This window comes from Bradyrhizobium manausense (assembly GCF_018130615.1).
Lineage (GTDB): Bacteria > Pseudomonadota > Alphaproteobacteria > Rhizobiales > Xanthobacteraceae > Bradyrhizobium > Bradyrhizobium manausense_A.
In genome coordinates, this window is record NZ_JAFCKB010000001.1 from 57,672 (window position 1) to 775,528 (window position 717,857).

Here is a 717,857-nt window from a genome sequence, read left to right on the forward strand (position 1 = left end):
TCCTTGCTGGCGCTGCCGCCGACGTCGAGGAAGTTCGCCGGCGCCATGCCGTAGAGCTTGATGATGTCCATCGTCGCCATGGCGAGACCGGCGCCGTTGACCATGCAGCCGATGTTGCCGTCAAGGGTGACGTAGTTGAGGTCGTACTTGGACGCCTCGATTTCCTTGGCGTCTTCCTCGGTCTCGTCGCGCAGCGCGAGCACCTCAGGGTGGCGGAACAGCGCGTTGTCGTCGAACGACACCTTGGCGTCGAGCACGCGGAGCTGGCCCTGCTTGGTCACGACCAGCGGGTTGATCTCCAGCATCGACATGTCCTTGGCGACGAAGGCCGCGTAGAGCTGCGCGGTGAGCTTCTCAGCCTGCTTGGCGAGATCGCCGGAAAGCTTCAGCGCGTTGGCGACGGTGCGGCCATGGTGTCCCATGATTCCGGTCGCGGGATCGACCGAGAAAGTGACGATCTTCTCGGGCGTGTTGTGCGCGACGTCCTCGATGTTGACGCCGCCTTCGGTCGAGACGACGAAGGAGACGCGCGAGGTCTCGCGGTCGACCAGGATCGAGAGATAGAACTCCTTGTCGATGTCGGAGCCGTCCTCGATGTAGAGGCGGTTGACCTGCTTGCCGGCCGGGCCGGTCTGCACGGTCACCAGCGTGGCGCCGAGCATCTGCTTAGCGAATTCGGAGACTTGCGCGGCGGACTTGGCGATGCGGACGCCGCCCTTGTCGCCGGCTGAAGCTTCCTTGAACTTGCCCTTGCCGCGGCCGCCAGCGTGGATCTGGCTCTTCACCACGTAAACCGGACCGGGAAGAGCCTTGGCGGCAGCTTCCGCGTCGGTGGCCTTAAGGACCGGCACGCCCTTGGAGATCGGGACGCCGAACTCGTTCAGCAGCGCTTTGGCTTGATATTCATGAATATTCATATGGTCGCTCCCTGAACCCGCGGGCGGTGACCCCATGGGCCCACGTCAGTCTTGTGGCTGGCATACCATATACCACAGGAACTGCAACCCGGATTCTTTGACTTCGAGATCTCTGGACTGCCGAACCCGGAACCCGCCAGCCTTCAGTGAGGAATGCAGCGAGGTCCGGAAATGAAACCGCCGAAGACCCGTTTTTGGCCTTCGGCGGGATTGTTTGCCCTTAGCGGCCGAGAAGATCGGGGGCGATCTTCTTGCAGGCGTCCACGAGGCCCTGCACGGCACCGACTGACTTGTCGAAGGCCTCGCGGTCCTTGCCCGCGAGCTCGATCTCGACGACGCGCTCGACACCCTTGGAGCCGATCACAACGGGCACGCCGACATACATGTCCTTCACGCTGTACTCGCCGTTGAGATAGGCGGCGCAGGGCAGCACGCGCTTCTTGTCGCGCAGATAGCTCTCCGCCATCGCGATTGCCGATGCGGCGGGAGCGTAGAACGCCGAGCCGGTCTTGAGCAAATTGACGATCTCGGCGCCGCCGTTGCGGGTGCGGTCGACGATTTCGTCGAGGCGCGCCTGCGAGGTCCAGCCCATCTTGACGAGGTCGGGCAGCGGAATGCCGGCGACGGTGGAGTACTTCACCAGCGGCACCATGGTGTCGCCATGGCCGCCGAGCACGAAGGCGGTGACGTCTTCAACGGAGACGTTGAACTCGTCGGCCAGGAAATAGCGGAAGCGCGCGGAGTCGAGCACGCCGGCCATGCCGACGACCTTCTTGTGCGGCAGGCCCGAGGCCTTCTGCAGCGCCCAGACCATGGCGTCGAGCGGGTTGGTGATGCAGATGACGAACGCGTCGGGGGCGTACTTCTTGATGCCGGCACCGACCTGCTCCATGACCTTGAGGTTGATGGAGAGGAGATCGTCGCGGCTCATGCCGGGCTTGCGCGGCACACCGGCGGTGACGATGCAGACCTTGGCGTTGTCGAGCGCTTCGTAGGAATTGGCGCCGCTGTAATGCGCGTCGAAGCCGTCGACCGGCGAGGACTGCGCGATGTCGAGCGCCTTGCCCTGCGGCACGCCCTCGGCGATGTCGAACATCACGACGTCGCCCAGTTCTTTCAGGCCGATGAGGTGAGCCAGCGTTCCGCCGATCTGACCGGAGCCAATCAAAGCAATCTTGTCGCGCGCCATGTGAACCTGTCCTTTAGACACGTTAAGGAGGGGAAAACTGAGAGGGTGGTTATCCCTTTCGCCTCCGCCGTTCAAGTCGGTGGATGCCCAATTGTCGGGCGTGCCGAGATAGCAGCCAGCATACCGGTCCATCATTCCGGGATGCGCCGACCGGCGCAGGCCCGGAATCCATAACCACCATCGGGAGTATGGATTCCGGGCTCGCGCTTCGCGCGCCCCGAAATGACAGCGCTATCTGAAACAAGAATAGGACTTAAGTCTCCACCAGGCCCTTGGTCGAGCCGCTGGCGGTGGAATCCTTGCGGCCGTGAGCCAGCGCCAGGTAGGATTCCGAGCTCATTTCGATCAGGCGCGACGAGGTCCGCTTGAACTCCATGGCCTCGTTGCCCTCGGTGGCGAGGTAGAGCGAGATCGGGTTGGCGTCGGCGGACGCCATCAGCTTCACGGCATTGTCATAGAGCGTGTCGATCAGCGTGATGAAGCGCTTGGCCGCATTGCGCTGGGAGAAATCCATCACTGGAATATGGTCGACCAGGATGGTGTGATAGTCGTGCGCCAGCCTGAGGTAGTCGGATGCACCGAGCGGCTTCTCGCAGAGATCGGCGAACGAGAACCGCGCGACGCCATGGGCCGAGCACGGCACGTGCAGGATGCGGCCCTTGATCGAAATGTCGCGCGACTTGCACTTGGCGTTGCCGGTCATCTTTGCCCAGGCGCGATTGAGCGCGGCGTCGGCATCGCCGTCCGCCGGCGTCAGCCACATCGGCACGCCCTGAAGCTTCTCCAGCCGGAAGTCGGTGCGCGCGTCGAGCCGCGAGACGTCCATGTGGTCGTTGATCTGCTTGATGAAGGGCAGGAACAGCGCGCGGTTCAACCCGCCCTTGTAGAGATCGTCGGGCGCGACGTTGGAGGTCGCGACCACGACGGTGCCGAGCTCGAACAGCTTTGCAAAAAGGCGCCCGAGGATCATCGCATCCGCGATGTCGGTGACGTGGAATTCGTCGAAGCAGAGCAGCCAGCTTTCCTCGAAGATCGCGTTCGCGGTCAGCGCGATGACGTCGCCATCCGGGATCTGTCCGCGCGCGATGCCCTGGCGATAATCGTAGATGCGCTCGTGCACGTCGGCCATGAATTCATGGAAATGCGCGCGGCGCTTGTGCTCGACGGTTGCGTGCTGGAAGAACAGATCCATCAGCATGGTCTTGCCGCGACCGACCTCGCCGTGGATGTACAGCCCCCGCGGCGCCTCATCCTTGTCATTGTTGCTGAACAGGCGGGCGAGCAGGCCCTGCTTGCGCTGCGGCTTGTAGTTCGCGAGCCGCAGATCCAGCGCGGCATAGGCCTCGGCGACTTCGGCTTGCGCGGCATCGGGCTCGATCGCGCCGGAGGCGATCTGGGCCTGATACGCGTCGCTGAAGGAGGAATTTTGGGTGGAGAGCATCGCCCTTTACCGCCAGAGACCGGCGGAAATTGCAAGCCGTCAAATGGTGCGGGGCGCTATGCGCTTTCTTCTCCCTCGCGCCGTTCTTACGGGGAGAGGGTTGGGGTGAGGGGCCCCTCTCAACGCTTGAGATCGCGGTGAGACCGGTACCCCCTCACCCGGATCGCAAGAGCGATCCGACCTCTCCCCGCAGGCGGGGCGAGGTGAAGAGGGAGCTACTCACACAATTCGTAGGCATCCTCGACCACATACGGGCCGCCACCGGTCGATGCGCGCGACGAGAACAGCACGAAACGTTCGGCCGTGAACGCCTTGCTCGGGAAGTAACCGCGGATCGAGAGATAGTCGGCGACGTCCCGGTCGGTGGCGTCGTGCAGCCGGGCCAGCGTGACATGCGGTATGAACTTGCGTCCCTCCGGATCGAGGCCGATCCGCTGCATCATGCGTTCGAGCTCGGCCTGCAAATCCATCAGCGGCTTGCTCGGCGCGATGGTGGCAACCACCGCGCGCGGCTTGCGGCCGCCGAAGCTTTGCAAGCCCTGCACCTTCACCTCGAACGGCTTGCGGTCGACGCGAAACAACATCGATGCGATCTCGTTGGCAGAGACGCCGTCGATGTCGCCGATGAAGCGCAGGGTGACGTGATAATTTTCGGGATCGATCCAGCGGGCGCCGGGAAGGCCACCTCGCAAATTGGAAAGCGTCTGGCAGACCTCTGCCGGGATTTCCAGACCAGTGAACAAACGCGGCATCGTTTCGCACTCCCGATGCTTGGGCACGATCCCTGGGAAGGATCATATCCAAATTTTAGAGCCGGCGACGAATCATCTGTACTCTAATTCCTATCGCAGTTGTGTGACTCTGCGAAGTGTTGCCGAGGCTACACCGGGAAAACCCCGGGTGTTAGGGTTAGCGTTGCCTGATTTTCAACGGCGCTGCTCGCCGATCGTGCGCACGAATGCCTCCACCGTGGGCAGCAACTTGTTGACGATGATGTCGACGCCTTCGGCGGTCGGGTGAATGCCGTCGGCCTGGTTGAGCCTGGCGTCGGCCGCGACACCGTCGAGGAAGAACGGATAGAGCGGCACGTCGAACTGCTTCGCCAGATCCGGATAAATCGAATTGAAGCGCGCGCCATAGTCGGCGCCGAAATTCGGCGGCGCCAGCATGCCACACAGCATCACCGCGATCTTGCGCGCCTTCAGACGCTGAACGATGTCGGTCAGCGCCGCCCGCGTCAAGTCGGGATCGATGCCGCGCATCGCATCATTGGCGCCGAGCTCGAGGATCACACCCTCAGTTCCATCCGGCACCGACCAGTCGAGCCGGTCGCGGCCGCCGGACGAGGTGTCACCCGACACGCCGGCATTGGTCATGTCGACGGCTATACCTTTGGCCTGCAAGGCTTTTTGCAGCTTGGCCGGAAACGCATCCTGGGCCGGGAGGCCGAGACCGGCACTCAAGGAATCGCCTAAAACGACAAGCTTGATCGGTTTTGTCGTGTCCGCCCAAGCCGGATGGGCGAGCGTCATCAAAGCGAGCATCAACACGGCTATGTGCATGAACAATCCGTAACGCCTCTCGACCGCGCCAGCGGAGTTGCCATATGACCGGACCATGGACAGTCGCATCGAAACCTCTTCGCTCGCCGGCACCGTGCCGGACACCATCGCCATCTCCAACGTCAATCTGTCATTGGGGTCGGGCGCGGCACGCGTTCACATCCTCAAGGATATCAGCTTGCGCGTCGGCTCGGGGGAGACGATCGGCCTGATCGGCCCGTCAGGCTCGGGCAAATCCACGCTGCTGATGGTGATGGCGGGGCTGGAGCGTCCTGATAGCGGAGAGGTGGTAGTCAACGGCACGCCTTTCAATGCCCTCGACGAGGACGCGCTGGCCCGCTTCCGCGGCCGCCAGGTCGGCATCGTCTTCCAGTCCTTCCATCTGATCCCGACCATGACGGCACTGGAGAATGTCGCCGTGCCGCTCGAGCTCGCCGGCAATCCCGACGCCAGCAAGCGCGCGGCCGAGGAGCTGCAATCGGTCGGGCTCGGCGATCGCCTGCATCATTATCCGACGCAACTCTCCGGCGGCGAGCAGCAGCGCGTCGCGCTCGCGCGCGCGCTGGCGCCCGATCCCGCCATCCTCGTCGCCGATGAACCGACCGGCAATCTCGACGAGGCCACCGGCAAGCAGATCGTCGATCTGCTCTTCACCAAGCATGCCGAGCGCGGCATGACGCTGGTGCTGGTCACGCACGATTCCTCGCTCGCGCATCGCTGCGATCGCGTGATCCGGCTGCGCTCGGGCCGCATCGACACGCAGACGACCAAAGCATGAGCATCGCCGTCGAACCGTTTGCGAAGCCGAACGGCATTGCCTTGTCGCTGCGTTATGCCTTGCGCGAATTGCGCGGGGGCCTGCGCGGCTTCTACGTCTTCATCGCCTGCATCGCGCTCGGCGTGATGGCGATTGCCGGCGTCGGCTCGGTCTCGGCGAGCCTGAGCGACGGCCTCGCACGTGAGGGCCGCACGTTGCTCGGCGGCGACGTGTCGTTCGTGTTGTTCCAGCGCGAGGCGAAACCGGAGGAAGTCGCCTTCCTGCGTTCGCGCGGCACGGTCTCGACAGCGGCCACCCTGCGCGGCATGGCGCGCTCGGCCGACGGCAAGCTGGCGCTGGTCGAGATGAAGGCGGTCGACGACACCTATCCGATGCTGGGCCAATTGACGCTGGCGCCGCCGCTGCCGTTGTCCGATCTGCTCGCGGTGCGTGACGGCGCATTCGGCGCGGCCGCCGATCCGACGCTGCTGGCGCGGCTCTCGCTGAAGGTCGGCGACCGCGTCACCATTGGATCTGCGACCTTCCAGATCCGCTCGAGCGTCGAGGCCGAGCCCGACAAGCTCGCCGGCGGCATCGGTTTTGGTCCGCGCTTCCTGATCAGCGAGGCGGCCTTGCGCGCCACCGGCCTGATCCAGCCCGGCAGCCTGGTGCGCTGGGTCTACCGCGTCAAACTGCCTGACACCGCCAACAGCGACCGCGCCACCGACGCTTTCATCGCGGATGCGCGCAACGCCGCGCCGCAGGCCGGCTGGGAGGTCCGCAGCCGCTCCAATGCCTCGCCGCAGCTCGAGCGCAATATCGGCCGCTTCACGCAATTCCTGACCCTGGTCGGCCTCGCGGCGCTCCTCGTCGGCGGTGTCGGCGTCGCCAACGCGGTGAAGAGCCATATCGACCGCCGGCTCGAGGTCATCGCGGCATTCAAGGCCGTGGGCGCGACGGGCCGCGACGTGTTCGGCATCTATCTCGCGCAGGTCGTCCTGCTCGCCGCGATCGGCTCCGTCATTGGCCTCGCGCTCGGCGCGGTGATGCCGTTTGCCATCGTCGGCCTGTTCGGAAAACTGCTGCCGCTGCCGGTGGTGCCGGCCGTGCATGCCGACGAGCTCGCGCTGTCCTTCGTCTACGGCCTCTTGACCGCGCTCGCCTTCGGGCTGTGGCCGCTCGGACGCGTGCATGACGTCCCGGTCGCCGCGCTGTTCCGCGACACCATCAGCTCGGAATGGCATCGCCCGCGCTGGAGCTATCTCGTGTTGATGGCCGTCGTCGTCGCGCTGCTCGTCGCCGTGGTGATCGGACTGTCCTTCGACAAGCGCATCGCCGCGGTGTTCGTGGTCTCCTCCGTCGTCGTGTTCGCAGTGCTGCGCGGCGTCGCCGCCGTGCTGATGGCGATCGCGCGGCGTCTGCCGCGCACGCGCTTCACCATGCTGCGGCTGGCGATCGCCAACATCCACCGGCCGGGCGCGCTGACGCCGTCGGTCGTGCTGTCGCTTGGCCTTGGCCTCGCCGTGCTCGTCACCATCACCCAGATCGACGGCAATCTGCGCCGGCAGTTTCTCGCCGCGCTGCCCGATCGAGCGCCGTCGTTCTACTTCATCGACATTCCGAGCCCGCAGGCCGCCGAGTTCGACGGCTATCTGCGCCAGATCGCCCCTGGTGCGAAGGTCGAGGACGTGCCGATGCTGCGCGGGCGCATCGTCGCCGCCGGCGGGGTGCGCGCCGAAGACCTCAAGCCCACCACCGATTCCGAATGGGTGCTACAAAGCGATCGCGGCCTGACCTATACCGGCGAGCTTCCGAAGGGCTCCAAGGTGGTCGAAGGCGAGTGGTGGCGTGCGGACTATTCCGGACCGCCGCTGGTCTCGATGGAGAAGAAGATCGCCGACGGGCTCGGCCTCAAGCTCGGCGACGAAATCGTCGTCAACGTGCTCGGCCGCGACATCCCGGCGAAAATCGGCAATCTGCGCACCATCGACTGGCAGGGGCTCGGCATCAATTTCGTGCTGGTGTTCTCGCCCAACGCCTTCAAGGGCGCACCGCATACCCACATCGCGACGCTGACCGAAGCCGGCGGGGATGCGTCCGGCGACGGCAAGATCATCAAGCAGGTGGCCGACGCCTTTCCGATGGTGACGAGCGTGCGCGTGCGCGAGGTGATGGAAACCGTCGGCTCGGTCGTGACCAATCTCGCGCTCGCGATTCGCGGCGCCAGCGCCGTGACCCTGATCTCGGCGATCCTGGTGCTCGGCGGTGCGCTCGCCGCCGGCCATCGCCACCGGGTCTATGATGCGGTGATCCTGAAGACGCTCGGCGCCACGCGGCTGCGGCTGCTCGGCGCCTACGCGCTCGAATATCTCCTGATCGGCTTTGCCACCGCCGTCTTCGGCGTGATCGCCGGCAGCATCGCAGCCTGGATGATCGTGACGCGGCTGATGACGCTGACTTTCGTCTGGCAGGCCGGCAGCGCAGCGGGCGTGGTCGCGGCCGCCCTGGTCGTCACGGTCGGGCTTGGGCTCGCCGGCACGCTCCTGGCGTTGAACAAGAAGCCCGCCACGGTGTTGCGGAATTTGTGACAAAAGGTAGCGGTTGGCGGCACTGGATCGAAATCGCACGATTCCTGCGGTTAACCACGTCTGCTTGTCAGGTTCTCGTCAGGAATGCAGGTGGAGGGCGACATTCGGCCGCGCGTGGACGGTTGCAGCGAATGTGTTAGTTTCCCACATATCGGATGGGTTCGGAGCCCCGATTGTTAGCCAAAATTAATGTCGGCAGACATCGGTGCCCGAGATAGAATTTTGACGAACCGGCGGCATGGCGACCCTCGTGCCGGAACCGGACCAACCAACGGGAATTCGACCATGTCGGACCTAGACCGCAATTACGCTTCTCCTTTCGGCCGGGCCGCCGGGCGTGTTGACGCCGCGACGGTCGACGCCGGTCTGCGCGCCTACATGCTGCGCATCTACAATTACATGAGCATTGGCCTCGCCATCACCGGCCTGGCCGCGCTTGGCGTTTACATGGCTGCCGTGACCGACGTTCCGACTCCGGAAGCCGTGCGCGTCGGCAAGCTGTTCCTGACGCCGTTCGGCTACGCGATGTTCGTGAGCCCGCTGAAATATCTGTTCATGCTGGCGCCGCTCGCCATGGTGTTCGTGATCTCGGCCGGCATCAACCGTCTCGCCCCCTCGACCGCCCAGATCCTGTTCTGGGTGTTCTCGGCGCTGATGGGCATCTCGCTGTCCTCGATCTTCCTGGTGTACACGCACACCTCGATCGTGCGGGTGTTCTTCATCACCGCGGCGACCTTCGGTGCGCTCAGCCTCTACGGCTACACCACCAAGCGTGACATGAGCGGCATGGGCTCGTTCCTGTTCATGGGCCTGATCGGCATCATCATCGCGAGCCTGGTCAACCTGTTCCTGGCCAGCACGGCGCTGCAGTTCATCGTCTCGGTGGTCGGCGTGCTGGTGTTCGCGGGCCTCACCGCCTGGGATACGCAGCGGCTGAAGAACGACTACATCTACGGCTACGCTTCGGCCGGCGGTGACATCGCAGAGCGCGCGGCCATCACCGGTGCACTGTCGCTGTACTTGAACTTCATCAACCTGTTCACGCTGCTGCTGCAGCTCCTCGGCCAGCGCGACTAAGCGCAAGACCGGACAGAACGGACACGAACCCCGGCCGCGAGGCCGGGGTTTTTGTTTGGGGGTCTCTGTCATGGCCGGGCTTGTCCCGGGCATCCACGAATTTTTCAGCCACCATGCAGAAGAACGTGGATGGCCGGACGAGCCCGGCCATGACGCATGCGGAAATGGCGTTGCTCACAATAAGGCCCCTGCTAATCTCCCCCCATGTCCGCACCTGAAATCAGGCCCACCCTTGAGGCCGACCTCCCCGCCGTCACCGCCATCTACCAGCAGGCCGTCCGTGAGGGCACCGCAACGTTCGAGCTGGAGCCGCCCGACCTCGCCGAGATGACGCGCCGCTATCGCGCGCTGGTCGATGGCGGCTATCCCTATTTCGTCGCCATCCTCGACGGCCGCGTCGCCGGCTACGCCTATGCCGGCGCCTACCGACCCCGCCCCGCCTACCGCTTCACGGTCGAGAACTCGATCTATCTCGATCCGAGCTTTCACCGCCGCGGCATCGGCTCAAAGCTGCTGGAGCGGCTGATCACCGAATGCGAGGCACGCGGTTTCCGCCAGATGATCGCGGTGATCGGCGATTCCGCCAATGCCGGCTCGATCGGCGTGCACACCAAAGGCGGCTTCAGGATGATCGGCACGCACCCGAATGTCGGCCTGAAATTCGGCCGCTGGCTCGACACGGTGATGATGCAGCGCGATCTCGGCGAGGGCGCGAAGACGGTGCCGGGGAAGTAAAGCACCCGTCATTCCGGGGCGCGCGAAGCGCGAGCCCGGAATCCAGAGGTTATGTGCGCGTATTGCGGAGCGAGATTCCGGGTTGGCGACTTCGTCGCGCCCCGGAATGACGACCGGAGGTCGTCACACCACCGCCAGTTTGCGGTCGATCACCAGCAGCACGCGGTCGAGCTCGTGGCCGCGGCGCAGGATCAGGCCGGTTGCCGAGATCACGCTGTACATGCCCTGTTTGCGGGCGAGCCGCGGATCCTTCTCGATCCGGTAGATCGGCACTTCGGAGGCGCGGCGATAGACCGAGAACACCGCGCGGTCCTTGAGGAAGTCGATGGCATAGTCACGCCACTCGCCGTCGGCGACCATGCGGCCGTACAGATTGAGAATTCGGTTCAGCTCGAGCCGGTTGAACGTCACACCGCTCGGCTGGGCATTCGCAGTGGCAGGGCGCGCCACTGCGCGCTGCTCGCTCGGGTCGGCATCCTCCGACGTCAAACTCATGGGGCGCCTCCTGTCGCATCAGCATGACCGCCTCCGCGAAGACCGTCCCCGGAACCGCGGATCATGACAATTGCATGATTGCGCCAACTGTTCCCCGCCGCAAGAGGCTCTTGATCGGTCCCTTGAAGACCCTCGCCTCGCCGATCCGGTGCGGAGCATGACACACGCAACGGTGGAACTTCTCAGCGGCAAACCGTCACGGGATCGTTAGCAGGAATCACAGGATCGCCGCTTTTCCGCCCATCGCCTGCCGCCCTGCACTGCGAAAAGACCTGTGTGCGTTGACCCGGTCCTTTCGGTTCCGGATTCCTCAGCCCCCAGCCCCCCGGGGTCGGACAGGATCGGGTCTGTACGCGCGACAAGGAGGGCCAACGCGAGTTGGTCCTTTTTTGTTTGTGTCGGGATGTTTCGCACCACCGTCATTGCGGGGCGCACGAAGCGCCCCGGAATGACGAAGACGAGTTTTGCGGAGGCGATCTGAGCGCTTGCTTCAATGCAGCGACGTGTACGCCGCACCGAGCATCGCACCCGGCTTCTCGCGGCTGCCATCCTGGACGTAAACCACCGCGCCGTCGACGCCGTCGCGCGACGTCAAGTTCTCGAGCGGCACGGTCCAGCTTTCCGGATGTCCGTTCCAGTCGCCAACCTTGAGCAGATTGCGCACGACGTTGTGGTAGGTGATCTGCTGTCCGCGGTTCTCGCCGCGGCCGATCTCGATCGGCACCGATTTCGCGATCGAGCAGATCCAGACCTCGCCATGCGAGACTGCCGGCTCCTTGCTCGCGGCCACCGACACGTTGATCTGCTTGCCCGCCAGCGACATCGTCACGGGCACGCTCATGACGCCCATGCCCATATCGGTCTTGCCGATCGCGGTCTCGATGCCGGCGCGATCGCTGCCGATGACATGCGTCGCGCCGTTGACGACGACTTGCGGCGTATAGACCTCGCGGTCACCGCGCATGCGCGAATAGGCGCGCTGCCGGGCCGAGAAACGTGAATCCGCCAGCGTGTCCTTCCAGCCGAGATAGTCCCAATAATCGATCGGCATGCTCAGCGCGATGATCGAGGGATCCTTGGCGAGGTCGCCGATGACCTTGTCGGCGGGCGGGCAGGAGGAGCAGCCCTGGGAGGTGAAGAGTTCGACCACGGCGCGGGGATCGGCCTCGGCGGGACGGATGATGGCGACGATGGCGCAGATACCGAGGGCTCCCGACCAGAGTGCACCGGACCAGCGCGAAATCAGATTAGGAGCCGTCATTGCTGTCATGTCGAACGTCACACATCGTCATTCGTTGGGGAAAGCTTATCGCCTGATGGTCACCGTAGTCTTACGGGGCGCGGCATATTCAACCGTCTCAGCGGGATTTCCGCCGGGCGAGCCCATCTGAAACATGCCGCAAACGCGCGAAGGCGGCCTTGTGATAGGCCGCCTTCGTTTAACCTTCTACTCACGTCGCAGTGAGCCACCGTTCACAAATTCGCGCTTAGGCCGCGAGCTTGCGCAGCACATAGTGCAGGATGCCGCCGTTCCGGTAGTAATCGAGCTCGTCCAGCGTATCGATGCGGCAGAGCAGCGAAACGCGCTGCAACGAACCGTCGCCGGACACGATCTCCGCGGTGAGCTTCTGGCGCGGCTTCAGGTCGCCGACCAGGCCACGCAGCGTGACCTTCTCGTCGCCCTTCAGGCCGAGCGACGACCACGAGGTACCGTCCTCGAAAGTCAGCGGCAGCACGCCCATGCCGACCAGGTTGGAGCGATGGATGCGCTCGAAGCTCTGGCAAATCACGGCGCGCACGCCGAGCAGACGCGTGCCCTTCGCAGCCCAGTCGCGCGAGGAGCCATTGCCGTATTCGGCACCGGCGAACACGACCAGCGGCACCTGCTCCTGCTGATACTTCATCGCAGCGTCGTAGATCGACATCTGCTCGCCGTCGGGCCAGTGCTTGGTCAGACCGCCTTCCGGAATGTTGCCGTCCGCGCCCTTCAGCATGAAGTTCTTGATGCGGATGTTGGCGAAGGTGCCGCGCATCATCACTTCATGATTGCCGCGGCGCGTGCCGTACTGATTGAAGTCGGCAGGACGCACCTGGTGCTCGCTGAGATATTTGCCCGCGGGCGAGGTGAGCTTGATCGAACCGGCCGGCGAGATGTGGTCGGTGGTGATCTTGTCGCCGAACATCGCGAGGATGCGCGCCTCGACGATGTCGGTGACCGGCTCCGGCTCCTTCTTCATGCCTTCGAAGTAGGGCGGGTTCTGCACGTAGGTCGAAGACATGTTCCAGCGATAGGTCTCGCTCTCGACCGTCTTGATCTTGCGCCAGTTGGTGTCGCCCTTGAACACGTCGGCATACTTCTTCTTGAAGATCGACGCGGTCACGAACTTCTTCATGAAGGCGTTGATCTCCTTGGTCGTCGGCCAGATGTCCTTCAGGTACACCGGCTTGCCGTCCTTGCCTTCACCGAGCGGCTCGACGGCGAGGTTCTTGGTGACGCTGCCGGCGAGCGCGTGGGCGACGACCAGCGGCGGCGAGGCGAGATAGTTCGCCTGCACGTCCGGCGAGACGCGGCCTTCGAAGTTGCGGTTGCCGGACAGCACGGCGGCGGCCACGATGCCGTTGTCGTTGATCGACTTCGAGATCTCCTCCGGCAGCGGGCCGGAATTGCCGATGCAGGTGGTGCAGCCGAAGCCGACCAGGTTGAAGCCGACCTTGTCGAGATCTTTCTGCAGACCGGAATCGGCGAGATAGCCCGCGACCACCTGGCTGCCCGGGGCGAGCGAAGTCTTCACCCACGGCTTGGCCTTGAGGCCCTTCGCGGCGGCGTTACGTGCGAGCAGGCCCGCGCCGATCAGCACGCTCGGATTCGAGGTGTTGGTGCAGGACGTGATCGCGGCGATCACGACATCGCCATGGCCGATCTCGAAGTCCTTGCCCTCGACGGCAAAGCGCTTCGCCGGCTCCTCGGCCTTCTTGTACTCCGTGCCGAGTGCGAGCGAAAAACCTTCGGCGACCGACGGCAGCGCGATGCGGCCTTCGGGACGCTTCGGGCCGGCCATCGACGGCACGACGTCGGCGAGGTCGAGCGTCAGCGTTTCCGTGAACACGGGATCAGCCGACTTGGCGGTGCGGAACAGCCCTTGCGCCTTCGCATAGGCCTGCACCAGCGCAACGCGCGGTGCGGCACGGCCGGAGGTCTTGAGATAGTCGATCGCGGCCGCATCAACCGGGAAGAAGCCGCAGGTCGCGCCATATTCGGGCGCCATGTTGGCGATGGTCGCCTTGTCGGCAACCGAGAGGTTGTCGAGGCCGGGGCCGAAGAACTCGACGAACTTGCCGACCACGCCAAGCTTGCGCAGCATCTGCGTGACGGTCAGCACGAGGTCGGTCGCGGTGACGCCTTCCTTCATCGCGCCCTTCAGCTTGAAGCCAACCACATTGGGCAGCAGCATCGACAGCGGCTGGCCGAGCATGCAGGCTTCCGCCTCGATGCCGCCGACGCCCCAACCGAGCACGGCGAGACCGTTGACCATGGTGGTGTGCGAGTCGGTGCCGACGAGCGAGTCCGGATAGGCGACCTCGAAGGTGCCGGTCTTCTTGCCGACCGTCATCTTCTCCTTCTTGGTCCACACCGTCTGGGAGAGATATTCGAGATTGACCTGATGGCAGATGCCGGTGCCGGGCGGCACGACCGAGAAGTTCGAGAACGCCTTCTGGCCCCACTTCAGGAACTCGTAGCGCTCCTGGTTCTGCTTGTACTCTTCAGCGACGTTCTTGCCGAAGGCCTTGTTGTCGCCGAAGAAGTTCACGATCACGGAGTGGTCGATGACGAGATCGACGGGGACCAGCGGGTTGATCTTCTCGGCATCGCCGCCGAGCTTCTGCATCGCGTTGCGCATCGCGGCGAGATCGACCACGGCCGGCACGCCGGTGAAGTCCTGCATCAGCACGCGCGCCGGACGGAAGGCGATCTCATGCTCCAGCGACTTCTTGCGCAGCCACTTCGACACCGCGACGATGTCTTCCTTCTTGACCGAGCGGCCGTCCTCGTTGCGGAGCAGGTTCTCGAGCAGGACCTTCATCGAATAGGGAAGTTTCGAAATTCCCTTCAGACCATTCTTCTCGGCCGTGGGCAGGCTGTAATAGACATAGGTCTTGGCGCCGACCTTGAGGGTCTTTTTGCATTTGAAGCTGTCGAGCGAGGTCATGTAGGAAATCCCAATTGTTAGTTATACCCGGCAAGGGGTATTTTAACACCGTCAGCGATTCCGGCTGGGTCGCTTGCAGGGGCAGGTTGAGTTGCTGCATCAAGTAGTTCCGGGCTTATAGAAGCTTTCTAACCGCGCCGCCACAGCCACAATCGAACCCAGCAAGTCGCGAGCCACAAATTCTGATGCGCTACCCCAAGTTTTCCTGAGGCCCGGCTTTGAACGGTTTGGTACGAGGCAAGATGCAGCTGTCCGGACGCGGGGTCGCTTGCGTGCGCGGCGGGCGCGAGGTTTTTTCCGGGCTCGATTTCGGGGCCGCGTCCGGCGAAGCCGTGGCGGTCGTGGGCCGCAACGGATCGGGCAAGACCTCGCTGTTGCGGCTGATCGCCGGCCTGCTCGTTCCGGCGGGCGGCACGATCGCGCTCGACGGGGGCGATGCCGAGCTGACGCTACCGGAGCAATGCCACTATCTCGGCCACCGCGATGCCCTGAAGCCGGCGCTCAGCGTGGCTGAAAACCTGGCATTCTGGGCTGATTTTCTCGGCGGCGAGCGGCGTGAGGCGGCGGAGAGTCTCGCCACCGTCGGGCTCGACCACGCCACCCATTTGCCCGCGGGCTTCCTATCCGCCGGCCAGCGCCGCCGGCTCTCGCTGGCCCGCCTCTTGACGGTCCGCCGCCCGGTCTGGCTGCTGGACGAGCCGACCAACGCGCTGGACGTCGCCGGCCAGGACATGTTCGGCGGCCTGATGCGGGAGCACCTCGCCCGTGGCGGGATGATCATCGCGGCCACCCATGCGCCGCTGGGGATCGAATCGCGAGAGTTGCGGATCGGGGGGGCGGCATGAGGATCGCGGACCCTCAGTTTTTCGAGCGGCAGAACTGCGCTCTTGCACCCGCGACGAGGTCATCGCCGCGGGCTCCCTTGCCTCTCCCGCTCGCGGGAGAGGTCGGCGCACAGCGCCGGGTCAGGGTTCTCTCCTCCGCGGGAGTCTTCGTTGTCGAGACACCCTCTCCCCAACCCTCCCCCGCAAGCGGGGGAGCGAGCGCAGCATGCCTGTGGGACGAGCCGGGCTTTCATGTCTACCCCGCGGAAAGGCCCCCCCAATGACCGCCCTCTCCGCCCTGATCCGCCGGGACATCCGGATCGCGCTCCGCGTCGGCGGTGGGGCGCTGATCGGTGTGCTGTTTTTCCTGACCGTGGTCGTTCTGATGCCGTTCGCGGTCGGACCGGACCTGGCGCTGCTGTCGCGGCTCGGACCTGCGATCCTCTGGCTTGGCGCGCTGCTGGCGAGCCTGCTGACGCTGGATCGCCTGTTCATGGCCGACCACGAAGACGGCTCGCTCGATTTGATCACGATGAGCCGGACGCCGCTGGAGCTGGCCTGCGCCGCCAAGGCGCTGGCGCATTGGCTGGCCGCGGGCCTGCCGCTGATTGTCGCAACCCCCGTGCTCGGCCTGCTGCTCAACCTCGACATGGTCGCAACCGGCGCGGTGGCGCTGACGCTTTTGGCGGGCACGCCTGCGCTGACATTTACCGGGATGATCGGCGCGGCGCTGGCGGTGACGCTGCATCGCGGCGGGCTGTTGATGGCCGTGCTGGTGCTGCCGCTGTCGATTCCCGTGCTGATTTTCGGCGTCGCGGCCTCGCAGGCCGTGATCGTCGGCCCCATGACGTTCGGCGCACCGTTCTCGATCCTCTGCGCGCTGTCGCTGGTCAGCCTCGTGATCGGTCCGTTCGCGGCGGCCGCGAGCCTGAAGCATGGACTGGACTGAAATGGGCCGGTTGCCTTGACCCCGATCAACTTTCGCTGCGCGCTTTCATGCTGATTGCGTGAGCAGCTCCCGGTGATTATCAGGATACCATGTCGCTGATCGACCTCGCCAACCCCACAAGGTTCCTCGCGCTCTCAGCGCGGGTGCTGCCCTGGCTCGCGGCTGCGACCGTCGTCCTGCTCGCGATCGGCCTCTATCAAACTGCGCTTGCGCCCGACGATTATCAGCAGGGCGCGACCGTGAAGATCATGTTCATCCACGTGCCCAATGCGTGGCTGTCGATGTTCGTCTGGGGCGTGATGAGCATGGCCTCGCTCGGCACCCTGGTGTGGCGACATCCGCTCGCCGACGTCGCCGCCAAAGCCGCCGCACCGATCGGCGCAGCCTTCACCTTCCTGGCGCTGCTGACGGGCTCGCTGTGGGGCCGGCCGATGTGGGGCACCTATTGGGAATGGGATGCGCGGCTGACCTCGGTGCTGATCCTGTTCCTGATGTATCTCGGCCTGATGGCGCTTTGGCGCGCGGTCGAAGACCCCTCGCGCGCGGCGCGTGCCGCGGCGGTGCTGACGCTGGTCGGCGCGCTCAATCTTCCCATCATCAAATTCTCGGTCGACTGGTGGAACACGCTGCATCAGCCGGCCTCGGTGATGCGCATGGGCGGCTCGACGCTCGACAAATCGTTCCTGATTCCGCTGCTGGTGATGGCCGTCGCATTCACGCTGCTGTTCGTCACGCTTCATTTGGCCGCCATGCGCAACGAGATTTTGCGCCGGCGCGTGCGCTCCTTGCAGATGATGCAGGCGAGCCGCGTCGCGTTTTCCAGCGAAGTGGGGACCGGTTCGCATCAAGAGAACGCTTCAAAAGGGGCTGCATGATCATGTCGCTCGGTCCCTATGCGTCCTTCATCGTGACGTCCTATGTTGCGGCAGCCATCGTGGTCGTGCTCCTGATCGGCTGGATCGTGCTCGACTATCGCAACCAGACGGAGCGTTTGCGCGAGCTCGAGCGCAGCGGCATCACCCGCCGCTCGGGCCGCAGCGCAACGGACACACCATGAGCGATCAATCGACCTCCGCGACGGCGCCGCGCCGCACCTTTCTGATGGTGCTGCCGCTGCTCGCCTTCCTCGGGCTTGCCGTGCTGTTCTGGTTCAAGCTCGGCAACGGCGATCCCTCGCGGATTCCCTCGGCGCTGATCGGGAGGCCGGCGCCGCAGACCAATTTGCCACCGCTCGAGGGGTTGCAGGCCGAGAGCGCGCAAGTGCCGGGTCTCGACCCTGCTGCCTTCAAGGGCAAGGTCAGCCTCGTCAACGTCTGGGCCTCCTGGTGCGTCCCGTGCCATGACGAGGCGCCGCTGTTGACGGAGCTCGCCAAGGACAAGCGCTTCCAGCTCGTCGGCATCAATTACAAGGACACGCCCGACAACGCGCGGCGCTTCCTCGGGCGCTACGGCAACCCGTTCGGCCGCGTCGGCACCGACGCCAATGGCCGCGCCTCGATCGAATGGGGCGTCTATGGCGTGCCGGAGACGTTCGTCGTCGGCCGCGAAGGCACGATCGTCTACAAGCTCGTCGGCCCGATCACGCCGGACAATCTCAAAGCCGTGCTCATGCCCGAGCTCGACAAGGCGCTCAAAGCAGGAAGCTGACCACGGCGCGGACAAGCTCCTCCGCGGCCTGAGCTCAGCAAAATTATCGCGGCGTTTGATCCGTGTTGCCTGCCAGCAAGCCGGCCACGACATCCCAGCCCTTCTCGAACATGTGGCCGACCTTGTGACCAAAGGAATGGTCCGGACGCAACCGCGGCGATTCCAGAATGTGCGTCAGGTGCCGGTGATCGCCCGGAATGGTGCTGATCTCCGCGTCGACGGCGGCCTGGACGGCGCTCATCAGGTCATCCAGCTGCCGGGCCCAGTCGGATCCTTTGAGCTCGATCTGAGTTCTTAGCGCCTCCTCGATCCGGTAGATCTCACCAACGATCTCCCTGGCCCGTACCGGACGATTGTTCCTGAGCGCGAAGAGCAAGAGGAGGTGCTTCTCCTCGATCTGATCGATCACCATCGAAACCGCAATCGCGAAGGGGGACGCCGCGATTCGCGCCGCAGCCCTGTCGTCGGCCGGAGCGGTCGCGACGGACAGCAGCTCCCAAGGAGCTTCCAGACGCCTTGCGACGATCGTGAGCGCGAACGGCACGGCATCGATGCTCTTGGCCTTGAGCGCGCTCAGGAGGCCGAGGACCTTGGAAAGGCTGGCGCCCTCGAGCCGGGCAATCTTCGGCGCGAGCGCACCGCCAAAATCCTCGAGCTCCCGCTGCATGTCGAGGTAGCGCAGCATCTTCTTCAGATCGTCGAACGTCGCATGCGAGCTGGTATAGGCCATCAACCCATCGCGAATGCTGGCGGCCCCGTCGGCAGAGCCAAGCAGGCCGTTGAGAGAGATCAAGACCTTCTTCTGGAACGCGCGGGCCATCTGCCGCGCCTCGCCCTGCCTGTCGGCAGAGATGACATCCTTCGCATCGGCGATGTAGTCGGCGGCCATGCTGCGCAGCAATTGCTCCGTCACAAGGCTCCAGATCGGAGCCAGTGATCCTCGGGCGATCTGGCCGCGATTGGCCCGCTCCGGCGCCCTGTCCACCAGGACCGGCTCGATCGGCTCGAAGAAGTAGCGTGAGGGATTTCCGACGCGATAATGATTCTGGCCGGTGTTACGGAACTCGGCACGCAGCGCCGCGATCAACGGCTCGGAATGCGGAATATCCTCGCCGAGGAGATGCAGCCGTTCCAGCTCGGCCAGCAGGCGGCATCGGACCTGCGGAGCGAGCTGCCGAAGATACTGAACCAGGTGTTCAGCAGTCTGGTCCTGTTTTGCGCTCACCACCGGGTCCTCCGGCGTGCCCTGCTCGGGTCTACGGGCTCAATCCGCAGATCGGATCGCGATCCACTTCACGACGGAAGGCTATCGCCTGCGGCCTTTCAGGCAAGGTAAAGAGCTGAACAATCTCAGCTTGCGGTTAGGGAGCGATGAAGAATCCGACCGGCAGCGATCAACAGAGCACACGAAGTGCACGTCAGCGTGAATACGCTTTGGTCGCGGCAGCCCGGGCCGGAGCTGGCGTCACCCTTTCCTGACGTCTCCCGCCTCGGCCTCGCTGGTCTCCAGCGACACCGGCTCGACACCATAGCGCTTCGTCAGCGGCATCTGGGCGATGGCGAAGATCATGGTCAGCGGGGTCACGCCGAACACCTTGAAGTTCACCCAGAAGTCCGTGCTCTGGGTGCGCCAGACCACCTCGTTCAACACCGCCATGCCGGCGAAGAACAGCGCCCAGCGCAGCGTGAGGATGCGCCAGCCCTGCGGGGTCAGGTTGAACATCTGGTCGAACATCACGGCGATGAAGGAGCGGCCGAACAGCAGGCCGCCGCCGAGGATCGCGGCGAACAGGCCGTAGATGATGGTCGGCTTGACCTTGATGAAGGTCTCGTCGTGCAGCACCAGGGTCAGCGTGCCGAACACCAGCACGATCACGCCGGTGACGATCGCCATGATCGGAATGTGGCGCGTCACCACATAGGAGGCGATCATCGCCGCCACGATCGCAACCATGAAGGCGCCGGTTGCGGCGAACAGATTGAACTTCGCGTTGACGAAGAAGAACACGAGCAGCGGACCGAGCTCGGTCGCAAGCTTGAACAGCGGATGCGGCTGGGTCTTGTCCATTCTCTAGCTTTCGATTCCGGCGATCGCGCGGGCAAAATCGCGCGCGGTGAACGGCGCGAGATCGTCGACGCCTTCGCCGACGCCGATGAAATGCACCGGCAGTTTGAATTTTTCCGCGAGCGCCACCAGAATGCCGCCGCGCGCGGTGCCGTCGAGCTTGGTCATGACGAGACCGGTCACGCCCGCCGTGCGGTGAAAGGCCTCGACCTGCGAGAGCGCGTTCTGGCCGACGGTGGCATCGAGCACGAGTAGCACTGCATGCGGCGCCGAAGCGTCGACCTTTCGGATGACGCGCACGACCTTCTCGAGCTCGTTCATCAGCTCGGCCTTGTTCTGCAGGCGACCGGCGGTGTCGATCAAGAGCACGTCGATGGCCTGCTCTTTCGCCGCGGTCAGCGCATTGAAAGCAAGGCTTGCCGAGTCCGAGCCCTGCGCGCCTGATATCACGGGCGTCCTGGTGCGCTCGCCCCAGACCTTGAGCTGCTCGATCGCAGCGGCGCGAAACGTGTCGCCGGCGGCCAGCATCACCTTGCGGCCTTCGGAGGCGAATTTTTGCGAGAGCTTGCCGATGGTCGTGGTCTTGCCGGAGCCGTTGACGCCGACCACGAGGATCACGAACGGCCTCTTGGCGGTATCGATCTCGAGCGGCTTGGCCACCGGCGCCAGCACCTTCTCGACCTCGGTCGCGACCACGTCCTTGACCTCGTCGGCCGAGATCGCCTTGTCGTAGCGCCCGGTGCCGACGGCGTCCGCGATCCGCACCGCGACCTGTGTGCCGAGGTCGGCGCGCAGCAGCACGTCCTCGATGTCGTCGAGCATGGCGCGGTCGAGCTTGCGCTTGGTGACGAGATCGGCAACCGCGGTCCCGAGCGAGGACGAGGTCCGCTTCAGTCCGTTGGACAGGCGGCGCCACCAGCTCAGCTTGGGGGGATCTGACGTGGTATCGTTCATGGCGGGGGTGTGTTAGCCGTTCCGGCCCCCAAACGAAAGTCTTGTCCGAAAGTCTTGCAATTGCTCGATGTTCCCGAATTGACCGCTGAGGAGATTTTAGGCCGCGTGCTTCATCGCGACGGCCTGATGCTGGTCATCAACAAGCCGGCCGGCCTGCCGGTGCATCGCGGCCCCAAGGGCGGCGCCAATCTGGAGGATTCCTTCGACGCGCTCCGGTTCGGCCTGCCGCGGCCGCCGGTGCTGGCCCACCGGCTGGACAAGGACACCTCCGGCTGCCTCGTGCTCGGCCGCCATCGCAAGGCCACCGCTTCGCTCGGCCTCCTCTTCAAGCACGGCAAGATCGGCAAGACCTACTGGACCGTGGTCGAGGGCGGCCCGGCCGAAGGCGAAGGCACCATCGACATGCCCCTCGGCCGGCTCAATGCCGAGCGCGGCTGGTGGCAGAAGCCCGATCCCGAGGGGCAGAAGGCCATCACAAACTGGAAGGTGATGGGGCGGGGCGAGGGTTTCACCTGGCTCGCCATGGAACCGGTGACCGGCCGGACTCACCAATTGCGGGTGCATTCGTCCGCGACCGGCTGGCCGATCTTCGGCGATAACATTTACGGCAACGGCCCGCGCTTCGGCGAGCCGAAACTGCATCTGCATTCCCGCGAGATCGTGGTGCCGATCTCCCGGAACAAGGAGCCGGTCCGCGTCGTGGCACCGGCCCCGCCCCACATGCACGAAAAGCTCCGCGCCTGCGGGTGGCATGGGGAATAGTCTTTTAGACCCTCAGGGTGAGGGTCATAGCGCCATGGTTTACGAAACATTCAGGGCTCGTCGCTAATGATCGCGGTTGCTTAGAACAAGCCTCCCATCCGCTCAGGACGAGCAACGCGTCATGTCCACGGCCGAGCTATCGATCATCGACGAGGTCGAGTCCGCAATCCGGACCGGCTCGCCGGAAAAGGGCCTGGAGACCGCCCGACGCGTCACCGACCTCTTCCTGTCCTCCGCCGGAAGCTTCAACGACGAGCAGATCGCGCTGTTTGACGACGTGCTCGAGCGCCTGATCGGAACCATCGAGCTGCGCGCCATCGCCGACATGGGCGCACGCGTTGCGCTCGCCGAGATCAGCGCCCAGCTCGCACCGATCGCACAGGCGCCGCCGTCCGTGATCCGCCGTCTCGCCAACAATGACGAGATCCGCATCGCCGGTCCCGTACTGCAGGAATCCGCGCGCCTCGACGACGGCGAGCTGGTGAAAATCGCCTCCAACAAAAGCGAGCCGCATCTGCTTGCGGTCGCCGGGCGTTGGTGGCTGAAGGAGATCGTCACCGACGCGCTGCTGGCGCGGCGCTATCCCAGCGTCAACCGGCGTCTCGCCGCCAATCCGGGCGCGCGCATGTCGGGAAAGGGATTCACGATCATCGTCGGTCAGGCCGAGAGCGATCCCGAGCTCGCGGTGAGCATCGGCGTCCGCGTCGACCTGCCGTCGGATCTGCGCCGCCGATTGCTGCGCTCCGCAACTGACGCCGTTCGCACCCGCCTGCTGTCGCGTGCGCCGCCCGATCTATTCGAGGAAATCCAGAGCGCGATCGCCGCGGTCACCGTCGGCGTCGAGCGCGAGATGTCGGGCGTCCGTGACTTCGAGGGTGCCAAGCGGGCGATCGCGAATCTCAAAGCGGCCGGCCAGCTCAACGAGGCAACGCTGCTCGGCTTCGCCAGGCAGCGGCGCTATGAAGAGGCCGTGGCCGCACTGGCGGCACTGTCCGGCTCGACCATCGAGGTGATCCGCCCCCTGATGCAGAGCCTGCGCGAAGACGGCCTGCTGGTGCCGTGCAAGGCGGCACAGCTCAGTTGGGAAACCACGGTCGCCGTGCTCGAAAGCCGTTTCGCCAGCGGCGCGATGAAGCCGGCCGATCTTGCGCGAGCGCAAAGCAATTTTGCGCGCATGACGTCGGAGAACGCGCTGCGCACGCTGCGCTTCTGGCAGGTGCGGGCGTCGTAGGACCCTCACGAACTAAAGCACCCCGCGCAACCGATAGATCACGCGGTATGAGTCCCGGCCTTCGCCGGGACGACAGCGGATTACGTCGTTAGCCGCTCGCCATCATTGCCGACGATTGTCAGCGGCACGACACTGCCCACACGCCCGCCCGCAATCGCCACCGGCAGATAATGCTCGGTCCGGCCCTGCCCGTCGCTCTCGATCAGCACCTCGCGCGTTGCGCCAATCTCGGCCCGCAGCCGCAGCCGCAACGCGGCCTCACCCGCTGCACGCAGCCGCTTCGCCCGCACCTTGATCGCGCCCCCCGCAACCTGCGGCATCCGCGCGGCCGGCGTTCCGGGCCGCGGTGAATAGGGAAAGACGTGCAGGAACGTCAGGCCGCACTGCTCGACCAGATCGAGGGAGCGCGAAAACATCTCCTCGGTCTCGGTCGGGAAGCCCGCGATGATGTCGGCGCCGAAGACAATGTCAGGGCGCAGGCGCCGCACCTGATCGCAGAACGCGATCGCATCGCTCCGCGAATGCCGCCGCTTCATGCGCTTCAGGACCATGTCGTCGCCGGATTGCAGCGACAGGTGCAGATGCGGCATCAGCCGCGCATCATCGGCGATGGCATCGAGCAGATCCCCATCTGCCTCGATCGAATCGATCGAGGAGATGCGCAGCCGCTTCAGCTCCGGCACGTGCCGCAAGATCTGCTTGGTCAGCAGGCCGAGCTTCGGCGCACCCGGGAGATCGGCGCCGTAGCTGGTGAGATCGACGCCGGTCAGCACGATCTCGGCATGACCGCGCTCCACCAGCGTGCGGACTTGCTCGACCACCGCGCCCATCGGCACCGAGCGCGAATTGCCGCGGCCATAGGGAATGATGCAGAAGGTGCAGCGATGATCGCAGCCGTTCTGCACCTGCACGAACACGCGGGGCAGGCCGCTCGCATAGCCGTCGATCAGATGCGGCGCCATCTCCTTCACCGTCATGATGTCGCTGACGGCGATCTTCTCGCTGGCGCCGAGATCGAAGGCATCGCGCGCCTCGCGCCACGCATCGCCGCGCATCTTGTCGTCATTGCCGACGACGCGATCGACCTCGGCCATGTCGGCGAACATGCCGCTTTGCGTCTGCGCCGCGCAGCCGGTGACGACGATGCGCGCTTCCGGCCGCTCGCGCTTCAGTTTGCGGATCGACTGCCGCGCCTGCGCCACCGCCTCGTTGGTGACGGCGCAGCTGTTGATGACGATGGTGTCTGACAGCCCCGCGCCTTCCGCTTCGCGGCGGATCACTTCGGCCTCGAAGGCGTTGAGGCGGCAACCGAAGGTGACGATGTCGACGCCCATCAGCCCACCGGCGCGAACAGCGCCGGATCGAACTTGCCTTCATATTCGAAGGTCGCCGTGCCCGTCATCAGCACGTGGTCGTCGCGCTCGCGCCATTCGATGCCGAGCTTGCCGCCGGGCAACGTCATCTCGACCTTGCGCTCGGTGCGCTTCAGGCGCGCAGCCGCAACGGCGGTCGCACAGGCCGCCGAACCGCAGGCCCGGGTGAGACCCGCACCGCGCTCCCAGGTCCGCATGGTGATGTGCTCGCGATCGACGATATGGGCGAGCGTGATGTTGGCGCGCTCGGGGAAGATCGGATGATTTTCCAGGAGCGGACCAAAGCGCTCGAGATCATAGGCATTGACGTTGTCGACCCAGAAGATCGCATGTGGATTGCCCATGCTGACCACGGACGGCGAATGCAGGATAGGATTGTCGATCGGCCCGATCTGCAATTCGATGTAGCGGGTGTCGCGGAACTCTTCCGCGAGCGGAATGTCCTGCCAGCCGAACTTTGGCGCCCCCATGTCCACGGTGTAGAGATCGGGCGCCGGGCCCTGCCAGGCATTGAGCAGGCCGGCCGCGGTCTCGAAGGTCGCGGTGGTCTGCCCGCTCTTCTCGAAGATGCGACGCACCACGCAGCGCATGCCGTTGCCACAGGCGCCGGCCTCCGAGCCGTCATTGTTGTAGATGCTGATGAAGGCTTCAGTGCCGTCGAGCCGCGGCTTCTGCAGCACCATGAGCTGGTCATAGGGCACGCCGCCGTCCGCGGAGGCTACCGAGCGGGCGTCATCCGGCGTGACCCGGCCTGCAGAATCGCGCATGTCGACAACGACGATCTCGTTGCCGATGCCGTTCATCTTGGCAAATGCGTGGTTGGCCAGCGCGCTCATGAAATTTCCTGAATTTCGCCTGTCTTATATGGCGATCGTTGCCGGCTTGGCCAGTGATTTGGCTGCGGCAGCCAAAGGGGATGGCCATGACGCATCTGTCATGGGACGAATTTGGCGCTCGCGTGTTAGAACGGCGCAGTTCGCGCGAACCGGGGTGCGCGACCGGATTTGGGCCTTGGTCGCCAAGGCCTTGGGGAGAATAGAATGATTAGGTTTCGTCGTCTCGCTCTGGCCGCGCTGATCCCGGCAGCGGCCTTGTCGCTTGGCCTCTCGGGCGCCCTGGCTCAGACCCCAAGCCCGGCGCCCGCTGCCTCGGCAAGCCCCTCGCCGGCCCCGTCGGCCGTACCCTCGCCGGCTGCGAGCGCCTCGCCTGCGCCTGCGGCAACCCCGTCACCGGGACCATCGCCTGCGGCCAGCGCCTCACCGACCCCGGCGGCATCGCCGCCCGCCGCGGCCGCCGCTCCCGCGCCGGTGCAGACCGCCGATCCCTTTGGCCTGGAGACCACGCTCGAGGCCAAGAAGGTCGTGATGGTCAAGGGCACCGCCAATTGGGATTCCGCCTTCGACACCCTGGTTGATGCCTTCAAGGCGCTGAACGCGCTGCTGGACAAGCAAGGCATCAAGCACGCCGGCAATTCGATGATCGTCTACACCTCGACCGACGACACCGGCTTCACCTTCCTCGCCGAGATCCCGGTCGACCAGGACCCGCAGAAGCTGCCCAAGGACATGAGCATCGGCAAATCGCCGGAGGGCAAGGCGCTGAAATTCGTCCATCGCGGCTCCTACGACAACATGGACAACACCTATGAGGCGATCACCAATCACCTCGACGACAAGAAGCTGGAAGCCAAGGACACCTTCATCGAGGAGTACCTCACCGATCCCCTGAAGACGGCTGAGGACAAGCTGGTGATCAATGTTTTCGTGCCGCTGAAGTAAGATCGATGAAAAAGCCTGCCGCCCTTGCCGCCATTTTCGTCGCCACGCTGCTCGCAGCGCCCGCGCTTGCCGACGATTTTCCGTCCGCCATCACCGTCAGTGGCGAGGCGACGATCTCGGCGGCGCCCGATCTCGCGCAAATCGATGCCGGCGTTGCCAATGACGCCAAATCGGCGAAGGAAGCGTCCGATGCCAACAACGCCGCGATGGGCAAGGTGCTGCTGGCGTTGAAGGGCACCGGGATTGCCGAGAAGGATTATCAGACCTCGCGCTTGTCACTGCAGCCGCAATATGCGCCGAACCGTTCTAACGGCGCCTCGCCCGTGGTCAGCTTCCGCGCCTCCAATCGTGTCACGGTGAAGATCCGCGACGTGACCAAAGTCGCCGGCATCATCGACACGCTGGTCGGCGCCGGCGCGAATGATATCGGCAACATCTCGTTTGAGGTGACGCAGGCCTCGAAGCTGCTCGACGATGCCCGCGAGAAGGCCGTCGCTGACGCCCGCCGCAAGGCCGAGATCTACGCCAAAGCCACCGGCGTCACGCTCGGCGCGCCGCTCAGCGTCTCCGAAGGCAGCGCTCCGATGCCGCTGTTCAAGGGGCGCATGGCCACAGCCCCGATGGCCGCGCCTGCTACCGTTGCGCCGGGTGAGGAAACGCTGTCGGTGACGGTGAATGTGAGCTGGGCGATCAAGGCGGGGCAGTAGTAAGGCGCGCAAGCTCGCCCAACGTATTCAGTTGTCGTCCCGGACAAGCGTAAGCGCAGATCCGGGACGACGCGCGGAGTTTGGTTCGCGAGCCGAGCTAAATCTCCACCACCTGCCCCGGCTTCATCGCGACGAACCGCTCCTGCGGAATCTTCGCAGCATCGAGCGCTTCGACCAGCGCCTTGGCGGGCGCGTCGATTGCTTCGTCGGTGAGCTGGAACGTTCCGTGGTGATGGCCGAGCGCTTGCTGCGCGCCGCAATCGGCGAGCGCCTTCACCGCATCTTCCGGATTCATGTGCTGATCGCGCATGAACCAGCGCGGCTCGTAGGCGCCGATCGGGAGAATCGCCAGCCGCAATGCGCCGTGCTTCTGGGCGACGCGGCGAAAATGCCTGCCATCGCCATAACCGGAATCGCAGACGACGTAGATTTTCCCAGCCGGCGTCTCCAGCACAAAGCTCGCCCACAGCGCCTTGTTGCGGTCGAATAGGCCGCGCGCGGTCCAGTGCCGTGTCGGCACCAGATGCACGGCAATGCCGCCGCCGAGCTCGACGCACTCATGCCAGTCGAACGGCTCGACCTTGATCGAAGAGTCGGCACTGCGCATCGTCACGTCGTTGCCGAGTGGGGTTACCACGCGCGGGGCAAAATTCTTGGCCAGCCGCGACAGCGTGGCGATGTCGAGATGGTCGTAGTGGCCGTGCGAAACCAGCACGATATCGATCTTCGGCAGCTTGTCGAAGGCGATGCCTGGGTCGTTGCGCCGCTTCGGTCCGGCAAAATTGACCGGCGAGACCCGCGTCGACCACACGGGATCGACCAGGATATTGAGGCCGCCGGTCTGGATCAGCCAGCTGGCGTGCCCGACGAACGAGAGCCGCACCTTGCCGCCGTCGACCCGCTCTGGGGGCGTGTCGGCGTGAGGGCTGGGGGCCCAATCCGGCCATTTCGCCCGTTCCCGCCCGCCGCTGAACTGCCAGCGCAGCACCTCGCGCAGCGATTTCGGCGGCGCTCCGTCCGGATCGAAGAAGTGCAGGCCGTTGAAATGGTCGGAGGCGGGGCCGTCATAGGTCTTCATGCGGGACATCCAGAGGGGAATACCGACCAGCCCGCCGGTCCCGGCAAGCAGTCGAAACAGGCTTCGGCGGGTGATCGGCACAAGCAGGCTTCAGGGAGAGTGGGACGGCAAGACATCACCGGCTATATGGGCGGGACCACCGAAAAAGGAACCCATCGTCGGAAACCTCCTGTTTTCAAGACCTTACCCTAGAAATGGCATCCCGACACCCTAACTTTCCTTGACTTTTCGGCGTGAGCGGCGTTTAACCCCGCCACTTTCTCGGAAAGGCTTTCTTTTCGACCCGCCGCCTGGCCCCGGAGGCCAGAGGTCAACGCCCGACAGCGCTGTGCGCCCTCGGGCGCAAAGGTGTTTGGACTTTCTTCTGCCTCGCCCCGCTCTTGCGGGGAGAGGGTCGGGGTGAGGGGCTCTCTCCGCGCATGGTGCGCGTGGATAGTCCCGTACCCCCTCACCCGCCGCGCAAGGGCGCAGCGACCTCTCCCCGCAGGCGGGGAGAGGTAAAACAGGACAACGGCATTGTTCGACAATCTGTCGGAACGGCTTGGTGGCATTCTTGATCGTCTGACGGGGCGCGGGGCGCTGACCGAAAAGGACGTCGACGCCGCAATGCGCGAGGTGCGCCGTGCGCTGCTCGAGGCCGACGTTGCGCTCGAGGTCGTGCGCAGCTTCACCGAACGCGTCCGCGAGCAGGCGATCGGCGCCACCGTCGTCAAGTCGGTGACCCCCGGCCAGATGGTGGTCAAGATCGTCCATGACGAGCTGATCAACACGCTCGGCGCCGAAAGCCAGACCATCGACGTCAATTCCGTGCCGCCGGTGCCGATCATGATGGTCGGTCTGCAGGGCTCGGGTAAGACGACCACCACCGCCAAGCTCGCACGGCGCCTGGTCCAGCGCGACAAGCGCAAGGTGCTGATGGCCTCGCTCGACGTCTATCGCCCGGCGGCGATGGAGCAGCTGGCCGTGCTCGGCCGCGACCTCGACATTCCGACGTTGCCGATCGTCGCCGGCCAGCAGCCGCCGCAGATTGCGAAGCGCGCGCTCGAAGCCGGCAAGCTCGGCGGCTACGACATCGTGCTGCTCGACACCGCCGGCCGCACCACGCTCGACGAAGAGATGATGGCGGAAGCAGCCGCGATCAAAGCCGCGGCCAATCCGCATGAAGTGCTGCTGGTCGCGGACAGTCTCACCGGCCAGGACGCCGTGAATCTCGCGCGCGCGTTCGATCAGCGCGTCGGCCTCACCGGCATCGTGCTGACTCGCGTGGATGGCGACGGTCGCGGCGGCGCTGCGCTGTCGATGCGCGCGGTCACCGGCAAGCCGATCAAGCTGATCGGTACCGGTGAAAAGACCGACGCGCTGGAGGATTTCCATCCCGATCGTATCGCCGGCCGCATCCTCGGCATGGGCGACGTCGTCTCGCTGGTCGAACGTGCTGCCGCCAATATCGACGCCGAGAAGGCCGCGCGCACCGCCGAGCGCATGCGCAAGGGTCAGTTCGACCTCAACGACATGCGCGAGCAGCTGCTGCAGATGGCGAATATGGGCGGCATCAGCGGCCTGATGGGCATGATGCCCGGCATCGCCAAGATGAAGAACCAGATCGCGGCGGCCGGCATCGACGACAAGATCCTGAAGCGCCAGGTCGCCGTGATCGATTCCATGACGCGCGACGAGCGCCGTCATCCGGACCTGCTCAAGGCCAGCCGCAAGAAGCGCATCGCCGCGGGAAGCGGCCAGAGCGTCGAGCAGGTCAACAAGCTGCTGAAGATGCACCGGAACATGGCCGATATGATGAAGGCCATGGGCTCGGGCAAGCGCGGCCCGCTCGCCGGCATCGCGCAGGCGATGGGCTTTGGCGGCGGCATGAAGATGCCGTCTCCCGAAGAGATGAAGGCACTGCAGGAGAAGATGCAGGCCGGCGGCGGACAAGGTCTGCCTAGCCTGCCGAAGGATCTGCCGCCCGGTCTTCGCACCGGCCTGCCGAACCTGCCTGGGCTGACCGGGCTGAGCGGCAAGCCGACGCTGCCGGGTCTCGGCGGTTTCCCGGGCAAGAAGAAATGAGGAATTCGTCGCACGGGATCGCATCGGTCTCGCGCAACGCGGAATACCAATCAACCGAACAAAACGTACTTTGAAGGAGAACCAGATGTCCGTCGTTATCCGCCTCGCCCGCGCAGGCACCAAGAAGCGTCCCGTCTATCACGTCGTCGTCGCCGATTCGCGCTTCCCCCGCGATGGCCGCTTCATCGAGCGTCTCGGCTATTTCAACCCGCTGCTGCCGAAGGACAACGAGACCCGCCTGAAGCTCGACATGGATAAGGTGAAGGCCTGGCTCGCCAAGGGCGCGCAGCCGTCGGACCGCGTGTCCCGCTTCCTCGATGCCGCCGGCGTCAAGAAGCGCGAAGCGCGCAACAACCCCGAGAAGGCCGTGCCGCGCAAGGAGCGCAAGGCGCAGGCCGAAGCCGCTGCGAAGGGCTAAGGCTCATCCATGTCGGCGCTGATCTGCGTCGCGCGGATCGGCGCCGCGCATGGGGTGCGCGGCGCGGTCAAATTGTGGACCTTCACCGAAGATCCGTTTGCCGTGAAGCGCTACGGTCCGCTGCTCTCCAAGGACGGCAGGCGTCAGTTCGAGCTGGCGCAGGTCCGCGAGGCCAAGGATCATCTGGTCGCGACGTTCAAGGGCGTCACGACCCGCGATGAGGCTGAGCGCCTCAACGGAATCGAACTCTACATCGCGCGCGAAAAGCTGCCCGCGACCGACGAGGGCGAATATTACCACGCCGATCTGATCGGGCTCGCCGCCGTCACCACCAATGGCGATGCGCTCGGCCGCGTGCTCGCGATCCATAATTTCGGTGCCGGCGACATCATCGAGATCGCGCCGCTGAAAGGCGCCACGATGCTGCTGCCGTTCTCCAACGCCGTGGTGCCCGAGGTCGACATCGCCGGGGGCCGCGTGGTGATCGAACTGCCGGGGGAAATTGAAGGCGATGCCCCCTCCGCGAGTCGTCCCGGCGAAGGCCGCGACCCATAACCACAGGACGTGGTTTTGGCTAAGCTGGCAGCTCCAGTCATCGCAAAAACTGGCTGCAGTGGTAATGGGTCCCGGCCTTCGCCGGGACGACAGCAACTGAGATCCAATGACTCCCCCCTCACCCTGGCGCGCGACGGTGCTGACGCTGTTTCCGGAGATGTTTCCGGGGCCGCTCGGCGTGAGCCTGGCCGGGCGGGCGCTGGCCTCCGGCCTCTGGCAGATCGAGGCGCGGGACATCCGGGCCTCCGCTACGGACCGTCACCGCAGCGTCGACGACACTCCGGCCGGCGGCGGCCCGGGCATGGTGCTGCGGGCCGACGTACTTGCGGCGGCGATCGATGCTGCTGCAATCGACCCGGACCGGCCAAAGCTGCTGATGAGCCCCCGCGGTCGGCCGTTGACCCAGGCCCGTGTCACCGAGCTCGCCCAGGGACCCGGTCCCCTGATCGTCTGCGGACGGTTCGAGGGTATCGACCAGCGGGTGATCGATGCCCGCGGCCTGGAGGAGGTCTCGATCGGCGATTACGTGCTCTCGGGGGGCGAAATCGCGGCCCTGGCCCTGATCGACGCCTGCGTCCGGCTGCTGCCGGGCGTGATGGGCAAGGAAGCTTCGGGAACCGAGGAGAGCTTCTCCGACGGCCTGCTCGAATATCCCCAATACACCCGCCCGCAGCTGTTCGAAGGGGTTCCGATCCCGGAGGTCCTGACCTCCGGCGACCACGCCAAAGTTGCGGCCTGGCGGCGGGCGCAATCCGAGGCCCTGACGGCGGCCCGGCGGCCCGATTTATGGGTCCAAATCCCGCCCAAGGCCCCGAATCGGCCCGGACGCCAAAAAGCGCCAAAAAACAAGACAGACGGGTGACAAACGCTCTGGCTTGCCTTATAGGAGCGGCCACATCCGCAATGGCTGGATAGACGAATTTCGCGCAGCCCCCGTTTCCAAGGCTGGGCGCGCCGATGGAGATTTACCCATGAACCTGATCAAGCAGCTCGAGCAAGAGCAATTCGACAAGCTGTCCGCCGGCAAGGACATTCCGGAATTCGGTCCCGGCGACACCGTGATCGTCAACGTGAAGGTCGTCGAAGGCGACCGCACCCGCGTGCAGGCCTATGAAGGCGTTTGCATCGGCCGTTCCGGCGGTGGCCTCAACGAGAGCTTCACCGTCCGCAAGATCTCCTACGGCGAAGGCGTCGAGCGCGTGTTCCCGGTGATGTCGCCGATGATCGACTCGATCAAGGTGGTGCGCCGCGGCAAGGTGCGTCGCGCCAAGCTCTATTACCTCCGCAATCTCCGCGGCAAGTCGGCTCGCATCGTCGAGAAGACTGAGCACGCCAAGGCCGTCAACGAGTAAGCTTTCGCTTACCGACGAGTTTCGAAAAGCGCGGGGCCGATCGCCCCGCGCTTTTTTGTTGCGTCAGCCGTGCGCGTCAAAGCCCTCGCGCTTCCAGATCGGCCTGCTATATATTCTTGGAATGTTTCCAGATCTGACCAGCTTCGGAACTCCCCAGCGCATCGTCATCGACGATCGCTCGCGGCTGCCTGGCCGGTTCTTCGGACGCTTCGCGACCTCGGCAACGTCAGAGCTTAGTCCCGCAGCTTAAAGGCTGCGCTGAAGACGCCTCTATTGCCCCGCGCGTGATCGCGCATATCCGTTACCAACATTGTTCGGAGCTGACGCTCATGTCCAAGCCGACCACATTGTACGACAAGATCTGGAACGACCATCTGGTGCACGAAGCCGAGGACGGCACCTGCCTGCTCTATATCGACCGACATCTGGTGCACGAGGTGACCTCGCCGCAGGCGTTCGAAGGTTTGCGCGCCACCGGCCGCAAGGTCCACGCGCCGGAAAAGACGCTCGCCGTCGTCGACCACAACGTGCCGACCACCGATCGGACCAAGCCGAATCCGGATCCGGAGAGCATCGAGCAGATCAAGGCGCTGGCCGAGAACGCCAAGGAATTCGGCATCGAATATTACAACGAGTTCGACAAGCGCCAGGGCGTCGTTCACGTCATCGGCCCCGAGCAGGGTTTTACGCTGCCCGGCACCACCATCGTCTGCGGTGACAGCCACACCTCGACGCATGGCGCGTTCGGCGCGCTCGCGCACGGCATCGGCACGTCCGAGGTCGAGCACGTGCTGGCGACGCAGACGCTGATCCAGAAGAAGGCGAAGAACATGCGCGTCACCGTCGATGGCAAATTGCCCGACGGCGTGACCGGCAAGGACATCATCCTGGCCATCATCGGCGAGATCGGCACCGCAGGTGGCACCGGCTACGTGCTGGAATACGCCGGCGATGCCATCAGCGCGCTCAGCATGGAAGGCCGCATGACGGTCTGCAACATGTCGATCGAAGGCGGCGCCCGCGCCGGCCTCGTCGCACCCGACCAGAAGGCCTATGACTTCCTGCGCGGCCGTCCGAAGGCGCCGAAGGGCGCGGACTGGGATGCGGCGATGCGTTACTGGGAGCGCTTGCGCTCCCACGACGGTGCGCATTTCGACAACGAGCTGCGCCTCGATGCCGCCAAGTTGCCGCCGATCGTGACCTGGGGCACCAGCCCTGAGGACGTGATCTCGGTGACCGGCATCGTACCCGATCCGGACAAGATCGCGGACGAGGCCAAGCGTCTCTCCAAGCATCGCGCGCTGAAGTATATGGGCCTGACGGCGGGAACGAAGATCACCGACATCAAGCTCGACCGCATCTTCATCGGCTCCTGCACCAACGGCCGCATCGAGGACCTGCGCGCGGCGGCAAAGATTGCTGAGGGCAAGACCGTTTCAGCGCATGTCAACGCCATGGTCGTGCCAGGCTCCGGCCTCGTGAAGGAGCAGGCCGAGGCTGAGGGTCTGGACAAGATCTTCATCAAGGCCGGCTTCGAATGGCGCGAGCCCGGTTGCTCGATGTGTCTCGCGATGAACCCGGACAAGCTGAAGCCGGAAGAGCGCTGCGCCTCGACCTCGAACCGCAACTTCGAGGGACGCCAGGGCTTCAAGGGTCGCACGCATCTGGTGTCGCCGGCGATGGCGGCGGCAGCGGCGATCGCCGGTCACTTCGTCGACGTCAGGGATTGGCGCTGAGCCACTCCCTGCAATTGTAGTGATCGCGGCAAACCGCCGTTAAGCGGCTTCGCCCACATTCTCGTCCTCGCGCCGGTTTCGCGAGGACGAAAGCGATGGCCAACAAGCCTGAATATGTCGATCTGATCAGCGATGCGACCCGCCAGCACCGGCGGCGCGGAACGCCGTTGCGCATCGTCGCCAAGCCCGAGGTCGAGGAGACCTCGAAGCTCAGCCGCTGGCCGCCGGCAATGTTCAGGAAATGGAAGATCGAGACCCTGCTGCGGTGGAAGCCATCGTCGTGGAATGTGAAGGGCTGGCTTTAATAAATCTCCCCATCATGCCCGGGCTTGTCCCGGCCACGACGAATGCAGCGCTAGCAATGACTCACATCACCAATAGCGGTACGGATGGTGCCAGCGATGCCAATGATGCCAGCGGCAGATGCGGCGCGGGCCGTAATAGGTCCAGATGATCCGGCAGCGGCGCGGAGTGTGGTAATAGGGATAGTAGCCGCCGTAGTAGTAGCGCCGATGGAAGTGGCGATAGCCGTAATGCGGACGATAGTAACCGCCGCCCCAGTGACGATGGTAGCCGCCATAATGGATGCCGCCGTAGCGCATGCCGCCGCCATGGAAGGCCGGCGCAGCGTGGAAGCCACCGCCGTGGAAGCCACCGCCGTGGCCTCCACCACCGTGGAAGCCGCCGAAGTGTCCGCCGCCGCCGTGTCCACCACCACCGTGTCCACCACCAAAGCGGACCTGCGTGACCATGTCGTCGTTCGTCGTTTTCGCCACGGGCAATGCGGTCGGATTGATCGGCGTCATCGCTTCAGCGCGAGGTGCAGTCCCGGCCGCCAACATCACCGCGGCCATTGCGGCAAGCCCGAGCAAGCGCAGCGGGCTTGTCGCGGGACGCACGATCCTCAGCATGGAATTTCTCCCTGACGATGGACAGGATCTTTGCGGCGCAAGCGTCGCGCGTCATCTCTGCTCAATTGCGACCGCTCCCGAGATTAAACTTACGGACAGGGACGTGAACACGCCATGAATGAACGTCGTTCCGCACCCGACCACGACATAGGGAATTCGAGATGACCGTCTACGCGATTGCGCAATTGAAGATGACGGACCGCGCAGCCTACGACCGCTATCAGGCGCGGTTCTTCGAGGTGTTCAGGAAGTTCAACGGAAGGCTGCTTGCGGCTGACGAGCATCCACGCGTGCTCGAAGGCGCATGGCCGCACGACAAGCTCGTCATGATGTCGTTTCCCGACGACGCTTCATTCCTCGCCTTCTCGACCTCACCCGATTACGAAGACATCTCGCGCGATCGCAAGGCGGGCGCGCAGGCGACCGTGCTGCTGGTCAGGGGATTTGCGCCGGCGTGAGCCGCGTCACCAGAACGGCCCGTAGCCGAACACGAACGGCGCCGGCACGCGGTAGGAATAGGGACGGTAATAGACGGGACGCGCGTAATAGTGCGGATCAGGACGCGGGGCGTATCGCGCAACATAGTAGCGCGCGTGCCGGCGTCCATCGAACACCGCGCGCCCGGCGGAGGCATCCGGCAGCTTCGTCACTCTCTGCGCCGCGGAAACCTGGGACAGGCCTGCGGTGAGCGCGACAACAACAGGGAGAGCAATCCATTTCGCCATGACGACCGCGGGCCTCGACACTCAACTCAGCCGCGGCGCCAGTAGCAGCTCATATGCGGCACGATCACCGTGCCGCTCGGCCGGAATTCCTGCACATAGGTGGCGTTGCACTCGCGGACCGCGTCGGGCCCCGGGTTGTAGCGCGGATAGACACCGTCCGGGACGTAGTAGGGCGTGACGCGCAGACGGGTCTGGGGCCGGCGGCGCGGCGGCGGGACATCGTCGGGCAAGACGGCCTGGGCCATGCGAACTTCGGTGCCAGACGCCTGGGCAAGAGGCTGGGCTTGGGCGCCGCCAACGCAAGACTGCGAAAACAACCCCATGCACAGTAGCGTCAGCGCTGTTTTTGCTCGCATTTTATCGCCCACCCGAACCGTCCTCGACTTGAGCCCCACGCTCCCCGTTTTGGCGGCGCCCGTCAACCTCGCGCCCTTATAAAGCCGGATGCATCGCCGCGAAACCCACGAGAGCCCACGGGCTCTCCATTCTCGTTTACGCGTTTTCTTGACGCGAACCGGTGTCCACTTCGCTCGAAAACGCGCTAAGACGAGCGCATGTGGACGGACCTGAAAGCGCCCTCGCTGGCCGAGATGGAAGTGACGGCGCACGACATTTTCGAACGCCTGCCGGCGGAATTTCGTGGGCTGTGCGAAGGCGTGATCATCCGCGTCGACGACTTCCCGACCGAGGAGGTCCTCGACGAGATGGAATGCGAGAGCGAGTTCGACCTGCTCGGCCTGTTCCAGGGCGTCGGCCTGCCACAGCAGAGTCTGGGCGACGTGGCGCGGCTGCCGAACATGGTCTGGCTCTATCGCCGGCCGATCCTGGATTACTGGGCCGAGCACGACGAAAGCCTCGGCCACGTCGTCCGCCACGTCCTGATCCACGAGATCGGCCACCATTTCGGCCTCTCTGATGCCGACATGGAGGCGATTGAAGCTCAGGCCGAGTAGGACGCGGGCTGATCGAGGCGCGGTGCAGAGAGAAGCATCGTCAGGCGGTAGTCGGGCCAGCCCGCCAGAGACAGCGACACCTGCTGATAGTGCAGCAGCCCCATGGTCGGATGATTGAAGGCACGTTCGCCGCCCTCGCGCGCCAAAACCCCCTGCGTATCCCAGCAGCGTTCGAAGTCGGGGCTTCCGCTTCTCAGCTCCTCGACCAGCCGGCGAATATCCGGATCGTCGGAATAGGCCGTCACCGCGGCGCGGAACTCCGCGACGACACGACGTGCCCGGGAGGGCCAGTCGAGGATCAGGGCGCGCGCCTCGGGCCGGAGGAAGATGTAGCGCAGCAGATTTTTTTCGCCGTCTGCATCGAGCCATCCTGCGAACAGCAGGGATGCTTTCGCGTTCCACCGACGCGCGCGCCAGGTGCGATCGAGAATGTAGACGGGACCATCGATCGCATCGACGCAGGCCAGGATCTCGTCAGGCGGATCATCCCTGATGCCGGGACGTTCGGGATCGCGCTTGCCGGCGACTTCAAACAGGTAGCTGCGCTCGGCCCGTGACAGGCGCATCCCGTGGGCGAGGCGCGCAAGCGCCGAAGCGGAGACGGAGACATCGCGCCCCTGCTCGATCCAGGTGTACCAGGTGACGCTCAATCCGCAGAGCTGAGCGACCTCCTCGCGCCGCAGCCCGGGCGTGCGCCGTCGTGGTCCAGCGGCAAGGCCGAATTCCGCCGGAGACTGGCGCTCCCGGAGCGCCCGCAAGAAGGCGCTGAGCGAGAGAGCCGGGGCGATTGGGTCCTGTGCTTTCATGGTGGTTTTTATACCAGCATAATGTAGGTACTTAAACCGGTATCGACGACCTGCTAGCTTTCGGTCCGACTTCGTCGCTGCGCAAGGGACGCACGGACATGGGCAAGCAATTCGCGAGGATCGAACCCGAGCACAGGGCCTTCATCGAGCGGCAGAAGATCTTCTTCGTCGCGAGCGCCCCGCCGAAGGGGCGCATCAACGTGTCCCCCAAGGGCCTGTCCTCGTTCCGGGTGCTCGGAGACACCGATGTCGCCTATCTCGACTGCACCGGCAGCGGCAGCGAGACCCGCGCGCACCTGAACGCATCTGACGACAAGCGGTTGACCATCATGTTTTGCGCCTTCGATGGCCCTCCGATGATCCTGCGGCTCTATGGCCAGGGTCGATCGCTCATGCGCGGCACGCCCGACTACGCCGATCTCGCCCCTCGGTTCGAGGACATTGCAGGCGCTCGCCAGATCGTGCGCCTCTCGGTCGACCTCGTGCAGACGTCCTGCGGTATGGGCGTGCCCTTGTTCGACTACAAGCAAGAGCGTGGCAGCCTCATCCGCTACTGGACGGCGCAGGGCGTCAACAATTTGCGAAAATACTGGGGCCTGAAGAACATGAAGAGCATCGATGGCCTGCCGACCGGCTTTGCTCCTGACCGCATGGCCCCGCCGGTCTGACAGACCAAGATTGCCGAATCCGGCCTAGGATTTGCGCGCCAACCGGGCTAAACAGCCCTCCCCTGACGACAAACCGGGAAGCCCTGAGATGGACAAGTTCACCACGCTGGAAGGCGTCGCGGCGCCGCTGAAGATCATCAATGTCGACACCGACATGATCATTCCGAAGCAGTACCTCAAGACCATCAAGCGCACCGGCCTTGGCAAGGGGCTGTTCTCCGAGCAGCGCTACAAGGACGACGGCAGCGAGAACCCGGATTTCATCCTCAACCAGCCCGCCTATCGCAATGCGAAGGTGCTGGTCGCCGGCGACAATTTCGGCTGCGGCTCGAGCCGCGAGCACGCGCCCTGGGCGCTCCTCGATTTCGGCATCCGCTGCGTGATCTCGACCTCGTTCGGCGACATCTTCTACAACAACTGCTTCAAGAACGGCATTCTGCCGATCCGCGTGTCGCAGGAAGACCTCGACAAGCTGTTCGACGACGCCGAGCGCGGCGCTAATGCGACGCTGACGATCGACCTGCCGAACCAGGAGATCCGCGGCCCCGACGGCGGCAAGGTCAAGTTCGAGATCGATCCGTTCCGCAAGCACTGCCTGATCAACGGCCTCGACGACATCGGTCTCACGATGGAGAAGAAGTCTTCGATCGACACCTATGAAGAGAAGCTCAAGCGCGAACGCGCCTGGGCCTGAGCTCAAGTCTCATTCGAAGCCCCGGTGCCACAAGCGCCGGGGCTTTTTCTTTGCCTCGATTATCACTCTTTGTTTGAGCATGATCTTTGCGGAAAACCGCTGCACACTTTTCCGGATCATGCTCTAAGCTGCCGCCCATGCTGCCCGAGATCGTCACCTTCTGGCACGGCCCGATGGATGCGCTGCGCCAGACCTGTCTGCGCTCGCAGCTGGCTGCCGGCCACAAGGTCACGGTCTATAGCTTCGACACCATCCCTGGACTTCCGGCGGGCGTCGGCAATGCCGATGCCGAAGCGATCCTGCCGCATGCATTTTCCGAACGCTTGCGGCCACCGCAGCCGGACGGCAGCTGGCGCGACTGGACCACGCTGCAGTTCAGCGATTTCTTCCGCATGAAGCTGATGGCGAAGGGCCTTGGCCTCTGGCTCGATGCCGACGTGCTGCTGCTGAAACCTGTCGAGATCGATCCGGCAAGACCCTATTTCGCCTGGGAGCGTCCGCGCCAGCTCGGCAATTCCGTGATCTACCTGCCGCCCGAGCATGGCATCGTTGCCGCCTTCGAAGAGCTGATGGAGCAGCAGGAACTGACACCGAACTGGCTGTCGGTTCGCCACCGCATCACCTTCATGATGCGCCGCCTGCGCGGCGGCTCGAGCCGTCTCTCCGATATTCGCGTCGCGATCTTCGGGCCCGCCGCCCTCACCGCACTCGCCCGCCGCACCGGCGAGCTGGGATGCGCGCTGCCGAAGCAGTCGTTCTACACCGTGCATGCCGAGCCAAAGCTGTTCTTCGATCCCTCGAGCTATCTCGGCCTCGTCACCAATCCCGAGATCATCGGCCTGCACATCTCGCCCAAGGGCCGCGGCGGCGAGAAGCCGATTCCCGGCAGCCTGTATGCCTGGGCGACGGAGCGGTTCAGCTGAGCGCTCTCTCCTGTCGTCCGGCGAAGGCTACCGATTGTCGCGGCACTGTCGCACACCTTCGAGAACGCGACCTCAACCCCTTCCCAGTTTGATCCAGCGCAACGCGCCCCTGCATCATTGTGCCTAGTCTTGTTCCAATCGCACGACCCGAATGGAGCTTCGCATGAGCACCGCAAGCAGGCCTTACCCCATCGTCCAGGATCTCATCGAGTCCTTTGCCGATTGGCTGAAGCATCGCCGCGAGCTGAACGAGTTGCGCCAGCTCGATCGTTTCGATTTTGACCGGATCGCCAACGATCTCAGGATCGCACCCGACGATCTCGAAGATCTGGTTCGTCACGGCCACCACTCTGCCGACGAGCTGCCGAAAATGCTGGACCAGCTTGGCATCAGCGCAGAGCGGCTCGGGCAAGTGCAGCCGCTATTGCTGCGCGACATGGAGCGGGTCTGCTCGCTCTGCCAACACAAGGCGCAATGCGATCGCGATCTCGCCGACGGCACCGCCGCGGAGAACTACCACGGCTATTGCGGCAACGCCGCGACGCTGGAGTCGCTCGATCGGGCTGACGTCGCGCCGCGTTGAGACAGCGTGGGGTGCGGGGATCGCAGCCGGCCTAACAGCGTGGTCGCTATGGGCTAGGAGCGGACGCGTTGCCTCCGCAAGCAACGACCCATAGGCGATCGCTGGCCATGTCGATCGCACGTCCCAAGGCAGCCCCCATCGTCAAGGCGCCGCTAGGTTCAACCCTCATATTGCACGTCCTGCGGAGAAGTGCGCTTGCCTCCGTTACCAGCCTGTCGTCAACGGCACACAGCCGAACATCCAGTTTTTCGAGTGCCTCAAACGCGAATGTTCCGATCTGACGAGACTGCAGCGCGTCACATATGGTTTCACCGGAAGCACTTATCCTGACCGGCTTTCGGAGCTCACGAGCTCTGGCATATCTCTGATGGGTTTCAGGCTCGGCGACATAGATCGGCGCGTCAATGGTCCGTGAACGCAAGGCAAGTGCGACCCCCGTCGCCAACCCGCCGCCGCCGCAAGCGACGACGACGGCATCAGAGCCTGAGGAGTTGTTTTGGATGGCCGATGCAATTTCCAAGCCCAGGGTGTAACTGCCCACGATCATCTCCAGGCTTTCGAATGCGTGTAATTGATTCCAGTTGCGCTTTTTGGCCTCAAATAGGGCACTCTCCGCCAACTCCGCTCGGCTGGCGAACCTTATCTCCGCTCCGGTTCTCTGGGCCTGTTCTTTCTTAAAGGCGGGTGCATCATCGGGCATGATCAGGCACGCTCGCTTGTCGAGAACTTGAGCAGCGAGACCGACTGCAATCGGAAAATTACCTGCTCCTGCTGCAACCACGCCTTCGACCGCGTTTCTGACCGCAAGGATCGCTCCCCGAAACTTGAACGATCCACTGTGTTGGACGGTCTCATCCTTGATGCAAATTGTCCGGCCCATCCGAGCATCCAGCTCTGCGGAAGATCGGATAGGCGTCGCCACCACCCGGCGCGTGATGAACTCAAGATCGTCTTCAGATACATTGAACGGGAGATCAACCATCTCTTCTCCGAACCATAGCGCATGAGCACGAACATTATCCGGAGCAAGCAACCACGTGTCCAATCAGCTCTTGTATCGGCTTAGCCAATCTCGTGATCACCATCGTTCTGAATAAGGCCGCTATCGCCTCACCGATCCGGTCGTCTCCGCTGGCGATACGAAATGTCCGCAGAATCGAAGCGAGCGGTGCTCGAGCGCGATGCTGGGCGCGTCACCGGGATCATGTACAGGCGCGCGGCGAAGTCGGGCAGCCATGACAATGCCGGCAGCAAATTGAGCGGCCTGTCGAACGAGGAAGACGGAGCGGGTCGGAGACGCCCTCAGCCCTTCCCCCATCGCCGCGATCGCATCTGCGATCTCGATGGTGCGCCTGGCGATGTCGGCATGCAGGCGCTCCACCATCGCGCCGTCAAGACGGATTGCGCCGCGCGAAACGTTCTCCGGCAACTCGAACCCGCGATGATTTTCGCGCGCGCGACTTCCTCTTCGGGCGGGGTGAAGATCGCGTCGCAGGCCTCGATCTGCGAGAGATGGATCAGCGTCTTGCCGTCAACCCGAGGCCGCGGCCCTCCGCGCATTCGGCCGCGATCTCGCCAGGACTGCCCGTCACCGAGAAAACCTCGACCATCGCTCCCTATTGTGGGCCGCTCGCCGAGCGGCAACGGGCGTCAATAGTATGACTGTTTGCCGGCGGGAATGCTGGAAGGTCTCCGCAATAGTCCGTGCTTGATCTCAACTATTGGCTCTGTTTGGATCATTGCCGTTGGGCAATGGGTATTTCGGATAATCAGGGCAAAATGAGAACTCGTCCGCACGAGGACATCGTGACCGTTCCCCGCACGGCCATTGGAAATCGGCTATTGGCGGCGTTGCCGCCCGCGGATCTCGGTTTGCTCACGCCCCACTTCCAGAAGGTCTCGTTCGAACCCGATGCCGTCCTGGTGCGATCGGGCGATGAACTCGACCCGGTTTATTTTCCCCATAGCGGCGCCATCGCCTTCATGCTCGATATGCCGGACGGGCAAACGGCCGCGACCACCTTGATGGGACGGGAAGGCGCCTTGGCCTCGTTCTCCGTGCTCGGCCCGTCGCTTTCATCCGTGACCGCGGTCGCGCGCATAGCCGGCACCGCATCGCTGATCTCCGCCGCCAAATTTCGCGCTGCCTATGCGCAAAGCGCGGCGATCAGGAATGTCGTGCAGGTCCACGCCCGCGCCGTGCTCTTGCAGCTCCAGCACGTCGCCGCTTGCAACGCGCTGCACCGGGTGGACGGCCGCATGGCGCGATGGCTCCTGCAGCTTCACGACCGCGTTCCCGACGACCTGCTTCCGGTGACGCAAGAGGTGCTAGCGCAATTGGTTGGGGTGCGGCGGACGACGGTGACACTGACGATGAGCAAGCTGCGCGAGGCCGGTGCCATACCGAGCGAGCGGCGCGGATTTGTAGAGATCCATCGGGCGCGGCTCGAGAGGATCGCATGCGATTGCTACAAGCTCATGCAACGCAAGATCGACCGGATGTATTGCCAGGAATTGGCGCCGCCGCAGCCTGCCGATACCCCGTTCCGGGAAAGCACCATCGCCGCCTCGGACGGAGCGGGCGGTGAATCCAAGGCCGTCTCGCGGGCGGGAAGATAGAGAGCGGAGCCTGGAATCCGGGCGCAGAAAAGCGTATCTCGCTTTTTCGAGTGACGCCTCAGCCCTTCCCCATCGCCGCAATCGCATCCGCGATCGCGATCGTGCGCCTGGCCATGTCGGCGTGCAGGCGCTCCACCATCGCGCCGTCGAGACGGATCGCGCCGCGCGAAACGTTCTCCGGCAGCTCGAACGCCGCGATGATCTTTCGCGCACGCGCGACCTCTTCCTCGGGCGGCGTGAAGATCGCGTTGCAGGCATCGATCTGCGACGGATGGATCAGCGTCTTGCCGTCGAAGCCGAGGTCGCGCGCTTGCGCGCATTCGGTGGCGAAACCATCGGAATTGGCGATGTCGCTGTAGGGACCATCGAGGATCTCGAGGCCGGCGGCGCGCGTCGCCAGGATGCAATGCGTGATCATCGGGATCATCGCGGCGCGGCCGGGCAGCATCTTGATGCGCGTCTCGCGCGAGATGTCGTTCGGCCCGAACACGAAACCGGAGAGGCGGCTCGATGGATCGCGGCCGGCCTCGGCCAGCTCCTCGGCATGCAGCACCGCGCGTGCGGTCTCGATCATGGCCCAGACCTTCACGGTTGGCGCGGCGCCGAGCCCGGCGAGGTCGCGGCCGATGGTCTGGAGATCCTCGATGCTTGAAACCTTGGGAACCAGGATGCCGTCAGGCGATGCCTTGGCGGCCATTGCGACGTCATCCGCCCACCATGGCGTGTCGAGGCCGTTGGTCCGGATCAGGATCTCGCGCTTGCCGAAGCCTTTGGCGGCGATCGCGGCGGCGATGCCGTCACGCGCCACCGCCTTGGCATCGGGGGCGACGGAATCCTCGAGATCGAGAATGAGGCCGTCGGCGGCGAGGTTCCTGGCCTTTTCCAATGCGCGGGGGTTGGAGCCGGGCATGAACAAATGGCTGCGGCGCGGGCGGGTCATGCTGACGTTCCTTCCGGTTTCCTCATCTCTATTATGACCGAAGCCGATAGCATTTGGACTGCCTATTCGAAAGGCTTGTTCGCCCCTGCGGTATATGATTAGGCATAGGCCATGATCACATTCCCGAAGCATTTGCTGGAAGGCTACAGCGCCTTCGCCACCCAGCGGCTGCCGGCCGAGCAGCACCGCTACCGCGAGCTGTCAGTCAAGGGACAGTTCCCGGAAGTCATGGTGATCGGCTGTTGCGACAGCCGCGTCGCGCCGGAAACCATTTTCGACGTCGGTCCGGGCGAATTGTTCGTGGTCCGCAACATCGCCAACCTGGTGCCGGTGTATCAGCCCGACGGCAACGCGCACGGCGTCTCGGCCGCGCTGGAATATGCCGTGACGGTGCTGAAGGTGAAGCACATCGTCATCCTCGGCCACGCCCAATGCGGCGGCATCCGCGCTTTCGTCGACAAGATCGAGCCGCTGACGCCCGGCGACTTCATCGGCAAATGGATGCAGATGTTCATCAAGCCGGGCGAGGTGGTCGAGCAGCGCAACCACGAGACCATGGCGCAATTCGTCGAGCGCATCGAGAAGGCCGCGGTGTTCCGCAGCCTGGAGAACCTGATGACGTTCCCGTTCGTGCGCAAGGCGGTCGAGGGCGGCCAGATGCAGCTGCACGGCGCCTATTTCGGCGTCGCGGAGGGAACGCTGTTCGTGCTGGACAAGGCGAGCAAGGAATTCAGGAGCGCGCGGAGCGTGGTGTAAGGGCGAGGTTTCGTAAGCTGCCGCGTCAAGCGAGATCGTCGTCCCGGACAAGCGCAAGCGCAGATCCGGGACGACAGGGGAGAGTTCGTCAGGCCGCCTGCTTCTTCGCGCTGATCAGCTTGCGGTTGATCAGCACTTCCGCGATCTGGATCGCGTTGAGGGCTGCGCCCTTGCGAAGATTGTCGGACACGCACCACAGCACGAGACCGTTCTCCACCGTCGCATCCTCGCGGATGCGGCTGATGTAGGTTGCGTCCTCGCCGGCCGCTTCATAGGGCGTGGCGTAGCCGCCCGGCTCCTGCTTGTCGATGACGAGGCAGCCCGGCGCCGTGCGCAGGATGTTGCGCGCTTCATCCGCGCTGATCGGGTTCTCGAACTCGATGTTGACGGCCTCGGAATGGCCGACGAACACCGGCACGCGCACGCAGGTCGCGGAGAGCTTGATCTTGGGATCAAGAATCTTCTTGGTCTCCGCCATCATCTTCCACTCTTCCTTGGTGTAGCCGTCCTCCATGAAGACGTCGATGTGGGGGATGACGTTGAAGGCGATGCGCTTGGGGAATTTCTTACTGACCAGATCCTGGTTGGTGTAGACGGCCTTGGTCTGCGCGAACAACTCGTCCATGCCGTCCTTGCCGGCACCCGACACCGATTGATAGGTCGAGACCACGACGCGCTTGATGTTGGCCTTGTCGTGCAGCGGCTTCAGCGCGACCACGAGCTGCGCGGTCGAGCAGTTCGGGTTGGCGATGATGTTCTTCTTCTTGAAGCCCGCCGTCGCATCCGCGTTCACTTCCGGCACGATCAGCGGCACGTCCGGATCCATGCGCCAGGCCGAGGAATTGTCGATCACGACCGCGCCGGCGGCACCGATCTTCGGCGACCATTCCTTCGACACTTCGCCGCCCGCCGACATCAGGCAGATATCGACGTCGGAGAAATCATAGTGCTCGAGCGCCTTGCACTTCAGTGTGCGGTCGCCATAGGAGACCTCGACGCCGACGCTGCGGCGCGACGCGAGCGCCACGACCTCGTCCGCGGGGAATTTGCGCTCATCCAGGATGTTGAGCATTTCCCGTCCGACATTGCCGGTCGCGCCGACGACTGCGACTTTGTAACCCATCGTTCACTCTCCGATGAAAAAGCCCGTTTCCTGAAGCTGACGCTTAAACAGGAAGAGCAGCGCTTCTATGCGAGAACCGGCCTCAAGACAACGTTGGACCATGCCTGAAGGCCGTGGATGCAGTCGCCTGAGGCCGGCACGGCCGTTAGCCCCACCCAGATCCATCTGGCGCTCGCCACTTTCGCCGACGAGGTCGTCGGCACGCTGGCGCGCCTGTTCGCCTATGTGGGGGCGCTGGCTCTGTTTGCCATCCTCGCGCTGGCAGGGCTCGGCCAGCTCCCCGATCTGCGCGACGATGAGCCCGCTTCGAAGCCAGGCTGGGCCGTGGCGGACCGCTCGCATCCGGCCTTCGCCGTCAATCGACTCGATTCATCAGAAAAAACAGCCTCTTACACCATTCTCAGACATCCCGAAGGCGGCCGGCGCGACGTGATGCGCTGGGCGGGCGAGGCGGACAAGCCGGTGGCCGCGCTCGAGATCTACCGGGAAGGCAGCGAATTCGACGTGACGCGGCCGGCGACATCCGGCCTCGCCGTCCAGATGGGCCTGGATGCCGCGACGGCATTCGAGCAGGCCGGCCTGATCGACACCAAATTCGGCCCTGTCGCCTTGTTCCGGCCGGTCGATACCATCGCGGGTACGCCTGCCTGCCTGGGCTACCTCAAGCGCAACGAGGACCCGGCGCTCCAGATCTCCGGCTTCTCCTGCCAGGGCGACACGATGCCGGCCCGGCGCGCGGCGATCGCCTGCACCCTGAACCGGCTGACGCAGCTCGCCTCGGGCAACGAGCCGAAGCTCGCGGAATTGTTCGCCCATGCGGAGCTGAAGCGTCGCGCCTGCGATTCTCCGGGTTCGGCGGACTGGCTGCTCGGCGCCGCGAATGCGCAATTGCGCGGGGCGCTTTGAGACGCACCTGGCTCAAGTCGCTGGTATCCATGCAACTTTTGCCGGCGCGCCCGATTATTCCGTCCTGGTGTGACTGAATTGACCTAGTTGCGGCCACCCCGGCCGGGCTAGTATGGGAGTGAAATCGACTGGCGGCATGCCGCTGAAGGGGACGTGATGAGCTCGAATTTCTTTGTCGCGAACAAACTGGCGACCTTGCTTGCGGCAGGCGCCGCGATGGCTGTGGCCTTCGCTGCACCGGCTTCGGCCGACACCAAGACCAAGCGCTATGACGATCGCGGCCGGCCGATCTACGGCCCGAGCGGCCCCAATGCGGTCTACCAGCAGGGCCGCACCCGCATTTACGTGAGCAAGCGCTCCTGGCTCGACGGCGGCACCGAGGTCAATCCGGGCGACCGCAAGTTCAGCGATTACGCCTTCCCGCCGGCGGTGGGCTATCCGTCCTTTGCCCGCGAAAACCTCAACCGCCCGATCGATCGCCAGCCGCTGGCGACGCCGGCCGATGTCGGCGGCTATCCGCAGAATTTCCCGCTGTACTGAGCGGACGTAACTTTCGAATCAAAAGGCCGGGCTCACGCCCGGCCTTTTTGTTTTTGCGAGGTGCCGCAGGGTGGGCAAAGGCGCAACGCGCCGTGCCCACGATCTCTTGGCGATCGCTGTAGAAGTTGAGAGCTGTCATTCCGGTGCGGCTCGGAGAGCCGAACCCGGAATCTCGAGATTCCCCGGTGCGCAATTGCGCGCCTGAGGTCTGGTCCTTCGGACCATCCCGGAATGACAGCACCCATCGTTACGCGTGCAGCTTCTGCAGCTCCTTCAAGATCGCTTCGCCCATCTGCGTGGTCGAGGCGGCGGTCGTGCCTTCCGACTTGATGTCGGCGGTGCGCAGGCCGCTGGCGAGCACGGCGGCAATCGCAGCGTCGACCTTGTCGGCGAGCGCGCCCATGTCGAAGGAGTAGCGCAGCGCCATGCCGAACGACGAGATCATCGCAATCGGATTGGCGAGACCTTGGCCTGCGATGTCAGGCGCCGAGCCGTGCACGGGCTCGTACAGCGCCTTGCGCTTCTTGCTCTTGACGTCGATCTCGCCGAGCGAGGCCGAGGGCAGCATGCCGAGCGAGCCGGTCAGCATCGCCGCGATGTCGGACAGCATGTCGCCGAACAGATTGTCGGTGACGATGACGTCGAACTGCTTCGGCCACTTCACCAGCATCATGCCGCCGGAATCGGCAAGCTGGTGCTCGAGCGTGACGTCGGGATATTCGCGCTTGTGGACCGCCGTCATGACCTCGTTCCAGAGCACGCCCGACTTCATGACGTTGCGCTTCTCCATCGACGTCACCTTGTTCTTGCGCTTCCGGGCCAACTCGAAGGCGACGCGGCCGATCCGCTCGATCTCATAGGTGTCGTAGACCTGGGTATCGATGGCGCGCTTCTGGCCGTTGCCGAGATCAGTGATGGTCTTCGGCTCGCCGAAATAGACGCCGCCGGTGAGCTCGCGCACGATGACGATGTCGAGGCCCTCGACCGCCTCACGCTTCAGGCTCGACGCGTCGGCCAGCGCCGGATAGCACACGGCCGGGCGAAGGTTGGCGAACAAAGCGAGATCCTTGCGCAGGCGCAGCAGGCCGGCTTCGGGACGGACCTCGTAGGGCACGGCATCCCACTTCGGGCCGCCGACCGCGCCGAAGATGATGGCGTCGGCGGCCAGCGCCTTGGCCATGTCGCCCTCGGAGATCGACACCTTGTGGGCATCATAGGCCGAGCCGCCGACGAGGCCGGTATCGGTCTCGAACTTGGCGATCCCGGCCGAATTGAGCCAATCGATCAGCCGCTTCACCTCGCCCATCACCTCGGGGCCGATACCGTCACCGGGGAGCAGCAGCAATTTATGGGTCGCCATGGTCGTTTCCTCTGAGATCGAAATTCGGCCGGAGTGCTAGAGCGGCGTTGCGCGCTTGGCAAGACACCATTGCCGCCGCGCGGCTGTGCAAGGCGGGCAGGGCCTGCCACACTGGCGAGGCCGGAGTACCCCTTGCTCGCCCCAGATCGCCTACCCGTCGCTCATCCCGCGCGGCTGATCCTGACCCTGTCGCTGGCCGCAACCGTCGGGCTCGGCATCGGCCGCTTTGCCTATGCGCTGGTGCTGCCGGACATGCGGGAGGACCTCGGCTGGTCCTACTCGGCGGCCGGTTTCATGAACACCATCAACGCCGTCGGCTACCTCGTCGGCGCGCTTGCGGCGTCCCGGCTGATCCAGCGCGTCGGCTGGGCGGCGGCGATCCGGGGCGGAACCGTGGCCTGCGTCGCTGCGCTCGCCACTTGCGCGCTGACGGGGAATTTCATCGCGCTGAGCCTGGCGCGCCTCGTGCTGGGCCTCGGGGCCGCAGCCGGCTTCGTTGCCGGCGGCGCGCTCGCCGCCACCATCGCGCAGTCGCAGCCCGCGCGGGCCAATTTCCTGCTGAGTTTGTTTTATGCCGGGCCCGGCATCGGCATTCTCTGCTCCGGACTGATCGCACCCTTCACGTTGCAGCATTTCGGCCCCGGCTCGTGGTGGATCGTGTGGTGGGCGATGACGCTGCTGTCGGTGGCGATGACCGTGCCGCTGTTCCTGGTCCGGATCGAGAGCCGCGCGCGCTTCACCGAAGGCAGCCACGCAGCGTTCGCGATTCTGCCGGTGCTGATCTATCTCGCCGCCTACTTCCTGTTCGGCGCCGGCTACATCGCCTACATGACCTTCATGATCGCCTATGTGCGCGACGGCGGCGGCGGGCCGGCGGCGCAGGCCGCGTTCTGGAGTCTGATCGGCCTCAGCGCCTTCGTCACGCCTTGGGCCTGGCGCGGTGTGCTCGCGCTCGACCGCGGCGGCCTCGCCACCGCCATCATCCTCGGCACCAACGCGCTCGGCGCGGCCCTGCCGATCCTCGGGCATTCGCCGGCATGGCTCGCAGTCTCTGCGGTCGTGTTCGGCGTCGCCTTCTTCGCCGTGGTCGGCTCGACCACTGCGTTCGTCCGCTTCAATTATCCGCCGGAGATGTGGCCGACCGCGATCGCGGCGATGACGATCTCGTTCGGCGTCGGCCAGACGCTGGGGCCGATCGTGGTCGGCGCCATCACGGATGCACTGGGGAGCCTGAGCTACGCGCTGAATGTGTCGGCGGCGCTGCTGGTATTGGGGGCGGTGCTGGCGTTGTGCCAGCGGAAGGTGGGGCCGAAAGCGGCGAATGGCGAGTAGCCAGTGGCGAATTGTGAGCCGCGGGCGCCTTACGACTCGCCACTCCCCATTCGCTACTCGCTGCATCAGCTCCCGCTGTACGAATTATACCCCTGGTCTTCCCAATAGCCGCCCTTGTAGTCGTTGGTGACTTCCATCGAGACCACGTATTTCGGGTTCTTGAAGCCGAGCTTTGTCGGCACGCGGATCTTCATCGGAAAACCATAGGCGCGCGGCAGGATCTCGTTTGCATATTTGAACGTCATCTGGGTTTGCGGATGCAGCGCGGTGCGCATGTCGAGCGGCGAATTGTAGCCATCCTTGTCGGCGCACTGGAACCAGACATATTTCGCGCGCGTATCGGCGCCGATCAGCTTCAGGAAATCGCGGAGCGGCGTGCCGGTCCAGCTGCCGATCGCGCTCCAGCCCTCGACGCAGATGTGGCGGGTGATCTGCGTGACCTGCGGCAGCTTGTAGAGCTCGGGGAGCGTCCACGATTTCTTGTTGTCGACGAGGCCGCGCACCTCGAGCTTCCAGTCGTCGGCCGCGATATCGGGCGCATCGTCGAGATCGTAATAGGCGTTGAACGGGAACGGCTTTGTAATCGCACTCTCGGGGAAGGTCGGCGCCAGCGCGTCGGGATTGAAGATGAAATCCTGCACGGCGTCGTTGAATTTCGAGACCGTCTTCAGCACCTCTTCGGCTGACGACGAATCAATGACGTCGCAGCCAGTGAGCAGCGTCAGCGCACCCAGGCTGGCGCCGCCGGCGATGAAGCGGCGGCGGGTGAGGTCGGGCATCACCTTGATGGAGTCCTTGATCAGCAGCCGCTTGTCGACGCCGGGGATCAGGAATGAACGCTTGGCCATGATTGTTCTCCCTCACCGCCCGATGATCATCGCGCGCAGGCTCTTCGGCACCAGCAGCGCAAGCAGGACGTGAATGACGAGGAACGCGCAGATCGCGGCCATGCAGAAGAAGTGCACGTAACGCGCGGTCGGATAATCGCCGAACAGCATCACCAGATAATAAAGCTGCACCGGCTTCCACATCGACAGGCCCGACAGCACGATCAACACGCCGACGACGATGATGCCGGCATAGAGCAGCCGCTGCACGTAATTGTAGACGGTGAGATCGTCATGGCCGAGCTTGAACGTCAGCGCAGCCCTGACATCGTGGAGCACGCCTGATGGCGTGATCGGCAGCAGTTTCCTGGCGAAGCGGCCGGATGCGATGCCCGTGATGAGATAGGCGAGGCCGTTGATCATCAGCAGCCACATCGCCGCAAAATGCCAGAGCAGGCCGCCGCCGAGCCAGCCGCCGAGCGTGTACTCGCGCGGAAAGCTGAAACCGAACAGGGGGGAAGCGTTGTATATCTGCCAGCCCGACAGGATCATCAGGACCATGGCGACCGCGTTGGTCCAGTGCATCACCCGGACCCAGGTCGGCTGAATCACCTTGGCCGGCTTGGCGCTGATCTGCTCGTCGGTCATTGCAAGGCTCGACATGATGGTTCCGTCCTGAACGTCGTCTGGTCCCGAATATACGCCGATGCTTCCGCTTTCGTTACGCTTCTCCGACCATCGAATCGATGCCCGCCGGCTATGGTGGTCACAATAAAGCGAGCCGGGTATCCCCCCGGCTCGCTGTTTCGCCGCATCCTGTGGGGGATGAAACAGGGGCGTGCGGGGTTACGTCGCCGGCATCAGCACGGTGTCGACCACATGGATCACGCCGTTCGACTGGTTGACGTTGGAGATGGTGACCATCGAGGTGCCGCCCTTGGCGTCGACGATCCAGACCTTGCCGTCCATCTTCTTCACGGTCAGTTCCTCGCCTTCGGCGGTCTTCAGCTTCTTGCCGTCGGTGAGGTCAGAGGCCTCGAGCTTGCCGGGCACGACGTGGTAGGTGAGGATCTTGGTCAGGGTCGCCTTGTTCTCCGGCTTGACCAGATTGTCGACGGTGCCGGCCGGCAGCTTGCCGAAGGCGGCGTTGGTCGGCGCGAACACGGTGAACGGGCCCTTGCCTTCCAGCGTCGGCACGAGGCCGGCCGCCTTCACCGCCGCGACCAGCGTGGTGTGGTCCTTCGAGTTGACGGCGTTCTGGACGATGTTCTTCGACGGGAACATTGCGGCGCCGCCGACCATGACGGTCTTTTCCTCGGCGCGCGCCGGCGCAATGACGGTCGCGGTGATGGCCAGGGCGCTGAAGGCTGCGGCGGTGAGATAGGCGATGCGCTTCGACATGGAGAAACTCCCGATTGGATTGTGACCGGCAATGACCGGCGTTTATGTTGGGCAACAACGGCCGCTAGCGACAGTTTGACGTGAGGCAGCAGCGCGTCGTTGGCCGAACTACGGGACGGTTTGCGAAGCGGTTTCGGGGAATAATTTATTGTGATGCGTGAAACTATGGAGGGGCGTGGCCGTGTGGTGGCGACGGGAGCGCGACAAACTCCGCCGTCGTCCTGGCGAAAGCCAGGACCCATTACCCCAAGAAGAAGTTGTTGCGCGAGACTGGTAACCACGAGTCTTCGCCAAACTACTTCCCGGGGTAATAGGTCCTGGATCTGCGCTCCGCTTGTCCAGGACGACGAGAGGCCTCAATCCCTGTTATGCGGCGTCTGGATGAACCCGCGATTGTGCGTCGGGCTGATCAGCAGCTCGTTGATGCAGACGCGCGGCGGCATGCTGGCAATGAACGCGATGGTGCGGCCGAGATCTTCGGGTTGCAGCATCTTCGCCTGCTCCTCCTCGCTCGGCACCACCGGGCGCAGCTTCAGGATCGGCGTTGCGACCTCACCCGGCATCAGGCAGCAGGCGCGCAGGCCGTTGACGCATTCGTCCATGTTGAAGGAATGGGTCAGCGCCAGCACCGCATGCTTGGTGGTGGTGTAGGCCGGGCCCGGCATCTTCGAGACGTGGCGGCCGGCCCAGGACGAGACGTTGATGATCGAGCCGTCCTGCTGCTTGCGCATTGTCGGCAGCACCGCGCGCATGCAATAGAGCACGCCGTTGAGATTGACCTGGACGAGCTTGTCCCAGCCGTCCAGTTCCATGTCCTTCCAGCTGCGCTTGGGCACATTGATGCCGGCATTGTTCACGAGCAGGTCGATCCGACCATGCTTCGCGACGATGTGGTCGGCCGCCTTCTGGGCCTCAGTGGCGTCTGACACGTCCAGCGCGAGCGCCTCGGCCGTCCCGCCCGCCTTGGTGATCTTGGCGACCACGGTCTCCAGGGCTGACTGCCGGCGGCCAGAGACCACCACAGTCCAGCCGTCGGCCGCAAGCGCCTCCGCACCGGCCTCCCCGATGCCGCTGCCGCCGCCCGTGACCCAGGCCACGCGTTTCCCACCTTTGGTCATGCCAACTGTCTCCGTTGCTTCATTGGGGCGGTTTTTGCTAATCCAGCCCTCGGGTTTGACCGGCCTTCGCCGGCGAGGAATGTTGCATGAACCAAATCGCCAACGCCAATTTGTTTTCCCGCCTGTTCGACAGCCTCGACGATCCCAAACGCCTCGCGATCGAGACGCAGGATGGCGCCCATATCAGCTACGGCGATCTGATCGCGCGGGCCGGGCAGATGGCGAACGTGCTGGTGGCGCGCGGCGTAAAGCCTGGCGATCGCGTTGCGGTGCAGGTCGAGAAATCGGTCGTCAACATCGTGCTGTATCTCGGCACGGTGCGGGCCGGCGCAGTCTATTTGCCGCTCAACACCGCCTATACGCTCAACGAGCTCGACTATTTTATTGGCGACGCCGAACCCTCTCTGGTGGTTTGCGATCCCTCGAAGGCTGAAGGCCTCGCCCCGATCGCCGCCAAGGTGCAGGCCAAGGTCGAGACGCTGGGAGCTGACGGCAAGGGCTCGCTGACGGACGCCGCGGACAAGGCGAGCAGCGAATTCACCACCGTGCCGCGCGCCAGCGACGATCTCGCTGCGATCCTCTACACGTCGGGCACCACCGGCCGCTCCAAGGGCGCGATGCTCAGCCACGACAATCTCGCCTCGAACTCGCTCTCGCTCGTCGATTACTGGCGCTTCACCGACAAGGACGTGCTGATCCACGCGCTGCCGATCTACCACACGCACGGCCTGTTCGTGGCGACCAACGTCACGCTGTTTGCGCGGGCGTCGATGATCTTCCTGCCGAAGCTCGACCCGGATCTGATCATCAAGCTGATGGCGCGCGCGACGGTGCTGATGGGCGTACCGACCTTCTACACGCGCCTCCTGCAAAATCCCGCGCTGTCGCGCGAGACGACGAAACACATGCGGCTCTTCATCTCCGGCTCGGCACCGCTGCTGGCCGAAACCCACCGCGAATGGTCGGCGCGCACCGGGCACGCCGTGCTCGAACGCTACGGCATGACCGAAACCAACATGAACACGTCGAACCCCTATGACGGCGAGCGCGTGCCCGGCGCGGTCGGCTTCCCGCTCCCCGGCGTTTCCGTGCGCGTCACCGAGCCCGAGACCGGCAAGGAGCTGCCGCGCGACGAAATCGGCATGATCGAGGTGAAGGGCCCGAACGTGTTCAAGGGCTATTGGCGCATGCCGGAGAAGACCAAGTCGGAGTTCCGGCCCGACGGCTTCTTCATCACCGGCGATCTCGGCAAGATCGACGACAAGGGCTATGTCCACATTCTCGGCCGCGGCAAGGATCTCGTGATCTCCGGCGGCTTCAACGTCTACCCGAAGGAGATCGAGAGCGAGATCGATGCCATGCCTGGTGTGGCCGAGTCCGCCGTGATTGGCGTGCCGCATGCCGATTTCGGCGAGGGCGTCACCGCCGTGCTGGTCTGCAACAAGGGCGCCGACGTCACGGAAGCCGCGGTGCTGAAGGCGCTCGACGGCCGGATCGCAAAGTTCAAGATGCCCAAGCGCGTCTTCGTGGTCGACGAGCTGCCGCGCAATACCATGGGCAAGGTGCAGAAGAACGTGCTGCGCGATACGTACAAGGATATTTACGCGAAGAAATAGGAGCGAACGCTCCGGGGCTTGGGGGGGACATGAACCGAGAGCAGGCGGTCCGGATCAACGATCATCTGCTTGATGCCTGCACGGCATTGGACCAAGCCCGAATGGCTATCGCTGGGCTAGGCAAGGCTGAGCGGATCAAGCTGGAAGACAGCTTTTACGGCATCCTTGGCGCGCTGGAGGACGAGTTACTTCAGCCCGTCTACGATCAGCACCCCGACCTTGAGCCACCAAAGTCGGACCGGGAACCATATGAATATATCTGCGCGCTCACGTGGGACGAGGTGCAGCTCCCGCCGGGAGTAACCGAGCAACGACTCGACAAGATCATTTTCTCGGTCATGAAGCCGACTTGGCGGAAGACCTCGGCGATAGCCACCCGTGCGATGGATCGCTGCAAAGAGCTTGGATTGCCGATCGACGACAAGATGATTGCCGCGCGATTGAAAGTGCTTTCCGACTCAGATCGCATCGAAGGCATTGGCGATATCCAATCGTGGTTCCGCAGCGAAGTGCAATTGAAGGATTAAGCGAGGAGTCTTTACGGCACACTGCCATGCCCCGGCTTGACCGGGGCAATCCAGTACGCCGCGGCATCTCGGTTCTATTATCGCCGTCTCTGGGATACTGGATCGCCCGATCCCGGCTCCGCCAAGGCTACGCCGGGGCTCACACGGGCACTCGGCACGCCGAAGCTTCAGCGAAGGCGGCAAGCCGGGCGATGACAGCGGAGTGTGTGGCGGGCGTTTTGGCTCACGCCGATCACTGCCCGCCCACCAAGCTCATCACGAACCGACTGCCCACGATCAACAGATAGCAGCCGAACGCGACCTCCAGAGTCCGCTTCGACATTGCATGCGCAGCTCTCACACCGAGCGGCGCGGTCACGAGGCTCATCGGCATCACCAGCACGGCGCCGATCAGCGAGACGTAGCCGAGCGCGAACGGGATTTGCAGCGCTACGACGGCAGGATAGGTCGCCGCGGCCGGCCAGCCGGCGTAGATGTAGCCGAGCGCGCCGGGAATCGAGATCAGCACCGCCAGCGCCGATGAGGTCGCAACCGCCTGATGAATCGGGCGGCCGTAGAACGTCATCAGCAAATTCGAGAACAGACCGCCGCCAATGCCCATCAGCGTCGACAAAATGCCGACGCAGAAGCCGTAGATGCGCATCAACGGGCCCATCGGCAGGTCGTCGCCGAACTTCCAGCCTTCGCGCGCAAAAATGAGACGCGCGGCCGCGGAATAGGCGACGGCGACGAACACGATCTTGAACAGCTTCTCCGGCGCATAGCGCGCGATCACGCTGCCGGCGACGACGCCGATCACGATCGGCAGCCACCATACGCGCAGGATGGTCATATCCACGGCGCCGCGCTTGTAATGCGCCTGGAACGACCGGATCGACGTCGGGATGATCACCGCGAGCGAGGTGCCGATGCAGAGCGGCATGCGTACCTCGAGCGGCACACCGGCGATGCGGAAGCATTCGTAGAACACCGGCACGAGAATCGCGCCGCCGCCGATGCCGAACACGCCGGCCAGGAATCCGGAGAGCGCACCGGTTGCGATCAGCAACAGCGCGAGCTCGATGATCTCCCTGATGTCGAGACCTGCAATCACCCCTGACCTGCCCCCTGCGACTGGTCGCAGCGTCTTCGAAACATCCGCTTGGATTCGGCTGCGGGCCAAGCTCTAGGCGATCCGACTCACCCGGTCGACATGCTGCGCGTGCCGTCTTGGGTGGGATGCAGGGTGCGCATATCCTCCGCGAGGCGGAAAATCGATGCGCAGGACGGAAATCGGAAATGGTGCGTCGACCATCGGCGCTGGCGTCGGCGTCATGAACTGACTGGTTCGAACCCTGGCAACCGGCCGGAGGCCTGGAGCCGTTCCAATAGTAATTTCAATGCGCCTCGGCCGCCCCTACAAGAAGTGATTTAATATTCGTTTCTTTGCCGGTGCGCCATTGTTCTGGTATACCAAGCCCCTGATTGGCCTTGGTTCATCAACGTTCTAGAGCTGAACGCAGATTCGATTTATGGCGATTTGGTGATTGCACAGGCCAAATCGACTCCGTAAATAGAGCCGACCTTTCGCGATCCCCGCGCGCGCCCTGCCGGGCCGCCACAAAACATCAAAGCCCATGACCGCACGGATCGAACGACCGCTATCACCACACATGCAAGTCTACCGCTGGACGTTGACGATGGCGCTGTCCATCGTCCATCGCGCCACCGGCATCGCCCTTTACGTCGGGACCCTGCTGCTGGCCTGGTGGCTGATCGCGGCCGCGTCAGGTTCGGCCGCGGCCTATTCCAATGTGCAGGCCTTCACCGGAAGCATCATCGGCCGGCTCATCGTGTTCGGCTACACCTGGGCGCTGATGCACCATATGCTGAGCGGCATCCGGCATTTCGTGTGGGACCTCGGCTTCGGCTTCAAGGCCAATGAGCGCGAAGCGCTGACCTGGGCCGCCCTGATCGGCGGCGTCGTGCTGACGATCCTGATCTGGATCATCGCCTACGCGATCGGAGGTGTCCGGTGAGCGCACCCGATACGCCCAAGCGCAGCATGCGCACCCCGCTCGGCCGCGTCCGCAATCTCGGCGCCGCGCATTCCGGCACCTCTGATTTCTGGCGCCAGCGCATCACCGGCGTCGCCATGACCCTGCTGATGCTGCCGGTGATCGTCGTCGTCATGATGCTGCTCGGCAGCAACCAGGCCGGCGCCAAGGTCATCCTCGGCTCGCTGCCGATCGCTGTGATCATGCTGCTCTTCATCGTCGCCAGCACCTGGCACATGAAGATCGGCATGCAGGTCGTGATCGAGGATTACGTCCACAACGAGAAGCTGAAGCTCGTCTCGATCATGCTCAACAACTTCTTCTCGATCGCCGTCGCGCTCGCCTCGATCTACGCGATCCTCAAGATCTCATCTGGAGTGTAACCCATGGCCAACGAGACGAATGGCAAGGGCAACGGCGCTCCCGCCACCAACGGCAAAGCCTACCCGATCGAAGACCACACCTATGACGTCGTCGTGGTCGGCGCCGGCGGCGCGGGTCTGCGCGCCGTGGTCGGCTGCAGCGAGGCGGGCCTGCGCACCGCCTGCATCACCAAAGTGTTTCCGACCCGCTCGCACACGGTTGCGGCGCAAGGCGGCATCTCGGCTTCGCTCGGCAACATGCACAAGGACGACTGGCGCTGGCACATGTACGACACCGTGAAGGGGTCGGACTGGCTCGGCGACCAGGACGCGATCGAATACATGGTGCGCAACGCGCCCGACGCGGTCTACGAGCTCGAGCATTGGGGCGTGCCGTTCTCGCGCACCGAGGACGGCAAGATCTACCAGCGTCCGTTCGGCGGCATGACCATGGACTACGGCAAGGGCCAGGCGCAGCGCACCTGCGCCGCCGCCGACCGCACCGGTCACGCCATGCTGCACACGATGTATGGCCAGTCGCTGCGCCATGCAGCCGAGTTCTTCATCGAGTTCTTCGCCATCGACCTGATCATGGACGACCAGGGCACCTGCCGCGGCGTCATCGCGCTCAAGCTCGACGACGGTACGCTGCACCGCTTCCGCGCCCAGACCGTGATCCTCGCGACCGGCGGCTACGGCCGCGCCTACGCTTCCTGCACGTCGGCGCACACCTGCACCGGCGACGGCGGCGGCATGGTGCTGCGCGCCGGCCTGCCAATGCAGGACATGGAGTTCGTGCAGTTCCACCCGACCGGCATCTACGGCTCGGGCTGCCTCGTCACCGAGGGTGCGCGCGGCGAAGGCGGCTATCTCGTCAACTCCGAGGGCGAGCGATTCATGGAGCGCTACGCGCCGTCGGCGAAGGACCTCGCCTCGCGCGACGTCGTCTCGCGCGCGATGACCATCGAGATCCGCGAAGGCCGCGGCGTCGGCAAGAAGAAGGACCACATCTTCCTGCATCTCGACCATCTCGATCCCGCGGTGCTCGCCGAGCGCCTGCCGGGCATCTCCGAATCCGCCAAGATCTTCGCCAATGTCGACGTGACGCGCGAGCCGATCCCGATCGTGCCGACCGTGCACTACAACATGGGCGGCATCCCCACGAACTACCACGGCGAAGTGCTGACCAAGAAGGACGGCGACGACAACGCCGTCATTCCCGGCCTGATGGCGATCGGCGAAGCCGCCTGCGTCTCGGTGCACGGCGCCAACCGCCTCGGCTCCAACTCGCTGATCGACCTCGTCGTGTTCGGCCGCGCCGCTGCGCTCCGCCTCGCCGAGAAGCTGACGCCGAACGCCAAGCAGCCCGAGTTGCCGGCAAACTCGGCAGATCTCGCGCTCGGCCGCCTCGACCATTACCGCTACGCCTCCGGCGGCACGCCCACCGCAAAGCTCCGCGAAGGCATGCAGCACGTGATGCAGAACAACTGCGCCGTGTTCCGCACCGGCGAAGTGCTGAGCGAAGGCCAGAACCTGATCGAGAAGGTCCACAGCGGCATCACCGACATCGCCGTGTCCGACCGCTCGCTGGTGTGGAATTCGGATCTGGTCGAGACGCTCGAGTTCGACAATCTGATCTCGCAGGCGGTGGTGACGATGAATTCGGCCGCCAACCGCACCGAGAGCCGCGGCGCGCATGCCCGCGAGGACTTCTCCGAGCGCGACGACAAGAACTGGATGAAGCACACGCTCGCCTGGCTGGACTCGTCCGGCAAGGTCAAGATCGAATACCGCCCGGTTCACGACTACACCATGACCAATGACGTGCAGTACATCCCGCCGAAAGCGCGCGTGTATTGAAGAGCAACAAGTGCTCGTCATTCCGGGGCGATGCGAAGCATCGAACCCGGAATCTCGAGGTTCCGGGTCTGGTCCTTCGGACCATCCCGGAATGACGAAAGGTTAGAGCAATGGTTGAATTCGCACTTCCGAAGAACTCCAAGATCACCGGCGGCAAGACCTGGCCGAAGCCCGCGGGCGCGACCGAGACGCGCGAGTTTCGCGTCTATCGCTGGAACCCCGACGACGGCAAGAATCCGAGCGTCGACACCTATTACGTCGACACCAATGATTGCGGTCCGATGGTGCTGGACGGCCTGATCTGGATCAAGAACCACATCGACCCGTCGCTGACCTTCCGCCGCTCCTGCCGCGAAGGCGTCTGCGGCTCCTGCGCCATGAACATCGACGGCCAGAACACGCTGGCCTGCACCCGCTCGATGCACGACGTGAAGGACGGCGCGGTGAAGATCAATCCGCTGCCGCACCAGCCGGTGGTGAAGGATCTGGTTCCCGACCTGACCAATTTTTACGCGCAATACGCCTCCGTCGAGCCGTGGCTGAAGACGACGTCGCCGACCCCGCAGAAGGAATGGCGCCAGAGCCACGAGGACCGCGAGAAGCTCGACGGCCTCTACGAGTGCATCCTGTGCGCCTGCTGCTCGACCTCCTGCCCGAGCTATTGGTGGAACAGCGACCGCTATCTCGGCCCCGCCGCCCTGCTCCAGGCCAACCGCTGGGTGTCTGATTCGCGCGACGAGGCGACCGGCGAGCGGCTCGACAATCTCGAGGACCCGTTCCGGCTCTACCGCTGCCACACCATCATGAATTGCGCCAAGGCCTGCCCGAAGGGCCTGAACCCGGCCGAGGCCATCGCCGAGCTCAAGCTCAAGATGGTCGAGCGCCAGATCTAGCTGCATTGCTGCTGCGATCCCGGGCCGAACGGCCCGGGTCGTCCTGCCGCCGGGGTGTTTCCGGGCAGCGCCTGTCCGTCCCGCGGCGCGGGCGAATCAGTGAATTGCAACCTCCAGTTCCGCCACAAGCCGCTTCCTTCCCGGCGTAAGATTCAAGTAAGCTCCGCGGTCGGGGGACCGGAGCGACCGTGCAGGGCGCGCAACGCAATTCGCTGAGACTGCTGCAGTGGATGATGGCTGCATCCCTGGCGCTGCCGATTGCGCTGTTCGCGATCGCCTCCACCATTTCCTACAATTCGACGCTGGATATCGCCGACCGGGAGATCGAGCGCACGCTCGACGTCGCGCATGAGCATGCGCTCAAGGTGTTCGAGACCATCGACCGCAGCCTCGCCGAGCTCAACGAGGTCGTCCGCGACCTTCCCGACGATGTGATCCGGTCACGAGAAGGCGCGCTGCACAAGCGCCTGAAGCAGCTCACCGACGCGCTGCCGCAGCTCAAATCAGCCTGGATCTTCGATGCGAACGGGAAATCGCTGGTCAACAGCCTCGCCTCGCCGCCGCCGGAGCTGAGCTTTGCCGACCGTGATTATTTCTATGCCCATGTCGACCAGAGCATCGGCACCTTCATCGGCGCATCGCTGACGCCCCGCCAGCCCTATCAGGGTGCGCACTTCTTCGGCGTCAGCCGCCGCCGATCGACCGACGACGGCAGCTTCACCGGCGTGATCCAGGCATCGGTCCTGCCGGAATATTTCGAGAGCTTTTACGCCAGGATCGGCGCCGAGCCCGGCAGCTTCTTTGCGATGGGACGCGCCGACGGCGTGCTGCTGGCGCATTTTCCGCGGCTTGATCACGACTTCCGGCTCGATCCGAACGGGCCGGTTGGCCGGACCATCGCAGCCCATCCCGATCATGGACTGATGACCATCGCCTGGCCATCGGATGGAATCGAGCGGCGCATCGGTTACCGGCGGGTCGCCGAATATCCGATCTATGTCAGTGCCGGCCTCGAGACCTCCGCGATCCGCGCGCGCTGGCTTGCCACCATCAGCCAGCATCTGGTGTTCGGCGCACCCGCCACCGCGCTGCTGTTTGTGCTGCTCGCCTTCGCCTTCCGGCGCACCCAGCATCTCCAGCTCGAGGCTGCCAAGCGGCGTGAGGCCGAGGAGGCACTCAAGCACAGCCAGCGGCTGGAGGCGCTGGGCCAGCTCACCGGCGGCGTCGCGCATGATTTCAACAACCTCCTGACCGTGATTCGCGCCTCTGTCGACCTCCTGAACCGGCCGCAACTGAGCGAGGAGCGGCGGCAGCGCTACATCACGGCGATCGCCGAAGCCGTCGCGCGCGCGGCCAAGCTGACCTCGCAGCTGCTCGCCTTTGCGCGGCGCCAGACCTTGAAGCCGGAAGTGTTCGACGTCGGCGAGCGCGTGCAGTCGCTACGCGACATGCTCGCGACACTGCTGGGACCCGCGATCGAGATCGTCATGCAGTTGCCGGTCGAGCCCTGCCTCGTCAATGCCGATGCCGGCCAGTTCGAGACCGCCCTGATCAACATGGCGACCAACGCGCGCGACGCCATGCAGGGCAACGGCCGGATCGTCTTCACGGTGCACGCGGCGACAACCGCTCCCGATACACTGGCGCATCTCGCGGGCAGCCAGGCCTCAAGAAGCCATGGCTTCATCTGTATCGCGGTCAGCGACAGCGGCATCGGCATTCCCGCGGCGCAATTGGGCCGCATCTTCGAGCCGTTCTTCACCACCAAGCAGGTCGGCCAGGGTACGGGCCTCGGCCTGTCGCAGGTGTTTGGCTTCGCCCGGCAATCCGGCGGCGAGGTGACCGTGATGAGCGAGGTCGGCCAGGGCAGCACTTTCTCGCTCTATCTGCCGCGCGTGCCGGCGGATCTGTTGCCACGAAGCCAGGCGCCGACCACGGCGCCTGCCGTTGCCGGGAGCGGCATGTCGGTGCTGGTCGTCGAGGACAATATCGAGCTCGGCAATTTCGCTGCCGACGGGCTGACCGAGCTTGGCTACAGCATCACGCTGGTCGACAACGCCACCGATGCGCTCGCCGAACTGAGCGGCGATCCCGATCGTTTCGACGTCGTGTTCTCCGACGTCGTCATGCCCGGGATGACCGGGCTCGATCTGGCACAGGCGATCCGAGATCGCTGCATCGGCGTTCCGATCGTGCTGACCACGGGCTACAGCCACGCTCTGTCCCAGGACGGCGTCGGCGGCTTCGAGCTCGTGCAGAAGCCCTATTCGATCGAGCAGCTGTCGCGGGTGCTGCACCAGGCCGCGCGGCTGAAACGCGTGCGCGGCGGCGCGGCGGAGTGACGTCGGGAACCGGAGGGAACCGGTTCGCGTTGCTCTCTCATGCAGAAGCCGGTCCGGAACAATGAGCAGGGCCAGACGCCGCCCATCGTGAAGATCACCGGTGAGAACGGCGATGAAGTCGCGCCGCCGCCGCCGGAAGTGCTCGAGCCCGATTCAGAGCTCTCGCCCGAAGAGATCGAGCAGGCGCGCAAGGATTATCTGCTGACGCGGTTCTGGATCAGCGCGCGCGGCTTCTGGGGCCGCAACGGCGATCGGCTCGCTTGGCCGTTCTCGATCGGCCTCGTCGTGCTGATCGTCCTGACCGTCGGCTTTCAATACGGCATCAACGTCTGGAACCGCGCGATCTTCGACGCGATCGAGAAGCGCGATGCGACCACGGTGTTCCACCTCACCGCGATGTTCTTCCCGCTCGCGATCGGCAGCATCGTGCTTGGCGTCGCGCAGGTGTTCGTGCGCATGGGCATCCAGCGGCGCTGGCGCGCCTGGCTCACGAGCAGCGTGCTGACGCGCTGGCTCACGAACGGGCGCTATTACCAGCTCAACCTCGTCGGCGGCGACCACGAGAATCCGGAGTATCGCATCGCCGAGGACTTACGCGTCGCGACGGACTCGCCGGTCGACTTCCTCGCCGGCGTAACCTCGGCGCTGCTGTCGGCCGCGACCTTTATCGTCGTGCTGTGGACCATCGGCGGCGCGCTCACCGTCACGTTGGGCGGCTCGTCCATCACCATTCCCGGCTTCCTCGTGATCGCCGCGGTGCTCTATGCCGCCATCGCTTCCGGCTCGATCCTGATGATCGGTCGCCAATTCGTGCAGGTCTCCGAGGACAAGAACCAGGCCGAAGCCGATTTCCGCTACACGCTGACGCGGGTACGCGAGAATGGTGAGAGCATCGCGCTGCTCGGCGGCGAGGAAGAGGAACGCGGCGGCATCGACCGCAACTTTACCAGCGTGCTCAGGCAATGGGCGCGGCTCGCAGGACAACACATGCGCACGACGCTGGTGTCGCAGGGCTCGAGCCTGGTTGCGCCCGTCGTGCCGCTGTTGCTGTGCGCGCCAAAATTCCTCGACGGCAGCATGACGCTCGGACAGGTGATGCAGGCGGCTTCCGCCTTCACCATCGTGCAGAGCGCGTTCGGCTGGCTGGTCGACAATTACCCGCGGCTGGCCGACTGGAACGCCTGCGCCCGCCGGATCGCCTCGCTGATGATGTCGCTCGACGGGCTCGAGCGCGCCGAGCAGGGCGACGGCCTCGGCCGCATCAAGCGCGGCGAGACCGGCAATGACGCCATGCTGGAGCTGAACGACCTCTCCGTCACGCTCGATGACGGCACCGCCGTGGTCGGCGAGACCGAAGTGGTGATCGAGCCCGGCGAGCGGCTGCTGGTCGCCGGCGAATCCGGGACCGGCAAGAGCACGCTGGTGCGGGCCATCGCAGGACTCTGGCCCTGGGGTGGGGGCAGCGTCAATTTCCATCCCGACCGGCGGCTGTTCATGCTGCCGCAGCGGCCCTACGTGCCCTCAGGATCTTTGCGCCGCGCGGTCGCCTATCCCGGCGCCGAGGACGACTGGACCGTCGCGGAGATCGGCGAGGCCCTGCACAAGGTCGGCCTTGATCATCTCAAGGAGAAGATCGAAGAAGAAGGCCCATGGGACCAGACGCTGTCAGGCGGCGAGAAGCAACGCCTCGCCTTCGCGCGGCTGTTGCTGCACAGCCCTGATATCGTCGTGCTCGACGAGGCGACCTCCGCGCTCGACGAGAAGAGCCAGGACAAGATGATGCAGATGGTCACCGACGAGCTGCCGAAGGCAACCATCGTCAGCGTCGCGCATCGCGTCGAGCTGGAGGCATTCCACAGTCGCAAGATCGTGCTGGAGCGCCGCAAGGGCGGCGCCAAGCTCGTTAGCGACATCGACCTGATCCCGCGCAAGGGCAAGCGAAAGCTGCTCGGGCGCTTCCTGCGCCAGCGTAAGCCGGCGGCAAAAAAGGCGGCGTAGAAAAGCGGCGTAACGCATCCTCTCCGTCGTCCCGGACAAGCGAAGCACAGATACGGGACCCATACCCACAAGGAGAGGTTGGACGAAGACTCGAAGTCGGCGTCTCGCGTCACACTCCTCCCTGGGGTTATGGATCCCGGCCTTCGCCGTGACGACACCGAGGTTATGGCTCGCATCGCACGTTGGAGTCCCCGGCAAAACCGGCTATGCATGCGCCGCCTGCAACGAGGACCGCCTGCTTGACGCCTGACAATTCCCTTTCGTCCGCGCCGTTCGGCGCATTTGCGCCAAACGCGGCGCAGGCCGCGATTATCAGCCTCGCGCAAGGATCAGGGCTGAAGCGCGGCGCATTCCGGCCGTGGATGTCGCGGCTGGTCAATCTGCTGCGCGGCGGCCCGGTCGACGTGCAATATCAAGGCGCCTCGTTCCGGTTTTACCACCAGGGCAGCGCGACCGAGCGCGGCGCGCTGTTCAATCCCGATTACAATCTCGACGAGCTCGACTTCCTGCGCCAGCACACACCGGCCGGCGGCACGTTCGTCGATGTCGGCGCCAATGTCGGCACCTTCGCCCTGGTGATGGCGCGGCAGGTCGGCACATCGGGCAAGGTGGTCGCGATCGAGCCGCATCCGCTGACGTTCGGCCGGCTCTCGTTCAACCATGCCGCCTCGAAGGCGATGCAGGTGCGTCTGGTGCAGGCCGCCGCGGGTGACAGCGACGGCGAGCTGATGATCGAGAGCGGCGGCGGCAATCTCGGCGCCACGCATGTCGTCACCGGCACGGCGAGCACGGATGCGATCAAGGTGCCGTCGTTGCGGCTGACGCGCATCCTCGAAGAGGCCGGCGTCACGCAGGTCGACTCGCTCAAGATCGACGTCGAAGGCTTCGAGGACCGCGTGCTGATCGGCTTCTTCCGCGACGCGCCGCCATCGCTGTGGCCGCGTGCGGTCGTGATCGAGCATCTGTCACAAAACGAATGGCGAGAAGATTGTATCGCTGACATGGTTGCACGCGGCTTTGCGATCGCGCGCAAGACGCGGAGCAATACGTTCCTGTCACGCTGACGACGAACCACGGAGGTTGCCATGATCGATCATTTGGGCTTGTCCGTCTCCGACTATGAGGCCGCGAAGGCGTTCTACGCCAAGGCATTGGCGCCGCTCGATTACAGCCTGATCATGGAGGTGACGGCGGAGCAGACCGGCCACGCCGCAGCAGCAGGCTTCGGCGCCGACGGCAAGCCGGATTTCTGGATCGGCGGCGAAGGCGCGATGAACAAGCCGGTGCATGTCGCGATTCGCGCGAAGGACCGCGCGACGGTCGATGCATTCTACAAGGCAGCAATGGCAGCCGGCGGTCGCGACAACGGACCGCCCGGCCTTCGCCCGCATTATCACGCGGACTATTACGGCGCCTTCGTGCTCGATCCCGACGGCCACAACATCGAGGCCGTCTGTCACGCGCCGGAATAGGACGGCGCGCTGCGGGAACATCGACGCGGCATCCTCGTTGTCGTTCTCCTGACAACTGATCTCCATGATGCCGATGCCGATCGAACCGCCCGAGATACCGCCATCGACACCCGGCACGCCGACCGAGCCGCCGCCGGGAATTCCACCGGGCAATCCGCAGCCTGAGATCACGCCGCCGGTGCACGAACCCGGCGAATCACCGCGGCCCGACGAATTGCCGGGCCGCATGCCGGAAGAGATTCCTTCGCGCGGACCAAGCGGTCCGCTCGCGCCGAATCCCGCGACGGATGCCAATTCGTCGCAGGATCACATGTGAGACGAGAGCGAACACATGTGAGGCGATTGCAACCTGCGTCTGAATGCGCAATGAACGTCGCCATAGTGACGTGATTTGCGTGCAGAAATAAATCGGGCCGCGACCGCTCCGCCCGCCACAATGCGGCCTAACGCGTAGCCGTTCATTCCAACACTTCGTCAAACGACACTCCGTCAAACCAAGACTTCGTCAAAGAACCTTCCGGGGAAGTTGAACCACATGACCAACCTTCGTTTCGTGCTGCTCGCCACGACGGCTCTAACCGCGATGCAATTCGCAAGCTCCGCATCGCATGCGCAAAGCGCGCCGCCGCTCGTGGTCGCGCAGGCCCAGCCAGAATTGGGCCCTGACGGAAAACCGAAGCAGGCTCCGAAGGAAGCGCCAAAGGGACCGCCGCCCGCAGCACGTCCGGCGGCTCCACCGCCGCCAGCCGCACCTCCGCCCGCCGCCCCCGCACGTCCGGTCGCGCCGCCGCCCGCGGCTGCACCGCCGCATCCGCCCGCCGCACCTCCGCCGGCTGCTGCGCCGTCACGCCCGACGCCACCGCCTCCGCCGGCCCCGCCGCCCGCGACCCATCAGGCACCTCCTCCGCCCCCGCCGCCGCCCGCTGCACCCAAGGCGCCGACGCCGCCTCCGGCTGCAGCCCCGCAGCAGCATGCGCCCACGCCGCCTCCTCCGGCAGCAGCGCCGCAGCAGCACGCCCCTGCACCGACTCCGCCGCCGCCCGCGGCAGCACCGGCGCGACCGGCTACTCCGCCTCCGCCGCCTCCACCTGCTGCAGCCACGCCGCCCGCAGCGGCTCCTGCAGCACGGCCTGCGCCCGCGGCAACGCCAGCTCCGACCGCAACGCCATCGCCCGCAGGCCCGGCAACTCGTCCGGCAACACCACCTGCCGCGACAACGACACCCACGCCGTCCGCGACGCCAGCGCCTGGCACCACGCCGCCCGGACGCCCCGGCGCTCCCCCGGCTGCGGGAACACCGGCTCCAGCTCCAGGTGCCACGCCGGCGCCAGGTGGCACCCCGACGACGCCGCCCGTGCGTCCGGGCGCGCCACCGGCTGCAGGAACCCCAGGTGCCGCTCCGGCTCCGACGGCAACGCCGGCGCCCGGCGGCGCAGTGACGCCGCCGCCAGGACGTCAGGGTGGAACGCCGCCCGCGGGCGCACCCGCTGCCGGAACACCGCCTGCAGCGCCGCCGCAGGCCGGTGCCCTGCCGCGTCCCCCGGCTCCGCCGCCCGGTGCCGCGGCACCAACGGTCGTTCCTGCCACGCCGGCCGCAGCACCGCCGCCTAACAAGGCGCAATATGCGCCACCGACGGTTGCGCCGGCCTTCCGCGCCGCCCCGACAGTCGCAGCACCGCTGCCGCCGCCGCCGCGTCCGCCGCAGCGTGACTTGACGCCGCTTGCGATCGGCGCGGGCGTGGTGGCTGGTGCCGTGATCGGCGCCACCATCGCCGACTACCGCAATCAACGGCAGGAGGTCGTGGAAGGCGGCCGCACCATCTACACCGAGCCGGACCGCATCATCATTCGCGACCCCAGCGGTCAGGAATATGTCCGCGGCAACGATCTCTACCGCTTCCGTTATGGCGCGCGGGACATCCGCACCGAGACGGTCGGCGGCGAAACCCGAACGGTCGTGATCCGCCCTGACGGCACCGAGATCATCACGGTGGTCGGTCCGGACGGCAGCTTGATGCGCCGTATCCGCAGAGATCAACGCGGACGGGAGATCGTGATCATCGACAACACCTATCGCGATCCGCGGGCGGTCGGCGGCTTCTATGTCGACGTGCCGCCGCCGGTGGTCAGCATCCCCTACGATCGCTACATCGTCGATGCCGAGGAAGCGTCGCCGCAGGTGATCTACGACACGATGCGGGCGCCGCCGGTGCAACGGATCGAACGACGCTACTCGCTCGACGAGATCCGCTACTCGCCGAACGTCCGCATGGCGATGCCCAGCATCGACGTCAACACGATCAACTTCGAGACGGGATCTTGGACCATTCCGCCGGACCAGGCGGCGCGGCTGCAGGTGATCGCCGACGGCATCAACCAGGCGATCCAGGCCAACCCGCAGGAGGTGTTCCTGATCGAGGGCCACACCGATGCTGTTGGTAACGACGTCGACAATCTGTCACTGTCGGATCGCCGGGCGCAGGCAGCGGCCGAGCTGCTGACCCAGCAGTTTGGCGTGCCCGCGGAGAACCTGACGTCGCAAGGCTACGGCAAGCAGTATCTGAAAGAGCAGACGGACGGCCCGAGCCGGATCAACCGGCGCGTCACCGTTCGTCGCATCACGCCGCTACTCAACGGCGGCCAGGCCAACGCGGCACCGCCTCCGCCGCCGCGGCAGTAAGCACGTCGCAAAAGGAAAATGGCCGGGAGCGATCCCGGCCATTTTTTGTTTTGGTTGTTACGGGCGATGCTGCGGAACGTCGCGAACTCGTAGCAACCATTAGAGAGCTGTGACCTCAGCCCTTGTCGCTCTCGAGCTTGAAGATCTGCGAGCCTTCGCTGCCGGACAGCAGGCCGGTCTTCGAATAAAGACCGAGCTTGGTGCGGGTGTCGGCGATGTCGAGATTGCGCATGGTGAGCTGGCCGATGCGGTCGGCCGGCGTGAACGGAGCGTCCTCAACCTTCTCCATGCTCAGCCGCTCCGGCGCATAGGTGAGGTTGGGGCTCTCGGTGTTGAGAATCGAATAGTCGTTGCCGCGACGCAGCTCCAGCGTGACCTCGCCGGTGACGGCGCTCGCGACATAACGCTGCGCGGTCTCGCGCAGCATCAAGGCTTGCGGATCGAACCATCGGCCCTGATAGAGCAGGCGTCCGAGCCGCATGCCACTGATGCGGTACTGCTCGATGGTGTCTTCGTTGTGAATGCCGGTGACGAGACGCTCATAGGCGATGTGCAGCAACGCCATGCCCGGCGCTTCATAGATGCCGCGGCTCTTGGCCTCGATGATGCGGTTCTCGATCTGGTCGCTCATGCCGAGGCCGTGGCGGCCGCCGATGGCGTTGGCTTCGAGGAACAGCGCAACGGGATCAGAGAATGTCTTGCCGTTCAGCGCGGTGGGCTGGCCTTCCTCGAAACGCACGACGACCTTCTCGGCCTTCACAACGCAATCGTCGCGCCAGAACGGCACGCCCATGATCGGGTTGACGATCTTGATGCCGCTGTCGAGGCTTTCGAGATCCTTCGCTTCATGCGTGGCGCCGAGCAGATTGCTGTCGGTCGAATACGCCTTCTCGGCGCTCATCTTGTAGGCAAAGCCCTGCGCGGTCATGAACGCCGACATTTCGGCCCGGCCGCCGAGCTCGTCGATGAACTGCTGGTCGAGCCAGGGCTTGTAGATGCGCAAGCTCGGATTGGTCAGCAGGCCGTAACGATAGAAGCGCTCGATGTCGTTGCCCTTGAAGGTCGAACCGTCGCCCCAGATGTTGACACCATCTTCCTTCATCGCCGCAACCAGCATCGTGCCGGTGACCGCGCGTCCGAGCGGCGTGGTGTTGAAATAGGTGATGCCGCCGGTCGAGATGTGGAAGGCGCCGGACTGGATCGCGGCGATGCCTTCGTGGACGAGTTGCGTGCGGCAATCGACTAGCACGGCCTTCTCGGCACCGAACGCTTCGGCCTTGCGCGGGATCTCGTTGTAATCGGCCTCATCGGGCTGGCCGAGATTGGCGGTATAGGCGTAGCAGCGCGCGCCCTTCTGCTTCATCCAGAGCAGCGCCGCTGACGTGTCGAGGCCGCCCGAAAACGCGATGCCGACTTTCTCACCCTTGGGCAGGCTTTTCAGGATCGTGGTCATGGGGCTTCCAATCGAGGCTTAAGGGGCTGATGCGAGCGGCGTGGTTTCGACCGCGCGAATATCAAATTTCGCAGCGCTCGGCACGCATTTAATGGCTTAAACCGACGGCTCAGGACCGGTCTTGCGGCCGAACAAGCGCTTGCGGAGCCGGTAGGCGGGCATGTTCAGCCGGGTCAGGGCGGCATCGACCGCCTCGTCCGAAAACCGGGTCCGCGGCCAGCGGTAGATCAGCGCGTAGCCGAACCAGATCACGACGAAGGTGACGAGGCCCGCTGTGGCGACATCCGTGAAGAAGTGCCCGCCAAAGGCCATGCGGAGCCCGCTGGTCGCGGCACCGAACACCACCGCGCCGGCATAGGCGAGCGGCCGCCATGCCGGTGGTGCGAGCGCAGCCGGGGCCAGCGTCCAGAACGCGGTCGCGCCTTCACCGGAGAAGAACGAGCAATTGCGCGCGCAATCGCCGCGCGGATCCCACCATGCCACGAACTGCTGGTCGCCGGCGAACTCGGTCACCACCACCGGCCGCGGCCGGCCCCAATAGGTCTTGAAGGTGAGATTGGTGAGAACGCCGGCCGACAGGATGATGGTGACCAGCAGGAATACGATCGCGCGGCCCGACACCATCAGGGGACGGTCGGGACGGATCATCTTGACCACGAGCGCGACCAGCGAAGGCAGCACGAAGGCCCAGGAGACCCACATCGCAGCGTCACGCCCAATCCCGGCCCAGCCGTTCAGCTTGAGCGGAAAGGACTTGGTCTCGGGATCGAAGAACAGCGCGGCGAGCTTGAGATCGAGCTCGGGATAGAGGCCGAAAACGACGCCGATCACGAGCCACAGCGCCAGGGCGATGAAGAGTCCGGTACGGTTCATGGCGCGCGGTTTAGCGGAGCAATCGCCCCATGGAAAGGCCTAGGCTAAGACGCTGACGCCTATGATTCATCGTCCTTCGGCGTTGCCGCATGCCATTGGTCCAGATTTGCGAAGATAGCCGTTCGCGGCCATGGCATCCGCTCAAGCTTGCCACTCCAGGTCAAATGAACTTCGGCAACCCGCCCATCACTGACGAGAAAGAGGGCGTCGTCGCGATCACTCCGACGAGCGATCAGTCGCAGGTCGGAATTCCACAAAGGATGTTCCGGGCCGGTTTCCTTTCGCAGCTCGTCTTCGCAAGCTTTGCAGACATGCTCGTCAACCACAGCATACCAAGGGTCAGTCCAAACATCTTCCATGCTGATCTAATCCGATGGCCTCGAATTCAACGGCAGCGGCGGAGGCGGCTTGCGCGGGGGCGGCGGGATACGCCAGGCGCCGGCATTGCGCCCGGCGATCAGCCAGTAGACGAAGCCGGCAACGATGCCCGCGCCGGTCATGATCTCGAGATGACGCCGCACGATGCCCTCGAACTGCAACGTGTCGGAGTGGAAGGGAACGAGGCCGAGATAGCAGGCGAGCCCGACGAGGCCGCCGCCGACGGCATAGGCTAGCGCGCTGCGGATATAGAGCGCCTCGGTGATCGCGACGATCACCGCCGCTGGCACCAGCGCGAAACCTGAGACGAAGATGAAGCCGAAGCCGAGCAGGATGTCGATCGTGCCCTGATCGACGGGGCCGGCGCCGAGATCGGAAAATTCCGGAAACAGCAGCGCGCCGACAACGATCATGCCGCCGACGAAACAGGCGGCGAGAAAGCCTAAGAAGATGACAATGAGGCGGCCGATCAGGGACATCAGGGGAAAGCCACCGTTGCCGTCATTGCGAGCGCGCGGCGCGCATCCTCAATCCGTCATCGCCATTGCGCGCAGCGCCTGGCGCTCGCGCGCGCTGAGCTTCTCCGTCTCCGACTTGAGCTGGCCGCAGGCGGCGAGAATGTCGCGGCCACGCGGGGTACGCACCGGCGAGGAATAGCCAGCGTTGAAAATGTACTCGGAGAATTTCTCGATCTGGTCCCAGTCCGAGCATTCATAGGCCGTGCCGGGCCAGGGATTGAACGGAATGAGGTTGATCTTGGCGTGAATGCCCTTGAGCAGCTTCACCAGCAGTTTTGCATCGTCGAGCGAATCGTTGATGCCCTTGAGCATCACATATTCGAAGGTGATGCGGCGCGCGTTCGAGGCACCGGGATAGTCGCGGCAGGCTTGCAGCAGCTCCTTGATCGGATATTTGCGGTTGAGCGGCACGAGCTCGTTGCGCAGCTCGTCGCGCACCGCGTGCAGCGAGATCGCGAGCATGACGCCGATCTCCTCGCCGGCGCGCACGATGTTCGGCACCACGCCCGAGGTCGAGAGCGTGATGCGGCGGCGGGAGATGCCGATGCCTTCATTGTCGCCGACGATCAGCAACGCATCGCGCACCGCGTCGAAATTGTAGAGCGGCTCGCCCATGCCCATCATCACGATGTTGGTGACGCGGCGCGTGCCGTCCTCGCGATCGGCCCAATCATTGAGGCGATCGCGCGCGACCATGATCTGGCCGACGATCTCGCCGGCGGTGAGATTGCGCACCAGGCGCTGCGTGCCGGTGTGACAGAACGAGCAGTTCAGCGTGCAGCCGACCTGCGAGGAGACGCAGAGCGTGCCGCGATCGGTCTCGGGGATGTAGACGCACTCGACTTCATGCGCCTTCTCGACATTGTCGCCGCTCGGCAGACGCAGCAGCCATTTGCGGGTGCCGTCGTTGGAAATCTGCTCGGCCACGACCTCGGGCCGGTCGACCGTGAAATGCTGCGCGAGCTCGGCGCGAATGCCCTTCGAGATCGAGGTCATGTCGTCAAAACTCTGGGCGCCGCGGAAATAGAGCCAGTGCCAGAGTTGCTGCACGCGCATCTTGCGCTGCGAGGGCTGAACGCCGATTTCGCCGAGACGATCGGCCAGCTCGGTGCGCGACAGGCCGATGAGTGATGGCTTGGCCGGCGGCACATAGGTTTCGAGTGGAGTCTTCTCCACCAGGATTGCGTCGCGCGGCTCGGTCGTCGGTTGCATTGAATGGACCTGATTACGTGGTCGTTCCGGGGCGGCGCGAAGCGTCGGACCCGGAACCTCGAGATTCCGGGTCTGGTCCTTCGGACCATCCCGGAATGACGGAAAAACTTGGAACCGCACCTAATATAGCAACCGGAACCGCCGATTGCGACCGCGGCTATGACTTAGCCTTACCGCCTGCAGTCCTGCGCGATCTTGTCGAGCGCCTGGGCAAGGCCCTTCAGCGAAAACGTGTCGGTCGTCTCCGTGCCCTTGGCCGAGACGCCCTTGACCACGAGATCCGCGGATTTGCGCATGGCTTCCACCATCCGCTCTTCCTCGGCGGCGTTCTTGATCCAGAGCCCGTCGCCCTGCGTGTACATTGCAAACGCCGCACCACCGACCTCGACGGTCGATTCCGAACCGGGCTTCAGCGCGTAGCCGATCATCACCGAGACTTCGTTGCTCACCTTCTCGGCCGGGCGGGTCGAGACAAAGGCATAGGCGGGATCGCGCGGCCGGTTCGGCGGGTTGGTCTTGGACGACGCAGGCTTAGCCAGCGCAAAGCAGACCTTCTTGCCGTTGGGCGTCGCCGAATAGGCACCCCAGGTGCCGAACTGGCCGATCAGCGTCGGCTCAGCGCCACCGGCAACCGCCGTGGCAGGGCCAACCGGCTTGCTCTCGGGCTTGGCTGCCGTCTTGGCGGCGGCCGCCGGCTTTGCGGCCGCCTTCGGCGCCGGTTGCGCCGTCTGCGCCCGCGCGGAATCGGAGATTCCACAGGCCATTACGCCAGTCATCAAAGCTAAAAGCACCCGCCACATGCTGGAGTGGTTCCCTCAATATTGTGACTGGAAGATGGCCCGGCCGCGCGTTGTCCCCGAGTCAGGGATAACCGGGAAAGTCCAATTTGGGAAGGCAGTTAGCGGGACGACATGGTTAGCTTTTGGACCGCGCAGCGCGCTGTTCGGCCCATTGCGTCTCGCTCCATCGCAGCAGGTCCTCGGCGCCGGAACTGCGCAAATGCGCGCCGCCGTCGATCACCACCATCTCGCCGTTGATGTAAGCAGCGCGGTCCGAGACCAGGAAGCTGGCGAGGTCGGCCAGTTCGCCGTGCTCGCCGACGCGTCCTAGCGGATTGCGGATCAGGCTGTCGTCACGGCCCTGGAGCCGCAACTGTCCGGACGCGCCCGCCGTCGGGAACGGCCCCGGCGCGATCGCGACGGTGCGGATGCCCTTCGGGCCCCACTCCACCGCGAGGCTCTTGGTCATCGCCAACACCGCCGATTTCGCCATCGCCGAGGGAACCGTGAAGGCGCGGCCGGTGATGGTCGAGGTCGAGAGGATCGACAGCACGACGCCATCGTGCTTGCCGTCGATCCAGCGCTTGCCGGCGGCAAGCGTGCAATACATCGCGCCATGCAGCGTCGGCGCCAGGATCGCATCGGCGGCGCGGAAGGAGAGGTGTTCGCTCTGCGCGATGAAGGTCGCGGCAGCGTTGTTGACGAGAATGTCGAGTGGCGCCTCGCGCCAGATCGCAGCCATCATCACATCGACGGCGGCGCCGTCGCGAACATCACATGCGATCGTCGTGACCTTGCCGCCGGTCTGCGCGCGCATCTCAGCTGCTGTGGTCTAGAGACGGTCGAGCTTGCGGCCGCAGATCACGAGCTCGGCGCCGAGTGTGAGAAAGCGCCGCCCCATCGCAGCGCCGAGGCCCGAGCCGCCGCCGGTGACGAGGATGCGCTTGCCCCTGAGCAGACCTGTTTCAAACATCGTTTGAATCCCTTTCTCCTCAACCCGCAATGACAACGAAGCCACCACTCTCACCTCGCGTCGTCCTGGCGAAAGCCAGGACCCACCACAACGGGCGGTTTGGCGAAGATTATCCGCTGCGCGGCAAATGCACGGGAAATTTGCGCGGACCCAATTTCAAGACGGGGTAATGGGTCCTGGCTTTCGTCCGGACGACATCGTGGAAACATCGGAGCACAGCCGACAAAGAATCCGGATTGTCGCCCGTGCTTAAATCCGGCAGAAACGGCCCAACCATAACTCCACTCGAAACGCCCCAAGGTGCCGCCATGAAAGCCATCCTCTGCTCGCAATATTGCCAGCCCGACGATCTCGTGCTCGCCGATGTGCCGGATCCGGTGGCGGGCCCCGGCGAAGCCGTGATCGCGATCAAGGCAGCGGCGCTGAACTTCTTCGACATCCTGATGATTCAGGGCAAGTACCAGATCAAGCCGCCGTTCCCGTTCTCGCCGGCCGCGGAAGTCGCCGGCGTGATCGAGAGCATCGGACCCGGCGTCACTGATCTCAAGGTCGGCGATCGCGTGGTTGCCTCCTGCGGCCACAACGGTGCGCGCGAAAAGATCGCACTGCCCGCGGCAGGAATCGTGAAGATTCCCGACAATCTCGATTACGATCGCGCGGCCGGCATCATCATCATCTACGGCACCGCGCTGCATGCGCTGGAGGATCGCGCAAGCCCGAAGCCGGGCGAGACGCTCGCGGTGTTAGGTGCGGCCGGCGGCACGGGCCTTGCGGCCTGCGAACTCGGCAAGCTGATGGGCCTGAAGGTCATCGCCTGTGCCTCGTCGGACGAAAAGCTCGCCTTCGCCAAAGCGCATGGCGCCGAGCTGACGCTGAATTACGGCAAGGAAGATCTGAAGGAAGGCTTGCGCAAGCTCACCGACGGCAAGGGCGTCGACATCATCTTCGATCCGGTGGGTGGTGCGTATGCCGAACAAGCGCTGCGCTCGATTGCGTGGGAGGGCCGCTTCCTCGTGATCGGCTTCGCCGCCGGCGACATTCCGAAGATGCCGTTGAACCTCGCGCTGTTGAAGGGCTGCGACATCCGTGGCGTGTTCTGGGGCGCCTGGACCCGGCTCAACCCCGCCAAGAATCGCGCCAATCTCGAGAAGCTCGTGAAGTGGACCGCGGAAGGAAAAATCTCCTCGCATGTCGATCGCACCTTCCCGCTGGCGCAGACCGCCGACGCGCTCAAGGTGCTCGCGGGACGCCAGGCCATGGGCAAGGTGATCCTGCATCCGTGAGGATGTGCCAAACTATTTCCAGATGTCGTCCCGGCGAAGGCCGGAACGACGTCGGAGTGAGAGCGGCACGCTACGCCGCCTCACCCTCATCCACCCCGCGCTTCAACGCGGCGCGGGCGGCTTCGCGATGCTCCGATGTAATATGGCTGGCGACCATGCGAATGGCGGTGGCGAGAATGGCAGCATCGTCGGTGAAACCGAGCACCGGCATCACATCGGGGATGAAGTCGAACGGCAGGATGAAATAGGCGATCGCACCCAACAGCGACGCCTGGACATGGCGCGGGGTCTGCCGGTCGAAAGCGCAGTAATAGGCGGCAAGCAGATCCTCGGTGAACGGCAGATGCGCGGCGACGCGCTTCAGCTTGCGCCAGAAGCGGCGGCGCACGCTTTCACGATCCTCCGCGAGCCGATCGGCCGGCTCGAAGCCGACACTGTGTTCGGCAGCCATGTTCGAGAACTCCCCGTTCAGCCCAATGCGGCGGATGGCCACATCACCCTGCTGATCACAACATGGGGATGCGCACCCTGCCTGCAAGATGTCAGCCGGGCATCAGCTTTGCGATGGCGTTCATCGCCGCGGCAAGCTCGATGTCGAGCTTGGTGACGCCACCGGCGTCATGGGTTGACAGCACCACCTCGACCGTCTTGTAGACATTGCGCCATTCGGGGTGGTGATCCATCTTCTCGGCGACCAGCGCCGCCCGGGTCATGAAACCGAATGCCTCGTTGAAATCCCTGAAGACAAAGGTTTTCCCGATGGCATCGCGGCCCTGGACCTCGGTCCAGCCCGGAATACCGCCCAGTGCCTGCTTGCGTGCGTCCGCCGATAGCCGCTCTGCCATGATGGCCCTCCGTTTTCAGGGGAACTTTACCCTAACACCGAGCTTACGATCCGGGTCCAAAGCGGGATCTCGCCGATCCGCTAACCATGACGGAGATGTAACCCCGCGGGACAAGAAATTTGCTACAATTGCGGGCGTAAATCGCCGGCCAAGATGAAACTGAGCCTGAAGCGCCTGTTTGGGAGATCGATGACCGGGGGATTGGACCTGGCCGAAACGCCCTCTCCGCCTTCGCCGCGATCCGCGGCGCGGAAGACGGCACTCGTGTCTCTGGCGCTGGTGCTCGCCGTCATCGGCGCGCTCGCCGGCGGCTATTATTTCGCGATGCGGCCGGTGACGCTGAAGATCGCGGTTGGCCCCGCCAACAGCGACGACCTCAAAGTGGTGCAGACACTGACGCAGGCCTTCGTGCAGAGCAAAGGCTTCGTGCGGCTGCGCCCGATCCAGACCGACGGCGCCACCGCCAGTGCCAATCTGCTCGCCGAGGGCAAGGCCGATCTCGCCATCGTGCGCGGCGATCTCGACGTCCCCAAGAACGCGCAGGCCGTCGCGACGCTGCGCAAGAACGTCGTGGTGCTGTGGTCCGTGCCCGGCAAGGGCAAGAAGAAGGGCGCGAAGATCACCAAGATCGCGCAGCTCGCCGGCCATCGTGTCGGCGTAGTCGGCCGCACCCAGGCCAACGTCAATCTGCTCAAGGTGATCCTGCAGCAATACGGCGTCGATCCCGCCAAGGTCGAGATCGTGCAATTCCCGGCGAGCGAAGTCGCCGAAGCAATCAAGTCACAGAAGGCCGACGTCTATCTCGCGGCCGGTCCCGTCAATAGCAAGATCACCGCGGACGCGATCGCGGCTTCCGCCAAGGATGGCGGTACGCCGACCTTCCTGGCGATCGATTCGGCCGACGCGATCGCGCAGAACCATCCGGTCTATGAATCCTCCGAGATTCCTGCCGGCACTTACGGCGGCTCGCCCGATCGTCCCGAGGACGAGGTCAAGACCATCAGCTTCTCGCATCACATCGTGGCGCGCAAAGGCCTGTCCGAGACCACGGTCGCAGTCTTCACCCGGCAGCTTTTCGCCGTGCGCCAGCAATTGCTGACCGAATTCCCGCAAGCCGCCAAGATCGAGACGCCCGACACCGACAAGGACGCGGTGATCCCCGTGCATCCAGGCGCCGCCGCCTTCGTCGACGGCGAGGAGAAGACCTTCCTCGACAAGTACAGCGATTACATCTGGTGGAGCCTGATGGCACTCTCGGCCATGGGCTCGATCGGCGCGTGGTTCGCAGGCTATCTGAAAAAGGACGAGCGCGACAACAACAGCCATCTGCGCGAACGCCTGCTCGACATGCTCGCGGCGGCCCGCAAGAGCGAGACGGCCGACGAGCTGGACCAGATGCAGGCCGAGGCCGACGAGATCTTGCGCGACACCTTGCGCTGCTATGATCACGGCGCCATCGAGGAGGGCGCGCTGACCGCCTTCAACATCGCACTCGACCAATTCCACGCCGCGGTCGCCGACCGCAAGGCCGTGCTGACCAGCCTGCCTCAGAACCTGCAGCGCGCCGGCGCGCAATTCCGGGCCGCCGGCAATGCATAGTCGCCTGCGCGCGTAATTGCCGCGTCACATTGTCTCAATATAGCTCCCGCTGTCATTCCGGAGCGCGCGAAGCGTGCATCCGGAATCTCGAGATCCGGGTCTGGCGCTCACGCGCCATCCCGGAATGACGGCGCAAGATGCGCGCAAGACAGCTCGCCAGTGAGCCAGCTAGCCAGTGAGCCAGCCCATGAAGATCAAATTGAAGATCAAATTCTCCCGCCGCAAATTCCTCACCACCGGCGCTGGCGCACTCGGTGCGATCGCGATGCCGCATATGTCGCGCGCGGCCGACCGGCCTGCGGTCACCCATGGCGTGCAGTCCGGCGACGTCACCGTCGACGGCGGCGTGGTGTGGGCGCGGACCGACCGGCCGGCACAGATGCTGGTGGAGGTGGCGACGACAGAATCCTTCAAGGACGCCCGGGCGCTGCCGCCGATCGCGGCACTGCCCGAGAGCGACTTCACCGCGAAGATGCTGGTGGACAATCTTCCAGGCGGACAGGACATCTTCTACCGCGTCCGTTTCCGCGATCTCTCGCATACCGCGATCGAAGGCGAGCCGGAGGTCGGCCGCTTCCGCACCGCGCCGGCTGACCGCCGCGACGTCAGCTTCGTCTGGGGCGGCGACGTCGCCGGACAGGGCTGGGGCATCAATCCCGATGACGGCGGCATGCTCACATTCTCGGCCATGCGAAAACACCGGCCGGATTTCCTGCTGCATTCCGGCGACACCATCTATGCCGACGGCGTGATCCCCTCCGAAGTCAAGTTGGCCGACGGCAAGATCTGGAAGAACGTCACGATCCCCGAGAAGGCCAAGGTCGCGGAGACGCTAGACGAGTACCGCGCGGCGCACAAATACAATTTCACCGACGACAATGTCCGTGCCTTCAATGCCGAAGTGCCGATCTTCGTGCAGTGGGACGATCACGAGGTGACCAACAATTGGTCGCTGTCGAAGGATCTGCCGTCAACCTACAAGGTGCGCGATATTTCGTTGCTCGCGGCTCGCGCCGGCCGCGCCTTCCACGAGATGTATCCGATGCGCGAGAGCATCGTTGAGCCGGGCCGGGTCTATCGCAAGATCGCCTACGGCCCGCATCTCGACGTGTTCGTGCTCGACGAGCGCAGCTATCGCGGCCCGAACGGCGCCAACCTCGAAACGGAATACGGCCCGGCCAGCTTCTTCCTCGGGCCGGAACAGATGGCCTGGCTCAAGCGCGGCCTGCTCAACTCGCGCGCGACGTGGAAGGTGATCGCCTCCGACATGCCGCTCAGCCTGATCGTCTATGACGACGCCACCAACAAGAGGGGCTCGGAAGCCTTCGCGCAAGGCGACGGCCCGGCGCGCGGCCGCGAGCTCGAGATCGCCGATATCCTGCGCTTCATCAAGATGGCACCGATCAGGAACACGGTGTGGCTGACGGCGGACGTGCACTACGCCGCCGCGCATTACTACGACCCGAACAAGGCGCAATTCCAGGATTTCGAGCCGTTCTGGGAATTCGTCTCGGGTCCGCTGCACGCCGGCACGTTCGGGCCGAACGAACTCGACAACACGTTCGGCCCCGACGTGCGCTTCATCAAGGCGCCCGGCCCCGACAAGCAGAATCTGCCGCCGTCCGCCGGCATGCAGTTCTTCGGTCACGTCAAGATCGACGGTGCGTCGGGCCAGTTGACGGTGACGCTGCGCGACCGCGCCGACGTCGCGCTGTGGTCGACCACGCTCGACCCGAAATTCGCCTGACGCGGTCGCACCGTCACGCGCCGCGCGTCTGCAACGCCGCCTCCAGCGCATCGCTGGAGCACGGCTTTTGCAGCCGCGGCCGTGCGGCAAACTCCGGCGGGATGCTGGTCTCCGCACCGTAGCCGGTGACGAAGACGAAGGGAATTTTCAGCGCGGCGAGCCGCTCGGCGATCGCAAAACTCTTCTCGCGGATCAGCTCAACATCGAGCAGCGCGAAGTCAGGCGCACGTGCCGTGATCGCATTCAGCGCCTGCGCCACCGAGCCCGCCGTGCGCACACCGGTGACGCCAAAGCCGAGCAGACGATCCTCGAAATCGATGGCGATGATGGGATCGTCCTCGACGATCAGAACATCGGCAGGCATTGCGGCCGAGCCGTCCGGAGAAACAGGTATCATGATCCTGGCTGTCGAGGGCTGCATGTTGCACCGGTCAGGACAGCCTCATGCCGACACCTGCGCCCAGCGCATCGGAGGGTTCCCGGAACGAAACTCACCACAGAACAGTTTTGACGTCTGTCCAGATGTGCACACAGGCGATGAACGGAACTCGCTAGTGTGGAGAGGAGGATGGGGAGTTCGCGATGGATGCGCGTATCAGCAAGGCAAATGAGGTCGAGAGCCGGCCCGCCAACAATCTGCTGCGGCGCTTGAACTCCGCGGATTATGCGCTGCTCGCACCTTATGTCAGCGTTGACGACGTCGGTGCGAGCCACCTGCTCTACAGTCCCGGCGACGATGTTCAGGTCGTGCACTTTCCCTGCGGTCCGTCGCTCGCAACGTTTCTCGTCCCGAACGAAGACGGCCGCGACGTCGAGACCATTCTGGTCGGCCGCGAAGGCGCGGTGGGCGGCATCGTCAGCGAGGGATTTCTACCGGCCTACACCCGCATCTGCGTCAAATTCGGCGGACCGTTTGCGCGCATCCATGTCGGCAGACTGGAGGCGGCGAAGGCGCGCTCGCCGTCGCTGCGCAATATCTTCGCCCGCTACGCCGACTGCATGCTGGCACAGATTTTCCAGTCGACCGCCTGCAACGCGATTCATTCGATCGAGCAGCGCACGGCGAAATGGATCATCGCGGCGATGGAACGGACTGGCGACGAGAGCAGCGTACCGCTGACACACGAGCAGCTCGCCACCTTGCTCGGGGTGGGGCGCAGCTATGCCAGCCGCGTGCTGCAATCGTTCAAGGCCGAGGGCGTGCTCGACACGCGGCGCGGTTCGATCCTGGTCCGCAACCATGACGGCCTGCGCCTGCGCGCCTGCCTCTGCAACGACGCCGTGAAGATGCATTTCGAGGAGGTGCTGCGCGGGGTCTATCCGACCGAGGAGGTCAACCACAGCTCCGCTCAGGGCTAGTAACGGCGGCCGGATCGCGAATAAAGGGCCGGTTCGGCCGGGGAATCGCCTAAGCCCCGGGGATTCCCGGACAAAATTCAGTCAACCAACCTCGAAAGAACGCATTGTTTTTTGGCGTTTTTTCCCTATATTGCGCCGCAAACGCATAGGCTACCCGGTCGATATGGCCGGGTTTCCTTTTTGGGCGTAGCAGGCCCCGTTTTCCACGTTTCAGCGTTGTCCGTGAAGAGGTCCCGGCTTGACCGGCGAGATCGCGCTTAACCCATTGTCCGACCGCAAAGAAGCTCACTCATGAACCTTCGTAACGTCGCCATCATCGCCCACGTCGACCACGGCAAGACGACCCTGGTCGACAAGCTCCTCCAGCAATCCGGCACGTTCCGCGAGAACCAGAAGGTGACGGATCGCGCCATGGACTCCAACGATCTGGAGCGCGAGCGCGGCATCACCATTCTGGCCAAGGCGGCCTCGGTGCAGTGGAAGGACACCCGCATCAACATCGTCGATACCCCGGGCCACGCCGATTTCGGCGGTGAGGTCGAGCGCATCCTGAACATGGTGGACGGTGCGCTGGTGCTGGTGGACGCCGCCGAAGGTCCGCTGCCGCAGACCAAGTTCGTGGTCTCCAAGGCGCTCAAGGTCGGCCTCAAGCCGATCGTCGTCATCAACAAGGTCGACCGTCCCGACGCGCGTCCGACCGAAGTCATCAACGAAGTGTTCGACCTGTTCGCGGCGCTCGACGCCAGCGAGGAGCAGCTCGACTTCCCGATTCTCTATGGATCAGCCAAGCAGGGCTGGATGGCCGACAGCCCGGAGGGTCCGCAGGACAAGGGCATGGAGCCGCTGTTCGACCTGATTCTGCGTCACGTCGCGCCGCCGAAGGTCGAGGAAGGCCCGTTCCGGATGATCGGCACCATCCTGGAAGCCAACCCCTATCTCGGCCGCATCATCACCGGCCGCATCTCGTCCGGCGTGCTCAAGCCGAACCAGCAGGTCAAGGTGCTGCATGCCGACGGCAAGCTGGTCGAGTCCGGCCGTATCACCAAGATCCTGGCGTTCCGCGGTCTCGAGCGCACGCCGCTCGATGAAGCCGAAGCAGGCGACATCGTCGCCATTGCCGGCCTGACCAAGGGCACCGTCGCCGACACGTTCTGCGATCCCACCGTCGAGGTGCCGTTGCCGGCGCAGCCGATCGATCCGCCGACCGTGTCGATGTCGTTCATCGTCAACAACTCCCCACTCGCCGGCACCGAAGGCGACAAGGTGACGAGCCGCATGATCCGCGACCGTCTGCTGCGCGAAGCCGAAGGCAACGTCGCACTGCGCGTCGTCGAGGCCGCCGACAAGGACGCGATGGAAGTCTCGGGCCGCGGCGAATTGCAGCTCGCGATCCTGATCGAAACCATGCGCCGCGAGGGCTTTGAGCTCTCGGTGTCGCGCCCGCGCGTCGTGTACCAGAAGGACGAAGCGACCGGCGCCACCATGGAGCCGATCGAGGAAGTCGTGATCGACGTCGACGAGGAGCATTCCGGCGTCGTCGTGCAGAAGATGAGCGAGCGCAAGTCCGAGCTGATCGAGATGAAGCCCTCGGGTGGCAATCGTCAGCGCCTGGTGTTCTACGCGCCGACCCGTGGCCTGATCGGCTACCAGGGCGAATTGCTCACCGACACCCGCGGCACCGCGATCATGAACCGCCTGTTCCACGGCTATGCCCCCTACAAGGGCGAGATCCAGGGCCGCCGCAACGGCGTGCTGATCTCGAACGACCAGGGCGAAGCGGTGGCCTACGCCATGTTCAAGCTGGAAGACCGCGGCCCGATGATGATCGAGCCGGGCTGGAAGGTCTACAAGGGCATGATCGTCGGCGAGCACACCCGCGACAACGATCTCGAGATCAACGTGCTCAAGGGCAAGCAGCTCACCAACATCCGCACGACATCGAAGGACGAAGCCGTGCGCCTGACCCCGCCGATCCGCATGACCCTCGAAAAGGCGCTCGCCTATATCGAGGACGACGAGCTCGTCGAGGTCACCCCGAAGTCGATCCGCCTGCGCAAGAAGCACCTCGACCCGAACGAGCGCAAGCGCGCGGAAAAGGCCAAGGAAGCGGTGGCGTAAGCTACCGCTCTCGCTCGGTGTCATTCCCCGCGACCCGGCTACGCCAAGGCTTCGCCGGGGTTGAGGTCTTGGGGCGCCGAAGCTGTAGCGTAGGCGGCAAGCGGGGAATCCAGTACGCCGCGGCCTCTCCGTGCTTCACGACCGTCTCTGGACTACTGGATCACCCGCTTTCGCGGGTGATGACACCTGTTTTGTGGTGCCTTCAGCACGCCCAGCGAACGTGCTAGAGCCGACCCATGTCCTTCCCCGCCTCCGTCGACGTCGCGATCATCGGTGCCGGTGCAGCTGGCCTCGGCGCGGCGCATGCGCTGGCAGGCTTCGGCCTCGCCGTGATCGTGCTGGAGGCGCGGGGCCGGCTCGGCGGCCGCGCCTGGACCGTGCAGGCCTCGCCCGAGGTCACGTTCGACGTCGGCTGCGGCTGGCTGCACTCCGCCGACAAGAACTCCTTCGTTCCAATCGCACGCCAACTCGACTTCGAGCTCAACAAGGACCTGCCGCCCTGGCGCGAGCGCGCCTTCGGCAATGCGTTTCCGCAAAGCGAGCGCGATGATTTCATGCGCGCGATGGACGCGTTCTATGAGCGTCTCTGGCAGGCCGCGCAAAAGGGCAAGGACGAGCCCGCGAGCCTGAGCCTCGAGCCCGGCAATCGCTGGAATCCGATGATCGACGCGATCTCGACCTACATCAACGGCTGCGAACTCAAGGACATGTCGACGCTGGACTGGGACGCCTATGAGGACAGTGAGCTCAACTGGCGCGTCCGCCGCGGCTATGGCGCGCTCATCGCGGCGTACGGCGCACCCTGCCCGGTAGCGCTGAACTGCAACGTCACGCTGATCGACCATACGCCCAAACGCATCCGCATCGCGACGTCGCAGGGCACGCTGAACGCCGACAAGGTGATCGTCACCGTGCCGACCAATCTGATCGCGGACGAAGCGATTAGATTCTCCCCACCACTTCCCGCCAAGGTCGACGCGGCGGCCGGCCTGCCGCTAGGTGTCGACGACAAGGTGACGCTGGCGCTCGATGGCGCCGAAGCCTTCCCCAGGGAGGGCAATCTCCGCGGCGCCACCATGCGCACCGAGATGGGCACCTATCACATCCGCCCATTCGGCCAGCCCTGCATCGAGGGCTTCTTCGGCGGCAGCTTTGCCCGCGCATTGGAAGATGCCGGCGAAGGTGCCATCGCCGCACACAGCGTCGACGAGATCGCCAGCTTTCTCGGCAACGACATCCGCCGCAAGCTGAAGCCGCTCTACGAGTCGCGCTGGGCACATGACCCGTTTGCGAGAGGTTCCTATTCGCACGCGCTGCCAGGGCATGCGGGCGATCGCGCGGCGTTGAGCGCGCCGGTCGATGAGCGATTGTTCTTCGCGGGCGAAGCGACGTCGCCGACGTTCTTCACGACGGCGCATGGGGCGAGGGACAGCGGGGAGCGGGCGGCAAAGGAAGTGCTGGCGGCGATTGGAGACCGTTAGTCTATCTCCAATGTCGTCCCGGCGAAGGCCGGGACCCACCGCGTGATCTGTCGGTGAACCGCAGTAGTGGTCCTGCGGGCCAACCTTTGACTGCCAGCTTTGCCAAACTTCGCTCTGTGGTTATGGGTCCCCCGGCCTTCGCCGGGACGACACTGAGGTCGTTGGTACACCGTCCAATCACAATAACGGCTCTACTCAATCACCCGCGCCCGCAGATCCGCATCAGGCACGAAGCACGCATCGTACCTGCCGAAGATGCGATAGCGGTTGCGCGCGATGAGGCTGTAGACGGCATTCCGCAGCGATTTCGGCGCAGCGAACAGCACTCGCGTCCAGCGCCAGCCCGGAAGATGCGAAAGCACCGTCAGCGCGGCGTCCGACTTCATGAATACCTTACCGCCGTGCACCACCGCGTTCGTGTCGGGATCATCCGGGTCGATGCCGAAGGTGCGCGCGAGCTTTGCCCCATAGTCCGACTGGATCGGCGTGAAGCGAAACTGCTTCGCCGCGTCGCGCTTGGCGACGAACCGCACCCAGCCCGAGCAGAAGATGCAGACGCCATCGAAGAGAATCACGTCGTCATCGGGCCACTTGCTCATCAACGATTATCCAGCATCAGAAGTGCGACCAGCATCAGGACGATCGCGGGCCCTGTCTTCGCCAGCGCGCCCAGCGGCTCGATCCAGAGATCGGGCGTGAGGACTGCGGCACCGAACATATAGCCGAGCGAGGCGACGATGCCGGCGGCCAACCCGATTGCAGCCGTGCGGCGGAAGGCGATCAGCACGCCGATGCTCATGTCCATCAGGCTGGTGCCGATGGTGATGGGATCGACCAGCGCCGACGGGAAGCCGTGCGCGATCAGGATGCCGGCGGCGGCGCGATAGGACACGAGCAGCGCGATGAAGCCAGAGACGAGCCAGAACACGACAAGGCTCGCGACAATCAGCGCCTTGATCAGGAACAGCCGTGCAAACCATTTGTCCTGGATGGTGGCGGAATGGCGCCCGATCACAGCCATCAGCGTCCTCGGCACGAGGCCGGTGGCGGCGATCCACGCCGAGGGATCGCCGGTGACGCCACGACGCAGCTCGGCAACCGCCGTGGAGCGCATCGGCGGCATCCAGCCGAGCGTGCTGGCGAGATCGCCGATCTTCGCACCCAAATCGAGCATGAAGGACGGCATCGCCATCCGTGGCCAGCCGGACGTGCCAAACGCATGCCGGAACTGTTTGATGACTCCGGCCATCGTGATCGGCTCGGATTGCATCAGGTCCCAGGTCACCGCTTGCACGGATGGATCGTCGATATCGCGTACGGCGAGCCAGGCGATGGTCGCCGCGATATCCTCGACCGCGACGGGCTGGAACGGCGTTGCCATCTTCGCCGCGGGAAGATCCAGCGGGAAAGCCGCGAGCGCGCGCAGCAGGGCGCTGCCGCCATAGGCTGACGGCGCGACCACGAAGCCGGGCCGCAGGATGGCGTGAGGAATGTCGGAGGCCGCGATCAGCCGCTCCGCCTCGCGCTTGGTCGTGGCGAACGCGGTGCGATCCGCTTCAGCAGTCCCGGGAATTGAAATATGGACCAGCCGGATCACACGGCCGCTGTCGGCGATCGCCTGAAGCAGACGCGCGACGAAATCGCGATGCACCGCATGGGTATCGCTGCCGGGGCCGTCCTGGAGCACGCCGAGACAGTTCACGACGATATCCACCGCGTGCTCACTCAGCAGGCGTGTTAACGCAGCCGCATCGCGCGACAAGATCGGCAGCTCGATATCCAGCGCGCTCATTGTCTGCGCCGGCGACAGGCTGCGCGCGAGACCGACCACGCGAAAACCTCGCGCGCGCAGATCGTCGGTGACGAAGCGGCCGATCAGGCCGGAGGCGCCAAGCACCAAAATGGTTCGCTGGTTCATCGCGTCCTTTAAAATGGTTTTGCGATCATCAGCCAGAGGATCAGCATCGTGACGCCGAAGCCAGGGAAGCCGAACGCGAACCAGCGGCGGAACAGGACGACGTAGCGCTCCGGCAATGCCGTGCGCTGCGCGGCGGCCTTGCGCGCGAGATCGCGCATCTCGATCTGCATGAAGACGACGGGAATCCAGAACACGCCCGCGACGGCATAAAGCGCGAGCGAGGCCAGGATCCAGCGCTCCGCGATCGATGTGGCCGAGAGCATCATCAGCAGGCCGCCGGTGACCGGTTGCAGGATCACCGCCGACAGCGTGAAGATCGCGTCCGCAATCACCACCACCGAAGCCGTGCGGGCGATGAACTCTGCGTCGTTGGTCCGATGTGCCATCAGCATGAAGAAGGCGATGCCGGTTCCGGTGCCGAGAATGACGATGGCGCCGAGCACGTGCAGATACTTGACCAGGAAATACAGCGTCATGGCTTCTTGGTCGCCATAGGCCGAGGTGCGTTCATTGTCGGGTTCAGCGCACGCGCAAGCGCGCTGCTTGCGGCCTGGACGCCGGTCTCGGTCTCGATCATCCAATGGCCCTCGCTGCCGACGGCAGGCAGCGTGCGAAAATCGTCCTTGCCGCCACCGCCGCGAAACGCATCCGCCAAGGCTTTCGACAATGCCGGCGAAAAATAGCTGTCATTGGCCGCAACCAGCGATGTGACGGGGATGCGCGCGGCCTTGCCGAATTCGGCAGCAGCGGCGAACAGCGCATGTGGCGCACAGACCTTGTTTGGTTCGTCATTGGCATGACCGCCGCGCCCGGGCGCAAATGCAATGATAGCCGAGACCGCCTTCGGATCGGCATTCGCCAGCGCCAGCGCGCCCCACCCACCGGCAGAATGGCCGATCACGACCGCGGCATCCCTGCGAATAAAATCCTGCCTTTGCAGATAATCCAGTGCGAGCGAAATCTCCTCCGCGGTGGCGCGGCCCGCACGTGCATAGTCCGCTTCGTCGCAGCCGCCCTGGTCCTCGACATAGCGGCCGCCGGTCGCGCCATGGCCGAGCCGCTCCGGCACCAACACGGCAAAACCATGCGCGACCAGAAACACCGCCAGCGCGCGATATTCCGGCTGCGGCATTTGCGCACGACGGAGCACATTCTGCGTCGATGCATGTGCGATCACCGCAAGCCGGAACGGACCGGCGCCGGCGGGGCGAAACAACAGCGCGCGCGCGGCAATGTCGGTATCCGGTGACGGCACGCGCCATTCCTGGCGGCGAAGCGGCTCTCCTTCGGGACCCGATCGCCCAAGCGTGACCTGAGCGCACAGAGGCGGTGCGGTCAGCAGAGACAGAAGTGCAAAGGTGTTGAGGAGCCGCATGAATTGCCGAAAGCGAACACGGATGGCGGGGGCCAGACTAGTCGGAACGAATCACTCAGGGCGGACTTTCTGCGTTGCCATCGCCGTTCATTCGTTGCGACGCCGAAGTTTTGCACTGACACACGGCAGGCCATTGCCGTTCGGAATGGCGTCTTGTCTTTTTTCGGTACAACATGGTTAAAATACTGATGCAGAAAGTCCACACGTTAACCGATAATTAACGATAGGTCTTGCCGCCAGCGCGGCGACTTGGTTTGATCGCGTCCATGAGCACAACCCTGATCGAGGTCCGGCCGGCCAAAGCTGCAGATGCAACTGCGGTGGCGTCCACCCATGACGAAGCCTGGCGCTCCGCCTATCAGGGCATCATTCCCGGCGCCGAGCTGGAGAAGCTGATCAACCGCCGCGGTCCGCATTGGTGGGATAGCGCGATCCGCAAGGGCAGCCGCGTCAGCGTGCTCGTGTTCGGTGACAAGATCGCGGGCTACGCGAACTATGGCCGCAACCGCGCCCGCAGCCTGCATTTTGACGGCGAGATCTACGAGCTTTACCTGCGCCCCGAGTTTCAGGGCCTCGGCTTCGGCCGCCGCCTGTTCGCCGCCGCCCGCCGCGACCTCATGCAGAGCAATCTGAAGAGCATGGTGGTGTGGGCGCTCTCGGATAACGACCCCGCGACTGAGTTCTACCGGGCCCTGGGCGGCCGCATGGTGGCACGCTCCTCGGAGCGGTTCGGGCCGAAGTCGCTCGACAAGGTTGCCTTCGCCTGGACTAACTAAAATTCGGACCAACTGAGCTGCTGAAAGCCTTCATCGGCAGCGTTCCTCCATCCGTCGATACCGTTGCCATTTTGCGCCGGTGATCGCTGGATTCATTATTTCATAAAAACACGATGGATCGGCGGGCCAAGCCCGCGTATGACAGCGCCAAAATCGCTGCCGGGCGCGATTTAACCTCGGCAACCACGGAGCCTTCTGAATGCGTATCGATGCGGTCTCGATCGGAAAAAATGTCCCTGAGGACGTCAATGTCATCATCGAAGTCCCCGTGGGCGGCGAGCCGATCAAATACGAAATGGACAAGGAGGCCGGCACGCTGGTGGTCGACCGCTTCCTGTACACGCCGATGCGTTACCCCGGTAACTACGGCTTCATCCCGCACACGCTGTCCGATGACGGCGATCCCTGCGACGTCCTGATCGTCAACACCCGCGCCATCATCCCCGGCGCGGTCATGAGCGTGCGCCCGGTCGGCGTGCTGTTCATGGAGGACGAGGCCGGCGGCGACGAGAAGATTCTGGCGGTGCCATCGTCGAAGCTGACGCAGCGCTACGACAAGGTGAAGTCGTATTCCGACCTGCCTGACATCACGCTGCAGCAGATCCAGCACTTCTTCGAGCACTACAAGGATCTCGAGAAGGGCAAGTGGGTGAAGATCACGCGCTGGGGCGGCCCCGAGGAAGCCCAGAAGCTGATCCTCGAAGGCATCGAGCGCGAGAAGAAAAAGAAGGGCTGACACCTGCTCCCTCGCCCCGCTTGCGGGGAGAGGGTTGGGGTGAGGGGAGTCTCCGCAAACTCGGTGACAAAGACTCTCGCGGAGAGTCCCCTCACCCGGCGCTTCGCGCGTAGCCGAAGCTTCGCTTCGGCGCTCTTTGAGAACGGCCGCCAGGGCGGCCGATGCTCTCCCCGCAAGCGGGGCGAAGTGAAGAAATCCTACACCCCGGGCTTCGGCAGGCCGGCGATCGCACACGCTGCGCGGAGTGTGTTCACCAGCAGGCAGGCCACAGTCATCTGGCCGACGCCCCCCGGCACCGGCGTAACCGCACCGGCAACGCCAAGCGCTTCCTGATACGCGACATCGCCGACGAGGCGGGTCTTGCCATCGTCCTGCGGAATGCGATTGATGCCGACGTCGATCACGGTCGCACCCGGCTTCAGCCAGTCGCCGCGCACCATCTCGGGCCTGCCGACAGCGGCATAGACGAGGTCGGCCTGCTTCACGAGCCCGGCAAGGTCGCGCGAGCGCGAATGGGCGATCGTCACCGTGGCGTTCTCGTTCAATAGCAATTGCACCAGCGGACGGCCGACCAGGTTGGAGCGACCGATCACGATGGCATTCATGCCTTGCAGCGAGGCGTGCACGCTCTTGGTCAGGATGATGCAGCCGAGCGGCGTGCAGGGCGACAGCGCCTCGAAACCACCGGCGAGCCGGCCGGCATTATTCGGATGCAGGCCGTCGACATCCTTGGCGGGATCGATGGCATTGATCACGGCCTCGGTGTCCAGGCCCTTGGGCAGCGGCAGTTGCACCAGGATGCCGTGCACGGCGGGATCGCGGTTGAGCTTTGCGACGACGGCGAGCAGATCCGCTTGCGAAACGTCGGCGGGCAGCTTGTGCTCGAACGATGCCATGCCGGCGGCCTGCGTCTGCTTATGCTTGGAGCGGACATAGACCTCGCTGGCGGGATCATGACCGACCAGGACCACGGCGAGGCCCGGCACCAGATTGTGGTCGCGCTTGACGCGGGTGACCTCCTCGGCGACACGGGCGCGAAGGTCCGCGGCAATGACTTTTCCATCGATGATCTTGGCCGTCATGTCAGTTCCTTGTCCCTGTCGATTTGACTGATGCAAGCTTGCGCAACGCGTCAGTAAGCCCAGCCGGATCGCCCTCGATGGCGACCTGCTTCAGCCGCGACGTCGCCCCCGACAGGAGACTGACGCTGGCCTTGGGCACGCCGAGCGATTTCGCCAGCAGCGCCAGAACCGCGCGATTGGCCTCGCCACCATCGGCGACGGCACGCACGCGGACCTTCAGCACGCTACGGCCATCGGAAAGCTGCTCGATCCCGTCGACACCGTCACGCCCGCCACGAGGCGTCACCCGCAACGCGATGCTGACGCCCGTGGTGGAAATGCGCCAAGGTTCGGTCAAGGGACCATCAAGGCTCCCATCGCGGTTCCGCCGGGCTAGGGCACGTTCGGATAGACGTACTCGGCGAGATAAAGCTGGATCAACCAGAGCACGAAGAAGGCAACGATCGGAGAGACATCGAGACCGCCCATGTTGGGCAGCCTGCGCCTGATCGGCCCGAGGACCGGCTCGGTAATCCGATAGAGAAACTCCCAGACCGCGCCGACGAACTGGTTGCGGGTGTTCACGACGTTGAACGCGATCAACCAGGACAGGATTGCCGATGCGATCAGCAGGTAGATGTAGAGATTGATGATCTGGATCAGAATGAAGACTATCGGGCGCATCAGCGAAACACTCTCTGGGCCTGTGTCGTTGGGCGGTGTTTGGGGTGGTGTCTGGGTTACCTTGGCTAGATATCGGTTCCCCCCGGCCCAAACAAGGGAAGTCGGTGTCCGGATGGCTAAAACCCCCTTACACCCGTCCTTGACTTGACCTTGCCGGGGACTTAAATGGCGCCCGGTTGTCGGCCGCGTTTACCAGAGCGGCCAGCAAAGGGGCCATAGCTCAGCTGGGAGAGCGCGTCGTTCGCAATGACGAGGTCGGCGGTTCGATCCCGCCTGGCTCCACCAGCCTTCGCTCGCTTCGCGAGCTTCGGCTAGGCAAGCCGGAAAGTCCCTCGTAGCGAAGTGAGCGAAGGCTGTCCCGCCATAGCCCGAAGGGCGGCGGCGGACCTCCTCCACAAACTCAGCCCCTACTTCCCCGTAAACCTCGGCGGCCGCTTCTCCATAAAGCTCGCGACGCCCTCCCGGAAATCGCTGCCGTTCAGCGCCACCATCATCTCCCGATTCGCTTCGATCGTGGCCTCGGCCAGCGTCTGGAACGGCACCTCGTAGAGCTGCCGCTTGATCACGGCCATCGCGCTCGGCGAGACGAAATCGGCGAGATCGCGGGCATAGGCGTAAGTCTCCTCGCGTAGCTTTTCGGGCGGGTAGAGCCGATTCACCAGCCCGATCCGCAACGCCTCGTCGCTCGAAACGCGCCGTGCCGAGAGCAGCAGGTCCATCGCATTGGCGTGGCCGACGATGCGCGGCAGCATCCATGAGATCCCGTGCTCGGCGATCAGGCCGCGCCGCGCGAAGGCCGTCGTGAACACGGTGTTGTCGGCGGCGAAGCGCAGATCGCAATAGAGCGCGTGAACAAGACCGATGCCGGCAGTGGCGCCGTTGAGCATCGCAATGACGGGCTTTCCGATCGACGGATAAAAGCCATAGCGCGTCTGCCAGTCCGGGCGGCGGTTCATGTCGAAGGGCGGCAGGTTAGAGGCGCGCCTGACGTCGTTGGGATCGAGCCCCTTCAGCGCATCCATGTCGGCGCCGGCGCAAAAGGCGCGACCCGCGCCTGTCAGCACGATGACGCGGACATTGTCGTCAGCGGCGGACGCTTCCATCGCGTGGCGCACATCGCGCTCCATGGTCGGCGTCCATGCGTTCATGCGATCGGGACGATTGAGCGTGATGGTCGCGATCTTGTCGCTCACCTCATAGAGAATATGCTCATAGGCCATCGCGCTCTCCCTGTGTTGGCCGGCACGCGTTCGCGCGTGCTCGTTGGCAGCGAGCCAGCATATCCAGAGATGAGGCAGGGACTTGCGCCAGGGACCTGCGTTAAGGATCTGCGTTAGGCCACGATCACTCGGCGGCCTGCGCCAACACCACGCGGCGCGCCAGCCAGCCGTCGATGAAATGATCGAGCCAGGCGCGTTCCGCGGCATCGTAGACGGCGCGGTCCGCAAAATGATGATGCCGCTCGCGCGCGCCGGGCGCGCTGAGGCCGTCATAGCCGCGCGTGGTCCAGCAATGCATCATCGCGTAGGTCACATCCGGATGAAACTGCACGCCGAACGCATTGCCGGCACGGAATGCCTGGTTCGGAAAATCATCGCCTTCCGCCAGCAATTCGGCACCGTGCGGCAACTGAAATCCTTCGCGATGCCAGTGATAGACCTGCGCCGGCCAGTCCGGGCAGAGCGCGTGGCCCGCCGCGGTGGGGCGGATCGGATAGTAGCCAATCTGGGTCAGCGCCCGCGCATGCGGCGCGACGCGCGCGCCGAGCTGCATCGCCAGCATCTGCGCTCCCAGGCAGATGCCGAGGAACGGCCGCTGCTCGCGCAGTGGGATTTCGATCCAGTCGATCTCGCGGCGGATGTACTCATCCGAATCGTTGGCGCTCATCGGGCCGCCGAAGATCACCGCGCCGGCATGCCGGTCGAGCGTGTCGGGCAGCGAATCGCCGAAGCGCGGCCTGCGGATGTCGAGACGATGGCCGAGCGCGCGCAGCGCATTGCCGACACGACCGGGTGTCGAGGATTCCTGGTGCAGGATGATCAGAACCGGCAGAAGGGGTTCGGAGGCGGCCGCGCTCGGCGTCCTTCCGGGGAAGGGCACCAATTCTGCGCCACCAAACCTGTCCGTCCGAAACGACATGGCCTCTGCGAGTGCTATCGGTTCAAGCCGCCAGCATAGCTAAGCGAAGGTTAACATCGTGTGAGTTCGCGCACACACGCGTCACTTCTGAGGCAAGCTCCGGGCCACTACGGAGGCTTCGAGCGCTTTTTCAGTTTCAGTGCCGTTGCCGCTGGAACCGGCTGGTGGCGGACAGGATGAAGCCGCGCGGGAAGAAGCGGAGCGCGAACGGCACAATCTTGATGCCGAGACCAGGCAGCACTGCCCGCTTGTTCGCCATCAGGCCACGATAGGCCTGCCGAGCAACGTCGGCCGCAGGAACGTTGAGAATCGCCGTATCGTGCCCGGAACCGACGCCGGCGCGGCCCTGGAATTCGGTTTGCACCGGCCCCGGGCACAGCACGGTGACGCGCACGCCGCGCGGCGCGAGCTCTGCTCGCAAAGCCTCGGTCAGCGAAATGACATAGGCCTTCGACGCGTAATAGACGGCCATGCCGGGGCCCGGCAGGAAGCCCGCAACGGAGCCGACATTGAGCAGGCCGCCCTTGTTCCTGATCAGCTGATCGGCAAAGCGCAGCGACAGGTCGGTCAGCGCCCGGACGTTGACATCGACGATACCGACCTGCTCGTCGCGGTCGCGCTCGATGGCGTCGCCGAAGACGCCGAAACCGGCATTGTTGACGAGATTGTCGAGCTCGACGCCTTCGGCAGCGAGCGCGGCGGCAATCCTTTCACCGGCATCCGCTTGCTGGAGATCGCAGGCGATCACGATCGGCTTCTTGCCGCATTTGGTGGCGAGCTCGTCCGCAAGCACCTCGAGCCGGTCGGCACGCCGCGCCGTCAGCGCGAGCCGATGTCCGTTCGCGGCAAACACACGCGCCAGCTCTGTACCGATGCCCGCCGAGGCACCAGTGATCAACGTTACCCGCTCAGTCACGATTGCAGTCTCTTGAATTGAATTCTTTTGGTCCGGAATGGCGGAACTGGAGCACAGGCCGCGCGCGACAGGCAAGCGGCGCTGGCAGCATGGCGGCCTGAGCGGGTCACAGGGAGAGCAGGAAGATCGCGGATTTTACAGGGGAATCCGGAACCGAGGCGTTTTGCGATGCTACATTAAAGTTTCGTCATGTAGCCCGCACAACCGGCGATTAAGCCAGTTTCGACGATAACCTCAGCCGCCGACGGCACTATCCTTGACCTGACCGCCGGCGCGGTCCGCGACCGCGTGCTTGAGATCGATCCGGTCGCGCTGCGAAACCCCGAGCAGGTCGGAGGCACGCCACACGACGTTGTCCTCGAATTCGGTGACCTGACCGTCGGCATAGACCAGCTCCCACATCATCTGGACGATGCGCTTGCGGCCCTCTTCGTCGAGCGAGCGCATGATGACGCTGGTGAAGTGATAGAGGTCGACCGCTTCGCCCTCGACCTGGGTCGCATCCGCGATCAGCCGGTCGGCCGTGCCCCGATCGAGCTTGAAATGGCTTTCGATCAGACTGTGCAGCTTGCTCTGCTCAGCCTGCGTCGGCTGGCCGTCCAGCGAGACCACATGGACCAGCAGAGCGGTGGCCGCCAGCCGATAATCGCTGTCACCGAAGGCCCGGTCCTGAGCCTGGGGAGCAACAATGTCGGCGATGAATTGGCGCAAGCCGTCGAGCATAAGGTCCTACCGAAATCGATGACGCCGCTGGGAGCGCGGCGGCTACCAGCCTTATATGAGCGGGAAACTCAACCGGCGCAACGTGCGTCAGTTCCGCGCGCTGCATTACGTTTCGGCAATCTGATTGCTGTCATTTGAGGGTCACGGTATCTCGTACACCACGATCTTGTCGGCGATGCCGCGCAGGGCCGCCTGCTTCTGGATCGGCTTGATCTCACGCCGCTGAAGGATCTCGCCAACCGCGGGCGCATCCAAGACCGGGCCTGTGATGTGGATCTCCTGCGCAGTCGACAGGCTCTGCACGCGCGCGGCAATGTTGACGGTCTGGCCGAAATAATCCTGCCGCTCGTTGAGCATCACCGCGAGGCACGGACCTTCGTGGATGCCGATCTTGAGAACGAGATCGTTGGCACCGCGCTGCTGGTTCAATTCATCCATGGCCGCGCGCATGCGCAGCCCCGCAGCAATCGCGTGCTCGGGCCTGACGAAGGTCGCCATGACGGCATCGCCGATCGTCTTCACCACGGCGCCCTTCTCGGCGGCGATGATCTCCAGCAGCGCCCGAAAATGCGCGCGCACCAGATCAAAGGCGCTGAGGTCGCCGACGCGCTCGTACAAAGCCGTCGAGCCCTTCAGGTCGGTGAACAGGAATGTCAGCGAGGTGATCTTCAATCGCTGATCGACATTGAGGTTGTCGGCCTTGAAGACGTCGCGGAACGTCTGGTTCGACAGCATCCGCTTGGCGGTCAGGATCGGCTTGCGCTTGCCGATCATCTCGTGCAGCGCGTCGGCGGCAATCCAGACCGAGGGCAACACGCGATTGCCCGATTGATTCTCGAGAGTGAGTCGGAGCGGCCCCGGGCGCACCACCGTGGTCCCCGTCGGCGCCTCCAGCTTGTTGAACATGATCGAAAGCTGCTGGCGCTCGCTGGTCGGGTCACCCCGAACATCCAGGAAATGAGCAGAATGGGTGACCGGCTCGAAGACGATGATGAACTGGCTGGGCAGGTTCAGCGACAGGATCGCCTTTTCGCCGGCAGGCAATTCCAGCGCCTCGAGCGTCACCTCGTTGATCAGGCGCGAAAAGGCCTCTTCGTTGATGTCGACGCCGGAGCTCCAGAACATCTGCCGCACATATTCCCAGATCGGCAACGTGTCGGGATCGTGAGCACCGATGCGACGGACTCGCGGACTGACGGTGAAAGCCACCTCGACCATCTCATCGACGGAGGCCTCATATCCGGCGGCGCAGAGCGCGCAATTATAGTCGTCGTGCTTGAGCGATTTCAGCGTCGCGTGCGCGCCCAAAACCCCGCCGCAGCCCGGGCACAGCACGTTCCAGCTCATGTCGAACAGGCCAAGCCGCGAAGCGTGCAGGAATCCGGAAATGACCTTCTCCTGGTCGAGCCCAGTGCGATCGGCAAAATCCAGCGCATTGATGCGGTTGAGGTCGCGATCGTGCCCCTTGGCGATCAGATCGGCGATGGCCTCGACGACGTCGTGATCGGCCGTTTGCTTCAGAACGGAAAACTGGGCCTGGATGTCGCTCATGGCGGCTACTCCATCTGGGGCGGATCACATCCGTCGACCGGGCGGCGCCCGTCACCGCGGCGTGATGCGGAACATCGGTGAGTGGTCCGGCTGGGTCGTGACGACGCCGTACGGAATCACAGGATCGGCTTCGACGAGCTCGACGCGGAACGCGCCGATGAGCCGAGCCAGCGCCAGCACCGACTCGGCCTGCGCGAACGGCGCGCCGATGCAGACGCGCGGTCCTGCGCCGAACGGCAGATAAGCGAAGCGGTCAGGCTGCTCTTTCGACATGAAGCGTTTGGGGATGAACGCATTCGGCTGATCCCACATCTTCTCGTGCCGGTGCAGAAGCCAGGGGGCGATCATGATGATGTCGCCCTTGCTGACCGCAGCGCCGGCCACATTGTCCTTGTCGCGCGCGGCCCGGGCAATCAGGAAAGCCGGCGGATAAAGCCGCATGCTCTCGTCGATCACCGCGCGGGTGAATTTTTGCCGGTCGATATCGGCGATGCTGTCGAGATGCTGGTCACGGGTTTCGGAGGCAACCTCCTCCTGCGTCTCCGGATCGAGCGCAAGCAGATAGAGCGCCCAGAACAGCGCAGTTGCGGTCGTCTCATGACCCGCCAGGATCATGGTCGCGACCTCGTCGACGAGCTGCTCGTCCGAAAAACCCTTGCCCGTTTCAGGGTCGCGCGCCTCGTCCATGAGATCGAACAGATCGCGCGGCGGCGCGCCGTCCTTCTTGCCCGCCGCCCGCCGCTCGGCGATCAGCATCGCGACGAATTCGGTCCAGCGCGTGCGGAAGCGCGCGCGAGCCCGATCCATCGGCGTCGGCCAGGACACCGGCAGCACCATGTCGAGGAAATAGGCCCGTCCGAGCCGCTCGCCATATTCCATGATGAAGTTGCGCAGGGTCGGGCCGTGCCGGTCCATTCCGAACGAGAACATCGTGCGCCCGGCGATCTCCAGCGTCATCCGCTGCATGACCTCGCGCAGATCGATCGGCGCGCTCGTGCGCGCATCCAGCTTCACGATGGTCTCGTCGAGCACCGCCGTCATGTGCGGGACGAGGTTGGCGGTGGCGCGCGGCGTGAAGGCGGGCGCCAGCGTGCGCCGTTGGAATGTCCAGGCGTGGCCCTCGGCGAGCAGCAGGCCTTCGCCGAGCACGGGACGTAGCATGCGGATGCCGGCCGGCGTCCGCGTGTAGTTCTCGTAATTGCTGAGCAGGACGTGCCGAATCGCGTCCGGCTGGTTCAGGATGAAGCTCTTGTGCAGGAAGAAGCGGCCCTGGATGATCTCTTCCTCATAGGCACGCTGCCCCCAGGTGGCGATCATGTTCTGCCTGATCACCGCGAGCCGGCCGAAGAACGACAGATTGTCCGGCGCGCGCGGCGGGGTCGGGGGGATGATGGGCCGACGCACACTGGCGATGTTCATGGCTCTCTCCCGCAGACGTGGTCGCAGTCAAGGCTTGCGCAGCCAAATAGCTAGTAAGTCAGTTCGGCAACCGCAATCCTGTTCTCGGAGGCCGGCCAGGCGCGGGCCACGATACGTTCTTCGTTGAACTGGGCCACGACGTTACGCCCGACCTCGCTGGCCGGAAGACGCAAGGTTGCTGTCGCATCCGTGGGCACGCCCGGATGGACATCGGCGGGCTCCCGGCCGTCGAGCAGCACGGTGTCGCGCGGCAGGCCGAAATAGCCGCGCGGACGCGACATGATCACCACCGCGCCGGCATCCTTGTCCGCGGGAATGAACGGGCGTGCGGCCCGCAAATGCACGACGTCGGACGAGCGCGGGAAGGGCGAGCGGTAGAAATGCGTCGTCGGAGCATCCGGCGAGGTCAGGACGATCTCGAGCGGCGAGGCCGGATCGACCGCGGCCGCCCCCCAGCGGCCGTCGGCGCCGGTCGTCGCGCGGTACACCACATCGCCCTTGCGCTCCCCGCTCTCGCGGTCGACATGGTGGACCTCCACCATTGCCCCGGTCACCGGGCGGTTGGTCGGCACGCCGTCCACAACGCCCGTGACCAATCCGCTGAGGCGGACGGTGGGCTCCGGCGTGATCGCGATGCGCGCGGGCTCGCGGCCGGCGATGAACTTGTAGATCTCGCGGAACGCGCGCGGATGATACGCCGTCTCGCGATGGTCGATGGTGCCGAGCACGAGATTGGTCGCGCCTTTCAACTCCGGTCCCTCGGCGGTGACATTGGTCGGCACGCCGGGCTTGCCCATGAACCGGCCGTCGGGTTGCGCATATTTGTCCATGCCGTCGCTGCGCAGGGTGAGGAACGCCGTGCCCGGCGTCACCTCGCTGTCGCCCTCGTTCAACCCGCGCAGAAACGCGCCGCGCCCGTTGAACTCGCTGCCAAGCAGATCATCGAGCGCAAACACGCCGTGATTGGGCGTGCCGCACAGCACCGCGTGGCTGACATCGCCGGAACCGCCGTTCTTGACGACGTTGCGGATCGAGTTGCCGCCGCGCGAATTGCCGACCAGCGCGACGCGTGCCGCACCGGTGCGGCGCTTCAATTCAGTGATGGCGGCGGCAAGCTCGCGCCGCTGATCCTCGGTCGAGGAGCGGTTGGCCTGCTCAACCGCGTCGTCGGTGCGCGCCGAGGGATTGGTGAAATTGATCGCCATCATGCGGTCGCGCGCGATGCCGTTGGATTCCATCCGCCACAGCGTCGTCATCCAGAGCGCGTCGTAGTCGCCATTGCCGTGGACGAACAGGATCGGCGGCACCTCGGCGGCTGCGGCTGTGGGCTGCGCTTGCGCCAGCGCTTCCATCCGGAAGTTCGCAACCGCGAAAGCCAGGCCACCCGCGCCTTGCAGGATCATCCGTCGTGACAGCTTCATCTGTTCCTCCCCCGGTAAAACCATGTCTTTGCACTGCTTATAGCGGCCTATCCACTGGACAGCGAAGGACTTTCGCAGGCATCACTGAAGATGCCGGAATCATTGAACCCATTTCTGCCAGACGACTTGGAAGAGGATATGACCGAGCAGACGAACCGTCAGAGACGCTCCGCCGACGGCATCGCGGCCCCCCTGCGGTACACCGTATTCCGGCGCATCTGGCTCGCCAGCCTGCTCTCCAATCTCGGCCTCCTGATCCAGGGCGTGGGCGCGGCCTGGGCAATGACGCAGATGGCCGCCTCGGCCGACAAGGTGGCGCTGGTGCAGACCGCCCTGATGCTGCCGATCATGCTGATCTCGATGCCGGCTGGCGCCATCGCCGACATGTACGACCGTCGCATCGTGACGCTCGTCGCGCTGATGATCGCGCTGACCGGCGCGTCCGCGCTCACGATCCTGGCCGGGCTCAAGCTCATCGCCCCGGAATCGTTGCTGGCCTTCTGCTTCGTCGTCGGCAGCGGCAATGCGCTGTTCGGACCCGCCTGGCAGTCCTCGGTCAGCGAGCAGGTGCCGCCGGATGCGCTGCCATCGGCGGTGGCGCTGAACGGCATCAGCTACAACATCGCGCGCAGCTTCGGCCCCGCGGTCGGCGGCGTCATCGTCGCCGCAGCCGGCGCGGTCGCAGCGTTCGCCTGCAATGCGATCCTCTATCTGCCGCTGCTGGTGGTGCTGCTGCTCTGGCGGCGGACCACCGAGCCGTCGCGCCTGCCGCGGGAAAAGCTCAACCGCGCCATGGTCTCCGGCTTTCGCTACATCACCAATTCGCCGCCGATCAAGATCGTGCTGCTGCGCACGCTGGTGATGGGCCTGATCGGCGGCGCGATCATGGCGCTGATGCCGCTGGTCGCGCGCGACCTGCTGCACGGCGGCGCCCAGACCTACGGCATCATGCTCGGCGCCTTCGGCATGGGCGCCGTGGTCGGCGCGCTCAACATCCACGAGCTGCGCAAGCGCATGAGCGGCGAGGCGGCGATCCGCGCCTGCACGCTCTCGATGGCGTTCGCGATGGCGGCGATTGCGCTCTCGACCGAGCCGGTGCTCACCGCGGCCGCGCTGGTGCTGGCCGGCGCGGTCTGGATGGCCGCGGTGGCGCTGTTCAACATCGGCGTGCAGCTCTCCGCGCCGCGCTGGGTCGCCGGACGATCGCTCGCTGCGTTCCAGGCCTCGATCTCCGGCGGCATCGCGATCGGTGCCTGGGGCTGGGGCCATCTCACCGACTATGCCGGCGTCGAGGTCGCGCTGCTGACGGCCGCGGTGCTGATGCTGCTCTCGCCGCTGCTGGGATTCTGGCTTGCGATGCCGCGCGTCGGCGCCCGCAACGAGGATGCCGAGGTGCTGGCCGATCCCGAGGTCAGGCTGTCGCTGACCGGGCGCAGCGGACCGCTGGTGGTCGAGATCGAATATCGCGTCGCCCAGGAGAATGCGCGCGCCTTTCACAATGTGATGCAGGACGTGCAGCTCTCCCGGCAGCGCAACGGCGCCTATGGCTGGTCGATCGCGCGCGACATTGCCGATCCCGAATTGTGGACCGAGCGCTATCATTGCCCGACCTGGTTCGATTACTTACGCCAGCGCAACCGTTCGACCCAGTCCGAACGCGCGCTGCATCAGCAGGCGATCGATTTCCATATCGGTCCCGAGCCGGTGCGGATTCGCCGCATGCTGGAGCGGCCGTTCGGCTCGGTGCGCTGGAAAGAAGAAACGCCGGATCGCGCCAGCGCCGAGGTGCTGCCCGTTGTCGCGACCGCGGCAGGCAGCAGCACCTAACTCCGCCGTCGTCACGGCGAAGGCCGGGCAACTACTGTCCGTGGTCCGTCAGCACCTTGTCGCAGGCCTTGCTGAGGCGCGCACGATGCTCTTTCAGGCAGGCGAGCACGGCGCTGTCGCCATTGTTCATCACAGCCCGGCAGAAGCGCGTGACGTCGCGCGCGCAGGCGTCGTGGCCGGGCTGCTGCTGAGCCGACGCACCCGATGCGCACAGAACAAAAGAAACAATGAAAAGAAATCTGGTCATCGCGTAATGCCTCGTACCCTTGAGATGTGCGGGCGAAGCTAGTGCGACGATCCCAGGGCCGCAACGGCTTTATTGGCAGGCGGACCGGTGCCGGCCGATGGCCCCGGCATGACGCCGGGGCACACCGCGCGGGAGCTGCGAAGCGGTTTCTTACTGGCTGTCCTGGGCGTCAGCGACCTTGCGTGAGGCGCCCTTGGCCAGGTCCTTGTCCATCACCGCGCGGCAGCCGGCGCTCAGATCCGAGCGATGCTTCATCATGCAGGCGGTGATCTTCGGGATATTGGGGATCTCCGAGGAGCACAGGCGGAAGGCATCGCCGGTGCACATCTGCTGCGCTTCGGCCGAGAAGGCGAAGCTCGAGGTCGTTGAGACGATCGAGACGATGGCGGCAAAACCCAGAGCCAGGCCGGTGTCGCGGATCTTTGCAGTGAAGGACTTGGTGGAAAACGACTTCGTCATTTGAAGCTCCCATTGGCACCGCGGAGGGCGGGCCCGTTGTCGATGGGAGCTACGATGCTCCAGGAAAGTCGTTTCCACTGTGATGATGGTCACGGGCGGACCAACCTCTGTGACATCGGTCACTTTGGCGCACCTGACTGAAATTCCTCCGCATCCGCTGTCGCGTTGGTGTCACGTTAACTGTTCCTTCGCATTAATGGCTCGTCGCGCGGGAAATTCCGCTGATTTGGTTGCGTATTTGGAAAGAGTAGCGATGCGTAATGCGTTAGGCCTGATGCTGGCCAGTGTCCTCGCGGCGGTCGTGATCGCCGGAGGTTGGTACTTTTATTCCTCGCGCGCCGACCAGGGCGCCCCCAAGACAACGGCCGCCCGTGCCGCCGATCCGCTGCCGGCGTCGGCCAAGCTCGCCGCCAAGGACGACGTCGAGACCACCGCGGCGATCGCCGCCAAGCCGACCGCTGTTGCCGCCGCGCCCGCTCCTGCGCCCGCACCGGCAGTGGTGGCTCCGGTTCAGCAGACGACAACTTGCACCAATCCGAATGCCTTGGGCGTCTCGCGCGTGGTCGAGATCGACACGACCGGCGGTCCGGGCTTCGGCTTCGAGCAGTTCAAGCAGTTTGATTTTCTTGCCGACAAGGAGGTCGTGCTGACCTTCGACGACAGTCCCTGGCCGCACAACACGCCGGCCGTGCTGAAGGCCTTGGCCGATGAATGCACCAAGGGCCTGTTCTTCTCGGTCGGCAAGCACGCCACCTGGCATCCGGAAATCCTGCGCCAGGTTCTGGCTCAGGGCCACACGGTGGGCACGCACACATGGTCGCACCTCAATCTCAACGGCAAGAAGATGACGGAGCAGCAGGCCAAGGACGAGATCGAGAAGGGTTTCAGCGCGGTGAAATGGGCGCTCGGCACCAATCCGTCACCGTTCTTCCGCTTCCCGCAGCTTCAGCAAAATCCGGCGCTCGTGAGCTATCTCGGCAGCCGCAACCTCGGAATTTTCTCGACCGACATCGACTCCTTCGACTTCCGCAAGGAGAACACGCCGGACAAGATCGTCAGCAACGTGATGACCAAGCTCGACAAGCTCGGCAAGGGCATCGTCCTGATGCACGACTTCCAGAAGCGCACCGGCGAAGCGCTGCCGACGCTGCTGGCGCGCCTCAAGGCCGGCGGCTACAAGATCGTGCAGATCAAGGCCAAGACGACGTTCGACTCGCTGCCCGAGTATGACGAAGCCGTGCTCAAGGAGTTGAAGGTGCCGGCACCCAGCGCAACGAATGCGCGCCCGGTCTCGAGCGTGGTGCAGACGGTCTCGCAGCGCTAAGCGCTTTGGTTCTGACAAAACACAATGGCCGGGCTCAGCCCGGCCATTTTCATTTTGCGAACGACGTGCGGTCGCTTACCAATAGACGCCGTGGCGGTGCAGCTCGGCGATGATGCGGCCTTCGGTCCAGCGCTTGTGCCTGGGCTTGTCGGCCTTCGCCGTCGTCTTCGGTGCAGGCCTGGTCGTGGCAGGCGCTGACGTCGTCGTCGCAGCAACTGGCGCGGCAGCCGAAACCGCCGGCGGACGATCGACATATTTCGGCGCGCTGGCCGCCGGTGCGATTTCACTCACCTGGGTCGCTGCGGTGGTCGGCGCAGCCGCTTGCACCGCGGGAGCCTGCTCATTGGCTGTCGCCAGCGAAAGACTGCGTGAGCCGCCTGCCTGCGCAGAGGCCGAGACCAGAACCATGGCGGCAACCAGAATGATCTTGCGCATGTGAGAACTCCCCGTGTTTGCGTGACCGGGACACTACGGGAAAGCCGCGCGAGGTTATGTGAGAGAAATCACGCGGGGACCGCCGTCTCCGACTTCAGCTCCGCACGGCAAGCGTCGCGCGCGACGCAGGCGCGTCGCAGGTTCAGCGGGCAGAATCTGGGCTGCGGCGATCGGATGAATTCAGGAGGCGCTGGTGCCGCAAGAGGGACTCGAACCCCCGACCCCGTCATTACGAATGACGTGCTCTACCAACTGAGCTATTGCGGCCAACCCTGCCGGGACCCGGCAATGCCGGTCCCGATACGCGCGCTCCTGATATCGGGCATGGCCCGAATTGGCAAGAACAAGCCGGAGGCGAAATAGGCCTCACGCACCCCAGCGGGACCAGAATCCGCGCCAACCGCCGGCCTGGGCCTTTGCCTGGTCCCTGGGCGTGCCGATTTGTTCCGTAAATTCATCGCTTGGACCATCGTCATCGATGCCGGGATCGTCCGGCGCGCGGATGATCGGGATGACGGCCTGAATCGGCGCCTGTGCCGGCTTGCCGAGGTCGGCGCGGGTCCGGAACACCGGGGTTTCCGCCACCGGCGATGATTCGGCGGCGTCTAGGGTCGCCTTGACCGGCTCGGCGGGCGCCGTCACCGGCTCTTCCTTGGCCACCGGGGGCGCGTTGTCCTGCGCGGCCGGAGCGGGGGCAGGGGTCGGAGCGGGCGCAGCCACGGCTGGTTCCGCCGGCACCTCGCTCGCCACCGTCACCCGCTTCGGCGGCGGGGCCGCGAGCATGGCTTCCTCGAACGCCGAGGACTCGATCGTCGTGCCCTTGTCCGAGGGCAGGCTCGCCACCGGCGTCTGCCACTGGAAGGCGTCGAGCCGGCCGGTGACCGGGGAGACCGGACGCCAGCGGTCGCTGACATAGCCGTCCGCGGTCCAGGCCGGATCGTGACGGGCGCGCACCGCGCGCAAGGTCCAGGCGCGGGCACGGCCGCCATCGCCGTGCTCGGTGCGCTCGAGCTCGGCCATCAGCAGCGCGACACGCTGGGTGGGATCGTTGACGTAAGGCCCGAGCACCTCGCGCGCACGGGCAAACTCGGAGGCATCGATCGCGGCGCGCGCAATCGCGAGCTGGCCCTCGACATGACCAGCCTTGTCCGCAGGCGTTTTCGCCGCGAGCGTCTCGACCCGCTGCAGGCGCTGCCGGGCGGCATCGCCGAGCTTGACGTGGGCGTAGGCATCCGCCAGATCGGGATGCGGATTGGCGAGCCAGGCAGCTTCGACCAGCTTCATCGCGCGGCGCACCTGATGCGCCTCGCTCTCGAATTTCGCGGCGAGCACGGCAGCCGGCACCAAGGTCGGCGCGAGCTTGACGGCTTCCATCACGCTCTCGCGCGCGACGTCACGGTCCATCGTCTCCAATTCCAGCGCGCGCGCAGTCAGCAGCACGCCGCGCTGCCGCCGGTAGGCCGGCTTGTCGATCAGCCCGGCGGACAGGTTCGAATCCAGGATCGCGAGCGCGCCGCTCCAGTCGCCGCGCGCGCAGCGGAAGCCGAGCACCGCATGCGAGGCCCAGGTCGAGGACGGCGACAGCTTGATCGCTTCCTCCGCGATCATGACGGCACCGACCGCATCATCAGCGCGCTGCGCCTCGATGAACAGGCCGCGCAGGCCGAGCAGTCGCGTATCCTCGCGCTCGGCCATGGCGCGGAAGACGCGCTGCGCCTCATCGCGATTGCCGTCGAGCTGCGCCGATTGGGCATGCAACAGCAGCGCGAGCGGATCATTGGGCGCGTGCCGCCGCGCCGCTTCGGCGTGACGGCGGGCGAGCGCGGTGTCGCCATGGCCGATCGCGAGCAGGCCGTGGGTGATGGCGTGACGGCCGCGCGCGTGGCGCTTCTCATGACGGCGGCGGCGCATCCGCCCCGGTGCGCGCCAGATCATCGTCAGGATGCTCCAGAGCAACACGATCAGGACTGCAAAGATGCCGAGGCAGAGCACGAACACCGGAATGCTCGGCGAGGCCCGGAAACCGCCCCAGGTCAGCACGACATCGCCGGGCTGATCGGCAACCCAGGCCGCGCCGGCGCCTGCAAGCGCAATCAGAACGAGGAAGAGGACGATGCGAAGCATAGCGATCCCTATACGCGCGGAATGTTGCGCGAATCTTATTGAGCAGGCTTACTGACCAGGCTTGGCGAGAGCAGCCAGAGCGTCATCGGCAAATTTGCGGGAGGCCGCGAGCGCGGCGTCGCGGGCATCGGCCTTGTCCAGCCATGCCTGCGCCGGCGCACGCTCGGTCTCGGGCAGCGTCTTCAGCTCGCGCCGCGCCTCGGCGAAATCGTTGCGCAGCGCCGCAGCCGTGATCCGCGCAACGATGGCGCCGCGGTCGTTGCCGACCCCGTCGGTGCGCTCGATGCGGACAAGCTTTGATGCGCCCGCCTGCAGGCGCTCGACGATGCCGGCACCCGCAGCCGGCGCTTCCGGCGGCGGCGACAGCTTCGGCACGATATTGAGGAGCTCGCGGGTCAACGCGACCGGCGTCGGAATGCCCGACGCCGCAAACCCATCGAGCGGCTTCAACAGTTCGGGCTTGGCTGCGAACGACCGCGCAGCAGTAAGCTGCGCCTCATAGGGATCGTTATGGCGAAGGGCGACGTCGAGCAGGGTGGCGGCGACCACAAAGCGCAACGGCTTGTCGTCCATCGCCTTCGCATCGGCGATCTTTTCACCCTGCTGCGCGAGCTCGGCGCGCGCGGTCGTGCTGGCACGCTCGAGTTGGGAGATGCGGTCGGCGAGCGCGGCGAGGCCGGGTGAGGCCGCCGCGTCGCGCGGCGCGGATTTGGCATCGTTCAATGCGCTCGCGGTCTTGTCGGACTGCGCTCGCAAATTGGCGATGTCGCTACGTATTGTGCCGAGGGATTTTTCCAGCGCATCGAGCCGCGTGACGATCGCCGGATCGGCGGCGGGCTTGCCCGCCTTGGCTTCAACCGCGGCGACGCGACCGGTCAGCGCATCGACCGTCGCACTCGTCACTTGCGGCACGGCCGGCGGAGCCTGCACTGCGGGCCAGCCCAGCACCCAACCGACCGCGATCACGACCGCGGCAGCGGCAGCACCGGAAAATGGCGCAATGACCCAGGGAGAAATGGCCGAGGACGCAGCGGCGGTCTGCGTCTCGCTGCGCTCCTGCTCCGCCTGGACGGTCTCGACCTTGGCGTCGTCGGCACCGGCCTGCTCGGATGCCGCCTGCTCGGCCGACGGCGGCGCCTCCGGCTCACCCGCCACGTCGTGCGGCTGGGTGGAGACTTCGGTCGCCTCGAGGTCGATGGTGGGCGGCGTGCGCTTGGCACGGCTGGACTCGGGGGCCAATCCTGCGTCTTCAGGCTTGTCGTCGGCCATCGTGACGGTTCCTCACACTTGCATACCAGAAACGAGCCCGATTGCCTCGGATTCGGCCCGTCCTCTTACGCCAAACGGGTGCGCAAAGCACGCTCCAAGGCGTCAAATAAGGCATTTTCGTCCGGGCTCGCGGCCACCAGAACCTGCGACGCGCCGGCGTCGCGCAGCACGCCGGCGACCGTCTCGGACAGGCAGCATTGCGGAATCGCCAGTGCCGAGATTTCGACGCCTTCGTCCCGCGCCGCATCCAGGAAGGCGCGCGCGCTGCGCCGGGAGTAGTGCAGCACCGCCGCGATGCCGTGCGCGGCAAAACCTTCGCAGACCTCGCGCGGCAGAAGCTTGACCGGGGCCATGCGATACGTCGTCTGCGTAACCACGCTGAACCCTTCCGCGCCGAGCTCGCCGCCGAGATCGCGCGACAGATCCGCGCCCGCAAGATAGAGCAGCGTCGTTTTCTTCTTCAACACCTTGTCGCGCGCGCTCTGCATCACCTTGTCGCGCAGGGAAGCGGCATCGCCGCCTGCGACGATCACCTTCGTGAAGCCGACCTCACGCGCCACGGCCGCCGTGTGCTCGCCGACCGCGAATAGTGGCAGCTCCGAGAGGCCAAGGTCCCGCAATTGCGGCGCGACAGCACGGATCGCATTGGCCGATGTGACGATGACGGCGCTGTAGCCCGCCTCACTCTCGTCATGGAAAGCGACCGGTTCGAACTTGAGCACCGGTGCGAGCAGCACCACGTGACCCCGCGCACGCAGATTTTCCGCCGTCGCCTCATTGTCGGGATGCGGCCGTGTGACAAGAATGGACATCGCTTGTGTTCCCGGACCACGTGGCGGCGGCTCATTCGAGGGACGGCGTCGCCTGACGATTGCGCAAGCCGACCTCGGAATGCTACCGGACGTACCTGAACTCTGCTTTACGGATGAGCGCAAGGGCGCAAATTGGATAACAATTCGCCAATGCTGGTACTGGGCATCGAGACCACCTGCGACGAGACCGCGGCGGCCGTGATCGAGCGCGCGCCTGACGGGAGCGGCCGGATCCTGTCCAATGTCGTGCGGTCGCAAGTGGAGGAGCATGCCCGCTTCGGCGGCGTAGTTCCGGAGATCGCCGCACGGGCCCATGTCGACCTGCTCGACGGCATCATCGACCAAGCGATGCGTGATGCCGGCATCGGCTTCGCCCAGCTCGACGGCGTCGCGGCCGCCGCGGGGCCGGGGCTGATCGGCGGCGTCATCGTCGGGCTCACCACCGCGAAGGCGATCGCGATGGTGCATGATACGCCGCTGGTCGCGGTCAACCATCTCGAGGCGCATGCGCTGACGCCGCGCCTGACCGACGGGATCGAATTTCCTTACTGCCTGTTCCTCGCCTCCGGCGGCCACACCCAGATCGTCGCGGTCACCGGCGTCGGTCAATATGCGCGGCTCGGCACCACCGTCGACGACGCGATCGGCGAGGCCTTCGACAAGGTCGCGAAGATGCTGGGCCTGCCCTATCCCGGCGGCCCGCAGGTCGAGCGCGCGGCAGCGAGCGGCGACGCCACGCGCTTTGCGTTCCCGCGGCCGATGCAAGGACGCCCCGACGCCAACTTCTCGCTGTCGGGATTGAAGACGGCGGTGCGCACCGAGGCGAGCCGCCTGGCTGAGATCACGCCGCAGGACGTCAACGATCTCTGCGCGAGCTTTCAGGCCGCGGTGCTGGATTCGACGGCCGATCGGCTGAGCGTCGGCCTCAAACTTTTCCGCGAACAATTCGGCACTCCGCGTGCCCTTGTCGCGGCCGGCGGTGTTGCCGCCAATCAGGCGATCCGCGGCGCGCTGTTCGACGTTGCGCGGCAAGCCGGGACGCAGCTGATCATGCCGCCGCCCGCGCTCTGCACCGACAATGGTGCGATGATCGCCTGGGCCGGCGCCGAACGCCTCGCACTCGGCATCACCGACACGATGGAAGCACAGCCGCGCGCGCGCTGGCTGCTCGACGCCAACGCGACCGCGCCGGCGGGTTACGGCAAGACGCGGGCGGGATACTAGCAATGGCAGCGTTCCATTCCGTCGCAGTGATCGGGGCCGGCGCCTGGGGTACGGCGCTGGCGACGGTCGCCGCGCGCGCCGGGCGGAAGGTGACGTTATGGGCGCGCAACGCGGAACATGCGACGCGGATCGCATCGACCCGCAACAATCCGCGGCTGCCGGGCGTGCCGCTTACGCCGGAGATCGTGGTCACGAGCGAGCTGACGCTCGCCTCACGTGCCGACATGCTGTTGATCGCGACGCCGGCGCAGCACCTGCGCGGCGCGGTCAACATGCTGGCCCCGCACATCGCGAAGTCTGTGCCGATCATCGCCTGCGCCAAAGGCATCGAGCACGGCACCCACAAATTCATGACCGACGTGATCGCCGAAGCCGCACCCCATGCGCAGCCCGCGATCCTGTCGGGCCCGAGCTTTGCCGACGACGTCGCGCGCGGCCTGCCGACAGCGGTGACGCTGGCGGCAAAGGACGAGGCCTTGGCGAGCGCGTTGGTACAGGCCCTGGGCTCGGCAACCTTCCGCCCCTATCACACCAGTGATGTCCGCGGCGTCGAGATCGGCGGCGCGGCCAAGAACGTGCTCGCGATCGCCGTCGGAATCGCGGTCGGACGCCAGCTCGGCGCTTCCGCCCAGGCTGCGCTCACCACCCGCGGCTTTGCCGAGCTGACGCGCCTTGGTCGTGCGCTCGGCGCGCGCAGCGAAACGCTCACCGGCCTGTCCGGGCTCGGCGATCTGATCCTGACCTGTTCGAGCCCGCAATCGCGCAACTTCGCGCTTGGCCTGGCGCTCGGCCGCGGCGAGCAGCCGCCCGCCGGCAAGCTCGCCGAGGGCGAATTCACAGCGCCAGTGCTGATCGAACTCGCGACTTCGCAAAACATCGAGATGCCGGTATCAGAAGCGGTCGCGGCGATCCTGTGCGGAAACAGCACGATCGACGCCGCGATCTCAGGGCTGTTGACGCGCCCCTTCAAGGCAGAGAAATGAAAAATGGCATACTGGCTGGTGAAATCTGAACCATCGGTGTGGTCCTGGGACCAGCAGGTCGCGAAAGGCGCCAAGGGCGAGGCCTGGACCGGCGTGCGCAATTACACCGCGCGCATCAATCTCGTGAACATGAAGAAGGGCGACAAGGCGTTCTTCTATCATTCCAACGAGGGCAAGGAGATCGTCGGCATCGCGGAAGTCATCAAGGAGGCCTATCCGGACCCGACCGACAAGACCGAAAAATTCGTCTGCGTCGACATCAAGGCCGACAAGCCCCTGAAGACGCCGGTGACGATGGCGGCGATCAAGGCCGAGAAGAAGCTCGCCGACATGGCGCTGGTGAAATATTCGCGCCTGTCCGTGCAGCCGGTCACGGCAGAGGAATGGAAGCTCGTTTGCAAGATGGGCGGGATTTGAGGGCTACGGTAGCCGCGCCTGCGACGCGGGCAGTGTAAACACCTCACACGGCGCGGCGATACCTCGCAACGCATGCGATCCGAGTGCGACGAGGGGCATGTCCGTCTCGGCAGCCAGCGCACCCGAGACCAGCACGGTCCGTCCGAGCGGCTTGCACAGGCCCTCTAGCCGGCTCGCGAGATTGACGGCGGGACCGATCGCCGTGAAGTCCAGCCGGTTGGCAGCGCCGATATTTCCCCAGAGCATCTCGCCGAGATGAAGCGCAGCACCGAATGCGAGCGGCGGCAGTCCTTGCGCGCCGCGCTCCGCATTGAGATACGCCATCCCGGCTTCGGCGGCGCCTGCGGCACGCAGAGCGGCATCACAGGCGCGACGCGGCGAGATCTCGACCACCGGAAAGATCGCGAGCACGCCGTCGCCGATGAATTTGAGCACCTCGCCGCCGAAGGCGTGAACGGCGCCGGCGATGCGATCGAACCAGGCATCGAGCGCGGCAATGACATCCGCCGGCGGGCTTGATTCCGACAAGCTGGTGAAGCCGCGCAAATCCGCATAGAGCAGCGCGGCCTGGATGGTCTCGCCGAGATCGCGCCGTAACGGCGCCGCCAGCACCCGCTCGGCGCTGCGCTTGCCGAGATAGGCCTCCAGCGTCGCCCGCAGCGTGGCGCGTGCAGCGAGCGCGGCGAGCGGTGTCGCGGCAAAGCGCGCGGCCCGACTCAGCTGGTCGATTTCGCCTGATGTGAATGGCCGCGGTCCGATCCAGCCAAGCAGTGGCCCATCGCGGCGCCCGACAACATCTTCGTGCACCTCGCCGCCTGCGATGTCACATAGCCAGCGGCGGCCGGCATCGTTGGGCAAATCGGGCGCCAAACCACCAGGTGCAAAGCCGAGCGCCTCGATCACCCGGCCGTTCTCCGCGCGCCACAACCAGGTCCGCTTCGCGATCAGCGGATGCGGCACCTCCAATGTCAGGGCGCCTGCCGCAAGCGGCACGCCGTCGGCAAGCAGATGCGCGCCGAGTTCCGCGAGCAGGCGATCGGCGCCGGGACACTCTGAGGCGGCATCGACAAGCCAGGCGAGGGTCGGAGAAAGTTGCATGAAACGATGATGGCGAAGATCAGCCGTCTTTGTCACGAGCAATCCTTGACGGGCCGCCTCGGCGCCGCCATGTCCGGATGTCAGCCCAGGGATGATCGCCCATGACCGAGCCGTTCGTATTGCGACGCGAGACCCAGATCGCAGCCCCGCGCGCCACCGTCTTCGCCTATCTGACCGATCCTGAGAAGATCCTGAGCTGGATGGGGTCGGATGCGACCACCGAGCCGCATCCCGGCGGGCTCTATCTGCTCAAAGGTATCGGCCCGCGGGCCAGTGTCGCCCGCGGCGCCTTCCGCGAGGTCGTGCCTGTGCATCGCCTCGCCTACACCTTCGGCTGGGAAGGCGGACAGGAAGTGCCGCCCGGATCGAGCCTGATCGAAATCGACCTGATCGAACGCGACGGCGGCACGTTGCTGCGCATGACGCATAGCGGGCTGCCGACCGAGGAACAGATGGCCGCGCACGCGAGAGGGTGGGCGCATTATCTGGAACGGCTCACGAGCGCGGCCGCGGGTCGCGATCCCGGCCCGGACAAAGGCGTGTCAGACAAGATGTAGCTCACGCAGCAACAATTAGGGAGCCGCCCGACGTTAGACCGCCGCGGTCGCCACGACCTGCTGCAAAAGCTGCTCGCGCCGCGCCTGCGAACGCTGGCCCTTCATGGTCGCAGCGAAACGTTCGAGGATGCCGTCCTCGAATGCTGTGACGATGGTGTCGTGGACATAGCTCTTGCGGCAGATCGCCGGCGTGTTGGAGAGCTTGTCGGCCGCGGCGCGGATCGCGTCCAGCACCTGCTTCTTGCGGCCGCGCTGGCTGGTCGCTGGCGTGATCCGCGACAGCGATTCCACGACGACGGCGGAGGCCATCAGCGTACGGAAATCCTTCAGCGAGATCTTGATGCCGGCGATCTCGCGCAGGAACGCGTTCACCTGCGTGGTGCTGACTGCGCGCACGATGCCGTAGACATCGCGATACTGGAACATGCGCTTGCCGGGGACGCCGTTGAGGATACCGATGGCGCGCACCAGCTTCGCGGCGTCGCATTCCTTGCGCACCGCCTTGCCGCCCTTCGCCTTGAAGGTCAGCACGAAGCAATCGTCTTCCAGCGTGACATTGGACTTCAGCAGCGTGGTCGCGCCGCGGGTGCCATTGAGGCGGGCGTAGGACTCATTACCGGGGCGGATCGCGGTGCGCGCGATCAGCTCGATCACGGCCGAGAGCGCGAATTCACGCGTCGGCTCGTCGCCCGACAGGAACGCCGAGACCTTGCGCCGGATCTTTGGCAACGCACCGACGAGCTTCTCCAGGCGATGCGCCTTGCGGTGCTCGCGGACCTTCTCCCAGTCGGCGTGATAGCGATATTGCAACCGGCCCGCAGCATCGCGACCCACCGCCTGGAGATGCGAGCTCGGATCGGCCGAGTAGCGCACCTCGCGATAGGCCGGCGGCACCGCCATGGCGTGCAACCGGCGGATGGTACGGGCGTCGCGAATATGAGCGCCATTGGGACGGACGAAGGAGTAGCCCTTGCCGCGCCGGATGCGGCGGATGGTCAGCTCGTTCTGGTCGCCAAGCCGCAGGCCCAGCTCCCTGGCGAGTGCCTCGACCGTCGCCGCGGGCGCCGTATCGAACCGTTTTTTCGGGCTGGAACGGGCGGAACCGGCCGGTTTCGGCCACTGCCCGAGGGCTTTAGCCAGCCCAATGGCGGCAGGATCGGCCGAAGCGGGCGACATAGTCCCGAAATTCCGCTGATCCATCATAGCCTTACGCCTTGGTCCTGTCTGTTACCGTTTAATGCCGCTGTTCTGATGTTTGTTCCAAGGTCGCTTGGAAGGTCCCTCGGAGGGTCTCTTGGGACCCGGGTTAGCCACTTAGGGTGTTCCGAACCGCATTGCGAGTCCCGAATCAGTGAGAAGCGGTTTCTAAATACCTCCCGCGACGCATGGGCGCCCTGCGCCGGTCTAATCCGGGAATTTGGGTAAAGAGCCGAAAGCCTTCTCCTGGCCTGTTTCAGATTTGCGACAGCCTGAGCGTGCACCTTGATCCTTCGCATGGCCGGCCGCTCACCGAAGGTCCAGCTTGTGGTCCTTGTCGGGGCCGGTTAGCCCGACGCATAATCGGTTCAACGATCAAGTCGGCTTGCGCGTCGCCAGCGTTTGGCTTGCCGTATGTGGAGGGAAAGAATGTCCGAGAAGATCTACGACGTCCCCGCGGAATGGGCCAAGCGGGCCTGGGTCGACCAGGCGAAGTACAAGGAAATGTACGCCCGCTCGATCGCGGACCCGAACGGGTTCTGGGCCGAGCAGGCCAAGCGCATCGACTGGATGCACGCGCCGACTAGAATCGAGAACGTCTCGTTCGCGCCCGGCAACATCTCGATCAAATGGTTCGAGGACGGAATTCTCAACGTCGCCCATAATTGCATCGATCGCCATCTCGCCAAGCGCGGCAACCAGACCGCGATCATCTGGGAAGGCGACGATCCCTCGCAGTCGAAGCACATCACGTACAAGGAGCTGCACGACGAGGTCTGCCGGATGGCCAACATCCTGCGGACCCGCAACGTGAAGAAGGGCGACCGCGTCACCATCTATCTGCCGATGATTCCGGAAGCGGCCTATGCGATGCTGGCCTGCGCCCGGATCGGCGCGATCCACTCCGTGGTGTTCGCGGGCTTCTCGCCGGACAGCCTTGCCCAGCGCATCAACGACTGCCAGTCCAAGGTGATCATCACCGCGGACGAAGGTCTGCGTGGCGGCAAGAAGGTGCCGCTGAAGGCCAATGTCGACGCGGCGCTGGCCAAGGCTGACGGTGTCGACTGGGTCATCGTGGTCAAGCGTACGGGCGGCAAGATCGACATGAAGCCGACGCGCGACCTCTGGTACCACGAGGCCGCTGCCATGGTGACGACCGAATGCCCGGTCGAGCACATGCACGCCGAGGATCCGCTGTTCATCCTCTACACGTCGGGCTCGACCGGCCAGCCCAAGGGCGTTCTGCACACCTCGGGTGGCTATCTCGTGTTCGCGTCGATGACGCATCAATACGTGTTCGACTATCATGACGGCGACATCTACTGGTGCACCGCCGACGTCGGCTGGGTCACCGGCCACAGCTACATCCTCTACGGGCCGCTCGCCAACGGCGCGACCACGCTGATGTTCGAGGGCGTGCCGAATTACCCCGACAATTCCAGGTTCTGGAACGTCATCGACAAGCACAAGGTCAACATCTTCTACACCGCGCCGACTGCGATCCGCGCCCTGATGCAGGGCGGCGATGAGCCCGTGAAGAAAACCTCGCGCGCTTCGCTGCGTCTGCTCGGCTCGGTCGGCGAGCCCATCAATCCGGAGGCCTGGGAGTGGTATCACCGCGTCGTCGGCGAGGACCGCTGCCCGATCGTCGACACCTGGTGGCAGACCGAGACCGGCGGCATTCTGATCACGCCGCTGCCGGGCGCGACCAACCTGAAGCCCGGCTCGGCAACGCAGCCGTTCTTCGGCGTGGCGCCTGAAATCGTCGACGCCGACGGCAAGGTGCTGGAGGGTGAGACCACCGGCAATCTGTGCCTGACGCGCTCCTGGCCGGGTCAGATGCGCACCGTCTATGGCGATCACGCGCGGTTCGAGCAGACCTACTTCTCGACCTACAAGGGCAAATACTTCACCGGCGACGGCTGCCGCCGCGACGCCGATGGCTATTACTGGATCACCGGCCGCGTCGACGACGTCATCAACGTCTCCGGCCATCGCATGGGCACGGCGGAAGTCGAGAGCGCGCTGGTGGCGCATGAGAAAGTGTCGGAGGCCGCCGTCGTCGGCTTCCCGCACGACATCAAGGGTCAGGGCATCTATGCCTATGTCACCCTGATGGCCGGCATCGAGCCGACCGAGGACTTGCGGAAAGAGCTCGTCACCTGGGTGCGCAAGGAGATCGGCCCGATCGCCTCGCCGGACCAGATCCAGTTCGCGCCCGGCCTGCCCAAGACCCGCTCCGGCAAGATCATGCGCCGCATCCTGCGCAAGATCGCCGAGGACGAGCCCGGCAGCCTCGGCGATACCTCGACACTCGCCGATCCCGCCGTGGTCGACGATCTCGTCAAGAACCGGCAGAACAAGAAGTCGGCCTGAGCCCAATCTCCGTCATTCCGGGCGCGCGACAGCGCGACCCGGAATCTCGAGATTCTCAGGTGCGCAATTGCGCACCTGAGGTCGATGCTTCGCATCGCCCTGGAATGACGGCCGTTCACGCCCTCACGCATTTGTCAGGGCGCGCGCTGACGCGGCTTGCGTCTTTCCCGCCGAGTGTTGTTTTCAGGTCATTTACTTTATTTCGAACATTTCCTTTGTTCCCCCTGCTGGCTCGCCCGCGGCAGCCGCGCGTGGAAACCATCCGGTCAACAGGCGCGGTTAATGTCTGGGCAGACAGGCAATTGCCGGTTTTGCGTGAATTTGAACGATCCGTTTCGGGCTGAGGGGAAAATCGATGTCGATGAAGATTGCGCTGGCGCTGGCCGCGACCATCGGGGCAGGGGTCTTGATGTCGTCGGCAGCCGAGGCGCGGCCGGAAATGGTCGGGACGCACATCGCCAACTATTCGCCGGGCACCATCGTGGTCAAAACCAACGAGCGCCGGCTCTATCTCATCCTCGATGACGGCCACGCCGTGCGCTATCCCGTCGGCGTCGGCAAGTCCGGCAAGCAATGGGCCGGCACCACCCGTATCGACGGCAAATATCGCAACCCGGCTTGGTCGCCGCCCGCCGAGGTGAAGCGCGACAAGCCGCAGCTTCCCGACGTCATTCCCGGCGGTTCGCCGCGCAACCCGATGGGCGTTGCCGCGATGACGCTGGCCGGCGGCGAATACGCCATCCACGGCACCAACGTGCCGGGCTCGGTCGGCGGCTTCGTCTCCTATGGCTGCATCCGCATGCTCAACGACGATATCACCGACCTCTACAGCCGCGTCTCGGTCGGCACGACGGTGGTCGTGACGCGCTGATCTCCGCGATCAAAGAGAAATGCAAAAGCCGCGTCCAACGACGCGGCTTTTTTGTTACCAGAAGCGCCAGCCGCGCGCGCACCAGCCGTCGCGATGGCCGCCATTGTAGCTGCGCGCGTAACCACCCGCGAGCATTGCCGCCGAAACGTTGGTGGTCCGCTTCGTTGCGACATCAGCGAGAACGCGCCCGTATTTTTCCGAGCCGAGATTGTAGATCGTGACGCCGCCCTGGCCGAGCAGATTGCGCAGGGCGTCGGTGGCAGCTTCGGCCTTGTCCAGCTCGGCCTGACAGGATGCATTCATCTCCGGCGCATCGATGCCGCGCAGACGAATCCGCGCGATGAGGTCGCGCCCGCCTTGCTGATGAACGCGTGCGAGAAAGGTGTCGCCGTCGATGGTGCGAATGACATCGACCGCCTGGCGCGCATCGGGGTCGCTGGCCTGGCGGAGAACGATCGCTGCATCCTGCGCCCGTTCGTCGGCGCCATGCGGAGCGAGCCAGCTCGCCCCTTGCCGGAAGGTGAGCACGACCATCGCCACGACACCGACCACGAACAGCCAGGGCAGCAGACCGGAGAAGTGCCGGCCGAACGGTGAACCGCCGAACTGCGGACGATAGGCATTGGGTCGATCTCGAAACGGCATCACCTCACGCTAAGACTGAGTCGGGGAAACCGGCAAGGCGCGATCGAGCCGCGGATGTGTCGGACATCGCCCGATCGCTGCGGCCCGCTTGATCGGTCTCCGACGGAAAACCGCAGCCATGCGCTAAACGCTGTTCCAAGCGCTCTCCATCCGATACCTCCTGTAGTTGTACGGAGTTTAATGTTCAGCCCTTGTTTAGTATTAAGACGGAGTACTCGGTATGCGTGTGGGGGGCGGTAAGCATGGCTTCGTTCAAGTTTCGCATCGGTACAAAGCTGGGATTGACGGCGAGTGCAGGGGTTCTTCTCGTCGCCGGAATGCTCGGCAACCAGCTCATCAGGAACGGGCAGATCGCGGGGCTAAGCGATTTGGTGGTCATCAACACCGCCAACAAGGCCAACGCCCAGGGCGCAGAGCTCGCAGTGACCCGCGCCCGCCTTGCAATCGCGGAGATCGGATCCGCGTCCTCTGCCGAGGCACTCGCCAAACACCTCGAAGTGCTGCGCAGCTCCATCGCCAATGCCACCACCGAAATAGACGCCGCATTGATCCGGTCCAAGCGCGCTGAAGCCAAAGAGCTCTGTCGCGAGGTGAAGATCCAGCTCGAAGCCTCGCTCAAGGCCGGCAACGATCTGGGCGAAGCCCGTGGCGTCGCCATCGCGGAGTTCGCCGCGGCAAACCAGATCGAAGACGCCTGGAACAAGTCGCTCGAAAAGTTGCTGGCTTCGCCTGCCCTCGCCGCGTCATCGAGCCATCTCAACATCGAGGTTCAGCTGCGCGAAGCCGATGCGGCCTTCAAGGCGGTCAGCGCCGCCGATTGGCATTTCACGGCAACCGGCGACGCCGACCAGAAGGATCGTATCGCCGGACGAGCCGACAACATGGTCCGCGTCCTGAAGCAGGTGCGCCAGTCCGCCGACAAGGATACGGCGGAAGGGATCGACGCGCTTGCGGCGCTCGCGGGACGCTACAAGACGGCGACCAGCGCAGCCATGAAGGCAGAGGAGACCAAGAGGCGGGTGCTCGAGGAGCGGGTGCTCCCGGCCGCAAAGGAAATCACCACGCGGGTCGACAAGCTGGTCTCCGCCAACAATGAATACATGGCGCTGCGGCAGAGCCAGCTGATGACCGCGCTGGAGCAGGCGACCCAGGTCAGCCTGGTGGTCGGCGTCCTCGTGATCCTGGTCCTGGCCGGCTCGGCGCTGTTTTCGGTGCTGAGCATCGCCCGGCCGATCCGCCGCATCGGGGACGTGCTGCTGCAACTGGCCGGCGGCAACAAGGCTGTCGAGATTCCTTATACCGCCCGCGGCGACGAAGTCGGCGACAACGCCCGCGCCGCACGCACGTTCAGGGACAATCTGATCCGCATCGAGCAGATGGAGGCCGAGCAGAAGGATCAGGAGGCCGCAACCGCCACGCGACGCAAGCAGGAGATGATCCGACTGGCCGGCGCGTTCGAGGATGCGGTCGGCGGCATCATCAACTCGGTTTCGGCCGCCTCGCAGCAGCTCGAATCCGCCGCCGGTACGCTGTCGGGGACGGCGGAAGAGACCGAGCAACTCTCCGGAATGGTGGCCGCGGCTTCCGAGGAAGCTTCGACCAATGTCGGAGCCGTAGCCTCCGCCGCCGAGGAAATGAGCGCATCAGTCGTCGAGATCGGACGCCAGGTCCACGATTCCAGCCGCATCGCCGGCGATGCCGTGAAACAGGCCGAGCGCACCGACGTCCGGATCAACGAATTGCTCAAGGCCGCCGGCCGGATCGGCGACGTCGTCAAATTGATCACCGCGATCGCAGAGCAGACCAATCTGCTGGCGTTGAACGCCACGATCGAAGCGGCACGCGCCGGTGAATCCGGCCGCGGCTTCGCGGTGGTGGCAAGCGAGGTCAAGGCGCTCGCGGCGCAAACCGCGCGGGCGACGGATGAAATCAGCACGCAGATCGCCGGCATGCAGTCGGCCACGGAGGACTCGGTCGGCGCCATCAAGGAGATCAGCGCGACCATCTCAAAAATTTCCGACATCTCGACGACGATCGCGGCGACCATCGAAGAGCAGGGCGCGGCGACAGCCGAGATCGCACGCAACGTCAGCGAAGCCGCCAAGGGAACAGTCGAAGTTGCTGACAAGATCGCCCAGGTCAGTCACGGCGCCAGCGCCACCGGCTCGGCGTCAACCCAGGTTCTGGCATCCGCGCGCTCACTCTCGACGGAGAGTGGCCGCCTCAAGAACGAGGTCGCGAAATTCCTCGATACGGTGCGGGCCGCCTAACGCCCGCACGTTCTGCGCGCCGGCATAAGGCCGGCCGCAAATTACCTTTCTGACGCGTCGAACAACCAACGGCTTTGGGAGGCCCCCACGCCGAGCCCCCGCTCGCGCCTGGGTCAAACACGAAAACTGGGGAGAGCAGAGCGATGATCATCAGCATTGTCGGCGGCGGCGCAACCGGCATCACGATCTTGCGTTATCTTGCGGAGCTCGCCGCATCGGAGCGAGACAACGGCGCGATCAGCGGAATTCAGCTCTTCGACAAGTCCGGCTTTGATGGCGGGGTCGCCTATCGCACCCGGAGCGATCGTCACCTGCTCAACATGAAGGCCTCGACGATGTCGATCCGCCCGGGCGACGCGGAAGAATTTCTGCGCTGGCTCCGGGCCCGCGGTCTCTCCTGCCACGGCGACAAGCATCTGCCGCGGATGGTCTATCGGGACTATCTCGACGCGGTGCGCCTGGCCGCGATCGCACAATGCCGGAGCATCGGCCTGCCGGTTCATGTCGAACATGCCGAAGTGCTCCGGATGCGGTTTTCACCCGATCGCGACGTCCTGCTGACGACCGATCGAAACATCACGCACATCTCGTCCGCGCTGATCCTCTGCACCGGTCACAACCCGCCGGAAGATCCCTACGGTCTGGCCGCAAGCCCGAACTACATTCGCGATCCCTACGCCCAATTCACCTTCCCCGATCGCGACGGCACGGAGGTCGGCATCCTCGGAAGCGGACTCAGCGCGGTCGACACCGCGGCGGGGCTGGCCAAGACGCACAAGGCCGTCAGGATGACCTGCTTCTCCCGAAGCGGCCTGTTTCCCACCGTACAGCCGGTGATGATTCCGGTCATCGCGAACGGCTTCCGCGACGCCCTGCATCATTATGTGACCAGCCGCGCACGGATCGAAGCCGACGCCTTTGCCGCCCGCCTTTCCGAGCTGCTGCTGGAGACGACCGGGATCCGCTGCGATCTGTCCTGTCGGAATATCGATGGCGATGCGCTGACCGATCTCGAGCACAACATCGCGCGCGCCGAGACCGGCGAGCCCAGCGTCCACTCCTACCTCGTCAGCGTCATCGACGTGATGTGCGAGGCCTGGAACCGAATGGGCGATGCCGAGAAGACGCGCTTCATGGACGTCTACAATTCCGGCTGGCTTCGCAACCGCTCCGCGATGCCGCTGGAGAATGCGATCCGCATCCGCGACCTGATGCGTTCGGGCAGGCTGTCGGCCCGCGGCCGGCTGCGCAACGTGACGGCGATCGGCGACCGGTTTCGCGCGACCCTGGGTGACGGTGACCTTCGCGAGGTCGACTACCTCATCGATGCGACAGGTCCGTCCTACCGGATGGACTCCAGCCCGCTCTATCAGGACATGCGGCGACAGGGACTCATCGCGTACGACGCGCTCGGCGGGATTCGCTGCGGCTACGACGACAGCCGGGTTCGCGACCGCCACGGTAATCCCTATCCGAACGTCTACGCAGTCGGCGCCCCCACCAAGGGGACACACTTCTACGCCGCCGCAATCGACATCAACCTGCGCCGCGCCCAGAGCGTGGTCGATTCGATCCTCAACCCGAAAGGTCCTGAGATGAGCACCATCATGACGTCAGTCGAAGAAACCGACCGCCTGGCCGATCTCGTGCGCCGCGACCATCCCTCGCTCGCGACGATGGCCCTCGCACCTGACGGCAAGTACCAGACCAGGTCGGCCGCGCTGGACGAATTGATGCGGGAGGTGAGGGACTGCCTTGGCGAGACGTTCCGGCACTGGGCTCCCGAAGACTTCCCGACACTCTACTGCGCGTGGGGGCGGTGCCGTGTGGGTTCGACTGCGCTCACCAACCTGTTCGGGGTCGCCGGAATGCCCTCTTATTTCCAGCCGGTGAAGGTCGTCCTGCGCCATCGGCTCCTTGGCAATGCGGGCGAGTCCTGGGCCGCACCGACGGCGGCGGAGCAGCCGCACATCTTCAGCAAGGAAATGGCCGGGCCCTATGTGCTGGCCGAAAGCCTGTTCCTGCCGCTGCAGCCGCTGATCGAGGCCGGCTGGCCGGCCGATAAACTCCACATGATCATGCTCGATCGCGATCCCGCGAGCTCGCTCGCCTCATGGCTCGAGAAATGGTCGGACCGCGTTCCCGAGGATCGCCTGATCCAGAACTACGTGATCTCCTCGCTGAACGCGCTCCGCGTCGAAAGTCATGCAAGACGTCACGGCGTGCCGGTGACGCACTACGTCTATGAAGCCAGCAAGGATGCGACCGGCTCGGTGCGGAAGCTGTTCGACCGGCTCGGCCTTGGCGAGCGCTTCACCGAAGGCGCCGTCACCGACTGGAAGGAGCGCGGACAGATCGAAACGAAGGGATCCGGCGTCACCTTCCTGAGCGAGCCGAAGATCTACACCGTCGTCGGCCTGCACGGATCGGATACGGCCTATCGTTACCGGAGCCGTAAGACCGCCTCGCTGAGTGAGGCCCAGCTCGAGGTCATCGGACGCTACGGCATCGACGACATATACCGCACCTCGGTCGCGGCCTGCATCCGCAATCTCGCGCTGGATACCGACACCGCCGCCCGCCTGTTCGGCGATTGCCTGGGTACCGCCGCATGACGCAGCCTGCGAGCGCATCGTCCGCTGCCTGCAGGAGCACCGTTATCCCTGGGGGCTGCGGAGCCCCCGGGAACGGTCGCCGGTCTCAGAAGTCCGAGGCGATGCCCTTGCGCTCCCAATCGCCATAGCGGGTGGGCTCAGGTCCCTTCGGCCCCTGCAATTCCTTCGGCGCCGCCTTGTCGTCATCCTTGGCCTTGGCTGCGGCGGCTTGCCGGCGCGCCTCGGCTTCGGCCAGCGCGCGCTGGGCGGCCGGCGGCAAGGGCTTGCGATCGGGAACGGGAGGCTGGTCACTCATCGTCGGCTGTCCTAGCGCAGGATCTTAGATGGCGCGACGTCCAAATGCGCATTGCTGAAATGGCCGCGACGGGCTGAAATCGCCAGAGGCCATTCTTACATTTGGCATATTCGCATGCCACAAAAGCTGCTCTTAAGGCATGCGCCCATATCGGCGGAACTGCCGCTCGCTCAGAACCTTACTTCCGCATGCCATCTCAACGTTTTGCCCCTCCATCCGAAGTGCCCGGTCTCGCGGCGCGGCGGATCGCTGCCGACATCGTCGACGGCGTCCTGCACAAGCACCGCACGCTCGACGACCAGCTCGACGGCTCGGGCGCCCATCCCGGACTGAAGACGCTCGCCGACCGTGACCGCGCGCTGATGCGGCGCCTGGTCGCAACCATTTTGCGCCGGCTCGGCACGCTCGGCCACGTGCTGTCGCGCCTGCTCGACAAGGGCATCCCATCCGACGCGCCACGCGCGCAGAGCGCGCTGCTGATCGGTGCCGCCCAGATCCTCTGGATGGACGTGCCCGATCATGCGGCGGTCGACCTCTCGGTTCGCCTGGTGCAATCCGACCGGCGCGCCGCGCGCTATGCCGGCCTCGTCAACGCCGTGCTGCGCCGTTGTGCGCGCGAGGGTCAGGCGCTGGTCGAGGAGGTCGCCACACAATCGCTCGACCTGCCGCCCTGGCTACTGGCGCGCTGGAGCGCGCATTACGGCGAGGCCACCGCGCGGGACATGGCGCTCGCGCTCGGTCACGAACCTTCGCTCGATCTGACCGTGAAGTCCGATGCCGTGCAATGGGCGAGCCGGCTTCATGGCGAAGTGCTGCCGACCGGATCGGTGCGCACGCTGCTGCATGGCTCGGTGACCATGCTGCCCGGTTTCGCCGAAGGACAATGGTGGGTGCAGGACGCCGCCGCCGCGCTGCCTGTCCGGCTGTTCGGCGATATCGCCGGTAAATCCATCGCCGATCTCTGTGCTGCGCCCGGTGGCAAGACCGCTCAGCTGGCGCAAGCCGGCGCGCGTGTCACGGCGCTCGACCGCTCTCCCGCCCGGGTGGCGCGCCTGCGCGAAAACCTGAGCCGGTTGTCGCTCCAGGCCGAGACGATCGTCGCTGACGCCGTGGAATGGGCGGGACCGGCGGAGGGCTTCGATGGCATCCTGATCGACGCGCCCTGCACCTCGACCGGGACGATCCGCCGGCATCCTGACGTCGCATGGCTGCGGCAGGAGTCCGACGTCGCCGCGATGACCGTTCTCCAGCAACGGCTGCTGAAGAAATCGGTCTCGCTGCTCAAGCCCGGCGGGACGCTGGTCTACTGCACCTGTTCGCTGGAACCCGAGGAAGGCGAGCAGGCGATCGCCACGCTGCTGGCCGCGGAGCCTGCGCTTCGCCGCGTGCCGATCGAGGCCCGCGAGGTCTCCGGTCTCAGCGAGATCATCACGGCTGAGGGTGATCTTCGGACCTTGCCGAGCCACCTGCCGCACGCCGACCCGAAGCTCGGCGGGCTCGACGGATTTTTCGCGGCCCGGCTCGTTAAATCCTGATTTTGCACCGGATTTTGCTACCGCTGGACTGATTCGGCGCCTTTCAAGGTGGTGTCAGCCGGCCGATTTTGGGATTAATAAGGATTCGTCGGAATCCTCTTCCCCCTTCAAGGCAAGGCGTGTCGGTCGCTCAACGCAGACGTATCTCGACGCTGGTGATGAACCGCTTCGCGCGGAACATGCTCGCGCGCGCGAGTGGCGGTTCCGTTGCGCTGTCGCGAGTCTGGCCCGGCCGGACCGACCGGCTGATCATCGCGCCGCATGATCTGCGCACCGCCGATGCGACGCGCGCCGCCGAAATCTATGCCGGGCGCTTCGTCTTCGCCGGCAAGATCGTCAACTGCCACGGCCGCTCGATCTTCGATCTCGATCCGCCCTCGGAGGATTGGGAGGTCGCGCTGCTCGGCTTCGGCTGGCTGCGGCACTTGCGCGCCGCCGACACCGCGCTGACCCGGGCGAATGCGCGCGCGCTGGTCGAGGACTGGATCAGCAATCCCGCCAACAAGCGCCGGCCCGTCGCCCGCCGCGCCGATGTGCTGGCGCGGCGCGTGATCTCGCTGCTGTCGCAGGCGCCGCTGGTGCTCAACGACACCGACAACAAATTCTACCGCCGCTACCTGCGCGCACTCGCACGCGAGATCCGCTTCTTGCGCTACACCATGGTGAACATCCCCGACGGGGTGCCGAAGCTCCAGGTGCAGATCGCGCTGTGCTACACCACGCTCTGCCTCGCCAACCAGGCGCGCCATATCCGCAGCGCGTCGAAAAAGCTCTCCGACGAATTGCAGCGGCAGATTCTTCCCGACGGCGGCCACATCTCGCGCAACCCGGGTGCGCTGATCGAGCTGCTGATCGACCTGTTGCCGCTGCGGCAGACCTTCGCCGCGCGCAACATCGCGCCGCCGCCGGCGCTCCTCAACGCGATCGATCGTATGATGCCGATGCTGCGCTTCTTCCGGCACGGCGACGGCAATTTCGCGCTGTTCAACGGCATGAGCGCGACGCCTTCGGACCTGCTCGCGACGCTGCTCGCCTATGACGACGCCCACGGCGCGCCGATGGCGAACATGCCGCACACCGGATTCCAGCGCCTCGATGCCGGCCCGACCACGCTGATCATCGACACCGGTCCGCCGCCGCCGCCCGGCGTCAGCCACGACGCGCATGCCGGGTGCCTGTCGTTCGAGCTGTCCTCCGGCATCAGCCGCATCGTCACAAATTGCGGCATGCCGACCACGGGTCGGGACAATTGGCGGCCGTTCGCGCGCGGCACCGCGGCGCATTCGACGTTGACCTATCACGACACCTCCTCCTGCCAGTTCGTCGAGATGTCGGCGATGAAGCGGCTGCTGCACGGCGCGCCGATCATCAGCGGTCCCCATGAGGTCGAGAGCTATCGCGAAGTCGTGCAGGACGGCACGCTGCTGACGACCTCGCATGACGGCTATCTCGCCAAGTTCGGCGTGATCCATCGCCGCGTGTTGATGGTTGCCAATGACGGCGCGCGGATCGACGGCGAGGATACGCTGTCGCCGCCGCAAGGCGCGCGGCTCAAGGGCGCGGGGGCCGATTTCGCGCTGCGCTTCCATCTGCATCCCGCGGTGAAGGCGAGCCGGCTGTCGGATGCGCGCGGCGTCATGCTGGTGCTGCCGAACCGCGACGTCTGGACCTTCGAAGCCCTGGACGACAAGGTCGATCTCGAGGACAGCGTGTTCCTGGCCGGCAATGACGGCCCCCGCCGCACCGCCCAGATCGTGATCCGCCAGGACGCCCGCCAGGCGCCCTCGATCCGCTGGAGTTTTGTACGCTCGACCGCATCACCTGCGGTCACCAATGCCCGCCGCAACGCCCGGCGCGAGCCGGAACTTCCGCTGTAAAGAGCCGCGATTCGGCCCCATCTGATCGTTGTGAAGGGCCTCGAAAACTGCTATCGAGCGCTCGTTCGCGCGACTGGCGACCTTGGATGGAGCACCATCGGGAAGCGCGACACATATCCGCCGCGCGCCTGGGCATAGACACTCCCTTAGCAGAGGATCTTGCTCATGACTGACCATCCCCGCCGCGTCACCCGCGCCCTTCTCTCCGTCTCCGACAAGACCGGCCTGATCGAGTTCGCCAAGGCTCTTGCCGCGCATGATGTCGAGCTGGTCTCGACCGGCGGCACCGCGAAGGCGATCGCCGCTGCCGGCCTCAAGGTGAAGGACGTCTCCGACCTCACCGGCTTCCCCGAGATGATGGACGGCCGCGTCAAGACGTTGCACCCGAAGGTGCATGGCGGCCTGCTCGCGATCCGCGACAACAAGGAACACGCCGAGGCGATAAAGGCGCACGGCATCGCGCCGATCGATCTCCTGGTCGTCAATCTCTATCCGTTCGAGGCGACCGTCGACAAAGGCGCGGGCTTCGAGGATTGCATCGAGAATATCGATATCGGCGGCCCCGCGATGATCCGAGCCGCCGCGAAGAATCATGACGACGTCGCCGTCGTCGTCGAGGCGCAGGATTACCAGGCCGTGCTCGACGAGCTCGCCGCCAACAAGGGCGCGACCACGCTGAAATTGCGTCGGCGGCTGGCCGCGAAGGCCTATGCACGCACCGCGGCCTATGACGCCGCGATCTCGAACTGGTTCAACCGTCAGCTCGAGATCGATGCGCCCGATTTCCGCGCCTTCGGCGGCAAGCTGATCCAGTCGCTGCGCTACGGCGAGAATCCGCACCAGACCGCGGCGTTCTACGCAACGCCCGACAAGCGCCCGGGCGTCTCGACCGCGCGGCAGTTGCAGGGCAAGGAGCTCTCCTACAACAACATCAACGACACCGATGCCGCCTATGAATGCATCGGCGAGTTCGACACCAAGCGCACCGCAGCCTGCGTCATCGTCAAGCACGCCAATCCCTGCGGCGTCGCGGAAGGCGCAAACCTCGTCGAGGCCTATCGCAAGGCGCTGGCCTGCGACTCCACCTCGGCCTTCGGTGGCATCATCGCGATGAACCGCGCGCTCGACGCCGACACCGCGCGCGAAATCACCAAGATCTTCACCGAGGTGATCATCGCGCCAGACGCGAGCGAGGAAGCGATCGCCATCATCGGTGCGCGCAAGAATCTGCGCCTGCTGCTCGCCGGCAGCCTGCCCGACCCGCGCGCGCCGGGCCTGACCGCGAAGACGGTTGCCGGCGGTCTTCTGGTGCAGAGCCGCGACAATGCGGTGGTCGACGACATGACATTCAAGGTCGTGACCAAGCGTGCACCGACGGACGCGGAGATGCGCGACCTGAAGTTCGCCTTCCGGGTGGCAAAGCACGTCAAATCGAACACCATCATCTACGCCAAGGACCTCGCCACCGTCGGCGTCGGCGCGGGCCAGATGAGCCGTGTCGATTCAGCCCGTATCGCGGCACGCAAGGCGCAGGATGCCGCCAATGAGCTGAAACTCGCCGAGCCGCTGACCAAGGGCTCGGTCGTGGCGTCGGATGCGTTCTTCCCCTTCGCCGACGGCATGCTCGCCTGCATCGAAGCCGGCGCCACCGCCGTGGTGCAGCCCGGCGGCTCGATGCGTGATGACGAGGTGATCAAGGCCGCCGACGAGCACGGCATTGCCATGGTGTTCACGGGAACGCGGCACTTCCGGCACTGATCTATCAACTCGTCATTGTGAGCCACCGGGTCCCCGCGAAACGCGGCCCATGACAAGCTCCGCGAAGCAATCCAAAGTCTTTCCGCGAGGAAGTCTGGATTGCTTCGTCGCTTTGTTCCTCGCAATGACGATGGTGAGAGTAGAGGAACGCGGCTAATCCCGCACCCGCATCAGCAGCCCGAACCCTGTGACGAAAAACACCACCAGCACGGCCATGCCGGCTTTCTGACTCGCGGTTGCTGCGGTGATCACACCGATCAGCAGCGGACCGATGAAGGACGTCACCTTTCCGGTCAGCGCGAACAAGCCAAAATACTGTGCGATACGATCCTTCGGCGCAAGGCGGATCAGCAGCGTGCGCGACGCCGCTTGAAGCGGGCCACCCGCCGCGCCGATCAGGCAGCCCAGCACGACATAGGCCCGCTCAGCGGCAGCTGCGAACAGCGGTCCGCCCGGCACCGGCGGCGCGACCTTGACGAACAGCACGCTATCCTTGTCAACGAGAAGGATCGCGGCAACCGCGAGCAGCAGGATCAGCATGCTGCCGGCGATGACACGTTTCGGACCAAGGAAGTCATCGAGCTTGCCGCCAAGCCATGCGCCGAAGGTGCCGGCGATGGCAAGGATGATTCCAAACGTGCCGATCTGGATCGTGTGCCAGCCAAAGGTGCCCGCGGCATAGATGCCGCCGAACGCGAACAGCGACACCAAACCGTCGGTGTAGATCATGTTGGCGAGCAGAAATGCCGCGAGTGATTTCTGCTGCGGCAAATCCTTCAGCGACCGCTTCAGATCGGCCAGGCCTTCGTGCAGCGCCTCACGCACCGGGCGCTTCGCTGGATAATCCGGCGTGAACAAGAACATCGGCGTGACGAAGACGATGAACCATAGTCCGGTCAACGGCCCCGCCGCGCGATCGCCTTCATGCGTGGCTGGATCGAGCCCGAACAGCGGCGTGAAGCCGAGCAGCGTTCGGCCGGTCTCCGGATTGGCGGCAAGGAAGCCGAGCACGATGATCAGGCTGACGATGCCGCCGACGTAACCCGTGGCCCAGCCGGTGCCGGAGAGCCGGCCGATGCGCTCCGGCGGCACCAGGGTCGGCATCATCGCATTGTTGAAGACCGTGGCGAATTCCGCGCCGACGCTGGCAAGCGCAACCGCGATCAGCAGCGGCGGAATGATGGCGTGATCGCCCGGCTTGCCGATCCACAATGTACAGGAGGCCAGCACGAGGACAGCGCCAAACGCGGCGATCCACGGCTTGCGGCGACCCGCGGCATCGGCGATGGCGCCAAGAACGGGCGACAACAGCGCAATCGCCATGCCAGCTGCTGCCATCGCGAAACCCCAGAGCGATTGCCCCGTGGCGGGATCCGGCGCGACGCTGGTGGCGAAATAAGGCGCGAACACGAAGGTCGTGATCAGCGTGAAATAGGGCTGCGCGGCCCAGTCGAAGAAGATCCAGCTGACGACGGCGGCGCGCGGCGGATAGGTCCGCGGGACGCCGTCCATGCGCGCATCCGGGGCGATCGTCGTCATCACGCAGTCCTCATCACGAACAGTTTTGCCTCTCTTAGCGCAATCCGTATAGCATTATCGCGACGTGTTTGAATTGGCTCGGAGATCCGACGGAAATTTGATGATGGCATCATTTTCGACACGGCGGAGTTTTTTAGCGCTCATCGCCACTCTGGCGTTTGGTCTTGCATCGGCAACCGCGCAGGATGCGCGGCGGCCTTATGTCCCGCCGGCGCTCGACGCGGTGCACGCTATCTCCGCCGAGCACGGCATGGTGGTGGCGCAAGAGAAAATATCTGCGCAGGTTGGCGCCGATATCTTGCGACGTGGCGGAAACGCCGTCGACGCCGCCGTCGCGACCGGCTTTGCGATGGCAGTGACCTATCCACGTGCCGGCAATCTCGGCGGCGGCGGCTTCATGGTGATCCATTCCACTGAGCGCAATGAAGACATCGCGATCGATTATCGCGAGACCGCGCCGGCGGCGACCACGGCGCAAGTTTTCCTTGGCCCCGACGGCAAGCCCGATCCCGCCAGGTCGCGCGATTCCGGACTTGGCATCGGCGTGCCCGGCACGGTCGCGGGTCTCGCGCTCGCGCTCGCGAAATATGGCTCGGGCAAGTTCACGCTGGCACAATTGCTCGAGCCGGCGATCGCACTCGCCCGCGACGGATTTGTCGTCACCGACGATATCGCCGATACATTGCCGGGCTGGTATCCGCGGCTGGCACGCTGGCCGTCCTCGGCCAAGATCTTCGCGAAGCCCGACGGCGCGCCGTTTGGCGAAGGCGACAGGCTGGTGCAGAGCGATCTTGCAGACACGCTGGCGAGCGTCGCAGCGCAGGGACCACGCGGCTTCTACGAGGGCCCGGTGGCGGAGAAGCTCGCCAGGGCCGTGTCCGATGCCGGCGGCATCATGACGCCGGCCGATCTGAAGACCTATCAGGCGGTGATCCGCACGCCGGTGCGCGGCACCTACCGCGGCTACGATATCGTCTCGATGCCGCTGCCATCGTCCGGCGGCGTGGTGCTGTTGGAATCCCTCAACATCCTCGAAGGCTTCCAGCTCGCCGATCTGAAGCAAGGCTCGCCGGCTTCGCTGCATCTGCTGATCGAGGCCATGAAGCGTGCCTATGCCGACCGTGCGCGCTATCTCGGCGATCCCGCCTTCGTCAACGCGCCGATCGAGACCCTTATTGCGAAAGACTATGCCGCCAAGCTACGCGCAAGCATCTCCACCGATCGCGCAACACCGTCGAAAGACATCGTTTCCGCCCAGCCCGCGCCGCGCGAAGGCAGCAACACGACGCACTTCTCCGTCGTCGACAGCGACGGCAACGCCGTCAGCAACACCTATACGCTGAATTTCAGCTACGGCGTCGGCCTCGTCGCCGACGGCACCGGCGTGCTGCTCAACAACGAGCTCGACGATTTCACCGCCGCCGTCGGCGCCTCCAACGCCTATGGCCTCGTCGGCTACGAGGCCAATCTGCCCGGTCCCCGCAAGCGGCCGTTGTCCTCGATGTCGCCGACCATCGTGCTCAGGGGCGGCAAGCCGGTGCTGGTGACCGGCTCCCCCGGCGGCAGCCGCATCATCTCGACCGTGCTCCAGGTGATCGTGAACGTGCTCGACTACAGGATGGATGTGGCAGCCGCCGTGGCCGCGCCGCGGCTGCATCATCAATGGCTGCCGGACGAAGTGCGCGTCGAGCGCGGCTTTGCCGACGACGTGCTGTTCGAGCTGAAGGCAATGGATCATCTCATCGTCGAGCCGATGGGACAGACGTCAGCCAATTCGATTCTCGTGACACCGAACGGGCCTCTCGGCGCGCCAGATCCGCGCACGCGCGGTGCGGAAGCAGCGGGACAATAACCCTGCCCCTGCATGGCGGTGCGCTGTCGGCGCCAACATTGCTTGCCAATGCGATCGCGATCTTCGCGATCGTGGCTTACGCACTGTTCTTCATCGCGGCCTTCGCCCTGCCGGAGACGCGTGGCCGCGTACTGCACGCGAACCAATTGAGAGCGTCGTCATCCCGGGGCGGTGCCCAGCACCGAACCTGGGATCTCGAGATTCCGGGTTCGCCCTCCGGTCGCCCCCGAATGACGGCGAGAGTAGGTTACCGCCCCACCTGATACGGCCCGCCCTTCTCGAGGGCACGCGCGTAGGCCGGCCGCGCGTGAATGCGTTCCAGGAACGCCATCGCCTTGGGGTGGCCCTGCTCAAGCCCGCCGCGCGCTTGGGCGGCCTCCAGCGGAAAGCTCATCTGGATGTCCGCCGCGGTAAACTCGCTGCCGGCGAACCATTCGCTCTTGCCGAGCTCGCCTTCCCAATAATCCATATGCTGCTTGAGCTGCGGATTGACCAGCGCAGTGAGCGCCTGGTTTGAGACCTTGCGCACCAGCGGACGCAGCAATGCCGGCGCGCGCTTCGGCATCAGCGTGAACAGCAGCTTCAGCAGCAGCGGCGACATCGCCGAGCCCTCGGCATAGTGCAGCCAGTAGGTGAAGCGCAGCCGCTCCGGCGTGTTCGGCGGCGGGATCAGGCGGCCATTGCCGTAGGTCGCGATGAGATATTCGATGATGGCACCCGACTCGGCGATGGTGTTGCCGTTGTCGGTGATGACAGGCGACTTGCCGAGCGGATGGATCGCGCGCAGCTCCTTCGGTGCGCGCATGTCAGGCTGACGCTGATAGCGCACGATCTCGTAAGGCACGCCCAATTCCTCGAGCAGCCACAGCACCCGCTGCGAACGCGAATTGTTGAGGTGGTGGACGGTCAGCATTGCGAAATCCTCAGGGTTAGGCGTGGTCGATCGGCCGCGTACCTGCCAGCCCAGAACCGCAATGTCGAGCCGTCCGGAAGGATATTTTCACCCGGGTATATTGACCTCGACTATTTACCCGGGTATTAAAGAGGCCAACGTCGCCAATTTGGTAATGATTCCAATGCAGAAGATTTTCACCGCCTTCCAGGGGCAGCAACGCCTGGTGTCTGGGCCAGCTGGGGAGGTCGCGCTGGTCGTCAAGCGGGTGGCGCCACGGCCGGACGAGCCCATCGTCATCTTCGAGGACGCCACGGGCCGGTCGATCGACTTCGATCTGCGCGGCGGCGATCGCGAGGTGCTGGCGCGCCTGGCGAAGCTGATCCCGCCGCCGGTCGAGGAGACCGCAGCACCGACCGAGCCGCGCGGGCGCGGCCGGCCCAAACTCGGGGTGGTCGCGCGCGAGGTGACTCTGCTGCCGCGGCACTGGGAGTGGCTCAACGCCCAGCCCGGCGGTGCTTCGGTCGCGCTGCGCAAGCTGGTCGACGAGGCGCGGCGCGTCAGCGGCGACAAGGACCGCGAGCGGCAGGCGCGCGATGCGGCCTATCACTTCATGTCGACCATGGCCGGCAATCTGGCGCAGTTCGAGGAGGCCTCGCGGGCGCTGTTCGCAGATGACCGGCGGCGCTTCACCGGACTGATTGCTGACTGGCCGGCCGACATCCGCGACCACATCGTCAAGCTCGCCTACAGCGACCGCGCGTAAGCCGCGCGCCGCCTCCGATAACTCAATCGACGGCCAAGCCGCGCGTGCATCGCGCGGCAACGGCTTCGCATGTCCTGATGAAAGGCCCATCCATGTCCGCTCCACGACCGCTCTGGAAGAACTTCCTGCGTTTCCTCGCACCGTTGATGCTGAGCAACGCGCTGCAATCGTTGTTCGGCACTGTCAGCAATGTCTATCTCGGTCACATGATCGGCGTGGATGCACTTGCGGCGGTCTCGACCTTCTTCCCGGTGTTCTTCTTCCTGTTTGCCTTCGTCATGGGCCTGAGCACCGGCGCCACCGTGCTGATCGGCCAAGCCTTTGGCGCGGGCAAGCACGACAGGATCAAGATCGTCGTGGGTACGACGCTCGCGGTCGGCCTGCTGCTCTCGATGTCTGTCGGATTGATCGGCGGCCTGTTCAGCCGGCAATTGATGATGACGCTGGCGACGCCCGCGGACATTCTCGACCAGGCCAGCACCTATGCGCGGATCATGCTGCTGACGATGCCGCTCGGCTTCACCTTCCTGCTCATGACGGCGATGATCCGCGGCGTCGGCGACGCCGTGACACCACTGCTGGCGCTGGCGTTGTCGACAGCGATCGGCCTGGTCCTCACGCCGATCCTGATCCGCGGCGCGATCGGCATCACCAGCCCGGCATGGGCCGCTGCAATCGCCAATTCGCTCACGCTGCTTGCGCTGGCGGCCTATCTGCGGCGGAAGAAGCATGCGCTCGCACCCGACGCGGCATTGCTGCGCCATGTGCGGCTCAATCGCGCCGTGATCGGACAAATCCTCGGCATCGGACTGCCGAGCGCGGTCGGCATGGTCGTGATGGCGGTTGCCGAGCTGGTGCTGCTCGGTCTCGTCAACGGCTTCGGCTCGGACGCCACCGCGGCTTACGGCGCGGTCAACCAAGTGATGGGCTACACGCAGTTCACGGCGATGTCGATTTCGATCGCGGTCTCGATCCTCGGCGCGCAAGCGATCGGCGGCGGCGACCGTGCGCGGCTCGACGGCATCGTGCGCGCCGGCCTCGCGTTCAACCTCGTGCTGACCGGCGGGCTGGTGGCGTTGATTTATCTCGCGCCGCGCGCCGTGCTGGGTATCTTCATCACCGACGGCGCCGTGCTCGATCTGGCGAAAGGACTGCTCCTCGTCGCCTTATGGAGCTCGGTGCCGTTCGGCCTTGCGACGACATTTTCCGGCGCCATGCGTGCCGCCGGCGTGGCGCTGACGCCGATGCTGCTATCGATCTTCGCGATCGTCGCGATCGAGCTGCCGGCCGCGGTGATGCTGAGCCGCAGCATCGGCCTTGCGGGCGTTTGGGCCGCTTATCCGATCGTGTTCTGCGCCATGTTCGTCTTGCAGATGGGCTATTACCTGCTGGTGTGGCGCAGGCGGGAGATCCGGCGCCTGGTCTGATCATCAAGATATTATGACCATCATTAAACGGTGGACCTGTGGCGCGCGCTGCGCCACAATGGATGAAAATCCAGATCAGAAAGTTCGCTCAGGGAGAACGAATTTGACCCGTACAGCCCCGCAATTCCTGTTCGATTTCGGCAGCCCGAACGCCTATCTCAGTCATCTGGCGATCCCGGCAATCGAGCAGCGCATCGGAGTCAAGTTTGAGTATGTGCCGATCCTGCTCGGCGGCATCTTCAAGTCGACCAACAACAAGTCGCCGGCCGAGACGCTCGCCGGCATCAAGAACAAGCGCGAATTTCAGCAGGTCGAGACCGAGCGCTTCCTCAGGCGCTTCAAGGTCCAGCCCTACGTGTTCAATCCCAACTTCCCCGTCAACACGCTGAACCTGATGCGCGCAGCGATCGCGGCGCAGCTCGAAGGCGTGTTCGAGAACTATGTCGACGCGGCCTTCCATCACATGTGGCGCGAGCCGAAGAAGATGGACGATCCTGAAATCGCGGCGAAGGCGCTGGCGTCCTCGGGGCTCGACGCCCAAAAGCTGTTCGCCCGCGCCCAGGAGCCCGAGGTGAAGGGCCGGCTGATCAAGAATACCGAGGAAGCGGTTGCCCGCGGCGCGTTCGGCTCGCCGACCTTCTTTGTCGGCAACGAGATGTTCTTCGGCAAGGAGCAGCTGCGCGAGGTCGAGGAGATGGTCCTGGAGAAGTGATTTTCGTATCCGGCGTAAACGCGCTAACTCTCCGGTGTCGTCCTGGCGAAAGCCAGGACGACGACAAACAAGCGACAATAGGGACAACCCCATGCGTATCCTCGTGGTCGGCGCCGGCGCCATCGGCGGCTATTTTGGTGGCAGGCTTTTGCAGGCCGCCCGCGACGTCACCTTCCTGGTCCGCCCCAAGCGTGCCGGCGAGCTCGCGAGCGACGGCCTCGTCATCAAGAGTCCGAATGGCGATGCGACCTTGAAGAATCCGCCGACCGTGCAGGCCGATGCGATCAAGGACAAATTCGACGTCGTTCTGCTCAGCTGCAAGGCGTTCGACCTCGACGACGCGATCAAGTCATTCGCGGCCGCAGTCGGCCCGAACACCGCGATCATCCCGATGCTGAACGGCATGAAGCATCTCGACACGCTCGATGCGAAATTCGGCAAGGAGCGTGTGCTCGGCGGCCTCTGTGCCATCGCCGCGACCTTGAACGAGAAGCGCGAGGTGGTGCAGCTGCAGCCTATGCAGTCGATCAATTACGGCGAGCGCGACGGCAAGCTGTCCGATCGCGTCAAGGCGATCGACGAGGCCTTCAAGAGCGGCATCAACGGCGCCACCGCCAGCCAGAACATCATGCAGGACATGTGGGAGAAGTGGGTGTTCCTCTCTTCGCTCGCCGCAAGCACCAGCCTGATGCGCACCTCGGTCGGCAACATTCTCGCAGCGCCGGGCGGGCGGGATTTTCTGCTCGGCATGCTGGACGAGACCAGCGCGATCGCCACCGCCTCGGGCTATCCGCCGGGTGGCCCGTTCTTCGAGCGCGTGAAGGGCAACCTCACCACCGAGGGCTCCCCGATGACGGCCTCGATGTTCCGCGACATCAAGGCGGGCCTGCCGGTCGAAGCCGATCACGTGATCGGCGACCTCATCACGCGCGCCGATGACGCCAAAGTGCCGGTGCCGAAGCTGCGCATCGTCTACACGCATCTGAAGGCGTATGAGAAGCAGCGAGCGGGGTAGTTTACTAACCGCATACTCCCGGCCTGCGCCGGGACGACAGCTGAAGTTGCCGCAAAGCTCCGCGCTATTTGAAATACGCCAGATAATGCGCGACCGCGGTGATTTCCTCGTCGCTCATGTGATAGGCGACGTCGGCCATCGCGGCGACGCCGCCGCCGACTCGCTGGCCCGCCTTGTAGTCGTGCAGCGCCTTGATCAAATATTCCTCGCGCTGACCCGCGAGCCGCGCCACCGCCTTAGTGCCGGCAAAGCTATCCGTATGGCATGAGGCGCAGCGGCGGCCGACGGCAACTTGGGCGCCTTTTTTCGACAGGTCCGGATCCTTGTCTTCCGCCGGCTTCGGCGGCGACATCGCCGCGAAATAGGCGCCAAGATTGCGAACGTCCTCGTTGGTGATCTCCTCGGCAATCGGCTGCATCTGCTCGCTCTTGCGCGAGCCGGCGCGGAAGAACACGAGCTGCCACTGGATGAATTGATCGGGTTGACCTGCCAGCGAGGGAATGTTCTCGGTCTGCGAAATGCCGTTCTCGCCGTGGCAGCCGGAGCAGACGGCAGCCTTCTCCTGAACAGCGGCATTGTCCGCGGCGCTTGCGGAGAGCGCGCCAAGCGCGAGAAGCGCAGCCGCGCTGATTGCGTTCAAGAAGAACTGCCGGCGCATGATGGGGATTCCAATCTGACAGACTCGTCATTCCGGGGCGCCTGAAAGGCGAGCTACGATGCGCGATTGCGCATCTGAGAATCCATAACCACGAGTCGGGGTCATCGGTTCCGGACTTGCCTTGGCGCGCAATCCGGAACGACATCGAGAGTAAAACGCAAAAGAGGCTGCGGCGCGCTTTGCGAGCCACCGCAGCCTCGTGTCGTGGTGCGCTACTTCTTGCTGTAGCTGATGCGATAGATCGCGCCGGCCCAGTCGTCGGCGACGAGGATCGAGCCATCCTTGGCGAGGATGATGTCATCGGGGCGGCCGAGATAGCCCTGGTCACCCTCGATCCAGCCGGAGGCGAACACCTCCTGCTTGGGATTCTTGCCGTCGGGCCCAACGATCACGCGCATGATGCGAGCGCCCTGGTACTTGTGACGATTCCAGGAGCCGTGCTCGGCGATCAGGATGTTGTTCTTGTACTCGGCGGGGAACTGGTCGCCGGTGTAGAACTTCATGCCGAGCGGAGCGACGTGGGCGCCGAGGTTCAGCACGGGCGGTGTGAACTCGGAGCATTTGTGGCCCATGGCGAACTTCGGATCGGGAAGGTCGCCCTGATGGCAGTAGGGATAGCCGAAATGCTCGCCCATCTTGCCGATCATGTTCAGCTTGTCTGAGGGCAGATCATCGCTGACCCAGTCGCGGGCGTTTTCGGTGAACCAATACTTGCCGGTGCGCGGATCGACGTCGCCGCCGACCGAGTTGCGAACGCCGAGCGCGTAAATTTCGGCGTTGCCGGTCTTGGGATCGACGCGCCGGATCTGCGAGACGCTGGTCGGGGGAATGCCGACGTTGAAGGGCGGTCCGAACGGAATGTAGAACCAGCCGTCCTTGTCGACGGCGATGTACTTCCAGCCATGCGCGGCATAAGACGGCATGTCGTCATAGACGACCTTGCCCTCGCCGGGATTGTCGAGCTTATTTTCGATGTCGTCGTAGCGGATCAGCTTGTCGACCGCGATGACGTAGAGCGCGCCATCCTTGACGGCCAGACCCGTGGGCATGTTCAGCCCCTTGAGGATGGTCTTGACCTCTTTCTTCCCGCCATTGTCCTTGATGGCATAGACGTTGCCGAGGCCGAACGAGCCGACGAACAACGTACCCTTGTCACCCCAGGCCATCTGCCGCGCGGCCAGCACGCCGGAGGCATAGACCTCCATCTTGAAGCCCGCGGGCAGCTTCACCTTCTTGACGATGTTGGCGAGCTCGGAGTCGGAGGCGCCGGTCGGCGGACCCGAGGGCGGCGCGAGGCCCTTCTGCGCCTCGGTCTCGTCGCCGAGGAACCAGTCGTCCGGCGGATGGGTCCAGAATTCCTTGGTGCCGGATTCGTATTTCTTCAGCGGTTTGCTTTTGTCCTGCGCATTGACAACGCTGGTCCCGGCAAGAAGGGCCACGGCTGCAAGCGCCAACACGGACCGATGGATCATCGATTTCATCGCGTCACTCCCCTAAGGCAGCCGTGAGGGCTGCGCATTCTTTGTTTTGCTGTTTGAGTAGGCGAAGTTCGGAGTCTGTCGAAAGGCAGACGCGAAAAGGTTAGCACATCTGCGAGCGGTGAAAAGCGCGCCGCATGCGCGGCAGTTGCGCTCAGTAAAAATTGAGACTGATCTTCTCACATCGTCGCAAGCGGCGGCGACAACGTCCTCGCTGCAACGCGGAATCGAAAGGACGCGCGCCTCATTTGCGAGCAGCGGAAGGGATTGACCAACACGAAACCGCGAAAACAACCCCATGCACAGTAGAACGGCAAAGGCCTGACGATGCGCGGCGACACCAGCCACACGTCTGATTCATCGTGCGAATTGACAAAAGCGGCGACTATTAGGCGACGGGGTAAGGCCCCTCGTCAAATCGCGTGTCGTGATAACCCTTCGCTCCCACCTCGCGCGCCAGGTGGCTGCGAAAATCGGTGCTCTCGCGGAGACTGCTCAACACATGGGCGAAATCGAATTCGGGGTGCCAACCCAGCTCGCGCCGCGCGCGATCGTTGACATAGACGCGGTCGATCTCGGGGAAGAGCCGCCAGCCGCGCGCCGCATAGAGCTGCGCACAATCCGGATAGAGCTCGCGCACGACACCGGCCGCGTCGCGCGCGAGCGCCGCTAGGTGGTGTTGCCCGAACGGGCTCGTCGCCGAGACGATGTAGCGGCCGAAGCCGATCTCAGGCGCATGCGCGACGCCAAGCAGATGCGCGCTGACCGCATCGGCGACATCCAGCCGTCGATAGAGCAGCTCGTTGGCTTGCGCGTTGTCCAGCGGGTACGCCGACCGCGTTGCGGGATCGTCGTCCTCCTCCGGAAAGAACCGCGAGGTCCGCAAGATCACGACAGGCAAGCCCCTCTCGCGAAAAAACAGCTCGCACAGATTTTCCGCCATCAGTTTCGTGGTGCCATAGATGTTCTTGGGGATCGGCGGCAAGTCCTCGGTCACCCAGACCGCCGCCTGTCCGGCCTCAGGGCGGAGCTGCGAGCCGAACGCGCTGGTGGTGCTGGTGAACACAAAACTCTTCACGCCGGCGGCGTCAGCCGCCTCGAGCAGGTTGAGCGTGCCGGTGACGTTGGTGTCGACGAAGGCCTGCTTGCTGTGGGTCGCCACATGCGGCTTGTGCAGCGTGGCGGTGTGGATCACGGCGGTGACGCCGTCCATCTGGCGCCGCACGAAATCGGGATCGACAATCGAGCCGACGGCGTCGGTGAAAGGCGAGGCCTTCAGATCGATCCCGCGCACAGGGGAGCCGCGGCGCCGGAGCGTCCGGATGATGGCCTCCCCAAGGTGGCCGGCGCTGCCCGTGACCAGAATTGTCATGTAAGACCCAAACCAGCCGTCAGTGGCGTAGAAAACCACGGCCCGACCTGATTTGGCTCGATGCTCTGGGAAAAATGGAGCGGGCGAAGCGCTCAGGACAGAGATGAACGTACGCCATTTCCATAGACTTTGCAATAGTTTAAGCCAAACGCGGACTACAGAATGTAGCGCCAATCCCGAATTTGTTGGACGTAATGTTAGACGTTTTGTTGGCCGAGTTTCCGCGCAAAAGTGCCCGTCACTGATGCGGAGGCTCGGGCGGAAAATGGAATAGATTCTCGGCCCGCGCATAGCCGGTTGCGTCATAGAGCGCGTTGAAAAATTCTAGCAGGACGCCGTTGATCTCGTCGCGATCTCCCGCGCTCAAAGGCCGCCGGACCGTTACCTGATCCACTCGAATAGGCCCCCGGATGTCGTCCGTATCGACGGCCAATTTGGCGTCGGTCACCCCTAAAATGCCGAGTTCAAGTTCACACGGGAACGAGAGGCCAAGCTGACTCGCCGCGAACTCGACGGCAGCATGTGCCTTTTGGTGGAATACCTGCTCCGTCAATAACGCAGGAATGAATGGAATCGGCACCCAATTTGGACGCCCTCCACGGTCGCGGATAACGACCGTATTGCTTGCCAGCCAAAGCTCGCCATTCGGAAAGAGTTGAGTTCCCCACGCAAGGGGGGCAGGACCACCTTGGCGGGCTCCGCCGGGGTCGTAGGCAAGGGCTCCCCGGCTATTCAATGACGTTAGCGCCCCATACTGCCTCGTTTTGAGTAGGGGCGCGTAAGCTGCCTTTTCTAACAGCTCGGCGAACGGCAGCGGTTTAGCCCGCGCTTTGGCCGGAATCACCCGCACGAACCCGTCCGGCAATTCTTGAAAGCTGAACAGCACCTCATCGACATCGGGTACACCGACGCGGGCGAGAACTTCGCCCTCGTTGAAGAAACTTGCCGCGTTTAACGTTGCCTTCGTCTCTAGGAATTTGGAAGTGGCCGGGGTGCTGGTCGGCTTTCCACCATCAAAGGCAGCTGGAGGGGTCGCGCCCGTGGCGGAGGTGGCGGGCATTGCGGGACTGGCGCGCGGTCCGGCCTGCGGCACGGCATGAAGCTGTTTGAGCAATTCGAACGCGGCGGCGCTCGCGGCGTCGGCGGCGCGCAACTGCCAGCCTGCTTTGTCCGAGACCGATTTGCCGCTTAGCTTGTCAGAAATGCCGCGAATGACGGTCGCAAGAACAGTGTTCACGTGCGCGGCCTCAAGGAAGCCCCGTCCCTCCATCTCGACCGCAATCACGTCGCTGTATTGCTTTTTGAGGAACTTCGCGGTCTCCGAGCGCTGCGATGCAACAACTTTCTCGCCAGCAGCGACCGGTCCCACCTTCAGGCTGGGAAGTGCTGTTCTCTCAATCGCTGGGTCTAAGCGCTTGTGCCATTCGTTCCGCTTGTTCAATACCCGTGCATATTGTTCAAGCCTGTGTGCACTGCGGCTTAAATCGGTGCGAGGCAGAAAACCTTTCGCGGTGTCCTTGCCGGACTCATAGCCGACGACGCGAGATGCGACCACGACGTCGCCAAGCTCCACGTCCTTGACGCCTCCGCCGACGCCGACGAATAGCGCGACCGCAGGGCTGTAATGACCCATAACCTTGCTGGCAAGAGATGCGGTACTGGCATTTCCAGCGCCAGCCTCGACCATCACAATATCCCAGCCCTCGAACGTCGTTCGATAGATATATGTCCCGTCTAGATCTTCGCCGCGCCAATTGTCGCCAAAATGGCGAAGCACCGCCTTCGTCTCAACGTCGAGGGCAGTGACAATAGCGACAGTCGGCAGTTTCGGGTCGACAACTGCCTGCGGAAGACCGGGGCTGACCATGATTCCGCAACTTTATCGGTACCGCTGGAGGTGTGCTAGAATTTATCCGATGACCGCCGCCTGCTTTCTTAGAAAGCGGGTTTGCGCAGCAAACCGATGGACAGCCCTCTTGGCGGGGTGAGGCAGTCAAGGCCGGAAAGCGCCCCTTCGCGCTTTCCGCTCGCCGAAGGGCCTTGAGGGCCGAGGGGTGCACCCCCCTGTCGTCATTAGATTCAACCGCCGTCAACCCGATGGATAGTCGGAAGGACGTTTCAGCTCCAGTATGGCGATGCTACCCGGAACGATCTTGGATCGACGTCCCAAAGCCTTCTTCAGCCTTTTCAATCCTTCTTGGACGAAGCCTTCAATTAGTTTGAGCCATACTGTAGAGCCAATCGTGTTGTAATAGTTTTCGTCGTTCGGTACGCGGAAGTTCATTGCGTCGAATTGATAACGAAGGTCGACAGGCGCGACGTTGCATTTTGAAATCGCAGCCACGTATTTCTCGTCTATCTTGATGCCTCTCAACGCATCTTTTTGCACTTTTTCGATGTCATGAGAGTAAGCGCGGATCGCTTTGACAAGGGGCTTACCCGCCAGCTCATAAGGGGAGCGCAAACAAACCATTGCCTTTAGCAGCGCTTCGAGAGCCATTCTCAAGTCAACATACGCTTTCGCGCGTCTACTCTTGATCCCTTGATAGTCGACCTCCTCGGAATAGAATGTGACGCGGTAACGGTGATAGAAATCAGCGGCGTCATCTGAGTAATTTCCAGCGAGTTCGAGCCGCATCGGATAGGTGCGTGTTTCTGGAAAGGTCTTCACCATCAAGAAGTCATCACGCATCTGCTTTTTTCTTTCCGTCGTGTCCAGCTTTGCCAGCTCTCCCGGTTTCCTCTTATCGCGGTAGGTCGGCTCGAATTTCTTTTCGCGACAATGCCGCACGAAGCGGCTCGCGACTTCCTCGTCTGCGAAATGAAATTGAAGTTCGTCGGGCTGCACCTCACACCAACGGTCGGTTTCCTTTGCATAGGTTCTCGCCACGTCGTAAAGCTCAGCGAACGCCTTGGTGTTGGCCTTGAGCGTTACCAGCCACGGGCAATTCCTTGGCTCAAAGATCGGCGGAGCCGGGCGAACGACGGCCAGCGTCGGACTTCTCTTCGGCTTCTTTCCCTTCCGGCCCTTCCGTTTCATGAGCCTGCTCCGATTATCGATTAGGACGCGCGACGATCGCTCAACGCGGTGCGCATTGAGCCTGTTCGCGCACTCGCGCGACGCGCCCCACTAAGCCGAGGTTGGATTACTTGTCCTTCAGCGCAGAACCTTACCCGCCCCTGCGTTTGACTTCCTGCGCTTCGTATTGCGCCTTGACCTTTGGATCGGTTGTGTTGCCCGCGACGGTGTCCGCGTTGCCGCCGTCCAACCCCGGCGCGGCCTTGATGGCATCGGCGATGTTTTTCTCCGAGCCCTTGCGGATGAACGGCTTCAGATAAGCATCCAGCTTGCCCTTACCAGGTTCTTCGAGCTCTTCCGTCAAAGCGGCGAGGTACTTGTCTTTATCCGTCGCGGCCCAATCGATCCTAATGCCCGCGCGGCGCGCAAGCTCGGCGTGGATCAGCATGATCGTGCGACCATTGCCGTCGAGGAACGGGTGGCCATAAGCGAGATAGCCCATCACTTCGCCGGGCTTCTCCGCCATGAATGCCTTGTCTTGTCCCTTTTCCAGCGCGTAGTCGATCGCTTTGCGGATGTCGTCAGGATGAGCGAAGAAGATAGCGCCCTTCTTCACGTGGATGTGGGACGCGTTTGTATGCCGATCTTCTCCAGCCCACGGGAACACTCCTTCGAAGAGCGTTTTGTGCGTTTTTAGAACGTCGTCGTAGCTCAGCGAAGGCCGCGCCTTGAGATGATCCAAGGCCGCATCGATGCCGGTCAGGAACGAATTGTGCAGGAGGCGCTGAACGATCGCGGGATCCTTGGCCTTAGCGACGTTGCGCAAATAGCCACGCGTCGCAAAATCCCCGAACGGATCAAACGTCACGGACGGCTTTCGCGGAGATAGCGCGCCTGAAGGCGCACGGCCTGGACCCGGTCCAGAATTCCGGCACGCTGAAGCGCAACGATGGTGTTCTCGATAGGATCGAAATGCACGTCATCGCCGGAAAGCCGCGTCACGTGATGGGCGAAGACGTCGTTCGAGGTCACGACCACCGCTACGTTGTTGGCGGCCGCCAACCGCTGGATTACGCCAGCAGTATAATGGGGCTTGGTCGCGGAACGTTGGGCGGACATGGATTCTCCTCCCTCTAATATAGTCCGCCGAGGCCTGAAAATCCATTAAGTTGCAGGCTTCTAAAAGCCTCCACGGGCCTGTAAGCCCCTGAAAAGCCCTCAAAATTTCTGCCGCCTTGTTCACTGGGGCGGGGCCTTCCGGAAGGCCGAAATGGACAACGAAAACATCCATCTGAATCAAGGGTGGGGAGCGGACCGGTGCTGGACGTTTTGTTACGGGCTGAAAAAGCGCGGACGGCAAAACGCCAAACGAGACAGCCCAGGCCCAACTGCGGCTTGCGCTTTCCCACAGCCCGCTGAACTAGCGGGGGTCCACTCGCGGCTGGATGCTCTGGGAAAAATTGGAGCGGGCGAAGGGGCTCGAACCCTCGACCCCGACCTTGGCAAGGTCGTGCTCTACCACTGAGCTACACCCGCATCCTGTGTCGGTCGCGTGACGCGCCGGCAACGGCTGTCGTATGCCAAAAGCGGGAAGGGAATGCAACAGCTACCGGCAGCATAGATTCGGTTCTTGAGACCCCATATGGACCCCGAATGCGGCCAAATCGACCAAAAACGGCTCCCGGCTGCCGAATCGGCCCCGATGGATTGAAATTCGGCCGTCCCGGCCCAATTTTAGCGCCGACAACGAGGCATATGTGATGGCGACGTGCTAAAGACCCGCCATTCCAGGACATGAGACGAGGGTATCCCGTGACGATCATCGACCAGGGTAACGGAGCGGGCCCGGCTGCGGCCGATCTGATCAAGGACACCACCACCCAGACCTTCGTGAAGGACGTCATCGAGGAATCGAAGCGCCAGCCGGTGCTGATCGACTTCTGGGCGGAGTGGTGCGGGCCCTGCAAGCAGCTTACGCCCATCCTTGAAAAGGCGGTCAAGGCGGCCAAGGGTAAGGTCAAGCTGGTCAAGATGAACATCGACCAGCATCCGGCGATCCCGGGCCAGATGGGGATCCAGTCGATCCCGGCCGTGATCGCCTTCGTCAACGGCCAGCCGGCCGATGGCTTCATGGGCGCGGTGCCGGAGAGCCAGCTCAACGCCTTCATCGAGAAGCTCACCAAGGGCGTGACGGCACCGGGCGAGCCCAACATCGCCGAGATCCTGCAAGAGGCCGAGGCCGTGCTCGCCGAGGGCGACGCCGCCGCGGCCGCGCAGATCTATGCCGAGGTGCTGCAGCACGACGCGACCAACATCGCAGCGCTTGCCGGCCTTGCAAAATGCTACGCCATCTCGGGTGCGATGGAGCAGGCCAAGCAGACGCTGGCCATGGTGCCGGAATCCAAGCGCAACGACCCGGCCGTGAAGGCCGTGCAGACCGCGATCGATCTCGCCGAGCAGGCGGAGCAGCTCGGGCCCGTCGCCGAGCTCGAACAGAAAGTCGCCGCAAACCCGCTCGATCATCAGGCGCGTTTCGACCTCGCCACCGCGCTGAACGCGAAGGGCGACCGGGCGGCCGCGACCGAGCAGCTGCTCGCGATCGTCAAGCGCGACCGCAAATGGAACGACGACGGCGCCCGCAAGCAGCTGGTGCAGTTCTTCGAAGCCTGGGGCGGCGCGGACGATGCCACCGTCGAGGGTCGAAAGCGCTTGTCGACGATCCTGTTTTCGTAAGGATAGGCCGGAAATCGCCGCGGGGACCAGATGCCGATCAACATCGAATATCGCGGGCCCGCCGACCTCCCGGAGATCATTCCGGTGTTTCCGCTGCCGGGCGCGCTGCTGTTGCCGCGCGGCCAGATGCCGCTCAACATCTTCGAGCCGCGCTATCTGGCGATGGTCGACGATTGCTTCCGCGACGGTCATCGCCTGATCGGCATGATCCAGCCTGACGTGGCGCACTCGCCGAAGAATTCCGACAAGCCGGTGCTGTTCCGCGTCGGCTGCGTCGGCCGCATCACCCAGCTCGCCGAGTCCGGCGACGGCCGCTACATCCTCGAGCTCACCGGAGTTGCGCGCTTCAGGGTGGTCGAGGAGCTCGAGGTGCTGACGGCCTACCGGCAGTGCAAGGTCGATTTCTTCGCCTTCATGGATGATTTCACCGCGCGCATGGGCGAAGACCAGGTCAACCGCGAGGCGCTGCTGGTGGCGCTGGCGGATTTCCTGAAGGCCAACAATCTCAAGGTCGACTGGGAGGGCGTCGAGAGCGCGCCCAACGAGGCGCTCGTCAACGCGTTGGCGATGATGTCGCCCTATGGCCCGGCCGAGAAGCAGGCGATGCTGGAAGCGCCTGATCTGAAGACCCGCGCCGAGATCCTGATCGCGGTGACCGAGATGGACCTCGCCAAGAAACGCACCTCGGGCGATCCGCCGTTGCAGTAGGAGTGCGAGGTTCAGGCCGCGCGGACGGCTACCTTGTCACCTCGCTTGGCACTTCGCCTCAGCAATTTCGCGATGCCGGATGCAGGCATCGGCCGGGCGAAATAGTAGCCCTGCGTTTCGGCACAACCCTCCTCACGGAGGATATCGAGCTGCTCCTTCGTTTCGACGCCTTCGGCGGTCGTCGCCTTGCCGAGGCTGACCGCGAAACGAACGACCGCTCGCGCGAGATGATGCGCGTCCGAGCTTGCGCTGGACAGTTCGTTGACGAAGCTGCGGTCGATCTTGATTTTGTCGAATGGGAATCTCTGCAGAATGCTCAGCGATGAATAGCCGGTCCCGAAATCGTCGAGCGCGATCCGCACTCCGAGCTCGCGCAGTTGACCCAGTGCGGCGAATACGGCTTCGCTGTCGTGCATGATCACCGTCTCGGTGACCTCGAGCTCGAGCCTATGCGGTGCGACGCCCGAACTCGCCAGTGCGCTGACGATGACAGCGACAAGCTCCTTGCTCCTGAATTGGGCGGGAGACAGGTTGATCGCAATCCCGAGATGGGCAGGCCATTTGGCGGCTTCGCTACATGCGGTCCTCAAGACCCATTCTCCGAGAGGCACGATCAACCCGGTCTCTTCAGCAAGCGGAATGAATTCGCCGGGCATGACCAGGCCTCGCTCCGGATGATGCCAACGTAGCAGGGATTCGAAGCCGCGGATCTCGCCGGTCGCGGTGTTGACCAATGGTTGGTAATGGAGCTCGAAGTCACAGCTGGAAATTGCATCCCGCATGTCGCGCTCCATGTTGCGCCGCGCATGCATGAGTTCGTCGAGCTCCGGCTCGAAGAAACGGAAGGCGCCGCGTCCACCACTCTTGGCAGAGTAGAGCGCGAGATCCGCGCTCTTCATGAGCACGTCGGAATCCTCGCCATCGCGCGGCGCGATGGCGATGCCGATGCTGGTGCCCACCGTGACCCGGTGATCGCCGAGATCGAAGGGTTCGCAAAGCGCCTTTCTGATGTTCTCGGCGAGGGTGGCAGCCTCCACGGCCGGGTTGGTGACGTAGTCGATCACGGCGAACTCGTCGCCGCCAAGCCGGGCGATCAACGCGGTCTCCGTAGTGCAATCGCGCAAACGCGCAGCGACGGCGCGCAACAGGGCATCGCCCGCCGGGTGTCCCAGCGTGTCGTTAACTTCCTTGAAGCGATCGAGATCGAGCATAAGCACCGCCAGATCGAGGCCGCCATTACGTGTGATCGCAATGGCATGCTCGATCCGCTCTTTGAGCAGCACGCGGTTCGGCAAATCGGTCAGCGCATCGTGTTGCGCCATATGAGCAATCTTGGCCTCCGACCTGCGCTGCTCGGTAACATCGAGATGCGTGGCCACCCACCCGCCGCCGGCCATCGGCTGTCGCGTCACGCAGATCAACCGCCCATCCGCGAACTCGTCGATTCTGCTCGAGACTGCATCGAACGGCAGCGCGGCCAATTTCGAGAGGAATTGCGCGGCGGCGCCCTCGCTGGTGTCGCTCTTGAGGACGCCGGTCACGACGCGATGCCTGATGATGTCGGCGTGCGAGGTCCCCGTTTTCAGAAGCTCCGGCGGCAATCGATAGAGGCGGGCATAACGCTCATTGCAGACGACAAGCCGCTTCTCCGCATCGAACATGCACAACGCCTCGACCATATTGTTGATGGCCGTATCCAGCCTGAGCTTCTGATCCTGGATTTCCTGTTGCGAATCTTCCACCTGTTGCCTGGCGCGCGAAAGTTCGCTGATGATTTCCTCGAATCTCCTGGTTTTGGTCGCAAGGCGACGATCCGCCAGGACGCCGACGAAGCTCATCCCGAGAACCGACAGGGCCACACCCGCAATTGCAGCGGCAAGGAAGCCCGGCGAAAGCGACAATGTATCGTTTTCCAGCGTCGGATCTGGAACGATCTGCACGGCTCCCATGGCCGTGAAATGATGCGACACGATGGCGAGCGTCAGCAGCAGCGCCGCGGCGAAGGTCCCCCGCTTGTCCGTGCGCGCCATGGCGACCGCGAGCGCCGCATAGCCGAGGACCATGCCGAGGCCGATCGAGACGAGCACCAGCCCCGGCGACCAGGTGACATGACCCGGCACTTCGAGGGCCCACATGCCGATATAGTGCATGCTTGCGATGCCGACGCCGATGATGCCGCCACCGGCAGCCGCACGCCAGCGGCCGGAATTGTTGACGGCAACGCCGAAGCCGCCTGACGTCAGGATCATCGCCGCGGCGAGCGACAGCGCTGTCAGAACGAGGCCGTAACCGATCGAGACGCCGGGCTCGTAGGCGAGCATTGCGACAAAATGCGTTGCCCAGATTCCGTAGCCGATGGCGGCACCGGCGATCGCGATCCAGATCAGCCGCGTCCGGGCGCGCGACACGACCGCGCGATGGAAGATGCTGACGGCAACGATGCTTGCAGCGAAGCAAACCAAGCCAGCGAGCACAACGAGCCGCCAATCGTGCTCGGCCGTCAGGCAGGAAAAAACGCGGAACATGCAATATCGCTCCCTCGTCAATCCTATGGAGAATTGATCCGACCGCACTTGCTCCGCGTTAATTTTCTGCAACGCCCAGTTGCATGCCTACCGCGCGGTAAACGTTGCTCGGCAAATGACGCCAATTGGCAGTAGTTGTACGGGTAAGAAGGGCGCGAATCCCGTGACACTGCGCGGATCAGCGAGCCCGCGGCTTCGATCCTCCAACTCAATGGCGGCGAATGCGCTTACGTCCGGTGATCATGGCGCGGATCAGGTTTTCGCGCTGAAGCATGCCCATCCCCACCACGCCCGCGACATGCAGCACGACCAGGACGATGACGGCGTCCGATGCGTAAGCGTGGGTGTCCTCGATCCACCAGACGCCGAAGAAGGTGACGGTCACCGACAGCGCGCCCGTGATTGCCGAGACGGCGAGCGACAACAGCAGCGCCACCAGCATCAAGGTGCCGGCGGGATTGAGCCCGATATAGCGGCCGGTGATGCCGCGGCGCAGATTCCAGAGATAGAGCGGCGCGGCGCGAAGCCTGACGCCGATCATGCGAAAGCGCGAATAGCGGCTGCCCCAAATTCCCCAGACCAGGCGAAAGATCAAAAGCCCGATGACCGCATAGCCGACGATGCGGTGAAGCCTGTCGTAGACGGTAGGCGTGAACCACGCGGCCAGGACGCATGCCGCGAGCGCCCAGTGCCAGATTCGCAGCGGAAGGTCCCAGACCGCGACCGTCCGATCTGCGGGGGTCCGATCGGACACCCCGCGCGCGTCTTGCACCGCTTTGTCGATCAAGCCGGAGCTGTCCTCAAAAACTACTTGGCGATCGTGTGCTTCAGGCTGAGATCTTCCGGGCTGTAGAACAGCTCGTAGAGCTTGCCTTCCTTGACGCCATAGACCTCATAGCACGAGCCTTCGATCTTGGAACGCCGCACTTCATAGCCCGCTGCCTTGGCCTTGGCTTCAGCATCGCCCGCCGGCTTCCACGACGCCTTGTCGAGCTTGGTGCAATTCTTGAAACCGTCGGCCATTGCCGCCGACCCCATGCCAATCCCGACCGTCAGTGCGATGGCAAGAACACGAATGACTCTCACGAATGTCTCCTCCTCTGTCGTGTGCGCGAAGCGCGCCCGAAGGAAGCAAAGGAGGAGGTGAAGTCAACCGGGTTGGGGTCAGTGCAGCGTTAGATATATTCTAATCGTCGCCAAAACATCAGCGCGCTCCGCATGCAACGCGGGCTTGGCAGCTTGCTGCGGCCTTAAGCCTCACGGGAGGATTCGGGACCTGACGAAAGGCGTCAGGCCGCATGGCGCGTGCCGGGATAACGGCGTTGCAGCCAATCTGCCCAGGCAACCCGCCCCCGCACACCCCGACTGACGACAAAGCCCATTCCACGCGCTTTCGTCTCGGACATGGATATCGGCAGGATTTTTCGATGCAATCCTCGCGCATCCCGATACCGGCCGGCAAGCGTAGCGACACTGACGTCTTCGGGACCGCCAATCTCCGCGCGGACGCCGCGTGTCCCATCGAAGGCGCAGGCGACGACGTGATCGGCGACGTCCGTCGTGTCGACGGGATTGAATGGCGTGGTCGGCATCGGCCACACCGGAAGCCAGGCTATTCCTGCGAGCATCTTGTCGAGCAGATAGTAGAACGGCATCGCGCGAACGACAGACCAGGACAGCGCGGAGCTGCGAACCAAGCGCTCACCGGCGAGCTTGACTCTGGCATAAGGCAGCGTGGCATCGTCGAGCCCGACGATCGACACGTGCAGGAAGTGCTGGACCGACTGCTCCCGGCACAAGGACAACAATCGCTCCGTTCCCTCGACATCCACGGCGGAAGGAGACTTGAAGAAATCGACGGGCCGAACACCTCCTCGCCGCGCGATTGGCGAATAGGTCGCCGCGTTGATGACGGTGTCGACATCGCGCAACGCGTCCCGCAACCCAGCGCCCGTGGCGAGATCGCCAACGGCCCAATCGACGTCGGGCCGTACGCCTTTCGAGCGGGCAAACAGGCGGACGCGATGCCCGTTGCGGACGAGGCGATCGACGATATCCCGGCCGAGATGGCCGGTACCGCCGGTAACGAGTGTCAACGCCATGCCTGGCTCCATCGCGGTGCGCGATTCTCGAGATTGCTCCTGACCGCTTCGATGTGATTGGCGGCGCCGAGCAGCGCGGCTTGCTCGGCCGTCTCGGCGGCGAGACCGGTGGCGACATCCGAGGTCGCGGCGAGATTGAGAAGACGCTTGGCGGCGCGGACGGCATCCGGGCTGCGGCTTGCGATCTCGTGCGCGACTTTCGACGCCGCAGCCAGCGGATCGTCGGCGAGGCTTGTCGCGAAACCATAGGCCAGTGCGTCGTCGGCCGAAAACACGCGGCCGGTATAGGTGAGCTCGCGCACGACATCCTCGCGCGCAAGGTGGCGCATCAATTGCGTGCCCGCCATATCGGGCACCAGTCCCCATTTGGCTTCGATGACGGCGAGCCGTGTCGCCGGCGCCAGATAACGAAGGTCCGCGCCGAGCGCCAGCTGGAGACCACCGCCGAAGGCGACGCCGTGGACCGCGGCAATGACGGGGACGGGAAGCTCGCGCCAAAGCCAGACCAGATGCTGCGCATAGTTTGCCATGCCGTGGCTTCGGCGCGTCAGGTCGACTGACGGAATCAGCGGATCGCCCCGCGTCGTCGCCATAAGCCGGTCCAGATCGAGGCCCGCGCAGAATGCCCGGCCTTCGCCGGAGAGAATGACGGCGCGGACATCCTTGCGCGCGCCAAGCTGCGTGCCGGCTCCGATAAGTGCCTCGAACATCGCGGGGTCGAGTGCGTTCATCCTGTCCGGACGATTGAGCCGGACATGGGCCACGCCGTCGGCAACGGTCAGTCGAACACGATCTTCCATGACACCGCTCCGCTTGATTGCGCGGTCGTCCTCAGTAGCCGGCCGCCGCCATCACCACGACCACGCTGAGCGCCATCCAGCCAAAATGCCGGCCACGCGTCGCCCATGCGTTGGCGCAGGCGGAGAAGCCGAACACGCAGACCATGGTGATGACGATCCAGTGGCGCGCCGACACCGAGCCCATCCAGGGCGTCGCGACCAGCAGCACGCCGCAGCCGATCCAGGCCACGGTCGAGGCCTGCCAGACCACGCGGATCAGGGTGCGGAGCCGTTCCGGCTCGATGGTGGCGCGGGCAAAGACCTTGGTCTCGCCGAGAATGCCATGGATCAGCGCCACGATGATGGCCCCGACGCCGGCGCACTGGAGCAAGAGATCACGCATCAAGGCCTCCATACATCTGTGTATGGTGAGATAGGCGCTGGCCAGCCGCCTGTCAATACACTAGTGTATGGTCGGATTTCGGAACCCGACATGACCGAACAGCTCTCCGCCGACGACTGGATCAAACAGGGCCTCAAGGCGCTCACCAGAAGCGGCTTCACCGCGCTGAAGGCCGATCCATTGGCAAAGGCGATGGGCGTCTCCCGCGGCAGCTTTTACTGGCATTTCGCCGATCTCGGTGCGTTCCACGCGGCCGTGCTGAAACGCTGGCGCGAGATCGCGGCCGAAGAGATCATCGCCGGTGTCGAGGCCGAGGGCGGCGAACCGCTGAAGGCGCTGCTGCGCAGGACCTTTGGAGCCCGGCTCGATCTGGAGCGCGCGGTGCGCAACTGGGCGGCGTTCGATCCGGCCGCGCAGGCGGCCGTCCGCGCCATCGATCGCCGCAGGCTCGATTATATCGAAACGCTGCTGGAACGACGCGGATTCTCCGCGACAAGCGCGCAGGCGCGCGCCCAGATCCTGTACTGGACGTTCCTCGGCTTCGCACTCTCAGGCGCGCCGGTGCCGGCGGCGCGCCTTAAGGGCCTGCTCGACGAGATCCAGCGAATGATTTCCGCCTAAATCACCCTGGCCGCCGCAATGGGCGAGCTTGATTTTCTGTGCTACAGGCAGCCGATCGCCGGAGACCATGATGAACGCGCCCACCGAACGCCCCGAAACCAGCGTCGATCCAAAATTGCTGGAGATCCTGGTCTGCCCGCTGACCAAGGGCCCGCTGGAATTCGATTCCACCAAGCAGGAGCTGATCTCGCGCAGCGCCAAGCTCGCCTATCCGATCCGCGACGGCATTCCGATCATGCTGCCGGAAGAGGCGCGGAAGATCGATTGAGGGTCGGTGTGGCGTAACGGCGGCGCCACATTCTCGGTGTCATCCCCGCGAAGGCGGGATCCATAACCACAGGGAGTGGTTTTGGGGCACGCTGAAAACTCCGAGTCTTCGTAACACTGTCGCTGCGGCGTATGGGTCCCGGATCGGCGCGCGCTAAGGCGCGCTTGTCCGGGACGACGAGCGGAGTTTGCAGCGGCGCCTTTTCCTACAGCGCCTCGCCCTTCAGCAGCCGCGGGATCTCGCCAGTCAAACCCGCCGCCTGGCGGATGAAGAGGTTCTTCAACGGCGGGGTGCGGTCGACGATGCCGAGGCCGATATCGCGCACCGTGCGCAGCAGCGTCGACTGGTTCGAGAACAGGAAATTCAGCGAGTTGGTGGCAACGCCCATCGCCATGGTGTCGAAGCGGCGCCAGCGCTGGTAGCGCTCGAGCACGTCGGCCCCGCCGAGATCCATGCCGAGCCGCGCGGCATCGACCACGACTTCCGCCAATGCGGCAACATCCTTCAGACCCATGTTGAGGCCTTGCCCCGCGATTGGGTGAATGACATGGGCGGAATCGCCGACCAGCGCGAGGCGCTCGGCGACGAAGGAGCGCGCCACGAAATACGACAGCGGAAACGCGCGCGGCTTGTCGAGCGCCTTCACCTCGCCGAGATGCAGGCCGAAGCGCTGTTCCAGCTCGCCGTGAAACTCCTCGTCGCTGAGCGCAATGATGCGCGCGGCCTCCGCGCGGCGCTCGGTCCACACCAGCGAGGAGCGCTTTCCCGAGAGCGGCAGGATCGCGAACGGCCCCGCGGGCAAGAAGTGCTCTTCGGCACGGCCCTCGTGATCGCGCTCGTGGCCGACGGTGACGACGATGCCGGACTGATCATATTCCCAGCCGTGAGTGGCGATGCCGGCGCGCTCGCGCAGCTTTGACTTCGCACCGTCAGCTGCGACCAACAGGCTCGCAGCGATGACGCTGCCATCGCCGAGCGTCACGTCGATCCCCTCGGCGCGCGCGTCGTAAGACGACACGGTGGTGGCGCGCAGATCGATGCCTTCAGCTTCAGCGCGGACGACCAGCGCATCGATCAGGCGGCGGTTCTCGACCATATGCGCAAAGGGCTCACCGGGTGCGACGTCACCGGCGAAATTCAAAAACGTCGGACGGGTGGCGTCCTCGAGCTTGGAATCGGTGACGACCATGTCGAGGATCGGCTGCGCCTCGGCGCGGACATCGTCCCAGGCACCGAGCGCCTCGAACAGGCGGCGGCAGGCCGCAACGATCGCGGTTGCGCGGGGATCGCGGCTCGGCCGTGTGGCCAGCGCGGGGTCGGCGACGATGACGGGAATCTCGGGACCGAGCCCCTGACGCAGCGCCAGCGCGAGCGCCAGGCCCGCAAACGCGCCGCCGCCAATGACAATGTGACCCTGTACGGACATACCCAGACTTTCCTGCCAAAATTCCCGGCCAATTCACGGGTCTTGCTAGCAGACTTGAGGTGGGCGAAACAGTGCGGTGAAACAAGGGCGGAACGGCCCAACTGTGTCATTCCGGGGCGCGACCAAGTCGCAAGCCCGGAATCCAGAGGTTATCAGCTCGAGATTCCGGGCTCGCACTGCGTGCGCCCCGGAATGACAAGGCACCAGAAAGCACCATCATGTCCAAAAGCCTGTTCGACCTCATTTCGATCCTCGACCTCGAACAGCTCGAGGTGAACCTGTTCCGGGGCAACAGCCCGAAGACGGACTGGCAGCGGGTGTTCGGGGGCCAGGTGATCGGGCAGGCGATGGTCGCGGCCTGCCGGACCGTCGAGGGCCGGCTGCCGCATTCGCTGCATTGCTATTTCATCCTGCCGGGCGACCCGCAGGTTCCGATCATCTACCAGGTCGAGCGCCTGCGCGACGGCAAGAGCTATTCGACCCGCCGCGTCACCGCGATCCAGCACGGCAATGCGATCTTCTCGATCATGGTCTCGTTCCACACCGGGGAGGAAAGCGCCTTCGATCACCAGGACAAGATGCCTGACGTGCCTCCGCCGGAGAAGCTGACCGCGGAGGAGGTGGCGAAGCAGCCGATCTTCAAGGAAATGCCGGAGTTCATCCGCCGCTACTATGAGATGGATCGTCCGATCGAATTGCGTCCCGTCGAGATCGGCCGCTATTTCGGTCAGAAGGTTGACGATGGCCGCATCCATATCTGGATTCGCACGGCCGCAAAGCTGCCCGATGATCCCGCGCTGCATCTCTGCGCGCTCGCTTATGCGTCGGACTTCTCGCTGCTCGATGCGATCATGGCGCGCTACGGCCGCACGCTGTTCGACAAGCGCATGATGCCCGCGAGCCTCGATCATGCGATGTGGTTTCACCGCCCGTTCCGTGCCGACGAATGGCTGCTCTACGCCCAGGATTCGCCAAACGCGCGCGACGGCCGCGGCCTGTCGCGCGGCCTGATCTTCAAGCCCGACGGCACGCTGGTGGCGTCCGTTGCGCAGGAAGGCTCGGTGCGCGAGCGCAAGGCCTGATCCCGGGACGCCGGTTCTCGGACGATCATGCTCAAGCAGAGAGCCTCAGCGGCGTCAGCCGCCCTGCAGGCCCGTCGCCTTGATCACCGGCCCCCATTTGAGCCGCTCGCGCGTCTCGAATTTGGCGAGGTCCGCCGGCGTTCCGCCGGCCGGATCGAGTCCCAGCTCGTGCAACCGCTTCTTGGTCTCGGGCAGTGCCAGCGCCTTGGCGAACTCGCCGTTCAGAAGCTCGATAATGGCCTGTGGCGTGCCGCGCGGGGCGTAGAAGGCATTCCATCCGGCCATTTCGAAATCAGGCACGCCCTGCTCGGCGACAGGCTTCACGCCGGGCAGAAGCTCGCTCGGCTTCAGCACGGTGATGCCGAGCGCTTTCAGCTTGCCGTCGTCGATCTGGGTGCGCACCGCAGTGACCGTATCGATGATCAGCGGCACCTGCCCGCCGAGCACGTCTGTCATCGCCGTCGCCGATCCCTTATAGGGAACGCCGAACATCGGCGCGCCCGTCACCTCCTTGAGAAACTCGAAGATGACACGCGCCGTCGTGCTCGGCAGCGCGATGTCGATCCTGTCAGGCTTCGCCCTGGCGGCGGCGATCAGATCGACCACATTGTTTCCGGCGAAAGACGGACTGGCCGTGATCACCAGCGGCAGCTTGCCGACCAGGATGATCGGGGCAAAATCCTTGTCCGGCGCGAAACCCATCGCGGGATACATGAACTCGTTCATGGTCTGGGTGGCGTTGGTGCCCATCAACAGGGTGTAGCCGTCGGGCTCCGAATGCGCGGCCTGCTCGGCACCGATATTGCCGCCCGCCCCGGGCTTGTTCTCGACATAGAAGCGTTGGCCCAGCGTGCGCGACAGCTGGTCGGCCAGGTATCTGGCGACGACGTCCGTGCCCTGGCCCGCCTGATAGGGAACGATGATCTTGACGGGTCTCGTCGGATAGGTTTGCGCAAGGCTCGCGCAACTCCATAGCAGGGCCAGCAATCCCACGGCCCATCTCGCGGATTTCAGCATGCTTGTTTCCTCTCGTTCTCGTTATTTTGATTGTTGTCGTGGTCGTCTTCTTATCGTTGCGTGGGGTCCTTCCGTTGCAGCGTGACGATGCCTGCATCGATCAGGCGGTCGATCGTCGTGTCGTCGAGGCCGGCCTCGGCCAGAATTTCGCGGGCATGCTCGCCGAAGCGCGGCGGGCGGCGGCCGGTGTTGCCGGGCGTCTCTGCGAGCTTCACGGGAATGCCGGGCGCGCGATGACCTTCGCTTTCGACCAGCATGTCGCGGTGGGCGGCATGGGCCTGTGCGAATGCCTGCGGCACGGTGTTGACGGCGCCTGCGGGAACGCCGGCCTGCATCAGGTCGCGGCAAAGCGCGTCCGACTTGAAGCCCGCCAATGTCCGCTCCAGTTCGGTACGAAGCGCGGCGACGTGGCGAAGCCGATCGGCGTTGGTCCGGAAGCGCGGATCATCCAGCAGGTCGCCGCGTCCCACCTTCTGGCAGAAGCGGCGGAACTGGCCGTCATTGAGGATGCCGAGAAAAATCTCGCCGTCGGCTGCCGTGAACTTGTCGTAAGGCGCGATGTTCGGATGGGCGCTGCCGAGCCGGCCGGGCACGTTGCCCGAGCAGATCCAGTTCGCGGCGTGCGGCACCAAGAGGCCGAGCGCGGTGTCGAACAGCGTCGCCTCGACGCGCTGCCCTCGCCCGCTCCGTTCGCGCGCCGCAAGCGCCAGCAAGACGCCGGTGAGCGCATTGTAGCCGGTGACATAGTCGACGATGGGGACGCCGACGCGCGTGGCGCCTGAATCGTGCGATCCGTTGATGCTCATCAGGCCGCACATGGCCTGCAGCACCGCGTCATAGCCGGGCAGTCCGCCGAGCGGCCCGTCGGCGCCAAAGCCGGAGATGGCGCAGTAGATCAGGCGCGGGAAGCGCGCAGACAGATGGGTCTCGTAGCCGAGCCCCCAGCGCTCCATCGTGCCGGGCAGGAAATTCTCCACCAGCACGTCGGCGCCCTCCAGCAGGGCTTCGAGCACCGCGCGCCCTTCGGCGCGCGACAGGTCGAGCGCCATGCCGCGCTTGCCGCGATTGACGGCGCCGAAATACGCCGCCTGTCCCGCCGCATCGAAGGGCGGCCCGAGGCCGCGCGTCTCATCCCCCGATGGCGGCTCGATCTTGACGACGTCGGCGCCATGATCGGCCAGCATCTGCGTGCATAGCGGCCCCGCCAGCACGCGCGAGAGATCGACGACCTTGAGGCCGGTGACCGCGCCGCGCGTGAGATCAGGTGCGGGCATGCTCATTCGCCCTGTTGGTTGCTGTCAGCTGCGGCTCGGCAGCTCCACGATGCCGGTGCCGAGAACGGAGACTTCGTTGTCCTGGTTGTGGGCTTCCTGCTCGATCTCGACGAGATGACGCCCGCCCTCGACGAATTTGCGTTTCACCATGCCCTTGATGAACAGGATGTCGCCCTCGGGATTATGCCGGCGGATCTTGCAGCTGGCGCGCCGCAGGAAACCGTCATCACCCATCCAGTTGGTGAGGTGATGCGTGAGCCAGGAGCAGCGCTCCGGACCGTAATCATAGGCGCCGGGCGCACCGACCTCGAGCGCGAATTCCTCTTCCCAATGTACGCGTTCGGGACAGTCGGGGATGCCAAAACGATTCGGGATGCCGAGGCCGCGATGAGCGTCCTGCAGCTTCCAGGCGAGCTTGTTGGCGCGAATGTAGAGACCGCCCCATCCTTGCGCATAGGCGATGAAGCCGGTGACCGTCATCGGTCCCTTCAGCATCACCGGCAGCGCCTCGCCCTCGGTGACGTCCTGCCAGTGGCGCTTGCGCGAACCCTGAATGCGCTCCTCGGCATAGTGCTTGTAGGCCGCCGCCAGCTCTTCCTCGCTGTAGCGGCGCGGCGCGCGGGCCTTGACCTCCCGGTACTTGGTGCCCTGGTCGCGCGCATGGTCGCGCTCGGTGCGGAAGCACCAGCTATCGGCTTCGGCGACGAGGTCGCCCTGCTGGTTGAAGAAGTCGACGTGGTAGGTCTGCTGGATGGCGCGGCCGGCGAAGCGGGTCTGGTGCTCGACGAGGTCCTTCAGCTTGGCTTCGGTCGAGATGACGTCGTTGCGCCTCACGGCCTTGTGCCAGGTCCAGTCCGCGCCCGACCACATGGCGTGGACTCCCGGCATCCCGCCGACATAGCCGGACACGATACGGCTGGTCGAGAACAGGAAGCTCGGCAGGGCGACGATGCCGCCATAATTGGTCTTGGCCGCGTATTCGGGATCGCACCACAAGGGATTGTCGTCGCCGATGCCGTGCGCGTAGTGACGAATATTGTCGCGCGTCGCCTCGTAGCACCAGGGCTCCGCGGTCACGCCGATGGCGACGCCGATGCGCTTGCGCAGATCGTCGAGACCCTCTTCGGTGATCTTCGGAAACCGGGTTTCGGCCTTGTCCAGCATGTGACGTTTCCTCTCTTCTAATTCGTCGCTTCGGATTGTCTTGCGGCCTGCTCGCGGTCTCGCAGGATCTTGCGATTGACCTTGCCGGCCGGCGTCTTCGGCAGCTCCGTGACGAAGCTGACGAGACGAGGATATTCGTGATGGCTGAGACGCTGGCGCACGACGTCCTGGATCTCGTGCTCGAAGGACGCATCGCCCGGCCGGTCGGTGACCACAAAGGCCTTCACGACCTGGCCGCGGAGCGGATCGGGGACGCCGATGGCCGCTGCCTCGCGCACCTGCGGATGCTTCAGGATCGCATCCTCGATCTCGACCGCGCTCATGGTCCAGCCGGCGGAGATGATGACGTCGTCGGCCCGGCCGCCGTGATAGAAGTAGCCGTCCTCGTCGATGCGCCCGAGGTCCTTGGTCGCGATCCACTCGCCGCGGCGCCAAACTTTCAGCTCGCCGGTCACGCCGGGCTCACAGGGCCGGCCCTCGGCATCCTGCACCTCGACGCGTCCGCCGGGGATCGGCTTGCCCAGCGAGCCCGGCTTGACGGCGAAATCGCGCGCGCCGGGATAGCTCACCAGGATCACACCGATCTCGGTGGTGCCGTACATGCTGCAGACCTGATGACCGAAAGTGTCGCTGATGAAGGCTGCGGTCTCGCTGTCGATCGGCTCGCCGGTGAACGACATTTTCTCCAGCACGTAGCGGTAGCGTGGCGCGGCGCCGGAATTCCGCATCATGCGGTAATGCGTGGCAGCTGCCGAGATATTGGTGAACCGATGCTGCTCGAGCGCAGCCAGCAGCCGCTCCGGATTGAACTTGCCGGCATAGGCGCCGATGGTGATGCCGAGGGCCAGCGGCGCCAGCGTGCCGTGCCAGAGCCCATGCCCCCAGGCCGGCGACGATGGGCAGATGAAGCGATCGCCCGGGCGCAGGCCGGTGCCGTACAGCGCTGCCACCATCAGCGTGACGATGGCGCGATGCGTGTGCTTGACGGCTTCGGGCAATTCGCGCGTGGTGCCGGACGTATATTGAAACAGCGCCATCGCATCGGCCGCCGTATCCGGCATGAAGTGCGGCGCGAAGCGTCGCAGGTCGTTGAGGAAGGCATCGTCGGCAACCACGACCTCGGTGCCGATCCCCGCGAGAAGCCGCGCCTTCTCCGCGTTCGTCACGATCAGCCGCGGCTTGCAATCGTCGACGCGCAGCTTGACGCCGTCGGGTCCGAACAGCGTGAACAGCGGCACCGCGATGGCGCCGGCCTTCATGGTGCCGAACAGCGCCACGTAGAAGGCGCGCGAGGGTTCGAGCATGATCGCGACGCGATCACCGGCCTTGATCCCGCGGCTCACCAGATCATGCGCGAAGCGCGAGGACGCGTCCGCAAGCTCGGCGAAGCTCAGCACCTCGTCCGGCCCATCCGCACGGACGACGATCACGGCCGGGTTGGAGCGACCGGCGTGCCGGTCGATGCACTCATGCGCGATGTTCAGCTGCGCGCGATTGCCGTCGAACAACTCCCAGAGCTTCTCCGGGGAGAAGATCGTCTGTGCGGCGGCGTAGCTCGTGTAGTCGGTCAGCTTGGTCATGATCGGCAAAATACCGACGACGCGCTAATTGTCAAATAGCACCGTTAATTGTATATATACAATTCATTGCCGAGTTGCGACCGAATCTCGTCGCGCACGCAGCGCGGCGTGAGATCAAAACCGGACCGGCTCCGGCGCGACGAGATGCTGTTGTTGCACCCGGGCCGCTGTTGTACCGATACGACCATGCCGAATGCCAAATCACCCCGCGTCCGTGCCGTGCCCGCGGTCACGCGCGCCGTCGCCATCCTCCGGCTGCTCAGCCGCAGTCCAGCACCGCAAAGTCTGAAGACGATTGCGGACACGCTCAAGCTGGTGCCGAGCACCGCATTGCACATCGTGCGCGCGCTGCTGGCGGAGGATCTTGTGCAGGTCGATCCGCAGACCAAACGCTACAGTCTCGGCGTCGGCATGCTGCCGCTGGCGCGCGCCGTGCTCGAGAATGCGGATTTTCCCAGCCTGATGCGGCCGAAGCTCGAGGAGATTTCAGCTCGCTACGGTGTCACGGCGATCGGCGTCGAGGTGCCGGACCTCGACAGCATGATCGTCGTCGCGCTGGCGCGCAGCCAGGCGCCGGTGCGGCTTCATGTCGACATCGGAAGCCGCTTTCCAGCGTTGATCAGCGCGACGGGCCGTTGCGTCGCCGCCTTCAGCGGCCAGCCGGAAAAGGAGATCGAGAAACGTTTTCGTCTTCTGCGCTGGCACAACGCGCCGAGCTTCGAGTCCTGGCGCAAGGAAGTCGATCAGGTGCGCAAGCAGGGTTTCAGCATCGATCGCGGCAATTACATTGCCGGCGTGACGATCGTCGCCGTTCCGGTCCTGAACGCGAAGGGAACGATCTCACACACGGTCGCAGCCGTCGGCCTCGGCAGCCAGCTGGACCGCGCAACCTCGCTGTCACTTGCGCGCGACATGCGCGCGATCGCCGAGACGATCGCGCCGCAACTGACAATGCACGCGTAGCGCCGTTCTGACGCGACGCCGGCGGAGGTTACATGCCCGCCGTCGAACCGCGCGGCGTGAGCTCGGTCTGCGATGCGAACCAGTTCATGATCCAGCGATACACCCACGGAATCGGGATGATGAAGCTGCTCAGGATCGCCGCCACGATGCCGCGCCAGAGAATCCCGAGCCCGGTCCCCCTGAAGACGATCTCCCGACGCGTGCCCTGGATGTTGCGATAGGTCCAGCGCAGTTGGGCCGCGGCGACCCAGGCCCATCCGATGATGGTGATCATGGAGATCGCGAACAACAGGTTCCAACCGATATAGCCCAAGACCGAGCCGGTGAAGCTGAGGCCGACCGGCTGCCCATTCGAGGCGATGTTCGCGATCATCCATTTGAGCAGCATCCAGTAGAAGACGATCTGGATGATGTAGAATGCGGTGCTCAAGATCTGGCTGCCGATGTAGCCGATCACAATTGCCAGAACGATGAAGCCGAAGAACCAGGGCACGATCGTCATGGCATTGCCGGTGAAGGACAGGTTCGGTCTTCCCGGAACCTTCACGCAGGACACGATCCATTGCGTGTACCAGACGAACAGCCACGGAATCGGGATGATGAAACACGAGCCGATCACCAACGCGAACGTGCGCCACGCGAAGTCGACGATGCCGAAATCGACCGACAGCGATCCGCCGGCAGTGCTGCCGCCACCCGTGTAGCTACCGCCACCCATCATCGGCGGACCACCAGCCGGAATGATCGGGGGCGCCCCGCTGCCGCCGATCAGCCCGGGAATCTCGGCGGCCTTCTGCCAACCGGCCATGCCCTCGGTCCACACCAGCGTATCGGGGCGAACCACGCCCTGGGCGACGAGATCGCGGAATTGTCCTTCCGGAAAGGGCCCCTGCTGCTTGCCCTCGGATGCGTAGAACCAACTCGCCATGAAGCGTCCCCCAAAATACTTATGTACCGCTCGGCAGCCGCGGGTTCACCGCATCCATGCCGAAAATGCATTGTGAAGGATGAACGGTTGCCCTGTACAGAGGCGGCCGTTCACACGACCGTCCTTGGCCAAACGTTTTTCCGCTTCAATGTGCAAGTTTTTTGTGCCATTTGCCCGGAAAGATGCCAGATTGACGCAGCGCCGGGGACATGCGGCGCGGCGCATCCCGGGGAATAGGCCTGACCATGAAACTCGTCGTCGCGATCATCAAACCCTTCAAGCTCGATGAGGTCCGTCAGGCCCTGACGGCGATCGGCGTCCACGGCATGACGGTGACCGAGGTGAAGGGCTATGGTCGCCAGAAGGGTCACACCGAGATCTATCGCGGCGCGGAATATGTCGTGAATTTCCTGCCGAAGCTGCGAATCGAGATCGCGGTCGCCTCCGACGTCGCCGACAAGGCGGTCGCCGTGATCACCGCGACCGCCCGCACCGGGCAAATCGGCGACGGCAAGATCTTCGTCACGCCGATCGACCATGCGCTGCGCATTCGCACCGGCGAAACCGACAGCGACGCGCTCTAAGCACACCTATTCGATCGCACCGGCAACGACGCCATGCGTGCGACGCCATTACTATGCCGGGGGGAAATGACATGGCGGGATTGTTGCGCCGCGTGGCCGCTATGGCTGCGCCGATGGGATTTGTGTCGCTCATGGCCGCACCGGCGCATGCCGCGACCTCCGACATCAACACCGCCGACACCGCCTGGATGATCGTCGCCACTGCGCTGGTGCTGATGATGACGATCCCCGGGCTCGCGCTGTTCTATTCCGGCATGGTGCGGAAGAAGAACGTGCTCGCGACCATGGCGCAGAGCCTTGCCGCGGTGACGTTGATCTCGATCCTCTGGGTCGCATTCGGCTATTCGCTGTGCTTCGTCGGTGACGGCCCATGGATCGGTTCGCTCGACCGCTGGTTCCTCGCCGGCATGACCATGGACAGCGTCAATCCGGCGGCGAAGACGATCCCGGAAGCGTTGTTCATGCTGTACCAGATGACGTTCGCGATCATCACGGTGGCGCTGGTCGCGGGCTCCGTCGCCGACCGCATGCGTTTCTCCGCTTATCTGCTGTTCTCGGTCGCCTGGTTCATCTTCGTCTACATTCCACTGGCGCATTGGGTGTGGGGCGGCGGCTTCCTCAACAGCATGGGCGTGCTGGATTTCGCCGGCGGCCTCGTCGTGCATCTGTCGGCCGGCACCGGCGGCCTCGTCGCTGCGAAGGTGATGGGACGCCGTCATGGCTACGGCACCGAAAATCTGTCGCCGTTCGATCTGTCGCTTGCGGTGATGGGCACCGGCCTGTTGTGGGTCGGCTGGTTCGGCTTCAACGGCGGCTCGGCCGGTGCCGCCAATTCGCGCGCGGTGCTGGCAATCATCGCGACGCATCTTGCGGCCTGCTCGGGCGCACTGACCTGGGGCGCGATCGAATGGTCGACGCGGCGCAAGCCCTCCGTGCTCGGCATGATCTCGGGCGCCGTGGCCGGCCTCGGCACCATCACGCCGGCCTCGGGCTTCGTCGCGCCGTGGCACGGCATCGTCATCGGCATCGCTGCAGGCGTCATTTGCTACTGGGCCTGCACCTGGCTGAAGCACCGCTTCAACTATGACGACTCGCTCGACGTGTTCGGCGTCCACGGCATCGGCGGGCTGACCGGCACGCTGCTCGCCGGCGTGTTCGCGACCAGCGCGATCGGCGGCACCGCGGGCCTGATCGAAGGCCATCCGCAGCAGCTCCTGATCCAGCTCTACGGCGTCGCCGTCACCTTCGTCTGGTCCGCGGGCGTAAGCTTTGTCCTGCTCAAGCTGGTCGGCCTGTTCGTGCCCTTGCGGGTCTCGCGTGAGCACGAGCTCGAAGGGCTCGACATCTCGCAGCATGGCGAGGCGCTTCAGTAATCGGAGCTTGAATTCAGGCTTGCGCAACACATAAGCGTATGCTTATGTGTTGCCATGATCGAAGCCGATATCTTCAAGGCGCTGGCCGACCCGACCCGGCGCAAGGTCTTTGAGAAGCTCGCGGGCGGAAGCCTGAATGCCAGCGCCTTGCGTGACGGATTGGAGATCAGCCAACCCGCGATGTCGCAGCATCTTTCGGTGCTGCGCGCGGCTGGGCTCGTGCGCGAGCAGCGGCAGGGCCGCTTTGTCAATTACGAAGTCGACCCGGACGGAATTGTCGCCATCGGGGCATGGCTTGCGCGCTACCGCGCCTATTGGCCGAAGCGCATGGAAGCACTGGCCGATCTCTTGAAGGACATGGATCAATAAGAATTGGATCAATGAGCGACGCCATGAAGCCTGATCGTCCTGACGCAAACCTGGTGCTTGAATTTGAATTCGATGCGCCGCCGGCAAAAGTCTGGCGCGCCGTGACCATTCCTGAATTGCGCGAGCGCTGGCTGCCGGATTGCGACCTTGCCGGCGCCGAGCCGGAATCGTCGATCCCAGGCGAAGAGGTGCGCTACCGGCTTCGCGATTCCGAACCGCCGTTTCGCGAAAGCCGCGTCATCTTCCGGATCGAGCCGAACGAGGACGGCGGCACCCGCTTTCGCATCATCCAGCAGGACATCGGCGCCAAGCTGCCGCAGCCGGCCAACAGCAATCGCTGCCTGATGCGCGCGGCGGCCTAGCAACCACAAACTTCATCACCTGCAGACATGGAGGTCGCCGATGCGCGACATGCTTCAGCTCGTCCCTATGGTCGTCGAACAATCCGCCCGCGGCGAACGATCTTTCGACATCTATTCGCGGCTGCTGCGCGAGCGCATCATCTTCCTCAACGGCGAGGTCAATGACGCGATGTCCGGGCTGGTCTGTGCGCAGCTGCTGTTCCTGGAGGCGGAGAATCCGGGCCGGCCGATCAATCTCTACATCAACTCCTATGGCGGCGTGGTCACCTCCGGGCTCGCGATGTACGACACCATGCAGTTCATCAAGGCCCCGGTTCATACGCTGTGCATGGGCACCGCGCGCTCCATGGGCTCGTTCCTGCTGATGGCCGGCGAGCCCGGTCACCGCGCCGCTTTGCCCAATGCCAGCCTTCACGTGCACCAGCCGCTCGGCGGCTTCCAGGGCCAGGCGTCCGACATCCTGATCCATGCCAACGAGATGCAGGAAACCAAGCGGCGCATCATCCGACTCTACGCGCAGCATTGCGGACGCACCGAAGAGGAGGTGGAACGGACCCTGGACCGCGACCACTTCATGACCGCGCAGCAGGGAGTCGAATGGGGACTGGTCGACCGGGTTTTCGCAGTGCGCGACGCAGCATGACGGTCCGGCAGCCGGCCCTGATCACATTGATTGGCTGCGCGTAACCCGTGAGCACGCTGTGGGCCGGCCCGATATTTTTGCGGCCGGCGAGCCCCTTTGGCACGTCTGACTGTAATTAAATACCTTCTGCCTGCACGACGCATGAGCAGCAATTGTGTCGGCAGCCTGTCATGCCTGCTTTTTGATCAGGCCTGACCATGGATTGGGCGCGACGTAATAGCGCACTGCAGCGCAACACCCGCCAAACGCGAAAAGCCCCGTCTTCATAGTCCGTTAGGCAACGCGCCCGATCTGGCACGGCATTTGATTCTAAAGGCCTCGGCTGTGCCCGCGTAGTGAACTTCTCCCTCGTGGCGAACCAGTCGAGAAACGCCCGGCCATGTCCGGACCGGGCCCAAGCGGGGATAGGACCCATGAAAATTGTTATGGCGATTATCAAGCCATTCAAGCTGGAAGAAGTCCGTGACGCCCTGACCGCCATTGGCGTTCACGGTCTCACGGTGACGGAAGTCAAGGGATATGGCCGTCAGAAAGGCCACACGGAAATCTACCGCGGCGCCGAGTATGCCGTGAGCTTCCTGCCCAAGATCAAGATCGAAGTCGCTGTCGCCTCCGAGCAGGTCGACAAGACCATCGACGCCATCACGTCGGCTGCGAAAACCGGACAGATCGGCGACGGCAAGATCTTCGTCATCAACCTCGACCATGCGGTCCGCATCCGCACCGGCGAGGCCGACGCTGCGGCCCTTTGATTTCGCGCTCAACCAAAATCCAATCAGGAGTAAATGAAATGACGTTTAAGCGTCCCTATGGCGCGGGATTGGCGGCTCTCGCAGTCGGCCTGTTCGCTGCGACCGCAGCCTACGCCGAGCCAACGGTCAACAAGGGGGATAACGCCTGGATGCTGACATCGACAGTCCTCGTGCTGTTGATGACGATCCCGGGTCTCGCGCTGTTCTACGGCGGCCTCGTCCGTTCCAAGAACATGCTCTCGGTTCTGATGCAGGTGTTCTACACCGTCTGCGTCGTCACCGTGATCTGGGCCGTGTACGGCTACAGCCTCGCCTTCACCGGCGGTTCCGACTTCATCGGCGGCTTCTCCAAGGCCTTCATGATGGGCGTCACCACCGACTCGAAGGCGGCGACCTTCTCGGTCGACGCCAACATCTCGGAGCTCGTCTATATGTGCTTCCAGATGACCTTCGCGGCGATCACGCCCGCCCTCATCGTCGGCGCCTTTGCCGAGCGCATGAAGTTCTCGGCGATCGCCCTGTTCATCCCGCTCTGGGTCACGCTGATCTACTTCCCGATCGCGCACATGGTCTGGTACTGGCCCGGCCCGGACGCGATCCAGGACGCGGCCAAGGCTCTGGCTGCGGCGGGTGATGCGGCGGCGAAGACCGCGGCTCAGGCCAAGCTCGACGAGATCAACGCCGACGCCGGCTGGATCTTCAAGAAGGGCGCGATCGACTTCGCCGGCGGCACCGTGGTGCACATCAACGCCGGTATCGCAGGTCTCGTCGGCGCTCTCCTGATCGGCAAGCGCGTCGGCTACGGCAAGGAGCTGATGGCTCCGCACTCGCTGACCATGTCGATGATCGGCGCCTCGCTGCTCTGGGTCGGCTGGTTCGGCTTCAACGCCGGCTCCAACCTCGAAGCCAATGGCGGCGCAGCCCTCGCCATGACCAACTCCTTCGTCGCCACCGCAGCCGCCGCGCTGTCGTGGATGTTCGCGGAGTGGATCGTGAAGGGTCATCCGTCGGTGCTCGGCGTCATCTCCGGCGCCGTCGCGGGCCTCGTGGCCGTCACGCCTGCCGCCGGCTTCTCCGGCGTCATGGGTGCGATCGTCCTCGGTCTCGTGGTCGGCGTGGTCTGCCTGTTCTTCTGCACCGTCGTGAAGAACGCGCTCGGCTATGACGACTCGCTCGACGTGTTCGGCGTGCACTGCATCGGCGGCATCGTCGGCGCTCTCGGCACCGGCATCCTGGTCAATCCGGCTCTCGGTGGTGCGGGCATCATCGACTACACCGCGATCCCGCCCAAGGTTGCCGATTATGACTTCGCGGCGCAGATGCTCTCCCAGATCGAAGCCGTCTGCACCACGCTGGTGTGGTCAGGCGTCGGTTCGGCGATCCTCTACAAGGTCGTCGATGTGATCGTTGGCCTGCGCGCCAATGTCGAGAGCGAGCGTGAAGGCTTGGACATCACCGACCACACCGAGCGCGCCTACAACATGTAAGCACTCTCCCGGGATGCGATCTTCTCTCGGAGATCGCATCCAGACCTACGGTTTGGGCACATACCCGGCAATGCCCCGACCGTTGAGGGGCTCCAGCGCAAGCTGGAGCCCCTTTCTTTTTGCCAATTCTTTTTGCCAGGATTCTTTTCGACGCCGCTCCGAAGAAAAGCATTGCCATTCCGGATTGCCGGCGCAGAAATAACGACCACAACGAACAACAACACGGGAGGTCGTCATGCGTTTGGAAGGCGGGTGCTATTGCGGCGAAGTGCGCTACGTGGCCGAGGGCGATCCGATGATGCAGGCGCAGTGCCACTGCCGCGAGTGCCAGTACATCTCGGGCGGCGCGCCCAACACCTTCATCGCGATGCCGGCGGCCGGCTTCACCTACATCACCGGACAACCCAAGCAGTTCACCCGCAAGGACCTCGCCCGCGCCGTGACACGGGAATTCTGCGCCGAGTGTGGCACCCATCTGGTGACCAAGGTGCCGGGACTGCCGGCAGCGGTCGTGAAAGTCGGCACATTGGACGAGCCGAGCCAGTTCCATCCGCAGATGGCGATCTACACCTGCGACAAGCAGGAGTTCCACGCCATCCCCGCCGGCATGGCGACATTCGAGAAGCTACCGGGGCATTAGGCCGGGGAGACGGTGCGCTCCCTCTCCCGCTTGCGGGGGAGGGCTGGGGTGGGGGTGTCTCCGCAGGCGAGAACCCCCAAGAGGAGAGAACCCTCACCCGACGCTTCGCGTCGACCTCTCCCGCAAGCGGGAGAGGTGACGAAGCCGCCATGCATCCCGTTGTTTTCCGGCCTCATTATTCCCGCTCTGGACGGGCCGGGCGGCCGATGGTTAATCGCGTCTTAACCTCGCCCTATCTATGGTGAACTGAACCGCTTACCCGCCGGCGTCTCCATGCCCGGCCGTTCCAAGAGTGCTGGCGCCCAGAATGGTCATGACCGCTTCATCCCGTGCGCCGCTAGCCGGTGGAAGCTCCGACAACGAACGCTCGCCCTTCGTCCGGCTGAACGAGCTGTTGGCGCCGCATCAGCCTGGCAAGCCGTTGATTTCGCTTGCGGTTGGTGAGCCGCAGCACCCCGTGCCCGACTTCGTCGGGCCGGTGCTGGCCAAGCACATCGCCGATTTCGGCCGTTACCCGATGAACCAGGGCACCGAGCCGTTCCGCCAGGCTGCGAGCGCCTGGTTGTCGTCGCGCTTCAGGCTGCCGCGACCGCTCGATCCCAAGAGCGAGATTCTCGTCCTCAATGGCAGCCGGGAAGGGCTGTTCCTCGCCGCGATCGCAGCAGCCCGCTATGTCGGCCCACGTCCCGGCAAGCCCGCCATCCTGATGCCGAACCCGTTCTATCCGGTCTATGGCGCAGGCGCCGGCGCCGCGGCCTGCGAGCCGGTCTATCTGCCGACGACCGTCGAAAACGGCTTCCTGCCTGATCTCGACGCGATCGACGAAGCGACGCTGGCACGCACGGTCGCGTTCTATCTGGCCTCGCCGGCCAATCCGCAGGGCTCGGTCGCCTCGCGCGATTATTTCACGCGGCTGAAGCAACTCGCCGATCGCCACAACTTCATGATCCTCAGCGACGAGTGCTACTCCGAAATCTACACCCGTCAGGCACCTGGCAGCGCACTCGAATGTGCGGGTCCGGATTTCGCCCGCGTGGCCGCGTTCCAGTCGCTGTCGAAGCGCTCGAACCTGCCGGGCCTACGCGTCGGCTTCGCCGCCGGCGACAGGAAGTTCATCGGCATGTTCCTGGAGCTGCGCAACATCGCAGCGCCCCAGGTGCCGGTGCCGCTCCAGCATGTCGCGACCGTGGCTTACGGCGATGAAGCGCACGTCGAGGAGAACCGCAGGCTCTACCGGATCAAGTTCGATCTTGCCGACCAGATCATCGGCAATCGTTACGGCTATCGCCGGCCCGACGCCGGCTTCTGCGTCTGGCTCAATACGTCCGGGGTCGGCGACGACGTCTCCGTGACCCTGAAGCTTTTTAGGGAAGCCGGCGTGCGCGTGGTGCCCGGTTCCTTTCTGGCGCGGCGTCAGCCCGACGGCTTCAATCCCGGCACCGGCTACATTCGCCTGGCGCTGGTGCAGGATAGTGAGACCACGGCGCAGGCGCTGCACCGGCTGGTCGAAACTCTGGGTTAGGCGGGCCCATGAGCATGTCGACAATCGAACGTGTCATTCCCCTGGTCGGCCATCTGCCGCCCTCGATCCGCGAGGCGCTGACCCGGCGTGTGCGCGAGCTCAGCGGATTCGGCCTGGTCACGCTGTCGGGCGTCGCGTCCGCCGCGCTGATGACCTGGTCGGTGCAGGACCCGAGCCTGAGCCACGCGACGTCGCGACCGATTCACAACGTTCTCGGCTATGCCGGCGCCATCGGCGCGGACCTTGCGATGCAGATCCTCGGGCTCGGCGCGATCATGCTGATCCTGACGGTCGCGGTGTGGGGCTGGCGCATGATGACCCATCGCCCGTTCGATCGCGAGGCGCTGCGGCTCGGCTCCTGGATTCTCTGCACGGTGATCGCGGCGGGCTTCGTCAGCTGCTGGCCGCATGGCGGCGCCTGGCCGCTGCCGACCGGACTCGGCGGAGTGGTCGGCGATGCGCTGGTGCGCGCGCCGGCAGTGATCTTCGGACCGCCCGGCGTGATCTATCGCATGGTGCTCGGCGCCATCCTCTTCGTCGCGCTGGCCGCGACCTTCCTGATCGCATGCGGGCTCGGCGCGCGCGAGCATGACCACGAGCTCGCGGAGATCGAGGACGACGACAAGCCGCTCGACGAAGACGAGGAGAGCGATCGTGGCTCGGTGTCGCTGGGCTGGCTGTTCCATGCACTGATGAGCACCAAGGCGCGGCTGATCTGGCTGTTCGGCGCGGCCTATCGCTCGCTGGTCTCGAGCGGACCGAAGGCCAAGGCGGTCGCGTTCTCCCGTCAGGAGCCCAATCTCGGCGGCGGTCGCGCCGCGCCTTCGATCTCGCCGCAGTCCGAAGATGAGGACTACGAGGACGAGCACGAGGAACCGGTGGAAGAGGAGGACGACGAAGAGGAGGAGGAGCCGGCCGCGCGCGCTCCACGCAAAAAGGCTGCACCGAAAGCCGCTTCCAAGAAATCCACCGATAAGTTCGATCTTCCGTCCGTCTCCATGCTGGCCGCCCCGAAGGCCGGCGATCGCCAGCCGCTCAGCAAGGCCGAGCTGGAAACCAATTCGCGCGCGCTCGAAGGCGTGCTGCAGGACTTCGGCGTCCGCGGCGAGATCGTGAAGGCCAATCCGGGTCCCGTCGTCACGCTGTACGAGCTGGAGCCGGCGCCCGGCATCAAGTCCTCGCGCGTGATCGGACTTGCCGACGACATCGCCCGCTCGATGAGCGCGCTGTCGGCGCGCGTCGCGGTCGTGCCCGGCCGCAACGCCATCGGCATCGAGCTGCCGAACGCCCATCGCGAAAAAGTCTACTTGCGCGAATTGCTGGTGGCGAAGGAAGCCACCGACACCGTCGCAAAACTGCCGCTCTGCCTCGGCAAGACCATCGGCGGCGACCCCGTCATCATCGATCTCGCGCGCACGCCGCACATGCTGATCGCCGGTACCACCGGCTCCGGTAAGTCGGTTGCGATCAACACCATGATCCTCAGCCTGGTCTACCGGCTGCGTCCGGACCAGTGCCGGCTGATCATGGTCGATCCGAAGATGCTCGAACTCTCCGTCTATGACGGCATTCCCCATCTGCTCACGCCCGTCGTGACCGATCCGAAGAAGGCGGTGGTCGCGTTGAAATGGGCCGTGCGCGAGATGGAAGAGCGCTACAAGAACATGGCCAAGCTCGGTGTGCGCAACATCGACGGCTACAACACGCGCCTGCTCGAATTGAAGGCCAAGGGCGAAGAGCCGACGCGCACGGTGCACACCGGCTTCGACAAGGAAACCGGCAAGGCGATCTACGAGGAAGAGAAGCTTTCGCTCGATCCGCTGCCCTACATCGTCATCATCGTCGACGAAATGGCCGACCTGATGATGGTCGCCGGCAAGGACATCGAAGGCGCGGTGCAGCGCCTCGCGCAGATGGCGCGCGCCGCCGGTCTGCATGTGATCCTGGCGACGCAGCGTCCGTCGGTGGACGTCATCACCGGCACCATCAAGGCCAACTTCCCGACCCGCATCGCCTTCCAGGTGACGTCGAAGATCGACAGCCGCACCATTTTGGGCGAGATGGGCGCCGAGCAGCTGCTCGGCCAGGGCGACATGCTCTACATGGCCGGCGGCGGCCGCATCAGCCGCGTGCATGGACCTTTTGCATCGGACGAGGAAGTCGAGAAGGTGGTGCGTCATCTCAAGACGCAGGGTCAGCCCGAATATCTCGAAGCTGTGACCGCCGAAGAGCCCACCGAGGACGAAGATGGCGGCGCGGTGTTCGACGCCAGTGGAATGGGCGCGGATGGCGGCGGCGACCTCTTCCAGCAGGCCGTTGCGATCGTCAAACGCGACCGCAAGGCCTCGACCAGCTACATCCAGCGCCGGCTGCAAATCGGCTATAACCGCGCCGCATCGCTGATGGAGCGCATGGAACTGGAAGGCATCGTCGGACCCGCCAATCACGCCGGCAAGCGCGAGATTCTGGTCGAGGAAGAAGACAGCCATATGTGAGGCAAAGGGCTTCCGGCCCGCCTCTGAATGATATCCTCACGCAAATTCGATCTCTGCTTTTGCCCGAAATCACGCTAAAACGACGCCCAGCCACACAGGACGACGCGTTGACCAGACATCCGGACATTGGATTCGCAGCCTCTCTCGCTGCGCGCAGCGCGCGCGTCGTGGGCGTGCTTCTCGTCACTGCCGCGATGGCGACTGCAGCGTCGTTTGCGCAGAACGTGCCCGTGCCGAAGCCGGCGCCGAAGGGGCGCGATGGTGCGCAAGCCGGAGGCGGAGGACCCGCAGTGACAGGCGCAACGCAGGCGCCGCCGAATCCGATCATTCCCGATCCGCGCCGCAACGTGCCGAGCAGCATCTTCCAGAGCTTCGATGCGAACCAGAAGGCGCAGGCGGCCAAGGTCAGCGCCTATCTGTCCTCGCTGTCGACGCTGGTCGGAAATTTCGTCCAGGTCGGCCCCGACGGCAGCAAGACGCAGGGGGACTTCTACATCCAGAAGCCCGGCAAGATGCGCGTCGAATATGATCCGCCGAGCCCGATCGACATCGTTGCCGATGGATCTTCCGTCGTGGTGCGCGATCGCAAGCTCGCGACACAGGACGTCTATCCGCTGTCACAGACGCCGCTGCGCTTCCTGTTGTCCGACCGCATCGACCTCATGAAGGACACCAACGTCGTCAGCGTCACCGCCGACGACCTCTTCATCAGCGTCACCATCGAGGAGAAGCAGGCACTGGTCGGCACCAGTCGCCTCCTGCTGATGCTCGGCGCCAAGGACGGCCAGTTGAAGCAATGGACCGTGACCGATCCGCAAGGCTACGACACCACATTCGCGGTCTATAATCTGGACACCAGCAAGAAGCTCGATCCCAATATGTTCAAGATCGACTTCACCAATTACAGCGTGCCGTCCCCGGGGTAGGCCCCGTAAGGTCGGCAAAGCGCTGCGCCCACCATTTCCAAGCTCGAAAAGACGGTGGGCACGGCGCTTTGCGCCTTTGCCCACCTTGTGAGAGCTTGCTAAGACGCAACTCCCATGCGTCTTTCCCTGACAACCTGGAACATCAATTCGGTGCGGCTGCGCATCGACCTGGTCGCGAAGTTTCTCAAGAGCGCGCGGCCGGACGTGCTGTGTCTTCAGGAGACCAAATGCATCGACGACGCGTTTCCGTTGAAGCGTTTCAAGCGGCTGGGTTACGAGCACGTCGCGCTGAACGGGCAGAAGGGCTATCACGGCGTCGCCATCGTCTCGAAGATTCCGTTCGAGACCACCGATATCCGCACCTTCTGCGACAAGGTGGATTCACGCCATATATCCGTGTCCTTCGGCACCAAGGCCAACATCGCAAAACCGCTGGTGCTGCATAATTTCTACGTGCCCGCCGGGGGCGACATTCCCGATCCCGCGCTGAACGAAAAGTTCGATCACAAGCTTCGCTTCCTCGACGAGATGAAGGCGTGCGAGCCATTGCATCCGCGCGGAGAGGATCGCCACATCCTGGTCGGCGATCTCAACGTCGCGCCGCACGAGAACGATGTGTGGTCGCACAAGCAGCTGCTGAAAGTCGTCTCGCATACGCCGATCGAAACCGAAAAGCTGCAGGCCGCGCTCAGCGCCGGCGAATGGGTCGACGTCGCGCGGGACCGCATTCCGATGTCGGAAAAGGTCTACACGTGGTGGAGCTATCGCTCCGCCGACTGGACCGTCGGCGACCGCGGCCGGCGGCTCGATCACATCTGGGTCTCGCGCGCGCTGAAGGACGCGGTCCAGGATTTCAGGATTTTGCGCGATGCCCGCAGCTGGGAGCGGCCGTCGGACCATGTGCCGGTGACGGTGACGCTGGAGGTTTGAGCCGGCTACGTGCTGAGCTTCGCGCCGGCCATCAAGATATCGCTGGCGATCTGGCTGGAGCGGATTGCGAATTCGTCGCGCAGGCGAAGTGCGGCGGCGGGATCGCTCTCGAGCACGCGCTGAAACAGGCTGCGCGCGACGCGGATGACGGAGGAATGCTCCAGCGCAACCGCGCCCGATGGCCGCTTCATCGGCACGACCAGCGCAAGCTCACCGATCAGGGTGCCGGGACCTGCGATCATCTCGGCGCCGGCGCCATCGTCGACGCGAAAGGCGCCGCGCTGAACCACGAAGCCGGCGTCGGCATCGTCACCGAGATTGAACAGGATGTCGCCGCGGACAAAGTCACGCTGCTCGGAGCCGATCGCCAGCATGCGCAACGAGGCATCTCCCAACAGGCGCAGTGTCGGGACACGCTCAAGCAGCGCTACGTCATCGTCGATCGACATTCCGGTCCGAGGCTCGAGAAACGCGCCAATTTACGACGAATCGCGCGTTCCTGGAACGTATCACGGCACCAGCTTGTAGCCACCGGCTTCCGTTACCAGGATTTCCGGGTTGGCGGCGTCCTTCTCGATCTTCTGGCGAAGGCGGTAGATGTGGGTTTCCAGCGTATGTGTGGTGACGCCGGAATTATAGCCCCAGACCTCCTGGAGCAGGGTCTCGCGCGACACCGGCATCTGGCCGGCCCGATAGAGGAAGCGCAGGATTGCCGTTTCCTTCTCGGTGAGACGAACCTTGCGGGCGTTGGCCGCGGTCAGCATCTTCGAGCCGGGACGGAAGGAGTAGGGGCCGACCGAGAACACGGCGTCCTCACTGGCCTCGTGCTGGCGGAGCTGGGCGCGGATACGGGCCAGCAAGACGGCGAAACGGAAGGGCTTGGCGACATAGTCGTTGGCGCCGGATTCCAGGCCCAAAATCGTGTCGGAATCGGTGTCGTGACCCGTCAGCATGATGATCGGCGCCTTGAAGCCGCCCTTGCGCAGGGAGCGGACCACCTCGCGGCCATCGGTGTCGGGGAGGCCGACATCCATCAGGACCAGATCGGGAGCGTTGGCCTTTGCGGCGCTCGCGCCCTTGGCGCCAGTATCGACGGCGGAAGCTTCAAATTCTTCGTGTAGCGATAATTGCTCCACCAACGTATCGCGCAGATCGGTATCGTCATCCACGATCAGGATCTTGCGGGCATTGGCCATGGGGGATCATCCTTTTGGGGTCGGACGGACGCGCATTCATGCCGCACCCGACCGTGATGGGAAGTTTAGGGGTCGCTGTTCTTATTGTTGTTCGTGTTGAAGTAGTGGGCTGTTGCCGATTCACAAGCCGGAATTACTCTAACCCAGAATAGCAGGGCGTTTCGATGAATGTCCTGTAATGAATTCGACATCGCGTATTCACATGAAAAATAAAGCTGTGTCAGTCAGTTACACCGGAAATCGAGGCCACGGACCGTTATCCGCGATCCGCGTTAGGCCTGCCGCCGGGAGTCCGCGCCGGGGCTGGCTGACGGCAGGCAGCCTGACGATTCCCGTGGCGCTGGGGCGCGGCGGTATTCTGGCCAATAAGCGCGAGGGCGATGGCGGTACTCCCCGGGGCCATTTTCGTCCTAGGCAATTGTGGTGGCGGGGCGACCGGCACAGCCGTCCCAGGACGTTTCTGCCGGCGCGGATCATCACCGGGTCTGACGCCTGGTGCGAAGATCCCGGCGATCGTCACTACAACCAGTGGATCCGGCGCGCCGAGGGAGAGGGCGGCGACCGGCTGAAGCGCGCCGATCAACTCTATGACTTCATCATCGAGATCGACCACAACACCAGGCCGCGCATCGCGGGTCGTGGCAGCGCCGTGTTTCTGCACCTGGCGCGCGACAATTTCGGTCCGACCGCGGGCTGTGTCTCCATGACCAAGGCGGCGATGCTGCAATTGCTGCGGCGGCTGGGTCCAAGAACAAAAATCATCATCGGGTGAGGACGCATGCTCGACAACGATCGGATCGCCGCCGCTTCGCAGGTTCTCGTTCAGCATTGGCGCGATGGCAGCAAGCTCGATGCGCTCGAGACATCGCTGCGCCCGCAGAGCCGTGCTGATGGCTACGCCGTGCAGGCCGTCCTCGCAAACCAATCGCTCGGCCAACTGTTTGGCTGGAAGATCGCGGCAACCAGCGAGGCCGGACAGAAGCACATCAATGTCGCGGGACCGCTGGCCGGGCGCATCATGAGCGACACGGTGATTGCCGACGGCGGCACCGCATCGATGAAGGGCAACGCGATGCGCGTCGGCGAGCCGGAGTTCTGCTTCCGCATGGGACGCGATCTTGCGCCGCGATCGACGTCCTTTGGACTGGACGAAGTGCTCGCGGCCGTCGACACGTTGCATCCCGCGATCGAAATTCCGGATTCACGCTTCACCGATTTCGCCAGCGCCGGCGAGGCGCAGCTCATCGCCGACAACGCCTGTGCACATCTGTTCGTGCTGGGCGCGGCGACGCGCGCGAACTGGCGCGCGATGGATCTCGTCGAGGAGCGGCCGCAGATCACGCTGCGCGGCGAGGGCTACACCGGTCACGGCAAGAACGTGCTCGGCGATCCCCGCGTTGCACTCGCCTGGCTCGCCAACGAGCTGCGCGGGCTCGGCATCACCTTGCGGGCAGGGGAGGTGGTGACGACAGGCACCTGCCATCCGCCGCTGCCGATCCAGGCTGGTGATCATTTTGCCGCAGACTTTGGCGTGCTGGGCAAGGTGTCGGTGAGGTTCGCGTAACTCGCCCCTCTTAGTCGTCCTGGCGAAAGCCAGGACGACTAAAACAAATCGCACGCGATCACCGATGCCCGAAGATCGCGCTTCCCACGCGCACGTGGGTGGCACCTAGCATGATGGCGGTCGCATAATCCGCGCTCATGCCCATCGACAGGTTCTGCAATCCGTTGCGCGCAGCGATCTTCGCGGTGAGAGCGAAATGCGCCGCCGGCGGCTCGTCCACCGGCGGAATGCACATGAGGCCGGAGATCGTCAGGCCATAGGTGTCGCGGCAGCTCGCGAGGAAGGCGTCGGCCTCGCCGGGGGCGACGCCGGCCTTCTGCGGCTCCTCGCCGGTGTTGATCTGGACGAAGAGTTGCGGGTGCTTGTTCTGGGATTCGATTTCTTTGGCTAACGCCTGGCAAATGCTCGGGCGGTCGACCGAATGGATGGCATCGAACAGTGCGACCGCCTCTTTCGCCTTGTTGGATTGCAGCGGCCCGATCAGATGCAGCGCGATGTCGGAGTAAACAGACGTTAACGCCGGCCACTTGCTCTTGGCCTCCTGCACGCGATTCTCGCCGAATACGCGCTGTCCGGCGCCGATAACCGGGATAATTGCATCCGCCGCAAACGTCTTGGACACTGCGATCAGCGTCACGGAGGCACGTTCGCGCTGCGCATCCTTGCAGGCGCGCGCGATTTCCGCTTCGACCGCGGCGAGCGCATTTGGTGAATCGCCGGTTACCGGCGCTGCGTTTTCTTCTGTCATGATGTCGATTGGGCTGTGACCGTAACGGAGGTAGTTCCAATTTTACCGAGTTCAAGAAAGGGTTTTTGAACCCTTCGCTTTACCTTGGCGCGCGGGGTGGGTCGCGCAGATGGCAAACGTCAGTTTCAACCGCAAACGAGCAAAACTCAAGCAGGTCCTCGGCATCAGGGCCCGGCTTGCGTTGCTCGCGGTGATTCTGGTCGCGCCTCTGATGCTCGAGCGCATTCGCTCGCTTGAAGACGCCCGGACCAAGCAGATCGCGCAGGCTACGGTTGAATTCACCACGGTCGCAAGACACAGCGCCGATGCACAGCGCGAGGTGATCTCGTCGGTCGAGACCATCCTGAAATCGGAAGCCTTCATCCGCGCCTCCGCCGGCGGCGTCAGCAAGAGCTGCGATGTGCTGCGCGCAAGCCTGCCGACGAGCCTGCCCTGGATCCGCACGCTTCTGATCGCCGGTCAGGACGGCCGCATCCAGTGCGCGACCAACAACATGTATGTCGGCCTCGACCTCAGCGATCGGCCTTATTTCCAGCAGGCGCAGGAAACCGGCCGCTTCGTGCTGTCCGACTTCATTCTGTCGCGGCCCGTGCAGTCGCCGACCGTCATGGCGGTTTATCCGGTGTCTGCGTTCAGCGGCGTCGCTGACGCCGTCGTGCTCGCGACCGTCAACCTCGACTGGATGTCGAAGGTGATGAACAATCTGGGCGGCCGCGCCGGCATCACGGCGGTGCTGGTCGACAGCGCCGGCACCGTGCTGGCCGCGCCCGCCGACCAGCATGCTGCGGTCGGTCGTCCGCTCGACAACCTGCCGCTGATGTCGGCCATCGCCGACATGGCCCTGCGCTCGGACCAGGACGAAGGCTCGCTGTCGTTCCTCGCCGCCGACGGATCGCGTCGCGCGGTCAGCTTCATCCGCATCGCCGGCACCAATTCCCGCCTGATCGCCAGCATCGACGAGGACAAGGTGTCCGCGGCAGTGAGCCGCGACATCCGCACGGCCTATCTCCAGCTGGCTTTCGTCGTCATGTTCGTGCTGCTCGGCGCGCTGATCGCCGCCGAGAAGCTCGTGATCAAGCCGATCGAGATGCTCGCCGACATGGCCAAGCGGCTCGGCCAAGGCGACCTCTCGGCCCGCGCCGCGCGCAACCGGCTGCCAGCGGAATTCGTGCCGCTCGCCCGCGCCTTCAACGCAATGGCCGCCCAGCTCAGCCAGCGCGAGCGCGAGTTGATCGCGACCAACGACCGGCTGACGGTGATGGCGTCGATCGACATGCTCTCGGGACTTGCCAACCGCCGCGGTTTCCAGAGCCGCCTCGACTTCGAATGGATGCGCGCGCAGCAATATGGCAGCGAGCTCGCGCTTCTGATGATCGACGTCGACCACTTCAAGCTGTTCAACGACACCTATGGCCATCTCGAGGGCGATTCCTGCCTGACCCGGCTCGGCGAGTCGCTGTCCGGCATCGCCGCCGACACGATGGGTTTCGCAGCCCGCTATGGCGGCGAGGAGTTCTGCCTGCTGCTGCCGAACACCGACGTGATGCGCGCCGTCGAAATCGGCGAACAGGTGCGCGCGGCCGTGCTGAAGCTCTGCCTGCCGCACATCACCTCCGCCCACATGGTGGTCACGGTGTCGATCGGCGTTGCGGCGACGCGGCCGAACGAGGTCTTGCGTCCGGGCGATCTGATCGAAGCCGCCGACGCCGCGCTCTACGCGGCCAAACATCGCGGCCGCAACAATGTCGTCGAGCACGGCATTTTGCGGATCGAGGGCACCACCGCCGAGATCGCGATGGCGGGCTAGCCATTTGAGCATGATCCTTCGGAGAACCGCTGCACGCATTGCGCTAACGCGGTCCTTCGGGTTCGGATCAAGCTAGCCTGCAGCTTCGGCTGTCGATCGAGCTCGCAGGCCTTTTTCGCAAACCCCGCCTCGGGCCCGTGGTCATCGGGATCGTCGAGATCTGAGGCCATCGCCTGACGCGGTGTCCTTTTGGCGGCCAACCTCGCACCGCCCCCTTAATCCGATCCGAATACCCTCATCCGTACTTTTGCGGAGCAGCATTGCGAGGCCCCGCCGGCTGCGGCAACCCATTGACCCCCCGAGGACTTCTATGGCCTAGTCCGGCCTCTTCAGCCGCCAAAACCACGAAAACGCAACGATTCCATGACCTCCGAACGCTATAACGCCCGCGACGCCGAGCCGCGCTGGCAACGCCAATGGGACGAACAGGCGATCTTCGTCTCCAAGAACGACGATTCGCGGCCGAAATACTATGTGCTGGAGATGTTCCCCTACCCGTCCGGGCGCATCCATATCGGCCATGTCCGCAACTACACGCTCGGCGACGTGCTGGCCCGCTTCATGCGCGCCAAGGGGTTCAACGTGCTGCACCCGATGGGCTGGGACGCCTTCGGCCTGCCGGCCGAGAACGCCGCCATCGAGCGCAAGGTCGCACCCAAGGCCTGGACCTACGACAACATCGCCGCGATGAAGAAGCAGCTCCGCTCGATCGGGCTGTCGCTGGACTGGAGCCGCGAATTCGCGACTTGCGACCCCAGCTATTACAAGCATCAGCAGAAGATGTTCCTGGACATGCTCGCCGCCGGCCTCGCCGAGCGCGAGAAGCGCAAGCTCAACTGGGATCCGGTCGACATGACCGTGCTCGCCAACGAGCAGGTGATCGACGGCCGCGGCTGGCGCTCTGGTGCCGTTGTCGAACAACGGGAAATGAGCCAGTGGGTCTTCAAGATCACGAAGTACTCGCAGGAACTGCTGTCGGCGCTGGATGGGCTCGACCGCTGGCCCGACAAGGTGCGGCTGATGCAGCGCAACTGGATCGGCCGCTCGGAGGGCCTCTTGATCCGCTTCGCGCTGGATCAGGCGACCACGCCCGCCGGCGAAAGCGAGCTGAAGATTTTCACGACGCGCCCGGACACGCTGTTCGGCGCGAAGTTCATGGCGATCTCGGCCGATCATCCGCTGGCGCAGGCAGCTGCCGCGAAGAACCCGAAGCTCGCTGAGTTCATCGCCGACATCAAGAAGATCGGCACCGCGCAGTCGATCATCGACACCGCGGAGAAGCAGGGTTTCGACACCGGCATCCGCGCGGTGCATCCGTTCGATCCCTCCTGGAAGCTGCCGGTCTATGTCGCCAACTTCGTGCTGATGGAATACGGCACCGGCGCCATCTTCGGCTGTCCCGCGCATGACCAGCGCGACCTCGACTTCGTCAACAAGTACAATCTCGGCAACACGCCGGTCGTGTGCCCCGAGGGCCAGGATCCGAAGTCCTTTGTCATCACCGACACCGCCTATGACGGTGACGGCCGCATGATCAATTCGCGCTTCCTCGACGGCATGACCATCGATCAAGCCAAGGAGGAGGTCGCAAAACGCCTGGAAACCGAGCCGCGTGGCAACGCGCCGGTCGGCGAGCGGCAGGTGAACTTCCGCCTGCGCGACTGGGGCATTTCGCGCCAGCGCTATTGGGGCTGCCCGATCCCGGTCATCCACTGTCCGAAGTGCGACGTCGTGCCGGTGCCGGATGCCGACCTGCCGGTTGTGCTGCCGGAAGATGTGAGCTTCGACAAGCCGGGCAACGCGCTCGACCATCACCCCACCTGGAAGCACGTCAACTGCCCCAAGTGCGGCGGCAAGGCCCAGCGCGAAACCGACACCATGGACACCTTCGTGGATTCGTCCTGGTATTTTGCGCGTTTCACCGATCCCTGGAACGAGAGCGCGCCGACGACGCCCGCGGTCGCCAACCGGATGCTGCCGGTCGATCAGTATATCGGCGGCGTCGAGCACGCGATCCTGCATCTGCTCTACAGCCGCTTCTTCACCCGCGCCATGAAGGCGACCGGGCACATCGCACTGGACGAGCCATTCGCCGGCATGTTCACGCAGGGCATGGTGGTGCACGAGACCTACCAGAAGGCTGACGGCAGCTGGGTGCAGCCGGCCGAGGTGAAGATCGAGGTCGGCGGCAACGGCCGCCGCGCGACGCTGATTGCGACCGGCGAAGACGTCCAGATCGGCGCGATCGAGAAGATGTCGAAGTCGAAGAAGAACACGGTCGACCCCGACGACATCATCGCGACCTATGGCGCCGACGTCGCCCGCTGGTTCATGCTGTCGGACTCCCCGCCCGACCGCGACGTGATCTGGAGCGATGAGCGCGTCCAGGGCGCCTCGCGCTTCGTGCAGCGGCTGTGGCGGCTGGTGAACGATGCCATGGAACTCGCCAAGGCTGCGCCTGCGGCCCGACCGGCTTCGTTCGGCGATGATGCGCTCCTCTTGCGCAAGGCCGCCCATGGCGCGCTCGACAAGGTCACGACCGGCGTCGAGCGACTGCATTTCAACGTCTGCCTCGCCCATATCCGCGAATTCACCAATACGTTCTCGGAGGTGCTCCAGCGGTCCAGCCAGCCGTCGGCTGACCTTGCTCCAGATTTGGCCTGGGCGATCCGGGAGGCCAGCCAGATCCTGGTCCAGCTGTTCTCCCCCATGATGCCGCATCTGGCCGAGGAGTGCTGGCAAGTCCTGTTTCAAAATGGTCTGGGTCAGCCCGGGCTGGTTTCCGAGGCCAACTGGCCGCAAATCGAACGCGATTTGCTGGTTGAAGACAGCGTGACCCTGGTGGTTCAGGTCAACGGCAAGAAGCGGGGTGAGGTCACAGTTGCAACAGCGGCCCAGAATCCGGAAATCGAGGCTGCCGCTTTGGCCCTCGATGCTGTAAAGCTGGCCCTGGACGGCAAGCCCGTCCGCAAGGTGATCATCGTCCCCAAGAGGATCGTGAATGTTGTCGGCTAGGATCCGTATTGCAGCCCGCCTGCTCGCGGTTGCCGCCTTGGCAGCGCTGACGGCTGGCTGCTTCCGGCCGATGTATGCCGAGCACACCGACGGTACTCCCGGCTTGCGTGAGAAGCTGATGGGCGTCGAACTGCCGCCGATCGACAAGGCGAACGCCTCGCGTGAAGCCCGGGTCGGCGTCGAAGTCCGTAACGCCCTGGCGTTCAAGCTCTACGGCTCGGCCACAGGCATGCCGCCGACCCACCGCCTGGTGATCCGCTTCAATTCCAGCAAGACGTCCCTGATCGTCGATCCCACCACCGGCCTGCCGAACAGCGAGAACTACGGCATCGACTGCCAGTACAATCTGATCGAGGTCGCGACCGGCCAATCGGTGATGACCGGCACGACGTTCTCGCGCGTGTCTTACGACATGCCCGGCTCCTACCAGCGTTTCGCCCGCAACCGCGCGGTGCGTGACGCCGAGGACCGTGCCGCCAACGAGATCGCCGAGAACATCAACACCCGGCTCGCCGCGTTCTTCACCGCCGGCACCTGATTCGATTCCCGTCATTCCGGGGCACGCGTAGCGTGAACCCGGAATCTCGATTCCCAACCTCTGGATTCCGGGCTCGCGCTTTGCGCGCCCCGGAATGACGATCTAGGTCATGGTCGCGCTGCGCGGAAAAGAGATCGACGCCTTCCTCGCCCGCCCCGACGCGGGCCGTCCGATCATCCTGCTCTACGGTCCCGATGCCGGCCTCGTGCGCGAGCGCGCCGACGCGCTGATCGCGTCCGCCGTCGACGATCCCAACGATCCCTTCTCCCTCGTGAAGCTCGATGGCGACGAGCTCTCCGCCGAGCCGTCGCGCCTGGTCGACGAGGCCATGACCGTACCGCTGTTCGGCGGCCGCCGAGCCATTCGCATCCGCGCCGGCTCGCGCAGCTTTGCCGCCGGCGTCGACACGCTGGCCAGGATGGGCGTCAAGGATTGCCGCATCGTCATCGAAGCCGGCGAGCTGCGCCCGGAATCACCGCTGCGCAAGGCCTGCGAAAAGGCCAAGACCGCCGTGGCGATCGGCTGCTATCCCGACACCGAGCGCGATCTCGCAAAACTGATGGAGGACGAGCTCCGCATCGCCAATTTGCGCATCGCGCAGGATGCCCGCGCAGCGCTGATGTCGTTCCTCGGCGGCGATCGCCAGGCCTCGCGCAACGAGCTGCGCAAGCTCACGCTCTATGCCCATGGCAAAGGCGAGATCACTCTGGATGACGTGATGTCCGTCGTCGCCGATGCGTCCGAGCTCAAGCTCGATCCGATCGTCGACGGCGCATTTGCCGGCCGGCCCGATATCGTCGAGACCGAATTCGCCAAGGCCATGATCGCCGGCACCTATCCCGGCGTGATCATCTCGGCGGCACAGCGCCAGGCTGCGTGGCTGCACAAATCCGCGCTCGCGATCGCCGACGGCACACCGGCCTCCGCCGTGCTCGACGGCGGTTTTCCGCGGCTGCATTTTTCAAGGAAGCCCATGGTTGAGACCGCGCTGCGCAATTTCAGTGTGGCGAGGCTCGCCGCCGTCATCGAGCAGCTCGCTACCGCCGCGCTCGACACCCGCAAGCAATCCACGCTCGCCGCCGCCATCGCCCAGCGCACGCTGATGGCGATTGCGGCGAACGCAAAGCGGCGGGGGTAAGCCCTACTCTCTCCACGTCATTGCGAGGAGCGCAAGCGACGAAGCAATGACGGCGTGAAAACAGATGCGCAAATATCTCCCGGACGTCGTCCTGGCGAAAGCCAGGACCCATTACCCAGGGAGAAGTTTGACGAAGATTCGTATGCCGGTATTGGCCCCGGCATCCGATCGATAGATCACGCGGTGGGTCCTGGTCTTCGCCAGAACGACACCGAAGATGCGGTCAACTGCCCGGCTCACAACGCCGGGACGACACCGAGAGGGACTACAGCGCGCCCTTGGCCAGCCGCTTCATCACCTCGTCGAGCTGATCGAGGTTGCGGTAATTGATCTGGACCGAGCCGCCGGGGTCGCGATGATTGACGGTGACCTTGAGGCCGAGCGCGTCGCTGACGCGCTTCTCCAGATCGATCGTGTCTGGGTCCTTTTCCTTGCCGGCGGTGGCGCGCGCCTTTTGCGGCTTGCGCTCCGGCACGCCCTCTTCATGCGCGAGCGCTTCGGCCTGGCGGACATTGAGGCCCTCCGCGACGATACGTTTGGCGGCGGCCAGCGGATCGGGCACGCCGATCAGCGCACGGGCATGACCGGCGGTCAGCTCTCCGGTCGCGATGAAGGCCTGCACTTCGGCCGGCAACTTGGTCAGCCGCATCATGTTGGCGACATGGCTGCGGCTCTTGCCGACGACCTTTGCGATGTCGTCCTGGCTGCGTCTGAACTCGTTGGCGAGCGCGTGATAGCCCTGCGCCTCTTCCATCGGGTTGAGGTCTTCGCGCTGCACGTTCTCGACGATCGCGAATTCGAGCGCATCGCTGTCGCTGATGTCGACCGGCACGATCGGCACTTCATGCAGGCCAGCCATTTGCGAGGCCCGCCAGCGCCGCTCGCCGGCGATGATCTCGAAGCGGTCCTGCGCGCCTTTCACGGGACGCACCACGATCGGCTGGATCACGCCGTGCTGCTTGATGGATTCGGAGAGCTCCTTGAGCTCCGTGTCCGAAAACGTCCGGCGCGGGTTGCGCGGATTGGCCTTGATGAATTCGATCGGCACCTTGCGCTGGGCGCGCGGGCGATCGACGTGCTGGGCCTCGCCGCCGACATCACCGATCAGACTCGCAAGACCCCGGCCCAGTCGCGAACGCGCTTCATCGGCCATCGCCAGCTCCCTTGGATTCACGCTGCAGCACTCCAGAACTGAATTGTCGAAACTTGTAGGATGGGCGCTAATGCGTAACGCGCAGCTCGCGCTCGCGCTGGATCACTTCGGTGGCGAGCCGCAAATACGCTTCGCTGCCGACGCATTTGAGGTCGTAGACCAGCACCGGCTTGCCGTAGGACGGCGCCTCCGAGATGCGCACGTTGCGCGGGATCATGGTCTTGTAGACCTTCTCGCCCATGAACTGGCGGACGTCGGCGACGACCTGGTTCGAGAGATTGTTGCGCGAGTCGAACATCGTCAGCACGATGCCGTGGATCGACAGATTCGGGTTCAGCGTCGAGCGCACCTGCTCCACCGTCTGCAGCAATTGCGACAGACCTTCGAGTGCGAAGAACTCGCACTGCAGCGGCACCAGGATCGCATCCGACGCAGCCATCGCATTCACCGTGAGCAGGTTGAGCGAGGGCGGGCAATCGATCAGCACGTAGGTGTAGTCAGCCTCAGGCGAGACGTTGTTGTTGAGTGCGCCGATCGCGTCGCGCAGCTTGAAGGCGCGGCCGGCCGTGGTGCCGAGCTCGAGCTCAAGTCCGGAGAGATCCATCGTCGAGGGCGCAATGTGCAGCCGCGGCACCGCGGTCGACACTACGGCTTCGCGCAGCGGGGCCTCACCGATCAGCACGTCATAGGTCGAGCAGGAGCGGTTGCGGCGATCGATGCCGAGACCGGTCGAGGCGTTGCCCTGCGGATCGAGATCGACGACCAGGACGCGTTCGCCGATCGCCGCGAGCGCCGTGCCGAGATTGATCGCTGTGGTTGTTTTTCCCACACCGCCCTTCTGATTCGCCAGCGCGAGGATGCGCGGGTGGCCGTGCGGGACCGCATTGGTCTCTTGGGAGGTCTGTTCTTGCTGCGGCTCGTCAATCACGGTCATCGAAAGTCCCCACTCAACCCCTGAACGTCTCACCCGCGCCGTTCAACCGATGTCAGCTCGACGATCCACCCGTCGCCCGTACGGCTTTGGTGGAGCTGCGGTTGAATATTCCAATATTTAGCGGCTTCGGTCAATTCAGCCTCTACATCTTGACCCTTGAGAAATAACGCCTTTGCGCCCTGGCGCATCAGCGGCTCCGCAAAGCCGATGAGTTGATGTAGCGGAGCCAACGCGCGCGCGGTGACGCAATCGACGGGGCCGGTGATTCTATCCACATTATCCCCGATCTCCGCGAGATGTACGACTCCCGGAGATGTGGTGACGCGGATCGCTTCGCGCAAAAACGCGGCCTTCTTGGCGATTCGCTCGACAAGATGAACTTTCGCGTCCGGCGTGCCGGCCATGGCACAGGCAAGCACAACGCCCGGAAAGCCGCCGCCACTGCCGAGGTCGGCCCAGCGTTTTGCCAATGGGGCGAGATCGACGAGCTGAAGCGAGTCGGCGATATGCCGGGTCCAGAGGTTCGGCAAGGTCGAGGGCGCGACCAGATTGGTCTTGGCTTGCCACTCTCGGAGCAGCGCGGTGTAGCGGTCGAGGCGCGCTTCCGTTTCATGTGAAACGGGCGCGAGCTTCAAGGCCGCGCGCTTGTCAGCGGCGATGATGGAATCGAGCGCCTGATCGTTGGCGCTGGCCTTGTCGATCTTGGGCTTGGTCGGCGTCGGATCGGATCGGCCGCTGCCGCCGTCTCCCGCCCGGGGTCGTCGCGATAGCGGTCTGTCTCCGCCCGGTCCGCGCTGTTTCACGTGAAACGCCTATGCGATTGCCTTGGAGGTCTTGCGCGCTTCGCGGCGGAGATAGGCCGCGAGGATGCCAAGCGCCGCCGGCGTCATCCCGTCGATCCGGCCGGCCTGACCGACCGTGAACGGCCGCGCCTTCTCCAGCTTGGCCCGCACTTCGTTGGAGAGACCGGGGACCTGCTGATAGTCGACGTCTGACAGCACCATCCCCTCGTCGCGGCGAAAGGCTTCGACGTCGGCGCTTTGGCGCTCCAGATAGACATCATACTTGGCGTCGATCTCGAGATGGGTGGCAATAACGGGATCGATGGAGGACAGCTCCGGCCAGATCGCGCGGACCTGGCTCCAGCCGATATCCGGATAGGCCATCAGCTCGAAGGCGGACCGCCGCTGGCCGTCCCGGTTCAGGGACAACCCGTGCTTGATTGCCTCGTTCGGGGTGATGGTCAGCGACTTTGATAGGGTCCGGGCTGCATTCAGGGCACCCATCTTGGTCCGGTGATGCCGGGTCCGGGCGTGGCCGACGCAGCCCAGCGCAATCCCATTCTCGGTCAACCGCTGATCGGCATTGTCCGCCCGCAAGGTCAGCCGGTACTCGGCCCGCGAGGTGAACATCCGATAGGGCTCGCTGATCCCGCGGGTGACGAGGTCGTCAATCATTACGCCGAGATAGCCGTCGGCCCGGTCGAACACGGTCAGCGCCGCGCCGCCGGCGGAGAGTGCCGCATTCAGCCCGGCCACGATCCCCTGCCCGGCGGCTTCTTCGTATCCGGTGGTGCCATTGATCTGTCCGGCCAGGAAAAGACCACGCAGACGCTTGGTCTGGAGAGTCGGATCGAGTTCACGGGGATCGATGTGGTCGTATTCGATAGCATAGCCCGGACGGACCATCTTCACCCGCTCCAGGCCCGGAATGCTGGCGAGGATCGCAAGCTGAACCTCCTCGGGGAGCGAGGTGGAGATGCCATTGGGATAGACGGTGGTATCGTCGAGCCCTTCCGGCTCCAGGAAGATCTGGTGGCCGTCGCGGTCGCCGAAGCGGACGATCTTGTCCTCGATCGAAGGGCAATAGCGCGGTCCGGAGCTCTTGATCTGGCCGGAGTACATCGGGGAGCGATGGACGTTGGCGCGGATCACCTCATGGGTGGCGGACGTGGTCCGGGTGATCCCACACTGGATCTGCGGCGTCGTGATCCGGTCGGTCATGACCGAGAACGGCTCCGGCGGCTCGTCCCCGGGCTGCATTTCAACAGCGGACCAGTCGATCGTGGTGCCGTCCAGACGCGGCGGAGTCCCTGTCTTCAGCCGGCCGAGAGTGAAGCCAGCTCGCTCAAACGAAGCCGAAAGACCCATCGCCGGAGCCTCGCCGACGCGGCCAGCCGGCCAGTTTTTCTCGCCGAGATGGATCAGACCGCGCAGAAAGGTGCCGGTGGTGACGACGACGGCCCCTGCCCGGAGCTGCCGGCCATCCGCCAAACGTAGCCCGGTGACCCGGCCATCGACCACGATCAGCTCGTCGGCCTCGCCTTCGATGACGGAGAGACCCTCAGTCTGCTGGATCGCAGCCTGCATCGCGACGGCGTAGAGCTTCCGGTCGGCTTGCGCCCGGGGGCCACGGACGGCGGGCCCCTTCCGACGATTGAGAACGCGAAACTGAATACCGCCGGCGTCGCCGACCCGGCCCATCAGACCGTCGAGCGCATCGACTTCGCGGACCAGATGACCCTTGCCGAGACCGCCGATGGCGGGATTACAGGACATCGCGCCGACGGTGGAGAAGCGGTGGGTCACCAGGGCGGTCGTCGCACCCATACGGGCAGCGGCAGCCGCGGCCTCACAGCCGGCGTGGCCGCCGCCGATGACGATGACGTCGAAACTCTCTCGCTCGGGTCGCATGGGCGGACTTCTAGCTTAGAGGCAGGAAAGCCGGAAGCGGAAACTGGGTGAGCAGGTTGTTTCACGTGAAACGTAGGGCAACGGAGCCGGGGGCAGCTTCGCGAAAACAACCCCATGCACAGTAGGGAGCGGCTTGGTGTTTCACATGAAACGCGACAGTCGAGCGCGAAGCGAGTCATGCGCCCTTGGACGCGCCCCGACGGACTCGGTCATCGCGAGCGCAGCGGAGTAATCCGGAGTCCCTCCACTGAACGGTCTGGATTGCTGGGTCGCAAGGGCTCCTGGCAATGACAAGGATAGGATCGCGACAATTGTTCCCTAAGAGGGTTCCTCAGTGGAGATCCGCCTTCACGTGAAACGTTGGTGTGTGTTTCACGTGAAACAGCACGGAACCTCCAAACCCTGTTTCACGTGAAACGCAAACAATGGAACAAGCGCTAGTTCTACATTGAAGAACTAGCGCTACTTTCCGATGCAGAACTTCTGGAAAATGGCTCCAAGGACGTCCTCGACGTCGACCCGTCCGAGCAGCCGGCCCAACGCATAGGCCGCAGCACGCAGCTCCTCGGCGGCGAGCTCTTCGCCCTCTTCTACTAGGTCGAGACTCCGGCGCAAGCTGTCTGACGCCCGGCTCAACAATTCTCGCTGCCGGGCCCGAGTCACCAATGCGCCCTCGGTGGTTCCAAAAAAATCAGCGGCGAATTTCACGAGAGCCACGACCAGTTCGGGAATGCCGTCGCCTCGCCTCGCCGAGATCCCGAACTCGCCACCTCGACCGAAAACGACGCCACCAAGGTCGATCTTGTTATGAACGATCCAAACCGAGCCGCCCGGCCGGGCCGACTGTGTCGCGTCCGGATCAGCGGCTCGTTCTCCGTCCACCAGCCACAGCACGAGGTCGGCGTCCTCGGCACGCGCCCTCGCGCGGCGCACGCCTTCCTGCTCGACCGGGTCGTCCGTCTCGCGGATGCCGGCGGTATCGATCACAGTAACGGGATAGCCATCGAGATCGAGCTGCACCTCGATCACGTCGCGGGTGGTGCCGGCATGCGGCGAGACGATCGCGACCTCGCGGCGTGCGAGCTGGTTCATCAATGTCGACTTTCCGACGTTCGGCTCGCCTGCGATCGCAACCACCAAGCCCTCGCGCAGGCGTTCGGAATGTCCCTGTGCTGCAAGCACTTTTGCAATTTCATCATGCAGCGCCTTGATTGCTTTCACCGCCGGCGCCCTCAATTCCGTGGGCACATCGCCTTCATCGGAAAAATCGATGCTGGCTTCGATCAGCGCTGACGCCTCGATGATGCGCTCGCGCCAGTCGCGCGCGCGATTGCCGAGCAGGCCTTGCAACTGGCGCAGGGCCTGGCGGCGCTGGCGGTCGGTGTCGGCGTGGATGAGATCGTCGAGGCCTTCCGCCTCGGTCAGATCGAGCTTGCCGTTCTCGAAGGCGCGACGCGTGAACTCGCCGGGCTCGGCTGCACGTGAATTCGGAATTATCGAAATAGCCGCGAAGAGCGCGGCCAGCACCGCGCGTCCGCCATGAACGTGAAATTCGGCGACATCCTCGCCGGTCGCGCTCGCCGGTCCCGGGAACCAGAGCACCACCGCATCGTCGATCGGCTGGCCCGCGCCATCATGAAGCATGCGGCGGCTGGCCTGCCGTGGCGCCGGAAGCTCGCCCGCCAGCGTCGTCAGCACCAGGCCGGCTTGCGGACCCGAAACGCGCACCAGCGCGACCGCGCTCGGCGGTCGGCCGGACGACAACGCAAAAATGGTCTGCTCTCGCGGGTGCATGGCCTATTTGTCCGGCTGGCCGGGAAAAGGCAAACGGAACGCTCTGGTCCGCCCGGCCTCCTTTTTGCTGCGACCAGCCCGCAGCAACCGCAATACCGCACCGCAATATAAGCCCTTCATTTTGCTGCAAGATCGATATCGCCCGACATGCTCAGCCCACCGCGATTCGAGCATTAGCTCGAAATATCAAGGGGATAATAAGGAGCCGGTGCAGCGACGGAGAAGCCCACCATGCTGCACTTTGCCCGCAGCAAAGCTGCACAAAAGAAAAGGGCGCCCGAAGGCGCCCTCGAAACCTTTGCTGCACCCAGGCTCAGGTGTTCATGGAGTCGAAAAACTCCGAATTGCTCTTGGTCGAGCGCAGCTTGTCGAGCAGGAAGTCGATCGCATCCATCGTGCCCATCGGATTGAGGATGCGGCGGAGGACGTACATCTTCTTGAGCACCTGCGGATCGGTGATGAGCTCCTCCTTGCGGGTGCCGGAGCGCGAGATGTCGATCGCCGGGAAGGTGCGCTTGTCCGAGACCTTGCGGTCCAGGATCAGTTCCGAGTTACCGGTGCCCTTGAACTCTTCGAAGATGACCTCGTCCATCCGGCTGCCGGTATCGACCAGCGCGGTCGCGATGATGGTCAGCGAGCCGCCCTCCTCGATGTTACGAGCGGCACCGAAGAAGCGCTTCGGACGCTGCAGCGCGTTGGCATCGACACCGCCGGTCAGCACCTTGCCGGATGACGGCACAACGGTGTTGTAGGCGCGGCCGAGGCGGGTGATCGAATCGAGCAGGATCACGACGTCGCGGCCATGCTCGACCAGGCGCTTGGCCTTCTCGATCACCATTTCAGCGACCTGGACGTGGCGCACCGCCGGCTCGTCGAAGGTCGACGACACGACCTCTCCCTTCACCGAACGTTGCATGTCCGTGACTTCTTCCGGACGCTCGTCGATCAGCAGCACGATCAGATAGCATTCGGGATGGTTGTGCGTGATCGAGTGCGCGATGTTCTGCATCAGCACGGTTTTACCCGTGCGCGGCGGCGCGACGATCAGCGCGCGCTGGCCCTTGCCGATGGGTGCGACGATGTCGATGACGCGTGCGGACAGGTCTTTCCGCGTCGGATCATCGATTTCCATGCGGAAACGCTGATTCGGAAACAGCGGCGTCAGGTTGTCGAAATTGACCTTGTGCTTGGCCTTTTCCGGATCCTCGAAATTGAGCGTGTTGACCTTCAGCAGCGCAAAATAGCGTTCGCCCTCTTTCGGGCTGCGAATGTGGCCTTCGATGGTGTCGCCGGTGCGCAAACCGAAACGGCGGATCTGCGAAGGCGAAACGTAGATGTCGTCGGGGCCCGGCAGATAATTCGCATCGGGCGAACGGAGAAAGCCGAAGCCGTCGGAGAGCACCTCGACGACGCCTTGGCCAACGATGTCAGTCTCGGCCAGCGCCAGCTGCTTGAGGATGGCGAACAGCAGCTCCTGCTTGCGCATGGTGCTGGCGTTCTCGACCCCATTCTCCTCCGCAAACGAGACGAGCTCGGCCGGCGTTTTGGACTTGAGGTCTTCGAGTTTAATTTCCCGCATTGGGGTGGTCCTGTGAGGTAACCTTTAGGGAGGGGGTGCGAGGAGGCTCTGAAATGCGGACGTGAGAAGGTAAGGTCCGCAGGTCTGGCAAGGTTAAGTGCCCGGGGGGCTTCAAACCTGATGCGGTGTCCGGCCTCTGAAAAGCTCAGACACAACCACATCCGCCTGCGTTGGGTGGGATATCGACAATATAGAAAATAGCTTCCCGCTCCGCAAGCCGAAGCGCTGAGCGATCGTTCACGATTCCTGCCTAGAACGGCTTCACGATCACCATGATGACGATGATGATCATCAGGACGGTCGGTACCTCATTGATAATCCGAAAGAATCTCTGATTATAGGGACGCCGGTCGGCGGCGAAGTCCTTCATCCAGCGGGAAAAAAAGCCGTGGACCGCAGACATTGCAAGCACCATTGCCAATTTGACATGCAGCCAGCCGAACGTGAACCAATGACCGGACCAGGCAAGATAGAGCCCGGCGACCCACGTGATGATCATGGCCGGATTGATGATCGCCTTCAGCAGGCGGCGTTCCATCACCTTGAAGGTTTCGGACTGTTTCGAGCCGATCTGGGCCTCGCAATGATAAACGAACAGCCGCGGCAGATAGAGCATACCGGCCATCCAGGCGATGACCGCGATCACGTGCAGAGCCTTGATCCAGAGATAGACGTCTTCAAACATGTCCGGCGTCCGCCTTTGTGCCCAGCCGCTTGGCGATCTGGGGATAGTAAGAACTCGTTAAGGTCTCGCCTGCACACATATCCGTCCGTAGCGCCTTCCTCAAATCTAGAATCTTAGATTCTTAAGGTTTGAGTCTGAGTGACCGTGGATTGGACTCACACAACGCCGTTCGCGCGTTCGCGTGCGCTTGTTCACATCCATCAACATGTCCCTGCCGGTTCCCGTCTGGCCGGATAAATGGTCCGGGCTCAAAGGCTTGCGCATTTCTATCCGCAGCCTATCAAGGGGGTTGTCGGCGCAATCCCGCTTCTCTCTCGACAGGCCGCCGGACTTGTTCTGACGGACAGTGGTGTGAAGAAATTTGGCACTTGTCCCGCCCCCGGTGTCGCGCAACCCTTTCCGAGGGGTTAAGCTCCACAGAAATCCACAAACCACACCGACTTCATACAAAGAGTTTTTGTGCCGACCTCGAGCAATTATTTCCATCTGCACCTCGTGTCCGACTCCACCGGTGAGACCCTGATCACGGTCGCACGCGCCGTCGCTGCGCAATACGCCAACGTCACGCCGGTCGAGCATGTCTATCCGCTGGTGCGCAGCCAGAAGCAGCTCGACCGCGTGCTCGACGAGATCGAGGAAGCGCCGGGTATCGTGCTGTTCACGCTGCTGGAGAAAGACCTGGTTTCCAGGCTCGAGGACAAGTGCAAGGCGATCAATGTTCCGAGCCTCTCGATCATCGGCCCGGTCATGCAATTGTTCGAAGCCTATCTTGGCGCGGCGACCACCGGTCGTGTCGGTGCGCAGCACGTGCTCAATGCGGAATATTTCAAGCGCATCGACGCACTGAACTACACGATGATCCATGATGACGGCCAGCATGTCGAAGGGCTCGAGGAGGCCGACGTCGTCTTGGTCGGGGTGTCCCGCACCTCGAAGACGCCGACGTCGATCTATCTCGCCAACCGCGGCATTCGCACCGCCAACGTGCCGCTGGTTCCGGGCATCCCAGTGCCGGCACAGCTGGAGACGCTCACTAAGCCGCTGGTGGTGAGCCTTCATGCGACGCCGGAACGCCTGATCCAGATCCGTCAGAACCGCCTGCTCTCGATGGGCGCCGAATCCGGCAGTGACACCTATACCGACAAGCAATCGGTCACCGAGGAGGTGGCGTTTGCGCGCAAGCTGAGCGCCAAGCACGACTGGCCGCTGCTGGACGTCACGCGACGCTCGATCGAGGAAACCGCGGCGGCGATCATGAAGCTCTACAGCGATCGCCAGCGCAACCGGCCTTCTGAATAGTTTTTGGGAATAGTTTTTTGCGATGGGTCTTTGGCGTGGCACATCTCCCTTGATCCTGGCGTCGCAAAGCAGCGCGCGAAAAATGCTGCTGGCGAACGCCGGGCTCGAATTCCAGGCTATGACTGCCGACATCGACGAGCGCGGCATTCAGTCAGCGTCGAAACTTTCGAATCCGCGCGAGATCGGTCTCCTGCTGGCGCGTGAGAAAGCAAAAGCAGTCTCAGCCAAACGTCCCGGAAGCTATGTGATCGGCGCTGACCAGACGCTGGCGCTCGGTGATCGCCTGTTCAACAAGCCTGCTGGCCGTGCAGCGGCACTGGCCCAATTGCGCGATCTTGCGGGCAATACGCACGAGCTGAATTCCGCGGTCGCCGTAGCGCATGACGGCAAGATTGTTTTCGAGGATGTCTCGGTTGCGCGCATGACGATGCGCGACATGACCGAGGCAGAGCTGTCAGCCTATCTGGACACCGCCGGCAACGCCGTCATCACAAGCGTCGGAGCCTATCAGCTCGAAGGCCTTGGCATTCATCTGTTCGAGCGCACCGAGGGCGACCATTTCACCATTCTCGGCCTGCCCCTGCTGCCGCTGCTTGCGTTCCTGCGGCGCGAGCGGCTAGTTGCGGTGTGACTGACAGGGATGGTCTTGCGCTGATGCGGATTCTCGGATTGACCGGCTCGATCGGAATGGGCAAATCCACCACCGCAAAGTTGTTCGCGGAGGCTGGCGTGCCCGTCTACGACGCGGATGCCGCCGTCCATCAGCTCTATGAAGGCGAGGCCGCGCCCGCGATCGAGGCCGCCTTCCCCGGCACCACCGCGAACGGCAAGGTCGATCGTCCCAAACTGTCCGCGCGCGTCGTGCACGATCCCGCCGCGATCAAGCAACTCGAGCAGATCGTCCATCCCATGCTCGGCGCCTCCCGTCAGAAATTCTTTGCCGATGCGGAAGCAGCCAGGGCGCCGGTCGTGGTTCTGGATATCCCGCTGCTGTTCGAAACCGGAGGCGAGAAGCGCGTGGATGCCGTGGTCGTGGTCTCGACCTCGCCGGAATTGCAGCGCGAGCGCGTGCTCGCGCGGGGAACCATGGATGAGGCCAGGCTCGACGCCATCATCGCCAAGCAGATGCCCGACGCCGAAAAGCGCAAGCGGGCCGATTTCGTGGTGGATACATCCCATGGACTGGAGCCGGTGCGCGCGCAAATCACGCACATCCTGGCCGAGGTCGTTAAGATGCCGCAGCGGCGGGCCTGATTCGCCGCCTTGCAAGGCTTCGTTCACGGCGTCTCAAGATCATGCGTGAAATCGTTCTCGATACCGAAACCACCGGCCTCGATCCGCTTCGCGGCGATCGCCTGGTCGAAATCGGCTGTGTCGAGATCTTCAATCGCATGCCGACGGGACAGACGTACCACGTCTACATCAATCCCGAGCGGGACATGCCGGCGGAAGCCTTTGCCGTGCACGGACTGTCGGCCGAGTTTCTCTCGACGAAACCGCTGTTCCACGAGGTCGTCGACGCGTTTCTGGAATTCATCGGCGATGCGCCGCTCGTGATCCACAACGCCTCGTTCGACATCAGCTTCATCAATGCCGAGCTCGACCGGATCAAGCGCCCGGCGATCCCGCGCGAGCGGCTGGTCGATACGCTGCTGCTGGCGCGGCGCAAGCATCCCGGCGTGTCGAACCGGCTTGACGATCTCTGCTCGCGCTACTCGATCGACAATTCACACCGTACCAAGCACGGCGCGCTGCTCGATTCCGAGCTGCTCGCGGAGGTCTATGTCGATCTGGTGGGGGCGCGGCAATCGCAGCTCCTGCTGGCTTCGGAAGCCCAGGAGATTCGCGTCAATGCGGCTGGCGATGCGCCGCGGCGGCAGCGGCAGGTGCCGCTCGCGCCGCGGGTATCGGACGCCGAGCGCGAGGCGCATCGGGCCTTCATCGCCACGATGGGCGAAAAGGCGATCTGGAACGAGTACCTCGCCGCTCCAGTCGCCCCTCCAGCTGGTTAGAGCCTGCTTATTAGGCCTGACCGACCTGACCACCGGCGGCCATCTGCCGCTCCATGTTCTGGCGATAGAGGCCGACGAAGTCGACCGGGTCGAGCATCAGCGGCGGGAACCCACCGTCGCGCACGGCGGTCGCGATGATTTCGCGCGCGAACGGGAACAGCAGCCGCGGGCATTCGATCATGACCAGCGGGTGCAGGTTCTCCTTCGGCACATTCGCGATCCGGAACACGCCGGCATAGGCGAGCTCGAACGAGAACATCACCTTACCGGCGGTCTCGGCCTTGCCGTCGACCGACAGCGTCACCTCGAACTCGGTTTCGCTGAGATTGTTGGCGCTGACATTGATCTGGATGTTGATCTGGGGCGGCTGGGTCTGCGGCTGCAGCGAGGTCGGCGCGTTCGGGTTTTCGAACGAGAGGTCCTTGGTATACTGCGCCAGCACGTTGAGCTGGGGAGCCTGGGCCGCGTCGGGAGGGTTGCCGTTACCGTTGGTCATCAAAGTGTCTCCTTACCCGATTTGGGCTGAATTTCGCGGCGGTTGGCTAACATAGGGCTGCCTCGTTCCACAAGGACGAACGGCTTCGCGGCGCCGATCCCGGCCGCAACCAGACTTGCAGCCCTTGACCCGCCCCGGACGCCAAATCGCACGTTAAACGCTTGAAGATGCGCGATTTCCGCCCACGATCGGGTTTCCCCTTAAGCATAAAACGCGCTACACTTGCCGCTGTGCCAAAAGGCGCCATTGGCCGGGCCAGATTTCGTGCCTACATCCGGCGGACGTGACGCGCGGGCCTAAATGGTGATGTAGTCTTGCCGTTCGGGTATGGAACGGTCTACTGGCCGGATTGATTTTCCCGGCAACGACCCCAAAGCAGACCTGAGTAAAGACCAGAAAGCGATACGACGTGGACATCTACACCATCATCTTCCTTGCGCTGGCGGTCTTTATCTTCCTGCGGCTGCGCAGCGTGTTGGGACAACGGACCGGCAATGAGCGGCCGCCGTTCGACCGCACGGCGCGCAATGCGCTCGGGAGTGCCCCGGACAAGAACGTCGTGACTATGCCGGGCAAGGTGATCGACCAGCCGCCGTTGGCGCCGACCGCCGAGCCGGCCCCGCCCTCCGACCGCTGGAAGGGCCTGACCGAGCCGGGCACCGCGCTGGCCCAGGGTCTCGATGCCATCGTCGACAAGGATTCCACCTTCGATCCGCGCCATTTCATCTCAGGCGCCCGCGGTGCCTATGAGATGATCGTGCTGGCCTTTGCCAATGGCGATCGCCGCGCATTGCGCGACCTCTTGTCGTCCGAGGTCTATGAGAGCTTCGACGCCGCGATCAAGGACCGCGAGAAGAACGAGCAGAAGACCGAGACGCGCTTCGTCTCGATCGACAAGGCCGAGCTCGTGGGCGCCGAGCTGCGCGACCGTACGGCCCAGCTCACCGTGCGCTTCGTCTCGCAGATGATCTCGGTCACCCGTGACAAGGCCGGCAACATCGTCGACGGCAACGCCGACAAGGTCGCCGACATTACCGACATCTGGACTTTCGCCCGCGACACCACCTCTCGCGATCCGAACTGGAAGCTGGTTGGCACCGGAAGCGCGAATTAAGATCCTTCTGAAGAACAGCGCGACCGCGCTTTGCGCAGGTCTCGTCGTGCTGGCTTCTTTTTCGCTTGGCGCCGAGGCTGCGCGGCGCCACTACCGCAGCCATTATCATCACCTGCCCGATGTGGCTGCGGTTCCTCCGCGGGCCTTGCCCTATCCGCAGCTCCCTCTTCCGTTCGAAATTCCCGCTGCGCAATATCTGCCGCTGATCTGGGCTGACGTGAAGGGCTGGAGCGACGACGACCATCTCGCGGCGTACAAGACCTTTCGCGCCAGCTGCCGTTCGATCAATGCGCAGACCGGCGCGCCCGAGCCCAAGGCACTTGAACTCAAGGCTCTGGGCAGCTCGCTGAGCGAACCCTGCAGGGCCGCCAAATCGCTCGATCTGACCGACGACGCGAAAGCCAAAACGTTCTTCGAGGACAATTTCTCGCCGCTGCGCATCTCGCGTCTCGGCGAGCCCGATGGTTTCGTCACCGGCTATTACGAGCCGGTGCTGGAGGGATCGCGCACGCAGACCGAGGTCTACAACGTCCCGGTCTATCGCCGCCCCTCGAACCTGTTCGTGCGCGGCTACAATCAGGCCTCGGTCAGCTTGCCGAACAAGGGATCGGTCTATCGCAAGATCGGCCGCCGCAAGCTCGTGCCCTATTACGACCGTGGCGAGATCGAGGACGGCAAGATCGCCGGCCGCGGTCTCGAGATCGCCTGGCTGAAGGACCCGACGGATCTTCTGTTCGCCCAGATCCAGGGCTCGGCGCGGATCAAGTTCGACGACGGCGGCACCATCCGCCTCAACTACGATTCCTATAACGGCTATCCCTACACCGCCGTCGGGCGCGTGCTGATCGAGCGCGGCATCATTCCGAAGGAAGAGATGTCGATGCAGAAGATCAGGGAATGGATGGCCCAAAACTCCGACGGTGCCAAGGAGCTGCGGCGCCAGAACCGGTCCTACATCTTCTTCCGCGAGGTCAATCTCTCCGACAAGGACGAGGCGGTCGGGGCGCAGGGCATTCCGCTGACAGCCGGCCGCTCGATCGCGGTCGATAAATCGCTGCATGTCTATGGCACGCCGTTCTTCATCGAGGGTGAGCTGCCGATCGAGTCCGACCGCGCCAAAACCCCGTTCCATCGCCTGATGATCGCGCAGGATACCGGCTCGGCCATCATCGGCCCCGCGCGCGCCGATCTCTATTTCGGTGCCGGTGCTGACGCCGGCCGCGTCTCGGGCCGGCTCCGTCACCCCATGCATTTTGTGATGCTGGTGCCGAAGAGCCTTGATCCGGCGTTGCGCGCGGCGCGATTGCCGGTGCCGGATCCGCGCCCGTCGGAAAAGATCGCAAAGCTGTTTCCGCAGAGCGATCCCGCCAAGGACCCGAAGGGCGAGACCGTCGCCATCGCAGGCCCGGTGCCGTTGCCGGCGCCGCGTCCTGTGATAGAGCCTGTCCGCGAACCGCGCAGGCACATGAAAAGTCGTTCCCACCAGCAATGAAGCGATCGTCCCGTCCGCCCGTGCTGGATCCTCCGCGTCCCTCCCCGCGCCGTCGTGTGCTCACCGACGAAGACCGCGAGCTGTGGGAGCTCGTCGCAAGGCAGGTCAAGCCGCTGCGAAAGCATCGTACGGCCAAGCTGCACAGCGGGCCGCGCGCCGAGCCCGCGCCAGCAATGCCCATTGCCAAGCCCGCGCTGTCGCCGCGGCCCTTGATTGCTGCGCCAGCCCTACGTCCCGCAAAGCCGGCGATCCCGCCGCTGGCCCCGCTCGGCAAGCGCGAGCGCACAAAACTGTCGCGCGGCCGCAGCGAGATCGAGGCGCGGCTCGATCTGCACGGCATGACCCAGATGCGCGCCCATCGCGCTCTCACCGGTTTCCTGCACCGCGCGCATCACGACGGCCTGACCTTCGTGCTCGTCATCACCGGCAAGGGACGGAGCGGCGGCGAAAGCGGCGTGCTCCGGCGCCAGGTGCCGGAATGGCTGAGCCTGCCGGAGTTTCGCGCCTTCGTCGTCGGGTTCGAGGAGGCCGCCATCGGCCACGGCGGCGAGGGCGCGCTTTACGTGCGGATCAGGCGGGCGCGGTTTTAGCGGACCGAGCTAGCTCCGGGCTCCTCTTGATTCTCCCGCTTGCGGGAGAGGGAGCGCACCAGCCGTTTCGCGACATCGTGAAATCTAAAACGGCCGGACGATCCCGACGCGCGGGATCAGGGTGATGATCAAGCCGAAGACATTCGTCTTCTGATCCCCCTCCGGGATCAGCGCTGCCTGCTGTCTTGCCGGCAACATCTTCACGGCATGCAGGATCAGGACCATGCAGACGGCCCAGTTCGAGATCCAGCGCGAATAGTCGAACACCATCGCGAACATCACGAGATAGGCGAGGCTGATTCCGACCAGGGCCGCGATGACGAGCCTGCGGTGGGTCTCGCTTGCGAGCGCGCCGATCAGCTTCGCAAAATAGCGCCACAGCGGCGCGTGCAGCCAGATCAGCAGGGCAAACACGGGCAAGCCGAGGCTGTTGTGCGGCAGCCAGGCCCAGGTGTCCGTAATCTCCTTCGCCAGCGGCTGGTACCAGATGTAGCTGAACTGCAGGAGATCGGTGCGCGAGGGATCGACCATCCGGGTCTTCAGATACGCGACGAAATCGGCTTCCGGGATCGGCATCGTTCCGAGGAATTGCGCGGCGAAGAACAGCGCGGAAACAGCGGCGAGGGCGATGATGCCGACGACGAGATTGCCGCGATTGAGGCCGTGAGCGAAATAATGCCGGGTCACGACGATGGTGATGACCGTCGGCACATACATCAGCAGATGGATGTGGTGGATCAGGACGAGAATGATCGAGAACAGCGCGGCCGTCGCCACGAACAGCAACGAGCCCGCCGGCATCAGCAGCAGGATGATCGCCAGCGCGCAGCCATAGATGTCGAAATGGCCGAGCGTGTGCATGAAGTTTTTCAGGAAGAACGGCGAGCCCGCGATGAAGACGAACAGCGGCAGCGTCTTTTGCGTGAAGCCGAACGTCTTCTGAAACAGTCTTGCGTAGAGCCCGAGCGTTATCAGCCACGTCGTCCCGCCGAGTGCGAACACCAGCCAGACCGGCACCCTGGCCGTGAACAGCGCCACGATCGCCCCGATCAGCGCGCGCTTGATGAAGCCGAAATGGTAGTCAACGAGGAGGTGGACGTAGGGGACGTAGGGCGGCAGCTTGATCTTGTGAATGAACACGCCGACGATGACCGCCACGTTGATCGCGAGCAGCAGCCGCCAGGGGTTTTTCTGGACGCTAGCGAGCATGTGGCACCAGCGGCGCGCCACACTCCGCCGTCGTCCCGGCGAAGGCCGGGACCCATAACCACGAATGTTCGTTTTGAGGCAACGCTGGGGCCGCTATATTTTCTACAATGACCGTCAGGGAGTATTGGTCCCGGCCTTCGCCGGGACGACGCCGGAATCAATAGCGCGGCAGCCCGAAATTACAAAATAAACCGGCTCAAATCCGCGTTCTTGGCGAGGTCGCCGACGTGCTTCTGGACGAAATCGGCATCGACCCGGACGGTCTCGCCGTTGCGGTCGGGGGCGGTGAAGGAGATCTCGTCCAGCACCCGCTCCATCACGGTCTGCAGCCGCCTTGCGCCGATGTTCTCGACGGTGGAATTGACGGCGACCGCGACGTCGGCCAGCGCGTCGACGGCGTCGTCGGTGATGTCTAGCGTGACGCCCTCGGTCTGCATCAGCGCGACGTATTGCTTGATCAGCGAGGCCTCGGGCTCGGTCAGGATGCGGCGCATGTCGTCGCGGGTCAGCGCCTGCAGCTCGACGCGGATCGGCAGGCGGCCCTGCAATTCCGGCAACAGGTCGGACGGCTTGGCGACGTGGAAGGCGCCGGAGGCAATGAACAGGATGTGGTCGGTCTTCACCGCGCCATGCTTGGTCGAGACCGTGGTGCCCTCGATCAGCGGCAGCAGATCGCGCTGCACGCCCTCGCGCGAGACGTCGCCGCCGACACGGCCGTCACGGGCGCAGATCTTGTCGATCTCGTCGAGGAACACGATGCCGTTGTTCTCGACCGCGCTGATCGCCTCCAGCGTCAGCTGATCGGTGTCCAGCAGCTTGTCGGACTCCTCGTTGACGAGGATCTCGTGCGAGCCCTCGACCGTCAGCCGCCGCGTCTTGCTGCGGCCGCCCATCTTGCCAAAGATATCGCCGATCGAGATCGCGCCCATCTGCGCGCCCGGCATGCCCGGGATTTCGAACATCGGCATGCCGCCGCCGGACGACTGGGTCTCGATCTCGATTTCCTTGTCGTTGAGCTCGCCGGCGCGCAGCTTCTTGCGGAACGACTCGCGCGTCGCCGAGCTGGCATTGGCGCCGACCAGCGCATCGAGCACGCGCTCTTCCGCTGCGAGCTGGGCCCGCGCCTGCACGTCCTTGCGCTTCTTCTCGCGCACCTGGGCGATCGCGACCTCGACGAGATCGCGCACGATCTGCTCGACGTCGCGGCCGACATAGCCGACCTCGGTGAACTTCGTCGCCTCGACCTTCAGGAACGGCGCGTTCGCCAGTTTCGCCAATCGTCGTGCAATCTCGGTTTTGCCGACGCCGGTCGGGCCGATCATCAGGATGTTCTTCGGCAGCACTTCCTCGCGCAAGGAGCCGGTGAGCTGCTGCCGGCGCCAGCGGTTGCGCAGCGCGATCGAGACGGCGCGCTTGGCGTCGGCCTGGCCGACGATGAAACGGTCGAGTTCGGAAACGATTTCACGGGGAGAGAAGTCTGTCATGGGACCTTAGCTAGGATTGGAAGCCGGCTGGGACAAGCCGCTTTTTTGGGTCGTCAAATGATCGGCGGACCGGATTGCCATTGCTTCACGGCCTCGATTGGATGGATGAGCATCAGGACGTTGAGCGTCAGATTGTCGCGAATGTGCAGCGCCAGCATGATCTCGAAGGCAAGGCCAAGCGTGACGGTCGCTGCGACAGGCAGCACGCGCGCGGTGAGGAACCCCAGCACCATGAACAGCGTGTCCGACACCGAGTTGACGATGCTGTCGCCGAAATAATCCAGCGAGATCGTGCCGGCGCGGTAACGCTCGATGATGAACGGCGAGTTCTCGACGATCTCCCACGCGCCCTCGATCAGCATCGCGATGATCAGCCGTGCGGGCCAGGTTAAGCGCCGCGAGAACAACAGCCACGTCAGCCCGTAGAACAGGAAGCCGTGCAGCACATGCGAAAAACTGTACCAGTCGGCGATGTGCTGGGAGTTCTCCGAGCTGTTCACCACGCCGTGCCAGAGCTTGACGTAGCCGCAGGTGCAGATCGGCACCCGCCCCATCGCAAACAGGATCGAGGCCTGCAGCGCCAGCAACAGCAGCGCGATGCCGACCCAATAGGTAGCGGGGGTCGCCGTCCTGGCGCTCTTGGCGGGCGGGAGCGTCATGCCCAAGCGGCAGTGTGCTCCCTCTCCCGCTTGCGGGAGAGGGTTGGGGAGAGGGTGTCTCCACTCGCGAGAACCCCCAAGAGGCGAGAGCCCTCACCCGACGCTGCGCGTCGACCTCTCCCGCAGGCGGGAGAGGTTAGACCGAGACCGGGGCTACACTGTTCATCCACAGTTGGATCCTCTATCCGGCCGTCAGCGCTTCGATGGTGACGTTGCGGTTGGTGTAGACGCAGATGTCGGCGGCGATGTCGAGCGAGCGGCGGACGATGGTCTCGGCGTCCTTGTCGGTGTCGATCAGGGCGCGGGCCGCGGCCAGCGCGTAATTGCCGCCGGAGCCGATCGCCATCACGCCAGCCTCGGGCTCGAGCACGTCGCCGGTGCCAGTCAGCACCAGCGAGACGTCCTTGTCGGCCACGATCATCATGGCCTCCAGCCGGCGGAGGTAACGGTCGGTGCGCCAGTCCTTGGCGAGCTCCACGGCCGCCCGGGTCAGCTGCCCCGGGTACTGCTCGAGCTTGGATTCCAACCGCTCAAACAGCGTGAAGGCGTCGGCCGTGGCGCCGGCAAAGCCGCCGATCACGTCGCCCTTGCCGAGTTTCCGGACCTTTTTGGCGTTGGATTTGATCACGGTCTGGCCGATCGAGACCTGGCCGTCGCCGCCGATCACCACCCTGCCACCCTTGCGGACCGTCAAAATCGTGGTGCCGTGCCAGACCGGCGAGCTGTTCTGGGAATCTTGCATCATAACCCTCGTTGTCCGGCCTGATTTAGGCGGTCGGGGCCAAAGGGACAACTGGCGCACAACGGACCGTTCCGGCCTCAAATTCGCTCACCATAGGCAGAAGTAGAGGCCGGCCAGCCGTTCCCGCAGTAGCGAAGGCGTCATTTGACTGTTAAAAGACCGCCGTTTTCGGCCCTCAAGCCAGGATGGAAACCAGCTTTCAATGCGCACCGCGACGATCAAGCGCAAGACCAAGGAAACCGACATCGAGGTCTCCGTGAACCTCGATGGCACCGGCGTGGCCAATATTGCGACCGGCATCGGCTTTTTCGACCATATGCTCGATCTCCTCGCCCGCCATTCCCGCATCGACCTCACGGTCAAGGCGGTGGGCGATCTGCACATTGACTATCACCATACCACCGAAGACACCGGCATCGCGCTCGGCCAGGCGGTCAAGCAGGCGCTCGGCAACATGGCGGGCATCACCCGCTACGCCGGCGTGCACATGCCCATGGACGAGACGCTGTCGCGCGTGGTCATCGACATTTCGGGCCGCCCGTTCCTGGTGTTCAAGGCCGACTTCCCCCGCGACAAGATCGGTGAGTTCGACACCGAGCTGGTGCGTGAGTGGTTCCAGGCCTTCGCCATCAACGCCGGCGTGACTCTGCACGTCGAGACCTTATATGGCGATAACAGCCACCATATCGCCGAGTCCTGCTTCAAGGGCCTGGCGCGGGCGCTGCGCACCGCCGTTGCGATCGATCCCAAGGCGGCGGGCGAGATCCCGTCCACCAAGGGCTCGCTCGGCGGCTGACATCCCGTCTTGGTGGCCAGGCGTTGCCTGCGGCTATCTACTCAATTCTCGAGCACGGGGCATCGAAAATGCCTGTCTACACAGTTCATGCTCCTACCCCAGGCGGGGCCGATCTGCGCGCGACCGACAAGTTCGTGTTCGTGCGCGACGGCTTCCATTTCTGGGCGATGATCTTCGGCCCGGTCTGGCTGCTCTGGAACAGGCTTTGGCTCGCCCTGATCGGCTGGATCGTCTTTCTCGCCGCGTTCGATGCGGGGCTGCATAGCCTCGGCGTCGGCCGCAGATCGATCTTCTTCGCCAACGTCATCGTCGCCCTGCTGATGGGGTTCGAGGCCTCGAGCCTGCGCCGCTGGACGCTGTCGCGCGGCAAGTGGCGGCAGCTCGACGTCGTCGTCGCCGATGATGAGGATACCGCCGAGCGGCGCTTCTTCGAGCGCTGGAGCCAGAAGCAACGCGGCATCGTCAACGATCAATGGGCCGTCGATCGCGGCGGCCCGCCGCCGACCCGCAACGTGCCGGGTCAGCAATTTTCGAATCCGCCGCCGATTCCGGCCGGCGGCATCATTGGATTATTTCCAGAACCGGGAGGGTCAAGATGAGCGTCGCCATCATCGATTACGGTTCCGGGAATCTGCATTCCGCCGCCAAGGCGTTTGAGCGTGCCGCGCGCAGCCTGGAGAATCCGCAGAAGGTGTTCGTCACCAGCGATCCGGACCAGGCCTACAGCGCCGACCGTCTGGTGTTGCCGGGCGTCGGCGCCTTCGCCGATTGCCGGCGCGGTCTCGATGCCGTCAACGGCATGGTCGAAGCGATCACCGAAGCCGTGCGCGTCAAGGCGCGGCCGTTCTTCGGCATCTGCGTCGGCATGCAGCTGATGGCGAGCCGCGGCAAGGAACACGTGGTCACCGAAGGGCTGAACTGGATCGGCGGCGACGTCGAGAAGATCACGCCGCGCGACGAGAGCCTGAAGATTCCGCACATGGGCTGGAATACGCTCGACGTGCTGAAGGAGCATCCGGTGCTGAACAAGCTGTCGCTCGGCCCCAAGGGCCAGCACGCTTATTTCGTGCACTCCTATCACCTCAACGCCGCCCATGAAGCGGACGTGCTCGCGCGCGCCGACTATGGTGGTCCCGTCACCGCGATCGTCGCGAAAGACACCGCCATCGGCACGCAGTTTCACCCCGAGAAGAGCCAGCGTTTTGGCCTGGCCCTGATCTCGAACTTTTTGCGATGGAAACCGTGATTCTCTTTCCTGCCATCGACCTCAAGACCGGCCAGTGCGTGCGCCTCGAGCAAGGCGACATGGCGCGCGCGACCGTGTTCAACCTCAATCCAGCCGCGCAGGCGCAGAGCTTCGCCGAGCAGGGCTTTGAGTATCTCCACGTCGTCGATCTCGACGGCGCCTTCGCCGGCAAGCCGGTGAATGCGCCGGCCGTCGAGGCGATGCTGAAGACGATCAAGATCCCGGTGCAGCTCGGCGGCGGCATTCGCGATCTCGCGACCGTCGAAGCCTGGCTGGAGAAGGGCATCACTCGCGTCATCATCGGCACGGCCGCGGTGCGCGATCCGGAGCTGGTGAAGGCCGCGGCGAAGAAATTCCCCGGCCGTGTTGCGGTCGGCCTCGACGCCCGTGACGGCAAGGTCGCCGTCGAAGGCTGGGCCGAGACGTCGCAAGTCACGGTGCTCGAGATCGCAAAGCGGTTCGAGGATGCCGGTGTTGCCGCCATCATCTTCACCGACATCGCGCGCGACGGCCTGCTGAAAGGCCTGAACCTGGACGCGACCATCGCGCTTGCCGACGCCATCTCGATTCCCGTGATTGCCTCCGGCGGTCTTGCCTCGATCGAGGACGTGAAGGCGATGCTGACGCCGCGGGCGAAAAAGCTCGCCGGTGCGATCGCCGGCCGCGCGCTCTACGACGGCCGGCTCGATCCGGCTGCCGCCCTCACCTTGATCCGCGATGCACGCGCGCCTGGGAGCTGACACATGTTCAAGGTGCGCGTGATCCCCTGCCTCGACGTCAAGGACGGCCGCGTCGTCAAGGGCGTCAACTTCGTCGACCTCAGGGATGCCGGCGATCCCGTCGAAGCCGCGATCGCCTATGATGCCGCCGGCGCCGACGAGCTGACCTTCCTCGACATCACCGCGACCCATGAGAACCGCGGCATCATGCTGGACGTGGTCCGGCGCACCGCGGAGGCCTGCTTCATGCCGGTGACCGTCGGCGGCGGGGTGCGCGAGGTCAACGACATCAAGACGCTGCTGCGCGCCGGCGCCGACAAGGTCTCGATCAACAGCGCCGCGGTGTCGCGGCGCGAGTTCGTCAAGGAAGCTGCCGAGAAGTTCGGCGAGCAGTGCGTCGTCGTCGCGATCGACGCCAAGCGGGTCAAGCGCCCGGGCGGCGATCGCTGGGAGATTTTCACCCATGGCGGCCGCAACTCGACCGGCATCGACGCCATCGAATATGCCCAGGAAGTGGTCTCGCTCGGGGCGGGTGAAATCCTGCTCACCTCGATGGACCGCGACGGCACGCGGCAGGGCTTTGACATCCCGCTGACCCGGGCGATCGCCGACAGCGTCCCCGTTCCCGTGATTGCCTCGGGCGGCGTCGGCAATCTCGACCACCTCGTCGACGGGATCCGGGATGGGCGTGCCACCGCCGTGCTGGCGGCTTCGATCTTCCATTTCGGGGAGTTCACCATCCGCGAAGCCAAGGAGCACATGGCCCGGCGCGGACTGCCCATGCGCCTGGATGCCTGACGACTCCCGTTCTGAATAATGCTAGAAAGAGGCCTGCGGGCTTCTAGGCTTATGTTTCTGAGTATTCCGTATGCCGCGTTTCACCATCCACGATCTCGCCGAGACCATCGATGCCCGCGCGGCCTCCGGTGGCGAGGCCTCCTATACCCGCAAGCTTCTCGACAAGGGCGCCGAACATTGCGCCAAGAAGTTCGGTGAGGAAGCAGTCGAAACCGTAATCGCAGCAGTCGAAAACGATCGCGCGCATCTGATCGCCGAGGGTGCCGACCTGCTCTATCACTTCCTTGTGCTGCTCAAGGCGCGCGGCGTAAAACTAGAAGAAGTGGAAGCGGCGCTGGACAAGCGCACGAATATGTCTGGGTTGGAAGAGAAAGCGTCTCGCAAGAGCGGCAGCTAGAGGGTTTGTTTGAGCATGATCTGTTCGGAAAACCGCGTCACACGTTTCCGGATCATGCTGTCGTCCTCTTAACGGAGTAAGTCGCGTCATGGATATCCGCGCACCCGAGCAGCAATATAATCCATACCGCGTCTATTCGCGCGAAGAGTGGGCGCGACTGCGTGACGATACACCGATGACGCTGGAGCCCGGCGAGTTCGACCGGTTGCGCTCGCTGCACGACCGGCTCGATCTCAAGGAGGTCGAGGACATCTATCTGCCGCTGTCGCGCCTGCTCTCGATCTATGTCGATGCGATGCAGCGCCTGTATTACGCGGAACGCCAGTTCCTCAACATCCGTGACCGCAAGATGCCTTACATCATCGGCGTCGCCGGCTCGGTTGCGGTTGGAAAGTCCACCACGGCCCGCGTGCTCCAGGCGCTGCTGGCGCGCTGGTCGCCGCGGCCGAAGGTCGAGCTGATCACCACCGACGGATTTCTTTACCCGAAGGCCCTGCTCGAGCAGCAAGGCATCCTGCAGAAGAAGGGCTTTCCGGAGAGCTACGACCTGCCGCTGCTGCTGAACTTCCTGTCCGACATCAAGTCGGGCCGCCGCCATGTGCGCTCGCCGGTCTATTCGCATCTGACCTACGACATCGTGCCGAACGAATGGGCCGAGATCGACCAGCCCGATATCCTGATCGTCGAGGGCGTCAATGTGCTGCAGACCGGCAAGCTGCCGCGTGACGGCAAGGCGGTGCCCGTGGTCTCCGACTTCTTCGACTTCTCGGTCTATATCGATGCCGACGAGGCGGCGCTGCGGCGCTGGTACATCAAGCGCTTCCTGGCGCTGCGCGATACCGCGTTCACCAATCCAAAATCCTACTTCAACCGCTATGCGCTGTTGTCGGACGATGAGGCCACCGCCACGGCCACCGCGATCTGGGAGCGCACCAACCTCGCCAATCTCGAGGATAACATCTTGCCGACGCGGCCCCGCGCGACGCTGATCCTGAAGAAGGGCGCGGACCATGCGGTGGAGAGCGTAGCGCTCAGAAGGTTGTAGGCATCAGTCTCGGAGGGTGGAGCACGGTTGCACCCACATCGTCATTGCGAGCGCAGCGAAGCAATCCGGAGTCTTTCCGCGGAGGCAGTCTGGATTGCTTCGTCGCAAGGGCTCCCCGCAATGACGGCGGAAAGACCTTCCTACACCGCGATCTGCCTTGACGACGCAAGCCCCGCCAGCGCTTCGTCCAGCTTCTCGCGATCGAGCGGCTTGACCAGAAATCCGTTCATCCCGGCTTCGAAGCAAGCGTAGCGATCTTCCACCAGCGTGTTCGCGGTGAGCGCCAGGATCGGCGTGCGGTGACGGCCGGTGGCGGCCTCGTGGGCGCGGATGCGTTTTGTGGCTTCGATGCCGTCGAGCTCCGGCATCTGGATGTCCATCAAAACCAGGTCATAGGGCGTGCCCGCGGAGTTGGCCGCGAGCCAGGATTCCAGCGCAGCCTCGCCATGGACCGCGAGGACGACGCGATGGCCAAGCTTGGTCAGCAGCGATCGCATCAGCAGCGCATTGATCTCGTTGTCTTCGGCGACGAGGATCGAGAGGCCCCCAGGGGACGTTTTGACCGCAGCCGGCTCGACAGGCTCCGGCGCGAGATCGGGCGAGGGGACGTCCGGCGTCAGCGCCAGGCGCGCGGCGAGCGAGGCTGCGCGCAGCGGCTTCACCAGGAAGCCGGTGAAGGCTGGTGAGAGCTTGTCGTGACGCGAGCTCGGCGTCAGCAGCACGAGCCGCTGCGTCGCGTGGGCGCGGGCGACTTCGCCCAGGCGATCGGTGAGTGACGCACCGAGTGCGCGGTCGATCAGCACCGCATGCCAGGAGCGCTCCGGCAGCAGCGCCTCGGCCACGGCCGCATCCGCGGCCAGGCAGGTCTGGGCACCCCAGCGTTCCAGCCGTCGCGCGATCAGGGACGCTTCGATGCCGCCGGCCACCAGCAGGATCGACTTGCCGGCGAGGTCCGGACTCGGGAACGTCGTTTGTCCAGCGTGGCCTTGCGAGGGCGCGAGCGGAATTGCGACCTCGAAGGTCGAGCCTCTGCCGGGCTCGCTCTCCAGCGTGATGCGCCCGCCCATGCGCTTGACGATGCGTTCGCTGATGGCAAGGCCAAGCCCGGTGCCGCCATAGGTGCGGGCGACGCGGTCGTCGGCCTGCTCGAATTCGCGGAAGATGCGCGATTGCGCCTCGGGCGCGATCCCGATGCCGGTGTCGCGCACCAGAAAGCTGATCTGGTTCGGCCAGATGCCGGGCTCGACGATGAGGGCCACGCCGCCGGTCGCGGTGAATTTGATGGCGTTGCCGGCGAGATTGAGCAGCACCTGGCGCAGCCGGGCGGCATCACCTGTGACCTCGAGCGGCAATCGCTCGTCGACATAGGCCGCGATCTCGAGCTTCTTGGCCTGCGCGCGCGGCGCCAGCAGCTCGGTAATTTCCTCGATCAGGGTCGAGAGTGCAAAGGGACGCTGGTCGAGATCGAGCTTGCCGGCTTCGATCTTGGAATAGTCGAGCAGTTCCTCGATCAACGCCATCAGCGCTTCGCCGGAGGTCTTCACGGCCCGGGCGTAGGTCGTCTGTTCCGGCGTCAGGGTGGTGTCGAGCAAGAGCCCACCCATGCCGATGATGCCGTTCAGGGGCGTGCGGATCTCGTGCGAGGCCATCGCGAGGAAGCGGGATTTGGCGCGGTTGGCGGCGTCGGCCTGGTCGCGGGCGTCCGATAACGCGCGTTCAGTCTCGGTGCGGTCGGTGACGTCGCGTCCGACGCTCTGCAGTTCGGCGGGCTGGCCGGCATCGTGTCGCACAAACCCCTCGCGCCAGGCGATCCAGCGCGCGCCGAGTGGAGTGGAGATCCGCTGGTCGTGGATGCGCGTGCCGTTGCTCTCGCGCGCGCTGTCGCCCTGCTCCAGCACGTCGAAGTCAAACCGCGTGCCGACCAGCGCTCTGCGCGCCTGTCCGGCCAGCGCGCAATAGGCGTCATTGACGAAGGTGATGCGGCCCTGATGGTCGCGCAGCACGATCAGGTCGCCCTGTGATTCGAACAGGTTGCGGGCCCGCTCTTCGGCCTCCTTCAGCTCCCAATTGCGGTCGATCAGCGCATCATTGTGAGCGGCGAGCTTGCGCATCCGCTTGTTGACGAAGCGCAGCCGCATGCTGAGCGTGGCAAGGCCAAGACAGGCCAGCGCGAACAGGAAGCTCGCGCCGATCGCAAACGCGTTGGGATCGTAGCCTGAATTCGGCGCGCGGCTGCCGGTGACGAAGCCATAGGCGCCGCCGAACGTCGCCGAGAAGATCATGAAGGAGCGGATCGCGAAGGCAATTCGGGGGTGCTGTCGCCTGAAGCGGCGCATGCGCACCTTGATCCGGAACGTCCGACCCATCGCCACCGACCCCGACTCTTGAACAGAAACCCGCCGCCTTGTGCGACGATGTCTCCCCCACCTTGCGAACAGCTTGAGACCTTGCAGCGGCCTCCAAACAGGGTTGACGGGGTGTTAACGCGTCAGAGCGAGGCAGCCTGGAGGGGGAGTGGGCGACGACCGCCATGGGCGCCGACGATCAGCGCCGCGGCCTCGCGCTGCGAGAACGTTTTCGAGCGCACAAAGATGCGGTAATCGGCCGGGCCATCGGTGGAGAGATAGATGACGGGGCCACCGTCGACCGGCTGCGCGGCAATCGTGACGAGACGTGTCGCCGGATTCGCTTGGCAGGACTCGGTTTCGGAGCCGAGACCATCGTCCACCACCGCGAAGTCCGCGGCATCCGCATCGTCGGTGATCTGAACCCGCACCGTGGCCCGCGATGGATCGTCGGTGAAGGCGACATGGACACCGGCCGTCCAGAACAGGGATGTCAGCTCGACCGAGGTATCGCCGAGGGCGATGCAGGGATGCGAGACCGATCCGATCTCGCCGCGGGCGAACACCGCAGCCGCCAACAGGGGAACCACCGAGGCCAGGATCTTGAAACGCAACATGACACGCTACTCGCCGGGCCCTTACTGGAACTTGTGGGCCTTATGGTTTGCAGAGCGTAAAGGAAACTCGTTACCGCCGGGTTGATGCGCGTTCACATCACGCCAGCTGGCGTACATCCTCTGCGAGTGCGCGGTAGGACAGTGCTTCGGCGAGATGCAGCCGACCGATCTTCTCGGTGCCGTCGAGGTCGGCGAGCGTGCGCGCCACCCGCAGCACGCGATGATAGCCGCGCGCCGACAGCCGCATGGTCTCGGCGGCGTCGCGCAGCAGCTTTTGTCCCTGCGCGTCCGGCTTAGCGATGTCTTCCAGCACGGATGCCGGCGCCTCGGCATTGGTGCGGACCCGCGGCAGGCCTGCATTGGCGTAGCGCGCGAGCTGGATGTCGCGCGCCGCTGCGACGCGCGCGGCGACTTCGGCCGAGCCTTCCGTCGGCGGCGGCAGGATCAGGTCCGCCGCGGTCACGGCTGGGACTTCGATGCGCAGATCAATGCGATCCATCAACGGACCGGAGATGCGTGCCTGGTAGTCGCCGGTGCAGCGGTCGACGCGGCCGCGCTTGCAGGCATAGCCGGGCTCGAACGCATTGCCGCAGCGACAGGGATTCATCGCCGCGACCAGCATGAAGCGCGCCGGATAAGTCACGCGGTGGTTGGCGCGGGAGACCGAGACCTCGCCGTTCTCCAAGGGCTGGCGCAGCGAATCCAGCACGCGCGGTTCGAATTCCGGCAGCTCGTCGAGGAACAGCACGCCCTGATGCGCCAGCGAAATCTCGCCGGGCTTTGCCCGCATGCCGCCGCCGGTGAGCGCGGCCATGCTGGCGGAATGATGCGGTGAGCGGAACGGTCGCCGCGAGGTCAGCGCGCCACCTTCGATCTCGCCGGCAACGGAGGCGATCATCGAGACTTCGAGCAATTCGCTCGGCGACAGCGGCGGCAGGATCGAGGGCAGGCGTGCCGCCAGCATCGATTTGCCGGCCCCCGGCGCGCCGATCATCAGGAGGTGATGGCCGCCGGCGGCCGCGATCTCCAGCGCGCGCTTGGCGCTCTCCTGGCCCTTGATGTCGCGCAGATCGAGCGGCGACGCGGCTGCCTCGTGGACTTTCGGCACGGGCCGCGACAGCACTTGCGTGCCTTTGAAATGATTGGCGATCTGAATCAGCGAATGCGCGGCGACGATCTGGATGTCCGGGCTCGCCCAGGCCGCTTCCGAGCCGCAGGCGGCGGGGCAGATCAAGCCTTCCTCGCGCACATTGGCACCGAACGCGGCGGGAAGAACGCCGGCGACGGGTGCGATCGAGCCGTCGAGGCCGAGTTCGCCGAGCACGGTGAAGCCGGTCAGCGCATCCGGCGGGATGGCGCCGATCGCCGCCATCAGCCCGAGCGCAATCGGCAGGTCGTAATGGCTACCTTCCTTCGGCAGGTCGGCGGGCGCGAGATTGACGGTGATCCGCCGCGCCGGCAGCGCCAGTCCCGAAGCGATCAGTGCCGAGCGGACCCGCTCGCGCGCCTCCGACACCGCCTTGTCGGGAAGCCCTACGATGGCGAACGCCGGCAGGCCGGGCGCAACCTGCACCTGCACGTCGACCGCGCGGGCCTCGATCCCCTCAAAGGCGACTGTCGAAACCCGCTGAACCATGCCTGCCCCCTCGCACAATCGAGGGTAGCAGACGGAGATAACCCTGACAAGAACAATACGGGAACGAAAATGAGGGGGGTCGCACCCCCTAACCAATCGTAAACAGGGTCCCGACACTACGCCTCGAATGCGAGCGGCTCTCCTCAGCACATTCCAACGAATGTCCGCTACTCCTAGAGGTGCGGGATGGGCCGTGATCTAACGGGTGAAGAATTCAAAATGCTTGCAAATCGCCGCAGAAGCGAACGACGGGTGTGCAGCCGGCTTGCCAAGATTCATTTCGGCGCGGGCTCGTTGCCACGGGACTGCACGATCACGGATATCTCCGACGGTGGCGTGAAGGTCGTGGCGGAGTTTCTGGAAGTGCCGCCGCAATTCACCATCATCTTCGCGCCGGACTATTCGCGTCAGTGCCGCCTGCGCTGGCGCATCGGCTGCGAGTTCGGTGCCGAATTTACCGACTGAGCGCGCAAACGATAACAATCGAGTCGCGAGCACCGCGTCCTTAACCGGACTTTAGCGTTAATAGGCAAAGCATCTCTGATCAGTCCGCCGGCGGTGATCAGAGTATGTCCAAGCGTTCGTTCCTTGCCCCTTCCCCGGCGAGATTCCTGCTTCCCGCGATGGCGGTGCTGGCGCTCGGCGGCTGCCAGACCACGAGCCTGGAGGACGTGACCGGCGCGCTCGGTGTGAGCAGCAAGCCGGAGCCTGCTGCGACGGCGGATGCCAGGCCGGATATGGACGCCCTGCGCGAACGTTATCGCGCCAAGCCCGGTGATCCCAACATCGCCCTCGACTACGGCAAGGCCCTGCGCGAGACCGGCCAGCACGCCCAGGCGGTCGCGGTGATGGAGCAGGCCGTGATGGTCCATCCCAGCAACAAGGCGCTGCTCGCCGGCTACGGCCGCGCGCTCGCCGACAATGGCAATTTCCAGCAGGCCTTCGATGTGCTGAGCCGCGCGCATACGCCTGAGGATCCCGACTGGCGCATCCTGTCGGCGCAGGGCGCGGCGCTCGACCAACTCGGCCGCAACGAGGAAGCGCAGCAATATTATGCGACGGCGCTGAAGATCGTGCCGGACGAGCCGCAGGTTTTGTCCAATCTCGGCCTGTCCTATGTGCTGCAGAATAATCTGTCGAAGGCCGAACAGGTGCTCGGCCGCGCCTATCAGCGCAATCAGAACAATGTGCGGGTCCGTGCCAATCTCGCGCTCGTGCTGGGATTGCAGGGCCGTCAGGCCGAGGCTGAAATCCTCGTGAAGGCCGATCTGCCGCCGGATCAGGCGGCGGCAAAGGTCGCGGCGCTGCGCGAGCTGCTGTCGAAGAAACAACAGCAGCGGGCCGAGAAGTAATCACCCGCCGCTGAGAGTCCTGTTCGCTCGAAAAACGCTCTCGCGCTTAAGACGCCTTGCGATGCGGCGCCGATCCGCGTCCCGACCTGCCCTTCAGCTTCTTCAAGAGCGGCCCGAGTAGCGAGCGCTTCGGCTTCTTCACCTCGCCGCGCCCGGCGAGACGGTTGGCCATGTTCTGGAACAGCTCGGTGGTGCGGTGGCTCTTGGAGACCTCCGCGATCATCTGGCCGTTGTTGGCCGCGGTCGAGAACAGCTTGGAATCGAACGGAATCACCGCGAGCGGCTGGCTTTCCATGGTCTTGGCGAAGGACTTGACGTCGATCTCGGCCCGCTTGTGCATGCCGACCTGGTTGATGCAGTAGAGCGGCGGCCGGTCGTTCGGCCGTGCCGTCTTGAGCACGGTCAGCATGTTCTTGGTGTTGCGCAGGTTGGCGAGATCCGGCTCGGCCACGATGACGATATCGTCGGCGTTGACCAGCGCGCGCTTGGTCCAGGCCGACCATTGATGCGGGACGTCGAGCACGATGCAGGGCGTGGTCATGCGCAGCGTGTCGAAGATCGCATCGAACGCCTCGGCGCCGAAATCATAGACGCGATCGAGTGTGGCGGGTGCGGCCAGCAGGCTGAGATGATCGCTGCATTTGGCGAGCAGGCGCTCCATCAGCGCCGTGTCCGGCCGGTCCTGCGACAGCACCGCATTGGCGATGCCCTGCGCCGGATCCTGGTTGTAGTCGAGGCCGGCGGTGCCGAAGGCGAGGTCGAGATCGATCACCACGGAATCGAGCGCAAGGTCGCGCGCGATGGTCCAGGCCACGTTGTGCGCAACCGTGGACGCGCCGACGCCGCCCTTGGCGCCGACCACCGCAATGATGCGGCCGGTGATCATGGCTTCGGACGCCGAGAACAGGCTGCAGATCGAGCGCACCACGTCGATGGTCTCGACCGGTCCGACCACGTAATCGTTGACGCCGCGGCGCACCAGCTCGCGATAGGGCGCGGTGTCGCCGGGATTGCCGATCACGACCACGCGGGTGCCGGGATCGCAGACCCCGGCGAGATCGTCGAGGCCTTCGAGAATGTCGCGCGTGCCGTCGGATTCGATGACGATGACGTTCGGCGTCGGCATCGTGTCATAGACTTCGATGGCCGCGGCGAGGCCGCCGCTTTTCGCGGTGAGATGGGCCTTGGCGAGACGGCGGTCCTGGCCGGCCGCGGTCACCGCGGCGAGCGTCTGCTCGGTCTCGCAGAAGGCCTGCACCGAAATACGGGGAACCGGCGCAATGTGATCCTCGGGGTGCTGCGGATCGTCCGCCTCTTCGTCGTGGATGTCCGTCATTTGCCTGTGTCGCTGAGTTTGGCCTTGTCAGCCTCGGGATAGATGGTCGTGGTCGGGGTGCCCTTGCGGTAGCGCTCGAACGCGATGTCGCGCCGCGCGGTATAGGCCGGCGTCTCCCCGCGCGGCTGCTCGAGATCGGCGGGGTTGTCGATCATGGCCGCCAGATTGCGCTGAGTGGCGCAGCCAAGATTGAAGTAGGGCCGGTTCTCGTTGTAGCCGGGGTCAAGGATCGACGGCCCCACGTCCTCGGGCCATAGCCCGCAAGGACCGGCGACCGCCTTGATCTTGGAATAGCTCAGCCGGATCGTCGGCAGCAGGCCGGGGTCTTCGGGACGGTAGGGATGCTGGACGATGGCGCGCGACGGCACGCCGCCGCTGTCGAGCACGGCGCGGATCTCGTGATAGGTCGCCGCCGCGGCGCGCGAGTTGGCGGTGTCGATGGGCACGTCGACGACGACGGAGCCGGTGCCTTCGCGCACCCAATCCTGGGCAATACCCATCACGTCGGCGTGCTGTGCGGCCGAAAGTCCGCCGCGGGCCTTGCCGACGAAGATCACGATCGAGCGCTTGCCTTCCTGCACCGCGATCGGGTGGCGCATGCGGTAGTCGGTCGGCACCGTCTGGGTGGTGACGACGTCGCCTGTGGTGTTGCAGGCTCCCAGCATGACGGAGAGCCCCGTCAGCGCGAGTGCGATACGCAATTTGCGGCGTCGATCGGCGGATGTCTTCGTCATCGCCTGGTCCCCTCTTCCCCGTGTCTTGCCCCGGTCCCCAAAACCGTTCGTCTCAGTCGATGATGAAGCCGAAATCCCCGCGATTGCCGTCGATCGGATCGACGCGGCGCGCGATGCCGTAGAGGCGGTTCATGCGGCCGAGCAGCGCCGACTGCGCATCCGAGGACGGCGCGAAGCCGTCGTCGGGCCGCGACAATTCCTTCTGGGCGACCGCGCGCACCACATAGGGCGTCACGATCACCATCAGTTCGGTCTCGTTGTTGACGAAGTCCTGGCTGCGGAACAGTGCGCCGAGGATCGGCACCTGGTCGACGCCGGGCAGGCCGTTGATGGCCTGCTTGGTCTGCTGCTGGATCAGGCCGGCCATCGCCATCGAACCGCCGGAGGGAATTTCCAGCGTGGTCTCGGCGCGGCGGGTCTGGACCGAGGGAATGGTGATCGAGTTGGTCGCGCTTGAGGACAGCGCCTGCGACACCGTGATCGCGTTCTGGCTCGACAGCTCCGAGACCTCGGTCATCACGCGCAGGCTGATGCGGCCCTCGCTGAGCACGACCGGGGTGAAGTTCAAGGAGATACCGAACTTCTTGTAGGTGATCTGGGTGGTGCAGACATGCGTGGTCGGATCGCAGGCATACCCCCCGGGGATCGGGAATTCGCCACCGGCGATGAAGGTCGCGGATTCACCCGAGATCGCCGTCAGGCTCGGTTCGGCCAGCGTCCGCATCACGCCCGCGGTCTCCATCGCACGCATCGTGGCGTTGACGGTGGCGACGCCCTTGGCAAGGCCGGTGACGCCGAGGCCGTTGTTGCTGACCAGCGGCCCGCCGCTGGCAGAGAACGGGTTCGAATTGTTGAAATTCACCACCGCGGTGCCGGCGTTCAGGCTGGCGCTGAGATCGACGCCGAGTTGCTTGACGATGTCGCGGCGGACTTCGCCGACGACGACCTTGAGCATCACCTGGTCGCGGCCGCGCACGACGATGTTGTTGACGACCTTGTCCGCGCCGCCGACCAGCTTCGCGGCGACGTCGCCGGCCTGCTGGGCCTCGACCGGGCTCGACACCGAGCCGGTCAGCATCACGCTGTCGCCGACGCCCTCGATCTGCACGCCCGGCAGCGACTGGCGCAGCGCCGCGCGCATGCCGTTGAGGTCGCGCTTCACCGCGATGTCGTAGGCGGCGACCTGCTGGCCGTCGGCGGTGAAGAACACCACGTTGGTCTGACCGACCTGGGCGCCGATGATATAGGCGCGCTGCGACGAACGGATCACCGCATTGGCGATCTTGGGATCGGCCACCAGCACGTCCTTGACCTCGCGCGGCAGGTCGATCACGACCGACTTGCCGACGCCGAGCGACAACGAGCGTGTCCTCGCCGGCGCGATGCTCGCGACCGGCGAGACGCCGAGATCCGGCGCCTGCAGCGGCGCCTGGTCTCCGACCGGCGCATCCGCAGCGCGGACGAGATCGGGGGCTGCGACCAGCCCCAGTATCAGCATTGTCCCTGCCCAGAACGAGCGAGCGCGCTTCCCCCGAATGCGCATGCCCGTCCGATTATCCCCATAGTTCATGCTGTCCCCATCACTTCTGTGACGTTAATTGTCGTGTCTGCACGCCGTAGCGGATCACGTTGACGCCGCTCTGGCGCGACTTGAGCGTCTGGTCCTCGGGCGAGCCGTCGGAGGCGCTGGCATCGGCGATGCTGCGCAATGCGAGTGTCAGCGTGCCGCCCTGGCGCGAGGCCGAGAGCGTGGCGACCTGGTCGGGCCGGAGCTCGAGCGTGACGGTCTTGCCGAGCACGGCGTTCTGGCCCTCTTTCTCCTTCGGCGCCTGGTCGATCGCGAGCACGCGGATGTTGGTCAGGACCACCTCTGAGAGGATCAAGTCATTGCCGCCGGCGTCGGGATTCTTCATGCGCCGCGTCAGGACGATGTCGACGCGGTCGTTCGGCAGGATGAAGCCGCCGGCGCCGGTTTCGGCGGAGATTTCGGTGGAGACGGCGCGCATGCCCGATGGCAGGATCGCGGCCATGAAGCCGGAGCCGTCGGCCTTCACCAGCTTCTGCTCGCGGATCGGCTCGCCCTGCATCAACGGAACGCGCGCGATCGAGCCGGCGATCTGGGTCTGCGCGTCGGGCCGGCTGTCGCGGCGGATGAAGGCGCTGCTGGCGGTCGCTTGCGGCCAGGTCTGCCATTGCAGATCCTCGGCCTTCACGGCCTGGCCGAGCTGAATGTCGGATTTGGCGACGAGCACCTCGACCGTCGGCAGCTTCTCGGCCACCGGGAGAGGGGCTGCGGGCTTGTTGTCGTAGCTGCTCGCCAGATACGCAGCGACGCCGCCGGCGCCCAGTGCGATGACGAGAACGACAATGCGTGCGGTGTTCATACGCTTCTACTCTTACGCGGGGCACTCGAACCGCACGTGGCGGGTTCCCCCGCATCGATGAGTAGGGAGTAAAAGTATAAGGGGTGTTGCGAGACCGAATGCGATGCGCAGCGACAGCGAGCGTTTTAGGCAGATGGTGAACGTCGCGTTATTCGGTCAGCCAATGGCCCCGTAGATTCACGCATGCGCGCTCATGCGTTTGCGCGAGGCGCGGGGCGTCATGGTGAACGGGTGGTTAGCGATGGACGCGGGTGACATCGCGTGCATGCGACGACAATGCTGGTCCGTCATCCCGGGGTGCGAGCCTTGTCTGGATTGGTGGCTTCGCACCCCGCTGGTCCGAACACTACTGGCAGGGATACCGGCGGCCGTCCTTTGCCGCGAATGTAATCGTGGCCGGGTCGTACGAGCGGTAACGTTGCGCGCAAGTCAGCGAAGTCGCGCTGAAATGGGGCTTTACGCATATGGGTCGGTTTGCGGCGTCGGACCGCACGGCATTCGGGCTCTATCCGTCCGACACGGTCCGACGCGCCCGGGGATTTTACAGCTAGAACAGTCGAGCAAGGCTACGGATGCGGAGCCCGGATTTCGCTGCGCTCCATCCGGGCCACGAGGCGGCGGTTACTTCACCCGCTTCTGCTCGATGACATCCCAGACCTTTGCCGCAACATCGGGACCGCCGAGCCGCGCGATGGCGCGGATGCCGGTCGGCGATGTGACGTTGATCTCGGTGAGGTTGCCGTTGATGACGTCGATGCCGACGAACAACAGGCCGCGCTCGCGCAGCGCCGGGCCGACGGTTGCGCAGATCTCGCGCTCGCGTGGCGTGAGCTCGGTCTCCTGCGCGGCGCCGCCGCGCACCATGTTGGAGCGGAGGTCGTCGGCGGCAGGCACGCGGTTCACGGCGCCTGCGAACTCGCCGTTCACCAGGATGATGCGCTTGTCGCCGTGCTTCACCTCGGGGATGAATTGCTGGATCACCCAGGCTTCCTTGAAAGTGACCGAGAACATGTCGTACAGCGAGCCGAAATTCATGTCCTGCGGCATCACGCGGAACACTGCGGCGCCGCCATGGCCGTGCAGCGGCTTCATCACCACGGCACCGTACTTGTCGCGGAACGCGTTGATCTCATCGAGATCGCGCGAGATCAGGGTCGGCGGCATCAGCTGCGGAAAGTTCATCACGAACAGCTTTTCCGGTGCATTGCGCACCGACGCGGGATCGTTGACGACGAGCGTCTTCGGGTGAATGCGCTCGAGCAGATGCGTCGAGGTGATGTAGGCGAGATCGAACGGCGGGTCCTGGCGCAGCAGCACCACGTCAAAGCCGTTCAGCGCCTCGCGCTTGGGCTCGCCGAGGGTGAAGTGATCCCCGGCCTCGTCGCGCACGGTCAGAAGCTGCACGGGCGCAACGATCTCCTCGCCGACCATCGAGAGCCTGTCGGGCGTATAATAGGACAGGCTGTGGCCGCGCTTCTGCGCCTCCAGAAGCAGCGCAAAGGTGGAATCGCCCTTGATGTTGATGCGGGCGATGGGGTCCATCTGGACGGCGACGTTCAGTTTCATGGTCTGCCTTTCAGGTCGAGGCGTCGAATGCCGCCAACACATGGCGCGGAAGCGAGCGCGGCGCAATCAGCATGGCGTCGAATCGCAGTTCGAATTCCGCATGCTCGGGATGCGCTACGAGCCAGCCCTGGGCGGCGTCGATGATGCGCTGCTGCTGGCGCGGCGTCACTGCATAGGCGGCGTCATCGAGGCTGGCGCGCGCCTTGACCTCGACAAAGGCGATCAGGTTGCGGCGGCGCGCCACGAGGTCGATCTCGCCATGTGGGGTGCGGTAGCGTTTGGCCAGGATGCGGTAGCCCTTGGCCATGAGATAAGCAGCGGCGCGGCTCTCGGCCGAGATGCCGGTGCGGAACGCGGCGATGCGCTCGGGCGAGGCGATCTTCGGTTCCGGTTTGGATCCCGGAGCATCCTCAGTCTTCGCCATCGCCGCCCCGCAGATCTTTTGCGAGCTCGAGCGCGCGGGCATAGACCTCGCGTCGGGGCCGCCCCGAGAGCCCGACCGCGTGCGCGACGGCGTCCTTGACGCTGTGCGTGGCGAGCTGCTCGCGCAAGAGATCGTCGAGCGCATCCGATGTCAGCACGTCGGCATCCGCCGCCGGCGGAGCGATCACCAGCACGAATTCGCCGCGCGTTTCCAGTGCTTCTGCTTCGCGTGCCAGTTCGTCCAGCGTTGCGCGGGAAATCTCCTCGTGCAGTTTGGTCAGCTCGCGGCAAATCGCGGCGTCGCGCGTGCCCATGATCTCCGCGAGATCGGCAAGCGTATTCTGGATGCGGTTGCCGGATTCGAACATCACCAGCGTCGCATCGATGCGGGCAAGTTCAGTGAGGCGCGACCGCCGCGCGGCGGATTTCGCCGGCAGGAAGCCCTCGAAGAAGAAGCGGTCGGTCGGCAGGGCCGCGACCGAGAGTGCTGCCAGCACCGAGGATGGCCCCGGCAGCGCATAGACCGCATGGCCGGCTGCGCAGACCTCGCGCACCAGCTTGTAACCGGGATCGGAGATCAGCGGCGTGCCGGCATCCGACACCAGCGCGACCGAGCCGCCGGCCGCGAGCGCCTCCAGGATCTTCGGCCGCGCGGCCTCGGCATTGTGCTCATGATACTGCTTGAGCTGTGCGGTAATGGCGTAGCGCTCGGTCAGGCGCCGCGTGATCCTGGTGTCCTCGCAGGCGATCACGTCGACCCCGGCCAGCGTTTGCAGCGCGCGAAGCGTGATGTCGCCGAGATTGCCGATGGGGGTGGCGACCAGATAGAGGCCGGCCGCCGGCTTCGGCACCGTGAGCCGGTGGGCGTCGATGGAGAAACCGCGGGGGGCCGCATCCGTAGCTTCAGTCGTATTTATCGGGGCCGGCTTTGCGCGCATAATGAATCGAACTTAGGCATGATCTCCGGGGCTGGGAACCAGTCCTTCGAAAAAGATCGTGCCGGCAGGATACGAAACTGGGGTGAGGAAGAACTGGAATGTGATCCATCCGGCATCACATTCGCTAAAGGACGAAGTGTCAGCGCCATATTCGCGGCGGAAACCCCGCTTTGATGTTGGATGACGGAGGGCGAACAGCCAGCCAGAGCATAAGGGCAGCCGCATTAGGCGGTCATTATCCTTTTGTTTTGGTTAACTATTTGCCGACAATATGCCCGAATCCGCGGCTTCTGTCGCGGCAATGAATGTTGTGACTGGCCGCTCGCGACCGGTCAGAAGAGAAGCTGCCATGCTGGGCCCGCGCGATCCGAAGTCTTCCGTTCCGGGGCCCCGTTTGTCGGGAGCGACCCGGCGGAGCGCGCTTGGCCTGCTGATCGGCACGCCCCTGCTCTCGGCCTGCGCCGGCGTGCAGCAGAGCCTCAGCCAGTTTTCCAGCCCGTTCTCCAGCTCCTCGCCTCCGGCTCAGCCGGCCGGTCCGCCGCAACAGGCGACCACCGCCGGCACCGGTGGCGTGAAGGTTGGCGTGATCCTGCCGCTCTCGGCCGCGGGCAATGCCGGCCTGGCCGCGCAATCCATGCGCAACGCTGCCGAGATGGCACTGGCCGAGTTCCAGAATCCGAACATCCAGCTCTTGATCAAGGACGACAATGGCAGCCCGCAGGGCGCGCAAGCCGGCGCGCAGCAGGCGATCGACGAAGGCGCCGAGATCATTTTGGGGCCGCTGTTTGCGCAATCGGTGCCGGCCGTGGCCCAGGTCGCGCGCACGCGCGGCATTCCGGTGATGGCGTTCTCGACCGATTCGAGCATCGCCGGCCGCGGGGTCTATCTGCTGAGCTTCCTGCCGGAGTCCGACGTCAATCGCATCATCGAATATTCGGCCAGCATCGGAAAACGCTCCGACGCGGTGCTCGTGCCCGACAATGCCTATGGCAATGTCGTCGAAGCCGCGGTGAAGGCGGCCGTGCCACGGCGCGGCGGCCGCATCGTCGCGTTCGAGAAATACGGTGCCGATCGCGCCACGCCGGCGCGCAGCGTGGCGCAGCAGCTCGGCAGCGCGGATGCGCTGTTCATTGCCGATGACGGCGACGCCGTCGTCGCGGTGGCCGATGCGATGACCGCAGCGGGCGCGAATTTGCGCAACATCCAGCTGCTTGGCACCGGCCTGTGGGACAATCCGCGCGTCTATGCCAGTCCCGCCTTGCAAGGCGGTCTCTATGCCGCGCCGGATCCCGCCGGCTTCCGCGCGTTCTCCGGCCGCTACCGCACCAAATATGGCGCCGATCCGATCCGGACCGCGACGCTGGCTTATGACGCGGTGGCGCTTGTCGCCGCGCTCGCGCGCACGCAGGGCACCACGCGCTTCTCGTCCGACGTGCTCACCAACCCTTCCGGCTTCGCCGGCATCGACGGCCTGTTCCGCTTCCGCGCCGATGGCACCAATGAACGTGGGCTCGCGGTGATGAAGGTGACGACGGGCGGTGGTGTTGCCGTTGCGGGCTCGCCGAAGAGCTTTGGGGCGTAGTTCAGGACAACGGTGCCGTAGTCGCAGGGTGGGTTAGCGAAGCGCAACCCACCACTTCGTTCCGCGCATGTGGAAGCAAGGTGGGTTACGCCCTCGGCTAACCCACCCTACGAGATCTCGTTACGCCGCGAGATCCGCAACCACCGCATCCAACACCGGAAATCCGCTGCTGGTCACGCGCAGGCGGCCCGTTGCATCGACCGTGATCGCGCCTTCCTCACGCAGCAGCGCGATGCGGCCGGGGTCGAGCGGGCGGCCGGCGAGCGCCATGTAGCGCGCGGGGTCGATGCCTTCGGCCAAGCGCAATCCCATCAGCAAGAATTCGTCGGCGCGTTCTTCGCTGTTGAGGAGATCGTCGGTGACGATGCCGTCGCCATTCGTCTCGACCCGCAGCAGCCAGGCTTCCGGACGTTTTTCGGTGGCCGTGGCATGACGCACGCCGTCGATGTCGAGGCGGCCATGCGCGCCGGGGCCGATGCCGGCATATTCGTCGCCGCGCCAGTACACCAGATTGTGCCGGCACTCGGCGCCGCGACGCGCGTGGTTGGAAATCTCGTAGGCGGGCAGGCCGAGCTTGTCGCAGGTCTCCTGCGTCACGTCGTAGAGCGCACGTGCGACGGCCTCGTCCGGCGTTTTCAGTTTGCCGGCCTGGTGCAGGCCGAAGAATGGCGTGCCTTCCTCGATGGTCAGCTGATAGAGCGACAGATGCTCGGCGGCTTCATCGATGGCCAGACGCAGCTCATCGGCCCACATCGCCGGTGTCTGGTCGGGGCGGGCGTAGATCAGGTCGAACGAATATCGGTCGAACGAGCGGCGCGCGATGGCAACCGCATCGAGCGCCTCGCGCGCGCTATGCATGCGGCCCAAGGCTTTCAGCGAGGCATCGTCCAGCGCCTGCACGCCAAGCGAGACGCGGTTGACGCCGGCGGCGCGATAGCCGGCAAAGCGCGTGGCTTCGACGCTGGTCGGGTTTGCCTCCAGCGTCACCTCGACATCGCCTGCGACAGTCCAGTGCTTGCCGATCGCGTCGAGCACGGCGCCGACGGTTGCAGGCTGCATCAGCGATGGCGTGCCGCCGCCGAGAAAGATCGACGTGACCTCGCGGCCGGGCGAGCGCTGCGCGGTCGTTTCGATCTCGCGCGCGAAGGCGGAGGCAAAGCGCGCCTCGTCGATCGCGGCGTGGCGGACATGGCTGTTGAAGTCGCAATAGGGGCACTTCGACAGGCAGAACGGCCAGTGCACGTAGACGCCAAAGGCTGCAGACTCTTGTTTTGACGCGTTCTCCTGGCGCGAACCGGTGCCCGCTTCGCTTGAAAACGCTTTAGCGCGGCTCAAGGCAGATCTCCGCCAGTTTCACGAATGCGCGGGCGCGATGCGACAGGCCAAGGCCAAGCGGCGGCAGGCCGTGCTTCTCGATGCTTTCCATCTCGCCGAAAGTGCGCTTGTGAGCGTCGGGCAAAAACATCGGATCGTAACCGAAGCCGGCGGTGCCGCGCGGCGGCCAGACCAGTGTGCCGTCGACACGCGCCTCGACCTCTTCGAGATGATGATCGGGCCAGGCGACGCAGAGCGCGGAGACGAAATGCGCTTTTCGGCGATCCGGCGTGGTGGCACCGCGCTCCTGCAGCAGGCGCTCGATCTGCGCCATCGCCGCAGCGAAATCCTTGGAGGGGCCGGCCCAGCGCGCGCTGTAGATGCCGGGCGCGCCGTCGAGCGCATCGACCACGATACCGGAATCATCGGCGAAGGACGGAAGGCCGGTTGCCTGCGCCGCCGCGATCGCCTTGATCGCGGCATTGCTGCGGAAATCGTTGCCGGTCTCGTCCGGCTCGCCCAAGCCGAGCTCACCGGCCGACACCACCTCGATGCCGTGAGGCGCGAGCAGCTCCTTCATCTCGGCGAGCTTGCCGGGATTGTGGGTGGCGATGACGAGCTTTCCGGTGATTCGGCGGTGCATGGGCCTATTGACTACGCGACAGCCAGTTTCTGCAAGTCCACGAGCCGCGCGATGCCTTTCTGCGCCAGTGCCATCAGCGCCAGGAACTCGTCCTGTGTGAACGGCTCGCGCTCCGCGGTGCCCTGCACCTCGACGATGCGACCGTCGCCGGTCATGACGAAATTGGCGTCGGTCTCGGCTTCCGAATCCTCGGCATAGTCGAGATCCAGCACCGGCTTGCCCTGATAGATGCCGCAGGAGATCGCGGCGACGTTGTCGCGCATCACGTTGGCCTTGATCATGTTGCGCGCCTTCATCCAGGCGATGCAATCGGCCAGTGCGACCCAGGCGCCGGTGATCGAGGCGGTGCGGGTGCCGCCGTCGGCCTGGAGGACGTCGCAATCGACCGTGATCTGACGCTCACCGAGCGCTTCGAGATCGACGATGGTGCGAAGTGAGCGGCCGATCAGGCGCTGGATTTCGACGGTGCGGCCGCTTTGCTTGCCGGCCGCAGCTTCGCGGCGGGTGCGTTCCGAGGTCGCACGCGGCAGCATGCCGTATTCGGCGGTGACCCAGCCGCGGCCCTGGCCCTTGAGCCAGGGCGGCAGGCGTTCTTCCAGCGTGGCGGTGACCAGCACATGGGTGTCGCCGAATTTCACGAGGCAGGAGCCTTCCGCATATTTGACCACGCCACGCTCAAGCGTCACGGGGCGCAATTCGTCGGGCGCACGGCGGCTTGGCCGCATGGGAATCCTCCAAAACTCACGGAAAAGGGCTGTTCGCGGTGCTTGTAGGTGGGGTGAGGGTGAGCGGCAAGGGGGAACATCAAGGTCGCTTTCAGCCCCGGTTTTCCACCCCGCAAACGCCACGCTTGTCAGAACCGTCCCGGATGGACAAATTATGAGCATCTGAGAGGAGTTACCGTCTGTGGCCCATCACGATCCGATCCATCTGATCGCGCCGCGCGCAGGCCTCGCCCAGCTCAACGAGCGTTCCCGCGACATCTTTCGTCAAATTGTCGAAAGCTATCTGGCGACCGGCGAGCCGGTCGGCTCGCGCAACATCTCGCGCCTGATCGCGATGCCGCTGTCCCCGGCTTCGGTCCGCAATGTCATGGCCGATCTGGAACAGCTCGGCCTGATCTATGCCCCCCATACCTCAGCCGGCCGGCTTCCGACGGAACTTGGCCTGCGTTTCTTCGTCGACGCCCTGATGCAGGTCGGCGACCTCAACGAGGCCGAGCGGCAGTCGATCCAGAGCCAGCTCGCCACCGTCGGCCATGCGCAATCGGTCGAGGCGGCGCTGGACCAGGCGCTGACGCGGCTGTCGGGCCTGACCCGCGCCGCCGCCGTGGTGCTGACGCCAAAGTCCAATGCGCGGCTGAAGCACATCGAATTCGTCCGGTTGGAACCCGAGAAGGCGCTGGTCATCCTGGTCGGCGAGGATGGCCAGGTCGAAAACCGCGTGCTGACGCTGCCGCCGGGAGTTCCCTCGTCCGCCATTACGGAAGCCGGCAATTTCCTCAATGCGCGGATTCGCGGCCGGACGCTCGCCGAGGCGCGGCTCGAGCTGGAAACCGCGCTCGGCGAGGCCCGCGCCGAGCTCGACCAACTGGCGCAAAAGGTCATCTCGGCCGGGATTGCGAGCTGGTCCGGCGGCGAGAACGAGGACCGTCAGCTCATCGTTCGCGGCCACGCCAATCTGCTGGAAGATCTGCACGCGCTGGAGGATTTGGAGCGCGTTCGCCTGCTGTTCGACGATCTCGAGACGAAACGTGGCGTGATCGACCTGCTGGGGCGCGCCGAAACTGCCGAAGGCGTGCGGATCTTCATCGGCAGCGAGAACAAGCTGTTTTCGCTGTCGGGCTCCTCCACCATCATCTCGCCCTATCGGGATGCCGCCGGCCGTATCGTCGGCGTCTTGGGTGTAATCGGGCCGACACGGCTGAATTATGCCCGTGTGATCCCGACCGTGGACTACGCCGCCCGCATCGTCAGCCGCCTGTTGGGGGGCTGACCGGCATTTGAGCCGATCACGGGCGCTTGATTTTCAGCGCCCGAAGCACGATATCCGGGCCAGAAAACCTCCCCTTGAGACGAGTTTGAGAAGCAGCCGATGACCGATCCAACCCGGCAACCCGAAGACACGGCCGCGCCGACCGGCGAGCCCGTGGTGTCGAAACCCTACATCATGCCCGACGATCCCGAGCCCGGCTCGGTCGAGCTGCTGCAGAAGGAAGCCGCCGAAGCGCGCGACCGCATGCTGCGGACGCTGGCCGAGATGGAGAACCTGCGCAAGCGCACCGCGAAGGAAGTCGCTGACTCCAAGCTCTACGGCGTCACCGGCTTTGCCCGCGACGTGCTCGACATCGCCGACAATCTTCAGCGCGCGCTCGATGCCGTTCCGGCCGACGCTCGTGCCGCCGCCGATCCCGGCCTGACTGCGCTGATCGAGGGCGTCGAGCTCACCGAGCGCTCGCTGCTCAACGCGCTGGAAAAGCACGGCGTGAAGAAGTTCGATCCGCAGGGCCAGAAGTTCGACCCGAACTTCCAGCAGGCGATGTACGAAGTGCCCGATGCGTCGGTGCCTGCAGGCACCGTCGTGCAGGTCATGCAGGCCGGCTACACCATCGGCGAGCGCGTGCTGCGCCCGGCGCTGGTCGGTGTCGCCAAGGGCGGTGCAAAGCCCGCGCCCGCGGCCAACAACAACGAAGCGAACTGAGCGGCGTCAAAGTAGGTGGCGTCATTCCGGGGCGATGCGGAGCATCGAACTATGGTGCGCAATTGCGCACCTGAGAATCCCGAGATTCCGGGTTTGGCTCTGCGAGCCGCCCCGGAATGACTGCGCAAGAGTCTTACGCGCTGACCGCGATATCCGCAGACTGAATCCGCTTCACGCCGGCCTTGGCCATGTCGGCCCAGGCCTTTGCGAGCGAGCCCTGATTGTCGATGCCGCGGCAGGCGTCTTCCACGACATAGACCTCAAAGCCCGCCTTGCGGGCATCGAGCGCGGTCCAGGCGACGCAGAAGTCGGTGGCGAGACCCGCAACGAAGACGCGCTTGATCTTGCGTCCTTTGAGATAGCCGGCAAGTCCCGTCGACGTCTTGCCGTCGGCTTCGAGAAACGCCGAATAGCTGTCGACGTCCTTGTGAAAACCCTTGCGGATGATGAGCTCGGCCTGCGGGATCGAAAGGTCCTTCGAGAGCGAGGCGCCGTCGGTGCCCTGCACGCAATGGTCGGGCCACAGCACCTGCTTGCCGTAAGGCAGGTCGATCGTTTCAAACGGCTTCTTGCCTGAGTGCACTGACGCGAACGAGACGTGGCCGGGCGTGTGCCAGTCCTGCGTCATCACCACGTTCGAGAACGCCTTCGCCATCTTGTTGATCACGGGCACGACCTGCTCGCCTTCCTTCACCGCGAGGCTGCCGCCCGGCAGAAAGCAGTTCTGCACGTCGATCACGAGCAATGCGGATGTGTCGTCCGGTTTGATCGAAGCCGCTGCGAAAAGCGCCGATGGAGCGAAGCTCGCGAGCGCCGTGGTCCCCAGGGCCGCCAAGATTTGTCGTCGATCGAGCATTGTCCGCCTCCCTCCAGGATAGTCTCAAGTTGATCCAATGGAGGGAAGCCTAGTTCCGTTCGTGTACGAACGAAAGCCTGAAAATGCAGCCGGGTTTGGTGAGAGGTTGGGCTGCCAATTTCTCGTCGTCCGGCGAAGGCCGGGACCCATACGCCGCAGCAATAGTTTTGCGAGGCTTCGGAGTTACCAGTTCGTCCTGCAACCACTCCCTGTGATTATGGGTCCCGGCCTTCGCCGGGACAACACCGAGTTTGCTGGACGAGCGCGCCTTAGCCCTTCGGCTGGATGCCGTCGCGCACGGCGCGGAAACGGGTGAAGGCGTCCGACCATTGGTCGCGTGGCGCGCTGGCGATGATGCGCAGCGAGGTGCCGCCGCCGAAGCGGATCCACTGCACCACCGTCACCGGGGTCTTGTCCTTGCCGCTGATGCCGTCGATCCGGGTCTCAAAGCCCGGCTGGCCATTGATACGGATCGGCTCGGACATGGTGACACGGGACTCGCGCACGCCGGGGATTTGCATCGCAGCTTCCTGGGCGAAGCGGGCGCGGTCGTCGGTCTGCTGCGGGGTCGCGCCGATCAGGCCGAGGATCATGAACGGCTTCGATTCGTAGCCCGAGCTCTCGTTGCCGTCGGCCAGGATGATGCTCGCGCCCGGCACCAGCGTACGGACGTCCTTGAAGCCAGCCAGATCGGTGATCTTGAACGGCAACAGCCCGATCTGCTCGTCCGCCGACACCTCTTTGCGGATGGTGGCGGTCGCAAACATCTGCCGCACCGCCTCGTCGGTGTAGATCTTCGAAGCGTTCTCGGGGACCTGCACCGCGACATAGCCGGAGAAGCCGGTGCCCGGCACGATCATCGAATAGCGCTTCACCGGCGCGTCGCCGGCTTTGCCGCTTTCGGTGGTAAAATAGGCAAGGCCCGCGGGTGTCTCGATCTTGTCCGGCTTGATGCCGTTGGCGCCGGCTGGATTGGTGTTGAAGGCACTGACGACCTCGTTATAGGCCGCCGGCGGCAGCTCGGTGATCAGCACCTTGACGCTGCCGTCCTCGTTCTCGAAGCCCGGGAAGGTCTTGGCCTTGCTGAGGCCGACCAGCGGCACCATGCCGAGGCGCAGGCCGGGCGGGTAGACGGCGTCGGCCGCAAGCGCCGGAAAGGCGGAGACAACGAGAAGAGCGAGCGCGGCGAGGGGGCGGGTCAGCTTCATGGGCACTCTGTTTGGTTCACATTGAGGCCGTTCGATGGTCGTCCACCGGGCCGCTTTGTCGCGCGAAGCAGCCCCTTGACGAGGCTGTCCGGCCGGTCAGCCTTTTAACGGGTTTGCCGCGCCGGCAACAGGGCGGGCCGGATCACGTTGGTCGGACGGGCAGATAGCCGAACCTGTTAATAAATCCTCACCCGCAAGTACGGTGAAGCCCGGATAGGATCTTCCAAAACCCAATGTTTTCACGGCCGAAACTTGCGTTCGGTCCTTGCGGCCCCCTCCCCCCCTCCTATATGAGCCTCAATCATCGCAATATCGCGGATGTTTGATCTTAGGGGGTTTCGGTTCGGGTGCCTTCTGGGCCCAGCCAACCTGCCGCAAAAAGAAGGATATCAGGACCATGGGAAAGGTCATTGGGATCGACCTCGGCACCACGAATTCGTGCGTCGCCGTGATGGATGGCAAGAACGCCAAAGTTATCGAGAATTCCGAAGGCATGCGCACGACGCCTTCGATCGTCGCCGTGACGGACGACGGTGAGCGCCTCGTCGGCCAGCCCGCCAAGCGCCAGGCCGTGACCAATCCAGAGCGTACGTTCTTCGCAGTGAAGCGCCTCATCGGCCGCCGCTACGACGACCCGATGGTCGAGAAGGACAAGAAGCTCGTTCCGTACAAGATCGTGAAGGCTTCCAACGGCGACGCCTGGGTCGAGGCCGACGGCCAGACCTATTCGCCCTCGCAGGTCTCCGCTTTCATCCTGCAGAAGATGAAGGAGACCGCGGAAGCCCATCTCGGCCAGAAGGTCGACCAGGCGGTCATCACCGTTCCCGCCTACTTCAACGACGCCCAGCGCCAGGCCACCAAGGACGCCGGCAAGATCGCGGGCCTCGAAGTGCTGCGCATCATCAACGAGCCGACTGCGGCGGCGCTCGCCTATGGTCTGGACAAGACCAAGACCGGCACGATCGCCGTGTACGATCTCGGCGGCGGCACGTTCGATATTTCCATTCTCGAAATCGGCGACGGCGTGTTCGAGGTGAAGTCGACCAACGGCGACACCTTCCTCGGCGGCGAAGATTTCGACATGCGCCTCGTCGGCTATCTCGCCGATGAATTCCAGAAGGAGCAGGGCATCAACCTGCGCAACGACAAGCTCGCGTTGCAGCGCCTGAAGGAAGCCGCTGAAAAGGCCAAGATCGAGCTGTCGTCGACGACGCAGACCGAGATCAACCTGCCCTTCATCACCGCGGACCAGACCGGCCCGAAGCATCTGACGATGAAGCTCACCCGCGCCAAGTTCGAGGCGCTGGTCGACGACCTCGTGCAGAAGACGGTCGAGCCCTGCCGCAAGGCGCTGAAGGATGCCGGCGTCACCGCCGGTGAGATCGGTGAAGTCGTTCTGGTCGGCGGCATGTCGCGCATGCCGAAGGTCCAGGAAGTCGTGAAGCAGCTGTTCGGCAAGGAGCCGCACAAGGGCGTCAATCCGGACGAAGTCGTGGCGATCGGTGCCGCGATCCAGGCCGGCGTGCTCCAGGGCGACGTCAAGGACGTGCTGCTGCTCGACGTGACCCCGCTGTCGCTGGGCATCGAGACGCTGGGCGGCGTGTTCACCCGCATCATCGACCGCAACACCACGATCCCGACCAAGAAGAGCCAGGTGTTCTCGACCGCCGAGGACAATCAGAACGCGGTCACCATCCGCGTCTTCCAGGGCGAGCGTGAAATGGCGGCCGACAACAAGATGCTCGGCCAGTTCGACCTGATGGGCATTCCGCCGGCTCCGCGCGGCATGCCGCAGATCGAGGTGACCTTCGACATCGACGCCAACGGCATCGTCAACGTCTCGGCCAAGGACAAGGCGACTGCGAAGGAGCAGCAGATCCGAATCCAGGCCTCCGGCGGTCTGTCGGAAGCCGACATCGACAAGATGGTCAAGGACGCCGAGGCCAATGCCGCGGCCGACAAGCAGCGCCGCGAGGCGGTCGATGCCAAGAACCATGCCGACGCGCTGGTGCACTCCACCGAGAAGGCGCTGGCCGAGCACGGTTCGAAGGTCGCCGAGACCGAGCGCCGCGCCATCGAGGACGCCGTCAGCGACCTCAAGGAAGCGCTGAAGGGCACCGATGCCGAGGCGATCAAGGCCAAGACCAACACGCTGGCCCAGGCCTCGATGAAGCTCGGTGAAGCCATGTACAAGCAGCAGGCCGAGGCCGATGCGGCCAAGGACGCTGCGAAGGACGACGTCGTCGATGCGGAATTCACCGAAGTCGACGACGACAAGAACAACAAGAAGTCCGCATAAGCCCCAAGAGGGTCATGATGCGGACGGCTTGGACCCTACACGCTTCTACAGCCTCCCCCTTCCGGGGGGAGGCTTTCGTGTCGGGCTCGATGGGCGGCGCGCCCGTTACGATCAATCAATTCCCAGCCGTTATGCTCAATGCTGCCATGCAGCCCTCTGCCGTGACGCGGAAGGCTGCCTATATCGTCGCGTGGCGACGTTGTTTCGCTCCGACTTGAATCGCGATCGGATAGACCGAGTCAGACATGTCCACGTCCACCAAGCGCTGCTACTACGAAACCCTCGAAGTCGAACGCACGGCCGACGAGGGCAAGCTGAAATCGTCGTTCCGCAAGCTGGCGATGAAATTCCATCCTGACCGCAATCCCGGGGACGACAGCAGCGAGGTCAAGTTCAAGGAAATCAACGAGGCCTACGAGGTCCTGAAAGACAAGGACAAGCGCGCGGCCTATGACCGCTTCGGCCATGCCGCCTTCGAGCAGGGCGGTCCCGGCGGCGGCGCCGGTTTCGGCGCGGGCTTCGCCTCTTCTTTCTCCGACATTTTCGAGGACCTGTTCGGCATGGCCGGGCAGCGCGGCCGCGGCGGCCGCGAGCGTGGCGCCGACCTGCGCTACAACATGGAAATCACCCTCGAAGAGGCCTTTGGCGGCAAGACCGCGCAGATCGAGATTCCCGTCTCGGTCACCTGCGAGGCCTGCTCGGGCATCGGCGCGAAGGCCGGCACCAAGCCGAAGACCTGCTCCCACTGCGGCGGCGCCGGCCGCGTGCGACAGTCGCAGGGCTTCTTCACCCTCGAGCGCACCTGTCCCGGTTGCCAGGGCCGCGGCCAGATGATCGAGGACGCCTGCCCGTCCTGCTCGGGCCAGGGCCGCGTCACGCGAGAGCGCACGCTGTCGGTCAATATTCCGCAAGGCGTCGAGGACGGCACCCGGATCCGGCTTGCCGGCGAAGGCGAGGCCGGGGTGCGCGGCGGCCCGCCCGGCGACCTCTACATCTTCCTGTCGCTGGCCCAGCACCAGTTCTTCCAGCGCGACGGCGCCGACCTGCATTGCCGCGTGCCGATCTCGATGGTGACCGCGGCGCTCGGCGGCGAGTTCGAAGTGCCGACCATCGACAAGGGCAAGGCCAAGGTGAAGGTCCCCGCCGGAACCCAGTCCGCCCGCCGGTTCCGCATTGCATCAAAGGGTATGCCGGTGCTGCGCTCGCGCCAGATGGGCGACATGTATGTCCAGGTCGTGGTCGAGACTCCGCAGAACCTCACCAAGAAGCAGCAGGAGTTGCTGGCCGAGTTCGAAAAACTCTCCTCCGGCAACACCCAGCCGGAATCCGAGGGTTTCTTCGCCAAGGTCAAGGATTTCTTCGGTAATCGGGCGAGCTGACCCGGCTTGACCGTATCGCCTTCGGCCTATACGTCTTTATGACCATTTTCTGACACGCCGCGGTCACGCGGTCCCGTCCCGTCCGGTCCAGACATGCCATTGCCGTCGTCCGCGCGTGCGTTGAAGAAGCCCCGTCTTGATGACGAGGTGCGTTTTCTCAGATCGTGGATCGAAAAGCCCCTCCACATGGGCGCGGTGATGCCGTCGGGCAAGCTGCTGGCCCGGACCATGGCCCACTACGTCGAGATCGATTCGGACGCTCCGGTTGTCGAGCTCGGGCCCGGCACGGGGGCCATCACCTCGGCGCTGGTCGAGCGCGGCGTCGACCAGAAGCGCCTCGTCCTCGTCGAATACAATCCAGGCTTCTGCGCGCTTTTGCGCGACCGCTATCCGCAGGCCAAGGTTGTGCAGGGCGATGCCTATCGCCTCCGCGACACGCTCTGGAATGTCCTGAGCGCTCCGGCTGCTGCCGTCGTCTCCGGCCTGCCGCTCGTGACAAAACCGATGCTGACGCGGCTGCGGCTGATCCGCGATGCCTTCACGGCGCTCGCGCCCGGCGCGCCCTTCGTCCAGTTCACCTATGCGGTGGTGCCGCCGATCCCGAAATCGCTGCCCGGCGTGTCCACAGAAGCCTCGGAACGGATCTGGATGAACCTTCCGCCGGCCCGCGTCTGGGTGTATCGCAAGGACTAATTCCGCCGGCTTCCTTCTATGCGCGGCGGGCTCGTTTCGCCGAACGTATGGAAGAGGATGTCAGCCCCGAAGATCCTGGTCATTCCCGGCTCGCTGCGCACCGGCTCGCACAATGTGAAGCTGGCGGCGGTCGCCAGCTATGAATTCGCCCAGGCCGGCGTTGACGTCACCCGCATCTCGCTCGCCGATTTCCCGCTGCCGATCTACGACGGCGATCTCCAGGCCAAGTCCGGCGTCCCGAAGCACGCCATCAATCTCAAGCGCATGATCGGTGCGCATCATGGCGTGCTGATCGTCTCGCCCGAATACAACGCTTCGGTGCCGCCGCTGCTGAAGAACGCGATCGACTGGGTCAGCCGCGTGCAGGATCCGCACGAGGCACGCGGCGACGTGTTCCGCAACCGCGCCTTTGCGCTCGCCGGTGCTTCGCAGAGCCGGCTCGGCGCGGCGCGCGCGCTCCAGGCGTTGCGGCTGATCCTGACGTCGTGCCACGCCAACGTGATCGCCAGCCAGTTCACGCTGGCCTTTGCCGACCAGGCCTATGACGATATGGACAGGCTCAAGACCCAGGCCGACAGCGACGGGCTGAAGGAGATGGTGCGCCAATTGATCGACATTTCTCAACGCATGATGTGAGGTGACATGACGCCAGCCAAAATCGCCCCGAAGGACCGCCTGATCGTAGCGCTCGATTTACCCAGCGTCGATGCCGCGGAGGCGATGATCGCAAGGCTTGGCGAAAGCGTCACCTTCTACAAGATCGGCTATCGGCTCGCTTACGCCGGCGGATTGCCTCTCGTCACCAAGCTTGCCGACAGCGGCAAGAAGGTCTTTCTCGATCTCAAGCTGCACGACATCGGCAACACGGTGGCGCAGGGCGTCGAAAGCATCACCAGGCTCGGCGCGACGTTCCTCACCGTGCACGCGTATCCGCAGACCATGAAGGGCGCTGTGGAAGGTCGCGGCAGCTCGAAACTGAAGCTCCTCGCCGTCACGGTGCTGACCTCGTACAACGAGGACGATCTGCATGCGGCAGGCTACCGGCTCGGCGTCTCCGAACTCGTCGAAGCGCGCGCGCAGCAGGCGCAGGTGCTCGGGATCGACGGGCTGGTGTCCTCGCCCGAGGAAGCGGCAAGCCTGCGCAAGATCGTCGGCCACCAGATGCACCTCGTCACGCCCGGCATTCGCCCGGCGGGTGCGGCAACCGGCGACCAGAAGCGCATCATGACGCCAGGTCGCGCCATTGCCGCAGGCGCGGACTATCTCGTCGTCGGTCGGCCGGTGGTGGAAGCCACCGACCCCAAGGCAACGGCAGACGCAATCCAGGCCGAGATCGCGCAGGCGCTCGGCTAACGAACAAACAAGGAGAAGAACAATGGCAAAGGGCTACTGGATCGGGCGCGTCGACGTGAGCAGTGACGAGGGCTACAAGCCCTATGCCGTCGCCAACGGTCCGATCTTCAAGAAATGGGGTGGCCGCTTCGTGGTCCGCGCCGGCAAGTTCACCACGGTCGAGGGCGCCAGCCGCACCCGCAACGTCGTGATCGAATTCCCGGACTACCAGACCGCGATCGCCTGCTACAACTCGCCGGAATACCAGGCCAACATCAAGGTGCGCCAGCCGCACTCGATCGCCGACCTCATCATCATCGAGGGCTATGACGGCCCGCAGCCGTCGGACGGCTGAGGCTCAATGTCATTCCGGGATGGTCCGAAGGACCAGACCCGGAATCTCGAGATTCTCAGGTGCGCAACTGCGCACCATAGTTCGATGCTGCGCATCGCCCCGGAATGACGGAGGTGTCCCCTCTCGGTTGCCGGAACTGCATCCCGCCGCTACAACGGCCGTGAGAGGATCATACCATGTCCGATATGCGCTTGATTGTAGCCGGAGCCGGCGGCCGGATGGGCCGCGCGCTGGTGCGGGCGATTGCCGAGAGCAAAGGCGCGGTGCTGGCGGGCGCCCTGGAGGCGCCCGGCTCGGAGCTGCTCGGCAAGGACGCCGGCGTGCTCGCCGGCCTGCCGGCCAATGGGATCAAGGTGTCCGCCGATCTCTGGGCGATGTCGAAGGACGCCGACGGCATCCTCGATTTCACCGTGCCGGCGGCGACCATCGCCAATGTCGCGATCGCGGCCGAGCGCGGCCTCGTCCATGTCATCGGCACCACCGGGCTTTCGGCCTCGGACAACGCCGTCATCAAGAGCGTCACCAACCGTGCCGTCGTCGTGCAATCCGGCAATATGAGCCTGGGCGTCAATCTGCTCGCCGCGGTGGTCAAGCGCGTCGCCAAGGCGCTCGACGAGAGCTTTGACATCGAGATCGTCGAATCCCATCACCGCATGAAGGTCGACGCGCCCTCCGGCACCGCGCTGATGCTGGGCCAGGCGGCAGCTGCTGGTCGCGGCATCCCGCTGGACGACGAGCATTCGGAGCGCGGTCGCGACGGCATCACCGGCGCGCGCAAGCCGGGCGCGATCGGCTTTGCCTCCTTGCGCGGCGGCACCGTCGCCGGCGAGCACAGCGTCACCTTTCTCGGCCCGTTCGAGCGGTTGACGCTGTCGCATCTCGCCGAAGACCGCATGCTGTTCGCACACGGCGCGCTGAAGGCGGCGCTATGGGCGCACGGCAAGAAGCCGGGGCACTACTCCATGGCCGACGTGCTCGGCCTATCCGACATCTAGACAACACGGAAAGCAGTTGATGAGCGAACGTCTTCTTGTGCTCGTGCGCCACGGCCAGAGCGAATGGAATCTGAAGAACCTGTTCACCGGCTGGAAGGATCCGGACCTCACCGAGCTCGGCGTCAAGGAAGCAAAGGAGGCCGGGCGCAAGCTGAAAGCCCAGGGCCTCGTGTTCGACGTTGCCTACACCTCGGTGCTCACACGCGCGCAGCACACGCTCGACCTCATTCTCGACGAGCTTGGTCAGACGGGCCTGCCGACCTCGAAGGACCTCGCGTTGAACGAGCGCGATTATGGCGACCTCTCCGGCCTCAACAAGGATGACGCGCGCAAGAAATGGGGCGAGGAGCAGGTCCATGTCTGGCGCCGCTCCTACGACGTGCCGCCGCCCGGCGGCGAAAGCCTCAAGGACACGCTGGCACGCGCATTGCCGTACTATGTGCAGGAGATCCTGCCCGGCGTGCTCAACGGCAAGCGCACGCTGGTCGCCGCCCACGGCAATTCGCTGCGTGCGCTGATCATGGTGCTGGAAAAGCTCTCGCCCGAAGGCATTTTGAAGCGCGAGCTCGCGACGGGGGTGCCGATCATCTACCGCCTCAATGCGGATTCGACGGTGGCGTCGAAGCTGGATCTGGCGGGTTGATTTTCTTCGCCTCTCCCCGCGTGCGGGGAGAGGGAGAAGAATTCACTGCATCCCAAGCTGTCCGGCTTCCCAGCCCAGCATCGCCTGCTTGCGGGTGATGCCCCAATGGTAGCCGGTGAGCGTGCCGCTCTTGCCGAGTGCGCGGTGGCAGGGCACGACGAAGGAGACCGGGTTCTTGCCGACCGCAGCACCAACGGCGCGCGAGGCCTTCGGGCTGTTGATGTTGCAGGCGATGTCCGAATAGGACACCGCGCGGCCCATCGGGATCTTCAGCAGCGTCTCCCACACCCGCACCTCGAAATCGGTGCCGATCATGACGACGCGTAGCGGCTGATCCGGGCGCCACAGTTTTGTGTCGAAGATGCGCGCTGCAAGCGGTGCGGTGCCTTCGTGATCTTCAACGTAAGTCGCGTTCGCCCAGCGCCGCGTCATGTCCGCGAGCGCGGCCTTTTCCTCGCCGGGATCGGCAAAGGCGAGACCTGAGAGACCGCGATCGGTCGCAATCACGATCGCGGTGCCGAAGGGTGAGGGATGGAAGCCGTAGCGCAGGGTGAGTCCGGCGCCGCCGTTCTTCCATTCGCCCGGCGACATGGCTTCGTGCGTGACGAAGAGATCGTGCAGCCGGCCCGGACCTGAGAGCCCTGAGTCGAGCGCGGCGTCGAGGATGCTCGCGGAGTCCCGCAGCAGCCCCTTGGCGTGATCGAGCGTGAGCGCCTGCATAAAGGCCTTCGGCGTGATCGAGGCCCAGCGGCGGAACAGATGGTGCAGCTCATCCGGCGTGACGCCGGCCGCATCCGCCATCGCCTCGATGGTCGGCTGCGTCCGCCAGTTCTCCGAGATGAAGGCGATCGCCCGGCGCACCGAATCATAGTCGCGCAGCGCGGCGTTCTGGGAGCCCGGCCTGGCCAGGCGCTGGTCATGGATTGCGAGTGTCATCATGAGTGGAAATGTAGGCGCGGGAGGGTAGCGAAACCACCCGATTTCCGACCGGCCAATCAGGTCACCGGGTTGTAGGTCGGGCCTCGCCTGGCGGCGTTCAGCGCCTCAACCAAGCCTTTGTAAAAACTTGCTTTTTCGTCAGGTCCGAGGAACCTGGCAATCTGGATCTGGTGGCCGCGCGAGATCAGATAGAGATGCTCGATGCCAAAGTCCTCGTCGACCTCCATGTCGAGGCGGACCCAGAGCGGGTTGAAGGTCCATTCGGCGACCTGGCCGCGATGGCTGATGCGCCGCACGCGCAGCTCGGAGGTCGTGACGGTGATCTCCTCGCGCGCCCGCCCGGTGCGGAAATTGACCTTGAAGGCCCACCAGACGACGAGCACGTCGAGGCCGAAAAAGCCAAGCACCGGCCAGGCGCCTTTCATCAGGAAGACGAGTCCAGTGGCGAAGCTGACGACGCTCAGGAACAGCATCACCGCAAGAAAGCCGGTGCGGTTCAGCGAGCGATGCGGCGTCAGCAGCGCGGAGAAGATCTGCACCTCGCTGTCGCGCGCAATTTCGTTGCCTGTGCTCATCGTCCCTCAGTATATCCCGATCATGGCGAAAATCACCCGCAAGCCGGTCCCGCGCAAAGCGCCGGTGCCGAAGAAAAAGGCAAAGGCGGCCGTCACGAAGCCGAAGGCCGCCGCCAAGAAATCGCTCAAGGCGACAAAACCCACTTCTTTCAAACCTTGGACGCCGGCGGAGATCCACGAGGTCTTCAGCCGTTTCCGTGCGGCCAATCCCGAGCCAAAGGGCGAGCTCGAGCACGTCAATCCCTTCACGCTGCTGGTGGCCGTGGTGCTGTCGGCACAGGCGACCGATGCCGGCGTCAACAAGGCGACGCGTGCATTGTTCGAGGTCGCCGATACGCCGCAGAAGATGCTCGATCTCGGCGAAGAACGCCTGCGCGACTACATCAAGACCATCGGCCTCTATCGCACCAAGGCCAGGAACGTCATCGCGCTGTCGGCCAAGGTGCTCAGCGATTTCGGCGGCGAGGTGCCGCGCACGCGGGCCGAGATCGAGTCACTGCCGGGCGCGGGACGCAAGACCGCCAACGTCGTGCTCAACATGGCCTTCGGCGAGCACACCATGGCGGTCGACACCCATGTGTTCCGCGTCGGCAATCGCACCGGGCTTGCGCCCGGCAAGACGCCGCTCGACGTCGAGCTTGGTCTCGAAAAGGTGATCCCGGCGGAGTTCATGCTGCATGCCCATCATTGGCTGATCCTGCACGGCCGCTATACTTGCCTCGCCCGCAAGCCGCGCTGCGAGGTCTGCCTGATCAACGATCTCTGCCGTTGGCCGGAGAAGACTGTGTGACTGGCCGTCATTCCGGGGACGATGCTGCGCATCGTCCCGAAATGACGTGGATGAGAGAGCGGAGCGTTTGGGGGCCTATCGTGAGTCAGCAGGAACAAATCCCATCGCCACCGCCCGCAGTCACGCCGGCTCCGCCACCCAAGCCGACGCAGCGGCCGGCGAGCTCGCTCTGGAGCCGGCTTGCGATCCCGCTGTTTGCGGTGATCGTCGCGCTCGCTTTCGTAGCGCTGGCGACGCTGCGCTTCGACGAATGGGTCGGCAATGCTGCGGTCCAGACCACCAATGACGCCTATGTGCGCGCCGAGCTGACGCGGCTTGCGAGCCGCGTCTCCGGCGAGGTGCTGAGCGTCGGGGTGACCGACTTCCAGCGCGTCAAGGCCGGCGACCTCCTGATCCAGATCGATCCGGCCGACTATGAGGCCCAGGTCGCGCAGTCCGAGGCGGCCGTGGCCGCGGCGCAAGCCGCGCTCGACAATCTCGCCAACCAGGTCGAGCTGCAATATGCGACGATCGCGCAGGCGCAGGCCGCTCGGTTATCCGCGGAGGCGCTCGAGGTCGAGGCCAGGCAGGAGCAGGAGCGCCAGCAATCGCTGTCGCAGACCGAGGCCGGGACACGGCAGCGGCTCGAGCAGGCGGTCGCCGGCCTTGCCAAAGCGCAGGCCGATGTGCGCGCCAGCCGTGCGGTGATCGCGGCCCAGCAGCATCAGCTCGAGGTCCTGCAAGGCACCAAGAAGCAGCGCGCCGCCGATCTCGAAGCCACCAAGGCGACGCTGGCGAGCGCCAAGCTGAAGCTGGGCTACACCAAGATCACGGCGCCCTTCGACGGCGTCGTCGGTGAGCGCCAGGTGCAGCCCGGCGACTACGTCAATGTCGGCACCAACCTCATCAACGTGGTGCCGCTGCCAAAAGTGTATGTGATCGCGAACTACAAGGAGACCCAGCTCACGCATGTGGCGCCGGGCCAGGCGGTCGAGATCACCGTCGACAGTTTCCCGCGCGAGAGGCTCCACGGCAAGGTCGAGCGTATTGCGCCCGCGACCGGCGCGCAGGTCGCGTTGCTGCCGCCCGACAATGCGACCGGCAACTTCACGAAGGTCGTGCAGCGTATTCCCGTCCGCATCCAGTTCGACGACAACCAGCCTTTGCTGGCACGGCTGGTGCCGGGCATGTCGGTCGTCACCAGCATCAACACTGCGGCCGCAAATGGCGGAAAATGACGATGCCGGCAGCGGCCCAGTCTCGCGCGGCGGGATCGCGCCACAGCCGCTGTTTGCCGTCGCGGCCGTGCTGCTCGGCTCGTTCCTCGCCAATTTCGACAGCCGGCTGACCACCGTCGGCCTGCCCGACCTGCGTGGCGCCTTCTCCCTCAGCTTCGACGAGGGCGCATGGCTCTCCACCGCCGGCATCGGATCGCAGATCCTCATTGCGCCCGCGGTCGCGTGGCTTGCGACCGTGTTCGGCCTGCGCCGCGTGCTCGGCATCCCGAGCCTCGTCTATGCCGTCGTCTCGCTGATCGTTCCCTTCGTGCACGACTATCCGACGCTGATCGCGCTCAGCGTCGTGCATGGCCTCTTGCTCGGAACCTTCGTGCCGGCGACGCTGATGATCGTGTTCCGCAACCTGCCGATCCGCTGGTGGCTGCCGGCGATTGCGCTCTATTCCATCCGCGTCGGCTTTGCGCTGGACTCATCGACCTCGCTGGTCGGCTTCTATGTCGATCATCTCGGCTGGCAATGGCTGTACTGGCAGAGCGTCGTGATCGCGCCACTGATGGGCCTGATGGTCTATCTGGGAACACCGAACGAGCCGGTCAATCGCGCGCTGCTGCGCGAGGCCGATTGGGGCGGCATGCTGCTGCTCGGTGCGGGCGTTTCGATGATCTATGCCGGCCTCGACCAGGGCAATCGGCTGGACTGGCTCGGCAACGGCACGGTGACAGCGCTACTCGCTGCCGGCGTGGCGTTGTTCGCAGGCTTCCTCGTCAATGAATCGCTGGTGCGTCAGCCCTGGGCGCATGTGAACGTGCTGTTCTCCCGCAATATCGGGTTGTCGCTGGTCGCCATCCTGCTCTACACGCTGACGTCGCTTTCCAATTCATCGCTGGTGCCGAACTTCCTCGGCAATGTCGGCCTGCTCCGGCCGGAGCAGAGCGGGCTGCTGCTGCTCACCTACGGCGCGCTGCCAATGTTCGTGCTGGTGCCGGTTTCGATCTGGCTGGTCCGCCATTTCGATGCGCGCGCCGTGACGGTGATCGGTTTTGCCTGCTTTGCTGCCGCCAATCTCTGGGGCACCCAGCTCACCCATGCCTGGGCGCGCGAGGATTTCATCGGCATCGTGCTGCTGCAGGCCGTCGGCCAGTCGACGACGCTGCTGCCGCTCATCATCATCGCACTGTCCAATTCCGACCCCAGCCGCGCGACCTCGTTTGCCGCCTATATCCAGATCATGCGGCTCGGCGGCGCCGAGATCGGCGTGGCGCTGATGGGAACGTGGCTGCGCGTTCGCGAGCAGATCCATTCCTTCTATCTCGGCCAGAACCTCCAGGTCGGCGATGTCGACGTGGTGCGGATGCTGAAGCAACTCGCCGATCACTTTGCCGCCCACGGTGCCGGTTCGGCGCAGGCGCGCGCGCTCGGCACGCTCGCGAGCTTCGTCGCGCGCGAGGCCAATGTCCTCGCCTATATCGACGGCTTCTGGCTGTGCTTCTGGCTGGCGATGGCCGCGCTTGGCTTCATCGCCCTGATCACCCGCGCTCCGCCCGGCCCGTTCACCCCGGCCCCGTTCGGCTTTGCGAAGATGCTGCTGAGGAAATGCGGGCTGTCGGTGACGTGAGGGGCCGATCAATCGCGCCGCGCGGTTGGTCACCTCTCCCGTTTGCTTGCGGGAGAGGGAGAACACCCCTCACCGCGCCTGCCGGGCCGGCTCGATCAGCTCGGGCCGCGGACCGGAGAGCCGCTTGTGCATGTGGACCATGAAGGCCATGCCGAAGATCGGCGTTGCCAGGTTCACGATCGGGATCGAGACGAAGGTTGCGATGAACAGGCCCGCGGTGAAGATGGTCGCGGCATTGTCGCGCCGCATCGCCTTGGCCTCCTCCGGCGAGCGGAAGCGCATCGCGGCGAGCTCGAAATATTCGCGCCCCAACAGCCAGGCGGCGGCGAGGAAGAAGATCAGGAAACCGGCGCCGGCCAGGAACACGAACGGCAGCGCGATCAGATAGACCACAATGGTCAGCAGCGCGGTCTTGATGCCTTCGAGGATCGCCTGGTTGAACGGAAGCGCCGTGCCCGGCCGCTCCGCCGGATAATATTCGCGCTCGACGATGTCGGCGACGTCGTCGACGAAGAAGCTCGCCACCAGCGAGGTGATCGCGGGCATCAGGAACACACTGCCGAACACGACGCCGAATCCGGCCGCAATCGAGATGATCCAGGACAGCACTTCCAGCGACGAATGCCAGCTTGGCCCGAGCAGGCCCTCCAGCCAGGCCTCGCCATAGGTCGCGAACCAGCTGAGCAGCCGCTGCAGCCCGATTGCGAGCACGATGATCAGCACCAGCGCAAGCCCGATCGACCGCCACAGGATCGAACGCATCGGCGGCGACATCATTTGTGACAGCGCCTTCACGGCGGCATCCAGCATGGGAACCTCTCACGAAATCACCCGCGAGAGGTAGACACGGCGAGCCGCTTCGGCAAGGGAGGCTGACCCTCGGGTCGCTCCGGTTAAGGCTCCGCCACGATGCTGGCCCAGCAAGTGATGGCGCTGCAGACCGTGCTCCAGCGGCCGAATCCCTTGTAGATCTGGGCGGCGACCTGCTCCTGCTGCTTCAGCGTGCCCTCGGCCTTGATCTGCGGGTCGGAGACGTTGCGGATCGCGAGCCAGCGCGGCGCCTTGGCCCCCATCTGCTGGGCGACGAGGCCCAGGATGGCGTCGCCCATCTCGGAGACGTCGCCGAGCCCCTGGAGATGGAAGTGATTGTCCGAGGTGTCGAAGCCGAAGAAATCGGTGGTCACCACGGAGGACGACAGCCCGGTGGGCTTGGCGACGAAGATTTTTGGCGGCCTGGTGTTGGTCTTCGGCAGCTGCCCGGCATTGGCCTTGAACAGCGTCTTGGCTGTCGCGAATTTTGTCGTCTTGGCCGACTTGCTCGAAAAATGCTCCTGCGCAAACGGCTGCTTCTTGAACTTCGAGAGGCAGTCGAAGCGCACGATCGGGCTCACGATGACGTCGCCGACCTCGACCTGCTTGCCGATGCCGCCGGCCGTGCCCGTGGTGATCACGAGCGTGGGTTGCACCTCGGTGATGATCTGGCGCCAGACGTCGATATTCGGCAGCTGCGGGCCGTCCTGCGACATGTGCGAGTCGGATTTGAAGATCACGCACTTCTTCTTGCCGATCGTGGTGGTCCAGAAGGTGCCGAGCCGCTTCAGTTCCTTGGCCGGGCAGCCGTTGCGCATCTTCTTGGAGATGGCGGCGTAGTTGTGCGTGTAGGGCACGTAGTCGTTACGCGAGTCCTTGCCCGGCGTCAGCACGCGGCTGAGCGCGTGCCCCTCGTCGACGGTCCAGGTCACGACCAGCACGTCGGCGCGCGGCAGTGGCCCCTTGCCGTTGCCTGCGGGCCTCGGCCCGGTCTGCGGCGCCAGCCCCTTGGGCCAGGGAATATCGGTGAAGCGCGACAGCCCGGTCGCGGTCGAGAAGGCCATGAACGCGCGGCCTTCTGTCGATTCGGAATCGAAATCGATGATCTCGCGCTGAAAATCCTCCGGCGCGACCTTTGCGGCTTTCTTCACGGCGGCATCCGCGATGCGCTTGACCACGAAGGTCTCGCGCGGCGGCGGTGTGGTGATCGGATCAAACCCGAGATTCTTCTCTACCCATTTGCGGTCGGCAGGCATCATGCAGTCTCCACCAATTGTTTTTGACAAATGTCTCTCATTGGTCGGCCAGCCGAGCCGACGGCTGCAATCTTAGATCGAAAACATATTCACAGAATGGTCGGGGCTATTGACCAATTCCGTGCCGATTCGAGACTGCAGAGCATCCGCCCTGCCAAAAAAGAGATTTTCTGAAAATAATCGATCAATCGTCTGAACCAATTCGCGGCCGAGATTACACCTATAGTTGAGGTGCGACAATCCGCCTTCCAATCACAAACGGAGGAAGTCATGGCAAGCTCGACGACGCGTGTCACGCTGGCGAACAGCGCCCGGAAATTGCCGAAGGGCGCCAAGCTCGTCGGCGCGGCCGATCCCAAGCAGGAAATCGAGATCAGCGTTCGTCTGCGCGCCAAGCGCGCGGACGATGAGCAGGTGATGGCGCTGGGTGCGCAACCGCCGCGCGAGCGACAATATCTTTCTCGCAGCGAGTTCGCCGAACAGATGGGCGCCGATCCGGCTGACGTCGCCAAGATCGACGATTTCGCCCATCATCATGATCTCAACGTCAAGAGTGTGCATCTGGCCTCCCGTACGGTGAAGCTGACCGGCACGGTGAAGGCGATGGCCGCGGCCTTCGGCGTCAAGCTCAACAAGGTCAAGCACGAGGGCGCGACCTATCGCATGCGCAAGGGCAGTGTGCAGATCCCGGCCGAGCTCGAAGGCATCGTGGTCGGCGTGCATGGCCTGGACAACCGGCCGGTGGCGCAGCCGCATTTCCGGCGCAAGCCGCCGCGCAAGGGCGCGACTGCACGCGCGGGGCAGGGCGGCAGCTTCTCGGTCGAAGAGATCGCAAAACTCTACAACTTCCCGGGCGGCGAGACCGGCGCCGGCCAGTGCATCGCCATCATCGAGCTCAATGACATCGACAATAAGGGTCATGCCACCGGGGCCGGCTACAAGGCCTCTGATCTGAAAACCTTCTTCAAGAAGGCGGGCATTCCGATGCCGCAGATCGCACCCGCAAGCGTCGACGGCGGCGCCAACAAGCCCGGTCATTCCGATGCCGACGGCGAGGTCGTGCTCGACATCGAGGTGGCCGGCGCGATCGCACCCGGCGCCAAGATCGTGGTCTATTTCGCGCCCAACACCACCAACGGCTTCATCGATGCGGTGAAGGCGGCGGTCCATGACAGCGTGCGAAAACCTTCGGTGATCTCGATCAGCTGGGGCGGGCCGGAAGATCCCGAGAGCTCACAGCAGTTCGTCGACGGCCTCAACGAGGCGATCCGTGATGCCGCTGCGATGGGCGTCACCGTCTGCGTCGCGTCCGGTGACAACGGTTCGGCCGACATGGCCGACGGGTGGGATGGTAAGCCGCACGCCGATTTTCCGGCGTCGAGCCCCTTTGCGCTCGCCTGCGGCGGCACCAATCTCAGGGCGTCGAACGGCGCGATCACGGAGGTGGTCTGGAACGGCGGTCCGCAGGACGGCGCCGGTGGCGGCGGCGTCAGCGTGATGTTCGCGCAGCCGAAATACCAGGCCAATGCGCATGTGCCGAAATCTCCGGCCCATCGGAGCGGCCGTGGCGTGCCTGACGTCGCCGGCGATGCCGACCCTGCGACCGGCTACCAGATCTTCCTCAACGGCGTCATGACCACGATCGGCGGCACCAGCGCGGTGGCGCCGCTGATGGCCGGACTGATCGCCCGGATCAACGAGGCCACGACCAAGAAATTCGGCAAGACGGTTGGGTTCATCAACCCGCTGATCTACGCCTCGCATGCGCATGGCGTGTTCCGCGACATCACGGTCGGCAATAACGACATCACCGGCTCGCTGCACGGCATGTACAAGGCCGGCCCCGGCTGGGACGCCTGTTCGGGTCTCGGCGTCCCCAACGGCGCGGCGTTGCAGAACCTGCTTGCGGCGTGACGTGGTCTTCGCCTCTCCCCGCGCGGGGAGAGGCCTCTAATCGTGCCGATGCTCGTGCTTCCGCGCCCTGGCCGGCTTGCCGTCGCCGGTCGGGATCATCACCACGCGCCCATAGCGCACGCCGCGCTCCGCGATGATGTGATCGGCAAAGTGCTTGACCTCGGCGGCGTCGCCGCGCAGCGCCGTCATCTCCATGCAATTGTTATCGTCGAGATGGACGTGCAGGGTCGCCAGCGCGAGATCGTGATGGCCGTGGAATTCCTGCACCAGGCGTTTTGAGAGATCGCGCGCAGCGTGGTCGTAGACATAGACGAGGCCGGCAACGCAAGCGCCGGCCTGTGCGGTGTCCTCACTCGATTGCTGCAGGCCGGCGCGCGCGAGATCGCGGATGATCTCGCTGCGGTTCTGGTAGCCGCGCGCCTCGGCCGCGGCATCGATCTCCGCCAGCAAATCGTCCTCGATCGTGATCGTAATCCGCTGCATCAGAAGTTCTCCGTGCGCCGCTCTTTCTTACCTCGCCCCGCTTGCGGGGAGAGGTCGGAATTCGAGCGTAGCTTGAATCCCGGGTGAGGGGGACTCTCCGCGAGTCTCACTCGCAATGAATCCGTGGAGACAGCCCCTCACCCCAACCCTCTCAGTGCGAGCGAAGCTCGTCGCGTCCCCGCAAGCGGGGCGAGGGAGCGCACCGTCACCATCACAGCCGCGTTGCGCGCAGCCGCAGCGCATTGCCGACCACGCTGACCGAGGACAGCGCCATCGCGGCGGCCGCGATGATCGGCGACAGCAGCACGCCGAAGGCGGGATAGAGGATACCGGCGGCGATCGGAATGCCGGCGGCATTGTAGATGAATGCGAAGAACAGGTTCTGGCGGATGTTGCTCATCGTCGCCTGCGACAGTTTTCGCGCACGCACGATGCCGGTGAGGTCGCCCTTCAACAGGGTGACGCCGGCACTTTCCATCGCCACATCGGTGCCCGTGCCCATGGCGATGCCGACCTCGGCCGCCGCCAGCGCCGGGGCATCGTTGACGCCGTCGCCGGCCATCGCGACGCTGCGGCCGGCCTTTTGCAATTTCGTCACCACCGCGCTCTTCTGGTCCGGCAGCACCTCGGCTTCGACATCGGCAATACCGAGCCGGCGTGCCACCGCTTCCGCCGTGGTGCGGTTGTCGCCGGTTAGCATGATGACCTTGATCCCTTCGGCCGCGAGCGCTTTCAGCGCGTCCGGGGTCGAGGCCTTGACCGGATCGGCGATCGCGAACAGGCCGGCGAGCCGGCCGTCGATTGCCATGTTGATCACGGTCGCGCCGTCGCCGCGCAGGCGTTCGGCCTCAGTGTCGAGCGCCCTGGTGTCGAGACCGATCGACGTCAGATACTTTGCGTTGCCGAGCACGATGCTCTTGCCATCGACCTTGCCGGTCGCGCCCTTGCCCGTCGGCGAGTCGAACGCGTCGACCTGGCTCAGTGGGAGTTGCTTCTCCTTCGCCGCGCGCATGATCGCATCGGCCAGGGGATGCTCACTGGCGCGCTCGACGCTGGCCGCAAGCCGCAGGATATCATCCTCGGCAAAGCCGGATGCCGGCACGATCGCGACCACCTTGGGCTTGCCCTCGGTCAGCGTGCCGGTCTTGTCGACGACCAGCGTGTCGATCTTCTCCATCCGCTCCAGCGCCTCGGCGTTCTTGATCAGGACGCCGGCCTGCGCGCCGCGGCCGACGCCGACCATGATGGACATCGGGGTCGCCAGGCCGAGCGCGCAGGGGCAGGCGATGATCAGCACGCTGACCGCGGCGACGAGGCCGAAGACGAGCCGCGGCTCCGGCCCGAACCAGGCCCAGGCGGCAAAGGCGGCGATGGCGACGGCGATCACGGTCGGGACGAACCAGCCCGCGACCTGGTCGGCCAGCCGCTGGATCGGCGCGCGCGAGCGCTGCGCATCCGCGACCATCTGCACGATCTGCGATAGCAGCGTCTCGCGCCCGACCTTGTCGGCGCGCATGATGAAGCTGCCGGACTGGTTGAGCGTGCCGGCGATGACCTTGGCGTCGACCTCCTTGGTCACCGGCATGGACTCACCCGTCACCAGCGACTCATCGAGAGAGGAGCGGCCCTCCAGAATGACGCCGTCGACCGGCACCTTCTCGCCGGGGCGAACGCGCAGGTGGTCACCGGCATGGAGCGTGTCGATCTCGACTTCGTGCTCACTGCCATCGGCATCGACGCGCCGCGCGGTTTTTGGTGCGAGCTGCAGCAGCGCCTTGATCGCGCCCGAGGTGGCATCGCGAGCGCGCAGCTCCAGCACCTGGCCGAGCAGCACCAGCACAGTGATGACTGCGGCCGCTTCGAAATAGACCGCGACCGCGCCTTCATGGCCGCGGAAGGTCGCAGGGAAGATCTGCGGCGCGAGCGTGCCGATCAGGCTGTAGACATAGGCAACGCCGGTACCCATCGCGATCAGCGTGAACATGTTGAGGTTGCGCGTCAGCAGCGACTGCCAGCCGCGGACGAAGAACGGCCAACCGGCCCAAACCACCACGGGCGTGGCGAAGACGAGCTGAATCCAGTTCGACAGCACAGGCTCGATCCAGTTGTGCGGCCCCGCGAGATGACCGCCCATCTCCAGCACCACGGGCGGCAACGCCAGCGCGCCGCCGCTCCAGAATCGCCGTGTCATGTCGGCGAGCTCCGGATTGGGGCCGGTCTCCAGGCTCGCCACCTCCGGTTCCAGCGCCATGCCGCAGATCGGGCAGCTGCCGGGTCCGACCTGGCGGATTTCGGGATGCATCGGGCAGGTGTAGATCGTGCCCGCCGGCATCTCGGGCTCGGGCGCCTTGTCCTTGGTGAGATATTTGGCGGGATCCGCGGCAAACTTGGTGCGGCAGCCGGCGGAGCAGAAATGGAAGGTCTCGCCGAGATGCTCGAAGCGGTGCTTCGAGGTCGCGGGATCGACCGTCATGCCACAGACGGGATCGAGAACCTTTGCCGTGGCTGCACCATGGTCATGATCGTGATGATGGGAATGGCCGGCGTGATCGCCATGGCCGCCGCAGCAGGACGCGGCTGCAGCTTTGGGAGCGGGGGGCGCGGCCTTCGCCGAGCAACCACAGCCGGAATGCGTATCCCCGTCGTGATGATGCCTGTGGTCTGCGTCGTTCATTTCCATGCTCCGGCCTTGTAACCTATACCCGGTAGGGGTATATAGGCTGCATGCGCAAGGACATCAAGGCATCTGTTGGAAAACGCCTCGGCCGGATCGAGGGCCAGGTTCGCGGCCTCTCGAAAATGGTAGAGGAAGACCGCTACTGCATCGACATCGTGACGCAGATCTCGGCGGTGCGGGCTGCGCTGCGCCGGGTCGAGGAAGAGATCTTGAAGGACCACGTCGCCCATTGCGTCGAGCATGCGATTGCGAGTGGGGACAAGGCCGATCAGCGCGAGAAGATCGCGGAGCTGATGGCGGTGATCGGGCGGGCGGAACGGTAGCGCGCGCTCTCTCCTCGCAATGACGGTGGAGACGTGCGTGCTGTTTCTCCAGCGTCGTCCTGGCGAAAGCCAGGACCCACCGCGGAATCTATCGATTGCGCTCGGTTGCCGCACCGAACACCGAGTCTTCGCCAAACCGATGTTTGGGGCAATGGGTCCTGGCTCTCGCCAGGACGACATCGGAACTGGGCTGCTTACGCCGCCCGCTCTCGCGCCCGTCTCCTGCGGCGCGGCCGATACATCGCGAGCCTCTTCAGCAGCGGGAAATGCGTGGAACTGCGCTCAGCAGCCTCCGCGGTCCAGGCCGCGCTCACTTGCTCAGCCGAAGCCTGCGCTTCTTCGTCAATCGCTTCAGGAACGAGCGGCGGCGCACTGACCGTTTCTGGAAACACACCGAATGAGCCCGCTACCTCCTCGAGCGGCTTTTGCTTGTCGGCCCAGTGCAAGGTTGTGTAGTCGAAGCCGTGCACGATGGTGGGTTTGACCACTTCGAAATAGGGCGAGATATCGAAGTCGCGGGGCATGTAGAGCGAGGAATCGCGGATGTGCAGGATCTCGCGGCGGGCAGCGCGGCTGCCGGCCTTGGTGATCTTCGGCAGGATCGGATAGCGCACGGCATCGAAGGCCTGCGCGATCAGCGCCGAGCAGATGATCTTGGTCGGATCGCCCGAGCCGATCGCGATCATGCGCCGCCGCCAGCGCTGCGGCACCGGCAGCGGGAACAGGAAGCGCATGAGATCGATGATGTTCTTGGTGTCGTAGCCGAAGCCGATGCGGTTGATCGCATAGCGGCAGACCGTGGTGCGGTCCTCGTAGGACAGCCCGACCGGGCGGCAGACGCGGGTGTGGTAGGGGAAATATTTCGACAGCGGTGCGGAGGTGACGCCTTCGCCGATATTGGCCTCGATCAGCACATGCGGCTCGCCGTCGGGCTCCACCGCGCCCTCGACCGGGCCGACATAGAGCGCGGCATGCGACCAGGTCGACTGTGTCAGGTATTTGATGATGCCGGAGATGCGGTTGTTGCCCTCGACCAGCATCACGTCGCCGGGCTGGATCACGCCGCGCAGGTGCTCGGGGTCGCTCGGCGTGAACGGTTCGTAGCCCGGCACCTCCTTCGAGAGGTACGCGGCAATGACCTTGCCGACTGAATCTAGGACCGTCCCCATGAACTCTCCCCGGGCCTTTCTGGCCGTCTTTTTTCCATCTGTATCATGGTCCAAACCTGTTGCAATTCGGTTCATGGCTCTGTGAGCCCCAGCACGATTGATTCACCATGATGGTTGCTGCGCAACATCAGATGCGGCAAGGTTCGCGGGCTGTTCCCGTTCGTCGCAAGTCTCCGGAAACCATGACATGACAATCACGCGCCGCAGCTTCCTCTCGGCGTCGGCTGCCCTTGCCGCGGCGCCGGTCCTGCGCGCGACGGCCGCGCCATTGCCGCGCGAGGCCGACATCGTCGTGATCGGCGCCGGTGCAGCCGGCATCGCTGCAGCGCGGCGCGTCATGGCGGCCAATCGCAAGGTCGTGGTGGTGGAGGCGTCCTCACAGATCGGCGGGCGCTGCATCACCGACAGCACCACCTTCGACGTGCCGTTCGACCGCGGCGCGCGATGGATGCACAATCCCGACACCAATCCGATGATCCGGCTCGCCCGCAGCGCCGGGCTCGATGTTTCGCCTGCGCCATCCGGCCAGAAGATGCGCATCGGCCGCCGCAATGCGCGCGCCGGCGAGACCGAGGAGTTTCTGGCGGCGCTGGTGCGCGCCAATCGCGCCATCGACGAGGCCGGGCGCGGTAAGCTCGACACATCCTGCGCCTCGGTCCTGCCGAAGGACCTCGGCGATTGGGCGGGTGCCGCCGAGTTCGTCCTCGGCGCGAGCTTCGCCGGCAAGGATCTGAAGGAGCTGTCGGCAATCGACAAGGCGCGCGCGCAGGATCGCAATGCGCCGATCGCCTGCCGCCAGGGCTTGGGGACTCTGATCGCCAAGCTCGGCGAGCCGGCGCCGGTGCTGCTTTCGACGCCGGCAAGCCGTATCGTCTGGACCAATCGCGACGTCAGCGTGGAGACGCAAGCCGGCAAGATCGCCGCGCGCGCCGCCATCATCACGGTCTCGACCAGTGTGTTGACATCGGGCGCGATCAAGTTCGCGCCCGATATCCCCAAGCGCACGCTCGATGCGGCGTCAAAGCTTGGCCTTGGCAGCTACGATCACATCGTGCTGCAGCTGCCGGGAAATCCGCTCGGCCTCTCGCGCGACGACATCCTGATCGAGCAGAGCAGCTCGACCCGCACGGCGCTGATGTTTGCCAACATCGGCGGCTCCTCGTTGTGCTCGATCGATGTCGGCGGCTCGTTCGGCCGCGATCTCACGGAGCAGGGCGAGAAGGCGATGGTCGCCTTCGCCAGGGAATGGATCACGAAGCTGTTCGGCAGCGAGGCGGCTGCCGCCGTGCAGAAGACCGCGGTGACACGATGGAACGCTTCGCCTTATGTGATGGGCGCGATGTCGGCGGCCTCGCCCGGCGGCCAGCTCTCGCGCAAGGTCTTGATCGAGCCGATCGGCAACATGTTCCTCGCCGGCGAAGCCACGCATGAGACGCTGTGGGGCACCGTCGACGGCGCCTGGGAAAGCGGTGAACGCGCCGCGGATGCCGCGCTCCGCAAGATCGGCGCGCTGAAAGACGAGCCGGCCGAGGCGCCGACGCAATCGACCAAGAAGCGGCGGGCGCCGCGGTAGGTCCTGGCTTTCGCCAGGACGACACTGGAGCGAGCTACCGCAATACCCTGTCCAGCACCGGCAGCCCGGTGATCACTGCGATTGCGATCAGGGCGTAGCAGATCCTTCGGAATATCGTTTCGCTGGCGCGGCCGAACAGCGAGGCGCCGAAGGCGACGCCGGTCGCGTAGGCCGGGCCGACGATCAATGACAGCACCAGCGACTCGCGCGAGATCAGGCCGGTGGTGGCGTAGCTGATCATCGAGAAGCAATCGGAGGCGCCGAAGAACAGCACGATGTTGGCGCGCGCGACGATCGGGGCGATCGGGCGGCCGAGCCAGTAGCCGACGATCGGCGGCCCGCCGGTCTGCGCCAGCCCGCTGCAGAAGCCGGAGAGGCCACCAATACCGACCGAAAGCCAGGCGTGGTCCTTGCCGCGGTAGCGCCAGCCCGAGAGCAGCAGAAGCAGCAGCGCTGCGACGAAGCAGGAGATGATCCAGCGCGTGGTGACGGGCTCGAGCACGCTGAGGAAATAGGTGCCGACGGGCACGCCGACCAGCGCGCCCAGCACGATCACGGCGGTCGCCTTGCGATCGGCCTTTCGCCATGCGTCGGGCAGCAGCGGCGCGGCCGAGACGAAATCGATGACGAGGAGGAGCGCTGCGACCAGCCGCGGGGCCGCGACGCTGCTCGCCAGCGGCATGAAGATCAGCGCCGCGCCGAAGCCGGAGAAGCCGCGCGCGGTGCCGGAAACGAAAGCGATGGCGCAGAGCGCCATCGCGATGGTGAGGCTGACATCCTTCGGAAGAAGATCAGCAAAGGTCATCCGCGAAGAGTGCCGCCGGTCTTCTTCGTCACCTCCGCCACGACCTTCGCAGCGACGGCTTCGATCTCCTGGTCGGTCAGCGTCTTCTCGCGCGGCTGGATCGTCACGGCGATGGCGATCGACTTCTTGCCGTCGTCGATGCCCTTGCCCTCGTAGACGTCGAACACGTTGACGCCGGTGATCAGCTTCTTGTCGACGCCCTGCGCGGCGCGCACGATGTCGCCCGCCTTGATCGTGCGATCGACGATGAAGGCGAAGTCGCGCGACACCGGTTGGAACGCCGACAGCTCGATCAGCGGCTTGGCGCGGGTCGGCTTCTTCTTGGCTTCGGGAATGCGGTCGAGCGTCACCTCGAACACGACGAGCGGGCCGTCGGCGCCGAGCGCCTCCAGCGCGCGCGGATGCATCTCGCCGAAAGTGCCGAGCACGTTCTGCGGTCCGATCTGGATCGTGCCGGAGCGGCCCGGATGCAGCCAGCCGGGACCGCCGGCGACGATCTGCAGCGCCTGCATCGGCGCGCCGGCCGCGGCCAGCACGGCGAGTGCGTCGGCCTTGGCATCGAACACGTCGGCCTGATCAGAACCCGACCAATGCCGCCCCGATCCTTCAGAGGAGGCGAGGCCGCGGCGCACGCCGCTCGCGGCCATGAACTGATCCTGCGGGCGATCGCCCTTGAACACCTGGCCGACCTCGAACAGCACGACGTCGCCATAACCGCGGTCGGCATTGGCCTGCGCGGCTGCGACCAGGCCCGGCAACAGGCTCGGCCGCATGTCGGAGAGGTCGGCGGCGATGGGGTTGGCGACTTCGAGCTCGCGCTGGCCGCCGCCGAACAATTGTGCCGCAGGCTTGGTGATGAACGACCACGTCACCGCCTCGACCATGCCGCGGCTCGCGAGCGCGCGCCGCGCACGGCGGGTGCGAAGCTGCAGCGGCGTCAGCACCGATTTGCGCGCGTCCTCGCCGCGCTCGAACGGCGTCATCGGCACCTTGTCGACGCCATAGATGCGCACGACTTCCTCGACGATGTCGGCCTTGCCATGCACGTCGGTGCGCCATGACGGCACCGCGACCTTCACGACCGGGCCTGCGCCCGCCATCATGAAGCCGAGATGGGTCAGGATGCGCTTCATCTCGACCTGCGGCACCTCGATGCCGGAGAGACGCTTCACCTCCGTCACAGGGAATTCGATGATGCGGTCATCGCCAAAGGCCTTGCCGACCACGACGTTCTCCGACGGCGTGCCGCCGCACAGCTCCATCACCAGCTTGGTGGCGAGCTCCAGCCCCGGCACCATGAAGGCCGGATCGACGCCGCGCTCGAAGCGATAGCGCGCATCGGAATTGATGCCGAGCTTGCGGCCGGTCTGTGCGATGTTGATCTCGTTCCACAACGCCGATTCGATCAGCACGTCGGTGGTGTTCTCGTCGCAGCCCGAAGCTTCGCCGCCCATGATGCCGGCGAGCGATTCGACGCCATGCTCGTCGGCGATCACGCAAGTTGAGGGATCGAGATTGTAGGTGCGGCCGTCGAGCGCGAGCAGCGTCTCGCCGTCGCGGGCACGGCGCACGACGAGATTGCCCTTCACCTTCTTGGCGTCGAACACGTGCAGCGGGCGCGCGCGGTCGTAGGTCATGAAGTTGGTGATGTCGACCAGCGCGTTGATCGGGCGCAGCCCGATCGCGGTCAGCCGCTTCTGCAGCCATTCCGGCGACGGGCCGTTCTTGACGCCGCGCACGAGGCGCAGCGCAAAGCCCGGACACAGCGTGGCGTCCTCCACCGCGACCTTCGCCGGGCACGGGAATTCGCCCTTGATCGCCTTGATGGTCGGGTCCTTGAACTTGCCCATGTCCGCGGCGGCGAGATCGCGCGCGATGCCGTGCACGCCGGTGCAGTCTTGCCGGTTCGGCGTCAGATTGATCTCGATCACGGGATCGCCGAGCGCGGCCCATTCGGCGTAACCGGCACCGATCGGCGCATCCGCCGGCAATTCCATGATGCCGTCATGGTCGTTGGAGATCTGCAGCTCGGCCGCCGAGCACAGCATGCCGCGGCTCTCGACGCCGCGGATGGTGCCGACGCCGAGCGTGATGTCCTTGCCGGGAATGTAGGTGCCGGGAGCCGAGAACACGCTGACGAGCCCGGCGCGCGCATTCGGCGCCCCGCACACGACCTGCACCGGCGCTCCACCGTCACCGGTGTCGACCATGCAGACGCGCAGGCGATCCGCATTCGGATGCTGCTCGGCCGAGATCACCTTCGCAATGGTGAACGGCTTCAGCGCCTTCGCCTTGTCCTCGATGTTCTCGACCTCGAGCCCGATCATGGTGAGCTTGTCGGCCAGCTTTTCGAGCGGCTCGTCGGTGTCGAGATGATCCTTCAGCCAGGAGAGGGTGAATTTCATGGCTGCTTTTTCTCCACGGAGACGGTCTGCTCCCTCTCCCGCTTGCGGGGGAGGGTTGGGGTGGGGGTTCTCTCCGCGACGGTGGTCGCGATTGTTTCGAGAACGCCGCCACGATTGGTCATGACGTCAAGATTGCTGAAGCGGAGCACCTTGAAGCCCATCGCTTCGATCGCTGCAGAGCGAAGCGTATCCGCGCGCTCGCCTTCATTCGAGAAGTGTTGGCCGCCATCGAGCTCGATGACGAGCTTGGCGGCATGGCAGATAAAATCGGCGACGTAGCGCTCGATCGGCACCTGGCGACGAAAGCTCGCGCCGTTTAGTCTACCGGCGCGCAATTCGGACCAGAGGATTCGTTCGGCATCGGTCGAACTGCGCCTGAGTGCGCGTGCGTTGGCCCGTAGCTTGGTCGATACTTTCCAGTCCGGATGCTTGGGATCGACCATCGGCAGCCCCATTGCGGAGGAACCCTCTCCCCAACCCTCCCCCGCAAGCGGGGGAGGGAGTTCGACCTGTCGAGCGGACAGAGGATGCGTGCCCACAAGATGGATGCCACGTGCACGCTCTATCCATTCCCTCCCCCGCTTGCGGGGGAGGGAATGGGAGAGGGTTGTCTCCGCAGAGGGAACGGGGAGAGTCTTCGTGTGGGCGAACATGAGCATCACGAGCTCAGTCCTCCCGCGAGCGTCGGCACTTCGAGCGGCTTGAAGCCGTAATGGTTGAGCCAGCGGACGTCGCTGTCGAACAGTTGGCGCAGATCGGCGATGCCGTATTTCAGCATGGCGATGCGGTCGATGCCCATGCCCCAGGCAAAGCCCTGGTACTCGTCGGGATCGATGCCGCAGGCGCGCAGCACGTTCGGATGCACCATGCCGCAGCCGAGAATCTCCAGCCAGTCCTCGCCCTCGCCGAAGCGGATCTCGCCCTTGTCGCGGCGGCACTGGATGTCGACTTCCAGCGACGGCTCGGTGAACGGGAAGAACGACGGCCGGAAGCGCATGTTGATGTGGTCGACCTCGAAGAACGCCTTGCAGAACTCGTGCAGGATCCATTTGAGGTGGCCGAGATGCGAATGCTTGTCGATGACGAGGCCTTCGACCTGGTGGAATTGCGGCGTGTGGGTCGCATCCGAATCGATGCGGTAGGTGCGGCCCGGGCAGATCACGCGGATCGGCGGCTTCTGGCTCAGCATGGTGCGCACCTGCACCGGCGAGGTGTGGGTGCGCAACAGCATGCGCGAGCCGTCCTCCTTCGGATGGAAGAAGAACGTGTCGTGCATCTCGCGCGCGGGATGGCCTTCCGGAAAGTTCAGCTTGGTGAAGTTGTAGTCGTCGGTCTCGATGTCGGGACCTTCGGCGACCGAGAATCCCATGTCGGCGAAGATCGTGGTCAGCTCGTCCCAGACCTGGCTCAGCGGATGAATGCGGCCGGCTTCTGCCTGCGCATCGCGCAGCGGCAGGGTGACGTCGACGGTTTCCGACGCGAGCCGCGCATCGAGCGCCGCCGACTTCAGCACGTCGCGCCGTGCGGCGAGCGCCTCGGTGACCTTGTCCTTGGCCTGGTTGATCGCCGCACCTTGCGTCTTGCGCTCGTCGGGCGACATCTTGCCGAGCGTGGCAAGCAGCGCCGAGATCGAGCCCTTCTTGCCAAGGGCTGCGACGCGCACCGCTTCGAGCGCGGCTTCATCGCCGGCGGCGGCGATCTGGTCGAGGATGGATGTTTCGAGCGTTGCGAGGTCGGACACAGTCAAATCCTTGCTGCCAAATTCGGCTGGGTTGTCGCCGCCAGAAGGGCGTAACGTCAAGCAAAAAGCCGGCTATTTCGGGCTCTGAACGGCTGGGTTGAACCTCGCGCGTGGGCCAGGCACCAAGGGAGGATTAAGAGGAGACCTCTGTGATGCTTTCGAAATCCGTTCTTGCTGCTCGTCTGGCCGTCCTGGCCATCGTCCTGCCGGCCGCAGCCACCCCGGCGCGCGCGATGGTTTGCATGGACAAATCCATGACCCTGGACGAGGTCGTCGACACCATCAGCACCCAGAAGGGCTGCGAAAGCGCGATGAAGGTCTTCAGGGATTGCGAGCTGACCGCGAGCGGCGACGTCCAGCTCGGCGCCGCCGTCGAAAAGAAATGCGAGGCGGACTTCAAGCCCGGCCTCAGCGCCGCGCAGACACAGGCCTACAAGCGCGAAATGCACGCGTGCGACATCAAGTACCGGAACAAGTCCGGCACCATGTATCTCTCGTTCACGGCATTCTGCCGGGCGGAGGTCGCCCAGCGTTACTCGCAACGCGCGCTGAAGGCTGCGGGCCAGCAGGCCCGCTAGCAAAAGCCTTAGGCGGCGAGCGCGGCTTTGGCCTTCTCGGCGATCGCCTGGAACGACGCGGGCTCGTGGATCGCGAGATCCGACAGCACCTTGCGGTCCACGGTGATGCCCGACTTGGCGAGACCGTCGATAAATCGGCTGTAGGTCAGGCCGAACGGACGAACGGCAGCGTTGAGACGCTGGATCCACAGCGCGCGGAAGGTGCGCTTCTTACGCTTGCGGTCACGGAAGGCGTATTGCTGGGCCTTCTCCACGGCCGGCTTGGCGGCGCGGATGGTGTTCTTGCGGCGGCCGTAGAAACCCTTGGCGGCCTTGTAGACTTTCTTGTGCTTGGCGTGGGCGGTCACACCGCGTTTGACGCGAGCCATGACGAATATCCTTCAGAGATGACTTGATTTCGGATCGCCGCGAAAGGCGCGGCGGAGCTGGCAATGATCGTGGACGCGATCAGGCGTTCGGCAAGAAGTACTTCTTGACGTTGTCGCCGTCGGTCTTGAACAGCACAGCGGTGCCGCGAAGCTGACGGATCTGCTTCTTCGTCCGCTTGATCATGCCGTGACGCTTGCTGCGATGGGCGAACATCACTTTGCCGGTGGCAGTCACCTTGAAGCGCTTTTTAGCGCCCGATTTGGTCTTCAGCTTGGGCATTTGGCTCTCCTAATGGCCAAAGAACACCGCCCGCGAAGGCGGCCTGGCCGTCAAAAATGCTCGTTAGAGCGTTGATTGTGCTCAGGTTTTAGCGAACAAGCGCGAAACCCGCACGAAACACCGCCACGGCAGCCCTTAATCAGCCGGGCGATGAAGGCTGGGCTTATGACAGAGGATCGGCCAATTGGCAACGATGAACCGGCGAAACCTGCCCGCCGACTATTGGGAGTTGCCACCCCATCGTCCACGCCGTCCCGTCCGGAGCAGGACCAAAATGGCCCATCTTTCCCAATCGATCTTGTCTGTTGTCGCGCGCCCGCGTCATCTGGCGCTGTTCGCCGTGCTTGCCGCGGCCGCGATCCCGTCGACCGCCGATGCCCGAATCGCCAGCTATGACGGCATCTGGAACGTCACCTTCGCTACCACCCGCGGCAATTGCAGCTCGGGCTACAGCGTCCCCTTCACCGTCACCGGCAGCCGGGTGTCGTCCGCCGGCGGCGGCCGGGTGTCCGGCACGGTCAATCGTGGCGGAGCCGTCGCGGTCCAGGTCTCGGTCGGCGCCTCCCATGCCAGCGGCGGCGGCCGGCTCGGCGGCGCGGCAGGTGCCGGCTCCTGGCGCGGCATCATCTCCGGCGACCAGTGCAGCGGCACCTGGCAGGCGACACGGACCTAGTTGCCAAGCGCTCGATGCGCTCCCTCCCTCGCTCTTGTCCGCCGAAGCCTCTTGGCGAAGGCGGATGCGGGGGGCCGAGGACCCCCAAGAGGTGAAAGCCCTCACCCGCCGCGCTATGCGCGCCGACCTCTCCCGCCAGCAACGCGGGAGAGGTGCAGCACAGTGCATGGCGGCAGCTTCGACAAGGTCCGCAAAACAAAACGGCCCGCCGGAGATCCGGACGGGCCGTTGAAACTTCAGCTGTAACGAGCCAGCGTCAGCGCGGCGCCAGCACCATGACGACTTGGCGGCCCTCGAACCGGGCGTCCTGCTCGACCTTGGCGAGCTCGGCGACGTCGGTCTTGATCTTGTCCAGCAACTTGGTGCCGATCTCCTGGTGCGCCATTTCGCGGCCGCGATAGCGCAGGGTGATCTTGACCTTGTCGCCCTCTTCGAAGAACCGCAGCATCGCGCGCATCTTCACGTCGTAGTCGTGATCGTCGATCATCGGGCGGAGCTTGATCTCCTTGATCTCGACGGTCTTCTGACGCTTGCGGGCTTCGGCGGCTTTCTTCTGGGCGGAATACTTATACTTCCCGTAGTCCATGATCTTGCAGACGGGAGGGCTGACATTTGGCGAAATCTCGACCAGATCCATGCCGGCTTCCTGGGCCATCTTGATGGCAAGCATCGTCTCGACGGTGCCTTTATTGTCACCGGTCTGATCGATCAGCTGGATCTGCGCATTGCGAATATCATCATTGATGCGCGGCCCGTCTTTGGCGGCAGGGGCCGGGGCTCTATTGGGACGGCGAATGGGTGGTTCTCCAAAGTTGTGAAAGGAAGCGGCTACTTTGCAGGAAGATGCGTTTGCCGGCAAGCAAGTCGCTCCTGCGGGGAGTGAAAAACCCTCAAATGCGAGGCATTTTGGTCACGCCCGTCGGCACGGTGCTCGACATAGACACCTTGCCCCTGTTCCGCAAGCGTCCCAAAGGGACAATACCAATATAGGGTTGCGTGACGGAGCGCGTCCGACCAGCTCAAACCGCATAGCCAGAGTAAACGTTCCATGACCTCAGCAATTCCCGATGTCGTGCTCGACTTCATCGATGTGGGCGAGGGCCCGTCAGCGCGCCGGATCGCAGTGCGCCGCCGGGCCGGCCAAGGACCAGGCCTGGTCTGGCTCGGCGGCTTCAAGTCGGACATGCAGGGTGGCAAGGCGGTGGCGCTGGATGGCTGGGCCGCAGAGCACGGCCGTGCCGCAGTCCGGTTCGATTATTCCGGCCATGGTGAATCCAGCGGCGATTTCGCCGATGGAACCATCGGAAGCTGGCTCGAGGACAGCGTTGCGGTGTTCGAGCGGTTCTGCACCGGTCCTCAAGTGTTGATCGGTTCCTCCATGGGCGGCTGGATGGCGCTATTGCTCGCGCGCGAGATCAGGAAGCGTTCGGGGAAGGCGTCACTCGCTGGTCTCGTGCTGATCGCGCCGGCGCCCGACTTCACGGAAGAGCTGATGTGGAAGACCTTTTCGCCCGAGGTGAAGAAAGAGATCGAGACCAAGGGTTTTTGGCTCAGGCCATCCGAATATGGGGACGGCTCGCCCTATCCGATCACGCGCAAGCTGATCGAAGAGGGACGCAACCATCTCGTGCTCGGCAGCGCCATCGATCTCGGCTGTCCCGTCCGCATTCTGCAAGGTGCGCAGGATCCGGACGTTCCCTGGCAGCACGCGTTCGCGTTGACACACCGCTTGCCGGCCGACGACGTCGTGCTCACCATGATCCAGGACGGCGATCACCGCCTCTCACGCCCGCAGGACATCGCGCGCATTCTTGCCGCGGTGGCCGAGATCGGGTGACCGAGCTGCTCTCTCCCGCAAGGGGAGCGGGCACAACAACAAGCAATGGGAGGCGTTCCAATGACCACCACAGCCATGCTGCGCGCCTTCTGTGATGCCGTCGAACGGCGCAACGGTCGCGCCTTCGCAGACCTGTTCACCGAGGACGGCATCTATCACGACGTATTCTACGGCGCGTTCGAAGGCCGCGAGAAGATCGCCGCGATGATCGACGACTGGTTCTATCGCACGGCGACCGATTTCCGCTGGGACATGCATGACCCCGTCACCGACGGCACCACGCTCTATGCGCGCTATACCTTCAGCTATCGCTCGACTCTGCCCGAAGCAGCCGGTGCGCGGGCGATGTTCGAGGGCGTGGCCATCATGACGCTGCGTGATGGCAGGATCGTGAGCTATCACGAGGTCGCCAATACAGCGCCGGCATTCGTCGATCTGAAATTTGCGCCGGAGCGGATCGCGAAGATCGCCGCCAGGCAGGGCGCGGAGCTGAAGGCGCGGCCGGAGATGAAGCGGCATTTGGCGTAGTTCCCTCCCCCCGTCATTCCGGGGCGAAGCGGAGCATCGAACTATGGTGCGCAGTTGCGCACCCGAGAACCTCGAGATTCCGGGTTCAGCCCTCTGGGCTGCCCCGGAATGACGGCGGAGAAATTACGGCGGCGGCGGCTTCGCCATCGGCTTGCGCTGCGCGAGTGCAGCGACCGTGGCCGTGCCGATCTGGCCCTGCTCGTCGTAGAGCCAGCATTCGCCGATCGCGACGCCGTCGGTGGCCTGGTGGTTCACCACGTCGAAGCCGATCCAGTTCGTTACCGGCAGCCGGTGCAGATAAATCGTCACATCGCTGTTGATGTAGCCGAGCCCCTTGTCGCCGGCATTGGCAAAAGGGCTCGCGAAGTCGGCACCGACAGCGACATGGACGAACGGCGTCATCCGCACCCCCGCCACGAGCTCGCGCACCTCGCTCATCCACAGCCGGCGCGGCCCGAGCGAGCCCATATGGCCGACGATCGGGCGCGTCGTCCATTTGCCGTTCATGCCGAGCCTGGGGTCGGTGGGCTTTGGAATGTCTGATGGCTTGGGCACATCCCAGTTCGGCGGCGACCAGACATTGCCGTCGGGGTTTTGCGTCCGCCGCAACAGCTGGCATGAGGCGCGCGCCATGCTGACGCCGCCGGAAAAGAATTCGGCCTCCACGACGCGGATGCGCAGGCCGTCGCGCACCAGCCGCGTCGTCACCTCGATCGGCTTGTCGATGGTCGGCAGCCGAAACATGTCGGCGGTCAGCCGTGCCGGCACGTAGTCGGGGCCGGAATGGCGCTCCTCGATGACGAAGCCGAGCAGGCCGATGATGACGCGTCCGTGCAGCGATTTCGGATCCCAGGGACCGTTGGCCACTTCCGTCGGATGGAATGTATCGCCGTCGCGGGTGAAGAAAGGGATGTTTGTTGTCATGGCGCGCGACTTTGCGGGAATGGGTGGGGAAATCAAGGGTGGCGAGGCGCGCGCAACGTAGCCACAAAAACGGTTTCATAATCCGCGAAAGCGGGTGATCCAGCACTCCGAGGCAGCAGTGATTGGGTCGAGAGGCAGCGGCGTACTGGATTCCCCGCTTTGACACCGAGGGTCAGGAGGCGGTTTGCCACTCCTCACGAACGCATTCATCGCGCTCGCTGCCGATCGTCGCTTCTTTCATCGCCGCAAACTCTTTCGGCGCCACCAACTGCCCCAATGCCCACACCGCAGCCCCACGCACCAGCGGACTCGCATCATCCAGCAATCGCCGCGCCTCTTCCGCCAGCGCTGCGTCACCCGAGTTGCCGATCGCAATCAGCACATTCCGCAAGAAGCGGTCGCGGCCGATCCGCTTCACCGGTGATTTCGTGAACAGCGCGCGGAACGCGGCATCGTCGAGTCGCGATAACTCCACAAGGCCAGGCGCACGCAATTCATCACGCGCGGCAAGCTTGGCTTCACGTCCCTCCTGCGCAAACTTGTTCCACGGGCATGCCGCGAGGCAATCATCGCAGCCATAGATGCGGTTGCCGATGGCCTTGCGGAACTCCTGCGGAATCGGTCCCTTGTTCTCGATGGTGAGATAGGAGATGCAGCGCCGCGCATCGAGCCTGTAGGGCGCAGGGAATGCCGATGTCGGGCAGATGTCGAGACAGGCCCGGCACGAGCCGCAATGATCGATCTCGGCATCATCGCGCGGCAAGTCGAGCGTGGTGTAGATCGCGCCGAGAAACAGCCACGAGCCGAATTCGCGCGAGACCAGATTGGTGTGCTTGCCCTGCCAGCCGAGATGCGCGGCCTGCGCCAGCGGCTTCTCCATCACCGCCGCGGTGTCGACGAACACCTTGACCTCCGAGGGCGCGGTCGCGACCAGCCAGCGCGCCAATGACTTCAGCCGCTTCTTGATGAGGTCGTGATAGTCGTCGCCCTGCGCATAGACCGAGATCGCCGCGCGCGTGCGCTCTTTCAGGATCGCGAGGGGATCCTGATCGGGGCCGTAATTGACGCCGAGCATGATCACCGAGCGCACGTCCTGCCACAGGCCGCGCGGATCGACGCGGCGCTCCGGCTGGCTCGCGAGCCAGTCCATGTCGCCATGACCGCCGGATGCGATGAATTCGAGGAAATGCTTTCCGGCGTTTTCGATCGTGCCTGGCGCTGTGATCCCGATGCAGTCGAAGCCGAGCGTGCGGGCTTGCTCGTCGAGTGCAGCACGCAGCTCATCAGTGTCAGAGCCAGATTTGATCACAGATGCATCCACATTCGTCATGGCCGGGCTAGTCCCGGCCATCCACGTCTTTGCGGCGCATTCCCATAAGCTGGAAGAACGTGGATGCCCGGGACAAGCCCGGGCACGACGATCTTCATCAGAAATCCAGGTCCACGTAGGTCCGCGACGCCGGCACGCCCGCCAGCCATTCGCTCAGCAGCGGGCGGAACGACGGGCGGGATTTCACCCGCGCGTACCACGCCTTTGCTGCGTCGTCCTCGCTCCATGGCACGTCGCCCAGATAGTCGATCGCCGAGAGATGCGCCGCGGCGGCGAGATCCGCGTAAGTGGGCCGGTCGCCGGCGAGGAAGTTACGCGTCTGCGCCAGCCAGCCGATATAGGCGAGATGATAGCGCACGTTGGCCTTGGCGGCGCGCATCACGTCGGGCGACGGGGGGCCGCCGCCATTGTCCTCGCTCATGAAGCGCTTGTAGATGCGCTCGGTGACGAGCGGATGGGAGACTTCTTCGAAGAACTTTTCGTTGAACCAGGCCATCAGCCGGCGCACCTCGACGCGCTCGGCGATTGTCTCCGGCATCAGGCGCTTGGGGCCCATCTCGGCGCCATAGGCCTCGTCGATATATTCGGAGATGATGGCCGCGCCCGGAATCGGCGGCTGTTCGTCGTCCACCAGGACAGGCGTCGTGCCGGCCGCGTTGAGCAGCAGAAACGCCTCGCGCCGTTCCCAGCTGCGCTCTTCGACCAGCTTCAGTTCGAGCCCGTATTCGCCCGCGATCAGGCGGATGAAGCGCGAATGCGGACAGAACGGATGATGAAACAGCGTAAACATGAAGCCTTTGACTATTTGATGGTGCTTAAGAATCCATCAATGTTTGTGCGGCGCCACACTAGTCCTTCAAAACCGCGAGACAACCCGTGATTTCGCATTTAGCGATTGCGGCATGGGGACGAATAGGCGAGAAGAGCCCCGCTTTTCCAGCCGAAATGGACCGTAAATATGTCAGATGCAATACGGGCAGTGATCCTCGGCATCATCGAGGGTGTGACCGAGTTCCTTCCCGTTTCCTCGACCGGCCACCTGCTGCTTGCGGAGCGTTTCTTCGGCCTCGGCGAGGGTGCTTTCTGGGATTCGTTTACGGTTCTGATCCAGTTGGGTGCGATTCTCGCGATCGTCGGGCTGTATTTCAAGAAGCTGTGGGACGTCGCGATCGGCATGTTCACGGGCGACGCCTATGCGCGCCGCTTCGTGATCGGTGTGCTGGTCGCGTTCCTGCCCGCTGTCGTCGTCGGCCTGGTTGCCGGCAAATACATCAAGAGCGTGCTGTTCAATCCCTGGGTCGTCTGCTTCACGCTGATCGTCGGCGGCGCCATCCTGCTCTGGGTCGACAGGCTCGATCTCAAGCCGCGCGAGCATGACGCCACCAAGTTTCCGCTGCTGATGTATCTCTATATCGGCATCGCCCAGTGCGTCGCTATGATCCCGGGTGTGTCGCGTTCTGGGGCCAGTATCGTCGCTGCGATGCTTCTGGGCGCCGACAAGCGGGCGGCGGCGGAGTTCTCGTTCTTCCTCGCCATCCCCACCATGATCGGCGCGTTCGCCTATGATTTCTACAAGAACCGCTCCGAGATGACGATGGACCACATGGGCATCGTCGCGATCGGTTTCGTGGTGTCGTTCATCACCGCGGTCATCGTGGTGAAGGCGTTCCTCGGCTACGTCACTCGCCACGGTTTCGTGGTGTTTGCCTGGTGGCGCGTCATCGTCGGCACGCTCGGCCTGATCGCGCTGGCGCTCGGCCGTTAACCTTTGCGGGCGCGCCTCAACGCAATATCAGCTTTTAGCCGCTAGGCAGTTTCCGAAAGCGGGGTGGCCCGCAGGCGGAGCTGAACGATGACCCTCGTCAGCGGCTGGGGGCGCTTCCCGGTCGTCGATAGCGAAGTGCTGCGGCCGCGCTCGTTCGAGGCCGTGGGCGAAGCCGTGGTCACCGGCTCCGTGGCGCGGGGCAACGGCCGCGCCTATGGCGATGCCGCGATCGGCTCTGCCAGGACCATCGCCATGACCGGGTTCGACCGGGTCAGGTCGTTCGATCCGGCGACCGGATGCATCCGGCTCGAAGCCGGCGTGCTGCTGTCGGACCTCATCGCCACCTTTGGCCCGCGCGGCTTCCTGCCGTTCGTCGTGCCGGGCACGCGCTTCGTCTCGGTCGGTGGCGCAATTGCCGCCGACGTGCACGGCAAGAACCATCATGGCGAGGGCGGTTTTGGCCGCTATGTCGACAGCATCCTGCTGCGCACCGGACAAGGCAAGACCATCGAGATCTCGCGCGAACAGAATTCCGATGCCTTCTTCGCGACTGTCGGCGGTATGGGCCTCACCGGAGTCATCCTCGAAGCCACGATGCGGCTGCGCTCCGTCGAGACCGGCTGGATCCGCGAGCGGGTGATCTCCGCGTCCGATCTCGATGCCGCGATGCGCGCGCTCGAGGCGAGCTGTTCCGCGACCTATTCGGTGGCGTGGATCGATTGCGTGGCGCGCGGGCGCGACCTCGGCCGCTCGCTGATCTATCTCGGTGAGCACGCGCGCATCGATGAGCTCGCCGATGGCGACGATCGATTTCCCGCCGGCAACAATCCCGGGCTCGCGGTCCCGATCGACCTGCCGTCGATGACGCTCAATCGCTACAGCATTCGCGCCTTCAACGAGCTCTACTACCGCATGGGCGCGCGGCGCGCCGGCGGCGATCATGTGGTCTCGCTCTATCCGTACTTCTTTCCGCTCGACAGCATCAAAGACTGGAACCGCATCTATGGACGGCGCGGCTTCCTCCAGCATCAATGCGTAATTCCGGAAGCCGGCGCACGCGACGTGCTCGGCGACATCCTCGATCGCGTCTCGAAGCGCGGCGATGCGTCGTTCCTTGCGGTGTTGAAGAAGCTCGGCCATGGCGACGGCCTGCTGTCGTTTCCGCTGCCCGGCTACACGCTGGCGCTGGATTTCCCGGTGAAGGGTGACATCCTGAATTTCCTCGACGAGATCGACCGCCTGGTCGTCGCCGCCGGCGGCCGGCTTTATCTCGCCAAGGACGCGCGCCAGTCGCGTGCGACGTTCGAGGCCGGCTATCCCGCGCTGTCGCGCTTCAACGCGATCCGCAAATCGCTCGATCCCGCCGGCAACATCCGCTCAAAGCTTTCACAACGCCTGTTCGATGAGGTTTAAGCCGTGACGTCACGCAAGTCCGTTCTGGTGCTCGGTGGCTCCTCCGATATCGGCCGCGCCGCGGCGCGCGCCTTTGCCAAGGCGGGATACGATGTCGCTCTTGCCGGCCGCGATGCCGCCGCGCTCGAGCCCGACGCGGCGGACTTGCGCGCGCGCTACGCGATCGAAGCGAGCACGCAAAGGTTCGATGTGCTCGACACCGCCTCGTTCGATGGCTTTGTCGCAGGCCTTCCCGTCTTGCCCGACGTCGTCATCTCGATCATCGGCCTTCTGGGCGTGCAGCAAAATGCCGAGAGCGATCTCGCGCAGGCCACCACGATCATACGTTCGAACTATGAGGGCCCGTCGCTGATCCTCGGCCTGTTCGCCGAAAAGTTTCTAGGCCGCGGCAACGGCACGATCGTCGGCGTGTCGTCGGTGGCCGGCGATCGCGGCCGCGCCTCGAACTATGTCTACGGCTCGGCGAAGGCCGGATTCACCGCGTTCCTGTCGGGATTGCGCGCCCGCGCCAGCCGCGGCGGCGTGCACGTCGTCACCGTCAAACCCGGTTTCGTCCGCACCAAGATGACGGAAGGCATGAAGCTGATCGGCCCGCTCACCGTCGACGCACCCGTCGTCGGCGATGCGATCCTTGCCGCCGTCGAGAAAAAGACCGACGTCGTCTATGTCAGCGGCAAATGGCGTCTCGTGATGCTGATCATCAAGGCGCTGCCGGAAGCGGTGTTCAAGAGGCTGAAGTTTTAAGAGTCGTGGAGCGCACCGTTTTACCTCTCCCCGTAAGAACGGGGCGAGGGAGCGCACCGCCGCCGCGGCGGAGATTGAGATTAGTCGGTCCCTACGCGCTCTTGCGCTGGAACTGGCCCTGCGGGCGGAAGCGCCAGAGATATTGCGGGGCGATCGCTTCCAGCGAATCGGCCGTGATGCCGAGGCCTTCCAGCGTCAGGCCCGCCGCCTTCGCCGCATCCGACACGACATTGTCGCGCTCGAGCAGCGTGACCTGGTCCGGCGTCAGCTTGAACGCGCCCGGGGCGAATTGCAGGAAGGCGGCCTTGAGGCGGGCAAGGCCGAACGACAGCGGCACCAGCATCGGCTTGCGGTCGGCGATCTCGACGATGGTCTCGATGATCTCCCGCATGGTCAGCACTTCGGGCCCGCCGAGCTCATAGGTCGCGCCCGCCTTGGCCTTGCCGTCGACGGCGTCCGCAATCGCGGTGGCGACGTCGCCGACATAGACCGGCTGCATTTTGGTCTCACCGCCGATCAGCGGCAGCACCGGCGACAACCGCGCCAGCGCCGCAAAGCGGTTGGTGAACTGGTCCTCGGGGCCGAACATCACGGAGGGACGGACAATCGTGGCCGACGGCACGGCCGCGCTCACCGCGGCCTCGCCGGCCGCCTTGGCCTTGGCGTAGCGCGAGGGGGATTCGGCATCGGCGCCGATGGCCGAGACGTGGATCAGCCTTGCGCCGACGGCGGCAGCCGCCTTGGCAACGGTTTCGGCGCCCTTGGCCTGGACGGCGTCGAACGTCTGGGCCCCGCCCTCGGCGAGGATCCCGACCAGGTTGATCACGACATGCGAATCACGCACCGCCGCCTCGACCGAGGCCGGATAGCGCAAGTTCGCCTGAATGGTGTGGACCTGGCCGACCTTGCCGGAGGGCTGAAGGTATCCGGCTAGTTCCGGCCGCCGCACCGCGACCCGGACCCGGTAATCCCGCCGGCATAGCGCGCGGACGACATTCCGGCCCAAAAACCCCGATCCGCCGAAAACCGTGACGAGAGTTTCCAGATTCGATGCCATGGGAGCTATCCTGGGTCCGTTCCTGCGAAGAGTCGCGTGTTATCAGGCTTGTATCGGCCCCGTTTGCAATGCGCAATCCGCATCGCCAAACCCGGGACAAGCATGAATTGACAACGGCGTCACCGAACCGTAGTAACCGCCTCCGTGCCCCAAACGGCATGCCCAGGTGGTGGAATTGGTAGACGCGCTGGCTTCAGGTGCCAGTGGCTTAACGGCCGTGAAGGTTCGAGTCCTTTCCTGGGCACCATTTTGCGGGATTTGGTCCCAATGAGGGGTGCTTCCAATCGTTGGAGCTAGCCGGACGGCGATCCCGGGATCGACGCCGCGGAAACTCTCTGGGACCAATCCGCGTCCCCCTCACACCACCCTTTTCCCCGCCACCGATTTCTGCACGAAATACATCGCGACCAGCGTGATGACCGTCGTTGTTACGACGACGTAGCCGATCCGCTCGAAATGCAGCAGCGAACCATCGGGTTGCTGCGAGATGATCGCGGCCGCGAGCACCGAGCCGAGCCCTCCGGAGAGCTGCTGGAGCGAGGCGCTGACCGCGCTGAACGAGCCGCGCTGGGTGGAATCGGGGATCGCCGACATCAGCGCCTGCGACGGGATCATGCGCGAGAAGATGCCGACGAACAGCAGCACGTTGACGGTGATCGCGGTCACCAGCGAGACGTGGCCGAGATGGGTGTAGATCAGCACCATGAGAACGGTCATGGCGCAGCCGAACACGAAGGTCGGGTATTTGCCGAACGCGTCGCTGGCGCGGCCGACCAGCGGACCCGTGACGATGCTGAACAGGCCGGAGACGAGATAGATCGTCGGCAGATGCACGATGTCGATGCCGATATTGTTGACGGTGAAGGCGCTGGAGAACGGCATCAGCATGTAGCCGCCCGTCGCCAGCAATGTCGTGACGCCGAAGGCCAGCGTGTAGCGCGGCTCGAAGACGGTCGCGACCAGATGGTGAAACGGGTTCTTGTCCTGCTTCAGCTTCAAATGCGCATCGACCGGCTCCATGGCGAAGGCGATGATGGCGATGGTCACGATCGCGAGGCCCACGATCGCAGCGAAACAGACGTGCCAGTTCCAGTGATTGGCGAGAAACAGCCCCGCGGGAATGCCGAGCACCTGGCTCGCGGCAAAGCCGGTCTGGACGAACCCCATCACGCGGCCGCGCAAGTGCAGCGGAAACAAGTCGGTGATGATGGCCAGCACGATCGAGCCGATCACGCCGCCGAACAGGCCGGTCACGATCCGGCCGAGCAGCAGCACATGGTAATCTTGCGCGACCGCGCAGAGTGCGGTCCCGAGCGTGAAGCCGACATAGAAGAACAGCAGCAGCCGCTTGCGGTCGAACCGGTCGGCAAAGCCGGCGGCCAAAATGCCCGAAAGTCCCGCGCTGAAAGCATAGGCCGACACCGCGACGCCGAATTGCCCGGCGGTGATGCCGAGCGAAGGCATCAGGATGGCGCCGAGCGGCGACATGATGATGAAATCGAGAATGATCGTGAACTGAGCGAACGCGAGCAGCGCCACGAGGAGTGACTGGTAGCGCGAAAAGCCGCGCTGGCGTTCCTGCTGATCGTCGATCGGCGCGGCGAGCGTCTGGTCTGTCATGGTACCTGAGGCGTGATGGGGGCCGGGCTGAGATAGGGTGGGACGGGCCGATTTCCACCGGCGGAGGGCCCAGGTTTCGCTGGTATATCCAGCGCGCGCCGGATTGTGGGATCCCTGCAACAGGCTGGCGACTCGCCCGCCTCCAGCCGGGGTTAAGCCGCCCTTAGCCAATGCCCCCTAGGCTCGCGGCCGTCCCTTTCCCGCGAAGCCACCAGTCCATGGGCCGGCCGTATCGCGGTCAGTCAGAGCGTTTCGGATGGAGCAGCCCGTCTGGCATTATGATCGGAGTGAGGCGGCGCCGGATTCTGTCCCGGCGCCGGGCCGCACGCTCGTCATCGATCTCGAGGGCGCGCTGCTGCGCTCGGAATTGCTGCTGGAAGCGCTGTTCTCCAGCCCCGCCCGCATGCTGGCCCGTTTCGGCGCGGGCGGACGTGCAGGCATGGCCGCGCTCACGGATATCCTGGCGCGCGCCGAGCTCGACTATGCCCACCTGCCCTACGATTCCGGCGTGCTGAACCAGGCGCTGGCGGCGCGGGCGCGGGGCGCGAAGATTTATCTGGTCGCGGGCCGCTTCGCCGGACATGCCGCAGGCATCGCCGCGCATCTCGGTTTTGACGGCGTCGTTACGCCCCTCGATCTCGCCGCGGGCGACAATCTGCCGTTCGATCGCGCTTCGATCGAACGCATCGACCGCGTCAGCCACGGCCGCGCCAGTCTTAAGACCTGGGCCAAGGCGCTGCGGCTCTATCAATATGCCAAGAACACGCTGCTGTTCGTGCCCGCGATCACCGCGCATCAAATGAATGTTGCGACGCTCGGCATCACGCTGCTGGCGTTCCTGGCGTTCTCGGCCTGCGCGTCGGGCGCCTATCTGATGAACGACCTGCTCGATCTCGCCGCCGATCGCCAGCATCCGACCAAGCGCCATCGCGCGCTCGCGGCGGGCGATTTGCCGATCTCGTCCGCGCTATCGGCAATCCCGGTCCTGTGGACCTTTGCCGTCGCCGCCAGCCTCTGCATCTCGCCGCTGTTCCTCGGCGTGCTCGCCGCTTATCTCGCCACCACCATCGCCTATTCGCTCGTGCTCAAGCGCAAGATGCTGGTCGACGTCGTCACGCTCGCCGGCCTCTATTCCTTGCGCATCGTCGCAGGCGCGGTCGCGGCCGGTGTCGTGCTGTCGGAATGGCTGATGGTGTTCTCGCTGTTCGTGTTCACCTCGCTCGCGCTGATCAAGCGCTTCAGCGAGCTCAGCATGCGCCAGGGCGAGGGCCTTTCCGATCCCTCCAACCGCGACTACCGCATCAGCGATCTGCACATCATCGCCGCGATGGCGGCGGCGAGCGCCATGAATGCGGTCACCGTGTTTGCACTCTATGTGTCGTCCTCCGCGGTGACGCCGCTCTACAGCCGTCCCTGGATGCTCTGGCTGCTCGCGCCCCTGCTGCTCTACTGGTTCGGCCGGGCCCTGATGATCGCGCATCGCCGCGAGATGCCTGACGATCCCATCATCTATGCGTTCCGGGACGGCGCCAGCCGCACCACCGTGGCGGCGATGGTCTGCATCATGCTGGCGGCGATCTGACACGAGGCTATCTTGCCTGTCTCCGCGCTTGCGCCGCCGGTCCGCAGTGGATACATCGCGGACCATCCGACTGGCCTATGATGACGACGCGACCGATTCGATTGAGGGTTTGAAACGCCATGACCGTACGCCTGCATCGCGGCGACCTGCCTGATCTCTCCCGCTACACCGGCGCGGTGGCGATCGACACCGAGACAATGGGGCTGAATCCGCACCGCGACCGGCTCTGCGTGGTCCAGCTCTCGCCCGGCGACGGCAGCGCCGACGTGGTGCAGATCCCCAAGGGCCACACCGACGCGCCCAACCTGAAGGCCCTGCTCGCCAACCCCGCCAACACGAAAATCTTCCATTTCGCCCGGTTCGACGTCGCGGTGCTGTACCAGACCTTCGGCGTGATGACCGGCCCGATCTACTGCACCAAGATCGCCTCGCGCCTGACCCGCACCTATACCGACCGCCACGGCCTCAAGGACCTCGTGCGCGAGGTGCTCAATGTCGATCTCTCCAAGCAGCAGCAATCCAGCGACTGGGGTTCCGACAGCCTGACCGAGCCGCAGCTCGCCTACGCCGCCTCCGACGTGCTGCATCTGCACGGCTTGCGCGAGCGCCTCGACGCCATGCTGGTCCGGGAGGGCCGCACCGCACTGGCCAAGGCCTGTTTCGATTTCCTGCCGACCCGCGCCCTGCTCGACCTCCAGGGTTGGGCGGAAGAGGACATTTTCGCGCATTCCTGAGTCCTCGACCGCCGGCTAGGCTTGGGGGATCGCCCCGTTTCGGACACTTTCATGCGGCCTGTCGCGGGCTGCATATTGTGGTGGCGCCGGGTACAATGGCGCGCCTGCTAACCGGACCAGGCGAGCGACACCTCGGGAGCTCAGGTGAATTCGGCCCAGAATCCAACCTACGACGCCGCGCTTGCGGCGAAGTTTGCCAGCGCGGCGCGCCATAGCCGCCTGGTGCGGATTCTGCGCATCGCAGTGCCGGCGACGGTGGCCGCATCCATGGCCGCGATCGTCGCCGTCTCGACCTTCCTCAATCCCTACAAGATCCCCATCAAGCTCGACTCCGGAAATCTCGTGGTCACAGGCACCAAGATCACGATGGAATCGCCGCACCTCTCCGGCTTCACGCCGGATCAACGCCCCTACGAGCTCTGGGCCAAGACCGCGACGCAGGACATCACCGACCCCGATCATGTCGACCTCAATGATCTGCGCGCGAAGGTGTTGATGGAGGACAAATCGACCCTGCTGCTCGATGCCCGCACCGGCCGCTTCGACAACAAGCAGCAGCAGCTCGATTTGCACAAGGATATCTTCCTGCGCACCTCGACCGGCTATGAGGCGCGGCTGAACTCGGCTTTCGTCGACATGAACAAGGGCACGGTGTCGTCCGACGATCATGTCGACGTCAAGCTGACCAACGGCACGCTGACCGCCGACCGCCTGCGCATCACGGAAGGCGGTGACGTCATTCGCTTCGAAGGCAATGTCGTGATGCATCTGGACAAGATCAGCACGGATGACGCCGCGCCCGCTCCGGTCGAGCAGCCCGCGCCGCCGCCGGCGCCGGCGCCGGCGAAGTCCAGAAACAAGTCTGCGAACTCAAAGTGATTTTCATGGCCAGCATTTTTCCGCGCAACGACCGCAAGCGTCGCGCCATCGTCGCAGCCGCCGCACTTGCCGGCGGCGCGCTGATGGCGATGGGTGCAGCCGTCGCACAAAGCACGATGCAAGGCGTGCCCAATGCGATGCAGGGCTTTTCGCAGAACCGCGATCAACCGATCCAGATCGAGGCCGCCTCGCTCGAGATGCGCGACAAGAAGAAGGAGGCGACCTTCTCGGGCAATGTGAAGGTGGTTCAGGGCGACACCACCATGACCTCGAAGACGCTGGTGGTGTTTTACGAATCGAGCAGCGACAAGCAGGCCGCGCCGCAGGCAGCGCCGGCCCCATCCGCGTCCGCAAAGGGCCAGAAGGGCGCGCCGATGCAATCGGCGACACCGGGCCCGGGCGGCGCCTCCTCGATCAAGCGGCTGGAAGCGCGCGGCAATGTCGTCGTCACCCAGAAGGACCAGGTGGTGACAGGCGAAACCGCCGTGTTCGACACCAAGACCAACCTCATCACCATGCTCGGCGGCGTGGTGCTGACGCAGTGCCAGAACGTGCTGCGCGGCGACCGCCTCATGGTCGACATGACCACCGGCGTCTCGCGGGTGGAATCCGACAGCGGCAAGGTGCAGGGGCTGTTCGTCCAGACCCAGGGCGGCGCGAACGGCAAATGCGGAACGCCCGTCGCTCCCGGCGCGGGCTCGCCTATGCAGTTGCCCGGCTCAGGGAAGCAAAAGTAAATTCCAAAAGTAACTTCAATGGCTTGGCCCAGATGCGGGCGATCCGAGGTTGAAGCTTGCCCGGTGAGACTGTATTTAGCGCGCAGGGCTTTCGAAGCGGGGTCCGCCGCTTTTCGGGCGTGTTTCACTGGGCATGAGACATCCCTTCACTCATGCTGCGTCGGCGAAGCGAAAAGCCGGGGCGGCAGATCGCGCGAGCACGCGAAAGGCTAGAAGGCGGGGATGGTCGATCTCTTCAGCATGTTCCGTCGGCGCCCCGCCAAGCGCGGCCGGCCAGGATTTGCCCGTCAGGACATCACCGCGCTCGGTGACAGCGTCGGCGGCCTGGTGACGAGCCCGGTGCGGGATTCGCCGCCGATGGCCCGTGAGCAGCCCATGCAGGCCACGGACCCCTATGGCGTCGAGGCGCCGCCACGGCCGCGGCCGGCGCCGGCCCAGCCGCCCCAAGCCAGGCCCGTCGCAAAGTCCAACGGCACGGGCGGACCGCAGCTGTTGCGGCGGCCGGGCTTCCTGGCTGTGCATAGCGTGGAAAAAGCCTTCGGCAGCCGCCAGGTCGTGCGCGGCGTCAGCATCTATGTCCGCCGCGGCGAAGCGGTCGGCCTGCTTGGTCCGAACGGTGCCGGCAAGACCACGGTGTTCTACATGATCACCGGCCTGATCAAGGCCGATCGCGGCGCGATCGAGCTCGACGGCCACGACGTCACCCAGCTGCCGATGTATCAGCGCGCGCGGCTCGGCATCGGCTATCTGCCGCAGGAAGCCTCGATTTTCCGCGGCCTCACCGTCGAGCAGAACATCCGCGCCGTGCTCGAAGTGGTGGAGCCCTCACGCAAGAAGCGCGAGCAGCAGCTCGACGCCCTGCTCGACGAATTCAACATCACGCGCCTCAGAAAATCGCCGTCGATCGCGCTGTCCGGCGGCGAGCGCCGCCGCGTCGAGATTGCGCGCGCGCTGGCAACGCGTCCGAACTACATGCTGCTCGACGAGCCCTTCGCGGGCATCGATCCGATCGCGGTCGGCGACATTCAGGACCTGGTCCGCCATCTCACCAACCGCGGCATCGGCGTCTTGATCACCGACCACAATGTTCGCGAGACGCTCGGCCTCACCGATCGCGCCTATATCGTCTATGCCGGTGAGATCCTGACGGAGGGGAGTCCGGACGAGATTGTCGCCGATCCGGATGTTCGCCGCCTTTACCTTGGCGAGGAATTCCGCCTCTAGCCCTTTTTTCCAATTCGTCAAGGCGTGTACATCGCGCCAGGACTGAGATAAGCAAGAATCGGACCAATTTTCGGGAACGGTTCTTGTTAGATGGCGCTTTCGCAGAGATTAGAGTTCCGGCAATCGCAGTCGCTGGTCATGACGCCGCAGCTGATGCAGGCGATCAAGCTGCTGCAATTGTCCAATCTCGATCTCACGACCTTCGTGGAGGAGGAGCTCGAGCGCAATCCCCTGCTGGAGCGGGCCAATGACGAGGCCGGCGGTGGCGAGGCCCCGGCCGAGGCCGGCGCGTTCAGTGACCATGATGGCGAAGATTCAGGCAGCCAGGGCGACGGTCAGGGCGACGCTGACGGTTTTGGCGGCAGCGGCGATGCCTTCGAGCCCGGCCAGGAAGAATGGATGAGCAAGGATCTCGGCACCCGCGCCGAGATCGAGCAGACCCTGGACACGGGCCTGGACAATGTCTTCTCCGAGGAGCCGGCCGAGACTGCGGCACGCAACGCCCAGGATGCCGCGCCGACCACCTATACCGAATGGGGCGGTGGTGCCTCCGGTGACGAGGACTACAATCTCGAAGCCTTCGTCGCCGCGGAAACCACGCTCAGTGACCATCTTGCCGAGCAGCTCTCGGTCGCCTTCACCGGCGCGGCGCAGCGCATGATCGGCCAGTATTTGATCGACCTCGTCGATGAGGCCGGTTATCTGCCGCCGGATCTCGGCCAGGCGGCCGAGCGCCTTGGCGCAACGCAAAAGGACGTCGAGGACGTTCTTGCCGTGCTGCAAAAATTCGATCCGCCCGGCGTCTGCGCGCGCAATTTGAGCGAATGCCTGGCGATCCAGCTCCGCGAGCTCGACCGCTACGATCCCGCGATGCAGGCCCTGGTCGAGCATCTCGATCTCCTCGCCAAGCGTGACATCGCGAGCCTTCGCAAGCTCTGCGGCGTCGACGACGAGGACATCGCCGACATGATCGGCGAGATCCGCCGGCTCAATCCCAAGCCCGGCATGAAGTTCGGCTCGGCGCGCCTGCAGACCATGGTGCCCGACGTCTATGTCCGCCCGGGTCCGGATGGCGGCTGGCATGTCGAGCTCAACAGTGACACCTTGCCGCGTGTGCTGGTGAATCAGACCTACTATTCCGAGCTGTCGAAGAAGATCGGCAAGGACGGCGACAAATCCTATTTCACCGACGCGCTGCAGAACGCGACCTGGCTGGTGCGCGCCCTGGACCAGCGCGCCCGCACCATCCTGAAGGTCGCGACCGAGATCGTGCGCCAGCAGGACGGCTTCTTCACCCATGGTGTCGCACATTTGCGGCCGCTGAATCTGAAAGCCGTGGCCGACGCCATCCAGATGCATGAATCGACGGTGTCGCGCGTCACCGCCAACAAATACATGGCGACAAATCGCGGCACATTCGAGTTGAAATATTTCTTCACCGCCTCGATCGCCTCGGCCGACGGCGGCGAGGCGCACTCGGCGGAGGCCGTGCGTCACCACATCAAGCAGCTGATCGATTCGGAAGCGCCGTCCGCGATCCTGTCGGATGATACCATCGTGGAACGCTTACGCGCCTCGGGCATTGATATTGCCCGCCGCACGGTCGCGAAGTACCGCGAAGCCATGCGCATTCCGTCCTCGGTGCAACGCCGTCGCGATAAGCAGAGCGCTCTTGGTAACGTCCTTTCCACCGCAATGTCCGACCGCTCCCGCAACCCCGAACCGGCCTGATTGCGCTGGCGCGAAATCGCGCTACTCTCACCTCCCCATCGCGACCGATCCAAGCTGGGCCAATTGAACCAAGCGAGGCATCACATGACTCTTCGGATCTCGGGTAAGAGCGTTAGCGTCGGTGAGGCCCTTCGCGGCCGCGTAACCGACCGGACCGAAGAGGTCCTGCGTAAATATTTCGACGGCAATTATTCCGGCCACATCACGCTCAGCAAGGACGGCTTCGGTTTCCGCACCGACTGTGCGCTGCATCTCGATTCCGGCATTACGCTGGAAGCCGATTCGAACGCGCAGGACGCCTATGCCAGCGCCGACCAGGCGCTGATCATGATCGAGAAGCGGCTCAAGCGCTACAAGAGCCGGCTCAAGGACCGCTCGGCCCGCAAGGCCCATGTTGCCTCCGCGGCGCTCGCCGCCCTCGACGCCACGGCTTACGTGCTGGAGGCGCCGGGCGAGGGGGACGACGAGGACGAGGTCACCGGCTACAGCCCCGTGATCATCGCCGAGGCGACGACGTCGCTGAAGCAGCTTTCGGTCAGCGAAGCCGTCATGGAACTCGACCTCAGCGGGGCACCCTGCCTGGTATTCCAGCATGGCTCCTCGGGCCGGGTGAACATCATCTACCGCCGGGCTGACGGCAATGTCGGCTGGATCGACCCCCCGGGCACCAAATCGGGCGATTAAGGTCCCCCGTATCAACCACAGGTCTTAACAATGACCGGGACAAAGCAGTACGCGGGAGTTGGCACCGGGATTGCGTTGGAGTAGAAGCGCCCCACATCAGGATTGGGGCTAAGTGCGCCTCCTGCTTCACCTTCTTGACGCCGGCCAGGCTCGATCTGATCGAGCCGGTCAATTCGGAACCTGACGGTTTAATTCACCTCGGAACCACTTCCATGCCGATTACCGATCTGGTCGCACCCGAGGCGATTCTCCCGGCATTGAAGGTCAACAGCAAGAAGCAGGCGCTCCAGGAGCTCGCAGCCAAGGCCGCCGAGCTGACCGGCCAGAACGAACGCTCGGTGTTCGAGGTGCTGCTCCAGCGCGAGAAGCTCGGCACCACCGCGGTCGGCTATGGCGTCGCCATTCCCCACGGCAAGCTGCCCAAGCTGGAAAAGATTTTTGGCCTGTTCGCGCGGCTCGATCGCCCGATCGATTTCGAGGCGATGGACGGCCAGCCCGTTGATCTCGTCTTCCTGCTGCTCGCCCCCGAAGGCGCCGGCGCCGATCACCTGAAGGCGCTCGCCCGCATTGCCCGTCTCCTGCGCGACCAGGACATCGCCAAGAAGCTCCGCGCCTCGCGCGATGCCCAGGCGATCTATTCGGTGCTCGCGCTGCCGCCGGCGACTGCGGCATAAGCGCTCGACCTTGAGCGCGTAGCTCTCTCAACGCCGTCATTGCGAGGAGCGAAGCGACGAAGCAATCCCGACTGTCTCCGCGTGAAGATTTTGGATTGCTTCGCGGAGCTTGTCATCGGACCGCGCTTCGCGCGGACCCGGTGCCTCGCAATGACGAGGAGAGCGCCGGCGATTCTTCTAAGCGGGGCGAGGTCTGAAACGAGGCTGACGATAGCGATCTCAACCGTTCGGTTGATGCGCGGCGCATCCGGACAAGGCTACACACGCACCCTCAAACAGCACCGAAGATGCGGCATCTCCTTCCTCCTTTGGGGGCGAAAATGCGTTTTGCGTCTTCGCCAATTTCTCCTTCATTTCGAGAGGGATGGTCATGTCTATTCGCCTTGCTTCAGCGCTTGCCACGGGTGCGGTGCTGCTTTCGATGACACCAGGCCACGCCGCTGCCACGCGCTTCGGCACGTATTACGATGAAACGGCCGCGACCGCGTCCTGCGTCGGGCTTTCGACTTGCTCAATGAGTTTTTCACAATTGCCATCAGACAAATTGCTGCTGGTCCGGAAGGTGATGTGCAGCATCACGACGAACCAGTCCCGCCCGACCCACGCCTACTTCAAGGTCGCAACGGGGCCCTACAACGCCAATCCGCTAACGCGGCACCTCATGCTGCCGCTTCCGGCAGCTCCCACGGCCGATGTCGACGGCTTCTACCACGCGAGCATAGACGTCGATCCCAACTGGCTCATCGGCCAAGCGAGATATCCTTATCTGGACATCACCATGGCCGTGGCCCAATCCACGACAATCGACTGCACGCTGAGAGGAGAGCTCGTCGATCCGAACCAGTGACTGGTGCGCATCGGAGGCCGCCATGGCGCCGCTCGCGCGTGTCAGCAGACCGTCGGCAGCAGGCGCCGGACTTCGTCGAGAAGTTCAGCAATCGCCGTCTTGTCGCCCGCGAGGTGCTTGAGCAGCGCGCTCTGGAATAGACCGTCGAACAGCGCATAGAGCGCGGCTGGCGACGACGCCGGCCGATTGCCGCCGAGCTCGGCATAGCGGAAGGCGATGCGCCAGATCATCGCTTCCAGGCTCTTGTCGATCTCGAGCACGTCCTTGCGAAACGCCGCCTCGAACATCGCCTGCGAGCGCAAATCGTACCAGAGCCGGTGCATGCGGGCTTCGTTCTGCAGCGTTGCCGCGAGCTTGGCGAGGAAGCCCTCCGTCAATTCGGCGCGGCTCGTGGCGCTCGCGACGACTTCGTCATATCGCGTCACGCACTTCGCCTTGTAGTGGCGCACGCAGCAGCAGATCAGGTCGAGCTTGTCGCTGAAATAATAATGGAACACGCCGTGCGTGAACGCCGAGTTCTGCGCGATCTCCCGCAGGCTAGTGCGGGCGAAGCCGAGCTCTCCAAGCGTTTCGAGCGCGGCCTCGGCAAGCTCGATGCGCCGTGCGTTGAACTTCTCGTCGCGCAGCACCTCGGCCGCATCAGCCACACGCCGGGCCGCTCCCGTCACCTGCCGCGCCATCGCGTCCCTTCCTCAGTCCCGTTCTTTCAACGACTTATACCGCGCCCGCCGCGGAATGCTCCATCCCCTCACAACCACTTCCTTTGACAACTGTCAAATTCGTTCTTGACAAGTGTCAAGATTCTGGCGGAGGTTCGCACCAAGAATTTGGACAGTCGTCAAGACGTCCGACCATGGAGGAACGCTTCGCTGGGTGCCGCCGAAAGGCTCGCGTCCATCGACCTGGTGCGCGCTGATCGGCGCAGCACGAGACAATCACCAGCAACGGAGGAGTGCGTCATGAGTGGGAAGAGCCTTGCAGGCAGGAAAGCCCTGGTCACCGGCGGTGCCCGCGGCATCGGCGCGGCCATCGCGCAGGCGCTGGCGCGAGCCGGCGCTTCGATCATGATCGCCGACATCCTGGAGGAGGCCGGCCGTGCCAGCGCAGCCGCTATCGCGAAGGACGATGTCGCGACGGGCTTCGTGAAGCTCGACGTCACCGACGATGCGCAATGGGAGCAGGCCGTTGCCGCGACGGTCGCAACCCTTGGCGGCTACGACATCCTGATCAACAATGCCGGCATCGAGATCACGTCGCTGATCTCGGAGGTCAAGGCCGAGGATGCGCGGCGGATGTGCGACGTCAATATCGTCGGCACCGTACTCGGCATGAAGCACGCCTTCCGTGCGATGCGCCCGGGCGGCGCGGCCGGCAAGGGCGGCGCTGTCGTCAACATCGCCTCTGTCGCGGCGACGATCGCCTTCCCGAGCATCGCGGTCTATTCGGGCACCAAATCCGCGGTCGACCGCATGACGCGGGTCGGCGCGATGGAGGCCGGCAAGCTCGGCTTCGGCGTGCGCGTCAACTGCATCTATCCGGGCCTGATCCCGACCGACATGGGCATGCAGCTCGCCAACGACATCGTCAAGGTGGGGCTCGCGGCAGACGTCAACGCCGCGGTCGGCTCGGTGGTGGAGCAAACCCCGCTCGGCCGTCTCGCCGAGGTCACGGACATCGGCGATGCCGCGGTGTTCCTGTGCTCGAACGAAGCGCGCTTCATCACCGGCATCGGACTGCCGGTCGATGGCGGCATGGGCATGTGAGCTGCAACCGCAGACAACAAACAATTGGGAGGATACGCTATGAGTGGGAAGAAGCCCGTCATCGTCTATGGCGCGTCCGGCTACACCGGCCGGCTGGTCTGCGAATATTTGCGCGAATACAACATCCCCTTCATCGCCGCCGGCCGCAGCGCCGAGAAGCTCAACGCCGCGATGAAGGCGAACGTGGCCGGCATCGAGACTGCCGATTACGAGGTGGTGGAAGTGCCCCACACCGTGAGCGCACTGACGGAGCTGTTCAGCGGCGCCTCGGTGGTGCTCAACACCGTGGGCCCCTTCGCCAAGTTCGGCGGCGAGGTGGTGCAGGCCTGCTGGGCGTCCCGATGCCACTACACCGACACGACAGGCGAGCAGGACTGGCTGATCACGCTCGAGCAGGAGTGGGGCACGAAGTTCGGCAATGCCGGGCTGTTGCTGGCGCCGGGCATCGCACAGATGTACACCACCGGCGAGATTGCCGCGCAGCTGTGCCTGGAGACGCCCGGCCTCGATACGCTTGATATCGCCGTGTTCTGGGGCGGCAGCCCGACCATCGCCTCGACGCAGACCATCCTGGTCAATGCCGCGATGGCCAAGGCCTACTATCTGGAGCAGAACAAGTACGTCGAGCATCAGCCCGATGCCGGCCTCACCAACCTCGCCATTCCCGACCAGCATGAGCTGGCGCTGGCGCTGCCTTGGGGCGGCACTTCGCACCCGGTGTGGTTCAAGCGCGATCCGCGCGTGGCCAACGTGAAGGTGCTGGGCGGCGTGTTCAACCGCGCGCTGATGCTGGGCGTGCCGCAGATCGTCGCCGCCGCGCTGGAGGCGACCAAGGACATGAACCCCGACGACCGCTACGCCGCGTTGGCGCAGACCGCCGCCGGCGTGATGAACACCATGCCGCCGCGCGAGAACCCGCGCGTCAATAAGTCGATGGATTCGGTGCACGCCTCCGGCCCGCTGGGGCGCGCGCATTGCGTCATCAACGGCAACAGCAACTACAAGCAGACCGGCATGCTGCAGGCCTATGCGGCTGCGCACCTGCTGCAGCAGCCGCCCAAGCGCGTGGGCTTCGTCTCCGGCTGCCAGGCGTTCGGCCATCACGAGCTGCTCGGGCAATTGCGCAGCTTTGGTCTGGTCAGCAAGCCTGTTCTGACCGTGCACGATTAGGGGGCGCGCTGCGACGGCGATCGCTCTTCACCTCTCCCCATCCGGGAGAGGTGGACCTTCGCCGCGACGCGCGTCGAACCAACCTCACGATACTCTGGGGGCGACCATGCGCTTCATCGACTATCTCGACAAAGGTGCCTCGCTCGGCGCCGATGCGCCGTGCCTGACCATGGACGGGCGCGATCTCAGCTATCGCGAGGTCCAGCAGCTGAGCTACCGCGTCGCGCGCGGGCTGGACCGATCGGGCATCGCGCCCGGCGAGAAAATTGCGATCCTCTCCGGCAACGATCCGGTCGCGTTTGCCTGCGTGTTCGGCATTTCCCGCGCCGGCTCGGTCTGGTGCCCGATCAATCCGCGCAACGAGGCGGCCGAAAACCGGCTTATCCTCGACCAGTTCGACTGCAGCCTGCTGCTGTTTCATTCCAGCTTCGCGCCGATGGTCGAGGCGGTGCGTGCAGATCTGCCGAAGCTGCGCGTGCTCGTCTGCCTCGATGCCGAGTTGCCCTTCGCGCCCTCGTTCGACAGTTGGCTCGCCGGCCTCGCCGACGGTCCCTATCAACGCGCGACGGTCGACGATCTCGCGATGATTCCCGGCACCGGCGGCACCACCGGCAAGCCAAAGGGGGTCATGCTGTCGGGCCGCAACATCGAGACCATGACGGCGCTGACGCTGATGGGCTATCCCTTCAAGGGCCGCCCGGTCTATCTCGCGCTCGCGCCGCTGACCCACGCCGCCGGCGTGCTGTGTTTCCCGATCATGGCGCTCGGCGGCCGCATCGTGATCATGCATCACCCCGATATCGCCGAATTCCTCGATCTGATCGAGCGCTATCGTGTCACGCACACCTTCCTGCCGCCGACCGTGATCTACATGCTGCTCGATCATCCGAAGCTCGACTCCGCCAACCTCGAATCGCTGCAATGCTTCTGGTATGGCGCAGCGCCGATCTCGTCCGCGCGGCTTGCGGAGGCGCTGCAACGTATCGGGCCGATGGCGCAGTTGTTCGGTCAGACCGAGGCGCCGATGATGATCTCGATGATGGCTCCCGGCGAGCATTACAACGACGACGGCTCCATTGCGATGGAGCGCCTCGCCTCGGCCGGGCGGATCAGTCCGCTGGTGCAGGCCGGCATCATGGATGGCGACGGCAATCTGCTGCCATCAGGCGCACGCGGCGAGATCGTGGTCCGCGGTTCGCTGGTGATGGAGGGCTATTACAAAAATCCAGAGGCCACGGCGGAGGCCTCCGCGCATGGCTGGCACCACACCGGCGACATCGGCTACCTCGACGACGACGGCTTCCTCTATATCGTCGATCGCGCCAAGGACATGATCATCACCGGCGGGTTCAACGTCTACTCGATCGAGGTCGAGAACGCGCTGCGGGCGCATGAGGCGGTGCAGGATTGCGCCGTGATCGGCCTTCCGGACGCGAAATGGGGTGAGCGGATCGTTGCCGTGGTGCAGCCGCGCGCCGGCCAGAGCGTCGATGCGACGGCGCTGGCGGCCTTCGTCAAGCAGCGGATCGGCAGCGTCAAGACACCGAAGCAGATCGAAGTCTGGGACGACCTGCCGCGCTCCAAGGTCGGCAAGGTGCTGAAGCCCGATATCCGCGCGCGGCTGGCGGGGCACTCAGGCGACTAGGCCGTGTCCTCATCAAGGCGGCCGATGTCGGCTTTCGGTGCCAAGCGGAGATCCTACGCTTGATCGGAGCATTACGACTTCCGACCCATCGGCGACATGCGAGGTGAAGTCTGCTATCATCCAACGTGGGTGCGGGGTCTCTAGCTGGACGAGATGGCCCCTATGTTCGACATTTTGAGTGATGTCTTTGAGACCATCAGGCTCAAAGGAACACTTTACTTCCGTACAGACTATTCGCCACCCTGGGCCATTACCGTTCCGGAATATGAGCAGGCCGCCCGGTTCCATTTTGTGATCCAGGGATGCTGCCATGTGAGCCTCCCATCCGGCAGCAACATCGTTCTTGAACCAGGCGATGTCGTATTGATTCCCCGCGGTCGGGAGCACGTACTTGCCGATCGTCTCGGCCGGGCGCCGGCACCGCTTGAACGCGTGATCCAAGAATCGGGTTACGATGGCAGAGGCGCGTTTGTGATTGGCAAGAGTGACCCTCAAGCCGCGACGCAAATGGTTTGTGGCCATCTGGGCTTTGCGCAAGGCGCCGATCATCCGCTGCTTGGCGCATTGCCCGAAGTAATCCTGATAACTCAGGCCGACCGCAGTCGCTACCCGCTGCTTGACGAGTCACTTCGCTTGGTTGCGCGGCGAGCACTGAGTGACGAGGCCGGTGCCGCCGCTTCGATCGCGCGTCTGTCGGAAGTTTTCTTTATCGAGGCTGTGCGGGCAAGCGTCGAAGGTCATCCGCCACTGGCCAACGTCATGACCGCCATGACGGATCGTCATATCGGTCGCGCCCTTGAACTGGTGCACAGAACGCCCGGCGATCCGTGGACCGTGGAAACGCTCGCAAAAGCAAGCGGCATGTCGAGGAGCCGCTTCGCGGAGCGATTTGCGGAACTCGTCGGTGTTGCGCCCATGGCTTATGTCACGGAATGGAGATTGCAAAAAGCTTTGGCCAGGCTCGGCAGTTCCAAAGCAAGCGTGAAAGAAGTTGCAGCGCAGGCCGGATACCAATCGGCGGCCGCCTTTGCGCGGGCATTTTCCCAACGCTTTGGAATTCCTCCGACCGATACTCGTGGTCTTGAATCGTCATAGGTTTGCTTATCGTCCCAACTGTCTTGCAGACAGTCCGTACTTTGTTCGCGTGTCTTGCTCCTGCCTCCTGCACGATCCTAGGTGAGTGGTGTTGCGAACAGTCGCCACTCACATCAAAGGAGTCGATCGTGCAAATCACTCAACAAGCCACCGATCCCTCTACTCACTTCGATCCCAGGTTCGTCACCAAGACGATGCACGCTTACCTGGACTATCCCGTTGCGGCGAGCTTGATCGCGTTGCCCTTCGTGCTCGGACTCGGCGGCTCAAATCCCTCGGCAAAATGGATCGCTGTCGTCACCGGCGTGGCAGCGGTCATTCTGACGTTCTTTACGAATCACAGGACGGGCGTCGTCCGGATTATCCCGTTCTCATTTCATGTCGCCGTTGATGCTCTCGTCGGCATCATCTTCGTGACGGTGCCGTTCGTCCTCGGCTTTAGCGGTCTTGACGCCTGGTACTACTGGGCAAACGGCGGGGCGCTGTTGGTGGTGCTCTGCCTGCAGAGGTCTGACGCGATGCCGATGCGGACCCCAAGCGCTTGAAGTCCACCTGCTTCCAGCAAAGAGGCAAATGACTCAGGAGCGAATGACCATGAAGGCAATCGTAGTAACGGACCAGGGTGCGGGAATGGCCGGGATGAAGCTGGCGGAGCGACCTGCCCCGCGCGCAGCGATAAACGACGTCGTCGTTCAGATCCATGCGTCGGGATTCGTCCCGACTGAGCTGGAGTGGCCCTCGACCTGGACCGATCGCCTCGACCGGGATCGAACACCGTCGATCCTTGGGCACGAGCTGGCCGGAGTGGTCACCGCTCTCGGCTACGGAACGACAGGGCTGTCGGTGGGACAGCGCGTGTTCGGCCTCGCCGACTGGTATCGCGACGGCACACTGGCGGAGTATGTGGCCATGGAGGCACGCAACCTCGCGCCGCTCCCGGGCGACGTCGACTTCACGGTCGGCGCGAGTCTGCCGATCTCGGGCCTCACCGCATGGCAGGGACTGTTCCAGCACGGCCGCCTTCGGGCGGGGCAGAGCGTCCTGGTGCACGGCGCGGCCGGCGCAGTTGGTTCGATGGTGATCCAGCTCGCACGCGAGGCCGGTGCCCACCTCATCGGCACCGGACGCGTCGCCGACCGTCAGAAGGCGCTGGACTTCGGCGCGCAGGAATTCGTCGACCTCGAGAACGACGCCTTGGAAGACGTCGGTGGCGTCGATTTGGTGTTCGATCTCATCGGCGGCGACATCGGGAAGCGATCCGCGCGTCTGGTTCGAGCCGGAGGAACGCTGGTGTGCGTCGTTGGGCCATGCGAGGCACGGCCCGCCGACGGCCTCGCAGTCGACTTCGTTGTCGAGCCCGATCGCGCCCAGCTGGGTGAGATCGTCCAGCGAGTGCGTGACGGACGACTGCGGACGAACATCGGCACCGTGGCGATCCTCAACGAAGCCGTCGCCGCTCTCAATCCGACCAAGCGGATCAGCGGGAAGACGATCATCCGCGTTCGTCCCTGGGCGACGCACGCCCATTGATCCACGCAGCCGGTTGGCTCGCACCCCATGCAATGAAAACACTTCCGTACTTCAACCTATCCTTCACCCACAGGAATCGCCATGACCGACGGAATCCCCACGAACGACGGAATCACCATGACCAACGCTGTCATCGAATGCATCCTGGCGCGCAGCGCTGCCAAGTACTACGATCCCGCTGCCACCTTGAGCGACGACCAAATCCGCGAGTTGGTGCGAATCGGCACCACCGCGCCGACGTCCTTCCACCTGCAGAACTGGCGCTTCATCGCCGTGCGTACGCCTGAAGCCAAGGCTCGGTTGCGTCCGATTGCCTGGGATCAGCCCGCGATCACCGAAGCAGCCGTTACTTTTATCGTCTGCGGCCAGTTGGCCGATGCCAGCGTAATACCAGGGCGCCTGGCACCGTTGGTGGAAGCGGGCATCATGCCGGCAAAGATGGTGCCGGATTGGGAAATCCCCGCACGCGATCTGTATATGGAGTACCCGCAGCGCCAACGCGACGAAGCAGTACGCTCCGGCACCTTCGGCGCGGCGGCGATGGTCTATGCGGCCGGCTCGCTGGGCCTGGGTTCGACGCCGATGATCGGTTTCGATGCCGAGGCGGTGCATCGCGAGTTCGGATTGGCCGAGGACGAAGTGCCAGTCATGCTGTTGTCCGTGGGGCCGGTGCGTGCGGGAAACTGGCCGCAGAAGCCGCGCCGTCCGGTGGCCGAAGTGCTGGAACTCGCATAGTCGAGCAGTCTGGTCTTGGCAGATGAGTTGCGGTGACAGTGCACATTGGCCGAGTGAGTCAATTGAGTGCGCTGTCACTGTAGCTGTTTTCAGTCTCACCTTTGAGCCGACGATCTCGACGCGACCGCTGGCAAGCAGCCGTTCGACAGCCGCCTCGCTGATCACCTTGGTGCCGAAGTGCCGGCCACCGCGCGGGTGACGTTCAAATTGCAACATCGAGCGGACGTTCCCGCGGCGCCCCGTCCTCGCCAGGACGTCTCCTCATGCCGTCCGGTTGCCCGATCCTTGGCGCTTCCAAGGATCGATACGCTAAGGATCGATGCGCCAAGGATTGACGGAATCCGCCCGTCCACCATACCCTCCCGCGACGGCCATCGATGGCTCCGCCGTGAGGGGAATAGGGGAGGCGCCGCGTGAAAATCCTTATGTTCGCGATTCCGGTCTTCATGGTCACGATCCTCGTCGAGGCGGCGATCGCGTGGCGGATGGGGCGTCGCGGGGTATACGACGTACCCGACGCCATCACGAGCCTGCACCACGGCGTATTGAGCCAGGCCATCGGCGGCTTCGCCAAGCTCATCGATGTCGCCCTCTATGTCGCGGTCTACCAGGCCTTCCACCTCGTCGAATGGAGCCGCGACAGCGTCCTGCCCTGGGTCGCCGCGTTGGTGCTCTACGACTTCTCTCACTACTGGTACCACCGCTTCAGCCACGAGATTCCCGTGCTCTGGGGCAGCCATGTGGTCCATCATTCGTCGGAATATTTCAACCTTTCGACCGCGTTGCGGCAGCCCGCGACCGCCGGGCTGTTCACCTGGATCTTTCACCTGCCGATGGCCGTGCTGGGCGTTCCGCCGGTGATGTATCTCATCGTCGGGCTGGTCGATCTGCTGTACCAATATTGGGTCCACACCGAGCTCGTCGGCCGGCTCGGCGTGCTCGACCGCATCCTGGTCACTCCGTCGAACCATCGCGTGCATCACGGTCAGAACGACTACTGCATCGACAGGAACTACGGCGGGATCTTCGTCCTCTGGGACCGGATGTTCGGCACCTTCGTCGACGAGCGCGACGGCGAAAAGATCGCCTACGGAGTCCGCAAACCGCTGCGGAGCCTGAACCCGCTCTGGAGCAACCTTCAGGTTTACGCGGATCTGATCCGGCAGACCCGCGCAGCTCGCGGGCTCGCCGGCAAGTTAGCCGTCTGGTTCGGAAGGATGCAGGCGCCGGAACCGATGGACCCGTCGGTCGTGCGTCGTTACGACCCCGAGACGCCGCGGGCGGTCGCCGCCTACGGCGCGGTCCAGTATACGCTCACGATGGTGATGCTTCTGCATTTCCTTTCCGGCTTCGAAGCCTTTCCGGTGCAGGTCTCCGTCACCTATTCCATTGTCATCTTGGTTTCATGCGTGACCATCGGCGGCGTCATGGAAGGAAGTCGGATCGCCTTCGCCGCCGAAACGGCGCGACTGGGCGCGCTCGCGCTGGCCTCGATGGTGTTGCCGGACTGGTTCGGCCTGCCGCTGCCGACGGCGGCCCGCGCCGTCGCGACAGCGGGCGCGCTCGCGGCCGGAATCTGGTTGCTCGTGCTTCGTCGCGAGCGACGGCCCGCCCCGGCGGCGGCCTGACCGATCGGAGGCCTGACCGAAACCCAGGCAGCCCCGTCGCGGCGAACCGGGTTCGTTCTCCGGAAGGAGGGCAAGCGCCGGCGCCGTGCCTGAGAAGGTCGAGCCCGTCACGTTTCAGGTCGAAGCGGGCGAACTCGCCGAAGGGATCGTCGGCCGGGTCCTGAGGGAAGAGAGGCCCGGATCGTCTGCGCCATGATGGGCGTAAGCTTCGCCGGGGACCGGCATATTCGTGATTGAGGCGGTGCCCGATTGAACGCGGCCCTTAGGCCGCGCCTTCCTCGACCGCCGGAGCCGACCGGGGCGCGGAAACCAGCGCAGCGAAGCCCCCGAGCAGCGGCATGGCAACAAAAAGAGCGACCGCAGCGACGTCGAAGGCGATGCCCGCACCGCCGGCGCGGTGCGCGAAGACGCCCGCGATCGGCGGCAATGCCAGCATGCTCCCGTAGAACGCGGAGAAGAAGATTCCCATTCCGACCGCGCGCGCCTGGGCGGGAAGCGCCCATGACGGCAGGCTGGCGAACGTCGCCCCGGATAGGCCGGCCACCAGCCCCAGTCCTGCGAAGATGAGAACGTCGTGGTCGGACACCGGAACGGCTGCCATCCCGATCGCGGCGAGCAGCAGGGATGCGGCGGCGATCCAGATGCCGGGGCCTCGCCGGATCGCAAGCGCGCCGCCGACAGGGATGGCCGCGATGGTGACCCACAGCGCGACGCTGACGTGAGAGGCGGCGACCTCGGCGGTATAGCCCCGCTCGGTCAGAAGCAACGGACCGAACGCAAACGCATTGGCGAACGTGGCGTTGGCGATGCCACCGACGAAGCCTGCAATGGCCACCGCGGCCGCGACGGCCGCGCTTGGGAAGGCCCCGGACAACGGCGCGCTCGGTCGCGCCTGCTTCGGCAGCGCGAACAATAGGATTAGCGCCATCAGGGTCAGGATCACCAGTGCTACCGACGCTCCGATCAGACCGAACTTGTCGGCGATCGGCGGCAACGCGATCAACGCCAGCGCTATCCCGCACGGCCACGAGCCGGCGAGAGCTGCCATCGCAAGGCCGAACTGCCTACCGGCGAATATATCGGCGATCATCTTGGTGCCAGCGATGGTAAACACCACGCCGCCCGTGCCCGCGATGACTCTGGCCAGCAGGCGCGCGCTCCAGTCGCTCGACAGATCGACGACGGCGCCGGCGAACATCAGCGCCGCGCACAGGAGAAGCGTAGTTCGTTCGCCGAGCCTTTGGACCACTATTCCTCCAGGAAGCGCAACCAGGACGCTGGGCGCCAGATAGGCGCCGACCAGGATGCCGAGCCGGGCATAATCGAGGCCCTCCGCTCGAAGCAGCGGGCCGAGCGCTCCGACGCTTTCGAACTGCATGCCCATGGTGCAGCGCGCCATGAAAAGCAGCGCTAGAATTCGCCATTTCGATTCCACGGGGGTCTCCGGATCCGACGATTGCATCCGGCCAGTGTCACGTCGAACCTCGCGCGAAGCAAGTCGAGATCTCGGTGCACGTTCACAGCTCGCAGCTCATTGCTCCGGGGGCCGAGGATCATCTGCCGGATCAGCGTGCCGCGATCATTCCGGCAATCCCGCCCGCCGCAGACCTTCCCCGTATCGCCAGGCATCGTCCGGCCGCCGGTAGGGCCCGAATATGGCTTCGAGGTTGGAGACGCGCTCGTCGGGATTGATGTGCAGCAACCGGTCCACGGCCTTCTGCGCCGGCTCCATCTGTCCGGCGAACGCATCTGCCGCCGCACCGATGCGCAGCGCCGGCAACAGTCTTGGCGTGCCGCGCAGGGCCGCCGTCGCCCAGGATGATGCCTCGCCGTAACGGCCGGCGAAGAAATGCGCGTGGGCCATCGCCACCTGCATCAGCGGCATCAGCGGATCGACGGGGCTGAGGCGCATCGCAAGAGCGAGATGCGATACGGCCGCCTCCGGCTCGCCCATCCAGCTCTTGATGAAGCCGGCGAAGTAGGACGCCCACATCAGATTGGGATTCACGTGGAGCGCCTGCTCGATGCAGGCAGCGCCGGTGTCGAGATCGCGCACCACATAGGCCAGCGCGCCGGCGCTGGTCGCCAGTGCGAGGGCATCGTCGCCGCCGAGACGAATCGCATGCCGCGCCAGCCGATCGGTCTCGGCGATGTCGCGCGCGAGATCGTCGGTCGGCCACCGGTTGGTCCTGTCCTTGACGTAGCAATAGGCGGCCATGCCGTAGGCGGAAGCGAACTCCGGATCGAGATCGATGGCGCGGCGGAACATCTGCAAGGCTTCGACATTGGCCTCGCGGATCGTGAAGCGGTAGATCGCCGCCGTGCCGCGCAGATAATATTCATAGGCGCCCAAACTCTCCGTCGGCTTGCGCTTGGCGCGCTCGATCGCGGAGTGCTCGAGCTTCGGCACCAGCAATCCCACGACCTGTCGCGCGATCTGGTCCTGCAAGTCGAAGATATCAGCGAGCGCGCCGTCGAACCTGTCGGCCCACAGATGCGCACCGGTTGACGCATCGATGAGCTGGGCGGTGATGCGCACGCGGTCGGCCGATCTGCGCACGCTGCCTTCGAGCACGAAGCTGACGCCCAGCTCGCGGCCGATCTGCTTGATGTCGACGGCGCGGCCTTTATAGGTGAAGCTGGAATTGCGCGCGATGACGAACAGCGAGCGAAAGCGCGACAGCGTCGTGATGATTTCCTCGACGACGCCGTCCGCAAAATACTCTTGGCTCGGGTCGTCGCTCATGTTCTGGAACGGCAGCACCGCGACGGCCGGCTGGACCGGAAGCGGAAGCACTTCGGTCGCAGTGGGAGCCGCCGCAGCAATCGAGGCCTGGTTGTCCGACCTCACCGGGCCGATGAACCGATAGCCGTATTTCGGCATGGTCTCGATCCAGCGCTCACCACCGTGCTCTTCGCCGAACACCCGGCGCAGCGCGGCGATCTGCACCGGCAGGTTGCTCTCCTCGACGATCAGGCCGGACCAGGCGGATTTGATCAGCGCATCTTTGGAGACCGGGCTTCCCGGCCGCTCCAGCAGCACGCGCAGCACGGCGATCGCGCGCTGGCCGATCGCGACCGGCTCCTCGCCGCGAAACAGCAGCGCGGCATCGGCGTCGAGTCGGAACGGACCGATGATGTAACCCGTGGCCATGACGCGATGCTTAAGAACTTTTTCAGAACGGCACCATGACTTTCGGCGGAGCCGGGCGCAGATATCAACCACCCCGATTTGCAGGGGCGAGCATGCTGGCCGGATTTCGGCCGTAAAATCAATTAGGTGCGACGCGTCTTCCCGCGCACGGGGTCATCCCGGGGATTTAAGCGCGCAATGGCCGCGTGACCAACGACGATAGAAGGATCTGCCACATGGCACTCGCACTCAACGACATCGCGCCGGATTTCGAAGCGCAAACGACCGAAGGCGATATCCGTTTTCACGACTGGATCGGCGATTCCTGGGCGGTGCTGTTTTCGCATCCGAAGGACTTCACGCCTGTCTGCACCACCGAGCTCGGCACCATGGCCGGCCTCAAGGGCGAGTTCGACAAACGCAACGTCAAGATCATCGGCATCTCGGTGGATCCGGTCGAGAACCACAACAAGTGGAAAGGCGACATCGAGAAGGCCACGGGCCATGCGGTCAACTATCCGATGATCGCCGATCGCGACCTCAAGGTTGCCAAGCTGTTCGGCATGCTGCCGGCTTCCGCGGGCAACACGTCGGAAGGCCGCACGCCGGCCGACAACCAGACGGTGCGCTCGGTGTTCGTCATCGGTCCCGACAAGAAGGTCAAGCTGGTGCTGACGTATCCGATGACGACGGGACGCAACTTCCGGGAAATTTTGCGCGTCATCGATTCCATGCAGCTGACGGCCAGGCTGCCGGTTGCGACTCCCGCCGACTGGGTCCCTGGCGAAGATGTCGTGATCGCGGCGTCGGTGTCGGATGAGGACGCCGTCAAGCGCTTTGGCACCTTCGTGACCGTGCTGCCCTATCTGCGCAAGACCAAGCAGCCGTCGGCCTGACGGCTGCACCGTCATTGCGAGGTGCCTGCGACAAAATTGCGTAGCAATTTTGTTCCGCTCGCAATGGCGATGTGGAAAAATCATCGGCGCAAATGAAAACGGGCATGCCTTCGCGTGAAGGCATGCCCGTCAAATCTCTAAACCTGCGACGCGCGTGCGCTCAGTGCACGCTCACCGCTTGCAGCTCGTTGCTCCAGGCGTTGGCGATCGCGGCTTCGCGGCTGTCGGTCAGCATGATCGGCGTGCCGTCGGCGGCGTGGAGCGCGAACAGCTTGAGGCCGGGCGCAATCTTCGGTGCTTCGGGGAACAGGCCGGGCACATCCTCGGAGCGGATCTGCTTCACATAGGCGATGTGGCCTTCGCCGAGGTTCGCCAGCGTCTCGGGCGAGGCGTTCCTGGCTTCGTGTTCGAATACAACGTGACCTTCACTCATGGTCTCGACTCCTTCACAGAAACTAAGCGGTCGAGTCCGCTACTCGTTCCATTATTCGTGCTCATTGATAGCGATTGTCTTAACGATCCTCTCCGGTTCAGGCCGGGCCAGGTCGATCGACAACAACCCGTTCTTCAGATCCGCACCCAGCACCAGCATCCCCTCCGCCAGCACGAAGGTGCGCTGGAAGTGGCGCGCGGCGATGCCGCGATGGATGTATTGCCGGGTCTTGTCGTCCTGCTGCCGCCCGCGAATGACGAGCTGGTTTTCCTCAATGGTTACATCGAGTTGGTCGCGGGTGAAGCCGGCGACCGCCAGCGTGATGCGCAAGCGTTCGGGCTGGCCGTCCGCTCCGCCGCATCGCTCGATATTGTAGGGAGGGTAACCGTCGGCGCCTTTGACGACGCGATCGAGCACGCGCTCGATTTCGTCGAAGCCCAGCAGGAACGGACTGGATAACGTAGGAACACGAGACATAGTTTACAAAGTCCTCTCGAAGCGACTTTGGCATTTCAGGGCCCTTTGCGGCACCCCTTGGTCAGCAATATGGGCATATCTCTGTGGGGTTCAAGCGCGTAGCAGGGGGCTGTGGATTCACTGCTTGCGCCGTGGCCCGCTATAGCGAATTTTCGGGGCGATTTATCCCAATGAAAACAGGGCCCCTTCTACTGTGCATGGGGTTGTTTTCGCGTCTTTGGCGGCCGGACCTCTCGGAACCGGTCAGGCCTCGACCCGCTTGCGCCCGTCGCCGCTGAACAAGTGCAGCTTTGAACGCACCGCGGCGACCCGAATCTTCTCACCGATGGCCGGAGCCTCGGTCCCGGGGATGCGGACGATGATCTCGCCCGGCGGTAGCTCGCCCGGCGTCGCCGCGACGTGCTGCTCTTCCTCGGCACGCGCGCCGTAAACGAAAGTCTCGGCGCCGACGCGCTCGATCGCTTCGACGGTCAGGGACAGCGCAACGCCGCCGGCCGGGGTCTGGTCGGTGATGACAAAATCCTCCGGCCGGATGCCGAGGATGCCGGCATCGCCCGCACTGCCGCCGAGCTGCGATTTGATCTCGTCCGCGCGCGTCGCCATCAGGTTCATCGGCGGCGCGCCGATGAAGGAGGCGACGAAGGTCGTGGCAGGCTTCTCGTAGATTGCCAGCGGATTGCCGATCTGCTCGACCTGGCCGCCGTTCATCACCACGAGAATGTCGGCGAGCGTCATCGCTTCGAGCTGGTCGTGGGTGACGTAGATCGAGGTGACATTGAGCCGGCGTTGCAATTTGCGGATCTCGACGCGCATCGCGATGCGCAGCTTGGCGTCGAGGTTGGAGAGCGGCTCGTCGAACAGAAACACTTTCGGCTGGCGCACGATGGCGCGGCCCATGGCGACGCGCTGGCGCTGGCCGCCGGAGAGCTGGCGCGGCTTGCGCTCCAGCATGGCCGAGAGCTCCAGCACGCGGGCGGCTTCCTCGACGCGGGTCTTGATCTCGGCTTCTTTCATGCCGCGATTGCGCAGGCCGTAAGCCATGTTGTTGAAGACGCTCATATGCGGATAGAGCGCGTAGTTCTGGAACACCATCGCGATGTCGCGATCGGCGGGCTCGACCTGGTTGACGACCTTGCCGCCGATGTCGATCTCGCCACCGGTGACGGTCTCGAGGCCCGCGACCATGCGGAGCAGGGTCGACTTGCCGCAGCCGGAGGGGCCGACCAGCACGCAGAACTGACCGTCACCGACATCGACGTTGACGCCCTTGATGGCCTCGAAGCCGCCGGTGTAGGTCTTGCGGACGTTGCGCAGGGTAACGTTAGCCATGGGTTTCACCGGCGAATAGCGAATAGGGAGTGGCGAGTAGGGCGCGACCAAAGAGCAAGGCAACTGCAGCGACCCTATTCGCTGCTCGCCATTCGCAATTCGCGATCATCACTTCTCCGTCTCGACCAGGCCGCGCACGAACAATTTCTGCATGGCGACGACGACGAACACCGGCGGCAGCATGGCCAGCACGGCGGTCGCCATCACGATCGGCCATTCGGTCAGCGCGTCGTTGGTGGTCATCATCTTGCGAATGCCGATCTGGATGGTCTGCATGTCGTCGCGGGTGGTGATCAAAAGCGGCCAGAGATATTGATTCCAGCCGAGGATGAAGAGGATCACGAACAACGCGGCCATGTTGGTGCGCGACAGCGGCAGCAGCGTATCCCAGAAGAAGCGCAGCGGACCCGCACCGTCGATGCGCGAGGCCTCCAGCAGTTCGTCCGGCACGGTCATGAAGAACTGGCGGAACAGCAGCGTCGCAGTGGCCGACGCGATCAGCGGCAGCGAAAGGCCGGCATAGCTGTCGAGCATGTGCAGATCGGCCACGATCTTGTAGGTCGGATAGATGCGCACCTCGACCGGCAGCATCAGCGTGATGAAGATGAGCCAGAAGATCGGCATCCGCAGGGGAAAGCGGAAATAGACGATCGCATAGGCCGAGATGATCGAGATCGCGATCTTGCCGACAGCGACCATCAGCGCCATCACCAGCGAGTTCAGCATCATGTTGCCGACGGGCTCGCGGGTCGTGCCGCTCGTGCCGACGAAGATGGTCTGGTAGTAGACCTCGAAGAAATGGCCGCCGGGCAGCAGCGACATCTGCCCGTTGGCGATCAGCGCGTTGTCCTGGGTCGATGCGACGAAGGCGACGTAGACCGGGAAGGCGACGATCGCGATCCCGATCCAGAGGATGATGTGGGCGACGTAGCGTCGAAAGCCCTCTTGCTCGACCATCAGTAGGTCACCTTGCGTTCGACGAAGCGGAACTGGATGCCGGTCAGCACGATGACCATGATCATCAGGATCACCGATTGTGCCGCGGAGCTGCCGAGATTGCCGCCGATCAGGCCGTCGTTATAGACCTTGTAGACCAGCGTCTCCGTCGACTTGCCGGGACCGCCGCGGGTCATGGTGTCGATGATGCCGAAGGTGTCGAAGAAGGCGTAGACGATGTTGACGACCAGCAGGAAGAAGATGGTCGGCGACAGCAGCGGGAAGGTCACGGTCCAGAACCGCCGCATCGGGCGCGCGCCGTCGATCGCGGCGGCCTCGAGCACGCTTTTCGGAATGGCTGCGAGGCCCGCGAGGAAGAACAGGAAATTATAGGAGATCTGCTTCCAGGCGGCAGCGAGGATGACCAGCGTCGCGGCCTGATCGCCATCGAGCAGCGGATTCCATTCGATGCCGGCGGCGCGCAAATAGCGCGACAGCACGCCGAGCGAAGGATGCAGCATGAACACCCAGAGCACGCCGACCACGGGCGGCGCCACGGCATAGGGCCAGATCAGCAGCGTGCGGTAGATCGCGCCGCCGCGCAAGGGCTTGTCCGCCATCACCGCCAGCAGCAGCGCCACCGAGAGCGAGGACGCCGCGATCGCAAACGAGAAGAAGAAGGTTCGGACGATCGTCTCGAAATAGGCGGGCTCGCTGAACAGCTCGACGTAATTCTCGAACCAGACGAAGCTCGTCGAGAGGCCGAAGGCGTCCTGGAGCAGGAAGGACTGGATGACGGCCTGCAAGGCCGGCCAGTAGAAGAAAATCAGAACGATCGCGAGCTGCGGAGCAACCAGCGCATAGGGCAGTAGCTTTGATCGGAAAATCGGTTGCTTTTGCATGATGGGTGGCGCCGGCGGGCTGCTCGACGTTGCGGCCCGCCGGCGCGTGCGCCTTATTTTACGGCGGTCTTTTCGAACTGACGCAGCATGGTGTTGCCGCGTTCGACGGAGGCATCGAGCGCCTGCTTGGCGGTCTTCTTGCCGGCGAGCGCCTGCTCGATCTCTTCCGCCCAGACGTCACGCAGCTGGACCATGTTGCCGAGGCGCAGGCCGCGGGAGTTCTCGGTCGGCTCCTTGTTGGTCAGCTCGAGCAGGGGGGTCTCGAGATAAGGCTGGTCCTTGTAGAAGCCCTCGGCCTTGGCCTTGTCATAGGCGGCCTTGGTGATCGGCAGATAGCCCGAGGCCTTGTGGATGTAGACCTGACGATCGGTGTCAGAGAGGAAAGTCAGGAATTTCGCCACGCCCTTGTATTCGTCGGCCGACTTGCCGCCCATCACCCAGAGCGAAGCACCGCCGATGATCGAGTTCTGCGGCGCGCCCTTGACGTCCGGATAGTATGGCATCGGCGCAGCGGTGAAGTTGAACTTGGCCTGCGCCTTGACGTTGCCGAAGAAGGCCGACGAGGTCAGGTAGATGGCGCACTCACCCGAGGTGAAGCGGCCTTCGCCCTGGTTGGTGCGGCCGGCGTAGTCGTAGGTCTTGTCCTTCTGCAGCTCGACCAGCTTCTCGAGATGCTTGACCTGGAGCGGCGCGTTGAACTCGAGCTTGGTGTCGAAGCCGTCGAGGCCATTCGCCTTGCTCGCGAGCGGCACGTTGTGCCAGGCCGAGAGCTGCTCGAGATTGACCCAGGTGACCCAGGAGTTGGAGAAGCCGCAGGTCGGATGGCCGTTGTCGTGCAGCTTCTTGGCGACCTCGAACACTTCAGGCCAGGTCTTCGGGATCTCGGCGTTGACCTTCTTCAGCTCGTCGAGATTGATCCACATGACGGTCGACGACGAGTTGAAGGGAAACGACAGCATCTCGCCCTTCGAGGTCGAGTAGTAGCCGGTGATCGCGGACAGATAGTTCTTCGGATCGAACTTCTCGCCGGCCTCCTGCATCATCTTGTAGACGGGCTTCACGGCGCCGGTCGCGGCCATCATGGTCGCGGTGCCGACTTCGAACACCTGCATGATGTGCGGAGCGTTGCCGGCACGGAATGCCGCGATGCCTGCGTTCATGGTGTCGGGATAGCTGCCCTTGTAGGTCGGGACGACCTTGTAGTCGCTCTGCGACGCATTGAAGTCGTTGGCGAGCTTGACGATGACGTCGTTGTTCGCGCCCGTCATCGCGTGCCACCATTGGATTTCAGTGATCGCCAGCGCCGGCGAAGCCGTCAGGCCGACCGTGACCGCAAATGCGGCAGCCGCCCCAAAATGTCGAAGAGCCATCAAGTAAACCTCCCTTAGCCGTCCCTTTAGCCGTCCCTTGGCCGTCAAAAAGATCGCTTGCGCTAGCAGCGCCATATGACGTTCACATGACTGTGTAAGCGGCCGAAACGAAAGCGGCAAGCGCTGGAAAAGGGAAGCCATCAAATAGGCGAACGCGCCCCGCGCAGCCGGCGTCGTTCGCGGTGCACATTTGTGCCCGCGCCGCAGTGCGGCATCGCTGTTGAGGCTGACCCTAGCGCTTGCGCTCGGGGCCGCAGACCACGCCCTTTGCGACCATCGCGTCGATCTCCGCCCTGGAGTAGCCGAACTCGCCCAGCACCTCCTGGGAGTGTTGGCTGAACTTCGGCGGCAGGCGGCGGAGGCTCGGCTTGCTGCGATCGAGCCGGATTGGCGAGGCCACGCCCTTGTACCAGTCCTTCTCGATGACATCGCCGCGGGCGATCGTATGCGGATTGGTCAGCGCCTGGTCGATCTTCTGCACCGGGCCTGCGGGCAGGCCGGCGGCGAGCAGGCGATTGCACAGCGGCTCGGCCTCGTGCTGGCTGAACACCGCGGCCAGCTCGGCGCGTAGCGCTTCGCGATTGGCGATGCGGTCCTTGTTGCGGGCAAAGCGCGGGTCGGTGCCGAGCTCGGGCTTGCCGATCTCCTTGGCGAGCTTGCGGAAGGTGCCGTCATTGCCGACGCCGATGAAGATGTCGTCGGTCTTGGTCGGAAAGATCGCGTAAGGCACGAGATTCGGATGCTCGTTGCCGGTCAGCCCGGGCGGCTTGCCATGCATGAAATAATTCGCGGTGTGCGGATGCATGATGGCGAGGCCGGTCTCGTACAGCGTCGTCTCCAGGAACTGGCCCTTGCCGGAGCGCTGCCGCTCCGACAGCGCCATCAGGATGCCGATCGCGGCGTAAAGCCCGGTGGTGATGTCGACCAGGGGCACGCCGATCCGCATCGGACCGCTTTCGGGTGAGCCGGTGGCCGCGATCATGCCGGTCATGGCCTGGATGATGGCGTCATAGCCGGGATTGCCGCCACGCGGGCCGTCGGCGCCGAAGCCGCAAATCCGGCAATGCACGAGGCACGGAAATTTCTCGCGGAGCACATCGTTGCCGATGCCCCATTTCTCCAGCGTGCCCGGTTTGAAATTCTCGATCAGGACGTCGGCCGTCTCCAGCATCTTCAGCAGCACGACGCGGCCGCCCTCGGAGGCGAGGTCAAGGCCGATCGAGCGCTTGTTGCGGTTGATGCCGATGAAATAGGCGGCGTCCTCCTCGTGGAAGGGAGGGCCCCATTCGCGCACCTCGTCGCCTGCGGGCGGCTCGACCTTGATCACGTCGGCGCCGTGGTCGGCGAGGATCTGGGTGCAGTAGGGACCGCCAAGCACGCGGGTGAGATCGATGACGCGCAGCCCGCTCATTGCCCCCAAAACGGCTTCAGAACTCATGCCTTCGCTTCCCCTGTGTCGATATTTGAGCACAGGCCTAGCGAGGTTCACCCAAGCCAGCAATGGCTTGTTGCGTAGGGGCGTATGCACCGCAGGCGGCAATCCCGCAGCGTGGCAAATCAAAGGAAACGGCCGGCCCGAGGGGGATCTCGGGCCAGCCAATCCACCGTCAGATCAGACGACCGTCAGGCGAACGTCGACATTGCCGCGCGTCGCGTTGGAGTACGGGCACACCTGGTGCGCCTTCTCGACCAGCGCTTCGGCATCGGCGCGGGAAAGACCCGGCAGCGAGACGGCGAGATCGATGTCGAGACCGAAGCCGCCGGCCGAGCGCGGGCCGATGCCGACGGTCGAGGTGACGGTGGCGTCGGCGGGAACCTTCGGACCGCCCTGCGAGGCCACAAACTTCATCGCGCCGATGAAGCAGGCGGCATAGCCGGCCGCAAACAGCTGTTCGGGATTGTTGCCGGCGCCACCGCCGCCGCCGAGCTCCTTCGGCGTGGTGAGCTTGACGTCGAGGGCGCCGTCGAGGGTCGCAGCATGGCCGTCGCGGCCGCCGGTGGCTTTTGCGCTGGTCTTGTAGAGGACGTTCACGGACATTTTCGTCTCCTCAGGGGGGGCTTCGGGTTGGGGCGCATGCTGTATTGCAAACAATTAGATTGCGTGCAATCGAATTTTGCATGTCTCACATTTAATTGTTCGCAATTGAATGTGCGGCCGGCCGGTCCCAGAATGGGAGAAACGCGCGAGATTCTCTATGGCCCGGAAATTATCGACCCTCGATCCGCAACGCCTCGACAACCAGATCTGCTTCGCTGTGTATTCGGCCGCGCACGCCTTCAACCGCGTCTACAAGCCGCTGCTGGACCGGCTCGGCCTGACTTATCCGCAATATCTGGTGATGCTGGTGCTGTGGGAGCGCGACGACGTGCCGGTGAAGGACATCGGCGAGAAGCTGTTTCTCGATTCGGGCACGCTGACGCCGCTGTTGAAGCGGCTCGAGGCCGCGCATCTGGTCAAGCGCACGCGCTCGAGCGAGGACGAGCGTCAGGTTCTGATCGCGCTGACACCGCAGGGCCATGCGCTGAAGGAGAAGGCGCGCAGCGTCCCGCAGTCGATCCTGGCGGCCTCGGAGTGCTCGGTCTCGGAGCTGGTCGCGATGAAGGACGAGATCGTCGCGCTAAGGGATCGGCTGAATGCGGTGATTGGGGAGTAGGCCCCGGACACGCACGATCAGAAATGCTTTTTGGCGAACGCGCGACCAGAGCCAGATTTCAGATATCGCTCGAATGCGACAGCGCGTGCGGCGTCATCGAAAGCGAAATACGTTCGAATTCGCCAGGGCCCATATTTTGACGTGTGCGGCACCTCGCCGGCATTGTGTTTTGCCAGGCGCGCTCTCAGGTCGTCGGTGATGCCGACGTAAAAGTGCTCGGAGTCGACGCTTTCGAGGATATAGACGTATTTCATTCTGCTTCCTTCCCTGAGGGTAGATTAGCAGATCCGAGACACGTTTACGGTGTTGCTACTGTCCACCAACACGACAGTGGGGATATCGGCCAGTCCGCCGTCGCCCTTCGGGCTTTGGCGGGACAGCCTTCGCTCACTTCGCTACGAGGGACTTCCCGGGCTTGCCCAGCCGTAGCTCGCGAAGCGAGCGAAGGCTGGTGGAGCCAGGCGGGATCGAACCGCCGACCTCTTGCATGCCATGCAAGCGCTCTCCCAGCTGAGCTATGGCCCCTTTAGTCTTGGGACGATCCCGAGGGGATCACTCCCGACCGGCGAGCCTGGTGACTCGCGCGGTGCACCCTTTTTCACAGATCGGTGCTGATCTCAAGTCTCTTCATCACCTCCGACATCACCAATGATGTCGGTCACGTCCTCATCGCCTTCTTCTTCGTCGGCAATGAAGGTCGAATCATCATCGTCGTCGTCGTCGAGGGTCTCGTCGACCTCGATATCGTCCTCGGATTCGGGGACGACGGCCTTCACCTTGCCGGTGTTCTCCTCGGCATCGGCCTCTTCCAGCGAGACCTCTTCGACCTCGGCCGGCTCCGGCGTGTTGTCTGCGGCTGCGGCGTGACGGGCTTCGGCGCCGCGGGTCGCGCGGGCCGGCGCCACGGGCGCGATCGGCACAACCTCGCCGGTATAGGGCGAGATCACCGGATTCTTGTTGAGGTCGTAGAACTTCTTGCCCGTGGTCGGGCAAATACGTTTGGTTCCGAGTTCGGACTTGGCCACGGCAGAGGAATCCTGGGAATGTCTGAAAAGCGGTGCTTCACTTGGCTAGTTGGCGGCCCGCTGTCAATAGCGCATTACGGAAGAAAGACATGCCCGTGACGGCGGGCGGACCATGTGGTACCTGCCCGCAGCCCTACAGGGCCATCCAAGGACACAATCTTGACCCATTCCGATAAGCCGACACCGCTGACGTCGCGCTCAAGCGGCCCCCTGACCGGGAAAGTACGGGTGCCCGGGGACAAGTCGATCTCGCACCGGGCCCTCATCCTCGGCGCGCTGGCGGTCGGCGAGACCCGGATAACGGGCCTCCTCGAGGGCGAGGACGTCCTCAACACCGCCAAATCGATGCAGGCGCTCGGCGCCAAGGTCGAGCGCACCGGCGATTTCGCCTGGAAGGTCCAGGGTGTGGGCGTTGGAGGCTTTGCCCAGCCCAAGGCGGCGCTGGATTTCGGCAACTCCGGCACCGGTTGCCGGCTGGTCATGGGCGCCGTCGCCGGCTGCCCGATCTCGGCGGTGTTCGATGGCGACGCCTCGCTGCGCAGCCGCCCCATGCGCCGGATTCTCGACCCGCTCGAAAAGATGGGCGCCAAGGTGGTCTCCGGCGGCGAGGGCGGCCGCCTGCCGCTGACCGTCCAGGGCGCGCGTGATCCGCTGCCGATCACCTACAAGACCCCGGTCGCCTCGGCCCAGATCAAGTCCGCCGTGCTGCTGGCGGGGCTGTCTGCGCCGGGCACCACGACGGTGATCGAGAGCGAGGCCAGCCGCGACCATACCGAGCTGATGCTGAAGCACTTTGGTGCTGATATCACCTCGGTCGCCGAGGGGGCTCACGGCCGTCGCATCTCGCTGGTCGGCCAGCCCGAGTTGCACGGCGCCACTGTCATCGTGCCCGCCGATCCGTCTTCTGCGGCCTTTCCGGTCGTCGCGGCGCTGATTGTCGAAGGCTCCGATGTCGTTCTTTCCGACGTGATGACCAATCCGCTGCGCATCGGCCTTTTCACGACGCTGCGTGAAATGGGCGCTTCCATCGAGGAGAGCGACGTGCGCGGCGATGCCGGCGAGCCGATGGCGCGCCTGCGCGTGCGCGCGTCAAAACTGCGCGGGGTCGAGGTGCCGCCGGAGCGCGCGCCGTCGATGATCGATGAATATCTGGTGCTGGCGGTCGCGGCTTCCTTTGCCGAAGGCACGACCATCATGCGCGGGCTGCAAGAGCTGCGCGTCAAGGAATCCGATCGGCTCGAGGCCACCGCGGACATGCTCCGCGTCAATGGCGTGAAGGTCACTGTTTCCGGCGACGATCTGATCGTCGAGGGCCGCGGGCATGTCCCCGGCGGCGGCACCGTCGCCACGCATATGGACCACCGCATCGCGATGTCGGCGCTAGTGATGGGCTGCGCATCCGATCAGCCCGTAACCGTAGATGACACCGCCTTCATCGCCACCAGTTTCCCGGACTTCATTCCGATGATGCGGTCGCTGGGGGCCGAGTTTTCATGATCATCGCCATCGACGGCCCCGCGGCCTCGGGCAAGGGCACGCTCGGCAAGCGCCTCGCGCATCATTACGGCTATCGTCATCTCGATACCGGCGTGATCTATCGCGCCGTCGCCTACGCGCTGATGCAGTCCGGCCATGACCTGCGGGACGAGGCCGCGGCCGTGCGGGCCGCCCTGGAGCTCGACCCTGAAAAGTTCGGCAATCCCGCCCTGAAGACCCAGGAGGCCGGCGAGGGCGCCTCCATTGTGTCCGCGATTCCCAGGGTTCGCGAGGCCCTGGTCAATTTCCAGCGGCAGTTCGCCGCCGATCCGCCCGGCGCCGTGCTGGACGGCAGGGATATCGGAACCGTGATCTGCCCCCATGCCGACGTGAAGATCTTTGTCGTGGCCGATCCCAAGGTCCGCGCCCGCCGCCGGACCATGGAGGCGAGGGCGCGGGGTGAGGAGGCCGATGAGGCGGCCGTGCTCGCCGACATCATCCGGCGCGACGAAAGGGATAAGAACCGGCCGATTGCGCCTCTAAAGCCTGCCCCGGATGCTCACTTGCTTGATAACTCCCAACTGGATATAGAAGGCGGCGTCCGGGCCGCCATCGACATTATCGAGGCTGTCCGAGCGGGCCGGTCGCGGGGTTAAGCCGCAGCCGTCATTGGAGGAAGCGCCCGCTCCCGCTCTTTGAGGTCGGTACTCTCGGTCCCTGTTCGGGACCGACGCGATCCAGGCTCCGGACAACAGATTTTCCACGTATCGAACGCGCGGGCCTCTGCCGGCCCGCTTCCGCTGTTTCGGCGTCAAGCCGGAGCAACGAGCGGTCGCTCGAAGGTCTTGCGGACCTTCCGACACTGCGTGCGCGATACGCCCATGAACCCCAACGGCCGGCAAGACATCCGCAACTGGAGAACAAATGGCTTCGACTTCCGCTGATTCCTATAGCCCGTCGCGCGACGATTTCGCCGCGATGCTCGACGAGTCCTTCGCAGGTGGCAACCTGCAGGAGAGCTCGGTCGTGAAGGGCAAGGTGGTTGCAATTGAAAAGGACATGGCCGTCATCGACGTCGGCCTGAAGACCGAGGGCCGCGTTGCGCTGCGCGAATTTTCCGGCCCCGGCCGTGACAGCGAGATCAAGGTTGGCGACGAGGTGGAAGTGTTCCTCGATCGCATCGAAAACGCCCTCGGCGAAGCCGTGCTGTCGCGCGACAAGGCGCGCCGCGAAGAGAGCTGGGGCAAGCTGGAGAAGGCGTTCCAGAACAACGAGAAGGTCACGGGCGTCATCTTCAACCAGGTCAAGGGTGGTTTCACCGTCGACCTCGACGGTGCCGTTGCCTTCCTGCCGCGTTCGCAGGTCGACATCCGCCCGATCCGAGACGTTGCGCCGCTGATGAACAACGCGCAGCCGTTCCAGATCCTCAAGATGGACCGCCGCCGCGGCAACATCGTCGTCTCCCGCCGCACGGTTCTCGAAGAGACCCGCGCCGAGCAGCGTCAGGAGCTGGTGCAGAACCTCGAAGAGGGTCAGGTGATCGACGGCGTGGTCAAGAACATCACCGACTACGGTGCGTTCGTTGATCTCGGCGGCATCGACGGTCTGCTGCACGTCACCGACATCGCGTGGCGCCGCGTCAACCACCCGACCGAGGTGCTCTCGATCGGCCAGACCGTGAAGGTCAAGATCATCAAGATCAACCACGAGACGCACCGCATCTCCCTGGGCATGAAGCAGCTGCTGGACGATCCGTGGCAGGGCATCGAAGCCAAGTACCCGCTGGGTGCCCGCTTCACCGGCCGTGTCACCAACATCACCGACTACGGTGCGTTCGTCGAGCTCGAGCCGGGCATCGAGGGCCTGATCCACGTCTCCGAGATGTCGTGGACCAAGAAGAACATGCACCCCGGCAAGATCGTGTCGACCTCGCAGGAAGTCGACGTGCAGGTGCTGGAAGTCGATTCCGTCAAGCGCCGCATCTCGCTCGGCCTCAAGCAGACCATGCGCAACCCCTGGGAGGTCTTCGTCGAAGGTCACCCGACCGGTTCGGTGGTCGAAGGCGAAGTCAAGAACAAGACCGAGTTCGGTCTGTTCCTGGGCCTCGAGGGCGACGTCGACGGCATGGTCCATCTCTCCGACCTCGACTGGAAGCTTCCGGGCGAGCAGGTGATCGACAACTACAAGAAGGGCGACATGGTGAAGGCCGTGGTGCTCGATGTGGACGTCGAGAAGGAGCGTATCTCGCTCGGCATCAAGCAGCTCGAAGGCGACCCCTTCGCCGAGCCGGGCGATGTCAAGAAGGGCGCGGTCGTGACCTGCGAAGTGCTCGAAGTGAAGGAAAGCGGTATCGAGGTGAAGATCACCGGGACCGACTTCTCGACCTTCATCAAGCGCTCGGAGCTCGCGCGTGACCGTAATGACCAGCGCGCCGAACGCTTTGCCGTCGGCGAGAAGGTCGACGCCCGCGTGATCCAGTTCGACAAGAAGGCCCGCAAGGTCCAGGTGTCGATCAAGGCGCTCGAAGTCGCGGAAGAGAAGGAAGCCATCGCGCAGTACGGCTCTTCGGATTCGGGTGCGACGCTCGGCGACATTCTGGGCACCGCGCTCAAGAACCGCGACAGCAAGTAAGCGAAACGCAGGTTTTGCTGACATCGAAGCCCCGGCGCGAGCCGGGGCTTTTTTGTTGCAGCATACTCCGTCGTCGTCCCGGACAAGCGCAGCCCTGGACAACGCGTAGCGTTGTTTAGAGCGGAGCGCCGATCCGGGACCCATACCCACAAGAAATGGTTTGGCGAAGACTTGAAGTGGGCGTCTCGCGTCACACTCCTCCCTGGGGTCATGGATCCCCGCGTTCGCGGGGATGACGAAGGAGCTTGTGGCGACTTCCTCGCCCGTCACGAGGCCTTGTTTTCTTCAAATTGCGCCGCAATTGATGTATCCAGGCAAGCCAATGGTCACGTTGTGGCGGCACAACGCCCGCGGCCTTTCATTTGGAGATATTTCGATGTCGCTCGATTCGGACATCATCGTCGACCGCCGCAGGATCCGCCGCAAGCTGACGTTCTGGCGCGTGATGGCCGCGCTGATCGCGATCGCTGCGATCGCGGGCTTCGCGCTGATCGCGACACCAGGCGCGCGCGGCACCTTCGCCACCGCCGGCGCGATCGCACGCGTGCAGATCGACGGCCTGATCCGCAGCGATGCCGAGCGCACGCGGGCGCTGGAGCGGCTGGAGAACTCGCAGGCCGCCGCCGTCGTCGTTCACATCAATTCGCCGGGCGGCACCACCGCCGGTTCCGAGCAGCTCTATGATTCACTGACGCGGCTGAAGGCGAAGAAGCCGCTGGTCGTCGTGGTCGAAGGGCTTGCGGCGTCCGGAGGCTACATCACCGCGATTGCGAGCGACCACATCATCGCCCAGCAGAGCTCGCTGGTCGGCTCGATCGGCGTGCTGTTCCAGTTTCCCAACGTCTCGGAACTCCTGAAGACCGTTGGCGTCAAGGTGGAGGAGGTCAAGTCCACGCCGCTGAAGGCCGCGCCCAACGGCTTTGAGCCGACCAGCCCGGAAGCGCGGGCCGCGCTGGATGCGTTGGTGAAGGATTCCTATGCCTGGTTCAAGGATCTGGTGAAGCAGCGCCGTGGCATGGATGACACGCAGCTCGAAAAAGTCGTCGATGGCCGTGTCTTCACCGGCCGCCAGGCGATCGATCTCAAGCTGATCGACCAGCTCGGCGACGAGAAAACCGCCGTGACCTGGCTCGAGGAGCAGAAGGGCGTCAAGAAGGGTCTTTCGGTCCGCGATTACAAGCTCGAGCCGCGCTTTGGCGATCTGCCGTTCCTCAAGACGGCTGCTGCCGTGACGCTGGAAGCGCTTGGATTCGGCTCGATTGCGCATCAAATCGCGCAAACCGGTGTCGTGCAGGCGGTCGATCGCGTCGGTATGGATGGAATGCTGGCCTTGTGGCAGCCGGCTGCGTCGAATTGACCGGAAAAGGCGGGAACAACGCGAGCCTCGGATCTTTTTCCCGTCTGGCGGGTAGCTGCGCAGCCCGCTTTTTCGGCATTTGTCACGCATTTTCCCGACGCTCAACCTTCATTTAGCGTCTTGACAGATCAAGGCATTTTCACGGAAATGGTCATCCGCACGCTTCCGGGTCCTATCTCTCGATGATCAAATCCGAACTTGTTCAGCGTATCGCCGAGCACAACCCGCATCTGTACCAGCGGGATGTCGAGAACATTGTGAATGCGATTCTCGAAGAGATCGTAGCGGCCCTCGCGCGCGGTGACCGCGTCGAGCTGCGCGGCTTCGGTGCCTTCTCGGTCAAGCATCGCCCTGCACGCGCCGGCCGCAATCCGCGCACCGGCGCCCATGTCCCCGTCGATCAGAAGAGCGTTCCGTTCTTCAAGACCGGCAAGGAAATGCGCGAGCGGCTGAACCGCGACCATCCGGATCCCGGCGCGCCCGATTAAGGCGCGATGAAATCGCGCTTTAGGTTATGGTTTGAGCATGATCTTTGCGGAAAACCGCTGCACACTTTTCCGGATCATGCTCTGTCGTCCGGGCTTTACCGAACAGCCGCATGATGCGGCAGCAAGCTTGATTCAAGACGAGCGATCGCGATGCGAAAGTTCCTGACCGCGCTGATCGTGATCCCGCTGGGCCTGATCCTGGTGACCTTTGCGGTGGCCAACCGGCATTTCGTCACCGTCTCGTTCGATCCCTTCATGGCGGCCGATCCGGCCCTATCGGTCACGCTGCCGTTGTTTCTGCTTCTGATCCTGGTGGCGGCCGTGGGCGTCGTCGCCGGCGGCTGCGCCGTCTGGTTCGGCCAGCGGCGTTGGCGGCGTGCCGCGCGCCGCCATGAGGCGGATGCGCGGACCGCCCGGGTCGAGCTGGCCGATCTGCGGGCCCAGACGGCCCCGGCCAAGCCCGAACCTCAACGTCTCCCGGTGCCCTCCGGGATGGGCCTTTACGGGCCCGTCGGGCGAGACAAGCAGCGTGCGACGTTGTAGAAGCGGCCCGACCGAAAAACCGTTTACCGGCCGCCGCTTGCGGCCTCCACCCGCTTTGAGACCATGTCCCTGATCGTCAAAATCTGCGGCCTGTCCACGCGCGAGACGCTCGACGTCGCGCTCGACGCGGGCGCCGACATGGTGGGGTTCGTGTTCTTTCCGCCGTCGCCGCGGCATGTCTCGCTGGAGACGGCGCGCGATCTCGGCCGGCAGGTGAAGGGGCGAGCGCTTAAAGTGGCGCTCACGGTCGATGCCGACGATGCCACGCTCGACAACATCATGGATTCGCTGTCGCCGGACATCCTCCAGCTCCACGGCAAGGAAAGCGTGGCGCGGCTGCGGGACATCAAGCAGAAGTTCGGTCGCCCGGTGATGAAGGCCGTGCCGGTCGCAATCGCGGCCGATCTTGCTGTCCTGCCGGGCTATGCCGCAGTCGCCGATCGCATCCTGTTCGATGCGCGCGCGCCGAAGGATGCGACCCGGCCCGGCGGCCTGGGCGCGCCGTTCGACTGGCACCTGCTGGAAAATCTCGATCTGAAACTGCCCTACATGGTCTCGGGCGGACTTCATGCCGACAATGTCGCCGAGGCCGTTCGCGTCACCCGCGCGGGCGGCGTCGATGTGTCCTCCGGCATCGAGAGCGCTCCCGGCGTGAAAGATCCGGAACTGATCAAGGCCTTCATTCGCGCCGCGCGCGCCACTCAAGAGTTGAGCGTTCGATGAACATCGCCAAACCAAACTCCTATCGCAGCGGACCCGACGAGCGCGGTCATTTCGGCATTTTCGGCGGACGCTTTGTTGCCGAAACCTTGATGCCGCTGATCCTCGATCTGGAGAAGGCCTACACCGCGGCCAAGGCCGATCCGGCTTTTCAGGCCGAGATGAACGGCTATCTCAAGAACTATGTCGGCCGGCCCTCGCCGCTCTATTTCGCCGAGCGTCTCACCGACCATCTCGGCGGTGCGAAAATCTACCTCAAGCGCGAAGAGCTGAACCACACCGGCTCGCACAAGGTGAACAACGTGCTCGGCCAGATCATGCTGGCGCGGCGCATGGGCAAGAAGCGCATCATCGCCGAGACCGGTGCCGGCCAGCACGGTGTCGCCACCGCGACGCTTTGCGCGCGGTTCGGTCTCGAATGCGTGGTCTATATGGGCGCGGTCGACGTTGAGCGGCAGCAGCCCAATGTGATCCGCATGGAGATGCTGGGCGCAAAAGTGTTTCCGGTGCAGTCGGGCACGCGCACGCTGAAAGACGCGATGAACGAGGCGCTGCGCGACTGGGTCACCAACGTGCACAACACCTTCTACTGCATCGGCACGGTGGCGGGTCCGCATCCCTATCCGACGCTGGTGCGCGACTTCCAGTCCATTATCGGCAACGAGACCAAGACGCAGATGCAGGAGGTCGAGGGACGCCTGCCGGATTCGCTGGTCGCCTGCATCGGCGGCGGCTCGAACGCGATGGGCCTGTTCCATCCCTTCCTCGACGATCCCTCAGTCGAGATTTTCGGTGTCGAGGCCGCGGGCCACGGGCTCACGCAATTGCATGCCGCCTCGATCGCGGGCGGCCGTCCCGGCGTGCTGCATGGCAACCGCACCTATCTGCTGATGGATGCCGACGGTCAGATCCAGGACGCGCATTCGATCTCGGCCGGCCTCGATTATCCAGGCATCGGCCCCGAGCACTCCTGGCTGCATGAGGTCGGCCGCGTCAATTATCTCTCCGCGACCGACGACGAGGCGCTCGCCGCGTTCCAGCTGCTCTCGAAGCTCGAAGGCATCATCCCCGCACTCGAGCCCGCGCACGCCATCGCCAAGGTGATGGAGCTCGCGCCGAAGCGGCCGAAAGACCACCTGATGGTCGTCAATCTCTCCGGCCGTGGCGACAAGGACGTCCCGCAGGTCGGCGACATCCTGAAGGGCAAGAGCAAGTGAGGCGAGTGTCGCACTCTCTTCACCTCTCCCCGTCGGGGAGAGGTCGGCTGCGAAGTAGCCGGGTGAGGGGTCTCTCCGCTCACTCGAACCTCAATGAGGTTTCGATGAGTTCGAGTACGCCCTCCATATTTTCATACACGTCGGTATTTGAGACTCGCAGGACGAGAAATCCGCAGGCTTCAAGGACTTCGGTCCTGACCTTGTCTTTCTCGATGTCGGTCGGGCTGGAATGCGTGACACCGTCCACCTCAATGATCAGTTTTCCGTCCAACGTCACGAAATCGACGACGTACCGGTCGACAGGGTGCTGGCGGCGAAATTTCCAGCGGGCGGGCTGCCGATTGCGTAGCGCCTGCCAAAGTTTCGCTTCGGCGCTCGTCCGCGACTCGCGGAGCCTTTGCGCTCTGGACTTGAACCTCTCCATCCCCCTCACCCGGCTGCTTCGCAGCCGACCTCTCCCCGGAGGGGAGAGGTATAGCACAGCGATCGCCGAATCATGACCACGCGTATCGACACTCGTTTCGCCGAACTGAAAAAAGCCGGCCGCTCGGCCTTCGTCACCTATGTGATGGCCGGCGATCCCGATCTCGCGACTTCGCTCAATATCGTCAAGGCGCTGCCCAAGGCGGGCGCTGACGTCATCGAACTCGGCATTCCCTTCACCGATCCGATGGCGGATGGCCCCTCGATTCAGGCGGCAGGTCTGCGCGCGCTCAAGGGTGGCATGACCTTGAAGAAGACGCTGGAGCTGGTGCGCGGCTTCCGCGAGGACGACAACGTCACGCCGCTGGTGCTGATGGGCTACTACAATCCGATCTACATTTACGGTGTCGACAAGTTTCTGGCTGATGCCAAGACATCAGGCGTCGACGGCCTCATCATCGTCGATCTGCCGCCGGAGGAAGACGACGAACTCTGCATTCCCGCGCTGAAGGCGGGCCTGAACTTCATTCGCTTGGCGACCCCGACCACGGACGACAAGCGCCTGCCCGCAGTGCTCGCGAACACGTCGGGCTTTGTCTATTACGTCTCGATCGCCGGCATCACCGGCGCAGCGGCGGCGGACGCGAATGCCGTCGGCGAAGCCGTCGCGCGCATCAAGCGGCATACCAAGTTGCCGATCTGCGTTGGCTTTGGCATCCGCACGCCGGAGGCGGCGCGCGCGATTGCCGAGAAGGCGGATGGTTCGGTGGTCGGCACCGCGCTGGTCGATGCGCTCAAGAACAGCCTCGATGCCGACGGGCGCGCAACCGCCAAGACCGTTAACGCGGTGGCCGAGCTGACGGCGGCCCTGGCCCAGGGTGTCAAGGGCGCCAAACAAGCGGCCGAATAGGTCATGATTCCGTTGCCAAGGCGGTCGACACGGCGGCTTGCCGGGCAGGGGCCCGGCCGCCATATAGTTCTTCAGGCGATCCCCTGCGGGTTCGCATATCGGAGCAAACCATGAACTGGCTTACCAATGTGGTCCGGCCGAAGATCCGCAACATGCTGCGTCGGGAGACGCCGGAGAATTTGTGGATCAAGTGCCCGGATTCCGGACAGCTCGTGTTCTACAAGGACGTCGAGGCCAACCAGTTCGTCATCCCCGGCTCGAACTATCACATGCGCATGGGCGCGGTGGCACGGCTGAAGTCGATCTTCGACAACGAGACCTGGTTCGACGTCGCCCTGCCCGACGTCACGCCCGATCCGCTGAAGTTTCGCGATGAGAAGAAATATGTCGACCGCATCAAGGATGCGCGTGCGCGCACCAATCTGAACGACGCGATCAAGGTCGGTTACGGCAAGCTCGAAGGCGCCGGCGTCGTCGTCGCCGTGCAGGATTTCGATTTCATGGGTGGCTCGCTCGGCATGGCTGCGGGTGAAGCCATCGTGCGCGGGCTCGAGCTCGCGGTCGAGAAGAAGTCGCCGTTCATCGTGTTTGCCGCCTCCGGCGGTGCGCGCATGCAGGAAGGCATCTTGTCGCTGATGCAGATGCCGCGCACCACCGTCGCGGTGCAGATGCTGCGTGAGGCAAAGCAGCCCTATATCGTCGTGCTCACCAACCCGACCACCGGCGGCGTCACCGCGTCCTACGCGATGCTCGGCGACGTGCAGATCGCCGAGCCCGGCGCGCTGATCGGCTTTGCCGGCGCGCGCGTGATCGAGCAGACCATCCGTGAGAAATTGCCTGAAGGTTTCCAGCGCGCCGAATATCTGAAAGAGCACGGCATGGTCGACATGGTCGTGCATCGCCACGAGTTGCGCCCGACCCTGGCGCGGCTCTGCCGCCTGCTGACCAAGGCACCGGCGCAGGAGAACGCGTCCAAGCCGACGCAGCCAGTCGTCAGCCCGGCGCAGATCGTCTCGGCCGCTGAGACCGCGCCGGCTGCGCCCCACGCGTGAACGCGTCTCCTGACAGCGCAAGGAAGCCGCTCGACGCATTGATCGGGCGGCTGTCGGCGCTGCATCAGAAGCGCATCGATCTCGGGCTCGAGCGCATGCACCGCCTGCTCGAACGGCTCGGTCACCCCGAACGCAAGCTGCCGCCGGTGATCCATGTCGCCGGCACCAATGGCAAGGGCTCGACGGTGGCCTATCTGCGCGCGACGCTGGAAGCAGCTGGCCTGCGCGTCCACGCCTACACCTCGCCCTATCTCGTCCGCATCAACGAATGCTTTCGTCTCGGCCGCGTCGGTGGCGGCGTGCTCGTCAGTGATGATGAATTGCGCGCGGCTCTGGAAGAAGTCGAGCGCGTCAATGCGGGCGAGCCTGCGACTGTGTTCGAGCTCAAGACTGCCGCCGCGTTCCTGTTGTTCGCGCAAAATCCTGCCGATGCGGTGTTGCTCGAAGTCGGCCTCGGCGGCCGGCTCGATTCGACCAATGTGGTCGATGCGCCCGCGGCCTGCGTGATCGCGCCTGTCAGCATGGATCACACGGATTTCCTCGGCGATACCCTGGCGTCGATTGCGGGCGAGAAGGCCGCGATCATCAAGCACGGCGTGCCCGTGATTTGCGCCGAGCAGACCCCGGACGCGATGGCTGTGATCGAAGCGCAGGCCAAGCGCATGCGCGCGCCGCTGTTTGCCGCGAATGAAAGCTGGCACGTCAATGTCGAGCATGGGCGCCTGGTCTATTCCGACGAGCGCGGCCTGATGGATCTCGCGGCGCCGCGCCTGTTCGGCCGTCATCAGTTCGACAATGCCGGCCTTGCGATTGCGACATTGCGCGCGATTTCGACGTTCAGGGTCAGCCAGGCGGCGTTCGAGGCCGGCATCGTCGGCGCCGAATGGCCGGCGCGGATGCAGCGTCTCACCTCGGGCGAACTGCTCGCCCTCGGGCCGCAGGGCTCTGAGATCTGGCTCGACGGCGGCCACAATGCCGAAGGCGGCCGCGTTGCAGCCGCCGCGCTCGGCGATCTCGAAGAACGCGTGTCGCGGCCGCTGGTCGTGATTGCGGGCATGATGGCCAACAAGGACGCAAAAGCGTTTCTCGCCAATTTCGCGGGTCTCACCCGCCACATCATCGCGGTGCCGATCCCGGACACCGAGAATGCGATGCCGGTGGATCGCCTTGCGGATGCCGTCCGCAGCCTCGGCATGCGCGTCGAGATCGCCCCCGGCGTCGAGGCTGCGCTGCGGGCTTTGTCGCGGCTCGCCTACGAAGTGCCGCCGCGCATCCTGATCACCGGCTCGCTTTATCTCTCTGGCCACGTGCTGGGGCTCAACGGCACGCCTCCTGCATAGGCGGTCTCGTGTCCCGGACGCGGTGCAGCGTGCAACGCTGCTCCGCAGAGCCGGGACCCAGAATGCCGCAACATGGGCCCCGGCTCGGCGGCGCACCACCATAGCGCGTCGAAGACGCGCGTAAGCGCGCTTATGGTGCTGCGCCGCGTTCCGGGCACGGGAGTGAGGATAACGATGCGTTTTGCCGCGATTGCCGACGTCCACGGAAACTATCTCGCGCTGGAGGCCGTGCTGGCCGATATTCGTGCACAAGGCATCACTGACATCGTCAATCTCGGCGACATGCTGAGCGGCCCGCTCGATGCACGGCGCACCATCGACATCCTGATGCCGCTCGACGCCGTGCACGTACTCGGCAACCACGACCGTTATCTGCTCGATCGTCCCCCGGAGAAGATGGGCTCGTGGGACCGTCCCGCGCATGCGCAGCTCAATGCCGCGCAACTCGACTGGCTCCGCGCGCAGCCGATGACCCGCGTGTTTCGGGAGCAGGTCTTTCTCTGTCACGCAACGCCTGAGGATGACGAAATCTATTGGCTCGACACTGTGCATCCTGACGGCACGGTCGCCCTGTCGCCGCTCGATCGCATCGAGCAGTTCGCGCAAGGCATCACGCAATCCCTGATCCTCTGCGCCCACACGCACCTTGCGCGTGCCGTGCGGCTTCGCGACGGCCGGCTGATCGTCAATCCCGGCAGCGTCGGCAGCCCCGGCTATCGCGATGTGCATCCATTCCCGCATCTGGTCGAGGCCGGCACGCCGCACTCGCGTTACGCGATCCTCGAGCTCTCTGACGCTGCCTGGCAGGTCACGTTTCGTCAGATCGCCTACGACCATGAAACGATGGCCGCGCTCGCGCGCCGCAACAATCAGCCGGAGCTTGCGAACGCGCTGGCGACGGGGTGGATCAAGTAGACGGCTCCCTCAAGGCTGCGGGCTTGACATTATAGTATGCGCGCTTATTATAAGCGTGCATATTAAATGGGAGGTCATGCCATGAGCGACGAAAACAGCTGGCGAAGCGAATACGCGATCGAGACGTCGGCAGCCGCAGAGACGATCTGGAGCATCTTTCGCGACGTCCCAGCCTGGAAGAACTGGAACGCGGGCATCGAGCAGATCGACATCGACGGGCCGTTCGAGACCGGCACCTGGTTCACCATGAAGCCTCCCGGCGAGGAGGCGCTGCGCTCGCAACTGGTCGACGTGCGCGAGAACGTCTGCTTCGTCGACGAAACACGGGTCGGCGACCTCGCCATTTTCGTCACCCATCGCATCGAGCCGCTTGGACCCGCACGGACCCGCATTGTCTACGCCGTCGATGCCCGTGGGCCGCAGGCCGCCGAGATTGGCCCTGCGGTTTCCGCCGATTTCCCCGAGGTGCTCGCGAGCCTGTCCAAACTGGCCGAGGGGACCCGATGACGAAGCCGCCGCTCCCGACCCGTCTGTCCGGCCCCGCCGAAAGCCCGGGCTTCCTGCTCTGGAAGATATCGAACGCTTGGCAACGCCGGTTGCGGGTGGCGCTTCAGCCTTACGAGATCACCCATTCCCAATTCGTGCTGTTGGCGACCGCGACCTGGTTCGGCGCCGAGGAAACGCTGACCCAGGCGCGGCTGTCCCAGCTCAGCGGCATCGATCCGATGACCACGTCCCAGGTGTTGCGCGCGCTGGAAGCAGCAGGGTTGATCGAGCGGATCGATCATCCCCAGGATCCGCGCGCCAAGGCGATCACCGTCACCAAGGCAGGGCGCGATCTTGCCCGAAAAGCCGTCGTGGCGGTTGAAGACGCCGATGCAGCGTTCTTTGAGCCGCTGGCCTCCGACACCAAGCGGCTGGTCGCGATGTTTCAGGCGCTCGTCGCAGGCCATGAGGTCGACCCAAAATAAAACGGCCGGCGAAAGGCCGGCCGTTGCAGAAGTCTCAGTTGGTTGCGACGTGGATCAGACCGCGGAGGTGATCCACTGCTGCAGCTTCGCCTTCGGCGCGGCGCCGACCTGACGGGAGGCCATCTCGCCGCCCTTGAAGATCATCAGGGTCGGGATCGACATCACGCCGTATTTCGACGCGGTCTTCGGGCTCTCGTCGACGTTGAGCTTCACGATCTTGACCTTGTCGCCCATCGCGCCGGCGATCTCGTCAAGCGCGGGAGCGATCATGCGGCAGGGGCCGCACCATTCGGCCCAGAAATCGACGACCACGGGGCCGTTCGCCTTGAGCACTTCGGCTTCGAAATCGGCGTCGGAAACCTTGCTAACGGCCATTGCAGTACCTCACTCGGTTGAAAGAATCGGCGCGCATGGGAATCGCGCCCGGGATCATGCGGTCAACCTATGAACGGCCCCTTGCCGGGTCAAGGACGCTCACGCCGACATGAAGGGATGCCAGCGCCGCGTCCAGCGCGGGGGCTGAAATCTCCATATATTCAAGGGCCTCGGTCCAGAGCAGGACGGCCCGGATGGGCTTTTGGGGATAAAGCCGCGATAGCACGGCCCGGTACAGCGCGAGCTGCCGGACATAGGCGGCAGGCGCCTCCGCCGCGCTTTTGGGCGCCACCTGGTTGGTCTTGAAATCGACGATCAAAACCTCGTCCGGGCGAACGACCAGCCGGTCGATCTGCCCCGACACCAGCGCCGGTGGCCGCCCCGGCCGGTCGAGCTTGCCGGCGATGGCGACCTCCGCCCGGCTGCCCGCGGCAAACACGGCTGCAAAGCGTGGCTCGGCGATCAGGGCGAGCACTTTGTCGGCGAGCGCAACGCGGTCGGCCTCGGCCCAGTCCGCGGCGTTGCGGGTCATGAAGCCCAGCGCAGCCTCGCGCCGGCGCTCGGCGGCGATGTCGGGCAGCGATTGCAGGAGGCGGTGCACCAGCGTGCCTCGTTGCAGCGCCAGCGCGCGCAACTGCACCGATTCGCCGGTCCGGACCACGCGGCCTTCCTCGGCGGCCTGGCCTGATGGGCGCACCGGATCGTCGTCGATGGTCTCGCGCGGCGCCGGTGTCCGCAGCCAGTCCGGCAGCGCGATCGTCTGGTCGACCGTCGTCGCGGGCGTGCCGAGCGCCGTGACATCCTGAGGTCGCGCGAAGCGGGTCACCTTGCCGAGCGCTGTCTCGATCGTCTCCTTCTCCAGCCCCGAGCCGGTGAGCCCAGTGTCGATGAGATCGTACCAGCTCAGCTTGCGGACCGTCCTCATGTTGCCGGGCATGCAGCCGCCGACGATCAGCCGGTCGGCCGCGCGCGTCATCGCGACATAGAGCAGGCGGCGATATTCGTCCTCGGTCTCCTCGAGCATCGCCTTGCGCGCCTCGGCGACAGGTTTGGGATCGTCCGCCTTGCGCCCGGCCCAGACCACGATCTCGCCGCCATTGCCGCGCGGGACGTGGATCAGCCGAACCCGCTGCGAGTCTGCGGGCGACGATGTGGTGTCGACCATGAACACGACCGAGGCCTCCAGTCCCTTGGCGCCGTGCACCGTCATCACCCGCACCTCGTCACGCGTGATCTCCATGTCGCGCTTCACCTCGGTGTCGGCCGAGCGCAGCCAGGCCATGAAGCCTTGCAGCGAGGCGGGTGCCTTGCGCTCGCAGTTCAGTGCCAGCTCCAGGAATTCGTCGAGCGCGTCATTGGCCTCATGGCCGAGCCGGCGCAGGATCCGCGCGCGGCCGCCATCGCCGCCAAGCAGCCAGGCATAGAAGGCAAACGGCGTTTCGTCGCGCGCGCGCATCTCGCAGGCTTCGAGGCGCCGCAATACGGTTGCGAATTTCTCGCTTCCAGCGGCGTGCTCGCCGAGCGCGCAGCGCAGCGATGCCTTGCGGTCGTGAGCGATCCTGAACAGATCATCGTCATCGAGACCGAACAGCGGGCTCTTCAGCGCCACCGCCAGCGCGAGGTCGTCCTGCGGCAGCAGCAGTGCGTCGGCAAGATTCATCAGATCGATGATCGCGATGTGCTCGGTCAGTTTGAGCCGGTCGGCGCCGGCGACGGGAACATTGGCGTGCTTCAGCGCCTGGATCACGGCATCGAACGCGTTACCGCGCCGGCGCACCAGGATCAGCATGTCGCCGTAGCGTAGCGGCCGTCGCTCGCCTTCGTGCCCGGTCAGCGTGCCGCTTTCGACCAGCCGCTTGATCTCGACCTGGATACGGCGCGCAAGCTTCACCTCCGGGCTGGTCGTGGCGACGCCGTCGAACGGTGCGCGCCAGCCTTCGATCTCCTGCCGGTCGTCGGCCTCCGCGAGATCCCACAGCTCGATCACACTCGGGCCGGCATCGGCCAGTGCATTGTGCAGGGGATGACCGATCTCGACCGAATGGATGCTCTTGTAGATCGCGGGTTCGCGGAACACGTGGTCGACCGAGTGCAGGATCGCCGCGCCCGAGCGGAACGAATAGGTGAAGGCGACCGGATCGAACTTCAGCCCGGCCGCGGTGAATTTGCGATGCAGCTCGCGGCGGCGTGCGTCGAACTCGTGCGGGGCAGCACCCTGGAACGAGAAGATCGACTGCTTCTCGTCGCCGACCGCGAACACGGTGCGGTTCAGGCCTTCGCGCGCGCCTTCTCCGGCCGTGAATTCCGAGATGATGTGCGCGACGATGTCCCATTGCCGCGGGCTGGTGTCCTGGGCCTCGTCGATCAGCACGTGATCGACACCGCGGTCGAGCTTGTAGTGCACCCAGCCCGAGGAGATGCGGTCGAGCATCGCCAGCGTCTTGTCGATGAGGTCGTCGTAATCGAGCAGTCCGCGCTCCTGCTTCTCGCGGCGGTAGTTTGCCGCCGCCGCAGTCGCGATATGCAGAAGCGCCGCGGTGCGGTCACGCATGGTGACCGCGCGGCGCTTCTCGACCAGTCCGCTGATGCGCTGCACCTCGTTCTCGAACAGGCGGGCGACGGACGGATTGTGCTCGCCAAATTTCTTGGTCAGCACCGCCTTGCGCGGCAGCTTTTCGTCGGTGAGGAAGACCGACAGATAAGCATCGACCTGTGCGGCGCCGGAAAACACCTTTGCCTCGCGAAGGCGGCTTGCCTGGTCGTTGTCGGACTTGCTGCCATCCTCCAGCGCAAAGGCGATGTCGTCCCAGCGCGAGCGCGGCAGGTATGGGCCATCGAGAATCTCCGTCTCGACATCCTCGATGCGATCGCTTGCGTCCACGCCCAGCGCCGCCGCCATTTGTGCAGCGGCGGTCTCGGCATTGCCGGCCTCATCGGTCCAGGCCATAAAATGGTCGCGGCTCAGGCAGGCCTCGCGCACGACCTCCTTGAAGGTGACGTCGGCGGCGCTCGCCATCGCGGTCAGCAGCGCGCAGCCGGTGACGCTGTCAGGATCGCGCGCAGCCTCCAGCAACACCTTCAGGTTGGCGCGCTCCATCATGTCGTTCTGGTCGCGGTCGTCCATGACGGCGAAGCGTGCGGGCACATTGGCCTCGAACGGAAACTGCTGGAGCAGGCGGGTGCAGAGCGCGTGGATGGTCTGCACCTTCAATCCGCCCGGCGTTTCCAGCGCACAGGCGAACAGCTTTCGCGCTTCGCGTCGCAATTTTCGATCGGGATGCGGGATGCCGACGGCGCGGATCGCCGCATCGAGTCCCGTATCGTCCAGCGTCACCCAATGGCCAAGCGTGGTGAACACGCGCTCGGCCATGTTGGCGGCGGCGGCCTTGGTGAAGGTGATGCAGAGGATCTTCTCCGGCGGCACACCCGAGAGCAGCAGGCGGATCACGCGCTGCACCAGCACATGCGTCTTGCCTGAGCCGGCATTGGCCGACACGAAAGCCGAGGCGGTCGGGTCCGACGCACGCGCCTGCCGTGCGCGCACTTCATCAGGAATCGGGCGGGGCGCCTTCACCATTCCTCGATCCCCAATCCGCCGGCCGCGGACCATTCCTTGATCCGGGCGAGATCGTCATAGGCGCCGTAGCGGTTGGTCCACATCGGCAGGTTCAGCGAGGTGTATGGCTGGTTCTCGTCCTCGAAGGCGCGGACCAGGGCTTCCAGCTTGGCCCGCGCTTCGGCGGTGGCCGTATCAGGCGGCTGCGGCTCATCGCCCGGCTTGTATTTGAGCTCGAGGATGCGCTCTTCGCCGGGCGGATTGTTGCCACTCAGGCGGACATAGACCAGCTGGCTGACCGACCCACCGGCATCGATATCCGGAAAGCCGCCTTCGCGCAGGATCGCGGCCTCCAGCGTGAGCTGCGGCGACAGGCCCATGCGGACCTGCTTGCCGGTCGGCGGCTGGCCGGTCTTGTAGTCGAGGATGGCATAACCGCCGCCCTGGCGCCGCTCGATACGGTCGGCGCGCGCGGAGAGACGGAAGCTGCGCCCGTGGTCGAGCGCGATCGAAATCTCGCCGCGGGTCTCGGCGGTGATGGCTTCGATCGCATCGCGCCGCGCGGTCTCCCATTCGCCGAACCAGTGCGCGATGCGCTGGAAGCGCGGCCACCACAGCGCGCGCGCCTCGGGCCGTTCCATCAACGGTGCAAAATGCTTTTCGCCGATCGCGCGCAGCACCCGGGCGGGATCGGGGGGGAGATGTGCGGCGTAGGTCTCGGTGAACTCGCCGAGTGCCTCATGGATCGCCGATCCGCGATCGGCGGCCGACAGCGGCATGTCGACGGGATCGAGCGCATCGAGCTTCAGGACATACTTGGCGTAGATCGTATAGGGATCGCGCAGCCAGTCCTCGATCGCGGTGACCGACATGCTTGTCGGCCGCGTCGCGCGCGGCGGCCGCGGCTCGGGCTGCTTGATCGGCGTGACCTCGGCGGGCTGGTCCAGCGTGGCCGCGAACTGCACGTATTTTTCGCCCGCGCGGACCGCCACCCTCCAGAGATCATCGCCTGCGACGGCCTCCAGCCGATGCAGGAAGCGCGAGGCGACGGCCGGCGCGCCGCCGGCCTTGGCGGAATGGGTGAGGATCACCTCGTCGCCGCCGAGCAGCTGTGCGAAGTCATGCGCGGAGAGGCCGATGCGCCGCTCCGGCAGATCGAGGCCGAGCTCGTGCCGCATCGGCCGGCTGAGCCAGGGATCGATCCGCGGCGCCGGCGGCCAGACGCCTTCGATCAGGCCGCCGACAATGATCCGGTCGGCCTGCATCAGGCGCGATTCCAGCGGGCCGTAGATTTGCAGCCGCGCGCCTGGCTTATCGCGCCTTCGCACCGCGCGATCGCTGAACGCGGTCTGGAACAATTCGGCGTAGTCGGGCAGCGTTACCATCAGCCCGCTGGTGGTGCCGCCGCGCAGGAGATCGTCGAAGGCGCTCGCGAGCGCGAGGCCTTCGCGCTCCTCGAGGGCGAACGGCACACCCTGTTCGTCGCGCGACAGCTCGATCAGGATTTCGCGGTGCCGGTGCGCGAGCTCGGCGAAGTCAAACGGCTTTGATGACGCCAGGATTTCGATCGGCGCCAGTGCTTTCTGCAAGGCGTCGATCAGCGCCTGGATGCGGTCGATATCCTCAGCCTTGAGACGCGCGCGCGGCTCGGCCTTGTGGAGCGCGGAAACTTCGCTGCGCCAGAGTTTTGCCAGCTCGTCGCGAAAGCGGTTGAACTCGCGGAGGAGACCGCCGGTGCCCGCGGGCGGGCGCGTGCCGCGCAAGACCGCTAGCTCCAGCCCTTCGATCGCGGTCTTCCATGCGCCGGGCGCGCGGCCGAGCCGGCACAGCGGATGTTTCAGCATCGCCAGCAGCGTCGGCGGCTCCAATCCCTTCGTCGCCGCTTCCGCCACAAGGCGAGCAAAGACGCCGGCCGCGGTTTCCATCAGCACGTCGCCGCCGGAATCGTCGAAGGCGAGATCCCATCGGCTCAGCGCGGCCATCACGCGGCGCGCCAACGCACGATCGGGCGTCACCAGCGCTGCCGACTTGTCGAGATGCCGCGCCTCGCGCATCGCGATGGCGATCGCGAGCGCTTCCATTTCCGGATTGGGCGCCTCGACCACGGCGAGATTTTTCATGCCGCCGGCGATCTTCGCGGCGATATCGGGCTGCTTCAGCCGGTCGTGCCAGACTTCCGTCTTGGCGGAGGGCCGCATCGATTCCGATGCGAGCAGATCGCGGCCACCGTCGGCCGGCGGCTGCAGGATCTCGACGTCGCTGCGCTTGATGCCGAAACGATCCAGCAGCGCATGCATCGCATATTGCGGATGGTTGGAGGCCGGATGCTCCGCGAACTTGCCGAGTGAATCGCGCACACCACCGATGCTGCGCCAGGCGTCGTCGTCGAGATCGGTGTCGAGGCCCGGCAGCACCACGGCACCATGCGGCAGCAAGGCCACCGCATGCAGGAACTTTGCGGTGGCCGGCATCGAGCCGGTCGAGCCGGCTGCGATCACCGGGCCATGCGGATGCGAGGTCAGCCGTTTTGCTTCCGCGGCGATCAGCAGATCGCGGCGCGAGGCCGGCTCGATCCGGTTGATCTCGGCGAGATGGCCGGGCCAGGCGATGCGGGCGATGCGCAGGAATTCGAGCGAATGCTGCCAGTAGCGGTCGAGGTTATCGGGCACGAGACCGTCGAGTGCGCTCCAGTCGACGCCGCGCGTCACCATGTCGTCGATCAGGCGGGCGAGATCGCCGGCCAGCGCCAGCGTCGAGGCGGGGCCGCCGACCACCAGCGGCGCCAGCACCGGGCCTTTGGCCCAGGCGGCGACGAGCTGTGCCAGCGTCAGGCGCCGTTCGAGCTCGCCGAGCCGTGGCGGAATCTCGAGCGGCGCGGTGCCGGAAAACTGCTCGCCCTCGTCGGCGAAGGCGAGTTCGTCCTCGTCGATGTCGCCGAGCGCGACGATGCGCGGCAGCACCACCGCATCGGCCTTCATCTCATCGAGAAAGATCTCCCGGACGACGCGCATGGCGCGCCTTGTCGGCAGATACAGCGTGGCGTCCGCCAGCCGCGCCGGTTCCTTGCGCGCCTCGAATCCCTCGACCAGCCGGCCGTCCAGCAGTGCGGAGACGATGGTGCGCAGGAACGGAACTGAGAGGGGAACGCTGAAAACGCGCATGGGTCGCCTGATTCGGAGATCAGGGCAATATAGGGAGGCGGATTCGAATGGTCATGGGGCGGGGTGAAGTCGTCCCCGCTGTTCGTGGGCTAGGGTGGGTTAAACGGCGGCCGCGCGAAGCGCAGTCCGCTGGCGTAACCCACCGCTTCTGTCGCCGCTGAAACAAAAGAGGTGGGTTGCGCTGACGCTAATCCACCCTCCGGCACTACGTTTGGGGCAGCTTACGCCACGCTCTCCAAAAACGCCTCTTCCGCGGCGCGCACGGCATCGGGCGTTCCGACATGCATCCAGACGCCGTCGAGGCGGAGGCCGAACAACCGCTCCTGCTCGTTCGCGCGGTCGAACATTTTCGTCAGCGAGAACTCGCCTTGCGGCGCGCCTTCGAAGATCGTCGGCGAGAGGATCGCCGCGCCCGCATAGACGAACGGAACGATCTCCTTTTCCTTGCGCTTGCGCAGGGCTCCGTCGGGCATCATGCCGTAATCGCCGCGGCCGCTATAGCCGATGCTGGTGGCGGTCGGCGCCATCAAGAGCAGGATGTCCATGCGCGCGGGGTCGAAGTTTTCGGCAAGCCGCGCCAGGTTGGAGCGCACGCCGTCGATCCACAGCGTGTCGGAATTGACATGGAAGAACGGCGCATCGCCGAGCAGCGGCAGCGCCTTGACCACGCCACCGCCGGTGCCGAGCACCTGGTCGCGCTCGTCCGAGATAGTCACGCGCGGATGCTGGCGCTTTGCAGTGTGCTCGATGATCTGGTCCGGCAGGTAATGCACATTGACGACGGCGTCCGTCACGCCGGCCTGGCCGAGCTTGTCGAGCACGTGGTCGAGCAGCGGTTGGCCAGCCACCGGCACCATCGGTTTCGGCATCTTATCCGTCAGCGGACGCATGCGCAGGCCGAATCCCGCGGCGAGCACCATGGCTTTGGTCGGTTTGACGGACATCCTTCGCTTTCTCGAACCTCGAAAATCTCTGCGTCGCGGCAGCCTAGCACGGGCGCCGGACCGCCGCACCGCGTCTTAACCGCCTTAGCCACCCGCCGTGACGGTTGTGCGACGGGTGTTGCCGTCACGCCCCGACGGCTGTGGAACGCGTCTTTTTCTTGTCGCCGACCTTCAGGAAATTGACGCCGATCTGGTCGCCGTTCACCCAGGCCAGTTCGCAGCGCCGGTACGCAAGTCCGGTCGAGGACAGCAGCAGAAAAAACTCTTTCAGGTGCAGGCCTTCGACCGAGCCGTCGATGGTCAGCTTGGCGCCGCTCTCGGAGACGTCCTCCATGATGCATTCGCGCCGCCAGGTGCCGTCGATGCCCATCATCTGGGCCGGCACCCCACGTTCGAAGACAACCCGACTGTTCCCACGATGGTCCGTCTTGACCGCCATCTGCCCTTGCTCCAGCCCTGTACTTATCCGGCTGCCTGCGGGGAAGGATACCGGTGCGATGGCTAACAGCCGGTAAACCGTTCCAAGTCAGGATTGCGGCGGCGGGACATTGGCGAGGTACCAGTCGCGCAAATGTCCGAGCGCCGGATGCGCGAGGGAGCGCTGGAGGTAGGTCCAGATCCGCGGCTGGTGGCGCAGATAGTGGGGCTTGCCGTCGCGGCGGTTGAGCCGGGCAAACGTGCCGAGCAGGCGCGTGTTGCGCTGCGCCGACATGATGGCATAGAGCTCCGCAAAGCCGGCCGGATCGAAGCTCGCATCACCTGCGCGGCGCGCCTTGATGTAGCGCGACAGCAGCGTCAGCTCGAGTGCTTCGGGCACGTCGATGCGCGCATCCTGAAGCAGCGACACCACGTCATAGGAGTGCGGTCCCAGCACGGCGTCCTGAAAGTCGATCACGCCGACGCGTGCGATACCGGGACGGTCCGCGAGCCAGATCAGATTGGGCGAGTGGTAGTCGCGGATGATCCACGTCTTCGGCGCGGCGAGCGGCTTCTTCAGCAGCTCGCGCCACATCGCAAAAAACTCCGCGCGCTTCTCGTCGCTGAGCGGCGCGTTGCGGTCGGGCAGATACCATTCCGGCATCAAGCCGATCTCGATCAGCAGCGCCTCGGTGTCCCAAGCTGGAATGGCGTAGGTCTGCCCGTCCAGCGGCAGCGTCTCCGGCAGTGCCTTGCCATGCAGCATGGCCAGCACGTCGGTCGCGGCCTCATAGCGCTCGGGGATCGGCCGCGGCGGATCGCCTTCGATCACGCCTTCGCTGCCGAAATCCTCCGAGATCAGAAAGCCGTGGTCCAGATCGAAATGATGGATGGCGGGTGCCGAGACTCCCGCCGCGCGCAAGCCTTGATCGATCGCGACGAATGGCCTGATGTTTTCCGCAAGATGCACCGCGGCGCTGTACGACCTGCCATTATAAATCGCAGCACCGTCGGGGCGCTGCGGCGAGTTCATCAGGATGACGATGCCGTCGTTGCGGCGCAGTCGCGCATAGGAACGCGTCGAGGCATCGCCAGCCATGCGCGTGCGCGCCGCATCGATGTAGCCGGATGCGTCGAGGAATTCGCGCAGCGTCTTCAGCCGCGCGACAGTCGCCGCGCCCCTGCCATAGCCTGTGATATCGGCGGCGCGCGCAGTCGAGCCCAGTGCCGGGCGATGCGTCAGCGCGATGTCGATGCGGTCCGTGGGCATCGCCGACGGCGCACGTTCGGGCCATTCGATCAGGACCAGCGTGGCATCCGGCAAGGGCGACAGCCCGATCTCCTCGAGCTCGCTCTCGTCCTCGACGCGGTAGAGGTCCGCATGCATGACCGGAAACGCCAGCAGCTCGTAGCCCTGCACCAGCGTGAAGGTCGGGCTCGGCACTTCCAGCTCGTCGTCGCCGGCGAGGTAGCGAATCATCGCGCGTGCGGCTGCTGTCTTGCCGGCGCCGAGATCGCCGGTGAGCGTGATGGTATCGCCGGGGCCGACCAGCAGCGCGAGATCCGCCATCAATTGCGCGGTGGCCGTCTCGTTGTAGAGCGCGACGGAGAATGTGGTCGGTTCTGTCATTCGGCGGCGTCGCGATGCGCCGCCTGGTCGGTCGGGAAGTCGCAGATCACGACCGTGCCTTTGCCGACGACCGAATCCACCTGCACCTTGCCGCCATGCAGCTCGACGAAGGAGCGCACCAGCGACAGGCCGAGCCCGGCGCCGCGATGACGCGAGCCCTGGGAGCGGCTTTCGAACCAGTTGAACACCTTGTCCTTCATGTCGGCGGGTATTCCAGGTCCGGAATCTGTCACAATGAAGACCACGCTGTGCTCGGTGCGGCGCGCGCTGATTCCGACGGTGGAATCCTGCGGCGAGAAGCCGACGGCGTTGGCGAGGAGGTTATAGAGCACCTGCACCACGCGCTTCTCGTCGCCGATGAAGCTGCCGACATCGGGCGCAATCTCGACCTTGAGGCGGATGCGGTCGGTGGCGAGCCGGTCCTGGATACCTTCCGCGGCGAGCTCGATGGTCTTGCTGACGTCCACCGGGCCGAGTTCCAGCTTCATGGCACCGGCATCGATGGTGGCGAGATCGAGGATGTTGTTGGTCAGCGCCAACAGCGCGTTGGTCGATTTGGTGACATAGTCGAGATATTCGGCCTGCTTCGGCGTCAGCGGCCCGGTCGAGGGATCGCTGAGGAAATGCGCGAAGCCGATGATGGTGGTGAGCGGCGAGCGCAGCTCGTAGGAGACGTGGTGGACGAAATCCACCTTCATCTGGTCGGCGGCCTCCAGCGCCTCGTTGCGCTCGCGCAGCGCGCGCTCGACGTTCTCGGTGTCGGTGATGTCGAGGAAGGTGAGCATGGTCGCGCCGTCATGCAGCGGGCGGATCATGCCGTCGAGCACGCTGCCGTCCTTGCGCTCCAGCTTGATCGGCACGTCGGCGCGGTTCTCGATCGAGGTGATGGCCTCGCGGATCTGGCGCCAGACCGTGGAATCGTCGAACAGCTGATGGCACCAGCCCTCGACGGTCTGAATATGCGGCTCCTCGCGCATGGCGTCGTTCGAGAGCTTCCACATCCGCAGGAAGGCCGGATTGAACAGCTGCGCCTTGCCATTGCTGCCGAACACCGCGACGCCCTCGGCGAGGCTGTCGAGCGTCTCGCGCTGGACCCGGATCATGCCGTCGAAGCGGCGGGCAAGCTCGAGGCTCTCGGTGACGTCGTCGAACAGATAGGTGACGCCGCCTTCGGGATTCGGCGTGGTGACGACCGACAGCGCGCGGCCGTCGGGCAGGTACCAGGTGTCCTTGGCGGCCTCGACCGCGCGATAGGCCTCGTGCAGCTTGGCCTTCCAGGCACGGAAGTCCGGCTGCTCCTGCAATTTGCGCGCGGCGCGGAGCTGATCGAGCACGCTGGAATCATCGGGGTGGGCGTCGAGGAAGGTGCGGTCGAGATCCCACAGCCGCCGGTAGGAGTCATTGTAGAAGGCAAGTCGGCGCTGGCCGTCGAACACGGCGACACCGGAGGAGAGCTGGTCGAGCGTGCGGCGATGCGCCTCCGCCATCCGCACCAGCGCCGCACTCAGCGCATCCGCCTCGCTCGCGTCGATCGCGACGCCGACACTGCCACGGCCGACATTGACGGCCCGCACGTCATACATGCGCCGCTCGCCGCCGATCACGATCGGCAGCCGCGACGTGAAGCTCGCTGCATCCTTCAGGCTGCGCTCCATGGCGGTGCGGTCGGCGCTGTCGAGCAGCTCGAGCTTGCGATCATGGGCGTCGGTGACGCTGGTCGCTTCCGTCGCACGCACATAGGCCGGATTGGCGAAGGTCAGCGCACCGTTCTCGCCCTTGGCCCAGATCGGCCATGGCGCCGCGGCCGCGAAGCCGCGCAGCATCTCGGTTTCGTCGGAGAGCGCCTTGTAGCGCAGATTGGTTTCGGCCAGATCGCGCCGCAGTCCGGAGAGTTCGCGAATCCGGACAATGGCTTGGCCGCCGATGGCGCGGCCGATCGCTTCCAGCGTATGACCGTTGGCGGTGGTCAGCGTGAGCTGGAAGCCGTCGCCGCGTTCGCGCAAGCCGTCGACGGCGTGATCCATCTGCAGCGCCGGTTCCGGCGGTAGCCAGGTTCCAAACGCCAGCACGCGCTGCGGCGACGAATCGCGCGGCAGCACCATGGAGATGTCGCCCGAGATCTGCGCGCGATCGTCGCCGGCCGGCCAGGAGATCAGGATCTGTGGTTCGGCGAACAGCAAGGCGCCGAAGCGGTCGGTCTGCAGCTGGAGTTCCCTGATTCGGCCGAGCAGCGCCGCCTCGTTCTTTGCCGTGCGCACGCGGGTCCGCATCAGCAGGATCGCAGCCACGACCGTGAACCCGAGCAAAGCGAGCGCGGTGGCCAGCACCGCGAGCTCTTGCCGGTTGAAATCCAGCAATATCGAGAGTGTGTCGACGAGGTCGGCGGCCTTCGCCGGCTCAGCCGGTAGCAGCGCTGCGAGAGCGCCTCCTAGCAAGCCGTTGCGCGCCAACGATGTGCACGACAGCAGCGTCCGACGCATCGACACGATCACGCCTGACATAGTTGCCCCAAGACCGCACGAATTTACGCGCTACGACCCCCGTCGTGCGCGAATCAAACGACAATACCCTCACCGCGACTCCACCGGTAAGAGTCCAGACCGTGAACGCAAAGGCGGTCCCAAAAAAATGCAGGGTGCGAGGTTCCAGGTTCACGTAATTCTGCGGGTGATTCGGTTGGAATTGTCGCGCGTTAGCGGCGCATGGGATGAGACTCGATCGTGCTCCAACGGAAGTGCGTTCCCTCCCCCCTTGTGGGGCAACGGGGGGAGGGAGCGGAGAGAGCGTCGCTGTCGATCGGGCTCGATGCGATGCTAGCGTCCCGTCGACCCAAAACCGCCGGCGCCGCGATCGGTCGACGACAACGTCGTCACGGGCACCAGAGCGGCCTGGACCACCGGCGCGATCACCATCTGCGCGATACGCTCGCCGCGCTTGACCACGAACGGCGAGGCGCCGTGGTTGATCAGGATCACCTTGATCTCGCCGCGGTAATCGGCATCGATCGTTCCCGGCGAGTTCAGCACGGTGACGCCGTGCTTGGCGGCAAGTCCCGAGCGGGGCCGCACCTGGGCCTCGTGCCCGGGCGGCAGGGCGATCGCAAGACCCGTCGGCACCAGCGCGTATTGGCCGGGCGCGAGCGTCGTCGGCTCGCTCTCCGCCACCGCCGCCATCAGGTCGAGGCCGGCGGCTTCGGCGGTCTGATAGGCCGGCAGCGGCAGGCCATCGGCGTGGGGCAGGCGTTGCAGTTCGACCGAGACTTTGCTGCTCAAGATGCCGGCTCCAGGAATTTGTCGACGGATTTGTCCGTCACGCTTTTCACGATATGCGCGACCAGTTCGATGGCGACCTGTTCCTTGGTCATCACCGGCCAGGAATCAACAATGATCTCGCCGTTGTTCTCAGCATTCTTGCTGATGAGGTGCACGGTGTTGCGATCGCCGCCCATCACGCCGGTGGCGGGCGAGACGTCGTTGGCGACGATCCAGTCGCAGCCCTTGCGGGCGAGCTTGGTCTTGGCGTTGTCGATGAGGTGCTCGGTCTCGGCGGCAAAGCCGATCACCAGCGGCGGGCGCTTGTCGGCGAGCTTGGAGATCGTCGCGAGGATGTCGGGGTTCTCGACCAGCTGAAGCGGCGGCATTCCGGCCGAGGTCTTCTTCAGCTTCTGCTCGCCTTCATTGGCGACGCGCCAGTCGGCAACCGCGGCGGCGAAGATCGCGATGTCGGCCGGAAGCGCGGCCTGCACCTGCTCCAGCATCTGCCGCGCGGATTCGACGTGCTTGACGTTGACGCCCGCGGGATCGTCGAGGTCGACCGGGCCGCTGACCAGGATCACCTCGGCGCCCGCGGCCTGTGCGGCGGCAGCAATGGCAAAGCCCTGCTTGCCGGAGGAGCGATTGGCGATGTAGCGCACCGGATCGATCGGCTCGTGTGTGGGACCCGCGGTGATCAGCACGCGCTTGCCGGCGAGTGGTCGGGGCACCGGCGGCCGCAGCAGCCGTTCGGCGACAGTGGCGATCTCGATCGCCTCGGACATGCGGCCGACGCCGGCTTCGCCCGCTTCGGCCATCTCGCCGGAGTTGGGCCCGATCAGCAACACGCCGTCACGCTGCAGCTGTGCGACGTTGCGGCGGGTCGCGGCGTTGTTCCACATCAGCGGATTCATCGCCGGCGCAAGCAGGATTTTTCGATTGGTCGCGAGCAGGATGGCGCTGGCGAGGTCGTCGGCGTGGCCATTGGCCATCTTTGCCATCAGGTCGGCAGTCGCCGGCGCCACCACGATGAGGTCGCAGTCGCGCGCGAGGCGGATATGGCCGGCGTCGAACTCGCTCTGGGGATCGAACAGGTCGGTGTAGACGCGTTCATGGGAGAGCGCGCTGACCGAGAGTGGCGTGACGAACTGCTCCGCCGCCTTGGTCAGCACGCAGCGAACGTCGATGCGCCGCTCCTTCAGCCTGCGGATCAGGTCGAGCGACTTGAAGGCGGCGATGCCGCCGCCGATGATCAGGGTGATGCTGGCCTCAGGGGCGGCGCCAGGGCGGAGGGACGCAGGCGCGGGGGCCGCCTCGGGCGGCACCGCAAACGGCGTCAGCGGCTCTTCGCGGCCCTCGATCAGCTCCCGCAGGATGACCCGGACCTCTTCCTCGACCGACCTGCGGTTCTTGGCCGAACGCAGCCGCAAATAGGCTTTGACGGTGTCGTCGAGCTTGCGGATGGTCAGGCTTGCCATGACGCCTCTCCAGCACGAATGATAGCGATGCTATCACTCGTTTGATTGCAATGCAATCAAGCTTTCGGCAATCATAGATTCCGGACGGCGACCAGAATGCCGATGAAGGTCGCGGCGATGATCCACAGCGCCACGGTGCGCCAGCGATTCTTGCGGCCCTCGCTGCGGCCCATGGCGGCGATGCTTTCCGGCGACAGCCGAATGCCCTCCCGCGTCATGGTTTCGAGCTGCTCCAGCACCGCAACCGAACGCTGCGCGATGTCGGGCAGGCGCATCAGCACGCGGGCGAGATCGCCGCCGCCGGTCAGCGCCCCCTGCACCCGGCCGATCGGTCCGAGATTACGCTCGATCCATTCGCGCACCACGGGGTCGGCGACCTTCCAGATGTCGAGCTTGGGATCGAAGCCGCGCGCGACGCCTTCGACCACGACCATGGTCTTCTGCAGCAGGATCAGCTCTGGCCGCGTCGTCATGTCGAACAGGCCGGTGACTTCCAGCAGCAGCGTCAGGAGCCGCGCCATCGAGATCTCCTCGGCGGTGCGGTTGTGAATGGGCTCGCCGATGGCGCGGATGGCCTGCGCGAAATTCTCGACCGAATGGTGCGAGGGGACGTAGCCCGCCTCGAAATGCACCTCGGCGACGCGGCGATAGTCGCGGGTGATGAAGCCGAGCAGGATTTCGGCGAGGAAGCGCCGCTCCTTCATGCCGAGCCGGCCCATGATGCCGAAATCGACCGCGACGAGGCGGCCGGCGTCATCGAGGAACAGATTGCCCGGATGCATGTCGGCGTGGAAAAAGCCGTCGCGCAGCGCGTGCCGCAGAAAGCTCTGGATCACCTTGCGGCCGAGATCGGGCAGATCGACCTGCGCTTCCGCGAGGCGCTTGTGATCGTTCAGCGCGATGCCGTCGATCCACTCCATCGTCAGCACGTTGTGTGTGGTGCGGTCCCAGTCGACGGTCGGCACGCGGAAATCAGGATCGTCCTGCGTGTTCTCCGCCATCTCCGAGAGCGCCGCGGCTTCCAGCCGCAGGTCCATCTCCATCGCCACCGAGCGCGACATGGTGTTGATGACTTCGATCAGGCGCAGGCGCCGCGCCTCGGACGAATAGGCTTCGGCCTTGTGCGCGACGAAGAAGAAATCGGAGAGGTCGCGGCGGAAGCGCGACGCGACGTGCGGCCGGAGCACCTTGACCGCGACGGGCTTGCGGATCCCGTCGCGCTCGACCTCGCCGCGATGCACCTGGGCGATCGAGGCGGCGGCCACCGGCGGACCGAACGTGACGAAGACATCCTTCAGCGGCCGTTCCAACGACGTCGCGATCGCAGCTTCGGCTTCGGCTTGCGGAAACGGTGGTAGCCGGTCCTGAAGGCTTTCGAGATCGCGCGCCATGTTGAAGCCGACGACATCGGGGCGCGTTGCCAAGAATTGGCCGAGCTTGAGATAGGCCGGGCCCATCCGTGTCAGCGCGCGCGAGATTCGCGGGCCGTGCTTGTCGCCACGGCGTTCGACGATGCGCGCAAGCTTCAGCGCGAGCTGTCCGGGTGGCGGCACCAGGCTCGGGTCGACGGAACCGAATACGCCCTCGCGCGCAAACACGAACGCGGCGCGGATCAGGCGCGTCATGTGGGTGATGGCAGAAATCACAAACGCCAGCCCGAATGCAGTGCGACGATGCCGCCGGTCAAGGTTTGAAAGCCGACGCGGGAGAAGCCGGCGTTGCGGATCATGTCGGCGAAGGCGTTTGGCTTCGGAAACTTGCGGATCGACTCGACGAGATATTGGTAGGATTCGGCGTCACCCGTGACCATGCGGCCGAGCGGCGGAATCACCTTGAACGAGAACAGGTCGTAGAGCTTGTCGAGGCCGGGCATCTCGACGGTCGAGAATTCCAGGCACAGGAAGCGGCTGCCGGGCTTGAGCACGCGATAGGCCTCGCGCAACGCCTTGTCGATCTGCGGCACATTGCGAATGCCGAAAGCGATCGTATATGCGTCAAAGCTGCGGTCGGCGAAGGCGAGCGCCTCGGCATTGCCTTCGACGAAATCGACCTGGGTCTCGAGGTGACGCTTGGCGGCACGTTCGCGGCCTACCGCCAGCATGTCGGAATTGATGTCGCAGACGGTGGCATGGAAGCCCGCGCCCGCCGCCTTGGCGGCGCGGAACGAGATGTCGCCGGTGCCGCCGGCCACGTCGAGCAATGCAAACGGCCGGTCGCTTCGCGGCGGGTCGAGCGCATTGATCATGATGTCCTTCCAGACCCGGTGCAGGCCACCGGACATCAGGTCGTTCATCAGATCATAGCGCGACGCCACGCTGTGAAACACATCGTTCACCAGCGTCTGCTTGTCCCCCAGGGGGACGTCCCTGAAGCCAAAATGCGTGGTTTCGCCCGGCCGATCCATTACTCTACTCCACGATGCCGACCATAGCGCGGCCGCCGCAATGGCGCTATCACACCGCCCTCATAAGGTGAATGCCTGACCATGCCTGAATTGCCCGAAGTCGAGACCGTCCGCCGCGGCCTTCAGCCCGTCATGGAGGGCGCGAAAATCGTGGTTGCCGAGGCCCGCAGGCCGGATTTGCGCTTTCCGTTCCAGCCCGACTTCGTGGCCCGGCTCCAGGGGCAGATCGTCACGGGCCTCGGCCGCCGGGCAAAATATCTCATGGCCGACCTCGCCTCCGGCGACGTGCTGCTGATGCATCTGGGCATGTCGGGCTCGTTTCGCGTCATCAAGCCGGACAACGAGGCCGCACCCGGCGAGTTTCATTATCCCAGGGGTAAGGACTCCACGCACGACCACGTGCTGTTTCGGATGTCCTCGGGCGCCGACATCGTCTTCAACGATCCGCGCAGGTTCGGTTACATGAAAGTGATCGCGCGCAACGCGCTCGAAGACGAGCCGCTGCTGCGCGACCTCGGCCCCGAGCCGCTCGGCAACGAGTTCGACGCCGCGATGCTGGCAAGCTCCTGCGCTGGCAAGACCACGAGCCTGAAGGCGGCACTGCTCGACCAGCGCGTGGTCGCAGGCCTCGGCAACATCTATGTCTGTGAAGCCCTGCACCGCTCGCATCTGTCGCCGCGCCGGATCGCCGCGACGATCGCGACCAAGAAGGGTGAGCCGACAGACCACGCCAAGCGGTTGGTCGGTGCGATCCATACCGTGCTCAATGATGCCATCAAGGCCGGCGGCTCATCGTTGCGCGATCATCGCCAGACCTCGGGCGAGCTCGGCTATTTCCAGCATTCGTTCAAGGTCTATGACCGCGAAGGCGAGACCTGCAAGACGCCCCGCTGCGGCGGTATCGTGAAGCGCTTCACCCAGAACGGCCGCTCGACATTCTGGTGTTCGAAGTGTCAGAAGTAGCAGGCCATGCAGACGCCGCGGCTTGAAACCGAACGGCTGATCCTGCGTCCGCTGGCGTTGTCCGACGCGGCGGCGATTCAGCGCCATTTCGACAATTGGAACATCATCCAGCACCTTACTGCCATTGTGCCCTGGCCCTATCCGGCGGACGGCGCGAAAACCTTCGTCCGATCGCAGCTCGACAAGATCGCAGGTGGCGAGGAGATCAATCATTGGATGCTGGTGCTGAAGGACGGCGATGGCGAAGCGATCGGCAACATTCATTTTCGACCCCGTGCCGACGGCGCCAAAGGCAATCGCGGCTTCTGGCTGGCTGAGCCTTACTGGGGGCGTGGCCTGATGACGGAGGCCGTCACCGCGGTGAACGACTTTGCTTTCCTCACGCTCGGGCTCGATCATTTTTACGTCTGCAATGCCGCCACCAACGACGCTTCGCGCAGGGTCAAGCAGAAGACCGGCGCGGAGTTTGTCGGATTCATCGAGCTTGCCCATCACGGCGGACAGTTGAAGTCCGAGCGATGGATCGTACGGCGTGAAGACTGGTTGCGCGGCAGGGCGTGACGACGTCGCCAGGATTGGCGAGATTTGGCCCGAGCGAAGCCGCGTTTCGCCCGTCGGCCGTTTTTCCTGATGGGTCAAGGGCCTGCGCGCCGCTACCGGCGGCCCCGGCCGAGAGCCGTTCTACTGTGCATGGGGTTGTTTTCGCGCTTTTTTGTTCGAGCGCGCGTTCGCCCTCCTCAAAAAACGCGACGCGAAGCAATCCGGCCGGGCTGGTGGCCGGATTGCTTCGTCGCTTGGGCTCATTCACCGGATAGCGAGGAGCCCGTCTGCGTCCTGAGCGATCGCCCCGCTCAGGATGCCAGACCAGTTGTCTCGTCTACCGCAAGCTCGGGGGCTGCGTGCAATATGCCGTCCGCCATCGAGACGGCCTGATCGATCAGGACATTGGTCGGGGCCTCGAGCTCGAGCCGGGTCTCGATCCACTGCCACAGGCCGCGGATCTCCTCGGTCGACTTGCCGTTCGGCGCGAATTCGCTGACGGCGAGGCCGTTCGCGAGCGAGTCCTGGTGATCATTGCGCATCACGATCAGCGGTCGCGCGAGCACCTCGGCGAGATCGAGCGCGGCTTCTTCCGCGAGCGAGTTGGCGGCGTTGTCGATGCGCTGGCCGCGGATCGGCGTCTGGTTCAGCACGAAGCTGTAGGGACGTTTCCAGGCGCGCGCCACGCTGAGGGTGGAGACGGTCGCCTCGATGTCGGCGACGCTCGGGCGGGCCGGAATCAGGCAGAGATCCGAGTAGCGGATCGCGGCGGTGGTCGCGGCGCTGAGGCCGGCTGCGGTGTCGACGATCGCGAGCTGCAGGCCACTGTCCGCCAGCATCTTCAGCCGTGGCGCGAAATCCGCGGCGTGATAGATCGGCTCGACGACGACATCGTCGTTGTTGCGGCGGCGCTGCCAGTTGGAGAGAGTACCCTGCGGGTCGGTCTCGATCAGGCGGACGGTGAAACCGGCCTGCTTGGCGGCCAGTGCGAGGCCGACGGCGAGCGTGCTCTTGCCACTGCCGCCCTTTTGGGTGGCCAGTACGATCGTGTGCATGTGAAGTTCAATCCTTTGGAGTGCCTGGGTCTTGGATAACGCCACGCGAACGTGCATCGCCTTGCGATGCTGAGCTCTTCTCGCTCAGGACGTGCCCTGCCCGATCCAAAGGGGACCGCGGATGTCCGAATCAACGCTAACGATGATGGCAGAATCGGGAATGCCAGCTAATCCGTACCACTACTGGACCCGTAATCGCGCGTATGATGTGCTTGCCGCAGTGAATAAGAAAGGCAAGCGGCATGGGCGGCAATTGGCGCGACCGGACGGCAAGCATCTTTGAATGTCAGAAGATGCCGGCGGTTTCGAGCCGCGGCATGGTGGTGAGCAATCACCCGCTTGCCTCCAGCGCCGGCGCCGAGATGCTGGCCGCCGGCGGCAATGCAATTGACGCCGCGATCGCCACGCTGTTCACGCTGACCGTGGTCGAGCCGATGATGGTCGGCATCATCGGCGGCGGCATGGCGCATATCCGCCTCGCCGATGGCAGCCATCGTTTCATCGACGGCCAGAGCACCGTGCCGGCGGCCGTGCGTGACACCACCTACACGTCCAAGCCAGGCTCTGCGCACGACGTGTTCGACACGGTGGGCAACGAGAACCTCAATGGCCCGAAGGCGGTCGCGACGCCGGGCTCGCTGAAGGCGTGGTGCGAGACGCAGCAAAGGTTCGGCACCATGCCGCTGGCCGACGTCATGCAGCCCGCGATCAAACATGCCGCGCGCGGCTATGCGGCGACGCCCTACTTGCACGAATGCATCAGCGAGAGCGCTGCCGAAATGCGCAAGGACAAGGCGATCGCGGCGATCTATCTGCCTGACGGTGAGCCGCTCAAGGTCGGCGCGCGCGTGGTGCAGGTCGAATATGCCGAGACGCTTCGTTATATTGCCGACCACGGCGAGACCGCCCTCTATGAGGGGCCGCTCGGCGATATCCTCGTCGACTACATGGAGAAGACCAGCGGCTTCATCCGCCGCAACGATCTCACCCATTACAAGACCGTCGAGCGGCAGCCGATCCGCGCCGACTATCGCGGCTGGACCATCCTTGGGCCACCGCCGCCCGCGGCCTCCGGCGTGCATATTGCGCAGATGCTGAACGTTCTGGAAGGCTACGACATCGGCGCTCTCGGCTTCGGCACATCAGAGACCATTCATTATCTCGCCGAAGTCCTGAAGATCGCCTTCGCCGACCGCGCTGCGGCCAGCGGCGATCCTGCCTATGTCGGCGTGCCCGTGGAGAAGCTGACGTCGAAGGCCTATGCCGAGGAGCGCCGCCGCACGATCGATCCGGCGCGTGCGCAGGCTTTCGGTGCGGGCGTGGCGCAGCTCGAAAGCGCGCACACCACGCACATGACGGCGGCAGACAGTTTCGGCAACGTGGTCGCGACCACGCAGACCATCAACAATCTCTTCGGTGCCAAGATCATGATCCCCGGTCTCGGCGCCATCGCCAACAACTACATGAACCTGTTCGATCCGCGTCCGGGTCACGCGTTATCATTGGCGCCAGGCAAGCGTGTGACCACCTCGATGTCGCCGATGATGGCGCTTCGTGATGGCAAGCTGCGCTACGCGCTCGGCCTGCCCGGAGGAAAGCGCATCTTCCCGAGTGCGATGCAGGCGCTGGTCAACCTGATCGATCACGGCATGAGCTTGCAGGAAGCGGTCGAGGCGCCGCGGGTCTGGACCGAGGGCAACGCGCTCGAGGTCGAGCAGTCGGTGCCCGAAGCCGTGCGCGCAAGACTCGCCGCGCTTGGTCACAAGGTCCAGCCGGTTGCAACAGTCGCCGGCGGCATGAACGGCATCGCCTTCCACGACGACGGCACCATGACCGGCGCCGCCTGCTGGCGCGCGGACGGCACGCCGGTGGGGATTTCGGGCGGCCTTGCGAGGAGCGGGATCAGGTTCAGGTTGGGTTGATCGCTACTTCCGCACGCAGATCACCCGCACGACGGCGGCCTTCGCATCCGTCGACGTGCCGTTCGCGGTGACCGCGTTCGCCTTCAGGAAATTGCGCACGGCTTCTGCGGAGACAATCACCGCCTGTGACGCCGGCACCGATGTTGCGGGGCCCGCCACCATCGCCGGCTTCAACAACGCAACGCCGGCGAATTTGCTCTCGCCGTCCATGGCCGGGCTGCCGGAGAAGCCGACCGCCGGTGGAGGCGAGAGCGCAGAGTCGGTCGTCGTCACCGGCGCCAGTGCGCCCTTGACGCTCGACACGCCGGCTGCGCCGCCCTGGCTCTGCGGATCGGCGATGCCGACGACATCGACACTCGTCTTTGCTGCACCACTAGCGAGGTTGAGCGGCTTCAGGGCGCGCGCGCCGTAGATGTGCAAGAGCGCGAGATCGTGCTCCTTGTCCTCGGCGAGACGATCGGCATTCCCATAGCCGGCGATAGTGATCGCAAGGCAGCTGTCGGTGATGAGGCGATCGGTGATGATGGCGCCATCATCGCTGACCACGATGCCGGTGCCGTACTCGACGGTTTTGCGCGGCGCAGGCCCCGTTTGCGGTCCGGACGGAAACGCATTGAACGCGCTCGACATCGCGATCACGACCGGCTCGACCGTGTTCTCGGTCGCCTGATCGTACAAGATCGTCATGATGCGGACTTCGTCGCCCTTGAAGGTGCCGCGCACGTAAAACTTCTTCAGGCCCTGGAGTCCCGACAGCACGAAGAAGTCGGGCTTCACCACGGTGTAGTCGACCTTGCGTCCGGCCGGCTCCTTTTTCTCGGCGTCCGCGAGCTTTGCGGTCGTCGGGTTCGCCTCCTTGCGGCGGCTGAGCATCACCTGCACCGTTCCGGTCGGCGAGGTCCATTTCGACCCATTGGCGTCGGTGGCCTGCTGCGGCACCAGTTTTGAGGGAATGCCGAGCCGCGCGCCGCTGGTCATCTCCGTCACGATCTTCCAGCCGACGCTGTCCTGCTTGCGCCGTGCGGTCTCGGCGAGCGCGGCGCGCTCCTGCGGATTGAGCACGCCGGTCGGCTTGCCGCCCTTGGCTTTCTGGTATTCCTTGATGGCATCGACCATGCGCGAGCTGACGTCGCCGGTGATGGCGCCGTTATATTCGCCGACCCAGGCGAGGTCGGACTGCAGCGACAGCCGCTCCGCCTGCGCCATCGCATCGGCTGTCGCTGACGGCGTTTGCAGGGCAGGGGGCTTGATGGGTACGGTCTGGACCACTTTCGGCTTGGCACCTGGGATCTGCGGCGCCGTCATCTGGGCGCTCGCGCCTGTGGCGGACGCCAACATCAGTGTTGCCGCAAGCATCGATCTCATGACAAATCCAGCCAGCCCATTGAACGCGCTGCCATTGAAGCACATCTCGTTGGTCGCGAACAATGTTGGGGTGGTTCATGTGTTGACCCTCATCCTGAGGAGCCGCGAAGCGGCGTTTCGAAGGATGAAGGCCGAGCTGCGAGAGCGGGGCCTGCATGGTTCGAGACGGCGCTGCGCGCCTCCTCACCATGAGGGTTGAGAGGAACGACGACGATGCTGAGCCCGGACGAACTCGAACGCTATGCCCGCCATATCGTGCTGCGCGATGTCGGCGGTCCCGGCCAGGCTGCGCTCAAGCGGGCCGCCGTGCTGGTGATCGGCGCCGGCGGGCTCGGCGCGCCGGCTCTGATGTATCTGGCAGCCGCCGGCGTCGGGACGCTCGGCGTGGTCGATGATGACGTCGTTTCGCTGTCCAACCTGCAGCGCCAGGTGATCCATACGACGCCCGACATCGGCCGGCACAAGGTCGAGAGCGCGGCCGAGCGGATCGCGGCACTCAATCCGCATGTCCGCTTCGTGGGTCACGCCACCTGGCTCAATGCCGACAACGCGCTGAGCCTGATCGGCGACTACGATCTCGTGCTCGACGGTTCCGACAATTTCTCGACGCGTTATTTGGCCTCGGACGCCTGCTTCTTCGCGAAGCGGCCGCTGATCACGGCAGCGCTCGGCACGTTCGACGGTTCGCTCACCACGATCCGCGCGCATGAAAAGAACGAGCAGGGTGAATTCAATCCGACCTATCGCTGCCTGTTTCCGGAGGCGCCGCCGCCGGGCACTGTGCCGGCCTGCGCCGAGGCCGGCGTCATGGGCGCACTTGCCGGCGTGATGGGCTCGATGATGGCGCTGGAGGCAATCCGCGAGATCGTCGGGTTCGGCGACGGCCTGGTCGGCCGTCTCCTGATGATCGATGCGCGCGCGATGCGATTCGAGACGCTGCGCTATGCACGCGATCCGGCCAATCCGCTCAATGGCGATGGGCCTGTGATTGCCGATCTCAGTGCCCACCGCACCTGATTGCGACAGGTTTTGAGCCTTACAGCATGCTCGGCAGGACGCGATCCGGCGGCTTGTGCGCGTCGAGGAAGGTGCGGATGTTGATGATCACCTTCTCGCCCATCTCGACGCGGCCTTCGATCGTGGCCGAGCCCATATGCGGCAGCAGCGTCACCTTGCCGGCCTTGGCGAGCCGCACCAGCTTTGGATTGACCGCCGGCTCGTGCTCGTAGACGTCGAGGCCGGCGCCGCCGATCTCGCCACCTTCGATCAGCTTGATCAGCGTGTCTTCGTCAGTGACTTCGCCGCGCGCGGTGTTGACGATGTAAGCGTCCTTGCGGATCAGCTTCAGCCGGCGCGCCGACAGCAGATGGTAGGTCGCCGGCGTGTGCGGACAGTTCACCGAGATGATGTCCATCCGCGCCAGCATCTGGTCGAGGCTCTCCCAATAGGTCGCACCGAGCTCTTCGGCGATCTTGGGCGCCACGGGGCGGCGGTTGTGATAGTGGATCTGCAGGCCAAATGCGCGGGCGCGGCGCGCCACCGCCTGGCCGATGCGGCCCATGCCGACGATGCCGAGGCGCTTTCCCCCGATGCGATGGCCGAGCATCCAGGTCGGCGACCAGCCGGCCCAGGGTTTCCCTTCCGTCAGCACGGAAGCGCCTTCGATCATCCGGCGCGGTACGGCCAGGATCAGGGCCATGGTCATGTCGGCGGTGTCTTCGGTGAGAACCTTCGGCGTGTTGGTGACGGTGATGCCGCGGGCATGCGCCGCCTCGACGTCGATATTGTCGACGCCGTTACCGAAATTCGCGATCAGGCGCAGCTTGCAGTCGGGCTGATTGACGATGTCGGCGGTGATGTGGTCGGTCACGGTCGGTACCAGCACGTCGGCGGTGCGGGCCGCCTCGGCGAGCTGATCATTCGACATCGGCGTGTCATCGAGATTGATCCGCGCGTCAAACAGCTCGCGCATCCGGGTCTCGGTCGAGTCCGGCAGCTTGCGCGTCACGACGACGAGGGGCTTTTTCTTCACCGACATGTCCTGCCCTCATGAGGCGTTGCACGCCGCCTTTGTCGCCAAAGGCCGGCTGTTGAGGCCTCATTAACCCGGTTGTTCGACACTGCCCTTGCCGTGTCGTCCCCCGGCGTTTCCTTCAAGCTTTCCCCCCACTTTCCGGCCGGAAAATCGGGGCAAACTGGTTGTTCAGATGACTGTCCTCTCTAGCAGAAGGCCGGGCCAAGACAAGAACCAGGGCTAGCTCTTTGGGAACACCCGCGTGGGGCGGGCGAGGGGCGTACGCGGCAGGTTTTGGAATTTGGGGTGAGGACCGGGTTTTGGGCCCAGGTCTTCGACAGGAGACGGGTTGATGGCGTTGGGGCGTTTTTGTTCGGTGATGGCGCTCGTTTGTACCTGGTTGAGCGCCTCGGTCAGCCCCGGGCACTCAGCCAAGGACAACCCCCCCCAGACGGCCAGCGGCCTTCCGGTGCCGCGCTATGTCAGCCTCAAATCGGATCACGTGAACGTCCGCGCCGGCCCGACCAAGGACAATGACGTGGCCTGGGTCTACACCCGGTCCGGCCTGCCGGTCGAAATCACCGCCGAGTTCGAGAACTGGCGCCGGGTGCGCGATTCCGAGGGCGCCGAGGGCTGGGTCTATCACTCGCTGCTGTCGGGCCGCCGTACCGCCGTGGTCACCATGAAGCACAAGGACGACCTCGCCCCGATCTATGACCGCGCCGACGCCGATAGCGCGGTGGCCGCGAAACTTCAGGCCGGCGTCGTCACGCAGGTAAAAAAATGCACCATCAGCTGGTGCCACGTCACCGGCAACGGCTTTGACGGCTGGATCCAGCAGGAGCGCCTATGGGGCGTCTATGCCGACGAGCAGGTGAACTGACCGCTGAAGCGGGAACGGCGCGCTGTTGCCCGGTCATCATGCCCGGGCTTGTCCCGGGCATCCACGAACTTTCTTGCTAGCCAAAAACGTTGATGGCCGGGACAAGCCCGGCCATGACGACAAACTCCGGAATCCCAAACGATCTCAGCGCTTCTTGCGCAGGCGCACGACCATGTCGATGCGCGCGATCTCGTAACCCTCCGGCACCTCCGGCATCTTGGACAGCGCCAGATGCGGATCCTCGATATCGACCAGCTCGTGGCTGTTCTCGAGGTAGTAGTGATGGTGGGTGGTGACGTTGGTATCGAAATAGGTCTTGGTGCCGTCGACGCTGACCTGGCGCAGCAGGCCGGCATCGGTCAGCTGGTTCAGCGTGTTGTAGACGGTCGCAAGCGAGACCGGGACCTTGGCGAGGGTTGCTTCCTCGTAGAGCATTTCAGCCGTGAGATGGCGTGCACCCTTGCCGAACAGCAGCCAGCCGAGCGCCATGCGCTGGCGCGTCGGGCGCAGGCCGGCGGACTGGAGCATTTCGTTGACGTCGTGCCAGGGGCAGCCGGTCAGGGCCGGCTGCCGGCCAGACAGGAGGGCCGCATGGACGTCTTCGTCGTGACGGGGCGCGTTGTTCTCGCTCATTTCCAAAATTCGGGCACGCGTGGACACTTATCTACCTGCAATATATGGACAGGTAGATGCAGATGCAAGTTTCTCGCAACTAGAGTGGTTCTAATTAGCAGAGGAACCGGACCCACGGCCCTGTCATTTTACCTTCATGAGATCGCTTTGCCACCGAAAAGGCCTGTGTTAGAGAGCGCGCGGTTCCGCTTAGCCGATTGTGGCGCGGCCGGGCATTGAGGCCAGGTTCGCAAGTCCATTCTGGCTCTCGGCATTCGCGCCTGCTGACGACGGCAAAAGGCGTTGCTTTCCGAACGAAAACGGGGCCCATTTTTGCCAGAAACGCCGCTCAATCGGGGTTAGAACAGAGGCTTCCGCATGCTGAACAGGCGCAATGGTTACGAATACGAAGATCTGCTGGCATGTGCCCGCGGCGAGATGTTCGGCCCGGGCAATGCCCAGCTGCCGCTGCCGCCGATGCTCATGTTCGACCGCATCACGGAAATCAACGACAATGGCGGCGAGTTCGGCAAGGGCGTGGTCCGCGCCGAGCTCGACGTGAAGCCGGACCTCTGGTTCTTCGGCTGCCACTTCAAGAACGATCCGGTGATGCCCGGCTGCCTCGGCCTCGACGCGCTGTGGCAAATGGTCGGCTTCTATCTGGGCTGGACCGGAGGCGAAGGTCGCGGCCGCGCGCTCGGCTTGAACGAATTAAAGTTCAGCGGCCAGGTGCTGCCCGAGGCCCGCAAGGTTGTGTACAACGTCGATATCAAGCGGGTGATGCGTTCAAAGCTCGTGCTCGGCATTGCCGACGGATGGCTTTCGGTCGATGACCAGATTATTTATCGCGCCAAGGATCTGAAGGTCGGCCTGTTCAAGCAGGGCACGAGCCTGGGCTAAGGCGCATCACCAAGAAAGACAACGATTTAGGCGAGGCTGTCATGAGGCGGGTTGTGGTCACCGGGATGGGTATCGTCTCGTCGATCGGAAACAACACCCAGGAAGTGCTTGCGAGCCTTCACGAGGCGAAGTCGGGCATTTCGCGGGCGGAGAAATATGCCGAGCTCGGCTTCCGTTCGCAGGTGCAAGGTGCGCCGACGCTCGATCCTTCGACGGTGGTCGACCGCCGTGCGATGCGTTTTCTCGGTCAGGGCGCGGCGTGGAATCACATCGCGATGGAGCAGGCGATCCAGGACTCCGGCCTGAGCCCAGAGGAAGTCTCCAACATCCGCACCGGCATCATCATGGGCTCCGGCGGTCCGTCTGCCCGCACCATCGTCGAATCCGCCGACATTACCCGCACCAAGGGACCGAAGCGCGTCGGTCCGTTTGCAGTGCCGAAAGCGATGTCGTCCACGGCATCGGCGACGCTGGCGACCTGGTTCAAGATCAAGGGCGTGAACTATTCGATCTCCTCGGCCTGCGCGACGTCGAACCATTGCGTCGGCAACGCCTATGAGACGATCCAGATCGGCAAGCAGGATGTGATCTTCGCCGGCGGCTGCGAGGAGCTCGACTGGTCGCTGTCGGTGCTGTTCGATGCCATGGGCGCGATGTCCTCGAAATACAATGACACGCCCGCCACCGCATCGCGTCCCTATGACGTCAACCGCGACGGTTTTGTCATCGCCGGCGGCGCAGGAGTCCTCGTCCTGGAAGAGCTCGAGCACGCCAAGGCGCGCGGCGCGCGCATCTACGGCGAGATCGTCGGTTATGGCGCGACCTCGGACGGCTACGACATGGTTGCGCCCTCAGGTGAAGGCGCCGAGCGCTGCATGCGCATGGCGATGTCGACGGTGAAGACCAAGGTCGACTACATCAATCCGCACGCCACCTCAACGCCTGCAGGCGATCCGCCGGAGATCGACGCGCTCCGTCGCGTGTTCGGCGCCGGCGAAAAGTGCCCGCCGATCTCGGCGACCAAGGCGCTGACCGGCCACTCGCTGGGTGCGACCGGTGTGCAGGAGGCGATCTACTCGCTGCTGATGATGAACAACGGCTTCATCTGCGAGAGCGCGCACATCCAGGAGCTCGACCCCGTGTTCGCCGACATGCCGATCGTGCGCAAGCGCATCGACAACGTCAAAATCGGCACCGTGCTGTCGAACTCGTTCGGATTCGGCGGCACCAACGCCACGTTGGTGTTCAGCCGAATGGATGTGTGACGGCGTCGTTGACACACCGTTGAATTTCTCGTCATGGCCGGGCAAAAGCGCGAAGCGCGTCTTCGCGCTAGATGTCCCGGCCATCCCCGTTTTGCGGAAGGTGGTCTTGCGATGGAAGGTTTGATGAAAGGCAAGCGCGGTCTGATCATGGGCATCGCCAATGATCATTCGATCGCCTGGGGCATGGCGAAGACACTGCATGCCCACGGCGCCGAGCTCGCCTTCACCTTCCAGGGCGAGGCCCTCGGCAAGCGCGTCAAGCCGCTAGCGGAGTCTCTCGGCGTCGAGTTGGTGCTGCCTTGCGACGTCGAGGACATCGCCAGCGTCGATGCGACCTTCGATGTGCTCCGCGAAAAGTGGGGCAAGCTCGATTTCGTCATCCATGCGATCGGCTTTGCCGACAAGAACGAGCTGAAGGGCCGCTACGCCGACACCAGCCGCGAGAATTTTTCGCGCACCATGGTGATCTCCTGCTTCTCCTTCACCGAGGTCGCCAAGCGTGCGGCCGAGCTGATGACGGACGGCGGCAGCATGATCACGCTGACCTTCGGCGCCTCGGAACGATCGATGCCGAATTACAACGTGATGGGCGTGGCCAAGGCGGCGCTGGAAGCCTCGGTGCGCTATCTCGCCTCCGACTTCGGGCCGCGCGGCATCCGCGTCAACGCGATCTCGGCCGGCCCCATCCGCACGCTCGCCGGCTCCGGCATCGGCGAGGCGCGCGCGATGTTCGCCTTCATGCAGAAGCATTCGCCGCTCCGCCGTGGTGTCACGCTGGATGAACTCGGCGGCTCCGCGCTGTATCTTCTGTCGGATCTCTCTGGCGGCGTGACCGGCGAAATCCACTATGTCGATTCCGGTTACAACATCGTCTTGATGCCGCGGCCGGACGATTTGAAGGCGTCGGACTAGCCTGCCGCGATCTTCTCCGCGCGTTGGAACGCCGGCCGCGCCATGCAGCGCGCGATATAGGCGTCGAAGGCCGGGCGCGACGGCACCATCTTGAACAGGCGCACCGCGAAATTCAGCCCGGAGCCAATGGTGATGTCGGCCGCTGAAAACTCTTCGCCGAGAATCCACGGCCCCTTGGCCAGCGCGGCCTCCAGCACGTCAAAAACCTGCGTCGCGCTGCCCCAGGCCGCGGTCGAGGTCGGCACCTCGATCTTGGTGAAGATCTGGATGATGGCCGGCTCGATGCAGCTCGGCGAGAAGAACAGCCATTGCAGATAGCGCGCGCGGCGCGGGTCGGTCGTTGCGGGCGCGAGCTTGGTTTCGGGATAGCGGTCGGCGATATAGGCGCAGATTGCGGCGGCCTCGCCCAGTGCGGCATCGCCGTCGGCGAGCGCCGGCACCTTGCCCATCGGATTGACCTTCAAATAGTCCGGCGCCTTCTGCGCGCCCGTCGAAATGTCGGTCAGCACGCGCTCATAGGGCAGCCCGCTTTCTTCCATCAGCCAGAGCGTCGAGAACGACCGCGAGCGCGGCGACCAGTAGAGCTTGATCATGACGAGGAACCTTTGTTCTTCCACCGATAGTACTTCATCATAAACCCGTTCGACGGTTCGATCTCTTGCTTCTCGAACACGAAGCCTTCCCGCTCGTACCAGCGCCAGGCCTTTTCGTTTTCGCGGACACAACGCAGATACATCTCGTCGGGCATCTGCGTGCGCGTGAAGGCGAGCAGCTTCCGGCCGAGCGATTGCCCCTGATAGGCAGGCCCGACGAAAAGCATATCGAGATAGCGCTTTGGCAGATGCAGCGCGAGCATCGCGGCGATCGTGTCGCCGTCGTCGGCGACGAACAGGCTCCAGCCGTTCTCGATCTCGCGCCGGATGCGTGCACGCAGGTTTGCCAGCAGGAATTCGCTGGCTTCGCCGAGACCGGTCGAAACCCAGCTTTCCATCCAGACGCGGCCGATCTCGTCATATTCGTCGACACGAGCGGGACGGATGATCGGATCCGACATCGCGGCCTCAAGCCTTCTGGTTGCGCAGGGTCTGCCGCGGCCGCGCCTTGCCGGCCGACAGGCACACCACTTCGGAGATCTGGAGCAATTGCCGCGCAAGCGGACTGGTCTTGCGCCAGACCATGCCGATGGTGCGCGCGGGCTCGGGGTCGCGGAAGCGCGAAAGCGAGACCGAAGCCGATCGCGTCTCCACCGGCACCGCCATCTCCGGAATCAGGGTGACGCCGATGCCGGCGCTGACCATCTGCACCAGCGTCGACAGCGAATTCGCATCCAGCATCTCGCGCGGCGGCGCCGATTGCATGTTGCAGAACGACAGCGCCTGATCGCGAAAGCAATGTCCTTCCTCGAGCAGCAACAACCGCATCTCGCGCATCATCTCGCGTGACGGCACTGGGGTGCCCGCATCCGTGCCCGGCCGCACCAGCAAAAATTTCTCCTCGAACAGGGCGACCTCGGTGAGTGAGGGTTCGGAGACCGGCAGCGCGACGATGGCGGTGTCGAGCCGGCCTTCGACCAGCTCCTGGATCAGCCGGGGCGTCATCGTCTCGCGCACGCGGATGTCGAGCTCAGGATGCATGCGCGTGAGATTCTTGGTGATCTTGGGCAAGAGATAGGGCGCGATCGTCGGGATCATGCCGATGCGCAAGCGGCCCGCAAAACGGTCCTGCGAGGCACGGGCGAAATCGCCGAGTTCATCGACCGAGCGCAGGATATCACGGACGCGCTGCGCGAGTTCCTCTCCGAACCGCGTCAGGGCGACCTGGCGCGCGCTGCGCTCCAGCAGCAGCCCGCCGAGCGCCTCCTCCAGTTCCTTGATCTGCATCGACAGCGCCGGTTGCGAGATGGAACAGGCCTCCGCGGCGCGCCCGAAATGACCATGGCGCGCCAGCGCGTCGAAATATCGCAGCTGGCGCAGGGTGACGTTGATCATCAGAAAAACCTATCGCAGCGATCATTAAAGTCAACTTCCCCTGATCGCAGGCGACGCTTAGAGTGGTTCTACCTGGTCAATGGCGCGAGTGCGACGCCACCAGAGGAGGTATTCATGGACGACACTTCGAAGTGCCCGTTTTCGGGCGGCAAACGCGTGCCAGCGAACCGCGACTGGTGGCCCACCAACCTCAGCATCGAGATGCTGCACAAGAATTCCGGCCTGTCTGACCCGATGGGCAAGGACTTCGACTATGCCAAGGAATTCAAGACGCTCGACCTGAACGCGGTCATCAAGGACCTGACCGCTCTGATGACCGATTCGCAGGAATGGTGGCCGGCCGACTTCGGTCACTACGGCGGCCTCATGATCCGCATGGCCTGGCACAGCGCGGGCACCTACCGCATCACCGACGGCCGTGGCGGCGCCGGCGCCGGTCAGCAGCGTTTTGCGCCGCTCAACAGCTGGCCCGACAACGCCAACCTCGACAAGGCGCGCCGGCTGCTCTGGCCGATCAAGCAGAAATACGGCCGCAAGATTTCCTGGGCCGATCTGATGGTGCTCGCCGGCAACGTCGCGCTGGAATCGATGGGCTTCAAGACGTTCGGTTTCGCGGGCGGCCGCGCCGACGTGTGGGAGCCGGAAGAGCTCTATTGGGGTCCCGAAGGCACGTGGCTGGGCGATGAACGCTACAGCGGCGAACGCCAGCTCGCCGAGCCGCTCGGCGCGGTGCAGATGGGCCTCATCTACGTCAATCCGGAAGGCCCGAACGGCAAGCCGGATCCGCTCGCTGCGGCCAAGGACATCCGCGAGACGTTCTTCCGCATGGCGATGAACGACGAAGAGACCGTAGCGCTGATCGCGGGCGGTCACACCTTCGGCAAGACCCATGGTGCCGGCGATCCGTCGCTGGTTGGTCCGGAGCCGGAAGCGGGCGCGCTGGAGGATCAGGGCCTCGGCTGGAAGAGCAAGCACGCCTCGGGCCTCGCCGGTGATTCCATCACCAGCGGTCTCGAGGTGACGTGGACGACGACGCCGACGAAGTGGAGCAACAACTTCTTCGAGAACCTGTTCAAGTACGAGTGGGAGCTGACGAAGAGCCCGGGCGGTGCGCAGCAGTGGACGGCCAAGGGCGCCGACGCGGTCATTCCCGATGCCTTCGACAAGTCGAAGAAGCATCGCCCTACGATGCTGACGACCGACCTCTCACTGCGCTTAGATCCGGCCTATGAGAAGATCTCGCGTCGCTTCCTGGAGAACCCGGCCCAGTTCGCTGACGCCTTTGCCCGCGCCTGGTTCAAGCTCACCCATCGCGACATGGGCCCGATCCAGCGTTATCTCGGCCCGCTGGTGCCGAAGGAAACGCTGATCTGGCAGGATCCGATTCCGGCCGTGAATCACGCGCTGGTCAGTGATCAGGACGTCGCGTCGCTGAAGTCGAAGATCCTGGCCTCGGGTCTGTCGGTGTCCGAGCTGGTCTCGACCGCATGGGCGTCGGCCTCGACGTTCCGCGGCTCGGACAAGCGCGGCGGCGCCAACGGCGCGCGCATCCGTCTTGCCCCGCAGAAGGACTGGGAGGTCAACCAGCCGGCCCAGCTCGCCAAGGTGCTCGGCAAGCTCGAAGCGATCCAGAAGGACTTCAACGCGTCATCCGGCGCCAAGAAGGTCTCGATCGCCGACCTCATCGTCCTCGGCGGTTCTGCCGCGGTCGAGAAGGCCGCCAAGGATGCCGGCGTCGACGTCAAGGTCGGCTTCACGCCGGGCCGCATGGATGCCTCGCAGGAGCAGACCGATGCGGCCTCGTTCGCGCCGCTCGAGCCGCGGGCCGATGGCTTCCGCAACTATGTCAGCAAGAAGCATCAGTTCCTGCAGCAGGAAGAGGCGCTCATCGATCGTGCGCAGCTTCTGAAGCTCTCGGGCCCCGAATTGACGGTGCTCGTCGGCGGATTGCGCGTCCTCGGTGCCAATGCGAATGGTTCGAAGAATGGCGTCTTCACCTCCAAGGTGGGAACGCTCTCCAACGACTATTTCGTCAACCTGCTCGACATGAGCACGCAGTGGACGCCGGTTGCCGACGGCTCCTACGAGGCCCGCGACCGCAAGACCAATGCCGTGAAGTGGACCGGCACGCGCGCCGATCTCATCTTCGGCTCGCACTCGCAGCTCCGCGCCTTCGCCGAGGTCTATGCCTCGTCGGATGCGAAGCAGCAGTTCGTGCAGGATTTTGCCAAGGCCTGGACCAAGGTGATGAACCTCGACCGGTTCGATCTCGCGGCGTGAGCTACTTCACCTCTCCCCGCCGGGGAGAGGTGAAAAGCGGAGCGGTCCATGCGACGCGACAAACAAAAAGGGCGGCCGTGAGGCCGCCCTTCGTGTTTCTGGGGTCGCGGAGCGATTACTCGCCGGCCGCTTCGCGCGGAGCCTTGTCGCCCTCGCCGCCCTTGTCCTTGCCTTCGAGGTCTTCGCCGGTGGTCTGGTCGACGACCTTCATCGACAGGCGGGTCTTGCCGCGATCGTCGAAGCCGAGCAGCTTGACCTTGACCTTGTCGCCTTCCTTGACGACGTCGGAGGTCTTCTGCACGCGCGCCGAAGCGAGTTGGCTGATGTGAACGAGACCGTCCTTGGAGCCGAAGAAGTTCACGAAGGCGCCGAACTCCATCACCTTGACGACGGTGCCGTCATAGATCTGGCCGACTTCCGGATCGGACGCGATCGACTTGATCCACTTGATCGCGGCCTTCATCGCCTCGCCGTCGGAGGAGGCGACCTTCACGGTGCCGTCGTCCTCGATGTTGACCTTGGCGCCGGTCTTCTCGACGATCTCGCGGATCACCTTGCCGCCGGTGCCGATCACTTCGCGGATCTTGTCGGTGGCGATCTTGAAGGTCTCGATGCGCGGCGCATATTCGCCGAGCTCGGCGCGGGCGTTGGTGAGCGCCTTCGCCATCTCGCCGAGGATGTGGATACGCCCATCCTTGGCCTGGGCGAGCGCGACCTTCATGATCTCTTCGGTGATGCCCTCGATCTTGATGTCCATCTGCAGCGAGGTGATGCCCGCTTCCGTGCCGGCGACCTTGAAGTCCATGTCGCCGAGATGGTCCTCGTCACCGAGGATGTCCGAGAGAACCGCGAAGCGCTTGTCTTCGAGGATCAGGCCCATCGCGATGCCCGCGGTCGGCCGCTTCAACGGCACGCCGGCGTCCATCAGTGCGAGCGAGGCGCCGCACACCGAAGCCATCGACGAGGAGCCGTTGGACTCGGTGATCTCGGAGACCACGCGGATCGTGTACGGGAACTCGTGATGCGGCGGCAGCACCGGGTGGATCGCGCGCCAGGCAAGCTTGCCGTGGCCGATCTCGCGGCGCTTGGTGCCGCCGAGGCGGCCGGTCTCACCGACCGAATAGGGAGGGAAGTTGTAGTGCAGCAGGAACGTCTCTTTGTACGTTCCAGACAGCGCGTCGATGTACTGCTCGTCCTCGCCGGTGCCGAGCGTGGTCACGACCAGGCCCTGGGTCTCGCCGCGAGTGAACAGCGCCGAACCGTGAGCGCGGGGCAGCACGCCGACTTCGGCGATGATGTTGCGCACGGTCTTGGAGTCACGGCCGTCGATGCGCTTGCCGGTGTCGAGGATGTTCCAGCGAACGATCTTCGCCTCGAGCTCCTTGAACACGGCGCTGATGCGCAGCTTGTCGTATTTCGGCTCCTGCCCTTCGGGGAAGTAATGGGCGATCACCTTTTCCTTGACCTTGCCGACCGCAGCGTAGCGATCCTGCTTGACCGGAATCGCGTAGGCGGCGCGCAGCTCCTGCTCGACGAGGCCGAGCATGTCCTTCTCGAGCGCCGAATTGTCGATGACGGTGACTTCGCGCGGCTCCTTGGCGGCCTTCTCGGCAAGCTCGATGATCGCATTGATCACCGGCTGGAAGTGGCGGTGACCGAACATCACGGCGCCGAGCATGATGTCTTCGTTCAGCTCCTTGGCTTCCGATTCCACCATCAGCACGGCGTCGGCGGTACCGGCGACGACCAGGTCGAGCTGGGTGTCGACCATCTCGTCGAGCGTCGGGTTGAGGATGAACTCGTCATTGGCGAAGCCGACGCGGGCAGCGCCGATCGGGCCCTTGAAGGGCGCGCCAGACAGGGTCAGCGCGGCCGAGGATGCCACCAGCGCGACGATGTCGGGATCGTTCTCCATGTCGTGCGACAGCACGGTGACGATCACCTGGGTCTCGTTGCGCCAGCCGTCGACGAACAGCGGACGGATCGGACGGTCGATCAGGCGGGAGACCAGCGTCTCCTTCTCGGTCGGACGGCCCTCGCGCTTGAAATAGCCGCCGGGAATGCGGCCGGCTGCGTAGGTCTTTTCCTGGTAGTCGACGGTCAGCGGCAGGAAGTCGACGCCTTCACGCGGCGATTTCGCTGCGACGACGGTGGCGAGCACCACGGTCTCGCCGTAAGTGGCGATGACGGCGCCGTCGGCCTGGCGTGCGATCTTGCCGGTTTCGAGCTTGAGGGGACGTCCGCCCCAGTCGATCTCGACCGAATGCTTATTGAACATAGATGTCTTCTTTCATGGGTTCTCGAAAGAAGGACGGCTCGAAAAACAAAAACCATGCGCAAGATTGCGGGGCGCTGATCGAAGCGGGTGATCAGCGTCCTGCGATCCTGCCATGGTTTTTGGATTTCGGATGGCGTCCATCCTCTCGGGTCATACGGGCGCCTTGCCCGTTGTGCCCAGCCGCCGGATTGCTGCTGGACTGTCAGTCGGCACGAACGCGAACACCGAACCGCGGCCTTCGCTCATCATGCCCGGATGCGAATCGTCAACGGCCCGCATCCGACGCGCACGCAGCCTCGCTCAAAAACCTTTAAACAAACGCTTTCGTTCGAAACCACGCGCGAAAACGCGCGCCGATGGCGCGCGCAGGAACTCTTAACGGCGAATGTTGTGCTTCTCGAGCAGCGCCTTGTACCGCGACTCGTCCCGCTTCTTGAGATAGTCGAGCAGCGAGCGGCGGGTCGAAACCAGCTTCAAGAGGCCGCGACGCGAATGGTTGTCCTTCACGTGGGTCTTGAAATGGTTGGTCAGGTTGTTGATGCGTTCCGACAGGATCGCGACCTGAACCTCGGGCGAACCGGTATCACCGGCCTTGGTGGCATTCGTCTTGATGACTTCCGCTTTGCGTTCTGCGGCAATCGACATCGTCAATTTCTCTCGTTGCGACCGGTTGAGGCAGTCAGACCGGTCAGGTTGAACACACGCTTGGGGATGATTTCGCCATTGCCAACTTCAGCAAGCGCCAAAAGACGGCCTGCCACCGTGACATAGACTGTGCCGCTACAAGTGGGCGCATCCCGTCCGCGCAACAAAACGGCTTGGCCCCGATGGAGCCTTGCCGCATCAGCCCGAGTGACGGCCAGTGCCGGGATGTCGTCCAGCGCGGTCTCAACGGGCATTAGCGCGTCGGCGAGGCTGCCCTCGCCGGACGCGGCTCTATCGCACAAAGCCTCCAGCTGATCCAGCGGAATCATGTCGTTCTCGTCAAATGGGCCGACCAGGGTCCGCCGCAGCGCGCAGATATGGCCGAAAGTGCCGAGAATTCGGCCCATATCGCGAGCCAGCGCCCGGACATAGGTGCCCTTGCCGCATTCGGCCTCGAACACGGCTCGGTCGTTATCCGGTTGATTTACAAGGGTTAATTGGTGAATCTCAACCGGACGGGGCGCCAGCTCCACGACCTCGCCGTCCCGGGCAAGGTCGTAGGCGCGCTCACCCTGGACCTTGATTGCCGAATAGCGCGGGGGAACCTGCTCGATCACCCCGGTGAAACGGGGCAGCAGGGCTTCGATGGCCTCCCGGGTCGGACGCTGGTCCGAGGTCGCGGTGACCTGGCCCTCGATGTCGTCGGTGTCACGCTCCTCGCCCCAGCACACGGTGAACTGGTAGCGCTTGCGGCCGTCCATGACGAAGGGAACCGTCTTGGTGGCTTCGCCAAGCGCGATCGGCAGGCCGCCGGAGGCGAGCGGGTCGAGCGTGCCGGCATGGCCCGCGCGCTTGGCGTTGAACAGGCGCTTGAGCACGGCGACGGCCTGTGTCGAGGTCATGCCGATCGGCTTGTCGAGCACGACCCAGCCGTGGACGTCGCGCCGGTCGCGGCGCGGCTGGTTGCCCTTCTGCTTGCCCGCGCGCGGATCGTTGTTGACGCGACGCGCCTGCTGATGCGGCTGAGCATCGTCGCCGAGATCTGCAAAATTATTTTTTTGCAGATCGCGCGTATCGGCCTCTTCGCTGCCGATCGTGCCGTGAGCCGGGTCCATCATCATCGCTCTTCTTCCCGATCCGAATCCGGATCCTGTTCCAGATTCTTGTCCAAGTCCTTCTGCACCGCAGGTGTTCTCAAAAGCTTCTCGATCCGTTCCGCTTCGTCGAATCGTTCGTCGACGCGGAAGCGAATGTCAGGTGCAAATTTCAGGTTAACGCGCCGCGCGACTTCGCCGCGCAGGAATTTCTTGTTGCGATCGAGCGCAGTGATAACGAGCTCGGTGTCGCGGCCACCGAGCGGCATCACGTAGATTGTCGCGAGCTTCAGGTCGGGCGACATCCGCACCTCCGGCACGGTGATGATGTGGCCTTCGAGGTCCGCATCATGCACGCTGCCTTGCGCCAGAATCTCGGCTATCGCGTGGCGAACCTGCTCGCCGACGCGCAGCTGGCGCTGCGAGCCGCCGGGCGCGGAACTTTTTTTCTGATGATGGCGCGGCATGGTCGAAAATCACCTCGTCGTGCCCGCGTTCGGGACACGAGCATTGGCATTTGTCCTGTTGAAACGAATGGGGTGTGGATGGCCGGAAAAAATCCGGCCATCGCACTCCCGCAATTTCAGCTCAAAAAGATCCGGGCGCTTCGGTAAGATTTGGACTTACAGGGAGCGCTGGATCGTCTCCACACGGTAACACTCGATCACGTCACCGGCACGCATGTCGTGATAGTTCTCGAAGGCCATGCCGCATTCCTGACCGGACTGGACTTCCTTCACTTCGTCCTTGAAGCGCTTCAGCGTCGACAGCTTGCCTTCGTGCACGACGACGTTGTCGCGGATCAGGCGCACATTGGCGCCGCGTTCCACGGTGCCGTCGGTGACGCGGCAGCCGGCGACCTTGCCGACCTTGGAGATATTGAAGATCTCCAGGATCTCGGCATTGCCCAGCATGGTTTCGCGCAAGGTCGGCGCGAGCAGGCCGCTCATCGCCTTCTTCACGTCGTCCACGAGGTCGTAGATGATGTTGTAGTAGCGGATCTCGATGCCGTTGCGCTTGGCGGCAGCGGCAGCTTCCTTGTTCGCACGAACCGAGAAGCCGATGATCGCGGCGTTGAAGCCCTCCGCGAGCGTCACGTCGGATTCCGAGATGCCGCCGACGCCGGCATGCAGGATGCGGGCGGCGACTTCGTCGGTGCCGAGCTTCTCCAGCGAGCCGAGGATCGCTTCCAGCGAGCCCTGCACGTCGGCCTTGACGATCAGCGGGAATTCCTTGCGGCCCGCCGTCTTCAATTGCGACATCATCTGCTCGAGCGAACCGCGCATGCCGGAGATCGAGGCTGCCGCATTCTCGCGCTTCTGGTGCGCGCGGTAGCTGGTGATCTGGCGGGCGCGGGCTTCGTTCTCGACGACCGCGAGACGGTCGCCGGCTTCCGGCGGGCCGTTGAAGCCGAGCACTTCGACCGGCACCGAGGGGCCGGCCTCGTCCACGGTCTCGCCCTGATCCGAGATCAGCGCGCGCACGCGGCCCATCTCGGCGCCGGCGACGATGATGTCACCGACACGAAGCGTGCCACGCTGGACCAGCACGGTCGCAACCGGACCGCGGCCGCGATCGAGCTTGGCTTCGATCACGGTGCCTTCGGCCGGACGCTCCGAATTGGTCTTCAGCTCGAGGATGTCGGCCTGCAGCGCGATCATCTCGAGCAGCTTGTCGAGATTGGTCTTGTTCTTGGCGGACACTTCGACGTCGACGACTTCACCGCCGAAGGACTCCACCTGCACCTCGTGCTGGAGCAGCTCGGTGCGCACGCGCTCGGGCTTGGCATCGGGCTTGTCGATCTTGTTGATGGCGACAATGATCGGCACGCGGGCCGCCTTGGCGTGATTGATGGCTTCGACCGTCTGCGGCATGACGCCGTCATCGGCGGCGACCACCAGCACGACGATGTCGGTCACCTTGGCGCCGCGGGCGCGCATCGCGGTGAACGCGGCGTGGCCGGGCGTGTCGATGAAGGTGATCTTCTTGCCGCTTTCGGGCGACAGCACCTGATAGGCGCCGATATGCTGGGTGATGCCGCCGGCTTCGCCGGAGACCACGTTGGCATGGCGGAGCGCGTCGAGCAGCGAAGTCTTGCCGTGGTCGACGTGACCCATCACGGTCACCACCGGCGAACGCGTCTCGGTGTCGGTGGAATCGTCGACCTGGTCGAACAGGCCTTCCTCAACGTCCGACGCGGCGACGCGCTTGACGGTGTGGCCGAGCTCTTCGGCGATCAGCTGCGCAGTGTCGGCGTCGATCACGTCGGTGATCTTGTGCATCGCGCCCTGCTTCATCAGCATGCGGATGACGTCGACCGCGCGTTCGGACATGCGGTTGGCGAGCTCCTGGATGGTGATCGCTTCCGGAATGACGACTTCGCGGATCAGTTTTTCCTTCGGCTCGTTCGAGGCGTGGCCCTTCAGGCGCTGGGTGCGGCGGCGGAACGAGGCGATCGAACGCTCGCGTACCTCGTCGGCATTGAGAGCAGTCACGACCGTCAGGCGGCCGCGCTCCTTCTGCGGGCCGGGCTTGTGTGTGGGCTTGGGAGCCACCACAGGACGCGCAGCGCCGCCGGGACCGCGACGGACCTGGCGCGGACCATCGTCCTCGTCCGGTCCGGCCGCAACTGCGGGAGCGCGACCCAGCGGGCCGCCTGCCGGCCGCGCGGTGGTCGTTCCGGGGCGTGCGGTCGTTGTTCCCGGGCGTGCCGTGGTGGTGGCGCCGGGACGCGCTGCGGGCGCGCCGGGACGCGGCGCGGGAGCGGCCGGGGCTGCCGCTGCAGCGGGACGGGGAGCGGAGGGCTGCTCGCCTTCTCCAAAACGCTTCTTGGCCTCGGTCTCGGCCTTGCGCTTGGCTTCGTCCTCGTGACGATGGCGCTCTTCCTCAGCCTTGCGGCGGGATTCGGCGGCTTCGCGCTCGGCGCGCTCGGCGGCCTCACGGACGGCGCGGCGCTGGGCCTCTTCCTCGGCCTGGCGGCGCTCTTCGACTTCACGGACCTTGGCGTCAGCAAGCGCGCTGGCGCGGGCGGAGCGTTCGTCCTCGGTCAGCGTACGCAGCACGACGCCGGAGCCGGCATTGCGCGGCGGTGCCGGGCGTGAAGGAGCGGGCGCAGGCGCGGCCGGCGCCGGCTTTGCGGCGACCTCGGGGGCCTGCGGCTCAGGGGTGCCGTCGATGCGGCGCTTGCCGCGCTTCTCGACCACGACCTGCTTGCTGCGGCCATGGCTGAAGCTCTGGCGCACAGTGCCCGTTTCGACGCGCGGCTTGAGCGATAGCGTCTTGCTCGGAACGCTCAGCTTCTTGTCGCCAGGGGTCTTGGTATCAACCATTCAGCAGTCCTAATCCTGATTTATCAGTGTTGTGCGTTGCCGCACCGTCCTATCGGGTCGTCGTTTGTCTTCAGAAATCCTGGCCGTGCTTTTCGGCAGTCTTGTCATCGTCCGCCAGCCGGTATCGGACCAGCATCTGGCTACGTGACAGGAATGTCTTGCTCGCCGGGCCCGCGAGCAGGGCAGCATGTATCACATTTGACCGGGTGAGTGCCAAATCCAATTCTGCAGATTTCAATGCGGTGACGACGGGAATCGGCGGCCGAATACCGTGATTTCCGTCATTTTGCCGCGCCAGCGTGTCCAATTTACGGATTCCGTCCGCGGCCCCGTCGCTGGCATGGATCAGGACCTCGACCGTGCCTTCCCGCAGGGCGCTTTCGACCTTGCCGAAGCCGGCGACGATCTGCCTCGCCTTGGCGGCGATCCCAAGGGCTTCGGTCACGCTCCGAACCAGGAGCGCCTCGATGTCGGCGGGAAGCGTCGGAGAAATGCGCAGGTCGCGCTTGAAGGCTTTGGTAAATTGGTGACGGCGGACGGCTTCCGCAACCACCCGTCGCGACGCCGTGACCCACATGCCCCGTCCGGGCAGCTTGCGCTTGAGATCGGGAACTATGTCGCCCCCGGGCGCTGCGACGAAGCGGATCAGCTCGTCGATCGGCCGGACCTCGCGGCTGACCGCGCACATACGCATGGTCGCGGACTTTTCGGTCCGCGGTCCATGGTCGAGTTCGCTGTCAGTGCTGGCAAGCATCCGGGCGACATCCTCCTTCGCCTTCTAAGTCGCGTGTTCTTTACGCAAAACCGGTCTCCACTTTTGCTGAACACGCCTTAAGCCGGCTGGTCTTCGGTCGCGCCAGCCTCTTCGGCCGGCTTGGCGAGATCAGCCTCGGTGATCCAGCCGGCCTTGACTCGGGCCTGCATGATCATGGCTTCCGCATCGTCGCGGGAGATGCCGAGGCCGTCGAGCGCGCCGGCGAACTTGGTCTGCTCGCCGCCTTCCTTGCGCTCGGTCCAGCCGACCAGATCGTCGGTGGCGCAGCCGGCGAGGTCCTCGACCGTCTTGATGTCGTTCTCGCCGAACTTCACCAGCATCTTCGAGGTGACGCCGGGCACGTCCTTCACGGCATCCTCGACGCCGAGTTCCTTGCGCCTTGCCTCGATCTCGGCTTCCTGCTGATCGAGATATTCGCGGGCGCGGCTCTGCAGCTCCTGTGCAGTCTCCTCGTCGAAGCCCTCGATGCCGGCGAGCTCCTTGAGGTCCACCATCGCGAGTTCCTCGACCGAGGTGAAGCCTTCGGAGGCAAGCAGCTGGCCGACCACCTCGTCGACATTGAGCGATTCCATGAAGACGCGGGTGGAGTTCTCGAAATCGGCCTGGCGGCGCTCCGATTCTTCCTGCTCGGTCAGGATGTCGATGTCCCAGCCGGTGAGCTGCGAGGCGAGGCGGACGTTCTGGCCGCGCCGGCCGATCGCCAGCGAGAGCTGGTTGTTGGTGTCGGGCACCACGACCTCGATGCGTTCGCGGTCTTCGTCGATGACGACCTTGGATACTTCGGCCGGCGCCAGCGCGTTCACCACGAAGGTCGCGATGTCGGGCGACCAGGGAATGATGTCGATCTTCTCGCCCTGCAATTCGTTCACCACGGCCTGCACGCGCGAGCCGCGCATACCGACGCAGGCGCCGACCGGATCGACCGAGGAATCGCGGGAAATCACGCCGATTTTCGCGCGCGAGCCCGGATCGCGGGCGACCGCCTTGATCTCGACGATGCCGTCATAGATTTCCGGGACTTCCTGCGCGAACAGCTTCGCCATGAACTGCGGATGGGTGCGCGAGAGGAAGATCTGCGGACCGCGGGTCTCGCGGCGGACGTCGAAGATGTAGGCGCGGACGCGGTCGCCATTGCGGAAGACTTCGCGGGGCAGCATCTCGTCGCGGCGGATGATGGCTTCGCCACGGCCGAGATCGACGATCACGCTGCCATATTCGACGCGCTTGACGACGCCGTTGACGATGTCGCCGATGCGGTCCTTGAATTCCTGATACTGCCGGTCACGCTCGGCCTCGCGCACCTTCTGCACGATCACCTGCTTGGCCGACTGCGCGGCGATGCGGCCGTATTCCAGCGGCGGCAGCGTGTCGGCAATGGTGTCGCCGACCTGGGCGCCGGGATTGGCGCGCTGCGCGTCGATGAGCGAGATCTGGTTGGAGTGGTTTTCGACCTTGTCGACCACCAGCATGTGGCGCGACAGACGGAGCTCGCCCTTCTTCGGGTCGATCTCGGCGTGAACGTCAGTCTCGCTGCCGTAGCGGGCGCGCGCCGCCTTGGCGATGGCATCTTCCATCGCCGCGATGACGATGCCGCGGTCGATCGATTTCTCGCGGGCGACGGCGTCGGCGATCTGGAGCAACTCAAGTCGATTGGCGCTGACTGCCATGGCTAGTCTCCTTCGTCAGGCTCGATCTCGCCACGCCGCGCGCGTTCGGCGGCAAGGCGATGTTTCTTTGTATTGGTCGGGGCCGGCTTCTTCTTCGGCTTGGTGTTCTTGGTGGTTTTTTCGCTGATCTTCGCGTGCGCCGGCTGCGGCGGCTCGAGGCCGAGATCCCTGCGCATCTGGCGCTCCTCGGCCTTGCCGCGGCGCATGGATTCCGCGATCAGCTCGTCGGTCAGCACCAGCCGCGCCTCGCCGATGTCTTCCATCGTCAGGAGCACGTCGGCGTCATCGCCTGCCTTGGCGTCGTCGCGACGAAGGTGCACGCGGTCGCCTTCGACGGCACCGAGCGTGCCGCGGAACCGCTTGCGGCCTTCATGGGCGACGGCCATCTCGATCTTGACCAGATGGCCGGAATAACGCTCGAAATCGGAACGGCGCACCAGCGGACGGTCGATCCCCGGCGAGGAGATTTCCAGCCGATAGGCACGGTCGATGGGGTCGGCGACGTCGAGCACCGGCGACAGCGCCCGCGAGATTGCCTCGCAATCCTCGAGCTGCATCGAGCCGTCCGGCCGTTCGGCCATGATCTGCACGGTGCATCCGGATTCCCCGGAAATGCGGATCCGCACCAGGCGATAGCCCATGCCCTCAAGCACTGGGCCTGCGACCGCCGACACCCGTGCCGCCACGCCCGGCTCAACCACGAGCCTCGGCTCGGCCAGCAACTCGGCATCGGTGGAACCAGTGTTCGGTTCGGTCATATCAGGGGTCAAGGCGCTCGATGGTCTCGATGGTTAAGGCTCCGTTAAAACATCAGAGCCCACTTCGGAACTTTCCCGACAGCCCGCCGGGCAGCATCTTCCGCCGAGCCGCGTTCAGGTAATAAAAAAGAGCGGGTCCTTTCGGGCCCACTCTCACTACGCGGATCGTATGAGAAGATGAATTGGCGCTGATATAGCCCTTTCTGCCCGCCCGGACAAGGGCCCTTGCAGCGGGATGCGGGCTTTTTGCGCCCCGGGAGGCCGCCCGGGCAGCAACGCTTCCTTCATGAAGCCGGCCTAAATTTCGAGCTTGTGGGGCGGCTTGAGCTATGGCGCGCCCACGGCGTGCCAGATTCGAGTTGCGTTTCATGACCGTTGCCACGTCGCTCATTCCCGGACTGGACGATATCGTCAAACGCGGTGATCCCCGGCGTCGTGGCGAGATCGCGAGCGCCATTGCCGCGCTGTTCTTTCAGGACGCCTCGAGACTTCGTCCCGAGCTCATCGATCTCTTCGACAATCTCCTGATCGATCTCGTCCCGCATGCAGAGCTTGCCGCGCGCGTCGATCTCGCCGAGCGCTTCTCGCGGCTGGACAATGCGCCGCCTCATCTGGTGGGCCAGCTCGCCCGCGAGAACGAGATCATGGTGGCGGGCCCGGTCCTGCGCCGCTCGCCGGTGCTCGATGAAGCCGCTCTCGTCGAGATCGCCCGGCTGAAGGGCCAGGGCCATCTGCTGGCGATGACGGAGCGGCCGACCCTGTCGATGCAAATTACCGACGTGCTGGTCGAGCGCGGCGATCGCGACGTGGTGCGCCGCGCTGCCGGCAATGCAGGCGCCGCTTTCTCGCCGGGCGGTTATTCGGAGCTGATCAAGCGCGCGAGCCAGGATGGCGTGCTGACGCTCAAGATCGGCCAGCGCGCGGATCTCTCGGGCGAGAACCTCAAGGAGCTGCTGGACGGCACGCTCGACGTCATTCGCCGCCGCCTGTCGACCGTGGTCAATCCGGCGCGCCAGGTCGAGATCAAGCGCGCCATGGCCGCGATCGAGGAAGCTTCAAGGCCGGCCGGCCCGCGGCGCGATTTTTCGGACGCGCAACGCACGGTGCTCGGCCTGCATCGCGGCGGTCATCTCGGCGAGAGCGCGCTGCTCGGCTTCGCAAAGGCGCACAAATACGAGGAATCGGTCGCTACGCTCTCGGCGATGGCCGGCGTCAGGCTTCCGATCCTCGATCGCCTGATCTCGGGCGACCGCTATGATCCGATCCTGATCCTCGGCCGTGTGCTCAATCTCGGCTGGCCCACGGTGCGCGCGCTGATCCTGATGTGGTACGGCCCGCAGCGCACGCCGGCCGATGCCGATCTTGAAGCGGCGCGGATGAACTTCACCCGCCTGATGCCGGCGACCGCCGAGCGCGTGGTGAATTTCTGGCGCAACCGGCAAACGATCTAAGATCATTTCGCCAATCATTCCGGGGCGCGCGAAGCGCGAACCCGGAATCTCGAACTTCCGGGTTCGATGCTGCGCATTTCCCCGGAACGACAATCATTTCCGCCTGAACCGCAGATACGCCGCCTTGCGGCCCTCGCGCGCAGCTTTTCGTCCATATCGCGTCATGGTGTAGCCGGCCCAGGGCTGGCGGAAATCATCGGCGCGTTCTGCAAGCCACTGGAAGTCCGGCGCGCGCGCAAGATGCGACAGCGTCCAGGCGCAGTAATCGTCGATATCGCAGACGAAGCGGAATTCGCCGCCCGCCTTCAGCACGCGCGCCATCGCTGCGATCGTGCGGTCCTGAACGAAGCGCCGCTTCCAGTGCCGCCGTTTCGGCCAGGGATCGGGATGGATCAGGTCGATCCGCGACAGCGATGCATCAGGCAGCCAGGCCAGCAGCTCGGCGGCGTCGCCGGCGAACAGGCGGATGTTGGCGATGTTGGCGGCCTCGATCTGCGCGAGGATCTTGGCCATGCCGTTGACGTAGGGCTCGCAGCCGATGAAGCCCGTCGTCGGAAAGGCCTGCGCCTCCGCGGCGAGATGCTCGCCGCCGCCGAAGCCGATCTCGAGCCGCAGCTCCTCGGCCGCGGGATCGAAGATCTCGGCGGCATGCGCCGGAGCCGGCGTCGTGATGTCGAGGACGAGATGCGGCAGCAGATGATCGACCAGCTCGGCCTGATGCTGCCTGAGCTTGTGGCCCTTGCGACGCCCGAAGAAGGCGCGCTCGCCGTCCGCGCGATCGGGGTCTGATTTGCGTTCGCTCATCGCAGCGTCTGGTACAGGCGATGGAGCAGCCGCGCGCGCGGTTCGAGCGAGGAGACGTAGAGCTGCTCATAATGGGTGTGGGCGCCCTTGCCGTCGACGCCGAGCCCGTCCAGCGTGCCGGTATACGGCGCGGTGAAATTGCCGTCCGAGCCGCCGCCGGTGTGGGTGTCGATCAACTCGAAACCGAGCTCCGCGGCGAGCGTCTTCGCATGTTCGTAGAGCGAGGCGCCCGCATTGCCCTTCTCGTAGGGCGGACGGTTGAGCTCGCCGGTCACGGTGACGGTCACGCCATCAGTCTTCGACGTCAGCCCGAGAATCCTGCCGACGAATTCGTCCGCATCGTTGATCCCAGGCACGCGCAGATCGACCTCGGCATAGGCTTCTTCCGGCGTGACGTTGGGGCGCGTGCCGCCGCGCACCACGCCGACATTGACGGTGACGCCGCGCTTCAGATCGTTCATCCCTTCCAGCGTCTGGATGACGTTGGCAAGCTCGCGCACCGCGCTGCGGCCGTCTTCGGGGCGCGAGCCGGCATGGGCGGGCACGCCCTTGATGAAGATCTGGAAGCGTCCGACGCCCTTGCGCCCGGTGACGATCTTGCCGCCGTCGCGCGCCGGCTCCGTCACCAGCACATATTTGGCCTTGCGCCCTTCCGCCTCGATGAGTGCGCGCGAAGTCGGGCTGCCGATCTCCTCGTCGGAGGTGAACAGATGGGTGATGCCAAGCGGCGGACGGTCGGGCGCGGCGCAAAGCTCGCGAAAGGCGTGATAGGCGATGTAGGCGCCGCCCTTCATGTCGTAGATGCCGGGACCGAACGCGCTGTCGCCTTCGACCTTGAAGGGCAGCCGCGTGATGAAGCCCATGGGATGGACGGTATCGAGATGACTGAGCACCAGGATACCGGGCCGGTCCTGGCCCCAGGTCGAACGCACCACGAGATGATCGCCGCAGCCATCGATGCCGGCGACGCGCTCGAGCGTGACGGGCAGATCGTGATAATGGTCGGCAACCATCGAGGTCAGCTTGTTGACCTGTTCGGGCACTTCCGTCGGCGTCTCGATCTCGACCCAGCGGCGGATGCCGGCGAGGATAGTTTGGGTATCGAACGAATTGGAGTTCGCCATGGACGTATCTGTGCCTTTGAATCGTATCATCTGAGCGGAGGCAGCGTGTCACGCGGTCCGCAAATGACGACATAGGCCAGATTTGGCGCAGCCTCAAATCGGAATGAGATCGCGCTTCAGCGCTTGTCCGGGCCTTCGCGGGCGGCGATCTGCTCGACGAGGTCGACGATCGAGCGGCGCAGCTTCGAATCGGTGATTCGGGTGAACGCCTTGGTCAGCGCGAGACCCTCGGAGGTCGCGAGGAAATCGGAGACATAGGAGGGCGATGCACCCTCGGCGAAGCCGTCCGGCCCGGCGACGCCGCTCGGTCCGCCCTCGAACAGAAACGACACCGGCACCTGCAGAATCTCGGCGATTTGCTGGATACGGCTTGCGCCGACCCGGTTCGTGCCCTTCTCGTACTTCTGAATCTGCTGGAATGTCAGGCCCAAAGCTTCACCGAGCTTTTCCTGGCTCATGCCCAACATGATGCGGCGCATACGCACGCGACTGCCGACATATTTGTCAACAGGGTTGGGCGCTTTCGACATTTCCTCAGCCCTCCAAACACCACCCTCGGCGCAATAGAAAGAATTGCCTCAGGTGACAGCGACTCAAAACTTCACTCTGATTGGGGAAACATTGCGGAGAAATTTAGCAATGCACCACTGTCTTGCGCAGTCGGTGCAGAATGGGGAGCCCGAATGCAGTCTGTCAACCGTGGGACCGCGGTTGTCAAAAGTTTCCGGCCGCCTTGCCGGATATCGCTGGCGGTGGCGCGATCAGGGGTGCCGTTTGGCAACACGGCGTCGCACCGCCAAAATCACAGCCAGCGCGACGAGCATGGCTGCGGGGATGTCGCCGACTCTCGCATAGATCGTGGGCGGGATTGCGGTGGGCAGACTTGCATCCAAAATGCCCTCGATCCCGAGGCCGAGGCTGGCCACCGTGCGTCCGACCGGATCGATCACCGCCGAGATGCCGGTATTGGCAGAGCGGACCAGCGGCAATCCGAGCTCGATGGAGCGCATCCGCGCCTGCTCCAGATGCTGGTACGGACCGGTCGAGATGCCGAACCAGCCGTCATTGGTGAGATTGACCATCCAGCCCGGGCGCTCGTCACGCGTGCCGATCTCGCCGGGGAAGATCGCCTCGTAGCAGATCAGCGGCAATGCGGGCGGTGCGCCCGGCACCGGCAGCACGTGCCGCACCGTGCCGGGAATGAAGCCGCCGCGGACCCGCGTCAGCTGCTCGAAGCCGAGCTTCTCCATCGTGTCCTGGAACGGGAGATATTCTCCGAACGGCACCAGGTGCAGCTTGTCGTAGACCGCGAGCACGCTGCCGTCATGGTCGATCACGTAGATCGAGTTGTAAGCCCGCGTGATCGGCGTGCCCGGCGGCAGATCGGGAGCGCGGACCGATCCGGTGATCAGCACCGTGCCCTTGGGCAGCAGATCGGCGATCGCGGCCATCGCGTCGGCTTCGCGGGTCAGGAAGAACGGAAAGGCGGATTCCGGCCAGATCAGGATGGTGGCATCGCGCACGCCGGTCGATTGCGGTCCGGAGGCACGGTCCGACAGCGCCAGATATTTCTTCATCACCTCCGCCTTGGCGGAGTAGTTGAACTTGGCGTCCTGCTGCAGGTCAGGTTGCATCAGGCGCAGCTTGGTGCCCGCGACCATCGTGGTCGGATGCAGCGATATGCGAATGGCGCCGAAGATGCCCATGACGACCAGCAGCGCGAGCGCTCCGGCCGGCACGCGCCACGCCAGGCTGCGATCGCGCGTGCGGTCGATCAGGACCGCCGGGCTTGCGAAGATCGCAACCGCGAGGAACGTCATGCCCCACTGGCCGATCAGCGACGCCGTCTGCGCCAGCGCCAGCGGCTCCGACAGCGCGTAACCGAAGGCATTCCAGGGAAAGCCGGTGAGCACGTGCCCGCGCAACCATTCACCGACGGTGAGGCTCGCGGCGAGCGCGAGAATGCGGGTGGCATCCTTGGTCCAGAGCAGGCGGGCCAGCGCGAAGCCGATCGCCGTGAAGATGGAGAGATAGGCCGGCAGGCCCAGCACGGCGAACGGCGTCAGCCAGGCGAACACATCGGCGTCGACGAAGAAGGCGATGCCGATCCAATAGAGGCCGGGGACGAAATAGCCGAGCCCGAACCAGAAACCGGTCAGTGCCGCCGCGGGGACACCGCCATATTGTCCGGCGCCGGCGCCGTCGATCAGCCAGACCATCACGGGGAAGGTGATGAACAGCACCGGAAAGATATTGAATGGCGCCAGCGCCAGCACCGACAGCGCACCGCACGCCATCGCAAGGAGCGCGCGCTTCCATCCCCAAGTGAGGATGACGGTGAGGGCGATCTGACGAAGGCGCTGGAACGGGCTCACTGCGGGCCGGTCCCGTCGGCAGGCGGCGGAGTCGGCGTGTCACCGGCCGGCGGCTGGCCGCTTTCCGGCGCGGCCTCGCGGCGGCGGCTCTCGCGCTGGGTGCGCGGCGCAGGCCGCTCCTTCCGCGTCGAAATGCGCAGCCGCTTGACGCGGCGCGGGTCGGCGTCGAGCACCTCGACCTCGTAATTGCCGGGGCCCGAGATCACCTCGCCGCGCACCGGCAGGCGGCCGACGAAGCTGACGAGATAGCCGCCGAGCGTCTCCACTTCCTCGCCGGCCTCGCCGGTGACGAAGTCCTCGCCGATCACGGTACGGACGTCGTCGAGGCTGGCGCGGGCATCGGCGATGAAGGCGTTGTCGGGCAGCCGTACGATTGACGGCGGCTCGTCGCTGTCATGCTCGTCGTCGATCTCGCCGACGATCTGCTCGACGATATCCTCGAGCGAGACCAGCCCGTCGCTGCCGCCATATTCGTCGACGACCAGCGCCAGATGGATGCGCGTGGCCTGCATCTGCGCGAGCAGGTCGATCGCGCGCATCGACGGCGGCACGTAGAGCAGCTTGCGGATGATTCGCGCGTCCTGCAGCGGCAGCGCGAGGTCCACGGCCTTCAGATCGAGCCCGGCGGGCAGCGGCTTCTTGCGCTTGGTCTTGGTGGCCTCCGACACGCGCGCCCGCGCAGTCATGAAGGCGAGCAGGTCGCGGATGTGGACGATGCCGACGGGATCGTCCAGCGTCTCGTTGTAGACCACGAGGCGCGAATGGCCCGCGCTCTCGAAACGGTCCATCAATTCGCCGAGCGGGATGTCGCGCTTCACCGCGATGATGTCGGCACGATGCACCATGACGTCGGCGATGCGACGCTCGTGCAGGCCGAGGATGTTGCGCAGCATGGTGCGCTCGACCGCCGAGAAGCCGGTGTCGTCGGGCGTCGTCGCGTCGAGCACGACCTGGAGATCGTCACGTACCGATCCCGCCTTCCAGCCGAACAGCGTGCGGATGGCGCGCAGCAGCCAGCCTTCCGCGGTCGGGCGCATGACCTCGCCGGGTGTCACCACGGCCGGCAGATTGGCCGTGTTGCGCGGATTGTCGTGGGTAGGCTCTGAATCCGGCATCTCAGTGCGTCCCCGCGCGGTCTGCATAGGGATCGGGGATGCCGAGGTGAGCCAGGATCTCGGTTTCGAGCGCTTCCATCTCTTCCGCGTCGTCGTCGTTCTCGTGATCGTAGCCGATCAGGTGCAGGAAACCATGCACGGCGAGATGACTCAAATGATGATCGAACGGCTTGTGTTCCTCGTCCGCCTCGCGCCGCATGGTCTCATAGGCGATCGCGATGTCGCCGAGCATGCGCGGCGCATCGCCCGGCTTCCATTCACCCTCCGGCTGGAGCGCGGGAAACGACAGCACGTTGGTCGGCTTGTCCATGCCGCGCCAGTTGCTGTTGAGCGTGCGGATGCCGGCATCATCGGTCAGCATCACGGCCACTTCCGCGTCGGCAACGTCTTCATCGACGGACTCTGCGGCGGCGGCGACGGCGCGCTGGATCACGGTTTCGGCGTCAGGCTCGCTCTGCCAGCAATCGGCGACGACGAGGACCTCGGTGATGGGAAGGTTGGGATGCGACATGGCCTTGTTCGGAACGATAAGGCGCCGTGCTCGCGCCGTCCCGCTGTTGTCTCGTCAGGATTTGTTGCCGGCGGGTGGCCGCTGCGGCGACCCTTCATAGGCGGCGACGATTCGTGCCACGAGCTCGTGGCGGATCACGTCCTCGGCTTTGAAATGAACTTGCGCAATGCCTTCGACGCCGCTGAGCAGACGGGTGGCCTCGGCCAGACCGGAGGTCTGGCCGTTCGGCAAATCGATCTGCGAGGGATCGCCTGTCACGATCATGCGGCTGTTCTCGCCGAGGCGGGTCAGAAACATCTTCATCTGCATCGATGTCGTGTTCTGCGCCTCGTCGAGGATGATCGCGGCGTTGGTCAGCGTGCGGCCGCGCATGAAGGCGAGCGGCGCGATCTCGATCTCGCCGGTCTGCAGCGCGCGCTCGACGATGCGTGCGTCCATCAGGTCGTAGAGCGCGTCGTAGATCGGGCGCAGATACGGATCGACCTTCTCGCGGAGATCGCCGGGCAGGAAGCCGAGCCGTTCGCCGGCTTCGACCGCCGGCCGCGACAGGATGATCTTGTCGACCTCCTTGCGCTCGAACAATTGCGCGGCATGCGCGACCGCGAGCCAGGTCTTGCCGGTGCCGGCGGGGCCGATGCCGAACACCAGCTCGTGGCGCTTCAGCGCGCGGATGTAGGAGTCTTGCGCGGCCGTGCGGGCGCGCACCGGGCGCTTGCGCAGATTGATGCTGTCGAAGGCCGACTTGGCCGATTTGGCGTCGAACTCGAACAGGGACCCTTGCGCGATCACGGCGCGGATCGCGCCCTCGACCTCGCCCTGGTCGACATCCTGTCCCTTCACGGCGTGGGCGTAGAGCGTCTCCAGCACGCGGCGCGCCGCATCGCAGCCGTCGCGCGTGCCGCCGATCGTGATGTGGTTGCCCTTGGAGTCCACGACGACGCCGAGCCGCCGCTCGATCTGCGCCAGGTTCTGGCCGTAGGGGCCGACCAGCGCGGATGCGGCGCGGTTGTCGTCGAAGTCGATGACGACCTGAGTCTCGGGCGGAACTTGCATGTCGCGGTCAAATTTGCGGCTGGGAGCGATAGAGGACGAATCCGATGCGCTTTTTGGCAAGGGTTCAGGCTCCAGTGGCGATGGATGATAAAGCGGGCTCGCGTGCAATGCGCGGCGTCGCGAGCTCGCCGAGGAAACTGTAGCGCTCGAGGCTGTCGATTCGCACCGGCAGGATCTGTCCGATGATGTCGGGCGAGGCCATCACATGCGCGGGCTGGAGGAAGGCGGTGCGACCGACGATCTGGCCGTCCTTGCGCGCCGGACGTTCGAACAGCACGTCGACCGTTGAGCCAATCGCAGCCTTGTTGAAGGCCGATTGCTGGCTGTCGATCAGTTCCTGGAGCCGCTCCAATCGCTGGTCCATCTCGGCGGGGGACACCGTCTCCTGCATATCCGCGGCCGGCGTTCCCGGCCGGGCGGAGTATTTGAACGAATACGCTGCAGCGTAGCCGATTTGCGTGACAAGCGCGAGGGTGGCGAGAAAATCTTGCTCGCTCTCGCCAGGGAAGCCCACGATAAAATCTGATGAGAAAGCAATGTCTTGGCGCGCGGACCGGAAACGGTCGATGACGCGCCGGTAATCATCGGCGGTATGTTTCCGGTTCATGGCGGCCAGAATCCGGTCCGAGCCCGACTGGACCGGCAGGTGCACGAACGGCATCAAGGCGTCGAGATCACGATGGGCTGCAATCAAACTGTCGTCGACGTCGCGGGGATGGCTGGTCGAGTAGCGCAGCCGCGCAATGCCGGGAATCTGCGCCAGATGCTCCAGCAATTTGCCGAGCCCCCAGCTTTTTCCGTCAGGTCCGTCGCCGTGATAAGCGTTGACGTTCTGCCCGATCAGCGTGAGCTCGCGCACGCCATTGTCGGCGAGCCGCTTCACGTCATCGACAATCTTCGCGACCGGGCGTGAGACTTCCGAGCCCCGCGTGTAGGGCACGACGCAGAACGTGCAAAACTTGTCGCAGCCTTCCTGCACCGTGACGAACGCGGAAATGCCGCGCGCGCGGATCGCATCGGGCTTCGGCTGGGCCAGGAAGCCGAATTTGTCGGCGGCGGGAAACTCGGTCTCGATCGCGCGGCCTTCATGGCCGGCGCGCTTCAACAGCTCGGGCAGATGATGATAGCTCTGCGGGCCGACCACGACGTCGACGGTGGGCGCGCGGCGCACGATCTCCTCGCCTTCGGCCTGTGCGACGCAGCCTGCCACCGCAATCTGCATGGCGCGGCCCTCGCGCGCGGCCTCGTCCTTGGCGACGCGCAGCCGGCCGAGCTCGGAATAGACCTTTTCAGAGGCCTTCTCGCGGATATGGCAGGTGTTGAGGATGACGAGGTCGGCATCCTCGGCGTTGGCCGTCTCCACGAATCCTTCGGGGGCCAGCGTGTCCACCATGCGCTGGGCATCGTAGACGTTCATCTGGCAGCCATATGATTTGATGTGCAGCTTGCGCGGCGGCGTCATGGAACCCGGAATTGAGGTGGAGGACGGTCCTCAAATATAGGCTGAAGGGGCGAAAATCCAGCGATTGGGCCGCTTACCGGTCATTCCGGGGCGCCCGCAAAGCGGGCGAGCCCGGAATCCAGCGGTTTTGGGCACGAGATCCCGGGTTCGCGCGCGTCGCGCGTGCCCCGGAACGACGGCGAGGCCGGATTCAGCCCGCCAGGGCGTCTGCCGCGACCCGCCGAACCAGATCCGGCAGCTGATGCATGTCCGAGAAGGTCAAGTCGGCGCCGGCTTGGCGCAGGGTCTCGGCGTGGCCGGCCCCGCAATGACTGCCACCGTAAAAGCCGAATACCTTCATCCCGGCCGCGCGCGCCCCCGCGATTCCCGCGAGGCTGTCCTCGATCACGACACAGCGCTCGGGCGGCACGCCCATTTCCTTGGCGGCGAACAGGAACAGGTCCGGCGCGGGCTTGCCGTTTGTCACCTGCGAGGACGAGAAGATGTTCGGTGCGAGGCGTTCATAGAGCCCCGTGCTCCCCAAGCTCACCTGCATGCGCGGATGCGAACCGCTCGAGGCAACGCAGACACGTTGCGTCACGACGTCAAGCACGTCGTGGATGCCGCGGATCGCTTCGAGGTCGGCTTCGAATGCGCGAAACAGCTCGTCCTGGAGATCGCCGTGATAGGCCTCGGGTAACGCGCGGCCGAGTTCGGTTTCGATCTCGAGATTGGCCTGTTTTGTCGAACGGCCGAGGAAGCGTTCGGACACCTGCTCCGAAGTGATCGGATAGCCGTGACGCGTCAGCACGTCAGCGTGGGCGCGACAGGAGATTACCTCGCTGTCCACGAGCACGCCGTCGCAATCGAAGATGATGAGGTCGATGGGCACGAGACTTTAAGACGCCGGCTTGTCGTCGTCGAGCGGGACGCAATAGAGTTCGAGCCGGTGATCCACCAGCTTGTAGCCGAGCTTGCGGGCGATCTCGGCCTGAAGCTTCTCGATCTCTTCGGAGGTGAATTCGATCACCTTGCCGTCGCGCAGGTTGATGAGGTGGTCGTGGTGGCTGTCGCGCATCGTCTCGTAGCGCGCGCGGCCCTCGCGGAAGTCGTGACGTTCGATGATACCGGCGTCCTCGAACAGTTTGACGGTGCGATAGACGGTCGAGATCGAGATCTTGTCGTCGACCGCGACACAGCGCCGGTACAGTTCCTCAACATCGGGGTGGTCGACCGCTTCTGCGAGCACGCGTGCAATGACGCGGCGCTGCTCGGTCATGCGCATGCCTGTGGCGGCGCAACGCGCCTCGATGCCGGTCGCCTTGGATGCGGAAGAAGGTTTAAGTCCTGTCATATCGTGTCCGTCTGACGGGGCGCTTTCTGCCATCGATGTTACGACAAGTCACGTCGCATCAGTAGTGCGTTCAATTGTTCCCCGTTGGCCTGCTTATAGTAGCGTTCGCGGCGCCCGACCACCACGAATCCGCATCTCGTATAGAGCCGTCGTGCCGGTTGGTTGTTCTCCTCGACTTCCAGAAATATCGTGCGCACGCCACGCCCGGCGAGATGGCCGAGATGGGTCATCAGCAGCGTGCGGGAGAAGCCGCGGCCGCGGTGGGACTGGTCGACCGCGACCGAGAGGATTTCGGCTTCGTCCGCCCCGATCCGGGACACCGCGAAGCCGATGATCTTGCGCCCCAGGCGCAAGCGGTGGACGAGCGTGTTGCTCTCGCTGAGCATGCTCTCGAATTCGCCTTCGCCCCAGCCATGCGCGAAGGATTGGCCGTGAAGCTGCGCCAGCCGCGGCGCGTCGCGCGCCGACGCCGGCTCGACGGCCGCAGTGCCGCCGTGCCACCATTCCGAAAACCATCCCATCATGAGCTTGCGGCTTGTGCGAGCGGCGGCGCCGCCGGCTTTGCATCGGGCGCTTTCAGATAGAACGGCCGCGCCGGATTGGCGTCGGGATTGGCCGCGGCGCCGAGCCATGCGACCCAGCTGATGTCGGGCGCAGGCTGCGCGTCGACCGCAACAGGTTGCGGCCCATCCTTCGGCCAGCGATCGGCGAGAATCCTTGCGGCATTGCCGACCAGATGCGGCGCGCCGAATTGCGAGGCCGCGATCACCTCGTCGATCGGGGCGATGCCCGGTTGCACCAGCTGGCTGCCGTCGCCGGCGACAATCTGGAAATAGGCGTGATCGTGCCGTGCATCGATCGCCGAGATCACCGGCGCTGTTCCGCTCCGGCCGACGATGGCGGCTGCGTAGGCCGACAAGGTGGTGAGGCCGACGGCCGGTCGTTTTGCCGCAAGCGCAAGACCGCGCGCCGCCGAAATGCCGACGCGCAGGCCGGTGAAACTGCCGGGGCCGACGGTTACCGCGATCCGGTCGAGTGCCGTGAATGCGACATTGGCCGACTGCATGACGCGCGCGATCATCGGCATCAGCGTCTCGGCGTGGCCGCGTTTCATGAGAAGCTGCTCCTGCGCAAGGAGCTCGCCGGCGTCGGTGTCGAGAACGGCGGCCGCGCACGCCTCGAGCGCGGTATCGATGGCAAGGATCATCATGAAAAAGCGAATGGCGAGTGGCGAATAGCGAACAGTCTAGCCGATCGGAACTCTATTCGCCATTCGCTACTCGCCATTCGCACACCGATTCACATCGGCCGGACTTCGACCACGTCGGGCACGAAATGCTTGAGCAGGTTCTGGATACCGTGCTGGAGCGTCGCGGTCGAGGACGGGCAGCCCGAGCAGGCACCCTTCATGTTGAGGTAGACGATACCGTCCTTGAAGCCGCGGAAGGTGATGTCGCCGCCGTCATTGGCGACCGCCGGCCGCACGCGCGTCTCGATCAGATCCTTGATCATGTCGACCGTCTCGGCATCGGCTTCGTCGAAGAATTCGTCCTCATCGTCGATCTCGACATCGCTGGCGGTCGTACCGTCGGCGAGCAGCGGCGCGCCGGACATGTAGTGCTCCATGATGGCACCGAGGATTGCAGGCTTGAGCTGCTGCCACTCACCGTTCGCCTTGGTCACGGTGATGAAGTCGGATCCGTAGAACACGCCGGTGACGCCGGGCACCTCGAACAGCTTTTCGGCGAGCGGCGAGCGCGTTGCGGCTTCGCGGCTCGAAAATTCCATCGGGCTGCCGTCGACCACGATGCGGCCGGGAATGAATTTCAGCGTGGCGGGATTGGGGGTGGCTTCGGTTTGAATGAACATGGTTTTCTCCAGACGTCGCCGGTTCAAGGCCGGCGCGTGCTCTCTTCCCTAGCAGATGGCGACGGGGAACGCACGATCAAGGGGGGTGGCGGTCGTTTCGCTGTTATTTCAGTGGGTTAGGGTGCCGCCTGAACGTCTTCAGGGGGCTACGACAGCGAATCCACGCTTTGGTCGCTGAGCGCCCCCGAAATGACGGTCACGGGCACCGGGAACGTGCCGAGCACGTGCGAAAGCAGCGCCACCCAGGGCCCTGGCCCTTCCGCGCCGGGGCTGGCGGCGAGCACGAGCATGGCGATGTCTGGGTCCTCGTCGATGACCGCGAGCAGCTGTTCCATCGCGGCCCCTTCGCGGATCAGCCGCTCCGGTGTGATCGCGGCGATGCCGTTGGCGCGGCCGGCGGCGCGGTCGAGCGCGGCTTCCGCCGCTTCATGCGCTTCGGCGCGCATGATGTCGGCGACTCCAAGCCATTGCTGGTTCTGGTCCTCGATCTCGATGATGCGCAGCATCACCACGCCGCCGCCGGCGCGGATCGCCCAGCGGCTGGCGTAATAGACCGCGCGATCCCATTCGGCGGTGTCGTCGACAATGACGAGGCATTTGGGCTTGTGACCCGGCTCGAAGCAAAGTCGCTTGCTGGTCATGCCTATCCCGGAATCTGCACCGGGAGCATGCTGCCACACTCGCTCGCGCTTGGGGAGAGGCGAAGCGGCCCGCGCCGTGGCGCAGGCCAAGGGTCTAGCGCCGGCGAATGAAGCCGACGATGTCCTTGGAGAGGTTCATGGTCTCCTCGGCGATGACGCGAGCCCGGTCGGAACCATTGTTGAGGATGGTGTCGATGTGGCCGGGGTCCGCAACCAGGCGCTTCATCTCGCCGGCGATCGGCGCGAGCTTGGTGACGCACAGCTCTGCCAGCGCGTTCTTGAAGCTGGAGAACTGGCCGCCGCCGAATTCGCGGAGCACGTCGGCCTTGGAGCGGTCGGAGAGGGCTGCGAAGATGCCGACGAGATTGTCGGCCTCGGGCCGCGCTTCCAGGCCCTTCTCTTCGGACGGCAGCGGCTCCGGATCGGTCTTCGCCTTGCGGATCTTCTGCGCGATGGTGTCGGCGTCGTCGGTGAGATTGATGCGCGAATTGTCCGACGCATCCGACTTCGACATCTTCTTGGTGCCGTCGCGCAAGCTCATCACGCGCGTCGCCGGGCCCGTAATGAACGGTTCCGGCAGCGGGAAGAACAGGCCGTCATTGCCGCCGTGGCTGCGAATGGAATCGCCGAAATCATTGTTGAACTTCTGCGCGATGTCGCGCGAGAGCTCGAGATGCTGCTTCTGGTCCTCGCCGACCGGAACGTGGGTGGCGCGGTAGAGCAGGATGTCGGCGGCCATCAGCACGGGATAGTCGTACAGCCCGACCGAGGCGTTCTCGCGATTCTTGCCGGCCTTCTCCTTGAACTGGGTCATGCGGTCGAGCCAGCCCGTGCGCGCGACGCAGTTGAAGATCCATGCGAGCTCGGCGTGGCCCGAGACCTGGCTCTGGTTGAACACGATGTGCTTCTTCGGATCGATGCCGGCAGCGATGAACGCCGCGGTCACCTCGCGGGTGTTGCGCGCGAGCTCGACCGGCCCGCCCCAGACGTCCAAGCCCTGCGTGATCGCGTGCATGTCGACGACGCAATAGATGCAGTTGTGGGTTTCCTGCATCTTCACGAAGTTGACGATCGCGCCGAGGTAGTTGCCGAGGTGCAGATTGCCCGTCGGCTGGACGCCCGAAAAAACCCGTTCAACGAATGGCATGGTCAGTTTTCCTGAGAGGTCGCCGGCCGTCGTTTCCAACAGCAGCGCTGCCCCGTCAAGGGCAATTCGTCAGGCCGGCCGCTTCAGGGCGCCAGCCGCCTCGCGCCATGAGGCTGCGCCAAGGATTTGCAGGAGCGCGCCATAGACGGCGATCCCGGCCGCGATCTGCAGGCCGAGCACGATGAAGCGGATCAGGCCATGCGCTGCTGATGGCATCAGCCCCGTCGTCAGCCAGAGCAGGGCGCCCATGGCGGCTGCGGCGAGCACGATCCGCGGCAACCGCTTGCGGGCAGCGGCGTCGACCGAGAAACCGAATTCGCTCGTGCCTTTTCGAAGCAGCGCCAGTGCGCTGCTCCAGGCGCCGGCCGCGATGCTGGCCGCGATCCCGCTCGCGCCGAGGAAGTGCCCGAGCAGCACGGCGAGCACGACCGCGACCACAAAGCCCTTGGCCGTGGCGAGCAGCGGCGTCATCGTGTCGCTGCGGGCATAGAAGGCCGGCGACAGCGCCTTGATCAGCACATGGGCCGGCAGGCCCAGCGCCAGCCACATCAGCGCATGTGCAGTGGCCGCGCTGTCCTCCGCGCCAAAGGCGCCATGCTCGAACAACAGCCGCACGATCGGCTCGGCCAGCACGGCGAGGCCCAGCGTTGCGGGCAGTGCGAGCCCGGTCGCAAGTTCCAGCGCGCGCGATTCAGCGTGCGCCACCGCATCGCGATCGCCGCTGCCGACCGCGCGCGTCAGCTCCGGCACCAGCACCGTGCCCATGGCGACGCCGACGATGCCGAGCGGCAGCTCGATCAGGCGATTGGCGAAATAGAGCCAGGACACGGCGGACGGCGTTGCGGAAGCGATGATGGCGCCCGCCACCATCAGCCATTGCGGGCCCGAGCTTGCGATCATGCCCGGGATCGCCTTGGCGAAGAAGCCGCGCATCTCCTTGTCGAAGCTCACGCGCAACGGTGTTGCGAGACTTGCGCTTCGCTGCGACAGCAGCATCAGGAGCTGCAGCAGGCCGGCGATGCCGACGGTGGCTGCCAGCATCCATGCGGCCAGCGACGCATCGGCGTGCCACAGCAGCAGCGCCGCGATTGTTGCGATCAGTGCGATGTTGAACAGCAGCGGCGAGAACGCCGTGAGCGCAAATCGTCCCTGCGCATTCAGCAGCCCCATCAGCACCGTGACCGGGCCGGCAAAGGCGAGATAAGGCAGCATCAGCCGCGCGTTCTGGACGGCGAGATCGAGCGTGGCGCTGCCGACGAAGCCGGGCGCGATGATCATGATGATCAGCGGCATCAACAGCGCGATGCCGATCGAGATCACGATCAGGGCCGCGCTGACCGTGCCGAGCACGCGTCCGGCAAACGCCGACGCAGCTTCTGCGCCATCACGGTCGCGGATGCGCAGCCAGGCCGGAACCAACGCGGCATTCAGGGCCCCCTCGCTGAGCAGGCGACGCACCACATTGACGAGCTGGAAGGCGGCCAGAAAGGCATCCGCCACGGCGCCGGTGCCGAGCAGCGCCGCGATCAGGGAATCGCGAGCAAAGCCCAGCAGCCGCGAGGCCAGTGTTCCCGTCGAGACGGTTAGGAAGGAGCGGATCATCGGCTGTTATAATACCGTTGCTTGCCCGTAGCGGCCCGGTCGTGATAGGCCGCGGGCCAGATTTCAGGCCGACAGGAAGCGGATTTCCTCAGGGATCGCAATCCGGCAAACAGGATCAAGGTGAATGGCTGACGTGAAATATGACGTTCTCGGCATCGGCAATGCGCTGTTCGACGTGCTGGTCCGCACCGACGAGGCCTTTTTGGCCAAGCACGGCATGACCAAGGGCAGTATGTCCCTGATCGACGAGGCGCGGGCCGCCGCCATTTACAATGACATGGGCCCGGCGACGGAAGTCTCCGGCGGCTCGGCCGCCAACACCATCGTCGGCATCGGCAGCCTCGGCGCGCGCGCCGCTTATGTCGGCAAGGTCAAGGACGACCAGATCGGCAAGCTCTATGTCCACGACATCCGCGCTGCCGGCGTTGCCTTTAATACGCCCGCCGCGAAGGACGGCCCGGCCACCGGTTGCTCCTACATCCTGGTCACCGGTGACGGTGAGCGCACCATGAACACCTATCTCGGCGCGGCGCAGGATCTGTCGCCGGCCGATATCGATCCGGCCGAGATCGCGGCCGCCAAGATCGTCTATCTCGAAGGCTATCTCTGGGATCCGCCGGGCGCCAAGGAAGCCTTCCTCAAGGCCTCCAAGATTGCCCACGAGGCCGGGCGCAAGGTCGCGCTGACGCTGTCGGACTCCTTCTGCGTCGGCCGCTATCGCGACGAATTTCTGGGGTTGATGCGCGACGGCACCGCCGACATCGTGTTCGCCAACGAGTCCGAGCTGCATTCGCTCTACGAGACCTCCGACTTCGACACCGCGCTCAAGCAGCTGCGTAACGACGTCAAGCTCGGCGTGGTCACCCGTAGCGAGAAGGGCTGCGTCGTGGTGACGCCGACCGACGCCGTCTCCGCGCCGGCCTCGCCGATCACCCAGCTGGTCGACACCACCGGCGCCGGCGATCTGTTCGCCGCCGGCTTCCTCTACGGCCTCTCGCGCGATCTGTCGCACAAGCAATGCGGCGAACTCGGTGCGCTTGCCGCTGCCGAAGTGATCCAGCACATCGGCGCGCGCCCGCAAGTGTCGCTGAAGGAATTGGCGCAGCAGCGGGGGCTGAGGGTCTAGCCCTTCCCTCCAGGGAAGGCGGGGGACAGCTCAATTCACGCCCGCCAGCTTTCCCTTCTCGCGCGTCGTCGCCACCACGTCGCGCACGAGATCGAACACGCCATCGGCTTGCGGCGGCGCGTTCGGCGAGCGGCCGAGGCGCACGATGACGAGGCGCTCCGAGGGGATCACGATCGTGTACTGCCCGATCGTGCCCTTGGCGAAGAAGGCGTCGCGCGGCCAACCGTGCTTGGTTCGAAACATTGCGCCAAAGCTGTCGCCCTGGTTGGTCCAGAACCCGGCGCCGATGCCGACCCAGGCGTTCGGCGTCGCCGTCGCCGAATAGTTCACCCAGCCTTCTGGCAAAATGCGCCGGCCGCCGGCGACGCCGTCATTGAGATAGAGCTGGCCGAAGCGCGCCCAGTCGCGCGCGGATGCGAGCATGTTGCTGGAGCCCTCGATCGTGCCGGCGCCGTCGAGCTGAAGCGTGACGTTGTTCATGCCGAGCGGCGCGAACAATTCGCGGCGTGCGAAGCGCAGCGCATCTTCGGGCTTGCCACCCGCGGCGTTGCGGATCAGATGCGCGAGCATGATGGTGTTGCCGTCGTGATAATTCCACACCGTGCCCGGCGCAGTCGCGAGCGGCATGCTCGCGGCATAGGCGGCCATGTCGTCCTCGGCGAATTTCATGGTGTTGACCGGCTCGAGCGCCGAACCGAGCCAGGCTTCCAACGAGCTTCCGAGCGCAATGCCTGCGGTGTGACGCAGCAATTGATCGACGGTGATGGCATGACGCGGATCATTCGGATTTTGCCAGGCCGCAACCGGCGCGGACCCGTCGAGCTTCAACTTGCCCTGGCGCACGAGAATGCCCGTCAACGCCGACATCACCGACTTGGTCATGGAGAAGCCGAGCAGTTGCGTCTCCGGTCCGATGCCGTCGGCATAGCGTTCGGCGATGATGCGGCCGGCCTTCATGACGACGATTGCGCGGGTACGGCGGTAAGGCGGCTGCGCGGGCTCGGCGAAGGCGCGGTCGAGCGCAGCTGACAGGCCCTCGCTTTGTGGCGTCACGAGTCCCGGGCCGGCGATCTCGGGGAGCGAGGCCGGCTGCTTGCCGTCGGACGGCAATGCGACGTCGACGATTCCCTGGCCGTGCTCGAGCGTGCAGCCGAGCCCCTCGCGATAGACGGCATGGCTGCGGCCGATCCCGAACAGGGACACGGTGACATCCTTGCGGCTGCGATCGATCTGAAGATCCATTGCCCAGGTCAGCAGGCGGGTGCCCGGCATCGCGTCGGTGGTCTCGGCGAGGTCGCGCCGGGGATCCAGGCCGGAGACGAACGTCTCCGCGCAGAGCGTGTCGGCGATGAAGCCGGTCGCAACCTTGGGCACATCGCGGGCCCGTGCCGCGCCGAGCGCAAGACCGGCACAGATAATGGTGGTGGTGAGGAGGATGATCTTGCGGCGGCGGGTCACGGGCTTTCTCCGGCTGCGGGGGTGGTGCGGGAGAGCAGGCCGGATGTGGGCGATATGCGCTCGCCGGATTTGAAAAACGACCTGGTTGAAGTCGGAGCGGACTGGTCGATTTTGGAATTATTCCATGATTCTAATCATTTAAATGCTGCATCACCACGGCGCGGTGTACTCCTTCGCCCCGTTCGTACGGGGCCGTGACGAGCTTCGCTCGCGCTGAGAGGGTTGGGGTGAGGGGCCTCTCTCCGCGGGTGAGATCGCCGTGAGACCTGTACCCCCTCACCCGGATCGCAAGGGCGATCCGACCTCGCCCCGCTTGCGGTCCGCTCGCGGGGAGAGATTAAGAGAAGCTCAGGCTGCATCGACCTTGAGCCGCCGGTACTCCGTTGGCGTCACGCCGGTCACCGCCTTGAAGGCGCGGTTGAATGGGCCGAGGGACTGGAAGCCGGCGTCCATGGCGATGGTGATGACGGGAACCTCGGCCTGGGTGGGATCGGCGAGCGCGGCCTTGGCTTCCTCGATGCGGTGGTTGTTCAGGAACACATTGAAATTGCGATAGCCGAGCCGCTGGTTGATCAGCCGGCGCAGCCGGTATTCCGGAATTTTCAGCCGGGTCGCCAAAACGCCGATGGTGACGTTCTCCTGGCGATAGATCCGCTCGTCCGCCATCAGCCGCATCAGGGCATCGATGAGCTTTTGATCGGCGGCCTCATCGACCGCCGGCTGACTAAAGACAATCGGCGGCGCGGGCTCCGCCGCGGCCGGAAACAGATCCGCCCCATCAATACGCATCATGGCATAGACGATCGCGGCGACGGTGCAGGTAAGCGCGCCGGCATTGATGGTCTCGGCGACCTCGCCGACGTGGTAGCCGGCGACTGCGATCTGGAGCACCGCGTTCAGCCCGCCATAGAGTGCGGTTGCGCAGACGATGAAGACGCGAACGTGGCGGCGGCGCTCGACCAGGTCGGCCGGCCACGAGGCGATCGTCTGCCCGATCGCAAGCGCAATGAAGCCGAGCACGATCAGATTGACTGCCGTCACCGAGAACCGCACATGGCCGCTGGGGGCAATCCAGACGCAGCCCGCGAAGCTGAAGGCCGTCACCAGCGCCCAGATCCATCCGTGCCACCAGCGGAGACGAAACTCGTCGTCGAACAGGGAGCGTGTGAACAGCCAGAACATCACCATGGTGCCGGTCGACAACGCGATCAGCGGTGCATGCCAGAGCGGGATCCGCGACGTGACATCCATCGAATAGCTCGCCGCATGCGCGGCCGAGCCCAGCGCAAAGGCCGCGCCGAGGCGCGCTGTGAGCACTCTGCGAAAGTCCTGCAACAGCGCCGCCGCCAGCATCAGCAGCAGCGCGACGCTGGCGGCGCGGAAAGCGAGCTCGAGATTGGTCAGCAGCATCCCATCGGTCCGGTCGTCAGCGCCGCGAACTTAAGTCAGATCAGCGACGGATTCAATTTCGCCGCCACGACGCGCGTGTCGTGATCCAGGCGTCGGCAGGCTTGCCGAACAGATCGATCTCACGATCCTTCCGCGCACCGAGCTTTCGCGCCACAGCTTGGGACGGCGCGTTCACGCTTTCGATACAGTGCATGATCTCGTCGACCTCAAAACTGTCGAACGCCCAGTCGATCGACGCACGGGCTGCCTCCACCGCATAGCCCTTGCCGCGAAATTCCTTGGCAATGCCCCAGCCGACCTCGAAGCCGGGCCAGCCGGGCGGACTCCACGGTCCAACACGGCCGACATATTTGCCGCTCGCCTTTTCCTCGACCACGAACATGCCGAAGCCGTAGAGCGCCCAGTGCCCGGAGATCACGGCTGCATTGCGCCAGCCAGCGATCGCGGTGGTGACTGGATTGCCGTCGGCCGCGATAAACCGCGCCGTGCCGGGATCGCTCAGCATTGCGGCGTTGGGCGCGATGTCGCTGGCGCGCCATTGGCGCAGGATAAGACGGTCCGTCTCGATTTCGGGGCCGGTGACCTCGAGCAGCCTGGCGCCAGGCTTGAGCGGCGGAATCATCTGTCTCCTCCCGTTCCGAACGATGTTCTGCTACGATCATACCAGTAAGAAACAGGAGTCCACCATGAGCTGGCAACCCTCCAACGATCCCGTGCTCGGCGATCCCATGTCCTGCGATGCGCTCGATCTCGTTATCGTGCCGCGGACCCGCGATCTCGGCGATGGATTCGCGGTGCGGCGCGCGCTGCCGCACGGCAAGCGGCAGATGGTCGGGCCTTTCATCTTCTTCGATCATTTCGGGCCGGTGCAGTTCGTCTCCGGCAAGGGCATGGACGTGCGGCCGCATCCGCATATCGGGCTTGCCACCGTCACCTATCTGTTTGACGGGTCGATCATGCATCGCGACAGCGAGGGCAACGTGCAGGAGATCGCGCCCGGCGCGATGAATTTGATGACGGCGGGCCGCGGCATTGCGCATTCGGAGCGCACGCCGGAGGCGCAGCGCGCCTCGGGGCAAAAGATGCTCGGCCTGCAGAGCTGGATCGCGCTGCCGGCCGGATCGGAGGAGATCGATCCTTCGTTCCAGCATTATGCGGCAGGCGATCTGCCGATGATCTCCGAGCGCGATTTTACCGCACGGGTGATCGCGGGCTCCGCCTTCGGCATCATCTCGCCGGTGGAAATGGTCTCGCCCTGGTTCTACACCGAGGTCACGGCCGTGGCCGGGGCGACCGTGCCGCTCGACCCCGATCATGAAGAGCGCGCGATCTATGTCGTCGATGGCGAGGTCGAGATCGCGAACGAGCGCTACGAGGGGCCGCGGCTGCTGATCTTCCGTCCCGGCGACCGCATCACCGTGAAGGCGCTCAAGGCCACGCGAATGATGTTTCTCGGTGGCGATGCGTTGGAAGGGCCGCGCCACATCTGGTGGAATTTCGTCTCCTCCAGCAAGGAGCGGATCGAGCAGGCCAAGCAGGACTGGAAAACCGGCCGCTTCGCTGCGGTTCCTCAGGAACATGAGTTCATTCCGCTGCCGGAATAGGCTAATCCGGTATCCGGCCGTGCCGACAGGTGCGGCCGGATGTCCTTCCTGTAAGCCAAGTCTGCGAAAGCCTTGCGATGACCACCATGCTCTCCAGCGACCTGCCCCTGACCAAGATCGGCCGCGGCAAGGTGCGCGATATTTACGCCGTCGACGACGACCGCCTGCTGCTCCTCACCACCGACCGCATCAGCGCCTTCGACGTCGTGATGGGCGAGACCATCCCGATGAAGGGCGCCGTGCTGACCCAGATCAGCGCCTTCTGGTTCAACAAGCTCGAAGGCGTGGTGCCGCATCACATGATGAGCGCCGACACCGACGAGATCATCACGGCCGTGCCGGCTTTGCAGCCGCACCGCGCCGAGATCCTCGGCCGCGCCATGTTGTGCAAGCGCACCACCGTGTTTCCGATCGAATGCGTGATCCGCGGCTATCTTTCGGGCTCGGCCTGGAAGGAGTACGCGGCGAGCGGCACGCTTGCCGGCGAGAAGCTGAAGGCCGGCCTCGTCGAGAGCGAGAAGCTCGATCCCTCGATCTTCAGCCCTGCGACCAAGGCCGAGACCGGCCATGACGAGAACATCACCATCGCGAAGATGCGCGAAGTCGTCGGAGACGACGTTGCCTATACGCTCGAAAGCATGACGCGTGCGATCTACACGCTCGGCGAGGAGCTGGCGCGCGAGCAGGGCATCATCATCGCCGACACCAAGTTCGAGTTCGGCCGCGACAAGGACGGCCGCATCATCCTGATCGACGAAGTCATGACGCCGGACTCGTCGCGCTTCTGGGCCGTCGATGCCTACAAGCCCGGCCAGCCGCAGGCGAGTTTCGATAAGCAGCCGCTTCGCGACTATCTCGACGTCGAGCGCCGCGCCGGCCGCTGGAACGGCGATGCCCCGCCGCCGCCGCTGCCCGCAAGCGTCGTGGATGCGACCAGCAGGCGGTATCTGGAAGCGTATCGGCGGGTCACGGGGAAAGAGCTGAAGATTTAGCTCTGCTATTCTGGATCGTCTCATCCTCGTCCAGGGCGAGCAGGAGTTCGGCAACCCGGTTGGCGGAGGCTGTCCATTCTGCAAGCTTGGCGTAGTTGTCGGTGAACCAGTTGAACGCGGTCTGGACGACGACGAATGCCGCCGACGCCTGAACCACTTCGCCAAGCGTCATCGCATCGGCAAGGTATTTGGGGAGACACAACAGCAGGCCGATCACAGGCGTGACCAGAAGGCTGGTGTACGTGATCAGCGTCATCCGCATTAATTGCCAGCAATAGATGCGCCAGATCGCGATCACGGCCTTCAACGCGGACACGACGGCGTGGCGGCCAATGGGTCGATCCTCGAAAACGATCTTCCCTTCACCGCTTTCGCGCACATGCGTTCCAATCGCCCGTAGCTCAGCCTCCATGCGCTTGTTTTCTTCGATGACTCGCGTCAGACGGCCGGCTGTCAGCCAGATGCCGATCGCCAGCAGCGCGGCATACGCGATCACAGCAAGGACGAGATAGCCGGGAATCGTAAAGTCCATACCGTCAAGATGGACCCGCAAATTGCCGCCGACGGACCATAGCACCCCGATGAACGTACCGATCGTGAGCAAGGACTGAAGCAGCCCGGTGGCGAGGTCGATCGGCAAGTCGGTTGCGACCTTGGCGTCCTCGGCGATGCGATATTCGGGCGCCTCGTGGTGTCCGGCGAGGGGGCCCGACCTGGCAAGGTGAGAACCTCCCAGCCAATCGTCATAGAGGCGGTTGCTCAGCCATTCGCGCCAGGAACGTTGCAGGGTCATGCGCGCCCACACCGAGAAAGCGGCGAGGGCGATGCTTGCGCCCGCCAGCGGCAGAAACCGAAACGCCTGATAGAGCAGTCCCGCCTGGTCCTTCTGCCCGATCGCGTCGAAGAAATCGCGATTCCAGTAGTTCAAGCGATATTGTGTCAGGAGTTGCAGGACCACGTTGGCAATCAGCGCAATCACCAGGAGCCAGGCTGTCCACGCCGTTGGTCCGCGCCAGTATCCAGAGGCGCTATGCCAGAAACGGCCAAGCAGCCGCTTTTCACCCGGAACGAAAGAGGTCCTCGTCAGCATTCGCAAGCCGCAATCCTGCGTGCGCGCCACCAGATGATGCCGCTCGCGCCAAATTATGGTGCCTTGCCCGAGGCCTCTTGACCTGCGTCAAGCGACGCCGGCTATACCCCCGCCATCATCACATATTTGATCTCGACATATTCTTCCATGCCGTGACGCGAACCTTCGCGCCCCAGGCCGCTTTCCTTGACGCCGCCGAACGGCGCGACTTCGGTGGTGATGAGGCCGGTGTTGACGCCGACCATGCCTGACTCCAGCGCTTCGGCGACACGCCAGACGCGGCCGAGATCACGGGAGTAGAAGTAGGACGCGAGGCCGAACGGCGAAGCGTTGCACATCGCAATCACGTCGGCCTCGTCCTTAAAGCGGATCACGGGGGCGAGCGGGCCGAAGGTTTCTTCCTGCGACACCAGCGAGTCCGGCTTGACGTCGGCGAGCACGGTCGGCTCGAAGAACGAGCGGCCGAGCTCGCTACGCTTGCCGCCGGTCACGACCTTGGCGCCGCGCTTGACGGCATCCGCGATGTGGCGCTCGACCTTGTCGATTGCCTTCATATTGATCAGCGGCCCCTGCGTGACGCCGGTCTCGGTGCCGTCGCCGATCTTCATCGCGGAGACCTTGGCCGACAATTTCTTCACGAACTCGTCGTAGATCTTGTCCTGGGCGTAGATGCGGTTGGCGCAGACGCAGGTCTGCCCCATGTTGCGGTACTTCGAGACGATCGCGCCTTCGACCGCAGCATCGATGTCGGCGTCGTCGAACACCACGAACGGCGCGTTGCCGCCGAGTTCGAGGCCGAGCCGCTTCACGCCGACGGACGCCTGCTGGTAGAGGATTTTGCCGACTGCGGTCGAGCCGGTGAAGCCGACGAAGCGCACCGCCGGATGCTCGCACAGCACCTTGCCGATCGGCGGCGCATCACCGGTGATGATGTTGAGCACGCCCTTGGGGATGCCGGCCTTCTCGGCGAGCACGGCCAGCGCCAAGGCCGAGAGCGGCGTCTCGTTGGCGGGCTTCAGCACCACGGTGCAGCCCGCGGCCAGCGCCGGCGACACCTTGCGCGTGATCATGGAGTTCGGGAAGTTCCACGGCGTGATGGCGCCGCAGACGCCGATCGGCTGCTTGATCGCGAGCAGGCGCGCATCGGGCCGCTGCGTCGGGATGGTCTCGCCATAGACGCGGCGGGCTTCCTCGGCGAAGAACTCGATATAGGCGGCGCCGATGTCGACCTCGCCAAGCGCTTCCGACAACGGCTTGCCTTGCTCGGAGGTGAGGATCAGCGCGAGGTCCTCGCGATTGGCGATGATCAGCTCGAACCATTTGCGCAGGATGTTGGAGCGCTGCTTGGCGGTGTGCTTGGCCCAGGCCGGGAAGGCGCGCTGAGCGGCTTCGACCGCCTTGGTGGTATCGTCCGCACCCAGCTGCGGCACCTTCGCGATCTCGACACCGGTCGCGGGATTGTTCACGGCAAAGACTGGCGTGCCGACCCAGGCGCCGTCGATGTAGCAGGCCTCCTTCAGGAGCGACGGGTCTTTCAACCGGCCGCGCAGGCTGGCGGTGGCGTGCTGGGCGCGTGCAGCGGCGGTCGAGGTCATGGCATTACTCCTAAGGCGCGATCGGATCGGCCCGGAATATAGGGAGAGACGACACGCAATGCACCGTCCCGCAACGCACATCTGCTGGGAGCTTAAGTTGGGACGGGCCAGCTCTTCACCTCTCCCTGCGGGAGAGGTTTGGCATCGCAATCGAGCAAGCAGTTACGCCGCGCCGCTCATATAGGTCTCGCGCCGGCCGATCATGCGCTCGGCGGCTGCCTTGGCGTCGGCCTTCGAGGAGGTCGCGCAGGTCCGGTATTCGAGATCGGGCACATCCGAGGTGTCGCGGCGGCCGAACCAGGATTTCGAGCCGACCGGCAGCAGCGCCAGCGACTGCGCAAGGTTGTCGACCGCGCCGAAGGAGTAGAGTGCGCCGGTGCCGGCGATCCGAACCTCGTAAATACCGGGCGAGATCGGCGCTTCCAGATTGTCGCCCCGGCCGGGACGGGGATAGCGCTTCCATTCGCTCCATGTCGAAATCATTTAAGCCCCCTTGCGGCCGGTGGGCGGCCGCCAAAATTGCATCAAGTCTTAACGTCCGCCGTCAATCAGGCCGCGAACTGAACGCCGCAACGCACAAAATGTTTCAGTGCTTCAAACACCTGAAACATATCGCCTGAGCCCATCCAAGGTCACGGCTGGTTGCGGCCATCCACCGCAGATTGTGAAGACGTGTTGCAAAACAGTCGTCCCGCGCTGGACCGAGAGCGTCAAGTCACGACATCGCGACCGCAGGGTGCATATCACCACGCTTGCTGCGCAGCCCATGCGGGAGGACAATCGATCACTTCCAACAATAATCAAACCGGAGGAAACGCGCATGCAAAGCAAAGCTGAGATCGACGAGATTCTACGCAAGGCAAGCGACGCCAAGGAAATCCCCGGCGTCGTTGCGATCGCCGCCAGCGGTAACGATGTGCTGTATCAAGGCGCGTTCGGCAAGCGCGATCTGTCCAAGCCCGATGCGATGACCGCCGACAGCGTGTTCTGGATCGCCTCGATGACGAAGGCGGTAACAAGTGCCGGCGCGATGCAACTGGTCGAGCAGGGCAAGCTGTCGCTCGATGCGCCGATCGGATCGCTGCTGCCTGATCTCGCCAAGCCGCATGTGCTCGAAGGCTTCGATGCCAAGGGCGAACCAAAATTGCGTCCGGCGAAAAGAGCGATCACGCTGCGCCAGCTCATGACCCACACGGCCGGCTTCTGCTACGATATGTGGAATGGTGAATTCGCAGCCTATATGGAGAAGACCGGCACACCCGGGATCATCACCTGCCAGAACGCCGCGCTGAAGACGCCTGTCATGACCGATCCCGGCACGCGCTGGGAATACGGCACCAATATCGATTTCGTCGGCAAGGCCGTGGAAGCCGTCAGCGGCAAAAAGCTGGATGCCTATCTGCGCGACAATCTCTTTGCGCCGCTCGGCATGTCCGACACCGGCTTCAAGATCACCGACCACATGCGCAAGCGTCTCGTCGGCATGCACGCGCGCGGTGAGGACGGACAGCTCGCCGCGATTCCGTTCGAGCTCGAGCAGAACCCGGAATTCCACATGGGGGGTGGCGGCCTGTATTCGACCGCGGCCGACTACATCAAGTTCACCCAGATGATCCTGAACAAGGGCCGCGGCAACGGCAACCAGGTGCTCAAAGCCGAGACCATCGCCATGATGAGCCAGAACCAGATGGGCGATCTCAACATGACCAAGATGACGACGGCGGCGCCGATTTACACCAACGACGTCGATCTCTATCCGGATCAGGCGAAGAAGTGGGGCCTCAGCTTCATGATCAACACCGCGAAGACCGCGGAGGGCCGCAGTGCAGGCAGTCTCGCATGGGCGGGCCTCGCCAATACCTATTACTGGATCGACCCGGTGCGCGACGTCACCGGCGTGATTCTGATGCAGCTGCTGCCGTTTGCGGATGCAAAATGCCTGCAGGCGTTCGCGGGCTTCGAGCGCGGCGTCTACGCCGGGCTCGATGCGGGCAGCGGCAAGAAGGCGGCGTAACCACTTAGTATGAGGCGCGCGGCGTCGCGCGCCTTCCCGGCAACGGATAACCTCGTGCCCGAACGCCTTCGGCTTCAGGGCACGAGGCAACATTTTTGAGGAGACGAACTTGGCGGACGGTCTGGCAGGCAAAGCCGAAAGTTACGTTTGCGGCATCTCGGATACGCCGCTGCTCGGCGATACCATCGGTCGCAGCCTCGATCATGCGGTACGGCGCTGGGGTAACCGCGAGGCGCTGGTCTCGCCCAGCCACGGCGTGCGATGGACCTGGACGGAGTTCGCCGAACGCGTCGACGCGCTCGCCGCGGGCTTTCTCGCGCTTGGCCTCGAACGCGGCGAGCGGATCGGCATCTGGTCGCTGAACCGGCCGGAATGGACTCTGACCCAGTTCGCCGCCGCCAAGGCCGGCCTGATCCTGGTGACGATCAATCCCGCCTATCGGCTGAGCGAGCTGGAGTTCGCGCTGAAGAAGGTCGGCTGCGCTGCGATCGTCACGGCGACGGCGTTCAAAACCAGCCAGTACATCGAGATGCTCAACACGCTGCTGCCGGAGCTGGCAGCCGCCAGGCCCGGACAGTTGCAGGCAGCGCGGCTGCCGGCCTTGCGGATGGTGATCCAGATCGGCGGTCCTGCGGCCTCAGGCACGATCCCGTTCGAGGAGGTCGCGCGCATGGGCAGAGTGGAGCACCGCGAACGGCTTGCCGCGCTCGGCGCCGCGCTTCAGTTCGACGATCCCGTCAACATCCAGTTCACCAGCGGAACCACGGGATCGCCGAAAGGCGTGACGCTGACACACCACAACATCCTCAACAACGGGTATTTCACCGGACGCGCGATGCGCCTGACCGAAGCGGATCGCATCTGCATCCCGGTGCCGCTCTATCATTGCTTCGGCATGGTGATGGGCAATCTCGCCTCCGTCACGCTGGGTGCGACCATGGTCTATCCCGGCGAGGGCTTTGATCCGCTGGCGACGCTGCGTGCGGTCGAGCAGGAGAGATGCACGACGCTCTACGGCGTACCGACCATGTTCATCGCCGAGCTCGATCATCCCGAGTTCTCGAAATTCGATCTCAAATCGCTGCGCACCGGCATCATGGCGGGCGCGCCCTGCCCAATCGAGGTGATGAAGCGCGTCAACACCGAGATGAACATGCGCGAGGTCACCATCGCCTATGGCATGACCGAGACCAGCCCGGTCAGCTTCCAGAGCGCGACGGACGATCCGCTCGAGCGGCGCGTCTCTACCGTCGGGAGGATTCATCCGCATGTCGAGGTGAAGGTCGTCGACCTCGAGGGCAAAATCGTCAAGCGCGGCGAACGCGGCGAGCTCTGCACCCGCGGCTACAGCGTCATGCTGGGCTATTGGGAGGAGAAGGAAAAGACCGCCGACGTGCTCGACGCCAATGGCTGGATGCACACCGGCGATCTCGCCACCATCGACGACGAGGGCTATTGCAACATCGTCGGCCGGATCAAGGATCTGGTGATCCGCGGCGGCGAGAACCTCTATCCGCGCGAGATCGAGGAGTTTCTCTACCGTCACCCCAAGATCCAGGACGTGCAGATTTTTGGCGTGGCCGACACCCGCTATGGCGAGGAGCTCTGCGCCTGGATCCGCGTCAGGCCAGGCGAGACGCTGACCGCCGAAGAGGTCCGCGCCTTCTGCGAGGGCCAGATCGCCCACAACAAGATCCCGCGCTACGTGGAGTTCGTCGACGACTTCCCGATGACGGTGACCGGAAAGATCCAGAAATTCGTGATGCGCGAGGCCGTGGAGCAGCGGCTGGGGCTGAAGGCGGCGAAGACGGCGTGAGGCGGCCTACTGCCGCCCCAGCTCCGTCGCCTTCGTCACGCGGTCGAACCGCTCCAGCGTCATGATCGCATCGGCGAACTTGTCGGCCCGTGCGTTCAGCACGGGCCGCGCCAGCGTCAGGAATTTCTGCTGCATCGCCTGTGCGTCGGGGAAGGAATTCGGCTCGCCCGAGGGATCGGCGTAGAGGCGTTCGTGCACGCCGTCATCCGTGGTGATGCTGACGCGTGCGCCGAAGGGATGGGTGCGGCCGATCTCGAGGCGATCGTCCTGGACCACGTCGAACTTGTCGGCGAGCGCGTCGATGGCGGTGTCGCCGAGGCGGTTGTAATCGTCCCAGCCGAACGAGCCCTGGTCGAGCGCGAGCGCACCGGTGAAGAACATCGAGAACTGGCCGCCGACGATCGAGGTCGGGTGCCGCTTGGTCGCGGCATCGCCGGTCAGGGTGATGCCGTTGCGATGCAGGCCGATCTCGACGCGCTTGACCTGGTCGGGTGTCAGATTGTGCTCGCGGCGCATTGCGATCAGCGCGTCGATCGCGGCATGGGTGTAGCGGCAGCTCGGATACGGCTTCACGCCGATCTTCATCGTCTCATAGGTCTTGCCGAGCCCGGCCACCGCCTTGTCCGGATGCGCATCGTCGGTGTAGCCGGCGAGCAGGCCGTGCTTGCCTTCGACCGATTCCGTCGATCCGACGAAATCGTTGCGCGCCAGCGTCGCGGCGATCACGCCGTTCATCGCGGCGGCGCCGACCTGGTAGCGCTTGTTCCAGGCGCCGTTCATCAGGAATTGCAGCGAGCCCGCGGCCTGGCTGCCGGCGACACCGAAGGCGGCAATGATCTGCGTCTCGCCGAGGCCGAACAGTTTGGCTGCCGCCGCGGCCGAGCCATAGGTGCCGGCCGTCGCAGTGGGATGGAAGCCACGCGCATAATGCGAGGTCGGATCGAGCGCGTTGCCGAGCCGGCAGCACACTTCATAGCCTGCGACGATCGCCGTCAGCACGTCGCGCCCGGAGGCGCCGACCATCTCACCGACCGCAAAAGCGGCCGGAACCACCGGCGCGCTCGGATGCAGCGAGGAATCCGCATGCGTATCGTCGAAATCGAGGGAATGGCCGAGCGCGCCGTTGAGCAGGGCCGCCACCGCCGGCGTCCAGGTCTTGGCATCGCCGAACACGGTGGAGCAGCCCTTGGTGTCGAGCGAAAGCGCTTCCAGCATCTTCAGGATCGACGGGGTGGATTCCGCTTCGCTGCGGGCACGGATGGCGCTGCCGAGGAAATCCAGCGTCAGCACCTTGGCGCGCTCCAGCACCTCCGCCGGGATATCGGCGAATTTCAGGTTGGCAACATAGCCGGCGAGCGTTGCGGTTTCATGGGCCATCGTGTTTCCTCGTTTTGGCCGGCAAATTAGGCGGGCTGATTTTGCCTTTCAAGCGGCCTTGGGGCTGCGGGCATCAGCTATGCTTCTGGCTGGTTACGAGGATCGGGACATTCGACGATGGCAGGCGCAAAGGAGCTGTTCGACTGGATCTGGTCGCGAAAGACGCAATTGGGGCTGGCGGTCCGGGTCACGGTCGCGGCCACCGGGGCCTATGCACTTGCCACCGCTCTGCATCTGCTATTGCCGCTCTGGGCAGTCCTCACTTCCATCATCGTGACCCAGATGAGCGTCGGGCGCTCGCTGAAGGCGACGCGCGACTACATGCTCGGCACGATCGGCGGCGCGGTCTATGGTGGCGCTATCGCAATCCTGATCCCCTATTCCGGCGAACTTGGTCTTCTGGGTTTGCTGGTGCTGGCCGTCGCGCCGCTTGCCTTTCTCTCGTCGATCTATCCGAACCTGAGCTCTGCAACGGTGACGGCCGTGATCGTGCTCGTGCTTCCGAGCATGCATCACGCCGATCCCATGGCGTCGGCGATCGATCGCGTCAGCGAGGTTTCGGTCGGCGCCATCACCGGGCTCCTGGTCTCGTTCCTGGTGCTGCCGTCGCGCGCAGTGCGCCAGATCCGCGCCAGCGCGGCAAAACTCCTCGAGCTGATCGCGGAGGCGTTTACGGAGCTGCTCGCCGGCCTCACGCGTGGCCGCGACAACGATGCGCTGCACCGGATCCAGGATGGCATCGGCACCGCCATGGTGGGGATGAATACCATCGGCACCGAGGCCGAGCGCGAACGTTCGGCGCGGCTGTCGAGCGGTCCCGACACCGGTCCCCTGCTGCGCACGATCCTCCGGCTGCGCCACGACGTCGTCATGATCGGCCGCGCCACCGTGGTGCCGCTGCCGGTCGAGGTGCAGGTCAGGCTTGCCGCGCCGCTGGCGGAAGTCAGTGTGGCGATCGTGCGTTTCCTGAAATCCGCGGCCGAAGCCTTGCGCGAGGGCGCAGGTGCGCCGCCGATTCATCCCGTGCACGTCGCGCTCCAGCACTATGCCGAGGCGGTTGCGGCCGTGCGCCAGGACGGACTGATCCGCGGCCATGCGGGCGACACCGCGGAGCGCTTCTTCGCGCTCGGCTTCTCGCTGGAGCAGATGCACCAGAATCTCTGCGATCTCGACCGCGTCGTCGGCGAATGGTCCGAGACCGCGGCGAAAGGGCCAGTGAAGGTCGCGGAGTGAGCTGGAGCATGATCCGGAAAAGTGTGAAGCGGTTTTCCGAAGAGATCATGCTCAAGACAAAAGGCTAAAGCGCGATGCGCTTTAGCGCTTCGCCAGCCCCTTGCCCTGCATGCGCCAGACCAGCAGGTCGATGCGGTCCTGGCCGAAGAACGGCTCGTTCTCGAACACGAAGGTCGGCACGCCCCAATGGCCTGATGCCGCGTGATCCTTTTCGTTCTCGGCAATCACCTGCTCGTACCGATCCGGATCAGCTGCGATTGCCGCATCCATTGCGGCGAGATCGAAGCCGGCCTTCTCCGCGGCGCGGGCGAGATGATCGCCTTCGTTCCAGCCCGTCACTGAACCATCCCAAAGCACACGTGCGATCGCGTCCGTGAATGCGAGCGAGCGGCCGTCGAGCTGAGCCATTGCGCCCAGCCGCGTCAGACGATGGATGTAGGGCTGCGCTGTCGCGACATCGAACGTCGTCTTGTCCTGCACGATCGGATCCGGTCGCGGAAAGCGGAACGGAATGCCCTCGTGCTGCGCCACGCGCGTGCTGTCGAGCACCACATAGCGAATGAAATTGGGACTGGCCTTCTTGAAGAAGCCGGGCACGCGCACTGCGAGCGGATAGACCGGCCGCAGGTTCACCGCGAGATCATACTCCGCGACCAGTTTCAGCGTCTTCGGCAGCGCCAGATAGCTGAACGGGCTGCGAAAGGAAAAGAACAGGTCGACGGACAGCGTCATCGGGCCGGCTCCACGATCCCCACCAGTCTGCGCGTCAGCATCCGGAAGCGCAAGATCAAGAGGCCGGCATAGACGAACGATCCGATCGACAGTCCGATCCAGACGCCGACCGCGCCGAGGCCGGCGTGAAAGGCCAGCACCCAGGCGATCGGGAAGCCGATGCACCAATAGCCGATCGCTGCGAACACCAGCGTCATCTGGGTGTCATTGATGCCGCGCAGTGCGCCGCCCATGATGGTCTGCAGCGCATCGGCAATGAAGAAGGTCGCGCCGACCAGCAAAAGCGTCGCGGTCAGCTCGACCGTCGGTGCGCTGGCCTCGCTGCCGCCGAAGAACAGCCGCCCCAGTCCATAGCGGCCAAGGATGATGGCGACTGTCAGCGCCGATACGAACGCGATCCCCAGCACGGCGGCGACGAGGCCCGCGCGCCGCACGCCGGCCGGATCGTCGCGGCCAAAGGCATGGCCGACGCGCACCGTCGCAGCCATGCCGATCCCGAGCGGGACCATGAACAGTACGGCCGTGACCTGAAGCGCAATCTGGTGTGCGGCCAGCGCGGTGGTCGAGATCAATCCCATCAGCAGCGCGGCCGATGAGAACAGGCCGTATTCCAGCAGCAGCGAGAGCGAGATCGGCGCGCCGATCACGATCAGCTGGCGCATCAATGGCCAATCGATCCGCCACAGATGCGCCAGCGGATGATAATCGGCGAACGGCTTGCGCCACGCCGCGATGGCGAGCGCAGCGATGAAGGTGCCGAGATTGACCAGCGTGGTCGCAAGGCCGGCGCCGAACAGGCCAAGCTCCGGCAGGCCGAACAGTCCATGGATCAGGCAATAGACCAGCGCGAAATTCGCGGGGATCGCCGCGAGCGTGATCCACAACGGCGCCTGCGGCCGGTTCACCGCGCTCATCATGCTGCGCAGAGCGATGAAGCCGAGCGCCGGCGCGATGCCCCAGGCGAGGCCATTCAGATAGCGCTGCGCGAGAGCGGCGGAATGCGGCGCTTGCCCAAGCGCAATCAGGATGTGCTCGCCATAAAGCGGCGAGGCCATCATCGGCAGCGAGATCAGGAACGCCACCCACAGGCCGACGCGCAAGGAACGGCGGATACGCCTGACGTCGCCGGCGCCGAACGCCTGGGCGGCCAGCGGCGACACCGCAGCCATCAATCCAAGCCCGAAGGTGAAGCTGACAAAATAGACGGTGTGCGCAAGTGCCGCAGCGGCGACCGCGTCCTCGCCGAGCCGGCCGATCAATGCGAGATCGCTCGTAATCATCGCGATCTGCCCGAGCTGCGTCAGCATCATCGGCACGGCCAGTCGCAACGTCTCGACGAACTCTCGCGCGAGATGGCTTTGCGGCACGCCGGTTTGCGGCTGCTGTTGCGGTTGGACGGTGTCGAGCATGGTGGTGAAATAGCACAGCCACACGTCGAAAACATGGCCCCGGTTTCTTCTCCCTCGCCCCGCTTGCGGGGAGAGCGGCGGGGTGAGGGGTTTTCTCCGCGGAAAAGTTGGCGGTTGGGCTCGCGGAGAGTCCCCCTCACCCGGAATCCGCGCTGGTGCGCGCATTCCGGCCTCTCCCCGCAAGCGGAGAGAGGCGAAGATCACCCCTTCCGTTCCGGCACGCGCCGGATCTTCGCACCCAACGCGTTCAGCCGCTCGTCGATGCGTTCATAGCCGCGCTCGATCTGGTCGGCATTGTTGATGGTGGAGGTGCCCTCGGCGCAGACGGCGGCGAGCAGCATCGCCATGCCGGCGCGGATGTCGGGCGAGCTCAGCGTCGCGCCGTGCAGCCGGCTGGGCCCTGCGATGATGGCGCGATGCGGATCGCACAGCACGATGCGCGCACCCATCCCGATCAGCTTGTCGACGAAGAACATGCGCGATTCGAACATCTTCTCGAACATCAGGATCACGCCTTCGCATTGCGTGGCAGTGACGATCGCGATCGACATCAGATCGGCCGGGAACGCCGGCCATGGCTGGTCCTCGAGCTTCGGCACGTGGCCGCCGAAATCGTCCTGGATCTTCAGCGTCTGGTTCGACGGCACGATGAGATCGTCGCCCTCGACGCGGCAGACGATGCCGAGCCGCTCGAAACCCATGCGGATCGAGCGCAGATGCTCCACGCCGGCGCGCACGATGCGCAAGGGCGAGCGCGTCACGGCGGCAAGTCCGATCAGCGAGCCGACCTCGATATGATCGGGCTGGATCGCATAGGTCGTGCCGCCCAGCGTCGCCGGGCCATGAACGATCATGGTGTTGGTGCCGATGCCCTCGATCTTCGCACCGAGTGCGACCAGGAAGTTGGCGAGGTCCTGCACATGCGGTTCCGAGGCCGCGTTGCGCAAATGGGTGACACCGTCGGCGGCAACCGCCGCGACCAGCGCGTTCTCGGTCGCGGTGACGCTCGGCTCGTCCAGGAACACGTCGGCGCCGGTGAGCTTGGGGCAGCGGAATTCCAGCCGGTCCGTTGCGGTGACCTTGGCGCCGAGCTGTTCCAGCGCCAACACATGCGTGTCGAGCCGGCGCCGGCCGATGACGTCGCCGCCGGGTGGCGGCAGCATCACCTCACCGCAGCGTGCGAGCAGCGGGCCCGCGAGCAGGATCGAGGCGCGGATGCGAACGCAGAGCTCGGGGTCGAGATCGGCGGCACGGATGCTCTTGGCGTGGATGTGAAGCGTGTTGCGCGCGGTCCATTCCGCTGACGCGCCGACCGAGCAGATCAACTCGACCAGCGTCTCGGTGTCGCGGATCCGCGGCACGTTCTGAAGCGTCACCGGATGTTCGGTGAGCAGGGCGGCGGCGATGATCGGCAGCGCCGAATTCTTGTTGCCGGCCGGCTCGATCGAGCCCGAGAGCCGGTGACCGCCCTCGACGATATATTGGATGGGCGCCACTTGGATCTCTCCGTCCTGTTGGGTTGGGGCGGGCTGCTTGGGAGGCGGAAACTATAGGGAATTGAGCGCGGTAGCAATTGCGCTGGCCGTGGTTCTGGACGGCCTGCCGGCCGGACGGCCTCAAAACAGGCCGATGATATTTCCCACCACATAGAGGATCGCGATCAGGATCAGCGCGCCGATCATGACGAAGGAGATCTCGATCGCAATGGCGCCGGTGCCGAGCGTGGCGGCGACGGCGGCAAGGAGGCGCTCTTCTCGAAAGATCAGCGAGAGGACGGACAGCAGGATGGCGAGCAGGCCGAGTGAGATCGCCGTGACCGATGCAATTTCGCTCCAGCTTCTTCCAGCCGATTTTTCAACTTTCGGCGCCTGATATTCAACGCCCTTCACGCGCGCGACGATACGATCCTTGATGCGGTGCCCGGTGTCGACGATCACCTGGTCAACTGCTGGTGGCGGATACACCATCGGCACGACCCAATGCGGCAGCACGGCCGCCATGAAAGCCAGCAGGCCGATGAGGCTCCCGATCACGCCAAGCCGGCGTGACGGAATGGCAGGCTTGATCGCAGGAGCGCTCATGGACATTTCCCGGCCGGATTGGCCAATGGGTTCACGCCATTTCGTCGCGATTGCGGGCGGTGAGGTTCAGGGGTCGCCGTGCCCATTACCTCTCCCCAGCGGGGAGAGGTCGGATTGCGCAGCAATCCGGGTGAGGGGCTGCAGCAGCCGGTGAGACTGTAACCTCTCACCCGGAGCACATCTATCGATGCGCTCCGACCTCTCCCCAGCGGGGAGAGGTGATCCGTGCCCGGGACTCGCACCGAGCATCAAACGTACAGGGCCCTCAAATATCGATCGTCGCGCTGAGCGAATGTTCCTGGATGAAGTCGCGGCGCGGTTCGACCACGTCGCCCATCAGCTTGGTGAAGATGTCGTCGGCCTCGTCGACCTCCTTGACCTTCACCTGCAGCAGCGAGCGCACGTCGGTGTCGAGCGTGGTCTCCCAGAGCTGCTCCGGGTTCATCTCGCCGAGGCCTTTGTAGCGCTGCAGCGTGATGCCCTTGCGGCCGGCTTCGGTCACCGCCTCGAACAGATCGACCGGGCCGTGCACCACGTGCTCGGTATCCTTGCGCCGCAGCTTGCCGGAGCGGGCATAGACGTCCTGCAGCTTCGTCGTGTACTCGTCGAGCTTGCGTGCCTCGGCCGAACCGAGCAGCGCATCGTCGATGACAGCCGCTTCCTTGACGCCGCGCACGGTGCGCTCGAACAGGAAACCCTGGCCTTCGACGAACTGCCCGACCCAGCCGCGCTCGACCTCCTCGGCCTGGTTGTCCAGCCGGGTCGCGATGTACTGCGCCGCGGCCGCGGCGTTCTCGGGGTTGCCGTAGACCGACTTGTTCAGCACGCCGGTGATGGCGGCCTGCTCGATCACCTTGCGGTTATAGCGGCTGTGCAAATTGCGCAGGATGCTGCGGACCACGCGGGCGTCATCGACCAGCGCGCGCAGATCACGGCCGGACCGATCGCCACCGGTGCCGGGAATGTAGACGCAGTCGTCGAGACCGGCGTCGATCAGATAATCTTCCAGCGCGCGCTCGTCCTTCAGATATTGCTCGGACTTGCCGCGCGAAACCTTATACAGCGGCGGCTGGGCGATATAGAGATAGCCGCCGTCGATGATGTCGCGCATCTGCCGGTAGAAGAAGGTGAGCAGCAGCGTGCGGATGTGGGCGCCGTCGACGTCGGCGTCGGTCATCACGATGATCTTGTGATAGCGCAGCTTCTCGACCGAGAACTCGTCGCCGATGCTCGTTCCGAGTGCGGTGATCAGCGTACCGATCTGCTCGCTGCCCAGCATCTTGTCGGGTCGGACGCGTTCCACGTTGAGGATCTTGCCGCGCAGCGGCAGCACCGCCTGGAATTCACGGTTGCGGCCCTGCTTGGCGCTGCCGCCTGCCGAGTCGCCCTCGACGATGAACAGTTCTGATTTCGCCGGGTCCTTCTCCTGGCAGTCGGCGAGCTTGCCGGGCAGCGAGGAGACCGAGAGCGGGCTCTTGCGCGTCAGCTCGCGCGCCTTTCGCGCCGCTTCGCGGGCGGCGGCGGCCTGGATCACCTTGCCGACGATCATCTTGGCCTCGGACGGATGCTCCTCGAACCAGGCCTGCAGCGCCTCGTTCAGCACGTTCTCGACCACCGGGCGCACTTCCGAGGACACCAGCTTGTCCTTGGTCTGCGACGAAAACTTCGGGTCCGGCACCTTCACCGACAGCACGGCGGTGAGGCCTTCGCGGCAATCGTCGCCGGTGAGCGCAATCTTTTCCTTCTTCGCGTTGGCCTCGGCATAGCCGTTGACCTGGCGCGTCAGCGCGCCGCGGAAACCGGCGAGATGGGTGCCGCCGTCACGCTGCGGGATGTTGTTGGTGAAGCACAGCACGTTCTCGTGGTAGCTGTCGTTCCACCACAGCGCGGCCTCGACGCCGATGCCGTTGGCCTCCGCGCGCACCATGATCGGCGCGGGCACCAGGGCCTTCTTGTTGCGGTCGAGATATTTGACGAACTCCTCGACGCCGCCGGAATAGTACATCTCCTCGCGCTTCTCGACCGCGTGACGCATGTCGGAGAGGGCGATGTTGACGCCGGAATTGAGGAAGGCGAGCTCGCGCAGACGATGCTCGAGCGTCGCGAAGTCGTATTCGATGTTCTTGAAGGTCTCGCCCGAGGCCAGGAACGTCACCTCGGTGCCGCGCCGGCCCGGCGCATCGCCGACGACCTTGAGCGGTGCGACCGCATCGCCGTGGGCGAACTCGATGTAATGCTCCTTGTCGTCGCGCCAGATGCGCAGGCCCAGCTTGCTCGACAGCGCGTTGACGACGGAGACGCCGACGCCGTGCAGGCCGCCGGAGACCTTGTAGGAGTTCTGGTCGAACTTTCCGCCGGCGTGAAGCTGGGTCATGATGACCTCGGCTGCCGAGATGCCTTCGCCCTTGTGGATGTCGACCGGAATGCCGCGGCCGTCATCGCGCACGGTGACGGAATTGTCGGCATTGAGCACGACATCGACGCGCGTGGCGTGGCCCGCCAGCGCTTCGTCGATCGCGTTGTCGACGACCTCGTAGACCATGTGGTGCAGGCCCGAGCCGTCATCGGTATCGCCGATATACATGCCGGGGCGCTTACGGACGGCATCGAGCCCCTTGAGCACGCGGATCGATTCCGCGCCATATTCGCTCGCGGTGGAGGGCTCGTTTTCGGCAGCAGGCTGCCGAGCAGGTTCTGTCATGAGAGGCCTTCGAAATGTCGCCCGAATCAGCCGCGCAAAAGGCGCTGATCTGCAAGCTATTTGTGCCATGAAAGACCGATTGCGCCTAGCGCAAAGTATCTCCCGGCAACCCTTTGAGTAGATGGGGTTTTTGGGCGGGTTTTCAAGGCGCGAGAAGGCCGATTCCGGGGCTCGCAAAAAGCCCGATTCGGGACGCTGTTTTGAGCCCTCAAAGGCGCGGATTTTGCGGGGGCGCGGAGAGCTGTTCCGAGGTGCCATCGCGGCCCGGAGCAGGCCCTGGGTTCAGTAGATCCGGTCCGACTTGCTCTCGTCGTCGCTCAACCTGAGGGCCCAGGCCTCGCCTGCGGCCACGGTGATGCTAGCAGTGCGCATCCGATGGCCTGATACGACAAGAGTGTAGGAATACGTGCCGGGCGGCAGATCCAGCGTTTGCGGATGATTGACGCCGCCCGCGATCTTGATGGTTTGATCGTTGATCGCGAGCGAAGCCACGTCAGGCACAAGATAGCCGAAGATCAGCCGCGCCTGTCCTGGCATCGGCAGGAAGTTGGCCTTGGCGGCGGCCTCTGTGTTCCGCTGCACCAGCTCGACCGTGGTCTCGTCCTTCGCGCGGCCGAGCATCAAGGTGACTGGCCCCTCTGGGGATGTGAACGAGAGCTCCGCGTGCTCGGCTGCGACCGCGGCCCCACCTGCCACTTCTTGCCAACCGAGCTTCGGCAGCTCGGCACGGTAGAAGGCGAGCACGTCGCTGAACTCGGCAGGGATACTGGCGCTGAGCGTACGCCGGATCGGAGCCTTGACGCCGTCAGCATATTGGGTGGTGAAGTGCCTGTGGCTGATCCGGGTCGGCACGGGCAGATCGACACCAGGATCGAGCTTGAGCGGCCCGGGCGACAGCCGCGCCAAATACAGCCGCGCCATGTCCGGCACCGCGCCCTCGGCGTGTGCCGGAAGCGGGCAGCTCGCGAGAAGCAAGAGGCCGCACACCAACAGCCGCCATCCTGTCGGAATATTTGACGCGCGCTTGACCATCGTCTCACTCACTCTCCAGGGATATCGCGCGTCGTGATCTTCGCGCGATGCGGCGGTCGCAATACGCATTGCCGCCGCCTCTGCAGCACTAGTCGCCTCACGGAACGGCCAGGTTCAACCTGGCCTTTCCAAGCAAGGGTGACGGGATCAATACATCTGCAGCGGCAGCACTTCGCCGGTCGGACCCACCATCAGGCCCCAGGCATCGCCTGCGACGAGCTCGATCGCTTCGTTGCGGGCCGGCCGGCCAGCGATTTTCAGCGCGTATTGATACTTGCCGGGCGGCAGATCGAGCATCGGCCCCTTCGGCGATTGAGGGCCACCGGCGCCGGCGGCGACCTTGATGGTCTGCTTGTTGATGGTGAGCACGGCTTCCTGGTTGCCCATATTGCCCAGCAGCAGCTTGGCCTGACCTGGCTTCGGCATGATGTCGGCCTTGGTCGCGGCATCCGGGTTCTTCTGCACGAGGTCGATCGACGTCTCGCCCCTGGTGCGGCCGAGCTTCAACATCGCCGGGCCCTGCGGGGAGGCGAAGGCGAGCTGCACGCGATCGGCGGTCGTCACCGCGCCGTCCGGCTTCTCCTGCCAACCGAGCTTTGTCAGCTCGCGGCGATAGAACGCGAGCACGTCGCTGAGCTCGGCGGGCACGTTGGCTTCGAGCTCGCGGCGGAACGGCACCTCGACGCCGGGCAGCTTTGCCGTGCCAAGCGAGGTCGAGCTGCGCTGCTTCGGCACGGGCAGCGCGGAGTCCGGGTCTGCTTCCAGCGGACCGGATGCTTTGGCCTGCACGCCAGCCGCATCGTTGCTCGCAGGGCCGCTCTTGGAGACAGGGTTAGCCGCGGCCATCTTGAGGCCCGAGCCATCCGCGCTGACATTCACCTTCGCGCCCATCTGCATCACGGTGAACGAGATCGACTTGCCGCCCTTGGCGAATTCCAGCACGGCCATGTTCGGCTGGTTGATGACCGACGGCTGCTCTTTCCAGCCCGCCTGCTTCAGCGATGAACGGTAGAACGTGGCGAGCGCCTTGACGCTGGAGGCGGCATTGAATTCGAGCCGGCCACCGGGGCCATCGAAATTCACCTCCTGCGCGGTCTCCGGCAGCGGCACCGGCGTGGTGCTGCCGGCCTGTGCCTGCAACGGCGCATCGGAGAGCGTGGCGGCCTGTACCTTGCGACGGGCCGCGTCTTCAGCGAGGACCTGTTTCGTCATCGCCTCCGCGTCCTTCATGAATTGCTCGTCAGCTTCCTTCTTCGCCTTGGCGCGGGCAGCAAGCGCCGACTCCTTCAGCTGCGCGATCATGCTGACCATGGTGAAATCGTATTTGCGGCCGAGCCGCAGCACGCCGGTTTCCTCGTTCGTGGAGACCTTGATCGCCACCTCGTCGCCGGGCGCGAGCGGCGCACTGCCATCCTCCTGCCAGCCACGCGCGGCGAGCTCGCGATGATAGAAGGCGAGCACGGCGGGCAGCTCGGCCATCACGGCGGCGGACATTTCGCGCTTGTTGGAGCTTGCGCCGCCGAGGCCCCTGGCTGACTTGGTCGAATTCGGTCGCGGCAGGCCGGCAAGATCGCTGTCGGCCTTGAGCTCTCCGGGCAAAGCGAAGGGCGCGACGCGGATGTCCACATTGGTGCGGCCGTCGTCGCGGCGCGTCAGCGTCAGCATGACCGGCTTCTGTCGGTAGAAGCCAGTCTCCTCGCTATCGGCGTGCGCGTAAAATGCGCGAAAGCCGTTGGGAACGGTCTCCTCCAGGCTGGTCGTCCAGCGCGTGGCGGTTTCCGGCGTGAGCTTTTGCCAGCCGATCGCAGCCATCTGGCTGGCGTAGAAATCCGACGTCGCATCGAGCGTGCCGGGCGCGATGCAGCCGAGATAGGGCCTGGTGCCATCGAACATGATGTCACTCGCGCCATCGGGGAACGGCACGTTCCCGTAGATCCGGTCGTACGAATAGTGGACCACGGGCTGGTCGGGTCGGCCCAGGGCCTGGGTGAGGAAGACCGAAAGGCCCTGCCGTCCCTTCTTGAAATTCAGTGTGGTGCTCTTCTCCTCCAGCGGTCGCACATAGGGCACCCAGCCATTGGCGCTCAGGAGCTTCTTCACCGCCGGTGCTGTTACGGCCTCCGGTGTCGGCATGCGATACTCGACGCCGCCGCCCTTTCCAAGCGAGGGGTCCTGCACCGCGCCTTCGAGCTGCGGCAGGCCGTGGACGTCGACGATGCCGTCGTCGGCGCGCGCGGGCAGCGAAACGCTTGCCATCAGCAGAAGGCCGCAGGCAAGCAGCCGCCAGCGTGCCGGGACCTGCGTCCCGCGCTCGATCATCGACATCTGAAAGACTCCCGGATTTCGCGTGGGTCCTGATCCCCGCGCAATTGCAGGCTGCGACACCGTCGGCGCGGCCTCAGACGACTAGTCGCGGCAGGAACCGGCAAGGTTCAACAGCGGTATCCCGAGGCGCCGCAGGCGGGGTCAGGAGGGGGCGGGGCTCAATAGAGCTGCAGCGGCGACCAGAGGTCACCCTCCGGACCGATCGTGACCTCCCAGGCATCGCCGGCCACCAGCTCGATCGTTGTGTTGCGGTCCGGGCCGCCGTCGATCTTCAACGCGTATGAATATTTGCCCGGCGGCATGTTGAATAGCGGCGCCTCGGGGCGTTCCTTGCCGGCGCGGGCGGGGAGCGTGATGGTGTGGTTGTCGACCGTGAGCACGGCTTCCTTGTCGCTGAGATTGGTGAGCATCAGCGCCGCGCGGCCGGGCCGGGGCATGACATGCGCCATGGTCGCGGCCTCGCGGTTTCGCTGCACCAGATTGACTGAGGTGCTCGAGTCCTTGCGGTCAAGCTCCAGCGCCGCCGGCCCCAGCGGGGTCGCGAAGGTGAGCCGGACGTGATCGGTGGCGATCACGGCGCCATCGTGCTGTTCCTGCCAGCCGAGCTTTCCGAGCTCGGTGCGGTAGAAGGCGAGGACGTCGCCGAGCTTTGCGGGAATGCGAGCCGTGAGCCTGGTCCGCAGCGGCGCCTCGATGCCGAGCATCTTGGTGGTGCCGATCTCGCGATAGCTGGTTCGGGTCGGTGCGGGCAGGGCGGCGTCGGGATCCGGCGCGAGGGCGGACGAAAACAGCGGCGCGAGATGCGGCACCCAGGCGCCGGCGCTTGCGGCAAGCGCGCAGCTTGCGATCAGAGCGAGGCCGCACACGAACAGCCGCCATCGTGCCGGGACTTTCGCCCCTTGCCTTACCGTCGTCATGGTCTCTCTCTCCAGGGATATCGCGCGTGTCGATCGCGCGATTGCAACGGCTGCGACACCGCCAGCGCGGCCTCACAGACCTAGTCGCGGCCCGAATAAGCGAGGTTCAACAAAGCCGGCTATCGCCGGGCGGAAACGCGTCCGCTCTCGACGTCAAACACTTCGCCGCCGGCGCCGATCTCGCTGAACGCGGCCGGGTCCGCGCCGGTCAGCCAGACCTGCGCGCCGAGCTTGCGCAGTTCGTCGAACAGCGCGGTGCGGCGGTTGGGGTCGAGATGGGCGACGACCTCGTCGAGCAAGAGCAGCGGCACGATGCCGGTCATCTCCGCGACCAGCGTCGCATGCGCCAGCACGAGGCCGATCAGCAGCGCCTTCTGCTCGCCGGTGGAGGCATCGCGCGCCGGCATGCTCTTCGGTGCATAGATCACCTGGAGATCGGTGAGATGCGGGCCGTCGGTGGTGCGGCCGGCAATCGCATCGCGCGGGCGGTTGTCGCGCAGGATCTGGCGATAGCGGTCCTCGACCGACGTCGCGGTTTCCTGCAGCAGCGCGTTCTCCATCCAGCCGTCGAGCGCGATCTGCGCCGACGGAAATGCGGAGGCTTGCGCGCGCGCGTTGAGCATGCCGGTGAGCCGCGCCGCGGTCTGGCCGCGCGTCGCGGCGACCGCGACGGCGAGCTCGGCGGTCTCGCGCTCGATCGCGTCACACCAATGGTCGTCGTAATTGCGCGTCTCGAGCAGACGGTTGCGCGAGCGCAGGGAACGTTCCAGCGCATTGATGCGGCTGGAATGCTCGCTGTCGATCGCGAGCACCAGGCGGTCGAAGAAGCGCCGCCGCTCGGAACCAGCGCCCATGAACAGCCCGTCCATCGCCGGCGTCAGCCACACCATGCGGATGTGATCGCCGAAGGCGGCCGCAGAATTGACGGGCTCGCGGTCGATGCGGCAGCGGCGGCTCGCGGAAGCGTCCGCGCGCGGCGGCTCGATGCCGGTGCCTAGCGTGGCGAGCCCCAGCGCGCCCTCGACCTGCGCTGACACCGCCCAGGACCCATCGCCCTGGTTGTCGGCGACGTCCTCCAGCGTGGCGCGCCGCAAGCCCCGGCCCGGCGACAGGAACGAGATCGCCTCGATGCAATTGGTCTTGCCCGCCCCGTTCGGCCCGACCAACGCCACCATGTCAGCCGCCGTCTCGAGCCCCGCCGCCCGATAGTTGCGAAAATGCGTCAGCGTCAGGCGATGAATGCGGGAGGGGGTCATGCTGTCTTTGTCATTGGCGCGCGTCAGCGGCGCCGCCCTTCGGACGGCTATGCCCGGCCATGACGGATGTAGTCAATGCTTGCGGAGGCCGGTAGCCCCTCACACCCGCATCGGCATCAGCACGTACAGCGCGCTCTTGTCGTCGCGGTCTTGCACCAGGGTCGGTGAGCCGGGGTCGGCGAGCTTCAGGGTGGCGACGTCGCCTTCGATCTGGGCGGCGATGTCGAGCAGGTAGCGGGAGTTGAAGCCGATATCGAGCGCGTCGGAGGCGTATTCGACCTCGATCTCTTCGGTGGCGCTGCCGGAATCCGGATTGGTGACCGACAGCACCAGCTTGCCCGGCGACAGCGACAGTTTGACCGCGCGGCCGCGCTCGCTCGAGATCGTCGAGACGCGGTCGACCGCGTTCTCGAAGTCCTTCTTGTCGACGACGAGTTCCTTGTCGTTGCCCTGCGGGATGACGCGGCCGTAATCGGGGAAGGTGCCGTCGATCAGCTTCGAGGTCAGCACCACGTTGCCGATGGTGAAGCGGATCTTGGCCTGCGACAGCTCGATCGTCATCTCGGCGTCGGTGTCCTCGATCAGGCGCTGCACCTCGCCGACGGTCTTGCGCGGCACGATCACGCCGGGCATGCCCTCGGCGCCCTTGGGCTGCACCAGGTCGAGCTGGGCGAGGCGGTGGCCGTCGGTGGCGACGCCGCGCAGGGTCGCGGCCTTCGCCGTGCCCGCGGCATGCAGATAGATGCCGTTGAGATAATAGCGCGTCTCCTCGGTGGAGATCGCGAACTGGGTGCGGTCGATCAGCCGCTTGACGTCCTTGGCGGCGAGATTGAACGCGTGCGACAGGTCGCCCGCGGCGAGATCCGGGAAATCGTTCTCCGGCAGGGTCTGCAGCGTGAAGCGCGAGCGGCCGGCGCGGATCGCCAGCACCGCGCGGTCGCCGTCGGCCTCCAGCACGATCTGGGACCCATCAGGCAGCTTGCGCACGATGTCGTAGAACATGTGCGCCGGCACGGTGGTCGAGCCCGCGGTCGCGGTTTCCGCAGGAAGCGTCTCCGTCACCTCGAGGTCGAGGTCGGTCGCCTTCAGCGACAATTTCGCGTTCTCGGCGCGGACCAGCACGTTGCCCAGGATCGGAATCGTGTTGCGACGCTCGACCACGCGGTGGACATGGCCCAGCGATTTCAGGAGTTGCGCGCGTTCGACCGTAACCTTCATTGCACTACTCGCCCGATCCCCAAAGATGGAAAAAGCCGGGCGGAGGACAGCGCGCCGCGGCACCGAAGACCCCGGCAGGCCGGGTCATCGAGCCGATATGACCAAAGCCGTCAGGGTCGCGCAAGGTGGCGCGGATAGCCCCGGGATTCAAGGGATCGGGAGCCAGTTCCCCACGATTTACCGCCAAAACGAACACCGCCGCCCAGGCATGGCCGGGGCGGCGGGAGAATGGCGGGAGGTCTAGGCGTTTATTCCTGAAGCTGGCGCTTCAGCGACTCCACTTCCTCCGACAGCGCATTGTCCTTGGACACCAGCGCCTCGATCTTGCGCACGGCGTGCAGCACGGTGGTGTGGTCGCGGCCACCGAAGCGGCGGCCGATTTCCGGCAGTGAGCGCAGGGTCAGCGTCTTGGCGAGATACATCGCCACCTGGCGCGGACGCACCACATTGGCGGTCCGGCGCGAGGACAAGAGGTCGGAGCGGCTGACATTATACTGCCGCGCCACCACGCGCTGGATGTCCTCGATCTTGATCCGCTTCGGCTCCTGCGGCCGGATCAGATCGCGCACCTCGTGCTCGGCCATCTCCAGCGTCACCGGCCGGTTGTTGAGCTTCGAATGCGCCAAGAGGCGGTTGATCGCGCCTTCGAGGTCACGGCCGTTATGGGTGATGGCGCGCGCCAGATAATGCAGCACCTCTTCCGGTACGTCGAAAGTCGCATGATGGGTGCGGGCCGCCGCGACGCGCGACTTGAGAATGCCGTGGCGCAGCTCCTCGCCGAGCGAGCCCATCTCGACCACGAGACCGCCGGCGAGGCGCGAGCGGACACGATCGTCCAGGCTTTCCAGGTCGGACGGCGGACGGTCGGCTGCGATCACGACCTGACGGCCGGCATCGATCAGCGCATTCAGCGTGTGACAGAACTCGGCCTGCGTCGACTTACCCTGCAGGAACTGGAGGTCGTCGATAACGAGCACGTCGATGCCGCGCAGCGCTTCCTTGAAGGCCAGCGCCGTCTGCGTCTTCAGCGCGGCGACGAAGCCGTACATGAATTTTTCTGCGGTCAGGTAGAGCACCTTGCGCTCGTTGCCGGAATTGCCGGCCCAGGTCACCGCCTGCAACAGATGCGTCTTGCCGAGGCCAACGCCGGCATGGATGTAGAGCGGGTTGAACATCACGGGGTCGCCGCGACGTCCTTCGGCGACCTGGCGCGCGGCGGCATGCGCCAGCGTGTTGGAACGGCCGATGACGAAGCTTGCAAAGGTCAGGCGCGGATCGAGCGGCGAGCCGCCGAGCGCGTCATGATTGGCGGAGACCGGCGCGGTCGCGGTCGAGCGCAGTTCCGGCACAGGCGCGCGGCGTGCTTCGACTGGCGCCGGCGCTTCCTTCGGCTGCACCACGGGGCGCACGGCGGAGCGGACGGTGAGGTCGATGCGATGCACTTCCGGCATCTCGGCCTGCCAGCACGACAGCACGCGCTCGGCATAATGGGCCTGGATCCAGCTCTTCAGGAACCGCGTCGGGACCGAGAGACGCACGCTCTCGTCCTGCACGCCTTCGAGATCCATGCGCGCAAACCAGCTCGTATAGACGTCCTCACCAACGTTCGTGCGCAGGCGATTCTTCACGCGTGACCAGCGATCCTGTTCCGATGTCGTCATCATTTGAAAACTTTTCTCGAGAGATAAGGTTGCGTGGCGGGCGCCATGCGGAGTTCCTCCGGGATCTCGGCCATGGCGCGACCTCAAGCGAGTCCATCGTCGGGCAAAGCGCGACCGTTCGGCGCAAGCGCTGCGGGTCAGATCAGCGATGTCGTAGATGGAGAGTTCGCGAGGTCAGCGCGTACTCGACGCGCCCTCACACGGAGGATGATCGCAGGACGGATTGGAAACGGCATCGTGGGACGATGAAACGTGTGTCAATACCGCGTTGAATCCGTAGGACATGATACCTCCCCGTCCTGCCGTGATCGCTCACGACAAGGTCCTGCGTAAAAGAACTCCCGCGCTATACTCAAGTCGCGGATGTCCTGCCCGTCTGTTCGTGTCGTCCGCTCGGCTTCGCCATCGCGCCTGTCGGGGCAGCCTCGAGATGTCTCTCATATCCGCTTGACGCGAACGGGGTCGCTAAGATCCCGCTTGGAGACATTCAGACAAAGAGCTACCATTCCCATATTGCTATGGGTTTGATCCGACAATCGCTTGTTGAAGCGTCGCCTACGTGCACACCGCCGCCGATTTGCACGCTCGCCTCGTTTCTTAAACCGCGCTGGTCTCAAGATCGTGGGCGCCGCGAACGACTTAAGGAATACACTAAGCGGAAAGACTCGCAACGAAATTGATTCACACTTGAGGCATCAAAAAACTTGACCAGCGTTAACGCCGCGCACGAGTTGTTCACAGGCTTGAGACCAAGTTTTTGGATTCGTGCACAGATTCGAAAATGCGGCGCATCATGTGACATTGACTCCCCCATCGCCAAAAAATTTTTACAAAATCGTCACGCACGCGACGCGCGGGCGAGTTTTCCAAATGCTTGTCGCCGCTATGTCGATAAGTGATTAGCGAGACATCGTTTTTTGAGTCTCGTTTCACAGGGTAACTCCACCGCGAAACGTGTTCCGGTGAAACTACGGTGTGCAGAACTATCGCGCGTGCGAATTCAACTTAGGCCCGCGCCGCAGGGGTTTTTCGCAGCGCAGTGAAAGTTGCCGCTGTTGCAAAAACAGCGGCAGGTAGAACTACGGACGCAGCATGGCGAAGACGGCGAGACTCTTCCGACGGAAGATCAGTCGTCCAAAGACCGCAAGCGGGAATTGTGACAGGCAACAAAAAGCCCGGCGTGAAAGCCGGGCTGTTTGACCTGCGCGATGTTCGCTTCAGCCGATCGAATGAAGATCGGATCGCACTGCGAACTTTACTTCACGAGTTCACTTGGCGAGCTTGGCGATCTGCGCGGTGAGGCGCGAGACTTTGCGGCTGGCGTTGTTCTTGTGAATGATGTTGCGCTGAGCGGCGCGCATCAGCGCGGGCTCGGCACTGGCCAGCGCCTTGACGGCGGCGGCGCGATCGCCGGTCGCGATGGCCTCTTCGACGTTACGCACGGCACCGCGCATCTGGGTGCGGCGCGACTTGTTGACGGCAGTGCGGCGGGCGATCTTGCGCGTCGCTTTCTTGGCGGAAGTGGTATTGGCCATGGTCTCAATGTCCTTTGCGGTACCGGTCGCGTCTTGGTCGGGTAGCGCCGGCTGCTTGACCGCGGAATCGACGCTCGGATTTAGGGTGTTCGGTGCAAGGCTGTCCCCGGAACATGAGCGATAGACCTTGCGGCTATCTCTGAGGCCCAAAAGAGCCTGCAACTGCTCAAAGAACAGCGGCGGCAGGATTGCGCCCGCCGCCAGTTGGCGCCCTTATAGAGGGGGTCTTTGGCACCGTCAACGCTTTCCAGGCCGGGAAAACAGGCCCTTGGGCGTTCCGAGGGGGCCGTAACGCCCTGATGAGGTTGAATTTCTACCGTCTCCCGGCTATTGGCTGGCGGCATTTCGACGGCGTTTGAAGGGGCGTCCGACCGGGCGACCATTTGGGGTGGGGCATGATCCGCGGCTTTTTCCGACTGATTGGCTTGCTGCTGCTGGCCGGCGGGTTCTTCTTCATGGTCTATGACGGCGCCCGCTGGGTGGCCGACCAGACCCTGCGGTTCACCCGGTTCGGCCAGTTCTGGAACGACATCAACCAGGCCAGCCAGTCCGCATTCCGGACCTGGGTCGAGGCCAAGGCGCCCTGGCTCTGGACCTCGGTGATCCGCCTGGTGCTGGACCAGCCGGTTTTCGCCGTCCTCGGCCTCCTCGGCATTTTCCTGATGATCCTGTTCCGCCCGCGCAAGCCGCTGATCGGCTATTCCCGGGATTGATCTCCAATTCCCGCCGGACTGAGCTCCGAGCGAGGGACGGCGTAACAAGACTGCCGCTCCCAGCGTAAAAACCTATATTCCCACTCGATCACGAGCACGCGCCGCCCGAGCATCTGGCTCAGGCGACGCACATCTCGTTTGCGGAGGTTCATCATGTTGTTCATGCGCAAGTCCACCGCATTGCCGAGCGCAGCCGACGCGCTGCCCGGCCGTGTGCAAGCCATTCCCACCGCGAGCATTCATTTCGTCAACGGCGCGAGATTGCAGCCGCCTTATCCCGCCGGCCTTGAGCAGGCGGTGTTCGGCCTTGGTTGCTTCTGGGGCGCCGAGCGCAAATTCTGGGAACTCGGCGACGGCATTTACACGACAGCTGTCGGCTATGCCGGCGGTCACACGCCGAACCCGACCTATGAAGAGACCTGTTCGGGGCGTACCGGCCATACCGAAGTGGTGCTGGTCGTGTTCGATCCGAAGAAGATCTCCTATGAGAGGCTGCTGAAGACGTTCTGGGAGAACCACAACCCGACGCAGGGCATGCGCCAGGGCAACGACGTCGGCACGCAATATCGGAGTGCGATCTACACCTACTCCGACGCGCAGAAGAAAGCCGCCGATGAGTCGAAGGCGCTCTATCAGAAGGCGCTCAACGCAAAAGGTCTCGGTGCGATCACCACCGAGATCGCGCCGGCCGGCCCGTTCTATTTCGCCGAGGACTACCATCAGCAATATCTGGCGAAGAACCCCGCCGGTTATTGCGGCCTCGGCGGCACCGGCGTGTCGTGTCCGATCGGTGTTGGTGTGAGCGCATAAGCGCTCAATGGTGCCACACCGGCGCTACACCTCTTCCGCTTGCGAGAGAGGTCGCGCTGCGCTCCTGGCGTGCAGCGCCGCCCCACATCGCCCCTCAACCCTTTATTAACCATAACGGGTGCAAGACTGGAGCTGTCTCGTTTTTAGGGATGGTCCGGTGCGAGTTCTGCGCGCGTTTCGATGGTCGATCTTGGCAGCGTCCGCCGCGCTGACCCTGGGCGGCTGCATGCAGACCGCTGGTCCCGTCGCGATGGTTCAGCCCCGTCCCGATCTCGACGCGATGGCCTATGGCCAGCCCTATAGCGCTCCGCCGGTCGTCGTTGCCAACAACGGCGGCGGTGCCATTGCCGCGCTCAGCAATTCCTTTGCCTCGGGTCCTGCACCCGTGCCGGTCGCCTATGCCGCGCCGGTGGTGGCCGCACCGGTTCGCTACGACTCTTCTTATCACCTCGATGCCGGCGACAAGCTGCGCGTCGTGGTCTATGGCCAGGAAGGTCTCACCAACAGCTACGCCATCGATGCCGGCGGCTCCATCACCATGCCGCTGATCGGGGCGGTGCCGGCGCGCGGCCGCACCACGGCGGGACTTGCCGGCGAGATCGCAGCGCGCCTGCGCAACGGCTACATCCGCGAGCCGTCGGTCGCCGTCGAGATCGAGTCCTACCGCCCGTTCTTCATTCTCGGTGAAGTCGCCGCCCCCGGCCAATATCCCTACGTGCCGAACATGACAGTCGAAAGCGCGGTCGCGATCGCCGGCGGCTTTTCACCGCGTGCCAAGCGCGACGTGGTCACCGTCACCCACACCGAAGGCGGCGGCGCCATGCGCGCCGTCGTGCCGCTCGGCACACCCGTCAGCCCCGGCGACACCGTGTTCGTCGGCGAGCGCTGGTTTTGACCAAGTACAACGTACTTCGTCATTCCGGGATGGTGCGCTAGCACCAGACCCGGAATCTCGAGGTTCTCTGGTGCGCAATTGCGCACCAGAGTTCGCAGCTCGCGCGCCCCGGAATGACTGCGGAGCTTCATCGCCTGAAATCCAGCCGCCCGTTCGGAAAGCATCCGTCGATGCGCGCGGCATCGACCACGAGTCCGATCCACGGCCGCATGATCGCGGGATTGGTCAGGTTGATGTATTTCCCGACCAGGCGATTGCCGTCCTCGCGCGCAGCATCGATCAGTCCGTGTCGGCGGCCCTCATCCCAATCGAACCGCAGATAGATCCGACCAGCCATGACGCGGACTTCCGCGCGGCCTTGCTTCCATGCCTCCAGCGTATCGCCGGCGATGGTCGGATCGGCGCCACCGTTCCAGCGGCTCGCCCACGCGCCTTCGAGCGGGTCGGAGGGAGCGGGAATGGACGCCCAATGCGCGGCATTGCCGTCGGCCGCGCCCCCGGCGAGCGTCGCCGTCGCGGCGTATTCCGTCACGCCGTGATCGGTCGGCTCGGGAACATCGATGGTGCCGAATGGATTGCGGATGATGCGGGCCATGGTTTCCTGCATGAGTACTTCTCCGTGGAAAATAACTCGATTCAGTCAGCCTTATCGCCACGGCCCGCGATGCGCCCACCCGATTTCCCTGCCAGCCTACGCCGGCGCCACCGCTCACGCCTTCAGGTGAGTTTGCGCGAAGCTCGCCGCCTCTTCGATCGAAGCCATGCCCTCATCGAGCATCGGCGCGAACAGCTGCCAGGAATGGCACATACCGTCCCAAACCTTGAGCTCCGCCGTACATCCCGCGTTGCGCAGCCTGTCGGCGATCCGGATGCTGTCGTCGCGCAGCAGTTCCCAGGAGCCGACGTGAATGAGGGTTGGAGGCAGTTTCGACAGGTCGTCGTCGAACGGCGTCACCAGCGACGACTTCGGATCGCCCTTGCCAATATAGACATTCGTGAACAGCGACATCAGTTGCGGCGTCAGCAAGGGCGCGTCGCTGATCGTTCGATACGACTCGCTCTGGCCCGTGAAATCGAGCGCCGGCGACATCAGGATCAATGCGCCAGGTGCGGGCCGTCCGGCGTCTCGCGCCCGGACCGCGGCGGCGAGCGCAAGGTTGCCGCCTGCGGAATCGCCGCTCAGAGCGATGGCGGATGCCGGATAGCCGCGATCGAGCGCCCATTCGTAGACTGCGAACGCATCGTCGTGCGCGAAAGGCGCAGGATTTTCCGGCGCAAGCCGATAGTCGGCGGCAAGAACCGGAACGCCCGAGAGCCGCGCAAGATTTGCCGCGATCACGCGATGCGAACGCGACGAGCCGAAGAAGAAACCGCCGCCGTGGAAATAGATGATCAGGCGCTTGTCGTCCGCGCCGCTAAAGCGGATCAGGTCGCCTCCCGCCGGACCTGCCGGAACCCGCTCAACCATGATTCCTTCGGGGATCGGCGTCGGGGCATTGATGGCTTCGAACCACGCTCGCATCTCCGGCGGGCCGGCATTCTCCGGCGGTGGGAATTGGGCGCTGATTTCAAGGATAGCTGCGAGCTGCTGCTTGGACACGTTCACTCCTTTGTGGCGAACCGACCGCCGGTCGCGCCGGCCCGGATTCGTCGCGTATCGTGATGCGACCGATCTGTTGCTGCGCCGGCCCCGCGTGCGGAAACGGCGACGCCGCTCAGTTCATCCGCACGATCGGCTTGATGGCCTCGCCGGTTTCCGAGGCGTGGATCGCCTTGTTGATCTCGTCGAGCGCGTAGAACTTCACGAGCTTGTCGAAGGGGAAGCGCCCCTGCCGGTAGAGGTCGATCAGCATCGGAATGAAGGTGTCCGGGTTGGACTCGCCTTCGACGATGCCGATGAGGCGGCGTCCGCCACTCATGAAGTGAGTCTCGTTGAGGACGATTTCGGCATCCGGTCCCGATGCTCCCAGGATGCCACAGGCACCGCGCGGACCGAGGCTCTCCACAGCGCTGCGGATCACCGTGGGCACGCCGGTGGTGTCGAGCGCGAAATTGAGCCCGCTGCCGGTGATGCGCATGATCTCCTCGACCGGATTGACCGTGGTCGGATCGATCGTGTGGGTGGCGCCAAGCGCCCTGGCGATGCTAAGCCGGGACGGCTTGGTGTCGACGGCGATGATCTTGGTTGCGCCGACGACGACGGCGGCCATCAGGGCAGACAGACCCACCGAGCCCGCGCCGAACACGGCAAAGGACTTTCCAGGTAACACTCTCAGGGCATTCAGGACGGCGCCGGCCCCGGTCTGCACGCCGCAGGCGAGCGGGCCCAGCAGGTCGAGCGGCACGTCGCTTGGCACCTTCACGACATTCGCCTCGTGGCACAGCGCATGGGTTGCGAATGACGACTGGCCGAAGAAGTTGCCGTTGATACGCTCACCGTCCGCAGAGAGGCCGCTGGTGCCGTCGACCCGGGCGGCGAAGAAGTTGCGTGGGAAGAATTCGTGGCAATAGGTCGTCGCGTGGTCGCGGCAGCTCGGGCAGGCTCCGCAGGAGTTGAACGTCATCACCACGTGATCGCCCGGCTTCACTTTGCTGATGGCGGCCCCGACGGCTTCGACGATGCCGGCTCCTTCATGGCCGAGCACGACCGGCAGGGGCGTCGGCAGCATTCCGTCGCGCACGACGAGATCGGTGTGGCAGACGCCGGTCGCGGCCACCTTCACGAGGATTTCGTCGGCGCGCGGGGTTTCGATCTCGATGGTTTCGAGGCTGAGCGGCGCACCCTTTTCGCGGGCGATTGCGGCACGAATTTTCATGGTGGGATCTCCGGTCGGGAATGAAAGTTGCTGCAACAGAATTGGAAGTCGTGGGCGCGTCCGGCGCAGCGCGCCGGGCGCAGGTAGGAAGCTCAGAACGGGTACGGCGTCGCTTGCGGTTTCTCGGAGGTCCACACCCACTGCGTGAACTCTTCCCAGATCGCGGGGCCGCTGACGCGGCTGCCATTGCCGGAGCGGCCGCGGCCGCCGAACGGCGCGAACGGGCCGCCATTCACCGTCTGGTCGTTGATGTGGAGCTGGCCGACATTCAACCGCTCCCCGACAGCGCGGGCGCGCGCGACCGAGCCCGAAATGACGCCGGCGGCGAGGCCATATTCGGAGAGATTGGCTAGCGCGACCGCATCGTCGTCCGTCGCGAAGCTGACCATGCAGGCGACTGGTCCGAAAATCTCCTCTTCGAAGGCGAGCATGCCGGGCTTCACGTCGGCGAGCACAGTCGCCTGGTAGTAGCGGCCGTCATGGCTGCCGCCGGCGAGTAGCCGTGCGCCCTTGGCCACTGCATCGTCCACGATGGATTGAATCTTCTCGACTTGCGCATCGCTGATGATCGGTCCGAGCGCGACGCGCCCGGATGAGGGGTCTCCGGCAGGCAGATGACGCGCCTTTTCAGCAATCCGGTTCGCCAGGCCTTCGGCGACGTTCTTCTGCGCCAGCACGAGGCCGGTCGACATGCAGATCTGACCCTGGTGCAGGAAGGCGCCCCAGGCGGCGTTGGACGCCGCGATGTCGAGATCGGCATCGTCGAGCACGATCAGCGAATTCTTGCCGCCGAGCTCGAGTTGGACCTTCTTGAGATGGCGACCGGCGACTTCGCCGACCTTGCTGCCGCCCGCTGCCGAACCGGTGAAGGAGATCATCGCGATGTTGGGATCGGCGCACATCGCTTCACCTGCCACAGCGCCGCCTGGCACGACCTGGAGCACGCCAGCAGGCAGGCCGGCTTCCTCGAAGATTCGCGCGATGATGATGCCGCCCGACACGGCCGTGCGCGGATCGGGCTTGTGAACGACCGCATTGCCTACCGCGAGCGCCGCGGCGACGGCGCGGATCGAAAGCACCAGCGGGAAGTTGAACGGCGAGATTACGCCGACCACGCCATGCGGCACGCGCTTGGCTGTGTTGGAGCGGCCCGGCTCCATCGAGGGCAGCAGGATCCCGTTGGGCTCGAGAGCGATGGCAGCGGCATGACGCACGAAGCCCGCGCCATGCTCGATCTCGATCGCGGCCTTCGGCTGGATCGAGCCGCTCTCGCGCATGATCCAGCCGATCAATTCTTCGCCGTTTCGTTCGAGCAGGTCAGCCGCCTTGTTGAGGATTGCGGTGCGTTCCTGCGGGAGCTTCTCCGCCCAGGTCGGCTGGGCAAGACGCGCCGCGCGTGCGGCCCTCGCAATATCAGTCGCATCGCCGATGCCTACGGAGCCCAGCACTGCGCGCGTCGCGGGATCGCTCACGTCGGTAACGCCGCCGCCGGTCGCGCACCACTCGCCGAGGAACGCCTTACCGTGCCAACGTTCGACGGCAATGAAGTTGTGAGCCTGTGTGTTCATCAAATTTCCTCCCGTGGCCGCGTTGTGCGGCTGTCGTTGACGCATCGGCGGCATGACGCCGGCGGAGCAGGGAGGAAAACGAGACGCAAAGGCGCACAGTCGGTGGACAGGCATGGATCTGCCCGCCGTGGCCTTGCATGCCAGCCCTCTTGTATCGTTGTCCTTCCCTTCGTGCGGGGGCATTAGCAAGCCGGATGCCAGGGCCCCTCGATGCTTTTGATCTGGCTCTCGGCGCAGGATAAATAGTGTAATAAAATCAATGCGATATTGGTTACGAAAAGCCCCGTCTGGGGCCGCTTGGTTTCTTGGTCGGGCGTTTCCATCTTTCTCAAATGATGAAATGGGCTTAAAGGTCGATTTCATCATTTGAGAAAATAGAGGGGCCGTGTCGGACCCAGACGCTCTGATTTCATTGGCCGAGGCGTCGCGCCGGGCCGCCCGGATTCTGAGCCGGGGCGCGAGCAGCGAGGTCAGGACCGGCGCACCGCCGACCTTCGACGACCTCGCTGAATCCCTCCACTTTGCGCTCGGCGACGGCCGCATCTGGCTCAACGACCAGCGCATGGTCTTGATGCAGTCCCAGGTGCTCGGACGATTGCGTGCCGAGATCATCGACGCCTTCGGCGTCGAAGCCGCCAAGGCGATCTTCATGCGGGTCGGTTACATGCAGGGCGCGCGCGACGCGGCGTTGATTCAGAAGCGCTTTCCCAACGAAGATCTCACCCACGCGCTCGCCGCCGGCCCTCGCGTCCACACGCTGGAAGGGTTCGTCAAAGTCACGACGCGTCATTTCGAGTTCGACCGCGACAAGGGGACCTATTTCGGCGAGTTCTACTGGGATGATTCGTCCGAAGCCGCCGAGCACCTGGCAAGCTACGGCCCCGCCACCGAGCCAGTCTGCTGGCTGCAGATCGGCTATCCCTCCGGCTACACCACAAAACTGTTCGGCAAGCCGGTGATCTTTCGGGAGGTCGAGTGCGCCGGCATGGGCGCCTCGCGCTGCGTGGTGATCGGGCAACATGCGGACGCCTGGGGCGACGATGCGCCGGAGCGGCAATATTTCGGCCTGGAGTGGAAGAGCCGACCGGTCCGCGCCGCGGGCGGAAGTGCCGTTGCCAAAGGCGAGCCGTCCGCCACTATCGAGGCGAGAGGCGACGTTGCGGTCGGCGTTTCGGCTGCGTTCGTGCGCACGCGGCGCCAATTGGAGCGTGTCGCCGCAACCGATGCGACGGTGCTTTTCGTCGGTGAATCCGGCGTCGGCAAGGAGCTGTTCTCGAGCCAACTGCACGCGATGAGTCGGCGCCCTGAAGGGCCCTTCGTCGCGATCAACTGTGCGGCGATTCCCGAGCAGCTTGTGGAGTCCGAATTGTTCGGTGTCGAGAAGGGGGCCTATACCGGCGCGATTGCGTCACGCGCAGGCTACTTCGAGCGTGCCGCGGGAGGTACGCTCTTTCTCGATGAAATTGCGTCGCTGACCTATTCGGCGCAAGGAAAGGTGCTGCGGGCGCTGCAAGAGCGCAAGATCGAACGGGTCGGAGGATCGAAGACAATCTCGCTTGACGTCAGGGTGGTCGCCGCCTCCAACGTCGATCTGAGCGCGGAAGTTGCCGCCGGGCGATTCCGGCAGGATCTGTATTTCAGGCTCTGCGTGTTCCCGATCGCGATCCCACCGCTGCGCGAACGTCGAGATGACATCCCGCTCCTGATGGCGCATTTTCTGGGCGTCTATTCGGCGCGCCATGGGCGTCGCTTGACCGGTTTCAGCGGCCGCGCCACCGACGCGCTGCTGAAATACGACTATCCGGGCAACATCAGGGAATTGCAGAATCTGATCGAGCGCGGGGTCGTTTACGCCGAGGATGGCGGAGTGATCGACGTTGCTCATCTCTTCAGCAGTTCCGAACTGCTGCCGCCGTTCTCGATCCAGCTCACGAGTGACGGACGGCTCGGACGTGTGCCTCTTCATCAGGACGGGCCGCCGCAGCACGGGACGCCCGACACTCCGCAATTCCAGGGCAATGAATCGTTTGCGGAAGTCGAGCGTGCCATCTATGAAACGGCACTGACGCATGCGGGCGGCAATGTTTCGGCCGCGGCGCGTGCGCTGAAGATCAGCCGGGCTCAGCTCGACTATCGGCTGCGAAGGCTGGGCCTGCGCAGCTAGCCGGTCCGGAACGGCGTCTGCGACGTCACGTCAAATGCTTCGCAAAGAACGCCATGCTACGCGGCCAGGCGATATCGGAACTCGCCTTGTCGTAGCTTTGCCGCTCGTCGCAATGGAAGCCGTGCTGGGCGCCGGGATAGATGAAGACCTCGACATCGGGCCGCTTCGCCTTGACGCTCTCGACATCGGTGAGAGGAATGCCGGCATCCTTCTCACCGAAATGCAGTTGCGTCGGCACCTTCGGCTTCTCATCCGCAAAGCGCACGACGGCGCCGCCATAATAGCCGATGGCGGCTTTCAGGCCGGCGAGCCGCGTCGCCGCGACAAAGGCGATGCTGCCGCCGAGACAGAAGCCGATGATGCCGACCGGGCCGGCGCTTCTGACCGCGTCGATCGCGGCCTGCGTGTCGCGCAGCATCGCATTCCAATCGGGGCTGGCGACGAACTTGCGCGCTTCCGCGATCTCGTCGGGCGTATAGCCCGACTGGAAGTTCGGCGTGGTGCGATCGAAGATCGACGGTGCGATCGCGACATAGCCTTCGCCCGCGAGCCGGTCGCAGACCGAGCGGATGTGATGATTGACGCCAAAAATCTCCTGGATCACCACCACCGCGCCTTTCGGCGTGCCCGAGGGGTCGGCGCGATAGGCGCCGAGCTGGAAATTGTCCGACGCCGTCAGTTGGATGTCTTGTCCCACGCGGGTTGTCCTTCTTGGTTGTTCGTTGATTGAGAATTCTGCTCGTTCCGCAAACTCGTCATGCCCGGGCATGACGATGGGGCAACTTCAACGCAAAACCGCGGATACGATTTCTCTGAGACACGAAGAGCAGCGATCACTCCCACATCCAGTTCTCGCCGTAATCCTCCTTCCATCCCGCCAGCCGTCCGTGACGGAATTGCAGGAACAGGCGGTGACGGTAGGGCACCAATCCACTGCCGCCGATGTCGCGAAGGGCGAGATAGATCTCGTTGCCGGGGCGGCCCCGGACATATTGCAGGGGTTGTCCGAGTGCGTGCGCGGTCTGATCCGCATCCATCCCGAACGCCAGAGGCGTGTTGTTCGACAAGGTCTCGACGAAGGGCCGGCGCAGCGGCACCGTGCCGAAGGGCTCGGCCTGCACGGACGCCGCCATGGAGAGAAGCGCTGCGCCCGCAGCCAAGATTGCCCGCTTCATTTTCGTGATCCTCGTCTCGTCGTCTATTCCGGCAAGTTCTTCAGGAAAGGCACCACGGCGTCAACAAAAGCCTTGGGCTGGTCGATGTTGACGGCATGTCCGGCGGCGGGGATCACGACCTTTTGTGCGCCGGGGATCTTTGCCGCCATGTAGTCGGACGCCGCCAGGAACGGTGTGTCGTCGGCGCCGACCACGATCAGGCTGGGCACCTTGATGCCGGGCAGCAGCTCCATCACCGCGGCATCGCGCTGGGTCATCATGCCGCGCGCGGCGAGCGCCAATCCCCTGGCGTTGCGATGGCTGGCGGTGGCGCGCTCGCGCGTGGCCGCCTTCAGCACGTCGAGACCTTCGCGATCGAGCTTGTCGGCGGTGGCGAGCGCCCGCGCATTCCAGGCCTCGCGCGCATCGTCCTTCCTGAAGCCCGGACCGGTGTCGATGATCAGCAGCGCGCGCGTGCGTGTTGGATGGGTGCGATAGAACGCGAGCGACATGTAGCCGCCGAGCGACAACCCGCCGATGATGGCGCGCCTGGCGCCGACCGCATCGAGGATCGCCGCCATGTCGCCGACGGTGAGCGCCTCGCTATAGGCCTTGGGGTCGTCGGGATAATCGGACTGCCCGTGCCCGCGCATGTCCCACAAGATCAGTCGGTGGTCGCGCGCCAGCGCATCGATCTGGCCGTGCCACATCGCTGAGGTCGAGGAATAGCCATGGGTGAGCAGCAGCGGCGGCCCGTCGCCGTGAATCTCGTAATAGATGCCGACGCCGTCCCGATCGATCTTTGGCATTGTCTCCGCCTCTTTCTTTTCTTCTCGCGGCAACACCGGTGCACCCTCTCCCGCAAGGGGGGAAGGGAAGCCCGAGTCTGCGGCCTCATCCTAGCCTGCCAAGTTACTTCGAAGAAACTGCCTGAGCGCATTCGGCGCTTATGCCTCGCGTGCTCTACTTGTTGCGTTCAGTGGCTAACATCAGCGCGGGTGTCGCAGCGCACAACAAGCCGATGCCGAGTTAGTTTCGATCGATTCCAAATTGCATTTGCCTCTCGCCGCGAACCCGATCATTCTCGCGCGCAAGGTGGGCGCCAGCCCGGTGGGCGTCTGCTGCTCAAGTTGCCGCCGTAAGCGGCTTCATGCACCGGCAGGGGAAGACGCCTATGCCAACGCTCACGATCAACGGGCGGAGTATGTCCGTGGATGCGGCAAACGACACGCCGCTCCTTTGGGCCATCCGCGAACAATTGCAAATGACCGGCACGAAATTCGGCTGCGGTGCCGGCCTGTGCGGTGCCTGCACCGTGCACGTCAACGGCGAAGCCGTGCGCTCGTGCCAGACCATGGTCGGCGATGTCGCCGGCAAGAAGATCACCACCATCGAAGGGCTTTCCGCCAAGGGTGATCATCCGCTTCAGAAGGCGTGGATCGCCGAGCAGGTGCCGCAATGCGGCTACTGCCAGTCCGGGCAGATCATGCAGGCGGCTTCGCTGCTGGCGAAGAACGCCAATCCGACCAAGGAAGAGGTCGTGGCGCATATGGACGGCAATCTCTGCCGTTGCATGACCTACTCGCGGATCCAGAAGGCAATCATGCGCGCCGCCACCGAGATGCGCACCGCATCCGCCGCCGGCAACGAGCGGAGGCCCACATGAATCAGCACGTGAAGAACGTCACACCCGAAACGACCGATCTCAGCCGCCGCTCCTTCCTGGTCGGCACGGCCGCGACAGGTCTCGTGCTCGGCTATGCCGGCGTGCCCGGTATCGGCGAAGCGCTCGCTGCGGCGCCGGCCAATTTCGAGCCGAGCGTCTGGTATTCGATCTCGCCGGACGGCCTGGTCACCGTGACCTGCGGCAAGGCCGACATGGGTCAGCACATCGCCTCCACCATGGCGCAGATCGTCTGCGAGGAGCTGGGCGCGAAGTGGAGCGACATGCGGGTCAACCTCGCCTCCAACGATCCGAAGTTCAACGACCCCGTGCTGGGGGCGCAAATCACCGGCGGAAGCTGGTCGACCATGATGAACTTCGAGGCGATGAGCCGCGCGGGCGCTGCCGGCCGCATGGCCCTGACGGAGGCCGCTGCCGCGGCCATGGGCTTGCCGCCCTACTTCAAGGACGAGCTCGTCGTCCGCGACTCCATGGTTTCGCACCCGAAATCGAAAAAGCAGATGTCGTTTGCCGACATCGTGAAGAGCGGCAAGGCGACCAAGACCTTCACGCCTGACGAGATCAAGGCGATCAAGCTGAAGACTCCGGATCAATACACCATGATCGGTGTGTCGGTGCCGCAGCTCGACATCCCCTCCAAGACCAACGGCACGGCCAAGTACGGCATCGACGTGATGATTCCGGGCATGGCCTATGGCGCGATCGTCACGCCGCCGGTGCGCTTCGGCGCCACGGTGAAATCGGTCGACGATTCGGCTGCGAAGTCCGTGCCGGGCTTCATCAAGGCCGTCATCCTCGACGACAAGACGCAGACGACGTCGGGCTGGGTGGTCGCGGTCGCCGGCACTTATGCCAATGCAAAGAAGGCGGCGGCAGCGCTGAAGATCAGCTATGAGGGCGGCCCGAATGCGAAGCTGTCGAGCCAGTCGCTGCTCGATGAAGCCAAGCGGCTTCAGGGTCTGGACGATTCCGGCCAGTTCTTCGTCAAGGACGGCGATCCCGCAGCCGCCCTCGGCACGGCTGCCAAGGTGCTGGAGGCGGAGTACACCACCAGCATCAACATCCACGCGCCGATGGAGCCGATGAACGCCACCGCGGAGTTCAAGGGCGACATCCTGCACATCTATTCCGGCAACCAGTTCGCGACGCGCTCCGGCGCGATTGCGGCAGGCGCGGCCGGGATCGATCCAAAATTCGTGGTGATGCACCAGATGTGGCTCGGCGGCGGTTTCGGCCGCAGGCTCGATGCCGACATGATGGTGCCGGCCGTGCAGGCGGCGAAGGCCGTGGGCAAGCCGGTGAAGGTGATCTACACGCGCGAGAACGACATGACGATGGATTTCTCGCGTCCGCTCACCTACCAGAAAGTGAAGGCCGGCGTGGACGGCGACGGCAAGCTCGTCGCGCTCAGCCACGACGTGGTCTCGGCCTGGCCGACCGCGCGCTGGGGAATTCCTGATTTCCTCACGCCCTCGGTCGACAAGAAGGGGCCGCTCGATTCCTTCACCGTGAACGGATCGGACTTCTTCTACACCGTGCCCAACCATCATGTGCGGGCGATCAAGAACGAGATGGCGCACAACGCCACTCCGTCGGGTCAGCTCCGTTCGGTGGCGCCGGGTTGGACCTTCTGGGCGGTCGAAAGCATGATCGACGAGATCGCGGCTGCGACCGGCAAGGATCCGGCGCAATACCGCATCTCGCTGCTCGACGGCGCCGGCAAGAACGACGGCGGCGCGCAGCGGCTGCGCAACACCCTGCTCGCGGCGATGGGCCTCGCCGGCTACGGCACCAAGAAGCTGCCGAAGGGCGAGGGCATGGGCGTGGCCTGCGTGTCGTCGCAGGAACGCGCGACCGCAAGCTGGACGGCTTGCGTCGCGCACGTCGCTGTCGCGCCCTCGGGCGAGGTGACCGTGAAGAAGCTCACGGTCGCAACCGACGTCGGCACGCAGGTGCATCCCGACAACATCCGCGCCCAGGTCGAGGGTGCGGCGCTGTGGGGCCTGTCGCTGGCGATGTACGAGAAGGCGACGCTGAAGGACGGTGGCATCGAGCAGACCAACTTCGACAGCTACAGGCCTTTGCGCATGAGCCAGATGCCGGAGGTCGCAGTCGCGGTGATCGCCAATGGCGAGAAGGCCACCGGCGTCGGCGAGCCCGCGGTGACGGTCGTCGCTCCCGCCATCGGCAACGCCATCTTCAATGCCAGTGGCGCTCGCGTCCGGGCGCTGCCGATTACGGCCGAGGCCGTGAAGGGGGCGATGAAGGCGTAAGGCGAGCTGCCATCGCGGAATGAGATGATCCGCCGGAGGGGTAGCCTCCGGCGGATTTTTTGCGCGCTACATCCCCACACTCTCCGTCATGCTTTGCGAAAGCGGGGCATCCAGTACGCCGCGGCTTCTCGGTTCAAGCCGCGCCATCTCGGAGTCCTGGATCGCCCGGTCAAGCCGGGGGACGACGGCGGGGTTAAAATCCCCTTTGTTTTCAAGGGCCCGTCTACTGTGCATGGGGTTGTTTTCGCGGTTCGGGTTCCGCGCATCCGTAAAATTGCGTGCAATTCGCCAAGGTTCCGTTGAGCACGCCTCTTAAGGGCCGGAGAACCTGATCCGGCTTAGGCTGACGCCGAATACACTCCCGTGCTCTTGGGGAAGCCATGAACGCGCCAGCCAAATCCGCCGCCAAACGCCGGCTTCTGCTTGCCTCCGACCGGAGCGATGCGAGCACCGAGCTCGCCAGCATCCTGAAGGCGGTCGGCGACGTTGCGACGGTGACGACACAGGAAATCCCTGAACAGCCGTCACGCGAACTCTCCGGCCTCGTGGTCGACATCAACCTGCGTTCGCCCGAGAGCGTACAGCGCGTGCGCAACAGGCTGCGCGGCGAAGGCTATCGTTCGATGCCGCGGCTGTTCGTGCTGGCGGACGCCCTGCACCACGGCACCATGCAGGCGTGGGCGCTGGGCGCCACCGACACCATCTCGCGGCCGCTGCAGCCCGACGCGATCCTGCAGCGCATCCGCGCCGCGTTCCCGGACACTGCGACCTATGACGCGACCGATCGCGGCAAGACGCTCAACCGCGGCGTCGAGGCGGCGCATGCGGTGCTGACGAAGATGTTCGAGAGGCTGCCGCTCGGCGTGCCCCTGACCTTCGACGACGTCGTCGCCGCCGAGAACAAGATCCTGAAAGCGATCAAGCACTCCTCGCTGCGCGAATGGCTCACCACCGTCGGCTGCCACCATGTCGGCAGCTACCGCCACTGCCTGTTCGTCACCGGCTTCGCGGTCGCCTTCGCGCAGCATCTCGGCATGCGCGAGGACGATCAGCGCCGGCTGACCCGCGCGGCGCTGCTGCACGATGTCGGCAAGGCCTTCGTTCCCTCGAACCTGCTCGACAAGCCCGGCAAGCTCACCGACGAGGAAATGGCCGAGGTCCGCCATCATCCGCGCCGTGGCTATGACGCGCTTGCGGCGCAAGGCGGCTTCCCGCCGGAGATGCTCGACGTCGTCCTGCATCACCACGAATTCCTCGACGGCTCGGGCTATCCGAACGGGCTGTCGTCGAACCAGATCAGCGACATCGTGCGGCTGACGACGATCGTCGACATCTATGCCGCCCTGGTGGAGAAGCGAGCCTATCGCATGCCGTTCACGCATTCGCGTGCCTTCACGATGATGGAAGGCATGGGCGGCAAGCTGGACCAGCAACTGCTGCAGGCGTTCCGTCCCGTGGCGCTGGGGTCGTTCTAGGCGAGATGCCGTAGGGTGGGTTACGCCTTCGGCTAACCCACCCTACAAAGTCATCCCACCATCTTCCGTAGCTCTGCCTTCGCCACCTTCTCCAGGGTCGAGCGCGGCATGTCGTCGACAAGGTGGATCTCGCGGGGCACCTTGAAGTCGGCGAGGCCTTCGCGGCAGGCCGCGATCACGCGGTCCGGAAGATCCGGTGCCGCGCCCGCGACACCGCCATGCGGGATGATGAAGACAACGGGCACCTCGTCCAGCATCGGATGCTTCTTCGCTACCACCGCGGCCTCGCGCACGCCGGGGACGATTGCGATCACCTGCTCGATCTCGGAGGCCGCGACGTTCTCGCCGCCGACCTTCAGCATGTCCTTGGCGCGGTCGCCGAACCTGATGAAGCCGTTCTCCAGGCGCTCGACGCGGTCGCCGGTGAGAAAGAAGCCGTGCCACGGCACATCGAGTCCGTCGGACGGGCCCACGATTCCGGTTGCGGTCCGTTGAATGGACATGACTCCCCCGTGCAGCCTGCATCCTGATCGCGGCTGCCTCTTGATGATTGCGTCTTACCGCCATCACACGGCGCGGCGGTGGGGAGAAGATCTAATCTGCGTACGACGAAATCTCGATCAGGCTACCATCCGGATCCCGGCAATAGACCGATCGCAACGTACCGCGCGCGCCCTGCTTGGGAACCGGGCCTTCCTCGATCGCAACTCCGTGGGCCTTCAAATGCGTCATGACCTCGTCGGGCGTCGAGGAGGTGAGGAAGCACAGATCCTCGCTGCCGGCGGTTTGGTGGTCGGCGGTGAACCACTCCAGCTTGTCGGCGTCGCGCGGCCGCACGTTGATCTTCTGTTGACCAAACTGCAGCGAGGTCCGCGGCGCTTTGCCGCCGCCGGGATCGAACACCTTGACTTCCATGCCCAGAATCTTGCGATACCACTCGGTGGTGACAGCGACGTCGGCGACGTTGATCACGAGGTGATCGAGAGCCTGAACCTTGACTGGCATGCCTTATCCTTTCGTCGCCATGGACGTTGCGCACTTTCCGCGCGTGGCGCGCTTTGTTACAACGCCGCTGCCGCGACTTTCAAGACAGCTGCTTTTCAAGAACAACACCTGGGAGAACCCTTGAGATGATCACCCGCCGTTCCGCGCTCGGCCTGCTCGCCGCCACCCCGCTTGCAGCCAGCCCGCTGTCGAAGGCCTTTGCAGCGGACTATCCGTCCCGGCCGGTGAAGTTCGTGGTCGGCTATCCGCCGGGCGGCGCCACTGACATCCTGGCGCGGCTGATCGGCCAGCGCCTGTCGGAAAAGCTCGGCCAGCAATTCGTGGTCGAGAACAAGCCGGGCGCCGGCAACAATATCGGCACCGAATCCGTGGTGAATGCCGAACCGGATGGCTACACCGTATTGCTGGTCAATCCGGCGAACTACATCAACTCCACGCTTTATGCCAACCTCAAGTTCAACTTCGTCCGCGACATCGCGCCGATCGCCGCCTTCCAGCGCGTGCCGAACGTGATGACCGTCAACAAGGACGTGCCGGCCAAGACCGTCGCCGAGTTCATCGACTACGTGAAGGCCAATCCCGGCAAGGTGAACATGGCGTCCTCCGGCAACGGCACTTCGGTGCATCTGTCCGGCGAGATGTTCATGGCGATGACCGGCTGCAAGATGCAGCACGTGCCCTATCGCGGTGCGGCGCCCGCGATCACCGACATGCTCGGCGGCCAGGTGCAGGTGATCTTCGACAACATGCCCTCGATCATCCAGCACATCCGCTCCGGCTCGCTTCGCGCGCTCGGCGTCACCACGGCGCAGCGCTCGCCGCAACTGCCCGATGTGCCCGCGATCGGCGAGACCGTGAAGGATTACGAAGCGAGCGCGCTGTTCGGCATCGGTGCGCCGAAGAATATGCCCAAGGACTTGATCGCCAAGCTCAACAACGAGATCAACACGCTCATGAAGGAGCCCGACATGACCAAGCGCCTGGTCGAGCTCGGCGGTGATCCGCTGGTCGAGACGCCGGAGGCATTCGGCCGGGAGATCGAGGCCGAGACCGCCAAATGGAAGAAGGTCGTCGAGTTCGCCGGCCTCAAGGTCGAGTAGCGGACTCGCGCGTGAGCGTGAACGGAGCCCCGCCGTAAGGCGGGGCTTTTTTCTTGGCGCCGGTTCCCACTTGACGGAACGGCGTTTGCGCCTATACTAAACCGTATGGTTAAGTATCGGGATGAGGCGCTCGATCGCACCTTTGCTGCACTGTCCGATCCGACGCGGCGCGCGCTGCTGGCGCGTCTCGGCGAAAAGGACAGCCTGTCGGTGAGCGAGCTGGCGACGCCGTTCGCGATCTCGCTGCCGGCGATCATGAAGCATCTCGATGTGCTCACCGATGCGGGCTTGATCGTGCGCGAAAAGACCGGGCGCACGGTCTCCTGCCGGCTCACCGCGCAGCCGATGGAGCAGGCGATGAACTGGCTCAATCGCTACGCGCAATTCTGGTCCGAAAGCTTCGACCGCCTTGCCGCCTTTGTGGAGGACAAATCATGGTCAATGCAGCCGCCAGTGCCGCCGAACGCGCAACCGAAGGTCCAAGCCTCACGCTCACGCGCCGGCTCCGTGCGCGGCCGGAAAAGGTCTTCGCCGCCTGGACGCAAGCCGCGCAGCTAGTGCAATGGTTCGGGCCTCCGAACATGAGGCCGGCGACGCTGAACGCCGAGCTCGATGTTCGTACCGGCGGCCGCTACCGTATCTCGTTCACCCGCGACGACGGCGAATATTTCGAGGCGGGCGGCATCTACCGCGAGGTCGTGCCAAACGAGCGGCTGGTCTTCACCTGGGCCTGGCATTCGACGCCGGAGCGGGAATCGCTGGTGACGATCACGCTGAAGCCCGACAGCGCCGGTACGCTGATGATCTTTCATCATGCTCAGTTTTTCGACGAAATCGCGCGCGATAACCATCAGCGCGGCTGGAGCTCGTTCTTCGACAAGCTCGACGCATTCGTCGCCTGATCCCTGTCAGAGGAGGACATCATGCAGCAACATCAGGTCGTGTCGCGCGAGCAATGGATCGCCGCTCGCAAAACCCATCTGGCGCACGAGAAGGAGTTTTCTCAGGCCCGCGAGCGGCTGGCTGAGGAGCGCCGCGCCTTGCCCTGGGTGAAGGTCGATAAAGACTACGTGTTCGACGGGCCCAACGGCAAGGTGACGCTCGGCGATCTCTTCAGGGGGCGCCCGCAGCTGGTGGTCCAGCATGTGATGTTTGCGCCGGATTGGGACGCGGCCTGCAAGAGCTGCTCCTTCTGGGTCGATGGTTTCGAGCGCATGGTGCCGCATCTGGCGGCGCGCGACACCACCATGGCCGCGATCTCGCTGGCGCCAGTCGAAAAGCTCGAGGCGTTCAAGAAGCGCATGGGCTGGCGTTTCGACTGGGTATCTTCAGGCGGCAACGCCTTCAACTACGATTACGGGGTCTCGTTCACGCGCGAGCAGATCGAGCAAGGTGTGCCGAAATACAATTTTGGTACCACGCCGTTCTATGGACCGGAGTTGCCCGGCATCAGCGTGTTCTTTCGCAACGAAGCCGGCGAGATCTTTCACACCTATTCCTGCTTCGCCCGCGGCCTCGACATGATGAACGCCGCGTATCAGTATCTCGATCTCACGCCGCTCGGCCGTCACGAGGAAGGTCTTCCCTATCCGATGGATTGGGTCCGCCTGCACGACCAGTACGAGCCGCAGGCGAGGGGCGCGTGCTGCCACGGGTGAGGGGACTCGGCCTACATCAAAGATGTCATCGCCCGGCTTGGCCGGGCGACCCAGTACTCCGAGACGGGAGTGGTCTGATCGAGAAGCCGCGGCGTACTGGATTCCCTGCTTGCCGCCTACGCTAAAGCTTCGGCGCCCCAAGATCTCAACCCCGGCGAAGCCTTGGCGTAGCAGGGTCGCGGGGAATGACAGCGGGGGTGACGCGGCAGCGCGCCTCGGCGCGCGGTAGCTACTTCTTCGCGTCAGCCTGCTCCGTGGCGTTGCAAGAGATCAGCATCGTATAGGCGCGGGCATTGCCGGCGATGTCGGTGGTCTTGAGTTCACCCTTCGGCTCGGTCGTCTGGTAAGGCACCACCGAATTGTCGAGGAAGTCGCGCAGCGCGCCGGTCTTGATGGCGAAATTGATGTTTTCGGGGATGCTGCCGGTTGCCGCGGCGACGCGCAATCCGTCGAGCTTCCCGGTGACGACGCCGACGACCTGACCGGTCGTGTCGAACAGCGGGCCTCCGCTGTTGCCGGGCTGCACGGGCGCGCTGATTTGCAGGAAGCGCGAATCGTTGCGCATGCCGCTGAGCGAGCTCACAATGCCCGTCGTCACGGTGAAGTCCGAGGTCAGCAATCCGTGGAACGGAAAGCCGATCGCGACGACAGAATCGCCGGACCGAATCGGGCGGTCACGGATCCGGGCGAAGTCCTTGAACGTCGCCGTCGACGGCGCCTGCAACAAAGCGAGATCGTTGTTGGCATCAGCAGACACCACGCGCAACACCATCGCGGATTCGCCGGTGAGATTGCCCTTGAGCTCGCTGCAACCGTCGATCACGTGGTTGTTGGTGACGATGTGCCCGCTAGCGCTGACCACGAAGCCGGTGCCGAAGCCGGAGCTACTCTTGGCCCCTCTGCCGGGCTTGCCGGTTGGCGGCGAGCCTTGCTTGTCTGCCGTAGCTGCTGGCTTAGCGGCACCTTTGGTGAAATCGCCGGCCTTGTCGAGCCCGTCAGCCTTCACCTTGGTCACGCAATTGGCCAAGGCCGCGATCACCGGCCCGGTCGAGGTCAGATCGAAATTCAGAACCGCACGGCCGGCTGTCGCCACCATCAGGCTCGCCTTCTGAAACGTGCGGACGACATTGAGCGGCATCACGGCCGTGAGCATGTTGGGCTGGTAGGCCGTGGCGAACAGCCTGGCCTGCTCCTGCCCGTCAAAGATTACGTCGATCGCTGCATTCTCGCCCTTGGTGAAGTGGTAGCCGGGACTCGCGAAGGCCAACGACCATGTGCCGGCGGCATTCTGGCTCACAACCAGGATGACGCCGTTCGCGTAGGGCGCGGTCGCTGCGCAATGGGAGAAGGCGCCGGTCTCGTCGTTGCTGAAGGCGCCGCCGATCCAGTTGCCGACATTGACGTTGCCGAATGGTCCTTTCGCCTGCGCGACGCCGGCAAAACTCACCAGTAACAGAACGACGGCGACAAACGATTTCAACCACATGACTTCCCCCGGGTCGCTAAGGCTGCATCCTATCTGCGCGGGCAGGCTCTGCGCAACCGCTAGTTGTCTGTTCGCGCCGGATGCTTTTCGCGGTGACTCTCAGGCTTGCTTTCACTTTGTGATGCGGTATACTTTGCGATACAAAGTTACTGGGTTGGTACGTGAACCGGGTGGAGCGGAGTTTTGGCGTTGCCAATGCGCGATCTCGACAAAGCGCTGGCCGACATCGTGGCGATCCGCAGTCAGATTGCGGCCGGCACCGCGTTCCGCGGCTATGGTTCGGCGACGATGGCCGCCACAGGCGTGGTCGCGCTTGTCACCGCAATCCTGCAGTTCTGGCTGCTCGGTGATCCCACGGGCGAGCCGCTCAGCTTCTTTCTCGGCTGGTTCTTTGCAGCTGCGCTGTCCGGCTTGGTGATCTGGATCGAGATGCGCGCGCGTTCGCGTCGTCATCATTCGGGTCTTGCCGACGCCATGATCCACCAGGCGGTCGAGCAGTTTTTGCCTGCGGGCGTCGCCGGCGTGCTGCTTGCAGTGGTGATGTGGAAGTTTGCCGCCGAGACGCTGTGGCTCCTGCCGGGCTTGTGGCAGATCCTGGTGTCGCTCGGCATTTTCGCGTCGGTCCGCTCGCTGCCGCGCAGCGTGGCGTTTGCCGGAGCCTGGTACTTCGTCTCGGGTTTTGCAGTCGTGGTGCTGGCGAGCCGGACCCACATGTTGTCGCCATGGACCATGGGACTGCCTTTCGTGATCGGCCAGTCGGTGATGGCGGCCATTCTGTATTTCGCATCCGGAGACAACGATGTCGAAGACTGACAGCGCGCCCTTCTCCTATGAGGGGCTCGACCGTGTGATCCACGAGAAGGCAAGGCTCGGGCTTCTGACCTCGCTGATGGCTCACCCGAAAGGACTTGCGTTCGCGGACCTCAAGCAACTCTGCGGCCTCACCGACGGCAATCTCAGCCGTCATCTCGCCGTGCTCCAGGAGGCAGGCCTGGTCGAGGTGACCAAGGGTTATGAGGGCAATCGCCCGCACACCACCTGCCGTCTGACCAAGACCGGCCGCCGCCGTTTCCTCGATTACCTCGCCGTGCTCGAGCGGCTGGTACGCGACGCCGCCAAGGCCGCCGGCCGCGAGGCACCGCCGCTCGGCCGCCTCGGCATTCTCTCGACCTGATCGTCCCCCTTTTTGACCGGAGACTTTGCAATGCAAAGTGACGTCACGTCTCACAACGAGAAGCTTCATGTCGGCATCATCATGGACGGCAACGGTCGGTGGGCGACGCGCCGCGGCCTGTCGCGCGTGCGCGGCCACGAGGCCGGCGTCGAGACCATCCGCCGCATCGTCGAGGCCGCGCCCAAGCAGGGCATCGGCACCCTGACGCTCTACGCGTTCTCGACAGATAATTGGCGCCGGCCCAAAACCGAGGTCGCCGCGCTGATGACGCTGCTGCGCTTCTATCTCGCCAATGAAGTGCAGAGCCTGGTGAAGAACGGCGTGCGGCTCAATGTGATCGGCCGCCGCGACCGCTTGCCGGACGGCATCGCCAGCGCCATCGCACGCGCGGAGGACGCGACCGCACACTGCAATACGTTGCATCTGCGCATAGCCGTGGACTATTCCGCGCGCGACGCCATCCTCAACGCGGCGGCGAAGGCTGCCGCGCTGACCAGCCTCACCCGCGAAGCCTTCTCGCAGCTCGTCACGGGCGAGGCTGGCTTGCGCGACGTCGATCTCATCATTCGCACCTCCGGCGAGAAGCGGCTGTCGGACTTCCTGCTCTGGGAAGGCGCCTATGCCGAGCTGCATTTCACCGAGCGGATGTGGCCCGAATTCGATGCAGGCGATCTCGCCGCGGCGCTCGCCTCCTTCCATGGTCGCGAGCGGCGCTTCGGCGGCCTCCAGGCCATCATGCCGGAGGAGGTGCCCTCACTTTCTCGGGCGTGATGCTGAGGCGCGGCCGAGCAAGAATTTCCGCGCCAGCTTTCGGACGATGTCTTCAGGTTCAGTCGGGGGATTGGGCTTCTTCACAGAAGTGGGACGGACGATCACGCCAACCAAAGCGGGAGCGAAAGTCCATGCGTGTTCTTCTCGTCAACGTGCCTCATCCCTCGATCGGAAGCCGGATTCCGGACGATCATCTGCCGCCGCTCGGCCTGCTCGCGATCGGCGGCCCACTGATCGATGACGGTCATACCGTGCGGCTGATCGATGCCGAGTTTGGCCCGACGCCGATCGCAGAGATCATCAGCGCCGCGAGCCGCTTCGCTCCGGATGCCGTGCTGTTCGGCCATTCCGGTTCGACCTCCGGACATCCGGTAATTGCAGAGATTGCGCAGGCACTGGTGAAGGCGATGCCGCGCGTTCTGATCGTCTATGGCGGCGTTTTCCCGACCTATCACTGGCGCGAGATTCTGCGTGATGAGCCCTATGTCAGCGCGATCGTGCGCGGCGAGGGGGAGGAGACCGCGCGTCGCCTGATGCGGGCGCTGGAATATGGCCACGATCTCGACGGCATCAGCGGCATCGCGTTCCGCGACGCCGCGGGCCCGCGCGCGACACCGCCGGCGCCTGTCATCGCCGATCTCGATGCCTATCGCATTGGCTGGGAATTGATCGATCACGCGCGTTACTCATACTGGGGCGGCCTGCGCTCGGTGGTGGTGCAGTTTTCGCGCGGCTGTCCGCATCTGTGCAATTATTGTGGCCAGCGCGGCTTCTGGACGCGCTGGCGCCATCGCGATCCCGTTCGCTTCGCCAAGGAGTTGGCGCGCCTGCACCGCGAGCACGGCGTCAAGGTCATCAACTTCGCCGACGAAAATCCGACCGTGTCCAAAAAGGCTTGGCGTGCCTTCCTGGACGCGCTGATTGCCGAGAATGTCGACCTCATCCTGGTGGGCTCGACTCGCGCCGACGACATCGTGCGCGATGCCGATATCCTGCATCTCTACAAGAAGGCGGGCTGGCAGCGATTCCTGCTCGGGCTGGAGAATACCGACGAGAAGACCTTGGAGCTGATCCGCAAGGGCGCCACCACCGCAACCGACCGCGAGGCGATCCGCCTGTTGCGGCAGCACGGCATCCTGTCGATGGCGACCTGGGTGGTCGGGTTCGAAGAAGAAACCGATCGCGATCACTGGCGTGGATTGAAGCAGTTGCTCGCCTACGATCCCGATCAGGTTCAGCTCCTCTACGTCACGCCGCATCGCTGGACGCCATATTTCCGGCTTGCCGCCGACCGCCGCGTGATCCAGCCGGATCGCCGCCGCTGGGACTACAAGCATCAGGTGCTGGCGACGCGCTACATGGCGCCGTGGCGCGTGCTGGTGTGGTTCAAGTTCACGGAGATGGTGCTGCAATGTCGCCCCAAGGCGATCTGGCGCGTGCTGTTTCAGCGCGATGCGGGCCTGCGTCACGCCATGCGCTGGTACACGCAGATGGGCCGCAGAGTCTGGCCGCACGAGATCCTCGAGTTTTTGCGGGCGCGACGGCTGCGATGGGGGCCGACGGTGCGGGAATTCTGGGGCGCGCCGCAGGATGCCGAAGAGCAATCGATGACGGCCGTGCGGCCGGAGCGGCGCGTCGGGAGGCGCGAGGCCGCATGAGTGCCGTCTCTGTGTGACGTGCAGCGCTACGGCATGCGCTGTTCGCTTTTGGCCGCAAGATTGGCGGCCACGTCCAAGCGGCGAAAGCGCGGCTTCGGCTAGGTCTGCTGTTCCCGCAACCTGTCGAAAGCCTCGCGCATGTCACAGCTATCTCTGGATGCAGCTGTCGAGCTGCATCAAGCCAAGGCAATGGTCCGCATCCGGACCGCCAATGCATCTGACGTCGAGGGCCTCTCGATCTATTTCACCGGTCTTTCCGCCACAACGCGCAACAAGCGTTTCATGGGCGCACGCGCCGACGTCGCGTTGCTTGCCGCCGAGTGCATCGCCAAGGTCAGCCATCCCAATCATTTCACCCTGCTCGCCGAACTCAGGCAGGAGGAAGGTCCGAGCACGATCATCGGCGAGACGCGATATGCCTATGACGCCGCCGCACGGCACGGTGATTTCGCCATCTCCGTGGCCGATGTCTTTCAGCGCACGGGCGTCGGCCTGCAAATGGTGACGGCGATGGAGCGGCGTGCCAGCGATCTCGGTCACGAGATGATCGCGGCCGAGACCGCGCGTACCAACGCCGAGATGCGCGGCCTTGCGAAGAAGGCCGGGTTTGCGGATACCGGCCTCGGAGACTGGCAGTCGATCCATTTCGCAAAGCGGCTGTCACGCTGAGGTCGCTTGCCGAAAGTCTGGGCGGGCGTGCGGTGGGCTCAAAAATCGCTGCATCTCCTCGCGCATCGTGCTCTACTATCTCCCAAGATGGGAGTATGCGGCGATGCGCGCGGTTCTGGATTATTGCACCGGTGGCACTGAGCGGCAGATCGCGGCCGGCACGCATCTGCTGACCGAAGGCGGCGCATCCGGCCCCCTTTACGTGCTCATGACCGGCAGGCTCGAGGTGCTCAAGGGCGACATGGTGGTCGCCACCATTGCCGAGCCCGGTGCGGTGCTGGGCGAGATGTCCGTGTTGCTGGGGCTGCCATACACGGCGACGGTGCGGGCTTGCTCCGACTCGGTTGTTTACGAATTCGCGGATGCTGCCTCGCTCCTCAAGCGGGAGCCGGAGGTCGCGCTGTTGATCGCGCGGATGCTGGCGCAGCGGCTCAATGCTGCCAACACTTATCTTGCCGATCTCAAGCGGCAATATGCCGGTCACGGCACGCATCTCGCCATGGTCGGCGAGGTGCTGCAGAGCATGATCAACCTGCCGCCGCTCGAGGTCTCGCCAGGCTCGGATCGGCAATCCGATCCAAGGATGTGAGCCAGTCCGGTGGCAGCTCGATAGTCGACGCCGGTCGCTTCAGCGCTGCATCGAGGCCGATCCACTGCGCCTCGCCCGCCGCCAGCCAGAACGCCTTGTTTTCATCCATATCGAGCACGAGGTATGACGGCGGACGTCCCGGTTGCAGGCCGGTATTGAACACCCAGGTCTCACCCAGCCGGTCGTACCACGAGCCGTCCGTGATGAAGGGGGATTGATGCACATGGCCCGAGATCACCATCGACGGCTGATATTGTGTGATCCACTGCACCAGCTCGACATCGCCGAAGAAACGTTTGCCGCCCCAGCTCGTCGGTGAATTGGCCGGCGGCGCGTGATGTGTCCAGATCCACCGCTGCGCGCGGTTGAGCGAGGCGTCGTGCAGCTGGTCGACGATGCGCTGCTTCACCAGCGGTCCGTCCCACCACGGGCACACCGTGAACAGCGTGTCACCGATGGTGAGATTGTCGCCGTCGCACGCGATGCCAAGCTCGCGCACCTCCGAGATCCAGCGCGAGATCTTCTCGCCCTCCGCATTGCGCTCGTCGAGGTCGTGATTGCCGGAGCAGAGAATGACCCTGGTCTGCGCCGCGATCAGTGCGAGGTATTTCTTCACCACCACGATCTGGGCGCGGAAATCGACCATCGAGCCGATGTCCAGCGCATCGCCTGCGAAGATCACGAGGTCGAATTGGGGCGCCGCGCTGACCAGCCAGTCGAACTGCGGCAGCGAGTAGTGCAGGTCGGCCACGACCAGGCAGCGCATCGATCATCCGTCGGAGAGAGGGCGAAATGTCCGGGAATTCCAAAATGCCATGAAGCAAGAAGCGGACCAGCGCGCCCGGGAGCATGCCGCGGCGTGTGAAATCGGGCAGAGTGTCGCAGGCTGGACCGGGCCGTCGAATTCTGATGTCGTGGAGCATCCTTCATCGCGGCTGTTCGTATGATTTCCTTCAAGACCATTCGTGCACGCGCCGAGAAGCGCAAGGGCGGCCCCAAGGCGCTGGACAGGCTGATGCCTGACAAGCCCGATCTGAAGGGCCTGGCAAAGCTCGGCGACGATCGGATCCTGGCCGAGATGACCAGGCGCGTGTTCTGCGCGGGCTTTGCCTGGAGCGTGATCGACACCAAGTGGGACGGTTTCGAAGACGCCTTTCTGCGCTTCCAGCCGGCCAAGCTCAGCTTCCAGCCTGAAGATTACTGGGAGGCCCTGCTGCGTGACGCGCGGATCGTGCGCAACGGCGCCAAGATCATGTCGGTGCGTGACAACGCCGCCTTCGTGCAGGAGATCGCGAAAGAGCACGGCAGCTTCGGCAGGTTTCTGGCGAAGTGGCCGCCATCCAACGAGATCGGCTTGCTCGATCTTCTGACCAAGCGCGGCAGCCGGCTCGGCGGCAACACCGGGCAGATGTTGCTGCGCTTCGTCGGCTGGGACGGTTTTGTCACCTCGAAGGACGTCGTCGCCTGCCTGCGCGATGCCGGCCTCGACATCGCCGAGGAGGTCAAGTCCAAAGGCGATCTCGCCAAGGTGCAGGCGCAGTTCAACGCCTGGGCCGAGGAGACCGGTCTGCCCTACACCTATTTGTCACGCATCTGTGCGCTGTCGGTTGGCGAGAACCGAAGCGAGTAGCGGAGGGGATGGTTGGCGCGGAAGCGAGTGGATCGTGGACATCATGTGGCGATCCCGCGACGTGAGCACGGCAGATGCAATGCGCGATCACGAAATGCATTTCCGAGGAACATTTGTGCGCAGCACCCGTTCGGGAATCTGAGCCAGGCGGCACAGGCGCGGGGAACGCGCGCGCTCCGGCCAAAAGACTTGGTTCATGCCATGAAACCCGACATGATGGAACGGAGCAGCTCATGAAGCTCACATCCGAACAGGTGAAGCAGACCGTTAACCAGCTCGGCGCGCAGGTGCTGCCCGACGAGCATCCCGCCATGCCCCAGCTCAACAGCATGTTCGGCGAACATACTTTCTTTGTCGACGAGATGGGATTGAAAGTCCTCGAGCCAACCCCGTCGATCAGTGCGGATCGCGAGACCGGCGAAGTCGTCAGCCTCGCCGACTGGAGCGATGCAGATCTGACGCGCCTGATGGCGCATGAGCCCGAGCCGACCGGTGTGATCGTCGTGTTCGAGCATGTCAGGCACTGAAATCTGCGAGGACGAGGGCCGCGTTTCGGCCCCCGTCCGGATGCTGCGAAAGATCAGTTGAGATCAGGGGCGGTCGAGCGGACGGCGGAGGTCGCCTGGGCCGCCGAACAGGCCGCGGAAGAAGCCGGCAATGCTTCCCCAGAAGCTTCCGCCGGCGATCATCTCGAGTTCGGTCTCCGTCAGTTCGCGAGCCATGTTCTGCATTTGCAATCTCCTCATGTCACATCGGGCGGATCATTCCGCGCGACACGAAGAGAATGTCGTCGACCACGCTGCGTCGCCGTGACGGAGACCACACAGGCGGCTAACCACCCCTGGGCGCCGAAGGGTGGTTGGAGCGGACGTACGACGCGTTGCTGATATCAGGACCCGATCAACGAAGGGCCGGCGCGATTGGTCGCGCGGCTCGGGCCTGTCCCGCCGCAGGTTGAACCTGTCAGCGAGGCCTTCAGCGACTCCAGGAATTTTCGAGCAGGTCGATCGTGCTCTTGATGGGCTCGGCTGGAATGACGCCAAGTCGCATCCCGTGCTGAGTTGGTCCCGGCAGTTGGATTTGCCCGGTCGGTCGGCGATAGGCACGGGAGCTGGCGCGGATCCGTTGGCCCTTGGCGGACGGGTTGCCCAATATAGCCATTGAACAATCGGAAATATTTAGAAGCAGAATAGGCGGCTTTGATGCGATACTCTCTCCCGTTCCTTTAACAACGACGATTTCGATCGGACCGCTGAATCGCATGTCGACCCTGGAAGCCGCGCTGCGAGGAGGGGCAGTCGTCATTCTTCTCTTCCGCGTGGCGATGGCTGCGCGCGACGCGCGGCGCAATCCCATCAGCCGCTATGTCGTATTGCTGAACTTGAGCATCGCGGCCTATATCGTCGACTCGGCCCCGGGCTTCGATGCGCTGGCTCTGCCGCTGCGCATGCCGGTCCATCTCGTCAGCGTCGTGATGCCGGCGGCGTTCTGGATGGTGGTGAGCGCCATCTTCGTCGACGAGTTTCGCCTGCGGTGGTACCATTGGGTCGGCGGCCTTGCGTTGATGGGGTTCGCGCTGGTCGACATGTTCAGGCATCCGATGTCGGTCGATGTGGCGCGCACCTGTCTGTCGGTGTCCTTGCTGCTGCTCGGCGTCTGGCACGTGCTGTCGGGGCGTGCGACCGACCTCGTGGAGAAGCGGCGAAGGCTCCGCGTCTGGTATGCGATGGTCACCGCGCTTTATGCACTGTTCATCATCGGCTCGGACTGGCTCTGGCCCGGGGGCCTTTCGGCGGCGTCGCTCAGCCTCGCCAACGCGGCCGGCCTGACGGCGCTGATTTTCCTGTTCGCCGTGCTGGGCACGCAGGCCTCGGCCGAGACGTCGCTGATTCCTGCGCCTGCGCTGGCAAGGACACTGACAAGCACGCTGGAAAGTCAGCCGGCCAGGATCCCGCGCAATCCGCCGTCCGCGGTGCTCGCGACCGAGCCCAATGCCGCCGAACTCACGGCACTGCGCCGCCTGCTCGACCACCACAAGGTCTTTCGCGAGCCGGATTTGAGCATCGCAACGTTGTCACAAAAGCTCGACATTCCGGAATACCGGCTGCGCCATCTGATCAACCACCAGCTCGGCCATCGTAATTTCAGTGCCTTCGTCAATGGCTACCGCCTGGCGGAGGCCGAAGCCGCGCTGGGCGATCCCGCGCAAGCCGAGGTGCCGATCCTGACCATCGCACTCGACGCCGGCTTCGGCTCGATCGGGCCCTTTAACCGCGCCTTCAAGGCGCAGACCGGCCTGACGCCGTCCGAGTACCGGCGCGCGCGTGCCGGCGGCGTCGCCGAAACTTGACCGATTCCCGGTTTTGGCTGGCCTTTTGCGGGAATCGGCCAGTCCTCGTTGAGGAATCGGCGCGCCACCGCGCTTTGTCGGTGCGATCCGTTGCCCCTGCAGGCGAGTCGTCTGTGGACACGAGGTTGACATGAAGCCGCTGATTTCCGTTTTGCAATTCGCTCTTCCCGCCGTGATCGCGATCGCGACGCTGGAGGGGCTCGTCCTGGCACTGGTGATGCGGCGCGACTACAATTGGCGCGCCTATTGGGCCTCGCTGGCCGATGCGCTCGGCCGGCAATATCTGGTTTACACCTTGCTGCCGCTCAGCATCGCGCAGCCGCTGGTCGACCTGGCCTGGAGCCACCGGCTGTTCACCGTGCCGCTCAATAGCGCGCTCTCGATGGTCGTGCTCGTGATCGCGCAGGATTTCAGCTATTACTGGTTCCATCGCGCCAGCCATCGCGTTCGCTGGTTCTGGGCGACGCATGCGATCCACCATTCCTCGAACGAGTTCAACCTCGCGGCGTCCTACCGCTTCGGCTGGACCGGAAGGCTGACCGGCGCCGCGGTCTTCTACGTGCCGATGATCTGGCTCGGCTTCGCGCCGGGGCCGGTGTTCATCGCCGCCGCCATCAATCTGCTCTACCAGTTCTGGCTGCACGCGGAGTGGATCCCGAAGCTCGGCTGGCTGGAATATGTGCTCAACACGCCGTCGCACCATCGCGTGCACCACGCCTGCAATGCGGAGTATCTCGACCGCAATTATGGCGGCATCCTCATCGTGTTCGACCGGATGTTCGGCACCTTCGTCGCCGAACGCGACGAGCTGCCGTGTCACTACGGCCTGGTGAAGCCGCTGCGCTCCAACAATCCTGTCATCATCGCGTTTCACGAATGGGCCGCGCTGGGGCGCGATCTCTGGCGCGCGCCAACCTGGCGTGCCCGGTTCGCCTGCCTGGTCGGCCCGCCCGGTGATGGTCCGGCGGTGCCGACGGCCGCGCCGGCCAAGGCGTACGATGGCGGTCAAAAGGTCGAGGCTGCAGCGGGATGAAATGGCGCACCGCGGCCGATGAAGACGGGCACTATTCCTTCGCCGTGGCGCTATGATGAAATGCGACATCGTCTGCGGCAGTGCCCAGCACCGCTAGCTGATTCGCCAGTCTGCCACGCGTCACTTTGACAATATCTCAAAAATGAGATATAAGCACAGCTGTGGCTTGGCAGGTAGAAATCCTCAACGAAACGGTCGCTGCGGAGATCGCCGGCCCTTCCGGCCGACATGCAGGCGCGGTTTCTGCGACTTGCGGAGTGCATCACCTCGGCCGGGCTTGAAAGCCTAAGCGAGCCGCATGTCAAACACCTGGAAGGGAAGCTGTGGGAGTTACGGCTGACAGGTCGTGACGGAATTGCTCGCGCGCTTTATGTCACAGCGATTGGCCGAAGGGTGGTCGTGGTTCGCGGCTTTGTGAAAAAGACGCAAAAGACTCCACGTTCCGAGATCGAGCTCGCGCTGCAGCGAGCAAAGGAGGTCAAATGACCATTCCGTTCGAAAAGCTCAAAGCTCGTCTCCTGGCCAATCCGAAGGTCAAGGCGGAGTACGACGCACTCGCTCCAGAGTTCGAGATTGCTGCCGAATTGCTCAGGGCTCGCCTGCGCGCAGGTCTCTCGCAAGCCGAACTGGCTGCCCGGATGGGGACCAGTCAGTCGACGATCGCCCGACTCGAAAGCGGTCAAACGCTTCCGAGCACGAAGACACTGCTGCGCTATGCCGAGGCTACCGGCAGCAAGTTCCACGTGCGGCTGTCGGCGGCTTGATGCGGCATTTGTCAGCGGCAGGATATGAAATCGTGCAAAATTGCAGATTGGCGCGCCACGGCCGATGAAGATGGGCACTATTGCTTCGCTGTGGCGCTATGATGGCGTGGCCGCTCACGCGATCCGGCCCGATACCCAGCGACGGGCTGCGACCTTACGCTACGCCTCATGGGCGGCTGTCCTCCCAATTTCGCGGGTGGTCCGGGGCTGCGGCGGTTTCGATCAATCCCGGGAACGGCACGTTGGAGCGTCCGAAGAGATCATCCGCACGCGCTATTCAAGACTTCGAGCGTACGTGCCCTTCATCAGGAGGTGGCTATAGAGAAGGATGACAACACCTGAGAGTCCTAGGCCAACCGCCCGCACGACCCAAAAATAGCGATCGATGAAAACAAGCCCGACTCGGTGGCCCGGTGTCCAAGCTTCGTAAGCCCAGACGCAGCCGATCAAGGCGATGCTCAACGCTGCCAGATGGAGCGAGGTCTCGCGATGAGGATGACCCACGCACCAGCGGACGAGGGTATCGTAGGCCTTCCACTGAGGCCAAAGAAACAAAAGCCAAAGCGCATATTGAATAGCAAAACGCCATTCGTGTTCAGCCAATAGCAGCGCTTGCCAATTGAGATGGAAGTTATTGGTGGCGAGCCAGGCCGCGAAGTCGGCGACAAAGCCAGATGGTCCGTTCAGCGCCAGAGCCAACGAGAAAAGGTAGTCATATAGCCCGGGGGCATGTCCTACAGCTCTCCAGTATGGCTCATCCGTTAGAACGCCAAATAGGCCAACGCTCGAAATGAGCAGGGCATTCAACGAAATTATCTTTCGGATCGACATCAGGTCTTGGAAAGTGGGCTCGCAGCCGAGCGTGCTTGGAACGTTACTAGCACAAATTCGCTCGGCGCAATTGGCCCGTGTGGGGACTCCAGATTTTTCTTCGCTCCGGGTCATTCGCGTCGATATTGCCTAGTCCGCCTTCTCGTCCGCTATCGACAATACCCAACCTTGCCGACCGAGAGCTGGGCACGGGGCACGGATCTCGACCGACTAGGACGGCTAGATAAAAGCGACGGTGTCACTCCGGGCCATCGGGGGTCGTAAGTATTTGTCTGCACATTGTTTTGGATGGCACTGCGGCGGCACCGTATTAGGCGGCCCGGTGCCGCTCGAACCAAGGAAGCATTCAAAATCAACGTTCCGAGCGCCATCGCTCGCAGCGTAGCGTCTTGTTGCGCATGTTTGGCATGATGCCTGCCGTGATCGCATGGGATGGCCGCTGCCGGACCAACGGAACGCCGTCAAGGCTCGCGCGTCCGCGACCGGCTCCGCCGGCTTGCGGCCTTGACGGCGTCCCGCTGGCCCGGCCCTTTGGCTGCCATGCGTTTATGGCTTGCTCTGTGCGATTGCGCACAAGCTGCAGAGGACGTGCGAGATCGGAGCGCTACCGCGTGACGCAGCGTAGACATCGGTCGTTCAGTGGATCGGCCAGACTTGCCACAGTGGCGCCATGGCTCCCCCTCACAAATCGCAGCTACGGCGTCCGCCGGACCGCGCCCCACTTGACGATCTCTACGACTATGCGCGTGCGCCCGCGCGTCCTGGTCAACGACGGGCCAAGCGCGCTTCGGTGCCATGGGCGGTGACGGACGACTGGCCGAAGGACGTGCCGGTGACCGAAACGGAGATCGATGTCTTCGAAGCTTGGTTCGGTGATCGTTCGGCGAGTTGTTTGGAAAGGGCTAAGGGGACATCACCATGGCTGCAACGGTTCGGGCGGCGCTCTACCTGCGGGTCTCCACGGGACGGCAAGCCGACAGCGATCTCTCCATCCCGGATCAGCGCCGCCAGGCGAAGGATTATTGTGAGTCGAGCGGCTTGGAGATCGTCGCCGACTATGTCGAGCCGGGCGCGTCTGCGACCGACGATCGGCGGCCGGAGTTCCAGCGCATGATCGACGCCGCGACGGTCAAGCCGACGGCATTCGATGTGATCCTGGTCCACAGCTTCAGCCGCTTCTTCCGTGACCAGTTCCAGCTTGAGTTTTATGTTCGCCGGCTTGCCAAGAACGGCGTGCGTCTGGTGTCGATCACCCAGGAGCTAGGCGACGATCCGATGAGCAACATGATCCGCCAGATCATGGCGCTGTTCGACGAGTACCAGTCCAAGGAGAACGCCAAGCACACGCTGCGGGCGATGAAGGAGAACGCGCGGCAAGGCTTCTGGAATGGCGCGCTGCCGCCGATCGGCTACCGCGTTGTGGAAGCCGCCGAGCAGCGCGGCCACCGCACCAAGAAGACACTGGAGATCGATCCCATCCAGGCCGAGACCGTGCGGCTGATCTATCGCCTGGCTCGGGAGGGAAACGGCTCCTCCGGCCCGATGGGCGTCAAATCGATCGCCAAGCATCTGAACGAATCCGGCATCCGAACGCGCGACGGTGGCCGCTGGGGCGTCGATGCCGTGCACAAGGTACTGACGCGCACGACGTATATCGGCCGCCACCGCTTCAACACCAAATTTTGGAAGACCCGCGAGCGCAAATCGGACGCCGAGGTAGTCGAAATGGTGGTGCCGCCGATCATCGAGGCCGCCGAGTTCGAGACTGTGCAGACGCTGCTTAAGACGCGCAGCCTCGCGATGAGCGCGCCTCGCATCGTCAGCGGCCCGACCCTTCTTACCGGTATATGCTTTTGCGCCGCCTGCGGCGGAGCCATGACGCTGAGGACCGGAAAGAGCGGGAGATACAGGTACTACACTTGCTGCACCAAGGCCCGGCAAGGTGAGACCGGCTGCAAAGGTCGCACCATCCCGATGGAAAAGCTCGACAACGTGGTAGCCGAGCACATCGAGCAGCGCCTTTTGCAGCCCAAACGTCTCGAGGAAGTTCTGTCGGCCGTCCTGCATCGCCGGAAAGAGCGCGGAGCGCCGAACGGCGCATATCGCCGAATTGCGCAAGCGTGCGACTGAGGCGGACGCCAAACTCAAGCGGCTGTACGACGCCATCGAGAACGGAATCGCCGACGTCTCCGACCCGCTGCTCAAGGAGCGCGTGACCGAGCTGAAGGCAGTCCGCGACCAGGCCCATGCCGACGCGAAGCGGGCCGAGGGTGCGCTGGATCGGGCTGGGCCGAGCATCACACCCCAGGCGCTCAAAACCTTCGCCAGCCAGGCCCGCAGGCGGATGCGAACCGAGTCGGGCGGCTACCGCCGCGATCACCTGCGCGCGCTGGCCCAGCGGGTGGAAGTGGACGCGAAAGAAGTTCGCATCATGGGATCGAAAAGCGCGCTTCTGCGCACGCTGGTCGCGGCTTCAAGCGCAAAATCGGCAGGTTTTGGAGTGCCCAGTTTTGTACCGAAATGGCGCACCCGACACGATTCGAACGTGTGACCTTTGCCTTCGGAGGGCAACGCTCTATCCAGCTGAGCTACGGGTGCAGCGAGGGTTCATGTAGCCGATTGGCGAGAGGTGGGCAACCGGTCTTGCCGCGACAATAGCCGCGCTTTAGGCCGATTTGCGCCGGGCGGGGCCAGGAACCTGACCATTGACCGGCCCATCGTCCCGGCCGAGGCCGGCGAACTCGGCCAGCACCCGCTCGGAGCAGACGACGCGGTTGCGGCCGAGCCGCTTGGCGGCATAGAGCGCCTGGTCGGCCGCACCCAACAGCCGGTCGGGGGCTCCGTCGGTCTCGCCGGGGACGTGACTGGCGACGCCGACACTGAGGGTGACGTGGTTGCCGGCCCCATGGGCGCCATGGGCGATCCGCAGGGCCATGACGGCACAGCGGATCTCCTCGGCGATGGCGCAGGCATCGTCGCAGCTCGTTTCGGGCAGGATCAGCGCGAATTCCTCGCCACCATAGCGGCTGGCAAGATCGAGCGGTCGCATCGCATGGCGGCTGACGACGCGCGCGACCTCGCGCAGGCACTCGTCGCCGGTCTGGTGGCCGTGCTGGTCGTTGAACAGCTTGAAATGATCGACGTCGACGAACAGCAGCGCCAGCGGCTGCTGCGTCCGCTGCGCGCGCGCCCATTCGCTCATCAGCATCTGGTCGAACGAGCGGCGGTTCGAAAGCCCGGTCAGCCCGTCCTTGGTGGCAAGCTCCTTCAGCGCCATCTCCGCGCGCTTCTGGTCGGTGAGGTCGCGCAGCGTCTCCACCACGGCGATCAGATTGCCGGCCTCGTCATGGATGGGGCCGGCGTCGATCGCGAGATAGAGCTGGCTGCCGAGCTTCGGCATCACGCACCAGTTCTCCGCGCTGAAGCCGAGGCCGTTGTGGCCGCGCGCGGCATATTCCGAATAGAATTCCGGCAGCTGCTCGGGCCGGTCGAGCGCGACCAGATCGGCGAGGCAAGGTCGCTTGGTCTCGTAGAAGGCCTGCCAATGCTTGTTGGTGCCGATCACCTCGGTGGCGGCAACGCCGGTCAGCCGCTCGCAGGCCCTGTTCCAGATCACGACGCGGCGCTTCGGATCGATCACGAAGGTCGGCACCACCAGATGCTGCATCAGCCGCACCGCGTAGGAATCGGCGACGTCGATAGCCTTGGTGGGAGCCGTGATACGCTTTGCCATCTCAGGCCACCGCCGCCACGGGCATGGCGTCGCCTCGGCCGAACAGCTCGCGCACTTCGGCCGCCGGCTTCGGCCTGCTGAACAGATAGCCCTGCATCTCGGTGCAGCCGAGCGCGCGCAGCATCTCGCGCTGCGCCTCGGTCTCGACGCCTTCGGCGACCGTCGTCATGCGGCTGGCGGAAGCGATATTCACCACCGCCTGTACGATCACGGGCGCACCGCCGGCATCGGCGATGTCGGCCACGAAGCAGCGGTCGATCTTGATCTTGTCGAACGGGAAGCGCTTCAGATAGCTCAGCGAGGAATAGCCGGTGCCGAAATCGTCGAGCGCGATGCGCACGCCGATCGAGCGGAGCTGGTGCAGGATCGAGAGCGCCGCCTCGTCGTCGCGGATCAGCACCGCCTCGGTGATCTCGAGCTCGAGCCGCCGCGGCTCCAGCCCGGAGGCGGCCAGCGCACCCGCGATCCGCAGCGCCAGCGTGTCGCATTTCAGCTGCACCGGCGAGACGTTGACGGCGACGCGAACATGGGCGGGCCAGGTCGCGGCCTCGTTGCAGGCCGTGCGCAGCACCCAGTCGCCGATCTCGTTGATCAGGCCGGTGTCCTCGGCGATCGGAATGAATTCGGCCGGCGAGATCATGCCGCGCTCGGGATGGCGCCAGCGCAGCAGCGCCTCGCAGCCGGAGACTTCACCCGATTGCAGGTTGACCAGCGGCTGGTAGTGGATCTCGAAGCCGCCATTGATCAGCGCCTGACGCAGATCCTGCTCCATGGTGAGACGGGCCTTGGCGCACGCATCCATTTCCGGAACGAAGAAGCGATAGGTGCGCCGTCCCTCCGCCTTGGCGCCGTACATCGCGAGGTCGGCATTCTTGACCAGCTGGTCGAGATCGGCGCCGTCCTGCGGCGCCAGTGCGATGCCGATGCTGGCGTCGGTGGAGAGTTGGTGCCCGAGGCAATGATAGGGGCGGCGGATCGCCTCATGGACCTGCGTCACGAAGGCCAGCACGTCGGTGGAGGATTCGATTCCGGTCTGGATCACGGCGAACTCGTCGCCGCCGAGCCGTGCGATCAAATCGCCCGGCTTGAGGCAGGCGCGGATGCGGCCCGCGATCGCCTTCAACAGCTCGTCGCCGACATGGTGGCCGAGCGAATCGTTGATGCCCTTGAATTCGTCGACGTCGATATAGAGCAGCGCGAACTGTTCGCCGCCTGCGACCTTCTTCAGCTCGCGCTCGATCTGCTCGCGGAACAGCACGCGGTTGGGCAGATCGGTCAGCGCGTCGTAATGCGCCATATGCGCGATCTTGTCATGGGCGCGGCGCCGCTCGGTGACATCCTCCACGACATTGATGAGGTAGCGTGGCTCGCCGGATTTGTCGCGGATACCGATCCGGGTCGAAGTGATGTAGCGCTGCCCCATGGTCAGGCTCTGCCAGGGATGTTCGTCCTTGAACAATCCCTCGGCCGTCTGCAGCGCCGCGCTGTCGTCTTCGCTGACCGCCCTTGCGGTGTCAGCCGGATAGATGTCAAAGGGGGTCTTGCCGAACACGGCCTCGCGCGATTGGCCGAACTGCTCTTCGGCCGTGCGGTTGATCAGCAGATATTGCCGCGTCCTGGCGTCCTTCACCGTGATCTGCGACGGGATGTGGTCGATGATCTCGCGCAGGAACGTGTAATTGCGGTCACGCTCCTGCTCCAGACTGCGCCGCTCGGTGATCTCCTCGATCGTCGCGACCCACCCGCCTTGCGCGAGGGGCGTGTTGATGACCTGGAAGGCGCGGCCGTTGGGCAATTGATGCATCTTTGTGGCGACCTTGCCTTCGGCGACGCCCTTCATGACCTCGGCGCAAAACTCCTCGACATTGCCGCTGAACGCGTTGCGCTCCTTGCGGTGGTACATCGCCTCATGGATGTGACAGCCGGGCTTGATGACGTCGTGGGAGAGGCCAAACATGTCGGCATAGCGGCGATTGCAGGTGACGATATAGCCGTCGGCGTCGTACAGGATCAGTCCCTGGGACATATTGTTGAGGGCGGTGTCGAGCCGTAGCCGCTCCGCCTCCAGCCGCTGCTGGGCCTCGCGGTTCTGCCGGTTGATCAGGCGGATGATAAGGAACAGGATCAGCGCGATCACGGCCGCCGACAAAGTCGCGGTGGTGACCATGAATCCGGTCTGCTGCCGCCAGTCGGCTAGCGCGGCCGACGTGGTGTTGGTCGCCATGATGACAAGAGGGAAATGGGTCAGCGATACGGCCGAGCCGAGCTTCTCTTCGCCGTCGACCGGGCTGGTGACGCGAAGCGTATGCTGGCCACCTCGGGTCAGCACCCTCTGCATCAGCGGCGCGCTCTTGTAGCTGGTCCCGATCATCGATTCGACACCCGGGTAGCGCGCCAGCATCACGCCTTCGCGGTCGAACAGCGAGATCGCGGCACCCTCGGCCAGCGCGACGGAAGCGAAATAGTGCTGATAGCTGTCGGGATCGATCCGACGGACCATGGCGCCGACGAAGGTGCCGTCCGGCAGGCTGAGCCGGCGCGCGACGACCGTGGTCCATTTGCCGATCAGGAAGCTGCGTACCGATTCCAGCAGCACCGGCTCCGCCATCGGATTGGTCTTGAAGGTCTGGAAGTAGGCCCGCGACGAGATGTTGATCTTGGGCAGGGGCTGGGCACGGGACCAGGAGATCAGTTCGCCGTCGGCGTCGTAGATCGCGATGTCGCCCAGGTAGGAGACGGCGCTGATCTTGCTCCTCAGCATCCGGTCGGCCTCGGGCCCCGACATGCGCTCGCGGAACATCTGCGGCGAGGCGATCTCCGGCAGGCGCATCTGCCCGATCAAGTCGGCTGCGACGACGTCGGAATCTTCAAACTGCTGATCGAAGTGCCGTGCAATCAGCTGCACGGTGTTTTCCAGCTCGCGCTCGCGATTGGTCAGCGTGCGTTCGCGAAACTCGCCGACGGCCATCGCGGTCACCGCAAAGATGCCGGCGACCAGCAATGCGCCCGAGAGTGTCAGCCACAGCACGGGACCGCGCCGCATGGCAGCGTCCCAGCCGCCCCTTGCGGTTCGCGACAATCTGGATGCCAAGCCTAAAACTAGGTCGCGCATTTCCTCCCCCTGGGGAACAGAAATACACCGCACAAATGGCACAAAGCTTAGGAAAACCAGTTACCTAAGCATTAATCCGGTTGCGCAACCGCATCCCTGTGCAGCGCAACGCGAATCGTGCAGTGGTTGTGCGGCTGCGATCGCAACCGCTGCGCTACATCGTTAATCGAAGCTTAATGCGAGGCGCCCGCGCTCTTGTTGCCGCCGCCATGGCGCAGCCGTCCGACCACGCCCGTCGGGAAGAAGTACACGCTGGCAATGAATAGCAGCCCGAGCCAGAGCAGCCATCGGTCGGGGTGGAGCAGCCCCGGCAGCAGCGGAAGACCGGCCTCGGATGCCGCCTTCGATGCGACGCCCATCAGCGACTGCAGATAGTTCTGGGCGAGGATGAAGATCGTGGCGCCGATGATCGCGCCGTAGATGGTGCCCATGCCACCGATCACGACCATCAGCAGGATGTCCAGCATGATCGAGAAGCTGAGCGAGGTGTCCGGGCCGGCATAGCGCAGCCACAGCGCGTTCAAGATGCCGGCGCCGGCCGCGACCAGCGCGGCGAGGCAGTTGGCATAGGTCAGATGGAAGACGGTGCGGAAGCCGAGGGCCTCAGCGCGAAAGCGGTTCTCGCGGATCGCCTGCAACACCCGTCCGAACGGCGAGTTCACCACGCGCAGCAGCGCGAGGATCATCAGGGTTGAGATGGCGAACACCAGATAGAAGGTCAGGATGCGTCCGTTGATCTCGAATCCGAACAGGTTTTTCGAGATCAGCACCGTGCCGGGGCGCAGCAGCTCGGGGAGCTGGAAGCTGCGCCCGTCCTCACCACCGGTCAGCCAGGAGAGTTGCGACGCCAATACCTGAAAGGCGGAGGCGACCGCGAGCGTGATCATGGCAAAGAAGATCGCGGCGACGCGCAGCGAGAACAGGCCGATGGCGAGCGCGAGCAGCGCGGCCAGCGGCAGACCGACGACGATGCCGGTTGCGACCGCGGCCCAATTCGGGCCCATCCCGTACAGCGCGATCGCGATCGCGTAGCTGCCGATGCCATAGAACATCGTATGCGCGAACGACACCGAGCCGGTGTAGCCGAGCAGCAGATCGTAGGAGGCGACCAGCGCGGCGAAGACGCAGATCTTGGCCGCGACGTTGAGCGCCTTGGCTCCCGGAAACAGGAACGGCGTCGCCGCCAGCGCCAGGATGATGACGACGAGAACGAGCGTGAGGACCCGGCTGCGCGGCGGATCGCCTGATAAGATCATCATCGGCTGGTCACCGCATAGAGGCCGCGCGGCCGCCACATCAGAACGGCGACCATCAGCAGGATGTTGGAGACGAGGGCGAGTTTGGGCACCAGGAAGCCGCCGTAATTGGCGACCATCGCCACCAGGATCGCACCGATGAAGCAGCCGCCGATCGAGCCGAGCCCGCCGATGATGACGACGACGAAGATCAAGACCGTGAGCTCGTCGCTCATGGAGGCGTGGACCTGCTCGCGATAGAGCGCCCACATCACCCCGCCGAGGCCGGCCAGCGCCGATCCGGTCATGAACACGCCGAGGAAGAGACGGCGGATGCGATAGCCGAGCGCCTCGACCATCTCGCGATTCTCGACGCCGGCGCGAATCAAGAGGCCGAGCTTGGTGCGGTTGAGCACGAGCTGGATTGCGATGAACACGGCCAGCCCGATCAGCATCGCCAGCACGCGGTACTTGGCGATGGCGACGTCACCGAGGATGAAGGAGCCGCGCAGTGACGCCGGCAGCGGCATCGGGATGATCTGCGGTCCCCACAGCGCATAAAGCGTCTGCTCGGCGACGATCAGGCCGCCCGTCGTCATCAGGATCTGCTTCAGGTGCTGGCCATAGACAGGCAGGATCAGCACGCGCTCGACGACCAGGCCGAGGGCACCGGAGACGGCCATCGACAGCAGCGCCGCCGGCGCCAGCACCGCAAGATTCACCCAGAGCGTATCGGCCTGCACGGAGGCCGCGAACGGCGCAAACACCAGCGTCGCGATATAGGCGCCGACCGCGATGAAGGCGCCGTGGCCGAAATTCAGCACGTCCATCAGGCCGAACACCAGCGTCAGGCCCGAGGCCATGATGAAGATCATCATGCCCATGGCGAGGCTCGCGGCCGTCAGCGTCAGCCAGGTGCTGGGCGAGCCGACCAGCGGGATCATGATCAGGGCGAGCGCGATCGGCAGCAGGATTGGCGCGATGTCGCGCTTCGGCTTCGGCAGCGGATCGGTTGCGGCGAGTTCGGTCACTGATGTGCCTCCAGGCTCAGGCCCAGCAGCCGCTCCTGCAGCGGCACGTCGGCGGCGAGCGCCGCCATCTCGCCGCGATGGACGATGGTGCCGTTGTCCATCACCAGCACGCTGTCGCCGAGCTCGCGGGCGGCAAAGAAGTTCTGTTCGACGAGGAGAATGGTCGCACCCTTGCGCTTGATCTCCTTCAGGCACTCGATCAGCGCCATCACGATGGCGGGCGCTAGGCCCTTGGTCGGCTCGTCGATCAGCAGCAGCTTGCGCGGCTCGATGATGGCGCGGGCGATCGACAGCATCTGCTTCTGCCCGCCGGAGAGGCTCCCCGCCCGCGACAGCCAGAACCGGCGCAGCGCCGGGAAGAAGCCAAAGATCCAGTCGAGCTGGGTGTCGTCCATCGGCGCATCGCGGGCGGCGAGGACGAGGTTCTCTTTCACCGTGAGGTCGGAGAATACGGCCATGCTCTCCGGCACGTAGCCGACGCCGAGCCGCGCGATGTCGGGCGTGGTGCGGCTCTCGATGCGCTTGCCGCCGAGCGTGATCTCGCCTGACGAGGCCTGCCACAGGCCCATGACGGTGCGCAGCGTCGTGGTCTTGCCGGCGCCGTTGCGCCCCAACAGCATCGTGACCTGTCCTTGCGGGACCGCGAGGTCGATGCCCTGCAGAATGTGATAGCGCCCGATATGGGTGTGCACGCCGGAGAGTTTGAGAAGGTCGGTCATGCTGCACTCTCTGCAGCGTTCTTGGGAGCCACGCCGAGATAGGCTTCCTGCACGATCGGCGAGGCGATCACGTCGGCGGGCGGGCCGTCGGCGACAAGCTGGCCGTTGTGCAGCACGATGATGCGGTCGGCGAGCGAGCGCACCACGTCCATCTTGTGCTCGACGAGGAGGATGATCTTGCTCTTGTCTTGCTTGAGCTGGGCGATCAGGTTCAGCACGACCGGCACCTCGTCGATGCTCATGCCGGCGGTCGGCTCGTCGAACATGAAGACTCTTGGTTCGAGCGCGATCATTAGCGCGACCTCGAGCTTGCGCTGGTCGCCATGCGACAGTGCGGTTGCGGCGACGCCGCGGCGATTGCCGAGCGCGACCTGGTCGAGGATGGCATCTGCGCGCGCGATGAGGTCGCGGCGCACCATCCAGGGACGCAGCATGTCGTAATGGGTGCCATCAGCGGCCTGCACGGCGAGGCGAACGTTCTCCTCGACGGTGAGGTTCGGAAACAGATTTGTCAGCTGGAACGCGCGTCCGAGACCGGCGCGGGTCCGCAGCGGCGCGGAATGCTGGGTGATGTCGGTGCCGTCGAACAGGATGCTGCCGCTCGAGGCGCGGAGCTGGCCCGAGATCAGATTGAAGTAAGTGGTCTTGCCGGCGCCGTTCGGACCGACAATGGCGGTGAGCTCGCCCGGGCGGAACGTGCAGGTGACGTTGTTGACGGCGACATGCCCGCCGAAGCGGATGGTGAGGTCGCGGGTCTCGAGGGTGAGCGTCATTGGCAATCTGTTGAATGATGAGACGAAGCTGTATCCGCGATCACGCTGCGCTCCCTCCCCCGCACGCGGGGGAGGTGAAGCAAGAAAGCTCAGCGCTTGTTGCGGACCGGAACGTCCATGTCCTCGATCTTCAGCTCGCGCACCGGCTCGAGCACGGCCCAGGCAACATTCGGATCGACCTTGACCTTGAAGGCGTACATACTCTGCAGCGCCTGGTGATCCTCTTTCCGGAACACCATCTTGCCTTTCGGCGTGTCGAACTCCATGCCTTCCATCGCGGTGATCAGCTTCTCGGTGTCGGTCGACTTCGCCTTGGTGACGGCGGCGACGACGGACATCGCGGCGGCGAAACCGCCCGCGGTGAAGAAGTCCGGCGGCGCGTTGAAGCGCTTCTGGTGCTCGGCGACGAGCCAGTCGTTCACCGGATTCTTCGGGATGTCGTAGTAATAATAGGTCGCGCCCTCCATGCCCGGCAGGCCCTTGTAGGCGGCGAGAGCCGGCAGGATATTGCCGCCGGTCGAGAGCTCGATGCCGTAGCGCTTCGGATCCATGTCCTGGAGCTTCGCCAGCGGATTGCCGGCGCCGGCCCAGATCACCCAGATCACCTTGCGGCCCGGCTTGTCCTTCAGCGCGTCGAATAGGCGCTGGCCGACCGCGGTGAAGTCGGTCGTGCTGGTCGGCGCATATTCTTCCGCGGCGAGCGTCGCGCCGGTCTTGGCGAGGGCCTCCTTGAAGGCGGCGACGCCGTCACGGCCGAAGGCATAGTCTTGCGCCAGTGTTGCAACGGTGACGCCCTGCTTGCCGATCGCGACCGCATTCGAGATCGCGTCCTGCGACGAGTTGCGCGCGGTACGGAAGATGTAGCGATTCCACTTTTCTCCGGTAATCTGGTCCGCGACTGCAGGCTCGACGATCAGGATCTTCTTGTTCTCCTCGGCAACGGGGAGAATGGCGAGCGCTGCGGCCGACGACGTCGTGCCGATCGCGATGTCGGCCTTGTCGTCCTGATAGGCTTCCGCGAGCGCGGCCTTCGAAAGATCAGGCTTGCCCTGGTCGTCCTTGGTGATGATGACGATCTTGCGACCGTCGAGCGTCATCGTGCCCTTGGTGGCGTATTCAAAGCCCATCTGCAGGCCGGTCTCGGTCTGCTTGGCATAGGCTTCGAGCGGGCCGGTCTTGCCGTAGATCAGCGCGACCTTGAGATCGTCTGCGTGCGCGGAGGCGGCCGCGGCCAAGCCGAGGATGGTTGTTGTTATGATGAGTGATCGACGCACGATGGTCCCTCCTGATTAGGATTTTCTGGGCAATAGCGATTTGCACAGCCTGACGCACATTGCAATTCAACCTTCCGGCCGAGACTCCGCATGCGAGGCTGCATCATTTTTGAGCCAGCCGCGCAGCCTGTTGCGCGCCGGTATCTGACGCCGCACCTTCGATCTGACGCCAATCCGATTGCGCCTCGTCGGCGCTCTCGAAAATATGCGGCGCGACGCCGCGCCGCTCCAGCGCCTCGCCGAGCTTGATGCGCAGGAAGCCCGACGTGGTGTAGCGGGATACGCCGACATAGAAGCGATCGACCAGGCCGCGCACCATGGCCGAATAGTCGTCCAGCAGCTCCGGCAGTATCGAGAAGTTGTCATAATTGACGATGGCGTAAACCTTGCGGCCGAGCGGGCTGAGCCTGGCCGCGACAATTCGCCCGATCTCGTCGATCTCGGCCTTGCTGCGCAAGGGATAGCGCTCGAGATTGATGAAGAACAGGTTCTGCTCCTCGTCGAGGCTGAAGCGCTGGTCGAGCGGGATGGTCAGCAGCCGTTCGCGCAGGTCCATAGGGCCGTCGCGGAAGATGCGCGCATCCATCAGGGCGGGATCGCGCGGGATCAGCGGCTTGAAATCCATCAGGCGCAGGATATCGCGCTCGATGTCGATGCCGGGCGCGACTTCCATGAGCTCGAGCCCGTCGGGGCGCAGCGCGAAGACGCAGCGCTCGGTGACATAAAGCACCCGCTGCCCGCGCGCCGCGGCGAACGGGCCGCTGAAGGTGACGTGCTCGACCGCGTCGACGAATTTGCGCGATTTCGCTTCCTCGACGATGGCGAGACGTCCGTCCTCGACCGCGATGCGCTGCTTGCCGGCGGCAAAGGTGCCGACGAACACGACCTCCTTGGCGTTCTGGCTGATGTTGATGAAGCCGCCGGCGCCGGCAAGCTTCGGCCCGAACTTGCTGACATTGAGATTGCCGGTGCGATCGACCTGCGCGAGCCCGAGAAAGGCGGCATCCAGGCCGCCGCCGTCATAGAAGTCGAACTGATAGGGCTGGTCGATCACGGCCTGGGTGTTGATCGCCGCGCCAAAATCGATGCCGCTTGCGGGAATGCCGCCGATCACGCCGGGTTCCGCGGTCAGCGTGATCAGGTCGATGATGCGCTCTTCATTGGCGACGGAGGCAATGCCCTCGGGCATGCCGATACCGAGATTGACCACGCTGTTGGCCTTCAGCTCGAAGGCTGCGCGGCGCGCGATGATCTTGCGCTCGCTCAGCGGCATCAGCGGCAGCGAGGCCGCGCGCACCCGGATCTCGCTGGAGAAAGCGGGATTATATTGCGTGCCAAACGTCTGCCAGTGATGCTCGGGCTTGGCCACGACGACGCAGTCGACCAGCACGCCGGGAATCTTGACCTGGCGCGGATTGAGGCTGCCGCTCTCGGCCACCCGCTCGACCTGCGCGATGACGATGCCGCCGGAATTGTGTGCGGCCATGGCAATCGCCAGCGCCTCCAGCGTCAGCGCCTCCTTCTCCATGGTCAGATTGCCGTCGGGATCGCCGGTGGTGGCGCGGATGATTCCGACATTGATCGGGAAGGTCCGATAGAGCAGGCATTCTTCACCGCGCAGCGTGATCAGCTCCACCATGTCCTCGGTGGTGCGCGCATTGAGCTTGCCGCCGCCGTGCCTGGGATCGACGAAGGTGCCCATGCCGACGCGGGTGATGTGGCCCGGCCGGTGTGCCGCGATGTCGCGGAACAGATGCGTGATCACGCCCTGCGGCAGGTTGTAGGCCTCGATCTGATTGGCGATGGCGAGCTGCTGGAGCTTTGGCGCAAGACCCCAGTGCCCGCCGATCACGCGGCGCACCAGGCCTTCATGCGCGAAATGATTGAGGCCGCGATGCTTGCCGTCGCCCTGGCCCGCCGCATAGACCAGCGTGAGGTTGCGTGGCTTGCCCTGCGTGTAGGGCGCATCGCCCTCGCTCGCCAGATAAAGTTCCTCCAGCGCCAGCGCGATCTCCTCGGCAAAGCCGATGCCGACGAAGCCGCCGGTGGCGACCGTGTCGCCGTCGCGGATCAGCATGACGGCCTCGGCCGCCGTGACGATCTTGCCCTTCTCTGAATTGGGCAGGTAAGCCAAGGCGGGATGCTGGCTCACGGCGTGTCCTCCCATGTTGTCTTGTCAGGAGCGGCCTGCAATGGCCGCTCCGTTTTTGCGGCTCCGTCCGGAGCTAACCGACCTTGCGCGTTTCGGTGGCGAAATAGACCGAGACGATCGTGATGATAGCGAGCGCGATCATGTAAAGCGAGATCGGCCAGGTCGCCGGCGCATAGGCCGTCATCAGGCCCGTCGCGATCAACGGCGACAGCGCGCCGGCGAAGATCGAGGCGAGATTGTAGCCGAGCGAGACGCCGCTATAGCGCACCTTGGTGCCGAACAGCTCGGAGAGGAAGCTCGCCTGCGGCCCGTACATAGCGGCGTGGCCGACGGCGAGGCCCAGCACGATCGCGATCCAGGCGAGTTGCGGGTTCTTGGTCGAAAGCAGCATGAACAGCGGGAACGACATCAGCGCCGAGAACACGGCACCGAAGATGTAGATCGGCCGCCGCCCGACCCGGTCGGACAGTGCGCCGAAGGCCGGAATGGTGAAGGTCTCGACGGCGGCGGCGATCAGCACGCCGTTGAGCATGTCCTGCTTGTTCATGCCGAGCGACTGCGTCGCATAGGCCAGCACGAAGGTGGCGTAGATGTAGAAGAAGCCGTTCTCTGCAAAGCGCGCGCCCATCGCGAGCAGGATGTTCTTCGGATACATCCGGATCGCCTCGAGGATCGGCATCTTCACGTCCTGCTTGGTATCCTTGACCTTCTGGAACTCCGGCGATTCCGCGATGGTGAAGCGGATCCACAGGCCGACCAGCACCAGCGCCATCGAGAACAGGAACGGGATGCGCCAGCCCCAGGCCAGCAGCTGCGCGTCCGTCAGCATCGCCGAGACCACCGAGAACACCAGCGTGCCGAGCACGAGGCCGAGCGGCGCGCCGAGTTGCGGCCAGCTTCCGTAGAAGCCCTTCTTGTCCGCGGGCGCATGTTCGACCGCCATCAGCACCGCGCCGCCCCATTCGCCGCCAAGGCCAAAGCCCTGGATCAGGCGGCAGGTGACCAGCAGGACCGCGGCCCAGATGCCGGCGGTGTCATAGGTCGGAAGGAATCCGATCGCCGCCGTCGCCGCGCCCATGATCAGCAGCGTGAGATACAGCATGGTCTTGCGGCCGATCTTGTCGCCGTAATGGCCGAACACGACCCCGCCGAGCGGGCGCGCGATGAAGCCGAGCGCATAGGTCGCGAACGCCAGCAGCGTGCCCATCATCGGGTCGAAGGTCGGAAAGAACAGCTTGTTGAAGATCAGCGCCGCGGCGGTGCCATAGAGGAAGAAATCGTACCACTCGATGGCCGTGCCGATCAGGCTCGCGGTGGCGACCGTGACGTGCGAGGGCTGTCTCGCCTGAAGCTGATGGACTGAGATCGCTTCACTCATCTTGCGTCCTCCCTGGTTGCAAATGCGCATGTGCAGCACGCGTCATTGTGCAAAGCGAAGAGCAAGGTCTGCGCCAGATGCCGTCGGCTTGTGCAAAACGACGGAAAATCCAGCAGATTCAGTCTGGGCGGCGTAGCCAAGGCGCAACGCGCCCTGTCAGGAATCCGAGACTCCGGACACGCATTGTCTCGAAACTCAGACGGATTCGGTGCCCGAGGCGAGGCCGAACTTGGCGAGCTTCTTGTAAAAGGTCGCGCGCGAGATCTGGAGCATCTTTGCGGCTTCCGAAATCTGACCGTGGCTGGCGGCGAGCGCCTGTTCGAGTGTGTGCTTCTCGAATTCGGCTTCCGCCTCGGCATAAGGCAGGACGAGACCGGCCGGCCGCATGGGTGCCGCGGGAATCGCCTCCGCCCCAACGGGGAGAATGCGATCGAAGTCGTCGCTGGTGAGGCGCCCCGAATCGCTCAGGATCAGGGCGCGTTCCAGGATATTGCGCAGCTCGCGGACATTGCCGGGCCAGCCATAGCGCGCAAGCGCAGCCAGACCGCTCGGCGTAATCCTGACGTTGAGATAGTCGCCGGACGCGCTGATGTCGTCGAGCAGCCGTCCGCAGATCTCGGGCAGGTCGTCCAGGCAGTGGCGCAGGGGCGGCAGCACGATCGAGAGCACGTTAAGCCGGTAGTAGAGATCGGCGCGGAACGTCCCCTCGCTGACCCGCTTGTGCAGGTCGACATTGGTGGCCGCTATGACGCGCACGTCGACCTTGCTGATCTTGTCGGAGCCGAGCGGCTCGATCTCGCGCTCCTGCAACACGCGCAACAGCTTCGCCTGCAATTGCAGCGGCATCTCGCCGATCTCGTCGAGAAACAGCGTGCCGCCGTCGGCGACCCGGAATTTTCCCTCGCGTCCCTTGCGATCGGCGCCGGTATAGGCCCCCGGCGCGGCGCCGAAGAACTCCGATTCGATCAGCGTATCGGGGATCGCGGCGACGTTGACGCTGACGAACGGCTTCTCGGCGCGGGATGACGCGTTGTGGATGGCCTGCGCCAGCATCTCCTTGCCGGTGCCGGTCTCTCCGGTGAGCAGAACGGTGACGCTCTGGCGCGCGGCACGGGCTGCAAGCTCCTTGGCCTGTGCGATGCCCGCGGTTGAACCGACATAGTCGTCGAAGGTGAAGCGTGCGGCGCGCGCATGGGACAATTGCCGTCGCGCCAGCCGCAGATCGTTCTCAAGCTGGGCGACGCGACCGAGCAACGGCTTCAGGCCCTCGAGGCGGTCATAAAGCACGAAGCCGATCGCGCCGATGATGTTCCCCTTCTCGTCCTCGATCGGCATCCGGGTCACGACGAGTTGCTGGCCGCCGAGCTCCATGATGTCGAGGATGATCGGCTCTCCCGTTTCCACGACCCTTCGCATCAGGCTGTTGGGAATGACCTCCTCGATCGGGCGGCCAAGCGCTTCTGATTCATGCGAGAGGCCGATCGCGGTGACATATTTCTCATTGACATACACCACGCGTCCGCTGCGATCGATGGCGATGGCGCCCTCGCACAGATGCTCGAGCCGCTCGAACAGCGTCTCCATGGCGCGTGCGCGGATATAGGCGGGATCGCTGACGACGGAGACGGGGGTGGCCATGGCGTGCCTCGCGGGAAGCCCGTCTGTTTATTACCAAAAGCGCAGGTATTTCAAAGGGAGAAATGGGGCGTTTGGAGCCCGACCTATATTCGGTCGTCGTCACGGGTTCGCGCTTTGCGCGCCCCGGGACGACACCGAGATTGTTGCTCTACCGTTGCGTGCCCTGCCGCCGTTACCGCCGATATCCGCTCGCCCGCGAATAACCTTGGCGGTTCTGCTGCATCGGGCGGGCGGAGACGCTGGCGCGGGACTCGCTCGAGGCGGGGGTGGCGAGCTTCAGCTCCTCAAGGAAGATCGGGCGGGCGAAATAATAGCCCTGCGCGTAACGGATCTTGGTGGCGGCCTGGAGATAGGCGAGCTCCTCGTAAGACTCGAGGCCCTCGGCGATCACGGTCATGCCGAGCGCTTCGCTCAAGGATTCGATCGCGCGCAAAATGCCCTGGCTGCGCGGGCGCTTATGGATGTCGGTGATGAAGGAGCGGTCGATCTTGATCTCGTCGGCGGTGATGTCGGCGAGCGCCGACAGCGACGAATAGCCAGTGCCGAAATCGTCGATGGAGACGCCGACGCCGAGCTTGCGGAACATCGGCAGGATCTCGCTCTGAAAATGATTCTTGGCGACGAAGGCGTCTTCGGTCACCTCGATCATGAAGCGTTGCGGAAAGCCGGTCTCGTCCAGGGCCAGTGCAAAGCTGCGCATGAACTCGGGATTGCCGGCCTGCTTGGCCGCGACGTTGATGCTGATGGTCGCTTCCGCGCCGAACGTCTCGTTGATCAGGTCGATCGACTTGACGATCTCGGCCAGCACGAGATGGGTCAGCTCGTCGATCAGCCCGAGCTCGCTGGCGAGATTGATGAACGAGCCGGGCGCCTGGATCACGCCCTCGTCGTCGCGCAGGCGCACCAGCGCCTCGATGCCCTTCACGGCTTGCGTGCGGATGTCGACCTTGGACTGGAAGGCGCAGCAAAAGCGCTTTTCGAGAATGGCGAGCCGCAGCGACTGCTCGATCTTCATCCGCGCCAACGCTTCGCGCTCCATGCCGGAATCGAAGAAGGCCGCCGTCCCCTTGCCGTTGTTCTTGATGCGGTACATCGCGATGTCGGCGTTCTGGCGCAGCGTCTCGAAGTTGCGGCCATGATCGGGATAGAGGCTGACACCGACCGAGGTGGAGGCGAAGATTTCCGAATGGTCGATGAAGAACGGTGCGGTCAGCCGCTCCAGCGTCGACTTCATGAATTCGGCGACTTCCTCCTGGCTCTGGATCGGCGAAAGCAGCAGCAGGAATTCGTCGCCGGAGATGCGCGACAGCATGTCGGAATCGCGCAAGTCGCGTCCGAGCCGTTTCGACAGCTCCACCAGCAGCGCATCGCCGACGGCGTGGCCATAATAGTCGTTGATGTGCTTGAAGTTGTCGACGTCGAGAAAGGCCAGCGCGAAACGCTCGTCGGCGCGGTCACGCGCCAGGAGGCTGTTGGCGCGATGTTCGATCACGCGTCGCGAGGGCAGGCCGGTGAGCTCATCGAAATAGGCCGAGCGGAACAGCTGGTCTTCAAAGTTCTTCTGCTCGGTGATGTCGGAGGACGCCGAGATCAGCAGTTCCTGTCCGGCGAGGCGGACCGGGCGATGGGTGGTCAGCAGCACCTGGCGCGCGGCTCCGTCGTGGAGTGCTTCTTCGGAGATGACAGGCTGGCCGGACTTCAATGCCTGCTGGCAGGCTTCGCGGCGCGGCGCGAGATCGGGCGAGGGCCGGCTGCCGTCCATGCCGAGCTGGGACGCTGCGACATCGTTAACCAGCAGGAGCTTGCCCTGCGCGTCCTGCACGGTCAGGCCGGCAGGCAGCATTCTAACGATTTCCTTGAGAAATCCGAGTTCGGCTTCACTCGCGCCGTTATATGCGTTGTCGTTCATAGAAGCCATGAATCTTGTTGTTCAGCGCGCGTTTGCAATGGGCGCGATCATGCGCAGTTCCCTCTTAGGTTTGGTTAAGGGGTCCGCAGAAATACGGGGGTGTTTTGCGAGAAACTTGGCGCGTCGCGACGCGCGCCGCCGATCGTCATTAACAGAAGGTCAACAGCGCGTGCGAAAGCGCGAGCAACGCGCGCGGCTCTCTTTCGCTTTCGCGCGGCTCGTTGCGCCATGGGCGTTGATTGAATCTGCGACGTGAGCTCCGGGATCGGTCCACCTCTCCCCGTCGGGGAGAGGTGACCCAACTCTATTCGCTCTTGGGAATGCGGCATTGCATGATGCAATGCAGGCCGGTCTTCAAATACGAGATCTCGGTCTTGCCGTCGAAGGCGGACAGTGCCGATTTCAGCAGCTTGGTGCCGAAACCGGGCGCGGAGATTTCGCCAACGGTCGGTCCTTCGGTTTCGTCCCACGTGACGGTCAGGCGATCGTCACTGACGGTCCATGACACCTGCAACAGACCGCGCGGCGAGGAGAACGCGCCGTATTTGCCGGCATTGGTGGCGAGCTCGTGAAACATCAGTGACAGCGTGACCGCGAGCTTCGGTGGCAGGAACAGGCGGTCGCCGTTGAGGGTGAAGCGGACATGGCCGTAAGGGCCGAGCTCAGAGATCAGGAGGTCGCGGATGTCGCAGCCGGCCTTGTCGATCCGCGAGATCAGGTCGTCGGTCGCGGCCAGCGACCGTAGCCGGGGGTCGATCCGGTCCCAGACTTGGGGCTGATCGTGCAGTACCTGGTGCAGCACCGCATGCACGGTCGACAGCTTGTTCTTCAGCCGGTGCTGCAGCTCGTCGACCAGAACCTTGCGATAGTCCTCCTCTTCGATCAGGCGCCTGGAGATCCGGCGCTGCTCCGCCAGCATCGTGCGGTAGTGCTCGACGCCCCAGATGGTCAGCGCCGAGACGCCCCAATAGAGTGTCAGCAGCGCGAACCGCGCGCGATCCGCAAAGGCATCGCCGAAATTCACGACGACGCCGAGCACACCGCCGACCAAAGCCGTCACGATGCCGACCCGAAGACCTCCGAATGCGGCCGCGAAAAACACGGCCGGGAAGTACGGCGTGAAGTAGACGTCGGGGCGGACATGCGCGAGCCCCCAGCGCGCCAGGGTCGCAACCAGCAGGCAGGCCACTGCGAACGCAATGCTCAGGCCGAGCGATGGCGGCGCCACGCCCTGCCAGCCCTTGCGGAATTCGTCGATCAGCTTCCCCATGCGCAGCCCGGTGACGATATGCGTTCGAAAATCTCGTGGCGATTGAGAATGTTACGCATCCCGCATGCGCAAGCAAAGCTTGCCTCATCGGGAGCCGCCAGGAATAGCGATGGTTGCCGCGCCGGCTGCCGCTGCGGCGTCATCGGCCGGTGTCCGCTATTTGGCATCAAATCATTCGAAAACAGGGACATTCCACGGGCGGCTGGATGGCAAGGTTGCGGTGATCACGGGCGCGACGAGCGGGATCGGACCGCGTACTGCGAAAGTCTTCGTTGCCGAAGATGCCAAAATTGTGATCGCGGGTCGCCCTATACCGGAAAGCGAGGCGCTGGTGATGCGGCGCGTGGCTGCCTGTGTTTTCCGTTAGGTGCCGTGTTGTCCCGCGGAAAGCGTTCGATCAGAGCGCATAGCGCGCCACGGCGACGGAGCCGCAGGATGGGCAAACGCGCGCTCTTCGCGCGCCGTGGCCACGATCGGTGCCCGAACCCGGAGAGACGTGGTGGGACGCTTCCGCCTTCGCTCTTCGAGCTACGGCGGACAAGTCGCTTTGCCCACCCTGCGAAACCGGGTCTCCATCATTGCGAGGAGCGAAGCGGCACTCACACCGCCTTCACCCGCACCTTCAATCCATCTCGCGGCTTCGGGATCGGCCACATCTGCCAGTCCGGCTTGTAGCCGGGCTCCAGCGACACCTCGATGTTCTGCAGGAAGTGTCGGGCAAAACATTTCGCCTGCATGTAGGCGAAGTGCAGGCCGAGGCACATATGCGCGCCGCCGCCGAACGGCACCCAGGCGAAGCGGTGACGGTTGCGCTGGGCCTCTTCGGTGAAGCGCAAGGGATCGAAGCGATCCGGCTCCGGCCAGATGTCCTTCATATGATGCGTATACAGCGGATTCACGCCGACCGAGGTGCCGGCGGGAATGTGGTAGTTCCTGAATGTGAAGTCGCGCACCGCGCGACGTGGCATCGACGGCACAGGCGGCTTGAGCCGCAGAGCCTCCTTAAAGGCCATTTCCGACAGCGGCAGCTTATCGAGATCGGCGAAGCTCGTCGGCGCATCGGCCGAAAGGCCGAGGGCAAAGACCTCCTCGCGCAGCTTCTGCTGCCAGTCGGGATGCGCCGCAAGCTCGCCGATGAAGGACGTCAGCGACGAGGTCAGCGTGTCGTGCGCCGCCATCATCAGAAAGCTCATATGGTCGATGATGTCCTGGTCGGACAAAAGCGCGCCATCCTCATGAGTGGCGCGGCAGAGGTGTGAAAACAGATCGTCGCCGCCGTGATTGCCACGGCGGAGCGGGATCTGCTCACGGAAATAGGCAATGATGCGTTTGCGTCCCCTCACGCCGGCTGCCATCTGCGTGCCGGGCAGGGGACGGCGGATCGGGGCGACGGCAGCCGCGACCATATCGACGAAGGCGCGGTTGATCTCGTCGACCTCGGGCCCGATGTCGGCGCCGAGAAAGGACGTCGCCGCCAGATCCAGCGTGAGTTGCTTCATCGCCGGATAGAGCTGGATCTCGCCCGGATTTGCCTTCCATTGCGCCACGCGCGCCGAAATGCCGCGATCGAGATTGCTGAGATAAGACTTCATCGGCCCGGACTTGAACGCGACCGAAAGCGCCTTGCGATGCAGCCGGTGCTCATCGAAATCGAGCAGCATCAAGCCGCGCGGAAACAACCGTCCCAGCACGGGGTTCCAGCCGTGCTCGGACGAGAACTGCCTCTGCTGGTCGAACATCACGAGCTCGTTGGCCTCGGGCCCGAGCAACACCACGCTGGTCTCGCCGAATACATGGGTCCGATAGACCGGGCCGAACTTTCGCCCATTCGCCTCGATATGCCCCTTGGGGTCGGCCAGGACCTGGAGGGTCTTGCCTATGATCGGCCAGCCCTCATCGCCGGGAATGTGCTTCAACTGATTGCGCTTGGGCGGCGTAGGCCCAGCCTGCATCGACATGACGATTGCTCCGATTGGCTGTCCGAACAGAGATCGCGCGACCGCAACATAGAGACGGCCTGAGCCAGCTTGGCGAGGTCAGCATAGCACAGGCCATCATGATTTGCTTGTGAACGTCGTGATAGGCGTCACCTCATTGATGCCTATCGCTTCGCCGCCTCCTTCTGCAGATCCGGCGCGTTGACGGCGGGTATCGCGACGCGGCCGGCGCCGGTCACCTTCAGCGCCTCGGCCGCCTTCTCGTTCTGCATGATCTTGGCCATCACCGCCTGTCCCGCACGCTCGAAGATCGCGCGGTTTTCGATCACGAATTTCTGCGACTTGCGCAGGCCGTCAATGTAGCCGTTGATCTCCGGCACGACGTAGCGCGCGACCATGTCCCAGCTACGGCGCGTGGCTTCCGGATTGGCCCAGTCGTGCACGAAGCCGATGATTGCGCCGACGCCGCCGGACACCTCCATCACGTTCTTGATGGTTTTGACGAGATCGTCGGGCGTGCCGATGGTGGATGCGGCGCCCTCGACGAACGCGGTCTTGTCCACGGCCTCGTCGGGCGAGGAGAATGCGGTCAGGCCCGGCCGTTGCAGCGTACCGACATTATATTCGTTGTGCCAGCGCATCAGCCCGGCGCCAGCCTCCTTGCGCGCCTGCTCGCGGCTCTCGGCGATGTGGAAGCTGAGGAGCACGCGCCAGTCGGCCCGGCTGACCGTTGTGCCGTGCTTCCTGGCGGCGTCTTCGGCGAACTGCCATTGCTGCTGCAGCGACATCAACCCCTGTGTCGTCATCGAGCCCAGCGAGATGATGCCGATGCCGTATTTGCCGGCGAGCGTCATGCCCGACGGCGAGATCTGCGACGCCACCACGAACGGCATCTCCTCCTGCAACGGCAGGATCTGCAGCGCCGCGTCGTTCATGGTGAACCAGTCGCTCTTGGCGGTGACACGTTCACCGCTGAAGAGGCGGCGGATCACGTCGATCGCCTCATCCTGGCGGTCGCGCTGCGTCATCGGATCGATGCCCAGCGTATGCGCGTCGGACGCGAGGGCGCCGGGCCCGGAACCGAAGATGGCGCGACCGCCGGTCATGTGGTCGAGCTGCACCATGCGCTGGGCGACGTTGAAGGGATGGTGATAGGGCAGCGACACCACGCCGGTGCCGAGCTTGATCCGCTTGGTGCGCTCGCCGGCCGCAGCCAGGAACATCTCGGGCGATGCGATCATCTCCCAGCCGGAGGAATGATGCTCGCCGCACCAGAACTCGTCATAGCCGAGCGCGTCGAGCTGCTCGACCAGATCGAGATCGCGCCGGAACTGGAGCATCGGATGCTCCCCGATCGGGTGATGCGGGGCAAGGAAGGCTCCGAATTTCAGGCGCGCCATGGCGTTCTCTCCGGCTGTCATTTTCTGTTTGTTAGATAGCGGAGGCTACGTGCCCGGTGCCACGAACGCAATCGCACGATGTCCCGCGCGGCGGAATGCTGGCATGCGTTAAGACGCTGCTGCGCCGTCCGAGGTTCGAGCACCTCGATTCCTACCTCCCAGGTAATCGCGCGGGTGACGCCAATCTGCGAGCTTGCCGCGCAAGCACATACCGTGGGCTCGCGCGCGAATGCATCAAACCGTCACAAGGCCAATCGATTCGACCCGCCGCTGGTGGGTGCTGGCGATCGTCGTCGCGGCGCAGTTCATGTTCGGCGTCGACGCCTTCATCGTGAACGTCGCGATCCCGACCATCGCTGTCGACCTGCACGCGACGCCGGCACAGATCGAATCCGTCATCGCGATCTATCTGATCGCCTATGCCACGCTGGTTGTCACCGGCGGCCGTCTCGGCGACATCCACGGCACGAAAAACGTGTTTCTCGCTGGCGTGCTTGGCTTTACCGCGACCTCGTTGTGGTGCGGCATGGCGTTCTCAGGCGCCGAGCTGATTACTGCTCGGCTGGCGCAGGGCGCGACCGCGGCGCTGATGGTGCCGCAGGTGCTGGCGACCTTGCATCTGCTCTTCACGGATGATTCGCGCAGCCGCGCCTTCGCCATCTATGGCATCGTGCTCGGGCTTGCGGGTGCCGCCGGCTTCCTGCTCGGCGGTCTCCTCGTCACGATCGACCTTGCCCACACCGGCTGGCGCTCGGTGTTCTTCGTCAACGTGCCCTGTGGCCTCGTCATCGCGATCGCCGCCTGGCGCATCATGCCGGCGGTGCCGCGCCGGGCCGGCACGAAGCTCGACGTCAAGGGCAGTGCGGTTCTGTTCGCCGGCCTGTTGTGCCTGATCGGCCCGCTGCTGTTCGGTCACGATGTCGGTTGGGCGCCATGGCTGTGGGCGGTGATGGCGACGGGTGCTGCCGTCCTCGCAGCGTTCCTGAGGCTCGAGCATGCGGTTGCGCGCGCCGGCGGCATGCCGCTGATCGACCTCTCGCTGCTGGCGGACGCAGCGTTCCTGCGCGGACTCGGCGCTGCCTTCTTTTTCTTCGTCGCCAATCTCTCGTTCTATCTGGTGATGACGCTGTTCATGCAGCGCGGTCTGAAAATTGCGCCGCTCGCCGCCGGCCTCGCCTTCGTTCCGCTCGCGCTCGCCTTCGTCGTGGCCTCGCGCCATAGCGGCGCGCGCGCGAAGCGTCGCGGCACGGGCGTGCTGATCGAAGGCTGCGCGCTACAGATCGCCGGTCTCGTGGCGCTCGCGCTTGTCGCAGACCTGATCGATGCCCCGACGCCGCTCATGCTCGCATTCGTCATGATCGTCTTCGGCTACGGCCAGGGGCTGGTGATGGCGCCGCTTTCAGGTGTGGTGCTTTCGACTGTGAAGCCTGTTGCGGCCGGTTCTGCCTCCGGCATGTATGGCACCACGGCGCAGATCGGAAATGCGGCCGGAGTGGCCGCAATTGGTGCGGTGTTCTTTGCGGTCGAAACGCTGCAATCAGCGCGCGCAGGATTTCTCGTTTCGCTTGCGCTGTTCGCGGCGTTAATCATGATCTGTGTCGCATTTCTGTCTTGGATGCGCCGCACCGCTGCACGAAGTTGAGGCATCGCGGTTAATTCATGCCGATTCCTGCTGGATTTTGCGTGATTCCGGGGGGCCGGCAGCACACGGCCTTTTCATTTTGCACTGCAGCAACTATCTGGTCTGGGTAAACGTTGAGAGCCGCCCACCAGGAATTTGCCGTGTCGTTAGCCCGTAATGTCGACCTTCTGAGACGTCTGCCCAGGATGGACGGTCTGCGCTTGCCTGACTTTGGCGCGAGCGCCGATGCCGCCAGCCCGCTGGTGGAGGTGACCGGCTTCGGCGACAATCCCGGAAATTTGCGCATGTTCGCGTTCGTGCCGGCGCAATTGCAGAAGCCCCACGCGCTCGTCGTCGTGCTGCACGGCTGTGGCCAGACCGCAGCAAGCTACGACCTCGGTGCGGGCTGGTCGACGCTCGCACGTCACTACGGCTTTGCGCTGGTGATGCCCGAGCAGCAGCGCATCAACAACGGCAACACCTGCTTCAACTGGTTCAACCCTGAAGACACCGCGCGCGACAGCGGCGAGGCGCGTTCGATTCGCGAGATGATCGCGCATATGGTCGGGGCGCATCGCATCGATCCCAAGCGCATCTTCATCACCGGCCTCTCCGCCGGCGGCGGCATGACCTCCGTGATGCTTGCGACTTACCCGGAAGTTTTCGCGGCCGGTGCGGTCATCGCAGGGCTGCCTTACGGCATTGCGTCGAATCTGCGCGAAGCGCTGGACGGCATGTTCCATTCCCCGGAGCGGCCCGAGCGCGAGCTTGGCGATTTCGTGCGGCGGGCTTCCAACCATCGTGGGCCCTGGCCAAAGATGTCGGTGTGGCACGGCAGCGCCGACCGCACCGTCAATCCCGGCAACGCCAGCGAGATCGTCAAGCAGTGGCTGGATCTGCACGATCTGCCGATGACGCCGATGGCGGAGACCAATGTCGACGGTTATCCGCGCCAGGCTTGGTGGAACAAGGACGGCGAGACGCTGGTCGAGTCCTATGCCATCACCGGCATGGCGCACGGCACGCCGCTCGGGCTTGCCGACAACGACCAGCGCTACGGCGTCGAAGGCGCATTCCTGATCGAGGCCGGCATTTCGTCGTCCTATCACATCGCAAAGTTCTTCGGCCTGACCGGCTGGATTGCGGATGCGAAGAAAAAGACGGAAGCAAAAGCCGCGCCCGCCCGCTCACCCGCGCCGCATCTCGCCCGTACGATCCGTGCGAAGGTCGCCGAAGAGAAGGCCGAGCCGAAGCGCGAGGAATCCCGCAGCTTCGATCTCGGCCAGATCATCACGCGCGCGCTGACGGCCGCGGGCTTGATGAAGTAGCCCCGCTGTCGCGCGCCCCGGAATGACGGCTACTTGGTCTGATCGATCATCTCGATCGGCGTTGCCGTGACCTCGCCGCCGGAGACCTGCCGCGTCATCGCCGAATAATGCTTGAAGAAGTCGCGCGATTGCAGCGTCTTCTGGGCGCCCTCGTCGGCGACGCTGGCGAGATGGAAGTAGTGGCCGTCGTCGCGGTTCTTCAGGACGCGATAGCCGATCCGCCCTTTCAGCTCCGGATCAGCGTCGATCGCCTTGATGAAGCGACCGATCTCCTGGTGCCAAGCCTTTATCGAATCCTCCGTCGCGCCGTTCTTGAACTCGTATTTGATCATGAAGTGCTTCATGTGACGCTCCTTGTCCGCTGTGCACCATCATCTGCGCCTTGTGCGCCACCCTGCAAGTACGGACAAAATTGATAGTATGGACTTTTTCGCCGTCGCTCCTATCCTTCTTCCCCACACATGGAGGAGACGGCATGGCGAAGGCAACCGCTCCGCGCGCCTGTCCGGTCGCGGCGTTTCAAAAGATGATCAGCGGCAAGTACAAGCTGCGCATCGTCTGGGACTTGAAAGACGGTCCGCGCCGCTACGGCGAGATCCGCAGCGGCCTGTTGCGCGGCACATTGGGCAGCGCCGAGATCACCCCGCGCGTGCTCAGCCGCGAATTGAAGGCGCTCACCGCGAGCGGTCTGATCGATCGCAAGGATTTTGGCGAGGTGCCGCCGAAGGTCGAGTATCGCCTCACCCGCAAGGGCAAAAGCTTTGTGCCGGTCGTCGCGGCGATCCGCGAATGGGGCGAGCGCAATCTCGGCGGGACGGCGGCGCTGGCGGACGCCGCCGAGTAGCGCATGATCCGGAAAAGTGTGAAGCGGGTTTCCGATCAGATCATGCGCAAACGAAAAAGGCTTACATCTCGCCGGTGATGAACGGATTGGTCATCCGCTCCTGGCCGATGCTCGAGCCGGCGCCATGGCCGCAGATGAAGCCGACGTCGTCGCCGAGCGGCAACAGCTTGGTCAGAATCGAGTTGATCAGGGTGGCGTGACTGCCGCCGGGCAGATCGGTACGCCCGACCGAGCCCGCGAACAAGACGTCGCCGACATGGGCGAAACGCAGATCCTTGTTGAAGAACACCACGCTGCCCGGCGAGTGACCGGGGCAATGCAGGATGTCGAATTTCAACCCGCCGATCGACACGGCATCGCCCTCGTCGAGCCAGCGGTCCGGCTCGAAATTACGCACGCCCGTCATGCCGAAGCGCGCGCCGCTCTCGACGACGTTGTCGAGCAGGAACTTGTCCGCGACATGCGGACCCTCGATCGGTACCTTCAGCGCTTCGCGTAATTCCGCCGCGCCGCCGACATGATCGATATGACCGTGGGTCAGCCAGATCTTCTCCACGGTGACGCCGGTCTGCTTGATCGCTTCCAGGATCTTCGGCACGTCGCCGCCGGGATCGATCACCACGGCCTTCTTGTCGGGCTCGTCCCAGATGATGGTGCAGTTCTGCTCGAACAGCGTCACGGGAACGATGATCGCGCCGGCCTTGGCTTTCGAGGAGTCCTGGGTCTCATTTTGCTCGGTCATGGCCTCACAATGCCGATTTTTGCTGCGCCGCCAAGCAAAAGATTCGGGGGCTTGTCCGGGAACAGCCGCGCCTGCCGTCACACGCCCGTCCCAATTCGCCCGCCAGTTTGAACCGGGGCGTTGCTTCCGCGTTCTCCCGCGCGAGAAGCAGATTTTGGATGGTCTTTCCGGCATGGCACAGGGCAGCGAGAATTGGTGGCGCGACGGCATCTTCTACCAGATCTACCCGCGCTCGTTTCAGGACTCCGATGGTGACGGTGTCGGCGATCTCGCCGGCATTTTGCGGCGGTTGCCTTACGTGAAATCGCTCGGCGTCGATGCAATCTGGCTGTCGCCGATCTTCCCCTCGCCGATGGCCGATTTCGGCTACGACATCTCCGACTATACCGGCATCGATCCGCTGTTCGGCACGATGGCGGATTTCGATGCGTTGCTTGCGGCCGTGCATGAGAACGGATTGAAGCTGATCCTCGATCTCGTCCCGAACCACACCTCAGACCAGCATCCCTGGTTCGTCGAGAGCCGCTCTTCGCGCGACAACCCGAAGCGCGACTGGTACATCTGGCGCGACCCTGGCCCCGACGGCGGCGTGCCGAACAACTGGCTTTCGGAATTCGGCGGCAGTGCGTGGCAGGTCGATGCGGCGACGGGTCAATATTACTACCACGCCTTCCTCGCCCAGCAGCCGGACCTCAACTGGCGCAATCCCGATGTCCGCGCCGCGATCTACGACGTGATGCGCTTCTGGCTGGAGAAGGGCGTCGACGGCTTTCGCGTCGATGTGATCTGGCATCTGATCAAGGATGCCGCGTTTCGCGACAATCCACCCAACCCGCATTATGTCGAGGGCCGGCCGCCGAACGAAAAGATCCTCACTCAATATTCCACCGACCAGGCGGAGGTGCATGACGTCATCGCCGAGATGCGGCGCGTGACGGATGCCTATTCGGCGCGCGTGCTGATCGGCGAGGTCTATCTGCCGCTGCACCGGCTGATGGCCTATTACGGCAACGATCTCACCGGCGCGCAGATGCCGTTCAATTTCGCGCTGCTTTCGACCTTCTGGAGCGCGCGCTCGATCGAGACGATCATCGAGGATTACGAGAAGGCGCTGCCGCGCGGCGCCTGGCCGAACTGGGTGCTCGGCAATCACGATCGTCCGCGTGTGGCGAGCCGCGTCGGGCCGGAGCAGGCCCGCGTCGCCGCCATGCTGCTGCTGACCCTGCGCGGCACGCCGACGCTCTATTACGGCGACGAGATCGGCATGCATCAGCTCGCCATCGCGCCGGAGGACGTGCAGGACCCCTTCGAGAAGAACGTGCCCGGCATCGGTGTCGGTCGCGACGGCTGCCGTACCCCGATGCAATGGGATTTTTCGGAGTTCGCCGGTTTCGCGGAAACCAGGCCGTGGTTGCCGTTGCCGGAGGATCATGTCCGCGAAAACGTCGTAAATCTCGATGCCGACGCGCGCTCGATCCTCAGCCTCTACAAGCGCCTGATCGCATTGCGAAGGACCTGCCCGCCGTTGGTCTCAGGCGACTATCATCCGATCGCCGCGCAGGGCGATCTCCTGGTCTACCGTCGAGAGGCCGCGGGCAGGTCGCTCGTCATCGTGCTCAATCTCGGCCCCGAGCCGATCGCGGTCACCACCAGCGCGCTCCGCTTCGGCAGCGAGATCCTGCTGTCGACGTTTCTGGATCGCGAGGGGGAAAGGCTCGAAGGCGTGCTGGATTTGCGGGGGAATGAAGGCGTGGTGGTCGTGCCGCCGGCCTAGCCGTCGTCCCGGGGGCGATGGCGTCATTCTCCGATGTCGTCCTGGACAAGCGAAGCGCAGATCGAGGACCCATTACCACAGGGGCTGGTTTGGCGACTACTCGGAGTGACCGTCTCCGCGCGACAACGACCTTTTGGGGTAATGGGTCCTGGCTTTCGCCAGGACGACGATGGGGGCTACCCCTTGCGCCCCTTCCGCACCGTCGTCGCATCCACATCGCTCCGCTTCAGCAGATAATCCAGTCCGCCGACGCGGTACCAGCGATAACCGTAGGGCTCCAGCACGACGCGGTGCTGGCCGCGCTTGTCGGCGTGGCTGTGGTCTTCCGCCAGCAGATTGATCAGATGCTTGCCGGCTTCGCCGGGCAGCCCGGCCGAGAACGCGATCTCGCGCGGCTTCTGGTTGAGGTTATGCACGAACAGCACGGAATTGCTGCGCCAGTCATAGCGGATAATGAAGATGGCGGGATCGCGCGTCGGGATCACGGTGAAATCGCCCCAGCCGATCTCCGGGACCTCCTTGCGCATGCGGACGATGCGTTCGGTCCAGTTCAGCATCGAATTCGGATCACGCCGCTGCTTGGCGACGTTGACGTGCGGATAGCCGTACGGCCCCTGGTCGATCACGGGGCTGGCCGGCTTGTCGCTCCTGGTGAAGCCGCCATGCGGTTCGGTCGACCATTGCATCGGCGTGCGCGCGCAATTGCGTTCGGACAGCGAGAGATCGTCGCCCATCGCGATCTCGTCGCCATAGCGGATCACAGGTGTTCCCGGCAGGGTGCACATCAGGCTGTAGGCGAGCTCGAGCCGCCTGCGGTCGCCACCGAGCATCGGCGCAAGTCGGCGCCTGATGCCGCGATCGTAAAGCTGCATGTCCTTGTCGGGGCCGAACGCTGCAAACACAGTGTCGCGCTGCGCCTTGGTCAGCCGGCCCAGGTCGAGCTCGTCGTGATTGCGCAGGAACAGGCCCCATTGCGCCGAGGCCGGCCGCGGCTTGGTGGCCTTCAGCGACTTCGCCAGCGGACGCGAGTCGCCGGACGCCAGCGCATAGAACAGATGCTGGTTGACGTGGAAGTTGAACATCATGTGCATCCGGTCGGCATCGCGGCCGAAATACTCCATGTCGGTATCAGGCAGCACATTGGCCTCGGCCAGGATGATGGCGTCGCCTTCGCGCCATTGCAGGAATTCGCGGAACGCGCGCAGCATGTCGTATTGCTCGGCGGGCTTTTTGACTTTCGCGCCCTTGGCCGCGATCACGAAGGGCACGGCGTCCATGCGGAAGCCGGAGACGCCGAGCTGAATCCAGAAGCCCATGATCTTCAGGATCTCCGCCTGCACATGCGGATTCGACGTGTTGAGATCGGGCTGGAAATCGTAGAAGCGATGGAAGTAATACGCACCCGCGTCCTTGTCGCGCGTCCAGGTCGATTTCTGCACGCCGGGAAACACCATGCCCTTGTTCGCATTGGCCGGCTTCTTGTCCGACCAGACATACCAGTCGCGATAGGGTGAATTCCTGTCGCGGCGCGCCTCCTTGAACCAGTGATGCTGGTCCGAGGTGTGGTTGACGACGAGATCGATGATGACGCGGATGCCGCGCTGCTTGCAGCCATGGGTGAACTCGACGAAGTCGCCGAGCGTGCCGTAGCGGGAATCGACGCTGTAATAATCGGCGATGTCGTAGCCATCGTCGCGGCCCGGCGAGGTCTGGAACGGCATCAGCCAGATCGTGGTGATGCCGAGGCCGTGCAGGTAATCGAGCCGGCGCAGCAGCCCCTTGAAATCGCCGACACCATCGCCGTTGGCATCCATATAGGTGCCGACCGACAGGCAATAGATGATGGCGTTCTTGTACCAGAGATCATCGATCATGCGGCAGCCGCCTCAATGCGCCCGCCGAGGTGCGGCGGCTGCGTGATAAGTGCTGTGATGAGATCGGGTTCCCATCCTCGCCGTCGTCCAGGACAAGCGAAGCGCAGATCCAGGACCCACCAGAGGGGGTAGTCTGGCGAAGGCTCGTGGCTAGCCGTTCGCGCGACAACGACCTTTTGGGGTGATGGGTCCCGGCTTTCGCCAGGACGACAGCGGGGGTGGAATCGGCTACTCTCCCCGTATGGATAAACCCGCGCGCAACATCGCTCTCGTTCCGCCGCCCGATCGCCGCCAGTCCGAGACGGCGCTGGCGATCGCGCGGGGCACGGCGCGGCTGCTGCGCTCGCTCGGCTTTTCCTGCATCAGCGAATTGCCGCTGCCGTCGGGACGCCGCGCCGATCTGGTGGCGCTGAACGAGCGCGGCGAGATCTGGATCGTCGAGATCAAGTCATCGGTAGAGGATCTGCGCGCCGATCAGAAATGGCATGAATACCGCGCCCATTGCGACCGGCTGTTCTTCGCTTTCACGCAGGATTTGCCGTGCGAGATTTTTCCGCAAGACACCGGCCTGATCATCGCGGATGCCTATGGCGCGCACATGCATTGCGAGGCGCCCGAGCACAGAATCGCGGCCGCCACGCGCAAGCAGATGACGGTGCGGTTCGGCATGGCGGCGGCATTGCGCATCAACCGCCTGGTCGATCCGCAAGGGCACGCGGATTTTTGGGAATAGCGGCGCCGCAAATGCAAGTTTCGTAGGGTGGACAAAGCGGAAGCGTGCCCACAAAACCTATCGATGAAACTCGGAGAGAAACCGTGGGCACGGCGCAGTGCGCCTTTGCCCACCCCACGACACCGTTACCTTGGCGCGCGCTTGGCCAGAATCCGCTGCAGCGTACGGCGGTGCATGTTGAGGCGGCGCGCCGTCTCCGAGACGTTGCGGTTGCACATCTCGTAGATGCGCTGAATGTGTTCCCAGCGCACGCGGTCGGCGGACATCGGGTTCGCCGGCAGCTCCGACTTTTCGGCGCTGGTCGAGAGCAGCGCGGCGACGACGTCGTCGGCATCGGCGGGCTTCGAGAGATAATCGATCGCGCCCATCTTCACCGCGGTGACGGCGGTGGCGATGTTGCCATAACCGGTCAGCACGATGGCGCGGGCTTCGGGGCGCTTCTTCTTCAGCGCGGAGACGACGTCGAGACCGTTGCCGTCGCCGAGCCTGAGATCGACCACGGCGAAGGCGGGCGCGGACTTGCCGATTTGCGCGAGACCATCCGAGACCGTGTCACATGACGTCACCGCAAAGCCGCGTGTCTCCATGGCGCGCGACAGGCGCTCCAGGAACGGCTTGTCGTCTTCCACGATGAGAAGCGAGCGGTCGGTCTGTTCGTTCAGTTCGGCGATGGCGTTCAAGGTTTTGTCCTCTCTCCTGCACATCTATATATGGCGTCGCAATCGGGCGGTGCCAAGGCCGCCAATAGTCGATCGGCCCTCACGTGCGACGCAAGGTCGCGGCCTATCCTATTGTTTCTTCGAGGCTCTCGATAGCCTCAAAACGCTCGCGCGGCCACGCGATCTGGACCACGGCGCCGTGTTGCGGAAAGGTCCGGTTGGTAAACGAGACCTTGGCGCCGGTGCGTTCCAGCAGCGTGCGTGCGATGAACACGCCGAGCCCCAGGCCGCCGCCGGCATCCTGGGTGCGCCGCCGCGACAGATAGGGTTCGCCGATCCGGTTCATGAGGTCGGGCGGAATGCCTGGGCCATCGTCGGAGATCACGATCTCGATCGTGTCGTTGTTCCACCATGCGTTCACTTCTACGCTGGTGTGCGCGAAATCGACCGCGTTCTCGACAATGTTGCCGACCCCATAAAGCACCGCAGGGTTGCGTGAGCCGACCGGCTCGGCTGTTGCCGTCACGGCGATCCGCACCTTGATCTCGACGCCGAAGTCGCGGTGCGGCGCCACCACCTCCTCGATCAGCTCGGAAAGCTTCATGCGGTCGAACGGCGCGCCGGTCGAGGAAAGCTGGGTGATCTTGCTCAGGATGTCGCGGCAGCGCTGCGTCTGTTCGCGCAACGTCTTGAGATCGGCGGCGAAGCTCGGGTCCTTCACCGTCTTCTCCAACTCGCGCGAGATCAGGAAGATGGTCGCAAGCGGCGTGCCGAGCTCGTGCGCAGCGGCGGCGGCAAGGCCGTCGAGCTGGGTCAAGTGCTGCTCGCGCGTCAGCACCAGCTCGGTCGCGGCCAAGGCGTCGGCGAGCTTGCGCGCCTCTTCGGTCACCTGGAACGAGTAGAGGCTGGTGACGCCGATCGCGAGCACGATCGAAAGCCACACGCCGACGAGATAGATCGGCGGCAGCACCACGGGATCTTCCGCGTCCCACGGCAGCGGCAGATGAACGAAGAACAGGATCGAGGCGCAGGCCACGGCCAGAATGCCAAGGCCGAAGGTCAGCCGTGCCGGCAAGGCGGTGGCTGAAATCAAGACGGGAGCGAGGAACAGGAACGAGAACGGGTTCTGCAATCCGCCGGTGAAGAACAACAGCCCGGCCAGTTCCACGATGTTCAGCGCCAGCAGCCCTGCCGCCTGGATCGGCTCCAGCCGCCGCATCGGATTGACCGCGGTCTGGAGCGCCAGGTTGAGCATGGCCGACAGGCCGATGATGCTGACACAGGGCACGATCTCGACGTTGAACTCGAGCCCCTGCGCCACGATGAAGATCGCGGCGAGCTGGCCCAGCACCGCGAGCCAGCGCAGTCGCAGGATGGTATCCAGGCGGATGTGTCGTTGCGCCGGGCGGAAGTCGGAAGCGGTGGTCTCGGTCATCACAGGCCAATCTAGCGGTGCGCGTGTCCGATCACAAACACGCTGACTCGCGCCCTTCGGGCAGGTTGCAAGCCATTTACATCAAGTCTTTTCAAGCAAGCCTTGTCAGGCAAGTCTTGTCAGGCAAGTCTTATCAAGCAAGTCTTGCGCTCCACCGCGCAATGGCGGAAGAACGCCTCTAGCATGACCGGGAATGACAACGCTTCAAGCCGGCCGACTGTCGCGGATGGTATTTCGTCCGCGGCCATCGAGGTCGATCGCCTCGTCAAGGTCTACAAGCAGACCCGCGCGGTCGACGGCATCTCCTTTTCGCTTCCCTGCGGCAGCATCACCGGGCTGCTCGGCGGCAACGGCGCTGGCAAGACCACCACCATCGCGATGATCATGGGGCTGGTGCTGCCGACCTCCGGCCGCGTCCGCGTGCTCGGCCATCGGATGCCGGAGGAGAGCGCGGCGGTGCTGGGGCGGATGAATTTCGAAAGCCCCTATGTCGACATGCCGATGCGGCTCACGGTGCGGCAGAACCTCACCATTTTCGGCAAGCTCTATGCGGTGAAAGGCCTCGCCGACCGCATCGCCAGGCTGGCCGACGATCTCGATCTCAACGAGTTCATCGACCGCGCCAACGGCAAGCTCTCCGCCGGGCAGAAGACCCGCGTCGCGCTGGCGAAGGCGCTGATCAACGAGCCGGAGCTGTTGCTGCTGGACGAGCCGACTGCCTCGCTCGATCCGGATACGGCCGACTGGGTGCGGGCGCATCTGGAGCGCTACCGCAAGGACAACAACGCCACCATCCTGCTGGCATCCCACAACATGCTCGAGGTCGAGCGGCTCTGCGACCGCGTCATCATCATGAAGCGTGGCCGTATCGAGGACGACGACACGCCCGACGCCATCATGGCCCGCTACAACCGCTCCACCCTGGAGGAGGTGTTTCTGGACGTCGCGCGCGGGCGCGTGAATGGCGCCAGAGAGGACGCAGCGCGATGACCGACATCTCCCTCCACCGCGGCATCTCCGCCCAGCGCATCGGCGCGATGATCCTGCGCTACTGGTATCTCCTGTTGTCGTCCTGGCCACGGCTGCTCGAGCTGCTGTACTGGCCGGCACTCCAGGTCATCACCTGGGGCTTCATCCAGTATTACATCGCGCAAAACGCCAGCTTCTTCGCCCGCGCCGGCGGCACGTTGATCGGCGCCGTGATCCTCTGGGACATCCTGTTCCGCGGCCAGCTCGGCTTCTCCATCTCCTTCCTGGAGGAAATGTGGGCGCGCAACCTCGGCAACCTCATGATGAGCCCCTTGAGGCCGATCGAGTTTCTGCTCTCGCTGATGGTGATGAGTCTGATCCGGCTGGCGATCGGAATCATTCCGATGACGCTGCTCGCGCTGGCGTTCTTTCACTTCAATGTCTACAGCCTCGGCCTGCCGCTGATCGCCTTCTTCTGCAATCTGATCTTCACGAGCTGGTCGGTCGGCATCTTCGTCTCGGGCCTGGTGCTGCGAAACGGCCTCGGCGCCGAGAGCATCGTCTGGACCTTGATGTTCGCGATCATGCCGCTCGCCTGCATCTACTACCCCGTCAGCGTGCTGCCATCCTGGCTGCAATACGTCGCCTGGTCGCTGCCGCCGACTTACGTGTTCGAGGGGATGCGTGCGCTGCTGATCGAGCAGACCTTCCGGGCCGATCTGATGCTGGATGCGCTGGCCATCAATGCAGTGCTTCTGCTTGCTTCTTTTGGGGCATTCCTTGCCCTGTTGCGCAGCGCCCGGAAGCACGGCTCCCTGCTCGCGGGCGGCGAATAACGTCACTTTCCCGTGGATTCAGGCCGATTTGGCTGTCCGGGCCACGTAGATGTACGGAACCATGCATTGACGCAATATTACGCATTCGGCAGTATGCTGCGATGCGAAGAGGAACATAGCGATGCCTATTGGTGAGTTTGGCGGCGCGCCGCCCCTGGTGGCTGAAGGCAGTCCGGTCCTGACCACGCCGATGTACTGGATGTACGAGATGGCCCACGCCTCTCTCAATCCGGCACGTGCGGTCACCGACGCGACCAAGCTCCTGTTTCAGAATCCCTTGAATCCCTGGACGCGCACCGAGGTCGGCAAGTCGGTCGCCGCGGCCTGCGAATTGTTCGAGCGCACCACGCGCCGCTACGGCAAGCCGGAATGGGGCCTCAACGACACCGAGGTCAATGGCATCCGCGTCCCCGTCGAGGTCCGCTCGGTCTGGGAAAAGCCATTCTGCCGGCTGCTCTACTTCGATCGCAAATTCGCCCGTCCGCTGCGCAGCCCGCAGCCGCGCGTGCTGATCGTCGCGCCGATGTCCGGTCACTATGCGACGCTGCTGCGTGGCACGGTCGAGGCCTTTCTGCCGGCGCACGAGGTCTACATCACCGATTGGGCCGACGCCCGCATGGTGCCCCTGAGCGAGGGGCGCTTCGATCTCGACGATTACATCGACTACGTCATCGAGATGCTGCACGTCCTCGGCGGCAACACCCACGTCATGGCTGTGTGCCAGCCCTCCGTGCCCGTCGTTGCCGCGGTCTCGGTCATGGAGGCGCGACGCGATCCCTTCGTGCCGACCTCGATGACGCTGATGGGCGGCCCGATCGACACCCGCCGCAATCCGACCGGCGTGAACAACCTCGCCCAGGAGCGCGGCATCGACTGGTTCCGCAATCACGTCATCACCAAGGTGCCGTTCCCGCATCCGGGCATGATGCGCGACGTCTATCCGGGCTTCCTGCAGCTGAACGGCTTCATCAGCATGAATCTCGACCGGCACATGGACGCCCACAAGCAGCTCTTCGCCAATCTGGTGAAGGGCGACGGCGATCTCGTCGACAAGCATCGCGAGTTCTATGACGAGTATCTCGCGGTGATGGACCTCTCGGCCGAATATTACCTGCAAACGGTCGACACCGTGTTCGTGAAGCACTCGCTGCCGAAGGGTGAGATGACCCATCGTGGAACTCGCGTCGATCCTTCCAAGGTGACGCGCGTTGCGCTGATGACGGTCGAGGGCGAGAACGACGACATCTCGGGTCTCGGTCAGACCGAGGCTACGCACACATTGTGCAGCTCGATTCCGGATCATCGCCGGGTTCACTACGTCCAGAAGGGCGTCGGACATTACGGCGTGTTCAACGGCTCGCGCTTCAAGTCGGAAATCGTGCCGCGCATCCATGACTTCATGGTCTCGGCAGCGAATCCGACCTCATTGCAGGCGCGCGCTGCCGAATAAGCTGCGAATTTCGGCTTTCCCGTCGAAAAATCGAGCCCTGCTGGCGGCGCCGGCAGGGTCCGGTTCCGGCCAGATTCGCGGTATTTAGGTAGCCTTCTAGGAGTGAGTCACCCCTCACCTCTTGGGGGTGTCGCATGCATCCAGAGAGGGCGAAAAAAGCCGGTTCCAACCCCAGTCTGTAGGGTCTCCCGGACGCCCGACCCCTGTATATTGGGCAAATGATTTGTTTTTGCGCCGAGCGCTTTCCCTGGCGGCGGTTATGGCAGAATCCGGGCGATCTCTTGCTCCCCGGACTGACAGACATGGCCACTCGCGCGCTCCTTTATCGGCGGCCCCACGAACCGAAGACCCTTCTCATCACCCATGGGTCGCAATTCTTTGCGATTCGGCTGCGCAGGCACCGCCGAGCGCGCCGTTACACGTTGAGAATTCATCCGAGTGATCGCGAAGCGATCCTCACGATCCCGCCGCGCGGCACGCTCGCGGAAGCCAAGGATTTTGCGCAGCGTCACGGTGCCTGGATTGCAGCGCGTCTTGGTCGCCTGCCGAAGGCCGCGCCGTTTCAGCCTGGCACAGTGATACCGCTCCGTGGTGTTCCCCATCGCATCGTGCATCGCGCCGGCGCGCGCGGCACGGTGTGGACGGAGACGCGTGACAGCGGCGAGCGCATTCTCTGCGTCGCCGGTGGCCTCGAGCATGTCGATCGCCGCATCAGCGATTTCCTCAAGCGCGAGGCGCGCAAGGATCTGCAGCGCTCAGCCGAGACCCATGCCGCCGAGCTCGGCGTCAAGGTGAAGCGGCTTTCGATCCGCGATCAATCCAGCCGCTGGGGCTCCTGCACCTCGGCGGGCTCGCTGTCGTTCTCCTGGCGCCTGATCCTCGCGCCGCCCTTCGTGCTCGACTATCTCGCCGCCCACGAGGTCGCTCATCTTGTCGAGATGAACCATTCGGCGAGGTTCTGGCGCGTCTGCGGCAAGATCTGTCCGTCCATGGAGCGCGCCAAGAAGTGGCTCGATACCTGCGGCAACGATCTGCACCGGTACGGGGTCGAGGACTAGGCCTCGCTGCCAATCGAATGAACGGTGTCATCGCCCGCGAAAGCGGGCGATCGCATTTTACGACGTCGCATCAACGCCTTCGCACCATCCACCGCACATCGCGCCGGGGAATCGCCGCCTACTGTGCATGGGGTTGTTTTTGCGATTTTGTTTTGCGGTCTATCGATTCCCGCCAAACAGCCGGTCCATCAGCCAGCCATCAAGCCCGGCGGCTGCCTCCGGCCGTGCATTGACATTGGCGCGTGTCGGTGGCGGCGGTGCGCGATAGCCGCCATTGCTGACCGGTGCTGGAGCGGGGCCGGGCACTGCCTGTGTCGGCGGCGACACCTGCGATGAGATCTGCACGAGGTTCGACGGCCCCCAATTGCTTTGCAGGTTCGGCAGGGCCGCCACCTGCACGCCCTCGTGCGCGGCGCGCATGAAGCGGGTCCAGACTTCCACCGGCAGGCCGCCGCCGGTCGCCTTCTTGGTCGGCGAGTTGTCGTCATTGCCGAGCCAGACGCCGGTGACGAGGTTCGCCGTGTAGCCGATGAACCAGGCGTCGCGGTAATCCTGGCTGGTGCCGGTCTTGCCGGCCGCCTGCCAGCCGGGGATCTCGGCCTTCTTCGCTGTGCCGGAGATCAGCGTCTCCCGCATCATGGTGTTCATCATGCCCACGTAACGCGGCTCTATCACCTGGTTGTGCTCGTCGGGCTGGCGCATGTAGAGCAGCTTGCCGTCGAGCGTCCTGATCCGCGTCACCACATGCGGCGCGACGGCGAAGCCGCCATTGGCGAACGGCGCATAGGCGCCAACCAGCTCGACCACGGAGACTTCCGAGGTACCGAGCGCGATCGAGGCGTTGGGCTCGAGCTTCGAGGAGATGCCGAGCCGGTGCGCGGTGCGCACCACGTTCTTCGGCCCGACCTCGAGGCCGAGGCGGATGGCGACCGTGTTGAGCGACATCGCGAGCGCCTGCGTCAGCGTCACCGCGCCGAAATATTCATGCGTGTAGTTCTCGGGCTTCCAGCCCTTGACCTCGATCGGCGCGTCCTGGCGGACGGTGTCGGGCGTCAGCCCTTGCTCCATCGCCGTCAGATAGACGAACGGCTTGAACGAGGAGCCCGGCTGACGCTTGGCGGTGACCGCTCGGTTGTACTGGCTCTCGGAATAGTTCCGCCCGCCGACCATCGCGCGCACTGCGCCGTCGGGTGTCATTGCCACCAGCGCGCCCTGGCTGACGTTGAACTTCACGCTTTTGGCCGCGAGCTCGTCGATGACGGCGGCCTCCGCCACGGCCTGGAGTTTTGGATCGATCGTGGTCTCGACCTTGATGCTGTCGTCGATCTGGCCGACGAGGTCGTCCAGCACCTCGCCGGTCCAGTCGGCAACGTAGTTCACGGTGCCGGCGCCGACCGGCTTCACATTGTAGGAGGGATGGCCGATCGAGGCTTGGGCCTGCGCCTCGGTGATGAATTTGGCGTCCGCCATCGCCCCGAGCACGACCTGTGCGCGCGCTTCCGCGCCTTCCGGATTGCGGTTCGGCGCGAGACGCGAGGGCGATTTGACGAGGCCAGCCAGCATCGCGGCTTCCGCGATCGTCACGCTCCTGGCCGGCTTGCCGAAATATCTTTGCGCGGCAGCTTCGACGCCGTAGGCGCCGGAGCCGAAATAGACGCGGTTGAGATAGAGCTCCAGAATCTCGTCCTTGGAATGCTTGCGCTCGAGCCAGATCGCGAGCTCCGCCTCCTGCAGCTTGCGCTGCATGGTGCGTTCCTGGGTCAGGAACAGGTTTTTGGCGAGCTGCTGCGTCAGCGTCGAACCGCCCTGCGACACGCCGCGATGAAGCACGTTGGTGACGAGCGCGCGCAGGATGCCGACGGGGTCGATGCCGAAATGCGAATAGAAGCGGCGGTCTTCGATCGCGATGAAGGCCTTGGGCAGATAGGGCGGCAGGTCTTTCAGCGACACGTTCGCGCCGGCCATTTCGCCGCGCTGCGCCAGCAGGCTGCCGTCCATGCCGACGATCTGGATCGTCGGCGGACGTTTTGGAATCTCCAGCGATTGGATCGGCGGCAAATGGGCACCGACCCAGATCACGACGCCGATCACGGCGATCACGCCCCACAGGCTCAGCACGGCGCCCCAATAGACGAGGCGGCCGAGGCCGGCGCTGATGGATGATTTCGACCGCCGCTTGGCACCGCTGCTTTTGGCCGGTGTCTTGCGCTCGCGCGGCGGCTCGTCGTCGGACGCCTCGGCCTTGCGCTTGCTCGCGGGCTTTTTCGGCTTGTCGTCGCCGCCACCGGGAATGCGATCCGCCGCCGTCAGGCGCAGATCGGCGAGCGCCGCGGGCAAGCCGAACAACGGCTCCTTCCGCCCACCCTTTCTCTTTCCCGACCCCATACTAAAAACGCCCGCTCACCCCGCCCCGCCGCACGCTAGCGGTCGCTGTTTAAGGCCCGGTTACCCCGTGCTTAACGACTGATTAGGAGATGCGGCATTCCCTGGCCGCAGTTCCGCTCATTGAGCGGCAGAGCTAGGATCGCGGCCATAACGAAGAGGGAACTCGCATGGGCCATATCGATCCGACCAAGGAGATTTTTGCACAATTCCGGGAGAACGACCGCCCGGGTCCGATCCAAATGCTCAATCTGGTGCGATTGCGCAAGGAAGCGGCCTATCCCGACGGCCGCAAGGCCAGCGGCGCGGAAGCCTATGCGGCCTATGGCCGCGAAAGCGGCCCGGTATTCACGCGCCTCGGCGGCCGCATCATCTGGCAGGGCCGGTTCGAGCTGATGCTGATCGGCCCGCAGGACGAGCGCTGGGATCATTGCTTCATCGCCGAATATCCAAGCGTCGCCGCTTTCGTGGAGATGATCCGCGATCCCGTCTATCGCGAGGCCGTCAAGCATCGCCAGGCCGCGGTGGAGGATTCGCGCCTGATCCGGCACGCGGTGCTGCCGGTGGGGAAGAATTTTGGCGAGATACCGGCCTGAGTGTCGTCATGGCTGGGCCTAGCCGTCCGAAGGACGGCGTCGCGCTCGCCTATGATCCGGCCATCCGCGACGTCCTTGGTCGCCCTAATAACGTGGATGCCCGGGCCTTCGCCTTGCCGAAGCGGCTTCGGCCGCGCAGGCGGGACAAGCCCGGGCATGACGTCGTTGAGACAGAAGATTTCGAGAGCTAACCCGCGGGACCCGAATCCTCCAGGATCGGGCCGAACAGCTCCCAGCGCTCGCCGTTGAACTTCATCATCTGAAGCTGCTTGTTGACGCGGTAGTCGGTCGCCGAGGTGTTGGCCTTGATGCCGGGCAGCGCGACGTCGGTCGTGAAGTCCTTCAGTGAAGCGGCCTGCTTCATGACATTCTCGCGCGTGAGGTTGTCGCCGCACTGCTTCAGCACATGGACCAGCAGCTGGGCAGTGCCGTAGCCGTAGGTGTTGAAGTTCGAGTCCTTGTCGCCGTCCGGATAGTACTTGGCCATGAAGTCGAAATACTTCTTCAGGCCGGCGTCGTCTTTCCAGGTCGGATCGAGCGGCTCCTTGCCGTAGTTGACGCTGATCAGGCCCTTGGCGGCGTCGAGGCCTGCAGGCTTCAGCACCGCGCCGACCGAGGTTGCGTTGATGTCGACGATCTGGGTCGGATGCCAGCCCATCTCAGCGATCTTCTTGATCGCCTGGGCGGCCTGCTTCGGCGTGGTCGCGCTGAAGAACAGATCCGCGCCTGCGTCCTTGATCTTGAGGATCTGCGAGTCGACGGTGGGATCTGACACCTCGTAGGAGGCTTCGGTCACGATCATCTTGGCGGCCTTGTCGCCGAGGCCAGCTTTGAGGCCGTTGATGTAGTCCTTGCCGAGGTCGTCGTTCTGGTAGAGCACGCCGATCTTGGCGTCCGGATGCTCCTTGAGAATGTACTGGCCGTAGATGCGGCCCTCGACGAAGTAGTTGGGGTTGTAGCCCATCGTCCACGGGAAGTTCTTCGGATCGGTGAACCGCGAGGCGCCGGTTGCTGCGAACAGCTGCGGCACCTTCTTGGAGTTGAGATATTTCTGGACGGCCGCGTTCACGGGCGTGCCGATGATCTGGAAGGTCAGCAGCACCTCGTCGCTCTCGACGAGCTTGCGGATCTGCTCGACGGCCTTCGGCGGCGAATAGGCGTCGTCATACTGGATCAAATTGATCTTGCGGCCGTTGATGCCGCCCTGCTCGTTGATCATCTTGAAATAGGCGGCCTGGGTCTTGCCGATCGACGAATAGGCCGATGCGGGTCCCGAGAACGGCATGGTCTGTCCGACCTTGATCTCGGTGTCGCTGGCGCCCGGATCATATTTCTTCTGGGCATTGGCCGCAGAGATCGACAGCGCCAGGGTCAGCGCCGTTGCCGTGGCCAGATGCAAAACTCCATTCCTCATTCGCAATTTCCTCAGTCTGTTATTGCCGATGGTCTGCCGGACGCACTGCGCGTCCGACGCCATCGCTGAGGGCGAGTGTGGAGGAGAGGTTGCTGCAACGCAAGGCGGGAAGGTGCTGGCCGTTCGTAGGGTGCGTTGGTTCGTAGGTCCGTAGAGTGGGTTAGCCGGGCAGATGTGCGAAGCGCATCTGTTCGGCGTAACCCACCACTGTTTGTCTTCGGGGACGCAGAAGAGGTGGGTTACGCCCCGCGGACTGCGCTTCGCGCAGCCGCAGGTCTAACCCACCCTACAAGATCGAACTAACCCGCCGGTCCGGAGTCCTCGATGATCGGTCCGAACAGCTCCCAGCGTTCGCCGTTGAACTTCATCATCTGCATCTGCTTGTTGACGCGGTAGTCGTTCGGACCGGTGTTGATCTTGATGCCGGGCAGCGCGAAGCTCGGGGTGAAGTCCTTGATGTTGGCGGCCTGCTTCATGACGTTCTCACGCGACAGGTCGTCGCCGCACTGTTTCAGAACCTGCACCAGGAGCTCGGCCACCGAATAAGCGTAGGTGTTGACGGTGTTGAGCTTATCGCCTTCGGGAAAATACTTGTCCATGAAGGCGAAGAAGGCCTTCACGCCCGGATCGTCCTTCCACTGCGGATCGCCCGGCTCCTTGCCATATTGGGTCGAGATGATGCCCTTGGAGATGTCGAGACCGGCCGGCTTCAGCGTCGCCGAGATCGGGCTCGCATTGATGTCGAGGATATGCACCGGCGTCCAGCCGAGGTCGGCGAGCTTCTTGATCGCCTGCGCCGCGAATTTCGGCGTCGAGGCGTCATAGAACAGGTCGACACCCATCGATTTCAGCTTGACCACTTGCGAGTCCACCGTCGGATCGGTGACCTCGTAGGAGACCTCGCCGACGATCATGCTGGCAGCCTTGTCGCCGAGGCCGCTCTTGAGGCCCGCGAGATAGTCGCGACCCATGTCGTCGTTCTGGTAGAGCACGCCGATCTTGGCGTTCGGATGCTCCTTCAGAATGTACTTGGCGTAGATGCGTCCCTCTGACACGTAGTTGGGATTATATGCGATGGTCCAGGGATAGTTCTGCGGATCGTTGAACCGCGCAGCGCCGGTCGAAGCCAGCAGCTGCGGGATCTTCTTGCCGTTGAGATATTTCTGCACGGCGGCGTTTGCCGCGGTGCCGATGATCTGGAAGGTGAACAGCACCTCGTCGCCCTCGACGAGCTTGCGCACCTGTTCGACGGTCTTCGGCGGCGAATAGGCGTCGTCATACTGGATCAGGTTGATCTTGCGGCCGTTGATGCCGCCCTGATCGTTGATCATCTTGAAGTAGGCGGCCTGGGTCTTGCCGATGTTGGCGTAGACGGAATAGGCGCCGGAGAACGGCACGGTCTGGCCGATCTTGATCTCGGTGTCGCTCGCGCCGATATCGTATTTCTTCTGTGCGAGGGCTTGGTTGGCGGAGAACGCGAAGGCGAGCGCCACCGTGGCAGCTAGATAGGCTCTGCGAGTCTTCATGTTGGTTGTTCCTCCTGACGGAATTTTCCGGCCGACGGTCTTTTCCCGTTTTTGCAACGGTCGCCATCGCTGTCGAAGAGTGTGGAGGAAGGGCAGGCCGCGCGCAAGGATCGCGGCGCTGCGCCGTAGCGCCTCAGGCCAAGGTCTTAAGCCAGGAACAGTGCTGCCAGCGCGATTGCGGCCGGCAGCGCCTGCACGATCAGGATGCGCGTGCTGACGGTCGCCGCGCCATAAGCGCCGGCCACGATCACGCAGAGCAGAAAGAAGACCTTGATCTGGAACGCGAAGGCCGGATTGCCGTGGACGAGCCCCCAGATCAGGCCGGCGACGAGGAAGCCGTTATAGAGGCCCTGATTGGCGGCCAGCACTTTCGTGATTTCGGCTTTCTCCGGCGTATTGCGGAATGTCTTCAAGCCAAGCGGCTTGTCCCAGAGGAACATCTCCAGGATCAGAAAGTAGGCGTGCAATGCGGCGACCAGCGCCACCAGGATATTGGCGATGAAAATCAAGTTGAGCTCCCCCAAAAGCGTCAGCTTTCGGGTGGACGTTAGCACAGCCGGCATGGCAAGTGCGAAATGTGTTTCGATGCAACGGTGTCGCGATGACCGCTCGATCAACCAAACCTCCTGAACGCCTCGGTCTCGATCGGCTGGTGACGCCGATCGGGATCGCGTTGCTCATCACCGATGCCGACGGCGCGTTGCGCGCGCTCGACTGGGACGACTACGAGCACCGCATGCGCGAGCTCTTGAGATTGCATCATGGTGCGGTGGAGCTGATTGATCGGCCTGCGCCGACGGCGATGAAGGCCGCGCTGTCGGCTTACTTCGCAGGGGATCTCGGCCAGCTCGCGCAAATCGAATGGCGCATCGCCGGAACGCCATTTCAGCAAAAGGTCTGGACTGCACTGGCGAAGATCCCTGCCGGCACCACGATGAGTTATGGCGCGCTTGCCGCAAAGATCGACAGGCCGAAGGCCATTCGCGCCGTTGGTCACGCCAACGGCTCCAACCCGATCAGCGTGGTGCTGCCATGCCATCGTCTGATCGGTGCGGATGGCTCGCTGGTGAAATACGGCGGCGGGCTGGAGCGCAAGCGCTGGCTGCTGCGGCACGAGGGCGTTGAGGTTTGAAGCTCAGTCATTCCGGGTTCGATGCTACGGGTCGCCCCGGAATGACGGAAGAGGTTCACGCCGCCGGCTGAACCGCCTTGTCGCCCGCCATGACGTGCGTCAGTGCGCTCTTGATCGCGGCTTGGCGGGTTGGCGCGTTGATCTGCGCGCCCAAGAGATCGGTGACGTAGAACACGTCGCGGGCGCGCTCGCCGAAGGTCGCGACATGGGCCGAGGCGATGTTGAGGTTTAGCTTGGAGATCGCGGTGGTCAGCTCGTAGAGCAGGCCGGGGCGGTCGAGGCCCGAGACCTCGATCACGGTGTAGCGGTCGGACCATTGATTGTTGATGGTCACTTCCGGCTCGATCACGAAAGGCCGCGCCTTGCTGCGCACGGTGCGCCGCGCCACCACTTCCGGCAGGCGAAGCTTGCCTTCGAGCACGTCCTCGATCATCTCGCCGATGCGCGTGGCACGCCGGCCCTCGTCCTCGTCGCGGTCGTATTCCCGCGAGATCGAGATCGTGTCCAACGCACGGCCATCGGTCGTGGTGTAGATCTGCGCATCGACGATGTTGGCGCCGGCCGAAGCGCAGGCGCCCGCGATGATCGACAGCAGCCAGGGATGGTCGGCGGCGAAGATCGTCAGCTCGGTGACGCCGCGCACTTCGTCGAAGCCGACATTGATCGCAAGCTTGTGGCCGGCCTGCTCGCTGGAACGGACGAAGCGGGCATGGCGGATCTTGCGCGGCAGCTCGACCTTGAGCCAGTAGGCCGGATAGTGGCGGCCGATATAGGCATCGAGCTCGTCCGCCGGCCACTCGGCGAAGGCGTTACGGAATTCGGCATATGCAGCGGTGAGGCGCTTGCCGCGATCGACTTCCGAGAAGCCGCCGGTCAGCACCGGCTCGGTTTCATAATAGAGCGAGCGCAGGAGCTGCGCCTTCCAGCCGTTCCACACGCCCGGGCCGACGCCGCGGATGTCGGCGGTGGTGAGGATGGTGAGCAGCTTCATCTGCTCGACGGACTGCACCACGGCGGCAAAATTTTCGATGGTCTTGCGGTCGGAGAGATCGCGAGACTGCGCGACCGTGGACATCGTCAGATGCTCCTCGATCAGCCAGGCTATGAGCTCGGTGTCGGCCGCGCTGAACCCGAGCCGCGGGCAGAGCCGGCGCGCGACCTTGGCGCCTGCGATCGAGTGATCCTCGGGCCGTCCCTTGGCGATGTCGTGCAGCAGCGTCGTGATGTAGATCACCGCGCGGTGCTCGGGCCGGATCTTGCGCATCAAATCGCTGGCGAGCGCGAACTCCTCGATGCCGCCGCGCTCGATGTCCTGGAGAAAGCCGACGCAGCGGATCAGGTGCTCGTCGACCGTATAGTGATGATACATGTTGAACTGCATCATCGAGACGATCTTGCCGAAGGCGCGGATGAAATGGCCGAGCACGCCGGTCTCGTTCATCCGCCGCAGCACGATTTCGGCGTTGTCGGAGGTCAGGATCTCCATGAACAGCCGGTTGGCTTCCGGATTCTCGCGCATCTGCGCGTTGATCAGGCCGAGCGAGCGCGTCACGTCGCGCATCGCGTCCGGGTGGAAGGCGAGGTTGTTCTTCTGCGCCAGGCGGAAGATACGGATCAGATTGACCGGATCGTGCTTGAACACGTCGGGCGCGGCGACGTTGATGCGGTTGTTGTCGACGATGAAGTCGTCGCTGTCGGGGACGCGCCGCTTCACGGCCGTGGGACGCAGCCGTGCCATCATCCGGCTCAGCACCGGAGCGGGCTTGGCCTGCTGATCCTCGAGCTTGGCGCAAAGGATGGCGGTGAGGTTGCCGACTTCCTTGGCGACCAGGAAGTAGTGTTTCATGAAACGCTCGACGTCCTGCATGCCGGGATGCGAGGTGTAGCCGAGCCTGACAGCGATCTCGCGCTGCAGGTCGAAGGAAAGACGCTCCTCGGCGCGATTGCAGTAGAAATGCAGATTGCAGCGCACCGACCAGAGGAAATCGGCGCAGCGGCGGAAGCTCCGATACTCCTGCGCGTCGAACACGCCACGTTCGACCAGCTCGTCGGTGTCGCGGACGCGATAGACGTATTTCGCGATCCAGAACAGCGTGTGCAGGTCGCGCAGGGCGCCCTTGCCGTCCTTGACGTTCGGCTCGACCAGATAGCGCGACTGGCCGCCGCGACGATGCCGCTCTTCGCGTTCGGCGAGCTTCGCCGTGACGAATTCGGACGCGGTGCCCTGCACCACTTCCTTGTCGAAGCGCGCGACCAGCTCGTCATAGAGAGGCTGGTCGCCGGTGAGGAAGCGCGTCTCCAGGATCGCGGTGCGAATGGTCATGTCGCCGCGGGCCTGCCGGATCGATTCATCGACCGAGCGCGTGGCATGACCGACCTTCAGCCCCATGTCCCAGAGACAATAGAGAATGGCTTCCGCGACCTGCTCGCCCCAGGCGGTCTGCTTGTAGGGCAGGATGAAGAGCAAATCGATGTCGGACTCGGGCGCCATCAGGCCGCGGCCATAACCGCCGGTCGCGACCACAGCCATGCGCTCGGCCCCGCTCGGGATCGGCGATCGGTAGAGATGACGGGTCGCGGCCGAGTAGAGGATGCGGATGATCTCGTCCTGCACATGGCACAGCCGCTCGGCGCAGCGCCGTCCATGGCGATCCTTGAGCAGGATCGCCTGCGCTGCGGCGCGCGCGGCGATCAGCTCGGCCTTGAGCAATTGCGCCATCGCGGTACGGAACGCGTCTTCGCGGCCCTGATGCTTCTCCGCGAGTGCATCGACCGCGGCGGTGATCCGCGCGGTGTCGAAGCGATCATCCACCTCTGGCTTATGCTCGGTCGCAACGCTGTCCATGTCTCACCGGATATAAGAGGTGACAGGCGCTGTCACCCGCCATTCTCTGGCAATAGTCGTTCCATGCTGGAAAAGACCGGCTGGAAGCAAAATTGTTCTCGGGCCGCGCGCTTTCAAGGGTGGGATTTTCTCGTTGATTTCTAGATGTAACTCATTGAAAAATAATGAAGTTTTCAAGGAGGCTGGGCATGGCTGACATGACACGACGCATTTTGCTGGCGGGAGCCGTCGCGCTCGCGCTGACCCCCGCGGCAAGGGCTGCAGATCCGCTCAAGGAAATCCGCATCGACTGGGCGACCTACAATCCGGTGTCGATGGTCCTGAAGCAGAAGGGGCTTCTCGAGAAGGAGTTCGCCAAGGATGGCATCACCATCACCTGGGTGCAGTCGGCGGGCTCGAACAAGGCGCTCGAATTCCTCAATGCCGGCTCGATCGATTTCGGCTCGACCGCGGGCTCGGCGGCGCTGGTCGCGCGCATCAACGGCAATCCGATCAAATCGATCTATGTCTATTCGCGTCCCGAGTGGACCGCGCTGGTCACGGGCAAGGATTCCAAGATCGCGAGCGTTGCCGATCTCAAGGGCAAGCGCGTCGCCGTGACGCGCGGCACCGATCCGCACATCTTCCTGGTGCGCGCGCTGCTCGGTGCTGGTCTCACCGAAAAGGACATCACCCCGGTGCTGCTCCAGCACGCCGACGGCAAGACCGCTTTGATCCGCGGCGACGTCGATGCCTGGGCCGGTCTCGATCCCATGATGGCGCAGGCCGAGGTCGAGGAGGGCGCAAAGCTGTTGTATCGCAAGGCCGATGCCAACACCTGGGGCATTCTCAATGTGCGCGAGCAGTTCTTGAAGGACTATCCGGACGCCGCTCGCCGCGTGCTCGCGGTGTACGAAGAGGCGCGGAAATATTCGCTCGCCAACTACGACGAGCTGAAGAAGACCTTCATCGCGGTCACGAAGCTTCCCGACGCCGTCGTCGACAAGCAGCTCAAGGAGCGCACCGAGCTCACCCACAGCCGCATCGGCGCCCCCCAGCGCGAGTCGATCCTTGCCGCAGGCCTCGCCCTGCAGCAGGCCGGCGTCGTCGACCCCAAGGTCGACGTGAAGGCGACGCTGGACGCGCTGATCGACGACCAGGTGCCGCTGCCGACGAATTAGCTCGGCAAACGCGCGCCACATACTCCGCCGTCGTCCCGGGCGCGAAGCGATCCCGGGACGACGGCTGTGAGTGTGGCAACACTGTTGCATTCCTTTCCTGGACGCGCTTCCTAACGGCCATGATCTCCGACGCGCCAGTTTTGCAGCAATCTTCGGAACCCGCCGAGAGCACTGCCGTGCCCTCGCGGCTATCGCGCTATGCGCGGCCGATGCTGGGGCTGCTGCTGCCGGTTGCGCTAGCGGTCGGCTGGGAGCTGGTGGTCTGGTTCGGCTGGTCCAATGGCCGGCTGGTGCCGCCGCCCTCGCGGGTCTTCGCCACCATCACCGAGCTTGCACGCTCCGGCGAGCTGGTCCGCCACATCGCAGCGACGCTGTGGCGCGTCGGTCTTGGCTTCGCCTTCGGCGTGGTCGCGGGCACGCTGTTGGGCGCGATCTCCGGCTATTGGTCGCTGGCACGGCGGCTGTTCGATCCGACCGTGCAGGCGCTGCGCGCGATCCCGTCGCTGGCCTGGGTGCCGCTGTTCATCCTCTGGCTCGGCATTTTCGAAACCTCGAAGATCGCGCTGATCGCGGTGGGCGTATTCTTCCCGGTCTACCTCGGCGTGATGGGCGCGATTCTCTCGGTCGATCGCAAGATCGTCGAGGTCGGCCGCACCTTCCGTCTGTCCGGCTTTGCCATGATCCGCCGCATCCTGCTGCCCGCGGTGCTGCCGGCCTATGTCGTGTCCTTGCGTGTTGGCCTCGGTCTCGGCTGGATGTTCGTGGTGGCGGCCGAGCTGATCGGCGCCTCCGAAGGCCTCGGCTATCTGCTGCTCGACGGCCAGCAGCTCGGCAAGCCCGCGCAGATCCTCGCCGCCATCGTGATCTTCGCCATCCTCGGCAAGCTCACCGACTGGCTGATCGAGGTCGCGGCCGCGCCCTTCCTGCGCTGGCAGGACGCCTTCGCCCGACCGAAGGGAGCGTAACACGATGCTCGCGCTCGACCGGGTCAGCAAGACCTATCCCAACGGCGTGCAGGCGCTCGCGCGCTTCTCCGCCGAGATCAGGCAGGGCGAGATCATTGCCATCATCGGCGGCTCCGGCTGCGGCAAGTCCACGCTGCTGCGTGCCATCGCCGGGCTTGACCGCGCCAGCTCCGGCACGGTGACGCTCGACAGCGAAGCCATCGCCTCGCCGCATGCCAAGATTGGCATCATCTTCCAGGAGCCGCGGCTGCTGCCCTGGCTCAGCGTCGCCGACAATATCGGTTTTGGCCTTGCCGATCTGCCGGCGACTGAACGGCGCGAGAAGGTGACGCGCGCGCTGGCCCGCGTCGGGCTCGCCGACAAGGCGCAGGCCTGGCCGCGCGAGCTCTCCGGTGGACAGGCGCAGCGCGTTGCGATCGCCCGCGCGCTGGTGCCGCAGCCAGAGGTGCTCCTGCTCGACGAGCCGTTCTCGGCGCTCGACGCCTTCACCCGTCGCGACCTCCAGGATCATCTGCTCGACCTCTGGGCCGATACGCGCCCGACCTTGATCCTCGTCACACATGACGTCGATGAGGCCGTGGTGCTGTCCGACCGCGTGCTGGTGATGCGGCCGCGGCCCGGCCGGCTGTTCGACCAGATCGAGATCAATCTCGGCCGGCCGCGCGACCGCAATTCGCCGCTGTTCGAGAACTTCAAGCGAAGTGTGCTGACGTCGCTCGACCGTTCGCTGGACCGTAACGTGCCCGACCGTGACGCAACCCAGGGTCCCGGTCAGGCCATGTGGTGGTGACAATTTCTCCCTGAGCCGGTACATCGAGGGGCAATTTTTCCGGGAGAGAACAAGATGGACGCCGCAGAACTGCGCCAGATGCAGGCCCCGATCAAGGAGCGCTACAAGACCGATCCCAAGACCGCGATGATCACGCTGAAGGCAAAGGGCTCGACCGACAGCGAAGGCATCGCCTGCAAGGTCGAGACCGGCCGCGCCATCGCGATGGCCGGCCTGCATCCCGCCACCGGCGGCTCCGGCCTCGAGCTTTGCTCCGGCGACATGCTGCTCGAAGCACTGGTCGCCTGCGCCGGCGTCACGCTGAAGTCGGTCGCGACCGCGATCGAGGTGCCGCTGAAGACCGGCAACGTCTATGCCGAGGGCGATCTCGACTTCCGCGGCACACTCGGCGTCGACAAGGAGACCCCGGTCGGCTTTGCGGAAATCCGGCTGCGCTTCGAAGTCGACACCGATGCGCCGCAGGACAAGCTCGATCTCTTGCTCAAGCTCACCGAGCGCTATTGCGTGGTCTACCAGACCATCAAGAACGGCCCGAAGGTTTCGGTGTCGATGCAGCGGATGTGATTGCCTACCTCTCCCATAGGGAGAGGTCGCGCTGAAAGCGCGGCAGAGGGGCTGCGCTTTCTCGTGGGACCTGAATCCCTCACCCGATTTGCTGCACAAATCGACCTCTCCCTGTGGGAGAGGTGCTCGACCCCGCGGACAATACACCTCAACAAAATCACCCCGCGCTAGATGTCCCTCGAACTCTCCTTCATCATCTTCCTTCTCCTGCGCATGGCGATCGCGGCGGCGTTCGTGGTGACGGCGTCGATCATCGCGGAGCGCTCCGGGCCGGTGATCGGCGCGCTGGTTGCGACCTTGCCGATCTCGGCGGGGCCCTCCTATGTTTTCCTCGCACTCGACCATGACGCCGCCTTCATTGCGCAGGGTGCGCTCGCGAGCCTGCCCATCAACGGCGCGACGATCGTGCTGGGGCTGATCTATGTCGTGCTGGCGCAACGGCACGGCCTTGCCGTCAGTTGCGGCGCAGCCGTGGCGGTCTGGATCGTGCTCGCCTCGATCATCCGGATGTTCGACTGGTCGCTGACCGCCGGCCTTGCCGTCAACTTCGTCGCCTTCGGCATCTGCATTCCGCTGCTGGCGCGCTATCGCCACGTGAAAATGCCGCTTGTCACGCGCCGCTGGTACGACGTGCCGTTCCGCGCTTCGCTGGTCGCGACCCTGGTCGCGATCGTGGTCTCGACCTCAGGCTGGGTCGGACCGAAGATCAGCGGCATCATGGCGCTCTATCCGATCGTGTTCACCAGCATGATGGTGATCCTGCATCCGCGTATCGGTGGCCCTCCGACCGCTGCCGTGCTGGCCAACTCCGCCTGGGGTCTGCTCGGTTTCGGAATGGCGATTGCCGTGATGCACGTCGCGGTGGTGCAATTCGGCTCCGCCGTCGGTCTATGCCTTGCGCTCGGAACCTGCGTGGTGTGGAACCTGACGCTGTGGTGGATCGGCCGGCGTACGATGCACAAGGTGTGACAGGAGCAGTGAGACTACGGACTCGCGTGACATCGAGTCGCGAGAAGACATATCCCTCATGTCAGGCCGGCAAACCCGCGGCACGTTGGTCAAGCCATTGAATGAGAAACATCATTTCAAGCCGAGCGGCACGCCGTTCTCGAGGGTAGCCGCATTCGTTGCGCCAACGGCCGCGCCCAACTCTGCCGATTCTCGCTATTTCCATTAGAACTTTGTTCGAGTTTTTCCTTTACGAATAATGTTGCATGCCCGCCTCCGCTGCCGTTGGCGCGAAACTTGTCCGATCGGCATTCGATTGTGCGGACCCGCGGGAACTGTGGACTGGACTACGGCAATGTCGCCGGAGCGGCATATCCCCAGCGGACGTGTCCGCCCGGGCTTTTTTCAAGATGGAGATTGTCTGATGTTCGGTCGCAAGTCCCATGGTGATGCACAGGCGCGGCTCGACGCCATTGGCCGGTCGCAGGCCATGATCGAATTCAATCTTGATGGGACGATCGTCACGGCCAACAAGAATTTCCTCGATGCCCTCGGTTATCGGCTCGACGAAATCCAGGGCAAGCATCACTCCATGTTCGTGCCGGCCGACCAGCGCGACACCGCCGAGTATAAGGCGTTCTGGGCTGCACTGAAGCGTGGCGAGTATCAGGCGCGCGAGTTCAAGCGGATCGCGAAGGACGGCCGCGAGGTCTGGATCGAAGCATCCTACAACCCTGTGCTCGATGGGGACGGCAAGGCGGTGATGGTTGCCAAGATTGCGACCGACATCACCGAGAAGAAGATCCGGAGCATGACGGATGCCTCCAAGATCGCCGCCATCGGCCGCGCCCAGGCTGTGATCGAGTTCAAGCTCGATGGCACCATCGTCTCCGCCAACGAGAATTTCTGCAGGACGCTCGGCTACTCGCTCGCCGAGATCCAAGGCAAGCATCACAGCCTGTTCGTGGCCGACGCTGAGCGCAATGGCACGGCCTATCGCGAATTCTGGGCCGCGCTCAACCGCGGCGATTATCAGGCCGGCGAGTTCAAGCGGATCGGCAAGGGCGGCAGGGAGGTGTGGATTCTCGCTTCCTACAATCCGCTGCTCGACGAGAACGGCAAGCCGTATGGCGTCGTCAAGTTCGCAACCGATGTCACCGCGGAGAAGCTGAGAAACGCCGATCTCGCCGGTCAGATCGCGGCGATCGACAAGGCGCAAGCCGTGATCGAGTTCAATATGGACGGCACGATCATCACCGCCAACCCCAACTTTCTCAGCGCGCTCGGTTATTCGCTTTCCGAGATCAAGGGCAAGCATCACAGCATGTTCGTCGAGCCGAGCGAGCGTGACGGCGGCGCCTATCGCGAGTTCTGGGCCGCGCTCAACCGCGGCCAGTACCAGGCGGCCGAATACAAGCGCATCGGCAAGGGCGGCAAGGAAGTCTACATCCAGGCCTCCTACAATCCGATCCTCGATCTCAACGGTAAGCCGTTCAAGGTCGTGAAATATGCCACCGACACCACCAAGCAGGTGCTGGTGCGCATGGGCAACGAGCGCGTTCGCGGCATGATGGAATCGGTGGCCGCCGGTTCGGAGGAGCTCAACGCTTCGGTGCGGGAGATCTCCGAAGCAATGACCAAGTCGCGCGAGACCGCGATGAGCGCCGTGGATCAGGTCGCTGCCGCCGACGCCCAGGCCCAGCGGCTCACCGAAGCCGCGCAGGCGATGAGCGGCATCGTCGAGATGATCAACAGCATCACCGGCCAAATCAATCTGCTGGCGTTGAACGCCACGATCGAATCCGCCCGCGCCGGTGAGGCCGGCCGCGGTTTTGCCGTGGTGGCTTCCGAAGTGAAGAGCCTCGCCAACCAGGCCAAGCAGGCCACCGACAAGATCGGCCAGGAGATCGGCAGCCTCAACGGCATCTCAGGCGATGTCGTCAGCGCGCTTGGCTCGATCAAGCAGGCGATCAACAACGTCAGTGAATACGTCACCTCGACCGCCGCCGCCGTCGAAGAGCAGAGCACGGTGACGAACGAGATGTCGACCAGCATGCAGCGCGCCGCCGCCGAAGCCGCCGCGATCGCCGCGAGGGCGTAGGCAGCAACCACATTGTCATTCCGGGGCGCCTCGAAGAGGCGAACCCGGAATCTCGAGATTCCGGGTCTGGTCCTTCGGACCATCCCGGAATGACGGTTCCCGTCACTGTTTCGGCAGCTTGGCCTTCAACGCATACAGCGCATCGAGCGCCTCGCGCGGCGACATCTCGTCGGGATGCAGTGCCTTCACTGCGTCCATCAATAGCTCGGCCTCGGTCGGCGGGGCGGCCTCCGCGGCGGCACGCGAGGGCACGGCGAACAGCGGCAGATCATCGGCCAGCGCACGCGCGGTCTGGCCGCGGTCCTGCGCTTCGAGTTTTGCCAGCACCGATTTGGCGCGCGTGATCACGGCCGGCGGCAGGCCGGCGAGCTTGGCAACCTGGATGCCGTAGGAGCGGTCGGCCGAGCCCGGCAGAACCTCGTGCAGGAACACGACATTGCCCTGCCATTCCTTGACCCGCACGGTCGCATTGAACATCCGCGGCAGCTTTGCCGAGAGTGCGGTCAATTCGTGATAATGCGTGGCGAACAGCGTGCGGCAGCGGTTGCTCTCATGCAGATGCTCGATCGCGGCCCAGGCAATGGAGAGGCCGTCGAACGTAGCGGTGCCGCGGCCGATCTCATCCAGGATCACCAGCGCGCGTTCACCGGCCTGGTTGAGGATCGCCGCGGTCTCGACCATTTCCACCATGAAGGTGGAGCGGCCGCGGGCGAGATCGTCGGCGGCGCCAACGCGCGAGAACAGGCGGTCGATGATGCCGATCCGCGCGCGGGTGGCCGGCACGAAGCTGCCGATCTGCGCCAGCAGGGCAATCAGCGCGTTCTGGCGCAGGAAGGTCGACTTACCGGCCATGTTCGGGCCGGTGAGCAGCCAGAGCTGGCCGGACTTCTGTGCCGGGCTCGGTGAGAGATCGCAGGCATTGGCGATGAACGGTTCGCCATTGCGCTTCAAAGCCTGCTCGACCACGGGATGGCGGCCGGCTTCGATGGCAAAGCCGAGGGAGCCGTCGACCTCGGGCCGCACATAGTTCTCGTCAACTGCGAGCTTGGCCAGCGATGTCGCGACGTCGAGCAGCGCAAAGCCTTGCGCGGCAGCGCGCAGATCGTCGCTGATCTCGAGCGCCTTGGCACAGAGCCGCTCGAAGATCTCGAGCTCGAGCCCGAGCGCGCGGTCGCCGGCATTGGCGATCTTCGCTTCGATCTCGCCCAGTTCCGAGGTCGTGAAGCGCACCTGTCCCGCCAGCGTCTGGCGATGGATGAAGGTTGCGTTCAGCGGCGCCGACATCAGCTTGTCGCCGTGCTGCGCGGTGACCTCGACGAAATAGCCGAGCACGTTGTTGTGGCGGATCTTGAGACCCTTGACGGAGGTGTCGTCGGCGTAACGCGCCTGCATCGAGGCCACGACCAGGCGCGAGGCGTCGCGCAGGTTGCGGGCTTCGTCGAGCGCGGGCTCGTAGCCCGCACGCACGAAGCCGCCATCGCGCTTGATCAGCGGCAGCTGCTCGTCGAGCGCGCGGGCGAATTCGGCGGCAAGCTCGCGCGGCGGACGCTGCAACGCCGCCATCACCGTGGCGATCTCCTGCGGCGGCTGGTCGAGCTCGGACAACCGCGCCAGCACCTGGTCGGCGGCGATGATGCCGTCGCGCAGACCCGCGAGATCGCGCGGTCCGCCGCGGCCGACCGAGAGACGGGCCAGTGCGCGCGACATGTCAGGCGCGCCGCGCAAAATGCTGCGGATGTCTTCGCGCGTCGCCGAATCCGCCACAAAGGCGCTGACGGCATCGAGCCGCCGCGCGATCGCAGGCGCATCGGTCAGCGGTGCCGCCAGCCGCTGCGCGAGCAGACGCGAGCCGGCCGAGGTCACCGTGCAGTCGATCGCATCGAGCAGCGAGCCGCGGCGTTCGCCGGCAAGGGTCCGCGTCAGTTCGAGGTTGGCGCGCGTGGCGGGATCGATCGCCATGGTCGCGCCGGAAGCTTCGCGCGCGGGCGGCGACAGCGGCGGGTGCTTGCCGACCTGGGTGCGGTCGACATAGGTGACGGCGGCGGCCGCGGCGGTGGCCTCGAGCCGCGAGAGCTGCGCCAGTCCGTCCATGGTCGCGACGGCAAAATAGTCGCACAGGCGCTTCTCGGCGGTGGCGCCATCGAACACGTCGCGGGTCACCGGCGTCACCGCCGGCAGCTCGCGCAAGGTCTGTCCGAGCTCGTTATCGCTATAGAGCGCGTCGGTGACGATGGCCTCGTTCGGGTTGATGCGTGCCAGCGTGGCGGCGAGCTCGCCACCCGAAACTTCCGTGACCGTGAATTCGGCGGTCGAAATGTCGATCCAGGCAAGCCCGAAGCGATCGCCGCCGGCAGAGGAGCGGGCGCGCGCAATCGCCAGCAGGTAATTGTTGGCGCGCGCATCGAGCAGCGTGTCCTCGGTCAGCGTGCCCGGCGTCACCAGCCGCACCACGCCGCGACGTACGACGCTCTTGTTGCCGCGCGCTTTGGCCGCCGCAGGATCCTCGGTCTGCTCGCACACCGCGACCCGGTGGCCGGCGCTGATCAGGCGATGCAGATAATCCTCGGAGCGCTCGACCGGCACGCCGCACATCGGGATGTCGTTGCCCTGATGCTTGCCGCGCTTGGTCAAGACGATGCCGAGCGTTTTCGAGGCGATCTCGGCGTCCTCGAAGAACAGCTCGTAGAAATCGCCCATCCGGTAGAACAGCAGCAAGCCCTGATGTGCCGCCTTGATCTCCAGGTACTGTTCCATCATCGGCGTGACGCGCGATGCGGCTTCCGCCTGCGGCGCGGGGGTGGGTTCAGGCTCTGGCGCTGGGATTGGCTGTTGCATGGTCATGGGCGGCGCAACCTACAAAATTTCGCCTCCTGCTCCTATCGCTTTGGCCGGGGAGGGGAGGTTTTCCACGTTGTCCGCACCGCGGCATGCGCTGGCGGCGTGGACACCCCTCGGAACACGCAAGAAACCGTCAATTGACCTGCTGCGGGCGCCCTCCTAAAACTCCGCCGACATTGAAGAATTTTCGCCGGACCGCGGCATTCAGGGAGAACAACGATGCGTGACGTCTTTATCTGCGATGCCGTGCGGACCCCGATCGGCCGTTTCGGCGGCTCGCTCGCCAAGATGCGTGCCGACGACCTCGCCGCGGCCCCGATCAGGGCGTTGATGGCAAAACACCCCAATCTCGACTGGGCGCAGGTGGATGAAGTGTTCTTCGGCTGCGCCAACCAGGCCGGCGAGGACAACCGCAACGTCGCGCGCATGGCGCTGCTGCTCGCGGGTCTCCCGGACTCGGTTCCCGGCCAGACCCTCAATCGCCTCTGCGCCTCCGGCCTCGATGCGGTCGGTGCTGCGGGGCGCGCCATTCGCTCCGGCGAGATCGAGCTTGCGATTGCCGGCGGCGTCGAGTCCATGACGCGCGCGCCCTTCGTGATGGGTAAGGCGCAGGAAGCCTTCTCGCGCTCCGCCGAGATCTTCGACACCACGATCGGCTGGCGTTTCATCAATCCGCTGCTCAAGGCGCAGTACGGCGTCGATGCGATGCCGGAGACCGGCGAGAACGTCGCCGAGGAATTCCAGGTCTCGCGCGCCGACCAGGACGCCTTTGCCATCCGCTCGCAGCAGCGCGCAGGCAAGGCGATCGCCGCCGGCTATTTCGCGGAAGAGATCACGCCGATCATCATTCCCGGCGGCAAGGCAGGTCCGATCACGGTCGACAAGGACGAGCATCCGCGCCCCGAGACCACGCTCGAAGGTCTGGCCAAGCTGAAGCCGATCGTGCGCAATCCCGGCACGGTGACCGCGGGCAATGCCTCCGGCGTCAATGACGGCGCCGCCGCGATGATCCTGGCGTCCGAAGCTGCCGTGAAGAAGCATGGCCTGACGCCCCGCGCGCGCATCCTCGGCCTCGCCTCGGCCGGCGTGCCGCCGCGCATCATGGGCATCGGCCCCGTGCCCGCGACCCGCAAGCTGATGGAGCGTCTGGGCAAGAAGATCAGTGATTTCGATCTGATCGAGCTCAACGAAGCCTTCGCCTCGCAGGGCATCGCCTGCATGCGTCAGCTCGGCGTCGCCGACGATGCCGATTTCGTCAATCCGCATGGCGGCGCGATTGCGCTCGGCCATCCGCTCGGCATGAGCGGTGCCCGCCTCGCGCTCACCGCCGTCCACGGCATGGAGAAGCGCGGCGGCAAGCTCGCGCTGGCCACCATGTGCGTCGGCGTCGGCCAGGGCGTCGCGGTTGCGATCGAGAAGCTGAACTGACGGTACACGCAGTGGACCGTCATCCCGGAGCCGCTCGTTAGAGCGGAATCCGGGATCTCGAGATTCCGGGTTCAGCCCTGTCGGGGCTGCCCCGGAATGACAGGGAGAGAGCCATGATCATCGAGCGCGAGCAGGACGTTACGGCCGCGGCTCTGGCGGTGATGGAGCGGACGTCCGATCCGCGGATGCGGCAGATCATGATCTCGCTGGTCAAGCATCTGCATGGCTTCGTCCGCGACGTTCGCCTGACCGAGAAGGAATTCCGCGACGCCACCGCCGTTATTGCCGAACTCGGCAAGCTGACGACCGACACGCATAATGAAGTCGTGCTGATGGCGGGCTCGCTCGGCGTTTCGCCGCTGGTTTGCCTGCTGAACAACGGCGATCAGGGCAATACCGAAACCGATCAGTCGCTGCTCGGGCCGTTCTGGCGGTTGAACTCGCCGCGGGTGGAGAATGGTGGGTCGATCGTCCGCTCCGAGACCCCGGGCGCGCCGCTGTTCGTGAACGCCCGCGTCGTCGACAAGGAGGGCCGCCCCGTTGCGGGTGCTGAGGTCGATGTCTGGCACGCCTCGCCGGTTGGGCTTTACGAGAACCAGGATCCCGATCAGGCCGACATGAACCTGCGCGGCAAGTTTACGACCGACCAGGATGGGCGTTTCGCGTTCCGCTCGGTGATGATGGTCGGCTATCCGATTCCGACCGACGGTGTCGTCGGCCGCCTCCTGGAGGCACAAAGCCGGCACCCTTATCGTCCCGCGCATCTCCATGCCCTGATCTTGAAGCCCGGCTTCAAGGTGCTGATCTCGCAGATCTACGATCCCAACGACCCCCATATCGACAGCGACGTGCAGTTCGGCGTGACCCAAGCGCTGATCGGCAAGTTCGTGCGCCATGAGACGCCGCATCCGACCGTGCCAGACGTCGCAACCCCCTGGTACTCGCTCGATCACACCTACCGGCTCGAGGCCGGGGAGGCCGTGCTGCCGCGTGCGCCGATCAAATAGGGCAGCCGGCCCGAATGTCCGGGGGGAGATGGGTGCTAAAGCCGCTTCCCTAAATTAGTTATATTCTATAATGATTGGCGCAAATGTTGTCCGGGCCGGCCCAAAATGGCCGGGGCCGGGGAGGAGTTCGCCAATGACGTTCATTTATCCCACGGACAGCAACAAGGCGCATCCGCTGCCGCTGTCACCCGACTACAAGAGCTCGATCAAGCGCGCGCCGAACAAGCCCTTGATCCCGATGCGCCACACGTTGTCGGAACTGACCGGTCCCGTTTATGGCCACGAGACCGTGCGTGACGGCGACAACGATCTCACCACCCAGCACAAGGGCGAGCCGCTCGGCGAGCGCATCATCGTGCACGGCCATGTGCGCGACGAAGACGGCCGCGGCGTGCCCCACTCGCTGATCGAGATCTGGCAGGCCAATGCCTGCGGCCGCTACGTCCATGTCCGCGACCAGCATCCGGCGCCGCTCGATCCCAACTTCACCGGCGCGGGCCGCACCGTGAGCGATGCCGCCGGCTATTACCGCTTCGTCAGCATCAAGCCGGGCGCTTACCCTTGGGGCAATCACCACAATGCCTGGCGTCCCGCCCACATTCATCTCTCGGTGTTTGGCCATTCCTTCGTCACACGCCTGGTGACGCAGATGTATTTCCCGGGCGACCCGCTGTTCCCGTTCGATCCGATCTTCAACTCGGTGCCGGACGAGAAGGCGCGGATGCGCATGGTCTCCTCGTTCGATCTGGAGAATACCAAGCCCGAATGGGCGCTGTGCTACCGCTTCGACATCGTGCTGCGCGGCAAGAACGCTACCCCCATGGAGACCAAGTAAGTGCAGGATTCCGCGAAGCCCGATGGGATCACGCCATCGCAAACGGTCGGTCCGTTCTTCAAATACGGCCTGACGCCGACGGGCGAATATGCCTGGAATGATGCCTTCACCAACTCAACGCTGACACCGGATGTCTCCGGCGATCGCGTCCGCATCGAGGGCCGGGTGCTGGATGGTGACGGTGCCGCCGTGCCCGATGCCATGCTGGAGATCTGGCAAGCGGATGCGCAGGGTCGCTTCGCCGACCCGCAGGACAAGCGCGCGCTGCCGAATGCGAGCTTCCGCGGCTTCGCCCGCTGCGGCACCGACAAGGACGGTCATTATTCCTTCGACACCATCAAGCCGGGCGCCGTGCCCGATCCTGATGGTAAGCCGCAGGCGCCGCATATCGTTCTGGCGGTGTTTGCGCGCGGCATGCTGCGGCATCTCTATACCCGCATTTATTTCAGCGACGAGGCCGGCAACGCCGCCGATCCCGTGCTGGGATTGGTGCCTGCCGACCGCCGCGCCACGCTGATCGCGGTGCGGGAGGCCGGCAAGCCGCTCTATCGCCTCGACCTGCGCCTGCAGGGCGACACTGAGACGGTGTTCTTCGACGTCTAAGTCAATGCGTGCCGGCGATTTGCGAATCGCCGGCGCGAGCTTCTCATCCAGCGCATCGCAGTGCTTCATCAGTCTCGACACTTGTCTCTTCCGGCCAGTGCGTCGGCGTGACTGACTCAAAACCGATTGCCCGGCATCTGTTTCCCGTAGTTTTGCGGAGCATTCCTTTCGCCGATGCGTCCTCCGGGAAATCCCGTATTTACCGTATCCGGTTAGGCTCGCCGCAGTTTCAGCACGCGCCCCGGAATATTTCATGAAAATTCGCCTGTCCTTGTCCTCTGCGATCGTCGCGTTCGGGATCGTTCTTGCCATCGGCTTCACGGCGGTCGTCTCCACCAGCCTCTATGCATTGCGTGAGCTCAAGGTCGGTGGGCCGCTTTACTCCGATATCAAGCTCGGCAACGACCTCATCGCCGACATCCTGCCGCCGCCGGAATATGTCATTGAGGCCTATCTCGAAGCCACGCTTGCCATGCGCGAGCCTGACCAACTGGCGGCTCATGGCGAACGCCTGGTCCAGCTCCGCAAGGATTACGATGAGCGCAAGGCCTATTGGACCGCGTCCAGCCTCTCGGCCGACCTGAAGACGGCCCTGGTGTCCAAGTCCGACGCCGAGGTGCAGAAGTTCTGGAAGCTGTTGTCCGATCAGCTCCTGCCGGCGCTCAAGGCCAAGGACGCGGCCGCGTCCGAACGCGCCTATGCGCAGCTCAAGGATGCCTATACCGCACATCGCGCCGTCATCGACAGCATCGTCGAAAGCGCCAACAAGCAGAATGCCGACATGGAGAAGCTGGCCGCCGACCGCGACAGCGCGATGCTCTATATTCTGCTCGGGGTCTCCGCGGCCGTGCTCGCCTTCATCGCCGCCGGCCTGCTCGGCGTTGCGTTCGGCGTGGTGCGCCCGATCGTGCGCATGACGGACACGATGCAGAAGCTTGCGACCGGGGATCTCGCCGCTGAAATTCCCTTCGCGCAACGTCAGGACGAGGTCGGCTCGATGGCCGGCGCACTCCAGGTGTTCAAGCAGGGCGCGATCGAGAATTCGCGCCTGCGCGAGGAGCAATTGCGACAAGAGCAGGAAGCCGCGCTTGCCAAGCGCGGTGCCCTGTACCAGATGGCCGAAACCGTCGAGCGCGAGACCGGTCGCTCGGTCGACACCGCCAGCGCGACGACGCAAGGCGTCGAGCGGGCTGCCCTGAGCCTGTCCGAGATCGCGCGATCCCTATCGTCGGAATCGCAGGCGGTCGCCGCCGCCTCCACCCAGGCGCTCGGCAGCTCGCAGACCGTTTCGGCCGCCGCCGAAGAGCTGAGCGCATCGATCCGGGAGATCGCAACGCAGGTCGGACGCACCTCGACCGTCACCAAATCGGCCGTCGCAGGCCGCGAGCAGGCACGCTCGACCATCCAGGCGCTGGCGGGCGCCGTGAAGAAGATCGCCGAGGTCTCCGACCTGATCGGCGGCATCGCCGGCCAGACCAATCTGCTCGCGCTCAACGCCACGATCGAGGCGGCGCGTGCCGGGGAGGCCGGCCGCGGTTTTGCGGTCGTCGCGGCCGAGGTGAAATCCCTGTCCGACCAGACGGCGAAATCCACCGAGGAGATCGGGCGCCTGATTGCCGAGATCCAGGCCTCGACGCAGGCCGCGGTCGATGCCGTCGAGACCATGGGTGGTCATATTGTCGAGATCGACGGCGTGGCGACCTCGGTTGCCGCCGCGATGGAACAGCAGGACGCCGCGACGCGGGAGATCGCGCGGTCGATTTCCGAGTCGGCCTCCGCCGCGAAGGAAGTCTCGGCCAAGATCGCCAATGTCAGCCGCGACGCCGCGTCGGTGAACGAACGCGCCGCAGACGTCAGGCAGGCAATCGCAGGGATGGCGGCCAATCTGGAATCGCTGCGATCGGTCGTGGTCCGCACCGTGCGCGACTCGACCGCAGCGGCGTAAGCTCTGCCGCTGGCGCGCGGGGGTGTGATCGTGCAGTATGGCGCCGGGCAGGGGCATCATGGCTATGACACCTCCACAACTGCCGGCGGTCGTTGAGCCCGCCCGATTGACGGCGGCACTGCGCAAGGCCGGCGCACTGGACGCCGGCGCCGTGCGCGAGGTGAAGGTGCTGCACGAGCGCGATACGGTGGTGTCGCACATCGTTCGACTTGGCCTGCGCTATGTCGGGGAATCCGCTGGTGCGCCGCAATCGCTGATCCTCAAGACGCCGCATGCCGACTTCGCCAAGACGCTCGCCAATGGCGGCCGACACGAGGTGGCGTTCTACACCAGGCTCGCACCGCGAATGCCGCGGGGACTGGTCCCGCGCTGCTTCGACGGATTCTTCGACGAGGAAACCCTCAACTGGCATCTGCTGCTCGAAGACCTCACCGATAGTCATGAGATCGCAACCCAATGGCCGCTGCCGCCGTCGCGCGCGCAAACATTCGCGATCGTCACTACGCTCGCACGCTGGCATGCGGCCTGGTGGGACCATCCCGATCTCGGTGACACCGTCGGCACCTGGGCGAGCCCCGAGGACAGCGCGCAGCACATGGAGACCTTTGCCGGTCATTACGACCGGTTCGCCGATCTGCTCGGCGATCGCCTCAGCGAGGAGCGCCGGCTTCTCTATCGTCGCCTGATCGACCAGTCGGCCCGGCTATCCGAGCGCTACCACGCGCGCCGTAACCTCAGCATCACCCATGGCGATGCCCACACCTGGAATTTCATGCTGCCGCGCGCCGGCGTCACTGACACCGTGCGCCTCTTCGATTTCGACCTGTGGGGCGTCAACGTCCCGACCAACGACCTCGCCTACATGATGGCGCTTCATTGGTTTCCGGAACGCCGCCAGGCGCTCGAACGCCCCTTGCTCAATCTCTATCACGAGACATTGCTCGCAAACGGCATCACCGGATACACACGCGGTGCGCTCGATCGTGACTACCGCTTGTCGGTGCTCTGGCACATCACCAAACCGGTCTGGCAATGGAGCATCAACATCCCACCCGGCATCTGGTGGCACCATCTGGAACGGATCATGATGGCGGTCGAGGATTTGGGGTGTGAGGAGTTGTTGTAGGGGCAACAAAATCGGTGTCGCCCGGCCTTCGCCGGGACGACGTCGGAGATTAACGCTCCGGCTCGGCTCTAAACGACTGCAGCCTACTCCATCACCGCATGCTCCGGCCCGGCCGCCTGCTTGCGCAGCGTGGCTTTGGTCGAGCCGATCATCAGCGCCAGCGGGATGGTGCAGAGGATGAAGAACATCACCAGCTGGTAGTCGTGCGAAAACGCAATGATCTGCGCCTGCACGCTGACCATCCTGTCCGCCATGGCGCGACCGGCGCTGGTGGAGAGATCGATCATCCGGCTGACGTCAGGCATCTGGAGCGCCTGGTTGAACGGGTTGACGTGTTCGGACAGGATCGCATAGGTCCGCCGCGTCCCCTGCGTCAACTGGGCGATGACGACGGAGATGCCGACCGAGCTTGCGACGTTGCGCATCAGGGTCAGCATCGCGGTGCCGTCGGTACGCAGATTGTTCGACAGCGTCAGGAACGACACCGTCGAGAGCGGTACGAACACGAGACCGAAGCCAAAGCCCTGGATGACGCTGACGGTCACGATCTCCGGCACCTGGGTCAGGTCGGTCCAGCCGGTCATCTGGAATAGCGAGCCCGCAGTCAGCGACAGGCCGGCGATGATCAGCGTGCGCGCCTCGAAATATCGCATCATGCGCCCGACCAGCATCATGGCGAAGAAGGTGCCGAAGCCGCGGCTCGCCAGCAGCAGGCCGGCGGTGATGATGGGATAGCCGATCACGTTCTGCATGTAGGGCGAGGCCAGCGCCATGGTTGAAAACAGCACGAGCCCCATCACGATCATGAACACGCAGCCGGTGACGAAGTTGCGATCCCTGAACAGCGCAAAGCGGATGAACGGCGTCGAGGTCGTGAAGGAGTGCGCGAGGAAGAAGTAGAAGGCGACGGCCGAGACGATGAACTCCGCGATGATCTCGTCCGATTCGAGCCAGCCCAATTGCTCGCCGCGATCGAGCGCGAGCTGCAACGCGCCGATCGCGATCGCCAGCGCGGCGAAGCCGAGCCAGTCGAATTTGAGGCTGAGATCCTTCTTGGTCTCATCCATGAAGATGATGAGCCCGATGACCGTGATCGCGCCGAACGGCAGATTGACGAAGAACACCCAGTGCCAGGAATAGGTTTCGGTCAGCCAGGCACCCAGCGAGGGTCCCATGATCGGACCCATCATCACGCCCATGCCCCAGATCGACATCGCCTTGGCGCGTTCCTGGAGCGTGTAATAGTCGAGCATGACCGATTGCGACAGCGGCACCAGCGCCGCGCCGAACACGCCTTGCAGCAGGCGGAACAGCACCATCTGGTTGATGTCCTGGGCGAGACCGCACAGCACGGAGGCCATGGTGAAGCCGCCCGAGCAGATGATGAAGATGCGCTTGCGGCCGAAGCGGTTGGCGACCCAGCCCACCGGCGCCGTCATGATCGCGGCCGCGACGATGTAGGAGGTCAGCACCCAGTTGATCTGGTCCTGGGACGCCGACAGCGTGCCCTGCATATAAGGCAAAGCGACGTTGGCGATCGTGGTGTCCAGCGCCTGCATGATGGTCGCCGTCATGGCGCAGATCGTCACCATGTTCCGGCGCAGGCCGGGAACCATCAGGCTGGCATTCGGACCGGACATCGACTTAGTCCTTGTCCTGGTCTTTATCTTGGCTTGCGGTCGCAGACAGGCCGAGCAGGCCGGCGAGCGAGCGCTGATGGCCGGTGTCGATGGTGGCGTAGACGCTCATGCCGGCCTTCAGCTTCTTCACGTATTTGTCGCTCTCGTCGAAATAGATCCTGATCGGCACGCGCTGCACCACCTTGACGAAGTTGCCGGTGGCATTCTGCGGCGGCAGGATCGCGAATTGCGCGCCGGTGCCGGGCGAGAGCGAGCCGATCTTGCCCTTGAAGACGTGGTTCGGGAACGCGTCGACCTCGAGCGTGACGGGCTGACCTTCGGCAACGTAGGTGAGATCACTCTCCTTCGGATTGGCGTCGACCCAGGGGTGGGCGACGTCGATGATGGTGAAGACCGGCGTGCCGGCGGCGACGTAGCGGCCGAGCTGAATCTGCTCGACCTGGGTCGCGATGCCGCCCATCGATGCGCGCACCACGGCGTGGTCGAGATTGCGCTCGGCATTCTCGAGCTTGGACTTGGCCTGGGCGTAAGGCGGGAATTTCTCCAACGGCAGGTCGATGTCGCCGAGCAGCTGGGTCTTGGCGGTCGAGATCTGCTGTTTGACGTATTGTGCGATCGAGCCTGATGTGACCAGGGCGTTCGAGGCATTGTCGAGATCGAGCTGCGAGCCAAAGCTGTTCTTCACCAGCGCCTGCTTGCGCTCGACGTCACGCTGCTTCAGGTCGATGCCCTTCTGCGCGAGATCGAGCATGTCGCCGTAGATCTTGATGTTGGCGCGCAAATTGTCATAGGTCGTCTGCGCCTGCATCAGCTGCGCCTTGGCGTCGTCCACGGCGAGGCGGAACGGCACGGGATCGATCTCGAACAGCACGTCGCCCTGTTTGACGAGCTGGCCTTCCTTGACGACGACCTTCTCGATCTTGCCGGAGATGTCGGGCGTGACCAGCACCTTCTGCGCGCCGACATAGGCATCGTCGGTGCCGACATAGCGGCCGCCATTCAGATAGAAGGTCAGGCCGGCGATCACGGCGACGGTCGGCAGCACCACCATCAGCAGGAAGCGGCGATAGCGGCGCAGGCCGGCGACGAAGCGGCGGCGCGGATCGGTCCCGGCCTTCTTTGTCGGCTTGCCGCTGTCGATCTTCTGCTCGGGCTGGAATTTGATGACCTGATCAGCCATAGCGCTGCTCCTTACGCGCTTGTTCCGCTCCGGACGTCTGGATCGCGGTACGCACGTTTTCCTTGATGGTTTCGAGTTGGGTGAGGAGACGATGGGCGTCCGCCGGGCTGATGCCGTCGAGCGCGTTCGCCGTGAGCTCCGATTTCAGGCCGCTCATTCTCCCCAGCAGCGCACGGCCGGCCTTCTTGAGGTAGAGGCGTTTGACGCGGCGGTCCGAGGCGTCGCTGCGGCGCTCGATCCAGTCGCTGTCGCAGAGCTTGTCGATCAGCCGGGTCAGCGTGATCGGCTGCATCTCCAGCAGCTCGGCGAGTTCCGACTGCTTCATGCCCTCGCTGCGTTCGACCTTGGCCAGCACCGCCCATTGCGCGCGGGTGATGCCGAAGCGCGAGGCCTCCTTGTCGGCATAGACGCGCAAGAGGCGGTAGAGCTCGCCGAGGGTGAACAGGAAATTCTGGTCGACAGACCCGCGGGTCATAAGCTTGGTCTCCAATAAGCTTGAATATAATAAGCAAGCTTATGATTTTTTCATGGCGGATTAAAGCGATGCTGTCCCGCAGCAAGAGCATGGCTGACCGCCGCGGTGCCGGACGAGCTTTGGGTTCCACGGCCGAAATGTTAGAAGGCAGGCCAAATGACCCTCGCAAAGCCGGCATTTCCAACGCCCGACCATGATCACGGCCGCTGTACCGCGGACGCGCTGGCGCATGCGGAAGCGGTCTGCGAGCAGCGGGCACAGAAATTCACGCCGATCCGCCGCCAAGTGCTGGGCGCACTGCTCTCCAGCCATCGCCCCCTCGGCGCCTATGAGGTGATCGACGAATTGGCAAAGTCGATGCCGCGGCCGGCGCCGATCACGGTCTACCGCGCTCTCGATTTTTTGATGGCCAACGGCCTCGTGCATCGCATCGAAAGCCGCAACGCCTATCTTGCTTGCGCCGCCCACGACCATGATGCGACCTCGGCGGTGGCGTTCCTGATCTGCGAGCGTTGCGGTCTCGTCGGCGAGATCCCATCGGCGTCCTTCGCCAAGGAGCTCAACGCGGCGGCGCGCGCGTCAGGTTTCGCACCAAAGCTGTCCGTGGTGGAGATCACGGGCGTCTGCACCCATTGCCAGAAGGTCTCTTAAAGCGATGGAATCGGCTCAAGCCAAAGCGGTGGTGCTCACCCCTCCCAAAGGGAGAGGTGAAGAGTCCGCCGTCTGACCAAACAAGCAACAACGGCGCAAAGCCGGGTCCCAGGAAGATATGTCCACACCTCAAGCCATACCGCCCGCCGGCCGTCCGCTCAGTGCTGGCGCCATCGCCCTGATGCTCATGCTGTGCCTGACTTGGGCCTTCAACCAGATTGCGGTGAAGCTGGTGCTCCCGGACATCCCGCCGATGCTCCAGGCCACCTTCCGCTCGATGGGCGCGCTGCCGGTGCTGTTCATCATCGGCAGCTTCCGCGGCGTCAAATTCTTCGAGCGCGACGGTACGTGGAAGGCCGGCCTCGCCGCCGGGGTGATGTTCGGCATCGAGTTCGTGCTGATCTACCAGGGTCTGCGCTTCACCTCGGTGTCCCGCGCCGTCGTGTTTCTCTACACCGCACCGTTTTTCGTCGCGCTCGGGTCCTATCAGATGCTCGGCGAGCGGCTTGGCGGTTCGCAATGGCTGGGGCTCGCCGTGAGCTTTGCCGGCGTCGCGCTCGCAATCGGCGTGCCGCAGCCGGACGTCGATGCCAAGGTGCTGCTCGGCGATCTCATGATCGTCGGTGGAGCGTCCCTCTGGGCCGCGACCACGCTGGTTGCCAAGAGCACGCGGTTGCGCTTCGCCGCGCCCGAGAAGGCGCTCGGCTATCAGGTCGCAACCTCGATCCCGATCCTTGGCGCCGCCGCCTGGTTGTTCGGCGAATCCATCACCCACACGCCGTCGCCGCTCTCGATTGGCCTGTTGGCTTTCCAGGCGATCTGGGTGGTGGGAACCACGTTCACGCTTTGGTTCGCGCTGGTGAAGGCCTATTCGGCCAGCAAATTGTCGGCTTTTACCTTCATCACCCCTTTGTTTGGCGTGGTGGGTAGCTATTTCATCATGCACGACACCTTAAGTCTGGCCTTCGGGGCGGCAGCCGTCCTTGTAATTGCTGGGCTTTTTCTGGTTAACCGTCCGAGCCAAACGGCCGCGACGCCAGCTGATGCATTGCTGAACGTCACCAAAACCTGATATTTGGACCCCATGAACAAGCTCGAAAACCCCCTCGATTCCGAGATCGCAGGCCCAGCGCCGCGTCACCGGACCACCCAGGTCAAGGTCGGCGACGTCGCCGTTGGCGGCGGCGCGCCGATCGTCGTGCAGTCGATGACCAACACCGACACCGCCGACATCGACGGCACCATCGCCCAGGTCGCAGCGCTCGCGCGCGCCGGCTCCGAAATGGTCCGCATCACCGTGGACCGTGAGGAGGCCGCTGCCGCCGTTCCGCACATCCGCGATGGCCTCGCCAAGCGCGGCATCACCACACCCTTGATCGGCGACTTCCATTATATCGGCCACAAGCTGCTCGCAGCCTATCCGGCCTGCGCCGAGGCGCTCGCCAAATACCGCATCAATCCGGGCAATGTCGGCTTCAAGGACAAGCGCGACACCCAGTTCGCCGACATCATCGAGATCGCGAACAAGAACGGCAAGCCGGTCCGCATCGGCGCCAATTGGGGCTCGCTCGACCAGGAGCTGCTGACCAAGCTGATGGACGAGAACGCCGCCTCCGCCAATCCGCGCGACGTTCGCGCGGTGACGCGCGAGGCCATGGTGCAGTCCGCGCTGCTCTCGGCCGCGCGCGCCGAAGAACTCGGCATGCCCAAGGATCGCATCATCCTCTCCGCCAAGGTCTCGGCGGTGCAGGATCTGATCGCGGTCTATCAGGATCTCGCGTCGCGTTCCGACTACGCCATCCATCTCGGCCTCACCGAAGCCGGCATGGGCTCGAAGGGCATCGTCGCCTCATCGGCCGCGCTCGGCATCCTGCTTCAGCAGGGCATCGGCGACACCATCCGCATCTCGCTGACGCCGGAGCCCGGCGGCGACCGCACCCGTGAGGTGCAGGTCGGCCAGGAACTGCTGCAGACCATGGGCTTCCGCACCTTCGTGCCGCTGGTTGCAGCGTGCCCCGGCTGCGGTCGCACCACCTCGACCACGTTCCAGGAACTGGCGCGCTCGATCCAGGATTTCATCCGCGACGAGATGCCGAACTGGAAGAGCAAGTATCCCGGCGTCGAGGAGCTCAACGTCGCGGTGATGGGCTGCATCGTCAACGGCCCCGGCGAATCCAAGCACGCCAATATCGGCATCTCCTTGCCCGGCACCGGCGAAGCGCCGGCCGCGCCCGTGTTCGTCGACGGCAAGAAGTTCCGCACGCTGCGCGGTCCGACCATCTCCGCCGATTTCAAGGCGCTGGTGATCGACTATATCGACCAGCGCTACGGCCAGGGCGCCAAGGTAGCCGCGCCGGCGGAGTAGCAGCTCTCAAATATTGGAATCGCAGGGCGGGTTCGCGGCGAGCGACCCGCCCTCTTCTTTTGCGCGACCGGCCCGGATTGCACTTCGCTCTATCCGGGCTACCATGTCTCCCAATCAAGAATGATCGGGAGCAACACGATGAGCTCGCTGTCCGGCAAGCAGGGCCCGCGCTATCGCCACACCGCCGAAGACGGCGCGGCTTACGAGACCATCGCGGTCGAAAAGCTCACTCCCATCATCGGCGCGGAAATCTCCGGCGTCGATATCGGCAAGCTCGTCGAGGGCGATGCGCGCTCCAACCAGCAGATGGACGAGATCCATCGCGCGCTCGCCGAGAACCTCGTCATCTTCTTCCGCGACCAGGCCATCACGCCAAAGCAGCATCTCGCCTTCGGCCGCAAGTTCGGCGAGCTGCATTTTCATCCCGCCGCCCCGCATGAGGACGAAGATCCGGCGCTGATGAAGATCTATGCCGACAAGAACTCGCCGCGCGCCAATGGCGAGGGCTGGCACTCCGACGTCTCCTGCGATCTCGAGCCGCCGATGGGCTCGATTCTCTACATCAAGCAATGCCCGCCGCGCGGCGGCGACACGCTGTTCGCCAATATGTACGCGGCCTATGAGGCGTTGTCGGATCGCATGAAGGCCTATCTCGACGGCCTCACTGCACTGCATGACGGCGAGCCGATCTATCGCGGGCTCTATGCGAACTATGGCGTGGCCGATCGCCCGTCCTATCCGAGCGCCGAGCACCCGGTGGTGCGCACCCATCCGGTCACGGGCAGGAAGGCGCTCTACGTCAACCGCGGCTTCACCCGCCACATCAACGGCGTTCCGCGCGACGAGAGCGACGCGATGCTTGCCTATCTCTACCAGCACGCCGAGAACCCGCTGTTCCAGTGCCGCTTCCGCTGGACCGAGAACGCCATCGCCTTCTGGGACAACCGCTGCACCCAGCACCGCGCGATGTGGGACTACTGGCCGCACACACGCTCCGGCACGCGGGTGACGGTGAAAGGGGAGCGGCCGGTGTGAAAATATCGTGGCGCATCACTGCCGCTATCGCTGTTTGGCTGATCCCGCTTTTGGCCTTGCCGGCTGACCATGGCGAGGCGGCTGTGGCCCGAAAGGCCGCGAGAGCCAGGATCAAGCCGCCGGCGCCGGAGGCCTGCGATCCGCGCAAATTCAGAATCATCCTCGATGTCGGACACACCTCGGAATCGCAGGGTGCGACCAGCGCGCGCAACGACGTGGAATTCGGCTTCAACCTGTATTTGACGCGGCTGATCGGAGAGCGCTTGAAGTCGGCGGGCTTCGCCGCGACCCGCGTGCTGGTGACCGAAGGCAAGGCGCGGGCCAGCCTGCTCAAGCGCGTCGGAACCGCCAATGACGCGCATGCGGATTTTTTCTTGTCAATCCACCACGATTCCGTGCCGGACAAGATGCTCGAAGCATGGGAATTCGACGGCGCCAAGAGCTATTTCAGCGACCGCTTCAGCGGTCATTCGCTGTTCGTGTCCGAGCGCAATCCGCATTTCGCTGCCAGCCTCGCCTTCGCCAAGCTGCTGGGCCGCGAATTGAAGGAGCAAGGCCTGCAATACGCCACCCAATACAGCCTGCCGCTGATGGGCCGTTACCGGCATCCATTGCTCGACAAGGATGTCGGCGTCTACCGCTATGACGGGCTCGTCGTACTCTCGCAGACCCGAAGCGCCGCGGTCCTGCTGGAAGCCGGCTCCATCATCAATCGCGACGAGGAGATGGCAATGAACTCGCCGGCGCGACGAGAGCTGACGGCGAAGGCCGTGGTGGCGGCGATGCGCGCGTATTGCGCTCGCAATGACGAAAAAAACTACAGCGGCGCCCCCTGATACTCCCGGTTCGCCAGACTCGCTTCCTCCAGATCGAGGTCGCGCTCGATCCTGCGCCGCGTCTCGTCGGTGATCTGCCCGTCGCGCAGCAGGTCGTGGATGAATTTGCGCTCGGCGGCGATCAGCTCGCGGGTCAGCGCGGTGCCGGCGGCGGAGACGTCGTGGTGGGTCGGATCGAGCGAATCCGGGAGCTGGTTGACGCGGATTTCATGGCGCGCGCGCAGGAGCCGCATCACCTCGTCCGACACCTCTTTCTCTTCCATCAACGCGTCCAGCGATTTCAGCGCGGCGTCGAGCGCCTGGCGCCGCGCCGCGATCTCGGCCTCGTGCTCGGCGACATGCTCGTTGCGGCCGGCCTCTGCGATGCCGAGCCAGCGCACCACCGGCGGCAGCGTCAGGCCGACGCCGATCAGGGTGATGAAGATGACGCCGAAGGCCACGAACAGGACCAAATCGCGATACGGGAAGGTCTCGCCGCCGGGCAGCGTGAACGGCAGCGCCAGCGCGGCCGCCAGCGACACCGCGCCGCGCACGCCGGTGAATGCGAGCGCGAATGGCCATTGCCAGGGCGGCGACGGATCGCGCGCGCGCAGCGACTTGCTGAGCATCCGCGGCAGATAGGTCGCGGGATAGAGCCAGGCGAAGCGCGCCACAACGATAATGGTCATGACCAATGCGGTCGCGATCATGATGTCGTCGAGCGGGAACATCTTCGATTTCTCGTAGAGCGCGCGCATCTGGAAGCCGGTGAGCAGGAACAGCAGGCCCTCGATCAGATAGATGATGAGGTCCCAGAAGAAGATGCCCTGCAGGCGCGTCGACGCCGAAATCAGCAGCGGCCCGTTCCAGCTCACATAAAGGCCGCAGGCGACGGTGGCGATCACGCCGGAGCCGCCGACATGCTCGGGCAGCCAATAGGAGACGTAGGGCGTGATCAGCGACAGCGTCAGCTCGACCTGCGGATCCCCGGACCATTTGCGGAAGCGCAAAGAGAGCCAGCCAACGCCGATGCCGAAGGCGATCTCGCCGGCGACGATGAGCGCAAATTCGCCGGCCGCCAGCGGCAGCGAGAAATGCCCGACCACGATCGCGGCCAGCGCGAAGCGGTAGAGGATCAGCGCGGTGGCGTCGTTGGCGAGCCCCTCGCCCTCGAGAATGACCAGAAGCCGGCGCGGCATGTTCAGCCGGCGGGCGATCGCGAGTGGCGCCACCACGTCGGGCGGCGCGACGATGGCGCCCAGCAGGAAACCGATGCTCCAGGGCAGGCCGATCACGTAATGGGTGGCCGTCGCGACCATTGCGGCAGTGAAGATCACGGCCCCGACCGCGAGCAGCACGATCGGACGTAGATTATTCCTGAACTCGCGCCAGCTCATCGCGACGCTCGCCGAGTAGATCAGCGGCGGCAGCACCATCAGCAGCACCAGCTCCGGCGGCAGTTCCACCGGCGGCATGCCCGGCACGAACGCGAGGCCGACGCCGGAGAGCATCAGCAAAATGGCAGGCGCCATGTTGAAGCGGCGCGCGATCAGCGCCGTGCCGGCCAGCACGGCCAGCAGGATGAGAAAGGTCTGGAATTTCGCTGCGATCATGACCTGTCTTGGCCGGAAGCGGCCAAGAGGTCAATGTGACTGGGTTAGACCAGCCGTTCGGCCACCACGCGCCCGATCCGCGCGAAAACCGCTTCGAGCTGCGCCGCATTCGGTGCGCCGCCCTGGGTATAGGCCGCGATCAGGATCGGCGCTTCCGGTTTGGGCCAGGCGACCGCGATATCGCCCGATGCGTCCTTGCCGTTGTTGCCGGTCTTGTCGCCGATTGTCCAACTGGCCGGCAGGCCGCCGCGCAGCCGGTTCGCGCCGGTCTTGCAGCCCACCATCCATTCGGTGAGCTGGGCCTTCGAAGCGGGCGACAGCGCCTCGCCCGTGACCAGCCGCTTCAGATTGCCGGCCATCGCCGCCGGCGTCGTGGTGTCATGGGGATCGCCGGGTGGCGAGCGGTTGAGCTGGGGCTCGTTATGGTCGAGCCGCGAGGTGGTGTCGCCGATCGATCGCCAGAATGCCGTGAGTGCGGCGGGGCCGCCGATCCGCGCGAGCAGCAGATTGGCGCAGGTGTTGTCGCTGAGCTCGACGATGGCTTTGCACATGTCCGCGACCGACATCGCGCCGGCCGACAGGTTCTGCTTCGCGACCGGCGCGTACTCCAGCAGATCGGTCTTGCCGTAAGAGATCATCGCCGCCAGCTGCTCCTCGCCGCGATCGACCCGCGCCAGTACGCAGGCTGCGAGCGAAGCCTTGAAGGTCGAGCACATCACGAAGCGCTCGTCGGCCCGCCAGGCGAGCTTGGCGCCCGTGGCGAGATTCTCCGCATAGACCCCGATCCGTCCGCCGCTTTCGCGTTCGTAAGCTTCGAGTTCGGGCGGCGCCTCCGCAGCAAGCACGGGAGAAGCGGCCATCCAGCACAGCGAGGCGAGCAGGGAGCGGCGGTCGAGCAGCATGAGATGACTTTCGAGGGAGACCGAGGTGGGGAGCAACGTGCGGGCTATCCCCGCGTCACTGCGAGCGCAGCGAAGCAATCCAGAATCCCTCCGCGAAGAGACTCCGGATTGCTTCGTCGCAAGGGCTTCGCAATGACATGTGGCGAGAGTTGGGGTCGCAATCGGAGAATGTGGGGCGGGCGCGCCAGATTTCGGTGAGCGGCAGGCGAGCCGCTCACTCTTTCAGATCGTACCGATACGATTTCGAAACGATCTGCCAGCCGTCGGCGAGCTTCATCGCCACCAGGTAATCCGTGAAAAACCGCGGCGGCAGCTGGCATTTGACCTTGATGAAGGCGGTCTTGTCGTCCGAGCGGTCGATGGTGACGATGAAATCCTGGCGCGGCTTGCCTTCCGCCTTGGCGGAAGGGCGCTTGCGCACCCAGGCGAGCCAGTCCGGCACGGTCAGGATCTTCAGCTCGCCCTTTTCGACCCAGCGCAGATCGGCGGACGGGTGGAAGACGGCACCGAGCTTGTCGGCATCACCCTCGTACAGTCCGTCAAAATAGGATTGCACGACCGCCTCGACGCTGGACCTGTTCTGGCTCATGGGTCATCCCTTTGAATGATGGCTGGCCGCGAACTTAGTCGTACACATCAAATTGCGCTATGGATGTCTTCTGCCATTTGCGTGAGGGCGCCATCATGACGGGTTCGCAACAACCGATCGCTCGCATCCTTGCCGGTGAATGCTATTGCGGCGCCGTCCGCTACGAGGTGGCGGACGCATTCGCCTACGCGCTGAACTGCCACTGTTCGAACTGCCGCCGCACCACCGGTTCCGCCTTCAAGCCGTTCGCCGGCATCGCATACAGCAAGCTCCACCTCGTCAGGGGCGAGGACCAGCGGCGGCTCTACGGGGACGACACCACCCATGACGCGCACTGCGCCCGGTGCGGCTCGCTGCTGTATTCCCGGGTCCGCGACGGACAATGGGCCCATGTCGCCATGGGAACCCTGGTCGATGCCCCCTCGATCCGCCCGACCGCCCACATTTTCGTCGGCTCCAAGGCGCCATGGCACGAGATCACGGACGATCTGCCGCAGCATCGGGGGCACATCGGCGATGGCTAGAGGAAACCGGCCCGCGTGCATTTGGCGGCGAACCGCCAACGCACTGGCGCGACTAACAAAAAGGGTTCCTCGGCCTGTCGGCGCCGCCTTCGTGACCTCCATCACAAGCGCAGGCGGCGGATCTTGCTAAGGCTGTCCCTGAGGGTGTGAACTACCTCGAATTTTGGAAGTCGTGTCATGCGCAATTTGTTCAGGCTTTGCCCATTGCTCCTCGCCGCCGCGCTGCTGTTCGGCGCCGGGCCCGCTTTCGCCGGAAAGCGCGTCGCGCTGGTGCTGGCCAACTCGGCCTATCAGCACGCGCCTTCGCTCGCCAACCCCGTCAATGACGGTGCGGTGATGGCGAAGACGCTGAAGGATGCCGGCTTCGATGTCGTCGATTCCCGTCGCGATCTGACGGCGCTCGACACGCGGCGCGTGCTGCGCGACTTCGCCGATTCGACCCGCGATGCCGACATCGCCGTGGTCTACTATGCCGGCCACGGCATCGAGGTCGAAGGCTCCAACTATCTGATCCCGGTCGATGCCAAGCTCGAGCGCGACACCGACGTCTATGATGAGGCGCTCTCGCTCGATCGCGTGCTGGTCGCGGTCGAGCCGGCCAAGCAGCTTCGCCTGGTGATCCTCGATGCCTGCCGCGACAATCCGTTCGGCAGGACCATGAAGCGCACGCTTGCCTCGCGCGGCATCGGCCGCGGTCTGGCCCAGGTCGAGCCGACCAGCACCAACACGCTGATTGCCTATTCGGCCAAGGCCGGCTTCACGGCGCAGGATGGTGACGGCGCCAACAGCCCGTTCACGATCGCGCTGTCGAAGCATCTGACGACGCCGGGCCTCGACGTCCGCCGCGCCTTCGGCTTCGTTCGCGACGACGTGCTCAAGTCCACCGGCAACAAGCAGGAGCCGTTCGTCTACGGCTCGCTCGGTGGCGAAGACGTGCCGCTGGTGCCGGTCAAGGCCGCGCCTGCGCCCGTGACCGCGGCAGCGCCTGCGCCCGCGACGAACCCGCAGGCCGACATGCGCCGCGACTATGAGCTCGCACTTCAGGTCGGCAACAAGCCGGCGTGGGAAGCCTTCCTGGCCCAGCATCCGGACGGTTTCTATGCGAACCTTGCCAAGCTCCAGCTCGACAAGATCCAGGCCGAGCAGGTTCATGCGGCCGCGACCGAGAAGACCAAGCAGGCCGAGGCCGAGCGCGATCGTCTCGCTGCGCTTGGTGCGCAGAAGGACGCCCAGGCCAAGGCCGCGGCTGACGCAAAGGCGGCCGAGCAGGCCCAGCTTGCCGCGCAGAAAGCCAAGGAGCAGGCGCAGCAGCAGGCGGCAGCTGCCGAGCAGCAGCGCGTCAATCTTGCCGCCGCAGCCCCGAACGCCGCTCCTGCCGGCGCGGCGAGCCCCGCCGGCACCAATGTCGCCTCGCTGACGCCGGCAACCGCGCCGGCGGATCTCAGCCGCTCGGTGCAGACCGAGCTTGGCCGCGTCGGCTGTTTCTCCGGTCAGGCTGACGGCAATTGGAATACGTCCTCGCAGCGGTCGCTGTCGCAGTTCAACCGCTACGCCGGCACCAAGCTTGACGTGAAGATGGCGAGCACCGATGCGCTCGACACGGTCAAGTCAAAGCAGTCGCGCGTCTGCCCGCTGGTCTGCGAGCACGGCTTCAAGGCTGACGGTGACAAGTGCACCAAGATCGTCTGCGGCGACGGCTATGCGCTGAACGACGACAATGAATGCGAGAAGCAGCGCGCTGCCAAGCCGGGCAAGCCTGCAACCGCCAAGCGCGACGACGGCGATGAGCGGCCCGCACGTCAGCGTCGCCAGTCCGGCGCGGCCATTGGAGCGGCGGGTGGCATCGCTGCCGCTGCCGGTCGCGCCACGGGCGGTGGCGGTCAGGTCTTTTGCAATGATCTGCTCTGCCGTCCCGTCAAGCGCGGCTGCCATCTCGAATATCACGGCGGCGGCGGCCCTCACAATGACGCCAATGTCGAGGTCTGCAACTGATCTGCCACAAGAAACCCGTGACGGTTATGTCGCGATCGCGCTCGCCGCAATGTTGACCGTCAACGCCAGCAACGCGGTGTTGTAGATGAAGGACACGATGCCGTGCGCGGTGGCGGTGCGGCGGATGGTCTTGTCGGTGATGCCGACGTCGGAGACCTGCGCGGTCATGCCGATCACGAAAGAGAAATAGACGAAGTCCCAATAGTCGGCGTGGTCTTCCTTGTCGCCGCTCGGGAACTGCAGTCCGCCGGGCGGATGGCGGTAATAGTCATGGGCGTAGTGCAGTGCGAAGGTCGTGTGCACGGCGGCCCAGGACAGCGCGATGGTGGTGATGGCGATGGTGAGCTCCGCGGCGCCACGGTGCGGGGTGCCGAGCTCGGAGACGATTGCCGCGATGCTGGCGAACGCGCCGATCGCCGTCACCAGCAGGATCACGAAGCGGCCGTCGTCCTGCATCGCAGCCGCACGGCGGATGTGCTGGTGGTCGTTACACAGCATCATCGTGTAGACCAGCACGAGATAGACCGCGATCAGCGCATCCCAGCCGAACAACAGTCGCGTCACCAGCCGGTGCGAACCGGGGACGAGCAGGCAAACGAGGACGCCGACGGCAAGCGAGATGAAGGTCCGCGGCCGCGCGTAAATCAGCCGCATCGGCCGCGACATCTGACGGAAGCGGGCGAGGACGGGATCTTCTTTTTCCATGCAGATCGTCCAGTGAGGCTTGAGCGGCATCGAAGGCGCTCCCTCCCCCGCTTGCGAGGGTAGGGGAGAGGGTGTCTCCGCAAGCAAGAACCCCCAAGGGGAGAGAGCCCTCACCCGCGCCTTCGGCGCGACCTCTCCCGCAAGCGGGAGAGGTGAAAACCCAAGGTCAGTTCTTCCGTTCGGCAACGAACCGCGCGGCGGCCTGCAGCACGGCGGCGCGATCGCCGAAGATCGAGACGGCGCCGTCCGCGCGCGCGAGCAGATCGCGCACGCGCTGCTTGGCGCCATCGATCCCGAGCTGGGTGACGAAGGTGGTCTTGCCAAGCGCCGCATCGGCCCCGGCCGGCTTGCCGAGCGCGGCCGCATCGCCTTCAACGTCGAGCAGATCGTCGGCGATCTGGAAGGCTTCGCCGAGTGCACGACCGTAATCATCGAGCGCCTGGTATTCCGCACTCGAAGCCTGGCCGAGGATCGCGCCGGCGATGCAGCCATAGCGCAGGAGCGCGCCGGTCTTCATCTGCTGAATGCGAGCGACATCGATCGGTTCGTTGCCGCCAAAGCGGCCTTCGCCGGCGAGATCGAGGATCTGGCCGCCGACCATGCCGCCGATGCCGGCGCAGCGCGCCAGCGCGCGCGTCAGCAGCAGCCGCACATTGGCGTCGCGATGGATCTCGTCGCGGGTGACGATGTCGAAGGCGAGCGTGAGCAAGCCGTCGCCGGCGAGGATCGCGGTCGCATCGTCGGTCTGCTTGTGCAGGGTGGGGCGGCCGCGGCGCAGGTCCGAATTGTCCATCGCGGGCAGATCGTCATGGATCAGCGAGTAGCAGTGAATACACTCGAGCGCGGCACCCACGAGCAGCGCGGCCTCGCGCGGCACGCCGAACACGGTGGCGCTCTCGACCACCAGGAACGGCCGCAGACGCTTGCCGCCATTCAGGCTCGAATAGCGCATTGCGTCCATCAGTCGCTTGGGCCGGGCGATCTCATCGTGCAGGATATCATCCGACAGCAGGCGGCCGAGCAGGGCCTCGGTGTCATCAGCGGTCTTGTCCAGACGTTTGGCGAAATCGGACGGGGACGTGCCGGTCATCAAGAAAGGCTCCAGAACTAAAATTCGGCGGGACAATCCTTTATGCGCCCGCCCCAGTCAATCGTTTGGAAGGCCTAAAAAGTGCTGGAAAAGGCCCGAATTATCACAGACTTAATGGCGGGATTCGCGGCCACGTTCATTTCGCGCCGGAAAGTTCGATTTGCGCATCGTTAAAATCCTGCTGGCAGCGTTCGCGATCGTGGTTCTCGCGCCCTACCTGATCGCACCGTTCTATCGCACGGGGCATCCGGTTTCGACGCTGATGGCCTGGCGCTCGCTGACGGGCGCGCCGATGCATCGGGAATGGATCGATCTGGCGACGATGTCGCCCTATGTACCGCGGTCGGTGGTGGCGGCCGAGGACGCCCATTTCTGCAAGCATCACGGCATCGACTGGGGCGCGCTACGCGAGGCCATCGACGATGCCCAGGAGGACGGTACGCCGTTCCGCGGCGCCTCCACCATCACCCAGCAGGTGGCGAAAAATCTCTTCCTCTGGCAGGGCCGGGATTTCGTCCGCAAGGCGCTGGAGTTTCCGCTGGCGCTCTGGATCGATTTCGTCCTGCCCAAGCACCGGATCCTGGAAATCTACCTCAACATCGCCGAGCTCGGCCCCCAGGGCCAGTTTGGCGTGGAGGCGGCCAGCGCCTATGCTTTCGGCAAGTCGGCCGCCAACCTGCCCCCCCGGGAAGCCGCCCTTTTGGCCTCGATCCTGCCGAATCCGGTCAAACGCAGCGCCAGGACCCCGGGACCGGGCGTTCGGCGGCTGGCCGGGACCTATGTGGCGAGGGGGCAGGCCCCCTCGCTTTTGACCTGTTGGCGGGAAAATCGCTGATTTCTGGCCCTTTTCGGGCAGATTTTCCGGTCCAAGAGCCTAGCTTTACGGCCAACCTTCCTCTATAAGCCCGGCCTTGATTGGCATTCAGCTCGCCTCGCATTGCGGGTGCTGAGCCGTCCCTCCGCGGACGATGCCCGGATGAACACCAATCCCTAGAGGATATTGAAATGGCCGTTCCGAGAAGAAAAACCTCGCCGTCGCGCCGTGGCATGCGCCGCTCGGCAGACGCCATCAAGAAGCCGACCTATGTGGAAGACAAGGACTCCGGCGAGCTCCGTCGTCCGCACCATCTCGACCTCAAGACCGGCATGTACAAGGGCCGTCAGGTCCTGAAGAAGAAAGAGTCCTAAGGTTTAGGACCTTTCTCCGGGCAGGATGATTTGACCTGCCTGATTTCGGCCAACCCATGAGATATGACAGTGACGGCGGCGGAGCAGATGCTTCGCCGCCGCATTGTCCTGCCCGGACATCTTGATCGAGAAGGCGCTTTGCCGATGGTCGGTTTCCCGCTGCTTCTGATTCCGCTCGCGGTGTACAACATCATCGCCTTCCTGATGCCGAGCGTGTCCTTTTCGGACGTGCTGTTCAAGGTGCCGATGGTGTCAGGGGAGGCCTGGCCGGTCACGCTGGCCGATCTGCTGCTGGCGCTTGGCGTGCTGCTGTTGCTGCTGGAAGTGGTCAAGGGCGCGCGGCCCGGCGCGAAATTCCTGATGGATCATCTGCTGTCGCTGATCATCTTCGGCGCGGCCGCGGCCGAATTCGTGATGTGGCCCAAATTCGGCAATTCCACCTACTTCCTGCTTGTGCTGCTTGCGATGGCCGACTTGTTCGGTGGCATTGCCCAACGTGCACGCCGCCGCATCACTTATGTTGCTGCCGAGACGGTCGCGGTGCCGCGCAAGGCGAAACGCCAGGCCGAGGCGCCGCCGCCAGCGACGGTGTTCGAGCCGAAGCTCGATCCGGTGCCTGCACCGCAGCCCGAGCCGCCGGCGCACTCGGCGCAATCGGTTGCCGAATCCGTTTTGATGGATCCCCCGGCGCCGAAGCCGGTCCAGGGCATCGCGCCATCGCCGGAAATTCCCTCGCCGCATTTGCAGCCGGGCAACGGCACGCCGTCCTCGCCCGAAGAGCCGCGCTGAGCTTGCCGCGATGCCGGTGCGCTCCCTCGCCCGCTTGCGGGAGAGGTGAAGAGGAGTTACCGCGCTGAGGGCCTTACGCCACCTGACGCGTGCGTGAAGTGACGCTCGGAAGCGGGCGCTTGTGTCCATAGGCGAGGTATGCGTCCTCGGACGAGCCGCGGCGCAGCCGGCTTGCCTGGGGCAGGTGCTCGGCATTGGCGATCAGCTGGGTGACGAAGCTCGGATCGGGGCGTGTCAGAGGCATCTTGCGGATCAACTGCAAAACCGGCGTCAACGGTACCAGCGCGGTACTCGCCTCCCGCGTTGCCTCTTCGATTTGATCCTCATTCACCATCGCAACACCGCTGATCCGGTCGAACTGGCGCGATTTGGGACGCTGGCGCCGGTGCATGTGATGGTCTCGCAAGGCCTATGCCGGACGAGCCTATTCCGTTCCGCCGAGTTCGGGAACGTGGTTTCCAAATTGTTTATGAACTTTGCATAGGGTCTGAGGCGAATCTGGCCGTATCCTGTGCCGGCTTAGGACTCCCCGCTGTCCCGAAACGAGGCGCTTTTGACCCCTGCATTGCCGCAAGCCTCCGAAATCCTGGCCGCCCTCGGCCAAGCCGTTTTCGTCTGGGATCTTTCCAGCGACGCCATCGTCTGGGGTGAGCAGGCCGGCGCGATTTTCCCCGGCATTCCCGCCGAGCGGCTTGCGACCGGCGCGGAGTTCGCCAAGCTGATCGAGCCTGCGCAAACGCTGCGGAGCGCCGCGCTGGCGCAGACATCCGCCGTGCACGGCGCCGACGGCACGCCCTACCGGGTCGAATATGGCGTGCGCATGAGCGCCTCCGATCCCGTGGTCTGGGTCGAGGAGACCGGCCGCTGGTTCGCCGGCGCCGACGGTCGCCCAATGCGTGCGCTCGGCTCCGTCCGTATCAACAATGAGCGGCACGCCCGCGACGAGGAATTGACGAAGCTTGCGCGGCTCGACCCGCTCACCGGCGAGCTCAATCGCTCTCATCTGATCGCGGCGCTGGCCGAAGCGATCGAGGAGACGAGCCGCTTCCGCTCGACCGCGGCCTTCATGCTGGTCGGCATCGATCATCTCGCCCGCGTCAACGACGCCTTCGGTTTCGACGTCGCCGACGCCGTGATCCTCGACGTCGCCCAGCGCATTCGCGCGCGCTTGCGCGGTGGTGACGTGCTCGGCCGTTTCTCCGGCAACAAGTTCGGCCTGATCCTGAAGAACTGTACCGTGGACGACATGAACGTCGCCGCCGAACGCTTCCTCACCGGCATCCGTGACGAGGTGGTGCCGACCAAGTCCGGTCCGGTATCCGTCACCGTCTCGATCGGCGCGGTCAGCCTGCCGCGCTATGCCCGCAATACCGACGAGGCCATCAACCGCGCCCACGAGACGCTGGACGCCGCCAAGCGCCGCCGCGCCGGTTCGTTCGCCGCGTGGCGTCCGAACGCCGAGCGCGACGCGCAGCGCCGCGTCAACATCCGCGTCACCGACGAGATCGTCACCGCGCTGAACGAGCGCCGCATCAAGCTCGCGTACGAGCCGGTGGTTTCGGCTGCCACGCGCGAGGGCGCGTTCCACGAATGCCTCGTGCGGATGGACCAGGGCGACGGCCAGGTGCTGCTCGCGCCGGATATCGTGCCGGTCGCCGAGCGGCTCGGCCTCATCCGCCTCGTCGATCATCGCGTGCTCGAGCTGGTGGTGGCCGAGCTCGCGGCGGCGCCCGACATCCGCCTCAGCCTCAACATCTCGCCTGATACGACGATGGACCCGGACTGGTGGGCGGGAATCGAATCGCTGATGCGCGCCCATCCCGGCGTCGCCGAGCGGCTGATCGTGGAGATTACCGAGACGGTCGCGATCCAGGACATCGACGACGTTCGCGCCTTCGTCAGCCGCCTCAAGAATTTCGGCAGCCGCATCGCCATCGACGATTTCGGCGCCGGCTACACCTCGTTCCGCAATCTGCGCAAGCTCGGCGTCGATATCGTCAAGATCGACGGCGCCTTCGTGCAGAACATCACCCGTTCTGCCGATGACCGCGCCTTCGTGCAGACCCTGATCGACCTCGCCCGCCGGCTCGACATCAAGACCGTCGCCGAATGGGTGCAGGACGAGGAAGCAGCAGGCATGCTGCGCGACTGGGGCTGTGATTACATCCAGGGCCGCCTGATCGGGTTGGCGTCAGCCGAGCGCCCGTGGGGCGCGCCACCGGACAGCGCGCTGCCCGCGGCAAGCTGAGAAGCCGTAGGGTGGGCGAAGGCGCACTTGCGCCGTGCCCACGATTCTCTCGGCGAATGCACAGAAATGGTGGCACGCTTCGCTTTGCCGCCCTGCGATAGTGTTCGTCGGCGCGGCCCTCCCGTTCATTGCTTCGCTGCGCTCGCAATGACGATGTGGTGACTACGCCACGCAAATGCCTGCTACCGCGACCTTCTGAAACAGATGCGGACTTGCGACGGCGGATGCGGGGTAGATCGCGATCTTCGCGCGGAATTCCGGGTGGGTGAACGCCGCGCGGAAATGCGCATTGGATTCCCAGACCGCGTAATTGAGATAGGTCGGACTGTCGCCGACGGCGCGGTGAAGCTGGGTCGAGATGAAGCCGGGCTGCCGTTTCATGAAAGCGGCGTCGTCCTGCCAGCTCGTCAGGAAGCTCTGTTCGTCCGCGGCATCGAGCGTGAACAGATTGACCAGCACCACGGGGCCGGTCTCGAGTGCGATCTGGCGGTCGATCGGGAAGCTCGGGTCGAGCGGGCGCATCTGGGGCATGGCATTACTCCTCGCGATTTGGTATTATCATGTCAATTGGACAATACATTACATATAGGTTTGACATGATGATGTCAATACGGAGCGGTGATTACAAATGAGCAAAGCCAGGCGAACCCCAGCGGGTGAGGCCCTGACCGGCCTCATCCTCGACCTGTTCCGGGCCAATGGCCTGCTCCTGACTGCTGGCGACCGGCTGGTCGCCTCGCTCGGCCTCACCAGCGCGCGCTGGCAGATCCTGGGGGCGATCGTCGATGCCGAACGTTCGGAGCCGGTAGCGTGGCTGGCGCGCAATCTCGGAGCCAACCGCCAGAACGTGCAGCGGATCGTCAACGACCTCGAGCGGGATGGCCTCGTCGCATTCGAGACCAACCCGCATCACCGCCGGGCGCAGCTCGTGGTGCTCACCGACAAGGGCCGGCAGGTCTACGATGCCGCCGGACGCTTGCAGGTGCCGTGGGTCAATGGTCTGGCGGATGGCTTGTCAGTGAAAGACATTGAGGCGACCCATCGCCTGATCAGCGTTCTGCGCGACCGGCTTGAAGGAACCGGCGAGGGCTGATCGCCCGTGGGGCGCACCGCCGGGCAGCGCGCTGCCTGCGGCAAGCCGAGAATCCGGTTTAGAATCAACCCCGTTCTACTGTGCATGGGGTTGTTTTCGCAGAAGTTCATGAGGCGAGAAGAAACCTCACGCCACGCGGCGAACGGCGTTGAGCGTCTCGATGGTCAGGCCCACCTCGGCCGCCGGGCAGGGCTTGCCGAAATAAAAGCCCTGCACCGCGGTGCAGCCGCATTCGCGCACGAAGTCGAGCTGCTCCACCGTCTCGACGCCTTCCGCCGTGGTCTCGACGCCGAGCACCGAGCCGAGGCTCGCGATGGTGCGGACGATGGCGACGCTCTCCGGGCTTTCGCCGAGCGTGCCGACGAAGGAGCGGTCGATCTTGATGCGGTCGAACGGAAACTTGCGCAAGTAACTCAGCGACGAATAGCCGACACCGAAATCGTCGAGGCTGACGCGCACGCCGAGGGCGCGGAGCTGATGCAGGATCCCGATCGTGGCTTCGCTGTCGTCGAGCAGCGCCGTCTCGGTGACCTCGAGCTCGAGCCGCTGCGGCAGCAGGCCGGCTTCCGCCAGCGCGCTCGTGACCATCGCCACCAGCCCGCGCGAGCGGAACTGCACCGGCGACAAGTTCACGGCGACCGTGACATCCGGCCATGCTGCAGCTGTGGCGCAGGCCGTGCGCAGCACCCATTCGCCGATCGGAACGATCAGCCCGTTCTCTTCGGCGATCGGAATGAACTCGGCCGGCGAGACGAGGCCGCGCGAGGGATGCTTCCAGCGCAGCAGCGCCTCGAAGCCGGTGAGCTCGGTGGTGTCGAGCCGCACCTGCGGCTGAAACACCAGATGGAATTGGTTGGCTTCCAGCGCGCCGCGCAGATCGTGCTCGACCGCGTGCCGGCTGCGCGCTTGTTCCTCCATCTCGGGCTCGAACAGCTGATATGCGCCGCGCCCCTTGGCCTTGGCCTGGTAGAGCGCAAGGTCGGCGCATTTCATCAGCTCGTCGGCATCCAACCCGTGATCGGGCGCGATTGCGATACCGATGGAGGCGCCGACATGGATGGACTGGCTTTCCAGCGGCGGCGGGTGTCCGATGATCTCGACCAGGCGTCTTGCAAGCCGCTCTGCCGATTGCGGCTGCGGTCCGCGCTGGAGCACGGCGAACTCGTCGCCGCCGAGGCGCGCGACGGTGTCGTGCTCGCCGACATTCTCCCTCAACCGTGCCGCGACCCAGCGCAGCAATCGGTCGCCGGCGGCATGTCCGAGCCGGTCGTTGACGGTCTTGAAATTGTCGAGGTCGAAGCACAGCACGGCCATGGCGCCGCCGGCGATCGCGACCTGGTTCAGCCCTTCGCTCATCTTCTCGCGGAACAGCGTACGGTTGGGCAGGTCGGTGAGCGAGTCGTGCTGCGCCATGTGCGCGACGCGCGCCTGGGCCTTGTGGCGCTCGGTGACGTCTTCGTAGGTGACGACCCAGCCGCCATGCACCATCCGCTTATGGTTGAGCTTGATGATGCGGCCGTCGCTCAAATGGCGGTGCAGCGTGTGCTCGCCCTCGCGCAGCCGCTCGACGTAGTCGGCATAGAGCCTGGCGCCGGTCATGTTCGGATGGATGCCGAGCGAGCAGCTGTGCTCCATGATCTCGCGCATTGAAATGCCCGGCTTCACGATGTCGGGCGACAGCCCGTACATCTCGATGTAGCGGCGGTTGCAGACGATCACGTGCAGGCTCGCATCGAGCATGCACAAGCCCTGGCTCATATTGTTCAGCGCCGCATCGAAGCGGCGATACTGCTCGCTCAATTCCTCGACGGCGCGTTCGCGCTCGGTAATGTCCTCATAGGTGGCGACGAAGCCGCCCTCGGGCAGCGCGCAATAGCGCACCGAGATCATCGTGTCGTTGATCATGCGCCGGCGCATCGGCGAGGAATCGTTGTTCTCGATCCGGGCGCGGGCAGCTTCCAGGATCTGCTGCGGGCTGTATTCGGAGGCGAAGGCGCCGTTGGCCATCGACCGCTCGATCAGCTCGGAGAGATGCGTGCCCGGCTTGCTCTCCTCCGGCGACAGCCGATAGATCTTCTGATAGGTGGAGTTGCAGATGCGGAGGCGCATGTCGCCGTCGTAGAAGGCGAGCCCATGCGCCATGTTTTCGAGCGCGGCATCCAGCATGAGGTTTTGCTGCTTCAGCGTCTCTTCGTGCTGCAACCGCGCGGTGACGTCCTCGTGCACGGTGACCCAGCCGCCATCGGGCATGAAGCGGGATACGGCCTGCACTTTTCGACCGTCATGGCATGTCACGAGAATGGTCTTCGGGCTTCTCGTCCGGATGTCGTTGGTCCGGGCATCGCGGAACGCGTCTCCGGACATCGCCGCTCGGTTGCCGCGTGACAGCCAATGATCGATGGCCGCGCCGTGGGCGATGCCGGGCTTCACCACGTTCGGGTCGAGATTGTAGAGTTGCAGGAAGCGCTCGTTGCAGACGACGACACGCCCGCCGGCGTCATACATGATGAGGCCGTGCGACATGTGGGCGAGCGCGTGCTGGCTGCGCTCTGTCTGCAGTTGCAGCTCGGCCTCGAGGCGGGCGAGGCGGCTGACATCGTCGCAGATCGTCATCCAGCCGCCGCCGGGAAGCGGCTTCAGTTCGAGCGTGATGACAAGGCCGTTTGGGAGTGTCTGTCGCGTCTGGAACGGCTCGCCGGCCGCAATCAACGCGATCCGCGAAGCGTAGAGCGCATCGAGCTCGCCCGCCGGGATATTCCCGCGTGCCACGCTGTGGGCGAGCACGTCGCGGTAGCTCGTTCCGAGCCTGACGATATCGGCCGACATGTCGAATAGCGTCAGGTAGCGCGCGTTGACCAGCACGATGCGATTGTCGGCGTCGTAGACGCAAACGCCCTGCTCCATGCCGTCGAGTGCAAGCTGGCTCAGTGAGAGCAGGGCCTGTTGGCCTTGCTCGCGGCACGCACCGAGCTCGTTGTCGCGGGTCGACGTCATGGGATCAGCGGGATCTCGGCGGCAATAGACTTAACGCAACGTAATTCAGCCACGGAGCGTAGCGAAGAGGCGGGAAAATTCCCTTAAGCGCCGTAGTTTACGGAGGGTGACTGGCGATGGAGAGCGAGTGCACGAACCGCTGGCCCACAGAGCGATAGCAGGGCTCAACGCCTACGGCCCGTACAACACGAGTTCCGTATCAGTGAGATCGGCCAGCCGTGGGCGATGCGGACCCTTGAAATATTTGCGGCCGCGTCGCTCGGTATAAATACCGACAAGGCCGGGGATGGGCTCGTTGGAATCGACCAACACCGAGATCTTGCCGAGCCGCAGCAACAACCGGCCGATGCGGCCGGCGCAGGCGGCGTATTCGGCGGCGTTGCGGCAGTAGATCAGCTGCATCGCCGGCGGTGCGATGAAACCGCGCCGGATCCGCACCGGTTGCAGGATGAAGGGGAAGACGCCCTTCGGCGTGCGGCAGACCAGGCTGAGGCAATTATAGCGCGCATGCCGTGTCAGCAACTCGGTCTCGGCCTCGGACAGGCCCTCGATCTGCTTGGTGTGTGGGGAGATGACTTCGATCTTGCTCCAGCGCGGAGCGCGCGACAGGGCCGGCACCGAGACGAACAGGCCGCGGCAATAGGCGCGAAAACCCTGCGTCTCGATGAGCGGCCAGGTCCACGGAGCCGGGCTGATGTTGAGATAAGTCACGTGCTTGTGCCGCTGCGCGATCTTGGTCAGCAGCGGCGCATAATTGCGGTAGGCCGGCTCGACATACCAGCTCGACAAATTGCACTGGATGGCGGTCTCCTCGCCATCCCTGCGCGCGGTGTAGATCAGGAGCAGTACGCCGACCGGTTCGCCGTCATTGTCGAGCATGTAGCCGAAGCGCGGATAGCCATCCGGCACCGGCCGGAAGGCCTGCCGGCGCAGACCCTGGATCCAGTAGCTGTGCGACCGGCCAACGAAGCCGCGCGTCAGCAAGTCCGCGATGGCTTCAACATCGGACTCGGTAATCTCGCGACATCGGACCTTGGTATGGATCACGCTCGTCTTGCCCGTGGAAATGGTCGGCCTCTTACCTTAGCGCCAGCCTTCGCCGTGAGCGTCCACCGCGACGTGCGGCATGCCCAGAATGTCCCGCACCTTGGCGGGCCAGGCGGAGAGATCCGTGCCGTGGGTGTGGAACATGGCGACGGCCAGGCGATCCATGCCGAAGGCGACGCAGCCGGTGTGCGCGGGCTCGCCATTGGCGTCCTGGATACCCCAGGTCGTGCCGAAATGTTCGCGATGATAGTTGAAGCTCATGCAAGCTGTCGGCTGCTCTTCCGAGCGTAGTGGGATCAGGAGCTCGAACTTGAGCTGCTGCTGCTTCTGGCTCACCGCCTTCATCTGGCCGACGCGGCCGAAGAAGGGATCGCTGGCATAATCGACGCGGAAGGTCAGGCCGAGATCGGTCGCGATCGCCTGCGCGCGCACCATCCAGCGCTCGCGGAAATCGGCGACGTCATCGGGGGTGCCGATGCAGACATATTCGCGCATCCGGAACGATTGCAGCCGGTCGAGATGCTTCGAGGGCTCGCGGCGGAAGCAGTCGGCGGCGACGTCGAAGCGCAGGCCGCCCTTCGGCAATTGGCCACGGCTCGCCGCGATCGGGTACACGGGATAGCAGGCAGCCGGCGACAGCACGAGATCGGCGGGCGAGAGCGACGAAGTCCAGTCGCCGCCGGCATCGAAGCGGCTCACCGCAGCGTTGATCTCGCGTTCGGTGCCGTGCAGGCCGCAGACGCAGCCGAGCAGATTCGGAAAGCTCTTGAGATAGCCGGACTTTTCCAGCTGCGCCCGGCTCATCACCGGCGGAAAGCGCATCACCTCGGTGCCGGCTTCGCGGTTGCCGGTGATCAGCGCGGCGAGCTTCTCGACGACGCCCTCATAGAGCGCGGTGCGGGCGTAGACGCCGTCCGAGCCCATGCGGTGGAACAGCTTGTCGGCGAGATGATCGAGCGGGTCGACAATTTCTGGCGCGGTTTCGGGTGAGTTAGGGAGGACGGCAATGTTCATGGGATGATGTCCTGCTATCTGAAAATTGTTCTTATTGGTTTAGTCACGAAGGCTCGTCGGCACGCCGCTCATCAGCGTCGAGGTGGCGGCGTTGGCCAGAATACGGTCGTTGTTGATCATGATCGGCGACGACAGCACGTCGCGCAGATGGCGGCCCATGGTGAACTCGCCGTCGTTGCGATAGCCGGAGAGGCCAGCGGTGCGCATCGCATGCATCACGGTCTCGACCGCGAGCTCGGAGGCTTGCACCTTGAGAAGGGTGATCGAGGACTGGAAATCGAGCGAGCCGAGCGCGCGCTCGTCATGTTCGGCGCGGGCGAAAGCGTCGATATTGGCTGATATCAGCGCGCGCAGCTTCGCCAGCGACATCTTCGCAGCCGTGAAGTGCGCGGCCGCCGGCGGCATCTGACCACCGGAGCTGCGGGCCGCCTTGCGGACGAAAGCCTGCGCGCGCGTGACGGAGGCAGCGGCAATACCGGCCCAGGCCGACGACCAGCACAGATGTGCGAACGGCGTCATGGTCTGAGCGTGGATCTTGTCATAGGCTTCCGGGAAGACGCGGTCGGCGGGACAATCGACCTTCAGCTCGAAGCCGGTCGAGCAGGTGCCGCGCATGCCGAGCGTTTCCCAGCCTTGCGTCTGCTTCAACGAATAATCGTCCTTGGCGAGCGCCAGCAGCACCTGGTCGGAAGCCGCGGCCTCAGTGGCGCGGCGGGCGATGGTGACGAGGCCGTCTGCCTCGGCGCCGTATGAGATCACGGTGGCGTCGCGCACCAGTGAGACGGTGTCGCCGGCGTGGTCGACGGCTGCCGCGCTGGCGCGGATGTTGCCGCCGTTCTGGCCTTCGGTGGTGGAGGAAGCGAGCAGCCACTGGTCGCGGGCGACCCGGCGCATCATGGTTTCCATCCACGGGATGCCGTGACCGTGCCTGACGACGCAGGCGACCTTGGTGGTGTGCATGGCATAGATCATCGCGGTCGAGGCGCAGGCGCGCCCGAGCGTGTAGCAGATGTCGGTGACATCGTGGATCGAGGCGCCAAGGCCGCCGAACTCGGCCGGGATCATGACGCCGAGTAATTTCTGCTCACGGGCAACTTCGAAAGCCTTGTGGGGGAAGCGGGCGTCGCGGTCGACCCCGTCTGCGTCCGTCGCTGCCGCAGCGGCGGTTCGCGCGGCGCGCTCGATCAGGGATGGACCCTGCTCGAGGAAGCTCGTCTGCGTTTCGTCGACAGTGAGGACCGCTTCACGCACGTTCATACTCGTCCGCCTCCGGTTTGTCGTTCAGGATCGCCGGCCATCATTCGCGATGCCGCTCGAAGCGATCCTCCGACCATCTTTGCTTGTGGGACGAGGCTACGGATTTAATTCAAATTCGTCGATGAAATAGAGGGTAAACGAACTGCAATTCCGGACGAACAGTTAAGGTCCGGTTGTTTGCATCCTCCGAATTTCGACGGTCACGTTAGGGATCTGGAAGAAGTCCGAATTTCCGACAATCTGAGTCATCGTTTACTAAGAAGCATGAAGTAATGGTCACGCCCATTGTAGGATCGGCCCGTCGCGGCCATCGTACGGGGCGACAGGTCCGACCTCGATAGACAGATGGGAATTTAACCATGCAGGCCTTCCACACCGACGTGCGTGATCGCATCATCAAGCTGGTGAAGGGCATCCTCGAACAGAATTCGCTCATCACCGATGTCACGCCGTCGACGAAGCTCGTCGATGCCGGCCTGACCTCGATGGACATGGTCAATCTGATGCTGGGCGTCGAAGCCGAGTTCGACTTCACCATTCCGCAGTCCGAGATCACGCCGGAGAATTTCAAGTCCGTCGAGACGCTGGAGCGCATGGTCGCGACCCAGCTGAAGCTGGCGGCCGCGGCTTAGTCGCGTAGTCGTCCCGGCGTAGGCCGGGACCCATACCCCGCGATCCGTCGGCCGCGGATGGTAGCAGTACCGAACGACTGATCTTCGCCAAATTACTCCCTATGGCAATGGGTCCCGGCCTTCGCCGGGACGACACTGAGTATCTAGCCAGCGCTTTACGTCCCTCACAGCACGCCCCCGTTCCAAAACCGCCGCAAAACTGGCATAGCTTAACCATGTCGCAGGTCGCGGACAGGGTGGAGCAGGCATGACGCAGGCGGTATTGGGCATCATCGGCGGCTCGGGCATCTACGATTTGCCGGGTCTCGAGGGCGCGCACGAAGAGGTGATCAAGAGCCCCTGGGGCGAGCCGTCGGCGCCGGTGCGGCGCGGGACCATTGCCGGCCTGCCGATCGTGTTCCTGCCGCGTCACGACAAGGGCCACCGGCTGTCGCCTTCCGACATCAACTATCGCGCCAATATCGACGTGCTGAAGCGCGCCGGCGTGACCGATCTGATTTCACTCTCGGCCTGCGGGTCCTTCAAGGAAGAGATGCCGCCCGGCACCTTCGTGCTCGTCGACCAGTTCGTCGACCGGACCCACAAGCGGGAGAGCTCGTTCTTCGGCAAGGGCTGTGTGGCGCATGTGTCGATGGCGCATCCCGTCTCGCCGCGGCTGCGGATTCATCTGGCCGCGGCGGCCGAGGTCGAGGGCATCGCGATCGCGCGCGGCGGCACCTATGTCTGCATGGAGGGGCCGCAATTCTCTACCTATGCGGAGAGCATGACGTACAAGACGCTTGGTTACTCCGTGATCGGCATGACCAACATGCCCGAGGCGAAACTCGCCCGTGAGGCCGAGATCTGTTACGCGACGGTCGCAATGGTGACCGACTTCGATTGCTGGCACCCCGATCACGACGCCGTCACCGTGCAGGACATCATCCGCGTGCTGACCTCAAATGCCGACAAGGCCAAGGCGCTGGTGGCGCGGCTGGCCAAGGATTTTCCGCGCGAGCACGAGCCGTGCCCCATAGGCTCGGATCGTGCGCTCGACACCGCGCTGATCACTGCGCCCGAGGCGCGCGATCCCGAACTCTTGAAGAAGCTCGATGCGGTCGCCGGGCGCATCCTGCGTGCTTGAGATGAAAGGCGGAATGCCATGAAGGTCGACGGAAAGCATTTCCGCAGCATCTGGCGCGAGCGCGACGGCTGGTCGGTCGGCGCGATCGACCAACGCAGGCTGCCGCATGAGTTCATCGTTGCGAAGCTCACCTCGTGCGGGGATGCCGCGGTTGCGATCCGCGACATGCTGGTGCGCGGTGCACCGCTGATCGGCGCCACTGCGGCGTACGGCATGGCGCTGGCGATGCGCGAGGATGCCTCAGACGCAGGCATGAAACGCGCCTACGACACGCTGATCGTCACGCGGCCGACCGCGATCAATCTGAAGTGGGCGCTGGACGAGATGCGCGCGGCACTCGCCCCGATCGATCCGATCGAGCGGGCCGAGGCCGCCTATGCGCGTGCCGACGAGATTGTCGAGCAGGACGTCGAGATCAACCGCGGCATTGCGGCCAACGGCCTGCCGTTGATCGAGGCGATCGTGGCCAGGAAGAAGCCGGGCGAGACGGTCAACGTGCTGACCCATTGCAACGCCGGCTGGCTCGCCACCGTCGACTGGGGCACCGCGACCGCGCCGATCTATCTGGCGCATGAACGTGGCATCAAGATTCATGTCTGGGTCGACGAGACCCGCCCGCGCAATCAGGGCGCTTCGCTTACCGCCTGGGAGCTCGGTCACCACGGCGTGCCGCACACGGTGATTCCCGACAACACCGGGGGTCATCTGATGCAGCACGGCATGGTTGATCTCGCCATCGTCGGCACCGACCGCGTGGCCGCCAATGGTGATGTCTGCAACAAGATCGGCACCTATCTGAAGGCGCTTGCCGCGCACGACAACGGCGTGCCGTTCTATGTCGCGCTGCCATCGCCGACGATCGATTTCGCCGTCAACGACGGCATTCGCGACATTCCGATCGAGCAGCGCAGCGGCGCAGAGGTCACTGACATGACGGGTCGTACCGCGGACGGACGGCTGGAGACGGTGCGCATTGTGGCGGAGGGCTCGCCAGTCGCGAACTACGCGTTTGATGTGACCCCGGCAAGGCTGGTGACTGGCCTGATCACTGAGCGCGGTGTGCTGAAGCCGGATCGTACCTCGCTTGCTGCTGCGTTTCCTGAGCGCATCGCTACTGCGGCGGAGTAGCGCTCATAGCGTGGGTACGCTTCGCTTTGCCCACCTTACGGCAGCCACAGCTTTCCGCGAACTATCTTAGCTTCAACCCCGTCGCTGCCTCGAGCTCGGCGATCGCCTGCGCGCCGCTCGTGACCTTGATCGTGGTCATACCCATCTCGCGCGCCGGCTTCAAATTGACGCCGAGGTCGTCGAGATAAACGCATGTTTTCGGATCGACCTTCAGCGTCTCGACCATCTGCTGGTAAATACGTGGATCGGGCTTGCGCAGGCCGATCTTGGCGGATTCGATCACATGGTCGAACAGCACCATGACCTCCGCGATGTAGAGTGAGCGACCGGTCATGCTGCCGATCGCGTTGGCCGGCAAATTGTTGGTGATGCAACCGGTCTTGAATTGCGCCTTGACGCGCTTCAAGGCCTCGACCATCTCGGGGCGCAGATCGCCCTGGATGAGCGGCAGCACCTCGCGGCCGCGCACCTCAGCGCCAAGCGCGCGTGATTCTTCGGCGAAAAGCTTGTCGAACGTGTCGATATCGACCTCGGCGCGCTCGAACCTGGCCCAGGCATTTTCCAGATGGTTGGCCGCATTGGTGCGTCGGATAATGTCGATCGGCAAGCCGCGCTCCGTCTCGAACCGCGAAAAGGCCTCGAACGGCGAGCTTGTCAACACGCCGCCAAAATCAAAGATCACCGCCTCGATGGTCACTGTCCCGCCCTCGTCAATTCCTTCCCAAGAGCGCTAGCATGCGGTATCGGCAAGGACCAGTCCGAAGCAGTCCCCGCTGATGCCGAAGCGTGTTCCCATGAAGAAGCTTGCAATTCTCATCGCATCTACGCTGCTGCTCGCCACGCGCGCTCACGCCATTGTCGGCGGTGGTACGCCGCAGACGGAAGGCGTCGCGCGCGCGGTCGTCACCATCGTCGGCTCGCGCGGCAATTTCTGCACGGGCACTCTGATTGCGCCGAAGCTCGTGCTGACGGTTGCCCACTGCGTGCAACCCGGTGCGGACTACAAGATCGTCGATCGCGGCGCTGACGGCCAGCCGCAATTGTTGAACGTGCGCACCGTGGCGATCCATCCAAGTTTCAACATGCAGGCCATGCAGGCGCATCGCGCCACGGCCGACGTGGCATTGCTGCAACTGGAAATTCCACTCAAGGGAAAATCGGCGGTGCCGGTTGGCGCGCCGACCATTCCAATTCAAGTCGGCAGCCGTTTCACCATCGCGGGCATCGGTGTCACTATGCGCGGTGATGGCAAGAGCGGCGGGACGATTCGGGTTGCCGGTCTCGTTGCCACGGGCCAGCCTGGCACGTTCCAGATACGCCTGGTCGATCCCGTAACCAACGGTGTTCGCGACGGAATCGGTGCTTGCACCGGTGATTCCGGCGGTCCGGTGTTCGAGGACAAGCCGAATGGCGCGGTGCTCGTCGGCGTCATCAGCTGGTCGACTGGATCGAATGGTGCCGCTGGCTGCGGCGGATTGACCGGCGTCACGCCGCTGACTCTTTACCGGGATTGGATCTTGCAGACCGCGCGGAGCTGGGGCGCGGCGTTGTAGTTTGATCGCGGCTTGATCTATGTCATTTTGCAGAGGAAGCGCGATGGGTGATCATGCCCGTCGCTGAGGAAACGTGTCGCCAATCAATGGCGGCCTGAACAAGACAAGGCATAGAAACAACAATGAATGTCGCTGTTCGCACTCACGCCACGGCCAAGCAGGATTCTGAACATTTCGACGTGCTGATCGTCGGCGCCGGCATCTCCGGCATCGGAAGCGCTTATCACATCGAAAAGCAGCTTCCGGGCACGAGTTACGTCATCCTGGAGACGCAGGCGACGTTCGGCGGCACCTGGAGCACGCATCGCTATCCCGGCATCCGCTCGGACAGCGATCTCCATACCTTCGGCTACAGCTTCAAGCCCTGGGTGGGTCCGCCGATTGCAACCGCCGACGAAATCCTTGCCTACATGAACGAGGTGATCGACGACAACGATATCGCCCGCCATATCCGCTACAAGCACGAGATCAATTCGGCGAGCTGGTCGAGCGAGCGGAATCTATGGACCATCGAGGCGGTGACCACGGACACCGGCGAGGCAAGGACCTTCACCGCCAACTTCCTCTGGATGTGCCAGGGCTACTACCGCCATTCGGAAGGCTACACGCCGCAATGGAAGGGCATGGATCGCTTCAAGGGCCGTATCGTCCATCCGCAGACCTGGCCTGACGATATCGATCTCAAGGCGAAGAAGGTCGTCGTGATCGGCTCGGGCGCGACCGCGGCGACACTGGTGCCGAACATTGCGGACGAGTGCGCGCATGTCACCATGCTGCAGCGCTCGCCGACTTATTTTCGCCTGGGGCGCAACGCCATCGAGATCGCGGAGGAATTGCGCCGGCTCCAGGTCGACGAGGCCTGGATCCACGAGATCGTTCGCCGTAAGATCTTGTTCGAGCAGGATGCATTCACAAAGCTCTGTCTGGCGAGGCCCGAGCAGGTGAAGAAGGAACTGATCGGCCAGATCAGCGCAGTGCTCGGTCCGGACTACGACGTCGAGACCCATTTCACGCCGAACTACCGGCCGTGGCGGCAGCGCATCGCCTTCGTGCCCGACTCCGACCTGTTCAAGGGCATCGCCAGCGGCAAGGCGTCCGTCGTTACCGATGAAATCGAGTGCTTCGTCGAGAATGGCATCCAGCTCAAATCGGGCAAGCTGCTCGAGGCCGATGTCATCGTCACCGCGACCGGCTTCAATCTTTCCGCGCTGGGCGACATCGCCTTCGAGATCGACGGCAAGCCGCTCGCCTTCGGCGACACCGTCACCTATCGCGGCATGATGTTCACCGGCGTGCCGAACATGGTCTGGGTGTTCGGCTATTTCCGTGCGAGCTGGACGTTGCGCGTGGATCTCGTTGCCGATTTCGTCTGCCGGCTGCTCGGCCACATGAAGGCGAAGGGCAGCAAGAAGGTCGAGGTCAAGCTGCGGCCTGAGGACCACGACATGCCGATCCTGCCCTGGATCGATCCGGAAAACTTCAACCCCGGCTACATCATGCGTAACATGGACTTGCTGCCCAAGCGCGGCGACAAGCCGGAATGGCAGCACAGCCAGGATTACTGGACCGAAAAGGACGAGATCCCGAAGACGGATCTGGACGACAACGCGTTTGTGTATGGGTGATTAGACCGGCCGTTCGTTCTCCGCTGTCGTCCTGGATCGGCGCTTCGCTTGTCCAGGACGACGGCCGGACGGAATCGTGCTCTGATTGCGAGAGGCTGCCCAACGGCGCCGCGCTGGCGACGGATTCTGCGCTGATCACGGCATCGGTGCAGATGAACTGGATGAACGGCTGGTCCGCATCGGCGACCTTCGAGGGCGAATTCTCGAATGTCACGCCGCTCATACGCCGGCAAGGGCGTTGTGCGCTACAACTGGTAGGCCCTACCGCTTCGGCTGCGCCGGCTTGCGCGGCGGGCGCGGAGCGGCGGCGGGTGCGGGAGTTCCGCTCATCTTGTTGGCGGCATCGCTGACGTCGAGCAGCGAGCGGCGGGTGTCTTCGAGGAAGTTGGCCGATTTCTTCTTCATGGTGTCGGCGAGCTCGTGCAGCCCCTTCACCTTCTCGAACAGCTCGTCGGCCTTGCCGTCGACGAAGCCCGGCACCACGCCCTCGATCTTGGTGACCGCCTTGTCGAACCCCGCAAAAGCATTGTCGACCTTCAGCATCACGGCGTCGATCTCATCGCCCTTACCCCTGAGGTCGGCGGTGTAGTTTTCGAATGTGCGCAGGCCGTCCTTGATCGCCGGCGCGTTGCTGATGATGGTGCGGTCGACGCTGTGCAGTGTGTCGACGATGGATTCGGCGTCGCTGAGATCTGCGGTCAGGACCGGCACGCCATCCGAGTCCAGCGGCACTGGCGGTGCGGACGGGGCACCGCCGATCAGCGAGACCGCAGCGACACCGGTGAGACCCTGGAACTCGATGCCGGCCACCGTGTCCTTGCGGATCGGCGCGCTATTGTCGAGCGACACCAGCGCCACGACCTTGCGCGGATTATCCAGCTTGATCGACAGGATCTGGCCCGCGGGCACGCCGTCGAAATTGACCGGGCCGCCGCGGCGCAGGCCGCTTGCGGAACCGCCTTCGAACACGACGCGCAATTGGCTACGGCTCTGGATGGCGCGCCATTTTTGTACGCCGAGCATGCCGCCGAACGCCACGGCGATCACCGCCAGTGTCGTCGTCCCGATCGCCAGATTGCTCGCGCGTGCCATGCGGGTGCGATTTTACGACCAAAGCGGGGAAGTTGGAAGGAGCCCGGACGGCCGCAATGTTAGCGCGGGCGGGTTAACGACTTGCCCGCCCATGCGACATCAATGCTTGGCAGCGCTTCTTGCCGCCGCATTGTTCAACACGATCAGGGCATCGACCGCGACACCGGTTTTGGCATTGATCAGGAAGGGGTTGACGTCGATCGAAGCGATCCGGTTGCCGGCATCCGCAATCAAATTGGACAGGCCGACCAGTGCTTTTACGGCCGAAGTCTCGTGCAGGGCCGGCCTGCCGCGATAACCGCGCATCTTGATGCCGGCCTTGGTGCGGCCGATCAGAAGCCGGGCCTCGGCCTCGTCCAGCGGTGCGCCGGCCAGCGCCACGTCCTTCATCAGCTCGATATCGATGCCGCCGGTGCCGAACAGCACGACCGGACCCATTTCGGCATCGAGCGAGGCGCCGACCACGAGCTCGAGCTCGGCCTTGACCTGCTGCGCGATCAGGATGCCGTCGAGCTTCGGCCTACCCTTCAGCTTCGTCACTCGTGCGGTGATGTCGGAAAAGGCCTTCTTCACTTCGGCCGCGCTGGTGAGGTTCAGCACCACACCGCCGATATCGGATTTGTGCAGGATCTCGGCGCTCACGACTTTCGCCACCACCGGAAAGCCGATCTGCTTTGCGATCTTCACCGCCTCTGCCGCCGTCTGCGCAATTCCTTCCCTCGAAACCGGGATGCCATAGGCCCTCAGCAGCTTCTTTGATGCGACCTCGTCGAGCGCAGCACCGCTCGCCGACTTCAACGCTTTCTCCAGCACGGCGCGCGCGGCGGGCTTCGAGCTGGAGACGATGTCAGGCACCTCCTTGCGCAGCTTGGCGTAGGCGAGCAGAGATTTGATGGCTGTCACGGCGCGGTCCATGCCCTGCATCGCTGCGAGATGCGGCAACGACTTTCGCAGGCCCTTGGTGAACTCGGTGAAGCCGATCGACATCGCGCTGATATAGATCACGGGCTTTGACGCCCGGCTTGCCATCTCGTTGACGATGCGCAAATTGCGCTCGCGCTGCTCGTGTGGCGCTTTTGGAAGCTCGGCGTCGATGATGACGATGTCGATATCGGGATCGTCGATCATCAGCTTGATCGACTTCATGTAGACGGAGGGATCGACCACCGCGGCAAAGCCGGCGTCGAGCGGATTACCGACGATCGAGCCCGGCCCCAGCATTTTTGCAAGCTCGCCGCTGACATGCGGGATCAGCGGCGCAAAGTTCAGGCCTTGTGCATAGAAGGCGTCGATCAGCATGCCGCGCTTGCCGCCGGATAACGTCACCGCCGCAAGCCGGTCGCCTCTCGGCACTGCGGCGTGGACGAAGCATTCGGTGGTCTCGATCAATTCGTCGAGCCCGCTCACGCGGATCACACCCTCACGGGTTGCGATCGCGTCGAACGTCTCGATCGAACCCGCCAGCGCACCGGTGTGCGCCATCGCGGCGGCGCGACCACCCTCCGACGATCCGAGCTTGAGCGCGATCACCGGCTTGCTCGCGGCACGCGCCGCTTTGCAGGCGTCGCGAAACGCCTTGGTGTTGCGCACGCCTTCGAGATAGACCACGATCACCCCAACGCTCGGATCTTCGGCGAAATAGCGCATCAGGTCCGGCGTCTCGAGCCCGGTTTCGTTGCCGGTTGTCACCATATAGCCGACACCGACGCCGCGATCCTCCAGCGCCTGCCGGATCGCCATGACGATGGCGCCGGATTGGCCGGCAATCGCTACCGCGCCCTGTTCCATGGTGACGATGCGGTCGTCGATATTGGTGAAAAGCTTTTCGCCGGCGCTCAGATTGCCGAGGCAATTCGGGCCGGTTACGGCGAGGCCCGTCTCGCGCACGGCCTGTCGCAGTTCGGCGGCGAGCTTCTGGCTTTCATCATCCTGCAACTCGCTGAAACCCGAAGTGACGATGGTGGCTGACCGCGCGCCGGCCGCAGCAGCGTCGCGGATCACCTGCACGGCAAAGCGTGCGGGCACCAGCACCAGGACGTGATCGGGCTTCTCAGGGAGACTCGCAAAATCCTTGTAGCAGGGCACGCCCCAGATGGTGTTGCGCTTGGCGTTGACCGGATAGAGCCCGCCCTCGTAGCCGTACTTGATCAGATTGTTCCAGATACGCTCGGCGTAATTGCCCGGCTTGTTGGTCGCGCCCACCAGCACGATGTTGTGCGGATGCAGCATGGCGTGGATGCCCTTGACGATCTCGCTGGCATCGGGCGGCGGCGACCATGGGCGGGCAGGAACCGACGCGGCAGAGACCTGAGCTTCCATGGTGTGACCTCACCTGTTGTTCTTCTTGGCGGTGCGTCACGTGGTTGTATGGCGAGTTGCGGGGAGTGGCAACCAGCACAGCTGCATGCCGCCGGGCGGAATGCGCGGCGGATCGCAAATGACGACTTCAATCGTCGGTTCGCGTCGCCGCCTCAATAGCGCAAGACCCCGCATTTGTAGGCATAGTGATAGGCGAGCTGCTGAAGGAGATAAGGTGCGATGGCACGGCGGATCTGCATCTGCGTCGGATCGAATCCGAGGACGCGGCGCCGCAAGATGCCCATTTCCTTGACGCCGATCGCGTAAGTGGCTGCGGTCTTCTGCGCATCATGGATGCGGAAACAGGAGAGAAACCGCGGCAGGCGCACGAACTTGAATCCAGCGCCCTGCGCCCGCAGGATGAAGTCCCAGTCCATCGCATAATGGAAGCTTTCGTCGATCGGACCGATCTTGTCCCACACGCGCTTACGCCAGAACATCGTCTCCTGCGGAATGTAGTCGGCATATTGCAGCGCCTTGCCGTCGTGGCGGGGCAGGACCGCGCGGCCGACTTCGAGCCCCTCGCGATCGATGAAGATGCGGTTGCCGTAGACGATGTCGACATCGGGATGCGACATGAAATAGCTGACGATATAGGCGAGCGTGCCCGGCAGCAGCATGTCGTCGCTGTTGAGATAAGCCATGATCTCGCAATCGACGCCGGCAAAACCGAGGTTGATGGCGTTGGACTGGCCCTTGTCCGGCTCGCTTTTCCAGCTGATGCTGTCGCCGCGGCTCTTCAGAAGATCGATCGTGCCGTCGATCGAGGCGCCGTCCTGCACGTGATAATAGAGGTTCGGATACGCCTGGCCCAGGATGCTCTCGATCGTGGCGTCGAGATATTGCGCGTGATTGTAGCTCGGCGTGACCATCGCGATCCGCGGTGCGTTCGCAGGGGTCGCGGGTGCGGAGTTGAACGCGTTCAGGTTGAGCAATCGCGCCGGATATTGCTCGAAGGTCCACATCGGCGGACGCCGCCAAAGACTGCGAAGCGAGGAACGTCTCTGACCGGCCGCAACGAGATCGAGATTCCGCTCCAGCAGCGCGACACGGTTTTCGAGCTGCTCCACTCGCTGCCTGAGTTCTTCGTCCATTTACCCCTTCTTCCCGCCCGGCTCCGCCGCAAAATTCGCAGGCCTTTGCTTACAAGTCTACAGTCGGTAGCGCCAGTTCAGCGGTTCCATTGACGCGCCTGCCGCGCACGCCACGCATGTTTGCGGGAGCGCGACCGATCCCACACGGGTCGATTGCGAATGGCTATTCACCATCTCCGATCAGGGTGGCATGCAGGAGGTAACGTTCGGGGCCGGGCGTGATGGCGTCGAACGGCCAGCAGGTCGTCAGCATAAGCTCGAAATCTCCAGTCGCGGGATCAATACCCGATGCGTCGAACCTGACAATCGCGGAGGAATCTGCGCGATAGCGAAAGCGCTTGCCGTCACTGCGTGTGACATCGATCACGTCCCCAATGGCAACATTTCGCAAGAAGCGAAAATGTGTATCGCGATGTGCAGCATATACCGCAACGCCGCGTTCGCCCGCATCAGCCGTTCGGTCGAGATGGCCAGGGCCGAAGGCAAGTGCCTGGCCGCTCGTGCCTTCCAGCACGATCGCGCTGGCTCCGATCCGCTTCACCTCGATCCGCGCCACCGGCCAGGTATCGGCCCAGGACCATGGCTTGACCACCTGCCCGGTCTCAATGCTCCTGTCGAACGCTCGCTCCAGCAGCACCTGCGCGAGCCACGCCTTGGCGTGGATGTAGGCGCCGTCACCGAACAGGATCGTTCCGACGAGCGCCAGGACAAGAGGCGAGATGAGGCGGGGCATTGGCATCTCTTGTTCCGTCAATCCGGGGCGATGCGAAGCATCGAACTCCGGTGCGGAATTGCGCACCGGAGAATCTCGAGATTCCGGGTTCGGCCCTGCGAGCCGCCCCGGAGCGACATTCCCAAAAAAGACGCGCGCGGCCGTTGGTTTCGGGACGGGCAGCCGCGCGCGCCAAGCAAGAGGAGTTCGGGGGGCTCCTCCCTCAAGCGGCGTCAGTGAGCAAGGTCCGACGCCGGTTGAACACGAACAGGATCAGGGCGAGAACGATCATGATGAGGCCTGCGATCATCTTCACCTCGGCTGATGTCGCGGTCTTGGGCAAGCGGATGGCGTCGGGTGTGACAGGCGCCGGCCGCCTTGTGGCAGGCTGGCCTGCATCGGCGCGGCGCTCGCGCAACTGTGTCGGGGTTAGCTGCGGCCGTTCGCCGAACACTTTTGCGAAGTCCCAGCCCGCGGGCAGGTTGATCGGCAGCTCGCTGAGCTTGAGCGGCTCGCCATCGGGACGGTTCGGCGTCTTGTCGACCGCGACGAGGCTGGTCAGCCGCGTGACAATCTGATGGTCGAGCGCCAGCGCAAGAATCGTCTTGTCCGTATCCTCCGGCGCCATCTCGCGTAGCGTCCGCGCCACTTCCGCATCGCCGATCTTGCGTCTGGCCCAGAGTTTTGACAGGCCTTTGCCTTCGGCGGCGTTCTGCAACGGCAGCGTCACCGACCATGGGCGGTCTCCGACACGGCCCTTGATCTCAAGCGAGCCAGCGAGCTTGTCGAGCTTGGCGGCGAGCACCAGCGGCTCGCCGCGGTAGACGTCGGGAATGATCGCGGGGGTGACGTCGGCCTTGGCTTCGGAAAATTTTGCGGAGAGCCCGGTCACGGCAGGGTTCTCCAGCTTGGCGAACAGGCCGCGCATGCGCTCCTCGACCTGCTCGACCGAGCCGATATGGGTGAAGGCACCGCGGCCAAGCTCGGAAGCGCGTGTCATCAGATAGGTGTTGGGCGCGGAGCCGATGCCGACCATGAAAATGCGCGAGCGGCCCCGCATCGCCGTGATGGTCTCGAACAATTGCTGCTCGTTGCCGATCGCGCCGTCGGTCAGGAACACGATCTGGCGAACCATGTTGGTGTCATTGATCTTGTCGGTCAGTGCCGCGCGCATCGCGGGCACCATCTCGGTGCCGCCGCGCGCCTGCAATGCGCGGACGAACGAGGTCGCTTCGCCGACATGCGCGGCATCGGCCGGCAGCGAGGTCGGAAACAGCACGTCCATGGTGTCGTCGAACCGGATGACGTTGAAGCGATCGTTCGGCTGCAGCCGGCCGAGGGCATAGAGCAGGCTCGCCTTGGCCTGCTCGATCGAGGTGCCGCCCATCGAACCGGAATTGTCGATCACGAACACGACCTCGCGTGGCAACGGCTTCTGCGTGGCTTGCTCGGCGGCCGGCGGCGTGACGAAGGCGAGCAGGTAATCGGCATCGCCGACATGCTCGCGGAACAGGCCGACCGACGGCGCTTTCTCGGCGACCGGCTTCCAGGTCAGCTCGAAGTCGCGGTCGGCGGGCACGGTGCCGTCCGCGAGTGTCACCACGCGCGTCCTGTTGTCCGGGCTCTCGATCTTGACGTTGTGGTGGTGGCTCTTCACCTCGCCTAGCGCGAAGCCGGAATTCAGGTGCACCGTGATGCTGGTCGGATTGAGCGGCGCGCTCCTGGCGGGATCCGCGACCTCCGGCGAGATGCGGTCACGGTCCGGCACCGGGTCTGATGCGGTGGCGCCCCAGCCGGAGCCGTCCTTGCGAAAGTCGACGCTCTGCACGATCGGCGCCGGATTGTAGCGCGGCCCGACGACGAGCGGCACACGCAGCGAATATTCGTTGCCGGACTGATGTATCGGCTCCTGATATTCGATCTGCACCAGCACGGTCTCGCCAGGACCGATATTGGCAACCGAGTTGGTGAAGATGTTGGGCCGCTCCTGCTCGGTGAGCGCGGCCTTCTGTCCGTCGCGGCGGGCTTGCTCGTAGATGATGCGGGCCTGCTGACGCTCCTTGATGTCGCCGACGATGACGCGGTCGCCGACCACCATCTTGAGCGTGTCGACGGCGCCGTCGGTGGCCAGCGGGTAGACATAGGTTGCCTCGACCCAGTCCCTGGTCGGGTTGCGGAAGGCTTGCGTGACGCGCGTACGCAGGGTCGGGCCTGATACCGTGATGTCGACGTCGATCCCGAGGCGGATGGCTTCGGTGTAAGCGCCGTCCTGCTTCAGGAGGAGGCTCCCTGACTTGGCATCGCCAGGTTGGAGCAGGCTTGCCTGCTCCGTCGTCGCCGACCAGGAGGTCTCGAAACTGACCAGCAGGGCCACGAAGCTCACCAGCAGCACGGCAATGCTTTGCGCCAGAAGGAACAGACCGACCTTGATCAGCCTCCCGAGCCAGGGGTGTTCGTGGCTGTCGACCGTGTCGTAATTGTCCATTTGGCCTGCTCCCGAAGCTGTTTGATGCCGCTAAGCATCGGTCCGGAGGGGGCGAATTCGCGAGCAGAATGATCGGCAATGTTCCGCCAAGGCTGGCCCGGGCAGGCCGCCGCCTTGGCGGCGATGTCCGGTTTTGTGCTGACTTGTCCGCCCTGCTAGACTGGCGGCCGTGGAGCAGGGTTAACGATGCAGACGCAAGACAAGCTCTCGGACCGGCAGCTTTCGGACGAGCAGAGCCGCGAGGTCGCGGAGACGATCCGCGAGGAAATTGCCAGGCGCCGGATCTCGCGGCAGGCGCTGGCCGAGCAGGCCAAGCTCAGCCTGTCGACGCTGGAGAAGGCGCTTGGCGGCCGCCGCCCGTTCACGCTGGCAACCACGGTCCGGCTGGAGCAGGCGCTGGGCGTATCCCTGCGCAAGAACCCGGTTGCGCCGGCGCCGGCGGCCGGTAGCGACGTCGCGCCCGACAGCCTCGGCTCCTATTCGCATCGCGCGGTGACTTGGCTCGAGGATGTCTACATCACGCTGCGGCCGTCCTTCGGCGACAAGGACGCGATCTTCGCCTATCGAACCGAGATCATCTGGGAGCCAAAGGTCTCCTCGCTGGTCTTCCGCGAGGGCGAGCGGACCGATGCGGCCTATGAGCACACCGGCGAAGTTGCCGTGCCGCATCAGTCGGGGTTCATCTATCTTGTCATCAACAAGCATGGTCAGCATCGCGTGATCACCGTATCGCGGCCGACCGTGTCTGGCGCGATGTATGGCATCATCTCGACGCTGCGCGCTGGCGCCGGCTCGCAATTGACGCCGGTCGCGGCACCGATAGCCTATGTGCCGGCGCGGACGATCACCGATCCCGTTGTGGGAAGGATCGCTCCCGACCACGCGAACTACAAGCTGTATCGCGATCACCTTCGGCGTACTGTCGAGGAGTCGTTTGCGGTGTTTCTGCCCGCCTGAACCTGCGCCGGACTGGCGTCCCGCGCGATTTTGTTGAGGAGGGGAATCCGGCATGAAATCCGGCTTGAGTCCCGACCGGCCGCTGTTCTCCGTCATCATCCCGCTCGAACACCACCGCGGGCAGTGGGAGCAGTCCTGGCTCGGCTGGACGTCGCAGACGGCCGATCGGTCTCTCTACGAAATCATCCTGGTCGTACCGCCGGATTTTACCGCACGTGCTGAGCTTAAGGCGCTCGCCGGCGACGCTGCGCGCCTCGAATTCGCCGATTGCGTTCACGATATCGGGCTTTGCGCAGTCGGTGCGGCCAGGGCTAGCGGCCGCTATCTGTTCTTCACGGAGGCACATTGCTGGCCCGAGCCCGACGTGATCGCGCTCTGCATCCGCGCGATTGATGATCATCCCGATTGGGCCGGGTTTTCCTGCCGCTCGGTTCCGATCTGCCACAACCGCCTGTCGGAGGCGGAAGCCGCGATGTATCAGGCCGACATCGAGTTCGGCATGAAGCAGCACCCCTGGCGCAAAGTGCTCGACCAGTGCTTCGTGACGCGGCGCGACGTCTACTGGGAATGCGGGGGTCTGCGCCAAGAGCTCGGCCATTTCGCCGAATGGGTGCTCGCCGCCGGATATTCTGCGCGAGGTTACGCCATCGGCTATCTCGAAGAGGCGCGCTTCCATCACTATTACGTCGGCCGGGTCGGTGAGCTGAAGACGTTCACCCTCGATTTCGTGCAGGGCGAGATCCGCTATCTCAGCGACGACAGGCGCGATCCCGGCAGTGAACTGCTCGAGATTCCCCGCGAATGGAGTGAGATGGACGATTTCGATCGTCCGCTGGCCCTCCACGCGCTGAAAGCGTTGCTGTGCGACGGAGGCTGGAGGCGGCCCGGCGAGAAGCTGCGGGCTGTGTGGCGCTGGATCGAGCCGGCGCTGCTTGGTGATCTCCATCTCCGCCTCGCGGCGCTGCTCGCCGTCGCACATGCACGATCGATGCTGACGGCACTGCTTTTGGTCGGGTCGAGCAGCGCCGTCGCGCATTGGTTGAAGCGCTACATCGCATCACTGATCCGGCTTCAGCGGCTTGTCTGTATCCATGATGTTCGCGGCCGTGCCGGACCTGCGCAGAGACTGCTCGGCGATCACGTGCTCGCGCGGATCGGATTTCACGGCCTGGAGGTCGCGGCCGGCCACACGTTTCGCTGGAGCGAGCCGGAGGCGGCCGTCCGCATCAGGGGCGTAGCCGGGCGCAACATGGTCTGCATCCGAAGCCCCGCCCTGCGCGCACCGCTCGCCAAAATCGGTGCGCAATTCTATCTCGACGGCGCGCGTGTCGATCCCGCGGCGATCGAGATCGGTCGTGACCGCTACACGCTGAGCCTCGATCTGCCGCGGTCGGGCATCGCCATCCTGGCATGGGCCTGCCCCGTGCTGATAGGCGTCGGCGATGTGCGTCGTCTTGGCCTCTCCGTCGTTGGCATTGAAGTGGCTCCGGAGCTCACGTGACCGTGGTCACAAAGAATAGCGGCCTTTCGGCCGCCATCTCGCGCGTACCAGCAATTTTTCGGCCTGAGCTAGCCGCTCGGCTCGGCGCTGATGATGGGGCCGAACAGCTCCCACTGACCGCTCTTGAATCGCCACATCTTGAGCTGCTCGATCGGTGCGAAGTCGGTCGCCGAGGTGTTGATCGTGATCCCCGGGATCAGCGTGTCGGGGGCGAAGTCCTTCAGGCTGGCGGCCTGCTTCATCACGTTCTCGCGGGTGAGATTGTCGCCTGACTGCTTCAGCACCTGCACCATGGTCTGGGCTGCGGCATAGCCGTAGACCAGGTTGGCGTCTGAAATGTTCGCGCCGGGCATATACTTCTCGATGAAGGCCATGAACTTCTTCATGCCCGCGTCGTCCTTCCATTGCGGATCCGACGCATCCTTGAGGTATCCCGCCGAGAGCACGCCTTCGGAGGCCTCGAGGCCGGCCGGCTTCATCACCGCGCCGATCGACACCGACACGTCGGTCATCAGATGCATCGGCTTCCAGCCGAGCTCCGCGATCTTCTTGATCGCCTGCGCCGCGAACTTCGGCGTCGAAATATTCACGAAGACATCGGCGCCGGTGTCCTTGAGCTTGACGATATGGGCGTCGATCGACGGCTCCGAGGTCTCGTAGCTTTCCTCGGCCACGATCAGCTTCGAGGCCTTGTCGCCGAACACGTCCTTGATGCCGGCCAGATAGTCTTTGCCGAAATCGTCATTGGCATAGAAGATCGCAACCTTCGCGTCCGGCTTTTCCTTCAGGATGTATTTTGCGAAAATCCGCGCCTCGACCCGGTAACTGGGCTGGAAGCCCATGGTCCATGGAAAATTCTTCGGGTCGTTCCACTTGCTGGCGCCGGTGGCGAGGAAGAGCTGCGGCACCTTCTTGGAATTGTGATATTTCTGCACCGCGGTCTGGGTCGGCGTGCCCAGCGCGTTGAACACCAGGAAAACTTCGTCGCTCTCGATCAGCTTGCGGATCTGCTCCACCGTCTTCGGCGGCGAGTAGCCGTCGTCGTAGGAGATGAAATTGATCTTGCGGCCGTTGATGCCGCCTTGCTCGTTGATCATCTTGAAATAGGCTTCCTCGGTCTTGCCGATGATGCCGTAGGCGGACGCCGGGCCGGAATAGGCCTCGACATTGCCGATCTTGATCTCGGTGTCGGTGACGCCGGTGTCGTACGCCTTCTGCGCGTCGGCGCCCTGGGAGGAAAGCAATGTCAGGGCCGCCGCCGCGGCGAGCAGGGAGAGTTTCTTGTTCTTCATGGAAATTCCTTGGGTTTCTTGTGGGATGGAGCAGGCACTTCAAAACAAGAAAGCGCCCGCGAGGGGCGCTTTGATCAGGCGTTGGCGACTTTCTTGTCGACCTCGGAAGCCACCGAAAATTCCTGGCGCAGGGTCGGCTTGTGGATCTTGCCGGTGGCGTTGCGTGGCAGCGCATCGACGAAGCGGACCTGACGCGGACATTTGAAGCGCGCCAGGTTCGCCGCGCAGTGCGCGAAAACATCCGCTTCGGTCAGCCGCTGGCCTTGTTTGACTGCGACGATGGCGAGGCCGACTTCGCCCCATTGCGCATCGGGAATGCCGATGACCGCGGCTTCCGCGATTGCGGTGAGCTGGTGCAGGACGTTCTCGACCTCGGCCGGATAGACGTTCTCGCCGCCGGAGATGTACATGTCCTTCCAGCGGTCGACGATGTAGTAGAAGCCCTCCTCGTCCACGCGGGTGGCGTCGCCCGTGTGCAGCCAGCCGTCGGTGAAGGAGGACTTGTTCGCCTCAGGCCTGTTCCAATAGCCGGGCGTGATGTTCGGACCCTTGACCCAGAGCTCACCGAGTTCGCCGGTATCGGCATCGCTGCCGTCGGGCCGCACGATGCGCACCTCCGTGTGCAGCACCGGCTTGCCCGCGGAGCCTGCTTTCCGCGCCGCATCCTCGCGGTCGAGCACCAGCACGGCGGGCGAGGTCTCGGTCATGCCATAACCCTGCTGAAGTGCGACGCCGCGCGCCTCCCAAATCTTCAGCAGCGGCACCGGCATCGGCGCGCCGCCCACGCCGCAGACGATCAGCCGGGTCAGATCAGTCGTCGAGAAGGCCGGATGCTGCGCCATGAATTGGTAGATCGCGGGCACGCCGAAGAACGCGTTGATTCCCTGCGCGGGATCGTTGATCAGGCCAAGCGCGGTGCCGGGATCGAACGCGCGCATGATCATCACGGTGCCGCCGGCATGCAGCACGGGGTTGGTGTAGCAGTTGAGGCCGCCGGTATGGAATAGCGGCAGCACGGTCAGCAGCACCGAGGACGGTCCGATGCAGGCGGGGCCGCCGAGATTGACGCAATTCCAGAAGGTCATGCCATGGGTGATGGTCGCACCTTTGGGATGACCCGTCGTGCCCGATGTGTACATGATGGTCGAGACGTCATCGAGCGTGACCTCCTCGGCGTAAACGAGCGGCTTGGCGGACGCGATGCCGGCCTCGTAGGCGCCGCCGGGGCCGAGCAGCAGGCTGGTCGCGACATCGCAGAGTCTTGCGACCGCGAGTGCGGTGTCGGCGAGATCGGCGTCGTGGATCATCACCTTCGGCGCGCAGTCGGCGGTGATGAATTGAAGCTCCGGTACGGTGAGACGGGTGTTCAGCGGCACGAAGACAGCGCCCAGCCGTCCGCAGGCGAACTGCACCTCCAGCGTATCGGTCGTGTTCAGCGCCAGCACCGCGACGCGATCACCGCGCGAAACGTTTAGCGTGTTGTGGAGGAACGAGGCGAGGCGCGAGATGCGGGAGTTGAGCTGCGCATAGGTGAACCGGCGCTCGCTCGCGAGGTCGATGGCCGCGACCTTGCCAGGCGAGCGGCGCGCATGATGGACGATCCAGTCGTAGTAACGAACGGCCAACAGTCCCTCCCTCGGCGGTCTTGTGCCGCCTGAACTTTATTGCTGTGCACCATGCCCGGCATGGCCCTGGGAGGCCAGCCGGAGTTTGTGCAGCAGTCTTTTTTGATTTGGAGTTGGCCCGCGCGGGGTGAAAATCGTCTTGCGTTGAGTTGCTAGGTCACGGCCGGCGAGGTGCGCCTCCCCCAGCCAGCCACTCCGCGCAAGTGAGCCGCTGATGTTCCAGCCATGGTGGAACGGCAGGAGTCGTCGAAAGCGAAATCGCAATGAAGAGCCCGTTCTATACCGCCGAGCACGACGCCTTCCGCGACGTGATGCGCCGCTTCGTCGACAAGGAGATCGCGCCGTTCGCCCATGATTGGGATGAGGCCGGCGAATTTCCGCGCGGACTCTATCGCAAGGCGGCGGAGATCGGGCTGTTGGGGCTGGGATTCCCCGAGGAATATGGCGGGATCGCCGCCGACCAGTTCATGAAGATCGTCGCGAGCCAGGAATTGGCGCGCGCCGGGGCTGGCGGTGTCAGCGCCAGCCTGATGAGCCACACCATCGGCTCGCCGCCGATCGCGCGCGCGGCGCGCCCGGAAGTCAAGGCGCGCGTGCTGCCGCAGGTGCTCTCTGGCGACAGGATCTCCGCGCTCGCGATCACCGAGCCGGGTGGTGGGTCCGATGTCGCGAGCTTGCGCACCCGGGCGCGGCGCGACGGTGATCACTACGTCGTGAGTGGCGAAAAGACCTTCATCACCTCGGGCGTGCGCGCCGATTATCTGACCGTTGCGGTGCGTACGGGCGGTGAGGGCGCTGGCGGCGTCAGCCTGCTCCTGATCGAGGGCGATACGCCCGGCCTGTCGCGCACCAAGCTGAAGAAGATGGGCTGGTGGGCCTCCGACACCGCGACGCTGCATTTCGATGATTGCCGCGTGCCGGCCGAAAACCTGATCGGCGAGGAGGGCCAGGGTTTCAAGATCATCATGCAGAACTTCAACAGCGAGCGCATGGGCATGGCCGCCGGCTGCACCGCCTTTGCCCGCGTCTGTCTCGACGAGGCCGTCGCTTACGCCAAGGAGCGCAAGACGTTCGGCAAGCCGCTCGCCCAGCACCAGGTCATCCGCCACAAGATCGTCGACATGGCGCAGAAGGTCGCAGCCTCGCAAGCGATGCTGGAGATGCTGGCCTGGCGTCTGGAGCAGGGCGAAAGCCCGGTCGCGGAAATCTGCATGATGAAGAACCAGGCGACGCAGACCATGGCGTTCTGCGCCTCGGAAGCTGTGCAGATCTTTGGCGGCGCCGGCTTCATGCGCGGCATCAAGGCCGAGCGCATTTACCGCGAGGTCAAGGTCAACGCCATCGGCGGCGGCACCGAGGAGATCATGAAGGATCTGGCATCGAGGCAGATGGGGTTGTGATCTCAGCGTCATTCCGGGGCGGCGCGAAGCGTCGAACCCGGAATCTCGATATCGTAGAACTCATCTCTGGATTCCGGGTTCGCGCTTCGCGCGCCCCGGAATGACGAAGAGGACAAAATGCTATTCACCGCCGATCACGACGACATCCGTCGTTCGCTACAGAAATTCATCGCGGGCGAGATCAATCCGCATGTCGATGAATGGGAGAAGGCCGACATCTTCCCGGCACATGAGCTGTTCAAGAAGATGGGCAGCCTCGGCTTCCTCGGCCTGAGTAAGCCGGTCGAGTTCGGCGGCTCCGGCCTCGATTATTCCTATGCGCTGATGATGGCGGAGGAGCTCGGCGCGATCACCTGCGGCGGCGTGCCGATGGCGATCGGGGTGCAGACCGACATGGCGACGCCAGCGCTGGCGCGGTTCGGCTCCGACGAGGTGCGGCGCGAGTTTCTGGCTCCTTCGATTGCGGGCGACTTTGTGGCCTGCATCGGTGTCTCCGAGCCCGGCGCAGGCTCCGATGTCGCCTCGATCAAGACCAGCGCCCGCGCCGATGGCGACGACTACCTCATCACCGGCGGCAAGATGTGGATCACCAACGGCACCCAGGCCGACTGGATCTGCCTGCTCGCCAATACCGGCGATGGTCCGGTCCATCGCAACAAGTCACTGATCTGTGTGCCCATGAAGAGCAAGGGTGTCACCGTCGCCCGCAAGCTCGACAAGATGGGCATGCGCTCATCGGATACCGCGCAGATCTTCTTCGACAATGTCCGCGTCCCCAAGCGCAACCGGATTGGCGAGGAAGGTCAGGGCTTTACATACCAGATGATCCAGTTCCAGGAGGAGCGGCTCTGGGGCGCGGCCGCTTGCCTGAAGGCGCACGAGTACATCATCGATCAGACCATCGAATACACCCGTAACCGCAAGGCTTTCGGCCAGAGCATCCTCGACAACCAGGTCGTGCACTTCAAGCTCGCGGAGATGCAGACCGAGGTCGAGTTGCTGCGCGCGCTGATCTATCGCGCCGCGGAGCAGCTGGTCGCGGGCGAGGACGTGACGCGGCTTGCGACCATGGCCAAGCTCAAGGCCGGCCGGCTCGGCCGCGAGCTCACCGATGCCTGCTTGCAATATTGGGGCGGAATGGGCTTTACCAACGAGACGCCGGTCAGCCGCGCCTATCGCGACAGCCGCCTGACCTCGATTGGCGGCGGCGCCGACGAGGTCATGCTGATGGTCCTGTGCAAGATGATGGGTACGCTGCCCGGGAGTCGTAAAGTTTGAGCATGATCTTGTCGGAAAACCGCTTCACACTTTTCCGGATCATGCTCTAGGGGGAAGTCCTGATGATCACGCTCTATCACTGCGACGCCGCGCGCTCGTTCCGCCCGCTCTGGATGCTGGAGGAGATGGGGCTGCCGTATGAGCTGAGGATGCTGCCGTTCCCGCCGCGGGTGTTCGCCAAGGAATATCTCGCACTCAATCCGCTCGGCACGATTCCCTTCATGGTCGACGGCGAGACCAAGATGACGGAGTCCTCCGGCATCTGCCATTATCTCGGCGTCAAGCACGGCCCGACGCCGCTGATGGTCGGCCCCGAGGATCCCGCCTATGGCGTGTTCCTGAACTGGATGTATTTCAGCGACGCCACGTTAACCTTCCCGCAAACGCTGGTGCTCCGCTACACCCAGCTTGAGCCGGAGGAACGCCGCAATCCGCAAGTCGCCACCGACTATGCGAAATGGTTCCTGGGCCGGCTGCGCGCCGTCGAGGCCGCGACCGCTAAAGCCGAAACCTTGTGCGCCGGCCGCTTCACCGCCGCTGACATTGTCATCGGTTATGCGCTACGTCTCGCCGACAATATCGGTCTCGCCAAGGATTTCGGGCCGAATGTCGCGGCCTATTGGGCGCGTTTGCAGCAACGCGATGGTTTCAAGCGCGCGGTTGCTGCGGAGCAGAAGGCCGGCACTGAACAGAATGTTGCGCCGCGTGTGAGGGCGTGAGCATTCCGCAGGGCGGGACTACGGGTCTCATCGCGGTTCCGGGAAGACGGATGCTCGTCCCGGAATGGTAATCTTTTGCGCGTCGTGACAGCGCTATCCCGTCGTGACAGTGCCCAAATTTCCGCTAAGGTGACCTCCGTCCGCAGCGGCCAAAGAGCCGCGCGAGGAGGATCCCAATGGAAGACCAGGGTCGCGAATCCGACCATCTGATGTTGATCACGCCGGAGCGGGTCTTTTATGCCGGCTTGCTCGGACGGCCCCGCAAGCGGACCCCAGGTTGCTGCCACGTCTATGTTGCTGTGAAAGGCAGTCTGCATCTGTCCATCGACGACGTTCTTGCCACCGCCGAATTGTTCGTCACCCTGCCGAATCAGCGGCATTCCATTGCCAGCGACTATCGCACTGCAATCAGCGTGACCCTCGAACCGGAAAGCATGCCTGACGGCGTGATCGAGGCCCTAGCCGAGCGGCTGACCGGAGTCGACAGGGCCGTCTACGCCCGCAAGATCCTCGCCGCCTACGCGCTGCTGCGCCAGCGCCGCTATGGCGACATCACCACTGCCGAATTCGACGAGATGTGCTTTGGCGAGGCGCTGCCGCGCCGCGTGCTCGATCCGCGCGTCACGCGCGCGGTTGCGCGCATCGAGCGCTTTTCCGGCGAACCGGTGACGGCTGACACATGCGCTGCCGAAGCGGGGCTCTCCGCTTCGCGCTTCCTGCATCTGTTCAAGGAAGAGACCGGCATCTCGTTCCGCTCCTTCCGGGCCTGGAAGCGCGCGCGGCATCTGCTGCACTTCGCCAACCAGGACCTCAACCTCGCTCATCTCGCACAGGATATCGGCTATCCCGACAGCACCCATTTCAGCCACTCGATCCGCCGGTTCTACGGATTGAAGCCGCGCGCCATCTTCGTCGGCTCGCGTGATCTCGCGATCTATCGCAGCACCGAGACGGTGCGGCTCGCGGAGGCGAGCTAACGGCGCTCTCGTAGGGTGGGCAAAGCGAAGCGTGCCCGCCATTCGTTGCGATGGAAAAAAGTGGCGGGCACGGCGAAAGAGCGCCTTTGCCCACCCGACGAGAGCTCGTCTTTAGCTAGCTTCTCCGCGCAAGAAGCCGCTTGTCCCGCATCACATGATCGCAAGCGTTGAATTCTCAACGTGCGAGATATTTTTGGCATGAGCGACAAGGCCGTCATCACCTGCGCGCTGAACGGCGTGCTCACCGACCCCAAGCAGCACAACGTGCCCGTGACGCCCGAGCAGATGGCGCGCGAGGCCAAGGCTGCGTTCGATGCGGGCGCGTCGATCATGCACATCCATCTGCGCCAGCAGGCGCCGGATAAGGGGCATCTGCCGTCCTGGGACGTCAGCGTGAGCAAAGAGATCCAGCAGGCGATCCGCGAAGCCTGCCCCGGCGTCATCATCAACCACACCTCGGGCGTGTCGGGGTCGAACTACTCCGGCGCGCTCGATTGCATCCGCGAGACCAGGCCGGAGATCGCCGCCTGCAACGCCGGCTCGCTGAATTATCTGAAGGTGAAGGCCGACAACACCTGGGCTTGGCCGCCGATGATGTTCGACAACGCGGTCGAGAAGGTGAAAGACTATCTCGACGTCATGAATTCAGTCGGCACCATCCCCGAGTTCGAATGCTTTGACGTCGGCATCGTCCGCTGCGTCGGCATGTACCACCAGGTCGGCATGTACAAGGGGCCACTGGAATATAACTTCGTGATGGGCGTTGCTTCGGGAATGCCTTCGGATCCGGAGCTACTGCCGATCCTGATCAAGCTGAAGCGGCCCGAAGCGCAGTTTCAGGTCACCGCCATCGGCCGCGAAGAGATCTGGCCGCTGCACCAGCGCTGCGCCGAGCTCGGCGGCCACCTGCGAACCGGTCTCGAGGATGCGTTCTATCTCGCCGACGGCAGGAAGGTGACCTCGAACGGACAGCTGATCGAAGCCATCGCCGCCTGTGCCCGGCGTGCCGGTCGCGAGATCGCCAGCCCCGCCGAGGCGCGGAAGATCTTTGGGACGAACAGGTAGCCACACTCCGTCATTCCGGGATGGCCGAAGGCCAGGCCCGGAATCCATAGCCACGATCGGGAGTATGGATTCCGGGCTCGCGCTCCGCGCGCCCCGGAATGACGAGCAGGAGATTTAATGTCCATTCTCGAAAACGCCATTTCCCCCGGCAGCGCCGCATATCGTGCCAATCGCGACGGCATGCTCGGCTTGATCGATCGCATGCGCGCGCTGGAAGAGCGCACGCGTGCGGCGTCGGCGGCGGCAAAGGATCGCTTCCACAAGCGCGGTCAATTGCTGCCGCGCGAGCGCGTCGCGCTGGTGCTCGATCCCGGCGCGCCGTTCATCGAGCTGTCGACGCTCGCCGGCTACATGTTCGACGTACCGGACGCCGACAAGAGCGTCCCCGGCGGCGGCGTCATCGCCGGCATCGGCTTCGTCTCGGGCGTCCGTTGCATGGTCAGCGCCAGCGATTCCGGCATCGATGCCGGCGCACTCCAGCCCTTCGGCCTCGACAAGACGCTGCGCGTGCAGGAGCTCGCGCTGGAGAACAAGTTGCCTTACGTCCAGCTGGTCGAAAGCGCGGGGGCTAATCTCTTGCGCTATCGCGTCGAGGATTTTGTCCGCGGCGGCAACATCTTTCGCAACCTCGCGCGGCTCTCGGCCGCAGGCCTGCCGGTCGTCACCGTCACGCATGGCTCGTCCACGGCGGGCGGCGCCTACCAGACCGGCCTGTCCGACTACATCGTCATGGTGCGTGGCCGCACGCGCGCCTTCCTGGCCGGGCCACCACTGCTGAAGGCCGCCACCGGCGAGATCGCGACGGAAGAAGAGCTCGGCGGCGCCGAGATGCACACGCAGATCTCCGGCCTCGGCGACTATCTCGCCGAGGACGACCGTGATGCGCTGCGCATCGCGCGCGAGATCATGGCGGCGCTGGAATGGGAGCGGCCGGGCCGAACGGCTCTGCAGTACAGACCGCCGCGCTATGACCAGGACGAGTTGCTCGGCATCATGCCGATGGATCACAAGCGTCCGGTCGATATGAAGCAGGTGATTGCCCGCATCATCGACGATTCCGATTTCACCGAGATGGCGCCGAATTACGGGCCGGCCACCGTCTGCGGCCATGCCCGCATCGAGGGCCAGGCGATCGGCATCATCACCAACAACGGCCCGCTCGATCCCGCCGGCGCCAACAAGGCGACACATTTCATCCAGGCCTGCTGCCAGACCCGCACGCCGATCCTCTATCTCAACAACACCACCGGCTACATGGTCGGCAAAGCCTATGAAGAAGCCGGCATGATCAAGCACGGCTCCAAGATGATCCAGGCAGTGACGTCAGCGACGGTGCCGCAGATTACAATCTATTGCGGTGCCTCGTTCGGCGCCGGCAATTACGGCATGTGCGGCCGCGGCTTCCATCCGCGGTTCTGCTTCTCCTGGCCCAACGCCAAGACCGCGGTGATGGGCGGCGAGCAGGCCGCCGAGACCATGGCGATCGTGACGGAAGCCGCCGCCGCGCGCCGCGGCAAGCCGATCGAGAAGGACAGGCTGGAGGCCATGAAGGCTGAGATCATCGGCGTGTTCGACGGCCAGATGGACGTGTTCTCGACCAGCGCACGGGTGCTCGACGACGGCGTGATCGATCCGCGCGACACCCGTGCCGTGCTGTCGGAGGTGCTCGCGATCTGCCGCGAGGGCGATGCACGCACGCCGCAGTGCATGCAGTTCTCGGTGGCGCGCCCATGAGGAACGAATCAGGGCAGCACCGGCCGTTCTTCAGGGTCCTGGTCGCCAATCGCGGCGAGATCGCACTGCGTGTGATGCGCAGCGCGCGGCGGCTCGGCCTCGGCGTTGTCGCGGTCTATTCGGATGCGGATCGTGATGCGCTTCACGTCAAGCAGGCCGATCAGGCTGTGCGGATCGGCGAGGCCCTGCCGGCGCAATCCTATCTCAGCATCCCCGCGATCATCGCTGCGGCCAAGGCCAGCGGCGCGGATGCCGTGCACCCCGGCTATGGCTTCCTTGCCGAGAACGAAGACTTCGCGCAAGCGTGTAAGGATGCCGGTCTCGTCTTCATCGGTCCGTCGCCGCAGGCGATCGAGGCGATGGGCAACAAGGCCGGCGCCAAGGAGATCATGAAGAAGGCCGGCGTGCCTATCGTGCCCGGCTATCAAGGTGCCGACCAGGGCGACGAGGTGATGGTCGCGGAAGCCAAAAAGATCGGCTTCCCCGTGATGATCAAGGCGGTCGCGGGCGGCGGCGGCCGCGGCATGCGGCTCGTCGGTGATGTTGCGTCGTTCCCGGATGCGCTGCGCAGCGCGCGGTCGGAGGCCAAGGCTGCCTTCGGCGATCCCACGGTGATCCTCGAGCGCGCGATCCAGAACCCGCGCCACATCGAGATTCAGGTGTTCGGCGACAGCCACGGCAACGCCATCCATCTCGGCGAGCGCGACTGCTCGGTGCAGCGGCGCCACCAGAAACTGATCGAGGAGGCGCCGTCACCGGCGGTGACGCCGGAGCTGCGCGCAAGAATGGGCGAGGTTGCGGTCGCCGCCGTGAAAGCGCTGCGCTACGAGGGCGCCGGCACGCTGGAATTCCTGCTCGATGCCAACGGCGAGTTTTACTTCATGGAGATGAACACGCGCCTTCAGGTCGAGCATCCCGTGACCGAAGCGATCACCGGGCTCGATCTGGTCGAGCTGCAACTGCGCGTCGCGCGCGGCGAGCCATTGCCGGTGAAGCAGCAGGACATCAAGTTCTCAGGCCACGCTATCGAAGTCCGGGTGTGCTCGGAAGATGCGGGGCAGGATTTTATGCCGCAGTCCGGTCGCATGGCGCGCTGGCAGGTGCCTGACGGCATCCGCGTCGAGCACGCGCTGCAGTCGGGGGCGGAGATTCCGCCGTTCTACGATTCCATGATCGCCAAGGTGATCAGCCGCGGCGCCGCGCGCGAGGAGGCGAGGGGCCGGCTGATCGTCGGACTGGAGCAGCTCACGGCTTTCGGCGTGACGACCAACCAGGCGTTCCTGATGGCTTGCTTGCGTCATCCCGGGTTTGTCGCGGGCGAGGCGACGACAGCTTTCATCGGCACGCATCGCGACGAGCTGCTGGCGCCGCGGGCAGACGCTGCATTCGATAGGGCGCTGGCGGGCCTGCTGCTCTACGTGACCAATCCGCGCGCGCCGTCGTGGCGAAGTGGTCGAAGCCTGTCGGCGACCTGTCCTCTGCCGGCGAAAATCGAGATCGCTGGCCACGCATACGAGCTCGACATCACCCGCGAGCGCGATGGCGGCTATGCCGTTGCCACTGACGGCCGGCTGGACAGGTTCGAGATTGACCAGCTCGATCCCGACGCGATCCGCTTCCGCCACGATGGCGTGATGGACAGCGCAAAGTTCCTGCGCGACGGCGACCGGCTCTACGTCCAGCATCGCGGCATTCCGCTTGCGGTGAATGATCTCACGCTCGCTGCGCCGAAGACTGCCGCCGCCAATGGCGGAGATGGAAAGATCCGCGCCGCCATGAACGGCCGTGTCGTCGCCGTCCTCGTCAAGCCGGGCGACCGCGTCACTGCCGGTCAGCCGGTGGTGACGCTGGAGGCGATGAAGATGGAACACGTCCACAAGGCCGGCATCGACGGCGTGGTGGCGGCGATCGCCGTGGCCGAAGGCGAGCAGGTCACGACGGGCAGGATCGTGGCGGAGATCGGGGCGGGGTAGCTGGCGCCTCAAACGGCCGTCGCCGGGACGACGTCAAGGATCTCGCCCCGTCCCCTCATTCAGCAGGCACGCCACCTGATGCCCATCGCCTGCATCCATCAGCACCGGCCGCTCCGTTTTGCATCGTTCCATCGCGTACCGGCAGCGCGTGTGAAAGGCGCAACCGGGCGGCGGATTGACCGGGCTTGGCACGTCGCCGTCGACGAGCGGCGCGAGCTTCTTCGCCAGCGGGTTGGGGATCGGCACGGAGGCGAGCAGCGCCTGGGTGTAGGGATGGCGAGGGTTACGAAACAGCTCGTCCTTGTCGGCGATCTCGACGATGCGGCCGAGATACATCACGGCGACGCGGTGGCTGATGTGGGCGACTACGGCGAGATCGTGCGCGATGAAGAGATAGGAGAAGCCGTGCCGCTTCTGCAGGTCGATCAGCAGATTGATCACCTGTGCCTGGATCGAGACGTCGAGCGCTGAGACCGGCTCGTCGCAGACGATCAGGCGCGGTGACAGTGCGAGCGCCCGTGCGATGCAGATGCGCTGGCGCTGGCCGCCGGAAAACTGATGCGGGAAGTTGCGCATCTGGTCGGGCCGGAGGCCGACCTGCTCGAACAGCTTTGCGACGCGCGCCTCCAGCGCCTTGCCGGCCGCGAGCCCGTGCACGGCCAGCGGCTCGCCGACGATATCGCCCGCGGTCATGCGCGGATTGAGCGAGGCGAACGGATCCTGAAACACGATCTGCATCGAGCGTCGATGCGGCCGCAGCGCTGCCTTGGACAGATGCGTGATGTCCTCGCCATCGAGGCGGATCCGGCCTGAGGTCGGCTCGACCAGCCGCAGCACGCTGCGCGCCACCGTCGACTTGCCGCAGCCGGATTCGCCGACGAGGCCGAGCGTCTCGCCGGCGCCAAGCGAGAAGGACACGCCGTCAACCGAGTGCACGGTGCCGACCTGCCGGCGCAGCACGCCGGCGCGCACCGGGTAATACTTCCTAAGGTCGGTGACTTCGAGCAGCGCTTCGGTCATGCCACCTCCGCCACTTCAGCCGCGCGCCAGCACGCCGCGAGATGGCCACCGCCCCAATCGGTCAGCGGCGGGTATTCGGCCTCGCAGCGCTTCACCGCGAGCTTGCAGCGCGGCGCAAAGGCGCAGCCCTTCGGCAGCCGCACCAGCGACGGCACGGTGCCGGGGATTTCGTTCAGCCGCTCTTGAGCGGGAACGCCCGACGCAGGGACGGCCGGGATCGAGGCCATCAGCCCGCGCGTATAGGGATGCTTCGGCGCGGCGAACAGCGCCTCGACGCTGGCTTCCTCGACCTTCCGGCCCGCATACATCACGATCACGCGCTGCGCCGTTTGCGCGACGACGCCGAGATCGTGCGTGATCAGCACGAGCCCGGTGCCGAGCGCCTTCTGCAGGTCGAGGATCAGGGCCAGGATCTGTGCCTGGATGGTGACGTCGAGCGCGGTGGTCGGCTCGTCCGCGATCAGCAGCGCCGGCCGGCACGCCAGCGCCATCGCGATCATCGCGCGCTGGCGCATGCCGCCGGACAGCTGGTGCGGATATTCGCGCGCACGCCGTGCCGGCTCGGGGATGCGCACCAGCCGCAGCATCTCGACTGCGATGTTGTGCGCCTCCTTGGCCGACAGGTTCCGGTGCAGCCGCACCGCCTCGACGATCTGGTCGCCGATCCGCATCACCGGGTTGAGCGAGGTCATCGGCTCCTGGAAGATCATGGAGATGCGGTTGCCCCGGATCTTGCGCATCTCCGCTTCGTCCAGGGTCAGCAGATCTGTGCCCTCCAGCGAGATCGAGCCGCCGACAATGCGGCCGGGTGGATCGGGCACCAGCCGCATCAGCGACAACGCGGTAACGCTCTTGCCGCAGCCGGATTCGCCGACAATCGCCAGCGTTTCACCGCGCCTCACCGTGAAGGAGACATCGTCGACGGCTTTGAACAAGCCTGAATTGGTGAAGAACACCGTCTTCAGGCCGTTCACCTCGAGTACGAGATCGGATTGTTTCGCCATCAGCCACGCTGCCGGGGATCGAGGATGTCGCGCAGGGCGTCGCCGAACAGGTTTGCGCCGAACACGGCGAGACTGATGGCGATACCCGGGAAGATCACCAGCCACGGCGCAGTGCGGACATATTCGGCGGCGGATTCCGACAGCATGCGGCCCCATGACGGGTAAGGCTCGGGGATCCCGAGGCCGAGGAAGGAGAGCGAGGCTTCGGTGAGGATCGTCGAGCCGAGCTGGGCGGTGACGAGCACGATCAGCGGCGCGAGCGTGTTCGGCAATACGTGGCGGAGCGCGATGCGGACTTCGCTCATGCCGATCGATTTCGCCGCCTCCACGAACGGCTGCTCGCGCAGCGCCAGCGTATTGGCGCGGGTGACGCGCGAGACGGTCGGGATCAGCGGAATCGCGATGGCGAGGATGACATTCGGCAGCGACGGACCGAGTGCGGCCGTCATGATCAGGGCCAGCACCAGCAGCGGCAGCGCCTGCAAGATGTCGGAGACGCGCTGGAATACGAGATCGACCCAGCCGGAGAGATAACCGGAGGTGAGGCCGACGATGACGCCGATCGTGCCGCCGAGGGCGGTCGAGCCGATGCCCACCGCAAGGGAAATCCGCGCGCCGTGGATGATGCGGCTGAAGACGTCGCGGCCGAAGGAATCCGTACCCATCCAGTGCGCGAGGCTCGGCCGCATCAGCGCGTGGGCCGAATCGACGCTCAGCGGGTCGTAGCGCGCGATGAAGTCGGCGAAGATCACAGTGAACACGAACAGCGTCATGATCATGAGACCGGCCGCGCCTAGAACGTGCCGCTGTGCCAGGAACAGCACGCGCCGCCACCCGCCGGTCGCATGCGCGCCGGCCCGCCTTAATTCAACGTCAAAGTTGATCGCGGCCAAGCGCCTCTCCTAATCCGTGTATCTGATGCGCGGGTCGAACACGGCGTAGAGCATGTCGACGATGAAATTCGCGCTCACCACCACGACGGCAATCAGCATCACGAGGTTCTGCACGATCGGATAATCGCGCCAGCGGATCGCCTCGACCAGAAAGCGGGCGACGCCGGGGATATTGAAAACGGTTTCCGTCACGATCAGGCCGCCGATCAGGAACGCCGCCTCGATGCCGATCACGGTGATGACGGGCAAGATCGCGTTCTTCAGCGCGTGGTGATAGTTCACGGCGGCGTCGGAGGCGCCCTTGGCGCGCGCGGTGCGGATGTAATCCTGCCGCAGCACCTCCAGCATCGAGGATCGCGTGATACGCATGGTCAGCGCCGCGCTGCGGAAGCCGACGGCCGCGGCCGGCACGGCGTAGGTCGCGAACGCTTCCAGCCACGTGGCCGGGTTTGGATTGAAGATCGGGATCTGGCCGAACATCGCCACCGCCGCGGTGAGGATCAACAGGCCGAGCCAGAATGAGGGCAGCGACAAGCCACTCAGGCTCACCACGCGCAGCGCGTAGTCGAGCCGCGTGCCCTGCTTCACCGCGCTGATGACCCCGAGCGGGATGCCGATCGATGCCGAGAACAGCAGCGCGAGGCCGGCGAGCCGCGCGGTGATCGGGATCCGCGGCAGGATCTCTTGCAGCGCAGGCTTCTCCGACACGTAAGAGTAGCCGAAGTCACCACGCAGAAAGCCGCTGATCCAGTGCCAATATTGCAGGATCAGCGGCTGATCGATGCCGAGCTCCTTCTCCAGATTGGCCTTGTCGGCCGGATCGACATAGCCGGCTGCCGCGAACAGGATGTCGACGATGTTGCCGGGCACGATGCGCAACAGGAAGAAGATGACGATCGAGATCCCGAACAGGGTCACGAGCATCAGGAACAGGCGCCGCACCAGATAGGCAAACATCCCGCGTCCTCCGCGAGCCGCTAGGGCATGATCCGGAAAAGTGCGTGGCGGTTTTCCGACAAGATCATGCTCAAACCAAAACCTCTTCAGCCTGCCGCACTATTTGTCGAGCCACACGTCCTCGTAGCGAAATCCGTTGTATGAGCTGTTCGACATGATCGTGATTCCCTTGACGTAGGGCTGCCAGCAGGTGCCGGCGCGCGCATGGAATATGATCGGACGGGCGACGTCCTCCTGCAGCTTCTTGTCGATGTCCCAGACCAGTTGCTTGCGCTTGTTAGTGTCGATCTCCTGCGACTGCACGTCGAACAGCTTCTCGATCTCCTTGTTGCAATAGTTGGTGTAGTTCCGCTCCGAGCCGCAGGAATAGTTCTCGTAGAAGGACTGGTCCGGATCGTCGACGGAATTGCCCGTCAGATTGAGGCCGAGCATGTAGTCCTTGCGCGCGACTTTCGGGAACCAGTTGGCGGTCTCCACGACATCGAGTTCGCCGTCGATATAGATGCTCTTGAGCTGGTCGATCAGGATCACCGCGGGATCGCGATATTCCGCGAGATTGCGCGTCGAGATTTTTACCGCCAGATGCTTGTCGGGGCCGTAACCGGCCTTCTGCATCAGCTTCTTCGCTTCCTCGCGATTCGCGTTCACGTTCGGACCATAGCCCGGAATGGTCTCAAGCTTGTCCTTGGGCATGCCCCAGATGCCCTGCGGCGGCGGCAGCATGGTGCCGCCGATGTCGGCCTGGCCTTCGAACAGGATGTCGACGAAGGCTTTGCGGTCGAGCGCCAGCGACATCGCGCGGCGGATATCGATGTTGTCGAACGGCGCGGAGGTCGAATTGACGATGATATTGGTCGAAACGTTGGTCGGTTCGACGACGCAGGTCGCGTTCGGCGCCTGCGATTTGATGTCCTTCAGGAGTGGGATGGTAATATGCGTCGGAAACGTCATATCGAATTTCCCGGCGACGAAGGCGAGGATCGCGGTCGAGCGGTTTGGGATGATCGTGTATTCGATGCCGTCGAGATAGGGCAGGCCCTTCTTCCAGTAGTCCGGATTCCGCGTCAGCTTGATCGATTCATTGGCTTTGAACTCGACGAATTTGTACGGTCCGGTCCCGATCGGATGGGTGCGCATGTCCGCCGGTGAGACGTGACAGGGGTAGATCGGCGTATAGCCGGAGGCGAGCATCGCGAGCAGGGAGGGTTGCGGCCGCTTCAGGTTGAAGGAAATCTCGAAGTCGCCGTTGGGCGCGACGTCGTCGACTTCGTTGTACCAGGCCTTGCGCGGATTTTGCCGCAGCTTCTGCTGCGATTTGCCCATCAGGAGATCGAAGGTGCATTTGACGTCGGCTGACGTGAATGCCTTGCCGTCATGCCATTTGACGCCCTGGCGAAGTTTGAATGTCAGCTTCTTGTTGTCGCTGCTCCAGGACCAGCTCTCGGCCAGCTCGGGCCTCAGGGTATCGGGACTGTTCTGCGCGATGTGCTGATCATAGATGACGAGATTGTTGAAGACCCCCATGAAGGGTACGTTGAGCGAGTAGGTCGCGCCCTCGAGGATCGAGGCGTTGCCGGGGCTGTCGCGGTGATACATCCGCAGGATTCCGCCCTGCTTGGGCTCACCGGCGAATGTCGTGGTCGAAAACGCCAGCAAAGATAGCGCCGCCGTCGCGGCGAGCGCCCAAACGCTCCGCATCCTCGGTCCTCCCTGGACATCGGCCTTTCTGGCCTGTTTGACCAGACGATAGCCGAGCCGCGTGGAGGGAGGCAACCGGCCAACGCGCTTTACCGCCTTGACAATTTGGATGACGTAATGCCGCAGGCGTTCACACTTTCCCAGTATGAGAGTGCAAGTGCGAACGGTTCCAGAGCCGTTGTTATGCAATGCTGCAACGCCAATCTTCGCTGTCGTCCCGGACGAGCGAAGCGAAGATCCGGGACCCATACCCCCAGAGAGCAGTTTGGTGAAGATTCGGAGTGACCTGCTCGCGCGACGATTGCGCGTCCTGTGGTTATGGATCCCGGGTTCGCGACTTCGTCGCGCCCCGGGACGACAGCGGAGTTTGCGGCGCTCGCTTCCTCACACAACGCGACTGAGCTGCTCACACGATCCGCGACGTCTTGTTGCCCCAATACCGGTCCCGCAGCAGCCGCTTGTAGAGCTTCCCCGTCGGCAGGCGCGGCAGTTCCTGCTCGAAATCGACCGAGCGCGGCACCTTCTGCCGCGACAGCGATGCGCCGCAGAAGGCGATCAGCTCCTCGGCGAGGGCCTCGCCGGGCATCACGCCCGGCATCGGCTGCACCACCGCCTTCACCTCCTCGCCGAGATCGGCATTGGGCACGCCGAACACGGCGGCATCGGCGACCTTCGGATGGGTGATCAAGAGATTTTCGCACTCCTGCGGATAGATGTTCACGCCACCGGAGATGATCATGAAGGTGGCGCGATCGGTCAGATAGAGAAAGCGGTCCTCGTCGACATAGCCGACGTCGCCGACGGTGCTCATGCTGCCGTCGGCCGAGCGCGCCTCTTTGGTCTTCTCCGGGTCGTTGAAATATTCGAACGGCGATCCCGTCTTGAACCAGACCTGGCCCGGCGTGCCGGTCGGACACGGCTGCATGTTCTCGTCGAGAATATGGAGATCGCCGAGCAGCACCTTGCCGACGGTGCCGCGATGAGCGAGCCATTCCTTGCTGTTGCAAGCGGTGAAGCCGAGCCCTTCGGTGGCGCCGTAATATTCGTGGATGATCGGCCCCCACCATTTGATCATGTCGTCCTTGACCAGCGCCGGGCAGGGTGCGGCTGCATGGATCGCGATCTCGAGCGAGGAAAGGTCGTAACGTGAGCGTACCTCCTCCGGGAGCTTCAGCATGCGGGAGAACATCGTCGGCACCAACTGGGTATGCGTGATGCCCCATTGCTGCACCAGCTGGAGGTAACGCTCGGGATCGAACGTTTCCATGATGACCACGGTGCCGCCCATCCGGATCGTGAGATTGACCGCGGCCTGCGGCGCCGAGTGATAGAGCGGCGCCGGCGACAGATAGACCATGCCCTCGCGGTAGTGCCATAGCTTCGTCAGGAAATCGAACAGCGGCAGATTGTGCTTCGGCGGCTCCTCCGGCAGCGGCCGCAGGATTCCCTTCGGCCGTCCGGTCGTGCCGGACGAATAGAGCATCGCGGTTCCGAGCCATTCATCCGGGATCGGCGTCTTCGGCAGGTCCGCGGTGACGTCGGCCAGTCCGACGATGCGATCGCTCTCGCCGGGACCGTCGGCGACAATGCAGAGCTTGACGTCGGGACAGGCCTGGATTGCCTCGCGCGCGATGTCGAGCTTTGCCACCGACGTGATCAGGATTTTCGACTGGCTGTTGACGAGGAGATAAGCGAGCTCGCCCGGCGTCAGGAAGGAGTTGATGCAGGTGTAATACAGCCCCGACCGCTCGCCCGCGCCGCAGGCTTCGAGATAGCGGGAATTGTTCTCCATGAAGATCGAGTAGTGATCGAGCCGCCGCAGGCCGTGCTTGCGAAACAGATGCGCCAATCGGTTGCTGCGTGCATCGAGCTCGCGATAGGTGACGGCCTCGCCCGTCGCCGCCATGATGAAGGCGGGTTGCAGCGGGCGCAGTCGGGCATGCAGACCTGGGTACATCAGTCCTCCGGGCTTACAATTATGCGGCGAGAAGCAGGATTTCGCGCACTTGCGCTGGGTTCTCGATCCTGCGCGGATTGCGCGGGATCCAGTTCGTGCGCATCGCCTGTTCGGCGATTCCATCGAAATGCTCGGGCATCACGCGCACGTCGGCAAGCCTGCGCGGCATGCCGAGCGAGCGGATGAAGGCATCGAGCACGTCCGCGGCATCGTGGCCGGGAAAACCCATCGCAGCGGCGACGATCATCTGGCGTTCGGCATTATCGCGCGCATTCCAGCGCATCACCGCTGGCAACATCACGCAGGACGTGTAGCCGTGCGCGACGTCGAAGGCGGCGCCAAGGACGTAGCCGATGCCGTGGCTCGCGCCCATCGGCACGCCGGCCGCGAGCGCGCCCATCGATAGCCAGGTGCCGATCTGCGCATCCATCCGCGCGTCGAGATCTCCGGGATCGGCCTTCACCCGCGGCAGTGCATCGGCGAGCATGGCGAGGCCCTTCACCGACTGGGCATCGGCATAAGGATGCGTCTCACGCGAGCAGATCGCCTCGACGCAATGATCGATGGCACGGATGCCGGTGGAGAGAAACAGCCATTCCGGCGTGTGTACCGTGATGGCGGGGTCGAGAATGGTCGCGCGCGGTACGGCGAGCGGATGCCGCAGCATCTGCTTCACATGGGTGCTGCGGTCGGTGACACCCGCGATCGACGAAAACTCGCCGCCGGCAATCGTGGTCGGCACGCTGATCTGGCGCACTGTCGGCGCGGTCATGTCGGGCACGGCGCCCTTGTGCACGCGGATGCGGTCGATGCCGTCGATATCCTCGATGCCGTTGGCAAGACAGAGCTGCACCGCCTTGGCGCCATCGGTGATCGAGCCACCGCCCGCGGTCACAATCAAATCGGCGCCGGCCTCACGTGCGGCATTGGTGGCCGCGATCACCGCCTCACGCGGCGTGTGGGCCGGCATGGCGTCGAACAGCCCGGCGCAGCGCGGGCCCAGGGCCGCGACAATTTTTGCGATTTCGTCGGTCTGGCGGTTCAGCGTGCCCGAGACCATCAGGAAGGCACGGTGGGTGCCCAGCCGGTCCATCTGCGCGACGATGGCCTCAGTCGCCGGATGGCCGAACACGACCTCCTCGATCGCGCCGTAAACGACACGTCCCTGGTGCACGCCTGTCCTCCCCGGACAATTCGTCTTGCTTTTGTGGATTTAATCTAACCGAGCTGACGACGTTCGTCATGCGCGAAGGCGCTGGGTCCTCTTCTCCCTCTCCCCGCGTGCGGGCAGAGGCGAAGAACGCACCACGCCCCTTCATGAGCCCGATGAATAAGTCCAATCGCAAGCAGTCGGCTAATCACCGCGTGCGAGGCGGGCTACCACCCTGTCAACCCGCCATCCGGCCAGGGCATCGTTCCGGGCTCTGCGCATGCTTTGGTCTTGAAGAGTTCATCAACTCGACCCATCTTGGGACCCCCGCGGGTAAACGCGTACCCCGCTTTTTCCGCGGCTTTTGAGGCGAGGACCTGGGATGACCGGACCAGACGGAAGCGAGCGACTCGTCAAAAGGCTTGTCAAAAAGCACGATTTCGTTCAACCGCGGCATTGCGCAGCCGCGGGCCTCCTCGCCGCGGCATTCGCGCTTAGCGGTTGCGGGCAGCCGGCCTCGCAAGCGTCGGCACCGCCGCCCGCACCGGTGACCGTGGCCCAGCCGGTCAAGCGCACCGTCACCGATTGGGACGAGTACACCGGCCGCTTCGAGGCGGTCGAGGAGGTGCAGGTGCGCCCCCGCGTCGGTGGCTTCGTCAATTCCGTCGAGTTCCAGGACGGCGCGATCGTGCATCAGGGCGACCTGCTCTACGTCATCGACCCGCGCCCGTTCGAGGCAGTGGCCGAGCAGGCGGATGGCCAGCTCTCCGACGCCCGCGCCAAGGTGGAGCTTGCCAAGCGCGAGCTCGATCGCGGTCTGAACCTGGTGCAGACCAGCGCGGTCTCCGAGCAGGTCGTCGACCAGCGCCGCCAGGCCTTGCAGGCCGCGCACGCCGCCGAGACCCAGGCCGAGGGCGCGCTGAAGGCTGCCAGGCTCAACATCGAGTTCACCCATGTCACCGCGCCGATCACCGGCCGCGTCAGCCGCCATCTCGTCAGCCCCGGCAATCTCGTGCAGGGCAGCGACAACGGCTCTTCGACCCTGCTGACCTCGATCGTGACGATGGACCCGATCTACATCTATTTCGACATGGATGAGACGACCTTCATCAAATACAGCAAGCTCTGGTTCGAAGGTAAGCGGCCGAGCTCGCGAGACACCGCGAATCCGGTGCAGGTGACGCTCGCCGGCGAGACCAGGCCGTCGCATGAAGGCTCTATCAACTTCCTCGACAACCGCCTCGATGTCTCTACGGGAACCCTACGCAGCCGCGCCGTGGTCAAGAACGCCGATCTATCGATTCTGCCCGGCCAGTTCGGTCGCGTTCGGCTGATCGGCAGCGCGCCTTACGAGGCGCTCTTGATTCCGGATGCCGCGGTCGCGACCGATCAGTCGCGCAAGATCGTGTTCGTGGTGAAGCCTGACGACACCGTGGAAGCGCGGCCCGTGGTGCTCGGGCCGCTCGATGACGGCCTGCGTGTGATCCGCGAAGGGTTGAAGGCCGAGGATCGCGTCATCGTCAATGGCATCCAGCGCGCCCGCGTTGGCGCCAAGGTCGCCCCGCAGGCCGCTCAACCGCCGGCCGGTGGCAAGGCTGGTGACAAGTCATGAATCTTGGCCGCCTCTCCATCAACCAGCCCATCCTGGCGATGGTGCTGTCGATCGTGCTCCTGATCGTCGGGACGCTCGCTTATTCGACGCTGCCGGTCTCCGAATATCCGCAGGTGGTGCCGCCGACCGTTGTCGTCACCACGCAATATCCGGGCGCCTCGGCGCAAACCGTGTCCGACACGGTCGCAGCTCCCATCGAGCAGCAGATCAATGGTGTCGAGGACATGCTGTATCTCTACAGCCAGGCGACCTCGAACGGCCAGCTCACCATTACCGTCACTTTCAAGCTGGGCACCGATCTCGACAAGGCGCAGGTGCTGGTCCAGAACCGCGTCGCGATCGCGCAGCCGCAGCTGCCGGACGAGGTGCAGCGCAACGGCGTCGTCACCCGCAAGAACTCGCCCGACATCCTGATGGTCGTGTTCATGCTGTCGCCGGACGACACGTTCGACCAGCTCTATATCTCCAACTACGCGCTGCTCCAGGTTCGCGACCAGCTGCTGCGCATCGACGGCGTCGGCGACATCCAGATCTTTGGCGCGCGCGATTATTCGATGCGGCTGTGGCTCGATCCCGATCGCATCGCCAATCTCGGCCTGACCTCGACCGAGGTGCTGGCCGCGATCCGCGCCCAGAACGTGCAGATCGCCGGCGGCCAGATTGCGGAACCGCCGATCGCCGATCGCGCCTTTCAGCCTAACCTGGTTTTCACCGGGCGACTGAAGGACCAGAAGCAGTTCGAGGACATCCTGATCAAGGCCGGCTCCGACGGCCGCACGGTACGCCTGCGCGACGTCGCCCGCATCGAGCTCGGTGCGCTCGCTTATTCGACCAACAGCTTCCTGCTGCGTAAATCCGCGGTCGCCATGCTGGTGACACAGCGGCCGGGATCGAACGCGCTCGCGACGGCAAAAAATATCTCCGACACCATGGCGAAGCTGAAGGAAAGCTTTCCGAAGGGCCTCGACTTCAACATTGGCTATAATCCAACTGAATTCATCGCGCAGTCCGTCCACGAGCTGATCAAGACCATCTACGAAGCCATGCTGCTCGTGGTCGTCGTCGTGCTGGTGTTCCTGCAGGGCTGGCGGCCGGCGATCATCCCGATCATCGCGATCCCGGTCTCGCTGGTCGGAACGTTTGCGGTGATGGCGGCACTCGGCTTCTCCATCAACAACCTCACCTTGTTCGGGCTCGTGCTCGCCGTCGGTATCGTGGTCGACGACGCCATCGTCGTGGTCGAGAATGTCGAGCGGCATCTCGAGCACGGATTGAGCCGGCGTGACGCCGCGCTGAAGACCATGGAGGAGGTCGGCGGCGCGCTGGTCTCGATTGCGCTCGTGCTCTGCGCGGTGTTCGTGCCGACGGCGTTCCTCGGCGGCATTTCCGGACAGTTCTTCCAGCAATTCGCCGTCACGATCGCGGTTGCGACCGCGATCTCCTGCTTCTGCTCGCTGACGCTGTCGCCGGCGCTGGCCTCGCAGATCCTGACTCCTCATGAGGAGAAGCGGCCGCCCGCCGCCTGGAATCTGATTGCGCGGGGTTGGAATGCCTTCACGGGCGCCTTCAACCGCGTGTTCGACCGGCTCGCGCACGGCTATGCCGGCGTCGCCAACTTCGTGATCCGGCACTCGGTGGTGATGATCCTGATCTATCTCGTGCTGATCGGCAGCGCAGGCTGGCTGATCGGGACGACGTCTCAGGGCTTCATCCCGGCGCAGGATCGCGGCTACGTCATCATCTCCGTGCAATTGCCGGGTGCGGCGTCGCTGGCGCGGACCACCGAGATCGTGCGGGAGATCGAGCGGATCTCGCTGGATACGCCGGGCATCATCCGTGTCGCCGCCTTCGCCGGTTTCTCGGGCGCCACGCGCACGCAGGCGGGCAATGCGGCCGCGCTCTTCCCGGTGTTCGATGAGCCCGAGGTGCGGCTGAAGAAGGGCCTGACGGCGAATGCCATCACGGCCGAGCTGCGCAAGCGCCTCGCCGCGATCCAGGGCGCCTTCATCATCGTGATTCCGCCGCCCGCCGTGCCCGGCATTGGCACGGGCGGCGGCTTCGCCATCCGCATCCAGGATCGGCAGGGCCGCGGGCCGGCGCTGCTGGCATCCGCGACCGACGAGCTCGTCGCCGCCGCGCGCAAATCGCCCGCGCTGCTTGCCCCCACGGTGTTCTCGCCGTTCTCGGCCAACACGCCGCAGCTGTTCGTCGACATCGACCGCACCAAGGCACAGAAGCTCGGTGTGCCCATCGCCAACATCAACGACACGATCCAGACCTATTTCGGATCGACCTATGTCAACGACTTCAACCTGTTCGGCCGCACCTATCACGTCACCGCGCAGGCTGATTTCCCGTTCCGGAAAGAGCCGAGCGATCTCGCGCGGCTGCGCACGCGCAACGCCTCCGGCGACATGGTGATGCTCGGCAGCGTGGTCGACTTCAGGGATGTCTCTGGCCCAGACCGCGTCGCACGCTACAATCTCTACGCGGCGTCCGAATTGCAGGGCGAGCCGGCGCCAGGGACCAGCTCGACCACCGCGCTCAACGCCATCAAGAAGCTCGCCGACGACACTTTGCCGAGCGGCTTCAGCTTCGAATGGACGGATCTCTCCTATCAGCAGGTTACCGGCGGCAATGCCGGCCTCTACGTGTTCCCGATCTGCGTGCTGTTCGTCTATCTCGTGCTCGCCGCGCAATATGGCAGCTGGACGCTTCCGTTCGCGGTGATCCTGATCGTGCCGATGTGCCTGCTCGCGGCCACCATCGGCGTGCGCATCATGGGCCAGGACGTCAACATCCTCACCCAGATCGGCTTCGTCGTGCTGGTGGGGTTGGCGGCGAAAAACGCGATCCTGATCGTCGAGTTCGCGCGCGACATCGAGAACGAGGGTAAGCCGCGGCTCGAGGCCGTGATCGAGGCCTGCCGCCTGCGCTTGCGGCCGATCCTGATGACGTCCTTCGCCTTCATTCTCGGCGTGCTGCCGCTGGTGATCTCGTCCGGCTCGGGTTCCGAGATGCGTCAGGCCGTCGGCGTGGCCGTGTTCTTCGGCATGATCGGCGTCACCCTGTTCGGGCTGCTGTTCACGCCGATCTTCTATGTGGTGGTGCGGAACCTGGCGGAAGGGCGGCGGGACAAGAAGCTGGAGAGAGTGACTTAAGCCTGTCTCTGCAGCCATCGGCGTCCCTACACCCTCCGCTGTCATCCCCGCGAAGGCGGGGATCCATAACCCCAGGGAGAAGGGTGGCGCGACGCTGACAACCACGAGTCTTCGCCAAACTCCTCCCTGTGGTGATGGGGCCCCGGGCTCGCGACTTCGTCGCGCCTCGGGACGACAGCGGTTATTTGACGCACAGCTGCCCTTACCAACGATCTACGCAAATTCGATGGGCACGGCCGGGGTTCTTCACTAGTATCCGCGCGATTTCAAAACAGAACACTGCTGGGAGATAACAGATGAAATCAGCACTTTTGGCCGCCGTCGCAACGTCGGCTCTGTTGCTGGCCGCGCCGGCCTCCGCGCAAGGCGTCAAGATCGGTATCCTCAACGATCAGTCCGGCGTCTATGCAGATTACGGCGGAAAATACTCGGTCGAGGCGGCCAAGATGGCGATCGAGGATTTCGGCGGCGAGGTGCTCGGCCAGAAGATCGAGATGGTCACCGCCGATCACCAGAACAAGCCCGATCTCGCCACCTCGATCGCGCGGCGCTGGTATGACGCCGACAATGTCGACATGATCACCGAGCTGACGACGTCGTCGGTGGCACTGGCCGTGCAGGACCTGTCGAAAGAAAAGAAGAAGATCGACATCGTGGTCGGCGCGGCCACGTCGAGCATCACCGGTTCTGCGTGCTCGCCCTATGGTTTCCACTGGGCGTTCGACACCCATGCGCTCGCGGTCGGCACCGGCGGCGCGCTGACCAAGGCGGGCGGCGACAGCTGGTTCTTCCTCACCGCGGACTATGCCTTCGGCTACGCGCTGGAAAAGGACACCAGCGAGATCGTCACCGCCAATGGCGGCAAGGTGCTGGGCTCGGTCCGCGTGCCCCTCAACTCCTCGGACTTCTCCTCCTTCCTGCTGCAGGCGCAGAGCTCGAAGGCGAAGATCGTCGGTCTCGCAAATGCCGGTCAGGATACGACCAACTCGATCAAGCAGGCGGCCGAATTCGGCATCGTCTCCGGCGGTCAGAAGCTCGCTGGTCTTCTGATGACGATCGCCGAGGTGAATGGTCTCGGCTTGCAGGCGGCGCAGGGCCTGGTGCTGACGGAAGGCTTCTATTGGGATCATAGCGACACGACGCGCGCCTTCTCCGAGCGCTTCTTCAAGCGCACCGGGAGGATGCCGAGCATGATCCACGCCGGCACCTATTCGGCGACGCTGAGCTATCTGAAGGCGGTGAAGGCCGCCGGCACCAAGGACACCGAGGCGGTGGCCAAGAAGCTGAAGGAGCTGCCGGTCGACGACGCCTTCGCCAAGGGCAAGGTGCTCGAGAACGGCCGCATGGTCCACGACATGTATCTGTTCGAGGTCAAGAAGCCCGCAGAATCGAAGAAACCGTGGGACTATTACAAGGAGATCGCGACCGTCCCCGGCGACAAGGCGTTCTTCACCGCCAAGGAAAGCGGCTGCCCGCTGACGAAGTGATCCTTTGTCGTCCTGGCGAAAGCCAGGACGACACTGAATGTGTGGCGCCGCAGTTGTCTCATACCAGCCTTAACACCACCGCCCCCAGCGCCCCCGCCCACAGCGCAATCGCGGCGATACCCTGGATCGCAAATCCGGGGCCACGCTTCGCGGCGGCCTGCGAATAGCCGATGAAATAGACGATACGGCCGATGATCCAGACCGCGCCGATGCCGGCCGCGACGGCGTCGCTGATGTAGATCGCGAACAGCCAGAGCGACGGCAGGAAGATCGGCATCCATTCCAGCGTGTTCATCTGGATGCGGAAGGCGCGCTCGAAATCCGGATGGCCCGACATCGCCGGCACCTTCACGCCGGTCTTAGTCCGCGATCGCGAGACATTCATGCACGTGAAGAAGAAAAACAGAATAGCGAGCAGCGTGACGAGCGCAGTCAGATGGTACATCGAAGCCTCCGGCAATCAGATGCAGCTCAATAGCCGGTCAGCTCGAGATAGCCAACGCCGTCATGTGTGCCGGCAAAGCTGATCGGCCCCTCCCAGTAAGAGAAGCCGGCCCCCATCCAGGCCCTGGGATTGAGCGGCTTGCAGAGAATCGAGAACGAGCGCGAGGGGATTGCGATCTGCCATTCCACCGGCAGCTTGCGGCCCGCAACCTCGGCGGTCGCCTTCGGACTCATTTGGATGTCGCCACCCGCAATCATCTGCGTGTCGCCATTGGCGCTGATCCAATTGCCGAACGGATAATCCCTGCCGTCTTTCTGGCGCAGCCGGTACAGCATCAGCTTGTCGCCGGATGAAAGATGCAGCGACAGCCAGTCCCAGCCGGTCTGGTCGGTATCGAGCGGCTGGCTGCTCCATTCCCTGTCCATCCAGGCCTGGCCTGAGACCTCGACCGGCTTGTCGTCGATGGTGAGCGTGCCGCGCGCGCGGTAGAATGGCTGGCTGTAATAGTACGACGCTTGGCCACGGTCGGATTTGCGGCTGTAACCGCCGTCGCCCTGCAAGACCACCGGGCGATCCGCTTCAAGCGTCAGCGCGTAGCTGAAATCCGTGCCGGAGGCTGTCAGCGTCACCGGCGACAGGGTACGATCGTCGGTGCGCTCGGCACCCTTCATCTCCCAATTGTCGATCCAGGCCGCGAACGGCTTGGCCTCGACGCCGGCCTGGCCGATACCGCCGCGCGAAAACAGCTCGTTGAAGCGGTGCGTGTCGGCGCGCGTCACCGCGGCATGCGCCATCCAGATCTGCTGATTGGCCCAGCCTTCCGCTTGCGGCCCCGGCCTCGCGGCCTGGCGAAACAGCGTCCATTGCAGCCCGCACGCCACACCGCCGCTGTCGACGAGGTTCGCCGTCAGGTACCACCACTCGATGCGAAACTCCGGATGCGGCCCATGATCGGCGGGAAAGGTGAAGGCCTTTCCGGGTGTGACCTTCGCAAAGCCGTCGGCGGTCTCGCCGAGTCCGGCATAGCCTTGCGCGCCGGCGCGGCGGGCTGCCGCGAGTGCGCCGATGCCGCCGACGAAGGCACGCCGCGAGAGTCCGTCAGCGCTCATTGGCAAACACCTTGACGAGGCTCGCCGGCTGCATCCGCGCCAGCCGCAACACCGGCAGCAGCGCGGCCAGCAGCGAGGCGACCAGCGCGACCGCGACCAGCTCGACCAGTTGCAGCGGAAAGACGTGGAACGGCAGCCGCCAGCCGAACGCCTTCACGTTGACGATCGCGATCAGGCACCACGCGACCAACAGCCCGAGCGGTACGGCCAGCAGCGATGTGAACAGCGCAACCGCTAGCGTCTTGGTCAGCTCGATCGCCGCAAGGCGGGGTCGCGTGATGCCGATCGCCCAGAGCGGCGCGAGTTGCGGCAGCCGCGAGTTCGCCAGCGTCAAGAGGCTGGTCAGGAGTGCGATGCCGGCGACGCCGAGCGTGAAGGCGTTCAGCGCCGACGTCACCGCAAAGGTGCGATTGAAGATGCGGATCGATTCCGCCTTCACGGTGGCCTGGTCGGCCACGCCGCGGTCGTCGAGCGCGAACTGCTTTTGCAAGGCTGCGATCAGGCCGGGAATGTGATCCCGTGGAACAATAAGCCCGATCCGGGTCTGCGGCGTCTGCGGAAACTGCCGGATCAGCGCCGCGACATTGACGGCGAGCTGGCCTTTGGGGTTGCCGTAGTCGGCATAGATGCCGACGATGTCGAGCTCCCAGGTCCCGCCCGGTGCCGGCACCGCGATGACGTCGCCGACACGGATATTGAGGCGGCGGCTGAGCTGCTCGCTGATGAAGGCGGCATTGCCGGGCACGAGCTGGGTCCAGGCGCGCGGCGCTGTCTCCAGCAGTGGCCAGCGTTCACGGTAGAGCGCGTGATCGGGCAGGCCGAGCAACTCCACCGGCTGGCCCGCTACCTGCGTCTCCGCGCGTCCGCCCGACAGGATCGCCTGCACCTCGCTGCGGTCCTTCAACCAGTTGCGGATCGCGGTGCCTTGCGCATTGTCGGCGGCGCTGATGTAGACGTCGGCGGCCAGCCGCCCGTCGAGCCAGCCGACAAAGGTCCGGCTGAACGTTTCCACCATGGTCGAGACGCCGACATTGACCGCGAGTGCGAGCAGCAGCGCCATCAGCGCCAGCGACAAGCCGGAGAGCTGCTGCCGGCTGTCCGCCCAGAACCACAGCGCCAGCGGCCCGCGCGCCAGACGCTGGCCTGCGACCAGGAGAATCTCGAGGAAGGCTGGCAGGATCAGCGCTGCACCGAGCATCAGCGCCGCCAGTACGCCAAACCCTGTGATCAGCGATTGTCCGTAATGAAGCAACAGCAGCGCAACCGCGAGCACGGCGCAGGCAGCGAGGCTTTGCAGGACGAGCCAGCGGCGCTGCCGCTGCTGCCAGGCGCGCGGCTGCGCCGTCGCCAGCACGGGCATCCTGATCGCCTTGATCAGGCTGGTCGCGGCCGCCAAGATGGCGCCGGCAACGCTGATGCCGATGCCGGCGAGCCACCACTGAGGTTGCAGTGTGAGCTGCCCTGGAATCTGCGCGCTATAAAGCCCGCGCAGTGACGCCGCCACATCAGGCAGCAGCGCCGCCGCGATGACATAACCGCAAACCAGCCCGATCAGGCCCGCGACCAGCGCCAGCGCCACCAGCTCGACCACCAGCACGCTATTCACCAGCCGCGCCGAAGCGCCGCAGGCGCGCAAGGTCCGCAGCATCGGCAGCCGCTGCTCGAAGGCGAGGCCGACGGCGGAATTGACGATGAAGAGGCCGACGAAGAACGACAGCAGGCCGAACGCGGTGAGGTTGAGATGGAAGCTGTCGGTCAGCCGCTCCAGCTCGGTCTCGGCGGTCGGCTCGACCTGCTGCAACTGGTCGCCGACAACGCTCTGCAACGGCGCGGGCTTGCCCTTGGCCTTGCCGATCAGCAGTCGCGAGATCTGATCCGGCTTGTTGAGGAGCCGCTGCGCCACGCCGATATCCACCACCAGCACGTCGGGCACGAGTTGCGGCTGCACGCGCAGCGGCGGCAGTTTTGCGCCGCTGCTGGTCGACGGCGCAGCACCTTCGCCCTCGTGCAGATCGTTCAGCGTCTCCCGCGCGACCAGCGTCTGGCCGGGGGCGGCGACGAAACTGCTCAAGTCCGCAGCGCCGAGGCGCGGCGCATTGCCGACATCGGCAGGCAGCGTCACCGGCTCGATGCCGAGCAGCCGCATCGATCGTCCGTTGATCTGAACCCGGCCCTCCAGCATCGGCGAGACCGGCCAGCCTGCGCGGCGGAGTTTTATGAAAAGGTCTTGTGGGAAGGTCGCTGCATTGGGTGCGACCAGTGTCGCCGTGCGCACCCCGCCGAACGTCGCCGCCGCGCGGTCATAGGCGCTGCGGGCCTGCTGATTGATCGCCTGCACGCCGCTCCACAGCGCGGTCGCCGCGATCAGCCCGATCAGAAGCGTCGCAAACTGCATCCTGTGCCGCCGCCAATGGCTGAGCAGTACGGCCAGCACCCACAGCGCGCGTCTCATGCGATCCGCCCCGCATGCAGCACGATGTGACGATCGAGTGTGCCGGCCAGATGCAGGCTGTGCGTCACCATCAGGAAGCCGCAGCCGGTGCGCGCCACGAGATCGCGCGTCAGCGCCAGCACGTCGTCGGCGGTGGCTTCATCGAGATTGCCGGTCGGCTCGTCCGCGAGCAGCAGCGACGGCTTGGTTGCCAGGGCACGGCCGATCGCGACCCGCTGCTGCTGGCCGCCCGACAATTGCTCCGGATAACGCTTGAGCAGGCCGCTGAGCCCGAGCCGTTCGACCAGCTCCTTGGTCCAGGCCGCATCATGCCGGCCGGCGATCCGCGCCTGAAAGGCGAGGTTGTCTGCGATCGAGAGACTCGGGATCAGGTTGAACTGCTGGAATACCAGGCCGATCCGGTCGCGGCGCAACGCGGCACGGCCCGAATCCGGCAGCTCCGTGACCTCCGTGTCCTGCAGGCGGATCGTGCCGCCATCGGCGGCATCCAACCCCGCGATCAGGTGCAGCAGCGTGCTCTTGCCGCTGCCGGATTCGCCGGTCAGCGCGACGCGTTCGCCGGCCCTGAGGTCGAGGTCGACGCCACGCAACACATGGACCGGCTCGCCGGCCGAGGAGAAGGTCTTTGAGAGGTTTCGGATGCTCAGCAAGATCAGTGCGCCGGACGGAATTAACACAATGCTGCGTAGCACACTTGCTGCGGAAATGCCGGGGTTGCGTTGCCGTTCAAGCCGTTGTTAGCTCCGAAGACGGCCAAATCAAAAGTGCCGAACAAAGAATATGCGGGGAGAATGATGAGCGCTCAGGGAACGCCCAATGCGGCGGGCAGGACGGCAGGGGTGTCCCAAGGGACGGGCGCAACGCCGAAGGGTGCCTGGACCGTCACTTTTCTCCTGTTTCTCTTCATGGTCGTGAACTTCGCCGACAAGATCGTCGTCGGCCTCGCCGGCGTGCCGATCATGACCGATCTGAAGCTCGAGCCCGCGCAATTCGGCGTGCTCGGCTCCTCGTTCTTCATCCTGTTCTCGGTCTCGGCCATCGTGGTCGGCTTCATCGTCAACAAGGTGCCGACGCGCTGGGTGCTGCTGACGCTGGCGGTGATCTGGGCGCTGGCGCAGTTTCCGATGGTCGGCACTGTCTCTTTCACCACGCTCCTGATTTGCCGCATCGTGCTTGGTGCCGGTGAAGGTCCGGCGGCTTCTGTCGCGACGCACGCGATCTACAAATGGTTCCCCGACGAGAAGCGCACGCTGCCGACCGCCATCCTGTTGCAGGGCTCGGCCTTCGGCGTCATCCTCGCCGTGCCGGCGCTGAACTGGGTCATCGTCAATCATTCCTGGCACTACGCCTTCGGCGCGCTCGGCGTGGTCGGCCTGATCTGGGTCTACGCCTGGCTCGCGCTCGGCAAGGAAGGCCCGCTCGAGGACACCCAGGCCCTCGCGGCCAATGAGGCGAAAATTCCCTACCTCCAACTTCTCACCTCGCGCACATTCCTCGGCTGCGTGGCCGCGACCTTCGGCGCCTATTGGGCGCTGTCGCTCGGACTCACCTGGTTCACGTCCTTCATCGTCACGGGGCTTGGTTTCTCGCAGAGCGATGCCGGCTGGATCTCGATCCTCCCCTGGGTGTTCGGCGCCACCATGGTGATTCTGACCGGCTGGATCTCGCAGGTGATGATGGCGCGCGGCTACACCACGCGCATCTCGCGTGGCGTGCTGGGCTCAGTGCCGCTGATCATCGGCGGCCTGATCCTGGCGGCGATGCCGTACGTCCCGGGTGTGGGGCTGAAAATCGTGATGCTCGTGGTCGGCCCTGGGCTTTGCAGCGCGATTTATGTCGTCTGCCCGCCGATGCTCGGCGAATTCACGCCGGCCTCGCAGCGCGGCGCCATCCTCGCGATCTACGGCGCGCTCTACACGCTCTCGGGCATCATCGCACCGAATGTGATGGGCACCGTGATCCAGCGCGCCGGCAGCATGCTCGACGGCTACATGACCGGCTTCACCATCAACGCAGTGGTGTTGGTCGGCTCCGGCGTTATCGGCCTGCTGCTGCTCTGGCCGAACACGGAAAAGGCCCGCCTGACGCGCGGTGCCGCTCCGCGGGAAACCGGGCTGAAGGGCGCCGTCTCGCCGACCTAAGCGGCGGCGCAACCAGGCCCAACCGCAATTGTCATCCCGGGGCGCGCGTAGCAGAAAGCGGTTTGGTAAGTCTTCGCAAAGCGATTGCTGCGGCATATGGGTCCCGGCCTTCGCCGGGACGACACCGAATTTGTAGCTACGCCTTGGCTTGCGTCTTCCGCTCCGTGAACGGTGACAGCACCACGGTTGCGACCATGAAGATCACGGAGGCGCCGAACACCCAATGCGGCGCGTTCTGGTCCATGATCCAGCCGAACAGCAGCGGTGAGACGATGCCGCCGAGATTGAAGCCGGTGGAGACGATGCCGAAGGCGCGGCCCGCGGCACCGGGAGGCGCCGCGTTGCGCACCAGCATGTCCCGCGATGGTGCGATCACGCCGGAGAGGAAGCCCGCGGCTGCCATTGTGGCGGTCAGCGCCCATCCGGGCAGCGTGACCAGCGCGATCAGGAGAACGATGGCCGCATTGGCGGCAAAACAGGCCGCGGCGACGTAGCCGTGGCGTTCGGTGTGGTCGGCGAGGAAGCCGCCCGCGAGCACGCCCACGGCGCCGCAGCCAAGGCATGCCGTCAGCGCGACATTGGCGACGGAATAGCTTGCGCCGTAGCCGCTCATCAGCGCGACCACGCCGAAATTGTTGATGCCGGCAACCGACAGGCTCAGCAGCATGAACAGCGCGGTCAGCGTGATCAGCGCGGGCGTGATGACGGCCTGCTTCGGCGCATTCGCGGCGCCTGGCTTGGTCTTGTGCGCGCCGGCATCGGGAATGTTCATCACCACCAGCAGCAGCGCCACCAGCGCGCCGATCGCGCCCGCTGCGAGCAGTGCGCCGACGCCTCCGGACACCGTGATCAGGGCGGCGACGATCGCCGGCGCAACGGCGCCACCAAAATAGCCGGCAAAGGTGTGGACCGAGAAAGCGCGGCCCATCCGCGCCTCGTCCATGTGCGCGGCGAGGATCGCGTAATCGGCGGGATGATAGACGCTGTTGGCGAGCCCGAGCAGCACGGCGCAAGCGATCAGCGAGGCGTAGCTCAAATGCAGGCCGAGCATGATCAGCGCCAGTCCGCCGAGGGTCAGTCCGCCGAGCAGGATCTTGCGCGCGCCAAAATGGTCGACGAGATAGCCGGTCGGCGCCTGCGTCAGCCCGGAGACGACGGCCGACACGGTCAGCGCGAAGCCGAGCTCGACATAGCCGACGCCAAGCTGCCCCTTGAGAAACGGAAACAGCATCGGCAGGACCAGCAGATGGAAATGGCTGACCCAATGCGCAATCGAAATTCCCGTCAGCGTGCGTAGCGCGCTGTCCGCCTTGCCTTGTTGCGGTGCGGCGAGAACGTCGACCATTGCAGTTCCGTTTGCGTCCTAAGAGAGGCGCAAACTATCGGGCACAGCGGTTATTTGTCCATGAACGCAGGCGCATGGCAGGTAGTGCGGGTGGGGCTCAGTCCCGTCGTCCTGGCCAAGGCCGGAGTGGTGAAGACAAGCTGCATCCCCATCGTCGTCCTGGCGTTCGCCAGGACCCACCGCACGATCTCTCGATTGGGATCGATCGCATTACCGAACTGGGTGTCTTCGCCAAACTGCGCATTGGGGTAATGGGTCCTGGCTTTCGCCAGGACGACGGCGGAGCGTGTCGCGCCGGCGCGTAGTCAAAACACACGTCTCACCCTCACAACGGCTCGTCATCGGTCCCATAGCGATCGCGCTTCGGGGTGGCGATGTCGCCGTCTTCGTAATCGTCGTCGGTGTCGCGCGGCGGCTCGGGCTTCTTGGCCTTGTCGTCCACGGTCTTCGGCGGTTCGCTCGGCTTGGCAGTCTTGTTTCCGATCTTGGCCATGGCTGATCCCGGATGGTGATGCGTCATCCGCTTCTAATCACGAAATCTATGCGGCGTCTGACCTATCTCAAGACCCGCGAGGATGTCGTCAGCCCTGCACCACCGGCCCGCCGGCCTTCTTCCAGGCATCGATGCCGCCGGCGATGTGGGCGGTGTTGGTGAGCCCGGCCTCCTTGGCGGCGGCAACAGCCATCGCCGAGCGTTCGCCGAAGGCGCAGAAGAAGACGATGCGGCGCCCCGTGGCGGCGGCGACCTCGCGCAGCATGCCGCCGGGCTTGAGGCCCTCCTCGACGCTCGGATAGGGCGTGTGCAGCGCGCCTTCGAGCATGCCGTGCTTCATCCGCTCATTGGTTTCGCGCAAGTCGACAAGCAGCATGTCGGGCCGTCCGAGCGAGCGGATCGCCTCGACCGCGCTGAGCGCTCGGCCCTCTTTCTCCAGCTCTTCCTGATGCAGGCCGACATGCATGTTGGCCGGCACCGCCACGTCCATCATCTTCGGATTGGGCAGCTTCAAGTTCGCCATCAGCTCGATATATTCGTCGACCGAGCGCACCTGGAGCCGCGGATTGTATCGCTTCTCCTCGCCGATGGTGGAAACGGTGTCGCCCTTGTAGTCGTGCGCCGGAAAGACCATCGTCTCATCGGGCAGCTTGAGCAGGCGGTTGAAGATCGAATCGTACTGCGCGCGCGATGAACCGTTCTGGAAATCCGTGCGGCCGGTGCCGCGGATGAGCAGCGTGTCACCAGTGAAGACGCGGTCGCCCATCAGATAGGAGTAGGAATCGTCGGTGTGGCCCGGCGTGTACATCACGTCGAGCGACAGGCCCTCGATCGTCACCTTGTCACCGTCGGCGACACGCATCGCCACCACGTCGGCCTTGGTCTGGTCGCCCATCACGGTCATGCAATGGGTGCGGTCGCGCAACTCGCCGAGGCCGGTGACATGGTCGGCATGCAGATGGGTGTCGACGGCCTTGACCAGCTTGAGGTCGAGCTCGCGCAGCAGCTGGCAGTAGCGGTCGACCTTCTCCAGCACAGGATCAAGGATCAGCGCCTCGCCGCCGGGGCGGCTGGCGAGGAGATAGCTGTAGGTGCCCGAAACGCTGTCGAAGAGCTGGCGAAAGATCATGGCAGGACCCGGCGTGAACTGATGCCGAGGATTCTACTACGCGGGAAGCCGGAAAGAGAAGTAATGTGCTGCTGAAATAAGAAAATTTAGAAGATTTTTATTGCGGCTTGAGACCTCAAGTGGATCTCCAAAAAAATGGTGTCGTCCCGGCGAAGGCCGGGGGACCCATTACCCCAGGGAGTAGTTTGACGAAGATCACGTCGTTCGGTACGCCGACTGCGGCGGACGAGAGGTCACGCGGTGGGCCCCGGCCTTCGCCGGGACGACAGCGGAGGGTGTGGCCAAGACCTACGGCCTCACCACCGTGTACCCGTTCTCCGCCAGAAACAGGATCTGCCCGACCCCCACCTGCACCGGCGTCGCGGCCGGGATGAACTCCGGCCGCTTGCCCGTCTCCCGCTCGATCGTGTCGACGGTGTTGAGGCAGATATCGAAGCGCACGCCCTGCGCGATCAGGCTCTCGACCTGCATGCGGCGCTCACTGCCTGACAGCAGCAGATCGATGCCGGGACCGAAGGCGACGACCTCGACCGCAATCTTGTCGGGGTCGTAGGCCTTCAGGAGATTGTTGGCGACGCTGAGCACCAGCGCCTGCTTCTTCACATCGCCATCGGAGAGCTGGAGCACGATCTTGTGTTCGGCGAACGGCTTGTCCTGGAGCGGCACCTGCTGCGCAACAGCGAGCGGCATCGCCGCCCAGGCGAGCAGCGCCAACAGCATCGCGCGAAAAATCTTGAACCGCATCATTCCTATCCTGCGATGCCCGGATTGCCGTCGACGCCTTTCAGGGTGACGCCGGTGCCGAGCCGCTCCTGAAGCATCCGGCCCGAGCGCAGATATTTGGCCACGACATCCCACACCGCAGCGCCCTGCTGGTCGTTGACCGAGGCCCAGCCCGCAACCTTGTAATGTCGGTTGGCGCTCAGCGCCTTGCCATTGTCGAGCTTGAGCTCGGAGATGCGGCTGCCGATCGCGTTGGTGGGGCTGCAGGCGTAGCTGAGTCCGCCGGCGCGTACCATGTCGCCGCCTTGCTGGTAATACGGATCTGCATTGAAGAGATTGTCGCAGACGTCTTCCAGCACGTCCTTGATCTGCGAACCGGTCATTTCCTGCACATAGGTCTCGGGATAGGTGATCGCGGTTTCCGCGAGCACATCCTCCATGGTCAGCGGCTGGCCCGACAAGGTGGTGACACCCCAGCGGAAGCCGGGCGACAGCGCGATCTCGGCGTTGAGCTCGGTTCGCAGCGCGGTGCAGATCAGCTCGTCGATGGGGCCTGCGAAATTGTCGCGGCGATAAAATAGGCGATCGGGCGTTGCGATCTTCTCCGACCAGTCCGTCACGTGCGGTGCGCGCAGCTTTCCGATCAGCTCGGCCATCGCAGGATCGGGCTTCAGCAGTTCCGAATAGACCGGCAGCAGATGGTATCTGATGTCGCCGACCTTGCCCTTGTCGAGCGCCAGATCGAGCACGGCCAGAAATTTCCCGTTGGAGCCGGCGTTGGTGACGAGCGTCGTGCCGGCGGCGTTCTTCACCGGGATGGGCTGCGGCACGGCATCATGGGTGTGGCCGCCGAGAACGACGTCGATGCCGGTGACGCGGCTTGCGAGCTTGAGGTCCACATCCATGCCGTTGTGCGACAGCAGGATCACCGCATCGACCTTGTCTTTGCCGCGCAATGCGTCGACATGCTTTTGCAACTCTTCCTCGCGGATGCCGAAGGTCCAGTTCGGCGTGAACCGCTTGGGGTGCGCGATCGGCACGTAAGGGAAGGCCTGGCCAATGATCGCGACGCGATGGCCGGCGAGCTCCTTGATGATCGATGGCTTGAATACGCGCCCTGTCGCCTTGTCGAAGGCGGGCGCGTCGTTGAACGCCGCTTCCTCGGTCAGGAAGACGTTCTGCGCCAGAAACTCGCCCTTGAAGTGCTCGAGATTGTCGCGGAGCGCCTGCTCGCCATAAGTGAATTCCCAATGCCCGGTCATCGCCTCGATGCCGAGCAGATTGGCGACCTCCACCATGTCGCGGCCCTGCATGATGTTGGCAAGGCCCGTGCCCTGCCAGAGATCGCCGCCGTCGACCAGCATGGCGTGCTTCTCGCCGACATCACTGCGCAGGCGGTCGATCAGTGTCTTCAGATGGGCGAAGCCGCCGAGCTTGCCGAAGCGTCCGGCGGATTTTTCGAACTCGACACAGGTGAAAGCGTAGGCATCGGCGCTATCGGGCCGGATGCCGAAGCGCTCCAGGAAGGCGCGACCGACCAGATGCGGCGGCCGTCCCGCCATCTCGCCGATGCCTATATTGATGCTGGGCTCGCGGAAATAGACCGGGTTGAGCTGCGCATGCGTGTCGGTGGTGTGCAGGATCCGCGCATTGCCGAAGCGTTCGATGTCGTAAATGCTGGCGGCTTCAGCGCCGCGCGCCAGCCGGGGCAGGCTGAGCGAGGTGGCGACAGCGGTTGTACTCTTCAAAAAGTCGCGGCGGCGGATCGCCATCACACATTCTCCGCGCCGGTTCTCGGCAGTTCCACAGGGTTCGAGTCTAGCGGATTTCCATCGCCTTCCAGGCTTCTTTTTCAGTGGTTGCCTGGACAATCGAGGCTTTCGCCAGCGCCTCGGCTTCCTTGGCTACGGCCACGGCGCGGTCGAAATCGCCGCCATCGCCCGCCTTCTTGGCGGCCGCCAGCGTCGAGACGGTCGTGGTCCATTGGTTGCGCATGCCGGCTGCCTCCTTGGAGGCGGCCTCCGCAGCGGCATAGGCCGCCTTGTAGTCTGCCTCGGTTGCCGCGCGCGCCGCCGGCGCGAAGCTCAGAGCAAGCAACATGGCCAAGGTAAGTGACCGCTTCATGGCCGCGCTCCCGGGCCCGATATCGGCAGGCCGTTGGCGACGTAGGACAGGAAATATTCGACGTCGCGATATTCGTCCGACTGAGGCTCCAGCGGAACCGCGCGGGTCTGGCTGTTGCAGGTGATGAAGCGCCGGCTGGTGGTGCCCATGCCGCTCCATTCGGAGCGGTAGATCGGCATCGCGTTCAAAATACCGAGCGCTGGCGCCAGAATTTCGGCGCGGATGCGTTCGCCCGGGCTCTGCACGTGGCAGCTCGCGCAGGAGAAATTCATCTGGCCGCGACGGGTGTAGAAATAGCGCTTGCCGTTCTCGAACGCTTCGAGCGCGCGCGGGTCATCGGGAATCCTGATGTCCATCGTCTTGCCGCGCGACGTGAAGGCCATGTAGGCGGTGAGCGAGGCCATCTCGTCCTTGACGTAGGAGTAGGGCGCTTCGCCATTGGCCTCGCGGCAGCGGTTGAGCGCGAGCTCCAGCGTAACGACCTTGCCTTCCTTGGTGTCGAAATAGGGATAGTTCTGACGGACGCCGATGCCGCCATTCGGGAAGCAGTCGGCATAGGTCTTGCCGTTCTTGAACGGCGTCGCAAACATCTCCTTGCCGGCGTCGAGCGCGAACTCGTAGGGCGGGAATTCCTCCTTCTCCTGCCACTGTCGCTTCATATCCTCGTTCAGGGAATAAGGACCGTTGACGAAATCCTCGTGCTTCACGTTCGGAAATTTCTGGAAGAAGAAATTCTGGAACGCCCTGGCGTCAGCGACGGGATCGACCTTGTCGGCTGCGCTCACGCGCGGAGACGCGAGCACGAACGCGACGAGCGCAGCGCTCAACGAGCCAAGCAGGCAGGAGGTGCGGGCCTTCATCACGCGATCTTCGCGGTGGTCTCGTCGGACGCACCCTTGTTGTCGGTCCAGGAGATCTTGAGATCGTCGCCCTTCTTGGCGCCCTTGAAGCTGAACTTGAGGTAAGGATCCTTGGAAACCGCGGTGCCCCAGTTGGCGACGAAGACGTCCCTGCCGTTACATGCGAATTTCAGCTCCTGGATGTAGTGCGCTGGGATCAGCTCGCCCTTGGCGTCCTTGACGAGGCCGGTATCCATGGGATGCTGGATCAACGTCTGCACCTCGGTGATGTCGCCGTTGGATGTTGCGCGTACTCGAATGCTGGATGCCATCGGACCGATCCTCCTTAACCGCCGCAGCCGCCGACGGTGACCTTCACTTCCTTGGTCGCGCTGTAGAGCTTGCCGTCGGCTTCCACGATTGCAGTCACGCTGCTGGTCTTCGCCATCTTCAGGCGGTTGGCGACAGCGGGAATCGTGCCGTCGGGAAACTTGTAGGACGCCGCCAGTGCGTTCGGGTTCTCGGCCACGAAGAACGAGATCGAGGTGACCTTGTCGAGCGTCGTCGCGACCGAGATCGGCACGACCCCGCCGTTCTCGGCGATCTCGGGCGCATCGAGCTTGATCTTGTCGGACGGCTCGGCGGTCCTGCCATAGAGCGCCTTGATCGCATCCGCTTCGTTCTTCAGCTTGAACGCTTCTTCCGGATATTTGTCGTTGGCCGCGGCGCGCGCGGGCGCAAACGGCAGATTGCCGAGGCCGATCAGGGCGACCGAGACCGCGCCTTGAAGGATCAGGCGCCGCGTCGGATGAGGGCTGGTGTGCGTGGTCATCTGAAATCTCCTGGGCCGACCGTTACAGCGTCTGCAGGAAATCAACGATCGCGCTGATCTCCTGGTCGGTCAAAATCCGGTTGCGGCCGAACGGCGGCATCATGGTCTGCGGGTTGCGCTTGGTCTCGTCGAACAGGATCGCGGCCAGCTCGTTGCGATCGGGATACTTGACCTTGAGGTCCTTCAGCTCGGGCCCGATCGTGCCCGGCAAATCACCGCCCTTGATGACGTGGCAGGTCAGGCAATTGCCCTTGCCGCGGTCGAAGGCGAGCTTTTGGCCTTCGGTGACGGTCGATTGCGCCCATGCCGGGCGCGCGGCAAGTCCGGTGAGGACGACCAGCGAAAGCAGCAGGGCGGACTTGCGAGGAAAGGCGGTCAAGGCGTCGTTCCGAAGCGTTAGGTTGAGGGTCTCGTTCGCAGAAATATAGTGCTCAAAGCACAAAGGACACACCCTGACAATCAAGACTATGCAGGCTGCAAAATGGCGTTAATATCTGCCGCATTGCAACTGACGAGATAGGTCGTTCATCAAGCCGGGTTTAACCGGCAATTGTTCGGGGCGTTTGGTCCTTGCTCGCGTTTTCGTCTGCTTTTTCGTTTTCCGGGGACATCGATTGGCTGAATATGTCGTTGAATTTGGTAGGGACGGCGGGAGAGTCGAGCCTGACGGCCGCCTCGATGCGCCTGCTTTCCATCGCAATCACGAGCCGCTCTGGGGCGCGCTCGCTAAGCACCTCATTGGGCGGTCGGGCGACGTGGTCGAGGTCGGCAGTGGAACCGGCCAGCATGTGGTCCATTTCGCCGGTCACACGCCCGATCTCGTCTGGTGGCCGAGCGACCTCAACCAGCGCCACGTGAAGAGCATCGAGGCCTGGCGGGTGCATTCGGGCCTGAAGAACATCCGCTCACCCCTGCGGATCGATCTCGCCGATCCCGACTGGTGCCCGGAGATGAAGAGCGGACAGGGGCCGACCAATCTCGCAGCCGTGTTCTGCGCCAATGTCATCCACATTGCGCCCTGGGCCGTGGCGGAGGGCCTGTTTGCCGGCGCCAGCCGTTACCTGCGGTCCGACGGCGAGCTGTTCCTCTACGGTCTGTTCAAGCGCGACGGCAAGCACACCGCGCTCAGCAACGCCGTGTTCGATACGTCGTTGCGCGAAGGCAATCCCGAATGGGGCGTGCGCGATGTCGGCGATGTCGAGGCGCTGGCGCGCGGTGCGGGCCTCAGCCTCGTCGATACGATCGGCATGCCCGCAAACAATCTGACGCTGGTGTTCGCGCGCGGGTGAGGCGCGACGCCCTCACACCTCGCCGTCGCGCCACCCGATCCTCTCCTTCAAGAACTGAAAGCCCAGCACCTGGAAGCCGGCGCGCTCCTTATTGTCCTTGCCGTAGCCATGCCCGCCGGCGGCCGGCTCGTAGAACCAGGCCTCGTAGCCCATCGCCTGGAGCTTTGCGGCCATCTTGCGGGCGTGACCGGGATGGACGCGGTCGTCGCGCCGCGTCGTGGCGATCAGGATCGGTGGATAGGGCTGGCCGGGTATGGCGTTGTGATAGGCGGAGTAGGTCTTCAGCCACTCCCATTCCTCCATTTTGTCGGGATCGCCATACTCCGCAATCCAGCTCGCGCCTGCGAGCAGCTTCGTGTAGCGGCGCATGTCGATCAGCGGGATGGTGCAGAACAGCGCGCCGAACCGTTCGGGGTAACGCACCAGCATGTTGGTGATGAGGATGCCGCCATTCGATCCGCCCTGCGCGGCGATTCGCTTCGGCCTGGTCACGCCGCGGCGCACGAGATCGGTGGCGACGGCGGCAAAATCATCGTGCGATAATTTCTTGCCAGCGTAGCGGCCGGCATCATGCCAGCGCGTGCCGAACTCGCCGCCGCCGCGCAGATTCGCCTGCACCGTCGTGCCGCCGCGCTCCAGCCAAAGCTTGCCGAGCGACGAATTGTACTGCGGCTTCACGGCGAGTCCGAAGCCGCCATAGGCGCTCATATAGACCGGCGCATCGCCGGTCTCGCCTGCGGGCCCGGTCTGGACATAGGGAATGCGCTCGCCGTCGATCGAGATCGCCTCGTGCTGCGTGACGATGAGGCCATCGGCGTTGAACGTCTTCGGCGCCTGCTTCAGGAGCGTCGGGCTTTCGACGCCGCGCTCGATCAGCATCAGCGAGGGCGGCGTGAGCGGGTCCTGCACATTGGCCAGCAGGTCGCCATTGCTCTCGGAGTCATAATGATCGAAGCGCCAGACGTCGACCACGCCGATCCCGGGAAGGCCACGCAGCGTCTCGCGGCTCCAGCCGGCCGGCGACGGCGTGCAGATCTCGAACACCGGCCGCAATTCGTCGAGGATGGACAGCAGCAGCTTGCCATCGGCCCAGGAAAATCCCTGGAGGGCGCGGCGTGCGCCTGGCTCGAACAGGATCGCGAAGTCGCGATCGCCTGCGAGAAATGCCGAGAGCGAGATGCCGAGCACGCTGTCCGCCACATAGGTTCGTCCGGCAACGGTCCAGTCCTCTCGCAGCTTGATCGCGAACCAGTCGCGATGTGCCTGCATCCAGACGTCGGTCGGCAGGTCGAGTTGCGTGAGCGTGCCGGTGGCATCACGAAGCCAGATCGCAAAATTGAAGAAGTCGACCTGATCGATGATCCAGGCGCGCGGCGCCGCACCGGTGTCGTCGACCCCGCAATAGACGCGCATCCGGTCGGCGGTGGTCTCGAAGATCACTTCCGCCTGTTCGATCGGCTGCCCGCGCCGCCACAGCCGGACCGTTCTGGCGTAGCCGGATGTCGTCGCCATGCCCTCGCCATAGGCGCTGGAGAGCACAAGCGTGTCCGGATCGAGCCAATCGACGCTGCCCTTCGCTTCCGGCAGGACGAAGCCGTCGCTCACGAAGCTCTTCGTCTCTCCGTCGAATTCGCGCAACACCACGGCATCGCTGCCGCCGCGCGACAGGCTTAGGATGACCCGCGAATATTTGGACCGCGAGGTCGTCCAATTGAGCAGCCAGTCTTCGCCTTCCCGTGCCGCAAGCTCGTCGATGTCGAGGATGGTTTCCCATGACGGCTCAGCTTTGCGAAATTCGTCGAGCGTGGTGCGCCGCCACAGGCCCCGCGGATGGTCCGCATCCTTCCAGGTGTTGTAGAGCAGGCCGCCACTTCGGCTCGCATAGGGAATGTTGTCCGGACGATCGTAGATCGCCGCGAGCAAGTCGCGATCGCGTTCGAAGGCCGGGCCGCCGAATTTGTCCAGCGTCAGGATGTTCTGACGCTCGACGAAATCGAGCGCGCGGGCGCCTTCGACCTCCTCCAGCCAAAGCCAGGGATCGTCGTCGGGAGCGCTGACCGTAGGCCTGTCATCGACGGACATGAAAAAAACTCCTAAAAATCGCGGCGGATAGGATTTGATCGAGCGCAAGCCGTCAAGAGCGCGGGCCGGTATCATCGGCTCGATTGCGTCGGAGGCATGGCCTGCGCCCGTTTGCGCCGGTTGCCCGGTCCTTTCGGCCCCTCCATAGTGCCGGGAATCAACCCCCCGCTATAAATAGTGCCTTGGGCGGAAATGCCGATGTTAGACGTGACTTCGACCCATGAGATCGCCGATGACGCCCGCGCGCGTGCCAATGTGGTGCGCCTTGCCGCTGCGCAGGCCCTGACCGGCGCCAACTCGGCGGTGATCTTCGCCACCGGCTCGATCGTCGGCGCCACGCTCGCGCCCGACATGTCGCTCGCGACGGTGCCGCTGTCGATGTACGTCGTGGGCCTTGCCGCCGGCACGCTGCCGACCGGCGCGATCTCGCGCCGCTTCGGCCGCCGCTGGGCGTTCGTGATCGGCACCGGCTGCGGCACGTTCACCGGCCTGCTCGGCTCGTTTGCGATCCTGCACGGCTCGTTCGCGCTGTTCTGCATCGCGACCTTCCTCGGCGGCCTCTACGGCTCGGTGGCGCAATCCTATCGCTTTGCAGCCGCCGACGGCGCCAGCGCGGCCTACCGGCCCAAGGCGGTGTCGTGGGTGATGGCGGGCGGCGTGTTCGCCGGCGTGCTTGGTCCGCAACTCGTGCAATGGACCATGGATGTCTGGTCGCCTTATCTGTTCGCGTTCAGCTTCCTGGTCCAGGCCGCCGTCGCGCTGATCGCGATGGGTATCGTCGCCGGCGTCGACATGCCGAAGCCCGCGCCCGCTGATCTGCATGGCGGCAGGCCGCTTCTCACCATCGTGACCCGGCCGCGCTTCATCGCAGCCGCACTGTGCGGCGTCATCTCCTATCCGATGATGAATCTAGTGATGACCTCGGCGCCGCTCGCGATGAAGATGTGCGGGCTGAGCGTGTCCGATTCCAATTTCGGCATCCAATGGCACATCGTCGCGATGTACGGCCCGAGCTTCTTCACCGGCGCGCTGATCGCGCGCTTCGGCGCGCCGAAGATCGTGGCTGCCGGGCTGCTGCTGGAGGCCAGCGCCGCCGGCATCGGGCTCTCGGGCCTAACCGCGATGCATTTCTGGGCGACGTTGATCGTGCTCGGCGTCGGCTGGAATTTCTCCTTCATCGGCGCCTCCGCTCTGGTGCTGGAGACGCATCGCCCGCAGGAGCGCAACAAGGTGCAGGCCTTCAACGATTTCCTGGTGTTCGGCATGATGGCGATCGGCTCATTCTCCTCCGGTCAGCTGCTCGCCAATTATGGCTGGTCCGCCGTGAACCTGGTCGTGTTCCCGCCGGTGGTGCTCGGCCTCGTCGTGCTCTCATTCGCGTCCTGGGCGCGCCGCCGCAAGGCGCGGCTCGACGCGGCCATGGGCGAGTTCCCGGACGCGATCTGACTGCGCGATCTGAATTGGCAGGAGGCTGTCAGCAACGTTGATACTTCGATCGCTGTCGAAGTGATTTTCGGATGAGGGTTCATTAGATGATGCGTCATGGCCGGGCTCGTCCCGGCCATCCACGTCTTAGGACGTCGAAGAAAGAACGTGGATGCCCGGGACAAGCCCGGGCATGACGGAGTAGGCAGCATGCTCGACAATCCTCAGACTCAAGCGCTCGACGAATCCTCGCTCCACTACCAAGGCTGGCGCATTGTCGCCGTCTGCTTCCTGCTCGCAACCTTCGGCTGGGGCCTCGGCTTCTACGGCCAGAGCGTCTACGTCGCCGAGCTGCAGCGCGCGCGGGGCTGGCCGGCCTCGCTGATCTCCTCCGGGACAACGTTCTTCTATCTGTTCGGTGCGCTGCTGGTCGTCTTCGTCGGCGAGGCCGTCAGAAAATATGGCCCGCGAATCTGCCTGATCGCCGGCACGCTGGCGATGGCGGCAGCTAGCGTCGCGATCGGCGCGGTGCGCGAGCCCTGGCAGCTTTATCTGGCGGATGCCGTGCTCGCCTTCGGCTGGGCCGGCACCAGCCTCGCCATGATCACCAACACGATCAGCCTGTGGTTCGACCACAAGCGCGGCATGGCGATCAGCCTGGCGCTGAACGGCGCCAGCTTTGGCGGTATCGTCGGCGTGCCCTTGCTGGTCACGCTGATCGGTCATGCCGGCTTTGCCAATGCGATGTATGCGGCTGCGGGCGCCATGCTGGTGCTGCTGGTGCCGGTGATTTTGCTTGTCGTCGGCCGGCCGCCGGACCTCCATGGCTGGCACGGGGCGGCGAAGGCAAGGCCGCAATCATCGGCGCAGATCCGCGCATGGGCGCTGCGCGATGTCGGCTTTCTCGCGGTGACGATCGCCTTCGCGCTGGTGCTGTTCGCGCAGGTCGGCTTCATCGTGCACCTGATCTCGTTCCTCGATCCCGTGATCGGCCGCGAGCGCGCCGCCGTGGCGGTCGCAGTCCTCACCGCAATGGCGGTGGTCGGCCGGGTGCTGTTCTCGATGGTGATCGATCGCCTCAACCAGCGGCTGGCGTCGGCGCTCTCGTTCCTGAGCCAGGCGGCGGCGCTGTGCGTCGTCATCAATCTGCACAATGATTACGTGCTGATCGCGGCCTGCGCCGTGTTCGGCTTCTCCGTCGGCAATCTCATCACGCTGCCGTCGCTGATCGTGCAGCAGGAGTTCGATTCGGCCTCGTTCGGCGTGCTGATCAGTTTGAACACCGCGATCAACCAGGTGACCTACGCGTTCGGCCCCGGCGTCGTCGGTGCCTTGCGCGATTGGTCCGGCGGATACACGCTGCCATTCTATCTCTGCGTCGCGCTGGAAGTGGTGGCCGTAGCGCTGATCATGGTGCGGGGCGCTCCGCGAACGAAGGCTGCGTAGAGATGCGACGCCGTTTCCACGCATTCCGTCATTGCGAGCGAAGCAATCCAGGATCCCTCCGCGGAAACAATCTGGATTGCTTCGTCGCAAGAGCTCCCCGCAATGACGGAGGAGAGAGCGGAGTTCACGTCTCGCGCTGCCTCAACAGCGCCTCCACGTCCAGCCGCTTGGTGACCATCGCGAGCTTCCCATCCGGCCCGAATGGCCATTGCTCCCGCGGCTTGTCCCAATACAGCTCGACGCCGTTCTGATCGGGATCGCGCAAATACAGGGCTTCGCTGACGCCGTGGTCGCTGGCGCCGTCCAGCGCAATGCCTGATGTCAGCACCCGGTGCAGCGCGTCCGCCAGTGCCGCCCGGGTCGGATAGAGGATGGCGGTGTGAAACAGTCCGGTCGTGCCTGGCGGTGGCGGCGAGCCGCCCTTGCTCTCCCAGGTGTTGAGCCCGATGTGGTGATGATAGCCGCCGGCCGAGACGAAGGCTGCCCCCGAACCCATGCGCTGCATCAGCTCGAAACCAAGCACGCCGCAATAGAAGCCGAGCGCGCGATCGAGATCGGCGACCTTGAGGTGGACATGGCCGATGCGGGTGCCGGCGGCGACGGGTGATGTTTGCGACATGTGGCTGCTCCGTGTCTGAACCCCACTTAATCCGGGCATCGGGACAGTGCCACTGGCTGATCCCGAAACCCAGCGTTTCCCGATGCGAAACTATGACAGCTCCGCCACCTCGCCCTCCGGCAGCTCGAACTCAAAGGTGTTCAACGTCATCGACACCATCGTGTAATAGCCGCACAGCCCGATCACCTCGACCACACCACGTTCGCTGAGCAGCTTCACCGCCGCGTCGTAGAGACCCTTCTCGACGCCGTGGCCCTCGTGCAGCGATTTTGCGAGATCGTAGATCATCTTTCCCTTGGGGTCGTCGAAATCGGGCGTACGGCGGTCGCGGATCGCGTCGATGATCTCCACCTTCATGCCGCCCGCCAGCGCGAGGCGCTTATGCGCATACCATTCGTAATGCGCTGTCCAGTGCCGCGCCGTCACCAGGATTGCGATCTCCGAAAGCTTGGCCGGAAAAATCGTGTCATAGCGCAGCACTTCGCCGAGCCGCGTGGCGTGACGGGCCATGTCGGGACTGTTGAGCCAGGCCATCATCGGCGCCGGCGGCTTGCCGCGCTTGCCGGCAATGGACTCGTCATAGGTTTGCCGCTGGCTCTCGCTCATTTCGCCAGGCGAAAGAAGTTTCAGGCGCATTCTCGTTTCCTCTTTGTTTTCAAGCACCGTCGCGCTGGCGAGTATAGCGGATGACACGACACGGAAGTGGTTGAATTCCGCAGTGCGATGGCCCAGAGTCGCGCCCAACAACTCGATTGTGATTGATGGAAACGACCATGAGTGAGACTGAGACCGCCGAACTCGAACAATTCCGCAGCGAGGCGCGCGCCTGGCTGGACGCCAACTGCCCGCCGGAGATGCGCAAGCCCGCAACGTCGGATGCCGACGTGTTCTGGGGCGGTCGCAACGCAAAATTCTCGTCCGAGCCGCAGCGCATCTGGTTCGAGCGCATGCGCGACAAGGGCTGGACCGTGCCGGACTGGCCGAAGGAATACGGCGGCGGCGGTCTCAGCGCCGCCGAGCACAAGGTCTTGCGCTCCGAAATGGCCAAGATGGGCGCGCGCCCGCCGCTGTCGAGCTTCGGCATCTGGATGCTCGGCCCGGCGCTGCTGAAATACGGCAACGAGGCGCAGAAGAAAGAGCACCTGCCGAAGATCGCGGCGGGCCTGATCCGCTGGTGTCAGGGCTATTCCGAGCCCAACGCCGGCTCGGATCTCGCTTCGCTGCAGACCCGCGCCGAGAGCGACGGCGACGATTTCGTCATCACGGGGTCGAAGATCTGGACCTCCTACGCCAACTATGCCGACTGGATCTTCTGCCTCGTGCGCACCGACTCGGCTGCGAAGAAGCACGACGGCATCAGCTTCATCCTGTTCGATATGACGTCGAAGGGCGTGACGACCAAGCCGATCCTCTTGATCTCCGGCTACTCGCCGTTCTGCGAAACCTTCTTCGACGGAGTCCGCGTGCCGAAGTCGCATGTGGTCGGCACCGTCAATCGCGGCTGGGACGTCGCGAAATATCTGCTGCAGCACGAGCGCGCGATGATCTCCGGCATGGGTGAGCGCGGCGTCGGCCGTCCGCTCGGCCAGATCGCTGCGGATTCGGTCGGCTCGGATGCGCTGGGCAAGCTCGACGATTCCATGCTGCGCGGCCAGATCGCGACATTCGATGTCGACGAAGCCGCGCTCGCCGCCTGCGCCGAGCGCGCGGTCGATCTCGCCAAGGCGGGACAGGCGCATCCGGCATTTTCATCCGCGATGAAATATTACGGCACCGAGCTCAACAAGCGCCGCTACGAAATCCTGATGTCGGCCGGCGGCGTCGATGCGCTGGAATGGGAAAGCGAACGCTCGAAGCAGGGCGCTCGTCCGCGCGCCTGGCTGCGCACCAAGGCCAACTCGATCGAGGGCGGCACCAGCGAGGTGATGCTCGGCATCGTCGCCAAGCGCATCCTCGATTTGCCGGGGGCGTAACCCCACCGTCGTTCCGGGGCGTCGCGAAGCGGCGAACCCGGAACCTCGAGATTCCGGGTTCACGCTTCGCGTGCCCCGGAATGACAGCAACAGATTTCCAAGACGCTAGAGACTCAAGCACATGGCCCTCGTCCTCACTGAAGAACAATCGATGCTCCGCGACTCCGCGCGCGGGCTGATCAGCGACAAGGCGCCGGTGTCGCATCTGCGGCACTTGCGCGACAGCAAGGACCCCACCGGCTTCTCCAAGGAGCTGTGGCACTCCTTTGCCGAGATGGGTTTTGCCGGCCTGCTGGTGCCGGAAGAATTCGGCGGCAGCGGCCTTGGCTTCATGGAGGCCGGTGTGGTGATGGAGGAGATCGGCCGCACCTTGATGCCGTCGCCCTTCCTCGCCACCAGCGTGGTCGCGGCCTCGGCCCTGAACCGCGGCGGCAATGCCGCGCAGAAGTCGGAGTTCTTGCCGAAAGTCTCCAACGGCTCGCTGCTCGCGACGCTCGCGATCGACGAGGGCGCAAAGCATCGTCCGCTCCACACCAATTTGCAGGCCGTGCGTGCCGGCAACGGCTTCAAGCTTTCCGGTGCCAAGGCACTGGTGGTCGACGGCCACGTCGCCGATCTCGTCATCGTCGCCGCGCGCACCGCTGGCGCCGCCGGCGAGCGCGACGGCCTGACGCTGTTCCTGGTCAATCCTGCGGCCAAGGGCGTATCGATCGAGCGCACCATCATGGTTGACGCGCACAATGCGGCGCGGATCGAGTTTGCGAACGTCCAGGTCAATGCCGACAGTGTGCTCGGCGAGGTCGATCAGGGCGCCGCGCTGCTCGACGGCGTGCTCGACATCGGCCGCGGCGCGGTGGCCGCCGAAATGGTGGGCCTCAGCGACGAGGTCTTCAACCGCACCGTCGAGTATCTCAAGAACAGAAAGCAGTTCGGCAAGCTGATAGGCGAATTCCAGGCGCTGCAGCATCGCGCCGCCGAGCTCTATGTCGACATCGAGATCACCCGCGCCGCCACGATGAAGGCGCTGCAGGCGCTGGATGCCGACGTCGCCAAGGCCGCATCAAGCGTCGCCGTGGCAAAGGCGCGCGCCGGCACCACCGCCACCCGCGCGGTGCAGGAAGGCGTGCAGATGCATGGCGGCATGGGCATGACCGACCAGTTCGACATCGGCTTCTTCATGAAGCGCGCGCGGGTCTGCGAGGAGCTGTTCGGCGACGCGAACTACCACACCGAGCAACTCGCGCGGGCGCGGGGGTATTGAGGGGGACACCGTGACGCCTCAATACCAGGCGTCGTCCCGGCCTTCGCCAGGACGACCCAGGAGAGACAGGCCGCCTACCGCATCGGCGGTGCGTACTGCACGCCACCGGCGTTCCACAGCTGGTTCATGCCGCGCGGGATCTTCAGCTGCGACTTCTCGCCGATGTTGCGCTCGTACATCTCGCCGTAATTGCCGACGCGGCGGATGATGCGCACGGCCCAGTCCTTGGTGAGGCCGAGCTGCTCGCCGTAATTGCCCTCGGTGCCGACCAGGCGCATCACGTCCGGCTTCTTGGACTTCAGGGCCTCGTCGATGTTCTCCGAGGTGACGCCGAGCTCTTCGGCGTTGATCATCGCGTAGAGCGTCCACTTCACGATCATCATCCAGTCGTCGTCGCGCTGGCGCACGACCGGCGCGAGCGGCTCCTTGGAGATCATGTCCGGCAGGATCATGTGGTCGCCTGGCTTCGACAGGTTCAGCCGCAGCGCATAAAGCTGGGAGACGTCGGCGGAGAGCGTGTCGCACTTGCCGCTGTCGTAGGCCTTCACCACGTCGTCCAGCTTGTCGAACTTCACCTCTTCATACTTCATGTTGTTGGCCCGGAAGTAGTCGGCGACGTTGAGCAGCGTGGTGGTGCCGGACTGGACGCAGACCTTGCTGCCGGTCAGGTCCAGCGAGGTCTCCTTGTTGCGCGACCGCGGCAGCATGAAGCCTGCGCCGTCGTAATAGGCAACCGCCGGAAAATAGAGGTCATAGTCGAGCTCGCGCGCCATGCTCCAGGTCGAGTTGCGCGAGAGGATGTCGACTTTCCGGCTCTGCAATTCCTTGAAGCGCTCGCTGGCGTCGAGCGGAACGAACTTGGCCTTGCTCGGATCGTCGAAGATCGCCGCCGCCACCGCGCGGCAGAAATCGACGTCGAAGCCGGTCCAGTTGCCCTTGTCGTCGGGGATCGAGAACCCCGGCAGGCCCTTGTTGACGCCGCACAGCACTTCGCCGCGGCGTACCGTGCGCTTCAGCGTGCGGGTATCATAGAATTCGTAAGTGATGGCCAAGGCGCCGACCAGCACGGCGACCGCGAGCCCGATCAGCAGGCCGCCTCGAAATGTGCGCATCATGTTGCTCTCTCGAAAAATCGGGAAATTGAATTTGGGGCAGGGCGTAGAGCATGATCCCAAGGGGATTCCAACGGATCATGCTCAAACGACAGGCTTACAGTTCAGGCTTCTGCCGGATGACCACCTTGGTGCCAACAGGGACGCGATCGTAGAGATCGGCGACGTCGTTGTTGACGAGACGGAAGCAGCCCGAAGACACCTTGGTGCCGATCGTGTCGGGCCGGTTGGTGCCGTGGATGCGGTAGACCGTGGTGCCCAGATACATGGCGCGGGCGCCGAGCGGGTTGCCGGGGCCGCCGGCCATGAAGCGCGGTAGATAGGGCTGGCGCTGGATCATCTCCGGCGGCGGCGTCCAGTCCGGCCATTCCTTCTTGTTGGTGATGTTCACCAGCCCCTGCCACTGGAAGCCGTCGCGGCCGACGCCGATGCCGTAGCGGATCGCGCGTCCGCCGGGCTGGACCAGATAGAGGTGACGCTCGGAGGTCGAGATGATGATGGTGCCCGGTGCTTCGGTCGTGCGGTAGTAGACGACCTGCTTCTGCCATTCCGGATCGAGCTGGTAGCTGTCGTCGGCGATCAGGCCGGGCTCGTCGCCGCGGTCGGGCTGCTGGGCGAAGGCTTGCGGCGCGGACAGCATCAGGCCGATCGCAGCCACAACCGCCCCGGTCAGGCGACGAAAATCCGTCATTTCAAGCTCTCCCCGCTGCCACAGCGCAAATCGTTAGGAACCATCTGAACTCAGGGGCAGCTTCGTGGCAAGTTAAAGGCACGCCCGGCAGGTATGTCACGACAATGCTTTGGTTTTTTGACGGGGCCCGGCAATGCCACAAACAGGGGATGGCGCGAAAAGCATAGGTTGTTGCCGCTGCGGTGGTGCGCTCCCTCCCCCGCAAGCAAGCGGGAGAGGCTCAGGACCGAGCTGGCGGCGAGGTCAACTTCGTCAATGGATCAGATCTGATTGGCCTCCGCCCCGATCCGGAGCCGCCGGACGATCTCGGCGCCCACGGCGCGGGCCTCGTTGCGGGAGCCGATCCGGGGGCTGCGAAACCGCCGTCCGGACTGCAAGCGGATCGCGACGATGCAATGCTCGTCCTCGGACCGCCCGCGGCGCTCGATCGTGATCGTTTTCACATCGTGCCCTTCGATATGATCGGCGCGCGGCGTGCCGTTGCCCCACAGGCGCTCGACGCGGATATCGCCCTCGCGGACGATCCAGAAGGCGCCGGTGACGAGATTGGCGAACCGGTAGACGCCGAACGCGGCGATCACGCCCAGCGGCAGCAGCGTGTAGTCGATCCATTGGGGTGGCAGGCCACGCCAGAGCCTGTAGGCATAGGGTGCGGCACTCAGCGCGACGGCGATCAAGGCCGCGATCCGGATGTCTCTTTGGGAAAACGGCTCGACGGGGTCGCCAAGACGCATCTCGGGATTGCTGGCATCGAGCGGGTTGATGGGCGACTCGACGTCGGGAACCTCGAATTGCGCGGCGATCCGCGCCACTGTGTCGCGCACATGAGTGACGTCGGTGAGCGGCGGAGAGGTCAGGCGTTCGCCTGAGGCCAATGTGAAGGCCAGCTGAAAGCGGGCTCTTGCGGTCTTGCTGCCGGGAACCTGCAAGCCGAGGATGTCGTCTTTCGGGACCGTTCGTGTCTGCAGCTTGCCGAACGGACGCTGCCGTCCGATCAGGATCTCATCCGGTGTGATGATCCACACCACCGCCGGCGTCATCATGACCACGCCGACGAAAGCAGCGCCCGCCAGCAACGCGACCACGGAGATGATCATCTCCAGCGCATCGTGCGTGAACAGGCCCGGCGTGAAGCAGAGCGCAACGGCCGCCGCAGAGCCGGCCACGACCAGCCGCTGCGCGATCGAGGAGCCTTCGCGAAGGCGGATGTCGTTGCTGGTGGTCGCGTCGTTCATTGCGGCGGCTGATTTCGAGGTTGCGAACCTCCACGGACGGGTCCGTGGAGTCAAGCAACAACATGGCGCCGCTGCATGCGGCGTCAGCTGTTTGCGTTCAGCAGCTTCGCCACCGTGCGGTCGATCTCGTCGTAGCGGCCTTCGCCTTCATGCTGGAACACGATCTTGCCGCTCTGGTCGATGATGTATTGCGCCGGCCAATATTGGTTGCGGTAGGCGTTCCAGGTCTTGGACTCATTGTCCTGTGCCACCGGATAGGTGATGCCGTGGCGCTTCAGCGCGGCCTGGACGTTGGACGCGGAGCGCTCGAACGGGAATTCCGGCGTGTGCACGCCGACCACGACGAGGCCCTTGTCCCTGTACTTGGCGTAGAGGTCGGTGACGTGCGGCAGCGTGTTGACGCAGTTGACGCAGCCATAGGTCCAGAAGTCGACCAGCACGACCTTGCCGCGGAGGTCGGCGATGGTGAGCGGTTTCGAGTTGAACCAGTTGCTGATGCCGGCGAAGTCGGGCGCGGTCACTGCCTGCGCGGCCGCAACCTTGACCGGCACGGCCGGCGTCGCCTCATCGCAGATGCCGGGGATGACGGCGCCGGTCACGGCGAAGCCGACCAGTGCGGTGGAGACGACGAGCAGCTTGAAAGTCATGGTCATGTTCTCCGTGAAGAGGGATGCGATCACAGGCCGATCTGGCCGGTGGGGTAGAAGCCGGTGAGCCACGCCACGATCAGCGTGTCGTATTGGAAGTAGGCGGCAACGGCGAAGGCGATCACGACCACGCCAAAACCCTGCTGCAGGCGCGGCGAGATGCGGGCGAGGCTGCGCACGCGCGTGGTCGCGGCCTGGCCGCCATAGGCGATCGCCAGCATCGGGATGGCCGCGCCGATGGCGTAGGCAACGAGCAGTGTGCCGGCCCAGGCGAGATTCCGGGACGTCGCGACCAGCGTCAGGATCGAGCCGAGCACCGGCCCGGCGCAAGGCGTCCAGACGAGGCCGAGCGTGGTGCCGAGCACGAGGCCGCCGAGCGCGCCCTCGCGTTGCACGCCGCCGGCCGCGCCGGGATCAAGCCAGCCATTGAGTCGAATCGACAGCCACTCGAACGGCGCCGGCCAAAGCATCAACAGACCAAAGCCGAGCAGCAGGATCGCCGCTGCCTCGCGCAGCACATTCGGATCGAAATCGAACAGCCTCGTCAGTGCGCCAAGCAGCAGCGCCACCGCGGAAAAGGAGACCACGAAGCCGAGCGCGATCATCGCGGGCCGCAGATGCGACGTGCGCCCGATCGAGGCGCCGAGCAGGATCGGCAGCATCGGCAGCGTACAGGGGGCGGCGATGGTGAGGATGCCGGCGAGCAGAGCGAAGAGAAGTTCGAGCATGGGGCACTCGTGAAGGAGGTCACGAGAGCAGTTCGGGATGGGTGTGCCGCTCGTTACGCGGTGTCACGCGCTCGTGACGGGGAGATCGCCAACCGCAACAACGGTGCGCTCCCTGCCCCGCTCTTGTCCGCCGAAGCCTCTTGGCGAAGGCGGAATCTGTGCCCCCCAAATACAAAACGACCCGGAGGGGGGCATCCCGTCCGGGTCGTTGGAGGTTCTTGGGAGGTTTAACTAAAACCGTATGAGAGCTTTATAGGGACGAAGTTTTTCCGCCTGATGTTGTGCTTTGTTTCATTTGTTTCGTCGGCGGTAACGCTTTCGTGTCCCGGGATGGGGCCGAAAACTCGGGCCTATCCCATTGAAATCATTGGCCTTAGGCCGCGAAACGGTCGACGCCGCAACCCTTAAGCAAATCGGCGAGCTGCTTGCGGGCATAGAACATCCGGGTCTTCACCGTGCTCTGGGGGATGCCGATGATCCGCCCGACCTCCTCCACCGACTTCTCATGGTAGTAGACGAGGGTGATGATCTCGCGATGCGCGGGCGACAGCTTGGCGACGCAGGCGCGCAGGATGGCGCTGGTGTCGCTGCGGTCGAGCGACGCCTCGGGCGTATCGGATCCATCCGGAATCTCGCGCACGTCTTCCTGATCGATGTCCTCGAAGCGGCGTTGGCGCATCGCGGTCAGCGCCTTGAAGCGGGCGATCGAGAGCAGCCAGGTCGAGACCTGCGAGCGGCCCTGGAACTGGCCGGCGGTCCGCCACACGTCCAGAAACACCTGGCTGACCAGGTCTTCCGCGGTGGTGGCATCGCGCACGATGCGCAGGATGAAGCGGTAGACCCGCACATTGTGCCGGCAATAGAGGATGTGCATGGACGTCCGATTGCCGTCGGCAATGCTTTCCAGGAGCATGTCGTCCGAAGTCGCCTGAGCGGCAATGATGCTCTGACTGGCCTGGGCGTTGATGGCGATGACGTTCCGCATTGACTTGGCTCCCCGGTGCGCCGCAACCGAGCGGCGTTTCCTTGGACCAAAGTGTTAATGAGCCAACGTTTCGGGATGTCTGCACGAAAAGGGGAAAATGGTTTCGTCGGCGGTTAAATTGTTTCGTCGGGGCACGTGCGACGAAACATTCGGGACAAAAAAGCTAGTAATTTCAATGTGCGGAAAATACGGGAGTGCGGATTTGGCGTAGCAGGAACCAATTTCCGGGACTTGCGTTCGCTCGCGCCACACCCACTGCCGTCGTCCCCGGGCGCGCGTAGCGCGAGCCCGGGACCCATCACCACGGGACGTGCTTGGGCGAAGACCCGGAGTGACCGGCTTCGCGCCGCAACGTTTTCCTGTGGTTATGGATCCCGGATCCGCGCTTCGCTTGTCCGGGATGACGGCGTGGGCGCCGCCCGCCTAGGCCTTCTCGCCGGCCGGCGAGAACAGGTAGCCGCCGCCGCGGATGGTGCGGATCACGGCAGGCTTGGTCGGGTCGGGCTCGATCTTGCGGCGGATGCGCATGATGCGCAGGTCGACGGCGCGGTCGAAAGCTTCGGCATCGCGCGCATTGGCCAATTCCAGCAGGCGCTCGCGCGACAGCACGCGTTTCGGATTGGCCGCGAACACCTTGAGCAGGCCGAACTCGGAGGCCGTCAGCGGATGCTCGTTGCCTTCGTCGTCGCGCAGGGCCTGGGCTTCCAGGTCGAGCCATTTGGTGCCGAAGCGCACCAATTGATCCTTGTCCGATTTCCCAGGCGCTGCGTCAGAGGCGGCGGCTTTCACCGGCGCGCTTCGCCGTAGCACGGAGCGGATACGCGCCATCAGCTCGCGCAGCTCGCAGGGCTTTGCCACGTAATCGTCGGCGCCGAGCTCGAGGCCGACGACGCGGTCGATCGGGCTCGCGGTCGCCGTGAGCATGATGACGGGAACGTTGATGCGGCTCTTGAGGTCTCGGATGATCGAAAGGCCGTCTTCCTCGGGCATGTTGAGGTCGAGCACGACGAGGTCGGGCATGCTGCCGTCGATCGCGGTGCGGAGCGACTTGCCGCCGTCGCACAGCGTCACGGTGAAGCCGTGCATCTTGAGGTAATCGCCGACCATCTCCCGGGCCGGGGCCTCGTCGTCGACGATCATGATGTGCTGGCTTTGTGTCATGTCACTTCGGAATCTTGGAGATCTCGATACTCAAATCACGGCACGTCGGTCGCGGGCAGGGTGATGGTGAAGGTCGAGCCCTTGCCCGGTCCGTCGCTGTCGGCGGTTACCTCGCCGCCATGCATGTCGATAATACGCTTGACGATGGACAACCCAAGCCCCGTCGAGCTCTCGCCCGCAGTCGGTTTTGCCGACAGTCGCTGGAACCGGCCGAACAGGCGGCCGAGATCCTCCGGCGACAGGCCGGCACCCTCGTCGCTGACGCGGATGATGGTGTCGTTGGCCTCATGGGTGACCGCGACGGTGATCTTGCCGGATATCGGCGAGTATTTGATGGCGTTGCTGATGAGGTTGTCGATCGCCTCGCGAATCCGGTCGGTGTCGCACATGGTGACGATGTTGGCCGGCGCGCTGACGCTGATCGCCTGCTGCTTGTTGACCGCGAGCGGCTGGTTGGCCTCGGCGACCTCCTTCACCAGCGCTGCGACGTCGACCGGCTCGCGGCGGATGGTGATGTCGAACGCATCGGCCATCGCGTCCGAGATCAGATGGTCGACCATCGTGGTCAGGCGCTTGGTGGCATCGCGGATGTGATCGACCTGGGCGACTACGCCGTTTGACGAGGCGCCGGTCGAGATCAGCTCCTTCAGCATCTCGGTACGGCCGAGGATGACGCCGAGCGGGTTCTTCAGATCGTGCGCGACCGTGCCCAGAATCTCGTTCTTGAAGCCGTTGGCGCGCTGCAGCCGCAGCCATTGTGCCGAGAGGCGGCGGTTGGCCTGCATCAGCGCGCGGGTGCGCTGGGCGACACGGTCTTCCAGCTGGGTGTTGGCGTCCTGGAGCTGCTGGTAGAGGATCACGTTGTCGAACGCGATCGACAGCCTGGAGGAGAAGATCTCGACCAGCGAGCGGTCGGTCTCCGAAAGGTCGCGCTCGGATTGCAGCAGCACCACGACCTCGCGGCCGGATCCGGTGCGCAGGTAGATCACGCTGCGATGGTCGGCGAATTCGTTCTTGCGGCGCTGGAAGGCGTCCTCCACCAGCTGGCGCAGATCGGGGTCGAGCGCCTTCGACGAGGTCGTGCCGATGAAGCGGCTGTAGCAGCCGCTGCCGGCGAGCACCGAGAGCTCGGGATCGACGCCGCCATTGTCGCGCAACACCAGGATGCCGGCGCAGTCGACATTGAGCAGCGAGGCGAGCTGGGTCAGCACGCCCTCGGCGAGCCGCTGCATCGACTTGAAATCGTACAGCGTCGAAGCCGCATCGATGATGATCTCGAGCCCGCGCCTGGTCTGCACCATGCGCTCGAGCTGCTGATAGGAGCGCAGCGCCGCGGTCAGCGAGGTGAACAGCTTGTCGGCGGTGAGCTCGGTCTTGGCCTTGTAGTCGTTGATGTCGTACTGCACGATCACGCGCCGCTCCGGCGCCTGGCCGGGCTGGCCGGTGCGCAGGATGATGCGCACGGTCTCGTTCTTGAGCACGTTGCGGATGTATTCGACGAGCTCCAGCCCGGCGACGTCGGTCTCCATGATGACGTCGAGCAGAACGGCGGCGATGTCGTGGTGCTCCGCCATCAGCTTGCGGCCTTCGGCCGCGGAATGGGCGGAGAGGATCTCCAGGCTCTGGCCGTTGAGGCTGTAGTCGGACAGCGCGAAGCGCGTGCCGTCATGCACGGCCGGATCGTCGTCGATGACGGCGATCTTCCATTTCCGGGCGTCCATATCCTCCGACGCGGTACCGGTGTCGTCGATCAGGTGGAGGACATCGTCCTGTTCGGCCATTGAGAAGTCCCGTCACTTTCTGCGCTTTGCGCGCCGCCCTTGGCGATCCGCGGCATGATAATCCGAAAAGTAGTACCTTGTCCCAGCTTGGATTCCAGCATCATCCGCCCGCCGAGCTGCTGGGTGACAAGGTTATAGACGATATGCAAGCCGAGTCCCGTACCACCTTCATTGCGCCGGGTGGTAAAGAATGGGTCAAAGGCCTGGCGCTGCACGTCGGGGGTCATGCCGGCCCCGTCATCGGCAAAGATGATCTCGATGTCGTCGGCCCCGCGCGGCCGGGCCGAGATCGTGATGGTGCCGGCGCGGCCATCGGCGAAGGCGTGGTTGGCGGCGTTGAGGAAGAGGTTGGTCAGGATCTGGCCGTAGGAGCCGGGATAGCCGTCGAGCAGGAGCCCCTCGGGCACGTCGACCTGGAGCGTGATCGGCGACCGCTTCAGCACGGGCCGCAAGCTCGCGATGATCTGGTCGGTGGCTTCGCTCAATGAGAACTGCCGCCGCTCGGCATGGGAGCGGTCGACCGCGACCTGCTTGAACGACTGGATCAGCTCGCCGGCGCGGGTGAGGTTGGCGACCAGCTGTTGCGAGGCGTCGCGCGAGGACTGCACGAACTCGTCCAGCTGCGAGCGGCGCAAGCCCCCATCGCCCCTGAGCTGGGCCTCGAAGATCTCGCTGCGCCTCGCAAAGCTCGAGGCCACCGTCAGGCTGATGCCGATCGGGTTGTTGACCTCGTGTGCGACGCCGGCGACGAGGCCGCCGAGGGCTGCGAGCCGTTCGGCGTCGATCAGGTTCTGCTGCGCCGTGTTGAGCTCGAGCAGCGCGCTCTCGGCCTTTTCCTTCGACGCGCGCAGCTCGTCCTCGGTCTCGCGCTTCGCGATCGCGTTCTCGCGGAACACTTCCACCGCGCGGGCCATCGCGCCGACCTCGTCGCGTGCCCTGGTGCCCTGCACCTCGCGGCCGAGATCGCCGAGCGTGATCGCGCGCATCGCCGCCATGATCTGCTGCAGCGGCAGCCGGATCGACAGCGCGATCAGCACGCCGGCGGAGAGGATGATGCCGAGGAAAATCACCGCGATGGAGAGAACACGACGCGAAATCGCCGCCAGCGTGCGGTCGAAGGTCTCCTGCGCCTTCTGCTCGCGCTGGCGCATCTTGGTCGAGAGATCGTCGATGGCCCCGATCGCCTCGGCCTGGCTGGCGTCGATGGTGTTGCGCAGGAGCTCGGTGCGGCTGGTCAGCTGCTCGCTGAGCTTTGCAAAGCCTTCGCGCAGCGCCATGGTGCGGGCCCCGAGCTTTTGCAGCGCCATCTTCTGGAGATCGTTGTCGGCGAGATCGATCATCACGGGGATGGTCTTCTCGATCGTCTCGGTGTGGCGGCGCGCGTCGTCAGCCGCAGCGACCGACTGCGACAGATAGTAGGAATTGGCCGCGACCAGCATCGCGGTAAAGGCCTCGCGCGACTTGCCGAGCGAGGGCCAGATCAGCGCGTCGCGATGGCCGGTGGCGCCCTCGATGATGGAGTACAGGCCCGCCATGTCCCTGGCCGGGCCCTGCACCTGCTCCTCATAGGTCTTGGCGATGGTGGCCTGCACGGTGCGCAGCTCGCCAAAGCCGTTGAGGAAGCGGTCGGTCGTGCGCTCCAGCTCCTCGACCGAGCCCGCCAGCATCGGGTCCTTGGCGGCGCGGTCGGTCAGGGTGCCCAGCACGGCTTCGCGCAGCAGCAGGATCTCGGCGAACAGGTCCGGGCTCGGCTGGTTGATGTAGCGGTGAATCAGGTTCTGCAGCCGCCCGGTCTCGCTTTCGAGCAGCGCCAGGATCCGGTCGGATTCGCGCACCTGGCGCACGTCGTCCCAGGCCGATCCCAGCACCTGCGCGCCGTTCCAGATCATCGCGACCAGCACGATCACCACCGCGGAGTTCAGCGCCGCGATCGACAGGATGCGCCAGCGGATCGGCACCGCCCGCAGCACGCCCACGAGCCGCGCGCGCATCCGCCCGATCGGGCCGGGCGGCCGCTCCGCGATCTCGCTGGGTCCGGGCACGATCAAATGGACTCACTCCACCTTGCGGATGCGTTCGATCAGCGCCGCCGCGGCGGGATCCTGCGCAGCCTTGGTGTAGATCGGCGCCATCGCGTCCTCGAACGGCTTGCGGTCGATATCCCTGACGACAGTGATGCCCCCTTCCTCCGCCTTGTGCTGCGACTGCTCTTCGAGGTCACGCCACTTCTCGCGCATGAACAGGCTGGAGCGTCGCGCGGCCTCCCGGAAGATGGCCTGGTCCTCAGTCGTCAGGCTGCGCCAGGCCTTGAGCGAGATCACCAGGACCTCCGGGCTCATCGTGTGCTCGGTGAGGGTGTAATAGCCCGCATATTTGTAATGGTCTGTCGTCACGAAGGATGGCCAGTTGTTTTCCGCGCCGTCGATCAGATGGGTCGCCAGCCCCGTGAGCACCTGCCCATAGGGCAACTCGACGGGCTCGGCGCCGAGCGAGCGGATCATCTGACTCATCAACTCCGATTGCTGCACCCGGATCCGCAATCCCCTGAGGTCGGCAAGGCTCTTCACCGGACGGACGGAATTGTAGATCGAGCGTGCCCCGGAATCGTAGAAGGCGAGTCCGACGAAGCCGTAGGGCTCGAAGCTGTCGAGGATCTCGTTGCCGATCGGCCCGTCCAGCACCTTCTGCATGTGCTCGATGGACCGGAACAGGAACGGCATGGCGAGCACGTTCATCGCCGGGACGAAATTGCCGATCAGCGCCACGTTGGTCCGGTTGAGGTCGATCGCGCCGGCGCGAGTCTGCTCGATCGTCTCCTTCTCCTCGCCGAGCTGGCGGGAGTGAAACACTTTGATCTCGTGCCTGCGGCCGGTGCGCTCGGCGATCAGCGCGCCCATGTAGCGCAGCGCCTGGACGGTCGGGTAGTCCTCGGTCTGGGTGTCGGCGGCGCGGAATTCGCGCGCAGCAGCTCCCGTCGCGCAAATGGCGAGTAGAAGCGCGACGAAAATCACTCCGGTCCGCGAGAGTTCGGCACGGTTTAGCACTGGCACACTCAACCCCTCGGTGATGGAGTCTATGGCGGGACCAAAAGGTTCAATGCAATCTAAAGCGTTTTCAAGCGAAGTGGATACCGGTTCGCGTAAAGAAAACGCGTCAAACCAGGAATCTGGAGGCCCGGCCCGATCAGAGCGGGGGCTCCAGCAGATGATAAAGGGAAGGCCATCCCACGCCACCCGCGGTGCAATTGTGCGGCGCGGCCGTTCATCATTCCCGGTTGAAACCGCGAAGGGCCCGCCTTAAGCAGGGTGCGGTCGCCTTTTGCCGCTTGATCCGGGACGCGCCATCGTGACTTCAGCATTGCGCCTTTTGCAGGTCGCCGCCGCCACTCTGGTCTTCGCGTTGAGCTGCGAGGCGCGTGCCACGACCGACATCGCGTGGTGGCACGCCATGTCGGGCGAGCTCGGCAAGCAGCTCGAAAAGCTCGCCTCCGACTTCAACGCGTCGCAGTCCGATTACCGCATCGTGCCGAGCTACAAGGGCAATTACACCGAGACGGTGACGGCCGCGATCTTCGCCTTCCGCTCGCGCAGCCAGCCCGCGATCGTGCAGGTCAACGAGGTCGCCACCGCCACCATGACCGCGGCCAAGGGCGCGATCTATCCGGTCTACAGCATGATGCGCGACATGGGCGAGCCGTTCTCGCGCACCGACTACCTTCCGGCAGTCTCCGGCTATTACACCGACGCTGCCGGCAATCTGCTCTCGTTCCCGTTCAACTCCTCGACGCCGATTCTCTATTACAACAAGACCATGTTCCGCGACGCCGGGCTCGATCCCGAGACGCCGCCGAAGACATGGCCCGAGCTCGGCGCCGCCGCAAAGCGCCTGCGCGAGCGCGGCGCCGTCTGCGGCTTCACCACGTCATGGCCGTCCTGGATCCATGTCGAGAATTTTTCGGCGTTTCACAATCTGCCGCTGGCCACGCGCGCCAACGGCTTTGCCGGGCTCGATGCCGAGCTGACCATCAACAACCCGGTCGTCGTCAAGCATGTCGCCCAGCTCGCCGAATGGCAAAAGACGAAGCTGTTCGACTATAGCGGCCGCGGCCAGGCGGCCGAGCCGCGCTTCCAGCGCGGCGAATGCGGCATCTTCATCGGCTCCTCGGCGACGCGCGCCGACATCACGGCCAATTCGAAATTCGAGATCGGTTACGGCATGATGCCGTACTGGCCCGACGTTGCGGGCGCGCCGCAGAATTCCATCATCGGCGGCGCCACGCTGTGGGTGCTGCGCGACCGGCCGCGCGAGGAATACAAGGGCGTGGCGCGGTTCTTCGCCTATCTGTCGCAGCCCGGCGTGCAGGCCGCCTGGCATCAGAACACCGGCTATCTGCCGATCACCCGTGCTTCCTTCGAGTTGACGCGCGCGCAAGGTTTTTACGAGCGCAATCCGGGCTCGGCGATCTCGTATGAGGAGATCACGCTGCATCCGCCGACCGGGAATTCGAAGGGCATCCGGCTCGGCTCCTTCAATCTGATTCGCGGCACGATCGAGGAGGAGCTCGAGCAGGCCTTCGCGGGCCAGAAGAGCGCGCAAGCCGCGCTCGATGCCGCCGTCGAGCGCGGCAACAAGCTGCTGCGCCAGTTCGAGCGCGCCAGCCCGGAGCGGTAGTGATTTGCGATTGGATCAGGCCGCAGCCGAGAGCGGGGTGCGCTCCCTCCCCCGCTTGCGGGGGAGGGCTGGGGAGAGGGTGTCTCCGCAATGGGACAATCCCCAAGAGGAGAGAGCCCCCACCCGGCGCTTCGCGCGGACCTCCCCCGCAAGCGGGAGAGGTGCACCGCGTTCTTGGCTCGCACTGAATCGACCAAACCTGATAAGTGAAAGCGAATGACCACCGCTCCATCGCAGCAGTTGCCGGCTTTCGCCGACGCGAATGCCTTTCGCGCCTGGCGCTCCGATCCGCCGCAATGGCTGCCGATCGCGCGCGACATCGCGCGCAGCCACGGCATCGAAACCAGCGCGCCGCATGTGTTCTCGACCGGCACCAATCTCGTGGTCGGCTTCACTGACAAGCTGATCCTGAAAATCTTCCCGCCGCTATTGCGTGCGCAATTCATCTCCGAGCGCGGCTCGCTGATGCAGCTGGCGGGCCGGCTTGATCTGCCGATCCCCGAGATCGTCGCGGAGGGGATGCGCGACGGCTGGCCCTATCTCGTCATCACGCGCCTCGCCGGCACGCTCGGCTCGGAGGTCTGGCCGCAGCTCCCTGAAGTGCAGAAGGAACGCGTGCTGCGCCAGATCGGCGAGACCATTGCCGCCGTGCAGCGCGCGCCGCTCGGCCCGCTCGCCGACATCGAGCCGCGCTGGGACGCGTTCATCCACGCGCAGATGCAGGGCTGCCGGAACCGGCATACGCGTCTCGGACTTTCGCCGAAATTCCTTGAAGGCCTCGACGATCTCCTGCGTGACGCAGCGACGCTGATCCCGATGGACGCGCCGCCGGTGATCCTGATCGGCGAATACATTCCGGAGAACTTCTTGCTCGCCTGCCACGACGATCAATGGTCGCTCGCCGGCCTGTTCGACTTCGGTGACGTCCGCGCGGGCTGGCGCGATTACGATCTACTCGGCCCCAGCGCCTTCATGGCGGCGGGCCGGCCGGGGAGGGTGCGCAACCTGCTCGAAGGCTTTGGCTATGAGAAGCCAGACTACACGCTCAAGCGGCGCCTGATGGCCCTGATGCTGCTGCATCAAGCCAGCGACCTCAAAAGCCATATCTGCATCGAGGGCTGGCAGGACAGGGCGAGGGATCTGGTCGATTTGCAGGAGCTGATCTGGGCGGAGTGATTTTCACCTGTCGTCCTGGACAAGCCTAGCGAAGCGGAGCGCCGATGGCCGCCTATCAAATAAGCCGACGAAAAGAGCTGCTCACTTTAAAGGCAAACGAACATGTTTGTATGCAATGCTAGAGGCCTGGGTGCTCGCTCCGTTCTGCCAAATTCCAAATCTATTCAAGGTATCAATGCATTAGGTCGGAAGTAAACTTTCCTTAACCCTTGGCACGAACCTTGCGAATCCTGTTCCAACCAGAAACTTTCGAGTTGGAGCAGGCTCATGAAGCGTCGCGATTTCCTCAAATCCGTGTCCGGATTGGCCGCCGGCGCGGCACTTCCGGCGATGCCGCAGGTGATCTCGTCCGCCTATGCCGACGCGCGCTCGGAGACGCTGCTGATCGTCTCGGAAGGCGGGCCCAACAATCTCGACATCCACGGCGTCGGCACCAACGTGCCCGGCTATGAGGTGTCCTGGAATTGCTACGACCGGCTGATCAGCCACGAGATGAAGAGCGGTCCCGGCGGCGTGCCCTATTACGACCGCGACAAGTTCAAGGGCGAGCTCGCCGAGGAATTCAAGATCGACGACATGTCGGTCACCTTCAAGCTGCGCAAGAACGCCAAGTTCCACGACGGCACGCCCGTGACCGCCAAGGATGTGAAGTGGTCGCTCGATCGCGCCGTCAACGTCGGCGGCTTTCCGACCTTCCAGATGAGCGCGGGCTCTCTCACAAAGCCGGAGCAGTTCGTCGTGATCGACGACTATACCGTGCGCATCGACTTCCTGAAGAAGGACAGGCTGACGATTCCCGATCTCGCCGTCATCGTGCCCTGCATCGTCAACTCCGAGCTGGTGAAGAAGAATTCCAGCGAGAAAGACCCATGGGGCCTGGAATTCACCAAGCAGCAGACCGCGGGCTCCGGCGCCTACAAGGTGACGAAGTGGACCGCCGGCACCGAAGTCATCATGGAGCGCAACGACGACTGGGTCTGCGGTCCGCTGCCGAAGATCAAGCGCGTGATCTGGCGCATGGTGCCGCAGGCCGGCAACCGCCGCGCGCTTTTGGAGCGCGGCGACGCCGACATTTCCTACGAACTCCCGAACAAGGATTTCCAGGAGATGAAGGCGAACGGCAAGCTCAACGTGGTGTCGCTGCCGTTCTCCAACGGCATCCAATATATCGGCATGAACGTCACCAAGCCGCCGTTCGACAATCCGAAGGTGCGTCAGGCCGTGGCCTACGCGCTGCCCTATCAGAAGATCATGGACGCCGTGATGTTCGGTTTGGCGAACCCGATGTTCGGCGCGCCGAAGGACAAGCCGACCGAGGTCGTTTGGCCGCAGCCGCACAAATACAACACCGACATGGAGAAGGCGAAGGCGCTGATGGCGGAAGCCGGCCTCGCGGGCGGCTTCGAGACCACGATCTCGTTCGATCTCAACTTCGCCGGCGTCAACGAGCCGCTCTGCGTGCTGGTGCAGGAGAGTCTCGCCCAGATCGGCATCAAGACCACCATCAACAAGGTGCCCGGCGCCAACTGGCGCACCGAATTGAACAAGAAGGAGATGCCGCTCTTCACCAACGTGTTCTCGGGCTGGCTCGATTACCCCGAGTACTTCTTCTACTGGTGCTATCACGGCAACAATTCCGTCTTCAACACCATGAGCTACAAGTCGGCGGAGATGGACAAGCTGATCGACGGCGCGCGCACTGCCGCCGCGGCAGGCGACATGGCGGCCTACGACACCGACGTGAAAGGTTTTGTCGATCTCGCCTACGCCGACATCCCGCGCATCCCGCTGTACCAGCCCTTCGTCAACGTCGCGATGCAGAAGAACATCTCAGGCTACCAATACTGGTTCCATCGCAGGCTCGACTATCGCGCAATGGCGAAGGGGTGAGGGGCGTGGGTGAGGTGAGCATGCTCTTCAGGCTCCCTCCCCCCTTGTGGGGGAGGGTTGCGGAGAGGGATGGCCACGAACTCAGACCCCTCCCGGAGCCACCCCCCTCCCTAGCCCTCCCCCACAAGGGGGGAGGGAACGCAGCGGAGCGTGGGGCGCTACTTCAATTCCACATCAGGAGCATCCAATGCTCACCATGATCGGCAAGCGCCTGGTGTTCGCGATTCCCTCGCTCATCGGCGTCGTCATCGTCACCTTCCTGCTGACGCGCGCGCTGCCGGGTGATCCCGCGGCGTATTTCGCCGGGCCCGCCGCAACAAAGGAAGCGGTCGAGCAGATCCGCAAGAAGCTCGGCCTCGACAAGCCGCTGATCGAGCAGTTCTTCCGCTACACCAACGATCTCGCGCAGGGCGATTTCGGCAACTCACTGACGACAGGCCAGCCAGTCGCGGCCGAAATTCGTAACCGCCTGCCGGCCTCGGCCGAGCTGACGCTGCTAGGCCTGATCGTCTCGATCGTCATCGCCATTCCGCTTGGCGTGCTGGCGGCAACGCGACCGGGATCATGGGTCGACCATCTTTGTCGCATCACGACAACAGCGGGCGTCTCGCTGCCGGTGTTCTTCACCGGCCTCGTGCTGGTCTATGTCTTCTATTTCCGGCTCGGCTGGTCGCCTGCGCCGCTCGGGCGTCTCGACGTGTTCTACAGCGCGCCGCCGACGGTGACAGGTTTCTATCTGATCGACACGCTGATCGCGCGCGATGTCGAAGCGTTTCGTTCGGCGCTGAGCCAGCTCATCCTGCCGGCGACGACGCTGGCGATCTTCTCGCTGGCGCCGATCGCGCGCATGACACGCGCCTCGATGCTGGCAGTGCTGGCAAGCGAATTCGTCCGCACCGCCCGCGCCAGCGGGCTGTCGCCGACGACCGTCATCGTCACCTATGCGTTTCGCAATGCGATGCTGCCTGTCATCACCACGCTCAGCATGGTGTTCTCGTTCCTGTTAGGCGCCAACGTGCTGGTCGAAAAAGTGTTCGCCTGGCCCGGCATTGGCTCCTATGCGGTGGAAGCGCTGATCTCGTCGGACTTCGCGCCGGTGCAGGGTTTTGTTCTCACCATGGCGGTGATGTACGTGCTGCTCAATCTCGTGATCGACATTTTGTACGGCGTGATCGATCCACGCGTGCGGTTGGAGGGCTAAGCCATGAGCTCCGTTGCGCCTGCCGTTGAACCCGTCGGTCCCGCGCGAACGTCGGGACTGACCGCGATCCTCGAACAGACCCGCTATGTTCTGAGCGAGAACAAGGTCACGGGCTTTTCCTTCGCTCTGCTGATCGTCATTCTCCTTGCCGCGGTCTTCGGTCCCTATGTGGTGCCGTACGATCCGCTGGCGTCAGATACAGCCGCTGCGTTGAAGCCGCCGTCAGCCGCGCACTGGTTCGGCACTGACCAGCTCGGCCGCGATATTTTTAGCCGCGTTGTGGTGGCGACGCGGCTCGATACGTTCATCGCGGTTGCGTCCGTCGTGCTGGTGTTCCTGATGGGCGGCCTTGCCGGCATCGCGGCCGGCTATTTCGGCGGCTGGACCGACCGCATCGTCGGCCGCATCGCCGACACCATCATGGCCTTTCCGCTGTTCGTGCTGGCGATGGGCATCGTCGCCGCGCTTGGCAACACCGTGCAGAACATCATTCTGGCCACCGCCATCGTGAACTTCCCGCTCTACGCCCGCGTCGCGCGTGCCGAGGCGAACGTGCGTCGCAACGCCGGCTTCGTGCAGGCCGCGCGCCTGTCCGGCAACGGCGAATTCCGTATCCTGCTGGTGCACATCCTGCCGAACATCATGCCGATCATGATCGTGCAGATGTCGCTGACCATGGGCTACGCCATTTTGAATGCCGCGGGCCTGTCCTTCATCGGCCTCGGCGTCCGGCCGCCGACCGCCGAATGGGGCATCATGGTCGCTGAAGGCGCTGGCTTCATGGTGTCCGGCGAATGGTGGATCGCACTGTTCCCCGGCCTCGCGCTGATGATCGCCGTGTTCTGCTTCAACCTCCTCGGCGACGGCCTTCGCGACATCGTCGATCCGCAGCGGAGGACGTGATGGTCTGGACAGAATTCTTCAACGATTTCAACGCCCGTTCTACTGTGCATGGGGTTGTTTTCGGCCGTTTGAGCGATGGGAGGTCCGCATGACGGCCCAGCCGCTGCTCGACGTCCAGGATCTCACGGTCGAATTCACCACCCGCCGCGGCATCGTCAAGGCCGTGCAGCACGTCAACATCTCGGTGGCGAAGGGCGAGACGCTCGCCATTGTCGGCGAGTCCGGCTCGGGCAAGTCGGTGACCTCCTATGCCGTGATGCGCATCCTCGACCGTGCCGGGCGGATCGCCGAGGGCTCGGTGATGTTCTCCGGCATCGACGTGAAGGCCGCCACCGAAGCCCAGATGCGCGATCTGCGCGGCCGCGAAGTCTCGATGATCTTCCAGAACCCGCGTGCCGCCCTCAACCCGATCCGGAAAGTGGGCGACCAGATCGAGGACGTCTTGCGCACCCATGTGCAGCAGGCCCAGGTCGCCGATCACGGTGAGAAGGCGATCGAGGCGCTGGAGCAGGTCAAGATCGCCCGCCCGCGCGAGCGCTATCACGCCTATCCGTTCGAGCTGTCCGGCGGCATGTGCCAGCGCGTCGTCATCGCGCTCGCGCTCGCCTGCAATCCCCAGCTCCTGATCGCCGACGAGCCGACCACGGGCCTCGACGTCACCACGCAGAAGGCGGTGATGGATCTGATCGTCGAGCTGACCAAGCGCCGTGCGATGTCGACCATCCTGATCACCCACGACCTCGGCCTCGCCGCCGCCTATTGCGACCGCGTCGTGGTGATGGAGAAGGGCCGCGTCGTCGAGACCGCCAAGGCCGCCGACATCTTTGCGAGCCCGCAGCACCCCTACACCAAGAAGCTGATGCGCGCGACGCCGCGGCTGGGTGTGAGCTTGCGGGATCTGCTGCCGGAGGAAGAGGGCGCTTCCTTCGCCTCTCCCCGCACGCGGGGAGAGGCCGACACGCTCGGCAGCGCAATTGCGCGCCTGAGCGTGGCGGGTGAGGGGGAGTCTCCAGGAGTCGTGTACGTGGAAACAGTCCCTCACCCCAACCCTTTCCCCGTGAAGGACGGGGAGAGGGAGAGCCCCCTTCTCCTCATCGAGAAGCTCGTCAAGGAATATCCCCGCCAGGGAGCCACGGCGACGCTCGGAAAACTGTTCGGCCGCAAGCCGCCCGTCGAGCCCGATGTGTTCCGCGCCGTCGACGGCATCAGCTTCTCGATCGGCCATGGCGAGAGCGTCGGCCTCGTCGGCGAATCCGGCTGCGGCAAATCGACGACGTCGATGATGGTGATGCGCCTGCTCGACCAGACCTCCGGCCTGATCCAGTTCGACGGTGAGGACATCGGCGGCATCGCGCCGGCGTCGTTTGCTCGGCTGCCGCAGCGCAGCCGCATCCAGATGGTGTTCCAGGACCCCACCGACAGCCTCAACCCGCGCTTCACCGCCGCGCGCGCCATCGCCGACCCCATCATGCAATTGGGCGATATCAAGGAACGCGACGCGCTCCGCGCCCGCTGCGAGGAGCTGGCCACCATGGTCGGCCTGCCGCACAATCTGCTGGATCGCTTCCCGCACCAGCTCTCCGGCGGCCAGAAGGCCCGCGTCGGCATCGCCCGCGCCATCGCGTTGCATCCGAAGCTGGTCATCCTGGACGAGCCGACCGCGGCGCTCGACGTCTCGGTGCAGGCCGTCGTCCTGAACCTGCTGCAAGACCTCAAGGCGCGGCTAGGTATGAGCTATCTGTTCGTCTCGCATGATTTGAATGTAGTGCGCTTGTTGTGCGATCGTGTCATTGTGATGCGGACGGGGCGGATCGTCGAAGAGGGCTCTTCCGAAAACGTCCTCAGCGATCCGCAGGACGACTACACCAAGGAACTGCTGACGGCGATCCCGCATCCGCCGTTGCCGGTGCACTGAGATCAGCTTGAGAGAGTGATGGCCGAACCGCTGGACGACTATATCGACGCCGTATCGAAAGCGCTGGCGCTGCCGGTCGAGGAGGCCTGGCGGCCCGCGGTGCGCGCCAACCTCGAAGTGTCGCTGCGGCTCGCCCGCCTCGTCGACGAATTCGCGCTGCCGGACGAGACCGAGCCGGCGCCGATCTTCACGGCCTGATGCTGCCATGACCACCAAGCCAGAGATGACGGCCGCCGAGATCGCGAGTGCGGTCGCGGGCCGCAAGATGTCCGCGCTCGATGCCACGGACGCCGCGCTTGCGCGTATCAAGCAGCACGACGGTGTTCTCAATTGCTTCACCGACGTCACCGCCGAGCGCGCCCGTGCCAAGGCGCGCGCGATCGACGCCGACATCGCCGCCGGCAAAGAGGTCGGCCCGCTCGCTGGCGTGCCCTTCGCGGTGAAGAACCTGTTCGATGTCGCTGGCCTGCCGACGCGGGCGGGCTCGAAGATCAACCGCGACCTCGCGCCGTCCAAGCGCGATGCCACGCTGATCGAGCGCATGGAAGCGGCCGGCGCCGTGCTGGTCGGTGCGCTCAACATGGGCGAATACGCCTACGATTTTACGGGCGAGAACGTCCATGACGGTCCCTCGCGCAATCCGCATGATACCACGCGCATGACCGGCGGCTCCTCCGGCGGTTCGGGCAGTGCCGTCGGTGGCGCGCTGGTGCCGATCGCGCTCGGCTCGGACACCAATGGCTCGATCCGCGTTCCGTCCTCCTTTTGCGGCATCTTTGGCTTGAAGCCGACCTATGGCCGGCTGTCCCGCGCGCGCTCGTTCCCGTTCGTCGCGAGCCTCGATCATCTCGGCCCGTTCGCACGCTCCGTCACCGATCTCGCGCTTGCCTATGACGCGATGCAGGGACCCGACGCCGACGATGGCGCCTGCACGACGCGCGGACTGGACCCGACGCTGCCGCTCATCGCGAATCCGATCTCGGACCTGCGCATTGCGGTCGCGGGTGGGTATTTCCAGAAGAACGTGTTCCCGGAAGCGGTCGAAGCCGTCAGCCGCGTCGCCAAGGCGCTCGGCGCGACAAGGGTCGTCGACGTGCCCGAAGCCTCGCGCGCTCGCGCGGCGGCCTATATCATCACCACCACCGAAGGCGCCTCGCTGCATCTCGATCGCCTGCGCAAGCGCCCGAACGATTTCGATCCGGCGGTGCGCGACCGGTTGATCGCGGGCGCCATGGTTCCGGCGCCGCTGGTCGATCGCGCGCAAAAATTCCGCCGCTGGTATCGTGCGCAGCTTGCCGAGATCTTCAAGTCGATCGACGTACTGCTCGCGCCCGCGACGCCCTGCACCGCGCCGAAGCTCGGCCAGGTCAACTTCAATCTCGATGGCGTCGAGCTGCCGGTGCGCGCCAATATCGGCATCCACACCCAGCCGATCTCGTTCATCGGCCTGCCCGTGGTCGCGGTGCCGGTGCCGCTCGAGCCGCTGCCGATCGGCGTGCAGATCATCTGTGCGCCCTGGCGCGAGGACATCGCGTTGCGCGTCGCGTACGCATTGGAACAGATGGGCGTGGCATCCGCGCCATCGCCAAGGGGACTCTAAGAGGAATCCAAAATGGAGATCGATCTCCCCGACGTGATCGCGGAAGTCACAGCCGCGTTCGAGCGCTATGAGCGGGCCCTCGTCAGCAACGACGTCGCCGTGCTCGGTGAACTCTTTCGCAACGACCCCCGCACGCTGCGCTACGGCATTGGCGAGAACCTCTACGGATATGAGGCGATCTCCGGCTTCCGCGCGGGCCGTTCGCCGGTCGGCCTCAATCGTCGCACCGCGAAGACGGTGATCTCCAGCTATGGCCGCGATACGGCCGTGGCCTCCACGCTGTTCTATCGCGACACGGCGCCCGGCAAGGTCGGCCGCCAGATGCAGACCTGGATTCGCTTCCCGGAGGGCTGGCGCGTTGTCGCTGCCCATGTCAGCATCATCGACGAGTCGAAAGAGACCTGACCGTATGACGCTTGACGATTTTCCGCCCGGGATACTGCCGGCCGAGCCGGTGGTGCCACGGGTCGACCGGGCGCAGCCGAGCATGCACAAGGTCACGCGCGCCGAGGAGCTGCGGCTTCAGCTCGCCGACGAGATCGTGCGTGGAACCCTGGCCCCCGGCGCGCCGCTGGACGAGACCGACATCGCGCGCCGCTTCAGCGTGTCGCGGACCCCGGTGCGCGAGGCGCTGCGGCAACTGGTGGCGAGCGGTCTGGTCGAGGCGCGGCCCCACCGCGGCGCGGTGGTGGCGCAGCCCTCGATCGAGCGGCTGACGAGCATGTTCGAGGCGATGGCGGAGCTGGAGGCGCTCTGCGCCGGCCTCGCCGCCGAGCGCATGTCGGCTGCCGAGCGCCATGGGCTGGAGGCCATCCACGAAGAGCTCCGCGTTCTCAGCTACGCCGGGAATCCCGATCGCTTCCACGAGGTCAACGAGCGCTTTCACAACGCGATCTACGCGGGATCGCAGAACGGCTACATCGCCGAGATTACGCTCGCGACCCGCGTGCGCGTGCAGCCGTTCCGCCGCGCCCAGTTCCGCAATCTCGGCCGCCTGGCAAAATCGCAAGCCGAGCACGACCGCGTCGTCGTCGCCATCATGCGCGGTGACAAGCAGGGCGCCGCCGCCGCGATGCGCGCGCATATCGAGCTGGTGCGCGGTGAGTATGAGATCTACGCGGTGTCGGTGTAGGCGACGGCGCTTCGACAAGTGCCGTAGGGTGGGTTAGCCGAAGGCGTAACCCACCCTACGAGACCTACGCCTTGGCAGCTTCCGCCATGAACTTCCGCCAGCCGCCATACACGGTGATATCCCGCGCCTCGCTCAGCACCTCCGGCTCGACGAGAAATCCCTTCACGCTCCGTCCGTCCGCCAGCCGGATCGTCCCGATCGCCATTGGCGCCGGGATCGCATTGACGAACTTGCCGAAGGCGGAGGACGACAGCGACCAGATCTCCAGCTCGATCGACGCGCCCGCGCCGGCCGCAACGCGTAACAGGCCTGGCTTTGGCGGCGTGGTCGTGAGTGCATAAAGCTTGTAGTCCGGCGTAGTCTTGGTCGCCTCAAGCAGCTTTGCGCTCAACGCCGTCAATTCGCCGTTCAGCGCCATGCCGGAGAGATGCGCGCCGACGACGGCGATGGGGATCTCGTCGCCGCTGTTTGCCGGCAGCGGCGCGAGAGCAGCTTGCGGCACGCCCTTCGCGCCGACGGTCAGCTTCGTATCAGCATGGAACACGCGGCCGATGCTTGCGAGCAGTGCATCGCGGCCCGCGGGAGCCAGCAACGTGATGCCAAACGGAATGCCATCGGCGCGCATCGACGCGGGAAGTGCCAAGCCACAGAGATCTAGCAGGTTGACAAAATTGGTGTAGGTGCCGAGCCGGCTGTTGAGCTCGATCGGGTTGGCCAGCACTTGTGCGGTCGTATAGGCCGTCGGTGCGGTCGGCAGCACCAGCGCGTCGATGTTGGCGAATGTGCGCTCGGCGGTCTTGCGCAGGCCCTGCAGGCGGTAGAGCGCCGAGAAGGTCTCCGCCGCAGTCAGCCGCGCGCCGGCGGCCGTGATCTCGCGCGTGACCGGATGAATCGAATCGGGTGCGGACGCCAGCAGATTCTTGATCACGAGATAGCGTTCGGCGACCCAGGGACCTTCGTACAACAACCTTGCCGTCTCGTAGAACGGCTCGAGATCGAATTCGACGAGCGTTGCGCCAAGCGCGGTCCAGCGCTTCAGCGCATCGGCATAGGCGGCCTCGGCCTTCTTGTCGCCGAAGAAGATCAGCTGTCCGTTGCGCGGCACGCCGAGGCGAAGATTTGCAGGGAATGGCGTGAGCGCGCCGAGCGGCCGGTCGCGCGAGAACGGATCAGCCTGGTCGGGGCCGGCCATCACCGACAGCGCGAGCGCGGCGTCGTCAACCGTCAGCGCGAAGACCGAGATGCAATCGAGCGTGCGGCAGGCCGGCACCAGGCCCGCATTCGAGATCATGCCGAGGCTCGGCTTCAGCCCGACGATGTTGTTGAGCATCGCCGGCACGCGACCTGAGCCGGCGGTGTCGGTCCCCAACGACAGCGGCACCAGGCCAGCGCCGACCGCCACAGCGGAGCCCGAGCTCGATCCGCCGGGAATGAGATCGTCGCGGATCGAATTTTTGGGAATGCCAAAGGGCGAGCGCACGCCGACGAGGCCGGTCGCGAACTGATCCAGATTGGTCTTGCCGATGATGATCGCGCCCGCGGCGCGCAGCCGCTGCACGGCGGTCGAGTCATGCGCCGGTGCATAAGCGTAGGCCGGGCAGGCCGCCGTGGTCGGAAAACCCAGCGCGTCGATATTGTCCTTCACCGCGACAGGCACGCCGTAGAGCGGCAGATGAGCCGCATCCTTCGCGGTCAGCTTCTCGGCCTCCGCGATCGCATCCCCCTCGTCGCGCAGGCTGATGAAAATGGCGGGATCGTTGTGGTCGCGGATGCGCTGATAGGTCCGCGCGACCGTCTGCGCCGGTGTCATCGTGCCCGCGCGATGCGCGGCCACGATCGCAGCGATCGTTTCAGGCTGCTCAGCCCCCATTTCGGCCTTCATGGCGATAAAGCTCCGGCAACTTGTCTCCCCCCGGTGAAGCAAGCGATGTGCCATTGTGTACAATATCCGGGCAGCGCGGTCGCTGCAGATATTATTGCGAGATCAGTGGCTTGGGAGACGCTCTGATGAACCATCAGGCGGCCGCGCCGGCGCCCGGTTCAGGTCACTTGCCTAAATCGTATGCAGTCATGATCAGGTGAAGTCAGCCAGGATCCGCAGCAGCCGCTCCCGGTTCTCCTTGCCGATCTTGTCCTCGACATGCCGCTCGTGCTCGGCGGCGAGCCGCTTGAATCTGGCCAGTGCGGTTTCGCCCTGCCTCGTGAGGTGCAGTGCGTGGGAGCGGCGGTCCGTCTTGGACTTGATTCGTTTCACCAGCCGGCGCTGTTCGAGACTGTCGAGCAGGTGCACCAGCCGGGCGCGCTCGATGCCCAAGCGTTTGGCCACGGCCATCTGCGACAGGCCGGGATTGGCGCCGATCACGGTCAGCACCGAATATTGCGTCGGCCGGATGTCGACGTCGCCGAGCGTCTTGATGAAGTCCTGGAAGATCCAGATCTGGAAGCGCCGCACCGCATAGCCGGCGTGGCCGACCAGGGCGTCGAGGCCGATCTCGTCCGCGTCGATCCGCCGCGCGGCGCCGTTGCCGGCGCGTTTGCGGGGGGAAGTCCGGGCTGCGGTGGTTGTCACGTCGCCTCTCCTGCCGTGTGACCTTAGCGCCTCGCGGGTTCAAGCGGAAGATTGTTGTTGACGACAACAATTGCTGTGCCCAACATTATGGCCAAAGGGGCCCGGAACGAGGCCGCGACCGATCCCCGATGTGGGCGAGGAGGAAACCATGACGATCGCCTCACGCGGTGGCGCCGCAAGCCTGTTCGCAACGCCCAACACCGTCGCCGAGCATCGCGCCGATGGCAGCATCGTGCTGCGCTCGCAGGACGCCTTGCGCGACACCGTGCGCTGCATCGGCGACTGGCTGGAACAATGGGCGCGGCAAACGCCTGACGCGATCTTTCTCGCCGAGCGCGGCAGCATCGAAGCGCCGTGGACGACCGTGAGCTACGGGCAGGCGCGGCGGCAGGTACGGGCGATCGCGTCCTGGATATTGGCGCAAGGGTTGAGCGCCGAGCGCCCGCTCGCGATCCTCTCCGACAACAGCATCGACCACGCGCTGCTCGCGCTGGCCGCCCAGCATGTCGGCGTGCCCTCGGCCGCGATCTCGCCGGCCTATTCGCTGATGTCGAAGGATTTCGACAAGCTCAAGAGCATGATTGCGCTGCTTCAGCCCGGCGCGATCTATGTGTCCAGCACCAAGCCGTTCGCGGCGGCGCTTGCTGCGATCGAGCCGTTGCACAACGCGCAGGTCATCAGTGGCAACGCCGGCGACGCCGATGCGCTCGCCTTCCGCACCATCGCGGCAACGCCTGAAATCCCCGAGGTCACAAAAGCCTTCGCGGCGGTGACACCTGACACGATCGCAAAATTCCTGTTCACGTCGGGCTCGACCGGTACGCCCAAGGCAGTCATCAACACCCAGCGCATGCTGACCTCAAGCCAGCAGGCCAAGGCGCAGACCTGGACTTTCCTCGAACAGGCCGGCAGCGAACTCGTCATCCTCGACTGGCTGCCCTGGAGCCACACATTCGGTGCCAACCACAATTTCAATCTCGTGCTGCGCAACGGCGGCTCGCTCTATATCGACGGCGGCAAGCCCGCGCCCGGTTTGTTTGCGACCTCGCTCGCCAATCTGAAGAGCGTGATGCCGACGGTGTATTTCAACGTGCCGCGCGGATTCGATATGCTGATCGCGGCGCTGCGCGGCGACGAGGAACTCCGCCGCCGCTTCTTCAGCGAGGTGAAATTCGCCTTCTATGCCGGCGCCGCGCTGCCTCAGAACCTTTGGGATGCGCTCGAGCAGCTTTCCGTCGAGGCCGTCGGCCACGCCATGCCGATGGTCTCGGCCTGGGGCTCGACGGAAACATCGCCGCTCGCGACCGACTGCCATTTCCTTGCCGAACGCTCCGGTAATATCGGCGTGCCCATTCCCGGCACGGAGCTGAAGCTCGTCACCTCCGGCGACAAGCTGGAAGTGCGCGTGCGCGGGCCCAACGTCACGCCGGGCTATTGGAAGGCGCCGGAGTTGACCAGGCGGGCCTTTGACGAGGAGGGTTTCTACCTCATCGGCGACGCCGTGAAGCTCGCGGACGCCGATCGGCCGGAGCGTGGTCTGTTCTTCGATGGTCGCGTTGCGGAAGACTTCAAGCTCAACTCCGGCACCTGGGTCAGCGTCGGCACGCTGCGGGTCGCCGGCATCGCCGCGTTGGCGCCGCTTGTGCAGGATATCGTCGTGACCGGCCATGGCGGTGACGAGGTGCGCTTCCTGGTGTTTCCGAACATCGTCGCATGCCGCGCTCATGCCGGCTTGTCCGAGACGATCGGCGTGAACGACGTGCTCGCGCACGACAAAATCAGGACCGCGATCGCGCAGGGGCTGGCAAAGCTCAAGCAGCAGGCCGCCAACTCGTCCGGTCACGCCACGCGCGCGCTGTTGCTTGCCGAGCCGCCGTCGGTCGATGGTGGCGAGATCACCGACAAGGGTTACATCAACCAGCGCGCGGTGCTGACGCGGCGGGCCGATGCGGTGACGCGGTTGAATGATGATGCGTCGGCGGAGTGGATCGGGCTGTAGCGGTCGAGTTAGCGAAGCCACGTTCCGCTGTCATTCCGGGACGCGCCTCTTGGCGCGAGCCCGGAATCCATTTCACCGCTGGGGTGTTGCACGATGGATTCCGGGGTTCGCGCTGCGCGCGCCCCGGAATGACGAGCGGGATACGCCAGCTATCCTGTCGCAATATCCTGCACAATTCTTTTGTTGCCTAAGCAACTAATTTATGCGAACCGTTCTGATAGGGATGACGGCGGAGGAAACCGCTGCGTCCGATTTCGGAGGAAACGATGCTCGGCAGCAAAGGTGCCGCTGGCAAGCGCCGGCGTGTGCCCGGAGACGATAGCGGATCGCGCCCGGCGCCCGGCCTGTCAGCTCTCGGGGCCGCCGGTCACTGCGCCGAGATTCTCGTGCAGCCGGCGGACGAGGTCGATCAGTACCTCGCGCTCGTCCTTGCTGAGGCAGGACAGCAGGCGGCGTTCGCGGTCGAGGGCAGCAACAATCACCTTGTCATGGGTGGCGCGGCCCTTTGCCGACAGCGAGATCGAATGGGTGCGGCCGTCGTTCGGGTCGGTGCGGATCGAAACCAATCCGCGCTTCTCCAGTCCTGCCAGCGTTCGGCTCACCGGCCCCTTGTCGAAACCAATGACGTGACAGATTCGCGAGGCTGGAATGCCGGGCTCGATCGCCAGCAGCGACATGATCCGCCATTCCGTGACGTTGACGCCGAACTGTCGTTGGTAGAACGCGGTGGCGCTATTCGAGAGCTTGTTGGCGATGAAGGTGATGAGGGCCGGGACGTAACGGTCGAGATCGAGCGTCGGTCCCGCCTCCGTGGGCGCGGGCTTTTGGCGGGATCTGGTCGAAGGCGCAGGCATATCGGGATTCTGACTTGCGGCGGGTCCCAAGACCTAAGGGCATGCGCCGCGCTTTCACAAGATCAAAATGAGGGAGAACCCTTATGAGTGCATCCGGCTCGATCGCAACCGACGTCCCGCATCTCGATGTCGATCCCTTCGACATGAACTTTTTCGCCGACCCTTATCTCACGCATGAGCTGCTGCGCGAGACCGGTCCCGTCGTCTATCTCGACAGGTGGAACGTCTATGGCGTGGCCCGTTATGCTGAGGTGCACGCCGTCCTGAACGACCCCGCGACGTTCTGCTCCAGCCGCGGTGTCGGCCTCTCCGATTTCAAGAAGGAAACGCCGTGGCGGCCGCCGAGCCTGATCCTCGAGGCCGATCCGCCCGAGCATACTCGCACCCGCGCCGTACTCTCCAAGGTCCTGTCGCCAACCGTCATGAAGGGGCTCCGCGACCGCTTTGCCGCGGCGGCCGAGGAGCGCGTGGACGTGTTGCTGGAAAGGCGCAGCTTCGATGCGATCGCCGATCTCGCCGAAGCCTATCCGCTCTCGATCTTCCCGGATGCGCTCGGCCTGAAGCCTCAGGGCCGTCAGCATCTCATTCCCTATGCGAGCGTCGTCTTCAATGCGTTCGGCCCGCCGAACCAGCTGCGCCAGGATGCCATTGCTCGGTCGGCGCCGCACCAGGCCTACGTCGCCGACCAGTGCCAGCGCGACAATCTCACGCCCGGCGGCATCGGCGCCTGCATTCATGCCCATGTTGACGAGGGCGCCATCACGGCCACGGAAGCGCCGCTGCTGGTGCGTTCACTGCTGTCGGCCGGCCTCGACACCACGGTCAACGGTATCGGTGCTGCCATCTATTGCCTGGCGCGTTTCCCCGATCAGTGGCAGCGCCTGCGCGACGACCTCACACTGGCGCGAAATGCCTTTGAGGAAGCGGTGCGCTTTGAAAGCCCGGTGCAGACTTTCTTCCGCACGACCACGCGAGAGGTCGAACTCTCAGATGCCACCATCGGTGAGGGCGAGAAAGTGCTGATGTTCCTCGCCGCCGCCAACCGCGATCCCAGGCGCTGGGACAGGCCTGACAGTTACGACATCACCCGCCGCACCTCCGGCCATGTTGGCTACGGCTCCGGTATCCACATGTGCGTCGGCCAGCTCGTGGCGCGGCTCGAAGGCGAGACGATGCTCTCGGCGCTGGCCCGTCGGGTCGCCCGCATCGAGATCACGGGCGAGCCCAAGCGCCGCTTCAACAACACACTGCGCGGGCTTGACAGCCTGCCGGTGACGATCACGCCCGCCTGACGCGGCTGGCGGCCAAAGCAACAAACGGGGGAGGGACCCATGAAGAATCTGACGTGGACGATCGCGCTGGCGGCGAGCCTCATCGGCGGCGCAGCGAGTGCCGAGATTTCCGACAATGTCGTGCGGATCGGCGTACTCAACGACATCTCCGGAATCTTCCAGGACACCAATGGGATGGGCTCGGTCGAGGCCGCGCGCATGGCGGCGGAGGATTTCAACGGCGGAGCTAAGGGCATCAAGGTCGAGATCGTCTACGCCGACCACCAGAACAAGGCCGATGTCGGCAATGCCATCGCGCGCAAATGGCTCGACGTCGAGGGCGTCGACGCCATCGTCGACGTGCCGAATTCGGCGGTCGGCCTTTCCATCAACACGCTGCTGCGCGACAGCCGCATGACGTTCCTGGCGTCGTCGACTGCGAGCGCCGATCTCACCGGCAAGGCCTGCTCGCCCAACACTATCCAATGGGTCAACGACACCTGGGCGACCGGCAATACCACGGCAGCCGCCATGGTGTCGCGCGGCGGCAAGGACTGGTACTTCCTCACGGTCGATTTCGCTCTCGGCAAGGGCATCGAGTCGGAGGCGCAGAAATATATCGAAGCCCATGGCGGCAAGGTGATCGGCTCCTCGAAACATCCGCTCGGCACGTCCGATTTTGCCTCGTTCCTCTTGCAGGCGCAGGGCTCGAAGGCGCAGGTGATCGGCCTTGCCAATGCCGGCGGCGACACCATCAACGCGGTGAAGCAGGCCGCCGAATTCGGTATCCAGCAGAACGGGCAGAAGCTCGTCGCCTTCCTGCTCTTCATCAACGACGTCCACGGCATGGGCATCAAGGTCGCGCAGGGCCTTCAGCTCATGGAAGCCTTTTACTGGGACACGAACGATGACACCCGCGCCTTCGCCAAGCGCTTCGCGGCGCGTCCGGGCATGAACGGCAAGATGCCGAGCGGCAATCAGGCCGGCGTCTATGCCTCTACACTGGCTTATCTCAACGCGGTCGCCGCGACCGGAAGCGATAGTGCCAAGGATGTCGTGCCTGAGATGAAGAAGTTCAAAGGCAGGGACAAGCTGTTCGGCGACACCGCAATCCGCCAGGACGGCCGTGTCGTGCATCCGATGTACCTGTTCGAGGTGAAGAAGCCGGAGGAGTCGAAATATCCGTATGATTATTACAAGCTGGTCTCGACGATTCCCGCGGAACAGGCATTCCGACCGATGGCTGAGGGCGGGTGCGAGTTGGTGAAGTAGGTGGTCTTTTCACCTCTCCCCGCGGGGAGAGGTCGGAATTCGCGCTGAAAGCGCGGATTCCGGGTGAGGGGGTACAGGTCCCACGTCCATCTGCTCCGCGGAGAGGGCCCCTCACCCCAACCCTCTCCCCGTAAGAACGGGGAGAGGGAGGAGAGTGCTCACACCACCTTGCTGCTTCCCTGTGTGATCAACCGCGCCGCCCGCTGGTCGCGGGCGTAGATCCAGAGCCAGCTCAGTGCCACGCTCAGGCGATGGCGCAGCCCGATCAGGAAGTAGATGTGGGCGATGCCCCAGATCCACCACGCGATGGTGCCGCGCAGTTTCACCTTGCCGAAATCGATCACGGCAAGTCGCTTGCCGATTTGTGCGAGGCTGCCGGCATGCTTGTAACGGAACGCGCCCTTGCTCTCGCCGCGCAGCCGCGCCTTGATGGTCTCGGCGACATGCTTGCCCTGCTGCTTCGCTGCCGGAGCGATGCCGGGTACCGGCTTGCCGTCCCAGGCGTTGATGTTGATGGTGTCGCCGATCGCAAAAATCTCGGCATGGCCGGGAATGGTGAGGTCGTCGTTCACCTGCACGCGCCCGGCGCGATCGCTCGGTGCGCCCAGCCATTCGGCGGCCGGCGAGGCGCGGACGCCGGCGGCCCAGATTCGCGTCTTCGCCTCGAGCAGTTTGCCGCCGAACACGACGCCTTCACGGTTGATCTCGGTGACGGCCTGTCCGAGCACGACCTCGACGCCGATCTTTTCGAGCGAGGCCTGCGCATAGGCGGAGAGATCGTCGGGGAAGCCCGCGAGCACGCGCGGGCCGGCCTCGATCAGCACGACGCGGGCCTTGGTCGTGTCGATATTGCGGAAGTCGCCGGGCAGCGTGTGGTGCGCCATCTCGGCGATGGTGCCGGCGAGCTCGACGCCGGTCGGGCCGGCGCCGATGATCACAAAAGTCAGCCGCGCAGCGCGCCTGGCCGGATCGGTCTCGCGCTCGGCGCGCTCGAAGGCCACCAGGATGTGACGACGCAGCGTGGTTGCGTCCTCCAGCGTCTTGAGGCCTGGCGCCCACGTCTCCCATTCATCATGGCCAAAATAGGCGTGGCGCGCGCCGGTCGCGAGCACCAGCGTGTCGTAGGGCACCTCGCTGCCGTCGTCGATCAGCACGCAGCGTCTGCCGGCATCGACGCCACTGACGGTCGCAAACAGCGTCGTCACCTCGCGCCGGTCGCGCATGAGGTGGCGGACAGGCCAGGCGATCTCGCTGGTGGCGAGCGAGGCGGTCGCGACCTGGTAGAGCAGCGGTTGAAACAGATGATGATTGCGGCGGTCGATCAGCGTGATCTCGACCGGCGCCCCCGCGAGCCGGTAGGTGGTCTCCAGCCCGCCAAAGCCGGCCCCGACGATGACGACGCGATGCGGTGTCGTGGTCATGATGTGTCCTCGAATCTCGCTGCTCACTTCTTTCATTTAAGTGCGGATCGGGGGGCGCGGTCCAATAGCCGTCATCTATCGCCGCATAGGCCGGATGTATCGACATCCCGCGAAAAAGCGCCGCAGCCTCGGCCAAAGTGAGTAGAATTATATTTCTTGCCATCCCCGTTTGGGGCGAAATATGGTGCAGGGCGGGCGCTGAGCCATTGGCGGCGCGACGGATTTTGCGTTCAATAGACACAGGCCCGGGGCGGCGATCACCCCGTTTCCGGGATCAATAATAAGGAGGGGAGTGAGTTATGAGGACGGCATTCTGGCTGGCGGGCGCAGCGGCGCTGGTGCTGGCGAGCCCGGCATTCGCCGGCGACACCATCAAGATCGGTTTCGTCTCGACCTTCAGCGGCCCGACCGCCGTGATCGGCAACGACATGCGCAACTCCTTCGAGCTCGCGCTCGATCATCTCGGCCGCAAGATGGGCGGCAAGCCGGTCGAGGTGATCTATGAGGACGATGGCCAGAAGCCCGATGTCGGCAAGCAGAAGACCGAGAAGCTGGTGCAATCCGACAAGGTCGATTTCCTCGTCGGCTACATCTGGTCGAACGTGCTGCTCGCCTCGCTCAAGACCGCGGTGGACTCCCAGACCTTCCTGATCTCCGCCAATGCCGGCCCGTCACAGCTCGCGGGCGAGCTGTGTTCGCAATACGTGTTCTCGACCTCTTGGCAGAACGACCAGACGCCGGCCGCTATGGGCCTCTACATGAACGCGAACGGCGTCAAGAGCGTGTTCCTGATCGGCCCGAACTACGCCGCCGGCAAGGACATGCTTGCGGGCGTGAAGAGCACGTTCAAGGGCGAGGTCAAGGGTGAGGAATACACGGTCTGGCCGAGCCAGCTCGACTTCTCCGCCGAGCTGGCCAAAGCCCGCGCCTCCGGCGCCGAATCGATCTTCGTTTTCTATCCCGGTGCGGCCGGCGCGCAGTTCCTCAATCAATATGTCCAGGCCGGCATGAAGAGCACCATGCCGCTCTACACCGCCTTCACCGTCGACGAGACGACGTTGCCTTTGCAGAAGGAGAATGCGTTCGGGGTGCCCGGTGCGCAGGAATGGGTGAACGACTTGCCCAACGAGCAGAACAAGAAGTTTGTCGCCGACTACCGCACGAAATATCCCAGCGCCCGGCCGAGCTACTACGGCGCACAGGCCTATGACGCGGCCCAGCTCATCAACAGCGCGGTGGTCGCCGTCGGCGGCGACACTTCCAAGAAGGATGCGATGAAGGCCGAGATGGAGAAGGCCAATTTCAAGTCGCTGCGCGGCGCGTTCAAATACGGCAACAATCACATCCCGATCCAGAACTTCTATCTTCAGGACGTGGTGAAGGGCGCCGGCGGCGAGCTTTCGCTGAAGACCGTTGCCACCATCGTCACCAACGATCAGGACCGCTTCCACGACAAGTGCCCGATGAAGTAGCCACATGCGATGTTGCCCCTTCTCCCCTTGTGGGAGAAGGTGGCGCGAAGCGTCGGATGAGGGGTTGCTTCCGCGAAGCAATCTCTATCGCATTCGCGGAGAGATACCCCTCACCCGTCTCGCCCACCCTCTCCTACAAGGGGAGAGGGGAAGAGGGAGCCTACACCCGCGGCATGCTTGCAGGTCGTACCTCGCGGGCCTGCGCGGCCAGCCTGATGCCCGCATTCGCCGCACCAAAGCCCTGATAATTCCTCCGCTCCACGATCTCGAAGAAGAACCGCTCGTCGAAAATGTGGGTGTAGACCTGGAAGAACTCGCCGTCACCCTCGCGGTCGTAGAGAATGTGGTTGGCACGGAGGTTTGCCATGACATCGGGCGCGAGGTCGTATTTGGCTTCGATGTCGTCGTAATAATTCTCGGGGATGTCGAGGAAGCCTGCGCCACGGGCGCGCATCGCGGCGACGGTCGCGAAGATATCCTCGCACGCAAACGCGACGTGCTGCACGCCCGAGCCGAAAAATTCCGAGATGAAACGCGCCGGCAGAGTGCGGTTGGCTGAGGAGCCGTTGACGACGAAGCGCAGGCTCTGGTCGGCGTTGATGAGGGCTTGGCTCTGCACGAGGCCGCGGGGGTCGGCGATCTCCATCTGCGGCAGGCGCTTCAGATCGAGAATGCCGGTGTAGAACAGCAGCCAGGACAGCATCTCGTCATAGGGCATCGACTGCGCGATGTGATCGATCGCCAGCAGCGCATCGGCGCCTGCGTCGCTCGTCACAGGCTCGAAATCGGTGTCCCAGTTCTTGCCGGCCTGGTCGAGAAAGTAGAGCAGGCTGCCGCCGACGCCGTGGATCGCCGGGATCTCCAATTCGCCCGGTCCGACCGGCTGATAGAAGGTGCGCGCCTTCAGCGTCTCGGCGCGCTGCATGGCGAGGCCGGCATTGTCGACATCGAGCGCGATGGCGCAGACGCCGGGGCCGTGCGTGACATAGTGCGAATGCGCAAAGCCGTCGGTCTCCGAATTGATCACGAGCTCGACCTTGCCCTGCGACCAGCGCTCGACCGCCTTGCTGCGATGCTTGCCGGTCTTGCGGAAGCCGAGCTGTGAAAACAGATGCGCGAGCTCGCCGGCCTTGGTCTCGTTGACGGCGAATTCGATGAAGCCGGTGCCGTGGCTCTTGGCCTTCGGCGCCAGGGGCTCGCCGACGAGCTTCGGCCAGTCCGGGGCGAGCTGGTCCTGCAGCAGGATCAGCGAGCGCAGTCCGTCGACCGCGGTCTGCGCCGCCGAGCCGGCGCGGAACTGGTCGTTGAAGATCTCCAGCGACCACGGGCCGGCATAGCCAGTCGCGGCGATCGCCTGCATGAATTCTCCGACCGGCAGGTCGCCCTGACCGGGGAACGAGCGGAAGTGCCGGCTCCACGACAAGATGTCGAGCTCGAGTTTGGGTGCGTCGGCAAGCTGCACCAGAAAAATCTTGTCGCCGGGGATCGAGGCCATCGCGCGGGTCGGGAAGCCCGGCGCCAGCGCGTGAAAAGAGTCGAGGATGACGCCGATGGCGGGATGATCGGCGCGGCGGACGATTTCCCAGGCGTCGCGATAGTCGTTGACATGGCGGCCCCAGGCCAGCGCCTCGTAGCCGACGCGCAAGCCCCGCTTGGCGGCGCGATCGCCGAGCTCGCGAAAATCATCGGCAGCGCGGTCGATGCCGCCGAGCGAGGCCGGCGACACGTTGGAGCAGATCAACAGCAGATCGGTGCCGAGCTCCTGCATCAGATCGAACTTGCGCTCGGCGCGGGCGAAATTGCGCGAGCGCTGCGGCTCCGGCATGCCCTCGAAATCGCGGAACGGCTGAAAGGCGCAGATCTCCAGATTGAGATCCTTGCAGAGACTTGCGATGTCGCGCGGGCCTGAACCGAACGACAGCAGATCGTTCTCGAAGATCTCCACCGCTTCAAAGCCGGCGGATGCGATCGCGCGCAGTTTTTCGTCCAGCGCGCCTGAGAGGGAGACGGTCGCGATCGAGCGCTTGTTCATGCTGCCTGCTCCATGATGTGGCCCGGCGATATTTTCTGGCCCGTGCGTGCCGCTTCGCTGACGGCCTCGACGACCGCGAGCGTGCCCATCGCATCTTCGACTGAGATCAGTGGCTGTTCGCGGCCCGTGATCACCGCGCAGAAATGCCTGAGCTGCTCTGCCAGCGGATCGGATGCCGGCGGCGCGATGGTCTCGCGCGACAGCGGCGCGTGCCAACCGGGCGGCTGCTTGTAGGACCACAGCTCCATGTTTGGCACGGAGAGCGAGCCGCGGGTGCCGGTGAAGATGTAGCAGGGCTGATCCTGCTTGGGGTACGCAGCGTTCTCGCCCGACGCGAGCTCCCAGCTCCACGGGGCCGGCGTCGCATCCGACACGGTTACCGTTCCCAGCGCGCCACTGGCAAAGCGCAGCAGCAGTGCAGCGGTGTCCTCGACGGCGAAGCCGCGAACCTTGTTCGAGGTCATCGCCTGCACTTCGGTGATTTCGCCGCAGATAAAACGAAGATTGTCGATGTCGTGGATGAGGTTGATGAGTAGCGGGCCGCCGCCTGCCTCGCGCCGCCAACTCACGTCGAAGTAATCATCAGGCTTCTTCAGGAGCCATAGTCCGGCCACGGCCGTGAGCTGGCCGAGCATGCCGCTCGCCACGCTTTCGCGTGCGGCCTTGATGATCGGATTGTGCCGGCGGTGATGACCGACCAGCATCGGCACGCCGGTCCGCTTGACGGCTGCGCAGAGGCGCTGCGCGGCCGCGACCGTGTCGGTGACCGGCTTCTCGATCAGCGCGGGCACTCCGGCTTGTGCGCAGTCGAGCGCCACCGGCGAATGCAGCGCGTTCGGCGAGGCAATGATGAGACCGTCCGGTTTCTCGCCTGCCAGCAGTGCGCGGTGATCGACATGCCAGGGCGTATTGCGCGCCTGCGCATATTCTTTCGCGGCGGGGGAGGGGTCGGCGATACCGGCCAGCATGCAGTCCGGCGATGCCTCGACCAATTCGATATGGCGGCGGCCGATCAGGCCGGCGCCGGCAACGGCGATACGCAGAGGCGCGCTCATGCTGCGCTCTCCTCCATGGCGCCCCCGAGGAAGAGCTGGCCGATGCGTGGGTCGTTGAGGATGCGCTCTGCCTTGTCGACCATGCGGGTCTGGCCGAGCTCGAGCACGATGCCGATATCGGAGATCTCCAGCGCCGAGCGCGCGTTCTGTTCGATCATCAGGATCGTGACGCCGCGGCCACGCAAGCTCTTGAGGATGTCGAAGGTCTGCTGCACCATCAGCGGCGAGAGGCCGATCGAAGGTTCGTCGATCAGCACGAGCTTTGGCTCGAGCAGCAGCGAGCGGGCGATCTCGAGCTGCTTCTGCTCACCGCCCGAGAGTGTCGAGGCCTGCTGCGTCGACTTGCGGCGCAGCGCGGGAAACAGGTCGAGTGCGGCCTCGATCCGCGTCGGCAGGTCGATGCCCTTGCCGGCAGCGACGCCACCAAGCTCGACATTGTGGCGCACCGACAGTTCCGGAAAGATGTTGCGGCCCTGCGGCACGTAGCAGATACCGGCATTGAGCAGCGCGCGCTGACTCAAATTGGTGACGTCACGTCCCGCAAAGCTGATCTTGCCCTCGCGCAGCTTGAGCAGGCCGAAGATCGCCTTGAACACAGTGGACTTGCCGGCGCCGTTCGGGCCGATGATGGTGGTGATGGTCGCCGGCGGCACCGAGAATGTCGTGCCGTTCAAGATCGTCATCTTGCCGTAGCCGCCGACGAGATTGTGAACCGAGAGGATCGGGTCGCTCATCGTTGCACCTCAATGTCCGAGATAGGCTTCGATCACGGCGGGGTTCTTGCGCACCTCGTCCGGCCGGCCCATCGCCAGCACCTTGCCTTCCGCCATCACCATCACGCGTGAGCACAGCGACATCACGAACTCCATGTTGTGCTCGATCACGACGAAGGTCGCGTTCTTCTCGCGGTTGATCGCGACCAGCCGCTCCTTGAGGTCAGACAGCATCGTCGGGTTGACGCCGCCGGCGGGCTCGTCGAGCAGCACCAGTCGCGGCCCGCCCATGAAGGCCATGGCGGCATCGAGCAGCTTTTGCTGTCCGTAGGAGAGGCCGCCGGCGGGCTCGGCTGCGAGGTGGTCGAGCTTGAAAAAACCGATCATCTGGTTGGCCGCGTCGGTCAGTCCGGCATCGGAGCGGCCGACCAGGCGCGAGGCCATGTTGCCCTGATGCTCCTGGCCGGCGAGGATCAGGTTCTCGCGCACCGAGAGTTTTGGAAACACCTGCAAGAGTTGGAAAGTACGGCTGACGCCGAGCTTGTTGAGCTCGGAGGGGCGCAAGCCGGTGACGACCTTGCCGTCGAGCTTGACCTCGCCGCCTGACGGCGTGAGCTGGCCGAGGATGCAGTTGAACAGGGTCGACTTGCCGCAGCCGTTCGGGCCGATCAGGCCGAGGATCTCGCCCTCGTGGACGTCGAACGAGACGCCGTCGACGGCGCTGATGCCGCCAAAGTTCTTCTTGATATTTGTGACTTCGAGCACCGCACTCATTGCGCCGTCTCCAGGCGGGACTTGGCAACGGCGCGCAGCGCTGAGGCTGCCTTGGTGCGCCGTGCGGCCATGTAGCGGTCGAGAATTCCCAGGATGCCGGTCGGCGACCAGATCAGCAATGCCATCACCGCGATCGCATAGAGCATCAGATAATAGCCCTCCGTGAAGCGCAGCCATTCCGGCAGCAGCACCGCGATCATCGCTCCCAGGAACGGGCCGAAATAGAAGCCGGCGCCGCCGACGATCACCATCATCAGGAGGTCGAGTGAGAGCGACAGGTTGAAGGGAACGGGGTCGATATATTGCGTCAGCGGCGCATAGAGCGCGCCGGCCACGCCGCCGAGCGCCGAGCCGATCGCAAAGGCCATCAGCGTGTAGCGGCGGGTGTCGATGCCGAGTGACTGCGCACGCAGCGGATTCTCGCGCAGCGCCATGAAGGCGCGTCCCCAAGGCGATCGGATCAGCCACCACACCGCGACCGAGACGATCGCGAGCGATCCGAGGCAGACATAATAGAATGGCAGCGGCTTGTTGGTCGCGATGCCGAAGACGTGCGGCCGCGGAATGTTGGAGATGCCGTAGATGCCGCCCGTGAGCCAGCTCTCGTTGCGGAACACCAAAAAGGCCAGCGTCGAGAACGCCAGCGTGACGAAGGCAAGGTAATGATGCTGCACGCGCAGCGCGGGATAGCCGAGCACCCAGCCGACTGCGAAGCTGAGCACGATCGCAGCCGCAATCGCTGCCGGCAGCGGCCAGCCATGCGTCGTCATGATCGCCGCCGCATAGGCGCCGATGCCGACGAACGCGCCCTGCGCCAGCGAGACCTGTCCGGCATAGCCGAGCGTGAGGTTGAGCCCCATCGCGGCAATCGTCATCACCGCCCACTGGCTCAGGATGAACAGGCCGTAGCGGTTGAAGTTCATGGGGACGACGATCAGGCCGGCAATGACGATGAGGCCGAGCGCGATCTTCAGGGGTTTGGCGAAGCCGCTCATACCGTGCGCTCCTCGGCGCGGCCGAGCAGTCCTTGCGGCCGGAACAGGATGACGACGATCAGGAAGATCAGCGGCACCGCGGCGCGATACTGCGTCGAGACATAGGAGGCCGCGAGATTGTCCAGCACGCCGATCAGAAGGCCGCCGGCGATCGCGCCGCGGACCTGGTTGAAGCCGCCGACGATCGCCGCGATGAAGGCCGCCTGGCCAAGCACCTCGCCGGAGGAGAATTTTGCCAGATAGATCGGCGTGATCAGCAGCGAAGCCAGCGCGACCAGGAAGGCGTTGATCAGGAAGGTGAGCAGGATCATGCGCTCGACGGGCACGCCGATGATGCGCGCCACCGTCGGGTTCTGGGCTGCCGCCTGCATCTGGTGGCCGAGTGAAGTGCGGTTCAGGAGCGTGGTCAGGCCGAATACGGCAAGGATGGCAACGACCAGGACGCCGATGCTTTGCAGCGAGACGGCGTGGCCGAGCACGGAGATGTCACCGGTCGGCACGATCGACGGGAAGGGCGAAGCCTCTGCGCTGAAGAACTGCTTGACGGCCTCCTTGATGCCGATCGCGAGCGCCATGGTCGCGATCGCCAGCGGCAGAACACCATGGCGCATCATCGGGTCGACCAGCAGCATCTTGAAGGCGAGGCCCAGCAGGATCATCGACAGCAGAATGCCGAGGATGATCGCGAGCCAGAACGGCGCGCCGACATGCATCGCCGCCAGCATCAGGAATGCCGGCAGCATCACGAACTCGCCTTGCGCGAAATTGATGGTCTGCGAGGTCTGCCACAGCAACGTGAAGCCGACCGCGACCAGCGCATAGATCGCGCCGGTGGCCAGTCCCGCGACCAGAAGATCGAACAGATTGGACATTTTCCCCTCTTTCTTCTCCCTCTCCCCGCTTGCGGGGAGAGGGTCGGGGTGAGGCTCCCCCTCACCCGGAATTTGCTTTGCAAATTCCGGCCTCTCCCCGCCTGCGAGGAGAGGCGAAGAACGCCTCACTTCATCTTCGGCAGCACCTGCTTCACGACCTGCTTGCCTTCGACGACCTCGACCAGAAAGCTCTGGCGATCGATGTCGCCGTTCGCATCGAAGGTGACGTCCATCAAAATGCCCGGCTCATCCGCGGCCTTGATCGTCAAGCCGTGGAGCGTGTCGGCGAAGGCTTTGGGATCGACCTTGCCCATCTTCTCGGTGGTGGCCTTCACCATGTAGACGGCGAGGTAGCCCTTCAGGCCGTTATGGTCGGGGACATAGTTGTACTTCTTCGAGAAGCGGTCGCGGAAACCCTTGATCAGGTCGACTGGGGCATCCGTGGTGAGACCGACATGGCCGCGGGCGCCGTTGGCGGCGTCGCCGGCGAGCTCGATCACCTTTTGGCCGATCAGCGTGGTCTCGCCCATCAGCGGTGCGGTGACGCCCTGGCGCTTCAGCTCCTTCAGGATGCGCGCGCTCTCTTCCTCGTTGAGATAGACGAAGACGGCGTCGGGATTGGCAGCCTTGATCTTGCCGACGTCGGCGGCGAAATCGGCCTGGCCCGCCTCAGTGGAGAGGTCGGCGACGACCTTGGAGCCGAGCCGCTCGAGCTCCTTGATGACGACGTCGCGTCCGCCGCGACCGAAATCGTTGTTGACCCAGACCACCGCGACCGACTTCGCCTTCATGTCGTCGTGGATGTACTTTGCCACCTTCGGCATCGAGGATTGCTGGCCGAACGAGGTGCGGAACAGGAACTTGTTGCCGGCCTGCGTCAGTTCGGCAGCTTCGCCGCCCATGATCTGCGCGATACCGGCTTCGGCTGCGAGCGGCGCGGTGACCTTCACGGATCCGGAATAGCCGGGCCCGAGCAGCACATAGGGTTCTGCGTCGAGTGCTTTTTGCACCTGCGCGCGGGCGACGCCGGGATTGGACTGCGAGTCGGCATGGGTGACTTCAAGCTTGCGGCCGAGCACGCCGCCCTTGGCGTTGATCTCCTCGATCGCGAGATCGATGCCGTTCTTCCAGTTGGTGCCGACGGTGGCGCCGCCGCCAGAGAGCTCGGCGACGTCGGCGAGCTTGATCGCCTGTGCGAAGGCGCCCGTCGTCGTGATTGCAGTGAGCAGCGCGCCCACCAGTAGCGTTGATTTCATCGTCCTCTCCTCCCGTTTCAATTTTGCAAGCGGCCTTGTGTCCGGCCGCTTCGCCTCAAGCTGCCTGATAGGCGGCGCTGCGCGCAGCCATCACGGCGTCAAAAGCCTCTCCCATGACTTCGGTCGACGGGGCAAGGCCGGTGAACAATTCGAAGGCGTCGGCGGCTTGGTAGATTGCAAGCTCCCGGCCGGTCATGACGCGCGCGCCCTTCTCTTGCGCTGCGGCAAGGAGCGGCGTGATCAGCGGCGAATAGACGGCATCCGCGACCCACAGGTCTGCACGAAGCAGCGCCGGCGGCACCGGCGTGTTGCGGTTCGGCAGCATGCCGACCGGCGTGCCGTTGACGAGGCCGGTGGCGCCATCCAGCGCGCTCTCGACGCTGGTTACGACTCTTGCGCCTGTGGCGTTCAGGAGCGAGGCAAGCCTTTCGGCCCGCGCCGGCTCACTGTCGAAGATGCGGATGTCGGAAACTTTTCGGTCCGCCAGGGCAAAGGCGATCGCCTTGCCGACGCCGCCGGCGCCGATCACCGCCACCGCGTTGCCTGATGGCGTCAGCAGCGGTGATACCGCACGGGCAAAGCCCGTGGTGTCGGTATTGTGGCCGATCAGCCGGCCGTCCTTCACGACCACGGTGTTGACCGCGCCCATGGCGGCCGCGCCCGGCGCCAGCGCGTCGAGCAGCGGTACCACCGCCTCCTTGTAGGGAAAGGTGACGTTGACACCGGCAAAGCCGAGCCGCCGCACGCCTTCGAGCATCATCCTCAGCCCGGTCGCATCGGCGCCGGCGACCTCGATGAGCTGATAATGGCCGCGCAGTCCGAGAGCCTCGGCGGCGCGCTCGTGCATGGCGGGAGAGGCGGAATGAGCGATCGGCGCACCGATCAGGCCGGTCAGGAGCTTTTTGGGGGCAGCGGGGGCGCGGCTAGACATGATCCACTATCGTCTCTTGATAGGCTTTTGGGGCGCGTTGATGTCCGGCCATTAGCGGAGAAATCCGCGCAATTCCAAGAGGGACGATAGTCATTCCCCTGCCTAACACAATTACTCATTTATCCGACAAACCTAACATTATGTTATTTCCTCCGTCCGCGCGCTGCGGCGGCCTTGCCGGGGCCGCGGGACGGTTCGACCGCGCGCATCTCGGCGCGCAGGGCCTCGATGAAATGCTCGACATGGAGCGACAGCGGCGCGCCGCGCTTGACCGCGATGTAGGTGTCGAACCGGGTCGGTTCGGTGATCTTGATCAGCTCGATCCCGGGATAGCCGCCATGGGCGACCGTGAACTGGTCGATGATGGCGATGCCGAGCCCGGCCTTCACCAGCGCGCAGACCGTGGTGCCGAAGCGCGCGCGGATGGTGATGTTGTACTCCAGCCGGTTGCGCGCAAAAATCTCGGCCATGATCCGGCCATAGGGGTCGTTGGGATCGATGCCGATCAGCGGGTAGCGGGTGATCTCGGCGGCCGAGACCTGCTTGCGCCCGGCGAGCTCGTGGCCCGGCGGCACGATGCAATAGAGCTCGCCAGAGGCGAGCGGCATGAAGTCGAGCCCGGAGTGCTCGAGCCGGTAGCTCATCGCCACGCACTCGCCGCGGCCGAGCATCAGATAGTCGATCGCTTCCTCGAGCTTGAGGATGTTGATGTCGATGCCGAGATCGGGATAGCGGCGGCGGACCCGCTCGATCGCGCGCGGCACCATCACCTGCGAGATGCTGGGCACCGAGCCGATGCGCAGCTCCGACAATCCGCCGCGGCCGATCTTGGAGATGATCTCGGAGAGATCGTCGACCTTCTTGTAGACGCCGTTGATCTGCTCGAAAATGTTCTCGGCTTCCGGCGTCGGGAAGTAGCGGCCGTTCTGGCGCTGGAAGAAGCGGATGCCGAGCGAGCGCTCGGTGTATTTGACAAGCCGGCTGATCCCCGGTGCCGATACGTTCAACAGCTTTGCCGCGCCGCCAATGGTGCCCGTCACCATCACGGCACGGATCACTTCAACCTGGCGCAGGGTCATCATGGTCTTGGCATCCGAAAGACGATCGTGGCGGCGATCATCTCACGACAACCGTGATGTCATCCAGCGGCAAGTGGGCTCTGATCGAAGTGGGAAAGGATGGGCAACGTCGCAGTCAGATTGTTTCAACCAAGGTCAGCGCGCTCAAAACGAAGGGCATCGTTGCACAATCGGCTGCATCGGGGGGGTATCCGCTGCGACCTGCGCGGCTAGCCCGCGGGTTTTTCCGGCGAGACGCTGTCGACGAGCTTCGGGCGTTCGCTTTGCAGCACGTCGCGCGCGAACTCGATGATCTTCTGCTTGTTTGCCGTATCGCGGACGGCGAAAAACACGCGGTTCAATTCCAGGCCAAGCACGCTGTTGAGCGCGATGTTCTCATCTTCCATCGTGGTTTTCCCGCTCTAGAAGCGTTGGGTGTAACTGGGCGTCACTTCCTCCACAAGTAGATTAAATCTTCGGTGCGAGTGCCACACCGGGAAATTACGGATGCAGTGAATTGAGGCGGCCGCCCAAGACGTGCTATATCGAGCGGCGAGGAGGCAGGAAACGCACCAATGTCCGCCGTGGATTATGGCCGCGAAGCGCTGGACTTCATCGAAGGGCTGGGAGCCTATGACAGGGTTCCGGATGCGATGGATGCGCTCGCCATCACCTTTGGCCGCTATGGCTTCGAGCACATCATCGTCACCGGATTGCCGAATCCCGATCAGCGCTTTTCCCAGATGGTGCTGGCCAAGAAATGGCCGGCCGAATGGTTCAGCCTCTATACCGAAAAGAGCTACGATCGCGTCGATCCCGTGATTCGGAAGTGCCGCCAGACGGTCAATCCGTTCGAATGGTCGGAAGCGCCCTATGACGCGGAGTTCGAGCCGGGTGCGGTGGAGGTGATGCGGCGCGCTGTCGATTTCCGCATGTCGCGCGGCTTTGTCGTGCCGATCCACGGCTTGACCGGGTATGAGGCCGGTGTCTCGCTCGGCGGCGTTCATCTCGATCTCAACGTCCGCAGCAAGCCGGCCCTGCATCTGATCGCGATGTACGGCTTCGATCACATTCGTCGTTTGCTTGCACCGTCGCCGCATCCGTCGGCACGCTTGACCCCGCGCGAGCGCGAGGTGATCGCCTGGGCGTCGCAGGGCAAGTCGGCCTGGGAAATCGGCGAGATTCTGAACATCACGCAGCGCACCGCGGAAGAGCATCTTGCAACCGCTGCGCGCAAGCTCGGCGCCGTCAACCGGACGCATGCGGTCGCGATCGCGATCCGCCAAAGAATCATCAATCCCTGAAATCGTCGCCTACTGGGAAATTTCCCAATAGTCGATTTGGCCTTTTTCGCTGAGGCTGCCCCCATTTCAAACTATGGGGGAGTTCATGATTCATGTGATTTCTGCCGTCAACCGGCACCTCTACGAGGATGTCCTCGAGCAGCATTTCCGGGTACGTCACGAGATTTTCGTCGAAGAGCGGAAATGGGAGGGGCTGCGCAAGCCCGACAGCCGCGAGATCGATGCCTACGACAATGAGGACGCGATCTATTTGCTGGCCCTCGAGAACCGCCGCGTGCTCGGTGGCTCGCGCCTGTATCCGACCACCAAGCCGACCATGATGAGCGACGTGTTCCCCCATCTCGCCGCGGTGCGTGGCTGTCCGGTAGACCCGCAGGTCTGGGAGTGGTCGCGCTTCTTCGTGACGCGCGAGCGCCGTGATGGCGCGTTCAATCTGCAACTGATGGCGGCGGCGCAGGAGTTCTGCCTCGATCAGGGCATCGAGCGGCTTTGCCTTGTCATGGAGACATGGTGGCTGCCCCGTTTTCAAGACATCGGCTTTGTCGTCACGCCGCTGGGATTGCCGGCCTTGATCGAGGACTCCTGGACCATGGCCGCGACCATCGAGGTCCGCCAGGAATCGCTGAACATCGTGCGCGACCGTATCGGGATGAAGAACGTCGTCCATCAGGACGGACCCCGTCTCGATTGCCTCGCCCGTGCCAACCTCTGCGGCCGCACAGCCGCGCAACGAAAGAGCGCCTGAAATGTCGAATATGATGCGGGACAGCCAGATCATGGCGGAAACCAAGGACGAGAATCTCGGCTACATGTCCGACATGGCGCTCGAGCTGGCGCAGATGGCCGAAGATACCGGGCTGGCAACGCTGGCCTACCTGTTCCGGATGGCGGCGCTGGAGGCCTCGACGGCCAACAGCGAACTCAACGAGCCGGACGATTTTCCCCACCAGGTCACGTCGCACTAGACGTCGCCCTTTCATCCGGGCCTCGCGCGCACCCCTCTCCCTGGAAAACGGGGGGAGGGTTATCGTTTGGGTGCGGCAGGCTGCCTCACCCTGTGCGGAGCCTTTGCCGGGCGGGTTCTGCAGGGACGAATTTACAAGGGTGATTTCGAGCGCATGCACCGGCATGCAACAAAGTGCATGTTCAATGTCGAATCGCTCTTGCCTCGGAACGATACTGCCATTACCCATTTTTCCGCCTTGAAGAGGCGGGGGGAGCTCTTTCACTGATGGCGACTGTGTTCGAACATCGGCGCGTGTGCGTGTGCGCCTGAAAGAGTCTTGATGCTGCTCGTTGTCGAACAGTTCTTGAACGGATTGCAATTCGGCCTGCTGCTGTTCCTGCTCGCCGCCGGCCTGACGCTGGTGTTCGGGATCATGGATCTCGTCAACCTCGCGCACGGCTCGCTCTATATGATGGGCGCCTATTTCGCCGCGACCTTCGCCGCGTGGACCGGGAGCTTCCTGCTCGGCGCACTGCTGGCGCTCAGTGCGACCCTCGTGCTTGGCATCGTGCTGGAGATGAGTGCGCTGCGGCATCTCTACGGCCGCGACCATCTCGACCATGTGCTCGCGACCTTCGGCCTGATCCTGTTCTTCAACGAGGCTGTGCGGCTGATCTGGGGCCCGGCGGGCCTGGCGCTGCCGCTCCCGGCCTGGCTCACCGTGCCGGTGCCGATCCTGCCCGGCATTCACTATCCCGCCTATCGGCTTGCGATCATCATCGTCGCGCTGCTGGTTGCGCTGCTGCTCTATCTCGGCGTGATGCGCACCCGCATCGGTATGCTGATCCGCGCCGGCGCCTCCAACCGCGAGATGATCGGCGCGCTCGGAATCAACATCAAGCTGCTCTACACGTTGGTGTTCGGGCTTGGCGCCGCGCTCGCAGGATTGGCCGGCCTGATGCAGGCGCCGATCCTCACCGTGCAGATCGGCATGGGTGAGAACATCCTGATCCTCGCCTTCGTCATCATCGTGATCGGCGGCATCGGCTCGATCCGTGGCGCCTTCCTCGCCGCGATCTTCGTCGGCATGATCGACACGCTCGGCCGCGCCTTCCTGCCCAACCTGTTGCGGCAGGTGCTGAGCGGTGCCGCGGCCTCCACTGCCGCGCCCGCGCTGTCGTCCATGCTCATCTATCTGCTGATGGCGATCGTGCTGGTGGTGCGGCCGGAGGGGCTGTTTCCGGCCAACCGTCGATGAAGACTTTCTCGGTAAGCAAGGCCGTCACGGCCGTGATGCTGGCGGGCCTCGTGCTGCTGCCGCTCTATTCCTATCTGTCCGGCAACATCTTCATCCTGACGCTGTTCACCCGCATCGTCATCCTGGCGCTGGCGGCGGCGAGCCTCAACCTCATCATGGGGTTTGGCGGCATGATGAGCTTTGGTCACGCCGCCTATCTCGGCATCGGCGGCTACGCCGTCGGCATGCTCGCGCAGGAAGGTGTCGGAAGCGGCTTCATCCAGTTCCCGGTCGCGCTCGCGGCCTCTGCAATTTACGCGCTGGTGATCGGCGCGCTCTCGCTGCGAACGCGTGGCGTCTATTTCATCATGATCACGCTGGCCTTCGCGCAGATGGCTTATTACGTCGCCTCGGGCCTTGCGCGCTACGGCGGCGATGACGGCCTGACCGTCTACAAGCGGAGCGACTTCTCCGGCCTGATCAACCTGTCGAACCGCACGCAGTTTTATTATCTCTGCCTTGCCTGTCTGTTCGGCGTGATCTTCCTGATCTGGCGCATCGTCAATTCGCGCTTCGGCCTCGTCGTGCAGGGCCTGCGCTCCAACGAGCAGCGTATGCAGGCGATCGGCTTTCCCGCCAAGCGCTACCAGCTCGTCTGCTTCGTCATATCAGGCACCATGTGCGGCCTCGCCGGCGCGCTGCTCGCCAACAATACCGATTTCGTCAGCCCGGCCGTGATGTACTGGACCCGCTCCGGTGACCTCATGGTGATGGTGATTCTCGGCGGCATGGGCACGCTGTTCGGCCCCGTCATGGGTGCGGTGGTCTATCTGCTGCTGGAAGAGTTTCTGTCGCAGATCACCGAATATTGGGCACTGATCATGGGCCCGCTGTTGCTGCTGATCGTGCTGTTCGGCCGCGGCGGCATCATGGGCCTTCTGGGGAGGCTCAATCGTGGCTGAACCGCTGCTCCGCGTCGAAAAGCTGGTGCGCCGTTTCGGCGGCATCGTCGCGACGGACAACGTCTCGCTCGACGTCGCGGCCGGCGAGTTGCACGCCATCATCGGTCCGAACGGCGCCGGCAAGACCACGCTGATCAGCCAGCTTACCGGGCACCTCGAACCGCATTCCGGCAGCGTCTCGCTGGGCGGACGGGACATCACTTATCTGCCGGCCTATCGCCGCTGCGCGCTGGGCCTCGCCCGCTCATTCCAGATCACCTCGCTGCTGCTCGACTTCACCGCCGCCGACAATGTCGCGCTGGCGGCGCAGGCGCATGCAGGTCACTCATTCCGCTTTTTCGCCAATGCGCGGAAGGAGAAGGGCCTGCGCGATGCCGCGCACGCCGCGCTCGACCGCGTCGGTCTGGCTCATCGCGCCGATGTTCTGGTGTCGAAGCTCAGCCATGGCGAGCGGCGCCAGATCGAGCTTGCGGTCGCGCTCGCCAGCAAGCCGAAGCTGCTGCTGCTCGACGAGCCGATGGCCGGGCTCGGCGTCACCGAATCGCAGGGCATGGTGAAGCTGCTGCAGGAGCTGCGGAGAGAAGTCTCGATCGTGCTGGTCGAGCACGACATGCCGGCGGTGTTCGCGCTCGCCGACCGCATCTCGGTGCTGGTCTATGGCCGCGTCATCGCGTCCGGAGATCCCGCGGCGATCCGCGCCAACGAGGACGTCAAGCGCGCCTATCTCGGCGACCAGCATGTGGTGACGCACCATGGCTGATACGCTGCTCGACGTCGACGGCATCGAGACCTGTTACGGTCTCAGCCAAGTGCTGTTCGGCCTGTCCCTGTCGATCAGGCCGGGCGAGATGGTCTCGCTGATGGGCCGCAACGGCATGGGCAAGACCACGACGATCCGCTCGATCATGGGCCTGACGCCGGCACGCGCCGGCAGCATCCGCTTTGCGGGTACGGAGGTCCGGCAGCTGCCGTCGTACCGCATCGCCAAGCTCGGCATCGGCCTCGTGCCCGAGGGCCGCCAGATCTTTCCGAACCTCACCGTGCGCGAGAATCTCGTCGCGGCCGCCGCCGACCGCTTTGATAGCGCCAATCCCTGGACGCTCGCCGCAATCTACGTGCTGTTCCCGCGCCTCGCCGAGCGCGCCGCCAACATGGGCAATCAGCTCTCCGGCGGCGAACAGCAGATGCTCGCCATCGGCCGCGCGCTGATGACCAACCCGAAACTCCTGATTCTGGACGAAGCCACCGAGGGTCTCGCGCCGTTGATCCGCGAAGAGATCTGGAATTGCCTGTCGTTGCTGAAAAGCCGGGGCCAATCGATCCTGGTCGTCGACAAGAACGTCGACCACCTCGCCCGCATCTGCGATCGCCACTTCATCATCGAGCGCGGCAAGACGGTGTGGAGCGGCACGTCGAACGAGCTGATGGCCGAGCCGGATCTGCAGCACAAATATTTGGGGATTTGAGGCGGCGTGAGGCGCGGAAAGGTCCGTGCCGCGAACGCGCCGTCGTCCTGGCGTAAGCCAGGACCCACCGCGTGATCTATCGGTTGCAGCCGCAATCAGTCGCGAACGACCGGTCGTCCCCAAACCTCTCCATGGGGTAATCGGTCCTGGCTTTCGCCAGGACGACACCGGTCTCTCACCAATAAATACCGTGCCGATGCAATTCGCGGATCACGCGTGCCGCGGTGGACGGCTGGCGGTGCTTCGGCTTGGCGGTCTGCGCGGGCGTTGCGGCCGGCACTGTTGCGGCTTGTGCTGGAACTGCCGGCTGGCTTGACGCTGGTGTGGTGGTCGCCGTCTGGACATTCGCCTGCGGCGTTGTGGTCGGAGCCTGCGTTGCTTGCGGCGGGGCCTGAGTTGCCGGCTGCTCGGTCGCCTGGCTCGCGTTGGTTGCAGCCAGGCTCAGGCTGCGTGAACCGCCGGCATAGGCTTGACCTGCCAGCAGCGACAACGTCGCGATCAGGATCAGCTTGCGCATGGAAACCCTCCCTTTGGTCAGTCCGTCTGACCTGACTTGCGCGCCGTCAGCGGGCGAGGCGGTGGGTGCCGATCTCAAGCAGGGTAGCCCGGCAGGACAGGCGATAGATCAGGCTGAACAATTGACCCAACATGATCGAACTCCACTGTTGATCATGGGAGACAACAATAAACCTCGCGCCTTTCACGCGGTTTTCGTGGCGCAGGAAAATGGCTTCGTCGAAGACCGGCGTGATGTCGTCGGAACAGATGGCATGAAGTCGCCTCACAGCGCCGTGAGGCGGTCTCCCTCAAAACATCTCAAAATATTCGCGATGCTCCCAGTCGGTCACCTCCGCCAGGAAGCGGTCGATCTCGGCGTTCTTGATGTGGGTGTAATAGTCCACGAACTCCGCGCCGAACTTTTCGCGGAAGAACGGATCGTCCTTCAGCGCGGAGACCGCATCCCGCAACGACTTCGGCAGCAGCGGGGCCTTGGTCTCGTAGGGCGTGTCGGCCGAGGGGCCGGGATCGAGCTTGCGGTCGACGCCGTCGAGGCCGGCGAGGATCTGCGCGGCCATGTAGAGATAGGGATTGGCGGCGGGCTCCCCGACCCGGTTTTCCAGGCGGGTGGCGGCATCGCCGGCGCCGCCGAGCACGCGGATCATCACGCCGCGATTGTCGCGGCCCCAGATCGCGCGGTCGGGCGCCAGCGAATAGGAGCGGTAGCGCTTGTAGCCATTGATGGTCGGCGTCGTGAACACGGTGGCCGCACGGGCGTGATCGAGCAGGCCGGCGAGATAGGCGCGGCCAAATTCGCTGAGCGGCTGGCCGGCCTCTTTCGCCATGAAAAGATTGTCACCGCTCGCGCGCGAGACGATCGATTGATGCAGGTGCCAGCCGCTCGCGAACAGGTTCGGTAGCTTTGGCCGGCACATGAAGGTGGCGTGATAGCCGTGGCGGTGCGCGATCTGCTTCACGGCGGAGCGAAACAGCACCATATTGTCTGCGGGCTCGAGGCCCTTCTTCGGCGCGAAGGTGAATTCGCACTGGCTCGGTCCAAACTCCACCTCGACCGAGCGCAGCGGCAGCCCGAGCGCGACGATATCGCGGCGCAGGATCTCCAGCACCGGCTCCATCTGATCGAAGCGCTGCTCGGTGAGATATTGATAGCCGTGAGACAGCAGGCTCACCGAGGGCGGGGTGCCCGGTTGGCCGGCGTCCTCGGGGCGCATATGGGGGTCGTCGAGCTTGAAGATGTGGAATTCGACCTCGAGGCCCGCAACAAAATCGTGGCCGTGGCGGCCGAGCTCGTCGAGCACCTTGCGATAGAGCCCGCGCGTCGCGAACGGCACCGGGCGGCCGTCATTGAAATAGAGGTCGCACAGCACCCAGCCGGTCGCCGGCGCCCACGGCAAGACGCGAAACGTGGTGGGATCGGCGACCATCAGCACGTCGGCCGCACCCTCCATCTCCTTCATGCCGAAGCCGCCGCCCGCGGTGAACACCGGAAACACCGTGCGGTGCGAGGTGTCCTTGGCGAGCATGGTGGTAGTGATGGAGCAGCCGTTCTCCAACGACGCAATCGCTTCGGAGGCGATGATGGTCTTGCCACGCAAGATGCCGTGCTGGTCGGGAAAGGCGAGGCGGATGACCTCGAGATTCCTGTCCTCGACGAGACGGCGCATGCGCGCGGCCGCGTCCTTCTGTTCATCCGACCACAGCGCATGACGCGCGACGAAAGTCACTTGGCCACTCCCTCAACTGCCGTAGGGTGGGCAAAGCGAAGCGTGCCCACGATCTGTGTCCATCACGGAGAAATGGTGGGCACGGCGCGTTGCGCCTTTGCCCACTCTATGGGAGCGGTGCACGAACGTCACTCCGCCGCTGTCAGCCGGTGCACATTATCGGCGATCTCCTTCGGTACCGGCGCGGTCCACGGCGCGCCGCGGCGGCGCTTGACGTCGACTTCCATCCAGTAGGTCTCCCAGCCGCGGGTTGGCCCGATGCCGTCCATGGTCGCCGGACCCTGGATGCTGCGCGCATTGGCCGCGTCCAGGAACAGCATCGGCTTTTCGCCGCCGCCGACCTTCTCGATCTCCTGCCGCAGCAGGCGGCGGTATTGCACGATCGCCTTGTCGCTCGACCCGAGATGCTCCTTGGTGCGGTCCTGGATCGCGCCCATCGATTCCACCGCCCACTGGTCGTGGACGTTGATGTCGTTGCCCATGCCGGTATAGGTCGCGGTCTGCTGCTCGTGCGGGTCGAAACCGTAATCGTTGGCTTTGTTCTTGCGCGATTTGTAATCCGGCAGCTCATAGAGCTCGAGCCGCTGGTCGCGCATCTTCTGCTTGTCGACCGGGTTGGAATAGCTGGTGAAGATCGCGTACCAGTAGCAGTTCTCGTCATCGACCGGCACGTGCCACTGCGTGATCGTCATCTCCGTGCTCATCGGGATGACGAAGCCATGCGGGAAGAGCTGGTTGGTGACGCGCACATGGGTGCGCTCCTCGTCGATCTCGCGCAGCGCGATCAGCCGCAGGCCGTATTCGGTGTGCTCGACATTGATGATCGGGCGGTCGTATTCGCGCAGGATCTTTGTCATCGGCAAATCGCTTCCCGCGGATGCGCCCCGGAATTGCTTGCCGTAAGCGGTGGAGGTGTCCTCGTCCTCGAAGAAGCGGTGCAGATAGGAGGCGTGCGCGGGATCGATGCCGACCTCCAGCGCCTGCAGCCAGTTGCAGGCCATGTGGCCCTTGAAGGCAAAGGTGTGTGTGCCGGGCGCGACGAAGCAATCGATCTCGGGGAATGCCGGCGGCTCGCCCCTGCCGAGATAGGCCCAGAGGATGCCGCTCTTCTCCACCACGGGATACGAACGCTGGCGGATGTTCTGGCAGAGCTTTGAGTCCTTCGGCTCGGCTGGCGTCTCGATGCATTGGCCGGTGGCGTCGAACAGCCAGCCGTGGAAAGCGCAGCGCAGCCCGCCATGTTCGAGCCGACCAAAGGCGAGGTCGGCGCCGCGATGCGCGCAATGGCGGTCGATCAGGCCGTAGCGCCCCTGCTCGTCGCGGAACAGCACCAGGTTCTCGCCGAGCAACTTCACGGGACGGATCGGCCGCTCGCCCTCGAGTTCATCGACCAGCGCCGCCGGCTGCCAGTAGCTCCGCATCAGCTTGCCGCAGGGGTCCTTCGGCCCGGTGCGGGTGATCAGGTCGTTCTGCTCCTGGCTCATCATGGCGAGTGCATCCCTTGTGGAGTGGCGTTTGTTCGCCTATTGAACGAATGGGCGAATTATGACAGGCTTGGGATCGGCAGCAAGCACTATTTTGCAGGATTGTCCCGAGCCCATGCCCAAGCTGAAGCGCAGCGAGACTGACGAGCGCGCGACGGATTTCGTCGAGGCCCTCGATCGTGGCCTGCGTCTGCTGCAGTGCTTCGGCACCAGTGCAGGCCCAATGACGCTGAGCGATCTCGCCCGCGCCGCCGATCTGCCGCGCGCCACTGCGCGGCGCATGCTGTTCACGCTTCAGCGTGGCGGTTTCGTCTCCGGTGACGGCAAGCTGTTTTCGCTGACCCCGCATGTGCTGACGCTGGCGGCGTCCTATTTGCGTTCCAATCAGCTCGTCGCGGTGTTGCAACCGGTGCTCGATCGCGTCGCAACCGCGGCGAACGAAATCTCCTCGCTCGCGGTGCTCGACGGCGACGACGTCGTGTTCATCGCCCGCAGCAGCCCGGCGCGCATGTTCTCCGGTGGATTGGAGATCGGCTACCGGCTGCCGGCGTTCTGCACCTCGGTCGGCCGCGCCATGCTCGGTCAGTTCGACGACACCGATCTGCTTGTCCGCCTGAAGAAGACGAGGCGTGAGGCGCTGACGCCGCAGACGGTGACCGACCCGAAGACGCTGCTCGCGCACATTGCGGCTGATAGATCGCAGGGCCATTCGCTGGTCGATCGCGAAGCCGAGCCGCATTTCCGCTCGATCTCCGTGCCCGTGCGCCGCTACGACGACGTGATCGTCGCCGCCATCAACATGGGTGCCCATGTCGACCGCGTGCCGGCGCAGGAATTGATCGACCGCTTCCTGCCGCTGTTGCGGGAGGGGGCGGAGGCGGTGCGCTCGCAATTGCTGTAGTTGACGCCAATCCCCCAACGTCGGCGTCTGTGCTATTGTGCTATAATGTACCTACACAACACCAGGGAGCACGCCATGCAACACACCATGGTTCCCAGTGATCGCGTGGAGCACGTCGCCGTCTATGGTTGTGACGGCACCAAGCTCGGCACGATCGAGCGATTGATGCTCGACAAGGTGAGCGGAACGGTTGCCTATGCGGTGATCAAGACCGGCAGGCCATTCGGTGCCCACCATCACTACCCCGTGCAATGGAGCGCGCTGAAATATGATCCGGGACGTCAGGCCTTCCAGGTCGAGCTGACGCCGGAGCAATTGAGCAGCGGCCCCTGCGAGGTCGATGGCGATGAGTTCGACTGGGGCGACCGCTCGCGGTCCTACCAGCATCCGAATTATTGGTCGATCTAGGCGATCGAATTTCATTCGTCGCGCTGCCACGCCGCCTCGCACGCCCTGTCGTGCCCGCGATATCCTCCGCTCATCGGCGCCGAGCGCTACCGGTTGCGCATCCAGTCGGCGAGGCCTGATATCGCGCGATCGAGGTCCTGCCGCGCGGCGCTATCCGTGATGGTCTCTTCCATCGCGCCGCGCATGCAAGCCATCCACGAGTCGCGTTCGGCATCGCCGATGGCAAAGCCGATATGCCGCTGCCGCAATCGGGGATGGCCTTTCTCGGGGGTGTAGAGCTTTGGGCCGCCGGTCCATTCCGTCAGATAGCGCTTCAGCACGTCCCTGATCAGGCCGAGGTCGTCGGCATGCATCGCGCGGATGATCTTCGCTTCCGGCAGCGAGTCCATGCGGTCGTAAAAGCTGTCGACCAGACGGTCGATCGTGGCACTGCCGCCGATCCGCTCGAACATGGAGGTGGTGACGTCGCTGTCGGTCATCTCTACAGCGCTACACTGCGCAGCCCAAAGCTGCGCGCCTCGTTCTGCAGCACCGGCCGCACCGCATCGATCAGTCGCGCAGCGGCCGCATCGACGCTGAGCCCTGCCGTATCCACGACCGCCGTTGCACGTGCGTAAAGCGGTTCGCGGCTGAGCAGGATGTTGCGCAATTCGGCCATCGCGGAGCGGTCATCCGCCATCGGGCGGAGATCGCCCTGGCGGCGGACGCGGGCCATGTGCTCTTCGGGCTCGGCCTTCAGCCAGATCGTGTAGAACGAGGTCAGGATCTGGTCGAAGGTCAGCGGCTCGGAGACGATGCCGCCGCCGGTCGCCAGCACCATCAGTTCGTTGCGTGCAAGCAGCTGCTGCAGCGCGGCCTGCTCCAGGCGGCGAAAACCTTCCTGGCCGTAGAGCGCGATGATCTCGGCGACCGAGAGGCCGTTCTGCTGCTCGATCTCCTTGTTGAGCTCGACAAAGCTCCAGCCGATCTTCTTCGCCAGCATGCGCCCAAGCGTGGATTTGCCGGCGCCGCGCAGGCCGATCAGCGCGATGCCGCAGAACGGCGCGCGCCGCGGCGCAGTTGCGCTGCCGCCGGCGAGCAGGTCTTTTGCTTGGGCAATCTGGCCCGGTGTCGCCTTGCGGAGGAGATCGCGAAACATCTGCCAGTCCGGTGTCGGATCGGCGGAGGGGAGCAGATCTTCGAGATGCGCGCCCATCGCGTCGGAGACGCGGCGCAGCAGCACGATGGAGACATTGCCCTTGCCGCTCTCGAGCTGCGCGATGTAGCGCTCCGAAATTCCTGATACTTTGGCGAGCACCTTGCGCGACATGCCGCGCAGCGCGCGCATGGTGCGCACGCGCTGCCCGAGTTGTTCGAGAAAGTGGGATTCGGCGTCGGGACTGTCGGTCATGAGCCTTCTTTACAGGGGTCCTGCGGCGCGTTTTAATGAAACATAGTGCCTGCTGGCATTGACAGCAAGCTGTCACAATGTCTTTCTATGAATTATAATTCTAAATTCAGGGGAGACGACGGTGAGCGAGGGATCCTACAACGCGGTGACCTGGCTGCTCGACCGTAACGTCGAGGAGGGCCGGGAAGGCAAGCTCGCCTTCGACGACACCGTCTCGCGGCTCAGCTATGGCGAGCTCCAGCGTGAGACCCGGCGCGCCGCCAACATGCTGCGCCGGCTCGGCGTCCGCCGCGAGGAACGCGTGGCGATGATCATGCTGGATACGGTCGATTTCCCGGTCGTGTTTTTGGGCGCGATCCGCGCCGGCGTCGTGCCGGTGCCGCTGAACACGCTGCTGACCGCGGACCAATACGCCTACATCCTCGCCGACTGCCGCGCCCGCGTGCTGTTCGTCTCCGAGGCGCTCTATCCCGTCATCAAGGACGTGGTCGGCCGCATGCCTGATCTTGAGCACGTCGTGGTGTCCGGCGCCAAGCAGAACGGGCACAAGCAGCTCGCGGAGGAGCTCGCGGGCGAGAGCGACCAGTTCACAACGGCCGCGACGCATCCGGACGAGCCGGCGTTCTGGCTCTATTCGTCGGGCTCGACCGGCATGCCCAAGGGCGTGCGCCACATTCATTCCAACATGCAGGCGACCGCCGATACCTATGCGAAACAAGTGCTCGGCATCCGCGAGAGCGACGTGTGCCTGTCCGCAGCAAAACTGTTCTTCGCTTATGGCCTCGGCAATGCATTGACGTTTCCGATGTCGGTCGGCGCAAGCGTGATCCTCAATAGCGAACGCCCGACGCCGCCGCGCATGTTCGACCTGATGAACCGCTACAATCCGTCGATCTTCTACGGCGTGCCGACGCTGTTTGCGGCGATGCTGAATGACGAAGCGATGAAGAGTGAGCGCGGCGGCAAGTCCTTGCGCATCTGCACCTCGGCCGGTGAGGCGCTGCCGGAATCCGTCGGCAGCAGCTGGAAATCGCGCTTCGGCGTCGACATCCTCGACGGCGTCGGCTCGACCGAGCTCTTGCACATCTTCCTGTCGAACGCGCCGGGCGACATCAAATACGGCTCCTCCGGCAAGCCGGTGCCGGGCTATGCGGTGCGGCTCGTCAACGAGGCCGGTCAGGACGTCGCCGATGGCGAGGTCGGCGAGCTCCTGGTCGATGCCCCCTCCGCCGGCGAGGGCTACTGGAACCAGCGCCACAAGAGCCGCCGCACGTTCGAGGGCCCGTGGACCCGCACCGGTGACAAATATGTCCGCGACACCGAGGGACGCTACACCTTCTGCGGCCGCGCCGACGACATGTTCAAGGTCTCCGGCATCTGGGTCTCGCCGTTCGAGGTCGAGAGCGCGCTGATCACGCATCCGGCCGTGCTGGAGGCTGCCGTCGTGCCCGAAGCCGATCCGGAGGGGCTCTTGAAGCCGAAAGCGTTCGTCGTGCTGCGCCCGGGTGTGAAGACGAACGACCTTCAGGAAATGCTGAAGGAGCACGTCAAGCAGAAGATCGGCCCGTGGAAATATCCGCGCTGGATCGACGTGGTGGAATCACTGCCGAAGACGGCAACGGGAAAGATCCAGCGGTTCAAACTGCGCGAGGGCGCGAATTGAGTGGCCTCGTCATTCCGGGTCGGCTCGCGTTGCGATCCGTCCGGAATGACGGAAATGAACGGGAACGACAGCATGACCAGCCTCACCCCCGCCGGCTTCCTCAGCATCGGCACGGCCCGCCTCGAATACAAATGGCTTGCGCCGCCGGCCACCGACGCCCCCACCATCGTCATGCTGCACGAAGGCCTTGGCTCCGTCGGTCTGTGGAACGACTTTCCTGAAAAGCTGCAGCAGGCGACCGGCGCCGGCATCTTCGTCTATTCGCGCGCGGGCTACGGCCAATCGAGCTCGGTCACGCTGCCGCGGCCGCTCGACTACATGCAACGCGAAGCGCTCGACGTATTGCCGAAGGTGCTCGATGCGATTCCCTTCAAGCGCGGCCTGTTGCTCGGCCATTCCGACGGCGCCTCGATCGCGGCGATCTATGCCGGCGCACATCAGGACAATCGCCTGCAAGGCATCGCGCTGATCGCACCGCATTTCATCGTCGAGGACGTCTCGGTGAAGTCGATCGCCGAGATCAAGACGACGTATGAGACGACCGATCTCAAGGTAAAGCTCGCGCGCTGGCACAAGGACGTCGACAACGCCTTCTACGGCTGGAACGGCGCCTGGCTCGACCCGTCATTCCGCGACTGGGACATCTCGGAGTATCTGGCCTACATCCGCGTTCCCGTCCTGATCGTGCAAGGCGGGGACGACCAATACGGGACGCTGCGTCAGGTCAAGATCGCGCAGGAGGAATGTTATTGCCCGGTCGATGTGACGATCATTCCAGGCGCGGGACATTCTCCTCAACGTGAAGCCCCGGCGCCAACGCTCGACGCAATCGCGCAATTTGCAAAGGCCGCCTTGCGGGATGATCGAGGTCTCCAGGCTGCGTAACGCGTAGAGGGCGGCGTGGCTGCGACCGGCTGTCGCTCAGATGAAGCAAAGTGCATGTTAGGTCAAGATTTGGGCTAGACGCCTCTCACAAGATGCACTATTGTGCATCTAACGCTTAAACCATGACGAGCTCAAGGGTGGCCCATGGCCGGGGAAGATCGGCGCCTCGCAGGCGGCGCGACATTCATCGATTTCCAGACCGAACCGTCCCGCTACAAGCACTGGAGGCTGGCGGTCGACGGTGACGTCGCGACGCTGACCATGGATGTCGACGAGAATGGCGGCCTGTTCGAGGGCTATCTGCTCAAGCTCAATTCCTACGATCTCGGCGTCGACATCGAGCTGGCCGACGTGGTCCAGCGGCTGCGCTTCGAGCGCCCCGAGGTGAAAGTCGTGGTGATGCGCTCGGCCAAGAACCGCGTGTTCTGCGCCGGCGCCAACATCCGCATGCTCGCGGGCTCGACCCATGCGCACAAGGTGAACTTCTGCAAATTCACCAACGAGACCCGCAACGGCATGGAGGATTCGTCCGAGAATTCCGGCCAGCGTTTCATCACCGTCGTGAACGGCTCGGCCGCCGGCGGCGGCTATGAGCTCGCGCTCGCCACCGACCATATCATCCTCGCCGACGACGGCGCGTCTGCCGTGGCGCTACCGGAAGTGCCGCTGCTCGCCGTGCTGCCGGGCACTGGCGGCCTCACCCGTGTCGTTGACAAGCGCAAGGTGCGCCGCGATCACGCCGACTTCTTCTGCACCATCGAGGAAGGCGTGAAGGGCAAGCGCGCGGTGCAGTGGCGTCTGGTCGACGAGATCGTGCCGAACTCCAAGCTGGAAGCGAAGATCATCGAGCGCGCCAAGGAGTTCGCGGCTGCCTCGAAGCGCGCCGGCAACGGCAAGGGCATCGCGCTCTCGCCGCTGAAGCGGACGATCGACGAAACCAGCATCCGCTATGGCTTCGTTACCGTCGACATCGACCGTGCCGCCCGCATCGCCACCATCTCGATCAAGGCGCCGGAAACGGCGCCGCCCGCAGACATCGACGGCATGATGGCGCAGGGCGCTTCGTTCTGGCCGTTGCAGGTCGCGCGCGAGCTCGACGACGCCATCCTGCACCTGCGCATCAACGAGCTCGAGATCGCCATGCTGGTGTTCAAGAGCCATGGCGACCGCGCCCATGTGCTCGCCAGCGATGCCTTCCTCGAAGCCAACAAGGCGCATTGGCTGGTCAACGAAATCCGCCACTACTGGAAGCGCGTGCTCAAGCGCATCGACGTCACCTCGCGCACGCTGGTGACGCTGGTCGAGCCCGGCTCCTGCTTTGCCGGCACGCTCGCCGAGCTCGTCTTCGCGGCCGACCGCTCCTACATGCTGATCGGCACGCGCCAGGGCGACAACCGTCCGCCGCCGTCGATCGAACTCTCCGCGATGAATTTCGGCCCCTATCCGATGAGCCACGGCCTGACGCGGCTGGAATCGCGCTTCCAGGCCGATCCAGCGGATGTGGAGCGCGCGGAAGCCACGCTCGGCACCGCGCTCGATGCCGAGCAGGCGGAAGAGCTCGGCCTCGTCACCTTCGCGCTCGATGACATCGATTGGGACGACGAGGTCCGCGTGTTCCTGGAAGAGCGCGCCAGCTTCTCGCCCGACAGCCTCACCGGCATGGAAGCCAGCCTGCGCTTCGTCGGCCCCGAGACGATGGAATCGAAGATCTTCGCGCGCCTGACCGCCTGGCAGAACTGGATTTTCCAGCGCCCCAACGCGGTCGGCGAGGAAGGCGCGCTGCGCCGCTACGGCAGCGGCCAGAAGCCGAAATTCGATATGACGCGAGTCTAGCGAATAGGGAGTGGCGAATGGCGAATAGGAGTTTTCACTCGCCACTCGCTACTCGCCATTCGCCTCATTAAACGAGCTAGTCCCCAACGGGAGGTCCACCATGAACATGAACATCATGAACGTCGACTACTCGACCAAGATTCCGAACAACGTGAATCTCGCTGAAGACCGCCAGGTGCTGAAGGCGCTGGAGGGCTGGCATCCCGGCTACATGGACTGGTGGAGCGACATGGGGCCGGAGGGCTTCCAGGAATCGCTGGTGTACCTGCGCACCGCTTACTCCGTCGATCCGCGCGGCTGGGCCAAGTTCGATTACGTCCGCATGCCCGAATATCGCTGGGGCATTTTGCTTGCGCCGCAGGAAGAGAACCGGGTCGTTCCCTTCGGTGAGCATTATGGTGAGCCGGCCTGGCAGGAAGTCCCGGGCGAATATCGCGCCTTGCTGCGCCGTCTGATCGTGATCCAGGGCGACACCGAGCCGGCCTCGGTCGAGCAGCAGCGTCATCTCGGCAAGACCGCGCCCTCGCTCTACGACATGCGCAACCTGTTCCAGGTGAATGTCGAGGAAGGCCGTCACCTCTGGGCGATGGTCTATCTGCTGCAGAAGTATTTTGGCCGCGACGGCCGCGAGGAAGCCGACGATTTGCTACGCCGCCGTTCGGGCGATGCCGATGCGCCGCGCATGCTCGGCGCCTTCAACGAGGCGACGCCGGACTGGCTGTCCTTCTTCATGTTCACCTATTTCACCGACCGCGACGGCAAGATGCAGCTGCACAGCCTCGCGCAGTCGGGCTTCGATCCGCTGTCGCGCACCTGCCGCTTCATGCTGACCGAGGAAGCACACCACATGTTCGTCGGCGAGACCGGCATCACCCGCGTCGTGCAGCGCACCTGCGATGCGATGCGCGAAGCCGGCATCACCGATCCCGCCGATATCGCAAAAGTCCGCGCGCTCGGTGTGATCGATCTTCCGACCATCCAGAAGAAGCTGAACCTGCACTATACGCTGTCGCTTGATCTCTTCGGCTCGGAGGTCTCGACCAATGCGGCCAACGCCTTCAACACCGGCATCAAGGGCCGCTACCACGAGACCCAGATCGACGACGACCACCAGCTCAAGAACGCCACGTATCCGGTGCTGAAGTTCATCAACGGCGAGATCAAGCTGGTCGACGAGCCGGCGCTGACCGCGCTCAACATGCGCCTGCGCGACGATTACAGCCAGGATTGCGTCAAGGGCATGCTGCGCTGGAACAAGGTGATCTCGACCGCAGGCTACGACTTCCAGCTCAAGCTGCCGAACGTCGCCTTCCATCGCCATATCGGCGAGTTCAAGGATATCAAGGCCACGCCCGACGGCATCTTGATCGATGATGCCACCTGGGCGAAGCGCAAGGACGAGTGGCTGCCCTCGATCGCCGACGGCGACTTCATCACCTCGCTGATGCAGCCGGTGACCGAGACCGGCAAGTTCGCGTCGTGGATTTCGCCGCCGAAGGTCGGCATCGACAACAAGCCGGGTGATTTCGAGTACGTGAAGATCGAGTCGTAGGCTTCTTACCTCTCCCCGCTTGCGGGGAGAGATCGACGCGCAAAGCGCGGCGGGTGAGGGGGTACAGGTCTCACGTCTATCTCGGGTGGGGAGAGAGGCCCCTCACCCCAACCCTCCCAGCGCGAGCGAAGCTCGTCGCGGCCCCGCAAGAGCGGGGCGAGGGAGCGGACCGAATGCGCCGCGTATAACGTGCCTTTCAGTTTGCGTCGCCTACCCCGCGATCTCCAGCCCCGCATTCGCATACACCACGCCGCCATCGACCGCGATGGTGTTGCCCACCACGTAATCGCCCGCGCGCGAGGCGAGATAGATCGCAACGCCCGCCATGTCCTCGTCGGTGCCGATGCGCCGCGACGGAATGCGCTTGGCGACGTCGTCTGCGTGGTCGCGCGCGGCGCGGTTCATGTCGGACTTGAACGCGCCCGGCGCGATCGCGGTGACATTGATGTTGTCCTTGATCAGCTTCGTCGCCATGCGCCGCGTCAGATGGATCACCGCGGCCTTGCTCGCCGCATAGGAATAGGTCTCGCTCGGATTGACGAAGATGCCGTCGACGGAGGCGATGTTGATGACCTTGGCGGGCCGCTCGTGCGACGCCGCCGCGCGCAGCGGCTTCGCCAACGCCTTGGTCAGGAAGAACAGCGACTTGACGTTGAGGTCCATCACCTTGTCCCAGCCGCTTTCGGGGAATTCGTCGAACTCCGCGCCCCAGGCGGCTCCTGCATTGTTGACGAGGATGTCGAGCTTCGGCTCGAGCTTGATGATTTCGCCGGCGAGCTTGTCGCAGCCTTCGACGGTCGAGATGTCGATCGGCAGCGCGATGCATTCGCCGTCATATTGCGCCGAGAGCTCTTTCGCGGTCGCTTCGCAGGGGCCTGCCTTGCGCGCGGTGATGTAGACCTTCGCAGCTCCTGCACCGAGGAATCCGGCCGCGATCATCTTGCCGATGCCGCGCGAGCCTCCGGTCACGAGTGCGATGCGGCCTTTGAGCGAAAAAAGATCGTTGGACATGGTGCCTCCCTTGGGTTGGCGACGTTTTGAGCGCCGCGGGAGGGGGAGTCAACTATGCCGCCGCGATCCGGCGGAAGCCGTTCCACATCGCGGTCGCTGCGCCCGAGGTCAGCACCGGCAAGATGCGCGCGTCCTGGTAATTTCCGTTGAGCGAGACGCGCGGCAGCGCGGTCATGTGGCCGGCGCTCTCGGCGAACAGCATGCCAGGGCGTGTCGTCACCGCGGTCTTGAAGCCGGCGGACGCGGCCAGCGCGAATTCGCGCATTCCTGCGGCTTCGCGGTCGCCATAGGGGTAGGCGAGATGCAGCACCTCGCGCTCCAGCGCGTTCTCGATCCGCGCCCGGCTCACGGCCATCTCCTGCGTGGCGATCGCCTCGCTCTGCTTGGCGAGATTGCAATGGCTGATGCTATGGGCGCCGATCGTGACCAGCGGATCGGCGGCGAGGCGTTTCACCTCGTCCCAGGACAGACAGAGGCTGCGGCACAACGCGCCCATGTCGACACCATGCGCGGCGCAAAGTGCCTCGATCTCCCGCTTCAAATCGTACTCGCCCGGCAGCGCCCGCAGCCAGTCATGCAGACGGTCGAAGGCCGCCTGCTTCGCGGCCGGATTCGTCGTGTCGAGCCGCAGCGCGGAGTGGCCGATCTGCACGTCGACCTGCTCGGCCTTGGCGATGACGGCCTCCAGCGCGGTCCACCACAGCCGCCCGGTGCCTTCGGCGAAGTCGCTGGCGACGTAGATGGCCGCCGGCGCGTCGAATTCGCGCAGCACCGGTAGGGCATGGTCCCGGTTGTCGCGGTAGCCGTCGTCGAGGGTGATGGCCGCGAAGCGGCGATCGAACCGGCCCTGCACCAGCCGGTCGTGCAGTTCGTCCATGCTGACGATGTCGATCTCGCGCGAGCGCAGATGGCACAGCGCTGCGCGCAGGAAATCGGGGGTGACCTCCAGATGCCGGTTCGGCTGGAACGCACCCTCACGGGCCGGCCGCACGTGGTGCAGCATGAAGATCGCGCCGACGCCCGACAGCAGCGGACGCAGCAGATGGTGCGCCCCGCTGAAGTATAGTGCACCCAGCCCGGCGCGAATGACGTTGTTACGGAGTTGTTTCATGACCGGCTGGCGGACCCCAGGGCATTCCGCCCTCAACTTACGGAATAACCCTTGAAGAAAAAGTTATTCCAATTGTCCACGCACGGCCCCCGAAACGGCCCCATTTCCGGTTTGACAGCCTGCCAAGGGTTTGTTTTGTCTCCGGTTCCAGAGTTCGGGTCGTCGAATGCAGATGCTTTTCAGGTGGGCCAGCAAATGGTGGCCAGGGCTGATTCCCCTGGCCGTCATGTGGGGATTTGCGGCCTGGAATAATACCTTGCCGGTCGAGGCAGACCTGTCGGCCCGCAGCTCGGCCGCGCTCAAGGAGACCGTCCTGGACAAGACCCGGATCGCGGTCGACGGCCGTGACGTCCGCCTGGCGGCGGATGCATTTTCCGAGGAGGGCCGCCGCGACGCCGTGACGGCGGTCGAGATGGTTCCCGGCGTACGGCTGGTCGACGACCAGACCCGCCTTGTTCCCGAAGCCAAACCCTTCGTCTGGAACGCCGAGCGCGACGTGGTGCGGGTCACGCTGTCGGGCTCCGCGCCGCTGCCGTCGATGAAGGTGCGGTTGACGGACGCCGCGCGCAAGGAGGTCAACGGGACCGAGGTCGCCGATCAGATGGGCCTGGCGCGCGGTGCACCGGCGCGGTTCGAGGCCGCGGCCATGCTGCTGCTCGACCAGATCGGCAAGCTGAAGGACGGCAAGATCACGATAACAGACACCAAGGTCAGTCTGTCCGGCATGGCGCGCGACCTCGGTGGGCGCGAGGCGATCGCGGCGGCGCTGAAGAATCTGCCTGAAGGATTTTCGATCGCCGCCAACGAGATCAAGGCGCCGCCTTACATCTTCCAGGCCTACAAGGATCCGGTCGCGGCCACGGTGACGCTGACCGGCTACGTACCTGACAACAACGTCCACGCCTCGATCGCGACCAGCGCGTCGCGAAAGTTCTTCACCGAGAAGGTGGTCGACAGCCTCAAGGCCAGCATTGGCGCGCCCGGCTCGTTCAACACCGCCGTGGTCGCTGCACTCGGTGCGTTGTCGCGGCTGTCGACCGGCACGCTCGTGGTGTCCGATCGCGAGGTGAAGCTGTCGGGCGATGCGCTGTACGAAGGCGCTGCCAACGACATCCGCGCCGGCCTCGGCAAGGATTTTCCAAAGAACTGGCAATACAAGCCTGAAATCACCGTGAAGCCCGCGGCGGGGCCGGTCGACGGCACCGTCTGCCAGCAGTTGTTCTCGGAGCTTTTGGCCAAGGGCAAGATCCGCTTCGCAACCAAGCGCGCCGACATCGATCCTGACTCCGCCGGCATTCTCGATCATCTGATCGAGACCGCGCTGCGCTGCCCGACCACCAATATCGAGGTCGCCGGCCATACCGATGCCGACGGCGAGGACTCCTTCAACCAGGCGCTCTCCGAGAAGCGCGCGCAGGCGGTGATCGACTATCTGGTCAAGGCCGGCCTGCCGGCGGATCGTTTCACCGCGGTCGGCTATGGCGCCACGCAGCCCGTCGCCGGCAACGACACCGACGACGGCAAGGCGCAAAACCGCCGCATCGAATTTCTGGTGAGGTGATGATGCCCTATCTCGTCTCGTTCCACATGGGCTGGTTGATCGGCGCGGTCCTGTTGGGCTTCTGCATGGGCTGGATCTCCGTGGTCCAGCGCGGCAATGGCACCTCGAAGGTCACGGCGCGCTGGCTCGCCGCACTCGCGGCGGGCCTGGTCGGGGCCTCCTTCGCGCATGTTGTCCCGGGCCGCTTCGGCTACTGGCTCGATCTCGGTCTGGTCCTGTTCGCCTGCTACCTCGTCGGCTGCACCATCGGGGCGTGGCTGCGCTATTGGGTCGTCTCGCGCAGCCAGCCTGCGGCCTGACGGTTTCCTGGCCATATGCCGGGACCGGCATCCGGCAGGCATCAAGCTCCAAATTCAACATCCGCGAGTCATGCAGCGAGCTGTCCCGTCACGCGCGGACGGGACATTTCCTGGCGCGACGTGCTCAGCGGAAGCCGGCACTGAAATTGTGGTCGCGAATGCCGATGGCCTTGGCCTGCGCCGCGGACACGCCATCCCGGCACTGGATATACCGCAGCACTTGCGCGTCAGTGCCCGCGGAGTGCGCACGCCACATGTCGAGAGTGAAGCCGTTTTTGGCCATGCAGGCCTGCGAATGAGGACTGTCGTTGCGCTCTCTGGCGCCGGCGGGAGTGGTGGCAAGAACGATGACCGCGTTGGCGGCACCGAGCAGAAGCTTCATGGTTTTCTCTTTATCATGCAAAGTATCACGCAAAATGCCTGGCTGACTTGACGGCTGCCCGGGGGCGACTGCCTCGTCCGCCGAAAACCTCGCCGATTGCAAGCTGGCTCGCCATAGGCCGTCGAGCGATAGCCACAGGTAGTTGTGCAAGGGCCGAGGAAAGCTCAAGACGATTATCTCGTTACTCCCCCCGGAGGGCGCCCGGGATGGGCCAGCCGGCCCGTGGGGCCCCTCTTTCAACAGGCCGACGCTGCCCATAGATTGATTTCGACTTAAGCCGTGAAGGAACATTGTCCGGCCGAAATCATCAAAACTTCACGGCGACTGCGCAGGATTGCCATGGAGATTCGCGTCAGCCTTGCCGCCGAAAGCGCCAAACCGTGCATCAGGAGCCCGCAAACCTGCCTAAAATATTGAAGGCACGTGATTTTGTTCACATTGGCGAATTCCACTCCGCCCCAAAACGCGCTAGTGGAGGGACGGGGGGCATGCGCGATGCTGGAGCCGGCGGCGAGTGTTCGTTGAGTGCCACTGCGTCGTTCGCCTGTTCGCCGGCCACCCTGGCCGCTGAAGCGTTATTCGAGGTCTAGATGCTGGAAGCCATACGCAGGGCGATGACGTTTCTGCGCCAGAAGCAAATCCTGCATAAGCTTGGAGTTGTGATCAGCGTCGCGGTCATCGGCATCGCTTGCTATGTGCTCTACCACATGCTGCGCGGCATCGACATGAACGAGGTGATCGAGGCGATCAAGAGCACCGAGCCGCGCCAGATTGCGATGGCCGCGCTGTTCGTCGCCGCGGGCTATTTCACGCTGACATTCTACGATCTGTTCGCCGTGCGCGCGATCGGCCATTCCCACGTGCCTTATCGCATCAATGCGCTTGCGGCCTTCACCAGCTATTCGATCGGACACAATGTCGGCGCCAGCGTCTTCACCGGCGGCGCGGTGCGCTACCGCATCTATTCGGCCTATGGGCTGAACGCGATCGACGTCGCAAAGATCTGCTTCCTCGCCGGCCTCACCTTCTGGCTTGGCAATGCTGCCGTGCTCGGCCTCGGCATCTCCTATCATCCGGAGGCGGCCGCCTCGATCGACCAGTTGCCGCCGTGGCTGAACCGGACGATCGCGATGATCATCATCGTCGCCCTGGTCGGATACGTGGTCTGGGTCTGGACCCAGCCGCGGGTGGTCGGACGCGGCCCCTGGACCGTGGTGCTGCCGGGCGGCCCGCTGACCTTGCTCCAGATCGCGATCGGCATCATCGATCTCGGCTTCTGCGCGCTCGCGATGTATGTGCTGGTCCCCGACGAGCCCAATCTCGGCTTCGTCGTCGTCGCAGTCATTTTCGTCTCGGCGACGCTGCTCGGCTTCGCCAGCCATTCGCCCGGCGGGCTCGGGGTGTTCGACGCCGCCATGCTGGTCGGCCTCTGGCAGATGGACCGCGAGGAGCTGCTCGGCGGCATGCTGCTGTTCCGGGTCCTCTATTATCTTTCCCCGTTTGTCATCTCTGTAATCTTGCTGACGTTTCGCGAGGTTATCATCGGCGCCCGATCGAAGCGCCTGCAGCAGGCGGCGCTCAAGCTCGATCCCGGCCCACCGCCTGAAGCCGCTTACGTGAGAAAGCGCAGCGACAGCAGCGGCGCCTGACCGGCGCCAGCCCCTAGGAGAAGTTCCGCCCCGATGGCGATCGACGCCCCATCTTCTCCCCCCGCACAGCCTTGGTCCGACCGGCTGCGGCATTCGACGATCATCCTGATCGCTGCTGCGCTGGCGCTCTCGATCGTGGTCTCCCTCGGCGAATTGTCGGCGCTGCACGCCGCGGTCATATTCCTTTGCATCGCGGCGGCTGCACTGATCCCGTGGCGGCTGCATGATACCGCTGCCTCACGCGAGGACGTCAGGCGCGTCAATCCGGTCGAGAGCGCGGCGGTGGCCGCTGTTGTCGCCGGCATGCCGGATCCGGCCGTGCTGCTCGACCGTGCCGGCCGCGTCATTCATCTCAACGCCGCCGCCGCCCAGCTTGCGCCGGCGCTGCGCAAGAACGAGCTTGCCCAGTTCGCGCTGCGCTCGCCGGAGATCATCACGGCGCTGCGCGAATCCATTGCGACCACCGAGCCGCGGCGCGCGACCTATCTCGACCATGTGCCGGTCGATCGCTGGATGGAGCTGATCATCACGCCGGTGCCGGTGCCGACCAATTTCGGCGGTGCGGACAAATGCATGCTGATGACCTTCCACGATCAGACGCCGCTGCGTCGGGTCGAGGAGATGCGCGCCGATTTCGTCGCCAATGCCAGCCATGAACTGCGCACGCCGCTGGCGGCGCTGTCCGGCTTCATCGACACGCTGCAGGGCCAGGCCAAGGACGATCCCAAGGCGCGCGAGCGCTTCCTCGGCATCATGCATAATCAGGCGACCCGCATGGCGCGCCTGATCGACGATCTGCTGTCGCTGTCGCGGGTGGAGCTGTCGGCCCATGTGCGGCCCGATACGCTGGTCGACCTGCTGCCGATCATCTTCCAGGTCGCCGACGGGCTCGAGCCGCTGGCGCGCGAGCGCCAGGTCGAGGTCGAGACCCATCTGCCGGAGACCCCGGTGATGATCGCCGGCGATCGCGAGGAGCTGCTGCGCCTGTTCGAGAATCTGATCGAGAACGCGCTCAAATACGGCGCCTCCGGCGGCCGCGTCATCGTGTCGCTGACCACGACGCCGGCGCCGGACGGAGCTCAGGAAATCAGGGTCATGGTGCGCGATTTCGGCCCCGGCATCGCGCCCGAGCACCTGCCGCGCCTGACCGAGCGCTTCTACCGGGTGGACGTCGGCGACAGCCGCTCGCAGGGTGGAACCGGGCTCGGATTATCGCTGGTGAAACATATTCTTAACCGTCACCGCGGCCGTCTTTTGATTGAAAGCGTGCCCAAGCAGGGCGCCACCTTCACCGCCTGTTTTCCCCCGGCTAAGACTTTAGTTTAATCAGAAAACGCAAGCGATTTCAATCGCTTGGTTGTGTCATCCGACTGTCACCAAACCTTCGTAAAAGCTCAGCCGACCGCTCCTAAAGGGGCGGCGCGGGGAGCGCGATCGGGCGCGGATGGCGCTTCGCTCCCCTGTATGGAGACCAGCATGAATTTCATCAAAACGATCGTCGCTGCCGGCTTGGTCGCCGCCACGACGACGGCGGCGTTTGCTGCCGATATCACCGGCGCAGGTGCGACGTTCCCGTTCCCGATCTATTCGAAGTGGGCTGACGCCTACAAAAAGGAGACCGGCAACGGCCTGAACTACCAGTCGATCGGTTCCGGCGGCGGTATCAAGCAGATCCAGGCCAAGACCGTGACCTTCGGCGCCAGCGATGCGCCGCTCAAGGCCGAGCAGCTCGAGAAGGACGGCCTCGCGCAGTGGCCGATGGTGATGGGTGCCATCGTTCCCGTCGTCAACCTCGAGGGCGTCAAGGCTGGCGAGCTCGTGTTCGACGGCGAGACCCTCGCCAACATCTATCTCGGCAAGATCACCAAGTGGGACGATGCCGCGATCAAGAAGCTCAATCCGAACGTGAAGCTGCCGTCGGAGGCGATCACCGTGGTCCGCCGTTCGGACGGTTCGGGCACCACCTTCAACTTCACCAACTACCTCTCCAAGGCCAGCGCCGACTGGAAGAGCAAGGTCGGTGAGGGCACCGCCGTCGAGTGGCCGGTTGGCGTCGGCGCCAAGGGCAACGAAGGCGTGTCGGGCAACATCAGCCAGACCAAGAACTCGATCGGTTACGTCGAGTATGCCTATGCCAAGCAGAACAAGCTGACCTACACCGGCCTCGTCAACAAGGCTGGCAAGTCGGTGCAGCCGACCGTCGAAGCCTTCCAGGCAGCCGCTTCCAACGCCGACTGGGCCAAGGCGCCCGGCTATTACGTCATCCTGACCGACCAGCCCGGCGACAAGTCCTGGCCGATCACCGCGGCGACCTTCATCCTCATGCACAAGGACGCCACCGACAAGGCGGCGTCGCAGGAAGCCATCAAGTTCTTCCGCTGGGCGTTCAAGAACGGCGGCAAGGCGGCCGAAGAGCTCGACTACATCCCGATGCCGGACAGCGTCGTCCAGCTGATCGAGAAGACCTGGGCTGCCGAGATCAAGAGCTAAGCGCTTTCTCTTCGGGCGCGGTGCGGCCTCCAACGTGGCCGCATCGCGGACCTCACGACTTTTCGGCCCCGGATCAGCCTCGTGCTGCTTCCGGGGCCCGAGACCAACAAAAAGCGTATATGACTTGGTACAGGGGATCGGCGTGGCAGAGATGGCCGTTCAGAGCGATGTAATCGACGACGCCGGACCGTATGATCGCGCAAAAGCCTTGAGCGCGTTCAAGCTCGGCGATGTCACCTTCTACTGGATCACGCGGCTTTCCGCGATCTCGGTGCTTCTCATTCTCGGCGGCATCATCCTGTCGCTGATCGTCGGCGCCTTCCCGGCGATGAAGGAATATGGCTTCGCGTTCCTGTGGACGCAACGCTGGGCGCCCTCGGCCGATCCGCCCGTGCTCGGTGCGCTGGGACCGATGTATGGCACGCTCGTCACCTCCTTCATCGCGATGCTGATCGCCATTCCCGTCGGTCTCGGCATCGCGATCTTCCTCACCGAGCTCTGCCCGCAATGGCTGCGCCGCCCGATCGGCATGGCGGTGGAGCTGCTCGCCGGCATTCCCTCGATCATCTACGGCATGTGGGGCTTCTTCGTGCTGGGGCCGTTCCTGGCCAACACCTTCCAGCCCTTCATGATCAAGATCTTCGACGGCGTCCCTGTGCTCGGCGCAATCTTCGCAGGTCCGCCGTCTTACCTCAGCCTGTTCAACGCCGCGCTGATCCTCGCGATCATGGTGCTGCCCTTCATCACCTCGATCTCGGTCGACGTGTTCAAGACGGTGCCGCCGGTGCTGAAAGAGGCCGCCTATGGCGTCGGCTGCACCACCTGGGAAGTGGTGCGCAGCGTGGTGATCCCCTACACCCGCGTCGGCATCATCGGCGGCGTCATGCTGGCGCTGGGCCGCGCCCTCGGCGAGACCATGGCGGTGACGTTCATCATCGGCAACTCGTTCCGCATCTCGTCATCGATCTTCGCGCCGGGCACCACGATCTCGGCGGCGATCGCCTCCGAATTCGCCGAGAGCGACGGCCTGCACCAGTCCGGCCTGATCTTGCTCGGCTTGTTGCTGTTCGTGCTGACGTTCTTCGTGCTCGCAGGCGCCCGGCTGATGCTGCTGCGTCTGGAAAAGAAGGCGGGGAAGTAACATGAACCCGATTTACGCACGCCGCCGCCGCAAGGACATCGTCGTCCGCGGGCTTTGCATCGGTGCCGCCGCCTTCGGCGTCACCTGGCTCGCGCTGATCCTGATCACGCTGCTCTACAACGGCCTGGCCGGCCTGAACCTCGAGCTCTTCGCCGCTGATACCCCGCCTCCGGGCTCGACCGAAGGCGGTCTGCGCAACGCCATCGTCGGTTCGCTGATCATGACCGTGATCGGCGTCGGCATCGGCGCGCCGCTCGGCCTGTTCGCCGGCACCTATCTCGCCGAGTATGGCCGCAACGACAAGCTGACCTCGGTGATCCGCTTCATCAACGACATCCTGCTCTCGGCGCCCTCGATCATCATCGGCCTGTTCATCTACGGCGCGGTGGTGGTGCCGATGCGCGGCTTCTCGGCGATCGCAGGCTCGCTCGCGCTCGCGGTCATCGTGATCCCGGTGGTGCTGCGCACGACCGAGGACATGCTGCTGCTGGTGCCGAACGCGCTGCGCGAGGCGGCCTCTGCGCTTGGCCTGCCGCGCTCGCTGGTGATCAAGCGGATCGCCTACCGCGCCGCGCGCTCCGGCCTCATCACCGGCGTGCTGCTCGCCACCGCCCGTGTCGCCGGTGAAACCGCGCCGCTGCTCTTCACCGCGCTGTCGAACCAGTTCTTCAGCCTCGGCCTGAACAAGACCATGGCCAACCTGCCGGTCACCATCAACAACTTCGTCCAGAGCCCCTACGCCTATTGGAAGCAGCTCGCCTGGAGTGGCGCGTTGCTGATCACATTGACCGTGCTTGCCCTGAACATTGGCGCGCGCATTCTCGGCGCCGAGAGGACCGCAAAATGACCGATCTGTCCGTATCCGTGAGCTCGAATGCTCATTTGGCGTCGCAGCAGCCGCTGCCGGAGGCGCCCGCCAAGGTGACGGTGCGCAACCTCAACTTCTATTATGGCGAGCATCACGCACTGAAGAACATCAACCTGGCGCTCGGCACCAACCGGGTCACGGCGTTCATCGGCCCGTCGGGTTGCGGCAAGTCGACCCTGCTGCGCATCTTCAACCGGATGTACGATCTCTATCCGGGCCAGCGCGTCACCGGTCAGCTCATGCTCGACCAGACCAACATCCTCGACCCCAAGCTGGATCTCAACCTGCTGCGCGCCCGCGTTGGCATGGTGTTCCAGAAGCCGACGCCGTTCCCGATGACGATCTACGAGAACATCGCGTTCGGCATTCGTCTTTACGAGAAGATCTCGAAGTCCGAGATGGACGACCGCGTCGAGAAGGCGCTGCGCGGCGGCGCGCTGTGGAACGAGGTCAAGGACAAGCTCAACGCTTCCGGCCTGTCGCTCTCCGGCGGCCAGCAGCAGCGCCTCTGCATCGCCCGCACCGTCGCGGTGCGGCCCGAGGTGATCCTGTTCGACGAGCCCTGCTCGGCGCTCGACCCGATCTCGACCGCCAAGGTCGAGGAGCTGATCCAGGAACTGTCCGAGAACTACACGATCGCGATCGTGACCCACAACATGCAGCAGGCGGCCCGCGTCTCCGACAAGACCGCCTTCATGTATCTCGGCGAGCTGATCGAGTTCGACGACACCAGCAAGATCTTCACGTCGCCGACCGACCGGCGCACGCAGGATTACATCACCGGCCGGTTCGGCTGAGGAGACAGGACATGGGTTCTGAACATACCGCAAAAGCCTTCGACACCGACCTCCAGGAGCTCACCCGCCTGGTCGCCGAGATGGGCGGCATCGCCGAGCGCATGATCGTCGACTCCGTCGACGCGCTGATCCGCCGCGACGTCGCGCTCGGCCAGCGCGTGGTCACCATCGACGCCGAGCTTGATACGCTGCAGAAGAAGATCGAGGAGCGCGCCGTGCTCACCATCGCGCGCCGCCAGCCGATGGCGGTCGATCTTCGGGAGATCGTCGGCGCCATGCGGGTTGCGACCGATCTCGAGCGGATCGGCGATCTCGCCAAGAACATGGGCAAGCGCGTCGCGGCGCTGGAGACGGATTTCCATCCGCTCAAGCTGTTCCGTGGCCTCGAGCACATGACCGACCTCGTGCAGCAGCAGGTCAAGTCGGTGCTGGACGCCTATGCCGCGCATGACCTGCCGGCGGCGATGGCGGTGTGGAAGGGCGACGAGGAGGTCGATGCCATCTGCACCTCGCTGTTCCGCGAGCTCCTCACCTACATGATGGAAGATCCGCGCAACATCTCGTTCTGCATCCATCTGATGTTCTGCGCCAAGAACATCGAGCGGATCGGCGACCACGCCACCAACATTGCCGAGACCGTGTTCTACATGATCGAAGGCCAGGCCATCACCGACAAGCGGCCGAAGGGCGACATGACGACGTTCGCCACGACGGTCCCGAACACCTGATTACGCAAGGAGCGACGACCCCATGGGCGCACGCATTATGGTGGTTGAGGACGAGGAAGCTCTGACCGAGCTTCTCCGCTACAACCTCGAAGGCGACGGCTATGACGTCGAGACGGTGATGCGCGGCGACGATGCCGACACCCGTCTCAAGGAGCACATTCCTGATCTGATCGTGCTCGACTGGATGCTGCCGGGGCTGTCGGGCATCGAGCTGTGCCGCCGGCTGCGGACGCGATCCGACACCAAGCAGCTGCCGATCATCATGCTCACCGCGCGCGGCGAGGAGAGCGAGCGGGTGCGGGGCCTGGCGACCGGCGCCGACGATTACATCGTCAAGCCGTTCTCGGTGCCCGAGCTGCTCGCGCGCGTGAAGGGCCTGCTGCGGCGCGCAAGCCCTGAGCGGCTTGCGACCATCCTCGCCTTCGGCGACATCGAGCTCGACCGCGAGAAGCGCCGCGTGGCACGCTCGGGCCGGCCGATCGATCTCGGGCCTACCGAATACCGCCTGCTGGAGTTCTTCCTGGAGCATCCCGGCCGCGTGTTCTCGCGCGAGCAGCTGCTCGACAGCGTCTGGGGCCGCGACATCTATATCGACGAGCGCACCGTCGACGTACATATCGGCCGCCTGCGCAAGCTGCTCAATCTCGGCCGTGAGCAGGACCCGATCCGCACCGTCCGCGGTGCCGGCTACGCGCTCGATGATCGGTTTGCGAAGGCGGAGCAGACATAGGGTTTGCGGGCGACTGGTTTAGTGAGCTGCGGCCACATTCTCAGCTGTCGTCCCGGGGTGCGCGCAGCGCGAGCCCGGGACCCATAACCACGGGGAGTGGTAGCTATGGATTCCCGCCTTCGCTGGGATGACACCGAATAATTGGCGCCGTCATCGTGTCACGGCCGCCGTCTTGGCAATCAATAGAATTGGTAGCTCAGCGCGTGCCGGGCTTCGCCGGTGCGCGACGCCGGTCGGCTGCCGGCTGATACGCCACCCGCGAGTGCTGAGCGCAATAGGGCAGGCCGGAGAGCGCCTTGCCGCCGCAGAAGAAGAAATCCGGGCTCGAGGGATCGCCGACCGGCCAATGGCAGGTTGCCTCGTTCAATTCGAGCAGCGACAGCCGCTGGCTCATCGGCACTACGTTGTCGTAGGTAACCGGCTCGGCCTCGACCTCGACCTCGAAGGCCTGCGCCAATGCGGTGTTGCCGCGCGCGATGGGCCTGCTCACCCGCATCATGTGCTGCGCGGGACGCGCCTTGCGCGGCCGCGGAGCTGCCGAAGACGGGCTCTTGGCGCGGCCGGACAGGCCGAGCCTGTGCACCTTGCCGATCACGGCATTGCGGGTGACATTCCCAAGCTCAGCGGCGATCTGGCTAGCCGAAAGTCCGGCCTCCCAGAGCTTTTTCAACTGCTCGACGCGATCGTCCGACCAGGTCAAAACCGTCATTGTAACCTTTCCTTCGCCGCGCGCCTGCCATCCTGGGGCGGCACAACGAATGCCTAAGCCTCGAAAAACCCGTGCCGCCAGAATCCCTTAAGGCTCGCCGGGCGTGACTAGAACGCCCGAACGTTTACGCCGGTACATGAGGACTCTTGGGATCAGAACCGCTGCACGAGATGTCGTATCTGACAAGCCAAACGCTACAATATGGCGTGACTCACGCGCAAGAGTCCGCCGACTCGCTTCCACATGTTCCGTGGTGAAAATCCCGCAAAATCGCCACCGCAAGACTACGGATTCAGCGTTTCGCGAGGCTTTCCGGGCGGCATTGACACCCGTTTCACCAGGCCTAAGATAGTCGCGCGTGCCGCCCTTAAAAGGCGGCACGTTTCGTTTTCCGGGCCGGTCAATGGTGCGTTGCGCAAAGCACGCGTTACACCGTCCGCAACATCAAGTGATCGTCATGACTAGCAGCGCAGCGCCGCATTTGCTCCCCGTTTTCGCCAGGGCCGACATCGGTTTTGAGCGCGGTGAAGGCGTCTGGTTGATCGCAACCAACGGCGATCGCTATCTCGATTTCACCTCGGGCGTGGCGGTGAATGCGCTCGGCCACGCCCATCCCGCGCTGGTCAAGGCGTTGCAGGAGCAGGCGACCAAGCTCTGGCACATGTCGAACCTGTTCCAGAGCCCGGACGGCGAGAAGCTTGCGAACCGTCTCTGCAACGAGAGCTTTGCGGACTTCGTGTTCTTCTGCAATTCCGGCGCCGAAGCGCTGGAAGGCGTGATCAAGCTGGTCCGCCATCACCATTTCTCCAAGGGGCATCCGGAGCGCTACCGCATCATCACGTTTGAGGGCGCCTTCCATGGCCGCACGCTGGCGACGCTCGCCGCGACCGGCTCTGCAAAATATCTCGAAGGGTTCGGTCCGCCGATGGACGGCTTCGACCAGGTGCCGCATGGCGACCTCGAGGCCGTGAAGAAGGCGATCGGTCCCCACACTGCGGGTATCCTGATCGAGCCGATCCAGGGCGAGGGCGGGGTGCGCTCGTCGACGCCGTCGTTCCTCAAGGCGCTGCGCCTGCTCTGCGACGAAAAGGGCCTGCTGCTTGCGTTCGACGAGGTGCAGACCGGCATGGGCCGCACCGGCGATCTCTTCGCCCATCGCCGCACCGGCGTCACGCCCGACGTGATGTCGCTGGCGAAAGCGCTCGGCGGCGGCTTCCCGATCGGCGCGGTGCTGGCGACCGCGGACGCGGCCTCCGGCATGGGGCCCGGCTCGCATGGCTCGACCTTCGGCGGCAATCCGCTGGCGATCTCGGCTGCGAATGCCGTGCTCGACGTCATGCTCAAGCCCGGCTTCTTCGACCACGTGCAGAAGATGTCGCTGCTCTTGAAGCAGAAGCTCGCCTCCGTGATCGATCGTCATCCCGATATCGTCAGCGAAGTGCGCGGCGAGGGGCTCCTGATCGGCATCAAGGCCGTGGTGCCCTCGGGCGACCTGGTCGCAGCGCTCCGCAACGAAAAATTGCTCACGGTCGGCGCCGGCGACAATGTCGTGCGCTTCCTGCCGCCGCTGATCGTCACCGAGGCCGAGATCGAGGACAGCATCGGCCGGCTCGAACGCGCCTGCGCTGCGTTGTCCGGCAACAAGCGGGCGGCAAGCTGATGAGCAAGGCTCCAAAGCACTTCCTGGATATCAACGAGCTGCCGTTGTCGGAGCTCAAGAGCATGCTCGCGGCCTCCTCCGCCATGAAGGCGAAGCAGAACGCGCATCAGCCGGTGAGGCCGCTCGAAGGCAAGACGCTGGCGATGATCTTCGAGCGTCCGTCGACCCGCACGCGCGTCTCGTTCGATGTCGCCATGCGCCAGCTCGGCGGCGAGCCCATCATGCTCACCGGTGCCGAGATGCAGCTCGGCCGCGGCGAGACCATTGCAGACACCGCGCGCGTGTTGTCGCGCTATGTCGACGCCATCATGATCCGCATCCTCAATCACGAGGCGCTGCTGGAGCTCGCGGCGAATGCGACCGTGCCCGTCATCAACGGCCTGACGCGGCGCTCGCATCCCTGCCAGGTGATGGCCGATCTCATGACCTTCGAGGAGCATCGCGGGCCGATCGAAGGTCGGACCGTGGCCTGGACCGGCGACGACAACAACGTGCTGGCGTCCTGGGCCCATGCCGCCGAGCGTTTCAAGTTCAAGCTCAATGTCGCGACCCCGCCGGAGCTGGCGCCGAAGAAAGTCATGCGCGACTTCATCAAGGCCACCGGCGCGCCGATCGTGATCGGCACCGATCCCGAGGCCGCCGTCAGGGGCGCCGATTGCGTCGTCACCGACACTTGGGTGTCGATGGGCGACAAGGAAGGCGAGCATCGCCACAACGTGCTCAAGCCCTATCAGGTCAATGCCAAGCTGATGTCGCTGGCCAAGCCCGACGCGCTGTTCATGCACTGCCTGCCCGCCCATCGCGGCGAGGAAGTCACCGACGAGGTGATCGACGGCCCGCAATCGGTCGTGTTCGACGAGGCTGAAAACCGCCTGCACGCGCAGAAGGGCATTTTGGCCTGGTGCTTTGACGCGGTGAAGTAACGCTGCGGTGGAGCGGGTGGCTGTTCGGCGACTCCATCCTCCGCTGTCGTCCCGGACAAGCGTAAGCGCAGATCAGGGACCCGTAATCACAGGACCTCGTTTGGCGATGAGTTGTCATCGCCGACAACAGCCTGATCCTGTGGTTATGGATCCCGGGTTCGCGCTTCGCGCGCCCGGGACGACGCTGAGTTTGAGGCCCCTGTGCCTCTTCCATTTCCACCCTCCGACCCCAGATAAAGCGCCATGGTTTCCCAATCCCCTGACATGAAAACCGGGCCTGAAGGCCCGGTTCGCGCACCATCCGCGGTTCCGATCGATGACGCTGTGCTGCCCTACGAGGTCGATGCGCTCGATGTGCGCGGCCGCCTGGTGCGGCTTGGTCCTGCGCTCGACGACATCCTGACCAAGCATGATTATCCTGCGCCGGTCGGCAAGCTGCTCGGCGAGGCCATCGTGCTGACGACGCTGCTCGGTTCGGCGCTCAAATTCGAGGGCCGCTTCATCCTGCAAGCCCAGACCGACGGCCCGGTGTCGTTCCTGGTGGTGGACTATCAGGCGCCGGATCGCCTGCGCGCCTATGCGCGCTTCGACGCCGAGCGCCTCGGCGACGCCAGGGACTCCGGCGCATTGCTCGGCCGTGGCCATCTCGCCATGACCATCGACCAGGGGCCGGACATGAGCCGCTACCAGGGCCTGGTCGCGCTCGACGGCGGCAGCCTGGAAGATGCCGCCCACGAATATTTCCTGCGCTCCGAGCAGATCCCGACGCGCGTGCGGCTCGCGGTCGGCGAGGAGTGGCGCAGTAGCGACGGTGGCAAGCATCGCTGGCGCGCCGGTGGCATGCTGATGCAGTTCTTGCCGAAGGCGCCGGAGCGCGCACGGCAGGCCGACTTACACCCCGGCGACGCGCCTGATGGCGCCGAGGTGCACAGCATCGCCGAGGACGATGCCTGGGTCGAGGCGCGCTCGCTGATCGAAACCGTCGAGGACGTCGAACTGATCGATCCCGATCTCTCCGGCGAACGGCTGCTCTATCGCCTCTTCCACGAGCGCGGCGTGCGCGTGTTCAATCCGCTGGTCCTGAAGGCGCAATGCTCCTGCTCGCGCGACGCAGTCGCCTCCATGCTGAAGAGCTTTTCGCCGGATGACCGGAGTGCCATGGTCAAGGACGACAAGGTCGTCGTGACCTGCGAATTCTGCTCCTCGGTGTACGCGTTCACGCCGGACGAAGCGGGCGTCGAGGACGCGTAGCGCGGTAGGTAGGTTCGTACGGCACCTCGCTAATTCAACACCCGCTTGTTGTCCGGGCTGTCCAGCGAGAACGTCGGCACGTCGATCTCGAAGCGTTCGCCGCTTTCGCTGACCATCTGGTAGCGGCCGGTCATGAAGCCGGACGCGGTCGAGAGCGGGACGCCGGAGGTATATTCGAAGCGCTCGCCGGGGGCGAGCGTCGGCTGCTCGCCGACCACGCCTTCGCCCTTGACCTCCTGCTGGCGGCCGGAGGCGTCGGTGATGATCCAGTGCCGCGTCTTGAGCTGCACCGTCTCGTCGCCGGAATTGGTGATGACGATGGTGTAGGACCAGAAATAGCGCGAGCGGTCGGCCGACGACTGCTCCGGAACAAAGTTCGGCTCGACGGTCACTTCGATCTGGCGGGTCACGGCGCGGTACATGATTGCCATCATAACGAAATCCTGGCCGGGAACCAAACGCCGAAGTCCGCTTTGGCGACATCGTCCCGCCAGAATTGACGGGGAAGTACACCCCGAGAACACCCGTATGTGATCCCGCCGCTTTGCGAGGCGGCGACGGGACCGGTACACTCCTTTAAGCGTCGCGATTTGCGGAAGGGTTTTTGGGCCCCGATGACCATTGCCGATCAAGTGACGGGATCGACGATCGCGGGAACCGCGGGGGCCACGCCTGTGGGTGCCAAGCCCGTGGATGCCAAGCCCGTGGATGCAAAGCCGCGGATTGCCGCGCCGGCCATCACGCTGCCCGCCATCGGCGAGCGCGAGCTCAGGCTCGACCTGTTCCGGGGCCTCGCGCTGTGGCTGATCTTCATCGATCATCTGCCGCCGAATTTGCTGACCTGGTTCACGATCCGCAATTACGGCTTCAGCGACGCCACCGAGATCTTCATCTTCATCTCCGGCTACACCGCTGCCTTCGTCTACGGCCGCGCCATGCTGGAAAACGGCTTCCTCATCGCCACCGCGCGCATCCTGCGCCGTGTCTGGCAGATCTATGTCGCCCACGTCTTCCTGTTCACGATCTTCCTCGCCGAGATCTCCTACGTCGCGACCAGCTTCGAGAACCCGCTCTATACCGAAGAGATGGGCATCATGGATTTCCTCAAGCAGCCCGACGTCACCATCGTGCAGGCGCTGCTCTTGCGCTTCCGTCCCGTCAACATGGACGTGCTGCCGCTGTACATCGTCTTGATGCTGGCGCTGCCGCTGATCCTGTGGTCGATGAAGTGGCGGCCCGACGTGACGCTTGCGCTCTCGGCCCTGCTTTATGCGGCGACCTGGGAATTCGACCTCTATTTCTCGGCCTATCCGAACGGCTTCTGGGCGTTCAATCCGCTGGCCTGGCAATTGCTTTTCGTGTTCGGAGCCTGGTGTGCGCTCGGAGGTGCGCGACGCATGTCACGCATTCTGGCTTCCCCCATAACGATGTGGATCTCGATCGCCTATCTCGTCGCGGCATTCTACGTGACGCTGACCTGGTACCTGCCGCAGCTCTCGCACTTCATGCCGAAGCGGCTTGAACAGTGGATGTATCCGATCGACAAGACCGACCTCGACGTGCTGCGCTTCACGCATTTCCTGGCGCTGTCGGCGCTCACCGTTCGCTTCCTGCCGCGGGATTGGCCGGGCCTGAAGTCGCCGTGGCTGCGGCCGCTGATCGTGTGCGGCCAGCATTCGCTGGAGATCTTCTGCCTCGGCGTCTTCCTGGCCTTTGCCGGCCATTTCATCCTGGCCGAAGTCTCCGGTGGACCGGCCATGCATGCGCTGATTAGTCTCTCCGGAATCCTGATCATGTGGGCGATGGCCTGGGTGATTTCGTGGTACAAGCGCGTGGCCGACAAGAGCGGTACGAAAAACAAAGCCGCCGTCGGCAACGCCGATCTGGCGGGAGGGGGCTGATGAAGGCTAAGGTTCTCCTGAGCCTGATCCTGCTGTGCGGTGGTCTCGCTGCGCCTTCGGCGCGCGCGGGCGATGCCGTGCCTGCTGCGCCCGCAGCCTGCGAATTGCCACCCTATCTGCTCGCCACCGACAGCCAGCTCCACAAGGTCGCCGACACCGTCAAATCGGGCAAACCGCTCGAGATCCTGGTGATCGGCAGCCGCTCCACCACCATTCCGGCCCAAGAGGACAGCTCCTATCCGGCGCGGATGCAGGCCGTCTTGAAGGACAAGCTGCCGCCTGCGGAGACTGTGCACGTATCCGTAGAAATACAGAGCAAGAAGACGGCGGAGGAAGCTGCCGGGACCTTCGTTAAGCTGATGGAAGCAAAAGCACCTACTTTGGTCATCTGGCAGACCGGGACCGTGGATGCTATCCGCTCCGTCGATCCCGACGACTTTCGCGGCGCCGTGACCGAAGGGGTCGCTGCGTTGCAAAATGCAGGGGCTGACGTCGTCTTGATGAATTTGCAGTACAGCCCCCGTACCGAAACCATGATCTCGGCACCGCCTTACCTCGATAACATGCGGGTGGTGGCACAAGAGCATGATATCCCGCTGTTCGACCGTTTCGCGATGATGCGGCAGTGGAATGATCAGGGTCAGTTCGACCTGTTCAGCCCATCCCGCGGCCCCGAGCTGGCGAAGCAGGTCCATGATTGCATCGGCCGGGCGTTGGCACAGTTCGTGATGGACGCAGCCCATCTGGGGCCGGCCGAGCAGCAAAATTGAGGTCTAGCGTTAATGAGTTCTTTCCGCCCTTTTGGCCTGTCGACACGGCTGGTCGCGCCCGCAGCGGCGGTGCTGCTGGTGCTGACGCCCATGCTGCAGGTCCCCGCTCGCGCTCAAGCCGCGCAGGCGACGCCTGCTCCGCAGCAATCCGCTAATCCCGCACCGGCATCACCGTCCCAGACGACCGTGGCCGCGACCGGCCAGTCGACCACCGACCAGCGCGGTCTCACCTCGCGCGCCATCGACAAGGTGAAGCAGGTCGCGAAATCCGCCGGCGACATTTTCAGCCGCGTGCCTTGCCTGTCGCCGAAGGGCGTCTCGAAGACCATGGGCTCGCTGCCGCATGTCGCGAACAAGCTCGTCGCCGGCAAGCCTGTCGTGATCGTCGCGTTCGGCTCGTCGTCGACCGCGGGTTACGGTGCGAGCTCGCCCGATTTCAATTATCCGAACCGTCTCGCCGCGCAGTTGCGCCGGCAATACCCGACCGCCGACATCACCGTCATCAATGCCGGCGTCGGTGGCGAGGACGCGCCCGAGATGATGACGCGCCTCCAGAAGGAGGTGATCGATGTGCATCCGGATCTCGTGATCTGGCAGGTCGGCACCAACGCCGTGCTGCGCAACCTCGATCCCGGCGATACCGCCAAGATGGTCGAGGACGGCGTCACCCGCATCCAGACGGCCGGCGATGCCGACGTCGTGCTGGTCGACCCGCAATATTCGCCGCGCGTCACCGAGCGTCCCGAAAGTGCGGGCAAGATGGTGAAGCTGCTCGGCAAGGTCGCCGAGCTCCGTCACGTCGGCATCTTTCCGCGCTTCGAGGTGATGCGCGAGTGGCACGAGAAGCAGGCGCTGCCGGTCGAGAGCTTCGTCATCGCCGACGGCCTGCACATGAACGATTGGGGCTATGCCTGCTTCGCCCAGTTGCTCGGCGACGACATCATCCGCTCGGTGGGGCAGATCAAGCTAGGGGTGAACGTGCCGGCGGACGTGCGGACGTACCGGCCGATGTAAGGGAAGCGAGTAGGGAGTGGCGGGTAGCGAATGGGGATCGATCCATTCGCCACTCGCTATTCACCCCGTTACGCCTTCTCCAGCGCCGCCGTCAGATCCTCGATCAGATCATCCGCGTGCTCGAGCCCGGCCGAGTAGCGGATGAATCCTTCGCCAATGCCGAGTTCGGCGCGCACTTCCGGCTTCAGCCGCTGATGCGTCGTGGTCGCCGGATGTGTCACCAGGCTCTTGGCATCGCCGAGATTGTTCGAGATCTTGGCAAGCTTCAGCTCGTTGAGCACGCGGAACGCCGCGGCCTTGCCGCCCTTGACCTCGAAGCCAACCAGGGTCGAGCCGCCGCGCATCTGCTTCTTGACCAGCGCCGCCTGCGGATGATCTTCGCGTCCGGGATAGACCAGCCGCGCAATCTTCGGATGGCTCGCCAGCACGTCGGCGATGCGCGCCGCAGTCTCGGTCTGCGCCCGTACGCGCACGCCGAGCGTTTCCAGGCCCTTGAGCAGGACCCAGGCGTTGAACGGCGAGATCGACGGGCCGGTCTGGCGCATGAAATTGTGAATGTGCTCGGCGATGAAGGCTTCCGAGGACAGGATGATGCCGCCGAGACAGCGGCCCTGGCCGTCGATGTGCTTGGTCGCGGAGTAGACGACGACGTCGGCCCCTAACGCGAGCGGGCTTTGCCAGATCGGCGTCGCGAACACGTTGTCGACGACGAGCCGCGCGCCGCCGCTGTGGGCGATCTCGGCAATGCCGGGAATGTCGAGCACGTCGAGCGTCGGATTGGTCGGGCTCTCCAGGAAGAACGTCTTGGTGTTCGGCTTCAGCGCACGCTGCCATTCATCGAGATTGGCACCGTCGACCAGCGTGGTCTCGATGCCGTAGCGCGGCAGCAGGTCCTGAATGACATAGAGACACGAGCCGAACAGCGCCCGCGAGGCGACCACGTGGTCACCAGCCTTGAGCGGCGCCAGGATCGCAGTCGTCACAGCGGCCATGCCCGTTGCGGCCGAGCGCGCGGCCTCTGCCCCTTCGAGCTCGATCATGCGGCGCTCGAACATCGCGATCGTGGGGTTGGAGTAGCGCGAATAGATGAAGCCGGGGTCCTCGCCCTTGAACCGCGCCTCGCACTCCTCGGCGCTGTTGTAGACGTAGCCCTGGGTCAGGAACAGCGCCTCCGACGTCTCGCCATATTGCGAGCGCAGGGTGCCGGCATGGACCAGGCGGGTTTCGGGACGGTAAGTAGCAGGCGACTTCGACATAAGACCCTCCGAGATGACCGTCTCGTCGAAAACGGTCACAAAAAAACCGGCCTGGATATCTCCACGGGCCGGGATCACAGAGGTCCCCGGCCTGTTTAGCGACTTATTTAACGTGGCTGCAAGCCGGCCGGCTCAAATCACCACGGGATAAGTGATGCTCATATTCCGCAATGCCCTTTCCGTCAAGGCGTCCATCGGATAGCCGTAAAAGACTAGTATTTCCCGCAAGTCCGGATGTACTTGACCCCTGATGAGGACCCACGGTTGACGTTCACGGTTGCCGCCGACGCCAATGGTATCCTGCCCGACCGCATGATCGCGGCGATGGCGGAAGCAGGCCTCATCCTGCCCGCATACGATTTCGTCGAAAGCCAGATCCAGCCGGCGAGCCTCGATCTGCGCCTCGGCGACATCGCCTATCGCGTGCGCGCGAGCTTCCTGCCCGGCCCCGGTGCCACCGTCGCCGAGCGCATCGACCAGTTGAAGCTGCACGAGTTCAGTCTCGCCGACGGCGCGGTGCTGGAGACCAACTGCGTCTACATCGTGCCGCTGCTGGAAAGCCTGGCGCTGCCGCCGGAGATCGTCGCGGCAGCCAATCCGAAAAGTTCGACCGGCCGGCTCGACGTTTTCACCCGCGTGATCGCCGACGGCACCCGCCGCTTCGACATGATCGGTGCCGGTTATCACGGCCCGCTTTACGCCGAGATCAGCCCGAAGACGTTTCCAGTCCTGGTGCGCGAAGGCTCGCGCCTGTCGCAGGTGCGCTTCCGCACCGGTGACGCCATCCTCAATGCCGATGCGCTCGATGCACTCCACGCCACCGAGCGTCTCGTCGACATCGACGATGCCGATCTCACCGGCGGCGTCGCCGTCTCCGTCGATCTCTCCGGCGAGAAGGGCACCGGCTTCGTCGGCTACCGCGCCAAGCGCCACACCGGCGTGGTCGATGTCGACCGTCGCTCCGGCTATGCCGTGGAAGATTTCTGGGAGCCGATCTCGGCGCGTCCCGACGGCAGCCTGATCCTCGATCCCGGCGAGTTCTATATCCTCGCCTCCAAGGAGGCGGTGCAGGTCCCGCCGGATTACGCCGCGGAGATGGTGCCGTTCGATCCCTTGGTCGGCGAATTCCGCGTGCATTATGCCGGATTCTTCGATCCCGGCTTCGGCTATGCCGGTGCGGGCGGGCAAGGCGCGCGCGCCGTGCTGGAAGTGCGCTCGCGCGAGGTGCCGTTCATCCTCGAGCACGGCCAGATCGTCGGCCGTCTCGTCTACGAGAAGATGCTGGCGCGCCCCGACGCGATGTACGGCCAGCGTATCGGTTCCAACTACCAGGCGCAGGGCCTGAAGCTGAGCAAGCACTTCCGGGTGTAGCTGCACACTCCACTGTCATGCCCTGGCAAGTCGGGCGACGACACCGAATGTGTGCCAGGATGTGCAAAATCCGGCGACATGCGAGGTGGTGCCATGACCGATCAATCTCAGCTCGACGCAAACATCCTCGACGACGTCGCCGACGCGCTGATCTATTCGGATCGGTCAGGTACGATCATGCGCTGGAATCGTGCGTCCACCGCGCTGTTCGGTTTTGCGACAGACGAAGCGCTCGGCCAGAATCTCGATCTGATCATCCCGGAGCATCTGCGCGCCGCGCACTGGAAGGGCTTTGAGGCCGCCCTTGCCAGCGGAGCGATGAAGCTTGCGGGCCGGCCGACGCTGACCCGCGCGCTGCACAAGAGTGGACGCAAGCTCTACATCGAAATGACCTTCGCGCTGGTGCGTGATGCCGGCGGCAATGTGCAGGGATCGGTCGCCATGGCGCGCGACGTCACCGAGCGCATTGAGCGCGAGCGCGCCGCCAAGGCTCCGCAAAAATAAGGCCAGGCAAACTTCGTGATGCGGAATTGGCGCGCTGTCGTGCAAGGCGTTCTGCGTGCGCGTCATGTTGCCTGCTGCCTGCCGCAGTGACACACTCGATCAATACAACGATCGGGAGCGATCATGACCGCCGCAGCAGACGCCGCGCAGGAAGCGCAATGGAAACGCTGGCGCGTGGTCGCCGACCTCTACCACGCTTACTTCACCGGCCTCATCCTCACGGTGGTCACGCGGCGCGGTACGGCAGAGGCCGCCGAGTTCGTCTTCCGCGTGTTCCGCCGCCAGCAGCAGGAGCGTTTCCTGCCGGGGCTCAAGAAGCTCGGGATTGATCATCTGCCGCCGGCGGTAGCGGCCGCGCAATATCACTACCTCTCCAACTGGATCGGCGGCGTGCACGTCGAATACATGTATGAGAGCGACACCAAAGCCTGGATCCGCTACCCGCCGCCGCGCTGGATCTGGAAAGGCCCGGCGATCTGCGGCGTGCCGGGCGAGGTCAGCCGCGCGATGCTGCGCGGTTGGCACGCCAACAACGGTGTCGCGCTCGGCGATCTCAGGCTGGGCTTCGTCTGCACCAAGCAGAGCGTCGATGGTCAGGACGGGCTCGAAGGCTACTACCACCAATACGACCATCCACTGGAGCTGGACCAGCGTCTCGCCTATGCGCGCCATCTCGACGCGCCTTTATTCGACGCGAAGAGAGCACCGGCGCTTCCCGTCGCAAGCTGGCCGAAGTCTCGGCTGGAAAAGGCCTATCGCAACTACGCGATGGAATATGTTCGCACGGCAGCGCCGGTGATGGTGCAGCTGTTCGGGCCGGAAGATGCCGGCTATCTCCTGCACATCACCGGCAAGCTGATCGGCATGCAATTCTTCGATGAGATTGCGGAGCCGCTGGCAATGCGCCGCGGCGGTGCGAAGGAGTTCGCATCCTTCCTCAACGCCCTGTTCGCCGCGCAGGATGATGCGGCCGATACCGCGCAATCCGAAGGCAGCTTCGAAATCCGCCAGCAGAGCTGGAAGCTGATGGATGACGTCGCCGATTATCACCGCGCCTGCGCCAAGGTGCTGGAAGGTTTGCTCGAGGGACTGGCGGCAGGATGCGGCCGGCATATCAATGTGCACTTGCGCCCGACGGCAGGCGGCCACCCGCCGCTGGTCTGGACGATTGGGTAGACGACCGTGTTTCCGCGGGCTTCACCTCGCCCCGCAAGCGGGGCGAGGGAGAAGAACCAATTCCACCTACTGAAATGCGCTGCCGCAGGGCACGCCTGCACCCGACGCAGGAGGAATCGGCCGCCGCCGTGCTAACAAGTGCATACCGCGCCTTTCGCGCGAGTGAATTCATTAGCGCACCTAAGCATTGCCGCGCCACAAGTGGCGCTTATGCCGGAGACGAAATGACGGACATCGCCGAGATCCCGGTCGATGAGCAGGAACGTCCGCTGCCGCCCTCTCCGCGCCCCGCGCGGAGCGCGCTGACCGACGGGCCGATCCTGCGCACGCTGCTCGGGCTCGCCTGGCCGAATGTGGTCGCACTGTCGGCCGGCACCTGCGTGGTGATCGCAGAGACCTCCTATATCGGCCGTCTCGGCGTCGAAGCGCTGGCCGCGATGGCGCTGGTGTTTCCGACAGTGATCCTGACCATGACGATGTCGGGCGGCGCCATGGGCGGTGCCGTGGCGTCCGCCATCGCACGTGCGCTCGGGGCCGGCGATCGCGAACGCGCCGGCACACTGGCTGCGCATGCGCTGCTGATCGGCATCAGCTTCGGTCTCGTGTTCATGCTGGGCATGCTGGTCTTCGGGCCCCAGGTGCTCACGATGCTCGGCGGCCGCGGCGACGTGCTGACCCATGCGATCGCCTACACGCAGGTGTTTTTCGGTGGTGCCGTGCTGCCCTGGCTGCTCAACACCATGGCCGGGGTGCTGCGCGGCACCGGCAACATGAAGCTGCCGTCGCTTTTGATCCTCAACTCCGCGGTCTGGCAGATCGTGCTCGGCGGCACGCTCGGCCTCGGGCTCGGGCCCTTCCCGCAACTCGGCATGCGTGGGGTCGCCGCCGGCGCGCTGACCGCCTACTCCATGAACATCTGCGTGATGGGCTGGTACCTGTTTTCCGGCCGCGCGCGCGTGGTGCCAAAATTGCGAGGCTTGCGTATCCAATGGGCGATGTTCTTCGACATCCTGAAGGTCGGCGCCATCGCCTGCTTCTCGCCACTGCAATCGGTGCTGACGATCTCGATCTTCACCCACATGCTGGCGAAGTTCGGCACGGCGATCCTCGCCGGCTACGGTATCGGCGCGCGGCTCGAATTCTTGCTGACCTCGATCGCGTTCTCGTTCGGCATCGCGTCGGTGCCGATGATCGGTATGGCGGTCGGTGCCGGTCGCATCTCCCGCGCGCGGCGCATCGCCTGGACCGCAGGCGCGAGCGCCTTCGTCGCCGTAGGTACGCCGGCCTGCCTCGTCGCGCTGTTCCCCGACCTCTGGGTCAACATCTTTACGGACAGTGCCACGGTGCGTGCAACCAGTCATCAATATCTGTCGACGGTGGCGCCGTTCTACGCGTTCATCGGCCTTGCCTCGACGATGTACTTCTCGTCGCAAGGGGCAGCCAAGGTGATCGGGCCGGTGCTGGCGCAGACCGCGCGGCTGATCTACATCGCGACCTGCGGCTGGTGGCTGTCGACGCATGACGCTACGGCGCAGAATTTCTTCTGGCTCGCCGCAAGCTCGATGGTCGTGCTCGGCCTGCTCTCATCCTCCAGCGTGGTGCTGACCCGCTGGGGACCGCGTGAAGCCAAGCCGGCGGTGCGCCCCGCCCTGTCGGTTGTGGACTAGCGATGTCTGTGGCGGCGATGGCCTCCGCCGCCGACATTGGCGAGCCGCATCAATTGCGGGATCATCGCCATCATGTCGCCGCCGCCGAGCATGCCCATGATATCGCCGCCGCCCATGCCGCCGATCCCGGTCGGGATGGTGCCGCCGCCCATCGGCGCATAGCCGCCGTAACTGGGTGCGCCGAAGCCGGCCATGCCGCCGCCACCCGTCATGCCGCCGAGTCCGCCGCCGCCATTCTCCATCATGCGGCTCATCATCGGGCCCATGGTTTGCATCATCATGGCGAAGCGGCGCTTGCCCATCTTCGCCTTCATCATTTCCAGCATCGGCGCCATCTGGGTCATCATGTCCTCGCCGCCGGCACCACCGCCGCCGAGGAACTGCGCCTTGGCCGGCGCGCCCGAAATTGAAAGCAGCAGCAGCACGGCGGCTGCCTGGCAGATCACCTTGTCCGCACGTCTCATGGCATGCTCCTCGCGTGCGTGGCGCCGCCGGGAGAGCGAGGCCAACCGGACGCACGCGATCATGGGTACGGCCGATGAGAGCAGGGCTCTGTGAGAAAGGTCACGTACCTTTCGGCGGAAACGCCTTGTGCATGGCGATCACGGCGGCTTTGGTCTGCTCCTGCACGTAGGCCGCAAGCTCGTTCGGAAGCATGTCGATGATCCAGACCAGGCGGCATGTCGTCTCACTCTCGGCAATCACCTGCGCCGAGGCGCTGTAATGCTTCAGCCGCTCGCTGTTGATCGCATAGACCAGCCGCCGCCGCGCATCGTCGCAGTCGATCAGCACCTCGCGCGCCACCGAGCCGTTGGCGAAAGTGACGATGCGAGCGTCGCCATCGAGCTGGCAAGCGGTGACAAAGCCCGGCACGAGCCGCTGATGCAGCGCGCCGAAATCACGCACGGCATCCCAGACCTCGCGGGCCGGGGCGGGAAGGGCAACATCGTTGTGGATAGAGGCCATTGAGTTTCCATTTTGCTGGAGTCATTCCGGGGCGCGCGAAGCGCGAACCCGGAATTTCGAGATTCCGGGTCTGGTGCCACGCGCGATCCCGGAATGACGGCGCGTGCAGCGGGCGTCGTCGCAGCTCACACACAAACCGCCTCGACATTGTTGCCATCAGGATCGATCAAAAACGCCGCATAGTAAGTCGGGCTGTAATCCTTGCGCGGCCCCGCTCCGCCATTGTCACGGCCGCCGCTCTTCAGGCCTTCGCTGTGAAACGCCTTCACCGCAGCATGGTCCTTGGCGCGAAATGCGATGTGTGCGCCGTCGGCCTTGCGGCCCTTGTTCAGGTGCAGCCAGAGTGCCGGCTCGCCCTTCGGCCCAAAGCCGGCATAGCCGTCGCCGCTCGAGCACAGGACGTAGCCGAGCGGTGCCAGCACCGCGGTGTAGAAACGCATGGCGGCGTCAAGGTCGGCGACGCGCAGTCCGATGTGGTCATACATGGTCGTCTCCATTGCAAAGCGCGCCGTATGGTGGCGCGCGCCGGAGACGACCCTAGTCAGTTGAGGGCGGGCTGCTCTTGGAGAATCTTGCGCTTCCCCTTCGATGCCTGCCGGAACTTGGTCGGTGACATGCCGGCGGCGCGGTGGAAGGTGCGGACGAAGTTGGAGAGGTCGCCGAAGCCGACGTCATAGGCGATGTCGGTGACCGCGATGTCGTCGTCTGTGAGCAGCCGCGCCGCGTGGCGCAGCCGCGAACGCACCAGATATTGATGCGGGGTGACGCCGAGCACGTTGGAGAACAGCCGCAGGAAATGGAACGGACTCAAATCCGCCAGGCGCGCGGCCTGTTCGAAGTCGATCTCGGCCTGCGAGTTGTCGTCGATCCACAGCGCCGCCTCGACCGCGCGGCGGCGGTCGCGCGCCGTCGGCGTGGCCCGTTTGCGCGGCTTGCCCGAGACCACATCGACAAAACGGCCGGCGAGGATCTGACCGACCTCGTCGAGGCCGAGGTCGCTGTTGCCATCTGCTGCCGTCTGGGCGAGCTCGCCCAGCACCATCAACTCGGGCAGCGGCGGCGTCGCGCCGATTTGCCACGTCTCGCGCCGCCCGCCGAGCGCCTCGACCAGATCTTCGCTGAAGAAGAACGACAGGCAGACGTCGCCGCAGACATGCTCATGCGTGCAGGTGTACTCGTCGCCGGGCGCGCCGACCAGCAGCGAGCCCGCCACCAGCTCGAAGAAGCCGGCGCGGCAATGGCAGCCAAAGCTCCCCGCGCGAACATAGGCAATGGAATGACCGGTGCGGCACTCGGCAAATGGTTTGTCGTCCGGTCCCGCGTCACAGCGAAACTCGGACACCGTCATCGTCCGTGACGTCAGCAGCGTGGTCGCATCCATGCCACCTATCTAGGTAGGTGACCGCGGCGGGGCAACGGGCAGGAGCACCTCGAACAGCGTCTTGCTGGCGATCGGGTGGACGCCTTCGAGCGACAAGAGACGTCGCTTTGAGATCATCCCGCCGTAAGCCGAGATCCGGTCGGGATAGCCGCCGGCCTCCAGCACCCGGTGGCAGGGCACGATGATCATGTAGGGATTTCGACAGATCGCCTGCGCCACCGAATGCGCGGCGCCGGAGGCGCCCAGCGCCTTGGCGATCTCGTGATAGGTGCGCGTCTCCCCGCGCGGGATGGTGCAGGCATATTCGTAGACCCGCCGGTTGAAGGCAGGTACGTCGCTGGCATCGAGGCTGACGTCGGAAAAATCAGGATCGCTGCCTTGCAGCAAGGTGACGATGCCCTCGATCGCCAGCTCGGTGTTGAGCGGCGGCGCCTGCTCGCGCGCCTCGGGCTGGACTTGGAAAATCCGGCGGCGCGTATCGATCTCCCGCGCCTCCGGCAATTGCACGGCGACCACGCCGGAATTGCTCCAGACGATGCCGCAACGGCCTATAGCCGTGTCGAAAACCGCGTAAGCCCGCCCCACCATGCACACGCCCCACTCAGTGCAGGTCTCTCCCCAGAGCCCAGATCATAACACTGCCACAATCCGGCGCACCCGGAATCTTGCCAGGACGTTAACAACCGTTCGGCCGGACGCGCCAAACCGCTTGGCGCCGGACGCCGTCTCGGCTAATCAGGACAGGCGCGGAGCACGCGCATAAGCGGGCGTAGTTCAATGGTAGAACGGCAGCTTCCCAAGCTGCATACGAGGGTTCGATTCCCTTCGCCCGCTCCAACCTCCTGGGACACCAAATGGCCGACAAGGACGAGAGCACGCGTTTGGTCGCCATTGCCTGTGATCACGGAGGCTTTGCCCTCAAGGAAGCCCTGAAAGCCGCGCTGCCCGATCTGGCATGGCTGGATCTGGGCACTGACGGCGCCGCGTCCGTCGACTATCCCGACTTCGCCGACAAGCTGGCCGACGCCATCAAGGCCGGCAAGGCCGGGCGCGGCATTCTGATCTGCGGGTCGGGCATCGGCATCTCGATCGCCGCCAACCGTCATGCGCACATCCGTTGCGCGCTCGTGCACGATGTCACCGGCGCGCGGCTGTGCCGCCAGCACAATGATGCGAACGTCCTGGCGTTGGGCGGACGGATGACCGGCGAAGCAGTGGCAAAGGACTGCGTCGAAGCGTTCCTGGGCACGGCATTCGAAGGCGGCCGCCATCAGAAGCGGATCGACAAGCTGGGCTCCTGAGAGGGCCGACCAGCACGACGATCTGATCGGGGCCGAACGATAGCGGAGCGACATTGAGGCTGATGCCGGTGGTCGTGACGATCCGCTGCGTCGGTCCGCTCATGCCATCGCGGTGCATTGTCGTTTGGCGCATTCTTGACGGTGCTAACAGCCGCGCAAAGATTCCAATATATTAGCACCTCGCTCCCGGCACGCATCGTTCCTCCGGCCTAAGCTCCTCCGGTCCGGCGGATGCGGTCCATGCGTCGGGCAAGTTCGGATCAGAGGCCATCGACCAGCAAACATGGACCAGCAAAAACTCGACAGGGCGATCGGTCGCCGATTGAAGATTCTGAGGACGCAGGCCGGCATGACCTTGAACGAACTCGCCAGCCGCTCCGGCGTCAGCCGGGCCATGATCGGACGGGTGGAGCGGGCGCAGAGCAGTGCCACGGCGGCGCTGCTCAACAAGCTCTGCGCCGCGCTCGATGTCTCGCTCAGCGACATCGTCGCACTCTCGGAGAAGCCGCCGGAGCGGTTGACGCGGCTTGCCGACCAGCCGCAATGGCGCGACCCCGACAGCGGCTACCGGCGCCGCCATGCCTCGCCGGTCGATGCGGCGAGCGGCATCGAGATCATCGTCGTCGACCTGCCGGCCGGGTCGCGCGTGCCCTACAGCCCCTGGGGCCGCAACGCCTTCACCCAACAACTCCTGATGCTGGAGGGAGCGGTCTGCGTGCATATCGACGCCAAGACGGTGCGCCTGCGCGAGGGCGATTGTCTCGACTTCGACGTCATGCGCGCGGTGACCTTCGAGAACGAAACCAAACAGGATGCCCGCTACGTCATCATCACGCGGCGCGGCACCTCTTACGGGAAGATGTGATGTCGCTGATCGTACGTGACGCAACGCTCGAAGATGCCGAGGACATCCTCGCCATCTACAATTATGCCGCGATCAACACCACGGCAGTGTGGACCGACGGCCCGGCCGATCTCGCTTCGCGGCGCGAATGGATCCGCGCGCGGCAGGAGGCCGGCTATCCCGTTCTGGTCGCAATGAAGGGCAGGGACGTCGTCGGCTTCGCCTCGTTCGGCGATTTCCGCCCGTTTCCCGGCTATCGCCACACGGTGGAGAATTCGGTCTATGTCGATGAGCGGCATCATCGGCTCGGCATCGGCCGCAGCCTGCTGGCCGCGCTGCTCGAACGCGCCAAGGCGCTGAACAAGCATGCGATGATCGCCGGGATCGAGGCGCTCAATGCCGGCTCGATCGGCCTGCACGCCTCGTTCGGCTTTACCGAGGTCGCGCGCATGCCGGAGGTCGGCTGCAAGTTCGGCCGCTGGCTCGATCTCGTCTTCATGCAGAAGCAGCTTGCGAGTGACGTGAGGCCCTGATGATGCAGATCCGTACCGGCGACACATTCGATCCGCGCGTCGTCGCGCTGCTCGATCACCACGTCACGGCGGCGCGGGCGCAGACCGCCCCGGGCAGCGCGCACGCGCTCGATCTCGCCGGCCTTCGCGCCAGCGACGTCGCGTTCTGGACCGGCTGGGACGGCGACACGCTGGTTGCAACCGGGGCGCTGAAGACGCTCTCGGTTGACCACGGCGAGGTGAAGTCGATGCATACGCTCCAGACCACGCGCCGCCGCGGCTTTGGTGGCCTGATGCTCCGTCACATCATCGCCGAGGCACGCCGGCGCGACATCAAGCGGCTGAGCCTCGAGACCGGCTCGTGGGATTATTTCAAGCCGGCGCATGCGCTCTATCGTGCCCACGGCTTCGTGCCCTGCGGCCCGTTTCAAGGCTATGTCGAGGACCGCAACAGCCTATTCCTGACGCTCGATCTCGGCGGCTAGCGCCGGATCAGATGCAGCGGGTGCTCAAAAATGCCGTCGCAACCCTCAAAATGAGTTGCGTACCTCAAAACGCCTCTGCTAGCCTTCAGGCATGGCCGAAGACACCGTTTCCGCCGCGCTGACGCTGAAGGACATCGCCCGCGAGGCCGGTGTCAGCCTCGCCACGGTCGACCGTGTCCTGCACAACCGCCCCGGTGTGCGGCCGGACACGGTCCGGCGCGTCCAGGAGACGATCGCGCGCAATTCCTTCCAGCCGCATGTGGCGGCCGCCGAGCTCGCCCGCGGCCGCGCCCGCCGCTTCGCCTTCGTGATGCCGTTGGGGTCGAATCCCTTCATGCAGCAGATCCAGGCCTATCTCAGCGAGATGTCGGCGTGGCTCTCCGCCCGCCGCCTTTCGATCGAGATGGTCATCACCGACGTGTTCGACCCGTCCGTGCTGGCGGCCTCGCTGGAGGAGCTCGCCGGCGGCAATTATGATGGCGTCGCCGTCGTCGCGCTCGACCATCCGAGCGTGCGTGCCGCCATCAACGATCTCGTCGATGCCGGCGGCAAGGTGGTGACGCTGGTCTCGGACGTGCCGTCGTCGCGCCGCCACCATTATGTCGGCATCGACAACATCGCCGCCGGCCGCACTGCCGGCGCTCTGATCGGTCGTCTTGTCCGCCCGGGATATGGCTCAAGTCCGGGGAAGATCGCGATCATCGCGGGCTCGCAGAGCCTGCGCGACCATGCCGAGCGCATTTTTGGCTTCAATCAGGTGATGGCGTCGGAGTTTTCGCATCTCGACATCCTGCCTCTGCTCGAGGGGCGCGACGAGGACGATCGCTCCGAGCAGCTGATATCGCAGCTGCTCGGCGAGCATCCTGACATCATCGGTCTCTACAATGTCGGCGCCGGCACGCAAGGCGTGGCCAAGGCCCTGACCGAGGCCGGTCGCGACAAGCAGATCGTGTTCATCGCCCACGATCTCACGGCGATGACGCGAAAACTGCTGCTGCAGGGCACGCTGGATGTCGCGATCTCGCAGAACCCGGGCCATGAGGCGCGCGCCGCCGTGCGCGTGCTGCTGTCGCTTGCGCGTAACGAGCCGATCTTGAGTGAACAGGAGAAGATTCGCATCGATATCTTGATGCGGGACAATCTGCCGTAGCAGCGGCGCAAAAGGAGGACGGTCCGCGAAACAGGCGACGGAGATCGCCAGCCGGGCCAGCAAGGGAGGACGAATTGTATCTCGGACTGGATATCGGCACGTCCGGTGTGAAGGCGGTGCTCGTGAACGAAGCCGGCGCGGTTATCGCGACGGCGGCGCGCGAGCTTGCGCTGTCGCATCCCGCGCCGCTGTGGTCCGAGCAGGATCCCGACGCCTGGGTCGATGCATCGATCGGCGCAGTCGACGATCTCGCCGCCGCTCATCCGCGTAATGTTGCCGGCGTGCGCGGCATCGGACTGTCGGGCCAGATGCATGGCGCGACGCTGCTCGATGCGGACGGCCGCCCGTTGCGGCCCGCGATCCTCTGGAACGATGGCCGTTCGCATGCCGAATGCGTCGAGCTCGAGCGCCGCTGTCCCTCGCTGCACGCCATCGCCGGCAATCTGGCGATGCCCGGCTTCACCGCGCCGAAGCTGCTCTGGGTCGCGCGGCATGAACCCGATATTTTCAAGCGCGTAGCAAAGGTACTGCTGCCGAAAGCCTATGTGCGCTATCGCCTCACCGGCGAGATGGCCGAAGACATGTCGGACGCCGCCGGCACGCTGTGGCTCGACGTCGGCCGGCGCAGCTGGTCGGCAGAACTGCTGCATGCCACCGGCCTCGACCTGCATCACATGCCGCGGCTCGTCGAAGGCAGCGCGGTGAGCGCCGTGCTCGCCCCCGAATTCGCGCAGCGCTGGGGTATGGCGAAGGACGTCGTGATCGCCGGCGGCGCCGGTGATAACGCCGCGAGCGCGGTCGGGCTCGGCGCGATCGCACCCGGCGATGCCTTCCTGTCGCTCGGCACCTCCGGCGTGGTATTCCGCGTCACCGACCGCTTTGCACCGGCGCCGGCTTCGGCGGTGCATGCGTTCTGCCATGCGTTGCCGGGTCTCTGGCACCAGATGGGCGTGATGCTGTCGGCGGCGGCCTCGCTCGCCTGGCTTGCGGGCGTGATGGAGGTGCCTGCCGCGACGCTGCTGGCGTCGCTCGGCGAGCACGTCGACGGACCGAGCCCGGTCAAGTTCCTGCCCTATCTCGACGGCGAGCGCACGCCGCACAACGACGCAACGGCGAGCGGCGCCTTCGTCGGCTTGCGCGGTGCGACCAGCCGCAGCCAGATCGTCCAGGCCGTGCTCGAAGGCGTCGCCTTTGCCGCGCGCGACAATCTCGCGGCGCTGAGCGCGGCGAGCGGGCCGATTGCCGAGCTCGATCTCGTCGGCGGCGGCTCGCGCTCGCCACTTTGGGCGCAGATCTGCGCCGATGTGCTCGGCATTGTCGTGCACCGTGTCGAGGAGGGCGAGGTCGGTGCGGCGCTCGGCGCCGCGCGGCTCGGCCGGCTTGCGGCCACCGGCGAAGATCCGGCGCAAGTGTGCACCCGTCCGCGACGGCTCGCCAGTTTCATGCCCCGCGCATCCGCCGCGCCCGCCTATGACGAGGCCTATCGCAGCTGGCGCAATCTTTATCCCGCATTGAAGGAGTCTACTTAAGTGAACGCGTCAGCCAAATTCTTCGATGCAAGCGCACCCGTCGCCTTTGCCGGCAAGGATGTTGGAAATGGACTCGCCTTCCGCTGGTACGACAAGGACCGCATGGTTCACGGCCGCAGACTGGAAGATCACTTACGCTTTGCGGTCTGCTACTGGCATTCCCTGTGCTGGCCGGGCGGCGATCCCTTCGGCGGCGAGACGTTCATGCGGCCCTGGCACCACGGCTCCGATCCGATGGCGATGGCGCGCGCCAAGGCCGATGTCGCCTTCGAGCTGTTCCGCCTGCTGGATGTGCCCTTCTTTACCTTCCACGATGTCGACGCCGCGCCGGAAGGCGCTTCGCTCAGCGAGTCTGTCGCCAATCTCAACGCAATCGCCGATGTCTTCGAAGCCAAGATGGCATCAGCCAAGGTCCGCCTGCTCTGGGGGACCGCAAACCTGTTCACGCATCGCCGCTACATGGCGGGCGCTGCGACCAATCCGGATCCTGAAATCTTCACCTATGCTGCCGGCCAGGTCCGTGCCGCGTTGGAGGTGACGCATCGGCTCGGTGGTCAGAACTATGTGCTCTGGGGCGGCCGCGAGGGCTATGAGACTCTGCTCAACACCGATCTCAAGCGCGAGCTCGACCAGCTCGGCCGCTTCGTGTCGCTGGTGGTCGAGCACAAGCACAAGATCGGCTTCAAGGGTCCGATCCTGATCGAGCCGAAGCCGAAAGAGCCGACCAAGCATCAATATGATTTCGACGTCGCCACCTGCTACGGCTTCCTCGCGCGCTACGATCTGCTCAAGGACGTCAAGCTCAACATCGAGCAGAACCACGCTATCCTCGCCGGCCATTCCTTCCATCACGAGGTCGCGCTCGCTGAGGCGCTCGGTGTGTTCGGCTCGCTCGACATCAACCGCGGCGACGATCTGCTCGGCTGGGACACCGACCAGTTCGCGATGAATGTGGGCGAGCTGGCGCTGGTGTTCCACGAGATCCTGAACCGCGGCGGCTTCACCTCGGGCGGGCTCAATTTCGACGCAAAGATCCGCCGCCAGTCGATCGATCCGGATGACCTCATCCATGCCCATGTCGGCTCGATGGATGCCTGCGCGCGGGCGTTCCTCGCTGCGGCCGACATGCTCGATGCCGGTGCCCTCACGACGCCGCTGGCTTCGCGCTACGAGGGATGGGCCGGGCCTGAGGGCCGGGCCATTCTCGCCGGCCAGCGTTCGCTTGCCGATCTCGCCGATCGCGCGCAGGATCCGGGCTTCGACCCGCAGCCGCGCTCGGGACGGCAGGAATACCTGGAATCGCTGGTCAACCGCTACCTCTGAGGTCGATGATGACAAGTGCTGCAACACCGGTTCTAGAGCTCTCCGGCATCGGCAAGGAGTTCGGCGCCATCCGCGCGCTGCACGACGTCGATCTGCATGTGCGTCCGGGCGAAGTGGTCGGCCTGATGGGTGACAACGGCGCCGGCAAGTCGACGCTGGTCAAGATCATCGCCGGCAATTTCCGTCCCACCCACGGCGAAATCCGCTTCGACGGCAACGCGGTCCATTTCTACCGTCCGATCGATGCCCGCGCGGTCGGCATCGAGGTCGTCTACCAGGATCTCGCGCTCGCCGACAATCTGACGGCGGCTGCGAACGTCTTTCTCGGCCGCGAGCTCAAGCGCAAATTCGGACCCGTTGCGCTGCTCGATCACAAGGCGATGGCGTCACGCGCGCTGGAATTGTTCGGCGAGCTGCGCTCGGAGACCCGGCCGCATGATCTGGTCAAGCAGATGTCCGGCGGCCAGCGCCAGGCCGTGGCGATCGCCCGCACGCGACTGTCCAACGCCAAGCTCGTGATGATGGACGAGCCGACGGCCGCGATTTCCGTACGCCAGGTGGAGCAGGTGCTCGGCCTGATCCACCGGCTGAAGGAGCAGGGTGTTGCCGTGATGCTGATCTCCCACCGTATGCCCGACGTATTCGCGGTATGCGACCGCGTGATCGTCATGCGCCGCGGCGAGAAGCGGGCCGACAAGCCGATCCACGAGACGTCCCCCGAGGAAGTCACCGCCCTGATCACCGGCGCGAAGGAGGCGGCGTGATGTCCGTACCCATGGAAAACCCGATCTCTTTCACCAATGTCGGTCGCACCAAATGGTGGCATCGCGGCATCTTTGCCTCGCAGACCGGTTACGTCCTGCTGGCGCTTGTGGTGCTGATGATCGTGATGCGTTTTGCCAGCCCCTATTTCTTCACCGAAGGCAACATGCAGAACGTGGCGAAGAACTTTTCTTTCATCGCCATCGCCACGCTCGGAATCACGTTCGTCATCATCACCGGCGGCATTGATCTCTCCGTCGGCTCGATGATGTGTTTTTCCGCGATGATCACCTCCATGGTCATGGTGGAACTGTCGGCGCCGGGATCGTCCTTCGTCCATCTGGCCGCCGATGGCAAGACGGCCGTCGCCAACGTGCCCGGATTGATCCTGCTGATCTCGGTGCTCGCAGGCCTGTTCGTCGCGTTCATCGTCGGGATGATCAACGGCTTCTGCATCGCGGTGCTCGGGCTGTCGCCCTTCGTCACCACGCTCGGCATGCTCTCGATTGTGCGCGGGCTCGCTTATGTGGTCTCGAACGGCCGTGGCAGCTTTCCAGGCGGGCCCGATGCCGATCTGTTCTACGCGTTGACCTCGGGTGATGTGCTCGGCGTTCCCGCGCCCTTCATCTATCTGGTGATCCTCGCGGTTGTGATGGCGGTCGTGCTGCATCACACCAGCTTCGGCCGCCACGTCTTCGCGCTTGGCGGTAATGAGAAGGCGGCGGAATTGACCGGTATCCCGGTCGTGCGCGTGAAGATCGAGGTCTATGTGATCTGCGCGCTCGCCGCAGGCCTGCAAGGCATCATCATCTCGGGCTGGCTGGGATCCGCGCCCGCGAATATGGCGACGTCCTACGAGCTCAACGTCATTGCCGCCGCGGTCATCGGCGGCGCCAACCTCGCCGGCGGCCTCGGTGGTCCCCTGGGCGCCATCGTCGGCTGCGTGCTGCTGGAGGTGATCCGCAACGGCCTCGTGCTCGCGCAGGTCAATTCCTACTGGCAGCAGACGCTGGTGGGCGTGATCATCATCCTTGCCGTGCTGGTCGATCGCATCCGCTCGCGCATGACCTGACGAGTTACTCCGGAAGGACAACGAAAGATCGTCTATCCGCCTGCCGGAGCATCACATCACAAATGGATAGGCAACAAAGTGTGGAGGGAATGGTATGAAGAAGCTTCTGTTGGCCGGCGTGACCATCGCGATGATGGCGACCCCGGCATTTGCCCAGACCTACAAGTTCGCCGTCGTTCCCAAGGCGATGAACAATCCGTTCTTCGACGTGGCGCGTGACGGCTGCATGAAGCGCGCCAAGGAGCTCGGCAACGTCGAGTGCATCTACAAGGGGCCGATCGAGCACGAACCGGCGACGCAGGCGCAGATCATCCAGGACTTCATCACCCAGAAGGTGGATGGGCTTGCGATCTCGGTTGCCGACGTCGCGTCCATGACCAAGTCGATTGAGGCTGCGACCGCGGCCGGCATCCCGGTGATCACGTTTGACGCGGACGCGCCGGGCTCCAAGCGGCAAGCCTATATCGGCACCAACAACAAGGACTTCGGCGTCGCGCTCGGCAAGCAATTGCTGCAGCTCCGGCCCGAGGGCGGCAAGTACGCCATGGTCTCCGGTGGTCCGGGTGCGAAGAACCTCGCCGAACGCGTCGATGGCGTTCGCGAAGCACTCAAGGGCTCGAAGTGGGTCGAGGTCCAGGGCTCGCCGACCTTCTGCAACGACGATTCCACGCTTGCGGTCCAGCAAATGACGGATCTGCGTACCGCGACGCCGGATCTCGCCGCGATCGTGCCGGTCGGCGGCTGGCCGATGTTCGCGCCGGAGGGCTTCAAGGCCTTCGTCAACAAGAACAAGAAGGACATCGACAGCGGCAAGCTGACGCTCGTCGTCGCCGATACGCTGAAGATGCAGCTCGAGTTGCTGCGCGACGGCTACTCCAACGCGCTCACCGGCCAGCGCCCGTTCGAAATGGGTGAGAAGTCGATGGACACGTTGCTGGCCATCAAGAAGGGCCAGAAGGTTCCGGAAACCATCTACACCGGTCTCGATCTGGTGACGAAGGACAACGTTGCTCAGCTCCTGAAGTAGGGCCATCAAGCAGGAACGTCTGCCAGCCCCGACGTTCCTGCGCTACACTCCCTCCTCCGCCCGCGGGGGAGGGAGTGCTGCTTTTGGAAGGAGCTTACAATGAAGCGTACCCGGCTTGCTGACGGTCTCGATGTCACGTCGATTGGCCTTGGTTCGGCGCCACTCGGCGGACTGTTCTCGGCGGTCAGCGATGCGGATGCGGAAGCGACACTCGCGGCCGGTTGGTCGGCCGGCATCCGCTTCTACGATACCGCGCCGCTTTACGGCTTTGGACTGGCGGAACAACGACTGGGTGCCTTCCTGCGGCAACAGAAGCGCGACTCCTATGCGATCTCGACCAAGGTCGGCCGACTGCTGCGCGCGCCCGGTGGCGCGACGGTCGAGGATGATCATTACAAGGACGCGCCTGCGTTGCGGCCGCAATTCGATTTCAGCTATGACGGGGTGATGCGATCGGTCGAAGAGAGCCTCGACCGCCTCGGGCTCGACCGCGTCGATGTTCTGCTCGTGCATGATCCCGATGATCACTATGACGACGCCGTCAGCGGCGCTTTCCGCGCGCTGATGCGACTGCGCGACGACGGCACCGTGAAGGCGATCGGCTCCGGCATGAACCAGTCCGAGATGCTGACGCGTTTCGCCGAAGCCGTACCGGTCGACTGCTTCCTGCTCGCCGGCCGTTACACGCTGCTCGACCAGGGCGCGCTCGAAGCGTTGTTTCCGGTCTGCGCTGCCAGGAACATCGGCATCCTGCTCGGCGGCATCTACAACAGTGGCATTCTGGCCAATCCGCATGCGGGCGCGAAGTTCAACTATGAGGACGCCGACGCTGCGCTCGTTGCGCGCGCGCTCGCGCTCGATGAGCTCTGCCGCAAGCATGGCACCGAGCTGAAGGCCGCCGCGCTCCAGTTCTGCATGGCCCATCCGGCCGTGACGGTGGCCGTGATGGGTGCCCGCAACGCCGCCGAGGTCGCCGACAACATCGCGATGTCCAAGCGCGCGGTACCGCAAGCCTTCTGGCAGGAGCTGCGCGCTAAAAACCTCGTCGACGCGCGAGCGCCGCTGCCGGGCGGAGCGTGAGACATGGTGATCGACGCTCACCAGCATTTCTGGGATCCCGCGCGCGCTGACTATCCGTGGATGGCGGCGCCCGAGCTCGCGCCGATCCGTCGTGCCTTCGGCCCTGCCGATCTGGCGCCGCTGTTGAAAGCGAATGGCATCGATGCCAGCATCGTGGTGCAATGCCGCTCCTCGGTCGCGGAGACTGAGGAGTTCTTGCGGATCGCGCACGCCACGCCCTCCGTCATCGGTGTCGTCGGCTGGGCCGATCTGACTGATGCATCGCTCGGTGACACGCTCGGTCGCCTGCGGGCGCTGCCCGGCGGCGCCAAGCTGGTCGGCATCCGCCACCAGGTCCACGATGAGGCCGATGCCGACTGGCTGTTGCGCGCCGATGTTCAGCGGGGACTGGCAACGCTGTTCGCCCATGATCTCACCTACGACTTCCTCGTCCGCACCCGCGAGCTCCCCGCTGCGATCGCAACCGCAAAAGCCTTTCCGCAAGCCCGCTTCGTGCTCGACCACGCCGCAAAGCCGCCGATCGCCGAGGGCGGCTGCGCCGAATGGTCCGATCGCATCGCAGCGCTCGCGGCTTGTGGCAATGTCTGGTGCAAGGTCTCAGGGCTCGCGACGGAGGCGAAATGGAGCGATTGGGACGCCGAGCGGCTGTTTCCGTTCGTTGCGCATGTCGCGAAGTGCTTTGGCGATGATCGCATGATCTTCGGCTCGGATTGGCCGGTGTGCCTCCTGGCGGGCAGCTATGGCGAGATCAAGAGCGCGCTTGAGGCGTGCCTGGCGAAGTTAGGTACGACCGTGCGCGCGAAGGCATTTGGGGTGAATGCGAAGGCTGCGTATCGGCTGGCGGAGTAAGCCGAGCGCGCGCCTAACAACAGGTGTCGTCCCGGCACAGGCCGGAACGACGGCGGCGTTTGTGGTGGCGCTCGCGGCTCACGCGCCCGCGGGCACCTGATCCAAAAATCCCGTGATGCTCTTGATCCGCCCGTCCTTCAGCACGGCGAAATCGGTCCCCTTGATCGGGCTGTCGACACCTTCGGGACCGAGACCCCAGCTGAAGCGCACATGGTCGCCATAGCCGTTGGGCTCGCCGATCAGGCTGAACTTGAAATCCGGGAAGCGCTGCTGCACGCCGGCGATGAGTACGTCGATGCCGTCCCGGCCATCGCCCTTCATCAGGGGATCGACATAGCTCGCATCGGCCGTCCAGTTCTCGCCGAGCAGTTCGCGCCGGCGGCCGGCCGCGCGCTCGTTCCAGAGATCAATGTAGCGGCGGGCGATGGTGACGTGGTCGGTCATGTGCTCTCCTTCGGTGGCGCCGTGGTTCGGCTGGCCGTCACTATCGAAGGTTCGCGCGCGGGAATCGATTACCTCGGAGATCATGCATCCATGAAAAAGAGCGCGATGATGGTCTCATCGCGCTCCGGTCGCATGTGATGCTGCGCGAATTACTTCGCCGCGGTCACCATGATCTCGACGGTGTACTGCGGCGCCGCGAGCTTGGCTTCGACGGTGGCGCGGGCCGGGGTGTTGCCGGGCGACACCCAGCCGTCCCACACGGCGTTCATTTCCTGGAACGTCTTCATGTCGGTGATGTAGATGGTTGCCGACAGCAGCTTCGACTTGTCGGTGCCGGCCTTTGCGAGATGGCCGTCGATGGTCTTCAGGATGTCCTGGGTCTGCTTGGTCACGCTTTCGCCAGCCGCGTTGCTGGCGACGACGCCGGCGAGATAGACGGTGTTGCCGTGCACGACGACCTGGCTCATGCGCGGGCCGGTTTCAAAACGCTGAATGCTCATTTACGGGATCTCCTTAAGGGAATGGCGACCCTGTCTAGCGCAGCATCTCGCACTGTGCCACCCCAGGCACGCAGGCTTTGCCGTTCACGCATGCGTAGCCGGCAATGCATATTCTTCTTCATCGAAACCGACTGAAAAACGACCAGATCGTCTCGGCGCCGTCGATGTCGCTGTTCTGCGGCCCCAGCAGACGCGTTGCGATTTTCGGGAAACGCGCATCAGCAGCGAAGCCCGGCATGCGGTGGCCGCCATGATTGATGCGATAGAGCACGACGTCATGGCCTTTCGGGCAGCGCGATGAGATCCGCGTGACCGCGGATTGGTCCATCGACGTCTTGTCGGGTAAATCAGCCACATCGGCGTCATCGATCTCGCAGCCGTTGAGCTTGCGCCAGAAGGCCAGCGTCTCCTCGGTCGACCAGAAGCCATCTGCGGCAAAGTAGCTCGATCCGTGCCCGCCCTCGTAGGGCACCAGCGGGTCCGCGGTGCCGTTCATGAGCAGCATCGGCAGCGGCCGCGACGGATGGCAGGTCACCGCGGCCTCGTCGGTCAGATTCATGATCACGCTTGCCCCGGCGGCAAACAAATCGGCGCGGGCGCAGAGGAGGGTCATCGCCATGGCGCCGCCATTGGAGATGCCGGCGACATAGACGCGGTGAGGGTCGGCCGTACCGTTTGCAACCAGTTTCTCGACCAGCTTGGCGATGAAGGCGACGTCGTCGGTGCCCGGAGGAGGGCCACGCAGCGCGGGTCCCGCCTTGGTCCGCGCGTCGGCCCAGGCATGGTTGAGTCCGTCAGGAAAGACCGCCGCAAATCCTTCGCGCTTTGCCACTTGCGGCCACGCCGTGCGCGCGACCATATCGGCGCCGCGCTGGGTCTTGCCATGGAGCACGATCACGAGGGGCGACGGCTTCTTTGCCGGCAATTGCACGGTGTAGGAGCGCATCACGCCGTTGACGTCGATCGTGTCGGCGCCGGCCGAGTGGGTGCAGGCAGCGAGCGCTGCAACGACTACGCCGATGCGCAACCACCGCGGCATGATCTACCCCACCGCTTTCGCCGCGGCGCGGCCCGCATTGCGGCCCGAGAACAGGCAGCCGCCGAGAAAGGTGCCCTCCAGCGAACGATAGCCGTGCACGCCGCCGCCGCCGAAGCCTGCGGCTTCGCCGACCGCGTAGAGCCCGGGAATGATCTGCCCCTCGCTGCCGAATACGCGCGAGTCGAGATCGGTCTCGAAGCCGCCCAGCGTCTTGCGGGTGAGGATGTTGAGCTTGACCGCGATCAGCGGTCCCTTCGCGGGATCGAGGATGCGATGCGGCGAGGCCGTGCGGATCAGCTTGTCGCCGATGTAGCGTCGCGCATTGTGAATATTCATCACCTGCACATCCTTGACGTAGGGGTTGGCGATTTCGCGGTCGCGCGCCTCGATCTGCATCCTGATCTCGTCGAGCTTGAGCAGATCGTTGCCGGCGAGCTTGTTCATGGCTGCGACGAGGTCTTCGATCTTGTCGCGCACGATGAAGTCGACACCATGGCTCTTGAACGCCTCCACCGGCGCCGGCGCGCCCTTGTTGGTGGCGCGGCGCAAGGTCATGCGCCAGCTTTTTCCCGTGAGGTCCGGATTCTGCTCCGAGCCCGACAGCGCAAACTCCTTCTTGATGATGGCCTGCGTCAGGATGAACCAGGAATAATCATAGCCGGTGGACATGATGTATTTGAGCTGGCCGAGCGTGTCGGAGCCGGGGAACAGCGGCGCCGGCAGCCGCGTGCCCGTGGCGTCGAACCACATCGAGGACGGGCCGGGGAGAATGCGGATGCCGTGGCGCGGCCAGATTGGATTCCAGTTCTGGATGCCCTCGACATAGTGCCACATGCGGTCGCGGTTGATCAGCCGCGCGCCGGTCTTTTCGGTGATGCCGATCATGCGGCCGTCGACATGCTCGGGCACGCCGGAGATCATGAACTTGGGCGGCTCGCCGAGCCGCTTGGGCCAGTTTGCCCGCACCAGGTCATGATTGCCGCCGATGCCGCCGGACGCGACGATCACGGCCTGCGCCTTCAACGCAAACTCGCCGACGACGGTGCGCGACGAGCTCTTGCCGCGCTCGACGTTGTCAGGGGCAAGGATCGCGCCGCTGACGCCGTCCACCGTCCCGTTGGTGATGGAGAGTGCATCGACGCGATGGCGGAACTTGAAGATCAGCCGGCCGCTCCTCGCGGCCTCGCGCGCGCGGCGCTCGAACGGCTCGACGATGCCGGGGCCGGTGCCCCAGGTGACGTGAAAGCGCGGCACCGAATTGCCGTGGCCCATCGCGTCGTAGCCGCCCCGCTCGGCCCAGCCGACCACGGGGAAGATGCGGTGGCCCATCGCGCGCAGCCAGTCGCGCTTCTCGCCGGCGGCGAAGCCGACATAGGCCTCGGCCCATTTGCGCGGCCAAAAATCCTCGTCGCGGTCGAAGCCGGCGGTGCCGAGCCAGTCCTGCATCGCGAGGTCGAAGGAGTCCTTGATGCCGAGCCGGCGCTGCTCCGGCGAATCAACCAGGAACAATCCGCCGAACGACCAGAATGCCTGGCCGCCGAGCGACTGCTCGCCCTCCTGGTCTACGATGACGACGCGCTTGCCGGCGTCGGCAATCTCGGTCGCCGCCACCAGTCCCGATAGTCCTCCGCCGACGACAATGACGTCGGCCTGCTCAGTCGAATGCCCGGCCATCAGTTCCCCCTGTAGTTGCCCGGATTGAAGCCAGCGGTTCTAACTGAGATCAAGGGCTTGTCGCGTAAGACATCGTTAACTTGTTCCACATTGGGATTGAGGCCGGCCGGGTGCAGCGTGGACGCAACACTGGATTTGAATTTGTTTTGAGTGAGCCGGCGTGCCTAGACAAAACCGCAGAGTCGACCGACGCTAGGCGCGCATCAGCACCTGACACGCAGATTCGAAAACGACTGGGGCGGGGAACAATGAAGTTTCTGACGGGGTTGCTTGCGGCGGTCCTCTTGATCGCTTGCATGGGGACTTCCCACGCGGTGGTTCGAATCGCGGATGATCGCGGTGGCCGGATCGGAACCTACGTCGACAAGTACCAGGACCTGCGCCAGTCCGGTGACACCGTCATCATCGACGGCCTCTGCGCTTCCGCCTGCACCATCGTGCTCGGCGCCATTCCGCACGACCGCATCTGCGTGACCTCGAGCGCGACGCTCGGCTTCCACGCCGCCTGGGATTTCGGCGCCAATGGCCGCGCCGTCACCAATCCCGAAGCGACCCAGATGCTCTATGCGATGTATCCCTCGCAGGTGAAGCGCTGGATCACGCAGCGCGGCGGCCTCACGCCGCACATGCTGTTCCTGAAGGGCAAGCAGCTCCAGGCCATGTACAAGCCCTGCTACCTCGATGCGCAGGCCTCGACCATCAAGCCGTCGCGCCGGCCGCTGCCGCAGGCAGATCAGCTCGAATCGGCCCGCGGACAGCTCCTGCACTGACATCCCCGGGCCGGGCCTCCTCGGCCTGGCGGGATCGTTCCGGTCCGCCGGAGGCGCCTTGCCCCCGGGCGGGCCAGAGCCTATCTGAGCACCGGGAACCCGGGACCTTCGCTCCGGTCATTGTCATGGCTCAATCCGTGCATCCGGCACATCCTGTATCGGACAATTCGCCCACTGCCGGTCGTGCGCCGTCCGTGCTGCTTTGGGCCGGCGCGGGCGTTGGCGGGCTGATGGTGATCAGCGCGCTCGCGCTCTGGTTCCACTACGGCACCCAGGTGTTCTTCGAAATGATCAGGACCGGCTTCGCCGCCTGCTTCTGATCCGCGACAGGAAGTTTTCCGCTCATGAGCTCCGCTGCCCGTCCGCTGGTGATCGCGACCGCCTTCGCCGCAAGCCTCGTCGTCGGTCTGCTGGTGGTGTTCTGGGCCATGGGCGGGGTCAGCAAGGTGGCGCAGCCGGCCGCGATCGGCGGTCCGTTCCAGCTCACCGACCAGAACGGCAAGGCTGTTACCGAAAAGAGCCTCAAGGGCAAGCCGACCCTGATCTTCTTCGGCTACACCCATTGCCCCGATGTCTGCCCGACCTCGCTGTTCGAGATGTCGGAGGTGCTGCGCGCGATGGGCAAGGATGCGGACAAGGTCAACGCGGTCTTCATCTCGGTCGATCCCGAGCGCGATACGCCCGCGACCATGAAGGAGTATCTCTCGAGCTTCGATCCGCATCTCGAGGGCCTCAGCGGCGACCCCGCCGAGACCGCCAAGGTGATCCTCTCCTATCGGGTCTATGCCAAGAAGATCCCGACCAAGGACGGCGACTACACCATGGACCACACCGCGCTGATCTACCTGATGGACCGCGACGGGCGTTTCGTCTCGCCGTTCAACCTGAAGCGAACCCCGGAAGAAGCGGCGGCGGATTTGAAGCGGTATCTCTGAGTTTCACCTCCCCCGCAGGCGGGCGAGGGAACGCACCTTCAGCCAGGCCACAATCACCGCTCGCGTTCCCGGCCGGATGGTCTATAAGGCCCTCCGATCCCAACGGAATTCATTGCTTTCCGGCCGATGGCTCCATCGCAACAGGCGAAATCGTCCAAATCTGCCCGTGGCCTGCTGACGGGGCTCGCGGTCGCCGCGTGCCTGCTCGCAGGTCTGCCCCGCGCCGAGGCCCAGATCCCGGCCAAGCAGCCTCCGGCGGCTCCTCAGGCCACACCGCAAGTCGCGCCCCAGGCGGCGCCCCAGGCCGTGCCCGGCTTCTGGGACCCGCGGCGACGCCCGGAGCGGCCGGACCTGTCGCGCCTGACCGTGATCCGCTTCCTGACCGAGACCGACTACCCGCCGTTCAACTACACCGGTGCCGACGGCAATCCGGCCGGCTTCAACGTCGATCTCGCACGCAGCCTGTGCGAGGAGATCAAGGTCACCTGCACCGTGCAGATGCGCCGCTTCGAGACGCTGGTCGATGCGCTCAGCTCGAACCGGGGCGATGCCATCATCGCTTCGATGGCGGTGAGCCCGCAGCTTCGCGCGCGCGTCGACTTCACCGATCCCTATTACCGCGTGCCGGCGCGCTTCGCCTCGCGCAAGGATGCGGTGATGCCGGAGATCCGGCCCGAATATCTCGAAGGCAAGAAGGTCGGCGTCATCGCGGGCTCCGCGCATGAGGCCTATCTCAAGGCGATGTTCACCGACGCCGAGCTGCACGCTTATCCCAACGATGAGAGCTTGCGCGCCGCGCTCCGCAAGGGCGAGGTCGATTTCATCTTCGGCGACGCCATCTCGCTGGCGTTCTGGATCAACGGCACCGATTCCGGCGATTGCTGCGCCTTCTCCGGCGGTCCCTTCGTCGAGAGCCGCTTCTTCGGTGAAGGCATCGGCATTGCCGTGCGCAAGGGCAACGACGTGCTGCGCCAGGCCCTGAACTGGGCCCTGTTCCGCGTCTGGGAGAAAGGCCGCTACACCGATCTGTGGCTGCGCTATTTCTCGGTGAGCCCGTTTTAGTTTCTTCTTCGCCTCTCCCCGCTTGCGGGGAGAGGCCGGATCGCATCGAAGATGCAATCCGGATGAGGGGGACTCTCCGCGAGTCCAACTCTCACCGTGATCGCGGAAGCAGCCCCTCACCCCAACCCTCTCCCCGTAAGAACGGGGCGAGGGAGTAAGAGCGGCAATAGCCGCGCCAACTTTTGCATTCTGCCCGGAAATCGCTATTTTCCGCGGCCCGGAGGCCCCTTGATGTCCGTTATCGACCCCAATATGAGCCCGAGCGATCTTCGTGCGCTCGCCGAACAATCCAACGCCTGGCCGTTCGAGCAGGCGAAGGCCATTGTCGCGCGGCTGAAGAAGAGCCCGAAGGACGAGGTGCTGTTCGAGACCGGCTACGGCCCCTCCGGCCTGCCGCATATCGGCACGTTCGGCGAGGTCGCGCGCACTTCGATGGTGCGCCACGCCTTCCGCGTGCTCACCGAGGACAAGATCAAGACGCGGCTGCTCGCCTTCTCCGACGACATGGACGGCTTCCGCAAGGTGCCGGACAATGTGCCGAACAAGGATCTCCTGGCGCAATATCTGGGGCGGCCGCTCACGTCGGTGCCCGACCCGTTCTCCAACGAGCATCCGTCGTTCGGTGACGCCAACAACGCTCGCCTGCGCGCGTTCCTGGATCATTTCGGCTTCGACTACGAGTTCGCGAGCTCGACCGTCTATTACAAGTCGGGCCGCTTCGACGCGACGCTGCTCAAGATGCTCGCCGCCTACGACAAGGTGATGGACATCATCCTGCCGACGCTCGGCCCCGATCGCCGCGCCACCTATTCGCCGTTCCTGCCGATCAGCAAGACCACGGGTGTCGTGCTGCAAGTGCCGATGATCCGCCGCGACGTCGCCGCCGGCACGGTCACCTATGTCGACCCTGACACCAACGAGGAAGTCGAAACGCCCGTCACCGGCGGCAATGTCAAGTGCCAGTGGAAGGCCGATTGGGCGATGCGCTGGGTTGCGCTCGGCGTCGACTATGAGATGGCCGGCAAGGATCTCATCGACTCCGTGAAGCTGTCAGGCGCGATCGCTAGGGCGCTCGGCGGCACGCCGCCCGAAGGCTTCAACTATGAGCTCTTCCTCGACGAGAAGGGGCAGAAGATCTCGAAGTCGAAGGGCAACGGCCTCACCATCGACGAATGGCTGCGCTATGCCTCGCCGGAATCGCTGTCGCTGTTCATGTATCGCGAACCGAAGGCGGCCAAGCGGTTGTTCTTCGACGTCATCCCGCGCCAGGTCGACGATTATCAGCAATTCACTGACGGCTTTGCCAAGCAGGACGGCAAGCAGCAGCTCGGCAATCCGGTCTGGCACATCCATGCCGGCCATCCGCCGCAGGCCGACATGCCCGTCACGTTCCAGCTGCTGCTCACGCTGGTGTCGTCGTCGAACGCGGAAAATGCCGAGACGCTGTGGGGCTTCATCGGCCGCTACCGTCCGGGCGTGAGCCCGCAGACACACCCGAAGCTGGATGCGATGGTCGGTTATGCCATCAATTACTACCGCGACTTCGTCGCGCCGACCAAGCAGTTCCGCGTGCCGACGGACACCGAGCGTGCCGCATTGCAGGACCTGCGCGATGCGCTGTCGCAGCTGCCGCAGGATGCTTCGGCTGAGGACATCCAGAACGTCGTCTACGAGATCGGCCGCCGCGAGCCGTTCCTCGACCAGGTCAAGAAGGGCAAGGACGGCCGCCCCGGCGTCACGCTCGACTGGTTCAACATGCTGTACCAGGTGCTGCTCGGCCAGGAGAAGGGCCCGCGCTTCGGCTCCTTCGTCGCGGTGTATGGCGTGCAGAATGCCGTCAACATGATCGACGGTGCACTGGCGCGGAGTGCGTGAGGGGAGTTATCGAACGCGATGCCTCCCCATCGTCGTCCTGGCGAAAGGCAGGACCCATAGCCACCGTCGGATGTGGTTACGGGGACTCGGAGTTGCCGTCTATCGCTTCGGCTTGCCCTTGGGGTAATGGGTCCTGGCTTTCGCCAGGACGACGGCAAGCTCACTGGCTCGCCCACACGATCCTTGCGATCCACGCCACCTCGCCCGCCGCCACCGTCCGCTCGCCATGCGCCGCATCGAGCGACTGCAATTCCAGCGCCTTCGCGGTGCGGCGCTTCAGCGTGGCGAGCGTTATGTCGCCGGCCTTCGTCTTCAGCACCACGCGATCGCCTTTGCGGATTGCGGTGCCTGGCGAGACCAGGAGGACATCACCGTCGCGGTAGGCAGGTAGCAGCGCATCGCCGGAAATCTCCAGCGCAAAGGCGCGGCTGTCCTCGGTGGTCGGCAGCGCGATCTCGGTCCAGCCCTTGCCGGACGGCAAGCCGGCCTCGTCGAAGGCGCCGCTGAGGCCGGCCTGTGCCAAGCCAAGCAGCGGTACAGAGCGACCGTTGCCGGCATCGTTGTCGATCATCCGGGCAAAGATCTCGATCGACGATTCCGCAGCCGCCAGCGCCTTCGCGATCGATTCGGTCGAGGGCCAGCGTTCGCGGCCGTCGGAGGTGACGCGCTTGGATTTGTTGAAGGTGGTGGGGTCGAGCCCGGCCCGTTTGGCAAGGCCGGACGGCGACAGACCGGCGCGCGCGGCCAATTGATCCAGCGCGCCCCAGATCTGGTCGTGGGTCAGCATCCTCTGCGCTTTGGCCTGTTTGACCATGGGAAGGTCCAGCCCGTCGCAACTCAGGAAAACTGTCCTCAAATCAACCGGTTTTCCGTTTTTCGCGCAAGGGGTCGCGCGGTAAAGCCTTTTCGAGCGAAACGGGTACCGGTCCGCGTCAAGAAAGCACGTCAAAACAAGAACCTGGAGCTCTGTTCCGATTTCATCAGAACGGAAAAGGCTCTAGGCCTTGAGTTCAGGGAGGGCGGCCTTTACGGTCGCGCCGGGTTTTGAGACCCGGACGGGATGAAAAACCCCAAAAGACTCAAGCAGCTGACTCAACGAGCAGCTCGGTGGCAAACAGGGCTCCGCAACAGGTGGTCAAGATCTACAAAATCTGTCCGGCCTCGGCCTGGCGCGAGGCGGAACGGCAGGGCGTCTACCGCGGCAGCGCAGATGATGCGCGCGACGGATTCATCCATTTCTCGACCGCCGCCCAGGTTCCGGAGACGCTGCGCAAGCACTATTTCGGCCAGCGCGCGCTGTTCCTGGTCGAGGTCGACGGCGACGTGCTCGGCAGCGAATTGCGCTGGGAGCGTTCGCGCAATGAGGAGCTGTTTCCGCATCTCTATGGCGAGCTCGATCTCGGCGCGGTGCTCTCGGTGATGAACCTCAACATGCGCTCGGATGGCGGGCACGACGTTCCGGAGCTTGCCCCGTGATCCGCGCTTTCGATGCTTTCTCGCTGCCGGTGCTGCGCTGGCTCGATCCGGAGGACGCCCACCGCCTCGCGATCCAGGGCCTTCGCTTCCTGCCACCGGTGAAGCCGCGCACCGACGATCCGAAACTCGCGGTGCGCGCCTTCGGACTCAACTTTCCCAACCCGATCGGCATGGCCGCGGGCTTCGACAAGAGCGCGGAAGTGCCGGACGCGCTGCTGCGGCTCGGCTTCGGCTTCGTCGAGATCGGCTCGGTGACGCCGAAGCCGCAAGCAGGCAATCCGCGGCCGCGGCTGTTTCGCCTGGAGCGGGACGAGGCCGTCATCAACCGTATGGGCTTCAACAATGACGGCGCGGAAGCCGTGCTGCGCCGGCTTGCCGCGCGCGCCGAGAACGGCGGTATCGTCGGCGTCAATGTCGGCGCCAACAAGGATTCGCCGGATCGCGTCGCCGATTACGTCAAGCTGATCGAGACCTTTGCGCCGGTCGCGAGCTATTTCACCGTCAACGTCTCCTCGCCCAATACGCCGGGCCTGCGCAATCTGCAGGAGGGCGCGTTGCTCGACGATCTGCTCGGACGCGTGATCGATGCGCGCGAACGTGTCAGGCAGAAGGCCGGCGACACCCCGGTGCTGCTGAAGATCGCTCCGGATCTGAGCCTCGCTCAGCTCGACGACGTCGTGCAGGTCGCGCGCTCGCGCCGGGTCGACGGCATGATCGTGTCGAATACGACGATCGCGCGGCCGAGCACGCTGCGCGACGAGATGCGTGCGAAGGAGCAGGGCGGCCTGTCCGGCCGACCGCTGTTCCGGCTGTCGACGCGCATGGTCGCGGAGACCTATGTGCGCGTCGAGGGTGCGTTCCCACTGATCGGTGTCGGTGGTGTCGACTCTGGCGGTGCGGCCCTGACCAAGATCCGTGCCGGCGCGAGCCTGATCCAGCTCTATTCGTCGCTGGTCTACAAGGGCCTCGGCCTCGTCGACGAGATCAAGCGCGACCTCACCTCGACGCTGCTGCGTACGGGGCGGGACTCGCTCTCCGAAATCGTCGGCGCCGATGCGGCCACGCTCACCGCGGAAGACTGGCCCGGGATGTAGCTCTTCGCCTCTCCCCGCCTGCGGCAGGGCTATCGCATATGACCGAACAGGGCGAGGAGGAAGCTGTTGTCCCACCCCGCGCGCTTGATTTTGCGACGTA

668 protein-coding genes, 7 tRNA genes, 7 pseudogenes and 2 riboswitches (1 of these 684 only partly in view) are annotated in these 717,857 nt (G+C 64.5%); of the genes and pseudogenes, 340 read left to right on the top strand and 342 right to left on the bottom strand.

Features of this window, described 5'->3' with window-relative positions; genetic code table 11:
- The 5 genes from sucC to JQ587_RS00275 all read right to left on the bottom strand — a co-directional run.
- On the bottom strand, positions 1-917 hold the 5' portion of the coding sequence (gene sucC, locus JQ587_RS00255; protein ID WP_212424077.1) for an ADP-forming succinate--CoA ligase subunit beta. Its footprint begins 280 nt before the window's first position; the window shows 917 of its 1,197 coding nt (coding positions 1-917); the start codon lies at positions 915-917; its stop codon lies off the left edge, out of view.
- A gap of 220 nt (positions 918-1,137) precedes the next feature.
- Positions 1,138-2,106: a malate dehydrogenase gene (gene mdh / locus JQ587_RS00260; RefSeq protein WP_091893088.1), complete on the bottom strand. Its 969-nt coding sequence runs from the start codon at positions 2,104-2,106 to the stop codon at positions 1,138-1,140.
- A gap of 253 nt (positions 2,107-2,359) precedes the next feature.
- Positions 2,360-3,547, bottom strand: a complete 1,188-nt coding sequence (gene zapE, locus JQ587_RS00265; protein ID WP_212303164.1) for a cell division protein ZapE — start codon at positions 3,545-3,547, stop codon at positions 2,360-2,362.
- A gap of 215 nt (positions 3,548-3,762) precedes the next feature.
- Positions 3,763-4,299 carry an RNA 2',3'-cyclic phosphodiesterase gene (thpR, locus tag JQ587_RS00270; protein ID WP_212303165.1) on the bottom strand — a complete coding sequence of 179 codons (537 nt, stop codon included), beginning with the start codon at positions 4,297-4,299 and terminating at the stop codon, positions 3,763-3,765.
- Between the two features lie 174 nt (positions 4,300-4,473).
- A complete protein-coding gene (locus tag JQ587_RS00275) occupies positions 4,474-5,109 on the bottom strand; it encodes an arylesterase (RefSeq protein ID WP_212303166.1) in 636 nt (211 codons plus the stop codon).
- Between the two features lie 55 nt (positions 5,110-5,164).
- Here JQ587_RS00275 and JQ587_RS00280 point away from each other — a divergent pair, with 55 nt between their 5' ends.
- The 4 genes from JQ587_RS00280 to JQ587_RS00295 all read left to right on the top strand — a co-directional run bounded on the left by JQ587_RS00280 (position 5,165) and on the right by JQ587_RS00295 (position 10,266).
- Positions 5,165-5,887 (top strand): ABC transporter ATP-binding protein, encoded by a 723-nt coding sequence (locus JQ587_RS00280; protein WP_212303167.1) that lies wholly within the window; start codon positions 5,165-5,167, stop codon positions 5,885-5,887.
- On the top strand, positions 5,884-8,454 hold the full coding sequence (locus tag JQ587_RS00285; protein WP_212424078.1) for an ABC transporter permease: 2,571 nt from the start codon (positions 5,884-5,886) through the stop codon (positions 8,452-8,454). The genes JQ587_RS00280 and JQ587_RS00285 overlap by 4 nt, the downstream gene beginning before the upstream one ends.
- A gap of 285 nt (positions 8,455-8,739) precedes the next feature.
- Positions 8,740-9,531 carry a Bax inhibitor-1/YccA family protein gene (locus tag JQ587_RS00290; RefSeq protein ID WP_188104580.1) on the top strand — a complete coding sequence of 264 codons (792 nt, stop codon included), beginning with the start codon at positions 8,740-8,742 and terminating at the stop codon, positions 9,529-9,531.
- A gap of 204 nt (positions 9,532-9,735) precedes the next feature.
- A complete protein-coding gene (locus tag JQ587_RS00295) occupies positions 9,736-10,266 on the top strand; it encodes a GNAT family N-acetyltransferase (RefSeq protein ID WP_212424079.1) in 531 nt (176 codons plus the stop codon).
- A 123-nt stretch (positions 10,267-10,389) separates the two neighbouring features.
- Here the strand turns inward: JQ587_RS00295 and JQ587_RS00300 are convergent, their stop codons facing one another.
- The 3 genes from JQ587_RS00300 to acnA all read right to left on the bottom strand — a co-directional run bounded on the left by JQ587_RS00300 (position 10,390) and on the right by acnA (position 14,969).
- Positions 10,390-10,761, bottom strand: a complete 372-nt coding sequence (locus tag JQ587_RS00300) for a DUF2794 domain-containing protein (protein ID WP_212424080.1) — start codon at positions 10,759-10,761, stop codon at positions 10,390-10,392.
- A gap of 490 nt (positions 10,762-11,251) precedes the next feature.
- A complete protein-coding gene (locus JQ587_RS00305; RefSeq protein WP_212303171.1) occupies positions 11,252-12,031 on the bottom strand; it encodes a DUF1223 domain-containing protein in 780 nt (259 codons plus the stop codon).
- 217 nt (positions 12,032-12,248) lie between these two features.
- On the bottom strand, positions 12,249-14,969 hold the full coding sequence (gene acnA / locus JQ587_RS00310; protein ID WP_212424081.1) for an aconitate hydratase AcnA: 2,721 nt from the start codon (positions 14,967-14,969) through the stop codon (positions 12,249-12,251).
- Between the two features lie 242 nt (positions 14,970-15,211).
- On the opposite strand from acnA, the gene ccmA reads away from it, so the two are divergent.
- From ccmA to JQ587_RS00335, 5 genes are all read left to right on the top strand, one after another.
- On the top strand, positions 15,212-15,814 hold the full coding sequence (gene ccmA, locus JQ587_RS00315; RefSeq protein WP_212303173.1) for a heme ABC exporter ATP-binding protein CcmA: 603 nt from the start codon (positions 15,212-15,214) through the stop codon (positions 15,812-15,814).
- Positions 15,815-16,073: 259 nt separating this feature from the next.
- Positions 16,074-16,742 carry a heme exporter protein CcmB gene (ccmB, locus tag JQ587_RS00320; RefSeq protein WP_007598845.1) on the top strand — a complete coding sequence of 223 codons (669 nt, stop codon included), beginning with the start codon at positions 16,074-16,076 and terminating at the stop codon, positions 16,740-16,742.
- A gap of 89 nt (positions 16,743-16,831) precedes the next feature.
- Positions 16,832-17,617 carry a heme ABC transporter permease gene (locus tag JQ587_RS00325; protein ID WP_212424082.1) on the top strand — a complete coding sequence of 262 codons (786 nt, stop codon included), beginning with the start codon at positions 16,832-16,834 and terminating at the stop codon, positions 17,615-17,617.
- On the top strand, positions 17,614-17,799 hold the full coding sequence (gene ccmD / locus JQ587_RS00330; protein WP_212303176.1) for a heme exporter protein CcmD: 186 nt from the start codon (positions 17,614-17,616) through the stop codon (positions 17,797-17,799). The genes JQ587_RS00325 and ccmD overlap by 4 nt, the downstream gene beginning before the upstream one ends.
- Entirely contained in the window at positions 17,796-18,389 is a 594-nt protein-coding gene (locus JQ587_RS00335) for a DsbE family thiol:disulfide interchange protein (protein ID WP_212303177.1), read from the top strand. Before ccmD ends, JQ587_RS00335 begins: the two co-directional genes overlap by 4 nt.
- A gap of 43 nt (positions 18,390-18,432) precedes the next feature.
- On the opposite strand, the gene JQ587_RS00340 is transcribed toward JQ587_RS00335, so the two are convergent.
- The 3 genes from JQ587_RS00340 to ftsY all read right to left on the bottom strand — a co-directional run bounded on the left by JQ587_RS00340 (position 18,433) and on the right by ftsY (position 21,408).
- Positions 18,433-19,614, bottom strand: coding sequence for a hypothetical protein (locus JQ587_RS00340; RefSeq protein WP_212303178.1), 1,182 nt, complete (start codon positions 19,612-19,614; stop codon positions 18,433-18,435).
- 240 nt (positions 19,615-19,854) lie between these two features.
- On the bottom strand, positions 19,855-20,457 hold the full coding sequence (locus JQ587_RS00345; RefSeq protein WP_212303179.1) for a septation protein A: 603 nt from the start codon (positions 20,455-20,457) through the stop codon (positions 19,855-19,857).
- Positions 20,458-20,460: 3 nt separating this feature from the next.
- Complete coding sequence (gene ftsY, locus JQ587_RS00350) at positions 20,461-21,408, bottom strand: signal recognition particle-docking protein FtsY (RefSeq protein ID WP_212424083.1); 948 nt, start codon at positions 21,406-21,408, stop codon at positions 20,461-20,463.
- 60 nt (positions 21,409-21,468) lie between these two features.
- Here ftsY and JQ587_RS00355 point away from each other — a divergent pair, with 60 nt between their 5' ends.
- Together JQ587_RS00355 and JQ587_RS00360 are read left to right on the top strand one after the other, a co-directional pair.
- Entirely contained in the window at positions 21,469-22,170 is a 702-nt protein-coding gene (locus JQ587_RS00355; RefSeq protein ID WP_212424084.1) for an RluA family pseudouridine synthase, read from the top strand.
- A 121-nt stretch (positions 22,171-22,291) separates the two neighbouring features.
- Positions 22,292-23,401, top strand: coding sequence for a DUF2336 domain-containing protein (locus JQ587_RS00360; protein ID WP_212424085.1), 1,110 nt, complete (start codon positions 22,292-22,294; stop codon positions 23,399-23,401).
- 80 nt (positions 23,402-23,481) lie between these two features.
- Here JQ587_RS00360 and mtaB read toward each other — a convergent pair whose 3' ends face one another.
- Both mtaB and dapF read right to left on the bottom strand, forming a co-directional pair.
- Complete coding sequence (mtaB, locus tag JQ587_RS00365; protein ID WP_212424086.1) at positions 23,482-24,735, bottom strand: tRNA (N(6)-L-threonylcarbamoyladenosine(37)-C(2))-methylthiotransferase MtaB; 1,254 nt, start codon at positions 24,733-24,735, stop codon at positions 23,482-23,484.
- Entirely contained in the window at positions 24,735-25,610 is an 876-nt protein-coding gene (gene dapF, locus JQ587_RS00370; protein ID WP_212424087.1) for a diaminopimelate epimerase, read from the bottom strand. The genes mtaB and dapF overlap by 1 nt, the downstream gene beginning before the upstream one ends.
- On the opposite strand from dapF, the gene JQ587_RS00375 reads away from it, so the two are divergent.
- Genes JQ587_RS00375 through JQ587_RS00385 form a run of 3 tightly spaced genes read left to right on the top strand, consistent with a single transcriptional unit; the run spans position 25,609 to position 27,259 of the window.
- Positions 25,609-25,818 (top strand): hypothetical protein, encoded by a 210-nt coding sequence (locus JQ587_RS00375; protein ID WP_212424088.1) that lies wholly within the window; start codon positions 25,609-25,611, stop codon positions 25,816-25,818. The two genes, dapF and JQ587_RS00375, sit on opposite strands and share 2 nt — an antisense overlap.
- The gene (locus JQ587_RS00380) at positions 25,815-26,552 is read left to right on the top strand and encodes a GyrI-like domain-containing protein (protein ID WP_212424089.1); all 738 of its coding nucleotides are present in this window, start codon (positions 25,815-25,817) and stop codon (positions 26,550-26,552) included. The genes JQ587_RS00375 and JQ587_RS00380 overlap by 4 nt, the downstream gene beginning before the upstream one ends.
- Before the next feature lie 5 nt (positions 26,553-26,557).
- Positions 26,558-27,259: an SIMPL domain-containing protein gene (locus JQ587_RS00385; protein WP_212424090.1), complete on the top strand. Its 702-nt coding sequence runs from the start codon at positions 26,558-26,560 to the stop codon at positions 27,257-27,259.
- A gap of 97 nt (positions 27,260-27,356) precedes the next feature.
- On the opposite strand, the gene JQ587_RS00390 is transcribed toward JQ587_RS00385, so the two are convergent.
- Positions 27,357-28,418 carry an MBL fold metallo-hydrolase gene (locus JQ587_RS00390; RefSeq protein WP_212424091.1) on the bottom strand — a complete coding sequence of 354 codons (1,062 nt, stop codon included), beginning with the start codon at positions 28,416-28,418 and terminating at the stop codon, positions 27,357-27,359.
- Between the two features lie 435 nt (positions 28,419-28,853).
- On the opposite strand from JQ587_RS00390, the gene ffh reads away from it, so the two are divergent.
- The 7 genes from ffh (at position 28,854) to JQ587_RS00425 (ending at position 34,767) form a co-directional block, all read left to right on the top strand.
- Entirely contained in the window at positions 28,854-30,401 is a 1,548-nt protein-coding gene (gene ffh, locus JQ587_RS00395; RefSeq protein ID WP_212424092.1) for a signal recognition particle protein, read from the top strand.
- A gap of 85 nt (positions 30,402-30,486) precedes the next feature.
- On the top strand, positions 30,487-30,819 hold the full coding sequence (gene rpsP, locus JQ587_RS00400; protein ID WP_014438992.1) for a 30S ribosomal protein S16: 333 nt from the start codon (positions 30,487-30,489) through the stop codon (positions 30,817-30,819).
- A gap of 9 nt (positions 30,820-30,828) precedes the next feature.
- Positions 30,829-31,374 carry a ribosome maturation factor RimM gene (gene rimM / locus JQ587_RS00405; protein ID WP_212424093.1) on the top strand — a complete coding sequence of 182 codons (546 nt, stop codon included), beginning with the start codon at positions 30,829-30,831 and terminating at the stop codon, positions 31,372-31,374.
- A gap of 106 nt (positions 31,375-31,480) precedes the next feature.
- Positions 31,481-32,236: a tRNA (guanosine(37)-N1)-methyltransferase TrmD gene (gene trmD / locus JQ587_RS00410; protein ID WP_212424094.1), complete on the top strand. Its 756-nt coding sequence runs from the start codon at positions 31,481-31,483 to the stop codon at positions 32,234-32,236.
- A gap of 109 nt (positions 32,237-32,345) precedes the next feature.
- Positions 32,346-32,726, top strand: a complete 381-nt coding sequence (gene rplS / locus JQ587_RS00415; RefSeq protein ID WP_092233923.1) for a 50S ribosomal protein L19 — start codon at positions 32,346-32,348, stop codon at positions 32,724-32,726.
- A gap of 329 nt (positions 32,727-33,055) precedes the next feature.
- Positions 33,056-34,462: a 3-isopropylmalate dehydratase large subunit gene (gene leuC / locus JQ587_RS00420; protein WP_212424095.1), complete on the top strand. Its 1,407-nt coding sequence runs from the start codon at positions 33,056-33,058 to the stop codon at positions 34,460-34,462.
- A 95-nt stretch (positions 34,463-34,557) separates the two neighbouring features.
- Complete coding sequence (locus tag JQ587_RS00425) at positions 34,558-34,767, top strand: hypothetical protein (protein ID WP_212424096.1); 210 nt, start codon at positions 34,558-34,560, stop codon at positions 34,765-34,767.
- A gap of 66 nt (positions 34,768-34,833) precedes the next feature.
- Here the strand turns inward: JQ587_RS00425 and JQ587_RS00430 are convergent, their stop codons facing one another.
- Complete coding sequence (locus tag JQ587_RS00430; protein WP_212424097.1) at positions 34,834-35,373, bottom strand: hypothetical protein; 540 nt, start codon at positions 35,371-35,373, stop codon at positions 34,834-34,836.
- A 161-nt stretch (positions 35,374-35,534) separates the two neighbouring features.
- Between JQ587_RS00430 and JQ587_RS00435 the strand changes: the two genes are divergently transcribed.
- Positions 35,535-35,831 (top strand): DUF1330 domain-containing protein, encoded by a 297-nt coding sequence (locus JQ587_RS00435; protein ID WP_212424098.1) that lies wholly within the window; start codon positions 35,535-35,537, stop codon positions 35,829-35,831.
- A gap of 6 nt (positions 35,832-35,837) precedes the next feature.
- Here the strand turns inward: JQ587_RS00435 and JQ587_RS00440 are convergent, their stop codons facing one another.
- A complete protein-coding gene (locus JQ587_RS00440) occupies positions 35,838-36,023 on the bottom strand; it encodes a hypothetical protein (protein WP_349629456.1) in 186 nt (61 codons plus the stop codon).
- 101 nt (positions 36,024-36,124) lie between these two features.
- Positions 36,125-36,421: a hypothetical protein gene (locus JQ587_RS00445; RefSeq protein WP_212424426.1), complete on the bottom strand. Its 297-nt coding sequence runs from the start codon at positions 36,419-36,421 to the stop codon at positions 36,125-36,127.
- 231 nt (positions 36,422-36,652) lie between these two features.
- Between JQ587_RS00445 and JQ587_RS00450 the strand changes: the two genes are divergently transcribed.
- The gene (locus JQ587_RS00450) at positions 36,653-37,051 is read left to right on the top strand and encodes a metallopeptidase family protein (protein ID WP_212424099.1); all 399 of its coding nucleotides are present in this window, start codon (positions 36,653-36,655) and stop codon (positions 37,049-37,051) included.
- Here the strand turns inward: JQ587_RS00450 and JQ587_RS00455 are convergent.
- On the bottom strand, positions 37,039-37,857 hold the full coding sequence (locus tag JQ587_RS00455; RefSeq protein WP_212424100.1) for a helix-turn-helix transcriptional regulator: 819 nt from the start codon (positions 37,855-37,857) through the stop codon (positions 37,039-37,041). The two genes, JQ587_RS00450 and JQ587_RS00455, sit on opposite strands and share 13 nt — an antisense overlap.
- Positions 37,858-37,955: 98 nt before the next feature.
- Between JQ587_RS00455 and JQ587_RS00460 the strand changes: the two genes are divergently transcribed.
- From JQ587_RS00460 to JQ587_RS00475, 4 genes are all read left to right on the top strand, one after another.
- Complete coding sequence (locus tag JQ587_RS00460; protein WP_212424101.1) at positions 37,956-38,525, top strand: pyridoxamine 5'-phosphate oxidase family protein; 570 nt, start codon at positions 37,956-37,958, stop codon at positions 38,523-38,525.
- 88 nt (positions 38,526-38,613) lie between these two features.
- Positions 38,614-39,219 carry a 3-isopropylmalate dehydratase small subunit gene (leuD, locus tag JQ587_RS00465; protein ID WP_200297517.1) on the top strand — a complete coding sequence of 202 codons (606 nt, stop codon included), beginning with the start codon at positions 38,614-38,616 and terminating at the stop codon, positions 39,217-39,219.
- Between the two features lie 137 nt (positions 39,220-39,356).
- The gene (locus JQ587_RS00470) at positions 39,357-40,142 is read left to right on the top strand and encodes a glycosyltransferase family 32 protein (protein ID WP_212424102.1); all 786 of its coding nucleotides are present in this window, start codon (positions 39,357-39,359) and stop codon (positions 40,140-40,142) included.
- Between the two features lie 163 nt (positions 40,143-40,305).
- Positions 40,306-40,725 (top strand): hypothetical protein, encoded by a 420-nt coding sequence (locus JQ587_RS00475; RefSeq protein WP_212424103.1) that lies wholly within the window; start codon positions 40,306-40,308, stop codon positions 40,723-40,725.
- 46 nt (positions 40,726-40,771) lie between these two features.
- On the opposite strand, the gene JQ587_RS00480 is transcribed toward JQ587_RS00475, so the two are convergent.
- Together JQ587_RS00480 and JQ587_RS00485 are read right to left on the bottom strand one after the other, a co-directional pair.
- Positions 40,772-41,707 (bottom strand): threonine ammonia-lyase, encoded by a 936-nt coding sequence (locus JQ587_RS00480; protein ID WP_212424104.1) that lies wholly within the window; start codon positions 41,705-41,707, stop codon positions 40,772-40,774.
- Between the two features lie 324 nt (positions 41,708-42,031).
- Positions 42,032-42,293 (bottom strand): annotated as a pseudogene (locus tag JQ587_RS00485) (CoA ester lyase); the annotation flags it as partial.
- Between the two features lie 211 nt (positions 42,294-42,504).
- Here JQ587_RS00485 and JQ587_RS00490 point away from each other — a divergent pair.
- The gene (locus JQ587_RS00490; protein WP_212303271.1) at positions 42,505-43,344 is read left to right on the top strand and encodes a Crp/Fnr family transcriptional regulator; all 840 of its coding nucleotides are present in this window, start codon (positions 42,505-42,507) and stop codon (positions 43,342-43,344) included.
- Positions 43,345-43,402: 58 nt separating this feature from the next.
- Here the strand turns inward: JQ587_RS00490 and JQ587_RS00495 are convergent, their stop codons facing one another.
- A complete protein-coding gene (locus JQ587_RS00495) occupies positions 43,403-44,284 on the bottom strand; it encodes an HpcH/HpaI aldolase/citrate lyase family protein (protein ID WP_212424105.1) in 882 nt (293 codons plus the stop codon).
- Between the two features lie 111 nt (positions 44,285-44,395).
- On the opposite strand from JQ587_RS00495, the gene JQ587_RS00500 reads away from it, so the two are divergent.
- Positions 44,396-45,040 carry a carbonic anhydrase gene (locus tag JQ587_RS00500; RefSeq protein WP_212303204.1) on the top strand — a complete coding sequence of 215 codons (645 nt, stop codon included), beginning with the start codon at positions 44,396-44,398 and terminating at the stop codon, positions 45,038-45,040.
- 88 nt (positions 45,041-45,128) lie between these two features.
- Here JQ587_RS00500 and JQ587_RS00505 read toward each other — a convergent pair whose 3' ends face one another.
- Entirely contained in the window at positions 45,129-46,163 is a 1,035-nt protein-coding gene (locus JQ587_RS00505) for an aspartate-semialdehyde dehydrogenase (protein ID WP_212303205.1), read from the bottom strand.
- Between the two features lie 117 nt (positions 46,164-46,280).
- Between JQ587_RS00505 and JQ587_RS00510 the strand changes: the two genes are divergently transcribed.
- Both JQ587_RS00510 and JQ587_RS00515 read left to right on the top strand, forming a co-directional pair.
- Positions 46,281-47,069, top strand: coding sequence for a hypothetical protein (locus tag JQ587_RS00510; RefSeq protein ID WP_212303206.1), 789 nt, complete (start codon positions 46,281-46,283; stop codon positions 47,067-47,069).
- 156 nt (positions 47,070-47,225) lie between these two features.
- Positions 47,226-47,609 carry a hypothetical protein gene (locus JQ587_RS00515; protein WP_212303207.1) on the top strand — a complete coding sequence of 128 codons (384 nt, stop codon included), beginning with the start codon at positions 47,226-47,228 and terminating at the stop codon, positions 47,607-47,609.
- Between the two features lie 247 nt (positions 47,610-47,856).
- On the opposite strand, the gene leuB is transcribed toward JQ587_RS00515, so the two are convergent.
- Complete coding sequence (gene leuB / locus JQ587_RS00520; protein WP_212424106.1) at positions 47,857-48,969, bottom strand: 3-isopropylmalate dehydrogenase; 1,113 nt, start codon at positions 48,967-48,969, stop codon at positions 47,857-47,859.
- A gap of 132 nt (positions 48,970-49,101) precedes the next feature.
- Between leuB and JQ587_RS00525 the strand changes: the two genes are divergently transcribed.
- On the top strand, positions 49,102-50,301 hold the full coding sequence (locus JQ587_RS00525; protein WP_212424107.1) for a YbfB/YjiJ family MFS transporter: 1,200 nt from the start codon (positions 49,102-49,104) through the stop codon (positions 50,299-50,301).
- A 65-nt stretch (positions 50,302-50,366) separates the two neighbouring features.
- On the opposite strand, the gene JQ587_RS00530 is transcribed toward JQ587_RS00525, so the two are convergent.
- The 4 genes from JQ587_RS00530 to JQ587_RS00545 form a co-directional block, all read right to left on the bottom strand.
- Positions 50,367-51,149: a molybdopterin-dependent oxidoreductase gene (locus JQ587_RS00530; RefSeq protein WP_212424108.1), complete on the bottom strand. Its 783-nt coding sequence runs from the start codon at positions 51,147-51,149 to the stop codon at positions 50,367-50,369.
- A 12-nt stretch (positions 51,150-51,161) separates the two neighbouring features.
- A complete protein-coding gene (locus tag JQ587_RS00535; protein ID WP_212424109.1) occupies positions 51,162-51,791 on the bottom strand; it encodes a cytochrome b/b6 domain-containing protein in 630 nt (209 codons plus the stop codon).
- Positions 51,792-51,974: 183 nt separating this feature from the next.
- Positions 51,975-52,529: a fasciclin domain-containing protein gene (locus tag JQ587_RS00540; protein ID WP_212303212.1), complete on the bottom strand. Its 555-nt coding sequence runs from the start codon at positions 52,527-52,529 to the stop codon at positions 51,975-51,977.
- A 356-nt stretch (positions 52,530-52,885) separates the two neighbouring features.
- On the bottom strand, positions 52,886-53,647 hold the full coding sequence (locus tag JQ587_RS00545; RefSeq protein ID WP_212303213.1) for an SDR family oxidoreductase: 762 nt from the start codon (positions 53,645-53,647) through the stop codon (positions 52,886-52,888).
- A gap of 86 nt (positions 53,648-53,733) precedes the next feature.
- Here JQ587_RS00545 and JQ587_RS00550 point away from each other — a divergent pair, with 86 nt between their 5' ends.
- Together JQ587_RS00550 and JQ587_RS00555 are read left to right on the top strand one after the other, a co-directional pair.
- Entirely contained in the window at positions 53,734-55,263 is a 1,530-nt protein-coding gene (locus tag JQ587_RS00550) for a malonate--CoA ligase (protein WP_212424110.1), read from the top strand.
- A gap of 29 nt (positions 55,264-55,292) precedes the next feature.
- Complete coding sequence (locus JQ587_RS00555; protein WP_212424111.1) at positions 55,293-55,790, top strand: DUF3658 domain-containing protein; 498 nt, start codon at positions 55,293-55,295, stop codon at positions 55,788-55,790.
- A gap of 232 nt (positions 55,791-56,022) precedes the next feature.
- Here JQ587_RS00555 and JQ587_RS00560 read toward each other — a convergent pair whose 3' ends face one another.
- A complete protein-coding gene (locus tag JQ587_RS00560) occupies positions 56,023-56,883 on the bottom strand; it encodes a sulfite exporter TauE/SafE family protein (RefSeq protein ID WP_212303216.1) in 861 nt (286 codons plus the stop codon).
- Positions 56,884-57,406: 523 nt separating this feature from the next.
- Between JQ587_RS00560 and sdhC the strand changes: the two genes are divergently transcribed.
- From sdhC to JQ587_RS00610, 10 genes are all read left to right on the top strand, one after another.
- Positions 57,407-57,808, top strand: a complete 402-nt coding sequence (gene sdhC, locus JQ587_RS00565) for a succinate dehydrogenase, cytochrome b556 subunit (protein ID WP_209968676.1) — start codon at positions 57,407-57,409, stop codon at positions 57,806-57,808.
- A gap of 26 nt (positions 57,809-57,834) precedes the next feature.
- On the top strand, positions 57,835-58,209 hold the full coding sequence (gene sdhD / locus JQ587_RS00570; protein WP_212303272.1) for a succinate dehydrogenase, hydrophobic membrane anchor protein: 375 nt from the start codon (positions 57,835-57,837) through the stop codon (positions 58,207-58,209).
- Between the two features lie 3 nt (positions 58,210-58,212).
- Positions 58,213-60,048 (top strand): succinate dehydrogenase flavoprotein subunit, encoded by a 1,836-nt coding sequence (gene sdhA, locus JQ587_RS00575; RefSeq protein WP_212303217.1) that lies wholly within the window; start codon positions 58,213-58,215, stop codon positions 60,046-60,048.
- Between the two features lie 110 nt (positions 60,049-60,158).
- Positions 60,159-60,941, top strand: coding sequence for a succinate dehydrogenase iron-sulfur subunit (locus tag JQ587_RS00580; RefSeq protein WP_212303218.1), 783 nt, complete (start codon positions 60,159-60,161; stop codon positions 60,939-60,941).
- Positions 60,942-61,129: 188 nt separating this feature from the next.
- Positions 61,130-63,283, top strand: coding sequence for an ATP-binding protein (locus JQ587_RS00585; RefSeq protein ID WP_212424112.1), 2,154 nt, complete (start codon positions 61,130-61,132; stop codon positions 63,281-63,283).
- A 39-nt stretch (positions 63,284-63,322) separates the two neighbouring features.
- A complete protein-coding gene (locus tag JQ587_RS00590; protein ID WP_212424113.1) occupies positions 63,323-65,281 on the top strand; it encodes an ABC transporter ATP-binding protein/permease in 1,959 nt (652 codons plus the stop codon).
- A gap of 206 nt (positions 65,282-65,487) precedes the next feature.
- Positions 65,488-66,345, top strand: a complete 858-nt coding sequence (locus JQ587_RS00595; protein ID WP_433995287.1) for an FkbM family methyltransferase — start codon at positions 65,488-65,490, stop codon at positions 66,343-66,345.
- Positions 66,346-66,366: 21 nt separating this feature from the next.
- Positions 66,367-66,753 (top strand): VOC family protein, encoded by a 387-nt coding sequence (locus JQ587_RS00600; protein ID WP_212303222.1) that lies wholly within the window; start codon positions 66,367-66,369, stop codon positions 66,751-66,753.
- A 73-nt stretch (positions 66,754-66,826) separates the two neighbouring features.
- A complete protein-coding gene (locus tag JQ587_RS00605) occupies positions 66,827-67,069 on the top strand; it encodes a hypothetical protein (protein ID WP_212303223.1) in 243 nt (80 codons plus the stop codon).
- 219 nt (positions 67,070-67,288) lie between these two features.
- Positions 67,289-69,433: an OmpA family protein gene (locus JQ587_RS00610; RefSeq protein ID WP_212424115.1), complete on the top strand. Its 2,145-nt coding sequence runs from the start codon at positions 67,289-67,291 to the stop codon at positions 69,431-69,433.
- Positions 69,434-69,548: 115 nt separating this feature from the next.
- Here JQ587_RS00610 and argG read toward each other — a convergent pair whose 3' ends face one another.
- The 7 genes and pseudogenes from argG to JQ587_RS00645 form a co-directional block, all read right to left on the bottom strand.
- Positions 69,549-70,886: an argininosuccinate synthase gene (gene argG, locus JQ587_RS00615; RefSeq protein WP_212424116.1), complete on the bottom strand. Its 1,338-nt coding sequence runs from the start codon at positions 70,884-70,886 to the stop codon at positions 69,549-69,551.
- Positions 70,887-70,982: 96 nt separating this feature from the next.
- Positions 70,983-71,759, bottom strand: a complete 777-nt coding sequence (locus JQ587_RS00620) for a phosphatase PAP2 family protein (protein ID WP_212303226.1) — start codon at positions 71,757-71,759, stop codon at positions 70,983-70,985.
- Between the two features lie 59 nt (positions 71,760-71,818).
- Positions 71,819-72,118 carry a hypothetical protein gene (locus JQ587_RS00625; RefSeq protein WP_212424117.1) on the bottom strand — a complete coding sequence of 100 codons (300 nt, stop codon included), beginning with the start codon at positions 72,116-72,118 and terminating at the stop codon, positions 71,819-71,821.
- A 6-nt stretch (positions 72,119-72,124) separates the two neighbouring features.
- Positions 72,125-72,616, bottom strand: coding sequence for a hypothetical protein (locus JQ587_RS00630; RefSeq protein ID WP_212424118.1), 492 nt, complete (start codon positions 72,614-72,616; stop codon positions 72,125-72,127).
- Between the two features lie 48 nt (positions 72,617-72,664).
- Complete coding sequence (rlmN, locus tag JQ587_RS00635) at positions 72,665-73,867, bottom strand: dual-specificity RNA methyltransferase RlmN (protein WP_212424119.1); 1,203 nt, start codon at positions 73,865-73,867, stop codon at positions 72,665-72,667.
- 170 nt (positions 73,868-74,037) lie between these two features.
- The gene (locus JQ587_RS00640) at positions 74,038-74,667 is read right to left on the bottom strand and encodes an invasion associated locus B family protein (RefSeq protein WP_212424120.1); all 630 of its coding nucleotides are present in this window, start codon (positions 74,665-74,667) and stop codon (positions 74,038-74,040) included.
- A 115-nt stretch (positions 74,668-74,782) separates the two neighbouring features.
- Positions 74,783-75,619: pseudogene (locus JQ587_RS00645) on the bottom strand (SDR family oxidoreductase).
- Positions 75,620-75,927: 308 nt separating this feature from the next.
- On the opposite strand from JQ587_RS00645, the gene JQ587_RS00650 reads away from it, so the two are divergent.
- Entirely contained in the window at positions 75,928-76,902 is a 975-nt protein-coding gene (locus JQ587_RS00650; RefSeq protein WP_212303230.1) for an NADPH:quinone oxidoreductase family protein, read from the top strand.
- Positions 76,903-76,972: 70 nt separating this feature from the next.
- Here the strand turns inward: JQ587_RS00650 and JQ587_RS00655 are convergent, their stop codons facing one another.
- The gene (locus JQ587_RS00655) at positions 76,973-77,353 is read right to left on the bottom strand and encodes a YkvA family protein (RefSeq protein ID WP_212303231.1); all 381 of its coding nucleotides are present in this window, start codon (positions 77,351-77,353) and stop codon (positions 76,973-76,975) included.
- A 91-nt stretch (positions 77,354-77,444) separates the two neighbouring features.
- The gene (locus tag JQ587_RS00660; RefSeq protein ID WP_212424121.1) at positions 77,445-77,747 is read right to left on the bottom strand and encodes a 4a-hydroxytetrahydrobiopterin dehydratase; all 303 of its coding nucleotides are present in this window, start codon (positions 77,745-77,747) and stop codon (positions 77,445-77,447) included.
- Positions 77,748-77,900: 153 nt separating this feature from the next.
- Here JQ587_RS00660 and JQ587_RS00665 point away from each other — a divergent pair, with 153 nt between their 5' ends.
- Together JQ587_RS00665 and JQ587_RS00670 are read left to right on the top strand one after the other, a co-directional pair.
- Positions 77,901-79,346 carry a TAXI family TRAP transporter solute-binding subunit gene (locus JQ587_RS00665; RefSeq protein WP_212303233.1) on the top strand — a complete coding sequence of 482 codons (1,446 nt, stop codon included), beginning with the start codon at positions 77,901-77,903 and terminating at the stop codon, positions 79,344-79,346.
- A 187-nt stretch (positions 79,347-79,533) separates the two neighbouring features.
- Complete coding sequence (locus JQ587_RS00670; RefSeq protein ID WP_212424122.1) at positions 79,534-81,093, top strand: alkaline phosphatase D family protein; 1,560 nt, start codon at positions 79,534-79,536, stop codon at positions 81,091-81,093.
- 13 nt (positions 81,094-81,106) lie between these two features.
- Here JQ587_RS00670 and JQ587_RS00675 read toward each other — a convergent pair whose 3' ends face one another.
- Positions 81,107-81,490 carry a response regulator gene (locus JQ587_RS00675; RefSeq protein ID WP_212303235.1) on the bottom strand — a complete coding sequence of 128 codons (384 nt, stop codon included), beginning with the start codon at positions 81,488-81,490 and terminating at the stop codon, positions 81,107-81,109.
- A gap of 185 nt (positions 81,491-81,675) precedes the next feature.
- Here JQ587_RS00675 and JQ587_RS00680 point away from each other — a divergent pair, with 185 nt between their 5' ends.
- The 3 genes from JQ587_RS00680 to JQ587_RS00690 all read left to right on the top strand — a co-directional run bounded on the left by JQ587_RS00680 (position 81,676) and on the right by JQ587_RS00690 (position 86,051).
- Positions 81,676-82,452: a Crp/Fnr family transcriptional regulator gene (locus JQ587_RS00680; protein WP_212303236.1), complete on the top strand. Its 777-nt coding sequence runs from the start codon at positions 81,676-81,678 to the stop codon at positions 82,450-82,452.
- Positions 82,453-82,743: 291 nt separating this feature from the next.
- A complete protein-coding gene (typA, locus tag JQ587_RS00685) occupies positions 82,744-84,570 on the top strand; it encodes a translational GTPase TypA (protein WP_212303237.1) in 1,827 nt (608 codons plus the stop codon).
- A gap of 236 nt (positions 84,571-84,806) precedes the next feature.
- A complete protein-coding gene (locus JQ587_RS00690) occupies positions 84,807-86,051 on the top strand; it encodes a flavin monoamine oxidase family protein (RefSeq protein ID WP_212424123.1) in 1,245 nt (414 codons plus the stop codon).
- 191 nt (positions 86,052-86,242) lie between these two features.
- On the opposite strand, the gene JQ587_RS00695 is transcribed toward JQ587_RS00690, so the two are convergent.
- Genes JQ587_RS00695 through JQ587_RS00710 form a run of 4 tightly spaced genes read right to left on the bottom strand, consistent with a single transcriptional unit; the run spans position 86,243 to position 89,344 of the window.
- Positions 86,243-86,650, bottom strand: coding sequence for a thiol-disulfide oxidoreductase DCC family protein (locus tag JQ587_RS00695; RefSeq protein WP_212424124.1), 408 nt, complete (start codon positions 86,648-86,650; stop codon positions 86,243-86,245).
- Positions 86,650-87,969 carry an SDR family oxidoreductase gene (locus tag JQ587_RS00700; RefSeq protein WP_212424125.1) on the bottom strand — a complete coding sequence of 440 codons (1,320 nt, stop codon included), beginning with the start codon at positions 87,967-87,969 and terminating at the stop codon, positions 86,650-86,652. Before JQ587_RS00700 ends, JQ587_RS00695 begins: the two co-directional genes overlap by 1 nt.
- Before the next feature lie 8 nt (positions 87,970-87,977).
- The gene (locus JQ587_RS00705; protein ID WP_212303241.1) at positions 87,978-88,445 is read right to left on the bottom strand and encodes a DUF2269 family protein; all 468 of its coding nucleotides are present in this window, start codon (positions 88,443-88,445) and stop codon (positions 87,978-87,980) included.
- Positions 88,442-89,344, bottom strand: coding sequence for a dienelactone hydrolase family protein (locus tag JQ587_RS00710; protein WP_212424126.1), 903 nt, complete (start codon positions 89,342-89,344; stop codon positions 88,442-88,444). The genes JQ587_RS00705 and JQ587_RS00710 overlap by 4 nt, the downstream gene beginning before the upstream one ends.
- Before the next feature lie 266 nt (positions 89,345-89,610).
- Between JQ587_RS00710 and JQ587_RS00715 the strand changes: the two genes are divergently transcribed.
- Complete coding sequence (locus tag JQ587_RS00715; RefSeq protein WP_212424127.1) at positions 89,611-90,120, top strand: GNAT family N-acetyltransferase; 510 nt, start codon at positions 89,611-89,613, stop codon at positions 90,118-90,120.
- A 199-nt stretch (positions 90,121-90,319) separates the two neighbouring features.
- Complete coding sequence (gene ppa / locus JQ587_RS00720) at positions 90,320-90,856, top strand: inorganic diphosphatase (RefSeq protein WP_212303243.1); 537 nt, start codon at positions 90,320-90,322, stop codon at positions 90,854-90,856.
- Positions 90,857-91,053: 197 nt separating this feature from the next.
- Here the strand turns inward: ppa and folD are convergent, their stop codons facing one another.
- The 3 genes from folD to JQ587_RS00735 are packed head-to-tail and all read right to left on the bottom strand — an operon-like array spanning position 91,054 to position 92,601.
- Entirely contained in the window at positions 91,054-91,938 is an 885-nt protein-coding gene (gene folD, locus JQ587_RS00725) for a bifunctional methylenetetrahydrofolate dehydrogenase/methenyltetrahydrofolate cyclohydrolase FolD (protein WP_212424128.1), read from the bottom strand.
- 1 nt (position 91,939) lies between these two features.
- A complete protein-coding gene (locus JQ587_RS00730; RefSeq protein ID WP_212303245.1) occupies positions 91,940-92,275 on the bottom strand; it encodes a DUF167 domain-containing protein in 336 nt (111 codons plus the stop codon).
- Between the two features lie 35 nt (positions 92,276-92,310).
- A complete protein-coding gene (locus JQ587_RS00735) occupies positions 92,311-92,601 on the bottom strand; it encodes a YggT family protein (RefSeq protein ID WP_188107316.1) in 291 nt (96 codons plus the stop codon).
- 209 nt (positions 92,602-92,810) lie between these two features.
- Here JQ587_RS00735 and JQ587_RS00740 point away from each other — a divergent pair.
- Positions 92,811-92,886 (top strand) — tRNA-Ala (locus JQ587_RS00740).
- 122 nt (positions 92,887-93,008) lie between these two features.
- Here JQ587_RS00740 and JQ587_RS00745 read toward each other — a convergent pair.
- From JQ587_RS00745 to JQ587_RS00775, 7 genes are all read right to left on the bottom strand, one after another.
- Positions 93,009-93,821 (bottom strand): enoyl-CoA hydratase, encoded by an 813-nt coding sequence (locus JQ587_RS00745; protein WP_212424129.1) that lies wholly within the window; start codon positions 93,819-93,821, stop codon positions 93,009-93,011.
- A gap of 124 nt (positions 93,822-93,945) precedes the next feature.
- Positions 93,946-94,740, bottom strand: a complete 795-nt coding sequence (locus JQ587_RS00750; protein ID WP_212424130.1) for a glutamine amidotransferase — start codon at positions 94,738-94,740, stop codon at positions 93,946-93,948.
- 136 nt (positions 94,741-94,876) lie between these two features.
- Positions 94,877-95,656 carry an SDR family NAD(P)-dependent oxidoreductase gene (locus JQ587_RS00755; RefSeq protein WP_212303248.1) on the bottom strand — a complete coding sequence of 260 codons (780 nt, stop codon included), beginning with the start codon at positions 95,654-95,656 and terminating at the stop codon, positions 94,877-94,879.
- A 234-nt stretch (positions 95,657-95,890) separates the two neighbouring features.
- On the bottom strand, positions 95,891-96,379 hold the full coding sequence (locus tag JQ587_RS00760; RefSeq protein ID WP_212303249.1) for a tellurite resistance TerB family protein: 489 nt from the start codon (positions 96,377-96,379) through the stop codon (positions 95,891-95,893).
- 141 nt (positions 96,380-96,520) lie between these two features.
- Positions 96,521-97,930: an adenylate/guanylate cyclase domain-containing protein gene (locus JQ587_RS00765; RefSeq protein ID WP_212303250.1), complete on the bottom strand. Its 1,410-nt coding sequence runs from the start codon at positions 97,928-97,930 to the stop codon at positions 96,521-96,523.
- A 51-nt stretch (positions 97,931-97,981) separates the two neighbouring features.
- The gene (locus JQ587_RS00770) at positions 97,982-99,349 is read right to left on the bottom strand and encodes a cytochrome P450 (RefSeq protein ID WP_212424131.1); all 1,368 of its coding nucleotides are present in this window, start codon (positions 99,347-99,349) and stop codon (positions 97,982-97,984) included.
- Between the two features lie 50 nt (positions 99,350-99,399).
- Entirely contained in the window at positions 99,400-100,770 is a 1,371-nt protein-coding gene (locus JQ587_RS00775) for a hydrolase (protein WP_212424132.1), read from the bottom strand.
- Between the two features lie 138 nt (positions 100,771-100,908).
- On the opposite strand from JQ587_RS00775, the gene JQ587_RS00780 reads away from it, so the two are divergent.
- A complete protein-coding gene (locus tag JQ587_RS00780) occupies positions 100,909-102,597 on the top strand; it encodes an MFS transporter (RefSeq protein WP_212424133.1) in 1,689 nt (562 codons plus the stop codon).
- A 31-nt stretch (positions 102,598-102,628) separates the two neighbouring features.
- On the opposite strand, the gene JQ587_RS00785 is transcribed toward JQ587_RS00780, so the two are convergent.
- Together JQ587_RS00785 and JQ587_RS00790 are read right to left on the bottom strand one after the other, a co-directional pair.
- Entirely contained in the window at positions 102,629-102,844 is a 216-nt protein-coding gene (locus JQ587_RS00785) for a hypothetical protein (protein ID WP_212303254.1), read from the bottom strand.
- Positions 102,845-102,994: 150 nt separating this feature from the next.
- The gene (locus tag JQ587_RS00790; protein ID WP_212303255.1) at positions 102,995-103,303 is read right to left on the bottom strand and encodes a hypothetical protein; all 309 of its coding nucleotides are present in this window, start codon (positions 103,301-103,303) and stop codon (positions 102,995-102,997) included.
- A gap of 253 nt (positions 103,304-103,556) precedes the next feature.
- Between JQ587_RS00790 and JQ587_RS00795 the strand changes: the two genes are divergently transcribed.
- Positions 103,557-104,627 (top strand): polysaccharide deacetylase family protein, encoded by a 1,071-nt coding sequence (locus tag JQ587_RS00795; RefSeq protein WP_212303256.1) that lies wholly within the window; start codon positions 103,557-103,559, stop codon positions 104,625-104,627.
- Between the two features lie 75 nt (positions 104,628-104,702).
- On the opposite strand, the gene JQ587_RS00800 is transcribed toward JQ587_RS00795, so the two are convergent.
- The 5 genes from JQ587_RS00800 to JQ587_RS00820 form a co-directional block, all read right to left on the bottom strand.
- Positions 104,703-105,062, bottom strand: coding sequence for a hypothetical protein (locus JQ587_RS00800; RefSeq protein WP_212303257.1), 360 nt, complete (start codon positions 105,060-105,062; stop codon positions 104,703-104,705).
- A gap of 191 nt (positions 105,063-105,253) precedes the next feature.
- Positions 105,254-105,329 (bottom strand) — tRNA-Thr (locus tag JQ587_RS00805).
- A gap of 99 nt (positions 105,330-105,428) precedes the next feature.
- Positions 105,429-107,186 carry a heme biosynthesis protein HemY gene (locus tag JQ587_RS00810; protein WP_212424134.1) on the bottom strand — a complete coding sequence of 586 codons (1,758 nt, stop codon included), beginning with the start codon at positions 107,184-107,186 and terminating at the stop codon, positions 105,429-105,431.
- Positions 107,187-107,234: 48 nt separating this feature from the next.
- Positions 107,235-108,455: a COG4223 family protein gene (locus tag JQ587_RS00815; RefSeq protein WP_212424135.1), complete on the bottom strand. Its 1,221-nt coding sequence runs from the start codon at positions 108,453-108,455 to the stop codon at positions 107,235-107,237.
- 65 nt (positions 108,456-108,520) lie between these two features.
- Positions 108,521-109,267 carry a uroporphyrinogen-III synthase gene (locus tag JQ587_RS00820; RefSeq protein ID WP_212424136.1) on the bottom strand — a complete coding sequence of 249 codons (747 nt, stop codon included), beginning with the start codon at positions 109,265-109,267 and terminating at the stop codon, positions 108,521-108,523.
- A gap of 150 nt (positions 109,268-109,417) precedes the next feature.
- On the opposite strand from JQ587_RS00820, the gene tsaD reads away from it, so the two are divergent.
- Genes tsaD through JQ587_RS00835 form a run of 3 tightly spaced genes read left to right on the top strand, consistent with a single transcriptional unit; the run spans position 109,418 to position 111,891 of the window.
- Entirely contained in the window at positions 109,418-110,491 is a 1,074-nt protein-coding gene (tsaD, locus tag JQ587_RS00825) for a tRNA (adenosine(37)-N6)-threonylcarbamoyltransferase complex transferase subunit TsaD (RefSeq protein WP_212424137.1), read from the top strand.
- 2 nt (positions 110,492-110,493) lie between these two features.
- A complete protein-coding gene (locus JQ587_RS00830) occupies positions 110,494-111,474 on the top strand; it encodes an NAD(P)H-dependent glycerol-3-phosphate dehydrogenase (RefSeq protein WP_212303262.1) in 981 nt (326 codons plus the stop codon).
- Positions 111,475-111,477: 3 nt separating this feature from the next.
- Positions 111,478-111,891, top strand: coding sequence for an EVE domain-containing protein (locus tag JQ587_RS00835; protein WP_212303263.1), 414 nt, complete (start codon positions 111,478-111,480; stop codon positions 111,889-111,891).
- Positions 111,892-111,894: 3 nt separating this feature from the next.
- On the opposite strand, the gene JQ587_RS00840 is transcribed toward JQ587_RS00835, so the two are convergent.
- On the bottom strand, positions 111,895-112,989 hold the full coding sequence (locus JQ587_RS00840) for an adenylate/guanylate cyclase domain-containing protein (RefSeq protein ID WP_212424427.1): 1,095 nt from the start codon (positions 112,987-112,989) through the stop codon (positions 111,895-111,897).
- 101 nt (positions 112,990-113,090) lie between these two features.
- On the opposite strand from JQ587_RS00840, the gene JQ587_RS00845 reads away from it, so the two are divergent.
- The gene (locus JQ587_RS00845; protein ID WP_212303264.1) at positions 113,091-113,546 is read left to right on the top strand and encodes an SRPBCC family protein; all 456 of its coding nucleotides are present in this window, start codon (positions 113,091-113,093) and stop codon (positions 113,544-113,546) included.
- Positions 113,547-113,579: 33 nt separating this feature from the next.
- On the opposite strand, the gene JQ587_RS00850 is transcribed toward JQ587_RS00845, so the two are convergent.
- Positions 113,580-114,749, bottom strand: a complete 1,170-nt coding sequence (locus JQ587_RS00850) for a DNA topoisomerase IB (RefSeq protein ID WP_212424138.1) — start codon at positions 114,747-114,749, stop codon at positions 113,580-113,582.
- 423 nt (positions 114,750-115,172) lie between these two features.
- On the opposite strand from JQ587_RS00850, the gene acs reads away from it, so the two are divergent.
- Together acs and JQ587_RS00860 are read left to right on the top strand one after the other, a co-directional pair.
- Positions 115,173-117,119: an acetate--CoA ligase gene (gene acs / locus JQ587_RS00855; protein ID WP_212424139.1), complete on the top strand. Its 1,947-nt coding sequence runs from the start codon at positions 115,173-115,175 to the stop codon at positions 117,117-117,119.
- Between the two features lie 355 nt (positions 117,120-117,474).
- Positions 117,475-117,990 (top strand): L,D-transpeptidase, encoded by a 516-nt coding sequence (locus JQ587_RS00860; protein ID WP_212301839.1) that lies wholly within the window; start codon positions 117,475-117,477, stop codon positions 117,988-117,990.
- Between the two features lie 54 nt (positions 117,991-118,044).
- On the opposite strand, the gene JQ587_RS00865 is transcribed toward JQ587_RS00860, so the two are convergent.
- Entirely contained in the window at positions 118,045-118,635 is a 591-nt protein-coding gene (locus tag JQ587_RS00865) for a thermonuclease family protein (protein ID WP_212424140.1), read from the bottom strand.
- Positions 118,636-118,877: 242 nt separating this feature from the next.
- On the opposite strand from JQ587_RS00865, the gene JQ587_RS00870 reads away from it, so the two are divergent.
- On the top strand, positions 118,878-120,905 hold the full coding sequence (locus tag JQ587_RS00870; protein WP_212424141.1) for a methyl-accepting chemotaxis protein: 2,028 nt from the start codon (positions 118,878-118,880) through the stop codon (positions 120,903-120,905).
- A 143-nt stretch (positions 120,906-121,048) separates the two neighbouring features.
- Complete coding sequence (locus JQ587_RS36995) at positions 121,049-123,520, top strand: FAD/NAD(P)-binding protein (RefSeq protein ID WP_212424142.1); 2,472 nt, start codon at positions 121,049-121,051, stop codon at positions 123,518-123,520.
- An 85-nt stretch (positions 123,521-123,605) separates the two neighbouring features.
- Here the strand turns inward: JQ587_RS36995 and JQ587_RS00880 are convergent, their stop codons facing one another.
- The gene (locus tag JQ587_RS00880) at positions 123,606-123,815 is read right to left on the bottom strand and encodes a DUF1674 domain-containing protein (protein ID WP_212301843.1); all 210 of its coding nucleotides are present in this window, start codon (positions 123,813-123,815) and stop codon (positions 123,606-123,608) included.
- A gap of 188 nt (positions 123,816-124,003) precedes the next feature.
- On the opposite strand from JQ587_RS00880, the gene JQ587_RS00885 reads away from it, so the two are divergent.
- The 3 genes from JQ587_RS00885 (at position 124,004) to purH (ending at position 128,985) form a co-directional block, all read left to right on the top strand.
- Positions 124,004-125,350 carry an RsmB/NOP family class I SAM-dependent RNA methyltransferase gene (locus tag JQ587_RS00885; protein WP_212424143.1) on the top strand — a complete coding sequence of 449 codons (1,347 nt, stop codon included), beginning with the start codon at positions 124,004-124,006 and terminating at the stop codon, positions 125,348-125,350.
- Positions 125,351-125,508: 158 nt separating this feature from the next.
- Positions 125,509-127,227 (top strand): heparinase II/III family protein, encoded by a 1,719-nt coding sequence (locus JQ587_RS00890; protein ID WP_212302139.1) that lies wholly within the window; start codon positions 125,509-125,511, stop codon positions 127,225-127,227.
- Between the two features lie 59 nt (positions 127,228-127,286).
- Positions 127,287-127,368: riboswitch (ZMP/ZTP riboswitch) on the top strand.
- Between the two features lie 24 nt (positions 127,369-127,392).
- Complete coding sequence (gene purH, locus JQ587_RS00895; protein ID WP_212424144.1) at positions 127,393-128,985, top strand: bifunctional phosphoribosylaminoimidazolecarboxamide formyltransferase/IMP cyclohydrolase; 1,593 nt, start codon at positions 127,393-127,395, stop codon at positions 128,983-128,985.
- 153 nt (positions 128,986-129,138) lie between these two features.
- Here the strand turns inward: purH and JQ587_RS00900 are convergent, their stop codons facing one another.
- Positions 129,139-130,524, bottom strand: coding sequence for an MFS transporter (locus tag JQ587_RS00900; protein WP_212424145.1), 1,386 nt, complete (start codon positions 130,522-130,524; stop codon positions 129,139-129,141).
- Between the two features lie 100 nt (positions 130,525-130,624).
- Between JQ587_RS00900 and ggt (JQ587_RS00905) the strand changes: the two genes are divergently transcribed.
- Positions 130,625-132,376 carry a gamma-glutamyltransferase gene (ggt, locus tag JQ587_RS00905; protein ID WP_212424146.1) on the top strand — a complete coding sequence of 584 codons (1,752 nt, stop codon included), beginning with the start codon at positions 130,625-130,627 and terminating at the stop codon, positions 132,374-132,376.
- 5 nt (positions 132,377-132,381) lie between these two features.
- Positions 132,382-132,519, top strand: a pseudogene (locus JQ587_RS37105) (MFS transporter); the annotation flags it as partial.
- Positions 132,520-132,623: 104 nt separating this feature from the next.
- Here JQ587_RS37105 and JQ587_RS00910 read toward each other — a convergent pair.
- Positions 132,624-133,289, bottom strand: a complete 666-nt coding sequence (locus JQ587_RS00910) for a glutathione S-transferase family protein (protein WP_212301848.1) — start codon at positions 133,287-133,289, stop codon at positions 132,624-132,626.
- Positions 133,290-133,452: 163 nt separating this feature from the next.
- Between JQ587_RS00910 and JQ587_RS00915 the strand changes: the two genes are divergently transcribed.
- The 4 genes from JQ587_RS00915 to panE all read left to right on the top strand — a co-directional run bounded on the left by JQ587_RS00915 (position 133,453) and on the right by panE (position 137,188).
- Positions 133,453-134,034, top strand: a complete 582-nt coding sequence (locus JQ587_RS00915) for a DUF2239 family protein (protein ID WP_212424147.1) — start codon at positions 133,453-133,455, stop codon at positions 134,032-134,034.
- 92 nt (positions 134,035-134,126) lie between these two features.
- Positions 134,127-135,461: an MATE family efflux transporter gene (locus JQ587_RS00920; protein ID WP_212424148.1), complete on the top strand. Its 1,335-nt coding sequence runs from the start codon at positions 134,127-134,129 to the stop codon at positions 135,459-135,461.
- Positions 135,462-135,564: 103 nt separating this feature from the next.
- Entirely contained in the window at positions 135,565-136,173 is a 609-nt protein-coding gene (locus JQ587_RS00925) for a 2-hydroxychromene-2-carboxylate isomerase (RefSeq protein WP_212301851.1), read from the top strand.
- Positions 136,174-136,264: 91 nt separating this feature from the next.
- On the top strand, positions 136,265-137,188 hold the full coding sequence (gene panE / locus JQ587_RS00930) for a 2-dehydropantoate 2-reductase (protein ID WP_212424149.1): 924 nt from the start codon (positions 136,265-136,267) through the stop codon (positions 137,186-137,188).
- A gap of 64 nt (positions 137,189-137,252) precedes the next feature.
- Here the strand turns inward: panE and JQ587_RS00935 are convergent, their stop codons facing one another.
- The 8 genes from JQ587_RS00935 to JQ587_RS00970 all read right to left on the bottom strand — a co-directional run bounded on the left by JQ587_RS00935 (position 137,253) and on the right by JQ587_RS00970 (position 145,251).
- The gene (locus JQ587_RS00935) at positions 137,253-137,846 is read right to left on the bottom strand and encodes a c-type cytochrome (protein WP_212301853.1); all 594 of its coding nucleotides are present in this window, start codon (positions 137,844-137,846) and stop codon (positions 137,253-137,255) included.
- Between the two features lie 212 nt (positions 137,847-138,058).
- A complete protein-coding gene (locus JQ587_RS00940) occupies positions 138,059-139,327 on the bottom strand; it encodes a PQQ-dependent sugar dehydrogenase (RefSeq protein ID WP_212424150.1) in 1,269 nt (422 codons plus the stop codon).
- 385 nt (positions 139,328-139,712) lie between these two features.
- On the bottom strand, positions 139,713-140,696 hold the full coding sequence (locus JQ587_RS00945; protein ID WP_212424151.1) for an NAD-dependent epimerase/dehydratase family protein: 984 nt from the start codon (positions 140,694-140,696) through the stop codon (positions 139,713-139,715).
- Positions 140,697-140,934: 238 nt separating this feature from the next.
- The gene (locus JQ587_RS00950) at positions 140,935-142,563 is read right to left on the bottom strand and encodes a 5'-methylthioadenosine/S-adenosylhomocysteine nucleosidase family protein (protein WP_212424152.1); all 1,629 of its coding nucleotides are present in this window, start codon (positions 142,561-142,563) and stop codon (positions 140,935-140,937) included.
- 222 nt (positions 142,564-142,785) lie between these two features.
- Complete coding sequence (locus JQ587_RS00955) at positions 142,786-143,736, bottom strand: hypothetical protein (protein ID WP_212424153.1); 951 nt, start codon at positions 143,734-143,736, stop codon at positions 142,786-142,788.
- A gap of 130 nt (positions 143,737-143,866) precedes the next feature.
- Positions 143,867-144,583, bottom strand: coding sequence for a Fic/DOC family protein (locus tag JQ587_RS00960; protein WP_212424154.1), 717 nt, complete (start codon positions 144,581-144,583; stop codon positions 143,867-143,869).
- Positions 144,580-144,834, bottom strand: coding sequence for a hypothetical protein (locus tag JQ587_RS00965; protein WP_212424155.1), 255 nt, complete (start codon positions 144,832-144,834; stop codon positions 144,580-144,582). Before JQ587_RS00965 ends, JQ587_RS00960 begins: the two co-directional genes overlap by 4 nt.
- A gap of 342 nt (positions 144,835-145,176) precedes the next feature.
- Positions 145,177-145,251: transfer RNA gene (locus JQ587_RS00970), tRNA-Gly, on the bottom strand.
- A gap of 276 nt (positions 145,252-145,527) precedes the next feature.
- On the opposite strand from JQ587_RS00970, the gene trxA (JQ587_RS00975) reads away from it, so the two are divergent.
- Together trxA (JQ587_RS00975) and JQ587_RS00980 are read left to right on the top strand one after the other, a co-directional pair.
- Positions 145,528-146,448 (top strand): thioredoxin, encoded by a 921-nt coding sequence (gene trxA, locus JQ587_RS00975; RefSeq protein ID WP_212301856.1) that lies wholly within the window; start codon positions 145,528-145,530, stop codon positions 146,446-146,448.
- A 30-nt stretch (positions 146,449-146,478) separates the two neighbouring features.
- Complete coding sequence (locus JQ587_RS00980; RefSeq protein ID WP_212301857.1) at positions 146,479-147,156, top strand: LON peptidase substrate-binding domain-containing protein; 678 nt, start codon at positions 146,479-146,481, stop codon at positions 147,154-147,156.
- 11 nt (positions 147,157-147,167) lie between these two features.
- On the opposite strand, the gene JQ587_RS00985 is transcribed toward JQ587_RS00980, so the two are convergent.
- The 6 genes from JQ587_RS00985 to JQ587_RS01010 all read right to left on the bottom strand — a co-directional run bounded on the left by JQ587_RS00985 (position 147,168) and on the right by JQ587_RS01010 (position 152,965).
- The gene (locus JQ587_RS00985; RefSeq protein WP_212424156.1) at positions 147,168-149,681 is read right to left on the bottom strand and encodes an EAL domain-containing protein; all 2,514 of its coding nucleotides are present in this window, start codon (positions 149,679-149,681) and stop codon (positions 147,168-147,170) included.
- Positions 149,682-149,889: 208 nt separating this feature from the next.
- Positions 149,890-150,468 (bottom strand): cytochrome b/b6 domain-containing protein, encoded by a 579-nt coding sequence (locus JQ587_RS00990; protein WP_212301859.1) that lies wholly within the window; start codon positions 150,466-150,468, stop codon positions 149,890-149,892.
- A 20-nt stretch (positions 150,469-150,488) separates the two neighbouring features.
- Positions 150,489-150,767: a PepSY domain-containing protein gene (locus JQ587_RS00995; RefSeq protein WP_187435015.1), complete on the bottom strand. Its 279-nt coding sequence runs from the start codon at positions 150,765-150,767 to the stop codon at positions 150,489-150,491.
- Positions 150,768-150,970: 203 nt separating this feature from the next.
- Positions 150,971-151,783, bottom strand: a complete 813-nt coding sequence (locus JQ587_RS01000; RefSeq protein WP_212301860.1) for an SDR family oxidoreductase — start codon at positions 151,781-151,783, stop codon at positions 150,971-150,973.
- On the bottom strand, positions 151,774-152,583 hold the full coding sequence (locus JQ587_RS01005) for a crotonase/enoyl-CoA hydratase family protein (RefSeq protein ID WP_212301861.1): 810 nt from the start codon (positions 152,581-152,583) through the stop codon (positions 151,774-151,776). The genes JQ587_RS01000 and JQ587_RS01005 overlap by 10 nt, the downstream gene beginning before the upstream one ends.
- 31 nt (positions 152,584-152,614) lie before the next feature.
- Entirely contained in the window at positions 152,615-152,965 is a 351-nt protein-coding gene (locus JQ587_RS01010) for a hypothetical protein (RefSeq protein WP_212301862.1), read from the bottom strand.
- A 90-nt stretch (positions 152,966-153,055) separates the two neighbouring features.
- On the opposite strand from JQ587_RS01010, the gene JQ587_RS01015 reads away from it, so the two are divergent.
- Positions 153,056-153,586 carry a TetR/AcrR family transcriptional regulator gene (locus JQ587_RS01015; protein WP_212301863.1) on the top strand — a complete coding sequence of 177 codons (531 nt, stop codon included), beginning with the start codon at positions 153,056-153,058 and terminating at the stop codon, positions 153,584-153,586.
- Between the two features lie 70 nt (positions 153,587-153,656).
- Positions 153,657-153,854, top strand: a complete 198-nt coding sequence (locus JQ587_RS01020; protein WP_028174977.1) for a Trm112 family protein — start codon at positions 153,657-153,659, stop codon at positions 153,852-153,854.
- Positions 153,855-154,059: 205 nt separating this feature from the next.
- On the opposite strand, the gene JQ587_RS01025 is transcribed toward JQ587_RS01020, so the two are convergent.
- A complete protein-coding gene (locus JQ587_RS01025; protein ID WP_212424157.1) occupies positions 154,060-155,280 on the bottom strand; it encodes a ubiquinone biosynthesis hydroxylase in 1,221 nt (406 codons plus the stop codon).
- 218 nt (positions 155,281-155,498) lie between these two features.
- Between JQ587_RS01025 and tesB the strand changes: the two genes are divergently transcribed.
- Complete coding sequence (gene tesB, locus JQ587_RS01030; protein ID WP_212301865.1) at positions 155,499-156,362, top strand: acyl-CoA thioesterase II; 864 nt, start codon at positions 155,499-155,501, stop codon at positions 156,360-156,362.
- Between the two features lie 54 nt (positions 156,363-156,416).
- On the opposite strand, the gene JQ587_RS01035 is transcribed toward tesB, so the two are convergent.
- Genes JQ587_RS01035 through JQ587_RS01050 form a run of 4 tightly spaced genes read right to left on the bottom strand, consistent with a single transcriptional unit; the run spans position 156,417 to position 161,397 of the window.
- Positions 156,417-157,379 carry a Bug family tripartite tricarboxylate transporter substrate binding protein gene (locus tag JQ587_RS01035; RefSeq protein ID WP_212424158.1) on the bottom strand — a complete coding sequence of 321 codons (963 nt, stop codon included), beginning with the start codon at positions 157,377-157,379 and terminating at the stop codon, positions 156,417-156,419.
- 50 nt (positions 157,380-157,429) lie between these two features.
- The gene (locus JQ587_RS01040; RefSeq protein ID WP_212301867.1) at positions 157,430-158,653 is read right to left on the bottom strand and encodes a CaiB/BaiF CoA transferase family protein; all 1,224 of its coding nucleotides are present in this window, start codon (positions 158,651-158,653) and stop codon (positions 157,430-157,432) included.
- A gap of 24 nt (positions 158,654-158,677) precedes the next feature.
- The gene (locus JQ587_RS01045) at positions 158,678-159,817 is read right to left on the bottom strand and encodes an FAS1-like dehydratase domain-containing protein (protein ID WP_212424159.1); all 1,140 of its coding nucleotides are present in this window, start codon (positions 159,815-159,817) and stop codon (positions 158,678-158,680) included.
- A 17-nt stretch (positions 159,818-159,834) separates the two neighbouring features.
- On the bottom strand, positions 159,835-161,397 hold the full coding sequence (locus tag JQ587_RS01050; protein ID WP_212424160.1) for an acetate--CoA ligase: 1,563 nt from the start codon (positions 161,395-161,397) through the stop codon (positions 159,835-159,837).
- A gap of 186 nt (positions 161,398-161,583) precedes the next feature.
- On the opposite strand from JQ587_RS01050, the gene JQ587_RS01055 reads away from it, so the two are divergent.
- Positions 161,584-162,360, top strand: coding sequence for an IclR family transcriptional regulator (locus JQ587_RS01055; RefSeq protein WP_212424161.1), 777 nt, complete (start codon positions 161,584-161,586; stop codon positions 162,358-162,360).
- Between the two features lie 28 nt (positions 162,361-162,388).
- Here JQ587_RS01055 and JQ587_RS01060 read toward each other — a convergent pair whose 3' ends face one another.
- On the bottom strand, positions 162,389-163,288 hold the full coding sequence (locus JQ587_RS01060) for a DUF4339 domain-containing protein (protein WP_212424162.1): 900 nt from the start codon (positions 163,286-163,288) through the stop codon (positions 162,389-162,391).
- 245 nt (positions 163,289-163,533) lie between these two features.
- Here JQ587_RS01060 and JQ587_RS01065 point away from each other — a divergent pair, with 245 nt between their 5' ends.
- The 12 genes from JQ587_RS01065 (at position 163,534) to xth (ending at position 175,371) form a co-directional block, all read left to right on the top strand.
- Positions 163,534-163,872 carry a P-II family nitrogen regulator gene (locus JQ587_RS01065; protein WP_008142802.1) on the top strand — a complete coding sequence of 113 codons (339 nt, stop codon included), beginning with the start codon at positions 163,534-163,536 and terminating at the stop codon, positions 163,870-163,872.
- Between the two features lie 71 nt (positions 163,873-163,943).
- Positions 163,944-165,245, top strand: a complete 1,302-nt coding sequence (locus JQ587_RS01070) for an ammonium transporter (RefSeq protein ID WP_212424163.1) — start codon at positions 163,944-163,946, stop codon at positions 165,243-165,245.
- 54 nt (positions 165,246-165,299) lie between these two features.
- On the top strand, positions 165,300-165,614 hold the full coding sequence (locus tag JQ587_RS01075; protein ID WP_018646000.1) for an ArsR/SmtB family transcription factor: 315 nt from the start codon (positions 165,300-165,302) through the stop codon (positions 165,612-165,614).
- Positions 165,615-165,625: 11 nt separating this feature from the next.
- Positions 165,626-165,976 carry an SRPBCC family protein gene (locus JQ587_RS01080; RefSeq protein WP_212301873.1) on the top strand — a complete coding sequence of 117 codons (351 nt, stop codon included), beginning with the start codon at positions 165,626-165,628 and terminating at the stop codon, positions 165,974-165,976.
- A gap of 40 nt (positions 165,977-166,016) precedes the next feature.
- Entirely contained in the window at positions 166,017-166,619 is a 603-nt protein-coding gene (locus JQ587_RS01085; protein WP_212424164.1) for an ATP-dependent Clp protease proteolytic subunit, read from the top strand.
- 413 nt (positions 166,620-167,032) lie between these two features.
- The gene (locus tag JQ587_RS01090) at positions 167,033-167,371 is read left to right on the top strand and encodes a P-II family nitrogen regulator (protein WP_027535364.1); all 339 of its coding nucleotides are present in this window, start codon (positions 167,033-167,035) and stop codon (positions 167,369-167,371) included.
- A 38-nt stretch (positions 167,372-167,409) separates the two neighbouring features.
- Entirely contained in the window at positions 167,410-168,858 is a 1,449-nt protein-coding gene (locus JQ587_RS01095) for an ammonium transporter (RefSeq protein WP_212301875.1), read from the top strand.
- A 235-nt stretch (positions 168,859-169,093) separates the two neighbouring features.
- The gene (locus tag JQ587_RS01100) at positions 169,094-169,498 is read left to right on the top strand and encodes a GFA family protein (RefSeq protein ID WP_212424165.1); all 405 of its coding nucleotides are present in this window, start codon (positions 169,094-169,096) and stop codon (positions 169,496-169,498) included.
- Positions 169,499-169,805: 307 nt separating this feature from the next.
- Positions 169,806-171,020 carry an aminotransferase class I/II-fold pyridoxal phosphate-dependent enzyme gene (locus tag JQ587_RS01105; protein WP_212424166.1) on the top strand — a complete coding sequence of 405 codons (1,215 nt, stop codon included), beginning with the start codon at positions 169,806-169,808 and terminating at the stop codon, positions 171,018-171,020.
- An 8-nt stretch (positions 171,021-171,028) separates the two neighbouring features.
- On the top strand, positions 171,029-173,515 hold the full coding sequence (locus JQ587_RS01110; protein ID WP_212424167.1) for a DNA translocase FtsK: 2,487 nt from the start codon (positions 171,029-171,031) through the stop codon (positions 173,513-173,515).
- A gap of 194 nt (positions 173,516-173,709) precedes the next feature.
- Entirely contained in the window at positions 173,710-174,441 is a 732-nt protein-coding gene (locus tag JQ587_RS01115; protein ID WP_249149672.1) for an outer membrane lipoprotein carrier protein LolA, read from the top strand.
- Between the two features lie 114 nt (positions 174,442-174,555).
- Positions 174,556-175,371, top strand: coding sequence for an exodeoxyribonuclease III (gene xth / locus JQ587_RS01120; RefSeq protein WP_212424168.1), 816 nt, complete (start codon positions 174,556-174,558; stop codon positions 175,369-175,371).
- 5 nt (positions 175,372-175,376) lie between these two features.
- Here the strand turns inward: xth and JQ587_RS01125 are convergent, their stop codons facing one another.
- Together JQ587_RS01125 and JQ587_RS01130 are read right to left on the bottom strand one after the other, a co-directional pair.
- Entirely contained in the window at positions 175,377-175,820 is a 444-nt protein-coding gene (locus tag JQ587_RS01125; protein ID WP_212301881.1) for a cyclic nucleotide-binding domain-containing protein, read from the bottom strand.
- Positions 175,821-175,880: 60 nt separating this feature from the next.
- Positions 175,881-176,567 carry a response regulator transcription factor gene (locus tag JQ587_RS01130; protein ID WP_007598630.1) on the bottom strand — a complete coding sequence of 229 codons (687 nt, stop codon included), beginning with the start codon at positions 176,565-176,567 and terminating at the stop codon, positions 175,881-175,883.
- 202 nt (positions 176,568-176,769) lie between these two features.
- On the opposite strand from JQ587_RS01130, the gene JQ587_RS01135 reads away from it, so the two are divergent.
- Together JQ587_RS01135 and JQ587_RS01140 are read left to right on the top strand one after the other, a co-directional pair.
- Positions 176,770-177,339, top strand: coding sequence for a L,D-transpeptidase family protein (locus tag JQ587_RS01135; protein ID WP_212424428.1), 570 nt, complete (start codon positions 176,770-176,772; stop codon positions 177,337-177,339).
- A gap of 6 nt (positions 177,340-177,345) precedes the next feature.
- Positions 177,346-178,131, top strand: a complete 786-nt coding sequence (locus tag JQ587_RS01140) for a 2-keto-4-pentenoate hydratase (RefSeq protein WP_212301882.1) — start codon at positions 177,346-177,348, stop codon at positions 178,129-178,131.
- A 58-nt stretch (positions 178,132-178,189) separates the two neighbouring features.
- Here JQ587_RS01140 and JQ587_RS01145 read toward each other — a convergent pair whose 3' ends face one another.
- Entirely contained in the window at positions 178,190-178,879 is a 690-nt protein-coding gene (locus tag JQ587_RS01145) for a YggS family pyridoxal phosphate-dependent enzyme (protein WP_212301883.1), read from the bottom strand.
- 109 nt (positions 178,880-178,988) lie between these two features.
- Between JQ587_RS01145 and JQ587_RS01150 the strand changes: the two genes are divergently transcribed.
- The 4 genes from JQ587_RS01150 to holA all read left to right on the top strand — a co-directional run bounded on the left by JQ587_RS01150 (position 178,989) and on the right by holA (position 185,377).
- Positions 178,989-180,686, top strand: coding sequence for a sensor domain-containing diguanylate cyclase (locus tag JQ587_RS01150; RefSeq protein WP_212301884.1), 1,698 nt, complete (start codon positions 178,989-178,991; stop codon positions 180,684-180,686).
- 363 nt (positions 180,687-181,049) lie between these two features.
- A complete protein-coding gene (gene leuS, locus JQ587_RS01155; protein WP_212424169.1) occupies positions 181,050-183,701 on the top strand; it encodes a leucine--tRNA ligase in 2,652 nt (883 codons plus the stop codon).
- Positions 183,688-184,239, top strand: coding sequence for an LPS assembly lipoprotein LptE (gene lptE, locus JQ587_RS01160; protein ID WP_212301886.1), 552 nt, complete (start codon positions 183,688-183,690; stop codon positions 184,237-184,239). Before leuS ends, lptE begins: the two co-directional genes overlap by 14 nt.
- A gap of 109 nt (positions 184,240-184,348) precedes the next feature.
- Complete coding sequence (gene holA, locus JQ587_RS01165) at positions 184,349-185,377, top strand: DNA polymerase III subunit delta (protein ID WP_212424170.1); 1,029 nt, start codon at positions 184,349-184,351, stop codon at positions 185,375-185,377.
- 265 nt (positions 185,378-185,642) lie between these two features.
- On the opposite strand, the gene JQ587_RS01170 is transcribed toward holA, so the two are convergent.
- The 7 genes from JQ587_RS01170 to hemJ form a co-directional block, all read right to left on the bottom strand.
- Entirely contained in the window at positions 185,643-186,530 is an 888-nt protein-coding gene (locus JQ587_RS01170; protein WP_212424171.1) for a ParB/RepB/Spo0J family partition protein, read from the bottom strand.
- A gap of 67 nt (positions 186,531-186,597) precedes the next feature.
- A complete protein-coding gene (locus JQ587_RS01175; protein WP_212301889.1) occupies positions 186,598-187,464 on the bottom strand; it encodes a ParA family protein in 867 nt (288 codons plus the stop codon).
- Positions 187,465-187,493: 29 nt separating this feature from the next.
- Positions 187,494-188,267, bottom strand: coding sequence for a 16S rRNA (guanine(527)-N(7))-methyltransferase RsmG (gene rsmG, locus JQ587_RS01180; protein WP_433995288.1), 774 nt, complete (start codon positions 188,265-188,267; stop codon positions 187,494-187,496).
- 9 nt (positions 188,268-188,276) lie between these two features.
- Positions 188,277-190,157 (bottom strand): tRNA uridine-5-carboxymethylaminomethyl(34) synthesis enzyme MnmG, encoded by a 1,881-nt coding sequence (gene mnmG / locus JQ587_RS01185; protein ID WP_212424172.1) that lies wholly within the window; start codon positions 190,155-190,157, stop codon positions 188,277-188,279.
- A gap of 462 nt (positions 190,158-190,619) precedes the next feature.
- A complete protein-coding gene (mnmE, locus tag JQ587_RS01190; RefSeq protein WP_212424173.1) occupies positions 190,620-191,951 on the bottom strand; it encodes a tRNA uridine-5-carboxymethylaminomethyl(34) synthesis GTPase MnmE in 1,332 nt (443 codons plus the stop codon).
- Between the two features lie 313 nt (positions 191,952-192,264).
- Entirely contained in the window at positions 192,265-193,530 is a 1,266-nt protein-coding gene (gene rho / locus JQ587_RS01195) for a transcription termination factor Rho (protein ID WP_008133567.1), read from the bottom strand.
- A 250-nt stretch (positions 193,531-193,780) separates the two neighbouring features.
- Positions 193,781-194,215, bottom strand: a complete 435-nt coding sequence (hemJ, locus tag JQ587_RS01200) for a protoporphyrinogen oxidase HemJ (protein WP_212424174.1) — start codon at positions 194,213-194,215, stop codon at positions 193,781-193,783.
- 459 nt (positions 194,216-194,674) lie between these two features.
- Here hemJ and JQ587_RS01205 point away from each other — a divergent pair, with 459 nt between their 5' ends.
- The 4 genes from JQ587_RS01205 to dnaQ are packed head-to-tail and all read left to right on the top strand — an operon-like array spanning position 194,675 to position 197,526.
- Entirely contained in the window at positions 194,675-195,514 is an 840-nt protein-coding gene (locus JQ587_RS01205) for a pyruvate, water dikinase regulatory protein (RefSeq protein ID WP_212301893.1), read from the top strand.
- A gap of 22 nt (positions 195,515-195,536) precedes the next feature.
- Entirely contained in the window at positions 195,537-196,145 is a 609-nt protein-coding gene (locus tag JQ587_RS01210) for a Maf family nucleotide pyrophosphatase (RefSeq protein WP_212424175.1), read from the top strand.
- Between the two features lie 23 nt (positions 196,146-196,168).
- On the top strand, positions 196,169-196,768 hold the full coding sequence (gene coaE, locus JQ587_RS01215; protein ID WP_212424430.1) for a dephospho-CoA kinase: 600 nt from the start codon (positions 196,169-196,171) through the stop codon (positions 196,766-196,768).
- A gap of 41 nt (positions 196,769-196,809) precedes the next feature.
- Complete coding sequence (dnaQ, locus tag JQ587_RS01220; RefSeq protein ID WP_212301895.1) at positions 196,810-197,526, top strand: DNA polymerase III subunit epsilon; 717 nt, start codon at positions 196,810-196,812, stop codon at positions 197,524-197,526.
- Between the two features lie 10 nt (positions 197,527-197,536).
- On the opposite strand, the gene secB is transcribed toward dnaQ, so the two are convergent.
- Complete coding sequence (secB, locus tag JQ587_RS01225; RefSeq protein WP_212301896.1) at positions 197,537-198,022, bottom strand: protein-export chaperone SecB; 486 nt, start codon at positions 198,020-198,022, stop codon at positions 197,537-197,539.
- 409 nt (positions 198,023-198,431) lie between these two features.
- Between secB and JQ587_RS01230 the strand changes: the two genes are divergently transcribed.
- From JQ587_RS01230 to JQ587_RS01240, 3 genes are read left to right on the top strand one after another with little or no spacing between them, the layout of a single operon-like run.
- The gene (locus JQ587_RS01230; RefSeq protein ID WP_212424176.1) at positions 198,432-199,136 is read left to right on the top strand and encodes a Tim44/TimA family putative adaptor protein; all 705 of its coding nucleotides are present in this window, start codon (positions 198,432-198,434) and stop codon (positions 199,134-199,136) included.
- Positions 199,114-200,628: an MltA domain-containing protein gene (gene mltA / locus JQ587_RS01235; RefSeq protein WP_212424177.1), complete on the top strand. Its 1,515-nt coding sequence runs from the start codon at positions 199,114-199,116 to the stop codon at positions 200,626-200,628. Before JQ587_RS01230 ends, mltA begins: the two co-directional genes overlap by 23 nt.
- Positions 200,625-201,218, top strand: a complete 594-nt coding sequence (locus JQ587_RS01240; RefSeq protein ID WP_212424178.1) for a Smr/MutS family protein — start codon at positions 200,625-200,627, stop codon at positions 201,216-201,218. The genes mltA and JQ587_RS01240 overlap by 4 nt, the downstream gene beginning before the upstream one ends.
- A gap of 84 nt (positions 201,219-201,302) precedes the next feature.
- Here JQ587_RS01240 and JQ587_RS01245 read toward each other — a convergent pair whose 3' ends face one another.
- The 4 genes from JQ587_RS01245 to hslV form a co-directional block, all read right to left on the bottom strand.
- Entirely contained in the window at positions 201,303-202,427 is a 1,125-nt protein-coding gene (locus tag JQ587_RS01245) for a hypothetical protein (RefSeq protein ID WP_212424179.1), read from the bottom strand.
- Positions 202,428-202,606: 179 nt separating this feature from the next.
- Positions 202,607-203,911 carry an ATP-dependent protease ATPase subunit HslU gene (gene hslU, locus JQ587_RS01250; protein ID WP_212424180.1) on the bottom strand — a complete coding sequence of 435 codons (1,305 nt, stop codon included), beginning with the start codon at positions 203,909-203,911 and terminating at the stop codon, positions 202,607-202,609.
- Positions 203,912-203,964: 53 nt separating this feature from the next.
- Positions 203,965-204,570, bottom strand: coding sequence for a DUF2585 domain-containing protein (locus JQ587_RS01255; protein WP_212302144.1), 606 nt, complete (start codon positions 204,568-204,570; stop codon positions 203,965-203,967).
- Between the two features lie 181 nt (positions 204,571-204,751).
- Entirely contained in the window at positions 204,752-205,312 is a 561-nt protein-coding gene (hslV, locus tag JQ587_RS01260) for an ATP-dependent protease subunit HslV (protein WP_212302145.1), read from the bottom strand.
- Positions 205,313-205,514: 202 nt separating this feature from the next.
- On the opposite strand from hslV, the gene hisB reads away from it, so the two are divergent.
- The 7 genes from hisB to coaA all read left to right on the top strand — a co-directional run bounded on the left by hisB (position 205,515) and on the right by coaA (position 210,313).
- The gene (gene hisB, locus JQ587_RS01265) at positions 205,515-206,108 is read left to right on the top strand and encodes an imidazoleglycerol-phosphate dehydratase HisB (protein WP_027561673.1); all 594 of its coding nucleotides are present in this window, start codon (positions 205,515-205,517) and stop codon (positions 206,106-206,108) included.
- A 68-nt stretch (positions 206,109-206,176) separates the two neighbouring features.
- Positions 206,177-206,707 (top strand): DUF2628 domain-containing protein, encoded by a 531-nt coding sequence (locus tag JQ587_RS01270; protein ID WP_212424181.1) that lies wholly within the window; start codon positions 206,177-206,179, stop codon positions 206,705-206,707.
- On the top strand, positions 206,704-207,354 hold the full coding sequence (hisH, locus tag JQ587_RS01275; RefSeq protein WP_212301902.1) for an imidazole glycerol phosphate synthase subunit HisH: 651 nt from the start codon (positions 206,704-206,706) through the stop codon (positions 207,352-207,354). The genes JQ587_RS01270 and hisH overlap by 4 nt, the downstream gene beginning before the upstream one ends.
- Positions 207,351-208,094 carry a 1-(5-phosphoribosyl)-5-[(5-phosphoribosylamino)methylideneamino]imidazole-4-carboxamide isomerase gene (gene hisA, locus JQ587_RS01280; RefSeq protein WP_212424182.1) on the top strand — a complete coding sequence of 248 codons (744 nt, stop codon included), beginning with the start codon at positions 207,351-207,353 and terminating at the stop codon, positions 208,092-208,094. Before hisH ends, hisA begins: the two co-directional genes overlap by 4 nt.
- A gap of 3 nt (positions 208,095-208,097) precedes the next feature.
- The gene (hisF, locus tag JQ587_RS01285; protein ID WP_212301904.1) at positions 208,098-208,871 is read left to right on the top strand and encodes an imidazole glycerol phosphate synthase subunit HisF; all 774 of its coding nucleotides are present in this window, start codon (positions 208,098-208,100) and stop codon (positions 208,869-208,871) included.
- A gap of 70 nt (positions 208,872-208,941) precedes the next feature.
- Positions 208,942-209,268: a phosphoribosyl-ATP diphosphatase gene (locus JQ587_RS01290; RefSeq protein WP_212301905.1), complete on the top strand. Its 327-nt coding sequence runs from the start codon at positions 208,942-208,944 to the stop codon at positions 209,266-209,268.
- Between the two features lie 88 nt (positions 209,269-209,356).
- A complete protein-coding gene (gene coaA / locus JQ587_RS01295; RefSeq protein WP_212301906.1) occupies positions 209,357-210,313 on the top strand; it encodes a type I pantothenate kinase in 957 nt (318 codons plus the stop codon).
- Between the two features lie 140 nt (positions 210,314-210,453).
- Here coaA and JQ587_RS01300 read toward each other — a convergent pair whose 3' ends face one another.
- From JQ587_RS01300 to JQ587_RS01310, 3 genes are all read right to left on the bottom strand, one after another.
- Positions 210,454-212,679: a PAS domain-containing hybrid sensor histidine kinase/response regulator gene (locus JQ587_RS01300; protein ID WP_212424183.1), complete on the bottom strand. Its 2,226-nt coding sequence runs from the start codon at positions 212,677-212,679 to the stop codon at positions 210,454-210,456.
- A 122-nt stretch (positions 212,680-212,801) separates the two neighbouring features.
- Positions 212,802-213,275, bottom strand: a complete 474-nt coding sequence (locus tag JQ587_RS01305; protein WP_212301908.1) for a hypothetical protein — start codon at positions 213,273-213,275, stop codon at positions 212,802-212,804.
- A gap of 97 nt (positions 213,276-213,372) precedes the next feature.
- Positions 213,373-214,911 carry a YifB family Mg chelatase-like AAA ATPase gene (locus JQ587_RS01310; RefSeq protein ID WP_212424184.1) on the bottom strand — a complete coding sequence of 513 codons (1,539 nt, stop codon included), beginning with the start codon at positions 214,909-214,911 and terminating at the stop codon, positions 213,373-213,375.
- Positions 214,912-215,130: 219 nt separating this feature from the next.
- Between JQ587_RS01310 and JQ587_RS01315 the strand changes: the two genes are divergently transcribed.
- On the top strand, positions 215,131-215,376 hold the full coding sequence (locus tag JQ587_RS01315; RefSeq protein WP_011083489.1) for a PilZ domain-containing protein: 246 nt from the start codon (positions 215,131-215,133) through the stop codon (positions 215,374-215,376).
- 104 nt (positions 215,377-215,480) lie between these two features.
- Positions 215,481-216,263, top strand: coding sequence for a tetratricopeptide repeat protein (locus JQ587_RS01320; RefSeq protein ID WP_212424185.1), 783 nt, complete (start codon positions 215,481-215,483; stop codon positions 216,261-216,263).
- A gap of 46 nt (positions 216,264-216,309) precedes the next feature.
- Here the strand turns inward: JQ587_RS01320 and JQ587_RS01325 are convergent, their stop codons facing one another.
- From JQ587_RS01325 to JQ587_RS37110, 5 genes are all read right to left on the bottom strand, one after another.
- Entirely contained in the window at positions 216,310-217,599 is a 1,290-nt protein-coding gene (locus JQ587_RS01325) for a CpaE/TadZ family protein (protein ID WP_212301911.1), read from the bottom strand.
- Complete coding sequence (locus JQ587_RS01330; RefSeq protein ID WP_212424186.1) at positions 217,596-218,333, bottom strand: CpaD family pilus assembly protein; 738 nt, start codon at positions 218,331-218,333, stop codon at positions 217,596-217,598. Before JQ587_RS01330 ends, JQ587_RS01325 begins: the two co-directional genes overlap by 4 nt.
- 52 nt (positions 218,334-218,385) lie before the next feature.
- Entirely contained in the window at positions 218,386-219,903 is a 1,518-nt protein-coding gene (locus JQ587_RS01335; RefSeq protein ID WP_212301913.1) for a type II and III secretion system protein family protein, read from the bottom strand.
- A 10-nt stretch (positions 219,904-219,913) separates the two neighbouring features.
- The gene (cpaB, locus tag JQ587_RS01340) at positions 219,914-220,717 is read right to left on the bottom strand and encodes a Flp pilus assembly protein CpaB (protein ID WP_212301914.1); all 804 of its coding nucleotides are present in this window, start codon (positions 220,715-220,717) and stop codon (positions 219,914-219,916) included.
- Positions 220,718-221,063: 346 nt separating this feature from the next.
- Positions 221,064-221,183: a BA14K family protein gene (locus tag JQ587_RS37110; RefSeq protein ID WP_433995290.1), complete on the bottom strand. Its 120-nt coding sequence runs from the start codon at positions 221,181-221,183 to the stop codon at positions 221,064-221,066.
- On the opposite strand from JQ587_RS37110, the pseudogene JQ587_RS01345 reads away from it, so the two are divergent.
- Positions 221,146-221,268: pseudogene (locus JQ587_RS01345) on the top strand (helix-turn-helix domain-containing protein); the annotation flags it as partial. The gene JQ587_RS37110 and the pseudogene JQ587_RS01345 overlap by 38 nt on opposite strands.
- A 70-nt stretch (positions 221,269-221,338) precedes the next feature.
- Here the strand turns inward: JQ587_RS01345 and gshB are convergent.
- Genes gshB through rsmI form a run of 3 tightly spaced genes read right to left on the bottom strand, consistent with a single transcriptional unit; the run spans position 221,339 to position 223,644 of the window.
- On the bottom strand, positions 221,339-222,283 hold the full coding sequence (gene gshB / locus JQ587_RS01350) for a glutathione synthase (protein ID WP_212301915.1): 945 nt from the start codon (positions 222,281-222,283) through the stop codon (positions 221,339-221,341).
- 10 nt (positions 222,284-222,293) lie between these two features.
- Positions 222,294-222,707 (bottom strand): YraN family protein, encoded by a 414-nt coding sequence (locus tag JQ587_RS01355; protein WP_212301916.1) that lies wholly within the window; start codon positions 222,705-222,707, stop codon positions 222,294-222,296.
- A complete protein-coding gene (rsmI, locus tag JQ587_RS01360; RefSeq protein WP_212424187.1) occupies positions 222,694-223,644 on the bottom strand; it encodes a 16S rRNA (cytidine(1402)-2'-O)-methyltransferase in 951 nt (316 codons plus the stop codon). Before rsmI ends, JQ587_RS01355 begins: the two co-directional genes overlap by 14 nt.
- 349 nt (positions 223,645-223,993) lie before the next feature.
- Here rsmI and JQ587_RS01365 point away from each other — a divergent pair, with 349 nt between their 5' ends.
- Positions 223,994-225,226, top strand: a complete 1,233-nt coding sequence (locus tag JQ587_RS01365; protein WP_212424188.1) for a penicillin-binding protein activator — start codon at positions 223,994-223,996, stop codon at positions 225,224-225,226.
- A 120-nt stretch (positions 225,227-225,346) separates the two neighbouring features.
- Here the strand turns inward: JQ587_RS01365 and hemW are convergent, their stop codons facing one another.
- The 3 genes from hemW to rph all read right to left on the bottom strand — a co-directional run bounded on the left by hemW (position 225,347) and on the right by rph (position 227,908).
- The gene (gene hemW, locus JQ587_RS01370) at positions 225,347-226,468 is read right to left on the bottom strand and encodes a radical SAM family heme chaperone HemW (protein ID WP_349629469.1); all 1,122 of its coding nucleotides are present in this window, start codon (positions 226,466-226,468) and stop codon (positions 225,347-225,349) included.
- Between the two features lie 79 nt (positions 226,469-226,547).
- Entirely contained in the window at positions 226,548-227,183 is a 636-nt protein-coding gene (rdgB, locus tag JQ587_RS01375) for an RdgB/HAM1 family non-canonical purine NTP pyrophosphatase (RefSeq protein WP_212301920.1), read from the bottom strand.
- 11 nt (positions 227,184-227,194) lie between these two features.
- A complete protein-coding gene (gene rph / locus JQ587_RS01380; protein WP_212301921.1) occupies positions 227,195-227,908 on the bottom strand; it encodes a ribonuclease PH in 714 nt (237 codons plus the stop codon).
- A 181-nt stretch (positions 227,909-228,089) separates the two neighbouring features.
- On the opposite strand from rph, the gene hrcA reads away from it, so the two are divergent.
- Both hrcA and grpE read left to right on the top strand, forming a co-directional pair.
- Positions 228,090-229,178 carry a heat-inducible transcriptional repressor HrcA gene (gene hrcA, locus JQ587_RS01385; RefSeq protein ID WP_194465273.1) on the top strand — a complete coding sequence of 363 codons (1,089 nt, stop codon included), beginning with the start codon at positions 228,090-228,092 and terminating at the stop codon, positions 229,176-229,178.
- A 99-nt stretch (positions 229,179-229,277) separates the two neighbouring features.
- The gene (gene grpE / locus JQ587_RS01390; protein WP_212301922.1) at positions 229,278-229,883 is read left to right on the top strand and encodes a nucleotide exchange factor GrpE; all 606 of its coding nucleotides are present in this window, start codon (positions 229,278-229,280) and stop codon (positions 229,881-229,883) included.
- A gap of 133 nt (positions 229,884-230,016) precedes the next feature.
- Here grpE and pncA read toward each other — a convergent pair whose 3' ends face one another.
- Together pncA and JQ587_RS01400 are read right to left on the bottom strand one after the other, a co-directional pair.
- Positions 230,017-230,739 (bottom strand): bifunctional nicotinamidase/pyrazinamidase, encoded by a 723-nt coding sequence (gene pncA / locus JQ587_RS01395; protein ID WP_212301923.1) that lies wholly within the window; start codon positions 230,737-230,739, stop codon positions 230,017-230,019.
- Positions 230,740-231,008: 269 nt separating this feature from the next.
- A complete protein-coding gene (locus JQ587_RS01400; RefSeq protein ID WP_212424190.1) occupies positions 231,009-231,947 on the bottom strand; it encodes a hypothetical protein in 939 nt (312 codons plus the stop codon).
- Positions 231,948-232,344: 397 nt separating this feature from the next.
- Between JQ587_RS01400 and dnaK the strand changes: the two genes are divergently transcribed.
- From dnaK to JQ587_RS01440, 8 genes are all read left to right on the top strand, one after another.
- Complete coding sequence (gene dnaK / locus JQ587_RS01405; protein ID WP_212301925.1) at positions 232,345-234,246, top strand: molecular chaperone DnaK; 1,902 nt, start codon at positions 232,345-232,347, stop codon at positions 234,244-234,246.
- Between the two features lie 245 nt (positions 234,247-234,491).
- On the top strand, positions 234,492-235,625 hold the full coding sequence (dnaJ, locus tag JQ587_RS01410) for a molecular chaperone DnaJ (protein ID WP_212301926.1): 1,134 nt from the start codon (positions 234,492-234,494) through the stop codon (positions 235,623-235,625).
- Positions 235,626-235,718: 93 nt separating this feature from the next.
- A complete protein-coding gene (locus JQ587_RS01415; protein WP_212301927.1) occupies positions 235,719-236,318 on the top strand; it encodes a class I SAM-dependent methyltransferase in 600 nt (199 codons plus the stop codon).
- A 57-nt stretch (positions 236,319-236,375) separates the two neighbouring features.
- Positions 236,376-236,954, top strand: a complete 579-nt coding sequence (locus JQ587_RS01420; RefSeq protein WP_212301928.1) for an NADPH-dependent FMN reductase — start codon at positions 236,376-236,378, stop codon at positions 236,952-236,954.
- A gap of 6 nt (positions 236,955-236,960) precedes the next feature.
- Complete coding sequence (gene pyrF, locus JQ587_RS01425) at positions 236,961-237,671, top strand: orotidine-5'-phosphate decarboxylase (protein WP_212301929.1); 711 nt, start codon at positions 236,961-236,963, stop codon at positions 237,669-237,671.
- Between the two features lie 22 nt (positions 237,672-237,693).
- On the top strand, positions 237,694-238,005 hold the full coding sequence (locus tag JQ587_RS01430; protein ID WP_212301930.1) for a DUF1330 domain-containing protein: 312 nt from the start codon (positions 237,694-237,696) through the stop codon (positions 238,003-238,005).
- A gap of 176 nt (positions 238,006-238,181) precedes the next feature.
- The gene (gene dapB / locus JQ587_RS01435) at positions 238,182-239,000 is read left to right on the top strand and encodes a 4-hydroxy-tetrahydrodipicolinate reductase (RefSeq protein ID WP_212301931.1); all 819 of its coding nucleotides are present in this window, start codon (positions 238,182-238,184) and stop codon (positions 238,998-239,000) included.
- 19 nt (positions 239,001-239,019) lie between these two features.
- Positions 239,020-239,643 carry a 2,3-bisphosphoglycerate-dependent phosphoglycerate mutase gene (locus tag JQ587_RS01440; protein WP_212301932.1) on the top strand — a complete coding sequence of 208 codons (624 nt, stop codon included), beginning with the start codon at positions 239,020-239,022 and terminating at the stop codon, positions 239,641-239,643.
- 42 nt (positions 239,644-239,685) lie between these two features.
- On the opposite strand, the gene JQ587_RS01445 is transcribed toward JQ587_RS01440, so the two are convergent.
- Both JQ587_RS01445 and JQ587_RS01450 read right to left on the bottom strand, forming a co-directional pair.
- Entirely contained in the window at positions 239,686-240,582 is an 897-nt protein-coding gene (locus JQ587_RS01445) for a methylated-DNA--[protein]-cysteine S-methyltransferase (RefSeq protein ID WP_212301933.1), read from the bottom strand.
- A gap of 56 nt (positions 240,583-240,638) precedes the next feature.
- Positions 240,639-241,157, bottom strand: coding sequence for a DUF2244 domain-containing protein (locus tag JQ587_RS01450; protein ID WP_212424191.1), 519 nt, complete (start codon positions 241,155-241,157; stop codon positions 240,639-240,641).
- Between the two features lie 22 nt (positions 241,158-241,179).
- Between JQ587_RS01450 and nth the strand changes: the two genes are divergently transcribed.
- The 3 genes from nth to JQ587_RS01465 all read left to right on the top strand — a co-directional run bounded on the left by nth (position 241,180) and on the right by JQ587_RS01465 (position 244,779).
- Positions 241,180-241,947: an endonuclease III gene (gene nth, locus JQ587_RS01455; protein ID WP_212424192.1), complete on the top strand. Its 768-nt coding sequence runs from the start codon at positions 241,180-241,182 to the stop codon at positions 241,945-241,947.
- Between the two features lie 80 nt (positions 241,948-242,027).
- Positions 242,028-243,164, top strand: coding sequence for an HlyD family secretion protein (locus tag JQ587_RS01460; RefSeq protein WP_212424193.1), 1,137 nt, complete (start codon positions 242,028-242,030; stop codon positions 243,162-243,164).
- Positions 243,151-244,779, top strand: coding sequence for an MFS transporter (locus tag JQ587_RS01465; protein WP_212424194.1), 1,629 nt, complete (start codon positions 243,151-243,153; stop codon positions 244,777-244,779). The genes JQ587_RS01460 and JQ587_RS01465 overlap by 14 nt, the downstream gene beginning before the upstream one ends.
- A 69-nt stretch (positions 244,780-244,848) precedes the next feature.
- On the opposite strand, the gene JQ587_RS01470 is transcribed toward JQ587_RS01465, so the two are convergent.
- The gene (locus JQ587_RS01470; protein ID WP_212424195.1) at positions 244,849-245,589 is read right to left on the bottom strand and encodes a sulfate transporter family protein; all 741 of its coding nucleotides are present in this window, start codon (positions 245,587-245,589) and stop codon (positions 244,849-244,851) included.
- A gap of 83 nt (positions 245,590-245,672) precedes the next feature.
- Positions 245,673-246,848, bottom strand: coding sequence for a phosphorylase family protein (locus JQ587_RS01475; RefSeq protein ID WP_249154139.1), 1,176 nt, complete (start codon positions 246,846-246,848; stop codon positions 245,673-245,675).
- 267 nt (positions 246,849-247,115) lie between these two features.
- Here JQ587_RS01475 and JQ587_RS01480 point away from each other — a divergent pair, with 267 nt between their 5' ends.
- Positions 247,116-248,759 carry a S53 family peptidase gene (locus JQ587_RS01480; RefSeq protein ID WP_212301939.1) on the top strand — a complete coding sequence of 548 codons (1,644 nt, stop codon included), beginning with the start codon at positions 247,116-247,118 and terminating at the stop codon, positions 248,757-248,759.
- A gap of 36 nt (positions 248,760-248,795) precedes the next feature.
- Here JQ587_RS01480 and nikR read toward each other — a convergent pair whose 3' ends face one another.
- Positions 248,796-249,242 (bottom strand): nickel-responsive transcriptional regulator NikR, encoded by a 447-nt coding sequence (gene nikR / locus JQ587_RS01485; RefSeq protein ID WP_212424196.1) that lies wholly within the window; start codon positions 249,240-249,242, stop codon positions 248,796-248,798.
- 211 nt (positions 249,243-249,453) lie between these two features.
- The gene (locus JQ587_RS01490; protein WP_212424197.1) at positions 249,454-251,916 is read right to left on the bottom strand and encodes a heavy metal translocating P-type ATPase; all 2,463 of its coding nucleotides are present in this window, start codon (positions 251,914-251,916) and stop codon (positions 249,454-249,456) included.
- A 50-nt stretch (positions 251,917-251,966) separates the two neighbouring features.
- On the opposite strand from JQ587_RS01490, the gene JQ587_RS01495 reads away from it, so the two are divergent.
- Positions 251,967-252,242: a metal-sensitive transcriptional regulator gene (locus tag JQ587_RS01495; RefSeq protein ID WP_024338640.1), complete on the top strand. Its 276-nt coding sequence runs from the start codon at positions 251,967-251,969 to the stop codon at positions 252,240-252,242.
- Positions 252,243-252,436: 194 nt separating this feature from the next.
- On the opposite strand, the gene JQ587_RS01500 is transcribed toward JQ587_RS01495, so the two are convergent.
- The gene (locus tag JQ587_RS01500; RefSeq protein WP_212424198.1) at positions 252,437-253,411 is read right to left on the bottom strand and encodes a YiiX/YebB-like N1pC/P60 family cysteine hydrolase; all 975 of its coding nucleotides are present in this window, start codon (positions 253,409-253,411) and stop codon (positions 252,437-252,439) included.
- A 187-nt stretch (positions 253,412-253,598) separates the two neighbouring features.
- Between JQ587_RS01500 and JQ587_RS01505 the strand changes: the two genes are divergently transcribed.
- Positions 253,599-254,984 (top strand): flavin monoamine oxidase family protein, encoded by a 1,386-nt coding sequence (locus JQ587_RS01505; RefSeq protein ID WP_212424199.1) that lies wholly within the window; start codon positions 253,599-253,601, stop codon positions 254,982-254,984.
- 34 nt (positions 254,985-255,018) lie between these two features.
- Here the strand turns inward: JQ587_RS01505 and JQ587_RS01510 are convergent, their stop codons facing one another.
- From JQ587_RS01510 to pheS, 4 genes are all read right to left on the bottom strand, one after another.
- Positions 255,019-255,789, bottom strand: coding sequence for a sulfite exporter TauE/SafE family protein (locus JQ587_RS01510; protein WP_212424200.1), 771 nt, complete (start codon positions 255,787-255,789; stop codon positions 255,019-255,021).
- Positions 255,786-258,194 (bottom strand): phenylalanine--tRNA ligase subunit beta, encoded by a 2,409-nt coding sequence (gene pheT / locus JQ587_RS01515; protein WP_212424201.1) that lies wholly within the window; start codon positions 258,192-258,194, stop codon positions 255,786-255,788. Before pheT ends, JQ587_RS01510 begins: the two co-directional genes overlap by 4 nt.
- Positions 258,191-258,637, bottom strand: a complete 447-nt coding sequence (locus JQ587_RS01520) for an endonuclease domain-containing protein (RefSeq protein WP_249154140.1) — start codon at positions 258,635-258,637, stop codon at positions 258,191-258,193. Before JQ587_RS01520 ends, pheT begins: the two co-directional genes overlap by 4 nt.
- Before the next feature lie 215 nt (positions 258,638-258,852).
- Positions 258,853-259,935: a phenylalanine--tRNA ligase subunit alpha gene (pheS, locus tag JQ587_RS01525; protein ID WP_212424203.1), complete on the bottom strand. Its 1,083-nt coding sequence runs from the start codon at positions 259,933-259,935 to the stop codon at positions 258,853-258,855.
- 152 nt (positions 259,936-260,087) lie between these two features.
- On the opposite strand from pheS, the gene JQ587_RS01530 reads away from it, so the two are divergent.
- The gene (locus JQ587_RS01530; RefSeq protein ID WP_212301948.1) at positions 260,088-260,513 is read left to right on the top strand and encodes a hypothetical protein; all 426 of its coding nucleotides are present in this window, start codon (positions 260,088-260,090) and stop codon (positions 260,511-260,513) included.
- Positions 260,514-260,521: 8 nt separating this feature from the next.
- Here the strand turns inward: JQ587_RS01530 and rplT are convergent, their stop codons facing one another.
- Positions 260,522-260,881: a 50S ribosomal protein L20 gene (gene rplT / locus JQ587_RS01535; RefSeq protein ID WP_212301949.1), complete on the bottom strand. Its 360-nt coding sequence runs from the start codon at positions 260,879-260,881 to the stop codon at positions 260,522-260,524.
- Positions 260,882-260,960: 79 nt separating this feature from the next.
- Positions 260,961-261,161 (bottom strand): 50S ribosomal protein L35, encoded by a 201-nt coding sequence (gene rpmI, locus JQ587_RS01540; RefSeq protein WP_007598540.1) that lies wholly within the window; start codon positions 261,159-261,161, stop codon positions 260,961-260,963.
- 274 nt (positions 261,162-261,435) lie between these two features.
- On the opposite strand from rpmI, the gene JQ587_RS01545 reads away from it, so the two are divergent.
- On the top strand, positions 261,436-261,834 hold the full coding sequence (locus tag JQ587_RS01545) for a hypothetical protein (protein ID WP_212301950.1): 399 nt from the start codon (positions 261,436-261,438) through the stop codon (positions 261,832-261,834).
- Between the two features lie 256 nt (positions 261,835-262,090).
- Here the strand turns inward: JQ587_RS01545 and infC are convergent, their stop codons facing one another.
- On the bottom strand, positions 262,091-262,630 hold the full coding sequence (infC, locus tag JQ587_RS01550) for a translation initiation factor IF-3 (RefSeq protein ID WP_148778009.1): 540 nt from the start codon (positions 262,628-262,630) through the stop codon (positions 262,091-262,093).
- Positions 262,631-262,882: 252 nt separating this feature from the next.
- Between infC and JQ587_RS01555 the strand changes: the two genes are divergently transcribed.
- Both JQ587_RS01555 and JQ587_RS01560 read left to right on the top strand, forming a co-directional pair.
- Positions 262,883-263,671 carry an alpha/beta hydrolase gene (locus tag JQ587_RS01555; protein ID WP_212424204.1) on the top strand — a complete coding sequence of 263 codons (789 nt, stop codon included), beginning with the start codon at positions 262,883-262,885 and terminating at the stop codon, positions 263,669-263,671.
- Positions 263,672-263,731: 60 nt separating this feature from the next.
- Positions 263,732-264,199: a nuclear transport factor 2 family protein gene (locus tag JQ587_RS01560; RefSeq protein WP_212424205.1), complete on the top strand. Its 468-nt coding sequence runs from the start codon at positions 263,732-263,734 to the stop codon at positions 264,197-264,199.
- Between the two features lie 123 nt (positions 264,200-264,322).
- Here JQ587_RS01560 and JQ587_RS01565 read toward each other — a convergent pair whose 3' ends face one another.
- The 3 genes from JQ587_RS01565 to JQ587_RS01575 all read right to left on the bottom strand — a co-directional run bounded on the left by JQ587_RS01565 (position 264,323) and on the right by JQ587_RS01575 (position 267,243).
- Positions 264,323-265,123, bottom strand: coding sequence for an acyl-CoA thioesterase domain-containing protein (locus tag JQ587_RS01565; protein ID WP_212301953.1), 801 nt, complete (start codon positions 265,121-265,123; stop codon positions 264,323-264,325).
- 172 nt (positions 265,124-265,295) lie between these two features.
- A complete protein-coding gene (gene queG, locus JQ587_RS01570; protein ID WP_433995289.1) occupies positions 265,296-266,432 on the bottom strand; it encodes a tRNA epoxyqueuosine(34) reductase QueG in 1,137 nt (378 codons plus the stop codon).
- Positions 266,433-266,550: 118 nt separating this feature from the next.
- On the bottom strand, positions 266,551-267,243 hold the full coding sequence (locus JQ587_RS01575; protein ID WP_212301955.1) for a glutathione S-transferase family protein: 693 nt from the start codon (positions 267,241-267,243) through the stop codon (positions 266,551-266,553).
- A gap of 168 nt (positions 267,244-267,411) precedes the next feature.
- Here JQ587_RS01575 and JQ587_RS01580 point away from each other — a divergent pair, with 168 nt between their 5' ends.
- The 3 genes from JQ587_RS01580 (at position 267,412) to JQ587_RS01590 (ending at position 270,375) form a co-directional block, all read left to right on the top strand.
- The gene (locus tag JQ587_RS01580; protein ID WP_212424207.1) at positions 267,412-268,218 is read left to right on the top strand and encodes an undecaprenyl-diphosphate phosphatase; all 807 of its coding nucleotides are present in this window, start codon (positions 267,412-267,414) and stop codon (positions 268,216-268,218) included.
- Positions 268,219-268,305: 87 nt separating this feature from the next.
- Positions 268,306-269,631, top strand: a complete 1,326-nt coding sequence (locus tag JQ587_RS01585) for an FAD-binding oxidoreductase (RefSeq protein WP_212424208.1) — start codon at positions 268,306-268,308, stop codon at positions 269,629-269,631.
- 3 nt (positions 269,632-269,634) lie between these two features.
- Positions 269,635-270,375, top strand: a complete 741-nt coding sequence (locus JQ587_RS01590; protein WP_212424209.1) for an SDR family oxidoreductase — start codon at positions 269,635-269,637, stop codon at positions 270,373-270,375.
- A 91-nt stretch (positions 270,376-270,466) separates the two neighbouring features.
- Here JQ587_RS01590 and JQ587_RS01595 read toward each other — a convergent pair whose 3' ends face one another.
- Positions 270,467-271,432 (bottom strand): complex I NDUFA9 subunit family protein, encoded by a 966-nt coding sequence (locus JQ587_RS01595; RefSeq protein ID WP_212301959.1) that lies wholly within the window; start codon positions 271,430-271,432, stop codon positions 270,467-270,469.
- A gap of 160 nt (positions 271,433-271,592) precedes the next feature.
- Here JQ587_RS01595 and JQ587_RS01600 point away from each other — a divergent pair.
- Positions 271,593-271,679 (top strand) — tRNA-Leu (locus JQ587_RS01600).
- A 110-nt stretch (positions 271,680-271,789) separates the two neighbouring features.
- On the opposite strand, the gene JQ587_RS01605 is transcribed toward JQ587_RS01600, so the two are convergent.
- On the bottom strand, positions 271,790-273,052 hold the full coding sequence (locus JQ587_RS01605; protein WP_212424210.1) for an MFS transporter: 1,263 nt from the start codon (positions 273,050-273,052) through the stop codon (positions 271,790-271,792).
- A gap of 256 nt (positions 273,053-273,308) precedes the next feature.
- Between JQ587_RS01605 and JQ587_RS01610 the strand changes: the two genes are divergently transcribed.
- From JQ587_RS01610 to JQ587_RS01650, 9 genes are all read left to right on the top strand, one after another.
- A complete protein-coding gene (locus JQ587_RS01610) occupies positions 273,309-274,634 on the top strand; it encodes a UbiA family prenyltransferase (protein ID WP_212301965.1) in 1,326 nt (441 codons plus the stop codon).
- A gap of 119 nt (positions 274,635-274,753) precedes the next feature.
- Entirely contained in the window at positions 274,754-275,368 is a 615-nt protein-coding gene (locus JQ587_RS01615; RefSeq protein WP_212301966.1) for a ribonuclease D, read from the top strand.
- Positions 275,369-275,512: 144 nt separating this feature from the next.
- Positions 275,513-276,247, top strand: a complete 735-nt coding sequence (lptC, locus tag JQ587_RS01620; protein ID WP_212424211.1) for an LPS export ABC transporter periplasmic protein LptC — start codon at positions 275,513-275,515, stop codon at positions 276,245-276,247.
- Between the two features lie 5 nt (positions 276,248-276,252).
- Entirely contained in the window at positions 276,253-276,984 is a 732-nt protein-coding gene (locus JQ587_RS01625) for an LptA/OstA family protein (protein WP_212424212.1), read from the top strand.
- A 222-nt stretch (positions 276,985-277,206) separates the two neighbouring features.
- Positions 277,207-278,208 carry an LPS export ABC transporter ATP-binding protein gene (gene lptB, locus JQ587_RS01630; RefSeq protein WP_212424213.1) on the top strand — a complete coding sequence of 334 codons (1,002 nt, stop codon included), beginning with the start codon at positions 277,207-277,209 and terminating at the stop codon, positions 278,206-278,208.
- A gap of 90 nt (positions 278,209-278,298) precedes the next feature.
- Positions 278,299-279,939, top strand: coding sequence for an RNA polymerase factor sigma-54 (rpoN, locus tag JQ587_RS01635; RefSeq protein ID WP_212424214.1), 1,641 nt, complete (start codon positions 278,299-278,301; stop codon positions 279,937-279,939).
- A gap of 84 nt (positions 279,940-280,023) precedes the next feature.
- Entirely contained in the window at positions 280,024-280,623 is a 600-nt protein-coding gene (gene hpf, locus JQ587_RS01640) for a ribosome hibernation-promoting factor, HPF/YfiA family (protein ID WP_212424215.1), read from the top strand.
- Between the two features lie 212 nt (positions 280,624-280,835).
- Positions 280,836-281,297, top strand: a complete 462-nt coding sequence (ptsN, locus tag JQ587_RS01645) for a PTS IIA-like nitrogen regulatory protein PtsN (RefSeq protein WP_008141251.1) — start codon at positions 280,836-280,838, stop codon at positions 281,295-281,297.
- A gap of 370 nt (positions 281,298-281,667) precedes the next feature.
- The gene (locus tag JQ587_RS01650) at positions 281,668-282,144 is read left to right on the top strand and encodes a hypothetical protein (protein WP_212424216.1); all 477 of its coding nucleotides are present in this window, start codon (positions 281,668-281,670) and stop codon (positions 282,142-282,144) included.
- A gap of 41 nt (positions 282,145-282,185) precedes the next feature.
- Here JQ587_RS01650 and JQ587_RS01655 read toward each other — a convergent pair whose 3' ends face one another.
- On the bottom strand, positions 282,186-282,824 hold the full coding sequence (locus tag JQ587_RS01655; RefSeq protein WP_212424217.1) for a TetR/AcrR family transcriptional regulator: 639 nt from the start codon (positions 282,822-282,824) through the stop codon (positions 282,186-282,188).
- Positions 282,825-283,103: 279 nt separating this feature from the next.
- Between JQ587_RS01655 and JQ587_RS01660 the strand changes: the two genes are divergently transcribed.
- The 8 genes from JQ587_RS01660 (at position 283,104) to JQ587_RS01695 (ending at position 291,710) form a co-directional block, all read left to right on the top strand.
- Entirely contained in the window at positions 283,104-283,907 is an 804-nt protein-coding gene (locus JQ587_RS01660; RefSeq protein WP_212424218.1) for an SDR family NAD(P)-dependent oxidoreductase, read from the top strand.
- A 39-nt stretch (positions 283,908-283,946) separates the two neighbouring features.
- Entirely contained in the window at positions 283,947-285,077 is a 1,131-nt protein-coding gene (locus JQ587_RS01665; protein ID WP_212424219.1) for a DUF5938 domain-containing protein, read from the top strand.
- A 106-nt stretch (positions 285,078-285,183) separates the two neighbouring features.
- Positions 285,184-286,722, top strand: a complete 1,539-nt coding sequence (locus tag JQ587_RS01670; protein ID WP_212424220.1) for an AMP-binding protein — start codon at positions 285,184-285,186, stop codon at positions 286,720-286,722.
- Between the two features lie 162 nt (positions 286,723-286,884).
- Complete coding sequence (locus JQ587_RS01675) at positions 286,885-287,817, top strand: AraC family transcriptional regulator (protein WP_212424221.1); 933 nt, start codon at positions 286,885-286,887, stop codon at positions 287,815-287,817.
- Between the two features lie 128 nt (positions 287,818-287,945).
- Positions 287,946-288,362, top strand: a complete 417-nt coding sequence (locus JQ587_RS01680) for an SPW repeat domain-containing protein (RefSeq protein ID WP_349629457.1) — start codon at positions 287,946-287,948, stop codon at positions 288,360-288,362.
- A gap of 49 nt (positions 288,363-288,411) precedes the next feature.
- Entirely contained in the window at positions 288,412-289,347 is a 936-nt protein-coding gene (locus tag JQ587_RS01685) for an NADP-dependent oxidoreductase (protein WP_212424222.1), read from the top strand.
- A gap of 81 nt (positions 289,348-289,428) precedes the next feature.
- Positions 289,429-290,082 (top strand): nitroreductase family protein, encoded by a 654-nt coding sequence (locus tag JQ587_RS01690; protein ID WP_249154142.1) that lies wholly within the window; start codon positions 289,429-289,431, stop codon positions 290,080-290,082.
- A gap of 425 nt (positions 290,083-290,507) precedes the next feature.
- Entirely contained in the window at positions 290,508-291,710 is a 1,203-nt protein-coding gene (locus JQ587_RS01695) for a sterol desaturase family protein (protein ID WP_212424223.1), read from the top strand.
- 262 nt (positions 291,711-291,972) lie between these two features.
- On the opposite strand, the gene JQ587_RS01700 is transcribed toward JQ587_RS01695, so the two are convergent.
- Positions 291,973-293,145, bottom strand: coding sequence for an MFS transporter (locus tag JQ587_RS01700; protein WP_212424224.1), 1,173 nt, complete (start codon positions 293,143-293,145; stop codon positions 291,973-291,975).
- A 144-nt stretch (positions 293,146-293,289) separates the two neighbouring features.
- Positions 293,290-294,864: a winged helix-turn-helix domain-containing tetratricopeptide repeat protein gene (locus tag JQ587_RS01705; protein ID WP_212424225.1), complete on the bottom strand. Its 1,575-nt coding sequence runs from the start codon at positions 294,862-294,864 to the stop codon at positions 293,290-293,292.
- 215 nt (positions 294,865-295,079) lie between these two features.
- Here JQ587_RS01705 and JQ587_RS01710 point away from each other — a divergent pair, with 215 nt between their 5' ends.
- Positions 295,080-295,739 carry a peroxiredoxin gene (locus JQ587_RS01710; RefSeq protein WP_212424226.1) on the top strand — a complete coding sequence of 220 codons (660 nt, stop codon included), beginning with the start codon at positions 295,080-295,082 and terminating at the stop codon, positions 295,737-295,739.
- 160 nt (positions 295,740-295,899) lie between these two features.
- On the opposite strand, the gene JQ587_RS01715 is transcribed toward JQ587_RS01710, so the two are convergent.
- The 8 genes from JQ587_RS01715 to JQ587_RS01750 all read right to left on the bottom strand — a co-directional run bounded on the left by JQ587_RS01715 (position 295,900) and on the right by JQ587_RS01750 (position 303,224).
- Positions 295,900-296,172, bottom strand: coding sequence for a BQ00720 family protein (locus tag JQ587_RS01715; protein WP_212301983.1), 273 nt, complete (start codon positions 296,170-296,172; stop codon positions 295,900-295,902).
- Positions 296,173-296,223: 51 nt separating this feature from the next.
- Positions 296,224-296,649 (bottom strand): Hsp20 family protein, encoded by a 426-nt coding sequence (locus tag JQ587_RS01720; protein WP_028139463.1) that lies wholly within the window; start codon positions 296,647-296,649, stop codon positions 296,224-296,226.
- A gap of 243 nt (positions 296,650-296,892) precedes the next feature.
- Positions 296,893-297,978 carry a sn-glycerol-3-phosphate import ATP-binding protein UgpC gene (locus JQ587_RS01725; RefSeq protein WP_212424227.1) on the bottom strand — a complete coding sequence of 362 codons (1,086 nt, stop codon included), beginning with the start codon at positions 297,976-297,978 and terminating at the stop codon, positions 296,893-296,895.
- Positions 297,979-298,086: 108 nt separating this feature from the next.
- Positions 298,087-298,935, bottom strand: coding sequence for a sn-glycerol-3-phosphate ABC transporter permease UgpE (gene ugpE / locus JQ587_RS01730; protein WP_212301985.1), 849 nt, complete (start codon positions 298,933-298,935; stop codon positions 298,087-298,089).
- The gene (gene ugpA, locus JQ587_RS01735; protein WP_212424228.1) at positions 298,935-299,816 is read right to left on the bottom strand and encodes a sn-glycerol-3-phosphate ABC transporter permease UgpA; all 882 of its coding nucleotides are present in this window, start codon (positions 299,814-299,816) and stop codon (positions 298,935-298,937) included. Before ugpA ends, ugpE begins: the two co-directional genes overlap by 1 nt.
- A 53-nt stretch (positions 299,817-299,869) precedes the next feature.
- On the bottom strand, positions 299,870-301,186 hold the full coding sequence (ugpB, locus tag JQ587_RS01740; RefSeq protein ID WP_212424229.1) for a sn-glycerol-3-phosphate ABC transporter substrate-binding protein UgpB: 1,317 nt from the start codon (positions 301,184-301,186) through the stop codon (positions 299,870-299,872).
- 232 nt (positions 301,187-301,418) lie between these two features.
- A complete protein-coding gene (locus tag JQ587_RS01745; RefSeq protein ID WP_212424230.1) occupies positions 301,419-302,624 on the bottom strand; it encodes a CaiB/BaiF CoA transferase family protein in 1,206 nt (401 codons plus the stop codon).
- A gap of 174 nt (positions 302,625-302,798) precedes the next feature.
- Positions 302,799-303,224, bottom strand: coding sequence for an organic hydroperoxide resistance protein (locus JQ587_RS01750; protein WP_212424231.1), 426 nt, complete (start codon positions 303,222-303,224; stop codon positions 302,799-302,801).
- A gap of 157 nt (positions 303,225-303,381) precedes the next feature.
- Between JQ587_RS01750 and JQ587_RS01755 the strand changes: the two genes are divergently transcribed.
- Positions 303,382-303,840, top strand: coding sequence for a MarR family winged helix-turn-helix transcriptional regulator (locus JQ587_RS01755; protein ID WP_212301989.1), 459 nt, complete (start codon positions 303,382-303,384; stop codon positions 303,838-303,840).
- A 17-nt stretch (positions 303,841-303,857) separates the two neighbouring features.
- Here JQ587_RS01755 and JQ587_RS01760 read toward each other — a convergent pair whose 3' ends face one another.
- The 3 genes from JQ587_RS01760 to JQ587_RS01770 all read right to left on the bottom strand — a co-directional run bounded on the left by JQ587_RS01760 (position 303,858) and on the right by JQ587_RS01770 (position 304,865).
- A complete protein-coding gene (locus JQ587_RS01760) occupies positions 303,858-304,094 on the bottom strand; it encodes a GIY-YIG nuclease family protein (protein ID WP_212424232.1) in 237 nt (78 codons plus the stop codon).
- A 195-nt stretch (positions 304,095-304,289) separates the two neighbouring features.
- A tRNA-Ala gene (locus tag JQ587_RS01765) sits at positions 304,290-304,365 on the bottom strand.
- Between the two features lie 92 nt (positions 304,366-304,457).
- Complete coding sequence (locus tag JQ587_RS01770) at positions 304,458-304,865, bottom strand: TIGR02300 family protein (RefSeq protein WP_212301991.1); 408 nt, start codon at positions 304,863-304,865, stop codon at positions 304,458-304,460.
- Positions 304,866-305,024: 159 nt separating this feature from the next.
- Here JQ587_RS01770 and aroA point away from each other — a divergent pair, with 159 nt between their 5' ends.
- The 8 genes from aroA (at position 305,025) to trpB (ending at position 313,297) form a co-directional block, all read left to right on the top strand.
- A complete protein-coding gene (gene aroA / locus JQ587_RS01775) occupies positions 305,025-306,362 on the top strand; it encodes a 3-phosphoshikimate 1-carboxyvinyltransferase (RefSeq protein WP_212424233.1) in 1,338 nt (445 codons plus the stop codon).
- Positions 306,359-306,997, top strand: coding sequence for a (d)CMP kinase (gene cmk, locus JQ587_RS01780; RefSeq protein WP_212424234.1), 639 nt, complete (start codon positions 306,359-306,361; stop codon positions 306,995-306,997). The genes aroA and cmk overlap by 4 nt, the downstream gene beginning before the upstream one ends.
- 268 nt (positions 306,998-307,265) lie before the next feature.
- Positions 307,266-308,972: a 30S ribosomal protein S1 gene (gene rpsA, locus JQ587_RS01785; RefSeq protein ID WP_212301994.1), complete on the top strand. Its 1,707-nt coding sequence runs from the start codon at positions 307,266-307,268 to the stop codon at positions 308,970-308,972.
- Between the two features lie 376 nt (positions 308,973-309,348).
- Positions 309,349-310,329 (top strand): signal peptide peptidase SppA, encoded by a 981-nt coding sequence (gene sppA, locus JQ587_RS01790; RefSeq protein ID WP_212424235.1) that lies wholly within the window; start codon positions 309,349-309,351, stop codon positions 310,327-310,329.
- 182 nt (positions 310,330-310,511) lie between these two features.
- A complete protein-coding gene (locus JQ587_RS01795) occupies positions 310,512-310,817 on the top strand; it encodes an integration host factor subunit beta (RefSeq protein WP_007598410.1) in 306 nt (101 codons plus the stop codon).
- Between the two features lie 150 nt (positions 310,818-310,967).
- Complete coding sequence (locus JQ587_RS01800; RefSeq protein ID WP_212424236.1) at positions 310,968-311,360, top strand: lipopolysaccharide assembly protein LapA domain-containing protein; 393 nt, start codon at positions 310,968-310,970, stop codon at positions 311,358-311,360.
- A gap of 63 nt (positions 311,361-311,423) precedes the next feature.
- Entirely contained in the window at positions 311,424-312,083 is a 660-nt protein-coding gene (locus JQ587_RS01805) for a phosphoribosylanthranilate isomerase (RefSeq protein ID WP_212424237.1), read from the top strand.
- Positions 312,080-313,297 (top strand): tryptophan synthase subunit beta, encoded by a 1,218-nt coding sequence (trpB, locus tag JQ587_RS01810; protein WP_212424238.1) that lies wholly within the window; start codon positions 312,080-312,082, stop codon positions 313,295-313,297. Before JQ587_RS01805 ends, trpB begins: the two co-directional genes overlap by 4 nt.
- 79 nt (positions 313,298-313,376) lie before the next feature.
- Here trpB and JQ587_RS01815 read toward each other — a convergent pair whose 3' ends face one another.
- Positions 313,377-313,721 (bottom strand): endonuclease domain-containing protein, encoded by a 345-nt coding sequence (locus tag JQ587_RS01815; protein WP_212424239.1) that lies wholly within the window; start codon positions 313,719-313,721, stop codon positions 313,377-313,379.
- Between the two features lie 72 nt (positions 313,722-313,793).
- Between JQ587_RS01815 and trpA the strand changes: the two genes are divergently transcribed.
- The 6 genes from trpA (at position 313,794) to JQ587_RS01845 (ending at position 318,908) form a co-directional block, all read left to right on the top strand.
- Entirely contained in the window at positions 313,794-314,630 is an 837-nt protein-coding gene (gene trpA / locus JQ587_RS01820) for a tryptophan synthase subunit alpha (RefSeq protein WP_212424240.1), read from the top strand.
- Positions 314,631-314,740: 110 nt separating this feature from the next.
- Positions 314,741-315,682, top strand: coding sequence for an acetyl-CoA carboxylase, carboxyltransferase subunit beta (gene accD / locus JQ587_RS01825; RefSeq protein ID WP_212302001.1), 942 nt, complete (start codon positions 314,741-314,743; stop codon positions 315,680-315,682).
- The gene (locus JQ587_RS01830) at positions 315,679-317,022 is read left to right on the top strand and encodes a bifunctional folylpolyglutamate synthase/dihydrofolate synthase (RefSeq protein ID WP_212424241.1); all 1,344 of its coding nucleotides are present in this window, start codon (positions 315,679-315,681) and stop codon (positions 317,020-317,022) included. Before accD ends, JQ587_RS01830 begins: the two co-directional genes overlap by 4 nt.
- A gap of 174 nt (positions 317,023-317,196) precedes the next feature.
- Positions 317,197-317,937 (top strand): metallophosphoesterase family protein, encoded by a 741-nt coding sequence (locus JQ587_RS01835; protein ID WP_212424242.1) that lies wholly within the window; start codon positions 317,197-317,199, stop codon positions 317,935-317,937.
- A gap of 81 nt (positions 317,938-318,018) precedes the next feature.
- Positions 318,019-318,444 (top strand): SRPBCC family protein, encoded by a 426-nt coding sequence (locus JQ587_RS01840; protein WP_212424243.1) that lies wholly within the window; start codon positions 318,019-318,021, stop codon positions 318,442-318,444.
- Positions 318,441-318,908: a MarR family winged helix-turn-helix transcriptional regulator gene (locus JQ587_RS01845; RefSeq protein ID WP_212424244.1), complete on the top strand. Its 468-nt coding sequence runs from the start codon at positions 318,441-318,443 to the stop codon at positions 318,906-318,908. The genes JQ587_RS01840 and JQ587_RS01845 overlap by 4 nt, the downstream gene beginning before the upstream one ends.
- A gap of 54 nt (positions 318,909-318,962) precedes the next feature.
- Here the strand turns inward: JQ587_RS01845 and trxA (JQ587_RS01850) are convergent, their stop codons facing one another.
- The 11 genes from trxA (JQ587_RS01850) to ubiE all read right to left on the bottom strand — a co-directional run bounded on the left by trxA (JQ587_RS01850) (position 318,963) and on the right by ubiE (position 336,124).
- Positions 318,963-319,283 (bottom strand): thioredoxin, encoded by a 321-nt coding sequence (gene trxA / locus JQ587_RS01850; protein WP_008540017.1) that lies wholly within the window; start codon positions 319,281-319,283, stop codon positions 318,963-318,965.
- Between the two features lie 67 nt (positions 319,284-319,350).
- Positions 319,351-322,860 carry a double-strand break repair helicase AddA gene (gene addA / locus JQ587_RS01855; protein WP_212424245.1) on the bottom strand — a complete coding sequence of 1,170 codons (3,510 nt, stop codon included), beginning with the start codon at positions 322,858-322,860 and terminating at the stop codon, positions 319,351-319,353.
- Positions 322,854-326,000 (bottom strand): double-strand break repair protein AddB, encoded by a 3,147-nt coding sequence (gene addB / locus JQ587_RS01860; RefSeq protein ID WP_212424246.1) that lies wholly within the window; start codon positions 325,998-326,000, stop codon positions 322,854-322,856. The genes addA and addB overlap by 7 nt, the downstream gene beginning before the upstream one ends.
- Before the next feature lie 221 nt (positions 326,001-326,221).
- On the bottom strand, positions 326,222-326,944 hold the full coding sequence (locus JQ587_RS01865; protein WP_212302008.1) for a nucleotidyltransferase family protein: 723 nt from the start codon (positions 326,942-326,944) through the stop codon (positions 326,222-326,224).
- A 124-nt stretch (positions 326,945-327,068) separates the two neighbouring features.
- Positions 327,069-327,383, bottom strand: a complete 315-nt coding sequence (locus JQ587_RS01870; RefSeq protein ID WP_212302009.1) for a PilZ domain-containing protein — start codon at positions 327,381-327,383, stop codon at positions 327,069-327,071.
- Positions 327,384-327,470: 87 nt separating this feature from the next.
- Positions 327,471-328,991: a tRNA (adenosine(37)-N6)-threonylcarbamoyltransferase complex ATPase subunit type 1 TsaE gene (tsaE, locus tag JQ587_RS01875; protein ID WP_212424247.1), complete on the bottom strand. Its 1,521-nt coding sequence runs from the start codon at positions 328,989-328,991 to the stop codon at positions 327,471-327,473.
- The gene (locus tag JQ587_RS01880) at positions 328,988-331,492 is read right to left on the bottom strand and encodes a PAS domain-containing sensor histidine kinase (protein WP_212424248.1); all 2,505 of its coding nucleotides are present in this window, start codon (positions 331,490-331,492) and stop codon (positions 328,988-328,990) included. The genes tsaE and JQ587_RS01880 overlap by 4 nt, the downstream gene beginning before the upstream one ends.
- Before the next feature lie 312 nt (positions 331,493-331,804).
- Positions 331,805-332,263: a dUTP diphosphatase gene (gene dut, locus JQ587_RS01885; protein ID WP_212302012.1), complete on the bottom strand. Its 459-nt coding sequence runs from the start codon at positions 332,261-332,263 to the stop codon at positions 331,805-331,807.
- Positions 332,260-333,720: a bifunctional phosphopantothenoylcysteine decarboxylase/phosphopantothenate--cysteine ligase CoaBC gene (gene coaBC, locus JQ587_RS01890; RefSeq protein WP_212424249.1), complete on the bottom strand. Its 1,461-nt coding sequence runs from the start codon at positions 333,718-333,720 to the stop codon at positions 332,260-332,262. Before coaBC ends, dut begins: the two co-directional genes overlap by 4 nt.
- Positions 333,721-333,791: 71 nt before the next feature.
- Complete coding sequence (gene ubiB / locus JQ587_RS01895) at positions 333,792-335,366, bottom strand: 2-polyprenylphenol 6-hydroxylase (protein WP_212302014.1); 1,575 nt, start codon at positions 335,364-335,366, stop codon at positions 333,792-333,794.
- Entirely contained in the window at positions 335,363-336,124 is a 762-nt protein-coding gene (gene ubiE, locus JQ587_RS01900) for a bifunctional demethylmenaquinone methyltransferase/2-methoxy-6-polyprenyl-1,4-benzoquinol methylase UbiE (RefSeq protein WP_212424250.1), read from the bottom strand. The genes ubiB and ubiE overlap by 4 nt, the downstream gene beginning before the upstream one ends.
- A gap of 81 nt (positions 336,125-336,205) precedes the next feature.
- On the opposite strand from ubiE, the gene mutM reads away from it, so the two are divergent.
- Entirely contained in the window at positions 336,206-337,087 is an 882-nt protein-coding gene (gene mutM, locus JQ587_RS01905; RefSeq protein ID WP_212424251.1) for a bifunctional DNA-formamidopyrimidine glycosylase/DNA-(apurinic or apyrimidinic site) lyase, read from the top strand.
- Between the two features lie 6 nt (positions 337,088-337,093).
- The gene (locus tag JQ587_RS01910) at positions 337,094-337,648 is read left to right on the top strand and encodes a GNAT family N-acetyltransferase (protein WP_212424252.1); all 555 of its coding nucleotides are present in this window, start codon (positions 337,094-337,096) and stop codon (positions 337,646-337,648) included.
- A 290-nt stretch (positions 337,649-337,938) separates the two neighbouring features.
- Here the strand turns inward: JQ587_RS01910 and JQ587_RS01915 are convergent, their stop codons facing one another.
- Complete coding sequence (locus JQ587_RS01915) at positions 337,939-338,682, bottom strand: ParA family protein (RefSeq protein WP_212424253.1); 744 nt, start codon at positions 338,680-338,682, stop codon at positions 337,939-337,941.
- 121 nt (positions 338,683-338,803) lie between these two features.
- On the opposite strand from JQ587_RS01915, the gene JQ587_RS01920 reads away from it, so the two are divergent.
- Positions 338,804-338,965, top strand: a complete 162-nt coding sequence (locus JQ587_RS01920; RefSeq protein WP_212424434.1) for a hypothetical protein — start codon at positions 338,804-338,806, stop codon at positions 338,963-338,965.
- Positions 338,925-340,604, top strand: a complete 1,680-nt coding sequence (gene ggt / locus JQ587_RS01925; protein ID WP_212424254.1) for a gamma-glutamyltransferase — start codon at positions 338,925-338,927, stop codon at positions 340,602-340,604. Before JQ587_RS01920 ends, ggt (JQ587_RS01925) begins: the two co-directional genes overlap by 41 nt.
- 3 nt (positions 340,605-340,607) lie before the next feature.
- Here the strand turns inward: ggt (JQ587_RS01925) and JQ587_RS01930 are convergent, their stop codons facing one another.
- Complete coding sequence (locus tag JQ587_RS01930; protein ID WP_212424255.1) at positions 340,608-341,969, bottom strand: peptidoglycan-binding protein; 1,362 nt, start codon at positions 341,967-341,969, stop codon at positions 340,608-340,610.
- 213 nt (positions 341,970-342,182) lie between these two features.
- On the opposite strand from JQ587_RS01930, the gene JQ587_RS01935 reads away from it, so the two are divergent.
- Positions 342,183-342,986 carry a HesA/MoeB/ThiF family protein gene (locus JQ587_RS01935; protein ID WP_212424256.1) on the top strand — a complete coding sequence of 268 codons (804 nt, stop codon included), beginning with the start codon at positions 342,183-342,185 and terminating at the stop codon, positions 342,984-342,986.
- A 19-nt stretch (positions 342,987-343,005) separates the two neighbouring features.
- Here JQ587_RS01935 and JQ587_RS01940 read toward each other — a convergent pair whose 3' ends face one another.
- Positions 343,006-344,007, bottom strand: coding sequence for a 2-hydroxyacid dehydrogenase (locus JQ587_RS01940; RefSeq protein WP_212424257.1), 1,002 nt, complete (start codon positions 344,005-344,007; stop codon positions 343,006-343,008).
- A gap of 328 nt (positions 344,008-344,335) precedes the next feature.
- Between JQ587_RS01940 and JQ587_RS01945 the strand changes: the two genes are divergently transcribed.
- Positions 344,336-344,866 (top strand): SH3 domain-containing protein, encoded by a 531-nt coding sequence (locus JQ587_RS01945; protein WP_212302023.1) that lies wholly within the window; start codon positions 344,336-344,338, stop codon positions 344,864-344,866.
- Positions 344,867-345,010: 144 nt separating this feature from the next.
- On the opposite strand, the gene irrA is transcribed toward JQ587_RS01945, so the two are convergent.
- Positions 345,011-345,499 (bottom strand): iron response transcriptional regulator IrrA, encoded by a 489-nt coding sequence (irrA, locus tag JQ587_RS01950; RefSeq protein WP_212302024.1) that lies wholly within the window; start codon positions 345,497-345,499, stop codon positions 345,011-345,013.
- A 357-nt stretch (positions 345,500-345,856) separates the two neighbouring features.
- Between irrA and fabA the strand changes: the two genes are divergently transcribed.
- From fabA to fabI, 3 genes are all read left to right on the top strand, one after another.
- Positions 345,857-346,378, top strand: coding sequence for a bifunctional 3-hydroxydecanoyl-ACP dehydratase/trans-2-decenoyl-ACP isomerase (fabA, locus tag JQ587_RS01955; RefSeq protein ID WP_212302025.1), 522 nt, complete (start codon positions 345,857-345,859; stop codon positions 346,376-346,378).
- 41 nt (positions 346,379-346,419) lie between these two features.
- Complete coding sequence (gene fabB / locus JQ587_RS01960) at positions 346,420-347,643, top strand: beta-ketoacyl-ACP synthase I (protein ID WP_212302026.1); 1,224 nt, start codon at positions 346,420-346,422, stop codon at positions 347,641-347,643.
- A 111-nt stretch (positions 347,644-347,754) separates the two neighbouring features.
- The gene (gene fabI / locus JQ587_RS01965; RefSeq protein ID WP_212302027.1) at positions 347,755-348,555 is read left to right on the top strand and encodes an enoyl-ACP reductase FabI; all 801 of its coding nucleotides are present in this window, start codon (positions 347,755-347,757) and stop codon (positions 348,553-348,555) included.
- Here fabI and JQ587_RS01970 read toward each other — a convergent pair.
- From JQ587_RS01970 to JQ587_RS01980, 3 genes are read right to left on the bottom strand one after another with little or no spacing between them, the layout of a single operon-like run.
- Complete coding sequence (locus JQ587_RS01970) at positions 348,552-349,148, bottom strand: glutathione S-transferase family protein (protein WP_212302149.1); 597 nt, start codon at positions 349,146-349,148, stop codon at positions 348,552-348,554. The two genes, fabI and JQ587_RS01970, sit on opposite strands and share 4 nt — an antisense overlap.
- Positions 349,145-349,609, bottom strand: coding sequence for a GNAT family N-acetyltransferase (locus tag JQ587_RS01975; RefSeq protein WP_212302028.1), 465 nt, complete (start codon positions 349,607-349,609; stop codon positions 349,145-349,147). The genes JQ587_RS01970 and JQ587_RS01975 overlap by 4 nt, the downstream gene beginning before the upstream one ends.
- A 7-nt stretch (positions 349,610-349,616) precedes the next feature.
- On the bottom strand, positions 349,617-350,543 hold the full coding sequence (locus JQ587_RS01980; protein WP_212302029.1) for a hydrogen peroxide-inducible genes activator: 927 nt from the start codon (positions 350,541-350,543) through the stop codon (positions 349,617-349,619).
- 114 nt (positions 350,544-350,657) lie between these two features.
- Between JQ587_RS01980 and katG the strand changes: the two genes are divergently transcribed.
- A complete protein-coding gene (katG, locus tag JQ587_RS01985; protein ID WP_212424258.1) occupies positions 350,658-352,823 on the top strand; it encodes a catalase/peroxidase HPI in 2,166 nt (721 codons plus the stop codon).
- A 115-nt stretch (positions 352,824-352,938) separates the two neighbouring features.
- Here the strand turns inward: katG and pnp are convergent, their stop codons facing one another.
- From pnp to rimP, 8 genes are all read right to left on the bottom strand, one after another.
- A complete protein-coding gene (pnp, locus tag JQ587_RS01990; protein WP_212424259.1) occupies positions 352,939-355,101 on the bottom strand; it encodes a polyribonucleotide nucleotidyltransferase in 2,163 nt (720 codons plus the stop codon).
- Between the two features lie 375 nt (positions 355,102-355,476).
- Complete coding sequence (rpsO, locus tag JQ587_RS01995) at positions 355,477-355,746, bottom strand: 30S ribosomal protein S15 (protein ID WP_212302032.1); 270 nt, start codon at positions 355,744-355,746, stop codon at positions 355,477-355,479.
- Positions 355,747-355,748: 2 nt separating this feature from the next.
- A complete protein-coding gene (truB, locus tag JQ587_RS02000) occupies positions 355,749-356,867 on the bottom strand; it encodes a tRNA pseudouridine(55) synthase TruB (RefSeq protein WP_212302033.1) in 1,119 nt (372 codons plus the stop codon).
- Positions 356,864-357,307 (bottom strand): 30S ribosome-binding factor RbfA, encoded by a 444-nt coding sequence (rbfA, locus tag JQ587_RS02005; RefSeq protein ID WP_212302034.1) that lies wholly within the window; start codon positions 357,305-357,307, stop codon positions 356,864-356,866. Before rbfA ends, truB begins: the two co-directional genes overlap by 4 nt.
- A gap of 156 nt (positions 357,308-357,463) precedes the next feature.
- Complete coding sequence (gene infB, locus JQ587_RS02010) at positions 357,464-360,169, bottom strand: translation initiation factor IF-2 (RefSeq protein ID WP_212424260.1); 2,706 nt, start codon at positions 360,167-360,169, stop codon at positions 357,464-357,466.
- Between the two features lie 70 nt (positions 360,170-360,239).
- Positions 360,240-360,923 (bottom strand): RNA-binding protein, encoded by a 684-nt coding sequence (locus JQ587_RS02015; RefSeq protein WP_212424261.1) that lies wholly within the window; start codon positions 360,921-360,923, stop codon positions 360,240-360,242.
- Positions 360,924-361,000: 77 nt separating this feature from the next.
- Positions 361,001-362,611 (bottom strand): transcription termination factor NusA, encoded by a 1,611-nt coding sequence (gene nusA / locus JQ587_RS02020; RefSeq protein WP_212424262.1) that lies wholly within the window; start codon positions 362,609-362,611, stop codon positions 361,001-361,003.
- 2 nt (positions 362,612-362,613) lie between these two features.
- The gene (gene rimP / locus JQ587_RS02025; RefSeq protein WP_212424263.1) at positions 362,614-363,369 is read right to left on the bottom strand and encodes a ribosome maturation factor RimP; all 756 of its coding nucleotides are present in this window, start codon (positions 363,367-363,369) and stop codon (positions 362,614-362,616) included.
- A 368-nt stretch (positions 363,370-363,737) separates the two neighbouring features.
- Between rimP and JQ587_RS02030 the strand changes: the two genes are divergently transcribed.
- On the top strand, positions 363,738-364,820 hold the full coding sequence (locus JQ587_RS02030; protein ID WP_212424264.1) for a DUF2336 domain-containing protein: 1,083 nt from the start codon (positions 363,738-363,740) through the stop codon (positions 364,818-364,820).
- Positions 364,821-364,913: 93 nt separating this feature from the next.
- On the opposite strand, the gene trmB is transcribed toward JQ587_RS02030, so the two are convergent.
- The 16 genes from trmB to murJ form a co-directional block, all read right to left on the bottom strand.
- A complete protein-coding gene (gene trmB, locus JQ587_RS02035) occupies positions 364,914-365,624 on the bottom strand; it encodes a tRNA (guanosine(46)-N7)-methyltransferase TrmB (RefSeq protein ID WP_212302040.1) in 711 nt (236 codons plus the stop codon).
- The gene (locus tag JQ587_RS02040; RefSeq protein WP_212424265.1) at positions 365,621-366,778 is read right to left on the bottom strand and encodes a M20 family metallopeptidase; all 1,158 of its coding nucleotides are present in this window, start codon (positions 366,776-366,778) and stop codon (positions 365,621-365,623) included. The genes trmB and JQ587_RS02040 overlap by 4 nt, the downstream gene beginning before the upstream one ends.
- Before the next feature lie 86 nt (positions 366,779-366,864).
- A complete protein-coding gene (locus JQ587_RS02045; protein ID WP_057746952.1) occupies positions 366,865-367,278 on the bottom strand; it encodes a helix-turn-helix domain-containing protein in 414 nt (137 codons plus the stop codon).
- Positions 367,279-367,509: 231 nt separating this feature from the next.
- Positions 367,510-369,123 (bottom strand): apolipoprotein N-acyltransferase, encoded by a 1,614-nt coding sequence (lnt, locus tag JQ587_RS02050; protein ID WP_212424266.1) that lies wholly within the window; start codon positions 369,121-369,123, stop codon positions 367,510-367,512.
- A complete protein-coding gene (locus tag JQ587_RS02055) occupies positions 369,120-370,238 on the bottom strand; it encodes a hemolysin family protein (RefSeq protein WP_249149126.1) in 1,119 nt (372 codons plus the stop codon). The genes lnt and JQ587_RS02055 overlap by 4 nt, the downstream gene beginning before the upstream one ends.
- A 1-nt stretch (position 370,239) precedes the next feature.
- Entirely contained in the window at positions 370,240-370,749 is a 510-nt protein-coding gene (ybeY, locus tag JQ587_RS02060; protein ID WP_212302044.1) for an rRNA maturation RNase YbeY, read from the bottom strand.
- 54 nt (positions 370,750-370,803) lie between these two features.
- Positions 370,804-371,802, bottom strand: coding sequence for a PhoH family protein (locus tag JQ587_RS02065; RefSeq protein WP_212302045.1), 999 nt, complete (start codon positions 371,800-371,802; stop codon positions 370,804-370,806).
- A gap of 64 nt (positions 371,803-371,866) precedes the next feature.
- A complete protein-coding gene (miaB, locus tag JQ587_RS02070) occupies positions 371,867-373,264 on the bottom strand; it encodes a tRNA (N6-isopentenyl adenosine(37)-C2)-methylthiotransferase MiaB (protein ID WP_212302046.1) in 1,398 nt (465 codons plus the stop codon).
- Between the two features lie 190 nt (positions 373,265-373,454).
- Complete coding sequence (locus tag JQ587_RS02075; RefSeq protein WP_212302047.1) at positions 373,455-374,135, bottom strand: HAD family hydrolase; 681 nt, start codon at positions 374,133-374,135, stop codon at positions 373,455-373,457.
- A gap of 6 nt (positions 374,136-374,141) precedes the next feature.
- Positions 374,142-374,597 (bottom strand): Fur family transcriptional regulator, encoded by a 456-nt coding sequence (locus JQ587_RS02080; RefSeq protein WP_128948724.1) that lies wholly within the window; start codon positions 374,595-374,597, stop codon positions 374,142-374,144.
- 38 nt (positions 374,598-374,635) lie between these two features.
- Entirely contained in the window at positions 374,636-375,121 is a 486-nt protein-coding gene (gene rimI, locus JQ587_RS02085) for a ribosomal protein S18-alanine N-acetyltransferase (RefSeq protein WP_212302048.1), read from the bottom strand.
- The gene (tsaB, locus tag JQ587_RS02090) at positions 375,118-375,807 is read right to left on the bottom strand and encodes a tRNA (adenosine(37)-N6)-threonylcarbamoyltransferase complex dimerization subunit type 1 TsaB (RefSeq protein ID WP_212424267.1); all 690 of its coding nucleotides are present in this window, start codon (positions 375,805-375,807) and stop codon (positions 375,118-375,120) included. Before tsaB ends, rimI begins: the two co-directional genes overlap by 4 nt.
- An 89-nt stretch (positions 375,808-375,896) precedes the next feature.
- A complete protein-coding gene (locus JQ587_RS02095) occupies positions 375,897-376,466 on the bottom strand; it encodes a NifU family protein (protein WP_212302050.1) in 570 nt (189 codons plus the stop codon).
- Positions 376,467-376,612: 146 nt separating this feature from the next.
- Positions 376,613-377,107: a universal stress protein gene (locus tag JQ587_RS02100; RefSeq protein WP_212302051.1), complete on the bottom strand. Its 495-nt coding sequence runs from the start codon at positions 377,105-377,107 to the stop codon at positions 376,613-376,615.
- Between the two features lie 94 nt (positions 377,108-377,201).
- The gene (gene trpS, locus JQ587_RS02105; protein ID WP_212302052.1) at positions 377,202-378,254 is read right to left on the bottom strand and encodes a tryptophan--tRNA ligase; all 1,053 of its coding nucleotides are present in this window, start codon (positions 378,252-378,254) and stop codon (positions 377,202-377,204) included.
- A 69-nt stretch (positions 378,255-378,323) separates the two neighbouring features.
- A complete protein-coding gene (gene murJ, locus JQ587_RS02110) occupies positions 378,324-379,856 on the bottom strand; it encodes a murein biosynthesis integral membrane protein MurJ (RefSeq protein WP_212424268.1) in 1,533 nt (510 codons plus the stop codon).
- Positions 379,857-379,980: 124 nt separating this feature from the next.
- Here murJ and JQ587_RS02115 point away from each other — a divergent pair, with 124 nt between their 5' ends.
- Positions 379,981-380,982: an adenosine kinase gene (locus JQ587_RS02115; protein WP_212302054.1), complete on the top strand. Its 1,002-nt coding sequence runs from the start codon at positions 379,981-379,983 to the stop codon at positions 380,980-380,982.
- 30 nt (positions 380,983-381,012) lie between these two features.
- Here JQ587_RS02115 and JQ587_RS02120 read toward each other — a convergent pair whose 3' ends face one another.
- The 3 genes from JQ587_RS02120 to JQ587_RS02130 form a co-directional block, all read right to left on the bottom strand.
- Positions 381,013-382,440 (bottom strand): serine hydrolase domain-containing protein, encoded by a 1,428-nt coding sequence (locus JQ587_RS02120; RefSeq protein ID WP_212424269.1) that lies wholly within the window; start codon positions 382,438-382,440, stop codon positions 381,013-381,015.
- Positions 382,441-382,788: 348 nt separating this feature from the next.
- Complete coding sequence (locus tag JQ587_RS02125) at positions 382,789-383,850, bottom strand: helix-turn-helix domain-containing protein (RefSeq protein WP_212424270.1); 1,062 nt, start codon at positions 383,848-383,850, stop codon at positions 382,789-382,791.
- 52 nt (positions 383,851-383,902) lie between these two features.
- Positions 383,903-384,472, bottom strand: coding sequence for a GNAT family N-acetyltransferase (locus JQ587_RS02130; RefSeq protein ID WP_212424271.1), 570 nt, complete (start codon positions 384,470-384,472; stop codon positions 383,903-383,905).
- A gap of 64 nt (positions 384,473-384,536) precedes the next feature.
- On the opposite strand from JQ587_RS02130, the gene JQ587_RS02135 reads away from it, so the two are divergent.
- Both JQ587_RS02135 and JQ587_RS02140 read left to right on the top strand, forming a co-directional pair.
- The gene (locus tag JQ587_RS02135; RefSeq protein WP_212424272.1) at positions 384,537-385,454 is read left to right on the top strand and encodes a pirin family protein; all 918 of its coding nucleotides are present in this window, start codon (positions 384,537-384,539) and stop codon (positions 385,452-385,454) included.
- A 77-nt stretch (positions 385,455-385,531) separates the two neighbouring features.
- The gene (locus JQ587_RS02140; protein ID WP_212424273.1) at positions 385,532-386,446 is read left to right on the top strand and encodes a phosphoribosylaminoimidazolesuccinocarboxamide synthase; all 915 of its coding nucleotides are present in this window, start codon (positions 385,532-385,534) and stop codon (positions 386,444-386,446) included.
- Here JQ587_RS02140 and JQ587_RS02145 read toward each other — a convergent pair.
- The 3 genes from JQ587_RS02145 to JQ587_RS02155 form a co-directional block, all read right to left on the bottom strand.
- Positions 386,421-387,536, bottom strand: coding sequence for an SbmA/BacA-like family transporter (locus JQ587_RS02145; protein WP_212424274.1), 1,116 nt, complete (start codon positions 387,534-387,536; stop codon positions 386,421-386,423). The two genes, JQ587_RS02140 and JQ587_RS02145, sit on opposite strands and share 26 nt — an antisense overlap.
- A 101-nt stretch (positions 387,537-387,637) precedes the next feature.
- Entirely contained in the window at positions 387,638-389,131 is a 1,494-nt protein-coding gene (locus JQ587_RS02150; protein ID WP_212302061.1) for an NAD-dependent succinate-semialdehyde dehydrogenase, read from the bottom strand.
- A 162-nt stretch (positions 389,132-389,293) separates the two neighbouring features.
- Complete coding sequence (locus JQ587_RS02155) at positions 389,294-389,614, bottom strand: hypothetical protein (RefSeq protein ID WP_194478636.1); 321 nt, start codon at positions 389,612-389,614, stop codon at positions 389,294-389,296.
- Between the two features lie 337 nt (positions 389,615-389,951).
- On the opposite strand from JQ587_RS02155, the gene JQ587_RS02160 reads away from it, so the two are divergent.
- A complete protein-coding gene (locus tag JQ587_RS02160) occupies positions 389,952-391,145 on the top strand; it encodes a serine hydrolase domain-containing protein (protein ID WP_212424275.1) in 1,194 nt (397 codons plus the stop codon).
- Positions 391,146-391,266: 121 nt separating this feature from the next.
- Positions 391,267-392,961: an AMP-binding protein gene (locus JQ587_RS02165; RefSeq protein WP_212302150.1), complete on the top strand. Its 1,695-nt coding sequence runs from the start codon at positions 391,267-391,269 to the stop codon at positions 392,959-392,961.
- A gap of 6 nt (positions 392,962-392,967) precedes the next feature.
- Here JQ587_RS02165 and JQ587_RS02170 read toward each other — a convergent pair whose 3' ends face one another.
- Entirely contained in the window at positions 392,968-394,338 is a 1,371-nt protein-coding gene (locus JQ587_RS02170; RefSeq protein WP_212424276.1) for an MmgE/PrpD family protein, read from the bottom strand.
- A gap of 117 nt (positions 394,339-394,455) precedes the next feature.
- Between JQ587_RS02170 and JQ587_RS02175 the strand changes: the two genes are divergently transcribed.
- On the top strand, positions 394,456-395,571 hold the full coding sequence (locus JQ587_RS02175; RefSeq protein ID WP_212424277.1) for an FUSC family protein: 1,116 nt from the start codon (positions 394,456-394,458) through the stop codon (positions 395,569-395,571).
- A gap of 81 nt (positions 395,572-395,652) precedes the next feature.
- On the opposite strand, the gene JQ587_RS02180 is transcribed toward JQ587_RS02175, so the two are convergent.
- The 12 genes from JQ587_RS02180 to rpsT all read right to left on the bottom strand — a co-directional run bounded on the left by JQ587_RS02180 (position 395,653) and on the right by rpsT (position 412,438).
- Positions 395,653-396,303: a DsbA family protein gene (locus JQ587_RS02180; protein ID WP_212302065.1), complete on the bottom strand. Its 651-nt coding sequence runs from the start codon at positions 396,301-396,303 to the stop codon at positions 395,653-395,655.
- A complete protein-coding gene (locus JQ587_RS02185; RefSeq protein ID WP_212424432.1) occupies positions 396,300-397,712 on the bottom strand; it encodes an MATE family efflux transporter in 1,413 nt (470 codons plus the stop codon). The genes JQ587_RS02180 and JQ587_RS02185 overlap by 4 nt, the downstream gene beginning before the upstream one ends.
- 200 nt (positions 397,713-397,912) lie before the next feature.
- Positions 397,913-399,208: a UDP-N-acetylglucosamine 1-carboxyvinyltransferase gene (murA, locus tag JQ587_RS02190; RefSeq protein WP_212302066.1), complete on the bottom strand. Its 1,296-nt coding sequence runs from the start codon at positions 399,206-399,208 to the stop codon at positions 397,913-397,915.
- 120 nt (positions 399,209-399,328) lie between these two features.
- Complete coding sequence (locus JQ587_RS02195; protein WP_212302067.1) at positions 399,329-399,793, bottom strand: hypothetical protein; 465 nt, start codon at positions 399,791-399,793, stop codon at positions 399,329-399,331.
- Positions 399,794-400,058: 265 nt separating this feature from the next.
- A complete protein-coding gene (gene gyrB, locus JQ587_RS02200) occupies positions 400,059-402,494 on the bottom strand; it encodes a DNA topoisomerase (ATP-hydrolyzing) subunit B (protein WP_212302068.1) in 2,436 nt (811 codons plus the stop codon).
- Between the two features lie 282 nt (positions 402,495-402,776).
- Positions 402,777-403,595, bottom strand: coding sequence for a hypothetical protein (locus tag JQ587_RS02205; RefSeq protein ID WP_249154143.1), 819 nt, complete (start codon positions 403,593-403,595; stop codon positions 402,777-402,779).
- Between the two features lie 78 nt (positions 403,596-403,673).
- On the bottom strand, positions 403,674-405,851 hold the full coding sequence (locus JQ587_RS02210) for a hypothetical protein (RefSeq protein WP_212424278.1): 2,178 nt from the start codon (positions 405,849-405,851) through the stop codon (positions 403,674-403,676).
- Between the two features lie 158 nt (positions 405,852-406,009).
- Positions 406,010-406,768 carry a hypothetical protein gene (locus tag JQ587_RS02215; RefSeq protein ID WP_212424279.1) on the bottom strand — a complete coding sequence of 253 codons (759 nt, stop codon included), beginning with the start codon at positions 406,766-406,768 and terminating at the stop codon, positions 406,010-406,012.
- A 119-nt stretch (positions 406,769-406,887) separates the two neighbouring features.
- Entirely contained in the window at positions 406,888-408,024 is a 1,137-nt protein-coding gene (recF, locus tag JQ587_RS02220) for a DNA replication/repair protein RecF (protein WP_212424280.1), read from the bottom strand.
- A 99-nt stretch (positions 408,025-408,123) separates the two neighbouring features.
- On the bottom strand, positions 408,124-409,242 hold the full coding sequence (gene dnaN, locus JQ587_RS02225; RefSeq protein ID WP_212302072.1) for a DNA polymerase III subunit beta: 1,119 nt from the start codon (positions 409,240-409,242) through the stop codon (positions 408,124-408,126).
- 248 nt (positions 409,243-409,490) lie between these two features.
- Positions 409,491-410,903: a chromosomal replication initiator protein DnaA gene (gene dnaA / locus JQ587_RS02230; protein WP_249154158.1), complete on the bottom strand. Its 1,413-nt coding sequence runs from the start codon at positions 410,901-410,903 to the stop codon at positions 409,491-409,493.
- A 1,268-nt stretch (positions 410,904-412,171) separates the two neighbouring features.
- A complete protein-coding gene (rpsT, locus tag JQ587_RS02235) occupies positions 412,172-412,438 on the bottom strand; it encodes a 30S ribosomal protein S20 (protein WP_212302074.1) in 267 nt (88 codons plus the stop codon).
- 395 nt (positions 412,439-412,833) lie between these two features.
- On the opposite strand from rpsT, the gene JQ587_RS02240 reads away from it, so the two are divergent.
- From JQ587_RS02240 to JQ587_RS02250, 3 genes are all read left to right on the top strand, one after another.
- Positions 412,834-413,151 (top strand): hypothetical protein, encoded by a 318-nt coding sequence (locus JQ587_RS02240; RefSeq protein ID WP_212302075.1) that lies wholly within the window; start codon positions 412,834-412,836, stop codon positions 413,149-413,151.
- A 153-nt stretch (positions 413,152-413,304) separates the two neighbouring features.
- Positions 413,305-413,961: a peptide-methionine (S)-S-oxide reductase MsrA gene (gene msrA / locus JQ587_RS02245; protein WP_212424282.1), complete on the top strand. Its 657-nt coding sequence runs from the start codon at positions 413,305-413,307 to the stop codon at positions 413,959-413,961.
- Between the two features lie 157 nt (positions 413,962-414,118).
- Positions 414,119-414,856: a polysaccharide biosynthesis/export family protein gene (locus JQ587_RS02250; RefSeq protein ID WP_349629459.1), complete on the top strand. Its 738-nt coding sequence runs from the start codon at positions 414,119-414,121 to the stop codon at positions 414,854-414,856.
- 127 nt (positions 414,857-414,983) lie between these two features.
- Here the strand turns inward: JQ587_RS02250 and JQ587_RS02255 are convergent, their stop codons facing one another.
- From JQ587_RS02255 to JQ587_RS02270, 4 genes are all read right to left on the bottom strand, one after another.
- Positions 414,984-415,463 carry a hypothetical protein gene (locus JQ587_RS02255; protein ID WP_212424283.1) on the bottom strand — a complete coding sequence of 160 codons (480 nt, stop codon included), beginning with the start codon at positions 415,461-415,463 and terminating at the stop codon, positions 414,984-414,986.
- A gap of 102 nt (positions 415,464-415,565) precedes the next feature.
- On the bottom strand, positions 415,566-416,456 hold the full coding sequence (locus tag JQ587_RS02260; RefSeq protein WP_212302078.1) for an alpha/beta hydrolase fold domain-containing protein: 891 nt from the start codon (positions 416,454-416,456) through the stop codon (positions 415,566-415,568).
- A 115-nt stretch (positions 416,457-416,571) separates the two neighbouring features.
- A complete protein-coding gene (locus JQ587_RS02265) occupies positions 416,572-417,672 on the bottom strand; it encodes an NAD(P)-dependent alcohol dehydrogenase (RefSeq protein ID WP_212424284.1) in 1,101 nt (366 codons plus the stop codon).
- Positions 417,673-417,764: 92 nt separating this feature from the next.
- A complete protein-coding gene (locus JQ587_RS02270; RefSeq protein ID WP_212424285.1) occupies positions 417,765-419,240 on the bottom strand; it encodes a benzaldehyde dehydrogenase in 1,476 nt (491 codons plus the stop codon).
- A 385-nt stretch (positions 419,241-419,625) separates the two neighbouring features.
- Here JQ587_RS02270 and JQ587_RS02275 point away from each other — a divergent pair, with 385 nt between their 5' ends.
- Positions 419,626-421,404 carry a sigma 54-interacting transcriptional regulator gene (locus JQ587_RS02275; RefSeq protein WP_212424286.1) on the top strand — a complete coding sequence of 593 codons (1,779 nt, stop codon included), beginning with the start codon at positions 419,626-419,628 and terminating at the stop codon, positions 421,402-421,404.
- A gap of 25 nt (positions 421,405-421,429) precedes the next feature.
- On the opposite strand, the gene JQ587_RS02280 is transcribed toward JQ587_RS02275, so the two are convergent.
- The 3 genes from JQ587_RS02280 to JQ587_RS02290 all read right to left on the bottom strand — a co-directional run bounded on the left by JQ587_RS02280 (position 421,430) and on the right by JQ587_RS02290 (position 423,367).
- Positions 421,430-422,101 carry a dienelactone hydrolase family protein gene (locus JQ587_RS02280; protein ID WP_212424287.1) on the bottom strand — a complete coding sequence of 224 codons (672 nt, stop codon included), beginning with the start codon at positions 422,099-422,101 and terminating at the stop codon, positions 421,430-421,432.
- A 136-nt stretch (positions 422,102-422,237) separates the two neighbouring features.
- A complete protein-coding gene (locus JQ587_RS02285) occupies positions 422,238-422,579 on the bottom strand; it encodes a hypothetical protein (protein WP_212302083.1) in 342 nt (113 codons plus the stop codon).
- Between the two features lie 23 nt (positions 422,580-422,602).
- The gene (locus JQ587_RS02290; RefSeq protein WP_212424288.1) at positions 422,603-423,367 is read right to left on the bottom strand and encodes an alpha/beta fold hydrolase; all 765 of its coding nucleotides are present in this window, start codon (positions 423,365-423,367) and stop codon (positions 422,603-422,605) included.
- Between the two features lie 365 nt (positions 423,368-423,732).
- Between JQ587_RS02290 and JQ587_RS02295 the strand changes: the two genes are divergently transcribed.
- The 3 genes from JQ587_RS02295 (at position 423,733) to JQ587_RS02305 (ending at position 427,990) form a co-directional block, all read left to right on the top strand.
- On the top strand, positions 423,733-424,224 hold the full coding sequence (locus JQ587_RS02295; RefSeq protein ID WP_092231998.1) for a (2Fe-2S)-binding protein: 492 nt from the start codon (positions 423,733-423,735) through the stop codon (positions 424,222-424,224).
- Entirely contained in the window at positions 424,221-426,515 is a 2,295-nt protein-coding gene (locus tag JQ587_RS02300) for a xanthine dehydrogenase family protein molybdopterin-binding subunit (protein WP_212424289.1), read from the top strand. Before JQ587_RS02295 ends, JQ587_RS02300 begins: the two co-directional genes overlap by 4 nt.
- A gap of 380 nt (positions 426,516-426,895) precedes the next feature.
- Positions 426,896-427,990: an HD-GYP domain-containing protein gene (locus tag JQ587_RS02305; protein WP_212302087.1), complete on the top strand. Its 1,095-nt coding sequence runs from the start codon at positions 426,896-426,898 to the stop codon at positions 427,988-427,990.
- Positions 427,991-428,040: 50 nt separating this feature from the next.
- Here JQ587_RS02305 and JQ587_RS02310 read toward each other — a convergent pair.
- Both JQ587_RS02310 and JQ587_RS02315 read right to left on the bottom strand, forming a co-directional pair.
- Positions 428,041-428,430 (bottom strand): annotated as a pseudogene (locus JQ587_RS02310) (AMP-binding enzyme); the annotation flags it as partial.
- A gap of 154 nt (positions 428,431-428,584) precedes the next feature.
- A complete protein-coding gene (locus JQ587_RS02315; RefSeq protein WP_212302088.1) occupies positions 428,585-428,995 on the bottom strand; it encodes a VOC family protein in 411 nt (136 codons plus the stop codon).
- Between the two features lie 125 nt (positions 428,996-429,120).
- On the opposite strand from JQ587_RS02315, the gene JQ587_RS02320 reads away from it, so the two are divergent.
- The 4 genes from JQ587_RS02320 to JQ587_RS02335 all read left to right on the top strand — a co-directional run bounded on the left by JQ587_RS02320 (position 429,121) and on the right by JQ587_RS02335 (position 431,753).
- Complete coding sequence (locus tag JQ587_RS02320) at positions 429,121-430,095, top strand: Bug family tripartite tricarboxylate transporter substrate binding protein (RefSeq protein WP_212302089.1); 975 nt, start codon at positions 429,121-429,123, stop codon at positions 430,093-430,095.
- Between the two features lie 105 nt (positions 430,096-430,200).
- Positions 430,201-430,653, top strand: coding sequence for an ArsR/SmtB family transcription factor (locus tag JQ587_RS02325; RefSeq protein WP_212424290.1), 453 nt, complete (start codon positions 430,201-430,203; stop codon positions 430,651-430,653).
- On the top strand, positions 430,653-430,997 hold the full coding sequence (locus JQ587_RS02330; RefSeq protein ID WP_349629470.1) for an SRPBCC family protein: 345 nt from the start codon (positions 430,653-430,655) through the stop codon (positions 430,995-430,997). The genes JQ587_RS02325 and JQ587_RS02330 overlap by 1 nt, the downstream gene beginning before the upstream one ends.
- A 21-nt stretch (positions 430,998-431,018) precedes the next feature.
- Entirely contained in the window at positions 431,019-431,753 is a 735-nt protein-coding gene (locus JQ587_RS02335; protein WP_212424292.1) for a DUF899 domain-containing protein, read from the top strand.
- A 229-nt stretch (positions 431,754-431,982) separates the two neighbouring features.
- On the opposite strand, the gene JQ587_RS02340 is transcribed toward JQ587_RS02335, so the two are convergent.
- A complete protein-coding gene (locus JQ587_RS02340; RefSeq protein ID WP_212424293.1) occupies positions 431,983-433,239 on the bottom strand; it encodes a S1C family serine protease in 1,257 nt (418 codons plus the stop codon).
- A 195-nt stretch (positions 433,240-433,434) separates the two neighbouring features.
- On the opposite strand from JQ587_RS02340, the gene JQ587_RS02345 reads away from it, so the two are divergent.
- From JQ587_RS02345 to JQ587_RS02370, 6 genes are all read left to right on the top strand, one after another.
- Positions 433,435-434,052 carry a hypothetical protein gene (locus JQ587_RS02345; protein WP_212424294.1) on the top strand — a complete coding sequence of 206 codons (618 nt, stop codon included), beginning with the start codon at positions 433,435-433,437 and terminating at the stop codon, positions 434,050-434,052.
- Positions 434,039-434,413, top strand: a complete 375-nt coding sequence (locus JQ587_RS02350; RefSeq protein ID WP_212424295.1) for a transcriptional regulator — start codon at positions 434,039-434,041, stop codon at positions 434,411-434,413. The genes JQ587_RS02345 and JQ587_RS02350 overlap by 14 nt, the downstream gene beginning before the upstream one ends.
- A gap of 30 nt (positions 434,414-434,443) precedes the next feature.
- Complete coding sequence (locus tag JQ587_RS02355) at positions 434,444-435,184, top strand: di-trans,poly-cis-decaprenylcistransferase (RefSeq protein ID WP_212424296.1); 741 nt, start codon at positions 434,444-434,446, stop codon at positions 435,182-435,184.
- Positions 435,185-435,315: 131 nt separating this feature from the next.
- Positions 435,316-436,842: a magnesium-protoporphyrin IX monomethyl ester anaerobic oxidative cyclase gene (gene bchE, locus JQ587_RS02360; RefSeq protein WP_212424297.1), complete on the top strand. Its 1,527-nt coding sequence runs from the start codon at positions 435,316-435,318 to the stop codon at positions 436,840-436,842.
- Between the two features lie 138 nt (positions 436,843-436,980).
- Positions 436,981-437,511, top strand: a complete 531-nt coding sequence (locus JQ587_RS02365) for a GNAT family N-acetyltransferase (protein ID WP_212302098.1) — start codon at positions 436,981-436,983, stop codon at positions 437,509-437,511.
- 103 nt (positions 437,512-437,614) lie between these two features.
- Positions 437,615-438,100: a Crp/Fnr family transcriptional regulator gene (locus JQ587_RS02370; RefSeq protein ID WP_212302099.1), complete on the top strand. Its 486-nt coding sequence runs from the start codon at positions 437,615-437,617 to the stop codon at positions 438,098-438,100.
- On the opposite strand, the gene JQ587_RS02375 is transcribed toward JQ587_RS02370, so the two are convergent.
- The gene (locus tag JQ587_RS02375) at positions 438,039-438,866 is read right to left on the bottom strand and encodes a metallophosphoesterase family protein (RefSeq protein WP_212424298.1); all 828 of its coding nucleotides are present in this window, start codon (positions 438,864-438,866) and stop codon (positions 438,039-438,041) included. The two genes, JQ587_RS02370 and JQ587_RS02375, sit on opposite strands and share 62 nt — an antisense overlap.
- 177 nt (positions 438,867-439,043) lie before the next feature.
- Between JQ587_RS02375 and JQ587_RS02380 the strand changes: the two genes are divergently transcribed.
- Both JQ587_RS02380 and JQ587_RS02385 read left to right on the top strand, forming a co-directional pair.
- On the top strand, positions 439,044-439,730 hold the full coding sequence (locus JQ587_RS02380; protein ID WP_212424299.1) for a DNA-3-methyladenine glycosylase I: 687 nt from the start codon (positions 439,044-439,046) through the stop codon (positions 439,728-439,730).
- Positions 439,731-439,963: 233 nt separating this feature from the next.
- The gene (locus JQ587_RS02385) at positions 439,964-440,257 is read left to right on the top strand and encodes a hypothetical protein (RefSeq protein WP_212302102.1); all 294 of its coding nucleotides are present in this window, start codon (positions 439,964-439,966) and stop codon (positions 440,255-440,257) included.
- Between the two features lie 63 nt (positions 440,258-440,320).
- Here the strand turns inward: JQ587_RS02385 and JQ587_RS02390 are convergent, their stop codons facing one another.
- Positions 440,321-440,461 carry a ComC/BlpC family leader-containing pheromone/bacteriocin gene (locus JQ587_RS02390; RefSeq protein WP_212302103.1) on the bottom strand — a complete coding sequence of 47 codons (141 nt, stop codon included), beginning with the start codon at positions 440,459-440,461 and terminating at the stop codon, positions 440,321-440,323.
- A gap of 530 nt (positions 440,462-440,991) precedes the next feature.
- On the opposite strand from JQ587_RS02390, the gene JQ587_RS02395 reads away from it, so the two are divergent.
- From JQ587_RS02395 to JQ587_RS02410, 4 genes are all read left to right on the top strand, one after another.
- Positions 440,992-442,080 carry a helix-turn-helix domain-containing protein gene (locus tag JQ587_RS02395; RefSeq protein ID WP_212424300.1) on the top strand — a complete coding sequence of 363 codons (1,089 nt, stop codon included), beginning with the start codon at positions 440,992-440,994 and terminating at the stop codon, positions 442,078-442,080.
- 130 nt (positions 442,081-442,210) lie between these two features.
- Positions 442,211-443,113 carry a sterol desaturase family protein gene (locus tag JQ587_RS02400; protein ID WP_212424301.1) on the top strand — a complete coding sequence of 301 codons (903 nt, stop codon included), beginning with the start codon at positions 442,211-442,213 and terminating at the stop codon, positions 443,111-443,113.
- A gap of 228 nt (positions 443,114-443,341) precedes the next feature.
- Positions 443,342-443,599 carry a type II toxin-antitoxin system RelE/ParE family toxin gene (locus JQ587_RS02405; RefSeq protein WP_349629462.1) on the top strand — a complete coding sequence of 86 codons (258 nt, stop codon included), beginning with the start codon at positions 443,342-443,344 and terminating at the stop codon, positions 443,597-443,599.
- Positions 443,596-443,877, top strand: a complete 282-nt coding sequence (locus JQ587_RS02410; RefSeq protein ID WP_212424302.1) for a helix-turn-helix domain-containing protein — start codon at positions 443,596-443,598, stop codon at positions 443,875-443,877. Before JQ587_RS02405 ends, JQ587_RS02410 begins: the two co-directional genes overlap by 4 nt.
- A gap of 273 nt (positions 443,878-444,150) precedes the next feature.
- Here JQ587_RS02410 and JQ587_RS02415 read toward each other — a convergent pair whose 3' ends face one another.
- Positions 444,151-444,684 (bottom strand): hypothetical protein, encoded by a 534-nt coding sequence (locus tag JQ587_RS02415; RefSeq protein WP_212424303.1) that lies wholly within the window; start codon positions 444,682-444,684, stop codon positions 444,151-444,153.
- Positions 444,685-445,626: 942 nt separating this feature from the next.
- Here JQ587_RS02415 and JQ587_RS02420 point away from each other — a divergent pair.
- Both JQ587_RS02420 and JQ587_RS37000 read left to right on the top strand, forming a co-directional pair.
- Positions 445,627-446,838 carry a recombinase family protein gene (locus tag JQ587_RS02420; protein ID WP_349629463.1) on the top strand — a complete coding sequence of 404 codons (1,212 nt, stop codon included), beginning with the start codon at positions 445,627-445,629 and terminating at the stop codon, positions 446,836-446,838.
- Positions 446,819-447,259: a hypothetical protein gene (locus JQ587_RS37000; RefSeq protein ID WP_349629464.1), complete on the top strand. Its 441-nt coding sequence runs from the start codon at positions 446,819-446,821 to the stop codon at positions 447,257-447,259. Before JQ587_RS02420 ends, JQ587_RS37000 begins: the two co-directional genes overlap by 20 nt.
- Here the strand turns inward: JQ587_RS37000 and JQ587_RS02425 are convergent.
- The 13 genes from JQ587_RS02425 to JQ587_RS02485 all read right to left on the bottom strand — a co-directional run bounded on the left by JQ587_RS02425 (position 447,230) and on the right by JQ587_RS02485 (position 464,932).
- A tRNA-Arg gene (locus tag JQ587_RS02425) sits at positions 447,230-447,306 on the bottom strand. The two genes, JQ587_RS37000 and JQ587_RS02425, sit on opposite strands and share 30 nt — an antisense overlap.
- 67 nt (positions 447,307-447,373) lie before the next feature.
- Positions 447,374-448,441, bottom strand: coding sequence for a sensor domain-containing diguanylate cyclase (locus JQ587_RS02430; protein ID WP_212424304.1), 1,068 nt, complete (start codon positions 448,439-448,441; stop codon positions 447,374-447,376).
- A 1-nt stretch (position 448,442) separates the two neighbouring features.
- A complete protein-coding gene (locus JQ587_RS02435) occupies positions 448,443-451,484 on the bottom strand; it encodes a bifunctional diguanylate cyclase/phosphodiesterase (protein WP_212424305.1) in 3,042 nt (1,013 codons plus the stop codon).
- Positions 451,485-451,726: 242 nt separating this feature from the next.
- Positions 451,727-452,812 carry a branched-chain amino acid ABC transporter permease gene (locus JQ587_RS02440; RefSeq protein ID WP_212424306.1) on the bottom strand — a complete coding sequence of 362 codons (1,086 nt, stop codon included), beginning with the start codon at positions 452,810-452,812 and terminating at the stop codon, positions 451,727-451,729.
- Complete coding sequence (locus JQ587_RS02445) at positions 452,809-453,819, bottom strand: branched-chain amino acid ABC transporter permease (RefSeq protein WP_212424307.1); 1,011 nt, start codon at positions 453,817-453,819, stop codon at positions 452,809-452,811. Before JQ587_RS02445 ends, JQ587_RS02440 begins: the two co-directional genes overlap by 4 nt.
- Complete coding sequence (locus JQ587_RS02450; RefSeq protein WP_212424308.1) at positions 453,816-454,538, bottom strand: ABC transporter ATP-binding protein; 723 nt, start codon at positions 454,536-454,538, stop codon at positions 453,816-453,818. Before JQ587_RS02450 ends, JQ587_RS02445 begins: the two co-directional genes overlap by 4 nt.
- A complete protein-coding gene (locus JQ587_RS02455; protein ID WP_212302111.1) occupies positions 454,535-455,311 on the bottom strand; it encodes an ABC transporter ATP-binding protein in 777 nt (258 codons plus the stop codon). The genes JQ587_RS02450 and JQ587_RS02455 overlap by 4 nt, the downstream gene beginning before the upstream one ends.
- An 89-nt stretch (positions 455,312-455,400) precedes the next feature.
- A complete protein-coding gene (locus JQ587_RS02460) occupies positions 455,401-456,585 on the bottom strand; it encodes a substrate-binding domain-containing protein (RefSeq protein ID WP_212424309.1) in 1,185 nt (394 codons plus the stop codon).
- A gap of 103 nt (positions 456,586-456,688) precedes the next feature.
- A complete protein-coding gene (locus JQ587_RS02465; protein WP_349629465.1) occupies positions 456,689-458,737 on the bottom strand; it encodes an acyl CoA:acetate/3-ketoacid CoA transferase in 2,049 nt (682 codons plus the stop codon).
- A gap of 73 nt (positions 458,738-458,810) precedes the next feature.
- Positions 458,811-460,115 carry an MFS transporter gene (locus JQ587_RS02470; RefSeq protein ID WP_249149124.1) on the bottom strand — a complete coding sequence of 435 codons (1,305 nt, stop codon included), beginning with the start codon at positions 460,113-460,115 and terminating at the stop codon, positions 458,811-458,813.
- Positions 460,116-460,310: 195 nt separating this feature from the next.
- Positions 460,311-461,753, bottom strand: a complete 1,443-nt coding sequence (locus JQ587_RS02475) for a sigma-54 interaction domain-containing protein (protein WP_212302115.1) — start codon at positions 461,751-461,753, stop codon at positions 460,311-460,313.
- 172 nt (positions 461,754-461,925) lie between these two features.
- Positions 461,926-463,662, bottom strand: a complete 1,737-nt coding sequence (locus tag JQ587_RS02480; protein WP_212424312.1) for a putative bifunctional diguanylate cyclase/phosphodiesterase — start codon at positions 463,660-463,662, stop codon at positions 461,926-461,928.
- 304 nt (positions 463,663-463,966) lie between these two features.
- Positions 463,967-464,932, bottom strand: a complete 966-nt coding sequence (locus tag JQ587_RS02485; protein ID WP_212302117.1) for a sensor histidine kinase — start codon at positions 464,930-464,932, stop codon at positions 463,967-463,969.
- A 160-nt stretch (positions 464,933-465,092) separates the two neighbouring features.
- Here JQ587_RS02485 and JQ587_RS02490 point away from each other — a divergent pair.
- Positions 465,093-465,296: pseudogene (locus tag JQ587_RS02490) on the top strand (SDR family NAD(P)-dependent oxidoreductase); the annotation flags it as partial.
- A gap of 235 nt (positions 465,297-465,531) precedes the next feature.
- On the opposite strand, the gene JQ587_RS02495 reads toward JQ587_RS02490, so the two are convergent.
- Both JQ587_RS02495 and JQ587_RS02500 read right to left on the bottom strand, forming a co-directional pair.
- Positions 465,532-466,890 carry a cytochrome P450 gene (locus JQ587_RS02495; protein ID WP_212424313.1) on the bottom strand — a complete coding sequence of 453 codons (1,359 nt, stop codon included), beginning with the start codon at positions 466,888-466,890 and terminating at the stop codon, positions 465,532-465,534.
- 143 nt (positions 466,891-467,033) lie between these two features.
- Entirely contained in the window at positions 467,034-468,269 is a 1,236-nt protein-coding gene (locus JQ587_RS02500; RefSeq protein ID WP_212424314.1) for an LLM class flavin-dependent oxidoreductase, read from the bottom strand.
- 229 nt (positions 468,270-468,498) lie between these two features.
- Here JQ587_RS02500 and JQ587_RS02505 point away from each other — a divergent pair, with 229 nt between their 5' ends.
- Complete coding sequence (locus JQ587_RS02505) at positions 468,499-469,911, top strand: MFS transporter (RefSeq protein ID WP_212424315.1); 1,413 nt, start codon at positions 468,499-468,501, stop codon at positions 469,909-469,911.
- Between the two features lie 140 nt (positions 469,912-470,051).
- A complete protein-coding gene (locus tag JQ587_RS02510; protein ID WP_212424316.1) occupies positions 470,052-471,218 on the top strand; it encodes an extracellular catalytic domain type 1 short-chain-length polyhydroxyalkanoate depolymerase in 1,167 nt (388 codons plus the stop codon).
- Between the two features lie 29 nt (positions 471,219-471,247).
- Here JQ587_RS02510 and JQ587_RS02515 read toward each other — a convergent pair whose 3' ends face one another.
- The gene (locus JQ587_RS02515; protein WP_212424317.1) at positions 471,248-471,562 is read right to left on the bottom strand and encodes a hypothetical protein; all 315 of its coding nucleotides are present in this window, start codon (positions 471,560-471,562) and stop codon (positions 471,248-471,250) included.
- Between the two features lie 131 nt (positions 471,563-471,693).
- Between JQ587_RS02515 and JQ587_RS02520 the strand changes: the two genes are divergently transcribed.
- Entirely contained in the window at positions 471,694-472,062 is a 369-nt protein-coding gene (locus tag JQ587_RS02520) for a winged helix-turn-helix transcriptional regulator (RefSeq protein ID WP_212424318.1), read from the top strand.
- Positions 472,063-472,123: 61 nt separating this feature from the next.
- On the opposite strand, the gene JQ587_RS02525 is transcribed toward JQ587_RS02520, so the two are convergent.
- Positions 472,124-472,804, bottom strand: a complete 681-nt coding sequence (locus tag JQ587_RS02525) for an MBL fold metallo-hydrolase (protein ID WP_212424319.1) — start codon at positions 472,802-472,804, stop codon at positions 472,124-472,126.
- 172 nt (positions 472,805-472,976) lie between these two features.
- On the opposite strand from JQ587_RS02525, the gene JQ587_RS02530 reads away from it, so the two are divergent.
- Positions 472,977-474,578: an alpha-amylase family glycosyl hydrolase gene (locus JQ587_RS02530; protein ID WP_212424320.1), complete on the top strand. Its 1,602-nt coding sequence runs from the start codon at positions 472,977-472,979 to the stop codon at positions 474,576-474,578.
- Positions 474,579-474,754: 176 nt separating this feature from the next.
- Here JQ587_RS02530 and JQ587_RS02535 read toward each other — a convergent pair whose 3' ends face one another.
- On the bottom strand, positions 474,755-476,452 hold the full coding sequence (locus tag JQ587_RS02535) for an alpha-amylase family protein (protein WP_212424321.1): 1,698 nt from the start codon (positions 476,450-476,452) through the stop codon (positions 474,755-474,757).
- 241 nt (positions 476,453-476,693) lie between these two features.
- Between JQ587_RS02535 and JQ587_RS02540 the strand changes: the two genes are divergently transcribed.
- Complete coding sequence (locus JQ587_RS02540) at positions 476,694-477,185, top strand: MmcB family DNA repair protein (RefSeq protein ID WP_212302127.1); 492 nt, start codon at positions 476,694-476,696, stop codon at positions 477,183-477,185.
- A gap of 125 nt (positions 477,186-477,310) precedes the next feature.
- Here the strand turns inward: JQ587_RS02540 and JQ587_RS02545 are convergent, their stop codons facing one another.
- A complete protein-coding gene (locus tag JQ587_RS02545) occupies positions 477,311-477,865 on the bottom strand; it encodes an ActR/PrrA/RegA family redox response regulator transcription factor (RefSeq protein ID WP_271607750.1) in 555 nt (184 codons plus the stop codon).
- A gap of 103 nt (positions 477,866-477,968) precedes the next feature.
- Complete coding sequence (locus tag JQ587_RS02550) at positions 477,969-479,279, bottom strand: ActS/PrrB/RegB family redox-sensitive histidine kinase (protein WP_212424322.1); 1,311 nt, start codon at positions 479,277-479,279, stop codon at positions 477,969-477,971.
- A gap of 183 nt (positions 479,280-479,462) precedes the next feature.
- Between JQ587_RS02550 and JQ587_RS02555 the strand changes: the two genes are divergently transcribed.
- The 4 genes from JQ587_RS02555 to JQ587_RS02570 all read left to right on the top strand — a co-directional run bounded on the left by JQ587_RS02555 (position 479,463) and on the right by JQ587_RS02570 (position 483,592).
- The gene (locus JQ587_RS02555) at positions 479,463-480,269 is read left to right on the top strand and encodes an ABC transporter ATP-binding protein (RefSeq protein WP_212424323.1); all 807 of its coding nucleotides are present in this window, start codon (positions 479,463-479,465) and stop codon (positions 480,267-480,269) included.
- Positions 480,266-481,084 carry an ABC transporter permease gene (locus JQ587_RS02560; protein WP_212302131.1) on the top strand — a complete coding sequence of 273 codons (819 nt, stop codon included), beginning with the start codon at positions 480,266-480,268 and terminating at the stop codon, positions 481,082-481,084. The genes JQ587_RS02555 and JQ587_RS02560 overlap by 4 nt, the downstream gene beginning before the upstream one ends.
- 121 nt (positions 481,085-481,205) lie before the next feature.
- Positions 481,206-482,534 (top strand): polyhydroxyalkanoate depolymerase, encoded by a 1,329-nt coding sequence (locus JQ587_RS02565; protein WP_212302132.1) that lies wholly within the window; start codon positions 481,206-481,208, stop codon positions 482,532-482,534.
- 218 nt (positions 482,535-482,752) lie between these two features.
- Positions 482,753-483,592, top strand: coding sequence for a M48 family metallopeptidase (locus JQ587_RS02570; RefSeq protein WP_212424324.1), 840 nt, complete (start codon positions 482,753-482,755; stop codon positions 483,590-483,592).
- Between the two features lie 159 nt (positions 483,593-483,751).
- Here JQ587_RS02570 and JQ587_RS02575 read toward each other — a convergent pair whose 3' ends face one another.
- Entirely contained in the window at positions 483,752-485,977 is a 2,226-nt protein-coding gene (locus JQ587_RS02575) for a transglycosylase domain-containing protein (protein ID WP_212424325.1), read from the bottom strand.
- Positions 485,978-486,144: 167 nt separating this feature from the next.
- Between JQ587_RS02575 and JQ587_RS02580 the strand changes: the two genes are divergently transcribed.
- Positions 486,145-486,570 carry a DUF1330 domain-containing protein gene (locus JQ587_RS02580; protein ID WP_212424326.1) on the top strand — a complete coding sequence of 142 codons (426 nt, stop codon included), beginning with the start codon at positions 486,145-486,147 and terminating at the stop codon, positions 486,568-486,570.
- Positions 486,571-486,757: 187 nt separating this feature from the next.
- On the opposite strand, the gene JQ587_RS02585 is transcribed toward JQ587_RS02580, so the two are convergent.
- The 3 genes from JQ587_RS02585 to JQ587_RS02595 all read right to left on the bottom strand — a co-directional run bounded on the left by JQ587_RS02585 (position 486,758) and on the right by JQ587_RS02595 (position 490,019).
- Positions 486,758-487,984, bottom strand: a complete 1,227-nt coding sequence (locus tag JQ587_RS02585; protein ID WP_212302137.1) for an ABC transporter substrate-binding protein — start codon at positions 487,982-487,984, stop codon at positions 486,758-486,760.
- A gap of 299 nt (positions 487,985-488,283) precedes the next feature.
- Complete coding sequence (locus tag JQ587_RS02590; protein ID WP_212424327.1) at positions 488,284-489,510, bottom strand: ABC transporter substrate-binding protein; 1,227 nt, start codon at positions 489,508-489,510, stop codon at positions 488,284-488,286.
- A 146-nt stretch (positions 489,511-489,656) separates the two neighbouring features.
- Positions 489,657-490,019, bottom strand: coding sequence for a DUF1304 domain-containing protein (locus tag JQ587_RS02595; RefSeq protein ID WP_212424328.1), 363 nt, complete (start codon positions 490,017-490,019; stop codon positions 489,657-489,659).
- 92 nt (positions 490,020-490,111) lie between these two features.
- On the opposite strand from JQ587_RS02595, the gene JQ587_RS02600 reads away from it, so the two are divergent.
- Complete coding sequence (locus JQ587_RS02600) at positions 490,112-490,642, top strand: methylated-DNA--[protein]-cysteine S-methyltransferase (RefSeq protein WP_212424329.1); 531 nt, start codon at positions 490,112-490,114, stop codon at positions 490,640-490,642.
- Between the two features lie 55 nt (positions 490,643-490,697).
- On the opposite strand, the gene JQ587_RS02605 is transcribed toward JQ587_RS02600, so the two are convergent.
- Entirely contained in the window at positions 490,698-493,487 is a 2,790-nt protein-coding gene (locus tag JQ587_RS02605) for a [protein-PII] uridylyltransferase (protein WP_212303278.1), read from the bottom strand.
- Positions 493,488-493,675: 188 nt separating this feature from the next.
- Between JQ587_RS02605 and JQ587_RS02610 the strand changes: the two genes are divergently transcribed.
- The 6 genes from JQ587_RS02610 (at position 493,676) to JQ587_RS02635 (ending at position 500,015) form a co-directional block, all read left to right on the top strand.
- A complete protein-coding gene (locus tag JQ587_RS02610; protein WP_212303279.1) occupies positions 493,676-494,647 on the top strand; it encodes an aliphatic sulfonate ABC transporter substrate-binding protein in 972 nt (323 codons plus the stop codon).
- Positions 494,648-494,766: 119 nt separating this feature from the next.
- Complete coding sequence (locus JQ587_RS02615; protein ID WP_212303280.1) at positions 494,767-495,612, top strand: ABC transporter permease; 846 nt, start codon at positions 494,767-494,769, stop codon at positions 495,610-495,612.
- 4 nt (positions 495,613-495,616) lie between these two features.
- Positions 495,617-496,402, top strand: a complete 786-nt coding sequence (locus JQ587_RS02620) for an ABC transporter ATP-binding protein (protein WP_212303281.1) — start codon at positions 495,617-495,619, stop codon at positions 496,400-496,402.
- A gap of 54 nt (positions 496,403-496,456) precedes the next feature.
- Positions 496,457-496,966, top strand: a complete 510-nt coding sequence (locus tag JQ587_RS02625) for an OsmC family protein (RefSeq protein WP_212303282.1) — start codon at positions 496,457-496,459, stop codon at positions 496,964-496,966.
- Positions 496,967-497,137: 171 nt separating this feature from the next.
- Positions 497,138-497,935, top strand: a complete 798-nt coding sequence (locus JQ587_RS02630) for a hypothetical protein (RefSeq protein WP_212424330.1) — start codon at positions 497,138-497,140, stop codon at positions 497,933-497,935.
- A gap of 403 nt (positions 497,936-498,338) precedes the next feature.
- The gene (locus JQ587_RS02635; RefSeq protein WP_212303284.1) at positions 498,339-500,015 is read left to right on the top strand and encodes a methyl-accepting chemotaxis protein; all 1,677 of its coding nucleotides are present in this window, start codon (positions 498,339-498,341) and stop codon (positions 500,013-500,015) included.
- Positions 500,016-500,117: 102 nt separating this feature from the next.
- Here JQ587_RS02635 and mutS read toward each other — a convergent pair whose 3' ends face one another.
- On the bottom strand, positions 500,118-502,856 hold the full coding sequence (mutS, locus tag JQ587_RS02640) for a DNA mismatch repair protein MutS (protein ID WP_212424331.1): 2,739 nt from the start codon (positions 502,854-502,856) through the stop codon (positions 500,118-500,120).
- A gap of 216 nt (positions 502,857-503,072) precedes the next feature.
- On the opposite strand from mutS, the gene pcaF reads away from it, so the two are divergent.
- From pcaF to JQ587_RS02670, 6 genes are all read left to right on the top strand, one after another.
- Positions 503,073-504,281, top strand: coding sequence for a 3-oxoadipyl-CoA thiolase (pcaF, locus tag JQ587_RS02645; RefSeq protein ID WP_212424332.1), 1,209 nt, complete (start codon positions 503,073-503,075; stop codon positions 504,279-504,281).
- 113 nt (positions 504,282-504,394) lie between these two features.
- A complete protein-coding gene (locus tag JQ587_RS02650; protein WP_212303287.1) occupies positions 504,395-505,288 on the top strand; it encodes a dioxygenase family protein in 894 nt (297 codons plus the stop codon).
- Between the two features lie 133 nt (positions 505,289-505,421).
- Positions 505,422-506,123 carry a protocatechuate 3,4-dioxygenase subunit beta gene (gene pcaH, locus JQ587_RS02655; RefSeq protein WP_212303288.1) on the top strand — a complete coding sequence of 234 codons (702 nt, stop codon included), beginning with the start codon at positions 505,422-505,424 and terminating at the stop codon, positions 506,121-506,123.
- Complete coding sequence (pcaG, locus tag JQ587_RS02660; RefSeq protein ID WP_212424333.1) at positions 506,124-506,726, top strand: protocatechuate 3,4-dioxygenase subunit alpha; 603 nt, start codon at positions 506,124-506,126, stop codon at positions 506,724-506,726.
- Between the two features lie 253 nt (positions 506,727-506,979).
- Positions 506,980-508,671, top strand: a complete 1,692-nt coding sequence (locus JQ587_RS02665; protein ID WP_212424334.1) for a methyl-accepting chemotaxis protein — start codon at positions 506,980-506,982, stop codon at positions 508,669-508,671.
- Positions 508,672-508,708: 37 nt separating this feature from the next.
- Complete coding sequence (locus JQ587_RS02670; protein WP_212424335.1) at positions 508,709-509,797, top strand: phosphotransferase; 1,089 nt, start codon at positions 508,709-508,711, stop codon at positions 509,795-509,797.
- 83 nt (positions 509,798-509,880) lie between these two features.
- Here the strand turns inward: JQ587_RS02670 and JQ587_RS02675 are convergent, their stop codons facing one another.
- From JQ587_RS02675 to JQ587_RS02685, 3 genes are read right to left on the bottom strand one after another with little or no spacing between them, the layout of a single operon-like run.
- On the bottom strand, positions 509,881-511,437 hold the full coding sequence (locus JQ587_RS02675; RefSeq protein ID WP_249154144.1) for an MDR family MFS transporter: 1,557 nt from the start codon (positions 511,435-511,437) through the stop codon (positions 509,881-509,883).
- A 4-nt stretch (positions 511,438-511,441) separates the two neighbouring features.
- On the bottom strand, positions 511,442-512,617 hold the full coding sequence (locus tag JQ587_RS02680) for an HlyD family secretion protein (protein WP_212303292.1): 1,176 nt from the start codon (positions 512,615-512,617) through the stop codon (positions 511,442-511,444).
- Entirely contained in the window at positions 512,610-513,092 is a 483-nt protein-coding gene (locus tag JQ587_RS02685) for a MarR family winged helix-turn-helix transcriptional regulator (RefSeq protein ID WP_212303293.1), read from the bottom strand. The genes JQ587_RS02680 and JQ587_RS02685 overlap by 8 nt, the downstream gene beginning before the upstream one ends.
- 156 nt (positions 513,093-513,248) lie before the next feature.
- Between JQ587_RS02685 and JQ587_RS02690 the strand changes: the two genes are divergently transcribed.
- The 5 genes from JQ587_RS02690 to JQ587_RS02710 all read left to right on the top strand — a co-directional run bounded on the left by JQ587_RS02690 (position 513,249) and on the right by JQ587_RS02710 (position 517,979).
- Positions 513,249-513,743, top strand: a complete 495-nt coding sequence (locus JQ587_RS02690; RefSeq protein WP_212303294.1) for a Fur family transcriptional regulator — start codon at positions 513,249-513,251, stop codon at positions 513,741-513,743.
- 118 nt (positions 513,744-513,861) lie between these two features.
- Positions 513,862-514,815, top strand: a complete 954-nt coding sequence (locus tag JQ587_RS02695; RefSeq protein WP_212303295.1) for a DMT family transporter — start codon at positions 513,862-513,864, stop codon at positions 514,813-514,815.
- Positions 514,816-514,827: 12 nt separating this feature from the next.
- Positions 514,828-516,108 carry a flavodoxin-dependent (E)-4-hydroxy-3-methylbut-2-enyl-diphosphate synthase gene (ispG, locus tag JQ587_RS02700; RefSeq protein WP_212303296.1) on the top strand — a complete coding sequence of 427 codons (1,281 nt, stop codon included), beginning with the start codon at positions 514,828-514,830 and terminating at the stop codon, positions 516,106-516,108.
- Between the two features lie 138 nt (positions 516,109-516,246).
- Positions 516,247-517,143 carry a TauD/TfdA dioxygenase family protein gene (locus JQ587_RS02705; protein WP_212424336.1) on the top strand — a complete coding sequence of 299 codons (897 nt, stop codon included), beginning with the start codon at positions 516,247-516,249 and terminating at the stop codon, positions 517,141-517,143.
- Complete coding sequence (locus JQ587_RS02710; RefSeq protein WP_212424337.1) at positions 517,140-517,979, top strand: N-acetylmuramoyl-L-alanine amidase; 840 nt, start codon at positions 517,140-517,142, stop codon at positions 517,977-517,979. Before JQ587_RS02705 ends, JQ587_RS02710 begins: the two co-directional genes overlap by 4 nt.
- On the opposite strand, the gene JQ587_RS02715 is transcribed toward JQ587_RS02710, so the two are convergent.
- The 3 genes from JQ587_RS02715 to JQ587_RS02725 all read right to left on the bottom strand — a co-directional run bounded on the left by JQ587_RS02715 (position 517,961) and on the right by JQ587_RS02725 (position 521,062).
- Entirely contained in the window at positions 517,961-519,571 is a 1,611-nt protein-coding gene (locus JQ587_RS02715) for a Na+/H+ antiporter (protein WP_249154145.1), read from the bottom strand. The genes JQ587_RS02710 and JQ587_RS02715 overlap by 19 nt on opposite strands.
- A 44-nt stretch (positions 519,572-519,615) precedes the next feature.
- A complete protein-coding gene (gene bla, locus JQ587_RS02720) occupies positions 519,616-520,473 on the bottom strand; it encodes a class A beta-lactamase (protein WP_212424338.1) in 858 nt (285 codons plus the stop codon).
- A 214-nt stretch (positions 520,474-520,687) separates the two neighbouring features.
- A complete protein-coding gene (locus JQ587_RS02725; RefSeq protein WP_212424339.1) occupies positions 520,688-521,062 on the bottom strand; it encodes a nuclear transport factor 2 family protein in 375 nt (124 codons plus the stop codon).
- Between the two features lie 95 nt (positions 521,063-521,157).
- Between JQ587_RS02725 and JQ587_RS02730 the strand changes: the two genes are divergently transcribed.
- Positions 521,158-521,586, top strand: coding sequence for a GFA family protein (locus JQ587_RS02730; protein WP_212424340.1), 429 nt, complete (start codon positions 521,158-521,160; stop codon positions 521,584-521,586).
- Between the two features lie 177 nt (positions 521,587-521,763).
- Positions 521,764-523,578 (top strand): caspase family protein, encoded by a 1,815-nt coding sequence (locus JQ587_RS02735; RefSeq protein ID WP_212424341.1) that lies wholly within the window; start codon positions 521,764-521,766, stop codon positions 523,576-523,578.
- 24 nt (positions 523,579-523,602) lie between these two features.
- On the opposite strand, the gene JQ587_RS02740 is transcribed toward JQ587_RS02735, so the two are convergent.
- Together JQ587_RS02740 and JQ587_RS02745 are read right to left on the bottom strand one after the other, a co-directional pair.
- A complete protein-coding gene (locus JQ587_RS02740) occupies positions 523,603-524,313 on the bottom strand; it encodes a DUF1345 domain-containing protein (protein WP_249149120.1) in 711 nt (236 codons plus the stop codon).
- Positions 524,314-524,449: 136 nt separating this feature from the next.
- On the bottom strand, positions 524,450-525,373 hold the full coding sequence (locus tag JQ587_RS02745; RefSeq protein WP_212303302.1) for a polyprenyl synthetase family protein: 924 nt from the start codon (positions 525,371-525,373) through the stop codon (positions 524,450-524,452).
- A 160-nt stretch (positions 525,374-525,533) separates the two neighbouring features.
- Here JQ587_RS02745 and mtgA point away from each other — a divergent pair, with 160 nt between their 5' ends.
- The 3 genes from mtgA to JQ587_RS02760 all read left to right on the top strand — a co-directional run bounded on the left by mtgA (position 525,534) and on the right by JQ587_RS02760 (position 527,350).
- Entirely contained in the window at positions 525,534-526,208 is a 675-nt protein-coding gene (gene mtgA / locus JQ587_RS02750; protein WP_212424342.1) for a monofunctional biosynthetic peptidoglycan transglycosylase, read from the top strand.
- A 170-nt stretch (positions 526,209-526,378) separates the two neighbouring features.
- On the top strand, positions 526,379-526,561 hold the full coding sequence (gene rpmF / locus JQ587_RS02755; protein WP_007598106.1) for a 50S ribosomal protein L32: 183 nt from the start codon (positions 526,379-526,381) through the stop codon (positions 526,559-526,561).
- Positions 526,562-526,705: 144 nt separating this feature from the next.
- Complete coding sequence (locus tag JQ587_RS02760; protein WP_212303304.1) at positions 526,706-527,350, top strand: hypothetical protein; 645 nt, start codon at positions 526,706-526,708, stop codon at positions 527,348-527,350.
- Positions 527,351-527,423: 73 nt separating this feature from the next.
- On the opposite strand, the gene JQ587_RS02765 is transcribed toward JQ587_RS02760, so the two are convergent.
- Positions 527,424-527,684, bottom strand: coding sequence for a hypothetical protein (locus JQ587_RS02765; protein ID WP_212303413.1), 261 nt, complete (start codon positions 527,682-527,684; stop codon positions 527,424-527,426).
- Between the two features lie 219 nt (positions 527,685-527,903).
- Between JQ587_RS02765 and JQ587_RS02770 the strand changes: the two genes are divergently transcribed.
- Complete coding sequence (locus tag JQ587_RS02770) at positions 527,904-529,598, top strand: bifunctional diguanylate cyclase/phosphodiesterase (RefSeq protein ID WP_212303305.1); 1,695 nt, start codon at positions 527,904-527,906, stop codon at positions 529,596-529,598.
- Positions 529,599-529,760: 162 nt separating this feature from the next.
- On the opposite strand, the gene JQ587_RS02775 is transcribed toward JQ587_RS02770, so the two are convergent.
- Entirely contained in the window at positions 529,761-530,129 is a 369-nt protein-coding gene (locus JQ587_RS02775) for an antibiotic biosynthesis monooxygenase family protein (protein ID WP_212303306.1), read from the bottom strand.
- 97 nt (positions 530,130-530,226) lie between these two features.
- On the opposite strand from JQ587_RS02775, the gene JQ587_RS02780 reads away from it, so the two are divergent.
- The gene (locus JQ587_RS02780; protein WP_212303307.1) at positions 530,227-530,691 is read left to right on the top strand and encodes a MarR family winged helix-turn-helix transcriptional regulator; all 465 of its coding nucleotides are present in this window, start codon (positions 530,227-530,229) and stop codon (positions 530,689-530,691) included.
- Between the two features lie 126 nt (positions 530,692-530,817).
- Here JQ587_RS02780 and JQ587_RS02785 read toward each other — a convergent pair whose 3' ends face one another.
- From JQ587_RS02785 to JQ587_RS02800, 4 genes are all read right to left on the bottom strand, one after another.
- A complete protein-coding gene (locus JQ587_RS02785; protein WP_212424343.1) occupies positions 530,818-533,685 on the bottom strand; it encodes a PAS-domain containing protein in 2,868 nt (955 codons plus the stop codon).
- 171 nt (positions 533,686-533,856) lie between these two features.
- Complete coding sequence (locus tag JQ587_RS02790) at positions 533,857-534,732, bottom strand: GNAT family N-acetyltransferase (protein WP_212424344.1); 876 nt, start codon at positions 534,730-534,732, stop codon at positions 533,857-533,859.
- 36 nt (positions 534,733-534,768) lie between these two features.
- Positions 534,769-535,746 carry an amino acid--[acyl-carrier-protein] ligase gene (locus JQ587_RS02795; protein ID WP_212424345.1) on the bottom strand — a complete coding sequence of 326 codons (978 nt, stop codon included), beginning with the start codon at positions 535,744-535,746 and terminating at the stop codon, positions 534,769-534,771.
- Positions 535,747-535,785: 39 nt separating this feature from the next.
- Positions 535,786-537,003 (bottom strand): acyl-CoA dehydrogenase family protein, encoded by a 1,218-nt coding sequence (locus tag JQ587_RS02800; RefSeq protein ID WP_212303311.1) that lies wholly within the window; start codon positions 537,001-537,003, stop codon positions 535,786-535,788.
- Between the two features lie 359 nt (positions 537,004-537,362).
- Here JQ587_RS02800 and JQ587_RS02805 point away from each other — a divergent pair, with 359 nt between their 5' ends.
- From JQ587_RS02805 to mtnA, 3 genes are all read left to right on the top strand, one after another.
- Entirely contained in the window at positions 537,363-537,635 is a 273-nt protein-coding gene (locus tag JQ587_RS02805) for a phosphopantetheine-binding protein (RefSeq protein WP_212424346.1), read from the top strand.
- 247 nt (positions 537,636-537,882) lie between these two features.
- Positions 537,883-538,758, top strand: a complete 876-nt coding sequence (locus tag JQ587_RS02810; RefSeq protein ID WP_212303313.1) for an S-methyl-5'-thioadenosine phosphorylase — start codon at positions 537,883-537,885, stop codon at positions 538,756-538,758.
- 18 nt (positions 538,759-538,776) lie between these two features.
- Positions 538,777-539,886 (top strand): S-methyl-5-thioribose-1-phosphate isomerase, encoded by a 1,110-nt coding sequence (gene mtnA / locus JQ587_RS02815; protein ID WP_212303314.1) that lies wholly within the window; start codon positions 538,777-538,779, stop codon positions 539,884-539,886.
- Between the two features lie 61 nt (positions 539,887-539,947).
- Here the strand turns inward: mtnA and JQ587_RS02820 are convergent, their stop codons facing one another.
- Positions 539,948-540,583 (bottom strand): HAD-IA family hydrolase, encoded by a 636-nt coding sequence (locus JQ587_RS02820; protein ID WP_212303315.1) that lies wholly within the window; start codon positions 540,581-540,583, stop codon positions 539,948-539,950.
- Between the two features lie 97 nt (positions 540,584-540,680).
- Between JQ587_RS02820 and JQ587_RS02825 the strand changes: the two genes are divergently transcribed.
- From JQ587_RS02825 to JQ587_RS37115, 3 genes and pseudogenes are all read left to right on the top strand, one after another.
- Positions 540,681-541,439, top strand: a complete 759-nt coding sequence (locus JQ587_RS02825) for a S1 family peptidase (protein ID WP_212424347.1) — start codon at positions 540,681-540,683, stop codon at positions 541,437-541,439.
- A gap of 122 nt (positions 541,440-541,561) precedes the next feature.
- The gene (locus JQ587_RS02830; protein ID WP_212424348.1) at positions 541,562-543,064 is read left to right on the top strand and encodes a flavin-containing monooxygenase; all 1,503 of its coding nucleotides are present in this window, start codon (positions 541,562-541,564) and stop codon (positions 543,062-543,064) included.
- 101 nt (positions 543,065-543,165) lie between these two features.
- Positions 543,166-543,322: pseudogene (locus tag JQ587_RS37115) on the top strand (autotransporter outer membrane beta-barrel domain-containing protein); the annotation flags it as partial.
- Between the two features lie 3 nt (positions 543,323-543,325).
- Here the strand turns inward: JQ587_RS37115 and JQ587_RS02835 are convergent.
- The 5 genes from JQ587_RS02835 to JQ587_RS02855 form a co-directional block, all read right to left on the bottom strand.
- Positions 543,326-544,156, bottom strand: a complete 831-nt coding sequence (locus tag JQ587_RS02835) for an MlaD family protein (RefSeq protein ID WP_212424349.1) — start codon at positions 544,154-544,156, stop codon at positions 543,326-543,328.
- Positions 544,157-544,255: 99 nt separating this feature from the next.
- Positions 544,256-546,475, bottom strand: coding sequence for an acetate--CoA ligase family protein (locus JQ587_RS02840; protein WP_212424350.1), 2,220 nt, complete (start codon positions 546,473-546,475; stop codon positions 544,256-544,258).
- 152 nt (positions 546,476-546,627) lie between these two features.
- Positions 546,628-547,608 (bottom strand): glycosyltransferase family 2 protein, encoded by a 981-nt coding sequence (locus JQ587_RS02845; protein WP_212303320.1) that lies wholly within the window; start codon positions 547,606-547,608, stop codon positions 546,628-546,630.
- 163 nt (positions 547,609-547,771) lie between these two features.
- Entirely contained in the window at positions 547,772-548,341 is a 570-nt protein-coding gene (locus JQ587_RS02850; RefSeq protein ID WP_212424351.1) for a class GN sortase, read from the bottom strand.
- Between the two features lie 202 nt (positions 548,342-548,543).
- The gene (locus tag JQ587_RS02855) at positions 548,544-550,805 is read right to left on the bottom strand and encodes a marine proteobacterial sortase target protein (RefSeq protein ID WP_212424352.1); all 2,262 of its coding nucleotides are present in this window, start codon (positions 550,803-550,805) and stop codon (positions 548,544-548,546) included.
- A gap of 186 nt (positions 550,806-550,991) precedes the next feature.
- Between JQ587_RS02855 and JQ587_RS02860 the strand changes: the two genes are divergently transcribed.
- Positions 550,992-551,762, top strand: a complete 771-nt coding sequence (locus JQ587_RS02860) for a helix-turn-helix domain-containing protein (protein WP_212424353.1) — start codon at positions 550,992-550,994, stop codon at positions 551,760-551,762.
- 52 nt (positions 551,763-551,814) lie between these two features.
- The gene (locus tag JQ587_RS02865) at positions 551,815-553,263 is read left to right on the top strand and encodes a glycosyltransferase family 2 protein (protein ID WP_212424354.1); all 1,449 of its coding nucleotides are present in this window, start codon (positions 551,815-551,817) and stop codon (positions 553,261-553,263) included.
- Positions 553,264-553,331: 68 nt separating this feature from the next.
- Here JQ587_RS02865 and JQ587_RS02870 read toward each other — a convergent pair whose 3' ends face one another.
- Positions 553,332-554,555: an ABC transporter substrate-binding protein gene (locus JQ587_RS02870; RefSeq protein WP_212424355.1), complete on the bottom strand. Its 1,224-nt coding sequence runs from the start codon at positions 554,553-554,555 to the stop codon at positions 553,332-553,334.
- A 74-nt stretch (positions 554,556-554,629) separates the two neighbouring features.
- The gene (locus tag JQ587_RS02875) at positions 554,630-556,180 is read right to left on the bottom strand and encodes an acyl-CoA synthetase (protein WP_212424356.1); all 1,551 of its coding nucleotides are present in this window, start codon (positions 556,178-556,180) and stop codon (positions 554,630-554,632) included.
- Between the two features lie 263 nt (positions 556,181-556,443).
- On the opposite strand from JQ587_RS02875, the gene JQ587_RS02880 reads away from it, so the two are divergent.
- From JQ587_RS02880 to JQ587_RS02910, 7 genes are all read left to right on the top strand, one after another.
- Complete coding sequence (locus JQ587_RS02880) at positions 556,444-557,580, top strand: acyl-CoA dehydrogenase family protein (RefSeq protein ID WP_212424357.1); 1,137 nt, start codon at positions 556,444-556,446, stop codon at positions 557,578-557,580.
- Positions 557,581-557,697: 117 nt separating this feature from the next.
- The gene (locus tag JQ587_RS02885) at positions 557,698-558,858 is read left to right on the top strand and encodes an acyl-CoA dehydrogenase family protein (protein ID WP_212424358.1); all 1,161 of its coding nucleotides are present in this window, start codon (positions 557,698-557,700) and stop codon (positions 558,856-558,858) included.
- Between the two features lie 62 nt (positions 558,859-558,920).
- Entirely contained in the window at positions 558,921-559,577 is a 657-nt protein-coding gene (locus JQ587_RS02890) for a glutathione S-transferase family protein (RefSeq protein ID WP_212303329.1), read from the top strand.
- Between the two features lie 176 nt (positions 559,578-559,753).
- Complete coding sequence (locus JQ587_RS02895; RefSeq protein WP_212424359.1) at positions 559,754-560,554, top strand: helix-turn-helix domain-containing protein; 801 nt, start codon at positions 559,754-559,756, stop codon at positions 560,552-560,554.
- A 198-nt stretch (positions 560,555-560,752) separates the two neighbouring features.
- On the top strand, positions 560,753-561,619 hold the full coding sequence (locus JQ587_RS02900; RefSeq protein ID WP_212424360.1) for a beta-keto acid cleavage family enzyme: 867 nt from the start codon (positions 560,753-560,755) through the stop codon (positions 561,617-561,619).
- A gap of 117 nt (positions 561,620-561,736) precedes the next feature.
- The gene (locus JQ587_RS02905; protein ID WP_212424361.1) at positions 561,737-563,353 is read left to right on the top strand and encodes an acyl-CoA carboxylase subunit beta; all 1,617 of its coding nucleotides are present in this window, start codon (positions 561,737-561,739) and stop codon (positions 563,351-563,353) included.
- Entirely contained in the window at positions 563,350-565,326 is a 1,977-nt protein-coding gene (locus JQ587_RS02910; RefSeq protein ID WP_212424362.1) for an acetyl/propionyl/methylcrotonyl-CoA carboxylase subunit alpha, read from the top strand. The genes JQ587_RS02905 and JQ587_RS02910 overlap by 4 nt, the downstream gene beginning before the upstream one ends.
- Before the next feature lie 33 nt (positions 565,327-565,359).
- Here the strand turns inward: JQ587_RS02910 and JQ587_RS02915 are convergent, their stop codons facing one another.
- From JQ587_RS02915 to JQ587_RS02945, 7 genes are all read right to left on the bottom strand, one after another.
- Entirely contained in the window at positions 565,360-566,346 is a 987-nt protein-coding gene (locus JQ587_RS02915; RefSeq protein WP_212424363.1) for an ABC transporter ATP-binding protein, read from the bottom strand.
- On the bottom strand, positions 566,343-567,350 hold the full coding sequence (locus tag JQ587_RS02920) for an ABC transporter ATP-binding protein (protein ID WP_212303335.1): 1,008 nt from the start codon (positions 567,348-567,350) through the stop codon (positions 566,343-566,345). The genes JQ587_RS02915 and JQ587_RS02920 overlap by 4 nt, the downstream gene beginning before the upstream one ends.
- Positions 567,350-568,243: an ABC transporter permease gene (locus tag JQ587_RS02925; protein WP_212424364.1), complete on the bottom strand. Its 894-nt coding sequence runs from the start codon at positions 568,241-568,243 to the stop codon at positions 567,350-567,352. Before JQ587_RS02925 ends, JQ587_RS02920 begins: the two co-directional genes overlap by 1 nt.
- A gap of 9 nt (positions 568,244-568,252) precedes the next feature.
- Complete coding sequence (locus JQ587_RS02930; RefSeq protein ID WP_212303337.1) at positions 568,253-569,200, bottom strand: ABC transporter permease; 948 nt, start codon at positions 569,198-569,200, stop codon at positions 568,253-568,255.
- 99 nt (positions 569,201-569,299) lie between these two features.
- A complete protein-coding gene (locus tag JQ587_RS02935; RefSeq protein ID WP_212303338.1) occupies positions 569,300-570,898 on the bottom strand; it encodes an ABC transporter substrate-binding protein in 1,599 nt (532 codons plus the stop codon).
- A 406-nt stretch (positions 570,899-571,304) separates the two neighbouring features.
- On the bottom strand, positions 571,305-572,855 hold the full coding sequence (locus tag JQ587_RS02940) for an AMP-binding protein (RefSeq protein WP_212424365.1): 1,551 nt from the start codon (positions 572,853-572,855) through the stop codon (positions 571,305-571,307).
- Between the two features lie 19 nt (positions 572,856-572,874).
- Positions 572,875-574,029 (bottom strand): iron-containing alcohol dehydrogenase, encoded by a 1,155-nt coding sequence (locus JQ587_RS02945; protein ID WP_212424366.1) that lies wholly within the window; start codon positions 574,027-574,029, stop codon positions 572,875-572,877.
- Between the two features lie 358 nt (positions 574,030-574,387).
- On the opposite strand from JQ587_RS02945, the gene JQ587_RS02950 reads away from it, so the two are divergent.
- From JQ587_RS02950 to JQ587_RS02960, 3 genes are all read left to right on the top strand, one after another.
- Entirely contained in the window at positions 574,388-575,617 is a 1,230-nt protein-coding gene (locus JQ587_RS02950) for an efflux RND transporter periplasmic adaptor subunit (RefSeq protein WP_212303341.1), read from the top strand.
- Entirely contained in the window at positions 575,614-578,778 is a 3,165-nt protein-coding gene (locus JQ587_RS02955) for an efflux RND transporter permease subunit (RefSeq protein WP_212424367.1), read from the top strand. The genes JQ587_RS02950 and JQ587_RS02955 overlap by 4 nt, the downstream gene beginning before the upstream one ends.
- A 296-nt stretch (positions 578,779-579,074) precedes the next feature.
- On the top strand, positions 579,075-580,265 hold the full coding sequence (locus JQ587_RS02960) for an ABC transporter substrate-binding protein (RefSeq protein WP_212424368.1): 1,191 nt from the start codon (positions 579,075-579,077) through the stop codon (positions 580,263-580,265).
- Positions 580,266-580,323: 58 nt separating this feature from the next.
- Here the strand turns inward: JQ587_RS02960 and JQ587_RS02965 are convergent, their stop codons facing one another.
- The 4 genes from JQ587_RS02965 to JQ587_RS02980 are packed head-to-tail and all read right to left on the bottom strand — an operon-like array spanning position 580,324 to position 584,921.
- The gene (locus JQ587_RS02965) at positions 580,324-580,710 is read right to left on the bottom strand and encodes an MAPEG family protein (protein WP_212424369.1); all 387 of its coding nucleotides are present in this window, start codon (positions 580,708-580,710) and stop codon (positions 580,324-580,326) included.
- A 26-nt stretch (positions 580,711-580,736) separates the two neighbouring features.
- Positions 580,737-581,819 carry a lipocalin-like domain-containing protein gene (locus tag JQ587_RS02970; protein WP_212424370.1) on the bottom strand — a complete coding sequence of 361 codons (1,083 nt, stop codon included), beginning with the start codon at positions 581,817-581,819 and terminating at the stop codon, positions 580,737-580,739.
- Entirely contained in the window at positions 581,809-584,271 is a 2,463-nt protein-coding gene (locus JQ587_RS02975; protein WP_212424371.1) for an ABC transporter permease, read from the bottom strand. The genes JQ587_RS02970 and JQ587_RS02975 overlap by 11 nt, the downstream gene beginning before the upstream one ends.
- The gene (locus tag JQ587_RS02980) at positions 584,268-584,921 is read right to left on the bottom strand and encodes an ABC transporter ATP-binding protein (protein ID WP_212303347.1); all 654 of its coding nucleotides are present in this window, start codon (positions 584,919-584,921) and stop codon (positions 584,268-584,270) included. Before JQ587_RS02980 ends, JQ587_RS02975 begins: the two co-directional genes overlap by 4 nt.
- Positions 584,922-585,065: 144 nt before the next feature.
- Here JQ587_RS02980 and JQ587_RS02985 point away from each other — a divergent pair, with 144 nt between their 5' ends.
- Positions 585,066-586,412 (top strand): MFS transporter, encoded by a 1,347-nt coding sequence (locus JQ587_RS02985; protein ID WP_212424433.1) that lies wholly within the window; start codon positions 585,066-585,068, stop codon positions 586,410-586,412.
- A 136-nt stretch (positions 586,413-586,548) separates the two neighbouring features.
- Here the strand turns inward: JQ587_RS02985 and JQ587_RS02990 are convergent, their stop codons facing one another.
- From JQ587_RS02990 to soxX, 10 genes are all read right to left on the bottom strand, one after another.
- Positions 586,549-587,757, bottom strand: coding sequence for an MFS transporter (locus JQ587_RS02990; RefSeq protein WP_212303348.1), 1,209 nt, complete (start codon positions 587,755-587,757; stop codon positions 586,549-586,551).
- Between the two features lie 325 nt (positions 587,758-588,082).
- A complete protein-coding gene (locus JQ587_RS02995; protein WP_212303349.1) occupies positions 588,083-588,250 on the bottom strand; it encodes a hypothetical protein in 168 nt (55 codons plus the stop codon).
- Positions 588,251-588,338: 88 nt separating this feature from the next.
- Entirely contained in the window at positions 588,339-589,379 is a 1,041-nt protein-coding gene (locus tag JQ587_RS03000) for an MBL fold metallo-hydrolase (RefSeq protein ID WP_212303350.1), read from the bottom strand.
- A gap of 288 nt (positions 589,380-589,667) precedes the next feature.
- Positions 589,668-590,126 carry a DsrE family protein gene (locus JQ587_RS03005; protein WP_212303351.1) on the bottom strand — a complete coding sequence of 153 codons (459 nt, stop codon included), beginning with the start codon at positions 590,124-590,126 and terminating at the stop codon, positions 589,668-589,670.
- Positions 590,127-590,128: 2 nt separating this feature from the next.
- The gene (soxB, locus tag JQ587_RS03010) at positions 590,129-591,874 is read right to left on the bottom strand and encodes a thiosulfohydrolase SoxB (protein ID WP_212424372.1); all 1,746 of its coding nucleotides are present in this window, start codon (positions 591,872-591,874) and stop codon (positions 590,129-590,131) included.
- 46 nt (positions 591,875-591,920) lie between these two features.
- The gene (locus JQ587_RS03015; RefSeq protein ID WP_212303353.1) at positions 591,921-592,226 is read right to left on the bottom strand and encodes a hypothetical protein; all 306 of its coding nucleotides are present in this window, start codon (positions 592,224-592,226) and stop codon (positions 591,921-591,923) included.
- Positions 592,223-593,086, bottom strand: a complete 864-nt coding sequence (gene soxA / locus JQ587_RS03020) for a sulfur oxidation c-type cytochrome SoxA (RefSeq protein ID WP_212424373.1) — start codon at positions 593,084-593,086, stop codon at positions 592,223-592,225. The genes JQ587_RS03015 and soxA overlap by 4 nt, the downstream gene beginning before the upstream one ends.
- A complete protein-coding gene (gene soxZ / locus JQ587_RS03025; RefSeq protein ID WP_212303355.1) occupies positions 593,086-593,397 on the bottom strand; it encodes a thiosulfate oxidation carrier complex protein SoxZ in 312 nt (103 codons plus the stop codon). Before soxZ ends, soxA begins: the two co-directional genes overlap by 1 nt.
- A gap of 14 nt (positions 593,398-593,411) precedes the next feature.
- The gene (gene soxY, locus JQ587_RS03030; RefSeq protein WP_212303356.1) at positions 593,412-593,897 is read right to left on the bottom strand and encodes a thiosulfate oxidation carrier protein SoxY; all 486 of its coding nucleotides are present in this window, start codon (positions 593,895-593,897) and stop codon (positions 593,412-593,414) included.
- 22 nt (positions 593,898-593,919) lie between these two features.
- Positions 593,920-594,276 carry a sulfur oxidation c-type cytochrome SoxX gene (gene soxX / locus JQ587_RS03035; RefSeq protein ID WP_212303357.1) on the bottom strand — a complete coding sequence of 119 codons (357 nt, stop codon included), beginning with the start codon at positions 594,274-594,276 and terminating at the stop codon, positions 593,920-593,922.
- Positions 594,277-594,511: 235 nt separating this feature from the next.
- Here soxX and JQ587_RS03040 point away from each other — a divergent pair, with 235 nt between their 5' ends.
- Entirely contained in the window at positions 594,512-595,186 is a 675-nt protein-coding gene (locus tag JQ587_RS03040) for a DUF938 domain-containing protein (protein WP_212424374.1), read from the top strand.
- A 12-nt stretch (positions 595,187-595,198) separates the two neighbouring features.
- On the opposite strand, the gene JQ587_RS03045 is transcribed toward JQ587_RS03040, so the two are convergent.
- Positions 595,199-597,268, bottom strand: coding sequence for a prolyl oligopeptidase family serine peptidase (locus JQ587_RS03045; protein WP_212424375.1), 2,070 nt, complete (start codon positions 597,266-597,268; stop codon positions 595,199-595,201).
- A 198-nt stretch (positions 597,269-597,466) separates the two neighbouring features.
- On the opposite strand from JQ587_RS03045, the gene JQ587_RS03050 reads away from it, so the two are divergent.
- Positions 597,467-598,714 carry an MFS transporter gene (locus tag JQ587_RS03050; RefSeq protein ID WP_212303360.1) on the top strand — a complete coding sequence of 416 codons (1,248 nt, stop codon included), beginning with the start codon at positions 597,467-597,469 and terminating at the stop codon, positions 598,712-598,714.
- Between the two features lie 189 nt (positions 598,715-598,903).
- Positions 598,904-600,139 carry an MFS transporter gene (locus JQ587_RS03055; protein ID WP_212303361.1) on the top strand — a complete coding sequence of 412 codons (1,236 nt, stop codon included), beginning with the start codon at positions 598,904-598,906 and terminating at the stop codon, positions 600,137-600,139.
- A gap of 124 nt (positions 600,140-600,263) precedes the next feature.
- Here JQ587_RS03055 and JQ587_RS03060 read toward each other — a convergent pair whose 3' ends face one another.
- Together JQ587_RS03060 and JQ587_RS03065 are read right to left on the bottom strand one after the other, a co-directional pair.
- Positions 600,264-600,758, bottom strand: coding sequence for a VOC family protein (locus JQ587_RS03060; protein WP_212303362.1), 495 nt, complete (start codon positions 600,756-600,758; stop codon positions 600,264-600,266).
- A 90-nt stretch (positions 600,759-600,848) separates the two neighbouring features.
- Positions 600,849-601,394, bottom strand: coding sequence for a carboxymuconolactone decarboxylase family protein (locus JQ587_RS03065; RefSeq protein ID WP_212303363.1), 546 nt, complete (start codon positions 601,392-601,394; stop codon positions 600,849-600,851).
- Between the two features lie 137 nt (positions 601,395-601,531).
- Here JQ587_RS03065 and JQ587_RS03070 point away from each other — a divergent pair, with 137 nt between their 5' ends.
- Positions 601,532-602,731, top strand: a complete 1,200-nt coding sequence (locus JQ587_RS03070; RefSeq protein WP_212303364.1) for an acyl-CoA dehydrogenase family protein — start codon at positions 601,532-601,534, stop codon at positions 602,729-602,731.
- 121 nt (positions 602,732-602,852) lie between these two features.
- Positions 602,853-603,992 (top strand): acyl-CoA dehydrogenase family protein, encoded by a 1,140-nt coding sequence (locus JQ587_RS03075; RefSeq protein ID WP_212424376.1) that lies wholly within the window; start codon positions 602,853-602,855, stop codon positions 603,990-603,992.
- Between the two features lie 74 nt (positions 603,993-604,066).
- Here JQ587_RS03075 and JQ587_RS03080 read toward each other — a convergent pair whose 3' ends face one another.
- The 10 genes from JQ587_RS03080 to JQ587_RS03125 all read right to left on the bottom strand — a co-directional run bounded on the left by JQ587_RS03080 (position 604,067) and on the right by JQ587_RS03125 (position 615,382).
- The gene (locus JQ587_RS03080) at positions 604,067-605,104 is read right to left on the bottom strand and encodes an amino acid ABC transporter substrate-binding protein (RefSeq protein WP_212303415.1); all 1,038 of its coding nucleotides are present in this window, start codon (positions 605,102-605,104) and stop codon (positions 604,067-604,069) included.
- Between the two features lie 97 nt (positions 605,105-605,201).
- Positions 605,202-605,795 (bottom strand): L,D-transpeptidase, encoded by a 594-nt coding sequence (locus tag JQ587_RS03085; RefSeq protein WP_212303366.1) that lies wholly within the window; start codon positions 605,793-605,795, stop codon positions 605,202-605,204.
- Between the two features lie 260 nt (positions 605,796-606,055).
- A complete protein-coding gene (locus tag JQ587_RS03090; RefSeq protein ID WP_212424377.1) occupies positions 606,056-607,030 on the bottom strand; it encodes a hypothetical protein in 975 nt (324 codons plus the stop codon).
- An 83-nt stretch (positions 607,031-607,113) separates the two neighbouring features.
- Positions 607,114-607,677 carry a thioredoxin family protein gene (locus JQ587_RS03095; protein ID WP_212303368.1) on the bottom strand — a complete coding sequence of 188 codons (564 nt, stop codon included), beginning with the start codon at positions 607,675-607,677 and terminating at the stop codon, positions 607,114-607,116.
- 29 nt (positions 607,678-607,706) lie between these two features.
- Positions 607,707-608,405, bottom strand: coding sequence for a cytochrome c biogenesis CcdA family protein (locus JQ587_RS03100; protein WP_212424378.1), 699 nt, complete (start codon positions 608,403-608,405; stop codon positions 607,707-607,709).
- A gap of 373 nt (positions 608,406-608,778) precedes the next feature.
- Entirely contained in the window at positions 608,779-609,390 is a 612-nt protein-coding gene (locus JQ587_RS03105; protein WP_212303370.1) for a sigma-70 family RNA polymerase sigma factor, read from the bottom strand.
- A gap of 423 nt (positions 609,391-609,813) precedes the next feature.
- Positions 609,814-610,551 carry a response regulator gene (locus tag JQ587_RS03110; protein WP_212424379.1) on the bottom strand — a complete coding sequence of 246 codons (738 nt, stop codon included), beginning with the start codon at positions 610,549-610,551 and terminating at the stop codon, positions 609,814-609,816.
- A gap of 35 nt (positions 610,552-610,586) precedes the next feature.
- Positions 610,587-612,332 carry an ATP-binding response regulator gene (locus JQ587_RS03115; RefSeq protein WP_212303372.1) on the bottom strand — a complete coding sequence of 582 codons (1,746 nt, stop codon included), beginning with the start codon at positions 612,330-612,332 and terminating at the stop codon, positions 610,587-610,589.
- Positions 612,302-614,323, bottom strand: coding sequence for a sensor histidine kinase (locus JQ587_RS03120; protein WP_212303416.1), 2,022 nt, complete (start codon positions 614,321-614,323; stop codon positions 612,302-612,304). The genes JQ587_RS03115 and JQ587_RS03120 overlap by 31 nt, the downstream gene beginning before the upstream one ends.
- Positions 614,324-614,386: 63 nt before the next feature.
- Positions 614,387-615,382: a TRAP transporter substrate-binding protein gene (locus JQ587_RS03125; protein WP_212303373.1), complete on the bottom strand. Its 996-nt coding sequence runs from the start codon at positions 615,380-615,382 to the stop codon at positions 614,387-614,389.
- A gap of 295 nt (positions 615,383-615,677) precedes the next feature.
- Between JQ587_RS03125 and ugpB (JQ587_RS03130) the strand changes: the two genes are divergently transcribed.
- The 10 genes from ugpB (JQ587_RS03130) to JQ587_RS03175 all read left to right on the top strand — a co-directional run bounded on the left by ugpB (JQ587_RS03130) (position 615,678) and on the right by JQ587_RS03175 (position 626,820).
- On the top strand, positions 615,678-617,003 hold the full coding sequence (gene ugpB, locus JQ587_RS03130) for a sn-glycerol-3-phosphate ABC transporter substrate-binding protein UgpB (RefSeq protein WP_433995281.1): 1,326 nt from the start codon (positions 615,678-615,680) through the stop codon (positions 617,001-617,003).
- 216 nt (positions 617,004-617,219) lie between these two features.
- Positions 617,220-618,179 (top strand): aminoglycoside phosphotransferase family protein, encoded by a 960-nt coding sequence (locus tag JQ587_RS03135; RefSeq protein WP_212303374.1) that lies wholly within the window; start codon positions 617,220-617,222, stop codon positions 618,177-618,179.
- Positions 618,180-618,446: 267 nt separating this feature from the next.
- The gene (locus JQ587_RS03140; RefSeq protein WP_212303375.1) at positions 618,447-620,069 is read left to right on the top strand and encodes an ABC transporter substrate-binding protein; all 1,623 of its coding nucleotides are present in this window, start codon (positions 618,447-618,449) and stop codon (positions 620,067-620,069) included.
- A 187-nt stretch (positions 620,070-620,256) separates the two neighbouring features.
- Positions 620,257-621,270 carry an ABC transporter permease gene (locus JQ587_RS03145; protein WP_212303376.1) on the top strand — a complete coding sequence of 338 codons (1,014 nt, stop codon included), beginning with the start codon at positions 620,257-620,259 and terminating at the stop codon, positions 621,268-621,270.
- A 3-nt stretch (positions 621,271-621,273) separates the two neighbouring features.
- Positions 621,274-622,173, top strand: a complete 900-nt coding sequence (locus tag JQ587_RS03150) for an ABC transporter permease (RefSeq protein WP_212303377.1) — start codon at positions 621,274-621,276, stop codon at positions 622,171-622,173.
- Positions 622,174-622,261: 88 nt separating this feature from the next.
- Positions 622,262-624,088: a dipeptide ABC transporter ATP-binding protein gene (locus JQ587_RS03155; protein ID WP_212303378.1), complete on the top strand. Its 1,827-nt coding sequence runs from the start codon at positions 622,262-622,264 to the stop codon at positions 624,086-624,088.
- Between the two features lie 18 nt (positions 624,089-624,106).
- Positions 624,107-624,286, top strand: a complete 180-nt coding sequence (locus JQ587_RS03160) for a DUF4089 domain-containing protein (protein WP_018316853.1) — start codon at positions 624,107-624,109, stop codon at positions 624,284-624,286.
- A 7-nt stretch (positions 624,287-624,293) separates the two neighbouring features.
- The gene (locus tag JQ587_RS03165; RefSeq protein WP_212303379.1) at positions 624,294-625,688 is read left to right on the top strand and encodes an AtzE family amidohydrolase; all 1,395 of its coding nucleotides are present in this window, start codon (positions 624,294-624,296) and stop codon (positions 625,686-625,688) included.
- 12 nt (positions 625,689-625,700) lie between these two features.
- On the top strand, positions 625,701-626,093 hold the full coding sequence (gene hpxZ / locus JQ587_RS03170; protein WP_212303380.1) for an oxalurate catabolism protein HpxZ: 393 nt from the start codon (positions 625,701-625,703) through the stop codon (positions 626,091-626,093).
- A 4-nt stretch (positions 626,094-626,097) separates the two neighbouring features.
- Complete coding sequence (locus tag JQ587_RS03175) at positions 626,098-626,820, top strand: GntR family transcriptional regulator (RefSeq protein WP_212303381.1); 723 nt, start codon at positions 626,098-626,100, stop codon at positions 626,818-626,820.
- Between the two features lie 64 nt (positions 626,821-626,884).
- Here the strand turns inward: JQ587_RS03175 and atzF are convergent, their stop codons facing one another.
- Positions 626,885-628,690, bottom strand: a complete 1,806-nt coding sequence (gene atzF, locus JQ587_RS03180; RefSeq protein WP_433995291.1) for an allophanate hydrolase — start codon at positions 628,688-628,690, stop codon at positions 626,885-626,887.
- A 204-nt stretch (positions 628,691-628,894) separates the two neighbouring features.
- On the bottom strand, positions 628,895-629,389 hold the full coding sequence (locus JQ587_RS03185) for a MarR family winged helix-turn-helix transcriptional regulator (protein WP_212303383.1): 495 nt from the start codon (positions 629,387-629,389) through the stop codon (positions 628,895-628,897).
- A 148-nt stretch (positions 629,390-629,537) separates the two neighbouring features.
- Here JQ587_RS03185 and JQ587_RS03190 point away from each other — a divergent pair, with 148 nt between their 5' ends.
- Positions 629,538-631,388 carry a feruloyl-CoA synthase gene (locus JQ587_RS03190; RefSeq protein ID WP_212303384.1) on the top strand — a complete coding sequence of 617 codons (1,851 nt, stop codon included), beginning with the start codon at positions 629,538-629,540 and terminating at the stop codon, positions 631,386-631,388.
- Positions 631,389-631,735: 347 nt separating this feature from the next.
- Here JQ587_RS03190 and JQ587_RS03195 read toward each other — a convergent pair whose 3' ends face one another.
- Positions 631,736-632,242, bottom strand: a complete 507-nt coding sequence (locus JQ587_RS03195; RefSeq protein WP_212303385.1) for a MarR family winged helix-turn-helix transcriptional regulator — start codon at positions 632,240-632,242, stop codon at positions 631,736-631,738.
- Between the two features lie 83 nt (positions 632,243-632,325).
- On the opposite strand from JQ587_RS03195, the gene JQ587_RS03200 reads away from it, so the two are divergent.
- A complete protein-coding gene (locus JQ587_RS03200; RefSeq protein ID WP_212303386.1) occupies positions 632,326-633,534 on the top strand; it encodes a cytochrome P450 in 1,209 nt (402 codons plus the stop codon).
- A 39-nt stretch (positions 633,535-633,573) separates the two neighbouring features.
- On the top strand, positions 633,574-634,785 hold the full coding sequence (locus JQ587_RS03205; protein WP_212424381.1) for an ABC transporter substrate-binding protein: 1,212 nt from the start codon (positions 633,574-633,576) through the stop codon (positions 634,783-634,785).
- A gap of 158 nt (positions 634,786-634,943) precedes the next feature.
- Here JQ587_RS03205 and JQ587_RS03210 read toward each other — a convergent pair whose 3' ends face one another.
- Positions 634,944-636,206 (bottom strand): NAD(P)/FAD-dependent oxidoreductase, encoded by a 1,263-nt coding sequence (locus JQ587_RS03210; RefSeq protein ID WP_212303388.1) that lies wholly within the window; start codon positions 636,204-636,206, stop codon positions 634,944-634,946.
- A 299-nt stretch (positions 636,207-636,505) separates the two neighbouring features.
- On the opposite strand from JQ587_RS03210, the gene JQ587_RS03215 reads away from it, so the two are divergent.
- Complete coding sequence (locus JQ587_RS03215) at positions 636,506-637,678, top strand: ABC transporter substrate-binding protein (RefSeq protein ID WP_212303389.1); 1,173 nt, start codon at positions 636,506-636,508, stop codon at positions 637,676-637,678.
- A gap of 160 nt (positions 637,679-637,838) precedes the next feature.
- Here the strand turns inward: JQ587_RS03215 and JQ587_RS03220 are convergent, their stop codons facing one another.
- The 10 genes from JQ587_RS03220 to JQ587_RS03265 all read right to left on the bottom strand — a co-directional run bounded on the left by JQ587_RS03220 (position 637,839) and on the right by JQ587_RS03265 (position 647,771).
- Positions 637,839-639,710: a bifunctional sugar phosphate isomerase/epimerase/4-hydroxyphenylpyruvate dioxygenase family protein gene (locus JQ587_RS03220; RefSeq protein WP_212424382.1), complete on the bottom strand. Its 1,872-nt coding sequence runs from the start codon at positions 639,708-639,710 to the stop codon at positions 637,839-637,841.
- Positions 639,707-640,765, bottom strand: a complete 1,059-nt coding sequence (locus JQ587_RS03225) for a Gfo/Idh/MocA family protein (protein ID WP_212424383.1) — start codon at positions 640,763-640,765, stop codon at positions 639,707-639,709. Before JQ587_RS03225 ends, JQ587_RS03220 begins: the two co-directional genes overlap by 4 nt.
- Positions 640,762-641,499 (bottom strand): ABC transporter ATP-binding protein, encoded by a 738-nt coding sequence (locus JQ587_RS03230; protein ID WP_212424384.1) that lies wholly within the window; start codon positions 641,497-641,499, stop codon positions 640,762-640,764. The genes JQ587_RS03225 and JQ587_RS03230 overlap by 4 nt, the downstream gene beginning before the upstream one ends.
- A gap of 9 nt (positions 641,500-641,508) precedes the next feature.
- On the bottom strand, positions 641,509-642,252 hold the full coding sequence (locus JQ587_RS03235) for an ABC transporter ATP-binding protein (protein WP_212424385.1): 744 nt from the start codon (positions 642,250-642,252) through the stop codon (positions 641,509-641,511).
- Complete coding sequence (locus JQ587_RS03240) at positions 642,249-643,247, bottom strand: branched-chain amino acid ABC transporter permease (RefSeq protein WP_212424386.1); 999 nt, start codon at positions 643,245-643,247, stop codon at positions 642,249-642,251. Before JQ587_RS03240 ends, JQ587_RS03235 begins: the two co-directional genes overlap by 4 nt.
- Positions 643,244-644,119, bottom strand: coding sequence for a branched-chain amino acid ABC transporter permease (locus tag JQ587_RS03245; RefSeq protein WP_212303395.1), 876 nt, complete (start codon positions 644,117-644,119; stop codon positions 643,244-643,246). The genes JQ587_RS03240 and JQ587_RS03245 overlap by 4 nt, the downstream gene beginning before the upstream one ends.
- Positions 644,120-644,244: 125 nt before the next feature.
- Complete coding sequence (locus JQ587_RS03250; protein WP_212303396.1) at positions 644,245-645,375, bottom strand: ABC transporter substrate-binding protein; 1,131 nt, start codon at positions 645,373-645,375, stop codon at positions 644,245-644,247.
- 55 nt (positions 645,376-645,430) lie between these two features.
- Positions 645,431-646,306, bottom strand: a complete 876-nt coding sequence (locus tag JQ587_RS03255; protein ID WP_212424387.1) for a shikimate dehydrogenase — start codon at positions 646,304-646,306, stop codon at positions 645,431-645,433.
- Between the two features lie 143 nt (positions 646,307-646,449).
- Complete coding sequence (locus JQ587_RS03260; protein ID WP_212303398.1) at positions 646,450-647,388, bottom strand: LysR family transcriptional regulator; 939 nt, start codon at positions 647,386-647,388, stop codon at positions 646,450-646,452.
- A gap of 206 nt (positions 647,389-647,594) precedes the next feature.
- Positions 647,595-647,771: a hypothetical protein gene (locus tag JQ587_RS03265; protein ID WP_212303399.1), complete on the bottom strand. Its 177-nt coding sequence runs from the start codon at positions 647,769-647,771 to the stop codon at positions 647,595-647,597.
- 168 nt (positions 647,772-647,939) lie between these two features.
- On the opposite strand from JQ587_RS03265, the gene JQ587_RS03270 reads away from it, so the two are divergent.
- The 7 genes from JQ587_RS03270 (at position 647,940) to JQ587_RS03300 (ending at position 653,279) form a co-directional block, all read left to right on the top strand.
- A complete protein-coding gene (locus tag JQ587_RS03270; protein WP_212424388.1) occupies positions 647,940-648,668 on the top strand; it encodes a LuxR family transcriptional regulator in 729 nt (242 codons plus the stop codon).
- Positions 648,669-648,753: 85 nt separating this feature from the next.
- On the top strand, positions 648,754-649,413 hold the full coding sequence (locus JQ587_RS03275) for an acyl-homoserine-lactone synthase (RefSeq protein ID WP_212424389.1): 660 nt from the start codon (positions 648,754-648,756) through the stop codon (positions 649,411-649,413).
- 1 nt (position 649,414) lies between these two features.
- Positions 649,415-649,633, top strand: a complete 219-nt coding sequence (locus tag JQ587_RS03280) for a hypothetical protein (RefSeq protein ID WP_212303402.1) — start codon at positions 649,415-649,417, stop codon at positions 649,631-649,633.
- A 321-nt stretch (positions 649,634-649,954) separates the two neighbouring features.
- A complete protein-coding gene (locus JQ587_RS03285; RefSeq protein ID WP_212424390.1) occupies positions 649,955-650,872 on the top strand; it encodes a branched-chain amino acid ABC transporter permease in 918 nt (305 codons plus the stop codon).
- Positions 650,869-651,813, top strand: coding sequence for a branched-chain amino acid ABC transporter permease (locus JQ587_RS03290; RefSeq protein WP_212303403.1), 945 nt, complete (start codon positions 650,869-650,871; stop codon positions 651,811-651,813). The genes JQ587_RS03285 and JQ587_RS03290 overlap by 4 nt, the downstream gene beginning before the upstream one ends.
- Complete coding sequence (locus tag JQ587_RS03295; RefSeq protein ID WP_212303404.1) at positions 651,806-652,573, top strand: ABC transporter ATP-binding protein; 768 nt, start codon at positions 651,806-651,808, stop codon at positions 652,571-652,573. The genes JQ587_RS03290 and JQ587_RS03295 overlap by 8 nt, the downstream gene beginning before the upstream one ends.
- A complete protein-coding gene (locus JQ587_RS03300) occupies positions 652,566-653,279 on the top strand; it encodes an ABC transporter ATP-binding protein (protein WP_212303405.1) in 714 nt (237 codons plus the stop codon). The genes JQ587_RS03295 and JQ587_RS03300 overlap by 8 nt, the downstream gene beginning before the upstream one ends.
- Positions 653,280-653,454: 175 nt before the next feature.
- Here JQ587_RS03300 and JQ587_RS03305 read toward each other — a convergent pair whose 3' ends face one another.
- From JQ587_RS03305 to JQ587_RS03320, 4 genes are all read right to left on the bottom strand, one after another.
- On the bottom strand, positions 653,455-653,796 hold the full coding sequence (locus tag JQ587_RS03305) for a hypothetical protein (RefSeq protein ID WP_212424391.1): 342 nt from the start codon (positions 653,794-653,796) through the stop codon (positions 653,455-653,457).
- Between the two features lie 46 nt (positions 653,797-653,842).
- Positions 653,843-654,064 (bottom strand): hypothetical protein, encoded by a 222-nt coding sequence (locus JQ587_RS03310; protein ID WP_212303407.1) that lies wholly within the window; start codon positions 654,062-654,064, stop codon positions 653,843-653,845.
- Between the two features lie 21 nt (positions 654,065-654,085).
- Positions 654,086-655,522 (bottom strand): glutamine synthetase family protein, encoded by a 1,437-nt coding sequence (locus JQ587_RS03315; RefSeq protein ID WP_212424392.1) that lies wholly within the window; start codon positions 655,520-655,522, stop codon positions 654,086-654,088.
- A 128-nt stretch (positions 655,523-655,650) separates the two neighbouring features.
- Entirely contained in the window at positions 655,651-657,009 is a 1,359-nt protein-coding gene (locus JQ587_RS03320) for an aromatic ring-hydroxylating dioxygenase subunit alpha (protein WP_212424393.1), read from the bottom strand.
- A gap of 112 nt (positions 657,010-657,121) precedes the next feature.
- Between JQ587_RS03320 and JQ587_RS03325 the strand changes: the two genes are divergently transcribed.
- Both JQ587_RS03325 and JQ587_RS03330 read left to right on the top strand, forming a co-directional pair.
- Positions 657,122-657,907 carry an IclR family transcriptional regulator domain-containing protein gene (locus JQ587_RS03325; RefSeq protein ID WP_212424394.1) on the top strand — a complete coding sequence of 262 codons (786 nt, stop codon included), beginning with the start codon at positions 657,122-657,124 and terminating at the stop codon, positions 657,905-657,907.
- Between the two features lie 75 nt (positions 657,908-657,982).
- Positions 657,983-658,315, top strand: coding sequence for a PRC-barrel domain-containing protein (locus JQ587_RS03330; protein WP_212302884.1), 333 nt, complete (start codon positions 657,983-657,985; stop codon positions 658,313-658,315).
- A gap of 86 nt (positions 658,316-658,401) precedes the next feature.
- Here JQ587_RS03330 and JQ587_RS03335 read toward each other — a convergent pair whose 3' ends face one another.
- Together JQ587_RS03335 and JQ587_RS03340 are read right to left on the bottom strand one after the other, a co-directional pair.
- Positions 658,402-658,794: a group II truncated hemoglobin gene (locus tag JQ587_RS03335; protein WP_212302881.1), complete on the bottom strand. Its 393-nt coding sequence runs from the start codon at positions 658,792-658,794 to the stop codon at positions 658,402-658,404.
- A gap of 2 nt (positions 658,795-658,796) precedes the next feature.
- Positions 658,797-659,705 carry a helix-turn-helix transcriptional regulator gene (locus JQ587_RS03340; RefSeq protein ID WP_212302880.1) on the bottom strand — a complete coding sequence of 303 codons (909 nt, stop codon included), beginning with the start codon at positions 659,703-659,705 and terminating at the stop codon, positions 658,797-658,799.
- 121 nt (positions 659,706-659,826) lie between these two features.
- Between JQ587_RS03340 and JQ587_RS03345 the strand changes: the two genes are divergently transcribed.
- The 4 genes from JQ587_RS03345 to boxB all read left to right on the top strand — a co-directional run bounded on the left by JQ587_RS03345 (position 659,827) and on the right by boxB (position 665,638).
- Positions 659,827-661,368 (top strand): benzoate-CoA ligase family protein, encoded by a 1,542-nt coding sequence (locus JQ587_RS03345; protein ID WP_212424395.1) that lies wholly within the window; start codon positions 659,827-659,829, stop codon positions 661,366-661,368.
- Positions 661,369-661,440: 72 nt separating this feature from the next.
- On the top strand, positions 661,441-662,253 hold the full coding sequence (locus JQ587_RS03350) for an alpha/beta fold hydrolase (RefSeq protein ID WP_212424396.1): 813 nt from the start codon (positions 661,441-661,443) through the stop codon (positions 662,251-662,253).
- Between the two features lie 144 nt (positions 662,254-662,397).
- Positions 662,398-664,086: a 2,3-epoxybenzoyl-CoA dihydrolase gene (gene boxC / locus JQ587_RS03355; RefSeq protein WP_212424397.1), complete on the top strand. Its 1,689-nt coding sequence runs from the start codon at positions 662,398-662,400 to the stop codon at positions 664,084-664,086.
- 100 nt (positions 664,087-664,186) lie between these two features.
- Positions 664,187-665,638, top strand: coding sequence for a benzoyl-CoA 2,3-epoxidase subunit BoxB (boxB, locus tag JQ587_RS03360; protein WP_212424398.1), 1,452 nt, complete (start codon positions 664,187-664,189; stop codon positions 665,636-665,638).
- A gap of 210 nt (positions 665,639-665,848) precedes the next feature.
- Here boxB and JQ587_RS03365 read toward each other — a convergent pair whose 3' ends face one another.
- Both JQ587_RS03365 and JQ587_RS03370 read right to left on the bottom strand, forming a co-directional pair.
- Positions 665,849-666,649: an SDR family oxidoreductase gene (locus tag JQ587_RS03365; protein WP_212302872.1), complete on the bottom strand. Its 801-nt coding sequence runs from the start codon at positions 666,647-666,649 to the stop codon at positions 665,849-665,851.
- A gap of 52 nt (positions 666,650-666,701) precedes the next feature.
- The gene (locus tag JQ587_RS03370) at positions 666,702-667,760 is read right to left on the bottom strand and encodes a polysaccharide deacetylase family protein (RefSeq protein ID WP_212302871.1); all 1,059 of its coding nucleotides are present in this window, start codon (positions 667,758-667,760) and stop codon (positions 666,702-666,704) included.
- A gap of 166 nt (positions 667,761-667,926) precedes the next feature.
- Here JQ587_RS03370 and JQ587_RS03375 point away from each other — a divergent pair, with 166 nt between their 5' ends.
- Entirely contained in the window at positions 667,927-669,321 is a 1,395-nt protein-coding gene (locus tag JQ587_RS03375; protein WP_212424399.1) for an OmpA family protein, read from the top strand.
- Positions 669,322-669,323: 2 nt separating this feature from the next.
- Positions 669,324-669,620 (top strand): hypothetical protein, encoded by a 297-nt coding sequence (locus JQ587_RS03380; RefSeq protein ID WP_212302911.1) that lies wholly within the window; start codon positions 669,324-669,326, stop codon positions 669,618-669,620.
- Positions 669,621-669,744: 124 nt separating this feature from the next.
- Here the strand turns inward: JQ587_RS03380 and JQ587_RS03385 are convergent, their stop codons facing one another.
- Positions 669,745-670,002 (bottom strand): hypothetical protein, encoded by a 258-nt coding sequence (locus JQ587_RS03385; RefSeq protein ID WP_212424400.1) that lies wholly within the window; start codon positions 670,000-670,002, stop codon positions 669,745-669,747.
- Between the two features lie 590 nt (positions 670,003-670,592).
- On the opposite strand from JQ587_RS03385, the gene JQ587_RS03390 reads away from it, so the two are divergent.
- From JQ587_RS03390 to phoB, 8 genes are all read left to right on the top strand, one after another.
- Positions 670,593-671,651 carry a lysylphosphatidylglycerol synthase domain-containing protein gene (locus JQ587_RS03390; protein ID WP_212424401.1) on the top strand — a complete coding sequence of 353 codons (1,059 nt, stop codon included), beginning with the start codon at positions 670,593-670,595 and terminating at the stop codon, positions 671,649-671,651.
- 33 nt (positions 671,652-671,684) lie between these two features.
- Positions 671,685-672,977, top strand: a complete 1,293-nt coding sequence (locus JQ587_RS03395; RefSeq protein WP_212424402.1) for an ATP-binding protein — start codon at positions 671,685-671,687, stop codon at positions 672,975-672,977.
- Between the two features lie 150 nt (positions 672,978-673,127).
- Positions 673,128-674,141, top strand: coding sequence for a phosphate ABC transporter substrate-binding protein PstS (gene pstS / locus JQ587_RS03400; protein WP_212302862.1), 1,014 nt, complete (start codon positions 673,128-673,130; stop codon positions 674,139-674,141).
- Between the two features lie 151 nt (positions 674,142-674,292).
- The gene (gene pstC, locus JQ587_RS03405) at positions 674,293-675,282 is read left to right on the top strand and encodes a phosphate ABC transporter permease subunit PstC (protein WP_212302909.1); all 990 of its coding nucleotides are present in this window, start codon (positions 674,293-674,295) and stop codon (positions 675,280-675,282) included.
- A gap of 1 nt (position 675,283) precedes the next feature.
- Complete coding sequence (gene pstA, locus JQ587_RS03410) at positions 675,284-676,129, top strand: phosphate ABC transporter permease PstA (RefSeq protein WP_212302861.1); 846 nt, start codon at positions 675,284-675,286, stop codon at positions 676,127-676,129.
- Positions 676,126-676,947 carry a phosphate ABC transporter ATP-binding protein PstB gene (gene pstB / locus JQ587_RS03415; protein WP_212302859.1) on the top strand — a complete coding sequence of 274 codons (822 nt, stop codon included), beginning with the start codon at positions 676,126-676,128 and terminating at the stop codon, positions 676,945-676,947. The genes pstA and pstB overlap by 4 nt, the downstream gene beginning before the upstream one ends.
- A gap of 11 nt (positions 676,948-676,958) precedes the next feature.
- Positions 676,959-677,675, top strand: coding sequence for a phosphate signaling complex protein PhoU (phoU, locus tag JQ587_RS03420; RefSeq protein WP_212302857.1), 717 nt, complete (start codon positions 676,959-676,961; stop codon positions 677,673-677,675).
- Positions 677,676-677,697: 22 nt separating this feature from the next.
- Entirely contained in the window at positions 677,698-678,405 is a 708-nt protein-coding gene (gene phoB, locus JQ587_RS03425; protein ID WP_212302856.1) for a phosphate regulon transcriptional regulator PhoB, read from the top strand.
- A gap of 196 nt (positions 678,406-678,601) precedes the next feature.
- Here the strand turns inward: phoB and JQ587_RS03430 are convergent, their stop codons facing one another.
- Complete coding sequence (locus JQ587_RS03430; protein WP_018644522.1) at positions 678,602-679,114, bottom strand: GcrA family cell cycle regulator; 513 nt, start codon at positions 679,112-679,114, stop codon at positions 678,602-678,604.
- Between the two features lie 457 nt (positions 679,115-679,571).
- Here JQ587_RS03430 and JQ587_RS03435 point away from each other — a divergent pair, with 457 nt between their 5' ends.
- From JQ587_RS03435 to JQ587_RS03445, 3 genes are all read left to right on the top strand, one after another.
- Positions 679,572-680,774 carry an aspartate aminotransferase family protein gene (locus tag JQ587_RS03435; protein ID WP_212424403.1) on the top strand — a complete coding sequence of 401 codons (1,203 nt, stop codon included), beginning with the start codon at positions 679,572-679,574 and terminating at the stop codon, positions 680,772-680,774.
- Positions 680,774-681,697 carry an ornithine carbamoyltransferase gene (gene argF / locus JQ587_RS03440; RefSeq protein ID WP_212424404.1) on the top strand — a complete coding sequence of 308 codons (924 nt, stop codon included), beginning with the start codon at positions 680,774-680,776 and terminating at the stop codon, positions 681,695-681,697. Before JQ587_RS03435 ends, argF begins: the two co-directional genes overlap by 1 nt.
- A gap of 243 nt (positions 681,698-681,940) precedes the next feature.
- Positions 681,941-682,948 (top strand): Hsp33 family molecular chaperone, encoded by a 1,008-nt coding sequence (locus JQ587_RS03445; protein WP_212302850.1) that lies wholly within the window; start codon positions 681,941-681,943, stop codon positions 682,946-682,948.
- A 29-nt stretch (positions 682,949-682,977) separates the two neighbouring features.
- Here the strand turns inward: JQ587_RS03445 and apaG are convergent, their stop codons facing one another.
- Positions 682,978-683,370 carry a Co2+/Mg2+ efflux protein ApaG gene (gene apaG, locus JQ587_RS03450; protein ID WP_212302907.1) on the bottom strand — a complete coding sequence of 131 codons (393 nt, stop codon included), beginning with the start codon at positions 683,368-683,370 and terminating at the stop codon, positions 682,978-682,980.
- A 192-nt stretch (positions 683,371-683,562) separates the two neighbouring features.
- Between apaG and JQ587_RS03455 the strand changes: the two genes are divergently transcribed.
- The 3 genes from JQ587_RS03455 to JQ587_RS03465 are packed head-to-tail and all read left to right on the top strand — an operon-like array spanning position 683,563 to position 686,633.
- On the top strand, positions 683,563-684,849 hold the full coding sequence (locus JQ587_RS03455; protein WP_212302848.1) for an OpgC domain-containing protein: 1,287 nt from the start codon (positions 683,563-683,565) through the stop codon (positions 684,847-684,849).
- A complete protein-coding gene (locus JQ587_RS03460) occupies positions 684,849-685,619 on the top strand; it encodes an SGNH/GDSL hydrolase family protein (protein WP_212424405.1) in 771 nt (256 codons plus the stop codon). Before JQ587_RS03455 ends, JQ587_RS03460 begins: the two co-directional genes overlap by 1 nt.
- A gap of 12 nt (positions 685,620-685,631) precedes the next feature.
- Positions 685,632-686,633 (top strand): SGNH/GDSL hydrolase family protein, encoded by a 1,002-nt coding sequence (locus JQ587_RS03465; protein ID WP_212424406.1) that lies wholly within the window; start codon positions 685,632-685,634, stop codon positions 686,631-686,633.
- A 68-nt stretch (positions 686,634-686,701) separates the two neighbouring features.
- Here the strand turns inward: JQ587_RS03465 and JQ587_RS03470 are convergent, their stop codons facing one another.
- Entirely contained in the window at positions 686,702-687,889 is a 1,188-nt protein-coding gene (locus JQ587_RS03470; protein WP_212424407.1) for an O-succinylhomoserine sulfhydrylase, read from the bottom strand.
- A 74-nt stretch (positions 687,890-687,963) separates the two neighbouring features.
- Positions 687,964-688,043, bottom strand: a riboswitch (SAM riboswitch).
- An 80-nt stretch (positions 688,044-688,123) separates the two neighbouring features.
- On the opposite strand from JQ587_RS03470, the gene JQ587_RS03475 reads away from it, so the two are divergent.
- The 4 genes from JQ587_RS03475 (at position 688,124) to JQ587_RS03490 (ending at position 692,607) form a co-directional block, all read left to right on the top strand.
- Positions 688,124-689,260, top strand: coding sequence for a 2'-deoxycytidine 5'-triphosphate deaminase (locus JQ587_RS03475; protein ID WP_433995276.1), 1,137 nt, complete (start codon positions 688,124-688,126; stop codon positions 689,258-689,260).
- A 93-nt stretch (positions 689,261-689,353) separates the two neighbouring features.
- Positions 689,354-689,764, top strand: coding sequence for a PAS domain-containing protein (locus JQ587_RS03480; protein WP_212302839.1), 411 nt, complete (start codon positions 689,354-689,356; stop codon positions 689,762-689,764).
- Positions 689,765-689,887: 123 nt separating this feature from the next.
- On the top strand, positions 689,888-690,940 hold the full coding sequence (locus JQ587_RS03485; RefSeq protein ID WP_212302837.1) for a hypothetical protein: 1,053 nt from the start codon (positions 689,888-689,890) through the stop codon (positions 690,938-690,940).
- 224 nt (positions 690,941-691,164) lie between these two features.
- Positions 691,165-692,607, top strand: coding sequence for an MATE family efflux transporter (locus JQ587_RS03490; protein WP_212424408.1), 1,443 nt, complete (start codon positions 691,165-691,167; stop codon positions 692,605-692,607).
- Here JQ587_RS03490 and JQ587_RS03495 read toward each other — a convergent pair.
- The 5 genes from JQ587_RS03495 to JQ587_RS03515 all read right to left on the bottom strand — a co-directional run bounded on the left by JQ587_RS03495 (position 692,604) and on the right by JQ587_RS03515 (position 695,542).
- A complete protein-coding gene (locus JQ587_RS03495) occupies positions 692,604-693,071 on the bottom strand; it encodes a hypothetical protein (RefSeq protein WP_212424409.1) in 468 nt (155 codons plus the stop codon). The two genes, JQ587_RS03490 and JQ587_RS03495, sit on opposite strands and share 4 nt — an antisense overlap.
- A gap of 100 nt (positions 693,072-693,171) precedes the next feature.
- Complete coding sequence (locus JQ587_RS03500; RefSeq protein WP_212424410.1) at positions 693,172-693,573, bottom strand: SRPBCC family protein; 402 nt, start codon at positions 693,571-693,573, stop codon at positions 693,172-693,174.
- Between the two features lie 125 nt (positions 693,574-693,698).
- The gene (locus JQ587_RS03505) at positions 693,699-694,058 is read right to left on the bottom strand and encodes a VOC family protein (protein WP_212424411.1); all 360 of its coding nucleotides are present in this window, start codon (positions 694,056-694,058) and stop codon (positions 693,699-693,701) included.
- A 56-nt stretch (positions 694,059-694,114) separates the two neighbouring features.
- Positions 694,115-694,954: a helix-turn-helix transcriptional regulator gene (locus JQ587_RS03510; RefSeq protein WP_212424412.1), complete on the bottom strand. Its 840-nt coding sequence runs from the start codon at positions 694,952-694,954 to the stop codon at positions 694,115-694,117.
- Between the two features lie 9 nt (positions 694,955-694,963).
- Positions 694,964-695,542 (bottom strand): methylated-DNA--[protein]-cysteine S-methyltransferase, encoded by a 579-nt coding sequence (locus JQ587_RS03515; RefSeq protein ID WP_212424413.1) that lies wholly within the window; start codon positions 695,540-695,542, stop codon positions 694,964-694,966.
- A gap of 175 nt (positions 695,543-695,717) precedes the next feature.
- On the opposite strand from JQ587_RS03515, the gene JQ587_RS03520 reads away from it, so the two are divergent.
- The 13 genes from JQ587_RS03520 (at position 695,718) to JQ587_RS03580 (ending at position 706,888) form a co-directional block, all read left to right on the top strand.
- A tRNA-Gly gene (locus tag JQ587_RS03520) sits at positions 695,718-695,791 on the top strand.
- Between the two features lie 17 nt (positions 695,792-695,808).
- Positions 695,809-696,255 (top strand): ribose 5-phosphate isomerase B, encoded by a 447-nt coding sequence (gene rpiB, locus JQ587_RS03525; RefSeq protein ID WP_212424414.1) that lies wholly within the window; start codon positions 695,809-695,811, stop codon positions 696,253-696,255.
- Between the two features lie 283 nt (positions 696,256-696,538).
- Positions 696,539-697,120, top strand: a complete 582-nt coding sequence (locus JQ587_RS03530) for a helix-turn-helix domain-containing protein (protein WP_212302826.1) — start codon at positions 696,539-696,541, stop codon at positions 697,118-697,120.
- Entirely contained in the window at positions 697,120-697,632 is a 513-nt protein-coding gene (locus JQ587_RS03535; protein WP_212424415.1) for a GNAT family N-acetyltransferase, read from the top strand. The genes JQ587_RS03530 and JQ587_RS03535 overlap by 1 nt, the downstream gene beginning before the upstream one ends.
- Positions 697,633-697,634: 2 nt before the next feature.
- Complete coding sequence (locus tag JQ587_RS03540) at positions 697,635-698,096, top strand: GNAT family N-acetyltransferase (protein WP_212302905.1); 462 nt, start codon at positions 697,635-697,637, stop codon at positions 698,094-698,096.
- A gap of 91 nt (positions 698,097-698,187) precedes the next feature.
- Complete coding sequence (locus JQ587_RS03545; RefSeq protein WP_212302823.1) at positions 698,188-699,246, top strand: LacI family DNA-binding transcriptional regulator; 1,059 nt, start codon at positions 698,188-698,190, stop codon at positions 699,244-699,246.
- Between the two features lie 74 nt (positions 699,247-699,320).
- A complete protein-coding gene (xylB, locus tag JQ587_RS03550; RefSeq protein WP_212424416.1) occupies positions 699,321-700,775 on the top strand; it encodes a xylulokinase in 1,455 nt (484 codons plus the stop codon).
- Entirely contained in the window at positions 700,776-702,098 is a 1,323-nt protein-coding gene (gene xylA / locus JQ587_RS03555; RefSeq protein WP_212424417.1) for a xylose isomerase, read from the top strand.
- 5 nt (positions 702,099-702,103) lie between these two features.
- The gene (locus JQ587_RS03560) at positions 702,104-702,862 is read left to right on the top strand and encodes an ATP-binding cassette domain-containing protein (protein WP_212302818.1); all 759 of its coding nucleotides are present in this window, start codon (positions 702,104-702,106) and stop codon (positions 702,860-702,862) included.
- Positions 702,862-703,932, top strand: coding sequence for an ABC transporter permease (locus JQ587_RS03565; protein ID WP_212302816.1), 1,071 nt, complete (start codon positions 702,862-702,864; stop codon positions 703,930-703,932). The genes JQ587_RS03560 and JQ587_RS03565 overlap by 1 nt, the downstream gene beginning before the upstream one ends.
- Positions 703,933-704,026: 94 nt before the next feature.
- Positions 704,027-704,959 (top strand): sugar-binding protein, encoded by a 933-nt coding sequence (locus JQ587_RS03570; RefSeq protein WP_212302814.1) that lies wholly within the window; start codon positions 704,027-704,029, stop codon positions 704,957-704,959.
- Between the two features lie 99 nt (positions 704,960-705,058).
- The gene (locus tag JQ587_RS03575; protein WP_212302813.1) at positions 705,059-706,039 is read left to right on the top strand and encodes an aldo/keto reductase; all 981 of its coding nucleotides are present in this window, start codon (positions 705,059-705,061) and stop codon (positions 706,037-706,039) included.
- A 3-nt stretch (positions 706,040-706,042) separates the two neighbouring features.
- Positions 706,043-706,888 carry an amidohydrolase family protein gene (locus JQ587_RS03580; protein ID WP_212424418.1) on the top strand — a complete coding sequence of 282 codons (846 nt, stop codon included), beginning with the start codon at positions 706,043-706,045 and terminating at the stop codon, positions 706,886-706,888.
- A gap of 78 nt (positions 706,889-706,966) precedes the next feature.
- Here the strand turns inward: JQ587_RS03580 and JQ587_RS03585 are convergent, their stop codons facing one another.
- From JQ587_RS03585 to JQ587_RS03600, 4 genes are all read right to left on the bottom strand, one after another.
- A complete protein-coding gene (locus JQ587_RS03585) occupies positions 706,967-707,332 on the bottom strand; it encodes a nuclear transport factor 2 family protein (protein ID WP_212424419.1) in 366 nt (121 codons plus the stop codon).
- Positions 707,333-707,481: 149 nt separating this feature from the next.
- The gene (locus JQ587_RS03590) at positions 707,482-707,832 is read right to left on the bottom strand and encodes a RidA family protein (protein ID WP_092289080.1); all 351 of its coding nucleotides are present in this window, start codon (positions 707,830-707,832) and stop codon (positions 707,482-707,484) included.
- A 118-nt stretch (positions 707,833-707,950) separates the two neighbouring features.
- Complete coding sequence (locus tag JQ587_RS03595; protein ID WP_212424420.1) at positions 707,951-708,871, bottom strand: CE1 family esterase; 921 nt, start codon at positions 708,869-708,871, stop codon at positions 707,951-707,953.
- Between the two features lie 3 nt (positions 708,872-708,874).
- Entirely contained in the window at positions 708,875-710,545 is a 1,671-nt protein-coding gene (locus JQ587_RS03600; RefSeq protein ID WP_212424421.1) for an FAD-binding dehydrogenase, read from the bottom strand.
- 248 nt (positions 710,546-710,793) lie between these two features.
- On the opposite strand from JQ587_RS03600, the gene JQ587_RS03605 reads away from it, so the two are divergent.
- The 5 genes from JQ587_RS03605 to JQ587_RS03625 all read left to right on the top strand — a co-directional run bounded on the left by JQ587_RS03605 (position 710,794) and on the right by JQ587_RS03625 (position 715,187).
- Complete coding sequence (locus tag JQ587_RS03605; protein WP_212302805.1) at positions 710,794-711,315, top strand: hypothetical protein; 522 nt, start codon at positions 710,794-710,796, stop codon at positions 711,313-711,315.
- 125 nt (positions 711,316-711,440) lie between these two features.
- Entirely contained in the window at positions 711,441-711,635 is a 195-nt protein-coding gene (locus JQ587_RS03610; RefSeq protein WP_212424422.1) for a hypothetical protein, read from the top strand.
- Between the two features lie 24 nt (positions 711,636-711,659).
- A complete protein-coding gene (locus JQ587_RS03615; protein ID WP_212424423.1) occupies positions 711,660-712,250 on the top strand; it encodes an SCO family protein in 591 nt (196 codons plus the stop codon).
- A gap of 126 nt (positions 712,251-712,376) precedes the next feature.
- Positions 712,377-713,312 carry an ABC transporter substrate-binding protein gene (locus JQ587_RS03620; RefSeq protein ID WP_212302795.1) on the top strand — a complete coding sequence of 312 codons (936 nt, stop codon included), beginning with the start codon at positions 712,377-712,379 and terminating at the stop codon, positions 713,310-713,312.
- 231 nt (positions 713,313-713,543) lie between these two features.
- The gene (locus tag JQ587_RS03625) at positions 713,544-715,187 is read left to right on the top strand and encodes a lysine--tRNA ligase (RefSeq protein WP_212424424.1); all 1,644 of its coding nucleotides are present in this window, start codon (positions 713,544-713,546) and stop codon (positions 715,185-715,187) included.
- 160 nt (positions 715,188-715,347) lie between these two features.
- Here JQ587_RS03625 and JQ587_RS03630 read toward each other — a convergent pair whose 3' ends face one another.
- Complete coding sequence (locus JQ587_RS03630; RefSeq protein WP_212302792.1) at positions 715,348-716,001, bottom strand: S24 family peptidase; 654 nt, start codon at positions 715,999-716,001, stop codon at positions 715,348-715,350.
- Between the two features lie 317 nt (positions 716,002-716,318).
- Between JQ587_RS03630 and JQ587_RS03635 the strand changes: the two genes are divergently transcribed.
- Together JQ587_RS03635 and JQ587_RS03640 are read left to right on the top strand one after the other, a co-directional pair.
- Positions 716,319-716,663: a DUF952 domain-containing protein gene (locus tag JQ587_RS03635; RefSeq protein ID WP_212302901.1), complete on the top strand. Its 345-nt coding sequence runs from the start codon at positions 716,319-716,321 to the stop codon at positions 716,661-716,663.
- The gene (locus tag JQ587_RS03640) at positions 716,660-717,757 is read left to right on the top strand and encodes a quinone-dependent dihydroorotate dehydrogenase (protein ID WP_212302790.1); all 1,098 of its coding nucleotides are present in this window, start codon (positions 716,660-716,662) and stop codon (positions 717,755-717,757) included. Before JQ587_RS03635 ends, JQ587_RS03640 begins: the two co-directional genes overlap by 4 nt.
- Positions 717,758-717,857: the final 100 nt, after the last annotated feature.

Excerpts from the sequence above, each read along its gene's own strand:
- mdh (WP_091893088.1), bottom strand. The coding sequence starts at position 2,106 with ATGGCGCGCGACAAGATTGCTTTGATTGGCTCCGGTCAGATCGGCGGA.
- zapE (WP_212303164.1), bottom strand. The coding sequence starts at position 3,547 with ATGCTCTCCACCCAAAATTCCTCCTTCAGCGACGCGTATCAGGCCCAG.
- thpR (WP_212303165.1), bottom strand. The coding sequence starts at position 4,299 with ATGCCGCGTTTGTTCACTGGTCTGGAAATCCCGGCAGAGGTCTGCCAG.
- JQ587_RS00275 (WP_212303166.1), bottom strand. The coding sequence starts at position 5,109 with ATGCACATAGCCGTGTTGATGCTCGCTTTGATGACGCTCGCCCATCCG.
- JQ587_RS00280 (WP_212303167.1), top strand. The coding sequence starts at position 5,165 with ATGGACAGTCGCATCGAAACCTCTTCGCTCGCCGGCACCGTGCCGGAC.
- JQ587_RS00285 (WP_212424078.1), top strand. The coding sequence starts at position 5,884 with ATGAGCATCGCCGTCGAACCGTTTGCGAAGCCGAACGGCATTGCCTTG.
- JQ587_RS00290 (WP_188104580.1), top strand. The coding sequence starts at position 8,740 with ATGTCGGACCTAGACCGCAATTACGCTTCTCCTTTCGGCCGGGCCGCC.
- JQ587_RS00295 (WP_212424079.1), top strand. The coding sequence starts at position 9,736 with ATGTCCGCACCTGAAATCAGGCCCACCCTTGAGGCCGACCTCCCCGCC.
- JQ587_RS00300 (WP_212424080.1), bottom strand. The coding sequence starts at position 10,761 with ATGAGTTTGACGTCGGAGGATGCCGACCCGAGCGAGCAGCGCGCAGTG.
- JQ587_RS00305 (WP_212303171.1), bottom strand. The coding sequence starts at position 12,031 with ATGACAGCAATGACGGCTCCTAATCTGATTTCGCGCTGGTCCGGTGCA.
- acnA (WP_212424081.1), bottom strand. The coding sequence starts at position 14,969 with ATGACCTCGCTCGACAGCTTCAAATGCAAAAAGACCCTCAAGGTCGGC.
- ccmA (WP_212303173.1), top strand. The coding sequence starts at position 15,212 with ATGCAGCTGTCCGGACGCGGGGTCGCTTGCGTGCGCGGCGGGCGCGAG.
- ccmB (WP_007598845.1), top strand. The coding sequence starts at position 16,074 with ATGACCGCCCTCTCCGCCCTGATCCGCCGGGACATCCGGATCGCGCTC.
- JQ587_RS00325 (WP_212424082.1), top strand. The coding sequence starts at position 16,832 with ATGTCGCTGATCGACCTCGCCAACCCCACAAGGTTCCTCGCGCTCTCA.
- ccmD (WP_212303176.1), top strand. The coding sequence starts at position 17,614 with ATGATCATGTCGCTCGGTCCCTATGCGTCCTTCATCGTGACGTCCTAT.
- JQ587_RS00335 (WP_212303177.1), top strand. The coding sequence starts at position 17,796 with ATGAGCGATCAATCGACCTCCGCGACGGCGCCGCGCCGCACCTTTCTG.
- JQ587_RS00345 (WP_212303179.1), bottom strand. The coding sequence starts at position 20,457 with ATGGACAAGACCCAGCCGCATCCGCTGTTCAAGCTTGCGACCGAGCTC.
- ftsY (WP_212424083.1), bottom strand. The coding sequence starts at position 21,408 with ATGAACGATACCACGTCAGATCCCCCCAAGCTGAGCTGGTGGCGCCGC.
- JQ587_RS00360 (WP_212424085.1), top strand. The coding sequence starts at position 22,292 with ATGTCCACGGCCGAGCTATCGATCATCGACGAGGTCGAGTCCGCAATC.
- mtaB (WP_212424086.1), bottom strand. The coding sequence starts at position 24,735 with ATGGGCGTCGACATCGTCACCTTCGGTTGCCGCCTCAACGCCTTCGAG.
- JQ587_RS00375 (WP_212424088.1), top strand. The coding sequence starts at position 25,609 with ATGAAATTTCCTGAATTTCGCCTGTCTTATATGGCGATCGTTGCCGGC.
- dapF (WP_212424087.1), bottom strand. The coding sequence starts at position 25,610 with ATGAGCGCGCTGGCCAACCACGCATTTGCCAAGATGAACGGCATCGGC.
- JQ587_RS00380 (WP_212424089.1), top strand. The coding sequence starts at position 25,815 with ATGATTAGGTTTCGTCGTCTCGCTCTGGCCGCGCTGATCCCGGCAGCG.
- JQ587_RS00385 (WP_212424090.1), top strand. The coding sequence starts at position 26,558 with ATGAAAAAGCCTGCCGCCCTTGCCGCCATTTTCGTCGCCACGCTGCTC.
- rpsP (WP_014438992.1), top strand. The coding sequence starts at position 30,487 with ATGTCCGTCGTTATCCGCCTCGCCCGCGCAGGCACCAAGAAGCGTCCC.
- rimM (WP_212424093.1), top strand. The coding sequence starts at position 30,829 with ATGTCGGCGCTGATCTGCGTCGCGCGGATCGGCGCCGCGCATGGGGTG.
- trmD (WP_212424094.1), top strand. The coding sequence starts at position 31,481 with ATGACTCCCCCCTCACCCTGGCGCGCGACGGTGCTGACGCTGTTTCCG.
- rplS (WP_092233923.1), top strand. The coding sequence starts at position 32,346 with ATGAACCTGATCAAGCAGCTCGAGCAAGAGCAATTCGACAAGCTGTCC.
- leuC (WP_212424095.1), top strand. The coding sequence starts at position 33,056 with ATGTCCAAGCCGACCACATTGTACGACAAGATCTGGAACGACCATCTG.
- JQ587_RS00425 (WP_212424096.1), top strand. The coding sequence starts at position 34,558 with ATGGCCAACAAGCCTGAATATGTCGATCTGATCAGCGATGCGACCCGC.
- JQ587_RS00430 (WP_212424097.1), bottom strand. The coding sequence starts at position 35,373 with ATGCTGAGGATCGTGCGTCCCGCGACAAGCCCGCTGCGCTTGCTCGGG.
- JQ587_RS00435 (WP_212424098.1), top strand. The coding sequence starts at position 35,535 with ATGACCGTCTACGCGATTGCGCAATTGAAGATGACGGACCGCGCAGCC.
- JQ587_RS00445 (WP_212424426.1), bottom strand. The coding sequence starts at position 36,421 with ATGGGGTTGTTTTCGCAGTCTTGCGTTGGCGGCGCCCAAGCCCAGCCT.
- JQ587_RS00450 (WP_212424099.1), top strand. The coding sequence starts at position 36,653 with ATGTGGACGGACCTGAAAGCGCCCTCGCTGGCCGAGATGGAAGTGACG.
- JQ587_RS00455 (WP_212424100.1), bottom strand. The coding sequence starts at position 37,857 with ATGAAAGCACAGGACCCAATCGCCCCGGCTCTCTCGCTCAGCGCCTTC.
- JQ587_RS00460 (WP_212424101.1), top strand. The coding sequence starts at position 37,956 with ATGGGCAAGCAATTCGCGAGGATCGAACCCGAGCACAGGGCCTTCATC.
- leuD (WP_200297517.1), top strand. The coding sequence starts at position 38,614 with ATGGACAAGTTCACCACGCTGGAAGGCGTCGCGGCGCCGCTGAAGATC.
- JQ587_RS00470 (WP_212424102.1), top strand. The coding sequence starts at position 39,357 with ATGCTGCCCGAGATCGTCACCTTCTGGCACGGCCCGATGGATGCGCTG.
- JQ587_RS00475 (WP_212424103.1), top strand. The coding sequence starts at position 40,306 with ATGAGCACCGCAAGCAGGCCTTACCCCATCGTCCAGGATCTCATCGAG.
- JQ587_RS00480 (WP_212424104.1), bottom strand. The coding sequence starts at position 41,707 with ATGGTTGATCTCCCGTTCAATGTATCTGAAGACGATCTTGAGTTCATC.
- JQ587_RS00490 (WP_212303271.1), top strand. The coding sequence starts at position 42,505 with ATGAGAACTCGTCCGCACGAGGACATCGTGACCGTTCCCCGCACGGCC.
- JQ587_RS00495 (WP_212424105.1), bottom strand. The coding sequence starts at position 44,284 with ATGACCCGCCCGCGCCGCAGCCATTTGTTCATGCCCGGCTCCAACCCC.
- JQ587_RS00500 (WP_212303204.1), top strand. The coding sequence starts at position 44,396 with ATGATCACATTCCCGAAGCATTTGCTGGAAGGCTACAGCGCCTTCGCC.
- JQ587_RS00505 (WP_212303205.1), bottom strand. The coding sequence starts at position 46,163 with ATGGGTTACAAAGTCGCAGTCGTCGGCGCGACCGGCAATGTCGGACGG.
- JQ587_RS00510 (WP_212303206.1), top strand. The coding sequence starts at position 46,281 with ATGCAGTCGCCTGAGGCCGGCACGGCCGTTAGCCCCACCCAGATCCAT.
- JQ587_RS00515 (WP_212303207.1), top strand. The coding sequence starts at position 47,226 with ATGAGCTCGAATTTCTTTGTCGCGAACAAACTGGCGACCTTGCTTGCG.
- leuB (WP_212424106.1), bottom strand. The coding sequence starts at position 48,969 with ATGGCGACCCATAAATTGCTGCTGCTCCCCGGTGACGGTATCGGCCCC.
- JQ587_RS00530 (WP_212424108.1), bottom strand. The coding sequence starts at position 51,149 with ATGGCCAAGCGTTCATTCCTGATCCCCGGCGTCGACAAGCGGCTGCTG.
- JQ587_RS00535 (WP_212424109.1), bottom strand. The coding sequence starts at position 51,791 with ATGTCGAGCCTTGCAATGACCGACGAGCAGATCAGCGCCAAGCCGGCC.
- JQ587_RS00540 (WP_212303212.1), bottom strand. The coding sequence starts at position 52,529 with ATGTCGAAGCGCATCGCCTATCTCACCGCCGCAGCCTTCAGCGCCCTG.
- JQ587_RS00545 (WP_212303213.1), bottom strand. The coding sequence starts at position 53,647 with ATGACCAAAGGTGGGAAACGCGTGGCCTGGGTCACGGGCGGCGGCAGC.
- JQ587_RS00550 (WP_212424110.1), top strand. The coding sequence starts at position 53,734 with ATGAACCAAATCGCCAACGCCAATTTGTTTTCCCGCCTGTTCGACAGC.
- JQ587_RS00555 (WP_212424111.1), top strand. The coding sequence starts at position 55,293 with ATGAACCGAGAGCAGGCGGTCCGGATCAACGATCATCTGCTTGATGCC.
- sdhC (WP_209968676.1), top strand. The coding sequence starts at position 57,407 with ATGACCGCACGGATCGAACGACCGCTATCACCACACATGCAAGTCTAC.
- sdhD (WP_212303272.1), top strand. The coding sequence starts at position 57,835 with ATGCGCACCCCGCTCGGCCGCGTCCGCAATCTCGGCGCCGCGCATTCC.
- sdhA (WP_212303217.1), top strand. The coding sequence starts at position 58,213 with ATGGCCAACGAGACGAATGGCAAGGGCAACGGCGCTCCCGCCACCAAC.
- JQ587_RS00580 (WP_212303218.1), top strand. The coding sequence starts at position 60,159 with ATGGTTGAATTCGCACTTCCGAAGAACTCCAAGATCACCGGCGGCAAG.
- JQ587_RS00590 (WP_212424113.1), top strand. The coding sequence starts at position 63,323 with ATGCAGAAGCCGGTCCGGAACAATGAGCAGGGCCAGACGCCGCCCATC.
- JQ587_RS00595 (WP_433995287.1), top strand. The coding sequence starts at position 65,488 with ATGCATGCGCCGCCTGCAACGAGGACCGCCTGCTTGACGCCTGACAAT.
- JQ587_RS00600 (WP_212303222.1), top strand. The coding sequence starts at position 66,367 with ATGATCGATCATTTGGGCTTGTCCGTCTCCGACTATGAGGCCGCGAAG.
- JQ587_RS00605 (WP_212303223.1), top strand. The coding sequence starts at position 66,827 with ATGCCGATCGAACCGCCCGAGATACCGCCATCGACACCCGGCACGCCG.
- JQ587_RS00610 (WP_212424115.1), top strand. The coding sequence starts at position 67,289 with ATGACCAACCTTCGTTTCGTGCTGCTCGCCACGACGGCTCTAACCGCG.
- argG (WP_212424116.1), bottom strand. The coding sequence starts at position 70,886 with ATGACCACGATCCTGAAAAGCCTGCCCAAGGGTGAGAAAGTCGGCATC.
- JQ587_RS00620 (WP_212303226.1), bottom strand. The coding sequence starts at position 71,759 with ATGAACCGTACCGGACTCTTCATCGCCCTGGCGCTGTGGCTCGTGATC.
- JQ587_RS00625 (WP_212424117.1), bottom strand. The coding sequence starts at position 72,118 with ATGGAAGATGTTTGGACTGACCCTTGGTATGCTGTGGTTGACGAGCAT.
- JQ587_RS00630 (WP_212424118.1), bottom strand. The coding sequence starts at position 72,616 with ATGTCCCTGATCGGCCGCCTCATTGTCATCTTCTTAGGCTTTCTCGCC.
- rlmN (WP_212424119.1), bottom strand. The coding sequence starts at position 73,867 with ATGCAACCGACGACCGAGCCGCGCGACGCAATCCTGGTGGAGAAGACT.
- JQ587_RS00640 (WP_212424120.1), bottom strand. The coding sequence starts at position 74,667 with ATGTGGCGGGTGCTTTTAGCTTTGATGACTGGCGTAATGGCCTGTGGA.
- JQ587_RS00650 (WP_212303230.1), top strand. The coding sequence starts at position 75,928 with ATGAAAGCCATCCTCTGCTCGCAATATTGCCAGCCCGACGATCTCGTG.
- JQ587_RS00655 (WP_212303231.1), bottom strand. The coding sequence starts at position 77,353 with ATGGCTGCCGAACACAGTGTCGGCTTCGAGCCGGCCGATCGGCTCGCG.
- JQ587_RS00660 (WP_212424121.1), bottom strand. The coding sequence starts at position 77,747 with ATGGCAGAGCGGCTATCGGCGGACGCACGCAAGCAGGCACTGGGCGGT.
- JQ587_RS00665 (WP_212303233.1), top strand. The coding sequence starts at position 77,901 with ATGAAACTGAGCCTGAAGCGCCTGTTTGGGAGATCGATGACCGGGGGA.
- JQ587_RS00670 (WP_212424122.1), top strand. The coding sequence starts at position 79,534 with ATGAAGATCAAATTGAAGATCAAATTCTCCCGCCGCAAATTCCTCACC.
- JQ587_RS00675 (WP_212303235.1), bottom strand. The coding sequence starts at position 81,490 with ATGATACCTGTTTCTCCGGACGGCTCGGCCGCAATGCCTGCCGATGTT.
- JQ587_RS00680 (WP_212303236.1), top strand. The coding sequence starts at position 81,676 with ATGGATGCGCGTATCAGCAAGGCAAATGAGGTCGAGAGCCGGCCCGCC.
- typA (WP_212303237.1), top strand. The coding sequence starts at position 82,744 with ATGAACCTTCGTAACGTCGCCATCATCGCCCACGTCGACCACGGCAAG.
- JQ587_RS00690 (WP_212424123.1), top strand. The coding sequence starts at position 84,807 with ATGTCCTTCCCCGCCTCCGTCGACGTCGCGATCATCGGTGCCGGTGCA.
- JQ587_RS00695 (WP_212424124.1), bottom strand. The coding sequence starts at position 86,650 with ATGAGCAAGTGGCCCGATGACGACGTGATTCTCTTCGATGGCGTCTGC.
- JQ587_RS00700 (WP_212424125.1), bottom strand. The coding sequence starts at position 87,969 with ATGAACCAGCGAACCATTTTGGTGCTTGGCGCCTCCGGCCTGATCGGC.
- JQ587_RS00705 (WP_212303241.1), bottom strand. The coding sequence starts at position 88,445 with ATGACGCTGTATTTCCTGGTCAAGTATCTGCACGTGCTCGGCGCCATC.
- JQ587_RS00710 (WP_212424126.1), bottom strand. The coding sequence starts at position 89,344 with ATGCGGCTCCTCAACACCTTTGCACTTCTGTCTCTGCTGACCGCACCG.
- JQ587_RS00715 (WP_212424127.1), top strand. The coding sequence starts at position 89,611 with ATGAGCACAACCCTGATCGAGGTCCGGCCGGCCAAAGCTGCAGATGCA.
- ppa (WP_212303243.1), top strand. The coding sequence starts at position 90,320 with ATGCGTATCGATGCGGTCTCGATCGGAAAAAATGTCCCTGAGGACGTC.
- folD (WP_212424128.1), bottom strand. The coding sequence starts at position 91,938 with ATGACGGCCAAGATCATCGATGGAAAAGTCATTGCCGCGGACCTTCGC.
- JQ587_RS00735 (WP_188107316.1), bottom strand. The coding sequence starts at position 92,601 with ATGCGCCCGATAGTCTTCATTCTGATCCAGATCATCAATCTCTACATC.
- JQ587_RS00745 (WP_212424129.1), bottom strand. The coding sequence starts at position 93,821 with ATGGCCTATGAGCATATTCTCTATGAGGTGAGCGACAAGATCGCGACC.
- JQ587_RS00750 (WP_212424130.1), bottom strand. The coding sequence starts at position 94,740 with ATGTCGTTTCGGACGGACAGGTTTGGTGGCGCAGAATTGGTGCCCTTC.
- JQ587_RS00760 (WP_212303249.1), bottom strand. The coding sequence starts at position 96,379 with ATGCTCGACGGCTTGCGCCAATTCATCGCCGACATTGTTGCTCCCCAG.
- JQ587_RS00765 (WP_212303250.1), bottom strand. The coding sequence starts at position 97,930 with ATGAGCGACATCCAGGCCCAGTTTTCCGTTCTGAAGCAAACGGCCGAT.
- JQ587_RS00770 (WP_212424131.1), bottom strand. The coding sequence starts at position 99,349 with ATGAACATCGCCAGTGTGCGTCGGCCCATCATCCCCCCGACCCCGCCG.
- JQ587_RS00775 (WP_212424132.1), bottom strand. The coding sequence starts at position 100,770 with ATGAAGCTGTCACGACGGATGATCCTGCAAGGCGCGGGTGGCCTGGCT.
- JQ587_RS00780 (WP_212424133.1), top strand. The coding sequence starts at position 100,909 with ATGACCGAGCAGACGAACCGTCAGAGACGCTCCGCCGACGGCATCGCG.
- JQ587_RS00785 (WP_212303254.1), bottom strand. The coding sequence starts at position 102,844 with ATGACCAGATTTCTTTTCATTGTTTCTTTTGTTCTGTGCGCATCGGGT.
- JQ587_RS00790 (WP_212303255.1), bottom strand. The coding sequence starts at position 103,303 with ATGACGAAGTCGTTTTCCACCAAGTCCTTCACTGCAAAGATCCGCGAC.
- JQ587_RS00795 (WP_212303256.1), top strand. The coding sequence starts at position 103,557 with ATGCGTAATGCGTTAGGCCTGATGCTGGCCAGTGTCCTCGCGGCGGTC.
- JQ587_RS00800 (WP_212303257.1), bottom strand. The coding sequence starts at position 105,062 with ATGCGCAAGATCATTCTGGTTGCCGCCATGGTTCTGGTCTCGGCCTCT.
- JQ587_RS00810 (WP_212424134.1), bottom strand. The coding sequence starts at position 107,186 with ATGCTTCGCATCGTCCTCTTCCTCGTTCTGATTGCGCTTGCAGGCGCC.
- JQ587_RS00815 (WP_212424135.1), bottom strand. The coding sequence starts at position 108,455 with ATGGCCGACGACAAGCCTGAAGACGCAGGATTGGCCCCCGAGTCCAGC.
- JQ587_RS00820 (WP_212424136.1), bottom strand. The coding sequence starts at position 109,267 with ATGTCCATTCTTGTCACACGGCCGCATCCCGACAATGAGGCGACGGCG.
- tsaD (WP_212424137.1), top strand. The coding sequence starts at position 109,418 with ATGCTGGTACTGGGCATCGAGACCACCTGCGACGAGACCGCGGCGGCC.
- JQ587_RS00830 (WP_212303262.1), top strand. The coding sequence starts at position 110,494 with ATGGCAGCGTTCCATTCCGTCGCAGTGATCGGGGCCGGCGCCTGGGGT.
- JQ587_RS00835 (WP_212303263.1), top strand. The coding sequence starts at position 111,478 with ATGGCATACTGGCTGGTGAAATCTGAACCATCGGTGTGGTCCTGGGAC.
- JQ587_RS00840 (WP_212424427.1), bottom strand. The coding sequence starts at position 112,989 with ATGCAACTTTCTCCGACCCTCGCCTGGCTTGTCGATGCCGCCTCAGAG.
- JQ587_RS00845 (WP_212303264.1), top strand. The coding sequence starts at position 113,091 with ATGACCGAGCCGTTCGTATTGCGACGCGAGACCCAGATCGCAGCCCCG.
- JQ587_RS00850 (WP_212424138.1), bottom strand. The coding sequence starts at position 114,749 with ATGATGGATCAGCGGAATTTCGGGACTATGTCGCCCGCTTCGGCCGAT.
- acs (WP_212424139.1), top strand. The coding sequence starts at position 115,173 with ATGTCCGAGAAGATCTACGACGTCCCCGCGGAATGGGCCAAGCGGGCC.
- JQ587_RS00860 (WP_212301839.1), top strand. The coding sequence starts at position 117,475 with ATGTCGATGAAGATTGCGCTGGCGCTGGCCGCGACCATCGGGGCAGGG.
- JQ587_RS00865 (WP_212424140.1), bottom strand. The coding sequence starts at position 118,635 with ATGCCGTTTCGAGATCGACCCAATGCCTATCGTCCGCAGTTCGGCGGT.
- JQ587_RS00870 (WP_212424141.1), top strand. The coding sequence starts at position 118,878 with ATGGCTTCGTTCAAGTTTCGCATCGGTACAAAGCTGGGATTGACGGCG.
- JQ587_RS36995 (WP_212424142.1), top strand. The coding sequence starts at position 121,049 with ATGATCATCAGCATTGTCGGCGGCGGCGCAACCGGCATCACGATCTTG.
- JQ587_RS00880 (WP_212301843.1), bottom strand. The coding sequence starts at position 123,815 with ATGAGTGACCAGCCTCCCGTTCCCGATCGCAAGCCCTTGCCGCCGGCC.
- JQ587_RS00885 (WP_212424143.1), top strand. The coding sequence starts at position 124,004 with ATGCCATCTCAACGTTTTGCCCCTCCATCCGAAGTGCCCGGTCTCGCG.
- JQ587_RS00890 (WP_212302139.1), top strand. The coding sequence starts at position 125,509 with ATGAACCGCTTCGCGCGGAACATGCTCGCGCGCGCGAGTGGCGGTTCC.
- purH (WP_212424144.1), top strand. The coding sequence starts at position 127,393 with ATGACTGACCATCCCCGCCGCGTCACCCGCGCCCTTCTCTCCGTCTCC.
- JQ587_RS00900 (WP_212424145.1), bottom strand. The coding sequence starts at position 130,524 with ATGACGACGATCGCCCCGGATGCGCGCATGGACGGCGTCCCGCGGACC.
- ggt (WP_212424146.1), top strand. The coding sequence starts at position 130,625 with ATGATGGCATCATTTTCGACACGGCGGAGTTTTTTAGCGCTCATCGCC.
- JQ587_RS00910 (WP_212301848.1), bottom strand. The coding sequence starts at position 133,289 with ATGCTGACCGTCCACCACCTCAACAATTCGCGTTCGCAGCGGGTGCTG.
- JQ587_RS00915 (WP_212424147.1), top strand. The coding sequence starts at position 133,453 with ATGCAGAAGATTTTCACCGCCTTCCAGGGGCAGCAACGCCTGGTGTCT.
- JQ587_RS00920 (WP_212424148.1), top strand. The coding sequence starts at position 134,127 with ATGTCCGCTCCACGACCGCTCTGGAAGAACTTCCTGCGTTTCCTCGCA.
- panE (WP_212424149.1), top strand. The coding sequence starts at position 136,265 with ATGCGTATCCTCGTGGTCGGCGCCGGCGCCATCGGCGGCTATTTTGGT.
- JQ587_RS00935 (WP_212301853.1), bottom strand. The coding sequence starts at position 137,846 with ATGCGCCGGCAGTTCTTCTTGAACGCAATCAGCGCGGCTGCGCTTCTC.
- JQ587_RS00940 (WP_212424150.1), bottom strand. The coding sequence starts at position 139,327 with ATGAAATCGATGATCCATCGGTCCGTGTTGGCGCTTGCAGCCGTGGCC.
- JQ587_RS00945 (WP_212424151.1), bottom strand. The coding sequence starts at position 140,696 with ATGACAATTCTGGTCACGGGCAGCGCCGGCCACCTTGGGGAGGCCATC.
- JQ587_RS00950 (WP_212424152.1), bottom strand. The coding sequence starts at position 142,563 with ATGGTCAGCCCCGGTCTTCCGCAGGCAGTTGTCGACCCGAAACTGCCG.
- JQ587_RS00955 (WP_212424153.1), bottom strand. The coding sequence starts at position 143,736 with ATGAAACGGAAGGGCCGGAAGGGAAAGAAGCCGAAGAGAAGTCCGACG.
- JQ587_RS00965 (WP_212424155.1), bottom strand. The coding sequence starts at position 144,834 with ATGTCCGCCCAACGTTCCGCGACCAAGCCCCATTATACTGCTGGCGTA.
- JQ587_RS00980 (WP_212301857.1), top strand. The coding sequence starts at position 146,479 with ATGCCGATCAACATCGAATATCGCGGGCCCGCCGACCTCCCGGAGATC.
- JQ587_RS00985 (WP_212424156.1), bottom strand. The coding sequence starts at position 149,681 with ATGTTCCGCGTTTTTTCCTGCCTGACGGCCGAGCACGATTGGCGGCTC.
- JQ587_RS01000 (WP_212301860.1), bottom strand. The coding sequence starts at position 151,783 with ATGGCGTTGACACTCGTTACCGGCGGTACCGGCCATCTCGGCCGGGAT.
- JQ587_RS01005 (WP_212301861.1), bottom strand. The coding sequence starts at position 152,583 with ATGGAAGATCGTGTTCGACTGACCGTTGCCGACGGCGTGGCCCATGTC.
- JQ587_RS01010 (WP_212301862.1), bottom strand. The coding sequence starts at position 152,965 with ATGCGTGATCTCTTGCTCCAGTGCGCCGGCGTCGGGGCCATCATCGTG.
- JQ587_RS01015 (WP_212301863.1), top strand. The coding sequence starts at position 153,056 with ATGACCGAACAGCTCTCCGCCGACGACTGGATCAAACAGGGCCTCAAG.
- JQ587_RS01020 (WP_028174977.1), top strand. The coding sequence starts at position 153,657 with ATGAACGCGCCCACCGAACGCCCCGAAACCAGCGTCGATCCAAAATTG.
- JQ587_RS01025 (WP_212424157.1), bottom strand. The coding sequence starts at position 155,280 with ATGTCCGTACAGGGTCACATTGTCATTGGCGGCGGCGCGTTTGCGGGC.
- tesB (WP_212301865.1), top strand. The coding sequence starts at position 155,499 with ATGTCCAAAAGCCTGTTCGACCTCATTTCGATCCTCGACCTCGAACAG.
- JQ587_RS01035 (WP_212424158.1), bottom strand. The coding sequence starts at position 157,379 with ATGCTGAAATCCGCGAGATGGGCCGTGGGATTGCTGGCCCTGCTATGG.
- JQ587_RS01040 (WP_212301867.1), bottom strand. The coding sequence starts at position 158,653 with ATGCCCGCACCTGATCTCACGCGCGGCGCGGTCACCGGCCTCAAGGTC.
- JQ587_RS01045 (WP_212424159.1), bottom strand. The coding sequence starts at position 159,817 with ATGCTGGACAAGGCCGAAACCCGGTTTCCGAAGATCACCGAAGAGGGT.
- JQ587_RS01050 (WP_212424160.1), bottom strand. The coding sequence starts at position 161,397 with ATGACCAAGCTGACCGACTACACGAGCTACGCCGCCGCACAGACGATC.
- JQ587_RS01055 (WP_212424161.1), top strand. The coding sequence starts at position 161,584 with ATGCCGAATGCCAAATCACCCCGCGTCCGTGCCGTGCCCGCGGTCACG.
- JQ587_RS01060 (WP_212424162.1), bottom strand. The coding sequence starts at position 163,288 with ATGGCGAGTTGGTTCTACGCATCCGAGGGCAAGCAGCAGGGGCCCTTT.
- JQ587_RS01065 (WP_008142802.1), top strand. The coding sequence starts at position 163,534 with ATGAAACTCGTCGTCGCGATCATCAAACCCTTCAAGCTCGATGAGGTC.
- JQ587_RS01070 (WP_212424163.1), top strand. The coding sequence starts at position 163,944 with ATGGCGGGATTGTTGCGCCGCGTGGCCGCTATGGCTGCGCCGATGGGA.
- JQ587_RS01075 (WP_018646000.1), top strand. The coding sequence starts at position 165,300 with ATGATCGAAGCCGATATCTTCAAGGCGCTGGCCGACCCGACCCGGCGC.
- JQ587_RS01080 (WP_212301873.1), top strand. The coding sequence starts at position 165,626 with ATGAGCGACGCCATGAAGCCTGATCGTCCTGACGCAAACCTGGTGCTT.
- JQ587_RS01085 (WP_212424164.1), top strand. The coding sequence starts at position 166,017 with ATGCGCGACATGCTTCAGCTCGTCCCTATGGTCGTCGAACAATCCGCC.
- JQ587_RS01090 (WP_027535364.1), top strand. The coding sequence starts at position 167,033 with ATGAAAATTGTTATGGCGATTATCAAGCCATTCAAGCTGGAAGAAGTC.
- JQ587_RS01095 (WP_212301875.1), top strand. The coding sequence starts at position 167,410 with ATGACGTTTAAGCGTCCCTATGGCGCGGGATTGGCGGCTCTCGCAGTC.
- JQ587_RS01100 (WP_212424165.1), top strand. The coding sequence starts at position 169,094 with ATGCGTTTGGAAGGCGGGTGCTATTGCGGCGAAGTGCGCTACGTGGCC.
- JQ587_RS01105 (WP_212424166.1), top strand. The coding sequence starts at position 169,806 with ATGGTCATGACCGCTTCATCCCGTGCGCCGCTAGCCGGTGGAAGCTCC.
- JQ587_RS01110 (WP_212424167.1), top strand. The coding sequence starts at position 171,029 with ATGAGCATGTCGACAATCGAACGTGTCATTCCCCTGGTCGGCCATCTG.
- JQ587_RS01115 (WP_249149672.1), top strand. The coding sequence starts at position 173,710 with ATGGCGACTGCAGCGTCGTTTGCGCAGAACGTGCCCGTGCCGAAGCCG.
- xth (WP_212424168.1), top strand. The coding sequence starts at position 174,556 with ATGCGTCTTTCCCTGACAACCTGGAACATCAATTCGGTGCGGCTGCGC.
- JQ587_RS01125 (WP_212301881.1), bottom strand. The coding sequence starts at position 175,820 with ATGTCGATCGACGATGACGTAGCGCTGCTTGAGCGTGTCCCGACACTG.
- JQ587_RS01130 (WP_007598630.1), bottom strand. The coding sequence starts at position 176,567 with ATGGCCAATGCCCGCAAGATCCTGATCGTGGATGACGATACCGATCTG.
- JQ587_RS01135 (WP_212424428.1), top strand. The coding sequence starts at position 176,770 with ATGAAAAATAAAGCTGTGTCAGTCAGTTACACCGGAAATCGAGGCCAC.
- JQ587_RS01140 (WP_212301882.1), top strand. The coding sequence starts at position 177,346 with ATGCTCGACAACGATCGGATCGCCGCCGCTTCGCAGGTTCTCGTTCAG.
- JQ587_RS01145 (WP_212301883.1), bottom strand. The coding sequence starts at position 178,879 with ATGACAGAAGAAAACGCAGCGCCGGTAACCGGCGATTCACCAAATGCG.
- JQ587_RS01150 (WP_212301884.1), top strand. The coding sequence starts at position 178,989 with ATGGCAAACGTCAGTTTCAACCGCAAACGAGCAAAACTCAAGCAGGTC.
- leuS (WP_212424169.1), top strand. The coding sequence starts at position 181,050 with ATGACCTCCGAACGCTATAACGCCCGCGACGCCGAGCCGCGCTGGCAA.
- lptE (WP_212301886.1), top strand. The coding sequence starts at position 183,688 with ATGTTGTCGGCTAGGATCCGTATTGCAGCCCGCCTGCTCGCGGTTGCC.
- holA (WP_212424170.1), top strand. The coding sequence starts at position 184,349 with ATGGTCGCGCTGCGCGGAAAAGAGATCGACGCCTTCCTCGCCCGCCCC.
- JQ587_RS01170 (WP_212424171.1), bottom strand. The coding sequence starts at position 186,530 with ATGGCCGATGAAGCGCGTTCGCGACTGGGCCGGGGTCTTGCGAGTCTG.
- JQ587_RS01175 (WP_212301889.1), bottom strand. The coding sequence starts at position 187,464 with ATGACCGTGATTGACGAGCCGCAGCAAGAACAGACCTCCCAAGAGACC.
- mnmG (WP_212424172.1), bottom strand. The coding sequence starts at position 190,157 with ATGCGACCCGAGCGAGAGAGTTTCGACGTCATCGTCATCGGCGGCGGC.
- mnmE (WP_212424173.1), bottom strand. The coding sequence starts at position 191,951 with ATGCACCCGCGAGAGCAGACCATTTTTGCGTTGTCGTCCGGCCGACCG.
- rho (WP_008133567.1), bottom strand. The coding sequence starts at position 193,530 with ATGCGGGAAATTAAACTCGAAGACCTCAAGTCCAAAACGCCGGCCGAG.
- hemJ (WP_212424174.1), bottom strand. The coding sequence starts at position 194,215 with ATGTTTGAAGACGTCTATCTCTGGATCAAGGCTCTGCACGTGATCGCG.
- JQ587_RS01210 (WP_212424175.1), top strand. The coding sequence starts at position 195,537 with ATGGGTCTTTGGCGTGGCACATCTCCCTTGATCCTGGCGTCGCAAAGC.
- coaE (WP_212424430.1), top strand. The coding sequence starts at position 196,169 with ATGCGGATTCTCGGATTGACCGGCTCGATCGGAATGGGCAAATCCACC.
- dnaQ (WP_212301895.1), top strand. The coding sequence starts at position 196,810 with ATGCGTGAAATCGTTCTCGATACCGAAACCACCGGCCTCGATCCGCTT.
- secB (WP_212301896.1), bottom strand. The coding sequence starts at position 198,022 with ATGACCAACGGTAACGGCAACCCTCCCGACGCGGCCCAGGCTCCCCAG.
- JQ587_RS01240 (WP_212424178.1), top strand. The coding sequence starts at position 200,625 with ATGAAGCGATCGTCCCGTCCGCCCGTGCTGGATCCTCCGCGTCCCTCC.
- JQ587_RS01245 (WP_212424179.1), bottom strand. The coding sequence starts at position 202,427 with ATGCTCGCTAGCGTCCAGAAAAACCCCTGGCGGCTGCTGCTCGCGATC.
- hslU (WP_212424180.1), bottom strand. The coding sequence starts at position 203,911 with ATGACAGACTTCTCTCCCCGTGAAATCGTTTCCGAACTCGACCGTTTC.
- JQ587_RS01255 (WP_212302144.1), bottom strand. The coding sequence starts at position 204,570 with ATGACGCTCCCGCCCGCCAAGAGCGCCAGGACGGCGACCCCCGCTACC.
- hslV (WP_212302145.1), bottom strand. The coding sequence starts at position 205,312 with ATGCAAGATTCCCAGAACAGCTCGCCGGTCTGGCACGGCACCACGATT.
- hisB (WP_027561673.1), top strand. The coding sequence starts at position 205,515 with ATGCGCACCGCGACGATCAAGCGCAAGACCAAGGAAACCGACATCGAG.
- JQ587_RS01270 (WP_212424181.1), top strand. The coding sequence starts at position 206,177 with ATGCCTGTCTACACAGTTCATGCTCCTACCCCAGGCGGGGCCGATCTG.
- hisH (WP_212301902.1), top strand. The coding sequence starts at position 206,704 with ATGAGCGTCGCCATCATCGATTACGGTTCCGGGAATCTGCATTCCGCC.
- hisF (WP_212301904.1), top strand. The coding sequence starts at position 208,098 with ATGTTCAAGGTGCGCGTGATCCCCTGCCTCGACGTCAAGGACGGCCGC.
- JQ587_RS01290 (WP_212301905.1), top strand. The coding sequence starts at position 208,942 with ATGCCGCGTTTCACCATCCACGATCTCGCCGAGACCATCGATGCCCGC.
- coaA (WP_212301906.1), top strand. The coding sequence starts at position 209,357 with ATGGATATCCGCGCACCCGAGCAGCAATATAATCCATACCGCGTCTAT.
- JQ587_RS01300 (WP_212424183.1), bottom strand. The coding sequence starts at position 212,679 with ATGGGTCGGACGTTCCGGATCAAGGTGCGCATGCGCCGCTTCAGGCGA.
- JQ587_RS01305 (WP_212301908.1), bottom strand. The coding sequence starts at position 213,275 with ATGTTGCGTTTCAAGATCCTGGCCTCGGTGGTTCCCCTGTTGGCGGCT.
- JQ587_RS01310 (WP_212424184.1), bottom strand. The coding sequence starts at position 214,911 with ATGGTTCAGCGGGTTTCGACAGTCGCCTTTGAGGGGATCGAGGCCCGC.
- JQ587_RS01315 (WP_011083489.1), top strand. The coding sequence starts at position 215,131 with ATGCTTGCAAATCGCCGCAGAAGCGAACGACGGGTGTGCAGCCGGCTT.
- JQ587_RS01320 (WP_212424185.1), top strand. The coding sequence starts at position 215,481 with ATGTCCAAGCGTTCGTTCCTTGCCCCTTCCCCGGCGAGATTCCTGCTT.
- JQ587_RS01325 (WP_212301911.1), bottom strand. The coding sequence starts at position 217,599 with ATGACGGACATCCACGACGAAGAGGCGGACGATCCGCAGCACCCCGAG.
- JQ587_RS01330 (WP_212424186.1), bottom strand. The coding sequence starts at position 218,333 with ATGACGAAGACATCCGCCGATCGACGCCGCAAATTGCGTATCGCACTC.
- JQ587_RS01335 (WP_212301913.1), bottom strand. The coding sequence starts at position 219,903 with ATGAACTATGGGGATAATCGGACGGGCATGCGCATTCGGGGGAAGCGC.
- cpaB (WP_212301914.1), bottom strand. The coding sequence starts at position 220,717 with ATGAACACCGCACGCATTGTCGTTCTCGTCATCGCACTGGGCGCCGGC.
- gshB (WP_212301915.1), bottom strand. The coding sequence starts at position 222,283 with ATGAAACTGAACGTCGCCGTCCAGATGGACCCCATCGCCCGCATCAAC.
- JQ587_RS01355 (WP_212301916.1), bottom strand. The coding sequence starts at position 222,707 with ATGGCGAAGACTGAGGATGCTCCGGGATCCAAACCGGAACCGAAGATC.
- rsmI (WP_212424187.1), bottom strand. The coding sequence starts at position 223,644 with ATGCGCGCAAAGCCGGCCCCGATAAATACGACTGAAGCTACGGATGCG.
- JQ587_RS01365 (WP_212424188.1), top strand. The coding sequence starts at position 223,994 with ATGCTGGGCCCGCGCGATCCGAAGTCTTCCGTTCCGGGGCCCCGTTTG.
- rdgB (WP_212301920.1), bottom strand. The coding sequence starts at position 227,183 with ATGCACCGCCGAATCACCGGAAAGCTCGTCATCGCCACCCACAATCCC.
- rph (WP_212301921.1), bottom strand. The coding sequence starts at position 227,908 with ATGCGGCCAAGCCGCCGTGCGCCCGACGAATTGCGCCCCGTGACGCTT.
- grpE (WP_212301922.1), top strand. The coding sequence starts at position 229,278 with ATGACCGATCCAACCCGGCAACCCGAAGACACGGCCGCGCCGACCGGC.
- pncA (WP_212301923.1), bottom strand. The coding sequence starts at position 230,739 with ATGCTCGATCGACGACAAATCTTGGCGGCCCTGGGGACCACGGCGCTC.
- JQ587_RS01400 (WP_212424190.1), bottom strand. The coding sequence starts at position 231,947 with ATGAAGCTGACCCGCCCCCTCGCCGCGCTCGCTCTTCTCGTTGTCTCC.
- dnaK (WP_212301925.1), top strand. The coding sequence starts at position 232,345 with ATGGGAAAGGTCATTGGGATCGACCTCGGCACCACGAATTCGTGCGTC.
- dnaJ (WP_212301926.1), top strand. The coding sequence starts at position 234,492 with ATGTCCACGTCCACCAAGCGCTGCTACTACGAAACCCTCGAAGTCGAA.
- JQ587_RS01415 (WP_212301927.1), top strand. The coding sequence starts at position 235,719 with ATGCCATTGCCGTCGTCCGCGCGTGCGTTGAAGAAGCCCCGTCTTGAT.
- JQ587_RS01420 (WP_212301928.1), top strand. The coding sequence starts at position 236,376 with ATGTCAGCCCCGAAGATCCTGGTCATTCCCGGCTCGCTGCGCACCGGC.
- pyrF (WP_212301929.1), top strand. The coding sequence starts at position 236,961 with ATGACGCCAGCCAAAATCGCCCCGAAGGACCGCCTGATCGTAGCGCTC.
- JQ587_RS01430 (WP_212301930.1), top strand. The coding sequence starts at position 237,694 with ATGGCAAAGGGCTACTGGATCGGGCGCGTCGACGTGAGCAGTGACGAG.
- dapB (WP_212301931.1), top strand. The coding sequence starts at position 238,182 with ATGTCCGATATGCGCTTGATTGTAGCCGGAGCCGGCGGCCGGATGGGC.
- JQ587_RS01440 (WP_212301932.1), top strand. The coding sequence starts at position 239,020 with ATGAGCGAACGTCTTCTTGTGCTCGTGCGCCACGGCCAGAGCGAATGG.
- JQ587_RS01445 (WP_212301933.1), bottom strand. The coding sequence starts at position 240,582 with ATGATGACACTCGCAATCCATGACCAGCGCCTGGCCAGGCCGGGCTCC.
- JQ587_RS01450 (WP_212424191.1), bottom strand. The coding sequence starts at position 241,157 with ATGAGCACAGGCAACGAAATTGCGCGCGACAGCGAGGTGCAGATCTTC.
- nth (WP_212424192.1), top strand. The coding sequence starts at position 241,180 with ATGGCGAAAATCACCCGCAAGCCGGTCCCGCGCAAAGCGCCGGTGCCG.
- JQ587_RS01465 (WP_212424194.1), top strand. The coding sequence starts at position 243,151 with ATGGCGGAAAATGACGATGCCGGCAGCGGCCCAGTCTCGCGCGGCGGG.
- JQ587_RS01470 (WP_212424195.1), bottom strand. The coding sequence starts at position 245,589 with ATGCTGGATGCCGCCGTGAAGGCGCTGTCACAAATGATGTCGCCGCCG.
- JQ587_RS01475 (WP_249154139.1), bottom strand. The coding sequence starts at position 246,848 with ATGATGCCTGCCGACCGCAAATGGGTAGAGAAGAATCTCGGGTTTGAT.
- JQ587_RS01480 (WP_212301939.1), top strand. The coding sequence starts at position 247,116 with ATGGCAAGCTCGACGACGCGTGTCACGCTGGCGAACAGCGCCCGGAAA.
- nikR (WP_212424196.1), bottom strand. The coding sequence starts at position 249,242 with ATGCAGCGGATTACGATCACGATCGAGGACGATTTGCTGGCGGAGATC.
- JQ587_RS01490 (WP_212424197.1), bottom strand. The coding sequence starts at position 251,916 with ATGAACGACGCAGACCACAGGCATCATCACGACGGGGATACGCATTCC.
- JQ587_RS01495 (WP_024338640.1), top strand. The coding sequence starts at position 251,967 with ATGCGCAAGGACATCAAGGCATCTGTTGGAAAACGCCTCGGCCGGATC.
- JQ587_RS01500 (WP_212424198.1), bottom strand. The coding sequence starts at position 253,411 with ATGGGGACGGTCCTAGATTCAGTCGGCAAGGTCATTGCCGCGTACCTC.
- JQ587_RS01505 (WP_212424199.1), top strand. The coding sequence starts at position 253,599 with ATGACAATCACGCGCCGCAGCTTCCTCTCGGCGTCGGCTGCCCTTGCC.
- JQ587_RS01510 (WP_212424200.1), bottom strand. The coding sequence starts at position 255,789 with ATGACCTTTGCTGATCTTCTTCCGAAGGATGTCAGCCTCACCATCGCG.
- pheT (WP_212424201.1), bottom strand. The coding sequence starts at position 258,194 with ATGAAATTCACCCTCTCCTGGCTGAAGGATCATCTCGACACCGACGAG.
- JQ587_RS01520 (WP_249154140.1), bottom strand. The coding sequence starts at position 258,637 with ATGGTCGATCCCAAGCATCCGGACTGGAAAGTATCGACCAAGCTACGG.
- JQ587_RS01530 (WP_212301948.1), top strand. The coding sequence starts at position 260,088 with ATGCTTTCGAAATCCGTTCTTGCTGCTCGTCTGGCCGTCCTGGCCATC.
- rplT (WP_212301949.1), bottom strand. The coding sequence starts at position 260,881 with ATGGCTCGCGTCAAACGCGGTGTGACCGCCCACGCCAAGCACAAGAAA.
- rpmI (WP_007598540.1), bottom strand. The coding sequence starts at position 261,161 with ATGCCCAAGCTGAAGACCAAATCGGGCGCTAAAAAGCGCTTCAAGGTG.
- JQ587_RS01545 (WP_212301950.1), top strand. The coding sequence starts at position 261,436 with ATGGCCCATCTTTCCCAATCGATCTTGTCTGTTGTCGCGCGCCCGCGT.
- JQ587_RS01555 (WP_212424204.1), top strand. The coding sequence starts at position 262,883 with ATGACCTCAGCAATTCCCGATGTCGTGCTCGACTTCATCGATGTGGGC.
- JQ587_RS01560 (WP_212424205.1), top strand. The coding sequence starts at position 263,732 with ATGACCACCACAGCCATGCTGCGCGCCTTCTGTGATGCCGTCGAACGG.
- JQ587_RS01565 (WP_212301953.1), bottom strand. The coding sequence starts at position 265,123 with ATGACAACAAACATCCCTTTCTTCACCCGCGACGGCGATACATTCCAT.
- JQ587_RS01575 (WP_212301955.1), bottom strand. The coding sequence starts at position 267,243 with ATGTTTACGCTGTTTCATCATCCGTTCTGTCCGCATTCGCGCTTCATC.
- JQ587_RS01580 (WP_212424207.1), top strand. The coding sequence starts at position 267,412 with ATGTCAGATGCAATACGGGCAGTGATCCTCGGCATCATCGAGGGTGTG.
- JQ587_RS01585 (WP_212424208.1), top strand. The coding sequence starts at position 268,306 with ATGACCCTCGTCAGCGGCTGGGGGCGCTTCCCGGTCGTCGATAGCGAA.
- JQ587_RS01595 (WP_212301959.1), bottom strand. The coding sequence starts at position 271,432 with ATGGCATCGAATCTGGAAACTCTCGTCACGGTTTTCGGCGGATCGGGG.
- JQ587_RS01605 (WP_212424210.1), bottom strand. The coding sequence starts at position 273,052 with ATGACAGACCAGACGCTCGCCGCGCCGATCGACGATCAGCAGGAACGC.
- JQ587_RS01610 (WP_212301965.1), top strand. The coding sequence starts at position 273,309 with ATGGAGCAGCCCGTCTGGCATTATGATCGGAGTGAGGCGGCGCCGGAT.
- JQ587_RS01615 (WP_212301966.1), top strand. The coding sequence starts at position 274,754 with ATGACCGTACGCCTGCATCGCGGCGACCTGCCTGATCTCTCCCGCTAC.
- JQ587_RS01625 (WP_212424212.1), top strand. The coding sequence starts at position 276,253 with ATGGCCAGCATTTTTCCGCGCAACGACCGCAAGCGTCGCGCCATCGTC.
- lptB (WP_212424213.1), top strand. The coding sequence starts at position 277,207 with ATGGTCGATCTCTTCAGCATGTTCCGTCGGCGCCCCGCCAAGCGCGGC.
- rpoN (WP_212424214.1), top strand. The coding sequence starts at position 278,299 with ATGGCGCTTTCGCAGAGATTAGAGTTCCGGCAATCGCAGTCGCTGGTC.
- hpf (WP_212424215.1), top strand. The coding sequence starts at position 280,024 with ATGACTCTTCGGATCTCGGGTAAGAGCGTTAGCGTCGGTGAGGCCCTT.
- ptsN (WP_008141251.1), top strand. The coding sequence starts at position 280,836 with ATGCCGATTACCGATCTGGTCGCACCCGAGGCGATTCTCCCGGCATTG.
- JQ587_RS01650 (WP_212424216.1), top strand. The coding sequence starts at position 281,668 with ATGTCTATTCGCCTTGCTTCAGCGCTTGCCACGGGTGCGGTGCTGCTT.
- JQ587_RS01655 (WP_212424217.1), bottom strand. The coding sequence starts at position 282,824 with ATGGCGCGGCAGGTGACGGGAGCGGCCCGGCGTGTGGCTGATGCGGCC.
- JQ587_RS01660 (WP_212424218.1), top strand. The coding sequence starts at position 283,104 with ATGAGTGGGAAGAGCCTTGCAGGCAGGAAAGCCCTGGTCACCGGCGGT.
- JQ587_RS01665 (WP_212424219.1), top strand. The coding sequence starts at position 283,947 with ATGAGTGGGAAGAAGCCCGTCATCGTCTATGGCGCGTCCGGCTACACC.
- JQ587_RS01670 (WP_212424220.1), top strand. The coding sequence starts at position 285,184 with ATGCGCTTCATCGACTATCTCGACAAAGGTGCCTCGCTCGGCGCCGAT.
- JQ587_RS01675 (WP_212424221.1), top strand. The coding sequence starts at position 286,885 with ATGTTCGACATTTTGAGTGATGTCTTTGAGACCATCAGGCTCAAAGGA.
- JQ587_RS01685 (WP_212424222.1), top strand. The coding sequence starts at position 288,412 with ATGAAGGCAATCGTAGTAACGGACCAGGGTGCGGGAATGGCCGGGATG.
- JQ587_RS01690 (WP_249154142.1), top strand. The coding sequence starts at position 289,429 with ATGACCGACGGAATCCCCACGAACGACGGAATCACCATGACCAACGCT.
- JQ587_RS01695 (WP_212424223.1), top strand. The coding sequence starts at position 290,508 with ATGTTCGCGATTCCGGTCTTCATGGTCACGATCCTCGTCGAGGCGGCG.
- JQ587_RS01705 (WP_212424225.1), bottom strand. The coding sequence starts at position 294,864 with ATGGCCACGGGTTACATCATCGGTCCGTTCCGACTCGACGCCGATGCC.
- JQ587_RS01710 (WP_212424226.1), top strand. The coding sequence starts at position 295,080 with ATGGCACTCGCACTCAACGACATCGCGCCGGATTTCGAAGCGCAAACG.
- JQ587_RS01715 (WP_212301983.1), bottom strand. The coding sequence starts at position 296,172 with ATGAGTGAAGGTCACGTTGTATTCGAACACGAAGCCAGGAACGCCTCG.
- JQ587_RS01720 (WP_028139463.1), bottom strand. The coding sequence starts at position 296,649 with ATGTCTCGTGTTCCTACGTTATCCAGTCCGTTCCTGCTGGGCTTCGAC.
- JQ587_RS01725 (WP_212424227.1), bottom strand. The coding sequence starts at position 297,978 with ATGGCTAACGTTACCCTGCGCAACGTCCGCAAGACCTACACCGGCGGC.
- ugpE (WP_212301985.1), bottom strand. The coding sequence starts at position 298,935 with ATGGTCGAGCAAGAGGGCTTTCGACGCTACGTCGCCCACATCATCCTC.
- ugpA (WP_212424228.1), bottom strand. The coding sequence starts at position 299,816 with ATGCAAAAGCAACCGATTTTCCGATCAAAGCTACTGCCCTATGCGCTG.
- ugpB (WP_212424229.1), bottom strand. The coding sequence starts at position 301,186 with ATGGCTCTTCGACATTTTGGGGCGGCTGCCGCATTTGCGGTCACGGTC.
- JQ587_RS01745 (WP_212424230.1), bottom strand. The coding sequence starts at position 302,624 with ATGAGTTCTGAAGCCGTTTTGGGGGCAATGAGCGGGCTGCGCGTCATC.
- JQ587_RS01750 (WP_212424231.1), bottom strand. The coding sequence starts at position 303,224 with ATGTCCGTGAACGTCCTCTACAAGACCAGCGCAAAAGCCACCGGCGGC.
- JQ587_RS01755 (WP_212301989.1), top strand. The coding sequence starts at position 303,382 with ATGGCCCGGAAATTATCGACCCTCGATCCGCAACGCCTCGACAACCAG.
- JQ587_RS01760 (WP_212424232.1), bottom strand. The coding sequence starts at position 304,094 with ATGAAATACGTCTATATCCTCGAAAGCGTCGACTCCGAGCACTTTTAC.
- cmk (WP_212424234.1), top strand. The coding sequence starts at position 306,359 with ATGATCATCGCCATCGACGGCCCCGCGGCCTCGGGCAAGGGCACGCTC.
- rpsA (WP_212301994.1), top strand. The coding sequence starts at position 307,266 with ATGGCTTCGACTTCCGCTGATTCCTATAGCCCGTCGCGCGACGATTTC.
- sppA (WP_212424235.1), top strand. The coding sequence starts at position 309,349 with ATGTCGCTCGATTCGGACATCATCGTCGACCGCCGCAGGATCCGCCGC.
- JQ587_RS01795 (WP_007598410.1), top strand. The coding sequence starts at position 310,512 with ATGATCAAATCCGAACTTGTTCAGCGTATCGCCGAGCACAACCCGCAT.
- JQ587_RS01800 (WP_212424236.1), top strand. The coding sequence starts at position 310,968 with ATGCGAAAGTTCCTGACCGCGCTGATCGTGATCCCGCTGGGCCTGATC.
- JQ587_RS01805 (WP_212424237.1), top strand. The coding sequence starts at position 311,424 with ATGTCCCTGATCGTCAAAATCTGCGGCCTGTCCACGCGCGAGACGCTC.
- trpB (WP_212424238.1), top strand. The coding sequence starts at position 312,080 with ATGAACATCGCCAAACCAAACTCCTATCGCAGCGGACCCGACGAGCGC.
- JQ587_RS01815 (WP_212424239.1), bottom strand. The coding sequence starts at position 313,721 with ATGGAGAGGTTCAAGTCCAGAGCGCAAAGGCTCCGCGAGTCGCGGACG.
- trpA (WP_212424240.1), top strand. The coding sequence starts at position 313,794 with ATGACCACGCGTATCGACACTCGTTTCGCCGAACTGAAAAAAGCCGGC.
- accD (WP_212302001.1), top strand. The coding sequence starts at position 314,741 with ATGAACTGGCTTACCAATGTGGTCCGGCCGAAGATCCGCAACATGCTG.
- JQ587_RS01835 (WP_212424242.1), top strand. The coding sequence starts at position 317,197 with ATGCGTTTTGCCGCGATTGCCGACGTCCACGGAAACTATCTCGCGCTG.
- JQ587_RS01840 (WP_212424243.1), top strand. The coding sequence starts at position 318,019 with ATGAGCGACGAAAACAGCTGGCGAAGCGAATACGCGATCGAGACGTCG.
- JQ587_RS01845 (WP_212424244.1), top strand. The coding sequence starts at position 318,441 with ATGACGAAGCCGCCGCTCCCGACCCGTCTGTCCGGCCCCGCCGAAAGC.
- trxA (WP_008540017.1), bottom strand. The coding sequence starts at position 319,283 with ATGGCCGTTAGCAAGGTTTCCGACGCCGATTTCGAAGCCGAAGTGCTC.
- addA (WP_212424245.1), bottom strand. The coding sequence starts at position 322,860 with ATGGTGAAGGCGCCCCGCCCGATTCCTGATGAAGTGCGCGCACGGCAG.
- addB (WP_212424246.1), bottom strand. The coding sequence starts at position 326,000 with ATGCGCGTTTTCAGCGTTCCCCTCTCAGTTCCGTTCCTGCGCACCATC.
- JQ587_RS01865 (WP_212302008.1), bottom strand. The coding sequence starts at position 326,944 with ATGTCCGTCAAACCGACCAAAGCCATGGTGCTCGCCGCGGGATTCGGC.
- JQ587_RS01870 (WP_212302009.1), bottom strand. The coding sequence starts at position 327,383 with ATGGCGGTCAAGACGGACCATCGTGGGAACAGTCGGGTTGTCTTCGAA.
- tsaE (WP_212424247.1), bottom strand. The coding sequence starts at position 328,991 with ATGACAGAACCGACCACATTCTCCGTCGCGCTCTACAACGAGACGGCC.
- JQ587_RS01880 (WP_212424248.1), bottom strand. The coding sequence starts at position 331,492 with ATGTCAGGCGTGATCGTGTCGATGCGTCGGACGCTGCTGTCGTGCACA.
- coaBC (WP_212424249.1), bottom strand. The coding sequence starts at position 333,720 with ATGGCAAGCCTGACCATCCGCAAGCTCGACGACACCGTCAAAGCCTAT.
- ubiE (WP_212424250.1), bottom strand. The coding sequence starts at position 336,124 with ATGGATCGGCCGGGCGAAACCACGCATTTTGGCTTCAGGGACGTCCCC.
- mutM (WP_212424251.1), top strand. The coding sequence starts at position 336,206 with ATGCCTGAATTGCCCGAAGTCGAGACCGTCCGCCGCGGCCTTCAGCCC.
- JQ587_RS01910 (WP_212424252.1), top strand. The coding sequence starts at position 337,094 with ATGCAGACGCCGCGGCTTGAAACCGAACGGCTGATCCTGCGTCCGCTG.
- JQ587_RS01915 (WP_212424253.1), bottom strand. The coding sequence starts at position 338,682 with ATGCACACGATCGTACTGGCCACCCAAAAGGGCGGCAGTGGCAAGAGC.
- JQ587_RS01920 (WP_212424434.1), top strand. The coding sequence starts at position 338,804 with ATGTCCGAATCAACGCTAACGATGATGGCAGAATCGGGAATGCCAGCT.
- ggt (WP_212424254.1), top strand. The coding sequence starts at position 338,925 with ATGGGCGGCAATTGGCGCGACCGGACGGCAAGCATCTTTGAATGTCAG.
- JQ587_RS01930 (WP_212424255.1), bottom strand. The coding sequence starts at position 341,969 with ATGAGATCGATGCTTGCGGCAACACTGATGTTGGCGTCCGCCACAGGC.
- JQ587_RS01935 (WP_212424256.1), top strand. The coding sequence starts at position 342,183 with ATGCTGAGCCCGGACGAACTCGAACGCTATGCCCGCCATATCGTGCTG.
- JQ587_RS01940 (WP_212424257.1), bottom strand. The coding sequence starts at position 344,007 with ATGTCGGTGAAGAAAAAGCCCCTCGTCGTCGTGACGCGCAAGCTGCCG.
- JQ587_RS01945 (WP_212302023.1), top strand. The coding sequence starts at position 344,336 with ATGGCGTTGGGGCGTTTTTGTTCGGTGATGGCGCTCGTTTGTACCTGG.
- irrA (WP_212302024.1), bottom strand. The coding sequence starts at position 345,499 with ATGAGCGAGAACAACGCGCCCCGTCACGACGAAGACGTCCATGCGGCC.
- fabA (WP_212302025.1), top strand. The coding sequence starts at position 345,857 with ATGCTGAACAGGCGCAATGGTTACGAATACGAAGATCTGCTGGCATGT.
- fabB (WP_212302026.1), top strand. The coding sequence starts at position 346,420 with ATGAGGCGGGTTGTGGTCACCGGGATGGGTATCGTCTCGTCGATCGGA.
- fabI (WP_212302027.1), top strand. The coding sequence starts at position 347,755 with ATGGAAGGTTTGATGAAAGGCAAGCGCGGTCTGATCATGGGCATCGCC.
- JQ587_RS01970 (WP_212302149.1), bottom strand. The coding sequence starts at position 349,148 with ATGATCAAGCTCTACTGGTCGCCGCGCTCGCGGTCGTTCTCGACGCTC.
- JQ587_RS01975 (WP_212302028.1), bottom strand. The coding sequence starts at position 349,609 with ATGTCGGATCCGATCATCCGTCCCGCTCGTGTCGACGAATATGACGAG.
- JQ587_RS01980 (WP_212302029.1), bottom strand. The coding sequence starts at position 350,543 with ATGATCAACGTCACCCTGCGCCAGCTGCGATATTTCGACGCGCTGGCG.
- katG (WP_212424258.1), top strand. The coding sequence starts at position 350,658 with ATGGACGACACTTCGAAGTGCCCGTTTTCGGGCGGCAAACGCGTGCCA.
- pnp (WP_212424259.1), bottom strand. The coding sequence starts at position 355,101 with ATGTTCAATAAGCATTCGGTCGAGATCGACTGGGGCGGACGTCCCCTC.
- rpsO (WP_212302032.1), bottom strand. The coding sequence starts at position 355,746 with ATGTCGATTGCCGCAGAACGCAAAGCGGAAGTCATCAAGACGAATGCC.
- truB (WP_212302033.1), bottom strand. The coding sequence starts at position 356,867 with ATGATGATGGACCCGGCTCACGGCACGATCGGCAGCGAAGAGGCCGAT.
- rbfA (WP_212302034.1), bottom strand. The coding sequence starts at position 357,307 with ATGCCGCGCCATCATCAGAAAAAAAGTTCCGCGCCCGGCGGCTCGCAG.
- infB (WP_212424260.1), bottom strand. The coding sequence starts at position 360,169 with ATGGTTGATACCAAGACCCCTGGCGACAAGAAGCTGAGCGTTCCGAGC.
- JQ587_RS02015 (WP_212424261.1), bottom strand. The coding sequence starts at position 360,923 with ATGCTTGCCAGCACTGACAGCGAACTCGACCATGGACCGCGGACCGAA.
- nusA (WP_212424262.1), bottom strand. The coding sequence starts at position 362,611 with ATGGCAGTCAGCGCCAATCGACTTGAGTTGCTCCAGATCGCCGACGCC.
- rimP (WP_212424263.1), bottom strand. The coding sequence starts at position 363,369 with ATGACCGAACCGAACACTGGTTCCACCGATGCCGAGTTGCTGGCCGAG.
- JQ587_RS02030 (WP_212424264.1), top strand. The coding sequence starts at position 363,738 with ATGACCGTTGCCACGTCGCTCATTCCCGGACTGGACGATATCGTCAAA.
- trmB (WP_212302040.1), bottom strand. The coding sequence starts at position 365,624 with ATGAGCGAACGCAAATCAGACCCCGATCGCGCGGACGGCGAGCGCGCC.
- JQ587_RS02040 (WP_212424265.1), bottom strand. The coding sequence starts at position 366,778 with ATGATACGATTCAAAGGCACAGATACGTCCATGGCGAACTCCAATTCG.
- JQ587_RS02045 (WP_057746952.1), bottom strand. The coding sequence starts at position 367,278 with ATGTCGAAAGCGCCCAACCCTGTTGACAAATATGTCGGCAGTCGCGTG.
- JQ587_RS02055 (WP_249149126.1), bottom strand. The coding sequence starts at position 370,238 with ATGCCGGATTCAGAGCCTACCCACGACAATCCGCGCAACACGGCCAAT.
- ybeY (WP_212302044.1), bottom strand. The coding sequence starts at position 370,749 with ATGTCGCATCCCAACCTTCCCATCACCGAGGTCCTCGTCGTCGCCGAT.
- JQ587_RS02065 (WP_212302045.1), bottom strand. The coding sequence starts at position 371,802 with ATGCAAGTTCCGCCCGAGACTCAGGTCGTCATCGACTTCGACGACAAC.
- miaB (WP_212302046.1), bottom strand. The coding sequence starts at position 373,264 with ATGACGCCGCCGCGCAAGCTGCACATCAAATCATATGGCTGCCAGATG.
- JQ587_RS02080 (WP_128948724.1), bottom strand. The coding sequence starts at position 374,597 with ATGACAGGACTTAAACCTTCTTCCGCATCCAAGGCGACCGGCATCGAG.
- rimI (WP_212302048.1), bottom strand. The coding sequence starts at position 375,121 with ATGATGGGATGGTTTTCGGAATGGTGGCACGGCGGCACTGCGGCCGTC.
- tsaB (WP_212424267.1), bottom strand. The coding sequence starts at position 375,807 with ATGATGATCCTTGCCATCGATACCGCGCTCGAGGCGTGCGCGGCCGCC.
- JQ587_RS02095 (WP_212302050.1), bottom strand. The coding sequence starts at position 376,466 with ATGTTCATTCAAACCGAAGCCACCCCCAATCCCGCCACGCTGAAATTC.
- JQ587_RS02100 (WP_212302051.1), bottom strand. The coding sequence starts at position 377,107 with ATGACCAGCAAGCGACTTTGCTTCGAGCCGGGTCACAAGCCCAAATGC.
- trpS (WP_212302052.1), bottom strand. The coding sequence starts at position 378,254 with ATGCCATTCGTTGAACGGGTTTTTTCGGGCGTCCAGCCGACGGGCAAT.
- murJ (WP_212424268.1), bottom strand. The coding sequence starts at position 379,856 with ATGATCCGCTCCTTCCTAACCGTCTCGACGGGAACACTGGCCTCGCGG.
- JQ587_RS02115 (WP_212302054.1), top strand. The coding sequence starts at position 379,981 with ATGGCTGACGTGAAATATGACGTTCTCGGCATCGGCAATGCGCTGTTC.
- JQ587_RS02125 (WP_212424270.1), bottom strand. The coding sequence starts at position 383,850 with ATGCTGCTGACCAATCTCGAGCTCGCTTTCCGCGCCGCCAGCGTCGCG.
- JQ587_RS02130 (WP_212424271.1), bottom strand. The coding sequence starts at position 384,472 with ATGATTCCGCCGCTCAAGCCTGGCGCCAGGCTGCTCGAGGTCACCGGC.
- JQ587_RS02135 (WP_212424272.1), top strand. The coding sequence starts at position 384,537 with ATGAGCTGGCAACCCTCCAACGATCCCGTGCTCGGCGATCCCATGTCC.
- JQ587_RS02140 (WP_212424273.1), top strand. The coding sequence starts at position 385,532 with ATGACCACCATGCTCTCCAGCGACCTGCCCCTGACCAAGATCGGCCGC.
- JQ587_RS02145 (WP_212424274.1), bottom strand. The coding sequence starts at position 387,536 with ATGCTGACGAGGACCTCTTTCGTTCCGGGTGAAAAGCGGCTGCTTGGC.
- JQ587_RS02150 (WP_212302061.1), bottom strand. The coding sequence starts at position 389,131 with ATGACCTCGACCGCCGCTGCACGCGCCCAGCACGCCACCGCCAGCCTG.
- JQ587_RS02155 (WP_194478636.1), bottom strand. The coding sequence starts at position 389,614 with ATGATTTCGACATGGAGCGAATGGAAGCGCTATCCCCGTCCCGGCCGG.
- JQ587_RS02160 (WP_212424275.1), top strand. The coding sequence starts at position 389,952 with ATGCAAAGCAAAGCTGAGATCGACGAGATTCTACGCAAGGCAAGCGAC.
- JQ587_RS02170 (WP_212424276.1), bottom strand. The coding sequence starts at position 394,338 with ATGGCCCATGAAACCGCAACGCTCGCCGGCTATGTTGCCAACCTGAAA.
- JQ587_RS02175 (WP_212424277.1), top strand. The coding sequence starts at position 394,456 with ATGGCAGGCGCAAAGGAGCTGTTCGACTGGATCTGGTCGCGAAAGACG.
- JQ587_RS02180 (WP_212302065.1), bottom strand. The coding sequence starts at position 396,303 with ATGACGCTGTCCGTCGACCTGTTCTTTTCCTTTCGCAGCCCGTTCAGC.
- JQ587_RS02185 (WP_212424432.1), bottom strand. The coding sequence starts at position 397,712 with ATGCTCGACACCGTCCAACCGCAACAGCAGCCGCAAACCGGCGTGCCG.
- JQ587_RS02195 (WP_212302067.1), bottom strand. The coding sequence starts at position 399,793 with ATGAGCGCTCCTGCGATCAAGCCTGCCATTCCGTCACGCCGGCTTGGC.
- gyrB (WP_212302068.1), bottom strand. The coding sequence starts at position 402,494 with ATGACAGAACCTGCTCGGCAGCCTGCTGCCGAAAACGAGCCCTCCACC.
- JQ587_RS02205 (WP_249154143.1), bottom strand. The coding sequence starts at position 403,595 with ATGCGTATTGCGACCGCCGCATCGCGCGAAGATCACGACGCGCGATAT.
- JQ587_RS02210 (WP_212424278.1), bottom strand. The coding sequence starts at position 405,851 with ATGTCGATGATCGAGCGCGGGACGCAGGTCCCGGCACGCTGGCGGCTG.
- JQ587_RS02215 (WP_212424279.1), bottom strand. The coding sequence starts at position 406,768 with ATGACGACGGTAAGGCAAGGGGCGAAAGTCCCGGCACGATGGCGGCTG.
- recF (WP_212424280.1), bottom strand. The coding sequence starts at position 408,024 with ATGACCCCCTCCCGCATTCATCGCCTGACGCTGACGCATTTTCGCAAC.
- dnaN (WP_212302072.1), bottom strand. The coding sequence starts at position 409,242 with ATGAAGGTTACGGTCGAACGCGCGCAACTCCTGAAATCGCTGGGCCAT.
- dnaA (WP_249154158.1), bottom strand. The coding sequence starts at position 410,903 with ATGACGACATCGGAACAGGATCGCTGGTCACGCGTGAAGAATCGCCTG.
- rpsT (WP_212302074.1), bottom strand. The coding sequence starts at position 412,438 with ATGGCCAATACCACTTCCGCCAAGAAAGCGACGCGCAAGATCGCCCGC.
- JQ587_RS02240 (WP_212302075.1), top strand. The coding sequence starts at position 412,834 with ATGATCCGCGGCTTTTTCCGACTGATTGGCTTGCTGCTGCTGGCCGGC.
- msrA (WP_212424282.1), top strand. The coding sequence starts at position 413,305 with ATGTTGTTCATGCGCAAGTCCACCGCATTGCCGAGCGCAGCCGACGCG.
- JQ587_RS02255 (WP_212424283.1), bottom strand. The coding sequence starts at position 415,463 with ATGCAGGAAACCATGGCCCGCATCATCCGCAATCCATTCGGCACCATC.
- JQ587_RS02265 (WP_212424284.1), bottom strand. The coding sequence starts at position 417,672 with ATGAAAATTCGTGCCGCAATCGCCCGCGAAAAGGGTGCGCCGCTCAGC.
- JQ587_RS02270 (WP_212424285.1), bottom strand. The coding sequence starts at position 419,240 with ATGAACACACAGGCTCACAACTTCATTGCCGTCGAACGTTGGCACGGT.
- JQ587_RS02285 (WP_212302083.1), bottom strand. The coding sequence starts at position 422,579 with ATGAAGCGGGCAATCTTGGCTGCGGGCGCAGCGCTTCTCTCCATGGCG.
- JQ587_RS02290 (WP_212424288.1), bottom strand. The coding sequence starts at position 423,367 with ATGCCAAAGATCGATCGGGACGGCGTCGGCATCTATTACGAGATTCAC.
- JQ587_RS02295 (WP_092231998.1), top strand. The coding sequence starts at position 423,733 with ATGCCAACGCTCACGATCAACGGGCGGAGTATGTCCGTGGATGCGGCA.
- JQ587_RS02300 (WP_212424289.1), top strand. The coding sequence starts at position 424,221 with ATGAATCAGCACGTGAAGAACGTCACACCCGAAACGACCGATCTCAGC.
- JQ587_RS02305 (WP_212302087.1), top strand. The coding sequence starts at position 426,896 with ATGAACGCGCCAGCCAAATCCGCCGCCAAACGCCGGCTTCTGCTTGCC.
- JQ587_RS02315 (WP_212302088.1), bottom strand. The coding sequence starts at position 428,995 with ATGCCAGTCAAGGTTCAGGCTCTCGATCACCTCGTGATCAACGTCGCC.
- JQ587_RS02320 (WP_212302089.1), top strand. The coding sequence starts at position 429,121 with ATGATCACCCGCCGTTCCGCGCTCGGCCTGCTCGCCGCCACCCCGCTT.
- JQ587_RS02325 (WP_212424290.1), top strand. The coding sequence starts at position 430,201 with ATGGTTAAGTATCGGGATGAGGCGCTCGATCGCACCTTTGCTGCACTG.
- JQ587_RS02335 (WP_212424292.1), top strand. The coding sequence starts at position 431,019 with ATGCAGCAACATCAGGTCGTGTCGCGCGAGCAATGGATCGCCGCTCGC.
- JQ587_RS02340 (WP_212424293.1), bottom strand. The coding sequence starts at position 433,239 with ATGTGGTTGAAATCGTTTGTCGCCGTCGTTCTGTTACTGGTGAGTTTT.
- JQ587_RS02345 (WP_212424294.1), top strand. The coding sequence starts at position 433,435 with ATGCGCGATCTCGACAAAGCGCTGGCCGACATCGTGGCGATCCGCAGT.
- JQ587_RS02350 (WP_212424295.1), top strand. The coding sequence starts at position 434,039 with ATGTCGAAGACTGACAGCGCGCCCTTCTCCTATGAGGGGCTCGACCGT.
- JQ587_RS02355 (WP_212424296.1), top strand. The coding sequence starts at position 434,444 with ATGCAAAGTGACGTCACGTCTCACAACGAGAAGCTTCATGTCGGCATC.
- bchE (WP_212424297.1), top strand. The coding sequence starts at position 435,316 with ATGCGTGTTCTTCTCGTCAACGTGCCTCATCCCTCGATCGGAAGCCGG.
- JQ587_RS02365 (WP_212302098.1), top strand. The coding sequence starts at position 436,981 with ATGTCACAGCTATCTCTGGATGCAGCTGTCGAGCTGCATCAAGCCAAG.
- JQ587_RS02370 (WP_212302099.1), top strand. The coding sequence starts at position 437,615 with ATGCGCGCGGTTCTGGATTATTGCACCGGTGGCACTGAGCGGCAGATC.
- JQ587_RS02375 (WP_212424298.1), bottom strand. The coding sequence starts at position 438,866 with ATGCGCTGCCTGGTCGTGGCCGACCTGCACTACTCGCTGCCGCAGTTC.
- JQ587_RS02380 (WP_212424299.1), top strand. The coding sequence starts at position 439,044 with ATGATTTCCTTCAAGACCATTCGTGCACGCGCCGAGAAGCGCAAGGGC.
- JQ587_RS02385 (WP_212302102.1), top strand. The coding sequence starts at position 439,964 with ATGAAGCTCACATCCGAACAGGTGAAGCAGACCGTTAACCAGCTCGGC.
- JQ587_RS02390 (WP_212302103.1), bottom strand. The coding sequence starts at position 440,461 with ATGCAGAACATGGCTCGCGAACTGACGGAGACCGAACTCGAGATGATC.
- JQ587_RS02395 (WP_212424300.1), top strand. The coding sequence starts at position 440,992 with ATGTCGACCCTGGAAGCCGCGCTGCGAGGAGGGGCAGTCGTCATTCTT.
- JQ587_RS02400 (WP_212424301.1), top strand. The coding sequence starts at position 442,211 with ATGAAGCCGCTGATTTCCGTTTTGCAATTCGCTCTTCCCGCCGTGATC.
- JQ587_RS02405 (WP_349629462.1), top strand. The coding sequence starts at position 443,342 with ATGCAGGCGCGGTTTCTGCGACTTGCGGAGTGCATCACCTCGGCCGGG.
- JQ587_RS02410 (WP_212424302.1), top strand. The coding sequence starts at position 443,596 with ATGACCATTCCGTTCGAAAAGCTCAAAGCTCGTCTCCTGGCCAATCCG.
- JQ587_RS02420 (WP_349629463.1), top strand. The coding sequence starts at position 445,627 with ATGGCTGCAACGGTTCGGGCGGCGCTCTACCTGCGGGTCTCCACGGGA.
- JQ587_RS02430 (WP_212424304.1), bottom strand. The coding sequence starts at position 448,441 with ATGGCAAAGCGTATCACGGCTCCCACCAAGGCTATCGACGTCGCCGAT.
- JQ587_RS02435 (WP_212424305.1), bottom strand. The coding sequence starts at position 451,484 with ATGCGGCGCGGTCCCGTGCTGTGGCTGACACTCTCGGGCGCATTGCTG.
- JQ587_RS02440 (WP_212424306.1), bottom strand. The coding sequence starts at position 452,812 with ATGATGATCTTATCAGGCGATCCGCCGCGCAGCCGGGTCCTCACGCTC.
- JQ587_RS02450 (WP_212424308.1), bottom strand. The coding sequence starts at position 454,538 with ATGACCGACCTTCTCAAACTCTCCGGCGTGCACACCCATATCGGGCGC.
- JQ587_RS02455 (WP_212302111.1), bottom strand. The coding sequence starts at position 455,311 with ATGACGCTCACCCTCGAGACCCGCGACCTCACCATCCGCTTCGGCGGG.
- JQ587_RS02470 (WP_249149124.1), bottom strand. The coding sequence starts at position 460,115 with ATGAGTGAAGCGATCTCAGTCCATCAGCTTCAGGCGAGACAGCCCTCG.
- JQ587_RS02475 (WP_212302115.1), bottom strand. The coding sequence starts at position 461,753 with ATGGCCACCCCCGTCTCCGTCGTCAGCGATCCCGCCTATATCCGCGCA.
- JQ587_RS02480 (WP_212424312.1), bottom strand. The coding sequence starts at position 463,662 with ATGAACGACAACGCATATAACGGCGCGAGTGAAGCCGAACTCGGATTT.
- JQ587_RS02485 (WP_212302117.1), bottom strand. The coding sequence starts at position 464,932 with ATGGGGAAGCTGATCGACGAATTCCGCAAGGGCTGGCAGGGCGTGGCG.
- JQ587_RS02495 (WP_212424313.1), bottom strand. The coding sequence starts at position 466,890 with ATGTCGATGCAGGCTGGGCCTACGCCGCCCAAGCGCAATCAGTTGAAG.
- JQ587_RS02500 (WP_212424314.1), bottom strand. The coding sequence starts at position 468,269 with ATGGCGCGCCTGAAATTCGGAGCCTTCCTTGCCCCGCATCACCCGATC.
- JQ587_RS02505 (WP_212424315.1), top strand. The coding sequence starts at position 468,499 with ATGCATCAAACCGTCACAAGGCCAATCGATTCGACCCGCCGCTGGTGG.
- JQ587_RS02515 (WP_212424317.1), bottom strand. The coding sequence starts at position 471,562 with ATGAAGCACTTCATGATCAAATACGAGTTCAAGAACGGCGCGACGGAG.
- JQ587_RS02520 (WP_212424318.1), top strand. The coding sequence starts at position 471,694 with ATGGCGAAGGCAACCGCTCCGCGCGCCTGTCCGGTCGCGGCGTTTCAA.
- JQ587_RS02525 (WP_212424319.1), bottom strand. The coding sequence starts at position 472,804 with ATGACCGAGCAAAATGAGACCCAGGACTCCTCGAAAGCCAAGGCCGGC.
- JQ587_RS02530 (WP_212424320.1), top strand. The coding sequence starts at position 472,977 with ATGGCACAGGGCAGCGAGAATTGGTGGCGCGACGGCATCTTCTACCAG.
- JQ587_RS02535 (WP_212424321.1), bottom strand. The coding sequence starts at position 476,452 with ATGATCGATGATCTCTGGTACAAGAACGCCATCATCTATTGCCTGTCG.
- JQ587_RS02540 (WP_212302127.1), top strand. The coding sequence starts at position 476,694 with ATGGATAAACCCGCGCGCAACATCGCTCTCGTTCCGCCGCCCGATCGC.
- JQ587_RS02550 (WP_212424322.1), bottom strand. The coding sequence starts at position 479,279 with ATGACCGAGACCACCGCTTCCGACTTCCGCCCGGCGCAACGACACATC.
- JQ587_RS02555 (WP_212424323.1), top strand. The coding sequence starts at position 479,463 with ATGACCGGGAATGACAACGCTTCAAGCCGGCCGACTGTCGCGGATGGT.
- JQ587_RS02560 (WP_212302131.1), top strand. The coding sequence starts at position 480,266 with ATGACCGACATCTCCCTCCACCGCGGCATCTCCGCCCAGCGCATCGGC.
- JQ587_RS02565 (WP_212302132.1), top strand. The coding sequence starts at position 481,206 with ATGCCTATTGGTGAGTTTGGCGGCGCGCCGCCCCTGGTGGCTGAAGGC.
- JQ587_RS02570 (WP_212424324.1), top strand. The coding sequence starts at position 482,753 with ATGATTTGTTTTTGCGCCGAGCGCTTTCCCTGGCGGCGGTTATGGCAG.
- JQ587_RS02575 (WP_212424325.1), bottom strand. The coding sequence starts at position 485,977 with ATGGGGTCGGGAAAGAGAAAGGGTGGGCGGAAGGAGCCGTTGTTCGGC.
- JQ587_RS02580 (WP_212424326.1), top strand. The coding sequence starts at position 486,145 with ATGGGCCATATCGATCCGACCAAGGAGATTTTTGCACAATTCCGGGAG.
- JQ587_RS02585 (WP_212302137.1), bottom strand. The coding sequence starts at position 487,984 with ATGAGGAATGGAGTTTTGCATCTGGCCACGGCAACGGCGCTGACCCTG.
- JQ587_RS02590 (WP_212424327.1), bottom strand. The coding sequence starts at position 489,510 with ATGAAGACTCGCAGAGCCTATCTAGCTGCCACGGTGGCGCTCGCCTTC.
- JQ587_RS02600 (WP_212424329.1), top strand. The coding sequence starts at position 490,112 with ATGACCGCTCGATCAACCAAACCTCCTGAACGCCTCGGTCTCGATCGG.
- JQ587_RS02605 (WP_212303278.1), bottom strand. The coding sequence starts at position 493,487 with ATGGACAGCGTTGCGACCGAGCATAAGCCAGAGGTGGATGATCGCTTC.
- JQ587_RS02610 (WP_212303279.1), top strand. The coding sequence starts at position 493,676 with ATGGCTGACATGACACGACGCATTTTGCTGGCGGGAGCCGTCGCGCTC.
- JQ587_RS02615 (WP_212303280.1), top strand. The coding sequence starts at position 494,767 with ATGATCTCCGACGCGCCAGTTTTGCAGCAATCTTCGGAACCCGCCGAG.
- JQ587_RS02620 (WP_212303281.1), top strand. The coding sequence starts at position 495,617 with ATGCTCGCGCTCGACCGGGTCAGCAAGACCTATCCCAACGGCGTGCAG.
- JQ587_RS02625 (WP_212303282.1), top strand. The coding sequence starts at position 496,457 with ATGGACGCCGCAGAACTGCGCCAGATGCAGGCCCCGATCAAGGAGCGC.
- JQ587_RS02630 (WP_212424330.1), top strand. The coding sequence starts at position 497,138 with ATGTCCCTCGAACTCTCCTTCATCATCTTCCTTCTCCTGCGCATGGCG.
- JQ587_RS02635 (WP_212303284.1), top strand. The coding sequence starts at position 498,339 with ATGTTCGGTCGCAAGTCCCATGGTGATGCACAGGCGCGGCTCGACGCC.
- mutS (WP_212424331.1), bottom strand. The coding sequence starts at position 502,856 with ATGACCATGCAACAGCCAATCCCAGCGCCAGAGCCTGAACCCACCCCC.
- pcaF (WP_212424332.1), top strand. The coding sequence starts at position 503,073 with ATGCGTGACGTCTTTATCTGCGATGCCGTGCGGACCCCGATCGGCCGT.
- JQ587_RS02650 (WP_212303287.1), top strand. The coding sequence starts at position 504,395 with ATGATCATCGAGCGCGAGCAGGACGTTACGGCCGCGGCTCTGGCGGTG.
- pcaH (WP_212303288.1), top strand. The coding sequence starts at position 505,422 with ATGACGTTCATTTATCCCACGGACAGCAACAAGGCGCATCCGCTGCCG.
- JQ587_RS02665 (WP_212424334.1), top strand. The coding sequence starts at position 506,980 with ATGAAAATTCGCCTGTCCTTGTCCTCTGCGATCGTCGCGTTCGGGATC.
- JQ587_RS02670 (WP_212424335.1), top strand. The coding sequence starts at position 508,709 with ATGGCGCCGGGCAGGGGCATCATGGCTATGACACCTCCACAACTGCCG.
- JQ587_RS02675 (WP_249154144.1), bottom strand. The coding sequence starts at position 511,437 with ATGTCCGGTCCGAATGCCAGCCTGATGGTTCCCGGCCTGCGCCGGAAC.
- JQ587_RS02680 (WP_212303292.1), bottom strand. The coding sequence starts at position 512,617 with ATGGCTGATCAGGTCATCAAATTCCAGCCCGAGCAGAAGATCGACAGC.
- JQ587_RS02685 (WP_212303293.1), bottom strand. The coding sequence starts at position 513,092 with ATGACCCGCGGGTCTGTCGACCAGAATTTCCTGTTCACCCTCGGCGAG.
- JQ587_RS02690 (WP_212303294.1), top strand. The coding sequence starts at position 513,249 with ATGACCCTCGCAAAGCCGGCATTTCCAACGCCCGACCATGATCACGGC.
- JQ587_RS02695 (WP_212303295.1), top strand. The coding sequence starts at position 513,862 with ATGTCCACACCTCAAGCCATACCGCCCGCCGGCCGTCCGCTCAGTGCT.
- ispG (WP_212303296.1), top strand. The coding sequence starts at position 514,828 with ATGAACAAGCTCGAAAACCCCCTCGATTCCGAGATCGCAGGCCCAGCG.
- JQ587_RS02705 (WP_212424336.1), top strand. The coding sequence starts at position 516,247 with ATGAGCTCGCTGTCCGGCAAGCAGGGCCCGCGCTATCGCCACACCGCC.
- JQ587_RS02715 (WP_249154145.1), bottom strand. The coding sequence starts at position 519,571 with ATGATCGCAGCGAAATTCCAGACCTTTCTCATCCTGCTGGCCGTGCTG.
- bla (WP_212424338.1), bottom strand. The coding sequence starts at position 520,473 with ATGCTGCTCGACCGCCGCTCCCTGCTCGCCTCGCTGTGCTGGATGGCC.
- JQ587_RS02725 (WP_212424339.1), bottom strand. The coding sequence starts at position 521,062 with ATGAGCCAGAACAGGTCCAGCGTCGAGGCGGTCGTGCAATCCTATTTT.
- JQ587_RS02730 (WP_212424340.1), top strand. The coding sequence starts at position 521,158 with ATGACGGGTTCGCAACAACCGATCGCTCGCATCCTTGCCGGTGAATGC.
- JQ587_RS02735 (WP_212424341.1), top strand. The coding sequence starts at position 521,764 with ATGCGCAATTTGTTCAGGCTTTGCCCATTGCTCCTCGCCGCCGCGCTG.
- JQ587_RS02740 (WP_249149120.1), bottom strand. The coding sequence starts at position 524,313 with ATGCCGCTCAAGCCTCACTGGACGATCTGCATGGAAAAAGAAGATCCC.
- JQ587_RS02745 (WP_212303302.1), bottom strand. The coding sequence starts at position 525,373 with ATGACCGGCACGTCCCCGTCCGATTTCGCCAAACGTCTGGACAAGACC.
- rpmF (WP_007598106.1), top strand. The coding sequence starts at position 526,379 with ATGGCCGTTCCGAGAAGAAAAACCTCGCCGTCGCGCCGTGGCATGCGC.
- JQ587_RS02760 (WP_212303304.1), top strand. The coding sequence starts at position 526,706 with ATGGTCGGTTTCCCGCTGCTTCTGATTCCGCTCGCGGTGTACAACATC.
- JQ587_RS02765 (WP_212303413.1), bottom strand. The coding sequence starts at position 527,684 with ATGGTGAATGAGGATCAAATCGAAGAGGCAACGCGGGAGGCGAGTACC.
- JQ587_RS02775 (WP_212303306.1), bottom strand. The coding sequence starts at position 530,129 with ATGCCCCAGATGCGCCCGCTCGACCCGAGCTTCCCGATCGACCGCCAG.
- JQ587_RS02780 (WP_212303307.1), top strand. The coding sequence starts at position 530,227 with ATGAGCAAAGCCAGGCGAACCCCAGCGGGTGAGGCCCTGACCGGCCTC.
- JQ587_RS02785 (WP_212424343.1), bottom strand. The coding sequence starts at position 533,685 with ATGACGTCGACCCGCGACAACGAGCTCGGTGCGTGCCGCGAGCAAGGC.
- JQ587_RS02795 (WP_212424345.1), bottom strand. The coding sequence starts at position 535,746 with ATGAACATTGCCGTCCTCCCTAACTCACCCGAAACCGCGCCAGAAATT.
- JQ587_RS02800 (WP_212303311.1), bottom strand. The coding sequence starts at position 537,003 with ATGAACGTGCGTGAAGCGGTCCTCACTGTCGACGAAACGCAGACGAGC.
- JQ587_RS02805 (WP_212424346.1), top strand. The coding sequence starts at position 537,363 with ATGCAGGCCTTCCACACCGACGTGCGTGATCGCATCATCAAGCTGGTG.
- JQ587_RS02810 (WP_212303313.1), top strand. The coding sequence starts at position 537,883 with ATGACGCAGGCGGTATTGGGCATCATCGGCGGCTCGGGCATCTACGAT.
- mtnA (WP_212303314.1), top strand. The coding sequence starts at position 538,777 with ATGAAGGTCGACGGAAAGCATTTCCGCAGCATCTGGCGCGAGCGCGAC.
- JQ587_RS02825 (WP_212424347.1), top strand. The coding sequence starts at position 540,681 with ATGAAGAAGCTTGCAATTCTCATCGCATCTACGCTGCTGCTCGCCACG.
- JQ587_RS02830 (WP_212424348.1), top strand. The coding sequence starts at position 541,562 with ATGAATGTCGCTGTTCGCACTCACGCCACGGCCAAGCAGGATTCTGAA.
- JQ587_RS02835 (WP_212424349.1), bottom strand. The coding sequence starts at position 544,156 with ATGGCACGCGCGAGCAATCTGGCGATCGGGACGACGACACTGGCGGTG.
- JQ587_RS02840 (WP_212424350.1), bottom strand. The coding sequence starts at position 546,475 with ATGGAAGCTCAGGTCTCTGCCGCGTCGGTTCCTGCCCGCCCATGGTCG.
- JQ587_RS02845 (WP_212303320.1), bottom strand. The coding sequence starts at position 547,608 with ATGGACGAAGAACTCAGGCAGCGAGTGGAGCAGCTCGAAAACCGTGTC.
- JQ587_RS02850 (WP_212424351.1), bottom strand. The coding sequence starts at position 548,341 with ATGCCCCGCCTCATCTCGCCTCTTGTCCTGGCGCTCGTCGGAACGATC.
- JQ587_RS02855 (WP_212424352.1), bottom strand. The coding sequence starts at position 550,805 with ATGGACAATTACGACACGGTCGACAGCCACGAACACCCCTGGCTCGGG.
- JQ587_RS02860 (WP_212424353.1), top strand. The coding sequence starts at position 550,992 with ATGCAGACGCAAGACAAGCTCTCGGACCGGCAGCTTTCGGACGAGCAG.
- JQ587_RS02865 (WP_212424354.1), top strand. The coding sequence starts at position 551,815 with ATGAAATCCGGCTTGAGTCCCGACCGGCCGCTGTTCTCCGTCATCATC.
- JQ587_RS02870 (WP_212424355.1), bottom strand. The coding sequence starts at position 554,555 with ATGAAGAACAAGAAACTCTCCCTGCTCGCCGCGGCGGCGGCCCTGACA.
- JQ587_RS02880 (WP_212424357.1), top strand. The coding sequence starts at position 556,444 with ATGAAGAGCCCGTTCTATACCGCCGAGCACGACGCCTTCCGCGACGTG.
- JQ587_RS02885 (WP_212424358.1), top strand. The coding sequence starts at position 557,698 with ATGCTATTCACCGCCGATCACGACGACATCCGTCGTTCGCTACAGAAA.
- JQ587_RS02890 (WP_212303329.1), top strand. The coding sequence starts at position 558,921 with ATGATCACGCTCTATCACTGCGACGCCGCGCGCTCGTTCCGCCCGCTC.
- JQ587_RS02895 (WP_212424359.1), top strand. The coding sequence starts at position 559,754 with ATGGAAGACCAGGGTCGCGAATCCGACCATCTGATGTTGATCACGCCG.
- JQ587_RS02900 (WP_212424360.1), top strand. The coding sequence starts at position 560,753 with ATGAGCGACAAGGCCGTCATCACCTGCGCGCTGAACGGCGTGCTCACC.
- JQ587_RS02905 (WP_212424361.1), top strand. The coding sequence starts at position 561,737 with ATGTCCATTCTCGAAAACGCCATTTCCCCCGGCAGCGCCGCATATCGT.
- JQ587_RS02910 (WP_212424362.1), top strand. The coding sequence starts at position 563,350 with ATGAGGAACGAATCAGGGCAGCACCGGCCGTTCTTCAGGGTCCTGGTC.
- JQ587_RS02915 (WP_212424363.1), bottom strand. The coding sequence starts at position 566,346 with ATGACCGAAGCGCTGCTCGAAGTCACCGACCTTAGGAAGTATTACCCG.
- JQ587_RS02920 (WP_212303335.1), bottom strand. The coding sequence starts at position 567,350 with ATGGCGAAACAATCCGATCTCGTACTCGAGGTGAACGGCCTGAAGACG.
- JQ587_RS02930 (WP_212303337.1), bottom strand. The coding sequence starts at position 569,200 with ATGTTTGCCTATCTGGTGCGGCGCCTGTTCCTGATGCTCGTGACCCTG.
- JQ587_RS02935 (WP_212303338.1), bottom strand. The coding sequence starts at position 570,898 with ATGCGGAGCGTTTGGGCGCTCGCCGCGACGGCGGCGCTATCTTTGCTG.
- JQ587_RS02940 (WP_212424365.1), bottom strand. The coding sequence starts at position 572,855 with ATGTACCCAGGTCTGCATGCCCGACTGCGCCCGCTGCAACCCGCCTTC.
- JQ587_RS02950 (WP_212303341.1), top strand. The coding sequence starts at position 574,388 with ATGACCGGACCAGACGGAAGCGAGCGACTCGTCAAAAGGCTTGTCAAA.
- JQ587_RS02955 (WP_212424367.1), top strand. The coding sequence starts at position 575,614 with ATGAATCTTGGCCGCCTCTCCATCAACCAGCCCATCCTGGCGATGGTG.
- JQ587_RS02960 (WP_212424368.1), top strand. The coding sequence starts at position 579,075 with ATGAAATCAGCACTTTTGGCCGCCGTCGCAACGTCGGCTCTGTTGCTG.
- JQ587_RS02965 (WP_212424369.1), bottom strand. The coding sequence starts at position 580,710 with ATGTACCATCTGACTGCGCTCGTCACGCTGCTCGCTATTCTGTTTTTC.
- JQ587_RS02970 (WP_212424370.1), bottom strand. The coding sequence starts at position 581,819 with ATGAGCGCTGACGGACTCTCGCGGCGTGCCTTCGTCGGCGGCATCGGC.
- JQ587_RS02975 (WP_212424371.1), bottom strand. The coding sequence starts at position 584,271 with ATGAGACGCGCGCTGTGGGTGCTGGCCGTACTGCTCAGCCATTGGCGG.
- JQ587_RS02985 (WP_212424433.1), top strand. The coding sequence starts at position 585,066 with ATGAGCGCTCAGGGAACGCCCAATGCGGCGGGCAGGACGGCAGGGGTG.
- JQ587_RS02990 (WP_212303348.1), bottom strand. The coding sequence starts at position 587,757 with ATGGTCGACGTTCTCGCCGCACCGCAACAAGGCAAGGCGGACAGCGCG.
- JQ587_RS02995 (WP_212303349.1), bottom strand. The coding sequence starts at position 588,250 with ATGGCCAAGATCGGAAACAAGACTGCCAAGCCGAGCGAACCGCCGAAG.
- JQ587_RS03000 (WP_212303350.1), bottom strand. The coding sequence starts at position 589,379 with ATGATCTTTCGCCAGCTCTTCGACAGCGTTTCGGGCACCTACAGCTAT.
- JQ587_RS03005 (WP_212303351.1), bottom strand. The coding sequence starts at position 590,126 with ATGATGCGGTTCAAGATTTTTCGCGCGATGCTGTTGGCGCTGCTCGCC.
- soxB (WP_212424372.1), bottom strand. The coding sequence starts at position 591,874 with ATGGCGATCCGCCGCCGCGACTTTTTGAAGAGTACAACCGCTGTCGCC.
- JQ587_RS03015 (WP_212303353.1), bottom strand. The coding sequence starts at position 592,226 with ATGAAGCGGTCACTTACCTTGGCCATGTTGCTTGCTCTGAGCTTCGCG.
- soxA (WP_212424373.1), bottom strand. The coding sequence starts at position 593,086 with ATGAAGGCCCGCACCTCCTGCCTGCTTGGCTCGTTGAGCGCTGCGCTC.
- soxZ (WP_212303355.1), bottom strand. The coding sequence starts at position 593,397 with ATGGCATCCAGCATTCGAGTACGCGCAACATCCAACGGCGACATCACC.
- soxY (WP_212303356.1), bottom strand. The coding sequence starts at position 593,897 with ATGACCACGCACACCAGCCCTCATCCGACGCGGCGCCTGATCCTTCAA.
- JQ587_RS03045 (WP_212424375.1), bottom strand. The coding sequence starts at position 597,268 with ATGTCCGTCGATGACAGGCCTACGGTCAGCGCTCCCGACGACGATCCC.
- JQ587_RS03050 (WP_212303360.1), top strand. The coding sequence starts at position 597,467 with ATGTTAGACGTGACTTCGACCCATGAGATCGCCGATGACGCCCGCGCG.
- JQ587_RS03055 (WP_212303361.1), top strand. The coding sequence starts at position 598,904 with ATGCTCGACAATCCTCAGACTCAAGCGCTCGACGAATCCTCGCTCCAC.
- JQ587_RS03060 (WP_212303362.1), bottom strand. The coding sequence starts at position 600,758 with ATGTCGCAAACATCACCCGTCGCCGCCGGCACCCGCATCGGCCATGTC.
- JQ587_RS03065 (WP_212303363.1), bottom strand. The coding sequence starts at position 601,394 with ATGCGCCTGAAACTTCTTTCGCCTGGCGAAATGAGCGAGAGCCAGCGG.
- JQ587_RS03070 (WP_212303364.1), top strand. The coding sequence starts at position 601,532 with ATGAGTGAGACTGAGACCGCCGAACTCGAACAATTCCGCAGCGAGGCG.
- JQ587_RS03075 (WP_212424376.1), top strand. The coding sequence starts at position 602,853 with ATGGCCCTCGTCCTCACTGAAGAACAATCGATGCTCCGCGACTCCGCG.
- JQ587_RS03080 (WP_212303415.1), bottom strand. The coding sequence starts at position 605,104 with ATGCGCACATTTCGAGGCGGCCTGCTGATCGGGCTCGCGGTCGCCGTG.
- JQ587_RS03085 (WP_212303366.1), bottom strand. The coding sequence starts at position 605,795 with ATGACGGATTTTCGTCGCCTGACCGGGGCGGTTGTGGCTGCGATCGGC.
- JQ587_RS03090 (WP_212424377.1), bottom strand. The coding sequence starts at position 607,030 with ATGAACGACGCGACCACCAGCAACGACATCCGCCTTCGCGAAGGCTCC.
- JQ587_RS03095 (WP_212303368.1), bottom strand. The coding sequence starts at position 607,677 with ATGACTTTCAAGCTGCTCGTCGTCTCCACCGCACTGGTCGGCTTCGCC.
- JQ587_RS03100 (WP_212424378.1), bottom strand. The coding sequence starts at position 608,405 with ATGCTCGAACTTCTCTTCGCTCTGCTCGCCGGCATCCTCACCATCGCC.
- JQ587_RS03105 (WP_212303370.1), bottom strand. The coding sequence starts at position 609,390 with ATGCGGAACGTCATCGCCATCAACGCCCAGGCCAGTCAGAGCATCATT.
- JQ587_RS03110 (WP_212424379.1), bottom strand. The coding sequence starts at position 610,551 with ATGACACAAAGCCAGCACATCATGATCGTCGACGACGAGGCCCCGGCC.
- JQ587_RS03115 (WP_212303372.1), bottom strand. The coding sequence starts at position 612,332 with ATGGCCGAACAGGACGATGTCCTCCACCTGATCGACGACACCGGTACC.
- JQ587_RS03120 (WP_212303416.1), bottom strand. The coding sequence starts at position 614,323 with ATGCGCGCGCGGCTCGTGGGCGTGCTGCGGGCGGTGCCGATCCGCTGG.
- JQ587_RS03135 (WP_212303374.1), top strand. The coding sequence starts at position 617,220 with ATGACCACCGCTCCATCGCAGCAGTTGCCGGCTTTCGCCGACGCGAAT.
- JQ587_RS03140 (WP_212303375.1), top strand. The coding sequence starts at position 618,447 with ATGAAGCGTCGCGATTTCCTCAAATCCGTGTCCGGATTGGCCGCCGGC.
- JQ587_RS03145 (WP_212303376.1), top strand. The coding sequence starts at position 620,257 with ATGCTCACCATGATCGGCAAGCGCCTGGTGTTCGCGATTCCCTCGCTC.
- JQ587_RS03150 (WP_212303377.1), top strand. The coding sequence starts at position 621,274 with ATGAGCTCCGTTGCGCCTGCCGTTGAACCCGTCGGTCCCGCGCGAACG.
- JQ587_RS03155 (WP_212303378.1), top strand. The coding sequence starts at position 622,262 with ATGACGGCCCAGCCGCTGCTCGACGTCCAGGATCTCACGGTCGAATTC.
- JQ587_RS03160 (WP_018316853.1), top strand. The coding sequence starts at position 624,107 with ATGGCCGAACCGCTGGACGACTATATCGACGCCGTATCGAAAGCGCTG.
- JQ587_RS03165 (WP_212303379.1), top strand. The coding sequence starts at position 624,294 with ATGACCACCAAGCCAGAGATGACGGCCGCCGAGATCGCGAGTGCGGTC.
- hpxZ (WP_212303380.1), top strand. The coding sequence starts at position 625,701 with ATGGAGATCGATCTCCCCGACGTGATCGCGGAAGTCACAGCCGCGTTC.
- JQ587_RS03175 (WP_212303381.1), top strand. The coding sequence starts at position 626,098 with ATGACGCTTGACGATTTTCCGCCCGGGATACTGCCGGCCGAGCCGGTG.
- atzF (WP_433995291.1), bottom strand. The coding sequence starts at position 628,690 with ATGGGGGCTGAGCAGCCTGAAACGATCGCTGCGATCGTGGCCGCGCAT.
- JQ587_RS03190 (WP_212303384.1), top strand. The coding sequence starts at position 629,538 with ATGACGATCGCCTCACGCGGTGGCGCCGCAAGCCTGTTCGCAACGCCC.
- JQ587_RS03195 (WP_212303385.1), bottom strand. The coding sequence starts at position 632,242 with ATGCCTGCGCCTTCGACCAGATCCCGCCAAAAGCCCGCGCCCACGGAG.
- JQ587_RS03200 (WP_212303386.1), top strand. The coding sequence starts at position 632,326 with ATGAGTGCATCCGGCTCGATCGCAACCGACGTCCCGCATCTCGATGTC.
- JQ587_RS03205 (WP_212424381.1), top strand. The coding sequence starts at position 633,574 with ATGAAGAATCTGACGTGGACGATCGCGCTGGCGGCGAGCCTCATCGGC.
- JQ587_RS03210 (WP_212303388.1), bottom strand. The coding sequence starts at position 636,206 with ATGACCACGACACCGCATCGCGTCGTCATCGTCGGGGCCGGCTTTGGC.
- JQ587_RS03215 (WP_212303389.1), top strand. The coding sequence starts at position 636,506 with ATGAGGACGGCATTCTGGCTGGCGGGCGCAGCGGCGCTGGTGCTGGCG.
- JQ587_RS03220 (WP_212424382.1), bottom strand. The coding sequence starts at position 639,710 with ATGAACAAGCGCTCGATCGCGACCGTCTCCCTCTCAGGCGCGCTGGAC.
- JQ587_RS03225 (WP_212424383.1), bottom strand. The coding sequence starts at position 640,765 with ATGAGCGCGCCTCTGCGTATCGCCGTTGCCGGCGCCGGCCTGATCGGC.
- JQ587_RS03230 (WP_212424384.1), bottom strand. The coding sequence starts at position 641,499 with ATGAGCGACCCGATCCTCTCGGTTCACAATCTCGTCGGCGGCTACGGC.
- JQ587_RS03235 (WP_212424385.1), bottom strand. The coding sequence starts at position 642,252 with ATGAGTGCGGTGCTCGAAGTCACAAATATCAAGAAGAACTTTGGCGGC.
- JQ587_RS03240 (WP_212424386.1), bottom strand. The coding sequence starts at position 643,247 with ATGAGCGGCTTCGCCAAACCCCTGAAGATCGCGCTCGGCCTCATCGTC.
- JQ587_RS03245 (WP_212303395.1), bottom strand. The coding sequence starts at position 644,119 with ATGTCCAATCTGTTCGATCTTCTGGTCGCGGGACTGGCCACCGGCGCG.
- JQ587_RS03250 (WP_212303396.1), bottom strand. The coding sequence starts at position 645,375 with ATGAAATCAACGCTACTGGTGGGCGCGCTGCTCACTGCAATCACGACG.
- JQ587_RS03255 (WP_212424387.1), bottom strand. The coding sequence starts at position 646,306 with ATGTCTAGCCGCGCCCCCGCTGCCCCCAAAAAGCTCCTGACCGGCCTG.
- JQ587_RS03260 (WP_212303398.1), bottom strand. The coding sequence starts at position 647,388 with ATGATGACCCTGCGCCAGGTTGAAGTGATCCGTGCCGTGATGGTGACG.
- JQ587_RS03265 (WP_212303399.1), bottom strand. The coding sequence starts at position 647,771 with ATGGAAGATGAGAACATCGCGCTCAACAGCGTGCTTGGCCTGGAATTG.
- JQ587_RS03270 (WP_212424388.1), top strand. The coding sequence starts at position 647,940 with ATGTCCGCCGTGGATTATGGCCGCGAAGCGCTGGACTTCATCGAAGGG.
- JQ587_RS03275 (WP_212424389.1), top strand. The coding sequence starts at position 648,754 with ATGATTCATGTGATTTCTGCCGTCAACCGGCACCTCTACGAGGATGTC.
- JQ587_RS03280 (WP_212303402.1), top strand. The coding sequence starts at position 649,415 with ATGTCGAATATGATGCGGGACAGCCAGATCATGGCGGAAACCAAGGAC.
- JQ587_RS03285 (WP_212424390.1), top strand. The coding sequence starts at position 649,955 with ATGCTGCTCGTTGTCGAACAGTTCTTGAACGGATTGCAATTCGGCCTG.
- JQ587_RS03290 (WP_212303403.1), top strand. The coding sequence starts at position 650,869 with ATGAAGACTTTCTCGGTAAGCAAGGCCGTCACGGCCGTGATGCTGGCG.
- JQ587_RS03300 (WP_212303405.1), top strand. The coding sequence starts at position 652,566 with ATGGCTGATACGCTGCTCGACGTCGACGGCATCGAGACCTGTTACGGT.
- JQ587_RS03305 (WP_212424391.1), bottom strand. The coding sequence starts at position 653,796 with ATGCGCAAGCTGATCCTGATCGCGACGTTGTCGCTGCTGGCAGGTCAA.
- JQ587_RS03320 (WP_212424393.1), bottom strand. The coding sequence starts at position 657,009 with ATGATGAGCCAGGAGCAGAACGACCTGATCACCCGCACCGGGCCGAAG.
- JQ587_RS03325 (WP_212424394.1), top strand. The coding sequence starts at position 657,122 with ATGCCCAAGCTGAAGCGCAGCGAGACTGACGAGCGCGCGACGGATTTC.
- JQ587_RS03330 (WP_212302884.1), top strand. The coding sequence starts at position 657,983 with ATGCAACACACCATGGTTCCCAGTGATCGCGTGGAGCACGTCGCCGTC.
- JQ587_RS03335 (WP_212302881.1), bottom strand. The coding sequence starts at position 658,794 with ATGACCGACAGCGACGTCACCACCTCCATGTTCGAGCGGATCGGCGGC.
- JQ587_RS03340 (WP_212302880.1), bottom strand. The coding sequence starts at position 659,705 with ATGACCGACAGTCCCGACGCCGAATCCCACTTTCTCGAACAACTCGGG.
- JQ587_RS03350 (WP_212424396.1), top strand. The coding sequence starts at position 661,441 with ATGACCAGCCTCACCCCCGCCGGCTTCCTCAGCATCGGCACGGCCCGC.
- boxC (WP_212424397.1), top strand. The coding sequence starts at position 662,398 with ATGGCCGGGGAAGATCGGCGCCTCGCAGGCGGCGCGACATTCATCGAT.
- boxB (WP_212424398.1), top strand. The coding sequence starts at position 664,187 with ATGAACATGAACATCATGAACGTCGACTACTCGACCAAGATTCCGAAC.
- JQ587_RS03365 (WP_212302872.1), bottom strand. The coding sequence starts at position 666,649 with ATGTCCAACGATCTTTTTTCGCTCAAAGGCCGCATCGCACTCGTGACC.
- JQ587_RS03370 (WP_212302871.1), bottom strand. The coding sequence starts at position 667,760 with ATGAAACAACTCCGTAACAACGTCATTCGCGCCGGGCTGGGTGCACTA.
- JQ587_RS03375 (WP_212424399.1), top strand. The coding sequence starts at position 667,927 with ATGCAGATGCTTTTCAGGTGGGCCAGCAAATGGTGGCCAGGGCTGATT.
- JQ587_RS03380 (WP_212302911.1), top strand. The coding sequence starts at position 669,324 with ATGCCCTATCTCGTCTCGTTCCACATGGGCTGGTTGATCGGCGCGGTC.
- JQ587_RS03385 (WP_212424400.1), bottom strand. The coding sequence starts at position 670,002 with ATGAAGCTTCTGCTCGGTGCCGCCAACGCGGTCATCGTTCTTGCCACC.
- JQ587_RS03390 (WP_212424401.1), top strand. The coding sequence starts at position 670,593 with ATGCTGGAAGCCATACGCAGGGCGATGACGTTTCTGCGCCAGAAGCAA.
- JQ587_RS03395 (WP_212424402.1), top strand. The coding sequence starts at position 671,685 with ATGGCGATCGACGCCCCATCTTCTCCCCCCGCACAGCCTTGGTCCGAC.
- pstS (WP_212302862.1), top strand. The coding sequence starts at position 673,128 with ATGAATTTCATCAAAACGATCGTCGCTGCCGGCTTGGTCGCCGCCACG.
- pstC (WP_212302909.1), top strand. The coding sequence starts at position 674,293 with ATGGCCGTTCAGAGCGATGTAATCGACGACGCCGGACCGTATGATCGC.
- pstA (WP_212302861.1), top strand. The coding sequence starts at position 675,284 with ATGAACCCGATTTACGCACGCCGCCGCCGCAAGGACATCGTCGTCCGC.
- pstB (WP_212302859.1), top strand. The coding sequence starts at position 676,126 with ATGACCGATCTGTCCGTATCCGTGAGCTCGAATGCTCATTTGGCGTCG.
- phoU (WP_212302857.1), top strand. The coding sequence starts at position 676,959 with ATGGGTTCTGAACATACCGCAAAAGCCTTCGACACCGACCTCCAGGAG.
- phoB (WP_212302856.1), top strand. The coding sequence starts at position 677,698 with ATGGGCGCACGCATTATGGTGGTTGAGGACGAGGAAGCTCTGACCGAG.
- JQ587_RS03430 (WP_018644522.1), bottom strand. The coding sequence starts at position 679,114 with ATGACGGTTTTGACCTGGTCGGACGATCGCGTCGAGCAGTTGAAAAAG.
- JQ587_RS03435 (WP_212424403.1), top strand. The coding sequence starts at position 679,572 with ATGACTAGCAGCGCAGCGCCGCATTTGCTCCCCGTTTTCGCCAGGGCC.
- argF (WP_212424404.1), top strand. The coding sequence starts at position 680,774 with ATGAGCAAGGCTCCAAAGCACTTCCTGGATATCAACGAGCTGCCGTTG.
- JQ587_RS03445 (WP_212302850.1), top strand. The coding sequence starts at position 681,941 with ATGGTTTCCCAATCCCCTGACATGAAAACCGGGCCTGAAGGCCCGGTT.
- apaG (WP_212302907.1), bottom strand. The coding sequence starts at position 683,370 with ATGTACCGCGCCGTGACCCGCCAGATCGAAGTGACCGTCGAGCCGAAC.
- JQ587_RS03455 (WP_212302848.1), top strand. The coding sequence starts at position 683,563 with ATGACCATTGCCGATCAAGTGACGGGATCGACGATCGCGGGAACCGCG.
- JQ587_RS03460 (WP_212424405.1), top strand. The coding sequence starts at position 684,849 with ATGAAGGCTAAGGTTCTCCTGAGCCTGATCCTGCTGTGCGGTGGTCTC.
- JQ587_RS03465 (WP_212424406.1), top strand. The coding sequence starts at position 685,632 with ATGAGTTCTTTCCGCCCTTTTGGCCTGTCGACACGGCTGGTCGCGCCC.
- JQ587_RS03470 (WP_212424407.1), bottom strand. The coding sequence starts at position 687,889 with ATGTCGAAGTCGCCTGCTACTTACCGTCCCGAAACCCGCCTGGTCCAT.
- JQ587_RS03475 (WP_433995276.1), top strand. The coding sequence starts at position 688,124 with ATGTACTTGACCCCTGATGAGGACCCACGGTTGACGTTCACGGTTGCC.
- JQ587_RS03480 (WP_212302839.1), top strand. The coding sequence starts at position 689,354 with ATGACCGATCAATCTCAGCTCGACGCAAACATCCTCGACGACGTCGCC.
- JQ587_RS03485 (WP_212302837.1), top strand. The coding sequence starts at position 689,888 with ATGACCGCCGCAGCAGACGCCGCGCAGGAAGCGCAATGGAAACGCTGG.
- JQ587_RS03490 (WP_212424408.1), top strand. The coding sequence starts at position 691,165 with ATGACGGACATCGCCGAGATCCCGGTCGATGAGCAGGAACGTCCGCTG.
- JQ587_RS03495 (WP_212424409.1), bottom strand. The coding sequence starts at position 693,071 with ATGAGACGTGCGGACAAGGTGATCTGCCAGGCAGCCGCCGTGCTGCTG.
- JQ587_RS03500 (WP_212424410.1), bottom strand. The coding sequence starts at position 693,573 with ATGGCCTCTATCCACAACGATGTTGCCCTTCCCGCCCCGGCCCGCGAG.
- JQ587_RS03505 (WP_212424411.1), bottom strand. The coding sequence starts at position 694,058 with ATGTATGACCACATCGGACTGCGCGTCGCCGACCTTGACGCCGCCATG.
- JQ587_RS03510 (WP_212424412.1), bottom strand. The coding sequence starts at position 694,954 with ATGGATGCGACCACGCTGCTGACGTCACGGACGATGACGGTGTCCGAG.
- JQ587_RS03515 (WP_212424413.1), bottom strand. The coding sequence starts at position 695,542 with ATGGTGGGGCGGGCTTACGCGGTTTTCGACACGGCTATAGGCCGTTGC.
- rpiB (WP_212424414.1), top strand. The coding sequence starts at position 695,809 with ATGGCCGACAAGGACGAGAGCACGCGTTTGGTCGCCATTGCCTGTGAT.
- JQ587_RS03530 (WP_212302826.1), top strand. The coding sequence starts at position 696,539 with ATGGACCAGCAAAAACTCGACAGGGCGATCGGTCGCCGATTGAAGATT.
- JQ587_RS03535 (WP_212424415.1), top strand. The coding sequence starts at position 697,120 with ATGTCGCTGATCGTACGTGACGCAACGCTCGAAGATGCCGAGGACATC.
- JQ587_RS03540 (WP_212302905.1), top strand. The coding sequence starts at position 697,635 with ATGCAGATCCGTACCGGCGACACATTCGATCCGCGCGTCGTCGCGCTG.
- JQ587_RS03545 (WP_212302823.1), top strand. The coding sequence starts at position 698,188 with ATGGCCGAAGACACCGTTTCCGCCGCGCTGACGCTGAAGGACATCGCC.
- JQ587_RS03560 (WP_212302818.1), top strand. The coding sequence starts at position 702,104 with ATGATGACAAGTGCTGCAACACCGGTTCTAGAGCTCTCCGGCATCGGC.
- JQ587_RS03565 (WP_212302816.1), top strand. The coding sequence starts at position 702,862 with ATGTCCGTACCCATGGAAAACCCGATCTCTTTCACCAATGTCGGTCGC.
- JQ587_RS03570 (WP_212302814.1), top strand. The coding sequence starts at position 704,027 with ATGAAGAAGCTTCTGTTGGCCGGCGTGACCATCGCGATGATGGCGACC.
- JQ587_RS03575 (WP_212302813.1), top strand. The coding sequence starts at position 705,059 with ATGAAGCGTACCCGGCTTGCTGACGGTCTCGATGTCACGTCGATTGGC.
- JQ587_RS03580 (WP_212424418.1), top strand. The coding sequence starts at position 706,043 with ATGGTGATCGACGCTCACCAGCATTTCTGGGATCCCGCGCGCGCTGAC.
- JQ587_RS03585 (WP_212424419.1), bottom strand. The coding sequence starts at position 707,332 with ATGACCGACCACGTCACCATCGCCCGCCGCTACATTGATCTCTGGAAC.
- JQ587_RS03590 (WP_092289080.1), bottom strand. The coding sequence starts at position 707,832 with ATGAGCATTCAGCGTTTTGAAACCGGCCCGCGCATGAGCCAGGTCGTC.
- JQ587_RS03595 (WP_212424420.1), bottom strand. The coding sequence starts at position 708,871 with ATGCCGCGGTGGTTGCGCATCGGCGTAGTCGTTGCAGCGCTCGCTGCC.
- JQ587_RS03600 (WP_212424421.1), bottom strand. The coding sequence starts at position 710,545 with ATGGCCGGGCATTCGACTGAGCAGGCCGACGTCATTGTCGTCGGCGGA.
- JQ587_RS03605 (WP_212302805.1), top strand. The coding sequence starts at position 710,794 with ATGAAGTTTCTGACGGGGTTGCTTGCGGCGGTCCTCTTGATCGCTTGC.
- JQ587_RS03610 (WP_212424422.1), top strand. The coding sequence starts at position 711,441 with ATGGCTCAATCCGTGCATCCGGCACATCCTGTATCGGACAATTCGCCC.
- JQ587_RS03615 (WP_212424423.1), top strand. The coding sequence starts at position 711,660 with ATGAGCTCCGCTGCCCGTCCGCTGGTGATCGCGACCGCCTTCGCCGCA.
- JQ587_RS03620 (WP_212302795.1), top strand. The coding sequence starts at position 712,377 with ATGGCTCCATCGCAACAGGCGAAATCGTCCAAATCTGCCCGTGGCCTG.
- JQ587_RS03625 (WP_212424424.1), top strand. The coding sequence starts at position 713,544 with ATGTCCGTTATCGACCCCAATATGAGCCCGAGCGATCTTCGTGCGCTC.
- JQ587_RS03630 (WP_212302792.1), bottom strand. The coding sequence starts at position 716,001 with ATGGTCAAACAGGCCAAAGCGCAGAGGATGCTGACCCACGACCAGATC.